Here is an 897,881-nt window from a genome sequence, read left to right on the forward strand (position 1 = left end):
CCCCCCCCCCCCCCCCCCCACTCTATTGCTGGATGGGATGTCCGGCGGGTCCTAGCCCTTGGTCAGGCCAGCGAAACGCACCTTGAACGACGCGTCGAGGGTGAGACCCTCGACGGTCGAGCCGGTGACGGCAAGCTGGGCGCCCTGGAGCAGCGGGACGGTCGACAGATCGGCCGCCACCTTGTCCTGGATTTCCTCGATGAGGGCCTGGCGTGCAGCGGGGTCGACGGTGCTCGCCTGCTCCAGGATCATGTCGTTCACTTCGGCGTTGTCGTAGTGGTTCGACAGGAAGTTCTCGGTGAGGAAGAACGGGGTGAGGTAGTTGTCGGCGTCGGAGTAGTCGGGGAACCAGCCGAGCTGGTACGACGGGTAGACGTCGGCGGTGCGGTCCTTCGAGTACTGAACCCACTCGGTCGGCTGGATGTTCACGGTGAACAGGCCGCTCGACTCGAGCTGGTCCTTGACGAGCGCGTACGCGTCGCCCCACGAGGGGCCGTAGCGCTCGGCGACGTACTGCAGGCTGAGCTCGACGGGGGTGGTGATGCCGGCTGCCGCGAGGGTGGCTGCTGCCTTCTCCGCGTCGGGTCCGCCTTCGCCGTCGCCGTAGAGTCCCTTGAGCGACTCGGTGGCACCGGTGAGGCCGTCGGGTACGTAGGAGTAGAGCGGCGTGTAGGTCTCCTTGAAGACCTGGGTCGCGATCTCCTGGCGGTCGACGAGGTCGGCGGTCGCCTGGCGAACGGCGAGGGCCTTGGCCGGGTCGGCCTCGGGGGTCTTGGCTCCGAAGGGCATCGTGTCGAAGTTGAACACGATGTACTGGATCTCTCCACCGGGGCCGTCGACGACCTTGACCGAGTCGTTACCGCGCAGGTCTTCGACGTCGGTCGCAGACAGGCTGCGGAACGCCACGTCGATGTCACCCTCCTGGATGTTGAGCTTCAGGTTGGACGAGTCCGTGTAGTAGCTCAGGATGACGGAGGAGTTCTTGGCCTCGCCGAGGAGTCCCTTGTACTCGGGGTTCGGCGTGAACTCGATCGTCTTGTTGAAGTCGTAGCTCGTGATCGAGTACTGGCCGGCGAAGGCGTTGCCCTCGACGATCTCGTCGTCGGGCGTGAGCGAGTCAGCGGAGAAGACCTCTTCGTCGACGATCGGGCCAGCAGGGCTGGACAGGATCTGCGGGAAGATCTGGTCGTTCTCGGCCTTGAGGTGGAAGACGACGGTGGTCTCGTCGACGGCTTCGGTGCTCTCGAGGTTGTAGAGCAGGCTCGAGGGGCCGTTGTCGTCCGCGATCGCGAGCTGGCGGTCGAACGTGAACTTCACGTCGGACGCGGTGAGGTCGTTGCCGTTGGCGAACTTCAGGCCCTCCTTGAGCACGACCGTGTACTCGGTCGGCGCCGTGAACTCGGCGGACTCGGCGATGTCGGGCTCGACATCGGGGCTGCCCAGCGGGGTGTTCATCAGGAACGGGAACACCTGGTTCTGGACGCCGAACGAGCCGTTGTCGTAGGAACCGGCGGGGTCGAGCGCGGTGACCTGCTCGGTGGTTCCGACGAGGATTGCGCCGTCTCCGGACTCCCCGCCGCCCTCTTCAGTGGCACAGCCGGTGAGCACGAGAGCGAAGGCTGCGGTTCCGGCGAGAATTCCCGCCGCGCGCCTGCCCTTCATTGATGCGAAAGCCATAAGCGTGTACTTCTTCCTGTGTGAGTGCAAGAAATGAATGTGCGGCGCACGCCAAAGGACCACGCCGTACATTGCTGTGGTCTAGTAGTAACACAGATACAACCGGGGCTCCCAGTCAGCAGGGTCGACGCCGCGGATGTTTACACGAAAGCAACATTCGCTCGTGAAAGGCCTTCGCCTATCCCGCGCGGAGGGCCCGGCGCTCGCCCTCGACGCGCACCAGATCACGCTGGATCTGGCCGTATTTCTCGACCTCCACCGTGGCATCCGTTCTCTGCAAAGCCCCGAGAAGGTCCTTCTTCTGGCGGAGCAGGTCGCGGTCGATGAGCCCGGCGACCACGTCCCTGCAGTAGGCGCCGATGAGTTCCGGACGTTCGGGGATGGGCGCCACGCCGAGCTGCTTCACGAGGGTGGCGAACGGCAGGGGCACCTCGTCGGAGACGCGCGCGAGCCAGTCGGGCGCCTCCCAGTGCTCGGCGCTCGTCGCGATCGCGTCGCTGACGACCGCGAGCGTGTTGTCGGTGAAGGTGACGGCGGCGGCGCGGCGGATGAAGTCGAGGCCCACGTCGGTGGGGTACTGCAGCATCGCCATCAGCGCGTCACGCTCGAGGCGCGTGGTCGGGTCGGTCGGAAGCTGCATGAGCGAGAGGCTGGTGTCGAGCTCGTGGGCGTCGCCGGGCGACTTCGCCTCGGCGCCCGAGGAGGAGCGGGCGGATGACACGGCACGGCGCACCTCGTCGAGCTCCATGCCCAACCACTGGGCCGTCTGCCGCACGTAGCCGACCTCGAGGGCCTCGTCGCGGATGCCGGCGACGACGGGGGCGGTCGCCCGCAGCGCGGCGACGCGTCCCTCGACGGTGGCGAGGTTGTGGGCGTCGAGCACGCGCCGGATCATGAACTCGAACATCGGCTTGCGCGTGGTGACGAGCCGGCGCACCGCGTCGTCGCCGCGGTGGAGGCGCAGGTCGCACGGGTCGAGCCCGTCGGGGGCGACGGCCACGAAGGTCTGGGCGGAGAAGCGCTGCTCCTCGTCGAAGGCGCGGCTGGCGGCCTTCTGCCCCGCGGCGTCGGGGTCGAAGGTGAAGATCACCTCGCCGGTGCTGCGCACGTCGCCGGCCACGTCGCCCATCACCCGGCGGATCATCTTGATGTGGTCGACGCCGAAGCTCGTTCCACAGGTGGCGACCGCGGTGGTAACGCCGGCGAGGTGGCAGGCCATCACGTCGGTGTAGCCCTCGACAACGACGACCTGCTTGCCGCGCGAGATGTCCTTCTTGGCGAGGTCGAGCCCGTAGAGCACCTGGCTCTTGTGGTACACCGGCGTCTCGGGGGTGTTGAGGTACTTGGGGCCCTGGTCGTCGTCGAGCAGCTTGCGCGCGCCGAAACCGACGGTCTGCCCCGTCGTGTCGCGGATGGGCCAGACCAGCCGGCCGCGGAACCGGTCGTAGACGTCGCCCCGCTCGCCGCGGCCGAGCAGGCCGGCCACCACGAGCTCGTCGTCGCTGTAGCCGAGGGTCTTGAGGTGCTTGCCGAGGGCGCCGTGGCGCGGGGCGAAGCCGATGCCGAAACGCTCGGCGGCGCCCTGGTCGAATCCGCGTTCGCCGAGGAACCGGCGGCCGGGCTCGGCCTCCTCGCTGCCGAGGGAGGCGACGTAGAAATCGGCTGCCGCCTGGTTGGCGCTCAGGATGCGGGCCCGGTTGCCGTGGTCGCTGGCCTGACCGCCGTCTTCGTAGTGCAGTTCGTAGCCGAGACGGCCGGCGAGCAGCTCGACAGCCTCGGAGAACGACACGTGGTCCATCTTCTGCAGGAACGAGTAGACGTCGCCGCCCTCGCCGCAGCCGAAGCAGTGGTAGAAACCGACCTGGGGCCGCACGTGGAAGCTGGGGCTGCGCTCCTCGTGGAACGGGCAGAGGCCCTTCATCGATCCGACGCCGGCGTTCTTGAGGCTGACGTAGTCACCCACGACGTCTGCGAGGTTGGTGCGCGACCTGACTTCGTCGATGTCGCTACGTCGGATCAGGCCTGCCACGTGACGAGTCTACGGTCGCCACTCCCCCGCCGCTGTCACTCGCGCCGATCTGTGGGCGGGCCGCCCGGACCGCCCACGCCCGCCATAATTTTGGAAATTCAGGATGTCTCGTCGCGGGCGGGTTTCACCGGCGCGGAAACACGCGGGTGGGGTCACGCGCACCGACGCGACATCCTGAATTTCCGATGGGGCGGCTGGTTTGAGGCGCGCCGTCGCCTCTCAGCGGCGGCCCACGCCCGCCACGTTTCGGAAACTCAGGAGGTCTCGTCGCGGCCGGGTTTCACCGGCGCGGAAACACACGGGCGGGGTCACGCGCACCGACGCGACATCCTGAATTTCCGAAAGGGCGGCGCGGGGGGGTGAGGGTGTGGGTGTGGTCAGCGCGCTGCCACGCCGGGTCCGCCTATGAGGCGGGCGTGCCAGGCCAGGGCGGACTGGTCGGTGAGCGACGCGACCTGGTCGACGATCACGCGCTTGCGGGCGTTGTCGTCGGACGCCGCGTGCCAGTCGGCCGCGAAACCGGCGTCGAGGTCGCGGTGTTCGGTCGCCAAGAGAGCGTTCGCGAGGTCGGTCAGGATGTCACGCTGCTCCGCGTAAATCGGCTTGCGGGCGTTCGTCGACATCACGTTCGCCGCCACGATCCCCTTGAGCACGGCGATCTCGGCCTGGGTGTCGCGCGGGATCACGACGTCGGCGCCGAACCGGATGAGCGCTCCCGAGGCGTGGGCGGCACGGGTGGCGTGCACTGCCTCGTGGGCGAAGCGTCCGATCAGCTGGCTGGTCAGGTTCTTCAGGCGCGCGAGGTCCATGCGCGAGCCGCTCCACGACTGCAGCCAGTAGTCCAGGCTGTCGAGCCGGTCGAACGCCGCGATGAGGGTGTCGTGGTCGAATTCCCCGCCGATCCACGCGAACATCGAGTCGACCAGCTCGTCGTGGTCGGCCCGGGCGCCGAGCGCGGGCACGTCGAGGAACCCGCCGACGACGGCGTCCTCGAAGTCGTGCACCGAGTAGGCGATGTCGTCGGAGAGGTCCATGACCTGGGCCTCGATGCAGCGCTGCCGGTCGGGTGCGCCCTGGCGCAACCACTCGAACACCGCGGTGTCGTCGTCGTAGAAGCCGAACTTGCTTCGTCCGCTCGGGTCGGGGATGCCCTGCGACGCTGGCCACGGGTACTTCGTGCTGGCGTCGAGCGAGGCGCGGGTGAGGTTGAGCCCGTAGCTTTGGCCATCGCGGCCGAAGACCTTGGGCTCGAGGCGGGTCAGCAGCCGCAGCGTCTGGGCGTTGCCCTCGAAACCGCCGAAGTCGATCGCCCAGTCGTTGAGCGCCTTCTCACCGTTGTGGCCGAAGGGCGGATGCCCGATGTCGTGCGCCAGGCACGCTGTGTCGACCACGTCGGGGTCGAGGCCGAGGCTCTCGGCGAGCTCGCGGCCGACCTGCGCCACCTCGAGCGAGTGCGTCAGGCGGTTGCGTGCGAAGTCGAGTCCCTGCGTCGGGCTGAGCACCTGCGTCTTGGCGGCGAGACGCCGCAGCGCGCTCGAGTGCAGCAGGCGCGCGCGGTCGCGGGCGAAGTCGCTGCGCCGGCTCGAGTGCTCTTCGGGCAACCAGCGCTCGGCGTCGGCCTCGCTGTACTGCCCGGTATCTCCCCTAGCCACCACTGTTGTGCAATTCGGCCTCGATCAGTTCGGTGCGGAAGCTCTCATCGAGGTTCCGGCTGTCGAGCCAACCGTACGGCAGGCTCGGCTTCTTGGGGCTGCCGGCACGGCCGCGCGGGCCCTCGGCCTCCTTGCCCGGGTACGGCTGGTCGAAGTCGAGCGTCGCGATGAGGTCGTCGATCTCCTGCACGCTCGACGACATGGCCAGAGCCGCGCGGGTCTCGCCGCCGACCGGATAGCCCTTGAAATACCAGGCCACGTGCTTGCGCATGTCGCGGCAGGCCCGGGCCTCCTCGCCGTCGTAGAACTCGATGAGCAGCTCGGCGTGACGGCGGTAGGCGCGCGCGGCCTCGCCCAGCGTCGGCTGGGCCTGCAGCTTTTCTCCGCGGAACGCCGCGGCGAGATCACCGAACAGCCACGGGCGACCGAGGCAGCCGCGGCCGACGACGACCCCGTCGCATCCGGTCTCTGCGACCATGCGGATCGCGTCTTCCGCGCTCCAGATGTCGCCGTTACCGAGCACGGGCACGTCGGTGATGGTCTGCTTGAGCTTGGCGATCGCGCTCCAGTCGGCCTGGCCGGAGTAGAAGTCGGCGGCCGTGCGTGCGTGCAGCGCGATGCTGGCGACGCCGGCGCCCTGGGCCGCCTTCGCGGCCTCGATGTAGGTGAGGTGGTCGTCGTCGATGCCCTTGCGCATCTTGATCGTGAGCGGGATGTCGCCCGCCGCCTTCACGGCGCCCTCGACGATGTCGCGGAAGAGGTCTTGCTTCCAGGGGAGCGCCGCTCCCCCGCCCTTGCGCGTGACTTTCGGCACGGGGCATCCGAAATTCAGGTCGATGTGGTCGGCGCGGTCCTCGGCGACGAGCATCGTGACGGCCTCGGAGACCGTCGTCGGGTCGACACCGTAGAGCTGGATGCTGCGGGTCGACTCCGACTCGTGGTGCTTGATGAGGCGCATGCTCTCGGGCGTGCGTTCGACGAGCGCACGGCTCGTGATCATCTCGGAGACGTAGAGGCCGGCGCCGTATTCGCGGCAGAGCCTGCGGAACGCGGTGTTCGTGATGCCGGCCATCGGTGCGAGCACGACCGGTACGTCAAGGGCGATGGGCCCGATCTGTAGGGTAGGAAGTGTGGCGGTCACGGCGGTCATTTGTTCAATTCTTCCACGTTCTTCATATTCGGATACGCGAGGCGCAATGACCGGTTCAGAACGAGTGGCTTCGGATGCTGCGAGCCGGGGTATCGAGGTGGAGTTCGTCGAACGTCCCGCGGCGGGTTCGCTCGAAGAGGCGGCCGCGCTGATGGGCCTCGACCCGGCCGGGATCGTGAAGACGCTCGTGGTGAAGCGGCACGATGGCAGCTACCTGTTCGCCCTCGTCCCGGGCGACCGGCAGATCTCGTGGCCGAAGCTGCGCGCCGTCGTCGGCGTCAACAAGCTGCGTCTGCCCGAGGCGTCGTTGGCGCTCGAGGCCACGGGCTACGAGCGCGGAACGATTACCCCGCTCGGCTCGTCGACCGCGTGGCCGGTGTTCGCCGACGAGCGCATCGCGGGCCTGCGCATCGCGATGGGGGCGGGCGAACACGGGATGAGCGCCTTCGTCGACGCGGACTCGCTCATCGCCGGCTTCGACGCGACGGTCGCCGACATCTCGGACTGAGCGCGGCGGGAGCCGCGGCATCCGGCGCCCGTCTGCCCTGCCGGGCTGCGGCGGGAGGCGTTTTCGGAAATTCAGGAATCCCGGTCGCGCACCGTCACCACGACCGCGGAATCCCGCGGGTGGCGAAGCCGGTCGCGACCGTGTCTCCTGAATTTCCGAAGGGGCTCGGTGGTAAAGCCGGCCGGGTGACTGCTAGACGCGGTCCTCGTCGAGCTGCCGGTTCACGGCCTGCTGCGTCGACTGCGGGATCTCGCACGAGTCGCCGATGCACGCGGCGGCGGACGGGTCGCCCGCCATCACGAACGGGGTGGTCTGCGCGGCGGTCATGATGCGTCCCGCTCGGACTGGGCCTGGGTCAGCACATCGGCAAACGCCGCGGCCTCTTGCGCGCCGGAGACACCGTACTTCCCGTCGATCACGAAGAACGGAACGCCCTGGATGCCGTAAGCCTGGGCCTGCGCGACATCCGCCTTCACGTCTGCGAGGTAGGTCTGCGCCTCGAGCACCGCGACGACCTCGTCACGGTCGAGGCCGACGCCCGCCGCGACGTCGGCGAGATCGGCGATGCGGCCCACGTGGCCGCCGTCGACGAAGTAGGCCTTGAGCAGCGCTTCCTTCATCTCGAGCTGCACGCCCTTGCTCTTCGCGAAGTGCAGCAGCTCGTGCGCCTTGATCGTGTTCGTCTGGTGCACGTGGTCGTAGTCGTAGTCGAGTCCGACGCTCTTGGCGATGCCGGTAACGCGGTCGAGCATCATGTCGACCTGCTCGGGCGCGATGCCCTTGCGCTGGCTGAGGAAGTCCTTGGGCGAGCCGTCGAAATCGACCGGGGTGTCGGGGGCGAGCTCGAAGGAGTGGTACTCCACCTCGACGTCGCCGCCGAACTGCGCGGCCCCGGCCTCGAACTTGCGCTTACCGATGTAGCACCAGGGGCACTGAACGTCGGACCAGATATCAACCTTTATCGGAGTACTCACCCCAGAGCCAACGCACCGCCCGTCCCCCTATTCCCCGGTTGTTTCGGAAATTCAGGAATCGCGGGTTTTCGCCAGGCGCTGCGGGCCGGAAATACGGGCTTTTTAGGCGGATGCGCGACGCGAGTTCCTGAATTTCCGCACGAGCAGGCGGGTGCCCGGGCGGCGATGGCGCGCTCGACCGCGAGCACGATGCGGTCCCACTCGCGGAAGACCATGTTGGCGCTCGGCCGCACCGGGTGCATGCCGGCGATCGTGATGTCGAGGTCTTTCGTGCGGTCTTGCTCGAAGCGGTTCTCGTGGAACTCGCGCCCGTCGGTCTCGACGCCCACGACATCGTCGACCACGAGGTCGATGCGTTCGAGGTCGCCCAGTCGCACCTGGATATCGACCTCGTGTCCGAGCATCCGGAACCGCGTGCGCGCGAGGCTTTCCGGCAGGCTCTCGCACCGAGCGTCCACCCAGTTTCTGATCGCGCGCCGGTTCCATGGCAGGTGCACGAAGATCCGCTCGAAGTCCATCCGGTCGATGCGGCCGGTGTGCAGCGCCCAGTCGAGCGCCGCCACGGCCGTCTCGAACTCCTCGTCGAGCACCACCCGCACGAGGGCGTCGCGCAGGTCGACACTCGTCGCCGTGCCCCGCCGCGCTACGTCGGACTCGTCCCAGTGCAGCACCAGACCTCTCACGTGCCGCTTCGCGAGCAGGACGAACCGGTTGGAGGGCGTGCGCAACCGCGCAGCGTTTTCGTGCACCGACACGTGTAACGGATGTCTGCCCAACACCCACCCGCCGGCCGCGATCACGGCGGAGATGCCGGTCAGCCTCCCGCCGACGCGCACGGCGCGCACCCGAGGATCGCCCTCGGGCAGCGTCGTGTACCAGCCCTGCCGTGCCCGGATCACCTCCCCGCGCCGCACCGCGAGCGTGAGGTCAAGGTCGCGGGCGCCGAGCGCCACGAGCTGCTGTTTCTGGGCCATGCCGCCGAGCCGCTCGACGAGTGCCGCGATGTTCGCCATGCCGACATGCTGGCCGTGCGGGCCGCACCCCGGGCCCGACGCGCCCGATCCGTGCACGCCGGCGTCGCGCCCGCCCCTGTGGAGGGATGGCGCGCTGGTCACCCGCCGCGACTCCGCGTGTGTTCTTCGGAAATTCAGGAAACGCGGTCGAGGCGGTGTGACGGATGCGCCCAAAGCCGCGCGGCGCGAGTGCGCTCGCGACGGGATGTCCTGAGTTTCCGATCACGGGTGTGGGCGGGGTGGCGGGAGCCGCGACATCCGCACGCCTGTTTTGGAAACTCAGGAAGCGGCGTCGACTCGGCTCGCCTGCGTCGCGATTTCTCGCGGGCCCTCGAACGGCAAACGCCGCCGCATCCTGAATTTCCGAAGAAAGGGCGGGATGCGGCGGCGGCGGCGCGCTGGCACGTGGCCAGAGCGCGGGTGGCTAGGCGCCGAGCAGCTGCTCCGCGAGGTAGCCGCGCAGGCGGTCGAGCGAGACGCGCTCCTGCGCCATCGAGTCGCGTTCGCGCACGGTCACGGCGTTGTCCTCGAGCGACTCGAAGTCGACGGTGATCGCGAACGGGGTGCCGATCTCGTCCTGACGGCGGTAGCGGCGGCCGATCGCGCCGGCGTCGTCGAAGTCGACGTTCCAGTACTTGCGCAGGTCGGCGGCGACCGAGCGGGCCAGCGGCGACAGCTGCTCGTTGCGAGACAGCGGCAGCACGGCGACCTTCACCGGCGCGAGACGGCGGTCGAGGCGCAGCACGGTGCGCTTGTCCACGCCGCCCTTCGCGTTCGGCGCCTCGTCCTCGGCGTAGGCGTCGATCAGGAACGCCATCAGCGCGCGGGTGAGACCGAACGCGGGCTCGATCACGTACGGGATCCAGCGCTTGTCCTGCGTCTGGTCGAAGTACGACAGGTCGGTTCCGGATGCCTCGGAGTGCGTCTTGAGGTCGAAGTCGGTGCGGTTCGCGACGCCCATGAGCTCGCCCCACTCGCTGCCGGCGAACCGGAAGCGGTACTCGATGTCGACGGTGCGCTTCGAGTAGTGCGACAGCTTCTCCTGCGGGTGCTCGAACAGGCGCAGGTTCTCCGGCTTGATGCCGAGGTCGGTGTACCAGGCGAGCGAGGCGTCGATCCAGTACTGGTGCCACTCTTCGTCGGTGCCGGGCTCGACGAAGAACTCCATCTCCATCTGCTCGAACTCGCGGGTGCGGAAGATGAAGTTTCCGGGCGTGATCTCGTTGCGGAAGCTCTTACCGATCTGGCCGATGCCGAACGGGGGCTTCATGCGCGCGCTGCCCATGACGTTCGCGAAGTTGACGAAGATGCCCTGCGCGGTCTCGGGGCGCAGGTAGTGCAGCCCCTCCTCGTTGTCGACGGGGCCGAGATAGGTCTTGAGCATGCCCGAGAAGTTCTGCGGCTCGGTCCACGATCCGGGCTGGCCGGTGTCGGGGTCCTTGATGTCGGCCAGGCCGTTGACGGGCGGGTGGCCGTGCTTCTCCTCGTAGGCCTCGAGCAGGTGGTCGGCTCGGTAGCGCTTGTGCGTGTGCAGCGATTCGACGAGCGGGTCGGAGAAGACCTCGACGTGGCCGGACGCCTCCCACACCTTGCGCGGCAGGATGACCGCCGAGTCGAGACCGACGACGTCGTCGCGACCCTGCACGACCGTCTGCCACCACTGCTTCTTGATGTTCTCCTTGAGCGCTACGCCGAGCGGCCCGTAGTCCCACGCGGAGCGTGACCCGCCGTAGATCTCTCCCGACTGGAAGACGAAACCCCGGCGCTTGGCGAGGTTGACGATTGCATCGAGGGAATTGGCGTTGGCCACAGATTTGCTCCAAAGTTCAGCCGTGCTGGATGCGCGGCCCGAGTAGAGCGTTCAGTTTACCGGCGCGCGTGGGCGGGCGCGGCCACGGACGGCGGGCGCGCGGCGGCGCGGAGAGCGGCGCCCAGCCCGGCGAGATCGGGAAATTCAGGATGTGGCGTCGGTGCGTGGTAGCCCATCCGCGTGATTCCGCGCCCGGTTCACGCGCTCCCGACGAAACATCCTGAATTTCCGAAGGTGCGGCCGGCCGCCGTGCCGGGGTGAGCGGGCGCGGCCGGGGTGAGCCGCCGTACCGGGGTGAGCGGGCGCGGCTGGGGTGAGCGGGCGCGGCTGAGCCCGGGGTGCCGGGGGCGGGCTAGCGCTTGGCCAGGGCGGTGACCACCGCGGCCACGTCGGACTCGTCGTTCCAGAGGTGGAAGGCGGCGCGGAGTCGTCCGGCACGGCCGGAGGCCTTGATGCCCGCGGCGACCAGGCGCTCGAGGTCGTGGCCGTCGGGGTCGGCCCAGGTCACGATCGCCTGGTTCTGCCGCTCGATGCCGATCGCGTCGCACAGTTCGTTGCCGAGCCCGCTCGTGCGCGCCCACACCTCGTCGATGTCGAGGGCCGCGAACATGCCGATGGCGGGTTCCGCCCCCACCCAGGCCGGCCACGCCGGCGACACGTCGAAGCGGCGCGCGTCGAGCGCCAGCGCCATGTTCGGCCCGTAGCAGGACTGCCACACGGCGTCCCCCGCGTACCAGCCGGCCTGCAGCGGTGTCAGCTGCGCCTCGAACCGTTCGCTCAGGGTGAGGAAGGCGACGCCGCGCGGCGAGCACAGCCACTTGTAGCTGTGACAGACGGTCGCGTCGAAGAGGGATGCATCGACCGGATGCACCCCGGCCGACTGGGTCGTGTCGCAGTAGGTGTAGGTGTCGTGGGCCGCGGCGGCCGCGACGATGGCCGTGACATCCGCGACGCGCCCCGTGGCGGACTGGACGTGCGAGAACACGACCAGCCACGTGGCATCCGAAATCTCGCCGGCGATCGCATCGAGCGGGACCGAGCGCACGACGATGCCGCGCCGCTGCAGGAACGGGAAGACGATCGATGAGAAATCGCCGTCGACGCAGAGGACTTCCGCGCCGTCGGGCACCGCGGCCGCGAGCAGGCTCGTGATGACGGAGGTCTGCGAGCCGGTCGCGACCCGGTCGGGGGTGACTCCGACGAGGGAGGCGTAGCTGGCGCGGGTGCGGCCGATGATGGCGTCGTAGTCCATCGGGAAGCGGTTCGACGCCGACCACAGGTCGAGGTCGGCCTTCTGCGCCGCGACGGTCGCGCGGGTCGGGAGTCCGATGGAGGCCGCGCCGAGGTAGAGACGCGGAGCCTCGAAACTCGCGATCGCGTCTGCGAGGGAGGGTGAGACGGTGGTGGCGATCGACATGGCTCCAGCATGCTCGCCCGCGCATACATGCAACAAGGGCATACCTCGGATGGAACCGATAACCTCGGGTTATGACCTTCGAGACCGATCAGCGACTCGACCGGCAGTCCGTCCGCATCGTGCGCGCGATCGCCGAGACCGGGAGCATCACCGCCGCGGCCCGTTCTCTCGGCTACAGCCAGCCCGCGATCAGCCAGCACCTGCAGCGCACCGAAGCGCGGCTCGGGCTCGCCCTCGTCGCCCGCGTCGGCCGATCCGTGCGGCTGACCGAGGCGGGAGCGGTGCTGGCGCGGCACGCGCTCACCATCACCTCCGCGTTCGATGCGGCGGAGGGCGACCTCGCCGACCTCGCCGGTCTGCGCACCGGTACCGTGCGGCTCGCCGCCTTCCCGACCGCCTCGTCGACGATCGTGCCCCGGCTGCTCGCGGCGCTCGCGGCCGGCCATCCGGGAATCACGGTCACCTACATCGAGGCGCAACCGCCCGAGGCCGTGCAGCTGCTGCGCGACGGCGGCATCGACCTCGCGATCACGTTCAGCTACCCCGGCGACCGGGCCGACCCGCACCGCGACAGCGCGAGCGGCCTCACCACGCAGCCGCTCTTCACCGAGGAGATGGTCGTCGTGATCCCCGCCGGCCACCCGCTCGCGGCACAGGACGTGATCGATGTGGCGACGCTCGCCAAGGAGCGGTGGATCGCCGGATGTCCGCGGTGCCGCGGCCATCTCCTCGCCGTCTGCGAGGTGGCCGGGTTCGCCCCCGTCATCACCTTCGAGACGGACAACGCCAGTGCGGTCATGAACATGGTCGCCAGCGGACTCGGCGTCGCGATGCTTCCCCGGCTGGCCCTGGCGACCGCGACGTTGCCGGTCGGGGCGGTCATCCGGCCGCACTCGCCGCGCAGCGTCCGCAGCATCCAGGCCCTCGCGAACGACGGCGCCCGCCGCGTGCCGAGCCTCGCCGCGACCGGCGCGGTGCTGGCCGCGCTCGACGGCGCCGACTGGGGGCTGGTGGGCGCGCGGGCGTAGTCGCTGCCGGTGCTGGCCGCGGGCCGCGCGGCCCCTTTCGGAAATTCAGGAACGCGCGTCGGTGGGGCCGGTGAAACGCGGCGTGTCACGGTAGCTGTCGACGCGACATCCTGAATTTCCGAAAGAAGGCCGCCGCGCTCGGAGTCGGCGCCGCACCGCCCTACAGCTGCTGCGCGCTCGCGGCGATCTCCTGAGCGCGCTGGATGATGCGCACGACCTCGAGCGAGTCGCGCGGGTCGACCGGCGAGGGGGCGCCGTCGCGCACGGTCGCCGCGACGCCGGCGTAGAACTCCGGGTAGGCGCCGAGCGAGGTCGGGTAGGCCGCGAGCCCCTCCGCGGACCCGTCGATGCCGAGCATGCCCCAGTCGGCGGGCGGCGTCACGCCGTAGCCCTCGCTGCCGGGCCAGCGCCCGTCCTTGAGCGCGGCCTCCTGGTTGTCCAGGCCGTTCACCGAGTAGCCGCTCTTGTCGCCGAGCACGCGGAAGCGCGGTCCGCTCTGCGCGGCCGCGCGGCTCATCGTCAGGTGCGAGCGCACGCCGCTGGTGTGCAGCAGCGAGATGAACGAGTCGTCCTCGCTCACTCCCCCGCGCACGACGCGCAGTTCGGCCTGCTCGACCGTGGCCGGCCCGAACAGGTGCAGCGCCTGGTCGATGAGGTGGCTGCCGAGGTCGAAGGTGATTCCGGCGCCCTGCTCGATCGTCGTGGTCTCCTGCCAGAGGCCCGGCTTCGGCCGTCCCCAGCGCTCGAAGGTCGACTCGAAGCGGTGCACTGTGCCCAGCGCACCCTCGGCGACGAGCTTCTTGATCGTGAGGAAGTCGCCGTCCCAGCGGCGGTTCTGGAAGACGATGAGCGCGTTGCCGGTCTCCTCCGACGCGGCGATCAGCTTCTTCGCGTCGAGCACCGACGGCACGAACGGCTTGTCGACGACGACCGCTGCCCCGCCCTCGAGCGCGGCGAGTCCCTGCACGAGATGCGCCTGCGGCGGCGACGCGAGGATCACCAGGTCGAGCTCGGCAACCCGCTCGAGCAGCGCCTCGGGGCTGTCGACGATCGTCGCGCCCGGGTGGTTCTCGCGCGCCTGCGCCTGGCGGTCGGCGTTGCCGGTCGCGATCAGGTCGAGCGAGAAGTCGGCGTTGGTCTCGATGAACGGCGCGTGGAAGACGCGCCCCGAAAGGCCGTAGCCGATGATGCCGGTGCGGATGGGTGTGGTGGAAGACATCCGTCCACCATAGCGAGGGGCGACGTGCGGATGCGCCCCGCGCCCGCCCCGCTCGCGTTACCCGCGGTGCAGCCCCCGGCGATCTAGGCGGTCGGCGCGTCGATGGCGCCGCCGAAGCGGCGGTTGCGGTTGGCGTACAGGGTGACGGCCTCCCAGAGCTGCTCGCGCGAGAAGTCGGGCCAGAGCGTGTCGAGGAAGACCATCTCGGCGTAGGCGCTCTGCCAGAGCATGAAGTTGCTGGTGCGCTGTTCACCCGAGCTGCGCACGAACAGGTCGACGTCGGGCAGGTCGGGGGTGTACAGGTGCTTCTGGATGGACTTCTCGGTGATGCCGCTCGGCTTCAGCCGACCGGCCGAGACCTCTTCCGCGAGTGCGCGCACGGCATCCGTAATCTCCTGCCGACCGCCGTAGTTGACGCACATCGTGAGGGTGAGCACGCTGTTGCCCGCGGTCAGCTGTTCCGCGAACTGCAGTTCGTTGATGACCGACGCCCAGAGCCGCGGTTTGCGTCCCGCCCAGCGCACGCGCACGCCCCAGTCGTTCAGCTGGTCGCGGCGGCGGTGCAGCACGTCGCGGTTGAAGCCCATGAGGAAGCGCACCTCGTCGGGGCTCCGCTTCCAGTTCTCGGTCGAGAACGCGTAGACGCTGAGGTGCTTCACGCCCAGTTGGATGGCGCCGGCGACGACGTCGAGCAGGCTCGCCTCCCCCGCCTTGTGGCCTTCGATGCGGGTGAGGCCTTTGCCGTTGGCCCAGCGCCCGTTGCCGTCCATAACGATGGCGACGTGTTCGGGTACCGCGCGCTTGTCCATGACAGGCGGGTAGATGCCCGTCCAGTCCACGGGTTTGAATTCCACGGCGTCGGCGTGGGTCATTCCGGGTTTGATTCTTCTCATGCGGTGGACCGATCGACGTGTTGGAGGGAGCGCAGCGTGCGCTCGAGATGGAACTGCGTGTAGGCCGCGACGACGCCGCTGGCCTGGTTTTGGTGACGTTCGTCGGATGACTCGACCACCGCCCAGTCGCCGGTAAGTAGGGCGGCGAGCAGTTCGAGCGTCTTGAGCTCGAGTCTCGGCGAGCCGGGCGGGGCGACCTCGTCGGCGACGACGCCTCCGAGCTGCGCCACGAACACGGTGTGCGGGCCGGGCGCGCCGGTCACGGCGCAGTCGACGAAACTGGGTGCCCAGCCGGCGATCGACAGCGAACGCAGCAGGTAGCTGTCGAGCGTCACGCTCGAGTGGTGCTCGCGGCGGGCTAGTGACCGCAGGGCGCCGACCAGCAGCAGGTATTGCTGAAGCGAGCCGTCATCGTCGGTGATCTTGTCGGCGGTCTCCACCATCACGCTCGCGGCGGTGTAGCTGCCGTAGTCGGCCGTGATCTCGGCGCCGTACGAACCGAGCGACTCCGCCTGCGTGATGATGTCGAGGCTGCGGCCCTCGAACAGCTGCACGTCGGCGACCATAAACGGCTCGAGCCGGGCGCCGAACTTGCTCGCGGTGCGCCGCACGCCCTTGGCCACGGCACGGATCTTGCCGTGGTTGCGGCTGAGCATCGTGACGATGCGGTCGGCCTCGCCCAGTTTGTGGGTTCGCAGCACGACGGCTTCATCACGGTAAAGGGGCACTTACCTATTATCGGCGCTACGACCAGAATGGAGGCGAGACGCACAGACGCGAGAGACAAGGAACCCCTGCACCATGGTCATTCTCGTCACCGGCGGCACCGGAACACTCGGCCGCGAACTCGTTCCGCGGTTGCGATCACGCGATGCCGCCGTCGAGGTGCTGAGCCGGCGGCAGCATCCGGGCTTCCGCACCGGCGATCTCAGCCGCGGCGACGGGCTCGACGCCGCGCTCGAGGGCATCGACACCGTCGTGCACTTGGCCGCGGGCAAAGACCAGGCGGGCGAGACGCGGGGGCTCGTCGACGCGATGAAGCGGCACGGCGTGCAGCGGCTCGTGTTCATCTCGATCGTGGGCATCGACCAGATCCCCTTCCCCTACTACGTCGACAAACTCGCCGCCGAACGGACCGTTCTCGACAGCGGCCTCGGCGTGAGCGTGCTGCGCACCACGCCGTTCCACTCCTTCGCGGCGGCGCCTTTTCTCGGGCAGCGCCTCTCCCCCGTGCTGTTCGCACCCCGGTTGAAGATCCAACCGATCGACGTGCGCGAGGTGGCGGTTCGGCTCGCCGACCTCGCCCAGGGCGTGCCGCGCGGTCGCGTGGCCGACGTCGGCGGCCCGTCGATCCTCGCCGGCCACGAGCTCGCCCGCGAGGTGAGCCGCCGGTTCGGCTGGAGCAAGCCGATCGTCGACTTCAGTCTCCCCGGCGGTACCTGGGCATCGTTCGGCGCCGGATACCATCTCGTGCCCCACCACCGGTCGGGCGGGCGCACCTTCGCCGCGTATCTCGCGTCCCTGTGACGCGCCGCGTCTGGCAGCCCGCAGCGGTGTCCCGCGCGGGCCGTGGAGCGACCAGAATGGTCTAGTGACAGAAGCCGCCTTTTTCATCCCCGCTTGGGCGGACATCCTGGCCATCGGCATCGGCAGCCTCCAGGGTGCGCTCTTCGCCGCCCAGTTCCGCGACCGCAGGCTCGACCTGTTGGGCGTCGCGGTCATCGGTATCGCCACCGGCTTCGGCGGCGGCATCCTGCGCGACCTGCTGCTCAACGAGCTGCCCGCCGCGATGCAGAGCAACTGGTACCTGCCGACCGCCGTCATCGCCGCGCTCATCGGCATGTTCCTCGAGCGGGTGTTCAACCGCCTGTCGAAGGTGATCACGGTGCTCGACGCGCTCACGATCGGTCTGTTCGGCGCCATCGGAACGACCAAGGCCCTCGCCATCGGCGTGCCCCCCGTGCCGGCCGTGTTCGTCGGCGCCCTGTCGGCCGTCGGCGGGTCGGTGCTGCGCGACCTGTTGCTCAACCTGCCGATCGCGATCATGCAGGTCGGCTCCCTCTACGCGATCGCCGCCCTCGCCGGCACCTCGAGCCTTGTCGTGCTCGTGGCATTCGGCGTGAACGTCACGGTGGCCGCGGTGGTTTGCGTCGTCGTCACGTTCGGCGTGCGTGTGCTCGCCGTGCTGTTCAACTGGAGCCTCCCCGAGCAGCGCCGCCTCGAACGCCTGCCGACGCTGCGGCGCTTCCGCAACATCCGCCACTTCCGCCGCTGAGCCCCGGCGAGCGGTCACCCGACCGCAGGCCCTCCCCGCCCCCCCCTTTCGGAAATTCAGGAGACGCGGCATCCGCTCTTCTTTCGACGCCCGGGATTGCGGGGTCGCGACACCCGCAACCGACCGCGCATCCTGAATTTCCGAAAGGGCCGGCACGGATCGAGGCCGCCAAAGCCAGACCCGCCGCCAGCCGACACGGGCACCTTCGAAAACTCAGGAAACGGATGAGCGGACGCCGACGGCCGCCCCGTGTTTACTGGGGCGGCCTCCGGAGCATCGACGGGGAGTCCTGAATTTCCGAAACAGCAGCGGACGGAGGTCAGGCAGGCAGGCAGGCAGGGCGGGTGCCCGGGTGCTAGACGGAGGCCAGCTCGCGGTCGTCGGCCGAGGCGCGCACGGCTCGGTTGACCGCGGAGACCACGGCCTTGAGCGAGGCGGTGGAGATGTCCGCGTCGATGCCGACGCCCCAGAGGCGCACGCCGTTGACGTTGAGGTCGACGTACGACGCCGCGTAGGCGTCGCCGCCCGCGCTGAGAGCGTGCTCGACGTAGTCGAACAGCTTCACCTCGATGCCCTGCTCGGCCATGATGTTCAGGAAGGCGGCGATCGGCCCGTTGCCGGTCGCGTCGGCGTTGATGACGTCCTCGCCGACGCGCAGCACCGTCTGCAGCGCCACCGCACCGTCGAGGTCGCTCGCCGTGCGGGTGCGGGTGAGCTCGAAGCGTCCCCACTTGTCTTCGGGGCGCTCGACGGGGGCGGGCAGGTATTCGTCCTGGAAGATCTCCCAGATCTGCGCACTCGTCACCTCGCCGCCCTCGGCGTCGGTCTTCGCCTGCACGACGCCCGAGAACTCGATCTGCAGCTTGCGCGGAAGGTCGAGCGCGTGGTCGGTCTTCAGCAGGTAGGCGACGCCGCCCTTGCCGGACTGCGAGTTGACGCGGATGACCGCCTCGTAGCTACGTCCGAGGTCCTTGGGGTCGATCGGCAGGTAGGGGACGGCCCAGACCAGCTCGTCGACCGTGACGCCCTTCGACGACGCATCGGCGGCCATCGCCTCGAAGCCCTTCTTGATGGCGTCCTGGTGCGAGCCGCTGAACGCGGTGTAGACGAGGTCGCCCGCCCACGGGCTGCGCTCGGGCACGGGCAGCTGGTTGCAGTATTCGGCGGTGCGCTTGACCTCGTCGAGGTCGCTGAAGTCGATCTGCGGGTCGATGCCCTGCGTGAACAGGTTGATGCCGAGGGCGACGAGGTCGACGTTGCCCGTGCGCTCGCCGTTTCCGAACAGGCATCCCTCGATGCGGTCCGCCCCGGCGAGGTAGCCGAGTTCGGCCGCCGCGATGCCGGTGCCGCGGTCGTTGTGCGGGTGCAGGCTGAGAATGATGCTGTCGCGCCGGGCGAGGTTGCGAGACATCCATTCGATCGAATCCGCGTAGACATTCGGCGTCGCCATCTCGACGGTCGCCGGCAGGTTCAGGATGACGGGACGCTCCGGGGTTCCCCCGAGGGCGTCGACCATCTGGTTGGAGATGTCGAGCGCGAACTCGAGTTCGGTGCCCGTGTAGCTCTCCGGCGAGTACTCGTAGTAGACGTCGACCTCGGGGACCGTCTTCTCGGCAATGCGGCACAGACGCGCGCCCTCGAGCGCGATGTCGATGATGCCCTGCTTGTCGGTGCGGAAGACGACATCGCGCTGCAGCACGCTCGTCGAGTTGTAGAGGTGCACGATGGCCTGCTTGGCACCCGCGATCGACTCGTAGGTGCGGTTGATCAGGCCCTCGCGCGCCTGCGTCAGCACCTGGATGGTGACGTCGTCGGGGATCAGGTTCTCCTCGATGAGGCTGCGCACGAAATCGAAGTCGGTCTGCGAGGCCGACGGGAAGCCGACCTCGATCTCTTTGTAGCCCATCTTCACGAGCAGGTCGAACATGATGCGCTTGCGTTCGGGGCTCATCGGGTCGATGAGGGCCTGGTTGCCGTCGCGCAGGTCGACGGCGCACCAGCGCGGGGCCTGGGTGATGCGCTTCGCGGGCCAGGTGCGGTCGGGCAGATCGACCGCCAACTGCTCGTGGTAGGGGCGGTACTTGTGGATCGGCATGCCGGAGGGCTGTTGCGTGTTCTTCATGGTCTCGTATCTCTCGCTTTTTGTAAGTGGTCAGCCGACAACAAACACCGCGACGAGTGAGGCCTGAAGGTTAGGACTCGTCGCGGCAGCTAAGGAGAAGCAGACCGAACAACACGCAATCAGGGTAGCACTCCCCTCCGGTGGCGGGTCGGCAGATTACTCAGGGCACTTGTCGTATGACTGGCAAACTCATACGATGACTGCACCACCCCCACCGAGCCGAAGGAGTCTCGTGAGTACTGCAACGACCGTCGACAGAATCCGCAGCGTGCGTTTGCGCTCCACGATGTTGCCGCTCCCCATGCCGATCAGCGACGCGAAGGTGCTGACCGGGCGGCAGAAACCGATGACCGAAGTGGCGATGCTGTTCGCCGAGGTCACCACCGAGCACGGCCTCGTCGGGCTCGGCTTCAGCTACTCGAAACGCGCCGGCGGTCCCGCCCAGTTCGCTCACGCCCGCGAGGTCGCACCCGTGCTCGTCGGCGAAGACCCCAACGACATCGCCCGGCTCTGGACCAAGCTGGTCTGGGCCGGCGCCTCGGTGGGCCGGAGTGGTGCCGCGACGCAGGCGATTGCCGCGCTCGACAACGCTCTGTGGGATCTGAAAGGCAAGCGCGCCGGCCTGTCGCTGTCGAAGCTGCTCGGTGCGCACCACGACTCGGTGCGGTGTTACAACACCTCCGGCGGATTTCTGCACACCCCGATCGGGGGCGTGCTCGACAACGCCACGCGGTCGATCGAGGCTGGACTCGGCGGCATCAAGATCAAGGTCGGCCAGCCCGACGGCGCCCTCGACCTCGCCCGAGTGAAGGCCCTGCGCGAGCACGTCGGCGACGACTTCCCGATCATGGTTGACGCCAACCAGCAGTGGGACCGCGCAACGGCCATCCGCATGGGGCGAGCCCTCGAGGAGTTCGACCTGGTCTGGATCGAGGAGCCGCTGGACGCTTACGACGCGGTCGGCCACGCCGACCTCGCCGCGCGCCTCGACACCCCGATCGCCTCGGGCGAGATGCTCACGAGTGTGCGCGAGCACAAGGAGCTCATCGACGCCCGCTCCGTCGACATCGTTCAGCCCGATGCACCGCGCATCGGCGGCATCACCCAGTTCATGCGCCTGCTCGCCCTCGCCGACGAGGCCGGCCTCGATCTGGCCCCGCACTTCGCCATGGAGTTGCATGTTCACCTCGCGTCGACCTACCCGCGCCAGCCGTGGGTGGAGCACTTCGAATGGCTCGAGCCGCTGTTCAACGAGCGCATCCAGATTGCCGACGGACGCATGATCGTGCCGTCCGCCGCCGGCATCGGACTCACGCTCAGTGATCGCGTCACCGGCTGGACCGTCGCTGACGACCTGGTCACCGAGTGAGCACGCCGCGACCGAACCTGACACGGCAGCTGGTGGGTGACCTGCTGCAGCTCGTGCAGGAGGGCGTCGTGCGTCCTGGCACCAAACTGCCGACCGAGGCCGCCCTGATGGAACGCTTCTCCGTGAGCCGCACCGTCGTGCGCGAGGCGCTATCGCAGTTGCAGGCCAGCGGCATCGTGCGCACCTACCAGGGCAGGGGCAGCTTCGTGCTCGCGACGCCCGACGAGCACGGCTTCGAGGTGGGCGCGGTGTCGCCCGGCGACCTCGACGCGGTACTCGCGCTGCTCGAATTCCGCACGGGGGTCGAGGTCGAGGCGGCGGGACTCGCCGCCCTGCGCCGCTCCCCGGCACAACTGGCCCAGATCGGCGAAGCGCTCGCGGAGTTCGCCGACGCGTCGGAACGACCGACAGCGGCGGTCGACGCCGATTTCGCCTTTCACCTGCGGGTCGCTTGGTCCTCGGGCAACCGGCACTTCCCCCAACTGCTGGAATCGCTGGGTAGAGGGATGCTGGCTATCCCGCGGTCGCGGCTCGGTCACGACGAACGGGCGTTCGCGCGCACCTACGCCGAGCACGCCGCGATACACGACGCCATCGAGTCATCCGACCCTCTTGCCGCGGGAGCGGCCATGCGCACCCACCTCGTCAACTCGTCCAGGCGACTGCGCGCCTGACCACTACCAGTACCCGAGCTTGCGCACGAAGCCCGGGTCGAACCGGCGGATGTATCCCGTGTCGTCGCGCGCGCGCAGCCCGCAGCGCAGGTACTGCTCGTGCAAAGCGCCGAGGGCGTCGGGATCGAGTTCGACGCCGAGTCCCGGCCCGGCCGGAACCTCTAGCGCCCCGTCGATGAAGGTCAGACCCGGTTTCACCACGTCTTCCGTCTTCCACGGCCAATGCGTGTCGCACGCGTAGTCGAGATTGGGAGTGGCTGCGGCAAGATGCGTCATCGCGGCCAAGCTGATGCCGAGGTGCGAGTTGGAGTGCATCGAGAGGCCGATGCCGAACGTGTCCGCGACGGCGGCGAGGCCCTGCGAGCGGCGCAGCCCACCCCAGAAATGGTGGTCGGAGAGAATCACCTGCACCGCGTCGGCCGCGACCGCCTCCCTGATCTGGTCGAACGCGACGACCGCCATATTCGTGGCGAGGGGCATGGGGGCGGATGCCGCGACTCGCGCCATCCCGTGGATTCCGGGCGACGGGTCTTCGAGATACTGCACGAGCCCCTCGAGTGCCTGCGCGACCCGGATTCCCGTCTCGGGCGTCCACGCGGCGTTCGGGTCGAGCCGCAGCGGCACTCCGGGAAACGCCGCGTGCAGCGCGCGGATCGCCTCGATCTCGTCGTCGGGCGGCAGCACGCCGCCCTTGAGTTTGATCGCTCCGAAACCGTACCGTTCGATCATCGTCGCTGCCTGCTCGACGAGCTGGTCGGGCGTGCGCGCCTCGCCCCACTCGTCGGGGTCGGCGCCGGGGTGTTCGGCCCACTTGTAGAACAGGTAGGCGCTGTAGGGCACCCGGTCACGCACCCGCCCGCCGAGCAGGTCGACGACCGGGCGGCCGGCCGTTCTGCCCTGGATGTCGAGGCAGGCCACCTCGAAGGGCGAGAAGACCCGGTTGACGACGCTGGCTCCCGTGATCATGCCGGCCACGCCGTCGCCCGCCGCGCCCGACCGCCGGGAGAGCACGTCGGCGACGAGGGCATAGATGCGGCCGGTGTCGAAGGCGTCGAGCCCCGGCAGGTCGGAGGCGACGGCCTCGAGCGCCTCGAGGTGGGTCTCGTCGGCGTAGGTCTCCCCCAGACCGACCAGCCCCGAATCGGTGTGCAGCTGCAAAACGGCGCGCAGGGCGAACGGTTCGTGCACGCCCACCGCGTTGAGCAGCGGCGGGTCGGCGAAGGCGACGGGGGTGATCTCGACCCGGCTGATGCGTGCCGCCGGCGTCATCGCTTCTCCCCGTCCGCCGTGGTGACGACGGGGGCGGTGTCGTCGACGGCCGCCTCCTTGGCGAGAGCCACGCCGAGCACGCTCTCCCCCGGCTTGAGGTGCACGCCGAACTTCTTCTCCGCGCGCTTTCTGAGCATGACCTTGGCGATCGGGATCAGCACGACGAGCAGCACGACCACACCGATGATGGTTCCCGAGATGGGCCGCATCACGAATCCGCTCACGTCGCCGCCGAAGATGCGCAGCGACTGGCGCACCGCGGTCTCCATGAGACTGCCCAGCACGAAGGCGAGCACGAGCGGACCCGGCTCGAAACCGAACTTCTTCATCAGGTAGCCGACGAGGCCGAACACGATCACGAGCACCATGTCGAAGATGCTGTTGCGCACCGTGTACACGCCGAGCAGGGTGATCAGCACGGTGATCGGGGCGAGGATCGCCGGCCGGATGCGGAGGATTTTCACGAATACGCCGACGAGCGGGATGCTGAGGATGAGCAGCAGGATGTTGCCGATGTACATCGAGTTCACCACGCCCCAGAAGAGGTCGGGGTGGTCGACGATCAGGGTCGGCCCCGGCACGATTCCTTGCAGCAACAGCGCACCGAAGATGATCGCCATCGTGGCATTGGCCGGAATGCCGAGGGTGAGGAGCGGAATGAACGACGAGGTGGCCGCCGCGTTGTTCGCCGTTTCCGGCCCCGCGACGCCCTGGAGCGCCCCGCGCCCGAAACGTTCCGGCGTTCTCGACACGCGCTTTTCGGCGGCATAGGCGACGAGCGAGGCGAGAGTGGCGCCGCCACCCGGGAGGATGCCGAGGAAGAACCCGATGACCGATCCGCGCCCGAACGCCCCCGACGACTCCTTGAGCTCCGCGCGGGACGGCCAGATGTTCGCGATCGTGGCGGGCGTGTCCAGCTTGTTCCGTCGGGCGTCGAGGTTGTAGAAGATCTCGCCGAGCCCGAACAGGCCCATAGCGATCGGCACGAAGTCGATGCCGTCCGCAAGGGCGAGGCTGCCGAAGGTGAAGCGCTCGCCTCCCGTGAACGTGTCACGTCCGACGGTGGCGAGCAACAGGCCGACGCCCGCGGCGATGACCGATTTGAGCCCGCCGCCGTTTCCGATGGTGGAGACGAGCAGGATACCGAGGAGGGCCAGCATCGCGTACTCGGGCGGACCGAAGCTCAAAGCTACGGATGCCACGAGTGGCGCCACGAGAGTGAGCCCGATGATCGAGATGGTGCCGCCGAAGAACGATCCGATAGCCGCGATGCCCAGAGCGGTGCCGGCTTTGCCCTTGCGGGCGAGCGCGTGCCCGTCGAATACCGTGACGACGCTCGACGCTTCACCGGGGAGTTTGAGCAGCACCGAGGTGATCGTGCCGCCATACTGCGCACCATAGAAGATTCCGGCGAGCATGATGATCGCCGCAACGGGTTCGATGGAGTAGGTGATGGGGAGCAGGATCGAAATCGTGGCGACCGGGCCGAGTCCGGGCAGCACGCCGATCAGCATGCCGATCAACACGCCGATCAGGCAGTAGAGCAGGTTCATCGGCTCGAGTACGACGCCGAACCCGTTGATGATGTTGGTGAAATCCATGGGCGGGGTTCTCTCAGAACAATCGGGGCAGCGGGATGCGGAGCGCGAGCACGAAGATCAGCCAGAACGCCAGGGTGATCGAGAGCGAGATGACGATCGACACCCACCACTTCTCACCGCCCAGAAACCGCAACCAGACGAAACAGAGCACGGCGCACGGGATCTCGAAACCCACGTAGGGCAGCGCGATGACGAGGGCGACGAGCGTGAGCAGGCCTATGGCCACAACAAGGGAATTGCGTGAGAACGCCTCGGCGTCCCAGAACCGGCGACCGCCGATCAGCAGCGCCGCGGAACACAGCACGATGACGAGGCAGATGGCGAACGGCCACAGCCCCGGGCCCGGCGCCGTGACGGCGCCGAGTCCGAGCTGCACCGAGCCGATGACGCCCACCACCCCCAGCAGGAGCGGCGCGACCGCCGCTCCGACGTTCGCCGCGCTTCCGGCGGGGAGGAAGTCCTCCGCGTCGTCGATCGGCTCGGCGGCGTCGTTGCTGACGCGGTCGGCGGGTGATGTCACGGGAGTTCCTCCGATTCTGGGGAGCGAGAGCGCCATGGCGGAAGCTACTCGACGATTCCGGCGGCGCGGGCGGCCTCCTCGTACGAATCCTTCGCCTCCTGCAGGTTCTCCGCCGTTTCTTCGGCGTCCGTCTCGTCCGCGGTGATGAAGCTCTGGGCGAGGAAGTCTTGGTAGTCGCCCGAGTCGAACGCCTCCGAGAATGCGTCGGCGAGTGTGTCGACGATCTCCTCGGGTGTCTCCTTCGGCACCATCACAAAACGGGTTTGGGTGACGACCACGTCGTGCCCGCTCTCGACCGCGGTCGGAACGTCGGGGAGGAACTCACTGCGCTCTTCGCCGAAGATGGCCAGCGGCACAAAGTCGCCCGACTCGATGTGCGGCATCGCCTCGAGGACCTGTACCGATGCCACGTCGACCTGGTTGCCCAACAGGGCGGTCACGGCCGGAGCCCCGCCGTCGAACGGCACGTCGGTGGCCTCGATGCCGAGGTCGTCGAAGAGCAGGTTCTGCGACAGCTGGCCGCCGGTGCCTACTCCCGCGGTGGCGTAGTTGATCATGCGGCCGGCGTCGGCGACATCGTCGATGGTCTCGAAGCCGCTGGCCTTGTTCGTGACGAGAACGTAGTCCTCCCGTCCGACGCCCGTGACGATCTGGATGTCGTCGAGCGAGATCGCTTCCGCCTCTTCGACGAACAGCGGGGTGATGGTGATGAGAGATCCGGAGACCAGCATCATCGTCTGGCCGTCGGCGGGACTGTTGAGCACGTCGCCCGCGGCGACGGCGCCGTTCGCGCCGGGCTGGTTGAACACGGTCACCGTTTCGCCCAGCGGCGTCTCGAGATCCTTCGCCAGGGCTCGGGCGAGCAGATCGGTGCTGCCGCCGGCAGAAGCGCCGACCTGCAATTCCACCGGTCCGGTGGGGAAATCGACGCCCTCGCTACTCCCGCCGCCGGAGGCGCCGTTTTGCACGCCGCTGCAGCCGGCGATGAGGCCGATGGTCGCGAGTGCCGAGAGGGTCAAGGCCGTGCGCCGGATGGTCTTAATGGGGCGTGATCTCACTGCATTCTCCTTTGAATTCGTGCGAGTCGGGCGGCACCCATGGACGACGGTCCACCGGGCGACGGTGCCCTTTGCTTGCAACGAATCTAGGCACAGGTGTGGATGCGTGTCTAAACCAAATTGTGCATTGGATGATACCCTCACGGCATCATGTATTCGCTAGAGCAGGTGCGTGGATTCGTCGCCGTCGCCGAAGAACTGCATTTCGGACGAGCCGCGGACCGCCTCCAGATGACCCAACCACCGCTGAGCCGGCAGATCCAGAAACTCGAGCGCAGCATCGGCGTATCGCTGCTCGACCGCAACAACCGGTCGGTGTCCCTCACCCCGGCGGGGCTCGCGTTCCTCGCGGAGGCCCGCCGCCTGCTCATCATCGCCGACACGGCGCCGGAATCGGCGAGGCGCATCGCTGAAGGGGTCGCCGGCCGACTGTCGATCGGGTTCACCGCGATGACCGCCGTCGGCGTGCTGCCGCACGTGCTGGCGGAAGCCGATTCGTTCCTGCCCGGGGTCGACATCGTGCTCAACGAGCTGGTCAGCGACGCCCAGTTCGAGGCCCTGCTGGCGGGCGATCTCGACCTCGCCCTCGTGCGACTGCCGCCGCATCATCCGGAATTCGACTCGCGGCTCGTCGCGCGCGAGACTCTCGTCGCGGCCGTCCCTGCGGACCATCCGCTTGGCTCGACAACGGCGCCCGTCTCGGCTCGCGAGTTCGAGGGCCTCGACATGATCATGTACACGTCGACGGGGGCGTCGTACTTCGCCGATCTCGTCGCCAGCGTGCTGGTTAACGTTCGGCCGCGCTCGACGCAACGGCTGACCCAGGTGCACAGCATGATGTCGCTCGTCGGTGCCGGTCGCGGTGCCGCGATCGTGCCGGAATCGGCGGGCACCTTCCACATCGACGGGGTCGTGCTTCGGCCCATCATCGAATGGGACCGGCCCGTCGTCGAACTGCGTGCCGTCTGGCGGCGCGACAGCTCGAACGCGGCCATGAAGGGGGCGCTCGCACGTTTCAGCACGTTGCAGCCGTTGAGCGATTGATGCTCTGCAGGCATCAGTTGATGCCCAATCACTCTTGGACAGTCATATGAAGCCTTCCTACAGTTGACCACGAACCAGCCAGAGCTGGCACCGCCCACATCGCAGTGGACTATCGGAGGTAAGACAACGTGGTCGAATTCTCGCCGCAGCAACTCGCCGACACCGTCGGATCCGGACTGCTCTCGTTTCCCGTGACGCACTTCACCGACGATCTCGAGTTCGACGAGCCCAGCTACCGGGAGCACCTCTCCTGGCTCAGCCAGTACCCGGTGGCCGGACTCTTCGCTGCCGGCGGAACCGGGGAGTTCTTCTCGCTCACCGCTTCCGAGGTCTCCTCCGTCCTCACGGCGGCCATCGAAGAGGTCGATGGACGCGTTCCCGTGATCGCCCCCGCCGGCCTGGGCACGCGCACCGCGATCGAGCAGGCCCGCGACGCCGAGCGCGTCGGAGCCGCGGGCATCCTGCTGTTCCCTCACTACCTCACAGAGGCGTCGCAAGAGGGCATCGCTGCCCACGTCGAGGCGGTGTGCCGCTCGACCTCCCTCGGCGTAATCTTCTACAACCGAGCGAACGCCCGCATCACCGTCGAGACGCTCGCGCGGCTCGCCGACTCCTGCCCCAACCTCGTCGGGTTCAAGGACGGGCTCGGCGATATCGAACTCATGACCCGCATCTACGCGCGGTTCGGCCAGCGGTTCGTCTACATCGGCGGCCTGCCGACCGCGGAGACATTCGCGCTCCCCTACCTCGAACTCGGCGTGACGACCTACTCGTCGGCACTGTTCAACTTCGCCCCCGAGTTCGCGCTCGAGTTCTACGCCGACGTGCGCGCGAAACGGCACGACGCGGTCTACGCGAAACTGCGCGATTTCGTGCTCCCCTACCTCGACATTCGGGACCGGCGGAAGGGCTACGCGGTGTCGATCATCAAGGCCGGTCTCGACGCCGTCGGCCGGCGCGGGGGTCCGGTGCGGCCTCCACTGCTCGGCCTGACGCACGAGGAACGCGACGAACTGCGCGAACTGACCGCCGCAAACGCTCTCCAGCCCGCACGGTAGCGTCGCGCCCGCGACGACCACCGGCACAGCCATCACCTTCGGCACAGACTTCGACGAAAGGACCATCGTGACGATAACGGGAGAAATGCTGATTGGGGCGGAGCGCGTGCGGGGCACGGCTGGCTCGTTCCGCGCCGTCGACCCGTCGACCGGAGAGACCGTTGAACCCGACTTCGGGCAGGGCGACGAGGCCGACGTCGACCGCGCCGCGCTGCTCGCTCACGACGCGTTCGACGTCTACCGGGCGACCTCGCCCGCACAGCGTGCCGATTTTCTCGAGTCGATCGCGCGTAACATCGAGGCGCTCGGCGACACCCTCATCGACCGGGCTCGGCTCGAATCGGGTCTCCCGGCCGCTCGGCTCGAGGGCGAACGCACGCGGACGACGAGCCAACTGAGGTTGTTCGCCGAGCTGTTGCGCGGCGGCACGTCGACCGGCGTGCGCATCGACCCCGCTCAGCCGGACCGGAAGCCGGCTCCGCGCCTCGACATCCGCCAGAGGCTGATCGGTGTCGGACCCGTCGCGGTCTTCGGGTCGAGCAACTTCCCACTGGCGTTCTCCAACGCCGGCGGAGACACCGCCTCCGCCCTGGCCGGCGGCTGCCCCGTCGTGGTGAAGGTGCACAACGCGCATCCCGGAACGGCGATGCTCGTCGCGGGTGCCGTTTCCGACGCCGTCGCCGAACAGGGACTGCCCGAGGGCGTGTACTCGTCGCTCATCGGAGCGGGCAACAGCATCGGCGCGGCCCTCGTGGCCCACCCGGCCATCAAGGCCGTCGGATTCACCGGTTCGCGCTCGGGTGGACTCGCCCTCGTCGAGATCGCGCGCAAGCGCCGCGAGCCCATCCCCGTGTACGCCGAGATGAGCAGCATCAACCCGGTGTTCGTCTTCCCCTCCGCTATCACCGAGGAGGTGGCCGCGGGTTTCGTCAGTTCCCTCACCCTGGGAGCGGGACAGTTCTGCACCAATCCGGGACTCGTGTTCGTGCCGACCGGGCGCGAGGGCGATGAGTTCACGCGATCCGTCGGCCGCCTCGTCGCCGAGGCGACGGGCCAGACCATGCTGACCCGTGGCATCCGCGAAGCCTTCGAATCGGGCACCGCCCGGCTCGACGCGGTCCCCGGTGTCGAGCGTCTCGGCAGCGGCGCCCCCGGTGACGGACCCAACGCTCCCGGGCCGGTGGTGTTCGCCACCGACTCCGACCGGCTGCGCTCGGAAGACGCGCTGCAGGACGAGGTCTTCGGGGCATCGTCGCTCGTGGTGCGGTACGGGTCGATCGACGACCTGTTGGCGCTCGCCGAGGCGATCGAGGGGCAGCTGACAGCGACGATCCTCGCCGGCCGTGGAGAGAACGGCGAGGTGAGCCGCCTGCTTCCCGTGCTGGAACGCAAGGTCGGCCGCATCCTCTACAACGGCTGGCCGACGGGTGTCGAAGTCAACCATGCGATGGTGCATGGCGGCCCGTTCCCGTCCACTTCTGATGGGAAGACCACCTCGGTCGGCACGCTCGCCATCCAACGTTTCCTGCGGCCGGTCGCGTATCAGAACCTGCCCGACGAGCTACTGCCCGCCCCGCTCGCCGACGCGAACCCGTGGGACCAGGTGCGCAGCGTCGACGGCCGCATCGAGGGGCTCACCCGATGACCGGCTCCCCCGTGATCGAGCACGTCGAGGTCGTGCCGGTCGCCGGCCACGACAGTATGCTCCTCAACCTGAGCGGGGCGCACGGGCCGTTCTTCACCCGCAACATCGTGATCGTTCACGACAGCGCCGGCCGCACCGGCCTCGGCGAGACGCCCGGGGGCGAGGCCATCCGCGCCACAATCGCCGAAGCGGGCGAACGCATGGTCGGTCGAACGATCGGCGAATACCGCAGCCTGCTCAGTGACGCGTCCGTCGTGTTCGCCGACCGGGACCGCGGCGGCAGGGGCGCGCAGACATTCGACCTGCGCACCACGGTGCACGCCGTGACGGCTCTCGAATCCGCGCTGCTCGACCTCGTCGGCCAACATCTCGGGGTCCCGGTCGCCGAGCTGCTCGGTGACGGCGTGCAGCGCACCGCCGTTCCCCTGCTCGGCTACCTGTTCTACATCGGCGACGGCGGGCAAACGACGCTCGCCTATGAGGAGCCGGCCGACGACGACGGGTGGGCGTCGCTGCGTCGTCGCCCCGCCCTCGATCCTGACGCCGTGGTGAAGCTCGCCACGGCGGCCCAGGACGCCTACGGGTTCCAGGACTTCAAGCTCAAGGGCGGCGTCTTCGCGCCGGATCGCGAAGGGGACGCGGTGGAGACCCTCAAAGACGCGTTCCCCACCGCGCGCATAACTCTCGATCCCAACGGCGCCTGGTCGCTGCGCGAGGCTGTGCGCATCGGCGAACGCCTGCGCAACGTGCTCGCCTACGCGGAAGACCCGTGCGGCGGCGAGGGCGTCTATTCGGGCCGGGAGACGATGGCGGAGTTCCGGCGGGCGACCGGCCTGCGCACGGCCACCAACATGATCGCCACCAACTGGCGCGAGCTCGGGCACGCGATCAAGGCCGACGCGGTAGACATCCCCCTTGCCGACCCGCACTTCTGGACCATGGCCGGTTCCGTGCGCGTGGCACAGCTCTGCGACGCCTGGGGCCTCACCTGGGGATCCCATTCGAACAACCACTTCGACGTGTCGCTCGCGATGCTCGCGCACGTCGGCGCCGCGGCGCCCGGGCGGATCACCGCACTCGACACCCACTGGATCTGGCAGGACGGCGAGAACCTCACCCGCGACGCGCCCGTGATCCGTGACGGGCACCTCCTGCTCCCCGAGGGTCCCGGGCTGGGCGTCACTCTCGATCGCGCCGCTATCGACCGGGCGCACGCGCTCTACCTCGAGCACGGCCTCGGCGCACGCGACGACTCGGCAGCCATGCAGTTTCTCGTCGACGACTGGACCTTCGACGCCAAGCGGCCCGCGCTCGTGCGCTGACGTGCGCGCGAGACAATGATGCGCCGCGTCCACGCGGTGCTGCTCAGCCTTGTCATCGCGTTGTCCGCCGCGTCAATCGCGGAGCCGACACTGACACTCTGGGCGGGAGTCGCGGCACTGCTCAGTCTGGCGGTCGGACTGCTGCTCGTGCGGGGCGCGCCGCGACTGATCGCGGTGGCGCTGACGGTGAGCGGCCTCGCCGCTCTCGCCGTGGGCGCCGCTGACGGTCGGCGTCCCTCGCTGACGGACCTCCTGTCCGTCAATCAGGATCTGGTCGGCATGCTCGCCGCCGTCTCGTTCCTGCGCCTGCTCTCCCTCGGCGGGGAAACGCCGCGTGGTCGTTCCTCGGGAGTGGCGGCTGTCACCCGCACCGCGCTCGTCGTGCACGGCCTCGGTTCCGTCATCAACATCAGTGCCGTGGCCATGGCGGGCGACCGGCTCGCCCGTGCCGCACCGCTGCGCATGGCTGACGCCATGCTGCTCACCCGCGCCTACGCCGCGGGCGCCTTCTGGTCGCCGTTCTGGGTGGCTGCCGCAGCCGCCGTTTCCTACGCACCCGGCGCCGACGCCGCGGTCACCATCGGCCTCGGGCTCGCCGTGGCCGTCGTCGTGCTGCTGATCAGCATGGTCGACGTCTACCGGGCGTTCGGCGACGACCGTTCCCGATATCAGGGCTACCCGCTCACCTGGGCGATCCTGCGCATCCCGCTCGCGCTCGTCGTATTCGTGCTCGCGGTGCACCTCTCGATGCCCGCCGTCCCCATCCCCCGCGTCGTGTTGATCGGGTCGCTCGTCGTCGCCCTGGCCGGAGTTCTCGTCTCATTCGGTCGGCGGGGATTCGCGCTGCTCGCCACGCACGCGACCGCTGGGCTGTCGGGCCTGCGCAGCGAGACCACCCTGTTCGTCGCGGCCGGCGTCTTGACGGTCGGTCTGCAGACCCTCGTGCCCATGATCGACGTGCTCCTGCCAGTCGACGGCTACGGCGTCTGGGTCGCCTGGGCCTCGGTCATCGTCATGGTCGTACTTGCGGTCGTCGGCATCCACCCGATCGTGTCGCTCGCACTCGTGGCGGTCGTCGTTATGCCGCTCGAGCCCGACCCGACGCTCTTCGTGCTCGCCGCGACCATCGGCTGGGGAACGGCGGCGGCCGTCGGCCCGACGTCGGGCATCCTGATGCACGTGAGTGCGCGATTCGGCCTGGACGGGCTCACGCTCGCCTGGCGCAACGCCCCGTTCTTCGTCATCACCGTCGCGGTGGCCCTGCCCGCACTCTTCCTCGCCTCGGTGATCACCGACTGAACGTCACGGGGTCCAGGGGCGCTTCGCCCCGCAGCACCCTGGCCACATCGCGCACAACGGCGTTGCCAGCCCTCGCGTTTGCGAGCTCGGTGAAGGCCGCGGCGTGCGGGGTCAGGATTGTCCGCGGCGCCGCGCGCAACGGTGAATCGGCGGCGAGCGGCTCGGCGGCGAAGGCGTCGAGCGCCGCGAAGCCGACCTGCCCCGAGGTCAACGCCGCGGCCAGCGCGATGTCGTCGATGAGACCGCCCCGCGCGGTATTCACGATCCCCACACCGCGACGGGCAGCGGCGAACTCGGCGGCACCCAGTAGCGGGCCGTCTTCGGGCGTGAACGGTAGGTGCAGGGTGATGATGTCGCTCTGCTCGATCAGGTGCGCCAGCGTTGCCCGTCGGGTACCGAGCGCCGCGAAGGCCTCACCAGGCTGGAACGGGTCGTAGGCTACGACGTCGGCATCGAACCCGGCCAGCCGCCTGGCGACCGCCTGGCCGATGTTGCCGAAACCGACGACCCCGACGCTCGCACCCTCGAGCGCCATACCCGAGAACACCTCCCACTCGCCGCGCCGCAGCGAGGCGTCGGCCGCGACCAGCTGCCGTGAGCCGGCCAGAAGCAACGCCATCGCCATATCGGCGACGGCCGACGAGTTGGCCCCGGGGGTCCAGACGACCGGGATGCCCCGCTCGGCCGCGGCCGCAAGATCGATGTTGTCGACGCCCACGCCGTGTTTGCCGATGACCCGCAGGTTCGACGCCGCCTCGATCGTCGCCCGATCGAGGCGGTCGACGCCGACGATCACCCCGACGGCGTCAGCAAGCTCGTCACGCAGCTGCGTCGGGCTTAACGGCCCCGGCACGCGGGAACGCCGCAGGTCGATGCCCTCGCCGGCCGCCGTCTCCCAAGGCTCATCCGAGAACGACCCGAAACTCGGGGTCGTCACGACCACCACACCACCTGACACCATCGACAGCCCTCCGTTGCGCGTTCTCCCACCCTCGCGCGCGCGGCGCTGCGTCGGCAACACCGATACGGACTGCACCGATGCCCTCCCGGCATGAGCCGAGCCGCAGCATCCGCGCCACGCCGCCCGTCGGCCTGCTTTCGGAAATTCAGGAATCGCGGTCGCGCTCTCAACGCTCGCTCCCGGAAATGCGGGAGAGGGAAAACGATCGGATACGGCGGCTCCTGAATTTCCAAAAGCGCCAGCGGGCCCAGACCCGCTCGGAATGCCGCCCGCGCCCGTCACCGACGCGAACCCGTGGGACCAGGTGCGCAGCATCGACGGCCGCCTCGAGGGGCTCCCGCGGTAGGGGACTCCCCCGCCGCGGGCCCGCGCGCCGGGTTTCGGATATTCAGGATGCGGCGTCGAAGCGCCCCTCTACACAGCCCGCTGGGTCACGGCATCGACCGACTCTCCTGAATTTCCCGCACGCCGCCACGCTGCTTCGGAAACTCAGGAAGGCCGGTCGTGGGCAGTTCGGACGACCGCGGGATTCCGCGCGACCGTGGGCGAGCGGATGCACCGGCTCCTGAATTTCCGAAAAGGGGTTGCGCGCCGGGCGCGGGTGGGAAAGGGGCTGCGCGGGCTGGCGGGGCGCAGCGCCCTCAGTCCAGCGCCAGCGCCGCCACCGGCGTCACGCGCGTCGCCCGGCGCGACGGGCCGACCGACGCCACGACCGTGAGCACGGCCGCCAGCACGATCACTCCGGCGAGGAACGGCAGCGGCATGCCCGGCACCACGAACCCCGGGCTGCCGTTCACGCTGCCGAACATCGACTGCGCGCCCACCCAGCCGTAGAAGAACCCGAGCACGAGCCCGACCAGCAGCGAGGCCGCCGTCAGCTGGGCGCTCTCGGCCGTGATCATGCCGCGCACCTGACGTCCGGTGAACCCGAGCGCCCGCAGCAGTCCGAGCTCACGCGTGCGCTGGAGCACGCTCAACGACAGGTTGTTCACCATGCCGACCGCCGCGATGACGGCGCTGAACCCGGTGAGGATCGAGAAGACCACGATCGTCGTGACGAAGGCCTCGTCGATGCCCTGGTAGTACTCCGGGTTCTCCTGCTGGGCCGCCGTGATGATGTTCTGGTAGCCCTGCATCGCGACCACGAACATGGTGACCAGCGTCACGCCGATGACGAGCCCGATGGTGGTGCGCGACGAGCGCTCCGGGTACCGCACCGCATTCTCGGCCGCCAGTCGGGCCGGTGCGCTCGAGCCGAGCAGCCTGCCGACCAGTCTCAGTGCGAACGGCATCACCAGGTGGGCGCCGACGACGAGACCGGTGAACGAGAGCAGTCCGCCGACGATGCCCACGAGCACGGCGAGCGGCGTGACCAGACCCATAACGACGGCGAGGCCGAGGATGACGGTGCCGGTGACGAAGAGCACGGTCGCCGTGACGGTGCGCGCCTTCGATGCGGATGTCTCGGCGACACTCTGCTCGTGCGCCGCACCGGTGGCCTGCATCGGCGAGACCACGAGCACGCGCCGGGAACCGACCCAGGACGCGATCCACGTCGTGAGGACGACGGCGACCACGGGCAGCAGCAGCACCGGCGACAGGTACGAGTACGCGACGTCACCGGGCATGAACCCCGACACCGTGCCAATGGCGACGGTGGCGACGGTGATCGCGGTGCCCACCCCGGTGCCGATAACCGCCCCGGCCACCCCGACCGCGAGTCCCTCGCGGGCGACGGCACGCCGCTGCGACCTGGCGCTCGATCCGATCAGCCGCAGCAGCGCGATGGTGCGGGTGCGCCCCGCAATGATCGTGGCGAACGTGTTCGACGTGACGATCGCCCCGACGTACACGGCGATGACGATGAACACGAGAGCGACGATGCCCAAGAACACAGCCACGGTGTCGCTGCTGCCCGTGACGCTGTCGGCGGCGACGATCTGGCTGATGACGCCGACGAACTGCAGCACCGAGACCCCGAAGGCGGCGCTCAACGCCGCGACGAGAACGCTGGGGCCGTGTTCGCGCAGGCTGAGCCGGTTCATGCCGCTCGCTCCATGCCCAGCATGAGGCCGGAGATCTCCTCGGGCGTCGACTTTCCGAGGTCGCGCACGACGGCGCCGTCGGCGAGGAACACGATGCGGTCGGCGTAGCTGGCGGCGATCGGGTCGTGGGTGACCATCGCGATGCTCTGCCCGTATTCGCGGCTCGCGGTCGCGAGCAGCGTCAGCACCTCGCGGCTGGTGCGCGAGTCCAGGTTGCCGGTCGGCTCGTCCGCGAAGACCAAGTCGGGGCGGGTGGCGAGCGCGCGGGCGATGGCGACGCGCTGCTGCTGTCCGCCGGACAGCTCGTGCGGGCGGTGTCTCAGCCGAGCGCCGAGGCCGAGCGAGGCAACGAGCTGGTCGATCCATTGGCGTTCGGCGTCGCTCGGCCGGCGTCCGTCGAGTTCGAAGGGAAGCAGGATGTTGTCCTCGATGTCGAGCGTCGGCACGAGGTTGAACGACTGGAACACGAACCCGACGCGACGCCGCCTCAGAATCGTGAGGGCGTCATCCGCGAGGCTCGTGATCTCCGTGTCGCCCAGCCACACGCGACCGGACGATACCGAATCGAGGCCGGCCATGATGTGCATGAGCGTCGATTTACCCGAGCCGCTCGGGCCCATGATGGCGGTGAATTCACCGCGTCGGATGCCGAGCGTGACGTCGCGCAGTGCGGCGACGCGGTTCTGAATCGACCCATACGATTTGCCGAGGCCCTCGACCCGGGCGACAAGGGTGTCTGTTGAAGTGTCCATGCTTCAACGCTAGGAATCGTGCGGATGATCCGAATCCGGCGCAGGGCTTGCGGGGGTACATCGCAAGGCTGACTTCAGTCGGTCAACCCGTTCTCGTAGGCGAACACGACCAGCTGCACGCGGTCGCGCAGGCCCAGCTTGCCGAGCACCCGCGAGATATGCGTCTTCACGGTGGCCTCGCTGAGGAACTCCGCCGTCGCGATCTCGGAGTTACTCAGCCCCCGCGCCGCGAGCACGAAGATGTCCTTCTCGCGCGAGGTGAGCTTCTCGAACACCTCGGGGACGACCGTGGCGACATGGGTGTCGAAGTTCTCGAACAGCTCGCGGGTGGCGGATGCCGCGATCACCGAGGTACCCGCGTGCACCGTGCGGATGGCGGCGAGCAGGAACTCCGGGTCGGCGTCTTTGAGCAGGAAGCCGCTCGCTCCCCCGCGAATAGCGCGCATCGCCGCCTCGTCGAGGTCGAAGGTGGTCAGCACGATGATGCGCGGCTGGGGTCCGCCGCGCCGGGCGGCCGCCGCGAGGATCTCCCTGGTCGACTCGATGCCGTCCATCACGGGCATCCGGATGTCCATGAGGATCACGTCGGGCAGAGCGGTCGCCGCCATCGCGATGCCCTCGACGCCGTTGCCCGCCTGCCCGACGAATTCGAGGTCGGTCTGCGAGGAGACGAGCATCCTGATGCCGGTCCTGAACAGCGCCTGGTCGTCGACCAGCCCGACCCTGATCCGCTCGCTCACGCCGCGGCCGCCGTCGGGAGGGTGGCGGTCACGACGAAGCGCTTGCCGTCGGGCTGCGCGCGCAGGCTGCCGCCCACGAGGGCGGCGCGCTCGGTCATGCCGGCCAGTCCGTGGCCGATGTGCAGTTCTTCCGTGGTGGTCGGCACGTCGATCCCGTTCGTGATGGTGAGGTCGACGCGGTCGTCGAGCCATTCGAAGCGCAACGCCACCGGCGCGGCACGGTCGCCGTGACGCAGCGCGTTGGTGATGGCCTCCTGGATGATGCGGTAGATCGACAGCTCTTGGGCGGTGCCGAGAGCGCGCGGTGCTCCCCGCTGTTCGAAGTCGATCGTGAGTCCGGATGCGCGCAGCTGGTCGAGCAGCCGGTCGAGGTCGGCGAGTACCGGTTGCGGTCCGTCGCCCTGGCTGTGGCGCAACTGGGCGAGCAGCAGGCGCACGTCGCCGAGCGCGTCGCGGGCGGTGGTGGAGATGGCGATGAGCGCCTCATCGACGGCTTCCGGGTCATGCGCCCTGGCGTACCTGGCCCCGTCGGCCTGCGCGATCACCACCGCCAGCGAGTGGGCGACGACGTCGTGCATGTCGCGGGCGATGCGGTTGCGCTCCTGCTCGACGATCACGTCCTGCTCGGCCGCCTCGCGGGCGAGCTTGCTCTCCCGGTTGCGCATCATGGCGCGCATGAGCAGTCCGATGAGCCAGGCGGAGCCGAGGACGACGACGAGCATGCCGAAGAGGAGGGCGAACTGCAGGATCACCTGCGGCAGCTGGAGGGCGCCGAGGAGCGTCGTGGAGACGCCGATTCCCGCGCCCTCCAGCGCGAGCCAGGCGGCGGCCACGGCGGACCCTACGCCGACCGAGGCGAGGCCGAGGTAGCGCACGAAACGGCCCCCGTAGGCGGCCGTCGTGTAGAGCACGAGCAGCGTGGCCACGTTGAAGATGCCGGGGTAGAGGCCGAACGACATCTGCAGCACGGAGGCGATCCAGGCGACGCCGAGCGCGAGACCGGGGCTGACCCGGCGCAGCGCGATGGCGACGGCGTAGACCACGAGCATCGCGAAGACGACGTCGGGCCACTGGAAGGCGAAGATTCCGTAGGTGACGTACGCGAAGACCAGGTACAGGACGGCCAGCGCGCCGTCAACGGCGTACTGGTACCTCTGCAACCTGCGGATCATGCTTACACGCTAGGCGCTGACGACCGGGTCAACCGCCCAAAGCCGCCAAAATCATCCCAGCGAGTGATACGGGTCTAGAACCCGAGACGCCCGAGCTGCTTGGCGTCGCGCTGCCAGTCCTTGGCCACCTTCACGCGCAGCGACAGGTAGACCTGCTTGCCCACGAGCTTCTCGATCTCGTGCCTGGCCCTCGCCCCGACCTCCTGGAGCCGCTCGCCCTGGTGGCCGATGATGATGCCCTTCTGGCTGTCGCGTTCGACGAAGACGTTGGCGTAGATCTCGACCAGGTCCTTGTCGTCGCGCTCGATCATGTCGTCGACCGTCACGGCGATCGAGTGCGGCAGCTCGTCCATGACGCCCTCGAGGGTCGCCTCGCGGATGAGCTCGGAGACGCGCGACTCGAGACCCTCGTCGGTCACGGCGTCGAGCGGGTACAGCGGCGGCGAGACCGGCATCAGCTTGATCAGCTGGCCCATCAGCGTGTCGAGCTGGATGCGGCTGGTCGCGGAGATCGGGATGATCGCCTCCCAGTCCTCCCGCAGTTCCGAGATGGCGAGCAGCTGTTCGGCGACGGCGGGCCTCGACGCCGCGTCGATCTTGGTGACGATGGCCACCTTCTTCGCGCGCGGGAACGAGTCGAGCTGTTCGCTGATGAAGCGGTCGCCCGGACCGATCTTCTCGTTGGCCGGGAGGCAGAGGCCCACGACATCGACGTCGCCGAGCGTGGTCTGCACGATGCTGTTGAGGCGCTCGCCCAGGAGGGTGCGCGGGCGGTGCATGCCGGGGGTGTCGACGACGACGAGCTGACCGTTCTTCTGGTGCACGATGCCGCGGATGGCGCGGCGGGTGGTCTGCGGCTTCGAGCTGGTGATGGCGACCTTCTCGCCGACGAGCGCGTTGGTGAGCGTGGACTTGCCCACGTTGGGGCGCCCGACGAAGGAGACGAATCCCGCTCGGAAGTCGGGGGAAGAGTTGCTGTCCACGATTAGTCGCTTTCTGTTGAACTGTCGGTCGCGCCCTCGAGAACGGCGGAGTGGTCGCGCTCCACGACCACGGTGGAGACGCGGCGGCGGCGGCCCTCTGTGCGGTCGGCGGTGAGGGTGAGCCCCGAGACGGTGGCGGTCGAGCCCGCTATGGGAAGCCTACCGAGTGTCTTGGTGAGCAGGCCGCCGACAGAGTCGACGTCGTCGTCGTCGAGTTCCATCGAGAACAGGTCGCCGAGCTCGTCGATGGGCAGTCGGGCGCTCACCCGGTACACCCCGCCGCCGAGGTCGTCGACGTCGGGAACGTCGTGGTCGTACTCGTCGGAGATGTCGCCGACGAGCTCTTCGATGAGGTCCTCGAGGGTGACCAGGCCGGCGATGCCGCCGTACTCGTCGACGACCATCGCGAGATGGTTCGCCTCGAGCTGCATGCGGCGGAGCAGGCTGTCGGCCTTCTGCGACTCCGGCGCGAAGAGCACGGGACGGGCCAGTTCGACGACCGTCAGCGTCTCGGCCCCGATCGGCTGCTCGTAGTTCAGTCGCGCGACGTCGCGCAGGTGCAGGATGCCGAGCACGTCGTCGACGTTCTCGCCGATCACCGGCATGCGGGACACCCCACGGCTGAGGAAGATCGCCATGGCCGTCCCGATGGCCTCGTCGCCCTCGACCGTGATCATGTCGGTGCGCGGGATCATGACCTCGCGCGCCACGGTGTCGCTGAATTCGAAGATCGAGTGGATGAGCTCGCGGTCCACCTCTTCGAGCACGTCGAGCTCCGTCGCCTCGTCGACCATGCTGAGCAGTTGTTCTTCGCTCGAGAACGTCGCCGACTTGGGACGGCCGGGCGTCACGCGGTTTCCGACCGCGACGAGCGCGTTCGCGATGGGACCGAGGAAGAGCCGGATGCCACGGATCAGGGTCGCGGCGAAGCGCATGATGCCGCGCGGGTGCGCGCGGCCGACGCTGCGCGGGCTCGAGCCGACGAGCACGAACGACGCCGCGGTCATGATGAGTGCCGACCAGAGCAGGGCGAGCCACCACTGTTCGATCGCGTACGCGAACGACAGCGAGACGAGCACCGCCGCCGTCGTCTCCGACACGACACGCATGAAGTTGAGGGCGTTGGCGTGGGTGCCGATGTCTTCGGAGATCGCCAGCATCGCCCTGCGCGACCGGCTCGACGACGCGAGGTCGACGAGGTCGGTGCGGCTCAGCACGCCGAGAGCCGCGTCCGCGGCAGCGAGCACACCGCCGAAGAGCACGAGCAGCACGGCGACGCTGACGAAGATCGCGATCATCATGGGCGACTACCTTCGTCGCTCGGCGAGGGTGAAGCCGACGAGGATGTCGCGCTGCAGCCCGAACATCTCCTTCTCGTCTTCCGGCTCGGCGTGGTCGAAGCCGAGCAGGTGGAGCAGTCCGTGCGTCGTGAGCATCAGCATCTCCTCGATCGGCGAGTGGCCGGCGGTCTCCGCCTGCTCGATCGCGACCTGGGGGCACAGCACGATGTCGCCGAGGAGACCGGCGGGGGTGATGGCGTCTTCCGTTCCCGGGCGCAGCTCGTCCATGGGGAAGCTGAGCACGTCGGTGGGGCCAGGCTCGTCCATCCACTGCACGTGCAGCTGCTCCATCGCCGCTTCGTCGACGAGGATGATCGACAGCTCGGCGTCCTGGTGCACGTGCAGTTCGTCGAGCGCGTAGGTGACGAGGCGCTGCAGCACGGGTTCGTCGACCGGGATGGCCGACTCGTTGTTGACTTCGATAGACATGTTCAGCGCTTCCGGGGGTTCTGGCGTTCGTAGTCGGCGCGTTGGCGCTCGGCGTCGAACTTGGTATAGGCGTCGACGATCTGGCCGACGAGGTTGTGGCGCACGACGTCCGCGCTCGTGAGCGGGGCGAAGACGATGTCGTCCATGTCGTCGAGCACGTGGGTGACCAGCTGCAGTCCGCTCGCGCCGGTCGGCAGGTCGACCTGGGTGATGTCGCCGGTCACGACCATCTTCGAGCCGAAGCCGAGGCGTGTAAGGAACATCTTCATCTGCTCGGGCGTGGTGTTCTGGGCCTCGTCGAGCACGATGAACGCGCTGTTGAGGGTGCGGCCGCGCATGTAGGCGAGCGGTGCCACCTCGATCGTGCCGGCCGCGAGCAGCTTGGGCACGATCTCCGGGTCCATCATCTCGTTGAGCGCGTCGTACAGCGGCCGCAGGTACGGGTCGATCTTGTCGTTCAGGCTGCCGGGCAGGAATCCGAGACGCTCGCCCGCCTCGACGGCCGGGCGGGTCAGGATGATCCGTTCGACCTCTTTGCGCTGCAGGGCCTGCACGGCCTTCGCCATGGCGAGGTAGGTCTTGCCCGTTCCGGCCGGTCCGATGCCGAAGACGATGGTGTTCTCGTCGATGGCGTCGACGTAGGCCTTCTGACCCATCGTCTTCGGGCGGACGGTCTTGCCGCGGCTCGTGAGGATGGCCTGGCTGAGCAGGTCGGCCGGGCTGCCCGACTTCTCCCGCACGATCTTCGCCGACTGGGTGACTTCGGTGTCTGAGAGGTCGACGCCGTTGCGGATCATCTGGATGAGCTCCTCGACCAGCAGAAGCGCCGGTTGTAGTTGATCGGGACCGCCTTCGACCTGGGGGTCGACGGACAGGGTGATGCGGTTGCCGCGCACGAGCACGTTGACGAGCGGGAACTGGCGCTCGATCGTGTGCAGCAGGCGGTCTTGGGGACCGAGCAGCCGCACCATGGCGACGCCGTCGACCTCGAGTTCGACCCGGTTGAACGTTGGTTCGTAGGTGGTGTTGTCGCTACTCGACAAGGGTGCCTTCCGTGAGGGTGATGCCAGGCGCATTGGTGCCCATGACGTGGGCGTGCACGTGGAAAACGGTCTGGCCGGCGCTCTCGCCGGTGTTGAAAACGAGACGGAATTCTCCGTCGGTGTGCTCGTCGGCGAGCGACTGCGCCACGGCGACGACTTCGGCGAGCAGCGCGGGGTCTCCCGCCGCGAGTTCGGCGACGTTTCGGTACTGCTGCGTCTTCGGCACTACGAGCAGGTGCACGGGGGCCTTCGGCGCGATGTCACGGATCGCGATGACCGAGTCGTTCTCGAACACGATCTCCGCCGGGATCTCGCGCGCGACGATTTTGGTGAAGACGGAGGGTTCGGTGTTCGACATACGTCCAGCTTAAACGCTGAGGCTCACCAACGCCCGAGTTTCGCGTTCAGCACAGCGATCGCCGCCGGGCCGGCGGTCGAGGTGCGCAGAACGGTGTCACCGAGCCGCACGAGTGTCGCGCCGGCGGTGGTGAACGCGGCCAGTTCGTTCGGGGTGATGCCGCCCTCCGGCCCCACCACGAGGACGATGTCCCGACCGTCGGGCTCGAGGGCGCTCAGCGCCATCTCCGCGGTGGGTTCGAGCACGATCATCCGCACCTCTGCCGCGAGTCTCGTCAACTGGTTCGTCGAGACCAGGTCGAGCACGTCGGGCAGCCACCCGCGGATCGACTGCTTCGTCGCCTCGCGCACGATCGCGGTCCAGCGGTCGTGCCCCTTGGCGACCTTGGCGCCCTCCCAGCGGGAGATCGAACGTCCGGCGGTCCACGGGATCACACCGTCGACGCCGAGCTCGGTCGCCGCCTGCACGGCGAGTTTGTCGCGATCGCCCTTGGCGAGGGCCTGGGCGAGGAAGATCGCCGGTTCGACGCGCGGTGCCTCGGTGACCTCGGCCACCTCGATCGCGAGTTCGGTGTGCTCGGCGGTGACGACCGGTCCGGAGACCACGAGCCCCCGGCCGTTGCCGATCGACACCGTCTCGCCGACCGCGAGGCGGCTCACGGTGACCGCGTGCCGAGCCTCGGCGCCGTCGATCGACACACGATCGCCGACGACGGCGGTCGACACGAGCTCGTTCAGGTAGAAATGGGCCATCGAGCGCCTATACGTGCAGGAATCGGTCGCGCAACTTCGCGAAGAGCCCCTGCTGGAACTCGGCGAGGTGCGGGGCCTTCGACTTGTGGCTGCCGGCGAACTGGCGCATGAGCTCCTGCTCCTTGCCGCTCAGCTTCGTGGGGGTGACCACCTGCACGCCGATCTTCAGGTCGCCGCGGCCGCCGCCGCGCAGCTTGGACACACCGCGGTCCTTCACGGTGATGATGTCGGCGCTCTGCGTGCCGGGCTTCAGCTCGAGGTCTAGCTCGCCGTCGAGGGCGTCGACGCGCACGCGCGAGCCGAGCACGGCGTCGACCATGCTCACCTCGAGGGTGGCCATGAGGTCGTCGCCGTTGCGGCTGTAGACCTCGTGGTGCTTCACCTTGATCTCGAGGTAGAGGTCGCCGTTGGGGCCGCCGGCGGGGCCGATCTCGCCCTGGTTCGGCAGCTGCAGGCGCAGGCCGGTGTCGACTCCGGCGGGGATGTCGACGGTCATCTTGCGGGTCGCACGGACGCGGCCCTGGCCGGCGCAGGTGGGGCACGGGCTCGGGATGACGGTGCCGTAGCCGCGGCAGGTGCCGCACGGGCTGGACGTCATGATGTTGCCGAGCAGGCTGCGCACGGCGCGCTGGATCTGGCCGGAGCCGTGGCAGATGTCGCAGACGACGGCGCGGGTGCCGGGGGCGCAGCAGGTGCCCTCGCAGGTGTCGCAGAGGATTGCGGTGTTGACCTCGAGGTCGCGTTTGGTGCCGAAGATGACCTCGTCGAGGTCGACCTCGACGCGCAGCAGGGCGTCGCCGCCTCGCTCCTTGCGCGAACGCGGTGCGGCGCCGCTTCCTCCGCCGCCGGGTGCACCCCCGCCGAAGAAGGTGTCGAAGATGTCGCTGAAGCCGCCGAAGCCCTGAGCCCCTCCGCCGAACCCGGCGCTGCCGCCCTGGTCGTATTCCTGGCGCTGCCGCGGGTCGCTGAGCACGTCGTAGGCGTGCGTCACCGACTTGAAGCGGTCGGACGCACTCGGTTCCGGGTTCACGTCGGGGTGGAACTCGCGCGCGAGCTTCCGGTAGGCCTTCTTGATTTCTTCGGGCGAGGCGCTCTTGTCGACGCCGAGTACTTCGTAGTGGTCAGCCACAGTTAGTTGTCAATCCTCACGGTGTTCGTTCCCGGCGGTTATTCGTCGCCGAGCAGTCTGGTCAGGTAGCGGGCGACTGCTCGCACCGCCGCCATGTTGTTCGAGTAGTCCATGCGGGTCGGCCCGAGCACGCCCAGTCGGGCGATGCCGCCGCCCGACGACGTGTAGCCGCTCGAGAGCACCGAAGTCTGGCCGAGGCCGAACTCCGCGTTCTCGCGACCGATGGTCACGGCCACGCCGTGGTGGTCGCCGTCGACCTCGCCGAAGAGTTTGAGCAGCGTCACCTGCTCTTCGATCGCCTCGAGCACCGGGAAGATGCTGCCGTCGAAGTCGTCTTCGGTGCGCACGAGGTTCGCGGCACCGGCCATGAGCAGCCGGTCTTGACGGTTCTCGAGGGTCTGGCCGATGAGCGTGCGCGCCACCTGGGCGACGATGTCCCGGCGGTCAGGGGCAAAGTGCGCCCCGATGGTCGTGAGTTTCTCCGCGGCATCCGAAAGGGGCAGTCCGCCGAGGTTGGCATTGAGCTTGCTGCGCAGTTCGCCGAGGAAGACGTCGTCGATGTCGGATGACACGTCGACGAGTTTTTGCTCGACCCGGCCGGTATCGGTGATGAACACGGTCATGAGCCGGCGCGGCGCGAGCGGCACGATCTCGATGTGGCGCACGCGCGACCTCGTGAGCGTGGGGTACTGCACGAGAGCGACCTGGTGCGTCAGCTGCGACAGGAGGCGGACAGTGCGGGCGAGCACGTCGTCGAGATCGATCGACTCGCCGAGGAAGGTCTCGATCGCCTGGCGCTGGGCGCTGCTGAGCGGCCGCAGGTCGGCGAGCTGGTCGACGAACACGCGGTAGCCCTTGTCGGTGGGCACGCGGCCCGACGACGTGTGCGGGGCGACGATGAGCTCTTCTTCTTCGAGCAGGGCCATGTCGTTGCGGATGGTCGCGGCCGAGACGCCGAAGGCGTGCCGCTCGACGATGGACTTCGAGCCGACGGGCTCGCGGGATGCGACGTAGTCCTGCACGATCACGCGGAGGACTTCGAGGCTGCGGTCGGACACCATCTCACCACCGCCCTTCGCTTCGCCCACTGGCACTCGATCAACCTGACTGCCAATTGTAACTCGGTGCGTCGGGGAAGGAGGTTTGCGCGCGCGGTTCGTACACGCTACGTTGTGCAGTGTTAGCGCCGACCCCCGAACGGGGGGCGCTCCACGCCACCCGAAAGGCCTCCCCCGCAGTGATGTCCGACGTTTCACCCCACCCCCGCGCCCGGGCGTTCTCCACGACGGACGACAAGACGTGGGCGACGGTGGCCCACCTGGGCGGCGTGCTGTGGTTCGCGCCCTCGCTCGTGATCTATCTGATGACGCGCGCCCGCCCCTCCCTCGCCCGGCAGGAATCGAAGGAAGCGCTGAACTGGCAGATCACCTTCACCGCGTTGTACGCCGTGGTGATGACCGTCGAGGCGTTCATCGCCGCGCTGCTGTCGCTCACCCCGGTGGCGCTGATGCTGCCGGTCCTCGCGGTGCTGCCGACCGCCCTCTACGTCGTCAACGCCGCCCTGTCGATCAGGGCCGGCCTGCGGGTCAACCGCGGCGAGCCGTTCCGCTACCCGCTCTCGGTGCGCTTCATCAGGTAGAGCTTTTGTCGAAACAGTTGCACACAGCAACCTCCCATACTGCTTTAATGAGCGCATGACAGACGCGACCCCTCCCACGAACCCCTACCAGGCAACGCCGCAGCCGCTCAGCCCCAGCGACGAACGACTGTGGGCCACGCTGATCCACATCGGCGGTATCTTCTTCAGCTTCATCCCGGCGCTGATCGGCTACCTGGTTCTCAAGGACCGCGGCGCCTTCATCCGCGCGCACTCGCTGACCGCTCTCAACTTCCAGCTGACCATGCTCATCGCGATCATCATCGGCTACGTGCTCACGCTGGTGCTCATCGGCCTGCTCGTGCTGCTCGCCGCCTACATCGTCATCATCATCTTCGGCATCATCGCCGCGATCGCCGCGAACAAGGGCGAGCAGTACAAGTACCCGCTCACCATCCAGTTCATCAAGTAGTCAGAACTCAAGTCACGCCTCGAGTAGGCGTCGCACCACGGCGTCAGCCAGCAGCCGCCCGCGCAGGGTCAGTTCCACCGATCCGCGCAGGGCGGCTGTCGCGTTAACGAGCTCGTCGGCGATGAGCCCCGCGACGGCGACACGGCCGGACGGCTCGAGTTCGTCGATGCGCAGTCCCTCCCGGATGCGGGTGAGCAGCAGTACCCGCTCGACCCGACGCGTCTCGGCGTCGAGCGTCTCGCGACCGGCAGCGGGCGAGAGGCCGGCGAGGATGCGGTCGGCGTAGGCCGCGGGATGCTTCACGTTCCACCAACGCACTCCCCCGACGTGACTGTGCGCGCCAGGGCCGATGCCCCACCAGTCGTGCCCCTGCCAGTAGGCCAGGTTGTGCCGCGACCGGTTGCCGTCGGTGCGCGCCCAGTTGCTCACCTCGTACCACTCGTAGCCGGCGGCGGCGAGCTTCGCATCCAGCAGCTCGTACATGTCGGCCTGCAGGTCGTCGCTCGGTGCGGCGACCTCGCCCCGGCGGATCTGCCGGGCGAGCTTGGTGCCGTCTTCGATGATGAGCGCGTACGCCGACACGTGGTCGGGATTCTCGGCGAGTACCGCGTCGATCGAGGTGTTCCAGTCGTCGAGCGACTCCCCCGGCGTGCCGTAGATGAGGTCGAGGCTCACCTGCAGCCCGGCCTCGCGCGCCCAGGCCACGACGAGCGGGATGCGCGCCGGGTCGTGCGTGCGTTCGAGGGTCGCGAGAACGTGCGGCACCGCCGACTGCATGCCGAACGACACGCGCGTGAACCCGGCCGCCTTGAGCGCGAACAGGTAGTCGCGGTCGACCGAGTCGGGGTTCGCCTCCGTCGTCACCTCGGCGCCGGGCGCGAGACCCCACGCCACGACGATCGCGGCGAGCATCTCGGCGAGATCGGTGACCGGAAGCAGGGTGGGCGTGCCTCCCCCGAAGAACACGGTCGTGGCCTCGCGGTCGGGCAGGCCGCTCGCCTCGAGCACGTGGCTTGCGAGCGCGACCTCCTCGATCGCCTGGCCCGCATAGTCGCTGCGCTTGGCCCCGCGCAGTTCTTCGGACGTGTACGTGTTGAAGTCGCAGTAGCCGCAGCGCACGCGGCAGAACGGAACGTGCACGTAGATGCCTAGGTTTCGGGTGGCCGCGTCATCCGTCACCGAGTGGGGAAGGAGACCGTCGGCGGGCGCCGGATCGGCGAGGGGAAGGGCGCTGGGCATTGTCTGATTCTCTCATCCGGCGTCTGCAGCCGCTTGCGCCGGTTGCAGCTCGAAGATGCGGATGTCACGGTGTGCCGTTATCTCGTAGTCGCGGTAGTGCGGCCACTGCCTCTCGAGCACGGGCCAGAGCCGCTCGGCCTCGGCGGGCTCCAGCATCCGGGCGACGACCGGTGTGAGGCGGCCGCGGTAGTGCACCTCGGCGTCGGGGTGGGCCAGCAGGTTCGCGCTCCACGCGGGATGACGCTCGCGCCCGAAATTGCTGCCGGCCACGAACCACCCACCGTCGTCGCGCGGAAAGCACATCAGAGGAACCTGGCGCCGGGCGCCCGTTTTCGCTCCCGTCGTGAAGAGCGTGAGCGACGGGATCATCGGAGCGCTGAGCTTGAGGCGGCCGCGTGAGGCGCGGAACAGCCACCGGTCGAGCGGCGTGACGAGCGGTCCGACCACGTGGCGCACCGGTGAACGCATGACGGCCGCCGTGACGGCGCGGATGCTGCGGTGCATGCGCCGATTGTGGCACGACCGTCTAGTCGATGGGACCCGCCAGCGCGCGCAGGTAGCGGCGGGTGTAGAACCACTGGGTTACGCGCAGCACCGGCGCGACGGCCCACCAGTACCAGGCGGCGGGCCGGGAGAACGCGCGGATCACGATCCAGACCGAGCCGTCGTCGTTCTGCTCGACGATGAACGCCTCTTCGCCGTCCTCCGGATGCCCGGGGAGGGTCCCGTAGGCGAAGCCGCGGCGCTGCGGCTCGTCGACGACGTAGACGACGCGGGCCGGGGCCTTGATCCAGAACGGCCAGAACCGGATGCGCAGCAACGCGGTGTCGCCCGGCGCGATGTAGGGAGTGCCGTCGGCGCCGAACACCTTCTCGCCCGCGAGCGAGATGTGCGATGGCTTGACCGGCTCGCCCGAGGCGTCGAAGCTCACCGGCGTGTAGGTGAGCTCGCTCACGTAGTCGGGCGTGTGGCTCGTCTCGACCCGGAAACCGCTGTTGCGCTGCACGGCCCAGCTGAAGACTCCGGCGGACGCCCACGCGAAGCGGGCATCTCCGTGACCGATGCGCATCCGCTTCTCGAGCGGTCGGTATCCGGCCGGCGGGTACTGCAGGAGATCAGGCGCCTGGGTGGCACCGACCGCGCCATAACTGACGGGACGGCTCCAGAGCTCGGCGGCGACCACCTACTTCTCTTTCTTTTTGGCTTCCGTGTCACCCGTGAGCGCGGCGACGAAGGCCTCCTGCGGCACCTCGACACGGCCGACCATCTTCATGCGCTTCTTGCCCTCTTTCTGCTTCTCGAGGAGCTTGCGCTTGCGGGTGATGTCACCGCCGTAACACTTGGCGAGGACGTCCTTGCGCATCGCGCTGATCGACTCGCGGGCGATGATGCGGGCGCCGATGGCGGCCTGGATCGGCACCTCGAACTGCTGGCGCGGGATGAGCTTCTTGAGGCGTTCGGTCATCAGCACGCCGTAGGCGTAGGCCTTGTCACGGTGCACGATGGCGCTGAACGCGTCGACGGCCTCGCCCTGCAGCAGGATGTCGACCTTGACGAGGTCGGCCTCCTGGTCGCCGATGGGCTCGTAGTCGAGGCTCGCGTAGCCGGCCGTCTTGCTCTTCAGCTGGTCGAAGAAGTCGAAGACGATCTCGCCGAGCGGCATCGTGTAGTGCAGTTCGACGCGGTCTTCGCCGACGTACTCCATGCCCTGCATCGTGCCGCGGCGGCCCTGGCAGAGTTCCATCACGGTGCCGACGAAGTCCTTCGGCAGCAGGATCGACGCCTTCACGACCGGCTCCGACACGGAGGCGATCTTGCCGCCGGGGAACTCGCTCGGGTTGGTCACGGTGACGGTCTTCTTGTCGTCGGTCGTGACCTCGTAGATCACGCTCGGCGCCGTGGCGATGAGGTCGATGCCGAACTCGCGCTCGAGCCGCTCGGTGATGATCTCGAGGTGCAGCAGGCCGAGGAAGCCGCAGCGGAAGCCGAAACCGAGCGCCACCGAGGTCTCGGGCTCGTAGACGAGCGCGGCGTCGGAGAGCTTGAGCTTGTCGAGGGCCTCGCGCAGCAGCGGGTAGTCGCTGCCGTCGATCGGGTAGAGACCGGAGAACACCATGGGCATGGGTTCGGCGTATCCCTTGAGGGCGACGGTGGCCGGCTTCGCGAAGCTCGTGACGGTGTCGCCGACCTTGGAGAGACGCACGTCTTTCACACCCGTGATGAGGTAGCCGACCTCGCCGACACCGAGACCCTTGGTGGGTGTCGGCTCGGGGGCGCTCACACCGATCTCGAGCACCTCGTGCGCGCTCTTGGTGCTCATCATCATGATCTTCTCGCGCGGGTTGATCTTGCCGTCGATCATGCGCACGTAGGTGATGACGCCGCGGTAGGCGTCGTAGACCGAGTCGAAGATCATCGCGCGGGCGGGGGCGTCGGCGTCGCCCTTCGGCGCCGGGATGAGACGCGTGGCCTGGTCGAGCAGCTCCGGCACGCCCACACCGGTCTTGCCGGAGACGAGCAGGATGTCTTCGGGCTTGCAGCCGATGAGGCCGACGATCTCCTTGATGTACTTCTCGGGGTCGGCCGCGGGCAGGTCGATCTTGTTGAGCACCGGGATGATCGTGAGGTCGTTCTCGAGCGCCAGGTAGAGGTTCGCGAGGGTCTGCGCCTCGATGCCCTGGGCCGCGTCGACGAGCAGGATCGCTCCCTCGCAGGCGGCGAGCGAGCGGGAAACCTCGTAGGTGAAGTCGACGTGCCCGGGGGTGTCGATCATGTTGAGCGCGTAGGTCTGGCCGTCGAGTTCCCACGGCATGCGCACGGCCTGGCTCTTGATCGTGATGCCGCGCTCGCGCTCGATGTCCATGCGGTCGAGGTACTGGGCGCGCATGTCGCGGTCGCTCACCACGCCCGTGATCTGCAGCATGCGGTCGGCAAGGGTGGACTTGCCATGGTCGATGTGGGCGATGATGCAGAAGTTGCGGATGAACGCCGGATCGGTGGAAGCGGGCTCGAGGGCCGTGAGTGCGCGGGGAGACATTTGCAGCAATTGTCCCACGTCAGTGGGGTGCAGCGTGCGCAGAGGTTCTTCGAGCGCCTCTTAGAACAGTCCGACGAAGAAGAACGGCAGGGTGAAGAGCACGCCGAAGAAGCCGGCGACGATCCAACCGAACGCCATGACGGCGCCGAGCACGATGCCCCACACGGCGAGGGTGTGGCCGGTCGGTTCGCGGCGGTAGCCCAGCACGCCGACCACGATCGCGGCGATCGGCACGATGAAGGTATAGCCGAGCAGCACGGACGCGATGCCGAGCACGAGGGCGATGACGCTGAGGTTCTTGGACTCGACGTAGACGGGGGAAGCAGTGGGAGCGGCGGAGGGTGCCGTCGCGGCGGGGAGCGCGGGTGTGTCTGTCATGCCTTCAAGGCTAGGCACGCGGCATCCGTCTCACCATCGGGGTATCCCCCGGTTAATCGCTCAGGGTGGGCCCGTCGGTGATGTCGCGCACGGCCGGCTCGAGCTGCGGGAAACGGAACTCGAATCCCGCCTCGAGCAGACGGCTCGGCAGCACCCAGCGGCTCTTCAGCAGCAGCTCGGTCTCGCTGCGGATGGCGAACGAGCCGATCTCGAGGGCCAGGCGGTTCAACGGCACTCCGAACCGGGCCCCCACGACGCGGCGCAGGGTCGCCATCAGTTCGCGGTTCGGCACGGGGTTCGGCGACGAGATATTGACCGGTCCGTCGATCGAAGCGTTGTCGCGGATGAACCGGACGGCGCGGTACACGTCGTCGATGTGCACCCAGGAGAACATCTGGCGTCCGCCGCGGGTCTTCCCGCCGTGCTGCGTGCCGCCGAGGCCGAACCGGGCGAGGTTCAGCAGCGGAGTCAGCGCCGAGCCGTCGCCCAGGACGATCGCCATGCGCAGCGCGACCTGGCGCGCGCCGGGTCGCGCGTGAGCGAAGAACTCCCGCTCCCACGACGTGGCGACGTTCACCGAGAAGCCCGATCCGATCTGGCCCGCGTCGTCGGTCATCGGCCGGTCGTCGGCGTGCCGGTAGATCGTGGCGGTGCTGGCGTTCAACCACAGGGCGGGCGGCGCGGCGACGGCCTCGACGGCCCGGCCGAGTTCGCCCGTGGTCAGCAACCGCGAACTGAAGATCGCCGCCTTGTTCTTCTCGGTGTACCGGCAGTTGACGCTCCTGCCGGTCAGGTTCAGCAGCAGGTCGGCGCCGTCGAGGGCGCGCTCGAGCGCCGCGGTGTCTCCCCACACCACGTCGGCGCCGGAACGGCCGACGGTCACCACCATGTCGCCGTCTTCGGCGAACCTGCGGGCGAAGTAGCGCCCCATAAATCCGCTGGCGCCGGCGATCACGACGCGTCGGCCGCTCACGCGAGCCCGCCCGGAGCCGGGATGCGGCTCAGGCCCTCGAGCAGCTGCGACTCCTCGGTCGCGAGGCAGACGCGCATCCAGCCCTCGCCGGAGCGCCCGAAGGCGCTGCCGGGGGCGACGGCGACGCGCTTCTCGAGCAGGAAGTTCTCGGCCCACTCGGCGACGTCGCCGCGGCTCACGTGGCTCACGTCGATCCAGAGGTAGAAGGCGCCCGTCGGGGGCAGGTAGCGGATGCCGCGGGCGTCGAGCGCGTTCGTGGCGGCGACGAGGTTCGCGCGGTAGTGGGCCTTCGCCGCGGCGACATGCGAGTGGTCGCCGGTGATGGCGGCGAGGGCGGCGAACTGCCCCGGCGTGCTGACGCAGCTGATGGTCGCCTCCTGCACGGTCCGCATCGTCGCGGCGAGACCGGGCGGCGTGACGAGGTAGCCGACCCGGATGCCGGTCATCGCGTAGGTCTTCGAGAGCGAGAACGCCGAGAACACCCGGCTCGGCTGGCCGCTGTCCGCGGCTTCGAGGCTCGCGATGCTGACGTGCTTGTCGCCGTAGGTGAAGTATTCGTAGACCTCGTCGCTGATGATCCACAGGTCGTGGCGCTTCGCGAAGTCGAGCAGCTCGCGCAGCACCGCCTCGGGGAAGATCGCGCCGAGCGGGTTCGACGGCGAGTTCACGATGAGCACGCGGGTGCGTTCGGTGATCAGGCTCTCGAGCTCCTCGATGCTCGGGAGGAAGCCGCGTTCCGGCAGCAGCGAATACGGGATGGGGTGCGCGTCGAGCATGCGCACGCCCATGGTGAACGTCGTGTAGCCCGGGTCGGGGATGAGCACCTCGTCGCCGGCCTGCAGCGTGAGCGTCATGGCCTGGTAGAGGGCCTGCGTCGCGCCGACCGTGACCCAGACCCGCTCGAGGTCGACGTGGATGTCGTTCTCGCGCGCGAGCTTGTCGACGATCGCCTCGCGCAGCGGCACGATGCCGCCGTTCGGGGTGTAGTCCGTCGCGTCGGCATCCCACGCACGTTTCGCGGCGTCGGCGATGTGAGGGGCGACCGCGACATCCGGTTCCCCGATGACGAGCGAGACGATCCCTTCGAGCTTCGTGGACATCTCGAAAATGTGACGGATGCCGGAACCCGGAACCGTGTCGATGTGCTGGGCGAGGTGCGGCATGTCAACAGGTTATTACGCTGGGGGCATGACAGGTTCCGTGGTGCTCGTGCACGGGCTGCGCACGTCGTCGTCGATGTGGCGGCATCAGCGCGAGGTGCTCGAGGCCCTCGGACACACGGTCGTCACACCCGACCTGCCCGGGCACGGTTCTCGTATGGACGAACGGTTCACCCTCGCGGGCGGGGTCGCGACGATCGAGAAAGCGGTGACGGATGCACCGGGGCCGGTCTTTCTCGTCGGCTTCTCGCTCGGCGGCTACCTCGCCGCGCACTGGGCGGCCGAGCGCCCGCGCGACATCACCGGACTGCTCGCCGCGAGCTGCGGCACCCAGCCGACGCGCGCCATCCTCGACGCCTGGCGCTTCGGCGCCGGGGCGATCCACCTGCTGCCCGACCGCGGACTCGGGCTCAACAACGCGCTCGTGCGGGCCGTCATCCGCGACCCCGCCTACGCCAACGACGTGATCGCCGGCGGTGTCGCGCTCGAGGTCATGCAGGACGCGCTCCGCGAGCTGCGCGGTATCCGCATGGAGGCCGCCCTCTCGCGTATCGACCTGCCGGTGTGGCTCGTGAACGGGACGCTCGACCACATCCGGCTGCAGGAGCGGCGCTTCCTCGCCGCGACGAGGCGCGGGACGCTCGTGCGGATTCCCGGCGCCACCCACATGGTGAGCCTCGCCCGCCCGGCCGAATTCACGAGCCTCCTGACCGACGCGATCAACGCGAGCCGACCGGCGGCGCCCGCGTGACGACCGGCACGCGCTGATTGTCGGATCGGTCGAACAACTGGTAATGTCGTCTGTTGGCTTCCGTGCAACCCTCTATTGCATGACTAGCGGCCGAAAATCGCTAATTTCGGCTGCCCCCGCGAGTTTCATCTCGCGGAGTTTTCTTACACTCGTCAGTTCACATACAAGAAGGTAAATTCAGTGGCAAACATCAAGTCGCAGATCAAGCGCATCGGAACCAACAAGAAGTCGCAGGAGCGCAACAAGGCCGTCAAGAGCGAGGTCAAGACCGCTATCCGCAGCGTCCGCGCCGCCGTCACCGCCGGTGACAAGGAGCTCGCCGTCGCGACCCTCCTCGTCGCAGCGAAGAAGCTCGACAAGGCCGCCAGCAAGGGCGTCATCCACAAGAACCAGGCCGCCAACAAGAAGTCGGCGATCGCCAAGCAGGTCGCAGCTATCTAAGCTCAACCCCCTTCGGAAAGCCCCTCATGCTTCGGCGTGGGGGGCTTTTTCGTGCCCGGCCCGCAACGTGCCGCCGGTCGAGCAGGTCGGGCAGCGACCGTACCGCTGGTCGAGTAGGTCGCGCAGCGACCGTATCGAAACCCCGCTGGCTCAGCTCCCGCCGCGCCGCGCCACGATGCCGACCATGCGCTCGAGCGCGAACACGGGGTCGCGACCGCCACCCTTGATCTGCGCGTCGGTTTCGGCCAGCAGTTCGATCGACCGGCCGAGGCCGTCGTCACTCCAGCCCTGCAGGTCTTTGCGGGCCCGGCCCACCTGCCAGGGTGCGAGGCCGAACTGCTGGGCGAGCTGGCTCTCGCTGCCCCGCGCACCCGAGAGCTTGGCCATGGTGCGCAGTTTCGAGGCGAACGCCGCGAGCATGGGGACCGGGTCGGCACCCGATGCGAGTGCGTGCCGCAGCAGCAGCAGCGCCTCGCCGTTGCGCCCGGCGATCGCGGCGTCGGCGACCTTGAAGGCGGTGGTCTCGACCCGGCCGGAGTAGTACTTCTCGACGGTGACCTCGGTGATCTCCTCGCTCGCGTCGGCGAGCAGCTGCTGGCAGGCGCTCGCGAGTTCGGCGAGGTCGTCGGCGAACGCCGAGACGAGGGCGCGCAGCGCGCCGGGAGTGATGCGACGGCCCGCTGCCCTGAACTCCGCTGCGGCGAAGTCGAGCTTCTCGGTGTCTTTCTTGAGGTCTGCGCAGACGATCTCGATGCCGTTGCCGAGACCGCCACGGATCGCGTCCAGCATGCGCTTGCCGCGCACGCCTCCCGCGTGGCGCAGCACGAGGTAGCAGTCGTCGGCCGGGTGCTCGAGGTAGGCGAGCACCTCGTCCATAAACGCGTCGGTGCACTTCTCGACCCCCGTGACACGGATGAACCGGGGCTCGGCGAAGAGCGAGGGGCTGGCGAGCGTGACGAGCTCGCCCGGCGCGTAGTGGTCGGCCTCTATGTCGCCGAGCTCGAGGCTGGGGTCTTCGACCCGCAGCGTGTCGCGCAGCAGCCGGATCGCGCGGTCAGCGAGGAAGCCTTCGGTGCCCGAGACGAGCACCACCCTGGCGGGACGGACCTTGTCCCACGCGAGTTGCGGGATGACGACCTTGGCCTTGCTCGCTGGCTTGGTTGCCACTCTGTGCTCCCTCGATCGGATCCATGCAAGCCTAATCGCGACCGCCGACGGCAACGGTCACGGGGGTGCCTTCTGCCTCCAGACCCGCACCTCGTCGGGAGCGGATCCGGGAGCCAGCAGCACGAGCCCGTCGGTGTCGGTGCGGGTGGCCGCCGTGCCCACCCGGGCCAGCAGGTCGAGCAGGCGCTCGGTCGGATGCCCGTAGGTGTTCTCGGCGCCCACACCGATGACGCCGACCGTCGCGTCGGCACGCTCGTACACCCGGTCGAGCTGGTCGCCGCTGCCGTGGTGCGAGACCTTGACCACGTCGACCCGCGGAACCGGGCCGGCCGCCAGCATGAGGGCCTGCGCCCTCTCGCCGAGGTCTCCGAGAAACAGCGAGCCGAGGCATCCGTTCGCGCACGCGCCGACCGGCTCGAAGGCGAGCACGACGCTCGCGTCGTTGCCCGGTTCGACCGAGCCGAGCCGGGCCGGCGGCCAGAGCACCGTGTAACGCAGCTCGCCGAACAGCCCGCTCCCGCCGCGGGACACGCGTTCGACCGCCGCTCCCCCGGCGGCCAGGTCCGCGACGAGCCGGTCGTCGGCGACCTCCCCGGACGGTCCCACGATCGCCCGGTCGACGCGACCGAACACGGTCTCGGTGCCGCCGACATGGTCGAGATCGAAGTGGCTGAGCACGAGCAGGTCGATACGTCCGACGCCGAGCTCGTCGAGGCACCGGGCGAGCGAGGCGGGGTCGGGACCGGTGTCGACGAGTGCGGTCCGGCCGCCGCTGCGCAGGAGCACGGCGTCGCCCTGGCCGATGTCGCACGCGGCGATCTGCCAGTCGCCGGGGCGCGACCACTGCTGCACCACCCGCACCCCGGCGACGGCGCCCGCGAGGCCGACGAGCAGCACGACGGCGGTCGCGGCGCAGCCGAGCCGGGCGCGGCGGGAGACAGGTGCGAGCGCGGCGATCAGCCCGCCCACCGTGACCACGGCCAACAGGCCGACCCCGACCGGCCCCTCCGGCCACGGGATCGCCCCGCCGGGAAGCCCGGCGAAGAATCCGGCGACGGCGGCGATCCAGCTCGACGGGACCCACGCGACGGCGGTGAGCGCCTCGCCCAGCCAGGGCAGTACGGGCAGCGTGACGCAGGCGAGCAGCCCCAGCACCGTCGCGAAGGGCGCCGCCGGTTCGGCCAGCGCGTTGGCCGCGATGCCGTAGGTCGGGATGGACGGCGCGAGCATCAGCAGTACCGGCTGGCAGGCCAGCTGCGCGGCCAGCGGCACCGCGATCACCACGGAGACGCCGAGCGGCAGGACGCGCTGCAGCAGCCGGCTGAGCGGGCCCGTGAGCACGAGCAGCCCGCCCGTCGCCAGCACCGACAGCACGAACCCGTAGTCGCGACTGAGCCACGGGTCGGTCGCCAGCAGGACGAGGGTCGCGAGCGAAAGCACCGGGATGCCGCGCACGGGTCGCCCGCCCGCTGTCGAGAGCAGCACGATGACCGCCATCACGCCCGCCCGCACGACGCTCGCCTGCGGGGTCACCAGCACGACGAAACCGACGAGGACGGCGACGGATGCACCGATCCGCGCGCCACGCGAGACCCCGAGCATCGCGCCCGCCAGCATGATGAGCGCGACGACTATGGCGCAGTTGGCGCCGGACACCGCCGTGAGATGGCTCAGCGAGGTGGCCTTCATGGCGGCGTCGAGCTGCTCGCCCACCGCGGACGTGTCGCCGATCGCCAAGCCCGGTAGCAACGCCGCACCCTCCCCGTCGAGCCGGGCGGCGGCCTCGGCGAACGACCCCCGCAGCCCGTTCGCCCAGTCGAGGAACCACGGCGGCGGCGCGGTCACCCGCGCCGGCCCGTCGGCGAAGACGAGAAACCCCACGTCGTCCTCCGGCGCGGTCGCGACGATCGTGCCGCCGAGCGCGAGGGTCGACCCGATGCCGGCGCGCTCCACCGGACGGGCGTCGAACACCAGCACGGGCGCCCCCACCGTCACGCTCCGGGCTTCGCCCAGCGTCATCGTCGTCGCGGTCGCCGAGAACGGTCCGTCGCGCGCGCTCGCGTCGGGCTCGCCGCCGACCGTCTCCGTCGTCGTGACGGTCAGCGTCACGTAGCGTCCGTCGTCGGCGGCGTCGAGCAACGCGGTCGGCTGCCGCACCGGGGCGGCGACCGCGGCGGTCGTGCAGACGAGGCCCGCCGAGACGGCGCACACCGCGACCGCCACGAGCAGCGCCCTGCGCCAGACGAGCGCGGCGGCGAGGGCCAGACCCGCGACGGCCCAGAGGGCGATCGCGGCGGGCAGCGCGCGGCCCGGCGCGGAAACGACGAGCGCGGCCACGAGCCACGCGACCACCGCGGGCGGCACGAGCCGCAGATCGACCGGGCCGCGCTTCACAGCGTCACCAGCTCCTTCAACGCGTCGAACGTCTTCTCGCCGATGCCGGCGACGCTCATCAGGTCTTCGATCGCGGAGAAGCGCCCGTTCTCGTCGCGCCACGCGATGATGCGTTCGGCCATGGCGGGGCCCACCCTCGGCAGGGTTTCGAGAGCCGCGACATCCGCGGTATTGATGTTGACCTTTCCGGGGACGACCGCTCCCCCGGCCGCGCCACCCGGCCCCGCGACGGGTGTTTCGCCGACGAGTGGCACGACGAGCTGCTCGCCGTCGGTGACGAAGCGGGCAAGATTGAGTCCGCTCTGGTCTGCGCCATCCGCGAACCCGCCCGCCGCCGCGACGGCGTCGACCACCCGGTCTCCCTCGCGCAGCTCGTACAGGCCGGGACTCGCGACCGCGCCGAGGATGTGCACGAAGATGCCGGCTCCGGATGGCGCCGCCGTTGCCGTGGCCGCCGATTCGAGGGCGCCGTCGGCCGGGGCGATGACCGCGCTCTGCCCCTTGGGCGCGAGCGCGGAGAACAGGATCGCGCACGCCAGCCCGACGAACAGGACGACCACGGCGGCGCCCACCCCGATGCGCACGCGTGCGCGCCGCACCTCGCCGGGATCGCTCATGCGACGACGGTAGACGTGCGGTGCCGCGGCGGACGGCGGTGTGGCCCATCAGCGCACAACGACCGTCGGCGGCCGGCTGGGGAGGGAGACGCGCCACGGCCCAGTTCGAAAACTCAGGAAACCCGGTCGCCAGCGCCCATCCACCGTCGTGTGTGGAAACTCAGGAAACCCGGTCGCCAGCTCGCGGGCGACCCGCGAGGTGGCGCGGGCAGGTCGCCGCTCCCCGACGCGCATTCCTGAATTTCCGAAATCTCGCGCGGGGGCGCGGGAGGCGCTGGGGTGGTGCCTACGGCGGGGCTACTTCACCGCGAACGAGATGACGCGCGGCGCCCGCACGATCACGTTCACGATCTCCTGGTCGCCGATCGACCGGATCACGGCTTCCGACTTGCGCGCCAGCGCCTCGAGGTCTTCGCCGCTGATCTTCGGCGACACCTCGAACTTGTCGCGCACCTTGCCGTTGACCTGGACGACCGCCATCACGGAGTCCTCGACGAGCAGCGTCGGGTCGGCCTTGCGCCAACGCACCAGCGCCACTGTCGGCTCGTAGCCGAGCAGCTCCCACATCTCCTCGGCCGTGTACGGCGCGAATAGGCTGAGGGCGACGGTGATGACCTCGGTCGCCTCGCGCACCGCGGCGTCGGCGGGGCCGGCACCGGTGTCGATGGTCTTGCGGGTCGCGTTGACCAGTTCCATCAGTCGCGCGACGACGACGTTGAACTTGAACGACTCGACGAGGCCGGGTCCGTCCTGCAGGAAGCGGTGCGTCTGCTTGCGCAGGGCCGCGTCGCCGGTCTTCCATTCCACGTCGGGAGCGCTCGTGACGTCCTTCGCGAGGCGCCAGGCACGCTTGAGGAACTTGGCCGAGCCGGCGGGCGAGACGTCTTCCCAGTTGATGTCGTCTTCGGGCGGGCCGGCGAACACCATCGTGAGGCGGATCGCGTCGACGCCGAACTCGTCGATGACGTCGCCGAGGTTCACGCCGCCCTTGCTCTTCGACATCTTCGAGCCGCCGGAGAGCACCATGCCCTGGTTGAGCAGCGCGCTGAACGGCTCGGTGAACGAGACGTAGCCGAGGTCGAACAGCACCTTCGTGATGAAGCGCGCGTAGAGCAGGTGCAGGATGGCGTGCTCCACGCCTCCGACGTACTGGTCGACCGGCGCCCACTTGTCGGCGTCCTTCGGGTTGAACGCCTGGCTGTCGTCGTTCGGGTTGAGGAAGCGCAGGAAGTACCACGAGCTGTCGACGAAGGTGTCCATCGTGTCGGCGTCGCGCAGGGCGGCGCTGCCGTCGCGCGGGTCGGGCACGTTGACCCAGTCCGCGGCGGCGGCGAGCGGCGACTGGCCCTTGGGCTGCAGGTCGAGGCCCTCGGTCGGCGGCAGCAGCACGGGCAGCTGGTCTTCCGGCACCGGCACGAGCTCGCCGTCGGCGCCGTGGATCATCGGGATCGGGGTTCCCCAGAAACGCTGGCGGCTGATCAGCCAGTCGCGCAGCCGGTAGGTCTTGGCGGCGCGGCCGCTGCCGGTCGAGCCGAGCAGCTCGATGGCGCGCTTGATCGCGTGGGTGCGGCTCAGCCCGTCGAGCGGACCGGAGTTGATCATGCGGCCCTCGCCGACCAGTGCCTCGCCGGTCTTCGACGGCGACAGCGGCGGAAGGTCGTCGGGCAGGATCGCCACGCCGTTCTCGTCGAGGTCGAGCACCGGGATGGAGGCGGTGACGGGCGCGTTCGTGTCGACGACGACCACGACGGGCAGGTCGAACTTCAACGCGAAGTCGAGGTCGCGCTGGTCGTGGGCGGGAACGGCCATAACGGCGCCGTGCCCGTAGTCGGCGAGCACGTAGTCGGCGGCCCAGATCGGGATGCGTTCCTTCGTAACCGGGTTGACCGCGAACCGGCGGAGCGGCACGCCGGTCTTCTCGCGAGTGGCATCCTGCCTCTCGATCTCCGTACTGCGCTGGGTCTGCTCGAGGTAGGCCGCGAAGGCGGCCTTGGTCTCGTCCGACCCGGTCGACACGAGCTCGGCGGCGAGGTCGGAGTCGGGCGCGACGACCATGAAGGTCACACCGAACAGGGTGTCGGGGCGGGTGGTGAAGACGGTGACCTTCTCGTCGCGTCCCTCGATGACGAAGTCGACGTCGGCGCCGACGGAGCGTCCGATCCAGTTGCGCTGCATGGCGAGCACCTTGCTCGGCCAGTGGCCCTCGAGCTGGTTTAGGTCGTCGAGCAGGCGGTCGGCGTAGTCGGTGATCTTGAAGTACCACTGCGTGAGCTTCTTCTTGACCACGACGGCGCCGGAGCGGTCGGACGTGCCGTCGGCGAGCACCTGCTCGTTCGCGAGCACGGTCTGGTCGATCGGGTCCCAGTTGACCCAGCTCTCCTTGCGGTAGGCGAGGCCCTTCTCGTACAGCTTGAGGAACAGCCACTGGTTCCACTTGTAGTACTCGGGGTCGCTGGTCGCGAGCTCGCGGTCCCAGTCGACGCTGGTCGCATAGCGGCGCATCGACGCCTTCTGCTCGGCGATGTTGCGGTAGGTCCAGTCGCGCGGGTTCACGCCGCGCTTGATGGCGGCGTTCTCGGCGGGCAGACCGAAGGAGTCCCAGCCGACCGGGTGCAGCACGTTGAAGCCCTGCATGCGCCAGTAGCGCGCGACGACGTCGGCGAGAGCGTAGGCCTCGCCGTGTCCCATGTGCAGGTCGCCCGAGGGGTAGGAGAACATGTCGAGGATGTACTTGCGCGGTCGCTTGTCGTCGGCGTTGCCCGAGGCGAACGGCTTGAGTTGCTCCCACACCGGCAGCCACTTGTTCTGCAGCGCGTCGATGTCGTACTCGGGAGCGTCGTCTGGGTACTCGTGTGCCACGTGTGTTCTCAATTCATTGCGGGGAGAGTGGGCGCGAGACTTGCGAGCGCGGCCCAACCAACAAGATTAGCGAACGGATGCTGCAGCCGCCGCACTGCAACCATAGGGTTGCACCTTGCCGCCCCATGTGCAACTCTGGTGTTGCACTCATTCACCCGTCAGATCGAAAGGAAACACCATGACCGACACGACCCCCGCCGTCGTCGACGACGAGACCTGGAGCGTCACCCGCACCGTACGCATCGACGCGCCGCGCTCCGCGGTGTGGGCGGCGCTTACGACCCCCGAGCTCATCTCGCAGTGGTTCGGACAGCGGACCGAGTTCGACCGCATCGCGGTCGGCGGCACCGGCCACTTCTCCTTCGATGGCTACGGCGACAACCCCGCCGTCATCGTCGAGCACCAGCCCGAGAGCGCGTTCGGATACCGCTGGGGCACGAAGGACGAGCCGATCCGCGACGACAACTCGACGCTCGTTCGGTTCACCCTCGACGACGAGGGCGACGCGACGCTGCTCGCGGTCGTCGAGACCGGCTTCGGGCTGCTCGCCGGGGGCGACGACCACCGCCGCACCCACCTCCACGAGCACCGCGAGGGCTGGGACTCGGAGCTCGACGAACTCGTGGCGTTGCTGGCGGCGTCACCGTCGAGGTCCGCGTGACCCTCGTACCCGTGTTTGCCGCACTGGGCGACGAGACGCGCTGGAGCATCCTCACCGAGCTCGGCAGCGAAGACCTCTCGGCGTCGGCGCTCGCGTTGCGCCTGCCGGTGAGCCGGCAGGCGATCGCGAAGCACCTGGCAGCGCTGGTCGAGGTCGGACTCGTCGAGGCCGTGCCCGCGGGACGGGAGATACGCTACCGCGCGCTCGGCTCCCGCCTGGGCGAGCTCGCCGCGCAGCTCGAGCAGATCGGCACCGCCTGGGACGCCCGCCTCGCCGCCCTCAAGCGCCTGGCCGAGGGCCGCTAGCCGGGGCCTTCGGAAACTCAGGAACCCGCGTCGCCAGGTCTCCGTCGGATCGTGGAACCGCGCGCATCCGCAATGCCGCATCGACCGCGTCTCCTGAATTTCCGAAACTGCTTATTCAGGACGGAGCGGCGGATGTCGCGGCGCCCGCCACCCCGGCGGCGCGGCACCCCGTTGCGCGGGCCGCGCCCGCGGAGGAACCTGTAGGCGATGGGAGGACGCCATGGCTGACATCGAGGACGGCGCTGTCGTCGACGAGGAGCATTACTCCGTGAGCCGCACCGTGCACGTGCGCACACCGCGCGGCCGGGTCTGGGACGCGATCACCACGGCGGACGGCATTGCCCGCTGGTTCGGCGACACCGCGAGCCTCGACGAGGCCAGGGTGGGGGCGAGCGGCTCGCTCGGCTGGGAGGACTTCGGCGACTACGCGTTCGTCGTCACGGCGGTGGTCGACGGCTTCCTGTTCGAGTTCCGGTGGGCGAAGGACCCCGGTGTCGACGTGCGGGAGGACAACGCGACGTCCGTGCGCTTCGTGCTCGCCGACGCGGTCGACGGCACCATCCTCACCGTGGTCGAGAGCGGCTTCGACCTTCTCGCGGGCGACGACGCGGCGCGGCGCGAGCTGTTGCACGGCAACCGCGAGGGCTGGAATCTCGAGCTCGACGAACTGGTCAGGACGCTCGAGTCGTAAGCACGGCGAGCAGCGCGGCCGCCTTGAGCTTGACCTCGGCGAGCTCCTCGGCGGGCGCCGAGAGCGCCGTGATGCCGCCTCCGGCGCCGACCGTCGCACCGGCCCGGTCGAGCACGATCGAGCGGATCACCATGGCGAGGTCGACGCGTCCGTCCACCCCGAAGTAGCCGAAGGCGCCGGCGTAGATGCCGCGCGCCCTGTCCTCGAGCCGGTCGAGGATGAGGGTCGCGTTGCGTTTGGGCGCGCCCGTCATCGAGCCCGCCGGGAAGCAGGCCACGACCGCGTCGACGGCGTCGACCCCGGGCGAGAGCCGTCCGCGCACGGTGCTCACCAGCTGGTGCACCTGCGGGTAGCTCTCGAGCGCGAACAGGCTCGGCACCGTCACCGTGCCGAGCTCGCTCACGCGTCCGATGTCGTTGCGCATCAGGTCGACGATCATGAGATTCTCGGCGCGTTCCTTGTCGCTCGCGAGGAGTTCGGCCTTGAGAACGTCGTCGTCGGCCGGGTTCGCGCCCCGTGCCCGCGTGCCCTTGATCGGCTTCGACTCCACGACGCCGTCGGGCGTGACGCTGAGGAACTGCTCGGGCGAGGCGCTGAGGAGGGCGACCCCGCCGATGCGGATCAGCCCGCCGTGGTGCGCGGGGCTCGACGCGCGCAGCGCCAGGTAGGCGGCGAACGGGTCGGGCCGCACGTCGACCGTCGCCTCGTTCGTGAGACAGAGCTGGTAGGCGTCGCCCGCGCGGATCGCCGCCTGGCATTCGGCGATGAGTTCGAGGTAGCGGGCGTCGCTCGTGGTCCAGGTCGCCGGCGCATCGGAGGGTGCGTGTACGGGCAGCGGACGATCGAGCCCGAGCGCGGTGATCGTCGCGGTACGCCAGTCGGCGAGCTCGCCCTCCCACGACCCGCCGAGCGCGAGCAGGGTGACCTCGCGGGTGGCATGGTCGAAGGCGAGGGCGCGGTCGGCGAACATCAGGGCCGCGTCGGGGTACCGGCTCGCGCGCGTCGGCGGGGTGCCGAGGGTGACGTCCCGCAGTCCGTAGCCGAGCCAGCCGACCCACCCGAGCGAGAAACCGGGCCCCGTGTCATCCGCGAACCTGCGCGAGGCGAGATCGGCCCGCAGCTCGTCGAAGACGTCCGGGCCGCCGATGACCCGCGAGCCGGCGCCGAGGTAGCTGACCCCCGCGCCCTGACCGCTGTCGAGCCAGAAGCTGTTCGGTTCGTCGGCGAGCAGGCCGGCCCAGGCCCGGTGCGGTTCGATCCAGCGGCCGAGCGGATGACGCAGCACACGTGACGGCGGAAGGTCGGCGTGGCGCATACCCTGAGTTTATGAGTACGCCGATCGCGCCCACCTCGGCCGTCTACCGCTGGCACGAGGGCGCGTTGCAGTTTCTGGACTATTGCGACATGACCGAGACCACGGTCGAGGCCGCGGACTCCTGGCTCGTGACCGACGGCCGCACGCTCGCGCTCGACCTGCACCGGTCGCGGTTTCTCGCGGCGGCGCCCGACGGCGCCGCGTTCTGGGACGCCGCAGTTGCCGCGATCCCCCGCGAGGGCGACTGGTTTCCGCGGGTGGAGCTGCAGTCGCGGCGCGGCTCGCAGCTGTTCGTTCTCCGGCTGCGCAGCGCGCCGACACTCACCCGCTCCGTCGTCGTCGCTACCCACGCGGGTCCCGACCCGCGCACGCGGCCGACCGTGAAGGGCCCCGACCTGGAGTCGATGCTGCGCATCCGCACCGCCGTGCAGCCGCTCGGCGCGGAGGAGGCGGTCATCGTCTCCCCCGACGGTTACGTGGTCGAGGGCGCCTACAGCGCGCTCGTCTGGTGGCGTGGCGCGATCCTCTGCTCGACGTCGCCCGACCTGCCGCGCATCAACAGCGTCACCGAGCGCTCGCTGCTCGGCATGGCAGGGGCGCTCGGCGTCGAGACATTCCAGGAGGCGGTCACCCCGGCGGAACTCGACGGCTGCGAGGTCTGGGCGCTCAGCGCGCTGCACGGCCCGCGCATCATCACCCGCTGGGTGGACGGACCGGAGATGGCCGCGCTGCCCGGCCGCCTCGACCTGTGGCGCACGCGGCTGGCGGTGCTGCGCCGGGAGCTGCCCTAGGGCACGCGCCGTCCGTCGCGCCCGCTTGGTTCACGCCCGCCCCCGAGGTGCCTCAGCCGCGTCATCCGCCCCGCCCTTTCGGAAACTCAGGCGACGGGGTCGCGTGCGGCAGACGGATGCGCCAGCTTCCGCGCATCGCCGAAGGTCTCGCGACCAGACTTCCTGAATTTCCGAAAAAGCGCGCGGCTCAGGCGAGGCGCAGGGTGGCGGTCACCAGGGCGCTGTCGATCGCGGTGTGCGAGATGACGATCACGGCGCGGTCGGCGGCCGCGGCTCCGCGTAGCAGGTCGGCCATCAGGGCGTCCGCCCGGTCGACGTCGACGTTGGCGGTCGGCTCGTCGAGCACGAGGATGGGGAACTCGGCGAGCAGGGCCCGGGCGAGGGCGATGCGCTGGGCCTGTCCGCCGGAGACCAGCGAGCCGCGCTCCCCCACCGGAGAGTCGAGCCCGCCGCGCTCGCGCACCCACTCGTCGAGTCCGACCGACGCGAGCACGGCGTGCAGGTCGTCGTCGGTGGCCCCCTCGCGGGCGAAGAGCAGGTTCTGCCGGATCGTGTCGTCGAACAGGTGCGGCGACTGCTCGCAGAGTCCGACGATCGTGCGCACCGCGTCGGGGTCGAGCTCGTGCACGTCGACGCCGCCGAGTGTGTAGCCGCCCTCGTGGTCGAGGAACCGCACGAGCACGTGCGCGAGCGTGGTCTTGCCCACGCCGCTCTCGCCCGTGACGAGGAGGCAGTCGCCGGGCGCGACCGTGACCGACACGTTGCGTAGCGCGCGGTCCGCCGCGCCGGGCCAGCGCGCCGAGACGCGGTCGAGCGTGAGGGTGACGGGGCCGGTCGGCAGGTCGGCGCCCCGTTCGAGCGCGACCGGGATTTCGGATGGCACGGAATCCGGGACCACCTCGGCGATGCGACGCGCGCTCACCCGCACCTGACGCCACGCGCCGACGGCGAGCGGCACCATGCCGAACGCCTCGAAGACGGCGATGGGGACGAGCACCACGAGCGCGAGCGCCGGTCCGGTGATGTCGCCGGAACCGTGCGCCGGAGCGGCCGCCAGCAGCGCCCCGATCATCGCCGCGCCGCTCAGCAACGAGACGGCCGCGGCCACGACGCCGGCACCGAGCGCCTGCCGCAGCTGGGCGGACCGCAGGCGCGCGTCGGCCGCGGCGATCGCGGCCTCGCGCTGCCCGGTGACGCCGAACGCCGTGAGCACGTCGAGGCGGGTCACGAAGTCGAGCACCAGTTGGGCCAGCTCGGCGCGCAGCGGCGCGACGCTGCGGTCGGCTTTCGCGGTGATCCCGCTGTGCACGACGGTGCCGACGACCGCGGCGGCGACCAGGGCGACCAGCAGGGTGAGCCCGGCACCCGGCAGGATGATCGAGACGGTGACGACGCTGAGCACCGACACGACCAGCGATGTCGCGAGCGGCTGCACGACGCGCAGCGGCAGGTCCTGCAGCTGGTCGACGTCGGAGACGAGCCGGGTCAGCAGGTCGCCGCGGCGCGTGCCGCCGAGGCCGTCGGGCGCGATCGGGATGAGCCGGCGGAAGATCCCGGCGCGCAGGGTGGCGAGCGAGCGGAACGCGGCGTCGTGGGTGACGAGCCGCTCGACGTAGCGGAAGAACGCGCGGCCGAGCGCGAACGCGCGCACCCCGACGACCGCGAAGCCGAGGAAGAGGATGGGCGGCTGCTCCGAGGCGCGCGTGATGAGCCAGGCCGAGGTGGCGAGCAGCGCGACGGCGCTGCCCGAGGCGAGAATGCCGAGCAGCAGCCCGGGAACGAACCGTCGCGCGGGCGGTTGCGCGAGCCGCAGCACGCTCGCCGCGTCGGTGCCGCTCGCGGGAGCGGTTGCCGGAGCAACGTGAGGGGCGGATGTCACGAAGCCACCGCCACTCGGGGGCGCAGCTCGATCACGCTGTCTGCGGCGTCGAGCAGCGCCGCGCGGTGGCTCACCACGACGACGGCCACGCCGGTGGCCGCGAACCGCTCGAGCCCGAGGATGAGTTCAGCCTCGGTGGCCCGGTCGAGCGCGGAGCTCGGTTCGTCGAGAATCAGCACGGGGCACGACTGTGCGATGGCCCGGTAGAAGGCGCGCGCGAGCGACACCCGCTGCGCCTGCCCGCCCGACAGCCCCGAGCCGTTGACGCCGAGCACCTGCGCGGGGTCGACGAGCTCGGCCGCGGCGAAGCGCATGGCCTCACGCACGATCTGCTCGTCGACGACGTCTGCCCCGAGTGCGATGTTCTCGGCCACGGTGCCGGCCATCAGCGACGGACGCTGCCCCGACCACGCCACCAGCTCCCGCGCTTCGGCGGGCGTGAGCGCGGCGCCCCCGTAGGAGACCGTGCCGCTGAACGGCACGAAGCCGAGGATCGCGCCGACGAGCGACGACTTGCCTGCGCCGCTCGGGCCGGCGATCGCCGTGACCACTCCCGGTTCGAGGCGCACACTCAGCCCGTCGATCACGGTGCGGTCGCCGTAGCGCACGCCGAGATCATCGACCGCGAGGGTGGCGCCCGTCGCGAGGGGACGAGCCCGGGATGCCGCGGCCGCCGTCAGCGCGGCGGCGTCGAGAATGCCGAACACCTCCTCGGAGGCGGCCACCCCGTCGGCCGCGGCATGGAACTGGAGGCCGACCTGGCGAAGCGGCAGGTAGGCCTCGGGGGTGAGCAGCAGCACGAACAGGCCGACCGTAAGCGCGAGGGTGCCGTCGACCAGCCGCAACCCGATCGACACGGCGACGACGGCCACCGAGAGGCTGCCGGCGAGTTCGAGCACGAAGCCGGAGACGAACGAGATGCGCAGCACCGCCATCGTGCGGGAGCGGTAGTCCTCGGTCACGCCCTCGATGCGCTCAACCTGCCGGTGCTGGCGGCCGAAGATCTTGAGCGTCGAAAGCCCGTCGACGACGTCGAGGAATCCGCTGGCGAGCCTGTTCAGCGCAGCCCACTGCTTCTTCTGCACGGCCTGGGTCGCCCAGCCGATGAGCACCATGAACAGCGGGATGAGCGGCAGGGTCACGATGATGATGATCGCGGTCGCCAGGTCTTGCGTGAGCAGCACGAGCAGCAGCACGGGCGTCGCGATCGCGGTGAGGATGAGCTGCGGCAGGTACTTGGCGAAGTACCCGTCGAGGGCGTCGAGCCCCTGGGACACGGTCGTGGTGACGCGCGCCGAATTGCGGTCGGCGAGCCACGCAGGGCCCAGCTTCGCGATGGCGGCGACCACGCGCATCCGCAGTTGGCTCTTGACCCGGGCAGCACCACGCACCGCGAGCACGTCGAGCAGCCAGATGAAGACCGCCCGCGCCACGACGACACCCGCGAAGGCGGCGAAATCGGTGCCGAGCTGGACCACCGACCGGCCGTCGATGATCCCGACGATGAGAGCGGTCGCGAACCACGCTGCCGCGACGACGGTGACCGTCTGGAGGAAGCCGACGACCCCGCCGGCGAGGAGGAACCACCGAGAAGCGGATGCGTACCGGAGCAGCCGCGGATCGATGGGTCCCGCGCTCATTCAGCCACCGTATCAGTGGGCGGAGGTGAGGATCGCCTCGCGCGTGATGCGCTTGCGGAACACCCAGTAGGTCCACGCCTGGTAGGCCAGGATGAGCGGCAACGAGATGCCGGCCACCCAGGTCATGAGGTTGAGCGTGTACGGCGTGCTCGAGGCGCTCTCGATGGTGAGCCCGTTCGCGGGGTCGTTGCTCGCGGGCATCACGTTCGGGAACAGGGCCGAGAGGATCGTGCCCACGGCGAGCACGATCGTGAGCGCGATGGCGGCGAAGGCGTAGCCCTCGCGGCCCACCGCGTTGAACAGCCACGAGGCGATGAGCGCGACCGCCGCGCCGAGCGCGAGGGTGAGGATGAGCCAGAGCTGCGGCGAATCGAGGTGCTGGAAGATGGTCCAGCCGAGGAAGAGTGCCGCGACGAGGATCGCGACCGCTCCGGACCTACGGGCGAGCGCCTGCGCGCGTTCGCGCATGTCGCCGGTGGTCTTGAGCGAGACGAACACCACCCCGTGGGTGAAGAAGAGCAGCAGGGTGGTCAGGCCGCCGAGCAGCCCGTAGGGGTTGAGCAGGGTGAGCAGGTTGCCGGTGAAGTTGTTGTCGGCGTCCATCGGCACACCCTGGATGAGGTTGGCGAAGGCGACGCCCCAGAGCAGGGCGGGCACCACGGAGCCGACGAAGATCATGCGGTCGAACCACTTCGTCCACTCGCGGCCCTTGTTCTGGTGGCGGTACTCGAACGAGACGCCGCGCAGGATGAGGGCGACGAGGATGAGGAACAGCGCCAGGTAGAAGCCGCTGAACATGCTGGCGTACCACTCGGGGAAGGCGGCAAACATCGCGGCGCCCGCGACGATGAGCCAGGTCTCGTTGAGGTCCCAGATCGGGCCGATGGTGTTGATCAGCACGCGGCGGTCGGTGTCGTCCTTGCCGAGGAACGGGAGGCTCATGCCCACGCCGAAGTCGAATCCGTCGAGCACGAAGTACCCGATGAAGAAGAAGCCGACGATGAAAAACCAGAGGTATGCGAGGTCCATGGTGTTTATGTCCCTTAGTAGACGGTCGCGAGCTTGGAGTGGTCGACGTTCTCGGGGTCGTCGTGCTTGTCCCACTCGTCGGGGCCGGTCATCGCGGCCTTCTTGATGAGCTTGAACTCGACCACGGCGAGTGCGCCGTAGACCAGGGTGAAGGCGAGCAGGGAGATCGCGACGGTGAGACCGGTCACATTCGGCGACACCCCGTCCTCCGTCTTCATCAGGCCGAACACGATCCAGGGCTGGCGGCCCATCTCGGTGAAGATCCAGCCGACGAGCGAGGCGACGAGCGGGATCGGCGCCGCCCAGATGGCGACCTTCCACGCCCACGGCGGCGGGTTCTTGCCCTTGCGGGTGATCCAGAGCCCGACGACGGAGATCATCGCGCCGAGAACGCCCAGGCCGATCATCCAACGGAAGGCCCAGTAGGTGATCCAGATGATGGGCGAATAGTCGCCGGGACCGTAGTCCTGCACGTACTGCGCCTGCAGGTCGTTGATGCCCTCGACCTCGCCGGTGAAGGTGTGCGTGGAGAGGAACGACAGCAGGTACGGGATGCGGATGGAGAAGATCTCGTGCGCGCCGTCGGGTGTGCCGAGCGAGAAGATCGAGAAGCTCGCGTTCTCGGTGGTCTTGTAGAGGGCTTCGGCCGCGGCCATCTTCATGGGCTGCGTCTGCACCATCACCAGGCCGAGCTGGTCGCCGGAGAGCGCGGATCCCGCGAAGGCCCCGATGCTGGTGAACGAGCCGAACTTGAGGGCCGTGCGCATGGTGTCTTCGTGCCGCTTTCGCGACAGGTGGTATGCGGCGGTGGCGACCATGACCGCGGCGGCGAACATGATCGAGGCGAAGATGGTGTGCGGGAACTGGGTGACGGCGACCGGGTTCAGCAGCACGGCGCCGATGTCGACGAGCTCGGCCCGCCCCTTGGCCTCGTTGATCTCGTAGCCGACGGGGTTCTGCATAAACGCGTTGGCGGCGAGGATGAAGTAGGCGGAGAGCACGCTGCCTACGGCGGTCGCCCAGATGGTGGCGAGGTGCAGTCTGGGCGAGAGCTTGTCCCAGCCGAAGATCCACAGTCCGATGAAGGTGGCCTCGAAGAAGAAGGCGAGCAGCCCCTCCATGGCTAGCGGAGCGCCGAAGACGTCGCCGACGAAGCGCGAGTAGTCCGACCAGTTCATGCCGAACTGGAACTCTTGGACGATTCCGGTGACGACGCCCATGGCGAAGTTGATGAGGAAGATCTTGCCGAAGAGGCGGGTGAGGTGCAGGTACTTCAGCTTGCCCGTGCGCACCCAGACGGTCTGCAGGGTAGCGACCAGCAGCACCATGCCGATCGTGAGCGGAATGAAGAGAAAGTGGTAGAGGGTCGTGAGACCGAACTGCCACCGAGAAAGCAGAAGCGGGTCGAGAATCTCCCCCACGTCCATCACCGCCCGATCTAAAGATTTCGTCAGAACTACATGACAATTCTCATCGGCGCACTAAGCGGGCACATGAGTCTTAAGTCCCGCGTTTTACTCCCGGGGTCGATTCGGGGGTAACCCCGATTTCCGCGTTCAGGCGGTGCGGATATGGTCGAGGCGTGAATGAGATTCTGACCTGGATTCTCGACGTGGTTCAGTCGGTCGATCCCGTGCTGCGCACGCTGCTCGCCGGCTTCGGCATCATGCTCGAGACGAGCATCCTCATCGGCCTGGTCGTGCCGGGCGACACCATCGCGATCGTGGCGGCCACCGGCGTCGAAGACCCCGCGCAGTTCGTTTTCCTCATTCTCGCCGTCATCGCCGGCGCCCTCACCGGCGAGAGCATCGGCTTCGCCCTCGGCCGCTACTTCGGTCCGCGCATCCGGGCGTCGCGACTCGGTCGACGCGTGGGCGAGCACAACTGGGAGCGCGCCGAAAACTATCTCGACCGCCGCGGCGGGCTCGCCGTCTTCGTGTCGCGATTCCTGCCCGTGCTCCACTCCCTCATCCCGTTGACGGTGGGTATGAGCACCATGCGCTACCGCCGCTTTATGAAGTGGACGGTTCCGGCCTGCATCCTCTGGGCCTGTGCCTACGTCTCGGTCGGAGCGGCCGCCGCCGGCAGCTACCGCCAGATGGCCGACCGCCTGCACTACGCCGGCTACATCTTCGTGGCCATCATCGTCGGCTTCGCACTGCTCGTGCTGGTGGCGAAGAAGGTGCTGTCGAAGCTCGAGGCACGTCACATGGACCGGGTCGCGCGACCGGGCACCGAGATGCCACCGGTCGCGGCGCCGGAGCTGGACGCGGCGGCGGAGCCCGAAGACCGCACGGTGGAGGACACCGCGCGTTAGCGCGCCGCCTACTCGCGGATCAGTCCCTTGCCGACCAGCCACTCGCGGGCGATGGTCTCCGGCGACGGGGTGGCGCTCGCGGTGGCACGCTCGTTGAGCACGCGCAGTTCCTCGGTGGTGATGACGGCCGAGACGGGGTCGACGATCTGGTGCACGTCGGGCGAGTCTCCCGTGAGGTTCACGAGCGGCACGATGTTCTGCGCGGTGATGAGATTTTTCGGATCGGCGAGCACGCGCAGGTTGTTGCGGAGGATCGACGGCGACGCGGCCGGGATCACGGCCACCTGCACGCTGTCGGTGAGCAGCGCCCCGAGCGTCGCGGTGCCGCCGCCGTCGGTGAGATCGCGCGTGTCGAATCCGACGACCCCGTAGACGCTGAGCAGGCCGCCAGGCCCGTAGCGTTCCGACTGGAAGCCGTCGTCGGCGCCGATGGTGATGTCGTCTGCGAAGTAGGCGAGCTCCCCGATGCTGGCGACCTGACGGTTGCGGGCGAAGTCCTCGGTGACGACGAAGGCGACCGCCTTGTCGGCCGGCGCGGCCTCGAGCACGCGGAGCTTGATCGATTCGACAGCCTCGGGCAGTGCCTCCTCGATGTCGTCGTCCGAACGCGCAAACGCGGCGGCATCGATGGCGTAGAGCAACTCCCCCGACGTCTCCGGAACCAGGTCGACGCGCCCCGACTGCAGCGCCGCGATCGACGCCGCACGGTCGCCCACGCCCTCGTTGTAGTCGACGAGGTAGCCGTGGTCGGCGAGAACCTGCCCGTAGACCTGGGCCAGAATGCGGTTTTCGACGGTGTCGTGCGCCCCGACGGTGATGCGCGCGCCGTGGCCCGAGTTGTTCTCGTCGGCCGACGTGGCCCCGCACCCGGAGAGGGTCACGGCGGCGCCGATCGCGAGTGCTCCCGCCAGAATCCGGATTCCGACGCGTGAGTGCATCTGACCATCCTGTCACGACGCGACGTGTCAAAATCCTGTGAGAAAGTCCCAAATTCGGGTGGTGAGACGAAAGAGGGGCGGATGCCGCGGCATCCGCCCCTCGTCTCTGACAGCTATTTCAGGAGGTCGTTGTCCGTCAGCCACTTGGTGGCGATGGCGTCGGACGACTCCTCGTCGACGGTCGACTGCACGTTGAGGTCGACGAGACCCTCGGGCGTGAGCTTGGCGCTGACCGCATTGATCACGTCGGCGATGTCGTCAGCGACGTCGGCGCTCACGAGCGGCACGACGTTCGAGGCGAGGAACAGGCCGTCGGGGTCTTCCAGGGTGACGAGGTTCTCGGTCTGGATGCGGGGATCCGCGCTGTAGACGTTCGCGATGTTGACGGTGCCGGCGATCAGGTCTTCGACGGTGGTGTCTCCCGTCGCCGTGAACGCGACGTCGACGCCGTAGCGGTCCTTCAGGCCGGTGGGGCCGTAGGGGCGCTCGGCGAGCTCGGCGTTGCCGCCCAGCGTCAGCGGAACCGTGACATCGGCGAGCGACGCGATCGTGGTGATGTTGTTCGCCTCGGCGAACTCGCTCGTGACGTTGTAGGAGTCCTGGTCGGTGGCCGGCGACTGGTCGAGCACCTCGAGGCCGTCGGGGAGGCTCGTCTGCAGCTCGGCGTAGACGTCGTCGGACGAGGTGGCCTCGGTCTTGGGCACGTAGTACTGGAGGAGGTTTCCGGTGTACTCGGGGAACAGCGAGACGGTGCCGGCCTCGAGTTCGGGCAGGTAGGCGTCGCGCTGGCCGATGTTGAACTTGCGCTCGACCTCGAACCCGGCGTCTTCGAGAGCCTGCGAGTAGATCTCGGCGATGATTTCGTTGGAGTAGTACGCCTGTGAGCCGACGACGATGGTGTCGCCGGAGGCCGAGTCATCCGTACCGGCGTCCAGTGGATCACCCGATGCGCACCCTGACAGGGTCAATGCCGCCCCGACCATGACTACGCCTGCGGCGAGCCAGCCTTTGTTCTTAGCTGTGGACATTTTTTTCTCTTTTCTTGAGTGTGCGGACTATTCCGCTACCGCGCGCGTTCTGGGTGAACGGGTGCGGACATCTGAGGTGCGCCCCGCGGCGACGCCGCGCGGGACGACGAGTCGCTCGACGAGGGCGAAGAGCCCGTCGAGCACGAGGGCGAGGGCGACGATCACGAGGGCGGCGCCGAGCATCTGGTCGAACCGGCGGAGGGCGAGGCCGGAGATGATGTATCCGCCCAGGCCGCCCAGGCCGATGTAGGCGGCGAGGGTGACCGTCGCGACGATCTGCAGCGCGGCGGATCGGAGCCCGCCGATGAGAAGGGGCAGCCCGAGCGGGATCTCGACCTTCCACAGGATCTGCCACTCCGTCATGCCGACCGCGCGGGCCGAGTCGATGATGCGGCGGTCGATCGCCTCGAGGCCCGAGTAGGCACCGGCGAGGATCGAGGGGATGCCGAGCAGGACGAACGCGATGAAAGCCGCCAACGGCTTCTGCGTGACACCGATGAGCGTGACCAACAGCAGGATGAGGCCGAACGACGGGATCGCCCTGGCCGCGCCGGACACGCCGATCGCCAGCTCTCGCCCCCTGCCCGTGTGGCCGATGAAATAGCCCAGCGGAATGGCGATGGCACCGGCGATGGCGAGCGAGACGAAGGTGTAGAAGAGGTGCTCGCCGATGCGGATCTGCAGAGCGTCGGCGCCGATGTAGCGTTCGGGGGCGAACAGCCAGGCCATGGCCTCGGAGAAGAGGTTCATCAGGAGGTCGCTCCGAGACGTTCGATGCGCGGACGCACGGTCTTCTGTGCGCGGGTCCAGGGCATGAGCATGCGGCCGAGCAGCACGAGCAGGTAGTCGACGACGAGGGCGATCACCACGACCATCACGACCCCCGCGAAGATCTCGGCCACGATGCGACGCTGGTAGCCGTTGGTGAAGAGGTAGCCGAGGCTTTCGGTGCCGATGAGGATGCCGACCGTGACGAGGCTGATGGTGCTCACGGCGGCGACGCGCAAGCCCGCGAGGATGACCGGTCCGGCGAGCGGGAACTCGACCGTCCAGAACAGGCGCCAGCTGCCGTAGCCCACGGCCGTGGCGGACTGCCGCACTGCCGGGTCGACGGAGGAGAGCGCGTCGGCGACCGACCGCGCCATGATCGCGACCGCGTAGATCGTGAGCGCGATGGTGAGGTTGGCGTCGCTGAGCGCGCTGATCCCGAGCAGCGGCGGCAGGATGACGAGCAGCGCGAGCGACGGGATGGTGAACAACAGCCCGGCCAGCGTGAGCAGCAGGCCGCGCGTCAGCTTGAAGCGGAACGCCAGCCAGCCGATCGGGATCGAGATCACGAATCCGAGCAGGATCGGCGGGATGCTGAGCCGGATGTGCTCGACCGACAGCTCGGCGATCAGGTCGAGGTTGTTGACGACCCAGTTCACGCGACTGTGCTGTTCACGGTGTCGGGGCTGTTCACTGTGTCGGGGCTGTTCACTGTGTCGGCGGGCGCATCGACGAGCACGCCGGCGGTGCGCCCGTCGCCGTCGACGAGGACGGAGCCGGTGGCTGTGGTGCGGATGGAGAGGGCCCGCTTGCCGCGCTCCGCGCCGATGAAGTCGGCGACGAACTCGCTCGCCGGGTCGGCCAGGATCTCGGACGGGCTGCCGAGCTGCGCGATGCGGGCGCCCTTCTCGAGGATGACGACCTGGTCGCCGAGCAGGAACGCCTCGTCGATGTCGTGGGTGACGAAGACCACCGTCTTGTCGAGCTCGCGCTGCAGGCGGATGATCTCCTGCTGCAGTTCGGCCCGCACGATCGGGTCGACCGCTCCGAAGGGTTCGTCCATCAGCAGGATGTTGGGATCGGCCGCCAGTCCACGCGCGACTCCCACGCGCTGCTGCTGGCCGCCGGAGAGCTGGCTCGGGTAGCGGTCGGCGATGTCCCGACTGAGGCCCACGGTGTCGAGCAGTTCGAGGGCCTGGGCGCGGGCCTGCTTCTTCGGCACCCCGTTCAGCACGGGCACGGTGGCCACGTTGTCGATGACGCGGAGGTGCGGCAGCAGGCCGGAGTTCTGCATCACGTAGCCGATGCTGCGGCGCAGGGCCACGGGCTGGCGGTCGAGGATGCTTTCGCCGTCGATCTCGATCACGCCCGAGCTGGGATCGACCATGCGGTTGATCATGCGCAGCAGGGTGGTCTTGCCACTGCCGGACGATCCGACGAGCACCGTCGTCTTGCGGGACGGGATGGTCAGGCTGAAGTCTTCGACAGCGAGGGGGCCGTCGCCGAACTGCTTGGTCACCGAACGGAATTCGATCATGCTTCTCGGCTCATTCCTCGTGATTGTCACGAATCGACACGCGCCAGACAACTGCCGGTCCAGACACAAAGCTAAACACCATTCGGAACGTCTGTCATTCCGGATTGCAGATTATGTCCGACCACCGACATCGTGCGTACCGCGCCGCTCTCGTGCGCCGGGCAGAGAAAAACCCCCGGACAACTGGCTCGCAGTCGTCCGGGGGGTTATCGGGATGCTCAGCCCTTGGTGGGCATTCCGAAGTGCGGGACCAGCAGCGACGCGACGATGTCCCCGCCGGCGTCGAGGAAGCTGACGTCGCCGTCGGGGTTGCGCGCGAACGCGCGGGCGGCGAGGGCATCGGAGATCTCGATTGCCGTTTCGAAGGCGAAGCGCACGTCGTCGTTGTCGGGCACGTCGAAACGCGCGACGAGGCTGTCGAGCAGTGCGGCGGCCACGACCGACTTGAACGGGATCTCGTTCGGGGCGGGGCGCAGGTCGATCACGTCGCCGACCCGCAGCGAGCGGAAGCCGGGCTCGGTCCGGAAGGCGTCGATGAGGATTTCGAGAGAGGCGGTGAGCGCCGAGACCCAATCGTCGTGTTCGGCAGTCGCCGCTTCATCCGCAATTCGGGTGAGGGCGCGCTCGAGGTTGCGCGCTCCGAGCGCCTGGAGCACGGCGATGCGGTCGGGGAAGTACCGGTAGACGGTGCCGATCGATGCGCCGGCACGTTCCGCGACCATGGCGGTGGTCAGTCTCTCGTATCCGATTTCGTCGACGACCGCGGCGGCAGCGTCCATCAGGGCGGCGAGGCGTGCGGTGCTGCGTGCCTGCACCGGCTCGTTGCGGAGCGCGACCTGGCCAGCGATTGTTGCGTCCATGACTGATGGTGTCGACACTGTGTCTCCTCGGATCAACGTAGACCGCCATCGTAACCCCGCCCCCAATGCGGGGGTAAGAATGAAACTCATTATTTGCGTAAAAATTTCACAATGGACCCAAGCGGTAGTTGAAAGAGTATTGCAATCCCCCTGTACGTCTACTGTTCGGCGGCTGAGTGTCGAGAATCAGTCGATGTGCTAGGCGTGTCAGACTGGGACCATGGCCCGCTCCCGAAACCTTCTCGCGAACCACCAGGACGGGTCGACCGGTGCAGGCGTCCCCATCCTCCACTTCGCCGCACGACTCGAAGACTCCATGCACGCCTGGCGCGAGCGGAGGGGCCGCAAGCGCGGCCTCAAGACCACGGTCATCCCGTACACGGGCTACGGATCGCCCGGCTGGGTGCGCGTGCTGTGCCGGGTCGTGCTCACCCGCGGCGACGTCGCCAGCCAACGGGCCGCCAAGGTGCGCGGCTGGCGCAGCTTCTTCAGCATCCCCGTCGACGACGTCGAGGTGACGATCATCGCCGGGGGCACCGAACAGAAGGTCCTCGCCGGGCGGGGCGGACTCGTCGACACCCGGATCAAGGTCGAGCTCGCTCCGGGCTGGCACACGATCGTGATCAAGACGGATGACACGGAAGGCGTCACCGCGGAGGTCTTCGTCATCGACCCCGACGCCGCCTTCGGAATCATCTCCGACGTCGACGACACCGTCATGGTCACCGCGCTCCCCCGTCCGCTGCTCGCGGCGTGGAACACCTTCGTGCTCGACGAGCACGCCCGACGCCCGGTTCCCGGGATGGCCGTGCTGTACGAACGCATCGTGCAGGCCAACCCGAGCGCACCCGTCATCTACCTGTCGACCGGCGCCTGGAACGTCGCGCCGACGCTCTCCCGCTTCCTTGACCGCAACCTCTACCCCGACGGTCCGCTGCTGCTCACCGACTGGGGCCCCACCCACGACCGGTGGTTCCGCAGCGGCCGCGAGCACAAGGCGTCGAGCCTCGAGCGCATCGCCCAGGAACTGCCCGGCATGAAGTGGCTGCTCGTCGGTGACGACGGTCAGCACGACGAGCAGCTCTACGGCGAGTTCGCCGCCGCGCACCCCGAGAACGTCGCTGCGGTGGCCATCCGCCAGCTGTCGACGAGCGAGGCGGTGCTGGCCGGTGGCCGGTCGCGCGCCGCAGACAACGAGCAGGAGACCGGAACGGCCTGGGTGTTCGCGCCCGACGGCGCCGGCCTCCTCGACCAGCTGAAGAAGACCGGGATTCTGGGTTCGCGCACCTGAGTCCGCAAGGCCCGCCGCGGCGGCGGCTCCCCCGCCGCGCACCGTTTAGCATTACCGGATGCCCTTGCGCGTCGAAGACTATGCCCTGATCGGTGATTGCCACACGGGAGCCCTCGTCGGCAGCGACGGCAGTATCGACTGGTTGTGCCTGCCGCGCTTCGATTCCGCCTCGACCTTCGGCGCCCTGCTCGGCACCGAAGACCACGGTCGCTGGCTGGTCGCCCCCGCCGCGTCGACCGACGGCACGCCGGGAGTCAGTAACAGCCGCAGCTACGTCGACGACACCTTCACCCTCGTCACCCGCTGGGTGACCCCCACCGGAACCGTCGACGTCATCGACCTCATGCCGCACGGCGACCGTCGCGCGGATGTCATCCGCCGCGTGGTCGGTGTCTCTGGCACCGTCGACATGGTGCAGGACCTGCGCATCCGTTTCGACTACGGTGCCGCGATGCCGTGGCTTCGACAGGTGCCGGATGCCGGCGGGAACGCCGTCATCGCGGTGGCCGGCCCCGACGCCATCGTGGTGCGCGGGCCCGAGCTGCGCGCGGCCGACCACACGCACGTTTCGGAGTTCACGGTGGCCGCGGGCGAGACCGTGGACATCGTGCTCACGTGGTATCCCGCGCACCGCAGGGCACCCCGCGCGCTCAACGTGAGCAGCCGCATCCGCGACACCGAAAAATGGTGGACCCACTGGGCCTCGGCCGCGGCCGCCGCCCCGCAGTACGCCTCGGCCGTGCGCCGTTCGCTGCTGGTGCTGCGCGCCCTCAGCCACGAGGACACGGGCGGCATCGTCGCCGCCGCGACCACGAGCCTGCCCGAGGAGTTCGGCGGCACCCGCAATTGGGACTACCGCTACGTCTGGCTGCGCGACGCCTCGCTCACCCTGCACGTGCTGCTCGACCACGGATTCGACAGCGAGGCAGACCCGTGGCGCGGCTGGCTGCTGCGCGCGATCGCCGGCGACCCCGGCGACGTGCAGATCATGTACGGACTGTCGGGCGAGCGCCGGCTCATCGAATACGAGGTTCCGAGCCTCCCCGGCTACGACGGCGCCTCCCCCGTGCGCATCGGCAACGGGGCGTTCACCCAGTACCAGGGCGACGTGTTCGGCGAGGTGATGCTCGCGCTCGAACGGGCCCGCCAGGCCAACGGCGAGGAGAAGGACTTCTCCTGGCCCGTGCAGCGCGCGATCATGAGCTTCGTCGAGGAGAACTGGCAGCGTCCCGACAACGGGATCTGGGAGATCCGCGGCCCGCAGCGGCACTTCACGCACTCCCGGGTGATGCTCTGGGCGGCCTTCGACTGCGCGGTCCGCGCGGTGCGCGACTTCGGCCTCGACGGCCCGGTCGAGCGCTGGGAGCGGATGCGCGACGAGGTCCGCGACGAGATCGAGACCCAGGGCTTCGACACCGAACGCAACACCTACACGCAGTACTACGGAAGCACGGCGGTCGACGCGTCGCTGCTGCAGCTCGTGCAGGCCGGCTACATCGAGGCCACCGACCCGCGGATGCTGGGCACCGTCGCCGCGATCGAGAACGAACTGCTCGAGAACGGGCTGCTGCTGCGCTACCGCTCGGAGTCCGGCGTCGACGGCCTCCCCGCGGGCGAGAACCCGTTTCTCGCCTGCTCGTTCTGGCTCGTCGAGCAGTACGCGCTGTCGGGGCGGTTGCCGGATGCCACGGAGCTGATGGACCGCTTGGTGGGGTACTGCAACGACGTCGGTCTGCTCAGCGAGGAGTACGACGTGCTCGGCAACCGCCAGGCCGGCAACACCCCGCAGGCGTTCTCGCACCTCTCCCTCGTGCGTGCCGCCGACGCCATCGCGAAGGCGACCGCCGCGTCGTAGGCCCGGGCCATACTGTGGTGATGACGCGCAGCTACCCGGCCCACCGCCGCGACATCGCCCGCCTGCGGCTCGCCACGCAGCGCATCTCGCCCGCCGTCGGGGCGTCGACCGGTACCGCAACGGCGACGGTCGCGTCCACCGTGCGGCACCTGCTCGCCATGCAGGCGCAGGACTTCGCGGGCGCCAAGTGGTCGGTCGGCCTGCGCACGCCCGGTAGTACAGATGCCACGGTCGAGGCCGCCCTCGCGGCCGGCGAGATCGTGCGCTCGTGGCCCATGCGCGGCACACTGCACTTCGTCGCGCCGGAAGACCTCGGCTGGATGCTCTCGCTCACCTCCGAGCGCATCATCCGCAGCGCGGCCGGGCGGCACCGGCAGCTCGAACTGGTCGAGGCGGACTTCGAGCTGGCCCGCGACATCGCCGTCGCCGAACTGGGCGGCGGGCGGGCGCTCTCGCGTGCCGACCTGCTCGAGCGCTTCGAGACCGGCGGCATCCCGGTCGCGGGGCAGCGCGGCGCACACCTTCTCGGCCGGCTCGCGCTGTGGGGCGTGCTGGTGTTCGGCCCCCTGCAGGCCGGCGAGGCGGGCAAGGCCGACCAGCAGACCTTCGTGCTGCTCGACGAGTGGGTCGCGGCGCCACGCGTCCTCGAGCGCGACGAGGCGCTCGGCGAGTTCGCGCTGCGGTATTTCACCGGGCACGGGCCGGCCACGGTGCGCGACTTCGCCTGGTGGTCGTCGCTGACGCTGGGCGACGCGCGTGCGGGTCTCGCCATCGCGCGAGACCGGCTCGACGAGATCGACCTCGGCGGAACCCGGTACTTCGTGCCGCGCGATGCGGTGGCCGCGGCATCCGGGGTTCTGGTCCTTCCCGGATTCGACGAGTACCTGCTCGGCTACCAAGACCGCGGGGCCGCGCTCGCGCCCGAACACTTCGAGCTGATCGTGCCGGGCAAGAACGGCATGTTTATGCCCACGATCGTGGTGGGCGGCGAGGTGGTCGGAACGTGGCGGCGCACCACCACGGCAAAGGGCGTCTCGGTCGAACCCCGGCCGTTCGAGCCGCTGTCTGCCGCGTCGCTGCGCCGGTTCGACGCCGCGGCCGGGCGCTACGCGGCCTTCCTCGGCAAGGGGTTTCTGCCCCGCTGACCCCGGGCGCCGACGGTCCTGACCCCGGTTTGCGGGGCGGTGCGGTCGGCGCAACCTCGGTAGGCTGGCGCGAATGTTGACCTCCACGCCGGCCTACGCGCCGTTCCCCCTCGAGACGGATGAAACGTCCCTCGGGTTTGTGGAGACGACGGTCTACCCGCGCACCGGTACCGCACGGATCGTCGCGCGTCACCGACCGCAGCGCACGTCGACCAGGGCCACGATCTTCCTGCACGGCGCGGCCGGTTCGTGGACGACCTGGACGCCGATGCTCGCCGCCGCGGACGAGGCGGGCATCACGATCGTCAACCCCGTACTGCTCGACCTGCCCGGTTGGGGCGACGCGACTCCGGCCCCGGGCGACGCGCCGCTCACGCTCGACACAGTCTGCGAGCTCGTGCGCGACATGGCCCTCGAGCTCGGCTACACGGAGTGGGACCTCGTGGGGCACTCGCTCGGCGGCTTCATCGCCCTGCACATGGCGTCGATCTGGCCGCAAAGCGTGCACTCGGTCGCTCTCGTCTCGGGGACGACGTGGTCGGTGATCGACGCCGTCGCCCGCCCGTGGCACGGGCTGCGGGTCATCCCCGGCTTCGTGCTGCTGCGCTTCTTTATGCGGCTGCTCGCGCCGATCCAGCCCGTGGCCCTCGCCGCGGTGCGCGGCCTACGCGCCTTGGGCATCCTGCGGTTCGCGACCTCGCCGCTGTTCCGGCACCCGACGCGCGTCGACGACACGGTGATCGACGCGCTCGCCACCGAACTGCGTCCGCGCTCGTTCGTCACCGCCGGCGACGTGACGCGTGGCTACGACGCCGACGCCCGCTGGTCGCTGATCGAGTGCGAGGTGCTCGCTACGAAGGGCGACAACGACGTGTTCGTCACCGACGGCGACCTCGAACGGCTCGCCCGGGTGGTGCGTCGCTGCACGACCACGGTCATCGCCGACTGCGGCCACTTCGGCAACGTGGAGCAGCCGGCGGCGGTTCTGGCGGCGCTGGACTACTAGGGCCGGTCCCGGCGGGGCTATTCGGCGAGCGGGCGCTGGCGCTGGCGCTTCGTCGCCGAGCGCTGCTGCTTCGCCGCGAGGTGTCGCCTCCCCGAGCCCTTCGTCGGTTTCGTCGGTCGTCTCGGCGGCGCATCCGGGGCGAGGGCGGTGGCCACCAGCTCCCCGAGTTTTTCCAGGGCCACCTCGCGATTGCGCAACTGGGAACGCTGCTCTGAGGCGCTGACGGTGACCACACCCCCGACGAGCCGGGCGTCGAGCCGGTCGCCCAATCGGGCGCGTTGCGCGTCGGAGAGCACGGTCGACTCGGCCACGTTCCAGAACAGTTCGACGCGGCTGTCCGACGTGTTGACGTGTTGCCCGCCCGGGCCCGACGACCGGGAGAAGCGCCAGCCGAGTTCCGCCGCCGGGATCGTCAGTGCCGGCGACACGCGCAGATCCATGTCCGGGGAGGAGGGGTCAGTCGAGCCAGGTCAGCGAGGCGAAGTCCTCGGCCGTGAGCCCGAACTGCTCGGTGTTGCGGGCGACGAGACTGCGCAGCTCGTCGATCTCGACGGCCTCCCGCACGATGACGTCGATGCCCGCGGGGGTGAACGCCGTCTTCTCAAAACGGATCGCGAGCACGGTCGAGGCATCGTTCTTACCCGTGACCGCCCAGCGGCTACGGGCCAACTTCAGCAGGCTCTTGCCGCGCCAGACGAAGTGGTCGTCGGCCCATTTGTCGGTGCCGACCACGTGCTTCTCCTGGTTGTCGGCGGTGAAGTAGCTCACGTCGTCGCGCAGGGTCAGCGGGTTCTCGCTGACGAGGTCGTAACTGAACCGGGGGGACTTGCGCTCGCGGTTCAGCCACATCGGGAAGTTGGTGGCTCGCACGTTCCAGACTCCGGGGAGAATCGAGGCGAGGTCGCTGGCGTGCGGCGTGGTGGGCATCTGGCAACGGTATCGGAATAGCATTTGATATGCCCGATAACGCGCCAGCCCGCCCCGTAGCACTCGCGTTATCGACACACCCCGGTCCGACGGTCGCCGTGACCGTGGTCACGGCGGTTCTCGCCCTCGGAGCCGGGCTCGACGCGTGGCGTCTCGCGCTCGTGACGATGGCCGTGTTTCTCAACCAGATTTCGGTCGGCCTCTCGAACGACTGGATCGACGCGGAACGGGACGCCGCGGTCGGCCGCCGCGACAAACCGATCGCCCGCGGCTGGATCGACGTCGGCACGGTGCGAACGGTGTCGATCGTCACGGCGGTCGTGGCTGTGCTGCTCACCGTGCCGCTCGGCTGGGGCGCGACGGTGGCCCATCTCGTGTTCATCGCCTCGGCATGGGCCTACAACGCGTGGCTGAAGCGGTCGCCGTTCTCGGTGCTGCCGTTCGTCGTGAGCTTCGGCCTGCTGCCCGCCATAGTGACCCTCGCCGCCGAGACGCCGCGGTTCGCGCCGTGGTGGATGCTCGCGGCCGGCGCCCTGCTCGGCGTCTCCGCCCACTTCGCAAACGTGCTGCCTGACCTCGCCGACGACGCGGCCACGGGGGTCGCCGGGCTCCCCCACCGTCTGGGCCGGCGGGCGAGCGGGCTCACCATCGCCGGCGCGTTGGGCGTGGCATCCGTTCTCGTCGTCTTCGGCGCGGGAAACCCGGGCGTCGTGCAGTGGGTCGGACTCGTCGTCACTCTGGGGCTGGCCGCGGTGTGTGGTGTGCTCGCCCTGACGCGGCCGCCCACCCGGCTGCTGTTCCAGCTGATCATGGCCGCGGCGCTGGTGAACGTCGCCCTGCTCGCGCTCGCGGCCTAGTTCTCCACAGGGCGCGACTACCGCCGCGAACTCGACGGCGCCCGACGACCGCTATTTCTTCTCGGGCACCTTCTCGTGCACGGGGTTGCTGATGCCGATGAGGGAGACGATGCCGCCGAGGATGAGCAGCACCGCGGTGACGAGGAGTCCGCGGTGGAACGAGTCGACCGTGAACTGCGAGCCCACGATGACGCCGACGAAGGCGATCGCGATCAGACCGGCGATGCGCGAGATCGCGTTGTTGATCGCCGAACCGATGCCGGACTGCTCCGGCGAGATCGACCCGAGGATCGCCGAGGTGAGAGGTGCGACGGTCATCGTGAGGCCGAGCGCGAAGACCACGACGCCGGGGAAGACCTGGGTCCAGTAGTTCACGTCGTCGCCGATGCCGAGCATCAGCAGGTAGCCGATGCCACCGACGATCGGGCCGAGACCCATGAACAGGCGCGGGCCGTACTTGCCGGCGAGGGCTCCGAAGAACGAGGAGAGCGCGATGCTGATCAGCGTCATGGGCAGGAAGGCCAGTCCCGCGGCCGTCGCCGAGAAGCCGCCCACCTGCTGCAGGAACACGGTCACGATGAATCCGCCGAGCGACAGCGCGCCGTAGACCAGGGTGGTGGAGACGTTTCCGACCGAGAAGTTGCGCACGCTGAACAACCCGAGCGGCACCATCGGGTGCCGGGTGGTGCGCTGACGCAGGATGAACGCGAGCAGTGCGATCAGGCCGAGCACGAACGGTAGATAGATCGCCGGGCTCGACCAGCCGAAGTTTGCCTGCTCGATGAGTGCGAAGACCGGACCGCCGAGGCCGACGATGCCGAGCACGGCTCCGAACCAGTCGATCCCGCCGCCCTCCGGGCGCACGTTCTTCTCGCCGAGGCGGGCGATCAGCACGAGCGTGACTGCGATCGGGATGATGTTGATCGCGAAGACGAGGCGCCAGTTGAGGTAGTCGACGAAGAGGCCGCCGAGCAGGGGGCCGACCAGGAACGCGGCGCTCGTCCACCCCGTCCAGGTGCCGATCGCCTTCGCCTGCGGTGCACCCCGGAAGGTCGCGATGATGATCGCGAGCGAGCTCGGAACCAACAGTGCACCCGCGATGCCCTGGGCCCCGCGCAGGATGACGAGGGACTCGGCCGTGGGCGCGAGCGCGATGAGCACCGACGTCACCGCGAAGCCGTAGAGGCCGGCTTTGAGCACGACCCAGCGTCCGAACGTGTCGGAGAGCGACCCGGCCAGCAGGATGAGCGTGCCCAGGGTGATGGCGTAGGCGTCGACGACCCACTGCTGTGTCGTGATGCCCCCGCCGAGTTCCTTCTCGATCGCGGGCAGCGCCACGTTGATCACCGAGCCGTCGAGGAAGGTGACGAACGACGCGAGTACCGCGATCGAGAGCACCAAGCGTTGATTTCGCGTCATGCTCGTAGTCAACACCAGGCGGGCGGTTTCATTCCGCCGCGGGTGTCGAGTTCACCGCGGCTTCGACTTCGTCGAGCACGCGGTGGTCGACGAGGAGCTGGAAGTGCCCGTCCACGGGCACCCGCACGTTCGTCGCGCCCGGCAGTTCGCTGCCGGCGGGGATGTGCGGGTCGTACTCGCCGTAGACCGAGACGATGCGCGAGTTCACCTCGGCGTTGGCGGCGAGCAGGGCGAGGGTCGTATCGGTCGGGATGAACGCACGAAGCGGCCGCACCGGCATGTACTTCGACAGGCTCGAGCCTTGGAACGGCGACGCGATCGCCACCAGCCGGTCGATGCGCCCCTCGACGTCGTCGAAGAGCATCATGTGCTTGGCGATGAGCCCGCCCTTGCTGTGGGCGACGATGATGACGTTGCGCAGGTCGTGCTCGTCGACGTAGCGCTGCACGGTGGCCGCGGCATCCGGAATCGCGTCGATGTTGCGGCCGAGCAGTTCGACGGCGTGCACAGGGTGTCCGGCGCGGGCGAGGCGTCCGCCGGCTGCGCGCAGGAATTGCCAGCGCTCGTAGACGCCGGGAATGAGCAGGACGGGCGCGAGGTGGCCGCGCGGCTTGGGCACGGTGCGGTGACGGAGCGTGGCGCCGAGGCTCACCCGGGCCGCGTAGGCGTAGTCGGTGAGCCAGACTTTCGCGCGACCGAGCATGTGGTCAGTCTACGATCCGGGGCCGGTGCAGAATGGAGCAATGTCTACCAACGTCGGTGAGAACTGGGCCCGAAGCTACGAGTACACGGCGGAGACGCTTGCGCGTCCGACGACCGTGGGCGAGGTGCAGGACGTCGTCGCGGCGGCGACGCGGGTGCGGGCGCTGGGCAGCCGCCACTCGTTCACCGACCTGGCGGACTCCCCCGGGACGCTCGTCAGCCTCGACCTGCTCGATGCGCCGATCGAGATCGATCCGCATACGCGCACCGTCACGGTCGGCGGAGGCGTGCGGTACGGCGACCTCGCCACCCGGTTGCAGGGCGCGGGGTGGGCGCTGCACAACCTCGCCTCGCTGCCGCACATCTCGGTCGCCGGCGCGGTCGCCACCGGCACCCACGGCTCGGGAGACGCCAACGGCACGCTCTCCGCCGCGGTCTCCGCCCTCGAGATCGTGACCGCGTCGGGCGAGCTGCTCACGCTGCGCCGCGGCCAGCCCGACTTCGACGGCGCCGTGGTCTCGCTCGGCGCTCTCGGCATCGTCACGCGCGTGAGCCTCGACATCCAGCCCACGTTCGACGTGCGCCAGGACCTCTACGACGACCTCGCCTTCTCCGACCTGCTCGCGAATTTCGACGCCGTCACCTCGAGCGCCTACAGCGTCAGCCTGTTCACGGACTGGCTCGGCGACACCCTCGCCACCGTGTGGATCAAGAGCCGAATGGATGCCGCGGCGCCCCCCGAGCGGATCCTCGGCGCCGAGCGGCAGGTCGCCGGGCGGCACATGCTGCCCGATCAGCCCGCGTCGAACGTCACCCAACAGGGCGGCATCGCGGGGCCGTGGAGCGACCGGCTCGCGCACTTCAAGCTCGGCTTCACCCCGTCGAACGGAGACGAGCTGCAGAGCGAGTACCTCGTGCCGCGCCGCAACGCCGTCGCGGCGATCGAGGCCGTGCGCGCGCTCGGGCCTCGCATCGCGCCGCTGCTGCTCGTCACCGAGCTGCGCACCATGGCGGCCGATTCGCTCTGGTTGAGCGGCGCCCACGAGACCGACGCGGTCGGCATCCACTTCACCTGGAAGCCGCTCGCCGCCGAGGTGCGCGCCCTGCTGCCCAAGATCGAGGCGGCGCTGCTCCCACTCGGAGCACGGCCGCACTGGGGCAAGGTGTTCGTCGCCGAGCGGTCCGAGCTCGAGCCGCTCTTTCCGCGAATCGCCGATTTCCGCGAACTGGCCGGCCGGCTCGACCCGCAGCGCAAGTTCGGCAACGCGTTCCTGGAGCGCACCGTCTACTGATCGGGGGCTCTCAGGCGAACGCGTCGAGACGGCCGACCGCCGTCACCTTGACCACCGCCACGCCCAGCTCCGCCGACTCGGCGAGGTCGACGGTGGCGCTGATGCCCCAGTCGTGATCGCCGGCGGGGTCGGCGAAGATCTGGCGCACCGTCCAGACCTCGGCGCCCTCCTCGACGATGAGCATCGCCGAACTGCGGGCGTCGCTGTCGGTCGCGAGGTCGTCGTGCACGTCGAAGTACGAGTCCATGGCGTCGCCCCACACGTCGGCGGTGAATCCCGACGCGGCATCCAGAGCACCGAGCTCCTCGTACTTGTCCAAGGCGGCGAGCTGCACCCGACGGAACAGCTCGTTGCGCACGAGCACCCGGAACGCCCGAGGGTTGGTGAGGATCGACGGCGGCGCGGGCGGCAGCACCGGCTTCTCGCCGGGCGCGGTCGGGTTGATCAGCTGCTCCCACTCGTCGACGAGGCTGGAGTCGACCTGCCGTACCAGTTCGCCCAGCCACTCGATGAGGTCGAGCAGCTCCTCGGTCTTGGCCTCGTCGGGGACCGTCTGCCGCACCGCGCGGTAGGCGTCGCTGAGATAGCGCAGAACGAGTCCCTCGCTGCGCGCGAGCTTGTAGTAGCCCACGTAGTCGGCGAATGTCATGGCGCGCTCGTACATGTCGCGCACGACCGACTTGGGGCTGAGTTCGAAGTCGCCGATCCACGGCTGGGTGGCGCTGTACTGCTCGAACGACGCGTCGAGCAGCTCCTCGAGCGGCTTCGGCCAGGTCACATGCTCGAGCAGCTCCATGCGCTGGTCGTACTCGATGCCCTCGGCCTTCATCGATGCGACGGCCTCACCGCGGGCGAGGAACTGCTGCTGCGACAGGATCGGGCGGGGGTCGTCGAGCGTCGCCTCGAGGATCGAGATCATGTCGAGCGCGTAGCTCGGCGACTCGGGATCGAGAAGTTCGAAGACCGCGAGAGCGAAGGGAGACAGCGGCTGGTTCAGCGCGAAGTTCGGTTGGAGGTCGACGGTGAGGCGGATGTCGTAATGGATGACCGCTGCCGAGGGTTCGGCGTTCCAGTCCTCGTACTCGCCGCTGTCGAAACCGTCGACACCCTCGAGCGCCGACTTCAGCGCCGGCGACGTCGCGACGGGATCGGCCCGTGGGACCTGGGTCACGACGTCGGCCGTGCGCAGCGTGCGGTAGATGGCCAGGGCCTTGCGCGCCATCGCGAGCTGCTTGGGCCAGGGGTCGTGGCTCTCGAAGATGAGGTCGCGCATCTCCTGGAACGCGTCGCCCTCCCGCGCGATCACGTTGAGGATCATCGAGTGGCTCACCTGCATGCTCGAGTTCAGCGTCTCGGGCTCGGCGGCGATGAGGCGGTTGAAGCTCGGCTCGCCCCACGACACGAATCCGTCCGGCGCCTTCTTGCGCACGATCTTCTTGATCTTCTTCGGGTCGTCGCCCGCCTTCGCCACGAGCCGGGCGTTCTCGCTCTCGTGCTCGGGCGCCTGCGCGACCACCGTGCCCGCCGTGTCATAACCGGCGCGACCGGCGCGACCCGCTATCTGGTGGAATTCACGCGCCGTCAGCTGGCGCATCCGCACGCCGTCGTACTTGGTGAGCGCCGTGAACAGCACCGTCCGGATCGGCACGTTGATGCCGACGCCGAGAGTGTCGGTGCCGCAGATCACGCGCATCAGGCCCTGCTGCGCGAGCTGCTCGACGAGTCGGCGGTACTTGGGCAGCATGCCGGCGTGGTGCACGCCGATGCCCGAACGGATGAGCCGGGAGAGGGTCTGACCGAAAACGGTGGTGAACCGGAAGTCGCCGATGGCCGCCGCGATCTCGTCGCGCTGCTCGCGGCTGACGATCTTGATGCTCGTCATCGCCTGGGCCCGTTCGAGCGCCGCGAGCTGCGAGAAGTGCACGATGTAGATGGGCGCCTGGCCGGTCGCCAGCAGGTCTTCGATGGTCTCGTGCACCGGCGTCGTGGCGTAGCTGTAGCCGAGCGGCACGGGGCGCTCGACGCCGGTGACGACGGCGGTCTCCCGACCGGTGCGGATCGTCAGGTCGTCGGCGATGCGCGAGACGTCGCCGAGGGTCGCCGACATGAGGATGAATTGCACGTGCGGCAGCGTGAGCAACGGCACCTGCCAGGCCCAGCCGCGGTCGGGGTCGGCGTAGAAGTGGAACTCGTCCATAACGACCTGGTCGACGTCGCTCTGGTCTCCGCCGCGCAGGGCAACGTTGGCGAGGATCTCGGCGGTGCAGCAGATGATGGGCGCGTCGGGGTTCACCGACGAGTCGCCGGTGACCATACCGACGTTCTCGGCGCCGAAGATGTCGACGAGGGCGAAGAACTTCTCCGACACGAGTGCCTTGATCGGCGCGGTGTAGTAGCTGCGCTTGCCCTGGGCGAGCGCGGCGAAGTGGGCGCCGATCGCGACGAGCGACTTACCCGTGCCCGTCGGCGTCGAGAGGATGAGGTTCGCGCCCGAGACGATCTCGATGAGCGCCTCCTCCTGCGCCGGATACAGGCGAAGGCCGCGGTCGGCCGCCCACTCGGAGAAGTTCTCGAACGCCTGGTCGGCGTCGAAGGGGCGGGGGGCGCGCTCGAGAAGCGTCGCGGGGGCGGTGGTGGCGACATCCTCAGGCATGATGCTTCGATCATCCCCTACTGCGCCGGGCGGCGCGTCCAGGTGGCCCCCCTCAGCGACGCTCCGGCAGCACGCGAGGCAGACGCCAGAACTCGGGGAGCACCAGCACGGCCACCGCGGCGAGCGCCGCCCAGACCGGATGGACCACGGCGGGGCCGCCGACCGCCAGCCACACGCCGACGAGCAGCACAGCCCGCACCACGAAGCCGCCAGTCCAGACCTTCGGGGCGGGCGTCCCCGGCGGCGTCCACTCCACCCGGGCGGCCCAGCCGCGCCAGAGCACACCGTTGCCCCACAGGGCGACCACACCGACCACGACGGCGACTATCGGGCCGAGCGCGGGATGCGGCGCGGTTCCGAGCGCGAGCAGGTCGACCACCGAGGACAGGGCCGCGGGGACGGCCGGCGAGACGAGAAGTGCGAGGGCAAGGACGAGTGCGAGGATGCGCCCGACCCCGAGCTGCCGCACGCTGCGCGCGTGGGCGGCACCCCGGGCGGGCGCACCCGGGTCGGCGAGGGCGATCCCGGTGAGCAGCCGCACGAGCGGATCGATCACCTGCGCCGTGTTGCGCGCGTAGGCCTGGTGCTCGGTGAACGGGTTGGCGGTGTTGTGCACCGGGTGTTCTTCCGGACCGGTGGCGTCGCTGGCGGGGCCGCCGTAGACCTCGCGCCAGCGCAGCTCCCTGGCCCGCATGCTGGTGGAGACGGTACCTGCCGTGAACGGGTCCCAGATCGCCCAGAGGTTGAGCCAGCGGGGCCGGCGCTCCAGGCGAGACCACTCCTCGACCGGGCTGAACCGGGACGCGGCGCCACCCGGCCCCCGTTCGGCACGCGGCACCCCGGCAACGGCGGCCCGCACGCCGGCGAGTCGTCCTGTGGTCCATCGCGGTGCGCCGAGCAGGGCCAACGTGCCGCCCACGGTCACGAACGCGTCGACCGGCACGCGCACCTCGCCCGTTGCGGGGTCGAACAGGGTCTGCGCCGCGATTGTCGCACCCTGCGAGTGGGCGAGCAGGACGACCTGCGTGGCGTCGACCTCTTCCCCCTCCGCCCGGGCGAGCAGCGCGGCCCGCACGCTCGCGGAACGCACACCGTCGCGCACGACCGCCCGCATCGCCGCGGCGCGCACGGGCCGCCTGGTCCACACCGCCACGTCACCGACGAACTCCGCGAGCCCGCTCGTGACGCCGCGGACGAGCCATGACACCCCGGGCACCAGCAGGAGCAGGCCGACGAGCGGGAACAGCAGGGTGAGCAGCAGGCCCGTCCCGGCCAGTACCAGCCAGAAAGCAGCCACGACCGGTGCGCTCACCACACGCCACCACGGGTTCACCCAGATGATGCGGGTGAAGTGCGAGCCCAGCCGGAGAAGCGCGCGCCACGCGAACGGACCACCCCAGGCGAACACCTCGCCGGGTTGCAACGGGAGGAACGACTCGGCCCAGCGCGCCTCCGTCACCACGAGCACCACCTCGTGTTGCGCTCCGTCGTCACCTCGGAACCGCACCCGGGCGTTCACTTCGTCGGGCGCGTCCCCGGCGAGCGCCACGCGTTCGAACGCCACCCCGTCGCCGCCCGATCCCCGGGACACCCAGTCGAGCCGCCGCAACAGGGGTTCGGCCCACTGGAGCAGGGTCTCACTGCGACGCTGGCTGCCCATCCCGTGCACGACGACGAGGGCGACGACACGTTTGTGCGCGGGGCTCATGGTGCACACGCTACGCCCCGGCGCGCCGTCGGATGATCTACGCGCTCCCGTGTTCGCACTCCCGTTCCTGCACGCGCATGGCGGGCGACCGGTACCCGGTCGGGCTCCGCACGCCGCCGAGCCAGGCGGTCAGGCGCGACGCCTGATCGTCGATCGACTCCCGCACCGCGGGCGTCACCGGTTCGAGGAAGCGCACACGCACGACCGCGCCCGCGTCCTGTATCCAGCTGCCCACTACCCGTCCGTCCGACCAGACGGTGTTACCCGCGTTGCCCCGGCTGTCGAACAGCTGTGCTCCGTGTGGGCCGAGGTAGAAGGCGCGGTCCTTCCATCCCATCACCGTCGGGTCGAGGGGCGGCAGGAGCGCGGTCCACGGTGCGTTCCCCGCCCCGCGGTCGAGGTCATCGGTGTCAAGGTCGTCGGGCAGGACCCACCCACGCAGAGCACCGTCGAGCGAGACCTCCACCGCGCCGAGCTGCCGGATGGCGAGCCGAACGGCCCCCTTGGTCGCACCCAGCCACCAGACGATGTCGTCCTCGGTTCCCGGTCCGAACGCACGCAGCCACCGGCGCACGAGTTCGCGGTAGCCGTCTGCCGCCTCCATCCGCTCGACGGGAGCACCGAGCCAGCGGTCGGGCAGGGTCCACAGCGGCCGCGCCGTCGGGAAGCCGCCGGTAGACGGGCCGCGAACGATCACGCCTTCGGCTCCGAGCAGCGTGAGCACCTGCGGGGCAGACCAGGTCTCCCCCGCCGTCGTCGCGACGGTGACGTCGATGAGCGGCACGGCCCGGCGCAGTTCCGCGGCGGAGAGGGCGTCGGGACCCGCGGAGAGTGCCGCCGTCACTCCCGCCCGCGCGCGGTCGAGCCAGTCCCCGCCGCTCGAGGCGAGGCCCGCCCGCTCGAGGTCGCGGGCCATCCGAGAGTGTTCGGATGTCGCGACGCGCACCGCCGCGCTGCCGAGCACGGCGGGCAGCAGCTCCCGCGGGAAGGCGAACAGCGTGCGACGCATCGCGAGCTGCTTGACGAGGGTGCGGTCGGTGTAGAGCGCCGCGTCGATCTCGGCGACGGTGACCCCGGGCGAGCGAGCCCACACCGAGAGGTAGACGCTCGGCGCGTCGGTCGCGTGCAGGGCCACGACCGACGTCGCCGCGTCCACGGGCGTCCGCGCGGGCGACTCTGCGGCGAGCGCGTGCCTGGTGGCGATCCGGGCCCGTCGTTCGTCGTCGGTGATGTGTCGCATCGTGTCATCCGCCCCTCTCGTCCCGCACCATCGGCGCGCTACCCGTCAACGCCAGAGGGTCAGGATGACGCTCGCCGCGACCGTGCAGAGAATGAAGTACGGCGCGTTGATGAGCGTATACAGCAGCGGGCGAGGGAAGTTCGGGTTGATCGCGATGTTCAGCGTCTGGGCGACGAGGTAGCCGATTCCCACGAGGAGTCCGAACACGACGCCGTCGCCGACCGACTCGACCGACAGGGCCCGGAGCAGGATCGCGCTCGTGACGACTACGGCCAGGCTCGAGACGAGGGGTCCGAGGATGAAGAGGGGTCCGGGCTTCGGCAACTGCGCGGCCTCTTTTCCGAGGGCCACCCGATACGGTCGCGCGACTATCGCGGAGAAGTAGAGGCCGCCGAGCACGGCGAAGACGACGGTAGAGGCGATTACTGCCAGCCAGTTGATTTCGGGAAGAACGCTGAACATGGTTGAACTCCTGGGTTATTGGGGTGTGCGGCTGAGGGTGCGGCGCGGGAGACTCTCGTCCCCCACGCCGCGGCGGTTCTATTCGGCGGTGTAGACGGCGGCCACGTCGAGGATCCAGGTCACCCCGAACGAGTCGGTGAGCATGCCGAATCCGGCGCTCCACGCCGAGGCCGCGAGGGGTTCGACGATCGTCGCGCCGACCGCGAGCTTCTGCCAGTACGACTCCACCTCGTCGAGGGTCTCGCCGCGCACGGAGACGAAGAACGGCTGGTCGGTGACGGTGATGCCGTTCTCGCGCCGGGTCGAACCCGCGCCAGCAGTCGATCCGCCCGACTGGCCGGGGATGTCGTAGGCCATGACCCGGAAGCCGTCCTCGCTTTCGACCTGGCCGAAGACGACGCCGTCGGCGCCGGGGGCGTCCTCGGGCATCCCGAAGTCGCCGTAGGTCGCGATGGTCACGCGTCCGCCGAAGACGGACTGGTAGAACCCGAGGGCCGCCCGGGCGTCGCCACGGAAGTTGAGGTGGGTGGTGGTCGTGATGCTCATGTCTGCTCCTAGTGAGAACGGCACCGGGGTTCTCCCCGGCTCCACCACTGTGACGGGTGTCTAGGACAGGTTCGGTCCTAGACCCCGCGTATCATCGAGAACATGACGACGCCCACCTCGCGCCTGCTGAGTCTGCTCTCGCTGCTGCAGACGCGCCGCGACTGGCCGGGCGTGGTCCTGGCCGAACGTCTGGGCATCAGTCACCGCACCGTGCGTCGTGACGTCGACCGGCTGCGCGAGATGGGCTACAGCATCCGGGCGACGATGGGTCCGGACGGCGGCTACCGACTCGACGCCGGAAGCGAACTGCCGCCCCTGCTCTTCGACGACGATCAGGTCATCGCGCTGGCGGTGGCACTGCGCGCCGCGACCCTCTCCGGCGTCGGCATCGAGGAAGCGGCCGTGCGTGCCCTGACCACCGTGCGGCAGGTGATGCCCTCGCGTCTGCGTCACCGGCTCGACGCCCTCGAGTTCACGACCGTCGCGACCCGCGCGGGTGGGGGTGTGCAGGATCCGGTCGCACCCGACGTGCTCGTGACGCTGTCCGCGGCCGCCCGCGCCCAGGTGGAGCTGCGTTTCGACTACGCGGGCCGCCTTCCGCTCGACGAGCCGACGCGGCGCCGGGTCGAGCCGCACCACGTCGTGACCGCCCAGGGTCGCTGGTACCTCGTGGCCTGGGACCTCGAGCACGACGACTGGCGCATCTTCCGCGCGGACCGCATCACCCCACGCACCCCCACCGGCGGGCGGTTCCGCCCGCGCGAAGTCCCGGGCGGCGATGTCACCCGGTACGTGGCCGCCCGGTTCAAGGGTTCCGCCGATACCGACCGGTGGCCGTGCACGGGCACGGTCGTGCTGCATCGGTCCGCGTCCGACGTGATTCCCTTCGCCGGCGACGGGATCGTCGAAGACCTCGGCCCCGACCGCTGCAGCCTCGAGGTCGGATCCTGGTCGTGGATGGCCCTCGCCGCCTCGCTGGGCCGCTTCGACACCGACATCGACGTCGTGCACCCCCCGGAGCTCGCCGAGGCGTTCGGGGAGCTCGCCGCGCGCAACGCCGCGACGGCCGCCGGCGGCGTGAACGCTCCGTCCTGATAGACAGGTATCGGCGCGGCGCCACCGGTCGCCACGAAGGGACCTCGTCGCGACGCCGCCTTCTTCGTCGAGACGGATGAAAACAATCGCGACCGGGGCGCTACAAACGCTTGACATGGTCAAGCTAGTGCCACTAGCTTTGTGGCTATGAACACTAACCAGAACACATTGTCTGTGCCGAACGGCACCATCGCCTACGACGACTCGGGCGAGGGCCCGCTCATCGTCTGCGTGCCGGGGATGGGCGACCTGCGCGCCAGCTACCGCCACCTCGCCCCCGCGCTCGTCGTCGCCGGCTACCGCGTCGTCACCACCGACCTGCGCGGGCACGGCGACAGCAGCACCGGCTTCCCGTCGTACGGCGACGAGGAGACGGCGGGCGACGTCGAGGCGCTGCTCGACCACCTCGGATCCCCCGCGGTCATCGTCGGCAACTCGATGGGCGCGTCCGCCGCCATGCTGACGGCCGCGCGCCGCCCCGAGCTCGTCACCGGCCTCGTGCTGCTCGGCCCGTTCGGCCGCAACCCGAAGGTGTCCCGCGCCCTCACGCTCATCATGCGCGCCGCAACCGCGGTCCCCTGGGTGACCGTCACCTGGAAGGCCTACCTGCCCTCGCTCTACGCCGGCAGGAAGCCGGCCGACCAGGCCGAGTACACCGCCAGCCTGTTCGCCGCCCTGCGCCGCCCCGGCTACGCCGCCGCCTTCTCGCGCACGACACGCTTGAGCCACGACGCCGTCGAGCGCGCGCTTCCCGCGGTGCACACCCCGTCGCTCGTGCTGATGGGCGGGCTGGACCCCGACTTCCCGGACCCGCGCGCCGAGGCCGACTGGCTCGCGAACGCCCTCGGCGGTACGGCCGTGATGGTCCCCGACGCGGGCCACTACCCGCAGTCCCAGCGTCCCGATCTCGTCGTTCCGGCCATCGAGTCGTTCCTGACGACGGTTGTTCCCCGTGGCTAGGGCGGGGTTGACCCACGACCGCGTGGTCGAGGCCGCCGAGGTGCTCGCCGACGAGGTCGGTATCGCGGGCCTGAGCTTTGCGGCCCTCGCCGACCGGCTCGGCGTCAAGGTGCCGAGCCTGTACAAGCACGTCGCGTCGCTCGACGCGGTGCGCCAGTCGATCTCGGTGCGCGCGAAGAACGACATGGCGGATGCCATCGGTGCAGCCGCCATCGGACGCTCGCGCGGGGAGGCGGTGCGCGCGCTCTCGCTCGCCTACCGTGCGTGGGCGGGGGCGCATCCGGGCCGCTACGAGACCACGCTGCGGGCCGCGATCCCCGGCGACCCCGCCGACGTGCGCGCGGGCTCCCGCGCGGTCGAGGTGATCTTCTCGGCCCTCGCCGGCTACGACCTCTCGCGTGAGGCGACCATCGACGCCACCCGCATGCTGCGTTCGACCCTGCACGGCTTCGTCGCCCTCGAGGCGGCCGGCGGCTTTATGCTGCCGCTCGACGTCGACGCGAGCTTCGAGTCGATACTCGGCGCGCTCGACCGCACGTTCGACGGCTGGGACCCCGCGGGCCGGGAGCCCGGGCGGGAGCCGAACGCGATCGTTTAGAATCGTGTGTGCCTTCCCAGCCTGACTCCCCCTCCGTTCCCGACGACGCCGCGACCACCGTGCCCGGCGCCGCGATCGATCCCGCCGACCTCGCCGTGACCCTGCGGGTGCTCGAGTCGATGGCCGCGATCGACGAGGAACACCCCGACTTCATCACCGTGCGGCGGGCCACGGCCAAGATGTTCAAGTCGGTCAAGAAGGAGCGTCGGCTCGACAAGCGCGCCACGATCGCCGACGCCGACCGCGCCGTCGTCGCCGCCACCGCCACGGGCGCGCCCGACCGCATCGACGACGAGACCCGCGGCGTGCCGATCGCCGCGTCGACGACCGCCCCGACCGCCGGGACGCTCCTCAAGCCGCGCAACTGCTACATCTGCAAGCAGCCGTACACCCAGGTCGACGCGTTCTACCACCAGCTCTGCCCCGAGTGCGCGGCCATGAGCCACGAGAAGCGCGACGCCCGCACCGACCTGACCGGCAAGCGCGCGCTGCTCACCGGCGGCCGCGCGAAGATCGGCATGTACATCGCCCTGCGGCTGCTGCGCGACGGAGCGCACACCACAATCACCACGCGCTTCCCGCGCGACGCCGTCCGACGGTTCACGAGCCTGCCCGACTCCGCCGACTGGATCGACCGCCTGCGGGTCGTCGGAATCGACCTGCGCGACCCCGCCCAGGTGATCGGGCTCGCCGAGTCGGTCGCCGAGCAGGGACCGCTCGACATCCTGATCAACAACGCCACGCAGACCGTGCGCCGCTCCCCCGGCGCCTACCAGCCGCTCGTCGACGGCGAGCTCGCCCCGCTGCCCGACGGCCCGCTGCCCGAGCTCGTGACGTTCGGCCACACCAACGACCCGCACCCGCAGGCCCTCGCCCAGTCGGTGACCGCCCACCCCATCCTCGCCGCGGCCGCGTCCCGCGCCGAGCAGCTCACAGAGCTGGCCATGACCGCCGGCTCCTCGTCGCTGGAACGCCTCGCAGCCGGCACCGCGATCGATGCGGGCGGCCTGCTGCCCGACCTGCACGACGCCAACTCGTGGACGCAGCACGTCGACGAGGTCGACCCGCTGGAGATGCTCGAGGTGCAGCTCGCCAACACGACGGCGCCGTTCATCCTCATCTCGAAGCTGCGGCCGTCGATGGCCGCGTCGCCCGCCCACCGCAAGTACATCGTCAATGTCTCGGCGATGGAGGGCGTCTTCGGCCGGGGTTACAAGGGTCCGGGTCATCCGCACACCAACATGGCCAAGGCGGCCGTCAACATGCTCACCCGCACCAGCGCCCGCGAGATGCTCGAGACCGACGGCATCCTCATGACGAGCGTCGACACCGGCTGGATCACCGACGAGCGCCCGCACCCGACCAAGGTGCGCCTCGCCGAGGAGGGCTTCCACGCCCCGCTCGACCTGGTCGACGGCGCCGCCCGCGTCTACGATCCCATTGTGCGCGGCGAAGACGGCGAAGACCTGTTCGGTATCTTCCTCAAGGACTACAAGCCGAGCTCATGGTGACGCCGGTCGAATTTCTGAAGAACGCGGGTGACGGCACCCGCGTGGTCATCCGGTACGCCCTGCACGACGACCCGGAGGGCTCGGCGACCGACGCGCTCGGCTACCTCTCGGGCACCGACGCCACCCACTGCGTGATCGCGACCGTGCGCGGGCTCACCACGATCGCGTTCGCCGACGTGATCGCGGCGAAAGAGGTCCCGCCGCCGCCCGCTCCGAGGCCACGCTAGAACAGGGAATACCGCGCACCGCCGCGAGGTTGCCAAGTCCATACGTTTGAATTGACTAGGAGACAGACCATGGAGATCGAACTCGGGCTCGACACCTTCGGCGATGTGACGGACGACGCCGAAGGCCGCCCCCTGCCGCACGCGCAGGTGCTGCGCAACATCGTCGACCAGGGCGTCCTCGCCGACCAGGTCGGCATCGACTTCATCGCCATCGGCGAGCACCACCGCGAAGACTTCGCGGTCTCGGCACCCGAGGTCGTGCTCTCGGCGATCGCGGCCCGCACCTCGCGCATCCGGTTGGGTTCCGCGGTGACCGTGCTGAGTTCGGATGACCCGATCCGGGTCTTCCAACGCTTCGCAACGCTCGACGGCATCTCGAACGGCCGCGCGGAGGTCATCCTCGGGCGCGGGTCGTTCACCGAGTCGTTCCCGCTCTTCGGATTCGACCTGGCCCAGTATGAGGAGCTCTTCGACGAGAAGCTCGACCTGTTCGCCGCGGTGCGCCAGCAGCAGCCGGTCACCTGGCAGGGCAGCACCCGCGCGCCGCTCGCCGAGCAGTCGGTCTTCCCTCCCGTCGAGAACGGCCTGCTGAAGACCTGGGTCGGCGTGGGCGGAAGCCCCGAGTCGGTCATCCGCGCCGCCCGGTACGGCCTGCCGCTGATGCTCGCCATCATCGGGGGCGAACCGCTGCGCTTCGCACCGCTCGTCGACCTCTACCACCGCGCGCTCGAGCAGCTCGAACAGCCGACCCAGCCCGTGGGCGAGCACTCCCCCGGACATATCGCCGAGACCGACGAGCAGGCCCGCGAGGAGCTCTGGCCGCACTACCAGGCGCTCATGGCCCGCATCGGCCGCGAACGCGGCTGGCCGCCCATGACCCGCGCGCAGTTCGACGCCGCCGCCGCCCCGGAGGGTGCGCTGTTCGTCGGCTCGCCGGAGACCGTCGCGACGAAGATCGCCTACGCCGCGAAGGGTCTCGGCCTCTCCCGCTTCGACCTCAAGTACGGCAACGGCGGCCTGAGCCACGACAAGCTGATGAAGAGCATCGAGCTGTACGGCACCCGGGTCATCCCGCGCGTGCGCGAGCTCCTCGCCGACTGAGGCAGGCGGCCCGTGGGTGCGACCGCGGGCCGTCACCTTCGCCGGGTGATTCTGCCCGCCCGCGGCTGGCGCACACTGGGCACCACCGCGGGGGCAGATTCCGCGGATGCCACAACCGCCGGCGCGGAGGGGAGCAGACGATGGGTCCCGTCGACGTCGTCGTCATCTCGTTCCCCGACGCGGGACTGATGTCGGGTGTCGCACCGCTGCTCGAGCAGCTCGCTTCAGGTGGCACCCTCCGCGTCGTGGACGCGGTGATCGCAGCGCGAACCGCGGGGAGCGCGGTCACGGTCACCGACCTCGAAGACGACATCGTGCCGCGCTGGTCGAGGATCAGTCCCGACCCCCGCCCGCTGTTCAGCAGCGCCGACGCCGAACTCGTCGTCGCGGGCATCCGGCCAGGCAGCTCGGCGCTGTTGCTCGCGATCGAACATGTGTGGTCGGACTCGCTGGCGCTGCTCTCCTCCGACGTGGGCGGACTGCTGGAACTGCACGTCCACGTCCCGCCCCACACCGTGGCGGCCGCGGCGACGGTGGACAGCTAGGGGACCGCATGCCCCTCTTCCGGAGATTCGGCAGACCCGGGCTTCTCACCGACGTCACCCGCGCCGCCGTCGTGGGAGGCACCGCCCCGATGATCGCGCGCGCCGTCGAGCGCGGAGCCGCACGGCCCGCGGCGATCGAGCCGGGCATCGCCGCCGACCGGACGGCCACGCCGGATGGCCCGTGTTCAGCCGAAACGGGTGAGCCTCACCCGTGAAGGGCGATACGCCTCCGCCCCCTACCGCGCCCTCCTGCCCGGTCGTATATTCATCGCATGGTGACGGCGAGCGGTGCACGACTCATCCACGACACACCGGCGGCCAAGGTCAGCGTCCCGGTTCCGGTCGGTCCGTTGGTCGAGCGACCGCGCCTCTACGACGCGCTGTCGACCGGACTCGATTCGCCCGACGCGACGTTCATGATGATCAGCGCGCCGGCCGGCTACGGGAAGTCGTCGCTGCTCGCCCAGTGGTGCGCCATGGCGAGAGACGAGGGTGTGGTCGTCGGGTGGTGCGAACTCGACAACGACGACAGGGATCCGCTGGTCTTCTGGGGCTCCCTGCTGGCCGCCCTCGTCGTCGCCGCCGCCGGCAACGACGCGGCCGAGCGCGCGCTCGGCTCACTCGAAGTGAGCATGGCGCCGCGCAAGCACAGCGAGTTCCTCGCGGGTCTCACCCGGGCGCTCGACCTCCTCGGCCCGCGCACGGCCGTCGTCTTCGACGACACGCACCTGCTCGCCGACGGGGCATCCGAGGCCGAGTTCATCCGGTTCCTCAAGCTCGTTCCGGCGAGCGTCTACGTGGTCTTCGCCACCCGGTCGTCGCTGCTCGAACAGCGCGCCCGGCTCACCAACCGCGTGCGCGAGCTCACGGCCGACTCGCTCTCGTTCACCCACGCCGAGGCCTGCGCGCTGTTCGAGGACGACGACATCGACGGCGGCGGAGTCGACTCCCTCTACGCCGCCGCCGAGGGCTGGCCGGCGGCGCTCAGCCTGGCCCACGCCGGCGTCGCCCGTTCGACCGGCACCCTCGACGCACGGCTCGGCCTGCTCGACCCGGACGTGCTGCACCAGTACCTGCAGCGCGAGGTCTTCGACGACCTGGGTCCGCTCGACAGGTCGACGATGCTCACGGCCGGCATCTGCCCGCTCGTCACGGCCAGCCTCGCGAACGCGGTGGGCACCTCGCTCGACAGCGCCCACGCCCTGCGACGGCTGGCCGGCAACAACCCCATGCTGCGCCGCGTCTCCACCGACGAGCTCGGACGGGTCTGGTACCGCGTGCAGCCGCTGTTCCGACTGTTCCTGCGCGAGAAGATCGTCGAGCTCTCTCCCACGGCGCTGCGGGAGATGACCGGGCGGGCCGCCGAGTGGCACGTCGTCAACGGAGACCCGCTCGTCGCCCTGCAGTTGGCGCTCGACATCGACGACGGGGAACTCGTCGAGACGGTGCTGCGGCGCTCCGGCTACGCGCTGGTCTCCGAGGGACACGCGGCGGAGGTTCTCGCGCTCGCCGGTTCCGCTACCGGCCGCACGACCGCCGGACCGTTCTCGAGTCTGATGATCGCCTGGGCCGCGGCGGACTGCGGCGAGACCGACCGCGCGGCCGACGCCGTCGCTCGGGTGCGCCCCACCGGTCTCGACGTCGACGACCTCTTCGAGTGGGACTGGCTGCTCTACCTCGTTCAGCTGCGCATCGCGCTGCTGCGGGGGGAACGTATCGACGGCCTGTCGTCGGGTTGGGCCGACAGCACCATGCTGGCGCTGCCCGACGAGCTGTGCGCGGCGGTGCACCTAGGCCGCGGTCTCGCCGAGACGCGCGTCGGTGCGACCGAGCGTGCCGTCGAAGAGCTCGAGGCGTCACGGGCGATCGCCGAGAACATCGGCGACCTGTCGGTGCAGACGATGAGCGCCGTCGGCCTGGCCGCCACCAAACTCGGCGCGAGCGACCTGCGGGCCTGCCTGCGCCACGCCCTCTGCGCGCTCGAGATCGCCGGACGGTCGTCGGGCCGCGCCTCTGACACCGCGCTCGCCCACGCCCACATGCTCGCCGGCTGGGCGCACCACGAGCTGCTCGACGAGGCGTCCGCGCTCGAACACCTGCGGGCGGCCGCCGACTTCGCCGGCAGGCAGCACCTCTCCGAAGTGACGACGGAGACACGGCACGCGCTCCAGGCGGTGACGTTCGACTCGCTGCCCGACAAACGACGGGCCGCCCAGGATTTCACGACCGGATGGCCCCAGCCCTACCTCGTCGGCGCTCCGGCGTCGGTGGTCGTGTCGTCGCTGCACTTCGGCATCCGCATGGCGCTGACGATCGGCGAGCACCGCTGGAGCGAGCGGCTGCTCGACCGGGCGAGGCACCTGATCGGCGAGGGTCACGACTGGAACGTGGCCTACGCGCTGCTGCTGTACTCGACGGGGCGGCAGTCGTCGGCCCGCAGCATCCTGACTCCCCTCCTGCACGAATCGCGCGGCGCGCGCACTCCGCTCAGCGAGATCGTGGAGTGGTCGCTCGAGGCGGTGTTCGAACACGAGTCCGGCAACGCGTTTCGCGCACACGCGGCGATGTGCCGGTCGTTGGAGAGGGCGGATGACACGGGGGCGCTGGCCGAGGTGGTGCGGCCCGGCGGCGATTCGGTGCGCGCCGTGCTCGCGCACGGCCTGCACCGTTTCGGCAGGCACGACGGTATCGCGACGCAACTGCTCGCCCGCGGCCGCGCGGAGTTCGAGCCCGACCAGCCCCTCGGCGCGCTGACGCCGAAGGAGCGGGAGCTGCTCTCCGAGCTGAAGACACTGCGCACCGTCGGCGAGATCTCCGACGACATGCTGCTCTCGATCAACACCGTGAAGACCCACATGCGCGGCATCTACCGCAAGCTCGGCGTCTCGTCGCGACGCAGCGCGATCGCCGAGGCGGAACGCCTGGGACTGGTCTGATCCGCCCGGCCCAATCAGAAAGCGAGAATGTCATGACCAGCACCCTGTCGGTCTGGAAGTTCGACAGCGTCAACGGGGCGGTCGAGGCCGAAAAGGTTCTGCTCGACCTGCAGCGGGAGAGCCTCATCACCGTGGACGACGCCGCCGTGGTGTCGTGGGAGGTCGGTTCCACCGGGCCGAAGACCCGTCAGCTCACCACGTCGGCGGGGGCAGGGGCGCTCGGCGGTAGCTTCTGGGGCTTGTTGTTCGGCCTGATCTTCTTCGTCCCGCTGCTGGGCACCGTGGTGGGTGCCGTCGTGGGGGGCATCGCGGGATCGCTCTCCGACGTGGGAATCGACGACACGTTCCTCGACAGCGTGCGCGACAGCATCACCCCCGGCACCTCCGCGCTCTTCGTGCTGACGAGCGGGGCCGTCATCGACAGGGTCGCCGACGCGTTCGAGGGGGTCGACGTCGAGCTCATCGACACCAACCTCAGCCACGACGACGAGGCGAAACTGCGGGAGGTGTTCGGGGCCTGAGATCGTCACCCCGCCCGGGCTGATAGCGTGTCGATCACCCGTGCACGATCTGAGACCCTGGGGGCGCACCACCCGTGAAGCTGTTCTTCGACTGTAGGGCCGTGCGCTGGGGAACCCACGACGGCATCAGCCGCTACTCGGCCAACCTGGTGCGCGAACTGGCCAAACTCACGCCCGTGACGATGATCATCAACGACGAACGCCAGCTCGAGATGCTGCCCGACCTGCCGTGGATCAAGGCACCGGCGATGACGAGTCCCAAGGACTCCCTCATGTCGCGCTACCTCAATCCGTTGCATCCGGATGTCGTCTTCTCCCCCATGCAGACCATGGGGTCCCTGGGGCGCAACTACAAGCTCGTGCTCACGGTGCACGACCTCATCTACTACACGCACCGCACGCCTCCGCGTAACCTGCCGCAGGCGGTCCGGGTGCTCTGGCGCCTCTACCACCTCGTCTGGTGGCCGCAGCGGATGCTGCTCAACCGGGCCGACGCCGTCGCGGCGGTCTCGCGCACCACGATGGACCTCATCACGCGCAAGAAGCTCACCACCAAACCGCTCATCCTCGCGCCGAACGCGAGTTCGCTCGCCGCCGCCTCGGGCGAGCCCGCCGCGACCCGGCCGCGCGACAAGAGCCTCGTCTACATGGGCTCGTTCATGCCGTACAAGAACGTCGAGACGCTCGTGACGGCCATGAACGACCTGCCCGACTACACGCTGCACCTGATGAGCCCGATGTCGGCCGAGACGCAGCAACGCCTCCGTGCGCTCAACACCGCGGACAACCTGGTCGTGCACGACGGCGCGACCGACGCCGAGTACGTCGAGCTGCTGCAGCGGTCGACGGCCCTCGTCAGCGCGTCGCTCGACGAGGGATTCGGCATCCCGCTCGTCGAGGCGATGGCGTTCGGTGTGCCCGTCGTCGTCTCCGACATCACGATCTTCCACGAGATCGCCGGGGACGCCGGTCTCTTTTTCACGCCGACGGATGCCGCGGCTTTCGTCACAGCGGTCGAATCCCTCGAGGCGCCGGGCGCGTGGGCGGCACGGTCCGAGGCGAGTGTCGCCCAGGCGGCCACCTGGAGCTGGGAGAACTCGGCCGCCCAGCTGTGGGCCGGGCTCCAGGCGGTGAACGCCTGACATGCGGCGGGGGCTCTTCGGCGCACGCCAGGCGCCGGGCGAACCGGAAGCCGGGCCGGCCGAGTCGATAGCGGCCCGCGCCCGCGCCGCCCAGGCCCGCGAGTCGGCCGAGACCCGGCGCACCGCCAAACGCTCGGGCGAGGCGGCCCGGCTCGCCCTGATCCGCACGGTCGAGCAGAACGAACGCGAGCTCGAACTGGCGCTCGACACCGTCGTGCGGTTCGAGCCGACCACGCTGGGCTTCCTCGCCACCGAGATCGACTCGGCCGACCCGATCACGCAGTGGTCGACGCTCGGCCGCTCCCCTGTGCCCGACGCCGGCCTGCCCGGCTGGCTGCGCGACCGCTGCCTCACGGCCAACTCGGAGAGCGTGGTGCTCGACTGGCTGACCTTCCGGGCCGTCTTCCGCGCACACAAGGAGTTCTCGGCGCGCGGCACCGACGACCCGCTGCCCCAGATCTACGAGGCGCTGTCGTTGCAGCCCGGTGAGAGCCTCGCCGTCGAGGGCGTGCTGACGGCCGGCCGGCGGGAGTGCGACCGGATCCTGCGGGTGGCGCTCGCGCTGCGTACCGCCCAGCGCGCTGCGGTGGCCCGCGACATCCGCTCGCTCACCGGGTACGCGGCGGCGGACGCCTGGCACGCGTTCGACCGCGCGAACCGGTTCGTGACGGCCCAGCTCGCGGAGTGGCTCGTGGCGGAGGACCCGGCCGACGGGGAGGTCGCGGCGCAGGTCGCGGCCGGCCGGTTCTCGACCGACGAATTCACCGCGACCGGACGCAGCACCGGCATCGCCCCGTACGACATCGACGAGGCGGCCTTCGCCGCCGACCTGCGGCGCACCACGCCGAGCACCTAGCGCCGCGGATCGCGGCTTCGTGGCGGCGCCTACTCCAGCCGGGTCATCCCTCCGAGGCGCGACCCGGCGGAGGCCGCTTCCTCGTGGGCGAGTGCGAGCTCTTCGCGCCCGCGCTCGATCTGGTCGGCGAGTTCGGGCACAGCCTCGGCGAGCGTGAGACTCGTCGAGACGAGCGTGACCGGCATGCCGAGCGACGTTCCGAGAATCAGCTGCAGCGCGGGCACCGCGTGGTCCCAACCCGCCGTGGGCGAACCCTCGTCGTAGGAGACCCCGCGGCTGGAGATGATCACCGCCGGCCTGCCCGCCATCGGCTGCTTGTCGCCGGCTGTGATGCCCGGCACGTGGATGTGGTCGATCCAGGCCTTAAGCGTCGACGGCATCGAGTAGTTGTAGAGCGGCGCGCCGACGAGGACGACGTCCGCGGTCAGGAGCTCCTCGATGAGCGCTGCCTGCAATGCGACCGCCTCGGCGGGCGGGTTCGACCCCTCCGGCCTGGCGTGTTCCGGCCAGTGCAGCGAGGAGTCCGCCAGGTGCGGGAGCGGCGCCCGGTGCAGGTCGCGGTGGGTCACGGTGTTCTGCGGGTCGGCCTCGAGCCACGCGTCGACGAAGGTCTGCCCGATCGCGCGCGACCGTGAGGTGTCGAGGTCGGCCGAGGAATCGAGGTGCAGGAGGTGCGGCATGCGGTCAACGCTAGCCGCTGACGAGGATGGCCTCGCGCCGTGACCCGATCGACACCCGCACGATGAGCAGGTTGGCGACCACGAGCACCACCGCGATGACCGCGACGGCCGGCCAGACTCCCGCGGCGTCGAACACCCCGAAGACGAGCAGTGGACCGACCACGGCGCCGACGTCGCCCGCGGTTCTCGTCACCCCGACCACGACCCCGCTCAGCCCGGCCGGCACGCGCTCGCTCATGATCACCGAGGGCACGACACCCGCGACGCTCGACGCGAGTCCGTAGACGACGATGGCGGCGGCGAAGAACCACGGCCCCTCGGCCACCGCGAACAGCAGGAGAGCCAGTGCCGCCGCGACCGTGGCGGGGACGAGCACCGAGACACGGCGACCACGGTCGATAACGGCGCCGACGAGGGGCATCGCGGCGAGCGATGCCAGGGTCGCGGCCGCCAGCGCGACCCCGAGGGTGAGCGGGGTGAGACCGCCCTGCTCGTAGGCGAGCAACGGCACGAGTCCCTGCTCGCCGCCGAACCGGGCGAAGAACGCCGCGAACGAGCCGAGCGCGAGGGCGACGACCACGACGCCGAGACCCGACGAGGCGACCCGGTCGACCGCGGGCCGTGCGCCACGGTCGCCGGCTCGCAACGGTTGCCAGTAGTGCCGGGCCGGGCGAGCCGCGTCCCAGGCGAGACAGGCCGCGAGAGGCACGCTGGCGACGACGAATGCCACCTCGAGCGGGAACCAGGTGAGCGCGAGCCCGCCGACGAACGCGCCGAGCGCTCCGGCCGACATCTGCACGGCGGTCGCCGTTGCCATGACGCGCCCTCGCCGGTCGGCGGGAGCCCCGGCCACGAGCACCGCGAAGCCGATCGTCACCGCTGCGCCGCCCAGTATGCCCGCGGCGACCCTGGCCGCGATCAGCGTGCCGGTATCCGTACTGAATCCCGTCGCGGCGGTCACGACGATCAACGACAGGCACACCGCCCGCAGGTACGGCCGCGGACGCCACCAGCGCAGGGCGAGACCGGCGGGGATGTTCGCGATCACCCGCCCGACCCCGAACGCCGCGACGATGACACCGAGCATGGCCGCGGTCACGCCGAAGCGGTCGACGTACAGCGGGAGCGCCGGCACGATCGTGCCCCACGTCATCTGCGTCGAGCCGATGAGACAGCAGAGCAGGATCGTCTGTTCCCACTGCGACGACGCGGATCGCGAGCGCGCGGCCCGCCGGCTCACGACGCGAGGTTCTCGCGGAGGGTGCGGCCGGGGTAGGCCGCACCCATGGTGCCCCTGCGCCGCAGCTCGGGCACGAGCAGTTCGATGATGTCGACGTACGAACTCGGCATGCTCAGCGGGTTGCCGATCATGTACCCGCCGCGGGAGCCGGTGGCCGCGAAGTTCTCCTCGAGCTGGTCGGCCAGCTGCGCGGCGGTGCCCGACATCGTCGTGTCGAAACCCACCGCGTGCTTCCAACCGCGCTCGAAGAACTCGTCGCGGCTCATGTCGTGGTCGGCGCCCAGTTCGGCGACCAGCTGGCCGACGAGTCCCGAAGGCGACGCACCGGTCGCCACGATCGTCTCGTTAAGCTCGCCGAGGTTGACGGTCGATCCCACGGTGGAGAAGTCGTAGCCCGAGTTGTACGACAGGTAGGCGCCCACCGCTTCGTCGCCCCAGTAGGCGAGCATCTCGTTCTTGCGCGCGGCCGCCTCCTCCTCGGTGCGCCCGATCACGAGCTGGGTGGCCCAGAGGATGCCGACAGCCGAAGGGTCGCGGCCGTTCGCGGCGAGTTCGGCGTCGAGCATGCTGCGGTGACGCGTCTGCGAGGCGAGGTTTCCGCCGAAGCCGAAGATGAGATCGGCGAACTTGGCGCTCGTCGCGATGCCGCGCGGCGAGTTGCCGGCCTGCACGAGCACCGGGTGGCCCTGGGGGCTCGGCACGCTCGTCAGCGGTCCCTTCACGTCGAAGAACGCGCCGTGGTGGTCGATCGCGTGCACCTTGGCCGGGTCGGCGAACCGTCCCGTCTCGCGGTCCATCACGATCGCGTCGGGCTCGACGGAGTTCCACAGCCGCTGGCAGACGTCGATGAACTCGTCCATGCGCTCGTAGCGCTGGCCGTGCTCGGGCAGCGAGTCGTAACCGTAGTTCGCAGCATCCGACACTCTCGTCGACGCGACGACGTTGAAGGCGATGCGTCCGCCGGTGACGTGGTCGAGGGAGTTGAGCAGGCGCGCCACGTAGAACGGGTGCATAAACGTCGACGAGTAGGTGAGCCCGAAACCGATGTGCTCGGTGACGGCCGACATGGCCGCGATGAACGGGCTCATGTCGTGGCGGGGCCACTGCACGCCCCACTCGACGGCGGCGTCGGTGGATCCGCGCCAGGTGTCGGGCAGGCCGGTGCCGTCGCCGAAGAAGAGCATGTCGATTCCGCCGCGTTCGGCGGTGATCGCGAGCTCCTGGAACATGCGCACGTCGGGGAACGTGCGGCCGGCCCACGAACCGGGTCGGGCCCAGCGGCCCTCGGTGTGGGTGAACGACAGGTCGAACGCGAGGTGCATGTGCGTCGGGTCGGCGTCGGGGTGGTTCATGCGTGCACGGGCTTTCCGGTGATGGCGGTTCGCGCTGCCGCGGAGGCGGGGGCGGATGTCGCGAAGAGGGTTTCGAGGTCGGTGCTCGTGATGATCTGGCCGACGTTGAGGGCGAGCTGTTCGAGCGCGTTGGCGTTGATGCGCACGTCGTAGGCGGCCGTGGCGTCCGACGGGATGACGACCGGGAAGTCGAGCTGCATGGCGTCGGTCGCGGTCGCGGCGACACAGCACTCGCTGGTCAGGCCGGTGACCGCCACCCATTCGATGCCCGCGTCGCGCAGCAACCCCTCGAGACCGGTCTCGAAGAACCCGCTGTAGACGCGCTTCACCACCCGGATCTCGCCCTCGGCCGGTTCGAGGCCGTACCACTCGGCACCCGGGGTACCCACGATGCACGGCTCCTCGGGAGACATGGCCGCGTCGAGCGCCGCACCCCGCAGCCAGCCGCTCGACCGCCACACGCGGTCGGGCTGCGAGCCGAGCTCGATCCAGACGACCGGGATCCCCTTCTCCCTGGCGGAGTCGACGAGACGGTCAATGGTGGCGAGGGCGTCGACGATCGATGCGGATGCCGCCGCGTCGAGCCCGTAGTCGCCCAGGTAGGCGGGGTCGGCGAACGACCGCTGCACGTCGACGACGAGCAGCGCGCCGGGGAGGCTCCCGAGAGCCGCGAGATTCACCGCGCCGGTCATGCCTGGGCCGACCATGCCTGTGCCGCCCGGTCCGCGTCTTGGGCGCGCAACACCGGAAGCACGCTCTCGCCGAAGGGCGGCAGGTCGTCGAGGTAGTCGGGGAAGATGATCATCAGCCCGTCGAGCTCGGCGCCCTCGACGACCGTGTTGATGTGGCCGACGATCGTGTCCGGCGACCCGAAGACGTAGGGGGTCTGGAACGCGTCGTGTCCCGTCGCCGACTCCGTCCACGAGCTGACGCGGTCGCGCGGCATGCCCCATGACACGCGCATGTTGGCGAGGGCCTCGCGGTCGACGCCGACACCGATCTCGTCGACCCGCTTCTCGGCGAGGGCGTCGGTCTCCGCCATCACGACGGTGAGCATGCCGTAGGTCTTCACCTCGCGGCCGAGCGCGGCCGCCCGTTCGTGCACGTCGCGCGACGAGTCGCGCAGCTCCTCCATGGTGGCGCCGGAGAGGAAGGCGCCGTTGCTGCGCCTGGCCTGGAAGTCGCGGCCGGCCGGCGAGTTGCCCGCGCTGATGATCGTGGGCGGCTTCACCGGGTGCGGACGGGACTCCGCGTCGGTGAGGGTGAAGAATTCGCCGTCCAGCGTCACGGAGTCCTCCGTCCACAGCCGGGTGACCGCCTCGGTCCACTCGTCGACCATGCGGTAGCGCGCCTCCTTCGATAGCGTCGCGTCCCACTCCCCCATCTGCATGAACTCCTCGGCGTAGGCGCCCGACACGATGTTCATGCCGGCGCGGCCGCCCGAGATCTGGTCGATCGTGGTGAACATCTTCGCGGCGACCACCGGGTTGTGCACGTTGGCGTGCACGGTGGCCCAGATCTTGACGCGCGAGGTGGCCTCGGCGATGCCGGCCATCATGGTCATCGACTCGAGCGTGCGGCCCCAGTGGTCGGTGGAGCCGCCGAAGCCCTTCCACTTGCCCATCGACATCACGAAGTCCATCCCGGCGTCCTCCGCCATGATGGCGGCCTTCTTGTTGTAGTCGTAGCTGCCGTCGGGGTGTGGAGCCGTCTCGGAGACGAGCCAGCCCCCGTTGGCTATCGGGAGGAAGATGCCGTATTCGCGTTCAGACATGGTGCGTTCTTTCTGTGGCTGGGGTGGAGGGCGGTCGACGGTTACGGCGCGGGCCAGATGAGCGTCGTGCCGTCGTAGATGTTCTCGATGAAGCTGTTGTCGAAGTACGACTGCACGTCGGCGGGGGCCTTCGTGATCTGGTCGGTCTCGACCAGGAAGTCGCTGATCGCGTCGACGTTGGCGGTGTCGACGAGCCCGATCGGCCGGTCGTCCGGCTGGTTCTCGGTGATGATCTCCGACTCGGTCTCCCAGATCTTGATGTTGTGCGCCACGTCGTATCCCTCGCCCGACAGCACGGACGCGTACTCGACGCACTCGTCAATGTTCTCGTCGCAGTAGTCGATGGCGTGCAGGCTCGCCCGCATGAAGTCCTCGACGGCCGTGGGGTTGGCCTCGGCGAAAGCGGGATTGACCGCGACGGTTCCCAGCGAGCTCGGCACCCCGAAGTCGTACGGCCGCCACACGGTCACGTCGAAGTCCGCCGCCTCGAGCAGGTTGGGCTCGTTCGAGATGAAGCCGGTGAGCGAGTCGACCTGGCCGCGCGGCAGGATCGTGGGGTCGTAGCCCACCACCACCTGCTGGATCGAGGCCACGTCGACGCCGGCGTTAGTCAGCATCGCCTCGACGGCGGGCGGCATGTTGCCCTTCTGGCCGAGGATGGTGCCGTCGAGTTCGGTGAGGTCCTTCACGTCGGTGTTCGTCATCAGGATCTCGAGTCCCACGTTGGAGAGCGTCGAGATGCCGAGGATGTCGATGCCGTTGTCCTGGGCCTGGATGAGGTTCTGCTCGCCCACTCCCGTGAACGTGACCTGGCCGGAGGCGAGCAGCTGGGCGTTCTCGCCGGTGTCGCCGGTTCCCGGCTGGATGTCGACGTCGAGGCACAGCGCGTCGAAGTAGCCGAGTTCGTCGGCGGCGACGGTGTTCAGAATCGACGCGGACGCCTGATAGAAGTACCCGGTGAGGAAGTTGATCTTCCCCGCCGCCTTGTTGAGTTCGCAGCGTTCGGCCGAGATGGCGCTGCCCTCGGATGCCGCATCGGCCGAGGTATCGGACGGCGCGGATGCGGTGGGACTGCAGGCGGTGAGGCCGATCGCGACGGTGGCGATCACCGTCGCGGCGATGGCCAGTCTGGTGCGTGCGGGCATAGCTGTCTCCTTGAGATGGGGTTAAGGGTGCGAGCGGTGGTGCGGGTGGGAATGTGGGGCGCGCGTCAGTTCTTCTCGCCGATCATCGACTCGTGCCAGTGCAGGACCCGCCGCTCGATCGCGGTGATGATGGCCAGCAGCACGGAGCCGAGGATCGCGAGACAGAAGATCGCCGCGTAGACGACGGGCAGGCGGTTGTTCGACGACGCGATGCTGATGACCGTTCCGAGACCCTCGGCCGCGCCGGGGGCGGCGAGCTCCGCGACGACGGCGCCGATGATCGAGAGCGGGAACACGATGCGCAGTGACGTGAACAGGAACGGCAGCGCGCTGGGCATCCGCACGTGCCAGAGCATCTCGATGCGCGAGGCGTGCAGCGTCGAGAAGACCTGCACGACCGACTGTGGCACGGAGCGGAGCCCGGTGGACACGTTGATGAGGATCGGGAAGAAGCAGATCAGCGCCGTGACGATGAGCTTCGGTTCCGGTCCGAACCCGAATGCGACCACGAGCGCGGGCGCGATGGCGACCAGCGGCGTCACGTTGAGCACGACCGCCACCGGCATGATGGCCCGTCGCGCGATGGGCAGTTCGGAGATCAGGATCGCGAGCACGTACGAGGCGACGAACCCGATGGCGAGGCCGATCAGCGCCACGGACAGCGTGACCCAGGCGTTGTGGAGGTAGAAACCCGGATTGCTCGCGAGCGCCTCCCACACCGCGGCGAGCGGCGGCAGCAGGTACGGGTTGTCTTTCGCGACGAAATTCCAGGCGAAGCCGAGAGCGACGACGAGCACGACCACGGGCAGCCAGTAGGCGGGGCGGACGAAGGAGAAGCGCGCGGGGATCGCCGCGGTCTTCTTCCGCGGGAGCGTGCTCTCGACGGGTGCCGGGTCCACGCGTGGCGTCACAGGGGTGGTGAGTGTCATGGTTGTTTCCCGTCCCTAGGCCGCGCTCGAGGCCGGATTGCTCACGGGGTTCTCGCGCCACGCGGCCTGGAGGTGGTCGCGGATCGTGTCTTCGAAGTGGTGGAATTCTGGTGTCTTCAACATCGCCTCGCTGCGCGGGCGCGGGAGCGTGATGTCGACGGACGCCGTGACCCGGCCGGGACCCGACGACATCACGAGGACCTTGTCGGAGAGCCGCACGGCCTCCGTCACCGAGTGGGTGACGAAGACGACGGTCGTGTTCATCTGGTCCCAGATGTCGAGCAGTTGCCCCTGGATCGACTCGCGGGTGAACTCGTCGAGCGCCGAGAACGGCTCGTCCATCAACAGCACGTCGGGCTGAACCCCGAAGGCCCGCACGATCGCGGTGCGCTGCTGCATGCCGCCGCTCAACTGCGCGGGCAGCTTGTGCACGGCGTCGCCGAGCCCGGCCTTCTGCAGCAGGTCGCGCATGTCCGGCGCCGCCTTCGCCACATGCCCGCCGATTTTCTGGCGTCGTCGGTCGGCGCCGGGGTTGACCTTCGCCGGCAGGCTCACGTTCTTGAGCACGTCGAGCCACGGCAGCAGCGCGGGAGTCTGCGGAACGAGTCCGATCATCTTCGCGGCGCAAGCACGTTCCGGTGTCACCCCGAAGACGCTCACGTCGCCGTCGTCGGCCTGCTCGAGTCCGGCGATGAGGCGCAGCAGGGTGGACTTGCCACAGCCGGACGGTCCGATGATGCTCACGAACTGGCCGCGCTCGATCGTGACGTCGACGCCGTTGAGGGCGACGTGCTGGCCCGCGCCCGATCCGTAGATCTTCACGGCCTTGCTGATGGCGATGGTGTCTGACACGGTTTAGACCAACTTCCTGAACGCGCGGTTCTGATAAACGAGGGGCTCGACGTCGGCGCGCAGCACGTCGTCGACGTGGACGATGATCATGAGGTGGTCCCCCACGGTCCAGCGCTCGTGCACCCGACCGACGATGGATGCCGCGGCGCCCGTCACGACGGGAACGTGGTCGTACTCGTGGTGCAGTTCGACCGCCGCAAACTTGTCGACGCCCTTGGTGGCGAAGTGCTTGGCGATGTCGCCCTGGCCGTCGGCGAGGATGTTCACCGCCAGGTGCGTCGTGCGGGCGAACGCCGGGTAGCTCTCGGCCGTCTCGGCGAGGAACACGGCCACGAGTGGCGGCGAGACCGAGACGCTCGTGAAGCTGTTGGCGGTGAACCCGTAGGGCGTGCCGTCGATCTTGGTGGTGACGAGCGTGACCGACGTCGCCATGCCGGCGAGGGCGCGGCGCAGTTGTCCCGCGTCGAATCCGGGAGGCGATTCGAGGTAAGTTCCGGATGACTCGGCTACCGCTGTGTCGACGTTCGTCATGCCGCCACCCCCGCGAGCGAACCGAGGACGACCGAGCGGCGCTCGATCCACTCGGCGATGGCCGTGTCGCGCTGTGCACCATCGGCGGCCACCGCGTCGGGGAGGAACAGACCGCCGAGCGGGCTGAGCGCGCCGAGCTCGTCGAGCACGGGCTGCAGGTGGGTTCCGCCGGCGAGCGAGTGCTGCGGCGACGCGGCGATCGTCAGCGGCACTGCGAACGTCGAGGAGAGCGCTCCGGGTCCGTACCCGTCGAGGAACGCCTTGAGCAGGCCCGTGTAGGAGCCCTTGTAGACCGGCGTGGCCACGACGAGCAGCTGCACCGCGGCGAGCCGGGCACGCTCGCCGGCCACACCGGCGTCGGAGCTGTCGAGAACGCGGCCGCCGAATTCGGCGAGGTCGACCACGCCGGCGTCCGACGCTCCGAGCGCGTCGGTGAGGCTGGCCACGAGCGAGCGTGTCGCCGCGAGAGTCTTCGAATCGGCACGTGGGTTGCCCACGACGCCGCTGATCAGGAAAGTCACTTGTGCCTCCAGGGCTCAGATCCGTCGAAAAGAGAGAAGGAGAGCGAACGGGTGAAGAGATTCGCCTCTCGAGAGGAACGCTGTCGAGAAGGAAGCTAATGGCCCGCGGAGGTCCGTTAGTGAGACAGTACAGACCGAGTGTTACGCGAAAGCGACGGGTTCTGTTTCGCGCGCGTAAACACTCGCCCTAGGCCGTGAGCAGGTGCAGCGAACCGTCGGCGGTGTGGAACGAGTAGACGTCGACCTGCTGTGCTTTCGCGGCGCTGAGTGGCCAGGATGCCGAGGTGAAGAACCTCGCCTGCGGCTCGGCGACGCAGAGAACCAGTCGGGGTCTCGTCGGCAATACACCGCGCAGCCAGACGAGTTTGAACATGTCGGCGAGGGCGCCCATACGGTGGGTCGAGCGCGCCTCGCCAAGGTACGGGACGAGCTGCACGAGCACGCTCTCGGCCTGGTCGATGCCCTCGACCTCCACCCGGAGGTTTCCGGGCAGTTGCAGGGTGCGCGGTTCGAGGTCGACCCTGAGCAGGGCGCCGAGTGCGCGCAACATGGCGTGTTCCGTCGATTCCTCGGCGATTCGACCCGTCGTTCCGATGTGCCCCACCCCGTCACCTCGCAGTCTCTCGGTTCACCGAGACACGAGCGTACGCCGCAGATATTTCGCCGGTGTTTCTGGCTGCGACGACGGGCCCGTTAACGACGAAAGCCCCGCTGAATACAGCGGGGCTTTCTCACTAATGGTGGATCCAAGGGGATTCGAACCCCTGACCCCCTGCATGCCATGCAGGTGCGCTACCGGGCTGCGCCATGGACCCATTATTCGTTTTTCGATTCGCCTTCTCTCTCGAAAAGGCAACTTGTAAAGATTACTACATAACTCGACGACTCCAAACCGCGCCGACGCGAATCCGAAACAATGACGGGGCAAACTGGTCGGATGAGTGCCACACCGATCACCGTCTCCGTCACGCGAACCGTCGCCCCCGAGCGTGCGAAGGAGGCCGCGGCCTGGGCACGCGCCGGGCAGGAACTCGCGAGCGCCAGCCCGGGCTACCTGGGTTCCGGTTGGATTCGCCCCGACCCCGAGTCATCCGAATGGCACATGCTCTACCGTTTCGCCGACGAACCGAGCCTGTCCACATGGGAGAAGTCCGCCGAGCGCGCCTGGTGGGTGGAGAGCGCGGTCGGACTGGTCGAGGAGTCGTCGGTCGAGCGTCGAACCGGCATCGAGGGCTGGTTCGACCAGCCGACGTCGGTCGAGGTGATCGCGCAGACCCCGCCCACTCCCCCGCGCTGGAAGCAGATGGTCGCGATCTTCGCGAGCTTCCTGCCGCTCAGTCTCGTCGTCAACTGGTTGCTGTCGTTTGTGAGCGACGGTTGGCCGCTGCCCCTGCGCGTTCTGGTGCTCACGGTGATCGTCACGCCGGTGATGACCTACCTCGCGCTTCCGGCGATCACCCGACTGCTGCGGCCGTGGCTGCTGGGGGGCGGCGTCCGGCGTACGAAATAGTGCCCGCCCCGCAGCGGCGGGACGGGCACGGATAATGCGTGTGACTAGTTCTCGACGGGCACCACGAGACCGTCCCAGGTCTCGTTGATGTAGTCGGAGGTCTCCTGCGACGTCAACAGCTCGTAGAGCTTGGCGACGCGGGGATCGCTCTCCAACTCCTCGGTGGTGGCGAGCACGTTGACGTACGGGCTGTCGCTGCCCTCGATCAGAATCGCGTCGTCGGCGGTGAGGCCGGCGGGCAGCGCGAACGAGATGGTGACGAAGGCCGTGTCGACGTCGGGCACCGACTGCGCCAGCGTGGCGTTCTCGATCTCGACGAACTCGAAGTCGTGCGGGTTGTCGGTGATGTCGCCGAGCGTGGTCGGCTCCTCGGTGGTCTCGATGAGCCCCTCGGCGGCGAGGATCAGCAGCGCGCGGCCCTCGTTGGTCGGGTCGTTCGGCACGGCGATCGTCGCGCCGTCCTCGAGGTCGTCGAGGCTCTTGATCTTGTCGCTGTAGAACGCGGCGCTCGGCAGGTAGACGTCGCCGACGCTCACGAGCGAGTCGCTCGACGCCTCGTTGTAGGTCGCGAGGAAGTTCGCGTTCTGGAACAGGTTCGCGTCGGTCGACCCGTCGCTCACCGACAGGTTCGGGGTGTTGTAGTCGGTGAACGGCACGAACTCGATGGTGAGGCCGGCGTCGGCGGCGAGGTTCTCCTGCACCCAGGTCAGGATGTCGCCGGCGGGCGTCTGCAGCGCGCCCACCTTGATCGTGCCGAGGTCCTCGACGTCGGGGTTGGTCGAGGCCGGAGCGCTCGACGAGCAGGCGGAGAGGCCGATGGCCAGGACTGCGGCGGCAGCGGCGGCACCAGCAAGGCGCGCGCTGCGGTGGGTGATACGCATGTGATTCTCTTCTCTTGGATGTTGGGTGATGCGGGCGCGGCCGTGATGCTGACTTCGGCCGCTGGGGGAAACTATTCGGCGCTCGTGACCGGACGAAGGTCGGCCCGGGCGGCCACGGCCTGGGCCCTGCCGGTGTCCGACGCCGTGCGCGCATACTTCTTCGCGAAGTGGGTGGCGATGGCCGCGAGCGACTGCACGATGATGAAGATGATGATGATCACCGCGACGATGTGGATCGTCGAGTACCGCTGGTAGCCGTAGCGGAAGGCAACGTCGCCGAGTCCGCCGCCGGCGACCGTTCCCACCATCGCCGAGAAGTTGATGATGGATGTCACGGTGGTGGCGAGTCCGAGCAGCATGCTCGGCAGCGCCTCGGGCACGAGCACCTTGCGCACGATCTGCCAACGGCTGGCGCCCAACGAGTTCGCGGCCTCGGTGAGACCCGGGTCGACCTCCTTCAGGGCGATCTCGACCATGCGGGCGAAGAACGGGATGGCCACGAGCGAGAGCGGCACGATCGCCGCGGTCGAGCCGATGAAGGTTCCGACGACGAGTCGGGTGAACGGGATGACCGCGATCATCAGGATGATGAACGGGATCGAGCGCCCGAGGTTGACGATGAAGTCGAGCACGCGGTTGATCACGCGTCCGGCCGTGCGCGATCCGAACGGGGTGGCGAAGAGCCCGCCACGCTCGGTACCGACGAGCAGAATGCCGAGCGGCAGGCCGACGATGACGGTGACGATCAGCGCGAGGGAGACCATGTAGAGCGTCTGCCCGGTGCCGAGCAGCAGCACGTCGACGAGGTCGCTCCAGAACTTGGGATCGGAGGTGTCGTTCATGCTGCGTCCCTTACGAGTTCGACGAGCAGGCCTTGGGCGCGCAGGTCGGCGATCGCCGCCGCGGTGGTCTGCGGCGAGCCGGGCAGCTCGAGACGGGTGCGGCCGGCCTGGTTGCCGGCGATCGTCTCGATCGTGGCACCGAGGATGCTCACGTCGATCGCGTGGTCCCTGGCCAGCTGCGCGATGACCGGCCGGTCGGCGGACCCGCCGCTGAAGGTGATGTCGACGACCGCGCCCGTCGTGCCGGCCGGGATGTCCCCGAGCGGGAAGAGGTCGTGGGCCAGCCGGGAACCCGGGGTGGAGATGAGCTCGACCAGTTTTCCCTGTTCCACGACGCGGCCGCCCTCGAGCAGGGCCGCCGAGTCGCACACCGTCTTCACGACGTCCATCTCGTGGGTGATGAGCAGCACGGTGAGGTCGAGCTCGCGGTTGATGGTCTTGAGCAGCTCGAGGATCGACCGAGTGGTCTCGGGATCCAGTGCGCTTGTGGCCTCGTCGGAGAGCAGCACGCTCGGTCGCCCGGCGAGGGCACGGGCGATTCCGATGCGCTGCTTCTGGCCGCCGGAGAGCTGGGCCGGGTACGCGTTCTCCTTCTCGGCCAGTCCCACGAGGTCGAGGATCTCGCCGGCGCGTGAACGCCGTTCGCGGCCGTCGACGCCGATGACCTCGAGCGCGAGTTCGACGTTGCCGCGGACCGTCCGGCTCGACAGCAGGTTGAAGTGCTGGAAGACCATGCCGATGCTCTGCCGGGCGATGCGCAGGTCGCGGTCGGCGAGAGACGTGATGACTCTGCCGTCGACCGTTATGGTGCCGACATCCGGCCGTTCCAACAGGTTGACGGTGCGGATGAGGGTGCTCTTGCCCGCACCGCTCTGCCCGACCACGCCGAAGATCTCTCCGCGCCCGACCTCGAGACTGACGTCGTCGAGGGCCAGCGTGCTACCGGAGCCCACGCCGAAGGACTTGCTGACGTGACTGATCGATATCATGCGCTACCCGGGTTCGTACGACGGAAAAATCGTCACGCGCCTTCGAGCGACGGAAAGAATCAGTGTCGCCCGGCGGGCTGCGCGGCGCCAAGTCGTGTTACGCCGTGTGTCCGCCGACGGCTCGCCGGGTCGTGCGGGTTGTTATTCGGCGTTCTCCGACACGGGCTCGTCGATCACGGCGGCACCGGCCACGTCGAGGGGGATCGTGGGGCAGTCCTTCCACAGGCGCTCGAGCGAGTAGTACATGCGGTCTTCCTCGTGGAAGACGTGGACGATGAGGTCGCCGAAGTCGAGCAGGATCCAGCGGCCCTCGGCGCGGCCCTCGCGGCGGATGGTCTTGGCTCCGGCCTCCAGCATCTTGTCTTCGATTTCGCCGGCGATCGCGACGACGTTGCGCTCGTTGCGGCCGGTGGCGATGAGGAAGACATCGGTGAGGGGAAGCGGGCCGGACACGTCGAGGGCGACGATGTCTTCGGCCTGCTTGGAGTCGGCGGCGGCGGCCGCAACGTTGACGAGTTCGCGGGCGCGAGGAGAAGCAGTCACTGGGTCCTTAAGAGTGGGTGTGTGAATCGCGATTCACGGTTAGAAGATTCCGAAGACGAATCCGGCGATGAGCAGGCCGACGACGGCGACCGCCATAACGGATGCGGTGACCAGGAGCACGTTGAGCATGCGGTTGCTCTGCTTGCGTCCCAGTTCGATGCCACCGCGCGTGGCGGTGTGGCTGCTGACCGCGGTGATCGCACGCACGGGAGCAGAGTCGGTGTTCGCCACCTCGTTGTCGAAAGCGTCGAAGAGGTGGTCGACCTCGGGGTCGTCATAGTGGCGCGAGTCGCGGCCGGTGGTACCGACGCTTCCCGGCAGGTTGATCGTGCCGGTCACCATGATCTCGCCCGTGGCGTTGAGCACCGAGGAGAAGTCGTCGCGCTGCGGGATCATCGGCAAGACGAGCGCGTTGGTGGTCGTTGCGACGTTTCCGCCGCCGACATCGCGGCTCAGGGTGTTCTCGAACGGCTGGTTCTCGTCGTCGAGCTCGGCCTGGCGCGACCAGTGGCCGATCGGCGGCGTGTACGCGGAGTCAGACTCGGAGTCGGTCGTCGACGCGGGAGACTGCGGTGCGTTCGAGGGGGTGACGAGGAAGGAGAACGGCGTGGCCTTGGCGGAGTCGTCTGCCGGCTTTGCGGTTTGGTCGGCCTTGGGCGCGGCGCGTTCGACGTCGACGGGGGTGTCGGTCTCGGACTGCGGCGAGCGGGTGAGGGCCTCGAACTCGGCCATCGCGTCGGACAGCGCCGACTGCGGCGCCGCGACCGGCTCGACGAGCGGCGGGATGAAGACGGAACCGGCCGGTGCGCCCGCGGCGGGCGCCTCGGGCGTGGCCTCGGGCTCTTGGAAGCGCATTTCGACGTCGGACTGCTGCGGCTCGTGGGCAGAGTCGGTCGGAGCCGACTCGGACGTGGATGTCTCGGTGTCGGGTGCCTCGCTGGCGGCGACCTCGGCGGCTGCGGCTGCCTCGGCGGCGGCGCGCATGGCACGCCACTCACGGCGGCTCAGCGTGCGCTCTTCCTGGGCGATCTCGACGGGGGCGACCGGTGCAACGGGCTCGGCGACCTCGATCGGCTCCCCCACGGGAATCTCGGGTTCGGCGGCGGGCTCGACGACGTCGTGCTGCTCGGAGTCGGCGGCCTGCTCGTTGTCGGCCTGCTCGGTCGCAGCCTGCTCGCCTTCGGTCTGCGTGCTCTCGGCGCGCTCGTCCTCGGCCGCGGGTTCGAGCAGGTCGGAGAAGAGCGAATCGAACGAGGGTTCGGCGTCGGTGGCCTGGTCGGCCTTGTCTTGCTCGACGGGTGTCGCCTCGGGGCGGAAGTCGCTCAGCTGGAAGCCGGTGTGGCCCTCGTCGTCGTTCGTGACCTCGACCTGGTCGGCGAACGGGAACGGCTTGGCGATCGCGGAATCGGTGAGCGCGGGCGTCTCGGACTGGTCGCCGTCGTGCTCGACCGATTCGGCGGGAGCGGTCTCGGAACCGGTGGGCACCTCGACGAGGCCCTCGGCGGCGGCGGCGCGGGCGCGGCGGCCCGATGGGGCGCGGTCGGCCTCGGCGGAGTCGTCGATTTCCTCCGCGTGGGAGAGCTGCTGGCGAAGTGCGCGCCTCGACAGTGGAGGCTGATCCTGAGAGGTGGTCATTAAATACTCCGATACAAGTGGTGTTTGGAGATGTACTGAACTACACCATCGGGAACCAAATACCAGACCGGGAATCCCCGGCTCACCCGGCTTCTGCAGTCTGTAGATGAGATAGCTAGCGCCGGAACTTCTAGCAAGCTTACGCCCTGCTCAGGTAAACCGGAAATGGTCAGGGGGTGTCCCGGGCGCGACACCGCGACGAAATGCGCGAGCGGCCAGACCTGTTCGACGTCTTTCCATTCGAGGATCTGCGCGATCGCGTCGGCCCCCGAGATGAAGAAGATGTCGGCGTCGGGCCGGGCGGCGTGGATATCGCGCAGGGTGTCGATCGTGTAGGTCGGACCCGTGCGGTCGATGTCGACCCGGCTGACGGTGAACCGTGGATTCGCCGCGGTGGCGATCACGGTCATCAGATAGCGGTGTTCGCCCTCGGTGACCGCGTAGTCCGACTTCATCCACGGCATGCCGGTGGGGACGAAGATCACCTCGTCGAGGTCGAACTTCTGCTGCACCTCGCTCGCAGCGACGAGGTGCCCGTTGTGGATGGGGTCGAACGTTCCACCCATCACACCGACGCGAGCCCGGCGCGCGGCGCCCTCGACCACGGGCGGCCCCTAGTGGCCGGGCGTGTGGTCGTCGTGCGCGGCACCGACCTTGTCGCTGTGGCGGTTCGCCACGTCGCGGTAGCTCCAGACGACGACGCCGAGCGCGACGAACGCGGCGACGGCGATGCCGGCGTACCCGAACGGGCTCATGGGCAGCTCGGTGTGGGCCGTCTCTTCAGCGGCGGAAATCAGGCTGGTGATCAGCGACATATGGTTCTCCATTCACGACGTGGTAAAGCTTAGCCGCGCGCCTGACCACTGCCGCGCACGACCCACTTGGTGCTCGTCAATTCGCCGAGCCCCATCGGACCCCGCGCGTGCAGCTTCTGGGTCGAGATGCCCACCTCGGCACCGAAGCCGAATTCGCCGCCGTCGGTGAACCTGGTCGAGGCGTTCACCATGACGACCGCGGAATCGACCTCGGCGAGAAAACGTTCGGCGTTGCCGAGGTCGTTGGTGATGATCGACTCGGTGTGGTGCGTGGAGTAGTCGCGGATGTGCTGCATCGCCTCGTCGAGTCCCCCGACCACCCGGACGGCCAGGTCGAGCGACATGTACTCGGTCGACCAGTCGTCGTCGGTGGCGGGCACGACGTCGGCGAAGATCGCGCTCGTGCGCTCGTCGGCGTGGATGGTCACGCCGGATTCACGCAGTCTCGCGAGCACGGGAGGCAGCAGTCGAGAGGCGGATGACTCGTGGACGAGCAGTGTCTCGAGGGCGTTGCACACGCTGGGGCGCTGCACCTTGGCGTTGTGCACGATGTCGACCGCCATCCGCTCGTCGGCGCTCGCGTCGAGGAACACGTGTACCACCCCCGCACCGGTTTCGATGACGGGCACCTTCGACTCGGCGACGACGGCGTTGATGAGGTCGGCGCTGCCGCGCGGGATGAGCACATCGACGTGACCGCGCGCCTGCATGAGCTGCTTGGCACCCTCGCGTCCGAACTCGTCGATCGTCTGGACGGCGTCGACCGGCAGTCCTGCCTCCGCCAGCGCACCCTGGATGACATCGACGAGAACCCGGTTGGTGTTCTCCGCCGCCGATCCCCCTCGGAGCACCACGGCGTTGCCGCTCTTCAGCGCGAGCGCCGCGATGTCGATCGTCACGTTGGGCCTCGCCTCGTAGATCGCGCCGATCACGCCGAACGGCACGCGCATCTGGGTCAGACCGATGCCGTTGGGCAGGGTGCTTCCGCGCACCACCTCGCCGACGGGGTCGGTGAGTGCGACGATCTCGCGCACGGCGTCGGCGAGGGCGGAAAGGCGGTCCGCGTCGAGACGCAGCCGGTCTTGCAACCCCGTCGACAGTCCGTTCTCCCGTCCGTTGGCCAGGTCAAGGTCGTTGGCCTGAATGATGCGGTCGGAGTTCGCGACCACCGCCCGGGCGATCGCCTCGAGCGCCGAGTTCTTCAGGTCGGCTTTCGCCGTGGCGAGCAGCACGGACGCGCGGCGCGCGGCCTCGAGCTTCTCGGTGAACGATCGGGTGGCTACGGCGGTGTCGGTCATAGCGCCCAGTGTACGACCGGCGGGAGGGGGCTGGCACGGCACGCTCCCGCGTGCGATTCTGAGCGAAACAGCAGGCCGGAGAGGAATCCGCAGGTATGACCGAGTTCGTGACATCCGCCGACGGCACCCGTATCGCTTTCGACCGCGAAGGCGACGGTCCGCCCGTCGTCCTGGTCGGTGGCGCTACGCAGTTCCGGGCGTTCGACCCGGCGACCGCCGAGTTGGCGCGCGAGCTCGCCGGCCGCGGGTTCACGGTCGTAAACTACGACCGGCGTGGCCGCGGCGAGAGCGGCGACACCGTTCCGTTCGCCGTCGACCGGGAGGTCGAGGACATCGCGGCCCTCGTGGCCGAGGTGGGCGGCGCGGCGGCGCTGTACGGCAGTTCGTCGGGCGCGGCCCTGGCGCTGTGGGCCGCCGCGGCCGGGGTGCCGACGACGGCGCTCGTGCTGTGGGAGCCTCCGTTCGAGCTCGAGGGCACCGGCGACCGCGACTGGCTCACCGGCCTCGAGGACCGGATCGCACACAACGACCGGCAGGGCGCGGCCGAGTTCTTTATGCGCGACATGCCGCCCGAGTGGCTGGAGGCGGCGAAGTCCAGCGACGCCTGGCAGACCCTGATCTCCGTGGCACCGACCATGGTCTACGACGCAGCGGCGCTCGAACGCACGCAGCACGCCCCGTGGCGCGAGGCCTGGGCGGCGGTCACGGTTCCGACCCTCGTGGTGGTCGGTGATCAGGCGCTGCCGATCTTCCCGCCGGTGGCCGACGCGCTGGTGGAAGCGCTCCCCCGCGCGACACAGTGCCGCATCGACTCGTCGAACCACGACTGGAAGCCCGACCAGATGGCGAAGGTGATCGCCGACTTCGTCAGGCCCGCTTAGCCTCGAACCAGGTACCGACCGCGGCGCCCGACAGGGCCGCGCCCACGTCGCCGGTCGAGGCGAGCAGCACGGGCGTACCCGAGCCCGCGGCGAGCTTCGCGGCGGCCACCTTGGTGCCGGCTCCCCCCGTGCCCACCCCGGCCGCGCCGATGTCGCCGAACTCGACCTGGCCGAGGTCGTCGTCGAAAGCCACCTCGGTGATCTTCACGGCGCCGGGGTCCAGCGGCGGACGCGAGTAGAGCGCGTCGATGTCGGAGAGCAGTACGAGCAGGTCGGCGCGCACGAGCTGCGAGACGAGTGCGGCGAGGCGGTCGTTGTCGCCGAACCGGATCTCGTGCGTCGCCACCGTGTCGTTCTCGTTGACGATCGGCAGGATGCGCAGGTCGAGCAACCGCTCCATGGCGCGTTGCGCGTTGCCACGATGGGTGGGGTTCTCGAGGTCGCCCGCCGTCAGCAGCACCTGGCCCGCGACGATCTTGAAGCGGCGCAGGCTGTCCTGGTAGCGGTAGATCAGCAGGTTCTGACCCACGGCCGCGGCCGCCTGCTGGGTCGCGAGGTCGGTGGGGCGGGAGTCGAGGTTGAGAAACGGGATGCCCGTCGCGATGGCGCCGGACGAGACCAGGATGACCTCGCAGCCGCGACCATGAGCGGCCGCGAGGGCGTCGACGAGCGGTGCGATCTGACCGACGTTCTCGCCGCTGATCGACGATGAACCGACCTTGACCACGATGCGCTTGGCCGTGACGATCTCGGCCCGGGAGCGGATCGGACTAGTCACGGTCGTCCGCGGCGTCACGCTCGACGGCGAAGCCCTCGTCGTCGTTCCAGACGCCGCCCTCACGCTCGCGGTCGAGCTCGGCACGGGCCGCCGTCTTGGCGTCCATGCGCTCGAGGTAGTTCGCGCGACGGGTCTTGCTCGTCAGGCGGCGACCCTCTTCGAGGCGCGGGTCGGTGCCACGGGGGCTCGCCACGAGTTCGGCGGCGGACGCCACGGTGGGCTCCCAGTCGAAGACGACGCCGCCCTCGGCACCGATCATCACGGTGGAGCCGGGCACTGCGCCCGACTTGAACAGCTCGGTCTCGACGCCGAGCTTGGCCAGACGGTCGGCGAGGAAGCCGACGGCCTCGTCGTTGGTGAAGTCGGTCTGCTGCACCCAGCGCTCGGGCTTGGTGCCGATGACGCGGTAGACGTTGCCGAACGACCCGCCCTCGACCTTGATGACGAAGTCGACCTCGTTGACGGCGCGCGGGCGGATCACGATGCGCGGCTTCGCCGTCTCCTTGGCCTTCTCGACGCGGTCGGCCTCGACGAGCTCGGCGAGAGCGAACGAGAGCTCGCGCAGGCCGGCGCGGGACACGGCGGACACCTCGAACACGCGGTAGCCGCGGGCCTCGAGGTCGGGGCGCACGAGGTCCGCCAGTTCTTTGCCCTCGGGCACGTCGGTCTTGTTGAGCGCGATGAATTGCGGACGCTCGAGCAGCGGGACCTGGCCGTCGGGAACGGGGTAGGCGGCGAGTTCGCCGAGGATGATGTCGAGGTCGCTCAGCGGGTCGCGGCCCGGGTCGAGCGTTCCACAGTCGAGAACGTGCAGCAGCGCCGAGCAGCGCTCGACGTGGCGCAGGAACTCGAGGCCGAGGCCCTTACCCTCGCTGGCGCCCTCGATGAGGCCGGGGACGTCGGCGACCGTGTAACGGGTCTCGCCCGACTCGACGACTCCGAGGTTGGGGTGCAGGGTGGTGAACGGGTAGTCGGCGATCTTCGGCTTGGCCGCCGACATGGCTGCCACCAGGCTCGACTTTCCGGCCGAGGGATAACCGACGAACGCGACATCCGCCACGACCTTCAGTTCGAGACGCAGGTCGCCCTCGAAACCGAGGGTTCCGAGGAGTGCGAACCCCGGTGCCTTGCGCTTGGTGGAGGCGAGGGCCGCGTTGCCCAGGCCGCCCATGCCGCCCGGCGCAGCGACGTAGCGCATGCCGTGTTCGTTCATGTCGAGGATCTCGTTGCCCTCGGCGTCTTTGACCACCGTGCCGACGGGGACGAGCAGAACCATCTCGTCGCCGGAGGTGCCGGCCTTGTGGTCGCCCTGTCCGGGCTGGCCGTGGTCCGACTTGCGGTGGGGCGAGCGGTGGTAGTTGAGCAGCGTCGTGGTCTGCACGTCGCTCACGAGAACGATGTCGCCACCGTTGCCTCCGTTGCCGCCGTCGGGGCCGGCGAGCGGCTTGAACTTCTCGCGCTTGACCGATACACAGCCGTTGCCGCCGTGCCCTGCGCGAAGGTGCAGGGTTACCTGGTCGACGAACGATGCCATGAAATTTTTCCTCTGTAGAAACACGGAAGGGGCGAGCCGAAGCTCACCCCTTCACGCTAAGTGATGTTGCAGCTGACTACGCAGCCACCACGATGTTGACGACCTTGCGGCCACCCTTAACACCGAACTCGACCGCACCGGCGGCGAGGGCGAACAGCGTGTCGTCTCCGCCACGGCCGACGTTGGCGCCGGGGTGGAAGTGCGTGCCACGCTGGCGCAGGATGATTTCGCCGGACTTGACGACCTGGCCGCCGAAGCGCTTGACGCCGAGGTACTGCGCGTTGGAGTCGCGACCGTTACGGGAGGAGCTTGCGCCCTTTTTGTGTGCCATGAGTTGTCAGCCCCTTAGTTAATCGAAGTGATCTTGATACGAGTCTGCTCCTGGCGGTGGCCCTGGCGCTTCTTGTATCCGGTCTTGTTCTTGAACTTCTGGATGACGATCTTCGGGCCGCGGAGGTCGTTCAGGACCTCGGCGACGACCTTGACGTCCGCAAGCGCTTTCGCGTCGTGCGTGATCTTGTCGCCATCAACGAGCAGCACCGGGGCGAGCTCGACATTGCCGTCTTTGTCGGCCTGGATGCGGTCGAGGACGACAATCGTGCCGACCTCTACCTTTTCCTGCCGACCACCGGCGCGCACAACTGCGTAAACCACTTGGTAACCCTTACTTTCGGAAGCTTATGGCGATCTTTCGCGGCCTCAGGCCAGCGCACACCAAGGGCCAAGACTACTCGATCTACATAGCCGCGGTCAAACCGTGATTATGGCGGCGAATCATCGCCGGGTTTCAGACTCGAGAATCGTGGCCGAACTGAGTGTTAACACTAACCTGCCTGTGGTGTGGGCGGGTCGACGACACACGCCGTGTCTGCGAATCAGAGAGCGGATGCCGCGGGTCGGCCCTTCGAGACCCAGAACCAGGCGAGGAACCCGGCCAGAATCACAAGCGGGGTCACATTGATGAAGGTGTAGAGGCCGGCCTGGGCCGTTCCGAAGAGGGCGTAGGCGAAGGACTGCTGGCCCGTGAAGATGCTTCCGCCCGAATAGACGGCGGTGAAGACCAGCACGAGGGCCGCGGCTACGGCGGCGGCCACGAGGGAGCGCAGCACTACGCGGGGCACGCGCAGTTCTGGCACGAGGGGAACGAGCAGCCAGAACGCCAGGAAGACACCGATGGCCGCCGGGATTACCGTGGTCCCGAGTTCCACGAACAGTTGACCGAACGGCGAGAGCACGCTTCCGGGGTCGTATCCGCCGTTGATGCCGCCAGCGCTCGAATAGGCGAGATTGCTGAAGACTCCCACGAACGCGCGCAGAACCGCCTGCACGACCATCACGATGCCGACGATCCCCGCCGCGACCGCGGCCGGAACCGCGTTCGCCCGTGTTGCCCGTGCCTGTAGCGACTGCGCCATCCGGTGTCCCCGTAAGTGTTTAGAATCAGCCCATGACCGTGCTGATCGACCAACCCATCTGGCCGGCACACGACACTCTATGGGCACATCTGGTCAGCGACCACTCGCTCGACGAACTGCACGCGTTCGCGCAGCGTGCGGGGATCCCCCGGCGCGGGTTCGACGGCGACCACTACGACGTGCCGGCCCGCAAGTACGACGAGCTCGTGGCGCTCGGCGCCCTTCCCGTGACGGTGCGCCAGCTCGTCACCCGGCTGCAGGCGAGCGGACTGCGCATCAGCCAGAAGGAGAAACGCGGGCTGTAGGGCCATCCGGCGTCGGCGGGCCGGTACAGAATGGGAGCATGCCCGGCCGTTTCGTTTTCACCACTGACCCCGACGAGCTCGTAGCGATGCTCGATGTCGACCGGCCGGCGGGCGACCTGCCGCCCGCCTCGTTCAACATCGCCCCGGCCGACCGCGTGGTCGTCATCATCGACGCCGTCAACAAAGACGCCTCGACCGAGGGCTACGACCCCGAGAACCCGGCCGTGCTGCGCCGCCTCGAGTCGGCCAGCTGGGGCCTCGTGCCCGGCGGCGCACCCGACGCGTCCGTGGGTTCCACGATGTTCAACGTCCCGGTCGAGCAGGTGCTCGCGAACCCGGCGTTCGCCCCCGCCGCCCAGTCCCGGCGCGCTGCCATCCCGGCAACGGGCTACTACGTCTGGCACAAGGGCGCCGACGGCACCTCGTCCGCCCAGTTCGTGCACTCCCCCGACGGCGAGCCGCTGCTGCTCGCGGGCCTGTACGAGTGGTGGAAGAACCCGGCAGCCGCCGCCGGTGATCCCGCGCGCTGGCTGCTGTCGACGACGATACTGACCCGCGCATCCGCCGGCCCGCTCGCCCTCATCCATGAACGCATGCCGCTGCTGCTCGAGCCCGGCCTGCTCGAAGACTGGCTCGACCCCCGCACGCCCGGCTCGTCCGAGCTGCTGGAGGCCGTCTCCGACGCCGCGGCCGACCTTGCCGAAGAGGTGGAGTTCTACGAGGTCAGCAAAGACGTCGCGAGCGTCAAGAACAACTCCGAAGCGCTCATCCAGCCGGTCTAGCCGACCCCCGCGCGCGTGTAGCCTTCCGTCACCACTGCAGGGCGAAGCCGGCCACGCTCTTGACCTGCGCCCCGGTCGACAGGTCGATGATCACGGTCGTGACGCTCGTGGACCGGTCGTCCACCGGGTAGCCGTCGCTCACGCTCGACGCCACGTTCGGCACCACCTCGACCGCCACGAACTGGTCGTTGGGCGACACGGAGAAGTCGCCGATGCTTCCGGCGTGGTCGACGGTGCGCAGCAGCTCGCGCGAACTCGATCCGTCGTCGGCGACGAGCAGGTTCTCGAACACGTTCGCCTCGTAGTCGACGAGCACGACGTGCTGCACCAGGTCCGACCCGCGCATGAGCCGGAAGTCGCCGGGCAGCGGTGCGACCCCGTAGATGGGCGAGGGCGCGAACTCGACGTCGCTCAGGTCGGCGATGGACAGCACGACCGGCCCGAACGCGTTCGTCACCCCGAGCCTCGTCCCGTCGGTCGAGAGCGACTCGAGGCTCGCGTAACTGCCGAGCGGTGTGACGACTCCCGACGCCGTGTCGACGAGCAGCACGCTTTCGTCGCCGATGTTGTGCGCGGCGAGCGTCACCCCTCCCGGCAGGAAGAACCAGTTGCTCACGGCGAGCGGCGCGCCGTCCAGACCGGCGACCGGCGCGATGTCCCGGCCCAGATCGAGATTCAGGGTCATGAGCGTGTTGTCGAACGCCCCGTCGGCGCTCGAGAAGGCGAAGCCGATCGTGACCCCGTCGTCGGCCGCGTGCAGCTTCTCGATCACCCCGGGGACCGGCAGGCCGAGCGGCTCCACTCCCCCGTCCTCGAAGCTGACGAGGCTGAGGGCGCTGGTGCCGTCGCCCAGATCGGTGGACACTGCGGCGGTCGAGCCGAGGAGTGCGAATTCCTGGATGCGCGGGGCCGAGTAGACGACGGTGCGCTCGACATCGCGCGCACCGGTCCGCACGATCTCGTCCACGGCCTCGCCGCGGTCGAGGTAGTAGAGCGGCTGCGAGCCCGTGGTGAACTCGTAGCTGAGCGTGGAGCCCTGGTCGTCGAACTGGCTCGTCACGCCGTCCACCTCGACGACGTAGCGCGCGTCGTAGAGCAGCGGCTGCTCGAACTGCACGGCCACCACGGCACCCGAGGTCGTCACGGTGAACTCGGCGGCGGGCGTGATCGTGACGTCGTCGGGGTCGACTGCGGCGAGCGGCTGGTTGGCGAAGAGCCGCAGCTGCTGGCCGCTGCGCGTCGTGACCTGCTCGGTGTCGACCTGCGCGCTCGAGAGTTTGGGGCCCTGCACGTAGCCCAGCGCCGCGAAACCGGCGCAGAGCAGCGCCAACACGACCACGACGGCCGTGAAGGTGCGGCGGAACCCGGACGCGGTGGACGACCGGTACGCGGCAGAGCGGGACTCAGTAGAGATAGGGCTCTCCCGGTTGTTCGACGACCTCCACGGAGTCGGGGACGACGGCGATCGCCTGCTGGCTCACTCCGCTCGGGTTGGTGTCGAAGCCGCCGGTGACGCGCACCCACTGGTCGACGGCGAGGTCGTCGGCCCACCCCGGTTCGTAGACCGGGACCCCGATCGGCTGGGCATCGACGGCGCAGCAGGTGATGACGAACCGCGAGACGAAGAACATGTTCTCCGGATCATCCGGATCCGCGCTCACAAAACCGACGACGTCGACCGGCTTGCCGCTGAAGACGCTCAGCTCGCTCGTCTGGCGCAGCAGCGACGACCACTCGAGCACGGTGAACTTGGCGAACGCGGCGTCGGTCGTGGAGGCCACCGAGGCGACCGACTGCGCGCGGTCGCCGCTCAGCCCTCCGTCGTTGATGGCGCGCTGCTCGAGTGTCGCGCTCGACAGTGTGGCCGGTGGGACCACGATGATGCCGACGGCGATCACGAGGGACAGCACGGCGGCCGCCCCCGAGAGCGCGTTCTGGCGCTTCGACGGCGGCGCGTCGTGGTCGTGGGGTTCGCGCAGGAACGCGCTCGCGGCCACGAAGACGAGCGCGATGACCGACATGATCACCGTGAAGAGCACGTAGCGCGGGTGGATGTACAGGATGAGCTGGTTGGTCAGCGCGAGCCAGATGGTCGCGACGACCACGACGCTCATCAGCGCCACGCCCCGCCAGCGCTGGACGGCCCTCAGGAGGCTAGGCGACATAGTTCACGACCAATCCGATGAGGGCGCTGAGCAGCGCGACGACGACGGTGAGCTGCACGAGGGTTCTCACCGTGAAGGTGGTGCGCAGCAGGGCGAGCATCTTGATGTCGATGATCGGCCCGAAGACGAGGAAGCTCACGATCGACCCAGGCATGAAGGTCGAGGCGAACGGCAGGATGAAGAACGCGTCGACGTTCGAGCACACCGAGATCACGAAGGCCAGCACCATCATGGCGAGGATCGACCAGAGCGGATTGCTGCCGAGGCTCACGAGCACCGAACGGGGCACGAGCGACTGGATGGCTCCGGCCGCGACGGCTCCGATGAAGAGCGCCGGCAGGATGATGCTCGACTCCCGGCGGAAGAGCGAGACGCTCTCCTGCCAGCGGGAGGCGCCGTGCGCGTGCGCATCCGGCACCCGGCAGATCGCCGCGAACTTGTCGGTCAGCAGCGAGTCCTGGTCCGGATGGCGGCTGAACAACCAGCCGGTGAGATTGGCGATGACGAATCCGCCCACGATGCGTCCGACGAGGATGTTGTCGTCCCAGCCGAACGCCTGATGGGTCGTGATGATCGTGATCGGGTTGATGATGGGCGCCGCGAGCAGGAAGGTCATCGACTCGGAGACGGTGAAGCCCTCGACCATGAGCCCGCGGGCGAGGGGCACGTTGCCGCACTCGCAGACCGGCAGGAAGACGCCGATGAACGAGATCGCCGCGCGGCGCAGGAACGGGTTGCGTGGCAGCACCCGCATGATCCACGAGTCGGGAACCCACACCTGCACGGCGATCGACAGCACGATTCCGAGGATCACGAACGGCATCGACTCGACGATGACGCTGATGCTCAGGGTGAGGAAGTCCTGCGCCTTGTCGGGCAGGGCGAGCGCGCCCTGGTCGGCGGTGATCGCGCGCAGCACGAACAAGGCGCTGATCCCCACGATGCCGACGCCCAGCCAGGCGAACTGGCGGCGGCGGGCCGTGGGGTGGTCGCCGTGGGGCGGATGCTCGTGGTCGCCTTTCGCGCCGCGGTCGCGACGGCGGGCGTCAAGCTGGCTACTCACCCGGGAAGCCTAACCAGTGCTTGCTGACAGAAGTCGGTGACTCCCCGGGTACAACGAAACCCCGCCGGACGGGGCCGACGGGGTTCCTCGTGCGGATGACTAGTCGTCCGTGACCGGAGCACTCACGACCGCGCCGGCGCTGCCGGCACGACGCGAGGTGCGCGAGCGGCCCTGGCCGGGCTGCTTCGGCTCGGGGAGAGCCTCGAGCACGGAGTCGAGGATCTGCTCGGCGTCGCGGTTGTTCATGCGGCGGCTCGCACGGGGTGCCTTCGTGACCGGGATGTCGAGGATCGCGACGGGGGCGTCGGCCTTCGGCTGTTCGGACTCGGCGGCGGGCGTGGCAGTCTCGGCGGGCGCTGCTGCCTCGGCGATCTTGGCCTCGAGCGGGGCGTCGACCTCGGTCGCCTTCTCGGCGATCGTGGACTTCGCCTCCGAGGAAGCGCGTCCGCGGCCGGACCGCGTCCTGGCCTGCGCGGGCTGTCGCGTCTCTGCGGGCTGCTGGGTCTCGGCGGGCTGCTGGGCTTCGGCGGCGGGTGCCTCGACCGTGGCGGCCGGCTCGACGACCGGCGCGGACTCGGCCGCGGGCGTCGCCGGGGCCGTCGCGCCGCCGGTGCCCGACTGGGCCGAGACGGTGCGGGCGGCGATCTGCGCGAGAGCGTTGCGGGCGTCGTCGGTGATGGCGTGCGTGCCGGTGCCCGCCGCCTTGGGCGGGGTGCTCACCTGCGGCTGCTGCTGGTTCTGGCCGCCGTTGTTCTGGCCGCCGTTGCCGCCGTTTCCGTTGCCGCCGTTGCCGTTGCCCTTGCCACCGCGGCTGCGACGGCCGTTGTTGATCTCGGGCTGGGGCGCCTGCTGGATGCGGTGCTTCGTGACGGGGTCGTGGTGCACGATCACGCCGCGGCCGGCGCACTGCTCGCACGGCTCGCTGAACGTCTCGAGCAGGCCGAGCCCGAGCTTCTTGCGGGTCATCTGCACGAGTCCGAGCGAGGTCACCTCGGCGACCTGGTGCTTGGTGCGGTCGCGGCTGAGGCACTCGACGAGTCGGCGCAGCACGAGGTCGCGGTTCGACTCGAGCACCATGTCGATGAAGTCGACGACGATGATGCCGCCGATGTCACGCAGACGCAGCTGGCGCACGATCTCTTCGGCCGCCTCGATGTTGTTCTTGGTGACCGTCTCTTCGAGGTTTCCGCCCGAGCCGACGAACTTGCCGGTGTTGACGTCGACGACGGTCATGGCCTCGGTGCGGTCGATCACGAGCGAACCACCGGAGGGCAGCCAGACCTTGCGGTCGAGCGCCTTCTCGATCTGCTCGTTGACGCGGTAGGCGTCGAACGGGTCGTTGGTTCCCTCGAAGCGCTCGACCCGGTCGATGAGGTCGGGGGCCACTCCGTTGAGGTAGCTCTGGATGATCTCCTGCGCGTCGTCACCGTCGATAACGAGCTTCTGGAAGTCCTCGTTGAAGACGTCGCGGATGATCTTGACCAGCAGGTCGGGCTCGGAGTGCAGCAGGGCGGGAGCGTTCGCCGTCTCGATGAGGCGGCTGATCTCGGCCCACTGGCTGGTGAGACGGCTGACGTCGAGCGTCAGCTGCTCTTCGGTCGCACCCTCGGCCGCCGTGCGCACGATGACGCCGACGTTCTCGGGCAGGACCTCCTTGAGGATCTTCTTGAGGCGCGCGCGCTCGGTGTCGGGCAGCTTGCGGCTGATCCCGCTCATCGAGCCGTTCGGCACGTAGACGAGGTAGCGGCCGGGCAGCGAGACCTGACTGGTGAGGCGGGCGCCCTTGTGGCCGATCGGGTCCTTCGTGACCTGCACGAGCACCTTGTCGCCCGGCTTGAGCGCGAGCTCGATGCGGCGGGCCTGGGCCTTGCCGTCGGCGGAGTTCTCCGCGGCGGCGTCCCAGTCGACCTCGCCCGAGTAGAGCACGGCGTTGCGGCCGCGTCCGATGTCGACGAAGGCCGCCTCCATGCTCGGCAGCACGTTCTGCACGCGGCCGAGGTACACGTTGCCGATGAGCGACATGTCCTGGCTCTTGGCGACGTAGTGCTCGACGAGAACACCGTCTTCGAGGACAGCGATCTGGATGCGCCCGAACTTGGAGCGCACGACCATCACGCGGTCGACGCTCTCACGGCGGGCGAGGAACTCGCTCTCGGTGATCACGGGACGGCGGCGGCCGGCATCGCGGCCGTCACGGCGGCGCTGCTTCTTGGCCTCGAGGCGGGTGGAGCCCTTGACCCGGGTGGGCTCGTTGCTGAGCACGGGTTCGGGGCGCGGCTGGCGCACGCGCACGACGGTGCCGGGGGCATCGTCGCCGTCGCGGGCCTCTTCGCCGGGGCGGCGGCGCGAGCGGCGGCGTACGGTGCCCGACTCGTCGCCGAGGTCGTTGCTCAGGTCGTCGGCACGGGCGGCCGAGGCCTCCGCGTTGCGGGACTGGCGCGGCTGGCGTGCGGGGGCGCGCTCGGGCAGCACCGCGCTCTCCGGCGGCGCCTGGAACAGCAGCGACGTGGTGGGACGGGCGGCACGCTTGGGGGTGTCGTCCGTGTCGGCGTCGGCCGTGTCATCCGCAGTCTCGGCCGCGGGGGTCTCGGCGACGGCGGGCTTGCGGGTGCGCGTACGCGGGGCGGCCTTCACAACGACCTCGTCGACGATGATGTCGTCGACGGGAGCGACCGCGAGGGGCTGCTCGACGGGAGCGGGCTCGGCGACCGGTGCCGCTTCGACGGGTGCGGGCGGCGGGGTCACGGCTGCCTTACGGCTTCCGAATAGTCCTTTGCGACGCTTGGGCTCGATGTTGTCTTTGTCATTCACCACTGGCGGTGTACTCCTAGGCCCTGGTGGGAAACCGCGCCGCCCACCGGGTACTCTCTCGTTCGCGCTACGCCTCAGCGATCACGCTGCAAATTCTTCAGGTCAAGAACCGGCATGGTGTGGCTGGCGACCATTCTCTGGTCGTACGTGTCAGTCACGCGTACGTGTCAGCCACTGTCTGCTCTGGTTCTACTGTGTCTGTATTGCACTGCCTGTCACCCAGCGCTCCGGAACTCGCTATCCGACTGACCGGCATCCACTCGGATGCTCGGCACTGGCCCGGATTGTCGCCCGGTAAGCCTTCTTTGGCGCCAGTTCGAGCGCGGCTCGGCTGGCTGTATCCGATTATCGCACGCATTCTCAGTTAGACGTGATTCGACGCGTGCCATAATCCCAGAGTGCCAGAGACCCCCGCTGCCAAGCGTCCCGTCGCGCTCGCGATTTTCCTCATCGTGGCGGGTGTGGTCGGCTGGTACGCGGCCTTCGCGCTGACCGTGGAGAAGTTCACGACGTTGACCGATCCGACCGAGGCGCTCGGCTGCGATTTCAGCGTGCTCGTGCAGTGCCGGGCCAACCTCGAGTCGTGGCAGGGGTCGCTGTTCGGCTTCCCGAACCCGATCATCGGGCTCGCGGCCTGGATCGCGCCGATCGTGATCGGCGTGGCCCTGCTGTCGCGCGCCTCGTTCGCCCGCTGGTTCTGGGTCGCGTTCAACCTCGGGGTCGTCGGGGCGCTGGCCTTCGTCATCTGGCTGATCAACCAGAGCGTGTTCGTGCTCGGCACGCTCTGCCCGTGGTGCATGGCGACCTGGGCGGCCACGATCCCGCTGTTCTGGACGGTGACGCTGTACAACCTGAAGGAGGGCAACCTCCCGGTGCCGGCCGGGGCCCGTCGGGTCGCCGACGCCCTGTACGGCTGGGTGCCGGCCATCACCCTCGCGAGCTACCTCGTGGTCGCCGTCGTCGCGCAGCTGCGCCTCGACGTTCTCGGCAGCTTGTAGACCCGCTCGCGGCACGCTTTCAGCTAGCGCATAGCTGACCGCGCCAGTCTGTGCTGGGCGCCCACCGGCGGCGCACCATCGAGAGGAACCGATGAGCAACACCGCAGACGGCAAGAAGGCACGGCGTGAACACGCCCGCGAGTTGGCGAGGCAGGAGCGTGAGACCGCCCAGCGCCGCAGGAAGCGCAACCGGCTGCTCGTGCAGGGTGGGGTCATCGTCGCGCTGCTCGCCGTCGTGACTGTGGTCACGCTGGTGATCGTCAACGCGACCACCACCACGACGGTGAATCCCAAGAACATGGCGAGCAACGGCATCCTGTTCACCGGCGACGGAACGACACTCGCTCCGGTCACGACAAAGGCGCTCGCCCTCGACGCCGACCCGGTGCCGACCGACACGTCGAGCCTCGACGCCGCGGTGAACATCGTGACCTACATCGACTACGCCTGCCCGATCTGCCAGACCTTCGAGACGACGAACGCGGAACAGATCGACGGCTGGGTGACGGCCGGCGAGGCGTCGCTCGAGATCCACCCGATTTCGATCCTCGACCGGGTATCCCTCGGCACCAAGTACTCGTCGCGAGCGGCGAACGCCGCGGTGTGCGTGGCCAATTACGAGCCCGACCAGTACATGGCGGTCAACGACGCCCTGTTCGCCCAGCAGCCGGAGGAGAACACGAGCGGTCTCGACACCGCGGCCCTGAAAAAGCTGGTGGCGGATGCTGGCGCCGACAGCGACGACGTCGCGTCGTGCATCAACGACAAGACGTTCGCGAGCTGGGTGACGAACGCGACCGACCGGGTGACCTCGGGTGAACTCGCGAGCGACACCGTCACCGAGTTCGTCGGGACCCCCACGGTGCTGGTGAACGGCCAGCTGTACCAGGGCGCCGTCGACGACGCGGAGGCCTTCGCGACCTTCGTCGCACAGGTCGCGGGCGAGGCGACGGCACCGGCCGAGTAGCGGCGGCGACGGCAGGTGCGCAGAGCAAAAGAGCCGATTCCGGCCAGATGAGCCGTCCGCGGAGGCGTCATCTGGCCGGAATCGGCTCTTTTGCGGCTGGGTTAGAGCCGAGGCCGGGCTAGAACCAGAGGGACAGCTCGCGCTGCGCCGACTCGACCGAGTCGCTGCCGTGCACGAGGTTCTGCTGGACCTTGAGACCCCAGTCGCGTCCGAGGTCGCCGCGGATCGTGCCTGGCGCCGCGCTGGTGGGGTTGGTCGCACCGGCGAGAGACCGGAAACCCTCGATGACGCCGTTGCCGGCGACGCGGATCGCGACGATCGGGCCGCTCTCCATGAATTCGACGAGGGGCTCGTAGAACGGCTTTCCCTCGTGCTCTGCGTAGTGCGCGGCCAGCAGTTCGCGGCTCGCCTCCACGAACTTGATGTCGACCAGCTGGTACCCCTTCGCCTCGATGCGGCGCAGGATCTCGCCGGTCAGGTTGCGGGCTACACCGTCGGGCTTGACGAGTACGAGTGTTTCTTCGACGCTCACGTGATATCTCCTGGGTTGGGGTGTTCGGCCGCGAATGCGGCCTTCTGGTGGTCGATCTGGCGTCCGCGAACGAAGCAGAAGATCCAGATCGCGACAAAGCAGGCCGCGATGAAGAACATCAGCGGCACGAGGAAACCGGTCGCGAGCAGCACGAGCTGCAGAGCCCAGCCGAGCCACACGCCCCACGGGTAGCGCAGCAGGCCGCTGGTGAGGAACAGCGCGAGGATGAGCAGCGCTCCCCCGCCGAACGCCAGGCCGGGTTCGAGCGACCTGAGCCCGTAGACGACCAGCGTGACGAAGAACACGAGCACGGCCTCGAGCGCCAGCACGATCGACAGCAGCATCTCGGTGACCGAGCGCTGTCTGCGCACGCGTGGCGCGCGGCTGCGGCCGGGGCCGGGCTGCTCGGTCATCGCTTCCACTTGCTCACGGTCGCGAGGGTGATGGCGTCGCCGACGAGGGTGATCGAGCCGGTGACGAGCACGGCACGCTTCTCGCCCTCGGCCGCCCACTCGCGGGCCGCCTCGAGCGCGGTCTCGGCCGACTCGTCGGTGTAGACCTCCTCGGTGTACTCGCGCACGATGTAGGCGAGGTCGTCCGCCGCGACGGCGCGGTCCGACTCCGACTGCGTCACGTAGAAACGCGTCGCGATCGGTGCGAGCGCGGAAACGATGCCGTCGGCGTCCTTGTCCTGCAGCACGCCGATCACCACCGCGACCTCGTCGAACGTGAAGTAACTGCCGATGGCGGCCGCGAGAGCCGCAGCGCCGTGCGGGTTGTGCGCGGCGTCGACGAGCACGGTCGGCTCGGTGCCGACGATCTGCAGCCGGCCGGGAGACGTCGCGGTCTGCAGCCCCTCGGCGAGCACGTCGCCGACGAGCGGCTGGCTGCCCCCACCGAGGAACGACTCGACGGCGGCGATCGCGAGCGTGGCGTTCTGCGCCTGGTGGTCGCCGAACATCGGCAGGAACAGGTCGGGGTAGCTGGCCGCGAGTCCCTTCACCGAGATGACCTGGCCGCCGACGGCCACTGTCGTCGATTCGAGCGAGAACGCGTCGCCCTGTTGCGCGAACGTGGACTCGGTCAGTTCGGCCGCCCTCTGCAACTCGGCGAGGGCATCCGGGGTCTGCGTCGCAGACACGACGCTGGCGACGGGCTTGATGATGCCCGACTTGGTCTTCGCGATCTCGGCCACGGTATTGCCGAGGCGCTGCGTGTGGTCGAGGGCGATCGGCGTGAACACGGCGACCTGGCCGTCGGCGACGTTGGTGGAGTCCCACTCGCCGCCCATACCGACCTCGATCACGGCGACGTCGACGGGGGCGTCGGCGAAACTCGCGAAGGCGAGCACGGTGAGGGCCTCGAAGAAGGTGAGCTCCGACTCGCCCGCGCCCGCGAGTTCCGCGTCGATGAGCAGGAGATAGGGCCGGATGTCTGCCCAATTCTCGACGAGCGCCCGGTTCGAAATGGGCTGGCCGTCGATCACGATGCGCTCGTTCACGCGCGTGAGGTGCGGGCTCGTGAGGAGACCCGTCTTCAGCCCGTAGGCGCGCAGGATGCTCTCGGTGATGCGGCTCGTCGAGGTCTTGCCGTTGGTTCCGGCGATGTGGATCACCGGGTAGGCGCGGTGCGGGTCGCCGAGAAGTTCGACGGCGCGGCGGGTCGGCTCGAGGCGGGGCTGGGGGTTTCCCTCGCCGATGCGGGCGAGCAGTTCGGCGTAGACGTCGTCGGCGCCGGACTGGTACTCGTTGTCGTCGAAGTCGTACTCGGAGTCGTCGTCGAGGTTGGTGCCCTCGTTGCCGCCCTGGAGGAAGTCGGGCAGTCCGCTTCCGTCGTCGACGAAGTCGGGCTCTTCTTCCGGCTCGACCTCGCCGCCGTCGTACCCCTGGTAGTCGTTGTCGCCGGGGTTGTCGTTCTTAGACATCTACTGATGCCGCCTTCCACAGATCGATAACCAGTACACCAGTGTTCGCGTACTGATGGGGAGTCAGGGTCGTGCGCTGCGAACCGGCCGCTACCTCGGTCGCGGCAGAGACGGCCGGATCGTCGACGAGGATGATCTCGAACGCGGTAGCGAGCGTGTCGGCGGCGATGGTCGCCTCGAACGCCGTCAGGGCCGCGATGTCGTCGCCGCCGTCGCCGCGGATGGTCATCGAGATGCGGTCGCTCACGTTGAGCCCGGCGGCCTTGCGGGTGTCCTGCACGGCACGGATGATGTCGCGCGCGAGCCCCTCGGCCTCGAGGTCGGGCGTCGTCTCGGTGTCGAGGATCACGAAGCCGCCGTCGGCGAGGAACGCGATCGCGTTGGCCTCGTCGGCCGACTGCAGTTCGAGCTCGAACTCGGCGGGCAGCAGTTCGACGCCGCCGACCACGACGGTGTCGCCCGCCGCCTGCCAGTCCCCCTCACGCGCAGCCTTGATCACGGCCTGCACCTGCTTGCCGATGCGCGGACCCGCGGCGCGGGAGTTGACGGTGAGCTTCTGCGAGATGCCGAACCGCTCGAAGCTGTCCGGCTCGAGGGCGCTGAACACGACGTCCTTGACGTTGAGCTCCTGCAGCAGGATGTCGCTGAACCGGGCAAGGGCCGCGCCGTCGTCGCTCACGACGGTGAGCTGCGCGAGCGGCAGTCGCACGCGGCGGCTCTTCGCCTTGCGCAGCGAGAGGCCGGCGGACGCGATCGCCCGCACGCGGTCCATCGCGGTGACGAGGGCGTCGTCGGCCGGGAAGGCCTCGGCGTCCGGCCAGTCCTCGAGGTGCACGCTGCGCCCGGCCGTGAGCCCCCGCCAGATCTCGTCGGAGACGAGCGGGATGATCGGCGCGGCGACACGGGTGAGGGTCTCGAGCACGGTGTACAGCGTGTCGAACGACTCGGTGTCGTCGCCGGTCCAGAAACGGTCGCGACTGCGGCGCACATACCAGTTGGTGAGCACGTCACCGAAGTCGCGCAGCTTGAGCGCGGCCGTGGGGCTGTCGAGGGCCTCGAGCTCGCGCGTCACGTCGACGACGAGCTGGCGCGTCTTGGCCAGCAGGTAGCGGTCGAGCACGTTGGTCGAGTCGGTGCGCCAGGTGGCGGTGTAATCCGAAGCGTTGGCGTAGAGCGTGAAGAAGTAGTACGTGCTCCACAGCGGAAGCAGGAACTGCCGGGTGCCCTCGCGGATCGCCTCCTCCGTGACGATCAGATTGCCGCCGCGGATGACGGACGACGACATGAGGAACCAGCGCATAGCATCCGCACCGTCGCGGTCGAAGACCTCGGAGACGTCCGGGTAGTTGCGCAGGCTCTTCGACATCTTCTGCCCGTCGCTGCCGAGCACGATGCCGTGGCTGATCACGTTCTTGAACGCGGGGCGGTCGAAGAGCGCGGTCGACAGCGTGTGCAGCGTGTAGAACCAGCCGCGGGTCTGTCCGATGTACTCGACGATGAAGTCGGCGGGGTTGTGCGCCTCGAAGAATTCGCGGTTCTCGAACGGGTAGTGCACCTGGGCGAACGGCATCGAGCCCGAGTCGAACCACACGTCGAGTACGTCTTCGATGCGGCGCATCGTCGACTGCCCTGTCGGGTCGTCGGGGTTCGGGCGGGTCAGCTCGTCGATGAACGGGCGGTGCAGGTCGGGTTCACCCTCGGCGTTGAGCGGCAGGCGGCCGAAGTCGGCCCGCAGCTCGTCGAGCGAACCGTAGACGTCGATGCGCGGGTACTCCGGGTTGTCGCTCTTCCAGATCGGGATCGGGCTGCCCCAGTAGCGGTTGCGCGAGATCGACCAGTCGCGGGCGTTGCCCACCCACTTGCCGAACTGGCCGTCCTTGACGTTGTCGGGGACCCAGTTGATCTCCTGGTTGAGCTCGCCCATGCGGTCGCGGAACTCGGGCACGCGCACGAACCAGCTCGACACGGCCTTGTAGATCAGCGGGTTGCGGCAGCGCCAGCAGTGCGGGTAGCTGTGCTCGTAGCTCGCGACGCGCAGCAGGCGGCCGGCGGCGCGCAGCTGCTGCGTGAGCGGCTTGTTCGCGTCGAAGACCTGCAGTCCGGCGACACCCTCGATGTTGGAGAGGAACTTGCCGCCGTCGTCGACGGAGATGATGACCGGGATGCCGGCCGCGGCACAGACCAACTGGTCGTCCTCGCCGTAGGCGGGGGCCTGGTGCACGATGCCGGTGCCCTCGCCGGTGGCGACGTAGTCGGCCACGAGGATCTGCCAGGCGTTCTCGGTGCCGTACTCCTCGGTGTCGGCGTAATAGTCCCAGAGCCGGTCGTACTTCACGCCGTTCAGTTCGGCGCCGAGCACGGTACGGGATACGGCGGCTTTCGCAGCATCCGCGCTCTCGTATCCGAGGTCCTTGAAGTAGGCGCCGACGGTGTCGAGTGCGAGCAGGTAGCGCGATTCGCCCTCGACGGTGAGGATGTCGCCGGCTACCGCGCCGCCGACGGTGGTCGCTCCGACCGGCACGTGGTCGGCGGCGCCGTTCGGGCCGCTCGGCAGCAGCGCGTATTCGATGGCGGGCCCGACGGCCAGCGCCATGTTGGTGGGAAGGGTCCACGGGGTCGTCGTCCAGGCCAGCGCCTTGACACCGGTGAGCCCGAGCACCTCGGCCTTGGCGCCGACGAGCGGGAACGTGACCGTGACGGTCTGGTCCTGGCGCATCTTGTAGACGTCGTCGTCCATGCGCAGCTCGTGGTTCGACAGCGGGGTCTCGTCGTGCCAGCAGTACGGCAGCACGCGGAAGCCCTCGTAGGCGAGGTTCTTGGTGTGCAGCTGCTTGAACGCCCAGATGACGCTCTCCATAAACGTCACGTCGAGCGTCTTGTAGTCGTTCTCGAAGTCGACCCAGCGCGCCTGGCGGGTGACATACTGCTGCCACTCGTCGGTGTACTTGAGCACCGACTCGCGCGCCTTCGCGTTGAACGCCGCGATGCCCATCTCTTCGATCTGGCTCTTCTCGGTGATGCCGAGCTGCCGCATCGCCTCGAGCTCGGCGGGCAGGCCGTGGGTGTCCCAGCCGAAGCGGCGGTGCACCTGCTTGCCGCGCATCGTCTGGAAGCGCGGGAAGAGGTCTTTGGCGTAACCGGTGAGCAGGTGGCCGTAGTGCGGCAGTCCGTTGGCGAACGGCGGGCCGTCGTAGAAGACCCACTCGTCGGCGCCCTCGCGCTGTTCGACCGAGGCGAGGAAGGTGTTGTCGCCCGCCCAGTAGGCGAGCATGCCCTCTTCGATGGCGGGGAAGTTCGGGGACGCGGGAACACCGGCCGTGCTGGCGTTGCGGGGGTAGGGCATCTCACTCCAGATCGTTTCGTCATCTGAACGAGGACGCTCGCCCCTGGCCAAATCGTCCAGTCGGTCTGCGCGGTACCACCCCGCTTGCCGGTGTGTTGAGCACCGACCGCTTGTTCTTTGGCTGTGACGGGCCAGTCCCGGCCGGTTCTACTGAGGCCGTGAGGCCCGTTCTTCCGACGACTCCCCGGTGATGGCCGGATCGGTGTCTGTGCCTCCATACTATCGGGCAACGCACCGGCTCGCCGTGGCCGGTACGCGATGAGAACTCTCTCATCCCCCACTGCCGCGCCCGGTGGCTGGGCGAGACTGGAGAGTATGCGCAGTATCGTCCGGAGAGGTGCGGCCACCGCCGCCGTGCTCGGCACGTTCGCGCTCGGCGCGGTCGGCATCGTGTACGCCGTGACGCCGGGCGAATACAGCGTCGCGCTCAGCGGTGTCGAGCCCATCGACGCCGAGCCGACCCCGGCGCCCGCCGTGACCGTGGTGGCCCCGACGCCGACCGTCTCCAATGGGCCGGATGCGCCGGAACCCGCGCCGCTCGACGATTCCGCGCCGCAGCCCGAGACGCCGGCACCCGGGGCACCGGTGTCGGGGCCTGCACCCGCCGCGCCCGCCGCTCCTGCCGCTCCGGCCGCGCCGCCCGCACCCGCGGCCACCCCGCCCGCTCCCGTCGCGCCGAGCACTCCCGTCGAGGTCACGCCCGAGCCGCCCCACTCCGTCGGTGGCTGGAACGACGAGGACCATCACGGCGACGACGAGCACGACGACGATGATCACGGCGACGAATACGACGAATACGACGAATACGACGAATGGCGTCGCGACTGGCGCACGTCGGGCGGCGGATGGAATGACGACGAGCACGGCGACGACTGGCAGGGCGACGACGGCGGCGATGCCGACTGGGACGGCCCGGACGGCGACTGGCACGACGACCCGCACGGGCACTAGCGCTATCTCAGCCGGTATCCCATGCCGCGCACCGTCTCGATGCGGTGGGCGCCGAACTTCGCGCGCAGGTACCGCACGTACACGTCCACCACGTTGGAACCGGGGTCGAAGTCGAGCCCCCAGACCCGGCTGAGCAGCTGCTCGCGACTCAACACCTGGTCGGGATGGAGGAGGAACTCCTCCGCCAGGGCGAATTCCCTCGCCGAGAGGTCGATCTGCGTGTCGCCGACCCGTGCCCGGCGGGTGAGGGCGTCGAGCGTGAGGTCGCCGCGGCTCAGCGTCGTGGTGACCTGCGCCGTGGCATCCCGGAGCCGCAGGCGCACCCTGGCGAGCAGCTCGTCGAAACGGAACGGCTTCGGCATGTAGTCGTTCGCCCCGCCCTCGAGGCCGGCGACGGTGTCTTCCACTCCCGTGCGTGCGGTGAGCATGATGATCGGCAACGTCAGGTTCTCGGCCCTGATGCGGCGGAGAACCTCGAAGCCGTCGATGCCGCCGAGCCCGACGTCGAGGAGGACGAGCGCGTGGTTTCCGCTGCGCGCCCGCTCGAGGGCGTCGTCGCCGTCGGCCACGACGGTGGTCGAGAACCCGGCCGCGCGCAGGCCCTTGTCGACGAAGACAGCGATGCGTTCCTCGTCCTCCGCGATCAGGATGTTGCTCACGAGTCTTCATCTTCCTCGGTCTGCGGTGCGTCAGGCAAAGGGATAACGATGCCGAATCGGGAGCCGGTCGACGAGCTCGTCAGGCTCACCCGGCCGCCGTGGGCCATCGCGATCGTCTTCACGATCGGGAGGCCCAGCCCCGAGCCCTCGATCCCGCGACCGGTGTCGGCGCGGCCGAACCGGTCGAAGATGCGGTCCTCCGCGCCCGCCGGGATGCCCCGGCCGCGGTCCGCGACCCAGAACTCGACCGTCGAACCGTCGGCGGTGCTGCCGATCTCGATCGGGGTGCCCGGCGGAGAGTATTTCGCGGCGTTGTCGACCAGCTGCAGCATCGCCTGGGTGATGCGCCCCGGGTCGAGGCTCGTGCTCACGTGCGCGACACCCGCGAGCGCCCAGTCGTGGTCGGGGATGACGCTCGCCTTCGCGAAGACCTCGGAGGTGAGGTCGGCCACGTCCGTGGGGGTGCGGGCGAGGGTCATCCGTTGCGCCTCCGCGAGCGACTCGATGTCGTCGACGAGGCGGGTCATCCGGTCGAGCTCGTCGATCGCGAGGGCACGGGTCGATTCGACGTCGTCGACGTTGCTGGCCTCGAGGAGTTCGAGGTGACCGCGCAGGATGGTGATGGGCGTCTTGAGTTCGTGGCGCACGTCGTCGAGCAGCTGTCGCTGGGTCGTCATGGCGCGGTCGAGACGGCCGAGCATGCCGTTCACCGTCTCGGTGAGCGCCGAGATGTCGTCGTGGCCGACGACGGGGATGCGCTCGCCGCGCTCGCTCGCCGTGATCCGGGACGCCGCCACGCGCAGCCGACGCAGCGGCCGCAGCAGCCGCCCGGCCACGAACCAGCCCACGAGCCCGATCGCCACGAGGGTGACGGAGGCGACGATCGTGTAGGTGCCGAAGGCCGCACGCAGCTCGTCGAGTTCCGCGTCGACGTCGACGGCTGCCACGTACACGGCCGATTGCGGGTCGCCCTGCACCACGATGGGTGTCGCGACGTAGCGCACCGTGCCCACGCTCGAGATCGCCGTGCCGAGGTGCACCCCGCCGTCCGACGTTTCGTCGACGATGCGCTGCACGAAACCCGGGTCGTCTTCGAGGTGGAACGCGATGTCGACTCCCGGCACGAGTGTCGCCTCGCCGTCGACGATGCCGAGCGCGCTCTCGTGGCGGCCAGGGATCACCCTGGCGAGGATCGCCTCGAGCGCCTCGGCGGAGGTCGTGAAGGCCACGCCGCCTGGCGGCTCCCCCTGCTCGGAGTCGGTGGTGACCGGGTCTGACTCTCCCGTCACCACAAAACGGGCCGATTCGACATTCGCGAGCAGCATGTCGTCGATCTGCGTCACGATGCGGTCGCGCTGAACCAGGAAGGCGGTGAGCCCGGCGACCGTCATACCGACGAGCGCCACGAGCAGGATCGACGTCAGGATGCGGGAGCGCACAGACCAGCGAGGAGCGAGTCCCCACCGCGGTCGTCTCATCCGTCCAGTATGGCCGCGACCACCACTCCACACCCGGGCAATTCGGGCATCATTGACCAATGGCCAACGTCTCCCTCACCGTGGTGCTGGCGTTCGTCGCCAACCTCGTCGTCGCACTCGGCAAGTCGTTCGCGGCGGCCCTCACGGGCTCGGCCTCGATGACCGCGGAGGCCGCCCACTCGTGGGCGGACGTCGGCAACGAGATCTTCCTGCTCGTGGCCGACCGCCGCGGCAGCGGCCGGGCCGACAAGCGCCACCCCCTCGGCTACGGGCGCGAGGCCTACTTCTGGTCGACCATCGCGGCCTTCGGCCTGTTCACCGCGGGCGCGGTCGTGTCGATCTGGCACGGCATCCAGGAACTGATCGACCCGGAGCCGGCCGCCGACTACTGGATCGCGTACCTCGTGCTCGGCGTCTCGGCCGTGCTCGAGGGCGTCTCGTTCGCCCAGGCCCTGCGCCAGTCGCGCGCCGGCGCCAAACAGCGGCGCGTCGGCACCCTGCGCTTCGTGCTCGGCACCTCCAATCCGACGCTGCGTGCGGTGTTCGCCGAAGACGCGGCGGCGCTCGTCGGCCTGGCCATCGCGTTCGTCGGCATCCTGCTGCACCAGGTCACGGGCTCCCCCGTCTTCGACGCGATCGGCTCGATCCTCGTCGGCGTGCTGCTCGGCGTCGTCGCCGTCGTGCTCATCGACCGCAACCGGCGTTTCCTCGTCGGGCAGGGTGCGGGCGACGAGTTGAACCGCACGGTCATCGACCTGCTGCTCGAGCGCCCGGCCGTCGACCGGGTCACCTACATCCACCTCGAGTACGTCGGCCCGGAGCGGGTGTTCCTCGTCGCCGCGGTCGACCTGCGCGGCGACGACACGGAGACGAACGTGGCGATCGTGCTGCGGCGGTTGGAACGCGAACTCGAACAGAACGAGCACATCGAAGAGGCGATCCTCACGCTGTCGACGCCCGACGACGCGTCGCTCTAGCAGACGCCGTTCTAGTAGACGTTGCCGCGGCCGACGTCGTCGAACGCGGCCCGGATGCCCGGGAAGACCACGTCGACGCTCTCGGCCAGGTACCCCTGCAGCGGCGAGCGTCCGATGCCGGCGCGGGCCCAGGTGATCCACGCCGCCGACACGGCGCCGGCGAGCGCGTTCGCGGCGGTGCGCACGAGCAGGTCGTCGGGATGCCGCGCACTGCGGGCGGCGAAGAACGCCGCGAAGATCCGAGCCTGCGCGGCGATGCGCAGCAGCCCGGACTGCACGACCTCGTCGGCGGCACCCATCACTTCGCCCTGGGTCAGCGCGAGCGGCACCCGGCGTTCGTCGAAGTCCCCGGCGAGCGCGAGAAGGACCTGGCACACCGAGTCGAGCGAGCCGGTGGCGGATGCCTCGGCACACGCCTCGCGCAGGGAGTCGATCGCGCGGTCGACCTCGAACCAGAGCAGGTCGCTCTTCGCCCCGAAGTAATTGAAGAAGGTGGCCCGGCTGACCCCGGCGCGCGTGGTGATCTGGTCGATGGTGGTTCTGGCGTAGGTGTTCTCGATGAACAGTTCCGCCGCGGCATCCTCGATCATCTGCCTCGACGACACCTTGGGGCGCCCGACGCTCGCCTGCTGTCCTGCACTGGTCTGCACGATGCTCCCCGCCGTGATTGAATACTATACCGAGTCCAAGAACTAGGCTACTCGCCGCGATACTCCGTCAAGAAAGACCGCCGTGAACCGCACTTTACCCTCCCTCGCCGCCGCAGCATCCGTCATCCTGCTGATTGCGGGATGCTCGTCGGCCGCTCCGGCGAACACCGAACCGGTGAAGGGCGGCACCCTCGTCTACGCGACGGGCGACGCCGAACCCACCTGCCTCGACCCCCACGTCGGCGGAAACTACCCGCAGGCGCTCGTCGCGACGCAGTACCTCGAGTCGCTCGTCTCGAAGGACGCCGACGGCGAGATCATCCCCTGGCTCGCCAGCGAATGGGTCGAGGCCGACGACGGGCTCAGCTGGGAGTTCACGCTCCGTGACGACGTGACCTTCACCGACGGCACACCCCTCACCTCGGAGGCCGTCGCGGCCAACGTCGCCCACCTGCAGAACCCGGAGACGGGATCGTCGACGGGATACCTCGCGCTGCAGAACGTGACCGGGGTCGAAGCGGTGGATGACACGACGGCACGCATCACGCTCAGCCAGCCTGACAGCGGCCTGCTCGATTCCCTCAGCCAGCCGTGGCTCGCGATCGAGTCGCCGACCGCGCTGCAGCGTCCGGCCGACGAGAACTGCGAGAGCCCGGTGGGCACCGGCCCGTTCGTCGTCACCGCGTGGGACCGCCAGCAGTCGATCACCCTCGAGCGCAACGACGACTACACGTCGCCGCCCGCCGACGCCGACCACGAGGGCGCCGCCTACCTCGAGAGCATCGAGTGGCGCTTCCTGCCCGACTCGGCCTCGCGGTACGCCGCCCTGCAGTCCGGCACGGTCGACGTCATCGACAACGTGCAGCCGGACACCATCGTCGCCGCCGAGGGCGAAGACGCCATCGAGGAACTCAACGCCCCCCGCCCCGGCGCCTCCAACCGCATCGAGCTCAACTCGAGCAAGGCACCGCTCGACGACGCGCTCGTGCGCGAGGCGTTCATCCGGTCGGCGAACGTCGACGACTCGGTGACGAGCCTGTTCTTCGGCACCGCTGAGCGCTCCTACTCCGCCCTGTCGAGCGTGGAGAAGTTCGGCATCTCGAAGCCCGAGCTGTTCGAGTACGACCAGGAGGCCGCGGCCGCACTGCTCGACGAGGCGGGGTGGACCGAGACCGACGCCGAGGGCTACCGGGTGAAGAACGGCGAGCGCCTCGAACTCGACTTCCCCGTGAGCACGAACCAGTCGATCCCCGCCGAGGTGTCGCTCTTCGAGCAGCTGCAGTCGACCGCGAAGGAGGCCGGCTTCAAGGTGAACCTCGAGCCGCTCGACCTGAGCAGCTGGTACGGGGCGCTCGGCGAGAACGACTACGACCTCGTCAGTGCGCCGTACACCAAGGTGGGAGCCGACGTGCTGCGCATCCTGTTCGACTCCGAGGGCACCGTGCCGGCGCCGAGCGGGTACTTCGCCAACCATTCGCAGGTCAAGAATCCCGAGCTCGACACCCTGCTGCGCGACGCCAACCAGGCCTCCGACGACGCCGAGCGCGCCGACCTCTATGCTCAGGCCCAGGACATCATCCTCGGCGGGTTCTACGTCCTGCCGCTCTACGACCAGCAGAACCACTACCTGCTGCGCTCCGACGTGAAGGGACTGCGGGCCATGCCGACGGTGTCGACGCCCACGCTCTACGACGCATGGCTGGATCGCTGAGCGTCGACCTCGTCGCCGCCCAGCCCCGCGCCGGGGCTGGCGGCCGCCTGATCCGATGGGCGTTGTTGCGGCTGGGCGGAGTGCTCTTCGTGCTCTGGGCCGTGGCGACGGTCACCTTCTTCGCGCTGCGACTCATCCCCGGCGACCCGGCCGAGGCGATCCTCGGCGGTCCGGGTTCGCAGGCGAGCGCCGAGGCCCTGGCGCAGGCTCGCGCCGACTACGGTCTCGACCAGCCGCTGTTCACGCAGTACCTCGTCTACCTCGCGCACCTCGCCACCGGCGACCTCGGCACCTCGTACGCGCTGCGCGAGTCCGTGTCATCCGTCATTCTCACCAACCTCTGGCCCACCCTGCTGCTCGCGGTCCTGTCGCTCGCCGTGGCGCTCGCGATCGCCCTGGGCCTCGCGGTGTGGGCGACGCGGGGCGGACGCGTCGGCACCGCGATCGGGTCGCTGCTCGAGATCGTGGCGGCGGCCGTGCCGCACTTCTGGCTCGCCATCTCGCTCATCCTGCTGTTCTCCACGGGGCTCGGCTGGCTGCCGCCGGTGAGCGTGCCGGGTCCGCTCGGCCTTGTGCTTCCGGTGCTGACGGTCGCGATCCCGCTCGCCGGCTTTCTCGGCCAGGTGATGCGCGAGGCGTTGCTCGACGCGATGGACTCGCCGTTCGTGCTGTCGGCGCGAGCCCGCGGCGAGGGCGACGGCGGTGTGTTCTGGCGGCACGCTCTGCGGCACGCGGCGATCCCCGCGATCGGGCTCGTCGGCTGGGCGTTCGGCTCGCTCATCAGCGGCGCCGTCGTGGTCGAGACCGTCTTCGCCCGGCAGGGGCTGGGCCGCAGCCTGCTGAACGCCGTGCAGAGCAGGGACGTGCCGTTGGTCATCGGGGTCGTGCTCGTGGTCGCCCTCGCGTACATGGTCGTCACGACCCTCACCGACCTGGCTGACCGCGTCGTCGACCCGCGGTTGAGGCGGTCGTGAAAGCGCGCGAGATCGCGGCACTGGCCGTGATCGCCTTCCTCGCGGTCGCCGCCCTCGCCCCCGCGGTGCTGGCCCCGGGCGACCCCCTCGCTATCGCGCCGCTCGACGCGTTCCAGCCGCCGTCGCTCGCGCATTTTTTCGGAACGGATGAATCGGGGCGCGACATCTACACGCGGGTGGTCCACGGCACGGGCCCGTCGCTGCTCATCGGCATCGCGGCGACCGCGATCGGGCTCGGGCTCGCCGTGGTCTTCGGCCTGCTCGCCGGCTTCGGTCCGCGCTGGGTCGACTTCGGCACGACGCGGCTGATCGAGGTGTTGTTCGCGTTCCCGGGCCTGCTCTTCGCGCTGCTCTTCATCGTGGTCTACGGCCCGGGCGTCGTGACCTCGACGATCGCCGTGGGGCTCTCCACCGCTCCCGGGTACGCCCGGATCATCCGGAGCCGCGTCATCCAGGTGCGCACCTCGCCGTATCTCGAGGCCGCCCTGGTGCTGGGGCGCGGCGGCCCGACCCGCATCGTCCGGCACGTGCTGCCGAACGTCGCCGGCTCGCTGTTCGTGCTCGCCACCCTCGGAATCGGCCAGTCGATCGTCTGGGCGTCGTCGCTCAGCTACCTCGGGCTCGGCGCGGTTCCCCCGGCCGCCGAGTGGGGCGCGATGCTCTCCGCGGGCCGCACCTACATCGCGTCGTTCTGGTGGATGACGTTCTTCCCCGGCCTGTTCATCGTTCTGAGCGCCGCCGCGACCACGCTGCTCGGCCGCGCCATCCAGCAGAGGGGACGCGAACTGTGAGCCTGTTATCGGTCTCGAACCTCAGCGTGCGTTTCGGCGCCGCGACCGTGGTCTCGGGTGTCTCGTTCGACGTGCAGCCGGGCGAGTGTGTCGGAATCGTCGGCGAGAGCGGCTCGGGCAAAAGTGTCACGGCGCGCGCCCTGCTCGGTCTGGCCGGCAAACGGGCGCGGGTCACGGCGGACGCGCTGACCTTTAGCAGTACGGAAATTCAGGACGCAAGCCCCCGCCGGCTGCGCTCGCTTCGCGGCCGGGAGATCGGCTATGTTTCGCAGGGAGCCCTCGTGGCTCTCGACCCGCTTCGGCCGGTCGGTCGGGAAATCTCCGACCCACTGCGCCTCCACACATCGAGCACACCCGCACAGCGTCGTGCGCGTGTGCTCGAGTTGCTCGCCGACGTCGGCGTACCCGAGCCACAGCTCAGAACGGGCCAACGCCCCGACGAGCTCTCGGGCGGCTTGCGCCAGCGTGCCGTGATCGCGTCGGCGATCGCGCTGCGTCCGCGCCTGCTCATCGCCGACGAACCCACCACCGCCCTCGACTCGACCGTGCAGGCCGGCATCCTCGACCTGCTGGAGCGGCTGCGCGACGAGGGCACCGCGCTCGTGCTGATCAGCCACGACCTCGCCGTGGTGTCACGGCTCGCCTCCCGCGTGCTCGTGATGAACGCCGGACAGATCGTGGAGAGCGGCCCGACCGCACAGGTGTTGGGGGCGCCGCAGCATCCGTACACCCGCCGCCTCATCGCGGCCGTTCCCACCGACCGACCCCGCGGGTCCCGCCTGACCGCCCCGGCCGCTCCCCCGGCCCCCGCAGCCGGCCCAGCCACCTCAGAGACCGGCACCGTCGGAAATTCAGGAAGCCGGGTCGCGGATGACCCGCAGACCGCCGTTTCGACCCCCGCCGCGACGGCGCCTCCTGAATTTCCGAACAACCCCGTCGTGGTCACCGCCAGCCACCTCAGCCGGCGCTTCGGCGACCGGCTCGCGGTCGACGACGTGAGCTTCACGCTCGAGCGCGGGCGCACACTGGGTGTCGTCGGCGAGAGCGGTTCGGGCAAGACCACGGTCGCGCGGCTGGTGCTGGCGCTCGACCGTCCCGACAGCGGCGACGTGCACGTTCTCGGCCGACCGTGGACCACGGCCACCGAGCGCGAGCGTCGGCCGCTGCGCCCCCGCATCGGCGCGATCTACCAGGACGCGCTGAGCTCGTTCGACCCGCGGCTGACGGTCGGGCGCATCCTCGCCGACGCGCTCAGCCACGGCCGCTCGACGCGGGCGGGCGACGAGGTGGCGCGGCTCCTCGGCCGGGTGGGGCTCGATGCCTCCGTCGCGGCGCGCCGGCCGCTGCACCTCTCGGGCGGGCAGCAGCAGCGGGTCGCGATCGCGAGGGCCATCGCGGCAGAACCCGACGTGATCGTCTGCGACGAACCGGTGTCGAGCCTCGACGTGTCGGTGCAGGCCCAGGTGCTCGACCTGCTCGACGACCTGCAGCGCGACCTCGGGATCAGCTACCTGTTCATCACCCACGACCTCGGCGTCGTGCGGCACGTGAGCGACGAGGTGCTGGTCATGCAGCACGGCCGCGTCGTGGAGCGCGGTTCGACCGAGGCCGTCTTCGCCGATCCGCGCGAGGAATACACGCGGGCCCTGTTCGCCTCCGCCCCGCGCATCGCCGTGTGGCGGGGTTCGAGCCCGTCGCCCTAGACTGCTGGGCGAACTGCGGCAGCCCGCCAGCGACCGAAGGAGAGCATGCCATGAGCAACCACACACCGACCGGCCCGCCCGAAAGCGACAAGAGCCGCAAGCAGGGTGCGGATGACGCGGCGTCAGACACCACGCCGGGTGACACACCCACCGAACGCTTCGACGCGGCGGACGCCGACACCCCCACCGCGGCCGGACCGCACGACGCCGCACCGTACGACGCCGACGGCGCGGACACGCCCACCGAGCGTTTCGACCCGGTGATCGACGAGACGCCCACCGACCGCTTCGAGGCACCCACCGCGCCGACCGACGCCGCAACCCGCATCCTTCCGGCCCAGGGTGGTGCGACGCCCGCGACGCCCTACCCGACCCGCGCGTACCCGCCGGCCGCCGCGCCCCCCGCGGCGACGGTGCGCACCGTGACATCCGGACCCGTCCCGCCCAAGGCCGACCCGACCGCGAAGAAGAGCCGCACGCTGCTGTACTGGCTCATCGGCATCGGCGTCGTCCTGCTCATCGCCGTGATCGTGCTGCTCGTCACCCTGTTCTCGAACCCGGACGACGCTGCCGTCGCGCCGACCCCGACGCCCACACAGTCGGCGGCCCCGAGCGCCGCGCCCGCGCCCACCGAGGAGCCGGAAGAGGAAGAGCCTGCCCCGGCGCCGAGCCCGAGCGCTCCCCCGGCGGCGGGCCCGACCTTCGCCACCTTCACGGCCCCGACGAGCGCCGAGTGCGAGGCCGAGGAGGGAGAAGCACCGCTGGTGTTCTCGTGGTCGAGCGACAATGCCGTGCGCGCCTACTTCGGCGTCGGCACGCAGAACGCCGCGATCAACCCGACCGAGAGCGACCTGCCGCCCACGGCGACCTTCGATGAGGTCCCGTACGACTGCGCCGTGCCCTCGCAGGTCTACACGGTGACCCTCGAGGACGAGCTGGGCGCGCTCGCCAGCCGTACCGTCACCGTCACGAGGTAGCGGCCGCGGGCGAGCGGTTAGAATCGGAGGCAATCCAGGCACCTCTCCACCGACACGGTGCCGCCTATAGAACCGGAGCGCCACCCATGCCCAACCCGATGCCAGAAAAGCCCGCGCTCGAAGGACTCGAAGAGAAGTGGGGCGCCTCCTGGGAGGCCCAGGGAACCTACCGATTCGACCGCGACCGCGCGACCAAAGAGAACGTGTTCTCGATCGACACTCCCCCGCCCACCGCGTCGGGCAGCCTGCACATCGGTCACGTCTTCAGCTACACCCACATGGACCTCATCGCGCGCTACCAGCGCATGCGCGGCAAAGACATCTTCTACCCGATGGGCTGGGACGATAACGGCCTCCCCACCGAGCGTCGCGTGCAGAACTACTACGGCGTGCGCTGCGACCCCTCGCTGCCGTACGTCGAGGGCTACGTGCCCCCTCTCGAGGGCGGCGACAACGCGTCGAGCAAGGCGGCCGACCAGGTCCCGGTCTCGCGTCGCAACTTCATCGAGCTGTGCGAGAAGCTGACCGCCGAAGACGAGCAGCAGTTCGAACTGCTCTGGCGCCAGCTCGGACTGAGCGTCGACTGGACCCAGTCGTACCGAACGATCGGCGACGAGGCGCAGACCGCCGCCCAGCGCGCGTTCCTGCGCAACATCGAGCGCGGCGAGGCCTACCAGGCCGACGCACCCACCCTCTGGGACGTCACCTTCCGCACCGCCGTTGCCCAGGCCGAGCTCGAAGACAAGGAAATGCCGGCCGCCTACCACCGTCTGGCATTCCACAAGGCCGACGGCGACGACGTCTTCATCGAGACGACCCGCCCCGAACTGCTGGCGGCCTGCGTGGCGCTCGTCGCGCATCCGGACGACGACCGCTACAAGCACCTCTTCGGCACCAACGTGACCACCCCGGTCTTCGGCGTCGAGGTGCCCGTCGTGGCGCACCACCTCGCCCAGATCGACAAGGGCTCCGGTATCGCCATGATCTGCACCTTCGGCGACGTGACCGACGTCGTCTGGTGGCGCGAGCTCGACCTGCCGAACCGCACCATCATCGGTGCCGACGGACGAATCGTGGCGGATGCGCCCGAGGCCATCGCGACCGCCGCCGCGAAGGCGGCGTACGCCGAGATCTCCGGCAAGACCGTGTTCAGCGCCAAGGCGAAGATGGTCGAGCTGCTCAAGGCGAGCGGCGAGATGATCGGCGACGCCAAGCCCATCACGCACTCGGTCAAGTTCTTCGAGAAGGGCGACAAGCCGCTCGAGATCATCTCGACTCACCAGTGGTACATCGCCAACGGCGCCCGCGACGCCGACCTCAGGGCGCGGCTGCTGCAGCGCGGCAAGGACGTGAACTTCGTTCCCGAGTTCATGCGCGTGCGCTACGAGAACTGGGTCGGCGGCCTCACCGGCGACTGGCTCATCTCGCGCCAGCGCTTCTTCGGCGTGCCGATCCCCGTCTGGTACGAGCTCGACGAGAACGGCGACAAGGGCCGGGTGATCGTGCCGAGCGAAGACCAGCTGCCGGTCGACCCCGCGTCGCACACCGCCCCCGGCTTCGACGAGGCCCAGCGCGGCCAGCCCGGCGGCTTCGTCGGCGAGGTCGACATCATGGACACCTGGGCCACCTCCTCGCTCACGCCGCAGATCGCCGGCGGCTGGGAGAGCGACCCCGAGCTGTTCGACCTGGTTTTCCCGTACTCGCTGCGCAGCCAGGGACAGGACATCATCCGCACCTGGCTGTTCTCGACCGTGTTGCGCGCCGAGCAGGAGCAGGGTGTCGCCCCGTGGAAGAACGCGGGCATCTCCGGATTCATCGTCGACCCTGACCGCAAGAAAATGTCGAAGTCGAAGGGCAACGTCGTCACGCCCAAGGGCATGCTCGACGACCACGGCTCCGACGCGGTGCGCTACTGGGCGGCCTCGTCGCGCCTCGGCACCGACGCCGCGTTCGACCCGCAGAACCCGAAGCAGATCAAGATCGGGCGCCGACTCGCGATCAAGGTGCTCAACGCGGCGAAGTTCGTCTACTCGTTCCCGGAGCCCGTCGCGGGGGCCGTCGCGACCGAGGCACTCGACCTCGACCTGCTCGCGGAACTCAACCGCGTCGTCGAGATCGCCACGAAGGCCTTCGACGAGTTCGATCACGCCCGCGCGCTCGAGACCACCGAGCACTTCTTCTGGGTGTTCTGCGACGACTACCTCGAGCTGGTGAAGGAGCGCGCCTACGGCTCGTCGACCCCCGAGGGCCAGGCCAGCGCCGCGATCACGCTGCGCACCGCGGTCGACGTGCTGCTGCGGCTCTTCGCACCGTTCATCCCGTTCGCGACCGAGGAGGTCTGGAGCTGGACCCACGACGACTCGGTACACACGGCGGCATGGCCCGTCGTCGCCCGTTCAGCAGGCTCTGGGACCGGCTCCGACGAACCCACCGGGCTCCTGCCGCTCGTCTCGGAGGCGCTCATCAGCATCCGTCGCGCCAAGACCGACGCCAAGGCCTCGCAGAAGACCGAGGTGACCTCGGCGACGATCTCCGGCCCGGCGATGCTCGAACTCGGTCTCGACGACCTCAAGGGCGTCGGCCGCATCGAGACCGTAACGTTCGTCGAGTCCGACACCGTCTCGGTGAGCGACATCGTCCTGGCCGAACAGCCGGCCGAGGCCTGATGACCGTCGTGGTTCGCCCCGTCGCGGCGGAGGACCGCTCCCAGTGGGAGCGGTTCTTCGTCGCGTACGGGGAGTTCTACGACCCGTCCGCGCGGGGAACGGGCACAGCCACCACCCTCATCGACGCGGTCACCGAGCGCGCGCGGGCCGCCGGCGGCGGCACCCTGCGCTGGATCACCGCGGCGGACAACGTCACCGCGCAGCGCGTGTACGACCGGGTGGCCGATCGGTCGACCTGGGTGACCTACGAACGGAAGACCTGAGACATGCAAATGGGAACCCGCTGGCCCGTCGGAGCCGAGACCCCCGACCGACTTCCGCCGGCCGTCGTGCTTGCGATCCGCGACGTCGAAGCGCAGCTCGCCGAGGTCGACACGAGCCAGTGGCGCTGGACGCTGACCTGGCTCGAGAACCGGCCGGTCGTGGAGCTCAACGACGGAACAACGATCCGCGTCGACCACGTGGGCGAGGTCACCGTGTCGTTCGATGGGTCGGACGCCCCCGAAGACTCGCTCTAATCGAGACAACGCACACCGAGACGGCGCTGACCGGAACGGCGCTGACCGAGACGGCGCGCCTCTCAGAAGATGCGGAACAGCGGGAGATTCGCCCCCGCGTGCCGCTCTGACAGCAGCCTCTCCGCATCCTGCTCTGCCGCGCGGCGGATCATGAGCTCGTCGAAATCGACGGGCTCTGCGGCGCGGGCGGAGCGACGCTCGCTCCACGCGACGAGCGCCGAACCGATCGCCAATGCTGCTTTTTCGAGGGGTGCCGCCTGCGATTCGCTGCGACCCATCGTGCCTACTGCGTTCATGTTCTCACCATCCCTTAGCGCTGAAATTAGTCCGTGCCACCGACATTGTCGGCGGCCTCTGGTACCTCGTCCGCGTCCATCACGGGGAACGCGTTGAACTGGATCTGGACTGGCCGCGTACCGGGCACGCCCTCCTTCTTGTAGAGCGCCGCATAGCGCTCCGTGATCGTCTCGATCTCCGCGACGAGCTGCAGCAGCTGGTCGGAATTCAGTCGCAGGTTCGTGGTGTTCACCGTGGAGGCCTCGAACCACCGCTTCTCGAGCTGGGAGCTGCCGTTCTGGAGGAAATCGCCAAGCAAGGCGTCGCGGTTGACCTGCCACTCCCGGGTGATCATCTCGCTCGCCGCCCTCTCCGCACTGCGCGGCGCGAAGTCCGTCTCGATGATCGCGAGTCCGTCGGGCGAACGCTCCCACCAGCGCTCCCTGCCCGACCCGCGGGAGGTGTCCTCGCGCACGAAGCCGTGCTTCTCCAGCTGACGCAGGTGGTAACTGGTGGACCCGCTCGACTCGCCCAGCCGGTCGGCGAGCCCGCTGGCCGTGAACGACCCGTAGGTCGACAGGGTGTCGAGGATCCGAACCCGCAGCGGGTGTGCGAGCGCCTTCAGCCCGGTCATGTCGACGTGACGAATGCCCTCGGTGGGCCGCTGCGGAGTTGTCATGGTGCAAAGATACTGCTGCAAAGCTTTCTTTGCAAGGGTTAGTTTGCAAATAGGTCTTTGCACGGACGCCCGTCGGGCTGTCGCCGGGGTCGGGCGGATGTCGCGGCCTAGTCTGAATCCATGACGAACCCGTTCTTCACCGCCAGCACCCTCCCGTTCGGCCTCCCGCCCTTCGCGGAGATCGAAGACGCGCACTACCGGCCGGGATTCGACAAGGGCTTCACCGAGCAGCTGGCGGAGATCGAGCGCATCGTCGCGAACCCGGACGCGCCCACGTTCGAGAACACGTTCCTCCCCCTCGAGCGCAGCGGTCGCGTGCTCGACCGCGTCTCCTCGGTGTTCTACAACCAGAGCTCGTCGCACAGCAGCGAGTTCACCAACGATCTCGAAGAGGAGATCGCCCCGCTCTACGCAGCCCACCGCGACGCCATCCTGCTCGACGCGGGCCTGTTCGGCCGCATCGATTCCGTCTACTCGCGGCTCGACGACCTCGACCTCGACCCGGAGTCGCGCTACCTCGTCGAGCGCTACCACGCCGAGTTCACGATCGCCGGCGCCGGCCTCAGCGACGACGACAAGGAAACGCTGCGTGACTTCAACACCCGGTTGTCGAGCCTCACCACGAGGTTCGAGAAGAACCTGCTGGCCGACACGAACGAGCTCGCGATCGTAATCGACGAGGTCGCCGAGCTAGACGGCCTCGGCGAGGGCGAGATCTCGGCGGCGGCGCAGGCCGCGTCCGACCGCGGGCTCGAGGGCAAGTACCTCCTGACGCTGGTGCTCCCGACGGGTCATCCGTATCTCTCCTCGCTCACCGACCGCCGCGTGCGGAAGCGGATCATGACCGCGTCCCGCTCCCGCGGCGGCCGCGACAACGAGTTCGACAACCGCGACCTCGTGCTGGAGATCACGAAGCTGCGGGCAGAGCGCGCGCGGCTGCTCGGATTCGACAGTCATGCCGCCTACGTCACCGCCGACCAGACCGCCAAGACGCCCGAGAACGTGTTCGACATGCTCGGCAGGCTCGCGCCGATCGCGGCCGGGAACGCCCGCGCCGAGCAGGAACAGCTGCAGAACCTGGCCGACGAGCCGATCGAAGCGTGGGACTGGGCGTTCTACAGCGAGAAGGTGCGCGCCGCCACCTACGACGTCGACACCGCGGCGATGCGCCCGTACTTCGAGGCGGAGCGCGCGCTGCACGACGGCGTCTTCTTCGCGGCCACGCGGCTCTACGGCATCACGTTCGAGGAGCGCCCCGACCTCGTCGCCTACCACCCGGACGCGCGCGTGTTCGAGGTGAGCAACGAGGACGGGTCGCCGCTCGGGCTCTACGTCTACGACCTGTACACGCGTGATTCGAAGCGCGGCGGCGCGTGGATGAACCCGCTCATCTCGCAGAGCAAGCTGCTGGCAACACCCACGGTGGTCGTGAACAACCTCAACGTGCCGAAGCCGGCGCCGGGCTCCCCCACGCTGCTCAGCTACGACGAGCTCACCACGCTGTTCCACGAGTTCGGGCACGCGCTGCACGGGCTGTTCGCGCGCGTCACGTACCCGAAGTTCGCGGGGACTAACGTGTTCCGGGACTTCGTGGAGTTTCCGAGCCAGGTCAACGAGATGTGGATGCTCTGGCCCGAGGTACTCGCGAACTACGCCGTGCACTTCGAGACCGGCGAGCCGATGCCGCGGGAGCTCGTGGACAAGCTGCACGCGTCATCCGCCTTCAATGAAGGCTTCGAGACGAGTTCCTACCTGGCCGCGGCGCTGCTCGACCAGGCCTGGCACGCGCTGTCGGCCGACGTTTCGATTTCGGATGTCGCGGAGTTCGAGTCTGCGGCCCTGGCGAACGTGGGTCTCGACAATCCCGCGGTGCCGACGCGGTACTCGAGCACGTACTTCGCGCACACCTTCTCCGGCGGATACGACGCCGGCTACTACTCCTACATCTGGAGCGAGGTGCTCGACGCGGACACCGTCGACTGGTTCGAGGAGAACGGCGGGCTGACCCGGGCGAACGGCGACCGCTTCCGCTCGCTGGTGCTCGGCGTGGGTGGGTCGAAGGATCCGCTCGAGGCGTTCCGGGAGTTCCGCGGACGCGACGCCGACCTCGCCCCGCTGCTCAAGCGCCGCGGCCTCGCTGCAGGTTGAGTGACGCGGCGCACGGCGCCTGTCGAAACCCGCCGGTCGAGTAACGCGGTCTGGCGCGTATATCGAAACCCGCCGCTTGGGTAACGCGGTCTGCCGCGTATATCGAAACCCGCCGGCTGACCGACTTCCCAGCTCACCCCGCCTCAACTTCGACCCCGAAGCCGACTTCAATCCCGTCCCTCAAGCGCCCCCTCACCCCACCACCACCCCTTTAACCCGCGCGCATCCTCTCCTCCACAGGCACCTCCAAAAAACTTGATTCCACGGGAAATCCCACTTCTGATCAGGGATAACCCGAATGTCAGTGGCCGGAGTGACGATTCACCTATGGACCAGATAGGTGCGATCGCGGAGACCGTGCGGCAGGTGCGCGAGCAGCTCGCCGTGATTGTCGGCGCCTCCCTGAGCGCCGCGACCGACACGGAACTGTGCGCGCTCACCGTCGCCGTGGAAGACGCCGGGCGACTCCTCGACGGCCTGCGCGTGGCCACCGCGGGCGAAATCGGCGACCGGTCCCGCTACGGTCTCGGAAATGATGCGCTTCCCGTGCGGTTCGGGCTTAAACGTGCCAGCCAGGTCGTCGAACGCCTCACCCGGGTCGCGCCCGCCGAAGCGGCTCGGCGCGTAAGCGTGGGCACCGCCGTCCGGCCGCGCACCCACCTAGACGGCTCGCCTCTCCCGCCCGCGCACGCGCCTCTCGCCGTCGCGATGTCCGAGGGCGGTGTGGGTATCGACGCTGCCGCGGTGATCGTGCGCTGCCTCGATCAGGCGCGGTCGACCGCGACCGACGACGACATCGAGGTCGCCGAGGTCGCGCTGGTCGAGACCGCCGCCCGCTGCACGGCCGACGAGGTCGGCATCCAAGCCCGCGCCTGGCGCGAAGCGCTCGACCCCGACGGCGCCGAGCCGCGCGACGAACGCATCTATCGCAAGCGCTCCTTCCTGCTCGGTCGCGAGGTCGACGGGCTCACCAAGTTCTCCGGCGTGCTCACCCCTGTCGACGCTGCGCTGCTCGCCGCAGCGTTCAACGAGGCCGACAAGCCGGGCAACGCGCCCCGCTTTCTCAGCGACGTCGACCGGGCCACGGGCACGACTCTGGTCACCGATGAAACGGGCGAGACCACCATAGAATTCGTCGATCCGCGCAGCCGCGAGCAGCGCCACTACGACGTGGTGACCGGGCTCCTCGGCGCCGGCGTTCGTTCCACCGGCGCCGAGCAAGGCGGTATGCGGTCGAAGGCCGAAGTCACGGCCATCATTACTCTCGACGACCTTCGCAGCGGCCATGGAGTCGGATTCCTCGACGGCACCGACGAGCCGGTTTCGGCCGCAACCGTGCAGCAGTTGGTGTGTGCCAACGGTTACGCGCCGATCTTGCTCGGCGACAATGGCGAGGTCCTCATGCTCGGGCAAACCCAGCGCCTCTTCTCCCCGGCGCAGGTACGCGCACTTCGGGTCCGAGACGGCGGTTGCGTCAACTGCGGGGCTCCGCCCGGCTGGTGCGACGCCCACCACGTCGACCAGTGGGCTCGCGACGACGGTCCCACCGATATCGACAACGGGGTGCTGCTCTGCCAAGACTGCCATCGACTTATCCACAGAAACGCCTTCGCAATGAAGATGATCGGCGGACGCCCGCACATCCTCGCTCCTCCTTGGCTCGATCCAGAGCAGAAGTGGCGAAGGCTCGGCGGTGCACGAACACAGATGATCACGTCGCTGCAAAAGCGCATCGGGTAGCGGCGGTCGGCTCCCGGCAGTCGGCGCTTGGACGGGCTCGGGATTGCCCCGACCGGCCGCCTTGGGCCTGACTGCCGCCGACCGCTGCCCGTATAGTGGCGGAGCTACGAACGAGAGACGGTCGGCGGCTCCTTGCGCTCTCCGGTCGACACGACGGCACGACGGCACGACGGCACGACCGAACGACGGCACGACGGCACGACGGCACGACGGCACGACGGCACGACGGCACGACGACACGGAGACACGGCGACACGGCCGCACGGCCGCACGGCGGCAGCCTGCCAGGCGAGAAGTCACCGGGGGCCCGCGCAGGGCTGCACGGCTCCCGTTGCGAACTACCGCTGTCGGCCGTGCTCCGCCTGGCACCTGACTTCGAAGCGGCCGTCAGGCAGACCCGTGTGGTGGCTTCGGCTCATCGAAGGCGCCGAGCCTGCGACGTCGCCCGAAGCCCGTACGTTACGTGCTCGCGCAACATCGTGATCTGGCGTGCGAGGTTCGGCGTCATGTGGAGCTCGTCGAATCGGGGAGTGCGCTCGACCGCGTCGACGAGCGCGCGCACGAGCCGCCATTGCTCGGCCTGCATCTCCGGGTCGGACCGTAGCCACGGCGAATGTACGAACGCCCCCAGCGCGTACAGGAGCCGATCGACCCCCATAGCCGTCGCGAACGGGTTGACGGTGTTCAAAACCTTCTCGATGGCAAGCACAGCGCGGCAGTCGCCGCACTGCACGGTGTGGTCCTGCGCTTCGATGCACTCGCGCAACAGGATGTCGAGGCGCTCGATGCGCAGCACCTTCACGATCGGCTTTCCCGCGCTGTACGCGGCGACGAAAGGGGTGAGAAATCGGTCGATGGTCAGGTTGTCGTTTGTCATGCCGAGAGTGTCGGTCGAGCGGATGACACGAGAGGTCGTCATGTGGAGGGCGGGCCGGCACCGGCCCCTGTGGAGGAGTCGAAACCCCGCTACGGCAGCAGGACGATCTTTCCGCGCGACTCGCCCGACTCGATGCGTCGCTGGGCCTCGGCCGCCTGGTCGAACGGCAGCGTCTCCGCGACCTCCACGTCGAACCGGCCTTCGGCAGCGAGGGCGGATGCCACGGCAACACCCTCACGGCGCAGCCGCTGCTCCTCGTCGCTGAGCGGCACCGGGTTTCCACCCGACCAGGCACGGATGCCCAGCTCGGCGGCACGCGCACCGACCACGATCGTGCCGATGCGGCTGCGGTCGCTCACGAGCTGGAACGACGCCTCGAGAGCCTCGTCCGTGCCGGCTCCGTCGAGCACGACGTCGAATCCCTGCGGCGCGCCCTCCCGCAGACGCTCGAGGAGCCCCGGTCCGTACTCGACCGGGATGGCACCCAGCTCGCGCATACGCTCCTGGCGAGCGGGACCGCCGGTCGCCACCACGGTCGCGCCCCACGCGACCGCGAACTGGATGGCGGCTTGACCGACCGCACCGGAACCGGCGTGCACGAGCAGGGTCTCCCCCGCCGTCAGCTCGAGCGACTTGAGCGTCTGGTACGCCGTCGCCACCGGGATGCCGACAGCGGCGGCCTGCTCGAACGACCACTCGTCGGGCTTGCGGTCGAGCCGGTCGACCGGCACGGCGAGGAAGGTCGCGTACGCACCGCTCATACTGACGATCACCTCGTCACCCACGGCCCAGTCCGAGACAGCGTCGCCCACCGCGACGATCACACCGGAAGCATCGGAGCCGGTGCGGCGCGGCTCCGTGATCGGCGGCGACGGACGCACCCCCGCCCGCAGTTTGCCGTCGATGGGGTTCACCCCGATCGCCAGCACCTCCACGAGAACTTCACCGGGTCCCGGCACGGGCTGGGGCACAGAGGCGAACTCGAGTACCTCCGGTCCACCGATTCGCGAGTACTGCACAACCGTCGTTTCTGCCAAAGTCTTCTCCCTCACAGGCTCGCGCGAAGCATCCGTCGCCCCTCTATTGCAACACGCCCGGCGCGGCGGACCCAAAGCGTGACGCCGCGCGACGGACGAGCGCAGCCGCGCGACTCCTACCGGAACAGCGCGCTGTAGGCGTTGATCGCCGGCTGACCACCCAGGTGCGCGTATAGGACGTTGCTGCCCGCCGGGATGTCGCCCGACGTCACCAGCTCGATGAGCCCCGCCATCGACTTGCCCTCGTAGACCGGGTCGATGATCATGCCCTCCAGGCGGCCGGTGAGACGGATCGCGTCGAGCGTCGACTCGACCGGGATGCCGTACAGGTCTCCGGCCCACCCCTCGAGCACGGTGATCTCGTCGTCGCGCAGCTCCCGCTCAAGCCCGATGAGGGCGGCGGTGTTGCGGGCGATACGGGCGACCTGATCGCGCGTCTCCCGGATCTTCGCCGACGCGTCGATGCCGATGACCCGGCGCGGGCGCTCCTGACCGGCGAATCCCGCGATCATGCCGGCGTGCGTCGAACCGGTCACGCTGCAGACGACGATCGTGTCGAAGAACACCCCGAGCTCACGCTCCTGCCGCTCGACCTCGTAGGCCCAGTTGGCGAAACCCAGACCGCCGAGACGGTGGTCGGATGCGCCGGCCGGAATCGCGTACGGGGTGCCACCACGCGCTTTCACGTCCTCCAGCGCCTTTTCCCAGCTCGACTTGATGCCGATGCCGAAGCCGGCCGGATCGAGCCGCACCTCGGCGCCCATGATGCGCGAGAGCATGATGTTGCCCACCCTGTCATTGACCGAGTCGGGCCAGTCCACCCAGTTCTCCTGCACGAGCACGGCCTTCATGCCGATCTTCGCGGCGACCGCGGCCACCTGCCGCGTGTGGTTCGACTGGTAGCCGCCGATCGACACCAGGGTGTCGGCGCCCGAGGCGATGGCGTCGGGAACCAGGTACTCGAGCTTGCGGGTCTTGTTGCCGCCGTAGGCGAGTCCGCTGTTCACGTCTTCGCGCTTGGCCCAGATCGTGGCCCCGCCGAGGTGCTGGGTGAGGCGGGGCAGCGTGTGGATCGGGCTCGGCCCGAAGGTCAGCGGGTAACGCTCGAAGTCGGTGATGGCCATGGGTGTCCCTGTCTGTGTGGCGGCGAAGGCGGATGAGCCCCGACGCGACATGCGATATATTGCGTTTTCGAAACGCTAGCATGGGACGCATGCCGACTCCCACACGCCAGGGCGTACACAAACGCCAGCTACTCCGCGACGACGTCTACGAATCGCTCCGCAACGCGATCGTCGACGGCACCTTCGCGCCCGGCGAACGGCTGAAAGACCCGCAGCTGGAAGACTGGCTCGGGGTGAGCCGCACCCCCATCCGCGAGGCGCTCCTGCGCCTCGAACGCGCCGGCCTCGTGATCACCCAGCCCGGACGAGCCACGACGGTAGCTCCCTTCGACCTGGCCTCGACGATCAGCGCGCAGCAGGTCGCCGCGGCGATGCACGAGCTCGCGGCACAGCTGGCCGTCCCGGTGATCACGCCCGAGCAGATCGACGCCATGGTGGCCGCCAACTCGGCGTTCGCTTTGGCCCTCGACGTTGTCGACGCGGACGCGGCACTCGACGCGGACCACGCGTTCCACGAGGTGTTCGTCGCCGCCAGCGGAAACCAGCTGGTGGCGGACGTGCTCGAGCAGACCACTCCCCTGCTGCACCGCGTGGAGCGGATGCGGTTTGCGTCGTTTGCAGGGCGCGCCTCGGTCGCGCAGCACGACGCCGTCATCGAGCGCACCCGGGCGGGCGACGCGACCGGCGCGGCGGCGCTGGTGCGGGAGAACTGGCTCTCGCTGCGCTACACCGGGCTGGAATAGCGGGCAGCAGGCGCCGTTTAGGCCGACTTCTCCTGGCGGCTCTCGACGCGCGGCACGATCGTCGGGGCGGCGTTGTTGAGCACGGCGTCGCGGGTGACGATGACGCGAGCCACCTGATCGTCGCTCGGAACCTCGAACATGATCGGGCCGAGCACCTCTTCCATGATGGCGCGCAGACCGCGGGCACCCGTCTGGCGCAGCACCGCGAGGTCGGCGATCGCCTCGAGGGCGTCTTCGTCGAAGTCGAGTTCGACGCCGTCGAGCTCGAACATGCGCTGGTACTGGCGGATCAGCGCGTTCTTCGGCTTGGTGAGGATGTCCATGAGCGCGACCTGGTCGAGGGGCGTGACCGTCGCCACGACGGGGAGGCGACCGATGAACTCGGGGATGAGCCCGAACTTGTGCAGGTCTTCTGGCAGCACCTCGCTGAAGAGGTTGCGTTCGTCGCCCTTGCTGTGCAGCGGGGCGCCGAAGCCGATGCCCTTCTTGCCCGCGCGCTGCGAGATGATCTCTTCGAGACCGGCGAATGCGCCCGCGACGATGAACAGCACGTTGGTCGTGTCGACCTGGATAAATTCTTGATGAGGATGCTTGCGACCACCCTGCGGCGGAACGGAGGCGACCGTGCCCTCGAGGATCTTGAGGAGGGCCTGCTGCACGCCCTCGCCGGAGACGTCGCGGGTGATCGACGGATTCTCGGCCTTGCGGGCGATCTTGTCGATCTCGTCGATGTAGATGATGCCGGTCTCGGCGCGCTTGACGTCGTAGTCGGCGGCCTGGATCAGCTTGAGCAGGATGTTCTCGACGTCTTCGCCCACGTAGCCGGCCTCGGTGAGGGCGGTGGCGTCTGCGACGGCGAACGGCACGTTGAGGCGCTTCGCGAGCGTCTGGGCGAGGTAGGTCTTGCCGCAGCCCGTGGGGCCGATCAGGAGGATGTTCGACTTCGAGATCTCGATGTCGTCGAGCACGGTGTCGACGGAGGCGATGGTCGAACGGGCCCGCACACGCTTGTAGTGGTTGTAGACGGCGACCGAGAGGGCCTTCTTGGCGGCCTCCTGGCCGATCACATACTCTTCGAGGAAGGAGTAGATCTCGCGGGGCTTGGGCAGTTCGAACTCGCTCGACGCTTCTTCGCCGGCTTCGGCGAGACGCTCTTCGATGATCTCGTTGCACAGCTCGACGCACTCGTCGCAGATGTACACGCCGGGCCCGGCGATGAGCTGCTGAACCTGCTTCTGGCTCTTTCCACAGAAGGAACACTTGAGCAGGTCGGCGCTCTCTCCGATGCGAGCCATGTGCAGCCTCCCTCAATCACCGTGTGCTACGTGCACCGAGCCTAACCTGTGCCACCGACGGCCGCTGGCACTCGACGATATCCAGCGCGTCGTCGTGCGGCCCGCGCCAGCACGGCGACTCCCTATCCAACGTACAGGCAGGCACGAACTAGTCTGAAGAGGTCCGGGTTTTTCCGGCACGACAGGGGCGGGAAATGACGACACGGTGGGCGCGATTCGCGCGCGGCTGGCTCGCCGCCGTGTTCTCCACCCTCGTGGCCGCGGGCTCGCACACCCTCGCCGGCGGATCGGCCCCGAGCGCCGTGTCCCTCGCCGTCGCCCTCGCGTTCGCGGGAATCACCTGCATCGCCCTGACCGGCAAGACGGTGTCGCTCCCCCGGCTGACCGTCTCGGTGCTGCTGAGCCAGGTCGCCTTCCACGCTTTTTTCAGCACCATGAGCGCTCCCGCCGGGCTGGTACAGTCCGCGACCACCGTACATTCCGCGAGCACGGGGGTACACGAGCACGGCGCGTCCGCCGTGCTGCTCGCGGGAAGCAGGACCGGCGCGCACCACTCCGACGGGTGGATGTGGCTCGGCCACGCGGCCGCGGCGATCGTCACGATTCTGACGCTGCGTTACGGCGAGGGCGCCTTCTGGCGTCTGCGCGGCGTCGCCGCCCTGTTCGTGCGCACGGTGCTCGCCTCGGCCCCCGACGTGCGACCGCTGCCCCGGATCATCCGGCGCCCGCCCGCCACCGGTCATCTCTTCGTTCCGCGCATCTGCGCGATTCTGCGCTGTTCTCTCGGCCTGCGGGGGCCACCCGTGTCGTCTTTCTCCCAAGACCACACACCTAACCCGCAGAAGAAAGAACCAACCATGAAGAAAATCATCATCGGCGTGCCCGCAGCGATCGGAGCGGGCCTCCTGCTCGCCGTCGCGGCGCCCCTCTCGGCCAACGCGCACGTCACGATCGACCCGGGTCAGGCTGCCGCCGGTTCCTACACCGTCGTCACCGTCAAGGTCCCCAACGAGTCGGAGACGGCCACGACGAACCGTGTCGAACTCGCGCTTCCCACCGACACCCCCTTCACCAGCGTGCGCTACGTGCCCGTCGCCGGCTGGACGGCCGAGCTCGTCACAACGACGCTGCCCGAACCCGTCACCATCGGCGAGTCGACGGTCACCGAGGCGGTCACGTCGGTCGTCTGGACCGCCGACGCCGGATCGGAGATCGGGTCGGGCCAGCTGCAGCTGTTCCCGCTCTCGCTCGGACCGGTGCCCGACACCGGATCGGTCACGCTGCCGGCCGACCAGGGCTACACCGACGGATCGACGGTCAGCTGGAACGAGACCGACGCCGACGCGGAACACCCCGCTCCGGTGCTGTACATTAACGACGCCCCGGCCGACGACCACCACGCGGGCGCGTCCGTCGAGACCGCCGAGGCTCCCACCGCCGATGCCGCCCCCGCCGACGACGTGCTCGCGCGCGTCCTCGGCATCGGCGGCCTCGTGGTCGGCGCCGTGGGCGTCGTGCTCGCCGTAACCGCCCGTCGCGGAGCATCGACCAGCAAGTCGGTGAACTAACCGTGGCCGGCCACCGCCGTCCCCTCGCCATCGTCACCCTCGGGGCGGCGGTGGCCCTCGGCGCCGTTCTCGGCTTCGCGGCGCCCGCCCAGGCGCACGACGTGCTCGTGTCTTCGACGCCCCTGCAGGGCGACGTGCTCACGACACTGCCCACCGAGTTCTCGGTCACGATGAACGAGACGATCCTCGACCAAGGAACCGGGACCGGTTCGGGAACCAACTTCGACATCCAGATCACGGATGCGATGGGTCGGTTTTACGGGGACGGTTGCATTTCGCTCGTCGACGCGACGATGAGCACGCCGGCGGCTCTCGGAGCAGCGGGTCAGTACACGATGAATTGGCAGCTCGTCTCCAGTGACGGTCACGTCGTGAGCAGCGCTCCCTCGAGCTTCGGCCCGATCACGTTCGAGTGGGCGCCACCCGCCGACGCCACGCCCAGCAAGGGCTCGGCGACGGCGCCGGTCTGCGGCGAGACCGCCGAGGATCCGGAGCCCGAGATGACGACGCAGGCCGAGGACCCGGCCGAGACGCCGACCGCGACCCCGGGCGCCGAGGCGGACGACCCCGCCGACAACAGCACGACCACGCTGCTCTGGCTCGGTGGCGCGGCCGTCGCCGTCGTCGCGGCAATCTCGGCGACGCTGCTGCTGGTGCGCCCGAAGAAGCGGGACGACGAGGAGTAGAACCGCGCCACGGAACGCAAAAAGGCCGCTCCCCGTCGAAACGGGGAGCGGCCTTTTGCGTGGAGTGCGGTGCCTAGGCGGTGATCGCCGGCACGTTCTTGCGGCTCTCGAGCACCTGGTCGATGAGACCATACTCGAGGGCCTCGGCCGCGCTGAGGATCTTGTCGCGGTCGATGTCCTTGTTCACCTGCTCGGGCGTGCGGTTCGAGTGGTGCGACAGGGTCGACTCGAGCCAGCCGCGCATGCGGAGGATCTCGGCGGCCTGGATCTCGATGTCCGATGCCTGTCCGCGGCCGGCGTCACCGGTCGAGGGCTGGTGGATGAGGATGCGCGCGTTCGGCAGAGCGAGGCGCTTGCCGGGCGTTCCGGCCGCCATGAGCACGGCGGCGGCCGAAGCAGCCTGGCCGAGCACGACGGTCTGGATGTGCGGCTTGATGTACTGCATCGTGTCGTAGATGGCCGTCATCGCGGTGAACGATCCACCGGGCGAGTTGATGTACATCACGATGTCGCGGTCGGGGTCCTGGCTCTCGAGAACGAGAAGCTGGGCCATAACGTCGTCGGCCGAGGCGTCGTCGATCTGCACGCCGAGGAAGACGATGCGGTCTTCGAACAGCTTGGCGTACGGGTCCTGGCGCTTGTAGCCGTAGGCCGTGCGCTCCTCGAAGGTGGGCAGGATGTAGCGTGACTCGGCCGAGGGACGGGCGACGCCACCGAAGTTGTAGTTGTCCATGCTCGATTCCTAGTTCTTGGCCGCGGTGTCGGGGTCGTCGGAGACGGTCTCGTCCGTTCCGCCACCGCCGACGACGTTGGAGGCGAATTCGCGGATGTGGTCGACGAAGCCGTACTCGAGGGCACCCTTCGCGTCGAACCAGTTGTCGCGGTCGTTATCGATGAGCACCTGCTCGATCGACTTGCCGGTCTGCTCCGCCGTGAGCTCGGCCATGCGCTTCTTCATGTCGAGGATGACGAAGGCCTGGGTCTGGATGTCGGCCGAGGTGCCGCCGAATCCACCGGACGGCTGGTGCAGCAGCACGCGGGCGTTGGGCGTGATGTAGCGCTTGCCCTTCGTCCCCGAGGACAGCAGGAACTGTCCCATGGAGGCCGCCATGCCGATACCGACGGTGACGATGTCGTTCGGTACGAACTTCATCGTGTCGTAGATCGCCATTCCGGCGGTGATGGAACCACCCGGCGAGTTGATGTAGAGGTAGATGTCGCGCTTGGAGTCTTCTGCTGCAAGCAGGAGGATCTTCGCGCAAATTTCGTTGGCGTTGTCATCCCGCACCTCTGAGCCAAGCCAGATGATGCGGTCCGCGAGGAGTTGGTCGAAAACACTGCTGACCAATGCCGGTTGGGCCATTGTTGCGCTCCGTTTCAGTTGTAACTTGTTTCGAATCTACTGGAGGTAACGCACGCATACCGGCGTGTTCGCCTACGGCAGATTGGCGCGCGTCGCGCGGAGCCGTCTGCGGCGGCCGCGGGTCGGCGGCCCCTAAGCTCGACGGATGGTCGAATCGTGGGAGTCGCGCGTCGCCGCCGTCTGGGCCGCCGCCGAATCGTCGCCCGATGAGGCGGTGCTCGTCGCGATCGACGGGCTGGTCGCCGAAAGAGGGGCGGATGACGCGGCTGCCCTCTTCGAGTCCGCCGGTGTTCGCGACTACCTCGGCCGTGAATCGGAGGCCGAGCCCCTCTACCGCGCGGCCATCGCGGCCGGACTCGACGCCGAGCGTCACCCGCAGGCCGTCATCCAGCTGGCGAGCACGCTGCGCAACCTCGGGCGCCCCGCCGAAGCCGTCGACCTGCTGGGCGACCTTCTCGCCGAACACGCCGCCGACGAGTGGACTGCGCCCGCCGCGGCCTTTCTGGCGCTCGCACTCGCGAGCGACGGGCGCGAGCGGGACGCGGCATCCGTCGCCCTGTATGCCCTCGCCGACTCCCTGCCCGTCTACTCCTCCGCGGTCCGGCGCTACGCGCTCGAGCTGCGCGGTTAGCTACACCGGTTCTACTGCGAGAAATCCGGGTCTGCTGAGGCCGTCGTGAGCCAGCGCACACCGTCGGCGTCCGGCCCTGCGATCTCAGCTTCGCTCACGGCCTCGTAGGGAGTCATCACTTCCACCATGGCGGCGATCCACGCCCAATCTTCCGGAGTCGTGGGTTCTGCCATCGCCCGCCAGCGCGCGTCGCCCTCGCGTGCGGGAACAGCGAACCGCACGCCGAATCGTCCTGGACGGAACCCGGGATCCCCGTCGAAGATGAGCTCCACGAATAATCCTACGAGTCGGCTCTCGACAACGGTGACCGACGACGCGGGACCGGCCGCTACCGCTCTCGTAACGAGCCCCCCCCAATCGGGCCGTTCGTCATCGGACTGCGCCATAGCCAAGGAGCTTACGGGCGCCCGCCGCGCGAGCAGCAGCGCGGCCACGTTCGCTCCGACGATGAGGGCGATGCCGACCCACTCGATCCCGCCGAGGCGTTGCCCGAGCAGAACGGCCCCGACCAGCGCGGCGAAGATCGGCTGCACGCTCATAAGCAGTCCGAACAGGTGCGCGGGCACCCGGCGCAGGGCGATCAGGTCGGCGACGTAGGGCACGGCCGAGGCGAGCACGCCCGCGGCGACCGCGAACCCGACGGCGGCCGGGGTCGGCGGCGATACCACGAACACCACGATGCCGACCGGAACGAACAGCAGCGCCGACACGGTCGCGGCCGTCGCGGTGCCCTGCAGTCCGGGGATCCGCCTGCCGACGGTGCGGTTGAGCAGAATGTACGCGGCCCAGCACACGGCGGCGAGCAACCCGGCGGCGAGACCCACATAGTCGGTCGTCGGTTGCGGCCGCATGATCGCGGCCACACCGGCGACCGCTGCGATCGAACACAGGATGCCGCCCCGCGAGCGGGAACCCGCGATGGCGATGGCGAGCGGGCCGAGGAACTCGAGGGTCACGGCCAGCCCGAGGCCGATACGGTCGATGGCGGTGTACAGGCCGAGATTCATGACCCCGAACACGAGCGCGAGCAGCAGCACGGGCCACCACTGGGCACGCGTGAAGGCCCAGAAGCGCGGGCGGGCGAGGGGAACGAGCACGGCTGCCGCCACGAACTGCCGCACGACCACCACGCCGGTCGGCCCGATCTCCGCGAACGCGAACGACCCGACGGCGGCCCCCACCTGGTTGGACAGCGCGCTGCCGAGCAGGGTGGCGACACCGGTGGCGGTGCGGCGCGGCTCGGTCATGCCGCCAGTCTTGCGCCGCGCGATCCGATCCGTAAATGCATAGTCGGCCTCACTCATACACTGGACGCATGAGTGTCGAACTGCGGGAACTGCGGTGTCTCGTCGCCATCGTCGACCGGGGCACGTTCACCGACGCCGCGCTGGAGCTGCGGATGTCGCAGGCCGCCGTATCGCGGAATCTGGCGTCCCTCGAACACAAGCTCGGCATCCGCCTGCTGGGTCGCACGACACGGCGGCTCGAACTGACGGCCGCGGGCGAGCGGGCACTGCGCCAGGCACGACGGGTGCTCGGCGGGGTCGACGAGCTCGAGCGCGAGGCGCGGGGCGAGAACGAGCGGGTGCGCATCGGCTACGCCTGGTCGGCGCTCGGGCGTCACACCGTGCCGTTCCAGCGGAGGTGGGCGGCGGCGCACCCCGGCATCGAACTCGAGCTGGTGCGATCGAACACCGCCACCGCCGGACTCGACGACGGCACGGCGCACCTGGCCATCCTGCGCAGGCCGCCGCCGACCGACGACTACGACCTCGTGCTCATCGGCTTGGAGAAGAGGGTGTGCGCCATGGCGGCTGACGACGGCTGGGCGAAGCGCCGCTCGGTGACCCTCGCCGAGGTGGCGGAGCGCCGCGTGGCGATCGACGCGGCGACAGGAACGACGTCTCTGGGGCTGTGGCCGGCGTCCACTCCCCCGCGCGGGGTCGTGAACACGCACGACGTCGAAGACTGGCTGACCGTGATCTCGTCGGGGCGCGCCGTCGGGGTGTCCGCGGAGTCCACGGCCGACCAGTACCGCCGCCCCGGCATCGTCTTCCGACCGGTGCGCGACGGGCCGCCGATACCCGTCTACATCGCGTGGAGCCGGGGGGATGTCCCGCGCGACCGCGATGCCGTGGTCGAACTTCTCGTCGACCTGTACCGGTAACGCGCAGGCCGTCGCCCTTCCCGCCCGCCGCCCCTACCGTTAGCATGAGCCGGGGGGAGTCAGCGGCGCGCGAGCGCACGGCCTCGGCGTACACACTAACCGGACTGCTGCGCCCAGCCATACTGGAGCCCCCACATGACCACCCGCACCCTGCGCCACGCCCTGACCTCGGGAGGCGCCACCCTCCTCCTCGTCGCGGTCGGCTTCGTTGCCATCCCGCCGGCGACGGCCGCGACCGCCGCCACCGCGCCGCCCGTGACCATGGGCGACTACGCGGAGTCCGACTTCGCCGCGGCCGCCACCGCGCTGCCCGACGAACTCGTGTCGGCACTCTCCCGTGACCTCGGGGTCAGCGCAGAGACCTACCTCGCCGAGGCGGCCGCGGCGACCGACGCCGTCGAGGTCGTAAAGTCCCTCGCCGACGCGGGAGTCGACGTGGTCGGTTCGGCAATCGACGAGACGACGCTCACCGTCAACGTCGCCGACCAGGCCGACGCCGCCCTGGTCGAGAAGGCCGGCGCCGTCGCCGAGCTGGATGCACCGGTCGCCGTGGACCTCGCCGGAATCGAGTTCTACAGCGTCGCCGACATCTTCGGCGGTGAAGCCATCAGCTGGCAGGTCGGAAACACCGTCGGGCGCTGCTCGGTCGGATTCTCGGGCTTCGCGACCGCCTCAGGGCAGCCGCAGCTCGCCACGGCCGGCCACTGCCTCGCGGGCATGGCGGGCATGACCGGCCAGGTGAACGCGGTCACCCAGAGCGCGCCGAGCGCTCCCGCCACGGCCGCCTCCCCCATCGGCCTCCCCGTCGCCGGTTCGCAGGCGTTCGGCGGCGGCTTCGACAGCGGCCTCGTGGCCGGCACGGCCGCCGGCTTCGTCGGCTACCCCGCGGTCGCCACGTGGGGCGGCGGTGCCGGAGCACCGCGCTCGTCGGCCGCGCTTCCCGTGCAATCCACCTCGGCCGCCATCGTCGGCGCGACCCTCTGCAAGTCGGGCAGCACCACGGGCTGGACCTGCGGCACCGTGCGGGCCATCGACTCGGTGCAGCGCATCAACGACAACGGCAGCAGCAACGACGTCAACTCGATCATCGCCACCACGTGTGTGCTGCCGGGCGACAGCGGCGGATCCGCCCTGATCGGCCAGGTCGCCGTCGGCGTCACGTCGGCCAGCAGCAGCGCGACCGCGTGCGGCGGTAGCAACTACCTGTCCACCTTCTTCCCGATGGTCTCCCCCACCGGCATGAGCGTCACGGCGGCGTACGGCGGCGGCTGGGAGCCGGCGGTGACCGTCGCCACCCCCGTCATCACCGGTGCCTACGGCGGAACGCCATCGGCGCCCGGTTCCATCACAGGCACGCTCGACGCCGCGAGCGCTTCGAGCACCGTGAGTGTCTATCTCGACGGCGCGACCACCCCCGCGGCGACCGCGTCGGCGGCGGGCGGCAGCTGGTCGATCGCCCTCCCCTCCATGGCGGGCGGATCCCACAACTACAGCGTGAAGGCCCGATGGGGAACCTGGTCGGTTTCCGCGGCGGCAAGCGGCGCCGTCTCGATCACGGGTACGCCGGCCGCCACCAACGGCAGCGCGGCCCTCGTGATGGCCCTCTACCGCGACGTGCTGTTCCGCTCGGCCGCTCCCGAAGAGGTCAGCGGCTGGAGCGCGATCGTCGCGAGCGGCCAGTCGATTACCGGCGGATTCCTCCTGAGCGACGAGTACCGGCTGAACAAAGCCACGAGCGCCTACCGCACGATCCTCGGCCGCGAGCCGGAGGGCGACGCCATCTACGGCTGGCTCGCGCTGATGCGCAACGGCACCGTCATGACCGAGGATCTTGACAAGCAATTCCTCGCGTCTGAAGAGTTCTACAACAACGCCGGCGCAGACAACGTGCGCTTCGTTCAAGCCCTCTACACACGCATGCTCGGCCGCTCCGCATCCATGCAAGAGAGCGTCGGATGGTCGTTCCAGGCCTTCCACAACGGCCGCCCGGCGGTGGTCAATGCCATTTGGGGATCGATGGAGGCGGCCCGCTCCCGTGTGTCCGCCATCTACTTCGAGTACCTCGGCCGCTATGCCGGAGAGTCGGAGACCTACGGGTGGGCCGTCTACGGCCAGAACAACGGCGATGCGCAGCTGCGCTCCGCGATCACCGGCAGCCAGGAGTACTACGAGCGCTCGATCGCACGCTTCCCCGGCGCACAGCCCTAACCCCGGATCATCCGGAGAGAGAGAAAGGGCCCGTCACCTGAGGTGACGGGCCCTTCTTCGTGACGTGCGACTACTTGTGGTCGTGGCCGTAGTGCTCGTGGTTCGCCTTGCGTCCGTGGCTGTCGCGGTCGGATGCGCCCGAGTTGGCGTTGGCCTGGCCGAGCATGGCGGCGGCGTCGGAGGTGTCGAAGCCGTCCTCGTCGGTCGACTCCTCGTTGGAGTCGAAGCCCGCGGTGAACTCGGAGACGTCGACCTTGTTGCCCTTGGTGTCGACGACGTTCGCCTTGCCCAGGACGACCGCGAGGGCCTTCGAGCGGGCGACCTCGCCGATCATGCCGGGGATCTGGCCGTTCTTGTCGAGGACCTGGATGAACTCGCCGGGCTCCATGCCGTACTGGGCCGCGCCCTGGATCAGGTACTGGGTGAGCTCGTCCTGGCTGACCTTGATCTCTTCCTTCTCCGCGATGGAGTCGAGCAGGATCTGGGTGCGGAACGTCTTCTCGCTCGACTCGGCGACCTCGGCGCGGTGCACCTCGTCCTCGAGACGGTTCTCGTTCTCGAGGTGGCGGTGCACCTCGTCTTCGACGAGCTGGGCGGGAACGGGGATCTCGACGCTCTTGAGCAGCTCGTCGACGATCTGGTCGCGAGCCTCGGCACCCTGGCCGAAGACCTTCGACTTGGCGACCTGCTCCTTGATGTCGGCCTTGAGCTCCTTGATGGTGTCGAACTGGCTCGCCACCTGGGCGAAGTCGTCGTCGGCCTCGGGAAGCTCGCGCTCCTTGACGGCGAGCAGCGACACGACGATCTGGGCCTTCTCGCCGGCGTTATCGCCACCGAGCAGCTCGGACTCGAACGTGGTGGTCTCGCCGGCGCTGAGCGAGTCGAGCGCCTCGTCGATGCCCTCGATGAGGTCGCCCGATCCGACCTCGTACGAGATCGCGTTCGCGGTGTCGACCTCGTTGCCGCCGATGGTGGCGACCAGGTCGATCTGCGCGAAGTCGCCCTTCTTGGCGGGGCGGTCGACGGTGACGAGGGTGCCGAAGCGGCTGCGCAGCGTGTCGAGCTCGTCCTTGACGTCGTCGGCGGAGACCTTGGCCTCTTCGACGGTCAGGGTGATTCCCTCGTACTCGGGGAGGTCGAACTCGGGACGCACGTCGACCTCGATGGCGAGCTCGAGGTCTCCGGAGAAGTCCTTCTCGCTCGGGAGCGAGGTGACGTCGGCCTCGGGCCGGCCGAGGGTGCGGATCTTCTCTTCGCTGATGGCCTGCTTGTAGAACTTGTCGAGTCCGTCGTTGACCGCGTGGTTGAGAACCTCGCCGCGGCCGACACGCTGGTCGATCAGCGCGGGCGGAACCTTGCCCTTGCGGAAGCCGGGGATGTTCACCTGCGTAGCGATGTGCTCGTACGCGTGATCGATGCTGGGGCGCAGCTCTTCGGGCGTAATGGCGATGCTGAGCTTCACGCGGGTGGGGCTGAGCTTTTCGACCGTGGTCTTCACGATGGGTATCTCCTGATGTTCGTTACTTGACAGTCCCGTTATGTGCGTTCTGACTGTGTCGGGGCGACAGGATTCGAACCTGCGGCCTCTCGGTCCCAAACCGAGCGCTCTACCAAGCTGAGCTACGCCCCGGGAAAAATCCGTGTCTGTTGCTGCCGCATCCGGGTGCGCCTGAGCGCAACCCTTTTTTGGCCTCGGCAAGTCTAGCGTGGTTCGGCTTGGAGCATTTCTGTTGCGTTTCAGCCCTTCCGGGCGGCCGCCTCGAGCACAGACGGCAGCTCGCCGAGCATGTCGCCGGCGAGGAATCCCAGCGGCGCGATTCGTGCCGAGAGCCGGTCGCCGACGGCCACGTGGAGGAACGACGCCCACACAGCCGCCTGTTCGGGCGAGGCCCCGCGCGCGCACAGGCCGGCGATCGCGCCGGCGAGCACGTCGCCGCTTCCCGAGGTACCGAGGCCCGGGCCGCCGCCGTCGACGATCCAGACGTCGCCCGAGGGTGCGGTCACGATCCCGTAGCAGGCCACGACGGCCCGGTAGCGCTCGGCGATCTCGACGAGGTCGGCCTCGAGGTCATCGACGTCGCGCTCGAGCAGGAGCGCCGCCTCCACCTTGTTCGGCGTGAGCACGAGCCGACCGCCGAGGTCCTGAGCCACCTGCGGCACCGACGGCACGACGCCGAGACCGAACGCGTCGAGCACCACGACGGTGTCGTCGCCGAGGTGGCGCGCCAGTTCGCGCACCATGACCTCGGCCTCTTCCGCATCGTCGAGTCCCGGACCGAGCAGCACCGCGTCGGCACGTTCGAGATCGTCGGATGCGGCCGCGAGTGAAAACCCGCTCACGCTGCCCCCGGGGGTCTCGTCGAGCGGCACGACCCCGCACTCGGGCACGGCGACGGCGACGTGCGCCGCGACCGACGCACCCACGGCGAGGGTCAACCGCCCCGCCCCCACCCGCAGGGCGGCCGTGCCGGCGAGCATGGCGGCGCCCGGCGACTTGAGCGCACCGCCCACAACGACGACCTGGCCGCGGCTGTACTTCGAATCGTCCGGCTCGGGCAGCGTCCACTCGCGCAGCGTCTCGCCGCTCACCTCAACGCGGCTGGACAACGTCGTCCCCTCCGTGCAGAGTCACCGGCGCTCCGGCGGCGACGAGGTGCTCGTCGAGCGAGAACGCCTCGAGCGTCCACTCGCCGGTGTCGCCGTCGCGCACGAGGCGGGTGACCGACGCGTTCGCGACGGTGTGCGTCTGCGCGAACTCGAGCAGCTCGCTCTCGCTGAGCCCGAGGCAGACATAGATGAAGATCATCACGATCGCGTCATGACCGGCGATGAGCACGCGCGACGGGGTCTCGGGGCGTTCGAGGTCGACCAGCAACGAACGGATCCGCAGCGCGAGGTCGGCCCAGGATTCGCCACCCGGCGGCCGGTAGTAGAACTTGCCGAGCCAACGTTTGCGCAGCGCCTCCTCGGGGAACCGCGTCTCCACGCCGTGCGTCGTGAGCAGGTCGAGCACACCCAGCTCCCTGTCACGCAGGCGCTCGTCGACGCGCACCACGACGTCGGAACCGGCGGTCGTGAGGGCGATGGAGACGGTCTGGCGAGCACGCAGGTAGGACGAACTCCACGCGGCATCCGGTCTCTCGTCTTCTGCGAGGTCGGCGAGCCAGGCCCCGAGGGCCTCGGCCTGTTCCTCGCCCGTCGGGGAGAGCGGAACGTCGGCATCGCGCAGGTCGATGCTGACGACCTCGAGCCCCGCGTTCTCCGCCGCTGTCGCGGCCCGGTTCGCGAGGCTTTCGCCGTGACGGATAAGCCAGAGTTCGTGAGCAGCCATGCGTCCGAGGCTAGTTAGACCCACCCAATGCGGCGCGGGCTTGCGTGCGCCGCCGCTCGCGTCTAGGCCGACGGCGATCCTCGTCGAAAAGTGCGCCGCACTTCGGGTACAGTGTTCCTCGGTAGTTCCGGCTACCACCCGTGAAATGCCGACGATAGCCCGTCGGATTCGGGGCTGTAGCTTAGTGGTAAAGCCTCTGTCTTCCAAACAGATGATGCGAGTTCGATTCTCGTCAGCCCCTCCAAATGAGTCCCGTCGATCGGGGCAGGCCCAGCGTCCGGAGAAGGACGGGGTTATGCTTCGAGAATCGGAAGTGTGACAGCGTCACTCGTCACGCTTCAGACAATCGGAACTGGACAAGACGTAGATGTCGACATCGTCGCTCGCTGGCACTGCACCGCTGGACGATGGTCGCGTCGAAATGTTCATGCAGCCCATCGTCGATCTGGTCACCGGCCGCCCGACCGTCTTCGAGGCCCTCGCCCGGCTCAGACGCCGCGACGGCACCCTGGCCACGGCGGCCGAGTTCGTACCGGCGCTCGACGCCGACGAGGTGGACACACTGTTCAGGATCGCGCTCGACCGGTCGCTCGAGAGCCTCGCGCACTGGATCAGCCTGGGCATCCTGGTCGACGTCTCCGTCAACCTCGATCCGTCCACGCTGGGCAACCGGCAGTGCAGCGCCTGGGTCGGGGAGGCCCTGCACCGCCACGGCATCGACGCGCAACGTCTGGTTCTCGAGCTGCTCGAGACCCGGGCAATCGATTCGAGCGAACAGACCTTGACTATCGACGCGCTGCACGGCCTCGGCGTGCGGATGGCGATCGACGACCTGGGAGCGGGCCACAGCACCGTCAGCCGCCTCCGGCACTTCGACTTCGATCTGATCAAGATCGACTCGAGCGTGCATGACGGGTTCGCCGTCGCTCCCGTCTCCACCCTCCGTTCGCTGTCCGCACTCATTGATCTCGGCACGAACCTGCATCGACCCTCCGTCGTCGAGGGACTGGAGAGTCTGGACATGCTCGCGGTCGCCGCGGTACTCGGCGCTCCGTTCGGCCAGGGGTATGCCATCGCGCGCCCGATGCCCGCCGACGCCGTGCCGGCCTGGACGGCACGGTCCGCCCCGCTCGTCGACCAGCTCGAGCTCACGACGTTCTCAGCCGTGCTGGCGTACCACTGGATGCACGGAGGGAGCAGCGCGCACCCCGGGAATGCGAGCGCCTGCCCGATCACCGCGTTCCTGGCCGAACACGGCAGCGCCGTGAACAGATGGCATACCTCCCAGCACGGAGACGCGGTGGAAGACACCGTCGGCTTCGGGCGGAAGCTGTCGGAGTGGCTCGCCGCGCACGTCGCTCCCGGCGCTGGAGCCCCGGCCGTCGTCTAGGAGTCGAACCGTTCGCGCGCGCTCTCGATGCGGTGCAGATTGTCGAGCACCCATGTTCCCAGCGCCCGTACCGGAACGGCCATCTCCCGACCGAGGTCGGTGAGGGCGTACTCGACGCTGGGTGGGTTCGTGGCGAATACGGTGCGCGTGACGAAACCCTCCCGTTCGAGGCCGCGGAGGGTCGACGTCAGCATCTTGGGCGAGATCCCGCCGATCTCGCGCTTGAGTTCGCTGAACCGGCGTGCCTGGATCTCGAGTTGCATGAAGATCAGCACGGACCATTTGTCGCCGACCCGGGCGAGCGCCTCGGTGGCGCGGTGGCAGTCGGCGGTTTCGCTCAGGTTACCTAGTTGCACAAAAGTGCCTCCTTACGGTCATCCGGTCACGCTTTTATAGTTGGTAACCAATGTATACCGAGCACGTCCCGCCGAGCCAAGGAGCACCCTCATCCCTTCCCCACACGTCGTACTCATCACCGGAGGCACGTCCGGCATCGGACTCGGTCTGGCCGAAGCGTTTCTGGCCGAAGGGGCGGTCGTGGCCGTCTGCGGCCGCTCGCAGTCTGCCCTCGACCGGTTCGCGCGGGAACACCCCGAGGCGCTCGCCATCCGCGCCGACATCACCGATGGCGCCGCGCGCGCGGCGATGTTGGACGCCGTGACCGACCGCTTCGGGAGGCTCGACGTTCTCGTCAACAACGCGGGGATCATGGTCGACAGGGATTTCGCGGCGGGACCCGATGCGACCCGCGACCTCGACGCCGAGATCGCCGTGAACCTCACGGCACCCGTCCACCTGACCGGTGAGGCCCTCCGGCGCTGGCCCGGGCTCGACGCCGTCGTGTTCGTCACGTCGGGATTCGCCCTGGTGTCGCCCACGCGCGCACCGACCTACGGAGCGGCGAAGGCGGGGCTGCACGGATTCGCGGAGGGGCTTCGCCGGCAGTTCGCCCCCGACGGCACCCACGTGCTCGAGGTGATCCCGCCGACCACGGACACCCCCATGAACGCCGACAAGACCGTCAGGAAACTCCCCGCCTCGGCGGTGGCGGCCGCCACGCTGAGGGCGCTCGACAAGCGCCGGCCGATGGCGCTGCCGGGGGCATCCAGACTGCTCCCGGGGATGCTTCGACTCGCACCGAACCTGATGGGCCGCGCGGTCGGAAAGCTCTGAGACCAGCCCCGATGACCGCGGCCGCGACCACACGCCGTCAGCGCACGAGCAGCGGGGCGTTCGAGCCTCCGACGTCGATGTGCAGGTGGTTGCAGCCGTCGGCGATGTCCGTCCAGCGCGACAGCGCGAGGGTGATACCGATCTCGGCGCGGCACTGCGACTGTCCGACCCGGCTGCCCTCCGGCATGCTGGGATCGAGCAGCCCGATGAGCCGCAGCGACTGCGCGTCGGCGCCGGTGAGCGCGACCCCGTTCAGGCTGAAGAAGTCGACGGCGCGGCCCCCGCCGTCCCTGTAGTGCCACGACTCCGCGCCCGCACCCAGCAGCTCGGCGGTGCAGTTGCGGTTGATACTGCTGACGCCGACCTCCTCGAAGTAGCGCACGGCGATCACCATGATCTGCAGCACACGCGTATCGACCGCGCAGCCCGGCACGCGGTCGCCGTTCGCGATCCAGCGGATCTGCCTGAGGTGGTCGGGGACCAGCCCGCGCAGACTGCCGTCGTCGGCGTGCACCACGAGTTCCTGTGCCAGCAGCCGGGCACTGACCGAGATCGGGCAGTCGCTGCCGCCCGCCGCCGCCGTAAGCGCCTCGACGATACGCACGGCCGGTTCGAAGAACCGGGTGTAGTGGTCGGGATCGGCGTTGCGCTGCACGGCGTGTGCCGCGGCCGTCGGCGGCAGCGCCTCCCAGCCCGGCACACCGCCGAGACGCTCGTAGAACAGCAGGGCCGACCGATACGGATCGAGGCGGATGGCACGGCTCCCCCACCAGGACTGTTGCTGGAACAACCCGATCGATGACGTCGGGCTGCCGTCCGGGTTCGTGACGCCGAGGATGTCGTCGCCGTAGGTGAGATTGCGCAGCGAGGACTCGCCGATGGCGGTCATGACGCCGATGAACTGCGCCCGCTGGGGCAGGCCCGCCGAGGTGGCAGCGTTCATCACCTCCGCCGCGTTGACCAGTTGTTCGCCCTCGAAGGTGTCCACCCTCAGGTCGCTCTCCGCCACGATTGCCGGGTCGACGATTCCCGTGCCGCATCCGCCCGACCCGGGACTTATCCCGACGCCCGTCCCCGACGACAGCACGACCATGCCGCCGACGACCGCGACCACGCCGAGCGCCGCGACGGCCGCCGCCACCACCCCGCGCCTGGCCATGGTCGCCGCCTAGTCGCCCTCGGCGGACGCGAGGGCCTCGTCGGTGTTGCTCACTTCGGCTTCCCACGACGAGAGGATGTGCTGCACGTGGGTCTCGGGGTGCGAGCCGTACTTGAAGATGTAGTGCCCGTCCTGCAGCCGCTCGATCGTCTCGGTGGTCTCGGGCGCGAGACCGAAGGTGCGCTGGCACCAGGCGGCGTCTTCCGGGCGGGACTGCCGGTAGATGCACACGGTCTGCGCCTCCTGGATCACGGCCATCCCGGCCGAGTCCTTGGGGATGTCGGTGCCCTTGTGCATCACGAACACGTTGGAGATGCCCAGCCCGCGCGACAGCTTCTGGTTCGCCTTGATCAGTTGCGCCGACGGGCCGCCGACCATGTGCCAGCCCTCCTCGTAGACGACGGTCGTGGCGTACCCGCGTTCGTCGCGCAGGCGCCCGAGCATCCACATGTTGCCGATGGCCATCACCACGGGCACCGCGGGGCCGTCGTCGCGCAGCTGCGAGATGTCGAACGAGGTGAGCTTGCCGCGCAGGTCGACGGTGCTCGAGGTCTCGCCGTCGAGCAGACCGCCGTATTCGTCGAGCAGGCCGTTCAGGGTCCAACGCACCGAGAGCCCCGCCCGGTGCAGCTCGTCGCGGGCGCCGCTCGAGAGCGCCACGTAATCGCGGTCGTCCGCGATGCGGCCGAGGTTCGGCAGCACGTCGGTGAGCACCGGCGCGCGACGCGTCGCCCCCTCGACCGTGCGGCGCAGCGCCGCCCGCAGCGCCTCTTCCTCCCACTCGTTCAGCGCGTGGTCGCCGCGGGCCAGCCGGGTGACGATGTTGAGCAGCCGGCCCTGGCCCTTGATGCCGGTGCCGCGCAGGATGACGGGGTCGAGCAGGTTGAGCTTGGTGCCCGAGCTGTCGGCGGTGAAGCGGATCGGCTCCACCCCGTAGTGGCGGGCGACACCCGAGTACTCGCCCTCGCCGCCCTGGTCCTTCTTGTCGAAGACGACACAGCGGCGGTTCCTGAGCAGCAGCGGACGCAGCACCTGGTTCGCCTTGGTGTGTGTGCTCTTGCCCGCGCCGACGTCGCCCATGATGATCACGTTGGGGCTCGAGACCTCCCGCGGGATCGAGTTGTAGGCCGTCACCGGATCGTGGGCGATCGGGGTGCGAGACAGGATGTCGCGACCCGACACCACCCCGCGGGTGCCCGTGGGCGGGCCGATGATCGCCGTGTTGAGCACCTCGGCCTGCCTGGTGGTGGTCGGGGCGCCGGTCAGGGCGGGCGCGTAGAAGTGGCCGCGCGCGGCCCTGCCATTGGTGCGCAGCCTGGTTCCCTTGTCGGGCCACGGACGGATCTCGACGTCGTCGGCCTCGGGCTCCGCCACCGGCGGTTTCGGCGGCGCGATCCCCCGCAGTACGGGCAACGACCAGAGCCGGGAGGGTCCGCTCACGAGATCGCCCCCTTCTCGCTCTTGCCGGCGAGCCGGGAGTACAGGCGGCTCGAGAACGCCTTGCGGCTGGGTCCGATGCCGCGTCCGATCGGCCAGGTCGTGCCGGATGCCGCGGCCTGGTAGGAGTCGAGCCAGTCCAGCCGCTCGATGCCGAGCGAGGTCGAGCAGGTGTCTTCGAGCTGCCGGGACGCCCTCGCGAGTTCGTCGCGACCGCGCACCGAGATCGTGACGAACCCCACCCAGGCGGCACCGTGGTGGTGCGACCCGGACACGAGGTCGCTGCGGCGGCGGTTGGCGGCCGACATCGCCGCCTCCGTGTCGTCTGCGCTGATCTTGCCGGCTTCCCGCCGGGCGAGGGTCTCCGCCGCGTCCCGCACGACGTCTTGACGCGCCGCGATCTTCGCCTCGGCGGCCGGGATCAGGTGGATGTGGAACGACACCGAGCGGATGAACGAGAGGTCGTTGCCGATCAGCAGGTCGAGCACCCACAACTGCGTGCGCGGCGCGGTGACCAGCGCGTCGGCGGTGATCGCCGCGGTGCGGTGCCACCACTCGACCGCGTCGCCGTCGACGTGGTCGGCGCGGGACGGGTCGGCGCCGGTGACCACGTGGGCCGAGAACTCGTCGTGGGACCGCACCCCGAGCGACGCCGGGTCGACGTCGGCGACCTCGTCGATGGGGCGCGACGGGTTCTGCTGGTGCAGGATCACCGCCGTGGTCTGGCGTGCGGTGAGCGCCTCGACGTGACCGAGTCGCGCCTCGGTCAGTCCGCGCACGGTGGCGTCGATCTCGTTCTTCATCAGCGCCCGCCAGCCGTCACGCCCCTCGCCGAACTTCGACGCCGCGTCGGTGAACGCCGCGGTGATCGGCCAGCTGACCGTCACCAAGTGGCGCTGCACCATGGCGTCTTCGCCGGTGAGCCGCAGCACCTCTTCGTACGAGGCGATGGCGTCGGCGGGGGCCTCGTCGTCGAGGCTGTTCAGCACCCAGAACTGCTGCATGGCACTGTCGGCGGGAAGCACCCGCGTGACCGTCTGCACGTTGCCGACGAGCGACGAGTGCGGGGCCCGGCCGGCGAGGAAATGCCCCCAGCCCTCGGCGGCGCGGGTCATCACGGCGGTCGACTCGATGCCGCGCAGTTGGCCGGTCACCGAGAAGGCCACCGACAGGTAGTCGTCCTCACCCGCCGGCGCGTGCCAGGCGATACCCGGCTGGCCCCGCCCGTGCTGCAGCCAGCCCATGCCGTCGGCGCCGTCGGGGTGCACCCGCAGCGCGGTGAGCCGCTTGCGCGCCTCGGCGATGTTCTTCGCGCGCCCGCGCTTCCTCGAAGATCTGGCCGCCTTCAGGTCGAGCCGCGCCTGCTCCCATGCTTCGTCGGTGAACGGGGCGAAGTCGAGCGTTCCCGCGCGGCTGCGGGTGCGCCACCGCCTGCTCTTGCGTCGCCTCTCGACGACGGAGCCTCGGTGCGTCTTCGCCGTCACGAGCAGCGTGATGCCGCAACCGAGGGCCCCGACGGCCAGTCCCGGCCAGCCGACGAGCGGCGTGAGGACGATGCCAAGCGCGATGAACAGCGCGAGCATGGCCACGCGGGTTCTCGAGTGGGTTCCGCCGAAGAACGAGCGGTGCCCGGTCTCGCCGCCGAGGTAGCGCACCACGGCGCGGCTGGTGTCAGTCATTCGTCCCGCCCCTTGCCGATCGTGCCGTCGACGTCTGCCGTCGGACCGGTGTCCTGCGCCGCGCCCGCGGACGACATCGACGCGCGCTTGCCCCGCCCGCGCGAGACGTGCTCGGCCTCGCTCGCGGCTCCCCCTATGCGCGAGCGCGCCGCGGCGGCATCGGAGAGCGACGCCACGGCCCTCGGCGGTTCGCCGATCACCGACGCGTCGTAGTCCCCGCGCGCATCGAACGCGAACGCGGCGGCGGGGCGGTCGGGCGACGCCGTGCGTACGCCCGCGCGGTCCGTGGCATCCGAGATGTTGCCCGCCCCGATCACGCTGCCCATCATCGAGGGGCCCGAGGTGCCCCCGATGAGCACGGGGATCGACGGCGCCAGCCTGAGCAGGAACAGCGGCGAGAGCGCCGCGACGAACAGCGCGATGACCGCGACGAGCAGTTCGACGAGGGACCGCAGTCCGCCGTCGGCGCCGAACGCCTCGGTCGACGAGTCCATCATGGTGAAGGTGACACCGAGCAGGAAGAACAGCAGCGGTTGGGCGGCGAGGATCCCCACCCACAGCCCGATCAGCCGCAGCCCGAACGAGCGCCTGGTCGGGTCGATGATCCAGACCAGACCGAGCGGTATCAGCACGCCCGTGAAATAGAGGGCGACGAACTGCAGCACGAGCATCAGCAGAACGAGGAAGAGACCGAGCAGCATGCCGAGCATCAACAGCACGGCGATCGGCATGCCGCCCGCGATCTCGGCGGGGTCCGCGTCGGCGATCATGGTCTGGAAGTCGTCGGTCACGGTGTCGACGGTGTCCTGGATGCCCCAGCTCACGAATACATCGGAGAGGGAGTGGAAGAACGTCACGAGCATCATCCCCGCGGCGGGTCCGAAGATGGCGCCGAGCAGGAACGTGCCGAAGTAGAGGCCGAGCGAGTCGATGAGCTCGCGCCCCGACTGCCGGCCGCGCGCCGTGCGGATGAACTGTGGGAAGAGCAGGGCGACGGCCAGGAAGATGGCTGCGGCGAACGAGACCCGGTAGGCGCTGATGAACCAGTCGGCGCTCAGGTCGGGAAGGGTCGCCTCGGTCAGCGCAGGCAGCACGTCGCCACTCAAGCCCGCCGCCGCGTCCTGCAGCATCGCGAAGGTGTTGCCCCAGGGGTCGGACATGTACGAGACGCCGCCTGGCGGGCCGTTGACCACGTCGCCGAGACCGCCGATGATGCTGCCGATGCCGTCGGAGTCGCCTCCGGGGTCGCCGCCGGAGTCTCCGCCGCTCTCGCCGCCGAACTCGTCGCCGCCGAACTCGTCGGGGTCGACCTCGTCGAGGTCTTCCTCGAATCCCTCGTCGAAGTCGTCGTCGATCTCGAGCTCGGCCATCAGCATCCCCCGCTGAACGGAGTGCCGATCGCGAACAGGTCTTCGGTCGTGCGGGTGCCCTCGGAGCGCACGAACGCCCACTGGTCGTTCTCCCACGCGACGGTGACGGTGATCGACCCCTTGAGCGTCGGGCTCAGCTCGCCGTCGGTGACGAGCGCGGTGCCGATCGACGCCGTCACGCTGTCGTCGTCGGCGGATTCGACGAAGTAGACGCCGGACACCGTGGACAGCCAGTAGGGCTCGTCCCGCTCGACCAGACCGCCGGAGAGGTCGGGTTCGGTCGCGAAGAAGGCGACGAGGTCGCGCGTGGGCGCCTCGGCGGAGAGAGACGACTGCTGCACCTGCTCGGCGCCCTCGGGGTAGGGGTACTGGTTCAGCCAGCGCACGAACGCGGCGGCGACCTCGACCGCTCCGCCCTCGGTCTGCCCGGCGGCGTCCTGAGCCGCCCGCACCATCGCCGCGTCTCTCGATTCGCCGCCCAAGCACCCCGTGGCCGCGGCGTCGGTCGGCTCTGCGGCGGTGGGCGACCCGTCCCGTCCGCCGGGCGAGTCGGTATTCTGCTGGCCGGCCGACGGCGCGTAGAGCCGCAACACGATCACGGTCGCCGCCACGACCACGACAACGACGAGCGCGCCGATGGCCACGGTGCGACCCCGTCGGGAGGTGCGTGGCTCGGCTCTCATCGTCGTCGGCTAACCGAAGAGGGCGAGGATCGCGCCGACGATGACGCTGATCGCGGCAAGGAGTCCGAGGGACAGCGCCGCCCACGCGACGCGGAGGCGGGCGAGGCGGTACTCGTTGGGGTTCTGCGAGTTCGAGGCGCTCGCCATGCGCGTGATCCCGAGCAGCAGCACAACGACGCCGATGACGATGCAGATGCCCCAGATGGCCGCGATGAGCTTCTGCCACAGCTCCGTGAACTCGACCCCGAACACGCCGAAGTCCGGCACGATCCCGTCGAGGGGATTGTCGATCGACTGCGCAATCCTGTGAAGCTGTTGGAGAAGCACGGCGCTCACCTTCCGGGGCAGAGTGTGTGACCTCTTCAGGCAGGGTAAACCCGCCAGGGGGTAAAAGTCACGAGTGGTGGAGGCCTCGCGCTCAGGGGTAGACGGCGACGGAGCTCGGGCCGGTCCACTCGGCGCTCACCGTCGCGCCCGTGGAATTGACCACGTTGACGATCGAACCGTTGCCGCCGAGCGAGACCGTGAGCACTCCGTGGAATCTGACGCCCGGTACATCCGGAGCCTCGAAGGCACGCGCGGCCCGAACCGAGGGGTTCACGTTGAAGTAGCAGTAGCTTCCCCCTCCCCACACCTCGTGCCGGGTGACGCCGTCGGCGACCTTGTAGGCGGCGTACCCGTCTTCGCCCTCGCTACGCCAGGAGTCCTGGTCGGGCGGGTCGTAGGGCATCTCGTTCTGGAAGAACACGGTGCGCCCGTTGTCGCCGTTCCAGACGAGCTGGTGCCGTTGGTAGTGCTCGACGAACAGGCCGGTCGCCACGACGTTCGCGCCGTTCACGACCACCCCGGTGTCGGCCGTGTTCGCGTCCCAGCCGACGCCGTCGCCGTGGTCGGCCCGCCACGCCCAGATGTGGTCGATGATCACGTCGGCGCTGTCGACCACCAGGCTCGTCGTCGCCCGGCCCGGTCCCGCGCCGCCGATGCGGAAGTACACGTCCTGGATCGTGGTCGGGTTGGAGTCGTGCCTGGCGTCGGAGCCCTCTCCCCCGACCCGCAGCAGGACATCGCTGTTCTCGGCGCCGGCGTCGATGAGGAACCCGGCGAGCCGGACGCCGTCGACGTCGTCGACCGTCATGGCGTCGACTCCGCCCTCGGGCACGAGGGTCGGCAGGCCGATGCCGAGCACGACGGTGTCGGCGCGTTCGACGGTGAGGGTCTCGTCGAGCCGGTAGACCCCGGGGGTGAGGAACAGGTTGAGCCCGCGGTCGAGGGCGGCGTTGATCTCGGCCGCCGTGTCGGTGGGTCGCGCGACGAAGAACCGGTCGATGCCGAGCGAGGTGCCCGCCGTCTCGCCGCCCGTCCAACTGGCGCCGGACGAATCGCGGCGCAGGTCGGGCAGGAACACGCGGTAGTCGCCGCCGTCGTCGACGTAGAGGAACGGCTTCTCCCGCGCAGCCGGCGTGGCGCCGAGCACCGTGAACGGAGGGTCGGGGAACGACTGCGGCGGCGCGCCCGACACCCCTGAGAAGACCATGTTCCACGAGGCGCCCTCCCAGCCGCCGAACTCGCTCTCGCGAGAGAACCACTGTTGTTGGGATCCGGATGACACGAGCCCGTCGATTTTCGAATCGGCAATGTAGCCCCCGCTCGCCCAGCCCGACCCGCTCGGGTACAGGTCAAGGGCGCCGCGCACGTGCACCCGGCGCATTGGCGCCGCCTGCGCGACCGCCCATCGATTGGCGTCCGCGCCGGGGGCGACCGCGAGGTTCTCGACCGAGCGCCAGAAGTTCTGGGTGGCGTTGCCGTCGAACCACTGCGCGTCCACGCGCACCTGGCCGTTGACGGTGACGTCGTCCGGCGAGAGCCCGAGCCCCAGGACCGACGTGTAGAAGCCCACGTCGATCGTGGCGTCGTAGCTGCCCGGCTTCAGCAGGATGGCATCACGCCGCTCGCCGAACTGGTTCGTCTCCTGGGCGTCGAACACGGGGTCGACCGCGGACCGGATCTCGTCGCCGGTCATCGTCGGGTCGAGGATGGTGACGTTGGGGCCGAAGTCCGGTTCGCCGCCCGTCGGCGCTGCCGTGTCGGTGGGCTCGTCCCGCGGGCCGCCGACGGCCAGTACCAGCGCTATCCCCGCGACGACGAATCCCACGGCGAGCGCCGCCAGTAGAACCCTGAACGCCTTTTCGCCCGGCATGGGCACCTCGCATCTCGACCGTCGACCTCGTCGGTGAGGCCGATTCTGCCACGACCGACCGCGGAGTCAAACGAATTCGCGAAGGAGATTCGCTTGATCAGTTGACAGCCCGGCCGAAGTGCGAGTACCACAGGGGGTTATCCAAACCGTGCCGGATTTTCGGCCCAGGTGGGTGGGTGTGTTCGGTCACGGGTCCGTCCTCAATGTGGAGGGCTCATGAAAATTCAAAACCAGTCAAGTCGATCGCGCTCACGGGGAGTCCGCATCGTCGTCGGGGCGGCAGTCGCCTCCCTCGTCATAACCGTTGTACCCACCACCGCCGCTCTCGCGGTCGACGGGCCGTGGATGAACACCGCCCTGTCGCCCGATCAGCGCGCGGTGCTCCTCCTGCAGGCGATGACCCTCGAAGAGAAGGTCGAACTGATGACCGGCGACCAGGGCGAAGGTCCGGGCGGCTTCTACAACGGCCCGATCGAACGCCTCGGCATTCCAGAACTGAGCATGGCCGACGCCACGGGAGGCATCGGCTCCCGCGGCTGGCTGCTCCCCGAGACCGCCGACACCGCGACCCAGATGCCGGTGAACCTCGCGCTCGCCGCGACCTGGGATCCCCAGCGTGCGCGCGACTACGCGGGTGTCGTCGGCGACGAGGCGCGTCAGACGGGCCACGAGGTATTGCTCGGACCCAACTCCGACCCCACGCGAAATCCCTTCTGGGGCCGGCAGGCCGAGTCCGCCAGCGAAGACCCCGAACTGAACTCCGCGATGGTCGTCCCCTTCGTGCAGGAGGTGCAGGAACGCGGCGTGATCGCGAACCTCAAGCACTACGCGGCCTACACGCAGGAGGTGAACCGCGGGATCGGCCAGAACGTCATCGTCGACGAGCGGGCCCTCCGCGAGGTGCATGTCGCGGCCTACGAGGCCGCCATCCGTGAGGCCAACCTCGGTTCGGTGATGTGCGCGTTCAACAAGGTCAACGGCGTCTACGCGTGCGAGAACCGGCAGCTGCTCACCGAGTTCCTGCGCGAGCAGATGGGCTTCACCGGGTTCGTGCTGACCGACTTCGGGGCATCCCACTCCACCGAGGGCTCGATCCAGGCCGGGCTCGACATGGAGACCGGCATCGACGTGTTCTACGGCCAGGCGTTGCTCCGGGCCGTGCAGGAGGGCCGCGTGCCCGAGGCGCTCGTCGACCAGTCGGTGCTGCGCATCCTGCGCACCATGTTCGACAGGGGGATCTTCGACAACGACTACTCGCTGACGTCGATCCCGGTCGCCGAACACGGGGCGGTCGCCCGCGAGGTCCAGGAGGACGCCATCACCCTGCTGAAGAACGAGGGTGAGACGCTTCCGCTGAACGAGGACGAGGTCGATTCGATCGCGGTGATCGGGGCGGATGCCACGGTGCCCGGTGCGCTCGGAGGTTCGGCCTACGTGCTGCCCACCTACGAGGTCTCGCTCCTCGACGCCATGCGGGCGAGGGGCAGGGAGATCGGCGCCGACGTGCGCTACGAGCAGGGCAACGACCCGGTGAACAGCGCGACGATGATCGAGCCCGCCGACATGACGGCAATCCCGTCGTCGGTGCTGCGGCCGGAACGGGGAATCGGCGACGGACTGACCGCCCGCTACTTCCCGAACGCCGACTGGAGCGGGGCGACCGGACTCACCCGCACCGAGGCGCAGGTGCTCTACGACACCGGCTTCACCTCGTCGCCCGCCTTCGCCAACCTCATCGCGTTCCAGTCGCCGCCGACACCGATCCTCGCCGGGCTCAGCCCCGCGGGCACCGGCAACCAGTCGGTGCGGTACACCGGTTCGCTCGTCGCACCCAGCACCGGCAGCTACACGCTCGGCGGTACCGGGTGGGGTGAGGCCCGGGTCTGGCTCGACGACCAGCTCGTCGTCGAGATGACCGGCGAAGACGGACGGCGCGACGTGCGTTCGTCGGCGCTCGAGCTGCAGGCGGGACAGGAATACCGGCTCCGCGTGGAATACACGCAGAACCGACCCCTCGTGGCGCTGCAGCCGGGCACCTTCGTGCTGCAGTGGTCGACACCCGAGGACGCGGTCGCCCCGTCGGTGGCTCGCGCGGCGCAGGCCGCCGGGAGTTCCGACGTCGCAGTCGTGTACGTGAGAACGTACGAGGGCGAGGAACGCGACCGCGTGTCGCTGAAGCTGCCGCAGAACGCCGAGCAGCTGATCCGGGAGGTCACGGAGGCCAACCCGAACACGGTCGTCGTGCTCGGCAGCGGCGGGGCGGTGACGATGCCGTGGCTCGACGAGGCCCCTGCGGTGCTGCAGAGCTACTACGGCGGGCAGGAAGAGGGCAACGCACTCGCGACGATCCTGTTCGGCGACGAGGACCCGTCGGGCCACCTGCCGGTCTCCTACCCGCGCAGCGAGGACGAACTGCCGCCTGGCGTGCAGAACCCGTGGCTCGACGACATCGACGTCGAGTTCTCCGAGGGGGTGAACGTCGGCTACCGGGGATACCTCGCCGGTAACGTCGACCCGCTGTTCGCCTTCGGACACGGACTCTCGTACAGCGAGTTCCAGCTCGACCGGCTGCGCGTCGACAACAACATCCGGGTGACCGGAAGCGACGACACCGTCGACGTGCGGGCCCGGCTGCGCAACACCGGCGATCGCGACGGCACCGAGGTGGTTCAGGTCTACCTCGGCCCGCTACCCGGCGGCATCGACTCGCCGCCGCTGAAACTGGCGGGGTTCGCCAAGGTCGACCTCGGCTCGGGTGACCGGCAGCAGGTGCGGATCACCCTCGACAGGCGCGACTTCTCGTACTGGGACGCCGAGGCCGACGAGTGGGTCGTTCCGACCGGCCAGGTTCCCGTCTACGTCGGCACCTCGGCGGTCGACGTCGAGCTGGCAGGCGCGGTGAGGGTGCGTAACTGACCGCCAGCACAGGCTGCCGCCCATCGCCCTCGGGGGCGGTGGGCGGCGGTGCGTCAGCGCGCGAGCAGGGCGTCCAGTGCGACGGCCATCGCGGCCGCCAACCTGAAATCGACGCGCTCGTCGTTGACGGTGACCGCGTAGCGGTCGCGCAGCGAGAACTGGCGCTCGCTCGTCATGACCACGGCACCGGTCTGCTTGTCGGTGAAGTCGAAGTGGAACGAAAAGGGCAGTTCGACGAAGCGTCGGAGGATCGCGACCACCTGGTTTCGCTCACGGCCGTAGGCATCGACGCCTCGGCCCGTGAGGTGGAAGCTGGACCGCAGCATGCTCGCCGCGAAGTCCTTCTGGAACGTGCCGAGCGGCGCGCCCGCCCCGTCGGTCACGTCGTAGACCGCTGCGAGGTCGAGCGCCTGACGCGCGCGGAACGAGAACACCGCGCGGGTGCGGGCCTCGTCGGCGTAGAAGGTCACCTGCTCCTTGAAGGCCATGCGCTTCTGCTGGGCGACCGCGAGGACGGCACCCTCGGTGCCGTCGGCGTTCGCCGCGCGGATCTCGTAGCGGTTCACCATCATGGTGAGACGCTGCTTCACGAAGAAGCGGGGGACGTACTGGGCCGTGTGGGCATGCGGGGAGTCGGTCACCCGCCAGAGCCTAGCGGTGCGCCGCGCCTAGAACCCGGGAGAGGTCTCGCACGTGAGCGGCGGCGTGTGATCGAACCGGGTGTAGAACGCGCGGCCGCTGGCGGGATCGGTACCCAGCAGGCACCAATGGCCCGTGGCCGAGTGGAAGCTCACGACCTCGGGGTCGGTGACACAGGTCGGTGCCGCCGCCGCATCGGCGACGAACAGCACGAGGCACTCCCCCGTCGCACCCCACGGCGACGGTCCCTCGACCTCGGCGAGGTAAGAGCCAGCTATCACGTTGTATCCCCCTGGACGGGCAATGGTCGTCGACCGGTCGGCCGCGCACCGGTCGGATGATCGCGGCTTGTTAACAAGTTAGGCGTCGGGCGGACGCAAAACAATCTGTCTGCATGTTTTTTCTCAGGATTCGTCAGAACTTCTCGCTTGACCGTCCCGATGCGTCCCCCCGGCGAGCCGCGTGCTAGCGGCGGTAGCCCTCGCGCCCGTCGTTGTGCCGGGCGGCTCCCGAGTCGAGCAGGTGCCGGTAGCGCCGACGGAACATGAACATCAGGTAGAGCGTTAGCGGGATGACGATCACGAACCAGGCGGAAACGAGCCAGACGGGAATCCGGCCGGGGTCGGCCAGGGCGACCGCGCCGAACGCGATAGAGATCGCCAGCATCACCGCGGAGTTCGAGGACGCCCGGTGCGCGTCGTGCAGCGCTTCGTCGAGGTCCTCGGGTTCGTCGGTCACCCGTCCATGGTCGCAGGCCCGGCCCGAGGGCACATTGACCCTTGCGCAACCGGATGATGCGGGGTTTTCCACAATCGACGATTGCTCCACATCTCGGCGGGTACCGCCGTCGCCGTGCGCCCGAGCGGCTAGCCTGAATCGATCACGACTCCCGGGAGCTGCGCACCATGGCCGATTCGCCCACCTCGTATGCCCGCTACTCCGGTACCACGATGTTTCCACGCAGCGCCGCCGATCTCCGCAGCACCACGCACTGCCCCGCCTGCTTCACGGCGCTGAGCAGCGTGGTCTGCGGCAACTGCGGGCTCGACCTCACCCACGATGCCGCCGCGGAGCTCGCGCTGGTGTCGACGGATGTCGCGGGGTTGCTCGACGAGCGGACCGAACTGATCGGGCGCATCCGGTTCGAGTCGGCGCTCGCGGCGCGGCAGGCGGCGGCGCTCGCCGACGCCCGCGCAGCGGCCGCTCCCACCGCGGCTGCCGGCCCGGCTCCCGCCCCGCCGGTTTCGCCACCGGCGACCACCACCACCACGCCACCCGCGACCACCGTCGCCCCCGGCCTCTCCGGAGGCGTCGGGCGCCCCGCCGCTCCCGCGGCCGACGCCGGACCCCGCCGGTCGAGCGTGCAGGTGGCCCTCATCATCATCGGCGTTTCGCTCGTCTCGATCGCCGCCATCTACTTCCTCGTCTACGCGTTCATCAACTACGGTCTGGTCTGGCGGAGCGTCATCATCGGCGCGATCACGGTCACCGCGTTCGTGGTGGCCTCCCTGCTGCGCCGCAGACGACTCACGAGCACCGCCGAGGGCATCGGTGTCTTCGCCGTGGTGCTCGTCTATCTCGACGCGTTCGCGATCCGGGCGAACGACCTGTTCGGCGCCGGGTCGGCCGACGCGCTGGTGTACTGGGGTTCCACCCTGGTCATCTCCGCGCTGGGGTTCGCGGTCTGGCATCGCGTCTCCGCTCTCCGGGTGGGGTCGGTGGCGGCGGCCACGGCGTTCGCGCCCGGAGTGGGCCTGCTCGTCGCGGGGATCGCGGAGCCGCTCGACGGTTCGACCCGGCTGTTTACGGCGTTGCTCGCGGTGGGGGCGGCGGGGCTGGTGCACCCGTTCGTCGCACCGCGCAGTGGCACCCCGACCTCCCTCTCGGTCGCCGAGCGCGCCATCGCCGCGACGATCGGCGGCGGCGGCCTGGCCCTCGCGTTCCTCGTCGGCTTCCAGATCGCATGGGTCGGCGAGCCTCGCGTGTCCCTCGAGCTCTGGGCGGTGGCGGCCGTCGCCGCGGCGCACGCCGTCGTCGTCGTGAGGTCGGACGACGCGTCGGTCGTCGCCCGCGTGCTGACGTCGTTTTTCTCCGCCCTCGGCGCGCTCGCCCTCGCTCTCGCGGTCGTGCTCCTGGCCTTCCGCACGCTGACGTCCGCCGCGGCGGTGCTGGGCGTCACCGTCGCCCCCACGGTGATCGTGCTCGTGCTGGTCTTGCTGATGCTGCGGGCGACGGCACCGGGTGCCCGGTCCGCCTTCCGCGCCGCCGCGTACGCCGCCGCCGCGGTCGCCGCCTCGATGGGCCTGATCGCGGCAACGCACGTTGTGGTCAACGCCGTCAGGGCGGTGACGACCGCCGTCGAGTCCAGCGCCTGGTCGCTGGACTTCCGCACCCTCGTGGCGGATCCGCACCCCGACACGGTGGCCGCGGCCGGGGCGCTCGCCCTCGTTCTGCTGCTCGTCGCCGGGTTCGGCCGGCTGACGGGCACCGCCGCACGGCTGCGCACCCCGCTCGTGTGGGGTGCGGTCGGCCTCGCCGTCCTGCTGGTGCCGCTGCTCGGGTCGCTCGGCGGCGTGGTGGTCGGTTGGCTCGCCGAGGCGGCCGTGTGTGTCGTGGCGCTGATCTGGGCGCGGCGAACGGCGCGCGCCGCCGACCTTCCAGCGGACACCCCTGTCGCTCCCCGCCTGCGCCTCCCGCTTGGGGTGCTCGCCGCCGCTGCCGTGACGCTGGGCTACGTGCTCTCCTGGGCGAGCCTCGAGACGTGGGCGCTCGGCAGCATCGGCACGGTGGTGCTGCTCGTGGCCGCACGGTGGGCCGTGCCCGACGGTCTCGTCGCGCCGCGTGCCGCCCTGCTCGCCACCGCCGTCGCCGTCGCGCTGGGCGGCGCGGCCGCCGCGGGATACCAGTTCGGCGCCGACCCGTTCGTCGACCGGGCCCGGGCCGTGGCGGGTCTCGCCATCGTGCTGTTCGGGCTGAGCGCGGTCCCCCTGCCCGGCGTGCTGTCAGCGCTCGACCGACGCTCGGTGTTCGTGCTCTCCACCGCGGCGATCGTGCTGGCCGCACCGTTCAGCGGAACAGACACCCTGCTGTTCGGTGCCCTCGTGGTCGCGGTTTTCGGCTGGATTCTGCAGCGCGGGGTGGACGGCTTCCTCCTCGAACGCCGCGTCGCCGCGTTCGCCCTCGCGCCCGCGATTCTCTGGCTGCTCGCATCGGTCACGAGCGGGCTCGGCCGCGGCTCCGTCGCCGTCGAGCTGTTCCCCGTCGTGGCCGCGTTGCTGGCGGCGAGCGTGTCGCTCGCCATCGCCGCACGCACCGGATCCCGCCTGCGGGTCGCGGGCGACGCGGGTGTCGCCCTCGTCGCGGCGTCTGCCGTGCTGAGCTCGGTGCTGCTCGGGGAGACCGCGTGGCTCGTGCTGCTGCTCGCCGCCGTCACCGCGCTGCTCAGCGCCGTCTCGCCCGAGGGGCTCTTCGCCGCGAAATCGCGGCGCAAGCACCTCGGCTGGGTCTCGCTTGTGCTGGCGACGCTCGCTCTGTGGTGGCGTCTCGACGAGACATCCGTCACCGCCGTCGAGGCCTACGCGCTGCCGCTCGCCGGGGCCCTCCTCGCCGTCGCCGCCCTCGACTGGCGCGCGCGGCGAGGCAACGAGACCCCGGTTCTCGTCTTCGCCGCGCTGCTCGTCGCGGTCGTCCCGGTCGCGCTCTCCACGGCAGGCTATGCCCCCGCCGACGGCGACCGGATCGCCCGCGCGGTGCTGGTCGGCGCGGTCGCGGCCGCGCTGCTTCTCGTCGGCAGCGTCGCGCGCACCGCGGCATGGGCGCGTCCCTACCTCGACGCGTCGGCGATCGCCGGGTTCGCCGGCGTGGTCATCGTCGCCGTCGGACAGTGCCTGTGGGCGTCGCCCGCGGATGCCACGGCCGACGTCTGGCTCGCCGCGGCGCTCCTGGTGCTCGTCGTCGCGGCGTACGGGCAGTGCTCCGGCCGGCCCGGCGACCGATCGTTCACACCACGTGCCGGCGGCGCGATCGCGATAGCCGCTCTCACCATCGTGGCCGGGGTCGAGGCGACACTGCTCGATCCGTCGCCGCTCGGTTTCGCGCGCACGCTGGTGACCGTGACCCTGTTCTCCGCGGTGCATGTCGGAGGCCAGCTCGCGAACCGGCTGCCGTTCGACCGCCTCGCGGGGTGGGTGGCGCTGGCCTCCGCGACGATCCTCGCCGTGGTGGCCATGGCTACCGGCTCGGTGGACGACGTCGAGTGGGTGAGCGTACCCATCGCCGTGTCGCTGCTCGTCGCGGGCGGCGCGCGTCTCGCCCGCGAGCCGGGACTGCGCAGCTCGCCCGCTCTCGGCGGCGGCCTCCTCGTGCTCTTCCTGCCGTCGCTGATCGAGTCGTCCGACGGCTCCCCCGTCTGGCGACTCGTCGCGATCGGCGTGCTCGCGGTCGCCGCCGTCGTGATCGGCCTGCTGCGCCGGCTGCAGGCGCCCTTCGTCGTCGGCGGCGTCGTCGCCGTCGTACACGGGCTCACGACGTTCGCGCCGCAGATCCTCGCGGTCTACTCGTCGACCGAATGGTGGGTCTGGGCCGGAGCGGGCGGCATCGTGGTGCTCGTGCTCGGCGCGCGGTACGAACGCAGCCTGCGCACCGCGAAGAACGTGGTGGCGAGCATCGGCAACCTGCGCTGACGCGCGCGTCTCAGCGCTGCAGCCAGGCCAGCACGGCGAGCACGCGGCGGTGGTCGTTGCCCGAATCGTCGAGCCCGAACTTCTGGAAGATCGACGTGACGTTCTTCTCCACGGCGCCCGTCCCGATGAACAGGGCCGCCGAGATGGCCGCGTTGGTGCGCCCCTCGCCCATGAGCGCCAGAACCTCGCGCTCGCGCGGCGTCAGCCTGGCGATCGGGTCGGTGCGCCGGCCGATGAGCTGAGCGACGACCTCCGGGTCGAGCACGGTGCCGCCGGCCGCGATGCGCGTGATCGCGTCGTCGAGCTCGGCGAGGGAGGCGACGCGGTCTTTCAACAGGTAGCCGACCCCTCCCGAGCCCGAGGCGAGCAGCTCCTGCGCGTAGGCCACCTCGACGTACTGCGAGAGCAGCAGGATGCCGAGCCCCGGGCGGCGGCGGCGGGCCTCGATCGCCGCACGCACCCCCTCGTCGCGGAACGTCGGCGGCATGCGCACGTCGAGCACGGCGAGGTCGGGGGCGGTCTGCGCCAGGTGGGCGAGCAGCTGGTCGGCGTCTCCGTAGGACCCGACGATATCGACCCCGGCCTCGCCGAGAACCCGCACGAGCCCCTCGCGCAACAGCACGGAATCGTCGGCGACGACGACTCTCAGGGGTGCGGCACGAGGGTGTTCGACTCGGGCTGGTGCGACACGAGCGGGTTCGAGGGGTGCAACGGGTTCGCTCATACCCCCAGCGTAGGCGGCGTGACCGTCGAGGCCGGGTAGCTCGAGGCGAGCGGCAGGTGCGCCGTGAGCACGGTCGGTCCGCCGACCGGGCTGTCGAGTTCGAGCGTGCCGCCGAGACCGCGCAGGCGTTCGTCGAGGCCCGCGAGACCGTGCCCGGCGACCTCGGCCGCTCCCCCGCGACCGTCGTCGGTGACGGAGACGTCGAGCCACGTGTCATCCGTCTCGAGTACGCGGCGCACCGCCACGCTCACCTCGACCGCGGAGGCGGCGGCGTGCTTTGCCGCGTTGGCGAGCGCCTCGCTCGCCACGAAGTAGGCGTTACGCTCGATCTCCTGCGGCAGGTCGAACCCCTCGGGCAGCCCGCTCGTCACCCGCACCGGCACGTCGCTGCGCACCGCGGCCGACTCGAGGGCGGCGATCAGACCGCGGTCGAGCAGGATCGGCGGCGCGAACCCGCGCGACAGGGCGCGCAGCTCCTCGAGGGCGTCCTTCGACTGGGCCATGGCCTCGGCGATGAGCTGCCTGGCCCTGACCGGATCGGTGTCGAGCTGGCGGTCGGCCGCGGCGAGATCCATCTGCAGGCGCACGAGACGCTGCTGCGGGCCGTCGTGGATGTCGCGTTCGAGCCGGCGCAGCGAGTGCCCCTCGGCCGAGATGGCGGCGCCGCGGCTCGCCTCGAGGTTGCCGACCCGCGCACGCAGCGCCTCGGAGGGGAACGCGCCGAGCGTCACCCGGGCGATCACGTCGTGCAGCAGCACGAGTCCCCGCGTGACGAAGGGCAGGGCGGCGAGCATGACCACGCCGATCACGAAGACGACGGCGGCCTCCAGCACGTCGCGGCCGACACCCTCGGGAAGACCCTCGAACAACCGGCTGGTGACGTACCACTCGCCGCCGCGGTCGGGCAGCGCGAGCTGCCAGAACCAGAAGGTCACCGCCGAGAACGTCACGGAGACCCAGATCACCGTGACGATCCAGGTGGCGAGCGACACGGCGAAGTTCACGACCATGGTGTGCAGCAGGTAGAGCCAGTAGTGGGCGCCACCGAGCACGGAGCCGAGCCACTTCCAGAACCCGCCGCCCCTGACCGCCTCGGTCCACAGCGGTCGCGTGATGGCGGGTCGCCCGGCCCAGCCCAGCCGGATGAGCTCGAGCTCGCCGAAGAACCGCGACACGTACAGGGCGCCGACCAGTACGGCGAAGCCGACGAGGAAGACGGGGATCGTTCCGATTCCCGCGAAGAACAGCGTGATCACCGTGGAGAAGCCGATCACCGCGACCGGCAGCGTGAGCGCGAGGAAGCCCAGCTCTCTCGGCACGGTTCGCCAGAGCGACAGGTAGGTGGTGCGGGCGGTCGCCGCGCGGTCAGTGCTGGTCATGGTTTACTCCTGATTCGATCATGGTTCCAGCAAAGCCGCACCGCCGCGAGGTCACCATGACGCTCCCAACCGCATCGGTGCGGGGGTTAGCCCCACCTAAGCAAGCCTCACCTCATTGAGCATTGCCTTCGCTTGCTTGCGGAATACACGGGGCTGAGTACCGTTGAAACATACCTAGGCGCCGTTCGTGCGTGTCAGAGAAGGAGTCACACCATGACCGAAGTACAGGCCGTTCCCCAGAGTTCCATCGACGCCGACATCGTCTCGGGTGTCGCCCAGTTCCTCGGCCCGGTAGTGGTCGACCTCACCGCCCTCGCCGTCGACGGCAAGCAGGCGCACTGGCACGTTCGCGGCGCGAACTTCCAGGCCGTACACGAGCTGCTCGACGAGGTCGTGGAGCACGCGCAGCGTTACGCCGACACCGCCGCCGAGCGTGTCGTCGCCCTCGGACTCCCCCTCGACGTGCGCATCCAGACCGTGGGCGCCAAGGCGACGAACCCGCCGCTTTCGGCCGGATTCCAGCAGTCGGATGTCACGATCGCCCAGATCATCGCGTCGATCGACGCCACCCTGGCCACCGTTCGCACCGCGGTCGCCGAGCTCGCGGAGCTCGACGCCGTCAGCCAGGACGTCGCCATCGAGATCGCCCGCGGCCTCGAGAAGGACCGCTGGTTCCTCTTCGCGCACCTCGCCAGCAAGTAGCACGCGCTAGCCGTCGACAGCCGGTTGAGTAGGCCGCCTGAGGCCGTATCGAAACCTCTCCGCGGTTTCGATACCGTCGCCGAGCGACGTATTCAACCGGCTGTTTTCGCGTAGACCGCCAGGTCGACCCGCCGGCCCGGCATCCGCTGCGCCGACCGCTGGACGCCCTCGAACGCGAATCCGAGCCGCTCGAGCAGTGCACGGCTGCGCTGGTTCCCGACGGCCGTGCGCGCCTGCACCCGGAACGTGTCGCCGCGCGCGAACACGTGCTCGACGAGCGCCGCGACGCTTGCGAACGCGATCCCCGCGCCCTCGGCCGCTGCCCCGACCCAGTAACCGACATCGGCGGTACCCTCGGTCGCATCCAATCTCGCGGAGCAGCTGCCGACGGGCCTGCCGTCGAGCACGATCACGAACGGCAACTGCGTGCGCGACACGAACGCCTGCGCCTGCCACGCGAGGAAGGTACGCGTGGTCGCGAGTGTGTGCGGCTCGCTCGCCCACGGCTCCCAGGCGGCGAGACGCGGAAGGTTGTCCTCGAGCAGCGCGAAGTACGCCTCCGCGAGATCCGGATGCTGCAGCTCGAGCGACAGCCCGGGCCGCACCTCGAGCGGGTAGTCGTCGGCGGCGGCCACGGCTCAGAGCGCCCGGTGGGTGAAGCTCCCGCCGAGCAGCGTCGCCGACACCGTCACGCCGCGCAGGTCGTCGACCGCCAGCGGGTCGACGTCGGTGATCACGAGGTCGGCGGGCTGCCCGACCTCGACCGTCGTGCGGGTCGAAGCAGCGAGGGCCTGCGCGACCGAGATGCGCTGTTCCGGATGCCACGGCTCCCGTTCGCCGCGGCTGCGGGTCACTGCCGCCGCGGCCGTGTTCCACGGGTCGAGGGGCGAGACAGGTGCATCCGAGCCCATCGCGAGGGTGGCGCCGGCCTCGAGCAGCCCGCGCATCGCGAACGCCCGCCCGGTGCGGCCCGCCCAGTAGTGGTCGGCCACGTCGCGGTCGTCGAGGGCGTGGTCGGGTTGCACGCTCGCCACCACGCCGAGCTGGCCGAAGCGCGCCAGGTCGCGCTCGGCGAGCAGCTGGGCGTGCTCGATGCGGCCGCCCATGCCGATCTCGGCGAAGGCGTCGAGCGCGAGGGAGTTGGCGTTGTCGCCGATCGCGTGCACCGTGGGCAGAAGACCCGCCTCAGCGCCGCGCCGCATGAGCGGCAACAGTTCTTCGGGCGGCAGGGTGAGCATCCCGCGCGGGTGCTCCGCGCCGGCCAGCCCCGGATACTCGTCGAAACAGTAGGCGGTGCGCGTGTTCAGCGAACCGTCGGTGATGAGCTTGAGCGGGCCGACGGTGAGCAGGTCGTTGATCTTCTGCCCGCTGCGCAGCCCCAGTTCGATGGCCCGCTCGAGGTGTTGGGCGTAGACGCCGAACTCGACGCGGAGCGATCGGTTGCCACCCTCGATGCGACGGCTCCAGGTGTCGAGGTTCCAGTCCATCTCCAGGTCGACGATCCCCACGACACCGCGGGCGGCGGCGGCCTTGGAGGCCGATTCGACCCAGCGGTCGAGAACCTCGTCGGCAACGATCCCGAGGTGCCGCGTGACCGCGAAGGCGGGATCTTCGACCAGGATGCCGGTGGGATGTCCGGCGTGCCCGAAGAGCGACAGCGCCGCCGAGTTGAGCCACACCGTGTGGATGTCCCCGCTCACGAGCACGACCGGCCGCGCACCCCCTGCGGCGTCGAGAACCGCGACCGTCGGGGTGTCGGGCCAGAGGGCGTCGCGGAACCCGTATCCGATGAACGGCCCGGGCTGCGGATCCGCATCCTCCAGTGCCCGCGCGACCATGGCCGCGGCTTCGCGGGCCGACGACGCGGTCGACACGTCGAGCCGTTGCTGCACGAGTGCCCACTGGCTGAAGTGCACGTGGTTGTCCCAGAGACCCGGCGAGACCCAGCGCCCCTCGAGGTCGAGCCCCAGCGTCTGCGCGGAGGCGGACCGTGCCGCGGCGGGGGTGATCGATGCGATCGTGCCGTTGATGGGGAGGATGTCGACGAGTCCGCCGTCGGTTCCCGAGATGCGGAGGTTACGCAGGAGCATCGCCACGCGCCCGCTTCATCTCCGACGCGAGAGCTGGCGACGAGAACGGGCCCTCGGTCTCCAGCGCCGCGACGATGCGGTCCACCACCTCCGGTGTCTTGTTCTGGCTGAGCTTGAGTCGGGCGTCGAACCGCGTGACGACGAGGCGGATGCCCACGGTCCCCTTGGCGATGCGTCGCGCCTGCTGCTCGTCGAGGTCGAGGCTCATCGGTTCGGGCAGCTGCTTCTCGAAATGGTCGACGAGGTCGTCGAGCACCTCGAAGTTCTCGGCATCGCCGAGGATTTCCGGCGTGCCGTACAGGTGCGCGGTCACGTGGTTCCAGGTCGGCACGAATTCGCCGTTGCCGTACCAGCTCGGCGACACGTAGCCGTGCGGTCCTTGGATGATCATAAGCAGCTCGTGCTCGCCGAGCTCGTGCAGCTTCTCGTCGGGCCGCCCGACGTGGCTCACGACGGAGATCACGCCGGGGCCGGTCTCCTCCAACACCACGGGGTAGTGCGAGGCGACGAGTCCCGTGGCGGTGTTCGACACGATGGTCGCCCAGGGATTCTCGCGGATGAGCCGCTTTACCTCGTCGGGATCGGTGAGCACATAGGTGGGCGTGTGGCGCATGGCATCAAGTCTGGTCTACCGGGCAGAAGTACAGCTTGCGGCCCGCCGCCATCTCCATGACGATCGGGGTCCCGCACACCCGGCACGGCTTGCCGGTGCGGTGATACACCCAGTGCCGGTCGTCGCGCCGGGCGAGAGCGTTGACGTACTGCTCGTCGGTGAGTCCGTTCATGGTGAGCATCTGGCCGGTGGACACCCCGACTCCGAGCAGGTAGGTCCAGTCTTTCCAGAGCTCCTCGAGGGTCTCACGCGGCACGAGCTTCGCGGGCTTGTGCGGGTCGAGCCGGGCGCGGAACAGCAGTTCGGCGCGGTAGACGTTGCCGATGCCGCTCACGACGTTCTGGTCCATGAGCACCAGACCGATGGGCGTCGCCTTCTTGATAGCGGTGCTGACAAAGCGCTCGAGCCCCTCGGCCGGTTCGTCGACGAGCGGGTCGGGGCCGAGCTTCGCGATCACGGCCTGCACCTCTTCGGGCTGCAGCACCTCGCACGCCGTGGGGCCGCGCAGGTCGGCCACGGTGTCGCTCGCGAGCAGCCGCACCCGCACCGCGCCGATCGGCTCGGGCGGGAATGTGTCGAGCGCCTCACCGAGTCGTTCCTGTTCGGCCATGCGCAGCCGGCGGGGCGCACCGATGCTGGAGAGCGACGGCTCGGCGTCGTCGACGATCACCGTGCCGCGCTGGTTGGTCTGCCCCATGCGCCCGCCCGCCGAGGCGGTGGTCGCGTCTGCCGTGATGTTGCCGGCGAAGTCCCACGCGCCGTACATTCCGAGATGCACGCGCAGCCAGAGGCGGTGGTCGAACTCGAGGAACATCTGCTTGCCCACGGCCTTGGCGTCGGTCATCTCGAGACCGTCGATTTCGGATGCGCCCCCCGCAAAGCGTCCCTGCGGCGACGACGCGGCGATCGTCTTGCCCACGAAGTGCAGGGCGAACTGGCGGGTGATGCGGTGGACCGAATGTCCCTCGGGCACGAGGCTCCTCTGATCGAAAACAGGTCGGATCGAAACGGGCGGTGCTAGTCGATCTGGTGGCCCGCGATCGACCCGGTGGTCTCGTACTCGGCGAGCTGGGCGATGCGGCGGGCGTGACGCTCCTCGCCGGTGAACGGAGTGGCGATGAACGTGTCGATGAACAGTTTCGCTTCGTCGACGGTGTGCTGGCGCGCGCCGATCGAGATCACGTTGGCGTCGTTGTGCTGGCGGGCGAGCTCGGCGGTCGACACGTTCCAGACGAGGGCGGCGCGCACGCCACGCACCTTGTTCGCGGCGATCTGCTCGCCGTTGCCCGAACCCCCGAAAACGACACCGAGGGCGGCGATGCCCTGCGCCTGATCTTCGACGACGGCCTGGGCCGCGTTGATGCAGAAGCTCGGGTAGTCGTCGAGTGGCTCGTAGCTGGTCGGACCGTGATCGACCACGTCGTGGCCGGCGGCCGCGAGGTGGTTCTGGAGGTCTTCGCTGAATTCGAGTCCGGCGTGGTCGGTCGCGATGTGGATGCGCATGGTTCTATTCTGCCTGTGCCGCCGCCGTGCCGATTACGGCCGCCAGTGGCCGGTCTTGCCCAGCAGCTGGGTCTCGCGGTCGGCGTCGTCGGACACCGGTACCTCGGGCCCGAAGATGCCCATTTCGCGCCACGCGTCGACCTGCGGCAGCACGATCTCCCAGAGCAGGTCGACGAGCTCGGGCTGCAGCGACCAGTCGAGACCGATGAGCTTGGCGATCGACCATGCCTGGAACGCGCGATAGCTTGCCGCGTGCTCGAAGTACACCGACACCGGGAAGTCGCCATAGCTGAGGTGCACGATGTCGTCGGCCGAGAGCGGACGGTTCACGGCGACCGTCGCGGCGTCGTTGAGCAGGTCGTAGCTCTCGAGTTCGTCGCCGCCGAGCAGGTCTCCCCCGTACTTGTCGCCGACCTCGTCGATCGTGCGGCCGGCGAGCACGTCGGGCACCCATGCCTCGTCATAGGCGTGTGCCGCCACGACATCGAGCAGGGTGGGATCGGGGGTGAGCGTCCACTCCGCGGGCGCGGGCAGTTCGAGCTGGTCGGGATGGATGCGGTCGATCACGTCGCGCAACGCCGCGTCAGAGAGGAGAAAGAGATCGCGCTGTTTCATTCTCGAAAGCTAGCAGCCACCACCGTCACCGCGGCAGGGTCAGGTGGCCATCCAGACTTTGCGCAAGGTCTGCGTCACCGTCCAGATGGTGCGCGCGCCCGCCGAAAGCGTCATGACCGAGCCGGGCACGAGATGCACGACCACCTCGTCGTCGAGGAACTCCACCGAGCCCGCTCCGGCGACCACCACGAAGAACTCGTCGTTCTCGACGTCGCTCATGGCTCCCGGCGTTATCTCCCAGACCCCGTACTCACGGCCGTCGAACTCGCCGAGCACGACGGTGCCGGTGGCGGGCTCACCGTCGAGCACGTCGTCGACCTGCACGGCGTCGAGTGGCACGTCGACCGCGAGGGCCACGACGGGGTCGAGCCCCTCGACCGCGGTCACGAGTCGAACCCCAGCCCCGCGGCATCCAGAGTCTTGAGCAAGAGGTTCCTCTTCCCCGCGTTGTGGTCGGCGCGGTCGAGCGCCCACCGGGTGGCCTGCACGCCCAGGAACGCGGCGGGTTCGGGCGGGAACGGCGGCGGCACGCTCTTCACCATCTGCAGTTCGGTGCGCTCTGTCTGGAGTCCGCCGAGGTGGTCGAGCATCACGTTCGCCGCGAATCGCGACGCGGCGACTCCGAGGCCGGTGAAACCGGCGGCGTACGAGACGCGTCCCTGCTTCGCACGGCCGAAGAAGGCCGAGAAGCGCGTCGACGTATCGATCACCCCACCCCAGCGGTGGCTGAACTTCACGCCCTCCAACTGCGGGAAGGTCGTGAAGAAGTGGCGGGCGAGCTTCTCGAAGCTCGCCGGCCGGTCGTCGTATTCGGGCCGGATGCGGCCGCCGAAGTGGTAGATCGCGTCGTACCCGCCCCAGAGAATGCGGTTGTCGGCGCTCAGCCGGTAGTAGTGGAACTGGGTGCCGAGGTCGGCCACACCCTGCCGCGAGCCCCAGCCGACCCGGGCGAGCTGGGCGTCGGTGAGCGGCTCGGTCATCAACACGTAGTCGTAGACGGGCACGGTGTGCAGTCGGTAGCGCCCGAGCAGAGAGGGGAAGGCGTTGGTGGCGAGGGCGACGCGTTTGGCGATCACCGACCCCTGTTTCGTCTCGACGACGATCGCGTCCCTGGTCGAGCCGCTGTCGAGTCCGCGCACCGCCGACCGCTCGAAGATCTCGACGCCCGCATCGGCGCAGGCCCTCGCGAGGGAGGCGACGAGCTTGCCCGGGTGCACGAGCGCCGTCGAACGCGTGCTCCACAGTCCGGCCAGATAGGTCGGTGAGTCGAGCTGCGCGTGCAGGGCGGACTGATCGAAGAAGATCTCGGTGTCGCCGTTGTGCGCGGCCCGCAGTTCATCGACCTGGTGCGGTTCGACGGCCACCGCGAGGGTCCCGGTGCGTTCGAAATCGCAGTCCCAGCCGGATGAGACGACGGTGGCTTCGATCTCGTCGAGGTTCTGCATGCCGAGCCGGGTGAGCTGGTCCATCTCCGCGGGATAGCGCCTCTCGCCGTTGGCCTCGCCGTGGGTGAGGCTCGCCTCGACGAAGCCGCCGTTGCGGCCGGACGCCGCCCAACCGACGGATCGTCCCTCGAGAACCGCCACCCTGGCATCCGGGTCCCGCTGTTTGGCGAGGAGGGCCGTCCAGAGTCCCGTGTACCCGCCGCCGACGACCACGAGGTCGACGTGGTGCGATCCGGTGAGCTGCGGCCACGACGGCACGTCGAGGCCGTCGAGCCAGAACGGCTGCAGGCTGCTTCCACCGAGCGAGCGGGCGACCACCGCGTCGTCGATGTGCGAGCGATCGAACACGGTCTCGGCCATGCCTCAACAGTAGGCCGCAACCCCCGATTTAACACTGGTCAATCGACGAATTCGGGCGCACACTTAGAGGCACGATCTCACTCTCTGTGGAGGCATAAGATGCCCAAAACGAACCAGATACCCGAGTTCCTGCCCGTGCTCTCCGTCGGCAGACATCGTTCGCCCAAGCGCGGCGCCTGCTTTATGGAGTACGCCTCGCACCTGGCCGGCGAGAGGTGGAGCGACCACCCGTCGTGCACGCACCCCGCGATCGCCGCGCTGGCACGCGCGGTCAACGACTGCACGAGCGACGACGCTCGGGGCAGGCTCGTTCCGTTGATCCCCTCGGTCATCGGCCTGCACGGGCCGGACGACCGGATTCGCCTCATCGTGGGCGTGCGCTCCTCGGCGGCCGCGCTGCCGATCGCGAGCGAATCCCGGCAGCGAGCCATCTCGGTGGGACTCGCGCACTGCGAAGCGCTGCTCGCGACGCAGACCGGCCCGATGGCCGAACACCTGCGCGGAGTCATCCGGTCTGCTTTCGATCAGGCTCCGTCGGCGGAGAAGTGGGCGCGCGCGTTCCTCTCCTCGGTGGGCACCTCGAAGACGCGGCTCGACTCGTGGACCGTCGACAAGATGGTGGCGCTCTCGATCATCGGTATGGCCGAGGCCTGCGTCGAGGATTCCGACGACCGGCTGTTCCGGCTGCTCTCGGCGACGATCGACGACTGCGCCCGCGATGCCGCGACCGGTCGCGTGGTCGCACCGACCCGGCGGGAGCGCGTCACCGTTTAGTACGCCGGTTAAGGCGGGTCCGAGCTATCAGTAGTCGACACCCGCGACACAGGCGCCTTCGCCCGCCCCGCCCGCGCCCGTGGCCTTGAAGACCGAGCCCGAGGCCGACGTGGTGTCGAAGCAGAAGTCCTCCGGCGAGGACACGTGCAGGGAGATGTCCGACCGGCCCGGTTGCAGGCCGAGTTCGTCGACGGTGACCGTCTGCGCATCCGGCGTGGAGATGAAGTAGGCCGTCGCCGTCACGGTCGCGTTCATCAACGCCGCCTTGGCCTCCGCATCGGCGGCCACGGTGTCGCGCGTCGTGAGCGCGGTCGCGACGTCGACCGAGGAGCAGCCGCCGAGCACACCGACTCCGAGCACGGCGATGACGAGAACCTGAGGAATGCGCATGCCGTCATGCTAGCGGGCCTCGGCGGCCGGACGATCCGCCACGACTAAGCTCGTTTCTCGGACACAAACCGAGCGGAACCAGAGAAAGGCCCACCCGTGCCAGGAGAGAACCTCACCCGAGTCGAAGCGCAGGAACGAAAGGCGCTGGTCGATGTTCAGAGCTACAACGTCACGCTCGACCTGACCACGGGAGACGAAGTCTTCCTCTCGACCACCGAGGTGACCTTCACGGCGCAAGCGGGGGCATCCACCTTCATCGACCACCTCTCGCGGCAGGTCCGCTCGGTCACGCTCAACGGAACCGCCCTCGACCCCGCCGTCGTCAACGACGGCGTGCGCATCCAGCTCGGCGGCCTCGCCGCCGAGAACTCCCTCGTCGTCGTCTCCGACGCCGAATACACGAACTCGGGCGAGGGCCTGCACCGCTTCGTCGACCCCGTCGACGGCGAGGTCTACCTCTACTCGCAGTTCGAGGTGCCGGACAGCCGTCGCGTGTTCGCCGTGTTCGAGCAGCCCGACCTCAAGGCCACGTTCCAGTTCACCGTGATCGCGCCGTCGGCGTGGGCCGTCGTGAGCAACTCCCCGACGCCCGTGGCCGACCCGGTCCCCGGGACCGACAAGGCGGTCTGGAGCTTCTCCCCCACCCCCGTGCTCTCGAGCTACGTCACCGCGCTCATCGCCGGACCCTACGACGTGATCACCTCGGAGCTCACGAGCCGCGACGGCCGCGTCATCCCGCTCGGCATCTACGCCCGCAAGTCGCTCTTCGAGTACCTCGACGCCGACTACATCTTCGAGAAGACGCGCCAGGGCTTCGCCTACTTCGAGGAGAAGTTCGACTTCGCCTACCCCTTCGAGAAGTACGACCAGCTCTTCGTGCCCGAGTTCAACGCCGGCGCGATGGAGAACGCGGGCGCCGTCACATTCACCGAGACCTACGTCTTCCGCTCGAAGGTGACCGACGCCGTCAAGGAACGCCGCGTCATCACGATCCTGCACGAGCTCGCCCACATGTGGTTCGGCGACCTCGTGACCATGAAGTGGTGGAACGACCTCTGGCTGAACGAGTCGTTCGCCGAGTGGGCGTCGACGATCGCCGCCGCGGAGGCCACCGAGTGGACCGAGGCATGGACGACGTTCCAGGCGATGGAGAAGAGCTGGGCCTACCGCCAGGACCAGCTGCCGTCGACCCACCCGGTCGTCGCGACGATCAACGACCTCGAGGACGTGCTGGTCAACTTCGACGGCATCACCTACGCCAAGGGCGGCTCGGTGCTCAAGCAGCTGGTGGCCTGGGTCGGCATCGACGCGTTCTTCGCCGGCGTCGCCGCGTACTTCAAGAAGAACGCCTACGGCAACACCGAGCTGACCGACCTGCTCAGCGAGCTCGAGGTCACGAGCGGCCGCGACCTCAGCGGCTGGAGCGCGCTCTGGCTCGAGACCGCAGGCGTGAACACCCTGCGTCCCGCCGTCGAGACCACGGCCCACGGCACGATCACGGAGTTCTCGGTGCTGCAGACCGCGCCGATCGACTACCCCACGATCCGCCCGCACCGCCTCGCGATCGGCTTCTACAACTTCGAGGGCAAGAAGCTCGTGCGCACCGAACGGTACGAGATCGACGTCAATGGAGAGCAGACGGATGTCGCGGCTCTCGTCGGCAAGAAGAAGCCCGACCTGCTGCTGATCAACGACGACGACCTCGCGTACGCCAAGGTGCGGCTCGACCCTGAGTCGCTCGAGGTGGCCATCGAACACCTCGCGGCCATCGAGAACCCGCTGGCCCGTGCGCTCGTGTGGGGTTCCGTCTGGGACTCGACCCGCGACGGCGAGACCCCTGCGCGCGACTACGTGCGACTCGTGCTGGGCAACATCGCGACCGAGACCGAGTCGACCACGATCCGCACGACCCTCGGTCAGCTGACGACCGCGGCGCGGCTGTACGTCGACCCGTCGACCCGCGCCGAGACCATCGAGCAGGTGGGCGACGAGCTCTGGACGCTCGCGAAGAAGGCCGAGGCCGGATCCGACGCCCAGTTCCAGTTCGTGAAGTTCTTCGCCAACATCGCGTCGACGCCGGCCCACGTGGAGACCCTGCGCGGCCTGCGCGACGGCTCGGTCACGCTCGACTCGCTCGAGATCGACACCGACCTCGGCTGGGAGATCCTCGAGGGACTCGCGGTCAACGGCGCGATCGGCGCCGCCGAGATCGACGCGGCGCTCGCGGCCGACAACACGTCGAACGGACAGCAGGCCGCGGCGCGCACCCGTGCCGCCCTGCCGTCGGCGGACGACAAGCTCGCGGCCTTCCGCTCGCTGGTCGCCACCGACGAGCTGCCCAACGCGATCGTGCGCCAGACCGCGGTCGGCTTCCAGCACGTGAACGATCCCGCCGCGCTGGAGCCGCTCGTCGACGACTACTTCGCGATGCTCTCCGACGTGTGGAAGAACCGCTCGCACTCGATCGCCGAGACGCTCGTCGTCGGCCTCTACCCGGCGCCGCTGGCCTCCAGCGCGCTGGTCGCCGCCACCCAGTCGTGGCTCGTGGCGAACCCGGAGACACCGGCCCTGCGCCGTCTGGTCACCGAGAACCTCGCCGGGGTCGAGCGCGCGCTGAACGTCCAGGCGCGCGACGCCCGCTAGCCGCACGCGGTCGAGGGCGCACCGTAGTACTCCGGTATTACGGTGCGCTCCCAATATCCCCCTCGCGCCCGATCCTGACGAATCCCCGACTCCGTAGTCTGGAACCATGATTCAGGCAGAAGGACTCACCAAGCGTTACGGGGCGAAGACCGCCGTCAACGACATCAGCTTCACCGTCAAGCCGGGCATCGTCACCGGCTTTCTCGGCCCGAACGGCGCCGGCAAGTCGACCACGATGCGCATGATCGTCGGACTCGACCGTCCGACCGAGGGCAGCGTGATCGTCAACGGCAAGCCGTACGCCGCGCACGCCGCTCCCCTGCGCGAGGTCGGCGCCCTGCTCGACGCGAAGGCCATCCACACCGGTCGGAGCGCCTACAACCACCTGCTCGCCATGGGCGCCACCCACGGCATCGGCAAGGCCCGCGTCAACGAGGTCATCGGCCTCACCGGCCTCGAGTCGGTCGCCGGCAAGCGCGTCGGCGGATTCTCGCTCGGCATGGGCCAGCGGCTCGGGATCGCGGCCGCCCTGCTCGGCGACCCCGCGACCCTCATCCTCGACGAACCCGTCAACGGACTCGACCCCGAGGGCGTCATGTGGGTGCGCCAGCTCGCGCGTCACCTCGCCGGCGAGGGTCGCACCATCTTCCTCTCCAGCCACCTCATGAGCGAGATGGCGCTCACCGCCGACCACCTCATCGTGCTCGGACGCGGAAAAATCATCGCGGATGCGCCCGTCGCCGACATCCTCGCCGGTTCCACGCGCACCTCGGTCAGGCTGCGCAGTCCGCGCGCCGACCAGTTGGCCGCGCTGCTGCAGGGTGCCGACGTCACGATCACCACGACCGAACAGAACGCCCTCACCGTCACGGGTCTCACCGCCCCGGTGATCGGCGATGCCGCCGCGCAGGCGGGAATCCCCCTGCACGAGCTCACCCCCGTCGGCGCGTCACTCGAGGAGGCCTACATGGAACTCACCCAGGACGACGTCGAATACCACGCGGGCACCCGCGCCACGAACACGGAAGAGGCAGCCCGATGACCGCCACCACCCTCGCCGCCCGCCCCGACTCGCGTCTCTCGGCGATCGGCATCATCCGCTCCGAGTGGATCAAGCTGCGCAGTCTGCGCTCCACCGTGTGGTCGTACGCGATCGTCGTGGTCGGCTCGCTCGCCGTCGCGGGGCTGCTCGCCTGGACCTTCAACTTCAGCGAGCAGGTGCCGCCCGCCGAGATGCACAACGACATCGTCGTGCAGACGGTCACCTTCGGCATTTACATCGCCCAGCTGGTGGTCGCCGTGCTCGGAGTCCTCGTCGTCAGCGGCGAGTACTCGACCGGCATGATCCGCTCCACTCTCACCGCCGTGCCGAAGCGCCTGCCGGCGCTCGCCGCGAAGGCTATCGTGCTGTTCGTGGCGACCTTCGTGGTCGGTCTGCTCAGCGTGTTCGGCGGGCTGCTCATCGCCCTCCCGATCCTCGCGGGGTACGGCATCCACGCCGACTTCGGCGACACCACCCTCCTCGGCAACCTCGTGCTCGCCGCGCTCTACCTGGCACTCGTCTCGGTGTTCGCGCTCGGCCTCGGTACGGTGCTGCGCAGCAGCGCCGGCGGAATCGCCGCGACCCTGGGGATCATCCTGCTGCTCCCGACCATCATCTCGGCGGTCATCGGGATCACGCAGGCCCAGTGGGCAATGGACATCTCGCCCTACATGTTCGCCACGGCCGGCACCGGCATCTTCAGCCCGGGCGGCGAGCTCAGCCAGGGCGAGAACCTGCTGGTCGTGCTCGCCTGGGTCGCCGTCAGCCTCATCGCCGGAGCGGTACTGCTGAAGCGTCGGGACGCGTAGAGTCCACGGAATGACAGCCAGGCCCTCCTCCCTCGATCGGAACGACGTTCCGGTCGAGGGAGACCTGCGTCTGCCGAAGCCGCCGGGTGTCATCCGGCAGTTCTGGTACCGCCACCCGCGCTGGACCGACGCGCTCATCGCCGCTAGCTACGGCGGGCCCGCGATCACGCTGCACATCGGCCCCACCTTCGGGCCCGAGTTCAGCGGCGGCGAGATCGTGCCGTTCGGCCTCGCGCTCGACATCTTCGGCACCCTGCTGCTGCTCTTCCGCCGCAATCGCCCGTGGACGGTGCTCGTGGTGTCCTGGGTCCTCGTGATCCTTTCGGCCGCCGCCTGGAGCGCCGTCGACACGGCCCTCCCGGCTTATGCGCTCTACGCTCTCGCCGTCTACGGTTCGGTGCGGGCGGTCTGGATCGGGTTCGCCGGTTCCGTCGTCGTCATCACGGTGGCCGGCACCTACGTAAGCGCCGTGGCGCCCGAAGAGTTCGGCTTGGTCGTCGCGAACCACCTCGCCGGGGCTGTCTTCCTCCTCATCGTCGTGCTCGTCGCCATCAACGTCGGAAACCGCCGACGCTACGTGGTCGCCCTGCTCGACCGCGCCGCCCAGCTGGCGCGGGAACGCGACCAGCAGGCCAGGCTCGCCGCGGCCGACGAGCGCGCCCGCATCGCACGCGAGATGCACGACATCGTCTCGCACGGCCTGACCGTAATGGTCACCCTCGCCGAGGGCTCCGCCGCCACCACGACGGCGAACCCCGAGCGGGCCGCCGACGCCATGCGCCAGGTCGCCGAGACCGGTCGCCAGGCGCTCACCGACATGCGCCGCATGCTCGGGCTGCTCGACGACGGGCTCCCCGGCGAGCTGGGCCCCCAGCCGGGCATCGCCGACCTGGGCGAGCTGGTCGCGCGCTTCCGGGCGGCCGGCCTCGTCGTGCGCTTCAGCTCGGAGGGCAGCCCGCCCACCGACCCCGCCGAGCAGCTCACCGTCTACCGGCTGGTGCAGGAGTCGCTCACCAACGTGCTGCGCCACTCCGCCATACCGGCCGTGGCCGACGTGATCGTGCGGTACGACCCGAGCGAGGTCACCGTGGCCGTGACCAACGACGGCCCCGTGGTCGAGACGCCGACCCCCGGCAGCGGCCGCGGCACCGTGGGCATGCGCGAACGCGTGGCGCTCTACGGCGGGACGGTCGAATCCGCGCCCCGACCGGGAGGCGGTTGGTCGGTCGTCGCCACCCTCAACCACGACTCCCCCTCCGCAGTCGACGAAGACTCCGCCATCGAAAAGGACACCAGAGAATGACGGATGCTGCAGCACACGCGACCACGGACATCCGCCTGCTCCTCGTGGACGACCAGGCCCTCGTGCGCATGGGATTCCGCATGCTCCTGGAGGCCGAACCGGGCATCCGGGTCGTGGGCGAGGCCGCGAACGGCACCGATGCCCTCCGCCTAGCGGAGGACCTGCGCCCCGACGTGGTGCTGATGGACGTGCGCATGCCCGGCCTCGACGGTATCGCGACCACCCGGGCGCTGTTGGAACGTTCTCCGCAGTCGCGGGTGATCATCCTCACCACGTTCGACCTCGACGAGTACGCGTTCGGCGGCCTGCGGTCGGGGGCGAGCGGCTTCCTGGTGAAGGACACCCGGCCGGAAGAGCTGCTCGCCGCGGTGCGCGCCGTCGCGGGCGGCGAGGCCGCGATCTCGGGGCGGGTGACGAGGCGCATGCTCGAACTGTTCGGCGACCGGCTGCCCGCGACCGACCCACCCGTGCACGACGCGCTCGCCGCCCTCACCCCGCGCGAGCGCGAGATCCTGACCGCGATCGGCGAGGGACTCTCGAATGGCGAGATCGCGGAACGATTCTTCGTCGCCGAGTCGACGGTGAAGACGCACGTCGGCCGGGTGTTGCAGAAGCTCGACCTGCGTGACCGCGTGCAGGCCGTGATCTTCGTCTACGAGCGCGGGCTCGTCGGCTGAGCACCCCGGGCCCTGTCAGGGGGCAAAGAATAGACTGGGAGCAATATGGTTCTGACTGAAACTCCTCCCGATACCGCGCCGGCGCCCGGCATCGACTGGGCCGGCACCTGGGCGAACATCTCCGCCTTCTACGCCGCGACCCCGCCCCTGCAGGTCGTCGTGATCATCCTCGTGGCCATCGCGGTGCGCCTCGTGCTGCAGCTCGTCATCAACCGGCTCGTCGACCGCGTCGTACACGGGGTAAAGAAGAAGCAGAACGTCGAAGACACTCAGGCGCTGTTCGCCTCACCGCTCGCCGCCGTGCGCGTCGTGCAGCGCACCCGCACCCTCGGCAGCGTGCTCAACAACGTGGTCACGGCCGTGGTCGTCACCCTCGCGCTGCTCCTCAGCATCGTGGCGCTGTTCCCCGACATCATCGGGGCCTTCTCGCTCATCACCGCGGCTCTCGGTGCCGGTCTCGGTTTCGGCGCCCAGAACATCGTGAAAGACGTGCTGAGCGGCCTGTTCATGGTCGCCGAAGACCAGGTCGGAGTGGGCGACGTCGTCGACCTGGGGCCCGCCACCGGCGTGGTCGAAGACGTCGGCATCCGCATCACCAAGGTGCGCGACGTGAATGGCACACTCTGGTTCGTGCGCAACGGCGAGATTCTGCGCGTCGGCAACATGTCGCAGGGCTGGTCGCGCGTCATCATCGACCTCGCGGTTCCCTACGACGCCGACGTCGAGGCCGTGCAGGAGCGCATGCTCGAGACCGGCGTGGCCCTCGCGACCGACCCGAAGTGGCGCAGCCGCATGCTGGAGCGGCCCGAGATCTGGGGCATCGAGTCGATCTCGGCCGAGGCCATCGTCGTGCGCATTGTGGTCAAGACGCGATCGGCGGCGAAAGACGACGTGGCCCGCGAGCTGCGCAGCCGGCTCAAGCGGGCGCTCGACGAGATGGACGTCAGAATGCCCGCGCTCAACTCGATCACCCTCAGCGGGTTCGAGGGGGCGACGAGCGTCAAGGGCGCCCGCCCGCCGAAGACCAAGCCGGTCACCGTGCAGCCGACCGCGGTCAAGGCGCCGCGGGCGAAGCGCGTCACGGCCGCTCCCCCCGCCGATCCGCGAGGCTACAGCCCCGACGAGCCGGCCAAGCCGCAAGGCACGAAAGGCGCGAAGGAATGAGCGAACCGAACCCCGTGACCCTCCGGCTCAGCCAGAGCGGTGAGAGCGTGCAGGGCAACTTCTGGGAGCAGGTCGGCGGGCGCCCCACGTTCGAACGACTCGTGCGCCGGTTCTACGAGGGCGTAGCCACCGACCCCGTGCTGCTCCCGATGTATCCCGAGGCCGACCTCGAGGGTGCCATCCAGCGCCTCACCGGATTTCTCGAGCAGTACTGGGGCGGCCCCGGCACCTACTCCGAAGAGCGCGGTCACCCACGGTTGCGCCAGCGGCACATGCCGTTCAAGGTCAACCCCGACGCACGCGACCGCTGGCTGCAGCACATGCGCGCCGCGGTCGACTCGCTCGGGCTCTCGCCGCTGCACGACGCCACTCTCTGGGCCTACCTCGAGCGCGCGGCCCACGCGATGGTGAACACGTTCGAGGAGTGACCTCCGCTGCCTGTCGAGGAGGTCGCGCGGCGGCCGTATCGGACTCCGACGGCGGGTCTCGATACGGCCGCGGGCGGCCTACGCCCCGGCCAGGCCCTCGGCGAGCGGCGTCGTCGGGCGGCCGATGAGGCGCGCGAGGTCCCCGGTCGTCACGCCGAGCAGACCGTCACGGATGTTGCCGTCGAGCGCGACGACGAAACCGACGGTGCCCTCGTCGAGTCCGAACGAGGCGAGCAGCGTCGCGTGGTCCTCGGGGGTGAGGCGCGTGTACACGACCTCGCGGCCGACGATGTCGGAGATAGCGGCGGCGAGCTCGTCGAAGCTCCAGGCGACGTCGCCCGAGAGCTCGTAGACCTCGCCCTCGTGGCCCTCGTCGACGAGCACGACGGCGGCGGCCTCCGCGTAGTCCTTGCGGCTCGCGCTCGCGACGCGGCCGTCGCCGACGCTCGCGACGATCGCGCCGTTCTCGCGGCCCTTCTCCACCTCGCCGGCATAGTTCTCGGTGTACCAGCCGTTACGCAGGATGGTGAAGGGGACGCCGGATGCGACGAGCGCCTCCTCGGTCGACTTGTGCTCGGGTGCGAGCACCAACGCCGACGTCGTGGCGGCCGGCGCGCTCGTGTAGACGATGCGCGCGACGCCGGCCTCTTTCGCCGCGGCGATCACGGTGGCGTGCTGGCTGGCGCGCTGCCCGACCTCGCTCCCCGAGACGAGTAGCAGCGTGTCACCCGGCCTGACCACGGCCGCGACCGTCTCGGGCTTGGTGTAGTCGAGCTCGGCGACGGTGACGCCGCGTGCGGCGAAGTCGGCGAGCTTACCGACCGAGCGCCCGGTAGCGACGATGTCGGTGGCCGCGGTACCGCGGGCGAGGAGGGATTCGACGACGAGGCGTCCGAGCTGGCCGGTTGCACCGGTGATGACGAGAGACATGGTGTCCTTTCGGGTTGGTACCTACGAGAACCGGGGCTCGCCACGATACATTCCTCGGCGAGTGTACCCACTTTCAGGTAAGTTACCCACATGGACGTAAGTATGATGCACAACCTCACCGGCTTCGGCTTCACGGCCGGAGTGCTGCCCGCCAACTGCCCATCCCGAACCGTGCTCGACCACGTCACGAGCAAGTGGGGCGTCCTCGTGCTGATCGCCCTCTCACAGCAGTCGCTGCGCTGGGGCGAACTACGCCGCACCATCGAGGGCATCAGCGAGAAGATGCTCGCCTCGACCCTGCGCACCCTCGAGGCCGACGGGCTCGTGCTGCGGGAGGCACAACCGACGATCCCGCCGCGCGTCGACTACAGCCTCACCCCGCTCGGCCGCGAACTGGCCGACCGTCTGCTGCCGCTGATGGGCTGGATCGCCGACAACGCCGACGAGATCGTCGCCGGCCCGCAGCGGGCACAATAGGACGATGACCGCCACCGCCCTCCCCCGCATCGTCGTTGTCGCCACGGGAGGCACGATTGCCGGTTCCGCGGCATCGACGACCGACACCACGGGGTACCGGGCCGGCACGAGCGGGGTCGACGCCCTGATCGACGCGGTCCCAGAGGCGCGCTCGCTCGCCGACCTCAGGGGCGAACAGTTCGCCAGCATCGATTCGTCGGATGTCACGGACGAGGTACTCCTCGCGCTGGCCCGCCGCGTCGACGCGCTGCTCGCATCGCCCGAGGTCGACGGCGTCGTGGTCACCCACGGCACCGACACGCTCGAGGAGTCCGCCTACTTCCTGCACCTCGTGCTCGACTCCGCCAAACCCGTGGTGTTCACGGGCGCGATGCGGCCGGCCAGCGCACTCAGCGCAGACGGGCCGCTGAATTTCTACGCGGCGGTCGCCGCGGCATCCGCCCCCGCCAGCATCGGCCAGGGCGTCCTCGTCGTGCTCAACGACGAGATCCACTCCGCGCGCGACGTGTCCAAGTCGACGAGCCTGCGCGTCGACTCGTTCGCGTCCGCCTACGGTCCGCTCGGGGTGGTCGTCGGCGGCCGCGTGCTCTACTACCGCGCGGTCGTCCGCCCGCACACGACCGCGACCGAGTTCCGCCTTGGCGCCGTCGACGCCCTGCCCAAGGCCGCGGTCGTCTACGCCCACTCCGGTCTCGACGACTCGGTGGGCGAGTTGCTGGCCGCGGCACGCTACGCCGTGATCGTGCACGCCGGCTTCGGCAACGGAACCGTCTCCACCCGCATGATCGAGCCTCTCGAGTCCGCCCGCCTCGCCGGCAGCATCGTCGTGCGCGCCACCCGCACGGGCAGCGGCCACGTCACGGCCGTCGGCGCGAGCCGCGCCGAGGTGAACGGCTGGATCTCGGTCGACGACCAGAACCCTCAGCGCGCCCGCATCCTCGCCTGCCTCGCCCTGACCGTCACGCGCGACCACGACGAGATCCAGCGCATCTTCGACACCTACTAGTCTCTCCAGAAACAGCCAGCGTCAGACAAAGGAGTCTTATGCCGCAGCAGCAATCCGACGCGATCGTGATCGGCGCGGGCCTCGCCGGCCTGGTCGCCACGGCCGAACTCGTGGCGGCGGGAAAGACCGTCACGGTGCTCGAGCAGGAGCCGGAGTCGAACTTCGGCGGCCAGGCCTGGTGGTCGTTCGGCGGGCTGTTCCTCATCGATTCGCCCGAACAGCGACGCATGGGGATCCGCGACTCGCTCGAGCTCGCCCGGCAGGACTGGCTGGGCTCCGCCGGCTTCGACCGCGAGAACGACCGCTGGCCGAGGCGCTGGGCCGAGGCCTACCTGCAGTTTGCCGCGGGCGAGAAGCGCGCCTGGCTGCGGGAGCGCGGCGTGAGCTTCTTCCCTGTCGTCGGCTGGGCCGAACGGGGCGGCTACACGGCGAACGGGCACGGCAACTCCGTGCCCCGCTTCCACATCACCTGGGGCACGGGGCCGGGCGTCGTCGAACCGTTCGCGCGGGCGGTGCGGGAGGGCGTCGACCGCGGGCTCGTGACGCTGCGGTTCCGCCACCGGGTCGACGGTCTCGTGGTGACCGACGGCGCGGTGGTCGGGGCGCGCGGCGCGTTGCTCGCACCCGACCCCGCCGCCCGCGGCGTGGCGAGCAACCGGGACGTCGTCGGCGACTTCGAACTGCACGCGGGCGCGACGATCGTGACGAGCGGGGGCATCGGCGGCAACCACGAGCTCGTGCGCGAACTCTGGCCGGCCGACCTGGGCGCACCGCCGCAGCACATGCTGAGCGGGGTGCCCGCCCACGTCGACGGCCGCATGCTGACCATTGCCGACGAGGCCGGCGCGCACCTGGTCAACGGCGACCGCATGTGGCACTACGTCGAGGGCATCACGAACTACGACCCGGTGTGGGCGCGGCACGGGATACGCATCCTCCCCGGGCCGTCGAGCCTGTGGTTGGATGCCACGGGCAAACGCCTGCCGGTGCCGCTGTTTCCCGGCTTCGACTCGCTCGGAACGCTGCGGCACCTGCGCACCACGGGCTACGACCACTCCTGGTTCATCCTGACCCAGTCCATCATCGAGAAGGAGTTCGCGCTCTCGGGCAGCGAACAGAACCCCGACCTCACCGGCAAGAGCGTGCGGGAGCTCGCGAAACAGCGCCTGGGCAAGGGCGCCACCGGTCCCGTCGAGGCCTTCAAAGAAAAAGGGGTCGACTTCCACGTCGCCGACACGCTCGACGAGTTGCTCGCCATGATCGACGACGGGGTCATCGATCCCGCCCGGGTGAGACAGGAGGTCGAGTACCGCGACCGCCAGCTCGACAATCCGTTCTCGAAGGACGCGCAGGTCAACGACCTCCGGCAGGCGCGCAACTACCGCGGCGACAAGCTCATCCGCGTGGCTAAGCCACACAAGCTGCAGGACCCGAAGGCCGGGCCGCTCATCGCGGTGAAGCTGCACGTCGTCACGCGCAAGACGCTCGGCGGTATCGAGACGAATCTCGACGGGCAGGCCCTGCGGGGCGGCAGCGGCGACCCCGTTCCCGGACTGTTCGCGGCGGGCGAGGCGAGCGGCTTCGGGGGCGGCGGGATGCACGGGTACCGCTCGCTCGAGGGTACCTTCCTCGGCGGCTGCATCTTCAGCGGCCGAGAGGCGGGTCGGGCGGTCGCGCGCGGCTGAGCCGGGATTCGATAGGATTTGCGCACGACCCGAGGGAGCCTCATGACGGATGTCAACTCTTCACCGCCGCCCGCCGGCTGGTACCCCGACCCCGCGGGCAGTGACCGCACGCGCTGGTGGAACGGTTTCGGCTGGTCCGACACGTACGGCGAAACCGCGCCGGCGGCCGCACCCGTCGGGCACACGCCCCCTGCCGGCGACCTCGCCGCCTACGGCAGCTCGCCGTCACCCGCCTACGCGCCGGCCTATGGCAACGCCCCGGCCCACGCGAACGCCCCCGCCTACGGCGCCGAGGAACTCTCCGCGCCCGAGGGCACCTCGCCCTACACGCCCTTCATCTGGGCGCTGGCGGTGCTTCCCGTCGTCGGGCTGATCAGCAACATCTACACGCTCGTCAACTTCGACCAGATCCTGGCCGACTCCCTCGACCCGAACGCGCCCCTCGTCGCTCCCGTCGACATCGTGCAGGGCGCTATCGGTTGGGTGATGATCGGCCTCAGCGTGCTGTTGGGTGTGCTCGACTGGCGTGCGCTCAAAAACGCCGGGGTCCCCCGCCCGTTCCACTGGGCGTGGATCTTCTTCTCGGTGATCGGCGTGCCCGTCTACATGGTCGGTCGCTCGATCGTCGTGCGCCGTCGGGTCGGCTCCGGACTGGCTCCGATGGTGGTGAACCTCGCGCTCATCGTGGTCAACTTCGCGCTCGGCATCGTTGCCGCCGTGGTCGCGGTCGGCGCCGTGTTGGACTCCGGCATGGTGCCCTGACCCGAGGGGTGAATAGGCTGGCGACATGACCGACACAGGAATCGACCCGTCAGTGGCACCGAGCGGCTCCGGCTGCGTGGAGTGCGAGGCCGACGGCGGATGGTGGCTGCATCTGCGCCGGTGCGCGGCGTGCGGGCACATCGGCTGCTGCGACGACTCGCTAGGGAAGCACGGCACGGCGCACTGGCGCGAGACCGGACACCCGGTCATCCGCAGCTTCGAGCCCGGCGAGAGCTGGTTCTACGACTTCGACAGCCTCGAGACGTTCGAGGGGCCGCAACTCGCCGCGCCCGAGCACTACCCGCTCACCCAGTCGGCGCCAGGTCCGGCCGACCGGCTACCGGCCGACTGGCAGAGCCTGCTGCGCTGACGACCGTGGTCGTGCGCCGCGCGACCCTCTACTCTGCGACGGGCGTCGACGCGAGCATGCCGAGCATGTACTCGTAGAACCTGTCGCCGTCGACCTTCTCGATCGCCGTCACGTTGTTGTCGTCCGACTGCCAGTCGAACACGGTCGCGCCGCGGGTGATCGTGCCCTCGGTCTCGACCTCGAGCCGGTAGCGGCTCTCGGCGGTCACGTAGCCGCGGTCGATCGCGAGCAGCGCCGTGAGCGAGTCGCAGTGCGACGAGCCGGCGAGACCGACCCGCGTGTCGAAGTCGAAGGTCGCCTGATTGGCCCGCACGAAGAACCGCGCGAGCGGGGTGTCGAGCGCCGCGATGCGGTCGATGCGGCCCTGGTCGAACACGGCGTCGGTGATCGTCAGCGGGTCCCAGCTGATCACGACGACGTCGGCGAATCCGGCCGAGAAGACGATGTCGGCGGCCTCGGGGTCGACGTAGATGTTGTACTCGGCCGCCGGCGTGATGTTGCCGCGGGCGTTGATCGATCCGCCCATGACGTAGAGGCTGCCCACGTTGGCCGCGAACTCGGGATCTTTCCGCACGGCCAGCGCGATGTTCGTGAGCGGACCGATCGCGACGATGCGCAGTTCACCCTTGTGCTCGCGCGCGATGCGGATCATCGCGTCGACCGCGTGTTCTTCGGATGCCACGTGCCCGTCGTCAGGGCGCTTGAGCCCGCCCACGCCGTCGCCGTGCACGTCCTCCGCGCTCGCCCACGGGCGTTCGAGCGGGTCACGGGCGCCGAGGAACACCGGCACCTCGCCGAGGCGACCGGCGAGCCCGACCGTGAGGAAGGCGTTGTCGACCTGCTGGTCGAATCCGACGTTGCCGGCCACCATCGTGATGCCGCGCAGGTCGGCGCGCGGGTCGAGCAGGCCGACGAGCAGCGCGAAGCAGTCGTCTGCCGCGGTGTCGGTATCGATGAGGAGGGGAATCGGCACGGTTAGTCTTTCGTTAAGAGGGCAATCGGGATATCGTACCAGTTGGTACGAAGTCCCCCTCATTGCCGACGACGGTGTACCCCGCACGAGGCATACCCAGCCATGAAAGGCGAGCCTGTGCCCGACGAACGCGAGCGACTGCTGCGCCTTACCGCGCACTACCTCCTCGAGCACGGCGTCCTCGAAACCAGCCTGCGCACTCTCGCCGAGGCGATCGGGTCGAGCCACCGCGTGCTGCTCTACTACTTCGGCTCTCGCGAGCGGCTCATCACCGACGCGCTCGACGAAGCGGCGCGGCTCTCCTCCGTGCGTGACGCGAGCCTGCTCGGCCCGAGCGGCACGGATGCCGACGTGGAGCGCGAACTCGTGCGGGTCTGGCGGCTCGTCTCGGCCGACGACCAGCTGCTGCTCATCCGGCTCTTCCTGCAGGTCGTCGCGCTCGCCCTGCACAACCCGGGGCCATACGAGGCCTTCATCGACGGCCTGCAGACGGAGTGGATCGGCTCGTACGCCGCGTATCTACGGCAGCACGGCGTCGCCTCTGCGGAGGCGGACGACCTGGCCGCCGAGATCGTCGGACTCCAGCGCGGCCTCCAGCTGGAGCGCGCGATCGGCGGCTCGTCGGTCATGCTCGACCGCGCGTTCGCGGCGGCCGCCGGCCGCTGGGCCGAACGAGTGGCGACGTTCGCCTAGCCCGAGGGTCAGCGGGCGAGGGTCAGCGGGCGAGGGTCAGCGGGCGAGGGTCCAGGCGCGGCGCTTCGCCAGAACGTGGCCGCGCTTCGTGGTGAGCCGCGTCCATGGTCCGGTCTCGAAGATCTGCACGTCTTCGTCGCCGGAGAGGAAGCCGAGACTGAGCGCGGCAAACCCCGCTCCGGCCGGAACGTGTTCGAGCCCGCGGATGGGCTGGCCCCATACCTCCGAACGGACGCGGTGGACGATCTGCTCGCCCGTTCCGGTGGGGATGGCGCCCGCAACGGCATCGATGCCCGCACGCGCCACCTCGTCGAGCATGCGGCTCGAGGTGCCGGGCAGGGGCGTCCAGCCGCCGCGCGGGGGCGAGATGGCCGCCCACGATACGGTGTGCACCTGCATCGGTAGCGTCACGGTGACGGGCGCCGCCGCATCCGAAACTTCGCTTTTCTTGTTGGCGATCCGCTGCAGCAGCGATCCGACGGGCACGACCGCGTCGAAGGTCTCCTTCTCGGGCAACGAGAACGTACGCAGCCCCAGCACCGTCGGGCTCTCGTCGAGCAGGCCCGACGGATAGAAGACCGCGACGTAGACCGCGAGCACACCGGACGCCGCGATGAGGCGCACCGAACCGTCCTCGACACGGCCGGCGCGACTCAGGTAGGTGCTGAGGTCGTCGAGTGCGAGGGAATCCTGGAGGGTGAATGCTTGGCTCATCTGCGTTCTAAACTACAGGGCATGAGCGACCCCGTGAGCGGCCTTCTGGCTGCACTCGACCTGACCGACACCGGCGCACGCACGAGCGAAGACATTTTCACCGGGCCCAGCCAACCGCAACCGATGGGCCGGGTGTTCGGCGGGCAGGTGCTCGCGCAGTCCCTCGTCGCGGCGATGCGCACTATTTCGGAAGACCGCTTCGTGCACTCGATGCACGGCTACTTCCTGCGCCCGGGTGACGCCGCGCAGCCCATCACGTTCTCGGTCGACCGCATCCACGACGGTCGCTCGTTCTCGACCAGGCGCACGCAGGCCTATCAGAACGGCCTCCCGATCCTGTCGATGATCGCCTCGTTCCAAGACCTGGACGACGGCCTCGACCACCAGGTGTCGATGCCGACCGGCCTTCCCGAGCCGGAGTCGCTGCCGAGCGCGGCCGAGACGCTCGAAGGAATCGACCATCCCGTTGCCGCCGACTGGGCGTACGGGCGCGCCTTCGACATGCGCCACGTGCCGTCGCCGATCTACTTCACCGTGGAGGGCGAGCAGGTTCCGCACCAGGCCGTCTGGCTCAAGGCGAAGAGCGCGCTTCCCGATGACGACAACCTGCACCGCGCGGCCCTCGCCTACGCGAGCGACTACTCGATCCTCGAGCCGATCATGCGCGGACACGGAGTGCCGTGGGCGCTACCCGGACTCAAGGCCGCGAGCCTCGACCACGCGATGTGGTTCCACCGGTTCGGCCGGGTCGACGACTGGTTGCTCTACGTGCAGGAGTCGCCGACCGCCGTGGGCGGCCGCGGCCTCTCGCTCGGTCGCATCTTCACCCGGGACGGCATACTTCTGGCCAGCGTTGCACAGGAGGGCATGGTGCGAGTACCGTCGCGATGACCGGGAGCACCATTCCCAGAGCGGGAATATCTAGACCGGTGTGTTGTTGATAACAATAGTCAACAAGAAAGCTGGTGGGCCATGCAGGTACGTAATTCGCTCAAGTCGCTCAAGAAGGCACCCGGATCGCAGGTTGTGCGCCGTCGCGGACGCACGTTCGTGATCAACAGCGCCAACCCGCGCATGAAGGCGCGTCAGGGTTAGACCCGTCGCAGCCGAAGTGCCCGCCACTTGACAGGACCCGCCGTTCACGAACGGCGGGCCCTCCGGCTTTTAACGCCACCGGTCATCCCGCGCTGTCCGCATCGCTGGACGTGGAAACCCCTCCGAGTTCGGCGAGCGAATCCGCGTCGAGCGCGGTTCCCGTGGTCACCGCCTCGATGAGGCGAAGTGTCGCCTGAGCGGCAGCCGTCGGACCGTGCGCACCGCGTGTGCCCGTGATTCCGGGCAAGGGGGCAATCATCAGACCCACGTCGACCATGGCGAAGTGAGCGACCCCGTCCAACTCGAGAACGGCACCCGTTCCGTTCGCGAGAAGGGAATCGAGCGCCGCGTCGTATTCGGGGTTCGGGTCCGCATCCCCCGCCACGACGGCGAGCACCGGCTGTCGAACCGGGGCCGCCCCGTCTGGCGAGCGGGGCATCCCGTCGATGTCGACGACTCCCGCGATCCGATCGTCGAGGCGCGCGGCTTCCAGAGCCGCAGCACCTCCCAACGAGTGCCCCGCCGCGATGATCTCCGTCGTGTCGGCGGACTTCAGTGCGGGCAGAGGAACCTGGTCGCTGCGGAGATGATCGATCACGGCGCGCATGTCGGCGGCACGAATCGACGTCCAGTGATCGGCGGAGGCCTGGTCGCGCGCATCGTCGCCGGTAGTCGTCAGTTCACTGAACGCCGATGTTCCATCGGCGAGCTCTGCGACCGGTGCGTCGTACGGATGGTCGAGTGCGATCACGACGACGCCGTTGCTGGCGAGCTCCTCCGCCCACGAGGTGAAGAACCAGCGGGTGCTATTGAGCCCGGGCGAGGCGATCACGACGGGAAACGAGCCGTCGGCGGGCTCGCCCTGCCAGGTCGCGTTACCTCGAGCCCGAACGAGGCTGTCGAACAGCACAGCCGGGACACCGTATTGCGCGGCGAGGGCCTCGGTCAGCTCGGAAGCGCGGTCACGCTCGGGAAGATAGGGGGCCGGCTCGCCCCCACCCGCCGCCGGGTACCAGATCGTCGCCGGCAGCGACCGGGTCTCGCCCGCCGCATCCCCGCCGCGCGCATCGCGGGAGTCGTCGGTCCAGACTTCCGAATCGATCCCGACGTCGTACACACCGGTCGGGGCTGCCACGTAGACGGGCGGCAACGCCCACGCACCCCCTGCGAGGCCGAGGCAGCCCAGCCCGACAGCGACGCCGGTCGCGACTGCGATGCGCGGCAGACGACCCGACCGCAACCACACCACGACGGCGGCGCCCACCAGCGCACTGCACCCCATCGCCAACAGGACCGGGCGCGCACCCTCGAGAACGAAACCGAGTATGAGCGTAGAGATGGCGGCGACACCGACGATCACTACCGGCACCGCACTGCGCCGACGGGTGACCGTGGCGACGACGATCGAAAGCAGAATGAGCGTTGCCGCGGCAACATCGATCCAAGGCACGAACGAACTCCTGAGAAAACCTATTGGAGTTCTGACTCTAGGATTCCCCGATCGCGGCGACATCGGCCGCGAGAGTCATATCGCGTCACTACAGCGGATGATCTCCGGCTAGGGGCGCTTGGCGAAGGCGACCGGCTCCTCGACGTACGGGGCCCACGCCTCGCGCTGCTCGTCCGTGATGCGCTGCGGGCGTCCGGTCGCCAGCTCCACCATCACCAGTGTGGTCGCGGCGCGCGTGTACAGCAGACGCGGCTCCTGATCCTCCGGCGAGTACACCTCGTAGCTGATCTCGAGGCTGGCACCGCCGAGGCGGCCGATCCACAGTTCCACGTCGAGCGGCTGGCGCATGTACGGGATCGGCAGCAGGTATTCGATCTCCTGCCGCGCGATCAACGCCACCACCTTCGCGCCCGGCCGCGCATCCAGAATCGCCATCGACGAACCGGGCGAACCGTCGTCGTTGATCCAGAACGCCTGGATGCGGGCCTCCTCCAACAGGCGGAACATCTCCGCGTTGTTGACGTGGGCGTAGGCGTCGAAATCGGACCAGCGCAGGCTGATCGGAACGTTGAGCCGCATGATCCGCGCGCTTTAGTCGCGCGACAGCTTGCGGTACACCGAGCTGTTGGGCTTGGCGGCGTCGGCGCCGAGGCGCTGGATCTTGTTCTCCTCGTACGACTCGAAGTTGCCCTCGAACCAGTACCAGTTAGACGGGTCCTCCGCGGTGCCCTCGTAGGCGAGGATGTGGGTCGCGATGCGGTCGAGGAACCACCTATCGTGAGTGATCACCACGGCGCAGCCGGGGAACTCGAGCAGCGCGTTCTCGAGCGAGCCCAGAGTTTCGACGTCGAGGTCGTTGGTCGGTTCGTCGAGCAGCAGCAGGTTGCCGCCCTGCTTGAGCGTCAGCGCGAGGTTGAGGCGGTTGCGCTCACCACCCGACAGCACGCCGGCCTTCTTCTGCTGGTCGGGACCCTTGAAACCGAACTGCGACACGTAGCCGCGCGAGGGGATCTCGGTCTTGCCCACCTGGATGAAGTCCTGGCCGTCGGAGACGACCTCCCAGAGGGTTTTGTTCGGGTCGATGCCGCCGCGGTTCTGGTCGACGTACGAGATGTCGACCGTCTCGCCGATCTTCAGGTCGCCGGAGTCGAGCGGCTCGAGGCCGACGATCGTCTTGAACAGCGTGGTCTTACCGACACCGTTCGGGCCGATGACGCCGACGATGCCGTTGCGCGGCAGCGTGAAGCTCAGACCGTCGATGAGCACGCGCTCGTCGAAGCTCTTCTTGAGGTTCTTCGCGTCGATCACCTGCGCGCCGAGGCGCGGGCCGACCGGGATCACGAGCTCTTCGAAGTCGAGCTTTCTCGTCTTCTCCGCCTCGTTGGCCATCTCCTCGTACCGGGCCAAGCGCGCCTTCGACTTGACCTGGCGCCCCTTAGCGTTGCTGCGCACCCACTCGAGTTCGCTCGACAGGCGCTTCGCGAGCTTGGCGTCCTTCTTGCCCTGGACGGTGAGGCGTTCCTGCTTCTTCTCGAGGTAGGTCGAGTAGTTGCCCTCGTAGGGGTAGAGCTTGCCGCGGTCGACCTCGGCGATCCACTCGGCGACGTGGTCGAGGAAGTACCTATCGTGGGTCACGGCGAGCACGGCGCCCGGGTACTTGGCGAGGTGCTGCTCGAGCCAGAGCACGCTCTCGGCGTCGAGGTGGTTGGTCGGTTCGTCGAGCAGCAACAGGTCGGGCTTCTGCAGCAGCAGCTTGGTGAGCGCGACGCGGCGCTTCTCACCACCGGACAGGCTGTCGACCGGGTAGTCGCCCGGCGGGGTGCGCAGCGCCGCCATGGCCTGCTCGAGCTGAGAGTCGAGGTCCCAGGCGTCTGCGGCGTCGATCTCTTCCTGCAGCGTGCCCATTTCGGCGAGCAGTGCGTCGAAGTCGGCGTCGGGCTCGGCCATTTCGAGGCCGATGGCGGCGTGACGGTCGACCTTGGCCTTGATGTCGCCGACTCCCTCCTGCACGTTCTCGAGCACGGTCTTCGTCTCGTCGAGCTCGGGCTCCTGCATGAGGATGCCGACGGTGTAGCCGGGGCTGAGCCGCGCCTCGCCGTTGCTCGGGGTGTCGAGGCCCGCCATGATCTTCAGGATTGTGGACTTACCGGCTCCGTTGGGGCCGACGATGCCGATCTTGGCACCGGGGAAGAACGACATGGTCACGTCATCGAGGATCAGCTTGTCGCCGACCGCTTTGCGGGCGCGCACCATCGTGTAAATAAATTCGGCCATGCGACCAGTCTACGGAACGACGCAGCGGGCACGACCGCGCGCGCCGGTCAGAAATCGATCGAGCGCGTCTTTCCGACCAGGCACTTGCCCGTACCCAGCAGCGGTGCCGCGAGCGCGTTGTAGCCGGCCGCGCCGGTCTGGCCGATCAGGCAGGTTCCGTTCGCCCGCACCGAGAACTGGATCGTTTCGGCCGCCTCCGTGCCGACCGTGGCGTCGGGGGTGACCTCCATGTCGGCCTTCGCGAAACCGGCGGCGACCAGATTCTCGACGAGCTGCTGGCCGTTCGGAGTCGGCACCGTCTCGAGCAGCCGACGGTTGACGAAGTCGAAGTAGGGCAGGTTCGCCTCGGCGTCGCCGGCCGGAAGCAGGACCGGGTCGGGCTCCGGCGTCGGCGTCGGGCTCGCCGACGCGCTGGACGTCGGCCTGCTGGTCGGTTCGTCGATCGGCGGCGCGGTGCAGGCGGAGAGCGCCAGCCCCAGTAGCACGCCCGTGAGCGAAACACCGGCGACAATATCCGCGCGGCGCGCACCACGACGACCGACGTTCAGACCGGCCATCGCGAAACCCCCTCCGACGGTCAGCGGGCGCGATCCGTACTCAGGGGATTCTACGACGACCGCAGGAACGCCCGACGCGCGCCGCCGACCCTAGAACGGCGTATCGGCGCCCGCCTCGCTGAAGGCCGGTTCGCGCGGCGTCTCGCCGAACGCGGGGTCGGAGGTCGCGCCGCCGTCGTTGGCGTCCGGGAACTCGTCGCTCTCGCGGGCGGGCGGGTCGACCGGCGCGTGGGCCGCCGAGTGCGCCTTCGTGAACGTCGTGGTGCCCCAGGCGAGGTCGTGGCCCACCGAGTCAGCCTCGATGTCGACGTTGATGCCCTTCTTGTCGCCGCTCTCCCAGTCGCGGATGCGCAACCGCCCGGTGACCACCACCTTGTCGCCCTTCACGACGGAGGTTCCGACGTTGACGGCCAGTTGCCGGAAGGTCGTAATCGTGTACCAGTTCGTCTCGCCGTCGACCCAGCGGTCACGCGCCCGGTCGAAACGACGCTGGGTCGACGCGAGGCGAAAGGAGGTGATCTTGAGGTCGTCTCCGGTGGAGATGACGTTCGGCTGGGTGGCCACGATGCCGGTGACGGCGATGGTGTCGGTCATTTCTGTCTCCTAGCTGCGTTTGCGGATGAATGCGGGCCCCGCGGGAGAACTCGTGCCGGGATGGCTCCCGCGGGGTCCGCTCCCACGAGACTGGCCGCGCGCGCACGAAAAGGGCCGGCCCCTCCATGATGTGGAGAAGACCGGCCCGGCGTCGCGTGGTGGGGAGAAGTCAGCGTTCGTGAAGTCAGTGCTCCCTGAACTCCGGCCAATCGCTGCCGGGAACGAGACTCGCGTGCAGCGCGCTCTTGGCCACGTCGAGGCTCGGATAGACCGCACGCTGCCCGTCGTCTCCGACGAGGCCGAAGGTGTAGCCGTCGGGCATGCGCCGAATCCAACCAAGGGTCCCGGCCGGTCCGTTGGCCACCCACGTGCGCGTGGTCGTACTGGTGTCGCTCATCGTTGAGCTCCTTTTCTGCACCGCTTTGTCAGCGCGCGGTGCCCCACGATTTTAAGCCATGGCATCCGCCCTATCAAGGATGCGGAGACTGTTCACCCGCGCACAGTGCGCGCCGTACGCCGGCTGACCCTAGGCTGAGAGGCATGCCCTACAACGCCAACGATGCACGTTATGACTCCGTCGAATACAAGAGAGTGGGACGCAGCGGCCTGAAGATCCCCGCCGTCTCGCTCGGCCTGTGGAACAACTTCGGCAACGACAAGCCCCTCGAGAACCAGCGCGCGATCCTGCGCCGCGCGTTCGATCTCGGAGTGACGCACTTCGACCTCGCCAACAACTACGGCCCGCCCGCGGGTAGCGCCGAGTCGAACTTCGGGCGCATCCTCGCCGAAGACTTCCGCCCCTACCGCGACGAGCTCATCATCTCGTCGAAGGCCGGCTACGAGATGTGGGACGGCCCCTACGGCGAGTGGGGATCGCGCAAGAACCTGCTGTCGTCGCTCGACCAGAGCCTGAACCGTCTCGGCCTCGACTACGTCGACATCTTCTACTCCCACCGCCCCGACCCCGAGACCCCGATCGAGGAGACGATGGGCGCGCTCGCGACCGCCGTCACCTCGGGCCGCGCGCTCTACGTCGGCGTCTCGAACTACAGCCCCGAGCAGACGCTTGCGGCCGAGAAGGCGCTGTCGGCGCACGGCATCCCGCTCACCATCCACCAGCCGCGCTACAGCATGTTCGACCGTCACATCGAGGACGGCCTGTTCCCCGTGCTCGACCAGATCGGCGCGGGAAGCATCGTCTTCTCGCCGCTCGCGCAGGGCCTGCTCACGGAGCGCTACATCCAGGGCACCGTTCCCGAGGGGTCGCGCGCGAGCGAGGGCCGCTGGCTGCAGCCCGGCGCCATCGGCGACACGTACCTCGAGCGCGTGCGCGGGCTCAAGGAGATCGCCGACGGCCGCGGACAGACGCTCGCACAGCTCGCACTCACCTGGGTGCTCCGCCAGCCGCAGGTCACCTCCGCCCTGATCGGCGCCTCCAGCGTCGCCCAGCTCGAGGACAGCCTCAAGGCGCGCGACGCCGTGCCGCTCACGGCCGACGAGATCGCCGCGATCGAGCCGTTCGCCGTGCACGGAACCGAACTGCGCTAGCAGCCGTCGAGAGCGGCGCCCGTGGTTCGCCACGGGCGCCGTTTTTGTTGTCGGGCGGATGTCGGTGGTCGCTTTTAGCCTGATCATGTCGCCAATCCGAGTGCGACGTTTCGAACCAAGGGCCGGCCGACAACGGGAGATGGACCATCCTCGACTTTGCAACGACCAGCGACTTCGCTACGAGCACCGCCCCGCGTGCCGACATCTCCATCCCCGGACTCGCCGCCGCCCAGCTCAACGACTCGCTCTGGCGGGTGACGCGACCGGCCGGCGACGTGGTCGGCTACATCGAACGGTTCAGCGAGAGCCGCGGCATCCGGTACCGCGCGAAGCGCCTCATCGTGCGGCAGCAGCGATTCGTGCCGGTCGGCGAGTTCTGGAGCATGCACGACGCGCTCCAGTGCTTCCGCATGAACTAGACCGCGGGCGCCGCCCGCGCGCGGATGAGGGTTTCGCCGACACGCGACAGCCTCGCGGCGATGCGGGATTGCCCGCGTATGGTTCCTCCCATGCAGTGGTGGAATGATTTCTTAGAGTGGTTCGATTCGTCCGAGGGCACGCGGGTCATCACGACCATGGTGCTTCCCTTCGTCGCAATCATCGTCGCTGGCGTCATCGCCACGATCATCGCGCGGGGATCCATCTCCCGCCTCCTCGCCCGTCAGGAGCGCGGCAACCGTGCGTCCGCGGTCGAGGCGCTCATCGCCGTCGGCGAGAAGGCATCGCAGTGGAGCGGACTCTCCAACCAGACCCGCGAACACTTCGAGCAGCAGTCGAGCGTCGCGAGCATCCGCGTGCGCCTGCTGCCCGCTCCCGGTGCCGCGATGGCGAGCGCCTGGGCCGAGTACCAGCTCGCCGAGATCAAGCGCAACTCCGCGAACTTCAGCGTGCAGGCCGACCAGGGCTTCGCCGAATACCGCGACCGTCTCATCGAGTGGCACCACCGCCCGCAGCGAGCGCGCAAGATCTTCCAGAACGATCTCGAGCGCTTCCGCCTCGACGCGGCATCGGCCGACACCGACCTGATCGAGCGTCAGCGGCGCTGGAAGGCGGAGCAGGCGACCCAGCAGGCGCCCGTCGTTGTGCCGGCCGCCAAGGCCCAGGCCGCTCCGGCCCAAGCCGCCCCCGCCACGCCGGCTCCGAAGGCGGACCTCCCGAAGTCCGAGGCGGCCTCCGCCCCGTCGACCCCGATCGTCCCGCCCGCGTCGTCGCGGATCTTCAGCCCGACCACCGAGGCGAAGTCTCCGACCGAGCCCCGCGCCAACACCGAGGTCATCGAAGCCACCATCGACGAGGACACGCCGGCACGCACGGTCTGACCACCGCCGAAACACGGAAGGGCCCGCCACACGGCGGGCCCTTTCGTGTGTGCGCCGTGCCGTGCTGACGGCGCCGTTTGCTGGCGCCGTGTCGGGGGCGGCACCTAGGCTCGCAGCATGGTCCACGGCATCGTTCCCCCGTATCTCCTCGCCCGCATCGCCGAACTCGACGACGAGCGTTTCGCAGCCGCCGCGCAGGCCGCCCGCCGCTCGCTGCGCTACGACGAACCGCGCCGCGCAGCGCGACTCAGCTTCAGCCTCGACGCCTCGAACAACCTGGTGGTCGAGCTCGCCGACGGTCCCAACCGCACCATCAGCGACGCCGGCAACCGGGAGACGCTGCCGGGTAGCGTCGTTCGCTCCGAGGGCGACGACGCGACCGACGACCCCGCCGTCGACGAGGCCTACGACGGTCTCGGCGCCACGTTCGCCCTGTTCTCCGAGATCTACGGGCGCAACTCGATCGACGGTACCGGACTCCCCCTCGACGCCACCGTGCACTACGGCGTCGACTACGACAACGCCTTCTGGGACGGAGACCGAATGGTCTTCGGCGACGGCGACGGCGAGATCTTCCGGCGGTTCACCGGCTCCCTCACGGTTGTCGGCCACGAGCTGGCCCACGGCGTCACGCAGTACACCGCCGGGCTCGCCTATCAGGGCCAGTCGGGCGCGCTCAACGAGTCGGTTTCCGACGTGTTCGGCTCCTTGGTCGAGCAGTACGCGCTGGGCCAGTCCGCCTCGGAGGCCGACTGGCTCATCGGCGCCGGCCTCTTCACCGACGAGGTCGAGGGCACCGCGCTGCGGTCGATGAAGGCCCCTGGCACGGCCTACGACGACGACGTCCTCGGCAAAGATCCGCAGCCGGGCCACATGTCCGACTACGTGACGACAGACGAGGACAACGGCGGGGTGCACATCAATTCCGGCATCCCGAACCGGGCCTTCTATCTCGCGGCCGAGGCCCTCGGAGCGAATGCCTGGGAGCGCGCCGGCCAGATCTGGTACGACACGCTGGGCGCCGACCTCTCGCCCGACACCGACTTCGTGCGGTTCGCGCAAGCCACGCTGGCCGCCGCGCGGGCACGCTACGGTGAGTCGTCGGCAGAAGTCGACGCGGTGCGGTCGGGCTGGGCCACCGTCGGCGTGGAAGTGGGCAACGGTGGCGGACTCACGGCCTGACAGCTGGGCGATCACCGTGGTGCGCACCGGCGGCTTCGCCGGACTCCGTCGCGAATGGCGCACGGGCACCGCGGATGCGCCCGACGTCGACTGGGCCGCCCTGATCGGCGCGTGCCCGTGGAAGACCGCCGCGAAACCCGCAGACAGCCGGGTGCGCGACGGCTTCGTCTGGCGGCTCGAGGCGTCCGGGCGGGTGCGCGCCTACCGCGCCACCCTCCCCGACGGCCAACTGACCGGCGCGTGGCGCTCACTCGTGGACGAAGTGCGCCGCACGAGCCGCGACTAGCCGGCGCCCTCGAGCATGACCTCGATGCTGCCGTCGGTCACCCGCGACTCGAACTTCGGCTGCGGCGCGGTGGCTGGCCCGTGGATGACATCGCCCGTGCTGAGCGAGAACACGCTCTTGTGCCACGGGCACACGACGCACCTCTCGCCGTCCGCGACGACCAGCTCGCCCTCGTCGAGCGGCCCCGACAGGTGGCTGCACGTGTTCGCAAGCACGTCGACGCCGGCGCCGCTGCGCACGACGAGCAGGGGAACGCCGTCCACGGTCCGCTGGGTGGGCTCGTTGTGCGCGAACTCCTCCAGGGCGCCCAGGTGGCGCCAGCCGGTCGGGAAGCGGTGCGGCACGTCTTCGGCGTGGTTGACGGCGGCCGCCTGCCGGTAGGCGAGGTGGCCACCGAGGTAGCCGGAGAAGCCGACGACCGCGAGGCCCGCGAGGCCCAGCATGCGTCCGCTCGTCTGGCGGCCGCGGCCGCGCTGCACGAACGACGCGGCGTACAGCACCGTGGCCACGGTGTTGGATGCGGCGTGCACGAGTCCGACCCGCTGCTGCTGTTCGTGCAACTCCGACCAGTCGGTGAGACCGGTAGCGACCGAGGGCAGCACGCCCGCGATCCCGGCCCCGACGAGCGCGCGTGACGCCCTCTCAGAGCCGGGCAGGAAGTCGAGAATCGCGCTGCTCACCCAGGCGCCTATCGGCAACATGACGGTGATCGGATGCACCGCGTGTCCGACCGGAACTCCGTGCAGCAGGTCACGCAGCCCGCGCGGCTGCACCACGGCGTTCACGATGCCACGCACCCGGTCCACCACGGGGTCGAGCACCTCGGCGTCTTCGACGGCCGTGGTGACCTTCTTGGCAATGCTGAGTTCACGCATGCTGGATTCTCCTATCCGATGGACTTCGCGTGGTCGGGGACGTAGCGATAGAGCTCTTTCGCCGGGCGCTCGTAGTCGTCTGCCGTCGGCCGGGCGGGAATCTTGACGCTTTTCGGCTCGGTCGACTCGTACGGGATCTGCGACAGCAGGTGGCTGATCGTGTTGAGCCGCGAGGCCCGCTTGTCGTCACTCTCGATCGTCCACCACGGCGCCTCGTCGATGTCGGTGTGGGTGAACATGTCGTCTTTCGCCCGGGAGTAGTCCTCCCACCGCGTGATCGACAGCACGTCGACGTCGGAGAGCTTCCAGCGACGCACCGGGTCGTTCAGCCGCTTGTGGAAGCGGGCCTCCTGCTCTTTGTCGGAGACGGAGAACCAGTACTTGATCAGGATGATGCCGTCTTCGACCAGCATGCGTTCGAAGACGGGGGTCTGGGCGAGAAACAGCTCGTATTTCTCCGGCGAGCTGTACTCCATGACTCGCTCGACGCCGGCGCGGTTGTACCAGGACCGGTCCATCAGCACCATCTCGCCGGCCGTCGGCAGGTGCTCGATGTACCGCTGGAAGTACCACTGGCCGAGTTCGCGCTCGCTCGGTTTCGACAGTGCGACGACGCGAGCCGTGCGCGGGTTGAGGTACTGCATGATCCGCTTGATCGCGCCGCCTTTGCCCGCGGCGTCGCGACCCTCGAAGATCACGACGACGCGGGCTCCGCTCGCGCTGATCCACTGCTGCATACTCACGAGCTCGATCTGGAGCCGCTTGAGTTCGGCCTCGTAGATGCCGCGCGGTACTCGTTTGTTGTGCTTCTTTTTTCCCACTAGCCGGAGGGGTTCTCGACGGGAGTCCCGTCCTGCTCGGTTCCCGATTCCGGGTCGACCTCTTCGGGCTTCGGAACTGACGTGTCTGGGGTGTTCTTTGCATCGCTCATGCGTGCCACGCTAGGCGCACCCGCGCGACGATAAAACGCCGAGCAGGAATCGACGATCGGTGCTAAGGAAGCTTTCGAGGCGGGCGCAACCAATACGCTGGCCGGATGACCGATCCCAACTTCGAATCGAAAGATCCCGAACTATCGGTGCGCGGCCACTTCATCGCGAGTGTCGTCGCTCTGCTCCTCGCCATCGCGTGGACCGGTTTCCCGATGCTCGCGGAGGCAAACGGCACACCATTGCGTGGCGAACTCGGTGGCTACTTCCTCGCCTCCGTCGGTTTTGTCGGCTTCGCGGTGTGGCTCGCCGCCACCGGCGTGACACGGCAGCTGCGCGCACGTCGAGCCGCCCGACGCGGAACCCAATGAGCCGTCCGATACGGGAGGCAGTCGCCGTCGCTGTCGCGGCAGGGTTATTCCTGAGCGGATGCGCACCGACGAACGAGCCGGACGCCGCTCCCGAGGGTAGTCCAGTGCAACGATCGACGGTCGATGCCGCAACCCCGCCTCAAGCGCCGCCCGCGGGGATCGTCTTCGACTACCAGCTCGGCGGCGGCTACGCGCCGGCTGCCGGAGTGGGCGGCGTCGTCCGCGACAGCACCGACGAGCCGGCCGAGGGCCTGTACTCGGTCTGCTACGTGAACGGCTTCCAGACGCAACCCGCCGACCGCGATGACTGGCTGGACGAGCATCCCGACCTGGTGCTACACAGCGACGGCGAACCGCTCGTCGACGAGAACTGGCCCGACGAGCTCATCCTCGACACGTCGACCGCCGACAAGCGGCAGCGCATCGCCGCGCGGCTCGCTGACACGCTCGACCGCTGCGCCTCCGCCGGGTTCGACGCCATCGAGATCGACAACCTGGACAGCTACACCCGCAGCGATGGCCGGCTCGGTCAAGACGACGCTGTCGCGCTCGCGACCCTCTACGCCCAGCAGGCGCACGCGGCAGGTCTCGCGATCGGGCAGAAGAACTCGGCCGAACTCGGAGCGCGCGGGCGCGACGACGCCGGTTTCGACTTCGCCGTCGCCGAGGAATGCCACCGCTGGAACGAGTGCGCGCTCTACACGGAGGTCTGGGGCGAACTCGTCATCGACATCGAGTACACCGACGATCTGCGTGGCGACTTCGACGACCTCTGCGCCGACCCGCAGGTCCCGGCGTCGACGATTCTTCGCGACCGCGACCTGACCACGCCCTCCGACCCCGGGTACCGCTTTGCGGCCTGCGGAATCACGGAAGCGGAGTGAGCGATAAGGCTGTGGTGCCCCTGGCAGGAATCGAACCTGCGACCAAAAGATTAGAAGGCTTTTGCTCTATCCACTGAGCTACAGAGGCGCGTGAATAACGATAGCGCAGGCGTGGTCAGACGGCTTTCGCCAACGCCACGAGCACCTGGTTCACGGTGGGCACGCCCTCGGCCCGGAACACCTCGCTGCCGTCTGCGGCGGCAATCACGATGGTCGGGGTCGAGCGTATGCCCGCCTTCTCCGCCTCGGCGGTGTCGCGCGCGACATCCAACTCTGCAATCTTCACGTCGGGCAGCAGCATGGCCACCTGCTTCAGCACACCCCGCGTCTGAATGCAGGGGTCGCAGAAGGCCGAGGAGAAGAAGAGTAGGTTCACGTGCAACCCAACCGGGGCGGGGACGGGGCTATTCCTACTGGTCGGTCAGTCGCTCTTCGGGGTCTTCGAGCGCTTCGCTCGCCGTGGCATCCCACGTGTAGTGGACCTGCACGCTGTCGCCGATCGACTTGGCGACCGGAGCGCCGTAGACGAGCTGCGATTCCTTGCCGTCGAGCGACACCAGGACGGTGACGGTCTCGTCGAACGTGCCGTCGGTGCTGATGCGGGTGTCGGTCTGGCCGTCGTAGGGTCCGCCCGTGTAGAAGACCACGTACTGGTCGCCGTGCGAAAGCGTTACCTCGTTGTTTGTCATGAGTCAGGTCTACCAGACGCCGAGCAGGGCCAGGACCCCGCCCAGCAGCGACGCGGCCGCGAGCACCAGCGCAACGCTCACGATCACGAGGTGCACCGTGAAGAACGGTGTGGCCTTTCCCTCGGCCGTGCGCGCCCGCGGATCCCGCGCCACACGGCGGAAGAAGGTGGGCCAGACGGCGACGTTGAAGACGCCGTTGAGGATGAGGAGGACGGCAAGCGCGGTGGTCATGGTGGCTGCAAGCCTATTCGGATGCCGCGGCGCCCGTTCGCGCAGCGCGAACTCAGTACTTAACCAAGTTATATAACTTGGTTATACGATTAGAGGATGCACTCCGAACCGACCGAGATCTTCGAATCCCTCCTCACCTCGAACCACCGGCTGACCCGCATGGCCGCGCAGTCCACCGGCTCCACCGTCTCCGCCGGAGTCTGGTCGACGCTCTCGGTGCTCAACGCCGACGGTCCGCGCCGCAACGGCGAACTCGCGAAGGCCGCCCGCATCAGCCAGCCGGGCATGACCAAGCTGCTGAGCAACCTGATCGACGACGAGTGGGTCTACCGCATCGCCGACGTCGACGACTCCCGCGCGTGGCTCATCGCCATCACCGACAAGGGGCGCGACGCGCTGTTCGGCTGGCGCACCCAGCTCGCCGAGGCGACGAAGGACATCTTCGGCGACCTGAGCGACACCGAGTGGGCGACCCTCGGGCGCGCCGCCGAGATCCTCGCGTCCCGCGTCGGAGTGACGGAGGTCGCGGCGTGAGCGCATCCGTCTCCCCCGTCGAGAAAACCAGCATCCTGCACCAGCCGAAGCAGGTCTGGGCCGTGGCGTTCGCCAGCGTCATCGCGTTTATGGGGATCGGCCTCGTCGACCCCATCCTTCCCGCCATCGCCGAACAGCTCGAAGCGAGCCCCACCGACACCGAGATGCTCTTCACGAGCTACCTCGTGGTCACCGGACTCGCGATGTTCTTCACCAGTTTCATCTCGAGCCGCATCGGCGCGAAAAAGACCCTGCTGATCGGCCTCGCCCTCATCGTGGTCTTCGCGGCTGCCGCGGCACTCAGCGGCAACGTCGAGAGCATCATCGCCTTCCGTGCCGGCTGGGGACTCGGCAACGCCCTGTTCATCTCCACCGCCCTCGCCACGATCGTCGGGGCCGCCAGCGGGGGAACGTCGAGCGCCATCATCCTGTACGAGGCCGCCCTCGGCCTCGGCATCGCCATCGGCCCGCTGCTCGGCGGACTGCTCGGCAGCGTCACCTGGCGCGCGCCCTTCTTCGGCACTGCGGCGCTCATGGCGATCGGTTTCATCGCGATCACCGTACTGCTCAAGGGCGACGACAGGGCCACGCGCGTGCCGACCTCGCTCGCGGCGCCGTTCCGCGCCCTCGCCCGCCCGGCGCTCGCCCTCCTCGCCGCGGCCGCCCTGTTCTACAACATCGGGTTCTTCACCCTGCTGGCCTACACCCCCTTCCCGCTCGGTTTCGGTGCAATGGGCATCGGGCTCACCTTCTTCGGCTGGGGTGTCGGCCTCGCCATCACCTCGGTGTGGGTCGCCCCCGTTTTGACCGCGCGGATGAAACGCACCACCGTTCTCGCGGTCGTGCTGCCCCTCCTCGCCCTCGATCTGGTGGCCGCCGGAATCTTCGTCGGATCGCAGACGGGTCTCGTGGTGGCGGTCGTCGTCGGCGGGCTGCTGCTGGGTGTGCTCAACACCGTGCTCACCGAGTGCGTGATGGAGGCCACCAATCTGCCCAGGTCGGTCGCGTCGTCGTCGTATTCGGCGGTGCGGTTCCTCGGCGGCGCGGTCGCTCCCCCGCTCGCCACCACCCTCGCCGGGTTGTTCACCGCGGCGACCCCGTACTACGTGGCCGGAGGCTCCGTGCTGATCGCCACCCTCGTCGTGCTGCTCGGCCGCCGGGCCCTCGCCCGGGTGAACGACGGCGCCGAAGAGCCGGTCGTCGAGGCCGAAGCGATCGGTGCGGGCGCACTCGCCTGACCGGCAGACGACCGGCACGAAGATAGACTGACGCAATGGCTACTGCTACGGACCGACTGGTCTGGATCGACTGTGAAATGACCGGACTCGACCTCACGGTCGACGAACTCGTGGAGGTCGCGGTGGTCGTCACCGACTACGACCTCGTGCCGGTTCATCCGGGCTTCACCATCGTCATCAAACCCGACCAGTCCGCGCTCGACAACATGGGCGATTTCGTGCGCAACATGCACACCGAGAGCGGACTCATCGAAGAGATCCCGGGCGGCGTGAGCCTCGCCGACGCCGAGTACGCGGTGCTCGAGTACATCCTCAAGTACGTGCCCGGCGTGCAGACGACGCCGCTGGCGGGCAACACGATCGGCACCGACCGTGCCTTCCTCGCGAAGTACATGCCGCGCGTCGACGGTCACCTGCACTACCGCAGTGTCGACGTGTCATCCATCAAAGAACTCGCACGCCACTGGTTCCCCCGCGTGTACTTCAACGCGCCCGCCAAGAACGGCGGACACCGGGCCCTCGCAGACATTCTGGAATCAATTCGCGAGCTCGATTACTACCGAAAAGCCGTATTTACCGCGGAACCCGGACCCACGACCGAGCAGGTGCAGACCATTTCGGCCGAGGTAGTGGAGAGATTCGCTCCGCACCTGTAATAGAATCGTCTGGTTGCTGAGTGAGAGATCGCGAAGCAGCCGCCTGGTGGGCGTAGCTCAGTTGGCAGAGCGCTGGCTTGTGGAGCCGGATGTCGCGGGTTCGAGCCCCGTCGTTCACCCCAATCGTTGCACCACAGCAACACGGCAATGGCCCGACTGACAAGTCGGGCCATTGCTGTTTATGCGAGGCTAGATTCCATGTCGAAGACGCTCGAGAGCACCGAGCTGAGCGAGCAGACCGTGCTCGACAGCCCCTGGGTCACGCTCGTCTGGAACGACCCCGTCAACCTCATGAGCTACGTGTCCTACGTCTTCCGCAGCTACTTCGGTTTCTCGCACGAGGAGGCCGACCGCCGTATGCTCCAGGTGCACAACGACGGTCGCGCTGTGGTCGCCACGGGCAGCCGCGAAGAGATGGAACGGCACGTCGAGGCCATGCACGACTTCGGACTCTGGGCGACGCTGCAGAAGGCGGATGCGTGACTCCCTTCTCGAAGACTTCCGACGGCAGACTCGTGGTCGGCTTCAGCGCTGTCGAGTCCGACATCATCGCGGACCTCGCCGCGCAGATCGCCGGCATGCTCAGCGGCATCGCCGGGTCGGGCGAGGTCGACCCGCTGTTCGACCTGGTGGGCATCGGCGGACGGTCGGCCATCGACCCCGACCCTGCGGTCGCCCGGTTGCTTCCGGATGCCTATGGTGACGATTCCGAGGCATCCAGCGACTTCCGTCAGCTCACCGAGCGTTCCCTCGCGAGCCGCAAGGTCGCGAACGCCCGGGTCGTGATCGCCACGCTCGAACGCGAGAGCGGACACGTCGAACTCGACGAGGCCGAGGCTCAGGCCTGGTTGCGCACGCTCTCCGACATCCGGCTCACGATCGCCGCCCGGTTGGGCATCGAGAGCGACGGCGACGAGGGCGCGACCGACAGCGAGGCCGCCGTGGCGCTGCACGACCTCTACGACTGGCTGGCGTTCGTCACCGAGAGCCTGCTCGACGCTCTGGAAGGCTGATCACTATGGACGCACTGACCGAAGACGAGTTCGAGAAGCTGGTCGTCGACGAGCTCGACGCCCTGCCCGACGAGATGGTCGACGGCCTCGACAACGTGGTGTTCGTGACCGAGGCGCGACCCGAAGACGGATCGCTCGACCTGCTCGGCCTCTACGACGGCGTCGCGATCACCGAGCGGGGACAGTACGGGTTCGGCGAACTGCCCGACCGGATCATCCTGTACCGCGAGCCGCTCGCCGATATCAGCGAGGACCTCGACGACCTCAAAGACCAGATCCACATCACGCTCGTGCACGAGATCGCCCACTTCTACGGCATCGACGACGACGAGTTGCACCGGCTGGGCTGGGCCTAGGAGCCGGGCACGGCCGGTGCGAGCCATTCGCGCGCGGCGGTGACCAACGCGGCGACTCCGCGATCGAGCGTCGGCTGCGGCTCCGGAGCGAACCGGGGCGAGTGGTTCGACGGAACATCGCGGTCGATGGTGCCAGCGGTCGCTGCCGCGGCATAGTTCTCGGGATGCGCGCCACCGAGGATCCAGTACACGAGGGGCGCATTCGCTGCCGTCGCGAGCAGACCGACGTCCTCGCTGCCCGACACCTGGCCCGGGTCGATGACCGCCTCCGGGCCGAACTCAGACCTGAACGCGGCCATGGTCCGGTCGGTGGCGACGCGGTCGTTGACGGTGACCGGGAACGATTCGGCGAGGTCGATCGACGGATCGGGCGCGCCTGACGCCGCAGACTCGGCGCGCACGATCCGCTCGATCGCCGACAGCACGCGAAGCCTCACCTCTTCGCTGTAGGCGCGGATACTCAGCCCGAGCTCCGCGCTCTCGGGGATGATGTTGTTCTTGGTGCCCGCGCTCATGCGCCCGACGGTGACGACGGCGGTGTCCTGCGGGGCGATCTCACGCGAGACGATCGTCTGGAGCCGTCCGACGATCGCGGCCGCTATGACGATGGGATCGACGGTGGTCTCGGGGCGTGACCCGTGGCCGCCGCGTCCTGGCACCGTGATGTCGAGGCTGTCGGCCGATGCGAAAGCCGCACCGGAGTGCGCGCCGACAAAGCCGGCGGGGGCGGGCCCGACGTGTTGGCCGAGCACGACATCCGGTGTCGGCACCCTGTCGTACAGGCCGTCGTCGATCATGGCCTGCGCTCCCCCGCCGACCTCCTCGGCAGGTTGGAAGACGGCGACTACGGTGCCCGCCCAGTGCTCCCGGGTGGCGGCGAGCTCCCGAGCCGCCCCGATGAGGCAGGCGACGTGCACGTCGTGGCCGCACGCGTGCATCACGCCGGGTGCGGTGCTCGCGTACGCAAGGCCGGTGTCTTCCACGACCGGGAGTGCGTCCATGTCGGCTCTCAGCATCACGGTCGCGCCGCTGCCGTTACGGAGCACTCCGACGACACCCGTGATGCCGAGGCGCTCGATCACGTCGAAGCCCACGGCCCGCAGTTCGGCGGCGGCGATGGCGGCCGTGCGCGTTTCTTCGAAGGAGAGTTCGGGATGGGCATGCAGGTCTCGATACAGATCGTCGACGGTCACGGACTCATCCTGCCCGGGTGCGGCCTCCGGAGCCAATGGTTTTCGACAACTATCGCGAACTGCTCGTCGATGTGAGCGACGTGGGCGACGGGAGCGATGATCTCGAGGACTGCGTGAAGCAGTGCGGCGCCGGGCGGAGGTGCGTCCGCCGCAGCTATCGATCGGGTTCCGACGCCATCGATTACCGATCGACGGCTTCGAGTTCGCGTCTCACGTCGCGCATCGCCGCGCTCTTCGACGGCATGGGCCTCGGCCGCCGTTCGGGGTCGACGTCGGGCGGAGGCACCAGGTAGTAGTCGGTGCCGACCCGGTAGATCTCCCAACCGTTGTCGTGGACGAGCAGGTGATGGAACTTGCAGAGCAGTATCCCGTTGACCAGGTCGGTGCGGCCGCCCTCTCCCCAGGGGACGATGTGGTGCGCCTCGGTCATCGAGGGCTCCTTGTCGCAGTCGCCGAACATGCAGGCTCCGTCGCGGATGGCGAGAGCGATGCGCTGCTTCGGGGTGAATGTGCGATGTTCACGCCCGACATCGAGGGGTCGGCCAAAGCTGTCGAGGGTGACCTCGGTCGTGGCTCCGTCGCAGGCCAGGCGCTGCAGCGCGGCTGCTGTGAGGGGCGCGCCGGTGGCTTCTATACGTCCGTGACCGGTGGAGACGCCCGTGGAACCCCAGTCACCCACCGCGCCGGCGGCGCCCAAGGTAGCCAGAGTCTTCTTGGTGACCAGCACCCGGATCGACGCCGCGCCCGTGCCGAGCAGACTCGTCGAGTCGGCGTTCGCACCGGCCTGCAACAGGCCGAGGAAAGTGTCGGAGGCCAGCTGGCCTATCGTTCGCGGGTCATTCAGAATGCGCTCGGCGATCTGCTGGTTCTCGCCAGAGACGAAGCGGACACCGCGCTTCGGCGACGTCGCCCGGTTGTTCAACTCCAGCACGGTCGCGTAGCTCTCCGGATCGAGATCCCAGACCAGCCGCCCCATGCCGTTGCTCAGGCTGAACATCCGCAGTGACCGCTTCTCGAACCGTTCACGCTCGCGGTCGGCGATACCCGCCTCGTCCAGGTCGTCACGGAACTCGCGAGCGCGCCCCCGCAGGCGGTCGAGATCGAGGGTGGGTGCGAGCGCGCAGAGGGCGCTCGCGGCATCGGCGAGAGCGACGGCGGACACGTTGTCGGTGGGGACGCCGAGCCCGGTTCGGATCGCATCTGCGGCCCCGACCGACAGCTCGCCGCTTGCTACCGCCGCGGCTACACATGCCAGCCACGGTTCCCGCGCCTCGAAGCGTTCGCCGGACCGTGGGTCGACCTGCCCCGAGGTCGCCGCCTCACGCACGAGCCGCCCCACCCGCACGGCTGTCGTTGCCTCTTTGCCGGACGACCCCGTCGTCGTCTTCACCAACTCCTCGGCCGTTCGGAACCCCTCCCGCTGCGCGAGCCCCGAGTGACCCATCTCCCGCGTCGAACGCGCCGCGATCTCGCCGGCGACGAGTGCCAGGTGGGCGTCGACGAGCTGCTTCGCCCGTGCGGCCAGCCGGCTCAGCGAAACGAGAGCCGCGTCATCCGACGCCTGAAAATCGGCGACGTCACTCGACACCGCGGAAGCGGCCTCGACGACAGCGGTGAACTGCTGCGTGAGGTCGGTTGCCGGTGTCGTTGTCATGCGGCAATTTTCCCACCTTCGAACACACGTTCGAGTGTTGGGCGGCAGAATTGTGGAGAAAAGCCCGGCCCTGTGGAGAACTCAGGGAGCGGAGAACTCAGGGAGAGGAGACCTCGAGCGGCAACGCCGGGTTGGCCGACCACTCCTCGAGCGACCCGTCGTAGATGCGCACCGCCTTCACCCCGATCGCCGCGAGCGTGAGTGCTCCGGCGGACGCCGTGATGCCGCCGCCGCAGTAGAGCAGCACCTCTTCGGTTCCCGACGCGCCCACGGCCTGGGTGTCGACGCCCGCACCGTCGTAGGCCAGGATCACCTCGACCCGGCTCTTCAGGGTGCCGTCGGCCTTGAACAGGTCGCGGCTCGACACGTTCACGCTGCCCGGGATGTGTCCGCGGCGCGAGTAGCGCGTGGGGTCGGTCCCGGCGAAGCTGCCCGCGGGGAGGCTGCAGACGAGCGGCCGGGAGTCGGAGGCCGAACGCTCGACGAGCTCCTGCTGGCTCACCCACGCCTTGCGGGCCACTGTCGCGGTCCACGCGGCGACGGGCGCGGCCTCGACCGCCTCGCCGTTCTCGATCGGCTGGCCGGCGGCCTTCCACGCGCCGAGGCCACCGTCGAGCACCCGCGCCCGCACGCCGATCCAGCGCAGCAGGTACCAGAGGCGGGCCGCCCACACGGTACCCGTGGTGTCGTAGATGACGACGTCGGTGTCGGCGGCCACTCCGAGGCGCGCGAGCTCGTCGGCGATCTGCTGGGGTTCCGGATGCGTGTAGTTGAGTTTCGCGGTCGTGTCGCTGAACCGGGTGGCCACGTCGACGTGGTGCGAACCGGGGATGTGTCCGGCCAGCCACCGCGGTCGGCCGTTGTCCCTGCGATAGTCGCCGTCGTACCGCGGCGGATGGAGTTCGAGGCTCGCGTCGAGGACCACGGGAGGACGGTCGCTTCCGAGGGCGTCGGAGAGTTCGGACACGGAGATGAAGGGAGAAGTCACTCGGTTACTCTCGCAGCATCCACCACGGCCCGCCACCGAGCGAGCTCGAGGGTCACGTCGCTTCCGTCGATCACGGCGTCGGCGTGAGCTGCCGGGTTCTCGCGGGTGAGGAACGCGTCCTCCTGCGCCGCCCACTCGTCCCAGTGCGGCGCGTAGGTCGAACCGTCGCGCTCGAGGGCGCGCCGCTTTCGTGTGGCGGCGTCGAGCGCGACCCAGATGCCGAACGTCGCGAGCCGGCGGTTGTCGCGGCTGAGCGCGCCGCAGCCCTCGATCACGAGCGGACGGGAGGGGTCGATGTCGTGCCATTCCGCGTGCCGCCCGAGCTCCCAATCCCAACGCCGCCAGCTCGGGGTGTCGCTCGCGAGGATGTCGTCGCGCACGACACGGCTGCCCTCCTCGAGCCCGCCCCACCCCGGGTACAGGTCGTCGAGCCGCACCAGCTGGGCTGTCGGCGACCCGGCCACGATCGCGCGCGCGAGTTCGGTCTTGCCCGATCCGGACCGCCCGTCGATCAGCAGCACCGCGGCCCTCACGGCAGTTCCGCGATTCCGTCGCCGCCGAAGCGCACCGTCACGTCCTGTCCAGCGGTGACCGGATGCTGCGCGCTCGCGATCCCGTCGAGCTCGCCGATCCCTGGCAGAAACAGCCGCACGCGCGAGCCGTCGACCGCGGGAGTGCTGCGCACGACCGTCGCGGCGACCTGCCCGCCATCCGTCACGACCACCGCGGACGGCCGCAGCGCGACCGGATGCTCCGCCCCGGGTCGAACCAGCCGCGCGGCGTCTCCCCCGAGCACAGTCGTGTAGCCCAGGAACCGGGCAATCTCGGGCGAGGTCGGGCGGCGCCACACCTCGGCGGGGGTGCCGGTCTGCCGCAGCCGGCCGCCGACCATCACCGCGACCCGGTCGGAGACGGCGAACGCCTCGTCCTGGTCGTGCGTGACGAAGACCGCCGTGGTGCGGGTCTCGTCGAGGATGCGGCGCAGGTCGCCGGCCAGCCGTTCGCGCAGTTCGCGGTCGAGCGAGCTGAGCGGCTCGTCGAGCAGCAGCAGCCGGGGCCCGGCGGCGAGGGAACGCGCGAGCGCGACCCGCTGCTGCTCGCCGCCCGACAGCTCGGTCACCCGGCGATCACCGAATCCCGCGAGGCCGACGAGGGTCAGCAGCTCGCTCACGCGGGCGGCCGACGGCTCGCGCGCGATCTGCAGCGGATAGGCGATGTTCTGCCCGACCGTGCGGTGCGGGAACAGCTGCCCGTCCTGGAACATCAGCGCGAACCCGCGCTTGTGCACGGGCACGCCGGTGATGTCCTCGGCGTGCCAGAGCACCCGGCCGGCGTCCAGGCGCTCGAGCCCGGCTATCGCGCGCAGCAGCGTCGATTTGCCGCTGCCCGAGGGCCCGAGGATGCCGAGCACCTCGCCCGGCTCGAGCGACAGCGTGACGTCGTCGACGACGGCGGCGCCGTCGAACCTGACGGTCACACCCTCCACCCGCAGTGCACCCGATTGCGAAACCTCGGTCATCTAGAAAGCCCCCATCGTTCCCACGCGCAGCCGCTCGACGAGCGCGATCACCGCGACCGTCACGCCGGCCAGCACCACCGAGGCCGCGATGGCCATTCCGAAATTGTCCCCGCCCGGCAGGCCGATCAGCCGGAAGATCACGACGGGCAGCGTGGGCCGGTCGGGACGGGAGAGAAAGCTTGTCGCGCCGAATTCGCCGAGAGCGACCGCAAAAGCGAATCCGGATGCCGCGAGCACGGGTCGCCCGACGATGGCGAGATCCACATCCCGCAGCACCCGCCACGGCGGCGAGCCGAGCACGGCGGCGGACTCGCGCATCCGCCCGTCGATGCCGGTCAGCACCGGCAGGATCGTGCGCACCACGAGCGGCAGCGCCACGAGCGCCTGCGCGATCGGCACGAGCACCGGTGACGACCGCAGGTCGAACGGCGGTGTGTTGAGCGTGATGAGGAAGCCGAACCCGACGGTCACCGCGCTCACGCCGAGCGGCAGCATCAGCACGCCGTCGAAGCCCGCGAGCGAGCGACGCAGCCCGGCCGATCGTGGTCGACGGGAGATCACGAGGCTCGCCGCGAGCCCGATGACGAGGGCGATCGCGGTGGCCTGCACGGCGATCACGAGCGAGTTGCCGAGCGCCGTCCAGACCGGTACGACGAGCGCGTTGCGGCTGCCGGTAGTGCCGAGCGCGAGGTAGTTGCCGAGCCCCCACCCGTCGGCTGTGCGCAGCGACCGCAACAGCAGCGCGACGATCGGCAGGGCGAGGAAGGCGGCGACGACGAGCGTGACGGCGATGTTCGGCAGGTCGCCGAGACGCGGGGCCCGCCCCGACCGGGCCGAGTCGACGCGACGCTGCGCCGTGCGCGTGCCCCTCGCCCGCGCGGCGACGAGCAGCACCGCGACGACGACCACGAGCTGGGTCACCGACAGCACGCTCGCGGCACGCAGGTCGAGGAACTGGGTGGTGAGCAGGTAGATCTCGGTCTCGATCGTGCCGAATCTGGTGCCGCCCAAGACGAGCACAACGCCGAAGGCCGTGGAGCAGAACAGGAAGACGATGGATGCTGCCGAGGTGATCGCGGGCGCGAGCCGCGGCAGCGTGACCGTGAACCACACGCGCACCGGACCGGCGCCGAGCACCCGGGCGGCCTCCTCCTGCCGCTGGTCGAGCCCCTCCCACGTGGTGCCGACCGTGCGCACGACGACGGCCACGTTGAAGAAGACGAGGGCGAGCATGATCGCGGCGAACGTTCCGTCGAGGCGCAGCGAGCCGAGCAGCCCGCCCTCGCGCAGCAGCGTGCGGAACGCCACACCGACGACGACGGTGGGCAACACGAACGGCAGCACGACGAGGGCCCGCAGCATCCGCTGGCCCCTGAAACGCAATCGGTAGAGAACGTGCGCGATCGGGAGACCGAGGATGACGCAGACGGCTGAGGCGAGAGCGGCCTGGCTGATCGTGAGGCCGATGAGACGCAGTGTGCGCGGCCGGGCCAGCACCTCGGCGAAGCCGCTCAGGTCGAGCATCCCGTCGGCGAACAGGCCGCGGGCCACCATCGCCCCCACCGGCCACGCGAAGAAGACACCGACGAACGCGAGGGGCAGGCCCGCGCCGAGCACGATCGCGATGACCGTGCTCGGCGCCGGACGTACCCCGACACGCGAGATCACGGGGTGGCGATCGCCGCCCACTCGGTCAGCCACTCCTCGCGGTTCGTGTCGATCTCGTCGGGGGCGACCTCGAACGGGTTCTCGGCGATCGCGGCGAACTGCGCCCAGGTCGCGGGCAGCGTGGCCTCGGCGTTCACCGGGAAGACGAACATGTTCTCGGGGATGTCGTTCTGCACGGTCGGCGAGAAGAGGAAGTCGACGAGCTTCTCGGCGGCGGCCTTGTTCTTGGTGCCGGCGATGACGCCCGCGTACTCGGTCTGACGGAAGCAGGTGTCGAGCAGCGCGCCGGTGGGGGCCTCGGTCGCGCCCTCGGTCACCTCGGCGGGCGGGCTCGACGCGTAGCTGACGACGAGCGGTCGGTCGCCGTCGCTCGACGGGCCCGAGAAGTCGACGTAGTAGGCGTCGCTCCAGCCGGCGTCGATCTTGACGCCGTTGTCGACGAGCTTCGTCCAGTAGTCCTGCCAGCCGTCTTCGCCCTTGGCGGCGATGGTGGCGAGAAGGAAGGCGAGTCCCGGAGACGAGGAGTTGGCGGCCGGAGTGACGAAGAGATCCTTGTACTCGGGGCTGACGAGGTCGTCGAGAGTGGTCGGTTCCTCGATGCCGGCCTCGGCGAACCACTCGTGGTCGACGTTAACGCAGACGTCGCCGTTGTCGATCGGGGTGAGCTGTTCGCGACCACTGCCGGCGGGGAGCAGGTACTGCTCCTCGGCGTCGGTCAGGTCTTTCGACGCGTAGTCCTCGAGCACGCCCTCGTTCACCGCGCGGCTCGCGAACGTGTTGTCGATGCCGAAGACGACGTCGCCGAGCGGCGAATCCTTCGTGAGCACGAGGCTGTTCACGAGCTGGCCCGCGTCGCCGGATGCCTGCACCTGAACCTCGATGCCGGTCTCGTCGGTGAACTTCGCGAGGGTGCCCTCGCTCAGGTTGAACGAGTCGTGCGTGACCAGCACGAGCTTCTCCGGCGTCGCGCCCGGTGCCGCCTCGCTCGCGCAGGAGCTGACCGCGAGGCCGATCACGAGCAGGAGCCCTAAGCCGGCCAGAGTTTTCTTGGATGTGTGCACTTGTCGTGCCCTTTCAGTCGCTGAAATAGGCACGGGTTGAAGAAGATATGGATCTCCCCGTGAGAATGCCTCCCTGCGCTGGCATGATCCAGATCAGGTTCGACGGTCGAAGCTTGCTTTAGCTTCCTCTCAGCCCGGCTCACCGGACTCCCGTGTTCGAGATCAGTGTAACCCCCGCGCGGGGTCGACGCTCGAACAGGACCGGCCGGCCCGCACGCGCGGTCGACAGGACCGATTCGGGCGGGCGGATGCCGCGGCTCCTGTCGAGCGACGGGGAACGGGCGGCGCGGTCAGCGCCGGTACGACGCCACCATCAGCTCGCCCGCGATCACCGCGAGCTCGTCGTCGAGCCGTTCGATGAGCCGGCCGGAAACGGAGCCGGCCACGATGTCGTGCGGGCCGAGCGGTTGCAGGCGGCCCGTGCGCACCCGGATGACCTGCCAGCCGTTCGCGCGCAGCATCCGGTCTTTCCTGCGGTCTTTCTCTTCGTGCCGTCCGACGTGCTCGAGACCGTGCCGGCCGACGCTGTCGTACTCGATGGCGACGCGCAGCTCGGGCACGATGATGTCCGGCCAGATCTCGAGGTTGTTGAAGAACGGCTTCGCCACCCGGATCGCGTTGTTGCTCAGGTCGAAATCGAAGCGCTCGGCCACGCGCATCCGCAGATCGCCCTCGACCGCCGACGCGGGTCTGGGCGCGAGCGCGCTGATGAACGGCTCCCCGACCGCGATCCGGTCGGCCCCGGCCGACGCGTTGCGGCAGGTGCGGCAGCCCCGTCCGCCGAGCATGCGCTCGACCGTCGACTCCCACGTGCCGTGGCCGCGACCGCACACCCAGCGGTACGAGGTCGCCGTGCCCGTCTCGACGGCGAGGGACTCGCGCTGCCCCGGTGTCACGATCGACAGCAGCCACTCGCGCGTGACGGCTGACCCGTCGAGCCGCCGGCACAGATAGCAGCGGTCGTCGTCGCCGGTCTCGATGCGGCGCAGATCGCGCGGATGCCCGCACGCGTACGGCGGCGGCAGCACCTCGGGTCTCGCCGCGACCGGCGCCCGCCGCGGCACGGCGAGCGCCGCGCAGTCGGGACACCACGACGACTTGCGCCGTTCGCGCCCCGGCCTGTTGCGTTGCTCTTCCGGCGTGGCGACGAAGGTGTGGCCCGCGTCGCACTGCCACACCAGCAGCACCTCGGCGAGCGGCGGGATCTGCGTGAGCGTGACGCCGTGGTTGAGGTCGGGATGGTACTGGCGGATGAGAACCGGGTACCGCTCCCAGTCGGCCCGGTAGGTGCCGACGGCGTAGGGCATGGCTGTGCCCTTCGACCACTGACGGCGTGCCCACCAGGTGTTCACCGGCTCTGCCACTATTCCTCCCGCGGCGAGGGTAGACGAGGCCACCGACATCAGACCCGAGGGGCGGGTACACACAGCAAAGCTCTAATACTCTGTAACCATGGCGTTTTCGCACGAGACAGATGGCGGGCTCTCCCTCATCGATCTCGTGGCCGAAGTGATGAGCCGCGCCGAATCGACCGAGATCGCCCGCGAGCAACTCGCCCGCCTCATCGCGGCGTCGAAGGCGATCTCGTCCGATCTCGACCTGCCGACGGCCCTGCGCAACGTCGTCCAGGTCGCCTGCAATCTGGCCTCCGCACGCTACGGCGCGGTCGGCGTCATCTCCCCCGACGGGATGCTCGAGGAGTTCATCCACGTCGGCATGAGCGACGGCATCGTCGCCGAGCTCGGCGCGCCGCCCAGCGGCCACGGCCTGCTCGGCTCGGTCATCGCCGAGGCCAGGCCGATCCGGCTCGAGCACCTCTCGCGCGACGAGCGTTCGGTCGGCTTCCCCGCCGGCCACCCGCCGATGGAGAGCTTCCTCGGCGTGCCCGTGCGCGTCGGCGGAACCGTCTACGGCAACCTCTACCTCACCGGCAGCGCGCGCGGATCGTTCGACGCCGTCGACGAACAGATCATCCTGACCCTCGCCTCCATGGCCGGTACGGCGATCGCCAACGCCCGCCTCTACGAGGAGGCCCACCTGGGGCAACGGTGGCTCGCGGCATCCGAAGAAATCAACCAGCGTCTGCTTTCCGGCGACCTGGGCGAGTCCGACGTCGCCCCGATCGCCGACCTCATCCTCACCCTCGCCGACGCGTCGTTCGTGGGACTGGTGCTGCCGACCGACGACCCCGACGCCCTGCCGTTCGCGCAGAAGTTCGGCCCACTCGCCGACGCGACCGGCACCGTCGCCGACGACGAGATCGCCGCGCTGCCCGGGCGGGTTCGCCGCGCGCTCGAACTCAAGGACGACCGCCCCTCCGCCTTCCGCGACATCGAGCTCTGGGCGAGCGCGCTCATCGGTTCGACGATGGTCATCCCGTGGGGAGACATCGAGGCAACGCGCGAGGGCGCCCTCGTCATCACCCGCGACCGGACGGGCCACCCCTACACGGTGGCCGAGCGGCGCATGGCGAAGAGGTTCGCCCGCAGCGTCGCCATCGCGCGCGAGCTGGCGATGGCGCGCAACAACCGCGAACACGTCGCCCTCACCGACGAGCGCGACCGCATCGCGCGCGACCTGCACGACCACGTCATCCAGAGCCTGTTCGCCGTGGGTCTCGGGCTGCAGAGCATCGTCGGCTCGACGAGCGGCCAGGCGGCGGCGCGCATCTCGGCGCAGGTCGACGCGATCGACGTGACCATCAGGCAGATCCGCCAGACGATCTTCCAGCTCGGCACGACGCCGAGCGCCACGACCTGGAGCCAGAAGAAGCGGTTCAACCAGCTCGTGCGCGAGATCCTCGAGGGCGAGGGCATCGATTCGTCGCTCGACTTCCGCGGGCCCGTCGACACCCTCATCGACAGTGAGCTGGGCGACGAGGTCTCCGCCGTGCTGCGGGAGGCGCTGAGCAACGTCGTGCGGCACGCCGAGGCCACCCGTGTCGACATCACCATCGCCGTCTCCGCCACCGAGGTGCGGGTCGTCGTCACCGACAACGGCCGCGGCCTCGGCGAGGTCGGCAAGCGCAGCGGGCTGGACAACCTCGACCACCGGGCCAGTGCGCGCGGCGGCCGGTTCGCGACCGCAGCCCGCGCCCCCTCGGGAACGACGATCGACTGGGCCGTGCCCGTGGTGTCGCAGTGACCGCCCCCGTCCGCCTCTACCTGCTCGACGACCACGAGATCGTGCGTCGAGGCCTCATCGACCTGCTCTCGGAAGAGAGCGACTTCGCCGTCGTCGGCGAGAGCGGAGTCGCCACGGGCGCGGCCGCGGCGATCCTCGAGTCGGGCGCGACCGTCGCGATCCTCGACGGACGCCTCCCCGACGGCAGCGGCATCGACGTGTGCCGCGACGTGAAGTCGGCGGATCCGAGCATCCGGTGCCTCATCCTTACCTCGTTCGACGACGACGAGGCCGTGCTCGCCGCGGTACTCGCCGGCGCCGACGGATACCTGTTGAAAGAGGTGCGGGCCACCAGCCTCGTCGACGCGATCCGCTCGGTCGCCGCGGGCACCACGCTGCTCGACCCGACCGTCACCGAGCGGGTGCTCGACCGGGTGCGCTCCCCCGGCGCTGCAGCGTCGCCCCTCGGCCTGCTGACGCCCCGCGAGACCGAGATCCTCGCCCTCATCGCCGAGGGCATGTCGAACCGCGAGATCGCGGGCGCGCTCTTCCTCGCGGAGAAGACAGTGAAAAACAACGTGAGCGGCATCCTGTCGAAGCTCGGGATGCAGCGTCGAACGCAGGCCGCTGTGCTCGGCGCCGAGTGGCTCCCGAAGCGCGACCGCTAGCGGAATTCGCCCAGCGCGCCCCGGGCCCGGTGGATCGGATCTTCGAGGGCCCGCGTGAGTTCTGCGGTTCCGGCGGCGGTCCCGGGTTTAACTTCGACCATGCCGTCCTAGACCGCACGGCGTAGAAAGCCGGCGGTGTCAGCTCGTCGATGCCGCCGGCCATGACAAGTCCGGTCAGCCCTGCCAGCACGCCGGTGAGGGCGGTCAGGTCGGTGGCCGACAGAGCCAGCGGAGTTTCGTCTTCCGGCGTGGGCGCATCCGCTCTCATCGGCAGTACACGATTCTCGACCCGCGGTGGCCCCAAAACCAGTTCAGTTCTGCGAGCGCTCCGGCTGCGCAGTTCGGTCGCAAACGTGGGACATACTCGCGGGATCCCGCGCCTTAGGGCCCAAAGATCGCGGATGCGCCTCGCGCGACGCATCCTGATCCGAAACGGCGTTGCGCCGTTTCACACAACGATCGGTCTCGGCGAGCAGCCGGATCTATCCCGTGCCGATGTCACCAGATCGGCCGATCGCGTGCTGATTCCGTCACCTCGCCGGGATTCCTTCACCTTCATGGCCAATATGACCCATACTCGACTCATGACTCAGGTGAAGATGCGTAAGGTCAAGGTTCTGGCCGTGCTGACGGTTCTTCTCGGGTTCGCGGGCTGCAGCTCCGGGCCTGCACCCCAGGTGAAGACCCTCGACGAGGTGGCGAAGACGCTGGATCTGGCGTCGATCAGCGAGATCGTCTGCGACTACCATTTCGGGCCACCGCGCTTTTTCACCAGCGGAGTCCGATATTCGCGCTTTATCAAGCTCAGCGGGCCGGAGCACATCGATGCGGCGATCGCGGAACTCGAAGCCCACGGATTCGTATTGGATGCGGAGGGGAAAAGAGAGGTGTTCACCGATCTCTACGGGCCGCAGGATGTGCGCGCGATGATCGACGTCATCGCCCCACCCGACGACCGAATCGGGACCACCTTGCACAGGGGAAAAGACGATACCTGCGTGATCCCCGAAGAGGGTGTGACCGGCGTCAGGCTTTCCCTCCCCTCATAACACCGAACGGGGAGGAACCGGGCGAACGGCGTGACGCTGGTCGAATCGTCAGCGGTCGAACCAGTTCCGCGCGTCGGTGCGGCACACGCACCTTCGGTGCGCGTCTGCGGGCGATGCCCGCTCCGCTCGGCAGAGAGTCTGAGCGCGTGCTCAATAATGATCGGTCTCGGCGAGCCCCTGGCCGACTTGTGACAAGTCGCCGCGCGTTGCGAGGCGGGACCGCTGATCAGCGGGCGGCCGCTACCCGCTCGTAGTAGGCCAAGGTCGCGATGATGCCGGTGAGCAGCTCGCCGACCTCGTTCTGCTCGTAGCCGCGGCGCCACGAGGTGGGAGTAAATCGCACATTGACCACGTCGGCAGACGCAAAGGGCGCCGGTACCGACGGCTCGCCCGTGGTCTCGTAGGTGGCGATCAACTCGCGCGCCGCGGCGAGAAAGCCGTCGACACCGACGATCGAGTACCCCGTGCGGAATCTCGTGGTGGTGAAGGTCTTGTCGGCGAGCAACGACGAGTGCACCAGATCGGCGGGCGGCGCTTCGACGGGCTCGGCGACCGAGGCACGTGCCGTGGCACGTGCGGCGGCCGTGGCCTCGTACTCGCGCAGCGCGGCAGCGACACGGGCGAGCAGGTCGTCCACCTCGTCCTGGTCGAAACCGTTGTCGAACTTGACGGTCGCGAACCGCAGGGCGAGCACCTCGTCGGCCGTCAGCGCGGGCGCAGCCGACGTGTTCTCCCACGCGGCGAGCGCGGCGCCCGCCCGGGCGAGAAAGCCGGCGACGGCGGCCTGCTCGTAACCCTCGCGGAATTTCGTGACGGTGAACCGGGCTTCGAGAACGGAGTCGGAGGTGGGCATCCCCTCACCCTAGGGCGTGTCGAGCAGCGCCACGATCTTCTCGACCGTGCGCAGATTGCGTCCGGTCGCGGTCACGCCGAGGCTCAGAAAGTATTTCGCCGGCACCTTCGACTGCGAGATGCCGTCGGGACACCACTGGTAGATCGCGTGCTCGCCGAAGGCCAGGCGTTCGGGAAGAAGATCGGTGTCGGACGGGCGGCCGCGGCCCGTGTCATCCGCGGGGCCGCCGGCAACGGGACCGCTTAAAAAGTAGACCAGCGCCCGCGACGGATCGACCGACACCTCGGCCAACGGGTTCGCGGCCACGATCTGGCGGAACCGCGCGTCGTCGACGAGCACAACGGGGGCCGACACGCCCGTAGCGGTCGCGATCGCCGTCTCGAGCGAACGGGCGTCGACCGGCTCGGCACTGTCGAAGACGACATTGCCGCTGCGGAGCAGCGTGCGCGCGTTGGAGTGCCCGAGGGCCTCGATGCAGGCGCGTAGATCGGCCATCGCGATGGGCTTCGCGGTGCCCACATTGATGCCCCTGAGCAGCGCGACATAACGGTTCACGCCATCACCCTAGCGACTACCACACGTCGGTCACACCGGCAAAGCTGTGACAGCGTGCGCGGGCACCGTCTATCGTGAACAGCGACCCACCACGTCTATAACAAGGGGATTAATTGACTGTCTGGCCCGGATCTGCCTACCCGCTCGGCGCAACCTATGACGGAAACGGAACGAACTTCGCACTATTCAGCGAATCCGCCCAGAAGATCGAACTCTGCCTCTTCGACGATGACCACAACGAGACCAGGTACGAACTGACCGAGGTCGACGCGAACGTCTGGCACGGCTATCTTCCGCAGGTGCAGCCCGGCCAGCGTTACGGCTACCGCGTGCACGGCGACTACGACCCCGAGAAGGGCGACCGCAGCAACCCAAACAAGCTGCTGCTCGACCCGTACGCCAAGGCGACGACCGGCGTCATCGACTGGGACCCCAGCGTCTTCCCGTACAACTTCGGCGACCCGCTCTCGCGCAACGACGACGACTCGGCCGCGCACACGATGCTCGGCGTCGTCATCAACCCCTACTTCGACTGGGCCGGCGACCGCCACCCGCGCACGCCGTACAGCGACACGTTCATCTACGAGGCGCACGTCAAGGGACTCACCAAGCTGCACCCGGGAATCCCCGAAGACCAGCGCGGCAGCTACGGCGGCGTCGCTCACCCGATCATGATCGAGCACTACCAGAAGCTCGGCGTCACCGCGGTGGAGCTGATGCCCGTGCACCAGTTCATCAACGACTCCGCGCTGCAGGAGAAGGGCCTCAACAACTACTGGGGCTACAACACCATCGGCTTCTTCGCGCCGCACTCGGGTTACGCCTCCAACGGCGAACTCGGCCAGCAGGTGCAGGAGTTCAAGGGCATGGTGCGCTCGCTGCACGACGCCGGCATCGAGGTCATCCTCGACGTGGTGTACAACCACACCGCCGAGGGCAACCACCTCGGCCCGATGCTCTCGATGCGCGGCATCGACGACAAGGCGTACTACCGCCACGTCGACGGCAGCCCCGAGTACTACATGGACTACACGGGCACCGGCAACTCGCTCAACGTGGGCCACCCGCACACCCTCCAGCTCATCATGGACAGCCTGCGCTACTGGGTGACCGAGATGCACGTCGACGGCTTCCGTTTCGACCTCGCCTCCACCCTCGCCCGCGAGTTCTACGACGTCGACAAGCTCTCGACCTTCTTCGAGCTCGTGCAGCAGGACCCGATCGTCTCGCAGGTCAAGCTCATAGCCGAGCCGTGGGATGTCGGCCCTGGCGGCTACCAGGTGGGCAACTTCCCGCCCCAGTGGACGGAGTGGAACGGAAAGTACCGCGACACCGTCCGCGATTTCTGGAAGGGCGAGCCGTCGACGCTCGGCGAGTTCGCGGAGCGGCTCACCGGTAGCGCCGACCTCTACGAGCAGTCGGGTCGTCGCCCGGTCGCATCCATCAACTTCGTCACCGCGCACGACGGCTTCACGCTCGCCGACCTCGTGTCGTACAACGAGAAGCACAACGACGCCAACGGCGAAGACAACAACGACGGCGAATCGCACAACCGCTCGTACAATTTCGGCGTCGAGGGCCCGACGGATGAGTCGCAGGTGCTCGAAATGCGTGCCAGGCAGCAACGCAACTTCCTCACCACGCTGCTGATCTCCCAGGGCGTGCCGATGCTGCTGCACGGCGACGAGATCGGCCGCACCCAGGGCGGCAACAACAACGGCTACGCCCAGGACAACGAGATCAGCTGGATCCACTGGGACAAGGCCGACCTCCCCCTGATGGAGTTCGTGGCGGCGATCGCGCACCTGCGCAAGGACCACCCGACGTTCCGCCGCAGCCGCTTCTTCGACGGACGCCCCGTGCGTCGCGAGGAGGGCGCACCGCTGCCCGACATCGGCTGGCTCGCGCCCGACGGCCGGGCCATGGCGCCCGAGGACTGGGACTCCGGCTTCGGTCGCTCGATCGGCGTGTTCCTCAACGGCGACGGCATCCGCGGCAAGGACATGCGCGGCGAGCCCATCGTCGACGTGCACTTCCTCATCCTGCTCAACGCGCACACCGAGGCCGTCGAGTTCACGCTGCCGGAAGACGAGTACGCCTCCGCGTGGGAGATCGTGGTGGACACGGCGGGTGCCGGTGTCTCGACCGAGCCTCGCAGCGCCGGCGACACGGTTACCGCCCAGGCGGTGTCCGCGCTGATCCTCCGCCAGTCGTCCGGTCCCGAGCCCGAGACCGACAACTCGGTGGCGGCCTCGCTCATCGCCCTGACCGGCACGAGCAGCCCGATCAACGCCCCCGCACGACCGGTCGTCGAGTAATGGCGAACATCACCGCGCTGCCCGTCTCGACCTATCGACTGCAGATCACGGCGGACTTCACGCTGTTCGCCGCCGCCGATCTGGTCGACTACCTGAAGACGCTCGGCGCCGACTGGGTCTACATCTCGCCGATCCTGCGCTCGACGCAGGGCTCGGACCACGGGTACGACGTCGTCGACAACTCGATCGTCGACCCGGCGCGCGGCGGCCCCGAGGGCCTCGCCGCGCTGTCGAAGGCCTGCCACGAAGCGGGTATGGGCCTGCTCGTCGACATCGTGCCGAACCACCTCGGTGTCGCCGACGCGACGCAGACCGCGTGGTGGTGGGACGTGCTCGAGAAGGGCCGCGACTCGCGCTACGCCGAGGCGTTCGACATCGACTGGGACTTCGGCGGCGGCAAGCTGCGCGTTCCGGTCCTGGCTGATGGCGACGACGCGCTCGACGACCTGAAGATCGTCGGCAGCGAACTGCACTACTTCGAGAACCGCTATCCGATCTCCGCGGGAACCGCCGACGACGGTGCGTCGCCCCGGGAGGTGCACGACCGCCAGAACTACGAGCTGATCAACTGGCGTCGCGCCGACTCCGAGCTGAACTACCGCCGCTTCTTCGCTGTCAACACCCTCGCCGGTGTGCGCGTCGAGGTGCCGTGGGTGTTCGAGGAGTCGCACGCCGAGATCGTGCGCTGGATCACCGAGGGCCTCGCCGACGGCCTGCGCGTCGACCACCCCGACGGCCTCGCCGACCCGGGTGGCTACCTCGACACGCTCGCGGCGGCGACCGGCGGCACCTACGTGCTCGTCGAGAAGATCCTCGAGGGCGACGAACGGCTCCCCGCCTTCTGGGCCACCGCCGGCACCACCGGCTACGACGCCCTCGCCGACATCGACCGCGTGCTCGTCGACGCGAAGGGGCAAGACCGCCTCGACGCGATCGACACGGCCCTGCGCGACCGCGCTCAGCCCGTGGAGTGGAAAACGCTCATCCACGGCACGAAGCGCGGGATCGCCGACGGCATCCTGAACTCCGAGGTCAACCGGCTCGCCCGCGAGTACCGCGTGGCCCGACCCGAGAGCGACGCGGCGCTCGTCGCCGACGCCGTGGCCGAGCTGCTCGCGTGCTTCCCCGTCTACCGGTCGTACCTGCCGAGCGGCGCCGAGCACCTCCACGAGGCCGCGGAGCTCGCCCGACGTCACCGCCCCGAGCTGTCGTCGACCATCGACGAACTGCTGCCGGTGCTGCTTGACCCCGAGCAGCCGATGGCGGTGCGCTTCCAGCAGACCTCGGGCATGGTGATGGCCAAGGGTGTCGAAGACACCGCGTTCTACCGCTACACCCGGCTGGGTTCGCTCACCGAGGTGGGCGCGGATCCCGAGGAGTTCAGCATCGGGGTGGCCGAGTTCCACCAGCGCCAGAGCGTCCGCCAGGCGAGCCTGCCCGGCTCGATGACCACACTCTCCACGCACGACACGAAGCGCGGCGAAGACACCCGCGCCCGCATCAACGTGCTGTCCGAGGTGCCGGACCGCTGGGAGTCCGTGCTCGGTCACCTGCGCGAGCTGGCGCCCCTCGGCGACGGCCCGCTCGAGAACCTGCTCTGGGAGGCGATCGTCGGCTCGTGGCCGGCCAGCCGCGAACGCCTGCACGGCTACGCCGAGAAGGCCGCCCGCGAGGCCGGAAACTCCACGACCTGGACCGGTCCCGACGAAGAGTTCGAGGCGCGCATGCACGGCGTCGTCGACAGCGTGTTCGACGACGCGGCGGTGCGCGGCATCGTGGAAGGTTTCGTCGCTGAAATCGCGGACGCCGGTTGGTCGAACTCGCTCTCGGCGAAGCTCGTGCAGCTCACCGCCCCCGGCGTACCCGATGTCTACCAGGGCAGCGAGCTGTGGGAGACCAGCCTCGTCGACCCCGACAACCGCAGGCCGGTCGACTACGACATCCGCCGCCTGTACCTCGAGGCGGTCTCGGCCGGGGCGCAACCGGACATCGACGAGACCGGCGCCGCGAAGCTCCTGGTCACCTCGCGTGCCCTGCGTCTGCGTCGCGACCGTCCCGAGCTGTTCACCCGCTACGCCCCGCTCGAGGCCCTCGGCGAGAAGGCCGAGCACGTCGTCGCGTTCGACCGCGGCGGCGCCGTGACCCTCGCGGTGCGTCTGCCGGTCGGGCTCGCGGCTGGCGACGGCTGGGGCGACACCGCCATCACGCTGCCGGGCCACGAGCTCGAAGACGTGCTGACCGGTGCGCGCTACCCGGGCGGCACCGTGCTGCTCTCGAACCTGTTCCGCAAGTATCCGGTGGCGTTGCTCGCCCCCGTGGAGGTCACATCGTGAAGAACCGCAACTTCGAGGTCTGGGCGCCCAAGGCCTCCCGCGTCGACCTGAACGTGGACGGCACCGCGCTCGCGCTCGTCTCGAGCGGCGGCGGCAACTGGCGCGTCCCCGAGGGAACCACGGTCGACGCCGCCCCCGGCACGCGCTACGGCTACCAGATCGACGGCGGCGACCTGCTGCCCGACCCGCGCTCCCGCCGCCAGCCCGACGGGGTGCACGGGGCGAGCGCCGTGTTCGACGACGACGAATTCGAGTGGACCGACGCCGCCTGGACCGGGCGCCAGCTCGCCGGCGGGGTCATCTACGAGCTGCACATCGGCACGTTCACTCCCGAGGGCACCCTCGACTCGGCCATCGAGCGCCTCGACTACCTCGTCGACCTCGGCATCGACTTCGTCGAAGTGCTGCCGGTCAACGGCTTCAACGGCACGCACAACTGGGGTTACGACGGGGTGCTCTGGTACTCGGTGCAGGAGACCTACGGCGGTCCCGCCGCCTACCAGCGTTTCGTCGACGCCTGCCACGCCTGCGGTCTCGCCGTGATCCAGGACGTCGTCTACAACCACCTCGGCCCGAGCGGCAATTACCTGCCGAACTTCGGCCCGTACCTGCACAGCGAGAGCGCCAACACGTGGGGTTCCTCGGTCAACCTCGACGAGGCCGAGGTGCGACGTTACATCCTCGACAACGCACTCATGTGGCTCCACGACTTCCACGTCGACGGGTTGCGGCTCGACGCGGTGCACGCGCTGATCGACACGGCCATCCCGCACATCCTGCAGGAGCTGGCCCAGGAGGCGGACGCCCTGAGCGCCCACGTCAGGCGCCCGCTCACGTTGATCGCCGAGAGCGACATGAACGATGCGAGTATCGTCGCCCCGCGCGAGGCCAACGGGCTCGGTCTGACCTCCCAGTGGAGCGACGACTACCACCACGCCCTGCACGTCGCTCTCACCGGCGAGACGAGTGGCTACTACGCCGACTTCGCATCACTCGAAGCCTTGGCCAAGGTCACCACCAGCGGGTTTTTCCACGACGGCACGTTCTCGTCGTTCCGCAAGCGCGACCACGGCGCGCCGATCGACCCGGTGACCCCCACCTGGCGCCTGGTCACGTTCTCGCAGGACCACGACCAGATCGGCAACCGCGCGGCGGGCGACCGGCTGACGGCCACGCTCGACTACGGCCAGCTGGCGATCGCCGCGGTCCTCACCGTGTGCTCGCCCTACACGCCCATGCTCTTTATGGGCGAGGAGTTCGGCGCCACCACCCCGTGGCAGTTCTTCACGTCGCATCCGGAACCCGAACTCGGCAAGGCGACGGCCGAGGGCCGCATCGCCGAGTTCGAGGCGATGGGCTGGGACCCCGACACCGTGCCCGACCCGCAGGACCCGCAGACCTTCGAGCGCTCCAAGCTCGACTGGTCGTCGGTCGAGTCCGGCGACCACGCGCGCCTGCTCGCCCTGTACCGCGAGCTCATCGCCCTGCGCCGGGCGACGCCGGCGCTCACCGACCCCGCGTTCTCGCACGTGCGCGCCGCGTTCGACGACGACCTCCGTTGGTTCCTCGTGGAACGCGACGACGTGTCGATCGTGGTCAACTTCGGTCTCGAGGAGCTGTCATTGCCGGTGCTCGAGGCGACCGTGATTCTGGCGACGGATGACGCGGCTTCCGTCACCGGCACCGTGCTGAGCCTGCCGGCTCACAGCGCCGTCATCCTGCAGCACTGACGCGCGGGCTATCCGACGCCGTCCGGGATCCACATGTGGACCCCGGACGGCGTATTTAGTTGTAGCTAAAACTTTTTCGCCCGATCGGGAATAGCGCGCAGGTCCATGCGCTTGAATGAATCTGTGAGCACCGCCGTGCTCGTCTATTTCGAAAATTCTCTGGAGTACACACCATGACCATCGACGTCGCCACCATCCCCGCTGGAACCTGGACCCTCGACCCCACCCACTCCGACATCACCTTCAGCGTGCGCCACCTCGCCATCTCCAAGGTGCGCGGCTCGTTCGAGAAGTTCGATGTCACCGTCGTCACGACCACCAACCCCGCCGAGACCGCCATTACGGCGTCCGTCGACGTTGCTTCGGTCAACACCAACCAGGCCGACCGCGACGGCCACCTCAAGACGAGCGACTTCTTCCTCGTCGAAGAGTTCCCGACCATGGACTTCGTGTCCACCGGCGTGCGCGTCGACGGCGAGGTCTTCTTCGTCGACGGCGACCTCACCCTGCGCGGCGTCACCAAGCCCGTCACCCTGAAGGGCGAGCTCGGCGGTGTCATCACCGACGGCTACGGCCAGACCAAGCTCGGTGCCTCCGCCTCGACCAAGATCAACCGCCTCGACTTCGGCGTCAACTGGAACGCCGCCCTCGAGGCCGGCGGACTCACGCTCGGCAACGACGTCACCATCAACTTCGAGATCCAGGTCGTCCTCCAGCCGTAAGGCACCCCAGCACCGTCGCCAGATACCCACGCGACACTTGCGCCCCCATTCGAACATGTGTTCGAATGGGGGCGTGAGGCATTTAACGAGGAAAGCGGTGCGCGCGTGAGGTGGGACGGACAGGCGATCAACGTCGAGCAACGCGATTCGCTGACGGGCCTCGCCAAACTGAGCAACGTGGTGCGCAGCGTGCAGACGCCCGAGTTCGCGGGCATCACCTTCCACGAGGTGCTCGCGAAGACGGCCCTCAACCACGTTCCCGGCGCGAGCAACGCCATGCCCTTCGCGTGGACGATCAATCCGTATCGCGGTTGCAGTCACTCCTGCGTCTATTGCTTCGCGCGCGCCACCCACACCTACCTCGAACTCGACGCCGGCAAAGACTTCGACAACGAGATCATCGTCAAGGTCAACGTGGCCGAGGTGCTGACAAAAGAGCTGCGCACCAAGCGCGCGGTCATTCCTGCAGTGGCACTCGGCACCAACACCGATCCCTACCAGCGGGCCGAGGGGCGCTACCGGCTGATGCCCGGCGTGATCGCCGCGCTCGCCCACAGCGGCACGCCGTTCTCGATCCTCACCAAGGGGACCCTGCTCCGCCGCGACCTCCCGCTGCTGGTCGAGGCGAACACGCAGATCCCGGTGTCGCTGGCGATGTCGATCGCGATCTTCGACGACGACCTGCAACAGGCCGTCGAACCGGGCACCCCCACGGCCAAGGCCCGGCTCGCCACGGTGAGCGCCGTGCGCGAGGCGGGGCTCGACTGTTCCGTCTTCATGATGCCGATCCTGCCGCACCTCACCGACACGAACGCCCACCTCGACGAGGCGCTGCGCCAGATCAAGGCGGCCGGTGCCACGAGCGTGCTGTACACCGCGCTGCACCTACGACCGGGAACCAAAGAGTGGTTCATGCAGTGGCTCGAGCTGAATCATCCGCAGCTCGTCGAGAAGTACCGGTTCATGTACTACGGGGTCAATTCCTACGCGCCCAAGGAATACCGAAAGTGGCTCGCCGCGAAGATGCAGCCGCTGATCCGCAAGCACGGCCTCACCCGCGGCATCGAAGACCCGACGACGGGCGGCGTGGCCGCACCCGACGTGCGCTCGCGCTTCGACGAGCGCGGCGAACGGCGTACCCTGCCGTCCCTCATCGCCGAAGAGCTGCCGCCCGCCGCCGCGGCCCAGGCTCTCGGCGTGCCGACGCTGTTCTGACGACGGGTCACCTGGGCGATTTGGACCGCGCCGGAATGAACCGACTATCGCTCGACGTTGGCTCTCAACACGGCGTGACGATCCGCGCGACCGGCAGCACCTGAGGGAGATAGACCGTGACGACCACCGATTTCGACTGGGTTCAGCTGCAGCACCGCGCCCACCAGGAGTTCGCCGCCCGCATTGCCGCCATCGAAGACTGGGACGGGCCGACCCCCGACACCGCCTGGAGCGTGCGCGACCTGGTCGCACACGTCGTCGAAGAGCAGCAGTGGGTTCCGCACCTGCTCGCGGGCCGCTCGCTCGAGCAGGCGCGCTCGAGCATCGACCGCCTGCGCGACGACCTCGCCGGCGAGTGGGCGCTGTACTCGCTCGCCGCGACCTCGGCGTGGCAGAGCACACCGCGCGACGCACGCGTGCAGCTCTCCTACGACACTGTCACGGTAGACGAGTACCTGCGCGAACAGGTCGCCGACGTGACCATCCACGCGTGGGATCTCGCCCGGGCTGTCGGCGCAGACGAGACCCTCGACGACGAACTCGTGCGGGCCGTGTGGAGCGTGTTCGAGCCGCAGAAGGACACCCTGGAGGCGAGCGGGCTCTTCGCCTCGCCCGTTCCGGTCGGCGACGACGCCCCGCTGCAGTCGCGACTGCTCGCGATCACGGGGCGCGACGACCGCAGGTAGGGCGGTTTTCGATCCGCGTCGCGTCAATCCCTATTGCGCCCGCGGCGCATCTGCTTACGATATGCAGGCATTTTGCTTGTGCAAGGAGGCCCAGCAGTGACGATGCAGTACGACCAACGACCCCTGTCCATCGACATCCGACTCGACGCGCTTTCCCCGACGGAGTGGCGGGTCTGCGACAAGCGGGTTCCCGAAAGCGACCACCTTTCCATTCTCGGGTTCATCGAGTTGCGGCACGGTCTGTACGAGGTGACGACCATGGACCACCCCGGTGAGCGCGTGATTTTCGACTCGCTCGCCGCCGCCAGGGGTGCCTTCGTCCCGATCACGCGTCCGCGTGTTCACACGGCAAAGCTCGTGGTCTAGTCTTCGTGTAACACCGCGTGCTACTCCCCCGGACGACGACGTCCGGGGCGCATCTCCCCACTCGTGGGGAAGGACCGACGATGGAAGTGGTTATGGGCAAGATTCTGTACGGCGAGTCAGGTATCGAGGTCGTGTTCGACGACAGGGCCATGGCCCATCTGCAGCTCGTCATCGGCGCGAAGCTGCGTCGACGCGAGAGCTTCTTCTTCTCCTGGAAAGACGATGCGAGCGTCGGCGACGGGCGCAGCAGCATCTGGCTCGATTCGTCGATTCCCCTCTACTTCCGCTACTCGGGCAGCAAGCCGGTCACGATCAACCGGGAGTGGCTCGACATTCTCACGCTCTCCGCGCACACCGCCCAGGGCCTGCAGTTCACGGGAGAGCCCCACGGCGACACCCCCGCCCCGCGGTCGCAGGTGTAGCAAGCATTTCTCTGTTTGACAACCGTCTGTTCGCTCGTCGTTGGTTTTGATTGACTGTAACGCCCCCAATCGAGGGCCACCCCGTAGACCCCTGAGGACAACGACGACCACCATGGTTCTCATTTCACCGAGCCGCAAGCCTGCGTCCGACCGCGCCGTGAGTGTCGCGATGATCGACGACGAACTCTTCGCCCTGCTCACACCCAACGAAACCCTCGGCTACGTGCACAAAGTGGGCCGCGTCTACGTCGCACTGCGCGGCGCCGACTACAACCACGCTGTCGAGGTCGGCCAGACGCTCTCCCGCGAACGCGCCATCGAAATCGTGCGCGCCGCCTAGCTTCAATAGAGTGGTCCTCGTGACCACCTACACGCCTCGCCCTTGGCTGGCCAGCTACGCCCCCGGAGTGCCGCACGAGATCGAGCTCCCCGAGGGATCGCTCTTCGACCTCGTCGAACGCTCCATCCGCGAATTCCCCGACAATGTCGCCCTGGAATTCTTCGGCGCGACCACCACCTACCGCGAGCTGGGCGAGCAGATCTCGCGCGCCGCCGAGGGACTGCGACGACTCGGCGTGAAGAAGGGCGACCCGGTCGCCCTCGTACTGCCGAACGCGCCCCAGCACATCGTGGCCTTCTACGCCGTGCTGCGCCTCGGGGCCATCGTCGTCGAGCACAACCCGCTCTACACTCCCCGCGAGCTGCGCCACCAGTTCGAAGACCACGGCGCGCGCTTCGTGATCGCCTGGAACAAGGTCGTCGAGACTATTCAGGCGTTTCCCTCGGATGTCGCGGTCGAAACGATCATCTCGGTCGACGTCACCCGGGCTATGCCGCTCCTGACGCGAACGCTCCTGCGCCTGCCCATCGCCAAGGCGCGGGAGTCGCGCGGCGCCCTCACCACGAGTGTGCGCGGCACCGTCCTCTGGAAGGACCTGCTCGACCACAAGCCGATCGCGGACAAGGTCGCACGCCCGGGCGCCGACGATGTGGCGCTTCTGCAGTACACGAGCGGCACGACCGGCACACCCAAGGGCGCGACCCTCACCCATCTGAACCTCACGGTGAACGCCGCGCAGTCCCGCGCCTGGACCCCGACCGTCCCTCGGGGTACCGCCGTCGTCTACGCCGTGCTGCCGATGTTCCACGCCTACGGCCTCACGCTCTGCCTCACCTTCGCGATGAGCATGGGCGCGCGACTCGTGCTGTTCCCGAAGTTCGACCCCGACCTCGTGCTCGCCGTCGTGAAGAAGCGCCCGGCGACGTTCCTCCCGGCCGTGCCGCCGATCTACGAGCGGCTCACGAAGGCCGCCGCCGACAAGGGCGTATCGCTCGCCGGCATCGAGATCTCCATTTCCGGGGCCATGCCGCTGTCGGCCGCCGTGGTCGAGCCGTGGGAGGCCGCGACCGGCGGATACCTCGTCGAGGGCTACGGTCTCTCCGAGACCTCCCCCGTGCTGATGGCGAACCCGGTGGCGCCCAGCCGCCGAGCCGGAACCGTCGGCCTGCCCCTGCCCAACACCGAGGTGCGGGTCGTCGACCCCGAGAACCCCGAGATAGACCGGGCCCCTGGCGAGGCCGGCGAGCTGCTCGTGCGTGGTCCGCAGGTCTTCAGCGGGTACTGGCGTAAGCCGGAAGAGTCGGCGGCCGTGTTCGTCGCATCCGCCGACGACGGCGCGCACTGGTTCCGCACCGGTGACATCGTGAGCATCGATGCCGACGGCTTCGTCAGCATCGTCGACCGCATCAAGGAGCTCATCATCACGGGCGGCTTCAACGTCGCCCCCAGCGAGGTCGAGGAATGCCTGCGGGCTTTCCCCGGCATCGCGGATGCCGCCGTGGTCGGCCTGCCCGACGGCCACAGCGGCGAGGCGGTCGTCGCGGCGGTCGTGCTCGAGCCCGGCGCCGAACTCGACGCCGAGGCGGCCCGCGCCTTCGTGCGCGAGAACCTCACGCCCTACAAGGTGCCGAAGCGTCTCGTCGTCGTCGAGGCGCTGCCCAAGTCGCTGATCGGCAAGGTGCTGCGCCGCGAGGTGCGCACGAACCTGCTCGACGCCGACCAGGGCGCGTGATGGGCCGCACCCCGCGCGAGCGTGCCGCACGGCTGTGGCGCTGGTGCCTCGCCGCGGTCCTTGCCGGCGTCGTGGTCGCCGTCGTCAGCGGGTTCCTTCCGGCCGGGGCGTTCGTACTGTCGATCGTGGCCGCCGCGCTCTTCGTCGCCGCGGTGTTGATCGGCGCGATCGCGGAGAACCAGACGACCCGTCGACCGGAGCTGACGTGGATCGTCGCGGGCATCCTGGTCGTCTGGGTCGCGAACAGCGCGCTCTACCTGCACCTCGTCGTCGAGGCCAACTCGCTCGTCGGAACCGTGCCGCCGCAGGAGGCCATCGATCTGCTCGGCACCCTTTTCGCCGCCGGAACGACGGCGCTCGTCGCGGCCGTGATCCTCACCGTCGCCGGCTGGGTGCTTCGCCCGGGCCGTTGGTCGTCGCTGCACGGCCCGAGCGGCCAGTCGTAGCGGCTAGGCCGTCGGGATCGGGAACACCAGCAGCGTGCTGCTCGCCGTCGCCACGGTGCGGCCCTGCCCGTCAAGCACGACCGCCTCGGCGAACGCGACCCGAGACCCCGGCTTGACGACGGTGCCGACCACGGTGAGCGGCCCGGTCGTGGTACTCACCGCGCGCAGGTAGCTCACCTTGATCTCGAGCGACGTGTAGCCGGTGCCCGCCGGCAGCGTGGTCTGCACCGCGCAGCCCGCCGCCGAGTCGAGCACGGTGCAGACGAACCCGCCGTGCACCGAGCCGATGGGGTTGTAGTGCGACTCGTCGGGGTGGCAACTGAACGTCGCCGTTCCCGGTCCCACCGACTCGAGGTTCATGTTCATCAGGGTCGCGATCGGCGGCGGCGGGATCTCGCCGTCGATCATCGCCTGCAGGTAGTCGATGCCGGGCATCGTGGCGGCGCGGGAGGCGCCGATCATCGGATCGTCCCACTCGACGGTGCGGGTGCGAACGACGTTGTTCTCTGGGGTCATGTCCCCAGTGTGCTGCTAGGCCGGATCGGTGACAAAGTCGATGAGCTGTTCGACTCTTCCGAGCAGCGCCGGCTCCAGATCGTTGTAGGAATTCACCTGACCGAGAATGCGCTGCCAGGCGCGGGCGATGTCGGCCTGATCGTCGTGCGGCCAGCCGAGCGCGGCGCAGATGCCGTGCTTCCACTCGATTCCCCGCGGGATGACGGGCCATTCACGCAGACCCAGCCGGGCCGGCTTGACCGCCTGCCAGACGTCGATATACGGATGCCCGACGACGAGAACGTGGGATCCGTGCGGTCCGCGCGCCACGGCATCCGCAATTCTGCTCTCCTTCGAATTCGGCACCAGGTGGTCGACCAGCACACCCAGCCTGCGGGATTTCGCGGGGCCGAACTGTGCGACCAGGTTCACCAGATCGTCGACGCCCTCGAGGTATTCGACGACGACACCCTCGACGCGCAGGTCGTGGCCCCAGACTTTTTCTACGAGCTCCGCGTCGTGGCGGCCCTCGACGTAGATGCGGCTCGGCAGGGCTACGCGGGCCGCGACATCCGTGACCCTGATCGACCCGGAGGCGCTGCGTCCCGGCCCGGCCGCCTTGCGCACCGGCGCGCCCAGGGTGATCCGTGCGCCGTCGACCAGGAAGCCGCCGCCGAGCGGGAAGGCGCGGATCTTGCCCGCGCGATCCTCCAGTTCGACGCTCCCGCTCTCGATGCGCACGATCGCGCCGACGAAACCGGTCGCGGCGTGTTCCAGCACGAGATCGCGTTCGGCGGGCACCACGGGCGCGGTGCCGACGACGGGGCGCTTCGTGAAACCGACGAGCGGGTCCGAACCGTAACGGTCGTACGTCACGGTCTAGTTCTCCTGGAAGGAGGGCTCCGCGACGTAGGGCGGAGCGAGGTGCAGGTACTTCTCGTGCACCTGGGCGCTCGTGTGGCCCGTCGTGCCGTCGAGGTGGGTCTGCGGCGAGTCGAATTCGACGATCCACATGCGCGTGGGCCCGCCCGAGTTGGTGACGCGCTGGATCGCCGCGCCGCCCGAGCCGACGATGACGCCGCTGGGCTCTTCCGGCCACGGCGAGGGGTCGTCTTCCGACACCGCCTCGACGTAGACCTGGGCGCCGATTCCGAAGTCGAATGTTTCGGTAGTCATGACTCCATCTTCGCGCACGCGACGCTAGGCCCCCGCCTGACGTGCCGCCCTCGCGCGACTCTGCTGGCGAAGCCGGTTCGCCGCCGGCCAGGTGATGACCAGCGCGAGCAGAACGCCGAGCACGGTTCCGAGGCCGTTCGACAGCAGGTCGCGCGGGTCCGACACCCGGTCGGAGAGCCAGATGCCCTGGGCGAGCTCGATCCAGCACGAGGCGAGAACGCCGGCGAAGATGCCCGCCCACCACAGCCGCCGACCGAGCAGCAGGACGACGAAGACGCCCATCGGCACGAAGAGCGCGACATTGGCCATGAATTCGACCCTGGCGAAGGTGAGGAAGTCGGTGTCGGCGTTCGATTGGAAGGCCCGCACGACCCGCTGCAGCAAGGAGAACGTGCGCTCGCTGGTGTTCGACGGCGTGAGGGTGAGCCAGGCCAGGGTTCCGAGGTACGCCAGGGTCACAACGCTGACGATCGGGTGGCGACGGAACACAATGCCATCGTCTCAGTCCCGCCTCCGCGGTAAGTGGGAGAAGGGTGCACGCGACGTGTGAGCGGAGTCCTGCGGCGCAGGCCCGCCTCGGGCAGGATGGAGGAATGGACAAGCCCCAGATCGAGCACGAGCCCGCACGCAAGCAGTACACCCTGACCCTCGACGGGTCAGAGATCGGCTACGCGAGGTACGAAGACACCGAGACCCAGCGCGTCTTCACGCACACCGTGGTGCAGCCGGAGTTCGGCGGGCGTGGATTCGCTTCCACACTGGTCGAGTTCGCGGTCGCGGATGCGCGCTCCGAGGACAAGCGCATCGTCGGCGAATGCCCGATGGTCGCGCACTGGCTCGGCAAGCACCCGGAGCTCGCCGAGTACGTGGACGAGGTCTAGGCGCCGCGCTCAAGGCGCGGCACCTAGGCGCCGAGAAAGCCGGTCGTCAGCAGTTCGCGCACGCTCGGCAGCACCTCGGCCAGCAGCTCGTCGCCGTCGACCTCGAGCAGCTGGGCGACCGCCGAACAGATGGCGCCCAGCGGGAGCTCGCCGTCGCACGCGCCGACCACCGGGGCCAGCGCCGTGCCGAGCGGGAAGGTGCGCCCGAAGCCCGCGCCCTGGCGCAGGTCCATCACCGTCGGATCTTCGTCGCCCGGCCAGTAGTGCCGCTCCTCGGTGACGTCGCCGGCCACGACGAACGCCGTACGCGCGAGCTCGGTGTCGGACAGTGACGCCTGCAGGTCGTGGGCGGCCAGGGTCGACGCCACGTGCACGCCGAGTCCCGCCGGGTTGTTGCCCAGCCCGCCGTGCAGGCGTTCCATCCGGCGCAGGGTCGGTGCGCCCGACACGGGCCGCCGCAGCGTGACGTACCCGAACCCGATGCCCGTGACGCCGCGCGCGGCGAAGTCGTCGAGCCATGCCGCGTACAGCGCGTCGAACTCGTCGGTGCGGGGCAGGATGCCGCCGTCGCGGATCCAGGTCTCGGCGTAGAGAGCTGCGTCCTGCACCTCGCGCTCCACGATCCAGGCGTCGAGGCCGGTGCCGTCGAGCCAGGCCGCCACGCGGTCGAAAGCGTCGGTGCCGTCGCGGTACTCCCAGTTGCCGAGCAGCTGGGCGACGCCGCCCGGCGCGAGATGGGTTGCCGCGTCGGAGATGACGGATGCGACGAGCGCGTCACCGACCAGGCCACCGTCTCGGTACTCGTACGACGGCACGCCCTCGCCGCGCGGGGTGATCACGAACGGCGGGTTCGACACGATCTGGTCGAACGTCTCACCGGCGACCGGTTCGTAGAGGCTGCCCGCCCGGAACTCGATCGTGCCGACCCCGTTGAGCTCGGCGTTGAACCGCGCGAGTTCGAGGGCGCGCCCCGAGATGTCGGTAGCGATCACGTGCCTGGCGTGGCGCGCGGCGTGCAGCGCCTGGATACCGCAGCCGGTGCCGAGGTCGAGCACCCGGTCGACCTTTGTGCCGACCATGAGCCCGGCGAGCGTCATCGACGCGCCCCCGACACCCAGCACGTGGTTTTCGGGGATGGCGCGGCGCAGAGCCGCCTCGCCGAGGTCGGACGCGATCCACCAGCTGCCGGCGCCGAACTCGTCGACGAACCCGTGCGGGCGCAGATCGACGAGCGGTACCGCGTTCTCGCCGTCGAGACGCACGAGGCCGAGGGCGAGGGCACCGTCGACACCGAGTGTCGGGAGCGCGGCCGCGAGCCGTGCCGCCGGCACGGGCAGGCCGAGCACGAACACGGTCGCGAGCGCGCCGACACCGCCCGCCGTGACCACCGCGCGCCGCGCCGGTTCGCGCTGTCCGCGACGGAGCGCGGAAGCGGCATCCGCCCCCCACAACGAATCGACGGTTTCGGCGGTGTACCGGGCGGCGAAGAGGTCGTCGCGCAGGAGGGCGATCAGGGCGGAAGTCACTGCGACATTCAACCTCATCGGTGGAGCGGGCACGAACCGGCGGGCAATTCTCTGCCGATCGTTCGACCTCGGTCAACCCCCGGGAGGCCCCGTTCGCGGGCGACCTACCGTTAACCGCAGTGGCCGCGGCGTGCGCCCGCACCACGCAGGAGGTGCTTTACATCATGCGGCGCGTTTACTACTCGAGCGGTTCGATGCTGACGGGCGACTCGATCGCCCACGCGGTGATGGAGTACGCCGAAGCTCTAGCGAAAAACGGCCGCGCCGACATCGTCGAGATTCCGGTCGTCTTCGCCTCTGGCCGCAGCGGCACGGCGACCCTGCTGATCGGGCCGTCGAGCCAGCTGGCCAGCGTCACCGAGGAGTCCGATATCCGCGAGCCGTCCGACGACACTCTCGTCGACGAACTGCGGCAACGCGCGATGCGGCTCGGCAGCCCACGACCGGGCGAGCAGCAGCAGTACGCCGACTTCCTATCGGTGCACGAAGACTACGAGTGATCGGAAGGGATCAGCCTTCCGGCTCTTCGACGATGCGCAGGCCACCGGGGCTGTTCGCGCTGACCGTCAGGGCCTCGAGCCAGAGGCGGTTGACGGCCGGCGGCTGGGATTCGGGGTACTTGAAGTAGAGGGGGATGGAACGGTGCATCCAGATGCAGCTGCGGCCGTCGCCTACGCCGGGGGCGTCTTTCCACGAGAAGAGAAAGCCCTCGTCGCGTCGGAGCTTTGCGACGATGACGGCCTGCAGGTGAGCCAGTACTCGATCGTCGAACTCGATCTCAAGGTTTGCGTTTCCATAAACCAGCGTTCCCACGAGGCCCCCGCTTTCTAACTTCTGTTGCTTCACTCAGGCGCGCAGAACCCTGCGACACGTGGCATGAGCCTACGACGAAAAGATACGTGGGCTCAGTTTACGCCCACGAAGGCAATTGTCGACGCATGCCGGGGCGGGGCGACCAGCGTCGCTGTGTCGCACGGGTTCGATGTGTACCCTGTCCACATGACAGTTCGCCGTCGCCCCGCGTGCGGGGGCACCCCGTGACAGAGCCGGCCACTGCGCTGCCGCGCGAGACCTACCGGCACGGCGACCTGCGCCAGGCCCTCATCACCGCCGGCCTCGAGCTCGCCCGCGAAGGCGGACCCGATGCCGTGATCCTGCGCGAGGCGACCCGCCGGGTCGGAGTCTCCCCCAATGCCGCGTACCGCCACTTCGCCGACCGGCACGCACTGTTGTCGGCCGTTTCGGCGAGCGCCCAGGGATTCGCCGCCGACTCGATGGCAGCGGGCATTGCAGAGCGCGGTTCGGATGACGCGGCCACCGCCGCGCGCGGCCGGCTGCGCGCCGTCGGGGAGGGCTATCTGCGTTTCGCCCGCGAGCAGCCGGGACTGTTCCGCGCCGCGTTCACCGTGCCGGACGACCTGTCGAACTCGGGCTCGCCGGAGAAGGCGGGTGCCGCGGGCCTCACGCCGTTCCAGATCCTCAGCGCGACGCTCGACGAACTCGAGCGCGCGGGTGTACTGCCCGCCGAGCGCCGCGCGGGCGCCGAGCTGCACGCGTGGTCGGCCGTGCACGGTCTCGGCATGCTCATCATCGACGGCCCCTTGCGCGGGCTCACTGCCGAGATGATGGACGGAGCGACCACCCGACTGCTCGACATGGTCGATCGCGGGATCTAGGGCTCCGCGACCGAGCGCGATGTACGCTCAATTTCACCGCCAACGCCCCGAGGAGATCGTGAAGCCGCTCAGCGAAACCGACATCCGCGACAGCTTCGTCAACGCGACGCGGGGTGAGATCGAACGCATCCCCCTCCCCGGCCTGCACGAGGTGCTCTGGGACAGCCGCGAATACCTGGGCTGGCGCGACCCGCAGGCCCGGCAACGCGGCTACCTCGTGCACTGGTCGGGCGACACCCCGGTGGGCATCGTGCTCCGGGCGTCCGAGGTCGCCCTGAGCCACGGCATCTCGGCCATGTGCGCACTCTGCCGCACCGCGCAGCCTTCGCACCAGGTGACCATGTTCTCCGCCCCGCGCGCGGGCGAAGCGGGCCGCAACGGCAACACCGTGGGGACCTACATCTGCGACGACCTGGCCTGCTCGATGATCATCCGCATAGCGCCCGCGGCACAGCCGATGCATCCCGACCCGGCCGAGGTCATCTCCAGCCGCGCCGAGGGGCTCCTCGGGCGGGTGAACGCCTTCACGGCCGACATCATGCGCACGGCCTGATGCCCACCCGGCTGCTGCTGCTCGCCGACACCCACGTGCCGAAACGCGCGCGGGCGCTCTCGCCCGCGGTGTGGTCGGCGGTCGACGAGGCCGACCTGGTGATCCACGCCGGCGACTGGGTCGACGTCGCACTCCTCGACGAACTGCAGGCCCGCGCAACGCGCCTCCTCGGCGTCTGGGGCAACAATGACGGCGCCCAGCTGCGCGCCCGCCTGCCGGAGGTCGCCCGCGAAACCGTGGAGGGCATCCGCATCGCCGTCGTGCACGAGACGGGAGGCTCTGCCGGGCGCGAGGCGCGCTGCGACGCCGCGTACCCCGACACCGACCTTCTGGTCTTCGGCCACAGCCACATCCCGTGGGACACGGTCACCCCGAACGGCCTGCGCCTGCTCAACCCCGGCTCGCCCACCGACCGCCGCCGCCAGCCGGTCTGCACGATCATGACCGCGGTCGCCGACTCCGGCGTGCTGCGCGACGTGAAGACGGTCGCCGTCGACCGCTAGGGGTTGTCGGGTGCCGTCGGCCGGTGGCAGCGTGGGGTCATGACTGACGACACCGATCTCGAGACCATCCGCACGATCATCGACGCCGCGAAGGTGGCCATCCTCACCACGACGAGCGACGAGGGCGAGCTGCACAGCCGCCCGCTCGCCGTGCTCTCCGACAAATTCGAGGGCTCGCTCTGGTTCTTCACCGCGGACCCCAGCCCGAAGTCGCGCGACATCGCGATCAACCCCGAGGTGAACGTCGCCTACGCCGACGGCAAGGGCTACCTGTCGGTCGCGGGCACCGCCTCGATCGAGCGCAACCAGACCCGCATCGACCAGCTGTGGAACCCGATGGTCGAAGCGTGGTTCGAGAACGGCAAGGACGACCCCTCGGTCGCCCTGCTGCGCGTCGATGCGCGCAGCGCCGAGTACTGGTCGGTGGACAAGCCGGGGGTCGTGCGCGCCTTCCAGATCGCCAAGGCCCTCGTCACCAAGACCCCGCCCGACCTGGGCGAGAACCGCACCGTCGCTCTCTGACAAGGGGGAAAGATCATGCCGCTCACGTTCCGCCCGGGGCAGCCTCGCTGGATGGACCTGCTCAGCCGTCATCCCGAGAAGTCCGTCGAGTTCTACAGGGGGCTGCTCGGCTGGGAAACCGAGACGGCGCCGGCCGAGTTCGGCGGCTACGTCACCTTCTCGAAAGACGGACAGAACGTGAGCGGGCTTATGCCCAACCCGGCGGATTCGGGAGTCGACGACATCTGGACCGTGTACCTCGAGGTCGCCGACGCCCGCGCGACGGGCGACGCGGCCGAGGCCGAGGGCGGCCGGGTGCTCGAGCTCGAGCAGCTCGCCGACATGGGAACCTGGCTCGTGATCACCGATCCGGGCGGCGCTCGCGTCGGGGGCTGGCAGAACCTCACACACTCCGGGTTCGAGGTGACTACGGGACCGGGCGCTCCGGTCTGGGCAGAGCTGCACGCCCGCGACTACGCACGGGCCGTGTCGTTCTACAGGACCGTCTTCGGCTGGGAGACCGAGGTGCTGAGCGACACCGACGAAATGCGGTACACGACGCTCGGTTCTGGCGCGGACGCGGTCGCCGGCATCTGGGACGCCGACGACCTCCCCGAGATCGAACCGCCCTTCTGGGACGTGTACCTCGGCGTCGAGAACGCGAACGAGGCCGCCGTGCGGGTCACCGAGCTGGGCGGCACCATGCTCGAGAGGGTGCAGGACAGCCCTTACGGCCGGCAGGCCCACGCCGTCGACCCGACGGGCGCGAAGTTCGCGATCCTGCAGGTCGACTAGCGCGCCGCCGGCTCGGGCGAGGGGCGGATTGGCTCGGTGGCGGCAAATTGCTGCTCGTCGGACGCGGGAACAGCAGTTTGCCGCCGATGAGGGGCGGATGTCGCGGCAGGGACGGCAATGTGCGCGGGATCCCCCGGCAGTGGTGACGGCGCGGGCGCACGGGTCTCCACGTCGATGATCTGCACCGCCGAGTACGCCGAGGGGTAGAAGACTTCGTCGAACACGCCCATGAGGTGCGGCGGCGAGTACCCGTCGTCGCGTCGGCGTCTCGATTTCGTCTCGGCCCTGAACCAGACCGGCCACAGCAGCGCCCCGATACCCGTGGCGAGCAGGCTGAGCGTGATGAAAGTCTCCATGTCGCGACCTCCCGAGCGGCGGATGTCGCGGCTACCCCGCCGACAACACCGAGAGCACGTTGCCTGCCGGGTCGCGGAACCAGGCGATGTCGGGGCCGTTGCCCTTCATCACCCCCCGGTCGTCGGCCGGGATTTCCTTGCCGTAGATGTTGGTCTCGACGCCGCGCGAGTTGAGGTCGTCGACCGCCGCGTCGACGTCGTCCACCTCGAAGTTGAGGATGGTGAACGAGGCGGGTTCGTGGTCGGGCTTCACGTAGGCGAGCACGGTGGCGCCGCTGTCGAGGTGCAGGTTGAGGAAGCCCATGTCGTTCTCGGTGACCTTGAGACCGAGGGTCTCGCCGTAGAACTTCTTGGCCGCCTCGAGGTCGTTGATGGAGAAGCCGCTGAAGGCTCCGCTGGGTGTGAACATCGGTGTTCCCTTTCGCGAGGGTGGGGCAATGTGGTCGGTGTCCACATTGCCCCGTCGCGCGGACTTAATCCACCCCCGGCGCGAGGCGGCGGCGCAGCACCTGCCGCTCGACGAGGGTCCACGTGGTCGTCACGGTGAGGTAGATGGTGGCGGCGAGCGGCACGAGGGCCGCGAACAACACCGTGATGAACGGCAGCCAACTGAGCACGGAGTTCATGCGGGCCATGGCGGGAGCCGCGTCATCCGCGGGCTTATTGAAGGCGAGGGCTACCCTCCGCTGCGCGAACGCGACGGCCGCGATCACGAGCAGGAGGCCCGCGAAGACGAGCAGATCCACGCCGAACGCGCCCGTCGTCAGCAGGTGCGCGAGCGACGTTCCGAGCGGCACCCCGAAGAGCTGCTCGGTGAGCAGCTCGTTCGCGTGCCCGTTGACGGTGGGCAGGATGAACAGCCCGTAGACGATCGAGAGCACGGGGGCCTGAGCGAGGGTGGGCAGGATGCCCGCGAGGGGGCTCGCCTTCTCGCTCGTGTACAGCTCCATCGTCTTCTTCTGCAGCATCTCCGGGTTCTTCTTGTACTTCTTCTGCAGCGCCTGCAGCCGCGGAGCGAGTCGGCGGCGGGTGAACTCCGCCCGCACCTGCGAGCGGCCGACCGGGATGAGCAGCAGGCGCAGGACGAGCGTGATGAGCACGATCGCGAGGGCGGCGCTCGCGGTGCCGGCAACGGGTGAAATCAGGTGTTGCAGGCCGGTGACGACCGAGTAGGCGGCGTCGAGCACGACGGCGATGGGGGCGAAACTATAGATGTCCACGGAAAGGGAGTCCTCGCGTTAGAAAGTGAATGGGGGCCGTGTGGCCGCGCATCCGCTCTCTACGACGGGACTACGCGACCGCGAGGGCTCGCGAGGGTGCTCTGGTGCGTGGTTTTCCTGGGGTGTGCGGATGCTGCGGCTCGGGCATTCCCACGAGCGACTGCCTGTGCGCTCTGGCACGTTGTCCGACGCCGAGGTCGTGCGCTCGGATCACGATGGCCGCGTAACGGGCGGCGAGCAGAGTGGACACGGCGAGAGCCGCGATACCGGCGAAAACGAGCGTCGACGGCTCGCCCTGCGCGACCGCCAGCGCGAGGAACGACACGGTCATCACCATGACGAGTCGTTCGAGAACCTTGCGCACGCGCCCAGCCTAATCCCCCGAGTCGGTGCACACTGGGGAGATGACTATTTCCGAAAAGAAGGCATCCCGCATCGCAATCGTCGGCGGCACCGGCAAGGTCGCGAAACACCTCATCACCCAGCTGCACGCCAGGGGCGACGAGGCCGTGGCGATCTTCCGCAACGCCGACCGCGCCGACGAAGTGGCCGAGCTCGGCGCCGTCCCCGTCGTGCTCGACATCGAATCGGCGAGTGTCGACGAGCTCGCAGCGACCTTCGAGGGCTGCGACGCCGTGGTGTTCTCCGCCGGCGCAGGCGGCGGCAACCCGGCCCGCACCCGCGCGGTGGACTTCGAGGGCGCCGTCACCGCAATCGACGCCGCGACCCACGCCCGCGTGTCGCGATTCGTGATCGTCTCGGCCATCGGCGTCGGCGCGGAGCTGCCCGGCGAGCCCGGCGACTCGATGCGCCCGTACTACGAGGCGAAGCGCGACGCCGATCTCGCCGTCGAAGCGTCGGGTCTCGAATACACGATCGTGCGCCCCGGTGGGTTGACGGATGACGCGGCCACCGGCCTCGTCACGATCGGTGACACCGTCGAACGCGGCAACATCGCCCGCGCCGACGTCGCGGCGGTCATCGTTGCGGCGCTCGACAACCCCGGCACCATCGGCCACGCGTGGGAGGTAGTCGCGGGCGACCGCCCGATCGCGGACGCCATCACGGACGCGCTCTAGCCCTAGATCGGTGTCGGTGGTCCGCAGTATTTTGGGGGCCACCGATCACCGCAAAGGAGCGCACCATGGACTGGAAAATCGAACTTCTCTCCGTACCCGTTTCAGACATCGACAGGTCGAAAGACTTCTACGTCAAGCTCGGTTTCACCGCCGACCATGACAACCGGGTCGACGAGACCATGCGGTTCGTCCAGCTCACTCCCCCGGGCTCGGCGTGCTCGATCGTTCTCGACAAGAACCTGGGCGGAAACATGGAGCCCGGTTCGCTCGAGGGCGTGCAGTGCGTCGTGGCCGACGCAGACGCCGCCCTGCAGCAGCTCGTCGATGCGGGTGTCGAGGCTCGCGGGGTCGAAGAGTATCCGTGGGGTCGGTTCGTGTTCTTCACCGATCCCGACGGCAACGGCTGGGCGTTGCAAGAACTGCCCGACTACTCGGCCGTGCAGCCGAGCTAGCCCCCGGCCGGATGTCGGGCTACTCGTCGTCGAAGGGCCAGACCGGGCGGATCTGAATCTGCCCGGCCCTGGCCATCGGGTGCGCGGCCGCGATACGCACCGCATCGTCGAGACTGTCGCACTCGATGACGTCGAAGCCCGCGACCCAGTCTCGTCCCTCGTGAAGGGCGCCGGTCGCGGTGACGACATCGCCGTCGCGCACCTTCACGATTGTGGCCTCCGCACCCGGCCGGGTGCGGTTGCCGTAGAGGTGGGCACCGCGCGATTCCAGGTCGTCGACCCAGTGCTCGGCGTCGAGATCGACGCCGGCCTCTCCGTCGGGCGCGTCAGCGATGAGCAGCAGAAACTCCATGGGATCTCCTTTGATTGCCTTATGTTTACAGCGTGAACTTGCGCGCGGCAAGGGTTCGCCGCAGGTTCAGCGGTCGGCTGCCGCGACGTGGTCGGGGAAGTCGGTCTCGCCGATGCCGCCCGGGCCGTAGAACGCCGTGACGAACGCGCGCGCCTCCACGGCGAGCCGGTCGTCCGTCGCGTCGCCGCCGAAGCTCGCCGTGAACCCGTAGCCGCCCTGCGCCGGGCCGTTGCGCCACGCGAAGTCGTAGCTGATCGCGCCGCCGGGCTGGCGTCGTTCGCGGACGCGGAACAGTTCGCCGTCGACGGACAGATCGAGATCGCGCATCTCTCGACCTTAGCGACGCCGCTCACAGGCGGGCGGGTCACACTGGGGTCATGCGCAGAAAGATCAGCCCCGTCGTGCCCGGTCCCGGCCAGGAGTCCGTGTGGGACTACCCCAGGCCGCCCAGGGTCGAACCGACCGACGAACGAGTGGTGGTCACCCTCGGCGGGGTGACGATCGCCGACACCACCGACGCGGTCCGGGTGCTGGAGACGAGTCATCCGCCCGTCTACTACCTGCCGCGCGCGTCCTTCGCGGCCGGGTCCCTCGAGCCCGCGCCCGGCACCAGCTTCTGCGAATTCAAGGGCGTTGCCGGCTACCTCACCGTGCGTGGCGGGGACGCCGTGGCCGAGAGCGCCGGCTGGTTCTACCCCGAACCGAGCCCCGGCTTCGAGGTGCTCGCCGACCGCGTCGCGGTCTACCCCGGCGCCATGGAACGCTGCGAGGTCGACGGAGAGCAGGTGCAGCCGCAGGCGGGCGGCTTCTACGGCGGCTGGATCACGGGCCGGGTCGTCGGTCCGTTCAAGGGCGAGCCGGGCACGCTCGACTGGTAGCCGCTGCGTAGGCTGGACCGATGACCGTCCCCGCCCGGAAGGGCATCGCCCGCCGCCTCCGCATCGGCGTCGTCGCCGTCGTCGTCGCGGTCCTGCTGGTCGCGGTCGGGGTGCTCGTCTGGGCGAACATCGTGATGCAGGGCGACAGGGACCGAGCCCTCGAGGTCTGGACGAACGACGCGGTCGAGGTCACGAGCACCGACCACTCGGTCGTCATCGGGCCGACGGGGGTCGCGTCCGGCACCGGCCTCGTCTTCATCCCCGGGGCGAAAGTCGATCCGTACGCGTACCTGTACAAGCTGTCGGAGATCGTGGAGCGTACCGGCGCGACCGTCGTGATCACCAAGCCGATCCTGAACCTCGCGTTCTTCGACCAGCGCCCGCTCGATACCTTCACCGCCGACGTACCCGGTGTCGACCGCTGGTTCGTGGGCGGACATTCCCTCGGCGGGGTGCGCGCCTGCATGCTCGCCGACAACCCCGAGGTCGACGGCCTCATCCTGTTCGGCAGCTATTGCGCGAACGATCTGACCGGGTCCGGGCTCGATGTGCTCAGCATCGCCGGCAGCCGGGACGGTCTGAGCACGCCCGAGAAGATCGCGGATGCCGCGGGCCGGTTACCGGCGGACGCCGACTTCGTCGAGATCCAGGGTCTCAATCACGCGGGTTTCGGCGACTACGGGGTGCAGCCCGGCGACAACACGGCGACCATCTCGACCGAAGTGGAGCGCGACGAGATCAGCGACGCGCTTGAGACGCTCCTCGGGCCATAGCCGCGACGTTCTTCTTGCGCCCGGCGTTCTGCTTCCGCGCGAAAGGCGATAGCGTCTCAGGAGGCGCAATAGAACAGAGGCTGCTCAGATGATCTTCGAAGTCGGCGAAACCGTCGTTTATCCGCACCATGGCGCAGCGACCATCACCGCCGTCACGACTCGCACCGTGAAGGGCGAGGAGAAGAAGTACATCACGCTCGACATGCACGGCAGCGACCTGGTCGTCGAGCTGCCCGTCGACAACGCCGAGCTCGTCGGTGTGCGCGACGTCATCGACGACGCGGGCGTCGAGGCCGTCTACGCGGTCCTCCGCGGCGAGGCCGAGGAAGAGGTCAGCAACTGGTCGCGCCGGTTCAAGGCGAACACCGAGAAGATGGGAAGCGGCGACGTCTACAGGGTCAGCGAGGTCGTGCGCGACCTGTGGCGCCGGGACCAGCGCGCCGTGCTGTCGGCCGGCGAGAAGCGGATGCTCGTCAAGAGCCGTCAGATCGTGGTGTCCGAACTGAGCCTCGCGCTCGGAGCCGACGAAGAGGCCGCGATCGCCGCCCTCGACGACGTGCTGGCGTCGAGCCTCCCGGAGCCGGCCGCGGCCGAATGACGGGCTAGATCTCTTTGGGGATGAAGGCCCAGAGAATCAGGTAGATGATCACCTGCGGCCCGGGGATCAGAATGGATGCCACGGTCAGCAGGCGCACGAGCGTCACCGACCAGCCGAAACGGTTTGCGATGGCGGCGCAGACGCCACCGATCATGGTGCCGGACTTGGGTCGCTGGAGTGTGCTCATGCCCCCAGTCTGCCGAATTATGCCCGTCGCTACATCAGGGATAACCCCCGAACACGATCGCTCGGCAGAGCGCAAGCATTCAGCGAGTCCGTTTCAGTAAGGCATGATGTGAAGCGGGGGCCCGAATATCGGGCTGAGTCGTTCGGGGGAATCATGATCAGCACGGTCGATGGGGGCGCAGCAGCGATGCGCGCCGCCCGGTCGGATCCCGGTGGGCGCTCGCAAACCGGCGCGGTTCTCGCCCGCGCGATCCGCGTGCTGATCGTCGTCACCATCGTGATGAACCTCGTGTACCTCGGCGCGCTGCTGTTGCCGGGCGATCCCGCGAGCGTGCTGATCAACGTCTGGCTGGCCCTGGTCGCCACGTGGCTGCCCGTCGGTGTCTTCTGGCTCGTCGCAGTGCGCACGTCGTTCACGCGATGGGAGGTGATTCTCGCGGCCGCCGGCGTGACGTTCAACGCCGCGGGCGACACGTTCTTCTCACTCGCGATGGATTCATCCGGCAACCTGCCCTCGCCCTCCCTCGCCGACCTCGGCTACCTGCTCTACTACCCGCTCACGATGGCCGCACTCCTCGTTCTCGTGAGACGCCAGTCACGAAGGATGACCGGCTCGGTACTAGTCGACAGCACTCTCGCGATGCTGGGCGCGGCCGCCGTGCTCGCGGTCGTGCTCGCGCCGGTCTTCGACGATGCGACGATCGACTCCGCACCGCTCGACGCCGCGATCGCCGCCCTGTACCCGCTCTTCGATCTGCTTCTCATCGCGATCGTGGTGGGGATCTCGGCGTCGCCGGTTTTGCGGATCGGTCCGCGTTGGCAGTTCCTGCTGCTGGGGCTGCTGCTCTTCACCGGCGCGGACATCGCCTATGCGCTGCTGAACCACGAGGACGCCTACTCGAGCGGCACCACACTCGACGCCGCGTGGACGGCCGGCGTGGCATTCGTCGCGCTGTGGGTCGACGGGGTCGACCGGGTGAAACCAGAGCTGCCGCGCGCGACGTCCGATGCACGACTGCTGCCCGTGCCCGCCATGGCCGTGCTCGCGGGGCTCGCCGTGTTGTTGGTCGCGACCCAGACCTCCGTGCCGACCGTCGCGCTCGTGTTGGCCGCCGCGGCCGTCGCGCTCTCCGTCGTTCCCGTCATGTTCCGGCAGTCGATGCTCGCCCACGTTCTCGAGGGGCAGGAGAAGGTGGTGGCGCGCCTGACAGCGCTCGACAGGTCGAAGAGCGACATGATCGGCACGGTGAGCCACGAGATGCGCACGCCGCTGACCTCGATCCTGGGCTTTCTCGAACTCGTTCTCGACGAGACGGGCGGACCGCTCCCCAAGCCGGCGAAAGACATGCTGGTCGTCGTCGACCGCAACGCCCATCGCCTCCACGACCTCGTGGGCAACATGCTTGTGCTGACGCGCCTGGAATCGGGCGACACGAAGCTTGCCACCGCGCCGGTGGAGCTCGGCCGGATACTGGCGCGGGCCACGGAATCGCTGCAGCCCTTCGCCCTATCCCGCGACGTGGACCTCACGACCACCTGCGGTGACGCGGCCATCGTCGAGGGCGACGAGGCCCATCTCGAGCGGGCTTTCACGAACATGATGGAGAACGCGGTGAAGTTCACCCCGGCCGCCGGATCGGTCCGGGTCGCGGTCGCCTCCGGAATCGCCTCCGCAGGCCGGTCCACCGTGGTCGTCACTGTCGCCGACACCGGCATGGGCATACCGGAAAGCGACATCCCGCAGCTCTTCGACCGCTTCTTCCGTGCGGCGAACGCCCAGAACGAGGCCGTACCGGGCACCGGGCTCGGTCTCGCCATCACGAACGACATCGTGCGGTCGCACGGGGGCGACATCTCCGTCGCCTCGGTTGTCGGCCGCGGCACCACCTTCACCGTCACGCTCCCGGTGAGGCAGGGAGCCGGCAGCTGAGGCCCGGGCCTACTTCGCTGCGGCGGGCGCCTTGGCCTTCTTGGTGAACAGCGTCTCCGCTTCCTCGAGCGAGAGGCCGTTGGTCTCGGGCACGACCTTCAGGACGAACACGAACGACAGCGCGGCGAACAGAGCGTAGAGGCCGTAGGTGAGCACGAGCGACACCGACGCGAGCGGCGGGAACGACAGGGTGATCACGAAGTTCGCGATCCACTGGGCCGCGGCGGCGATGCCGAGGGCACGCGCGCGGATGCGGTTCGGGAAGATCTCTCCGAGCAGCACCCAGACGACGGGGCCCCAGGAGGCTCCGAAGCTCACGACGAACACGTTGGCGGCCACGAGCGCGACCGGACCCCACGCGCCGGGCAGGCTCGGCTCGCCGTCGACCTGCACGGCCTGGCTGAAGGCCAGCGCCATGGTGCCGAGCGCCACCGTCATTCCCACCGAGCCGAAGAGGAGGATGGGGCGTCGGCCGACGCGGTCGACGAGCGCGATGGCCACGAAGGTGACGACGATGTTCGTGACGGCCGTGATGACCGAAATGGTCAGCGAGTCGCTCTCCTGGAATCCGACCGACTTCCACAGCGTGGTGGAGTAGTAGAAGATCACGTTGATGCCGACGAACTGCTGCAACACCGACAGGATGATGCCGACCCAGACGATGGGCTTCAGTCCGAAACGGTTGCCGCGCAGGGCGCCCTTCTTCGAGCCGTGGGCGTCGGTCTCGATACCGGAACGCATGTCGCGGATCGCCCGCTCCACATCGTCGTTCGGCCAGAGTCGGGCGAAGATGCCGCGCACCTCGTCGTCGCGCCCCTTGAGCACGAGGAAGCGGGGAGACTCGGGCAGTTTGAGGGCGATCAGACCGTAGACGACCGCGGGCACGATGCCGGCGAGGAACATCCAGCGCCACGCCTCGAGGCCGAGCCAGAGGTCCTGACCGGCGCCGCCGGCCCAGCCGGCGAACACCGTGTCGGAGAGCAGGGCGGCGAAGATACCGATGGTGATGGCGAGCTGCTGCAGCGAGCCGAGGCGGCCACGCAGATTCTTCGGCGAGATCTCGGCGATGTATGCGGGCGCGATCACCGAGGCGATGCCGATGCCCAGGCCACCGACGAGGCGCCAGGCGATGAGGTCCCACACGTTGAACGCGAGTCCGGTGCCGACGGCGCTGACGAGGAACAGCACCGCTCCCACCAGCATGGCGGGGATGCGGCCCTTCCAGTCGGCGAGGCGACCGGCGACGTAGGCGCCGACGGCACAGCCGAGCAGCGCCACGGCGACGGCGAACCCGGTGAGCGAGTCGCTCAGGCCGAACTGGTCCTGGATCGGGTCGACCGCGCCGTTGATGACGGAGGAGTCGAAACCGAAGAGAAAGCCGCCGACCGCTCCGGCCACCGCGAGTGCGATGACCTTGAGGTTCGTGCCGGACTTTTCGGTGGTGGGTGACATCGTCGTTCTTCTTTCGTGTGGTGAGTCATCATCACCACGCTGGAACGACGCGTACGACTCTACCCCCGAGGTCGGGTGCGCGCGGGTGCTCCGCTGGATCCCGCCGCATATCCCTCGAGCGGCACCTCGCCCCGCTTCCACGCGGCGATCACCGGCGCGACGATACGCCAGCACTGCTCCGCCACGTCTCCGCGCACGGAGAGGGTCGCGTCGCCGTCGAGCAGTCCGTAGAGCACCTCGCCGTATGCGCTGAGCTCGCCGGCGCGCAGCGGACTGTCGAGCACGACGCGTTCTAGTTCGAACGGGTCGTCTTCTCCGTTGACCAGCAGGTCGAGTTCGAGGGCGGCGGGTTTCATCGCGATGCGCAGCTGTGCGGGGCCGGTCGGGCCGCGCAGACCGGTCGGTAGGTGCGGCACCGCGCGCAGCGTCACGACGATCTGCTGCTTCGCCTCGCCGATGGCCTTGCCGGAACGCAACACGAACGGCACCCCGGCCCAGCGCCAGTTGTCGATCGCGAGCGTGACCTCGGCGAGGGTCTCGGTCTCGCGGGCGGGGTCGACCCCGTCTTCGTCCGCGTAGGCCGGGAGCTCCCGCCCGTCGATCGTGCCCGCGGTGTAGTGGGCGCGACGGCTCGAGGTGCCGTCCTTCTCCCAGGGCCGGGTGGCCCGCAGCACCTGCGCCATGCCGCCGCGCAGGTCGTCGGCTCCCACGCTCGCCGGCGGCTCCATCGCGGTCAGGGCGAGCACGAGCAGCAGGTGGCTCTGGATCATGTCGGCCAGCGCACCGGCCTTGTCGTAGTACCCGGCCCGGCCCTCGAGGGCGAGCTTCTCATCGAAGACGATCTCGACCTTCTCGACGTTGGGCGCCGACATGAGCGGCTCGAAGATGCGGTTGGCGAAGCGCAGACCCAGCAGGTTGAGCACCGTCGACTTGCCGAGGAAGTGGTCGACCCGGAAGATCTGCTCTTCCGGCACGAGCTTCTCGAGTCGGCGGTTCAGGGCGCGCGCCGAGGCGAGATCGGTGCCGAACGGCTTCTCGAGCGCGAACACGATGCCCTTCGGCAGGTCGATCGACGACAGCGCCTTCACGACCAGGATCGTGACGGCCGGGGGCAGCGCGAAGTAGAGGGCGATGCGCCCGGTGGCGGCGTCGAACACGCGGCGCAGATCGTCCGCGTCGGTCGCGTCACCGCGCAGGTAGAACGACTTCGCCGCCACACTGCTGCCGAGTTCGGAGGCCTCCGTCGCGAACGCGGCCGACACGGTCGACTGCCACGCGGCATCCGTCACTTCGCCCCTGTCCACCCCGATCAGCTGGACCGCCTCCCCTCGAGGAGAGGCGAGTAGCGAGGCCAAGCCGGGGAGCAGGAGGCGCGAGGCGAGGTCGCCGCCGGCGCCGAGGACGATGAGCGTGTCGATGCGGTCGGTCATGGTTGACGACCCTAGACCCACGGGTGCGGAGAACGCAGTGCCCCGCCCCTCTAGGCGCGTTTCTTTGCGCTGCCCTTCGGCGGCAGTAAGGTGTTGGCCTCCTCGAGCGACATGCCGTTGGTCTCAGGCACCACGCGCAGCACGAAGAAGAAGGAGAGCAGGGCGAACAACGCGTACATGCCGTAGGTGAAGACGAGCGAGAACTCGGCCAGCGGAGGGAACGACACCGTGATGGCGAAGTTGGCGATCCACTGCGCGGCCGCCGCGACGCCCAGCGCCCTGGCCCGGATGCGGGTGGGGAAGATCTCGCCGAGCAGCACCCAGACGACGGGACCCCACGAGGCGCCGAAGCTGACGACGAAGACGTTGGCCGCGACGAGTGCGACCGGCCCCCACGCGCCGGGCAGGCTCGGCTCACCGTCGACCTGCACGGCCTGGCTGAACGCGACCGACATGGTGGCGAGCGAGAGTGCCATGCCCGCCGAACCGAAGAGCAGGATGGGACGGCGGCCGATCCGGTCGACGAGCGCGATGGCCACGAAGGTGACGGCGATGTTGGTCACCGAGGTGATGACCGAGATCGTGAACGAGTCGCTCTCCTGGAAACCGACCGACCTCCAGAGGGTGGTCGAGTAGTAGAAGATCACGTTGATGCCGACGAACTGTTGGAAGATCGAGAGGATGATGCCTATCCACACGATCGGCTTCAGGCCGAACCGGTCTCCGCTCAGGGCTCCCTTCTTCGAGCCCTGCTGGTCGGCCTCGATCGCGGCGCGCATGTCGCGGATCGCCCGTTCCACGTCGTCGCCGGGCCACAGCCGGGCGAAGATGCCGCGCACGTCGTCGTCGCGGCCCTTGAGCACGAGGAAGCGGGGTGACTCGGGCAGCTTCAGGGCGATCAGGCCGTAGACCACCGCGGGTAGAGCGCCGGCGAGGAACATCCACCGCCAGGCTTCGAGACCGAACCAGAACGGCTCGGCCGCTCCGCCTGCCCCGTTGGCGAAGAGCGCGTCGGAGAGCAGTGCGGCGAAGATACCGACAGTGATGGCGAGCTGCTGCAGCGATGCCAGCCGGCCGCGCATGTGCTTGGGCGAGATCTCGGCGATGTAGGCCGGCGCGATGACCGAGGCGATGCCGATGCCGAGACCGCCGATGAGACGCCAGAACACGAGATCCCAGACGCCGAACGCGAACCCGCAGCCCAGCGCGCTCGCGAAGAACAGCACGGCACCCACGAGCATCGCCGGAATGCGCCCCCACCGGTCGGCGATGCGGCCGGCACCGTAGGCGCCCACCGCGCACCCGAGCAGCGCGCTCGCCACCGCGAAACCGGTGAGCGACGACGACAGGTCGAACTGGCCCTGCACCGCGTCGACGGCGCCGTTGACCACCGACGAGTCGAAGCCGAAGAGGAAGCCGCCCACCGCCCCCGCGACGGCCAGCGCTATCACCTTGAAATTCGTCTTCGGGGTCGTCTCGGTCACAGGATCCTCCGCTCAACGTCGAACAAGAAAGCTCAACAATACGACGAGCCCCTCGTCTCGCCGAGGCCTTGCGGAGCGGCCCCGATGGCGCGTCACATCCGGGGCCGCCGGGTGGCATGATGAGCGCAGCGAATCGCCGAAAGGACATCCCCATCGAAATCGACATCGTTGCCACGATCATCTGGATCGTCTCGTTCGTTCTCGTGACAGTGACCGTGACCGGCCTTTCCGGCCGCGTCGGCTGGTCTGCACCCGTCGCCCTCGTCGCCGTCGGCGGACTCGTCTCGTTCGTTCCCGGCATTCCGCAGATCACGGTCGAGCCCGACCTCGTGCTGTTCGGCATCCTGCCGCCGCTGCTCTTCGCCGCCGCGATCCGCACGCCGCTCACAGACATCCTGGCCAGACGCGACAGCATCTTCGTGCTCTCGGTCGGGCTCGTGGCGTTCACGGTCGTCGCGGTGGGCTTCTCGCTCTGGTGGCTGCTGCCCACCGTCGGACTCGCGGCCGCGTTCGCGTTCGGTGCGGTCGTCGCGCCCACCGACGCGGTCGCCGTCACCGCGATCGCCGGCAGGCTGAGACTCCCCCGCCGCGTCGTCACGGTGCTCGAGAGCGAGAGCCTGCTCAACGACGCGACCGCCCTCGTGGCTCTCAACGCCTCGATCGCCGCGATCGTCACCGTGCTCAACCCGTGGGACGTGGTCGGCGAGTTCGGCATCGCCCTCGTCGGCGGCATCGGTGTCGGACTGGCCGTCGGCTACGTCGTCTCTGCGATCCGCAAACGCCTGCGCGCACCCGTTCTCGACACCAGCCTCTCGCTGGCGATCCCCTACATCGCGTTCATCCCCGCTCAGCTGCTCGGTGGCTCGGGCGTGCTCGCGGTCGTCATCGCCGGGCTTTTCCTCGGCCAGCGCTCGCCGCTCGTGCAGAGCGCCGAGGCCCGCATCGCCGAGTCGATTAACTGGCGCACCATCCGGTTCCTGCTCGAGAACGCCGTGTTCCTGTTCATCGGCCTCAGCCTGTCGGGCATCCTCGCCGGGGTCGCCGGGTCGGACTACGGCTTCTGGCACATCGCGCTGCTGTCGATGCTCGTGCTCGCGATCCTCGTCGTCTCGCGGTTCGCGTTCGTCTTCGCGACCACGCTGTTCTACATGGTCGGCCCGCGGTACACCCGCAGCCGGGCGTGGAGCTGGCCCACCGCGACCGCCGTGTCGTCGGCCGGGATACGCGGCGTCGTGACCCTCGCCGCCGTGTTCCTGCTGCCCGAGCAGACCCCCGAGCGCGAGCTGCTGCAGTTTCTGGCGTTCGTGGTCGTGGTGGGGACGCTCGTCGAGGGGTTGCTGCTGCCCCGGATCATCCGGTCTCTGAGGCTGCCGCCCCCGGATGCGACCCAGGAACGCGTCGAAAAGCACAACCTGCTCGCGGAGGCGCAGAGCGCCGGGCTCGCCCGGCTCGAGGCCGAGACGACGCCCGACGACGACCCCGCCGCGGTCGCGCGGCTGCGGGTCAACGCGGAATTCCTCTCGCAGGCCAGCGCCCGGGCTGTGCCCGACGAGTCCGAGCCGTCGTTCGCCGCCTACGGCCGGTTGCGCCGCTCGATGATCGAGGCCGAGCGCGAGGCCGTGCTGCAGGCGCGCGCCGAGGGCCGCTACCAGGAGAGGGCCGTGCGCGACGTGCTGCGCAGCATCGACTCCGAGGAGACGGCGCTCGCCATGCAGCGGCCGAAGCCGGAGTAGCCGCGCCGGTTGTGGGTGCCGCAGTTTGCGCCATTCGGGGCACTTCAGCGGTCGAAGTGCCCCAAATGGCGCAACTCGATGCGCCCCCGCCACCCTTGGGCGGCCAGTCGACGGCCAAAGCGCTCCGCGAGCTCGACCGGGCGCCGGAACAGGTCATCTGCTGTCGCTTTGACGACCTTCCAGTCGTGGTCGACGAACCGCTCGTCGCGGCGGATGTCGTTACGAAACTGCGACTGCCCGCGGTGGTGGTCACCCTCGTACTGACCGACCGTTCGGTAGTCCGGCCAGGCGAGGTCGGGCATCCCGAGTTCTTGCCCGTCGTCGCCATAACACCGAGCATTCACCAGTGGCTCCGGCAGACCAGCGCGGCCGAGCAGCAGGCGCAACAACGATTCCGGCCGAGACACCGGGCCGTCGCGCACGAGGGGCAGAGCGGCCACGCGAGTCCGCTGCCCGGCCGTGCCCGCGCGCGAGGCCGTCGCCGCAGTCAACTCGTCGAAGTCGGCGAGCGGAAGAACGTTGAAGTAGGGATTGCCGGTCACGATCCAGTCCGCGACGGCCACGGTGTCGTCGACGCCCAGCTTTTGGGCAAGCTGGCACCACGCTACCGCCGGCGAAACCAGCGGAAGACCCGCGAATTCCACTATGTCGGCGGGAAGCAGGCGTGCGCGATGACCGAGCACCCCGCGGCCTGCCGGTGCGCGGCCCGGAGCGGGCGTTGTCACGTGCAGGTCGAACGGGGCGAGCGCTCCGAGCGGCAGCGGAAACGCGTACAACTCGGCAGCGGTCAGATGACTGAACGCGTTGCCCTCGCCCATGCGCGGCAGGTATGCACGGCAACGGTCTGCGAGCTGGGTCAGGTCGAGACCTATCGATCGCGTTCCGTGGAACGCCCGCTGCAGGTCGCTCGACCTCAGCCGGTCGCGCGTGACCCCGCGGGCGATCGCATCGCGTACTGCGAAAGGCTCCCGGCCCAGGGGCTCGGGAAGATCGGAGCGCTGCGGCATCCGGCCATTTTGGCTTCCCGACGCGCGTGCCACCCGAATCATCCACAGGTCGCCGCTATTTGCGCTGTTTGGGGCACTACGGCGGTCGAAGTGCCCCACTCGGCGCAACTCGGCGCGCCCGCCCGCTCGGCCGCACGGCGCAGCGCCCCGCGGCACCCCTAGAGTGTGAGCATGATGGCCGCCTCAGACCACCCCGCCCGATCGCCGCGAACAGGCACTGACGCGTGAGCGGCGCCAGCTCGGCCGCATCCTCGATCGATCTCTCGAAGCGAGACCTCACCCTCGACATCGCGCGCGTGTTCTGCGTGGTGCTCGTCGTGATCATCCACCTGTTGATGATCGGTGTCGGGTTCGACGAGGCGGGCGCGCTCGTCGTGAGCCGGCCCCTCGAAGAGCAGCCCTGGTTCGCCTACGCGACCTGGGCCGGCCAGATCATGCCCCTGTTCTTCGTGGTCGGCGGCTTCGCCAGCCTCACCGCGTGGCGCAGTCTGAACCGCCGCGGCGGCGGTGCGGCCCAATACGTGCGCAACCGGGTACTGCGCCTCGCCCAGCCCGCACTGCCGCTCTTCCTCTTCTACGTCGTCGTCATCGGCGGCGCCCGGCTGCTGGGCGTCGACCCCCAGCTGCTCGACGTCGTGATCGTCGGGGCGGGGCTTCCGCTCTGGTTCCTCGCCGCCTATGCGCTCTGTCAGGCGTTCGTTCCGTTGATGGCCGGATGGCACGCGAAGGCCCCGCGCGCGACCGTCGCGGTGCTGTTGCTGGGAGCAATCCTCGTCGACACCCTGCGCTACACGACGGGCATCACCGAGTTCGGTCTCATCAACCTGTTCTTCGTCTGGCTGCTGGTTCAACAGATCGGATTCTGGTACGCCGACGGCTGGTTCGCCGCCCGCTCGGCGTGGCAGCTCGCCCTCATCGCGATCGTCTCGTACGCCACGCTGGTCCCGTTCACCATGGTCGGCCCGTACAACGACGACATGCTCACGAACCTCAACCCGCCGACGCTGCCCCTCGTAGCCCTCGCACTCGCGCAGGCGTGCGTGCTGCGCCTCATCCGTCCCGCGCTCGCCGCGCTGATGAACACCCACGTCGCGCGGGCCGTCGTGTTCGTGATCGGCACCCGGCTCATGACCATCTACCTGTGGCACCTGCCGCTCATCATCGTGCTCAGCGGTGTCGCGCTGCTCATCCCCGGGGCGAGCCCGCCGCCCGGCAGCGAGTCGTGGTGGCTCACCCGCCCGGTGTTCTTCGTGATCGTGGCCGTCGCGCTGTTCGGTCTCTCGTTCCTCGTCGCCCGCTGGGAGGCACCGCGCGAGGTGGGTGACACCCCGCCCGGCTACATCGTGGGCATCGCCGCGGCGCTCACGTTCATCCCCGCCTTCTGCGTGATGCAGTGGTTCCTCGACTTCCCGCTGGCGGTTCTCGGCTCGCTCTGCCTCGGCGCCGCCGTCCTTTTGCTCGGCCGCTGGCCGGCCAGGGTGCGGGAGCGGGTGGACGCGTGACCCTCCCGCGCAGCACGCCGGAGGCCCAGGGCGTCTCCTCCGCCGCGATCGGCCGCTTCGTCGACGCCCTCGAGCGAAACCTGCACGACGTGCACAGCATGATGCTCGTGCGACACGGCCACGTGATCGCCGAGGGCTGGTGGGCGCCCTACCGCGCCGACCTGCCGCATTCGCTGTTCTCGATCAGCAAGAGTTTCGTCTCCACCGCCGTCGGCTTCGCGGTCGACGAGGGTCTGCTGTCCCTCGACGACCGCGTGGTCGCGCTGCTGCCCGACGACCTCCCCGAGGCCGTCGGCGACAACCTGGCCGCCATGCGCGTGCGTCACCTGCTGACGATGAAGTCGGGGCATTCCGTCGACACGGTGGACGCGACATCCGGACCCGATCAGAACTGGTCGAGGGCGATCCTCGCCCTCCCGGTCGAGCACACCCCCGGCGCGACCTTCGTCTACAACTCGGGCGCCACCTACCTGTTGTCGGCGATCCTGCAGCGCGTCACGGGCGGGCGCGTGCTCGACTACCTGACTCCGCGGCTGTTCGGGCCGCTCGCCATCGTCGGTGCGACGTGGGAGCAGTGCCCGCGCGGCATCGACGTGGGCGGCTGGGGTCTAAGCATCACGACCGAGGACATCGCCGTTTTCGGCGAGACCTACCTTCGCGACGGGACGTTCGAGGGACGGCAGGTCGTGCCCGCCGAGTGGGTGCGCGCGGCGACGACGGCCCAGGTGGAGAATGCGGAGTCGGCAACGGTCGAGGACAACGCCCAGGGCTACGGATTCCAGTTCTGGCGCAGCAGGCACAACACCTACCGGGCCGACGGCGCCTTCGGCCAGTGGTCGATCGCGATGCCCGAGCAGGACGCGCTGCTCGTCATCACCGGCGGGCTCGACGATCCGCACGCCCTGAACACGGTGTGGGACCACCTGTTGCCGGTTCTGGGCGGCGATGAGAGAGCTCCGGATGCGACCGGGGCGGCGGCGCTCGCCGACAGGCTCGGCACACTGTCGCTCGCCCTGCCCGACGGCGAGCCGCACTCCCCCACCGCGGCCCGGGTCTCGGGCGCCCGCTTCACCCTGCCGAGAAACTCGCTCGGGCTGCGCTCCGTGTCCCTCGACTTGGACGGCGGCGACGCGCGGCTCACCGTCGTCGACGGACGCGGCACCGACGTGATCGCCTGCACGGCCGGCGGGTGGACGCCGGGCGAGTCGGCGCTGCTCGCCGACGGTCCCGCACCCGTCGCGGCCGCCGGAGCGTGGGCCGACGACGACTCGTACGTCGTCACCCTCTTCCTCACGACGACGCCGTTCTCGCTGACCCTCGTGTTCGACTTCCGCGACGACGAGGTGACGCTCACGATCGAGCAGAACGTGTCATTCGGACCCACGCGCCTGCTGCACACCGTCGGGCGGCGCTGCTAGCGAGAATCCACTTGTGGACAGTGTCCACTTTGTGCCACTGTATTCGCATGTCCAATCAGGAATAAAGACTCCCTCAAACTCGCTGCACCCTCAGACGCACGATTACGCGTGAATTCGCACCGCGGCATCCGGGTACCGTCGCCCGCCCTCCACATCAGCCCTCTTGCAGGACAGGACACCCTTTTGTCAGAAACAATCACCGCTTCGGCGGCGCCCGACTCGGCCGCCGCGATCGAAGAGAAGCGCATCGGCGCTCGCAACACCCTCGCCATCACGATCCTGCTGGTATCGACCTTCGTCGTGATCCTCAACGAGACCATCATGAGCGTGGCACTGCCGCATCTCATGGAAGACCTCGAGATCACCGCCAGCGCGGCGCAGTGGCTGACCACCGCCTTCCTGCTCACGATGGCCGTCGTCATCCCGATCACCGGCTTCCTGCTGCAGCGCTTCAGCACGCGTGGGATCTTCATCACCGCGATGACCATCTTCAGCGTCGGCACCCTGATCGCCGCGATCGCCCCCGGCTTCGAGGTGCTGCTCGTCGCCCGCGTCGTGCAGGCCGTCGGTACCGCGATCATGATCCCGCTGCTGTTCACGACCGTGCTGACCCTCGTCCCCGAGCACAACCGCGGACGCATCATGGGCAACATCTCGATCGTCATCTCGGTGGCACCCGCCGTCGGCCCGACGATCTCCGGCCTCATCCTGAGCGTGCTCGACTGGCGCTGGATGTTCATCATCGTGCTGCCCATCGCCGTCGTCGCCCTGCTGCTCGGCGCGATGCGCATCCCGAACGTCTCCGAGACGCGCAAGACGCCGCTCGACGTGCTGTCAGTGATCCTCGCGGCGTTCGGCTTCGGCGGAATCGTCTTCGGCCTCAGCAACCTGGGCACGGCCGTCGGCGGCATCACCGCGGTCGAGGCGTGGGCGCCGCTCGCGATCGGCCTCGTCTCCCTCGCGCTGTTCATCGTGCGCCAGCTCGGCCTGCAGAAGCGGGACGTTGCGCTGCTCGACCTGCGCACCTTCAAGACGCGGTCGTTCTCGATCTCGATCGGCCTCGTGATGATCAGCATGATCTCGCTGTTCGGCACGCTCATCCTGCTGCCGCTCTACACGCAGGACGTGCTCGGCCTCGACACCCTGACCACCGGGCTGCTCCTGCTGCCCGGCGGTCTCATCATGGGTCTGCTCGCGCCGTTCGTCGGCCGCCTGTACGACCGCCAGGGTCCGACCGCGCTCGTGATCGCCGGTTCGGTCATCGTCAGCCTCGCGCTCTGGGGCATGACGATGCTCGGCGAGAACACCGAGATCTGGTGGGTGCTCGTGGCCCACGTCGGTCTCAGCATCGGCCTCGCGCTGCTGTTCACCCCGCTCTTCACCTCGGGGCTCGCCGGTCTCGCGCCCAAGATGTACTCGCACGGCAGCGCCATCCTCAGCACGGTGCAGCAGCTTGCCGGCGCCTCGGGCATCGCGTTGTTCATCACGGTGCTGTCGTCGCGCGCGGCGAACATGATGGCCGACGGCTCGACCGAGGTCGCGGCCACCGCCGCCGGCATCCACTCGGCCTTCATCTACGGCGCGATCATCTCGCTCGTCGCTATCCCGCTGGCGTTCTTCGTGCGCAAGCCGGCGTCGAACGGTGCGCAGGCGCCCGTCGGGCACTAGGCGCACATACGCTGATTGAGCCTGTCGAAATCCCTTGCGAGTTGCTCGCTCGGGGATTTCGACAGGCTCAATCGGCGTTAACGGCTACGACAGGTCGACGCGTCGCCCGAGCCCGAATTCCTCGGCCTCGTCGTCGGTGACCATCGCGTAGACGCCCGCGGGCACGCCGGGCAGGTCAGCGATGCGCGCTGCGATCGCCAGCAGTCGGTCTTCGGATGCCGCGTTGATGAGAAACACGTACACGTCGCCGAACTCGCCGCCGTCGTCGTAGAGGGCGGCCTCGCCGCGCTCGTCAAGTTCGGTGATGTAGTCCATGACCTCGTCGATCCACGGGAACGGGTCTTCACCCTCCGGCAGCCCGATCAGCGGGGTCAGCGGAACGTGGATCTCCACGACGGAATTCGAAATCTCGGAAATGGTGTCCTCCTGGGTACGGCTTCCAGCCTAGGCGCAGCGTGTGTCCGAGGTGTCGCGTAGCGTGAGGCGAATGGGCGCCATGAACGAACTGATCGATGCGGATGCCGTGGCCGGCCTCCGCGCGCGTCTCGCCTCCGCCGCGCCCGGCCTCGACTTCCCGGCTCTCGCCCACGTCGCCGCGGGTTTCGCCGACGCGTCGCTGCGCCAGCGCACCGATCTGGTGAGCGCCGCCCTGCTGGCCGACCTGCCGGCGGATTACCCCGGGGCGGCCGCCGTCTTCCGTTCCGCCCTCGCCGACCCGGCATTCGCCGGCTGGACCATCTGGCCCGTCGGCGAGACGGTCACCACCCTCGGCCTCGCGCAGCCGCAGCACTTCGCCGACGCGCTCGGGCTGCTCGCCGAGCTGACGCCCCGGCTCACCTCGGAGTTCCCGATCCGCCGCCTGCTCGACCACGACATCGACGCCGCGCTTCCCATCGTGCAGTCGTGGACCACGCACCCCGACCCGCACGTGCGCCGGCTCGCGAGCGAGGGCACCCGCGTGTTCCTGCCGTGGGCGATCCGCGTGCCGTCGCTGCACGCCCGCCCCGAGGCCACGGTGCCGATCCTCGACGCGCTGTACCGCGACGAGAGCGACTACGTGCGGCGGTCGGTCGCCAACCACCTCAACGATCTGGCCAGGCAGAACCCCGGACTCGTGGTCGAGGTGGCGTCGCGGTGGCTGGCCGCCCCCGACGAGAACACCGCCTGGGTCGTCAGGCACGGGCTGCGCACGCTCGTGAAGAAGGCGCACCCCGGCGCCCTCGGCCTGCTCGGGTTCGCGCCGGTCACGGTGAGCGTGAGCGACCCGGTGCTCGATTCGCCCGTGGTCACCCTGCCGGGCAACCTCGGTTTCCGGTTCATCCTGACCAACGACGGCGCGACGACCGAGCGCATGGCTGTCGACTACGTCGTGCACTTTATGAAGAGCAACGGGCGGCAGGCCGAGAAGGTGTTCAAACTCGCCGCGGCGACGCTCGCTCCAGGCGAGAGCGTGATCATCTCGAAGCGGCACGGGCTGCGGCAGATGACGACCCGCGTGCACTACGCCGGAACGCACACCCTCGAACTGCAGATCAACGGCGAGCGTCACACCCGCACCGACTTCGAGGTCGTGCTCTAGCTTTCGACGTCGCTCCGAGGCGTCGCCGGTCGGCGCGGCCTACGCTGAAGTCATGCCCCGCACCGTTCTCCGCTTCCACGGCCGCATCGCCGGATTCGGCACCGGATCGGGCGTGCGTCTCGTCGTCGGCATGTGGCCGCGGTCGCCGCTCGGCAGCTTCGCCGACGTCATGGTGGAGCGGGCCGACGGGCACCGCATCCTGCTCGCGCCGAGCGACGCCGTCGCCGAATTCGTCGGCGCGACCTACGTGTTCGACGAGGTGCGCATCGTGCCGGTGGCCTACTCGCGCATCGGCCGAGAGATCACCGTCACGGCCGGCCCGCTGAGCGCGCGGTTCACCGTGGGAACGATCTCGCCGCTCGGCCGGCTGTTGCGGCTCGTGCCGCGCGGCATCGCGACGCGTCCGGGATGGCTGCGGCTCATCGACCCGGTGGCGCGGGTGCTCGTACCCGGCGCCCGCACGGCGGGTTCGGCCGGTCAGGGTCGGCGCGAGTACTACGGCGTCACGTCGGCGCGCGCCATCACCGGAATCACCGCCACCTGGGACGGCGACGACCTCGGCGCCCTGGAACGGCTGCACCCGCCGGTGCGGTTCGGGTTCGGGTCGGCCCCCGCGTCGCCGCACATCGTCGAGGTCGTCACGACGATCGTCGAGCAGGGTTAGGCAGACTGAACCGGCCGGGCGGCGTTCGTGATTCAGGAGCAAAGCTCTGCGGCGCGCTGCACAGCCGCGCCATCACGCCCCTGAGCTCGGCGGCACTCCGAATCATCCGGAATCACGAACACTCCCCTTCGCAACTCAGGCAGAATCGCGGATGCCGCGGCTCGAGCCGCACGACGGCGGGCCCACATCGGCACCGCCCGCGCGTCCTGCCTGAGTTGCGAGAACCGGCCGAGCGGCTGCGGCTAGGAGGGCGTGACGCCGAACGCGCGCGCGAGCTTGTCGATCTTCTGCGCGCGGCCGAGGCGGGGAAGGTCGCTCCCGTCGCGGATGACACGGCCGCGGGCCTCGAAGTCGTCGAGGAAGTCGCGCGCCCAGCTCACATCGCTCTGCGTCGGACTGATGACCTCGTTGATCACCGGAGTCTGCTCGGGGTCGAGGCACAGCTTGCCGGTGAGCCCGAGGGCCACCGTCATCTGCGACTGCTCGCGCAGGATCGGATGGCTGCTGCCCACGGTCGGCCCGTCGATCGGTCCGGGCAGGTCGCCGATGCGGCTGGCCACGACCAGGCGCGACCGGGGATACGCCATGGCGAGGTTGTCGGCGCTCGTGCCGGTGTCGCGGCGGTAGTCACCGCTGCCGAACGCGAGCCGGAACGTTCCGCGGGCCCGCGCGATCGACACGGCCTCCTCGATGCCGAGCGCCGACTCGATCAGCGCGAGCACGGGCGTGTGGCCGCCGAGGCGGTCGAAGGTCTCGGTGACGTCGGCGGGCGACTCCGTCTTGGCCAGCATCACGCCGCGCAGGCCCGAGACGCCGGAGAGGGCGTCGACGTCGCCACTCCAGAAGTCGGTCGTGCGGTCGTTGATCCGCACCCAGCCGTCACCGCCGCCCGAGAGCCACTCGACGACGTCCTCGCGGGCCTTCGGCTTGAGCTTGGGGTCGACGGCGTCTTCGATATCGAGCACGATCTGGTCGGCGCGCGAAGCGAACGCCGAGTCGAACGTCTCGGTTCGGGTCGCCGACACGAGCAGCCACGAACGGGCGATTTCGGCGGGGATGGAGTCGCGGCGAGAAACGGAATCTGGGGCGTGAGGCGTCGTTGTCATCACCGCCAGAGTATCGTGCGTCGGCTAGGAAGGGCCCTTTCGTTCATTCTGGTAGTCGATCGTGGCGATCCTCCCGTCATAGCTGCCGACCCGCACGAGGCGCAGGTCGAGGTCGCTGGAACGAGCCGGGAAGGCCGAACGGCCGTGGCCGAGCACCTTCGGCAGCACGGCGAGGCGCACCGCGTCGACGAGACCCGCGGCGAAGAGGGTGTCGGTGAGGGTGAGACTCCCCCACACGATGAGGTCGCCCGGAAGGTCGCGCTTGAAGCGGCGCACGGCCTCCGCCGCGTCATCCGACACCACCATCGCCGGCGGATACTCGCCCCAAGGCGCCTCCTCGAGGGTCGTCGACACCACGATCTTGGGCAGCTCGTTGATGCGCTGCGCGAGGATCTCCTGATCCGAGTCGGACGTCGGCCAGAAGGTGGCGAACATGCGGTAGGTCGTGGCGCCGAGCAGGATCGCGTCGACGGTTTCGAGGCGGGAGAGGGTCTCGTTGTCGAGTTCGTCGGAGGGGCCGGAGCCGTCGAACAGCGTGAACTCCCCGCTCTCGTCGCCCGCGAAACCGTCGGCGCTCACGAACTGGTGCACGACCAGGTCGCCCATGGTCAGGCCGGAACCGCGTTCTTCGCCGCGTCGACGATCAGCTTCGCGACCGCGTCGGGGTGGCTGATCATCGCGACGTGCGAGCTCTCGATCTCGACGGCGATGCCGCCCGCCCGCTCGGCCATCGCGCGGTGGGCCTCCGGCGGGATCGTGCGGTCGTCGGCACCGATGAGGAACCAGCTGGGGATGGTCTTCCACGCCGGAACGCCGGACAGGGTGCCGAGCGTGTTGAGCGCCGCGGGACGTTGGGCCGCCGCCATGGCCGCGGCGTCCTCGTCGCTCAGGTCGTCGCAGAACAGCTCTTTGAAGTAGGCCGGGTCGATGTAGCCGTCGGCGTCGCCTTCGCCCGCTCCGGGGTAGGGGCGCACGAGGGTGTGCTCGCCGAGCGCGGCGGAGCCGCCGCCGAGGCCAAGCGCTTGCAGTACCGGTTCGCCCTCGTCGAGCGCGAAACCGCAGATATAGACGAGCGACACGACGTTCTCGACGTCGGTCGCGGCATTGGTGATCACCGCGCCGCCGTAGGAGTGCCCGACGAGCACGATCGGACCCTCGATCGTCGCGAGCACGGCGCGCACGTACTCCGCGTCGCCGTGCAGCGATCGCAGCGGGTTGGCGGGGGCCAGCGCGGTGTAGCCGTCGCGCTGCAGCTTCTTGATCACGCCCGTCCAGCCCGAGGCGTCGGCGAAAGCGCCGTGCACGAGAACGACGGTGGGCTTCGATTCAGAATTCACGGGTACCTCCGGGTCGCTTGCGGATGATGGCTCACAAAGTAGACCCCGGCCGGTGGCGAAGACAACATCTAGAAATGTGTCGATCGACCCCTGTCTGGCGCGTCATACAGGTGTCAGTATCAGTTCACCGAAGGGACACACAATGCAGTATTCGCTCCTCCTGCACGCACCGGAACCCGGCGACGTCGAGGTCAGTGCCGAACAGATGGCCGAGTTCCAGACGGCCTTCGACCTCTACGCACAATCGCTCGATTCGGCGGGCGTGCTCGTGTCGATCGACATCCTCCAGGGGTCGTCGGCGTCGACCACGGTCTCGGTGCGCGACGGTGCGCCGCAGATCCAGGATGGCCCGTTCGCCGCGACGAAAGAGCAGCTGGCGGGCACGTTCGTTATCGAGGTGCCCGATCTCGACGCGGCCATCGCCTGGGCCGAGAAGAACCCGGGCGCCCAGTACGGCGTGGTCGAGATCCGCCCGTCGGCCATCGCCTACCGCGACGGCGCGTGGCAGACGCCGGCCTGACCGCCGGGGCGCGGGCCGCGCAGGTGGCCCGCGCCTCCTACGGGCGGCTGCTCGCGATCCTCGCCGCCGAGACGGGCGACATCCCCCGGGCGGAGGACGCCCTGGCCGACGCTTTCGAACGCGCGCTCACTACGTGGCCGGCGGCGGGTATCCCGACGAACCCCGAGGGGTGGCTCGTCACCGTGGCCCGCAACCGGCACCGCGACGTGGTGAGATCGTCAGCCCACCGCACGTCGGCGCCCCTCGACGTCGACCCGGGCATGCTCGACCTCGTCGACCTCGACGCGATCCCCGACCGTCGCCTCGAGCTGATGTTCGTGTGCGCGCATCCGGCCATCGACGCGTCGATCCGCACCCCGCTCATGCTGCACACGGTGCTCGGGTTCGACGCGGCGTACGTCGCGCGGGCGTTTGCGGTGCCGGCGACCACGATGGCGCAGCGGCTCGTGCGGGCCAAGCGGCGCATCCGCACCGCGCGCGTTCCGTTCGTCGTTCCCGTTCTGCAGGACATGCCCGCCCGCCTGTCCTCTGTGCTCGAGGCCGTCTACGGCGCCTACGCGATCGACTGGCAGCTGGTGTCGGGCCCGACCGTGCGCGAGTCGCTCGCGGCCGAGGCGCTCTACCTCGCCACGACCCTCGCGGTGCTGCTCGACGACGAGCCCGAGGCGTTCGGGCTCGCAGCCCTCATCGCCTTCTCGCTCGCCCGCGTCGATGCGCGGGTTGCAGACGACGGATGCCTCGTGCCGCTCGCCGAACAGGACCGGGCGCTCTGGCGGCCCGAGCTAGTGCGCGACGGCGAGCGGCTGCTGCGCCGGGCGCACGCGCTCGGCCGCATCTCGCGCTTCCAACTGGAGGCCGCCATCCAGTCGGCGCACTGCGCGCCGGGCGAGCCGGACGCGGTGACGCTGCTCGCCCTGCACGACGCCCTCGTGCGCGTCTCGCCCACGCTCGGCGCGCGGGTGGCCCGGGCCGCCGTGCTCGCCGAGGTCCAGGGGCCGCGTGCGGGGCTGACCGCGCTGCACGACATCGATGGCGCGGACAGGTTTCAGCCGGCGTGGGCCACGCGGGCGCACCTGCTCGCCGCGAGCGGGGAGACGGATGCCGCGGCATCCGCCTATTCGAAGGCCATCTCGCTCACCACCGACGCTCCGTCGCGGCTGTACCTCGAACGTCGGGCCGCCGTGGTCAGGAGCGAGGCGACCCCGTAGGTTGAGGGCATGAGCAATCTCAGCAAGGGCGACCGGGTCAGTTGGAACACTCCGCAGGGCCGCACCCGCGGGCACGTGGTCGAGAAGAAGACCGAAGACTTCGACTTCGCCGGACAGCACTTCACCGCGACATCCGACGAACCGGCTTTCATCGTCGAATCCGAGAAGACCGGGGCGCAGGCGGCCCACAAGGGCTCGGCGCTGCGGAAGCTGAAGGCCTGATTGAATTGACGGGATGCTTACGCCAGAGATCCCGCCCGCCCGCTCCGTGATTTCGCCGGACGGCACCAATATCGCCACCTACGAGTTCGGTGACCCGGATGCGCCCACGGTATTCGCGGTGCACGGTTTCGCGTCGAGCGCGCTGCTGAACTGGCACTCCACCGGGTGGATCCGCGACCTCGTGCGCGCCGACTTCCACGTGATCGCGATCGACCAGCGCGGCCACGGCGCGAGCGACAAGCCGCACTCCCCCGCCGCGTACACGATGGCCGCGCTCGTCGACGACGTGCTCGCCGTGCTCGACACTTTTATGCTCGACGAGGTGGCCTACGTCGGCTACTCGCTCGGTGCCAGGGTCGGCTGGGAAGCGGCGCGCGAACTGCCCGAGCGCATCACGAAGGCGGTGCTGGGCGGCATCCCCGACGGCGACCCGCTCACGCGCTTCCAGGTCGACGCGGCCCGCGCGCACATCGAACGCGGCCACGTCGTGGAGGACCGCCTCACCGGCGCCTACCTGCAGATGGCGAGCGGCATCGAGGGCAACGACCTGCGCGCTCTCGTCGCCCTCGTCGAGGGCATGCGCGGCGGTCCGCAGCCGAGCGCCGACAACGCGCCCGACCAGCCGACGCTGTTCGCAACCGGCAGCGAAGACGGCATCCTGCCCAAGTCGCGCGCGCTGGCGATGGCTGCGGAGGGCGATTTCTTCGAGATCCCCGGACGCAACCACCTCAACGCGCCCACCTCGAGGGCCTTCCGCGATGCCGCCCTGGAGTTCCTGGCCGCGCCCCTCAAATGAGCCGCTTTCGGCGCAATAAGGCGGCCGCGGCGGGCTCATTCCGCCGGAATCGCCTCACCTATTAGCTCGCGCTCTCCTTCAACACCTCGTCGAGGTCGTACAGCGCGAACCACTTCTCGGCGGAGGCCCGCGCGGCCGGCGTGAGCACCGTGTACGGGCGAGGCTCTCGGCCGCGCTCGAGAACCATGCGCTCGAGGTAGTCGCGCACGAGCCAGACGTCGATCGGGTCGGCGGAGGTGACATCGAGCGCCGCGGATACCCGGTCGTCGTCCATGCCCAGGGTGCGCTGCAGATCGGCCTCGCTCAGCCCGGCCAGCTCGAGGTTGGCCCGCTGCTCTTCGCCGGTGGCTGCGCGTTCACGCTTGTTCAACGTCATGCCTTTATTCTCGTCGCGCGCAGGGCCATACTCGTGCGCATGCTGACTATCGGATCCATCGTCTGGGGCGTGCTCGATATCCCCCGCGCCGTCGACTTCTGGACCGCGGCGCTCGACTACCGCCCGCGCGAACAGCCCGAGGACGACTGGGCGACGCTCGTGCCGCGGCAGGGCCCTGGCACCCGGCTGTCATTGATGCTGGTCACCTCCGACAAGCCCGCGCGGCACCACATGGACATCTTCGCCGCTGACCAGGACGCCGAGGTCGACCGGCTCGTCGGCCTCGGCGCCCGCACCGTGGACTGGGACTACCCCGATCTCGCCGACTACGTCGTGCTCGAAGATCCCGACGGCAACCGGTTCTGCGTCGTGCAGAGCTGACAAAGATGTCGTGGCGCCGCACGAATAGATAGTGCTACTCTCTATTTATTCGCACCGCCCATGACATGAATCGAGTACAGCCATGACCGCATCCCCCACCCACGTTGTCCTCGGCGGCAACGGCGTCGTCGGACGGGAGACGGTTCGCGCCCTCCTCGAGCGCGGCGAGACGCCGGCCTCCTTCGGGCGGCGACCGTCGACCGTCGACGGCGCGCACCCGCTGATCGGCGACCTGCTCGACCGGGCGCACGTCAGCACCGCAATCCGAGGAGCCGAGGTCGCCTACCTCACCGCGGGCCTCCCCTACTCGGGTCGCGTCTGGGCGGAGCAATGGCCGGTCGTGGTCGGCAACATCGTCGACGCCGCGATCGAGCACGGCACGCACCTGGTGTACTTCGACAACGTCTACGCCTACGGCCGGGTCCACGGCCCGATGACCGAACATACCGCGATCGTCCCCGCGGGCAAGAAGGGGCGGGTGAGGGCGTCCGCGCTCGAGACGCTCGCCGAGGCATCCGACCGGGGCCTCATCGTCACCACCGTCCGCAGCGCCGATTTCTACGGGCCCGGGGCGTCGACGAGCGTGTTCAACTCGTTCGCGCTCGACAGAATCGCCAAGGGCAAGACGGCCACCTGGCTCTTCGACGCCGACCAGCCGCACTCGCTCACCCACACCCCCGACATCGGCGACGCGCTCGCGCTCGTCGGCACCGTGCCCGAAGCGCGCGGCGGCACCTGGCACGTTCCCACCGCGCCCGCGCTCACCGGCCGCGAGTACATCGAGCTCGCCGGCGGCCGCATCGGCGTGATGGGCGGCGCCACGATGCGCGTCGGCTCGCTGTTCAACTCCGCTGCGCGGGAGACGCTCGAGCTGGCGCACCAGTACACCGCTCCCTATATCTTCGACTCCACCGCGTTCGAGACGGCGTTCGGCGTGACCGCAACACCGGTCGCGCGGGGCATCGAGGCAACGCTCGCCGCGGCCCGGTCGACGCCGGAACGTGCACAATTGGCAGTATGACCGATCTCGCCGCCGTCGCGACCGAGCTCTACGCGCTGCTGCCGACCGAGTTCACGGCGGCACGCAACGAGCGGGCGAAGGGCGAGGGCGGCGAGCTCGGCGCCGAGATCAAGGCGCTGCCGAGACCGTCGGCCGCCGCCTGGGCCACGAGCCTGCTGGCGCGGGAGCGGCCCGACGATGTCGCGCAGCTGTTCGCGCTCGGTGACTCCCTGCGGAACGCCCAGGACGGCCTCGACCGCGCGACGCTCACCAAGCTCGGCTCGCAGCGGCGCGCACTGGTGACGGCCCTCGCAAAGCAGGCGGGATCCCTCGCGGCCGACGCGGGGCATCCGGTGAACGCCGCGGCCATCATCGATGTCGAACGCACGCTGCAAGCCGGCATGTCGGATGCTGCCGCTGCCGCGGCCGTGACATCCGGACGGTTGGTGCGCGCGCTCTCGGGCGACGGCCTCGAAGCCGTCGACCTCGACGACGCGGTGGCCGGTCCGCTGCCCGCGGCACGGGCGCGCACGAAGACGAAGGCCCCGGTCAAGAAGGCGCCGTCGAAGAAAAAGATCGAGGCCGCGGATGCCGCGGTCGCCACCGCACGGGCGGCCGCCGACGACGCCGAGCGCACGGCGCGCCAGGCGGGCAGCGCGAAGGAGTCGCTGACGCTCGAGCGCGAGGAACTGCGCGAGCACCTCGCCGACGTGGAGGGCGAACTCGCCGACGCGTCGCGGACGTTCGAGGCGGCGGAGCGCAAGCGCACCACGGCCGCGCGGGCACTGGAGAAGGCCGAGCGGGAGCGCGCGACGCTGGTTGACGACTAGTCGGAATCGTGGATTGAGCTTGTCGAAATCCCGCAGCGTCATTGCTCGCGGGGATTTCGACAAGCTCAACCGGCGGGCGGGTTCAGCCGCGCCACCTTCAGCGCCAGGTAGCGGCGCTCGGCCACGCTCACCGTTCCGCGCATAGCCGCGCCGTACGCCTCGACGGCGCCGTCGGCGTCCCCAGCCAGCTCGAGCAGGTGACCGCGCACGACGTCGAACCGGTGGGTGTGCGCCAGGCCCGCCTCCCCCGCGATCGTTCCGAGCAGGGCGAGCCCGGCGAGCGGCCCGTCGACCATCGCGACGGCGACGGCGCGGTTGAGTGTGACCACCGGTCCCGGCGCGATGCGCTCGAGCACGGTGTACAGCGCGAGGATCTGCGGCCAGTCCGTGACATCCGGGGTCTCGGCCTCGTCGTGCAGCGCGGCGATCGCCGCCTGCAGCTGGTACGGCCCGACCGCGACCGAGCCGAGTGTCGCCGTCAACAGCGCGGTGCCCTCGGCGATGAGCGCGGCGTTCCACAGCGTGCGATCCTGTTCGGCGAGCGGGACGAGCATGCCGTCGGGCCGTTCGCGCGCTGCCCGGCGGGCGTCGGTGAGCAGCATCAGGGCGAGGAGGCCTGCTACCTCGCCGTCCGCCGGGAGGCTGGCCCGCAGCATCCGGGTAATGCGGATCGCCTCGTCCGTCAGGTCCGCGCCCGCGGCGACCGACCGCGAACCGGGCGTGTAGCCCTCGTTGAAGATCAGGTAGAGCACCTGCAGCACCACGGCCAGCCGCGCGCCCAGGTCGGCGGCGGGCGGCGGCTCGAATCGCAGCCCGTCCGCGCGGATCTGCTGCTTCGCCCTGCTGATGCGCTGGGCCACAGTCGACTCCGGAACGAGGAACGCGCGCGCGATCTCGGCGGTCGTCAGCCCGCCCACGGCGCGCAGGGTCAGCGCGAGCTGTGACGGCTGCGACAGCACCGGGTGGCAGCACAGGTAGAGCAGGGTGAGCGAGTCGTCGTCGCCGGGCACGGCTGTCGCGACCTCGAGGGCCGCGTCGTTGTTCTCGCGCTCGCGGCGGGCGATGTCGCTGCGCAGCGCGTCAATGAGGCGGCGGGACGCGACCGTGATGAGCCAGGATTTCGGATAATCCGGAATCCCGTCACTGCTCCATGCGGTCGAGGCGGCGAGCAGTGCCTCCTGGGTGGCGTCTTCGGCGGCCGACCAGTCGCCGTAGCGGCGAGCGAGCACGCCGACGACCTGCGGCGCGAGTTCGCGCAACAGGCCGACGACGGCTCGCTCGTCTGTCACTGGTATTCGGCGGGCGGTCCCGACGGCACCGGGCGCAGCTCGACCACGTCGGACCACGCCACGATCTCGGCGCAGAGCTCCAGCGCGCGTTCTTCGCTCGCGACGTCGACCACCCAGAAGCCGATGATCGACTCTTTCGCCTCGGCGAACGGCCCGTCGGTCGCGACCGGCTGTCCGTTCTCGAGCCGCACGACCTTGGCCTGGCTGGGGTCGGCGAGACCCTCGTTGTAGACCATCTCGCCCGAGTCGCGCAGGCGCCCGTCGATGGCGATCATGAACTGGATCATCTCGCCGATCCACTCGGGGGTCTTCGTGGCGCCCATCTCCTCGGCGCTGCCGAACATTGCGATCATGTACTTCATCGTTCACTCCTCGTATTTCGGATGCCCGGGGCGGGCGTCTCACGAGTGAGTCGGAGCCGGGCCGGCGTTCTCGACATCACCGTACCGAAACAGCCGGTTGAGTAGGGCCGTCTTCGGCCCGTATCGAAACCTCGGCGGCGGTGCGAGGAACGGTCGCCACTGCGAGCACTTCCACGTTGACTCCGAGGAACGCGACCAAAGTTGCGGCGCCGGTGACGCGAGAAGGACATGCCGAACGTCGCGATGGCGAGTGTCGCGACGCTGAAAAGGGCGCGTAGACGAGTTGGGTCGAGGCTGCCAAGCTGAGAGCAATTGACCATCGTTCACGCTGGAGGTTCCAATGTCCCGTTCGACCATGTGGTTCATCGGTGCGGCACTCTTCCTCGTCGCCGCGATAGCGAGCGCCATCGGTTCGCAGTGGATCGGTGCAGCCGCGGCGGCCGTGATCGCGATCGCATTCGCATTTTTCGGACTGCGTGGGAACAAGGCGGCCGGCCGGAGTTAAACGGATGACGAGCGCGCGGCTCGCGCGTTATCGACGACCGGCTGAGGTCCTCAGTCCGCTGTAACGACCGCCGCAGCTCGTGCGTCACCCGGTGGTCGCCGGTCGTAGATTCGGGAACGGTACCGGGGGGGTCGGGGTGCCTCAGCGAGGTGAACATCTGGTGAAATAGGCAAGGGAACGGATTGAGCACTGTCGGCGACAGGAGGATGCTCTTCGCCGTGGACCCTTTCATTCTCCTTCTGCTGGTCATCGTCACGGCGCTGGCGTTCGACTTCACCAACGGTTTTCACGACACGGCCAACGCGATGGCCACGTCGATCGCTACTGGAGCCCTCGCGCCCAAGGTCGCCGTCACCCTCTCGGCGATCCTCAACCTTGTGGGCGCTTTTCTCAGCATCGAGGTAGCCCTGACGGTAACCAACGCCGTTGTGAAGATTCAGGATGAATCGGGCGGACCCGATCCCGCCCTGCTCGAAGACGGCGGTTCGGCTCTCCTCTTGATTGTCCTGGCGGGCCTCATCGGCGGGATCATCTGGAATCTCCTGACGTGGCTGCTCGGCTTGCCGTCGAGTTCCTCACACGCCCTCTTCGGGGGATTGATCGGCTCCGCCCTCGCCGGGCTGGGCCTCGAGGGGGTCAACTGGGCCGGCGACGGGTCGAAGCTCGACGGCGTTCTGGGGAAAGTGATCCTTCCGGCCCTGATGTCCCCCGTACTCGCCGGCGTTGTAGCCGCGATCGGCACCTGGCTGGTCTTCCGGGTCATTGGCAACCTCGCCGGCAAGAGGCTCAACCACGGCTTCCGCATGGGACAGATCGGCAGCGCCTCCCTAGTTTCTCTCGCCCACGGCACCAACGACGCGCAAAAGACGATGGGCGTCATCACCCTGGCCCTGATCGCGGCCGGCGGATGGAGCGACACCGAGTCGGTCCCGTTCTGGGTCAAACTCAGCTGCGCCCTCGCCATCTCGCTCGGCACCTACATCGGCGGCTGGCGCATCATCCGCACCGTCGGCAAAGGGCTCGTGGAGATCTCCACGCCTCAGGGCATGGCAGCGGAGAGTTCATCCGCAGCGGTCATCCTGGCCTCGAGCCACCTCGGATTCGCACTTTCCACCACCCACGTCGCCACCGGGTCCATCCTCGGTTCCGGCGTCGGCCGTCCGGGCGCCCAGGTGCGCTGGCGGGTCGCACTGCGCATGGTCATCGCTTGGGTGATCACGCTTCCGGCCGCCGCCTCGGTCGGCGCGGTGATGTGGTGGATCGGCAACATAGCCGGCGGAGCCCTCGGCGGCATCCTGATGTTCGTGCTGCTCATCGCCCTCGCGACCGCGATCTACATCCGATCCCGGCGCAGCAGCGTCGGCGCGCACAACGTCAACGACGAATGGGAAGACGCCAAGCGTCCCGCCCCGCAGACTACCGACGCCTAAGGAGAACAGACCATGTTCACTCTCTTTCTCGAAGCCGCGGGACAAGTCGCCCTCGTAGCCCTTCTCCTCGGGGCGGGCCTGCCAGCCCTGTTCGCGATCGGCGTTCGATCGTTCACGCTGGCCGGCGCGGCGGGCCGCCCAGCCGCCGAGGGCGAGACCACCGGTGGGTCCCGTATATCGGTTCCCGTCCTCCGGGTGATCGGAACCCTTTGCTACGTTCTCGTTGTGGCCGCGGTCGTAATCGGACTCAGCGTCATCATCGCCACCGGGTTCGGTCAGGAGCTCAGCTTTGACAACTTCGTCCTCACCTTCGTACCGAAGGATTGACGATGTCAGGCACCGCTGACGACGAGCACGTCTCCGCGCAGATTCCCTCGACAACCGGCCTGATCGCGCGCGTCATCGGATGGCTGCGCGCGGGCTACCCGGCGGGTGTCCCCGAACAGGACTACGTGCCGCTTCTGGGCATCCTGCAGAGGAGCCTGACCTCGGCCGAAGTCGCGCAGGTGGTCGACGAACTTATTGGCGACTCTGCGCGGTCGGATATGACCGGCGACAGACTCGATCCGTCACAGATGCGCGAGCGCATCGAACAGCTACTCCTGGGCCCCGCCCTGCCCGACGACCTCGTACGCGTATCGGCACGGCTGGCAAGCGCCGGCTGGCCCCTCGGTTTTCCCGAGGAGTCCGACGCGGGCGAAGCTGGACGCTCCGGTCTCATCACCCGCGTCGTGCGATGGCTTCGCGAGGGCTACCCCGCCGGGCTGCCCGAGCAGGATTTCGTGCCGCTGATCGCACTACTCCGCCGCCGCCTGACCGACGCCGAAGTGACCGCCGTCGGCTCCCGGCTCGCCGCCGCCGGCGACACCCTCACCAGCAGAGTCGACGTCGGGACGGCGATCGCGAGGGTCACCTCGGAACTTCCATCAGACGACGATGTCGACCGGGTGAGGCGCTACCTCGTCGAGAACGGCTGGCCGGAGGAGTTCCCGGTCTAGCGTTTCGATGTGCGGGCGGCAACATGTGCCGCAGTTCACGCCGCCGCGGCGCCGGGCGTCATGCCGAAGCAACTGTCGTGCCGCGGGGTGAATGCCCAGTCAGATTGCACCGGCGTGCGCCGCCCCGATACTCGGCATTCGTCCACGGGGTGTGGACGAATAGGTGCCCCACGGCCGAAACTGGCGATTATGTCAAGTCAGTGGAATACCCGGCACATCGCGACAGCGACTTTTAAGTGACGGCCGCGCCGGGGTCAGGCACATTCCAAATCTCAGAGTACCGATCACCGATGTCCGGCCGGTTCCAGATGTGTTGGAGCCCTTCGTCTACCGTTACCACTTTCGCGGCGAGGGGGAGGAAGACGACGAACTCGTGGACGATGATCCTTCCGGCGAGGTCCTTCCGACCCTGCGGGTCGGCGAACCGTAGAGCGACCCTTCCTCCAACTTCAGCACATAGCTCGCGCTCATCGGCGACATGGGAGAACACCTCGTCGTAGATTGGGAGCGGATCAGCGTGACCTCCGTCGAGCAAGAATCGGTGTCCCCAGGTGCGCCCGCGGGTGGCCCAAATCAAGGTCACTTTGGGCTCCGGAGGAATACCTTCTCTTTCTCGGCCATGTTCAGATCCATTTGGAACTTCGTCAACGTCGCTGCTAGATAGTCGCGTTTGGCGAGGGCGTCAGCGTTCATTTTCTTGAGCTGATCTTCAGCGAGATTCACGGCGTTTTGCAACAGGCCGTCTGACAAAACGCGAACTAGAACGCCCTGCACCATTCCAAACGGGCCGGGTAATTTGACCTTGTTGATTATTGTTGCTGCCATCTCTGCGGCTCCAACCATGCTTCCTGCGTGTCCGATGAGGGTCTCCATGACCTTGCCGCCGTTATGGATGGTTCTTGACCAAGCGATGTGGCGTTCGAACGGCAACATGGCGGCCAATGGAAGAAGGAGTTCGACCCCAACTCGTTGGTTCAGCTCGATCCTGTCTTCCTCGAACTTCGCAGATGACAGCAGCAGGAAGTCCTCGCCGACGGACATTGCCTCGGGAACCTGTACGAACTCTCCCAGGACGGCTCGGAGCTCGTCGAGGTCTTCGGCGGCCTTCTCGATGAGGAGGTCCCGAAAGCCCGCCACGTCTAACTCCGGAAAAAGGTCTGACTTTGACAGTGCCAATACCCAGATGCGGGGGAATTTTGCGAGGGGCTTACCGTCGTGGAGCAGCCCAGTCTGCAGGGAATTCAGACCGTTGCTGTACATGTTGAAGAGAGCCTTAAGGTAGCGCTCTTCGTGTCCGGCGTTGTCCACGAGCCCCTGCCCGTCCACCAGCAGAACGGCGACATCAGACCCAAGGAGCGATCGGAAACCGTCGATTCTGCGCTGAGACTCCTCTTCCCCGGAGACGCTGCTGTCGAACCACTCCCCCGGATAGTCGTGCCAGACGAGTTTGAGCGCATCGAAGGGCTTGTTCCTCGTCGCCTTGGTATTAGCCCAGTTCTTCAGCTTGATGGAAAACGAGTACGCCGTGGCCTTGAAACGGTTGGCTTTCGGCGTGCGGGCGGCGTTCTTCATTTGTAGGTAGACCTGGTAAAGCCGGGTGCCTTGACCCGTGTCATCGGCCACCACGTTGAACAGATGATTCTGCTTGTATTCCTCCTGCTGCGTGGCTCCGTAGAACGAAGACAGCAACACGGTCTTACCACTTCCGCTTCCACCAAACACGGCGATGTGCTGCTCACGAGTTCTGTTCCCTGACGTAGCCATCATTGACCTCCCCTTAGCTCTCGCAAGCTTGCCATAACGTGAGCAGCACTTAGGGCAGGGGGGGAGCTATTCAACGAATCGGCGAACGACAGCATGTTCTGGGTCGACCGCCCCAATCGGTCCAACGTGGTTACGACGAAGATGTCCCCCTTTATAAAGGGCGCTTATTGCACGTTCGAACTGCGGCCGCGAAACTCGAGCGCCGGAGACGCCAGCATCGATATACACATCGTCGCGACGAACACCCGCAGCCAGAAGATCCGATTCTTGACGGTCGGTCCCCTGTTGACGAGTCGAGACCCGCGCGTATCCCACCGGCTTGCCCATCGACCCTCGCCCTGTCTCGCAACCGACTGTCATTTCAGCTGTCCTCGCAGCTACTTGAAATACATAGATGCGAGACATGCCGCATCTAACAATCTCCTGGTGCGGCCGATGGGGAAGCGAGACGCCTCACAACCCATGGGTTTCGATACGGTCGCGGAGCGACCTACTCAACCAGCCATGGGGTCAGCACTACCTTGCCGACCCCACGCGACCGCATGCGCGCCACTGCCTCGGACGCACTGGATAGCGGGAGCGCGCCGTCGATCACCGGCATCATGCTGCCCGCTTGGACGAGCTCCGCGAGCGTCATCAAATCACCAGCCAAGGTCGCCGAGATCAGGCCCTTTAGCTTCTGCTTTGAGCCGATTGATCGCAGGGGTGCCGTCATCGCGCGACCGACGCCGCCGGTGAAGCGGCCGCCGGCCTCTCCCCCGACGATTACGAGGGTGCCTTCGGTCGCCAAAATGCGCCGCAAGTCCGCGAATGTGTGCGTGCTCGCCATGTCGATGATCAGGTCGTAGCGCAGCCCCGACCGCGTGAAGTCAGTCGTCGTGTAGTCGATGACCTCGTCAGCGCCGAGCGAGCGCACCAGGTCGAGCTTCGCGGTGTTGGCGACACCCGTGACATGGGCGCCGAACGCCTTCGCGAGCTGGGTCGCGAAGATGCCGACACCGCCGGACGCTCCGATGATCAGCACCTTCTGCCCGGCCTGCACGTGACCGGTGTCACGAAGCGCGTGCAGAGCGGTGGCCGCAGAGGTGGGGATCGCCGAGGCCTGCTCGAACGAGAGCGAGGCCGGCTTCGGCGCGATCTTCTTGACCGAGGCGCGGGCGTACTCGGCGAGACCGGCATCGACGACGCCGAACACCTCATCGCCGGGCCTGAAGGCCGTGACACGAGAGCCGACGGAGTGCACCATCCCCGCGACATCCATGCCCCTGATCCTTTGTCGGGGACCCTTGAATCCCACGAACGGACGCATGATCAGCGGCAGACCCGTCATGAGGTGGATGTCGCCGATGTTGAGCGAGGTGGCGCGCACCTCGATCAAAACGTCGTCGTCGCCGATCGTCGGCATGGGCACGTCGTCGAGGTGCAGCACAGACGAGTCGCCGTATCGGTCTTGCACTATCGCTTTCATCAGTTGGAACCTCCGTATTGGAAGACGTCGTCGAGCGGAACCTTGAACTCCCGCGCGATCTGGAATGCCACCTCGAGCGAGGGCGAGTAGCGTCCCTGCTCGATGGCGATGATGGTCTGGCGGGTGACGCCAATGCGTTCCGCCAGGTCGGCCTGCGTCATCTCGCCGGTCGCGGCGCGCAACGCACGGATGTTGTTCGTCACACTCGTCGCCTTGACCACGGTCAGAAACCCCTGCGGTAGACGATGACCTTGGTGATCGCGCCGAGCACCGCCGACAGCACGAAGCCCAGGTAGAGCACGTTCGCGATATAGAAGTAGTCGGCCTCGGCCATCGCGAGCAGCAGGGCCGCGAGAGCACCGATCACGAGGAACGACTGCCCGACCCGGTCGCCCATCACGGCGATGTCGCGGTCACGCACGTCTTTCGTCTGGTCGCGACGCGGCGTGAACATGCCGATCACGACGTTGATGACGATGCCGGCAACGATCGCGATACCGATCGACCAGAGCATCGCGGGCACGTAGTCGACGTCGACGAGAGGGGCGGATGCGGCCCTGCCCAGCACGGAGAACAGGTAGCCCCCGTAGACGAGTACGGCGACCGCGAGGTAGGTCCACGAGCGGCGTTCTTCGAGTGTCATCGGTCTCTCCCGTGTCAAAGTTTCTTTACATGGGAAGAGTAGGGCGCGCGGGTGACGCGTGTCAATAATGTTTTACATCGTGCGAGAGATCGGTCGAGCGGATGACACGGATGATCCTCTCGCCCGATGCCCTGCGCGCCTGGCTCGTCAACACTGGCATCATGACTCAGACGGCCGCCCCACCCCGCTCACTGGCCGGCCGCATCATCACGAATCTCTTCGTGACGATTGGCGTGCTGGCGACGATCGCGGCGCTTATCGCCGGCGGCCTCACCCTGGTTTTCGCATCCGGCAACTTCCCCGCAGAAGGTGCGCGTAACGCGTTCATCGACCACGCCGACGACATCGCCGGAGTCGCCTCCGTCACCGCCGACGTCGGCTCGAGCAACCTAGAACAGCCCTCCAACGTCGATGCGATAGTCACGCTCGACCGCGGTTGCTCGATCGACGACCTCGAGCGGACGCTCGACGATGTGACCACACAGCTCCCCGATACCGACGCGGACGTGCAGGTGCACCCCGTCGTCGTCTGCGGAGACCTGTCGGTCGGCGCGTCCGCGGTCGCGAAAGTCACTCGCGAGCGGATGGCGATGTTGCGAGAGCTGCTCGCGCTTCCGGGTGCAACCGGCGCCGCCGTCGTCTACCCGCAGCCCATCTACGACCGCTTCGTCGATTCCGGCATCAACGGGGTAACGCTGGCCGTGCGCGTGGCGACTCGCGACGCGCTGGTGCCAACGGCGAAGCACCTGCTGGCGCATCCGCCGCTCGACGTCTCGATGCCGACCGTCGTCGTTGACGCGGGCTCGGCCGAACTGAGCGGTCTGGTCGGCCACCACGCCGGCTCTTTAGCGTCGCGGATAAGCATTAACGGAGACACGACGACGCACGACCAACTGCTTGGCGCGGTCGACGCGATGGCCGAGATTGCCCTGCGCACTTCGGCGACCGTGACCACAACCGAGACCACTCTCGAAGTCGAGGTCGGCACTGCCGACGAGGCTCGTGCCGTCAACGCCATCCTCGCCGATTCTGGCGCGGATGTGACGCGGTCGAACGTGACTATAACGCCGTAGGGGCGCGCTATACCCTGGCGGAGGCGCTCAGTGCGGCGTCGAGCATGCGGCCCGCGGCAGCGCGGTCGACGCGCACGACCACCATCGACGCGAACACCAGACCGGTGACCGTGGTCGCGATCAGGTCGATCGTCGGAGCGTCGAGGTCGGGGTGCAACGCGATCGCCCCCGCGGTCACGCCGGCCCGCAGCTCGGCGGTGTATCTCGTCACGACCTCCTGCAGTCCGTTTTCGTGACCGAGCATCGCCGCCGTGGCGTTCAGCAAGAGACATCCGTTCACCGCAAGAGAGGTCGGCTCGTCGACCATCGCCTCGCGGAGTCCGCGCAGGTAGGTCTCGAGCGCGTCGGGGGCGACCACCTCGGCCGCGAGGGGCGCGAGCCGGGGGCGCACCACGTCGTCGAGGTACGACTCGACGGCCTCGTCGAACAGGCCGCGCTTGCTGCCGAACGCGTGGTAGATGCTCGAGCGGTTGAGCCCGGTCGCGGTCTCGAGGTCGGCGATGCCAGTGCTCTCGTAGCCCCTGCTCCAGAACGCCTCTCGCGCCGCACGCACGACTTCGACGTCGGCGAATGTCTTCGAGCGACCCATCTCCAGGCTCCCCTACTTTTTTGAACTGGTCATTGCAGTATAGTGGAACGACCAGTTCACAGAGAGTCGAGGTCGCCATGCGCGCCATCATCCATCACCAGTTCGGAGAGCCCTCGGAGGTTCTCGCGGTCGAGAACGTCGAAACGCCCGAGCCCGGAGCGGGCGAGGTGCGCGTGCGTACCCTGCTGAGCCCGATCCACAACCACGACCTGTGGACCATCCGCGGCACCTACGGCTTCAAGCCCGAGATGCCCGCCCGCGCCGGCACCGAAGCGGTCGGTGTCGTCGACGCCCTGGGTTCGGATGTCACGCACCTCACCGTCGGCCAGCGCGTCGCCACCGGCGGAACCTTCGGCGTCTGGGCCGAGTACTTCATCGCCAAGGCCGCCGCCCTCATCCCGGTCGACGACTCGCTCGCCGACGAGGTCGCCGCCCAGCTGGTCTCGATGCCGTTCAGCGCCATCGCGCTGCTCGACACCCTCGACCTGAAGGAGGGCGACTGGCTGCTGCAGAACGCGGCCAACGGAGCGGTCGGGCGCCTCGTCGCGCAGCTTGCCGTCGCTCGCGGCATCAACGTGATCGGGCTGGTCCGCAAGGAAGCCCGCGTCGAGGAGCTAGCGGCACAGGGCATCAGCAACATCGTCGCCACCGACACCGACGGCTGGCAGGACAAAGTCAAGGAGATCGTCGGCGATCAGCCCATCACCACTGGCCTCGACTCCGTCGGCGGCAGCGCCTCGGGCGACCTCGTTTCACTGCTCTCCCCCGGCGGCACGCTGATCGTCTTCGGCGCGATGGACTCGCCCGTGATGGAGATCAGCTCGGGCGCCATCATCTTCAACGACATCGCCGTGAAGGGCTTCTGGGGCAGCAAGGTCATGGGTTCCATGGGCGCGGACAAGCGCGCGGGCCTGCTCGGCGAGCTCGGCCTGCGCATCCGCGAGGGATCGCTCACCCTGCCCATCGAGGCGACCTACTCGTTCGACGAGGTGGGCGCCGCCAGCAAGGCCAACTTCATCGAGGGGCGTGCGGGGAAGGTGCTGCTGCGGCCGTAAAGGGTTTCGACAGGCTCAACCGGCGTGGGGGCACGCGTAGGGTGGTGAGGGTGAAGACGCGCTCGTGGATTGTGCTCTCCGCTGCAGCGCTGATGCTCGCGGGGTGCGCTTCACCCGCGCCGCAGCCCACCGCGACCACCCTGCCGCCGACTCCCACCCCGACCGCCACGGCCGACCCGCTCGCCGGGCTCACCCTCGAACAGCGCGTCGGCCAGGTGTTCATGATCGGCACGACCGCGTCGGCACCCGAGGCCGCCACGGTCTCGGCCGTGCGCGACCGGTTCGTCGGTGGCGTCTTCCTCTCAGGACGCTCGAGCGACGGAACGGCCGCGACCGCCGCGGTCGTGGCGCAGTTCACCGCGTCCGCTCCGCCGGATCGCCCGCTGCTCGTCTCGACCGACCAAGAGGGCGGCCAGGTGCAGGTGCTCACGGGGCCGGGGTTCAGCGAGATGCCGTCCGCTCTGGATCAAGGGGCGATGGATGCGGCCAGCCTGCAGACCAGCGCCACGACCTGGGCCCGCGAACTAGCCTCGGCCGGGGTCAACATGAACCTCGCGCCGGTGGTGGATCTCATCGCATCGAGGGAAGCCGCGACATCCAACCCGCCCATCGGAGGGTATGACCGCGAGTTCGCGTTCGACGCCCCGGGCATCGTGGCTCACGCGGACGCGTTTCGCGCCGGCATGACCGCGGGTGGGGTCACCAGCGTGGTGAAGCACTTCCCCGGGCTCGGCGCGGTCACGGCCAACACCGACGACACGGCGGGCGTAACCGACACGACCACGAACGCGCAGAGCGACAGCGTCGGCATCTACCGCAGCGAGATCGCGTCGGGGGCGAACGTCGTCATGATGTCGTCGGCGATCTACGCACAGATCGACTCGACGGCGCCCGCCGTCTTCTCCCCCACCGTCGTCACCGGACTGCTGCGCGACGGGCTCGAATTCGACGGCGTGATCATGACGGACGACCTGTCGGGGGCCGCGCAGGTGACGGCATGGTCGCCCGCCGAGCGTGCGGTGCTCGCGATCGAGGCCGGCTGCGACATCGTGCTGGTGTCGCGATCGCCGTCGATCGCCGCGGAGATGATCGACGCGGTCCTCGCGAGAGCGCAGACCGACCCGGCCTTCGCGAACCAGGTGGATGCCGCGGCGCGACGGGTGCTGACGCTGAAGAACGCCGACTAGCGGGTTTCGATACGCTCGCTGCGCGAGCTACTCAACCAGCGTGGCCGCTCGCTGCGCGAGCTACTCGACCAGCGACTCCTCGCGCTTTCGCGCCCGGATGCTGCGCACCCGCGTCACCACGAACCAGGCGACCAGCGCGACCACGATGGCGATCACGATCTTCTGGAACACGCCGGCGTACTGCTCGACGACGTGCCAGTTCTCGCCGAGGTAGAACCCGGCGATCACGAAGATGGAGTTCCAGATGAGGCTGCCGGCGGCCGTCAGGGCGGTGAACGCGAGCGGGTTCATCCGCTCGACCCCTGCGGGCAGCGAGATGAAGCTGCGGAAGAGCGGGACCATCCGCCCGAAGAAAATCGCCTTCGTACCGTGCTTGCCGAACCAGTCTTCGGTCTTGTCGAAGTCCTCGGCGCTCATGAGCGGCAGCTTCTCGACGATCGCGCGCACGCGGTTGCGGCCGAGCCAGGCACCGAGGGCGTAGAGCACCCACGCGCCGACGATCGAGCCGAGGGTGGTGAAGAAGATCGCGTCGACGAGACCGAAGCTGCCGCGGCTCGCGGTAAAACCGGCGAGCGGCAGGATGACTTCGCTCGGCAGCGGCGGGAAGAGATTCTCGATCGCGATCACGAGACCGGCACCCGGAGCGCCGAGCGTCTCCATCACCCCGACCGCCCAATCCGCGAAACCTGTGAGCTGGGAACCATCGGCAATGTCGGTGGGCATGGGTTCGAGGGTAAGGGGCGAACCTGAGCGGAGTTTGGGTGGGAGGAGGGGTTCGATCTCAGGGCGCGTAGACGTGAAGCTTGTCCGGGTTGACTTGGATTGCGATCTCGGTGACTCGACCGTTGACAATCTCCAGATCGAAGACGCCAATGATCCTGTCCTGGTCACGCGTGACGATTCCCGTGCGACCGTTCACCAGTTCGATCGTGGTTGCTAGCGTCGCGGTGAGCTGACGCTGTTTCCCGACGACTCCGAGAAGATAACGCGCAACGAGGTCCGATCCGACAACAGCTTTCCGTGCTGCGCGGATGTGGTCGCCACCATCGGCTCTCGACACGACGCTCGGGTCTAGGACGCGGACGAGCGTTTCCAGATCGCCGCTCATGCACGCACCGAGAAAAGCCGTGAGTACTCCTTCGCGACCCTTCTGGTCCGACGGCGTCGACGCCGACCGAGGAGGCGCTCCGATCTTGCGTCGAGCGATGGAGGCGAGCTGTCGGCATGATCCGGTTGTCCGCCCGACGATTTCGGCCACGTCATCGAAACTGAGACCAAAGACGTCGTGAAGAATCAAACTGACCCGCTCCCCCGGACTCAATCTTTCCATCGCGACGAGGAGCGCCAGAGACACCGACTCGTCCAGACTGATGGAATCGGCCGGGTCCATCGCTTCACGACCCGAGCCCTTCCCGGCATAGGTGCCGATGAGTGGCTCGGGCAACCAAATGCCGGTGTACTGTTCGCGACGAGCTCGTGCCGACCCCAATTCATCCAGGCAAATCCGACTGACGACGCGAGTGAGCCAGGCCATCGGCTCTCGCACCAGGTCGCGCTGATCCTGATCCAGACGGTGCCAGCGCACGAGCCCTTCTTGCACAGCATCTTCGGCGTCGTGCACCGAACCGAGGATTCGGTAGGCGACGCCGAATAACCGACGGTGGTCAGCACTCCCTGGTGGTGCAACGGTCATGCGCTAGTCAGCTCCCTGTGGGGCAATGGCTTCGGCCCCTTGGGCGCCCAGTATGCACCCGGCTTGCTCCGCTCTTTGCGCGGACCGTCGACAGTCATCGCGCAGATCATCTCTTTGAACCGTGCACCAGGTGAGCCACTGAGGGCGAAAGGTGTTGCTGTGTCGTTTGACTTCACAAATTGAACGTAGCCGTCGCGCCGACCGATGCTGATGCACTGCACCAGGAACCCGACTGACGCGATCGGCAATGATCGGCGGCGCAGGAGGGCAAGGAGGACATCGGCCGCCGCGCCGCCGAGCGGGAGCGCCGCCGCGCAACCCATGCGCAGGTGGTGTCCGTACTGCTCGGGAAGTCGCACGGCGTCGCCGGCGCCAAGTACATCTGGGGCGTCGATCGAGCGGAGATGCTCATCGACTCGTAGCCGCCCGACCTCATCGCAGGCGAGACCGCTGTCCCGAGCAAGGTCCGGCACGGAGAACCCGGCTGTCCACAAGCAGACGTCGAACTCCATCGTCGACTCGTCAACGAAATGCAGAGCGCCCTGGGTTACGGAGGACACAAAAGACCGGTCCTCGATTTCGACGCCCAGCCGATGGAGTCGCTTGGTGATGCTGCGCCGCGCCCGAGCACGCATGGGACTGACCAACGGCCCTGACGTGGCCAGAGTGACCCGCAGCTTCGGATTCTGTTCCGCGACCTCCGCGGCCGTCTCCACTCCGGTGAAACCGCCTCCGACGACGACGACACGTTGTCCAGTGCCGGCAGCGGCGATCGCTCCCGCCGCCGCGGTGGCCGAATGAGGGTCAGCTATGGCGTACGTAAACTCGCGCGCGCCTCTGACTCGGTCCGTGGAGTCACCGCTTCCCACCGCATAGACGAGCTTGTCGTATGGGTGGGTGGAGAGCCCGCCACTCGCCTCCCGCACGTCGACAACGCGCTTTGCGGGATCGATCTGCACCGCCGTGCCGATAGTGAGCTGCACATCGGGGTGCAGCATGTCTACGAGTGGTATGGCCGCAGTGTCACGGGTGCCTGCGGCCACCTCATGGAAGCGGATGCGCTCGTAAAAATGCTCCTCGGGGTTGACCAGTCGAATGCGGACGCTGGCTGCTTCCACATGACTGAGCGACGAGCGCAGGCGGTTCGCGCAGATGACGCCGGCGTACCCGCCTCCGACGATGACGATCGTTATCATTAGTCCTCCTGAGATAGCCCTCTACTACTCATGACGACACAGCCATCCTGAATGTGAAGAAGCTCTCGGTCGGACACGCCCCGGCCGGGGACGCCGCGCGACGGCGTCAACCGGCGGGGGTCAGCTGTTGCAGCCCCGCGACGCGCAGCAGGTCGAGGCGGGCGGCGTCGGTCGAGCCCGGTTCGGCCGTGTAGACGACGACGCGCAGGTCACTGCCGGGCACCATCAGCACGTCGCAGTCGAGGGCGATGGGGCCCACCATCGCCGTGTGCACGATCTTCTTCGACGAGAGGTGAGTCGCCACCCGGGCGCACGACCAGAGGTCGGCAAACCGGGGGCTCGACTTCAGCAGCGTCGCGATCAGCTCGGCGAGGGCCCTGTCGTTCGGGTACCGCCCCGAGGCCGAACGCAGGTCGGCGGCGAGGTCGTGCTCGAAATTGTCGGCTTCCTCCACGCTCTGGATGATCTCGGGATTCTCCCCCGACATAAAGACGCGCCACGCGACGTTCGCCGCCCTGCCCGAATACAGGGAAGGGTCACCCTGCAGGGCCGCCCAGAGCGGATTCCAGCTGATCAGGTCCCACGTCGCAGAAAACACGGCCGCCGGTGTGTCGCCGAGACGGTCGACGATGCGCTGGATGCTCGGGGTGAGGTGTCGCGGAACGTCCGCGCTCGTGGGCACGGCCGCTCCGGCTACGCGGTAGAGGTGGTCGCGCTCCTCGTTCGTCAGGCGCAACGCGCGGGCGATCGCCGCCAGCACCTGGGGAGACGGACTCGTCGACCGTCCCTGCTCGAGCCGCACGAGGTAGTCGACGGAGACACCGGCGAGAGACGCGAGCTCTTCGCGCCGCAGACCGGGGGCGCGGCGGCCGCTGCCGCGCGGCATGCCCGCCGCCTCGGGGGCCAGCCGGTCGCGCCAGGCGCGCAGGATGACAGCGAGTTCGTGGGGCGCGACGTCGTTCATTGCTTCAGTCTCCACCCTGCGCGCCCGCGGATGGTGGTACTCGCAGTCCATAGTCAACAGCGTGCCTTCTCCACCGAACACGCCGGCCGCACGCTGGAGCCATGACAACAACACTCATCACAGGAGCCAACAAGGGTCTCGGTTTCGAAACCGCACGACGCCTCATCGAACTCGGCCACACCGTCTATCTCGGAGCCCGCGACGCAGAGAAGGGAGCGGCCGCGGCCGAATCGCTCGGCGCGAGGTTCGTACAGATCGATGTGACGGATGACGCGTCGGTGGCGGGCGCCGCGGCATCCATTCTCGAAGAGGCCGGCCACCTCGACGTGCTCGTCAACAACGCCGGCGTCTCGGGGTCGCAGGCCGACTCGGCCGACGTGACGGCCGACATCGTTCGCGAGGTGTACGACGTCAACGTGTTCGGCATCGTGCGCGTGACGCACGCGATGCTCCCGCTGCTGCGCAAGTCGCAGTCGCCCGTCGTCGTGAACGTCTCGAGCGGACTCGGCTCGTTCGACCGGGTGAACGACCCGGCGCACATCGAGTCGACCTTCGCGACGATCGCGTACGGCTCGTCGAAATCGGCTGCCACGATGCTCGCGGTGCAGTACGCGAAGGCGTTTCCCGAGATGCGGGTCAACGCGGTCGACCCCGGGTACACGGCGACCGACCTGAACGGCAACAGCGGACCGCAGACCGTGACCGAGGGAACCGACGCGGTCGTGGCGATGGCCACCATCGGCACCGACGGCCCAACGGGCACGTTCGTGGCGCGCGACGGGGTCATGCCCTGGTAGCGGTCACGCCGGTCGAGTAGGCCGCCCGCGGCCGTATCGAGACCTCGGGAGGGGTTTCGATACGGTCGCTAGAGCGACCTACTCAACCGGCAGTTAAGCCGCCAGCTGCGCTTCGACAGGCTCAGCGACCGTGACCCTGAGGGCACCGTCGACCGCGTCGACCGTGAGCGCTCCGCCGTCGAGCAGCGCGTCGGTCACGAGCAGGTCGGCGATGCGGTCGTCGAGCTCGCGCTGGATCAGCCGACGCAACGGGCGGGCACCGTACTCGGGCTCGTAGCCGTGCTCCGCGATCCAGTCCACGGCGGCGTCGGTGACGGTCAGCCCGATCGAGCGGCCGTCGAGTCGCGCCTGCGTCGCCGTGAGCAACAGCCGCACGATCTCGCGCAGCTGCGCCTTGTCGAGCTTGCGGAACAACACGATCTCGTCGATGCGGTTGAGGAACTCGGGGCGCATCGCCTCGCGCAGCTTGCCCATCACGCGGTCGCGCAGGTCCTTCTCCGACGCGAATCCGTCGGCGGTGGTCGACCCCACGAAGCCCATGGCCCCGCTGCGGCTGGCCAGCACCTCGGCACCCACGTTCGACGTCATGATGATGACGGCGTTGCGGAAGTCGACGGTGCGGCCCTGGCCGTCGGTGAGTCGCCCGTCATCCAGAACCTGCAACAGCAGGTTGAAGACGTCGGGGTGGGCCTTCTCGATCTCGTCGAACAGGACGACCGAGTAGGGGTTGCGGCGGATGCGCTCGGTGAGCTGTCCGGCCTCGTCGTAACCGACGTATCCGGGAGGGGCACCGACCAGCCGCGAGACGGTGTGACGCTCGCCGAACTCGCTCATGTCGAAGCGCAGCATGGCCTTTTCGTCGCCGAACAGCGACTCGGCGAGGGCCTTCGCCAGCTCGGTCTTGCCGACACCGGTCGGACCGAGGAAGAGGAAGCTGCCGACGGGCCGGTTCTTGTCGCCCATGCCCGTGCGGTTGCGCCGGACGGACTTGGAGACGACGGATACCGCGTCGTGCTGGCCGATCACGCGGGCGTGCAGCTCGGTCTCGAGCTTGGCAAGGCGCGAACGGTCGGCCTCGGTGAGGCGCGCCGCCGGGATACCCGTGGCACGCGAGATCACCGCCGCGATCTCGGCCTCGTCGACCACCGCGTCGGCCGGCGTCGACGACTTAGATCCGTCGAGCCTGGCCTGCACCGCTTCGATGTCGTCGCGGAACTTCGACGCCTCCTCGTACTTCTCGGCGGCGACGGCCGAGTTCTTCGAGGCCTCGAGGACGGCGAGCTCCTCGAGCAGCGCCGAGACGTCGACCTTCGAACCGAGCTTGAGGCGCAAGCGCGCCCCAGCCTGGTCGATGAGGTCGATGGCCTTGTCGGGCAGGAAGCGGTCGGTCACGTACCGGGCCGACAGCTCGACCGAGGCGCGGATGGCCGCATCCGTATATCTGACCGCGTGGTGGTCCTCGTATGCCTTGCGCAGCCCCGACAGGATGAGAACGGCGTCTTCGATGCCGGGCTCCCCCACCTGGACCGGCTGGAACCGGCGCTCGAGCGCGGGGTCCTTCTCGATGGAGCGGTACTCCTTGAGGGTGGTCGCGCCCACGAGGTGCAGGTCGCCCTTGGCGAGACGCGGCTTCAGGATGTTGCCCGCGTCCATGCCGCCCTCGCCCGCGCCACCGGCGCCGACGACGGTGTGGATCTCGTCGATGAAGATGATGAGGTCGCTCTTGTGGGCGCGGATCTCGTCCATGAGCTTGGTGAGGCGCTCCTCGAAATCGCCGCGGTACTTGGTACCGGCGAGCATGGCGGGCAGGTCGAGGCTGACGAGGCGCTTGCCCCGCAGTTGCTCGGGAACGCCGCCGTCGACGATTGCCTGGGCGAGTCCCTCGACGATCGCGGTCTTGCCGACGCCCGCCTCGCCGATGAGCACGGGGTTGTTCTTCGTGCGGCGGGACAGGATCTCGATGGTCTGCTCGATCTCGTCGGCGCGGCCGATCACCGGGTCGAGCTCGCCGTTGCGGGCGCGCTCGGTCAGGTCGGAGCCGTAGGTGTCGAGGGTCGGCGTCTCCGAGGTCTGCTCGGTCGCCGTCTCCTCCGTCTGGGGAGCGGTGGTCACGGTCTCGCGCAGGTTGTTCTGCAGGGCCTCGGGCGTCACGCCGGCGGCGGTGAGCACCTGGCCGGCGGGCGAGTCCTGGTTGAGAACGAGCGCGAAGAAGAGGTGCTCGGGGTCGATGTAGGTGCTGCCGGCCGCGCGGGCCACCTGCAGCGCGTGGAAGATCGCGCGCTGGCCGGATTGCGTCAGCGACGGGGTTTCGTCGCCCGCGTATCCGGATGCCTCGGGCAGACGCTTCTCGACGGCGGCGACGACGGCGTCCGGGCTCGCGCCGACACCGCGGATCGCGCCCGCGGCCGGCTCGTTCGCGGCAAGCACCCGCAGGATGTGCAGTGCGTCGAGCTCGTTGTGGCCGTGGTCGAGGGCGAACTGGCCGGCCTCGGCGAGCATCTCACGGCTGCTGCGGCTGAGCAGGCGGCCGATGTTGATGGCGCGCGGCGACTCGGCCGAGCGCTCGCCCTGTAGGTAGCGCGCGAGGAACTCGTCGAACGAGCTGCTGGCGTCTGGTGTGTTAGGCAATTATGACCTCCGTGGTGAAACTTGAGTGCCTTCGACTCAAGTTAACGCTCGGCCGGCGATTTCATTCCCGCATTGTGCCGTCGCATGAATTTTCAGACCTGTCGCGCGGTTGATGGGATCAAGCTCAGTAGTGCCGAGCCTGGTCCCATCTCGCGAGTCAAGAGCTTCTCGATGTACGGGGCTTCGCACAGCAAGCCGAGCAAGCACCGCCCGCACTCGCGTCCCCCTCGAAGTAACTTGCAGTTAGCGCACCCCCGCGGGCAATCTCACCGGGCGGGTCGCGAGCTACTCTCGCGACCCGCGGTTGCAGCGAGACGGGGTGACCGAAAACACCACTTCCGGTCACCCGACCGTTTACTCGGCGGCGGGCCAGGGAATGCTGCGGAGAGTTCCTTCGAGGTCGATCTCGCCGATGGGCTGCTGTCCGCCGTGGTCCATGAGGACGCGGACGCGGGCAACAACCGAAGGCGGCGAGGGGTAGACCTTGCCGTGGGCCTTGGCCTCTTCACGAAGGTCGGGAACGGGGCCGCTGGCTTCCGCGGCGTCGAAGGCCTCCTTGGCTGCCGTGGCGACACCCGTAGGTAGGGCGGCGATGCGACGCGCGATAGTGGATACCCACGCGTCGAGGTACTGGGGTGCGATTTCTCGGTTGATCCATCCGTATCGTTCGGCGGTGGCGCTGTCATACAGCTCACCGCTGAGGGCGATTTCCAGACCGCGGGCTCGGCCCACCAGACGGTTGAGGTACTGCGTGCCGCCGCCGCCGGGGAAAATACCCATGAGCGATTCCGGCTGAGACAGCCACGTCTCACCGGCAGCAGCGAAACGCATGTCTGCCGTCATCGCCAGCTCCGCGCCGCCAGCGCGGAGACGCCCTCGAAGCTTCGCAATAGTCACCTGGGGCAGGGTGCGCAGGCGCTCATGCAGCTGCTGCAACGGGTTCAGACCCGGGTCGCCATCAGGGTCCGCGAGGGCCATCAGCCCGCTGGGGTCGAACATCCACCCGTTGTCCGCGTGGGCAGCGAAGAAGTCCGGATTGGCGCTCTGGTAGACGATCACTTGCACTGATGAGTCGGTAGCCACGGTCCGTGCGAACCGCGTGAGGTCGCGGACCAATTTGGCATCCTCGACATTTACCGGCGGGTTATCCAAGGTCACGGTCGCGACCCCAGCATCCACGGCTACCCGGATCGCTTCAAAATTTTCGTACGTCATCGATTTCCTTTTGTAGTAGGGACTACAGAACCTAACACGGTTCTGTAGTGACTGCTAAAGTAAGTTCATGACTGGCAGACCTCGACTCTTCGATCGTGACGTCGCGCTCGACAGCGCTATGCGCGAATTCTGGGCTGAGGGATTCGATGGCGTGACGACGGCGAAGCTCGCGCAGAAGCTCGGCATCAACCAACCGAGCCTTTACGGAGCGTTCGGCAGCAAGACCGACCTCTTCGATGAAGCTGCCCAGCTCTACATCAGGGGCCTCGACGATGCCCTGCGGGCTGACCTTGCGCACTCATCTATCCGGGAAGTCGCTAAGGCGCTGTTCCGGTCGGCTGTCATTGGCTTCACGCGCGATGACGCTCCCCACGGATGCCTGGTAATGCGCGAACCGAGACTCGCCACACGCCGCGAACAGACCCGCGAGGCTATTCGACACCGTTTCGAGGCGGGCATTGTCGCCGGCGAATTCGGGAGCACCGCAGACGCCGAAGACATGGCCGAGTACGTGAACAGCGTTCTGGCAGGTCTCGCAGCGCGTGCTCTCGAAGGAGCCACCCGGAGCGAGCTTGAATCCGTCGCGAGAATCGCCCTGAGCCCGGTCCCGCTTGATCACTAGAAGCATTTAGCTTCGAGTTTCTTCAGCTCCGACGGCATGGCTGCGTCCGCTTTGCAGATCATAACGACTAGCGATCGATTAGCGCGTCCCGTGACTGCACTGCATCAGGCCGCGACGATGTCTGGCTCGCGCCCGCTGAAGGACCGGCTAACGGACATCAACTATCGATCCGCGGAACTAGGGTCGGGGTATGACTCGCACCGACAGGCTCTATGCACTCGTGGAGGAACTGCGGGCCGTGGCACCACGACCGAGAAGCGCCCGGTGGCTTGCCGACCGGTTCGGCGTGAGTTCGCGAACCATCGAGCGGGACTTGTCGGCGCTGCAGCAGAGCGGAGTGCCGATCTGGGCAGAACCCGGTCGTACAGGCGGATACTGCCTTGACACTGCGCACACCCTCTCACCGCTCGGGTTCACGGTCGACGAAGCTCTCGCCATGATGGTTGCCCTGGGCTCCTTGGCTACGAGCCCCTTCCGTGATTCGGCGACGTCGGCGCTGCGCAAGATCATCGCCGTCACAGACGATCGCAGTTTGAGGGAGACGGCCGACCTGGCTTCGCGCATCCACCTGCTCGGCGACGAAAAGCCGACCGGAGCGCCCCGTGGTCTAGCGGCAGCCTTGCGAACCGGACAGGTTCTTCGGATCTCGTACACCGACCGGGACGGCGGTGCGACCGAGCGGGACGTCGAACCGATGGGGTTCGTCGGTAAGGGTGACAGCTGGTACCTGATCGCGTGGTGTCGGCTTCGCGATGATCTTCGCGCGTTCCGGGGCGACCGGATCCTCCAGGCAGAGCCTCTGATCGAGCGGGCACCGCGTCGAACGCTCCGGGCGGAGGACCTCGGCATCGTCGAGGGGCGGCTGCGGGCAGTCGGGCTGGGCCAGAATTCGCCCTAAACACCGACACGACGTTGTCGCTCGGGCCACCCAAACTGATGACGCCGGGCTGGATGGCTCGGCTGGAAGGAAGACATGGAACTCGCATCAATCCGCATCATTACGCAGGACGTCGACCGGCTCACCCGCTTCTACGAGGCGGTGACGGGAATCACGGCCACGCGGCCCGCTCCGGTGTTCGCAGAATTGCGAACAGACTCGGGCACCCTGGCGATAGCGAGCACGGCGACGGTCGCCATGCTCGGCAACAGCGCGCCACAACCGGCCAGCAACAACTCGATCATCATCGAATTCCTTGTCACCGACGTCGACGCCGAATTCGCACGCCTCCACGACGTGCTTGACGACGTCGCGCTTCGGCCAACAACCATGCCGTGGGGCAACAGGTCTACCCTCTTCCGCGATCCTGACGGCAACCTCGTCAATCTCTTCTCACGCCCAGCCCCGTGATCGGACGGCGGCCTTCAGGTGCCCGTTGAGGGATCCTGAAACGGACACCCGAAGCCGGCCCCTCGGCCTCCGGTGAGGCGGCTGCGCGATAAGAGACCGCCACTTCAGAGAACATCCGGTATCACCTACCCGCCTGTTCGCCTGTCCCAAGCACGTAGCTTCTCCGCAACCCAAGGCCCCTCTCGAGATCTCCTGGGAAACGAGGCTATTTAACGGGGGTCGAGCGGCGGTCGGTGGTGAGGAGCCTCACCGCGCCGATAATGGCGACGAGGGCCAGCACCACCGAAAGCGTCGAGGTGATCGCGAGGAAGAGCGCTGCGAATCCGTCGGCCGATTCGAAGACCCGCTGACCGACCAGACCCAAGGCTGCGAGGGCGCCGGCGATCAGGGCTAAGAGAGCAATTCGAGTCCACGTGGCTCGGGCGGTGGGAGGCCGGGAAGTCATGGCGGGAGCCTAGCGCGCTATCGCCCACCCGACCTATCGCCACACGCACACATTCGTGTCGAGCGCCACTACCGGGTAAACCATTGCCCGTCGGTGTGCCGAGGGTGCTTAGTGGATGTGCACCGTCTCCACGTACAAAGGGGTAACACCATGACCAACGCAAACGATCCCATCGAAAACGACCGCCGACGGGAGGCCGCCGCGGCCGACGCCTCGGCCGGACACCGGGCAGATCGCCCCGTCGACGCTGAGCCCGCCCGCACGGTCGACGCGGACGGCACCCCGGTCGCCGAACGTCCCGTCGTTTACGAACAGCCCGTGACATCCACCGGCAGCGTCCCGTCCGAGCGCCGACCCGCCACCGAACCGAGCGCCGACGGCCGCACCGTGCGCCAGAACGTCGTAGCCCGCGAGAAGGAAGAATTCGGCGGGTTCAAGTTCGGCTCGGCGTTCTTCGGCTGGCTGACCGCCACCGGTACCGTCGTGATCCTGACCGCCCTGGTCGCCGGGGCCGGAGCCGCCCTTGGCCTCGGCACGGAGACCACGAGTGACGACGTGACCGACGTCGCGCAGGCCGACGCCGAGACCATCGGCATTATCGGAGCGATCGCGGTCCTCGTGATCCTGCTGATCGCCTACTACTGCGGCGGGTACGTCGCGGGCCGCATGGCGCGGTTCAGCGGCGCGAAGCAGGGCGTCGCGGTATGGATCTGGGCGATCGTGATTGCCATCGTGCTGGCCATCGTCGGAGCGATCGCGGGTAGCCAGTACAACGTGTTGTCGAGCCTCGACACCTTCCCTCGCATCCCGATCGGCGAGGGCGAACTCACCACAGCGGGCATCATCACCGCCGTGCTGGCGCTCGTCGTGAGCCTCGCGGGAGCCGTTCTCGGCGGACTCGCCGGCATGCGCTACCACCGCAAGGTCGACCGCGCGGGACTCGGTAAGTAACGCTCCGCCATCACCACCCAAGAAAAGCCGCCCGCGTCTGACGCGGGCGGCTTCTCCGTGCGTGTTGTGGTTGGTCGGCGCTCGACGATCCCGTAACCTGAGGTTTCCACACGGTGAAGGGGCGGTAGATGACGGACAGCGGCGCGACCCCGTCGGTGCCGCGACCACTCATCTCGAGGTTCGCGCTGGCGGTCGTCGGGGCTTCGTTCGTCGGCGGCGCCGCCGTCCGTTGGACGATCGCGCTCGTCGCCATCGCACAGGCGCGGCACGAAGTCTCCGGCCTGCAGACGATCCTCCTCGGTGCGACGCTCGGGCTCGTGATCGGGTACATGGTCGCGGTCATCGTCGTCGGTGTCGCCCTGCACAACCGGGAACGCGGCGGGCGCTTCACGGTGATCTTCGCGAGTGTGCTGCTGGCCGTGCACCTGTACTCCGGCATGAGCCGGGGCGTCGGCATTCTCGCCATTCCGTCGGTCGAGTCGTCGCTCGACTTCTCCTGGCTGTACCTCGTGCCGCCGCTGTTCACCGTGCCGGCCGCGGTCCTACGGCTGATCAGGTGGCGATGGACTATCGGGGTGGCGGCGGCGGGCGTCGCGCTCGCCGCGGTGCTCGGTGCGGTGGCCGGGTAACAGTGTCGTCCGGAGGCGTGTCGGCGCAGCATCCGCATCTCTTGCCGACGGAGCCGGTCTCTAGCGCCCGGTGGGCATCCCGACTTACACTCTCGACATGTGGCTACTACTCGTGGACGTCGTGGTGAACGTGCTCGGCTTCGTGTTCGACACGAAGCGCTACCGCACGAGGCGTCGAGTCTCATAATCCGCCCCGAGCGCTTGATCGCTGCGGGGGCGCCGCGTAGACATGAACCACACGAAAGTTAGGTGCTCCACATGAACGACAAGAAAAAGCCAGACGGACTCGGCGACGACCAGACCATCCCGAACTCCGACGACGGAATCGCGGTGACCCTCGGGGCCGACAGCAACTTCAACCCCGAAGAAGACGAAGAGTCAGAGTCGACCAAGTAGAACGACAAACTGCCCGCCTCGATCGAGGCGGGCAGTTTCGTTTAACCGGGGGTTACGGGATCCAGTTGAACGTGTCGGGGTCGGGGCCGGTGCGCTCGTCGCGGTTGAGCTTCGCGATGGCGGCGATGTCGTCGTCGGTCAACTCGAAGTCGAACAGGGCGAGGTTCTCCTCGACCCGGCTGCGGGTGACCGACTTCGGGAACACGATGTCGCCACGCTGGATGTGCCAGCGCAGCGTGACCTGGGCGGCGCTGCGGCCGACCCGGTCGGCGATCGCGGTGACGACGGGGTCGGTGAGCACGTTGCCCTTCGCGATCGGCGACCACGCCTCGGTGGCGATGCCGTGCTCGGTGTTGAACGCGCGGGCGACTTCGTTCGTGAGGTACGGGTGCACCTCGATCTGGTTGACGGAGGGCACGGTCTCGGTCTCGTCGAACAGACGCTGGAGGTGCGCGGGCTGGAAGTTGGACACGCCGATCGAGCGGACACGGCCGGACGCCTTCATCTCCTCCATGGCCTTCCAGGTCTCGACGTAGTCGCCGACGGCCGGCATCGGCCAGTGGATGAGGAAGAGGTCGAGCGTCTCGAAGCCGAGCGTCTCCATGGTGGTGTCGAACGCCTTGAGCGCGTCTTCGCGCGCGTGGAACGTGTTGTTGAGCTTGCTCGTGACGAAGATCTCGTCGCGCGGAATGCCGGACTCGACGAGGGCCTCGCCGACACCCTTCTCGTTGCCGTACATCTCGGCGGTGTCGATGTGGCGGTAGCCGACCTCGAGCGCCTGGAGCGTGGCTTCCTTGGTGTCCTCTGGCGGGACCTGGAACACGCCGAATCCGAGCTGGGGAATCTCTACGCCGTCGTTCAGTTTGATGGTGGGTACTGCACTCATAGAGCCGTTCTCCTTACATTGCGGAACAGTGACGGGTTGCGCCACATCGACAAGCCAACGCCTGTCGCGCCGAGATATATACCGGATGACACGGATTAGGTTTTTCGTCGCTGGGTGAGTAAGGCCGTCTGCAGCCTCCTACCGCTTGCGCCTGCCGCCGGACGCCAGCGCAATTCCGACGATGCCCCAACTCACCGCCCAGGCGAGCGGCACCGTGACCGCGAGCAGCGCCACGAGATTCGGCTTGAATCTCGCGCCGTCCGGCCCGCGCACGTAGGCGCCGACGGGGATGCTGGCGCCTCCGCCGCCCCCTCCGCCCTGCTCGGCTTCGTCGCTGCCGCCGCCGAATCCGAACCAGACCACCGCGACGGGAACGAGCTCGACCCCGCCGACGGTGACCGGCTCTCCATAGCTTGCCTTCGCGCCAACGGACGTGACCTGTTGCGCGATTTTCTCCACAATGTTCGCCATGGGCACGACCGTACTCGCGGTGGTAGGGGGCGGGTCAACCGGTCCTCCACAGAAACTGCCTGTGGACAACGGTCCCGAGTTTGCCCGGATCTTCCCCACCCGCAAACCTCGCTTGGGAAAATTGACCCATGTCTTCCACGGTCCCTCTCGATGCGGCTATCGCCACCCTGCTGCAGTGCGCAGAGGCGGTGCCTTCGGATGCCACGGTCTTCACGTCACTCCCCGACGACGAGCTGCTGGCGGCTCAGCGGTCCCTCGCGGCGGTGCGCCGTGCCGTCGACACCGCGGCGGCGGTCGTCGCCGGCGAAGTGGGGCGGCGCTCCGACCCGTCGCTCGGGCATTCCGGGTTGGCACAGCGCTCGGGGTTCCGTACGCCCGAGAAACTCGTGCAGCACGAGACGGGCTCGACGGCACGCGACGCGGTCACTCTGGTGAAAGCCGGCGCCCTCGTGCTCGACGCCCACGAGCCGACGCCGTCGGGCTCGTCCTGGATGCGCGAGGTCGGGCGAGCGGTGACGGCGGGAACGCTGTCGGTCGCGGCGGCCACGTCAATCCAAGCGGGGCTGGGCGTGCCGGCCGAGGGAGTGACCGCCGAGCAGCTAGCCGAGGCCGCGGCACTACTGGTCTCGTTGCCGCTCGACGCAGACGCGATGTTCAAGCGCGCCCGCGAACTGCGCGACGACCTCGACGAAGCCGGCATCGTCGAGCGTGAACGCCAGATCTACGAGCAGCGCGCCGTGCGGCGGGTGCGGCGCCCGAACGGCCTCAATCGGTACATCGTCGACGCCGATCTCGAGTCCACGGCGTTCCTCGACTCCCTCTACGACTCGATCACCTCGCCTCGCCGGGGCGGGCCACGGTTCGTCGACCCCGACGACAAGGCGTGGGCGGATGCCGTCGTGGCCGACGGGCGCACGACCGACCAGTACGTGCACGACGCGTTCCTTCAGGTTCTGCGCACCGGCTCGGCGGCCGACGAATCGCGCATAGTCGTGGGGTCTCGCGTGCCGGCGGTGCGGCTGCTCGCCAACGTGTCAGCGCTCGAGGCGGCGAAACGCGCCCGTGCGGGTTCGGCGTTCGGCACTGGTGGCGGTGGCGGTGCTGGTGCTGGAGGCGGCGCGGGTGCGGGTGCTGCTGCCGGTGCCGCGCCAGCCCCGGTTAGCGGCCACGGACGCATCGAGGGACTCGACATACCGGTCTCCATCGCGACGATCGAACGCAATGCTTGCGACGTGGGCACTCTCACGATCGACTTCTTCACCGGCCAACCCATCGACGTCGGGCGCGAACAACGCCTGTTCACGGCACGGCAACGCATCGCGCTCGCCGCCCGCGATGGCGGTTGTCGATGGCCAGGCTGCGACCGGCCACCCTCTTGGACCGAAGCGCACCACATACGGCACTGGAAACGCGACCACGGGCCCACCAACATCGAGAACGGCATCCTGCTCTGTCGACATCACCATCTGCTGCTGCACGACAACGGATGGGAGATCATGCGCAACGGGCCCGACTACTGGCTGTTGCCTCCCGCCGACATCGACCCCGAGCGCGTGCCGCGCGAGATGCCCTCGAAGAGCGCGGCACTTCGCGACCTCGAGCGGGAGGCGGCGGGCTGACGGGGGCGGGCGCCGTCGCCGGACGGCGAACGGCGAACCGGCGAACGGGCGATCCTGTGAACGGGCGATCCTGTGAACGGGCGACCGGCCCCGGACACTAGCACCCGACCGTCGCGGTGGCGAGGGGCAGCGAGCGCTCCGGCGGCTCCGTAACGTCGAAGGGGTGGCCACGACCCTTGTGGCCGGCACATCAATGCAACCGACAGATCAATCCACCAGAGAGATCAACAGGAAGAAGAGAGCAATGCCCCAGGTCATCAAAACCGTCGACGTCAACGTTCCCGTTTCGACGGCCTACAACCAGTGGACGCAGTTCGAGACGTTCCCCAAGTTCCTGAGCTTCGTCGAGTCGATCACGCAGACCACCGATACCCTCACCCACTGGAAGGTCAAGGTCGCCGGCATCGAGCGCGAATTCGACGCCGAGATCACCGAGCAGCACGCCGACGAGCGCGTCGCCTGGAACAGCGTCGGCGGCGAAGAGAACCACGCCGGCGTGGTCACCTTCCACAAGCTGAAGGACGACGAGACGCGCGTGACCGTGCAGCTCGACTGGGAAGCCAGCGGCCTTGCCGAGAAGGCCGGCGCCGTACTCGGCGTCGACGACCACATCATAAAGAGCGACCTCGACAACTTCAAGAAGTTCATCGAGGAGCAGCACACCGCGACAGGTGCCTGGCGCGGAGACGTCGCCAACTAACGAGACCTCCCACTCGTACATGGCGCACCGCACGGTGTAGTCGGTTAGTTACCTCGAAGGCCCCCGCAGCTTCCGCTGCGGGGGCCTTCGCCGTTTAGGCTGAGGGATGCCTACCTCCGCCGACCACAGCGCGGGCATCCTGCTGTACCGGCGACGCGAGACGCTCGAAGTGTTCATCGGCCACATGGGCGGCCCGATCTGGGCGAGACGGGATGCCGCGGCGTGGTCGATCCCGAAGGGACTCATCGAACCCGGCGAAGACGAGTTCGAGACCGCCCGGCGCGAATTCGCCGAGGAGATCGGCCAGCCCGCACCTCGGGCCGAGTACGTGAGGCTCGGCGACTTCCGGTACGTGTCGGGCAAGGTCGTGACTGTGTTCGCGGCCGAGGGCGACCTGCATTTCGACGAGCACGCCTTCGCGAGCAACCCCGTCACCGTCGAGTGGCCGCGCGGAAGCGGGCGCGAGATCACCTTTCCCGAAATCGACCGCGCCGAGTGGTGCTCGGCGGAAGTCGCGCGCACGAGACTCGTCAAGGGCCAGGTGCCGGCGCTGGGCGCGCTCGAGGCGACGCTGCGCTAGGGCGCCCTCTTTCGGTTAAACCGTTGACCGTCGCGGGGTGCCGCGGATAGATTCGACACACAACTCGGAAAGCGGTTTCCGATTGGGCGCGCTCCACCACATTCCGGTGCGTCACGATCAATGCAGAATCAAGGGAGATTCGAATTGACCAGCCCTGTCTTCAGTAGACCCATGCCCGACCCCGTCACCCATGATCGGCGCCGCATGCGCGTCGCTGCCGCGGCCAGCACGGTCGCCGTCGCGGCCCTGATCGGCGCTATCGCCACCCCCGGCCTGGCCAACGCCGCGCCGGTCGCGCCGCTCGCCTACGACTTCGGCACGGCCACATCCGTGGTCGCGGCCGGCCACACCCGGGTCAGTTCGACGACCCTCTACACCGCCGACCTCGGGTACGGCTTCACCAGCCTGGCCACGCTCATCGACCGTGACCGGGGCGCCGCGAGCGGCGACGTGCAACGCGACTTCGTCACCGGCACCTCGCCGATCGAATTCAAGGCCGACATCCCGAACGGCGAATACCAGATCACCGCCTGGACCGGCGACATGATCGCCTCGAGCTCCACGAACATCTCGTTCGAGGGCGTCGCGCTCGGCAACCAGAGTTCCGCGAGCGGCGTCGTCGCCGAACGCGTCGCGCCGAGCGTCGTCGTCTCCGACGGGCAGCTCAACGTGGTCTACACCGGAAACTCGCCGCGCATCAACGGACTCAGGATCGAACCGACGATCGCCGCGCCGACCGCCCTCGCGGTAACCAGCGTCAACGCCCTCGCCACGCCGCCGAGCGTCGACCTCGCCTGGCAGCCCGTCGACGGCGCGAGCGGATACCGCCTGTTCCGCTCGACCACCGCCACCGGCGCGAGCGGCCCGGTCGCCGAGGTCACCGCGCCCGCTGCGACCGACGCCACCGTGACCCTCGGGCTCGAGTACTTCTACACGGTCGTGGCGCTCAACGCGTCGGGCCAGCCGTCCGGCCCGTCCAACCAGGTGAACGCGAAGATCGTCGACGCCGACACTCCCGTTCCCGCCGTGCCCACCGGATTCACCCTCGGCGTGGTCAACCGCAACGACGTCACCTTCTCCTGGACCGCGGATGACACGGCCACCGGCTACACCGTCGAGCGGGGTCTCACGGCGGACGGCCCGTTCCAGACTGTCGGCACCACTACCGCGCCGACCTTCACCGACACCATGGTTCTCACGACCCGGGCATATTTCTACCGGGTCATCGCGGTGAACGCCGGCGGAGCATCCGCGGCTTCTGCGTCCTTCGCGACCCCGGTGGCGACGACCCTCGTTCGCCAGGCCGAGTACCTCGACCGCGCGCCCGTGGCCGTCAAGACCGACGACGGCGTCTATCTCGGCTGGCGCATGCTCGGACTCGACAGCGACGACATCTCGTTCGCCGTCTACCGCGACGGCGCACGCATCAGCAGCACGCCGATCACCGGCAGCACCAACCTCGTCGACCCGGACGGCACCGAGCAGTCCCAATACTTCGTCACGGCGCAGATCGGCGACCGGGAGGTCACCGTGACCGACGCGTTCGGCGTCTGGGCCGAGCAGCACCTCGACATCCCGCTCGACAAGCCGGCCGACGGCGTCCACGCGAACGGGCTGGCCTACACCTACTCCCCCGGTGACGCGAGCGTCGGCGACCTCGACGGCGACGGCGAGTACGAGATCGTGATGCTGTGGAGCCCGTCCGATTCGAAGGACAACTCGCAGGCGGGCTACACGGGCGAGGTCTTCGTCGACGCGTACCGGTTAGACGGCACGAAGCTCTGGCGCATCCAGCTCGGCAAGAACATCCGTGCCGGCGCGCACTACACGCAGGTGCAGGTCTTCGACTACGACGGCGACGGGAAGGCCGAGGTCGCGTTCAAGACCGCGGACGGCACCGTCGACGGCGCGGGCACCGTGATCGGCAACGCCGCCGCCGACTACCGCAACAGCGGCGGGTACATCCTGAGCGGCCCAGAATTCCTCACGGTGTTCGACGGCGCGACGGGAGCAGCGATCGACACCGTCGACTACGAGCCGGGGCGCGGCAACGTCGCGTCGTGGGGTGACTCCTACGGCAACCGGGTCGATCGCTTCCTCGCCGGCACGGCCTACCTCGACGGGGAACACCCGAGCCTCGTGGTCAGCCGCGGCTACTACACGCGCACGGTCATCGTCACGTACGATCTGGTCGCGGGCGAGCTCGTGAAGCGCTGGAGCTTCGACTCGAACACGGCCGGCGCGCAGTACACCGGTCAGGGCAACCACAACCTCTCGGTGGCCGACGTCGACGGCGACGGCCTCGACGAGATCACGTTCGGCGCCATGGCGCTCGACGACGACGGCAGCGTGCTCTACAACACCAACCTGCACCACGGTGACGCGTCGCACCTCACCGACCACATCCCGAGCCGGCCCGGTCTCGAGGTCTACAGCGTGTTCGAGGACCTCGGCGCCAACGGCGGCATCGCGGCCGCCATGCGCGACGCGAAGACCGGCGAGGTGATCTGGTCGACGAAGGGCACGAGGGACACCGGTCGCGGAGCCGCGGGCGACATCGATCCGACGCACGCGGGCAACGAGGCGTGGTCGATCGGCGGGGACTACGCGTGGAACTCGCGCGTCGGAACGCTGAAGACCGCCGAGGGAGAACAGCTCTCGACGAGCATCCCGGCCGCCAACTTCCTCACCTGGTGGGACGGCGACCTGCTGCGCGAGATCACCGACCACGCCTGGGACGCCACGGCGCTCACCGGTGTGCCGACCATCTCCAAGTGGGACTGGACGACCAACGAGTCGGTCGAGGTGTTCCGCGCCACGGGCACCCGATCGAACAACGGCACGAAGGGCAACCCGGTGCTGCAGGCCGACCTGTTCGGCGACTGGCGCGAGGAGATCGTGACGCGCGGCGACGACGGGACGTTCCTGCGGGTGTTCACGACGGTGGATGAAACGGAGCACCGCATCCGCACCCTCATGCACGACCCCGTCTACCGCGCCGGCGTCGCCTGGCAGAACACCGCCTACAACCAGCCGCCGCACACGGGTTTCTTCCTGGGCGACGGCATGGCGACCCCCGCGGCTCCGTCGATCGCGTACGTCGCCCATCAGACGGTGACGGATGACACGGCTCCCGTTCTCGCAGGGCTGCCGTCGGGCACGGTAGCGACACCCGTGCAGCTCGGCGTCACGGCGACGGACGCCGAGAGCGGCGTGCGCACCCTCGAGGTGACGCTCGACGGTGCGGCGGTCGCACCCGACGCGCTCGTCGCCGCCGAGCCGGGCGAACGCGAGCTGGTCGTGCGCGCCGTGAACAACGCCGGTCTCGAGACGGTGGAGCGGGTCACGCTGCTCGTGCTGCCCGCGGACTCGGCGAAGACGGCGCCCGGTCGTGGCACGCTCACGTCGACCAGCGGCCGGGAGAACGGGCTGCACGACGGCAACTACGGCATCACCATGAACCTGTGGTGGGGCGAGAACGGCACGGCGTTCCGGCTCTACGAGAACGGCATCCTGGTGAGCACGAAACTGCTCGCCGACCAGTCGCCGCTCGCGCAGACCGCCGGGTTCGCGGTGACCGGCAAGCCGAACGGTCGCTACGTCTACACGGGCGAGCTGATCAACTCCAAGGGCGTGACCGCGACGACGTCGGTGACGGTCGTGGTGAACGCGGCCAACCCCGGCGTCGCGGTGCTGAGCCACAACAACTGGGACGGCGACGGCGCGTTCGCCGTGACCGGCAACCTGTGGTGGGATACGAACGGCACGTCGTACACCCTGTTCGAGAACGGGGTGGCCGTGTCATCCGGGCCCCTCGTCGGATCGTCGCCCAGCGCGCAGAAGATCGCCGTGCCGCTCACCGGACGGGCGGTCGGCAGCTATGAGTACCGGCTCGAGTTGGCGAACGCGGCCGGCGCGACGTCGAGTGCGCCGCTGACGGTGGTGGTCAAGAAATAGCGCCGGCGGCTGGTCGAGTGGGTCGGTGGTGTGCCTACTCGACCACCGGCGTGCGCGCGTGCACCCGGGCGGCGATCGGGATCGCGACCAGGGCCAGCACCGTCGTCAACGCCAGAGCCGCGACGAAACCGCCGCCGCTCGCCGCGCCGAACGCGGTGAAGACCAGACCGGCGAACGCGATCGCCGTGGCCGCCGCCGTCGAGTCGGCGATGGTCAGTGCCGAGCTGTTGAACCCCTGATCGGTGTCGCTGGAGAGCGACAGTACGAGGGTCGACAGGCGCGGGAAGAGCAGGCCCATACCTCCGCCGGCGAGCAGCCAGCCCGCCGCCGCGACGATCGGGGTCAACAACAGGGCCGCGGTCAGCAGCTCCACGGCTATACCGGCGAAGACGATGGCCGCGCCGATGCGCACGGTAGCGGCATGCGACATCCGGTCACCGAGGCGCCCCTGCAGGGTCGATCCGGCGGCCCACGACAGCGCGCCGACCGTGAGGATGAGGCCCGCGAGCCACGACGGCAGGCCGTACTGTTCGTGCAGCAGGTAGGGCAGGTAGACCTCGGTCGCGAAGAACGGCGCCGCGACCGCGCCGCGCAGCAGCACGGTCGCGGGCAGACCGCGTCGCGCGACCAGGGTGCCGCGCGGCAGCAGCGGACGCAGCGCGATCACCACGACCACGAAGGCCACCCCGACGATGGGCCAGGCGAACGGTCCGCCGTTTTCGCCGCCGAGCCCGATGGCGAGCACCGCGATGGCGACCACGATCGCCCAGAGAACCGCCCAGCGGGCGCCCGACGTTCCGACGACGACGTCCACCGACCGCAGGTGGCGCAGCGCGGGGACGATCGCCCCGGCGGCCACCACGCAGATCGCCCCGACACCGAGGAACACCCAGTGCCAGCCGACCGTGTCGGCCACGGCACCGGCGACGGGCGGACCGATGAGCGACGGCAACACCCACGCCGTCGCGAAGGCGCCGAACATGCGCGGGTGCAGCGCGGCCGGGTAGATGCGCGCGACGACGACGTAGAGCGCGACGATCGTCGCGCCAGAGCCGAGGCCCTGCAGGAAACGGCCGACGATGAACACGGGCATGTTCTCGGCCGTACCGGAGAGCACCAGACCGACGACGAAGACGACCATCGAGGCGACGAGCGGTCCGGACGGTCCACGCCGGTCGGACCAGCCGCCCGCGACGACCATGCCGATCACACTGGCCGCCAGCGTGGCCGAGAAGGCGAGCGAATAGAGCGCCTCGCCGTCGAGTTCGCGGCTGACGGTGGGCATTATCGTGGTCACGGCGAGCGACTCGAACGCGCCGAGGAAAATCAGGGTGATGGCGCCGACCGTTGTCCAGAAGTACTGCGGGGCGAGAAGTCGTTCTGCTGGTCGGGTGGCACTCATGGTTCTTCGAGGTTAGCCATAGAATTCGTTCAACCGCACGCCGAAAGGACATCATGGCTCCCGAAATCAACTACTGGGCGGTCATTCTCGCGACGCTGTCGAGCATGATCGTCGGCTCGGTCTGGTACACGCCGAAGGTGTTCGGCACCTATTGGATGCGCTTGGCGAAGATCACGCCCTCGGGCAACGCGAAGGACGCGATCTGGCCCATCACCATCACGCTCATCGTGAGCTTCATCACCGCGTGGGTGCTCGCGGGCGCCGTGTACATCTCGTGGGACTTCTACGGCGGCAGCTTCCTCGTGAACGCGCTGGTGACCACGATCATCCTCTGGGCGGGCTTCACCGCCGCGCGGTTCATCACCCACGACGCCTTCGACGGTCGTCCGAGCGGGCTCACCGTGTTGAACATCGCGCACGAGTTCGTGACGCTCGTGATCATGGCGCTCATCATCGGTGTGTGGCCGGCGTAGCTCGCGGGGCCACGGCGGCTGCGCGAACCAGAGCGGCGCCCGCCCTGCCCGGCTATCTCGCGATGGCGGCCTTCGCGGCGCTGTATCTCGGCGTCTGGATCGAGTGGCCCTTTCCGGTCTGAGTGCACGCTCTCTACCTTGGCGCCGGCGTCGTGACCTTCGTCGTCTACGCCATCGACAAGAGAGCCGCCCGAACCGGCAGGCACCGCATCTCGGAAAACACCCTGCACCTGCTCGCTCTCCTCGGCGGCTGGCCGGCGGCCGTGATCGCCCAGCAGACGCTGCGGCACAAGACGGCCAAGCGCTCGTTCCGGGCGGTCTTCTGGGTCACCGCGGCCGCGAATGTCATCGCGTTCGTGGCTCTCACGACGCCCGTGGCAAGCGTCTTGCGGATAGCAGGCTGAAATGCAAGGCCTCCGCTGAACGGCCGCCGCGCCATACCGTGAAGAAATGACTTCTCTGCGTGGCGCCCTGTGATCGGGTACTACGCGCACCACCGCGGCGCCGGCCACCTGCACCGCGCCATGTCGATCGCGCACGAGCTGGGCGACGACGTCACCATCCTCTCGTCGTCGCAACGCCCCGCCGACTGGACCGGCGGCTGGGTCGACCTGCCCCTCGACCACTCCCCGCACGACCGGGACGCCGCCGCGGATACCACCGCCCACGGCGCCCTGCACTGGGTTCCGCTCGGCTCGGACGGACTGCGCGAACGCATGGGACTCATCGCCGACTGGCTCCGCCGCGAGACGCCCGCCGCCGTCGTGGTCGACGTCTCGGTCGAGGTCGCGATGCTGGTGCGGTTGCACGGGATCCCCGTCGTCTCGATAGCCCAACCGGGCGATAGAGCGGATGCGCCCCACTCGCTGGGCTACCGCGCGTCGAGCGCGATCGTCGCCGTCTGGCCGCAGGGTATCGACGCACTCCACGTCGCGGACGATGTCGCACCCCGCATCGAACCCGTCGGCGCCATCAGCCGCATCGCCACCGTCGACCCGCTGCCCCGCGTCGCCGGCCAGATCGCCGTGCTCGCGGGCTTCGGCACGCGCGGGCTCAGTTCGCTCGACGCCGTGATCACCGAAGCGCGACGCGCCCTCCCCGACGCGAACTGGGTCGTGCTCTCCGGCGCCGACCGGGAGACCGTCGCGCACACGCTGCGCACGTCGGCCCTCGTGTTCGCCCACTGCGGCGAGAACGCGCTGGCCGAGATCGCCGCGTCGAGGGTGCCGGCGGTCATCGTTCCCGAGGACCGACCCCACGACGAGCAGCACGCGATGGGCCGTGCCCTCGCGGCGAGCGAGATGCCGGTAGCGATCATCGACGCCGCAACGGACGCGGCCGACGTCGACTGGGCCCGGCTCGTGAACGACACCGCGGCGCTCGACGGCGAGGCGTGGAACGTCTGGTGCGACGGGGAGTCGGCCGCCCGCGCGGCGGCGATCGTGCGGCGCGTGGCGCTGACCGGCGGCGGCCGAGCAGAAGGCGACGTCGACGGCAGCGACGGGCACCTTTCTCTCGGTGCCGACGCCGCTCCCCTGCCTTCCGCTCCCCTGCCTTCCGCTCCCCGGACCGACGCAGCGTGAGGGTCGCGGTCGTCACCATCGCGTCGGGCCGGCACGACCATCTCGCCCGCCAACACGCGGGCCTCGCGCTCTCTACGCGACCGGCCGACGACTACATCGTCGTGGCGATGGGTGATCCCGAACTGGCCGGCTGGGCGCCCGGCGGTGTCCCCGCTCCGCTCGTCGTCGACGTGCCGGTCGACGGCAGACTTCCTCTCGCCGCCGCGCGCAATCGCGGTGCGGGCCTCGCCTTCGAACGCGGCGCCGACGTCGTGGTGTTCCTCGACGTGGACTGCATTCCGCACCCGCGGCTGCTCGACCTGTATGCGAAAGCGGCGGAGCAGCATCCGCGGTCTCTTGTCGCCGGACCCGTCGGCTACCTGCCCGAGGGCGTCGACTACGCCAGCCCCGAGACCTTCGACGACGCCGCTCACGTGCACGCGTTCCGTCCGAACCCGGCGCCCGGCGAGATCGAACTGGGCCACCACGACCTGTTCTGGTCGCTGTCGTTCGCGGTCGACCGGGCGGCGTGGAACGACCTCGGCGGGTTCTTCGAGGGCTACCACGGGTACGGCGGCGAAGACACCGACTTCGGACTCGCGGCCGAAGACGCCGGGATCGACCTGGTCTGGGTGGGCGGCGCGGTCGCGTACCACCAGTTCCACGAGACGCAGGATCCGCCGGTGCAGCACCTCGACGACATTCTCGTCAACGGCGCCCTGTTCGAAAGCCGCTGGGGCTTCTGGCCCATGCGCGGTTGGCTCGACGAGTTCGAACGCCTCGGCCTCGTGGGTCGCGACGCGGCCGGCTTATACACCCGAATCGGAGTCACCACGTGAGAATCGCGCTGCTCAGCCACATGCACCACCCCATCGCCGAACCGTACGAGGGCGGGACCGAGGCGCACACCGCCATGCTCGCCGACGAGCTGGTCGCCCGTGGACACGACGTGACGCTGTTCGCGAAGGACGGCTCGGTGAGCGACGCCGACATCTACCCCCTCGTGCCGAAAGACTTCGAGTTCACCAACCTCGCGAGCCCGCTCGTGCGCAAACAGCAGCAGGGCTTCCTGGCCGAGGCCGTGCATCACAGCATCGAGGCCATCCACGACGGCGAGTTCGACGTCGTGCTGAACAACTCGCTCAGCTCGCTGCCCTTCAGTTCGATGCGCGAGCTGCCGATGCTCACCGTGTTGCACACGCCCGCCAATCTCGACGACGTGACCGCGATCGTCAGCCGCCCGAACTGGACGCCGAGCCCCCTGCACCGCTACGTCACGGTGTCCGAGTCGAACGCGCGCGGCTGGCGCGGCCTGCTGCCCGAGGTCGACGTGGTACCGAACGGCATCAAGCTCGACCGTTGGCAGCCCAAGGTCGCGCACACCCCGGGGCTCGCCGTGTGGGGCGCCCGCATCACCCGCGAGAAGGGTCTGCACCTCGCCATCGACGCCGCCCGCAGCGCGGGGATGCAGTTCGAGTTCGCCGGGCCCGTTTCGCGCCAGGACTACTTCGACACGGAGATCGCGCCGCGCCTCGGCACCGATGTGCGGTACCGCGGCCACCTGCCGCACCGCGAACTCGCCGACTTCTTCGCCTCGGGCGAGGTGTTCGTGTCGTCGCCGCTCTGGGAGGAACCGTTCGGACTCACCGTGGTCGAGGCGCTCGCGAGCGGCACGCCCGTGGCGGCCCTGCCCAACGGAGCGGTGAGCGAACTGCTCGGCGAGCGGGGCGGCTGCATGTCGAGATCGACGGATGCCGCGGCTCTCGCATCGGCGATCACCCGGGCACGACGCATCGACCGGTCGGAAGCCCTCGCGGCCTCGCGCCGGTTCGACTTCGGCGGGATGGTCGACGCGTACGAGCTCGTGCTCGCGGACCTGTGCCCGGTGCCGGTCGAACGTTCCGCCTAAGGGCTAGCTCGCGCGGGCCCGACGCCGCGCGGTCACCAGTCGGGCGACGGCCCGCCAGCCGAGCAGGAAGACCGCCAGCACCACGGATGTCACGATCACGAAGCTCCACTGCACGCCCTGGTCGCCCAGCACCCGCAGCACCATGCCGAGCGCGACAGTCGTGACCCAGATCGGCACGCCACTGCGCAGCACGGCCAGCGGAGACTTCCAGGCGCGGGCCAGCACCCAGCCCACCATGAGCGCCACGAAAAACGGCCAGTAGGTAATGAGCGCGCCGAGCACCGGGTGCTCGTCGTGGCTCGCCCGGCCGATCAGCACGAAGACGAGCACGACCGCCGCGTCGGTCAGGAAGGCGAGCAGTGCGGTTCGGGTGGCGGGGCGCATGGGGTTAACGGTACGTGCGCTTCGACGGGCTCAGCGACCAACTCAGGCGCCACAATAGACCCATGATCCTCGGCTACAGCGCGGCCCAGCTGCGGGCCGCCGAAGCGCCCCTGCTCGAGGCGGGCGTCCCGCTCATGCAGCGTGCCGCCGCCGGACTCGCCCGCGAGGCCCGCGCCCTCGTCGGCCGCGACGACGCCCGGGTCGTGCTGCTCGTCGGCACCGGCAACAACGGCGCCGACGCGCTCTACGCCGGCGCGATCCTGGCAAGAGCCGGGGCGGATGTCACGATCGTGCGCACCGGCGACCGGGTGCACGACGCCGCGATCGACGCCGCGCTGGGAGCCGGAGCCCACGAGTTCCCTCCCACCGCGACCGCCGATCGCGCGGGCTCGGCGGCACCCGACGGGATCGCCCGGCTCGTGTCATCCGCGGATCTCGTGTTCGACGGCATCCTCGGAACCGGAACCAGCGCGCATCCGGCCCTCCGCGGAACGGCACGGGACATCGTCGCCGCCATCATCGCGGCCGGAAGCCCAACGCCCGTGGTCGCGGTGGACATTCCGAGCGGCATCCACCCGGACGACGGCAGCGTGCCCGACCCGTGCGTGCTGCGCGCCGCCCTGACGGTGACGTTCGGCGGCTACAAGGCCGGGTTGCTGTTGGCGCCGGCGAGCGGGTTCGCGGGCGAGATCCGGCTCGTCGACATCGGGCTAAGCGAGCAGCTGGCCGCGATGGAGCCGCTGGTGACGCGCTAGCCGCGCAGCCGCGCCAGCTCGGTGAAGTGCGCCACCTCGGGCATCGGCTCGTAGAAGTGGTGCAGCTGCGACCGCCACTCGTCGTAGGCCGGCGAGCCGCGGAAGCCCTGTTCGTGGGCCTCGAGCGAGTCCCACTCGATGAGCAGCAGGTAGTGGTTCGGCGTCTCGATGCCGCGCGACAGCGTGAGATCGCGGAAGCCGGGCGACGCCGCGACGATGTGCTGCGCCGTCGCAAAAGCGGTCTCGAACTCGTCCTCGCGTCCGGGGATCACCGGCAGCACGACCTCCTCGCGCACGTTCGGGGTGTCGTACTCGGGCTCCTCGAGATAGGTCGTGCCGAGGAAGTCGCAGCCGAGCGCGCCCAGGTCGGCCATCAGCCCGGCGGAGAAGACGAAGCTGCCCTGCGAACTGTCGGAGAAGCCGCCGTAGACGATCTCGGTCGAGTAGTTTCCGCGCAGCGACTCGAGCGCCGCCGCCTTGCCGCGCAGCACCTCGGCGAGCGATTCGAGCGGGTCGAGCCCGTCGTGCGCCTCGGCCTCGAGCACCCAGAGCGAGTATTTGCGCGGCAGCCCGCTGAGCGCCTTCCGGTCGCCGATCTCCGCGGTGCGCGTCGGTTCGAGGCCGAGCACGGCGTCCACCTCGGCCGCCGCGTGCGTCTCGCTGATGATCGAGAGGGAGGCCTTGCTGTGCGTAATCACCCATCGAGCGTAACCGCCGTGCCTGCGCGGGCCCCGTTCGCAACCCCGCACCGGCTCGCAACTCAGGCAGAAACAGGCTCGCGGATGCCGCCTGCCGCGGTGCAACGCGGATGTCGCGTGGCGGTGGCCGCGACATCCGAGAATCTGCCTGAGTTGCGCATCGGGTCTATAAGATTCTGACTTATTTATTGCTGGAATTAGGTATAACCTAATGCCATGGATGCCCCAGCTAACGCCGTCGCCGTGATCGTGGACGTTTCGAAGTCCCGCGCGCACGCCGACCGGCGCGAGCTCCAACGCCAGATCGAGGCGGCGTTCGGGCGCGTCAACGACCTGGTCACGGCCAACCAGCCGTTGCAGCCGACCGTCGGCGACGAGTTCCAGGCCGCGTACGCCGACCTGACCACCGCGTTGAGCGCGACGCTGCTGGCCCGGCTCTCGCTGCCCGAGGGCGTGGACTGCCGCTTCGGCCTCGGGCTCGGCGAGCTCGCGACCATCGGCACCGGTGTCGCAGGTGCGTTGCAAGATGGTTCCGCATGGTGGGCCGCGAGGAGGGCGATCGATGAGGCACGCAGACACGAGTACTCGAAGCTCGGCTTCGTTCGCACGTGGTTCCGCGCGGCCGAACCCAGCTCGACCGAGGCCCTCGTGAACGCCTACCTGCTCGGTCGCGACCAGATCGTCACCGCCATGAATCCGCGGGCGCGGCGGCTGCTGCTCGGTCAGCTGCTCGGCGAAACGCAGGGCGTGCTCGCCCAGCAGGAGGGCATCACGCAGTCCGCGGTGTCGCAGAACCTCGCCCGCAGCGGGGCGAACGCGGTGATCGCCGGCGAGGCGCTCTTGCTCGAGACGTCGGGGGTATTCGGATGATCCTGCTCGCGTTCTTCCTCGGTGCGCTCGGCCTCGCAGACCTCACCCGGGTGCGCGGCGGAGCCCGTGCCCGCCGCGACGACCGCCGTTCGGGCGCCTCGACCGTTCTCGGTGCCGCGCTCGGCATCGCGGCGTTCGTGCTGGCCTCCGTGTCGAGCGGCCTGCCGCTGTGGTGGTCGCCGATCGCCGGCGCCGCGATCATCGGCTGGCTGTTCGCGACGCGGGAGGGCGGCGAAGGCAACCCCGACGCCGACCGTCGCGCCGGCTACTGGGCGCTCGGCGCACTCGCGGCCGTGATCGCGGCCGCGTTCGTCTGGGGACCGTGGCTTCCGCGTCCGCACGGGCCACTCCCGGCCTGGTACGACGGCCTCTCCTACGCGGTTCTCGACGGAATCAGCTTCACGACGTTCGCGCTCGTGCTGGGCGGTGCGCTGTTCCTCGTCGAAACGTCGAACGTCATCGTGCGGCTCGCGCTGCGGGGCGAACGCGCGGCGCCGATCGACACGGTCGCGGACGTTGCGGCGGGTGCGATGGCGGGTGCTGTGGCGGCTCAGGCAACCTCGCCGAGCGAGGCAGTGGCGGCGACTCCGACGGCAGCAGCCTCGTCGCCGGCGCGGCATCGCTGGTGGTCGCGCACCCCCGTCGCCCCCGCGCCCGCGCCCGCACCGGAACCGACTCCAGCGCAGAACGTCGCCCTCGAACCATCCCCCGTGCCGTTCGTCGAACTCAAGGGCGGACGCTTCATCGGCCCACTCGAACGCCTCTTCCTGCTCGCCCTCGTGCTCGCCGGTCAATTCACCGCGATCGCCGCGCTCGTGGCGGCGAAGGGCATCATCCGCTTTCCCGAGATCTCGAAGGACACGACCGGGGGCTCGAAGGCCGAGTACTTCCTGGTCGGCAGTTTCGCGAGCTGGGCCCTCGTGCTCCTCGTGGCGCTGCTCGCGGCGCTCGGTGCGCCACGCGGCTGAGTTCAGCAGGTCACCGAGTCGAGAAACCGCACTGTCGACTCCAGGGCCGCCCGTGCGTCGACGAAGTCGAGGTGGAACTGGTACTCATGCGGCAGCGACGGCGCGTGGTCCGTGTCGTAGAACACGCCGGTCACCGGCACGCCCAGAGCTTCCAACCGGCTCGCGAACGGGCGCGACTGGGTGGCAGTCAGCGGGTCGCCGTTGCCGCCGGAGATCCAGGTCTGCGGAAAGTCCTCCGTGACGTAGTCCACGGTCGACATCTCCTGCCCCGCGGGGTGCCGCGACCAGTCCCTGTCGCCGATGTACGACCAGAGCGCCGTGCGGAACCCCCAACCGCCGATGCCGGGCACGTCAGGGATGCCGCTCACGTCGTAAATCCCGCAGTTCAGGATGACCGCCCGCAACTGCTCCGCGTCGATCGCCGGATCGACGCCCAGCAGGCGCGCGTAGTCGGGGTTCGTCACCACCGTCGCGAGTTGGCTCGTGAACTGCGATCCGGCAGAGTCTCCGGCGATGACGAACCGCGTCGGGTCGATGCGATAGTCGGCGGCGTTTCGCGAGAGAAAGCCCAGCGCGGTATTGAGCTCGTTCAGCGCCGTCGGGTACGTCGTCTCGGGTGAGACCGTGTAGTTCAGGGTCACCACCGTGTAGCCGCGGTCGGCGAGGATGCGAGCATAGGGCGCGATGTCGCGTTTATCCCCCGAGATCCAGGCACCGCCGTGGATCCAGACGACCGTCGGCAGCGCCTCGTTCCCGGCCTCGGGCGTGAACACGTCGAGGGTGGTGTGGGCACCGCCGTCGGCGTAGGAAACGTCCAGGTGCTGCCCGACGCCGTCGGCCGGCGCGTACGGCTCCATCTCCGCAACAGTGTCGGCCGCCCCCTTCTCGAAGACGAGCCGGATCAGCAGGGCGGCCGGCCACGGGCTGACCAGTGAGACCAGCAGGACTCCGAGCCCCGAGGCCAGCAGCGCGAGCGGGATGGCGTTCCTCTTGCGGCGGATCCAGGGCCGTGACCGTCGGGGCATACCCGGAGCCTAGCTGAAGGTATCTCAGTGAGGCGAGAATCCGCCCACGATAAGCCCTCAGCTGATATCCGGCTGGTATCAGCCCTGCGCTAATGCCGCACGGATGGCAGTTCGGCTAGAGCGCCGCGCGCAGCACCGCCAGGTCCGCCGCGCTGTGCGCGACGAGGGTCACCGTCTCCAGCGACGTGTCGGGGTGACCCGCGAGCCACTCCCGGATCGCACCGACCGCGACGCCGGCGGCCGCCGCAGCCGGGTACCCGTAGACGCCGGTGGAGATCGCGGGAAAAGCTATCGAACGGAACTCCGCCGCGAGTGTGAGGCTGTTGCGGTAGCAGTGTGCCAGCAGCTCCGCGCTCTCGGCCGGAGATTGCGACGCGTACACCGGACCCACCGTGTGAATGATCTTTTGGGCGCTGGCGATACCGAACGCATCCGTCATCTTCGCCTCCCCGGTGCGCGCCCCGCCCAGGAGCCGCGTCGCTTCGAGCAGCCGCGGTCCGGCCGCGCGATGGATCGCGCCGTCGACTCCCCCACCGCCGAGCAGGCTCGTGTTCGCTGCGTTGACGATGACGTCGGATGGGAAACGGGTGATGTCGGCCTGGGTCGCGATTAGGGATGTCACGGGCCGAGGTTACTCCGCGCGCCGCGCCCACGCGCGCCCGTTTGTGCGCAGCCGCGACTCAGCGGCCCGCCGGTAAAATTGCGCGGATGCGTATTTCTGGCTCCACCCTGCGCGCACGCCTGACCGTGCGCGCCTGGATAACGCACTCGCGCCTCCTGCTCGCGGCCAAGACCGCCCTCGCCGTGGGCATCGCGTGGTTCGTCGCACCGTTCGTGCCGGGCGTCGCCGACGACTACCCGTACTACGCGCCCCTCGGCGCGTTGATCAGCATGACGCCCACCCTCATGGGCTCGGTGCGCGTCGGCCTGCAGACCCTGGTCGGGCTCGCGGTCGGCATCGTGCTGGCCGGGGCGGTCATCCTGTTCGCGGAGCCCAATTTCCTCACCATCGCGCTCGTCGTGGGCATCGGCGTGCTCGTCTCGGGATTCCGGTGGCTCAGCCAGAGCGGCGGATACGCCCCGGTCGCCGCGCTGTTCGTGCTCATCGTCGGCGGCGGCGACGCGGAGTCGTACTCGGTCGGCTACATCGTGCAGATGGGTGTCGGCATCGCGGTCGGGCTCATCGTGAACCTCAGCATCTTCCCGCCGCTGCGCATCACCGCCGCGGTGTCGGGGCTCAGCGACTTCCGCACCCTGCTCGCCACCCACCTCGACGAGATGGCCGACGCGCTCGTCGACAGCTGGCCGCCCCAGAACGAAGACTGGGCCGACCGCAGCGACACGCTGCGCGAGACGGCGGACGCCGTGCGCGAGGCGCTGCGCGACGCCGAGGAGACCGGCAAGGGCAACCCCCGCGCGCGTCTGCACAAGCGCGACCTCGGCAGCGACTACTCCGACCTCTACGATCTGGAATCCATAACCTTCCACGTGCGTGACATGACCGATGTGCTCGCCGCGGCCATCTGGCAGCGCTCGTTCTCGGCCGAGCTCCCCGCCCAACTGCGCGGGCCGCTCGGCGACGCGCTGCGCGCCATCGCGGCCGTACTGGAGTCGCGCAACGCCGGAGACGACGTCTCCGACGCGGTCACGGCCGCCGACGACGCCCTCGAGGCCGCACTCGCACGACTCGACGACCAGCACGACAGCGCGCCCTCGTCGCTCAGCACCGCGGCTTCGGTGGCGGTGAGCGCGAGGCGCATCCTGGCCATCATGCGCGAGCGGCCGAACGGCGCAGCGGCGGGCGGGGTGGAACAGACGACGAACGGGGCCGCCACTGCGAGAAGTGGCGACCCCGTGTCTTCAGCGCGGGTTATTGCTGCTGCGCGCGCTCCAACACGAGTTCGCGCACTCGGGCCGCGTCGGCGGTGCCGCGCATGGCCTTCATGACCGCACCGATGACGGCGCCGGCGGCCTGCACCTTGCCGTCGCGGATCTTCTCGAGCACGTCGGGCTGGGCCGCGAGCGCCTCGTCGATGGCCGCGATGAGCGGGCCGTCGTCGGAGACGACCACGAGGCCGCGGGCCTTCGTGACCTCGGCGGGGCTGCCCTCGCCGGCCACGACGCCCTCGAGCACCTGGCGCGCGAGACGGTCGGTCAGCTCGCCGCCCTCGATCATCGCGATGAGCAACGACACGTGCAGCGGCGAGACGAGCGACGACGCGTCGACGCCGGCCACGTTCGCGAGGCGGGCGATCTCGCCCGTCCACCACTTGCGGGCCTGGGCCGGTGCCGCACCGGCGGCGACGGTTTCCTCAACCTCGACGAGCAGGCCGGAGTTGAGCACGTCCTGGAACTCGAGGTCGGTGAAGCTCCACGCCTCCTTGAGGCGGCGGCGGCGCACAGCCGGCGCCTCGGGCAGCGCGGCGCGCAGCTCCTCGACCAGTTCGATGCTGGGGCGCACCGGCACAAGGTCGGGCTCCGGGAAGTAGCGGTAGTCGTCGGCGTCGCTCTTCGGACGTCCGGCGCTCGTGACGCCGGTGTCTTCGTGCCAGTGACGGGTCTCCTGCGTGATGGTGCCGCCCTTCGCGAGGATGGCGGCCTGGCGCTGGATTTCGTAGCGGATGGCACGCTCGACGCTGCGCAGCGAGTTCACGTTCTTCGTCTCGGTGCGGGTGCCGAGCTTGCCCGAGCCGCGCGGGGTCAGCGAGATGTTGGCGTCGCAGCGCAAGTTGCCGCGCTCCATCTTCGCCTCCGAGATGCCGAGCGAGACGGCGATGTCGCGGATCGTCGAGACGTAGGCCTTCGCCAGATCGGGCGCGTCGGCCTCGGCGCCGTAGATGATGTTGGTCACGATCTCGACGAGAGGGACACCGGCACGGTTGTAGTCGACGAGCGAGTACTCGGCGCCCTGGATGCGGCCGGTCGAGCCGCCGACGTGCGTGAGCTTGCCGGCGTCCTCCTCCATGTGGGCGCGTTCGATCGACACCTGGAAGACGCGGCCGTTGGGCAGTTCAACCTCCACGTTGCCGTCGTGGGCGATCGGTTCATCCGACTGGCTGATCTGGTAGTTCTTCGCGAGGTCCGGGTAGAAGTAGTTCTTGCGCGCGAAGCGGCTCGACGGCGCGATCTCGCAGCCGAGGGCGAGGCCGAGGCTGATCGCGAACTTGACCGCCTGCTCGTTGACGACGGGCAGGCTCCCCGGCAGTCCGAGGTCGACGGGCGTGATCTGCGTGTTCGGCTCCGCGCCTTGGTTCTCGGAGTTGGCCGGGTTCGGCGCATCGGAGAACATCTTGGTCTTCGTGTTGAGCTCGATGTGCACTTCGAAACCGAGCACCGGCTCGAAGAGCTCGAGTGCCTTGTCGTAGTCCATCAGTTCTGCCTTGGCCATCAGATGGCTCCTTCTGTTGCTGCGCGCATCTCGGTCTGGCTGAGGTCGGGGATCCGGCTGATGAGGGTGTGGCCCCATTTTTCTTCCAGGAGGCGCTCGAGGGTCGCGCCGACCTCGTACAGGCGCGCATCCGCCCGCGCGGGGGCCATGATCTGGATGCCAACGGGCAGGCCGTCTTCGGGGGCGAGCCCGATCGGCAGGCTCATGCCGGGGATGCCCGCGAGGTTGGCCGGGATGGTGGTGACGTCGTTGAGGTACATCGCGAGCGGATCGTCGATCTTCTCGCCGATCTTGAACGCGGTGGTCGGTGCCGACGGGCTGACGAGGACGTCGACCTGGTCGAACGCCGCCGCGAAGTCGCTCTGGATCAGCGTGCGCACCTTCTGCGCGCTGCCGTAGTAGGCGTCGTAGTAGCCGGCGCTGAGGGCATAGGTGCCGAGTATGACGCGGCGCTTCACCTCGGGACCGAAACCCTGTTCACGGGTGGCGGCCATCACGTCTTCGACGGTGCCTCCCCCCACAGGGTTGACCCGGAGGCCGAATCGCACAGAGTCGAACTTCGCGAGATTCGACGACGCCTCGGCCGGAAGAATCAGGTAGTACGCGGCGACCGCGTACTCGAAGTTGGGTGCATCCACTTCGACGATCTCGGCGCCAGCTGCCGCGAGAATCTCGAGACTCTCGTGGAAGCGCTGCGTCACTCCGGACTGGAAGCCGGGAGCGTCGAGTTGTTTGACGACGCCGACACGGAGTCCCTTGAGGCTCTCGGCTTTCCGGCCCGCGAGCGCCGCGGCCGTGAAACTGGGCCATTCGTCGGTAAGGGAGGTGGAGTCGCGCGGGTCATGACCGCCGATCACGTCGTGCAGTAGAGCTGCGTCGAGCACCGTACGGGAAACGGGGCCGACCTGGTCGAGGGAAGAGGCCAGGGCGATTGCGCCATAACGGGAGACGCCGCCGTAGGTGGGCTTGACGCCCACCGAGCCGGTGACGGCCGCGGGCTGGCGGATGGAGCCGCCGGTGTCGGAGCCGAGGGCGAGGGGCGCCTCGAATGCGGCGACGGCCGCAGCGGAGCCACCGCCCGAGCCGCCGGGGATGCGCTCGAGGTCCCACGGGTTATGGGTGGGGCCGTACGCGGAGTGCTCGGTCGACGAACCCATCGCGAACTCGTCCATGTTCGTCTTGCCGAGCGGGATGAGGTTCGCGGCGCGCAGGCGGGCGACCACCGTGGCGTCGTACGGCGGGACCCAGCCCTCGAGGATCTTCGACCCGGCGGTCGACGGCATGTCGATGGTGCAGAGCACGTCCTTGATGGCGACGGGCACACCGGCGAGCGGGCCGAGCTTCTCGCCCGCGGCGCGCTTGGCGTCGACGGCGGCGGCCGTGGTCAGTGCGTCGGCGGAGACGTGGAGGAACGCGTGCACGTCGCCGTCGACGGCGGCGATGCGGTCGAGGTGGGCCTGGGTGGCTTCGACCGATGAGACCTCGCCGCTGGCGAGCTTGTCGGCGAGCGCCGCGGCGCTGAGGTTGATGAGCGTCATGGGTTACTGCTCCTCTCCGAGAATGGCGGACACCTTGAAGCGGGCGCCGTCGTGCTCGGGGGCTCCGGCGAGCGCCTGCGCTGCGGTCAGGGTCTCGCCGGCCACGTCGGGACGGAACACGTTGAACAGCGGGATCGGGTGGCTCGTCGCGGGCACGTCGGGCGTGGCCACCTCGCTCACCTTGGCGACGTTGTCGAGGATCGCGCCGAGTTCGCCCGAAAGCGTGGCGATCTCTTCGGGCGTCAGCGCTATCCGCGCGAGGTTCGCGAGGTGCGAGACGACGTCGGTCGTGATTTCAGACATGGGACTCCGTGCGATTGTGAGCGGTGCGGTTGTAAGCGGTGCTATCGAGCACGGCCGGACGCGGCCCGCTCGAGACACTCCAGCTTAACGGGCCAAGCGTCGCACGGTGCCCAGCGTGGGCGGGGCGGGCGGGGTGGCAGGGGTGGGCGACGACGCGAGATGAGGCGCGGCGCGCGCGTTCGCCCGCTCAGCGCAGGACGCTGAAGCGGGCCGACGGACGCCCCGCGGTCTCATAGTCGAGCGACTTGCGCGCGCGCTGCACCGAGACGAGGTACTCCAGGTAGCGCCGGGCGCTCACCCGCGAGAGTCCCGACAGGGTCGCGATCTCCGCCGCGGAACTGTTCGGAGCCCCGGCCAGCGCGCCCTCCACCGTCTCGAGCGTGGGTGCGCTCAGCCCCTTCGGCAGCGGTGCGGGGCGTCCCGGCTGTACGCGCCCGCGCGCTCCCGAGCGCATCAGCGCGTCGATGTCCCGCTGGGCGAGCCCGTCGTTCGTGAGCGACTCGAGCAGGGCCAGGCGGTCGCGCGCTACATCCTCGAGCCGGGCCTGCAGGTTGGCGGCGGTGAACGGCTTCACCAGGTAGTGCTGGATCCCCGCGCTGCGCGCCTGCCGCACGCTGTCGACATCCCGCGCGGCGGTCACCGCGATCACCTCCGGCTGGTGCCCGCCGAGCGCACGGAAGCCGCGCAGCACGTCGAGCCCCGACAGTCCGGGCAGGTCGAAGTCGAGCAGCACGAGGTCGGGACGGTTCTGTTCGATGAGCTGCAGGGCCTCCGGTCCGCTGTGCGCGGTCGCGACCACCTCGAACGCCGGATGCACCGCGACGAACCGGGCGTGCAGGGCCGCCACCTCCACGTCGTCGTCGACGATGATGGTGCGCAGCTTCGGCGAAACGGTCACCGCGTCGCCGTCCCGGCCCGCGCACCCGCCGCCGCAGCCACACCCGCGGCCGCCAGCACCTCGGCGCCCAGCGGCAGCTCCACCGTGAACCGCGCTCCCCCGAGAGACGACCGGCCGACGGTCGCCCGTCCGCCGGAGCGTTCGACGATGCGACGCACGAGTGCCAGCCCGATACCCCGGCGCCGCAGGGTGGCCGCCGTCCCCGGGCCGGCATCCGCCCCGCCGCCCGTCCCCGCATCCGCCCCGCCCGTCCCGGCATCCGGAACCGACTTCGAACTCACGCCCTCCTCGAATACCCGCTCGTACTGGTCCGGCGCGATACCCGACCCGTCGTCGTCGACGGTCAGTCGCACGAGACCGTCGTCGATCGCGAAACTCAGTTCGATGCGGTTGCCCGCGGCGCAGGCCTCGAGCGCATTGTCGATCAGGTTGCCGACGACGGTCACGAGGTCCTCGCGCAGGGTGGCCGCAGCATCGGACCGCAGCACCGCCGGCAGTGGCTCCGACGGGGTGATGGCCAGCCCCATTCCGAGCTCCCGCGCATGGCTGGCCTTCACCAGCAGCAGCGCCGCGAGCTCCGGGATCTCGCGGATGACCTCCTCGCCGGCCACGCGCAGCGCGCCGCCGGTCCCGGTGCGTTCGACGAAGTCGCGCGCCTCGGCGACGAGCCCGAGCTCGAGCAGGCCGGAGATCACGTGCAGCTTGTTCGCGAACTCGTGCGCCTGGGCGCGCAGGCCGTTGGTCAGCGACTGCGCTCCGTCCATCTCGCGCAGCAGCTGGTGCAGCTCCGTGTGGTCGCGCACGAGCAGCGTCGCGCCGACCGCGTGCCCGTCGAGCTCGGTGCCCGTACTGCGGGCGACGAGGATGCGCTCGCCCGCGAGCACCAGCTGCCCGCCGGCCTCCCCGCGTTCCAGCACCGCGACGAGCGGCGCTTCCAAGACCTCCGCCGCCGCGTGACCGGTCAGCGTGTCGGCCTCCAGCGCGAGCAGCTCGAGCGCGGCGTCGTTGACGAGAACGATCACGCCGTTCTCGTCCACGCTGATCACGCCCTCGCTCAGTCCGTGCAGCATCGTCTCGCGCGACCCGACGAGCGACGCGATCTCCTTCGGCTCCAGACGGTAGATGCGTCGCCGGATGATCGCGGTCACCCACCCCGCTCCGAAGATGCCGACGACCGCCGACGCGATGAGCGCGATGACCAGGCCGCCCAGGCCGCCCACGAAGTCGGCCCGCAGCGACGATTCGAGGATTCCGACCGACACCGTGCCGACGACGGTGCCGTCGTCGAGCCGCACGGGCACCTTCGCGCGCCACGATTCGCCGAGCGTGCCGGTCTGGGTGCCGACGTACATCTCGCCGGAGAGCGGCACGGACGGGTCGGTCGAGACCCGTTCGCCGATGCGGTCGGCATCGGGATGCGAATAGCGGATGCCGCGGGCGTCGGTCACCACGACGTAGGTCACGTTCGACGCCTCACGGATCACCTCGGCGATGGGCTGGATGACCGCCGCGGGGTCCGGGTCGTCGAACGCGTCCCGGATCGCGGGGAGACCGGCGACCGACTGGGCGACTCCGATCATCCGGTCGAGGTAGGCGTCGCGCACCTGGCGTTCCGACAGGCTCGCCGCCACGATCCCGGTCGCCAGCACAACGACGCACACGATGAGCGCCTGCAACAGCAGGAGCTGGTTTCGAAGCGACATTGCTTTCACTCCCCCATTGTCGTGCGTCGGCCGCCGAACCGCACCGTCACGGGCGGTGCGCGGCCCCGGTGAGTCGCGGCCAATAGTTACGAAAGGGTCGCCGGGCCGCCCGCGGTCGGTACCGTCCAATCAGCAATCGCGTCCGCCGTCGTGGCGGGCACTCAACGAGGAGAAGATTCATGCGACGACTCCCACTGGTCATCGTGGCCGCTTCCGCGGCCCTGACCCTGGCATCCTGCAGCAGCACCGATACCGGCGGTTCCGGTTCCGGCGGTGGCGGCGCCGAAGCCACCGCCGTCACCGACGTCCAGATCATCGTTCCGGCCGAACCCGGCGGCGGCTGGGACCAGACGGGACGATCGATCTCCCAGCTGCTCACCGCCGAGGAGATCGTCGACACCGCCCCGGTCACGAACATCGGCGGCGCCGGCGGCACGGTCGGCCTGGCCTCGCTGGCGAACGAGAAGGACCCGCACAGCCTCATGGTCACCGGCCTCGTGATGGTCGGCGCGGTCGAGACGAACGCCGCCCAGAACCGCATGGAGGACACGACCCCGATCGCCCGCCTCACCGAGGAGCCGCTCGTTGTGGTCGTGCCCGCTGATTCGGACTACGACACGCTCGAAGACCTGGTCGACGACATCGTCAAGAACGGTCAGGATGTCTCGGTCACGGGCGGTTCCGCCGGTGGCGCCGACCACATCCTGGCCGGCCTGCTGCTCGAAGAGGCGGGTCTCTCCGGCTCGGAGATCGGCGAGAACCTCAACTACATCCCCAACTCGGGCGGTGGTGAGGCCGTGGCCCTCATCCTCGGCAACAACGCCTCGGCCGGCATCTCGGGCATCGGCGAATTCGTCGAGCACATCGACGCCGGCACGATGAAGGCGCTGGCCGTGTCATCCGCGGAACCGGCAGCGAACCTGCCCGACGTGCCGACCATCACCGAGGAGGGCTACGACGTCGTGCTGACGAACTGGCGCGGACTGCTCGCGCCGAGCGACATCTCCGAGGGCGACCGGGACGCCCTCATCGACGTGGTCACCCAGCTGCACGACAGCGGGGCGTGGACGGCCGAGCTCGAGACGCGGGGCTGGGCCGACGCCTTCCTCGTCGGGGACGAGTTCACGACGTTCCTCGACGAGAACATCGCCGAGGTCACGACGACCCTGACGAACATCGGCCTGGTCGGCTGACCATGAGCGCCCCAACCGCGCACGCTCCGGGCTCCGGCCCCGCGCGTGCGGCGGGCGGCACCGGCGCGTCCGGCGTCAGGGCGAAGGCCGGCGAACTGATCTTCGCCGCCCTCGCCCTGGCGCTCGGCGTGTTCGTGTTCGTCGGCGCCTTCGGCATCAGGGTGCCAGCCTCGGGCACCCAGGTAGGCCCGCGCGTCTTCCCCTTCCTCGTCGGCACGATCCTCGTGATCTCGGCGGCGGCCGTGCTGATCAGCGTCCTCCGCGGGAAGGTGGCCGAGCTCGAAGAGGGCGAGGACATCGACGACACCGCCCACACCGACTGGGTCACGCTCGCCAAGATCGTGGCCTTCGTGGTCGCCCACATCGCCCTCATCGAGATCATCGGCTGGCCGTTCGCCGCCGCCGTGCTCTTCGGCGGCGTCGCCTGGAGTCTGGGCGCGAAACGCTGGTGGGGCGCTCTGCTCATCGGACTCGCGCTCGGGTTTGTGGTCTATGTGCTCTTCGGCGGTCTGCTCGGGCTGTCCTTGCCAGCGGGCCCCCTGCTCGGCTGGCTCGACCCGCTGATCGACGGGCTGGGGATCTGACGTGGACAACATCATGAACCTCATGGAGGGGTTCGCCACCGCCCTCCAGCCCGAGTACCTCATCTACGGCTTCATCGGCGTGCTGATCGGCACGGCGGTCGGCGTACTGCCCGGCATCGGCCCGGCCATGACCGTCGCGCTGCTGCTGCCGCTCACCTACGCGCTCGACCCCACCGCCGCGCTCATCACCTTCGCCGGAATCTACTACGGCGGCATGTACGGCGGGTCGACCACGAGCATCCTGCTCAATACGCCCGGGGAGTCCGCCTCGATCGTGACGGCGCTCGAGGGCAACAAGATGGCGAAGCTGGGGCGCGGTGCGGCCGCGCTCGCCACGGCAGCGATCGGGTCGTTCATCGCCGGCTCGATCGCCACGATCGGGCTCACCCTGTTGGCGCCGACGATCGCCGCGTGGGCGGTGAACCTCGCCCCCGCCGACTATGTCGCGCTCATGGTGATCGCGTTCATCACGGTCGGCGCCCTGCTGGGCTCGTCGGTCTGGCGCGGTCTCACCTCGCTCGGCATCGGGCTGTTCCTCGGGCTGGTCGGCACGGAGATCCTCTCCGGCCAGCAGCGCTACACCTTCGGGCTGCTGCCCCTCGCCGACGGCATCGACGTCGTGCTGGTGGCGGTCGGCCTGTTCGCGGTGGGCGAGACGCTCTATGTGGCGTCGCGGATGCGGCACGGGCCGGTCAACCTGGTGCCCGTGACGCGCGGCTGGCGAAGCTGGATGACGAAGGACGACTGGCGCCGCTCGTGGAAACCGTGGCTGCGCGGGACCGCGATCGGCTTCCCGATCGGCACGATCCCGGCCGGCGGCGCCGACGTCGCCACCTTCCTCTCCTACGCGAGCGAGAAGAAGCTGAGCAAGCACAAGGACCAGTTCGGCCGCGGGGCCATCGAGGGCGTCGCCGGCCCGGAGGCCGCGAACAACGCGGCCGCCGCCGGTGTCCTCGTGCCGCTGCTCACGCTGGGCCTGCCCACGACCGCCACCGCCGCGATCATCCTCTCGGCGTTCCAGTCGTACGGCATCCAGCCGGGGCCGCAGCTGTTCACGAACCAGCCGGCGCTCGTCTGGGCGCTCATCGCGAGCCTGTACATCGGCAACGTGATGCTGCTCGTGCTCAACCTGCCGCTCGTCGGCATCTGGGTGAAGCTGCTGCAGATCCCCCGGCCGTACCTTTACGCGGGCATCCTCACCTTCGCCGCGCTCGGCGCCTACGCGGTGAACTTCTCGATCGTCGACATCGTCATCCTGCTGGTGATCGGCGTCATCGGGTACTTCCTGCGCCGGTACGGGTACCCGATCGCCCCGCTCGTGATCGGCCTGATCCTGGGTCCGATGGCGGAGGCACAGCTGCGGCGAGCGCTACAGCTCAGCCAGGGCGACCTGACGGCGCTGTTCACCCGGCCGTTCGCCGCGATCTGCTACCTGGCACTCGTTGTGATCATCGCGCTGGGCCTCTGGCTGCGTCACCGCCAGAGCCGGCTCGAACGCGCCCTCGCGGCGGCCGCCGCGGCGGACACCTCGGTCGACGCCGCGGTGAACCGCATGTGGGAGCCGGGGCAGCGCCCGAGCGATGTGAAGACCTCGGAGATCCGCACCGTGGATCACAAAGACGGCGACGCCTGACCCCTGGGCGGTGCGCGGTGCCGGCGTCCGACGCCGTCGCCGAGCACCGCCCTCCGTTTTGTGTGAGCTGCCCGGCCGCGCCGGTCGGTACGCTCGACCCAACGTTTCCGCACGACCGGACGTCCTTGGAAGCAGGAGGTTCTCCATGCGCACGAAATCCGCGCCGCTCGCCGCGGTCTTCGCCGCGGCCGGGCTCGCCCTCGCCCTCGCCGGCTGCGCCGGTTCGCCCACGTCGGAGGTGGCCGCGCCGGTCGCCGACGAGCTCGACGCGTCGTGGCTGCTCACCGCCGGTACGGACACGTCGGGTTCGTTCGCGCTCGACGACGTGAGCATCACCCTCGAGATCGACGGCACCGTGGCATCCGGAAACTCGGGCTGCAACTCGTACACCGGCGACGTCGAGACCACGTCCGACAGCGTCTCGTTCGGTCCGTTTGCCTCCACTCGCATGGCCTGCTCGCCCGAGACGGTGATGGCGCTCGAGGCCCGCTACCTGAAGGCCCTCGAGGCCGCGGACACCGCGTCCGTCGACGGCGACACCCTCACGCTGAGCCTCAACGACGACGCGCTGCAGCTCGTCTTCACCGCGGCCGGGAATTCGTCCGAGTGATCGAAGGAGAGATGATGACCGTGACACCCACGGGAAGCGATGTGACACCGGTGTACCGGGCGGGTGACCCGCGATGAGGCGCGCGGCGTGGGTCGTCGCGGCGGTCGCCGCGCTCGCCCTGTCGGCGTGCGCCTCGGACAGCGGCAACCGCGGCAACTACGGCGAGGAGGATCCGATGGGCGCGATCACCGGCGAATGGCAACTGACCAAGGGCAGCGACGGCGACGGCGCGATGGTGGTGAACGGAACCCCGGTGACCCTCGTGATCGCCGACGAGGCCGTGTCCGGCCAGGGTCCGTGCAACGTCTACGGGGGCGACGCCACGATCGACGGCACCGATGTCAGCATCGGTACGCTCACGTCGACGATGATGGCGTGCGAGGACGACGGTCGCACCCAGCTCGAGACCCGGTACTTCGCGGCCCTCGAGACCGTGACGACGTCGAAGCTCGGCGGCGGGGACCCGGCGACCCTCACCCTGAGCGGGCCGGACGCGTCGCTGATGTTCACGATCATCGAGAAGCGGGCGGCCAACTAGCCCGCACGGCCGCGCCGCCGTAACACCGACGTAACCGCCCGCGGGTACCGTGGCGCCATGACATTCCACGTTCCCGCCGTTGACATCTCCGCCTGGGTCACGGGCGGCACCCCCGATGAGAAGGCTATGGTTGCCGACGCGATCGACGCGGCCTGCCGCGAGGTCGGTTTCATCCAGATCCTCGGTCACGGAATCCCGTCGAGCGTCACCGGCGGCCTCGCGAGCGCGATGGACGACTTCTTCGCCGAGCCCCTCGAGACGAAGAAACTCAGCATCGCCCCGAAGGGCACCAACCGCGGCTACACCCCGCCGAAATCCGAGTCGCTGAGCCTCAGCCTCGGGGTGGAGAGCGCGACGCGGATGAACGACTTCTTCGAGGCGTTCAACGTCGGGCTCGCGACATCCGACTTCCCCGGCGTCGAACTCGACCCGATGGAGTACGCGGAGAACGTGTGGCCGGATGTCGCGGGCTACCGTGACCGCATCGAGGCGTACTTCGCCGAGGCCGGCCGCGTCGCACGCACGATGACCGACATCTTCGCGGCGGCGCTCGACCTGCCCGCCGGCTTCTTCGACGCGTACACCGACCACTCGATCGACGTGCTGCGCATGAACAACTACGCCCTGCCGCCCGGAACCGTCGACCTCGACGGCGACCTCATCGGCATGAGCGAACACACCGACTTCGGCATCGTCACGGTGCTCTGGGCCGACCAGGTGAAGGGCCTCCAGGTGCTCGGTGCCGACGGCTCGTGGAACGACGTGAGCCCCGCCGACGACGCCCTGCTCATCAACCTCGGCGACCTCACCTCGCGCTGGACGAACGAACGCTGGATGTCGACGCTGCACCGGGTCAAACCGCCCATCGTCGACGGCACCATCAACCGACGCCGCAGCGCCGCGTATTTCCACGACGGCAATGCGGATGCCACGATCGCCGCGATCCCCTCGACGGTCGAGCCGGGCGGCGAAGCGCTGTACCCGCCCATCACCGTGAGCGAACACATCCGGGCCAAACTTGCCGGTTCGCGCGCCGGGAAGATCAACACAGCGGCGACGCGCGAGGCCGCGCGGGTGCTGGCGGCGAACGCCGGCTGACAGGGGGCTTTCACCGCACCGGGCGCGGTCGTACAGTGCTGTCATGAATACGCGGTTGTTCGCCTATCTCAGCTACCGTGACGCCCCCGCCGCCATCGACTGGCTCATGGCGTGCGGCTTCGACACGGTGCGCAGGATCGACGGCACCGACGGCACCGTCGTCCACGCCGAGATGCGCCTGGGCGAGGCGGTCGTCATCGTCTCGAGCAACGACATCGACTACGACCACGCCGTGCTCGTCGGGCAACCCTCCGGCCACGGCATCTACCTCATGGTTCCCGACGTCGACGCGGTGTACGCGAGGGCCGTGGCGGCGGGGGCGACGCCCGTCATCGAACCGGAGGACACCGAGTGGACCACCCGCAGGGCGCGCGTGCTCGACCCGGAGGGGATCGAGTGGAGCTTCGGCGGTTACGAGCCGGGGCAGGTCTAGCGCCGACATTCCCTTTCGAGTCGTCGTCACCTACTGTGGGTTCGTGCACAAGTATTCCTCGCTAAATAGCGGACACGCGCGGTGAGCGATACCCGTGACGACTACGGCGACCTCGCCGATATGTTCGAGAGGTCGCAGGTCGAGACCTACCGGCCCGACACGACCGACCCGGAATACCTGAGAAAGCGCGGCCGTCGACGACGCAGGCGCCTCATCGCGGCCGGCATCGTCTTCCTGGTCTTCGCCGCGGCCGTCGGGACCTACCTCCCCCTCACCCTGCTCGCCCCCGTCGCCGCGACCCCCGCGGCGTTCGCCGAGCCGCCCATCGAACAGCCGGCGGCGGTAGCGTTCCCCGGGCAGCCGGCGCTCGCGACCGCCATCAGCGTCACCGGCGCCGATGAGTTCCCGGCTACCGCGGGTACCGACGGCATCCTCAACGCGACCGGAGGAAACGAGGCGCGGTCGATCGCGAGCATCAGCAAAGTCATCAGCGCCCTCGTCATCCTCGAAGCGAAGCCCCTCAGCCCGGGCGAGAACGGCCCGACACTGAACTTCGGCGAGGCCGAGAACGACACCTACGACAAGTACTACGTGCTCGGCGCCACGATCGCCCCAATGAAGATCGGCTCGAGCATGACCCAGCGCGAGGCGCTCGCCATGATGCTCATGGTGTCGGCGAGCAACTATGCCGAAGTCACCTCGACCTGGGCGCTCGGCTCGCAGGCGAACTTCCGCGGCGCGACGAATCGCTGGCTCGACAAGAACGGACTCACCGGCACGACCATCGTCGAGCCGACCGGAATCGACCCGCGCAACGCGAGCACACCGACAGACCTGATCGCGATCGCGCGGCTGGCCATGGCGAACCCGGTGGTGGCCGAACTCGTCGGCACGAAGTCGCTGCAGATCGGCAGCCTGGGCTGGCAGCAGAACCGCAACAGCGTGCTCGGCATCGACGGCATCAACGGCATCAAGACCGGAACGCTCGAGGAAGCGGGCTCGTGCCTGCTGTTCTCGTCCGTGATCGACGTCGGCCTCGACGCTCCCATCACGATCGTGGGCGTGGTGCTCGGCTCGGCCAACAGCGCGGTAGCCGGCGACGTTGCCCGCGGCCTGATCGGCACCGTCAAGTCCGGCTTCCACCACGTGCCACTGCTGACCTCGGGCCAGGAACTCGGCGACTACGTGACACCGTGGGACGACACCGCGCGCATCGTCGCCGGCGAAGGGGCCACCGTGCTCACCTGGTCGGACACCCCGGTCACCGCGACCAGCACGATCGAACCGGTCGGCATCGCGGAGAGCGGCACCGAGGTGGGCAGTATCACCTACACGGCCGGGGCGCGCACCGTCACCGTCCCACTGGAGTTGTCGGGCGAGATCAACGGTCCCGGCGGCTGGTGGCGTGTCACCCACCCGCGCGAGCTCCTGTTCGAGCAGTAACCGCTCGGCCGTTCTGGGGCCGGCGCGCCGTCAGGTCGTGTGCCACGACCGTTCGATGCGACGCGTCTACGGGATCGTCGCCATCATCCGGTTCGAACGTCGCATCCGGGTCGCGGGGAAGGCGCAGCACGACGCGCTGGGCCGCCCGTGCTGGTGGTGGTGCCCCGGACGGTGAAGCCGACGGAGACCGACGTGCGGGCCATCGTGGAACGGGCCTCGCTGCAGCTCCGGCCGTCCTACCGCTAGACCGGCTACTTCGCCGGAGCGGCGGTCTCGCTGTCGACGGCGCTCTCGACCGCGTCATCGCCCGCGCTGTCGGTCTCCGACGGGATCGCCGTGCTGGCGTCCTCCGACGGCGCCTCGTCGCTGTCGTCCTCCGGCAGCGCCACCGCCGCGGGACCGCCCTCGAGCAGGCGCGCGAACTCGGCGGCGTCGAGGATCCGGATGCCGAGGTCTTCGGCCTTGCCGAGTTTCGAGCCGGCGCCGGGGCCGGCCGCCACGAAGTCGGTCTTCTTCGAGACGCTCGATGCGGCCTTTCCGCCGGCCGCGATGATCGCCTCGAGCGCGCCCTCGCGGGTGAACCCCTCGAGGCTGCCCGTGGCCACGACCGTGATTCCGGCGAGGGGGCCGTCGTTGTCGCCCGCGGCACCCGGCCCGGGGTGACCGGGGATGGCGAACTGCACGCCGGCCGCCGCCCAGCGCTCGATGATGTCGACGTGCCAGTCGACGGCGAACCAGTCGATGAGCGCGTCGGCGATGATGCCCCCCACGCCGTCGACGGCGGCGAGTTCTTCACGCGGGGCCGCGCGGATGGCGTCGAGCGAGCCGAAGTATCCGGCGAGCGCGCGGGCCGCGACCGGTCCGACGTGCCGGATGCTGAGCGAGACGAGGATGCGCCACAGCTCCTTCGTCTTGGCGAGCTCGAGCTCCCGCAGCAGCTTCTCGACGTGCGCCGAGGGGTACACCACGCGGTAGTTCTTGCGGTACCCGGCCTTGCGGCGCTCGGCCGCGCTGAGGTCGGCCGCCTCGGGGGCGTATTCGTCGGCGACCCGCTGGAACGGCGCGCGGCGACGGGGGCTCCCGTCGTCTTCGAGCCGCGGGAGGCCGGTCTCGGCGTCGCGCACGATCACCTCGATCGGCACGAGCTCTTCGAGGGTGAGGTCGAATAGCCGGGCCTCGTTGACGAGCGGTGGTGTGGTCGGAACGGCCGGCTGGGTGAGCGCGGCCGCCGTGACCTCGCCGAGCGCCTCGATGTCGAGCGCGCCGCGGCTGCCGACGTGCTCGACACGGCCGCGCACCTGGGCGGGGCAGGCGCGGGCATTCGGGCAGCGCAGGTCGATGTCGCCCTCTTTCGCCGGGGCGAGCGGGGTGCCGCATTCCGGGCAGTTCGTGGGCATCACAAAGGCGTGCTCGGTGCCGTCGCGCAGCTCGACGACCGGGCCGAGCACCTCGGGAATCACGTCGCCGGCCTTGCGCAGCACCACGGTGTCGCCGATGAGCACGCCCTTGAGCTTCACGACGTCTTGGTTGTGCAGCGTGGCCTGGCGCACGACCGATCCGGCCACGCGCGCCGGTTCCATCACCGCGAACGGGGTGGCCCTGCCGGTGCGACCGACGCTGACCACGATGTCGAGCAGTTTGGTCTGCACCTGCTCGGGCGGGTACTTGTAGGCGATGGCCCAGCGGGGGGCGCGGCTGGTGGCCCCGAGTTCTTCGTGCAGCGCGAGCTCGTCGACCTTGACGACGATCCCGTCGATCTCGTGGTCGGGATCGCCGCGGTGCGCACCGTAGTGCTCGATGAAACGCACAGCCTCGGACGCGGTGTCGACCACGCTGTAGTACGGGCTGGTCGGCAGGCCCCAGCTCTTCAGCAGCTCGTAAGTCTCGCTCTGCGACGAGACAGGGGGATTGGGCCAGGCGCCGATGCCGTGCACGAGCATGCGCAGCCGGCCGAGGCGGGCGTGCATGAGGTCGAGCTGGGCGGCGTTCTTGCCCTCGGCCTTCTGGCGCAGCGAACCGGACGCGGCATTGCGCGCGTTCGCGAACTCGCGCTCCCCCAGTTCGACCTGCCGCGCGTTGAGCGCCTCGAAGGCGGCGACCGGGAAAAAGACCTCGCCGCGCACCTCGACGATGGGCGGGTGACCGCTGCCGGCCAGGCGGCGCGGGATCACCGGGATCAGGTGCACGTTCTCGGTCACGTCTTCGCCGACGCGGCCGTCTCCGCGAGTGGCCGCGCTGGTCAGCAGGCCGTTCTCGTAGCGCAGGTTGATGGCGAGCCCGTCGATCTTGAGCTCGCAGAGGTACCGCACCCGGCGCCCGGAGTTCTGCTCGACCTTGGCCGCCCACGCTTCGAACTCGTCGATCGAGAACACGTTGTCGAGACTGAGCATGCGCTCGGCGTGCACGACCGGGTCGAAGAGCGCGACGTCGGCACGACCGCCGACGTTCTGGGTGGGGCTGTCTTGGCTGGCGATCTCGGGGAAGAGCCGCTCGAGTTCTTCGAGCCGTTTCATCATCGCGTCGTACTCGGCGTCGGACACGAGCGTCGTGTCGCGGTCGTAGTAGGCGTCGCGCAGTTCGAGGATGCGCGTGGTCAGCCCCTGCGCTTCGTCGCGTGCGTTGTCGAGGTGCTCCGGTGCATAGTTCTCAGCCACCCGACCAGTGTATGCAGGGCCGACGACACCGCCGTGGCCTTCCCCGCGTGCCCGCCGCGCGCTAGGCGCGGGCGTCACCTCCGCGCTGCCGAGAGTTACCCGAGGATTCCTTGCTGACGGGTCGGTGTCTCGGTAGTGTGGGTCGAACCACGTCGGCGCGCTCCGCAGAAGGGACTGACCATGTCGATCCTTCCCCGCGCGCGACGCGGCTACCCCGGCGTCGCCGGTGTCACCGGCGCGGTCTTCCTGCTCGTCGTCTTCGTCGTCGCGGTGATCGACGGCGTCGTCGGGATCGTCTACACCCAGGGCCGCACGCTCGAGTCGCTCGCCGGCTTCGAGTACGCGCTGCCCGCGCTGGGCGCCGTCGTGCCGTTCGCGCTGTGGCAGGTCGTCCCGCTCGCTGTGGGCGTCTTCCTGTCGTTCTGGCTGGTCCTGCCGATCCGCCCGCACCAGCGCGTGGGCGGTGTCGTGCTGCGCTCGATCGTCGCGCTGCTGATCGGACTGGTGATCGCGGTCGCCGTCGAAGCCGTGCGTCTCACGACGAGCGACCTGCCGGTCAACCCGACGCAGAGCGGCGCGGTCGACAACCGCTATTACATCCTCGTGCTCGGTGGGCTCGCGAACGACGCCTGGCAGCTGTTCGCGAGCTCGCTCGGACTGGCCCTGGCCGCGGGCCTGGCCATGTGGGGCTGGCTGCGTACGCGGCCGAGCTACGGTCCCCTGCGGCACGGCGGCCCGCAGACCGAGCCGGTGCAGACCGTCTCCGCCCGGCAGGGCGACGAGCCGGTAGGGCGACCAGCTAGAGGGCGACGAGCTAGGCCGGAACCGGTACGGCGCTGACCGTGCGCGCGATCGTGCACTGGCCGAGGACGCGGGTGCCCACGTAGACCACGGCGGTCTGGCCGGGCGATACGCCGTTGATCGGTTCGACCGGGCGGATGACCATCTCGCCCTGCTCCACGAAGACGACGGCGGCGACGGGGTCGGCGTGGGCGCGGATCTGCACCTCGCAGTCGAACGGGGTGATCGCGCCGTTTTCGTCGATCGAGGCGATTCCCGACTCGACGGGGCCGAGGCCGGCCCAGGTGAACTTGGTGCCGGCGAGCTCGGAGAGGTCGAGGGCTTCCTTCGGCCCGACGACCACGGTGTTGGTCTTCGGTTGCACCTCGAGCACAAAACGCGGCATACCGTCGTCGCTGGGGTACCCGATGGAGAGTCCCTTGCGCTGGCCGATCGTGAACGCGAGCGCGCCCTCGTGGGTGCCGAGCACCTTGCCGGAGCGGTCGAGAATGTCGCCCTGCTCGGCGCCCACCTTCTCGGCGAGCCAGCCGCGGGTGTTGCCGTCGGGGATGAAGCAAATGTCGTGCGAGTCGGGCTTGTTGGCCACGCTGAAGCCGCGGGCGGCGGCCTCCGCACGCACCTCTGCCTTCGACGGCGTGGAGCCGAGCGGGAAGAGCGAGTGCTCCAGCTGGTCAGCCGTGAGCACGCCGAGAACGTAGCTCTGATCTTTCGCCCAGGTGGCCGCGCGGTGCAGTTCGGCGTTGCCGTTCGCATCACGGCGCACATCCGCATAATGTCCGGTGGCGACCGCGTCGAATCCGAGCGCGAGCGCCTTCTCGAGCAGTGCGGAGAACTTGATGCGTTCGTTGCAGCGCATGCACGGGTTCGGGGTGCGGCCGGCGGCGTACTCGTCGATGAAGTCCTCGACCACGTCGAGCTTGAACCGCTCGGAGAAGTCCCACACGTAGTACGGGATGCCGATGATGTTGGCGGCACGCTGAGCGTCCATGGAGTCCTCGATGGTGCAGCAGCCGCGGGCGCCGGTGCGCAGGGTGCCCGGCATGCGGCTCAGCGCGAGGTGCACCCCGACGACTTCGTGACCCGCTTCGACGGCGCGTGCCGCGGCTACCGCCGAGTCCACGCCGCCGCTCATTGCCGCTACAACCTTCATGGGTTCCAGTGTACGTGCGGGCGGCTGAATGGGCCCGGGTCGCGCAATCGAGCGACCGTGAGCGGAGTTCGGGGGCGGATGCCGCGGCGCCCCTCACCAGGACGGGAGGCCGCCCGGCGCCGGTTCCGTCCTGTCGAACGTGCGCGGCGGCCGTTTCGTCCTGTCGGGCGTGCGGCCGCGCAGGGACCTAGCGGCCGAAGGTCGGCGCGTGCTCGGCGAGCCCCGCGCGGGCGGCGCGGGCTACCGCGTCGGGCAGGGCGGCGACCAGCGCGTCGACTTCTCCGCTGGTCGTGTGGGAGCCGAGCGTCATGCGGAGGGCCCCACGGGCATCCGCCTCACTGAGTCCCATCGCGGTCAGCACGTGCGATGCCTCCGGAACCCCGGCCTGGCAGGCCGAACCGGTGGAGACCGAAAATCCGGCGACGTCGAGCAGGAAGAGCAGCGAGTCGCCCTCGCAGCCGGGGAACGTGAAGTGCGCGTTGCCCGGCAGGCGGCCGTCGGCCGACGGGTCGCCGCGGAGCACCGCGGACGGCACGGCGGTTCGGATGCCCGCCACGAGCCGGTCGCGGAGGTCGCGCAGTCGGGCGGCGTGGCCCTCGATGTCGGCGGTGGCCGCTCGTGCGGCCAGCCCGAACGCGACGGCGCCGGCCACGTCTTGCGTGCCGGAGCGGGCACGCTGCTGGTTGCCACCGTGCAGCAGCGGCACGATCGTCGTACTGCGCGCGATGACGAGGGCGCCGACGCCGACCGGGCCGCCGATCTTGTGCGCGGAGATGGAGAGCGCGGCGACGCCGAGCGCGTGGAAGTCGATCGGCACGTAGCCGTATTCGGCGATGGCGTCGACGTGTACCGGAACGCCATGCCGGGCGGCGAGCGCCGCGATCTCGGCGACCGGCTGCAGAGTACCGACCTCGTTGTTGGCGCTGAGCACGGTGACGAAGGCGACGTCGTCGCCGAGCGCGTGCTCGAGGGCGACCAGGTCGATGCGCCCGAGGGCGTCGATCGGGATCCAGTCGATCACCGCGCCCTCGTGCTTCTCGAGCCACTCGATCGCGTCGATGGTGGCGTGGTGCTCGCCCATCGGCACGAGGATGCGCCCCCTGCGGGTCGCGGTCCCTGATCCTGTCGGAGGGTGCGAAACCCGCGCCCACCACAGCCCCTTGATCCCGAGGTTCACGGCCTCGGTGCCGCCGCCGGTGAAGGTGACCTCGACCGAGTCGGCGCCGACCGATGCGGCCACCTGCTCGCGCGCCTCCTCGAGCATGCGCTTGGCGTTCTGCCCCTGGCTGTGGATCGACGACGGGTTGCCGACCACGGCGAGAGCCGACGCGTAGGCGGCGATGACCTCGGGCGGCATGGGTGACGTCGCCGCGTGATCGAGGTAGATGGGCATGTAACAAGCATGACTCATCGCGCCCGTAGTGTGGGACCCATGACCAGCGCCCCTCCGATCGGCCCCCTCGGCGTAGTCCAGACGGAAGACGGCGGCGAGCTGCGTGTCTGGTCGGCCAACGCCACCGCGATGGAACTGTGCCTCTACGACGAGCGCGACGCCAACTGGCTGGTCTCGGCCGTGCCCATGGTGCGCGGCGACGACGACGTCTGGTCGGCCCGCTCGCCCGCCCTCGTGCCGGGGGCACGGTATTCGGTGCGCGCATCCGGCCCCACCGGACCCACGCACCGCTTCGAACCGACCCTCGACCTCATCGACCCGTACGCGCGTGGCCTCGCCCGCACCGCGAAGGGCGAGTGGCGTTCCTATGTCCAGGATGACGCGTTCGACTGGGAGGGCGTGGGCAAGCCCGCCGTCCCGATGGACCACGTCGTGATCTACGAGGCCCACGTGAAGGGCCTCACCAAGCTCAACCCCGACCTGCCCGAAGAGCTGCGCGGCACCTACGCCGGCCTCGGCCACCCGTCGACGATCGAGTACCTCAGGGCGCTCGGCGTCACCTCGGTCGAGCTGCTGCCGATCCACCAGTCGGTGAGCGAGCAGCGTCTCATCAAGCAGGGGCTCACCAACTACTGGGGGTACAACACCCTCAACTTCTTCACCCCGCACGCCGAGTACGCGACCCGGGAGGCGCAGGCGGGCGGAACCGGCGCGGTGCTGCGCGAGGTGAAGACCATGGTCAAGAACCTCCACGCCGCAGGCCTCGAGGTACTGCTCGACGTCGTCTACAACCACACCGCGGAGGAGGGTCCGACCGGCCCGACCACGAGCCTGCGCGGCATCGACAACGAGTCGTACTACCGGCAGAACTCCAAGGGCGAGTACATCGACGTGACCGGCTGCGGCAACACCGTCGACTTCGCGATCCCCGCGGCCAGGCAGCTCGTGCTCGACTCGCTCAAATACTGGGCCAACGAGGTGCAGATCGACGGTTTCCGGTTCGACCTGGCCGTGACGCTCGGGCGCGACGAACGGGTCGAGTTCGACCCCGAGCATCCGCTGCTCGCCGCGATCGTCGACGACCCGCAGCTCGCGGGCGTGAAGATGATTGCCGAGCCCTGGGACGTGGGCATGGGCGGCTGGCAGGTCAGCCGCTTCCCCTCCGGCTGGAGCGAGTGGAACGACGGCTACCGCGACCGCACCCGCGACTTCTGGCTCACCGACATCGCGGCCGCCCGGGCGAACGGCATCGCCCCCAACGGCATCGGCTCGCTGGCACGTCGGCTCGCGGGGTCTGCGCACGTCTTCCCGCAGAATCGCGGGCCCATGGCATCCGTCAATTTCGTCACGGCGCACGACGGCTTCACCATGGCCGACCTCACCTCGTATTACACGAAGCACAACCTCGGCAACGGCGAGAAGAACCGTGACGGCACCGGCGACAACCACTCGTTCAACCACGGCGTCGAGGGACCGACGGATGACACGGAGATCCTGGCCGCGCGGCGCAAGACGATGCGCAACCTGCTGGGAACGCTGGTGCTGAGCGCCGGCATCCCGATGATCACGGCCGGCGACGAATTCGGACGCACCCAACGCGGCAACAACAACGCCTACTGCCACGACAGCGAACTCACCTGGCTGTCCTGGCAGCGCGACGACTGGCAGACCGAGCTGCTGGGGGTCACGACCCTGCTCACCCGCCTGCGCCGCGAGAACCCGGCGTTGCGTCCCAGGCACTTCAGCCGGTTCGGCGAGACGGTTCCGAGCGCCACGCAGATGGACTGGTACAACAAAGAGGGCCTCTCGATGTCGGACGACGACTGGGACTCCCCCGCCGAGCGCACCCTGCAGTACCTCGCCGCGTCGACGCCCGAGATCGAGGAGTTCAACCGCATCCTGCTCATCGTGCACGGGCTCGAAGGCGCGATCACGGTCACGCTGCCGGAGCACGAGGGCGTCACCGGCTACGAGCTGCTGTGGGACTCCGCGACCACCTCCCTCGACCCCGAACAGCACGCCCCCGGCAGCGACCTCACGGTGCCGGGCACATCGATGCGGCTGTACCGGGCGCACTGACCCAGTTCGCGGAGCACAATAAGCAGATGGCAAAGCATTCGGATGCCGCGGCGGGCGGCACTCCCGCGACGATGGCGCTCACCGCGGCGGGCATCCGCTTCCTCCCGCACGCCTACGCGCACGACCCGGCGAACACCAACTTCGGCACCGAGGCGGCGACAATGCTCGGCCTCGACCCCGAGCAGGTGTTCAAGACGCTGCTCGCCGATGTCGACGGCTCGCTGGTCGTGGCGATCGTCCCGGTCACGGGCATGCTCGACCTGCGCGCCCTCGCCCGCGCCGTCGGCGGCAAGAAGGCCGTGATGGCCGACCCCGCCGTCGCGCAGCGCAAGACCGGCTACATCGTCGGCGGCATCAGCCCGATCGGACAGAAGACACCGCACCCGACCGTGCTCGACGAGACCGCGGAGCTCTACGCCTCGATCTTCGTCTCCGGCGGGCGCCGCGGCTTCGACATCGAACTCGCCCCGGCCGACCTGATCGCCGTCACGAACGGGCGGGTCGCGGCGATCGCCAAGGAGTAGCGCCGGCTACCGTCAGACCGCGGCCGCGACGAGCCCCATCTCGGCGGCCGACGCGAGCAGGGCGTGCCGCGGCACCACGCGCACGTTGTAGCCGAAGCTGCCCGCCCGTCCGAGCGGCACGCTGCCGGCGAACGTCGACTCCCCGCCGTTGTCGGTCGTGGGTTCGAGCACAGCGTGCTGGGTGTCGATGAGCCGGTCGCCGTCTCGGGCCCGTCCGTAGACGACCTCGACCGACACGTCGTCGGGGGTGAGCCCGCCGAGTTCGACCTGCGCGCGCACGTGCAGGGTGTCGCCGACCTGCGGCACGGCGTCCACTCCGCCCGATTCGACGTGCGTCACGTGCACGGCGGGCCACGCCTCGATCACGCGTGACTTCCAGAGCGCGAGTTCGCGCGCCGGCTGGTACCCGCTCGCGCTGATCGTCTCCTCCGCCACAGCAGCCGGAATGTACAGGCGCTCCACGTACTCGCGCACCATCCGGTCGGCCGAGAGCGACGGCGACAGGGTGGAGAGCGTGTGGCGGATCGACTGCACCCAGCGGTGCGGCACGCCGTCGTCGCCGCGGTCGTAGAAGCGCGGAGCGATCTGGTGCTCGATGAGGTCGTACATGCTGTCGGCCTCGAGCTTGTCGCGCTCGGCGCCGTCGCCCGCGGAGTCGGCGGACGGGATAGCCCAGCCGTTCTCCTCGTCGTAGAACTCGGCCCACCAGCCGTCGAGGATCGACAGGTTGAGCGAGCCGTTAAGCGCCGCCTTCATGCCCGACGTGCCGCAGGCCTCGAGCGGGCGCAGCGGGTTGTTCAGCCAGACGTCGGTGCCGGGGTAGAGCAGCTTGGCCATGGCGATGTCGTAGTTCGGCAGGAACACGATGCGCTCGCGCACGTCGATCTCGGCCGCGAACTCGACCAGCCGCTGGATGAGACGCTTGCCCTCGTCGTCGGCGGGGTGCGACTTCCCGGCGATCACGATCTGGATCGGCCGGGTGGGGTGCAGCAGCAGCGAGCGCAGGCGGTCTTCGTCGTGCAGCATCAGCGTCAGGCGCTTGTAGGTGGGCACACGGCGGGCGAACCCGATCGTCAGGATGTTCGGGTCGAGCAGCGACGAGTACCAGGCCGGGTCGCCGACCCCCGGGTTCTGCTCGTGCCAGGCGTCGCCCACCCGGCGGCGCGCGTCGGTGACGAGCTGCTGGCGCATGGCGCCCCGCACCTGCCAGAGGTCCCAGTCGGAGATCTCGGGCGAATTCCAGTCGGCCGACGTGGTGTCGCCCGCTCCGAACTTCGACGACGCGAGCTGCAGCAGCAGCGGGTCGGTCCAGCTGGGCGCGTGCACGCCGTTGGTGACCGACGTGATCGGCACGTCGTCCTCGTCGAAACCGGGCCACAGGTAGCCGAACATCCCGCGCGAGACCTCGCCGTGCAGCTTCGAGACGCCGTTGGCGCGCTGCCCGAGCCGCAGTCCCATAACGGCCATGTTGAACATGGCGGGGTCGCCGCCCTCGTAGTTCTCGGTACCGAGTGCGAGCACCTCCGCGACATCCACCCCAGGCAGCAGCTCCGTCGAGAAGTAGCGCGTCACGAGCGACGCCTCGAACCTGTCGATTCCCGCGGGGACCGGCGTGTGCGTCGTGAAGACCGTGCCGGCGCGCACCACCTGCAGCGCCTCGGCGAACGACAGGCCGCCGCCGATCAGGTCGCTGATGCGCTCGAGCCCGAGGAAGCCGGCATGGCCCTCGTTCGTGTGGAAGACGAGCGGCTCGGGCGAGCCGGTGAGCCGGGTGTACAGTCCGATGGCGCGCACGCCGCCGATGCCGAGCAGCAGCTCCTGCAGCAGGCGGTGCTCCCCGCCTCCGCCGTAGAGGCGGTCGGTGACGGAGCGCAGCTCGTCGTCGTTCTCGGGCACGTCGGTGTCGAGCAGCAGCAGTGTCACGCGGCCGACGGCGACCCGCCAGATGCGGGCGGCGAGCGCGCGTCCGTCGGGCAGGGCCAGGGTGATCAGCGCGGCGCGGCCGTCGGGGTGGCGCAGCACGCTGAGCGGCAGCCCGTCGGGGTCGAGCACGGGGTAGCTCTCCTGCTGCCAGCCCTCGCGGGAGATCGCCTGGCGGAAGTACCCCGAGCGGTAGAACAGGCCGACCGCGATGATGGGCACGCCCAGGTCGCTCGCGCTCTTCAGGTGGTCGCCGGCGAGGATGCCCAGACCGCCGGAGTACTGCGGCAACGCGGCGGCGATGCCGAACTCCGGCGAGAAGTAGGCGATCGCGGCGGGCGCGTCGGGCAGCGACTGGTACCAGCGCGGCTCGGAGAGGTAGGTGTGCAGTTCGCCGAGCAGCCCGTTCGTGCGGGCGACGAAGTCGTCGTCGGCCGCGAGCTCGTCGAGTCTCGAACGCTCGACCGCGCCGAGCAGGGCGATCGGATCGCGCCCCGTCTCGTCCCAGACGGCCGGGGCGATCGACGCGAACAGCTGCATGGTCGGCTCGTGCCACGACCAGCGCAGGTTGGTGGCCAGCTCTTCGAGCCCGCCGAGCGACTCGGGAAGGACGGTGCGGACGGTAAATCTGCGGATGGCTTTCACCCGACCCACCCTAGAACATGCCCCGTGACGGCCGGTATAACTACCGGCGACGAATCGGAGACCTTTCGTCGGAGCTACTGGCCGGGACTGATCGCCGCAACGGTCGCGCGGTCGTTGATGAGGACGGATGCCACGAGCGAATCGCCGGCCGCGACCGGGTTGTCGAGCTCGCTCCAGGTCGCTCCCCCGTCGTCGCTGCGCAGGGTGCCGAGCTTCGTGCCGCCGGCACCGACGATCGTCAGTTCGACCGACGAGTCGGCGCGCAACGCGCCGTCCACGGGGACGATGGTCGCGCCGACGACCTTTTCGCCGCCGAGCAGCGGGTCGTAGTCGGTCAGCCACGCGACGGTGACGCCCGGCAGGGTGTGGGCGGTCACGCTCTGGCCGACGTCGAGTCGGGTGATCTCGAGGCGGTCGAGATTGGCCGCCGCGACGCCGAGGGCGACGAACACGGCAGAGGCCAGGGCTATCGACAGAATTTCTCTTCGGGTGGGCATCGTCTTCCTAGGGTTAGACACGATTACCGCAACATCGGCGACCTCGACGGTCACCGTGCCATCCATGGCTTTACTGGCCGGGGAACCAGTGTTGCTTGACGTTGTCGTTCACGGTTTCGGGCCGCGAACCACGTAAAAACCCATTCGAATTCGGTGACATCGCTAGGTATCCCGGATCGAGTGAGTGTTTCTCCAAGACTAATCGTAGCGATGGGTCGATGCAAAAACATTTATCCGCGAGGGCGAGTCGCGCGCCGCATACCAACTACTCCGACATACCGACAGGGGAGATCCAAAGGCCCGGGTCCACGGGCAAAGGCGGTACGGTCGATTCGTGGCGACTACAGAGAATGGCAGGGTGGCCGCGAGCGCTGGCCCCACAACGCAGCAACGATATGAAACGCGAATCGGACGGATACCGATCCGGTTCCTGAACCCGCAGCAGCCGGAGAACCGCTGGCCGGCGAAGGCCTTCGTCGGAGAGGTGTTGCCGTTCTCGGCGACGGTCTTCCGCGAGGGGCACGACCAGCTGGGCGCGGCACTGCTGCTCACCGACCCGCGGGGCACGACCTCGCGGTTCCCGCTCCACCCCGGCGCGCCGGGCACCGACGCGTGGCACACGTCCGCGCAGGTCGACGCCCCAGGAACCTGGATCTACCGTATCCAGGCCTACTCCGACGACTGGGCCACCTGGCTGCACAACGCCGAGATCAAGATCCCGGCCGGCATCGACGTCGACGTCATGATCACCATGGGTCTGCAGCTGCTCGCCCGCCTCGAGAAGAGCCAGGCGGTTGCGGATGCCACAGCCACCCTCTCCGACGCGACGCTGTCGCCCGTCGACCGCCTCGAGGGAGTGACCGGCGACGACCTCGCCGCCGTCATCGCGGCGAACCCGCTCGCGAGCCTCGTCACCCTGAGCGACCCGCTCGAGCTGCGCGTCGAACGGGCCCGCGCGGGCCTCGGCAGCTGGTACGAGTTCTTCCCCCGCAGCGAAGGCGCGAAGCAGCGCAAGGACGGCTCCTGGGCCTCCGGCACCTTCCGCACCGCCGCCAAGCGCCTCCCCGCCGTCGCGGACATGGGCTTCGACGTGGTCTACCTCCCCCCGATTCATCCGATCGGCCGCACCTTCCGCAAGGGTCCCAACAACACCCTCGACGCCGGCCCGAACGACCCCGGCTCGCCGTGGGCCATCGGTTCCGCCGACGGCGGCCACGACGCCATCCACCCCGAACTCGGAACGGTGAAGGACTTCAGCTACTTCCTCGGGGTCGCGAAGAAGAACGGCATCGAGATCGCCATCGACCTCGCACTGCAGTGCTCCCCCGACCACCCGTGGGTCACCCAGCACCCCGAGTGGTTCACCACGCTGCCCGACGGGTCGATCGCCTACGCCGAGAACCCGCCGAAGAAGTACCAGGACATCTATCCGATCAACTTCGACAACGACTACGAGGGCCTGCGCCAGGAGATCCTGCGCATCGTCAAGTACTGGATCGGCATCGGCGTCACGATCTTCCGCGTCGACAACCCGCACACCAAGCCGCTCGAGTTCTGGGAATGGCTGCTGCACGAGGTCGCGGCCGAACGCCCCGACGTGGTGTTCTTCGCGGAGGCGTTCACCCGCCCGGCGATGATGCAGTCGCTCGCCGCCGTCGGCTTCCAGCAGTCGTATACCTACTTCACCTGGCGCAACACCAAGGTCGAGCTCGAGGAGTACCTGCACGAGGTGTCGAAGGTGACGAGCCACACCTTCCGGCCCAACTTCTTCGTGAACACGCCCGACATCCTCACCGAGTTCCTGCAGTTCGGCGGACGCCCCGCCTACAAGGTGCGCGCCGCGATCGCCGCGACCGGCAGCCCCAGCTGGGGTGTCTACTCGGGCTACGAGCTGTTCGAGAACGTCGCCCGTCCAGGCGCCGAAGAGAACATCGACAACGAGAAGTTCGAGTACAAGGTGCGCGACTATGCCGCGGCCGAGGAGACCGGCGACTCGCTGGCGCCCTACCTGCGCCGGCTCAATGAGATCCGGGCGCAGCATCCGGCCCTGCACCAACTGCGCAACCTCGACGTGCACTGGAGCGACGACGACTCGATCCTCGTCTACTCGAAGTACCTGGACGCCGCGTACACCGGCACCGGCAGCGACGACACGATCATCGTCGTGGCGAACGTCGACCCGCACTCGGTGCGCGAGACCACCGTCCACCTCGACACCACCCGCTTCGGCATAGAGATCGGCACCGAATTCACCGTGACCGACCTCATCACCGGTTCGACCTTCGTGTGGGGCGGTGACAACTACGTGCGGCTCGATGCCTTCACGGAGCCCGTCCACATCCTGCGCGTCGAATACCCGAAAGGCAACTAATGGCTAACGCCCCCGTACTCCCCGACCTGCATCCCGGACTCGTGGAGTCGCTCGTCAGCGGCAGCCACCCGCAGCCCCACTCCACCCTCGGACAGCACCCGTTCGGCGACGGTTTCATCGTGCGCGCCGTCCGTCCGCTCGCCGCCGGCGTCACCGCCGTGCAGGCCGACGGCACGCGGGTCGAACTGACCCACGCGGCCGAGGGCCTCTGGCAGGGTTACGCCGACGGTCCCGGACAGGCCTACGTGCTCGAGACCGAGTACGACAACGGTCCGACCTGGATCGCCGAGGACCCGTACCGCTTCGTGTCGTCCGTCGGCGAGATCGACCTCTACCTGTGGGGCGAGGGACGTCACGAGCAGCTGTGGCACGTGCTCGGTTCGCACTTCCGCCCGCACGAGGGCGTCGAGGGCACGTCGTTCTCGGTCTGGGCACCGCACGCACGCGCCGTGCGCGTCGTCGGCGACTTCAACGGCTGGTTCGGCGACCGTCACGCGATGCGCCGCCTCGACGACAACGGCGTGTGGGAGATCTTCATCCCCGAGGCCAGCCCCGGAACCACGTACAAGTTCGAGCTGCTCACCCCGGCCGGCGAGTGGGTCACCCGCGCCGACCCGATGGCGCGGTTCACCGAGGTCTCCCCCGCCACCGGCTCGAAGGTGGGCGAGTCGCTGTTCGAGTGGGAGGACAAGGCCTGGATCGACACCCGGGCCAGCACCGACACCCTCAACTCGGCCATGAGCATCTACGAGCTGCACGTCGGCTCGTGGCGTCCCGGCCTCGGCTACCGCGAGCTAGCCGAGCCGCTCATCGAATACGTGCGCGAGCTCGGCTTCACGCACGTCGAATTCATGCCGCTCGCCGAGCACCCGTTCGGCGGGTCCTGGGGCTACCAGGTCACCGGCTACTTCGCCCCGACCAGCCGGTTCGGTCACCCCGACGACCTCAAGTTCCTCATCGACAGCCTGCACCAGGCCGGCATCGGAGTGATCATGGACTGGGTTCCCGGCCACTTCCCCAAGGACGAGTGGGCGCTCGCCCGCTTCGACGGCGAGCCGCTCTACGAGCACTCCGACCCCCGCCGCGGCGAGCAGATGGACTGGGGCACCCTGATCTTCAACTTCGGGCAGTCGCAGGTGCGCAACTTCCTCGTCGCCAACGCGCTCTACTGGCTCGAGGAGTTCCACATCGACGGCCTGCGCGTCGACGCCGTGGCATCGATGCTCTACCTCGACTACTCGCGCAACGAGGGCGAGTGGCTGCCCAACGAGTTCGGCGGCCGCGAGAACCTCGAGGCGATCAGCCTGCTGCAGGAGGTCAACGCCACCGCCTACAAGCGCAACCCCGGCATCATGATGATCGCCGAGGAGTCCACGTCGTGGCCCGGCGTCACGAAGCCCACCTCGGGCAACGGCCTCGGGTTCGGCATTAAGTGGAACATGGGGTGGATGCACGACTCGCTCTCGTACATGTCGGTCGACCCGATGTACCGCGCACACCACCACAACGACATCACGTTCAGCTTCGTCTACGCGTTCAGCGAGAACTTCCTGCTGCCGATCAGCCACGACGAGGTCGTGCACGGCAAGGGCTCGCTGCTCACGAAGATGCCGGGCGACCAGTGGCAGAAACTCGCCAACCTGCGGGCCTACTTCGCGTTCATGTGGGCCCACCCGGGCAAGCAGTTGCTGTTCATGGGCAGTGAATTCGGCCAGCCCTCCGAGTGGAGCGAAGAGCGTGGCCTCGACTGGTGGATCCTCGACCAGCCCGTGCACCAGGCGCTCTCGAAACTCGTCAGCGCGCTCAACCGGGTCTACCGCGAGGAGGCTCCGCTCTGGTCGCGCGACAACGAGGCGGGCGGATTCGAGTTCCTCGACGCGGGGGACGCCGAGCACAACGTGGTCTCGTTCCTGCGCTGGGACCACGAGGGCAACCCGATAGCCGTGATCATGAACTTCTCCGGCGCCCCCGTCGGCCCCTACCGCGTCGGCCTGCCGTTCGCGGGCACGTGGGACGAACTGATCAACACGGATGCCACGGAATTCGGTGGCAGCGGAGTCGGCAACTTCGGCGCAGTGGTCGCGACGGACGAACCGTTCGCCGGTCGTCCCGCGTCCGCCGAGCTGACCCTCCCGCCGCTCGCGGGACTCTGGTTGAAGCTGCGCAAGTAACGCCTTAACGGCGATTGAGCCTGCGCGCTGGAGCTTTGAAGATCGCGCCAGCGATCTCGCGACGCCAGCGCCGACTGAGCTTGCGAAGGAGGACCCTTCGCAAGCTCAGTGGCCGTTAAGCCGTCAGTACAGCAGCGCCGTCAGCCGGCGGCGCGCCGCGACGACGCGGGGGTCGTCGGTACCGACGACCTCGAAGTGCTCGAGCATGCGGGTGCGCACGAGCGTCTTGCCGTCGGCGTCGAGCGAGGGGAACAGCTCGAGCAGGCGCAGGAAGGCGTCGTCGACGTGGCCGCCGGAGATGTCCAGGTCGGCCACCGCGAGCTGCGCGTGCACGTCGTCGGGGGCCGAGGCGGCCGCGGCGCGGATCTCGTCGGCCGTGGTTCCCTCGAGTCGCGCGAGCAGCGACACCTGGGCGAGGCCCGCGACGGCGAGCGCATCGCGCGGGTTCTGTGTGATGGCGAGCTTGTACTCGGCGATCGCCGTGGCGAAGTCGCCGGCCGAGATCGCGTCGAACGCCTCCTGGTGGTGCGGGGGCAGCGGTTCTTCGACCGGCTCGGCCGCGTCGGCGTCCGCGTCCGCGTCGTCGACAGGAACGGTGCCGGTGATGTTCTGCTGTTTCGCGACCTCGAGCACCTGGTTCAAGACCCCGCGGATCTCTTCCTGCTCGGGTAGTCCGACGAACAGCTGCAGCGGACGACCGCCGATCACCGCGGCGACCGTGGGCACCTCCGAGACCTGGAACGCCTGCACGAGCTGCGGGTTCTTGGTCCCGTCGATGGTGGCGAGCACCATGCGTCCGCCGAACTCGGCGACCAGTGCGCCGAGCGAGGGGGCGAGCCCTTGGCCGTAGAACTCCACCAGCACGGGAACCGAGTTGGACAGTTCGAGGATGCTCGAGAACGTGGCATCCGTCGCCTCGACCACGAGGGACGAGGCCTTGCCGGTGGGCGCGGCGACGGGAGGTGCCGGGTTCACGAGAGACGAGAGGTCGACGGCTCCGCGGAGACTGGCGGCGCTGGGGGGAAGGTTGGTCACGGGAGCTCCGATGCGGCCACGAGGCCCTGGGTGTAGCCGAGCAGGACGATTTTGCCACCCGTATCGACGGACGGCACGAGGAACAGCAGCTGGTAGCCGTAGGTGGCCTTGAAACCCTTGGCGCTCGTGGCCTTGCCGGTGAGCGCCTTCACGGCGGGGGTCGCGTTGGCGACGGCGCCCGCCTCGACGACCTTGACGATCTCGTCCTCGTTCACGTCGACCGTGACGAGGGCGCTGGAGTCGTTGGTCGACAGCGCGACCACCGGACCCTTCGACTCGGCGCGTTCGAAGCTCAGCGAGGACGTGGCGGAGAGACCCGACTTGCGGCTCTCCTTGAATGCTTCGCCGACCTCGGTGCGCAGGCTGTCGCCCTCGGCCTCGAACAGACCGTAGGAAGTGCTGTCGCTGTCGACCATCAGGATGTCGCCGTAGTCGGCTCCGACGAGCTGCGGTTCGACGACGAGGAACTTCGAGTCGAGCTGCAGGCGGCCGGCACCGACGGAAGCGGGCGCGACACCCTCGATCACGGCGCCGGGCTCCATGCGGATCACGTACTGCGCCTTGTAGTTCGACCGGGGGTCGTCCTGGATGAGCATGACCGCCATCGGCGGGACCTGCTTGCCGTCTTCGGCCGTCGCCTTGTCTTCGATCACGGCGAGCACGGCGCGCGGCCAGGAGTTCTCGGTGACCTGGGGGAGGGTCAGCGTGATGTCGCCCTCGGGGATGCCCTCGACGGCGGCGATGCTGCTGTCGGCACGTCGCGCGGCGTAGTTGCTCAGGCGCAGGTCGAGGGCGGGGCCCGCGAGTCGCGTCTTGATCAGGTCGTCGTTCATGCCGGTGTCCGCCTCGGCGGCGACCGACACCAGGTCGGCCACGATGCGCTTCGCCTGCTGTTCGGTGACGGCCGGGGGGTCGAGCTGCGCGGCAGCCTCGGCGTCCGCGACGGGATCCGAGGTGGCGGTCGGTGCGGCGACGGGCTCGCGCCCGGCCCAGAAGTCGGCGCTGCAGCCGCCAAGGGCGAGTGCGGTCACGAGCACGACGGGAACGATCGCGACGCGCGGGTTGATCGCCCTGCGGCCCTTCGCGTTCGCGTCGAGCTCCTTCTTCTTCGCCTTGATCGGCTTGTAGCGCGGCTGGCGCGGCAGCTTGGGCATCTTCTGCGGCGACTTGCGGCGGGGGCCGCGCGACTTGCGGATGTGGGCGACGGCCCAGAACAGCAGCACGAGCCCGATGACGAGCAGGATGCCGCCGGCGACCACGAAGGTGTTGGCCCACGGGGTGGAGTTGTCGACGGGCCAGGTGATGCTGACCTCGGACGGCGCCGGCTTCACTCCGTCGGAGACGACGAGCAGGGAGAAGCCCTCGGGCACGTTGATCGTCATCGAGGACTGGTCGGTGTAGCTCGCCAGCCAGAGGTCGGAGTCGGCGGGGTTCGGAACCTCGTCTTCGGTGCCCGAGGTGAGTTCGCTCTCGAGCGCGGCCGTCTCGGCGTCGTAGGAGACGGTGTTGTAGCTGGCGTCGCCGATCCAGGCGATGACGTCCGACGTGCGACCGTAGGCGACGAAATTCTCGTCCGACCCACTGATCTGCACGAACTGGCTGCGCGGGTAGGCGTTGAGGGCCTCTCCGCTCAACACCGTGACGGGTGCGTCGGTGGTGACGCTCGTCGACGCGGTGATCTCGTCCGGCGCGGCGAGGATGGTCTTCTGAGCGATGCCGAGGCCGATGAGCAGCGCGGCCGCGACAAAACTGACAATGGCGAGTACAAATCGCACGGATTCTCCTTTCGTGTCGCCCAGCCCTGACGCACAAACGTCGGGGCATCCTCCCTCGCACATCGCGAGTGCTCGCGCTTGGGGGCGAGTGGAAGACTTCCTGGAACCGGTGTCCGGATGGCAACAGCAAAGACGATCAAGAATACCTGACGGGGTACGTCGCGTCCTAACCGGGGCACTGGGAATCAACTGTGGGGACCTGCGAGAACGCCGACAGGGCCGTCGCGTCGAGTCATCCGCCCCTCCTACTAAACTGAGCCTCATGGCTGCTGACGACACAGACTTCGGTACGGAAATGCGCGGATACCGCAAAGAAGCGGTAGACAAGGCGGTGCAGGACCTCCGACGCGAGCTCATCAAGGCGAACGCCGACCGGGCCGAGGCGACGAAGGAAATCAAGCGGCTGGCAGCGGTCGCCGAAGACCTGCAGGCAGAACTCGACGAGACGGGCACGCCCACCTACTCGGGTCTCGGAACCAAGCTCGAGAACACCCTGCGGGTGGCCGAGGAGCAGTCGACCCGCCTGATCAGCCAGGCCGACATCGACGCCGAGAGACTGCGCAACTCGGTAAAGAACGAGATCCAGAAGCTGTCGACGGATGCGCGCGAGACCGCAGACCGTCTCGTTTCCGAAGCGACCGCGCAGGCCAACCAGCTGCTCGAGTCGTCGCGCAGCGAGGCCGAGCATGTGCTCGGCCGCGCGAAGGGCGACGCCGCGACCCTCGTCAACGACGCAACGCGCGAAGCCGCGTCCATCCGCGGGGCCGTCGCCACCGAAGCGGCAGACGCCCGCGCGACCACAAAGCGCGAGGCCGCCGCCATCCGCGCCGCCGGCGAACGCGAGGCCGCCGAACTCACGGTCGTCGCCAGCCGCGAGGCCGCGGAGGCCCGCGAGGCCGCCGCGATCCTCGCCAGGGAGACCGAGCTGGGCCGCACCGAATACGAGACCGAGAACGCGCGACTGCGGGGCGACCTCGCCCGCGACGTGGAGCAGGGGCGCACCGACCTGGCCCGCGACATCCAGACTGCCCGCGCCGAGCTCGAGAACGAGACCGAGACCACCCGCACCCAACTCGCCAACGAGGCGGCCGCGACTCGCGCCCAGCTCGAGAACGAGACCACGGCCACCCGCGCGAAGCTCGAGGCCGACACCGCCGCCGCTTGGACGGCCCTCGCGACCGAGACGGCGGCCCTGCGCGCCGACCTCGAGCAGGAGACGACGGCCGCCCGCACCGAACTCGAGGTCGAGATCACGACGGCCCGCACCGAACTCGCCAACGACCTCGCGGCCGGCCGCGCCGAGCTCGAGAACGAGATCACCACCGCCCGCGCCGAGCTGGAGATCGCGGTGTCCACCGCCACCGCGAACCTGACGAACGAGAAGGCCCGGGTCGAGGCCGAACTCGAGAACGAGGTCACCACCACCAAGGCCGCCCTCGAGAACGAGGTCACCGCGACGAAGGCCGCCCTCGAGAACGAGGTGACGACCACCCGCGCCGCGCTCGAGAAGCAGGTCACCACGACGCAGGCCGAACTCGAGAAGGAGGTCGAGGGCAAGCGCACAGCCCTCGACAGCGAGATCATCGCGCGCCGCACGGCACTCGAGAGCGAGATCTCCGCCGCGCGCGCTGCCCTCGAGACCGAGGTCACGAGCACCCGTACCGCCCTCGCCAACGAGGTGGCCGCCACGAAGACGGAACTCGCGAACGACGTGGCCGCCACGCGTGCCGAGCTGGAGAACGAGGTCACGACCACGCGCGCCGAGCTCGAGAACGAGGTCACCACCACGCGTGCCGACCTGGCCAACGAGGTCGCCACCACCCGGGCCGAGCTCGAGAACCACGTCGCCACGACCACGGCGGAGCTCGAGAAGCGGGTCGCGAGCACCACCGCCGACCTCGACAACCGGGTGGCCACCACCCTCGCCGAGCTCGACACCGAGGTGACGACCGCGAGGGCCACCCTCGAGAACGACGTCACCACGACCATGGCCGCCCTCGAGAACGAGGTGACCACCGCGCGATTGGAGGCCCAGCTCGACATCTCGACCGCCCGCGCCACCCACGACGCCGACCTCAAGGCGAAGAACGCCACGCTCGTCTCGGCCACCCAGGCGGCCCGCGCCGCCCTCGAGAGCGAGATCACCACGGCCCGCACCGAACTGGAGACCGAGACGGCGGCCATCCGGGCCGCGCTCGAGCACGAGACCTCCACCGCCCGCGCCGAACTCACCGACGAGCTCGCGACCGCCCGCGCCGAACTGGCGAGCGAGATCGCGGCGGCCCGCACGGCGCTCGAGACCGACACCGCCACGGCGCGCACCGAGCTCGAGAACGAGACCGCGGCGGCATGGACCAAGCTGGCCAACGAGACCGCCGCCGCAAAGGCCGAACTCGACGGCGACACCGCGACCGCGAGGGCCGCCCTCGACCGCGACAACGCGGCCGCGAAGGTCGCCCTCGATACCGAGACGGCCGACGTGCGCGCCGCCCTCGCGGCCGAGACCGCAGCGGTCACCGCCGCCGTCGCCAGCGAGGCCGCCCAGGCCCGCGCCGAGCTGGCCGCCGAGATCGACCGCGAGCGCGCCGACCTCGCCCGCGATATCGAACGCGAGCGCACGGCGCTCGCCCTCGAGCTCGAGGTCGCGAAGGCGCAGATGGCACACGACATCGAAGAGACCCGCACGACCATCGCCCACGACAGCGAGCAGGCACGCATCGACCTCGACATCGAGCTCAAGGCGCGTCGCGACGAGGGCGAGAAGGAAGCCCTCGTCAAGCAGCAGGAGGCCACGGCGCAGACCGGCAAGTACCTCAGCGAGGCGCAGGCCCAGCTCGACGAGGCCAACCTCCGCGCGGCCGAGAAGCGTGCCGAGGCCGCCGAGCTCGAAGACGGCTCCCGCGCCGCGGCGGCGAAGCTCCGCTCCGAGGCGAACGCCACGGCCGCCGAGGTACTCGCCAACGCCGAGGCGCGTGCGAAGGCGATTGTCGCAGACGCCGAGAAGCAAAACGCAAGGCTCGTGTCAGAAGCGGAAGATCGCCTCGACAAGATTAGGATCGAGCGCGAGGCTGTCGCTGGCTACTTCGAGAACCTCCGGGGGCTCCTGTCGCAGGCAGAAACCGTTTCTTCGACCGACCGCGACTAGCACGCCTGGAGCACGCACGTGAAAATTCAGAACCCGTTCAAGCTCGGCCTGCTTGCCGGGCTCGGTGTGCTCGTAGCGATCGTCATCGGCGGGGCCGTGCAAGACCTCGCGACGATCCTCACCTACATCGGTGCCGCGATCTTCCTCGCCCTCGGTCTCGACCCGCTCGTCACCTGGCTCGAGAAGCACGGCGTCAAGCGCGTCATCGCGATCGTCATCACCCTCGTCGGCGTGCTGGGCATCTTCGCGGGCCTCGTGTTCGCCCTGATCCCCGTGATCAGCGAGCAGGTGCAGAACATCACCAAGCTCATCACCGACACGATCATCCCGGGTATCCAAGACAACTCGATCATCGCCGGCATCGACGACAGCCTGCCCTGGCTGAAGGTGAACGACCTGATCGGACAGGCCGGCGACTTCATCGCCGACCCCACGAACATTGGCTCGATCGGTGGCGGCGTGCTCGCGGTCGGCATCAACATCGCCACCGGCATCTTCGGCGGCATCATCATCGCCATCCTGATGATCTACTTCGTGTCGTCGCTCGGCAGCCTCAAGCGCGGTATCTACCAGCTCGTGCCCGCCTCGAAGCGTGCCAACTTCATCGACCTCGCCGAGCAGATCAGCGAATCGGTCGGACGCTTCGTTATGGGCCAGATCACGCTCGCGATCGTCAACGGCGCGCTCTCGTTCATCGTGCTCACCGCCCTCGGCGTCAAGTACTCCGCGCTGCTGGCGTTCATCGCCTTCCTCGGGTCGACCATTCCGCTCGTCGGCACGCTCTCCGCATCCGTCATCATCTCGCTCTGCGTGCTGCTCTTCAACGGCGCCGACTGGCACGTGGTCGTCGTGGCCATCTACTACGCGGTCTATATGCAGGTCGAGGCCTACATCCTGAGCCCCCGCATCATGGCCCGCGCGGTCAAGGTGCCCGGCGTGGTCGTCGTCATCGCGGCCCTCGTCGGAGGAACGCTGCTCGGCATCCTGGGCGCGCTCATCGCGATCCCGGTGGCGGCCGCTGTGCAGCTGATCATCAAGGAAGTCGTCGTTCCGAAGCAGAACGCGCTCTAGCCGCGGCTACTGCCAGACGTCGGGCAGCGGTAACGCGGCGGGGTTGAGCCGCTGGACGATCTCGCTCAGCACGCGGTAGGTCTGCGTCTCGCCGACCCAGAGATGCTTGCCGCCCTCCACGTTCACGAGTTCGATGTTGGGTGCCGCGGCGAAGCGCTCGGCTGCCTCGGCGGGGCGCAGGAAGTCGTCGAGTTCGGGGATCAGTGCGACGACCTTCACGTCGGAGTCCGCCCAGGCGCCCACCTCTTCCGGCGACGTGCGGTGCAGTGGCGGGGAGAGCAGGATCATGCCGTCGAGGTAGTGGGCGCGGCCGTACTTGAGCGCGACCTCGGTACCGAAGGACCAGCCGACGACCCACGGATGCGGCAACCCCCGTTGCGCCACGAAGTCCATGGCCGCGGACAGGTCGTGCTGCTCGTCGATGCCCGCGCCGAATTCGCCCTGCGACGTGCCGTGCGGCGACGTGACGCCGCGGAAGTTGAACCGCAGCACCGCGATGTCGGCGAGGGCGGGCAGGCGCAGCGCGGCCTTCTTGATGATGTGGGAGTCCATGAATCCGCCGTGCGTCGGCAGCGGATGCAGCGCGACCATCGTGGCGACCGGCTCGGCGGTGAGCGGCAGCGACAGCTCGGCCACGAGGCTGAGACCGTCGCTCGTTCGCAGCTCGACGTTCTCGCGGCGGGCGGGCAGCTCGACCGCCCCACGGATCTCTGTCGTCACGGTGTGGTGCTCCTCACGGTTTGATCTTCCAGCAGTGCAGGTGCCAGTGGCGGCGGGCGGAGAGGTCGTCGGCCTCCCCCATCAGCCCGTCCGCGCGCCAGGCGACGGTGTGCGCCGTGCCCGGCCCAATCTCGAGACCGCAGGCGGGGCAGGTGTAGTACTTCGTCGCCGAGGGGGCGGCGAGGGGCTGCACGTTCCAGAGCCCGTCGCGCTTCGCCTCGGTGCGGCGGCGGCCGGCGAGCACCCGGCTCAGGTCGACATCGTCGTCATCGTCGGGGCGTCTGCCACGGGGACGATTGGAACGGGGCATAACCCCAGACTAGCTGGCGCCGGGATTGTCGATCTGTTCGAGACGGGTCTCCTCGAGGTCGAGCATCGCCTGCGCGCGCGACAGCACGCGGGAGGGGTAGCTGCCGGTGGAACGCGCGTCGAGCAGGGCAGCGCGCTCGGCCTGCAACACCTCCTGGCGGAGCGCCCGGTACTGCTGGTGCGGCGACCTGGCGAGGCCTTCGTCGCCGCTGCCGTACCGCGCGCGTTCCCACGCCGACTCGGCGCTCAGCAGGGTGTCGTGGCGCACGCGGTCGATCACGGCGGGATCGACCTCGTGCCCGTCGGGCAGCGTGAAGTCGGGATTCTCGAGGGCGGAGAGTCCCGCGGCGCCCATCTCGTCGAGCAGTTCGGCGAGTTCGCGCCGGTCGGCGGCCCGGTCGGTGCCGCGGATGCCGCTCGCGCGGATGACCCACGGCAGCGTTCCGCCCTGCAGAAGCAGGGTCACCACCGCGACGGTGAACGCGGTGAGCACGAGCTGCGAGCGGTAGGGGATGTCCTCGGGCAGCGACTGGGCGGCGGCGAGGGTGACCACCCCGCGCATGCCCGACCAGCCGAGCACGACGCCGCCGCGCCAGCCCAGGCCCTCGGCCTTGAGCTGTTTGAGGTCGCTCTCCCTGCGCTGGAAGACCCGCTCGGCGCGGTCCTGCCGCTTCTGGAACACCGGGTCCACGGCGGCGCGCCTGCGCATGCGGTCGAGCATGGCGCGCACCCGCGACTGGCGTTCCTCGGCCTGCTCGCCGCGGCGCCGTAGCACGAGCAGCAGCGGGATGATGAAGAGGAAGCGGATGACGATGATGCCAGCCACCATCAGCAGGCCGTAGACGACCGCCGTGGTGACGCTCAGGTCTTTCGCGATCACGTCGGCGATGATCGCGCTGATCTCGAGGCCCATGAGCAGGAAGACGCCGTTCTCTAGCACGAACTGCGCGGTGCGCCAGTTGAGCCGCTCGCTGATGCGCGCCTGGGCGCTGAACCGCTTGGCGCTGTTGTGTCCCGAGTAGAGCCCGGCGGTCACCACGGCGAGCACTCCGCTCGCTCCGAGGGCCTCGGCGGGGATGAACGCGATGAACGGCACCGCCAGCGAGATGGTGGTGTCGAGGATGGGGTCGCGCAGCTTCACTCGGACGCGCACGGTGATGAAGCCGACGGCGAACCCGATCAGGATGGCCACCGTCACCGCGAAGGCGAAGTCGCCGATGACACCCCAGAAGGTGACCGCGCCGCTGATCGCGAGGATCGCCGAGCGCAGCAGCACGAGTGCCGTGGCGTCGTTGACGAGGCTCTCCCCCTCGAGAATCGTCACGAGCCGCGGCGGGAGCCCGAGCTTCTTGCCGAGCGCCGTCGCGGCGACCGCGTCTGTAGGGCTGATCACCGCGCCGAGCGCGATACCGCCGGCCAGGCTGAGGTCGGGGAAGATCATGTACAGCACGAACCCGGTGCCGAAGGCGGTGACGAGCACGAGTCCAACGCTCAGGGCGGAGATGGTGCTGAGGTTGCGGCGCAGGTCGACGACCGGGACGTTGATGGCGGCCGCATAGAGGATCGGCGGCAGCAGTCCGAGCAGCACGATGTTGTGATTCACCACGGTGGGTGCGCCGGGGATATAGCTGAAGCCGAATCCGACCAGGATCAGGATGAGGGGTGCCGCGACCCCGAGCTTGCGGCTGAACACGCCCGCGAGCACGATCGTGACGATGGCGACTACACCGACTACGAGTCCGTTCTCAACGACCATCCGCTAAGGATAGTTGAGCTCAGTACCAACCCTTGGCCTGCGAGGTGCCCCACGCGCCACACGGGGTGGAGTAGCGGCCGGAGATGTAGCCGAGACCCCACGTGATCTGCGTGGCCGGGTTCGTCGCCCAGTCGGCACCCACCGACGCCATCTTCGAGCCGGGGAGTGCCTGCGGGATGCCGTGGGCGCCGCTGCTCGCGTTGTGAGCGTTGACGTTCCATCCGGACTCTTTGTTCCAGAGCGAGACGAGGCAGTCGAACTCCGACTGACCCCACCCGCGCGCGATGACCATGTCGTACGCGATCGCCTTGGCGGACCCGGGGTCGGGGACACCGGCGGCGGGAGCGCCACCGCCGCCACTGCTCTTCTTTGCGGCGACCACGACGGGCGGCGGCACGACGATCTTGGTGATGGTGAAGGCATCGCGTGCCGCGTGGGCGCGAACGCCCTGCGCTGCCGCGACGGTCTGCGGTTCGACCTTCTCGCCGGGAGCGTTGGTGACCACGTTCTGTTCGTCGGCGGTGATCGCGAATGCGGCCGTCGGGTCGATGATCGTGACGAGGACGAAGCACATGCTCGCGAAGAAGGCGAGGAACGGAAGGCCCCGGCGCGACCTCGTCTGTGCGGGGCGGATCCGGGGTGCACTGGCGGCCCCACTGGCGCCGACCGGCTGCACGGAGGAAGAGAACTCTCTACGTTGTAATTCCACGGTTATTCCACCGTAGCCCATGAGGGGGGTGGTACGTCGAATCGGCTCAGCGCACTGCCAGCATCACGTCGATGACATTGTCGAGCAAAAGGTCGACCTGGGACTCGTTGTAGCCCCGCCTGGTTGCGGTGAATGCCACGAGACGTACGTCGTCGATGCTCATCGGCTTGCCGTGCTGGAAGTAGTCGACGAGCCGGTCGGCGAAGGCGTCGACCTGCTTCACGTCGTAGGCACGGGTGAGGACGCTGACGCGGGAGAACCGGTGGCCCACCGGGCGGGCGAGCCGGTCGAGGATCTCCTGAGCGGTTCCACGCGCCCGCCCGTACCACTCGGCGTCGCCGCCGGGAGGGGCGAACGCGCGGTCACGCTCGCGGCTGGCGAAGGCGTCTTCGAGCCGCTCGAGGGCCGCATCGACGTGGGTCGTGGAGTAGCCGCCCTTCTGCATGGCGAAGGCCGTCGTGCGAATGCTCTGGGCGGTCACGACCGACGGGCCGAGCAGTTCGCTCGAGTAGGCACGGCGGGCGTCCTCGAGGAAGTCCTCGACCTGGTCGACGTTGTACCCGCGCCGCGACTTGCGGGTTCGGGGAAAAGTGGTGCTCACGTGATAATCCTGCCCTAAACGAAGATGAGGTACAGCGCGTACGCCGCGACGGCCGACGGCAGGATCGAGTCCAGCCGGTCGAGGAATCCGCCGTGTCCCGGCAACCAGGTGCTGATGTCCTTGATGCCGAGGTCGCGCTTGATGAGCGATTCGGCGAGGTCGCCCATGGTGGCGGTGAAGACGATGACGGTTCCCATGATGAGGCCCACCCACCACGGCTGCTGCAGCATAAAGACGGCGAGCAGCACACCCGCGGCGAGGGCGGCGAGCGCGGAACCGGCGAACCCCTCCCACGTCTTCTTCGGGCTGATCAGCGGCGCCATGAGGTGCTTGCCGAAATTGACGCCCGACGCGTAGGCGCCGACGTCGACCGCGACGACGATGATGAGCGAGGCCAGCGTCCACCATTGGCCGCCGGGCTGTGCCGTGAGCAGGATGGTGAACGCGCCGAGGAACACGACGTAGCTCTGCACGAAGGCGCCCGCGGCGATGTCCTTCCAGAACTCGACGCTCGAGACCCGCAGTTTCGGCACGATCATCTCGCCGACGCGCCAGAGCGAGACGAAGACGATGCCGCCGACGGTGACGAGCCAGTGCCCCGTTGCGAGGCCGTAGAACGATGCGGGCACGATCGCGAGCGACGCTATGACGGTAGGGACGCGCGGCACGTCGCGACCGGCGAAGCGCAGGGCGCTCGCCAGCTCGAACGAGGTGAAGACGAGCAGAATGGCGCCGAACACCATGAACAACTCTTTGACGAAGACGAGACTGACGATGAGCGAACCGCCGAGGGCAAGACCGATCAGGATCGCCGAGAACAGGTTGCGGCCGCTCTTGGCGTTGATCCTGTCGTTCGTCGCTCGGACCTGCGCCTCGATGTCCGCGACCGTCGCCTCGAAGTCCGCTCGCGACGGCGGATGCTTCTTGGCCTTGGTCTCAGATCTGGGGCGGTCTTTGTTCCCGCCGGCGGCATCCGACATCTATACCTCGAGCAGCTCGGCTTCTTTGCGCTTGAGAGCGTCGTCGATGGCGTCCACGTGGTGCTTCGTGGTCGCTTCGAGGTCCTTCTCAGCGCGGGCGATTTCGTCTTCGCCGACCTCTTTGAGCGCGTCGAGGTCGTCCTTCGCCTTGCGGCGGATGTTGCGCACGGCGACCTTGGCCTGCTCGGCCTTGTCGCGCACGATCTTGACGAACTCCTTGCGGCGGTCCTGGGTGAGCTCGGGCAGCGTCACGCGCACGATCTCGCCATCGTTGCCGACATTGGCACCGAGGTTCGGGGCGGCGACGATGGCCTTCTCGATCTCTTTGAGCGCCGACTTGTCGAAGGGCGTCACGATGAGCGTGCGCGCCTCGGGGTTGTTCAGCGAGGCGAGCTGCCCGAGCGGCGTGGGGCTGCCGTAGTAGTCGACCAGGATTTTCTGGAACATGAGGGGGTTCGCGCGTCCGGTTCGGACGGTTGCGAAGTCTTCCTTGGCTACTTCGAGGGCCTTGGCCATCTTGTCTTTGGTGTCGGCCAGTACGTCGCTAATCACGGGAGCTCCTTTGTGTCTAGTGGAGTTTACCGGCTAAGCAACCGTGAAGAACCCGACACCGGTGCCGCGCCGTGTCGCGGGGGTCGGCGGCCGCACGATTGCGGCCGCCGGAGCCACGCTATTTGGAGACGAGCGTTCCGATGCGGTCGCCGCGGATCGCCTTGGTGAGGTTGCCGGCCGGAGCCATGCCGAACACGACCATGGGCATCGCGTTGTCCATACACAGGCTGAACGCGGTGGAGTCGACGACCTTGAGGCCCTGCACGAGCGCCTCCTGGTAGGTGATCTCGTCGATCTTCGTCGCAGTGGCGTCGGTGCGCGGGTCGCCCGTGTAGACGCCGTCGACGCCGTTCTTTGCGACGAGGACCACGTCGGCGCCGATCTCGAGCGCGCGCTGTGCCGAGACGGTGTCGGTGGAGAAGTAGGGAAGTCCGGCGCCCGCACCGAAGATGACGACGCGGCCCTTCTCGAGGTGGCGCTCGGCGCGACGCGGGATGTACGGCTCGGCGACCTGCGTCATCGAGATGGCGGACTGCACGCGTGTCGCGGCCCCGGCCTGCTCGAGGAAGTCCTGCAGTGCGAGCGCGTTCATAACGGTTCCCAGCATGCCCATGTAGTCGGCGCGGCCGCGGTCCATGCCGCGCTGGCTGAGCTCGGCGCCGCGGAAGAAGTTGCCACCGCCGACGACGATCGCGATCTCCACGTCGGCGGATGCCTCGGCGATCTCCTTGGCGAGAGAGGAAACGACATCGGGGTTGACGCCCAGCTGGCCGCCTCCGAAAGCTTCACCCGACAGTTTGAGAAGTACCCGTCTTTTGCGCTCGGTGGTCAATGCAGCTCCTTGGGTCGGTTTTTCTACAGAATATGGGTTTGGGCAAAAAAATGGGGTTCGAGACTGTTCGTCCCGAACCCCATTCCGCACTGAATGTTAGGCGCCGACCTTGAAGCGAGCGAAACCGCTCACGGTGAGTCCGGCATCCGACAGGACCTTGCCGACGGACAGCTTGTTGTCCTTGGCGTAGTCCTGATCGAGCAGGGAGACCTGCTTGAAGAACGCGGAGACGCGTCCCTCGATGATCTTCGGAAGGGCCGCCTCGGGCTTGCCCTCGCCGCGGCTGATCTCCTCGACGATGCGACGCTCGTTCTCGACCGTCTCGGCCGGAACGTCTTCGCGCGTGAGGTACTGCGGGTCGGCGAACGAGATGTGCTGGGCAACGCTGCGCGCCGTCTCAGCGTCGTCTCCCGAGTACCCGACGACAACGCCGACCTGCGGGGGCAGGTCCTTGTTGGTGCGGTGCAGGTACACGGCGAACTTCTCACCGGTGACGACCGCGACGCGGCGCAGCTCGATCTTCTCGCCGAGGATTGCGGCTTCGCCGCCGATCAGGTCGGCAACCGTTCCGCCCTCGGCGGGGGCCGCGAGGGCCGCCTCGAGGTCGGTGGCGCCCGACGCCGCTACGGCGTCGATGACCTTGTCGCCGAGCGAGACGAACTTGTCGCTCTTTGCAACGAAGTCGGTCTCGCAGGCGAGCTCGATGATGGTCGTGGAACCAGCACCTTCCTTCGCGGCGACGAGGCCCTCGCTGGTGGAGCGGTCCGAGCGCTTTGCGTTGCTCTTGGCACCCTTGAGACGCAGGAGCTCGGTGGCCTTTTCGAGGTCACCGCCCGCCTCTACGAGGGCGTTCTTGCTGTCGACCATGCCGGTGCCGAGGCGCTCGCGCAGGGTCTTGAGGTCTGCGAGGCTGAAATCTGCCATCGTTTTTCCTATTCCTTTAGTGTGCGGAAACTACTTGGAGGACTTCTTCGGAGCGGCGGGCTTCTTCTCGGCGGGAGTTGCCTCTGCCTCGATCTTGGCCTCGGTCTCCTCGTCGGACTCTACGACATGCTCGGGAACGATGGTGGCGTCCGCGGCCGCTTCGTGCTCGGCAGCGACTGCGTCTGCGTCGTTCTCCTCGACGGGAACCTCGGCCGCAACGACCTCGGCGACAGCCTCTCCGCCCTTGGCGTCAACGGCTTCGACCTTCTCGGCCTCCGTGGCGGGGGTCTCCGACGCCTGGAGAAGCTCGGCTTCCCACGCGGCGAGGGGCTCGACGGCTTCGCCGTCTTCGGGCTTCTGGTGACGCTGGACGAGGCCCTCGGCCGCTGCGTCCGCGATGATGCGGGTCAGCAGTGCGACGGAGCGGATCGCGTCGTCGTTACCGGGGATCGGGTACTGGACCTCGTCGGGGTCGCAGTTGGTGTCGAGGATCGCGATGACCGGGATACCGAGCTTGTGCGCCTCGTCGATCGCGAGGTGCTCCTTCTTGGTGTCGACGATCCAGATCGCGGAAGGCGTCTTGGTCAGGTTGCGGATACCACCGAGGCTCTTCTGGAGCTTGATGAGCTCGCGCTTCTGGATGAGCAGCTCTTTCTTGGTGTAGCCGCGCGTCGTGTCGTCGAAGTCGACCTCTTCGAGCTCCTTCATGCGCGCGAGGCGCTTGGAGACCGTCTGGAAGTTCGTGAGGAGTCCACCGAGCCAACGCTGGTTGACGTACGGCTGGCCGACGCGAAGAGCCTGCTCGGCGATGGAGCCCTGAGCCTGCTTCTTGGTTCCGACGAAGAGGATGGTTCCGCCGTGGGCGACGGTGTCCTTGACGTAGTCGTAGGTCTTGTCGATGAAGGCAAGCGACTGCTGCAGGTCGATGATGTGGCTGCCCGAACGCTCGGTCAGGATGAATCGCTTCATCTTCGGGTTCCAGCGACGCGTCTGGTGTCCGAAGTGGACGCCGCTGTCGAGCAGCTGGCGGATTGTTACAACGGCCATGGCCGTGCTCCTTTTCTGGCGCGCGCCTATGACGGCATTTCGCACCAACTCAGTTGTTTTCGCGACCGGTCGGCCGCGAACCTGGTGCCCGGCACGCATCCGGCACAGCGTGATGCAGAATTGACTGCACTTCGGCGGTGACTGAGTGGATGGCGTTGCGCGACTGTACAGTCGCTACGGGCACGCGTAGTCGCCGTGCTTCCGCACAGCGCTCCGAGAACTATATCACCGCTCCGGTCCCCCACAGGTCGCGGGTTGGCCCGGTTTTCGGCAGAGTGCACGCGGCCGGTCGGGGAGGTCGCGCCGCGGGCGAAGCTGAGCGGATGCGACGTGTCTGTTCTCTTGTGCTCCTCGCGCTGGTCGCGGGGTCGGTTCCCGCCGCCGCCCTCCCCCGGTGGCAGTGGCCCGTCGCCGCGCCCCACCCGATCGTCCGGCCGTACCTCGCACCGGCCGACCGGTACTCAGCCGGCCACCGCGGGATCGACATCGGCGCGTCCGGCGCTCACGTCGTCGCCCCGGCAGACGGCACCGTGCACTTCGCCGGAACCGTGGTCGACCGCGGCGTGCTGTCGATCGCCCACGGGGGCGGGCTGCTCTCGAGCTACGAACCGGTCGTCACGACACTGAAAGCGGGCGACGCCGTGCGGCGCGGCGACGCGATCGCCACGCTGCAGCCCGGACACTGCTCGATACCATGCCTGCACTTCGGCGTCCGGCTCGACGGTGAGTACGTGTCCCCGCTGCTCTACCTCGCGGAGGTGCCGCGCTCGGTGCTGCTGCCGACCCGGCGCATCGCGGCGGGCGGCGCCGCTGTGTCGGGCCCGGTTCCCGTGTCAGGCCCGGGGGTGGGCCATCGCGTAGCTCTCCTTGAGCCGCTCGGTCGACACGTGCGTGTAGATCTGGGTGGTGCCGAGGCTCGCGTGGCCGAGCATCTCCTGCACCGCCCGAAGATCCGCTCCCCCGTCGAGCAGGTGGGTCGCGGCGGTGTGGCGCAACGCGTGCGGGCCGGCGGGTCCGCCGCCCGGGACGCTTTCGAGCAACCCCGCCACGAGAGTGTAGACGGCGCGCGTTCCGATGCGGGCGCCGCGAGCGCCGAGGAACAGCGCCGCGCCCGATGCGCTCGTGCGCGCGGGGATGCCCGATGCGCCAGCACCCGCGGGGACGGATGCGCCGGTACCCGCGCCCTCGCTCGTGGCGCCGTGGGCGGCGCTGTGGGCGGTGTCCGCCGGTCCGAGCGCTCGGCCGGGCAGGCGCACCTCGAGCCAGGCGGCGATCGCGTTCTTGGCCGGCACCCCGAACGGGACCACCCGCTCCTTCGAACCCTTGCCCAGCACGCGGGCCGTCAGCCGACCGAGGTCGACGTCGCGCACGTCGAGGCCCGCGAGTTCACTCACCCGCAACGCGGACGCGTAGAGCAGTTCGACGATGGCGAGGTCACGGATCGCGAGGGTGTCGCCGGTCGAGGCGCGGGCGGCGAGGCCTTCGAGCAGGGCGTCCATCTGGGCGCGGGTGAGAACGCGCGGCAGGTGACGGTCGGACTTCGGGGCGCGCAGGCGGGCGGCGGCGTCCGTCGGTGTGTGTCCCGAGCGGGCGAGCCAGGAGGTGAGGGCGCGAGCGGTGGCCGAGCGGCGAGCGAGCGTCGACTTCGCGAGCCCCGCGGTCGAGCCCCGCCACAGCCAGCCGCGCAGCAGTTCGAGGTCGATCTCCGCAGACTCGGTGACTCCCGCCTCCTCCGCGAATCGCAGCAGGTCGGTGAGGTCGGAGCGGTACGAACGCACCGTGTGCTCGCTGAAACCGCGCTCCGCACTCAGGTAGAGCGTGAAGTCGGCGAGCAGCCGGTCGAGTTGCATGTACTCATCGTGCCCTCCGCCGCGACCGGGCGTCTCCCGGCTCGCCGAGACGGCTACTCGGTGGCGGTCGATACCGGCTCCGTGGGGCGAACGGACTCCTCGCTGGCGGGCGCCTGGGGCGAGGTGCGGTCGTCGGCGGTCGCGAGATGCGCGGGCGAGTGCAGCTTCGACGGCCACCAGAACTTCTCGCCGGCGATGAAGGCGAGGGCCGGCACGAGCACCGTCCGCACGAGCAGGGTGTCGAGCAGCACACCGATGCAGACGATGATGCCGATCTGCGTCAGCGTGATGAGCGGCAGCACACCGAGCACGGCGAAGACGGCGGCGAGCAGGATTCCCGCGCTCGTGATCACCCCGCCCGTCGACGACAGGGCGCGGATCATGCCGGTCTTCGTGCCGTGTGCGACCGCCTCCTCCCTGGCCCGCGTGACGAGGAAGATGTTGTAGTCCACCCCGAGCGCGACCAGGAACAGGAAGCTGAACAGGATCACGTTGGTGTCGATCGCGGGGAATCCGAACACCGTCTCGAACAGCAACCAGCTCGCGCCGAGGCTGCCGAAGAACGAGGCGACGACGGTGAGAAGCAACAGGACGGGCGCGACGAGCGATCGCAGCAGCAGCACCAGCACGATGAACACGAGCGCGAGGATGAGCGGGATCAGCAGGTCCTGGTCGGCCTGCTGCGCCTCGTTCGCGTCGAGGGTCTGAGCGTCGAGTCCGCCGACGAGGGCGTCGGCGCCGTCCACGTCGTGGAGGGCCGTGCGCAGGGCGGCGACCGCGGCGAAGGATTCCTCCGTCTCGGCCGCGGCGTCGAGCACCACGTCGATCTGGGTGATCTCGCCCGTCGAATCCCCGACAGTCGCCGAGACGACCCCGTCGACCCGTTCTGCCTCCGCAGCGACCAGATCGGCCGACGAGGCGTTCGCGATGACCACGACGGGCGATCCGCTTCCCGCACTGAAGGCATCCGCAATCAGCTCCTGACCGACGACCGCTTCGGGAACCGACGTGAACTTCTCCGTCTGGGCGAGCCCGACCTTGATCTGCGGCACACCCGCGACGGCAAGCCCGCCGAGCAACAGCACGCCGACGACCGCGACCGCGACCGGCTTGCGCGACACGGCGGTGCCGAGGCGGAACCAGAGCCCGCGGTGGGCCGTGTTCTGGGAGTCGAAACGCGGCACGTAGGGCCAGAACAGTCCGCGGCCGAACAGCACGAGCGCGGCCGGCAGCACGAACAGGGCGAAGAGCATGGCGACGACCACACCCGCGGCGCAGGCCAGTCCGAGGGCGCGGTTGCCGGTGAGTTGCGCGAACAGCAGGGTGAGCAGACTCAGCACGACCGTGCTTCCGCTCGCGATGATCGCCGGACCGGCGCCGCGGAGCGCCTGCGCCATGGCGACCCGTCGGTCGGCGACCAGGCGCAGCTCGTCGCGGTACCGGGCGATGAGCAGGAGGGCGTAGTTGGTGCCGGCGCCGAAGACGAGCACCGAGAGGATGCCGGTGACCGAGGCATCGAGCGTGATGCCCGCGGCGGCGGCGATGCGCGTGGCCACGATGCCCGCCAGGCCGTCGGCGAGACCGACGACGGCGAGCGGGACGAGCCAAAGCCACGGGCTGCGGTAGGTGACGAGCAGCAACACCGCGACAACGATGACCGTGGTGAGGAGCAGGGTGAAATCGGCTCCCTTGAAGACCGCGGCGACGTCGACCGCGAAGCCCTCGGGTCCGGTGAGCAGGGCATCGAGGCCGTCGGGGAGGTCGGCGTTGGCGATGTCCCGCATCTGGGCGGCGCGGTCGGCCTGCTCGGTGACGTCGTCGATGATGTCGAGCGGAACGACGACGAGGGCCGTCGTGCCGTCCTCCGAGACGGTGGGCGGCGGAACGAAGCCGTCGACCGACTCGTCGGCGAGGCTCTGTGCGTTAGTGGTGACCGCCGCGATGTCGGCCTCGGTGAGTTCGTCGCCGTCGCGGCTGAACACGAGCAGCGCCGAGGTGGAGTCGGCGGCGGGGAGGTCGTCTTGCAGCGCGGCGACCCGCGACGACTCGGCGGAGTCGGGCAGTCCGACGCCGGGAGACGACTCCCCCGTCGACCCCGAACCGAGCGCGAAGATCGCGGCGGAGACGGCGAGCGCGATCACCAGGATGATCCACGAGGTCTTCTTCGCGGTGATGAAGTCGGTGAGCCGGTGCATGCTGTGCGCCCCTTGGTCGTCTGTCTGTGGCGGTCGGTCTGTGGTTGTCGGTCTGTGGTGGTCGGTGCGTCGAAATTTAGTTCGACTCTCGAATTACCCTAACTTTTAGCTACCGTACCGATAAACTCGCCAGCATGCAACGAGACCCCGACTCCGCCGCCCCTGGCCGCGGATCGTTCGACGTGCACCCGGCGACGACGCTGCTCCGCGACATCCTGAATCTCACCGGGGATTTCGAACGCCACCTCGGTCGCGAACTCACCGTCAACCCGACCGACCTTGAGGCCATGGAGGAGCTCATCCGCGACGGCGCGCTCAGCCCCACGGAGCTCGCGCGGCGGCTGCACATGTCGACGGCCGCGGTCACGACGGTCGTCGACCGCCTCACCGCCGTCGGACACGTGACCCGCGAGCGCAATCCCGACGACCGGCGCGGAATCCTCGTTGTGCCGCGCCCCGACTCCGTGCGCAAGGCGATGGGCACGCTCATGCCGATGATCCTCGGCATGGACGCGGTGATCGGCGAGTTCGACGACGCCGAACGAGAGACCATCACGGCGTACCTCGAGCGGGTCGCGGACGTCTATCGGGCGCAGCTGCCGGCGGTCGAGGGCGCAGAGGCGCCCGCGGGCTAGGCCCTCGGCTCTTCGCCCAGGTTGAACGACGAGGTCTTCTTCGAGAACGTCTCGGTGCGCTGCTCGGGCGTCATCGCCTCTATGCGCTCGACGACGTCCGCGGCGAACCCGGTGATCTCGGCCCGGTCGCCGATCGGCACCACCGAGTGAACGAGACGGTCGTCGTAGACGTGCACGAGGTTCATCGCCTGGTCGGCGTCGACCCCCGAGAGCAGGCGGTCTTTCGCGGTGAGCGCGAGCGTGTAGCAGGTGGCTGCCGCGACCGACACGGGGACGCCCGCGAAGGTGCTGTGGCCGGAGTAGTGCAGGTGGCCGCCCAGGATGCCACGCACGTCGGTGCCTCGGATGACACGTTCCAGCCTGTCCTGACCGCGCAGTTCGAGCATCTCCATGGCCCAGAGCAGGGGGGTCGGCATCGGCGGATGGTGCAGGGCGAGCAGGGTGCCGTGTTCGGCGGGTGTCGCGAGCACGTCGGCGAGCCAGTCGAGCTGTCCGTCGGTCATCTCGCCGTGATGGTACCCGGGAACCGAGGTGTCGAACGAGATGATGCGCAGGCCGTCGATGTCGTAGACCCGGTCTTGCGGCTCGGTGCTGGGATCGGTATCGAAGAGCCCGCGCGAGTACTCGGGGCGCTCGTCGTGGTTTCCCATCACCCAGATGATCTGGGCACCGAGCCGTGCCGCGGCCGGCTCCACGATCGCGCGGAGGCGGGCGTAGGCATCCGCCTCACCCAGGTCGGCGAGGTCCCCGGTGAAAACGATGGCCTCGGGACGGATGCCGCTCTGCTCGAGCTGCGTCATGGCGCGCGTGAGGTTCGAGTCCGTGTCGATCTGGCCGTACAGCGGTTTGTTGGCGCCCAGAAAGTGCGTGTCGCTGATGTGCACGACGACGTGCCGCGCTGCGGGGTGCTGTCCGAGAGGTTTCACGACTACAGGGTACGTCGGGCGGGCGACAATGCGACGAACCATTGTGAACGGCGCGGCGGTATACGACGCGTGTCGGCGCCCGGGTGCACAATGTTCGTATGTGCGGACGATTCGCTGTCGACAAAGACACCAACGAACTGATCGAGGAGTTCGTCGCGGCCGGCGGTGACGTGCACGACTGGGCGCCGAGCTTCAACCTCGCGCCGACCCAGCAGGTGCCGGTGGTGATCGAGAGCGTCAAGACCGGCGAGCTGGTGCGCAGGCTCGAGACCGCGCGCTGGTCGCTCGTGCCCGGCTGGTCGAAGACCCTCACGACGAAGTTCCCCACCTTCAACGCGCGGTCGGAGACGGCGGCGTCGAAGTCGATGTTCTCGGCGTCGGTCAAGAGCAAGCGCGCGCTCATCCCCGCGTCCGGCTACTACGAGTGGCACACCGATCCGGTGAGCAAGAAGAAGACGCCGTTCTACATCCACGCGAAGACCGACGAGACGCTCGCCTTCGCCGGCCTGTACTCGTGGTGGAAGGACCACACCAAGGCCGACGACGACCCCACGTCGTGGAACCTCACCGCGACGATCCTCACCTCCGACGCCGTCGACGAGCTGCTCGACATCCACGACCGCAACCCGGTTCCTCTCCCCCGCGAGTGGTGGGGGCGCTGGCTCGACCCGGCGACCGTCGGCGACCAGGACTTCGTCGACGCGGCGGTCGAGGCCGCGCTGCCCGTCGCGGGCGGGCTGGAGATCCGCGAGGTCGCGCCGCTGCCCCACCAGGGCGAGGGCCCCGAGCTCATCCGCCCGGTCGCGAAGGCTGCCGAGTAGCGGCAGGCTGCGGATCGCAGCAGGCTCCGGATCGCAGCGAGCACCGACTCGCAGCACGCACCGCGGCGAGCGCCTATCGTTGACGGGTGATCAGCAGAAGAGACGTGGCCCAGCGCCTCGACATCCCGGTCGAGATGGCCGTGCGCCACGACCTGCCCGCGAAAATGTCCGAGTCGGATGTCACGGAGCTCGAGCAGAACCCGCCGCCGTGGCTCGTGCAGTCCCGCGCCAACCGCAGTGCGAAGGCCCGCCCGGTCTGGGTGACCCTCACCTGCGACATCTGCGGCTACATCGAGCAGGCCAGGCCCAAAAAGTGGTGGCCCGAGTTCACCTACCTCAGCTGCGACGACCACGCCATCTGGGATCTGCCCGAGCCCGCCGCCGGCCTGCACCGCGAGGAGTTCGACGACATCGCCGGCCGCTTCATCGGCGTCGTCGACAGCTAGCCGGCGCGGCCACTCTCACGACCGCTAGCTAGCGCCGGTCCGCGTCCCGCGCCACCCGCACCCACCCCCTCTCCCGCTCGGCGACCTCGCCCTCGAGTTCGAGCGCGCCGAGCAGCGACCGCACGGCGTCGAGCGACAACCCGGCCCGCGCGGCGATGTCGGCGACGTGCCGCGGCGAGCGCACGCTGAGCGCGTCGAACAGGCGGGTGCGGTCGGGTGACCGGTCGTCGAGCTCGCCCGGCCCGAAGAGGGCGGGCGAGCGGTCGAGCGGCGCGAGCTCGGCCATCTCGTCGGGGTTCGTCACGCACACCGCCGTGAAGTCGCGGATGAGGCGATGGCAGCCGGCGGAGGCCGCGCTCGTGACGGGCCCCGGCACCGCGCCGAGCGGTCGGCCGAGCGTCGAGGCGTGCGCCGCGGTGTTGAGCGACCCCGACCGCCAGCCGGCCTCCATCACGACGGTCGCGCGGCTCGCCGCCGCGATCAGCCGGTTGCGCTGCAGAAAGCGCCACTTCGTGGGCGGCTGGCCGCACGGCAGTTCCGAGATCACGGCGCCCTCGTCGACGATTCGGGTGAGCAGCGCGTCGTGGCCGCTCGGATAGAAGCGGTCGACTCCCCCGGCGAGAAACGCGACCGTCTGACCGTGGCTCGCCAGCGCGGCCCGGTGCGCCATGCCGTCGATGCCGTAGGCGGCCCCCGACACGATCGCGTACCCGCGGTCGACCAGCCCGGCGGCCGCCTCCATCGTGACGTGCTCGCCGTAGCCGGTGGCCGCCCGCGCCCCGACCAGCGCGATCGAACGGGGCAGCGCCGCGAGGGCGGCATCGGTGCCGCGCACCCAGAGCGCGAGCGGGGCGTGCCCGCCGAGGTCGTCGACCCCGACCGGCCAGAGCGGGTCGCCTGGCACGAGCAGGCGGGCGTCGACGCGTGCCGCCTGGCGCATCGAGTTCACGGCGGCCGAGGGGTCGAGGCGCGGCCGCCATCGCTCGAGCGCCTGCACGAGCTGGTCGTCGTCGACCTCGCCGCCGGGCAGCAGGGCCCGCATGGACTCCACCGACGCCGACGCGAGCAGAGCGCGCAGGGATTCGGCAGCGCCCGCGCTCGTGATGAGCGCACCGGCGAGGCGGTCGCCCGGCTCGGCGATGCCCGACCACGCCGCACGCGCGAACAGCTGCCGCTGATCGTCGCGCGAGAGGTCGCGCCCCGCCAGTGCCGTCACGAGCGGCTCGATCTCGGTTTCGCCCAGTCCGAACATGGTCATGAGTGCATCGCCTTCCTCAGGTACAGCGCGCGGCCCACGTGGTCGGCGTCGGGTCGGTCGCCGCCGTCGAGGTCGGCGAGGGTCCATGCGATACGCAGCACCCGGTCGTAGCCGCGCATGGTGATACCGCCGCGTTCGAGGGCGCGGTCGATGGATGCGGTGGTCGCCGGGGCCGGACGCATCGCTTGGCTGCGCAGCCACTGTCCGGGCACGTGCGCGTTGAGCGACCACGGGGTCGTCGCCAGCCGAGCGGCCGCCGCCTCGCGCGCGCCGCGGACCCGGGCCCGGGCGGCCCGAGTCGACACCCGGGCGGACTCGTCGGCGAGACGCACCTGCGCCGAGGTGATGCGGTTCACCCGCAGTTGGATGTCGATGCGGTCGAGCAGCGGCCCCGAGATGCGGCCGAGGTAGCGCCGGCGGGACATCGGCGAGCACGTGCACTCGGAGTCCCTGGCCCCGTACTGTCCGCACGGGCACGGGTTCGCGGCCATCACCAGCTGGAACGAGCCGGGAAAGTGCGCGACCGCGTTGGCGCGGTGGATGCTGATGACCCCCGACTCGAGCGGCTGGCGCAGGGCGTCGAGCACGCTCGACGGAAACTCCGGCGCCTCGTCGAGGAACAGCACGCCGTGCGAGGCCCGCGCCGCCGCCCCCGGCCGGATCTGCCCGCTGCCGCCACCGATGAGCGCGGCCGAACTGGCGGTGTGGTGCGGGCTCTCCAGCGGTGGTCGCAGGGCGAGCGTGCGCCCGACCGGCAGCCCGCAGAGCGAGCGCAGCGAACTCACCTCGAGGGCGGCCGTCGCGTCGAGGTCGGGTAGCAGGCCGGGCAGGCGCGCGGCGAGCATGGTCTTGCCCGCCCCCGGCGGCCCGAGCATAAAGACGTGATGGCCGCCGGCGGCCGCGACCAGCATCGCCTCGATCGCCTCCTCGTTGCCGATGACGTCGGCGAGGTCGGTCTCGTCGTCGGGTGCCGCCGGCAACGGCGGTGCGAGGATCGGCTCGACCGGCACCGCCGCGAAGTCGCCGCCGTGCCAGATGACGGCGTCGAGCAGCGACGCGACCCCGACCACCCGCACGTCGGGCACCAAGGCCGCCTCGTGCTCGTTTCCGACGGGGACCATGACGGTGCCGAACCCCGCGGCCCGCGCGGCGACGACGGCGGGCAGGATGCCCGCGATCGGACGCAGCCGGCCGTCGAGGCCCAGCTCGCCGAGGTGCACGACCCGGTCGATCGACGCCGCGTCGAGGACCCCATCGGCGGCCAGGGTGGCGAGGGCGATCGCGAGGTCGAAACCCGAGCCGTGTTTCGGCAGCGCGGCGGGCGAGAGATTGACGGTGACCTTCTGGTGCGGGAATCCGACGCCGGAATTGGTCGCAGCGGCCCGGACCCGGTCTCTGGCCTCTCCCAGGGCCGCATCCGGAAGCCCGATGAGAACGAAGTTCGGCAGATTCGCCGAGATGTCGGCCTCGATCTCGACGATCGCACCGCGCAGGCCGAGGAGGGAGACGGCGTGTGCGCGCCCGATGGTCATCAGAAGACCCGTTTCAGGTGCTCGACGACGACCGCGCCGAACACGGGCGCCACGACCGCCACCGCATCGATGCGCACGAGTCCGTGCTGGCCGGGATGCGCGGCGCACCACGCACCGGCAAGCCGCCGCAGCCGGGCGAGTTTCGCCACCGTGATCGCCTCGAGCGGATGCCCGTAGCCGAGGCTCGAGCGCGTCTTGACCTCGACGAACACCAGCTCGTCGCCGTCGCGCACCACGAGGTCGATCTCGCCCTGCGAACAGCGCCAGTTGCGCTCGACCACCTGCATCCCCGCCCCGGCGAGGAAGTCGGCGGCGAGCGCTTCGCCCTTCTTTCCCAGCTCGTCTTTCGCGGCCATGACCACCTCCGACGACAAGAATCCCGCGGGCCGCGGCGGCATTCGACGGTGTCGACCAGTCCGTGGAGGGATCCGCGCCGAAGTCAATGGGTGAGGACAGGAAGGCGCATCCGAATTTGTATCGGATACTGGACTTTCGCTCTTGTGGAGGACGCAGTGAACGTTTACGAAAACCGGCCATGGCTGTCTGCCTACGCCCCCGGCGTGCCGCACGACATCGACGTGCCCACCGAGTCGCTCGTCGACATGCTCGACGCGAGCGTGAAGAAGTACGGCCGCCGCACCGCTCTCGAGTTCTTCGGGTCCGAGACCAGCTACGACGAGCTCGCCGAGCAGGTCGCCCGCGCCGCCGAGGGCCTACGCCGACTCGGTGTGAAGAAGGGCGACCGCGTCGCCATCGTGCTGCCCAACTGCCCGCAGCACGTCGCGGCGTTCTACGCTGTGCTGCGCCTCGGCGCCATCGTCATCGAGCACAACCCGCTCTACACCGACCGCGAGCTCCGCCACCAGTTCGAAGACCACGGCGCCCGCGTCGCGATCGTCTGGGACAAGGTGCACGACGTCGTCTCCGCCTTCCCCAACGACGTGCGGCTCGACAAGATCATCTCGGTCGACATGACGACCGCCCTGCCGCTCGGCAAGCGCCTCGCCCTTCGCCTGCCGATCGCGAAGGCCCGCAAGACCCGTGCGAGCATGACCGCCACGCCCTCGGCCCGCCGGGTGTTCACCTGGGAGAAGCTCGTCGAGGCACCGCGCATCCTGCGCAAGCGGGAACGTCCCTCGGTCGACGACATCGCCGTGCTGCAGTACACCAGCGGCACGACCGGCACCCCGAAGGGCGCGATCCTCACCCACGGCAACCTGCGCGCGAACGCCTCGCAGGGCCAGGCGTGGGTGCCCGGCCTGAAGCTCGGCAAGGAGACGTTCTACGGCGTGCTCCCCCTGTTCCACGCCTACGGCCTCACCCTGTGCCTCACCGTCGCGATGAGCATCGGGGCGAAGTTGGTGCTGTTCCCGAAGTTCGACGTCGACATGGTTCTGGATGCCGCGAAGAAGTCGCCGCCCACGTTCCTGCCTGCCGTCCCTCCGATCTACGACGCCCTCACCCGTGTCTCCAAGCGTCGCCGGGCCGGACTCTCGCACATCCGGTTCGCGATCTCCGGCGCCATGAGCCTCCCCGTCGCCACCGTCGAGCGCTGGGAAGAGGCCAGCGGCGGACTGCTCGTCGAGGGCTACGGCATGACCGAGACCAGCCCGCTCGCCGTGGGCAACCCGATGGGCCCGAGCCGTCGCCCCGGCACCGTCGGCGTGCCGTTCCCGAGCACCGAGATCCGCGTCGTCGACCCGGCCAACCCGTCGGAGGACCGGCACGAGGGCGAGGCGGGCGAGCTGCTGCTGCGCGGCCCGCAGGTGTTCCAGGGCTACTGGAACCGTTCCGTCGACACCGACCAGACCCTGCTGGCCGACGGCTGGCTGCGCACGGGCGACATCGTGACCGTCTCGGCCGACGGCTACGTCACCGTGATCGACCGCATCAAGGAGCTCATCATCACCGGCGGGTTCAACGTGTCGCCGTCGGAGGTGGAGGAGGTCCTCCTCTCCCACCCCGACATCACGGCCTCTGCGGTCGTCGGCATCCGTCGCCCGTCGGGCACCGAGGACGTGTCCGCCGCTGTAGTCCTCCGCGAGGGTGCGACCGTCGACACCGAGGACCTGCGGGACTACTGCCGCACGCGCCTGACCGCCTACAAGGTGCCGAAGAAGATCGTGGTGCTCGACGAGCTGCCGCGCTCGCTCGTGGGCAAAGTGGAACGCCGCAAGGTGCGCGACATCCTGGTCTCGGGAGCGCAGAAGGCCTAGCCGCGCGCGCGGTCGACGAACGCGTCGACCGCGTCGAGGATGCCCGGCGCGAACCAGGCCCGGTTGCGTCGCTCGGGACCCCGGGAGACGAGGATGCCGCGTTCCACGAGCGTCTCGATCGAGGTGTACGCGGCGGCGAGGGTCACACCGAGCGCCGACACCGCGAGTTTCGCGTCGATCACCGGGTGCTCGAACGCGACGGCGACGAGTTCGCGCGAGCTGGCGTGCGAGCGCACGCCGACCATGCGCTGGTCCCAGTCGTCGCGCGTGATGGCGAGCGCGGTGGCCAGCTGCCGAGCGTTGTCGATCGCCGCGTGCACCGCGTGCGCCTGGGCGAGCACCATCGGGTTGGCGTCTCCCCGCTCGTAGGCCGCCAGCGCGGTGCGGTAGCCCGTGTCATCCGCGAGCCACCCGCCGGAGATCGGCAGCGGCACGACCGGTGTGCTCAGCCGAGCCGCGTGGATCGCCCGCGCCACGCGCGCGTTGCCGAGGAAGAACGGTCGCCGCGCCACCAGCCAGGCGTGGTCGAGGGCCGCGGGAACGAGCAGGGTGCGGCCGTCGAGTTCGAGACCGTCGGGGACGTCGTCGCCGGGGTCGATCGCGTCGTGCACCGCCCCGAGGTCGCCGCCGACGAGCGCGACCAGGGTCGCTGCGAGAACGGATGCCGCGTTCCGCGCGTCTGCCGGAGCCGCCAGGCCGAGCCGGGCGAGTCCCGTCTGCCGCGCATCCGCCTCGAATCCCGCGAGGGCCGCGCTTGCGGCGCCCTCGGCCCGCGCGAACGTCGGAGCGAACGCGGCGTCGTCGGCGGTGAACTCCGCCCGGAAGTTCTCGAGCGCGAGAGCCGCATCGCCCGACAGCTCGAGGGTCGCGGGTTCGAGCGTCGAGGCGATGTTCGCGGGGGTGAGCAGCACGCGGTATCCAAGGGCGAGGGGGCGGGGCAACGGAAAAAGGGGAGCAACGCCATGTTAGGCGCTGCTCCCCCGATGGATCCGTCGGCCGGAAGGCACGGTGTCAGTCGGCGAGGATGCCGTAGAGGGCGCGGCGTGTCTCGTCGAGCTGCTCGACCGCCTTCGCCCGCTGCTCGTCGGTCGCGGCGAAGCGGAACTGGTGTACGACACCCATCAGCTTGGCGATGCTCTCGTGCAGGCCGGCGTCGGCGTGGTTGTGCTCGGTCACGCTGGCCCAGACGCGCGCGAGCTCGTCTTCGTGCGCGGTGACATAGGCGCGGCCCTCGTCGGTGAGGCGGAACTCGGTGCGACGGCCCTCGCCGATCGCCTCGATGAGCTCCTCGTCGACGAGCTGCTGCAGGGTCGGGTAGACCGAGCCGGGGCTGGGCGTCCAGTTGCCGCCGGAGCGCTCCGCGATCTCCTTGATGAGGCCGTAGCCGTTGAAGGGCTTCTCGTTCAGCAGGGAGATGATCGCCGAGCGCACGTCGCCGCGGCGCTTGCGCTGGGGTCCGGGCGGCATGAAGCCGCGGGGGCCGAAGCCGCCGAAGCCCGATCCGAACCCGGGGCCTCCGGCTGCGAAGGCGCGGGCGCCCGGGCCGAAGCCGTGGCCGCGGCGTGGGCCGCGGTCGTGCTGGTTCTGGTCGTGGTTGTGGAATTCGCTGTGCATAGCGTTTCCGTCCTTTCGTTGGTTCGCCGAACCGGTGTTCGGCGATGTGTTAACGATATATCGGTAGCTATCGATAGCGCAAGTGCCAGTTTCGCAACTCAGGCAGAAAGCGTGGGCGGCGCGGCACCACCCGCGTAATCACGCGGCCCCGTGTCATCCGCTCCGCATCCCGCCTGAGTTGCGAAACCCGCCGGTTTGTCATTCAGGACGGATTCGCCCAGCGCCACCCCGCCCCCACGTAATCCCGCGGGACATCACCCCGCCGCGGCCAAACCGTCCGGAATGACGAACGCGCCGGCCAACGAAAAAAGCCCGGACGCCATCACGGCGTCCGGGCTGAAATCCGGGGGTGCTACTCGTCGAGCGCGAGCTCTTTCGGCAGTTCGAGCTCCTTCGATGAGAGCTCCTCGACGTTCACGTCTTTGAAGGTGAGCACGCGCACGCTCTTGACGAAGCGGTCGGAACGGTAGACGTCCCACACCCACACGTCGTTCATGGTCAGCTCGAAGTAGAAGTCATGCTCGGTGTCCTGGCGCACGAGTTCGACCTCGTTCGCGAGGTAGAAGCGACGCTCGGTCTCGACCACATAGCGGAATTGGCCGACCACGTCGCGGTATTCGCGGTACAGGGCCAGCTCGACCTCGCGGTCATAGTCTTCGAACTCGTCTTCGTCCATCGTGTTTCAATCCTAAGCCGAAGTCTTGAGCCACGTGCGCCGATGCAGATCGGTCGCGCCGAGTTGGGCGATCGCGGCGAAGTGGTCCGCGGAGCCGTAGCCCTTGTTGCCGGCCCAGCCGTAGCCTGGCTGCTTGGAATCCGCGTCGATCATGAGCGAGTCGCGGTGCACCTTGGCGACGACGGATGCACCGGCTACCGACGAGCAGTCGCGGTCGGCCTTCACGCGGGTCTGCACCCTCAGCGGCGACGAGAGTGCCGGATTGAGCCAGTCGTGCGACCCGTCGAGCAGCACGACGCTCGCGCCGATGTCGGCCCCGGCTTCGTGCAGGGCGACGAGACCGCGTCTGGCCGCGAGTCCGAGCGCGGCGACGATCCCGATCCGGTCGACCTCGAGCGCCGAGGCGAGCCCGACCGACGTGTGCACCGCCCATTCCGCGGTCAACGGCGCGAGGGCCACGCGGCGTTTTTCGCTCAGGAGCTTGGAATCGCGGAGGCCTTCGGGGTGCGCGCCGACCGTGACATCCACGACACAGAGCCCGACCGCGACCGGTCCCGCTATCGCGCCGCGTCCCACCTCGTCGATTCCGATCACGAATCGGGCGCCCGCGGCGTGCATCGCGGTCTCGATCTCGAGGGTCGGGTCGGTGACGGCCATGTCAGCCCTTCGCGGCGTCGACCCCGCGGAACACCAGCGGGTAGTTGTCGAGCCAGGTCCAGCGGTCGAGCGGCCAGGTGACGAGCACCGCGCGTCCGACGACGTTCTTCACCGGCACGAAGGCCGTGCCGGGGGCGTCGGGGTCTCCCGAGTAGTGGTACGACGAGTCGGCCGAGTTGTACCGGTTGTCGCCCATGACCCAGAGGTAGCCCTCGGGAACCGTGACGGTGAAGTCCTTCTCGGTGGCCTTGGTGCGGTCGCCGATCTCGATGTACGGCTCCTCGAGAGGAACGCCGTTCACGGTCAGCTGACCGAAGTCGTTGCAGCAGGCGACCACGTCGCCCGGCAGGCCGATGACGCGCTTGATGAGGTGGTCGTCGCTGTCGGGGGCGCTCAGTCCGACGAAACCGAGCACGGCGTCGACACCGGCGACGACCGGGTTCTGCTGCACGGGTTTCTCGGTGCCGAGCAGCCAGTTGCCCGGGTCGGTGAAGACGACGACGTCGCCGTGTTCGATGGGCACGAGGTCGGGTTCGAGCAGGTTGACGATGATGCGGTCGTTGACGTGCAGCGTGTCCATCATCGACTCGGACGGGATGTAGAACGAGCGGATCAGGAAGGTCTTGATCAGGAACGAGATGAGCAGGGCCGCGAGGAAGATGAAGAGGATGTCACGGAGGAAGAGCTTCACGCCCCGCGCCTTGCGCTGCCTCTCAGACAGCGGCGGCGTAGCCGTGTCGCGTGCGCCGTCTGCCTCGGCGCGCGATTCCGCGGCCGGTTGTATTTCGCTTGTCATTAAACCCCTGAGCTCCCTGCCAATTGTATTCGGCAGGGAGCTCAGGAAAGACTCACATCGGGCGCGGGGCCCGAGATGGGGAAGGCGACTCAGTTGTCGCGCTTCTCCTTGATCTTGGCCTTCTTGCCACGCAGGTCGCGCAGGTAGTAGAGCTTCGCGCGGCGCACGGCACCGCGGGTGACGACCTCGATGTGGTCGATGACCGGCGAGTGCACCGGGAAGGTGCGCTCTACGCCCACCTGGAAGCTGACCTTGCGCACGCAGAACGTCTCGCGGACGCCCTCGCCCGAACGGCCGATGACAACACCCTGGAAGACCTGGATACGCGAGCGCGTGCCTTCGATGATGTTTACGTGCACCTTGACGGTGTCGCCGGCGCGGAAGGCCGGGATGTTGTCTTTGAGGGAGACCGCGTCAACGGCGTCGAGAATATGCATGGTATTCGCTCCTCGCGACCGCCACAGGTCGATCGCGTTCTAACTAAGTCGTGAAGAAGGGGATGTGTTTCTCGCGATCACGATTCCCCTGTGGCAGAAACGTGCGGAAGCACAAAGATCAATTGTTGCATATCGGCGCGGTTCTCGGCCACTCGCGACCCGGCTCAGCGCGCGGGCGGGTCTTCCCTGCTGCCGTCGGGGTTGATGATGATCACGCGTCCCTGGTCCACGGCGGGATCGTAACTGTCGGCGACGTACGTTCCGCCGTCGATCGGTCCCAACGACAGGGCCTCTTTCACCCGCGACCGGGTCTCCCTAAAGAGCAGCCAGACTGCGTTCCAGAACGCGATCACGCTCACGAGCACGATGACGATGGCCAGTCCGGAGAAAGCGAGGAATCCATACGTGATAATGGACAGGTGCCAGACGCCGACGATGGCGGCATCCTGCCACGAGACCGCACGCGCGACCCGCACCGACTTGCGCGCGACGGTGAGCCCGGCCACGGCCAGCATCACGAGGCAGAGCACCGGGCACACCACGAGATAGAAGACGAAGTCCCACCCCTGATCTGCCTGGACGATGCCACGGCCGATCAACACCCAGATCGGCAGCGCAAGGGCGCCGATAAACTGCCAATAGTAAAGCGCGCGACGAAGAACCATGTTTTTAGGGTAGCCTCAGTTTGCGCGTAACGAATACGAGGTATTTGTAGCAATGAAAGACCAATCGGCACTTCTCCCGAACTCTGCGAGCGTCCGCACTGAACCCGTGCAGCAGCGCAGCAGCGAGCGCATCACCCTGCTCCTCGACACCGCCGCGTCGCTCATCGACGAGAAGGGCATCGACGGCCTCACCACGAGCGATGTCGCCGCGCGCTCCCACTCCTCCGTCGGCGTCGTCTACCGTTACTTCCCCAACATCCAGTCGCTCCTGCGCGCCCTCGCCGCCCGCAACATGCAGCGCTTCCTCAGTGCGGTCTTCGTCACGATCGAAGAGAACCCGGGCGGCTGGCTCTCCGAGCTCGACGCCATTCTCGACATCTACGCCGACCTCACCCGCAGCGAGCCCGGCTTCCGCGCCCTGCACTTCGGCGACGTCATCGACGAGCGCTTCATCGACGGCCAGACCAACGCCAACAAGGAGCTCGCCACCAACCTGGTGCAGTTCCTGACCGCGCGCTACGAACTGCCGCAGACCGAAGAGTTCGAGCTCGACCTCGACGTCGCCATCGAGATCGCGTCGGCGCTTATGCAGCGCGCTTTCCGCGTCGACCGCAACGGCGACGAGCGCTACCTCGCCAAGGCCCGCTTCGTGGTGCGTGAAGTACTCGAGCCCTACCGCCGGGAAGGCCAGTAGCCGGCACAGCCCGGTGGTCGGCGGTGTCCTCGCCTAAACTGGCTGCACGATGATAGAACTGCGAACACCGGCCGAAGTCGATCAGATGGCCGAAGCCGGCGCATTCGTGGCGAGCGTGCTCGAGGCCACCGCCGCGGCCACCGACGTCGGCGTGAACCTGCTGGCCCTCGACAAGCTCGCCCACAGCATGATCCGGCAGCGCAAGGCCGAGAGCTGCTACATCGACTACCACCCCTCGTTCGGTGCCTCCCCGTTCGGAAAGGTGCTGTGCACGTCGGTGAACGACGCCGCGCTGCACGGGCTGCCGTTCGACTACACGCTGCGCGACGGCGACGTCGTCAGCCTCGACTTCGCGGCATCCGTGGGCGGCTGGGTGGCCGACTCGGCGCTGACCCTCGTCGTCGGCACGCCGCGCGACGAAGACCTCGCGATGATCGACACGGTGGAGCGCGCCCTCGAGGCGGGTATCGCCGCGGCTCAGCCCGGCGGGCGCATGGGCGACGTGTCGGCTGCGATCGGCGCGGTGGCACGGGCCGACGGCTTCGACGTGAACCTCGATTTCGGCGGACACAGCGTCGGCCACACCATGCACGGCGACCTGCACGTGCCCAACGACGGTCGGCCCGGTCGCGGGTTCCCGCTGCGCGAGGGCCTGGTCTTCGCGATCGAACCCTGGCTCATGCTCGGCACGTCGAAGATCTACACCGACAAGGACGGCTGGACGCTGCGCAGCGCCGACGGTTCCAGGGCCGCCCACGTGGAACACACGGTGGCCATCACCGCCGACGGCCCGAGGGTGCTGACCGCGCGCGCGGTGGAGCTTGGGTAATCGCGCCAGCGATTACGCGACCCCAGCGCCGAGGGAGCCTGCGACCGAGGTTTAGTCCGGCAGCAGGTCCGGCCGCACCCGGCGCGTGCGTTCGACCTGCTGGTCGTGCCGCCATGCCGCGATCGCACCGTGGTTGCCGCTGAGCAGCACGGGCGGCACCTGCAGCTCGCGCCACGATGCGGGCTTGGTATAGCTGGGGTACTCGAGCAGACCGTCCTCGTGGCTCTCCTCGGTGAGGCTCGCGGGGTTGCCGACGACTCCCGGCACGAGTCGCCCGATCGCCTCGATCATCGCCATCACGGCGACCTCTCCCCCGTTGAGCACGTAGTCGCCGAGGCTGATCTCGCGCACCCGCACGCCCGGCCGCGTCTTCGTGTGCTCGATGACGCGCTGGTCGATGCCCTCGTAGCGGCCGCAGCCGAACACGAGGTGCGGTTCGAGCGCGAGTTCGCGGGCGGTCGCCTGGGTGAACCGCTCGCCGGCGGGAGACGGGAAGACGACGACGGATGATTCGGCGCCCGCACCCGGACCACCGAGCACCTCATCGAAGGCCTCGCCCCACGGCTCGGGCTTCATCACCATTCCGGCGCCGCCGCCGTACGGGGTGTCGTCGACCGTGCGATGACGGTCGTGCGCGAAGTCGCGCAGGTCGTGCACACCGAGCTCGATCAGGCCGCGTTCCCGGGCCTTGCCGAGCAGGGAGATGTCGAGCACCCCGAAGAACTCCGGGAAGATGCTGATGATGTCGATACGCACCTGTCAGCCCTTGCTGGGCGCGGCGGGAGAACCTTCGTCTGGCGCGGAGTCGTCGACGTACTCGACGAGCTTCTCGGCCGTGGGCTGCTCCTCGTCGGGCAGCTCCTCGAACAGCCCCTCGGGGGGCGTGACCGTCATGGTGCCGGCCTTCACGTCGACCGACGCGACGATCGCCTTCACGAAGGGAACGAGGACGTCGCCGTTGTCGGTCTTCACGGTGAGCAGGTCCTGCGCCGGGAAGTGGTCGATCGCGGTGACGGTGCCGACGACCGTGCCGTCGCGCAGCACGGAGAGCCCGAGCAGCTGGTGGTCGAACCAGGCGTCTTCCTCTTCGGGAAGTTCGGCGAGGTCGTGGTCGACCCAGAGGATCGCCTTGATCAGGGTCTCCGCGACCGAGCGGTCGGGTACGTCCTTGAAGAAGGCGACGGCGTGGCTGTTGTACCACTTGAGCTCGATGAGCTCGATCGTCTTGTTGTGCCAGGCCGACGAATCGGGAACCTGGAGCGTGAACACGGCACCGGGGGTGAAACGACCGTCCGGGTCATCCGTGAACATCTCGACTTTGATGCCGCCCTTGAGGCCGTGCGCCTTCGTGAGGCGCCCGACTCGCAGTTGCGACTTGCTGGACTGTGTTGCTGCCACCGGTTTAGAAGTCGGTGTCGACCACGTCGACGCGCACCTTGCGACCGTCGGCGAGGGCCGCGATCAGGGTGCGGAGCGCCTTCGCGGTGCGGCCTGCGCGGCCGATCACGCGACCGAGGTCCTCGGGGTGCACTCGCACCTCGAGGACCTCGCCGCGTGGCGAACTCTTTGCTGCTACCTGCACATCTTCGGGGTGATCGACGATCCCCTTCACGAGGTGTTCAAGAGCGGGAGCGAGCATAGTTGTTAGGCCTTGTCTTCGGTTGCTTCTGCAGCGGCCTCGGGAGCGTCCTCGGTGGGAGCCTCCTCGGTCTTGGCAACCGGCTTCTCGGCCTTGGGCTTGAGAACGGGCTTCTTCTTCTCGTCGGAGACGAAGGCCTCCTTCGGCTGCTTCGTCTTGACGGTCGAAACAGCGTTCTTGTCACCCTTGAAGATGCCCCAGTCGCCGGTCAGCTTGAGGATCGCCTCAACCTGCGGGCTCGGCTGGGCGCCGACGGACAGCCAGTACTGCGCACGAGCAGAGTCGACCTCGATGAACGAGGGCTCCTCGGTCGGGTGGTACTTGCCGATCTCTTCGATCGAACGGCCATCGCGCTTCGTGCGGCCATCGGCCACGACGATGCGGTAGTACGGTGCACGGATCTTGCCCATGCGCTTCAAACGAATCTTTACAGCCACAATTCTCCTGAGATAAATGTTTTGGTGGCGAACTGCTAGCCGTGAGCGTGGGGGCACACTCGGCACAAAAGCTCTAAGGGATTCTTCGCACGCCTGATTAGAGGGTCGGGCACGCGAGGACTCAACGGACCATTCTGCCAGATAAATGGCGGATGCGGGAACAGCGACGACGCCGCAGACTCACCCGACGGCGCGCACACCGGGGCGGCGCCGGCTCAGGGCCACTCCGACGAGACAGATCGCACCGCCGATGATGGCCGTGACCGCCGGGATCTCGGCGAAAACGACGAACCCGAGCACGATCGCGAGCGGCGGGACGATGTAGGTCGTGACACCCAGTTGACCGGCCGGCATGCGCGCCAGCGCATAGGCCCAGGTGCTGAAGGCGAGGGCGGTGGGCACGGCGCCGAGGTACACGGCGCCGGCGATCGCGGCGGGAGACGCGGTCTGCAGGTCGGCCACGAGCTGACCGGCGAACGGGAGGCAGGCGACCAACCCGATGACGCAGCCGAGCCAGGTGACCTGCGCGGCGGGCAGGCGCTTGAGCGCCGGTTTCTGCAGGAGCACGCCGGCGGCGTAGGTGACGGCGGCGACTAGGGCCCACGCAGTTCCAGTGCTCAGTACCCCGCTGCCGTCGCCCAGCCCGGCGCCGCTCGTGCCGATGCCGATCAGCACGACGCCGAGGAAGGCAACGCCCGCGCCGATCGCGAGCCACTTGGGGATGCCCTCGCGCAGGAACACCCCGGCGCCGAGCGCGATGAGGATGGGCCCGATGTTGACGATCATCGCCGTGGTTCCGGCGTCGAGGGTCTTTTCGGCGATGTTCAGCGCCACGTTGTAGCCGCCGAACCAGATGACTCCGAAGCCGGCGATGAGCAACCACTCGCGCCTCGTCGGCGCCACCCAGCGCTTGCCGATGAGCACGAGCGACAGCAGGGCAGCGCCCACGACGAGCCGGGCGAGGGCGAGGGCTCCGCCCTCGAAAGAGGGAGCGGTGCCGCGGATGACGATGAACGCGCTGGCCCACGCGAGCACCGTGACCACGATCGCCACGATGACCGCCGGCGTGGGACCGGCGGGGCGGGTGACGAGCGGGAGCGAGGGGGACGCGGTCATGCACTCACGGTAGCGCCGGGGTCTGACACGCGGACGCGTCATCCGGACTCTTGGCAGTACATCTACGTAACTTGGCCGGGTCGCGCAGCGGATGCCCCAAAATATTGCCAGAATCACTGGATGGACATCGAATTCGCCACGTCGCAGCGCTCGACCGTGGGCATCGAGTGGGAGCTCGCGTGCGTCGACCACGCGAGCGGAGAACTCACTCCGGCCGGCCCCGAGGTGCTCGCACGGTTGAACGATCCGTCCGACGTCTTCCCGCACGTCACGGGCGAGCTGCTCACCAACACCGTCGAACTCGTGAGCGGCCCGCACGCGCGGGTGGGCAGCGCCATCGGCGACCTGCGCAGACTCGTCGAACGCGTGCGTGAGGTCACCGACCCGATGGGCGTCGACCTGATGTGCTCGGGCACGCACCCCTTCAGCCAGTGGTTCCAGCAGGAGGTCACGCCCGGCAAGGAGCGCTACGCAACCCTCATCGACCGCACCCAGTGGTGGGGCAGGCAGATGATGATCTGGGGCGTGCACATGCACGTGGGGATCGACGACCCGCGCAAGGTGCTGCCGATCGTCAACGGTCTGCTGCCCTACTACCCGCACTTCCAGGCGCTCTCGGCCTCCAGCCCGTTCTGGGCAGGAGAGTCGACCGGCTACGCCTCCAGCCGCGCGATGCTGTTCCAGCAGCTGCCGACGGCCGGGCTGCCGCCGCAGCTGCAGGAGTGGAGCGACTACGAGAGCCTCGTGGCCGACCTGACCCACGTCGGGGTGATCGACGACTACTCCGAGCTGCGTTGGGACCTGCGGCCGTCGCCCAAGTGGGGAACCGTCGAGATCCGCTTCTGCGACGGACTGTCGACGAGCGCCGAGGTGGCGTCGGTCGCCGCCCTCGCGCAGTGTCTCGTGGAGGAGCTGTCGCAGAAGCTCGACCGCGGCGAACGGCTGCCGACGCTGCAGCCGTGGTTCGTGCGCGAGAACAAGTGGCGCGCCGCCCGGTACGGCATGGAGGCCATCATCATCCAGGATGCGGCGGGAAACGAGAACCTCGTGACCGACGACCTGCGTGCCATCCTCGAGCGGCTGACCCCGATCGCGTCCGCTCTCGGCTGCCTCGACGAACTCTGGGGCGTCGAGACGATCCTCAACGGGGGCGCGAGCTACCAGCGGCAGCTCGCGGTCGCCGCCGAGAACGCCGGCAGCCTCAAGGCCGTGGTGGCGTCGCTCGTGACCGAGCTGCGCGACGGGCTGTAGGGCGTCAGGAGTTCTTCGCGTCGCGCCAGGAGAGCCAGTCGCGCACCGGCGCGAGGTCGTAGTGCGGACCGGAGATCCCCACGGTGAACAGGCGCGCCCCGAGGTCGTACTGCTCGTCGGCCTCGGCGACCGAACGTTTGGCGACCTCGGTCGAGATCTCGATCTCGCTCGTGTCGCGACCGACGGCCGTGCCGTGCTGCTCGAGGATTCCGAGCTTGCGCTCGAGCGTGAGCGCGTCGCTGAAGCTGTGCCAGATGTCGGCGTGCGTGGCCACGATGCGCAGCGTCTTCTTCTCGCCGCCGCCGCCGATGAGCACCGGGATCTTGCGGGTCGGCGCCGGGTTGAGCTTCCCCCACCGCTCTGAGATCACGGGCAGGTTCTCGGCGAGCGCGTCGAGGCGTCCTCCCACGGTGCCGAACTCGTAGCCGTATTCGTCGTAGTCACGCTCGAACCAGCCCGAGCCGGTACCGAAGATGAACCGCCCGACGCCCGACTCCTTGGCGCTGATGTGGTCGATCGTGCGTGCCATATCGGCCTGCAGGTTGGCGTTGCGGTAGCTGTTGCAGTTGACGAGGGCGCCGATCTCGACCCGGCTGGTCTGTTCCGCGAGGGCCGCGAGCATCGTCCACGACTCGAAATGCAGACCATCCGGATCGCCGTGCAGCGGGAAGAAGTGGTCCCAGTTGAAAATCACGTCGACGCCGAGGTCTTCGAGCTCCGCCGCGGTCTCGCGGATCTTCGCGTAGCTGGCGTGCTGGGGCGCGATTTGCGCGCCGATGCGGACGGGACGGTTGGCAGCGGTAGTCATTGCGCCAGCCTATAGAGCAGCGTGGCTAGCGGCCGAGGAACTTCTGCAGCGAGGCGAGCTCTTCCTCGCTCGGCGCACCCGTCGCGCCGGGCTTGCCGCCGCCGAGACCGAAGCCGCTGCCCTTGGCCGCCGTCGGAGCCGGTCCGGCCGCGAGCGCCGCGTTCTCGGCGGCACGCTTGGCCGGGTTGCCCGACTTCGAGCCCTTCTTCTTCGACTGCTGCTGCTTGTTGCCGCCGAACTTCTGTCCGGGGATCGGGCCCATGCCCGGGATGTTCGGCACGCCGCCCTTGGCCACGGTCTTCATCATCTTCGCGGCCTGGTCGAAGCGGTTGACGAGGGCGTTGACCTCGGTGACCGTCGTGCCGGAACCGCGGGCGATGCGCACGCGGCGCGAGCCGTTGAGCAGCTTCGGGGTGCGGCGCTCGGCGAGCGTCATCGACTGGATGATCGCCTCGGTGCGGGTGATCTCCGACTCGTCGAAGTTGTCGAGCTGCTCGCGCATGCCCTTCGCGCCCGGCAGCATTCCGAGCATGGCCTTCATCGAGCCCATCTTCTTGAGCTGCTGCATCTGGGCGAGGAAGTCCTCGAGCGTGAAGCTGTCGGTCGCGAATTTCTCCGCGATCTTCATCGACTCTTCTTCGTCGAAGTTCTTCTGCGCCTGCTCGATGAGGGTGAGGATGTCACCCAGGTCGAGGATGCGGCTCGCCATGCGGTCGGGGTAGAACGGTTCGAAATCGTCGAGCGATTCGCCGGTCGACGCGAAGATGATGGGTCGGCCGGTGACGGATGCCACGGAGAGCGCGGCTCCACCGCGGGCGTCGCCGTCGAGCTTCGTCAGTACCACCGCCGTGAAGTCGACCCCGGCCTGGAATGCCTTGGCCGTGGCCACGGCGTCCTGGCCGATCATGGCGTCGATGACGAAGAACACCTCGTCGGGGTCGATCGCCTTGCGGATGTCGGCGGCCTGCTTCATCAGCTCGGCGTCGACGCCGAGACGGCCGGCGGTGTCGACGATGACGATGTCGTACTGCTTGTCTTTCGCGAACTTGACGGCGTCTTTGGCGACCTTGACCGGGTCGCCGGCCTTGGGTCCGCCGAAGAAACCGCGGCTCGGGGCGGCCTCTTCGCCGCCCGTGTTCCCGGGCTCGGGAGCGTAGATCGCGACGCCGGCCTGCTGCGCGACGACCTGCAGCTGGTTGACGGCGTTCGGGCGCTGGAGGTCGGCGGCGACGAGAAGCGGGGTGTGGTTCTGGCCGGCGAGCCACTTGGCGAGCTTGCCCGCGAGGGTCGTCTTACCTGCACCCTGCAGGCCGGCGAGCATGATGATCGTGGGCGCGGTCTTCGCGAACTGGATGCGACGCGCCTCGCCGCCCAGGATGGCGACGAGTTCGTCGTTGACGATCTGCACCACCTGCTGCGAGGGGTTGAGCGCCTTCGAGACCTCGTCGCTCAGGGCGCGCTCGCGCACCTTGCCGGTGAATTCCTTGACGACGTCGAGCGCGACGTCGGCGTCGAGCAGGGCGCGACGGATCTCGCGGACTGTACCGTCGACATCCGCCGGGCTCAGCTTGCCCTTGCCGCGGAGGTTCTTGAACGTTTCCGACAGACGGTCGGAGAGATTTCCAAAGGTGGCCATGATGGCTCTAGTTTAACCGCGCCCGCGCGGTCTCGTGTACTCACGGCATATTCTGGGCGAATGCCGCTCATCGTTCCCTTCGGCGAATCGACGCCGTCCATCGACCCCACCGCGTGGGTCGCCCCGAACGCCACCCTGGTCGGGGCGGTCACGCTGGGTGCCAGGGCGAGCGTGTTCTACGGCGCCGTGCTGCGTGGCGACACTGACGCGATCACCATCGGGGCGGGCAGCAACGTGCAGGACAACGTCACGATGCACACCGACTCCGGCCTCGTGCTCACCGTCGGGTCGGGCGTGAGCGTGGGGCACGGCGCCGTGCTGCACGGGTGCACCGTCGAGGACGACTGCCTCATCGGCATGGGGGCGACCGTGCTCAACCGGGCCGTGGTCGGCGCGGGTTCGCTCGTGGCGGCGGGCGCGGTCGTGCTCGAGAACGCGGTGATCCCGCCGGGATCGCTCGTCGCGGGCGTGCCCGCCCGGGTGGTCCGCGCGCTCTCCGACGAGGAGCGCGGCGGCCTGGTCGAGAACGCCCGCCACTACCTCGAACTCAGCGCGGCCCATCGCGCCACCCCCGGAGTCTGACCGGCCCCGCGACATCCGCGGCTTACGCTGGAATGATCATGACGACACTCGCTCCCGCCGGCCGCCACTCCGAATGGCAGTCGCCCGCCATCGAACTGTTCGTCTCCGACCTCGACGGCACCTTCCTCGGCCTGACCGAGTCGCCGTCGGCAGCGGTCACCGAGGCGGCCGGGGCTCTCGTCGCCTCGGGCATCAGGTTCGCGTTCGCGACCGGCCGGCTGCCCGCCGGGCTGCCCGACCTCGCCGAGCTCGCGGCCGGACCGCACATCGTGCACAACGGCGCACAGGTGGTCGCGCAGACCCAGACCGGGCACGAGACCACCTTCGCGCTGGGCGCCGCGCAGGCCGCGCGGCTCGCCGCCGTGTGCCGGCGCTTCGACGTCTACGCCGAGTTCTACGCGCACGACGGCCACTACGTCACCCGCCCCGACCCGCTCGCCGAAGCCGCGTGGGAGCTCATGATGGGCAGCCCGATCGGCCTCGTCACCGACGAGGTGTTGGCCGAGACCACGATCATCAAGGCGACGATCGCCGACTACTCCGGGCGCCACACGGCGCAGCTCGTCGGCGAGATCGCGGCGATCGGTCTCGCCGCCGAGGAGTCGACGGCCCCCGGCATGCCCGACGCCGTCTTCATCAACGCGACCGCCCCCGGGGTGTCGAAGGGCACCACCCTCCGTTGGCTCTGCGAGCGGCTGGGCATCCCGCTCGGCGCCGTCGCCGCGATCGGCGACGGGCGAAACGACTCGTCGATGTTCCGCATCGTCGGCACAGCGATCGCGATGGGGAGCGCCCCGGCCGACGTCGTCGCACTGGCCCACTTCGTGGCGCCCGACGTGTTCGACGACGGGGCGGCCGTCGCCATGCGCGCGGTGCTCGCGCACACCACCGGCCGCGACGCCGCGTAGCCGCTGCTAGTCGACGGGCGGCGCGAGCGCCGTCGCCGCCAGTAACACGACCACGGGCGCGACCGCCACGACGATCGCCGTCAGTGCCACCAGCCGCGGGCCGTCCCCCACGAGCGCGGCGCTCGCGACGATGACACCGGCCGCGGCCACGAAGACCCCGGAGTACATCAGGATCGTGAACCCGAGCTCGTCGCCCTCACCGAGCGTGTAGCCGGCCACCTGCGCCGCGCCGCCCACGACGGCGAGCACGAGCGCGACGAGGGCGGCCCGGCGTTTCGACGCCGCGATCGCGGGCGAGACCACCGGGTTCAGCCGACCAGGTTCTGCACGAACACGTGCGGGGTAAATCCGGTCAGGTCGTTGATGCCCTCGCCCTGGCCGACGAGCTTGATCGGGATGCCGGTGCGCTCCTGCACGGCGAGCACGAACCCGCCCTTGGCCGAACCGTCGAGCTTCGTGATGACGAGGCCGGTGACGCCGGCGCTCTCGATGAACGCCTCCGCCTGCGCGACGCCGTTCTGACCGGTCGTGGCGTCGAGCACGAGCAGCACCTCGGCGATCTCGGTCTGCTTTTCGATCACGCGGCGGATCTTGCCCAGTTCGTCCATCAGGCCGCTCTTGGTCTGCAACCGTCCGGCGGTGTCGATGATGGCGATCTCGAAGCCCTCACGCTGTGCGCGTTCGACGGTTTGGAAGGCGACGGATGCCGGATCCTGGCGTTCCTGCTGCGGACGCACGATCGCGGCTCCCCCACGCTGCGCCCACGTCGCGAGCTGCTCTACCGCGGCGGCACGGAAGGTATCGGCCGCGCCGACCACGACGCTGCGGTCGCGGGTCGTCAGGAACTTGGCGAACTTGCCGATCGTGGTGGTCTTGCCGACACCGTTGACGCCGACCACCAGCACCACCGCGGGGCGAGCCGTGAGGTGCAGCGTGGGATCGTGCTTGGCGAGGCGCTCTTCGAGAGTCTCCCGGAGCATCCGCCTGAGGTCTGCCGGGTCTGTGGTCTTGAACCTGGCGACGCTCGCGCGCAGTTCGTCGACGATGGATTCGGTGATGTCCGGCCCGAAGTCGGCCACGAGGAGGGCGTCCTCGAGGTCCTCCCAAGTGGATTCGTCGATGGTCGGCCGCGAGAACATGCCCTTGAGAGCATTGCCCAGCGACCACGGTGTTGAGCGTTCAGCCATGCGCCCAGCCTACCGACGTGCGTGCGTCGCACCGGTTCGCTAGCGTGGTGCCCATGCAGACCGTCACGCCGTCGAGGGCGCACTACCGCAAATCAGTGCTCGTCGGATGCGGGCTGGCGGCGCTGCTCGTCGTCGTGATTCTCGCGCGTATGCGGGGCGGCATGCTCACCGCCGGAGTGGTGGTCATCGCCGTGGCGTTCGTGCTGACGCTCATCGGAATCTGGCTCTACTTCCGCAACACCAAGGTGCAGTACGGCGACGGCCTGATCGTGACCACCGACCTGTTCGGGCGCTCCCGCCAGTTGACGACCGCCACGGTGACGCAGGTCGTGCTCGTCGAGCACCTGCGCGGCGCCACCCAGCTGCCCGCACCGGTGCTGTTCCTGCTCGGCGACAACGGGCGCGCGCTGCTGCGCCTGCGCGCCGGGCTGTGGACGATCGACGACCTCGGCGCGATCGGCGCGGCGATCCCGCGCGACCCCGACGTGGTCACGGGGCTCATCACGTCGGCGGACCTGCGCAAGCGGTTCCCGGCGGCCGTGTCGTTCTGGGAGGCGCACGCCGTCGTCGCCAGCCTGGCCGTCGCCGCCGTGGTCATCGCCGCCGCCGCGGTGCTGCCGTTCATCTTCGCGTCAGGCCGCTAAGGCAGGATAGAAGCATGACCCTCGCATTCATCCGTCACGGACAGACCGACTGGAACCTGAACAAGCAGCTGCAGGGGTCGAGCGACATCCCCCTCAACGACACCGGACGCCAGCAGGCCCGCGACGCCGTGAAGACGCTCGAGGGCGTCGACTGGGAAGTCATCGTGAGCTCGCCCCTGAGCCGCGCCCGGGAGACCGCGTCGATCATCGCCGCCGGTCTCGACATCGAACTCGGCCCGGCCTACGACGAGCTGAAGGAGCGCGACTACGGCCAGGGCGAGGGCGCTACCGAGGAGATCATCGCCGAACGTTGGCCCGATCACCAGTACCCCGGACTCGAGAGCCTCGAGTCGGTCGTCGCCCGCGGCGAGGCCGCCCTCGAGCGCATCGACGCCGAGTTCGGCAACCGCAACACGCTGATCGTGTGCCATGGCACGATCATCCGCTACACGCTCGCCCACCTCGCCGGACGCCCGTTCGACCAGATCCGCAACGGCTCGGTGTCGACCTTCGAGCGCAACGGGGAGGCATGGCGCGTGCTGAGCGTCAACGACGAGCCGCTGACGGAGATCGTCGGCTAGGTCGGTTTGGGTGCGTTCTGGTCGCTAGGTGCGCTAGTTCGCCGCGAATTGAGCAGTTAGTGACCACAAGCGGTTCGGATGCGCCCCGCGCCGTCGCCGCGAGCGTCAGGGCGCGCCGCCCGACCCGTCCTCCCGACTAATGAGCGGCGCCGCGAGTTGTCACGATCGGGGCGACAACGACCCGCTAGAGCCCCGATCGTGACAGGTCGCACCGCGGTCGGGTCGAGCGGGCGAGCCCCGGGCGCATCCGCGGCCCGCTTTTAGTCGCTAAGTGCTCATGTTCGCCGCGAATAGCGCAGCTGGTGACCAAAAGCGGGGCGGATGATCGCGGCTAGCTCGCGACCTCGACCTCGTCGACCTGCGCTTCTTCTTTCGCGACGCGCTGGCCGATGACCGCGCTGATGCCGTCCGCGCGCATCGAGACGCCGTAGAGCGCGTCGGCGATCTCCATCGTGCGCTTCTGGTGCGTGATGACGATCAGCTGCGAGGTGGCCCGCAGGTCTTCGAAGATCGTGAGGAGGCGGCCGAGGTTGGCGTCGTCGAGGGCGGCCTCCACCTCGTCCATGATGTAGAACGGGCTGGGGCGCGCCTTGAAGATCGCGATCAGCAGCGCGACGGCCGCGAGCGACCGCTCCCCGCCGCTCAGCAGCGACAGCCGCTCGATCTTCTTGCCGGCGGGCCGCACCGACACCTCGATGCCCGTGGTGAGCAGGTTCTCGGGGTCGGTGAGGTGGATGCTGCCGGTTCCGCCGGGGAACAGCACCGGGAACACGGTGTCGAACGCCGCGCGGGTGTCTTCGAAGGCCGAGGCGAAGATGTCCTGCATCTTGTCGTCGATCTCCTCGATGATCGTGATGAGGTCGGCGCGGGTGTTCGTCAGGTCGGTGAGCTGCTCGGTGAGGAACCTGTGCCGCTGCTCGAGCGCGGCGAATTCCTCGAGCGCGAGCGGGTTCACGCGGCCCAGCTGGGCGAGCTTGCGTTCGGCGCGCGCGAGGCGGCCCTGCTGCTCTTCCCGCACGAAGGGCACCCCGTCGCCCTGTTCGTCGCCGGTCGTGTAGTCGTCGGGCACCGGCTGCTCGGGCCCGTACTCGGCCACGAGCACGTCTTCGACCAGGCCGAGCTCTTCGCCCGCCCGCTCGAGAAGTGTCGAAAGGTGCAGCTTCTTCTCGTAGATCTGCATCTCGAGTCCGTGCACGTTCTCGCTCACGGTCGTCAGCCTGTCGCGCAGCTCGTGGCCCTGCCTGCGCAGCTCGGCGAGCTCCTCGTTCTGGGCGCTGCGGGCGGCCTCGGCCGTCGCGAGCTCGAGGCGGGCCGCCGATACCGAGCGGTCGACCGAATCGAGCACGGCGGGCAGCGCCGCGATGACACCCTGCGCCGACTGCACCTGCCGGCGGCGGATGACGGCGCGGCGGGCGGCTTCCTCGGCCGCGGCGCGCTCGGCCTCGAGCTGCGCGGCGAGCTGGGTGGCGCGCAGTTCCTGTGCGCGCACGCGTTCACGCGCGGTCTCCACCTGCAGGCGCGCTTCGATCTCGCGCTCGCGGGCGGCGTCGAGTTCGGCGTCGATGCCCTCGCGCGCTCCCACGTCGAGGATCGGCCGTGGCCGCGACTGGGCCGTCTCGAGTTCTTGCTGCGCCCGTTCGACCGCACCGACGGCATCCGTCACCGCGTCTGCGGCGAGCGCCAGCCCGCGTTCCAGTCGTTCCGCCTCGGCCTCGGCGGCCTCGACCTGCACCCGCGCGCGGTTGAGGCGCTCGGTCTGGGCGGCGAGCTGGGAGTCGAACTCGCGCAGGCTCGCGAGCGCGCGCACGGATTGCTCTTTGGCGACCTTCACGGTTCCGCGCTGCTCGGCGAGGGCGAACTGGCCGCGTTCGATGAGCGACAGCACCTCGGTGAGACGGTGCTGGGCCGCGTCGCGGTCGGCGACGAGTTCGAGCCGTGACCGCTTGGCGCCCGAGCCGCCCTTGAGCACGAGCCGGCTGAGCAGATCGCCCGCCCTGGTGATGACCGTGAGCCCCGCGGATGCGCCCTCCCCGACGCCGGCCCACACGTCACGCGCGACGTCGAGATCGTCGGCGATGACCACGTTGGCCAACAGGCCGAGCACGCCGTCTGGAGCGGTGACGACGCTGTGGGCGGTCACGGCGCCCGCGGGCAGTACTGCGTCGAAGCCGTGTTCCGGGTCGGAACCGGCGAGCACGAGCTCCACCCGGCCGAGTTCGCCGGCCTGCGCGTGGGCGAGAGCGTCGATGCCGGCCGAGCGGTCGTCGGCGAGCACGGCATCGGCGAGCGATCCGAGGGCGGCGGCGACGGCGGCCTCGTAGCCGGGCCGCACCTGCACGTGTTCGGCGACGAGGCCGCGGATGCCCTGCAGGCGCGCGGCGACGAGGGCGCTCGAGCCGTCCTTCTGGTCGAGGGCGAGCGAGAGGGCGCCGACGCGGGCGTTCAGCGCGTCCCGTTCGCGTTCGTGGCCGTGCAGCTCTTCGCGCAGCCGGTCGATGTCGGCTTCGGCCGCGACGACCTCGGCCTGCGCCGTCTGGTAGAGCGCGTCGAGGTCGGTCTCGCTCGCGTCGTTCAATGTGGCGGCGCCCTCGATCTCGGCGAGATTGGCGGCGGCTACCGAGCCGCGCTCACGGGCGGCGTCGAGCGCGTTCTGCTGGCGCAGCACCTCGCCGCGCACGGCGGCCAACCGGGACGCGGCGGTGGCGGCCTGGCCGGTGAGTTTCGAGATCTCGAGGTCGTGGCGCGAGACGAGCGAGCTCTGGTGGGCGATCTCCTCGTCGAGAGCGTCGAGGGTGGCACGGGCTTCGACCGTGGCGGCCTGCGCCTCGCGCCAGCCGGTCTCCGCGTCGCCGATCGTCTCGGTGAGCCGCTCGGCCTCGTCGCGGGCCTCGGCGACCATCGCCGGGGTCACTCCGGGAGCGGATTCGGCGACCTCGGACTGCTGGCCCAGCAGCGCGAGCCGCTGGTTGGCGAGCGAGTAGAGGTTGCGCAGCCGCTCCTGCACCGACTCGAGGCCGAACGCCACGCGACGGGCGGCGTCGACGGCATCGCCGACCTGCGCCTGCTCGAGCCGGTGCTCGCGCAGCTTGGCCTGGTCGAGCTGCTCCTGCAGCACGATGCGCTCGGTCTTGCGTTCGCTCTCGCTGCGGCTCGAGGCCGTGATCGCGGCACGCAGTTCGACGACCTCGTCGGCGAGCAGGCGGGCCTTCGCGTCGCGCACGATGCTCGCGATCGACTGGGCCTCCTTGGCGATCTCCGCCTGGTGCCCGAGCGGCTTGAGCTGGCGGCGGATCTCCCCGGCGAGGTCGCTCAGTCGCGTCAGGTTGGCCTGCATCGCGTCAAGTTTGCGCAGCGTTTTCTCTTTGCGGCGGCGGTGCTTGAGGATGCCGGCGGCCTCTTCGATGAAGCCGCGGCGTTCCTCGGGGCTCGCGCGCAGAACGGCGTCGAGCTGCCCCTGGCCGACGATCACGTGCATCTCGCGTCCGAGGCCCGAGTCGCTCAACAGTTCCTGCACGTCGAGCAGACGCACCGACGAGCCGTTGATGGCGTACTCGCTGCCCCCGTTGCGGAACAGCGTGCGGCTGATCGACACCTCGGCGTACTCGATCGGCAGCGCGCCGTCGGAGTTGTCGATGGTGAGAATGACCTCGGCGCGCCCGAGAGGACCCTTGGTCGAGGTGCCGGCGAAGATGACGTCTTCCATCTTGCCGCCGCGCAGCGTCTTCGCGCCCTGCTCGCCCATCACCCAGGCGAGCGCGTCGACGACGTTGCTCTTGCCCGAGCCGTTGGGACCGACGACGCAGGTGACACCGCGTTCGAAGGCGAAAGTGGTCGGCTGTGCGAACGACTTGAAACCCTTGAGGGTGAGGCTCTTCAGATACACGAGCCCTCCCTTCCGGCCTGAAGTCTGGCTCAACGGTACCGGATCGCCGGGTTTGCGCCGGTCGTGCCGCGCCAACGGCGTTGTGCCCAGAGCGTTGTGCTGCGCTCGCGACTGCGCAGAGACTGGGTTCATGACACCCACCTTCACCGTCGAAGAGCTCGTCGTACCGCAGACCATCGACTCGCCCGACGCGGCCGACTTCGTCGAGACCATCGAGCTGCGCAACCTCGTCGAGGCCCTCGCCTACGGCACGCACGAACTGGAGATGACGGCCGTCGAGACCTTGCCGTTCTGGCTCGACCCCGAGAACTCCCCGCGTCGCCTCTTCGGCGTGCGCATCGACGGGCGCCTCGTCGGTCGCGGCTTCTACGAGACCAACGTGGGCAAGGAGGGCAGCGACGCCGTGGCGTGGGGTGCCGTCGAGGTGCTCCCCGACTTCCGCGGGCGGGGCATCGGAACGGCGATCGCCGAGTTCATCGAGCGGGTCGCGCGCGACGAGGGACGCGACCGCCTGCTCGTCTACGTGGCCTCCCCCGACGGTCCCGGCGAGCGCCTCGACGCCGCCACCGGATTCGGTTCGGTGCCGCGCGACAACGGCGAGGTGCGCTTCCTGCTCGGCCGGGGATACCGGCTCGAGCAGATCGAGCGGGCGAGTCGTCTACCTTTGCCGCTCGACGACGGCGAACTGCGCGCGGCGTTCGCCGGGGCATCCGCGGCCTCGGGCGCCGACTATTCCGTGCACTACTGGACCGGCGCGACGCCCGAGCGCTGGCTCGACGACCTCGCGCTGCTGTACACCCGCATGAGCACGGATGCGCCTTCGGCGGGACTCGAGGAACCCGAAGACGTGTGGACGGCGACGAGAGTCTCGGCCGACGACGAACGTCAGGCGGCCAGCCCGCGCACCTCCCTCACGGCGGCGGTGGAGCACGTTCCCACCGGACGCCTCGTCGGTTTCACCGTGCTGTCGCTGCCCTCCGACACCGCCCGCTCGGTGGGCCAGTACGACACGCTCGTGCTGCGTGAGCACCGCGGTCACCGGCTGGGCATGCTGCTCAAGGTCGCGAACCTGGCCGCCCTGCACCAACACCACCCGGGGTACCCGTCGGTGATCACCTTCAACGCCGAGGAGAACCGGCACATGCTGCAGGTCAACGAGGACCTCGGCTTCGTGCCGATCGGCTACGAGGGCGCCTGGAGGAAGCGGCTGTCGTGACCGCCTTCTCGATCGGAGAACTCGTGATCCCGGCGTCGATCGACGCGCCGGACGCCGGGGACTTCATCGAGATGACGCGCGTGCGCAACCGGGTCGGCGTGGAGGTGACCGGCTGTTCCGACCTCGCCGTGCGGCCGGACGAGCTGCTGCCCAGCTGGCACGCGCAGGCGTTCGAAGAGAAGCGGATGCTCGTGGCCAGGGTCGAGGGACGGATCGTCGCGCGGGCGGTCATCGAGCTGCCGCTCGGCACGCCCCTGGCGTGGATCGCCGTCGAGGTGCTGCGGCGCTTCCGCCGGCACGGCATCGGCTCGGCGCTCTACGAGCGCGTCGAGTCGATGGCCGCGGCCGCGCGGCACCCGGTGCTGCAGGGCTTCGTCATCCAGGGCGCGAGCGACTCGGTCGAGCGCATCGTGGCGCCCACCGGGTTCGGCTCGGTGGCGCGCGACGACGACGGCTCGCGTTTCTTGCTCGCGCGGGGTTTCGCTTTGGAACAGGTGGCGCGGATGAGCCGGCTCGGGCTTCCGGCGGACCGCAGCGCCATGCATCGGCTGTTCGTCCGGGCTGCGGCCGACGCCGGTGTCGACTACCGGATGCACTACTGGACCGGCCGCACGCCGCCGGAACACCTGCTGCAGATCGCCGATCTACGCGGCCGGCTGGCGACGGACGCCCCGCAGGGCGGTCTCGAACCCGACACCTCGGCCTGGACGGTCGACCGGGTGCGGGCCGAAGACGACTACCTCGAGGCGAGTCCGCGCACCCGCCTCACCGCCCTCGTGGAGTACCAGCCGACCGGTGAGGCGGCCGGCTACACCGAACTCGACGTTCCGGCCGAGCCCTCACGTGCGGTCACGCAGGGAGACACGATCGTGCTGCAGGAACACCGCGGGCACCGGCTGGGAATGCTGCTGAAGACGGCGAACCTGTTGCGACTCGGAGATCTCGAGCCGCGGCATCCGTCGGTCTTGTCCTTCGCCGCCGAGGAGAACCGGCACATGCTGCAGCTGAACGACGCGCTCGGTTTTGTGCCGTGGGGCTACGAGGGGGCGTGGAAAAAGGTGCTCAGCTGAGTTCGTCGGGCACGCCAGGGCAGAACTGCTCGAGCTCGGCCAGTGCCGCGACGGCGTCTTCCCCGCCCCGGTTCGCCAGCGTGGGCGCCCAGTTTTGGAACGGCCACTCGGCGACGAACCGCTCGCGGACGGGCGGGTCCGCCGATATCTCGAAACCGTGCTCGGCGTAACAGGGCACCACGAAGCCGGTCCAGTAGTCGTATAGGTAGCCGGCCTGCGCGGACGAAAGCATCGAGGTCGGCACTGGCGGATTCTGCGCGAAGCACACGTAGTCTGCGAGGGCGACCTGCTCGCTCGACTGGAGCCCGTCGGAAACGCACGCGGAGACACCGGCGCCGGTGGTGTCAGCTACCGTGACAGTCGGTCGAACCGCGTCGGGGTACGACTGCGTCACAATCGACCATCGGTAATTCTGGAACCGGGCGATGAAGTCGGCCTCCCGCTCGGGCGTCATCGGCTCGCCCTCCGGCACTTCGCCCAGCGCGGCAAGCACGGCACCATCTTTGATCGTGTAGGGCTCGCTCTCGGGCTTCAGCTCGACCGGCCCGACGAAGGTGCAGCCCGCGAGTGCCAGCAGCGCGAGCGCGACGGCGGGCAGCATTCGAGGTGTTCTCACCCTCGAACGCTAGCCCGACTTGGCGCCGTCGCACATCAGACTTTCGGCTGAGTGTGCGACGAGGCACACGTGCGGTCGGTGCCTAGACCTTCGCCGAGGCGGCGTCGAGCGCGGCGATCTCGTCGGCCGTCAGCTCGAGCGTCGCCGAGGCGACGAGATCGGACAGCTGCTCGGTCGTGCGCGCGCTCGCGAGCGGCGCGACGACGCCGGGCCGGGTGCGCAGCCAGGCGAGGGCCACGGATGCCACGGCCACCCCGTGGGCGGCCGCCACCGTGTCCAGCGCCGCGAGCACACCCAGGCCGCTCTCGTTCAGGAGGCCGCCGAGTCCGCCGCCGCGCGGCGACTGGCCGAGGTCGTCGGCCGTGCGGTACTTGCCGGTGAGGAACCCGCTGGCCAGCGCGTAGTACGGCACGACGCCGAGCTGCTTCTCGGCGACGATGGCGCCGAATTCGCTCTCGAAGGGCTCGCGGTGCACGAGGTTGTAGTGCGGCTGCAGCGCGACGGGAAGCACGAAGCCGTTGCGCTGCGCGATGTCGAACCACTCGGCGACGCGTGCCGCCGTGTAGTTCGAGAGGGCGATGTTGCGAACCTTGCCCGCGACGACGAGGTCGTTGAACGCCGACGCCGTCTCTTCGAGCGGGGTCGACGCGTCGTCGAAGTGCGCGTAGTAGAGGTCGATGTAGTCGGTTCCGAGGCGCGCGAGCGACGCGTCGGCGGCCGCGAGGACGTTGGCACCGCCGAGCCCCTGGAAGTCGGGGTGCTGGCTCACCTTCGTGCCGAGCACGATCGAGTCGCGCCGGCCGCTCTTCGCGAACCAGCTGCCGATGATCGTCTCGGACTCCCCGCCCGAGTTGCCGGGCACCCACGACGAATAGCCGTCGGCGGTGTCGACGAAGTTGCCGCCGGATGCCACGAAAGCGTCGAGCACGGCGTGGGAGGTCGCCTCGTCGGAGGTCCAGCCGAAGGTATTGCCGCCGAGCACGAGCGGGAAGACGTCGAGGTCTGAGGTGCCGATTTTTGTCATGAGGGGGCCAACCCGCTCGGCGAACCGGCTATTCCGTGTCAGCGCACCCGCTGGCAGAACGCGCAGAAGTGCGAGCCGCGGTTCATGAACGACACCCGGGTGATCGGGCGGCCGCAGCGTGGGCACGGCTTGCCCTGCCGGCCGTAGGCGTTGAGCGAGTGGGAGAAGTAACCGCTGGCGCCGTTCACGTTCACGTACTGCGCGTCGAAGCTCGTGCCACCCTCTCCGAGGGCCTTCGCCAGCACGAGCCGCACCTCGGCCAGCAGTAGCTTCGCACGCGGCCTGCTGAGCGTGGAGGTCGGCTGGTCGAAGTGCACGCGCGCCGCCCAGAGGGCCTCGTCCGCGTAGATGTTGCCGACACCGCTGAGCAGCGTCTGGTCGAGGAGGGCACGCTTGACCCCGGTGTTGCGCCGCGCGAGCCGGGCCAGAAACAGCCTGTCGTCGAACTGCGGGTCGAGCGGATCCCTCGCTATGTGCGCGACCTGACCGGGCACGAGACCGCTGGGCGCATCCGGGGTCTGCAGCAACCGGTCGATCGCCATCGATCCGAAGATGCGCTGGTCGACGAAGTTGAGCCGCAGCTGGCGGTGGAACGGGTGGTCGAGCTCGATGCGGATGCGGGTGAGCCGGTCGTCGGTCTCGCGGTCGCGGAGCAGAACCTGGCCGCTCATGCCGAGGTGCACGACGAGCGCCTCCGGCCCTTCCTCCTCGGTCCCCGAGGCCGTCGAAGGGCCGAGCGGCAGCCACAGGAACTTGCCCCGGCGTTCGGCCGAAACGATCCCACGTCCGGTGAGCCGGTCGACGAAGTCCTCCGCCGGACCGGAATGCCGGCGCAGCGAGCGTTCGTCGAAGACGGTGACGGATGACACGGTCGCCCCGGTCACGGCGGGTTCGAGACCGGCGCGCACCACCTCGACCTCGGGAAGCTCCGGCACCTCTATCGGGCTTCGCGCGAGAGCTGCGTCCAGGCGTCGAGCGCCGCGGCGACCTCGGCCTGCTTCTTGCTCGAGCCGACGCCCGTTGCGATCTCGCGGTCCTGCAGCAGCACGGTGGCCTGGAACCGCTTGAGGTGGTCGGGGCCGCTGTCGACGATGACGTAGGTCGGGGCGCCGAGGTTTCTGTGGGCGGAGAGCTCCTGCAGGCTCGTCTTCGGGTCCATGGTGGCGCCGAACCGCTCGGGGTCGGCCAGCAGCGGCGCGATCAGCCGGTGCACGAGCGCTGTCGCCTCGTCGCCGCCGCGGGCGAGGTAGGCGGCGCCGATGATGGCCTCGACGGTGTCGGCGAGCATCGACGACTTGTCGCGGCCGCCGGTGAGCTCTTCGCCCCGGCCCACCCGCAGGTACTGACCGAGGCCGATGTGGCGCGCGATCTCGGCCAGCGCGACGGTCGAGACGAGGCTCGCGCGGCGCTTGGCCAACTCGCCCTCGTCGAGGTCGGGGTGCTCGGTGAACAGCATCACCGTCACGGCCTGGCCCAAAATCGAGTCGCCGAGGAACTCGAGGCGCTCATTGGTCGCCACTCCCCCGTTTTCGTACGCGAAGGAGCGGTGCGTCAGAGCGAGCTCGAGCAGTGCGGGCTCGATATCGATCCCCAGCAGGGACGACAAATCGGCCCGGCTGGAGTGGTTACCAGTCACGAGCCGACTCGCAGTAGTTCAAGTGGACTAAACGTCCGCGACCTTGCGGCCCTTGTACTCCATGTACAGGGGCGTGCCGGTCGAGTCTTCGACAACCTTGGCGCGGTGCGGCAGGCTGTAAACGGTCTTGCCGTTCTCGATGGTCTTGACCAGGGTGGGGGCGGTTGCCTTCCACTGGGCGCGGCGCATGCGGGTGCTCGCACGCGACATCTTGCGCTTCGGTACAGCCATTAGCTTCTCTTCTCTCTCTCGGCGCTGTCGGATTTCTCCGACTCGCCTACAACATCTGATTCGGTCGACTGGAACCCGGCGAGCGCAGACCAGCGAGGATCTACGATTTCTTTGGGTTTCCTGTCCGGAAAATCGGCCAGCCTTTCGCCCGTTTCCGGGTCAAGGCCTGGGCAATCCGGACGACATACCGGTTGAAACGGCAGTGACAGCACTACCGCATCCCTGACGGACGGTTCGAGGTCAATGTGATCCTCGACAACCGTGTAGTCAAAAGCTTCGTCAACAGAGTACGCGAAAAGTTCCTGAAACTCGACTTCGACCGGCAGTTCGATCGCATCGAGGCATCGTCCGCACTCGCCGGTGGCGACCGTGGTGACGTCTGCCGAGACCAGAATGCCGTCGTGGAGGGCTTCGAGGCGCACGTCGAGATGCATCTTCGCGTGCTCGGCGATGCCGATCAGGGCATTGCCGAAGGATTCGGGTACGGCGACATCGAGCTCGTGCTCTCGCATCTCGCCGGAGCGGTGCATGAGGTCGTACACCGGGACGGTGAACGGGGCGGGGGTGAAGTTCGACACAACCGGCAATTCTACGTGACTGGCGCCGTCGGCGCTCGTGCGTGCGCCAGATCCTCTCCGCGCGGTCGCCTCCACCTGCCATGAGTACGACCACCCGCACCGCCCGACGCCTCTTTTGGTCGCTTGTTGCGCGATCGCCGCCGGAGATTGCGCATCTGGCGACCAAAAGAGACTCCGCGCGACAAATCGGTTCGCGCTAGGCCAGCGTCGCCTCGACCGCCGTGAAGGCCTCGTCGTAGATCGCCAGGGCGCGCGCGACCTCCTCGGGCGTCACGATGCACGGCGGCACGACGTGGATGCGGTTGTCGGCCGCGAACGGCAGCAGCCCCCTGTCCATCAGTTCCTTCTTGAGCTGCCCGATGACCACGCCGGAGACGGGTTCGCGCGATTCGCGGTCGTAGACGAGGTCCAGGGCCCAGAAGACGCCGATGCCTCGCACCTCTCCGATGATCGGATGCTTCGCCGCCAGTTCGGCGAGGCCGGGGGCCAGGTGGTCGCTACCGATCACGCGCGCGTTGTCGACGATGCCCTCGGCCTCCATAGCGTCGAGCGCGCCGACGATGGACGCCATCGCGAGCGGGTGTCCCGAGTAGGTGAGGCCGCCCGGGAACACCTGCTGCTCGAACGCCTGCGCGATCGACTCGGAGATGATCACACCGCCGGCCGGTACGTAACCCGAGTTGACGCCCTTCGCGAACGTGATCAGATCGGGCACGACCGGCCCGTCTTCGTCGGCGAGGCTCTGGAAGGCGAACCAGCCGCCCGTGCGCCCGAAGCCGCACATGACCTCGTCGAAGATGAGCACGATGCCGTACTTGTCGGCGAGTTCGCGTACCCCGCGCAGGTAGCCGGGCGGCGGCACCAGAACGCCGGCGGTTCCGGGAATGGTCTCGATGAGGATGCCCGCGATCGACGAGGCCCCCTCCGACTGGATGACGCGTTCCAGGTGCTGCAGCGCGCGCCGCGACTCCTGCTCGGGCGAATCTGCCCAGAACTCCGACCGGTACTCGAAGGGGCCGAAGAAGTGGGCGTGGCCGCGCGCGAACTCGTTGGGCACCCGGCGCCAGTCCCCGGTGGCGACCACGGCGGCACCCGTGTTGCCGTGGTACGAGCGGTAGGTCGAGAGGATCTTGTCGCGCCCCGTCGTGAGGCGGGCCATCCTCATGGCGTTCTCGTTGGCATCCGCACCGCCGTTGGTGAAGAAGACCTTTCCGAACGTCGACCCGGCGCGGGCGAGGATGCGCTTGGCAGCCTCTCCGCGCACGAGGTTGGCGTGCGCTGGCGCGACGGTCGTGAGCACGTCGGCCTGCGCCTTGATCGCGGCGACGACGGCGGGGTGCTGGTGGCCGATGTTGGTGTTCACCAGCTGGCTGGAGAAGTCGAGGTAGGTGTTGCCGTCGAAGTCCCAGACATCGCAGCCCGCTCCCCCGGCGATCACGAGGGGCGTCAGCGCCGCCTGTGCGCTCCAGGAGTGGAAGACGTGCGCGCGGTCGAGGTCGTAGGCGAGCTGGCCGTCGGCGGGGTTCAGGTCGTTCATGGCGTTTCCTTAGTGATGGATCGATCGTTCCCTGAGCTTGTCGAAGGGACCCTTCGACAAGCTCAGGGACCGTTGGTGCGAGGCTACTCGCCGCCCTGCTTGAGTTCGACAGTGACCGGCTCGAAACCGGCGCCCTCGACGTCCACTCCCTCGTCGCGCAGTTCGGTCAGCGCCTGCTCCACATACTCGTTCGAGTAGGCGGAGGCCGGCGGTTCCTCGGTGATGATCGTGGCGCCCGTCTCGTTGCTCGTCTCGAGCGCCATGGCGACCGTCGCGTCCCACGCCGCGGTGTCGATCGTGCCGACCCCGCCCGAGGTGGACGGCCAGATCAGCTTGTTGACCTCGTTGGTCATCCACAGCTGGTGCGAGAGGCCGAGGGTGGAGCCCGCGGCGGCCACCTGGTCGGCGGCCTCCTGGGCGTTGTCGCGCGCGAACGCCCAGCCCTTGATCGACGCCTTGATGAACTTCACGGTCGTCTCGGCGTACTCCTCGTCGTCGGCGAGCCGGCCCGCGTCGGCCCAGATCGCGTCCTGCAGCATCGAGGTGCCCTCCTCGTTCCAGTCGATGACGTTGAAGTCGTCCGCCGTGTACAGCTCCCCGGTTTCCGGGTCGACCGTCTCGAGCAGCTGGGCGTACTCGTTGTACGTCATGGCCTGCGCGGCATCGATGTCGCCGGAGAGCAGCGCGTTCATGTCGAAGTTCTGCGACACGACCGTCACCTCGTCGGTGACTCCCGCCTTGTTGAGTCCGGCGTAGAGCTCCCACTCGTTGCCGTACCCCCAGCTGCCGATCGTCTTGCCGGCGAGGTCGGCCGCCGAGGTGATGTCCTGGTCCTTGAACGAGACCTGCAGGGTGGCCGACCGTTCGAAGATCTGCGCGACGTTGGTGATCTCGGCGCCGTTCTCGATCGATCCGAGCACCTTGGGCACCCACGAGATCGCGTAGTCGACGTCGCCGTTGGCGAGGGCGTCCTGCGGCACGATGTCGCCGCCGCCCTGGATGATTTCGACGTCGAGGCCCTCGTCCTCGTAGTAGCCCTCGGCCGCGGCCGAGTAGTAGCCGGCGAACTGGGCCTGGGTGAGCCACTGCAGTTGCAGCTTGACCTCGGTGAGCCCCGAGGCGCCCGAGTCGCTGTCGGCGTCCGGTTCGCTGGCGCTGCATCCCGACAGGACGAGCGCGCCGACCGCCGCGCTCGCGGCGAGCCCGAAGGTGAATCGTGTGCTGTGCTTCAACTGGTGCCTCCTTGTTGTGGATCTCTTGGGTGGGGTCAGGTGGGCCGGTGACGCGTGAAGAGCTTCTCCACGGCGAGGGTCGCCGTATAGAACACGAGACCGACGATGATCGCGCCGACGACGAAAGCCCAGGCGCTGGCGTAGTTGCTTCCGGATGCCGCGGAGGTGATGAACGACCCGATTCCCGAGCGCGGTCCGCCGAAATACTCCGCGACGACCGCGGAGATGACAGCGAGCGACGACGCGATGCGAAGTCCCGTGAACATAAACGGAAGGGCACTCGGGATCGTCACGGTGCGCGCGGTCTGCCATCCGGATGCCGCGTAGGCGCGCATCAGGTCGCGCTGTACCGGGCGCACCTGCCGCAGCCCGCGGAGGCTGTTGATGAACACGGGCACGAACACGGCGATCGCCGCCACGATGACGCGGGCGACCTCGAAATTGGCCCCGAACATCGTGTAGAGCACGGGGGCGAGCGCCACGATCGGCACCACGGCGATCGCGGCGATCACCGGGGCGAACATCTCGTCGAGCACGCGCACGAACGCGGCGACGACGGCCGCGACGACACCGAGCACCGACCCGAGGACCAGCCCGACGAGGGCGTTGCCACCCGTCACGAGGCTCGCCGCCACGATGCTCGGCAGCAGCTCCGCGAATTTGTCGACGATCGCCGCCGGGCTCGGCAGCAGGAACGCGGGGATGCCCCCGACCACCACGGCCAGTTGCCAGACCGCGAGCAGCAGCACGAACAGCGCGACGGGTGGCAGCACCCGTGTGACGAACGACGAGGCCGCCCCGTTCATCGCAGGTCCACTCCCACCGCGGGCGCATCCGCACCGTGCAGCGCCTCGCGCACCCGCGTGACGGCCGCGAAGAACCCGGCGTTCTCACGCAGGTCCTCGCCCCGTTCGGACGCCGCGCCGAGACGCACGTCGACGATGTCGCGGATGCGCCCGGGGCGCGGCGACATCACCACGACGCGGTCGGAGAGGAACACGGCCTCGGGTATCGAGTGCGTCACGAAGACTACGGCGGCGCCGGTCTCCGCGGTGATGCGCACCAGCTCGAGCTGCATGTGTTCGCGGGTCATCTCGTCGAGGGCGCCGAACGGCTCGTCCATCAGCAGCAGGCGGGGCTGCTCGGCGATGGACCTGGCGATGGCGACGCGCTGCTGCATGCCGCCGGAGAGCTGGTCGGGGTAGTGGTCGCGGAAGTCGCCCAGGCCGACGAGCTCGACAAGCTCCCTCGACCGGGCGGCACGTGCGGCCTTGCCGACCCCGTGCAGTTCGAGCGGCAGCTCGATGTTGCCGGTGACGGTGCGCCACGGCAGGAGGCCGGCCTGCTGGAAGGCGATGCCGTAGTCCTGGTCGATGCGCGCCTGCCTGGCCGTCTTGCCGAACACCGCGATCGATCCCGCCGTGGGGGTGTCGAGATCGGCGATGAGACGCAGCAGTGTGCTCTTGCCGCAGCCCGACGGCCCGATCAGCGAGACGAACTCGCCGGGCGCCACGCTGAGGCTGACGTCGCTGAGCGCCGCGACCGTGGCGCCCTTCTGGCCCCGGAACGTGCGGTCGACGTTCGTGACGTTCACCGCACTGGCTGTGTTTATCGAGTTACTCAAGCGTGTACCTCCGCGCGACGGTACCGGCCGAACGCCAGCCCGAGTAGGGCGACGAGACCGGCGGCGACGAGGCCGAGCACGATCGCGCCGAAAATGGGGGCCCACGGCTTCGCCGGGTCGCTCGAGGCGAAGTTGGCGAACTCGAGGATCATGCGGCCGATGCCTCCGGGCAGTCCGATCGACACCTCGGCGACGACCGTGCCGACGACGGCGTTGGCCGCGCCGAGGCGCAGGGCGGGAAGCAGGTAGGGCAGGCTCGCCGGCAGACGGAGGTGCAGCAGGGTGCGCCAGCGGCTCGCCGCGTAGCTGCGCATGAGTTCGGTGTGGATGACGTCGGGCGACTGCAGCCCGCGCAGTGCACCGACCGCGATCGGGAAGAACGCGAGGTACGACGCGATGACGGCCACCGACATCCAGTTCTCCCACTCGAACTCGCCGACCTCGAGCTTCGACCCCCAGCCCTTCACGAGCGGCGCGAGGGCGATGAGCGGCACCGTCTGGCTCAGGATCACGAGGGGCAGCACCGCCGATTCGGCGATGCGGAAACGCTGCATCAGCAGCGCGAGGGCGAAGCCGACGACGAGGGCGATGGCCAGGCCGACCGCGGCGACGCCGAGACTGAACAGCGCGGCGAGCACCACAGTGAGCCACAGCGGCTGGGCCCCCGGCGCGCTCGTGATCGGCTCGCCCAGCCGGGCGAACATCTCCCAGACGTGCGGCATGGCCAGGTCGCTCGTGCGGGGCAGCAGCCGCAGCCCCGAGTTGCGCACCGCTTCGTCGGCACCCACCACCCAGCCGTCGGCCGGGCCGAGGGCCTTGTAAAGCTCCCAGACCACGGCGACGAGCAGCACGGCGAGCGCTCCGAGCAGCAGGGGCCGGAATCGTCGCACGGGTCAGGCCTTCGCCGTGATGTGTTCGCGCAGCGCGGGGATGACCGTCTCGCCGTACACGCGGAGGGTCTCCTCCTTGTTGTCGTGCTGCAGGTAGCCGGCGAACTGGTCGACGCCGAGCTCCTTCAGTGCCTTCAGCTTCTCGATGTGCTGGTCGGCGGTGCCGAGCAGGCAGAAGCGATCGACGATCTCGTCGGGCACGAAGTCGGTGTGCGTGTTGCCGGCGCGGCCGTGCTCGTTGTAGTCGTACCCCTCGCGGCCCGCGATGTAGTCGGTGAGCGCCTTGGGAACCGCCGACCCCTCTCCGTACTTGGCCACGATGTCGGCGACGTGGTTGCCGACCATGCCGCCGAACCAGCGACACTGGTCCCGCATGTGCTGCCGGTCGGCCTCGTCGTCTGAAGCGGTGATGTACATAGGGGCGGCGACGCAGAACTTGATCGACATCGGGTCGCGTCCCGCGGCTTCGGCCGCGCGGCGCACCGTCGTGATCATCCACTCCGCGACATCCAGATCCGCCATCTGCAGGATGAACCCGTCGCCGACCTCGCCCGTGAGCTTGAGCGCGAGGGGCCCGTAGGCGGCCACCCAGATGTCGAGGGTCGAGCCGGTGCTCCACGGGAACTGCAGGGTCGCGCCGTTGTACTCGACCGAGCGGGAGTTGGCCAGCTCGCGGATCACGTGGATCGACTCGCGCAGCTCCTTGAGCGTGGTCGGCTTGCCGTTGGTCACGCGCACGGCGGAGTCGCCGCGCCCGATGCCGCAGATCGTGCGGTTGCCGTACATCTCGTTCAGGGTGGCGTAGGTGGAGGCGGTGACCGTCCAGTCGCGGGTCGCCGGGTTGGTGACCATCGGCCCGACGATCACGCGCCGCGTCTCGGCGAGGATCTGGCTGTAGATCACGTACGGCTCCTGCCAGAGCAGGTGCGAGTCGAAGGTCCATACGTGGCTGAACCCGTGCTGCTCGGCGAGCTTCGCGAGCGCGACGGTGCGCGACGCCGGCGGGTTGGTCTGCAGTACTGCTCCGAAATCCATCTGGTTCCTTCGTTACGGTCTAGATCAGGTACTGGCTCAGGCCGCGCTTGAAGAACTTTCCGTCGCCCTTCGTGCCGAGGTAGCGGTTGTCGTCGACCACGACCTTGCCGCGCGAGAGCACGGTGTCGACGTGGCCGTCGATCTCGTAGCCCTCGTACGCCGAGTAGTCCATGTTCATGTGGTGGGTCTTGCCGACGCCGATCGAGGTGTGGCCGTTCGGGTCGTAGACCACGATGTCGCCGTCGGCTCCGGGCTGGATGACGCCCTTCTTGCCGTACATGCCGAACATGCGGGCGGGAGTGGTGCTCGTCAGTTCGACCCAGCGCGACAGCGAGATGTGACCGTCGACGACCCCCTGGTACATGAGGTCCATGCGGTGTTCGACCGAACCGATGCCGTTGGGGATCTTCGAGAAGTCGGTGAGCCCCATGTCCTTCTGGCCCTTCATGCAGAAGGGGCAGTGGTCGGTGGAGACCATCTGGATGTCGTTGGTGCGCAGGGCCTGCCACATGTGGTGTTGGTGGCCCTCCGCCTTCGACCGCAGCGGTGTCGAGCACACCCACTTGGCCCCCTCGAACGCGCCCCACTCGTCGCTCTGCGCGCCGAGGTTGTCTTCGAGCGAGAGGTAGAGGTACTGGGGGCATGTCTCGCCGAACACGTTCTGTCCGTTGTCGCGGGCCGTGGCGATCTGGTCGACGGCCTGCTTCGCCGAGACGTGCACGACGTAGAGCGGGGCGCCGGTGAGGTTCGCCAGCATGATCGCGCGGTGGGTCGCCTCCTCCTCGGCCTGCCAGGGTCGGGTGAGTCCGTGGTTGTAGGGCGAGGTGTTGCCGGCCCTGACCGCCTGCTCGACGAGCAGGTCGATGACGCTGCCGTTCTCGGCGTGCATCATCATCAGCGCGCCGTTCTCGGCACCCTTCTGCATCGCCTTCACGATCTGGCCATCGTCGGAGAGGAATACCCCCTTGTAGGCCATGAACATCTTGAAGCTCGAGACGCCCTCGGCGACGAGTTCGTCCATCGCGACGAGCGAGGAGTCCTGCACGTCGGAGAGGATCTGGTGGAAGCCATAGTCGATCGCGCACTGGCCGGCGGCCTTCTCGTGCCATGCCTTGTACTGGTCGAGCACGTTCTCGCCCGCGTACTGCACCACGAAGTCGACGATGCTCGTGGTGCCGCCGTGCGCGGCCGCCCGTGTTCCGGTCTCGAAGGTGTCGGAGGCCTCGGTGCCGCCGAAGGGCATCTGCATGTGCGTGTGGGCGTCGATTCCGCCAGGGATGACGTACTTGCCGGCCGCTTCGATCACGGTGTCGACGTTGCGCTCGAGGTCGAACCCGAGCAGCGTCGAACCGGGGGCGAGCACCGCGGCGATCGTCTCGCCGTCGATGAGCACGTCGGCGAGGCCGGTGCCCGTCGCGTTGACGACGGTGCCGTTCTTGATGAGCGTCTTCACGGGACTGTCCTCCTACGGCTGGGGAATCAGGGTGTACGAGTCGGGCCGGCGGTCGCGGTAAAACTGCCAGTCGTCGCGCATCTCCTGCACCATGTCGAGGTCGAGATCGCGGATGACGATCTCCTCGTCGGTGCCCGATCCCCGTTCGCCGACGAAGTTGCCGCGCGGGTCGATGACTTGGCTGGTGCCGTAGAAGTCGACGGCGAGCTCGCCGTACTCGTTGTCTTCGCGGCCGACGCGGTTCGGCTGCAGCACGAAGTAGCCGTTGGCCACGGCCGCGCACGGCCCCTCGACCTCCCACAGCCGGTTCGACAGGCCGGGCTTGGTCGCGTTCGGGTTGAAGACCATGTGTGCGCCGCCCAGGCCGAGTTCGCGCCAGCCTTCGGGGAAGTGACGGTCGTAACAGATGTACAGGCCGATCTTGCCGACGGAGGTGTCGAAGACGGGGTAGCCGAGGTTTCCGGGGCGGAAGTAGAACTTCTCCCAGAACCGGTCGAGGTGCGGGATGTGATGCTTGCGGTACTTGCCGAGGATGGTGCCGTCTGCCTCGACGATGACCGCCGTGTTGTAGTAGACACCGGTGATGTCTTCCTCGTAGATGGGCAGGACCATCACGAGGTTCAGCTCTTTCGCGAGGGCCTGGAAACGCTGCACGATCGGGCCGTCGGCCGGCTCGGCGTAGCGGTAGTACTTCTTGTCCTCCGTGATGCCGAAGTACGGCCCGTAGAACAGCTCTTGGAAGCAGATGACCTGGGCGCCTTGGGCGGCCGCGTCGCGCGCGAACCGCTCGTGTTTCGCGATCATCGACTCTTTGTCGCCGGTCCAGGTGGTCTGGGTGATTGCAGCGCGTATGACGGTCATGCGATACCTCCGGAAGGTCTTACCTTTTGTTATTATTGGCGCTAAACATTTCTCTTACGTTTCGGCTTGTGACGTTGGCGTAAAACCTACTAGGCGGGTCTCGTGAAGTCAGTAGCGCTTGCGGTCGAAGAATCCACGCCGAGTGGAATCGCCGGCGCCATCGCGCGACTGATCACCTCGGGCGACCTCGCGCCGGGCGACCGGCTGCCCACCGTGCGCGAGCTCGCCGGAGACCTGGGCGTGAGCCCCGCCACCGTCAGCCATGCCTGGCAGGCGCTCGCGGGGGTCGGCCTGATCGTGTCCCGCGGTCGCAGCGGCACCTTCGTGCGCGAGGAACGCACGGCGTGGCTGCCTCCGCGGTCGCGCGGCCTGCGGGATGCGAACCAGCCAGCGGCCCGTCTCGACCTGGCGAGCGGCACCCCCGACCCCCTGCTGCTGCCCGACATCGGTCCGGCGCTCTCACGCGTGCCCGCGCGGGCCGGAACGTCGAACTACTACGACGTCCCGGTGCTGCCCGAACTCGAACGGGTGCTGCGCGGTTCCTGGCCCTACGACGTCGAGGCCGTGACCGTCGTCGACGGAGCGATGGATGCCATCTCCCGGACGCTCGACCTGGTGTTGCGCTTCGGTGACCGCGTCGTCGTCGAGAACCCGGGCTTCCCGCCCGTCTTCGACCTGCTCGAGCACTACGGGGTCGAGCGCGTCCCGGTCGAACTCGACGAGCAGGGCATCCGTCCCGAATCTCTCGTCGAGGCGCTCGCCCTCTCCCCCTCCGCGATCCTGCTGCAGCCGAGAACCCACAATCCGGCCGGGGTGTCGATGACGGCCGACCGCGCGCGTGAACTGGCCACGATCATCCGCTCGACCCGCACGGCCGACCAGACCATCGTCATCGAGGACGACCACTCCGGGGAGATCTCGACGAGCCCCGACGTGAGCCTCGGCGGTTTTCTGCCCGGACGGGTCGTGCACATCCGCAGCTTCTCGAAGTCGCACGGCCCCGACCTGCGCATCGCGGCGGTCGGTGGCCCCGCGGAGCTCGTCGACCGGCTGGTGGCGCGGCGCATCCTCGGACCGGGTTGGACGTCGCGCATGCTGCAGACCGTGTTGCACGACCTGCTGACGGACGCCCGCACGATCGCGGGACTCGACCGCGCCAGGGCGACGTACCGCGACCGTCAGGCGGCGGTCGGCGCGGCCCTCGCGGCGAACGGCATCGCGCTGCGGGTGCCCGACGGCATCAACCTGTGGCTGCCCGTCAACGACGAGCGCAACGCCGTGGTGCAGTTGGCGGCGGCGGGCATCCGCGTCGCGCCGGGTGCGCCCTTTCTCGCCGCGCCGCTCTCGGTCGGCGGCGATTTCGTTCGGGTGACGGCCGGACTTGTGAGCGAGGGGGTCGACGCGCTCGCCGGCCTGCTAGCGGCGGCGGCGAGGGCCTGACTAGCCCTGGTTGCGCCAGCGCGCGCCGACGGCGAACCAGCGGGCGAGAACGGATGCCGGTGCGAGGGCCGCGCGCAGACGCACGCGTCGGTCGACCCCGGCCCGCAGGGCGAGCAGCACGACGTGCAGGTCTGCGGCGGTCGCGGACGCGGAGTCGGCCCGTGCCGCACACCCGCCGCCCGCCCTGGCGAAGGACTCGAGCTCGACGGCGGCGCGCAGGCGTTCGAGGGCGGCGACGGCCTGCGGGTCGGAGACCGGCGAGCCGCCGATCGGACCGGTCGCCCCGAACTCGCGCGATTCACGGCCGACGGTGAGACGGACGGCGAACTCGCGCGGCGTCTCCGCGTCGGTCAGCTGCCAGCCCAGGTCGAGGGCGGTGTCCTGCACCTCTTCCCACGCGCCGAGCGCCGAGCCGTTGTGCAGGTCGCGCACCCGCGCGCGCCGTTTCGCGAAGCGGGCGACGGCGGGGATGGCCAGCACGCCGAGCAGCGCGAGCGCGGCGAGCCCCAGGATGATGGCGTTCCAGTTCGGACCGGCGTCTCCCCCACCCTCGGGCACTGCACCGGTGTCGCCGCGGTCGGGCGCCACGTCTTCGGGCGCGGCGCTGGGGGCGGGTGTCGCGGTCGACTCGTCGATGTCGGGCGTCGCCGGGTCGTCGACGATGGCCTCGTTGTACTCCGGCACGTTGGTGCGACCGACGGTCGGCTCGAACCGCACCCAGCCGACGTTCGCGAAGTACAGTTCGGGCCACGCGTGCAGCTCGTCTGTCGTGACGGTGTACTGGTCTTCGCCGGTGGTCTGGTTTTCCGACTCGTTGCCGGTCGTGAAACCGACGGCGATGCGCGCGGGAATGTCGAGGGTGCGCGCCATCGCGGCCATAGCCGAGGCGAAGTGCACGCAGTATCCCGCCTTCTCCTGCAGGAAGCGCCCGATCACCCCCGGCCCGGTGCCGTCGTAGCCGCTGTCGACGGGCGCGTCCTCGGAGTAGGTGAACTCGCCGTCGCGGAAGTAGCTCTGCAGCGCGACCGCCCTGTCGTAGTTGGTCGTGGCTCCGGCGGTGACGTCGAACGCCTGTTGGGCGACGATCGGTGGCAGGCTCTCCGGCAGCTCGAGATACTCCGCGAAGTCTGCCGCGACGAGCGGATCCGCCGCGCGCAGCTGGTCGCTCGTCGGGTCGGCCGCCTCGGTCGTCACGACGTAGTCCTGCCCGCGCACCGACGACCGCTCCGTGCGCACGTTCAGCGTCTCGGGATCCCAGACCCAGCGGCCGACGAGACCGGTGATGCTCCGCGGCGCGTAGGGCACGGGCAGCCAGCGGCCGCGGACGTTGCCCATAGAGATCTCGGTGGTGCTCGCGGCCACCGCGACGTCGCCGGCGCGACCGGGCGCCGCCGGGATCTCCTCGGGGCTCTCCTCGTCGTCGAGGTCGCCGGAGCCGACCATCGGTTCCCAGGCCGAATCGGTGAAGTCGCCGAGCGTGGCCATGCGCAGGTACTGCCGCTCCTCCGACGTGGTCGTGTAGGTCAGCGCGACGACCGGGTCGGGCCGGCGCAGGTCGTCGCCGAGGTCGATGATCGGGTTGAGACCGGTGGCGTAGCCCTCGCCGGGGGTCGTCGTCTCCACGGGTCCCACGGCGGGCAGGGCGATCGGCACGACGAGCGCGGCCACCATGGCGACGGCTCCGACCCCGACCGCGACGCCCGGCTGGGTGCGCGACGACGCCACGTAGAGGATGAGCAACCAGGTCGCGCCGGCGAGCGCGAAGTAGAACGGGTCGGTGAGTTCGGGGTCGACGAAACCGGGCACCGCCACGATCGCGATCAGCGGAACGCCGGCGAGAGCCGGGGTGCGGGCGACCATCACGACGGTGTCGATCGTGAGTGCCACGAGGCCCGCACCGAGACCGAGGATGAAGAGGATGCCCGGATCGGCCGTGGCAGGAACGCCCTGTTCCCGGATCGAGAGGCCTCCGCTCACGATCAGGTCGCCGAACCGGCCGACGGTGGCGGGAGTCGGGATCAGCCCCAACAGCGCGGTGTCCGCGGCGAAGAACAGGGTGAGCACGACGATCAGCGCGAGCAACCCGGCGGCCGTCGGCACGACGGGTCGGCGGGTGCCGTAGCGCACCACGCCTATCGCGATGACGACGAGCACGGCGACCGCGCCCGAGATGAGCCACCACAGCCCGCCGACGAGCAGCTGGTTCAGGCCGCCGAGCGCGACGACCACCGCGACCGCCGTCGCCGCGCTCTGCGCCAGGGTAGGAATCGGGGCGCGGAGCGTGCGTCCCCTCCTAGTTCCGGCCATCGACGTCTCCGAACCGGGCGCGCGCGAAGCTCTCGTTGCCACCGGAGCCGTCGTCGAGGGCCGCAGCCCAGACATCCGCCGGATCATCCGTCACCCGCACCGAAACGCACTGCCAGCCCGCGCGCGTGAGCGACTCGATCGTCGTCGACTGCGCATCGTCGACCACGAGCGCGACCCCGTGTTCGTGCTTTGCGCGCTGGCTCGCGACCCAGCGCAGGGTGTCGTCCGACGGCCGCGACAGGATCGCGAAGATGGGGCCGTGCATGTCGACGTCCGCGCTCGCGGGCGCGCCGGCACCGAGGTAGTCGGGCGACGGCCGGGCGCTCGCGAGCGAGGTGAGGAAGTCGATGTCGTGCCCGGTTCCGCCACCCGCCTCGACGGGGGCCACCAGCTGCGCCGCGCCGGTCTCGCGCAGTTGGATGAGGAACCCCTCGCCCACGAGGTGCACGCCGAGCGACGCGACCATCCCGAGCACCCACTCGAACGAATCGGGGGTGGCGTACCCGCTGTCGCGCGTGTCGACGATGAGCCGGGCGGTCGGGAAGCTGCTCTCCTCCTCCTGGCGCACCATGAGGTCGCCGTGACGGGCCGTCGCGCGCCAGTGCACGCGTCGCAGCGCGTCGCCGGAGCGGTACTCGCGGGTCATCAGGTCGTCGTTGTTGCCGGCGGCGTTGCGGCGGCTCGCACGCACCGAACCGTCGCCGCCCGCGAGCGAGAACCCGCTGCCGCTGAGGTCGGTGACCCGTGGCGCCACGATGAGCTGCCTGGTCTCCCCCACCTCGACGGCGTTGTGTGTGAGTCCGAACGGGTCGAAGCGCTCGACGGTGACGGGGCCGACGTCGACGATGCCCCGCGCGGGCGGGTGCAGCACGTACTGCAGCCTGGTGGTGCCCGCCAGCGTGTAGCGGGCCGAGGGCAGCGACCTGAGCGGCGCCGGCTCGGTGCTGCCCGGGGTCCAGGGCAGCCGGTCGCGCCACTGGGCGCTCGCGCTGCGGCCGGCGGTGTCGTTCGCGACCTCGATCGAGACGGTCACGGGGCTGCCCACCGAGACCACGTCGACGTCGAACCGCCGGGCCGCCGAGAGGCGCGGCGAGCGGAACCGCACCAGCAACACGCAGAGCACAACGAGCGCGCCGAGCAGGCACGACGCGAACAGCAGCTGCGGGCTGCCGAGGATGTACGCGCCGGCGAAGAGCACGATCGCCGCGGCGACGATGCCCCACCCCCGTTTGGTGAGCCCGGCCGCAGGGCGACGCGTGCCCGAAAGTGCCATGCCGGGGACCCCTAGTGGCCGACGGTACCGCTGGCGCCGAGCGGAACCGGCGTGTGCGCGACGATGCGCGCGACGATCTCGGTGACGCTCGCCCGGGCGACGCCGCCCGACCGGTTCGCGGCGATGAGGCGGTGGGCGAGCACGGGTGCGACGATCGCGTTCACATCGTCGGGCAGCACGAACTCGCGCCCGTCGAGGGCGGCCCGCACTTTCGCGGCCCGCACGAGTTGGAGTGTGGCGCGGGGGCTGGCGCCGAGCCGCAGCTCGGCGTCGCTGCGCGTGGCCTGCGCGATGCGCACGACGTACTGCTCGACCGCCTGGCTGACGAACACGTTGCGGGCGGTGACGATCATGGCCGCGAGCTGCTGACCCGAAACCACGGGGGCCACGTCTTCGAGCGGGCTGCGGGTCTCCCGCGAGCGCAGCATGGCGATCTCGGCGTTCGAATCGGGGTAGCCCATCGAGATGCGGGCCATGAACCTGTCGCGCTGGGCCTCGGGCAGCGCGTAGGTGCCCTCCATCTCGATCGGGTTCTGCGTGGCGACCACCGTGAACGGCGTCGCGAGCGCGTAGGTCGTGCCGTCGACGGTGACCTGCTGTTCCTCCATGCACTCGAGCAGGGCCGACTGGGTCTTGGGGCTCGCCCGGTTGATCTCGTCTCCGATGACGAGGTTGGCGAACACGGGGCCGGGCTTGAACTCGAACTCCCGGTCGACTTGGTTGTAGATCGAGACGCCCGTGATGTCGGAGGGCAGGAGGTCGGGGGTGAACTGGATGCGTGAGACCGAGCAGTCCAGGCTTTTCGCGAGCGCCCGCGCGAGCATCGTCTTGCCCACGCCGGGAACGTCTTCGATGAGGAGGTGGCCCTCGGCGAGGATCACGGTGAGTGCCATCTCGATCGCCTCGCGCTTGCCGTCGATGACCGTCTCGACCGAATCCACGATCGCGCGGGACGCGCGGAAGAACTCCTCGATGCTCATCGCGGGCGCCGCCGCGACCGACACCGCCTCGTGCCCGGACCCGAACTGCCCCACAATGCTGTTCACCCTCTGAGTGTGCCAGAAGATGAGGCAACTGCCTCCTGAGAGTTCGCAGGGCATCGGGCCGCCAGACCGCCGGTCGTCGGCGACTATCGTGAACGAGTGAAAATTACTGTGCTCTCTGGCGGCGTCGGCGGCGCCCGCTTCCTGCGCGGCCTGCGCGAACACGTGCGGTCGAACCTGCCGGGGTCGCAGATCAACGCGATCGTGAACACCGGCGACGACATGTGGCTCACCGGGCTGCGCATCGCCCCCGACCTCGACTCGATCATGTACACCCTCGCCGGCGAGAACGACGAGACGCGCGGCTGGGGTCGCGTCGGCGAGACCGAGCGGGTCAGCGGCGAACTGCGCGCCTACGGTGTCGGCTGGCCGTGGTTCACCCTGGGCGACCTCGACATCGGCACCCACATCACCCGCAGCCACCTGCTGCGCGAGGGTCAGCCGCTCAGCGCCGTGACCGACCACATCACCGCCCGCTGGGATCTCGGCGTGCGGCTCGTGCCCGCGACGGACCAGGAGGTCGAGACGCACGTGCTCGTCGAGGGCGGCGAGCTGCACTTCCAGGAGTGGTGGACGCGCCACCGCGCGAGCCTGCCCGCCCTCGGTTTCGTTCAGCGCGGCGTCGAGACCGCGACCCCGGCGCCCGGCGTGCTCGAGGCGATCGCGGAGGCCGACGTGGTGCTGGTCGCGCCGTCGAACCCGGTCGTGTCGATCGGCACGATCCTCGGGATACCCGGTATCCGAGCGGCGTTGGCCGCGACATCCGCCCGCGTCGTCGGCGTCTCGCCCATCATCGCGGGTTCCGTCGTGCGCGGCATGGCCGACGCCTGCCTCGCGGCGATCGGCGTCGAGACCAGCGCGGAGGCAGTGGCCCTGCACTACGGGGCGCGGTCGGCCGGCGGACTGCTCGATGCCTGGCTCGTCGACAATGCGGATGCCGCGGCTCTCCCCACGATCGAGGCGGCGGGCATCACGGCGTGCGCCGTTCCCCTCTGGATGCGCGACCCCGGGACGAGCGCCCGGCTGGCCGCCGACGCGCTGGCGGTCTAAACCGTCGAGGCTCCGGCCGCGGCTCCGGCTCCGGCCGCGCGACGGTAGTGCAGTAGTGGCGGGTGTCAGCTCCTAGCCACCCACCACAAGTGCACTTTCGCGGGCTGCCCCGCGCTCGCGAACTAGCCGCTGAGGGCCGCGGTCGTTCGCGAGCCGAGGCGGGGGCCCAGCGCGGTCAGCTGCTCGAGCGTGTCGACGTCGTTGCGCAGTCCCGAATCCGCCGGCAGGTCGAGCGGCACGTAGCCGGCGGCGACGTGCGCGGCGCTCGATCCCGGCCCGAAAGCGGTGGCGTGGGTCGCGCCGTCGGCCGCGGTGACCAGCACGGTCCCCGTTCCGTCGGCGTCGGCGACCGTCGCGCGCTCGTGCGCCGCCGCGAGCCCGAGGGCCGCGTCGAGCTCGCCGGGTGTGAGCGCGGGGAGGTCGCCGAGCAGCACGGCGATGCCGCGGCCCGGCGCGCCGAGTTCGGCCGCGAGCTCGATCCCGCTCGCGATGGCGGCGGGCAGCCCGGCCGGGGCATCTTCGACGACGACGAGCGCGTCGAGGTCGTCGAACGCGGTCGCGACGGCGCCGCTCGTGACGACGATCACCCCGACCACGGACTCCGCCGCGAGTGCCGCCGTCGTTGTGTCGAGGGCGATCGCGAGAGCCAGCGCACCGCGGTCGGGCACCTCGCCGAAGCGCGACTTGGCCTCGGCGGTGCCCTTCACGGGGACGACGACGATCCACTCGCGGGTCGGCTCGACCACGTGCGACTCGGCGACAGGCTTGCCGGTCTTGCGGATGCCCGTGTTGCGCGGCGTCGACTCGAACTGCTCGACGGCGGCACGGCCGATCGCGGCGCGCGCGGTTTCGCGGGAGGGGAGGTCGGGGGGCCCTTCGACGGGCTCAGGGGACGAGGGCGGCTCCGGGGACGAGCCGGCCGCCGCGAGACCCGCCGCGTAGCCGTCGCGCCACGCCTCGTCTGAACCCTGCCGGAACATGTCGTTCGCCGCGGGACGGATGAGCACGCGGGCTCCGGGCGCATCCGGATCGAGCAGTCGTCCGAGTCCGCGCACGACCGCCACCGGCAGTCCCCCGGCCTTGCCCTTCACCAGGTCGGCGGCCGCCGCGATCTCGTCGCCGACGGCGGGGGTCGTCACGTCGAGCGTGCGTCCGTGACTGTCGGGGCTGCCGCGCAGGTCGTCGATGAGTCGCACGCCGCTGGCGCCGATCGTGACATCGGTCTGGCCCTCGCGCCAGGCCCGGCCGAGCGTGTCGGTGACGATGACGCCGAGACGGATGCCGAAGCGGTTCTCGAGCGCGAGGCGCAGCGAGCGGGCCGACGCGTCAGGGTCGACGGGAAGCAGGAGCACCGTTCCCGCCGCGGTGTTGCTCGAGTCGACACCGGCGGCCGCGGCGATCATGCCCAAGCGGTTCTCGACGATGCGGGTGACGCCGTTCTTGTGCGTGCGGCTGGCGACGAGACGCACGGTCTCGTCGGTGATCGCCTGCTCGCGGTCGGTGGAGTGCACGATGCGCCCCTCCGCCTTCGAGACGATCTTGCTGGTGACAGCGAGGATGTCGCCGTCGGAGAGCAGCCCGTCGAGGGCGGCGCCGATAATCTGTGCGAGGTCGTCGCCCGGGGAGATCTCGGGGATGCCCGCTGCTGCGTAGACGGAGAGCACGCCGCTACCGCTTCAGCTTCGGAAGCACATCGCGGCCGAACACGTCGATCCACTCGCGCTGGTTGCGCCCGACATTGTGCAGGTAGATGCGGTCGAAACCGAGGTCGACGAAGCGCTGGATGTTGGCACGGTGCACGTCGGGATCGGAGTCGATCACGAGGCGACCGGCGAAGTCCTCCGGGCGCACCAGCTTGGCCATCTGCTCGAGTTCGTAGGGCGAGCGGATGTCGCTCTTCGGAAACTTCATGCCGCCGTTCGGCCACTCGACGAGCGCGTTGCGCATGGCTTCTTCGTCGGTCGGGGCCCAGCTCAGGTGCAGCTGCAGCACGCGCGGCATGCGCGAGGGATCCTTGCCGGCCTCCCGAGCGCCCTCGTCGAACTTGGCGAACAGGCCGGCGATCTTCTCGATCGGAGCGCCCACCGTGATGAGACCGTCGACCGTCTTGCCCGCCCGTTTCGCGGTCACGGGACCGGCCGTCGCGACCAGGATCTCCGGCGCGACCTCGGGCATCGTCCAGAGCCGGGTGGATTCGAGCTTGAAGAACTGGCCGGAGTGCTTGGTGTCTTTGCCCGCGAGGGAGGCCGCGAACAGCTTCTTGATCACGTCGATGGCCTCGAACATGCGGTTGATGCGCTCGGGGGCTTCCGGCCAGTACTGGCCGACGATGTGCTCGTTCAGTGCTTCACCGGAGCCGAGCCCCAACCAGTGCCTGCCGGGATACATGGCGGCGAGCGTCGCCGAGGCCTGGGCGACCATGGCGGGATGCCAGCGGAACGTCGGCGCGGTGACGCCGGGCCCCATGTCGCCGCTGGTGCGTTCGCCGATGGCGGCGAGCACGTTCCAGACGAACGAGCTCTCCCCCTGCTGCGGCACCCACGGCTGGAAGTGGTCGGCGGCCATCACACCCGAGAAGCCGTTCTGTTCGGCGTAAGCCGAGAGGGCGACTGCTTCGGTCGGGTGAAATTGCTCGAGCATCGCGGCGTAGCCGACCTGCAAACCAGTCATGACTTCATACTGTCACTTTCTGCGTTTGGCACCGTTTGCTCGACGGTCCGCGACACGGCATCACGGGAGCCGGACGGGAACGACCGTTCCGGTACGGTGACCGTATGTCCAGCACCCTCCTCGTCGAAAAGCGGCCCTCGGAAGCGCGCGAGCGGCTCCTTTCTACCGCGTCCGAGCTGTTCTACCGCGAGGGTATCCACTCGGTCGGTGTCGACCGCGTGGTCCTGACCGCGGCGGTGACCCGGGGCACCTTCTACCGTCACTTTCCCAGCAAGGAAGACCTCGTCGAGGCCTACCTCGCCCGCGAAGACAGCACGATCCGGCAGATGTTCTCCGAGGCGTTCGCGCTCGAGACCGGTCCCGACGAACTGCTCGAGCTGCTCATCCAGGGCGTCGCCGACGACGTCACGTTCACGCACACGCGCGGCTGCCCGTTCATCAACGCGTCGGCGGAGTACCCTGACCCGTCCAGCCCCGTGCGCGTCGCCATCCGTTCGCACCGCGCCTGGTTCCGGTCGACACTCGCCATGGCGCTCGAGGCCGCCGGTCGCCCGGATCCGGAGAAGGGCGCGAGCGCGCTCGTGCTGCTGCGCGACGCTGCCCTCGTGGGCGGCTACCTCGACGGACCCGACGAGATGCGCGACACCTTTGTGGCCACGGCCCGCGCGGTCGCCGGCCTCAGCTAGGGCGCGACAGCCGGGGCTAGACGAGCGTGTTCCCCTCCCCTGGCTCACCAGCGGCGTCCGCCACGGAACCCAGGGTCAGAATTCCCGAAAGGCCCGTGCCTGAGCTCGCTGTGTCGCTGCGGCTTGGGGGTTCAGCCGTTCGCACCAGCTCGGATACAGGCGGAATCCGCGTTTCCCTGGCCCTTTCCCCGAGGTGATGCCCAATTCGGCTAGATGCTCGGCGGTGAATTGGAAAACTCCGCGTCTGCCCTCCTGCACCACGAAGACAAGCAGGCCGACAGCGGGGTCGTTGGCCGCGAAAGGCACGGTGCTCCCGTCTTCGTCCCGTCGCCAGAAGGCGACGAACGCGCCCGGTTTCGTCGGGGTGTTGCGTGCGGTGCGGATATGCCAGGCCTCACCATCGATCTCGATCAGGCCCGACTCGTAGTCGCCATTCTGCGATTCCGGGATAGCCGACGCAGCGAGCCCTATCTCGGCCGCATAGTCCTCGAACGCGCTGAACACCATCTGAAGACGCTATCGCGATCGCGACTGTGGCAGTCGCGCACACCTCTGCCGATACGGCTTAGTCGAGCGTGTCGGTTCCGCGCAGCTTGGCCAGCAGGTCGGCCTTGTTCAGCCGCGAGTAGCCGGTGACCCCGGTCGATCCCGCGTGGGACCGCAGGGCGACCATGGTCCACGACTCGGACGGCTCGGTGCTCGAACGCACGGCGCTCGATCCGGTGCGCGCGGCGCGTGCCGTCGCTCGGGCGGCAGGCGTGCGGGGTGTGATCGGGGCGGAACCCCGTACCGACGTCTTGGTAACGGCCGCTGTCTTCGCGGCGCGCGGCGTCTTCGCCGACGTCTTCGCGGCCGGGGCCTTCTTCTTCGCTACGGGCGCCGCTACCGGCGCCGTCTCCGATGCAGCCTGCTTCTCGGCGCGCTCTTGGTCCTTCTTGGCGTTCTTCTCGGCGAGCTTCTTCGCCTTCTGGAGCTGCTCTTTGACGAGGTCGCGCTCTTTTTTCAGATCCTTCTTGGCCTTGGCAGCGGCCTTCTCGGCCTTGAGCGTGTCGGCCTCGAGGGCCTTCTTCAGGAATTTCGCCTCGGCCTTGAGGTCGGCCTTCTTCGCCGACTTCTTGTCGGCGGACTTCGCGTCGGCCTTCTTGCTGTCGGCCTTTTTGCTGTCAGCCTTCTTGGGGGCCTTTTTGTCGTCTGCCGTCTTCGACTTCTTGTCGGACTTCGATGCCACGGTGTGCTCCTCGCTCGTTACACGGTCTACCCGCTCGAATCGGTTCATTCTCCCGCGCCCGTACCGTGGGTGGGTGCACGCCAGTCGCGGGTTGCGTTAATTCACCGTATCCTCACGGTTAACCGGCGAGGTGCCTACTTCTGCAGGTAACGGTAGACGGCGGAGGGCACGTAGGGGCTGACGTCGCCGCCGAGAGACGCGACCTGCCGCACGAGAGAACTCGAAACGTGGGCGTGCGCGGGGTTCGGCAGCATAAAAATGGTCTCGACACCGGCGAGGTCGCGGTTCACGATCGCCATGGGGGTCTCGTACGCGACATCCACCTGCGACCTGATGCCCTTTACCAGCACGCTCGCGCCCACGTCGGTGCAATAGTCGACGAGGAGGCCGACGCTCCAGCTGGTGACGACGATGGTGCCGGGCAGTTGCGCCTCGGCGATCGACTGCTCGATGAGCGACACCCGCTGCGCGATCGGCAGCAGGGCCGTCTTACCCGGGTTGTGCACCACGAGCACATGGAGTTCGTCGAAGAGCCCCGCGGCCCGCCCCACCACGTCGAGGTGCCCCAGAGTGACGGGGTCGAACGATCCAGGAACAACGGCGATCCTCTTCATACGCTCACCCTAGCCGCTGCAAGTTACCGTTTCGTTACCGGGGCTCGTCGCCGTAGCGCGCCGCTTCGGCGATATAGGCGTCGAGCACGACCCGCACCGCCAGCCGCTCCGCCCGGTCGGGTCGCAGGAGCGCTTCGATGCGTCGGCCGGCCCGCACGTCCGTCAGCGGCAGCAGCCGGAATCGCCCCGCCGACCGCTCGCGCGAGGTGTGCCGCGGCACGAGCGCGATGCCGTGGCCCGTCGCGACGAGGTTCTCGATGAGCGGCAGGTGGGTCGTGCGATGGATGATCCGCGCGGGCACTCCGGCGCGCACCGCCATGGCTGCGAGCACCCGGTCGAGCGGGAAGTCGACGGGCACGCCGATCCAGTCGTCGCGGATCACATCGTCGACGGTCACCCGGTCGTGCCCGGCGAGCGGGTGGTCGAGCGGCACTGCCACGTCGAGCGGCTCCCGCACGAGCGGCACGACCCGCAGCGCCGTCGGCTGCGGCGGCAGTACGTCGTCGGAGCGGTGTGCGATCACGATGTCGTAATCGGCGGCGAGCGCGGCGAAGTCGTCCTGCGAGACATCACGGTCCTCGACCTCCAGCCGGATGCCCGGGTGCGCTTTCAGGCGCGTCAGCAGCCCCGGCAGAAAAAGTTCCGAGGCGGAGAAGAAAGTGGCGACCCGCACGGCGCCGGTCGCGTCGTCGCGGTAGGCGGCCCACGTCGCCTCGGCCTCGGCGATGGCGGTCGCGATGCGCACCGAGCTGTCGGCGAGCGCGCGCCCGGCGTCGGTCAGGCGCACCCCCCGGCCGACCCGCTCCACCAGCTCGACGCCGACCTGGCGCTGCAGCGTCTTGAGCTGCTGCGACACCGCGCTCGGCGACCTGTTCAGTGCCGCGGCGACGGCGGTGACGCTCCCGCGGTCGGCGAGTTCGCGGAGAAGTGCGAGCTGCGAGACATCCATGAAGGGAGTCTACAAAGAGCATGCAGTATCTGGCGCTAGTCCTTCATCTTCTTTTCCGCGAGCATGGAGCCATGCTCTTACGCCACCGCCTGCTCGCCCTGCTCGTTGCCGTCTGCTGGGGCGTCAACTTCCCGGCGACCGCGCTGGCGCTTGAGCACTTCCCTCCCCTGTTCCTGGTGGCGCTGCGCTTCTCGATCATCGCGATCCCGACGCTGATCTTCGTCCCGCGCCCGAGAGTCCCGTTCCGATGGCTGCTCGGGGTCGGACTCGGCATCGGCACCATGCAGTTCGCGTTCCTCTACCTCGGCATGGCGGCCGGTATGCCGAGCGGGCTCGCCTCGATCGTGCTGCAGGCGTCCGCGCCGTTCACCGTGATCATCGCCGGCATCTGGCTGCGCGAACGGATCAGCGCCCGGCAGGCCGTGGGTATCGCGATCGCGGTCCTCGGTCTCGCCGCGATCGCCTTCCACCGCTCGCAGGTCGCCGCCCTGCTCCCGGTGCTCCTCACGCTCTGCGGCGCCCTCGGCTGGGCCATCGGCAACGTGTCGACCCGTAAGGCCCAGGCGCCGAACGCGCTGCACCTCACCCTGTGGATGTCGGTCATACCGCCCATCCCGATGCTCGCGATCTCGCTGTTCGTCGAGGGGCCGGAGCGCATCGGCGAGAGCCTCGCCACCGCGTTCACGCTCGAGGCACTGCCGTCGGTGCTCGGCCTGCTGTACATCGTGGTGATCGCCACGATCGTCGGTTACGGCATCTGGAACGGCCTGCTGAAGCGCTACCCGTCGAGCACCGTCGCCCCGTTTTCGATGCTCGTGCCCGTGGTCGGGGTGCTCGCCTCGTGGGTCGCGTTCGGCGAGGTGATCGACGTGACGGAGGCGCTTGCCGGGGCGGCCGTGGTCGCCGGCGTGCTGGTGGCGAGCTATCAGAGGCGCAACAGGACGATCGCGGATGATCCGGCGAGCGCCCTAGCCCAGCCCGCTGTCACTCCGCCCGCCGCGTAGCCCCGGGTCAGTTCCACGGGAGCCTCCGGTTCTGGTCGCTTAGAGCGCGATCTCGCGCTCAGTGCAGCATCTGGCGACCAAAACGCGCGCCTGGCGCGATCCTGGATTTCCACACGACCGCAGGCGGCCTGCGTAACCGGCGGAGCGACTAGCCGAGCGCGCGGATGCGCGGCGCCAGGTCGCGCTCGAACAGCTCGAGGAACCGGCGCTGGTCGTGGCCCGGCCCGTGGAACACGAGGTGGTTGAACCCGGCCGAGACGTACTCCCCGATCTTCTCGGTGAGCTCGTCGGGGTCGGAACCCACGATCCAGCGCGAGGCGACCTGCTCGATCGGCAGGGCGTCGGCGGCCGCCTCCATCTCGGTGGGGTCGGTGATGTCGTGCTTCTGCTCCTTCGACAGCGAGAGCGGAGCCCAGAAGCGGGTGTTCTCGAGCGCGACCTCGGGGTCGGTGTCGTACGACATCTTGATCTCGATCATCCGGTCGATAGTTCCCGCGTCGCGTCCGGCCTTCTCGGCACCGGCCTCGACGGCGGGCAGCAGCTTCTCGGTGTACAGCTCCATGCCCTTGCCCGAGGTGCAGATGAAACCGTCACCGGCACGGCCCGCGTAGCCGGCGACGACCGGGCCGCCCGCGGCGATGTAGACCGGGATGCCGCCCTCGGGACGGTCGTAGATGCTGGCGTCGTGGGTCGAGTAGTAGTCGCCTTCGAAGGTGACCTTGTCGTCGGTCCACAGCGCGCGCATCAGGCTCACGGCCTCGCGCAGCCGCGCGTAGCGCTCCTTGAACTCCGGCCAGTCCTGCTCTCCGGCGCCGCGGAAACCGGTGGCGATCTCGTTGAGCGCCTCGCCCGTGCCGACCCCGAGCATGATGCGACCCGGGTACAGGCAGCCGAGCGTCGCGAACGCCTGCGCGATCACGGCCGGGTTGTAACGAAAGGTCGGCGTCATCACCGAGGTGCCGATCTGCACCCGCGACGTGCGCTCCCCGACCGCGGCCATCCAGGCGAGCGAAAATGGGGCGTGCCCGCCGGTGTGCCGCCACGGCTGGAAGTGGTCGCTCACGGCGACGCTCTCCATGCCGTGCTGCTCGGCGAGAACCGCGATCTCGACGAGCTCGCGCGGGGCGAACTGTTCAGCGGACGCCTTGTACCCGAGTTTCAGAGGAAGCATGGGTCAACTCTATGACCGCGGGCGCCCGACGCTCCGGGAGCCTCAACTCTTCGACAGGAAGGCTTCGGCTTCGGCGTCGAGCCGGCGGGCGAGCGCGTCGCGCAGGTCGGGGTAGTCGTCCAACGTGGGGTCGACCTCGAGCACAGCGGACGCCAGGTCGCGGGCGTCTGCGATGAGTTCGCCGTCTTTCGCCACCCGCAGCAGCCGCAGGCTCGAGCGGCCGCCCGACTGGGTGTTGCCGAGCACGTCGCCCTCACGCCGCAGTTCGAGGTCTTTCTGGGCGAGTTCGAAGCCGTCGAGAGTGGATGCCACGGCCTCCACCCTCTCGCGGGCCAGGGTGCCGTCTTCGGCGTGGGTCACGAACAGGCACACGCTGGGCACCCCGCCGCGACCGACACGACCGCGCAGCTGGTGCAGCTGCGAGACGCCGAACCGGTCGGCGTCGAGAATCACCATGGTGCTCGCGTTCGGCACGTCGACGCCCACCTCGATCACGGTGGTGGCCACGAGCACGTCGATGCGGCCGGCCGCGAACGCCTGCATGATGCTGTCTTTCTCGTCGCTCGACATGCGGCCGTGCAGCGTCTCGATGCGACGGCCGGCGAGCGCGGGGTTGGCGCGGAGTTCTGCGGTCGCATCCGTGACATTCGCGATCGGTCTCTTGGCGGCGGCGCCGTCGGGCTCTGGGACCGAACCGTCATCGCCCTCGACGAGTTCCGGGTGCGGATCGGCGGCGTCGATCGCCGGGCACACCACGAACACCTGTCTGCCCTGCGCGATCTCCTCGGCGGCGCGCAGCCAGACCCGGTCGTAGAGCGGCTTGTTCCAGACGACGAAACTCTTGATCGGCACGCGGCCGCCGGGCAGCTCGGCGATCGTCGAGATGTCGAGGTCGCCGAACACCGTCATCGCCACCGTGCGCGGGATGGGGGTGGCGGTGAGCACCACGACGTGTGGCGGGGTCGCGCCCTTGAGCCGGAGCGCCTCGCGCTGGTCGACACCGAAGCGGTGCTGCTCGTCGACGACGACGAGCCCGAGGTCGTAGAAGCCCACGTTGTCGCTCAGCAGGGCGTGCGTGCCGACGACGATGCGCGCCGAGCCCGAGACGGCGGCGAGCAGCGCCTTGCGCTTCTCGGGCACGCTCAGCTGCCCGGTGATGAGGGTCGGCCGCAGTTTGGCGGCGAGGTCGGGCCCGAGCGTCTTGACGATCGAACGCAGGTGCTGCTGCGCGAGCACCTCGGTCGGGGCGAGCAGGGCGGACTGGCCGCCCGACTCGGCGACCGCGAGCATGGCACGCAGCGCGACGAGCGTCTTGCCTGAGCCCACCTCGCCCTGCACGAGCCGGTTCATCGGGGTGCCGCCGGCGAGGTCCATGAAGATCTCGTCGCCCACGAGCTTCTGGTCGTTCGTGAGCGTGAACGGCAGGGCGGCGTCGAACCCGGCGAGCAGCGCGCCGGGCAGCCGCGACGTGCTTTTCACCGAGCGCAGTTTCGCGCGCTGCTGCAGCAGGGCGGCCTGCAGCACGAACGCCTCCTGGAACCGCAGCGCCTTGCGGGCGGCGCCCCACTCGGCATCCGTGGCCGGCCGGTGGATGCTCTGCACCGCGCGTTCGTAGCTCGTGATCTTTCGGCGGGTGCGGATCGCGGCAGGCACCGGGTCGGGCAGCGGCGGGAGGGTGTCGAGCACCACCGCCATCGCCTTCTGGATCTGCCAGCTCGTCATCGACGCGGTGGCCGGGTAGATCGGAACGAGCGTTTCGAGGAATCTGCGCGCTTCCTCGTCTCCGCCCGCGGTCTGATCGGCGAACAGCTCGTAGTCGGGGTGGGTGAGCTGCAGCGCGCCGCGGTACTCGCCGATCTTGCCCGCGAAGATGCCGCGTGCACCCGGCACCAGTTCTTCTTTCCGGAAGGCCTGGTTGAAGAAGGTGAGCGTGAGAATGCCCTTGCCGTCGCTGATCTTGACCTCGAGGATCGATCCCTTGCGGGCCTGCATCGAACGCTGACGCACCTCGAGTACCTCGGCGACGATGGTGACGTTCTCGTCGAGGGGAAGGTGGCTGAGCTCGGTCAGTTCACCGCGCCGGATGTAGCGGCGAGGGTAGTGGCTCAGCAGGTCGCCGACCGTCTTGAGGCCGAGACCCTTCGCCAGCGCCGCGCTCGTGCGGGGTCCGAGCGCGTTCTTGAGGGGCGCGTCGAGCGGGGAGGTCACGGATCAAGGGTACCTACTCGAGCACCTACAGCCACTTCCTCCGGCGGAACACCGCGAACAGCGCGCCGCCGACGCCGACCATGACCAGCAGCGCCACCGGGTAGCCGAACTCCCAGTCGAGTTCCGGCATAAAGGTGAAGTTCATGCCGTAGACCCCGGTCACGAGTGTCGGCGCGAAGAAGATGGCCGCCCAGGCGGAGATCTTGCGCGCCTCGACCGCCTGCCGGTTGCTCGACTCGGTGATCTTCTGCATGTCCTCGTTCTGGCGCTGCGCGACGAGGGTGGCGTTCACGGTGAGAATGTCGCGCAGCAGGGTGCGGAACTCCTCGATGCGCTCGTTGACGTGCGTCACGTGGTCGGCGACGTCGCGCAGGTACTGCTGCAGGTCGACCGCGATCGAGTACTTGTCGAAGCCGCTCGAGATCTGGTCGACGATGCCGATGAGGGGCTGTGCCGCCCGTTGGAAGTCGATGACCTCGCGCGAGAGCTCGTAGATGCGGCGCGAGACGCTCGGGTCGCCGTCGAACACCTGCGTCTCGATCTCGTCGATGTCTTTGGCGATGCCGGCCACGACGGGCTCATAGCCGTCGACCACCGCGTCGAGGATGGCGTAGAGCACGGCCTCGGTTCCCCGCGCGAGCAGGTCGGGCGATTCCTCGAGCCGCCGACGCACGACCGAGAGGTCGGGCGACTCCGCGTGCCGCACGGTGATCACGAAGTTCGGGCCGATGAACACGTGCAGTTCGCCGAACTCGACCTCCTCGACCTGGTCGAGGTAGCGGGCGGCCCGCAGCACCACGAACAGGGTGTCGCCGTAGCGCTCGAGCTTGGGCCGCTGGTGCGCCAGCACCGCGTCTTCCACCGCGAGCTCGTGCAGGCCGAACTGCCCGGCGAGCGAGGTGAGCTCGTCCACCGAGGGACGGTAGAGGCCGATCCACGCCATCGCGTCGGTGCGTTCGGCGAGAGCCGTGTAGGTCGCACCGAGGGATTCGGGCTTCTCGACGCGACATCCGGCCTCGTAGATGGCGTTGTTGATGATGCTGCTGCCGACGGATGACTCGGGGGCGATCTGCGGGCGGAGGTCGACGGGCTCGGCCACCGGTGCGGGCTTGCTGGTGCGCCACAGCCCGCGGAAGGGCATGCGGAAGTTACTGGGCATGGTGGCAGGTTACCCCGCATCGGTCGCTGAGCCTGTCGAAGCGCCGGGCCTTGCCGAGCGCCGTACGATGGGCCCCCTTCGACAGGCTCAGGGACCGAAGTCCTACAGGTCGAACGCGTAGCCTTTTCTCTGCCGCACGGCCTTGCCCAGCTGGTTCGTGACCTGGTCGGAGTTGACCTCGAGCGATCGCAGCTCCCTGCCGACCTGACGCGCGGCCCGGTCGCAGAAGTCCACGGCCACCGCACGTTCCGCACCCGCGGCCGGGACGCCGTCGCGGTGGATGACTGCGGTGATGCGGCTGATCACGGCCACTTGCGCATAGATTCCGGATGCAGCATCCGACAGTCTCTTCTGGACCAACTGCTTCTCCTGCACCTTCTTGCCGTGCGTGCGCAACGCCGCCTCGGCGCGGTCGCGGAGCCGCGCCACCTGCTCGGCGACCGCGGAGACCTGCTTGCCGACGCTCGGGTGCGCGCCGGCAAGCTTCTCAGGACGAAGCGCGCGGTTGACCCGGTCGGCGACGTACGGCGCGAGCACGCCGATGGCCTTGCCGGGGGCGCCGACGGTGAGCGCGCGCACGTCGGGCAGCGCCTCGCTGAGACCCTTCACGCCGTTGAGGGCGACGTAGGCCCGCATCACGTCGTTTGCCCCCTCGAAGATCGGGAAGATGCGGAAATCGCGCAGTGCCTTCGACAGCAGATGGTCGCCCATGTAGGCGGTGCCGCCGTGCACCTGGAATGCCTTGTTGAGCGCCTTCCAGCCGACGTCGCTGGCCACGACCTTGGTCATCGCCGACTCCAGCGAGAAGTCGGCGACGCCGCGGTCGACGAGTCCGGTGGTGAGGTACGACATCGACTCGAGGCCGTAGATCTGCGTGTTCATCCACGCCGCCTTCTCCTCCACCATCTCGAAGTCGATGAGCTTGCGGCCGAACTGCTCGCGGGTGTTCGCGTGCTCGAGGGTGAAGTCGAGGAAGGCCTTCATGCCGCCCGCGATCGACGTTCCCATCGACATGCGGCCGTTGTTGAGCGTGTTCATGGCGATGCGGAAACCGTCGCCGGGCTCGCCGAGGAGGTTCTCGGCGGGCACCCGCACGTTGTCGAAGTGCACGCGCTGCAGGTTGTTGGCGCGCAGACCGAGGGTGTCGAAGCGGGGCCCGGTGCTGAGACCCTCGGCGCCCTTCTCGACCACGAGGGCGACGTGGCCGAGGTCGCTGCGTGCGAAGACGGTGAGCACGTCTTTGCTGCCGTTGCCGATCCAGCGCTTCTCGCCGTTGAGGATCCAGCTGCCGTCGGCTTGCCGCTCGGCCCAGGTCTCGAGGTTGTAGGCGTCGCTGCCGACGTTGGGCTCGGTGAGCACGAACGCGGCGAGCTTGCGGCCGGCGGCGAGGTCGGGCAGCCAGCGCGCCTTCTGGTCGTCGGTGCCATAGAGGTAGATGGGTTTGGTACCGATCGACTGGTGCACGCCCATCACGACGGCGAGTGCGCCGTCGACGCGGCCGAACTCCTCCATCACGCGGCAGTACCCGGTCTGGCTGAGGCCCTGCCCGCCGTACTGTTCGTCGACGAAGAGGCCGAGCAGGCCACGCTCGCCCAGGTCGCGGATCGTGTCGTCGCCGACCCAGCGCTGTTCCTCGGCCTTCCACGGGTCGTAGGTTCCGGTGAGGTACTCGCGGGCGCTGCTCGCGAGGGCGTCCACCTTCGCGCGCTCGGCACCGGCGAGAAGCGGGTACGGCATCACGAGTTCGGAGTGGGTGTTTCCGAGGAAGAGTGCCTTGGTGAAAGAGGGCTTGGAAGTACGATCGACGCTGGCCATGAACCGATTGTGTGGATGCTGCGGTAGAGGCGCGAACCCGTTGTGGACTCTCTACTACGGATGACACGTGGAATCCCGGTACCGTTGGGGCAATGACCCGCATCATCTCCGGTTTCGCCGGTTCGCTCACCCTCGCCGTTCCCACCACCGGAACCCGCCCCACGAGCGACCGGGTGCGTGAGGCGATCTTCTCGGCACTCGACGCGCGCGGCGCCCTCGACGGCGCACGGGTGGTCGACCTGTACGCCGGCACCGGTTCGCTCGGGCTCGAGGCGGCGTCGCGCGGCGCCGCGGCCGTCGTGCTCGTCGAGAAGGGTCCTGCCGCCGTCAAGGCGTGCCGGTCGAACGCCGCGTTGCTGCTGCGCGCCAAGCCGCGCGGCTCGACCCTCTCGATCGACGTCTCGGGGCAGGCGGTCGACGCGTTCCTCGCGCCGTCGCGCGACACCTGGGACGTGGTGTTCCTCGACCCGCCGTACGACCTCGGCGAAGCGGAGTTGGCGCACACGCTGGCGCTGCTCGCACCACGCGTGTCGGCCGACGGGACCGTGGTGCTCGAACGCAGCTCGCGCAGCCCCGAGCCGACGTGGCCTCTCGGGCTGGAGGTGGAGCGCCGCAAAGACTACGGCGACACGACGCTGTGGTGGGCGCGGCCGGCTGAGCCGGTCGGGTAGGGCCGTCCGCGGCCCGTATCGAGACCCTGCGCCGCTCCAACAGGACGATCGTGCCCGCGCGGCCGTTCAACAGGACGATGTGGGCGACCCGGATGCCGCGGCTCCTGTCGAACGGACCGGGCGGCGGCCGCGCCGCCCGCGGCATAGTGCAGTTGTGGCGGGTGCGGGCGCATCCGCACCGTGCGAAAGTGCACGACCGGGCGGGCGCGGTTCGACACGGTCGCTGGAGCGGCCTACTCAGCCAGCAGCACCCGACCACTGCTCGTACGGGTCCCATCCGCCGCGCTCGTCGTACGGCTGACCGTCGACGAGCACGCCCGAGCCCGCCACGACCGCGCCGATCGCGCGGAACCCGCCGGGCAGCGCGGTTCCGGCCGGGAACGTCGCGAGCAGGGAGTGGTCCTCTCCCCCGTCGAGCGACTCGCGGTCGCCGACGGCCGCCGAGCTGAGGTCGACCGCGACGCCGCTGGCCGTGGCGAGGCGGCGGGCGTCGAGGGCGAGCCCGTCGCTGAGGTCGAGCATCGCCGTCGCCCCGCCGAGCGCGGCCAGGACGCCGTCGCCGATCGGCGGCTCTGGCGCGAGCTGGGCGGCGACGAGAGCCGGCTCGGCCGCGCGGAGGGCGGCGGTGGCCGTGGCATCCGGGGTCTCGTTTTTCACACCGTGCTCGAAGAGGAGGCGCAGTCCGGCGGCGGCCCGGCCGAGCACTCCGGAGACCGCGACCACGTCGCCGGGCCGGGCGCCGGAACGAAGGACGGGGGCGCGACCGTCGAGGTCGCCGAACGCCGTGACCGCGATGGTGAGGGTCGCCGACACGGAGAGGTCGCCGCCGACCACGCCGCAGCCGGGTGCCAGCGCCGCGCAGGCGTCGCGCAGGCCGTCGGCGATGCCCTCCAGCAGCGACACGGGCGAGTCAGCGGGCGCGGCGATCGCCACGACGAGCGCCGTCGGTCGGGCTCCCATGGCGGCGACGTCGGCGAGGTTGGAGGCGGCGGCCTTCCAGCCGAGGTCCTGCGGCGACGACCAGGCGAGCCGGAAGTCGGGGCCGTGGATCATCATGTCGGTGGTGACGACGAAACGGGAATCGGGCGCGCTCATCACCGCGGAGTCGTCGCCCGGGCCGACGATCGCGTAGTCAGACGACGGGAGGCGCGGGAAGATGCGCGCGAGGCTGGCGGACTCCCCGATGCCGCGCAGAGTATCGGGTTGCGTCATGCTTCACACGGTAGCCTGAACCGGTGAAATCGATGCTCCGCCTGACCGCCGTCACCCTGATCGCCCTCGGAGCCCTCACCGGCTGCGCGCAGACGGTGAGCCTCGACCCCGCCGAAGACGCGAAGAACGCCGGATGCGCGGAGGTCGCCGTGCGACTGCCCGACGCGGTGGGCGACCTGCCGCTGCGTGAGACCAACGCCCAGGGCACCGGAGCGTGGGGATCGCCGGCCTCGGTGCTGTTGCGCTGCGGCGTCGCGATTCCCGACCGCGCGAGCACCCTGCCGTGCGTGCTCGTCGAGGACGTCTACTGGTTGCGCGACGATGCGGATGCGCCCAACTACGTCTTCACGACGTACGGGCGCGACCCGGCGACCGAGGTCATCGTGAACCGCGACGTGACGTCGCCCGGATCGGCGCTGTACGACCTCGTCGACGCCGTGGGCGCGACCGAGGAGACCGCGCAGTGCACCGAGATCGAGGACAGCCTGGGCGCGCCGACGCCGACCGAGACACCGGAGCCGACGCCCGCGCCGTAGCGGAACGAAGGTCGAGTGCGTCGAAACCCGGCGTGATCGCGAATGAGGTGATTTCGGCAGAATGAGGCGACCGCGGTCGCGTCATTTCGCCGGAAGGGGCTCATGGACGGGTGTCGACCACCCGCCCTCGCGGGCTCAGCTCGCGCTAGCCGCGCGGCCCGTCGAGGCCGACGAGCTTGCCCGCGATGCCGCCCGCGGCACGCAGCGCGGCGCCCGAGCCGAAGCCCGCGGCGGGCAGCACGACGCGGCGGTCGCGTGCCTCGACGAGAGCGTCCTTGAGTACGGTGGCGGCGGGTACCTGCGGCGCCCACAGGTACAGCGACATGGCACCCGGGATCGAGTTGACCTCGTTGACGAAGAGCTCGCCGTTCGTTTCATCCAGCAGCAGGTCGACGCGCACGACGCCGGTGAGGGCCGTGACCTCGGCCACGCGGGTCGCCAGCTCGGCCGCGAGGGTCGCGATCGACTCCGACACGTTGGCCGGGAACTCGCGGGGCGCGCTGGAGAGTCCGGCCTCGCTGCCGGCACCGCCGGAGAGGTACTTCTCGGCGTAGGAGTAGAGGCCGCTCTCGCTCGAACTGCGCACGGGCTTCTCGAGCGCCGTCACCTCGAGCGACGGGAAGGTGCGGAAGGAGATGTTCAGGTCGACGAGCTCGGGCCGGTAGGGCTCGACGACGGCCCCGGCGCGCAGGTGCTGCGAGGCACGGGCGATCGCGCGGGCCGAGTCGGCGTCTTCGACGATCTCGATGCCGATCGACGATCCTCCGAAGCGCGGCTTGACGATGTACGGGCCGGCGAACGACGGCGCCCGGGTGGCGGAGAGCAGTTCGCGGCGCAGCGTGGGGATGCCCGCTACCTCCATGAGGCCGCCGAAGGCGAGCTTGTCCATGCCCACCGCGCCGGCGAAGAGGGTGGAACCGGTGGCGGGGATGCCGAGCAGCGAGAAGAGCGCGGCGGCTCCCCCACCCTCGCCGACGCCGCCGTGCAGGGTGAGCAGCACGGCCGAGATGTCGAGCGCACGCTTCTTCACGTAGAGCCCGGTGTCTCCGGAGAGTCGCACGTCGATCGCCTTCGCGCCCTTGGGCACACCGTTCAGGTAGTCCTTGGCCTCGGTCGCCGACGGCACGAGCCACCACTCACCGTTCGGCGCCCAGTAGATCGGCAGCACGCTCTCGCCGCTCGCCGTGAGCACCCGCTCCGACTGCAGACCGGTGAGGATCGAGATCTCATGCTCGGGCGACGGCCCGCCGAAAAGTACTGCCCAGGGTGAACTCACGCGTGACCATCCAAGAATCTTCTAGCGCCGCAACTTTCTGCTGCTGGCCCGGTGCGGCTGATTTACGGGTAGTGGTCCGGCAGGTCGTTCTCATAGAGGATAACGCCTCGGTCGCCGGCCTGATCGAGCGCCGCAGCGACGGCCTCGGTTCTGCGGTCGAAAATTTTGACCGAACCGGGCCCGGATGCCGCGCCTTTGACGAGAGCGGCGCGATTCGTGCGGGCGATCGCGAAGAGGTGGCCCCCGAGGGCCGACACGGCAGCAGCGAAGGCCTCGTTGCGGGCCTCCTGCACGTGGCCCAGCTCGACCATTCCGGGCGTGACGACGACGAGCGGGCCGCCGCGCTCGGCCGCGATCGCGGCGGCACCCTCGAGCGCACGCTGCGAACCGACCGGGTTGGAGTTGTAGGTGTCGTCGATCACGACGACCCCGCTCGCGGCGTACTGCACCTCGGCGCGATGCGGCGAGTCGGGCAGGGCGCCGAGGCGGGAGGCGATGGTCGACAGCGGGATGTCGAGGGCGTGCCCGATTCCGACCGCCACGGCGAGGTTGACGGCGTGCCCGACCCCGGGGATGACGACGGACGCGGTGGCGACGGTACCGTTCTCGAGAACTGTCACGATTCCGGCGGCAGCGTCCACGACGACATCCGCAGCGGTGCCGGGAACGACCGAGACGGTGATGACACGCTTGCCTTCGGTGCGGCACCTCTCGGCGAGCCCGGAGAGTTCGACCTCGTCGATCGGCAGCACGACGGTGTTCGCCTTCTCGGTGATCTCGCTCTTGGCCTGGAAGATGACCTCACGGCTGCCCATGCGGGCCAGGTGGGCCTCGCCGATCGTGGTGATCGCGGCGATGTCGGGCGGGAAGCTCTCGCTCAGCTCGCGGATCTCGCCGCGCCCGTAGACGCCCATCTCGGCGATGAACACCTCGGTGCCGGGGATCACACGGTCGTTGACCGCGCGGGACAGCCCCATGAGGTTGTTGAAGCTCGCGGGGCTGGCGACCACCGAGAAGCTGGACGAGAGGATGTGCGCGACGTAGCCCTTGGTCGACGTCTTGCCGTACGAACCGGTGATGGCCACGACGGTGGGCTGCACCTGCTTGAGGCGCTTGCGGGCGCTGAGCATCCACTTGCGCGAGAGCCGCTTCTCGATCGGCTTGAGGATGACGAGGGCGAGGTCGGTGATCGGCGCCGCGAGCAGCAGCGTCAGCACGATGCCGGCACCGCCGAGCACGAGGGCGAGCAGCGTGCCGATTGCGGCGACGAGCACGATCCAGAGCACGAGCAGGCGCTTGAGCCGGTCGGTCCAGGCGAGCTTCGCGCTCGTGCCGCGGATGCCGAGGCTGTAGGGCAGGAAGCCGACGATCACGATGGCGGAGGCCGCGATACCGGCGAAGTCGGGGTAGAGCGAGAGCAGCGCGAGAACGACGACGAGGATCGCGATCACGAGGTTGACGGGCCGCTTCGCCAGCCAGAGCCAGGCGAGACGGGTGACCCACGGCGCGATGTAATGCTCGCGCTGGGCGACTCGCAACCAGCGGGCCGCGATCGGCACCGCGGCGATCACGCCGATGAGGATCGTGACGATGGAGAGTTGCTGGTTCATTTGCCTGATTCTTTCTGGGGCGCCGTCTGGGCGATGAGGGCGAGCAGTTCTTCGCGCACGGCGGTGCGGAGGTCTCCCTCGAGCAGGTGCCCGGCACCGGGCACGACGCGGAAGGTGGAACCGGAGATCAGCTGTGACGCGGCGAGGCCGGCATCGGCGGGCGCCGCCGTGTCGTTCTCGCCCCAGACCATGCGCACGGGCACGGTGATGCGGGCCAGGTCGTCGCCGTACTCCTCGCCGACGACGCGCACCAGCACGTCGCGCATCGTTCCCTGCGCGGCGAGGTAGTCGGCCGACCCGCGCTTCTGGCGCTGCTTCTCGAGAATCGAAGCGGGCAGGATGCCCTTCTTGGCGAGCGAGCGCACGATGCGGAACGAGAGGGCCGGCTTGGGAGCAGCCTGCAGGCGCAGCAGGGGCACGCCGGTGAGCACGATGCCCTTCACGTACTGCGGGTACTTCGCCGCGAGGCGGGCGGCGACCCGTCCGCCGAAGGAGTGCGCGACGAGGATGACGGGTCCGAAACCGGCGATCGCCGCGGCGAGGTCCTCGGCGTAGTCTTCACTGCCCCACACCGTGACCGGCTCGGGTGTCGTGCCGAAGCCGGGGAAATGGATGGCGACGGCGTCGAGGCCGTCGACGATGGGGGCGAAGTCGGTAGCCGACCGCATCCAGCCGGGAAGCGCGACCACGGCGGGCGGCGTCGCCCCGGTCTTCTCGGCGAGCAGCCGGCCGTCGGCGAGAGCGGTGATCATTGCTATTCCCCCTGGGGCATCGGGTCGGTCGTCAGGTGCGGTGCGATGTCGCGCGGGTCCATGGTGCCGGCGAGCACCTCGGCGACCTGGCTGACGATGGGCATCTCGACGCCCTTGGCGAGCGCGAGCTCGAGCACGGGGGCGACGGACGACAGACCTTCCGCGGTCTGGTTCATCTGCTTCACGACGTCGGTGAACGAATAGCCCTGGCCGAGCAGGCGTCCCGCGGTGTTGTTGCGCGACAGCGACGACTCGCAGGTGGCGATGAGGTCGCCGAGCCCGGCGAGACCGGCGAGCGTCTCGGGGCGTCCACCGAAGGCGACGGCGAAGTCGGTCATCTCGACGAGGCCGCGGGTGATGATCGACGCTTTGGTGTTCTCGCCGTAGCCGACGCCGTCGACGATGCCGATGGCGACCGCGATGAGGTTCTTCAGCACGCCGCCGAACTCGGTGCCGATCACGTCGGTGTTGACGAACGACCGGAAGTAGGGGTTGGTGGCCGTCATGGCGACGAGTGTGGCGGTCTCGAGGTTCTGCGACGAGACGACGGCGGCAGTCGGCTGCTGCTTGGCGATCTCGAGGGCCAGGTTGGGGCCGGAGACGACGGCGACCCGGTCGGGGTCGATCTCGAGGGTCTGCACGATGACCTCGCTCATGCGCAGGCCGGTGCCCTTCTCGACGCCCTTCATGAGGGAGACGACGATGGCGTCTGCCGGGATGAGCTCGCGGGCGGCGATGAGGTTCTCGCGCAGCGACTGGCTCGGCACCGAGAGGTACACCTGCTCCGTGTCATCCAGAACCTTTTCGAGACTCGAGAAACCCCGGATGCTGCGGGGCAGGTTGATCCCGGGAAGGTAGTCGCTATTGCGCTTCGACTCGGTGATCTCGCGCGCCAGTTCGGGGCGGCGGGCCCACAGCGACACGTCGGCGCCGCCGTCGGCGAGGATTTTCGAGAAGGTGGTGCCCCAGGAGCCCGCGCCGAGCACTGCGACCTTGCGCGCCCTCGAGTCGGGGGTGAGGTGATCGCTACTGTTCAAAACGGCCGGTGTCCTTCTGGTTGTGTTTGGCGGGATCCCAGCGCTCAGCCGGCGCCTTCTGCCCGCGCAGTTCTTCGAAGAGCGCGGTGATCGCGTCCATAACGAGGTCGGTCGCCTCCGCGAAGGCGGCAGAGTCCAGTTTGCGGCCCGCGTAGGCCGACAGGTCGACCGCCGGGCCGAACTTCACCTGAACGGTCTTCCGCGGGAAGAAACTGATCTTCTTGCCGTAGCGCGGCATCACGAGCTGGGTGCCCCAGTGCGCGGCGGGGATGATGGGGATGCCCTGCTCGAGCGCCGTGCGCACCGCACCGGTTTTGCCGCGCATCGGCCAGAGGTCGGGGTCGCGGGTGAGCGAGCCCTCCGGGTAGACCACGACGGCCAGGCCCTGCGCGGCGATCTGCTTCGCGGCTCCCAGCGGGTCGCTGCGACGGACCGAGTCTGCGCGCTCGACCGGGATCTGGCCGGACGCTTTCAGCAGCCTGCCCATTACCGGCACCTTGAACAACGACGCCTTCGCCATGTAGTGCGGCATGCGCCCGACCTTCCACATCGCGACGCCGACGATGAGCGGGTCGATCTCGCTGTAGTGGTTCGGCGCGAGCACGAACGCGCCGGTTTTCGGCACGTTCTCGACACCGCTCAGCTTCAGCTTCGCGATCAGGTCGATCGGGGGCACAGCGATGGCGGCCATCAGTCGGAAGACCGGTGTCTTCTCCGACCCGGCTTGGCGCTCATCGATCACGCGGATTAGCCCTCGTAAACGAAGTCGGCCCCAAGCGCACGCAGCTTGTCGATGAAGTGCTCGTAGCCGCGGCTGATGATTCCCACGTTGCTGATGGTGGACTGTCCCTCGGCCGTGAGAGCGGCGATCAGGTGGCTGAAGCCGCCGCGCAGGTCGGGTACCCGGATGTCGGCACCGTGCAGCTTGGTCGGACCGGTGATGACGGCCGCCTGCTCGAGCGGACGACGCGGCACGCGGCGCGTGACCGACTCGAGGCCGTCCTTGTGCACGACGATGTCCGCGCCCATCTCGATGAGGGCGTCGGTGAAGCCGAAACGGTTCTCGTACACGGTCTCGTGCACGACCGAGGTACCCTGGGCCTTGGTGAGGGCCACGATGAGCGGCTGCTGCCAGTCGGTCATGAAGCCGGGGTGTACGTCGGTCTCGACCACGACGGGCTTCAGCTCTCCACCGGGGTGGTAGAAGCGGATGCCGTCTTCGTGGATGTCGAACTTGCCGCCGACCTTGCGGAAGATGTTGAGGAAGTTCATCAGCTCGGCCTGCTTGGCACCGCCGACGAAGATGTCGCCCTCGGTCGCGAGCGCGGCGGAGGCCCAGCTGGCTGCCTCGTTGCGGTCGAACAGTGCGCGGTGGTTGTAGCCCTCGAGCTTCTCCACGCCCTCGATGAAGATCACGCGGTTGGGCTCGACGTTGATGATCGCGCCCATCTTCTGCAGGATCGCGATGAGGTCCATGATCTCGGGCTCGATGGCCGCGTTCTTGAGCTCGGTGACGCCCTTGGCGCGCACGGCGGTGAGCAGGACCTGCTCGGTCGCGCCGACGCTCGGGTAGGGCAGCTCGATCTCGGCGCCGGTGAGGCCGTTCGGGGCGGTGAGGCGGATGCCCTCGTAGCTCTTGTCGACGACGGCACCGAAGGCGCGCAGCGCGTCCATGTGGAAGTCGATGGGGCGGTCGCCGATGCGGCAGCCGCCGAGGTCGGGGATGAGCGCCTCGCCGAGGCGGTGCAGGAGTGGCCCGCAGAACAGGATCGGGATGCGGCTGGAGCCCGCGAGAGCGTCGATCTTGGCGAAGTGCGCGCGCTCGACGTTGCTCGGGTCGAAGGTGAGTTCGCCCTCCGCGGTCTTTGTCACGGAGACGCCGTAGGCCTCGAGCATTCCGGTCACGACGCCGACATCGCTGATGTCGGGAACGTCTTTGAGGACGGACGGGCTCTCGGCGAGCAGGGCGGCGACCATGGCTTTGGTCGCGAGGTTCTTCGCACCACGAACTTCGATGCGGCCGCGCAGCGGTTTTCCACCGTTGATCACGATCTTGTCGGACTTCAGTCCGACCCTCTCACCAGCCTTGTGGGCATCTTGTATAAGAGAATTCATTCAGGAACACCTTCACTGCTTGTGTTGCGGGATCTGCCTTATTTGGCGGGGAGTGTGAGGGGACGCCAGCGTTCGCGCCGGGCTTCGAACTCCGTTATCTGCGCTTCGTCGCGCAAGGTCAGACCGATGTCGTCGAGTCCTTCGAGGAGGCGCCACCTAGTGTAGTCATCGATCTCGAAAGGCACTGTCAGGTCGGCGACGCGCACATTTCGTGCTACGAGGTCGACCGCCACTTCGAGACCGGGGGTCGCTTCGAGCAGCGCCCAGATCTTCTCGACGTCGGCCTCGGTGACCTGGGCCGCGAGCAGCCCCTGCTTGCCCGAGTTGCCGCGGAAGATGTCGCCGAACCGCGAACTGATGACGGCCTGGAAGCCGAAGTCGCGGAGCGCCCAGACGGCGTGCTCACGGCTCGAGCCGGTACCGAAATCGGGACCGGCGACGAGCACGCGGCCCTGATCGTAGGGCGGTGTGTTGAGGATGAACTCGGGATCCTGGCGCCAGCCGTAGAACAGGGCGTCCTCGAAACCCGTCTTGGTGACCCGCTTGAGGAAGACCGCAGGGATGATCTGGTCGGTGTCGATGTTCGAGCGCTTGATCGGCACGCCCACGCCCGAGACGGTGGTGATCTTGTCCATTACGCCGATACCTCCGCGCTCGTCGTTTCGACAGGCTCAGCGACCGTGGCCTCGATGTCCCACGGCGACGACAACGTGCCCCGGATCGCCGTGGCGGCGGCCACGAGCGGCGACACGAGGTGCGTGCGCCCGCCCTTGCCCTGACGTCCCTCGAAGTTGCGGTTCGAAGTCGACGCGCAGCGCTCACCGGGTGCCAGCTGGTCGGGGTTCATGCCGAGGCACATCGAGCAGCCGGCGAACCGCCACTCGGCGCCGAACTCTTTGACGATCTGGTCGATGCCCTCGGCCTCGGCCTCGATGCGCACGCGGGCGCTACCGGGCACGACCATAACGCGCACGCCGTCGGCCTTCTTCTTGCCCTTGATGATCGAGGCGAAGGCACGCAGGTCTTCGATGCGGCTGTTGGTGCACGAGCCCATAAAGACGGCGTCGACGCGGATGTCCTTCATCGGGGTGCCGGCGGCGATGTCCATGTACTCGAGGGCACGTTCGGCGGCCGAACGCTCGTTCGGGTCGGCGATGTCGGCGGGGTTCGGAACGGGTTCGCTGAGAGAGACGCCCTGGCCCGGGTTGGTCCCCCAGGTGACGAACGGCTCGAGGGTGTCGGCGTCGAGGAAGACCTCGGCGTCGAACACCGCGTCGTCGTCGGTGGCGAGGGTCTCCCAGTAGGCGACCGCGTCGTCCCAGTCCTGCCCGACGGGCGCGTGCGGGCGGCCCTTCAGGTAGTCGTAGGTGGTCTGGTCGGGTGCGACCATTCCGGCGCGTGCGCCGGCCTCGATCGACATGTTGCAGATCGTCATGCGTCCCTCCATCGAGAGGGAACGGATGGCGCTGCCGCGGAACTCGAGCACGTAGCCCTGTCCTCCGCCGGTGCCGATCTGCGCGATGACCGCGAGGATGATGTCTTTCGCCGTGACGCCGGGGCGCAGGGTGCCCTCGACGGTGATCGCCATGGTCTTGAACGCCTTGAGGGGCAGCGTCTGCGTGGCGAGCACGTGCTCCACCTCGCTCGTGCCGATGCCGAACGCCATCGCGCCGAACGCGCCGTGCGTCGAGGTGTGACTGTCGCCGCAGACGACGGTGATGCCGGGCATGGTCAGCCCGAGCTGGGGGCCGACGACGTGCACGATGCCCTGCTCGATGTCGCCGAGCGAGTGCAGGCGGACGCCGAACTCGGCCGCGTTGTTGCGCAGCGTCTGGATCTGCGTGCGGCTGGTCAGGTCGGCGATGGGCTTGTCGATCGCGAGGGTCGGCGTGTTGTGGTCTTCGGTGGCGATCGTCAGGTCGAGACGGCGCACCGGGCGGCCGGCGAGACGCAGGCCGTCGAAGGCCTGGGGGCTCGTGACCTCGTGCAGCAGGTGCAGGTCGATGTAGATGAGGTCGGGCGAACCGTCTTCGCCCTTCACGACCAGATGGTCCTGCCAGACCTTTTCGGCCAGGGTTCGAGGCCGAGCGGCCTCGGAAGCATTCGATGCAGTCATTTCAGCGGTCCTTCTTCTTTTCGAGTGATCAGCCGACGATGAAACTCCGCGACGAGGAAGGCCGTTGGACTAGGCCTCGTCGCGGCGACGAAGAAGGAGAAGCCGCTCGAAATGCATCCCCCGACAGTATCACCAGAGTCGCGGCGGCGCCGGTAAGGCGACGGTCAGGCTTTCGGCCCGCTATCCGGCCTCGTGCTTCGGGTTGCTGCCCATGCCGGGGCTACGGCGTGACGGCGTCGGCGAGGAGGCGGCCGATGACCTTGCCTCGTTCCCCGACACGGGCGGCCCGCTCGGTGAGCACGGTCAGGCGCGCCACGGTGGAGTCCTTCTCCGAGCGGTCGCGTACGAGGTAGACGTTGCGCCAGACCTTCCCGGCGAAGAGCACGACGGCCACGAGCTGCGCCCGCTCGTCGGCGGGCTCGCCGAGCCAGGCGGCGTCGAGTTGCTCGCGACGTTCCCGCAACACCTCGGCTCCGAGCGGGGTGAGGGGGGCGAGAGGTTTGCGTTCCTCGACGACGAGGCCGAGCGCGACGAGGCCCGCAACGAGGAGCGTCGACGAACCGAGGTTCGACAGGCCCCACGTGATGCTGCGGTCTTTCGACTGCCGCCAGAGCAGTGCCCGAGCCTCGTCGAGAGCCGCGTCATCCGACACCTGTTCCGTCGCGACGATCGCCTCGCGCATGGTGCGCGTGCGCTCCACCGCGACCCGACCGCCCTCGATGAGGTCGACCAGTTTCGCGGCGGAGAGCACCTGCGCCTCGGAACCGTTCACCTTGCCGTTGCGCAGCAGCTCCCCCGTGACGGGGTCGTAGTGCAGGACGAGGTAGAGCTCCTCGGCGACGGAGAGCGTTCGGCTAGTGGGCATCGGGGCGATCGTCGGACTCGACGGGGGCGTCGACCTTGTCCGCGACCGCGGGGTTCTTGCGCTCGTCCGAACGGATCTTCAGCAGGCTCGCGATCGTGGCGACGGCCATCGATGCCACGATGACGATGAGGGACGTGAAGGTGTCGATCTCGGGTGCCCACTCGACGTGCTCGCCGCCGTTGATGAACGGCAGTTCGTTCTCGTGCAGGGCGTGGAAGAACAGCTTCACACCGATGAAGGCGAGAATGAACGCGATGCCGTACTTGAGGTAGACGAGACGGTCGACCAGGTCGCCCAGCAGGAAGTACAGCTGGCGCAGACCCATGAGGGCGAAGATGTTGGCCGCGAAGACGATGAACGGGCTCTGCGTGATTCCGAAGATCGCGGGAATCGAGTCGAGCGCGAACACGATGTCGGTGGTGCCGAGGGCGATGATCACGATGAGGATCGGCGTGAAGACCTTCTTGCCGTCGATCACGGTGCGGATCTTGGCGCCGTCGAAGTCGTCGGTGATGTCGATGCGCTTGCGCAGGAAGCCGATGATCTTGTTCTCGGCGTCTTCTTCTTCGTCGTGGTTCGTGAAGGCCTGGTTGAAGGCGGTGTAGACGAGGAAGAGGCCGAACAGGTAGAACACGGCGCTGAACTGCTCGATGACGACGGCGCCGAGCATGATGAAGATTCCGCGGAAGATGAGGGCGAGGATGATGCCGATCATCAGCACCTCTTGCTGGTACTTCCTCGGCACCGAGAACCGCGCCATGATGATGACGAACACGAACAGGTTGTCGATGGACAGGCTGTATTCGGTGAGCCAGCCAGCCACGAACTGCCCCGCGTGCTCCGCGCCGCCGACGAAGAACATGATCACCGCGAAGATGAGCGCGAGCACCACGTAGAAGGTCACCCAGAGGGCCGACTCCTTGGTGCTCGGGATGTGCGGGCGCCGGTAGGCGAGCACGAGGTCGGCGATAACGATCGCGATGAGTACCGCGTACGAGGTGATCTCGAAGGCGAGAGGCAGTTCGACGTCCATGCAGGAGTCCGTTTCAAAAAAGAGTGTGGGCAGGGGGAAACCCGAAAGTCTCTCCCGCAGTATCGACAGAACGATAGTGCCACCGAGACCGGAGCCGCGGCGGTGGGGCTCGTGTTGACGATCTCGGCGAAATGGGATACTCCCCTTCGCAGGTGCCTACGATACAGGACTCTCGGCGACGCCCCCATACAATCGACCGGCGCCGCTCTCGACGCGGAAGCCGCCGAGGGTCTAGCCTGCGAGAAGTGGATACCGACGTTGCGAGAGCCGTAGAAGAGGGCCTGCTCATCGGGCGTTCCACGGTGACGCTCGCGACGAAGAACCACCTCATCGTCGGCGCCCTCCGCGAGGGCCGGTCGCTGCACGACCTCGACCTCGACGGCTTCGTCGCCGACCAGCTGCGGCAGATGTCGGTCGAGCAGAACGGGTACGCCGCCCGCACCGCTCGCAGCGCGCGCACGGCCAGAACCGCGGTGGGCGCGCTGCGTCACCAGCACGACTACCGGCCGGCGGACGTGCGGGTGCTCGAGGAGCGCGCCCTCATCTACTCCGAGCTCGCTCGCGCCTTCGCCGACCTCGCCGCCGATGCCGCGGTCGCCGCGGAATTGGCCGAGGCCGCCCGAGTCGATGCCTGGTCTGAGCTCAGCTCGGTGATCGGCAAACGCCTCGACCTGATCGCCAGGGCCGCGGACGATCCGTCATATGAGGGCTCGCGCCGCGAGAGTATGGCCGCTGTGCGCGAGGTGGACCTGCCCACCCTCGAACCGGACTACCGGCGCTGGAGCTAGAAGACCAGTAACCCACATGCCCGACCGTGGCAAGGCGTTGCCGCAATTGTTCACCCCGCAAAGGATGGAACGATGAAACAGGTCACGTACGCAGGAACTTCGTTCATTACCGGCACCGCCATCGCTGACTCCCTGCTTTCACTCGTCGCGGCTTTGGGAGCCAGCAGCGACTCGGCCTCCGTTCATGTGCCGGCCCTCGACACCGACGACGAGGTCGGTTCGGTCGACCTGGTGATCGGTCCGGCCAGCGAGGTCGTCGCCGTCGCATTCAAGACCGACGTTCCCGAACTCATCGACGAGGCGGCCGTCGATTCGCTCGACCAGCAGACACGCGCGCTGTCCCGCCCGCAGGCCGTCGCATCGAGCCACGACATGGACCGCATCTGGTCGCTGCCCGACCTCGACGTTTCGTAGGGCGCTACACCACCGCGCCTACCGGGCCTCGGCGACGGGGACCGTTCTCGCCCGTTCGTCCGCGATCGACGCCCCGGCGAAGAGACCCGACAATCCCGCCCGGCTGCGGGTGAGGGGCACCGCGACGAAGGCGGCGAGCAGAAGCACGCCGGCAAGAAAACCGACCGTGGGGGCGAACGGGAGCGAAAGCCGCGAGACGAATACGAGCAGCCCGTAGAGTCCCCCCACACTCGCGGCACGGAAGAGCCGCCGTGCGAGCGAGGCCTTCTGGGGCCAGAGCGGGCGGAGCCACACCGCCGTCTGTCCCAACGACGCACCGGTGCGCCGGATCGCGGGCAGGACGAAGACGAGGAGCGCGGGTAGAAGTGAACCCAGCGCCGCTTCGAAGCCATCGGGTGCCTCTGGGACGCGGCCGTTGACCGCGAGGAGCACCAGCCGATAGACGACGGCGAAGGCTGCGCCGATGGCCGTGAACAGCGCCAGGTCGATCGCCATGCCCAGCCAGCGGCGCCAGACGGTTACCGGACGGGGAGTGCCGCGCGCCGCGCGCAAGGCGCGTTCCTTCGGCATCCAAGCGAGGGCGACCGGGCCGACGAGGCCACCGAGGAGGGCGCCCAGCGTATTGGCGATGAGATCGTCGACGTCGGCGAGGCGGTAGGAGCACGAGTAGATGCCCCAGATTCCGGTGTACTGGGTGAGCTCGATGAGCGCGGAGGCCACCAACCCGGCGCCCACGGTCGTGAGGAGTCCGCGCGACAGGAAGCCCCGCACGATGACCCCCAGCGGCACGAACAGGAGCACGTTGAAAACCACCTGCAGCGTGGCCGGGCTGGTGAGGGTGCCCAGCACCCCGTCTCCCGCGGTCTCCCTGGCGATGTCGGATAGGGAATGGAACGGGACCAGTTCGACGCTGGGCGCGCAGACCTTCTCCGTCGACGACGGCAAAGGAAGAAGGGTGTAGGCGATCAGAGTCGTCAGGTAGACGCTCACTGCACCGGCACCGAGGAGTCGGAGACCCGTGAAGCGCCCGTACCTCCGATATTGGACGGCGATGATGGGGAAAAACGCCGACGCGAAGAGCACCGTGCCGAAAAGGATTCCGATTTCGGCCGACCACACCCAGATGCCCATAGTCCGACATTAGAGGAAACCGCACTTTGTCCGTAGAGCGGTTTGCGGCCCTGATGGCGGCATCGTGCTTACAGGCCGGCGCCCCGTAGGTCCCGCGCAAGTTCGGCCGCCACCTCGTGGCCGATACGGATGGCGCCGTCCACATGCTGGTACCCCTCGCCGGCGATGTCGCTGCTGGCGAACCTGATCGGCCCGACGGGACTGCGAAGGTGGGCTCCCCACCGGACGAGGCCGCCGAGGTCGAAGCTCGCGGCATAGGCGCCGCCGGTCCATTCCTCCGATACCCAGTCGCTCTCGAAGTACACCGTCGGCGAGAGCGCCTCGTCGCCGAAATAGGCGGCGAGCGATTCGAGGATGGTGCGTTCCCGTTCCGCCGCGGTGAGGGCGAGCATCCGGTCGGCGGTCTCCCCCGCGACGAACGCCACGAGCGTGCCAGTCCCCTCGCCGTGGCCGGAATTGTCGTAGGCCTCGTGAGCCACCTGGAACGGGCTGAACGCGGTACCCGACAGTCCGGCGTCACGCCAGAACGGGGTCGGATACACGGCGTGCACCTTGATGACCAGGCCGAGCGAGAGGTGCTGGTGCATCTGCTGGCGCACCGGCGGGAGCGCCGGGCTGAACCCGATGCGCCCGTAGAGGTTCGGCGGCACGGCCACCACCGCGCGGCGTGCGCGCACCACGAGGTCGTCGGTCGTGACGACCACGCCGTCGTCGGCGTACTCGACGCTGCGGGCCGGCTGCGAGAGGTGCAGCCCGTCGCCGAGCCGCTCGGCCAGCAGCACCGGGACCCGTTGCAGCCCGCCGACCACACGACGGTCGAGAATGAAGTCGGCGTCGACGAGGTGTCCGAATCCGCCGGCGCTCGAGGCCATCAACAGCGCCTGCAACACCGAGAACGAGTGGGCGGGCTTCGTGAGCATCGCCTCCGCGACGAACAGCGCGACGTTGGCGCGCGCCTCGGCATCCGCCGAGTTGCGCTCGAGCCACGCCTCGAACGATTCGGCGTCGAGCTCGGTGGCGCGGGGGTGATTCCACGGCTCGGACGGGTCCACCTCGGCCGTCAGGGCGGAGAGCAGGGCGATCAGCCGCTCGATCTCGTTCTGCGTCTCCTCCGAGGTCGGAAAGAGGTCGCCGGTGAAGCGGGTGGCCGAGCCCGTGTCATCCACATAGACGCTCTCACCGTCTCGGAAACGCGCGAAAGTCTCGAGCCCGAGTTCGTCGAGCATCGCGATGAGCGCCTGCTGGTCGGGCGACACCCACTGACCGCCGAGTTCGAGAACGGCCCCGTCGACCGTCTCGGTGCGCAGGCGCCCGCCGACGCGGTCGCGCGCTTCGACGACGATGGCCGACAACCCGGCCTTCTGCAGGTCGGTCGCGATGGTCAGGCCGGTCGCCCCGGCCCCGATGATGACGACATCGCACTGCAGTTCTGTCACTGGATGATCCTTCGAGACGGGCCTTACCGGCGCGGCGATTGCTCCCGATCGTAGCCCGCCTCCGCGGCCACCGGCAGCCGGTGTGCGTGCTCGCGGGCGTAGCGGCGGGCGCGACGGATCTGGGCGACCATGATCGGACCGAGGATGACGGCGGCCGCCGCGAGCACGACAAGGATGGCGATGGACATCCCGGACACCGATCCGTCGATCAGAGATCCCAGCTGCAAGACTGCGGTGCTCGAGAACAGCAAACCGAGGAAGGCGAGTTGGAAGCCCTGAACGGTTTTCCAGACCTCGGCGTACTTTGCCGCGGCCACCGTTTCTTCGTCGTCGAGGTCGACAGCTTTGCCGCGGACCACCACTCTCATGATCGTCGACGCGAGCTTCACGTCACGGCCGGTGATCGCGCCGAGTCGGCGCGCTAGCGAAGCCGATACGAATGCGCCCGCCACCGCTCCCGCGGTGAACGCCAGCTGAAGCGCGACGAATATCTGTTGCACCGGCTCGTCGGGCAGCGCGAAGGCGAGCCCCACCGAGAGCACCACGAGCGTGCCGAAGAACCAGAACGCGATGAGGCGCACCCCGCGCACGGTCTCCGCGCGTGTGACGGGCGCCCAGACCACCGGCACCTCCGGTTTGCGGTACTTGGCTGCGATTCTCGGGCTCGCGAGTACGACCAGGCCGGTGACCGCCCCTCCCACACCGATGAAGAGGAGCGGCAACCACACGGCGACGCCCTCCAGCATCGCGTAGGCCACGATGGCGACCGATGCGAGCCCCTCGAGGACCAGCACCACCCGTAGATAGTGGCGGAAATAGCGGCGCGCGTCGCCCGACCGCACATCCCAGTAGAACGCCACCGCCGCCAGACACACGGGCCCGCACACGAAGATCGTGAGCGCCGCGATGGCAAGCCAATACGCAGCGCCGGGCTCCCCCGTCGACTGCATCGTGATGATGAGCGCCCCACCGACGGTGAGCCCGGCCGTGATGACGACCAGCGATACGAACCAGAGTGTTTTCACCGGTCCAGTAAAGCCGAATCGGCAATATCTGAGGGGAGCTTGACTTTGCGGACCCCGTGGATCAGGAGTCGGCGGGCACCCGTACGGTGAGGCCGCCGGGCTCGAGCCAGGTCTTGAACGCCATGGCCTTGCCGAAGCCGTCGCCGTCGAGTTCGATCTCCTCGGGCTTGGCCAGCCGCAACGCCAGGGTCGTGCCGGTGGTGTACTTCAGCGCGTCGACGTCGCCCGTCGACAGCTTGCGTCCGGCCTTGGTGCGGCTGAGCACGCCGTTCTCCCAGAAGACCTTGCCGAGGATCTGCAGCCAGCCGAAGACGCTCTTCGGGTCGAGGATGAGAACGTCGAACACACCGTCGTCGACGGCGGCATCGGGCATAAGCAGGATGTTCGCGGGCAGCGATCCGCAGTTGCCCACCATGATCGAGTGAGCGCGCACGTGACGCTCGCGACCCTGATCGAGCTTGTAGCGGAAGTTCAGGGTGTCTTTGTCTTTCGCGACGACGGCGATCGCCTTGACGTAGGCCAACCAGCCGGCCTTCGCCTTCAGGTCGTCGTCGGTGTTCGCGATCATTTTGGCGTCGATGCCCAGACCGGCCATCACGAGGTAGCTGTGCTGGTCGACGCTGCGGTCTTCGCGCTCGATCTTGATGCGTGCGATGTCGATGGCGCGGTCTCGTCCGGTGAACGCCGACTCGATCGAGTGGTCGAGGTCGTTGAGCGTCAGCTTCAGGTTGCGGGCGAGCAGGTTGCCCGTGCCCGAGGGCAACAATGCGAGGCTGACGTCGGCTCCGCGCAGGCCCTCCGCCACGGCGCGCACGGTGCCGTCGCCGCCCGCCGCGATCACGAGGGTGGCGCCCGCGGCGATAGCCTCTGCGGTCGGCCCCTGCCCCGGGTCATCCGCGGACGTCTCGAAAAATAGCGTCTCGGGCCAGCCGGCCTCCGCTTCGTACCGCGCGACCGACTCCTTGATGGCGTCGATGTCGACCTTGATCGGGTTGAAGACCACGGCGGCCTGGCCGACGGTCGGGCGCGAGGCCTCGGTCTGATCGTCGTTCGGACGTTCGGTAGCTGCGGACATGGTTGTTCTCCTCGGCGGGGTGGACTCCGTGTATTGAGCCTATTGAGTGGCGGCTCGGAAGTATCGACGGCTTCGGCGACCGGTAGGTCGAACGTAACGGAACGCCGCGGTATGCCGCGCATTTGGGCGTCGGCTTGCTTTCTTGTCGCAGGGATGCCTACCACGGAACGACGGGCGGCAGCCGAGCCGCCCGTCGGCCGTAGGATTTGAGCGGGGGCCTGTCGACGCGACGCGCCAGAACGGACGACAGTGGACTGGCGCAAACTGCTCAAGGCGGCACCGACCGTGCTGGCGGTCATCAACATCATCATCAGGATCGCCGCGGTCGTGCGTATCCCTCGTGACCGCCGGCCCACCTCGGCGATGGCGTGGCTCGTCACCGTCTTCGCCCTGCCCATCCCGGGCGCGCTCCTGTTCCTGCTGTTCGGAAGCAGCAAGCTGCCGCAGGACCGCCGCGACAAGCAGAGCGAGATCAACAGCTTCATCGTCGAAACAACCTCGGGGCTCGACCTCGTCCGCCAGGACGCGACGTGGCCCAAGTGGCTCGAATCGATCGTCGAGCTGAATACGACGCTGGGTTCCATGCCGCTGGTCGGGGGCAACACGGCCGAGCTGCTGCCGGACTACGCGCCGTCGATCGCCGCGATGACCCGGGCGGTCGAGAAGGCCGAGCGCTACGTCCACGTCGAGTTCTACATCCTCACCCGCGACGACACGACGGCGGGGTTCTTCGCCGCCCTCGCCGACGCGCGCGCCCGCGGCGTCATCGTGCGGGTGCTCTACGACCACATCGCGACCCTGCGTCACCCCTATTTCGCCGAGACCAAGGCCTTTCTGCGCGACGCCGATATCCCGTTCCGCGAGATGCTGCCGTTCAAGCCGTTCCGCAGCTCGTGGCGCCGGCCCGACCTGCGCAACCACCGCAAGGTTCTCGTCGTCGACGGCATCGTCGGGTTCATGGGCTCGCAGAACATGGTCGACCCCAGCTACAACAAGAAGGGCAACATCAAGCGCGGCCTGCAGTGGAAGGACCTGATGGTCCGGCTGCAGGGACCCGTCGTCGCCGGCGTCAACGCCATCTTCGTCACCGACTGGTACGCCGAGACGGGCGAGCTGCTGACCCGCGAGACCGACCCCATCCACGAGGTGCCGACCGACAACGCCATCGACTGTCAGGTGGTACCGAGCGGCCCCGGATTCGACAAAGAGAACAACCTGCGCCTGTTCAACTCGCTCGTCTACAGCGCCCAGAAGCGGCTCGTGATCGTGAGCCCCTACTTCGTGCCCGACGATTCGATGCTCTACGCGATCACGACCGCCGCCGAGCGCGGGGTCGAGGTGCAGCTCTTCGGGTGCGAGGTGGCCGACCAGGCCGTGGTCTATCACGCGCAGCGGTCCTATTACGACACCCTGCTCGACGCCGGCGTGCGCATCTTCCTGTACGAGAAGCCGGTGGTGCTGCACGCCAAGCACTTCACCGTCGACGACGATGTCGCGGTCGTCGGCTCGAGCAACATGGACATGCGCTCGTTCAGCCTGAACTTTGAGGTGTCGCTCATGGTGCGCGGACGGGATTTCGTCGAGAAGCTCCGCGCCGTGGAGGACGACTACCGCGCCCACTCGCGCGAGCTCACCATAGAAGAATGGAAGACCCGCACCGTGAAGTCCCAGGTGCTCGACAACGTGGCGCGCCTCACGGCGACGGTGCAGTAAGGCAGTCATGAGCGAAAAGACCGAAGACGCCGTCGACTCGGTGCGAAGCGGAGCCTCGACGCTGCGGAGCAGCCGCGTTTTCCAGACGTTGGCGCGGGGCGGGTACGCCGTCAACGGCCTCATCCACATGCTCATCGGCGCCATCGCGCTCACGGTCGCGTTCGGCGGCCAGGGCGAAGCCGATCAGGGCGGCGCGCTCGCGCAGGTGGCGAGCTACCCCTTCGGCGAGGTCATCCTGTGGGTGGTGGTCGTGGCCCTCGCCGCGCTCGGCCTCTTCCAGTTCGTCGACGCCGCCCTCGTGCGCGGCCGCGAGAAGTCCGACTGGGCGGATCGCGCGAAGGAGGCCGGCAAGGGCATCGCCTACCTCGCCGTCGGAGCGTCGGCTCTCACCTACGCGATGGGGGGTTCGAGCGACAGCGGCAACCAGACCCAGGGCCTCAGCGCCTCGCTCCTCGCGACGCCGGGCGGGGTCGTGCTGCTCGTCGTTGTCGGGGTGGCGACCATGGCCATCGGCGGCTACTTCGTGGTGAAGGGCATCCGCCGCAAATTCCTCGACGATCTGGCTCTGCCGAATGCGCGCTGGAAGCGCTCGGCCACCGTGCTCGGCGTGGCCGGCTACGTGTCGAAGGGCGTCGCCATTTTCGTGGTCGGGGTGCTCTTCGTCGTCGCCGCCGCCACGGCGGACGCGAGCGAGGCCTCCGGTCTCGACGGTGCGTTGAAGTCGCTCGCCGCGCTTCCCGCCGGCGGCGCCCTGCTCGTGGCGATCGGCATCGGGCTCATCGCCTACGGCGTCTACTGCTTTGTGCGGGCCCGCTTCCGGGCCTAGCCGGACCGGCCGCACTGCGGCGGTTTCGCGATGCACAGCGAAGTCCCAGCGCAGACCAGCGGAAAACGCTGCACAGAGTGCGTCGGTGCACTTAGTGTATTTACATGACCACCGCGAGCATCACGATCGACCGACGGGCCGCCCTCAAGGCGCGTCACCGTCAGGCGATTCTGGATGCCGCGGCGGCACTCATCCGTGAGCGCGGTAAACCGCGCTTCAGCGTCGACGAACTGGCCGAGCGCGCCGACGTGGCCCGCCGCACCGTGTTCAACCACTTCTCGTCGCTCGACGACATCGTGCAGATCACCTGCACCCGCGTGCTCACCGACGCCGTCGACGAGTTCCGCGCCGCCACCCGCGCCGCGCCGCCCGGCGACGGAAGCCGCTACTCGCTGTTCTCGGAGATCGCGGCCGCGGTGCAGGGCATGGACCTGCCCTCCGTCATCGGCTACCTGTGGGGCGTACTGGCCGAAGACGGCGAAGACGGCCGCTCCGAGTCGGCCATGCAGAACGTCTTCGCCAGCGCCACCGAGCAGCTCTCGCTCGAGATCGCCGGCCGCAGCGACGAACTCGACCAGTTCGAGGTGGAGGTGCTCGTCAGCTCGCTGATGAACGGCGTCGCCGTCGCTGCCCGCCACTGGATCACCCGCACGGGCGCCAGCCTCGACGCCGACTCCCGCGCGATCTGGGACGAACTGCTCGGCCGCCTGCTCGCCTCCGTGCGAGCCGGGTACGCACCCCCAGCCTGACCCGATACCGACCCACCCCTCCTTCCCGATGACGCGATGTGAGACGTACGACCCCCTGTGTCACCCACACCGCTAAGAAAGAAATCAGAGGAACATGGCATCCCTTCTCTACCGACTCGGTCGGTTCTCCGCCCGCCGGGCCTGGCTGGTCATCGTCGCGTGGGTGGTCATCCTCGGCCTCGCCGGCGGCGCATTCGCCCTCTTCGGCGGCACCCTCACCTCCGCGGTCAGCATTCCCGGCACCGCTACCCAGAAGGTGAGTGACGAACTCGCCGAGAAGTTCCCACAGGCGAGCGGCGGGCGCGGCACCGTGGTGTTCACCACGACCGACGACTCCCCGTTCACCGACGAGCAGAAGACCGCCATCGGCGACCTGCTCACCGAGACGAACGACCTCGACGACGTCAAGGCCACCACGAACCCGTTCGAGACGCAGGCCCAGCTCGACGATCAGGCCCAGCAGATCATTGACGGGCGCACGCAGATCGCGGATGCCACGGCTCAGCTCGAGGCCGGACAGGCCCAGATCGACGCCGCGAAGGCACAGGCCGCCGCCGGTCAGACCCAGCTCGACGCCGCAAAGGCCCAGGCGGGAGCCGCGGCCACCACCGGTCAGCTCGCGGCGCGGTTCGCCGCGCAGCAGGCGCAGATCGACGCGGGCACCGCGCAGATCGACGCCCGGCAGTCCACCCTCGACGAGGGTCGCACCGAACTGGAGTCGAAGAGCACCGAGCTCGAGCAGGGTTCCGACCTCCTCGACCTCGCGGCCGAGATCCGCCAGGTCTCCAGCGACGAGACCACCGCCGTCGGCAGCATCCAGTTCGACAAGTCGCTCAACCTGGTGCCGGCCGAGGCGAAGGAAGCCATCGTCGAGACCATGAGCGACGCCGACATCGACGGTGTCGCCGTCGAGGTGTCGAACGACATCGCGGCGAGCATCCCCGAGATCCTCGGCCCGGGCGAGATCGCCGGTGTCATCTTCGCGGCTGTCGTGCTGTTCGTGATGCTCGGCACGCTCATCGGAGCCAGCCTCCCCCTGATCAACGCCCTCATCGGCGTCGGCGTCGGCGTGCTCGCCTCGCTCGCGCTCAGCGGAACCGTCACGATGATCTCGGTCACGCCGGTGCTGGGTGTGATGCTCGGCCTCGCGGTCGGCATCGACTACTCGCTGTTCATCCTCAACAGGCACCGCACGCAGCTGCGCAACGGCGTGCCGCTGGAGGAGTCGATCGGTCTCGCCAACGGAACGTCGGGTAACGCCGTCGTCTTCGCCGGGTCCACCGTGCTCATCGCACTACTCGCCCTGAACCTCACCGGAATCCCGTTCCTCGGGCTCATGGGTACGGTCGGTGCCATCTGCGTGTTCGTGGCCATCCTCATCGCGATCACGCTGACGCCCGCCGTATTGCGGTTGGTCGGCACCAAGATCCTCACCAGGAAGGCGCGCAAGGTCATCGGCCAGGCGGACGCCAAGACCCGCGTGCCGAACAAGCCGATGAACACCCTGCGCGCCGTCGTGACCGTCGTCGCCGGTATCGCGGTGCTGCTCATCATCGCCATCCCCGCGCTCTCAATGCGTCTCGGACTGCCGGCAGGTTCCTCGGAGCCCGTCGACTCGAGCGCCTACAAGGCCTACAAGCTGATCGACGACAAGTTCGGCGCCGGGGTGAACGGGCCGCTGATCGTGGTCGCCGACCTCGACCAGGCCATCACCGACGACGAACTCGTCGGCGAACAGGTGCGTATCGGCCAGCTGCTCAAGGCCGAAAACGATGTCGTGGCGGTCGCCCCCATCGGTGCATCCGACGACGACCTGCTGCTCGCCTTCCAGGTCGTGCCGGAGGGCGGACCGACGAGCGAGTCGACAGAACAGCTCGTGCGCGACCTGCGCGGGCTCGAGATCGACGGTGTCGCCTCCCTCGGAGTCGCTGGAAACGCCTCGGGCAACATCGACGTGAGCGAGAAGCTCGCCGACGCGCTGCCGCTCTATCTGCTCGTGGTCGTGGGTCTCTCGCTGATCATCCTGATCTTCGTGTTCCGCTCGATCCTGGTTCCGGTCACCGCGACGCTGGGCTTCGTGCTCTCGCTGTTCGCGGCGTTCGGCGGCATCACCGCCGTGTTCCAGTGGGGCTGGCTCGCACCGGTGTTCGGGGTACACGATCCGGGCCCCATCCTGAGCTTCCTGCCCATCCTCGTGGTCGGCATCCTGTTCGGGCTCGCCATGGACTACCAGCTGTTCCTGGTGAGCGGGATGCGGGAAGCGTACGCGCACGGTGCTCCGGCCCGTCTCGCCGTCCAGCGCGGACTGCACGCCGGCCGCGCGGTCGTGATCGCCGCGGCGCTGATCATGATCTCGGTGTTCGGCGGGTTCATCTTCTCGAACTCGGTGATGATCCAGTCGATCGGTCTGGGGCTGGCACTCGGCGTGCTGCTCGACGCGTTCGTCGTGCGCCTGCTCATCATCCCGGCCGTTATGCACCTGCTCGGCGGCGCCGCGTGGTGGATGCCCAAGTGGCTCGACCGCATCCTGCCGAACGTCGACGTCGAGGGCGCCTCGCTCGAGCGTTCGCACCCGACGACGACGCACGACCCGGAGCCCGAGCCTGAGAAGGTCGGGGTCTAGCAGCGAACGACGAAGGCGCGGAGCCGGGCCCTGGGCCTTGCTCCGCGCCTTCGTCGTTAAAAGAGGTGCGTTCAGCCGGGTGCGTTCAGCGGCGGCCCAGTCGGCGTTCGCCGTGCACGCCCGTGCTGTACGGAAGCCCGAAGTGGGCGTAGAGCTCGGGCTCGCGTGCCGCCTCGAGCTCGCCGTCGGTCGTGATCGACGGGGCGTCTTTGATCAGCTTCTTGTCGAACAGCACCTTGAGGTATTTCGGCGCGACGACGGCGCCGTTGAGCGGCACGAAGACCAGCTTCTGGCCGCCCAGAATGCCCACGTGCACGGCCGCGAAGGCCGGCTGTTCGGTCGAGGTCTCGAAGTAGATGCTCTCGAACGAGCCGACCTTCGACCCCTCGGCATCGACGACCGGAAGACCGATCCAGTCACGCAGGTTTTCTGCTTCGAACATGTTTCGTGCCCTTCTCGGCGGGAAAGGTTCCAGCCCGTACCGCCAACGCTAGCCGCAGCGGCTCTGACCGTTGCGGCCTAGCGTCGCGGTACAGAGTGTGCGTCGCGGGCGCTCAGGCCCGCTCGAACACGGCGGCGAGGCCTTGGCCGCCCCCGATGCACAGTGTCTCGAGCAGGTAGCGGCCGCCCGTGCGCTGCAGGTGACGGCTCGAGGTGGCGAGGATGCGCGCGCCCGTCGCCCCCACCGGATGGCCGAGCGAGATCCCCGAGCCCAGCACGTTGATCCTGTCCCAGTCACCCGGCCCGATGTGCCACTCCTGCGTGACGGCGAGCACCTGCGCGGCGAACGCCTCGTTGAGCTCGATCAGGTCGATGTCGGCGAACGCGACACCGGCCCGTTCGAGCGCTTTCGCCGTCGCGGGCACCGGGCCGAGGCCCATGCGCGACGGTTCCACACCCGCGCGCGCCCAGCCGGCCAGGCGCACGAGCGGCTCGAGCCCGAGCTGCCCGGCCCGCTCGGGGGTCGTGACGATCATCGCCGCGGCCGCGTCGTTCTGCCCGCTCGCGTTGCCTGCGGTGACGGTGGCCTGCGGGTCGCCACGGCCGAGGATCGGTGTGAGTGCGGCGAGAGCCTCCGCGCTCGACTCGCGGGGCGTCTCGTCGCGGTCCACGACGGTGTCCCCCCTGCGACCGCGCACGGTGACGGACACGATCTCGTCGGCGAAGTGGCCGGCGGCGACCGCGGCGAGCGCCCGCGTCTGCGAGCGCAGCGCGAGCTCGTCCTGCTCCTCGCGGGGAATCCCGAAGTCGCGCCGCAGGTTCTCCGCCGTTTCGAGCATCCCGCCCGGCACGGGGTAGTTCTTGCCGCCCGCCGTCTCCCGGCCGCGTCCGAGCGCGTCGTGCAGGCGGAGGCCGCCGGTCCCGGTCACGCCGAATCGCGAGGTGGTCGTGTAGAACGGCGCCTGGCTCATCGAGTCGACCCCGCCCGCGATCACCACGTCGCTTATCCCGGTCTGCACCTGCATCGCGCCGTCGAGCACGGCCTGCAGCCCCGAGCCACAGCGGCGGTCGAGTTGCAGGCCGCCCACGGTCACCGGCAGTCCGGCGTCGAGGGCCGCGACGCGTGCGACGGGCGGTGCCTCCGCCGTCGGGTAGGCCTGACCGAAGATCACGTCGTCGACGTCGGCACCGTCGATTCCCGTGCGGCGCATCAGCTCGGCGATGACGGTGGCGGCGAGCTCGGCGGCCGTCACCTCGCGGAACACCCCGCCGAAGCGTCCGATCGGGGTGCGCAGCGGTTCGCAGATCACGACCTCCCTCATCGCAACTCCGCCCCGGTCGCCGCGCGGACCTCGGCCTCCGTCACCCCGTCGGCGAGCTCGACCAGGACCAGCCCGTGATCGGCGACGTCGATCACGGCGAGGTCGGTGATGATGCGGTCGACCACGCGCTTGCCGGTGAGCGGCAGCGTGCAGCGCTCCACGATCTTGTGTTCGCCGGTCTTCGTGACGTGCTCCATCAGGACGATGATCTTCTTCGCCCCGTGCACGAGGTCCATCGCGCCGCCCATGCCCTTCACCAGCTTGCCCGGCACGGCCCAGTTGGCGATGTCGCCGATGGCCGAGACCTGCATGGCGCCGAGCACCGCGACGTCGATCACGCCACCCCGGATCATCCCGAAGCTCTGCGCCGAATCGAAGTAGGCCGCACCGGGCAGCACCGTCACCGTCTCTTTGCCGGCGTTGATGAGTTTCGGGTCTTCCTCGCCCTCCCACGGGTACGGGCCGACGCCGAGGATGCCGTTCTCGGAGTGCAGCACCACGGTGAGGTCCGACGGTATGTGGTTCGGGATGAGCGTGGGCAGGCCTATGCCGAGGTTGACGTAGCTGCCGTCGGTGAGTTCCGCGGCGGCGCGCGCCGCGAGTTGGTCGCGGGTGAGAGTCATCGGTCCTCCGGTCGGTGGCGCGTGGTCACGAGTTCGATCGGCAGGTCGGCCGCGTCGTCGGGCGACAACCGTACGATGCGGTCGACGTAGATGCCGGCGAGGTGCACGTCGTCGGGGTCGATCTCGCCGGGTCGCACGAGCTCGTCGACCTCGGCGATCGTCACGCGTCCCGCCATGCCCGCCACCGGGTTGAAGTTGCGCGCCGACTTCTCGAAGACGAGGTTGCCGTGGGTGTCGCCGCGTGCCGCCCGCACGAGCGCGAAGTCGGTGACGATGGCCTCCTCGAGCACGTACTCCTTGGGCGCCCCGAGCGACGCGAACTCCCGCGTCTCCTTCGGCGGCGATTCGACGAGCACCGAGCCGTCGGGCGCGTACCGCCAGGGCAGCCCGCCCTCCGAGACCAGGGTGCCCACGCCGCTCGCGGTGAAGAACGCGGGGATGCCCGCACCCCCGGCGCGCATCCGCTCGGCGAGGGTCCCCTGCGGCGTCAGTTCGACCTCGAGCGAGCCGTCGAGGTAGCGGCGGGCGAAGTCCTTGTTCTGCCCGATGTAGCTCGCGGTCACCCGGCTGATGCGGTCTTCGCGCAGCAGCTCGCCGAGGCCCCAGCCGTCGACGCCGCAGTTGTTCGACACCACGCGCAGGTCGCTCGTGCCCTGCGCGAGAAGCGCCCTGATCAGCACGATAGGCACCCCGACGAGACCGAAGCCGCCGACCGCGATGGAGGATCCGTCGGCGATATCGGCCACGGCATCCGCGGGGTTCGCGACGCTCTTGTCCATCATCCGTCCAGTTCTGCGAAGACGCGCTTCGCCGTCTCGAAGGCCGAGTTCGCGGCCGGCACGCCCGCGTAGATCGCGGTGTGCATGATCGCCTCGGCGATCTCGTCGCGGCGGAGCCCGTTGGTGAGCGCCGCCCGCACGTGCATCGCCAGTTCGTGCTGGTGGTTGCCGGCGATGAGGGCGGCGAGGGTGAGCAGGCTGCGGTCGCGGCGGGCCAGGGCCGGGCGCGACCAGATCTCGCCCCACGCGTAGCGCGTGATGAAGCCCTGGAAGTCCGCGGTCTCTGCCGTGATGCCTGCGGTCGCCCGGTCGACGTGGGCGTCGCTGAGCACCTCGCGGCGCACCCGCATGCCGCCGAGCCGGGAACGCAGCAGCGACGCCACGACGTCGGGGCGCTCGGTTGCCGGCAAATGTGCGGCGCCCTCGATGAGCCGGTAGGTCGCTCCGGGGATCGACGCGGCGAGCGCCTCGAGCTGGGTCGGCGGCGTCGCGAGGTCGAATTCGCCGGCCGCGCAGAGGGTGGGGACGCGGATGTCGCGTGCCGCATCCCGCGCATCGAAGTCGGCCAGCGCCTCGCAACACAGCGCGTACGACTCGTCGTCGACGTCGACGAGGGCGGAGAGCGCCGGTGCTCCCGCCGCGGGATGCGCGTCGAGGAAGCCGGGCGCGTACCACCGCTCCGCGCTGAGGGCCACGAGCGAGGCGGTCCCGCTGCGCCTGGCGCGTTCGGCACGCTCGCGCCAGCCCTCCGCGCTGCCGATGCGGGCGGCCGAGCAGATCACGGCGAGGCTCATGATCCGGTGCGGGTGGTGCAACGCCAGTTCTAGCCCGACCGCACCGCCGGCCGAGATGCCGGCGTAAGCGAACGGACCGCCCCCGACCGAATCGACGAGGTCGATGACGGCATCGGCGAGGTCGGCCACGGTGAACGGCTGCGACGCGGCCGGACTCGAGCCGTGACCGGGCAGGTCGAACCGCAGCACCCGGTAGTCGGCGGCCAGGTCGGCCGCGACGGAATCCCACAGGGCCGTCGTGGTTCCGAGCGACGGCCCGAGCACGACGAGCTCGGCGCCGCGCTCGAGCGAACGCACCGGAGTGACGGTTCCGCGCAGGAGCGGCCTGGTCACGATGCCTCCCCGGTCGGAGCACCGACGGTCACGGCCCGATAGGCCGCGAGCACGCGGTCGATGGCGGCGTCCGCGGCGGCGGTGTCGGAGTCGGAGTCGGAGTCGCCGGCGAACGCGGCCGCCACGGCGTCGCGCGCGCCCCGGTCGTACGGGCCCGCCGCAATGGCTTCGGCGACCACCTCGCTCAGCGGGCGCCCGCTGACGACGGCTTCTCGCGACGCCTCCCCGACCAGCGCGAAGGCGGCGGCACCACCGACGGTCTCGGCGAGCACCGCCGACACCCGCTCGCTGAAGATCAGTCCGCCGGTGAGTGCGAGGTTGGCGGCCATGCGCGCGACATTGACCTCGAGACCGGCTATCAGGGTGGCGGCGCCGTGGGCCGCCGAGACCGCGCTGCGCTCCAGTTCGCGCAGGGGCAGCCACTCGGCGTGCCACGCGCCGGTGGGGCGCTGGTCTTCCGAGAGGGCCGAGGCGTGCAGCGCGGCGAGCTCGTGCGGGGTGCGGCGGGCCGCGGCGGTCACCAGCACCGCGGTAATCGGATTGCGCTTGTGCGGCATGGCCGACGATCCCCCGCCGCCGCCCTCGACGAGCTCGCCGATCTCAGTGCGGGCGAGCACCGCGACGTCGACGGCCACCACGCCGACCGCGGCCACGGCGGCGGCGAGTGCGGCGGCGACGTCGAGTACCGGCGCCCGGTTCGTGTGCCAGGAGATCGGCGCGAGCCGCAGCCCCAGCCGTCGGGCCACGGCTGCGGCGACCTCGTCGGCGCTCGAGCCGCGCGCCGTCGCGGCGCGGGAGAGCGCAGCGAGCGAACCGACCGCGCCACCGAGCTGCACCGGCAGCCCGCCCCGCACCCGGTGGAGCCCGTCGATCGCCGTCGTCACGCCGTCGAGCCAGCCGGCGGCGACGAAGCCGAAGGTCGTGGGGGCGGCGTGCTGGCCGAGCGTGCGGGCGACCATCGGGGTGGCGCGGTGGGTCTCGACCAGCGACGCGAGCGACGCGCCCGCTTCCTTCAGCCGCGCGAGCACCTCGTCGCACACCGCGCGGGCGACGAGCATGGCCGCCGTGTCGAGGATGTCCTGGCTGGTGGCACCGAGGTGCACGTGGTCGGACGCGCCGTGGTGCAGCGCGTCGGCCGCCGCCCCGAGCCATGTCACGAGCGGGATCACCGGGTTGCCGCCGGCGCGGGAGGCTGAGGCGATCGCCACGACGTCGGGCTCCGCCGTCTCGAGGCCGTCGCAGACCTCGAGCATCCACTCCGGCGCCACGCCCGTGTCGACCAGGGCGCGTGACAGCGCCAGCTCGACGCGAACCATCGCGGCGAGGAACGCCGCGTCGCCCGTCAGTTCGAGGGCCCGGCTGCCCTGGGCGAGCGGGTCGAGCAGGCCGGCGTCGATCATGTGTACTCCAGGAACACGGTCTCGCCGTCGCCCTGCAGCCGGATGTCGAAGCGGTAGGAGCGTTCGGCGTCGGCCGTGGCGACGAGGGTCGTCCGGCGGTCGGCGGGCAGCGACCCGAGCAGCGCGTCGTCGACGTCGGAGAAGTAGGCGCGGGTGAACAGGTGGTGGCTGAGGCCACGCGCGAAGATGGCGACGGTCGCGAACGAAGTGCCCGGGACGAGGGTCGTGAAGGAGTACTCGCCGGCGAGGTTCGTCGCCGCGCGGCCGAAGCCCGTGAAGCCGAAACCGTCGCGCACCAGACTGCCCCGCCGCCGGCTCGGCGACCCCGTGTCATCCGCCTGCCAGATTTCGATCACCGCGTCGCGCACGCCCGTTCCGGTTCCGTCGAAGACCGTGCCGTGCAGCCGGACCGCGCGCGGGTCGGCGGCCGGGGCGACCCGCGGGCCGTCGTCGTAGGGCAGCGCGAAGTGGAAGAACGGCCCGACCGTCTGCGACGGGGTCGGCGCGAAGTCATTCATCGGCGTCCTCCGCCTCCAGCCAGGTCGACCGGGGGCCGGTCAGCACGATGTCCCAGCGGTAGCCGAGCGAGTGCTCGGGAACGCTCGAGGAGTGGTCGTACCGCCCGACGAGCCGCTCGCGCGCGGCCGGGTCGGCGATCGACTGGTAGATCGGGTCGAGGGCGAACAGCGGGTCGCCGGGAAAATACATCTGCGTCACCAGCCGCTGCGTGAACTGCGAGCCGAACACCGAGAAGTGGATGTGCGCCGGACGCCAGGCGTTCGTGTGGTTGAGCCACGGGTACGGGCCGGGCTTGATGGTCCGGAACGAGTACGAGCCGTCGTCGCCGGTGATCGCCCGGCCCACCCCGGTGAAGTTCGGGTCGAGCGGCGCCGGGTGCTGGTCGCGCTTGTGCACGTAGCGCCCGGCCGAGTTCGCCTGCCAGAGCTCGATGAGCTGCGCGCGCACCGGCCGGCCGTCACCGTCGACGACGCGCCCGCTCACGGTGATGCGTTCGCCGAGCGGCTCGCCGGCGTGCTGGATCGTGAGGTCCGACTCGAGCTCGTCGACGTCGGTGTGGCCGAAGGCCGGGGAGAAGCGCTCGATCTCTTCCGGGTCGACCCTGACGAGCTGGTGGGTCGGATGTCTCAGCAGCGAGCTGCGGTAGGGCGGGTAGTCGCGGCGCGGGTGCAGCTCGGGGGCTCCCCCGGCGCTGACGAGGGCCGCGGCATCCGCCTCGATCTGCCGGATCTCCTCGGAGATCGCGGCCTGGGTCTCGGGCTGACTCACGATTCTCCCCCTAGCGACGACGACAGGCGGGTCCAGTCTGCGTCAGCGCGTCTCGACGACGGAGCGGGTGTTCCACTCAATGGGTGGCCCGTTGCCGGGAGAGGTGCGGCTGGCTGCTGAGGCGGCCGAGGTTGAGGGCGGCGAGGTGCACGGCGGGGCCGATGCGCCGCGGGTCGAAATTGCCGATGCGGCCGGAGACCGAGAGGGCGGCGACCGGGCGCGACTCGGTGGTGAGGATGGGGCTCGCCGCGGCGGTGACGCCGGGTCCCGCCTCGGCGGTGGAATAGGCGAGCCCGGTGGCGCGGATGGTCTCGAGCTCGCGCAGCAGCGACGCGGAGTCGGTGATCGTGCCGGGCTGGTAGGCCACGAAGCCGTTCTCGATCACCCGCTCCACGACCTCGGGCGGCGAGAACGCGAGCAGGGCCTTGCCCGCGCCGGTCGCGTAGGCGGGCAGGCGTCCGCCGACGCGCGAGAGCAGGTACGAGGAGTCGTACCCGCGCAGGATGCCGATGTAGACGATCTCCGTGCCCTCGAGCACGGAGAGGTGCACGGTCTGCCGGGTGGAACTGCGCAGGTCGACCATGGTGGGGAGGGCGAGCGAGCGCAGTTCGTTGGGCTGGCCCGAGAGGGTGCCCAACTCGAACAGCCGCAGCCCGATGCACACCAGCCCGCCGCGGCGCTCGAGGTAGCCGTGTTCGACGAGGCTCGACACGAGGCGCGAGGCCGTGGACTTCGGGAGGCCCGAGCGGCGGGCGATCTCGTTGACCCCCATGCGGTCGTTCTGGGGCGTGAAGGCTCCGAGCACGGCGGTCATGCGTTCGATGATCGATACGGCGGCGTTCGGCTCGGCCACTGCTTCGTCACCACCCTTGGTCACTATCCATATTATGGATACATCATCTACGATATGAATACAGCATGGCCTTCCGCCGTGCCGCCGTCAATCGGGTAGCCCACGGAGCCGCCCCGGAGAGGACTCGCCCGTGCCAGCAGAACGCACCGACATGGTCGGTAAAGCCCTCTCCCTGCTCGTGCTGCTCGGCGACACGGCACAGGGCGCGACGGCGACCGAACTCTCGGTGGCTGCCGCCCTGCCGTTCAGCACGACCCACCGCCTGCTGCGCTCGCTCTCGCAGCAGGGCTTCGTGGCCTTCGACGCCGGCACCAAGCGGTACGCGCTCGGCATCCGGGTCTTCCAGCTCGGGCAGCGGGTGTCGAACGCGAACGGGTTGGCCGGTTCGTCCATCCCCGTGCTGCGTTCCCTCACCGAGCACACGCGCGAGGCCAGCATCCTCGGCGTGCTCGACACGAACCACGTTCTCACGGTGAGCAAGGTCGACGGGCCGCAGGCCTTCCGCGTCACGAGCGACCCCGGCACGCACAGCCCGCTGCACGCCACCGCGCTCGGCAAGGTGCTCGTGGCCTTCTCCGACGACTGGGAGGCCAGGGTCGCCGAACTCGACCTGTTCGCCCGCACCGAGAAAACCATCACCGACCGCCGGGTGTTCCGCGGCGAGATCGAGCGCGTGCGCGAGCTCGGCTACGGCACCATGTACGAGGAGAACGAGGTCGGCATGAGCGCCCTCGCCGCCCCCGTGCGCTCGGCCGACGGACGGGTCATCGGCGCCGTCGCGATCGCGGCTCCGGTGTTCCGGTTGCCGTTCGACGAGCTTCTCGCGTTCCTGCCCCAGCTGCGGGCCGCCGCCGCCGAGCTCTCCGTGCGCGTTCCCGCGCCCTAGGGCTCCACCTCGAAGTCGACGACGGCGAGGGACGCCTTCACGTCCTTGGAGACGGCGAGCACCGCCGCGTGGGCCGGATGCGTGGAGTACGTCTCGAGGTCGGCGAGCGTCGAGAAGTCGGCGACGATCGCGAGTTCGTGGGACGCCGGGCCGTGCAGGACGTCTTCCCCGACCGACATCGACAGCACCTCGGGGATCTGTTCGGGCAGGTCGCGGATCATGGCGATCCAGTGCGCCCTGGCCGCGGGCGTGAACTCGGGCACGAACGTGAAGACCGCGACGTGGCGGATCACGACAGGCCCGCCCGACGGGTGTGCTGTGCGGCGAGACGCACGGGCGCGTTCGTGGCTCCGTAGCCCGCGTAGCCCCGCCGCCTTTCGACGATCTCGAAGAAGACGCTGCCGAGCGACTCGGTATAGAAGTGCAGAAACTCGCCCCGCTCGTCGCGGTCGTACATGAGCTGCAGTTCGCGCAGCTGCTCGAGGAACGCCGGGTCGAGGTCGAAGCGCGAGTCGAGATCGTCGTAGTAGTTGTCGCCGATCGGCAGGAAGGACAGGCCGCGCTGGCGTGCCCGCTTCGCCGCCGCCACAGCGTCGGTCGACGCGAAGGCCACGTGCTGGGCCTGCACCGGATTCGCTACGTTCTCGGCCGGTGCGAGATTCAACACCAGCCGGACCGCGCCGCCGGGTGCGCTCATCACCTGGCTGCGCACCAGCCCGGTCGGCGCGGCGACGTCGAGCGACGGCTGCGGGTCGAGCCCGAGCACGCTCGTGCAGAACAGCACGGCCGCGTCGAAGTACTCCCACGACTGCGCGAGGTTGACGTGGTCGACCCGGGTGACGAGGGAATCGGCGGCCGGAACCGGCGCGTTCTCGAACTCCGCGACCCAGGCCGGCACGCCCGCGGCGCCGATGCGTCCGAAGAACACCTCGGACGAGTCGGGCGCCCTGACGCCGAGAAGCGGTTCGTCGCCCGCCCCTTCCTCGCGCGGCACCGGCGGAGCGAGCAGTCGGGCGGCCCGCTCTGCGGCCGCGTGCGTGTCGGCGACGTCGAACCCGAGCGCGGCGACCGCCGGCGCACCCGCCGTGGCGTCGCCGTTGTTGATCACGACCCGCGCGCCGCCCTGCGCCCAGAGTTCGACCGGCTTGGTGCGGTGCGATCCGCCGTCGTCGAAGCCGAGTTGGTAGAGGGTCGTGCGCACACGGTCGCGTTGGCCGTCCTCGGCGCGGATCTCGACGAAGTTGAACCCGACGGGCGGGTCCATCTCCGGCAACGGCTCGACCCGCATGTGGGCGCCCTCGCTCCCGTCGCGGTCGAGCGCCTCCGACGCGAGTTCCTGCAGCCACTCGAGGGACCGCATCGCGTCGATAGCGGTGCGGAACGGGTCGGTTCGGCGGAACGTGTCGTTGAAGATCTCGAGCGAGACCGGTCCGTCGTACCCCGACCGCAGCAGGTGCCCCATGAAGTCGGCGAGGTCGAATGCGCCCTCGCCCGGAAACACCCGGTGGTGGCGGCTCCACGACAGCAGGTCCATGGTGAGGCCCGGTGCATCCGCCATCTGGACGAAGAAGATCTTGTCGGCGGGGATCGTCTCGATCGCCACCGGGTCCCAGCCGCGGGAGAGGATGTGGAAACTGTCGAGGCAGTGACCGACGGCCGGGTGGTCGACCGAGCGCACGATGCGGGCCGCGTGCTCGTAGTCGGCCACGAAGCGTCCCCAGGCGAGCGCCTCGTAGGCGACGCGCACGCCGTTGTCGGCCGCGACATCGCCGAGGCGCCGCAACTGGTCGACCGCGAGCGCGTCGTCGGAGCTCACCGCCGTTCCGACGTTGCTGCAGAGCAGCATGGTGTCGATGCCGAGCCGGTTCATCAGGTCGAACTTGGCCCGCGCGCGGCGCAGATTGTGCCGCAGCTTCTCTTCGCTCACACCCTCGAAGTCGCGGAACGGCTGGTACAGGTCGAGGGTGATGCCCAGATCCACGGCGAGCGCCGCGACATCGCGCGGCGGCAGCGGTGACGACACGAAGTCGGGCTCGAAGATCTCCACCCCGTCGAAGCCGGCCGCGGCGCTCGCCCTCAGCTTCTCGTCGAGCGTTCCGCTCAGGCACACCGTGGCAATGGAAGTCTTCATCGACGCACCGCTTCTCCCTCATCGACCCGTTGCTGATCCCCCAGTGTCCGAGGGCGCATCTCCGGGGCACAATCGCCGCGCCCATCCAGTGGAACGGGCCGTGCGCACGCCGAAGCTGGCCCGCAGAATGGCGGGCAGAGCAAATACCGACGGTCAAAGGAGACAGTGCATGAACTCGCAGCGCCCCAGCATCCTCGTGGTGAACGGCCCCAATCTCAACCTGCTCGGCCTTCGCGAGCCGGGGATCTACGGGCACGACACGCTGGCCGACGCCGAGAAGCTCGCCCGCGACACCGCCGAGGCCGCGGGCTTCGACCTCGACTTCTTCCAGAGCAACTGGGAGGGCGCCATCGTCGACCGCCTGCATGAGGCGCGCGGGGTGGCGAACGGCATCATCGTGAACCCGGCCGGTTTCACGAGCACGTCGATCACCCTGCTCGACACGCTGCTGGCGGTCTCGCTGCCGGTCGTCGAGGTGCACGTGTCGAACATCCACCGACGCGAACAGTTCCGGCACTTCTCCTACGTCTCGACCATGGCCGACGCGGTGATCGCGGGCTGCGGTATCGCCGGCTACCGGTACGCCGTCGACTACCTCGTGGCCCGCACCTCGAGCTGACCCTCGTCAGCCCAGCTGCCGGGCGCCCTGGCTGCCGGCCGCGATGATGCGCTCGAAATGACGCAGCATCCGGTCGGCATCCGGCGTGATACCGGTGAAGAGACGGATTCCCTCGGCCGCCTGGAACACCAGCATGTACCCGCCGCCGACGGTGAGGCAGCCGAGCGCGCGGGCCGCGGTCATCAGCTCGGTCTCGAGGGGCATGTAGACGACGTCATGCACCCAGAGGTCGCGGCGCAGCAGGTCGAGGGGGACGGCAGACCCCGGATGCGACGGCATGCCCACGGGGGACGCGTTGACGACGCCGTCGGCCGAGGGAAGAAAACGGCCCGCGTCGTCGACGGATCCGCCGACGATCGCCGTGCGCTCGTGCGCCGTGTTGAGCGAGTCGGCCACGGCGCCCGCTCGCTCGACGTCGACATCGAGGAGCACCAGCCGCTCGACGCCGCTGCGCAGCAGGGCGTGCGCCACGGCCACCCCGGCACCGCCCGCCCCGAACTGCACGACGGTGCGCCGCGGCACGCCCCCGAGGTTCTTCTCGATCGAATGGGCGAAGCCGTACCAGTCGGTGTTGTGGCCGATCAGCCGACCGCCGTCGAACACGATGGTGTTCACCGCTCCGAGCACCCAGGCGTCGCGGGACATCTCGTCGACGTGGTCGACCGCGAGCTGCTTAAAGGGGTGGGTGATGTTGACCCCGCGATAGCCACCCTCGCGAGCCGCCTCGATGGACGCCCCCACGTCGCCGTATGCGGCGTCCCGGCTGCCGTCGAAGATGTCGTAGCTGTAGTCGAGTCCGAGCGCCGCCGCCTCCGCCTCGTGCAGCACCGGCGACAGCGACAGCTCGAGCCCGAGGCCGATGAGACCGACGCGATACGACTCAGTTGTGCCCATGCCTTGACCCCGTTGTCTCGTCGCTGATTTGTGCGTTGGAAGTGTGACCCGGAGCCCCGGAGGCGGCAATCGGCAGTGCCATCTAGTGGAACGCTACAGACGCCGGGCGAGGCCGAGGGCGGCGGTTCGCACCGCGGGACCGGCGCCGGGCGCGTCGAACGCGCCCGTGCGGCCGCACACCGAGATGGCGGCGACCGCCCGGCCCGCGCCGTCGAGGATCGGGCTCGCCACGCAGTCCGCGCCGCTGTCCGAGTCGAGCGCGATGCCGCCGGCCCGCACCCCGTCGAGCTGCGCCCGGAACGCCGAGACCCTCACGGGCGCGGCACCCACCAGGGGCAGGCCGGTCTCGATGACGCGCTCGACGGCATCCGGGGCCGAGAAGGCGAGAATCGCCTTGCCGACGGCCGTCGCGTGCGCGGGCAGGCGGCTGCCGATGCGCGCCCTCGGCGCGGGCGGGTTGCGTCCGTGGATCACCCCGACGTAGACCACCTCGACGCCCTCGAGCACGGCGAGCTGTACGGTGTGGCCCGTGACGTCGCGCAGGTCGGCCATCGCGGCGAGCGCGAGCGTGCGCAGGGCCTTCGGCTGCGCCGCCAGCTCGCCCAGTTCGAACAGCCGCAGGCCGAGCCGCACCCCGGCGCCGTCCCGCTCGAGGTAGCGGTGCTCGACCAGCTCGGAGACGAGGCGCGACACCGTCGACTTCGGTAGGTTCGCCCGTCGTGCCAGCTCGGAGATGCCGACCCGCTGGTCGTCCGCTCCGAAGCATCCGAGCACGATGGTGACGCGCTCGATGACCGAGACGGCGTCGCTCCACTGCGAGGTGCGCATCATTCATCCGATACCGGCGCGAGGGGAGCGGGCCTTGCCGGTCCGCTCCCCCAACCGCGCTGGCGTCAGTTCACCATCCCGCGGATGGCTTCGTACAGCTCGAGACGTTCGCCGTCGTAGTAGCTGCCGAAGAACTCTTCCGCCTGCTCGATGAACGCCTCCTTGTCGACCTCGTCTTCCTCGACCACCGTGTACGAGGAGTCTGCGCGGTACTCGTCGAGGATCTTGTTCGTCTCCTCTTCGACGCACTCGCGGTTTTCCGCCCGGATGCCGTGGATGGTTTCGTCGAGCAGTTCGGCCTGCTCGTCGCTCAGCTTGTCGTAGGTGTTCTCGCCGACGACGAGCCAGTGGATGCCGACCTGGTGGTTGTTCAGCGAGGCGACCTTGAGGATCTCGTCGAAGCTCTGCGAGTGCGTCGCCACGATGGGGTTCTCCTGGCCGACGGCGATGCCCTGCTGCAGCGCCACGTAGATCTCCTCGTTCGCCACGGCGACGGGCTCGACGCCCATGGCCTCGGCGTTCGCCAGGAACTGCGGCGAGTCGGGGAACCGGATGGCGAGGCCCTCGAGGTCGTCGGGGCTTTCGATCGGTGTGTCCTTCGTCGTGAAGGTGCGGTTGCCGAAGAACCAGCCGTCGACGATGCGGGTTCCGGTCTCCTCGTTGAAGCTGGCGAAGAGGTCGGATGACTCGTTGTCGATCCAATCGAAGGTGTGGTCGACGTCGTTGAACACGTAGGCCGCGTCGACGACGCCGATCGGCTCGTAGGTGGCGCTCAGCGCCGAGGCACCCTGCAGGTCGATGTCGATGTCGCCGGCCTGCACGGCCGCGAAACGCTCGGTGTCGGGCCCGAGCTGGCTGGCCGGGAAGAGGTCGACGGTGAAGCCGATGTCGGCCTCCTCGAGCCGCTCCTTCAGCAGCTCGACGCCGCAGTAGAAGTTGGGTGTGGTCTCGGGCTGGCTGGTGGCGACCGTCAGCGTGACGTCTTCGTTGCCACCTGAATCGCCTCCCCCGCCGTCGTCGGCGGGCGCGGCACATCCGGCGAGAAGGAGCGCTCCCGCCGTCAACACCGACGACGCGAACACGACCCGGGACTTGCTGTGAGCGTGGCTCATGTGAATCTCCCTTGTACTGTGCGGTTGCCGGAGCCACACGGCCCGGCACTGGACGGCCCGAACCGGGCCGAAGTATGGAGTTATAGCCCGAGCAGGTCGGGAACGATCGTGACGATCTGGGGGAAGACCGTGAGCAGGAGGAGCACGGCGACCAGCGGGATCAGGAACGGCAGCACCCCGCGGAAGACGACGCCCATCGGTTGCCGCGTGATCGACCCGACCACGAACAGCACCGCGCCGACGGGCGGGCTGAGCGATCCGATCATGAGGTTGAGGATCATCACGACACCCAGGTGTACCGGGTCGATGCCGAACTGCGCCGCGATCGGCATCAGCACCGGGACGAGCACGAGGATCACCGGCGGCGCCTCGAGGAACGTGCCGATGAGCAGCAGGATGACGTTCAGCACGAGAAGGAAGACGATGGGATTGTCGGTGAGCCCCGTGAGCCACTGACCGAGCACGCGGGAGACCTGCTCGCGGGCCAGCACCTGACCCATGAGGTTGGCCGCGCCCAGGATCAGCAGGATTCCTCCGGTGACGACCACGGTTTCCTTGGCCGACTGGATGAGCACTTTCAGCGAGAGCGTGCGGTAGATGGCACCGAGAACGATCATGTACGCGGCGGCGACCCCGGCACCCTCGGTGGGTGTGAAGATGCCGCCGATGATTCCGCCGAGAATGATGACCGGCGTGAACAGCGGGCCGATGACCCGGACCGTGGCGGCGCGGAACACCTTTCCGTTGAAGGGACTGCCTTCCATGCCCTCGCGTTTGCGGGCCCAGATGAAGATGTACAGCGCGAGCCCGAACGTCATGAGCATCGCGGGCAGGATCGAGCCGGCGAACAGCGCACCGGTCGAGATCGATGCCGTCGCGGCGAACAGGACGGCCGGGATGCTCGGCGGCATGATCGTGCTCAACAGCGAGCCCGACGCGCTCAGCCCGGCGGCGAATCCGTAGGGATACCCCTGTCGGATCATCTGGGGAACCTGCACCTTGCTCAGTGCCGCCGCGTCCGCGAGGGCCGATCCGCTGATCCAGGAGAAGCCGACGCTCGTGCCCAGGTTCACGTAGGCGAGGTTGCCCCTCAGTCGCGGCAGGCTGGCGAGCGCGAAGTCGAAGAGCCTGGCGGCGATCCCGAGATGGTTCGCTATCGCCCCGACGAAGATGAATAGCGGCACCGCGAGCAACGGGAAGCTGTTGATGCCGTCGACGACCGACCGGATGGCCAGACCGGCGGAATTGCCGTTGGTGTAGAAGTACAGCATGCTCGACGCGATCATCGCGAAGGCGACGGGGACGCGCAGCAGGAGCAGCGCCGACATCACCAGGAGGTAGACGGTGAGGTCCATGTCAGCCCTCCATTTCGGAGATGTCGAGCCGGGGTTCGGGGCGGTTCGCGGCGAAGATCTTCACGATCGAGTGCAGTACGCCCGAGAGGAAACCGATCAGGGCGAAGATGTAGATCACGGCGAGCGGCATGTGCAGCACCGTCGTGACCCGTCGCCAGCCCTGTTCGATCATCAGCAGCGACTCCCACGCGAGAGCCGCGCACGTGGCGACCATAACGAGGGCGGCGAAAACGCGCAGGGCCACGAAAAGTTTTTTGCCCTGCAGGATCGAGTCGAACGCTTCGATGACGATGTGGCCGTTTTTTCCGATCAGGTACCCCGCGGTGATGAACGTGAGGGCGACCATCGACAGTCTCGCGACCTCGCCCGCGCCGACCCACGCGATGGGCGGAATGTAGCGACCGATCACCTGGTACATCACGCCCGCGAAGATGAGCGCGAAGAATACGGTGCCTGCCCAGAGTTCGACCCGAGACAGCCAGCGGATCGGAGCGGGCAGGTGGTGGTCGGCTTCGGGCGGCGGCACGGCCGCGTTCGCCGGCGAGTCGGCACTGTTCGCCGGGTGGTCGCTCACGAGCCACACCGGACTCGTCGGATGCCGCCGAATGGGCGGGGCAACGATGCGACCTTTGACATCATCAACCTCTCTGTCAATGTGCGGGCTCGTGCCGCTGACTGCGACTCTGGGCGGTCGGCAGCCCGCACACAAGCGACCGTCCCAGCGAATGGAACGCACCGTCAATAGATGTGAGGATATATGTCAGATCAGATCAGCCCCTGGTGGCTCGATCGTGGACGGTCACCGAGTAGCCGTCGAGATCCTGGAAAACGAAGGTCGTGCCGAACGGGCCGTCGAAGGGCTCCTGGACTACGACGGCTCCGGCGGCGACCACGGTCGCGTGCAGCGTCACCGTCTCGGGGTCGTGCAGCCAGAGAGCGACACCGAGTCCCGCCGGGCCCGCGTCGAGATCGACGCCTGGTGCTGCGTCACGAACCGCGAAGGTCGGCTGGGTGTCGAAAACGACCGCGTGCGGCGGCGAGAAGGGTGCGCGGGTGAGTCCGACGACGTTTTCGTAGAAGGCTGCCGCCTTCTCGAGGTCGCGCACTTGAAGGGCGATGAAATCTGGACCGGTGACGGCCATGGTGGTTCTCCTCTATGTCAGTTTCCTTACATGCAAGAGTATGTCAGGATACTGACATGGGCAATACGCAAGTCGGATACGCGCTGAAGCAGGCGCAATCGCTTCTCCACCTCCGCATGGAAGAGGCGTTGCGGCCGCTCCAGCTCACCGTGTCCCAGTACTCCTGCCTGCACCACCTGCGCCGCGAACCCGGAATCTCGGCGGCGGCGCTCGCCCGGGGCACATTCGTCACCCGCCAATCCATGAACGCGATGTTGCAGCAGCTCATCGACCGCGGCCTGGTGGCACGGCCGCCCCGCGCCGAAAGCGGGCGCGCTCTCCCCACGCAGCTGACGCCCGCGGGATCCGATGCCCTGGACGCCGCGCAACACCTCGTCGACGGCGTCGAGCAGCGGATGCTCGGGCGCCTGTCGGCAACCGAGAGAGCCGCTCTGGCTCGCGGACTCGCCTCGTGCGTCGGTTCGCTCGAAGGCTGAGCGACAGACCGCGTCTCGGCCGTGCCGCCGAGGCATAAAAAATGCCCGGTTCCCCTGATAAATCAGGGGAACCGGGCTGTTGTGACCCCAACCGGATTCGAACCGGTGTTACCGCCGTGAGAGGGCAGCGTACTAGGCCGCTATACGATGGGGCCGAAAGCAACTAGATGAGTATGCCATACGCGTCGAGCACTTCCAAACCGAGGCCCCGGTGGCCCTTCGACGGGCTCAGGGACCGGCATTCAGCAGCGCCGCCTCCTTCTCGGGCGGCAGGCCGACGACGGGGCGGTCGGGTCGTTGCGGTGCGACTCCCCCGATCCCGCGCAGCCAGCGCCCCGTGTCGCCGACCGTGTCGGCGAGCGGTCGCACCGTCAGTCCGGCGGCCAGCGCCGTGCTGACGTCGGCGCGGTGCATGCCGTCGGCGTCCGCCCCTGGCGGAATCCAGATCGGCAGCTCGAGCCACGGCTCGATGCCCACGGCGGCGATCTGTTGCGGAGTGAACCAGCGCAGCCGGGCGTCGGATCCGGTCGCGGCGACGCACGCCTCGAGCACGTCGCTCATCGTCGTGACGTCGGGCGGGCCGACGACGCTCACCGCTCCGGTCGCCGCGGTGTCCAGGCCAAACGCCGCGAGGTCTCGAGCGTCGATGTACTGCACGTGGGCCTCCGCCGGACCGGGCGCCACCACCTCGCCGCCGCGAGCGATGCGGGTGAGCCACCACGGCAGCCGGCCGATGTTCTCGCGCGGGCCGAGGATGAGCCCGGCCCGTAGCAGGAGGGACCGATCGCCGAAACCCGCGAGGGCGCCCAGTTCGCCGCCCCGTTTGGCGCGGGCGTAGTCGGAGTGGTCCAGATCGTCGGCCGAGGCCTCGACCACGGGCGCATCCTCGCGCGCGTAGGCGGCCGTCGGGTACGTGTGGACCGAACGGGATGACACGTAGACGTACTTGCCGGCGCGACGAGAGAGGAGAGCCGCGGCATCCGTCACCGCTTTCGGCGACCACGACCAGGTGTCCACGACGAGGTCCCACTCGCCGACGGCCAGGGCGTCGAGACCTCCGGGAGCCGTGCGGTCTCCCACGAGCGTGGTCACGTCGGCGCGCGGTTCACGGGTGCCGCGGTTGAATACCGTCACGTCGTGCCCGCGGGCGACGGCCTCGTCGACGAAGGCGTGCCCGACGAACTCGGTGCCGCCCAGGATCAGGACGCGTTTCGCTGTCATCACCCCAGCGTCGCGCACCCGAGCCTGGTCGCCAAGCGATTCTGCTCTCGGCCTACGACCAGCCCAGCGCGAATACGACGTCGTCGCCGAGTTCCGCCCCGGTGACCCGGTCGAGGTCGGGGCGGCGTTCGAGGCCCGCGCTCAACGCCGTGCGCTGCGAACCGACGTTGCCGGGTGTCGTGTAGGCGATGAGCGGATGCGCCGAATGCTCGTCGCGCCACAGTTCGACCGCGGCGCGCGCCACCTCGGTGGCGTAGCCCTTGCCCCACGCTCGCGGTGTGTAGCGGTAGAAGAGGTTGAGCACCGTGCGGTCGTTCCAGGTGGAGAAGCGGATGCCCGAGAAGCCCACGACGCCCTCGTCGTCGCGCACCGTCCAGTAACCGAAACCGTGCTCGTGCCAGTGCGTGAGCCAGTCGCCGAACTGCCGTTGGGCGTCGCTGCGGGCGATGAGTGGTCCGGCGGGGTTGAACGCGTTGGTGAGCGGGTCGGCGTGGATGCTCCACATCGCGTCGAAGTCGACCACGGACAGGCGGTCGATGGACAGGCGTTCGGTGCGGGTCACGCTCCGGCCGCCAGGTCGAGGATCGAGCGGGCGAACTCGCGCGGTTCCTGCTGCGGCACGTTGTGGCCGACGTTCGCGAGGCGCTCCTGCCCGTAGGGGCCGACGAATTGCGAGCGGTCGTCGTCGGCGTCGGCGCCGAGCACGCCGTCGGCTCCGGACTCGAGGACGATCGTCGGCACGAGGATCGGCGGCGACTCGGCGAGCGCCGCCTCGATGGCGTCGTAGCGCGGGTCGCCCTCGACGAGACCGTAGCGGTGCCGGTAGGAGTGCACGACCACGTCGACGAAGTCGGGGTTGTGCAGGCTGGGCGAGCTGGCGGCGAAGACCTCGGGACCGAAGTTCCAGGTGGGCGACCAGGTGCGCCAAAGCAGTTCGCACAGCTCGTCGCGGTTGCGTTCGAGGCCGAGGCGGCCGCGCTCCCCGTGGAAGTAGTACTGGTACCAGTAGGTCGCCTCCCACGCGGGCGGCGCGGGCTCGCCGGCGGCAGCGAGGTTCTGCACGTTGTAGCCGCCGGCGCTGACGAGCCCCGTGACCCGCTCGGGCCATAGCGCCGCCACGATGCACGCGGCGCGTCCGCCCCAGTCGAATCCGCCGAGCACCGCGCTGTCGATGTCGAGGGCGTCGAGCAGGGCCAACAGGTCGGCGCCGAGCGCACCCTGCTGGCCGGACCGTTGTGTCGAATCGTCGAGGAACCGGGTCGGGCCGAAGCCGCGCAGGTAGGGCGCGATCACCCGGTGGCCGGCGCGCACCAGGCGTGGTGCGACCTCGTCGAACGCGCGAACGTCGTAGGGGAAGCCGTGCAGCAGCACGACCGGCGAGCCGTCGGCGGGCCCCCACTCCTCGTAGGCGATCTCGAGCACGTCGGTCGTCACCATCTTGATGTCGTTCATGCGATCTCCACCGCCGTTCCGCTCACGACGATGCCGCCGGTCGGCGGGATGTCGACGGTCAGCAGGCTCGGTCGCCCGACGTGGGCGCCCTGGTTGATCAGCACGCGCTCGGGCGCGAGACCGAGCGCACGCAGGTAGCCGCCGACGGATGCCGCGGCGGAACCGGTCGCCGGATCCTCGGTGATCACACCGACCGGGAACAGGTTGCGCGCCTCGAACTCGTGGCTCGAAACGGCAAACAGGGTGGTGACGGTGCCGGCCCACCCCTGTTCGTCCATCAGCGCGCGCATCGCCGCCGGGTCGAACGCGAAGCTGTCGAAGCGCGACCGGGAGGCGAAGACCAGCACCGGGTGCCGGTTGCCGGCGAACGAGACCCGCGGCGGGAAACGCGGGTCGAGGTCGTCTCGGCCGATGTCGAGCAGACCGAGCAGGGTGTCGAGCACGCCGTCGTCGATGGCCGCGACCTCGGGTTCGACGCTCGTGAACGCCGCCGTGATCTCGTCTCCGTCGTGCGTGGTCTCGATCGAGATCGGGCCCACCGGGGTCTCGAAGGTGACGGTGCCGGCGCCGTCGCGCCGCGCGAGCGCAACCGCGGTGGCGACGGTCGCGTGGCCGCAGAACGGCACCTCGGCGATGGGCGAGAAGTAGCGGACCCGGGCGTGCCTGGTGTTGCCGGCTATCGCGGGATCGACGAGGAACGCGGTCTCGGCGAAGCCGACATCCGCGGCTATCTCCTGCATCCGAGTGTCGTCGAGGGAGCCGGCGTCGAGAACGATGCCGGCCGGGTTGCCGCCGTCGGGCGTCGAGGCGAACGCGGTGTATCGCAAAACGGAAGTCATTGCCCCATCGTCTCAGCTACCGACGACAGCGGGCATCGCCAATCGCCGATGGGTGGCTACGGCATCAGAACGTAGAGCGCACCCGGCACGATCTCGACGTCCACCGGGAGCAGCGAGACCCGCTCGCCGTCGGCGTAGGCAGCGACCGAATCCGCCTCGACGCGCACGGTCTTCGCGCGGTGCACGGTGACCCGCCGGTCGGTGAGGTGGGTGCCGGCGAACACGCGCGGGAACACCCGCAGGAACGCGATGCGCGACAGCGGGGTCACGACGAGCACGTCGAACAGTCCATCGTCGATGACGGCGTCGGGGGTGACACGCATGCCGCCGCCGATCGACTGGTTGTTGCCGACGGCGATGAGCGCGGCGTCGGTCACGGTTTCGACCCCGTCGAGCACGAGGCGGTAGCGGATGGGGCGCAGCCGGGCCAGTTCGATCGCGAGTGCGACGAGATAGCGGCTCTTCCCGCGCGGACGCCGCAGGGTGTTGGCGCGCTCGTTGACGATGGCGTCGAAGCCGGCCGAGAGCACGCTCGCGAACCAGGTGGTGCGGGGTTCGCCCGTGGAATCGTCGGTGTGGCGGATGCGCCCGGCGTCGATCGCCCGCGCCGGTCGCGCGAGGGCCGCCACGAGCACGTCGATCGCCGCGCCCGTGTCGCCGACGGGGATGCCGAGCCCGCGCGCCATGTCGTTGCCCGTGCCCGATGGGATGATTCCGAGCGGGATGGTTCCGGTGGCCAGCAGGTTCACCCCGAGGCTTACCATGCCGTCGCCGCCGACGACCACGAGGGCGTCGGGCTTCTCGGCTAGGGCGCGGTTCGCGACCTCGACCAGCCGCGTGAAGCTGGGCTCTTCGAGGGCGGTGACGGTGTGACCGAGTGCGCGCAGCCGGGCGACGACGGTGGGGCCGACCGCGCGGCTCTTACCGAACGACGCGGACGGGTTGATGGCGACAACGATCGTCAGCGGCTGCGGTGTCGGCACGGGTTCATCGTAACTGCGGATGCGGGTCGAGTAGGTCGCCCAGCGACCGTATCGAAACCCTCGCCCGGTTTCCATACCGGCCGTAGACGGCCTTGCTCAACCCGCTTCGACCCGCAGACCGGCCAGCAGCAGCGCTACCAGCCGGCGCGCGTCGTACTTCGGGTCGCTGTCGTCGCCGACGCTGAGATTGCCGATGCCGCGCAGCAGTTCGTACGCGCTGACCTCGGATGTGATCTGGCCCGCCCGCACCGCGGCGTCGATCAGCTGGCCGCACGCCGGAAGGAGGTGCTCGGTGAAGTAGCCGTGCAACTGCTCGAATCCCGCGCGGTCGTGCTGCAGGGCGCCGGCGAGCCCGTGCTTGGTCACGAGGAAGTCGACGAAGAGGTCGGACCATTCGACGAGTGCGGCGTGTGGTGACGCAGCGCTCGCGAGCAAGGTCGGAGCGGCCTCCGCGCAGGCGATGACCTGGTGGCGGAATACCGCGACGACGAGATCCGCCCGGGTCGGGAAGTGCCGATAGATGGTCGCCACACCGACGCCTGCCTTCGCCGCGACGTCGCGCACGGGAGCTTCGACCCCCGACGATACGAATACGGCGGCCGCGGCATCCAGCAACGCCTGCTCGTTGCGCTGGGCGTCCGCGCGTTTGGTGCGCGTCGACGTCTGTGATCCGTCGTCTGTCGTGGTCACGGTGGTTTCTTTCGCGGCGAGGCTTGCGAAACGGAACAGTGTTCCGTATCGTTGCGGAACAGTGATCCGCTTATCCAGTATGGCAGACACGACTATCCCGATGGAGAAACCATGAAGTACCGCACCCTCGGTCGCACCGGCGTCCAGGTCAGCACGCTCGCGCTCGGCGCCATGAACTTCGGCGCGATCGGCAAGACCACTCAAGACGACGCCACGGCGATCGTCGACGCCGCCCTGGCGGCAGGCATCAACCTCATCGACACCGCCGACCGTTACAGCAACGGCGAATCAGAGGAGATGGTTGGCAAAGCGATCGCTGGCCGTCGCGACGACCTCGTGCTGGCGACCAAGTTCTACTCGCCGATGAGCGACGAGCGCAATCACCGGGGCACGTCGCGACGGTGGACGGTGACGGCGCTCGAAGACAGCCTGCGACGACTCGGGGTCGACCACATCGATTTGTATCAGGTGCATCGCTGGGACCCGACGACGAGCGACGACGAGACCCTGTCGGCCCTGACCGATCTGCAGCGCGCGGGCAAGATCCGCTACTTCGGTTCGTCCACCTACCCGGCGTACCGCATCGTGCAGGCGCAGTGGGCGGCTCGCGAGAACCGCTCGGGCCGCTTCGTGACCGAACAGCCCGGTTACTCGATCCTGCAGCGAGGGATCGAGACGCACGTGCTGCCCGCGACCGAGGAGTACGGCATGGGCGTGCTCGCCTGGAGCCCCCTCGCGTCGGGCTGGTTGTCGGGGGCGATCCGCGCCGGGCAGGAGATCAGCACGAACCGCTCGACTGTTATGGCGGGTCGGTACGACCTGTCCGTTCCGGCGAACCAGGCCAAGCTCGACGCGGTCGAGAAACTCGCGAAGGTCGCAGATGACGCCGGTCTCAGCATGATCCAGCTCGCGCTCGGCTTCGTCACGGCCCACCCGGCCGTGACCAGCGCGATCATCGGGCCGCGCACGACCGCACACCTCGACTCGCAGCTAGCCGCGGCCGACGTCGAGCTGTCTAACGACGTGCTCGACGCCATCGACGCCATCGTGCCGCCCGGCACCGACCTCGCGCCCGAGGAGAAGTTCGACACCCCGCCGTCGCTGCTCGACGCGAGTCTGCGCCGCCGCTGAGCCGTGAGCGGGTTGAGTAGGTCGCTCAGCGACCGTATCGAACCCTCGCCCGGTTTCGATACGGGCCGTAGCCGGCCCTACTCAACCCGCTGGCCCGCTACAGCTTTACCCGCCGCAGCAGCTGCGCGTTCAGCGCCACCACGATCGTCGACACCGACATGAAGATCGCGCCGACGGCGGGCGAGAGCAGCACCCCGGCGCCGTACAGCGCCCCTGCGGCGAGCGGAATGCCGATGACGTTGTAGCCGGCGCCCCACCACAGGTTCTGCTGCATCTTGCGGTACGTCGCCTTCGAAAGACGGAACGCCGCGAGCACACCCCTCGGATCGCTCGAGGCCAGCACGATGCCGGCCGATTCGATCGCGACATCCGTGCCCGCCCCGATCGCGATCCCGACGTCCGCCTGGGCGAGAGCCGGAGCGTCGTTCACGCCGTCGCCGACCATCGCCACGCGGGTGCCGTCCTTCTGCAGCCCCGACACGACGTCCGCCTTCTGTCCGGGAAGCACCTCGGCGAACACCTCGGTGATGCCCAGCTGCGCCGCGACCCAGTCGCCGACCTCGCGCGAGTCTCCGGTGAGCATCGCGACGCGCACGCCGCTCTTCTGCAGTTCGGCGACCGCCTCGGCCGACTCGGGGCGGATGACGTCGGCGAGCGCCACGAGCCCGAGCACGCTCGTGTCGTCGAGCACGTAGACGACGGTCTTGCCCTGCGCGCTGGCGTCGCGGCCGGCGACTTCGAGTTCGGCGGGGAGGTCGAGCCCACGCTCGGTCACGACGCGTCCGCTCGCGACGGTGATGCGGCGCCCGTCGACGGTCGCGGATGCGCCCCGCCCCGAGAGCGACTCGAAGTCGGTCGCCCGCGGTACCTCGAGAGGCCCCGCCGCCGCGACGATGGCGCGGGCGATCGGGTGTTCGGAGTCCGCCTCGACGGAGCCGGCGAGCGCCAACACCTCGTCGCCGTCGAGCCCGGCGGCCGCGACGACGTTCGCCACGCCCTGCTTGCCCTCGGTCAGGGTTCCGGTCTTGTCGAACAGCACCACCTGGATGTTGCGGGCGTCCTCGAGTGCCGCACGCGATCGCACGAGCAGGCCCTTCTTCGCGCCGATCGCCGTGGACAGCTGCGCCACGAGCGGGATCGCGAGACCGAGGGCGTGCGGGCAGGCGATGATCAGCACGGTGACCACACGTTCGATCACGAACGCGGGATCGTCGGGGGTCACGAGCGCCCAGACCACGAGCGTGATCACCGCGGCGGCGACCGCTATATAGAAGAGGAGCGCGGCGGCGCGATCGGCGAGTACCTGCGGGCCCGACTTGCTGGCCTGCGCGTCGGCGACCAGCTTCATCACGCCGGCGATCGCGGTGTCGTCGCCCGTCTTGGTCACGCGAACCCGCAGCGCGCCCGAACCGTTGATGCTTCCGGCGATGACCCCGTCGCCCACGGTCTTCGCCACGGCGCTGGACTCTCCGGTGAGCAGCGATTCGTTGACTTCGGATGCGCCCTCGCTCACCTCACCGTCGACCGGTACCGCGGCGCCGGGCCGCACGAGCACGGTGTCGCCGACGCTGAGCGAGGCGACGGGCATGGTCATGGCGTGGTCGCCGTGCAGTACGTCCGCTTCATCCGGGATCAACTTCGCCAACTCGCCGAGCGCGTTCTGCGCGCCCATGATGGCGCTCATCTCCACCCAGTGGCCGAGCAGCATGATGGTGATCAGGGTGGCGAGCTCCCACCAGAAGTCCATGCCGGGGAATCCGAGCAGAACCGCGAGGCTATAGACCAGGGCCACGACGATGGCCAACGAGATGAGGGTCATCATGCCGGGCTGCTTCGCGCGCAGTTCCTGCACTCCGCCGCGGATGAAGACGAGTCCGCCGTAGAAGAAGATGACGATCGCGAACGCCGCCGGGATGAATTCGCTGCCGGGGAAGCGTGGACCGTCGAGGCCGAGGATGTCCTGCAGGCCGTGCGAGAAGACCAGGGTGGGGATGGTGAGCACGAGGCTCAGCCAGAACTTGCGGCGGAACTGCGCGGGGTCGTGGTGCGAGTGGTCGCCGTGGCCTTCGCGGCCCGCGTGGCCTTCGTGGCCCGCGTGGCCTTCGTGTCCTTCGTGGTGATCGGTCGCTGAGCCTGTCGAAGCGCCGTGATCGTGATGTTCGTGCGTTGAGCCCGTCGAAACGACGTGGCCCGTAGGGTGCTGGGTCATTACTCTCCCCTGTTGTTGTTGAGTTCGTAGACCTTGAGCAGTTCGTCGACGGCGAGCTCTTGCTGCTCTCCCCCGGCGGCGAACATGTCGGTCACGTGGGTGCGCAGGTGGTTCTCGACGAGCAGTTTGTTGAGGCTGCGCAGGCTTTTCTGGATGGCGAGCGACTGCGTGATGATGTCCATGCAGTAGTCCTCGTTGTCGATCATTCTCTCGAGGCCGCGCATCTGCCCCTCGAGGATTTTGGTGCGGTGCAGCGCGCGCTTCTTGATATCGGCGATCATGTCAAGGAGTATACCCCCCGGGGGTATCGCATTCAACGCTCGTGCACCCCCGGTCGTACGCTGGATCCATGAAGCTGACCAAGCACGAACACGCCACCCTCGTCCTCGAAAAAGCCAACGAGACGCTGGTTGTCGACCCGGGTGCATTCACCCTCCCGCTCACCGAGGTGCGCCACGTGGTGGCGATCGTCATCACGCACGAGCACCCCGACCACTGGACGCCGGAACAGCTCGACCGCATCCTCGAGATGAATCCCGACGCCAAGATCTACGGCCCGCAGGGCGTCGCGATCGCCGCATCCGCCTACCCCGTCATCGTGGTGCGCGACGGGGACGAGATCGCGGCCGGCGGATTCACGCTGCGCTTCTTCGGCGAGAAGCACGCCGTCATCCACTCGTCGTTGCCCACCATCGACAACGTCGGCGTGCTGGTCGACGGCGCCGTCTTCTACCCGGGCGACTCGTTCACCATCCCTCCGGTCGAGGTCGACGTGCTGGCCGTGCCCGCCGGAGCCCCCTGGCTCAAGATCGGCGAGGCGATCGACTACGTCGCGGCGGTGAAGCCCAAGCGCTCGTTCCCGACGCACCAGATGGTGCTGTCGGTCATCGGAAGCAACATGGCCAACGACCGCATCAAGGCGGTCACCGAGGCGAACGGCGGCGAGTTCTTCCCGCTCGAGCCGGGGCAGTCGCTCGAGCTGTAGCGGCGCTTCGGGGGCGGATGACGCGGGGCCGGCGCGGCTCGTCGGCGGGGATTCACGCCGCGGCGAGCGCGTAGGGCCCGTGTCATCCTGTCCTCCACAGGTGGTGGCCCGCTAGCGTTATCCACAGCATAAACGGTGCTTGACCTGCTTTTTTATTAATGTCGGTGGTGCCGGTGACACTTCAGGCATGAACGAATCGACAGAGGTGATCCGGCAGATCGGCGACCAGCTCGCAGCTCTTGCGACGGTGCCCGCTGCCGCTGCGACCGACGACGATCTCGTCGCCTTCGCGGTCGAACTCGAGCGAGCGGGGCGCTTCGTCGACGCCCTGCGAACGCGGGCCGCGGCCGAGCTCGACGAGCGATCGTCGAGCCGGCTCGACGGGCTATCCGACAGGTACGGCTTCCGCACCGGCGCCCAGTTGCTCGAATTCCTGACCCGCGTCTCCCCGGCAGAGGCGGCGCGTCGGGTGCGCCTCGGACGAGCGACGATCAGCACAGCGAGTCTCGTCGGCGACGAGCTGCCGCCCAAGCACCCACGGGTCGCTGCGGCTCTTCAGCGGGGCGAGATCGGAGTCGACTCGGCGAACATCATCATCCGCTGCCTCGACCAGGCGTCGCCGCACGCCTCCGTCGAAGACCTCGAGGTCGCCGAGGCCGAGCTGGTTGATGCGGCGGCCCACGACGGTGCCGACCTCATCGCTGTCCAGGCGCGGGCATGGCGCGAGGCGCTCGACGCCGACGGTGCCGAGCCGCGCGACGAACGAATCCAGCGACTGCGCTCGTTCCGGATCGGTCGCGAGAACGAGAACGGTCTCACGCCCTTCAGCGGGGCGGCCGATCCCTACTTTGCCGGCCTGCTGCGTACCGCCCTTAACAACGCGAACAGGCCGGGCGTCGAACCTCGCTTTCTTTCCGAGACCGACCGGCAGACGGGTCTCAGCATCGTCGAGTCCGACGAGGGCGAGGTGATCGAAGGTGTCACCGATCCGCGCACGCGCGATCAGCGCAACTACGACGTGCTGCAGGGTGTTGTCACGGCGGGGCTCCGATCTACCGGAACGAAGACCGGCGAGATGCGCGATCTCGCCCAGGTCACCGCCGTGATCACCATGGACGATCTCGAATCAGGCAGCGGTGTCGCCTGGATCGACGACGTCACCGAACCCGTTTCCGCCGCGACGACCGCGGAGGTGGTCTGCGCGAAAGGACTCGCCAAGATCATCATCGGCGAGAACGGCGAGCCGCTCTATCTCGGCAAGCACAAGCGCTACTTCACCGCCGCTCAGATGCGCGCTCTCGCCGTGCGCGACGGTGGCTGTGTCTGGCCGGGCTGTGGTGCACCGGCTGCCTGGGCCGAAGGGCATCACGTTCGCGCGTACGCCGACGGCGGCCCGACCGACATCGACAACGGGGTGCTTCTCTGCCGGTACCACCACCACAAACTGCATCGATCCGGTTTCCAGATCCGCATGATCGACGCTCGACCGCACATGCTGTTGACGCCGGCGATGGACCCGGCGCAGAGATGGCGCCCGGTCGGGAAATCCCGAATCGAGGCGGTTCAGGTGCGGCGGGAGAAGGCCGGGTGACGGGCCGGGCGGGGCGGGCCGGGGCGGGCGGACCGGGCGGCGCGGTCGGGCCGGTCGGGCCGGGCGGCGCTTGTCGCAACGCCGAGTCGCGAAGCGCGAGCCCGCGGGCTCGGCCGGTCTCGGCTGGGCTCGGCCGGCTGCAACGATTACCCGCGCGGCACCGGGTAGACCAGGTGCGTCACCCGCGCCGTCTGGATGATCGTGGTCGGTTCGTCGAGCACGCGGGTGGAGCCGCCCGTGAAGTACGGACGCCCCGAGCCCAACACGACAGGCGCAAGGTCGATCCGCACCTCATCGAGTAGACCTGCCTCGAGGGCCTGCGTCGCCACCTCTCCCGCCGCGACGCTGACTTCCCGTCGGCCGGCGATGGTCTGCGCCACCCGGATCGCCGCCTCCACACCGTCGGTCACGAAGTGGAAGTCCTTCGCGCCCGTGTAGCTCCAGTCGGCGGGCGGCTCGTGCGTCATCACGACGACCGGAACGTCATACGGATGCCGCCCCTTCCAACCGTCGGTGACATCGAACAGCCGCCGACCAACGACGATGGCGCCGAGCGCGAGTGTCTGATCGCGGAGATAGTCGTGGCTGGGTTCGGTGACGTGGAAGGTCAGATCGTCCATCGCGGTGGTCATCTCGATGCCGCCCGCCTGATACCAGTCGAACAGTGCCCCCGGATCGTCGTCGTCGTAGGCGATGTAGCCGTCGAGCGACATCGACGCCGTGGAATAGACCGTGCCCATCGCGCACCTCCGGCTTGTTTGCCGTCAAATGTAGGAGTCGTCGGCGTGGGAGGTCAACCGGTCGAATCGCAACCTTGCAGTTCCGCAACTTTGCACTTGCGTAACTTTGCGCATCGCGCAATAATGGACCCATGACATCCGAGACCCTGGGGCTGCGCGACCGCAAGCGCATCGAGACGCGCGAGCGCCTCGAGAAGTGCGCGGTCACCCTCGTGATGCGCGACGGCATCGAGAACGCGACCATCGACGCGATCAGCGATCTCGCCGATGTCTCGCCGCGCACCTTCTTCAACTACTTCGACAGCAAGGAAGACGCGATCCTGGGTCTACGTGATGTCGAGATCACCGACGAGGCGATCGCTGCCCACATCGCCAGCCATCCCGACGCCGACGCGATCGAGTCGATCGTCCGGCTCATCGTCACCCGGCTCGGCACGTCGATCACCGAGCGCGAGGTGCGCGCCACCCGGCTGGAACTCGTGCTGCGACATCCGCAACTCATGGGCAGGCAGTTCGCCCAGATGACGCGCATGGCCGAGCGGCTCTCGAGCGCGGTCACCGCGATCCTCGAACGCGACCCCCGGTTCGACGGCGCCGACTCCCCCACCACCGAACTCGTCCTCGCCATCTGCGGAGCCGCCGTGCGCGTCGCCGTGATGGAACTCGCGGCCTCGCACTGCGAGCCCGACCCCGAACAACTGCAACAGCGGGCCATCGTGCTCGTCAGAGAGGTAGTACAGAAACTCCAATGAGCGCCACAACCACCACAGCGCGACCCGCCGCCGATCCGGCGCTGAAACGCAACATCCTGCTCGTCTTCGCCGGGCTCATGGTCACGATGCTGCTCGCGTCACTCGACCAGACCATCTTCTCCACCGCGCTCCCGACGATCGTCGGCGAGCTCGACGGCGTCGACCACATGCTGTGGGTGACGACCGCCTACATCCTCGCGTCCACGATCATGCTGCCCGTCTACGGCAAGCTCGGCGACCTCATCGGCCGCAAGGGCCTGTTCATCGGCGCGATCGGCCTGTTCATCGCCGGCTCGATCGTCGGCGGCCTGGCGGACAACATGGCCTGGCTCATCGCCGGCCGCGCCATCCAGGGCCTCGGCGGCGGCGGTCTTATGATCCTGTCGCAGGCGATCATCGCCGACGTGGTCCCCGCCCGCGAACGCGGCAAGTACATGGGGATCATGGGCGGCGTCTTCGCGCTGTCGTCCGTCGCCGGACCGCTGTTGGGCGGCTGGTTCACCGAGGGCATCGGCTGGCGCTGGGCGTTCTGGATGAACATCCCGCTCGGCATCCTCGCCATCGCCTCGGCCGTGGTCTTCCTCAAGCTGCCGAAGGTGGAGCACGCCAGGCCGCGCATCGACTTCACCGGAATGGGCCTGCTCGCGCTCGCCTCGACGTGCCTCATGCTCGTGACCACGTGGGGCGGAACGACCTACGACTGGGATTCCGTCGTGATCATCGGTCTCATCGCCGGCTTCGTCGTCACCGCCGTCGCGTTCGTGATGGTGGAGCGCGCCGCCGCCGAGCCGATCATGCCGCTGCACCTCTTCACGGACCGCAACTTCAACCTCACCACGATCGCCGGCCTCATCACCGGTATCGCCATGTTCGGCGCCCTCGCCTACCTGCCGACCTACCTGCAGATGGTCACCGGCGTGAACGCCACCGAGGCGGGCCTGCTGATGATCCCGATGATGGCGGCGCTCCTGATCTCGTCGATCGCCTCGGGCCAGCTCGTGAGCCGCACCGGACGCTACAAGTGGCTGCCGATCGTGGGCACGTTCATCGTGGCCGCAGCACTCGTGCTGATGTCGACCATGACACCCGAGCTCCCGATCTGGATTCTCTGCTCGTACCTCGCGCTGATGGGACTCGGTCTCGGAATGAGCATGCAGATCCTCATCCTCATCGTGCAGAACTCGTTCCCGGTGCGCGAGGTCGGAACAGCGACGGCGTCGAACAACTACTTCCGCCAGATCGGTGCCTCGCTGGGCGCCGCGATCGTCGGCAGCCTGTTCGTCGCCCGCCTCACCGACCTGCTCGCCGAGCGCATGCCCGCCGGCGCCGCGGACGGCGGCGGCTCGAACTCGTTCACCCCCGCCATCGTGCGCGACCTGCCCGACGCGGTGCGCGACGTGATCGTCGGCGCGTACAACGACGCGCTCACCCCGGTGTTCCTCTACATGGTGCCGCTCGTGATCGTCGCCGCGATCCTGCTCTGCTTCGTGCAGGAGAAGCCCCTCGCCACCACGATCGAACGCGACATCCTGCCGGAGTCGCTCGAGATCGACGGCGCATCGAGCGTGGCACTCACCACCGCATCGATCCCGGTGGTCGGCGGTTCGGATGACACGGCGCGCGCAGAACGCACGCCCCGGGCGTAAACGCCCGAACCGACAACGGCGGCCTCCCCTCCCTCGCGGGTGGGGAGGCCGCCGTCGTTGGGGTGCGGCCGTCGGGCCGGGCGCTCCAGCTACTCGGGCGCTCGGGCGCGTTCGGCGTCGCGCCGACGCTGGATGCGACGCGCGACGAGCTGGCTCGCCACGATCTGCAGAACGACCACCGCCATCACGATGTAGCCCGCCACGATGACGTTGGCGGTCGAGCCCCACGCGAACGCGGCGACCGCCAGCCCGACCGCGATGCCCCACACCGCCCAGTAGGCGGACGCGAACACCCCGGTGTGCGTCGCCTCCCAGAGGGCACTGCGCTGCTTGACCACCGCTCTCTCCCTACTGGCCACGCTAGGCATAGCACCTGATGTAGGCGAGATGCGCGTAGGAGACGAAGTTAGCCTTCCACACCCGGAACCCGATGCACTGACCGCTGCCGAGCGCGAGACTGGCCTGCGCCCATGCTCCGGCGAGAACAGCCGCGCACACCGGCGCTCCACCGCCGAGGATGGCGCACGCTCCGCCCACCGGCAGCACGTTGGCCGCGAGGGCCGCCGTCTCGCCGCGTGTCAGTTCGAGCGTGCACCACAGCCGGTCACAGCGCACCCGCGGGTCGGCGATCACCGGGTAGGCCGCACCGGCGTGCGACACGTTCTGCGTGAGGATGTTGCCGGCCACCGAGTACGACGTGGGTACGGCGGCACCGGTCGCATCCTTCGCCCAGGCCGGCACGACCGAGTTCACGACGGCTCCGCTGGCACTGAGAACGTCGATGCCACCACCCTCGACCGGCCGCAATACCGCCGGCTTGCCGTCAACGGTGAACGCGAACCGGTAGGCGGTCGGTGCGGTCGGCGCGTTGATCACGACGTACCCGGCATTGCCGCCGGTGCTCGCCGCGCTGAGGGCGAACGCCGAGTCGGCCGTGTTCGCGTACACAGCCAGGCCGGACGGGCTGAGCGCCTTGGCGGAACCCGCATCGGTCACCGGCGTGATACTGAGGCTGTTCGTCCCGGTCGGAACGGTGAGTCCGGTCTTCAGCGAGACTCTCGCGCCGCTCGTGACCGCCGGTGCCTGTGCGGTAGACGAGGCATCCGGCGCCGCCAGCTTGGAGCGCGACGGGGGCGCGACATCCGCGACGGCCCCCGCCCCGCGAAGGATCTGCTCGACCCCCGCCGCATCGACACTGCCCGCGTTAGTGCTGCCCGCGTTAGCACTGCCCGCGTTGGCACTGCCCGCGTTGGCACTGCCCGCGTTGGCACTGCCCGCGTTGGCACTGCCCGCGCCGACACCCACGGCGTGTGCCGGGCTGGCCGTGAGTGTCGACGCGGTGATCGTGAGGGCCGCGATCGCGGCGAGCACAAGGACTCTCTTCGACCGTGCCCCGGTTGGGTAGGCCTGATGGGCCCGCGCCGGGAAGCCGTCGGTTGGCAAACTTTTCACAATGTTGCTCCTTTGTCTTCGGTGGATCCCGGCACGCGGAAGACGTTATGGGAGCAACAGCGGGAGCGGTGCGAATGGAAGGAAACCGGTCGGGAAAATCGGGCGGCCTGTGGATAACCCGGGCCGGCTCGCGGTGGTGAGTCGCGCTAGCGCGCGGCGCGTACTTCTTCGAGCCGCCGCAGAACGATCGCCTCGAACCGCACGTAGAGACTCTCCGGGCCATCGTCGTCGCGCGCCTCGAGGATCCAGCGGTTCGTCACCTCGAAGCACTCGAGGGTGACGTCGACCGTCAGCTGCTCAAGCAGTCCGTCACTGATCCGGCCGCCGACGAGGGTGCGGATCTGCGTGGCGATCAGCGGCCCCATGACGGCGGACATCCGCGCGTCGAGCCGGGGCGCGATCGATCCGACCCGCATCGCACGGTAGAACGCGCGGCGCCTGGCGAAGTGATGGGAGAAAGTACTCACCGTGGGCGCACCGGATCCGTCGAGACCGAGGTCGGCGGTGGCCAGGCGCAGCGCGGCCTCGATCAGCAGCTCGTCGACCGAGTCGAAGAGTGCGGATGCCACGCCGGCGTCGACCCGCGCGGCGGCGGCGATCTCGTCCAGAGTGACGACGGAGGTTCCGGCGCGCTCGACGACACCGATCGCGGCCGCGGCGAGAGCGGCACGCTGATCAGCGGTCCCCCGGCGCTCAGTCATTGCTGCAATCGTACCGAGCGCACATTTGACCCGGCTGTGCGGCCGCCGCAGGTTGGCCCTACTGCGCCCAGTCCTCCTGGATGATGCGCGGCGACGCGTGGATGTTCACCATCAGCGACCGTCGATCGGAACGGTTCTTGAACTCGTGCCACGCACCCGCCGGCACGACCGCGATCGTGCCGGCCCCGAGCATCCGCAGCTCTCCGTCGACGATCACCTCGATGTCGCCCTCGATGATCACGAAGGTCTCGTCGTACGGGTGACGGTGCTTGTCGGCGCCACCGCCCGGCTGGTTGCGGACGACGAAGAAGGAGACGGATGATCCGAGCCCCTCGCCCTCGAAGCGGGCGGTACCGCCCGCCACCCGCGTCAACGTCTCGAAGTCGATAGTTTCCATGGCGCAGATAGTAGGCCGTGGCGCCGTCACTCGTAAGTGCCGACCAGAACCCACTCGTTTCGGGCGGAGTCGAGCCGCACGTCGAACACGCGGCAGTCGCCGGTGATGGTGGTCGCCTGGAAGCGCCAGCCGCCGCCAAGACCGGCGGTCGGGTGCATCGTCCACTCGTTTATGGGAGTGGCAGGCAAAACCGTGGGAGCATCCGAAACCCGGTAACGCTCTCCGGCGTAGACCAGGCGACGCGGCACCCCGCGCTCGTCGAGCCACACCGCGACGCGATCGTGCAGCATCATGTCAGTACCTCCATCATTCGAACACACGTTCGAATGTATCGATGATGGCACTCCTCCGCGCGACACGCCAAACGAGCCTAGGCTCAAATCATGCGAATCGATCTCGAAGGCACAACCGCGCTCGTCACCGGCTCCACCCAGGGCATCGGGCTCGCCATCGCGACGGGTCTGGCCGCCGCCGGAGCCCGCGTGGCGATCAACGGGCGCAGCGAATCCAGCGTGCAGCGCGGCATCAGCGACGTGCGATCGACCGTGCCCGACGCCCAGCTGATCCCGCTCGTCGCCGACATCAGCACCGAGGAGGGCAGCGCGACCGCGGTCGAAACGGTGCCCGACGTCGACATCCTCGTCAACAACCTCGGGATCTTCGGGGCGAAGCCGGTGCTCGAGATCGACGACGAAGAGTGGAAGCGCTACTTCGACGTCAACGTGCTCACCGCGGTGCGCCTCACCCGCCTGTACCTGCCGGGGATGATGGAGCGCGAGTGGGGACGCGTTCTGAACATCGCGAGCGACTCGGCGATCGTGATCCCGGCCGAGATGGTGCACTACGGCGTCTCGAAGACCGCGCTGCTCGGCGTCTCGCGCGGCTACGCGAAGGAGGCCGCCGGCACCGGCGTGACCGTGAACTCGGTCATCGCCGGCCCGACCCACACCAAGGGCGTCGAGGACTTCGTCTACGAACTCGTCGACCCGGCCCTGCCGTGGGACGAGGCACAGCACGAGTTCATGCTCAAGCACCGCCCGCAGTCGCTGCTGCAGCGGCTGATCGAGCCGGAGGAGATCGCCAACATGGTCGTCTACCTCAGCTCGCGTTTCGCCTCCGCGACGACGGGGGCCGCCGTCCGGGTGGACGGCGGCTACGTCGACTCGATCGTGCCCTAGTCGCGCCTAGGCGGTTTCTTCCGGCTCCAGCTCTTCGCGGCGCAGGATGAGGAAGCGCGCGCCGTACGGCTCGAGGGTGATCGGGAAGCTGTGCAGGTCGTCGACGACGCCGATTTCGGTGTCGTCCGCGGCATCCGTCACCGTCGCCCGCGGCGGGAGCGACTCCGAATGGATCGTCCCCTCGATCGCCTCGTCGGTGAAGTTGAGCGCGGTGATCTGCATCACGGGCAGGCCGTTCTCGTCGAAGTCGAGCAGTTCGTGCACGAGCACGAGCATGCCAGGGCGGGCGACGTTCGGGATGTCGACCTGCGTTGCCGTCGCGATGCCGTACTTCGCGCGCACGGCGAGCATCGCCCGGAGGCGCTGGGCGAACGAGTCGGGCTCGGCGAGCTGCTCGGGGAGCGGCCCGTAGAGCGACCGCGCACGCGGCATTCCCGACGGCGACTTCGTGGCCTCGGGCGACTGGCCGAGCAGGTCGAGGGCACCGCGCTCGATCCAGCGGGTGTCACCCTCTGCGATCAGGTCGGCGACCTCGTCGCGCGGCACCGTCAGCATGCCGAGCAGGTCCCAGCCGGAGAGCGCGAAGACGCCGGGCTGCCACGAGTTGAACGCTGCCAGCAGCAGGTGCGCGTCGCGGATGGGCGCGACGTCGTCGTCTCCGATGGACTCGAGCGTCTCGTGACCGCGCGTCGCGGCGATCAGCGACGCCGTCGTGCAGGCGATGCCGTTCGTGGTGAACACGAGGTTGTAGTCGGCGGCCGGCTCGGTGAGCGCGACCGTGAGGTCGGACCGCACGGATTCGGCCAGCTCGGCGCCGGTGACCTCGCCGTTCTTGTAGGAGAAGAGGTCGTCTTTGTGCAGCGTGGCCCAGTGCACGAGCTCGTAGGTGAGCTCGTCGTGGTTCTGCAGACCGTGCACCAGGCTGACGGGCTCGACGCCCAGCTCGAGCGAGGTGCGCAGCGTGAGACGCAGGAACTCGGTGTCGCCGGTCGCGAGGGCGTGGTGGTATGCCGGACGGTTGATGAAGTCGTAGGAGAGGTCGGCGCCGACGACGCTGGTGTCCCTGATGTCTTCGATCGTGAGGTTGAGCTCCTGGAAGCTGAAGCCGCCGACCTTGCGCACCATGCCGGCGATGATCTGGTTCGCGGCGTGCGAGAGCGGGTGGCCCTCCGACCAGGCCGGGAGACCCTCCGCGCTCTTCTCGACGCCGAGGAATCCGTTGGCGTCGAGTCGCAGCGCGCTCGTGCCGAGGTCGCCGAGCGAGTGCAGGGCATCGCCGATCACCAGGCGCATACCCGCGAAAGTCGGGTCGAGCCAGTTGACCGAGGGCTGACCCTCCTTGAAGTAGTGCAGGTAAACCCAGCGGCGGGTGACACCGTCGACGCCGATCACGGGAGCGGTCGCGCTCCAGTTCGTCTCCTTGACGCCGGGCTGGTAGAAGATCACGCGCTGCAGCTCGCCGATGATGTAGCCATGCTCGGCGAGCGCGGCCTCCGTCGCCGAATCCAGGTTGACCGAGTCGCGGCCGGCCGGGACCTCGGGCAGGAGTCCCCACTCCTCTTCCGGGATCTCGACCATGTGGTAGATGCCGGGGTAGTCCTTGAACGCCATCTCGGCGAGGCGGAAGTCCGCGCCCTTGCCGGTGTGGCCGGGTACGATGTCGTCGATGATGATGCCGTCGTGTTCTTCCGCGACATCCGTCATGCGACGGAAGGTGTCCTCGTCGCCGAACGCCGGGTCGATCTCGGTGCTGATGCGGTCGAAGTGGCCGTCGACGCTGGGGGTCTCGCCCCAGCCGACGATGCCGCCGGCGCGCTTGACGGGTCCGGTGTGCACGCCGTTGATGCCGATGGCCTGGAAGGCCTCCCAGAGCTCGGGCTCGGCGAGCGCGGCGAGGAACGACTCGCCGGGGCGGGTCATGATCGAGATCGGGTAGGCGGTGAACCACACGTCGGAGATGCCGACCGCGCGACGGGCGTCGGGGCGGGCGTAGGGGTTGCGCCACATGCTCGGCTGGCCCGAGAGCTGGCGGCTGAGCACGTCGGCGTCCTTGAGCATCGCCTGACGCACGAGCCACTCGACGTACGCCGGGTTCAGCCCGTTAGCCGAACGCGGGTCGGAGAACGAGCGTCGGAGGCTGCCGCCACGCAGGTTGGCGCGGGGGCGGAGACGCCGGGGCCGCGCCGGATAGAGCTGCTCGTCGTAGGTGATCTCCGAAGGGTCGCGTTCGAGGATTTCCTCTTCCGCGTCCGGTCCGGTCAGTTCGGGATTTTCGTCGTTCACACTTGCCACCTTTTCATGCCGCGCCGGCTCCCCTCGACAGTACAGGCCGCAGGTGTCGCGCGCGGTCTTCCGGCACGCCCTGTCGCTTCCCCGCCCGGTGTGTCATACCCCGAACGACCGCTGCTGAGAAGCCGTTGATGACGCTGTCGGCCGCGCGTAGTTTTGCGTGATGACTACCGAGAACACCCGCGGGGACGCCCAGCCATCCGACGAGCCGACCGCCGCCGAGCTCGAACTCCAGGACAGCCTGCGGTCCATCCGCAATGTCGGCGAAAACGCGGGACGCGGCAGCGAGCCCGACGAAGACGACGAGGCGACGTCTCCCCACAGTTAAGGGGCCGCCCTCCGACGATTCGGATGTCTCGGCAGGAGCATTGACGTTTGGGTGATGTTTCACTTACTCTCGCACCTGTGAGATGGCCATCCGGTCGTGAAGGAGCCGATTGTGGACGACGTACTGCTGAGCGCGCGCGACCTGACGAAGAGTTTTGCGACCCGCGGCGCCGCTGACACACCACCCGCTCTGCGCGGGGTGTCCCTCGACGTGCGCGCGGGCGAATTCGTCAGCATCGTCGGTCCGAGCGGTTCGGGAAAGTCGACCCTCCTCTACTGCCTCAGCGGACTCGAACTGCCGACGTCGGGAACGGTCGAGATCGGCGGCGTCGACATCTCCCGACTCAGCCCCAACCGGCGCGCGACCCTCAGGCGGGAGCGCGTGGGCTTCGTGTTCCAGTCGTACAACCTCATTCCGTCACTCACGGTGCGGGAGAACGTCGCCCTGCCCGCCCGCCTCTCGCGCCGCCCGACCGACGACGCGGCGGTCGACGGCACTCTCGCCCGGGTGGGACTCGCCGCGCTCGCGAAGGTCTACCCCGGCACCCTGTCGGGCGGACAACAGCAGCGCGTCGCCATCGCCCGCGTGCTCGCCACCGCCCCCGATGTGGTGTTCGCCGACGAGCCGACCGGCGCGCTCGACACCGCCGCCGGTTCCGTCGTGCTCGATCTGCTGCGGGAGGCCGCTGCCGACGGCCACGCGGTGGTGATGGTGACCCACGACCTCGACGCCGCCGCCCGCGCCGACCGCGTGCTCGTGATCCGCGACGGCGCGCTGCACCGCGAACTCGCGCGGCCCACGTCGCGCGAGATCTTCGACGCCGTCGAGCAGTCCGCCCGTCGCAGCGCATCGTGACCACGCTCGTCTTCGCCGACATGGTGCGATCGGCGCGCATCTGGTTCGGGGCGTTCATCGTCGTCGCGGTCGCCGCTTTCGCGGCCACGGTTCCCGCGGCACTCACCGAAACGGGCCTGCGCGACGCGACGCTCGCGGGCTACGCGCTCGTCGCGATCGCGGCCACGATCACCCTGCTGACGGTCATCGCGACGGTCGTCGTGGTCGGCTCCGTCATGCGGCTCACCGTGGCGCTGCGCCGCCGGAGTTACGCGCTCTGGCAGACGGTCGGGGTGATGCCGTCCCGGGTGCGGGGCGTCGTGGTGACGCAACTGCTGGTCGTCGCGGCCGCAGGGGCCGCTCTCGGCGCGGCGGTGGGTGCCTTCGTGACGCCGGCGGCCACGGAGAGCGCACTCGACGGGTCGAACGGCGTGGACACGTTCGACGTCACGATCTCGCCGATCGTCGCCGCGGGTACGGCCGTCGCCGTCGCCGTCGTCGCGCTGTTGGCGGGCGACTCGGCCGCGCGCCGGGCGGCCCGCACCAGTCCGCTCGAGGTCTTGCGCGAGTCGCCCGTGGTTCGCGGCGCCCGCGTGTGGCCACGATGGGCCATCGCGGTCGTTCTCCTCGCCGTGGTGGCGCAGATGCTCTCCGGCCTCGCGGCATCGGCCGCGGCCGGCGGGGGCGCGGCGGCGATTCTCATCGGCCCGCTGCTGGTCGCGGCGACGGCCGCGCTCGGCCCGGTCGTCTTCCCCCGCGTCATGCGTCTCTGGACGGCGATCGTGCCGGCGAGCGCCTCGGCGTCGTGGTTCGTCGCCCGCGCCAACACCCTCTACGCCGTCGACCGCAGCTCGAGCATCGTGGCCTCGCTCCTCGTCGCGGTGGCATTGCCCGGCACGTTCGCGGCGGGCGAGGGCACTCTCGCCCGCGCCCTGGCGATCCTTCAGGGTGGCGAGGCGGTGCAGAACCCCGGCGGCACGACACTTCTCGTGCTCGGTGGTCCGGTGTTGTTGGCGGCGGCCGGCGCAGCCGCGGCGACCGTGATGTCGAGCGGGGCACGCGCGCGCGAAGGCGCCCTGCTCAGCGCCGCCGGCGCACCGCCCGGATTCGGCCTCGCGACCGCGCTGTGGGAGGGCGCGATCCAGGTCGTCACGGCCGGGCTCATCGCCGCGGTCGTGATCGCGGTGACAGCGACGGCCCAGGCCTGGATCCTCTCGACGGTGGCTCCGGGGGCGACCCCCGACTTCTCCCCCGTCACCTTCGGATCCACCTTCGCCGTGACGACGGCGGGATTGCTGCTGGCGACCCTCGTTCCCACCCTGGCGACGAAAAAGCAGGAGGTACCGCAGGCGCTGGGCGACGAGTAGAGCGGGGTCGCCCCGGCCGAGTTCCCCATCTCCCCGGCTGCTGCGAAGATGGATGAGTGCGGGTGGGTTCGCGCCGCACCGGACAGGGTCAACGAACATGGCAAAGCATCAGGTACCGACGGGGTCGCCATTCGGGCTCCTCACCGACGAGGAGAGCCGCGCCTGGTTCGCCTACATGAAGCTGCAGTTGCGACTGCGCTACGAGATGAACCGCCAGCTGCAGGCCGACAGCGGCATTTCGCTCGCCGACTACGACGTTATGGTCGCTCTCACCAGCGCGGAGGGCGCCCGTATGAGCATGTCGGCCCTCGCCACGCGCATCGGGTGGGAGCGCAGCCGCACCTCCCATCACGTCAAACGCATGACCGGCCGCGGCCTTCTCGCGCTGTCACCCTCGGCCGCAGACCGGCGTGTGACCGAGGTGAGTCTTTCCGCCGAGGGCTGGGGCGTGCTGCGGGATGCGACCCCCCGCCACGTCGAGCTCGTGCGCTCCATGTTTTTCTCCGGGCTCGATCCGGCGCTGCTCGACGCGCTGAGCGCGTCACTCGAGCAGGCGTACGAGACGGTCATCGAGCACGGAACGCTCCCCCGCCCCGACGACCACCCGTGAGACGCGCCCGCCCCTAACGCAGCAGCAGGGTGTAGACCTTCGCGAGCCTCTCACCTTCGACGAATCCCACGTCGACCCCCGACACGACAGCCGGTTGGCCCTCCGGCCCGAACTCCCATGCGAGATACGCGAGATCGCCGGCCTCGTAGACCGGGCCGCCCGCACGGAAGACGAAGTCCGGTGCCCCGTCGAGCACTTCCTGTGCCTTCCTGTGGATAGCGTCGTGGCCGATCGCGCTGTCGTCGGGGTCGGTGAACACGACGTCATCGGTGTAGGTGCGGGCGATCGCCGTGGTCCTGCGCTGCGGGTCGCGTTCGGCGAACACCTCGAGCAGATTGGCTCGCATAAGCGATTCGGCTGTAGACATGAAGAGCCCCTTCGAAAGTAAGTGATTTGTCACCTAAATTGAAGCGTTCGCGAGCTCTCGCGTCAAGAGCGCGTGCGGTTCGAGGGGATCAACATCGGAGCGACGGGACGTTCCGTCTCCCTACGCGGCATCGTCAGTGTCATCCGGGTTCCGTTCTCCGGCGACGACCGTTCGATCGTCACGTGTCCACCGTGCGCGGTCATGATGTTCTTGACCACGAACAGTCCGAGCCCGAAGCCCTGCACCGCCTGATCCCGCGCGTGCTGTGTGCGATAGAACCTGTCGAAGACGCGGGTCTGCTCGGAGCGTGTCATCCCGGGCCCGCCGTCGGAGACGCTGATCCGCACGGAGTCGTCGTCGGTGACCTGGGAGACGGTGACGGTGCTCCCGGACGGGCTGAACTTGATCGCGTTGGCGATGAGTTCGTCGAGCGCCTGCGAGATTCTGCCTGCGTCGATGTGGGCGCTGGCCGGTCCGGTCACCGTGTTGTCTAGCGTGACACCGCGCGAACGCGCCTTGTCGGATGCGCGCTGCACGCACGAGGCGACGAGTGCGACGACATCGGTGTCCGCCGGGCGCAGCGTTAGGGCGGTATCGGCGGATCCCGCCATGTAGGAGATCCGCTCGGCCAGGGTGTTCATGTTGCGTCGCACGATCTGGAGGTAGACGAGAGCTTCGGCGTTCGTCGTGGGGTCGAGGTCGTCGGCGATCAGTTCCAGATAGCCGACCACCGAAGTCAGGGGTGTGCGCAGTTCGTGCGAGACGGTGCCGAGAAACTCTTCCCGCACCGAGATGGCGGCGGCGAGCTCGGTGATGTCATAGGCCATGACGACCGTGCCGAGCAGTGCGCCGTCCTCTCGCTCCACTCGGCGCGAGGAGGCCAGGATGGCAGACTGCTGATCCGGTGGGCCGAGCCACTCCAGGTGGTCCTCGAGCAGTTCACCACGGAGCGCCCGCGGGATGATCTGGTCTTCGATGGCGATGGCAGTCTTGCGGTCGGCGGCCAGAACCTGCTCGCCGCCGTACGGCGGCTGGTCGAGCTCGAAGCCGACGGCCCGGGTCATTCCCCTGGCCAGCGCGTTCGACAGCAGCAGCTCGTTGTCGGAGGAGTAGAACGCCACTCCAGCGTTGACGGTGTCGAGAATATTGCGCGACAGGATCTCGTTGTCGAGGGCTCGGCGCAGGGTCACCGTCTGCTCCCGACTGGCTTCCGCGAGCTTTTCGGCATTGCGGCGTAGTTGCAGCGCCGCCAGGTTCACGACCAACGCGATGCCGATGGCGAGAGCGGGAAGCGTGATCACGTTCAACCACTCCACCCCGTTCGACGGCCACGCGCCGCGGTAGATGAACGGGAAGGTGGAGATGAAGCACGCGCCGGCAAGGGCGACGAACACGACCCCGGGACGGAATCCGTAGGCGAGCCAGAGGATGGGGAAGATGACGAGGATGCCGACAGACGGGATGACCTGGATGAGTTCCGTGCGCATAAACGTGACGCCGACGATGTCGGTGATCGCCACAAGGATCATCCACGACGGTGCGATTTTCTCCCACGGGAAGACGAGCATCGACACGGAGGCGAAAAGGATGACGGCGAGCCCGGCGGGCAGAATGAACGACTGGTACGACTCCGGCAGCACGATGGCCGTGGCGATTCCCACGAAGAGAGCGCCCGCCAGCAACGGCAGTTGGGCCTGCAAAAACACCTGGAACCGGCCGGACGGAGTCGCACTCACGTCGAACATTGACATCACGCCGGCCTTTCCAGAATCAGCATCGCTGACACAGGGAACTCTAGCCGCACATGTTCGATCCGCCGCGCCGACGCGTTCGCCATGCTCGGTCAGAGCTTGTAGAAGTCACCGACGAGCGCGACAATGCACACCGCCGGCGCAACCACGAACAACAGGAGTCCGACGCGCAGAAGCGACGTGATCCGGACAGCCGCGCGCCGCGCATCCGAACCAGATGGAAGCGCTGCTGCCGCGAACACCGACACCATGACGCCGCCGAGGAGTGATCCGGCCCAGAAAACCCGCTCCCACCGGTCGACGAGCACGCCGGCGAACCATCCCGAGACGATCACCGACCCGCAGATGATCGCCATTGTCAAAGCGGCGGCGCAGAAGAGCACGGCCGCGTGCCGTTCCAGTTCCGACCGTCGCCGCTCGGCGACGTCATCCGAGTCCATCATCGCGCCCAGTCACCGCGCAGACGGTGATGCTTCAGTCCTTGCCCGCGTGACCGGTCGGGTCGTATTCGAAGGGGGCATCCAGTTCCCCCGCATCGTCAGGCCCACCGGTACCGGGCAGCACCTTTACGTCGTCGGGGTCGATGGCCGGGTCGTCGAACGCCTCGCTGTCGCCCACAGGTTCGCCCTGCTTTGCGGCGATGTCGCGCTCGTTGGTGTCTTGGTATCCGTCGCCCGGAGTTCCCGGTGCTGCTTCGCCGTGTGTGCTCATCGTTAAACCGTAGGTAGGCGGCTCGACACTGGAAACCCATTGCGTTGCAGTGCAGGGCGTGTCTGGCAGCTCGCGATCACCCGCATCCTCACCTCACCTCGGGCCGAGGCCCGACGCCTAGCGCTGCGAAAAGTCCGCCCCGAGAGTTTCGACTTCAGCCCGGTTTCCGCCCTTGCTTTTCGCTACATACATGGCCCGGTCGGCCAGGCGGATGAGCTGCTCGACCGATGCGATGCCTGCCGGTGCGGCGTCGAGGGCGACGCCGATGCTCGCGGTGATCCGGTGGTGGGGGGACAGCTCGGGGAACGGCTCGGCGATCGCCGCACGCGCCCGTTCGGCGATCGCCATCGCGTCGGAACCTGTTGTCGCCTCGATCGTGGCGACGAACTCGTCGCCGCCATAGCGGGCCACGGAGTCGGTCTCGCGGAATATCCCCTTCAACCGTTGGGCGACACGGCCCAACAGCAGGTCTCCCGCGGCGTGGCCGAGTTCGTCGTTGACCTGCTTGAAGCCGTCGAGGTCGAGGAACATGATGGCGGGCGTGCGGGCGACCCCGTGGAACTGCTGTTCGAACAGCCGGCGGTTGGGCAGCCCCGTGGTTTCGTCGAGCATCGCGCTTCGGCGGAGACGCTCCTCCAGTCGCAGACGGGTGAAGACCTGCGCCGCCTGCTGGGCGAGGGCGCGAATCAACGGTTCCGCCTGCTCGTCGAAGGTGCGCCGGTTGGCGAAGTAGCAGGCCACGGTCCCGATCTGCGAGTCATGGTCGGTGATCGGGGACACCAGGACCGAGTGGACCCCGCTCGCTCGGAAAACGTCGGCGATCCCCACTCCGGGCAGGTATTGTTCCGCCTCTTCTGGATCCGTGATGGCGAGGATCTGTCCGAGCTGCATCGTCCGTGCTCCGGTCGGCGGCGCCTCGGTCGGCCATCGATCGACCAGCGGGTTCGTCCCGCCGATCAGCGAGAATTCCGTTCCGTCTGCGACATGCACGCTCGACCAGTCCGCGCGGAACGTCCGGCGAGCGGTTTCGGCGAGTTGCTCGGCCAACTCGGGGGCGGTCACCGAGTTAGCGAAGCTCACCGATGCGGCGAGCAGCAGCTGCAGACGCTCGCTCTGGCGCAGTGCGGCGAGATGCGCACGTTCGGCGTCGTCGTCGAGACGCAGTTGGCGGCTGGCGTCGACGACGGCCACGACGGTGTTGCCGTTCTCGATCTTGTTCGACGCCAGGAGCAGCGGTCGGGCGCCCGCTTCCGCCGGCCGAAGGACGGCTGTCCGCGGGATGAGACCGGTGCCTCCCGCGGCGACAGTGAGCGCTTCGGCTAGTTCGGATTCGCCGACCCCGAACACATCGGAGAGGTGGTTTCCCACGACGCTCTGGGCGGAAAGAGAGAACCAGCGGGCGAACAGATCGTTCGCGTCGACGATGATGCCGGCGGCTGTCAGTTCAAGGAGTCCAATAGGGGCATAGTTCGCTACCGGATCGTGCACTTTCCCCCGCCTACCTGCACTTCCTGTGCGCAGGTAAAGCATCTCGTTTTCGTTGTCCGACGTCAATTCCGCCGCGGAGCGTCAGGACTTACGAGGCAGCCAGTACTCCCCGAGCCATTCCAAGAACTGCTGCGCCTCGTTGTCGGCGTGCTCCAACCGGGTCCGGCCCGACCGGGCGAAGAAGTCCTCGAACCCGTCGAGCCGTTCTAGGGAGTCGCCGGCCGCGGCCTGGAACCCCATCGTCCACTGCGGGAACTGGCGTGACCAGATCTGCTTCTGCCTCATCGTGTGCACGTCACGGTGCCGGGGGTCCGCGGCGATTGCGGCAACCCGGGCGAGAAGGATCTCGTCGTCGCCCTCCACGATCTGCACGAAGCGGCCGCGGTGATACAGCAGCATTCCGGTGATGCCGTCACGCGCGTTGTTCACCCGTGAGACCGCGAGGATCCCCTCGATGTCTTCGGCCGTCATCGGCGCGCTCGCGACGCTCACGTATGCGATGGACAGCATTGCGACCCCCCGGGGCTCGGCGTCGGCGGCGGGCCGGCGGTTCGTCCAATACTCACACACGACGGGCAGACACATGTCGCTTAAAACGAAAAAGCCCCGGATGTCCGGGGCTATCGTCTCGCTAAAGCTGGGGTACCTGGACTCGAACCAAGAACAAAAGAATCAGAATCTTCCGTGTTGCCAATTACACCATACCCCACAGTCCCCAACCGAAGCTCGGGCCGACGGTCTACTTTAGCCCATACCCGGCCAGAGTAAAAACCGAGTCGGTTCCGACCCGGCCGGGGGTCAGGCGAGCAGGTCGCGGTTGAGCGCCGCGGCCAGTTTCGCGCCGGCACCGGCCGCGACGATGAGCTGCTGCGGTCCCGGCGCGGTCGAGTCGCCGGCCGCATAGACGCCGGGCACCGAGGTGCGTCCGCCGCCGTCGACGACGAGGTAGCCGTCCGCGTCTGCCTCGAGTCCGAGCGAGTCGACGTAGGCCAGGTTGGGGGCGTAGACGGGTCGCACGAACGCGGCGACCCGCGGCACGGTCTCTCCGTCAGCGAGGGTGACTCCGGTGAGGCCGCTACGGTCCCCCGTGACATCCGCAACCTGTCGTCTGTCGACCCGGATACCGCGCTCGGCGAGGCGGGCCTCGTCCGCTTCGCCGATGAGTCCGATTCCGTTCGTGAAGACGATGAGGTCGCGGCTCCACTGCGAGATGAGGATGGCGCGCTCGGCCAGGTCGTCGGTCTCGCCGATGAGGGCGATCGGCTTGTCGGCGTACTCGTAGGCGTCGCACTCGACGCAGCTGTGCACCGTGGTTCCGTAGAACTGGCGCAGACTGGGCAGCGCGGGGAACTTCTCGGTGAGGCCGGTGGTGATGACGATCGTACGGGTGGTGATGGATGTCGCGCCGTACGCCACCACGAACCCGTCGGCTTCGCGCGTCACCGAGGTGACCACCGCCTTCTCGAACGACGCCTCGGGATAGGCTTCCAGCTCTTCGCGTCCGAGGCGGCGCAGCTCGAGCGGCGGGATGCCGTCGCGCGTGACGAAGCCGTGGGCGGCGAACGTCGCCGCGTTGCGCGGGCGGTTGCTGTCGAGCACGTGCGTGGTGCGGCGGGCTCGCGCGAGGTTGAGCGCGGCGCTGAGTCCGGCGGGACCGCCGCCGATCACGACGACCTCTCGATCGAAACTCACAGCTGGGCCCGCAGGTTCCGCAGGCGGGTGAGGCTCGACTCCTTGCCGAGCAGCTCCATCGACTCGAACAGCGGCGGGCTGATGCGCTTGCCGCTGATGGCGGAACGCAGCGGCCCGAACGCGATGCGCGGCTTGAGCTCGAGGCCCTCGATCAGCGCGGCACGCAGCGCGGCCTCGATGGCCTCGTGGTTCCACGCGGTGACGTCGCCGAGGGCGGCGATGGAGGCGTCGAGCACGGCGGCACCCGCGTCGCCCGGCATCGCGTCGGCGTCGACGACGATCGCGCCGTCGCTGAGGAAGAGGAAGCCGAGCAGGGCCGGGGCCTCGCCGAGCAGCTGCATGCGCTCCTGCACGAGCGGGGTCGCGCGGCGCAGCAGGTCGCGGTGCTCGTCGCTGGCGACGAGGCTGCCGAGATAGGGCTCGATGCGGGCGGCTAGGTCGTCGACCGCGAGCAGCCGGATGTGGTCGCCGTTGATCGACTCCGCCTTCTTCAGGTCGAAGCGTGCCGGGTTCGGGTTCACGTCGGTGACGTCGAACGCGGCGACCATCTCCTCGGAGGAGAAGACGTCGCGGTCGTGCGAGAGCGACCAGCCGAGCAGCGACAGGTAGTTGAGCAGCCCCTCGGGAACGAAGCCGCGCTCCCGGTGGTGGAACAGGTTCGACTCGGGGTCGCGCTTGGAGAGCTTCTTGTTGTTCTCGCCCATGACGTAGGGCAGGTGGCCGAAGCGCGGGATGAACTCGGTGACACCGATCTCGATCAGAGCGGTGTACAGGGCGATCTGGCGCGGGGTCGACGAGAGCAGGTCCTCGCCACGCAGCACGTGCGTGATGCCCATCAACGCGTCATCCACGGGGTTCACGAACGTGTAGAGCGGAGCACCGTTGGGGCGCACGACCACGAAGTCGGTGAAAGAGCCGGCCGGGAAGGTGATCTCGCCGCGCACGAGGTCGTCGAAGCTGAGGTCGGTGTCCGGAACGCGCAGGCGCAGGGCCGGGCTGCGGCCCTCGGCCTTGAACGCCGCGATCTGCTCGGGCGTGAGGTCGCGCTCGAAGTTGTCGTAGCCCTGCTTGGGGTCGCGACCGGCGGCGATGTTGCGGGCCTCGATCTCCTCGCCGGTGGCGAAGCTCTCGTAGAGGTGGCCGGAGGCCTTGAGCTGCGCGATCACGCCGAGGTAGATGTCGCTGCGCTGCGACTGGCGGTAGGGCTCGTGCGGCCCGCCGGTCTCCACGCCCTCGTCCCAGGTGAGCCCGAGCCAGCGCATGGCGTCGAGCAGCTGGGTGTAGCTCTCTTCACTGTCGCGCGCGGCGTCGGTGTCTTCGATGCGGAACACGAGCTTGCCGCCGGTGTGGCGCGCGTAGGCCCAGTTGAAGAGAGCGGTTCGGATGAGACCGACGTGCGGGGTCCCGGTGGGCGACGGGCAGAATCGCACGCGCACATCGGCACCGGCAGCGGTGGAGAAGGTGGCAGACATATCGCCCCAATCCTACCGGCGCGAGAGGAGCCGCAGCCGGATCGCCAGCACGACGGTCACGGTCACGATAACGAGGGCGAGCGAGGCGAGTCCCGAGTAGCCGAGCAGGGCGAGCACGGGCCCGGCGAGCGCGCCGCCCAAAGCTCCCGCGATGTTCATCGCCAGGTCGGACCGGCCCTGCAGGATCGACCGCCGCTCGGCCGCGACCGACTCGGCGAGCAGGGCGGAACCGGCGACGGTCGACGCGCTCCAACCGAGCCCGAGCAGCACGAGTCCGACAGTGACGCCGGTCTGGCTGTCGGCAGCCACGGCGACGGTGACGAGTGCCGCGACGAAGATGCCCTGGCCCAACAGGATCACCGGCACCCGCCCCGCGCGGTCGGCCAGCGCGCCGAAGACGGGCGAGAGCAGGTACATGCCCGCGATGTGCAGGCTGATGACGAGGCCGATGATGGTGATGGATGATCCGTGGCCGCTCAAATGCACCGGGGTCATCGACATCACCGAGACCATCACCGCGTGGCTGAGCGCCACGGCCGTGATCGCGAACGCGGCGCGGCGCGGGCTGCCGACCGCGGGCGCCACCGACGAGGGGGTGGCGGGCGCGGCATCCAGCTCCTGGCGCAGCAGCAGGGGGTCTGGGCGCAGTCCGACGACGTAGACGACCGCCGCGACGATCTGCGCGACGACGGTGAAGACGAACGAGCCGGCGAGCGGCGGCAGACCGAGGGCCGCGCCGACCGACTCCCCCGGTCCCACGAGGTTGGGGCCGACGATGGCGCCGAGCGACGTCGCCCAGACCACGAGCGACAGGTCGCGCGCCCGGTGCTTCGAGCTCGCGAGGTCGGTGGCGGCGAACCGGGACTGCAGGGCGACGGCGGTTCCGCTGCCCAGCAGGGCGAGGGCGAGCAACAGCAACGGGAAGGAGTCGACGACCACGCTCGTGATCGTGACGACGGCGCCGAGTGCCGCTACCAGCGCGCCGACCGTGAGTGCGACGCGGCGACCGCGGGCCCGGGCGAGTCGCGCGAGCGGGATGGCGGCCGCCGCGGCACCCAGCGTGGTCATGGTCGCCGCCATGCCGCTCCAGGCCGGCGAACCGGAGAGTTCGGCGGCGATGATCGCGCCGAGCGAGAGGCCGGCGCCGAGACCGAGTCCGCCGAGCACCTGCCCGACGGATAGCAACGCTACCGAGCGACGCTGGGTCGCGCGGTAGTCGTCGAGCGAGGTCATGCGCGAGGGCGGGTGGTGTTTCCGAGGGTGCCGATGCCGCTGATGCCGACCTCGACGAACTGGCCGGGCGCGATGTCACCGGAGCCTGCCGGGGATCCGGTCATGATGATGTCGCCGGGCAGGAGGGTCCAGATGCCGGAGGCGAACGCGACGAGTTCGGCGACGGTGTTCTTCATGTCGCCCGTCGAGCCGGAGAGGCGGTTCTCCCCCTCGACCCTGGTCGTGATCGTGGCGTTCGACGCGTCGAACTCGGTCTCGATGATCGGGCCGATCGGCGCGAACGTGTCGTAGCCCTTCGCCCGCGACTGCTGGCCGGCCTCGCCCATGAGGTCGATCGCCGTCACGTCATTGCCGACCGTGTAACCGAAGACGAAGTCGGTGGCGTCGTCGGCCGAGACGTTCTTGGCGATGCGGCCGATCACCACGACGAGCTCGCCCTCGTGCACGATCGTTCCGGCATCGGACGGCAGCAGGATCGGGTCGCCTGGGCCGACCACCGAGGTGTTCGGCTTGAGGAAGAGCAGCGGGGCGGCGTCGGTGTCCTCGTCGGGGTTCGCCGGGTAGTTACCCTCGACCGCGATCACCTTCGAGCGCGGGATGACCGGGGCGAGCAGCCGCACCGACGCGATCGGCACGCGCTCCTCGGTCGTGTCGAACCCGCTGAACATCGGGTCGCCCTCGAGCACGACGATCTCGTCGCCGTCGACGATGCCGAAACGGGGGTCCCCACCAGTGCTGAAGCGCGCGATTTTCACGCTGTCAACCATAGCGAAGCTGCGCGGCCCGCCCACCGCACGGGGTTAGCGTGGGACGCATGGAACATAGATATCTCGGAAACAGCGGCCTCAAGGTCTCGGAAATCACCTACGGAAACTGGCTGACCCACGGGTCGCAGGTCGAGAACGAGGTCGCGACCCGCTGCGTGCACGCCGCCCTCGACGCCGGCATCACCACCTTCGACACCGCGGACACCTACGCGAACACCGCCGCGGAGCAGGTTCTCGGCGACGCGCTCAAGGGCCAGCGCCGCCAGTCGCTCGAGATCTTCACCAAGGTCTACTTCCCGACCGGGCCGAAGGGGCCGAACGACACCGGGCTCAGCCGCAAGCACATCCGCGAGTCGATCGACGCCTCGCTCGTGCGCCTCGGCACCGAGTACGTCGACCTCTACCAGGCACACCGTTACGACTACGAGACCCCGCTCGAAGAGACCATGCAGGCGTTCGCGCAGGTCGTCCACCAGGGCAAGGCGCTCTACATCGGCGTTTCCGAGTGGTCGGCCGAGCAGCTGCGCGCCGGCCACCAGCTCGCCACCGAGCTCGGCATCCAGCTGATCTCGAACCAGCCGCAGTACTCCGCGCTCTGGCGCGTGATCGAGGCCGAGGTCGTGCCCACGTCGGTCGAGCTCGGCATCAGCCAGATCGTCTGGTCGCCGGTCGCGCAGGGTGTGCTCACCGGCAAGTACAAGCCCGGAGCCGAGCTTCCCGAGGGAACGCGGGCGACGGATGCCGCGGGAGGAGCCGACATGATCGGATCGTGGCTGCGCGACGAGGTGCTCGAGGGCGTACAGAAGCTCGAGCCGATCGCCGCCGAGAACGGGCTCACGATGGCGCAGCTCGCCGTGGCCTGGGTGCTGCAGAACGACAACGTGGCGTCGGCGATCATCGGGGCGTCGCGTCCCGAGCAGGTGACTGACAACGTGAAGGCGTCCGGCGTGAAGCTCTCCACCGACACGCTCGCCGCGATCGACGCGGCCATCGGCGGCGTCGCCGAGAAGGACGCGTCCCTCACCGTCGGCCGCTCGCCGAAGACCCGCTAGCCGCGGTCGCCGCCCGGTGCGCGGCGTATTTTCGCTGGCGCGCTCGAATGTTCGGGCGCGCCGATGAAAAAACGCAGCGCGAGCCGGCGGCGCTGCCGTTCGGCTCGAGTGCGGGCGTGCGAACAAGCGCACTCGAGCCAGACGGGCGCACCCGGTTTCGAGACCGCCGCGGGCGGCGCGCTAGACCGGCTGAGCTAACGGTAGGCGGCGATGGTGAAGCTGATTGCGATAGTCAGCAACCCAGCGGCCCAGAATGTCGCCGGGGGTGCCCAGAAAACAGGGTCCAGCCAGAACGGGCGACTCGTCGCCGCGCCCGACGACCTTCGCTCGCGGCGACGTTCTGTCCCCTTGCTGACCATCTGAATGGCCAGCTGGATGCAACCGAAAAGGAGGAGGGTCGCCCCGAAGCCACTCATGAACCCGAGGCGAATCTGCCGAGTATGGCCATCACAATCCATAGAAATCCGAGAACCACCCACCCGGCCGCTATCACACGCACCAAGACGGGATGAAAAAATTGCCTGGCCGCTCTCGACTCCCCGTAGATGCGCCTATTGAGGGTCGACATAACCCTGACGAATGGTCCGGCATGAATGAAAATGGCGATCCCGGCGATGAAGACGACTCCGCCGACGATCAGGCCGATCGCGTTGTCGAACGTCATCTATTCGTCGCCTTTCTTAGGGTGTGAACGGCGGCGCTGCCGTCTGGCTCGAGTGCGGACGTGCGAGCGGGCGCACCCGAGCCAGACGGGCGCACCCGGCCTCGAGACGGCCGGCGCCCTACGCGTCGAGGCGCATCATCCAGCCGTGCACGTCGTCGCGACGCCCGTACTGGATGTCGGTCAGTTCCTCGCGCAGTGACAGCGTGAGTTCGCCAGCGGGCGCATCCGCACTGCCGATCTCGAAGTCTGCGCTCTTGACGAGCGCGATCGGCGTGACCACCGCGGCGGTCCCGCAGGCGAAGGCCTCGACGATGTCGCCGGATGCCGCGCCCTCACGCCACTCCTCGAGGCTGACGCGTCGGCGCTCCACCGTGTGGCCGCGGTCTTCGGCGAGCTGCAGGATCGAGTCGCGCGTGATGCCCTCGAGGATCGAGTCGGACTCGGGCGTGACGAGGGTGCCGTCCTTGTAGACCAGCACGACGTTCATGCCGCCGAGCTCTTCGAGGTAGGTGCCCTCTTCACTGTCGAGGAACAGCACCTGGTCGCAGCCGTTGTCGTAGGCCTCCGCCTGGGCGACGAGCGAGGAGGCGTAGTTGCCGCCGGTCTTGGCCGCACCCGTTCCGCCCTTGCCGGCGCGCGAGTAGTTCGTCGACAGCCAGACCTTGATCGGCACCACTCCGCCCGACGCGAAATAGGGTCCGGCCGGGCTGGCGATCACGTAGTAGTTGACCTTCTCGGCCGGGCGCACACCGAGGAACGCCTCCTTGGCGAACATGAACGGACGCAGGTAGAGGCTCGTGTCGGGTTCCGACGGCACCCAGGCGTGGTCGGCCTTGATGATCTCCTTGAGCGAGTCGATGAAGTACTCGGTGGGGAGTTCGGGCATCGCCATGCGGCGCGCGGAACGCTGCATCCGCTCGGCGTTCTTTTCCGGACGGAAGGTCCAGATCGAGCCGTCCGCGTGACGGTAGGCCTTCATGCCCTCGAAGACCTCCTGGCCGTAGTGCAGCACGGCCGCGGCCGGGTCGAGGGCGATCGGGCCGTACGGCTGCACGCGCGGGCGGTGCCAGCTGCCACGCGCCGACCAGCAGATGTCGACCATGTGGTCGGTGAAGTGCTTGCCGAACCCCGGGTCGGCGAGGATCTCCATGCGCTCCATCTCCGACTTGGCCTCGGGGTTGGTGGAGCGCAGGAACTGCAGGGTGGTTGGCGCGAGGAGGTTCTTGATCATGCTGGCTGGTCCTGTCGGGTCGGTGAACTAATTCTTGGTGAGCGAGGCCGCGATGGCGTCGCCGATCTGCGCCGTGCTGCGCGGCGTGGAGCCACGGGCGGCGAGATCGGCAGACACGGCTGCGGAGACGCGAGCCGAGGCATCCGTCTGCCCGATGTGCTCGAGCAACAGGGCCACGGAGAGGATCGCTGCGGTGGGATCGGCTTTCTGCTGGCCGGCGATGTCGGGGGCCGATCCGTGGACCGGCTCGAACATGCTCGGGAAGGTTCCGTCCGGGTTGATGTTGCCGGAGGCGGCCAGTCCGATTCCGCCGCTGATAGCGGCAGCAAGATCGGTGATGATGTCGCCGAAGAGGTTGTCCGTGACGATGGTGTCAAACCTACCCGGATTCGTGACCAGGAATATAGTCACCGCGTCGATGTGCAGGTAGTCGACGGCCACGTCGGGGTATTCCAACGCGACCCGGTCGACGGTGCGCTGCCAGAGCGAGCCGGCGAAGACGAGCACGTTGGTCTTGTGCACGAGGGTGAGTTTTTTTGCGGGTCTGGATGACGCGGTCTCGAAGCCAAACCGCACGAGACGTTCCACGCCGAAGGCCGTGTTCACGGAGATCTCGTTGGCCACCTCGGCGGGCGTGCCCACGCGGATGGCGCCGCCGTTGCCGACGTACGGCCCCTCGGTGCCCTCGCGCACGACCACGAAGTCGACGTGTCCCGGGTTCGCGAGCGGCGACTCGACGCTGGGGAACAGCATGGTCGGACGCAGGTTCACGTAGTGGTCGAGCGCGAACCGCAGCTTGAGCAGCAGGCCCCGCTCGATGATGCCGCCCTTGAGCCGCGGGTCGCGCGGGTCGCCGCCGACCGCGCCGAGCAGGATCGCGTCGTGCTGCTTGAGCGCGTCGAGATCGGCGTCGTCGAGAATGCGTCCCGTCTCGAGGAAGTGCCCCGCGCCGAAGGGGTACTCGGTGGCGGCGACGTCGACGTCGGAGTCGACCGCGGCCCGCAGCACCTTCAGGGCTTCGGCGATGACTTCGGGTCCGATGCCGTCTCCGGGAATGACGGCGAGATTGAGGGAAGTGGGCATTGGTAAAGCGTACTGCCCGGCGGTGTTTCACCCCATAGCAGCGCGGACGCGACGCGCGCAAGGTGGTGTCGCTGTGGGGTGAAAGCGCTTCGTGTCGCTATTCTGAGCGCATGAGTATTGGAAGCGGTATTGCCCTGTTCGTAATCGGCGCGATTCTGGCGTTCGCCGTCAATGTGCAGATGGACTGGATCAACCTCGACATCATCGGCTACGTGCTGATGGGTGCCGGAGTCCTGATCTTCATCCTCGGCCTCGTGCTGATGACCCGTAAGCGCCAGTCGACCACCACGGTGCGCTCGAACGTCGATCCCGCCAGCGGCGAGGCCGTTCAGCAGCGCTCGACGATCACGCCGAACGACACGATCTAAGTTCCACCAGCGATTCGGTCGCTGAGCCCGTCGAAGCGCCCCCACCCGGGTGCCCTTCGACAAGCTCAGGGACCGTTTCGTCGTTAACCCCGCACCTTCCGCAGTGTGACCAGCGTCACGGTGATCGCGACGGCCATCAGCGCCACCGCCACCCATGACGTGGTCACCACGCCGAAGTCGAACGCCGCCCGCGCCGACTCGAGCAGCCGCTCGCCGAGGTCGTCCGGCAGCGTCGACGCCACCTCGACCGCCCCGCCGAGAGTCTCCTTAGCGGCGCTGGCGTCGGCGCCGCCCACCCCGTCGGGGATCACGATCGACGTGCGGTACGACGCGGCGAGGATGCTGCCGAGCACCGCCGTGCCGAGGACCGCGCCGATCTCGTAGGCGGTCTCGGAAACACCGGATGCGGCTCCCGCCTTCGCCGACGGAACGCTCGAGATGATGAGGTCGTTCGAGAGCGTCTCCGCGGCGCCGATTCCGGCGCCGAGCACACAGAACGCGACGATGAGGCTGACGATCGTGGCATCCGCGCCGATCAGCGCGATCGACGCGTACGCTCCGAGCGACAGGGCGAGACCGCCCGCCATGATGAAGCCGGGGCGGATGCGGCGCACGAGCGGCACGACCAGCAGGCCGGCGACGATGATCACGACGGTGCCGGGAACGAGCGCCATCGCGGCGTCGAACGGTGTCATGGCGAGCACGAGCTGCAGGTGCTGGGTGAGGAAGAACAGGAAGCCCACGAGCGAGAAGACGCTCACCAGGTTGACGACGACGGCACCGCTGAAGGCGGGGACGCGGAACAGCTTCATGTCGAGCATGGGGTTCTCGCGACCGAGCAGTCGACGCACGAACAGTACTCCCGCGGCCACGCCCACGAGAACGAGCGCGACCGGCAGCACGCCGAGACCCTCGGTCGCGAACGACTTGATCGCGTAGACGATGGGCGCGAGCGCGGCCATCGACAGCAGGATGCTCGGCAGGTCGAACGGGCCGGGCGACGGGTCCTTCGACTCGCGGACGAGGATGGGGGCGAGGATCAGCAGCGGCAGCAGAACGGGCACCGCGACGAGGAAGGTCGAGCCCCACCAGAAGTTCTCGAGCAGCAGCCCGCCGACGATCGGGCCGATCGCCGAATCGGCCGAGAAGCCCGTGGCCCAGATGGCGATGGCGAGGCGGCGCTCCCTGCGGTCGGTGAAGATCGTGCGCAGCAGCGAGAGCGTGGAGGGCATGAGCATGGCACCGAAGAATCCGAGCAGGACGCGGGCCGCGATGAGCCAGGTCGCATCCGGGGCGAAGGCGGCGACGATCGAGACGACTCCGAAGCCCACGGATCCGATCATGAGCATGCGGCGGCGGCCGTAGCGGTCGCCGAGGTTGCCCATGGCTACGAGCAGGCCGGCGAGCACGAGCGGGTAGGCGTCGACGATCCAGAGCTGGGCGGCGGCGCTGGGCAGCAGGTCCCGGGCGATGTGCGGCAGGGCGAAGCTCAGCACGGTGTTGTCGATCGACACCAGCAGCACCGGCAGCATGAGCACGGCGAGGGCGGCCCAGCGCTGGGGCGTGGCAATAACGCGGGGTTCTTCGAGGGTGCTCATGGCATTTACTGTACCGTCTGGACGGTACAGCGATCAAGCCCGCGCGACTACGCTTGAGGGCATGGTCCAGAAGACGTCAGCCAAGGAGTCGGTGCTCGACGCGTTCGAACGCGTGGTGATCGAGCGCGGCGAGCGGGCCGCCACCCTCGAGGCCGTGGCCGTCGAGGCGGGCGTCTCGAAGGGCGGCCTGCTCTACCACTTCGGTGCGAAGAAAGACCTCGTCGAGGGGCTGGTCGCGCGAATGGACGCGCTCGCGGCGGCCGATCTCGAGCAGTTGGCGGCGGCCACCGACGGGATCGTGAGCCGGTTCATCCGCTCGTCCGTCGTCGTCGGAACCCCCTTCGACAGCACCTACATCGCGATGACCCGGCTGGCGCAGTCGGGGTTGTACCCCGAAGCGAACGCCGCGCTCGCGAGCGTGGAACACGGCTGGCGCACGCTCATCGAGGAAGCCGTGGGCGACCCCGCGGTGGCGCGGCTCGTGCTGCTCGTCGGCGACGGGCTGTACTACAACGCGGCGCTGTTCCCGTTCGACAAGCTGCCGACGCCGCGCACCGAGCTCGACGACGTCATCGCCGCGATCGAAGAGCTGGCGCGCTCGCGTAAGGCCTGACCGCTACTCGGTGATGTCGATCTCACGCATGAGGTCGGCGTCGATGGCGAGGCGCACCTTCTCGAGCAGGCCCTCGGGCGCGGGCGAGTCCACGGTGAGCACGCTGAGCGCGGCTCCCCCGGCTTCCCGGCGGGCGACCTGCATGCCGGCGATGTTGATGGATGCCTCGCCGAATTCCTTGCCGTACACGGCGACGATTCCGGGGCGGTCGGTGTAGACCATCACGATGAGGTGGTCGGCGAAGGGCACCTCGACGTCGTAGCCGTTGATCTCGACGATCTTCTCGATCTGCTTGGTGCCGGTGAGCGTGCCGGAGACCGAGATCTCCGAGCCGTCGGCGAGCGAACCGCGGATCGAGAGGAGGTTGCGGTACTCCTCGCTCTCGCTCTCGGTGATCAGGCGCACGGTGACGCCGCGCTGCTCGGCGAGCAGGGGCGCGTTGACGTAGCTGACCGACTCGCTCACGATGTTCGAGAAGATGCCCTTGAGGGCGGCGAGCTTGAGCACGCTCACGTCGAACTCGGCGATCTCCCCGCGCACTTCGACGTCGATCGACGTGACGGGGCTGTCGGCGAGGCCGGAGAACACCTGGCCGAGCTTCTCGATGAGCGGGATGCCCGGGCGGACGCTCGGGTCGATGACGCCGCCCGCGACGTTAACCGCGTCGGGGACGAGTTCGCCGCCGAGCGCGAGGCGCACCGACTTGGCGACCGAGACGCCGGCCTTCTCCTGGGCCTCGTCGGTCGACGCACCGAGGTGCGGCGTGAGGATGATGTTCTCGAGTGAGAGCAGCGGCGAATCGAGCGGCGGCTCGTTGACGAACACGTCGAGGCCGGCGCCGGCGATGCGGTTCGACTTGAGCGCCGCGTAGAGCGCGTCCTCGTCGATGAGTCCGCCGCGGGCCACGTTCACGATGAACGCGGTGGGCTTCATGATCGCGAACTGGTCGGTGGAGATCATGCCCGTGGTCTCGGGCGTCTTCGGCATGTGGATGGTGATGAAGTCGCTCTGCGCGAGCAGTTCGTCGAGCGTGAGCAGCGTGACACCGAGCTGCTGGGCGCGCGCCGCCGTCACGTAGGGGTCGTAGGCGACGACGTTCATGCCGAACGCCTGAAGGCGGGCGGTGATGAGCGCGCCGATGCGGCCGAGGCCGATGATGCCGACGGTCTTCTCGTAGAGCTCGACGCCCGTGTACTTGGAACGCTTCCAGGTTCCGGCGGCGAGGCTCGCGTGCGCGGCCGGGATGAACCGGGACAGGCTGATGATGTGGCCGACCGTGAGCTCGGCGGCCGAGATGATGTTCGAGGTGGGCGCGTTCACGACCATGACGCCGGCGGTCGTCGCCGACTTGATGTCGACGTTGTCGAGACCGACACCCGCGCGGGCGATCACCTTGAGGTGGGGGGCCGCTGCGATGGCCTCCTGGTCGACCTTGGTCGCGGAGCGGATGAGGATCGCACTGGCGTCGGAGAGCGCGGAGAGCAGCGCCGGACGGTCGGTTCCGTCGACGTTGCGCACGTCGAAGTCGGGACCGAGGGCCTCGACCGTAGCGGGGGAAAGTTCTTCGGCAATCAGCACGATCGGCTTGGTCACGAATCAAGTCCTAACAGGGGTGCAGTGGATGTCGAACGGTATTCGCACAACCCGGCGAGTCTACTCCGAGGCAGAATGGCCGGATGGGCGACGCTGCACTCGACGTAATACAAGCGATAGTGCTCTGCGCTCTCGTGCTGCTTTTCGTGGGCATGGGGGTGAACCACTTCCGGAGGGGTCCGGCGCGAGTGATGGCCGCCATGATCCCGCCCCGGCTCCGTCGCCGCGGCCTACCGAAACCGATGACCCTGGTCTACCTCACCGGCGTGTGCGAGATCGCGGGAGGGCTGGGGCTCGCTTTCCCTGTCACCCGGCTCGCGGCATACGTGGCTCTCATCGTCTTTCTCGTCGCCGTCTTTCCGGCAAATGCCTACGCGGCCAAGCACCCCGAGAAGTTCGGGCGTGGCGCGATCCCGTTCTGGCCGAGACTTGCCGGTCAGGCGGTACTTATCGCCCTGTTGGTGTTCGTCGTTCTGTAGGCCCCCGGATGCCACGCCCCGGCCTATAAGCCACATGTCTGTTACCGTGGTGGCAGGAAATTCATTTTCATTCATCTTGGACGCGAATGCTCGGCTGCCCTTCGGGAGGCGCCGTGCGTGCGTACGGTGAGCCCCTGACGGACACGATCCCGCGATCGATCCCGCACGGTTCCAGAGCACGATTGCCGGAGCCGCGCAGCCTAGGGCTACCCGTCCACAAAGCACAGTCGCCCAAGTTTCGTTTCCGCTTAATCGCGGAAGTTTTGTGGCGCGCACGGGAGTTTTCGCGTGACCGAATCGCAACAACAGTCCAGCATCCTGACGGCCACCGGTCTCGGTAAGACCTTCGGCAAGAACCGCGCCGTGATCGACGCGTCGTTCGACGTTCAGCGCGGCGAGATCTTCGTCGTGATGGGCCTGTCCGGCTCGGGCAAGTCGACGCTCATCCGCATGCTCAACGGCCTGCTGGAGCCGACGTCCGGCAGCGTGACCGTCGCCGGCACCACCATCTCCGGGCTGCCTGCCGCGAAACTGCGCGAGGTGCGCAAGCGCAGCGTTTCGATGGTCTTCCAGCACTTCGCGCTGCTCCCCCACCGCACGGTGATCGACAACGTGGCCTACGGCCTCGAAATCCAGGGCGTAGCGAAGGCCGAACGACTCGAGCGCGCCAACACGATCATCCGGCTGGTCGGGCTCGACGGGCGGCAGAACAGCCTGCCGTCGCAGCTCTCCGGCGGAATGCAGCAGCGCGTCGGCCTCGGCCGTGCGCTCGCGAGTGACACCGACATCCTGCTTATGGACGAGGCGTTCTCCGCCCTCGACCCGCTCATCCGCCGCGAGATGCAGGAGCAGCTCATCGAGTTGCAGAGCGAACTGGGCAAGACCATCATCTTCATCACCCACGACCTGAACGAGGCCATGTTCCTCGGTGACCGCATCGCGGTCATGCGCGACGGCCGCATCGTGCAGATCGGCACGCCAGAGGAGATCCTCACCGACCCGGCGAACGACTACGTCGCCCAGTTCGTGCAGGACGTCGACCGTGCCCGCGTGCTCACCGCCGCGAGCGTTATGGAGCCGGCCCGCTCGGTGGTCACCGTGACGGCCGGCCCGCGGGCGGCACTGCGCACGATGCGCGACCTGCAGTCGCAGGCGACCTTCGTGCTCGGCCGCGACCGCACCTTCGCCGGGGTGGTGCGCGACCGCGACGTGCTGCGCCAGGTGAAGCGCGGCGAGACCGACCTCCGCAGCATCCTGCTCGACGACGCCACGACGGTCACCTCGGACGTCGTGATCAGCGAACTCGTCGAACTGTCGGTGGGCAGCGACCTGCCGATCGCCGTTCTCGACGACAGGAAGCGGCTGATCGGTGTCATCCCGCGCGTCACGCTGCTCGCCGCCCTCGGCAACGTGAGCACCCACACCGGCGAGATCCCCGTCACCGAGACGATCGCCACGATCACCGTGAGCGAGATGACCGACACGCTGCTCGATCCCACCCTGCTGGATCCCACCCTCGAAGGAGCAGACCGTTGAACGACTTCCGCATACCCCTCGGCTCGTGGGTCGAGGGCATCATCGACTTCATCACCGACACCTTCGGGTTCCTCTTCGACTTCGTCGCCACGGTCGTCTCCGGGGCCTACGACATCGTCGACGCCGTCTTCTCCACCCCGCCGTTCTGGGCGGTCATCATCGTGCTCGCGGTGCTCGGCTTCGCCGCCCGCGGCTGGAAGTTCGCCCTCGGCACGATCATCGGTCTCACCGTGATCGTGGGCGTCGACCAGTGGGACAACGCCATGGACACGCTCGCCCTCGTACTCGTCGCGAGCATCATCGCCATCCTCATCGCGGTGCCGCTCGGAATCGCGGCGGCCAAGAACCGCACGACGTCGAACTTCCTGCGCCCCATCCTCGACTTCACGCAGACGATGCCCGCTTTCGTCTACCTGATCCCGGCCCTCATCCTGTTCGGGATCGGCGTCGTACCCGGCGTCGTGGCGACGATCATCTTCGCCGTCGCGCCCGGGGTGCGGCTGACCGAGCTCGGCATCCGCGGCGTGGACACCGAGGTCGTCGAGGCCGGCCAGGCGTTCGGAGCATCACCCTGGCGCATCCTGCGTCAGATCCAGCTGCCGCTCGCGATGCCGAGCATCATGGCCGGAATAAACCAGGTCATCATGCTCTCGCTCTCGATGGTCGTGATCGCCGGCATGGTCGGCGCCGGCGGCCTCGGCCAGCCCGTGGTCGCGAGCCTGAACCGCATCGACGTCGCGCTCGGCTTCGAGGCCGGACTGTCGGTCGTTATCCTCGCCATCTTCCTCGACCGGCTCACCGCCGCGCTCGGCGGAGGAGAGACACCCGTCGGTCGCCTGCTGGGCCGCCGTAGCCGGGCACGCCTCGAAAGCGGCGCCGCGACATCCGACATTCAGACCACGGATGCCCCGGCTCGCGAACTCGCGGACAGCCGCGCCTGATCTCCACCTCCCGCACCAAACGCTCCCGCTCCACAAGAAGAGGACCACAATGAAAAACCGCACAACAGCATTCATCGCTCTCGGCGCCGTCGGCATGTTCGCCCTCGCCGGCTGCGCGCCCGCCGCATCCGAGAAGGTCGGCGACGGCAACAAGGACAACAAGGAGTTGAACCTCGCCGTGTTCAACGGCTGGGACGAGGGCATCGCCGCGTCCGAGCTGTGGAAGGCCATCCTCGACGAGAAGGGCTACGACGTCGAGCTGTCGTACGCCGACGCGGCCCCCGTGTTCCTCGGCCTCTCGAAGGGCGACTACGACCTGACGCTCGACGTGTGGTTGCCCGACACGCACGCCGCGTACCTCGAGTCGTACGGCGACGACATCACCGACCTCGGCGCGTGGAACGAGGAGTCGAAGCTCGTCGTCGCGGTGAACGAGGACGCTCCGATCGACTCGCTCGCCGAGCTGGCCGACAACGCCGACCTGTTCGACAACGAGATCGTCGGCATCGAGCCCGGCGCCGGCCTGACCGCCGCGATGGAGGAGCGCGTCATCCCCGGCTACGGCCTCGAGGACATGGACTTCACCACCTCGTCGACCGCCGCCATGCTGACCGCGCTGACCAAGGCGACCGACGCCGGCGAGAACATCGTGGTCACCCTTTGGGAGCCGCACTGGGCGAACGCCGAGTTCCCCATCAAGACGCTCGAGGACCCCGAGGGAACCCTCGCCGACCTCGAGAGCCTGCACGCCTTCGGCAGCGCCGACTTCGAGACCGACTACCCGCAGGTCGCCGAGTGGATGGACGGCTTCGAGATGGATCTCGAGACGCTGTATTCGCTCGAGCAGGCCATGTTCGTCGACTACGACGGCACGGACTACGAGCCCGTCGTCGAGAAGTGGATCGAAGACAATCAGGAGTACGTCGACTCGCTCACAAGCTAGTCGCCCCCTCGGGATCAGAGGGGCAATGAATCGACCTTCCGCCGTCGTGCGGGGGCCGGTTCATTGCCCCTCTTTCTCGTTAAGCGGGTGGGGCGTCAGGCGACGGCGAGCGCGTTGACGCTGAGGCTCAGCGCGGCGACGGCCACCAACGCGAGCAGGAAGATCAGCGCCTTCATCGCGAGCGTGTGACGCCGGCCGGCGACGAACGCGACGACGTAGGCCAGGGGCGGGATCGCGATGCCCACCGCGATCAGCAGCCACGGCACGTCACCCGCGGGAAGGCCGACCGCTTCGAGCTGGGCGTAGAGCTTGGGGAGTTCGATCGCGTTCTGGATCGCCTCCCACAGGTCGTAGGCGAAGAACAGCGCGAACAGCAGCGCCACGGCGAGGCCCGCCCAGCCGAGGCGGCGGCCGGTCCGTACGTTGTCGGTTTCGGTCACGTCACACCCCCAGGAAGTACGGGATCGGGGCCAGCAGCACGAGTCCGAGCAGCAGCCAGAGCAGTCGCGTGATCGGCTTCGACTCGCGGGTGAGCCCGAACACGCCGAGGAACCAGAGGGGCGCCGCGGCGACCGCGAGCACACCGCCCAGGCCGGTCATAAACGCGCCGAGGGCGCTCGGGTCCACGTAGGCGTTGCGTCGCACGGTCGTGAACCAGCCGATGGCGTACAGCACAAACGCGCCCGCGATGATGCCGTAGGTGACGAGCAGGATGGAGCTGACGGGCGCGTCGGCCTCGGTCGCCGAGCGCGCCTCGGTCGCCGAGCGCGCCTCGGTCGCTGAGCCTGTCGAAGCGCGCTTCACCCGCACCGGCTTCTCGGCCGCCGGCTTCGGCCCCTCGACATAGCTGGCGTCGCGGATGCTCGTGTCCCAGTTCAGGGCCTCTTCGAGCTCGTCGTCGGCCTCGTCGGTGCGCGGCGGGTCGTCTCTGCGCGGGTCGTCGGTCATGCCGAAAACCCTACCCGCCCGCCGATCACCGACGCCTGAGTGCCCGACGCCTGTGTGCCCGACGCCCGTGTGCCCGACGCCCGTGTGCCCGACGCCCGTGTGCCCGGTCAGGCGTTCGGGTCCCGCTCCCAACGCCAGCCCGCACTCGACCGGGCGAGCGGCGCCTCGGCGACCGGCTTCACCGTGATCGCCGACGTGTCCACGCGCTTGACGTACTGGAAGCCGACGGATGCACCGAACTCGTCGTCGTCGGCGGTGTACCGGTTCTGTACTCCCGCTTCGATGATCCGCCACGGGCGTCCGTTCGCGAGGGTGTCGCCTCTCCCGTTCTCGGGGCGGAACTGCTGGTAGTCGTAGTCGAAGCTGGCCGTGGCGTCCAGCCGCGCCGAGAACGTGTCGACCGCGACCCTCGAGCTCGCGAGGTCGATCTGCAGCAGCCGCTGGAACCCCGTCGCCCGCTCCCCCGTATGCGTGCGGAACTCCTGATAGTCGGCCAGCAGCTCGACCACGTCGTGCCCTTCGATGCCGCCGGCGTTCTCGGTGACGATCTGCCCGATGCCGTGGAAGTGGCCCGACAGCACGACGACCACGTTGCGGTTGGGCGCGATCACCCGATCCCACAGCTTCTGCCCGTTCGACACCCAGCGCGAGTTCGCCGAGCGGTGCGCGTCTTCGAGGTCGGTCTTCGGCGTCACGTGCTCGTGCGTCGAGACGACGACGTTGTGGTCGGGGTGCGCGGTCACGACCTCCGACGCCCACGCGATCTCCGCCTCGCCGTACGCGTACGGCAGCGACAGCATCAAGAACCGCGCGCCACCCTGCTCGAAGGTGGAGTAGTTCGCGCTGTTGTCGTCGGGCGCGATCGATCCGGCGTACGTCTCCGTATCGGCGTAGCGCGACGGTGGGAAGTACTCGTTGAAGAGGCCGTTCGTCACGCCGCGCTTGTTGTCGTGGTTGCCCGGCAGCACGCTGTTCGGCACCCCCGCCTCGTCGAGGATCGCCTGGGCCGCACTCGCCCGCTCGAATTCACGGCGCGCCCTCGTGTCATCCTGATTCGGGTCCACCCAGTTCTGCACTAGGTCTCCGGTGTGCGTCGCGAAGGCGATCTTGCGGTCGTCGGCGCTCTCGGCGATCCAGCTGACGAGCTCTGCGTACACCGCGGGATAGGTCTCGGTGAGGTACTGCGTGTCGGTGATGTGCGAGATCGCGAGGTCGTAGTCGTCGGGGTTCTCGAGCGCGCCGTCGGCCTCCGCCGCGAGCGTCGGCTCGGTGCGCGGCCCGTTCTGGGCGAGGAGGGTGACGGTTCCGGCGTCGATGTCGTTCTTCTTCAGCTCGCCCTCGAGCGCGGACGTTCCCGCGTCGAGCAGGCGCCATTCGGATGCCGCGGCATCCCACACACTGAACTGGATCTCGTTGCGGCCGCTCGTCGAGCCGGCCCAGGTCACCACGGATCCGGCGCCGAGACCCTCCGCGTCGATCACGAAGCGTTGGTACGGATACTCCCACGCGTCGTTTTCCGCGGCTGCCGGCGCCGCGGGATCGAGCTGGGTCTCGGCGGCGCCCACCCGCTTGGCGAGCGGCGCAGCGCTCGAGCCCGAGTACGCCTCGAGCACGGTGACCGCGGCGCCCGGCGTGACGACCGGCTCGGCCGCGACCGTGCGCGCGGGCAGCGGCGTGCCCGCCGACACCGCCAGCGTCGGGTCGACCCACTCGTGCTCGTCGAGCTCGCCCGGCGTGGCGGGGGCGGTCACGAAGTCGTCGTCGTCGACCCCGGTGAATCGTGTGCGCTGGAAGGTCTCGCCGCGCATCCGGTCGGGCGCGAAGGTGGCGATCGCGACACCCTTGGTGCACGGGCTGGGGGTGACGAGGCTCTCGTCCATCTCGTTGAGCGCGTAGACCCCCGCGCTGTCGATGCGGTGGCCCGTGGCATCCGCAACCCAGACCCCACCGCCCAGGAAGTTGAGCGACGTGTCGTACGTGACGTCGCCCGCGATGCCGGTGCCGGCGCGCGCCGCGACGAACGTGGCTCCGGGGTTCAGCTCCGTGCCGTCGGGAACCGTCGCCTGCACCTCGCGGCTGCGGATGCCGCTCACCTCGCAGCGGCGGATCGTGTACCCGCCGATGTCGACGGTCTGCTCGCCGTAGTTGCCGAGCTCGATGTAGTTGTTCGGCTGGCGGCCGCCCGGCAGCTGGTCGCTCGACGGGTCGTTGCCGATCTCGCTGATCGCGACCGACGGCTCGCCGTACGCGAACTCCTGGGCGAACACGCTCGCCGCGCGGCTCGCGTTGGCCCGGCCAGGCGTGCGCTGCGCGACGATGAAGCCGTCGTCGGTCAGCTGGTACGACTCGTCGGCGACGAAGTCGAGCACGGCCGGGAGCTTGTCGTTCTGGCAGGCGCTGTCGTCGTAGTTCGAGGTCGCGACGCGGTCGACGAGGCGGTCGTCGGCGGTCTGGAGAAGGACCCCGGATGTCACGTCCGCCAGTTCCCGCCCGTACTCGGCGTCGGCGTCGCCCGTGAAGCCCGGCCCGCCGATCACGAAGCGCTCGCCCGGCGCGATCCTGGTGTGGTCGGCCACCGTCAGCTGCAGTGTGTCGGGCCGAACGCGCCCGCTCGCCGTGCAGCGGAAGAGCTGCCAGCCGCCGATGTCGACGCGCGCGTCAGAGGTATTGAGCAGCTCGACGAACTCGTCGTCGGGGGCGTCGGCGCCGGCCGCCGCGAACTCGGAGATCACCACACCAGTATTCGCGCGGGGCGTCGGCCGGGTGGTGTTGGCCGCGCCGATCGTCGACGGCGCCGCGACGAAGTCCTCTGCCGGGTTGCCCGTGGCGGTGACGCGCTGCCAGCTCTCGCCGAGCGCGAAGTTGAGCGTGTTAGTCAGGTTCGAGCCGACGGTGCACTCGCTGGTGGTCGGCCAGGGCTCGTTCGGGTAGACGCCCACGGCGTCGGCGCGCACCCCGCCCGGTGCCTCGAGGTAGAGGCCGAAGCCGTTGATCGAATACGGCTGGCTCACGTGCGCGTCGCCCGGCATCCCGACCTTGCTCACGGTGAAGATCTCGCCCGGCTGCAGCACGACCCCGTGCAGGTCGCCCTCCGGCCGCCCGAAGTTGGCGCGCAGGCCCTGCACGCTGCAGCGGTAGACGCTCCAGCCGGTGAGGTCGACCGCGGTCTCGCCCCAGTTGCGCAGCTCGAAGAAGCCGTCGGCGTCGGACCGCGGCCCGCCGTTGCGCACCTCGTTGAAGAGCACGGTGCCGGTGCTGGCAGCGTTCCCGGACGACGCGGCGAGCGCTGGTTGCGGAGTGGCGATCACCCCCGTCGTCGCGACAGCGGAAACAAGCAGAACGGCGATCAGCAGCTGGCGCACGCCTCAAGCGTGGGCGGCCCCCGTGTACGCCCCGTGGCGGCCGGGTGTGCCGCCGGTGAACACTAGCCCCGCTGCCTTCCCTGCCAAATGAAGGAGATTTCACCGGCGAGGCCCGCCGATCGCACCCAACGTGTGACCGGGCGCCATAATTTCCTTCATTTGGCAGCCGGCGGCTGGGTAGGCTCATGCCATGTCGACGAAAACTCGAGTGATGCTGGCAGCGATGGTGTTCGCCCTGGCGGTGAGCGGATGCGCGACCGCCACCGACAACGTCGTCGAGCCGGCGGCGCAGGCAACGCAGACGCCAACCCCGGCGCCGACGCTCACCGAGTCGGAACTGCTGGCGTGGCAGCAGTTCGCGGCGAACAACCCCGGTTCCCTGGGTCCGGGCGAGGGCGAGATCGAGTACGCCCAAGCACGGCGCGACTTCCCGCTGGCAATGCCCGAGGGAACGACCATCCCCGAGACGACCGCGTTCGACTTCTACGCGCCCGGCGGTGCCCTCGGGCGCGGGGCGGGATACGGGCTCGTTTCCTGGACCTGGCTCTGCGCCACGGAGACGGAACTGCTCGACGCCATCGACGAGGGCGACGACGCCCGTGCCGACGAGTCGTTCGCGCAGCTCGAGGCGTGGATGGCCCTGCCGTCGGAGTTGCGCGTGCTCGAGGGGCTCGACGCGTTCCGCTCCGTGGTGATCGACCCCGCCCGCGCGGGCGACACGGAGGGCCTGGAAGCCGACCGGCAGTCATGGTGCGCCCAAGCCCCGTTCGACACCGAGTAGCCGCGCACCCACGCCCGCCCCGCAGCCGGCCCGCAGGCGCCCGCGCACCCCGCCCGCAGCGCGGCGTTACACGCGCGTCACATGAATGATGTTGACTCGTCTGAATCATGGATCTCATCACTGTGCGCGAAACCCGGGTCGCCCGCACCCGCGACGACCTCGTTTTCGCGCCCGGCGAAGAGCCGCTGGGCGGCGGCACCTGGCTGTTCTCCGAGGAGCAGCCCGGACTCACCGGCCTGGTCGACCTGACGGTGCTCGGCTGGCAGCCCATCGTGGAGTCCGAGGCGACGCTCACCATCGCCGCCACCTGCACGATCGCCGAGTTGGCGCGCATTCCCCGGCGCGAGGGCTGGAAGGCGCATCCGCTCTTCTCGCAGACGGCCAATTCGCTGCTCGCGAGCTTCAAGATCTGGAACATCGCCACGGTCGGCGGCAACATCTGCACCTCGCTGCCCGCGGGTCCGATGATCTCGTTGGCGAGCGCACTGGATGCCACGGCTCTCGTCTGGGCGACCGACGGCTCAGATCGCCGCCTGCCCGTCGCCGACCTCGTCACGGCGTCGCGCGAGAACCTGCTCGCGCACGGCGAGGTGCTGCGCGCGATCGAGATCCCCACGACCAGCCTGGAGGCGCGTACCGGTTTCCGCCGCATCGCGCTCTCGCCGCTCGGCCGCACGGGCACGCTCGTGATCGCGCGCGTCGACGCGAGCGGCGAGGCGGTGTTCACCGTGTCGGGTGGCACGACCCGTCCGCGGGTGCTGCGGTTCGACGGACTGCCGTCGCGGGAGGCGCTCCAGTACGCCGTCGAGAGCATCACCGAGTGGTTCACCGACCCGCACGGCGCCGCCGACTGGCGCCGCGCGATGAGCGTGCTGTTCGCCGAAGAACTGCGGGAAGAGCTGAGCGCATGAGATTCGAGATCAACGGCGAGAGCGTCGAGGCACAGCCCGAGCCCGGCCAGGTGCTGCGCACCCTCCTGCGCGACCTCGACCATTTCGAGGTGAAGAAGGGCTGCGACGCCGGTGACTGCGGCGCGTGCTCCGTGCTGCTCGAGGGCGAGCCGATCCACTCCTGCATCTACCCCGCGCACCGGTTGGAGGGCGCCCACGTCACGACCGTCGCCGGACTCGGCACACCCGACCACCCGCATCCGATGCAGCAGAGCTTCGTCGACGCGGCCGGCTTCCAGTGCGGATTCTGCACCGCGGGCATGATCGTCACCGCGTCGACCTTCACCGAGGAAGACAAGGACGACCTGCCGCGACTACTCAAGGGCAATCTCTGCCGCTGCACCGGCTACCGGTCGATCAAAGACGCCATCTGCGGCGTGCGCAACACCGTCGAGGCCCCCGTGGGCGACGCGGCCGGCCGCAGCGTTAAGGCGCCCGCCGGCATGCGGGTCGCGACCGGCACCGAGCCGTACACGCTCGACATTCCCACGATCGACGCGCCCACCCTCGACGGCACGCCGACCGCCGTGCTGCACCTCGCGGTACTCAAGAGCCCGCACGCGCACGCGCGCATCCTCTCGATCGATGCGAGCGCGGCCCAGACGCTGCCGGGCGTGCACGCCGTATTGACCCACCGCGACTCCCCCGCGACGCTCTTCTCGACCGGACGCCACGAGATGCGCACCGACGACCCCGACGACACCCTCGTCTTCGACACCGTGCTGCGCTTCCGCGGGCAGCGCGTCGCAGCGGTCGTCGCCGACACCGTAGCGATCGCCCAGCGCGCCCTCGACCTCATCGACGTCGAGTACGAGCTGTTGCCGGCGGTCTTCGATCCGGATGCGGCCCGCCGCCCCGGCGCGCCGCTGTTGCACCCGGACAAGGGCGACGAGAGCCGCATCTCCGAACCCGGCCGCAACGTGCTGGCCCAGATGCACAGCGAGATGGGCGACGTCGACGCCGCCCTGGCCGGGGCGCACGCCGTGGTCGAGGGCGTCTGGCAGACCCAGCGGGTGAGCCACGCCGCCCTCGAGACCCACGCCACCCGAGGCTGGATCTCCAGCGACGGCCGGCTCGTGCTGCGCACCAGCTCGCAGGTGCCGTTCCTGGTGCGCGACGAGCTGTGCCACATCTTCGGGCTCGACCCCGACCGGCTGCGGGTCTTCACCGCCCGCGTCGGCGGCGGTTTCGGCGGCAAGCAGGAACTCATCACCGAAGACCTCGTCACCCTCGCCGTGCTGATCACCAAGCGACCGGTGCAGTACGAGTTCACCCGCACCGACGAGTTCACGGTCTCCAGCCCGCGTCATCCGATGCGCATCGGCGTCAAGCTCGGCGCGACGAGCGACGGCATCCTGACCGCGCTCGCCGTCGACGAACTGATGGACACCGGCGCCTACGGCAACCACGGCATCGGAGTCATGTTCCACAGCGTGCACGAGTCGGTCGCGGTCTACCGCTGCGCCAACAAGCGCGTCGACGCCGAGTCGGTGTACACGAACAACCTGCCCTCCGGAGCGTTCCGCGGCTACGGTCTCGGGCAGGTCATCTTCGCGATCGAGTCGGCGATGGACGAACTCGCCCGCACACTCGACATCGACCCGTTCGAACTGCGCCGCCGCAACGTGATCGTGCCCGGCGACCCGATGGTCGTCACCAACCCGCTCGAGGAGAGCGACCTGGTGGTGGGCAGCTACGGCCTCGACCAGTGCATCGACCTCGTCGAGGCGGCGCTGAAGCGCGGTAACGGTGTCGCTGCGCCGACCGGCCCGACCTGGGTCGAGGGTTCCGGCTCGGGCATAGCGATGATCGCGACCGTTCCGCCGCGCGGACACTACGCCGACACGTCGATCGCCCTGCTCGCCGACGGAAGCTACGAGATCGCCGTGGGCACCGCCGAGTTCGGCAACGGCACGACGACGGTGCACACCCAGCTCGTGGCGACGGCGCTCGGCACGACCGTCGACCGCGTGCGCATCCGCCAGTCCGACACCGACGTGGCCCGCTACGACACGGGCGCGTTCGGCTCGGCCGGCGTCGTCGTGGCAGGCAAGGCCCTGCTCGCCGCGTCGATGAAACTGTCGACGATGATGATCGAACGGGCCGCCGGGTTCACCGACGCCACGGGCGTGCGCACGGTGGTCGCGGGCGGTGTACTCGTCGGGGACACGTTGGTCGCGGCATCCGACCTGCTCGCGGCCGGTCCGCTCATCGCCGACGGCAGCCACGACGGGACCCCGCGTTCGGTGGCGTTCAACGTGCACGGCTTCCGCGTCGCCGTCGACCGCGCGACGGGAGAGGTGCGCATCCTGCAGTCGGTGCAGGCCGCGGATGCCGGGACGGTACTCAATCCGGAACAGCTTCGCGGTCAGATCGAGGGCGGCACGGCACAGGCGATCGGAACCGCCCTGTACGAGGAGATGCTGCTCGACGGCGAGGGGCGCGTCACGACGACGGCGTTCCGCAACTATCACGTGCCGCAGTTCGCCGACATCCCGGAGACCGAGGTGTACTTCGCCGCGACGCACGACGGCATGGGGCCGCTCGGAGCGAAGTCGATGAGCGAGGCGCCGTACAACCCGGTGGCGCCGGCGCTCGCGAACGCGGTGCGCGACGCGATCGGCGTGCGCCCGATGGAGCTGCCGATGTCGCGCGACCGGCTGTGGCGGCTGCTGAGCTAGCTACCTGATGTCGCCGTAGAGCGGCTTCTCGGGCGCCTTCTTGCCGGTCTCCCGCTCCCACGCCTCGAGCTGCTGCGCGAGCGCCTTTGCGAGTTCGAACACCTGCTCCGGGGGGATGCGGATGCGGCTCACCACCTGGCCGGGGACGAGCACCGACTCCGCGCCGGTCTCCGCGTCGACGGTCGGCTGCGGCGGCTGGGTGAGCGCGACGAAGTCCATCACGAACACGTTCGGCGTGTGCCAGACGCTGGCGAAGTCCGCGAACAGGCCGGCGACCGCGGTCGGCGGAAGATCGATCTTGAAGGTCCGCGGGGTCTCGTGCTCAGTCATGGGGCAAGTCTAGGAGCGCGTGGGCGCCGCGAGGCTCGTGGATGCTCCCCCGCGTCTCACGCAGCGGCTCCGTCGTTGCGCCGGTGCGCGCGGAGATGACCTCGGCGAGGATCGACACCGCGGTCTCCTCCGGTGTGCTCGCGCCGAGGTCGAGGCCGATCGGCGAGTGCAGCCGGGCGATTCCGGCTTCGCTCACGCCGCGGTCGCGCAGCGATGCGAGCCGCCGCTCGTGGGTGCGGCGCGAACCCATTGCGCCGACGAACGCCACGGGCAGGGCGAGCGACTGGGCGATGATCTCGGCGTCGAACCGGTCGTCGTGCGCGAGCACGCAGATGACGGTGCGCTCGTCGACCGCCGTGCGCGCGAGCCAGGTCGTCGGCCACTCGACGACGACCTCGGCCGTAGGGAAACGGGCGGGCGTCGCGAACAGTCCGCGCGGGTCGCAGACGGTCACGCGGTAGCCGAGCGCGCCGCCCGCCGCGGCGAGCGCGACCGAGAACTCCATCGCGCCGAAGATGATGAGTCGGGCCGGCGGTGTGGCGACCTCGAAGAACACGTCGACGAGCGTGCCGTCGCAGTCGATCGCGCCGAGCGCCGTCTCACCCATCGCCACGCGGGCGTCGAGCTCGGCAGCGACGCGGCCTTCGAACCGGGAGGGCACGTCGCCGAGAGCGACGGCTACCCCTGTCGGCTCCCCCGCCGCGGCCGCGCGCAGCGCCGCTTCGATCTGCGGGGTGACGACGGTGACGCGGATGCGCAGTTGCCCGCCGCAGGTGAGCCCGACCGCGAAGGCCGTCTCGTCGCTGACACCGTAGTCGACCGTGCGGGCGACACCGTCCGCGAGCACCAGCTCACAGACATCCACCACCGCTCCTTCGACGCAGCCGCCCGCGATCGACCCGATCACCGACGTGCCGTCGAAGGCCATCGAGGTGCCCACCGTGCGCGGCGCGCTGCCCTCGATCGAGACGGCGGTCGCGACGGCGAGCGTGCGCCCGGCGTCGAGTGCGGCGACGAGCCGGTCGGCGATTTCGAACATGCTCCCAGCCTCGCACACGCATGTTTCGCGGGCGTCACGATCGCGTCGGTAGAGTCGGCGCATGAGCGATGCCGTCGACGTGTCCTACCCGCCCGAGCCCTGGTTTCTCGGCGGTTCCCTCTGCGTCTCGGTGTTCCTCGTGCCGATCGCCGACCTGCCGTTCGCGACGCTCCCGATGATCCGGCTCGGGCGTCACGCTATCGTCGGCGCCGCCTTCGCGAACTACGCGCCGGGCGGTGTGCTCGCCTACGACGAACTGCTCGTGGCGACCCCCGTGGTCGTGCGCGGACGGGCGCGCATCACGATCCCGCAGATCTGGGTCGACAGCGCGGAGTCGCTGGCCGGCGGACGGGCGCTGTGGGGCATCCCCAAGCACCTCGCGACATTCGATTCGACGCGAACGACGGATGCGGCCACCGTCTCCGCCCGCACGATTGGCCCGATAGCGGCTCTCTCGGCCCGGTTCGGGCGCGCCCTCCTGCCCGGGTCGCCCCGGCTGCCCCTTCCGATCGAGCAGCGCAGGGCCGGGCGACGCATCGTGTCGCACAACTGGGCCGCCGGACGACTCACCGCGTTACACGCCCGCTGGACCTTCGACCCGGATGGCCCGCTCGGCTACCTGCACGGCCGTCGCCCCGTCGCGAACTTCGCCGTGCGCGACGCGGCCATCGTCTTCGGCCAGCGGGTGGAACGCCCGTGAACGCCGGACCCGTCGCGGTGGTCACCGGGGGCGCCCGAGGCATCGGCCGGGCGACGGCTGCGGCCCTGATCGCCCGCGGCTACCGCGTCGTGCTCGGCGACCTCGACCTGGCCGTGACCCGGGCGACGGTGGAGGAGACCGTCGGGCCGATCGCCGTGTGGATCAACAACGCGGGCATCATGCCGACCGGCCGGTTCACCGACCAGGGTGCCGCGCTCTCGGGGCGGGTCGTCGACGTCAACTACCGGGCGCTCGTCACCGTCAGCGGCCTGGTGGTCGCACGCATGCTCGAGCGCGGGAGCGGCACCGTGGTGAACATGGCGAGCGCCACGGCCACCAAGCCCCTCGCGGGCCTCGCCGTCTACTCGGGCACGAAGGCGGCGGTGGTGGCGTTCAGCGATTCTCTACGCCGGGAGCTGCGCGGCACCGGCGTCCGCGTCCGCGTGGTGCTGCCGAACCTCGTGGCGACCGACCTGGGTGCCGGCATCACAGCGCCGCGCGGGTTCAGCGCGTTGACCGCCGACGACGTGGCCGCCGCGACGGTGCGCGCCATCGCCTCCCGCCGGTTTGCGACCACGGTCCCCGGGTGGCTCGGGCCCCTGCTGAGCGTGTCGCGGCTTCTGCCGCATCCGGTGCAGGACTGGATCGATGACCGAGTCGACTCCGACCGCATCGGCCTCGGCGGCGACCCGGCGGCGCGGGCGGCCTACCTGCGCGGGCTGCCGCCGGCCGAGTAGGCGGCTACTCGACCGGCGGCGGGGTCGATTCTAGCTATTTCTTGAGGAAGCCCAGCAGTACCTCGTTGACCTCTTCGGCGTGGGTCCAGAGGAAGCCGTGAGGGGCGCCCTCGATCTCGACGTACTCGCTCTCGGGGAAGGCCGCGTGGAACGGGCGGCCGCTCGAGTCGATCGGCAGGATGCGGTCTTCCGTTCCCTGCACGATGATGCTCGTGACGCCCGAGGCGCGCACCTTGGCGACGTCGTCGCGGAAGTCCTCGATCCAGGTGGGGACGACGGCGTAGGCGGCAACCGGTGCGCTCGACGTGGCTGTGTTCCAGCTCGCGGTCACGGCCTCCTGGCTGATGCGGCTGCCGAGGTTCTCGTCGAGGTTGTAGAAGTTCTCGTAGAAGCCGGTGAACCAGGCGAAACGGTCCCCCTTGGCTGCTGCGGCGATGCCGTCGAAGACGTCCTGCGGAACGCCGGTGGGGTTGTCGTCGGTGTGCAGCAGGAAGGGCTCGAGGGGCGCGAGGAACGCGATCTTCGCGATGCGGTCGGTGCCGTAGGTGGCGACGTAGCGGCCGACCTCGCCGGTGCCCATGGAGAAGCCCACGAGAACCACGTCGGTGAGGTCGAGGGTGGTCAGCACGGTGTCGAGGTCGGCGGCGAACGTGTCGTAGTCGTATCCGACGGTGGGCTGGCTCGACTTACCGAAACCGCGGCGGTCGTAGGTGATGACGCGGTAGCCGGCGTCAAGGATCTCGCGCTGCTGGCGCTCCCACGACGTGCCGTCGAGCGGGTAACCGTGGATGAGCACGACGGGCTGGCCGGAGCCGTGGTCCTCGTAGTGCAGTTCGATGGCGGTCGAGTTCTCGGTACCTACGGTGATGACTGACATTGTTCGTCCTCTCCTTCTGCGGCTGAGAACGGTCGTTCTCAGTTCGTATTCGTTATAGTAGAGAACGTTGGTTCTCAATGCAAGGGACATTTTCGATGGATGACACAACAGCGAGTGAAGCAGTGGTGAACGCCGCGGACCGCCTGTTCTACGGCCGCGGAATTCAGGCGGTCGGGATGGACGAGATCCGCGCGGCGGCAGGAATCTCGCTGAAGCGGATGTACTCGCTGTTCCCCTCGAAGGAGGCGATCCTCGCCGAGGTGCTGCGACGCCGCAACGAGCAGTGGACCGCGGGCATCCTGCAGGCGGCACACGACGAACCCACCCCCAGCGACAAGCTGCTCTCCATCTTCGACTTCCTCTCCGACTGGTTCGCCCAGGACGATTTCCGCGGCTGCGCGTTCATCAACTCGTTCGGCGAACTCGGGGCGACCGCGCCCCTCGTCGCCGACGCGGCCCGCGCGCACAAGATCGGCTTCCAGCGCTACGTCGCCGATCTCGTCTCCGAGGCCGGCGCCCCGCCGTCGCTCGCCCCGCAGATCGCCCTGCTTGCCGAGGGCGCGCAGACCACGGCGGCCATCTCGGGATCCCCCGACGCCGCGACCGACGCGCGCTCCGCGGCGCGCACCCTGCTCGACGCGGCCCGAGCCGCGTGAGCGCGCCAGCCGCGCGCCGTAGCCACTTCGTCGATCTCACCCCGTTCCGCCAGAGCCCCGCGTTCTTCCGGCTCTGGTTGGGCACGGGCATCGCCGGCGTCGGCAGCCAGATGACGGTCGTCGCCGTCGGCCTGCACATCTACGACCTCACCGGATCGACCGGGGCCGTCGCGCTGGTGGGTGTCGTCGGCCTGCTGCCGATGATCATCGCGGGTCTCTACGGCGGCGTGCTCGCCGACACGTTCGATCGGCGTCTCGTGGCGATCATCGCCGAGACCGTCGCCTGGGTCGCGGTGCTCTGTCTCGCCGCGTTGGCCTGGCTGCACATCGACGTGCTGTGGTTCTACTACGTGCTCACGACCGTCATGGCGGTCGCGACGACCATCGTGGGAGCGACCCGCGCGGCGATCGTGCCGCGCCTCGTCGACAAGGAACTTCTGCCCGCAGCATCCGCTCTCGGCGGTATCAGCCTGGGAATAGCGATCACGCTCGGTCCGGCTCTCGCCGGGGTGCTCGTGGCGGGCGTCGGCATCCAGTGGACCTACACGGTCGACGCCGTGCTGTTTCTGGCCGCGTTCACCGGTGTGCTGACCCTGCCCGCGATCCGACCGGAGGGCGCCGGAACCACCCGCGGCTTCGCGGCGGTCGCGGAGGGCATCGTGTTCCTGCGCCACGCCCCCAACATCCGGCTCGGCTTCCTCATCGACATCATCGCCATGACCTTCGGCATGGCGCGGGTGCTCTACCCCGCGGTCGGCGCCCTGGTGATCGGCGGCGGCGCCGTCACGGTGGGCATCCTCTTCGCGGCGGGCGCGGTCGGCACGCTGCTGAGCTCGCTGTTCTCAGGCCGGCTCGGCCACGTGCGCCGCCAGGGGCTCGCGATTCGCAACGCCGTGCTCGCGTACGGCGGGTTTATGCTCGCGTTCGGACTGGTGCTGCTGCCGCTCGGCACACAGCTCAGCGGGTCGATCACCGACTCGCTCGAGACCGCGAACCTACCCGCGCTGGCCCTCGCGGCGCTCGCTCTCGCCGGAGCAGGGGCGGCCGACAACGTCAGCGCCGTCTTCCGCACCACCATGATGCAGTCGGCGGTGCCCGACGCGGTGCGCGGACGCATGCAGGGCATCTACACCGTCGTCGTCACCGGCGGGCCGCGTATCGGCGACGCGTTCGTCGGCCTCGTGGTGGCGACCACCCTGCTGTGGTTGCCGTCGGTGCTGGGCGGGCTGCTCATCCTCTCTCTGGTCACCGTGCTCGTCCGGCTCAACCCCTCGTTCCGCGCGTACGACGCCCTCGATCCGAAGCCGTAACGTTTAGGCATGACCTCCTACGACCTCGTGGTGCGCGGCGCCTTCGTACTCATCGGCGACAACTGGCGGGCTGCCGAGATCGGCATCACCGACGGCGTCATCGCGGCGATCGCCGCCGGCCCCCTCGACGGCGCCGAGGTCATCACCCTCGCCGACGACGAGGTGCTCGTGCCCGGTGTCGTCGACACCCACGTGCACGTGAACGAGCCCGGACGCACCGAGTGGGAGGGCTTCGCGAGCGCCACCAGGGCTGCCGCGGCCGGCGGGGTCACCACCATCATCGACATGCCGCTCAACAGCATCCCGGCGACGACGACGGTGGAGGCGCTCGACGTGAAGCGAGCCGTCGCCGCCGAGAAGGCCATGGTGAACGTGGGCTTCTGGGGCGGTGCGGTGCCCGAGAACCTCGGTACCCTGCGCGAGCTGCACGACGCCGGGGTGTTCGGTTTCAAGGCGTTCCTCGCGCCGAGCGGCGTCGACGAGTTCGGCCACCTCGACGCGGAACAGCTGGAGCGCGCGCTCGAGGAGATCGCCGAGTTCGACGGCCTGCTGATCGTGCACGCGGAAGACCCGGGCGTTCTCGATGCGCACGCCAACGACGGCGGCGTCGACTATCACCGTTTCGTCGAGTCGAGACCGGATGCCGCCGAGACCACGGCGATCGAACGGGTCATCGCCGGGGTGCGTCGCACCGGTGCTCGCGCTCACATCCTGCACCTGTCGTCCGCCGCGGCCCTCCCCGCCTTGCGTGCCGCGCGTGCCGAGGGCCTCAAGATCACCGTCGAGACGTGCCCGCACTACCTGACCATCAGCGAAGAGCAGATCGGCGACGGCGCGACCCAGTTCAAGTGCTGCCCGCCGATCCGCGACGACGCCAACCGCGACGCGCTCTGGCAGGCGCTCGTCGACGGCGACATCGACATCGTCGTCACCGACCACTCGCCGTCGACCGCCGAGCTGAAGTACGCGCACGGCGGCGACTTCGGCCTCGCCTGGGGTGGCATCGCCGGACTGCAGACGGGGCTCGCCGCCGTCTGGACCGAGGCCGCCCGCCGCGAGATCCCGCTGGAACGCGTGCTCGGCTGGATGTCGTCGGCCACCGCGCGATTCGCCGGGCTCGGCGCGAAGGGCCGCATCGCCGTGGGCGCCGACGCCGACCTGGTCGTGCTGGCACCGGATGCCACCTTCACCGTCGAGGCGACGCAGCTGCAGCACAAGAACCCGGTGAGCGCCTACGACGGACGGGAACTGCGCGGCGTGGTCCGTCGCACCCTGCTCGCCGGCCGCACTGTCGACATCGCCGCGGGCGCCAGCCCGACGGGGGCGCTGCTCGGGGCCGCACGCCCGTAACACCCCGGTCACATGGCGATGGCAGAATCGCCGCATGGCAATAATCTTGGGCGACAACCAGTACGGCAAGGCTGAAAACCGCGTCGTGCGCATCTACCGTGACAGCGCCCGGCACGAGATCCGCGACCTCAACGTGTCGACCGCGCTGCGCGGCCCGTTCGAACCCGCGTACCTCGACGGCAACCAGACGAACGTGCTGCCGACCGACACGCAGAAGAACACCGCGTTCGCTTTCGCGAAGTCCCACGGCGTCGAGACGATCGAGAAGTTCGGCCTCGACCTGGCCCGTCACTTCGTGCACGACGTCGACCCGGTCGTCGGCGCGCGCATCGAAATCGAGGAGTACGCCTGGGAGCGCGCGGTCGTCGACGGCGTCGAACACGACCACACCTGGCTGCGCAAAGGTCAGGAGATCCGCACAGCGGCCGTCACGGTCGACGCGAGCGGTGAGCACGTCGTCGGTGGTCTCAAAGACCTCGTGCTGCTCAAGTCGACCGGCAGCGAATTCGCCGGCTTCCTCGAAGACGAGTACACGACGCTGCAGGAGACCCACGACCGCGTGATGGCTACGTCGCTCGTCGCGCAGTGGCGCTTCACGAGCGTCGATGTCGACTGGGACGCCACCTACGCCGGCATCAAGCAGATCATGGTGAAGCAGTTCGCGACCCTGCAGTCGCTCGCACTGCAGCAGACGCTCTGGCACATGGGCCGGGCCGTGCTCGAGGCGTATCCGTTCATCGCCGAGGTGCGGCTCAAGGCCCCGAACAAGCACCACTTCGTCGTCGACCTGTCGCCGTTCGGGCTCGACAACCCGGGCGAGGTCTTCATCGCCGCGGACCGTCCGTACGGCCTGATCGAGGCGACGGTGCTGCGCGACGACGCGCCCGACGCCGGAGACGCCTGGAGAATCTCGGCGGGACTCGCGTGACCGACGCGATCGAACCCGCGGATGCCGCGGCTCTCGCACGCGAAGATGCCACGTGGCTCGCCCGCGCGATCGAGCTCGCCACACTGAACGTAGCGAATGGCGGCGGCCCGTTCGGCGCGGTCATCGTGCGCGACGGTGAGCTCGTCGCGGAGGGCCAGAACCGCGTGACCGCGAACCTCGACCCGACCGCCCACGCCGAGGTCACGGCTATCCGCGCGGCGTGCCAGGCGATCGGCGACTTCTCGCTCGCGGGCATGACGCTCTACACCTCGTGCGAACCGTGCCCGCTCTGCCTCGCGGCCTCGCTCTGGGCTCGCCTCGACCGGGTCGTCTTCGCGGCGGACCGCGACGATGCCGCCCGCGGCGGTTTCGACGACCGGGAGTTCTACGAGCTGTTCGCGCGCGACCGGTCGACCTGGGGCATGGCGGTCGACTCGCTGCGACCGCTCAACGCGCCGGAGCCGTTCGACGCCTGGCTCGACCAAGAGGCGCGCACCGACTACTGAGCCGGCGCCCGGCTACTCGTCGTTGCCCTTGCCCTTGTTGCCCTTGTCGTCTTTGTCGTCTTTCGCGTCTTCGGCGGCCTGCTCCTGTGCGATGCGGTCGGCCTCGGCCTGCTCGGCCGCGACGCGGTCGGCCTCAGCCTTCTCCGCCGCGATGCGGTCGGCCTCGGTCTTCTCATCGGCTATGCGCTGGGCCTCGGCGGCCTCCGCCTCGGCGATCCGCTGCGCGAGGTCGGCGCGCACGAGGTCGATTTTCGCCTGCACGGCCTTCGCGCGCTCGTCGCTGATGTCGCCGTCCGCCACGGCGGTGTCGAGCTTCGCCTGCAGGGCATCGAGCTCGGTCACGGCCGCGGCGAGTTCGTTGGCGGCGGCGTGATTCGCGACGGTCTGCACCGAGGTCTGCAGGCCGGTCGCCGCGTCGTCCGCGAGATCGGGCGCCCCGGCGCAGCCCGCCAGCGCACCCGCGCCGAGAAGCACTACTACGAGGGCTGAGGTCAGGCGTCGGTTCACGGTGTCACGCTTTCCAAGAGTTCGTCGAGGTGGGTGCCGAGCTCGCCGTCGTTGGCTGGCAGCGTCGGGACGGGGTCGGGCGACGTCTCGTTGCCCGCGGTGACCGTGCTCAGCACGAAGCCGCCGATGCCGAGCGCGACGAGCGCCGCCGCGCAGACGAGAAGGATGCGGCTGAGTCGCCGACGCTTCGCGACGGATGTCTCGTCGCCCGTCTTCGCGGAGGGCGCGGCATCGACCGGCCCCGGTAGAACGGTCGTCGCGGCGTCGTCGTTCGACGAAGCGGACATCACGCGCGTGGGCGGATCGAGCGCGGCGGTCCCGCCGAGCGCCTCGGTCTGTCCTATGGAATCGGTCTGGCCCATGGCGGCGGTCTGGCCCAGCGCTTCGGTCTGGCCCAGCGCCGCAGTCTGACCCAGCGCGGCGGTCTGGCCCAGCGCCGCCGTCTGGCCCAGCGCCTCGGTCTGACCGGACGGGTCGACCGGCCCCAGCACCGCGGTGTCGCCCGTCGACGCCGCATAAAGCCCGCGTTCGATCTCGCGCGCGAGCTCCGCCACTTCGAGCGCGGACGGTCGGGTGTCGGGGTCGCGGTCGGTCATCCGGGCGAGCAGCGAGCCCCACGCGGCACCGAGGGTGCTCGGGATCAGCGGGTCGCTCACGAGCCGCGCCGACAGCGACTCGATCATCGACCCCTCGAACGCCCGCGCGCCGGTGAGCGCCTCGAGCGTCACGAGACCCAGCGAGTAGATGTCCGACGCCGGTCCCGGCGCGATCCCGCGGGCCTGCTCGGGGCTGAGGTAGGCGGCCGTGCCGATAATCGTGCCCGGCATCGTGAGCCTGGTGCTGTCGATGAGGTAGGCGATGCCGAAGTCGCTCAGCTTCGCGCGGAACTCGATCGAACGCGACATCGACGGGCTGAGCAGGATGTTCGCCGGCTTAACGTCGCGGTGGACCACCCCGTTCGCGTGAACGACGTGCAGGGCCTCACCCAGGTCGACGAGCATCTGCGCGGCGTCGATCTCGCCCACCCGTCCCTCGTCGATGCGTTCCTTGAGGGTCGGTCCGTCGACGAGTTCCATCACGAGGTACGACTGGCCGACACCGTCGACGCCCTCGCCGCGGTCGATGTTCGCGTCGAAGAGCGTGACGAGCGCGTGGTGGTTGAGGGACGCGAGCAGTTGGATTTCCGACGACTCCCGACCCAGCTGCTCGGAGCCTTCGGTGTCGATCGAGAAGACCTTGAGCGCGACGCTGCGACCGAGGGGGACGTCGGTCGCCCGGTACACCGCCGCCATTCCTCCGCGGCCGAGCAGCGACTCGACCGTGTACCGGCCGCCGATGACGGTGCCGGCTGTGATGCCGGGCATGCGCGAGGTGTTCATTGCCACTTTTCTGTCGGGTACCCGAGCGGGTCTATCAACGGTAGCCCAACTGACGGACTTTCAGTCCTCCAGCGCCTTTCCGCGCAGGTCGGGCAGCGTGAGCGCTACGATCGCCGCGACCGCGAAGACGGCGGCGAACACGCCGAACGGCAACGCCACTCCCCCGGCCGCGAGCAGCACCGGAACGCAGAGCGGCGCGATGATCGAGGCGAGCCGGCCGAACCCCGCGGCCCAGCCGGCACCCGTCCCGCGCACGCGCGTCGGGTACAGCTCCGGCGTGACCGCGTAGAGCGCGCCCCACGCCCCGAGGTTGAAGAACGAGAGCAGTGCGCCGAACAGGAGGATCGTGGGCACACTGTCGGCGGTGCCGAAAAACCCGGCGGACACCGCGGAACCCGCGAGGAAGACGGCGAGGGTGACACGGCGGCCCCACTTCTCGACGAGCCAGGCCGACACCGCGTACCCGGGCAACTGGGCGAGCGTGATGATGAGCGTGTACTCGAACGACCGCACGAGCGAGAACCCCTGCGCCACGAGCAGCGTCGGCAGCCAGATGAACGCACCGTAGTAGGCGAAGTTCACGCAGAACCACACGATCCAGAGCGAGATCGTGCGCCGGCGCAGGCGGGCGCCGAACAGGGTCGCGATCGGGCGTTCGGCCGTGACGACGGGTTCAGGAGCCTCGGCGGCCTCCGGCGGGGTGGTCGCGCCCGCGGCATCCTCGAATTCTCTGACGATCGTCTCGGCCTCCGTGTGTCGGCCCTTCGCCTCGAGGAAGCGCACGGATTCCGGCAGACGCAGCCGCACGAAGATCGCCCACACCGCGGGCACGGCGCCGAGCGCGAGGGCCCAGCGCCAGCCGTCGTCGCTGGTGGGGATGACGAAGTAGCCGATGAGAGCGGCGGCCGTCCAGCCGACGGCCCAGAACGATTCGAGGATGACGATGATGCGTCCGCGGATGCGCGCCGGTGCGAACTCGCTGACGAGCGTCGACGCGACGGGCAGCTCGGCGCCCAGGCCGAGCCCCACGAGGAAGCGCAGGGCGATGAGCGCGCCGACCGACAGCGACAGCGCCGAAAGCCCGGTGAAGACGCCGTAGACGAGCAGGGTCAGCGCGAAGACCTGGCGGCGGCCGAGCTTGTCGGCGAGCAGGCCGCCGAGGCTGGCGCCGATCGCCATGCCGAGGAAGCCGGCCGAGGCGACGAAGCCGAGCTGACCCGCGTCGGCCTTCCAGACCACGGCGAGTTGCGCGATGACGAACGAGATGAGTCCGACGTCCATCGCGTCGAGCGCCCAGCCGATGCCGCTGCCGCCCAGGACGCGCGAGTGCTTGCGCGTCCACGGGAGCTTGTCGAGCCGCTGTGAACGCGTGAGGGATGAGGTCATTGTCAGCTTCCGCGGTAGGTGGAGAAGGCGAACGGGCTGAGCAGCAGGGGCACGTGGTAGTGCGCCGTGGCGTCGGTCAGTTCGAAGTCGATGGACACCCGGGGGTAGAACGTGGGTGTCGCGGTGCGGGCGAAGTAGACGCCCGTCTCGAAGACGACGGTGTACTCGCCGAGGGGCAGCGCGTCGGGTCCGAGGTCGGGCACACGGCCGTCGTCGTTGGTGACACCCTCGGCGACGAGCGCCCCCTCGGCGTCGTAGAGGGCGACGGCGATGCCGACCGCGGGGCGGCCGACCGCCGCGTCGAGCACGTGGGTGGTGACGTGGCTCACAGTTCGGCTCCGAACGTCTTCTCGAGACGCAGCAGGGCGATCTCGCGCAGCTGTTCGCCGACGATCTCGAGCTCGCTGGCGTTGGGCAGTTCGAGCCGGCGGGTGAGCTCCTCGAGGATCTCGGCGCGCGTTCGACCGGCCGCCCGGATGATGAACACGCGCCCGAAGCGCTCCTCGTAGGCCTCGTTGCCCGCGGCGATCTGGGCGGCGAGCTGCGCGTCGTCGTCGCCGAGCCCGGCCTGCTCGCTGCGGCTGAAGTTCTGAGCGGCGCCCTCGCCGACCGGCTTTTCTCCGATTCGCGGATGATGCGCGATAGCCTCATCGATCTCGGACGGGCTGAGCGGCGTCGCCGCCTCTGCCGCCGTGGCGAGCAGTTGCGCCACCGACTCGTACGGGTGCCCGGAGGCCACCTCGTCGATCCAGCGGTTCACGGACAGGCTTGCGGCGAGGCCCTCGCGCAGGGCGGCTTCGGAGACATCGATCATTGTCTGCCTAACATTACTCATGACCGTTACCGGGGTAGTGCTGGCTGCCGGCGCCGGCAGCCGCCTGGGCCTGCCGAAGGCGCTCGTGGTGCGCGACGGGGTCCCGTGGGTGGCGCGTGCCTCGGGCCTGCTGCTTGCCGCCGGCTGCGACCGGGTCGTGGTGGTGCTGGGTGCATCCGCTGCCGAGGCGGCCGCTTTGGTGCCGACGGATGCCGCGGTCGAGACGGTCATCAACGATGACTGGTCGAGCGGTATGGCGTCGTCACTGCGCGACGGGCTCGCCTCGGCGACGGGCGACGCGGCGCTGGTCACGCTCGTGGACACTCCCGGACTGCCCGTCGAGGCGGTACGGCGGGTTCTGGGCAGCGGGCGGTCGCTCGCCCGCGCTGTGTACGACGGGAGGCCGGGACATCCGGTTCTCATCTCGGCGCGCCACTGGGCCCCGATCTCGGCTACCCTCCAGGGCGACCACGGAGCCCGCGCCTACCTCGAGGCCCACGCCGTCACCGATGTCGAGTGCGGCGACCTGTGGGACGGCCGCGACATCGACAGCTGATGCAGGTGGTGTAGCGCCCTCTGGGGCGCGTCTCGAAACCAGGTCTCGATACGGTCGCTGAGCGACCTACTCAACCGGCGAGAGACTCCAACGGCGCCCACGCCGGCTCGCGCAGCGCCGGGCAGTGTTCGGCGGTCGGGTTGTGCGCGATGTCGATCATGCGGTCGAGCGCGTCGCGTGCCGCAGCCAGGTCGGCCATGGCGGCCGTGATGCGGGCGCGCTCGGCTTCCAGGAGCGCGAACGCCTCGGCCGAGGCCTCACCGGAGTCGACGCACGGAAGCACCCGCTGGATAGTGCGGCTCGCCAGGCCCGCGGTGAAGAACTGCTGGATGAGCCGCACGCGTTCGACGGCCGACTCGGGGTAGGTGCGCTGACCGGTCGACGTGCGTTCGGACGCGAGGAGGCCCTGCTCCTCGTAGTAGCGCAGAGACCTCGTGCTGACTCCGGCCCGCTGTGCGATGTCGCCGATTCTCATTGCGCGCCCGACTTCCAATTCTTTGTGCTCGATTACTTGCCCTTAACGTCAATGTCAAGTTATAGCGTAGCCGACGTTGGGTCGCGACCGACCCGTTCCACACCCGAAAGAAAGCACGCCAGCCATGAACATCACCGACCAGATCGTTCTCGTCACCGGAGCAAATCGCGGCATCGGAAAGCAGTTCGTGCTCGAACTCCTCGAGCGCGGGGCCACCAAGGTCTACGCCACGGCCCGCCGCCCCGAGTCGCTTGGCTTCGACGACAGCCGGGTCATTCCGCTGCAGCTGGACCTGTTGGACAACGAGTCCATCGCCGCCGCCGCGGCAACCGCGAGCGACGTGACGCTGCTCGTCAACAACGCGGGCATCTCGACCGGCGCCCTCCTCGTCACGGGCGACCTCACTGATGCGCGCCGCGAAATGGACACCCACTTCTGGGGCACGCTCGGCACCATCCGCGCGTTCGCCCCGGTGCTGAAGGCGAACGGCGGCGGCGCGATCGTCAATGTGCTGTCGGCGTTGTCGTGGTTCGCCGCCCCCGGCGCCGGCGCCTACGCCGCGGCGAAGGCCGCCGAGTGGAACATGACCAACGGCGTGCGCCTCGAGCTCGCGGCCCAGGGCACGCTCGTCCAGGGGGTCCACCTCGGCGCCGCCGACACCGACATCATGGCGGAGTACGACGGACCGAAGATCGACCCCCGGGACGTGGCGCGCGCAACCCTCGACGGCTTGGCCTCGGGTTCGATCGAGGTCGTCGTCGACGACTGGAGCGCCATGGTCAAGGCGTCCCTCGCGGGCGACCCGGCCGCGTTCTACAAGCAGATGACCGAGATCCTCGGCGCGTAGCTAGACGATCGCGGCGCGCAGCTCGGCCGCCGCGGCACCCGGGTCGGTGGCGCTGTAGATCGCGCCGCCGGCCACGGCGACGGTCGCGCCGGCTGCCTGCACGGCGGCGATCGTCGAGACGTTGACCCCGCCGGCGACCGAGAAGTCCACGCCCGACTCGGAACCGTCGGTGAGCAGGGTCTGGAAGGTGAATCCGTCCTCGGCCTGCTCGTCGAGTCCGGCGTGCATCTCGACGAACTGGGCGCCGAGGGCGATCACCTCGCGGGCGCGGGCGGACTTGTCGGCGACGCCGATGAGGTCGACGACGATGCCCTTGCCGTGCTTCTCGGCGGCCTTGACCGCTCCGACGATCGTGCTGTCGCCGGCGACGCCCAGGACGGTGACCAGGTCGGCACCGGCCGTGAACGCGATGTCGGCCTCGAGCTCTCCGGCATCCATGGTCTTGAGGTCGGCGAACACGATCTTGTCGGGGTGGGCGGACTTGATCGCGGTGACGGCCGAGAGGCCGGCGGCCTTGATGAGCGGCGTGCCGAGCTCGATGATGTCGACGTGGGCGGCGACCTTGCCGGCGAGGGCCAGCGCGTCGTCGGTAGTCAGTACGTCCATTGCTACTTGAAGCTTCACGGGGTTCTTCTTTCTCTTGGGGTGGGGTCTATTCGAGATTCGAGTGCCGCGGCCAGAGGTCGTCGGCGCTGAGTCCGCTCTGCTGCCAGAGCGAGTGGAACAGCGCGTCTCCGATCGTCACGACGGTCTGTTCGAAGAGGCCGCCGGCGTACTGCACGCTGACCGTGCTGTCGCGGTCGAGCTTGCGGGCCGCCTCGACGAGGATCGTGACGGTCGCGAGCTTCGCGAGTTCGGATGACGCGTCGGCGGTGATCGCGACGACACCGGCTTGCACGTCGACGGCGGTCTGCGCCGCGCGCACGATTCCGGTGGTCGAGCCGGAGCCGCTCGCGACCACGAGCACATCCCCCTCGCCGATGGCGGGAGCCGTGACTTCGCCGACCACGTGCACGGTGAGGCCGAGGTGCATCAACCGCATCGCGGTGAACTGCAAGGCGATGCCCGAGCGCCCGGCGCCCAGCAGGAACACCCGCTCGGCGTCGCGGATCTGCGCCGCCGCGTCGTCGAGGGCGGTCGAGCCTTCAGCCGTCAGTGCGCGCACGGCGGTCGCGTTCTCGGCGGCGATCAGGGCGAGGGCGGTTTTCACTGGCATGGCTCCAGCCTGCGCCCGGTCCCCGTCGCACCCCGCCCACCCATCGAGCGGTCTTCCCTACCCGTTCGGGTGGGACACATCCCCGGCACGTACCGTCGGGGGTATGCCTTCCCCCACCGACGACCTGCTCGACGACGTGCGCGGGGTCATCTCGCAGTCCCTGCTCGGCATCGCCGCGGCACTCTCCGACCTGCTGCGCCCGATGGTGCCGCACGAGGCGCTCGTGATCTTCACCGAGGACTGCACCGGCCGACCGCAGAAGAAGGCGGGCGCGGCGCGAATCGTGGAACACGTCACGATCGCCGAGCTCGACGAGCTGCGCGGCCGGGCAGCAGGCCTGCAGCCCGCGCGCTTCGAGGATGCGACGGTCGCCGGCGGGGCGCATCCGGTGGTCGTGTTCACCGCGGACACGGCGGCGATCCTGGTACTGGTCGACGTCGACGGGGCCGAAATCGCGGATGACACGTCGGATCGCATCGCGCGCATCTGGCAGCTCGTGGCCCTGAGTATCCGCCAGCAGGTGGCCACGGCGTCGCCCGCCTACCTCGCCGACTCGCGTTCCGCGTCGCGCGAGCGGGCGAGCCTCATTGCCGACCTGACCGACGCCCACGCGACCGCGCTCGAGTCGCTTCTCGTCGTGCTGCGCTCACCCCAGCACGGCGACGCGGCCGCGAGGCAGCGCGCCACCGACATCGCGGCGGGCGCCATGGTTTCGCTCCGAGCCGTGTCGGACCGCGACCGGCTGCTCGCCGAGGAGCCCGTACACAGCGCGTTCGAGCGCCTGCGCGACGACCTCGCGCCGCTCGTGCGGCACGGCGGCCTCGACGTGGAGTTCGTGCCGCCGCCCCCGACCGGACGCCCGCTGCCCGGCGAGGTCGCCCACGCGGCCCGCGCGGTGGTGCGCGGCGCGGTGCTCGCCCTCAGCGACGCCGACGGGGTCGACCGGGTGCGCATCCAGTGGGACTGCGACGGCTCGAACCTGCTCGTCGACGTCCGCGACAACGGTGCGGGTGACCTGACCGCCGAAACCCCCGGTCTCGGCCCGCTCGCCGCGCGCGTGGCGGTGCTCGACGGCAGCTTCACGGTCGCCGGAACTGCCGGCTGGGGCTCGCAGTTGCAGATCGTTCTGCCGCTGGATGCCGCGTCCCCCGCGCTCAACGTCGCGGAGGTCGGCCAGCTCACCCCCCGCGAACGCGAGGTGTTGACGCTGTTGGCCGAGGGCGCACGCAACCGCGCGATCGGGACGGCGCTCACGATCAGCGAGAACACCGTGAAGTTCCACGTCGCGAACCTGCTGCACAAGACCGGCACCACGTCGCGGGCGCAGCTCCTGGCTCTGGTCGCCAACTCGGCTGGTTGAGAAGGTCGCGAAGCGACCGTATCGAAACCGAAACCCACCTTCGCGAAAACCGCGTTTCAGTTCGCGTTGATATTCAGCACGAACTGAACCTAGATTTTCGAAACCCTTTTCTTTTTCGCTATGCCACGAAAAGGTGGCATACGGAATTCAGAGCTGCCGCTGCGGCTGGAGAGCAGATAGCTGCGCGGCAATCGCGCGCACCCGCCGTTTGCTCATTGGCACGCGAGCCCCGGGAACGATGTACTGCACGTCGCCGCTCGCCAGCCTCACGGCCAGTTCGCCGCCTACCTCCGCGACATGGTCGACATCCGACCACGGCACACGCACGAACGTCCGGGGAGACTTTCCCGGTGTCAGATAGCGAATGCCGTCCTCGTCCGCCACAACGATGAGCGTGAGACCGCGAGCGATTTCCGCACCCGGGGCCATGTAGTCGCCGACGTGCACGAGTGCTCCCGGATAGTTGTACGCACCGAACACGACAGCACCCGGAGACGCTTGGCGGGCCGCCTCGCCGACACGATCTGCGCGAGTCACCAGGATGATCAGCGCGGCTATGAAGCCGAGAAGGGCGAGCAGTCCGCCAGTGATGAAGACCCGCATCTCGGGTTCGGCAATGAACAGCGCGACGAAGATGAGAACCGGAAACAGCTGGCTGGTACCGAGCACCAACCAGAACGCGTAGAGGTGCCGCCGATGAAACGACATCCCGTTACCGCGCGTCGCGCGCGACAGCCTCGAGGCGGGCGCGGTAGCCGTCCCACCACTCCCGCTCGGCCTCGGGCAGGTTGCTGTTGTTCGCGCGCAGTCCGGCGGCGCCGTCGATGAGCTCGCGCACGATGTCGGCGTGGCCGGCGTGACGGTGGGTCTCCGCGATCATGTGTACGAGGATTTGCTGCAGCGTGACATCGCGCGTCTCCTCCCGCCACCACGGAACCACGCCGGGCGCATCCAGCGAGAGGGCGGCGACCGTGTTATCCGAACTCTTCCAGACCCGCTTGTAGAGGGCGACGATGTCGTCCCGGCTCTCTTCGGGCGTCGCCCACATGTCGGCGTTGGGCTCGGCATCCTCGGCGAGCCAGGGCAGCGCCTCGGCGAAGGGGCGACCGAAGACGTCGCCGAGGTAGCCGGCCTCGGTGCTCGCGACGTGTTTGACCAGACCGAGCAGGTTGGTGCCGGTGGGTACGAGCGGGCGGCGGACGTCGTACTCCGACAGGCCCTCCAGCTTCCAGAGGAGGGCGTCGCGGCCCTCCTGCAGGTAGCGCAGCAGAACGGACTTCTCGTCGGGATCGGTCATCGACCCAGACTGGCAGATCTGACGCTAGCGCGGGCCCAGCACACTGTCGCCCGGCGACCCCGCGGCCTCGCCCTTCAGCTCGATCAGCACCGTGTGGGTGGGCGTCTCGCCGATGTTCTCGCCGGAGTGTTTCTGTGCGGGCAGCCAGACGGCGGCGCCCGAGGGCAGTGCGGTCTCGAACTCCCGCCCGCCCGCCGAGAGCCGGCGTTGGAAGGCGCTGAGGGTGACCATGACACTGTTCGGATGGTCGTGCGGCGTGGTGCGGGTGCCGGGCTCGTCGGTGTACTCGAGCACCCGCACGAAGTCGTTCTCCCACATCAGCCGGTAGTGGTCGGGGTTCGTCAGAATCGGATCGTCGTCGGTCATGCCGGCGACTGTACGCGCGCCGGACCGACGAGCGGAAGAGGTCATTCCAGCTCGTCGAGCTCGCGGTAGGCGTCGCCGATGGCCGCGATGCGGGATCGTCCGGCGGCCAGGTCCGCCGCGAGCACGGCGGCCGCGAGGAGGCTGATAACACTCGCCGCCGCGGCGTAACTGTCGAAGGCGGTGACGCTGTCGACCGGGCACTCGATCACGACGTCGGCACCCAGCCGTGGTGCGTCGGTGAGCAGCACGCTTCGAGCCTCGGATGACTCGACGAGCGCCAGCACCCGCGCGAACCCGCGCGGCCTGCGCCGGAACCCGACCAGCACCACGACGTCGTCGGCGCCGAGGGCGGCCAGTTCCTCGCCGATGGACTGACCGGGCAGCGGGGCGAGCTGCACGCCCTCCCTGGCCTGCGCCAACTGCTGCCGCAGGTGCAGCGCCATCGGGTAGCTGTTGCGGAACCCGACGACCAGCACCCGGCGCGCGCCCGCGATGAGCGAGGCGGCCGGCGCGAGATCGAGACCGGCCAGGGCGGAGCGCAGGTTGGCGAGCTCCCGGTCGAGATGTTCGGAGTGACTCGTGGTCGCATCGCTCGCGAGCGGGGTGCCCGAGGCGCGCAGGCCCCGGACGTGCTCGCGCAGCGCCTCGGCGTTCTCGAACCCGAGACGCCGGTAGAGCCTGCTGACCGTGGCTTTGGAGACGCCGCTGAGCCGGGCGACCTCGGTGGAGTTGTAGACGGCGAGGTCGGCGATGTGTTCCCGTAGGAAGTCCGCGGCCCGCTGCTCCTGTGGCGACAGGTAGCCGTACCCGGCTTCGATGCGTGCGGCGAGGTCAGCCACGGTTCACGAGCTCGCGCACGGCGGCCTCGTACGCGGTGAGTGCTGCCGCGACATCCGCCTTCTTCACCGCCTCGTCGGGGTGATGGCTGATGCCTCCCTTGCAGCGCAGAAACAGCATGGCGACGGGCGTGACGGCGACGACCGCCATGCCGTCGTGTCCGGCGCGGCTCCAGATCGACAGCGGGTGCTGGTCACCGCTGGCGCGGATGCCGGCCGTGATCGCCTCCTGCAACCCCAGGTCGCAGCGCACGGCGTCGGCGCGGTAGATCTCGGTCGAATGGAAGGCGAGTCCACGTCGTTCGCAGATCTCGTGCGCCGCCTCGGTGATGAGCCGGATGCTCTCGTCCCTGTCTTCGTCGAACTCGGCCCGCAGGTCGAGACTCAGCTCGACCAGGCCGGGAATCACGTTCACCCCGCCAGGAAAAGCCTGCAGCCGACCGACGGTGCCGATGACATCGCGCTCCTTCGAGATGCGCTCGATCGCGACGACGAGCTCGCTCGCCCCCACGAGCGCGTCACGGCGCCGGTCGAACGGGGTGCCGCCCGCGTGGCCGGCCTTGCCCGTCACGGTGAGCGCGAAGCGGCGGGCCCCCGCGATCGATGACACGACGGCGAGCCGGCGGTCGGCGTCGTCGAGGATCGGCCCCTGCTCGATGTGGGCCTCGAGGTAGCCGACCAGCTCTTCCGGTCGGCGGAACGCGCCCGGCAGCCGTGCCGGGTCGAGCCCGAAGTCCTGGAACGCCTCGAACAGGGTGATGCCGTTCTTGTCGGTGAGGTTCCACCAGTCGTCGTGCCAGGTCCCGGCGAGCGCGCGACTGCCGATGAGCGCGGTGCCGAAACGGGTTCCCTCCTCGTCGCTGAACGCGACGACCTCGAGGGCGAAGGGCAGTTCGATTCCAGAATCGCGGATGCGGCTCACGACCTGGATCGCCAGCAACACCCCGAGCATGCCGTCGTACCGGCCGGCATCGGGCACGGTATCGATGTGGCTCCCCAACAGCAGCGCGGGCAGGTCGGGCTCGCGCCCCTCGAGACGGCCGCACTGGTTTCCCGCCGCGTCCTGCCAGGTCTTGAGCCCGGCCTCGCGCATCCACCCGGCGACCAGGTCGTTGGCGGCGCGGTGCTCGGGCGAGAGGTGCACGCGTTCGAGTACGTCGGGCCGGCTCGAGATGGCGGCGAGCTCGTCGCAGCGGTCGAGCAGCAGTTGGGCTTGCGTCTCGCTCATGATGCCTCCTAGGCCGAGTGGTAGTAGTCGAGCGCGGCACCGGCGCCGCTGCCGGCCGTCACGCCGAAGCCGCCACGGCGCAGCACCTGTTCCAGCGCGGCGAGCGTGGTGAGCACGGTGTCGCGGCGGGCGTTGTAGCCCATCGTGCCGATGCGCCAGACCTTGCCGTGCAGCGGTCCGAAACTCGTGCCGATCTCGATGCCGTAGTCGTTCAGCATCGCCGAGCGGGCGCCGTCGCCGTCGATGCCGTCGGGGATGAGCACCCCGACGACGTTGTTCATCTTGTACTTCTGGTCGCCGAACAGTTCGAGGCCTAGCGCCTTCAGCCCGGTCGCCATGGCGGTGCCGTGCAGGCGGTGCCGGTCGATCGCCTCGGGCAGCCCCTCGTTGACGAGCAGGCGCGCGCACTCCCGGGCGCCGTAGAGCGCCGTGGTCGCCTCGGTGTGGTGGTTGAGACGTTTGGGGCCCCAGTAGTCGAGGATCTGGCTGAGGTCGAAGTAGTTGCTGCGGATCGGGCTCGCCGACACGGCGTCGCCGTCGGCGCGGATTCCGGCCTCGATGCTCTTGCGCGAGTTGACCAGCTCGACTGCGCGCTCCGACAGGGTGATCGGTGCGCTGCCCGACGGGCCGCCGAGGCATTTCTGCAGCCCGGCCGTGGCGACGTCGATGCCCCAGCGGTCGGTCTCGAAGTCATTGCCGCCGAGGCTGGCCGTGGCATCCGTGTACAGGATCACCCCGTTCTTCTCGCACAGAGCGCCGATCTCGGCGAGCGGCTGGGCGAGCGTTGTGGAGGTGTCGCCGTGCACGATCGCGAGCAGCTTGGGGCGGGTCTCGGCGATGGCGGCGGCGATCTGCTCGGGCGTGAACACGGTGCCCCACTCGGTCTCGATCACGTGCACCTCGGCGCCGCAGCGCTCGGCGATCTCGCGCAGCAGGTGGCCGAAGCGGCCGAAGATCGGCACGAGCACCCGGTCGCCCGGCTCGATGAGCGACACGAGAGCGGCCTCGATGCCGGCGCGGCTCGTGCCGTCGACGAGCAGCGTGGCGCGGTTGCGCGTGCGGAAAACGCCGCGGTACAGCTCCATGGTCTCGTTCATGTACTCGGTCATCGCCGGGTCGTACTGGCCGACCAGCTGGGCGCTCATGGCGCGCAGCACGCGCGGGTCGGCGTTGATCGGACCGGGGCCCATGAGCAGCCGCTGCGGGGGGTTGATCGGATCGAATGCCATGCGCGCTCCCGTGAATCAGTTGTTCCAGAGTCTCAGGCTACTGGAACGCGTGTTTCAGTGGGGTAAAACCTGAACCCTCGTAGGCTTGCCCGCATGGCCTTCGTTCAGTTCGAACTCCCCGACGACCTCGCCGAGGAAGCCCTCGACGAGGCGCGCAGCCGCGGACTCACCGTCGCCGAACTCGCGCTGTCGTCGTTCGAGGAGTACCTCGGTGACCGGCGCGATCTGCGGTCGCTCGGCTGATCGACGCGTAACTCAGGCAGAATTCCGCGGGTTCGTGGGCGTCCGCAGTGTTCGCGCGGGCGCCTGTGGACGCGCGCGCGGTTCTGCCTGAGTTGCGAACGCGCGCGACTACCGGTCGACCAGCTCGCCGTGCAGCTTCGCCCCCGTGATCACCGTGCCGAGGTCGCCGAAGCGGGGCCCCACGACGCACAACCCGACGGGGGCGCCGTCGACGGTCAGCGCGGGAACCGACAGCGCGGGACGCCCCGTGATGCCGGCGACACACGTGAGCCGCAGGGTGCTCGCCCGCGTGATCTCGTTGGCCGCGGCATCCGCGGTCGTCGACGGCGCGACCGACGACGCCGACGGCAGCAGCAGGGTGCGCCCGTCGAGAACGCGCTCGATCTCGAGGCGTGCGGCGGCGAGCGCGACCCGGGCGCGGGCCTCGGCTTCCGAGGAGATCGTCGACGCCCAGGCGAACCGGGCAGCGATGTCCGCACCGAGCGCGCCCGGGTGCTTTTCGATCCACGCTCCGTGGGTCGCCCACGCCTCGGCGCCCTGCACGGTGCGGAACGTCTCGAACAGCGCGTCGATGTCGCCGAGGTCGACGTCGACGAGGTCGTCGACGACTCCCGCGTCGCCCAGGCGGGCGATGGCGTCGTCGAATGCGGCGCGCACGCCGGGCGACGCCTGCGCGGTGAGGGCGGATGACACGGCGAACCGATTGGCCGGGGGCAGCACTTGCTGCCCGAGGTCGAGCGACGTGGTGGCAACGGCGCGCATCAGCCACGCCTCCCGGGTGAGCCAGCCGACGGTGTCGAAACTGGGTGCGAGCGGCAGCAGGCCTTCCACGCTCACGGCGCCGTGGGTCGTGCGGAGTCCCCACAGACCCTGGTACGAGGCGGGCACGCGCAACGATCCGCCGGTATCGGTGCCGAGACCGATCGACGCCTGCCCGAGCGCGACCGCCGAGGCCGGACCGCTCGAGGAACCGCCGGGGATCGCCCCGATCACCGCGCCGTTGGGCGGGGTCCCGTAGTGCGGGTTCTTGCCCGCGATGCTGTACGCGAACTCGTCGGTTCGCGCGATTCCGGTGACGTCGGCGCCGCTCGCCAGCAGCGCGGCCACGGCGGGCGCGGTGCGCGTCGCGGGCGCGGCTTCGGCCAGATAGGCGGGCACTCCCCCTCCGGTGGCGTAGCCGGCCACGTCGAACAGGTCTTTCACGGCGATCGTCTGGCTCGCCAGCTCGGGAACGTCGGCCCCGGCGACGAGCGGCGTTCCGACGATCCGCCACACGGTCGGGTTCACCGCGGGCGCGGGCAGGCTCACGTGGGCGACCTCAACCGCCCAGGCGCCGTCGATCAGGCGCCAGAGCTGGGTCTGCTGACCGCGTCCCCCGGTCGCGGGAGCCGTGACCGCGATGACCATCGCGGCATCCGGGGCGATCTCGCGCACCAGCACGTCGACGATCTCGCGCTTGGGCGCCCCGCCGCGTCCCCTGCGGAACGCGCTGATCGCGTCGTGGCCGACCAGGATGCCTCCCGCGTCGCCGCGCAGGGTGTCGGCTCCGGGTGCGAACAGCCGGTCGAGCGCCTCGAGGTCGTTCGCCATGAGGGCGGTCTCGTACTGCCAGAACGCCTCGAGGAGGCCGGCCGGGGCGGTCTCGTCGAGCCCGCTCATGCGAAGTCCCCGACCCGGATGCGCGCGTGCACGCCCTTCACCAGGTCGACGACCTGCGAGATGTTGAAGTCGGTCGCGGCACTCAGGTAGGCGTAGGCGTGGGCGGCGTCCATGCCGAACCGCGCCTGCAGCAGGGCGATCGCGGCGCGCACGCAGTTCTGCACGGCCTCGTCGAGGTCGGGGCTCATGCCGGTCGGAACGAGGTATTCGGATGTCTCGGCGAGCGGCCCCACGAGGGCGCCGAACGCCAGCTCGGCCTCGGCGGCGGTGACGACCTCGAAACGCAGGGTCACCCTCAGCGAGGCCTCCATCGCGGTGAGCGAGACCTCGCCGTCGCCCTGGGCGAAGTGCGGGTCGCCGACGTAGGCGAGCGCACCGCGCACCTGCACGGGCAGGTAGAGGGTCGAACCCACGGTGAGCAGGTTGATGTCGATGTTGCCGCCGTGCGCTCCCGGGGGAACAGAGTGCGGACGCTCGTCGCCGGCCACCGCGACCCCCATGATGCCGAGGAAGGGCGCGAGCGGTAAGCGCACCGAGTGCTCGCCGCCCGCGACGCGGGGCATCGTGCCGTGCGTCGCGGCACCGAGCTCGCCGTCGACCGCCGCGAAGACGCTCACGGTGTCCGGCCCCTGCGGGTATTCGCCCGGCAGTGCACCGCGCCCGTGCCGGTTCGAGATGATGCCGTAGGGCACGCGGGGCGTGGCCTCGAGCACGGTGATCTTGAGCAGGTCGCCCGGCTCGGCGCCCTCGACGAAGATCGGTCCGGTGACGACGTGCGGGCCGTCGGTCTGCGGGTCGCGCTCCCGGGTCGCGGCGAGCAGGATCGCGTCGTCGAGCACCCGCGATGCCGGAACTCCGAAGCCGCCGAAGAACGCGACCGGGTCGCTGCCCTGGTCTTCGAGCAGGCCCTCGTGGCTCAACGTGTCGATCGTCACCGCGGTGCCGTCGGGGATCGTCAGGACCGGTTCATCCGTCTCGCACGGAAGGCGACCCCAGAACACCGCGCCCGGATCCGAGGGCAGGTAGACCTCGCTGGCGATGTGACCCTCGCCCGGTTGGAGTGCGTGTGACAAGTGGTCCCCGTAATCTGCTCGATACTTGACTCTCGTAGTGTCAAAACCCTAGCGACTCTCTGAGGGCGCACGATTCTCAAGGAGAGACATGAAGAAGCGACTGCAGGCACACCCGGCCGGACTGCACCTCGGGCTGATGCTCGCCCTGACCTTCTCGACCGGTGTGATCGACGCGGTCGGCTACCTCGGCCTCGACCGGGTGTTCACGGGCAACATGACGGGCAACGTCGTGATCTTGGGCATGGCCCTCGCGGGCGCCGACGACCTGCCGATCGTCGGACCGGTCATCGCGCTCGTGCTGTTCATGCTCGGTGCGCTCATCGCCGGACGCACGCTGCGTCCCGTGCCCGCGGGCTGGTCCGGACGCAGCACGCTGCTCTTCACCTTCGTCGGCATCGTGATCCTCGCCGCGGCCGTGCCGTTGCTCGTGATCGACGAGCCCGCGGAGTGGGTGAAGCTCGCCGTCACCGGAGCCCTCGGTCTCGCGATGGGACTGCAGGCGGGTGCCGCCCGGCACATCGGTGTGAAGGATGTCACGACCGTCGTGGTCACGTCGACGCTCGTGGGTCTCGCCTTCGACTCGAAGTTCGGGCAGGGCAACGGCCAGCCATGGAAGCGCCGCGCCGGCGCCGTGTTGCTCATCGGACTCGGCGCGCTCGTCGGCGGACTGCTGCTGAACGTGCACATCGGTCTGGGCATGGCGGTCGCGGCGGTCATCACGCTCGTCTGCGCGCTGCTCGGGCACCTGGGTCGCCCGCACACGCCGTAGCGAGCGGTCGCTGAGCTCGTCGAAGCGCCCCTTCAACAAGCTCAGGGATCGAGTTCAGGCTCAACCGGCGTAGATCTGCACCGCAGCCGGATCGAACGCGAACCAGACCGTCGAGCCGGGCGCCAGATCGAGGTCGGCGACGACCGCGGGGGCGACGTCGGCCGCGAGGTGGCGCGACCGCACCCGCACGAGGTCGCCGCGCGGCTCCACGTCGAGCACTTCGCCGCGCAGTCGGTTGACCTCGGCCGGCTCGTCGAGCGAGACGCGCACCGCCGGGGGGCGCACCGCGGCCGCCGCGGGAGTGCCCGGCGACAGGCTCGAGGCGCCCGCGATCTCGGCACCGTCGTCGAGGCGGATGCCGCGTTCCGTGCGCACCCCGACGAGCAGGTTGAGCGCCGCGAGTCCCGCCGCGAACCGGCTGCGCGGGCGTTCGAGCACGTCGCGCGTGGGGCCCTGCTCCACGATGCGGCCGTGATCGAGCACGACGACCCGGTCGGCGAGCGTGAACGCGTCGAGGATGTCGTGGGTGACGATCAGCACGGTGCGGCCGGCGAGCACACGTCGTAGCATCCGTCGCAGGGCGGGCGCGACCGCCACGTCGAGGGCGGCCAGCGGCTCGTCGAGCAGCAGCAGCTTGGGGTCGCTCGCCAGCGCCCGGGCGACCGCGATGCGCTGCGCCTGACCGCCCGACAGCTGCGTGGGTCGCCGGTCGGCGAGGTCGAGCGCCTCCACCTCGGCGAGCCAGTGCCTGGCCGTCTCGCGCGACTCGAGCCGCGAGACCCCCGAGCTGCGCGGCCCGAACGCCACGTTCTCCAGCACGCTGAGGTGCGGGAAGAGCAGCGGTTGCTGCGCGAGCAACGAGACGCCGCGCTCGTGCGGCGGCGTGAACCGCCCGCCACCGACGGCATCGAACAAGACCGTGTCATCCAGAACCGCGCGCCCCGAGTCGGCACGCAGCAGGCCCGCGGCAAGGTCGAGCAGTGTCGACTTGCCGGCGCCGTTCGGTCCGAGCACGGCGACGGTCTCGCCCGGCTTCACCTCGAGCGACACGTCGAACCCCCGCGAAGCGACCCTGGCGTCGAAGACGAACGTCACAGCGCACCCCGCAGGTACCGCGTCGATCCGGCGCGGTGCGCGATGCCGACGACCACGACGGCGGCCACCACGAGCACCAGCGACAGCGCCACCGCCGTGTCGGGCGAGGTCTCGCGCTGCAGGTAGATCTCGAGCGGCAGGGTGCGGGTGGTGCCCTGCAGGCTGCCCGCGAACGTCAGTGTCGCGCCGAACTCGCCGAGCGCCCGCGCGAACGACAGCACGGCGCCCGACACGAGGGCGGGCAGCACGAGCGGCAGGGTGATCCGCCGCAACACGGTGGTCGGCCCGGCGCCCAGCGTCGCCCCGACCGCCTCGTAGCGGGTGCCGACCGTGCGCAGCGCCCCCTCGAGGCTCAGCACGAGGAACGGGAGCGCCACGAACGTCTGCGCGAGCACGACGGCCGTCGTCGAGAACGCGATCGAGATGCCGAGCCCGTCGAGCGCCTGCCCCACGAGCCCGCGCCGCCCGAACGTGTAGAGCAGCGCGATGCCGCCGACGACCGGGGGAAGCACCAGCGGGAGCAGCACGAGCGACCGCAGAATTCTCTGCCCGCGAAACCGCGAGCGGGCCAGCACGAGCGCCATCGGCACGCCGAGCACGATGCAGAGCGCGGTCGCCGCGAGCGACGTGCGCAGACTGAGCAGAAGAGCCGATACGGATGACTCGGAGGTGACGAGCCCCACGAACTCCCCCCAGTTCACCCGCGTGATCATCGCGGCGAGGGGAAGCAGCACGAACAGGGCGCCGATCGCGGCGACCACCACGACCCAGCGCGGGATTCCCGCGTAACGCGACTGCTCGACCACGGCTACGGTGCGCCGAATCCGGCGGCCGCGAGCACCGTGCGGCCGGCCGCACCGGTCACGAAGTCGACGAACGCCCGAGCCAGGTCGGGCTCGACCGAGTCGCCGAGCGTCACGATCGGGTAGGTATTCACGGCCTCGCCCGCCTCGTCGAACCCGATCCCCTCCACCGCGTCACCGGCGGCCAGGACGTCGGTCACGTAGACGAGCCCCGCGTCGGCCTCGCCCGACGTGACCTTGCCGAGCACGTCGGTGACCGACGACTCCTCGCTCACCGGCGCCAACTCGACCCCGGCGGCGGTCGCGACGGCGACGGTCGCCGCTCCGCACGGCACGGCGGGCGCGCAGACGACGACCTTCACGTCGGGGCCGGCCAGATCGGCGAAACCAGCGATGCCCGCGGGGTTGCCGGGCGGCACGGCGATCTCGAGAGAGTTGGTCGCGAAGTCGACCGGATCGCCCGCGTTCAGGGCCGCATCCGTCACCTTCGCCATGTTCCTGGTGTCGGCCGAGGCGAAGACGTCGGCGGGCGCTCCCTCGGCGATCTGGGTCGCCAGGTCGCTGGAACCGGCGAAAGCGAGTTCGACCTCGGTGCCGGGGTGTTCGGCCTCGAACGCGCTCGCGAGCTCCGTGAAGGTGCCGGTGAGCGAGGCCGCGGCGAAGACGGTGATCGTTCCGGAGAGCGAGCCGTCGGCGGTCGGGGCCTCGGCGGGCTGCGCGGCGCAGCCGGCGAGGGCGAGAACCGCGGCGAGCGCGACGCCGGCGGAGCGCCTCATGCGCCGTGGTCCGGCAGTTCGACGACGACGGTCGTGGCCTTGACGCTCGCGGTCGCGAGGGAACCGGGTTCGAGCCCGAGTTCGTCGGCGGCCTCCCGGCTCATCAGCGACACGATGCGGAAGGCACCCGCCTGCAGCTCCACCTGCGCCATCACGCCGTCCTTCGTCACCCGGGTCACGATCCCGGTGAGCCGGTTGCGCGCGGATGCCTTGCTCGCGGGGAACGCCGCCGAGAGGGCGGACTCGGCTGCGAGTTCCTGCGCGAGGGCCGCGACCTGCGCGCCGTCGATCACTGCCGGTCCGGCCTCGTCGCGGCGTAGCTCGATCCGCCCCGCGTCGGCCCAGCGCCTAACGGTGTCGTCGCTTACGCCGAGCAGGGCCGCGGCCTCGCTGACGCGAAACTGTGTCACTGCCACGATCCCTCTTTCCGCAGATGCGTCTGAATGAGCTGATATTACCCGTTTCTGCGAATCGAGCAGTGATTGAGGTCTAGTCAAACCTCTGCTCGCCCGTTACCGTGAGTCGGATGAGACGCCCGGTCGCCTTCGCCCTCTTCCCCACCTCGCTCGTCGCCGCCGCGGCCCTCGTGCTGGTCGCGGGGGTCTCCCCGGCGAGCGCCGCCCCCTCCGACGGGTATGCCACCTGGGCGATGACGGGCACGACCGGCGCCTACGCCGGCACGGTCGCCCTCCCCGCCGGTTTTCCCGCCACAACCGTGACATCCACCTCGCGCACCTTCGCGACCTCGTCGGGCAATGCCGCCTGGCTGCCGGCCACCTCGCCGGCGGGGCAGCTCGTCGGCTCGAGCCAGGGCAAGCCCTACGTGAGCGTCAATCCGACGTCGACGACCGTTCCGTCCACCACCACCTTCACCTTCGCCACGCCCGCGCCGGCGGGAGTCTGGGGCGCCGCCTTCGGCGACATCGACGCGGAGTCCATCACGATCTCGGCGACGGATGCGACCGGAGCACCCGTGGCCGCAACAGACCTCGGTGTCACTATCTTCAACTACTGCGACGCCAGCCCGAACTCGTGCACCGCGCAGGCGACACCGCTCGTGCTGCCGACCCTCACGAGCACGGCCACCTCGGTCAGTGCAGAGGACCCGCTCTGTCCCACCACTCCCGTGAACTGCAACACCCAGGGCGGTTCGGTGTGGGTGGCGCCGCGGGTTCCGCTGTCGACGCTGAGCATCACGTCGACCTACAAGTCCGGCAGCCCGGCCGCGCAGCTGTGGTTCGCGTCCGTCGCACGCACGGTCGCCGGTGTGGTCACGCTCGGCGGCCTTCCTCCCGTGGTGGTCCAGCTGGTCGAGCCCGACGGTGACGTGGTCACCTCCACCACCACCGCGGCCGACGGCAGCTTCACGCTGCCGCCGGTGATCCCACGCGCCGACTACGCTCTGCGGATCGACCCCGCGGTCGCGCCCGACGCGCCGGTCGTGCCTGTCGACGTGAGCACGGGCGACTCGCTCGCCGTGGCGCTCGACGCGGCACCGGCGGCGGCTCCCGCTCCTGCGCCCACTCCCGGTCCCACCCCCGCTCCCGCTCCGGCCGCGACGGCGCCCGCCGGCACCGTCGTCGCCGTGCCGGCGGCCACCGAACTCGCCGACACCGGTGCCGCCGCCGGCGCAGCGCTGGGTCTCGGCATCGCGCTGTTCGCCGTCGGTGCCGCGGCGGTCGTCGCCGGTCCGATCGTGCGCGGCCACCGAGGTCGGCGCGAAAGCTAACCAACTGACACAATCGAAGGCATGCAGTCCACCCCGGCAGACCCGATCGCGCTGGCAGATCCGAACCGGTACGCCCGCCAGATCGCACTGCCCGGGTTCGGACTGGCCGCGCAGCGCTCGCTCGCCGCGACGCGTGTGCTCGTCATCGGCGCGGGCGGGCTCGGCAGCACCGTCATCCCGGCGCTGACCGCCGCCGGGGTCGGCACGATCGGCATCGTCGACGACGACACCGTCGAGCTGAGCAACCTGCACCGCCAGTACATCCACGGCACCGCCGACGTCGGCATCCCGAAGGTCGTCTCGGCGGCGAACCGCGCGCACGCGATCAACCCCGCGTCGAAGGTCATCGCGATCGAGACCCGCCTCACCGCCGAGAACGCGCTCGGCATCTTCGCCGACTACGACCTCGTGCTCGACGGTAGCGACAACTTCCCCACCCGCTACCTCGCGAACGACGCCGCGGCGATCACCGGCATCCCGCTCGTCTGGGGCGCCGTCGCGCAGTACGCCGGGCAGGTCGGGCTCGCCTGGGCCGCCAAGGGACCGCAGTACCGCGACCTGTTCCCCACTCCCCCGCCCGCCGGCTCGGTGCTGTCGTGCGAGCAGGGCGGCGTCTTCCCCACGGTCGTCGCCGTGATCGGCGCACTGATGGCCGGCGAGGCCCTCAAGGTGCTCACCGGCAGCGGAACGCCCCTGCTCGGCCGCGTCACCACGTTCGACGCGCTCACGGGCGCGTTCCGCGAGCTCGCCTACGAGAGCGATCCGACCGCGTCATCCATCACCGAACTCATCGACTACGACGCCTTCTGCGGCGTCGTACCCCGCGCATCAACCCCCGAAAGCGAGTCCGCCATGAGCGACACCATCTCCCCCTCCGACCTGGCCGCATCGATCGAACGCGGCGACGACATCGTTTTGCTCGACGTGCGCGAACCGTGGGAGGCCGAGATCGCGAGCCTGCCCGACTCGCTGTTGGTGCCGCTCGGCTCGCTCGAGAGCGTGATCGACAAGCTCGACCCGAGCGAGAACTTCGTGGTCTACTGCCACCACGGCATGCGCTCCGAATCGGCGCTGCGCGTGCTGCAGCAGCGCGGCTTCGAGCACGCGCGGCACCTCACCGGGGGCATCGACGCCTGGTCGCGCGACGTCGACGGCGACGTGGCCCGCTACTGATGGGTCACACGTCGACGCCCCATACGAGCGTTGACCAGCACGCGGCGCTGGTTCGCTCGCTGCTCGCGCGCGCCATGGCGACCGGCACCGAACGTGTGCCGCTCGCCGATGCGCTCGGCCGGGTGACCGCCACCGCGGTCACCTCGCCGGTCGACCTGCCGCTGTTCCGCAACTCGCAGATGGACGGCTTCGCCGTGCGCGCGGCCGACCTGCGCGACGGCGACACGATCCTGCCGATCCTCGGCGAGATCCCCGCCCAGCGCGGCACGCCCGAACCGCTCATCCCGTCGACGACCGTGCGGATCATGACGGGAGCAGTCGTGCCCGAGGGGGCGGATGCCGTCGTGCCGGTCGAAGACGCGACGATCGAGGGCAATCTGGTCACCATCCACCGAGGCAGGCGGGCGGGCGAATTCGTGCGCGAGCAGGGCAGCGACGTGCGCGCCGGTGCGGAGCTGCTGCCGGCGGCCCTGCGGCTGGCACCCCGCCACCTCGCCGTGCTCGCCTCCGCGGGCATCCGCGACGTCGAGGTGCGCTTCCGGGTGCGCGTCGTCGTGATCACGACCGGCGCCGAACTCGTCGACCCCGGGCAGCCCGTCGACGACGGCCAGATCTACGACTCCAACGGCGTCGCGCTCGAGGCGGCACTGCGCGCGTGCGGCGCCGAGATCGTGGCGTCGATCCGCAACAGCAACGACGACGCCGACCAGCTGCACGACGCCATGTTCGCCGCCGCGGCCGGCGCCGACATCATCATCACCTCGGGCGGCATCTCGATGGGCGACCACGAGGTCGTGCGCGACGTGCTCACCCCGCTCGGCGGGCGCATCGGCCACATCGCCATGCAGCCCGGCGGACCGCAGGCGACCGGGTCGTTCGAGGGCGTGCCCGTCATCAGTTTTCCCGGCAATCCGGTGAGCACGCAGATCTCGTTCGAGGTCTTCGTGGCACCGCTTCTGCGCCGGGTCGCGGGGCTGCCCGCCGCCACCCGCGCGCCGCGCACCCTCGTGGCCGACCTCACCTCGATCCCCGGCAAGCGACAGTTTTTGCGCGGGCGTTCAGTCGAGGGTGGCAGAGTGGAGCTGGTCGCCGGGCCCGGCTCGCACCTCGTCGCCGGCCTGGCCGCATCCGATGTTCTTATCGACATCCCCGAGACGACAACCGAGCTGAAAGCGGGCGACACCGTGGAAACGATCGAACTGTGAGCGAACGCTCCCTCACCCACCTCGACTCGGACGGGCGCGCCCGCATGGTCGACGTCGGCGACAAGACCGTGACGAAGCGCACCGCCACCGCGACCGGTCGTCTCGTGACCCGTCCCGACGTGATCGCCCTCGTGCGCGCCGACGACCTACCGAAGGCCGATGTGCTCGCGACCGCGCGCATCGCCGGAATCCAGGGCGCGAAGAAGACGAGCGAACTCATCCCGCTCTGCCACACCATCCCGCTGTCGAGCGTCAAGGTCGACTTCGATTTCACCGCCGACTCGATCCTGATCACCGCGACCGCCAAGACCGTCGGCCAGACCGGTGTCGAGATGGAGGCGCTCACGGCCGTGACGGTCGCCGCGCTCACGCTGCACGACATGATCAAGGCGGTGGATGCCGCGGCCACGATGACCGACATCCAGTTGCGCGACAAGTCGGGCGGCAAGCACGGTCATTGGACGCGTCCCTCGGTCCCTGCGCCCGTCGAAGGGTCCTCGGGCCCCGCTGAAGGCACTCCCACCAAGCGTCCCCGCCGCTCGAAGCCGCGCGCGAACACCGCGGCCGTCATCGTCTCCTCGACCGCCGGTGCGCTCGGAACCCGCGAAGACACCACGGGCCCCGTGATCGCAGAGTGGCTGACCGCCGCCGGCTACACCGCCGAGGTCACGGTCGTCGCCGACGCCGACATCGCCACCGAGATGGTGCGCGTGCTCAAGTCCGCGCCCGCCGTCATCCTCACCACCGGCGGCACGGGCGTGAGCCCCACCGACCGCACCCCCGAGGCCACGCTCGCCGTGATCGACCGCGAACTGCCCGGCGTCGCCGAGGCCATCCGCTCGCACGGACTCGCGTCCACCCCGATGGCCGCGCTCAGCCGCGCGGTCGCCGGAACCGCACGAGGCACCGTCGTCATCAACCTGCCCGGCTCGCCGGGCGGGGTGGACGACGGGCTCGCTGTGCTCGACGACCTGCTTCCGCACCTCGTGGCGCAGGTGTCGGGCGGCGGACCGCATGCCTGACGTGATGACCTCGATCGCCGAGACCGTCATCGACGCGGCTCCGTTCGAGGAATTCGTACTGACGCCACAGAACGGCGCGCTCGTGACCTTCCGCGGGATCGTGCGCGACCACGATCACGGCGAGAGCGTCTCCGCGCTCGACTACCAGGCGCATCCGGATGCCGCACGCTTTCTCGAGGAGGCCTGCGCTCTCGTCGCGGCCGAGACCGGGTTGCGCATCGCGGCCGTACATCGAGTGGGGGCGCTGACGATCGGCGACACCGCGCTCGTGGCCGCCGCCGCGGCTCCGCACCGCGCGGAAGCGTTCGCGGCGTGTGAGCGTGTGGTCGAGATCATCAAGCAGACGGTGCCGATCTGGAAGCGCCAGCACCTGACGGCCGGCGTCACGGAGTGGGTCGGGCTGTAGCGCTCGCCCGCCTTTCGCCCGGCCTCTAGTCAGGAGTGTCCAGCTCTTCGGCGACGCCTGGAAGGATCATCGACAAAGAAACTCGTATCATCGAGTTTCGGTTACGCGCGAGTCTCCCAGCCGCTTCGCGTGAGTGACGAAAGCGCGGGTAGTGAGATCTCGTCAGCCATGGCCGCACTGCGTACCCAACTCGTCGCAAGCGACGCCAGGAAAAGGTCCACGGCCCGAACCTCCCGGCGCGCACTTCCTTCTTCTTGCGCGTCCAACAGGAATTCGTTCGTGTCGGTGATGAAGCCCTGACACGTGACTGCCAGCGGTGAGGAACTCGTTGTGGTCGCTGCCCGCAGCGGCTCGGGCAACCCGTCGAATGCACCGGCCCACTCCGTCATGGCGTCGAGCCAGTGCTCGAGAGCTTCAGCGGCGTTCGCGGATTCCGCGCGGATAGCGTCCCTACGCGAGACGAGTGCGTCGTCGCGTGCAGTGAGGAGTGCAGCAAGAAGTTCTTCGCGGTTGGGGAAATGCCGATAGAGCGTGCCGACGCCGACGCCGGCCTGCTTGGCAATCGCCTCGAGCGACCCGGTCACACCGTGCTGGGAGAAATGTTGCTCCGCGACATCGAGGATGTGGTCCCGGTTGCGTTGGGCGTCAGCCCGCGGCCCACGGACCCGGCCAGACACGATTTCCGACATTGTCGCCCCCATGTTGACAATACGGAGCCTGCCTCCGTATAGTTTCTTTCTAACAGGAGGGTACCTCCTTTTGCGTCCGCGTGTCACCTCGCCTTCGCGCAATTCGGGCCAGTCACGCTGGTCCTCCACTGAAGGGTCCGCTATGTCCAGCTCGTCCGACCGTCATTTGCTCTTGGCTCTACAGATCGCCAACGGGTACGGGGCCCAGCCCGGTGCCTGGCGGATGCCCGGCACCGATCCGTCGAGCTACACCGACATGGACGTCTTCGACCGGTACGCTCGGGCGGCCGAACGCGGGAAGATCCAGTTGATCTTTTTGGCCGACACACCCGTCCTGGATGTCGACCTTGAGAGGGAGGCGCCCCACCACGCCATCGATCCGCTGCTCGTTCTGACATCGATGGCGCGTGCGACGAAACGCATCGGATTGGTCGCGACGAGTTCGACCACGCTCAACGAGCCGTTCACCATCGCCCGCCAGTTCAAGGCCCTCGACGTCGCCAGCCACGGCCGCGCCGGATGGAACGCCGTCCCCACCTCGCACCCCGCCGCCGCAGCGAACTACGGGATCGTCCTGCCGTCGCGGGAGGAGAAGTACGAACGCGCCCACGAGGTCGTCCAGATCGTCCAGGCGCTCTGGGGCAGCTGGGGCAAGAACGCGTGGGTGCGGGATGTCGAGAACAGACGTTTCGCCGACATGTCCCAGATCCGGCCGGTAAACCTGCAGGGCCGCTACGTCGCATCCGCCGGCCCGCTGCCGATCCCGCCGTCCGAACAGGGCCAGCCGGTGATTTTTCAAGCCGGCGGTGGCGGGAACGGGTTGGAGATGGCCGGCCGGTACGCGTCCGGCGTGTACGCGAATCCGTTCACGATCGAGGAGGGCCGTGCGCACCGCGAGGCGCTGCGCACCGCCGCAGAACGTGCCGGTCGCAATCCCGACGAGGTGAAGCTGTTCGCGGGCTTCATGCCCTCGGTCGCCTCGTCCAAGCGTGCTGCACTGGACCGGCGGCTGAAGTTGGACGAGTCGGTCGATACCCACCAGCGGGTCCGCTATCTCGGTTCCATGATCGGCCTGGACCTCAGCCCCGCGCAGCTCGACCAGCCGATCACCGAGCAACAGCACAGTGCAGCGCGGGCCAATCCGGGCGACCCGCGGGCCCCACGGGCTCTCGAACTGGCACGTGAGGGGTGGACCTTACGTGACGTGCTGGCGCACGGCGTGATCGACTACCACCCGGTCGTTCCGGGAACCGCGTCCGACATCGCCGACCACATGCAGGAATGGTTCGACGCCGGCGCCTGTGACGGATTCTCCGTAGCCATCGACGTGTACGCCGACGGAATCGACACCTTCGTCGACGAGGTCGTGCCCGTGCTGCAGGAACGCGGCCTGTTCCACGAGGACTACGCCGGGATTACCCTCCGCGACCATCTGGGCGCACCCGCCCAGTACGGCCAAGACCCCCGACTTCCGTAAACCCTCGCTACACCCGACCTGCTTTGGAGCACCGAAATGACCAACCCGAACCCCGCAGACCCGGCCATCCCACCTTCCCGCACGGGGAAGAGCCGCGTCGAGAAGCTGGCCCCCGGCAGCGCCCTCGTCATCGGCCTGCTCATGGGATCGACCTTCCTCGTTCTCCTCAACGAGATGCTGCTCGGTGTCGCCCTCCCCACCCTGATCACTGACCTGGATATCACCCCCTCGTCCGGCCAGTGGCTGACGACGGGCTACCTGCTGACCCTGGCGGTGTTGATCCCCGCGACCGGGTTCGTCATGCGGCGCTTCCACATGCGGACCATCTTCCTCACCGCACTGACACTGTTCATCATCGGCACCGCTATAGCAGCCGCAGCCCCCGGCTTTGAGGTGCTGCTCGCCGGCCGGATCGTTCAGGCGGCCGGCACGGCCGTGTTCGTCCCGCTGCTGATGACCACCGCCATGCGACTGGTCCCCGAAGCACGCCGAGGCAGCATCATGGCATTGGTGACAGCGGTGCCGGCGATCGCACCCGCCCTCGGCCCGGCAGTCTCCGGTCTCGTGCTGTCGTTCCTGCCGTGGCGGTGGCTGTTCATCCTCATCCTCCCCCTCGCAGTCATCGCACTTGTGCTGGGAGCCCTCAAGCTCAAAAACATCACCACCCCCGAACACGCCACCCTCGACGTCCTCTCCCTGCTTCTGTCCGCGATCGGCTTCGGCGCCCTGGTCTTCGGCCTGTCCTCAATCGGCGAATCCGCCTCCGGGCACGCGCCCGTCTCACCCGCCATCCCGATCGTGATCGGCATACTCGGCGTGGCAGCCTTCGCTTTCCGCCAGAGCTTCCTGCGTCGACGGAACCGCGACCCGTTCCTCGACATGCGCGTCTTCCAGACGAAGTTGTTCGCCGTGCCGCTGCTGATCATGCTGTTCATCGCACTGAACGGTTTCGGAATCCTCCTGATCCTCCCCCTCATCCTCACCGGGTCACTGGGACTGGGAACGTTGGCAATCGGCCTCTTCCTCGTCCCGGGCGGCGCCGCGATCGCACTCGTCTCCGCCATCGGCGGTCGGATCTACGATCGCTTCGGCCCGCGCCCCCTCGTCATCCCCGGCGGCATCATTTGGACAGCAACCATCTGGTTCCTCAGCACATTGGACCAGAACACCAGCGTCTGGCTATATCTCGTCGCGTACCTGGTCATGTCCGCATCCCAGGCGATGATGTGGGCCCCCCTGACCACCGTGGCTCTGTCATCCCTGCGCGCCGAGCTGTACCCCTACGGAAGCGCGGCCTTCACCACCGCGCAGCAACTCGCCGGCGCCGCCGGCGGCGCAGTCCTCGTCTCGGCCTACACGATCGGAGCGAACGCAGCACATGCCGGCGCCCTGACCGTCGCCCAGACAGTCGAGGCAGGACAGGCAGCCTTCACCACCGCGGGATTAGTCGCCTTCGCTGCCGTCATCGGCACCCTGTTCGTCACAAGGCCCCGCACACCCGCCATCTCCACCGGCGCCACTGCCGACGGACGACCGTAACCCTCATCGAAAGAACAGGAGCATCATGAAGATCGGCATCATCGGCGCCGGAGCAATCGGCACCACCCTCGCCCAGCGGCTAAGCACTGCAGGCCACGACGTCTCCATCGCGAACTCCCGAGGCCCGGAGACCATCGACCCCGCCGCTCTGAGCACCGGCGCACGGGCAGTGCACGCCGACGACGTCACCGACAACTCCGACGTCGTCATCGTCTCGGTCGCCATCAGCCGCGTACCCGACGTCGCCCACCTCGTCCGCAACGCACCCGCGGCCGCCGTGATCATCGACACGTCGAACTACTACCCGCTCCGGGACGGTCACATCCCGGCCCTCGTCGACGGACAGGTCGAAAGCCTCTGGATCACCGAGCACTACGGCCGCCCGCTGGTCAAAGCCTGGAACGCGATCACCGCCCAGTCCTTCAGTGAGAACGCCACCCCAGCCCGAACAGCCGGCCGCATCGCCATCCCGGTCGCAGGCGACGACGAGCAGGCCAAGCGGGTAGCGACGTCCCTCGTCGAGGAGACCGGCTTCGACGCCTTCGACGCCGGGTCGCTTGCCGACTCGTGGCGGCTGCAGCCCGGCACCCCGGCCTACTGCACCGACCACACCGGCGACGAACTTCCGGAGATCCTCGCGAAAGCCGATGCGAGCCGCTCAGCCCGCCGCCGGGATCTGGCCATCGCGGCCGCCATCGAACGGACCGAAGCCGAAGGCCCCGTGAGCTCCGACTACCTGGTGCGCCTGAACCGCGCAATCTACTGACGACCCGCCCCGAATAGTCACGACCGGAACGCCACCATGACGACCAGCAAAGCCGTGAACCAGACCGGTCTGGACACGGCCACTGTGCGGCAGGCATTCGCCCACTATCCCGCCGGTGTCGTCGCCATGGTGGCGGCAGTCGGCGGCGTCGAGGCGGCCATGGTGGCGTCGTCGTTCACAGTCGGCATCTCGGCAGAACCACCCTTGGTATCGGTGGCCATCCAACGGACGTCGACTACCTGGCCGCGACTGCGTTCCGCCCTACGGATCGGGATCTCCGTCTTCGCAGAAGACCAAGCCGCCCTCGCCCGGCAGATGGCCGGCCCCAACCGGGACCGGCTCGCGGACGTGCAGCTGGAAGACACCGGGTCGGAAGCCCGGATGGTCGCCGGGGCCTCCTCGTGGTTCGAATGCACCCTCTACAACGAGGTCGACGCCGGCGACCACACTCTCGCCCTGCTCGAAGTCACAGCTTTCCACACCGACGAGCAGCGCCCGCCACTCGTCTTCCACGGTTCGGGCTTCCGCAGCCTCGCCCCCTAGACCCCTCCCTCCGCAGCCGCGGAGCGAGACCCACCAGCCGCATCCGCGGCGACATTTCAAAGGAGAAACATCATGCGTGCAGCACTCATCCGAGAAGTCGGACAGCCCTTCCAGGTCGAGAACATCACCATCGCCGCCCCCGTCGACCGTGAAGTCCTCGTCGAAATCCGCGCCTCCGGGCTCTGCCACAGCGACATCACCGTCGCCAAGAACGGCATGGGCATCGGACTGCCCGCCGTCCTCGGACACGAGATCTCCGGCGTCGTGACAGCAGTCGGCCCCGCCGTCAGCCGCATCAAGGTCGGCGACCACGTCGTCGCGGCAGCCCTGCAGCCGTGCGGACACTGCCAGGCATGCCTCCGCGGCAACCTCAACGCCTGCTCCAACCCCGACGCCCTCGACCGCTCCACAGACGCGGAACCCCGCCTCGAAGTCGACTCCACACCCGTCGTGCAGATGCAGGGACTCGGCGGCTTCGCCGAACAGGCCCTCATCCACGAAAACCAGCTCGTGGCCATCGACCCCAGAATGCCCTTCGAACAGGCGTCCATCATCGGATGTGCTGTAGCCACCGGCGCCGGATCCATCTTCAACGCCGCAAAGGTCAGGCCCGGCCAGAGCGTCGCCGTCTTCGGCTGCGGCGGCGTTGGACTCAACGCCATCCAAGCCGCGGTCCTCGCCGGCGCCACCACCATCATCGCCGTCGACATCCAGCCCGACAAGCTCGAACTCGCACAGAAGTTCGGCGCCACCGCCATCGTCAACTCCGGGACTGAAGACGCAGCGGCACGCATCCTCGAAATCACCACCGGTGCTGGTGTCGACCACGCGTTCGTCATGATCGGAGTCCCCGCAATCGCCGAGACTGCGATGGCGTCCCTCGGCTTCGGTGGCACGACCTACCTAGTCGGCGGCATGCGCCCCGGCGCAGCCCTCGACGTCCGCCCCTCCCCCGCCGACAGCGGCCTCCTTTCCAAGCAGCAGGGAGTCCGCGGAATCTGGCTGGGATCCTCGAATTTCTATGCCGACATCCCGATGTACGTCGACCTGTACATGCAGGGCAAACTCAACCTCGACGACCTCATCTCGCGACGCATCGACCTCGACGACATCAACGAGGCGTACGAGGATCTCGAACGTGGCGGTATCGCACGAAGCGTCATCACCTTCCCCGCTGTCGGCTAGCGCGATACAGCAGTGGCACAAACGGAGTCCGCGCGTCGGCGTCGGCTCAGATTGACAGCCAAGCCGGGCACCCTCGCGGGCGACTCGTCATCGCCACTTGAATAATGGAGAGGCGCATGGCCCTCTACGGGTCCTGGCGGGCGGCCCCGATGCTCGAAGGGTCGCACTGCTTTCCATTTGGGCTGCCATCGGCGCCCCGCGCGCTCACGAAGATGGAGTCGACTGGCCGCCGTCGATCTCCCAGCGCTGCACGTGTCCCGCGATCGGCTGCAACGCGGTGATGAGGTCGTCGCCGCGAGGCGTCAGATGGTAGCGGACCATGACGGGCGTCGTGGGTACAACCGTTCGCGCGACGAGCTCGGCTGTCTCAAGCTGCTTCAGGCGAAGGGTGAGCATCCTTGCCGAGAGACCGGCTACGACCGCCATGATGTCGCTGTATCGTTCGGCTCCGCGCGCGAGGGCGAGGAGGATGCTCGGCGACCACCGCTGGCCGACGACCTCGAGAACCTGGCTGGCGTGACGGCATTCGTCTTCGTTGACTTGGTTCCACCCGGCGGAGGATCGGAGAGTATGGGATGACTTCACTTACCTATCGTAAGCGGGTTACCGCGTCTTTGCGGCTCCACCGGACGGTGTCGAACATGGAGTCATGCCTGATTACGACCATCCGCTGCGCTTCGGCAGCTTCATCACTCCTCGAAACCAGCCGCCGCATCATCCGGTGGATCTGGCGATGTTCAGCGAGGACGTCGGCCTCGACCTGGTGACCTTCCAGGATCATCCTTACCAAGCGGTGCTGCACGACACGTGGACGCTGCTGACGTGGGTTGCCGCGCGCACGTCCCGCATCCATGTGTCAGGAAATGTGCTGAACCTGCCGTTGCGGCAGCCCGCCGTTCTGGCTCGGGCGATGGCGAGTCTCGATCTGCTCAGCGAGGGCCGCGCGGAACTCGGTATCGGCACAGGGGGTTTCTTCGATGCGATCGCGTCGATGGGAGCCCCGCTGTTGACCCCGCCGGATGCAGTCAGCGGGTTGGATGAGGCGTTGGACATCATCCACGGCATCTGGGATGTCGCCGACCGGAGCCCGTTGCGCGTCGACGGGCGGTTCCATCGGGTCGACGGTGCGCAGCGCGGTCCCTCGCCCGCTCACCGGATCCCGATCTGGGTGGGCGCATACAAGCCGCGGATGCAGAAGATCATCGGTCGGAAGGGCGACGGATGGCTCCCGAGCCTCCCGTGGATGCAACCCGGCGATGTCGCCAGGGGCAATCAGAACATCGATGAGTCCGCTCGCCTCGCCGGCCGCGACCCGCGTGAGATCGTGCGGATGATGAACATCGTTCCCCCGGTATCGGCGCAACAGATGGCGCGTCTGGCCATCGAAGACGGGGTGTCCGTATTCATCCTGGGCAGCGACGACCCACACGAGATCCGCCACTTCGCGACGGTCACGGCGGCGGAGATCCGTGACCGGGTGGGCGAGGCGCGATCGGGCGGAAGCCACGGAGAGGTCACACAGTGAATTCGGAACTGGACCACGGACTTGCGGGCGATCCGCTGCCAGACTCTCTGGTGACACGAGCGCTCCTGCCCGGACGCCCGGGCTATTCCCGGTACACGGCAGGATTCTTCCGGAGCGCCCGCCCCGGCTTGGTGCTGCGCCCGCAGTCGCCGGGCGAGGTGCAAGACGCTGTGCGATACGCCCGCAGACACCGCGACGTTCCGCTGGGCATCCTGAGCGGCGGCCACGGAATTTCGGGCAGATCCCTGAACGACGGCGGCATCGTGATCGCCGTGGATGCCTTGAACGAGATCACCGTACTGGAAGGCAACCGCGCCCGCCTGGGTCCCGGCGCCCGCTGGGGAGACGTCGCGGCCGCACTCGCACCCCACGGACTCTCGCTGTCTGCGGGCGACTCCGGAAGCGTCGGCGTGGGCGGCCTCGCGACCGCGGGCGGGATCGGCTGGCTCGTCCGAGAACACGGGCTGACGATCGACCATCTCCGATCAGTCGACGTGGTAACGGCAGATGGCGGACTCGTACACGCCTCCGCCGATGAGCACCCCGACCTGTTCTGGGCGATGCGCGGCGCGGGCGCGAACTACGGAATCGCCGTCTCGTTCGAGTTCGATCTCGACCCCATCGGTCCGCAGGTTGGTTTCGCGATGCTGGTCTACACACCGGACGATATCGCCGCGTTCCTGCAGGCGTGGGGAACAATGATTGAAAACTCTCACCCGACCGTGACTGGGACGCTGATCCTCAGTCCCGGCGGGCAGGGAACCTCGCCCGCACAGGCGCTCATCGTCGTGGACGCGGACGACCCCGACACCGTCATGGAGCGGCTCCAACCGTTCGCAGCGCTGGCACCGCTGGCGAACCAGTCAGTCCAACTCATGCCCTATCCGGCTCTCCTGTCCCAGCCAGCAGAACAGCACGGCCGCGGCGAACCCCACGGCCACTCGGGCCTGGCCCGACACCTCACCCCCGCCCTGGCGGAGGGTCTTGCCCACTTACTCGCATCGAACAGTTCTTTCTTCCTCACTGTGCGGTCCGCGGGTGGTGCGGTCGCCGACACCCCGGCGGATGCCACCGCCTACGCCTGGCGGAAAGCGAACTTCCTCATCGCCACCCTCGGCGGCGGCTCCGCCGACTTCGAAACGCGCTGGACGGGACTCCTCGCCCACTTTGAGGGCATGTATCTGAGCTTCGAAACCGACACCGGGCCAGGCGTGCTGGCCCGCGCTTTTCCACCCGCACATCTCACACGCCTGCGCACACTGAAACAGGCGTGGGACCCGAGCGGACTGTTCCGCGACAACTTCTTCATCGACCCCGCCACCGCAGCACCCACTCATCAACACAACATCTAGGAGATCCATGTCTTTATTCCGTCTTGATGCCAGCATCCGCGAGGATGGTTCCACCAGCCGCGCTCTCGCGGACCTCGTCGAAAAGCACTGGCAGGACACCGCGCCCGGCGCGCCCGTGAGCCGCCGCCACATCGGGGTGAACCCCCTGCCCAGCGACGCCTGGGCCACGGCACTCGCCGCGGGCGCTACTCCCGACAGCGACCGTACCGACCAGCAACGCCAGGCTCTCACGCTGGCCGGCACGCTGACCGACGAGCTCGACCACGCGGACGCGTACCTGTTCGCCGTCCCGCTCTACAACTTCGGACCATCGCAACACTTCAAGACCTACGTCGACCTCGTCACCACCGACCCTCGAATGGCGCCCGGCACCGCCACCGTCACTGCAGGGAAGCCGGGCGTCCTCGTAACGGTTCAGGGAGGCAACTACTCCCCCGGCTCCCCCAAGGAAGGCTGGGACCACGCCACCGACTGGATGCGTCGCATCCTCGAGGACGTCTGGCACATCGACCTTCGGATCGTCAGCCGCGAATTCACTCTCGTCGGCGTCAATCCCGCCCTCGATGCCTTCGCCGACATGGCCGACCAGATCAAAGCAAGTGCCGAACACCGGGCACGCGAGCACGGGCAATCTCTCACCACACAAAACCGCGCGGCCTAAGCTTGGCGCCCGGGAAAATACGACCGGGCCTGGGCATCCGGGGGCACGAGTCTCGCTGATCAGTAACGCACTGCCCTGCCATCCGACCTGCGCTCGCCGACCGCCGTCATCCGCACAGCAACGTGTGGCGCAGCTTCGTGCGCTCTCTCCTGACCGGCTCGATAACGATGGCTTCTGAGTGGCCGCACCGCAACGGTGGCGAACCGCTCACGAACGCGTCATTCCCACCGTGGACCGTCGCTTCGAGGCAATGGTCTGGCGTCGCTTCATGTCGCCGGGAGGGAACCTTCGCGGATCGGAAGGGGGCCGGTGAGGTAGCCCTGAATGGAGGGCGCGACGAGGGCGACAAGATTGGCGAGGCTCTGTCGCTCGATGGGTGGGGCCTTCAGGAGGTGCCGGGAGAGCGCTACGCCGATGAGGTGACTGATCGCGACAGTCAGGCGCAACTCCGGTTCACCGGGGGGCAGTTTCCGGCTCGCGGGCTCAAGCATGGTGGCCACGAGAAATTCGCGGAAGTGGTCGAGCGCTTGGTCATTCGTGAACGCGGACACGAGCGTGGCACGCAGGGGAGCTGCCGTCTCGGGTCGTTCCCAGAGCCCGAGGTAAGCCCACGTGAGACGTTCCCCCCATTGGTCGTCAGGCGCAGTGAACACGTCGAGGATTTCCTGCGTGGCGTCCGCTGGTAACGCCATCGCGGCGGCGAAGAGACCGTCCTTGTCACCGAAGAAGTGGCGGATGAGCGCCGGATCCGCGCCGGCCGCGCCGGCGATTGCGCGCACCGTCGCGCCCTTGTATCCGTGGAGGGTGAATAGCGTCCGGGCCGCGTCGAGGATCGCATCACGGCTCGACGAGCCACCGGGACGCCTGCCGGTCTTACCGCCTGCATCGATCACCATGTGGCACCTCTTCATCTGTGGAAGTCACCGCTGAGGTTATCCGAACGGGACTCAACCGACAATTTATAGACATGATTCTACATCTGTTGACATCTTCAACCGTAGTGTTCTACGGTTGGTGACATCAAGGGCTGGGAAGCAGCTCCCCGTCTCGAACCGTTCTGGAGATCCTCGTGTCTATTCCTCTTACCCGTCCGCACACGAAGTGGGGCGTCGCGATCGCCCTCGGTCTGCTGGGCTCGCTCGTCGTAGGACTTGTCGTCCTCGCTTTCCTGTGGCCGGCGAAGACCTCCACTCCCCAGAACCTCCCCGTCGGGATCACCGGTCCCGCCGCCACGGTCAGCGCACTGCAAGAGGCCGTGACCTCGGCCTCTCCCGACGCCTTCGACTTCACGGAAGCGACGGACCGGGCAGACGCGGTGGCGCAGATCGAGAACCGTCAGACGTATGGCGCGATCGTTCTCGGCGCCCCCGGCACGGCACCCGAGGTGCTCACCGCTCCGGCTGCCAGTGCTGCCGCGACGCAGATCCTCACCGGCGTCGCCACGCAGCTCCAGGCTCAGCTGGTTCATCAAGTCAGTGCTGCCGGCGGCGACCCATCGAGTGTTGCCGTGGAGGTCACCCCGGTCGTGCCGCTGTCCGCGGAGGATCCCGCGGGCACGGGGCTTGCTGCGGCGTCGTTCCCGCTGACTCTCGGCGGAATGCTCGGCGGCATCCTTATCTCCTTCCTCGTTGTCGGTCCGATCCGGCGTCTGGTAGCGCTGGCCGGATTCGGTGTCGGAGTCGGCGTTATCCTCGCCCTGATCCTGCAGACCTGGTTCGGGTTCCTTCAGGGCGACTTCTGGCTGAACGTGACCGGTATGGGGCTCTCGATCGTCGCCACCTCCGCCTTCATCGTCGGCTGTACATCGCTGCTCGGATCCCGCGGTATCGCAGTCGGCGCGATTCTGACGCTCTTCGTCGGGAACCCGCTCGCGTCTGCCGCGGCTCCGTGGCAGTTCCTGCCCACCCCGTGGGGTGCGATCGGGCAGTTCCTTGTCCCTGGTGCCTCGAACTGGCTGCTCCGCGCGCTGAGCTACTTCCCGAACGCGGACCTCTCCCAGCAGTGGTGGACGCTCATCGCCTGGGTGACGCTCGGCGCCGTCTTGATCGTCGCAGGTCACTTCCGCTCGCGTGCTGCGGCACGCGTCCCCGCGAACACCCTCGAGTCCGAGCCTCACACCGTCGCCTCCGTTTGATCCGCTAGTCACGACGAACGGCGGGCGCCGGCCCTTCTGCAGGTAACGACAAAGGAGAAACCGATGACCGCGTTTTCTAACCCGTTCTGGGTCCGCGTAGCCGGACAGTGGTGGATCACCACCGTCTACCTGCTCGGAGGGCTGGCGCTCGCCCTCGTCCTGATCTTCGGATCCACCTGGGAGATGCCGCGCATCGTCGCCGCACTCTTCGCCGTCACCCTCGCGCTGCACGTGCTCGAGGAACTCAACTGGCCGGCCGGGTTCCACTACATGCTCAACAGCGTGCAGAAGTCGAAGACTCCAGAGATCGGACCGGAAAACAGGCTCTCCGACCTCATCACCAACCTCGGGGTCCAGGTGCTCATCATCGGTGTCGTGATCGTGGGTGGCAACATCGCCACCACCATCGCGTTCCTCATCTTCGGCATCGGTGAAGCCGTCGTGCACCTGCTGTTCGGCTTCATCATTCACAGGAAGCTGAAACCCCGTGGCAAGAGGACCATCTACGGGCCGGGCACGGTTTCCGCCCTCGTCGGATTCCTTCCCGTGGCGATCATCGCCTGGGTGTGGCTGGGCTCGCAGAGTATCGGCGGCTGGGATATCGCCATCGCAATACTCATCATCGCCGTGATGATCGGGGTGCTTATCCGGCTTCCGATGATCGTCATCGATGGCCGCAAATATCCCGAGCTGGCCTACAAATCTCTCGGCTACTTCACGAAATTCGTCCGGTGACCCAGCCCGTCAGCCGACCCCCGCAGAAACCGAAACACGCAAAGGAGACATCGTGAGCACCACCACAGACACTGTCGAGCCGGCCACCGTCGGACTCGACGCCGACGCCCTCGGCCGACTCGACGCGGCGATCCAGAACGACATCGACGCCGGCCAGAACTTCGGGGCGAGCATCATCGTCGCCCGCGGCGGGCAGATCGCGCATCGGAAGACCTTCGGAACCGTCGCCCCTGACCGCCCGGCAGCGCGAGAGGACCGCTACCTGCTTATGTCGATGACGAAGTCTTTCGTCGCCGCACTGACGCTCAAAGCCATCGACGAGGGACGCTTCCAGCTCGACACCCGCGTAGACGACCTGGTCCCCGGCTTCGGCGTCAACGGGAAGCAGCGCGCAACCGTCCGCCACCTCCTCACACACACCGCCGGCCTTCCCTTCGCCTTGGTACCTCCCGGCCTCCCGATCGACAAGGTCGGCGACCTCGCCGCGAAAACGCAAGTCATCAACGGGCTACAGGCGGAGTACATCCCCGGCACCCGCAGCGTCTACACCTCCGCCGTCGGCTACGACCTCCTCGGCCAAGCCCTCGTGAACACCGACCCAGCCCGGCGCGGATTCCGCCAGATCATGCAGGAAGACCTGTTCGACCCGCTCGGCATGAACGACACCAGCATCGGCATCGACCCGGACGACTCCCGACGCGTGCCCGCATCGGCCACCGAGACGAACTCGACGCCGATGACACCGCTGCTCATCAACGCCTGCAACACCCTCTTCACCGGTGACGCCGAGTTCCCCGCCGGCAACGCCTTCTCCACCATCGACGACGTCTACCGCTTCACCCAGCTCTACCGAGGCCGAGGCGCCACCGACGGCTTCCGTGCCCTCTCGCCTGCCCTGTTTGACTACGCCGACCGCAACCACACCGGCGCACTCACCAACGACGGCTGGATCTTCGAAACCGAACCCCGAGGCATGGACCCCTTCCCGGCCCACTTCTCACTCCTCGGCGGGTACGTCCGTGGGGAAGGTCATGTGTTCACCCCCGCTGGAGTGACGGCGTCGCCGACCGCGTTCGCGGCAGTCGGCGGCGGGTCCACGTCGTTCCTCATCGACTACGAACGCGACCTCACCTACATCTTCCTTTCGGCTGGCTTCTTCACTGGTCTGCCTCATCTCGAACGCGTCAGCCGTCTCAACGACCTCGCTCTCGCCACCGTCAACTGACCAGCCCCGGCCGCGCCATTGCGGCGGGTGTATTGCCTCGAGCACGCACCCGCCGCTCCCCCGCGCTGGCGAGAATGATGACGAGAACTCGTGCACGAAATCGCAGTCACGAAAGCCCACCTTTCCCGGCTCCTTGGCATCATGCGCCGTAGCAGCAACCTCCGTAGCCGGGAACGGTCGACGCGCGAACGGCGCACCCCGAGGTATCCCGGGGTGCGCCGTGTTGTGTGAACGCTGAGCGGCTACTGCTGGATAAAGGCCAGGATGTCGGCGTTCAGAACGTCGGCGTGCGTGGTCAGCATGCCGTGCGGGTAGCCCTCGTAGATCTTGAGGGTGGCATTGCTGAGAAGTTCGGCCTGCTTCAGCGAGGCTGCCTTGTAGGGAACGACCTGGTCGTCGTCGCCCTGCAGTACCAGAACCGGAACGGAGATCGACTTCAGGTCTTCCGTCTGGTCGGTCTCCGAGAAGGCCTTGATTCCCTCGTAGTGGGCCAGGGCGCTGCCCGTCATGCCCTGCCTCCACCAGTTGTCGACCACCGGCTGGGAGACGGTGGCGCCGTCGCGGTTGAACCCGTAGAAGGGGCCGGATGCCACGACCTCGAAGAATTCGGCCCGGTTGGCGGCCAAGGCTTCGCGGAACCCGTCGAAGACCGAGATCGGTGTTCCGTCCGGGTTCGCCTCCGTCTGCACCATCAGCGGGGGCACGGCGGCGACGAGCACGACCTTGGCCACGCGACCCTGGGGCTCACCGAACTTCGCGACGTAGCGGGCGACCTGGCCGCCACCGGTGGAGTGACCGATGTGGATGGCGTTCTTCAGGTCCAGGTGCTCGACAACGGCCGAGACGTCGCTGGCGTAGTGGTCCATGTCGTGCCCGGTGCCGATGTCGGTCGACCTGCCGTGACCGCGGCGATCGCTCGCGACGACGCGGAAGCCCTTCGAGTGGAAGAAGAGCATCTGCGCGTCCCAGTCGTCGCTGGACAGCGGCCATCCGTGATGGAAGACGATGGGCTGGGCATCCTTGTTGCCCCAGTCCTTGTAGTAGATCTCTGTGCCATCTTCTGTGGTCACAAACGCCATGACAGACCTCCATTGTTCGTGTCGAACCCCAGTCGTGCGGGGACGACCGCGTGTGAGTGGTGTGCTCCCGGTCGAGATGAGAGCGGTTTCAGATTAGTCCCGGAAAACGTGACGAAACGGCCTCGCAACCGAGGTTTCAACTTCCGTTCAGCGACGGGCCGCTGCCCTGAGCGGATACGGCCGCGCGCCGCGGGCTGGCGGCCCTACGATCGGGCCATGGAACTGATCTTCGTGCACGGCGCCCTGGTGCGCGACGGCCAGTGGTGGTGGCAGCGCACCGCCGAGCTGCTCGAACGGAGCACCGGCATTCGCAGTCGCGCCGTCGCCCTCCCGTCGTGCGGTGAGACCACGCCCGACGCGGTCGCGGGTGGACTGGCCACCGATGCCGCCGCACTCCGCCGCGAACTCGACGAGGTGGATTCCGCCATCGTCGTCGGCCATTCCTACGGCGGCACGGTGATCGCCGAGGCCGGCAACCACCCGGCCGTCGCGCACCTGCTCTACGTATCGTCGTACCTCCCCGATGTCGGACAGTCGCAGGGCGCGATCATGAGCGACGAGACCGACCCGGTCGCCATCGCGGACAACGGCGACGGCACGCTCGGCCTTAGCGGCTACGACGCGGCATCGTTCGGTGCGCGGTTCCTTCAGGACGCGGATGACACGACCCAGCGTCAGGCCTGGGAGCGGGTCACGGCACAGTCCGCCGCAGCGTTTATGACGCCGACCACGGCCGCCGGCTGGCAGGGCGTCGATTCGACTTACCTCGTGTGCGCCGAAGACCGCAGCACCTCGCTCGAGCTGCAACGGTTCCACGCGAGCCGCGCGACCCGCTCGGTGGAACTTCCCACCGGGCATCATCCGTTCATCTCCCGTCCCGACCTGGTCGCGGACCAGGTGCGGATGCTCGCGCAGCGCGGATGATCCGATCGTCTGCTGTGAGCGGAACCCGATGCATCCCCGACCCGGGTACCTGTTGACTGGGCGCATGAGACTCGAGCGTCGTATCGCGCAGACCGGCCGTGAACCGCTACGGCGGCAGGAGCGCGAGCCGCTGTGGCGGGAGTTGCTCGGTGAGCAGCTCCGCGAGATCCGTCTCGCCCGTGGCGAGACGTTGCGCGGCGTCGCGGGCAAGGCCCGGGTGTCACCGCAGTACCTCTCCGAGCTCGAGCGCGGCGGCAAAGAGGCCTCGAGCGAGATCCTCGCCGCCATCGGAGCGGCGCTCGACACCACACTGCTCGACCTCACGACGGGAGTCGCGAGCCGGCTGACCGAGACGATGGCGCCCGCTCGCTCGACGGCGTCGAACGTGATCCGCCTCGCCGCCTGATCGAGGCTGCGGGGCGGCTTGTCAATGCCTTGTCGCAATCGATACCCCTGCATTGAATGAGAGCCGCACTTAAATGAGGGGTTCTTATGGGCGTCAACGCCAAACTGTTCTGGATACTGTCCGCGTTCTTCGCCGTACTCGCCGTGGTCTACACCGTCTGGACGCTGCTCTACGGTGCGCAGGACCTCGCGCAAGACCCGGGCGCCGGCGGTAAGACCGGCGGGGTCATCGAATACACGGGCTCGATCGGCCTGCTGCTCGCCGCGGCGGCGTCTGCCCTCATCGCCTTCTACGTCGGAAGGCTGCACAGCACCCAGGGCGGCGTGCTCCCCGAGGACCGTCTCGACGCGAACATCGACGACGGCGACGCCGAGCAGGGCTTCTTCAGCCCGTGGAGCTGGTGGCCGGTCACCCTAGCGGGTGCGCTGGCGCTCGTGTTCCTCGGCGTGGCCGTCGGCTTCTGGATCGCCTTCGTCGGGGTGGGCCTCCTCGCCATCTCCATCGTCGGCTGGGTGTACGAGTACTACCGCGGCAACTTCGCCCACTGAGCGGGGGTCACTTAGCGGGGTTTCGATACGCGCCCCAGAGGGCGCTACTCAACCAGCGATCGCGTCGAGGTCACGAAGGGCCGTCTGGGCCTGCGCCAGTCGGTCAGCCTCGGGCTGTTCCCACCAGTACGGGCCGCGCTCACCCAGCCCGAGCTTGGCGAGCCCCACCCGGCGCCGCGCTGCGGCCACGAGCTCGTCGTCACCCGCCTTCTTCGCCGTGCGCACCGACGACCGGCCCCTGCCGAGATGCGACTTGAGCGCCTCGACCAGCTCGGGCGGCAGGCACGGATCGGTGCGCCGCCACCGCCTCCCATTTATGACCAGCCAGCGGTCGTCGTCGTGCGCGTCCAGCTCAGCCGCCGGCGAAGGGCGGAAGCACGTCGACCCGCAGGCCGAGTTCGCGGGAATCGTCGCGGCTCACGACGCCGTCGACGAGAAATGATCCGGATGCCAGGACTCGCGTCATCGGGTCGCCGTACTTGTCGATCAGCACAGCGCGCAACGCGCCCACCGTCTCGACGGCGGGAAGGGTCTCTTCGAGCCGCCCCGCGGCATCCGCGGCCGCAGCGAAGTACCGCACGAGCACGCCGTCAGCCACCGATGGCCCCCATGCTGCGCGTCGGGCGCACGAAGTCGGCGCGTTCCATGCCGTGGCCGGCCTGCTTGCCCCACATCGCGGCGCGCCACCAGTCGGCGATCGTGTGGTCGTCGGCGCCACCGCGCATGAGGCCGCGCAGGTCGGTCTCGTCGTCGCCGAACAGGCAGGAGCGAACCGTGCCCTCGGCGGTGAGTCGGGTGCGGTCGCAGGCCGAGCAGAACGAGCGGGTGACCGAGGCGATGATGCCGACGGTTCCCGCACCGCCGTCGACGATCCACTCCTCGGCGGGTGCCGACGGGTCTTCGCGGTGCGGCTGGCTGAGGAAGAAGCGCTCGCCCAGAACGGCGAGCAGCTCGGCGGCGTCGATCATGTTGTCGCGCGCCCAGGCCTCGTCGGCGTCGAGCGGCATCTGCTCGATAAAACGCAGACGCACGCCGTTGGCGATCGACCACTCGAGCAGGTCGACGGCGCCGGCCAGGGTGTCGCGCATCAGCACGGCGTTGATCTTGAGCGGAGTGAGTCCGGCCGCCTGCGCGCCCTTGATGCCCGCGAACACGGCCGGCAGCCGGTCGCGGCGGGTGAGGCGCGCGTAGTGGTCGCGGTCCACGGTATCGAGGGAGATGTTCACGCGGTTGAGTCCCGCGGCGACGAGCGCGTCGACGCGCTTGTCGAGGCCGATGCCGTTGGTCGTCATCGAGATGGATGCACCGTCGGCGACTTCCGCGCTGCGGGCGATGATCTCCACGAGGTCGTTGCGCATGAGCGGCTCACCGCCGGTGAACCGCACGTCGCGCACACCGAGGTCGCGTACGGCGATGCCGACGAGCCGTCCGATCTCGACAGCGGTGAGCAGGTCGTTGCGGGCGATCGCCGGCAGACCCTCCTCCGGCATGCAGTACGTGCAACGCAGGGAGCATTTCTCCGTGATCGAGACCCGCAGATCACGGGCCTCTCGGCCGAACTGGTCGACCAGCCCCGTGACATCCGGCCTGCCGTGCGTCGGCGGCATGCGCGCCGGGTCGCGTCGGATCGTCGGCATTCCGAGTCCGAGGCTTGTCATGTAGCAACCCTACGTGGTGCGTGCCGAACCGCGCCGCTTCATGACGCGGTCACACTGACCCTTCGAGGACTACTCGAACCCGCCCGCCAGTGGATAGGCTGGGCGTCTAAACGAAGGGCGCTGCAATGGGCATCATTTCACGCGGTTTCGCCGGACGCTCGCGCGAACACAATCCAGAACTGCCGCCGGGGCAGTACCTGACCGAAGACTTCCCGGTGCTCTCCGCCGGACCCACCCCGCGCATCAGCACGGACGAGTGGGAATTCACGATCACCACCGAGAACGGCACTGTGCATCGCTGGAGCTGGGCCGACCTCATGGCCCTCCCCATCGAAGACGTCGCCACCGACATCCACTGCGTCACGCGCTGGTCGAAGCTCGGCACCTCGTGGCGCGGCGTCTCGCTCGACACCCTGTTCGCGGGCGTCGACACGAGCTACGGCTACACGATGGCGCACTCGTACGGCGGCTACACCACCAACGTGCCGCTCGCCGACCTGCTCGGCGGCAAGGCGTGGATCGCGTTCGAGTTCGACGGCCAGCCGCTCGACCCCGAACACGGTGGCCCCGCGCGCCTGCTCGTGCCGCACCTCTACTTCTGGAAGAGCGCCAAGTGGGTGCGCGGCATCCAGATGCACAAGAGCGACGACGCCGGATTCTGGGAGCAGAACGGCTACAACACCTACGGCGACCCCTGGCTCGAACAGCGGTATTCGTGACCACCACCGCTCCTGTACCAACCCCGAGCGTGTGGAAGGTCGGTGTCGTCGCGTCGGTGCACACCGAGACGCCCACCGCACGCAGCATCATGATCGACGTCCCCGGCTGGGGCGGGAACCTCGCCGGGCAGCACCTCGACCTGCGCCTGTCGGCGCCCGACGGCTACCAGGCGGTGCGCTCGTACTCGGTCGCTTCGGCCGGCCCCGGCGAACGCCTCGAGCTCGCCGTCGACCGCCTGCCCGACGGCGAGGTCTCGCCCTATCTGGTCGACGACCTGCAGGTCGGCGACGAGTTGGAGATCCGTGGGCCGCTCGGCGGCTGGTTCGTCTGGCGCCCCGAGCAGACCGGCCCGGTGCAGCTCATCGGCGGCGGCTCGGGCATCGTGCCGCTCATGGCCATGGCGCGCGCCCACGCGGCATCCGGGTCCACCGCCCGCTTCAAGCTGCTCTATTCCGTGCGGAGCCCGCACGACGTCTTCTTCGCCGAGGAACTCGCGAGCCTCGCTTCGGAACACTTCGAGGTGACCTGGGTCTACACCCGGTCGACTCCCACCGCATGGCCTACGCCCGCCGGCCGGCTCACGCCCGCCGTTCTCGAGGCCGCCACGATACCGGCGAGCGAGAACCCCGCGGTCTTCGTGTGCGGACCGACGGGTTTCGTCGAGAGCGTGGCCGACTGGCTGGTGGCACTCGGGCACCCCGCGGCATCCGTAAAAACGGAACGTTTCGGCGGCAAGTAAACGCGACACCGTCGCTAGAATGTCGGTATTGAACGACCCAACGAAACGGGAAGACAATGACGCACCTCGACGGCAACGTTCTCGCAGGGCCCCTGTCCGAGCTGTTCAGCGTCGACATGACGGTCGCGGTCGGGCGGTGCGCGGGGTGCGGCGACCAGTCGGTCCTGGCGAGCGCCATGGTCTACGAATCCGGGCCCGACATCGTGGTTCGCTGCCACCACTGCGACGACGTACTGATGACGCTGGTGCAGAGCCCCGACGATCTGCGCGTCGAATTCCGCGGGATCCAGATGTTGCGGGTGACACGATGACCCCGCGTCTACCCCCACTTAGCGGGAGTGGCCGCGCCGAGCGCAGGGCCCTACGGTTGCAGAACGCGCGGGGGGCGCAAGCACCATCGGGGGAAGACATGCACGACACTGCAGCGGCCGGCCAGGAGACCCATTCGACAGGAGAGCCGGTCTGGTTTCTCCCCACCGGAACCGCCCAGGGCGCGCGTAACGCCCACCGGCTGCGCGGCTGGTCGATCGCCGTCGCATCGGCGCTGCTGCTCTGGGGTGTCATCGCGCTGGTCGTCACGGCGGTCGTCTCCGCTTTCGCCTAGACGGCGTCGACACGCGAAAACGCCCGCCCACCCGATACATGATCGGGCGGACGGGCGTCAGTGTCTCGCTGACTAGCGCGCGGCGGAGCCGTCGGTGTAGTCCTCGTCCTGCTGCTTCCACGCGAAGAGCGCGCGCAGTTCCTTGCCGGTGGCCTCAATCGGGTGCGCGGCACCCTTCTCGCGGAGAGCGAGGAACTCGGGAGCTCCGGCGTCCTGGTCAGCGATGAATCGCTCGGCGAATGCGCCGTTCTGAATGTCGGCGAGAACGGCCTTCATGTTCTCCTTGACGTCGGGCGTGATCACGCGCGGGCCGGAGACGTAGTCGCCGTACTCGGCGGTGTCGGAGACGCTCCAACGCTGCTTCGCGATGCCGCCCTCCCACATGAGGTCGACGATGAGCTTGAGCTCGTGGAGGACCTCGAAGTACGCGATCTGCGGCTGGTAGCCGGCCTCGGTCAGGGTCTCGAAGCCGTACTGGACGAGCTGCGAGACGCCGCCGCACAGAACAGCCTGCTCGCCGAACAGGTCGGTCTCGGTCTCTTCGGTGAACGTGGTCTTGATGCCGCCGGCACGGAGTCCGCCGATCGCCTTGGAGTACGACCAGGCGAGGTCCCAGGCGGAACCGGTCGCGTCCTGTTCGACGGCGACGATGACGGGAACGCCACGGCCGGCCTCGTACTCGCGACGCACGGTGTGACCCGGGCCCTTGGGGGCGACGAGCAGCACGTCGACGCCGGCGGGAGCGGTGATGTAGCCGTAGCGGATGTTGAAGCCGTGGCCGAAGACGAGGGCCTTGCCCTCGGAGAGGTTGGCCGCGATGTCGTCGGCGTAGAGGTGACGCTGGCTCTGGTCGGGGGCGAGGATGACGATGACGTCGGCCCAGGCTGCGGCTTCTGCGCCGGTGAGGACGGTGAAGCCGGCCTCTTCGGCCTTGGACTTCGACTTCGAGCCCTCCTTGAGGCCGACGACGACCTCGACGCCCGAGTCGCGGAGGTTTTGCGCGTGCGCGTGACCCTGCGAGCCGTAGCCGATGACGGCGACCTTCTTGCCCTGGATCAGTGCGAGGTCGGCGTCTTTGTCGTAAAAGATTTCAGTCACTTGTGATTCCTTCTCTGGTTTCGGTCGGTAGTTGTTAGTTCTTGAAGACGCGCTCGGTGATGCTCTTGCCGCCGCGTCCGATGGCGAGGAGGCCGCTCTGCGCGATCTCCTTGATTCCGTACGGTTCGAGGATGCGCAGCAGCGCCTGGATCTTTCCGCTGTCACCGGTCGTCTCGATCACGAGAGCGTCGGTCGAGACATCCACGATGCTCGCCCTGAACAGGGAGACGGCCTCGAGAACCTGCGACCGCGTCGTGTTGTCGACGCGCACCTTGATGAGCATGTGCTCGCGGGTGACCGACTGGGTCGGGTCGAGCTCGACGATCTTGATCACGTTGACGAGCTTGTTCAGCTGCTTCGTGACCTGCTCGAGCGGCAGCTCCTCCACGTCGACCACGACGGTGATGCGGGAGAGGCCGGGGATCTCGCTCTTGCCGACGGCGAGGCTCTCGATGTTGAAGCCGCGGCGCGCGAACAGGCCGGCGACGCGCGTGAGCAGGCCGGGCTTGTCTTCGACCAGGAGGGAAAGGACGTGACTCATGGGGCTACTCCTCTTCCCACTCGGGGGCGATTTCCCGGGCGTGCTGCACGGCCGAGTTGCTGACGCCCTGCGGCACCATCGGCCACACCATCGAGTCACGGCTCACGATGAAGTCGATGACGACGGGACGGTCGTTGGTGTCGAGCGCGAGCTGGATGGCGGCGTCCACCTCTTCCTGCTTCGTGACGCGAATGCCCAGGGCTCCGTAGGCGTCGGCGAGCTTGACGAAGTCGGGCACCATGGCGGTTCCGTGCCCCGTGTTGAGGTCGGTGAACGAGTGGCGGCCCTCGTAGAAGAGCGTCTGCCACTGGCGCACCATGCCGAGCGACGAGTTGTTGATGATCGCGACCTTGATCGGGATGTTGTTGATGACGCAGGTGGCGAGTTCCTGGTTGGTCATCTGGAAGCAGCCGTCACCGTCGATCGCCCACACGACGCGGTCGGGCTGGGCCACCTTGGCGCCCATCGCGGCGGGAACGCCGTAGCCCATCGTGCCCGCGCCGCCGGAGTTGAGCCACGAGTTGGGGCGCTCGTACTTGATGAACTGCGCGGCCCACATCTGGTGCTGGCCGACGCCGGCGGCGTAGACGCCCTCCGGACCGGTCATCTGGCCGATGCGCTCGATGACCTGCTGCGGCGACAGCAGTCCGTCGTCGGGCATGGTGTAGCCGAGCGGGAACTGCTCTTTCAGCGCGTTGAGCCGCGTCCACCACTCGGTGTAGTCGGGCGTGGTCTTCGCGGATACGTCGGCCCAGGCGGCGATCAAGTCGATGATGACCTCTTTCGCGTCGCCCACGATCGGCACGTCGGCCTGACGGATCTTGCCGATTTCGGCCGGGTCGATGTCGACGTGCACGATCTTGGCCTTCGGGGCGAACTCGCTCGTCTTTCCCGTCACGCGGTCGTCGAACCGCGCGCCCAGGGCGATGATGAGGTCGCTCTCCTGCAGTCCGAGAACGGCCGGGACGGTTCCGTGCATGCCGGGCATGCCGAGGTGCTGGTCGTGCGAGTCGGGGAAGGCACCGCGCGCCATCAGCGTGGTGACGACGGGCACGCCGGTCTTCTCGACGAGCTCGAGCAGTTCGGCCGACGCTTGAGATCGGATGACGCCTCCGCCGACGTAGAACACGGGCTGCTTGGCGGCGGCCAGCATCTCGGCCGCGGCGGTGATCTGCTTGCCGTGCGCCTTGGTCACGGGGCGGTAGCCGGGCAGGTCGAGCTTGGGCGGCCAGACGAAGGGCGCGGTGGACTGCTGGGCGTCCTTGGTGATGTCCACGAGCACGGGGCCGGGGCGGCCGGTCGAGGCGATGTGGTACGCCGACGCGATCGCCGCGGGCACGTCCGCCGCGGACTTCACGAGGATCGAGTGCTTGGTGATCGGCATCGTGATACCGATGATGTCGACCTCCTGGAAGGCGTCTGTTCCCATCAGGGTCGAGAACACCTGGCCGGTGATCGCGAGCAGCGGCACCGAGTCCATGTAGGCGTCGGCAATCGCCGTGACGAGGTTGGTCGCGCCGGGGCCGGACGTCGCGATGGCGACGCCGACGCGGTTCGACGACGAGGCGTAGCCCTCGGCCGCGTGGCCCGCGCCCTGCTCGTGACGGACAAGGATGTGGCGGATGTCGGTGTCGGCCATCAGCTCGTCGTAGAACGGGATGATGGCGCCGCCCGGAAGACCGAACACGTCGGTGATGCCGAGGTTCTTGAGCGAACGGAGAACGGCTCCCGAGCCGGTCAACAGCTCCGGTTCCGTGGGCGTCTGCTTCTTCGGTGGTCGGGGGCTGGCCGTTGACACGGCTGGTGAGTCCGTGGACATGGGGTTCCTTACAGAAAGATGGTGAGTGATACGGGCGGTTAGCCCGTGACCGCGCCTTCGGCGGCGGAGTGCACGAGCTTCGCGTATTTCGCGAGCACGCCTCGGGTGTAACGCGGGGGAAGAGGAGCCCAGCCGATGCGGCGAGCTTCCAGCTCTGCCGGATCGACAAGTAGGTCGAGCGAGCGAGCTGCGATATCGACCCGTATAAGATCACCATCGCGCACGAAGGCAATAGGACCTGCGTCTACTGCTTCGGGAGCTATGTGGCCGATACACAGTCCGGTTGTGCCGCCTGAGAACCTGCCGTCCGTCAACAGTAGTACATCTTTGCCGAGCCCAGCGCCCTTGATGGCGGCGGTGATCGCGAGCATCTCGCGCATGCCCGGCCCGCCCTTCGGGCCCTCGTAACGGATGACGACGACCTCGCCCTTGTTGATGGTCCCCTCGGTGAGCGCGTCGAGCGCTTCACGCTCGCGCTCGAACACGCGCGCGGGGCCCTCGAAGACGTCGGCGTCGAAGCCGGCGGTCTTGACGACGGATCCTTCGGGGGCGAACGAGCCGTGCAGCACCGTGAGGCCGCCCGTCGCGTGGATGGGGTTGTCGAGCGTGCGCAGCACCTTGCCGTCGAGCGGGTCGATGCTCATCTCGGCGAGGTTCTCGGCGAGCGTCTTGCCGGTCACGGTGAGCACGTCGCCGTGCATCAGTCCGGCGTCGAGCAGTGCCTTCATCAGCACCGGGATGCCGCCCTGGCGGTCGACGTCGTTCATCACGTACTTGCCGAAGGGCTTGAGGTCGCCGATGTGCGGCACCTTGTCGCCGATGCGGTTGAAGTCGTCAAGGGTGAGCTCGACCTCTGCCTCGTAGGCGATCGCGAGCAGGTGCAGGATGACGTTGGTCGAGCCGCCGAGTGCCATCGCGACCGTGATCGCGTTCTCGAAAGCCTTCTTGGTGAGGATGTCGCGTGCCGTGATGCCGAGGCGCAGTAGGTTGACCACGGCCTCGCCGGAGCGGTGCGCGTAGTAGTCGCGGCGGCGGTCGGCGGCAGCGGGGCTGGCGGAGCCCGGGAGGCTGAGACCGAGGGCCTCGGCGACGGAGGCCATGGTGTTGGCGGTGTACATGCCGCCGCAGGCACCCTCGCCGGGCGCGAAGGCGCACTCGATGCGGTGCGCGTCCTCGAGGCTCATGGTGCCGGCCTTGACACCACCCACGGCTTCGAAGGAGTCGATGATGGTGATGTCTTTCTCGGTGCCGTCGCTGAGCTTCACCCAGCCGGGCGCGATCGAGCCGGCGTACAGGAAGACGCTGGAGAGGTCGAGGCGCGCGGCGGCCATGAGCATGCCGGGGATCGATTTGTCGCAACCGGCGAGCAGCACGGAACCGTCGAGGCGCTCGGCCATCATGACGGTCTCGACAGAGTCGGCGATGACCTCGCGGGAGACGAGCGAGAAGTGCATGCCCTCGTGCCCCATAGAGATGCCGTCGGAGACGCTGATGGTGCCGAACTGCAGCGGGTATCCGCCGCCACCGTGCACGCCCTCTTTCGCCGCCTGGGCGAGGCGGTCGAGCGACAGGTTGCACGGTGTGATCTCGTTCCACGAGCTCGCAATACCGATCTGGGGCTTCTCCCAGTCGGCGTCGCCCATGCCGACGGCGCGGAGCATTCCGCGCGACGTCGTGGCTTCGATACCGTCGGTGACGGTGCGGGAGCGGGGCTTGATGTCGATGGCGTCTCGGGGTGTGTCCGGCATGTTACGAGTGTAATGAACGCAACTGACCGAGCGTTGCACAGTGCACGCTCAGTCGGCCTCTCGCTTCGCCTCGCGCTTCGCCGCCTCGAGCGTCTCGGCCGTCGCGCGCTCGACCGCCTCCTCGAGTTCGTCGGTGATCATCAGCTCGTGGTTGAAGTTCGCCGTGCGGTAGCCGGCCCGGCCGACCATGTGCGCGGAGATCGGCGCGGTGAGCATCTGAAAGAGCACCACCGGGATGAGCAACAGCAGGGTCGACCACTCGCGCGATTCGAGAGCGATCGCGAGCACGACGAAGATCAGCCCGAGGATCTGCGGCTTGGTGGCGGCGTGCATGCGGCTGAGCGCGTCGGGGAACCGCACGAGGCCGACACCGGCGGCGAGCGACAACAACGCGCCGAGCAGGAGGCAGATGGCGGCGAGGAGGTCGAGAATGTCGTTGGTCATCGCGCGCTGCCTTCGTCTGCTGCATCCGGTTCGTCGCCTATCTCGACCGACTCGTCGACCGGACCCGACGTCGCCGACGCGCTCTCGCCGAGCGGGCTGTCGACGCCCACCGGAACGCCGGCCGGGCGGTCCTGCTTCGAGACGTACCGCGCGACGGCGATCGTCGCGAAGATCGCGGTGCTGGCGAGCACGACCATGAGCGGGATCGTTCGGGTGTGTCCGTTGTAGACCATCTCGGCACCGACGACCAGCATCAGGGTAGTAAGCAGCACGTCGGAGGCGATCATGCGGTCGAGGATCGAGGGCCCGCGCACGATGCGGAAGACGGTGAGCAGGGCGGCCAGCGTGAACAGCACGCCGACGATCGCGTAGATGACGGTCATGCGCCCAACCTCTCGAGGTCGTCGTGGGAGCCGAGCGCGCGCACGATGCGGCGCTCGATCAGGAGAACCCGCCGACGGGCGTTCTCGACGGCCTCGACCGTCGGGGTGTTGAGCACGTGCAGGTAGAGGATCGAGTTCGCCCGGTCGGCCTCGAGCACGAGGGAACCGGGGATGAGCGACAGAGCGATCGCCGTGAGCGTCATGATCAGGTCGGACCGGGTGTAGAGCTGCACCGCTATGACGGCGTTCTGCCGGGCCGGGCGGCGCCCGAAGGCCTGGGCGGCCACGATGAACGATGCGCCGACGAGCTGCGAGGTGAAGGTGGCGATGAACACGGCGAGGTGCCCGGGGTGCAGTCTGCCGGTGAGGTCGACGGGTGGCAGGTAGAAGACGCGTGTGACGACGATCGCGAGGACGAGCCCGGTCACCAGGTTGAGCACGGAGACGTTGCCCCAGAGCAGCATCCAGAGCACGACGAGGGCCACGATGAGCGGGATCTGGTGCAGGAACCGCACCCGCCGGTGCTTGTTGGCAGCGTGGTCAGTCATCGATACCCCCGGGGAAGACGATGTCGACGTAGAACGACGGGCCCTCGAGGTTCTCGCCCGCGCGCGCCGCGATCGCGTAGAGCGGTCCGGCGAAGACGGTGAGGGCCACGCTCGCGACCACCATGCCCGCCGTCGCGGCGACCATCAGCTTCGGCGCGGTGCGCGTGGCGCGCATCACCGGGGCGTTGGGGGCCTCGGACACGTTGCGCAGCAGGGTCGACTCGTAGTTCTCCACCTCGGAGGCCGAGCGCCAGAACGCCATGTTCCACACGCGCACGAGCGCGTAGAGGGTGAGCAGCGACACGAGCGCGCCCGCCGCGATGAGCACATAGGCGAGCGGGGTGCCCTGCGCCGCACTCGCCTCGAACAGCGCCAGCTTGCCGATGAAGCCGGAGAACGGCGGGATGCCGCCCAGGTTGAGGGCCGGGATGAAGTAGAGCACCGCGATCACCGGCGCCGCCTTCATCAGCCCGCCGAGCTTCGTGATCGACGTGGTTCCGCCCACCCGCTCGATCAGTCCGGCGGCGAGGAACAGGGTCGCCTGCACGATGATGTGGTGCACGATGTAGTAGATCGCCGCACCGGTGCCCGCCGCCGTTCCGAGCGAGATGCCGAGGATCATGTAGCCGATGTGGCTCACGAGCGTGAACGAGAGGATGCGCTTTATGTCGGCCTGCGAGACCGCTCCGAGCACACCGACGACCATCGTGAGCAGGGCCACGATCATCAGCGCCGTGTTCAGTTCGGGGCCGGGGAAGATAACCGTCTCGGTGCGGATGATGGCGTAGACACCGACCTTGGTGAGCAACCCGGCGAAGACCGCGGTGACCGGGGCCGGGGCCGTCGGGTACGAGTCGGGCAGCCAGAACGACAGCGGGAACACCGCCGCCTTGATGCCGAACGCCATCAGCAGCATCACGTGCAGGATGATCTGCACGTCCTGCGGGATCTCGGCCATGCGCACCGAGATCTGGGCGATGTTCACCGTGCCGACCGCGCCGTAGATCATGGCGATCGCGGCGAGGAACAGCAGCGACGAGAGCAGGCTCACCACGATGTAGGTGACGCCGGCGCGGATGCGCGCCTCGGTGCCACCCAGCGTGATCAGCACGTAGCTCGAGACGAGCAGGATCTCGAAGCCCACGTAGAGGTTGAAGAGGTCGCCCGCGATGAAGGCGGTGAAGACGCCCGCCGCGAGGATGAGATAGGTCGGGTAGTAGATCGAGACGGGGGTCTCGTGGTCGCCGTCGGCGAGGCCCTGCCCGACCGAGAAGACGAGCACGGCGAGCAGCACGAGTGCCGAGACCACGAGCATGAGCGCGGCCAGCCGGTCGACGATCAGCACGATGCCGAACGGTGCCTGCCAGCCGCCCACCTCGAGGGCGAGGGGAGCCGTGTCATCCACGACTATCACCATGACGACGCCGATCGCGAGCACCGCCGTCAGGGTGGCGATGGCAACGACGCGCTGACCGCGCGGGCGTTTGCCGAGGATCAGCGTGGACGCGGCGCCGAGCAACGGCAGCATCACCACGAGGGGCACGAGGGCGTTCATGTTCACCGGCTTGCCCCGAATTCCGTGTCGTCGGTGGTGGATTCGAGCGTCTCGCCGAGCTCGGCGACCGCGGGACCGCGCAGCGCGACGTCGTCGGCGTCGTCGTCCACGTCGTCGTCGCGTTCGAGCCGCCACGAGCGGTAGATGAGGGCCATCAGAAACGCCGAGACGCCGAAGGTGATGACGATCGCGGTGAGGATGAGGGCTTCGGGCATCGGGTCGGTCATCTCGGCCGCCGTGAGGCCGTCCTCGACGATCGGGGCGCTGCCGACCTTGCCGACCATGGTGATGAGCAGCAGGTTGGTCGCGTTTCCGACCAGCAGGAAGCCGAGCAGCACGCGCGTCATGCTGCGCTCGAGCAGCAGGTAGATGCCGGCGGCGTAGAGCACGACCATCACGGCGACGAGTACCAGGGCGATGTTCACGCGGTCACCTCCTGGGTCTGCTCGTCGCTCGCGCCTGCATCGGTCGAGTCTTCATCGTTCTTGTCGTCGTCTTCCTGCTGCCTGTCGACCTCGGCACCGAGGCTGCGCAGCACGTCGAGGGTGAGGCCCACGACGACGAGGTAGACACCGATGTCGAAGATCGTGGATGTCACGAACTCGACGTGACCGAAGAGCCAGACCTCGCCCTCGATGAAGCTCGACTGCAGCGCCGCCTGTCCGAAGAAGATGGGCACGAGCGCGGTGCCGACCGCGAGGGCGAGACCCGCGCCGAGGAGCTTGCCGGCGTCGATGGGCGCGGCGGCTCCGAGCTCGTGCCTGCCGCCCGCCATGTAGCGGGCGACCAGGGCGAGGCCGGCAACCAGACCGCCGGCGAAGCCGCCGCCCGGGAGGTTGTGGCCGGCGAAGAGCAGGTAGATCGACACGATGAGGATGGGGTGGAAGATGAGCCGCACCACCACCTCGAGCAGGATCGATCGGTTGCCGGCGGCGAGCGTGCGTCCGGCGAGCAGCCAGGAGGTGCGTGCGTCGTCGCCGGAGACCTGCGCGTTGTAGGCGCTGATGCGCTGGGCCTTGATCTTCTTTTTGGCCTCGCGGCGGGGAAGGCGGGGCAGGTTGTCGGCGCGGCCGCTGATGAAGATGAGGCTGGCGACACCGGTCGCCGCGACGATGATCACGCTGAGTTCACCCATCGTGTCCCAGCCGCGCAGGTCGACGAGGGCGACGTTGACGACGTTGCGGCCGTGACCCTGGTTGTAGGCCAGGTCGGGCCACTGCAACGAGATCGGCAGGGCCTCACGCGCGCCCAGGGTGACGATCGCGACGGCGCCCATAACGAGAGCGAAAGCGATGGCGACGACGGCCCGCACGATGTGGTTGCCCTGCCCGTTGCGCACACCCAGCCGGGCCGGCAGGCGGCGGAGAACGAGCACGAATGCCACGAGCGTGACGATCTCCACGAGGATCTGGGTGAGGGCGAGGTCGGGAGCGCCCTCGAGGGCGAAGATCCCCGCCATTCCGTAGCCGGTGACCCCGACGAGTACCACCGCCTGGAAACGTTTGGTGGCCCGGGTGGCCGCGATGGCGGCGATGATCATCACGACACCGATGGCGGCCTGCGCCGGGAAGTCCCAGAACTTGATGCCGGTCGGCCAGCTGCGGTTGAACGCCAGAGCGGCGCCGACGGTGACGATGAACACGGTCAGGATGACACCGAGGTAGAACGGCAGCGAACCGCGCTGGGTGGTGCTCGTGGTGCGCGCTGCCGTCAGGTCGACGGCGCGCAGCACGGCGGAGTAGGCCTTGGCCGCCGAGCCCGCGGAGGCGTCGACCTTCTGCACCGAGCGGCCGCGCCAGACGAAGATCGCGGCGCCGAGCACCAGCGTGGCCGCCGAGATGGCGAGGGCCGGTTCGAGGCCGTGCCAGAGGGCGAGGTGGTAGCCCTCGCCCTCCGACGGGATCGTCTCGGAGTAGCCGACGAGCATGGCGTCGACGAAGGGGGCGACGAGGCCGAGCACGATGCCGCTCGCCGCGAGCAGCGCGGGCGGGGCGACGAAAGCCGGGTCCCTCTTCACCGGCTTCACGGTCTCGACGCCCGCCTTGGTGAAGAAGGCTCCCCAGAAGAACCGCGCGCTGTAGGCGACGGTGAGCACCGAGCCGAGCGCGACTCCGACCAGCGCGACCCAGCCGAACGGGTTTCCGGCCGTTCCGCTGTCGAGCAGCGCGGTGAACACGGCCTCCTTGGCCACGAAGCCGAGCGCGGGCGGGAGACCCACCATCGAGACCAGGGCGAGCGCGGTGACGACGGCGAGCACGGGCGTCCTGCGCCCGAGACCGGAGAGCTTACGTAGGTCGCGGGTCCCTGCGCAGTGGTCGATGATGCCGACGACGAGGAAGAGCGTGCTCTTGTAGAGCGCGTGGGCCAGCAGCAGGGCGAGGCCGGCGAGAGCCGTCTCCCGCGTTCCGAATCCGGTCACGACCATGAGGAAGCCGAGCTGGCTGACCGTGCCGTAGGCGAGCACGAGCTTGAGGTCGTGCTGGCGCAGGGCGGTCCATGCACCGAACAGCATGGTGAGCACGCCGAAGCCGACGATGACCTCCTGCCAACCGGGGGTGTCGGCGAAGCCGGGCGCGAGGCGGGCGATGAGGTAGATGCCGGCCTTCACCATGGCCGCCGCGTGCAGGTAGGCGCTCACCGGGGTGGGCGCCGCCATCGCGGCGGGAAGCCAGAAGTGGAACGGGACGATCGCGGACTTCGACATCGCACCCACGAGGATGAGCATGATGGCGGTCGTGACGAGGGGGCCGCTGGGTGCGAGCGACACGATCTCGCTCAGTCGTGAGGTTCCCGTGTGCACCGAGAGGAGCACGAGTCCGACCAGCATCACGAGGCCGCCGAAGGTCGTGACGAGCAGCGCCTGCAGCGCGGCACCGCGGCTCGCCTTGCGGCCGGCGTAGTGCCCGATCAGCAGGTAGGAGAGTACGCTCGTCGCCTCCCAGAAGATGAAGAGCAGGTAGACGTCGTCGGCCACCACCAGCCCGTACATCGCGCCGGCGAAAGCCAGCAGCACGGCGGCGAAGCGGCCGAGTCCCTCTTCGGCGTCGGTGAAGTAGCGGGCGCAGTAGAGCAGCACGAGCGCGCCGACGCCGGTGACGACGAGCGCGAGCACCCACGACAGGGTGTCGAGACGCACGGCGATGGAGAGGTCGAGCTGCGGCACCCACTGCACCACCTCAGCGACCTGCCCGCCGTCGGCCACGGCCGACGACTGGGTGAGGGTGTGCACGAAGGCGGCGGTCGGCACGAGGGCTGCGACCAGGAAGACCTTGCGGCCGAACGCGCGGCGCGCCAGTGGGAGGATCAGCGCGAGCGCTGCGAACGCGATGAGAATCGCGAGCATGGTGCCTCCCAGTGCGTTGGTGCGGCAAGTACACGTCGCTGGAGATTACTCGGAAAGGTTCCCTGAAGCCGCGTCACGAGTTTACCGTGACTCGGCTGGGAAACGTCCGGTGCGTGCGGCGCCGAGGAGTACTCTCACCGGTTTCGCCGCCCACACGGTCGCCGCACCTATTCGGAAATTCAGGACTTCGGATGCGCCAGCCGCCGCACGTCGGCACTATTCCGCGGCCCGTGCCACCGGCCCCGACGCTGACTCCTGAGTTTCCGAAAGTGGCGGGCACGCGCCGCCGATCACTCGCGGGTTGCGCCGTTTGGGGCACTTCAGACGGCGGGGTGCCCCATTCGGCGCAACTCGCCAGCTGCAGCTACTGCTCGTGTACGTCGCCCTCGCGCAGGTCGGCGAGCAGGGCCAGCGCACGCGCCACCTCGGCCGGACCCTTCACGCGGTGGTTGGCCAGGGTCGTTCCCTCGCCCGCCTTGAGTCCGAGATCGTCGGCGTTGAGTGCGGCGAACCCGTCTTCGTCGGTCACGTCGTCGCCGGCGAAGAACACGGCGGTCGCACCGGTGTACGCGCGCAGGTGCTCGATCGCCTCGCCCTTCGTGGTCGACCGCACCGAGAACTCGAGCACGTTCTTACCGCCGCGGACCGTGAGGTTGTCGAGCTCCGCAGCGGCCTCGCTGCGGGCCACCAGGTGCGCGACCCGCGAGTTGTGCTCGGTGGCGAGGCGTGTGTGCAGGGCAAATCCGGCCGGCTTCTCTTCAAGCCAGACCTGGTCGATCGACTCGGCGACCTCGTTCAGGACCTCTTTGAGCTTCTCAACCCGATCGAGTTCGGCGGCGTCGAGACCGATGATGTCGTCGGGGTCGTCGAGCCTGATCTCGATGCCGTGCGAACCGATGAGCAGCGCGTTGTCGGGCAGCTGCGACACCCGCTCGAGGCTCGCCAGCGAACGGCCGGAGACGAGCGCGACCCGGGTGTGCGGCATCTCGAGCAGTCGCAGGACCGCGGCCCGCGCCTCGGGCAGTGCGCGCGCACGTTCGGGGTCGTCGACCTCGGGCGCCAGCGTGCCATCGAAGTCGAGCGCCACGAGCAGCTGCTTGGTGCGGGTGATTTCGCGCAGTGCCCCGACGAGCGGTTCGGGCAGTCGGGAGAACGGTGGCGGGGTGTCGACGTCGACCATCAGAGCGCGCTTCCTCGCGGTGCGCGTTCCACCGTCCATTCGAGTTCGCCGAGCGGGTCGTCGAGGTCGGTCCCGGTCTCGATGTCTTCGCGCTCGCCGCGCACGCCGGCGAGCGTGGAGAGGAACGATGTCGACCAGCGGGCAACGTCGTACTCGAGCACCCGCTTGCGCAGCGAGCGCATGCGGGCCACGCGTTCGCGCTTCGGCATCGCGATCGCCTGCAGGATCGTCTCCTTGAGGCCGTCGATGTCGTGCGGGTTGATGCGCATCGCACGCTTCAGCTCGTCGGAGGCGCCGGCGAACTCGCTGAGCACGAGGATGCCGTCGTCGTCGAACCGCGCCGCGACGTACTCCTTCGCGACGAGGTTCATCCCGTCGCGCAGCGCGGTGACGAGCATGATGTCGGCGGCCAGGTAGAGCGCCGCCATCTCGTCGCGCGGGTAGCCGTGGTGGTGGTAGCTGATGGCGGTGTGGCTCATCGTGGCGAAGTCACCGTTGATGCGCCCGACGGTCAGCTCAATCTCGTCGCGCAGGTCCATGTAGGCCTGCACGCGCTCGCGGCTCGGGCTCGCGACCTGCACGAGCGTGACGTCCTCGACCTTGATGCGTCCGTCGGCGAGCAGCTCGCCGTAGGCCTTGAGCCGGTGGCCGATGCCCTTGGTGTAGTCGAGGCGGTCGACGCCGAGCATGATCGTCTTCGGGTTGCCCAGCCCCTCGCGGATCTCCTTCGCGCGCGCCTGGATGTGCGGCTGGCGCGCGAGCTCCTCGAACGACCGGGAGTCGATCGAGATGGGGAACGCTTTGGCGATGACACGGCGGGTCGGATGTCCCGGCGACGCCACCTCGATGGTGGTGGTCTTCGTGCTGGAGGTCGTCAGGCGGCGGACCGCGCGGGCGAAGTTGCTGGCGTCGGCCACCCGCTGGAATCCGATGACGTCGGCGCCGAGCAGGCCCTCGATGATCGCGGCGCGCCACGGCAGCTGCGAGTAGATGCCGTAGGGCGGGAACGGGATGTGGTTGAAGAATCCGATGGTCAGGTCGGGACGCTTGTCGCGCAGCATCTTCGGCACCAGCTGAAGTTGGTAGTCCTGCACCCAGACGACGCCACCCTGCGCGCTGACGGCAGCCGCGGCATCCGCAAACCTCTGGTTGACGGCGACGTAGCTCTCCCACCACTCGCGGTGGTAGGTGGGCGGCGCGATCACGTCGTGGTACAGCGGCCAGAGCGTGTCGTTGCTGAAGCCCTCGTAGTACTTCTCGATGTCCTCTTCACTGAGGGGCACCGAAACGATGTGGATGCCGTCGTTGTCGAACGGCTCGATGTCGAGGTCGGCCTGTCCTCCCCAACCGACCCACGCGCCGTCGTTGCTGCGCATGATCGGCTCGAGGGCCGTCACGAGACCGCCGGGCGACCCCTTCCAGCTCTCGTTGCCGTCGGCGTCGACGACCCGGTCGACAGGAAGGCGGTTCGACACGACCACGAAGTCGTAGAACTTCGTCGTCTCGTCGGTGGACTGAGTTTCAGGGCTATCTAGGGGGGCGTTCATAAAACGCTGTGGCTCCATTCGGATTGCGCACCAGCACCATCGTCGGCAAGCTTCCGTCAGAGTACCAGCAGCGTCTGGGAGGCCCCGTGCGCGGCCCTAGCATTGCCTCATGGTGACTACTCGGCTATATCGCGCCGGAAAACTCGTAAAGACAGATTTCCCGGTCGCCGAGATCTCGGACTATCTCGAAGAGGCGGATGCCACGGTCTGGGCCGATTTCACATCACCCACCGCCGCCGACCTCGCCATCATCGAGGAGGAGCTGAGCCTGCACCACCTGGCGGTGGAGGACGCGATTCACGAGCACCAGCGCCCGAAGCTCGACCGCTACGACAGCCACCTGTTCCTGACCGCCTACGCCGTGGATCTCGACGCGGTGACGCACGAGCTCACGAAGGTCGAGGTGAAGGCGTTCATCACGTCGAAGGCGGTGGTCACGGTTCATCCGGAGTCCTTCGACATGGACGCCGTCGTGCAGCGCTGGGACAGCAACCCCGATCTCGCCAAGTACGGTTCGGCCTTCCTGCTGTGGGGCATCCTCGACGTGATCGTGGACGGCCACTTCGAAACGGTGCAGGACCTCGACGGCGAGATCGAGACCTACGAGAACCTGCTGTTCGACGACAAAAACCACGGCACCGAGATCCAACGCAACTCATTCGAACTGCGCAAGAACCTCGTCGGACTGCGACGGGCGGTGCTGCCGATGCGCGAGGTCGTGAACACGCTCATGCGACGCGACATGGAGCTGATGGCGCACGAGATGGTTCCGTACTTCCAGGACGTGTACGACCACGTGCTTCGCGCGACCGAGTGGACGGAGTCGCTGCGCGACCTCGTGGCGACGATCCTCGACACGAACCTCAGCATCCAGGGCAACCGGATGAACCTCATCATGAAGAAGGTCACCAGCTGGGCGGCGATCATCGCCGTGCCGACCGCGATTACCGGGTTCTTCGGGCAGAACCTGCAGTTCGTCGGATTCGGCACCGAGTGGGGCAGCTATCTCTCCCTCGGGCTGATCGTGGTCGTGGGCGGTGCGCTATACGCGTCGTTCAAGCGGCGCGACTGGCTATAGGGCCCGCCCGCCGATCGCGCAAGCTCGCGCGGATTCGGGCCCTCAGGTTGCCCGGCGCGCCGCAACCGGTACCGTGGAGTACCGAACAAGGAGACACCCACATGCGCAAGTTCATCTTCAACGGCTCGATCATCAGCGCAATCTTCGGTGCTGTCGGCGTGCTGCAGACCACCCGCAAGGGTCCGCGCGACTGGCGCCTCATCCTGATGTGGATCAGCTGGGCCGCGACCCTCGCCATCGCGGTGGGAACCGTCGTCAAGCAGGCCAACGACGCCGACGAACTCGAGGGCTAGACCATGAGAGATTTCGGTTGGGGCTACTCGGGGTTCTCCCACCTGCTCGGCGCGGTGCTCTACGGCGTCTTCGCGCTCATCAGCGTCGCCGTCACGGTGGCGCTCATCTTCTTCGTCGTGCGCTTCCTGATCTACGGCACGAGGGCCGCTCAGCTGTATATCGAGAAGAACTCGCCGCCGAAGCCCGCGGCAGCCGCCGATGCGCCGCACACGCGCGAGCCGGCCGCGCCGACTCCGGCGCCCGCGCCGACCCAGGCTCCTGCGCCCGCGCCGGCCGCGCCCCCGGCTCCGGCTGCCGCGCCCAAGGCGCCGGCCGAAAAGTCGGACACCGCGACCACGCCCGTGCTGCCCTCGACCCCCGTGGTCCCGCCCGCCGACGCCGCCCCGAAGGCCGCGCCCAAGGCGACCCCGGCGATCACTCCCCCGGCCACCAAGAAGCCGCCCGTCAAGAAGACGCCGCAGCCGCCCGTCGCCTGACCCGCCGCAGCCCGACCAGAGGGGCAGACTTTCGACCTTCAGGCACCCGCCGAAGGCTGGTTGTCTGCCCCTCTGTTGCGTTGCGCCGGCGGCGGGGAAACGATTCGACGTCGAAGCAGGCCCTGGGCAGCGTCTGTCTGCCCCTCGGGCCTTGGGTACTCCGGCTCACGCCAGGAAACCGCGCAACAGTACGGCCGAGCCCTCGAGGTGTTCGCTCATCGCCTGCGCGGCCCGGTCGCGGTTGCCGGTGAGGATCGCCGCCACGATCGCCTCGTGCTGCCGGTTCGAGTGCGCGATGTTGATCGGCAGCAGGGGGATATGGTCGAGCAGCTCGTTCACCCGCGTGCGGTTGTCGGCCATCAGCGAGACGAGCGTGGGCGTGCCCACGAGCTGCCCGATGGTCAGGTGCAGCCGCGAATCGAGCCGCCGGTAGTCGAGGGCGGATGATTCGGAGGTCTCGGTAAGCCGCTGCCAGAGCCCGTCCCGGTCGTCCGCCGAGAGGCTGCGCCCGGCTGCGGCGCGGGCAGCCCCCACCTCGAGGATCTCGCGCAGGCCGAGCACGTCGTCGATCTCGGCCGCCGTCGGCAGCGCCGTCTCGGGTTCGCCCCCGCCCTCGGCCGGCAGCCTCTCGCTCACGAAGGTGCCGCCGTACCTGCCGCGCCGCGCGACCAGGTAGCCGGCGTCGGACAGCGACCGGATGGCGTCACGCACGGTGTCGCGGCTCACCGAGAAGCGCGCCGCGAGGTCGCGTTCCGGCGGCAGGGCTCCCCCGGGTTCGACGATGCCGAGCCGCACGGCCTGCAGCAGTCGCGCGACCGTGTCCTCGAACGCGTTGCCGCTGCGAACCGGGCGGAACACCACGTCGTCGGCCAGGCTGGCGGGAGCAGGCAGGCTGGCGGGCGCGGCCACGCCCTGCACCGGGGTCACCGGAGCGGAACCCGGCACGGTGTCCGTGGGGGTTGCCGCTTCCGTGTCATCCGCCATTTTTACAAGGGTGTCACATAGGCGGAGCTGATCCCGCCGTCGACCATAAACGTCGACGCCGTGATGAAACTCGCGTCGTCGCTGGCGAGGAAGGCGACCGCGGCCGCAAGCTCCTCGGCCTCGGCGAACCGGCCGACCGGGATGTGCACGAGGCGGCGCTGGGCGCGCTCCTGATCCTTCGCGAACAGTTCCTGCAGCAGCGGCGTGTTGACCGGGCCGGGGCAGAGCGCGTTGACCCGGATCCCCTGTCGCGCGAACTGCACGCCGAGTTCCTTGGTCATCGCGAGCACGCCGCCCTTCGACGCCGTGTACGAGATCTGGCTGGTCGCCGACCCCATCACGGCCACGAACGACGCCGTGTTGATGATCGACCCGCGCTGTTGCGCGACCATGTGACGCAGCGCGGCGCGCGAGCAGAGGTAGACGCTCTTCAGGTTGACGTCCTGCACTCGCTCCCAGGCCGGAAGCTCGGTGGTCTCGATCGAGTCGTCGTCCGGCGGCGAGATGCCGGCGTTGTTGAACGCGATGTCGACCGAGCCGTAGGTGGCCGCGGCCGTGTCGAACAGGGTGTTCACCTGGTCCTCGTCGGTCACGTCGACCTTGACGAACAGTCCGCCGACCTCGGCCACCGCGGCCTCTCCGGTCTCGGCGTTGAAGTCGCCGATGACGACGGTCGCGCCCTCCGCGGCGAAGCGGCGCGCGGTGGCGAGTCCGATCCCGGATGCTCCCCCGGTGATCACGGCCACCTTGCCCGCGAGTCGCTGGGTGAGGTCGATCTTGGCTATCGCCATTGCTGCTCCTGTGTCGGTCGGCCCTTCGACAGGCTCAGGGACCGGTCCCTGAGCCTGTCGAAGGGCTAGTCGGTGCTGATGAAGACGTTCTTGGTTTCGGTGAAGGCGGTCGCGGCGTCGGGGCCGAGTTCACGGCCGAGGCCGCTCTGCTTGAACCCGCCGAACGGCGTGGAGTAGCGCACCGAGGAGTGCGAGTTCACCGAGAGGTTGCCACTCTCGACGCCGCGCGAGACGCGCAGGGCGCGGCCGATGTCGCGGGTCCAGATCGAGCCGCTGAGCCCGTAGACGCTGTCGTTGGCGAGGTCGATGGCGTCGGCCTCGTCGTCGAACGGCAGCACGCTGACCACCGGTCCGAAGATCTCGTCGGTGACCACCCGGTCGGTGCGCGAACCGGGCAACAGCACGGTGGGCGGGAACCAGAAGCCGGGCCCGTCCGGGGCGCTGCCGCGGAACGCCACCTGACTGTCGTCGGGCACGTACGACGCCACCTTGTCGAAGTGCGCCCTGGCCACGAGCGGACCCATCTCGGTGGATTCGTCGTGCAGGTCGCCGACCACGACTCCCTGCACGGCGGGTTCGAGCAGTTCCATGAACCGGTCGAAGACGCTGCGTTCGACCAGGATGCGGCTGCGCGCGCAGCAGTCCTGGCCCGCGTTCTCGAAGACCGCGTACGGCGCCGTCGCCGCGGCCTTCTCGAGGTCGGAGTCGGCGAACACCACATTGGCGCTCTTGCCGCCCAGCTCCAGGGTGACCGCCTTCACCTGCTGCGCGCATCCGGCCATCACCTTCTTGCCGGTCGCTGTCGACCCGGTGAAGACGACCTTGCGCACGAGTTCGTTGGTGACGAACCGGTCGCCCACCACGTCGCCGCGACCCGGGAGGGTCTGGAACAGTCCCTCGGGCAGGCCGGCCTCGAGCGCGAGTCCGGCGAGCCGGAGGGCGGTGAGCGGCGTCCACTCGGCGGGCTTGAGCACGACGGCGTTGCCCGCGGCGAGCGCCGGGGCGAACCCCCAGGCGGCGATCGTCATGGGGAAGTTCCACGGCACGATGATGCCGACGACCCCGAGCGGCTCGAGGAAGGTCACGTCGATGCCGCCGGCGACGGGAATTGTTTTGCCGATCATGCGTTCGGGTGCGGCGGCGTAGTAGTTGAGCACGTCGCGCACGTGGCCGGCCTCCCAGCGGGCCTGGGAGATCGGATGACCCGAATTCATCACCTCCAGTAATGCGAGTTCCTCGATCGCACCCTCGACGGCGAGGGCGAAGCGGCGAATCCCCGCCGCCCGTTCGGCCGGGGGAAGCGCCGCCCACGTCTTCTGCGCGGAGACCGCGTGCAGGATCGCGTCGTCGACCTCGGCGAGCGTCGTGTGTGCGAGCGAGCGGATGACCGTCTCGTCGGCGGGGTTGATGAGCGTAACGGACGTCACTTGCGATACTCCTTCGCGGCCTCGACCAGTCCGGCGAACAGCCGCAGGTCGTCGGCGTTCTCTTCCGGGTGCCACTGCACGGCGAGACCGAACGGCACCCCGTCCACCTCGACGGCCTGGATCGTTCCGTCGTCGCTGCGCGCGCTCACCACCAGCCCGTCGGCCAGCTCGTCGATCGCCTGGTGGTGGTACGAGTGCACCTTCAGCGCCGCGGGCTCGTCGAGCAGGTCGCCGGCGATCGTGCCGGCGTGCACCTCGACCGAGTTCTCACTGAACCTGCCGTACCCGGCGTTGTACCTTGTCGACCCGATCACGTCGGGGAGGTGCTGGTGCAGCGTGCCGCCGAGCGACACGTTGAGCAGTTGCAGGCCGCGGCAGATGCCGAGGAACGGCAGCTCCCGCACGATCGCGCCGGTGAGGAGTGCGTCCTCCCACGCGTCGCGTTCGAGGCGGGGCTCGTCGGTCGTGGTGTGTGGCTGCTGGCCGTAGCGGGCGGGATCCACGTCTTTCCCACCCGTGATGATGAGGCCGTCGAGGCCGTCGAGCACGCGGTCGGTGATGGCGGTGTCCACCGGCTGCGGCGGCAGCAGCACGGCGATGCCGCCGGCGCGGGTCACCGCGTCGAAGTAGACCTGGGGCAGGAAGGCGGCCCGCACGTCCCAGACTCCGGACTGCGCCCGCTCGAGGTAGGTGGTGAGGCCGATGAGCGGCGGCGCGGTCGCTGAGCCTGTCGAGGCGCGCCCTTCGACAAGCTCAGGCACCGGTTCACTAGAAGCGCTCAAAACCGCGCGTCCTCTCCCAGTCGGTGACGGCCGCGTCGTAGGCGCGCTGTTCCACGCGCGCGTTGTTCAGGTAGTGCGCTACCACCTCGGGGCCGAAGGCCTCTGCCGCTATGGCGGAGGCGCCGAACAGTTCTGCCGCGTCACGCAGAGAGGTGGGGACGCGGGGCGCATCCGAACCGTACGCGTTTCCCTCGAAGATCGGTTCCAGCTCGAGCTCGTTCTCGATGCCGTAAAGACCGCCCGCGATGAGTGCGGCGGTCGCGAGGTACTGGTTCACGTCGCCGCCGGGCACCCGGTTCTCGACCCGCAGTCCCTGGCCGTGCCCGACGACCCGCAGCGCGCAGGTGCGGTTGTCGAGACCCCAGGCGACGGCGGTCGGCGCGAAGCTGCCCTCGACGTAGCGCTTGTAGGAGTTGATGTTCGGTGCGAAGAACAGGCTGAATTCCCGGGTCGTGGCGATGAGGCCGGCGAGCCAGTGCTCCATGAGCTTCGAGAACCCGTGCGGCCCGTCGCCGGCCATCACGGGGGTGCCGTCTTCGCCGCGCACACTGAGGTGGATGTGGCAGCTGTTGCCCTCGCGCTCGTTGAACTTGGCCATGAAGGTGAGCGACTTGCCGTGCTTGTCGGCGATCTCTTTCGCGCCGTTTTTGTAGATGGAGTGGTTGTCGCAGGTCGCGAGCGCGTGGGCGTAACGGAAGCCGATCTCCTGCTGGCCGAAGTTGCACTCGCCCTTCACCCCCTCGCAGTACATGCCGGCGCCGTCCATGCCGTTGCGGATCTCGCGCAGCAGCGGCTCCATGCGTGTGGAGGCGAGGATCGCGTAGTCGATGTTGTAGTCGCTGGCGGGCGTCAGGCCGGCGTAGCCCTTCGCGAATGCCGAACGGTAGGAGTCGTCGAAGACGATGAACTCGAGCTCGGTGGCCGAGTAGGGCACGAGGCCGTGCTCGGCGAGCCGGGCGATCTGCGCCTTGAGGATCTCGCGCGGCGACTGCACGACCGGCTCCTCGTCGAGCCAGGTGAGGTCGGCCATCACGAGCGCGGTCGCCTCGAGCCACGGCACTACGCGCAGGGTGTTGATATCGGGCATCATCGCCATGTCGCCGTAGCCCTTCGACCACGACGAGATCTCGTAGCCGTCGACGGTGTTCATCTCGACGTCGACGGCGAGCAGGTAGTTGCAGCACTCGGCGCCGTGCGCCGCGAACTCCTCGAGGAAGAGCCGCGCCGACGCCCGTTTACCGACCAGACGTCCCTGCATGTCGGTGAACCCGATGATCACCGTGTCGATCTCCCGGTTGGCGACGAGCTCGGTGAGCCGCTCGATCGTGAGATTTCCCGAGACGGGGGTGGTGGCGAGCGTGGTCATGGCAGCCGATCTGGGTCGAGGGTTCCCTGTGCCGAAATTGCCTTGGCCCGACCATTAGACCACAGTCGGATGCTGCGGCTTCGGCTTTTTTGTAACGCGCTGTTTACAGCCAAAGGTAGACACGCGGTACCAATAGCGGCCATGCTCTCGGATAACCCGATCGTGCTTCCTGGAGGAGAAATGGCTGAGAAGTCAGGCAGAAGCGTTTCCGGCGTCACCTACACGAAGGCGGCCGACGGTTATTTCGAGAAACGCAGCCTCAAGCGCTCCGCCGGCGTCTGGGGCCTCTGGGGTCTCGCCGTCGCGGCCGTCATCTCCGGTGACTTCTCGGGCTGGAACTTCGGCATCGATTTCGCCGGCTTCGGCGGCATGCTCATCGCCTTCGCCATCCTCGTCGTGATGTACTACGGCCTCACCTTCTCGATCGGCGAGATGTCGTCGGCCATGCCGCACACAGGCGGCGCCTATTCGTTCGCGCGTTCGGCGATGGGGCCGTGGGGCGGACTCGTCACCGGGCTCGCCGAGACCATCGAGTACGTCGCGACGACGGCCGTCGTGGTGTTCTTCTCCGCCCAGTACGCCAACTCGATCACCGCGGAACTGTTGAACTTCGACCTCTCGGGCAGCATGTGGATCTGGTGGATCGTGCTCTACGCCGTCTTCATCGCCCTCAACTCGGCCGGTGCCAACATCTCGTTCAAGTTCGCGATCGTCGTCTCGATCATCTCCATCGGCATCCTGCTCGTCTTCTCGGCCATGGCGGTGTTCTCGGGGGTCTTCAGCTTCGACAGCCTGTTCGACAAGGTGCCCGACCCGGGCCAGAGCGAGTTCCTCCCGCACGGGGTCCTCCCGATCCTGTTCGCCCTGCCGTTCGCGATGTGGTTCTTTCTCGGCATCGAGGAGCTGCCGCTCGCCGCGGAAGAGTCCCACAACCCCGCCCGCGACATCCCGCGCGCCGGACTCTGGGCCCGCGGCACCCTGATCGTCACCGGCCTGCTCGTGCTCGTGCTCAACACCGGTGTCATCGGCGCCGAAGCGATGGGCGTCTCGGCCGAGCCGCTGCTCGACGGCTTCCGCGCGATCGTCGGAGACCAGGCGGCCGCGGTACTGGCGCTGCTCGCCCTCGTCGGCCTGCTCGCCTCGCTGCAGGGCATCATGTTCGCCTACGGGCGCAACATGTACTCGCTCTCCCGCGCCGGGTACTACCCGAAGATCTTCTCGCTCACCGGAAAGCGCCAGACGCCGTGGGTCGCGCTTCTCGTCGGCGCCATCCTCGGCTTCCTCGCCCTCGTCGTCGTCGACGTGCTCGGCCGGCTCGACGAGGAGGGTGTCGGCGCCGTCGCCGGAGCGATCGTGCTCAACATCGCCGTGTGGGGCGCGGTCGTGGCCTACTTCCTGCAGATGCTGTCGTTCATCATCCTGCGTCGGAAGTTCCCGAACGCCGCGCGTCCGTACCGCAGCCCGTGGGGCCTCTTCGGCGCCTACTCGGCCGCGGTGATCGCGCTGCTGGTGTTCCTCGGCTTCCTGTTCAACGAGGCGTTCCAACCGGCCATCGTCGCGATCGTCGTCGTCTACGTGGTCATCCTGATCGGGTTCGCCATCTACGGACGCCACCGCCTCGTGCTCTCGCCCGAGGAGGAGTACGCCCTCTCCGGCGGCCTGCACGGCGACCCGCAGGCGGAGGGCTACGACACCATGGAGTCCGAGCTCTTCGACAAGAAGTAGCGGTCACCCCGCCGCCGAACCTGCCCGCCCGGCGCACCGAATGCAGGAGATTTCGCCTCGAGTCACAGATCGGGTGGGATGCGCGGCCATTCGCGCAGAAATCTCCTGCATTTGGTACAGGCGGCGGACGTGAGGGGCGGATGCTGCGCGCGCCGGCCCGGCCGAGCCGCTAGTTCTTGGTGCCGGTCGCCGCCATGCCGACCCCGAGTCCGATCATGGCCACGCCTCCCGTTGCGCCGAGCCGGGCCAGCCGTTTCGGCGAACGCCCGAGCCAGTCGCGGGCGAAGCCGGCCCCGATCGCCCACACGCTGTCGAACACCATGGCGAGCAGCGCGAACACGGCGCCCAGCTCGATCATCTGCAGCGGCACTCCCCCGGCGAGCGGGTCGACGAACTGCGGCAGCACCGCGATGAAGAACACCACGGACTTCGGGTTGCTCACCCCGACCGCCGCGCCCTCGGCGAGGGAACGCCAGCGGCTCGTGGGCGCATCCGAACCGCTCGTCGACGATCGCCGGTTGCGGTGTCGGATGGCCTGCACCCCGAGATAGACGAGGAACGCCGCGCCCGCGAACTTGACGATGGTGAACAGCACGATCGACTGTTCCAGGAGCACCCCGAGTCCGAGGGCGATCGCGACCACCTGCACGAACATGCCGATCGCGTTGCCCACCACGCTGAGCAGCGCGCCCACGCGGCCGATCGCGAGGGCGCGGCCGACGACGAACAGAACGCTCGGCCCGGGCAGCACGACCAACAGCAGGGCAGCGAGCGTGAACGCCACGAGATTTGCGCTGGATACCATGCGCCGATGCTAGCGCGACCGCGGAATTATCGACACGCGCCGCGTAGCGTTCAGGGTTACGATTGACGCTCGCACCGACCGACCGACCGACCACCACCGACCGACCACCACCGACAACCGAGCGGAGGGATTCCCGTGACCGAGCTGGCTCCCCAGGTCAAGGCGGTCCGCGGTCGGGCGATCGACGCGCGCATCCTCAGCGTGACGCTCGACATACTGCGTGGTCACGGCCCGGCCGCCGTGAACATCGAGGCCGTCGCCGCGAAGGCCGGCATCGCGAAAACGACCATCTACCGTCGCTACGACTCGCGCGAGCACCTGCTGCGGGCGGCGATCGAGTCGTCCACGGGCGAGGTCGCCATCCCGACCGACCTGCCCACCTACGAGACGTTCAAATGGCTGCTGCACGATGCGGCACGGATGGCCGAGAACATGGTGGGGCGGGGCGCCGCGGCATCCATCATCCTCAACGACCATCCCGAATCGAACGACCTGATGCGCGAGATGATCAAGGCCCGCTCGGTGCGGCTCACCGAGTTTCTGCACGAGCGGGTGGCGGCGGGCGACCTCAAGGCCGACCTCGACATCGGCCTCGCCGCCACCGTGCTGCTCGGCGCCCTCTTCGGGCAGCTGATCCGCGGCGGCGAGCTCGACGACGAGTGGGCAGACTCCGTGCTGGAGCTGCTCTGGCCGGGATTCTCGGCGTGATAACCGTTTAGTAGGTGATCACCTTGTCGGGGTTGAAGTTCTTCTTCGGGTCGGCAGCGGTGAACAGCCCGCTCATCAGCGCGACACCCTCGGTGGAGATGTCCTGCTCTAGCCAGGGCGCGTGCTCGCGACCGACACCGTGGTGGTGCGAGATCGTTCCGCCGTGGTCGACGAACGCCTGCTGGATGGCGCGCTTCACGACGTCGTACTGCGCGATCGCGGTGTCGCCGCCGTGCACGAAGGCGAACGTGAAGTAGAGGCAGGCCCCCGAGTGGTACGAGTGCGAGAGGTGGCTCATAATCCAGCCGGGCGTGCCGATCTGCTCGTAGGCCTCGTTCGCCGCCGCATACACGGCGTCGTGGATCTCGTTGAGGCGCGACCAGGGCGCGGCCGTCTCCGACACGTCGGCCGCGGCACCGCGGTCGAGCAGGAAGTCGCGCAGGTACGGGGTGTCGAACTTCTTCTGGTCGTAGAGCACGCCGGGGCCCTTGCCCACGCCGAGTCCGCCGTGCTTCTTCACGATGCGCGCGACGATCTTCTTCTCGTAGGCGACGTGGGACTTGCTGCCCTCGAAGCCGATGAACGACAGGTTGATGCCCTCGAGGTCCCAGCCGCGACGCTTCAGGTAGGCCATCAGGACCTTCTGCGGGTCGAAGCCGGTCTTCGCCTTGCCGGTGGCGAACGAGAAGCCGCTCTCGCGGGCGTCGGAGACGCGGGTCACGGTCGGTCGGGCGTCGCTCTCAGAGATCTCGTGCATCGCGGCGATGCCAGCCTCCCAGTTCGGGAAGAGGTAGCCGTTGATCTCGCGCACCTCGGGGGTGCGGTGCACCTGCACGGTGACCTCGGTGATGACACCGAGCCTGCCCTCACTGCCGAGGATCATCTCGCGCACGCTCGGCCCGGTGGAGGCGGAGGGAACGGGACGGATGTCGACGATGCCGGCCGGGCGCACCATGCGCAGGCCGCGGGCGATGTCGGCGATGTCGCCGTACTTGTCGCTCTGCATCCCCGACGAGCGGGTGGCCACCCAGCCGCCGAGGGTGGAGTGGGTGAAGCTGTCGGGGAAGTGGCCCATCGTCCAGCCCCGCGCGCCCAGCTGCTCCTCGATGAACGGTCCCTGCGCGCCGGCTTGGATGCGGGCGAGGCCAGAGCCCTCGTCGATGGAGACGACCTTGTTCAGGCGTCCGAGGTCGAGCGAGATGACGACGCGGGCCTCGCCCGGGTGTGGCTCGAGGCTGCCCGAGATGTTGCTGCCGCCGCCGAAGGGGATGATCACGGCGTTGGCCGCCACGGCGGCGGAGACCACGGCGGAGACCTCGGCCTCGTCGGCCGGGTAGACGACGACGTCGGGCATGCGCGGCAGGTCGCTCGCACGGATGCGCAGCAGGTCGCGGATGCTCTTGCCGTAGGTGTGCACGAGGCGCAGCTCGTCGTCGACGATCGCGTTGTCGGTGCCGACGATGGCACCGAGCTCGGCGAGGAACGCCTGGTCGATCGTGCTCGACGGCAGCGTCAGGTCGGAGAAGGAGACGCTCGAGCCGGCGCTGCCGTCGAGCTCGAGTCCGACGGCCTTCTTCACGAAGGGGGCGAATGCGGGCTTGTTGTCGTAGGTGAACGCGATTCCTTCGACTCCCCAGCCCCACCACTTCATGTGCTTGACGTTCGCCATGGTTCCACTTTCTTGTGACGCTGATTCGGTACGGGGTCTGATTCGAGACGGCTGAGGCTACGCGGAGTGCGCCGCGTGCAGGTCCAACACCGTGCGGTGCAGTCTTGCAGAGAAATCGGCGGGGCTCTCGCCCGGCTCGGCGATCATGGGCTCGCCGAAGACGACCACGACGGGTGGGCGGCCCGGTACCGGCCAGTTGCGGCCGGGCGGCATGGCGTCGGCGGCCCCGATGATCGCGACCGGCACGCACGGCGCCCCGACGTGCATAGAGAGCACGGCGGCGCCCGGCTTGAACGGGCCGATGATTCCGTCCTTCGACCGTCCGCCCTGCGGGAAGATCAGCAGCGGCACGCCGCGGCCGAGCAGCTCTTTCGCGAGGCCCGAGCGGGCGCCGCCCCCGCTGCGGTCGACGGGGAAGGCATTGAAGAACAGGGCGGTCGCGGCGCGGCGCCAGGCCACGTCGAAGAAGTAGTCGGCCGCGGCACCCGCGGCGAGATACCGCGCCCGCGCCCGCGGAAGGGCGCCGGTGATGAGGGGCGCATCCAGATGGCTCGAATGGTTCGCCACGACGATGAACGGGTCTTTCAGGTCTTTGAGGGTGTCTTTGCCCTTGACCGTCACCTTGGCCACCGACCAGACGACGCCCTTCAGGATGACGCGCTGGGCGATGAACCGCGCCGCGGCGTGACCCGACGACGAGAACCGGTGGAGGTGCGTGACCTTCACCGGCTTGGCGTCTTTGCCCGTCATGCGTGGGTCTCGACAGAGTCGCTGCGGCTCGACGAGATCTTGCCGGAGATCCAGCGCACGACGCCGCGTGGCAGGTGGTTCACGATGAAGAAGAGGAATTTGAAGCGCGCGGAGGGGATGACCAGGGCGCGCCCCTTCTCCGAGGCGCGGAGTCCGGACTCGATCGTCAGGCCCGCGTCGATCCAGAGGGCGTTCGGGATCGAACTCGTCGTGATGCCGGCGCGGTCGTGGAACTCGGTGTGCACCCAGCCGGGCAGCAGCGCCGTGACGCGCACGCCGGTGCCGCGGAGTTCGACCGAGAGCCCCTCGCTGTAGCTGCGCACCCAGGCCTTGACCGCGGAGTAGCTGCCCATCGCCATGTACCCGGCGACGCTCGAGACGTTGATGATGGCCCCGTCGCCCCTGGCCCGCATGGCGCGGCCGGCCGCCCCGCCGAGGACGAGCACCGACCGGATCATCACCTCGATGGCGCGATCGTGCGAGCTCGTGTCGACGGAGGTGAGCGGCGTGTGGATGCCGAACCCCGCGTTGTTGACGAAGACGTCGATGGGGCGGGCGGCATCCGTCAGTCTGTCGACGACCACCCCGACATCGGTGCGGTCGCTGAGGTCTGCACGCAGCGTCTCGACCGAGCGGCCCGTCGCGCGCAGTTCTGCCGCCATCGAATCGAGCCGTTCCGGGTTTCTCGCGACGAGCACGAGATCGTATCCACGACGGGCGAGGGCCCGGGCGAACTCCGCTCCGAGGCCCGACGTCCCACCCGTGACGAGAGCAGTTGCCATTCGGACAGGATACGCTACGCGGCCCGTATCGTTGATCGAATAGACTTCGGTGCACCAGATTATTTCGGCGGGAAAGAGCAACGTGCACAGTCAGTCAGACGGCCCTCCCGTGGCCGTTCCCGCTCAGGGATTCAGTGTGCGCGACTACGCCCGCACCGCATCCGGCAGCCACCGCGGCGAGATGGATCTCGCCCCCTTCGCCGCGTCTCCCCTGCGCCCCGACACGCTGCGCGCCCTGCGCTACGTGGCCGCGGTCGAGAGCGGAACGATGGGTCATCTGCGCAACGTGCTCGTCACCGCGACCCACAAAGACGCCAGGGTCACCGCGTTTCTCGGCACCTGGGCCTTCGAGAAGTTCTGGATCGCCGACGCGCTCCAGCACGTTCTCGACGCCCACGACACGACCCTCCCCACGCCCAAGCAGCGATCGCGCGTCGCGGCCTTCTTCGGCGAGATCCGGGAGCGCGTGCGCCCCATCACCGGGTCGATCCGCGCCAACAAGCTCGGCGAAGACATGATCGCGGTGCACATGACCCTCGGCACGATAGACGAGTGGATGACACAGGCTGCCCTGGCCCGCATCGTGGCTCTCGACCCCAACCCCGCGCTCGTCGCGATCGTCGACCGGCTCGTGGCCGTGCAGCAGCGCCAACTCGAATTCTTCGAGGCGCAGGCGCGCGACCGGCTCGCATTCGCCGAGCACACCCGTGTCACCGTCGCCCGCCAGATCGCCGGAGCCCAGTGGCCCATCGGCGCCGAGGCCGAGGCGAAATCCGAGACCGACTTCTTCTACTCCTACCTCTTCGCCAGCGCCCCCGGCATCGCCGCGGCCATCGACGCGAAGATCTCCTCTCTCCCCGGCCAGGAAGGGCTCCCCCTCATTTCACGCGCAGTAGCAGCACACGGCGGTCGCGCCGCATGAGTGCAGCAGAGAAGAAATCCGGCCTCGCCGGCGCCCACGTCTTCCTCACGGGAGCCACCGGTTTCGTCGGCCAGGCGGTGCTCGAGCGCCTGCTCTCGTCGTACCCCGACACCCGCGTCTCAATCCTCGTGCGCACGAAGGGCAGCGCCACCACCGAGACGCGCCTCGCCAACCTGCTGCGCAAGCCGGTGTTCTCGGCGTGGAAGGAGAAGGTCGGCGACGAAGAAGCCGCCCGCATTCTCGCCGAGCGCGTGACTGTCGTCTCGGGCAGTCTCACCTCGATCTCCGAGTTGCCCGGCGACATCGATGTGGTGATCCACGGTGCATCCACCGTCTCGTTCGATCCGCCCATCGACGAGGCCTTCGACACCAACGTCGGCGGCGCTCTCGGCCTCTACGGCGCACTGCTGGCTTCCGGCTCCGACCCGCACGTCGTGCACGTCTCCACCTGTTACGTCGGCGGCATCCGCAAGGGCATCATGCCCGAGGCGTCGCTCACCCACGAGGTCGACTGGCGAGCCGAGGCCGCCTCGGCAGCGAAGGCGCGCGAACAGGTCGAGCTGGCCTCGCGCGAGCCCGAGAGCCTGCGGCGGTTCATCAACCGTTCGCGTGCCGTGAACGGCAAGGCCGGGCCGCAGGCCGTCGCCCGTGCCGCCGAGACCGCCCGCGCCGAGTGGGTCACGAAAGAGCTGGTCGACTACGGCCGCACCCGCGCCGAGAGCCTCGGCTGGACCGACGTGTACACGCTCACCAAGGCCTTCGGCGAGCGCGCGGCCGAGGAGCTGTGGGCCCAGGCCGGCCACCGCCTCTCCGTGGTGCGACCCGCCATCATCGAGAGCGCGCTGCACCACCCGTTCCCCGGCTGGATCGACGGGTTCAAGGTCGCCGACCCGCTCATCCTCGCCTACGGCCGCGGCCAGCTGCCCGACTTCCCCGGCCTGCCCGACTCGATCCTCGACATCATCCCGGTCGACTACGTCGTTAACGCCATCATCGCGGCGGCGGGCACCGATCCCGACCCGGCAGACCCGCAGTACTACCACGTCAACTCCGGCGCCTCGAACCCGCTGCCGTTCCACGAGATGTACGAGAACGTCAACGAGTTCTTCACCGCGAACCCGCTCCCCCACGAGGACGGCCACATCAGCGTCCCGCTCTGGCGCTTCCCGGGCGCCCGCAAGGTGGAGCGTGCGCTCAAGCGCCGCGAAGACATCGCCGAGTTCGCCGAACGCACCATCACCCGGCTGCCCTCCACCAAGCGCACCCAGAAGTGGCTCGACGGCGTGCACGTCAACCAGAACGCGCTCGAGACGCTGCGTGGCTACACCGAGCTCTACCGCGCCTACGTGCAGACCGAGATCATCTTCGACGACAGCAACGCGAAGAAGCTGCACAACTCGATCCCCGCGGAGATGCGGGCCGATCTCGGCTTCGACGTCGCCGCGATCGACTGGAACGACTACTTCCAGCGCGTGCATTTCCCCGCTATCACCGCTCTCACGAACGCGTTCGCGAACCGCCCGCAGGGAAACAAGCGTGCGCAGCGCGCCCTTCCCAAGCGGTCGGATGTCGTGGCCGTCTTCGATCTGGAAGGCACCGTTCTCGAGTCCAACCTCGTGCAGCAGTACCTCTGGCTGGGCATCACGAAGACGTTCATGGCGCGCGAGCTCGCCAGCCTGGCCGTCTCGATCCCGAAGTACCTGCGCGCGGAACGCCACGACCGCGGCGAGTTCATCCGCACGTTCATGCGCCGCTACGAGGGCATCAGGGTGTCGCGCATCGAGGCGCTCGTGCGCGGCCGGTTCGGCCGCCAGCTGATCAACCACGTCTACCCCGACGCGCTGCGCCGGGCTCAGGAGCACCGCGAGGCCGGCCACCGCACCGTGCTCGTCACCGGCACCATCGACCTCATGACCACGCCGCTCGCGCCGTTCTTCGACGAGGTCGTCGCCGGCAGCATGCACGAGCGCGACGGTGTGCTCACCGGCTACCTCGCCACGCCCCCGCTCGTCGACGAGGCACGCGCCTCGTGGCTGCGCGAGTACGCGAAGCAGCACGGCCTGAACCTTAGCCAGTCCTACGGTTACGGCGATTCCCACGCCGACGTGCCCTGGTTGCAGCTGCTCGGCAACCCGACCGCGGTGAACCCCGACACCCAGCTCTACAGCCAGGCGCAGGCCAAACGGTGGACTATCCAGTCGTGGGCCACTACGGCCAAACTGGGACGGCCCTCCGCTCCGAACGCTTCGGTATCCCCGACCGACGAGAAAGCTGTCTCCCATGGCGTTTGACATCGACAAGTACACCGCGACCAGCGTCAACGTGAACTGGAGCGACCTCGACTTCGACGAGTTCAAAACGAACCCGTTGCCCGCATCGACGCTCCGCAGCCTGCGCTACATGTGCGACATCGAGTACCACACGGTCTGCTACCTGCGCGACATGCTCGTGACGCCGTCGCACAAGGACCCCGAGGTTTCGGCGTTTATGACCATGTGGAACCGCGAGGAGTTCTGGCACGGTGAGGCCCTCGCCGAGGTGCTGGGTGCGCACGGCATCACCGTCGACTTCGACCAGCTCAAGGCCACCCGCCTCAAGCTGGGCTGGAAAGACAAGCTGGATCCCGTGAAGCAGTCGCTGCTCGGCAACATCGTGGGCAAGGACTTCATCGCCGTGCACATGATCTGGGGGGCCGCAAACGAGTGGTCGGCCGTCGCCGCCTACAACCGCCTGGCCGAACTCGAGAAGCACCCGGTGCTGGCCGTGCTGCTCAAGCGCATCGCCAAGCAGGAGGCCAAGCACGTGGCCTTCTACGCCACCCAGGCGCGCGAGCGTCTGGCCAGCAGCAAGAAGGCGCGCGTTATCGCCCGCTTCGCGCTGAAGAAGGCGTGGGGGCCGGTCGGCTCGAGCGTCATGGAGCCCGAGGAGGTGACCCACGTGATGGGCCACCTGTTCGCCGGCGAGGAGGGCATGCGTGAGATCCGCAAGCTCGACGACCACATCTCGCGGATGCCGGGGCTCGAGGGTCTCGAGATCGTGGAGACCGCGATGAAGAAGTACGGCGTCGCCGCCTAGGCACTCTTTTCGTCGGTCGCGGCCGGTCGTACTATGGGCGCGAGGTGATCGCAATGCGCGCAACGGTGGGCGAACGGATCGTCATCCACGGCAAGAACGTCGGGTCTCCCGACCGCCACGGGGAGATAGCCGAAGTTCGGGGGAACGACGGCGACCCGCCGTATCTGGTCAAGTTCGACGACGGGCATGAGTCACTGGTCTTCCCCGGTCCGGACTGCTCGCTCGAGCGGCTCGCAACGTAGCGAGCACCGCGACGCCGATCAGCAGCTGCCACACGGTCACGGAGTACACGCCGCCGCGCTCCCACAGCCCGTCGAACCGCACGTCCGAGAGCCCGGCGAGAAGCACACCCTCGCTCAGCAGACCGACGACGGGCAGCACCACGCTCGCGACCGAGAACCAGCGCGGCAGGCCCGCGCGCACCGCGGCGACGCCGGCCACGAGCGCGGTCAGGTTGCCGAAGACGATCGCCAGCAGCGCCCCGATCAGGTGCAGCGGACCGGCATCCGCGGCCTCGTTGAAGAGCCCGACCAGCACGATGCCCACGCCGTGGAGCACGGCGAACCCCACGAAGAGCCAGCGGGAGACGCCCCGGAACAGCACCGCGAGCAGCACGGCACCGAGAACGAAGAACACGCCCTCGAGCACGAACCCGGTGTTCATCACCCAGGCCAGCGGTGAGTAGACGTCCCGCCCGCCGTAGATCTGGGCGTCCGGTACGCCGAGGTCGCTGATGTAGTTGGCCGCGTGGTCGTAACGCGGCTCGATCCAGGCCGCGGCCGCGACGGCCTCGAGCGTGACGTACTGCAACGCGCCGACGATGAACGCCAGGGCTCCCGCTGAACAGCGCCCCGAGACCGTCATCACAGGCGCCACTCGTCCGCGGCGAGCACCGCCTCGATCACCGCGCGTGCCTCGGCCCCCTCGGGAATCGGCAGCAGCGGATACACGTGGAGCATGTTCGCCCGCTGGTGGAAGTCGAGCGGGTGACCCTCGGCCCGTGCCTTCTTCGCCAGCGTGATCGCGTCGGCGTGGGTGATGTCGCGTGTGCCGCTGAACAGCGTGATGCGACCGATGCCGGCGAGCGGGGCGTTCACGGGGCTCACGAACGGGTGCTCGATCGGCAGGTCGCCGCGCCAGACCTCGGCGGCCGCCTTGGGACCCGGCACGTTCAGCCACGGGTCGCGCGGCTCGATCTCGTAGGTCAGCGGATCGCTGAAGGTGAGGTCGATCACCGGCGAGATGAGCACGATGTCACGGGGCGCGGGCACACCGCGGTCGCGCAGCAGCATGGCCGCGGAAAGCGCGATGGTTCCGCCGGCGGAGTCGCCGAGGATAAGAACCGCGGATGAACCGGCCTCCGCCACGAGCTCGGCCGCGAGATCGGCGACCACCGGCACGACCTCGCCGGCCGTTCCCCGCGGTACGAGCGGATAGATCGGCACGGTGAACTCGGTGCCCGTGTTCACCGCGAGGCGCGCGATCAGCCACCAGTGGAACGGAGAGATCTCGTGCACCCACGCGCCACCGTGCACGTAGAGTGCCCGGCGGTTGACCGGGCTCTCGCGCGGCGTCAGGGTGTAGACCGGCCATCCGGCCACCCGGCGCACCGTGATGCGCACGGTTTTGTCGATGTTCTTCGGCGGCGCGAACGACTCCGGGCGCAGCACGTGGTCCGCCGCGAGGCGCATCGTGAGGTCGGGCGACGAGAACTCGCGCTTGCTCCCCCTCGCGCGCATGATCGGGGTCAGCAGGGCGGAACGGAGGCTTTGTCGCGAATGAGTCACACACCATTCTCCCTACACGGCTTAGGGCCAACCTGCGAGCCATCCGACCTGCTATGCGACACGGGCCACCGTGGCGTACCGTCGAAGCAAGGAATCGACGAAAGGAAGATCAATGACGACTTCGAAGCGCGAAGGCGAAGGCGAATACACCGACAACGACCCGCTCGACCCGGCGGACCGTACGGTGGAGGCCGAAGGCGAGTACACCGACTCCGAGATTCCCGGCGAAACCATCCCCGAGAAGTAGCGAGACGCGGCACGGCGAAGGCCCGTCACCCCGAGCGGGGTGACGGGCCTTTTGTCGTGGTCGGTCGAGGTCGGTCGCAGTGCGCTACTCGCCCAGCACGATGCCGGTCGCGAAGTCGGTCGCCCGCTGCCGCAAGACGGCGATGCGCTGTTCGCGCGCGGCTTCACGGTCGAACCCGATGTAGGCCGACGGCGGCAGTTTGCGAACGTTGACCGAGCACTCGAACTTCGAGCAGATCAGCGTGCCGACCGTGTTGCCGTTGCGGCCGGCCGCCCCCACCCGGCGGGCACTGTAGAGCACCACATCGTTGGGCAGGTGCACGTCCTGGCACCACGAGCACTGGGCCCGGCTGCGAGGCGCGGCGTCGGCCTGTCTGAGCACGATGCCCACCGGGCCGTCGGGCAGGGGAACCACAATGTAGGCGCGCTTCGCCATTTTCGGGTCGATCCAGCCGAGATAGTCGAGACGGTCCCAGTCGAGTCCGGCGAAGTCGGCCGGCAGGGTCAGGTCGGATGTTTCTTTGCGCGACGCGTTCACGAACGACGCGCGGATGGTTTTCTCGTCGAGAGAGATCATGCGGATGCTCCAGGGTCGATGCCCGCGGCTGAGCGCCGTGAGCAGAAAGTTCGTTAAATGGGGTAAGCCGAGGGGCTATCTGCAGCCGGCGAGTGAAAAGCCGGCTACCCCCAAGCGCCCCGAGGGCATCACGAACGAACTGGAGATTCTCACCCGAGCAGCATAGTGTAGGTCCGAGCCGCATACTGAGGGCATGGACACCACCGTCGCGGGCATTGTCGTCACCATCGTGCTGATCCTCACGGGCATCGTGGCCCTCGTCCGCACCGTCCTGGCGGCACGCCTGCGTCGTCGATTCGCGGCCGACCGCGACGACACCCAACGGGCCGGCGCGTCGGAGGAACCGAATGCGTACGACGCTGCCCAGCGCGCCGGCGGAAGCTCGGCCTGGATGCGGCCCGGCGGGTTCTAGCCCGCGTCGCGTCGCCGACCCGCCGTAGCGGTCGGATACACCCGCCGCCGGTACTCGGTGGGGCTCTGCCCGAAGCGCCGCTTGAAAGCGGTGCTCAGCGCGAACGGGCTGCCGTAACCCACGTCCGCCGCGATCTGGCCGGTGGTCGCCTCCGGCCGGGCGAGCATCTCGCTCGCGAGCAGCATGCGCCAGTTGGTGAGGTAGGAGATCGGCGACTCGCCCACGGTCGCGCGGAACCGGCTGGCCACGGTGGCCCGTGACACGTTGAGCCGCCGGGCGAGCAGGTCGAGCGTCCAGGCGGCGGCGGGCTCACCGTGGAACAGCTCGAGCGCTCGCGCGACGAGCGGGTCGGAGCGTCCGGCGAGCCAGCCCCGCGCCGACTCCGGGTGCTCGGACGCCCACTGGCGGATCGCATGCACGAGCAGCACGTCGAGCAGCCGGTCGACCGTGCTGCCCTGACCGGGCGCGTCGCTGGTGATCTCGCGCCCCAGAAGGCCGACGAGCACCGGGTCCAGCTGTCCCGCCGGCACGATCGCGACGCGGGGCAGCGCCGCTGTCACGGCACGACTGACCTCGGCATCGCTCGTGTAGGTGCCGATCAGCATGCTCGTCGCGCCGTCCGGCGAGTTGCCCCAGGTGCGCACCCCGTGCGACATCGGTAGGTCGAGATGCTCCCCGGCCGGGGTGGTGCAGAGCTGCCCCGGGTGGATCACGGCGTCGGGCGCGCGGTCCGGATCATCCGAAACCCTGTACGGAGCCGGACCGCGCACCAACGCGACGTCGCCGGGTTCGAGCGCGTGCGTCCGGTCGTCGTCGACGAGCACCGCACTGCCCGTGACCATCGCCATCACCGTGAGCGGCGCCTCGTCGCGCACGTCGACCGACCACCCCGGCGACATCACCACGCGGAGGGCGAAGGCGCGGTGGGCGCGGGGGCCGTCGAGCAGGTGCGCGAGGGGGTCCATGCGCTCAATTTAGACGATCGCGTATCAGAACGATACGGCTGACTATTCAGGCGCGGTCCTTCGTGGTCTTGACTGGGACCATGAACACTCTGGAAACCGCGACCGTCGTTACCGCCGCCGCCTGCGCGGGGGTGGCCGGCGGTGTCTACTTCTCGTTCTCGGCGCTGGTGCTGCCCGCGCTGCGCACCCGCGCGGCGAGCGACGCCGTGGCGGCCATGCGCGCGGTCAATGTCGCCGCGGTGCGCCCGCCGTTCATGCTCGTCTTCTTCGGCGGCGCCGTGAGCGCGGCAGCCGTGGCGGTGTTCGAGCTGGTCGGCGAGACCCACCCGGCGCGCATTGCGGGGGCGGCGCTCGCCCTCGTCGCGTTCGGCATCACCGTCGTGCGCAACGTGCCGCTCAACAACGCGCTCGCGGGCGGTTCGCCCGACTGGCAGCGGTTCGAGCCGCGCTGGCGCCGCGCCAACCACGCTCGGGCGGCCGCGTCCATCCTGGCCGCGGTGGCGCTCGCGGCGTCGCTGGCGGACCGATCCTAGCCGTGTCAACCACTCGGCTGGGCGGGTACGCGGCCCTAGGCTGGCGCCATGTTTCGACGCCAACTGATCGGCCTGATGTTGCTGGTCGGCGGTCTGCTGCTCGGCGGCGGCGGGTGGTCGGTGGCGTCGGCGGCAGGCAACGAGCTCTTGGGTCTGTTCTTCGGTTTTCTCGGGCTGATGACCGTTCTCAGCGGCGGAATGCTGATGCAGCGCGGCACGTAGATCTGGGCCTTTCGTTTCGGCGTTCTCGATGCGAGGCTGGCTGCATGTCGACTACAGATTCGTTTCTGCCCGATCCCGAACGGCGCCCCAGCGGTGCCGAGCAGGAGCTCGAATACGAGGTCGAGGGCGACGGTCCCGATGTTTTTATTCCGGATGCCGCCCAGGCTGACTCTGCCGACGAAGAGCCGGAGCCGCTGCATCCGAACCCGCTGTTCCGCACCCCGCACCCGGGCGAGCGGTTGACCGCGGACGAGCTCGAGCGGGACGTCGAGAACTAGACGACTTGTCGGCCGCTCGGCTGCTCGCCCTGGTCGTCTTCTCCCATTCGACCTTGGGGATAAACCCGCTTTCCACAGGTTTTCGGCCGGGTGTGGGGCAATGTCGGTGGCCGCGGTTTCACTTCGGGCATGACAGGTCTGCAGGGGTTCCCTCCGGGTGTCGAGGCGCCGCGGGTGGCGATGCTGCGCGGGTCGCTGGGCGGGGTGCTCGACACGGTCGAAGCGGTGGATCGCATCGCCGGTGCGATCGCGGCGGCGCGGGCGGAGTTGATCGATGCCGCCCGTCGCACGAGCGAGGCCATCGCGGCGGAGGGGTCGTCCGGCGGGCCGCTGGGGGCCGAACCTCACGGTTGGAACGCCGCCGTTCGTGCCCGGCGGGAACTCGCGTTCGATCTGGCGGCGCGCCTGCGCATCCCGGAGCGCACCGCGGAGACCCTGATCGGCGAGTCGCAGCGCCTCGTGCAGTCACTGCCCGACACCCACACGGCGTTGGGGGCCGGTGAGATCAGCTACCGGCACGCGCAGGTCATCATCGACCAGACCGCCGGGCTCTCCGACATCGTGACCGCGGAGTTCGAGAGCACCGTGCTGCCGCGGGCGAAAGAGTTGACGGTGTCGAAGTTCAAGAACGACGCCCGCAAGAAGCGGGAAGCCCTCGACCCCGACAGCATCGAACGACGTCACCGGGTCGCGATCGAGGACCGCACCACTTGGATCGACCCGCAGCAGGACGGCATGGCGATCCTGTCAACCCTGATGACCGCCGAGGCCGCGGTCGCGATCATGGACCGCATCACCCGCATCGCCCTCGCCAACGGCACCGACGGCACCGAGGACGGCGCCGGTAACGGGGCGAAGCGCACCCTCGCGCAACGGAAGGCGGACGCGGTCACCGACCTGCTCCTCGACGGCGATCTCTGCACGTCAGGCGACCCCGTCCCCCACGGCATCCGCCCGCAGGTGCTGGTCACCGTCCCGGTGCTGACCCTGCTCGGCCAGGCCGAGACCCCGGCCCACCTCGACGGCTACGGGCCCATCAGCCCCGACACCGCCCGCGACCTCGCCGTCAAAGCACCCGGTTTCGCCCGCATCCTCACCGACCCGGTCACCTCCGCGATCCTCGACTTCGACCGCAGCAAATACGCCGTCCCCGCCGACCTGAAACAGGTCGTCCGCCTGCAGCACGAGACCTGCACAGCCCCCGGCTGCAACAAACGCGCCACACACTGCCAACTCGACCACACCCAGGACTGGGCAGGCGAAGGCACCACCTGCCTGGCCAACCTCAGCCCGCTCTGCACCGAACACCACAACCTCAAACACCACACCAGGGTCAAACTCCGCAAACTCCCCGACGGCACCATGGAATGGACCACCGCGACCGGCAAAACCGTCACCGTCAGACCCACCAACATCCTCGGCAGCGACATGCTCCGACGCGGATCCCCGGGCGCCGGGCCGAGCGGCAACAGGTCCGGAGACACCGGCGGAACGGCGCCGCCCGATATCAAGCCGCCACCACTTACCGGATGGGACGAACCACCGGATCCGGAGCAGTACCCGTTCTAGTTCGGACCAATCCAGCGATACCCGACACCGACCGCCTAGGCGGGCCCCGTCAGCACACCGAGCTCGGCGAACACCCCGCTCGCAATCTCCGCCATCGGCCTGGTCTCGCCGTCCGCGATCCACAGCTCGAACGACACCCGGTAGACGGTCACACCCATCTCCGCCGCGAGCGTGGCGGCCGTCTGCTTCACCCCGCGCTCGCGCAGGGCCGTCGCGAGAGTCGCCGCCAACGACGCCAACTTGAGCAACTCCCGCTCGTGCAGCTCGGGGTTGGCCATGATCACGCTCTGCCGCGTTCGCGAGTAGGGCTGCCGGTCGACGGTGAAGAACTCGGAGGCCGTCGCGACCGCCGCCGCCATGATCTCCATCGGCCGAGCACCCTGAGGCGCGCCCTCGATGCCGTCGAGGAACGGCCGCGTGAACTCGTCGTAGATGGCGAACAACACCTCGCGCTTGTCCGCGAAATACCGGTAGAAGGTCCGCTCCGTCAGCCCAGCGACCTGAGCGATCTCGGCGACCGTGGTCACCTCGAATCCCTTGCCCGAGTACAGCGAGAGTGCCGCTCCCTGAAGGCGCTCGCGTGCGCCCGGCTCCCATCTACCCATGCGCTCATCCTAACGAAAAAGCACAGTGATGACAGGCTCTGACATGACGTGTATGGTCGATGTCAGCATCTGACATCAATCGAAGGAGCAGTCATGCGCGTATTTGTTACCGGAGCCTCCGGCTGGATCGGATCTGCAGTGGTCGACGAATTGCTCGCCGCCGGACACGGGGTCGTGGGACTCGCACGGTCCGAATCATCCGCCCACTCCCTCGAGGCGAAAGGCGCCTCCGTGCAGCGCGGCGATCTCGACAGCCTGCGCGCCGGCGCCGCATCCGCCGACGCGGTGGTGCACCTCGCTAACAAGCACGACTTCGCCAACCCCGCGGCCTCCAACCTGGCCGAACGCAACGCGGTGCAGACGCTGGGCGACGCGCTGGTCGGTTCCGACCGGCCATTCCTGGTCGCGGCCGGCGTCGCCGGGCTCGTCATGGGACGCGTCTCCACCGAGAACGACGTGAACCCGTCGCACGGCCTCGATTCACCCCGCGGCGGCAGCGAGAACCTCGCCCTCGCGTTTGCCGATCACGGCGTGCGTTCGGTCAGCGTCCGGTTCGCCCCCACCGTGCACGGGCAGGGCGACCACGGCTTCGTGTCCGTTCTCGTCGACATCGCCCGCACGACCGGCGTCTCGGGCTACGTCGGCGACGGCGCCAACCGCTGGCCGGCCGTGCACCGCTCCGACGCGGCACGTCTAGTGCGCCTCGCGCTCGAATCGGCGGCACCCGGCTCGGTGCTGCACGCCGTGGGCGAAGAGGGAGTGCCGACCCGCACGATCGCCGAAGCCATCGGGCGGGGCCTCGACCTGCCCGTGGTGTCGATTCCCGCCGACGAAGCAGCGACCCACTTCGGCTGGATCGGCGGATTCTTCGGCATGGACCTGCCGTCGTCGAGCGCACTCACCCAGCAGCGCACGGGCTGGACCCCGACCGGCCCGAGCCTCGCCGACGACCTCGCGAGCGGCGCGTACTTCGCATGACCCCCGACTACGTGACCCCGGCCGACGACCACACCATCACTGCCGCGTCCGAGCACACCGCCGCGACACCGCCGACCAACACCGCCGCCTGGCTCGGCCCGAAACACGCCCGTCTCGCGGTCGGTCCCGCGCCGTACACCCGGCCGGGCCCCGACGAGATCGTGGTGCGAAACCACGCCGTCGCCATCAACCCGCTCGACTGGATTCTCCAGGAGGTCGGCAACATCATCTACCCGTGGATCAGGTACCCCTTCGTCGTGGGGTCGGATGTCGCGGGGCAGGTCGTCGAGGTCGGTGCGGCCGTCACCCGCTTCGCCGTGGGCGACCGGGTGCTCGGCTTCGCCACCGGAACCGACAAGGACGAGAACACCTCGGCGGCCGGCGCCTTCCAGTCGTACTCGGTCGTGCGCGAGCGACTGGCGTCGCCGATCCCCGACGACCTGTCGTTCGCGCAGGCATCGGTGCTGCCGCTCGCCCTGTCGACCGCGGCGTGCGGGCTATTCCAGAAGAACCAGCTCGCGCTCGACCACCCCTCGGCGAACCCGGTGCCGACAGGCACGACCCTGCTCGTCTGGGGCGGCTCGACGAGCGTGGGCGCCAACGCCATCCAGCTCGCGGTCGCCGCCGGCTACGAGGTGATCACGACCGCGTCGCCGCGCAACTTCGACTACGTCGTGGGGCTCGGCGCCACCCGGGTCGTCGACTACACGAGTCCGACCGCGGTCGCCGACGTCATCGCGGCGTTCGACGGCAAAACGCTGGCCGGTGCGATCGCCGTGGGCACCGGCTCGTCCGAGCGGTGCGTCGAGGTCGTCGGCGCCTGCGAGGGTAACCGGTTCATCGCCTTGGCCAGCACTCCGGCATCGTTCGACGCGGTGGGCAACGGTCGCGGACGCACGGCGCGACTCGCCCGCGTGATGCTGCGGATCGGATCATCCACCGCTGCTCTGCTGCTGAAAACGCGGCTGCGGGGCATCCGCACGTCGACCATCTGGGGCAGCTCGCTGAAGAACGACGAGGTGAGCACCCTCGTTTACGAGTCGTTCCTACCGTCGGCCCTCGCCGAAGGCCGTTTCGTTGCGGCGCCCGAGGCCGTCGTCGTCGGTCACGGCCTCGACGCGGTGCAACTCGCTCTGGACACGCAGCGCGCAGGAGTCTCGGCGCGCAAGGTGGTGGTGACGCTGTAACCGGGCGCGCGGCGCCCGGGGCAGCGACCTACCAGGTGCCGCCCGGCGACTTCACGACGTCGACCGGGGCCTGCGACCAGTGGGCGCCGTTCGCGTAGTGGCTGGTCGCCCAGGGCGAAGCCCAGATGGCCTGTTCGATCTGGGCGGTCGGGGCGGATGACTCGAACCCGGCGACGATCGCGGCGTAGCCGGGATTTCCGTGCAGGGCTTTGGCCGCGTTCTGGGCCGCGATGTCGAGGTTGGCGTAGCTGCCGAGTCCCGATCCCCCGCCGGAACCCCAGCCGTTGTTCAGCGGATTGTTGCGGTTCCACCAGTCGTCGGTGCCGTTCTCCTGGCGCATCCAGCGGGTGAAGACGGCGACGTTGCTGTCGGTGACGGGGAACTTCGCGTAGAGCAGCACGAGCTTCGCCCAGTCGTGGTTGGTGCCGCCGGCCGCGTACATGGCGTGCCCCGAGGTGACCGTGAACGCATCGCGCGACGCGTGCACCACGGTCGCGTCCGCCGGAACCTCGATCGTCTGGGCATTCTCGGCGACGTACTTGTCGAGGTTCGCCAACGCTTGCGCGGCACGTACATCGGCGGCACGAACGTCGTCGGCTCGGGAGGCAGGCGGGAACGCCAGCACCGAGGCGGCGCACGTGGCGAGCACGACCGCTGATGCCGCTAGGGCGAGCAGGGTCCGCAGTCCGCGGCCGTTGCCGAGGGCCAGGGGCGACGCGCGCACGGCGCGATAACTGGGAGTGGGAGAGGTCATAGTGGGGGGGGGACGAACTCGGATGATCCGGCTCAAGTCACTTCCCACCATTGCAGCCGACCTTGGCAAAAGCCTGAGAATCGGCCGGCCGCGCGCGCGGAGCGGTTACTGCGGCAGGCTCAGCACGATGCCGGTCAGCCCGTGCAGCACGCCGGCCACACCCGCCCTGACCGCCTCGTCGGCGCGCTCCGGGGTGAAGCTCGCCGGGTCGATGTCGCCGGAGGTCCCGACGCTCGACCCCCGGTAGGCCGCCCCCGGCCAGATCACGGAACTGACGTTCTCGGTCGGCTCCGGCAGCTCGACGCCGATCATCAGGAACGGCTGCGCGAGGTGCTGGGGCGTGAGCAGGGTGAAGACGTCGACCACGTCGTCTCCCGCCCCGATCACCAGGTCCGGCCGCAGGTCGACGGCCGCCTCGATGTGCTCCTCGACCTCGTCGTCGTGCGCGGCGCTCAAGACCGCGAGGTCGATCGACCCCGCCGCGGCCCAGCGCTCGACGGCGGACGCGACCGTGGTCGTCTGGGCGTCGTCTCCCGCGGTTATCAACACGACGCGGTAACCCTCCGGCGGCACGACGCCGTCCCACGATCCGCGCTCTGGCGAGACGGTCGCCTCGGGCGAGGGCGAGGGGTTGCTCCCGAGGTAGCCCGCGCCGAGCGGCGGCACGTCCGCCGTGCGATCGGCGGCGGACGACTCCGCCGGGTTCGTGTCCGCCACGCTGCATCCGGCCAATGCGACCGCGAGTACGACGACGCCGGCTGCCGCTGCGACCGCGGTACGGGTGAATGAGATCATCCGCGAAAGCCTGACAGCCGTGCGCTGGCGGCAGGTATCCGGTTCGGACCCGCGTGGTGAACGGGAGACGAACGATCGCGGCGTTTGCCCGGGGTTTGTGCGGCGTAAGCGCCGCGTTCACCGCGGTGGGGCAGGTTACCGGAGTCAACCGAAGGATCTCCATGCACCTCGCTCGCCCCCGCCGCCGTATCTCCACGGTGATCGCCCTCTTGCTCGCCCTCGCCGCCACCGCGGTAGCAGCTGCCCCAGCGTCCGCCCACGGATTCTCGTCGACGGCGTACGTCGACGTCAGTACCTCCCGCGGGGACGGCGCGCTCCGTACGACCCTCGACCTCGAGTACGACCTGCTCGTGGTGTCGGCCGCCGAGAACGAGAACGACGACGACCTGTTCCAGGAGGGCATGGACCTCTTCGAGACCGGCGACGAAGCGGTCGCGATGAACGCGCACGCCGAGACCGTCGTCGACTACGCCACCAAGCGCTTCACCGTCGCCGCAGACGGCGCGAGCTGCACCGCATCGCTCGTCGGCGACATCACCGTGCACATCCGCGACGACGTGCCCTACGCGACCATGGTGCTCGACCAGGACTGCGCGGAGACAGAGGGCGAGTCCGCGGCGTACGAGTTCGACAGCGCCCTCTTCCCCGACTCCGAGGGCTACGTCACCGATACCAAGACGATCGTCGACTACGACATCGACGGCGAGGCCGGCAGCGCGGCCCTCGACGCCCAGAACCCGACGTTCTCCACCGAACAGGCGTGGACCGACCGCTTCGCCGAGTTCTTCCTGCTCGGCGCCGAGCACCTCCTCGGCGGGCTCGACCACATCCTCTTCCTGCTCGCGCTCATCGTCGGGTCGCGCCGCCTGCGCGACGTCGTGCTTGCCGCCACGACCTTCACCGTGGCGCACTCGGTGACGTTCCTCCTCGCCGCCCTCGGAGTGGTGAACGTGCCTGCTGCCGTGGTCGAACCGCTCATCGCCCTCTCGATCGCGATCGTCGCCGGCTGGTACCTCTGGGGCACGTGGCGCCGACGCCCGTACTCCGCCACGTTCGAAACGACGCGCACCGGGGGTCGCTTCGGCCTCGACCGCAGCGACTGGACGCGGCTCGTGGTCGTCTTCGCCTTCGGGCTGATGCACGGCCTCGGCTTCGCCGGTGCGCTCGGGATCCAGGAGGCGTGGTCGTGGACCCTGCTTTGGTCGCTGCTCGTCTTCAACGTCGGCATCGAGGTCGTGCAACTCGGCCTGATCGCGATCATCTTCCCGGTGCTGACGATCCTGCGCCGTCGTGCGCCGCGCGTGGGCCTCTGGACCGGCATCGCGATCGCCGCCGTCGTGACCGTGATGGGCCTGATCTGGTTCGTCGAACGCATCCTGGGACTCGGGTAGCAAAAGGTATTGGCTGCGGACATGGCTATAGCGCCCTCCGTTCACCAGCGATTCATGGGACCCCCCGAATGTGGGTAAGCGCACTCGCGCATCCACATTCTGAAAGGCACTGGAACCTACATGTCGATTAACGGCAAACCGCGCGGAGTAAAGCCCGTGCACAAACGCGCATCGGTCCGCTGCGCGGCAGCAATCATCAGCCTCACCGTCGTGTTCAGCGGTGGCGCTGTCGCGGCCAACGCGGCCGACTCCACCACCCTCACCGACATCGTGCTCGGCGTGGGCTCCGACGACTCGCAGCGCAACCTCGCGTGGTACTCGTCGACCGACACCGCGCAGGTCGCACAGGTGTCCCTCGCCTCCAAGGTCGTCGACGGTGTCTTCCCCGCAACGGCCACGAGCTTCACCGCGACCGGCGGTCTCACGACGAGCAACGAGTACAACCGCTTCGTGACGGTCACCGGCCTCAAGGAGAACACCGACTACGTCTACCGCGTCGGCTCCGAAGGCAACTGGTCGGCAACGAGCAAGTTCCGCACGCAGGACTTCGATGGCGACTTCAACTTCCTGTTCTTCGGTGACCCGCAGATCGGTTCGTCCGGAAACGTGGCCAACGACACCGCCGGCTGGGCGGACACGCTGAACGTCGCCACGTCGGCCTACCCGGACGCCGAAATGCTGTTCTCCGCCGGCGACCAGGTCGAGTCGGCCAACAGCGAGCCGCAGTACGAGGCGTTCCTCAGCCCGAACCAGCTGCGCCAGATCCCGTTCGTCGCCACCAACGGAAACCACGACGTGGGATCCAAGGCCTACGAGCAGCACTTCAACACCCCGAACGTCGACCGCACCGCAGGCGCGGGTTCGGCCACCGGCTCGGGCGGCGACTACTGGTTCATCCACAAGGATGTGCTGTTCATGAACATCAACTCGAACAGCCGCGACTTCACCTCGCACATCAAGTGGATGACGGATGTCGTGGCCGCGCACGGTGCGGAAGCCAAGTGGTCGATGCTCGCCTTCCACCACTCGATCTACTCGCCCGCGGTGCACGCCACCGACACCGACGCAGTCGACCGCCGCAACAACCTGCCGACCACGATCTCGAACCTCGGTATCGACGTCGTCCTCCAGGGCCACGACCACGCCTACGCGCGTTCGTACCTGATCCGCAACGGCCAGAAGGCCGACGCGGCCGAGGTCGCCGGCGCTGACTCGGTCGTTCCCGGCCCCGGCGGCGTGCTCTACGTCACCGCGAACTCGTCGAGCGGCTCGAAGTACTACGGGCTGCAGAACAAGCCCGAGTTCTGGTGGCTGTCGGTTCAGAACCAGGAGCAGGTGCGCAACTACACCGCTCTCGAGGTAACCGACGACGCGATCAACATCAAGACGCTGCGCAGCCAGGCAAACGGCGCGATGGCCGTCAACAGCCTCGTCGACCAGGTCACGATCAACAAGGCGCCCGAGACCGACACGCAGGAGCTGCAGGTCACCGTGCCCAAGGCCGACGCCGGCGAGTTCGGCTGGAGCATCGACGGAACGAACGCGCTCGTCGACCTCGGCACCGCGACCGAGAGCGGCGACCACTACGCCGCCGTCGGAACGCTCAACCCGATCCGCGTCACGGACACCCGCGTCGCCGGACCGGAGTGGTCGATCTCCGCTCAGGTCAGCGACTTCACCTCGGGCTCCACGTCGTTCTCGGGCAAGTACCTCGGCTGGACCCCCACCGTGGTCGAGGCGGGCGGCGGAGCAGTAGCCGGCGCCAAGGTCGAGTCGGGCTTCGAAGGCGGAAACGGACTCTCGGTCTCGTCGACCCTCGGTAGCGCGGCCACCGGCCACGCCCGCGGCTCGGCGAAGCTGGGTGCCGGTCTCGACCTCCAGATTCCGATGGACGCGACCGACGGCACCTACAAGGCGACCGTCACCCTCACCGCACTGAGCTAGACAGCTGTACCAACGATCGGGGTGGGCGTCGCGAGACGCCCACCCCGATCACCGCTCCACCCCACGATCCCCCAAGGAAACCCTGATGCGCCGCTCCACCACTCTCACGCACGCCGCACTCGTCGCGATTCTCGCCACGGTCGGCACCCTCGCCGCAGTCTCACCGGCATCGGCCGACGCGGGGGATGTGAGCTGGGGCGTGCGGACCGCCGCCAACGACCAGGGCACCGATCGTCAGAACTTCGGCTACGAGATCGACCCCGGCGCGGCCGTCACCGACGCGCTCGTCGTCTCGAACCACGACGCCGTGCCCCTCGACCTCGCGCTGTACGGTGCGGACGGCTTCACCACCGAAGCCGGCCAGCTCGACGTCGTGACGCAGGACACCGAGTCGGTGGCCCTCGGCGCGTGGATCGACTTCACGGCGGACTCGGTCACGGTTCCCGCCGGCGAATCCGTCGAGGTCCCCTTCACGGTCAACGTGCCCGACAACGCGACCCCCGGCGACTACGCCGGCGCCGTCATCACCTCGCTCGGCCAGCCGTCTCAGGAACAGGGCCTCAGCGTCGACCGCCGCCTCGGCATCCGGATCCACCTGCGCGTGGGCGGCGAGCTCGCCCCCGCCCTCACCGTCGCCGACATGCGCGTCGACTACACGGGTTCTGCCAACCCGTTCGCGGCGGGCGACGCCACCGTCACCTACACGCTCGAGAACACCGGCAACGCCCGGCTGACCGCAGGCCAGAAGGTCACGGTCACCGGACCGTTCGGCATGCTGCCCGCCGACGCACTGAAGATGAAGGCCGTGCCCGAGCTGCTGCCGGGCGAATCGTGGAAGGTCACGACGCGCATCGCCGGGGTCATCCCGACGTTCTTGCTGTCGGCGAAGACCGTGGTGACGCTCCAGTCCGCGAGCAGCGACGAGGCCGACCCCGCGATCGCGCCCGTCGAGTCGACCGCGACGACCTGGGCGGTGCCGTGGGCGCTTCTCGTCCTGCTGCTGCTCGTCGCCGCGATCGTGGTCGCGACGGTGCTGATCGTGCGTCGCCGTCGGCGTAACCGCAAGCGTCTCGAAGACGCGCGGGTCGACGAGGCCGTGCAGCGCGCCCTCGCCGAGCGCGAGACGGAACTGGTCTAGCCGGAAGTTTGGCCGCCGGCCAGGGGCCGTCAGGCGGCCGCGTCGAGCCAGGGGCTCTCAGGCCGCCGCGTCGAGCCCGTGCCGGAACGCCCAGACGACCGCCTGCAACCGGTCGCGGGCGCCGATCTTCGCCAGCAGTCCGGCGACGTGGTACTTCACGGTCGACGGTTCGATGAACAGCCGCTGCGCCATCTCCTGATTGGAGAGCCCCTCGCTGAGCAGGCGCAGGATGTCGCGCTCCCGGCTGGTGAGCGTCTCGGCGACGGTGCCGGCTGTGCGCTCGGGGGCCGAACGGCGACCGGCGAATTCGGACAGCACCCGCCGCGTGATCTTCTGGTCGAGGGTGCCCTCCCCCGCCGCCACGGAGCGGATCGCGTCGACGAGCGTCCCCTCGTCCGCGCCCTTGAGCAGGAAGCCGGCGGCCCCCGCCTCGAGCGCGCCGAACACGTAGTCGTCGAGGTCGAAGGTCGTGACCACCAGCACGGGGATGTGCCCGTCGGGGTCGGCCGAGATGAGGCGGGTGGCCTCGATGCCGTCACGTCCGGGCATCCGGATGTCCATGCAGACCACGTCGGGCCGCAACTTCAACGCGAGCTCGACCGCCTCGTATCCGTCCTTCGCCTCGCCCACGACCTCGATGTCGCCGGCCGCTTCCACGATCACCGTGAAGCCGGCTCGCACGATCGCCTGGTCGTCGGCCACGAGCACTCTGATCATTCGTCTCTCGTTTCGCTGTTCGGGTCGTCTCTCGGGTCGTCGTTCGGGTCGGGCATGGGCAGCGTCAGCTCGTTACGCCAGCCGCCGTCGGGCGTGGGTCCGGTGTCCAGTCGTGCGCCGGTGAGCGCGGCACGCTCCCGCATCCCGATCAGTCCGTGCCCGCCGAGCGCGGGAGATTCGACACGCGACACCGGCCGGGCGTTCGTCACGCTGATCTCGGTGGCGGTCGGCGTGACTTCCACGCGCACCGTGCACGCGGCACCGGGCGCGTGCTGTCTGGCGTTCGCGAGCGACTCCTGCACCATGCGGTACGCGGCGGTCTCGGCCACCGGCCCGAGCGCGACCGGATCACCGAGCCACTCCTCGGCGATCTCCATGCCGCTCGCCCGCAGCGACTCGAGAAGATCGGGAATCTGCGCGATCGACGGTGCCGGGGCGAGCTCGCCTCGGTCGTCCGACCGCAGCAGCCCCACCGTCTGGCGCAGGTTCGCGAGCGTGAGCTGGGCGTCGCGCGCGACCGTGCGGATGTACTCCCGCGCCCGCTCCGGCTCGGCCGCGACGAGTGCCCCGGCCGCCTGCGCCCCGACGATGATGCCCGAGAGGTGGTGCGCGGCGATGTCGTGCAGCTCCCGCGCCATCAGCGCCCGCTCGCGCTGTACGGCGTCTGCCGCGCTCCGCTCCCGCTCGCGTTCCGCGAGTTCGGCCCGTTCGCGCAGCACGACCATGGCCCGCGCCCGCGACGCGACGAGCTCCGCGATGAGCGCGGGCACGAGGTAGACGATGCCCGAGCGTAGCGCGGCGAACGGCAGCTCCCACCCGGCGGGGGTGCTCGCGTCGGGCTCGTGGAAGGCCCACGCGACGAGGGTCGAGACGAGTGCGGCGAGACCCGTCGCGAGATAGACGGATGCGCCCGAACGCCACCGGAACACCGAGTACGCGGCAAACGAGACGGCGACCGACCCCACACTCAGGGTGCCCGACGAGAGAGCGAGCAGCACGACGTCGACGGCGCTCACGGCGACGAGCACGGCGATGGGCCGGCGGTACCGCAGCCAGAGGGCCGCGGCCTGCGCGAGCACGAGAACCACCGTGAGCGTGGCCGGCGAATCGGGCAGCGACTCGCCGCCCACCAGTCCGCTGGCCGCATCCGTTCGCAGGTAGGCGTCGACCAGAGTGAGCCCGACGCCCAGGACGGCGACGAGGACCACCGGCGTCACGCGCCAGGACAGGCTGGTCGGCCGGTCCTGGCGCGCGGCGGTGTTCGTGTTCGCACGCTGTTTCATGCCTTCATTCTGCACGTCGGCAGCCCGCAGACCCGTCCGCGGTCACAGGTCGCGCCGACGCAGGGCGACACCCGCGGCGGCGAGCACGGCGGCGGTCAGCGCGGCCAGCACCCCGAGCGCTACCGCCGGGGCCAGGCCCGAGTCGGCAGCCGGATCGGCGAGCCCCGAGCGCGCGAGCGACACGGGCAGCAGCTGCGCCCAGACGGGCAGGCCGCCGGTGACGAGCTGCACCAGCCCCTGCAGGATCGGCTCGGCGAGCAGCAGGGCGGCGATCGTGATGAACGCGGCGAGCTGGCTGCGCACGAGCACGCCGATCGCGAGCCCCAGGAGTGCGAGCAACACGACCACCACGACACCGCGACCGAGGGCGCTCGCCACGTCGAGCGGGCTCAGAGCGAGTCCGCCGCCGGTCAGCGCCGAGCCGAGCAGTACGGCGAGCGCGATCACGGCGAGCGCGATCCCGAGCACGGCCGCCGCAACGGCGGTCGCGCCGACCTTTCCGGCGAGGATTCCACCGCGACGCGGGCAGGCCAGCGCCGTGCCGACGATGCCGCCGTGACGGTAGTCGGTCGTGCCGGCCAGCACGCCGAGCGCGAGCACCGCGATGGTCGCGATCCCGATCGAGCCGGACGCACCACCCGTGCCGAACACGTTGAGCGCAGCGTATTGGAAGGCCGCCGCCCCCGTGTCGATCGCACCGAGCTCGTCGCGCACGGCGGGTTCGTCGCCGAGCACCGCTCCGCTGGCTAGGGCGGGCAACAGTGTCACATTGAGCACCTGGGTGACGAGCAGCCCGCCCGCCGCGACGGCGAGCGCGACCCACGTGGAGGCGACGGTGCGCAGTTTCAGCAGTTCCGCGTGCACCATCAGATCACCCCCGCGTTCTCGCCGGTGAGCCGCAGGTAGAACGACTCGAGGTCGCCCCCGTGCTCGTCGGTCAGCTCGTCGACGCGTCCTCCGCCGACGACACGGCCGTGGTCGATGACTACGACGTCGTGCGCGACGTGCGCCACCTCGGCGAGGATGTGTGACGAGAGCAGCACGGCGCCGCCGCGTGCGGCGAAGGCGTGCACGAGGTCACGCAGCCAACGGGTGCCGGCCGGGTCGAGACCGTTGGCGGGCTCGTCGAGCACGAGCACATTCGGGTCGCCGAGCAGCGCGGTCGCGAGCGCGACCCGCTGCCGCATGCCCAGGGAGTAGGTGCGGATCGGCCGGTCGGCCGCCGCCGTGAGACCCGTGTCGTCGAGCAGGGGCTGCACCCCCGTGTCATCCACGCCCGCCATCGATGCGGCTATGCGCAGGTGTTGCCGTGCCGTGCGACCCGGGTGCAGTCCGCCCGCGTCGAGCACGGCGCCGACGGTGCGCGCCGGCTCGTCGAGTTCGGCGTAGGGCCGACCGTGGATGTGCGCCCGACCGCCGTCGATCGACGCGAGGCCGAGCAGCATGCGCATCGACGTGGTCTTGCCCGCGCCGTTCGGCCCGAGCAGGCCGAGCACCCGGCCGCGGGGAACGCTGAAACTCACCTCCTCCACGGCCGTCGTGTGCCCGTAGGCCTTGCGCAGCCCGTAGGCCGCGATTGCTGGTGTGTCGTCTGTAGTCATGCTCCCAGCGTGGATGTCACGGGGCAGGCGCACCCCCGCCAAAGGTCGAGTCGTGAGACCGTTCTTCGGACGGGGGTGCCGCGCGTCCCGGGTGACGAGTGTGGAGGGCATGGAAAACACACCCGTCACCCCAGAAGCCCCCGCAGCCTCCACACCTCCCGCGAAGAAACCCCACACCCGCCGCAACCTGATCATCGGGGCTGCCGCGGTCGTCGTCGTCGCATCGTCCGTGGCATCCGCCCTCTTCTTGGACGATCCCTTCGACGACAGGCCCGCCGCCGCCTCCCACTCCGGGGCCGCGCACTCCGACGCCGTCCAGTCGAGCCTCGACGCGCTCGTCGCCGACGACGGGTTCCCGGGGGCCATCGCCGCCGTGACCGACGCCGACGGCGAGGTCGCCGACTACGTCGCGGGCGTCTCCGAGCTCGGCGAGAAGACCCCGCCGCCGGCCGACGGCCTGGTGCGCATCGCCAGCAACACGAAGATGTACACCTCCGTGGTCGTGCTGCAGCTCGTCGACGAGGGTCTCGTCTCGCTCGACGAGCCGGTCGAGACCTACCTGCCGGGCCTCGTGCGCGGCGACGGCATCGACGGCTCGCTCATCACCGTGCGCCAGCTGTTGCAGCACACGAGCGGACTGCCCAACTACACGTCGGCGATCGCCGGCGACCTGTTCGCGATCCGCGACACCTACCTCGCGCCGCGGTCGCTGCTCGACCTCGCCCTGGCCATGCCGGCCTCGTTCGCGCCCGGCTCCTCGTACGAGTACAGCAACACCAACTACGTCGTCGCGGGACTCATCGTCGAGAAGGTCACCGAGCGTCCCTTCGCCGAGCAGGTCGAGGAGCGCATCATCGACCCGCTGGGACTCGACGAGACGTTCTTCCCGGCTCCCGGCGACAAGACGATCCCGGGCGAACACCCCACCGGTTACAACAACGACGCGAACCGCGAGCTGAAGGACATCACCGAGACGGACCCGTCGTGGGCCTGGGCCGCCGGCCAGATCATCGCCTCCCCGAGCGACGTGAACCGCTTTATGCGGGCGCTCGTCGGCGGCGACCTGCTGACCCCCGGCACCCTCGCCGAGATGCAGACCACCGTGAAAGGCGCCGAACTGTGGGAGGGGGCCGAATACGGCCTCGGCCTGATCCGCTACCCGCTGTCGTGCGGCGGAGTCGCGTGGGGACACGGCGGAGACGTCTCCGGTTTCGAGACGCGCAACGCCGTGGATGAAACGGGGCGCGCGGTGACCATCGCGGTGACCGCCCTCCCCGGCGCCCTCGCGACGGACGAGGACACCATCGTCGCCACCATCGGCAACGTGGAGAAGGCGGTCGACACCGCGCTGTGCGCGAAGTAGCTGTCGCGCTTCGCAACGACCGCGTAAACCCCGGGAGCGGCTTCTGGCAAGGGGCTGCTCCCGGGGTTTCGTGCGCGCAGGATGGGGTCATGAGCAAAGACCAGAACCTCGCCGGAAAGACCATCGTCGTCGCCGGAGCGTCCAGCGGATTCGGCCGCGGCGCCGCCCAGAAGCTCGCCGAGCTCGGCGCCAACGTCGTGGTCGCCGCCCGCCGTGGCGACGTGCTCGACGAGTTCGTCGCGCAGATCGCGGCCCAGGGCGGCACCGCCGTCGCGGTACCGACCGACGTGAGCGACGCGGCTGCCGTCGCGCGGCTCGCCAGCACCGCGATCGAGCGGTTTGGGCGCATCGACGTCTGGGTCAACAACGTGGGCATCGGGGCCCTCGGACTGTTCTGGGATATCCCGGTCGAGGACCACGCGCGGGTCGTCGACGTCAACCTGAACGGCCTCATCTACGGCGCGCACGCCGCGCTGACCCACTTCCTCGCCGTCGGCGGCGGCGTGCTGGTCAATGTCGGATCCGTCGACAGCGAGGTGCCGCTCGCCTACCAGGCCTCCTATGCAGCCTCCAAGGCCGCCGTTCTCAGCCTGAGCCGAACCCTGAACGAAGAGCTGCGGCTCGTCGGCAAGCACGACACGATCAAGGTCGGCACGATCATGCCGTGGGCGGTCGACACCCCGTGGTGGACTCACGCCGCGAACTACACCGGCCACGCCCCGCGCATGGCCGCTATGGACGACCCGTCGATCGTCGTCGACGCGATCGTCGCCGCCTGCACGAACCCCAAGGAGGAGGAGCCGGTCGGCCCGAAGGCGCGCGCCTCCGACGTGTCGCACCACCTCTTCCCCGACCTCACCGAGCGTCTGTCGGCGAAAGTGGCTGACGCCGAGGTCGACCGTGGCTCGCGGGCGGCCAACACCACGGGCTCGATCCACCGGCCGACCCCCGAGGGGACGACGGTCGACGGCGGAATACGCGAGCGGATGAAGCGGGAAGACGCCGCGCGCTAGCTAGCGCACCACGTCGTAGACGGCCTTGATAATGCCGTTCGAATAGACCTCGTGCTCGACCAGGTCGAGCTTCTGCATCGCATCGGCGGTGTCGTCGAAGAGTCGGCGCCCGGCACCGAGCAGCAGCGGGAAGATCAGCAGGTGGTACCGGTCGACCAGGCCCGCGGCCGCGAGACCCTTGGCGAGGGTGGCGCTGCCGTGCACGATGATGGGGCCACCGTCGCCCTGCTTCAACGCGGCGACATCGTCGATCGAACGCAGCACGCTCGTGTTGTTCCATTCGGGGTTCTCGAGCGTGGTCGAGACGACGTACTTGGGCATGGCGTTGTACTGCGGGAACTCGTCGGTCATGCTCGGCCACACCGGTGCGAACTCGTCGTAGCTGACGCGCCCCATGAGCATGGCGGTGGCCTCGACCTGCTCGCGCCCCTTGATCTCGTAAGCCTCCGCGACGAACGGCACGTTCTTGAACGTCCAGCCCGCGTGCGGGTACGGCCCGTTGCCCGGGGAGTCGATGACGCCGTCGAGGCTGATGAATTCGGTGACGATGAGCTGGCGCACGGCTGTTCTCCGATCGGTCGGGATTCGGATCAACTATGCCGTGTTCGATGCCTCGAGCGCACGGGTGATCAGGGAGCCGCGGGCGCGTCGGGATCGTCGTCACCGTCGGCGAGCATCAGATCGACGCGTACCTTGCGTTCGAACGTGATCGCGTTGAGCGCGCGCGTGGCGGCGAGCATCAGTCGCACCAGCACAATGGCGATCACAACGATGCCCGCGATCACGAGCAGGTAGCTGAGACCCCAGAGAAGATCGAACGGATAGTACGGCGAGAAGGACATGCCGCGAGCCTAGCGCGGTACCTGAGACATCGTCTATTACCGGCTCCGCCGCTATCGGGCGCGCTCGTAGGCGGCCCGAAGCCAGCCGAGAAGCTCCTCGTCGATCTCCGCGACGCTCGTGATCGTCACCCGGTGGGAGCACATGGCGTTGCCGACCTGCAGCCGCTCGGTGGCGGGTTCGCCCGGCAGCTGGATGCCGAGCTGGACGCGTTTCGCGCTCGGAACCTCGATCAGCGCGAACTGCTTCGAGCGGCGCAGTGAGACGCCGGTCTTCTTCGGCACGGCCTCGACGTCGGCGCCGAAGGCGGTCGCCGCGGCGACGAGACCGTCGTGGATCGGTCGCAGCGGCGCCTTCGCCCCTGAGTACTGCACCGCGACGAGGTCGTCCTCCGCGTCGGATTCGCCGCGGTTGCGGAACGCCAACGCGATGCCGTTCGCGAAACCGTGGGTCAGCGTGTGGTCCGCCTTCAGCCAAGCGACGATCTCGGAGTGCTTGCTGAGACCGGAACCCTCGACCACGACGATCCACTCGGGCATGGTGCGCCCAGTCTTCTCTGCCAGGTGGGTGAATGGGTCGTTCATGGCAACGAGTGTGGCCCCGTCGGCGTCGGCGCGCTAGCGGTCACAAAAACCAGAAAAGCCCCTCACAGCAGAACTGCTGGTGAAGGGCTTTGTTCGGTGCACCCCCCCGGACTTGAACCGGGAACCCACTGATTAAGAGTCAGTTGCTCTGCCAATTGAGCTAGAGGTGCGTAGCGCTCAGAACTTCAGCGCCGAGAAGCAAGATTAGCATGAGTAAAACACCCCTGCGACACGAGGAGCACCATGAGCGCCACAAAACTCGAAATCGGCACGAAAGCACCCGCCTTTTCCCTGGAAGATCAGGATGGGGCATCCGTATCGCTTTCCGACTTCGACGGCCAGAAGGTGATCGTCTACTTCTACCCGGCGGCCGGCACCCCCGGCTGCACGACGCAGGCGTGCGATTTCCGCGACAACATCAACTCGCTGAAGTCGGCCGGGTACCAGGTGCTCGGGGTGTCGAAGGACTCCGTGGCCGACCTGAAGAAGTTCCAGGCCCAGCAGGGGCTCAACTTCCCGCTGTTGAGCGACCTCGACCTCGCGGTGCACAACCTGTACGGCGCATACGGCGAGAAGAACCTCTACGGCAAGCTCGTCACGGGCGTGCTGCGTTCGACGTTCGTACTCGACGAGAGCGGGACCATCGACCTCGCCCTCTACAACGTGAAGGCCACGGGCCACGTCGCGAGCCTGCGCAAGAAGCTGGGCGTCGACGCGTAAGGCCCCTCGCAGGCGCGCGCCTTAGGCGTCGCGGTGCGAGGTCTCCGCGAGCACAGGCTTGGCGAACAGCAGCACCATAACGACGATCGCCGGGATCAGCAGCAGCCAGCCGATGTCGACCCGCGACCACAGCCCCTGAAAACTGCCGAGGGCGAGCGCGCCGATCAGCACCTGGACGACGATCGCGGCGCCGCGGATCCACGCCCGGCCACGCAGCGAATTCAGGGCGATGAGGAAGACCCAGACGGTCGCGATCGCGGCGCACACGGTGAGGGCCACGGCGCTCGCGAACGAGTCGGGCCGGGCGACGAGCAGCTCGAAGATCAGCACGACCGTCGCCGCCGCGAGCGCCGCGGCCTCGAGGAAGAGGACCGCCGCGAGCAGCAGCACGAGGGGGTGGTGACGGCGTCGAGAACCCCGATTTTCCGCGGAATCGTCAACATTTCGAGCGTCGGTCACAGCTACATCCCATACAAAACCATTGATTTGCGTGCTTCGTTATGAGAGTCTATTGGAGGTTGATTTCGAGCCCGCAGCGGCGCGGGCGAATCCCATCTCTCTTTCTCACCCGAATCTTGACGGCTCCTTACTCGCGCCCGAAAGAGCCCTCTATCAAAGGAGCACCCATGGATTGGCGCGACAAAGCCGCCTGCCTCACCGCCGACCCGGAACTTTTCTTCCCCGTCGGAAACACCGGTCCGGCCGTCGACCAGATCGACAAGGCAAAGGCAGTATGTGCGCGTTGCTCTGTGACCGAGATGTGCCTCCAGTACGCACTCGAGACCAGCCAGGACTCCGGCGTCTGGGGCGGACTCAGCGAAGACGAGCGCCGCGCCCTCAAGCGTCGCGCCGCCCGCGCCCGCCGCGCCTCCTAGGTCTCCCGCAGGGTCTCCACCTAGCAGTCCGAACTGCCGCTCTCCTCAGGGAGGGCGGCAGTTCGGTCGTTAACGCAAGGCTCCGTGAAAACTTGAGCATTGCGCTTGAATGAGCGGATGACACAACTACCGCAGGGCTGGGTGACGCTCCGCAGCACCTCCACTCGGCGCCTGCTCTGGTCAGCGCCCCCGCCCGGCCGCCTCAGCCTCGGGTTCCTCGTCGTCATTCTCGGCCTGCAGTTCGTGATTCGAGCCGTGTTGAGCTGGGTGTTCGACACGAACGGCTGGCCCGGCGTCATCGTCCTCCTCGTCGCACTCGCCCTCGCGATCATCAGCGTGTACCTGTTCCGCAGCCCCGGCAGCGAGTGGGCCCGGTTGAACTTCGACGAGTCGCTCGTGCGCGACGGCCGCGTGAAGACGCCCTTCGACCAGATCACCGACGCCACCTTCATGACGATGCAGCATCGCGGGCACATCGACAGCTACCTGGGGTTCGGCGCTTCGGTGGAGAAGTCGACGTACGTGCGGGTGAAGTCCCCGCACCTCCCCGAGTTGGATGAGGCCAGCCGCGAACTGGTGGCCGAGGTGCTGCGCCGCAGCCCGATCCGCATCCCCGAACCGGTGGCGGATAAGTACGACCCGACGGGTAAGTTCGGCTGGATGGATCATCCGAACAGCCTCTCCAAAGACGAGGCCATCGAATTCGTCCTGCACACGCCTGAATCGGGCGAACCCGTGCGCGCGCCGGAACGGCCGAAGAGTATCCGGGTCGACGAAGACTAGCCCGGCCGACAGGACAGCGCGTGCGAACCGGGCGAATTTGTCCTGTTGAGCGGTCGCCGGCGGTAAACCGCCCTGTTGAGCGGTGTCGTGCGACTAGCTCTTCGTCAGCCAGTTCAGCGGGATCTCGATGGTGACCTCGGTGCCCGAGCCCATCATCGTGTGCCAGTCGATCGCTCCACCGAGCTCGCCCTGGATGAGCGTGCGCACGATCTGGGTGCCGAGGCCGGAACCGACCTTGCCCTCGGCGAGACCGACACCGTTGTCGCGCACCTTCACGCTCAGCATCTCGTCGTCGCGCTCGGCGATGATCTCCACCTCGCCCTCGGCACGGCCGGCGAGCCCGTGTTCGACCGCGTTGGTCACGAGTTCGGTCAGCGCGAGCGCGAGCGGGGTCGCGTACTCGCTCGGCAGAATGCCGAAGCTTCCGGTGGACTTCGGATGCACCGTGGTCGTGTGACCCGTCGCGATCTCCGCGATCAGCAGCAGCACCCGGTCGAAGACGGCGTCGAAGTCGACGCTCTGGTTGAGCCCCTCGCTGAGGGTATCGTGCACGACGGCGATCGCGGTGACGCGGCGCATCGCCTGGCCGAGGGCCTCGCGGGCCACATCGCTGTGGGTGCGGCGGGCCTGGATGCGCAGCAGCGAGGCCACCGTCTGGAGGTTGTTCTTCACCCGGTGGTGAATCTCGCGGATCGTGGCATCCTTCGTGATCAGCTCACGCTCCTGATGCCGCACCTCGGTCACGTCGCGGCAGAGAACGATCGCCCCGACCCGCTCGCCGTGGTTTCGCACCGGGATCGCGCGGATCGACACCGTGACCCCGCGCGCTTCGATGTCGGTGCGCCACGGGGCGCGACCGGTCACGACGAGCGGCAGCGACTCGTCGACGACGAGCCGGCCGTGCAGCAGGCTCGTGGTGACCTCGGCGAGCGACTCGCCTTCGAGCTCTCCCGCGAATCCCATGCGGTTGAAGGCGCTGAGCGCGTTCGGGCTGGCGAAGGTGACGGTGCCGTCGACGTCGAGACGGATCAGGCCGTCGGATGCCCGGGGTGCGCCCCTGCGCGGACCGGTCGGCGCGCCCAGGTCGGGGAAGTCGCCCGAGGCGATCATCGCGAACAGGTCGTTGGCACACTCGTTGAACGTCAGCTCCTGGCGTCCGGGAGTGCGGGCTTCGCTGAGGTTACTGTGCCGGGTGATGACGGCCACCGGAGATTCGGAGATCGCGTTGTTGCTCGGCGAGAGGCGGCGAAGCACGGGCACGGCGCGCACCCGCGTGGGGGTCTCCTCGTACCAGGTGGGAGCGGCGGCATCCACGATGCGGGCGGTCTCGAACGCCTCCGTCACCTGGTGCACCCACTCGGGCTTGACGGCCTGGCCGACGAAGTCGCGGTAGAAGAGTGTGGCCGAGCTCGAGGGCCGGGCGTGCGCCACGGCGACGAAGCTGCCCTCGGCGCTGGGTACCCACAGCACGATGTCGGCGAAAGCGAGGTCGGCGAGCAGTTGCCAGTCGCCGACGAGCAGGTGCAGCCACTCGATGTCGGCTTCGCTGGAACGCCCCTGGGCCTGTACGAGATCACTGAGGGTCGACACGGTCTTCAGGCTACCGTGTCTGTCGCGCAGGCACCGGCTGCGAGAATAGCTGGTATGAGCAAGGGCTGGGCGATCACACTGCTCGTCCTCGTGGTGGTGCTGTTCGTCGGCGGCAGCACGGTCGCCGCGCTCTCGTTCGTCGCGAGCCTCAACGCGCGGCCGCTCACCGTCAGCTGCACCGTCGACTCCACCTACGGCGACGTGGCGCAGCCGTCGGACGAGGGCGAGCGCCCCGGCTTCAGCGTTCAGACCACGGGTGGCGGGAACTGCGAGGACTTCTACGTGCGCGATGTCGCCGTGCGCGAGCAGCTCGCGGTCGGGCAGAGCTACGAGTTCACGATCGAGAACCTGATCGGCTACACGAACGTTGTGTCGGTCGAGCCGGTGGAGTAGACGTGCTCTCCACCGAACGCCTGCTGCTTCCCCCGCTCGGTCTCGAGCACGCAGACGACCTGGTCGCGCTGTACTCCGATCCCGAGGTCGCCCGCTACGTCGGCGGCGACTCGCTCACCGCGCAGACGATCCCGCTGCAGGCCGCCCGTTTCGCCGCGATCTGGCGCGAGCACGGCTACGGGCAGAGTGCAGTGATCGACCGGGAGACCGGAGAATTCCTGGGGCGGGTCGGGCTGCACTACTGGCCCGGCTGGGACGAGGTCGAGCTGGGCTACGTTCTCGCCGCCGACGCGCAGGGACGCGGGCTCGCCGCCGAAGCCGCCCGCGCGTGGATCGCGTGGGCGCGCGCGTCGCTCGCCCGTGACCACCTCATCTCGGTCATCGACCCGCGGAACGCGGCATCCGTCACCCTTGCCCTTCGCCTCGGCTTCGTCTGGGATCGCGACGACGTGACGCCGACCGGCGTCGTGGTGGCCGTCTACCGCCTAGGCCTCGCCTAAGAACGCCTGCGGGTCGAGCAGAAAACGGGTGTAGTCCTCGACGAGGGCGAGATCCATCCATTGCCGCTCGCGCAGACCCCACTCCCCCACCTCGTAGACGGTGGCGCCGGGCAGCGCCGCCAGCACCGGCGAGTGCGTCGAGAGCACGACCTGCGAACGGCCGTCGTCGAGCAGCGAGGTCAGCAGGCGCAGCAGCGCGAGGCATCCGGAGAACGACAGAGCCGACTCCGGCTCGTCGAGCACCCAGAGCCCGGGCCCACGGAAACGGTCGGCCACCAGCTCGATGAACGATTCGCCGTGGGAGCGCTCGTGGAACGGGATGTCGGGCCGCATCCCCGGGTGTTCTTCGAGGTAGGTGTAGAAGCCGTGCATCGTCTCGGCGCGCAGGAAGTAGCCGCGCTTGCTCGCGCCCGCGTTGCGCACGAGCTGCAGGTGGTCCCAGAGCTCGGACTCGGTCGCCCTGGTCGAATGCATCGCACCGGTCGAGCCGCCCTCGGAACCGAGACCGTACGCCAGGGCGATCGCCTCGACGAGCGTCGACTTGCCCGAGCCGTTCTCGCCCACGAGGATCGTGGCCGCGCCGAGTTCGAGCCCGGCGTCGAGCACGCGCGCCACGGGCGGGAGGGTCGCCGGCCAGACGGAGCGGTCGAGCGGGTTGAGCGGATGCTCGCCGAGGGACCGCACGGGCAACCGGGAGAACTGCATGCCCACAGCTTCGCAGAACCCACCGTCAGCGACGCTCGTCGCCACCGCCGTTCCAGGTTCTCAGCGACGCCAGAATCGCGAACCCGCGACGGTGCGCCGCCGCACGGCCGTCGCCGGAAGCAGCCGGTCGAACACGAGCCGCTTGATCGCGAGCCGCGTCGCCGACTTGGGCGCCGCATCGGCGAGGGTGCGCGCGCTCAGCACCGCGGCATCCGTTGCTTGAAGGTCCCACGGAACCAGCACCGGCGCCTCGATGCCTCCGAACCGTGACAGGGTCTGCGCCACCTGGCCCGAGGCGCCGAGTCCGATCGCGCTGGCCCGCACCTTGTTCGCCACCACCGTGATCGAGAGGGTCACCGCCACGTCGGCGAGGTCGCCGTGCGCACGGAGGAACCGCGAGAGGCCGACGGGGTCGGCGGATGCGACAGCGACCACGTGGTCGGCCTCCCGAATCGCCGCGAGTGTCGCCGCGTTGCGCCGCGGCGCGAACGTGTCGGTCGAGATCTCCTCGTCGCTCTCGAGGCTCGACGCGGTGTCGAGCACCACGTAGTCGACCCAGCGCCGGCACTCCGTGATCGTGGCGCGGACCCGTTCGCCCGACAGCTCGGGCCAGCGGCTCGGCTGCCCGATGCCGGTGAGCACCCAGAACCCGGCCGCGCCGCCCTCGTAGCGCTGGCCGATGCGCTCGAGCTCCGCGCGGGTCAGGCTCTCCGCCCCGGCGAGGCGGCACGCGGCGGCGAATCCGGGGGCCTCGTCCATCAGCCCGAGCACCGGAGCGATCGAGGCGCTGTGCGTGTCGACGTCGCACAGCACGACCGAGAAACCGGCCGCCGCGATCTCCGCCGCGATGCCGACCGCCAGGGTCGTCCGGCCCGGCGACCCGGCCGGCCCCCACACGGCGATCACGGTGCCGCGCTCCTCGCGCTGCTCGGCCGCCGGCGTCGCGTCGTCCCCGCGGGCGAGACGTTCGAACTCCTGCCACTCGGCTTCGCCGTCGACGAGGTCGTAGAGTCCGATGCCGTTCGCGTAGCGGCGCTGCTGGTCGTTCGACACCGCCGCGAGCACGCGCACCCCGTGCGCGTCGCACTGCGAGAGCAGTCCGTAGCTGAGGTAGTCCGGCGTCGCCCAGACGATCACGGCATCGGGCCGGGCGAGGTCGAGCGCGTCGCCCAGCTCGTCCGCGCCCCGGGCGCTCGCCACTATTTCGTGGCCGTGACGCGCGGCCTCCCGCGCCAGTCGGGCGTCGTGCGGTTCGGGTGCCCCGATCGCAATTCTCATGCGCCCGGCAGCCTGGTCATGTGCGCGGCATCCCGGTCATGTGCGAGGCATCCCGGTCATTTGCCCGGCAGACTCGCGGGCACCACCGAGACGGCGTCGTCGTTGGCGACGGCCTCGAGCACCCGCGCGATCTGCGACCGCGGCACGAGCACCTCGATCGCCGCCGATCCGTCGTCGACGACGAAGCCCTCGCGGTCGACCAGTCGCACGACGGTCGCCGCCGACACGATCACCGCGGGCGCCTCGAACAGGCCGGACCCGATCTGCCGCGCGCTCCAGACGTCAACGCCGGACCCGGGGACGACGGATGCTGCGAGCTCGCCGTTCACCGCGAGAACGATCGCGGTCTGCTGCTCGCCGAGCATCGACCCCACGGCCGACGCGGGAACGAGTTCGCCGTCGGCCACCGGCTTGGTGACGACGAGGCCGTCGTCGGGCACGTCGTCGGGCAGCAGGTAGAGCTCCGCGGCACTGTCGAGACGCACGCTCGTCGCCACGAGGTCGTCTCCGTCGATGCGGTCGCCAGGGGCCAGCGGGTCGCGCGCGGCGTAGACCAGCAGGCTCGTGTCTGCGGCACCGACGATCGCGACGACGCCCGCCACCGACGCCGCGACCAGCAGCACGCCGATCGCGAACCGCGGATCGAACCAGAACCGTCTGCGCGCGGGCGTGCCGGCGCGGTCGCGGGCTGCACTGGTCATGGTGACCATGCTGACGGCCCGAGCACATCCGTGAAAAAGTTATCCACACCTCCGTTTCCTGCACAGCGGCGCGACCATAATCGATGCATGAACCAGAGCGACATCGGCAGTTTGGGGCGCTTTCTCACGCTGTCCGACACGGCCGAGGTGCTCAACGTCTCGCTCAACCAGGCCTACGTGCTGGTGCGCAGCGGCGAACTGCCCGCCATCAAGATCGGCGGCAAGGGCCAGTGGCGGGTCGAGCGCTCGGTGCTCGAGTCGTTCATCGAGGCCAAGTACGAAGAGGCCAGGCGACTCAGCCTGTGGAACCAGTCGGACTTCGGCAACATCCCCGAGCTGGCCGGGCAGCGCGAGCCTCGACCGCGCGACGACGCGGAGTAGGCGCCGCGCCAGGTACCGGCCCCATAGCCGGCGCCACAGACACCGCCGCTCAGAGCCCGCCGCTCAGAGCCGCACGAGCAAGACCTGGTGCAGCGGGATCGTTCGGTAGTCGATCACCGCCGACTCGCGGCGCGGGCGGTCGCTGTCGTGCGTCGCCAGGTCGAGGTGGTCACGGCCGACCCGGTCGATCGTGCCGTGCACGTCGCCGAGGGCCGTGCGCACGTCGATCGGCGCGCGTCGGCGGCACAGGTCGCGCAGCACGAACGGCAGCGTCAGGCGCGACGCGAGGGTCGACTCCGCGGGCGCCGGCGCAGGGTCCGGGGTGAGACTCAGCTCGAGCTGCGCCCGCGTCAGCACGAGCGACGAGATCGCGGCGAGCGGCAGCACACACTGGGCCGCGCGGCGGGTCTCGCCGAGCAGCTGGGCCGTCATCCAGTCGCGCCCGAACGAGAGAGCCCGCACCGTCACGTGCTCGCCCGAGCTGAGGATGACGCGCACGGCACGGTCGACGTCGTTGTCGGCGCCGGCGCCGGCGTGCACGGCCACCAGCCGGTCGCGCACCGAGAGACGCCCGATGCGCAGCCGTTCCTCTTCGGCGTGCTCGTCGAGTTCTTCGGCGCGCAGCTCTTGCTCGAGCTGACCCTCGAGGTCGTCGAACAGGTTGTCCCACCGCATGCGCCGACCCTAGCGACACCGGCGGGAGGACAATACCGGTTATCCACAGATTTGGGTAGGGCGCGATTGCGGGCACCGCGCCTCTGGTTGAGTCTTTGCACCCCCGTTCGGGGGCCTTCGTAGAGCTATCACACCGAGGGGAGTCCGGTTTGAGCGCGACGGCCCGCAAAGCAGTACACGAACACGACGATGCGCACGAGGTGCTGCCGTCGAAACCGATCCGCGCGCCCTACGACGGAGACGAATTCTTCGGCGTGCAGCCGGCGACGCGGGCCGTGCTTCCGAATCCCGAGCCCCTGCTCGAGAACCTCACCCGCTGCGTCATCGAGATCCTCGCCGGCGCCCGCGACCTCGAGCAGATCGCACGCTGGGTCGACGACGACGTCTACCGCCACCTGCTCAAGCGGGTCGTGCTCTCGACCCGCGCGCGTCAGGCCAAGGGTCAGCCGGCGAGGGCGCCGAACTTCGCCATCGGGTCGATGTCGATCTGCGAACCGCGCGATGGAGTGGTCGAGGCGGTGGTGATCGTGATCGGCAAGGCGAGAACCCGCGCCGTGGCGCTACGGCTGGAGGGCTTCGACACGAGGTGGCGGGCCACCGCGATCAACGTGCTGTGACCGGATCGTGCCGTTGGCGCGGATGGCGCCCTTAACGCGGGTTGAGCCTGTCGAAATCTCCTGGCGTATACATCGGGGATCTCGACAGGCTCAATCGTCGGCTGGTGTTACTACTTCTTCTTGTCCTGGGCGCGACGCTGCTGGCGGTTGACGGGCGCTGCCGTCTCGGCCGGGGCATCCGTCGTCTGTCCGAAGGCGCCCTTTTTCGCGGGCGCCGCCTTCGCAGGAGCCTGGGCGCGTGCCAGCGTCGGGTTCGACTGCTGCGCCTGCTGGGCGCGCGCGGTCGCCGCCCGCTCGACCTGGCCGCGCTGGTTGCGCACCTCGACCTCGCCGTTGGCCTCTTCGCTCGGGGCGGAGTAGCTCAGGCGCTCGGCGGGGGCAGCGTTTCCGGTGAGGCCCTTGGCCGCGACGATCGGGGCGGACGCGTTCGCGCCGCCTCCGGTCACCTCGACCTCGAGGTTGAACAGGAAGCCGACGGTCTCCTCGCGGATCTGGCCCATCATCTGCTGGTACAGGGCGAAACCCTCGCGCTGGTACTCGACCAGCGGGTCGCGCTGCGCCATGGCGCGCAGGCCGATGCCGTCTTTCAGGTAGTCCATCTCGTAGAGGTGGTCGCGCCAGCGGCGGTCGATGACCGACAGCACAACGCGGCGCTCGAGCTCGCGCATGGCCGGCTCGCCGAGCTGGGCGGTGCGCTTCTCGTACGCGACCTTGGCGTCGGACAGGATCTCCTTGGTGAGGAACGCCTCGGTGACCTTGCCGCGGGCTCCGGCCTCGGTGAGCAGCTCGTCAATCGTAATGCCGACCGGGTAGAGCGTCTTCAGCTCGGTCCACAGCGCCTCGAAGTCCCACTCGTCGGAGTGGCCCTCGGCGGTGTGCGCCTCGATGACCTCGGTCACGACGTCTTCAAGGAAGTGTGTGACGCGGTCCTGAAGGTCGTCGCCCTCGAGGATGTGACGGCGGTCGCCGTAGATGGCCTCGCGCTGGCGGTTGAGGACGTCGTCGTACTTGAGGACGTTCTTGCGGATCTCGGCGTTGCGGCCCTCGACCTGGGACTGGGCGCTGCGGATGGCACGGCTGACGACCTTGGACTCGATGGCCAGATCGTCGGGGACGTTGCCCCGGCCCATAAGGGCTTCCGCCGCGCCCGAGTTGAACAGGCGCATGAGGTCGTCCTGCAGCGAGAGGTAGAAGCGGCTCTCTCCCGGGTCGCCCTGGCGACCGGAACGACCACGCAGTTGGTTGTCGATGCGGCGCGACTCGTGACGCTCGGTGCCGAGCACGTAGAGTCCGCCGACGGCGACGACGCGCTCGGCCTCCTCGTTCACTTCCTTCTTCACTTCGGCGAAGACGTCGTCCCACGCGGCCTCGTACTCGTCGGGGGTGTCGACCGGGCTGAGGCCCTTGTTGTTCATGTGTGCGACCGCGAGGAACTCGGCGTTGCCGCCGAGCATCACGTCGGTGCCTCGACCGGCCATGTTGGTGGCGACGGTGACGGCGCCGAGGCGGCCGGCCTGCGCGATGATCGACGCCTCACGCGCGTGGTTCTTGGCGTTGAGCACCTCGTGCTTGACGCCGCGCTTGGCGAGCATCTTCGACAGCAGTTCGCTCTTCTCGACGCTCGTGGTTCCGACGAGTACGGGCTGGCCGGTCTCGTGACGGCCGACGATGTCGGCGACGACCTGCTCGAACTTCGCCTGCTCGTTCTTGTAGATCAGGTCGCTCTGATCCTTGCGCAGCATGGGCTTGTTGGTGGGGATGGGGACCACGCCGAGCTTGTAGGTCGCCATGAACTCGGCGGCCTCGGTCTCGGCGGTACCTGTCATGCCCGACAGCTTCTTGTACAGGCGGAAGTAGTTCTGCAGGGTGACCGTGGCGAGAGTCTGGTTCTCGGCCTTGACCGCCACGCCCTCCTTGGCCTCGATCGCCTGGTGGATGCCCTCGTTGTAACGGCGGCCCATGAGGATACGGCCGGTGTGCTCGTCGACGATCAGCACCTCGCCGTTCATCACGACGTAGTCCTTGTCCTTCTTGAACAGGGCGGATGCCTTGATCGAGTTGTTGAGGAACGAGATGAGCGGGGTGTTGGCCGACTCGTAGAGGTTGTCGATGCCGAGGTAGTCCTCGACCTTTTCGATGCCGGGCTCGAGCACGCCCACGGTGCGCTTCTTCTCGTCGACCTCGTAGTCGACCTCGGGCACGAGCTTCTTGGCCAGGTTCGCGAACTCGGTGAACCAGCGGTTCGCCTCGCCCGACGCGGGGCCGGAGATGATGAGCGGGGTGCGCGCCTCGTCGATGAGGATCGAGTCGACCTCGTCGACCACGGCGTAGAAGTGGCCGCGCTGCACCATGTCCTGTGCCTGCCACGCCATGTTGTCGCGCAGGTAGTCGAAGCCGAACTCGTTGTTCGTGCCGTAGGTGACGTCGGCCATGTACTGCTGGCGGCGCTCCTGCGGGGTCTGGCCGGAGAGGATGACGCCCGTCGTCATGCCGAGGGCGCGGAAGACGCGGCCCATGAGTTCCGACTGGTAGCTCGCGAGGTAGTCGTTCACCGTGATGACGTGGACGCCGCGGCTGGCGATGGCGTTGAGGTAGGCGGGCAGGGTGGCGACGAGGGTCTTGCCCTCACCCGTCTTCATCTCGGCGATGTTGCCGAGGTGCAGGGCCGCGCCGCCCATGACCTGGACGTCGAAGTGGCGCATGCCGAGGGTGCGCTTGGCCGCCTCGCGTACGGCCGCGAAGGCCTCGGGAAGAAGGTCGTCGAGTGACTCGCCGTTTCCGTAGCGCTCGCGGAGTTCGACGGTCTCGTTCTTGAGTTCGTCGTCGGTGAGCTGGGTGAAGTCGTCTTCCAGATGGTTGACGGCTTCTGCATAGTGCTTGAGGCGACGAAGGAGTCGACCTTCACCTACGCGAAGTGCGCGTTCGAGAACGTTGGCCACGACTTACTCCAAAGGTTATTGAGCGCGGGTCTTTCCTCGCGCGGGCACTCGGGTGGCGCCCGCCGTTACCGGCTCGTAATGGTAGCAAGCCTACCCAGCCAGCGGCTGTGCCCCGTCTGGGTGGGCAGGCTTGCCACCTGGTTACGCGCAAGGCGTACTCAGTGCCTTTCGCGCGAGGCGTAGTGGCCCGCGCCTAGCGCGCGACGACGAACTTCGCCCCCGCCTGCGCGGACGCGTCGGCGTTCGATGCGTTCTCGTCGAGCCCGATGACGCCGTAGTCCCAGCCTTTGCGCCGGTAGACCACGCTGGGGCGGTGCGTCTCGCTGTCGATGAAGAGGTAGAAGTCGTGGCCCACGAGTTCCATCATGTACAGCGCGTCGTCGACGGTCATGGGCGTCGCCTCGAAGACCTTCTTGCGGATGACGACCGGCGAGTACGGCTCTTCGACGTCTTCCGAGAGATCGGAGGCGGCCTGTACCGGAACAGAACCGGTGCGCACGCTCTCGATCACCTGCGGCGCCGCGGGCGTGATGTCGATCACGCTGAATCCATCACTGGAGGCTTCACGCAGAGAGACCGGGCGGTGCTGTCCCCGGTGGACCTTCTTTCGGTCCTTGGCCTGGCGGATGCGCTCGACCAGTTTGGCCATGGCGAGATCGAAAGCGACGTACTTGTCGGAGCCGGAAGACTCGGCTCGGACGAGGGGGCCCGGCCCGATCAGGGTGAGTTCGACACGGTCGTCGCCGCTCGCTCCCCTGGTTTCGTGATGACGGGTGACCTTGATTTCGAAGGCAATGGCTTTCTCGGCAAGGTGGGCAACTTTGTCCGCCTTTTCCATTGCGTACTCGCGGAAGCGATCCGTAACGCCAACATTGCGTCCGGTGATGGAAATTTCCATGTGCGACCTCCCAGCCCTATGGCGCCGCCCTTTTTATCAGGCGATGAAGAATTTCTTTCGCGCCTTTTCGCCCAACTTAGTCCGGTTGCACCGCAAAGTCACGAACGCGTCACGCTAGTCTCATGAGACGTTCAGAGAATGGACACCGGCCTCTGGCATGCGCTTTCGCGTGTACGCCAGAGCGGCCGCCGCGACGATCTCACCGCCCTCCGCGCGCACGGCCCGCGCCGCCTCGAGGAGCGTGGATCCGGTCGTGAGGATGTCGTCGACCAGCAGGAACCGCCGCCCGTCGAGCCGACGTTTCGCCCGCAGCGACCCGGCCCGGTTGCGGGTCCGTTCGTCGACGGCGAGACGCTTCTGCTGGGCGGCGCGGCGAGTGTGGACGAGTTCGTGGGCAGTGGGCACCCCCGCGCGACGCAGCAGCAGCGCGAGCGGGTCGTAGCCGCGCCGCCGGAACGCGCTGCGGCTCGTCGGCACCGGGAGCGTCTCCACGCCGGGCGCCCCCGGCATGGCAGCGGACATCGCGCGTGCCAGCGGGACGGCGAGCGCGCGGGCGACATCCGTTCGGCCGCTCTCTTTCAGCGCGATGATCGCGAGGCGCACGGGACCCTCGTAGTCGAGGGCGCAGAAGACGGGCGTCGCGTCGGCGAGCCGGTGGCGCTGCACCGGAACCGCGAACGTGGACCGGCATGCGTCGCACAGCGAGCGGTCGGGCATGCCACAGCCCGCGCACTCGACGGGGAGCACGAGGGCGAGGGCGTCGAGCAGGGCGTCACGGAGCATGCCGCGAGTGTGCCCGCGACCGGGAGCAGCCGGGCGGGCGGGCGGGCGATCTGTGCAGAACCCGGCTGGCGCTACTGCTGTGTGCCCAGCATCTCGGCAGAGATGCCTGTGCGCTGCCAACTCGTGCCCCGCGGGCGGAAGACGTCGCCGTCGGTCGTGAGGACGCGAAGGCCGTCGGTGCCGCCGTTGCCGCCGACGATGTTCACGCCGCCCTCGATTCGTCCGAGCAAGGCGCTCGGTCCGCCGATCTCGAGCGACCGGATGAGTGTTTCGTCCTCGCTCGCGGAGAGTGTGGCGACGGTGCGGTTGTCGACCCAGGTGGCGGCGAGCGGCGTCTCGGCGGTCACCGGAAGTGCGAAGAGTTCGCCGAGGCTCGAGGGGACGCCGTCCTGGCGCACTATGCCGGCGACGTAGAGGCGCGGCCCGATGGCCGTGTCGAGGTAGAGCAGCAGACGCGCCCCGTCGCGGGAGACCGCCATCGATACGACGCGGGCGTCGGTGACCGGCACCGTGGAGGCGACGATGTGCTCGGTGCCGTCGAGCTCGTAGGCCCTGATCGCCGAGCCGTCGCCGACGGGCACCGACCAGATGAAGCCGGCGTTGTCGATCGACGGTGCCGCGAGGCCGCCGCGGGCATCGACGAGGAGGGGTTCGCTCGCGCCCGCTCGCACCGCGTACACGCCGAGGTCGTTGCGCACGGCGGCTTCGCTCCGGTTGCGGGCGAGAGCGACGGCGCTCGCGCCGAGCTCGACCACCTTGCCGCTGATCTGGCCGATCGTCGTGACATCGTCGTTCGACGCGTATCCGAACTGGTTGTCGCGCAGCACGAGCGGGGCCGGCTCCACGGTGGGATTCACGACGGCGGGAAGCGCGCCGGTCTCGGGCGTGCTGAGCGGGATGCCGCCGACCGTCATAACGACGCTCGTGACGTTGTTGAGGCTCGCGGAGAGCTGCTGGCGCATGCGCTCGCGTTCGAGCGAGTTGGCGCCGTCCGCCTCCTCGGACAGGTCGACCGTGGCGACGCCTGAGGTGATGTCGACGAAGCCGTCGCCCAGCTGCGTGCCCGCGGGGAATGCCGAGATCAGCGCGCCGTTGCTCAGCCAGGACGACTGTCCGGCGAGCAGGGCGCTGACGACGCGCACCGAGGTTCCCGAGCGGTTGGGGAACCAGCGCACGTCGGGCACGAGGTACTGATAGGTGGGGTCGAAGTAGTGGAGCGCGAACTCGCCGAAGACGACACCGAAACTGTCTTCGGAGAGCACGATGCCCTCGGGCGCACTGCTGATGCGCCACTGGTCGCCCTCCTTCACGAAGGTGAACGGCAGCGACACGGTCTCGGCGTCCGACTCCTGATAGTGCCCGTCGTTCGACACCGACGCGGAGGTGGTGAGCGAGTAGTTCAGCTCCGTGTCGGAGACCCGGCGCTGCGTGCCGACACCCGTGCGGATGGTCGTAAGCGCGTCGGGGTTCCAGGTGCCGGCGAAGCTCTCGGCGAGGAACTCGCGCGCGACCCGGTAGTCGTTCTGCGGGTCGATCGCGGCGAGCAGGAACTCCTGCATGATCTCCTCCTGCGTGGAATCCGCGCGCGGACCCTGCGGGGCGAAGCCGATGTCGAGTTCGACGTCGTCGCTCACGACGTCGCCGGCGGTCACGTTGCCGGAGGTGGGTACGCCCCCGCACGCTGCGAGGGTGATCGCGGTCGCCACGGCCAGCCAGACGGAGAACAGGGTGCGGCGCTTACGGCCGGGCAGTTCAGACATCGGCTTCCTCCTTCGCTGCGGCGCCGACCGGCGGCAGTTCGAGCGGCGACTCGGTGAGCGTCTCGCCGCGGCGGCGCGGCAGGGTGAGGCGGAAGCACGACCCCTCGCCCGGCGCCGACCAGACCTCGAGCCAGCCGCCGTGCAGGGCGGCATCCTCGAGCGAGATGGCGAGCCCGAGGCCGGTGCCGCCCGTCGACCGCTGGCGTGACGGGTCGGCTCGCCAGAACCGGTCGAACACCCGCTCCATCGCGGCGGTCGACATGCCGACGCCGTAGTCCCGCACGGCGATCGCCACGGCGGTCTGGTTGCTGTCGACGTAGACGACGATCGGTCGCCCTTCGCCATGGTCGATCGCGTTGGCGAGGAGGTTCTGCAGGATGCGACGGATGCGGCGCGCGTCGACCTCCGCCTCGAAATACCCGCCGGGTGCCTCGAGCCGCAGCTCGGTGCCCTTCGAGGCCGACAGTGTCTCGACCGCCTGCATGGCGTCTTCGACCAGACGCACCAGGTTCGTCGGTTCGAGTTCCATGTCGACGGCGCCGGCGTCGTACCGGCTCATCTCGAGCAGGTCGGCCAGCAGAAGTTCGAAGCGCTGCACCTGGGTGTGCAGCAACTCGGTCGTGCGCGCCGTCGCCGCGGGGAAGGACTCGCGCTGGTCGTAGAGCACGTCACTCGCGAGCCGGATCGTGGTGAGCGGGGTGCGCAGTTCGTGGGACACGTCGGAGACGAACCGCTGCTGCACCTGCGAGAGCGCCGCGAGCTTGGTGATCTGGCGTTGCAGGCTGTCGGCCATGCCGTTGAACGAGCGTGCGAGGGTGGCGATGACGTCTTCGCCTTTCTCGGGGATGCGCACCTCGAGCTCGCCGGCCGCGAGCCGCTCGCTGGTCTCCGCGGCGGTACGCACCGGGGCGACGATGAGGCGCACCACTGTGTAGGTGACGGCGCCGATGAGGATGACGAGCGACGAGAGCCCGAGCCACAGGGTGCCCTGCACGAACGACAGCGCCTGCTGGGTGTCGCTGAGGTTGTAGACGAGGTACAGCTCGTACTGCCCGGAGGTCGGCACGTCGAGTACCGAGCCGACCACGAGCGCCGGGTCGACACCGCCGTCTTCCCGCTCGAGCGAGATGGACTGCCAGTACAGCCGGCGGTCGGCCGAACCCTCGACCCGGTCGCGGAGCTCCTCCGAGATCGCGACGGCGGGATCGAGACCGGGACTCACGACGTCGACAGGCAGGCGCACGCCCGCCTGACCCGGTGTGCGCAGGATTGCGATGTCGGTGCCCGCCGGGGTGGAGGCTGCCTGCTGCACGGCGGTCGTCGCGCTCTTCATCGCGACGTCGAGGTCGAGGCCCGCCGTCTGCTGGGTCGCGTCGAACCGCGTCTGCGCGACGACGTTCGAGCGCTCCGACGCGGCGAGCGCGTCCTGCAGGCGGGTGTCGAACAGGTTGGCACCCACGCTGATCGACATGTACGCGCCGATGATGCCCACGGCGATGGTCGACATCACGACCGAGATCGTGACAGTGCGCACCTGCAGCGACGAGCGCCAGAGCCGTTGCGCGCGCAACAACCACGTCCGCCAGGTGAAGTACCGCATGGTTATCCCGGGCTGCCGGCGCGGTAACCAACCCCGCGCACGGTCATAACGATCCTCGGGTTGTCGGGGTCGGCCTCGACCTTGGCGCGCAGTCGCTGCACGTGCACGTTGACCAGGCGGGTGTCCGCTTTGTAGTGGTAGCCCCACACCTGCTCAAGCAGCATCTCGCGGGTGAACACCTGCTGCGGCTTGAGGGCGAGTGCGAGCAGCAGCTCGAACTCGAGCGGGGTGAGGTTGATCTTTTCGTCGCCGCGCAACACCTCGTGTCCCGCGACGTCGAGCACGAGGTCGCCGACCGCGAGGGTTCCACTGGGGGCCTCGGGGCTGGGACGAAGACGGGTCCGGATGCGCGCGACCAGTTCTTTGGGATTAAAAGGCTTGACGACGTAGTCGTCTGCTCCGCTTTCCAGGCCCTTGACGACATCCGCGGTATCGCTCTTGGCCGTCAGCATGATGATGGGGATGCCGGATTCCTCGCGGATCAGCGAGCACACCTCTATACCGTCCATACCGGGCAGCATGAGGTCGAGCAGAACGAGGTCGGGGGCGAAGGCGTGGAAGGCGTCGAGAGCCTCGGAGCCGTCGGCGCAGAACGAGATTTCGAAACCCTCGGCGCGCAGAACGATACCGATCATCTCCGCCAGGGCGGTGTCATCGTCGACTACTAGAATTTTGGCGTTCATAGCCCTCTACCGTTTGTGGTCCAGCACGTGAGGAATTGCCGGAGCTTTCGCACAAGAGTAGTCGAGTGTGAAAGCATAAATAGCGTAGGTAGCGCCTGAGACGTTTAGGGGAGAGGCACTTCACAGTGACCGACAACAATGCGTGGCAGCCGCCGAGCGGCGAACCGCTGCCGCCGGCCGGCCAGTTCGTGCCCCCCGCGAGCCCGTTCGGGCCACCGGCCCCGCCGGCGCAGCAGCCGGCTCCCCCGTACGGCCAGCCCGGTTACGGCCAGCCCGGTTACGGGCAGCCCGGTTACGGGCAGCAGCCGTCCGGCTGGACGCCGCCACCCAAGCCCGGCCTCATCCCGCTGCGTCCGCTCAGCTTCGGCACGCTGCTCGGCGCCTCGTTCCAGGTGATCCGGCGCAACCCGCGCCCCACCTTCGGCATCTCGCTGCTGCTCAACGGCCTCGTGATCCTGCTGTTCGTCGGCGTCATCGGCGCGGTGACCGCGATCGCCTTCAGCCGCGCGGCGTCGGCCACCAGCGCCGACGCCGACGAGATCGAGGCCGGCGCCGTCGGCGCGATCGTGCTCTCCGCCCTCATCCCCGTCGCGCTGTCGTTGCTGGTCACGGCCGTCTTGCAGGGCATCATCTCGCTCGAAGTGTCGCGCGCCACCATCGGCGAGAAGCTGACGGTGCGCGGTCTGTGGCGGCTGGCGCGCGGGCGCATCGGCGCCCTCATCGGCTGGTCGGCTCTCGTGACCGCCGCGGTCCTCCTCGCGATCGTCGTCGTCGCCCTCATCGTCACGCTGCTCGTTGCGTTCGGCGGGGACGCCGGACTCGTGACCGGAATCATCGTCGGCATCGTCGCCGGTCTGGGCAGCATCGTCGTCTGGGCCTGGCTCGCGACGAAGCTGTCGCTCGTACCGAGCGTGCTGATGCTCGAGCGCCCGCCGCTCCGCCAGGCCGTCGCGCGGTCGTGGCGTCTGACGTCGGGCTACGGCTACTTCTGGAAGGCGCTCGGCACCCAGCTGCTCGTCTACGTGATCGTGCAGGTCGCGGCGCAGGTGGTCGCGACGCCCATCTCGATCCTCGTCGCCGTGGGCGGGGCGACGGTCAACCCCAACGGCGACATGACCGCCTCGGTCGTGGCGGTCGTGGCCGGCTACATCCTCACCGGCATCGTGAGCCTCGTGTTCGGGGCACTGGCCGCCGTCGCCCAGTCGGCGGTCGCCGCCCTCATCTACATCGACTTCCGCATGCGCAAGGAGGGTCTCGACCTCGACCTCACGCGGTTCGTCGAGGCCCGCCAGGTCGGCGACGTCGGCGTGGCCAACCCGTACCTGCGCGAGTCGTGATCGCTGCCGGGTTTGCCGGTCGCACCGTTCCGGTCGACCCCGACGCCGACCAGGCGCGGCAGTGGCTCATCGACGAACTGGCGAAACCCGACTACCGCGCCGCGCAGCCGACCTGGTTCGACCTCGTCAGCGCGGCGATCGGTGACTGGTTCGCCTCGCTGCGCTTCGGCGGCGTCGACGGCGGTCCCAATCTGGGCGCCCTGCTCGTGATCCTCGCCGTCGTCGTCGCCCTGGTGGTGGCGTTCCTCGTCTTCGGACTCCCCCGCTTCGCCCGCAAGAGCGGCGTCACCGGCGACCTGTTCGGCGACTCCGACGACCGTGACTCGACGGCGATCCGGGCCGCGGCCGAAGCCGCCGCGGCCGCGGGCGACTTCGACCTGGCGGTCCTCGAGATCTTCCGTTCCACGGCACGGTCGCTCGCCGAGCGCACCGTGGTGACCACCAGCCCGGGCACCACCGCCCACGACTTCGCGCAGCGGGCCGCCGTCGCGTTCCCCGACTTCGCCGATCCGCTCGCGACGGCGGCCGTCTCGTTCGACGGCGTGCGCTACCTCGGACGCGCGGGCACGCGCGCCGAGTACGAGGCGATGGCCCGGCTCGAGAGCGGCCTGCGCGCCGCCCGCCCGCTGTTGCAGGCGGTCACCGCGTGACGACCACCGCACCAGGCCAGCGAGTGCTGACCGCGAGCACCACCACCGTGCTGCGCCGCTCCGCGTTCTGGGCGGCGGCGGCCGTGTTCGCGATCGTCATCGCACTCGTCGGCATCCTCTTCGCGGGGGCGGTCACCGAGTCCGACCCGCTCTCGCCCACCAACCCGGCGCCCGGCGGCGCGAAGGCCGTGGTCGAGGTGCTGCGGCAGCAGGGGGTCACCGTCACCGCCGCCTCGACGCTCGAGCGCGCGACCGACGCCATCACCGACGCGGCCGACACGACGCTGTTCTTCTACGACCCCGACGGCATCCTCGAGGGCGAGCAGCTCACCGAGGCCTTCGCTCTCGCCGGCAACGTCGTGGCGGTCGAGCCCGATTTCGACCAGCTGCTCGCGCTCACCCCCGATGTCGCGCAGGCCGGAACCGTCGACGGCGAGGTCGAGGCGGACTGCGACCTCACCGCGGCCACGAGAGCGGGGTCGATCACGGGCGACGGCTCCGGCTACCGCTACCTCGGCGACGACCCGGTGGCGACCACCTGCTTCGGCAGCGGCGACGACGTCTACTCCCTCGTGCGCGTGCCGACCGAGACCGGCAGCGCGACGATCGTCGGCGCGGCCGACGCGTTGAGCAACGAGTTCGTGACCGACCGCGGCAATGCGGCTTTCGCCCTCGGCCTGCTCGGCGAAACCGATAACCTCGTCTGGTACACCCCGAGCGCCGCCGACCTCTCGACCGAGGCGCCACCCACCCTCGGCGAACTCAGCCCCGACTGGGTTCTCCCCGGCACCGCGCTCGTCGTGCTCACCGCCCTCGCCGCGGCCTTCTGGCGCGGGCGGCGTTTCGGCCCGCTCATCATCGAGAACCTGCCCGTCACGGTGCGCGCCAACGAGACCATGCAGGGTCGCGCCCGGCTCTACCAGAAGTCGGCGGCGCGGCTGCGCGCGCTCGACTCGCTGCGCATCGGGACCGTGCAGCGCATCGCCGCCCTCTGCGGACTCTCCCGCCTAGCCGCTGTCGACGAAGTCGCAGCGACGGCCGCCGCGGTCGCCGGCCTACAGCCGACCGACGTGCGCCGCATCCTCCTCGATGCCGTCCCGACCACCGACCGTGAACTCGTGCGGCTGTCAGACCAGCTTCTGACGCTCGAACGCACGGTCGCAACATCCGTCACCCCCGTTTGACCACCGCACCCATGGAAGAGAGCGCCGCACGAATGACAGACGCACCCACCCGCCAGCTGACCGAGTCCGAGCTGCGGGCCGCCTTCGCGCGGGTCCGCGAGGAGGTCGGCAAATCGGTCGTCGGTCAGGATGCCGCGGTCACCGGCCTCATGATCGCACTGCTCGCCGGCGGCCACGTTCTGCTCGAGGGTGTTCCGGGCGTCGCCAAGACCCTGCTCGTGCGCACCCTCAGCCACACGCTCAAGCTCGACACCAAGCGCGTGCAGTTCACGCCCGACCTGATGCCGGGCGATGTCACCGGCTCGCTCGTCTACGACGCGAAGGCGGGCGAATTCGAGTTCCGGCAGGGGCCGGTGTTCACGAACATCATGCTCGCCGACGAGATTAACCGCACGCCCCCCAAGACCCAGTCGGCCCTGCTCGAGGCGATGGAGGAACGCCAGGTCTCGGTCGACGGCGAGAGCCGCAAGCTGCCCGTGCCGTTTATGGTCGCCGCCACCATGAACCCGATCGAGTACGAGGGCACGTACACGCTGCCCGAGGCTCAGCTCGACCGCTTTATGCTCAAGCTCGTGCTCGACCTGCCCGACCGCTCGACCGAGGTCGAGGTGATCACGCGGCACGCGGCCGGCTTCAACCCGCGCGACCTGACCGCGGCGGGCGTCGAGGCCGTGCTCGACGCCGAACACCTCGCGCAGGCGCAGGCGGCGGCGGCCAGGGTCGGAGCCTCGGCCGACGTCATCGGCTACGCCGTCGACCTCGCCCGGGCCACCCGGCAGAGCCCCTCGGTGAAACTCGGCGTGAGCCCGCGAGGAACGACCGCGCTGCTGTCGGCCGCGAAAGCGTGGGCCTGGCTCACCGGGTTCGACGCGATCACCCCCGACCACGTGCAGGCCATGGCGTTGCCCGTGATGCGCCACCGCCTGCAGCTACGGCCCGAGGCGGAACTCGAGGGGGTCTCGGCCGACGCGATCCTGCGAGCCATCATGCAGCAGGTTCAGGTGCCGATCTAAGTCATGGCTGTTTCTGGGTGGTTCGTCATTCTGGTCGCGGCCGGCATCGTGCCGGTCGTGCTCTTCGACGACCCCGCCGCACTCTACCTCTGGCTGCTCTTCGTCACGCTGCTCGCCGCCGTCGACCTGCTGCTGGCCGCGTCCCCGCGCCGCATCACCCTCGAGCGGGTGCTGCCCGGTCCCGTGCGCCTCGGCGAGCGGGTCGAGTCGACGCTGTACCTCACGAATACGGGCAGACGACGGATGCGCGCCATCGTTCGCGACGGCTGGCCGCCCTCCGCGGTAGCGACTCCCTCGCGCCACCGGGTCACCGTGCCCGCCGCCGAACGACGGTCGATCGTCACGGCGCTCACGCCCTTCCGCCGCGGGGAACGCCGGTCGGCCCACGTGACCCTGCGGTCGTTCGGGCCGCTCGGGCTGCTCGCCCGGCAGGCGTCGATCGTGGTGCCAGGGTCGATCATGGTGCTGCCGCCCTTCACCTCGCGCAAACATCTGCCGTCGCGGCTGGCCCGGCTGCGCGAGCTCGACGGCGCGACGAGCGTGATGGTGCGCGGCCAGGGCACCGAGTTCGACAGCCTGCGCGACTACGTGCGCGGCGACGACGTGCGCTCGATCGACTGGCGTGCCACCGCCCGCCGCAACGACCCCGCCACGAACAGCCAGAAACTCGTGGTGCGCACCTGGCGTCCCGAGCGCGACCGCCGCGTCGTGATCGTCGTGGACAGCGGACGCACCTCGGCCGCCCGCATCGACAACGAGCCACGCATCGACACGGCGTTCGAGTCGGCGCTGCTGCTCGCGGCGCTCGCGAGCCGCGCGGGCGACCGGGTCGACCTCGTGGTGTACGACCGCCGGGTGCGCGGGCGGGTGCAGGGGGCCAGCGGGCCCGAGCTGCTGAACCGCATGGTCGGGGCGATGGCGCCGATCGAACCCGAGCTCATCGAGATGGACTGGAGCGCGATCCCCGGTCTCGTGCGGTCGGTCACATCGCAGCACGCGCTCGTGGTGCTCGCGACGTCGATCGACGCGCCCGGCGCGTCGCGGGGGTTGCTGGCCGTGCTGCCCCAGCTGACCAAGCGACACACCGTGCTCGTCTCGTCGGTGGTCGACCCGACGGTGCTGGCCCTCACGACCCGGCGCGGCGACAGCACGGAGGTCTACCGCGCGGCGGCCGGCGAACGGGCACTGCTCGACCTGGCCCGCGTCTCGGCCGCCATCCGACAGCTCGGAGGCGACGTCGTCACGGGTTCCCCCGCTGACCTGCCGCCCGCGCTGGCCGACCGGTACATCGCGCTCAAGGCGGCCGGGCGGCTTTAACGGCGGAAGGCCGCCCGAGCCGCACCGATTCCCCGAGGGGTTTCGATACGGCAGCGGGCGGCCTACTCAACCGGTGGTTCTGCTACTCCGCGACGCCCACGAACTCGGCTGCCTCGTTCGGGGTCTCCCCCGGCGTCTGCAGGTTGCGGCGCAGGGCGGCGCCCAGACGGGCGTCGACGTTCGTCCAGTACTGGATGGCGCGCTCGCGGATCTCGGGCACCGTCGTGCCGCCGACCGCTCCCGTGATGGTCTCGAGGAAGCGCTCCTTGGCGGCCTCGTCGAAGACGTCGCGGTAGAGCGTTCCGGCCTGACCGAAGTCACTGTCCTCGGCGTGCAACGTCGCCGCCGTGCGGATCAGCTCGCCGTCCGACTCCCAGCTGCCCGCTCCCGCGAGCGCGGGGTCGGCGGTCGGGCCGCCGAACGAGTTGGGCGCGTAGACGGGCGCCGACGCGGGCTTGTAACCGTGACGGGTCGCGCCATCCTGCGAGTAGTTGTGCACGGGCGACTTCGGCGCGTTGACCGGGATCTCGTTGTAGTTCGTGCCGACGCGGTAGCGCTGGGCGTCGGGGTACGAGAACACGCGGGCCATCAGCATTTTGTCGGGGCTGATGTCGATGCCCGGAACCGTGTTCGCCGGCGAGAAGGCAGCCTGCTCGATCTCGGCGAAGAAGTTCTCGGGGTTGCGGTTCAGGGTCTTGGTGCCGACCTTGATGAGCGGGTAGTCGGCGTGCGGCCAGACCTTGGTGAGGTCGAACGGGTTGAACCGGTAGGACTTCGCGTCGTCGTAGGGCATGATCTGCACGTGCAGGTCCCACGACGGGAAGTTGCCCGCCTCGATGGCCTCGTAGAGGTCGCGGCGGTAGTAGTCGGCGTCGGCACCGGCGATGTCCTGCGCCTCGGCGCCGACCATCTCGATGTTGCCCTGGTTCGACGTGAAGTGGTACTTGACCCAGAAGCGCTCGCCCGTGGCGTTGATCCACTGGTAGGTGTGCGATCCGAAGCCGGGCATCTCGCGCCACGAGCGCGGCAGGCCGCGGTCGCCCATGAGGTAGGTGACCTGGTGGGCCGACTCGGGCGAGAGGGTCCAGAAGTCCCACTGCATGTCGGCGTCCCGCAGGCCGGAACCCGGGAGTCGCTTCTGCGAGTGGATGAAGTCGGGGAACTTGATGCCGTCGCGGATGAAGAACACCGGGGTGTTGTTGCCGACAATGTCGTAGTTGCCCTCGGAGGTGTAGAACTTCACCGAGTAGCCGCGCACGTCGCGCCAGGTGTCGGGCGAACCCTGTTCTCCGGCGACGGAGGAGAAACGCGTGAGGGTGGGGGTGGATGCACCGGGCTGGAAGACCGCCGCACGGGTGTACGCCGAGACGTCGCCGGTCACGACGAACTCGCCGTGCGCTCCGCCGCCCTTGGCGTGCACGACCCGCTCCGGAATGCGCTCGCGGTTGAACTGCGCCAGCTTCTCGACGAGGTAGCGGTCGTGCAGTGCGGTCACGCCGTCGGCGCCCGCGGTGAGGGAGTGGGCGTCGCTCGGGACGGCGGAACCCGTCTGGCTCGTCGTGTACTGGTCGTCAGTCATGGATCTCCTTGATTGGTGCTGATTGCAATTGCTGGTGTTACCGGGAGGGGGCGCTCTGGCAGTCAGCGCAGAGGCCCCAGAAAGTCACTTCGGCACTGGCGAGCGTGAAGCCCGCTGTGTCGGACGGGGTGAGGCACGGCGCGTGGCCCACGACGCACTCGACGTCGGCGACGGCACCGCACGAGGTGCAGACGATGTGGTGATGGTTGTCGCCGATGCGACGCTCGTACCGCGCGGCCGAATTGGCCGGTTCGATCTTGCGCAGCAGGCCGGCCGCGGTGAGGTCGGCGAGGACGTTGTGCACGCTCTGCAGGGACGTGCCGGCGTCGGCCTCGACGAGCAACCGGTGCAGGGTGACCGCGTCGCTGTGCGGGGAGCTCTCGAGGGCGTCGAGCAGCGCGCGCCGGCCCGCGGTGACGCGCAGACCGGCCTCGTGCAGTTCGCGCTCTGAGGTCGTCGGCATCCGACAACCATAGTCTTTATCGTGAACGATTCAAAATAAGCCGACCGGGTCGTCAGCCGGCCACGAGCCGCTTCGCCCCGGCCTCGAACTCGTCGAGGTCACCCGTCTGGCCGGCACGGAAGGCCCGGCCGCCGAGGACCCACTGGTAGGCGAGGAACCCCGCGAGCGCGACCGTGCCGATGCCGATCTTGATCGCCCACGGCCAATCCTGCCTGGTGATGTAGCCCTCGATGAGCCCCGAGACGAGCAGCGCGAAGATGAGGCCGATCGCGACGGTGAACAGGGCGCGGCCGTCCTCGGCGATCGCCTGCCCGCGCGTGCGTGCGCCCGGCGCAATCCACGACCAGCCGATGCGGATGCCGGCCGCCCCCGCGACGAAGATGGCGTAGAGCTCGAGCTGCCCGTGCGGTGCGATGTAGAGGAAGAACACGTCGAGGCGGTCGTAATCCTGCATGATCGCGGCGGTCAGCCCGAGCTGCTGCGCGTTGCTGAACACGATGTAGGGCGTGTAGAAGCCGACGATGCCGTAGGCCACGGCCTGTGCCGCGATCCAGGCGTTGTTGGTCCAGACGAAGCTGGTGAACGAACTGCCCGGGTTGTCGGAGTAGTAGTTGACGAAGTCTTCTTTGGCGTAGCGCTCGAGGGCGCTCGGGTCGCCCTGCGTTGCGAGCACCTGCGGGTTCGAGATCGCCCAGAACGCGTACAGGGCGCCGATCGCGAAACTCGCGAGGGTGACAGCGAGGCAGAGCCAGCGGATGCGGTAGAGAGCGGCCGGCAGCTGCAGCACGAAGAAGCCGAGCAGCTGCTGCAGCACGTTCGCGGGGACTCCCGTGAACCTCTGGCGCGCGCGCGACAGCGACAGCGACAACCGGTCGCCCTGCAGTGACTGCCCCGTCGTGGTCTTGATCACCGAGAGCTGGGTCGCCCCCGACTGGTAGCGGTCGATCAGCTCGTCGGCCTCGGGACCGGTGAACTGGCGCTGGCGACCCAAACGGGCAAGCCGATCCCATTCTTCGCGGTGAGCGGCGGCGTAGGCGTCGAGGTCCATCTGCTTAAATGATGTCATGCCGCGACCCTCCGCGAACGACCAGTCTGTTCAGCGTCTGCCCGCGCCGCGCCTCCCTCAGCCGGGCCACTCGGACCAGCTCGAGATGGATGACACGATCATGACCGGCGAGGCCGTCGCTCTCGACCTGCGTACCGCGAGCTTCGTGCTGCGGTCTGCCGGGGCGATCATCGACTTCGTCGCCTACATCGGTCTCTTCCTGCTGCTGATCCTGGTGGTCTTCCCCGCCATCGAGGCAAGCTTCGGCGGCTTCGACGACGCGATCCGCACGGCGCTCATCGTCGCCGGCCTCGTCATCTCGATCGTGGTCACCCCGGTTGCCGTGGAACTGCTCAGCCACGGACGCTCGCTCGGCAAGCTCGCGGTCGGCGCCCGCATCGTGCGCGACGACGGCGGCGCCATCGGCTTCCGGCACGCGTTCATCCGCGCCCTCACTGGCGTGATCGAGATCTACACGACCTTCGGCGGGTTCGCCGTCGTGGTCTCGCTGCTCAACGCGCGCTCGAAGCGACTCGGCGACCTGCTGGCCGGAACGTACAGCCAGTACGAGCGGGTGTCGAAGGCGACCTCGCCGGTCTACGGCGTGCCGGTGCAGCTCGGACAGTGGGCGCTCACCGCCGACGTCGCGCGCATGCCCGACCGGTTGGCGCGTCGTGTCAGCGCCTTCCTCGCCCAGGCCGGGAAGCTCACCCCGCAGACCCGGGTGCGGCTGGGCAACGAGCTGGCCGCGGAGGTCGCCCCCTACGTCTCCCCCGTGCCGCCGGTCGAGGCTGAACTGTTCCTGGCCGGCGTCGCCGCGGTGCGCCGCGACCGCGAGTACACCGCGCTGCAGCTGGAGGCCCGCGGTCTCGACCGGCTGAAGCCCGTGTTGGGCGGGCTGCCGAACGGCTTCCCCGAGCGGTAGCGGCGGCGCACGTCGCAGGTTTTGGTCGCTAGTTGCGCTTGAACCGCGCGCGGTCGCGCATCAAGTGACCAAAAGAGTCGCGGATGCGCCCGGGCTCAGAACCGCTCCCTCGTCTCGCGAGCGGCGCCTAGTAGCGGTAGTGGTCGACCTTGTAGGGTCCGTCGGGGCTGACGCCGATGTAGGCCGCTTGCTCGTCGGTGAGGCGCGTCAGCTTCACGCCGAGCGCGTCGAGGTGCAGGCGGGCGACCTTCTCGTCGAGGTGCTTCGGCAGCACGTGCACGTCGACGCCGTAGTCGGCGCCGCGCACGAAGAGCTCGATCTGGGCGAGGACCTGGTTGGTGAACGAGGCGCTCATCACGAACGACGGATGCCCCGTGGCATTTCCGAGGTTCATCAGGCGGCCCTCGGAGAGCACCAGCACGGAACGGCCAGAGGGCAGACGCCACTCGTGCACCTGCGGCTTGATCTCGATCCGCTCGGCGCCCTCGAGCTTCTCGAGGCCGGCGATGTCGATCTCGTTGTCGAAGTGGCCGACGTTGGAGACGATGGCGAGGTGCTTCATACCGAGCAGGTGGTCGACGGTGATGACGTTCTCGTTGCCTGTTCCGGTGACGAAGATGTCGACCTGGTCGAGCACGCTCTCGATGGTGGTGACCTGGACGCCGTCCATCGCGGCCTGCAGCGCGTTGATCGGGTCGACCTCGGAGACGATGACCCGCGCGCCCTGGCCCTTGAGCGCCTCGGCCGCTCCCTTGCCGACGTCTCCGTAGCCGACGACGAAGACGACCTTGCCGCCGATCAGCACGTCGGTGGCGCGGTTGAGGCCGTCGGGCAGCGAGTGGCGGATGCCGTACTTGTTGTCGAACTTGCTCTTGGTGACCGAGTCGTTGACATTGATCGCCGGGAACTGCAGCTCGCCCGACTTGGCGAGCTCGTACAGGCGGTGGACGCCGGTGGTGGTCTCCTCGGTGACGCCCTGGATCTCGGCGGCGATCTTCGTCCAGCGGTCGGGCGAGGCCTGCAGCGAGGCGCGGAGGGTGTCGAGGATTACGGTCCACTCGTGGGAATCGGTGGCCGTGGCATCCGGAACAGCGCCGGCCATTTCGAACTCGCGACCCTTGTGCACGAGGATCGTCGCGTCTCCGCCGTCGTCGAGGATCATGTTCGGGCCGTCCCAGTGCTCGTTGGCACGAGAGGCTTCGGCCGACCAGTCGAAGATCTGGCTGGTGCACCACCAGTACTCTTCGAGGGTCTCGCCCTTCCAAGCGAAGACGGGCACGCCGGCCGGGTTCTCAACGGTGCCGTTCGGCCCCACGGCGACCGCCGCGGCCGCCTCGTTCTGGGTCGAGAAGATGTTGCAGCTCGCCCAGCGCACCTGCGCGCCGAGGGCGACGAGCGTCTCGATGAGTACGCCGGTCTGCACGGTCATGTGCAGGCTGCCGGCGATGCGGGCACCCTTGAGCGGCTGGCTCGGTCCGAACTCCTCGCGCAGGGCCATGAGCCCCGGCATCTCGTTCTCGGCCAACCGGAACTGATGGCGACCGGCCTCGGCGAGACCGAGATCGGCGACCTTGAAGGGAAGCGTCGCGACGGACGGCTGCGCTGCGGCGGGCTGGGCGGTGGTTACGGGCGCGATCGACATGCGTCTATTGTCACACCCGCCACCACCGCGTGGCCCGCGATTCGCTACTGTTCGCGGATGATGGCGAGAACGGAGTCGCGCACGGACTCCATTTTCTCCTTGGTGCCGGCTTCGACGTTGAGGCGCAGCAGCGGCTCGGTGTTCGAGGGACGAACGTTGAACCACCAGAACGCGTCATCCGAAGCGGGGCCGGTGACCGTGAGGCCGTCGAGCTCGTCGAACTCGCCGACGCCGGTGTAGGCGGTTACGATGCGCTCGTACGCGGCGGGCACGTCGGTGACCGTCGAGTTGATCTCGCCACTGAGGAAGTAGGGGTCGTACTGGGCGGCGAACGCGGAGAGCGGCTCGGACTGGTGGCCGAACTCGGCGAGCAGGTGCATCGCGGCCAGCATGCCGTTGTCGGCGCCCCAGAAATCGCGGAAGTAGTAGTGCGCCGAGTGCTCGCCGCCGAAGATCGCACCGGTGGCCTTCATCTGATCCTTGATCAGCGAGTGGCCGACGTTGGTGCGGATAGCAGTAGCGCCGGCCGCCTCGATCGTCTGCGGCACGATGAGCGAGGTGATGAGGTTGTGCAGCACGACGATGTCGAGCTCGGGCTCGATGCCACGAACGCGGGTGATCTCGCGCAGGGCGACGATGGCGGCCACGGCGGACGGGGTGACCGCGTCGCCCTTCTCATCGACGACGAAGCAGCGGTCGGCGTCGCCGTCGAACGCCAGCCCGAGGTCGGCGCCGTGTTCGACGACGGCCTTCTGCAGGTCGACGATGTTGGCGGGTTCGAGCGGGTTGGCTTCGTGGTTCGGGAAGGTCCCGTCGAGCTCGAAGTACATCGGGATGATCTCGATCGGCAGTGCGGCGAGACCGGCGGCCTCGCCGAGCACGGCGGGAACGGTGAGCCCGCCCATACCGTTGCCCGCGTCGACGACGACACGGATCGGACGGATGCCGCTGAGGTCGACGAGCTTGCGGAGGTACGCGGCGTAGTCAGCGAGCACGTTGACCTCGCGGAACGAGCCCGGCGCTTCGATGGCCGCGATGCCGTCGGCAAGGTACGCGGTCGCGCGGTCGCGGATCGCCGCGAGGCCCGTGTTGAGGCTGATGCCCTGGGCGCCGGCGCGGCTGAACTTGATGCCGTTGTATGTGGCCGGGTTGTGGCTGGCGGTGAACATGGCGGCGGGAGCGCCGAGCGAGCCGGACGCGAAGTAGGTCTCGTCGGTGGAGCACAGGCCGATCGACACGACGTTGGCTCCGCGTGCCTGGGCGCCACGAGCGAAGGCGGAGGCGAACTCGGGCGAGGAGTCGCGCATGTCGTGGCCGACGACGACGTCGGTTCCCGCCGCGCCGATTTCGTCGACGAACCCGGCCGCGAGGGCGCTGACGACCTCGCTGGTGAGCTGGCTGCCGACGAGGCCGCGCACGTCGTACGTCTTAACGAACTGGGTCAGATCAATGGGGAAAGAATTCACGACCCCAAAACTACATGACGGATGACCTGCCACCCCTGAGGCACGGACATCCGCTCGGCATGTCTGGAGCACAGGTCGTAGCTGTGGGGCTCGGCCTTCTGGCTGAGCGGACCGAGCACCGCCATCGAATCCGCGTACACGTAGGTGAGGGTCGCCACGGCTGCGTGGTTGCACGTCACCTTGCTGCACGGTCGGGGGCTCATCGTGCCCCCCAGCCTAGAACCACCCACCGGCATCGGGCGAACGCGCACCGCAATACACTGGATGGATGGTCAGATCGCGAAGGAGCAGCGCACGGGCTTCGACACGTGGTCGCTCGCGCGACCGGCACGGTCGCGGCATCCGCGCCGCGGTCACGGGCCCCCACCTCCCCCCGCTGAACAGCCGCTCGGACATCTTCGACATGACGATCGCCTCGACCGCGGAGTACCTCAAAGACATCTGGCCGAGCGAGCTGGCGAACGTCGTGTTCGAGGTCGCCGCGATGCCCGCCGAACTGGGCACGTCGCCCGGCGTGGACCGCTGGCGGGTGTTCCCGGCGCAGAACCGCGTCGTGCTGTACCGCCTGCCGATCGAGCGCCTGTCTCACCTGCACCGTCACGACGAGCTGCACCGCCGCATGATGATCGAGACCTGCGTGTTCCGCGCCGTCGCCGAGCTGCTCGGCAAGGACCCGTGGGATCTCGCCCCCGACCGCTACCGCAACCACTGAACCTGGCTACGGGAAGATCGTGATCGCCTCGGCGCTCGCGGCGGGCGGCTGGATCGGATAGCCGGAGACCAGCGCGTCGCTGGCATAGCTCACCGAGCCGTAGAGCCGGTCGAACCCGGCGACGAGGTAGGTGTCACCCGCGGCGACCTCGACGGAGGCCGCGCCTTCGGCGGGCACAGTCACGGTCAGGTCGTCGCCGTCGGTGGCCTCGAGCGTGACGTCGGCGTCGGCATCAGTGGGGTTCACAAGGTTCACCCGCGGGCCCGGGCCGTCCGCGATGGTAACCAGCGCCCGGTCGTTCAGGGCGTTGACGGTGGAGAGCCAGGCGAAGTCACTGCCAGGAGCCTCCCCCTCGGGGGCGGACCCGGCGACGGTCGATACCCGCAGACCGGCGACGACGGGGTGTGACGAGGTGATGTGCACGGTGTAGGTGCCGTCGACGAGGCCGTCGAGCGCGAGGTCGTCGACGACACCGGCCGCGAGGTCGACCGAGAACGACGCCCCAGCCGCCGCTCCGTCGTCGGAGGTGACACTGACCTCGGCCAGAGTATCTTCGCCGCCCGGCGCGAACACGCGCAGCACGCTGGCGAGGTCGCCGTAGCCCTCTTCGCCGAGACGCGACTGCAGGGCGTCGGTGCCCGTGACGCGAACGCCCGAAATGATCTGGGCGGTCGACGGGGTGTGGCCGGCGCCCACGAAGTCGACGCCGCCCGGCTCGATGCCGCGCACGGTGGTCTGCTGGAGGTTCGCGACGATCTGGCCGCCCCTGCTCGTGACGTGCACGACGGGCGACTCCACGTCGGGGGCGAAGCCGGCCAGCGGCAACACGCGCTGGCCGTGCGGCTGAACGACGATGCCGGTGACGCCGGGCGCCGTGACCTTGCCGTCTTCGGTGCTGATCGCGAGCGCGACGGTGGAGACGGTGTCGCTTGGATTAGCCAGGGTGATGAGCGTCGTGCGACCGACCGCGGTCGATCCGCCGACGAGCCAGGTCTCCGAGGCCACACCGGCGCAGTCGGCGGTCGCGAGACCCTCGAATTCGCCGTCGCCGGGCGTCTGGCCCTGCGCGCCCGAGACGAGGTCGTCGTCGCCGCCCGTGGTGGAGCGGATCTGGACCGGTGCGCTCTCGGTGCCCGCCGTGCCCGCGTCCGACTGCTGCAGTGGGTTGACACTCACGTCGTCGCCCCCGCTGGTCGAGCCGAAGCGCACGCTCGGGTCGCCGATCGACGACGCCGTCGTGGCCGACTGTCCCGACTCGTCGCCGAGGCGGAGGAGCGCGCCGGGGCAGACAAGCTCCTGTGCGGTCGCGACCGGCGTGACGTCGACCGACGCCGGAGTCGTGGCGACGGTGGTGATCGGGAGGAAGGTCGCTCCGGCGATGGCGGCGAGTGCGACCGCGATGCCGACGGTGCCCGCGACCATGCGCACCCCGACGATCGCCGCGCCGCGGGCGGTGATCTTCGCCTTCGGAGTGGCTGCCTCGTTCTCGTCGACCGGGTAATCGTCGCCGACGGGTTCGATGTGGTGGGCGACCGGGTCGTTGTGATCAGACATTGTCGTCCTCCTCGAAGGTGGAGGCGGGTTCGCTCGGTCGGCTCGAGGGCGTGCGCGCCCGGCGACGCGATCCGGTCGGCACCGCGAGCAGGAGCGTGATGATGAGGACGATGCCCTGCGTGAGCGTCACGATGATGCCGAGTGGTGAACCGAGCGGCCCGGGGCCGACCTCGGGCCGCGAGTCGTCGAGTGCCGCGAACCGCCAGAGGAAACCGGTGGAGGTCTCGCCGATGGCGGTGAGTGACGGGTTCCCGTCGAGAGCCTCTCCGGCGCGTTTCCGGGTCTCCGTGGCCGCTTCCCCCGTGGCATCCGGCGACAGCACGAATCCGATGTGCAGCTTCTGCATCTCGGCGGCGGTGTCGAACCCGCTCTTCGAGGCGAGGTTGCCGGCGAGCGTGGCGAGCCGGCGCTGGGCCTCGGTCGTTTCCGTGTTCGTCGCGGCAAGCGTGGACTGCGAATCGAGGCTCGTGCCCTCCCCGCGGTAGATCACGGCCGCGAGAGCACCGCTGGGCTGCGCGGTCAGCTCGAGCGTGCCGAGCATGTCGTCTTCGGCCGCTTCCGCCGAGACGAATGCCGGCAGGGTGCGTCCGCTGCTCGTGCGCACGTCGCTGTCGCCGACGAGAGGTGCGGCGAGAAGCGGCCCGGCGAGCACGACGGCCGTCGCTCCGACGAGCAGAGCGGGAAGCACGACGGCGCGGCCGAGCACCTCGAGCGTCACGACGACGGCGCCGATGAGCCCGAGCCAGAAGAGGCTGAGCCCGGCCGCCGGCCAGATCGCGACGGTGCTCTCACCCACGGCCGACACATGCACGTGCGCGGCCGCGACGGCCGTCACGAAACCGAGGAACGCGATGACCATCGACGGCACGGCACGGCCGGAACCCGGGAGGAACAGCGCGAGCAGGGCGAGCACGGCGAGGGGCGCCAGCAGGGCTGCGACGATGATGGGGGCGGCCAGATCGTGCAGGTCGAGCGCCGCCGCGACGTTGCTCCAGCCGCTGTAGCCGTTCACCGGGGATCCGAGGGCGAGCTGCCAGCCCGAGGTCGTGCTGCCACCCACCGGCACGCCGGGGTCGGCGGCCAGCGCGAGCCAGTTGCCCCGCAGCGCCTGCTGCACGACGAGCGGCGCGAACATCGCCGCCGCCGGGATCACGATGCCGATCAGCCGGTGGATGCTCTTCGGTCGCGCGAACATCCACGCGAGCCAGCCGATCAGCAGGGCGGGAGCGAGGGACGGGGCAGCCGCGATCGTGGCCGCGAAGAGAAGGGCGGATGCCGCGCTGGCGGCCCAGCTGCGTGCGGCGTTCACGGTGGCGAGTACCACCCACGGGAGCAGCAGGTGCGCGATGACGGCCCCGAGGTGTCCCCCGCCGAGCGACGCGAGAAAGGGGGGAGCGAGCGACCAGAGGACGGCGGCGATCGCCGGCGACCAGCCGCGTTCCGCGAAGCGGGCAGCGCACCACCACGCGCCGAGCGCGGCGAGCGGCAGGGCGAGGAAGTAGAGCACGACAACGCTTTGCGAGGGCGCCCAGAAGGTGAGGGTGCCGAGCAGGGCGAGCACGAACGAGAAGGGGTCGGCCGCGCCCTCGAACCCGGCTCCCACCTCGCGCCAGCCGAAGCCGACGTTCGCCCAGAGCTCGGAGAAGGTGAGGCTGAGCGGCGCGAGCGCTCCGCCGGCCACGGCCGGCGCGCCGAACAGCGAGGAGAACGAGATGGCTCCGATGGCGGCCGCGAGCAGCACCACCCAGGCTCCGCCCTGCGAGAGGAAACTGGGTCGGGTCGACTCGGCAACCTGCTGGGTCTGACTGCCGGGTGCCGCGGCTATCGCCCTCTGGTTCGCGCGCAGCTCGCGCACCGCGCGCGACGGCATCCGCAATTTGGCTATCGACGCCCACCCGAGAACGCGGGTCTTGCGCAGCCGGCGCCGCGAGGGCAGCACCGCGGAACTGAAGGCCGCCGCGAGGGCGCTCGCGAACTCGCCCGCGATGAGTCCGGGGTGCTTGCCGATGAGATGCCATATCGACCGGGCGAACGCGAGGGGGACGAGCGAGAGCCAGTGGAACGGGAGCGCCGCGGCGGGGGCGTAGGCGAGCCGGCGGTGCAGTTGTGCGCGGCGACGCAGCGCGTGCGTCGACCGCACCGAGATCGTCGGGCGGTCGAAACGTTCGGGACCGCCGGCGCTCGCCACCCGGGCGTCGGGAACACCGACGATGCGGTGCCCGGCGAGGCGCACGCGCACGCAGAAGTCGAGGGCGGCGTCGACCGACGGCAGCGCGGGGTCGAAGCCGCCGAGCGCGAGCCAGACGCTCTCGCGCACGAGCATCCCGCCGGCGGCGACGGCCAGCATGTCGTTATGCCTGTCGTGCTGGGCCTGGTCGAGTTCGCCGGTGACCAGCGACACGGACGCGCCGAAGGTCGTGATCGTCTCGCCGTACGACTCGATGACGTCGCTCGTCAGCCAGCGCATGAGCTTCGGGCCGGCCACCGCGACGGAGGGCGCGATCTCGACCGCGGCGAGGAGCGCGGCCAGGGCGTCCGGCGCGGGGGCGTTGTCGTGGGCGAGCAGCCAGAGCCAGTTGTCGGTCTCTCCGCTCGGCGCTGCCACGTGCAGGGCGTTGGCGACGGCGGACCCGAAGCTGCGGGCACTTGCGGCCGGCACGAAGACGGTGGCGTCGGCGCGGGCGAGGATCGAGTCCGAGCCGTCGGTGGAACCGTCGTCGGTGAAGATGGTGGAGTCGGGTCGTCTGGTCTGGCCCGCGAGCGCCGCGAGGGTTCGCTCGAGATAGCCGGCCCCGTTTCGGGCGACAAGTATCGCTGTGACTCTCGGTTGCATCGCAGTGAGCCTAGGTCTCTCTACTCGCAGCGGGAGCCTGACACGCTCGCACCCGAACAAATGCCAGATTCGCGAATGCTGGATTCGGCGATCCGCGCGGGCGGGGTGGTGCGGCTACGCGCGCTTGCGCAGCTTCCGGCGCTCGCGCTCGGACAGCCCGCCCCAGATTCCGAAACGCTCGTCGTTCTCGAGTGCGTACTCGAGGCAGTTGTTGCGCACCTCGCACGAGCCGCAGATCTTCTTCGCCTCGCGGGTCGATCCGCCCTTTTCGGGGAAGAATGCCTCGGGGTCGGTCTGGGCGCAGAGCGAATCTGTCTGCCAGGCCAGCGGATTCTCTTCGACATCGGCCTTGCGAACGCCGGGGACACCCAGACGAACCGGATCGACGAACCAGTCGTCTGGAACATTGGCGCGATATTCGCTGTTCGCCATTGTTCTACCCCTCGCCGCTCGACCCGGATGACCGTAATGCGTTAGAGATAATTACACCCGTGTAGTTCGCCAGAGTCAAGTCGGTGATCATAAAACCTTCGACCCCCGTTAGAGGGTTACGACGCGCGGCGAGTTGCTTCCCACGCGCTCGCGACCATTTCCCGCAGGTCGTGGCGCATCGCCCAATCCAGGTCGCGGGCGGCGAGGTCGCCGGCGGCGACGATGCGGGCGGGATCGCCCGGACGACGGGGTGCGATGACCGGCTCGAACGCGATCCCGGTGACCTCGGCCACGGTGCGCATGATGTCGCCCACCGAATTGCCGTCGCCGCTGCCGAGGTTGTAGGCAGCCTCGAGGGGCTCGCCGGCGTCGAGGCGCAGGGCCGCGGCGACATGCGAGGTAGCGAGGTCGGCAACGTGCACGTAGTCGCGCACGTTGGTGCCGTCGGGCGTGTCGTAGTCGTCGCCGTTGATGCGCGGGGTCTTGCCCGCCTTGAGGGCGGCGAAGACGAGCGGGAAGAGGTTGTGCGGGCTGGTGTCGTAGAGCGCAGGGTCGCCCGAACCGACGACGTTGAAGTAGCGCAGGCTCGTGTGGCGCAGTCCCGCCGCGATGCCCTGGTCGCGCAGCAGCCACTCGCCGATGAGCTTCGACTCGCCGTACGGCGACTGGGGGTTCTTCGGGGTGTCCTCGGTCACCAGTTCTGTGGGCGGCGTGCCGTAGACGGCCGCGCTCGACGAGAACACGATGCGGTCGACGTTCTTCTCGGCCATCGCCGCGAGCAGCACCGCCGTGCCGGTGACGTTCTGCTCGTACGTGTGCAGAGGTCGCTGCACGCTCACCCCGGCGTACTTGTAGCCGGCCACGTGGATCACACCCGTGACGTCGTGGTCGTCGATCGTCTTGAGCAGCAGCTCGCCGTCGAGGATCGAGCCGTAGACGAACGGCACCTCGGGTCCGACGAAGTCGCGGAAGCCGCTCGAGAGGTCATCGACGACGACGGTCGACAGGCCCGCGTGGGCCAGCGCCTTCACGACGTGCGACCCGATATATCCTGCTCCACCCGTTACCAGCCATGTCATGCTCCAACGCTATCGCGCTAGCTGCGGTTGCGTTTTCCTTCGAAATCGCAAGCGGGAACGGGCCGATAGCCGTCGCGGAGCGCGACGACGACCGCCGCGACGACGGCCCAGAGGACGAGCATGCTGAGTACCACGATGAAGATCCACATGGCAGTAAATCTAGGAGTGGCGACATTCTGCCGACAGTGGCAGAATCGACAGCGATCGGTTCATTCCTGCCATTGGGGAGTCGCATGCTCAAGAAGGTCGTTTTGCTCGCCATCCCTGGCGTCGCCCCGTTCGAATTCGGTGTGGTCTGCGAGGTGTTCGGCATCGACCGCAGCGCGATGGGCGGTCCGACCTTCGAGTTCACCATCGTCACGGCCGAACCGGGCGCCGTGCGCACGAGCCTCGGCTACGACATGGTCATCGAGTCCGACCTCTCGGCCGCCGCGGACGCGGATCTCGTTGCCGTCTCCGCGCACCGGTTCGACGAGATCGACGAGCGCTACCTCGACGTGATCCGCGCCGCCGAGGCCCGCGGGGCGTGGGTGCTCAGCCTGTGCAGCGGAGCGTTCGTGCTCGCCCAGGCCGGCATCCTCGACGGCCGCAGGTCGACGACGCACTGGATGTACGCCGACCGTCTCGCCACCGAGTATCCCGACACGGACGTCAATCCCGACGTGCTCTTCGTCGAAGACCGCCACGTCGTGACGGGTGCGGGAACGGCCGCCGGCATCGACGCGGCCCTGCACATCGTGCGCAGCGAACTCGGTGCGTCTATGGCGAACGTGGTCGCCCGCCGGATGGTGGTCCCGCCGCAGCGGGACGGCGGCCAGTCGCAGTTCATCCAGTCCCCGGTCTCCCCCGTCTGCGCCGACTCGTTCGCCGCGGTCGCCGACTGGATGATGCAGAACCTCGCCGAAGACCTCACTGTCGACCAGCTGGCCCGCAAGGCGCTGATGTCGAGCCGCACCTTCGCGCGCCGCTTCCGCGCCGACATGGGCACTACGCCCTCGGCCTGGCTCAACCGTCAGCGCATCATCCGGGCGCAGCAACTTCTCGAAGAGTCGGATGCCTCGTTGGAATCCATCGCCCAGGAGACGGGTTTCGGCACCGCCCAGGTCATGAGGCACCACTTCGTGAAGGTGCTGCAGACCACGCCGACCGTGTACCGGCGCACGTTCGCCGTGCGTCAGTCGGCGTAGCACCGTGGCGCTCAGACCGCTGCGCAGGAGGATCCTCGCGCTCCTCGCCGACGAGCGGGTGCGGTTCGTTCTCGTCGGCGGGGTGAACACCCTCCTCGGGTACGGCCTGTTCGCCGCCTTCTGGCTGACGGTCGGCGACCGGATCGGCTATCTCGGCAGCCTGTACGCCTCCTACGCGGTGGCCATCGTGGCGGCGTTCCTGCTGCACCGCAGGTTCACGTTCCGGGTGAACGGTACCGGCAGCGTCGTGGTCGACTTCCTGCGGTTCGCGAGCGTGCACCTCGTTGCGCTGATCATCAACACCGTCGCGCTCCCCCTGCTCGTCGAGGGGGCGGGTATGTACCCGCTCGCGGCCCAGGCGATCGTGGTCGTGGTGACCACGCTCGTGAGCTATTTCGGGCACAAGCTGTTCTCATTCCGGCGCGCGGCCCACGAGGTCTAGCCGCCCGCGGGCTCCGCTCCGCGACCGGCAATGAACAGCGCGCCGTCGCCATCGATGGTCAGCGCGCGCTCGTCGGCGGTGACGAAAACCGATTCGCCGCGCGCAACCGTGGTGGACCCGGTGTCGCCGGCGAGGGTGAACGACCCAGCCGTGCACAGCACGATGCTGTCGCCGGCGAGCTCGTACCTCGTGCCGTCGACCGGCTGGGAGACGACAGCGAGCTCGAAGTCGGGAACCCCGGGACGGTACAGGGCGACGCCGCCAGGCAGCGTGATCGGCTCGAGGTACGGCACGGGGACCGGGGTGAAGTCGAGCACGGAGAGAAGCTCGGGCACGTCGACGTGCTTCGGGGTGAGACCGCCACGCAGCACGTTGTCGGACGCCGCCATGAGTTCGATACCGAGACCCTCGACGTAGGCGTGGATGTTGCCCGCCGGGAGGTAGAGCACCTCGCCGGGCTTCAGGATCACGAGGTTGAGCATGAGCGAGACGACGATGCCGGGGTCGCCCGGGTAGGCCGCAGCGAGTTCGCGTACGAGCTCGAAGTTGTCGCCCTCGAGTCCGGCCGCCGCCTCGACGACCGCGGCGATCAGCTCGTCGACGTCGTCGCCACCGGTGACGAGCCATTCAAAAGCGCCACGTAGGTCGTCGTCGGAACCGAGCCGGTCGGAGAAACCGTTGAGCGCGGGGTCGCCGGGAAGCGCGCCGATCATCCGCTCGACCGTGGAGGTGATGGCATGCGCGGCCCGGAAGCCGCAGAGCGCCCGGAACGTGTCGCTCAGCGCGAAGATCAGCTCGGGCTTGTGGAACGCGTCCTTGTAGTTGCGGTTCGGGGCGTCGAGCGGGATGCCGAGCGCGTTCTCGCGCTCGAAGCCGGCGGCGGCCTGTTCCATGGTCGGGTGCGCCTGCAGCGACAACGGCGACGCGGCGGCGAGCACCTTGAGCAGGAAGGGCAGGCGCCCGTCGAGGGTGTCGGCGAGCGTGTCATCCGAATCGACTATCCGACTCGGCGAACCGGGATGGGCTCCGAGCCAGAGCTCGGCCTCGGGCCCGCCGGACGGGGCGGTTCCGAGCAGGTCGGCGATTGCCGTCGACGAGCCCCAGGCGTAGTCGCGCGGGGTATTGGTGATGCCTACAAACATGGGGGCCGTCCTTGTCGCTCGGTTAGACCAAAGTACCAAGGGCTTAGGAGCGGTCCGACCGCGAGCCTAGGATTTCGGAGGATTCCGACAAGCAATGGAGCAAATCAATGTCATTCGAGTCACTCAGCAGCGACTTCTTCGGCTACGAGAACGGCCTGTCCGACGAGGAGAAAGACCTCATCGTCCGACTGCGCGCCTACCTCGAGGCCGAGGTGCGCCCCCTCGTCAACGGGCTGTGGGCCAACGCCGAATTCTTCCCCCGCACCATCGTCAAGGGGCTCGCCGACCTCGGCCTCTTCGGACAGCCGTGGGAGGAGACCCGCCGGTTCGAGAACTCCGCGGTGTTCCGCGGCTGGGTGGCTCTCGAGCTCGCCCGCGTCGACGCGAGCCTCGCGACGCTGGTCGGCATGCAGAACGGGCTCGTGATGGGCTCGATCGCCGTCGCCGGCAGTCAGGAGCAGCGCGACGAATGGCTGCCGAAGCTCGCCAGCGGCGAACTCCTCGGCGCCTTCGGCCTCACCGAGCCGCTCTCCGGCTCCGACTCCGCACAGGGTCTGCGCACGATCGCCAAGCGTGACGGCGACAGCTGGACCATCAACGGCGCCAAGCGCTGGATCGGCAACGGCTCGATCAGCGACGTCACGATCATCTGGGCGAAAGATGCGGATGACGGTCAGGTGAAGGGCTTCATCGTCCCGACCTCGACCCCCGGCTATTCCGCCACCCGCATCGAGAACAAGCAGGCGCTCCGCATCGTGCAGAACGCCGACATCGTGTTGACCGATCTCGTCGTCCCCGAGGCGAACCGCCTGCAGAAGTCCAAGTCGTTCCGTGAGACCGCGGCCGTGCTGCGGCTCACCCGGGCCGAGGTGGCCTGGGCGGCCGTCGGCAACTCCGTCGGCGCCTACGAGGCCGCCGTCGCGTACGCCGGCGAGCGCATCCAGTTCGGCAAGGAGATCGGCGGCCACCAGCTCGTGCAGGACCTGCTCGCACGCAGCCTCGGCAACATCACCGCGTCGATCGGCATGGTCACCCGCGTCTCGCAGATGCTCGACGAGGGGATCCAGCGCGACGAGCACGCCTCCCTCGCCAAGGCCTTCACCACGAGCCGCATGCGCGAGACGGTCGCCTGGTGCCGCGAGATCTTCGGCGGTAACGGCATCGTGCTCGACTACGACGTGATCCGTTACTTCGCCGACGCCGAGGCGATCTACTCGTACGAGGGAACCCGCGAGATGAACACGCTCATCGTGGGCCGTGCGATCACGGGCAAGGCCGCGTTCGTCTAAGAGCGCGCGCTGCGGTAGATCGGCCGGGCCCCGGGGACCGGCCGATCGTGCGTTCACCGCACATTCGTCTAGCCTTACGACCATGACCCTTCTCGAGCGCCCCGGCTTCCGCACGGGCCTGCTCGTCTTCGCTCTCGTCACGATCCTCGCCGGCGACGTGTGGCGCTACTCGGTCACCTGGTACGGTTTCGCCGCCGTAGTGGTCGGGGTGAGCGTGTTCTCGATCATGCTGCTCGTGCGCAACAGGCCACACTGGCGCCTCGGCACACTGCCCTACCCGCTGCTCGCCTTCGTAGGCCTGACGACGGTGTCCATCGCGTGGTCGGCCTATCCGAGCTCGTCGGCCGTCGGCGTCGTGGCGACGCTGCTCACCGTCGTCTCCGCGGTGGCGTTCGCGATCTCGTACTCGTGGCTGGAGATCATCCGCGCGCTCGCACTCGCGCTCCGGATCATCCTGAGCCTGTCGCTGCTGTTCGAACTCCTCGTCTCCCTCGTCATCCGTCGCCCGATCCTGCCGTTCTGGTCGCCCTATGTAGACGACGGCACCCTCGCGAAATCTCTCTTCTGGTCGCGCGACCTGTTGCTCGAGGGTGGGAAGATCCAGGGCATCGTGGGCAACTCTGCGCTGCTCGGCTTCGTGGCACTGCTCGCGCTCATCGTCTTCGCTATCCAGCTCGCGGCGGGTGCGACCAAGCGTTGGCCCGGCATCGCGTGGGTCGTCTTCGCGGCCGTGATGATCTATCTCACCCGCTCCGCGACCATCACGCTTGCCCTCGTCGCCGTCATCGCGGTGGCCCTCGCCGTGCTGCTCGTGCGCAGCGCGACCACCGCACGCCGGCGGTTCGGGTACTACTGGCTCATCGCCGCGACGGTCGCCGCCCTCGTCGTGGTCGCCGTGGCCCTCCGCGACACACTGCTCGCGGCGATGGGCAAGCAGCCCGACCTAACCGGCCGCACCGACATCTGGGACGCCGTCATCGGTTTGGCCTCGCAGCGGCCGGTCTTCGGCTGGGGTTGGGTGAGCTACTGGACGCCGTGGGGCGAACCGCTGAACAAGCTGGCATTCGAGGGCGGCGTGCAGCAGTACCAGGCGCACAACGCCTGGCTCGACGTGTGGCTGCAGATCGGAATCGTCGGTGTCGTCGTCTTCGGCGCGCTCGTGGTGTCGACCACCGTACGCGCCTGGTTCCTCGCCGCGGACCGCAGCATCACCCGGCCGGGCATCGTAGGCAGCTACTCGGTCGAGTCGATACTCCCGCTGCTCATCCTCACCGCGCTGCTCGTGCAGAGCCTGGCCGAGAGCCGGCTCATCATCGAGTACGGCATGCTGCTGCTGGTCGTCATCGCGGTCAAGACGAAGCGCAACGACCCCGTCGTACTGCCGGGCACTCGATGAACCGCTCCGGACACCCGGCATTCCACGCCGCGGAGGCCTTTCTCCAGGCACCCCGTCTCGCGCAGGCGCTGTCGACCGTGTCGATCGCCGTGTCGATCCTCGCCACCCCCATCCACAAGGTGATCGGCTGGCCGGGACTCATCGCGATCATCTCGGGACTCGTCGTGCTCGCCGTCGCGTCGCTCGTGGCCCGGAGGGAGGAACTGGAGTGGCAGGCCCTGTTGCCCATCTCGTTGACGCTGTTCCTCGGTTGGGCGGCGACGACGGTCTTCTGGAGCCAGTACCAGTGGGCGACCGTCGGCGGCCTCGCCTACCTTGCCGCGTACACGGCAGTCGGCCTCTATATCGCCCTGATGCGCGACACCATACAGATCGTGCGCGCCTTCGGCGACGTGCTGCGGTTCGTGCTCGTGGCGTCCCTCGCGCTCGAGATCTTCTCCGGACTGCTCGTCGACGCCCCCATCCCGTTTCTCGGAATCCAGGGCAACCTCGCCGAGGGCGGTCCGATCCAGGGCCTGCTCGGCACCCGCAACCAGCTCGGCATCATCGCCATGCTGGCCGCGGTGACGTTCGGAACCGAGCTGCGCACGAAGTCGATCCAACCGCCCGTCGCGATCGCCTCGCTCGCGCTCGCGGGCATCACCATGTTTTTCTCCCGTTCGCCGCTCATCGGCGGCGTCATCGTGATCCTGGGTGCGGCGATCATCGCGCTCTACCTGATCCGGCGCATCTCCCCCGCCCGCCGCACGGTGGCGCAGATCACCCTGCTCGCGATCGCCGCTATCGGCGCCCTCGTCACGTGGGGGTTCAGGGCGCGCATCGTCACGATGACCAATGCCGGCGGCGAACTCGACTTCCGGCTCGCGCTCTGGCGGCAGATCCTCGACCTCGTGTCGCTCAACTCGCTCGAGGGCTGGGGCTGGCTCGGCTACTGGCGGGCGGAGATCTCTCCGTTCCAGGCGTTCACCGCGATCGAGCGCGTGCCGTACTCCGGCCTCAACGCCTACCTCGACGTCTGGTTCCAGGCGGGCCTCGTTGGGCTCGCCATCTTCATCGTTCTCGTCGGGCTCGCCTTCGTGCGTTCCTGGCTGCTCGCCGGGCAGAAGCGCAGCATCGTCTACGCGTGGCCCGCTCTAGTGCTTCTCGTGCTGCTCACGAGTGGGCTGTTCGAGAGCTCGCTGCTGGTCGAGTACGGCTGGCTCACCTTCGTCGTCTGCTGCGTGAAGGCGGCGCACGAACTGAGCTGGCGGCGCGCGTTCGCGTCTACAGCGCTCTCCGATCCGCGGGCGGCCTGAGCGAACCCTCGTGAGACCTAGGCGGTCTTGACGATCCGGCCGGTGGCTGTCGCGCTGATCACACCGACATTGCGGGACTCTTCGCTCACCGAGAACGTCGCGGCCTGCGGGATGCGCGAGGCTTCACCGCCCTTGAGCGTGCCGTACGAGGCGTGCACGAAGTACTGGCCGTCGCCGAGGGGCAGCGAGTCGAGCTCGAACCGGAACACGGTCGAACCGTTGGCGGTGACGGGCTCGCTGTCGAGACGTTCCGAGTTGGTACCGAAGATCACCTGTCCGATGGCCGTCTCAATACCCATGCCCACGACCCACTGGTCGGTGGGCGACGGCAGCGCGATCTCGACCTCGACGGCGAGACCCTCGCCCGAGGCGATCATGTCGATCTCCCTGTCGTCGACGAGCGACTTGATCGCGACGTGCGAGATCGAGACGTTCGTCTGCTCCACGCCGTTCTCATCGAGGTCGACGCCGGCGTCGCGGATGCGGATCTCTTCGAAATCCTTGCGCAGCTCGCGGATCGCGGGCCCTGGCTTGCCGTCGAACACGATGGTGCCCGACTCGAGCACGATGGCGCGGTCGCAGAACTCGGCCACCTGGTCGAGCGAGTGCGTGACGAGGACGATGGTTTTGCCTTGGCGCTGCAGGTCGCGGATGCGGTCCATGCACTTGCGCTGGAACGGCTCGTCGCCGACCGCCAAGACCTCGTCGACGATGAGGATGTCGGGATCGACGTGCACCGCGACGGCGAATGCGAGACGCACGTACATGCCGGACGAGTAGAACTTCACCTGGGTGTCGATGAACTGCCCGATGCCGGAAAACTCGAGAATCTCGGCGAAGTTGTCGTCGGTCTCCTTGGTGGTGAAACCGAGGATGGCGGAGTTCAGGTAGACGTTCTCGCGGCCGGTGAGGTCGGGATGGAACCCGGCGCCGAGCTCGAGCAGGGCGGCGACGCGGCCACGGTGCTGCACGGTGCCGCTCGAGGGCTGGATGATCCCGCCGATGGTCTTGAGCAGCGTGCTCTTGCCCGAACCGTTCGGCCCGATCAGGCCGATCGTCGACCCCTTTTCGATGTCGATCGAGACCTTGTTCAGGGCGAGGAAGTCGTCTTTGTGCAGGTTCGAGCGTCCGAAGTTGACGATGCGTTCCTTGAGAGATTTCTCCTTGCGGATGACGAATCGCTTGGAAACGTCGGTGACGCGGATAGCGACATCAGACTCATTCAACGCAGTGGATCTCCGGAATCTCCATGAATACGCCGACCGAATGGACACTGGCGTCCCCCTAGAATAGTCTGCAATCGAATGGCACTTGGCACCTTTGCCGATGCGAACGGCAATGGCACCACCCGAAGGGTTTCCAGCACCAGATGACACTTCACAGCCCGGAGGCGGAATCACCGCTCGTAACGGCAGGTCCCCCTCGCGGTCTGATGGCCGGCACCGCTTACTCGGTGTCCGCGATCTGGAGTCACCGCCAGTTGCTCGGCCTGTTAGTTCGCCGTGAGATCAAATCGCGCTACAAAGACAGCTCGCTCGGATTGCTCTGGAGCCTGCTTCGCCCCATCACCCAGTTCCTCATCTACTACCTGGCCGTGGGCAAGATCCTCGGCGCCGACCGCCAGATTCCCGAGTACGCGATCTTCGTCTTCTCCGGTCTCACCATCTGGGCACTGTTCTCCGAGATCCTCTCGAGCTCGACCACCTCGATCATCGCCAACTCGGGACTGATCAAGAAGGTCTACCTACCCCGCGAGATCTTCCCGCTGTCGAGCGTCGGCTCTGCCCTGTTCAACTTCGGTGTCCAGTTCGCGATCCTGCTGCTCGCCACGATCGTGGTCGGCCGCCCTCCGCTGCACGGCGACCTGATCTACCTGCCGCTGTCGATCCTGGTCGTGCTGTTGTTCAGCTTCGCGGTCGGACTCCTGCTCTCGTCGATCACCGTCTACCTGCGCGACTTCCAGCACCTCATCGAGGTCTTCCTGCTCGTGCTGTTCTGGGCGTCGCCGATCGTCTACTCCTACGCTCTCGTGCACGACGCCCTCAAGGGCAACTGGCTCGAGCAGATCTACCTGTGGAACCCGATCACGCTCGTGGTCATGGGCTTCCAGAAGGCGATGTGGGTGTCGGGCGAGGGTCAGATCTGGCCGGAAGACCTCACGATCCGCCTCATCGTGATCGGCGTGCTCAGCATCGCGCTGCTCTGGGTCTCGCAGCGTGTCTTCGCCCGCCTCGAGGGCAACTTCGCCCAAGAGCTGTAGACCTCCAGAACGAACGAAACCGCGCGGCGCCCTGTGGTGCCGCGCGGTTTCTCTGTGTCAGCGACGTCAGTCGACGAGCGTCAGCGACGTCAGTCGACGAAGTAGTCCCAGAGGTCGCTCGCGTAGTCGTCCCACGGACGCACGCGATAGGCGGATGCCTCGGAGCGCAGTCGCTCGTAGAGGGGCGTGTCGGCGATCATCGAGCGCATACCGCGCAGCAGGTCGTCGTCGTCCCGCGGGTCGACGACGATGGTCCCTCCGGCGAGGCCGATCTGGTTCATGCTGCCGTACCGCGACGTGACGACCGGGGTGCCGGAGGCGAGGGACTCCGCGACGGGAAGCCCGAAGCCCTCGTTGATCGACGGGAAGATCGTGAACCGCGAAAGCCGGTAGGCCGCCCAGAGCAGGCGGTCGGGTAGCGCCGACACCGTCGCGACGTTGCGGCCGGCCTTTTTCAAGCCCGCCAGGGTGTCTGTGAAGCCGAAACTGTTCCACGAGTTGCCGCCGACGAAGACGAGTTGGAACGCCAGCCCCTCGCGCCAAGCCAGCTCCGCGGCCTGCAGCACGGCGAGGTGGTTCTTGCGCGGTTCGTGACTGCCGACGACGAGCACGAGCGGGTCGTCGGCGAGCCCGACGAGGTCGGCGAATTCGCGGGCGTCGGCGTCGGTGGAGGAACCTGCTTCGGCGGCGAGCAGTACGCTCGCGACATCCGGCCCCTTCACTCCCGAACCCGACAGCATGCGGCGCCATCCTGAGTATTCTTCGGCCGCGGCGTCGGAGATGGCGCCGACACGGTCCATGCGCGATACCGCCACGAGGTTGCGTGCGAAGGCGCCCGGCATGCCCTCCCCGACGGTCTCGGCGGTGGTGAGCGGCACGCAGTCGAAGCCGATCACGCCGCTCGTGACCGCTCCGTATTCGGCGAGGGCGGCGACGCGCTCGGTTCGCCATGGCTCGGCGGCGAGCTCGGGCAGCAGGTAGGTGCCGCCGACGGGTACGACGATGACCGCGTCGGCGACGGCCGTCGGGCCGTGTACGGGAGCGGCGGCGTGCAGAGCGGTGGCCTGCTCGTCGGGAAGCAGGCGACGCATGGACCGGCCGTCGGCGGTCCACGTGACGAGCACGATGTCGTGGTCGGCGTGCCAGCGCTTCACGGTCTCCCGGGCGACCCGCTGGATGCCGGTGGCCAGATCGGTCTCGGCCGTGTGCCGCACGTCGACGATAACGGCCGAGCGGAGCAGGTCGACGCGCGAATGACGTCGTCGTGCGGATGCCGCGTCGGTGGCGAGCTGGGCGACGAGAACGGCGGCGCCGCGACCGGTGAGCACGCGGTGGGCGCTGCGCACCTCGGCGTCGGTGGGCAGGCCCCGCTCTAGCACGCTTAGAGTGAGCCAGACGGCGTGAAGCGAGGGGTCGGCGTCGAGGGCGGCGACAAGCCCGTCCGTCGCGGCGTCGGGATGGGCGAGCTCGCTCGCGGCCCAGGGTTCGAGGGCGGTGGCGATGGCGGTCTGTTGGACGGTCACTGGGTCTTCTCCCACTTGTTCACGGAGGTCCACAGGTGGTCGGCGTAGTCGTCCCACGTGCGCATGGTGCGACCGCGGGCCTCGACGCGCAGCTCGTCGAGCCGCGCATCGTCGGTGAGCAGCACGCGCATGGCGTCGGAGATCTGCTGGTCGTCGCGCGGGTCGACGAGGAGGCACCCGCCGCCGACGGCGATCTCGGCCATGCTGCCGTAGCCGGTGGCGACGACGGGGGTACCCGCGGCGAGCGATTCGCCGATCGGCAGACCGTAGCCCTCGTTCAGCGAGACGAACACCGAGAAGCGCGCGTCGCGGTAGGCGGCCTCGAGGATCGCGTCGCTCGCGGTGCGCTCCACGGTCACCCGACGGCCGTCGGCCTGCAGGCGTTCGACCTCGATGTCGAAGGGGATGGTTAGGGGCATGGCCGCGCCGCCGATGAATCGCAGCTCGAACTCGAGGCCCTGCTTCCACAGCAGCTCGCTCGCCGCGAGCACGGCCAGCTGGTTCTTGCGCGGCTCCTGGGTGCCGACGCAGAGTACGACGGGGAGGCCGGAAGGCCCGACGGCGGCGGCCTGCTGCTTGGTGGACGCGAGCGCGACGGGAAGGGGGACGCTCTCGACGAGCGGCCCGGGGAGGCCCTGAGCGTGTAGCGCCCCGGCAAACCCGGCGAACTCCTCGGCCGTCGAACCGCTGATAGCAGCGACGAGGTCGGCGTGTTTCACGACCGACAGGTAGCGCACAAATCGGTCGACCTCGGAAGCGACCACGTGGTCGGCGCCCGTCACGGGGATCGAGTCGTAGCCGATCAGTGCCACACGGTTGTTCGAGAACTCGGCGAGACAGGCGAGCCGGTCCCAGACGCGGTGCGGGGAGACCTCGGGCAGAACAAGAACGCTGTTCCACGGCACGATGAGGTCGGTGGCCACCTCGTCGGCTTCGACGGAATGCTCGAGCCGGCGTGCGCTGGTCCAGTTGACGACGCGGTCCGTTTCATCCGCGATCAACGAGCGCATGATGCGGCCGCTGGCCGTCCACGCGACGAGAGTCAGCTCGTGCTCGTCGTTCCAGCGCCCGAGAGTCTCGCGGGTGACCCGCTGGATGCCCGTGTTATGGCCGTGGCGGGCGCAGAAATCGACATCGGCGAGGACCGTGCCGTCGACGATCGTGATCGACTCGGCGAACCGCTCGTTGCCGGCCGCCATTCCGGCGCAGCCCTCCAGAAGGGCGTGGTGTTCGGAACCGACCGTGGAGAGTTCGAGGAGGCGGCGCACGCGCAAGTACTGCTCGCGGTTGGGCATGACGCCGGCGACGCTGGTCTGCAGAAGCCAGAGTGCGGCGGGGTCACCCGAAGCGCGCACGGCCGACGCGAGCGCGGCGAGCAGGCGGTGGGCCGGCAGATCGGTTGCGACGAAGCCGGGGCCGAGGATGTGCGGGGTTGCGGAGACGAGCCGTCGGCGGAGGGCCTTCGCGGCCGCGTCGACGGCGGGCGAGCTAGCCACGCTTGCGCGCCTGGCGGATCTGCGCGAGTCGCACGCGCACGACGTTCACGGCCTCGCGCGGTCCGGAGCGGCGGGCCTGGCCGTAGACGATGCGCACCGCGCGCAGCGGCCGGGTGATGCGCCACGACAGCGTGCCCTTGAGTTCTTCGACGGTGGACGCGCCGGCGACGCTCGACGTCACGGCCTCCAGCCAGTAGTCGAGAGAGCGGGCCTCGGCTTCGTCGAGGCGGAGCAGGAGCTCTTCCCGAGTCGCCTCGGCGACCGGAGTGTCAGGTGACGACGAGGGTCGCTTTTCGGTCTCAGGCATTGGTCAATCGTACCGGAACCGTCCCGGAGGCCTCGCGGCAGCCCGGCCTACCTGTCGAGCAGCTCGTCGGCACTCTCGGCGATGCGGTCGGTGAGGATTTCTTCACCGGGCGTGCCTCGGAAGTCGTAGATCTCGTAGCCCGCGCAGTCGATCACCTGTGCGGGTTCACCGAGGACGCCCACCGCCTCGCGCGGAAGTTGGCCGCTCTCGTCTGTGACGACGTAGGAAAACTCCTTGTCGTCGTAGGCGCCGAGGTTGTTCATCCAGTCGTAGACGGTCAGCTCGCCGTCGGCCTGCAGGATGTCGCCTTTCGCGGTGCTGTAAAGGTCGAGCTGTCGCACCGTCCAGAACGAGCCGACACCGTTGACGTCGGAATCGCCGACGAAGTCATCGAAGCAGTCGGCTGTGGTGTAGTCCGCGCCGCTCGCGGAACGCACGACGGCCGGCACGTTGATAACGCCGACGACGACGATCAGGACCGACGCGGCCGCGGCGACACCGAGGCTGAACCGGCTCAGGTTGCGGCGTAGCTCGGCGTTCTCGACCTCGACGAGCAGCCGTCGCAGAACGTACACCCCGACGAAGACCACGGTGAGCAGCGGGAAGATGTAGAGCGGCGTGAGGTAGCGGGTCGTGATCGCGCCGGTGATCAGGTGTCCCGCGATCAAGGAGACCGACGATACCGAGACGAAGGTGACGATGAAGAACTCGACGGTCGAGATACTCCGCGCCGCCTTGGCGTCGAACCGGCTGTAGATGGCGAACGCCATGATCGAGAAGGTGAGGAGCATCACGCCGCTGATGATGATGAGCTTCAGGGAGCCTTGGGCCGACCCGCTCATCTCCAGCAGGCTGTCGTAGAGGACACGGAGCGCGACACGAACCTGGTCGGGCTGCACGTAGGAGGCGAGGTCGGAGGCGAAGAAGTCGCGGAACACCTCGCGCAGAACGAAGGCGATCGCCGTTCCGGCGATGGCAGGGATCATCAGGATGGAAGCGTTGCGCCATGAGAGTCGCCTGGCCCAGATCAGGGCGAGAAGGCCCACGAGGAAGGGCGCAATCACCTGGGCGACGTAGAGCGGGTCGGAAAAGACGACGAGGGTCGTGAGCACCGTGACGACGACCAAGTAGACGCGCACGCGCCGACGCTCCCAGACGGGGACGACGAACGACCTGGTGACCCACAGCGTGAGGGAGATAACCACAAGCCCCGTGATGATGACGCCGTAGTAGTAGGTCGTCATCAGATAGGTGGTCGCAGTGCCGCTGCGGTTCACCGAGGCGGTCGGCTCGAGCAGCACGAAGACGAGGTAGAGCACGGTGGCGCCGAGCGCGATCGTGATCTCGACGAAGCGGTGCCGGGAGTGGTGCGCGAGCTGATGGGCGATGACACGCAGCACGGCGTAGAGGGCGACGAGGTTGAGAACCGCGTTCACGTACAGAGCCACGCGGGGCGAGTCGGTGAACAGGGTGCTGAGGAAGAAGAACAGCCCCTCGGGAAAGAGGAAGTTCTGCGACGAGAACACCCAGTGCAGCGCCTCGCCGCGGAGAATCGAATCTTCGACGAGCGGCAATACGAGCGAGTCGCCGTTGTAGAGGAACGTACCCTCCCACTCCGACTGAGCGAGCTTTCCGATCGCGATCAGGCCGCCGAACACGACGACCACGAACGGCCAGAGTTCGAACGCCACTACGGCGAGACGCCGACGCACCGTCGTCGCCTTTGATCGAGCGATTGGGGACTTAGCGGCCACGACGCAGCTTGATCTGCGGAACGAGGACGAAGTTGGCGAGCAGCGTGTTGCGCGGGATCTTCGAGGTGCCGTGGGTGCGGTCGAGGAACACGATCGGCAGCTCGGCCAGCGATGTCGCGGTCAACAGCGCGCGGTACTTGAGCACGAGCAGGAAACCGTAGCCGGTGGCGGTGATCGACTGCACGTCGATGCGCTTGAGCAGCGCGGCGGAGTACATGTTGAATCCACCCGTGTAGTCCGAGACACGGCGGCTGAGCACCATCCGCGCGTAGAAGTTCCCACCGCGACTGAGGAAGCGGCGGTTCCAGGTCCAGTCGGGGGTTCCGCCGCCGGGGATGTAGCGCGAGGCGACGACGAAGTCGACTCCCGCCTTGGCCTGGTGGATGAACCCGGTGATGTAGCGCGGGTCGTGCGACAGGTCGGCGTCCATCTGCAGGAAGTAGTCGAAGCCCTCGTCTTGCAGCTGGGAGAATCCGTAGATGTACGCCGCGCCGAGGCCGTTCTTCGTGGGCTTGTTGATGACGCGCACCGTGAGATTGTCGGACTTCCAGCCTGGCGCGAGGCTCTCCACGAGGGCCGCGGTTCCATCGGGAGATGAGTCGTCGATCACCACTACAGTGATGTCGGTATCCGAGTTCACGACACTAACTTCCGCGATTGCGTCAATTAGGTTTTGAACGTTCGTGACCTCATTGTAGGTAGGGATGACGACAGCGAGTCGTAACATATCGGAAGAAACCTCGGAGACGTGAGAAAACTACTTGCGAAACAACAAGTCCGTTTTCTGATCGCGGGGTGCTTCAACACCGCGTTGGACTTCTTGATCTTGAACGTGTTGACCTTAGCATTGGGCTTACCCGTGCTCGTGGCGAACACGATCTCTGTGCTCTTCGGAATCAGCATCTCCTACGCGCTCAACCACTTCTTCGTCTTCCGCTATCCCTACCGGATCAGCTGGCGCAAGTTCCTCGAGTTCTTCCTCATAACCGGCATCAGCTCGCTCGGCATTCAGACCCTCATCATCTGGCTCTTCGAACTGCTCTTCGCCACGAGCTTCGGCAACTCGCTTCTGCTGGTGCCCGACGCCGAGGGGCGCCACTTCATCGCGATCAACGTGGCGAAATTCACCGCCGTGCTCGTCGGTCTGGTCTGGAATTTCACCATGTACCGCTTCGTCGTTTTCCGCGTTCCCTCGGCCAAGGCAGAGCCCGCAGACCCTGTGGAATAGCCATTCCCACCGTCAGTGACGTTAGAATCATCGCTGGCGACCGACACCGACCGTGTGCTCGCGCACCCTCCACCGGATAACCGCACAACACCAAGGACTCAGATGCCCCGCGCTCTTATTACAGGAATCACCGGCCAAGACGGCCTCTACCTCGCTGAGCTTCTGCTCGGCAAGGGATACGAGGTCTACGGTCTGGTTCGAGGCCAGAACAACCCCAAGATCGCCCTCGTGCAGTCGACGGTCCCCGAGGTCAAGATCCTCACCGGCGACCTCACCGACATCTCGAGCTTGATCCGCGCCTTCTCGGTCGCGCAGCCCGACGAGGTCTACAACCTCGGCGCCATCTCATTCGTGGCTTACTCGTGGGAGAACGCGAGCCTCACCTCCGACGTCACGGGCAAGGGCGTGCTGAACATCCTCGAGGCCACCCGCCTCTACGCCGGCAAAGACATCGACAAGGTCAAGTTCTACCAGGCCTCCTCCTCGGAGATGTACGGCAAGGTGCAGCAGGTCCCGCAAAGCGAGAGCACGCTGCTCTGGCCGCGCTCGCCCTACGGCGTCGCGAAGGTCTTCGGTCACTACATGACGATCAACTACCGCGAGTCCTACGGAATGCACGCCTCGAGCGGCATCCTCTTCAACCACGAGTCCCCGCGCCGCGGACCGGAGTTCGTCACCCGCAAGGTCAGCCAGGCGGTCGCCCGCATCTCGCTCGGCCTGCAGGACGACATCACGCTGGGAAACCTCGACGCCAAGCGCGACTGGGGCTTCGCCGGCGACTACGTCGACGCCATGTGGCGCATGCTGCAGCAGCCCGAGGGTGACGACTACGTCGTCGCCACCGGAGAGACTCACTCGATCGAGACCCTGCTCGACGTGGCCTTCAAGGCCGTCGGCATCGACGACTGGGCACCGCTGGTCAAGCAGAACCCCGCCTTCATGCGTCCGGCCGAGGTCGACCTGCTCATCGGTGACCCGTCGAAGGCGAAGGACGTCCTCGGTTGGGAGCCGACGGTCAAGTTCGAGCAGCTCGTCACGATGATGGTCGAGAACGACATCGCCGAGCAGAAGGCACAACTGCGCTAAGCAGACCGATGTCCTCAGCACTGATTACCGGTATCACCGGCCAAGACGGTTCCTATCTCGCGGAGCAGTTGCACTCCCGCGGCATCGACGTGCACGCCCTGGTGCGAGCGGAATCCAGTGCTCAGGAGCAGTCCGTCGCAGAGTGGGTCACCCTCCACGAGGGTGACCTGCTCAGCCCCGAAAGCCTGCGACGAGCCGTCGTCGACTCCGCGCCCGACTACGTGTTCAACCTGGCCGGCATCAGTTCGGTCGCCCAGTCGTGGAAAGAGCCGGAACTCACCTCGCGCGTGACCGGCCTCGCGGTCGGCTCGATGCTCGAGGCTGCTTGGACCCTGCAGGAGAGCTCGGGAAAGCCGGTGCGGTTCGTGCAGGCGTCGAGTTCCGAGATCTTCGGGGCCGCCGTCGAGGTTCCGCAGAACGAGTCGACTCCGATTCATCCGGTCTCCCCCTACGGCGCGGCCAAGGCCTACGCGCACCACCTGGTCGGCGTCTACCGCTCGCGTGGCCTGTTCGCGGCCACCGGGATCCTCTACAACCACGAGTCTCCGCGTCGCCCCGAGGCGTTCGTGACCCGCAAGATCACCGCGGGAGTCGCCCAGATCGCCGCCGGCACGTCGAGCGAATTGCTCCTCGGCAACCTCGACGCACAGCGGGACTGGGGCTGGGCCCCCGACTACGTGGACGCCCTCGTGCGCATCGTCGAGGCGGATGTCGCGGACGATTTCGTCATCGCCACGGGCGAATCGCACACCGTGCGCGAATTCGTGGGCGCCGCGTTCACCGCCGCCGGGATCACCGACTGGCAGCACCTCGTCGCGGTGGACGAGCGTTTCAACCGGCCCGTCGATGCTCCACTCATGCGCGGCGACAGCACGAAGATCCGCGAGACCCTCGGCTGGAAGCCGACCAAGCGTTTCGACGAGATCGTGAGCGCCATGGTCAACCACGACCTCGAGCTGCTCTCCTCCTGACCGTGGCATCCTCCCGAGCCGCGCGCGCCGCGGCGTCCGTCGAAGCGCGCCCCGCCGGGGTGTTGGTCGATGCGACCGCGATTCCCGCCGACCGCGGCGGAGTCGGCCGCTACCTCGACGAGCTCGTCGCCCAGCTCGACGGTCCGTTCGTGATCGCCTGCCAGGCGCGCGACGCGGTGCATTATCGGGAGCTCGCACCGTCGGCCACGGTGCTTCCGCAGCATCCGCGCATCCAATCCGTCGCCCGACGCCTGCTCTGGGAGCAGCTGTCGCTTCCCCGCCTCGCCCGCAGGTCCGGCGTATCCGTGATCTTCTCCCCGCACTACACGCTGCCCGTGCTGAGCCGGAAAAAGCGCGTCGTCACCTTCCACGATGCGACCTTCTTCAGCGATCCGGGGGTGCACACCCCGACCAAGGGCCGTTTCTTCCGGGCCTGGATCAGGCTGTCATCGCGGCTCGCCGACGCCGTCGTCGTGCCGAGCATCGCCACGGCGAGCGAGCTCGCGCGGTACATCCCCCGCGACGTCCCGCGATTCGACGTCGCGTACCACGGTGTCGACCGCGCCCGCTTCCACGAGCCGACACGGGCGGAGGTCGAGGTCGCAGCGACCACCCTCGGGCTCGACGGCGCGCCCTGGATCGCATTCCTCGGAACGGTCGAGCCACGCAAGAACGTGCCGTCGCTCGTCGCCGCGTACCGCGAGCTCGTCGCGGACTGGCAGTCGGACTGGGGGCCCGTTCCCGCTCTCGCCATCGCCGGCGGTCGCGGTTGGGAGACCGGCCTCGACGCGGAGGTCGCACGCACCGCGCCGCCCGCGAGTGTTCATGTGCTCGGGTTCATCGACCTCGAGATCATGCGCGGATTCCTCGGTGGGGCGACCGTCGTGAGCTACCCGAGCCTCGGCGAAGGCTTCGGCCTGCCGGTGCTCGAGGCGATGGCGTGCGGAGCCCCTGTGCTCACGACGCGGCGTCTCGCGCTTCCCGAGGTGGGCGGCGACGCCGTGGCATACTCGGAGCCGGACTCCTCCTCGATTTCCGACGGTCTGCGCGCCCTGGTGTCAGACCCCGTGCTGCGTGAGCGGCTGGCAACACGGGGAATCGAGCGCTCGAAGCGGTTCTCCTGGCGCGAGAGCGCGAAAACTCACCAGGCCGTGTTCGCACGCGTGACCAACGGAAAGGTCTGACCATCCCATGAGGGTTACATCGGCAATCGCCGCCTTCGCGCCGTGGCGCAAGGTCCTGCGTGAACTCGTCTGGGCGACGGCCACCGGAATCGTGAGCCTCATCGCCGGCGCCGTCACCCTCGGCATCAACGTGACGACCCTCGGCATGCGCTGGCAGACGAATATCGCCGACGACCAGACCCAGCACTACCTCGTCGCCAAGGCGATCACGGACGTGCCGCTGCTCGGGCCCAACGACCGCATGGGTTTCCCGACCTACCAGAACCTGTTCTTCGCGCCGAATTACGATCCCGCCTCCGCCGTTTTTATGATGTTCGAGAGCCTGTTCACCGACAACGGTGTACTGATCCTCAACGTCTACCACCTGCTCGGCTTCTTCACGGTGGCCTTCGCCGGGTACTTCCTGTTCAAGGCGCTGCGGGTGCGCCGGTTCATCGCCGTCTTCTTCGCGCTCGTTTTCGCGCTCGCGCCCTTCCATTTCCAGCGCATCGGCTTCGGGCACGGCTTCGTGGCGAACTACTGGGCTGTCGCGCTCGTCGGCATCCTGATCCTCATGTCGGCCAGCCCGAAGACCAACCCGTTCGAGGGTTGGGTGCAGAGCGGTGAATCGCGGGCGATGCGCGCCTGGAGACGCTGGCTGCCGATCGTGACGATCACCCTGCTGGTCTCGCTCTCGCTGTCGTACTACTTCGTCTTCGCCGCCCTCATCCTCACCCCGCTGCTCGCCGTACGCGCCGTGATCGTGCTCGCCGAACGTGAGAGGCTGCGCACGCTGCTCTGGCCGTTCGTCACCCTCGCGAGCCTGCTGCTCTTCGTCGGCGTGCAGCTCGCGATCCTCTCGCTCGACTTCGGCGACCGCTACGCGCAGTACTTCGGCGAACGCTCGGCATTCGAATCGGAGATCCACGCGGGCAAGATCACGACGCTGATCCTGCCCTGGATCGGCTCGGGGTTCACCGCCCTCGGCAATATCACCCGCGTGTACATCGGCGGATCGGACGTCTCGATCTTCGCCGAGCCACCCGGGTCCCCCATCGTCGCGGCCGGCGGCATGATCCTCATCGTGATCTTCGTGCTGGTGCGCCTCGTGCACACCCGCACCGGTGAATCCCCCACCGCCCTTGGCAGGTTCATCAAGGACGACCGCGCCAACGTTTTCGCCGCCGCATTCTTCTGGGGCTTGCTGTTCTTCACCGTCTCCGGACTCGGGGCGATCTTCTCGTTCGTGGTGAGTCCAGAAATCCGCGCCTGGGTGCGCATGTCGATCGTGCTCGTGATGCTCGCGCTCGGCTTCTTCGCCGTATTCATCGATCAGGTCCTCAAGCCCCTGAAGATCGCCATCCCCGTCATCGCTTTCCTCGCGGTCATCGCCGTCGTCGACCAGCTCGTCGGTGTGCGCACCGCTATCGACCTGCAGCCCACCGACGATGCGAGCCTGCGATCCTTCGTCTCCGATGCCGAACAACTGCTCGACGACAACTGCGGCGTCGTGCAGCTCCCGCTGCACGCCTACCCGGCGTCCGGACCGGTCGGGGGCATGTCCGACTACAACCAATCGCTGCCGTACACCCTCGCGACCGACAACTCGCTGCGCTGGAGCTACGGCGCCATCGTCGGCTCGATCGCGGGTGACTACTGGGAGAACGTCACCACCCCCGCCCAGTTCGCGGCAAAGGTCGCCGACTCAGGTGCCTGCGCCGTCGAGGTCGACCTCGCGGCCTACCCCGACGACCAGTCGGCCTGGCGCGACCTCGTGGCGACGGTGGCGGATCCGGATGACCCGGCGATCGTTTCGGCAGACGACGACCACCGGTACCTCTTGTTCACGGTGGACGCCAGATGACCGCGCCGCACCGCGCCGCGGTCTCCCTCGTCACCGTGTCGTACTACTCGGGTGACTACCTGCCCGGCTTCTTCGCGTCGGTGACGGGCGCGAGTGCCGCACCCGTGGCATCCGTTCTCGTCAACAACGCGGGCGACGACCCTGCCCTTCCCGCGATCGCCGCCACCCTCCCCGGCGTCACCGTGGTGGATCCGGGCGACAACCTCGGTTACGGCAAGGCGATGAACCTCGGGGTCACGCGCACGGCCGACTCGGAGTGGCTGCTGCTCAGCAACCCCGACCTCACGCTTTCCCCCGGCGCGATCGACGAGCTCGTGCGCGTCGGCGGGTCAGACCCGCGCATCGGGGCCGTCGGCCCGCTCATCCACACGCCGTCCGGCGAGGTGTACCCGTCTGCGCGCCGGCTGCCGTCGCTACGGCACGGCATCGGGCACGCGATCTTCGGCCAGGTCTGGAAGAGCAACCCTTGGACGCGTTCCTACCTCGCCGACCGCGAGAACCCGCCGCGCGAGCGAGACGCCGGATGGCTCTCCGGCGCGTGCCTGCTGGTGCGACGCGAGGCCTTCGAACAGGTGGGCGGCTTCGACGACAAATTCTTCATGTACTTCGAAGACGTCGACCTCTGTGCCCGTATCGGTCGCGCGGGCTGGCGCATCGTCTACGCCCCGTCGGCCGAGCTGATGCACGTCGGCGGACACTCCACCGACCGCGTCAACCGGGCCATGATCCGGGTGCACCACGAGAGCGCATACAAGTACCTCGCGGCACGCTACACCGGCTGGTACTTGGGGCCGTTGCGCCTCGCGCTGCGCGTCGGCCTGCGCCTGCGCGCCTCGATTACCCGCCGCTGAGGCGCGCCGATCCGGCGAAAGTGGTGGCGATTCGGTCGATCGCGGCTACTCTGAACAAACACGGGGCTCATTTCGTTCCTTTTCGGGCCCCCTCTACTCGTCGTGGTTCGGGCCGCGGCACCGCAAGCGGGGGTTTGCCATGCGAAAGAAATTGACCACGATCCTGAGCGGGATCGCGATGGCCGCGCTCCTCGGTGGGGTTCTCGCCGGCGCCTCGGTGCCAGCCGCGACACAGGCGGCGACGCCCGATGCCCGCAACTTCGACCCGGGCCGCATCATCGATGACGGCGTCTTCTACAACCCGGGCACGATGGGTCCGGCCGATATCCAGGCCTTCATCGACTCCAAGGAAAACTGCGCGCCGACGGCCGGAAACCCCGGATGCCTCGAGAGCTACCGCTCCGACACCCCGTACAAGCCGGCGAACGCCAACTGCAGCGAGTTCGCGGCGGGCAGCAACGAGCTCGCTTCCGACATCATCTTCCGGGCGGCGCAGGCCTGTGGCGTCAACCCGCAGGTGATCCTCGCGACGCTCGAAAAAGAGCAGGGTCTCGTCACCTCGGGCAACCCGAACGCGGGCAAGTACCGCATCGCGATGGGCTACGGCTGCCCCGACACCGCCGCGTGCGACACGGCGTACTACGGCTTCGGCAACCAGGTCATCTCCGCCGCGCGCCAGTTCAAGCGGTACGTCGCTCCCGGCAACACCTTCCGCTACAAGGCCGGCCAGGTCAACGTGATCCAGTGGCACCCCAACGCCGCCTGCGGCGCGAGCGAGGTTTACATCGCCAACAACGCGACCGCCGCGCTCTACAACTACACGCCGTACCGTCCGAACCAGGCCGCGCTCAACAACCTCGGCGGACTGGGTGACGCCTGCTCCTCCTACGGCAACCGCAACTTCTGGAAGTTCTTCACCGACTGGTTCGGTTCGACCACCGTGCCGAAGGCCGCCTCGGCGTTCGTCAAGTCGCTCTACAACGACGTGCTCGGCCGCGAGGCGGGTGCCGTCGAGGTGCACGGCTGGGGCATGCTCGTCACCAACGGGCGCGCACCGGTCGACGTTGCCGCCGGGTTCGTCGACAGCGACGAGTACCGCCTGATCCGAATCAACTCGGCCTACCAGACCATCCTCGGCCGTGCGGCCGAAGACGGCGGCGCGGCCGGCTGGCTCGTGAACATGAAGAACGGTCTGCTCACCACCGACGACGTCGACAAGGTGTTCCTCGCAACCGGCGAGTACCTCACCAACACGGGCGGCACGAACGAGTCGTTCGTCGCCGCGCTCTACCAGCGCCTGATCGGCCGCGCGGCCGCGCCGGAAGAGGTGTCCGGCTGGGCGGCCATCGCCGCCGCACAGGGCCGCCATCAGGTCGTCAACTCGATCTGGAGCTCGGTCGAGACCGCCCAGTCGCGTGTCTCGCTCATGTACGCCGCCTATCTCGGCCGCGCACCCGAGCCGGCCGGCGTCGCCGGCTGGGCACAGGTCGCCATCGAACGCGGCGACGCCGGCGTGCGCTGGGCCATTATCGGCAGCTCCGAGTACTGGTCGCGTGCTTCGGCCCGCTTCCCGAACGGCTAGCGAGAACGAAAGAAGGGGCGGTCGACTTCGGTCGGCCGCCCCTCTTTCTCGTGCTGGGTCTAGTCGCCCACCACGAAGTAGTCCCAGAGCTCCGCGGCGTAGTCGTCCCAACCCCGCGTCGGGTGGTTCAGCGCCTCGAGCCGCAGCTGCCCGAGCAGCACGTCGTTCTCGATGAGCGAGCGCATGCCGTCGGCCACGCTGTCGTCGTCGTAGGGATTCACGAGCACCGCGCCGCCGGCGAGTTCTGCGATCTCGCGCATGCTGCCGTGCTGCGACGTGACCACCGGGGTTCCGGCCGAGAGCGACTCACCGACGGGGAGTCCGAACCCCTCGTTCACCGACGGGAAAACGGTGAAGCGGGCCAGGCGGTAGGCGGCCCAGAGCAAAGGATCGGCGATTCCCGAAATCGAGAGCACCGTGCGGTTGTCGGAGTGCATGCGGGTGATCTGCGCGGTGAAGGCGCGGCTGTTCCACGAGTTACCGCCAACGAAGACGAGCTGGAACCGGTGCCCCTCGAGCCACAGCGTTTCCGCTGCGGAAAGCACCGCCATGTGGTTCTTGCGCGGTTCGTGGCTGCCGACGACGAGCACGAGCGGGTCGCTCTCGTTGTAGCCGATCATCGACTTGAACTTGGCGAGGGCCTCGTCCGTCGCGTCCTCGGCCTCGGAAGGCAGGAAGACGGTCTCGATCTGCGGCCCGGCGATGCCGGTGGGTGCGAGCATCCTGCGCCATCCGCCGTACTCGATGCCGGCCGCGCGCGAGATCGATGCCACACGGTCCATGTGGGCGACGGCGCCGAGGTTCCAGGCGAAGTGCGACGCCATGCCGTCGGCCACGGTCTCGACGCTCGTGAGCGGCACGCAGTCGAAGCCGATCACGCCGGACCGCGACCGCGAAAAGCGAGCGAGAGCGGCGATGCGCTCGGTGCGCCACGGCTCGGCGGCGAGTTCCGGCAGCAGGAAGTGTCCCTGCCAGGGCACGACGATCGGCATGCGGCCTACGTGCTTGTCCTTCGTCGTGGCGTGGGTGCCGTAGAGCGCGCGGGCGTGCTCGCTCGCGGTAAGGCGCCGGAGCGAGCGGCGGTCGTCACGCCAAGTGACGAACACCACGTCGTGGTCGGTGTTCCAGCGGCGCACGGTCTCGCGCGCGACCCGCTGGATCCCGGTGGCCAGCTCGGTCTCGGCGGTGTGCATGATGTCGATGATCACCGCGTTGCGAAGCACCTCGACGGCCGGGGGCTGGCGCAGCGCGCCGAACCGGCCGGGTGCCGTCATGCTCGACTCGATGACCGAGCGCGCACCGTTCAACTGCATCGTGCGGTGGGCGGTCTGCACCTCGCGCTCGGTCGGCAGGTGCCCGCTGAGCGCGGCGAGCACGAGCCAGGTGGTCTCCTCGCTCGGGTCGCGTTCGACGGCCGCGACCGCTTCGACGATGGTCGCCGTCGGGGTCTGCGACCCGTCGAGGGCGGAGACGAGGGCGCCGTAGCGCCGTGACAGCCAGTCGCCGCTCACAGGGTCTTCTCCAGAATTTCGGATGTCGCGGCGAGCCACAGCTCGTCGGCATAGTCTTCCCACGTGCGGGGTTCCCGAGCGGCCAGTTGTGCCAGCAGGGTCTCGATGAGGGCGTCGTCGTCGAGCATCCGACGAAGCCCGGCGAGAACGGCCTCGTCGTCGCGCGGGTCGACCGTGTAGCAGCCTCCGTCGCGGGCGATCTCCTCGATACTGCCGTAATTGCTGGTGAGCACGGGTGTCCCGTAGGCGAGCGACTCCCCGACCGGCAGGCCGAAGCCCTCGTGCAACGAGATGAACGCCGAGAACCGGGCGCGGGCATAGGCGGCCTGCAGCAGCTCGTCGGTGGCGTGACGGTGCACTGTCACGGTACGACCGGCAGCCTTCAGACGGTCGACGAGGTTGTCGAAGTCGCGCGCCAGCTCTGCGTCGGCTCCGCCGATGAACATGAGCTCGAAAGCATAGCCCTCACGCCATAGCTGCTCGGCGGCGTAGAGCAACGAGACCTGGTTCTTGCGTGGCTCCTGCGTGCCGACGCTGAGCACGAGCGGCAGAGCCGACGTGTCGTCGTGGGCAGCGAAGTCCGCGCCCACCGTGTCGATGGGCAGCGGTATGGCCGAGATCTGCGGCCCGACGAGTCCCTGCGCGGCGAGCGCGTTGGCGAACCCGGCGAACTCCTCACCGGCCGAGCGGCTGATCGAGAGCACCCGGTCCATGTGCTTGACCGCCCACAGGTACTTCGCGAACCGGTTGGCCTCTGAGTACGGCACGTCCTGCGCGCTCACGATCGGGATCGTGTCGTAGCCCACGGCGGTGACCCGGTTGCCCGAGAACTGCGCGAGGGTGGCAAGGCGGGAACAGATGTGCTCGCGCGCCACCTCGGGGAGGATGACGTCGGTGTTCCACGGCACGACGAGCACGGACCCGTCGTCGTAGCTGTCGGGCGACGCTTGTGCGCGCTTCGAGCTCGTCCACTCGAGAACACGCGCCTCTTCGTCGCCGCGCAGTTCGCGCATGGCCGAACCGCGGTTGGTCCATGCCACGAGCTCGAAGTTCTTGGTCTCGTCGGCGGCCCACCGGGCGAGCGTCTCGCGCACGACGCGCTGGATGCCGCTGTTGTGACCGTGGCGTGCGCAGAAGTCCACGTCGACGACGGGGCGGTCGGAGACGATGCGGATGGCACTGCCACCGAAGCCGTCGGCACTCGCGGGCCGAACGGCACTCGTCAGCAGGACGGCCATCGCCTCGTCGCGTCTCGACGCCCGAAGGCTGCGGCGCAGCCGGTGCACGTCGGAAGCCTCGGGGAAGGAGCCGGTCATCACCACGAGGGCGAGCCAGAGACGGTCGCCGGTGGGATTCGCCCAGAGCGACCGGCCGATCTCGGAGGCTAGAGCGCCGACCGACAGAGTCGCCACATCGTTATGACCGAGGATGTGCGGGGCACCCTGGCGCAGTCGGGCGAGCAGAGGTTCGGCGGCCTCAGCCACGTCGTCTCGCTGCGATTCGATTCTTCAGGTAGCCGCCGGACATGCGCGCGGCACGGACGAGACCGACCCGCCTGACCTTGAGGCGCACACTCTGCACGGCACGCAGGGGCTTGGTCACGCGCCAGGAGACGCTGTTGCGCAGCGAGACGATGATCGTCGACTCGGCGTATTCCGACTGCACGGCGGAAAGCCAGTGCTCTGCTTCGCGGTCTCGCAGCACGGCCAGTTCGGCGCTGAGCTCCTCGACCCGGGCGCGAAGCTCGTCGCGTTCGGCGGCTATCGCCTCGATATCTTCATTCTGCTGCGGCACGACGGTTCCCAAAAATGCATCTGTGAGTTCGGGCGCGAAGGCACCCGGCATCAATCTTAACCGCCAAGCCTGCGAGGCCTATAAACGTTTACGACGCCGAGCTAAGCGCGGTCGAGAATTCGCGCGAGATAACGCCCGTAGCCGCTCTTCAGCAGGGGCTGCGCGAGCGCCCTGAGCTGCTCGTCGGAGATCCACCCCGCGCGCCAGGCGATCTCCTCGATGCATCCGATCTTGAAATCCTGTCGGTCCTCGATGACGCGCACGTACTCGCTCGCCTGCATCATCGACTCGAACGTTCCCGTGTCGAGCCAGGCGGTGCCGCGGTCGAGCACCTGCACGCGCAGTGTGTCGCGCTGCAGGTAGTGGTCGTTGACCGCCGTGATCTCGAGTTCGCCGCGCGCGCTCGGGGTGATGCCCTTCGCGATTTCCACCACGCTGTTGTCGTAGAAATAGAGGCCGGGCACGGCGAAGTTGCTCTTCGGGTGCTCCGGCTTTTCCTCGATCGACACGGCCTTGAAGTCGGCGTCGAACTCCACGACACCGTAGGCGCGCGGTTCGCTCACGTGGTAGGCGAAGATCAAGGCCCCCTCTATGCCCGCGTGCTGTCGCAAGGCCGTGCCGAGACCGGCGCCGTGGAAGATGTTGTCGCCGAGCACGAGGGCCACGCTTTCGTCGCCGATGAACTCCTCACCGATGATGAACGCTTGGGCGAGACCGTCGGGCGAGGCCTGGGTCGCGTACGTGATCGAGATGCCGAGCGCCGAGCCGTCACCGAGCAGGCGTTCGAACTGGGCCTGGTCGTCGGGCGTCGAGATCACGAGCACCTCGGAGATTCCCGCCATCATGAGCGTCGACAGGGGGTAGTAGATCATCGGCTTGTCGTAGATCGGCATCAGCTGCTTCGAGATGCCCTTGGTGATCGGGTAGAGCCGGGTGCCGGAGCCTCCCGCGAGGATGATGCCGCGCATGATCTAGACCATTCCGTCGAGTGCGGAGTACAGGCTCTGCGAGTCCGCCCAGGTCGGCAGCACGCCGTCGCGCAGGGCATCACTCAGTGTGGGGGCGTCGCGGTCTTTCGGCGAGACCTGCAGTTCGCCGAGGACGTCGGGAAACGCGAGGCCGATCTCGGGATCGAACACGCTGATTCCGAGTTCGCGCTGCGGGTTGAAGACCTCGGAAACGAGATAGCTCACCGTCGCGTTGTCGGTGAGCGACACGATCGCGTGGCCGAGGCCCTCGGAGAGGTAGACGGTGCGCCGGTCGTCATCGTCGATGATGACGGAGTCCCACTCGCCGAACGTGGGCGAACCGACCCGCAGATCGATGATGTAGTCGACGAAGCCGCCTCGGACCGCGGTGACGTACTTCGCCTGCCCGGGAGGGACGAGGGCGTAGTGGATGCCACGGGCGACACCCTTCGACGAGACCGACATGTTGCCCTGCCTGAGGGTCAGGGGGTGCCCCACCGTCTCCTGCAGAGCCTCGTGCCGGTAGAACTCGAAGAAGGCGCCGCGTTCGTCTCGGTGCTGCACGGGAGTGAACTCCCAAGCGCCGGAAATGGAAAGCTCACGAATCTTCACGTGCAGGAGTCTACAAGTGGCCGTGTCGCTAGAATTCGGAACATCCCTAGTCGAGAGAGTCTGTGACACGACATGAGAATTCTGGTAACCGGCGGCGCCGGTTTCATCGGCTCGAACTTCGTTCGACGAACCATCGAAGACGCCTACCCCGGGCTCGAGGGCGCCGAGGTGATCGTGCTCGACGCACTCACCTATTCGGGCAACCTCCAAAACCTCGCTCCCGTGGCCGACTCCCCCCGCTACACGTTCGTGCACGGCGACATCCGCGACGCCGACTTGCTGGATTCGATCTTCCCCTCGGTCGACGCCGTCGTGCACTTCGCCGCCGAAAGCCACGTCGACCGTTCCGTGCGCGACGCGTCGATCTTCGTCGAGACCAATGTGCTCGGCACACAACGACTGCTCGACGCCGCCCTGCGCTCGGGACTCAAGCGCTTCGTCCACGTGTCCACCGACGAGGTCTACGGCTCGATCGCCGAAGGGTCGTGGAACGAGGAGCGGCCATTGGAGCCGAACTCGCCCTATTCGGCCTCCAAAGCGGGCAGCGATCTGTTGGCGCGCAGCTACTTCCGTACGCACGGTCTCGACGTCTCCATCACCCGCTGCTCCAACAACTACGGGCCCTACCACTTTCCCGAGAAGGTCATCCCGCTCTTCGTAACGAACCTCATCGACGACCGGCACGTGCCGCTCTACGGCGCGGGCAACAACATCCGCGACTGGCTTCACGTCGACGACCACACCCGGGGCATCGCGATGGTGCTCGTCGGCGGCCGAGCCGGCGAGATCTACAACATCGGCGGCGGCACCGAGCTCACCAACAAGGACCTGACCCAGCTGTTGCTCGATTCGACCGGCAAAGACTGGACGTACGTCGACCGCGTCGCCGACCGTCTCGGACACGACCTGCGGTATAGCGTCGACATCTCGAAGATCCGCGACGAGCTCGGCTACGAACCGCTCGTGCCGTTCGAGAGAGGTCTCGCCGAGGTCGTGCAGTGGTACCGCGACAACCGTGAGTGGTGGCAACCGCTGAAAAGCCGCGCGGAGCTCGCGTGATGCGCTACCTGATCGTCGGCGGTCGTGGCATGCTCGGGTCCGACCTCGCTGTCGCGCTCTCCGGCCGCGACGTCACCGTCGTCGGCAGTGCCGACGTCGACGTGACCGACCGCGCCGCGGTTCTCGCCGCGACCGACGGGTTCGACGTCGTGCTTAACGCCGCCGCCTACACGAAGGTCGACGACGCCGAGACGCACGAGGCCGACGCCATGGCGGTGAACGCCGCGGGCGCCGAGAATCTCGCCATCGCGGCGCGCGAGGCCGGCGCTGTTCTCGTGCACGTCTCCACCGATTACGTGTTCGACGGCTCTGCCACCTCGCCGTATGCCGAGACCCAGCCACTCGCGCCGCTCGGCGCCTACGGTCGCTCGAAGGCCGAGGGAGAACGCCGCGTGCTCACCGCGCATCCCGACGGGTCGTACATCGTGCGCACGGCGTGGTTGTACGGCGAGCATGGACCGAACTTCGCGCGCACGATGCTGTCACTGGCCGCGTCGCGCCCCACCGTGAGCGTCGTGGACGACCAGCTCGGGCAGCCGACCTGGACCCTCGACCTAGCCCGGCAGATCGTCGCGCTTGTCGATGCGGCACCGTCGTTCGGCGTGTATCACGGTACGAACTCGGGCTCGGCGACGTGGTTCGATTTCGCTCGCGCAGTGTTCGAGGTGGCTGGCCTCGACCCCGAGCGTGTGCTGCCGACCACGAGCGCCGCCTTCGTCCGTCCCGCACCACGTCCCGCATACTCGGTGCTCGGCCACGACGCCTGGGCTGCGGCCGGCATCCCGGAGATGCGGTCGTGGCGTGCGGCAATTGAGCATTCATTCTTGGCGTTTCCGGGTGCTGTACCCTGAATCAATGAGTACTTGGGGCCGGGTGCTCGTGGTCGTGCCGACCTACAACGAGATCGAAAGCCTCGAACGGGTTCTGGGCAACCTGCACCGCCACGTTCCCGCCGTCGACGTTCTCGTCGTCGACGACGCGAGCCCCGACGGTACGGGAAAGCTTGCCGACCGTCTCGCGCGGGGCGACGACCGCATCCACGTGCTGCACGGCACCGCGAAGAGCGGACTCGGACAGGCCTACCTCTCCGGCTTCGCGTGGGCCCGGGCCCGCCACTACGACGTCGTCGTCGAGATGGACGCCGACGGCTCGCACCCCGCAGAGACCCTCCCCGCCATGCTCGACCGTCTCGTCGACCCCGACCGTCCCGTCGGTCTCGTGATCGGCTCGCGCTGGGTGGCCGGTGGCGCGGTCGAGAACTGGCCCGCGCGGCGCCGCCTGCTCAGCCGGGCCGGCAACGAGTACGCGCGCCTCATGCTGCCGCTGCGGGTGCACGACGCCACTGCGGGTTATCGCGCCTACGACGCCGGGCTGCTCGACCAGATCACCACCCGCACGGTGGTGTCCCGTGGCTACTGCTTCCAGATCGATATGGCGTTGCGCGCGCACGACGCGGGTGCCGGCATCGCCGAGGTGCCGATCGTGTTCCGCGAGCGCCAGACCGGGGTGTCGAAGATGAGCCGCGGAATCGTCTTCGAGGCGCTCCTCAGGGTGACACAGTGGGGCATCGTCCGACTGTTCACCCCGCGCACGGCGGAAGCTGCCCGGGCGGCGGACGGCGACGCACCCACCCGCTCCGCAGCGTAGTCCCATACGCTAGGTCTCGCCCGATCGACAGTTCCTTAGGCCGGAACCGGAAAGCCCCATGACAACACTGCGCATCATCATCGACCAGATCCTCGCGCCCGTACCCGGCGGCATCGGGCGCTACGCCGAAGAGCTCACGCGCGCCCTCATCGACACGGCCCCCGCCAGCTGCGAGATCCAGGGAATCGTGTCGTCGTCGACCGACGAGCAGTACGCGATGCTGCACGAGAAGCTGCCGGGTCTCGACAGCGTCTACAAAAGCGCCCTCGCCAGGCGCGAGCTGTCGGCCGCGTGGCAGCACGGCTTCACCCGGCTGCCCGGCAAAGGCATGATCCACGCGACGAGCCTGCTCGCGCCGCTGTCCCGCCACGACCGGGCGGGCGGATCCGGCGACCAGATCGCCGTGACGATCCACGACGCCGTGCCGTGGACGCACCCCGAGACGCTCACGCCGCACGGTGCGTCGTGGCACCGCGCGATGGCCAAGCGCGCACACCGCTACGCCGACGCGATCGTCGTGCCCACCCACGCCGTCGGCGACCAGCTGGCCGAGATCTTCGACTTCGGACAGCGCATCCGGGTGATCGGCAGCGCCGTGAGCTCGCAGCTGGCCACGCCGGTCGACGCCGACGCACGCGCCGCGCGTCTCGAGCTGCCCGAGCGCTACATCCTCGCGGTCGGCACCCTCGAACCGCGCAAGGCGCTCGAACCGCTGATCCGCTCGCTCGGCAGCGGCGCATCCGCCGACCTGCCGCTGCTCATCGTCGGCCCTCCCGGCTGGGGCGAGGTCGACGTCGCGGGAGTCGCCGCCTCCGCCGGCCTCGAACCCGACCGCGTGCGGGCGCTGGGCTATCTCAGCGACGCCGACCTCGCGGTCGCCCTCGACCGCGCGACCGTGTTCGTGATGCCGAGCCTCGCCGAGGGATTCGGCATCCCTGTCATCGAGGCCTTCCACTTCGGCACCCCCGTGGTGCACTCCGACGACCCGGCGCTCGTCGAGGTCGGCGGCGACGCCGGTCTCGTCGTGGCCCGCGACGACCCCGAGGGTTACCCCGAACGGCTCGCCGAGGCGATCGCCACGGTCGCGAACGACGACGAGCTCGCCGCGCGCATGGGGCAGGCGGGGCGCGACCGTTCCAACCTGTTCAGCTGGCGCAACTCGGCCGAGAAGGTCTGGCAGCTGCACGCCGACCTCTAGGTCGGCGAGGCGCCTATGGCGCCGGCGTCTCCGTCGTGGCGGCCAGCGCGGCATCGACCATCGCGTGGATCGCGTCGAAGTCGGGGCGCACCACGTCGACCCCGTTGCTGGGCACCAGCTCGACCTTCTCGATCGGCAGGGCGCGCGTCTTCTCGGCGAGCTGCACGAAGTAGGGAAGAGCCGCGGATGGCACGTCGGTGGTGACCACCTGCGAGCCGGCCTCGGCTATCGCCTGGAACTTGCCGAGCACGTTGGCCGGCACGAACTGCGCGAGGATCGCCTCCTGCACCTGCCGCTGCCTGGCCATGCGGTCGTAGTCGCTCGTTCCGTGGCGCGCGCGGGCGTACCAGAGGGCGGTGTAGCCGTTCATCTGCTGCAGGCCGGGCTCGATCCAGCCCTCGACGTTGATCGGCTGGCTGTTGCGGTCTTCGCCGCCGCCGATCGGGTACCGGCCGGTCGACTCGATCTGCACGCCGCCGAGGGCGTCGATGAGGTCGCTGAAACCCTTCATGTCGATGAGCACGTAGTACTGCAGCGTGATGCCGAGCACGCCGCCCACGGCGTCGCGCATCGCCTCCACCCCGGCGTTGCTGCCGTTCTCCGTGGCATCCGGATACAGGTCGGGGTGTTCCACACCGTAGGTGTAGAGGTAGCTGATGAGGCACTCGTCGCCGCAGTCGTAGCCGTCGGGGAAGGGGCCGTAGAGCGGCGAGCCCTCGACGAACGGCGCGTTTTCGAGGTTGCGGGGAATGCCGATCATGGTGGCCTTGCCGGTCGCGGCCTCGATGCTCATCACCGAGATGCTGTCGGGGCGCAGCCCCTGCCGGTCGGGACCGGCGTCTCCGCCGAGCAGCAGGATGTTGTACCGCCCGTCGACGGCCTCGGCGGCCTGCCCGGCCACGAACACCTTGTTGATCGCGTCGCGGGTCGCTCCGGTGACCACCACGCCGTAGTTCGCCGTGGCGCTGACGGCGACGAGCACCGCCACCGCGAGAGCGGCGACGAGCGGGCGGGCCGATGCCGTGATCTTGATGAGCCGCGCGAGCCGCAGGGTGTCGACGGTGAGCAGAATCCACAGCGCGGCGTAGAAGACGATCAGGATCTGGATGACCGTGAGCGCCACCACGTTCGTGAACAGCGTGTAGAGCACGGGCCGCGCGAACAGGAAGAAAACGAGGGTCAGGATGGCGATGATCCAGAGCGCGAAGGTTGCGAGCACGCCGAAACGGCCGAGCTTGCGGTCGCCCGCGAGCAGCTGGGCCGAACCCGGCAGCAGGATGTTCAGGCCGACCAACCACCAGGCCCTGCGGGTCATGGTGGTCCGTGAGCTCGTGTCCGGGAAGCGGACAGGGCTGGCGATCGTCACAGTCGGGATGCGAGAGCCGCGTTTTTGTCTGCGACGAGCTGTTCGAGGCTGAGCGCGAACGCCGCGAGCTTCTCGGCGAGCTCGGGGTCGGAGGTGGAAAGGATGCGGGCGGCGAGGAGTCCCGCGTTGCGCGCACCGCCGATTGAGACGGTCGCGACGGGAACGCCGGCGGGCATCTGGACGATCGAGAGGAGGGAGTCGAGGCCGTCGAGCTTGGCAAGCGCGACGGGGACGCCGATCACCGGCAGGGTCGTGACGGCGGCGAGCATGCCGGGCAGGTGCGCGGCACCGCCGGCTCCGGCAATGATGACCTTGAGGCCGCGGTGCACCGCGGTGCGGCCGAACTCGATCATGCGCTCGGGCGTGCGGTGGGCCGACACGATCTCGACCTCGTGGGCGATGCCGAACTCGGCGAGTGCGGCAGCGGCGTCCGCCATCACCGACCAGTCGGAGTCTGACCCCATGACGACGGCTACGAGTGGTGTGGACACGGAGACAATCGTAGGGTCAACCCTCGAAGAAGGCTGCCGCGGCACGCGCACGATAGACGACCTCGTCGAGGTCGTCGCCGCCCGCGTTGACGTGACCGACCTTGCGCCCCGGCCGCGGGGTCTTCTCGTAGAAGTGGAATTTGACGGTGGGCTGGTCGGCGAATGCCGCGTCGTAGCGGTCGGCGATCGTCGCCGTCGTCGGGCCGCCGAGCACGTTGACCATTACGGCCCACTCGTCGCGGCAGCCGGTGGCGCCGAGTGGCAGGTCGAGCACCGCGCGCAGGTGCTGCTCGAACTGGCTCGTCGTCGAACCGTCGAGCGTCCAATGGCCGGTGTTGTGCGGCCGCATCGCCAGCTCGTTGACGAGCAACCGTTCGTCGGTGGTCTCGAACAGCTCGACCGCGAGCACGCCGGTGACGCCGAGCGCCTCGGCGACCGTGGTGGCGATGTCGGCGGCGACGTCGGCGACATTGCCGGCGGATCCGGGTGCGGGCGCGATGACCTCGGCGCACACCCCGTCGCGCTGCATCGACTCGACGACGGGCCACAGCGCGAGTTCCCCGCTCGGCCGGCGGGCGACGAGCTGGGCCAGCTCGCGACGGAACTCGACGAGCTCCTCGACGAGCAGCGGCTCGCCCGCCAGCAGCCAGTCGGCGGCCTCGCTCGCGTCGCGCACGACGCGCACGCCCTTGCCGTCGTAACCGCCGGTCGCCGTCTTGAGCACACCCTTGCCGCCGTGGTCGGCGAGGAACTCGGCGAGCTGCTCGGCGGTGTCGACGCGCGCCCAGTCGGGCACGGGGATGCCGAGGTCTGCAAGACGCTGCCGCATCTCCAGCTTGTTCTGCGCGAACCGCAGCGCATCCGGACCCGGCTGCACGTCGATACCGCGGGCGACCAGCTCGCGCAGGACCGCCTGGGGAACGTGCTCGTGGTCGAAGGTGACGACGTCGACGGTCTCGGCGAAGGCGAGAACGGTGTCGAGGTCGAGGTGGCTGCCGTAGGCGGCCACGGCGAGCGCCGCCGGTTCGCCCTCCCGCTCGGCGAGCACGCGGATCGGGATCCCGAGGTTGATCGCCGCCGGCACCATCATGCGGGCGAGCTGCCCGCCACCGATCACTCCGACGATTCGCGACATGCTCGAACTCCTGCGTCTCACACGCCGGACGGGTTCCCGGCGTTCACCGCTTCTATCTTCGCGCAGTTCGGGACGGCGGGTTAGCGCACGCCCCACGCGGTCGTCTCGTCGGGCGCCGCCGACTGTTCCTGCTGGCGCCGGGCGGCCACGGGGTTCTGGCTGTGCTCCATCAGGTCGTGGAGGGCGGCCTGCACGAGATTCGCCGCCGGCACGTCGCGCAGCACGACGGGCGTGTCGAGTCCGGTGTTGATGAGCACGTCACCGCTGCGGAAGACGGCCTGCATGGCGTTCTTGCGCACGGTGACGTCGTAGCCGCGGCTGTGCAGCAGTTCCTGCCGCATCCGCACGAAGAACCCGCTGCGCAGCACGATGCGTCGGGTGGTGATCGTGTAGTGACGGCCGAGCCAGTGCAGCAGCGGAAGCAGCCAGAGCAGGATGCCGAGCAGCAGCGCGGCCCCGAGCACGGCCAGGTTCTGCCAGTCCTCGTCGAAGGTGCCGTAGAAGTAGCCGGTGGCACCGAGGATCAGGATGAGCGCGAGGCTCGGCCAGAACAGCGCGCGGCCGTGCGGACGCAGCCGTGCGACGACGGCTTCGGGCACGCGGCTCTCAGTGGACATGTGTCATTCATACCTCAGATGTGTCACGTCGCCCGCGGCGACAGCCGTAACGTGACCATCCAGTGAACCGCGCACCCGCAGGCGCCCGCTGCCGTCGATGCCGACGGCCGTGCCGACGAGGTCGGGGGCGCCGGGCAGCTCCACCTTCACCTGCTGGCCGATCGTGGTGCAGAGCTCGGTGAGCTGCTCGGCGACGCCGCTGCCGACGGGGTCGGCGCCGACGCGGACGAAGCCGGTGTACAGCTCGCGCAGGTTGAGGAGGTAGGCGCTGAGGGCCGCGTCGGCGAGGTCGTCGCCGGAGAGGGTCGCCCCGGAGAGGTCGAGCGACGTAGACACGGGTGTGGGCAGCTGGTCGCGCGTGAGCGACAGGTTGAGACCCGCGCCCATCACGACGGCGTCGCCGGCCGGCAACAGCTCGGCGAGCAGTCCGGAGATCTTCAGCCCGTCGACCTGCACGTCGTTGGGCCACTTGAGCCCGACGCGGTGTTCGGGCAGCAGCGACTGCACGGTGCGGGTCATGGCGATGCCGGCGATGAGCGGCAGCCAGCCGAAGTGGCGCAGCTCGAGCGGCTCTCCCCCGGGCAACACCGGCCGCAGCAGGACCGAGATCGCCAGGCTCGCGCCCGGCGGGGCCACCCACACCCGGCCGAGGCGGCCTCGACCGGCCGTCTGACTGCCGGTCACCACGACGGAGAAGTCGCCGAGCGTGCCCGCCCTGGCGACCAGCTCGTCGTTGGTCGAACCGGCCTCGGGCAGGATCTCGAGGTGGTCGACCGCGGCGGCGCTGAGAGGGAGCTTCATCCGCTAAGGCTAGCCGCCGGTCAGTTCTTCGATACCCAGGTGTGTGGGCGCCCGCGCGACAGCCGCCGCACCGCGAGCACGGCGGTGCGCGCCGGCGTGCCGACGACGAGCGCGACCGCTCCGAGCGCCGAACGGTCGTGTTCGCCGAACGCCTGCTTGCGCTCCCACGCCCGACGAAGTAGCCCGCCGATGGTGCCGCGCAGCGAGGGACGGTGCGGCAACGGACCCGACGCGCGCTGCTCGAGCAGTTCGTCGAGGGCGCGCATCCAATCGTCGTCTTCGGCACCGTGGAAGTAGTTGTCGTCGAGCCAGCCCGGGTCGGGTCGGGAGAACGAGAGAGACGCCACCGCCTCGCCGTCGCCGAACAGGCCGCTGCCGAGGAACACCGGGTTGATGAGCTCGTCGGAGACGCCGAACTCGTCGAGCACCACGAGCGGGACGTCGCGGGCGATCGCCTCGATCGACGCGGTCGAGCTGACCGTGACGAAACCGAGCGCGCCGTCGAGCGCGGCGGACATGGGTCCGGATGCCACGACCAGATTGTGTGGCGCAGAGGACCGCTGCGCCAGCAGGTCGGGGTAGCTGTGTTCCTCGTCGTGCGTCTGCTGCTCTCCGGTCACCGCCCGCACCTTGATCACCACGCGGTGGTCGGGGTTGCGCCTGGCGGTATCGATGAGGATGTCGAGCACCCGCTCGCGCTCCGGACGCAGAAGGGGAACGATCGACTGCACGGCGAACACGATGTCGCCCCCGCCGGCTGCCGGCCGCCGCTCGATGAAGGGCAGGGTGGCCAGCACGAGCCGGTGGGTCCATCCGCGCTTCCCCGCAACGACGGCGAACTCGCGGATCTCACGCTTGCTGTGCAGCACCATCAGGTCGGCTTGCGAGCGGTAGAACAGCGCCTTCCACGTGGCCGGGATGGAGATGCCGGGCAGCCCGCTCACGAACACCGGTCGGTTCGGCACGGCGGAGAGCACACGCAGCACGACGGAGGCCGCCGGCCCGCGCATCGCGACGATGATCACGTCGGGCCGTTCGAGCAGCACGCGCTCGTGCAGCGCGTCGAGGGTGAACTGCCGGGAGGCGCCGTCGAACCCGCTGCCGGCGAGCGCGGCGGACAACTGCGACGCGCTCGGGGCACCGGGGGTGGCGACGACCGCGATCTCCCTCGACCACTCGGCGGGGAGCTGCGCGAGCAGCGCGGCCCCCCACTTCACGTACGAGTCGGTGTCGACGAGGGCGAGGGCCTTCACGCGCGGTTCGCCCCGGCCTGAATCGCTCAAACCTGGATCGCTCAAGCCTGGACGCGGCGGAGCTTCGCCAGCGGGGCCAGCTCGCCGGGGAAGACGCGCTTCACGCCGTCACCCAGAGCCTCGGAGACGACACGGATGTCGGCGACCAGCTGGGCGAAGTCGCCGGGCTCGAGCGAGGCCGAGTGGTCGGAACCCCACATGGCGCGGTCGAGCGTGAGGTGACGCTCCACGACGGTGGCGCCGAGCGCGACGGCGGCGAGGCTGATCTGCAGCTCGCGCTCGTGGCCCGAGTAGCCGATGGGCAGGTCGGGGAAGCGGGCGGCGAGCGCGGGGATCATGCGCAGGTTGGCCTCCTCGGTGGGCATCGGGTACGACGACGTGGCGTGCAGCATCACGAGACGCTCGCGGTCGAGAACGTCGACCGCCGCGTCGATCTGGTCCATCGTCGACATGCCGGTGGAGAGGATGATCGGCTTGCCGGTGGCGGCGAGCGCCTGCAGCATGCCGATGTCGGTGACCGACGCCGAGGCGACCTTGTGCGCCACGACGCCGAGGTCCTCGAGGAACGCGACGGCGGGCTCGTCCCACGGCGATGCGAACCAGTCGAGGCCGCGCAGCAGGGCGTGGTCGCCGATCTCGATGTACTGCTCGCGGTTGAACTCGACGCGGTAGCGGTACTCGAGGTACGTCATGGTGCCCCACGGCGTCTCGCGCATGACGCTCTTCATGTGCTCGGGCGTCGACACGTCGGGGGTGCGCTTCTGGAATTTGACGGCCTGGGCCCCGGCGTCGGCGGCGACGTCGATCATCTGCTTGGCGAGCTCGACGCTGCCGTTGTGGTTCAGACCGATCTCGGCGATGACGTACACGGGCTCGCCTGTACCGATGGAGTGTGTTCCGATGTTGATGTTCATGCGTTGGTGTCCTTCTCGGTTGGCATAGCGAGCTCTGCGAGTTCGCGAACGGCGCCGTCGCCGCCGCGTCGGGTGAGTACCACCCGGGCTGCTGCGATGACGAGGGGATGGGCGTCGGCGACCGCGATGGGCCAGCCGACGAGATCGAGGCATGCGAGGTCGTTGACGTCGTTGCCGAGGTAGGCGACCCGCTCGAGGTCGAAGCCGTGCGCGTCGACCCACTCGACGAGGGCGCTCGCCTTGTCGCTCAGCCCGTGGCGGACGTCGACGCCGAGCTTGCGGGCGCGGGCCGAGACGACCTGGTTGACCTCGGTGGAGAGGATGAGCATTGGGACGCCGGCTTCGCGCAGCAGGCGCACGCCCATGCCGTCGGAACGGTTGGCGACGATGAACTCGCTGCCGTCCTCGGCCACGAGCACGCGGTCGTCGGTGTGCACACCGTCGAAGTCGGTGACGACGGCGTCGACGTCGATGGCGGTGGGCGCGGTCCTGACGGGAGCCGCGTCGGCTTCGGGCGCATCCGGATCAAAAGCGCGGGCGAGAACGGATGACACGGCCAACTGTTCTTCGGTGTCGATCTCGATCGCGTGCCGTTCGTCGACGGTGACGATGCCCACGGTGCCGAAGAAGCGGTAGCCCGCGGCGCGGAAGCCGTCGGCCCGCATCACGTAGAACGCGCCGGTCTCCTGGAACTGGGCGTCGCGGTCCTGGCGGCGAGGGCGGAAGGAGTGGTCGTGGTTGACGCCGGTCGCTCCCGTCGCGTCGAGTTTCCACAGGAATGCGTGGGTCTCGACGGCGGAGAACACGACGTCGTCGGTGCCGCTGTCGACGCGGCCGACAGCTTGCTCGAGGGAGGCGGGCTCGATGAACGGCGAGGTGGCCTGGATGAACACGACGATGCGCGTCGCGATGCCGCGCGTCTCGAGGGCGTCGAGCGTCTGCAGCAGCGCGGCCTCGGAACTCGCCTCGTCGCCGGCGAGCTCGGCGGGCCGGTCGACGACGTCGGCTCCGGCCGCGAAGGCGACGGCCGCGATCTCGTCGTCGTCGGTGGAGACGACCACCCGGTCGATGGATGCCACGGCCTGGGCGTTGCGGATGGCCCGCACCACGAGCGGAACCCCGCCGACCTCGCGCAGGTTCTTGCGCGGGACACCCTTCGACCCACCGCGCGCCGGAATGACGGCGACGACCTCGGCCGATTCGTGCACGCGGAACTCCATTCACGGCGACCGGTTGGCTGCCAATGTGGTGACGCTACGGGCGCCAGATGACCGCGAAGGATACGCCGAGGTAAACGGGAAGTGACGGGTTCGCAACATCCGTGCAAGCGAACGCTGGCCTTTCTGTACGTTTCGGCAGCCGATCGCCCCGAAGTCGCACCAGTAGAGTGAAACCGTGAATCCAGAAGATGCCAATCCCGACCTCTTTACGACCGCGGGCAAGCTCGCCGACCTCAAGGTCCGCTACCACGAGGCCGTGACCGCGAGCGGCGAGACCGCGATCGAGAAGCAGCATGCGAGGGGCAAGAAGACCGCGCGCGAGCGCATCGAGGAACTGCTCGACCACGGGTCGTTCGTCGAGCTCGACGAGTTCGTGCGTCATCGCACCCACGCGTTCGGCATGGAGAAGAAGCGGCCCTACGGCGACGCGGTCGTCACGGGGCTCGGCACGATCCACGGGCGCCAGGTCGCCGTCTATGCCCAGGACTTCACCATCTTCGGCGGTTCGCTCGGCGAGGTCGCCGGCGAGAAGATCATCAAGGTCATGGACCACGCCATCAAGACGGGCGTGCCCATCATCGGCATGCTCGACTCGGGCGGTGCGCGCATCCAGGAGGGTGTCGTCGCCCTCGGCAAGTACGGCGAGATCTTCCGCCGCAACACCCAGGCTTCGGGCGTCATCCCGCAGATCTCCATCATCATGGGCCCGGCGGCCGGCGGCGCGGTGTACTCCCCCGCCCTCACCGACTTCGTGATCATGGTCGACAAGACCAGCCAGATGTTCGTCACCGGCCCCGATGTGATCAAGACCGTCACCGGCGAAGACGTGGGCATGGAGGAGCTCGGCGGCGCCCTGACACACAACAGCATCTCCGGGGTCGCGCACTACCTGGCCAGCGACGAGAGCGACGCGCTCGACTACGCCCGCGCCCTCATCAGCTTCCTGCCCGACAACAACCTCGCCGAGCTGCCCGTCTACGACGGCGCCGTCGAGCTCGAGATCACCGACGCGGACCGCAAACTCAACACGCTCATCCCCGACAGCCCCAACCAGCCCTACGACGTGAAGACCGTCATCGAGCACATCGTCGACAACGGCGACTTCCTCGAGACCCAGCCGCTCTTCGCGCCGAACATCGTCGTCGGCTTCGGCCGCGTCGAGGGGCGCTCGGTCGGCATCGTGGCGAACCAGCCGAACTCGATGGCCGGAACCCTCAACATCGAGGCCGGCGAGAAGGCCGCGCGGTTCGTGCGCTTCTGCGACGCCTTCTCGATCCCGATCATCACCCTCGTCGACGTGCCCGGCTACCTGCCCGGCACCGACCAGGAGTGGACCGGCGTCATCCGCCGCGGCGCGAAACTGCTCTACGCCTACGCCGAGGCCACCGTGCCGCTCGTCACCATCATCACCCGCAAGGCCTACGGCGGCGCCTACATCGTCATGGGGTCGAAGCAGCTGGGTGCCGACCTCAACTACGCCTGGCCGACCGCCGAGATCGCCGTGATGGGCGGGCAGGGCGCCGTGAACATCCTCTACCGCAACGAGATCAAGGCCGCCGAGGCCGCGGGCGAAGACGTCGCGGCCGTACGCACCAAGCTCGCGAACGAGTACACCTACAACGTGGCGAGCCCGTTCCTCGCCGCGGAGCGCGGCGAGCTCGACGGCATCATCGAACCGGCGGCCTCCCGGGTCGCGATCATCAAGGCGCTGCGCGCACTGCGCACCAAGCGCGCGACGCTGCCGCCCAAGAAGCATGGGAACATCCCGCTGTGAGCTCGCAGGCACCCGCTTCCGACGCCGCGTCCACGTCGTTCACGATCGTCGCGGGCGACCCGACTCCGGCAGAGGTCGCCGCGGTGACCGCGGTGCTCGGCGCCGCCCTCGAGGAGCTCGCGGGCGAGAACGAGCGGGACGCGGCATCCGGCCTCACCGCCTGGCAGCGCAGTCAGCGCGCCATCCGCGCTCCCATCGTGCGCGGCCACGACGGCTGGCGCGGCTTCTCCGCCTGAACGCACGATCCGTCGGCGAGAAAGCGTATTCCACGGAATCCGCACGACAGCGAGACGGTTTCATCTGTTTGGCCGTCATCGGGCGGTTCTAAAGGTCCGTTTTGGCCCGATGTACCCCGCTTTTCGTGGCCAAATCGCGGCCGTCCCGCTAGGTTATTGGCGGGGAAGCGGGCGGGGTGCAAAACTGTACCCCTGGTGTCCTCCTAAATGACGACTGTGCAATAGTTTGGCCAGACGGCATTATTACTAGTGCTAGGTGTCTCTCATCGAGTTACACCACCATTTGTTAGCCGACTAGGGTAAGCGGGCTAACTCATGGAGGCGAGTCAGGGTGCTATTCGGGTTAGCACCCTGACTCGGATTTTGACACAGGGTCGGAGTTTCATCTCCGGCCCTGTTGTCATTTAAACGACGAAGTAGTCAAATGAGCACAGCACGGCTTGTTCCCTGACCTACGCGCGCGGGATCTCCAGCCAGAGGTCCACTTCGTCGTCTTCATCGTCGTTCAGCTCGTCGCCCAGCGCATCGGCGCCCTCGGCACCCGTGCTGCGCAGGCCGACGACGGTGATGGCTGTGTCACTGCCCTCGTTGGCCGTGCGCACGATGATCTTGTCCGCCGTACTGCCGCGCATCGCCTCGGCCAGCTGGTTGAGCACCCGGCCGCGGGCGGGCTCGACGACCGTGTCCATGCCGCCCTCGTCGAGCAGCGTCACGATCGCGCCGCGACGCCTGGCGAGCATCACCTGTTCGCGCACCGCGTTGTTCAGCAGGTTGCGGCCGCGGATCTCGTCGCGGATGGCGCCCTCGAGGTAGAGGCACTCCTGCCGCTCGGCCTCGCTGAGGTCGCCCGCCTCGGCCTCGATCTGGCGCAACATCGGCAACGCGCTCGAACTGGTCTGACCGAGCCGGAACTGGCGCTCGAACACGTGCGCCTCCTGGGCGGCCTGCCAGTCGGCGGCTTCACGCTCGGCGTATGCGAACCGGCGGGCGTCCTTCGTCGCCTTGGCGATGGAGTGGCTGAGCACGTGCGAGATCACGACCCACGAGACGCTCCCGACGACACCGAGCGCGACGAGGGTGGCCGGGCCGCCCCAGACGATCGACTGCAACACGAGGAAGGCGATGCCGACCCAGGCGAAAAGGTGGCGACGGCGGGTAGACGTGATCGCCATGAGGGTTCCGACCGCGGCGATGTACCAGGTGGCGTAGCCGTTGCCACCCTCGCGGTTCGGGTCGAGTTCGCTCGTCACGAGCAGCGGCACGGCGACGACGACGGCCACGTTGAAGGCGGCCATCCAGATCGGCATCCGCGGCGGCCCGAAGCGCAGCAGGCTCAGCACGGTCGCGCCGAGATAGAGCGCCATGGCCGCGATGACCGGAGCGGGGGAAGCGGGGATGCCGATCGTGAGCACGCCGAGGATGACGTGGTACACCGAGAACGAGGCGCCTATACCGACGATGATGAAGCGGGGGATACCGATGATCATGCGAGGCCCCCGGTCCCGGCGGAGGTACGCGCGTGGCGGCCCAAGCCGCCCGGCGTCTCCGGGCGCGGCCAGCGGATCGCTATCACGGTGCCCTCGTCGACCGCGGAGTCGATCTCGACGAGCCCACCGGCGTTGGTGACGCGTTCGACGATCGACACGCGCAGGCCCATGCGCTCGGCGGGCAGGTCGACGAACGAGAACCCCGCACCCGTGTCGCCCACCTCGACCTCGATGCCCGCGGGCACCGCGCCGCGGATCGTGACCCAGCGGCTCACCCGCGGATCCTGGCCCGCGTGCTGGAGACTGTTGACCATCGCCTGCACTGCCGCCGAGTAGACCGCCTCCGCCGCCTGCAACGGCATCCCCTGGGCGGCCAGGTCGCGCGTGCGCAGCTCGAACGGGGCGCTCATGCTCGACGCGGCCTCCGAGATGCGCCGGGACACGGCCGACAGCAGCACGGTCCCGCCGTCGTCGGGGCTCACCAGCGCGGCTTCGCGCAGGTGACCGATCGCGTTCGACGCCATCGTCGCCGCGATGCGCTTGGCCTCGGGCGAGTAGGCACGGGCAGCCGAGAGCAGGGTGGTCAGCACGCTGTCGTGCACGATCGAGTCGACCTGCACCCGCTCGATCTCGGTGGCGTGGGCGTGTACGGCGCGCGTGTACCTGTCGAGAGCGGCCGACTGGGCGACGTCGACGGCCGCAGCGGCCTGACGCAAGAGCGTGATGATGAGCACCACGGCGCCGCCGATGAGGATCGAGTAGACGACCTCGAGGATCGACTCGAGCAGCGATGCATTGCCACCCTGCGGAGTCACACGGATGAAGCCGTAGATGATGGGCGCCGCGAAGAGGTAGCAGGTGGCGATCGGCAGGCTGAATCCGACCGTCGCCGCCGCCGTCGCGTAGGTGACGAGGAAGTACAGCCAGTAGCGGTCGAGCTGGCTGTCGCTCGGCGCGACGATCGTCAGGGGCCAGGTCGCGAGCACGAGCAGGTACACCGACGCCACGACGATGTTGGTGCCGACGACCCAGCGCTGGGCCATCGCGGCGATGAACGCGACGACGATGCTGCCGTAGAGGGCCGGCACAACGATCCACGCCCAGATCGGCTCGGAGGCGCCGATCTGCGACAGCAGCACCGGCAGTGTCTGCAGCCCGAAGACGATGCCGAACACCGCGGTGAGGCGGGATGCCAGCCCCTCTATCTGAAGACGGCTGATCGGGCTGCGCTTGCCCGTGGGCACCGCGCCGATCGGGGGTGGCTTAGTGGCCATCTCCGCCGTCCGAGTCGAGCCCGGGCAGGATGCCGTCTTCGACGGCCCTGCGCAGAAGGTCGACCTTGGTCGGCGCGGGCCGGCCTACTTCGACGTACTTGACTCGGATGCGGTCGAGGTACTCCCGCGCGGTGGAATAGCTGATGCCCAGCTGCTGGGCCGCGAGCTTGAGAGGCAGGCCCGAGGCGTACAGGTGCAGGATCTCCCGCTCGCGGCGTCCGAGCTCGGCGCGGGCGAAGTCGCCGTCGGCATCGATCGCGGTCGCCCACTCGAGGTTGTTGAGCACCTCGCCGCGCGCCACGCTCGCGGCGGCGGCGATGACGGTGCGGGTGGCCGAAGATTTGGGAATGACGCCCGCGGCGCCCGCGGCGAGCGCCTCGCGCACGTAGGCGACGCGGTCGGCGATGCTGTGCACGAGCACGGCGGAGCCCAGCGCCTGCACCCGCTTGACGTTCTCGGTGACCGACGAGCCGTCGCCGAGCGAGAGGTCGAGAACGACGACGTCGCACTCACGGCCGGCGAGACCGTCGACGAGCTCGTTGACATTGGCCGCGGCGATCAGAAACTGGTAGCCCTCGTCGATGAAGGCGGCCTTGAGCCCGAGTCGGACCGATTCGTGGTCGTCGACGACGGCGACGCGCACGGCGGCAACCGCCCCCAACTCACCCGCTGAGGTAGCCGTGGGCTGCTCCATGTCGATCCTGTCTGCTGCTAGTGACAACCGCCTGGACTCGGGTTGCCACAGCAATAGTCTCACGGTCGCAATCGCTGGTGTGCGCCGACACAGCCGACCCGACCAGATAGTGCGTCAGCGACGGGTGAGCGTCGCCACCGCCTCCACGTGGTGGGTGTGCGGGAACAGGTCGAACGCGCGCAGCGCGGTGAGGTCGTAGCCGCGCTCGGCGAACAGGCCGATGTCGCGGGCGAGCGCCACGGGGTCGCACGCCACGTAGACGATCTGGGCCGGCTGCAGCCCACCGATGGCCTGCACGACCTGCTTGCCCGCGCCGGAACGGGGCGGGTCGAGCACGATCGTCGCGGCACGCAGGCGCGCGCGGTCGTGCGCGTTGGCGGTGGCGGCGAGTTGCGCGATCCAGCGCTCTACCCGTCCCGTCGCAGCATCCGCCCCTATCCATTCCGCGAGGTTGCGTGAGGCGAACCCGGTGGCCGTGGCGTCGCTCTCGACGCTCGTGATCTTGGTGCCGGAACCGAACCTGTCGGCCACCGCGGCGGCGAGCAGGCCGACTCCGCCGTAGAGGTCGAGGTTGTGGGCCTTGGTGTCGAAGAGCGCGGGGGCGATGGCCTCCTGCACGGCCGTGGTGAGGGTCTGGGCGGCGTGGGTGTGCACCTGCCAGAATCCGGTGTCGGCGAGGCGGAACTCGCGGTCGCCGACGACCTCGGTGATGGTCGACGGCTTCTGGTCGCCGACGATGAGGCGGGCGCCCCCTGTCGCGGCCTGCACGATGTCGACGTGCTCTTCGCCGACGAATTTGGCGTCGAGGGGTGCCGCCTCCTGCACGAGCTCCGTGGCGAGCGGCAGTTCGGTGACCGCGATGACCTTGTGCGAGCGGGCAGCGTAGGGACCGGGGCGGCCGGATGCATCGACGTGCAGGCGAACCCGGGTGCGCCACCCCGTGCCGTCGTCGGCGCCGGGGAGCGCCTCGACGATGACGTCGTCGGCGATGGGCGAGTCGAGCTTGGCGAAGCGCTGCAGCGAGTCGACGACGACCTGGCGCTTGAGCTCGCGCTGGTGGGAGAGCTCGATGTGGCCGAACTCGGCGCCGCCCGCGCGGTTCTCGGGGGCGCGGGCCACACTCGCCGACGACCAGACGTGCATCTGGCGGTGTTCGCTGGGCTCGATGACCTTCACGGTCTCGGCGCGCCAGAACGACTTCTTCGAGTCCTCGGTGATGCGGGCGAGCACGCGCTCACCGGGAATGGCGTCGCTGACGAAGATCACCCGGCCGTCGTGGCGGGCGACGGAGATTCCGCCGTGCGCGATGTTGGTAACGTCGAGCTCTAGTTCTTTCGATTCAGCCATCTACCGAGTTTAGGAGTCAGCGTGCGCCTGTACCTCGCGTCGACGTCACCGGCCAGGCTCGCGACGCTGCGCGCGGTGGGGGTCGAGCCTGTTCTGTTGGCATCGAATGTCGACGAGGATGCCGCGGTGGCGGCGGCCGGGCCCCTTACCGCCCCCGAGATGGTGCTGTTGCTGGCGCGGCTCAAGGCCGAGGCGGTCGTGGGCCGGACGGTCGACGGCGCACCCATCGACGGTTTTATCCTCGGCGGCGACTCGGCCTTCGAGCTCGACGGTGTCGTCTACGGCAAACCGCACGAGCCGGCCGTCGCCCGCGAACGCTGGTTGCTGCAGCGCGGCCGTGAGGGCGAGCTGCACTCCGGCCACTGGCTCATCGACCACCGCGCCGGGGTCGCCGCCGGTGCGACCGGCGGGGTCTCCACCTCGAGCGTGCGTTTCGCCGCCGACATCAGCGAGGACGAGATCGACGCCTACGTGGCGACGGGCGAGCCGCTGCAGGTGGCCGGCGCGTTCACCATAGACAGCCTCGGCGCCCCGTTCATCAGCGAGGTGCGGGGCGACCCGCACGCCGTCGTGGGGCTCTCGGTCGCCCTGCTCCGCGAACTTCTTCTCGGATTCGGAGTGCGCTGGCACACCCTGAGGAACCGCGGGTTGTAGGGCTCCTGAGGGTGGCATCCGCCTTTCTTGTAGGCAGCGACCAAATTGGCAGCCCTCGCGGCCCCATAAGCTAGGGGACTATGGCTCGCATCTCCAAGGTCCTCATCGCTAACCGCGGAGAGATCGCAGTACGCGTTATCCGCGCCGCTAAAGACAGCGGCATCACCTCGGTGGCGGTGTACGCCGACCAGGACAGGGACGCGCGGCACGTCAAGCTCGCCGACGAGGCGTACGCGCTCGACGGCGCGACCTCGGCCGACACCTACCTCGTGATCGAGAAGATCCTCTCGGTGGCCCGCCGCTCGGGCGCCGACGCCATCCACCCCGGCTACGGCTTCCTCGCCGAGAACGCCGACTTCGCGCGCGCCGTGATCGACGCCGGCATCATCTGGATCGGTCCCTCCCCCGACGCGATCGAGAAGCTCGGCGACAAGGTCTCCGCGCGCCACATCGCCGAAAAGGTGGGCGCACCGCTCGCACCCGGCACGCTCAACCCCGTGTCCGGCGCCCAGGAGGTGCTCGACTTCGTCGACATCCACGGCCTGCCGGTCGCGATCAAGGCGGCGTTCGGCGGTGGCGGCCGCGGCCTCAAGGTCGCCCGCACGCGCGAAGAGATCCCCGAGCTGTTCGACTCGGCCACCCGCGAGGCCATCGCGGCATTCGGCCGCGGCGAGTGCTTCGTCGAGAAGTACCTCGACCAGCCGCGCCACGTCGAGACGCAGTGCCTCGCCGACGCGCACGGCAACGTCGTCGTGATCTCGACCCGCGACTGCTCGCTGCAGCGACGCCACCAGAAGCTCGTGGAGGAGGCGCCCGCGCCGTTCCTCACCGTGGCGCAGAACGCCGAGCTGTACTCCTCGTCGAAAGCGATCCTGAAAGAGGTCGGCTACGTCGGCGCCGGAACCTGCGAGTTCCTCGTCGCGAAAGACGGCACCATCTCGTTCCTCGAGGTCAACACGCGCCTCCAGGTCGAGCACCCGGTGTCCGAAGAGGTGACCGGCATCGACCTCGTGCGCGAGCAGTTCCGCATCGCTGAGGGCGGCGTGCTCGACTACGACGACCCGATCCCGCAGGGCCACTCGTTCGAGTTCCGCATCAACGGTGAAGACCCCGGACTCAACTTCATGCCCTCGCCCGGCCCCGTGAACGTGCTGCGCTTCCCCGGCGGACCCGGCGTTCGCGTCGACTCCGGCGTGACCACCGGCGATGTGATCAGCGGCGCGTTCGACTCGCTGCTCGCCAAGCTCATCGTCACGGGCTCGACCCGCGAGGACGCCCTCGAGCGTTCGCGCCGCGCCCTCGACGAGTTCGAGGTCGCGGGCCTGCCCACCGTGCTCCCCTTCCACCGCAAGATCGTGCGCGACCCCGCCTTCACGTCGAACCCGTTCTCGATCTACACGCGATGGATCGAGACCGACTTCGACAACGACATCGAGCCGTGGAGCGGGTCGCTGCAGGACTCCGCCGCCGCGTCCGCGCGCCACAGCGTGGTCGTCGAGGTCGACGGCAAGCGCATCGAGGTCTCGCTGCCGTCGAAGCTCCTCCCCTCCACCGGAGGTGTCGCGGCCGCCGCGGCCCCGAAGCGGCGCGGTAGCGGCGCGGTCTCCAGCGCCACCGGAAACAGCGTGAAGGCCCCCATGCAGGCCACGATCGTCAAGCTCGCGGTCGCCGACGGCGATGTCGTCGTCAAGGGCGACCTGATCCTGGTGCTCGAGGCGATGAAGATGGAGCAGCCGATCACCGCGCACAAGGACGGCACCGTCTCCGACATCAACGCCGCCGTCGGCAGCACTGTCTCGTCGGGGCACGTGCTGCTCTCGATCGGCTAGCTGCGCCCGGGGCGCGCCACGCTGCCGACTGGCACGGGTGCGCCCGTTCGAGCGCCGGCAGCCGGGCCAGACGGCCGCACGCGCGGCTCACCGCAGGCCCGCGTCCCGCATGTGATCTCGAAGCCTGGGCAGCGTGGTCGCGGTACTCCAGCCCCACCGCGTCACGTTGTGCCCGAGTGCCCGAAGCCGGTCTTCGCGACGCTTCTCGTCGTGAAGCGCCTCCTGCGGAGTGCGACCCGCTAGGAACACCGGATCCTGGTACTTGATCTCGCCGTCGAACTCCCCGATGAGAGCGAACTCGGGCCACCAGAAGTCCACGGTTCCGATCTTGCCGAAGCGGTCGCTGAAGCTCACTTGCAGCCGTGGTTTCGGCAAACCCAGGTCGTGGAATCCCACTCGGCTGACCGACTCGCCTGGCGACTCCGCTGCGCCGTCGGCCATCTCGATCGCGACCCTCGCCTTCACGACGCCTGCGCCGGACCCCGCGTGCTCCAGTTCGGCAAGCAGTTCGGATTTTGCAATCGGGGCCCGGATGACACGGCCGTCGTGAGAACGGAGGCCGTGCAGCGCGGCGTCTGCCATGGTCACCGCCTCGCGCAGGCCGTTCGAGCGAGCAATGTCGACAACCGTGCGCGCGATGGAAGTCACGCGCAGGCCGTGCAGATCCACCGCCGTGACCGGCCCGATCGTGTGCCTCTGGAGACCCGCCGTCGACCTGCCGCCCTGCGCCCGCTCGCATATGACGTGCACCTTCGGCGGCCACTCGCCGATGGCCGGCAGTCCCCAGATAGCGGCGGCTGAGTGGAACGCGAAGATCAACGGGTCGTTCGCTGCGAGCTGGGCGCCCTGCACGCGGTACAGGTATCGGAGGTCACGGGCTTTGGCGGGCCGCACGTCCGGGGGCACCGGCGGGTGGTAGACACCGCGCGCTACTCGAACGAGGGTCCCCGCTCGCACCTTGCGCAGCAGCTCGCCCCACATGCCGCCAGCACGCTGGTCTCTCTCGATAACGAAGTCGTCGCGCCAGTCGTCGATTGCTGCCATCCTCCGATCGTGCCGGTTTGGTCCCACTCGCAGTGTGGGTGTCGCCCTCCGGTGCACGGTGGGTGAGAACCTCGCGCGGTGGAGGGATGCCGCGTGCGCCAGTTCGGCGCGGGGGCGCCTGTTCGAACGCCCGCGCCCGCACCAAACGGCAGCACCCGGCGCCGCGAGCGCCCTCGCTACACTCGGACCGTGCGTGACACCGTCCTCAGCGTCGCCGGCGACCTCGGCCTGCCCGCCGCCCTCGTCACCGACGCCCTCGGCTATCTCACGCCCGAGACCGAGCCGCTCGTAGCCGCCCAGGTCGCGGCGCTCGAGGCCGCTGTCGGCACCGGACGCGACGTGCCGTGGCCGATCGACGACGAGCGCTTCCAGCTGCTCGCCCTGCTCGGCACCGTTCCGGCCGCCCGCGCCTGGTTCACCGCTCAGCGCATCGACGACGGCATCGCGCGCGACTCGCTCGCCGACCTCACCCCGAAGCTGCGCGACTACGGTGTCGCGGCGACCGGCGTCGACTGGCTCGCCAAGGTCGTGACCTGCGGTGTCTTCACGATCGGCCGCCTGCAGTTCGAGCCGGCCGCTCCCTCGCCCGCGGGCCGCGCGTTCAACACGCACATCCCCGAGTCCGGGCCGCTCGACCCCGCCGCGTGCGACGCCTCGTTCGCCCGCGCGCTCGCGTTCTTCGGCGCCCGCGGCGACTCGACTACCCGCGCCTTCGTCTGCTCCTCCTGGCTGCTCGACGACCAGCTCGCGGCGTACCTACCGGCGGAAAGCAACATCCTGAATTTCCAAAGGCGCTTCACCCTCGTCGACTCCGAGACCTCGGATGCGCCCGCACGCCTCGAGGGCCTGGACGGCACGACCCACGGCGACCACGCGGTGGCGAAGTTCATCTTCCGGCGCCCGCTGGCCGAGCTGTCCGCGGTCGAGCCGCGTTCCACGCTCGAGCGCGCCCTGCTCGAGCACCTCGCCTCGGGCCGGCACTGGCGCGAGCGCACCGGCGTGCTGCGCTAGTTGACGATGTGCATTGCTCGAGCGGCATCCGTGATGCTGCCCGTGAGCGAAGGGTAGACCGAGAACGCGGCCGCCAGTTGGTCGACCGTGAGGCGGTGCTCCACGGCGAGCGAGAGCGACGCGATGAGCTCTGAGGCGTGCGGCGCGACGATCACGCCGCCGATCACCGTGCCGGAGCCGGTGCGCGCGAACAGCTTCACGAAGCCGTCCTTGATGCCCATCATCTTGGCGCGCGGGTTCGAGGCGAGCGGCAGCTTGTAGATCTCGCCCTGGGCGATGCCGTCTTCGATCTGCTTCTGGGTCCAGCCGACCGTGGCGATCTCTGGCTGGGTGAAGATGTTCGACGCCACGTTGCGCAGCTCGGTCGGGTTGACCGCGTCGCCCATCGAGTGGAAGACCGCGGTGCGGCCCTGCATCGAGGCGACGGATGCGAGCGGCAGGGAGTTGCTGCAGTCCCCGGCCGCGTAGATGGAGGGCACGCTCGTGCGTGCCACCCGGTTCACGCGGATGTGGCCGGTCTCGGTGAGCTGCACGCCCGCCTCGGACAGGCCGAGGCCCGCCGTGTTCGGGATCGAGCCGACCGCCATCAGGCAGTGGCTGCCCTCGACGACACGTCCGTCGGAGAGGGTGGCGACGACGCCGGTGGCGGTGGCGACCACCGAGTCGGCACGGCTCTTCGACAGCACGGTCATGCCGTTGCGGGTGAAGACGTCTTCGATCACGCGGGCGGCGTCGGCGTCCTCCCCGGGCAGCACCTGGTCGCGGCTCGAGATGAGCGTGACCTTCGAGCCGAGCGCGCGGTAGGCGGAGGCGAACTCGGCACCGGTGACGCCGGAACCGACGACGATGAGGTGCTCGGGGATCTCGTCGAGCGAGTAGACCTGCGTCCAGGTGAAGATGCGCTTGCCGTCGGGCATCGCGCTCTCGAGCAGGCGGGGCGAGGCGCCCACCGAGACGACGAGCGTGTCGGCCTCGATCTCGTCGAAGTCGGTGCGGCTCTTGCCGCGGCCGTTGGAGACGATGACGCGCTGGGGGCCGTCGAGGCGTCCCTCGCCCTGGATGACGGTGACGCCGGCCTTGATCAGCTGGCTCTTCATGTCTTCGCTCTGCTGGCGCGCAAGGCGCAGCAGGCGGGCGTTGACGGCGGCGAGGTTCACGGCGACCTCGGGACGCACCGGGCGTCCGCTCTCGCCGCGGGTGAAGAACTGCACGCCGAGGTCGGCCGCCTCGCCGATCGCATTGGTGGCCTCGGCCGTCGCGATGAGCGTCTTCGACGGCACGACGTCGGTGAGCACGGCCGACCCGCCGACACCGGTGCGCTCGATCAGGGTGACGTCCGCTCCGAGCTGCGCGCCCGCGAGAGCCGCTTCGTAACCGCCAGGCCCTCCGCCGAGTACCGCGATGCGCTGCTTGCGTTCGAATTCGTAGGCCATGCCTGCAATTCTCCCCCGGCCGGGTGCCAGCGCCCAAACTCGCGAACACCCCCAGTTCGTGAACACACGGATGCCGCGGCGCCCGCAATAGAGTGGGACTCATGTCGAACCACCCCCTGGATGACCCAGCCACCGACCCGTTCGCCGTCGCCGCCACTGCGGCCGCGGAAATCGCCGAGAAGACGGGTGTCGAGAAACACGACATCGCGCTCACCCTCGGCAGCGGCTGGGGCAGCGCCGCCGACCTGATCGGCGAGACCACCGCCACGATTCCCGCCGACGAGATCACCGGCTTCTCGAAGCCCGCGCTGGTCGGCCACTCGGGCACCCTGCGTTCCGTGCTGCTGCCGAGCGGTAAGCGCGCCCTCGTGATCGGCGCCCGCACGCACTACTACGAGGGACACGGCGTGCGCCGCGTCGTGCATTCGGTGCGCACCGCGGCCGCCACGGGCGCGACGACCATGATCCTCACGAACGGGGCCGGCGGCATCCGCGAATCGTGGAAGCCCGGCACCCCCGTCCTGATCAGCGACCACATCAACCTCACCGCCGACTCCCCGCTCGAGGGTGCCACCTTCATCGACCTCACCGACCTCTACAGCGCCCGCCTGCGCGCGATCGCGAAGGAGATCGACCCCGGGCTCGACGAGGGCGTGTACACGCAGTTCCGCGGACCGCACTACGAGACGCCCGCCGAAGTGCAGATGGCGAAGGCGATCGGCGGCCACATCGTCGGCATGTCGACCGCGCTCGAGGCCATCGCCGCGCGCCAGGCCGGCATGGAGATCCTCGGCATGTCGCTCATCACCAACCTCGCGGCCGGCATCTCGCCGACGCCCCTCAGCCACGCCGAGGTGCTCGAGGCGGGCGCCGAGGCGGAGCCCGTCATCAGCGCGCTGCTCGCCCGGATCGTGGGCGCGCTGTGACGCTCCGCGAGGCACCGGAGCTGATCGCCCAGGCCCGCGCCTGGCATGATCAGGACCCGGATGAAACGACCCGCGCCGAACTGGCGACACTGATTCTCGCCGCCGAGACGGGCGACACTCAGGGCACCGTCGAGCTCGGCCGCCGCTTCGGTGCCCGCCTCGAGTTCGGCACCGCCGGCCTTCGCGGCGAGCTCGGCGCCGGCTCGAACCGCATGAACCGGGTGCTCGTCGCGCAGGCCGCCGCCGGTTTCGCAGCCTACCTGCTCGAGAAGCACGACGGTCCGGGCGCACCGAGCGTCGTCGTCGGTTACGACGGGCGCCACAACTCCGCCGTCTTCGCCCGCGACACGGCCGAACTCATGGCCGGAGCCGGCGTGCGGGCCATCCTGCTGCCGCGGCTCCTGCCCACGCCCGTGCTCGCCTTCGCCGTCCGCCACCTCGACGTGAGCGCCGGTGTGATGGTCACGGCGAGCCACAACCCGGCCCGCGACAACGGCTACAAGGTGTACCTGGGCGGCCTCGACCACGGCTCGCAGATCGTCGCGCCCGCCGACGCCGAGATCGCCGCGCACATCGGCCGCGTCGCCGCGGAGGGAAATGTGCTCGAGCTGCCCCGCTCTACCGACTTCGAGCTCGCCGGGGAAGACGTCGTCGACGAGTACGTGCGCCGCACCACCTCGCTCGGCAGCGCTGGGAAGGCCCCCGTCAAGGTCGTGTACACCGCGATGCACGGCGTGGGCTGGGAGGTGGCGCGGCGGGTGTTCGCCGCCGCGGGCTTCGCCGAGCCCACCGTCGTCCAGGCGCAGATCGAGCCGGACGCCGCCTTCCCCACGGTCGACTTCCCCAACCCCGAGGAGCCGGGCGCGCTCGACCTCGCCTTCGCCACGGCCACCGAGGTGGGCGCCGACCTCGTGATCGCCAACGACCCCGACGCCGACCGCCTCGCGATCGCGGTGCCCGACGCCGCGGGCGGCTGGCGCCGGCTGAGCGGCAACGACGTCGGCTCGCTGCTGGGGTGGCGTGCGGCCGAGCGGCTCGCGGGCTCCGACGTGGACGGCACCCTGGCGTCATCCCTCGTCTCCTCCCCCGCTCTCCAGGCCATCGCCACCGAGTACCGCCTCGACTACGTCGAGACGCTCACCGGTTTCAAGTGGATCTCCCGCGCCGGCGGTCTCGCTTTCGGCTACGAGGAGGCCCTCGGCTACCTCGTCGACCCGCAGAAGGTGCGCGACAAGGACGGCATCTCGGCCGCCGTCGACTTCCTCTCGCTCGTCTCCGAGCTGGCCGACCGCGGGCTCACCCTCGCCGACCACGAGCTCGCCTTCGCCGAGAAGTTCGGTGCCTTCGCGTCGTCGCAGATCTCGCTGCGCGTCGACGACCTGGGCGACATCGCCCGACTGATGGCCCGCCTGCGCGACAAGCCGCCCGCCGCCGTCGGGTCGCTTCGGGTCGACCATATCGACGACTTCTCGGGCGGATTCGGCTCGTTCCCACCCGGCGACATCCTGCGGTTCGCGCTCGAGGGCGGCGCCCGCATCATCGTGCGCCCGAGCGGCACCGAACCGAAGCTGAAGGTCTACATCGACGCGTCGTCGACGGATGGCACGGCGGAAGAACGCCGGACCCGGGCCGCGTCCGTGGTCGCCGAACTCGACGCCGCTATGCGCGACCTGCTCGCGTAGTGGTGCGTGCGCTGACGAACCTGCAACTCGCGGGCGCCTCTGTGGCGCTCGGCCTGGCCTGGCTGGTCTCGCTGGCGATCGTCGGCGAAGCCCCCGTAGCGCTCGAGATCGTACGGGTTCTGCTGGGGGCCGTCCTGGCTCCCGTGCTCGCGATCGTCGTGGGAGTGCGGCTGGTCGCCGCGCCGCTCGCCCTGACCCACCGCGTGCGTCGCGCGCTCCAGGCGAGCGCCACCGTGGGCGTGATCGCGCTCGCCCTCACCGCCAACTCGTTCGTGGTCGGCGTGGACGATTCCGAGGCGGGTCGACCGAGAGGGCTGTTCGCGAGCCTCACGTCGGCCTACATTCTCGTGAGTGTGCTGGGCTTTGCGGCCGCGATCGCCCTCGTGCTGTTCCTGCTGCTACGCCGCCGTCTGTCCTTCCGCGCGAGTGTCGCCGTCGCGGCCCCTCTGGGAGTGGTCGCGGCCCCGCTCGTCGCGGTGACCCTCTTGGGCCCGGGGGCCGTGATCGGCCTGTCCCTGGTGGTCTTCGCCTACGCGGTATTGCCGCGCCTGTCCGGTGTCTTCAGGCTGCCACCGGCCACACCCCGGACCGTCGCGGTCGAGCCGCTTCGCGACCGGGTCATCCTTCTCGCTGCCATCTCGCTCGCCGTGACCCTCGTCGTCTGGTGCGGCGGTTTCGCGCTGAGCATCGCCAACACGGGCACGGATGCCGCGACGACCAGTCTCGGCCTGGCATCCGCCGTGGGGCAGCTCGCCGTGCTCCCGCTGCTCTGGGCGTTCTCCCTCGTCATCGGGTTCTGGCAGCCACGGGTCGAGCGCGCCGCCCTGCGCGGTAGTGCCGCGGCAAACGCCGTCGTCGTGGTGGTCGTCTCCGCGATGGTGGCCACCTACTCGAGCGAGGGCGACGGCTACGTGCTGCTGCTCCTCGTACTCAGTGCGGGCGTCGGATTCTGGGCGGGGAGTATCGCCTGGGCGCTGTGGCAGGCACGGCGGCCAGCCGAGCGGATCGCGCTGAGCGTGGTCGCCGCCGTCGCGGCGACCGTGACCTATGCCATGCTCGCAGCGCTCACCGCGGGCATCGTGCTCGCCCTCGTGAGCGGACTACTCGCCTTCGGCGGCGCGCGTTTCCTGCTGCGGAAGCCGGGCGCCGAGGTGGAGCCGGTCTAGCCCAGCGACGCCTCCAGCTTGGTCGCGAGTTCGTTGGTGTCGAAGAAGTTCTCGATCACGATCACGTCGGCGAAGGTCTTGCCGATCGCGTCGACGAACTCGGCAGACGTGAGGATGACCTGGGCGTCGCGCGCCATTTCGAGCGAATCCAGGTGCACCGCCGTGACATCCGCCTCGATGTCCAACTTTTTCAGCACGCGTTCGGCGTTCACCTTGAGAATTCCGGAGCTTCCGATTCCCGCTCCGCAGATCGCCACGATTTTCACTCTGACCCCCCGGCCATGATCGCCTGCACTTCGGCGACGCTCGTCGCCGCCGCGAGCGCCTGGATGGCGTTCGAGTCGTTGAAGACGTTCGCGAGATTCGCGACCGTCTTGAGGTGCGCATCCGCGGACTTGATGGCGAGAGCGAGCACCACCCGCACCGGGTCGTTGTGCGGATGGCCGAAGTTCACGGGCTCGGCGAGCGTCACGATCGCGAGGCCGTCGGCGAGGACCTCGGGTCCTGGCCGGGCGTGCGCGAGAGCGAGCCCGGGGGCGATCACGACGTAGGGGCCGTGCTCCTCGATCATGCGGATCATCTCGTTCGCATAATCGGGGGTGGCCGCGCCCGAGCGCACCAGACCGAGGCCGGCGAGGTGCACGGCCGAGCGCCAGTCGGGCGCCGATGCGTGGATCTCGACCGCCTCGTCCGGCACAGCGGGAAGCGGCATGGCTAGGCCTGCTCGAAGCCGGTGAGGATCTGCTCGATCAGGTCGTCGCGGTCGTCGAGCGAGAGGAAGGATGCCGCGGCCGCGTTCAGCTGGAACTGGGCGAGGTCGTCGAGGGTGTAGCCGAACTCCTCGGCGAGCAGGAACAGCTCTTTCGACAGGCTCGTGTTGCTCATCAGGCGGTTGTCGACGTTCACCGTTACGCGGAAACCGAGCTGGTAGAGCACGTCGAACGGGTGGTCGGCGAGTTCGGTGCCCCACGCGTTGGTCTGCAGGTTCGATGACGGCGACAGTTCGAGCGCGATTTGGCGGTCCTTGATCCACTCGGCGACCCGGCCGAGCTCGACGTAGACACCCTCGTCGTCTTCGCTCGTCGTGCTGATGTCTTCCGCGATGCGCACACCGTGGCCGATGCGCAGCGCGCGGCCGTCGAACAGGGCGCTCTTGATGCTGTCGAGGCTGTCGGCCTCGCCGGCGTGCACGGTGACGGGCAGGAAGTTCTGGGCCAGGTAATCGAAGGCGTCGGCGAGCTTGCTGGCCGGGAAGCCGGCCTCGGCGCCGGCGATGTCGAAACCGACCACGCCGTTGTCGCGCTGGCGAACGGCGAGCTGGGCGATCTCGAGACCGCGGTCGGCGTGACGCATGGCGCTGACCAGCTGGCCGACGCGGATGGTGTGTCCCGACTCGGCGGCGTCGACGACGCCCTGCTCGAGCCCCTCCTGCACGGCTTCGACGACCTCGTCGAGGCTGAGCCCGTCGGTCAGGTGCTGCTCGGGCGCCCAGCGCACCTCGCCATAGATGACGCCGTCGGCGGCGAGATCATGCACGAACTCACGGGCGACGCGGAACAGGCCGCCGCGCGTCTGCATGACGGCGATGGTCACGTCGAAGGTCTTGAGGTACTCGACCAGCGACCCGCTGTTCGACTGGGACTCGAACCACGCCGCGAGCTCGGTCGCATCCGTCGTCGGCAGCTCGAATCCGATTTCCTCGGCCAGATCGATGATCGTCTGCGGGCGCAGTCCGCCGTCGAGGTGGTCGTGGAGGGAGATCTTGGGCAGCGCCGTGATCGAAGCGCCACCACCCGGGAGAATGTAGGTTTCGGCAGCGGAGTTCATGGGACTAAATCTACCCTGCCGTGCCCGATCAGGGGCGGGCGCTACTCGATGCGGCCGGCGATGAGCGGTCCCCCGGTTTCGACGGGCTCGCCGGGGTCGCCGATGCGGTACGCGCCCTCGAGCGCCTCCAGCGCGCGGTCGAAGCGTTCCGGCTCGTCGGCGCTGAGAGTGAATAGCGCCTGACCCGCCGTAACCGTGTCACCCGGTTTCGCGTGCAGGTCGACGCCGGCGGAATGCTGGACAGGATCCTGCTTGCGCGCCCGGCCGGCTCCGAGGCGCCAGGCCGCGATTCCGAACGGCAGCGCCTGCTGTTCGACGAGCACGCCGCCGCGGGCGGCCGTGACGACGTGGGTCTCCTTAGCGACGGGCAGCGCGGCCGTAGGGTCGCCGCCCTGTGCACGGATCATCGCGTTCCAGGTGTCCATCGCGCGGCCGTCGGCGAGGGCAGCCTCGACGTCGGCGTCGGGCTGGCCGGCGAGCGCGAGCATCTCGCGGGCGAGGGCGACCGTGAGCGCGACCACATCGGAGGGACCGCCGCCGGCGAGCACCTCGACCGACTCGCGCACCTCGTTCGCGTTGCCGATCGCGAAGCCGAGCGGAACGTTCATGTTCGTCAGCAGCGCCGTCGTCGCAACACCCGCGTCCTTGCCGAGCGCGACCATCGTCTCCGCCAGCTGACGTGACTGTTCGATGTCTTTCAGGAACGCGCCCGAGCCGAACTTCACGTCGAGCACGAGCGCCGACGTGCCCTCGGCGATCTTCTTGCTCATGATCGAGGACGCGATGAGCGGGATCGCCTCGACGGTCCCGGTGATGTCCCGCAGGGCGTAGAGCTTGCCGTCGGCGGGGGCGAGCCCCAATCCCGCGGCACACACGACGGCGCCGACGTCACGCAGCTGGCTGTGGAACTCCTCGTTGCTGAGCGACGCGCGCCAGCCCGGGATCGACTCGAGCTTGTCGAGGGTTCCGCCGGTGTGGCCGAGTCCGCGGCCGGACAGTTGGGGAACCGCGACGCCGAAGGATGCCACGAGCGGAGCCAGCGGCAACGTGATCTTGTCCCCCACCCCTCCCGTGGAGTGCTTGTCGGTGGTGGCCTTGCCGAGTCCCTCGAACGAGAGCGTCTCGCCGCTCGCGATCATCGCGAGGGTGAGATCGCGGATCTCCTCGCGTGCCATGCCGTTGAGGAAGATCGCCATGGTCATGGCGGCCATCTGCTCGTCGGCCACATAGCCGCGCGTGTACGCGTCGACGAGCCAGTCGATCTGGGCTGTCGTCAGGGCACCCTTGTCGCGTTTGGTGCGGATGAGGTCGACGACGTCGAAGGGTTCGACGGCCATGATCAGTCGGCCTGCGCGTATTCAGCGAGCTGGCGGGGTCCGAACGCGTCGGGCAGCACCTCGTCCATCGTCTTGATACCGGAGACGGTCTCGAGCAGCATGCCCTCGGCGGAGAACTCGTTGAGCAGCTGGCGGCAACGCCCGCAAGGCATGAGGATGTTGCCGTGGCCGTCGACGCAGGTGAACGCGACGAGTTCACCGCCACCCGACATGTGCAGGGCGGAGACGAGGGCGCATTCGGCGCAGAGCCCGACACCGTAGGAGGCGTTCTCCACGTTGCATCCGGAAATTATGCGACCGTCGGAAACGAGGGCCGCAGCGCCGACCGGGAACTTCGAATACGGCGAGTACGACTTTTGCATCGCTTCGTTGGCGGCGACGCGGAGGGCGTCCCAGTCGATGTCGACCATAAGGTTCCTTACTGCTTGACGTAGGGCTTGCCCGCTGCGGCCGGGCCGACAACGCGTCCGACGAGGCCGGCGACGGCCACGAGGGTGACGAGGTAGGGCACCATGGCGATGAGGTCGGGCGGGATGTCGGCGCCGGTCTGACCGGCGAAGATGCGGAAGTTCTTCGAGAATCCAAATAGCAACGCCGCGAGGGCGGCGAGCCATGGGTTCCAGCGCCCGAGGATCACGCAGGCGAGGGCGATGAAGCCCTGACCGGCCGACATCTCGCGCACGAACGCGCCGACCGAGCCCAGCGTGAGCGCCGCACCGCCGAGGCCCGCGATGGTGCCGGCGATCGACACCGTCCAGAAGCGGGTGCGGTTGACGTTGATGCCGACGGTGTCGGCGGCGAGGGGGTGCTCGCCCACCGCGCGGATGCGCAGGCCGATCTTGGTCTTGAACAGGATGAACCAGACGAGCGGAACCAGCACGAACATGAGGTACGTGGTGATGCGCTGATCGAAGAGGACCGCACCGATGACGGGGATGTCGGAGAGCAGCGGGATCGGCAGGAACGGCAGGGTTCCGGGGAAGTTCGTCTCCTGCGAGTTGTCGTTCAGCACCGCGGCGTAGAAGAAGTTCGTCAGACCGATGACGAGGGCGTTGAGCACCACACCGACGATGATCTGGTCGACCAGGTACTTGATCGAGAACGCGGCGAGCACCATCGAGACGAGGGCACCGCCGATCAGCGCGGCGATGAGGCCGAGCGTGAGGCTGTCGGTGAGGCTCGCGACGACCGCGGAGACGAAGGCGCCGGCGAGCAGCTGGCCCTCGATCGCGATGTTGACCACGCCGACACGTTCCCCGATGACGCCGGCGAGGGCGCCGAAGATCACGGGGGTGGCGAGGGCGATCGAGCCGCTGATCAGGAAGACGACGGGCACCTTCGAACCCGCGCCGGTGAACACCGCCGGTGAACACGACGAGCGCGATCAGGAACAGCAGCGTGAACGTGATGATGAGCCAGAGCGGCACCTTGCGGCGGCCGACGGTGAGCCACACGGACACGGCGGCGAGCACGAGCAGCAGCACGCCGACGACCGTGCAGAGAACCTGCGACGTGACCGGCACGTTCGGGATCACGATCGCGTCGGTGGCCTCGGAGAAGACGATGAGCGCGGTGCGGTCGTCGCCGAAGATTCCGAAGACGACGAACGCGACGACCGCGAGCACGCTGAGGACGACGGCGATCTTCCACTTGCGGGGAATCTCGGTGATCGTGTGCACGACGGGGGTGGAGACAACGGTCGTCACTTCACGCCACCCTTCTTTGCCGAGCGACGCGCTGCGCGGGTTCGGGCGTTCTGGGCCGATGGAGACGGCAGGCGGAAAATGGCACGCACGAGCGGGGGCGCGGCGATGAGCAGCACGATGAGACCCTGCACGACGCCGAGCAGCTCGGGGGGAACGTCGGCGATCTGCATCGACGGGCCGCCGGCCTTCATGGCGCCGAAGAGCAGTCCGGCGAGGAAGACGCCGCCGGCCGTGGAACCGCCGAGCAGGGCGACGGTGATGGCGTCGAAGCCGATACCCGCGTCGACGGTGGGGGTGAATCCGGCGGTGCGTCCTAGGGCCTGGCTCACACCGGCGAGACCGACGAAACCGGCCGAGAGCGCCATCGCGAGCACGTAGATGCTGTTCACGTTGATGCCGGCGGTGAGGGCGGCGCTCGGGTTCAGGCCGACGGCGCGGAAGCGGTAACCCAGGGTCGAGCGCTCCATCAGCCACCAGAAGAGGAACGTCGCGCCGATGACCAGCACGAAGCCCCAGTGCAGCGCGAAGCTGCCGCCGAAGAGGAGGGGCAGCTGGGCGCTGGCGTCGGGCGCCGGCGTCTTCGGCGTTCCGCCGGACGTCGGGTCCTGCAGCACGGGTGTGCGCATCAGGTAGGTGATGAGGTAGAACGCGATGTAGTTGAGCATGATCGTCACGATCACCTCGTTGGCTCCGGTTCGCGCCTTGAGGAAGCCGACGAGCGCGCCGTAGGCGGCGGCGCCGAGGATGCCCACGACGATGGCGAGCAGCAGGTGCAGCGGGAACGGCAGGCTCACGTGGAAGCTCACGAAGCCGGCGAAACCCGCACCGAAGAGCAGCTGGCCCTGGCCGCCGATGTTGAACATGCCGACGCGGAAGCTCAGGGCGATGCCGAGCCCGGCCGCGATGAGCGGGGTGGCGAGGCGCAGCGTCTCGGTGAGCGGACGCACGACCTCGGCGAACGTGTCGCCCTGGAAGTTGAGGATGGAGCCCCGGAACAGCGCCCCGTAGCCCTCGACGACCGCGTTGACGGCCGCCTCGATGGCGTCGCTCGGCCGGGAGAAGATGTAGCCGACCGACGAGAGGAACTCTTCGTTGGTGAGCACGATGAGAACCGCGCCCACGACGAAGGCGAGCACGATCGCGAGGAGCGTGCGCAGCGGACTGCCGGCGACGATGTCACGCCAGGCGACGGACCAGCGCGAGGGCGGCGTCTCCGGCTCGAGGTTCGGCGTCACCATCGTCGGTGTCGGTGCCTGGTCGCTCATGCTGCGATTCCTGCCATCATCTCGCCGAGGGTCGCCCGGCTGGTGTCTGCATCGACGATGCCCACGATCTTGCCGCGGTACATCACGGCGATACGGTCGGCGAGCCCGACGACTTCGTCGAGCTCGGTCGACACGATGAGCACGGGGATCCCCGAGTCACGGGTCGCCACGATGCGGTCGTGCACGAATTCGATCGATCCGACGTCGAGGCCGCGGGTGGGCTGTGACGCGATAAGCAGGCGCAGGTCGCGCGACAGTTCGCGCGCGAGCACGACCTTCTGTTGGTTTCCGCCGGAGAGCCGACCCGCGAGGGTGTCGGTTCCCTGCGTGCGGATGTCGAACTCCTTGATCGACTTCTCGGCGAATTCTTCGCGGTAGTCGAACCTGATGTTGAGGCCCTTCGCGAAGGGTTCCCCGACGCTGCGGTCGAGCATGAGGTTCTCGGCGACGGAGAATTCGGCGACGAGGCCGTCTTTCTTGCGGTCTTCGGGAACGAATCCGATGCCGGCGTCGAGTGTCTGCCGCACGGTGGCGCCGACGATCTCCTTGCCGTCGAGCGTGACCGAACCCTTGACGCCCGAGCGCAGGCCGAGGATGGCCTCGGTCAGTTCGGTCTGGCCGTTGCCCTGCACGCCGGCGACCGCGAGGATCTCGCCCTCGCGGATCGTGAACGACACGTCGTCGAGCAGGCGCTGGCCGTTCGCGTCGAGCACGGTGAGTCCCGCGACGACGAACGATTCGCCCCCGAGCGTCGGCGGATTCTTCTCGACGGTCAGGTCGACCGCGCGGCCCACCATCAGCGAGGCGAGCTCGGTGGTCGACGCGGACGGCGAGGCGGTCGCGACGATTTTTCCGAGGCGCATGACGGTGATGCGGTCGGCGACCTCTTTCACCTCGCGCAGCTTGTGGGTGATGAAGACGATGGATGTACCGCCGGCGGCGAGCTGCTTCATGATGATCATGAGCTCGTCGGTTTCCTGCGGCGTGAGCACGGCGGTGGGCTCGTCGAGCACGAGCACCTGCGCGTCGCGGGCGAGTGCCTTGATGATCTCGACCCGCTGCTGGGCGCCGACCGGCAGGTCCCCGACGACGTCGTCGGGGTCGATGTCGAAGCCGAAGCGCTTGGAGATGTCGGTGACGAGCGTGCGCGCCGTCGGCAGGTCGAGCACGACGCCGCCCTTGACCGGCTCGTGGCCCAGCATGACGTTCTCGGCGACGGTGAAGACGGGAATGAGCATGAAGTGCTGGTGCACCATGCCGATTCCGGCGGCGAGAGCGTCGCCGGGGCTGAGGAAGCGAACCGGCTCGTCGTCGAGCAGGATCTCGCCCTCGTCGGCCTTGTACAGGCCGTAAAGCACGTTCATCAGGGTGGACTTGCCCGCGCCGTTCTCGCCGAGAAGGCAGTGGATTTCGCCGGGTTCGACGGTCAGGTCGATGTGGTCATTGGCGACGAGTGCACCAAAGCGCTTGGTGATGCCGCGGAGTTCGAGTTTCATCGTGTCAAGATTCTGCCAGTAAAACGGTCGGGTACGAGTATCAGGCAATCACACACAGAACGCCGGGGCGGCACTCGGCCACCCCGGCGTTCGCTGTGTGCGTGTGTTATCGAGCTGCTTACTCGAGCGGGTCGATGCTTCCGTCGATGATGCCGGCCTTGAGCTCTTCGAGCTTGTCTTTGATCTCGGCGTCGACCTTGTCGTCGAAGGTGCCGAAGTCGGCGAGGTCGGTGCCCTCGTTCTCGAGCGTTCCCACGTACGGGGTCGCGTCGAACTCGGCGCCGTCGACCTGCTCCTCGATGACGTCGAACACGGCGTCGGTCATCTTCTTCAGGACCGAGGTGAGCACCTGGTCTGCGTACTCGGGGCTGGTCACGGCGATGTCCTTGTCGACACCGATGAAGACGACGTCCTTGCCCGACTCGTTGATGGCTTCAGACGTTGCGCTGAAGAGGCCACCCGCGACGGGGAAGATGACGTCGGCGTCCTGGGCGATCTGGCCGGCGCTGATGCTCTTCGCGCCCTCGGAGTCGCCGAAGCCGTCGGTGAACAGGCCGGTCGCTGCTGCCGGGTCCCAGCCGAGAACGTTGACGGGGGTGCCCGTCTCTTCTTCGTAGGCCTTGGCGCCGTTGTAGAAGCCGGTCATGAAGTCGGTGACGGCGTCGATCTGGAGTCCGCCGTAGGTGCCGACGACCTTCGTGGTCGAGTATGCGGCGGCGAGGTAGCCGGCGAGGTAGCTCGACTCGTTCATCGAGTAGATGATCGGCTTGAGGTTGGTGGTCGTCTCTTCGGCGACGTAGCCGTCGATCGTGACGAAGTGGTTGTCGGGGTTCGAGGCCGCAGCGGCGTTGACCGCGTCGATGAGGTTGAAGCCCACGGCGAAGATGATGTCGCAGTTCGCGTCGATCATGTTGCTGAGGTTCGGCTCAAAGTCGTCGGTGGAGGCGGACTCCGCGTCGGCGATCTTGACACCGAGCTCGTCTTCGGCCTGGGTCAGACCCGCGTAGGCCGCTTCGTTGAACGACTTGTCGTTCCAGCTGCCCTCGTCAGAGACGGCGCAGGCCTTGTAGTCGACGCTCTCGGCGCTTTCGCCCTCTTCCGGTGCTGCTGCACAACCGGCCAAAATGAAACTCGCTGCGCCGACGAGCGCCAGGCCAGCGAGACCACGCTTGCGTGTGATTACGTTCACTAGATTTCCTCCAGATGCATGCCCTGGCGATACCAGGGCGGATGCCACCCAGATTACCGATTGCGACCAGCGCGATGGACGAAATCTCGCAACTATGCCTCAGACGTTACAAAGCTGGGATGCTGCCGAAATGTCTAGGAAATCACAGCGGCCGAAAGGTCAGCGTAATTGCCGGTCAGGCGTCGTCTCGGTGGCGAGCAGATCGACCAGATAGTCGGCGAAACCGGCGGCGTCGACGCTCTCGACCACCGTCGCGTTGGGGACCAGCTCGTGCACGCCCCACGACATCGCCGCGTATCCCCTGGTGAGCTCCGAGCCGGTCTCGACGTCGACCGCGTACTGCCCGCTCGCCGTGACGAGCTCGGGGTGCAGCAGCAGCGCGGCGGTGAGCGAGTCGGGGTGGGTGGAGCCGTCGATTCCGACGCTCTCGTTGAACCCGAGCGTCGTCTCGGTGATGGTAGCGAAGAACCGGGCGATCGGGGTGTCGATGCGCGCGATGCGCGCGAGCTGCTCCCGCGGGAAGACGGCGTCGCGCAGGGTCACCGGCGCCCAGGGCACGACGGTGATCGACGCGAAGCCCGCCTCGAACACGGTCTTCGCCGCCTCGGGGTCGACGTAGAAGTTGTACTCGGCCGCGGCCGTGATGTTGCCGCGGGCGTTGTTCGAGCCGCCCATGATGACGAGCGCTTTCACGTTCGTCACGAACGACGGGTCCTTGATGGCCGCCATGGCGACGTTGGTGAGCGGCCCGATGCACACGACGGTGATCTCGCCTGGCGCCGCCGCGGTGTGGGCGATGAGCGCGTCGACGCCATGCTGGGCCTGCGGCTCGAGCCCGTCGAAGTCCATGGTGAGGCCGCCGGCACCGTCGCCGTGCACGTATTCCGCCGACACCCACTCGCGCACGAGCGGCCGGCGGCAACCGAGATACACCGGCACCTGCCCGAGTCTCCCGGCGACGCTCAGCGTCATGTGCGCGTTGAGGATCTGCCGCTCGAAGCCCACATTGCCCGCCACCATCGTGATCGCGCGCAGGTCGGCGAGCGGGTCGAGCAGCCCGACGAGCAGGGCGACGCAGTCGTCCTGCGCCGTGTCGGTGTCGATGATCAGCGGGATCGCGGCGCCCACGCGCTACAGGACGTCGTTGCGGCCGGACAGCTTCAGCGCGTCGACGACGGACTTCACGCGCTGCGCGTTCGCCGTCGTGGTCACGAGCAGCGCGTCGGAGGTGTCGACGACGACGATGTCGTTCACGCCGATCAGCGAGATGAGACGGCCCGTCTGGCTGATGACCACGCCGCTCGACGAGTCGGCGAGCACGCGGGCGTTCTCGCCGAGGATGGCGAGGTCCTTCTTGCGTCCGCCCGAGTGCAGCTTGCCGATCGCCGCGAAGTCCCCCACGTCGTCCCAGTCGAAGTCGCCCGGCACCACGGCGAGACGTCCCGAGGCCGCGGCCGGCTCGGCGACGGTGTAGTCGATAGCGATCTTGGTGAGACCCGGCCAGACTTTGTCGACGACGGCGCCGCGCTGCGGGGTGTCCCACGCGTCGGCGAGCTCGTTGAGTCCGGCGAGCAGTTCGGGCTGCTCCTGGCCGAGCTGCTCGAGCAGCACGTCGGCGCGGGAGATGAACATGCCCGCGTTCCACAGGTAGTTGCCGTCTTTGAGGTAGCCCTTCGCGGTCGCGAGGTCGGGCTTCTCGACGAACTTGTCGACGTAGAGCGCGCTGGGAGCCCCGGGGATCTCCAGGGCCTTGCCGCAGTGGATGTAGCCGAAGCCGATGGCGGGTTCGGTGGGGTTCATGCCGATGGTCGCGATGTAGCCGGCGTCGGCGAGAGCCACGGCCTCCACGACCGAGCGGCGAAAGCCGCGCTGGTCTTTGATCACGTTGTCGGCGGCGAACGAGCCGATGATCACGTCGGGTTCGCGGCGCACGAGGATCGCCGCGGCGAGACCGATGGCGGCCGACGACTCTTTGGGCTCGCTCTCGAGCACGACGTTCTTGTCGGCGAGTTCGGGCAGCTGCTGCTCGACGGCGGCGCGGTGGGCGCGGCCGGTGACGACCATCACGCGCTGCTCGCCCGAGAGCGGGACAAGCCGGTCCCACGTGTCGCGCAGCAGGGTCTGGCCGCTGCCGGTGAGGTCGTGCAGGAACTTGGGGGCGTCGGCTCGCGACAGCGGCCACAGCCGGGATCCGATGCCGCCGGCGGGGATCACGCTGTAAAAACGCTCGAGGGGTTTGGTGTTGGCGCTCATCCGACCAACCTAATACCTCACACCCGCACGGGAGCTTCACCCCGCATTCATCCGTGCGACATACCGCCCTCCTAGCCTTGGTGCAGGCCACGAAGCGGGGTATCTCGAATGCGCATAGCGATCGTCACCGAAAGTTTTCTCCCTACTGTTAACGGCGTCACGAACAGCGTGTGCAAAGTACTCGACCATCTGAGGGCCGAGGGGCACGAGGCGATGGTCATCGTGCCGGCCGCGGGAAGCCCCCGCGAGTACGCCGGGTTCCCCGTGCACGAGGTTCCCGCCCTCGCCTACCGCCAGTTTCCCGTCGGGCTGCCGAGCCCGCACGTGCAGCGCCTGATCGCGGCGTTCGCGCCCGACATCGTGCACGCCGCGTCGCCGTTCCTGCTCGGCGCGCAAGCGATCGCCGCGGCCGGCCGGCTCGGCGTTCCGTCGGTCGCCATCTTCCAGACCGACGTCGCCGGCTATGCCCGCCGCAACCACCTGGGCGCTGCGACATCGTTCGCGTGGCGGGTCGTGCGCTGGATCCACGAGGGCGCCGCGGTCACACTGGTGCCGTCGAGCGCCTCGATGGCCGACCTCTCGGCAGCCGGCATCCGGCGTCTCGCCCGCTGGGGCCGCGGCGTCGACCTGGTGCGCTACCACCCCGCGAACCGCCTCGATCCGGCGACGATCGCCCTGCGCGACCAGCTCGCGCCGAACGGCGAGATCGTCGTCGGCTATGTCGGCCGCATCGCGCCCGAGAAGCAGGTGGAGCGGTTCAAGGCCCTGCACGGCCTTCCGGGCGTGCGGCTCGCCATCGTCGGCGACGGCCCGTCGGTGCCGTCGGCCAAGCGCGCCCTCGCCGGAATGCCCGTCACCTGGCTCGGCAGACTCGGCGGCGCCGAACTCGCCGCGGCCTACGCCAGCTTCGACCTGTTCGTGCACACGGGCACCGAGGAGACCTTCGGCCAGACGTTGCAGGAGGCCTTCGCGAGCGGCGTGCCGGTGATCGCGCCGCGGTCTGGCGGGCCCATCGACCTCGTCGACCACGGCGTCAACGGTTTTCTTTTCGATAAGGCGGATGACACGGGCCTGCGTTCCTTCGTCGAGCTGCTGTCGACCGATCGGGCCGCGAGGCTGCGCATGGGCGAGGCCGGGCGGCGCTCGGTCATCGGGCGCTCGTGGCACTCCGTCTGTGCCGAACTCGTCGGCCACTACGAGGCCGCGATCGTCTCCGCCGGCAAAACTGTCTTGAAGTCGAGCTAATTAGGGTTGCCTGACAAGCGACTCCGCGCGACTCGACATAGGATGAATACGTTCGACGACCGAACATCCACCGGTCCCGCTGACCAGTTGCGCAGCGTGGCCGCTCATCCGCAAGGAGGGTTACGTGCCACAGGAATCGGCGGGAACCCTGGCTGAAAAGCGCGCGGTCCCCACGATCAAGCCTCCGAGACGACCGGCGGGCACTCTTTACCGCGGCCGCGAGGGCATGTGGTCCTGGGTTCTGCACCGCATCACCGGGGTCGCGATCTACTTCTTTCTTCTCGTACACATTCTCGACACGAGCCTCGTGAGGGTGAGCCCCGAGGCGTACAACGCGGTGATCAACACCTACAAGACCCCGATCATGGGTCTGGGTGAGATCGCCCTGGTCGCCGCCATCGGCCTGCACGCCCTCAACGGCCTGCGGATCATCCTGATCGACTTCTGGGGTTGGGGAACCAAGCACCAGAAGCTCATGTTCTACATCGTGATCGTGCTCTGGGCAGTGTTGCTCATCGGTTTCATCCCCCGCCAGCTCATGCACGTCTTCGGAGGCTGATGATGACGACCATCGACCCGCCCCGTTTCGAATCGGGCCGCCCGCGCCGCGGCATCAACTGGGAGAAGTGGGGCTGGATCTACATGCGCGCCAGCGGCGTCGTGCTGCTCGTGCTGATCTTCGGCCACCTCTTTGTGAACCTCGTCGCCGGCGAAGGTGTGAAGGCCATCGACTTCGCCTTCGTGGCGGGCAAGCTCGCCGACCCGTTCTGGGTGGTCTGGGACACGCTGCTGCTCTGGCTGGCGCTCATCCACGGCGCCAACGGCATGCGCACGATCGTGAACGACTACGCGACGAACCCCACCGTCCGCCGCATCCTGCTCGGCGCCATCTTCGCCTCGACGGCCGTGCTGCTGATCTTGGGAACCCTGGTGATCTACACCTTCGACCCGTGCCCGGTCGTTCCTGCCGACCAGCTCGACATGCTCCCCAGCTTCTGCCCCGCGCAGTAGAAATGCCCAGTGCAGTAGAAAGACGTAGCCGTATCAATGACTGACGCAGCCTTCAACAAGTACGCCGACGGAGCAATCGTCGACGGAATCCACTACCACCAGCACGACATCGTGATCGTGGGCGCCGGCGGTGCCGGCATGCGCGCAGCGATCGAGGCCGGCCCGCACGCGAACACGGCCGTGATCTCCAAGCTCTATCCGACGCGCTCGCACACCGGCGCGGCCCAGGGTGGCATGGCCGCGGCCCTCGCCAACGTCGAGGAAGACAACTGGGAGTGGCACACCTTCGACACCGTGAAGGGCGGCGACTACCTGGTGGATCAGGATGCCGCCGAGATCCTCGCGAAGGAAGCCATCGAGGCGGTCTTCGACCTCGAGAACATGGGACTGCCGTTCAACCGCACGCCCGACGGCAAGATCGACCAGCGCCGCTTCGGCGGACACACCGCCGACCACGGCAAGACCCCCGTGCGCCGCGCCTGCTACGCCGCCGACCGCACGGGCCACATGATCCTGCAGACGCTGTACCAGAACTGCGTCAAGCTCGGTATCAACTTCTACAACGAGTTCTACGTGCTCGACCTCGTGATGACCACGGTCGACGGCGTCGATCAGCCGTCGGGCGTCGTCGCCTACGAGCTCGCAACCGGCGACCTGCACGTGTTCCAGGGCAAGGCGATCATCTTCGCGACCGGCGGTTTCGGCAAGATCTACAAGACCACCTCGAACGCCCACACCCTCACCGGCGACGGCGTCGGCATCATCTGGCGCAAGGGACTGCCGCTCGAGGACATGGAGTTCTTCCAGTTCCACCCGACCGGCCTGGCCGGTCTGGGCATCCTGCTCTCCGAGGCGGCCCGCGGCGAGGGCGCGATCCTGCGCAACAGCGATGGCGAGCGCTTTATGGAGCGTTACGCGCCCACCATCAAAGACCTCGCGCCCCGCGACATCGTCGCCCGCTGCATGGCCACCGAGATCCGCGAGGGCCGCGGCGGCGGTCCGAACAAGGACTACGTCTACCTCGACATCACCCACCTCTCGAAAGAGGTGATCGACGCGAAGCTCCCCGACATCACGGAGTTCGCCCGCACCTACCTGGGCGTCGAGCCCTACACCGAGCCGGTTCCCGTGCTCCCGACCGCGCACTACGCGATGGGTGGCATCCCCACCAACGTCGCCGCCGAGGTGCTGCGCGACAACACCACCGTCGTGCCCGGCCTCTACGCCGCCGGCGAGTGCGCCTGCGTCTCGGTGCACGGCTCCAACCGCCTCGGCACCAACTCGCTGCTCGACATCAACGTGTTCGGCAAGCGGGCGGGCAAGAACGCCGTCGAGTACGTGAAGACCGCGGAGTTCCTCCCGTTGCCCGAAGATCCGGCACGCGACATCCGGACCATGCTGCAGACGCTCGGCAACTCCAACGGAACCGAGCGCATCGCCGCGATCCGCAAGGAGCTGCAGGACTCGATGGACCGCAACGCCCAGGTGTTCCGCACCGAGGAGACGCTCATCGAGGTCACCCACGTGATCGAGGGGCTGCGCGAGCGCTACAAGAACATCGCCGTGCAGGACAAGGGCAAGCGGTTCAACACCGACCTGCTCGAGGCGGTCGAGCTCGGCTTCCTGCTCGACCTGGCCGAGGTCGTCGTCTACTCGGCGCTCTCGCGCAAGGAGAGCCGCGGCGGCCACTTCCGCGAGGACTACCCGGTTCGTGACGACGAGAACTTCCTCGTGCACACGATGGCCTACCTGACGGGCGACGCGCACTCCGCCGACGCCGTCGACCACATCAAACTCGACACCAAACCCGTCGTGATCACGCGTTACCAGCCGATGGAGAGGAAGTACTAATGAGTACTGCAGTCCTGGAGAACAACCCATCCGTGCCCGAGGTCATCCCGACCTTCACGGCGACCCTCATCATCCGTCGCTTCGACCCGGACGTCGACACCGAGCCGCGCTGGCAGGACTTCGACGTCGAGGTCTACGGAACCGACCGCATCCTCGACGCGCTGCACAAGATCAAGTGGGAGCAGGACGGATCACTGACGTTCCGCCGCAGCTGCGCCCACGGCATCTGCGGCTCCGACGCGATGCGCATCAACGGCCGCAACCGGCTCGCCTGCAAGACCCTGATCAAGGACCTCGACATATCGAAGCCGATCTACGTCGAGGCGATCAAGGGCCTGCCGCTCGAGAAGGACCTCATCGTCGACATGGAGCCGTTCTTCGAGTCGTACCGCCAGATCAACCCGTTCTTGATGGCCTCATCGGGCACGAAGGACGGCAAGGAGCGCAAGCAGAGCCCGGTCGAGCGCGCCCGCTTCGACGACACCACGAAGTGCATTCTCTGCGCCGCGTGCACGTCGAGCTGCCCCGTGTTCTGGACCGACGGCCAGTACTTCGGCCCGGCCGCCATCGTGAACGCGCACCGCTTCATCTTCGACTCGCGCGACGAGGGCGCCCAGGTGCGCCTCGACATCCTCAACGACAAGGAGGGCGTGTGGCGCTGCCGCACCACCTTCAACTGCTCCGAGGCCTGCCCGCGCGGCATCCAGGTGACGCAGGCGATCGCCGAGGTCAAGCAGGCCATCATGCGCGGCAAGGCTTAACCGTTCGTTGATTGACTAGCCCGCCCGGTCTATCAGACCGGGCGGGCTTTGTCATTGCCTGAAGCCGCAGCCGCCCCGTGGTTATCGTGGGTTCATGCTCAGCAAATACCCCATCGGCACAGTCCTCCTCTCCACCGACCTGCAGAAGTCGCGCGCGTTCTACGCCGACGCCCTGCAGCTCGAGATCCTCGAAGAGAGCGACTCGGCGATCGCCTACGCCGCCTCCGGAGACACCCGCATCACCGTGACATCCAGCACCACCGGTTCCAACGACGAACAGACCAAGGCGGCCTGGCGCGTCGACGACCTGCGCGCCGAGCTCGAGTGGCTGAAGTCGCGCGGCGTGACGCCCGAAGACTACGACACCGACGAGCTGAAGACGGTCGACGGCATCGCCGACCGCGGAACCGTCTGGGCCGCCTGGATTCTCGACCCCGACGGCAACGCGCTCGGCGTCGAGCAAGAGAAGTAGCGGTTGTCAATGCGCCCCCGCGAATCGTCGATCTAGGGGCGCCCGAATAGGGTGGGGCCAATGACGTCTCCATCACAGCCCGGATTCGTGCGCGTTCGTGGCGCCCGCGAGAACAACCTGCGAGACGTCGACGTCGACGTTCCCCGCGACAGCATCGTGGCCTTTACCGGGGTCTCCGGGTCGGGCAAGTCGTCGCTCGCGTTCGGCACGATCTTCGCCGAGGCCCAGCGCCGTTTCTTCGAGTCGGTGGCGCCGTACGCCCGCCGGCTCATCGCCCAGGGTCACACCCCGCACGTCGACGAGATCACCGGCCTGCCCCCGGCGGTGGCGTTGCAGCAGCGCCGCGGTGCACCCAGCTCGCGGTCGACGGTCGGCACGCTCACGACGCTGTCGAACTCCACCCGCATGCTCTACTCCCGGGCGGGCAGCTACCCGGCCGACGCCCCGAAGCGGCTCGAGTCCGACTCGTTCTCGCCGAACACGGCCGCCGGGGCGTGCCCGCGCTGCCACGGGCTGGGCGTCGCACACGAGGTCACCGAGAAATCGGCCGTGCTCGACCCGTCGCTCAGCATCCGCGACGGCGCGATCACCGCCTGGCCCGGAGCGTGGCAGGGCAAGAACCTGCGCGACGTCGTGGCGGGTCTCGGCTACGACATCGACGTGCCGTGGCGCGACCTGCCCCGCGCGGACCGCGACTGGATCCTGTTCACTGACGAACAGCCCGTCGTCGAGGTCACGCCGCAGCGCGACCGCGTGGCGAAGCCCTACAAGGGACGCTTCTGGAGCGCGACCAGCTACATCATGCACACGCTCGCCGACTCGAAGAGCGAGCCGCAGCGCAATCGGGCCCTGCAGTTCGTGGAGACCGGCCCGTGCACCCTGTGCGGCGGAAGCGGCCTCACCCGCGCGGCCCTCGCCGTGACCTTCGCCGGGCACACGATCGCCGACCTCAACGCCCTGCCGCTCGAGGCCCTCGCCGACGCGCTGCGCCCCACCACTCGGCTCACCGCGGCGAGCGCGGCCGTGTCGTCGAAGGCGTCGGGCGAGACCACCGAGGTGGCCGTGACCATCACCACCGACCTCGTGGCGCGCATCGACGTGCTCGTCGGCCTCGGGCTCGGCTACCTGAGCCTCGGCCGCGCCACCCCCACCCTCTCCCCCGGCGAGATGCAGCGCCTGCGCATCGCGACACAGCTGCGCTCGGGCCTGTTCGGCGTGATCTACGTCCTCGACGAGCCCTCCGCCGGCCTGCACCCCGCCGACGCGGAGCCGCTCATCGAGGTGCTGCAGCAGCTGAAGGCGGCGGGCAACTCGGTCTTCGTCGTCGAACACAACATGGACGTCGTGCGACGCGCCGACTGGATCGTCGACGTGGGCCCTGGCGCGGGCAGCGGCGGCGGCTCGGTGCTCTACAGCGGTCCGGTCGACGGCCTCGAGGGTGTCGACGCGTCGGTCACCCGCCCCTTCCTCTTCGGTGATGCGGATGCGCCCGCTGTCGAGCGCCCACCGCGACAGGCGGGCGGCTGGCTCAAACTGCGCGACATCACCAAGCACAACCTCCGCGGCGTCGACGTCGACGTTCCCCTCGGTGTGCTCACCGCGGTGACGGGCGTCTCCGGCTCGGGCAAGTCCACGCTCGTCGGGCACGTACTCGCGGGCATCAAAGACGACGGCGCCGAGCGCGACAGTACGGGCAGCGACCAGGTCGACCGCATCGTGCAGGTCGACCAGAAGGCCATCGGGCGCACGCCCCGCTCGAACCTCGCCACCTACACCGGGCTGTTCGACGCCGTGCGCAGCACGTTCGCGGCGACGGCGGAGGCCCGACGGCGCGGCTTCGACGCCGGGCGGTTCTCGTTCAACGTGGCCGGCGGACGCTGCGAGACGTGCCTCGGCGAGGGGTTCGTGTCGGTCGAGCTGCTCTTTCTGCCGGGCAGCTACGCGCCCTGCCCGACCTGCGACGGGTCGCGCTACAACGCGGAGACGCTCGAGGTCACCCACAACGGCAAGAACATCGCCGAGGTGCTGCGGCTCACGGTCGACGCCGCGGCCGAGTTCCTCGCCGACGTTCCCGCGGCCGCGCGCAGCCTCGAGACGCTGCGCCAGGTCGGTCTGGGCTACCTGCGGCTCGGCCAGCCGGCGACGGAACTCTCCGGCGGCGAGGCCCAGCGCATCAAGCTGGCGACCGAACTGCAGCGGGCCCGTCGCGGTCACACGCTGTACCTGCTCGACGAACCGACGACGGGACTGCACCCCGCCGACATCCGTCTGCTCGTCGAACAGCTGAACGGCCTCGTCGACGCGGGCAACACGGTGGTCGTCGTCGAGCACGAGATGGACGTCGTCGCGTCCGCCGACTGGGTGATCGACATGGGGCCAGGCGGGGGCGACTCCGGCGGCACGCTGGTGGTCGCCGGCGAACCGCGGGTAGTCGCAGACCACGACACCAGCCGCACCGCGCCGTACCTCGCCGTCGCGATCGCCCCAGACCGTAGGGTTGTCTAATGGCCGATGCAACGACCGAGACTCCCGCCGCCCCCACCGGGATCCCCGGGATCATCGCCAAGGTGATGAAGCTCAAGCCCGTGCGGGTGTTCCAGCACTACGCCGTCTCCGGCGGGCCGCTCATGGCCTCGGGGCTCGCCAACCAGGGCCTGTTCGCCACGTTCGCCGGCCTGTGGGTCGGCTTCTCCGTCATCGGGCTCGTGATCGCGGGCGACCCCGCGCTGCGCTCGTCGCTCGTCGACACCATCGCGAACGCCGTGCCCGGCCTCATCGAGTCGAGCACGAGCGACGGCGCGATCGATCCCGACGACCTGCTCGCCGCCGGCATCCTCAACTGGACGGGCGCCATCGCCCTCGTCGGTTTGCTCTTCACCGCGATCGGCTTCCTCGGCTCGGCGCGCGAGGCGGTGCGTCGCATCTTCGCGATCGCGCCCGACTCGACGTTCTTCCTGCTGCTCAAGCTCAAAGACCTCGGGCTCGCCGTCGGCTTCGGCGCCGCGCTCATCGTCTCCACCGTGATCTCGACGGTCAGCACCTCTGCGCTCGGCTGGCTGCTCGACCTCACCGGCATCGGCTCGGACTCGATGGTCGGCACCGTGGCCGGTCGCATCCTCGGTCTGCTCGTCGCGCTGCTGATCGACGTCGCCGTGCTCGCCGCCCTCTACCGGGTGCTCGCCGGAATCCCCATCCCGTTCAGGCGACTGCTCGGCGGCGCCATCATCGGCGGGGTGGCCCTCGGCGCCCTCAAACTGCTCGGCGGGCTGCTGCTCGGCGGTGCCAGCAACAACCCGCTCATCGCGTCGTTCGCGATCATCGCCGGTCTGCTGATCTTCCTCAACCTGGTCTGCCAGGTGATCCTCATCAGCGCCGCCTGGATCTCGGTGGGCATGGATGACGCGGGGATCGCCGCCGATCCCGTGGCCGCGGAGAAGGAGCGTGCCGAACGCGAACGCATCGCCGAACTCGAGCGGCTGGCGAAAGAGGCGCAGGAACCCCGCGGGCTCGCCCGGCTCTTCCGGCGACGCCGGCGACCGGCCGATGACGGTGGCGCCTCATAAAATAGGGGCATGCCTACCCCCCTTCGCGTCGCATCCGTCAACGTCAACGGCATCCGTGCCGCCTACAAGAAGGGGATGCGGGAGTGGCTCGACACCCGCGGGGTCGACATCCTCGCGATGCAAGAGGTGCGCGCCACCACCGAGATCGTCGAAGAGCTGCTCGGCCCCGAGTGGGACATCCTGCACGACGCCGCGACGGCCAAAGGGCGGGCGGGCGTCGCAATCGCGTCGCGGAACAAGGCGTCCATCCACCGGGTCACCCTCGGCGACGACGAGTTCGACAGCGCCGGCCGCTGGCTCGAGGCCGACTACGAGGTCGGCGACCGCATCATCACGGTCGTCAGCACCTACGTGCACTCGGGCGACGTAGGAACCCCCAAGCAGGTCGAGAAGTACAAGTTCCTCGACGCCATGACCGCGCGCATGCCCGAGATCGCGGCGCACAGCGAGCTCGCGCTCATCGTCGGCGACCTCAACGTGGGGCACCGCGAGCTCGACATCAAGAACTGGAAGGGCAACCGCAAGAGCGCGGGCTTCCTGCTCGACGAACGCGCCTACTTCGACCGCTTCTTCGGCGAGGCCGGCTCGACCGTCGAGGGCGTAGACGGCAGCACCGGCCCCGGGCTCGGCTGGGTCGACGTAGGCCGCCGCTGGGCCGGCGAGGTCGAGGGCCCGTACACCTGGTGGTCGCAGCGGGGCCAGGCCTTCGATACCAACACCGGCTGGCGCATCGACTACCAGCTCGCCACTCCGGCCCTCGCGGCCACGGTGCAGAACTACGCCGTCGACCGCGCCTCGGCCTGGGACACCCGCTGGAGCGACCACGCACCGGTCGTGGTCGACTACGCGATCTGACATTGCCCGCTGAGCCTGTCGAAGCGCCCCTTCGACAAGCTCAGGGTCCGAACGTCTGAAAGACTGGACACCATGAGCACCAAGCCCCGCCTCTTCTCCGGCATGCAGCCGTCCGCCGACTCCCTCCAGATCGGAAACTACATCGGCGCTCTGCTGCAGTGGAAGGAAATGCAGGTCAGCCACGACGCGGTCTTCTGTGTCGTCGACCTGCACGCCATCACCGTCGCGCAAGACCCGGCCGAACTGCGCGCGGCGACCCGGCGCACGGCGGCCCAGTACATCGCCGCGGGCATCGACCCCGAGCTGTCGACCCTGTTCGTGCAGTCGCACGTGCCCGCCCATCCGCAGCTCGCCTGGGTGCTCAACACCCTCACCGGCTTCGGCGAGGCCAGCCGCATGACGCAGTTCAAAGACAAGTCGACCAAGCAGGGTTCGGATGCCACGACGGTCGGCCTCTTCGCGTACCCGACGCTCATGGCGGCGGACATCCTGCTCTACGGCGCGGAGACGGTGCCGGTCGGCGAAGACCAGCGCCAGCACGTCGAACTGACCCGCGACCTCGCGACGCGGTTCAACTCGCGGTTCGGCGAGACCTTCGTGGTCCCCGAGGCGCAGATCCAGAAGGCCACCGCGAAGGTCTACGACCTGCAGGAGCCGACCAACAAGATGAGCAAGTCGGCCTCCACCGACAAGGGCGTAATCTGGCTGCTCGACGAGCCGGCGAAGAGCGCCAAGAAAATCAAGTCGGCGACGACCGACAGCGACGGCGAGGTGCGTTACGACGTGTCGTCCAAGCCCGGCGTCTCGAACCTGCTCACCATCTACTCCGTGCTCAGCGGGCGCTCGATTGACTCGATCGAGACCGAGTACGCCGGCAGCGGCTACGGCGACTTCAAGAAGGGTCTCGCCGAGGTCGTGGTGGAGACCTTCGCGCCCATCCGCGCGCGCACCCTCGAGCTGCTCGACGACCCGGCCGAGCTCGACCGCATCCTCGCCCGCGGCGCTGACAAGGCCGCCGCGATCGCCGACGTGACGCTCGCCACGGTGTACGACCGCATCGGCTTCCTGCCCCGCGCATGATCCCACCCACCATCCGCTCCGAGCGGCTCACCCTCGACTCGCTGCGGGCCTCCGACGCCGACGCGGTCTACCGGTACTGCCAGGACGCGGAGGTGCAGCGCTGGGTGCACATCCCCTCGCCCTACACGCGCGCCGACGCCGAGTTCTTCGTGACGACCTACGCCACCGATGCCGCGTCGAGCTCGGCGATGACGCTCTGGGCCATCCGTTCCGAGGCGCGTGACCTTCTGGGCGTGATCGAGCTGCGGCACGAACCGCTCGGGTCTGCGACGGTCGGGTTCTGGCTGGGTAAAGACCACCGCGGCCAGTCGATCATGACCGAGGCGCTCGCGACCCTCGTCGAGTACTCGTTCGACGCGCAGGGGCTCGACCTCGATCGCCTGCGCTGGGAATCGTTCGCCGGCAACTACGGCTCGGCCGTCGTCGCGCGCCGCAACGGATTCCACTTCGAGGGCACGCTGCGCCGGGCGGTCGTGCACCGCGACACCCGCGTCGACACCTGGAACGCGTCGCTGCTGCGCAGTGACGACCGCGAGATCCACGACGGGTGGCCGCTGTGATGATCCCCGCGGTGGTGCTGTTCGACCTCGACGACACGCTGTTCGCGCACTCGCGGGCCGTGGCGAGCGGGGTCGCCGCCTATCGGGCGGCGCACGGCGGCGCCCTCGCCGCGGCAGACGACGCCGTCGAACTCGCCCGTTGGTACGCGCTCGAGGAACACCACTACCACCGCTACCTCGCCGGGGAGCTCGACTACCGCGAGCAGCGCCGCCACCGCGCCCGCGGGTTCGTCGAGCCGTTCGGGCTCGACCTGTCGAACGACGTCGACGCCGACGACTGGTTCGGCCGTTATCTCGTGCAGTACGAGCGCGCGTGGGAGCTGTACGACGACACCCTCCCCGCCCTCGACACCCTGCAAGAGCTGCGTCCCGACGTGCGGTTCGGCGTGATCACCAACGCCGAGCTGCCCTTCCAGCGTTCGAAGATGGATGCCACGGGGCTGGCGACGCGCATCGAGCTCACGATCGCCAGCGGCGATGTCGGAGTCGCCAAACCCCACCCGCGCATCTTCCAGTTCGCGTGCCAGCAGTTCGGGGTCGAACCGCGGGACGCCGCCTACGTGGGCGACCGGCTCGAGACCGACGCCATCGGCGCGGCCGGCGCGGGCCTCACCGGCGTGTGGCTCGATCGGAAGGGTGCGGCGACAGACGACGAGAAGGCTCGCGCCGCGGCATCCGGGGTTCGCATCGTCGCTGGTCTCGGCGACCTGCCGACGGCGCTTTCGATACAGGCGTAGGGTATAACGGCTGCCAAAAGCGGCCACATCTTCTGCGCCACTCGCGCATTTTCCGCTTTTCCACGTCTTTTTCGTTTCGGAAGCAGTTTTCTCCATGTCTCACGTCGACGCCACTGTCGCGCCAGCAGCACCCGCCAATCCCCGTTCGCGCGTCATCCTCGCGAGCCTCATCGGAACCTCGATCGAGTTCTACGACTTCTACGTGTATGCCACGGCTGCCGTGCTCGTGTTCCCGATCCTGTTCTTCCCGAGCGACAACGCCGTGGCGGCCCAGCTCGCCTCGTTCGCCGCCTTCGGTGTCGCGTTCATCGCGCGCCCGATCGGCTCGGTGCTCTTCGGGCACTTCGGCGACCGCATCGGACGCAAGGGCACGCTCGTGGCCTCGCTGCTCACGATGGGTATCGCCACGTTCATCATCGGCGTGCTGCCGACCGCGCTTACGCCGGGCTGGCAGGTGCTCGCCCCCGCGCTGCTCGTGCTCATGCGCTTCTGCCAGGGCATCGGCCTCGGCGGCGAGTGGAGCGGTGCGGCGCTGCTCGCGACCGAGAACGCGCCCAAGGGCAAGCGAGCCATCTACGGCACCTTCCCGCAGCTCGGCGCTCCGATCGGCTTCATCATCGCCAACGGCGTCTTCCTGCTGCTGTCGCTCAACCTCTCGCAGGACGACTTCCTCAACTGGGGCTGGCGTGTGCCGTTCATCGCGTCGGCGGTTCTCGTGATCATCGGTCTCTACGTGCGCCTCAAGCTCGTCGAGACGCCCGCCTTCACGAAGGTCGTCGAGCGCGGCGAGGTCGCCAAGCTGCCCCTCGCCCGCGTGCTCAAAACGAGCTGGCGTCCGCTGATCCTCGGCACGTTCATCATGCTCGCCACCTACGTGCTGTTCTACCTGATGACCGCGTTCACGCTGAGCTACGGAACGACCGCGTCGTCGCTCGAGGCGGCGAAAGAGGCCGCCATCGCCAAGGGCGCTCCGCTCACCGACGCCGCGGCCGCCGCGTTCGTGCCTGGCCTCGGCTACTCACGCAACGACTTCCTGGTAATGCTCATCATCGGCTGCGTGTTCTTCGGCATCTTCACCCTCGTGTCGGGCCCGCTCGCCGAGCGCTTCGGACGCCGCAAGACGCTGCTGTTCACCACGGTCGGCATCATCGTGTTCGGCGCGCTGTTCGTGCCGCTGTTCGGCGCCGGGACGGTCGGCGTCATGACGCTGCTCATCGTCGGCTTCGCGCTCATGGGGCTCACATTCGGCCCGATGGGTTCGGTTCTGCCCGAGCTGTTCCCGACCAACGTGCGCTACACCGGAAGCGCGATCAGCTACAACGTGGCATCGATCCTCGGTGCTGCCCTCGCGCCGACCATCGCACTGGCCCTGCTCGCCGCCGGCGACGGCAGCCCGGTGCTCGTCGGCCTGTACCTGAGCGCCGCGGCCGTGATCACCCTGATCGCGCTGTTCATCAGCAAGGAGACGCGCGACATCGACTACGAGGTCTAGGCGTCGACGACGTGCGGCCCGCGCCCTGGGGGGGGTGCGGGCCGTTCGCCGTTAAGGCCGACATGTTCGTGATTCAGGATGCTTCGCGTGAGCCCCGCGCGGAACGTCGTAGTCTCGCGGGCGGTCGGGTGGCGCCGCGGCATCCGACCTGAATGACGGACACTGTCACACCGTCGGCCCGCGCCGATGTGCCCGCACCGCGCCGACGATCGCGGCGATCGCCAACTCGCGCTCGAACATGACCTGGCGGTAGTTCAGCCGCACCACTATGTACCCGCGAGCGGCCAGTTCGGCATCGCGCGCGTAGTCGCGCGCCGTCGGCACCTCGCCCTCGTGATATTCGCGCCCATCGACCTCGACGACAACACAGCCGGCGACCACGAAGTCGACCACGCCGACGCCCACGAACCGCACCTGCACCTCGAAGGGGATTCCTCGATCGATGAGCGCCAGCCGGATGAGGGTCTCGATTCCCGACATGCACCTCGAATCGATCAGCGACCGCAGCGGTGTCAACCGCTTCGGAAGCGCGGCGAAGATAGCCGCTACCTGCCGGGCGGTGACGCGCCCTTGGTACATCGCGCTGTCGAGTGCGGCGACAGCGAACTCGGCGGGTTGGCAACGGATCGTCTGGGCGAGCGCGTTCACGATCCCGCAGGTGTGCACCGATGCGTCGTCGATTTCCACGGCGCCCGCCCAGTGGACCTCGCACCCGTCGCGGTTCTGCGGCTCAAGCGGCCGGGACCTGTCGCGCGGGCTGCGCAGCCGTGACGCGTTCGGCTCTACGGACACGTGGGGAAACGAGTGCGGCGGCACCCAGACGCCGTGGCGCTGGAGCGCCGAGACGCAGCCCAAGCGCCCACCGATGCGTACGGCCTGCAGAAGCGCCGGATCGGCCAGCGGCTCGGCGTAGTAGCCCTCGCGCACGCGGAGCAGCCGCCGCCCGCGCACGGCCACGGTCAGGTCGCGGGGCGTTGCACCGGCGGAGAGCAACTGCGACCGGGTGGCGATCGGCTCGCCGAGAGCGGCGAGTGCGAGGGTGGCGTCCATCCGCCCAGTGTGGGAGCGACGTGGGATGCGCGGGCCGCCACGGCGCAATCGGTGGAGAACCGGTGTTCGTCATTCAGGACGGATGCCATCGCGCGTCCCTGTCACCCCGGGATCACGCGGTTACAGGGGCCGACGAGTCATCCGCCCTGAATGACGAACGGGGCGGGGACGTGAAAGGGGCGCCGCCGGACCACACCGGCGACGCCCCTAGCTTGTTGTGCGACTACTGCACGTCTTCGTCGACCCAGTCGAAGGTCTTCGTGACGGCCTTCTTCCAGTTGCGCAGCTGGCGCTCGCGCTCGGCGGGCTCCATGTTCGGAGTCCAGCGCTTGTCCTCGAGCCAGTTCTGGCCGACGTCGGCGAGGTCCTTCCAGAACCCGACGGCGAGGCCGGCCGCGTAGGCGGCGCCGAGCGCGGTGGTCTCCGCGACGACGGGGCGCACGACGGGGACACCGAGGATGTCGGCCTGGAACTGCATTAGCGCGTCGTTGGCAACCATGCCGCCGTCGACCTTGAGCTCTTCGAGGTCGACACCGGCGTCGGCGTTGACCGCGTCGAGCACCTCGCGCGTCTGGAACGCGGTCGCCTCGAGGGCGGCCCGGGCGATGTGGCCCTTGTTCACGTAGCGCGTGAGACCGACGAGGGCGCCGCGGGCATCCGAGCGCCAGTACGGCGCGAAGAGACCCGAGAACGCGGGCACGAAGTACGCTCCGCCGTTGTCCTCGACCGTGGCCGCGAGGGTCTCGATCTCGGGCGCCGAGTTGATGATGCCGAGGTTGTCGCGCAGCCACTGCACGAGCGAACCGGTGACGGCGATCGAACCCTCGAGGGCGTAGTGCGGCTTGGCGTCGCCCAGCTTGTAGCCGAGCGTCGTGAGCAGGCCGTTCTTCGAGTGCACGATCTCTTCACCCGTGTTGAAGATGAGGAAGTTACCGGTGCCGTAGGTGTTCTTCGACTCGCCGGCCTCGAAGGCCGCCTGACCGAAGGTGGCCGCCTGCTGGTCGCCGAGGATGCCGGCGACCGGAACCTCGCGCAGCAGCGACGACGACTCGACGTTTCCGTAGACCTCGGAGGACGAGCGGATTTCGGGCATCATCGACAGCGGAACGCCGAAGATGCCGAGGATTTCCTCGTCCCACTGCAGCGTCTCGAGGTCCATGAACAGGGTGCGCGAGGCGTTGGTGACGTCGGTCGCGTGCACGCCGCCCTCGGTGCCGCCCGTAAGGTTCCAGAGAACCCACGAGTCGGTGGTGCCGAAGAGCAGGTCGCCGGCCTCGGCCTTTTCGCGCGCGCCCTCCACGTTCTCGAGGATCCAGACGATCTTGGTTCCCGAGAAGTAGGTGGCCAGCGGGAGGCCGACCTTGGGCTTGAAGCGCTCGACTCCGCCGTCTGCCGCGAGGCGGTCGACGATGTCCTGCGTGCGGGTGTCCTGCCAGACGATGGCGTTGTAGACGGGCTTTCCAGTGTTCTTGTCCCAGACCACCGCGGTCTCGCGCTGGTTGGTGATGCCGACTGCTTCGACATCGTGTCGGGTGATGTCGGCCTTCGACAGTGCCTGGCCGATGACCTCGCGCGTGTTGCGCCAGATCTGCTCGGGGTCGTGCTCGACCCAGCCTGCCTTGGGCAGGATCTGGTCGTGCTCCATCTGGCCGGACGAGACGATGCCGCCCTCGTGGTTGAAGACGATGGCCCTCGTGCTGGTCGTGCCTTGGTCGATGGCGACTACATATTTGGTCATGAACTCATTCACTCCTTTGTGGGTGTGGTGCTGCGCTAGATGTTTGTAGAGCTGACTAACTGACGAGCGGAAGGAGCGGGCCGGACGCGAGTCCGGCGATCACGCCACCGACGACCGGTCCGGCGATCGGAACCCAGCTGTACGCCCAGTCGCTGGTTCCCTTGCCCTTGATCGGCAGCACGAAGTGCGCGATACGGGGGCCGAGGTCACGTGCAGGGTTGATGGCGTACCCGGTAGGTCCACCGAGCGAGGCGCCGATACCGACGACGAGCAGGGCGACCGGGAGGGCACCGAGCGCGGCGAGGCCGGCCGGGGTGGCGGTGTCGGCGTCGCCGGCACGGCCGAAGCCGATCACGACGAAGACGAGCACGAACGTACCGATGACCTCGGTGATGAAGTTCCATCCGTAGCTACGGATGGCGGGACCGGTCGAGAACACGCCGAGCTTGTTCGCCGCGTCGGGCTCGTCATCGAAGTGCTGCTTGTACGCCACCCAGCAGAGCACCGCACCGATGAAGGCACCGAGCAGTTGGGCGAGGATGTAGATCGCCACTTCTCCGGCCGACAGGTCGGCGCCGCTCGCGAGCAGGCCGAGCGTCACCGCCGGGTTGAGGTGTGCGCCGGAGGAGTACGACACAGTCACACCGGCGAAGACCGCGAGGCCCCAACCGAAGTTGACCATGAGGAAGCCGCCGCCGAGTCCCTTGTTGCGGGCGAGTGCCACGTTCGCGACCACGCCGCAACCGAGCAACACGAGCAGCGCCGTACCGACCAGTTCTGACAGGAAGATTTCACCTAAATTGTCCACGTTGACCTTTCTTTGTAAAACCTACGTCGTGCGCTACTTGGTCGCGACGACCGCGGGTGCGAGGTGCACACCGTGGGCATCTGCGAGCAGCGACGTGGCGTGACGAATTTCGTCATCCCGACGTTCTTGCTGCCAGCCGAGAACGCGTGCAGCGATCCCGACCAGTTCTTCGAGCAACTCCACGGTAACGGCACCGGTGAAGGCAAGGTTGGTGCGACGCAGCAGTACGTCGTCGAGGTGCACGACGGATTCAGTCGCGATGATGTGCTCGATCTCGAGAACGCTGTACTCGGACGAGTGCTTCAGCAGCGTGTCGTCGCCGTCGTCGATCGCGTCGATGACCTCGACGGCACGAGTGCCGTAGCGGTCGAAGAGCTGGGCGGCGCGCTGCTTGCCGACGAAGCCGGAGTGGGCGGTGATCCAGTTGTCGCGGGCCTGCGGGGTGCGCGGGTAGTTGCGTCCGCCGCCGATCTCGATGTTCTTGGTGTCGACGGTGCGCGGCTGGCCGATCAGCGCCAGCACATCGGTGCTGATGTGCGCCGCCAAAGCGCGGAACGTGGTCCACTTGCCGCCGACGAGGCTGAGCAGGTCGGCCTTGCCGAGCTTGCCCGCGACGATGCGGTAGTCGCGGGACACGAAGCCGGGCTGCAGGTCGTCGTGCTTCGGCAGCGGGCGCACGCCCGAGAAGCTGAAGACGATCTGCGAGCGGTCGACGGCGATCTTGGGGAAGACGTTGGCGATGAGGTCGAAGAAGTAGTCGATCTCTTCGCTCGTGCACACGGCGGGCTCGCGGATGTCGGCCTCGAGGTCGGTGGTGCCGACCATGACCTTGCCGTTGAGCGGGTAGATGAGCACGATGCGGCCGTCTTTGTGCTCGAAGAACATCTCGCGGCCGGCGGTCGCGGCGAGCAGTGCCGGGTTGTCGAGCACGATGTGCGAACCCTTGGTTCCGCCCATGTAGGCGGTCTCGTCGCCGAGCGCCTCGTTGGTGAGGTCGGTCCAGGGCCCTGAGGCGTTGACCACGACGTCGGCGGCGAAGGTGAACTCGGTGCCGGAGACGGTGTCGCGCAGCACGACGCCGTTCTCGTTCGAACCGACGGCCTCGACGTAGTTGCTGGCACGGGCGGTGTCGCCGACCGCGAGACCGTCGTGCAGTACGTCGAGTGCGAGACGCTCGGGCTCGTGCACCGACGCGTCGAAGTAGGTGGCCGTGTACTTGATGCCGGGGTTCAGCTGCGGCAGCGTGGCGAGAGACTTCTTGCGGCCGTGGAAGACGTGACGGGGAACCGTGCCGCCGTCGCGGGAGAAGGAGTCGTAGAGCACCATGCCGACCTTGATCAGCGCGGCGCCGCGTTCCTTGGGGGTTCCCGACTTGTGTGTGAGGAAGCGGAGGGGAGCAGAGAGGATGCCACTGAAGGTCGAGTAGATCGGAATCGTGGTCTGCAGCGGCTTCACGTAGTGCGGAGCGATGCGCAGCAGGCCGTTGCGCTCGGTGACCGACTCGCGCACGAGCCGGAACTCGCCGTTCTCGAGGTAGCGCACGCCGCCGTGGATCATGTGCGACGAGGCCGCCGAAGCGCCGGAGCAGTAGTCGTTGCGCTCGACGAGTACGACGTCGACGCCCTGCAGCGCGAGGTCGCGGAAGGTCGCGATTCCGTTGATGCCTCCGCCGATCACGAGCACCTGGGCCTTGGGCCTCTCGGTGAGCGCGCTCACTTCATTGCGGACTGCGCCGGTCGGCATCGACTCTCGAGACTTCACTGTATTCGTCGCTTTCAGAGGTGTTGCGGTCTGACCGGGGTGAACGCCTCGGTCAGGGACGCGCCGTCTCCGACGCGTTACGTACATACTGGAACGGTAGGACCACACGATCAAGCGGGGTGAACAAACGTGCAAGCACCGGCAGGGCCTGTCGCGTCCGAGCCGGCGACGGCGGAGAAATCCCGGGACGCGCTGCGGGCGGCGCAGCTCTACTATCTGCAGGACCTGACGATGGATGCCATCGCTCGCGAACTGCGGACGTCGCGTTCTTCCGTCTCCCGACTGCTCAGTTATGCCCGGGATCACGGCCTCGTCGAGATCAGGGTCATCTCCCCTCTTGACCGCTTCTCCGTGCTGCAGCGCGACCTCCGCGACCGTTTCGGGGTGAACGCGCACGTCGTGCCGGTGCCCGATTCGACGAGCGACATCGACCGTCTCGAACGCGTGGCGCTCTCGGCTGCACGAATTCTCACGCCCTACTTCGACTCGAACATGACGCTCGGCATCGCCTGGGGCGCCACGATCAATGCCGTGAGCCGCCACCTGCAGAAGAAGGCGACCCACAACTCCCGCATCGTGCAGCTCAACGGCGCCGGCAACACGTCGACGACGGGCATCGACTACGCGAGCGAGATCCTGCGCCGGTTCGGCGAGGCGTTCAACGCCTCGGTGCAGCAGTTCCCCGTCCCCGCGTTCTTCGACGACCCGGCCACCCGCGACGCCATGTGGCGCGAGCGCACGACCAAGCGGGTGCTCGACATGCAGCGCCACACGGACATCGCGCTGTTCGGTGTCGGCTCCACGTTCTCCGAGGTGCCGAGCCACGTGTACGCGGGCGGCTACCTCGACGCCGAGGACTACGCGGCGCTCGACGCCGCCGACGTCGTGGGCGACATCGCCACCGTGTTCTACCGCCTCGACGGCAGTCACGACGGCATCCCGTTGAACGCCCGCTCGACCGGCCCTGACCCCGCGGTGATGCACGCCGTCGCACGGCGGATCTGTGTCGTCTCCGGTGCATCCAAAATCACGGCCCTGCGCGGCGCGCTCGCGGCCGGCATGATCACCGACCTCGTCCTCGACGAGCTCGCCGCCCGGACCCTGCTCACCGAGGACACGGCGCAGCGTCTCAGAACGTCACGGGAATAGTCGGCCGTCGCCCGCGTTGGATACACTGCAGTTAGCAAGAAACGTGCTCCGGGGTCGGTGAAAGTCCGAACCGGCGGTGATAGTCCGCGACCCGCGGTCAGGCGAAAGCCCGGCCGTGGCTGACCCGGTGGAATTCCGGGACCGACGGTAATGAGGTCGCGAGACCTCTCAGTCCGGATAGGAGGAAGCACGGGTGTCGTGGCCAGCCGCGACGCCGGTCGTTCACCGACCGACAAAACCCGGAGTCCGTCTTCTCGAAGAAGATTTGAGGACACCGGATGACCCAGTCGAGCGTTACAGACGCGACGCTGATGCGACACGCCCTCTCCCTCGCCGCGCACGGCCCGCTCACCGGCGGCAACCCGCAGGTCGGCTGCGTTTTGGTCGACGCGCACGGCACCATCGTCGCCGAGGGCTGGCACCGCGGCGCGGGAACACCGCACGCCGAGGTCGACGCGCTGTCGAAAATCCCGTCGGCCGCAGGTCTCACCGCCGTCGTGACCCTCGAGCCGTGCAACCACACGGGCCGCACCGGCCCGTGCTCCACCGCCCTCATCGCCGCGGGTGTTGTTCGCGTGGTCTACGCCGTGTCCGACCCCGGCGCCACGTCGTCGGGCGGCGCCGACCACCTGCGCGAGGCCGGGGTCGAAGTCGAGGGCGGCGTGCTCGCGGCCGAGGTCGAGGCGTTCATCCACCCCTGGCTGACCGCCACCCGCCGCGGACGTCCATGGGTCACGGTGAAGTGGGCGTCGAGCCTCGACGGCCGCGCCGCCGCCGCCGACGGCACCAGCCAGTGGATCACCGGCACCGCGACGCGCCAGCGGGTGCACGAGCAGCGCGCCGACAGCGACGCCATCCTGGTCGGAACGGGAACCGTGCTCGCCGACGACCCGTCCCTCACCGCACGGGGTGACGGCGGCGAACTGATGCCGCACCAACCCGTTCCCGTCGTCGTGGGCGAGCGCCCCGTGCCGCAGGCCGCGAAACTGCGCAGCCACCCGGCCGGTCTGATCGAGACGCACTCGCGGGACCTGGAACAGGTGCTCGCGGGATTGTTCGGCCGCGGCATCCGACGGGTCTTCGTCGAGGGCGGACCGGGCGTCGCGAGCGCCTTCATCGCCGGCGGCCTCGTCGACGAGTACCTCGTCTACCTCGCCCCCACCCTCATCGGCGGCCCCAAGACCGCTATCGGCGACATCGGGGTCGGTACCATCGGCGAGCAGCGCAGACTCGCGATCACCGCGATCGAACGGCTAGGCGACGACATCCTGCTCGTCGCACGGGTTTCGACGAGCTCAACCAGCGAAGGGTTCTAACCATGTTCACCGGAATCATCCAGGAGCTCGGCTCCGTGACCGCGTGGGAGCCCACCGCCGACGCCGCGCGCATCACCGTGCGCGCACCGCTCGCCGCGGCCGATGCCGCACGCGGCGACTCGATCAGCGTCAGCGGCGTGTGCCTCACGGTCGTCGACCAGGGTCCCGACTGGTTCACCGCCGACGTGATGGCCGAGACGATCGCCATGAGCACCCTCGGCGCGACCGAGGCCGGACGGACCGTGAACCTCGAACTCGCGGCCATGGTGGGCGACCGGCTGGGCGGCCACATCGTGCAGGGGCATATCGACGGGACATCCGAAGTCTTGTCCCTCGACGACGGAAGCGCCTGGCGGGTCGTGCGCTTCAGCCTGGCCCCGGATGTCGCGGCTCTCGTCGCGCGAAAGGGGTCCATCGCGATCGACGGCGTCTCCCTCACGGTGAGCGCCGTCGGCGGCGACTGGTTCGAAGTGTCGCTGATCCCCGAAACCCTCACGGCGACGACCCTCGGCGCACTCGTCGCCGGCGACCGCGTCAACATCGAGACCGACATCCTCGCCCGCCACGTGGAGCGCATGCTCGCGGTCTCGACGGGCTCAGGGCACGCACGCTCAACCACCGAGAGGAGCTCGCTGTGAGCCTCGCCGATATCCCCACGGCGCTCGACGCCCTGCGCGCCGGCCGCCCCGTCATCGTCGTCGACGACGAGAGCCGCGAGAACGAGGGCGACGTCGTACTCGCCGCCCAATTCGCGAGCCAGGAGTGGCTGGCGTGGCTCGTGCGCAACTCGTCGGGCTTCATCTGCGCGCCGATGACCAACGAGATCGCCGACCGGCTCGAGCTGCCGATAATGGTGCCGGACAACCAGGACCCCCGCGGCACGAACTACACGGTGTCGGTCGATGCGGCGAACCGGCTGAGCACCGGCATCAGCGCGTCGGACCGCGCACACACGCTGCGCGTGCTCGCGGACTTCGACTCGGTGCCGGCAAGCCTGCACCGTCCCGGGCACATCATGCCGCTGCGGGCCGTCGAGGGCGGAGTGCGCGAGCGCGACGGACACACCGAGGCGACGATCGATCTGCTCAAGCTCGCCGGCCTCGTGCCGGTGGGCGCAATCTCCGAGATCGTGGCGGAGGACGGCGAGATGATGCGCCTCCCCGGCCTGATCGAGCTCGGCGAGCGCGAGGGAGTCGCTGTCATCACGATCGCCGCGCTCATCGACTACCTCAACGAGACGCAGCCGGGCGCCGACGTGCCGCTCGCCGTCGACATCCCCGAGTCGTCGCGCGTGATCTTCGAGGTGGAGACAACCGTGCCGACCACCCACGGCGAGTTCCGTTTCCGCGCCTATCGTGACCGCACCACGGGCTACGACCACCTCGCGATCATCTCGGGCGAGCCGGTCGACGGCGCCCTCGTGCGTGTGCACTCGGAGTGCGTCACGGGCGAGGTCTTCGGGTCGCTCAAGTGCGAGTGCGGCCCGCAGCTCGACGCGGCGCTCGACGCGATCCGGCACTCGGCTGAACAGGGCAGTGGCGGCGTCGTCATCTACATGCGCGGCCACGAGGGCCGCGGCATCGGGCTGATCAACAAGCTCAGGGCCTACCGGCTGCAGGAGGAGGGGCTCGACACCCTCGACGCCAACCTCGCGCTGGGCTTCCCGGCCGACGGTCGCGACTACGGAGCCGCGGTCGCCATCCTCGAGGACCTCGGCATTTCTTCGGTGCGTGCCATCACGAACAACCCCGAGAAGCTGCGCCAGTTACGCGAACGCGGCATCACGGTGACCGAGCAGGTGCCGCTCGTGGTCGGCGTCGGCAGTTTCAACGAGGGCTACCTCGAAGCAAAGCGTGACCGCATGGGTCACATCCTCCCCAGCAACGCTGTGCTCGACGAAGCGGTGCTGATCGGCAAGAAAGGTTCACAGATATGAGCGGCGACGGATCCCCCGACATCTCCACCGACGGCACCGGCCTCAAGGTCACGATCGTCGCGGGCCAGTGGCACACTCAGATCGCCGACGGGCTGCTCGCCGGCGCGCGGCGGGTGCTCGACGCCTCGGGCGCGACCGTGACGGTCGTGCGCGTTCCCGGCAGCTTCGAACTGCCGGTCGTGTCGAAGGCCGCGCTCGATGCCGGGGCCGACGCGGTGGTGGCGCTCGGCGTGATCATCCGCGGGGGCACTCCCCACTTTGAATACGTGTCGGATGCCGCGACGACGGGTCTCACACAGGCGTCGTTGCTCGCCGGCAAGCCGATCGGATTCGGGCTGCTCACGCTCGACGACGAGCAGCAGGGGCTCGACCGCGCCGGCCTCGCCGACTCGAAGGAAGACAAAGGCGCCGAGGCCGCCGAGGCCGCGCTGGCGACCGCGGTTCTGCTGCGCGAGATCCGCGGGTAGCGGGCTCGGCGGGGTAGTGCGCCGATAGTGCACTTGTGGTGGGTGCCGATCCTCGAGCACCCGCCACAAGTGCACTAGCGCCGCGCGCACGAGAATCCGGTCACTTCACAGCAAGAAACGTTTCACACTGTGTAGCGAGCGTGCGATGATGGCTGCATGGAGACGACAGAGCCCGGCATGCGCGAGCGCAAGAAGCTGCACACGCGCTTCACCATCGAGACGTCGGCGGTCGATCTCGTGCTCGAGCACGGGTTCGACAACGTGACGATCGAGGCCATCGCCGAACGCGCCGACGTCACACCCCGCACGTTCTTCAACCACTTCGCTGACAAGGCCGACGCCGTTCTCGGCATCGCCCGCGAACAGGAGATCGCGACCGACCTCGACACGTCGACGATCGTCGCGGGTTCCGCGTTCGAGTTCGGAGCGGCCGTCGTGCGCGCGGGCATCGCCCAGCTCGACGACTCCATCGTGGCCGCCGACAAGCGACGCCGCGACGTGTTCGCCCAGAACCCGGCGCTCCTCGCCCGCGAGATGGAGAAGATCGCGCTCATCGAGGGATCGATCACCCGGCATATCGACGGATATCTCGCCGATGCCGGGGTACCGGCCGGGCCCGACCGCGACGACCGCGCCCTCGCGATCACCGTGACCATTACCGCCGCCGCACGACTCGCTTTCATCAGATGGAGTCGGCAGCCGGCATCCGCCCAGGAGCTCGTCTCCTTCTTCGACCGCGCGATCGACTCGATCACCGACATCCTCACCAACCCCGGAAAGACGGAATGACCACCCACGACCCGATAGCTGTGCCCGCCGCGGGCGCCGCCAAGCCCCGCATCATCCCCATCTTCATCGCCCTCATGGTCACGATGCTGCTCTCGTCGCTCGACCAGACCATCCTCGGCACCGCGCTGCCCACGATCGTCGGCGAGCTCGACGGCGTGCAGCACATGCTGTGGGTGGCCACCGCGTACATCCTCGGCGCCACCGTCGTGATGCCCATCTACGGCAAGCTCGGCGATCTCATCGGCCGCAAGACGCTGTTCCTGGTCGCGCTCTCGATCTTCATCGCCGGCTCGATCCTCGGCGGGCTCGCGACCAATATGGAACTGCTCATCGCCGGCCGCGCCATCCAGGGCCTCGGCGGCGGCGGGCTGATGATCCTCAGCCAGGCGATCATCGCCGACGTCGTCCCCCCGCGCGACCGCGGAAAGTACGGCGGCTTCATCGGCGCCGTCTTCGCCTTCTCGGCCGTGGTCGGCCCGCTGCTCGGCGGCCTGTTCACCGACTCCCTGACCTGGCGCTGGGCCTTCTGGATCAACATCCCGCTCGGCATCGCCGCGATCATCACGGCGGCCGTCTTCATCCGCCTGCCGCAGCGCGCAGGCCGTGCGAAGCCGAAGATCGACTACCTGGGCACGGCGCTGATCGCCATCGCCACCACGAGCCTCGTGCTCGTCACCTCGTGGGGCGGCACCGAGTACGAGTGGGACTCGCTGCTCATCATCGGCCTCATCGCCCTCACCGTCGTCTCGGCCGCGCTCTTCGTCTGGGCCGAGACGAAGGCGGTCGAGCCGATCATCCCGCTGTCGCTGTTCAAGGACCGCAACTTCACCATCACCACCGTCGCGGGCCTCATGACCGGTGTCGCCATGTTCGGCGCCATCGGCTACATGCCCACGTTCCTACAGATCGCGAACGGCATCAACGCCACCGAGTCGGGCCTGCTGTTGCTGCCCATGCTCGTCGGCCTGCTCATCACGGCGATCGGCAGCGGTCTGCTGATGTCGAAGACCGGCCGCTACAAGTGGATGCCCATCGTCGGTTCGGCCCTCATCGGCATCGCGCTCGTGCTTTTCTCCACCCTGACGGCGAACACCAGCCCGTTCCTCACCGGGGTCTACCTGTTCGTGCTCGGCGCTGGCCTGGGTCTCACCATCCAGGTGCTCGTGCTCATCGTGCAGAACTCGGTGCCGCACAAGGTGCTCGGCACGGCGACGGCCGCGAACGCGTTCTTCCGCGAGATCGGCGCGACCGTCGGTTCGGCCGTCGTGGGCAGCGTCTTCGCCAGCCGCCTCACCCAGCAGCTCGCCGACACCTTCGGCACGGGCGAGAACGCCGAGGCGAACTCGCTGACCCCCGCCGCGATCAACGCGCTGCCGGCCGAGCTGCACGACCTGATCAGCGACGCCTACGCCAGCGCTCTCGCCCCGATCTACCTGTTCCTCGTGCCCCTCATGGTGATCACGGTGGTGATGCTGTTCTTCATCAAGGAGGTTCCGCTCGCGTCGACGGTCCCGGTCATGGAGGGCATGGAAGACGACGATCCGGATGACGCGGCTCCCGCCCTCGCGGGCGACGACACCCGCGCCACCGTCGCGGACGACGTCGAGCCGGTCAGCCGAGCCTGACAGCGGCTATCGTGGGCGGCATGGCACTCGACGCGATCACTTCGAGCGCGCCCGATCTCGACGGCCGCTCGGTCGCCAGCCAGCGCTGGTCCCACCTCGTCTTCCTGCACTGGCGGGTGGAGGCGGCGCGTGTCGCGCCGCTTCTTCCCGCCGGGCTGCGGCCCGACGTCATCGACGGGTCGACGTGGGTTGGTCTGATCCCGTTCGTGCTCGACAGGGCGACGGTGTTCGGCAGCCCGCCGGTGCCCTACTTCGGCGACTTCGTCGAGATCAACGTCCGGCTGTACGCCGTCGACGAGCGGGGCCGCCGCGGCGTGGTGTTCGTCTCGCTCGAGGCGTCGCGCCTGGCCGCGGTGCTCGCCGCGCGAGCGATCTTCGCGCTGCCGTACATGTGGTCGCGTACGACGCTCGAGCGCGACGGCGAGTTATTCGACTACCGCGGCGACAGGCACGGAACCTCCGATGCGACGTCCCGCATCGTGGCGCGGGCCACGACGGTGGCGGTGCACGACGACCCGGTCGCCGACTTCCTCACCGCCCGCTGGGCGCTGTTCACCCGCGTGCCCGGCCGCACAGTTCGGCTGCGCAACCACCACGAGCCGTGGCCGCTGTTCGAGGCGCAGCTCGTCTCGCTCGACGACCGGCTGCTCGCGCGGGCCGGCTTCGCCGACCTCGCCGGCCTGGCGCCCGACTCGGTGCTGTACTCGCCGGGCGTCACGACCCGGTTCGGGCGGTGACCTGTCAACGTGAGTTGACGTCTCGTCGCTCGTCAACTACGGTTGACACCATGGACCACGTCACCATCCACACCCTCGCCGCCGGCGCAGACTCGGATGACCCGATCGAAGCCCTCCGCGCGATTGCCAAGCTCCGCACCGAGCTCGACCGGGTCGAAGCCATAGCCGCCAGACGTGCCCGCAACGCCGGTGCGCCGTGGCAGCTCATCGCCCTCGCGCTCGGCGTCTCACGCCAGGCCGTTCACAAGAAATACGGGCGCTCGTAGCGCCATCCAAGAGAAAAGACGACATGAGTTCTCCCACTTCCACGCGCCCCGCCCGCGGCGGCCGCGGCGCGAAAGACGACGGCCCCCGCGCCAAGTTCAGCCAACTGCTGCCCTACCTGTTCGAGCACAAGAAGGTGCTCGTCGTCGTCGTGCTGCTCAGCCTCCTCGCCGCCGGCGCCTCGCTCGCCCAGCCCCTGCTCGTGCAGGAGGTCGTGAAGAAGGTGCAGGCCGGCGACGCGCTCGGCAACCTCGTCTGGGTGCTCGTCGTGCTGGTCGTGCTCTCGGCGCTGCTCAACGGATTCCAGCACTACCTGCTGCAGCGCACCGGCACCTCGGTCGTGCTGAGCGCCCGCCGCCAGCTGCTGCAACGCATCCTGCGCCTGCCGATCAGCGAGTTCGACACCCGCCGCACCGGCGACCTCGTCTCCCGCGTCGGCTCGGACACCACCCTGCTCTACGCAGTCATCACGCAGGGACTCGTCGATGCGATCGGCGGCGCCGTGCTGTTCGTCGGCGCGCTCATCGCGATGCTCGTGATCGACCCCGTTCTGCTCGGACTCACCGTCGCCGTCATCGGCGTCTCCGTCGTGACGGTCGTCCTGCTCTCGGGCCGCATCCGCGTGGTGAGCCGCAAGCAGCAGGAGAAGGTCGGCGACCTCGCCGCCGCGGTCGAGCGCGCGATCAGCGCGATCCGCACGGTCCGCGCCTCGAACGCCACCGAGCGCGAGATCGTGAAGATCGAGAAGGACGCCCACGGAGCGTGGGAGATGGGGATCCAGGTCGCCAAGATCTCGGCCCTCGTCGTGCCCGTGGCCGGCATCGCCCTGCAGGTGTCGCTGCTCGTCGTGCTCGGTGTCGGCGGGTTCCGCGTGGCGAGCGGCGCGATCGAGATCGCGAGCCTCGTTGCCTTCATCCTGTTCCTGTTCATGATGATCGGTCCGCTCGGATCGGCCTTCGGCGCCCTCACCTCGGTCAACCAGGCGCTCGGCGCGCTCGGCCGCATCCAGGAGATCATCGAGCTGCCCACCGAGAGCCAGAACGACCCGACGCTCGCGGATGCCGCGGCAGCCGACATCACGACGGATGCGGCGATCACGTTCGACGCCGTGGAGTTCAGCTACCCCGAGGGCGCGAAGAAGGACGAGGTGGCGAAGGCCGTCGCCGAGGTGGTGTCGACCTCCCCGGTCGCCCTGCCAGAAGAGCCGCAGGACCTCACCGTGCTGCGCGGAGTCTCGTTCGCCGCCGAGCGGGGCAAGCGCACCGCCCTCGTCGGCCCGTCGGGCGCCGGCAAGAGCACGATCCTGGCACTGATCGAGCGTTTCTACGACCCGACCGCGGGTGTCGTGCGCCTCGGCGGCATCGACGTCAGGGCCCTCGACCGCGAGGCCCTGCGGTCGCAGATCGGGTACGTCGAGCAGGACGCCCCCGTGCTCGCCGGCACGATCCGCGAGAACCTGCTGCTCGGCGCCCCCGACGCGACGGACGCGCAGTGCGTGGAGGTGCTGCGATCGGTGAACCTGACGGAGGTGCTCGAGCGCAACGAGCAGGGGCTGGATGCCGCCGTCGGCGAAGACGGCGTGATGCTCTCCGGGGGAGAGCGCCAACGGCTGGCCATCGCGCGCACGCTTCTCGCGGCTCCCCCGATCCTGCTGCTCGACGAGTCGACCTCGAGCCTCGACGGACTGAACGAGCAGATGCTGCGCGAGGCGATCGACGCGGTCGCCGAGAACCGCACGCTCATCGTGATCGCGCACCGGCTGTCGACCGTGGTCGACTCCGACCAGATCGTCGTGCTCGACCACGGACGCGTCGTCGGCGTGGGAACGCACTCCGAGCTCGTCGTCTCGACCCCGCTCTACAAGGAGCTCGCGAAGCACCAGCTGCTGGTGTAGCCGGTTCGGTCGCTGAGCTCGTCGAAGCGCCCTTCGACAGGCTCAGGGATCGAGGGTGTGGTTCAGGGACCGAGGGTGTGGTTCAGGGACCGGCGAGGGCGTACATCGCCACCGCGGCTGTCGCCGCGACGTTCAGGCTGTCGATGCCATGCGCCATCGGGATCTGCACGACGGTGTCGGCCGCCGCGATCGCCTCGGGCGTCAGCCCCTCGCCCTCGGTGCCGAGCACCAGCGCCACCTTCTCCGGCGCATCGTCGGCGAACGCACGCAGCGACACGGCGTCGTCGGTGAGCGCCAGTGCCGCGACGTGGAACCCGTTCGCCGTCAGCAGTTCGCGGGTGGAGGCCCAGTCGCCGGTGCGCGTCCACGGCACCTGGAGCACCGTCCCCATCGAGACGCGGATCGCCCGGCGGTAGAACGGGTCGGAGCACCGCTGGGTGACGAGCACCGCATCCGCCCCGATCGCGGCTACCGAACGGAAGATGGCGCCCACGTTCGTCGGGTCGACCACGTTCTCGAGGATCACGATGCGGCGGGCCCCGGCGAGCAGCGACTGCGGCGACGGCAACGCCGGGCGGTGCATCGACGCGATCAGTCCGCGGTGCAGGATGTAGCCGGTGAGCTCGGCGAGCAGCTCGCCCGGGCCGGAATACACTGGCACGTCCGGGCCGACGAGGGCCACGGCCTCGTCGACGGTGCCGCCGAGGGCGAGCACCGAACGCGGCCGGTGGCCGGCGCGCAGGGCGCGTTCGAGAACGAGCGCGGACTCGGCGATGTACACACCGTGCTCAGTGCCGCTGCCGTTCTTGAGCGCCACGTCGGTGCGGTGGGCGAAGTCGACCAAGCGGGGGTCGGCGATATCGTCGACCTCGAACACCGGCACGCTAGCGCACCGCGCGCACGTCGACGAAGAGAACGGCGTCCCCGTCGCGCTCGACGATCGCGGCGCTGGCCTCGAGCTCGTCGCTCGCGGCGGCCAGGTACTCGACCACGGTCTCGCCCTCGAGCGACGGGGCGAGTTCGGCGCTGGGCGCGTCGACGGGCGCGTAGCCGGCGAGGGGGAAGTCGGGCAGTTCGTCGGGCGGCAGCAGCAGTTCGGTGCTGAAGGCGCCGTCGGACTGCGAGGTCGCGATCACCTCGGTGCCGTCGGGCAGGTCGATGCCGGTGTTCTGCTCGACGGTCGGCAGGTCGGAGACGGACGCCTCGCCCCCGACGGTGATCACATGGGCGAGCGTGCCGACGGCGAAGACCACGACCACGACAGCCAGTACCGCGGCCACCAGAAGGGCGACGACGGTGATGATGATGCGCGGCGCCCGGCTGCTGACGTCGGCCGACTCGGGCAGATCGTCGATGGAGCCGAAGGTCATGCGCGGAACGGGTCGGGGGTCAGCACGTACTTGGTCTCGAGGTACTCGTGGATGCCCTCGGAGCCGCCCTCGCGTCCGATGCCCGACTGCTTCACACCGCCGAACGGTGCTGCGGCGTTCGACACGACGCCGACGTTGAGTCCCATCATGCCGGTCTGGAGGGTCTCGACCAGCCTCTGCCCTCGCGCCAGGTCGCGGGTGAAGACGTAGCTCACGAGACCGTACTCCGTGTCGTTGGCGAGAGCCACGGCATCCGCCTCGTCGGTAAACGGCACGATCGTCACGACCGGCCCGAAGATCTCCTCGCGCAGGATGTCGCTTCCCGCGACGATGCCGCTGAGCACGGTCGGCTGGTAGAAGCTGCCGGGGCCGTCGACGCGGGAGCCGCCGGTGACGAGCGTCGCGCCGCGGTCGATGGCGTCGCGCACGAGGGCGTCGGCCTTGTCCACGGCCCCGTCGTTGATGAGCGGCCCGATCGCGACGCCGTCTTCCGTGCCGCGTCCGATCGTGAGTTCGTTGACGCGGGCGGTGATGCGCGCCGTGAACTCCTCGGCGACCGACTCGTGCACGATGAAGCGGTTGGCGGCCGTGCACGCCTGCCCGATGTTGCGGAACTTGGCGAGCATCGCGCCGTCGACCGCCTTGTCGAGGTCGGCGTCGTCGAAGACGATGAAGGGGGCGTTGCCGCCGAGCTCCATGGATGTGCGCAGCACGCTCTCGGAGGCCTGGGTGAGCAGCTTGCGCCCGACCGGGGTCGAGCCGGTGAAGCTCAGCTTGCGCAGGCGCTTGTCGGCGATGATCGGGCCGGACACCTCGCCCGAGGTGGAGGTGGTGATGACGCCGAGCACGCCGGCGGGGAGCCCGGCCTCTTCGAGCAGACGGGCGAAGTAGAGCGTGGTGAGCGGCGTCAGCTCGGCGGGCTTCACGATCGCCGTGCAGCCGGCTGCGAGGGCGGGCGCGATCTTGCGTGTCGCCATCGCCAAGGGGAAGTTCCACGGGGTGATGAGGAACGACGGACCGACCGGCAGGTGCGTCACAATCATGCGCCCTGTGCCCTCGGGGTTCACGCCGTAGCGCCCCGAGATGCGCACGGCCTCTTCGCCGAACCAGCGCAGGAACTCGCCGCCATAGGTCACTTCGCCGCGCGCCTCGGCGAGTGGCTTTCCCATTTCGAGCGTCATCAGCAGGGCGAACTCGTCGGCGCGCTCCTGCAGCAGGTCGAAGGCGCCGCGCAGGATCTCGCCGCGCACGCGGGGCGCCGTGGCGGCCCAGCTCTGCTGGACGGCAGCCGCGGCATCCACGGCCCTGATGCCGTCTTCGGGCGAGGCGTCGGCGATCGTCTTGATGACCAGGCCTGTCGACGGGTCGTGCACGTCGATGCTGCGGCCCGACGTCGACGGCACCCACTTTCCGCCGATGAACAGGCGGTCGGGCACCTTGGCGAGCAGGTCGGCCTCGGAGATCGTCATCGGGCTGCCTCCACGATCTCGATACCGGCCGCTTCGAGCTCGACGAGGGCGGCGGCGCTGGAGTCGGCGGCGACACCCGCGGCGAGGTCGGCGAGCACGCGCACGTGGCGGCCGGCCTCGACCGCGTCGAGCGCGCTGGCCCGCACGCAGTAGTCGGTGGCGATCCCGGCCACGTCGATGTCGGTGATGCCGAGCGAGTCGAGGGTCGCTCCGACCGAGGCGCCCTCGTCGGTCGTCCCTTCGAAGATCGAGTAGGCCGGCACGCCCTGCCCCTTACGAACGTGCACGTCCACGGCCGTGAGGTCGAGGTCGGGGTGGTACTCGGCGCCCGGCGTTCCGGCGATGCAGTGCGGCGGCCAGGTGTTCACGTAGTCGGGCTCTGCCGAGATGTGCCCGCCGTTGTCGCTCTCCGGATCGTGCCAGTCGCGGGATGCGAAGACGTGCGAATAACGGTTCGGATGCTGCGCCAACAGTTTCGAGATGCCGGCGGCGACGGCGGCTCCCCCGTCGACTCCGAGAGCGCCGCCCTCGGTGAAGTCGTTCTGCACGTCGATGATGAAGAGCGCCTTGCTCATTCGCACTGCCTTTCGTCGCGGGAGCTAGATGTTCGCGAGGTTGTCGCCGCAACTGTAGACGCTCGTCGCGAGGGTGTCGATGGCCACCTTGGCGTTCTCTTGGATGCCGCTCCCGATCGCGTAGAACGCGAAGGTGAGCGGTGTACCGTCGGCGGCCTTGATCACGCCGCCGAGCGTGTACGCGGTGTCGATCCAGCCGGTCTTGGCGATCACGTTGCCGCCGGCGACGGAGTTGCCGCCCGTGAAGCGGCTGGCCAGGCTGCCCGACTTGCCCGCGACCGGTAGCGCGTTGTAGACGATGCTGAGGTTCTGGCCGCCGGCGAGGACCTTGACCATAAGCTTGGCCACGTACTCGGGCGGAACCGCGTTCGCCTCGCTCAGACCCGAGCCGTCCTTGATGGTGAGGGCGTCGACCGGAACGCCGTAGGCCTTGAGCGCGGCGGGGATGGCCTGCTGCAGCGAGGCGGACGAGCCGCCGAAGCCCGACTTGACCGACACGACGCGGGCGAGCATCTCGGCAAGCGTGTTGTCGCTCGTGAGCAGCATGAACGGGATGAGGCTCGACACGGGCTGCGACTGCACCTCGGCGAGGACGGTCGACGACGACGCGGTGCCGGTGGTGACGGTTACGCCGGGCAGGCCGAGGGCCGCGACGAAGGCGGTACCGGCGCGGCCGACCGGGTCGGTGCTGCGCGGGCTGGTGTTGCGCGCGGGGTCGGCGCGGTCGCCGTCGACCATCAAGGCGGTGACCTCGGAGTGGTAGCCGATCGTCTGCTCGGTGCGCTTCCAGATCGGGTCCCACTTGTCGGCGGGGTTCCAGTAGCTGGCGTCGAGCACGACCTCGGTGATCGGGGTGCCGGGGTAGGCGGCGTCGTGGGCCGCCTTCGCTTTGGCGGCGAGGTCGGCGATCTTGGGGGCGCCGGCGTACACGCTCGACCCGGAGGCGCTCAGGGTCGGGTCTCCCCCGCCGACGAGCACGATGCTGTTCGGGGTGGCGCCCGCGACGACCTTCGTCGTGAGGCGGTAGTCGGGGCCGAGGGCCGAGAGTGCCGCGGATGCAGTGAGCACCTTCATGACGCTCCCGGTGCGGTTCGGCACGTCGCCCTCGCGGGAGAAGAGCACCTCGCCGGTGGTGGCGTTCATCACATAGCCCTTGAAGCCCATGAGGCGAGGGTCGGATGCCGGGCCGGCGACGGAGCAGGTGCGCAGCCGGGTGGCGCCGGGCAGTGTGGCGGGAACCGAACGTCCGGCTTCCGCCTCGGTGGTCGGGGTGGGCGCCGCGCTCTCGCCGGTGTCGGGGGTGACCTCGGCCTCCGCCGCCGGCGTGCCGCCGCCGACCGCCGCGCCGGCGAAGACGGCGCCGGTACCGAGCATCAGGAAGACGACCGCGAGGGCGCCCGTGAGCCACGCCGTGGGGTGCTTGCGGATCGCGCCCGACAGACCCTTCCGGGCGGGATGGGGCGTCACTTCTGGCTCACTCACCCACCAATGATAAACGTCGACTCTGGGAGGGCCGTCGTGGGCGTGGCAGGCTGGGGTCATGAAGCTGCGCCGCGTGCACCACATCGCAATCATCGGCACCGACTACGAGCGGAGCAAGGACTTCTATACCCGGGTGCTCGGGTTCGAGCTCGTCGACGAGGTATACCGCGAGGAACGCGAGTCGTGGATGGGCAAGCTCGCGCTCGGCGGCGAGTACATCGTGGAGCTGTTCTCGTTCCCGACCCCGGCCGTGCGTCCGACCTGGCCGGAGGCGACCGGGCTGCGCCACCTGGCCTTCGAGGTCGACGACGTGGAGGCCACGCTCGCCGAACTCGACACCGAGGGCATCCGGCACGAAGAACTGCGGGTCGACCCGTACACGGGCAAACACATGGCGTTCTTCTTCGACCCCGACGGCCTGCCGCTCGAGCTCTACGAGGCCTAGCTAGCCTTCGAGCAGGATCGCCAGTTCGTCGAGCTCGACGTCCCAGCCCTCGCGGTTCTGCTCGAGACGGTCGCGGCGGTAGCGGGTGCCGCCCGGCAGCTTCTCGAAGCCCGACTCGACGACGGTCAGCTCGCTCGAGGTGTCGTCGCCGGTGAGCGTGAACGCCACGTGCGTCGAATACTCGTCGAGCTCGTCGGCCGGGATGCCCGACCAGCGGAACGCCAGCGTCTCGAGCGGCACGATCTCGGTGAACTCGATCGGGAAGTCGCCGAAGTCCTCGTAGATGACGCGACCGGTGCCGCCGACCTCGAACGCGCTGACCTCGAAGCCCTCGCCGAACCACTGGTTGAGCAGTTCGGGCTCGGTGAGCGCCGCCCACACCCGCTCACGCGGAACGTCGAGGGTGATGGTGCGGCGGATGAGGTGGCCGATGACGCGGGCGTGGTCTGACAAGGTGATCCTTCCGATCGTGTTCAGAAACGAGGTTACTCGCCCGGGTAGACGAGCCCGATCTGGCGACGCACCTCGTCGAGCGTGCGCATGATGCCCACGGTCTCGCTCGGCGGCAGCACATCGGCCGCGCCCACTCCCGCGGCGACGAGCCGCTCGGCCTCCCACGCCTGGAACTGCATGCCCCGCTCGGAAACGGCGCCGTCGAAGGTGTCGACGACCGTGCCCTCGCTGTCGTAGACGGTGAAGGTCGTGGGTGCGTAGAAGACGCCGTCGAGCGCGATCCAGCCCTCGGTACCGATGACGGATGCCGCGTTGGGCCCGAGTGTGTCGAGCGCGGTGTGCAGTACCGCCTGCTGTCCGCCGGCGTAGCCGAGCAGGATCGCCGTCTGGCGGTCGACGCCGGTCGCGGTCGGGCTGGAGATGGCGGCCACGGTCGTCGGCTCGCCCAGGATGTCCCAGGCGAACGACACCGGGTAGATGCCGAGGTCGAGCAGGGCTCCGCCGCCGAGCTCGGGGTTGTTGATGCGGTGCTTCGGGTCGCTGGGCAGCTTCTGGTTGTGGTCGGCGATGACCGTGCGCACCTCGCCGATGGTGCCGGCGGCGATGATCTCGCGCAGGCGGACCATGTGCGGCAGCCACCGGGTCCACATGGCCTCGAGAACGACGATGTTCTTCTCGGCCGCGAGGTCGACGAGGGTCTCGGCCTCGCCGGCGTTCAGCGTGAACGGCTTCTCGACGAGCACGTGCTTGCCGGCGTTCACCGCGAGTCGGGTGTTTTCGAAGTGCATCGGGTGCGGCGTGGCCACGTAGATGATGTCGACCCCGGGGTCGGCGACGAGCGCCTCGTAGCTCGCGTGCGCCGTCGGGATGCCGAACCGCCCGGCGAAGGTGTCGGCCGACTCCTGCGTGCGCGAACCGACGGCGGCGACGGTGAATCCGCTCGCGAGGATGTCGGACACGAACAGCTCCGCGATCCAGCCGGTGCCGAGGATGCCCCAGCGCAGTGATTCAGTCATGTCGTTCCCCATCGAAAGAGTGCCGGAAAGTGTTGTTCGATCATGCCATGCGTGGGTGGTCCGGCTCGCCCGCCGGTTCTATAGTGTGCGCATGACCGACCTCGAGACGCTGCGGTTCGACGGCTACGCGCCCTTCCGCGAGTGGCTGCTGCAGAACCAGGACGCGTCGACGGGCGTGTGGCTCGTGCTCGCCAAGAAGGGCTCGGGCGAGACCACCGTGACCTACGCCGAGGCGCTCGACGCCGCGCTCGAGTTCGGCTGGATCGACGGGCAGGCCAGGCGCATCGACGACGCGACCTACATGCAGCGCTTCACGCCGCGCCGCCCGCAGAGCCCGTGGTCGACGCGCAACCGCGAGGCGGCCGAGGCCATGATCGCCGAGGGCCGGATGGCGCCGCGAGGTCTCGCCGAGGTCGAGCGCGCGCGGAAGGACGGACGGTGGGACCGGGCCTACGACGGGCCGGCGAAGGCGGAGCCGCATCCGGATTTCGTCACCGCGCTCGCCGCGAACCCCGCGGCCGCGGCCTTCTACGCGACTCTGAACAGCCAGAACCGCTACGCGATCTACTACCGCGTGCAGTCGGCGAAGCGCGAGGAGACGCGGGCGCGGCGCATTGCCGACTTCGTGGCGAAGCTCGAGCGCGGCGAGAAGTTCTACTGAGCGGGGCGGGCGCTCCTACTGCTCGTCGAGGTTGCTCTTGAGCAGCGCGCTGAGCGACTCGAGCGCGGCGTCGGCGTTGTCGCCCTCCGTCGTGAGCGTGACCTCTTCGCCCGGACCGACGCCGAGGGTGAGCAGTCCGAGGATGCTCGCGGCGTTGACCGCGGTGCCTCCGGCTTTCGCGATCGTGACCGCGGCACCCGACGCGAGGGCGGCCTGCGAGAAGAGGGAGGCGGGGCGGGCGTGCAGGCCTGAGGTCGATCCGACGATGACGGTGGCGGTGGGCATGGCGGTTCCTTTGGTGGGGGCGTGACGGGCCTCCAACGATAGCCCGGGGTGCGTGCCCGTCAGTGTGCGAACAGCCCGCGGTAGTACTCGTACACCCAGCCCGAGATGGCGATCAGCACGAGCGGGACTCCGTAGAACACCAGCCAGGGGCCGATCGCGAGCCCGAGGAAGACGACCGCGAGCGAGCCGGCGAGCATGACCGGCCACCAGCTCCACGGGCTGAAGAAGCCCTGCTCTGCCTGGCCGTCGTCGATCTCGGCGTCGATGCGGTCTTCCGGCAGTTCGCCGCCCTGAGCCTTGCGGGTGCGCCCGATGTAGAACGCGATCAGGGTCGACGCGATGGCGGAGAGCGCGAGCCCGACCGTACCCACCCATTCGATGCCGCCGCCGGTGATGCTCGCGGTGGTGGCGAGCGGCTGCGCGTTGAAGAACAGCGACCAGACCGTGTAGACGACCGTCAGCAGCGCGAAATAGCCTGCCAGAACCCAGAACAGCTTGGAATTGGCGCCCATGATGCGCTTCTTTCTCTGCGTCGAAAACGAATTGCGACCAGTGAACTCCCGCCCCGGGCGACGGGCAAGTACTTGACCCCACCGGAAATGGGTCTCAGGAAGCGACGAGCCTGCCCGCGTCGAGCCGGATGACACGGTCGGCCGCGACGATCACGGCGGCGTCGTGCGTCGCGTGCACGACGGCCGCGCCGCGCCGCGCCTCCCGGGCGATCGCGAGGTCGATGAGCCCGCGCGCCTCGTCGTCTAGAGCGGCGGCCGGTTCGTCGAGCAGCAGGATCTCCGCTCGCTGCGCCAGCCCCTGGGCGACGAGCGCACGCTGGCGCTGACCGCCCGAGAGCTCGTGCAGGGGTCGGCGCTCGAGTGCCTGCAGCCCGAGCGCGGCGACGGAATCGGCGACGATCTCGCGATCGGTCCGGGTCAGCGGGCGCCAGGGCGCGCGGTGCGCCCAGCGCCCCATCGAGACGACTTCGTGCACGGTGAGCGGCAGCGAGTGGGGCACGGCGCTGCGCTGGACCACGAACGCGATCCTCGCGCCTGCCCGGCGCTCCGCAATGCCCCGGTGCTCCTGGGTGCCGGCGATCACACCCAGCAGGGTGGACTTGCCCGACCCGTTCTGCCCGGCGAGTGCCGTGATCTCGCCCGCAGCGATCGAGACCGACACGGAGTTCAGGGCGCGGATGCCGCCGTGCTCGACTGAGATGTTCTGGAGTTCGATCACGGTTCTACCATAACCTAAATGATTATCGTTCTCATGTAGGGTCAAGGCGTGACCTTCCTTCTGACCCCCTTCGCCACCGACTTCATGCTGCGTGCCCTTGGCGGCGGCGTGCTCGTGGCCGCCATCTGCGCGATCGTGGGCACCTGGGTCGTCATCCGCGGCATGGCGTTCTTGGGCGAGGCGATGGCGCACGGCATGCTGCCCGGTGTCGCGGCGGCGAGTCTGCTCGGCCTCCCCGCCATCGCCGGCGCGGCGGTGAGCGCCGTCGTGATGACCTTCGGTGTCAACGCGATCACCCGCCGCGGCCGGCTCTCGAGCGACACCGGCATCGGCCTGCTGTTCGTGGGCATGCTCTCGCTCGGTGTCATCATCGTGTCGCACTCGCGCAGCTTCGCCGTCGACCTCACCGCGATCCTGTTCGGCGACATCCTCGCCATCCGTCCGGCCGACCTCGCGCTGCTCGCCCTCGCCCTCGGGGTGACGGGGGTCGTCGCCGTGATCTTCCACCGGCCGTTCGTCGCGCTGGCGTTCGACAGCAGGGTCGCGCACACGCTCCGGCTGCGCCCGCGGCTCGCCGGTGCGGTGCTCGTCGGGCTCGTGACGCTCGCGGTCGTCGCCTCCTACGGCGCCGTCGGGTCGCTGCTGGTCGTCGGACTGCTGCTCGCGCCGGCCGTCGCCGCGGGCCACTGGGCTCGTCGCATCCCCACCACCATGCTGCTCGCCGCCGTCTTCGGCAGCGTCGCCGTCGCCGCCGGCTTGCTCGTCTCCTGGCACGCCGAGACCGCCGCCGGTGCATCCATCGCCGTTGTCGCCATCGCCATCGCCGCCCTGTCCGCCCTCCTCCGCCAGCTCACGAAAGTATCCAGTGCAACTCCGTAACACCGCCGCTCTGCTCGCCGGCTCGCTCCTCCTGCTCACCGCCTGCTCGCCCTCCGCGACGCCCCCCGCCGAGGCCGAAAAACCGCACGGCTATGTCGAGGGAGCGGCCGAACTCACCGAGCCCCAGCTCACCCTCGCCACCGTCGACGCCGCCGGCGAGCTCGCCCTGCTCGACCTCATCGAGGAGTCGGTCGAACCGGTCGGCGCCATCGACGGCGTGACCGCGGTCTCGACCGACGGCCGCTTCGTGTTCGCCTCCGGCACCGCCGGCGTCACGGTCGTCGACACCGGCGTGTGGACCGTCGACCACGAAGACCACTCGCACTACTACCGCGCCTCCCCCGCGGTCGTCGGAACGCTCGAGGGCGATGGCGAAGCTGTCGTCGCCGGCGGCGGAACAGTCACCGCGGTCACCTTCGAGGCGTCGGGCGAGAGCGTGCTGCTCGACAGCGAGGCGCTCGGCGAGGGCGAGATCGTCGAGGTCGACCGGGTGGAGGCAGACCTCGTCGTCCCGTTCGGTGCGGCCACGCTCGTCGCCTCCGGTGGCGCCGTGACCGTGCTCGACCAGTCGGACACCGGGATCGCCTGCGCGGATCCCCGAGGCACGATCGCGACGCGGGTGGGCGTGGTGATCGGATGCGACGACGGCGCGATCCTGGCGACCATGGCCGCCGAGACGGTGGGTTTCGAAGCCCTGCCCTACCCCGAGGCGGTGGCCGAGGCCGAGCGCGCCACCGACTTCCGCGGTCGGCCCGGACGCCCGACGGTGGCGGCCCTCGCCGGCGCCTCCGGCTTCTGGCTGCTCGACACCCGGGAACGCACCTGGGCCCTGCTTCCGGCCGAATCGCCGCTGCTGCTCGTGGCGGCCGCCGACGACACCGACGGCAACGTGGTGGCGCTGGCGAGCGACGGCCGCATCCTCACCATCGACGGCGCCACGGGTTCGACGCGCGCCGCCACCGGGCCGCTGCTCGCAGCGACCGTCGCCGACCCCGCCCTGCTCGCCGGCGTCGAACTCACCGTCGACGCGAACCGCGCCTACGTCAACGCGCCCGCAGAGGGAGTCGTCTACGAGATCGACTACGCCGACGGCGCCCGGGTCGCGCGCACCTTCGAGACCCCGAACTCGCCCATGTTCTTCGCCGAGACGGGACGCCTGTCATGAAAAAGATCTTCGCGATCGCCGCTGTCGCGGTCACCCTCGCTTCCCTCGCCGGCTGCAGCGCGCCGGCCGACGACCGTCCGCTGGTCGTGGTGACGACCAACATCCTCGGCGACGTGGTCTCCAACGTCGTCGGCGACCAGGCCGAGGTGATGGTGCTCATGAAACCCAACGCCGACCCGCACTCGTTCGAGATCTCGGCGAAAGACGGCGCGCGCATTCTCGGCGCCGACCTGCTCGTCTCGAACGGGCTCGGGCTGGAGGAGGGGCTGCAGAAGCACCTCGACGCCGCCGAGGCGGAGGGCGTCGCGACGCTGGCCGCCGGCGACGCGATCGACGTGCTCGAGTACGGGCCGGGCGACTCGGAGGGCGCGGACGACCCGCACTTCTGGACCGACCCGGCGCGCGTGGTCGACGTCACCGTCGCCGTGGCCGACGCCGTGGAACGGCACGTCGACGGGGTCGATCCCCGGATCATCCGGTCGAATGCCGACGACTACATCGCCGAACTGCGCACCCTCGACGGCGAGATGACGACCGCCTTCGAGGCGATCCCCGCGGCGCAGCGCAACCTCGTGACCAACCACCACGTGTTCGGCTACCTCGCCGACCGGTACGGCTTCACCGTGGTCGGCGCGGTCATCCCCGGTGGTTCGACGCTCGCCGCGCCCAGCGCGTCCGACCTGCGCGACCTCGTGAGCGCGATCGAGGAGGCCGGTGTCGCCACGATCTTCGCCGAGTCCTCGCAGCCCGACCGGCTCGTGCAAGTGCTCGCCGACGAGGCCGGCATCGACGTCGCCGTCGTCGAACCGTTCACCGAGTCACTGAGCGAGCGTGGCGAAGGCGCCGACAGCTACCTGACCATGATGCGCACGAACACCGAGCGCATCGCCACCGGCCTCTCCCCGTAACGGGATCGGCCACAACGAATAAGGAAACAATGAAAACCCAGCTACACCGGCGAGCATCGCTCGTTGCACTCGTCGCCGCCTCGGCGCTCGCGCTCACGGCGTGCGCCACGAGCACCCCCGCCGCGGAGAGTACCGACGGCACCGCCCCGGGCTCGAACCCCGGCCGCGTCGCCCTCACCTACGACGGCGGCATCGTCGTCCTCGACTCCGCGTCTCTCGACGTCGCCGCCGACATCCCGCTCGAGGGCTTCAACCGCCTCAACGCGGCTGGCGACGGCGAGAACGTGTTCGTCACCACCACCGAGGGCTTCCAGGTGCTGCGTGCCGCGGGCGAACCCGAACTCACCGGTCTCGTGTTCGAGGCCAACACGGCCGGGCACGTCGTGAAGCACGGAGACAAGACCATCCTGTTTGCCGACGGCACCGGCGACGCGACGATCTTCGAGACCGACGCCCTGCTCGACTCGACCACCGAACTGCCCGAGACCGAGACCGTCGCGTCGGAGGCGGCCCACCACGGTGTCGCCATCGAACTCGAAGACGGCACCTTCCTGTCGACCATCGGAACGTCGGAAGGCCGCTCGGGAGTCCGTGCGCTCGACGCGTCACGCACCGAGGTCGACCGCAACGAGCAGTGCCCCTCCGTCCACGGCGAGGGCGCGGCGATGAACGAGATCGCGGTCTTCGGCTGCAGCGACGGCGTTCTCGTCTACGACGACGGCGCCTTCACCAAGATCGCGGCACCCGACGCGTACGGCCGCACCGGCAACCAGTACACGACCGACACCTCGTCGATCACGGTCGGCGACTACAACGCCGACCCCGACTCCGAGGGCTACCTGCTCAGCCAGCTCGTGCTCACCGACACCGTCGCCAAGACGATGCGGGTCGTCGACATGCCAGAGGGCGTTGGCTACACCTGGCGCGATGTGGTGCGCGGCCCGGAGGACGAGGCCTACGTGCTCGGCTCCGACGGGGCGCTCTACGAACTCGACGTGACGACGGGCGAGATCACCGAGCTGGTCTCGGTCATCGACGCGTGGGAGAGCCCGGTCGAGTGGCAGGACGCGCATCCGGCGCTGTCGATCCTCGGCGACACGCTCTACGTCACCGACCCGGCCGCGGAATCGGTGCACGCGGTCGACCTGGCCACCGCCGAGGTCGTCGCATCGGCCGAGCTCCCGGGCGCACCGATTGAGATCGCGGTCGTCGCCGGGAAGTAGCAGGACCGGCATACCGCCACGCTGCTAGCGTGGCGGTATGCCCACCCCAGAAGAGACCGCGGATGCGCGCCAGCAGCGCGCGGAAGAGCTCCTGAAAGCGGTGGCCGGCGGTGCGAACCTGGGCGAAGAGACGCTGAAAATGTCGAACGAGTTCACCGACGAGTGGACGGCTAGGTTCACAGCCCGGCTCAAGCGGATCTTCCGCCGCTGACACCGCGGCCACGATGCGATACCTGACCGTGCTCTCGGCGCTGCTGGTCGGCGCGGGCGTTGCGTGTGCGGCGACTGCGCTGCTCGGCTACGTCACCCGATACTCGATGTTCGACGGGCTCTACGCGGAGATCGATCCGACGCTCTACCTGCGAATCACGGCGATGACGTCGTTCGAGAAGGCGGCGGTCGTGTGCGGCATCGCGGCGGTCGTCAGCGGACTCGCCATCGCCGTTGTGCGCCTCATCGTCGCTCGCCGCGCGACCAACACCTGACGCGTCAAAAGTCGGAGGCCCGACCGACGGCCGGCGCGCCGTGCGCGCGAGAAGACCGGCCGTCGCTCCACTCACGGCCGGTCATCTCGTTCGCGCCGGACTAGCGCTTGATCGCGTCCAGGTGCAGCATCGCGGCGAGGTTCTTGTCGAGCTCGTCGTCCTGGAAGACCTTTTTCCAGTCGTCCTTGATGATGTTCGAGCGGCCGTAGTCCATGGCGATGAGGCACGCGTCGGAGAACGGGTTGTCGCCCTTCAGCGAGTTGGCCAGCGCGACCTGCGTGTGACCGAGCAGGATGGCCCGCGCGGCGGGCTCCGGAACACCCATGGTGTTGATCGCCTCGTCGAGCGACTCCTTGAGCAGCGCGCCGATCATGCAGGCGATGGTCTCCACGAGGGTCGGCTCGAGCTGCGCGAGCTGCTTGACGGTGACCCAGTGCACGTCGATGACCGGCGCGTACATGGCACGGATGGTCGCCTCGGTGATCTCACGCTTCGACTCGTCGTCGCTCTCGATGGCGGCGACGACGTCCTGAGGCGCCGCGATGCCGCCGAAGGTGTCGGCGTACTCCTCGGGCGTGTGACGCTCGAGGAAGACCGACGGGTGGCAGGGGTGCGCGACGGCGAAGACCACGTCGTCGCGCGTGGTGAGCAGGCCGGCGTAGGCGGCGGCGGGGTCGAGCGTCAGCACCACGGTGCCGGGACGGAGCAACGGAACGAGAGCGCTCGACACCGGGCCGAGAGCCAGGTCGGGCACTGCGAGGATGACGACGTCGGCGACGAGCACTGCCTCTTCGCTCGGGGTGACCGTGCGGCCGATCTCGGCCATGCGGGCCTGACCGCCGGGCGAGTTCTCGCTGTAGTACACGGTGTGGTCGGTCTTGGCGAGGTTGTTGGACACTCGCGTGCCCATCTTTCCGCCCGCACCGATGACCGCGATGGAAATGGGGTTCGACATTACTTGCTCCTTAGATACTGCAGATTTGACGTGTTCCAGTTGTTCTCGAGGGCGATGGTGTCCTCGATGGTCTCGCCGAGCGGAAGCCAGTGCTCGATGATGAGATTGATGCCCCGCGCCTCGGGGGTGACCGCCGCGAGCAGGTGGTCGAAGTCGAGCAGGCCGGTTCCGAGGGGTACGCCCTCGAGGGTGAAGCCCACCCAGCCGCCGCGGCGGGTGAACGCGAAGTCCTTCGCGTGGATGCCCGCCACGTAGGGCGCACACCGGTCGATGACGTCGATCGGGTTCTCGAGCGCCGCCACGGAGTTGGCCGGGTCGAGGCAGATGCCGAGGTTCGGGCTCGCGACGGCCTCGACGAGCGAGACGAGGTCGTTCGACCGCACCTGCTCGTAGGTCTCCAGCGCGAGGGTGACCCCGGAGTCCTCGAAGACCGGCAGCGTGGTGCGCAGCAGCGACTCGGCCTCGGCGAGCGACGGGCGGTGTTCGGCGGTGTTGATCATGCTGCGCACGAGGGTCGCGCCGAGCGTCTCGGCCAGGGCGAGGTAGCTCGCGAGGTGGTCGGGAAGCACCCCGCGCGTTCCCAGCTCGAGGGTGACGCCGAGGTCGTCGGCGAGCGAACGCAGGTCGCGCAACTCGGCCGCCGAATATCCGAGGATCGCCTCGTAGTCGCAGATCTGGAACAACCCGACGCCCTCGTCTCGCGTGAGCTGCAGCATGTCGGCGAGCGTGAGCGGGTGCTGCGCCAGGCTCGAGTGCTGCCAGAAGAAGGCGTAGGTGCCGAGGCCGATCACGACGTCACCTCCACTGCGCGGCGGTTTGCGACCAGTGCCGCCTCGTCGAGCACGCGGCCGAGCGCGGCCGTGTCGTGGGCGAAGCGGCCGAGGAAAACGCCGTCAACGTCGTCGCCAAGTTCGGTGAGCAGGCCCGGACCGGCGCTTCCGCCATAGATCAGGGTGCTGCCGTCGCGCCCCGGAAGCGCGGAGACGGAGGCGCGCAGGATGGCGCTGACGGCTCGGATGTAGTCGGCGGGCGCCGGTTCGGCCGCGCCGATGGCCCAGACCGGTTCGTAGGCGACGATCACGCGGCCGGCGGGAGCGCCGGCGAGCGCCGAACCCAACTGCCGCAGACATTCGGATGCGGCATCCGCGGGTTCTGCCCGCACGTTTTCCCCGATGCACAGCACCGGCGCGATGCCGTTGCGCAGGGCGGCGGCGGTCTTGAGCGCGACGATGTCGTCGGACTCGCTGAAGAGACGGCGGCGCTCGGCGTGGCCCACCTCGACGACGCCGACACCGACCTCGGCCAGTTCGACGCCGCTCACCTCGCCGGTGAAGGCGCCCGAGTCGGCGGTGGCCAGGTCTTGCGCCCCGACGACGACGCGCGAGCCGTCGAGGATCTCGACGGCCGACGGCACCGCGAGGTAACCGGGGATCACGAAGAGCTTGACGGCCCCCGACGCGACGGCGGGGTGCGTGCGCGCGAGTTCGGCGACGCTCGCGCACCAGTCGAGGGTCTGGCGATGCCCGAAGTACATCTTCAGGCTCACGCCGACGGTCACGGGGGCGGTCATCAGCAGGCGCCGGTGGTCTCGTACTCGTCGAGGACGCGCACCTTGTCGGCCGAGGCGCTGGTCTCGTCGAAGCGGTAGGTGAGCCACTCGCGCACGAGACGGCGGGCGAGCTCGATGCCGACGACGCGCTGGCCCATGGTGAGCACCTGGGCGTTGTTGCTCAGCACGGCGCGCTCGACGGAGAAGCTGTCGTGCGCGGTGACGGCACGGATGCCTTTGACCTTGTTCGCCGAGATCGCGACCCCGAGGCCGGTGCCGCAGAACAGCAGGGCGCGGTCGGCCTCGCCCGACGCGACGAGCTCGGCGGCCGCGATGGCGACCTTCGGGTAGGCGGTGTGACCGTTGGCGTTCACGCCCACGTCGGTGACGAACTCGACGAGGTCGCTGAGTTCGAGATCCTTCTTGACGATCTCCTTGTAGTCGAAGCCGGCGTCGTCGCTGCCGAGGGCGATGCGAAGTTTGTCAGTCATTCTGGTTTTCTCCATTCTCTGCCGCGAAGACCGCGGCGACTGCCTGCACGATGAGTGCGAACGAGTGGGCTCCCGCGTCGGGAGTGCCGAGGCTCTTCTCGGCATGGGGCCGGGCGCGGCCCATGCGGGGCAAGAGGTCGGCGGTGGCGCGGGCGGCGTCGGTGGCGGCGTCGGCGGCGGTCGACCAGGCGGCCGTGAGCGGGACACCGGCAGCGACCTCGGTCGCGAGGCTCTCGGCGAACGGCACGATCGCGTCGACCATGGTCTTGTCGCCCACCTCTGCCTTGCCGAAGCTCTGGATTCCCGTGCGAGCGGCACCGACTCCGGCCGAGACCGCCATCGCGGTCGGTGCGTCGGTGTCGCCCAGTTCCGCGGCGAGAGCGCGCAGCATGACGCCCCAGAGGGCACCGGATGTTCCGCCGGCGCGGTCGGCCCAGGCGTCGGCGGCCGACACGAGCAGGGTTTCGACGCCCGCTCCCCGCGCATCGGCGTCGCGGGCGGCGACTGCGGCTGCGCGGGCGCCCCGCTGCATGCCGACACCGTGGTCGCCGTCTCCGGCGACGGCGTCGATCCGGCCGAGTTCGTCGGCGTTGATTTCGATGACGGCGAGCACGGCTTCGATGGCTGCGAGGGCGGTGGCCGCGGCATCGTGGGATTCAGCGCTGCCGGGGGTGATCTGGGCGTCGGAGGCGACGGAATCGTGCATCTCCGAGTCATCCATCTGTTCGGATGCGCCGACCGAACCTTTGCGGTACGCGGGGGTGTCCGCGGGCGCGCGCCAGAACGTCTCGAGCTCGTCGTCGAGCCAGAACAGGGTGAGCGAGACACCCGCCATGTCGAAGCTCGTGACGAGTTCGCCCACCTCGGGGTCGATCACGGTGAGGCCGGCCTGCTCGAGCAGCGCGGCGGTGCGGCGGTAGACGACGAACAGCTCCTCGTACTTGACCGAGCCGAGCCCGTTGAGGATGACGCCGACGCGCTCGCCTCGGGCGTCGGCGATACCGTCGGGCAGCTCCGCCAGCAACTCGGAGACGAGCAGCTCGGCGAGGCCGTCGGCCGAGGGGATGTCGGTCTCGCGCAGACCCGGTTCGCCGTGGATGCCCATGCCGATCGCCATGCGCCCCTCGGGTACCGTGAACAGCGGGGTGTCGGCGCCCGGCAGCGTGCAGCCGGTGAAGGCGACGCCGATGCTGCGGGTTCGTTCGTTCGCGAGAATTGCGACCCGCTCGACGTCGGCGATCGAGTAGCCGGCTTCGGCCGCGGCGGCCGCGGCCTTGAAGACCGTGAGGTCGCCGGCGATGCCGCGACGCTTGTGCTTCTCTGCGACGGTCGCGCTGGCGATGTCGTCGGTGACGACGACGGTGCGGCAGTCGACACCCTCGCCGCGCAGCCTCTCCTGAGCTTGGGTGAAATGCAGCACGTCCCCGGCGTAGTTGCCGTAGCTGAGCAGCAGTCCTCCCCCGTTGTTCGCGGCGGTCGACACCGAGTAGACCTGCTGCGCCGACGGGGAGGCGAAGAGGTTGCCCATGGCGGCGCCGTGCGCGAGTCCCTGGCCGACGAGTCCGCCGAACGCGGGGTAGTGGCCGGATCCGCCGCCGATGACGACGGCGACGCTGCCGGGGGTGGAGCGGGTGGAGCGCACGACGCCGCCGGACACGCGCCGCACCTGGAAGTGGTTGGCGGCGACGAATCCCTCGATCATCTCGTCGGCGAAGAGGCTCGGGTCGTTGAACAGACGGGTCATGGCTGGCTCCAGAGAAGTGAGGGTGGGGGCGGCCGTTCGCACGGCCGCCCCGGTGTTATCAGTGAGCGATCGGTGCGGCGAGATCGCCGTCGATCGGTGCGTTCTTCTTGCGAGCGCGGGCGAGCAGCACCATCAGCACGGCGGAGAGCAGCATGAAGAAGCCGACGATCGCCATGGGAACGAAGTACTGGGGCTCGCCGTTGGCGTCCTTCGTGGCGTCGGCGACGGCACCCGTGATGTACGGGGCGCCGAATCCGGCGAGGTTTCCGACCGTGTTGATCAGCGCGACACCCGCCGCCGCTGCGGCTCCGGTGAGGAACTGGGTGGGCAGCGTCCAGAAGTTCGGCAGCACCGCGAAGATTGCCATGGCCGTCAGAGCGATGATCGCGATGGTGAGGGCCGGCGATCCCGCGAACAGCGCGAGCGGGATGGTGAGGGCCGCGACGATGGCCGGACCGGCGATGTGCCAGGTCTTGAGGCCGCGCTTGGAGACGTCCTTCGTCCAGAACCAGAGCGCGAAGGCGGCCGGGATGTACGGGATGGCCGTGATGAGTCCGCGCTGGAACACGTCGTACTCGACGTCGTAGATCTCCTGGAAGCCGGCGATGATCGTCGGAAGGAAGAAGGCCAGCGTGTACAGGCCGTAGATGAACCCGAAGTAGATGAACGCGAGGGTCCACACGCGGCCGCTCGAGAACGCGGTGCGCAGGCCGCCGTGCTGCTTGCCCTTGACGATGTTGAGCGACTCGGTCTTCGTCTTCTCTGCGGCGAGCTCGACGGTGAGCCATTCCTGCTCTTCGACCGTCAGCCACTTGGCGTCGCTCGGCTTGTCCTTGAGGTAGAACCAGGCGATGATGCCGACGACGATCGCGGGCAGTCCGACGCCGAGGAACATCACCCGCCAGCCCTCGAGGCCCAGAAACCCGTGGGCTCCGATGAGGAGTCCGGCGAGCGGTGCACCGATCACGGTGCTGAGCGGCTGCGCCAGGTAGAAGAGCGCCAGGATCTTGCCGCGGTGACGCGACGGCACCCAGAGGCTGAGGAACAGGATCGCGCCGGGGAAGAATCCGGCCTCGGCCACACCCAGCGCGAAACGCAGGATCGCGAGGTGCTCGAAGCTGCCGACCCAGGTGAACAGCACCGCGACGATGCCCCAGGTGACCATGATGCGCGCGAGCCAGCGGCGGGCGCCGACACGCGCGAGGGCCAGGTTCGACGGCACCTCCAGCAGGATGTAGCCGATGAAGAAGACACCGGAGGCGAATCCGACCTGGGTCACGGTGAGCGCGAGGTCGTCGTTCATTCCGTTCGGACCGGCGAATCCGATGGCAGACCTATCGAGGTAGTTGATGAAGAACATCAGCGCCACGAACGGCACGAGCCGGATAGAGACCTTGCGGATGGCGGATTTTTCGACCGCGGACTGCGGTGGCGCCTGAGGGGTGAGGGTGTCCACTATGACTCCTTGACTTGGGGTGAACGTCATTGTTTACGGCGATCGAGGAACACCTCGGCGCGTAAACAGTTTCAGCTATCCCGTTTGATCTGTCAACCGGTTGACCAATTTGCTCTTTCCTCAGGGCCGGAAAGGGCGGGTCCTCGCGTTTGGTACCGTGAGTCCATGCCCGTCTACCCCACCAGCGCGACCGAGGAAATCAGCGCCGCGCTGGGCGCGATGGGAGCCGGCTCCGCCTCGTCGGCCGTCGCCAAGCGCCTGCTCGAACTGTTCACCGAGGAGTCGATCTCCCCGGGAACCCGGCTGCCGCCCGAGCGGCAACTGGCCGCGAGCCTCGCTGTGGGACGGTCCGCGGTGCGCGAGGCCCTCGCGGCCCTCGAGATCCTGGGCGTCGTCGACGTGCGCCCCGGTTCGGGCACCTACCTGCGCGGCAACGCGAGCGAACTCCTCCCCCAGACGCTCAGCTGGGGCATGATGCTCAGCCGCACCCGAACGGCCGAACTCGCCGAGGTGCGCGGTGCGCTCGAGACCTACGCGGCGCGGCTCGCCACCGAGCGTATGAGCGACGAGTCGATCGAGGTCATGCGTACCCACGTGGACGAGATGCGCGCGTCATCCGCAGATTTCGCACGTTTCGTCGAGGCCGACCTGCAGTTCCACCTCGAGTTGGCCCGCAGTACCGACAACACCGTGCTGCTCGACCTGCTGCAGAGCATCCGTTCGCTGCTGCGGGTCTGGTCCGACCGCGCGGTGCAGGACGACGACCACGCGCGGCAGGCGATCGAAGAACACGCGGCGGTATACGAGGCGATAGCGGCGAGAGATCCGGATGCCGCGGCCGCTGCGATGGCCGCGCACATGCGCACGGCGGCGGTACGTCTCGCCGGCACCGTACAGACCCACGCGGAAGACTAGCCCCGGTCGCGCTTCGCCCGGCGCCGCTCGCGCCAGCCCATCGCCGCGAGCTCGGCCGCCTCGCGTTCCCGGCGCTGCTCGGCCGCGGCGCGTCGCGCGGCCCGACGACCGCGCCACCCCTCGAGTTCTGCCTCGATGTCGCGCGTCGGCGTGACGACGGGCGGCCCGCCCTGCAGCTGGCGCCGCGCGGTGATCACCCGTTTGTTGAAGTCGTCGAGCAACGTGCGCACGCCCTCCTCGGTGCCCGTGGCGTCGATGCGCGCGTCGAGCTCGGCGTTCTCGGTGCGCAGCGTCAGTGCGGGCGGGCCGAGGCCCGTGATCTTCTCCCGCTCGATCTTGCGGCGGATCCACCAGTCGGGGTCGTGTGTGGTGGTGAGCCCCTCGATCGGCTTGCCCGCACCCGGCAGGTTGTCGAATTCGCCGCGGCGGATGGCCTGCTGGATGGTGATCTCGACGTACTGGGCCCGAGCCTCCATCATCGACTGGCCGGCGTGGTCTTTCTCCGCTTCGGCCTCGACGCTCGCGCCGGCCTCGTCGGCCAACCTGTCGACCTGATACCGGGCGACGTTCAGCCGGGCGTCTCCCGGCTCCTTGTTCACCATGTCTACCAGCCTAAAACGCGCATACTGAGGGTCAGAAGAGAGAAAGTTGAGACGGTGGACGGCACACTCCCAACCGCGATCCCCCGGCTGACACCGCCGGACGCCCGTGACAAGACCACCCCGGCCCTCGAACGCGGCAGGCGCTTCGCCGAACTGGTTCGCATCGCCCGGCGGCATTCGCTGCTTCCGCTGCGGAAACTCGATTTCTCGACGGCTCCGGCCGGCGCCTCCGCCCGGGCCGTGCAGGCCGACGGCCTGCGCCAGGCGTTAGAGGAGGCGGGCGGCGCGTTCGTGAAGGCCGGCCAGCTCCTCTCCACCCGCACCGACATCTTGCCGCCGGAGTTCGTGGCCGCACTCTCGCGGCTGCAGCAGGGCGTGACGGCCGCACCCTGGGACGAGGTCGAGGCGATGCTCGAAGAGGAGTACGGGGCGCCGCTGGCGAGCGTGTTCACCTCGTTCGAACGGGTGCCGATAGCCGCGGCATCCATCGCTCAGGTGCACCGCGCGACCATGACCACCGGCAGGGTCGTCGCCGTGAAGGTGCAGCGTCCAGGCATCGCGCCAGCCGTGCGCCGGGACATCGACATCGCCGTGCGGGTCGCGCGGTTCGTCGCGCGCACCTCGCGCGAGGCGAAAACGCTGGGCATCGCCGCCGTGGCCGAGCAGTACGCCGCCGACCTGCGCCGCCAGCTCGACTTCCGGCTCGAGGCGCGCAACCTGACCGCGATGCGCGCGATGCAGTTACGCGGCCCGCGCGCCGACGAGCTGCGGCTGCCCGACCTGGTCGAGTCGCTGTCCACCGACCGCGTGCTCGTGATGGAGTTTCTCGAGGGAGGCACCCTCACCGAGTGGAACGAGCGACCCGGCGCCGACTCCGCCGAGCTGCGGCCGGCCATGCTCGTGGTGCTGCGCGCGTTCATCCGCCAGATCGTGTTCGACGGTGTCTATCACGCCGATCTGCACCCCGGAAACATCATGCTGCTGCCGGGCGGTCGCCCCGCGCTGGTCGACTTCGGGTCGGTCGGCCGCCTCGACCTGCAACTGCGCGAGACCGTGCAGGAGCTGCTCATCGCCTACCTCCAGGGCGACACGCAGCTCTTCGCGGACGCCCTGCTGACACTCGCGCCGATTGCGGATGACGCGGACGAGACGGGTTTCCGCCGCGAACTGAGCGAGTTCATCACCTACGAACTCGGGCCGGGGTCGCGCGTCAGTGTCGCCACGGTCGACGCGCTCGTCGCGGTGATCTCGCGCTACGGCATGACCGTTCCGGCGGAACTGGTGGCCGCGGCGCGCGCCTTCGCGATCCTCGAGGGCACGCTGCGCACGAGCGCACCGGAATTCGACCTGCTCGAGGAGGCTCGGGAGCTCGCGAACGAGCAGATCGGCGACCAGATGACGGCGGGCAACGTGCGCTCGGTACTCACGACGGAACTGCTCGGCCTGCTGCCCGCCGTGCGGCGACTGCCCCGCCGGTTCGACCGCATCGGCAACCAGGTCGAGAGCGGCCGCCTCAACGTGAACATCCGCGTGCTGGCCGACCGGCGCGACCGGCGGCTGCTGTCGTCGCTCGTCCGGCAGCTGCTGCTCGCCGGGGTCGGAGTCGTGTCCGGCATCGTATCGCTCGGGTACCTGACGGCACCCGAGACGACGGGCGTCATCAGCAGCGCGTCGGCGGGCGGCGCGATGGGCGTCGGTTCGCTCGTGCTGCTCGCCGCTGCGGGCGTCGACGCGCTCGTGACGCGCCGGCGCGAACGCTAGGTGAGGGCGGGACGCGACCTCACTGCAGGAGCTTCCGCGCCACGTTGGTCGTGAACAGGTCGAGCAGCTCGCTGCCCCGCCCCGACAGCACCGTGCGGATCCCGTAGAGCGTGAAACCCTTCGCCTGCTCGAGGGTGATGGCGGGCGGGATCGCGAGTTCCTGTCGCGCCGTCACGACGTCGATGAGCGCGGGGCCGTCATGCGCGAACGCCTCGGCCATGGCGGCCTCGAGCTCGGCGGGGTTCTCGACCCGGCGGGAGAACAGCCCGATCGCGCTGGCGACGGCCGCGAGGTCGGGGTTGTCGAGGTCGGTCGCGTAATTCACGAATCCCGCCGCCTTCATCTCGAGCTCGACGAAGTTGAGCGACGAGTTGTTGAACACGATCACCTTCACCGGCAGCTTGTTCTGCACGAGGGTGAGCAGTTCACCGAGCATCATGGTCAGGCCGCCGTCGCCCGAGAAGGCGACCACCTGGCGGCCGGCCTGCGCCGTCTGAGCGCCGATGGCCAGCGGCACCGCACAGGCCATCGAGCCGTGGTTGAACGACCCGATGAGCCGGCGTCTGCCGTTCATGGTGAGGTAGCGCGCGGCCCAGACCACGGGCGAGCCGACGTCGACCGTGAAGACCGCGTCGTCGGCGGCGAGCTCGTCGGCGAGACGGGCGACGTACTCGGGGTGAATCGGCTCGCGGTCGCGGTCGTTCACGGCGAAATCGTCGAGCGAGGCCCGGGTCTTCGCGTAGTGGGCGAGCGATGCGTCGAGATGCTTGCGCTCGGTCTTCGTCGTGATCGCGGGCAGCAGCGCCGCGACCGTGTCCTTCACCGTGCCGACAAGCGGCACGTCGACCGGAACGCGCCGTCCGATGTTGCGACCGCGGATGTCCACCTGGATGACCGTCGCGTCGTCGGGATAGAACTGCCGGTACGGGAAGTCGGTGCCGAGCATCAGCAGCACTTCCGCCTCCTTGATCGCTTTGTAGCCCGACGCGAAGCCGAGCAGCCCGGTCATGCCCACGTCGTAGGGGTTGTCGTATTCGACGTGCTCCTTGCCGCGCAACGCGTGCACGATCGGCGCCTTGAGGGCCTCGGCGAGCGCGATCAGCTCGTCGTGCGCGCCGGCCGCGCCCGCACCGGCGAGGATCGTGATCTTGTCGCTCTGGTTGAGGAAGGCGGCCGCGGTCGCGAGCGATTCGACGTCGGGTCGCGTGATCGAGCGGGTCGCCACGATGGGTTTCGGATGACGCTGCGCCTCGACCACCTCGAGGAAGATCTCGCCCGGAACCACCACGACGGCCACGCCGTTCTCTTCGACGGCGGCGCGGATCGCCATCTCGAAGATGTAGGGGGCCATCTCGGGCGTACTCACGAGTTCGCAGAAGACGCTGCATTCCTTGAAGAGTTCTTGCGGGTGCGTCTCCTGGAAGTACTGCGACCCGATCTCGGTGCGCGGAATGTGCGCGGCGATCGCGAGCACGGGCACGCGGCTGCGGTGCGCGTCGAACAGTCCGTTGATCAGGTGCAGGTTGCCCGGCCCGCAGCTGCCGACGCACACGGCGAGGGTACCGTCGACGGCGGCATCGGCGGCCGCGGCGAACGCGGCCGCCTCCTCGTGTCTCACGTGCTCCCACGAGATTCCGTCGTTGCGCCGTATCGCGTCGGTGAAGCCGTTGAGCGAATCACCCGGGAGCCCGTAGACCCGGCTGACCCCGCTCGAGATCAGGGTGGTGATGAGGTTGTCGGCGACCGTCGTCATGGGGGGGACCTTTCGGCTGGGGTGTGGTGCCCACGCTACTCAGCGACGGCGCGCACCGTCAGGCCGTTGGCCGGATGTTCGGCTGACGGTAAGCGGCAGACCCGGCTAGTCGTCGACGACGATGCCGAGGTGCGTCGCGAACGATGCGGCGAGGGCCCCGACCTGGTAGCCGCTCAACGTCGCGCCCCTGAGCGACTCGAAACCGTCGATCTGCGCGAATTCGGCACCGCGCAGGTCGACGTGGGCGAGCTTCGCGCCGGCGAGGCTCAGGCTGCGCACGGTCGTGTCGGTGAACGAGACCCGCGTCAGGTGTGCCCCACCGAGGTCGAGCTCGTCGATGGTGCATCCGTCGAACGAAACATCCAGCAACTGCGCCCCGCGCGCGTTCACGAACCCGAGCTTGCTGCCCGTGAAGCGCACCGAATTGACGTACGACTCGTACAGCTCGGCCGACCCGATGCGCGAGCCCTGCATCGTCACATCGCGCCACCGCGAGCGCGGCGCCGACAGCACGGGCGCGTTGAAGCGCGAGAACTCGACCTCCGAGAAGGTGGCGGCCCGGAACCCGGTGGCGTGCGCCTGCACGTCGTCGAAGGCGCATTCACTGAACTCGATGCCGTCGAGGTCGCGGCCGCCCACGTCTATGCCCTCGAACCGCAGCCCCTCGTAGCGACCCTGGGGCCGCAGGTCGTCACCGTCCGACCTGGCGAGTTCGCCGAGGCGGAGATCATCGATGCGGGGCGGATGCGTTGCGAGTTTCTTGACCACCGCTGAAGTCTAGGGACGACGCCCGACGGCGCCGTCCCCAGGCTCACAGTTTCATCTGCTCTCGCCGACTGCCACGAAATCGGCCGCCGGTCAATGGATACGCTCGCGGCGGCCCCCGCAGCAGGCCGGTGATAGCTTGTGCCAGCGGCCGCACGGCCGCATCCACAGCGTGCGCGGGCATGCTTCACCCTTGCGAAGGATGCCGTCATTTCCACCTCGAGTCTTCCCAGCCGTCCGTACCCCCTCGGCGTCACCCTCCGCGACGGCGCGGCCAGCGTGGCCATCTACTCCGAGACGGCCACCGTCGTCGAGGTCTGCGTCTTCACCGACGAGGGCGAGACGCGCACGCCGCTGAGCGAGCGCACGGGCCACGTCTTCCACGGAATCGTTCCCGGCCTCACCGTCGGTTCTCGGTATGCGCTGCGCGTACACGGCGAGTGGGCGCCCGAACGCGGACTGCGCCACAACCCGCACAAGCTGCTGCTCGACCCGCACGCCACGGCGATCGAGGGCGGTTACACCTGGGGCCAGGCCGTGTTCGGCCACGACATGAACGATCCGGAGACGATGGATGAGACGGACGCCGCGGGTTCCACGCCGCTGTGCGTCGTCACCGACTCGTCGTTCGACTGGAGCGGCGACGAGTCGCCGCGCACCCCGCTCGAGTCCACCGTCATCTACGAGACGCACGTCAAGGGATTCACGCAGACGCACCCCGACGTGCCGGAGGAGATCCGCGGAACCTACGCCGGTCTCGCGCACCCCGCCGCCGTCAAGCACCTCACCGATCTGGGCGTGACCGCCGTCGAGCTGATTCCCGTGCAGCAGTTCGTGCAGGACAGCCACCTCGAAGAGAAGGGGCTGCGCAACTACTGGGGCTACAACACCATCGGCTTCTTCGCCCCGCACGGCGACTACAGCTCGGCCGGCGACGGCGGCGACCAGGTCGTGGAGTTCAAGAACATGGTCAAGGCGCTGCACGCCGCGGGCCTCGAGGTCATCCTCGACGTGGTCTACAACCACACGGCCGAGGGTAACCACATGGGCCCGACCCTCTCGTTCAAGGGCATCGACAACGCGTCGTACTACCGGCTCGTGGAGGGCGAAGAGGCCTCCTACTTCGACACCACGGGCACGGGAAACAGCGTGAACGTCGGACACCCGGCGGCGCTCGGACTCATCATGGACAGCCTCCGCTACTGGGTCACCGAGATGCACGTCGACGGTTTCCGCTTCGACCTCGCCACGACGCTGACGCGCCAGGACGGATCGGCCGAGCTGCACAGCGCTTTCCTCACCCTCATCGCTCAGGACCCCACGCTCGCGCCGGTGAAGATGATCGCCGAGCCGTGGGACACCGCCGGCTACCAGGTGGGCGGCTTCCCCGCCGACTGGTCGGAGTGGAACGGCAAGTTCCGCGACGACGTCCGCGATTTCTGGAACGGCACCGACGCCGTTCTCGGCACGCTCTCGCAGCGCATCCTCGGCAGCCCCGACGTGTACGAGGCGGATCGCCGGTCGCCGCTGTCGAGCGTGAACTTCGTCACCGCCCACGACGGTTTCACCCTGCACGACCTCACGTCGTACAACAGCAAGCACAACGCGGCCAACGGCGAAGACAACAACGATGGCGAGAGCGACAACAAGTCGTCGAACAACGGTGCCGAGGGTCCGACCGACAACGAGCTCGTCAACGAGCGCCGCGACCGCCAGCGCCGCAACCTGCTCGCCTCGCTGCTGCTCTCGGCCGGTGTGCCGATGATCCTCGGCGGCGACGAGCTCGGTCGCACGCAGGGCGGCAACAACAACGCCTACGCGCAGGACAACGAGATCTCCTGGTACGACTGGGCCAACACCGACGAGGCGCTGCTCGAGTTCACGACGTCGCTGCTGGCGCTCCGTGCGGAGAACCCCGCGCTACGTCCGGTCTGGTTCCGTCAGGCCCCCACCGACGGCGAGACCGACACCGTGCAGATCTCGCGTTCCGATGCCGAAGGCTTCGCCGACGAGGACTGGGACAACCCGGACGCCCGTTCGATCATGTTCGTGTTCGCGCACGAGGGCAGCGACACCTTCGCCCTGCTGCTGAACGCGGCCGAGAACGGGGTGGAGTTCACCGTCCCGACCGCGCCGGGCGAAGCGTGGGAGCTCGCGTCGTCGAGCGACCCCGACCAGCACGTGGCGCCGCCGGTAAGCACGCTGATCGTGCGCGACTGCTCGTTCACGCTGCTGCGCTCGCGCACCTCGTAGCCGGCGGAGCGCCCGCAGGTTGCGTCGTTTGGGGCACCCGGGAGACCGGAGTGCCCCGAACGGCGCAAACCGATGGGTCGCGCTAGTCCGCGGGCAGCAGGCGAAGCGTGGATGACACGGCCTTCTCGCCCACGACCGTGTTGACGATGCCGGGGCCGTAGCGGTCGTACTTGGCGTGGTACGCCGCGTCGATGCCGGGGTGCGCGTCGGGTTCGACCCGCCCGAACGTGACGTCTTGCTCGACGCCGCCCGCGCGGATGCGGCCGGACCCGCTCGCGACCGCACGCCGGTACCACGGGTTGTCCACGCCGTACGCCGAGCGCACGATGATGTCGTCGCCCGCGCGCACCACCCAGATGGTCACGTACGGGCGCAGGGTACCGTCGCCGCGGCGCGAGGAGAGCTGCAGCTCCTCGGCCCCGCCGATGCTGCTCAGCTCCGAGTCTGTCCAATCAGTCATGTCCCGATCCAACCGCAACGCGGCGGTCGCGACCAGTGCCTGCTTGTGCCGGTGCCGCCTACGGGCGGGGCAGCAGGGTCGCGAGCAGGTCGCCGAGCGGCCCGGTCAGCTGCTCCTCGGACGCGGCGCTCAGCGGTTCGAGCTTGATCGACGACCGGAGCATCACGATGCCGAGGGCCGTCGCGATCACGACCTGGGCGCGCAGCAGCAGATGGTCCGTCGACTCGTCGCCCGCCCGCCATCCCGCAGTCGCAGCCAGCCGCTCGGTGAACGAGCCGAGGATGGAGCGTCTGATGTCGTCGGCCCGCTCGTCGCCCGAGGTGCGCAGGAGCAGCAGTAGTTGCAGCTGCTGGTCGTCGCTCGCCGAGGCGGTGACCTTGGTCAGCACGGTCTGCACGATCTTGTCGACCGTCATGTCGGGCGTTGACGGCCCGCCGAGCTCCTGGTCGACGCGCTCGAGGCACGCCTCGAACAGGCCCTCCTTCGAGGTGAAGTACCGGTTGATGAGGGCCATATTCACCCCGGCGTCGGCGGCGATGTCGCGCACCTTCGTCGCGGCGTAGCCGTCCCGGGCGAAGCGATACCGTGCGGCCCGCAGCAGCGACTGCCGGGTGTTGTCGGCGTCACGGGACCGTGCGACGGGTGAAGTCTCAGTGAACGCCGGTGTTCCGCTGGTCATGGTGGCCCTTTCGTTGCACTGCAACGGTACAGGGCGATGCGGCGCGATGTAAGCAGTCGCTGACTTATGGGGGTAGCATTCCTAAGTCATCAACCGTTTACATCAGCTCGGAGCCCACATGTCGAACACGATCGAGAGCCCACCCACGGGTTCGCTGCCCACGGTTCATCCGAACGGCCGCACCAAAAACAACCTCATCGTGCTGTACCTGGCGCTGGGCGGACTCGCCTTCGCCGTGCTGCAGTCGCTCGTCGCGCCCGCACTCACCACGATCGGCAACGACCTGGACGTCTCCACCGGCGACATCAGCTGGATCCTCACCGCCTACCTGCTGTCGGCCTCGGTGATGACGCCGATCCTCGGCCGCCTCGGCGACATGCTGGGCAAGCGCCGCATTCTCATCGTGGTGCTGGCGCTGCTGCTCGTCGGGACGCTGATGGCGGCCCTCGCGCCGAATCTCGGCGTTCTCATCGTCGCCCGCGTGCTGCAGGGTGCCGCCGGCGCCGTGATGCCGCTGTCGATCGGCATCGTTCGCGACGAGCTCCCCCGGGAGAAGGTGGGCGTGACCATCGGCCTGCTCTCCGCCATCTTCGGCGTCGGTGCGGGCGTCGGCATCGTCGCGGCCGGCCCCATCATCGAGAACCTGTCGTGGCACTGGCTGTTCTGGCTGCCGCTCGCGCTCGTCGTCATCGCGCTGCTCGGCGTGATCTTCGGCCTGCCGGAATCTCCGGTGCGCAAGCCGGGCCGCCTCGACGTCGTCGGCGCGTTCATCCTCACCGTCTCGCTCGTGTCGATTTTGCTCGCCGTCAGCAAGGGACAGGCGTGGGGCTGGGGCGACGGGAAAACGATCGTGCTGCTGGCCCTCGGGGTCGTCGCGCTCGTCGTGTTCGTGTTCGTCGAACTGCGGGTGAAGGAACCCCTGATCGACATGCGCCTGATGAAGATCCGCGGCGTGTGGACCGCCAACGTGGTGGCGCTCGTCTTCGGATTCGCGATGTTCGGAACGTTCGTCATCGTGCCCACCCTGCTGCAGCTGCCGGCCGAGACGGGCTACGGCTTCGGCAAGTCGGTCTCGGAGGCCGGGATCTTCCTGCTGCCGACGGTGCTGATGATGGTCGTGTTCGGCCCGGTCGCCGGAATCCTGGTGCGCAAGTTCGGCCCGAAGCCGCCGATGCTGATCGGCGGACTCGCGGTCACCGCGGCGTTCGTGCTGCCGGCGATCGCGCACGGTGAACTGTGGCAGGTCGTGGCATCCGGTCTGCTCACCGGAACCGGCATCGGCCTTGCCTTCGCGGCCATGTCGAACGCCATAATCGAGAGCGTGCCCGCCGAGCAGACCGGCGAGTCGAGCGGCGTCAACGCGATCGCGCGCACCATCGGCAGCAGCATCGGCACCGCCGTCATCGCCGCGCTGATCTCCTCGCACAGCACCCCGCAGGGACTGCCCACCGACGACGCGTTCACGATCGGCTTCTGGGTCTGCGCCGCGGTGGCCGTCATCGCGATCCTCGCCGCGCTGGCCGCACCGTCGATGCGACACCGTCGCGAGCAGGCGCTGAAACTCGGCGTCGCCGACTTCCCGGCCGACGCCGAGTAGCAGCGGTGGCCGCGGCCCTACAGGCGCGCGTGCGTCGTGCGGTCGCGGCCGAGCCGCTTCGAGTCGTACATGGCCTGGTCGGCCGCCCCGATGATGTCGTCGGCGGAGGCCGGGGCCTCGGATGAACCGTGCGTGACGATTCCGATGCTGGCGCTGAGCGGCAGCCCCTCGGCCGCCTCGAACGCGTCGCGCATGGTCGAGTGGATCCGCTCGGCGACGGCCTCGGCCTCGTCACCGGCGGTGTCGCTGCAGACGACCACGAACTCGTCTCCGCCGTACCTGCCGACCAGGTCTGTCGAGCGGACCGACGATGTGAGTCGTGCGGCCACCTCGCGCAGGATGACGTCGCCCACGTTGTGGCCGAGCCGGTCGTTGACGGCCTTGAACCCGTCGAGGTCGACGAACATCACCGACAGCGGGCCGGGTGGCCTCGAGTCGGGAAGCAGCGCGGTGCCGATGGCCGCGCGCAGTGATGCGCGGTTGACGAGTCCCGTCAGCGGGTCGTGCCGCGCCGCGTGGGCGATCTGCTCCTGGGCCCGCACCCGGGTGATCACCTGGCTCGCCTGCCGCGAGAGCGAGAGCACCATGTCGGCCTCGTGGTCGGCGACGGTGCGTTCGCGGGCGAAGAAGACGGCGATCACGCCCACGGGCGTCGTGTCGCTCATGATCGGGAACACGGCCAGCGTCTGCACCCGGGCCTCCCTCATGGCGGCGACGATCGACGGGTAGCGGCCGAGGTCGTCGTCGGTCGTGCCGACGACGACCGGGCGCTCCGACTCGAGCACGGTGAATCCGAGAATCTGCGTGTCGTTGACGATGAGGCCGTCGAGCAGATTCGTGCCCGCGATCACCTCGAGGCGGCGGTCGGAACGCGGCACGGCGACGCACGCGGCCGTCGCGACGAGCGCGTCCTCGACGATCGATGAGAGGCTCCGCGCGATCTGCACCTCGGTGTTGCTGTCGGCGAACGCGGCGGAGGCGTTCTGCAGAACCGTGATGCGGGCCGCGAGACTCTCGGCGTTGCGCTTGGTGGTCAGCAGTTCGCGCTCGTAGCTCACCCTGTTCGACGCGTCCAGGACACCGATGCGCACCTCGTGCCCACTACCGTCCGCGTCGAGAACCTTGGACGCGTTGATAAGGACCGGGAGTTGCGCCCCTGTCGCGGTCTCGAGCTGCAGGAACACCTCGTGTGCGAAGCCCTGCAGCCCCAGCACGGGCAGGTGCCTGGTCTCATAGAGCAGTTGCGAACCGGGTGTGAGCAGGTCGCGGAACGGTCGCCCGAGCACCCGCTGCTCGTCGAATCCGCCCCAGCCGAGCAGCGTCTCGTTGACGCGCACGACGACATCGTCGTTGTCGGTCACCACGTAGCCGAACGGGGCCTGCTGGTACAGCGCCTCGAAATACCCCGCGTCACGCGCGGCGGGGCTCACGGAAGGAAGTTCCGGATCGCGGCGACGACCTGCGCGGGTGCGGAGAGGTGCGGGCAGTGGCCGGTCACGGGCAGGATCACGAGTTCGCTGTCCGGTACGTGGTCGGCGACGTACCGGCCGACGCCCACCGGCGCGATCACGTCGTCGCGCGACTGGATGATCAACGTGGGCGCGCCGACCCGAGGCAGGTCGGCGCGGTTGTCCGAAAGGAAGGTCACGCGCGCGAAGTGTCGGGCGATCGTCGGGTCGGTGCTGCAGAAGCTGTCGCTGAGCTCGTCGCTCAGCTCCGGCTGATCGGGGGCGCCCATCATCGCGGGCGCGATCGATTCCGCCCAGCCGAAGTAGTTGGCGTCGAGCCCGTCGAGCAGGGCGTCGATGTCGGCCTGCGAGAAGCCGCCGGTGTAGTCGTCGGTGTCGATGTAGCGAGGCGAGGGACCGACCAGCACCAGCGCCCCGATGCGGGAGGGGATGCGGTTGGCGGCGAGCAGGCCGATGATGGAACCGACCGAGTGGCCGACGAGAACGACGTCGTTCAGGTCGAGCTGCTCGAGGATCTCGACGACGTCGCCGGCGTATCCCTCGAGCGAGTCGTACTTGCCTGGCCGGTAGGCGGAGAGGTCCGATCGGCCCGCGCCGACGTGGTCGAACAGCACCACCTGGTGGTCGTCGAACTCAGGCGCGACGAACCGCCACATGTCCTGGCTGCAGCCGAAACCGTGGGCGAAGACGATCGGGCGTCCCGTGCCCGAGACGGTGACGTTGTTGCGCGCCACCACGTCTACCTGCTCCCCCAGCACCGCGACCGCCCGTCCCCTAGTCCGCCCCGGTGATCCGGATCATCGCTAAGAATAGCGGACGCCGGTCGCCCGCCTCAGCAGTTCGAGCGACCGACTGCCACGAGCACTTCGTCGGACTTGCGCGCCGTGACCCCCGCGGCCGGATTGCTCGACGTCGCGGTACCGACGGCACCGCCCTGGCCGACCGCCACGCACGACGGTGTCACGGCCGCGAACCCCGCCCCGGCGAGGAGCGCCGCCGCCTCGTCGAGGGATGTGCCGGCCACGTCGGGCACCACGGCGAGCGCGTTGTTGCTCGTGACCACGGTGACCGTCGTGCCCCGCGCGACGAGGGCACCGGGTGCGGGGGACGTCGACACGACGGCGCCGGCCGGAAGCGTCGAATCGGCCTGGCCCCCGTCGGCGTACACGAGCCCCATCCCCTCGACGACCGATCTCGCGTTGTCGGCGGCGCCGCCCGTGAAGTCGGCCAGGGTGACCCCGCGGCCGGACACGAGCGCGGCGGCCGGTGCCTCGAACGCCCCCGGTGGATAGAGCGCGTTCGCCGCCAGGTTGATCGGCTTGGCGATCAGGTGACGGTTGTTGATGCCGGCCGGGTACCGCGTGAGGTTGTACTTTCCGCTCACGTTGCCGAACCAGACGGCCGTGGTCACCGTCGTCGTCGAACTCATCAGCCAGGTCTGGTCGAAGTCGTCGGTGGTGCCGGTCTTGCCGAAGATCGGCCTGCCGTCTTTCGGGTTGCCGGCGTAGCGCTTCATCGCGTTCTCCAGCGCGAACACGGTGGTCGCCGCCACCTCGGGCGAGACCGCCGGGGCGCACGACCGAGCCTGTCCCGGCAACGCGGTGCCGTTCCTGTCGGTGACGTTCTCGACGGCGACCGGCGCGCAGTAGACACCGTGGTTCGCGATGCCGGCATAGGCGGCCGCCATGGTGAGCGGCGCGATCACGTTGGTGCCGATGATCGCCGACGGGTTCGACCCGAGTTTGTTCTCAACGATGTCGGTCGTCGACGGATCGTCGACGTTGTTCGCGGGGTGCACACCGAGGGCCTGCGCGATTCGCTTGGTCTCGCACTGGTCGAGCTGGAGTCCCATCGAGACATACGCTCCGTTGATGGATGCCGCGGTCGCATCCATCACCGTGCGGTTTCCGCGCTCCCCCGACGAGTTCTTGAACGGCCACGGCCCGCCGAACGGCCCGTCTTCGATACCGCCGCCATCCGCGCTGTTCGCACAGGTGTTGGTGAACGCGGCCTGCTGCACCGTGCGCCCGTTGCCGTCGACGACCTCGTTCAGGCCGTGTCCGCTTTGCAGCCAGTTGATGAGCGTGAAGACCTTGTAGGTCGAGCCGATCTGGAAGCCGCGCGATCCGCCGTATTGCCGGTCGGTGTTGTAGTTGACGCTGGTCGTGCCCGGTCCGCCGCCGGCCGCCGAGTTGTCGAAGCGCGTGTTCTGCGCCATCGTGAGGACGCGTCCGGTGCCCGGTTGCACCGAGACCGCGGATGCGCCCAGCGCCAGCCGTGCCTCGGTAGCCGGCGCCTGCTTGGCGACGGCGTCCTGCGCCACGGTCTGCAGCCGCAGGTCGAGCGTCGTGTAGAGCGAGTACCCGCCGAGCACCCAGTTCGCCGTGCGCTCCTCGGCGGAGGCGCCGAGCGCGTCGAGCTCGGACACGAGGGTAGTGACGTAGTCGCAGAAGTAAGTGGCGTACGGGTCGGCCGCGATGCAGCCGTTGCGGTAAGGGGCGAGCACGACCGTCGTCGCGTCGACCGGTATCGCGAGGGCCTCGTCGAGCTGGGCCCGGTCGATCATTCTCTCGACGAACATGTTTTTCAGGATCACGTCGCGGCGTTCGCGGTTCGCCGCGTGATCGGCCGGGTCGTCGAGGCCGCGCGCACCCGGCCCCTGCACGATCGCGATCAGGCTGGCGGCCTGGGCGAGCGAGACGTCGAGCGCCGACACCCCGTAGTAGCGCTGGGCCGCCGCCTCGACGCCGTAGTTGTTCCCGCCGAAGCCGGCGATGTTCAGGTAGCCGAGCAGGATCTGGTCTTTCGTGTAACGCTTCTCCAGCCCGATCGCGAGCTTCATCTCCTTCAGCTTGCGGTCGAGCGTGGCGGCCTGCGCGGCGCGCACTCCCGCGGTCCTGGCCTCCTCGGTCGGCTCCCGCAGCGCGTCCTGGATGTAGATGTTCTTCACCAGCTGCATCGACAGGGTGGAGGCGCCGCTCTTCGAACTGCCGGCCGCGTTGCCGACCGCCGCCCTCACCACGCCCTGCAGGTCGACCCCACCGTGCTCGTAGAACCGCCGGTCTTCACCGGCCACGGCGGCCTGCTTGAGGAACGGCGACACATCTTCCCACGCCACCTCCTCGCGGTTCTGGTCGTAGACCTGCGCGATCTGCCGGTAGACCGGCGCTCCCGCCGCGTCGGTGCCCTCGATAGCGAAGATCTCGTTCTTCTGGGGTTGGGCGCCGATCTCGATGAACTCCGGCAGGCTGTCGAAGATGCCGACAGTGTTCGTCGCGGTGACACCCGTCACCGCGACAAGCGGGGTGACGAGCACGGCCACGAGCACGCCGGCGACGACCGAGAGCCCGGTGAAGCCGAGCAGGCCGCTCAGCAGGCGGCGCGGAGGGTGATTCTGGGCGCGCAAAGGAGACCCCTTTCAGGGATACGGGTGGAGTGTTGGCGGGCTGGCGCTGCGGGTTACCCGAAGGCCCCGACCACGGCGGTCGCGGCTTGGGCGATGAGGGCGTCGTCGCGGGTGGCGTCCGGGGAGTCGCGGGTCGAGAAGATCGCCACGACGATCGGCGCCGAGTCGGGCGGCCAGACGATCGCGATGTTGTTGCGCGCCCCGTACCCGCCGCTGCCGGACTTGTCGGCGACGACCCAGTCGGCGGGAACCCCGGCCCGGATGAGCGCGGATCCGGTCGCGTTGCCCGTCATCCAGTCGACGAGCACGGCCTGCTTCTCGTCGGACAGGGCATCGCCGAGGGCGAACTCGCGCAGGTCGGTCGCGAAGGCGCGGGGCGACGTCGTGTCGCGCGGGTCGCCCGGTACCGCGTCGTTGAGTCCGGCCTCCCAGCGCACCGGCTGCGTCACGTCGTCGCCGATCGCCGAGAGGGCGGCGGCGAGACCGGCCGGGCCACCGAGCTCGTCGAGCAGCAGGTTGCCCGCGGTGTTGTCGCTGTACCGCACGGCCGCCTCGGCGATCGCGCCGAGCGTCATGCCCGTCTCGACGTTCTTCTCGGTGACCGGCGAGTAGGTGATGAGGTCGGTGGCGGCGAACGACACGACGCGGTCGAGGTCGGCGAGGTCGTTCTGCTGCAGCACCGCGGCCGCGGCGAGCGCCTTGAACGTCGAGGCGTAGGCGAACCGTTCGTCCGCGCGGTAGGCGATCTCGCGCCCGGTGCCGGTGTCGACGGCGTATACGCCGAGACGCGCGCCGAACGACTGCTCGAGCGCGGCGAAGTCCGCGTCGTAGGGGGCGACCGTCGGCGTGGGTGCCGGCGTCGACTCGGTGGGGGCCGTCGATGGGGTGGCCGTGTCATCCGGATTCGAACACCCGGCGACCAGAACGGCGACCGCCACGGCGACGGCGACCAGCGGGGCGCGTCCGGCCCGGGTCATCGCGGCACCTGGTTCACGACCGAGGTGCTGAGGGCCGTGTATTCGAGCGGCGTGCCCGGGGGGATCTCGCCGAAGCCGCTGATCGTGACGAGGCGCACCCCGATGTATTCGCCGGTGGTCGGGTCGATGATGATCTCCTGTCGTGTGTCGCCCTCGGTGCCCTGGAGCCCAATGGCGGTTCCGACCCGGCCGTCGAGCGAGGCCTGCTGCTCGGTGATGACGACGGAGGGCATAAGCGCGAGGGCCTCGTAGAGGGCCGCCCGCAGGTCGGACTTGACGTTGCCGGCCCGCAGCAGGTCGACGACGTGGGCGAAGACGTTCTCGTCACTCGAGCCGGCCTGGTAGCGGAACTCGGTGAGGTAGGCGAGCAGGGCCGCGGGGTCGCGCGGCATGGCCGACTGGTCTTCGACCGGCCGGGTCGCGTCGGCCTGCTGCGACACGGGCACGGCGACCACGTCGGACTGGCCGCTCCACTCGCGGGCGGCGAACTCCTGGGCGCCGTCGCCGAAGAAGACCGTCGGCTCGACGTAGGTGGTCTGCGCGACCGGCCGCCCGGTCTCGTCTGCGGGCAGGTAGACCTCGCGCAGCTGGGATTCGAGGTAGCCGATCGTCGTCTCGACCCGGCCGTCGACCGTGGTGAGCGCGAGGTAGGAGGCGCTGGTGGCCAGCCTGAGGAACTGCCCGTCTCCCACCTCGGGGTCGTCGGTGGCCTTGGCGGCCTCCCTCAGCATGGTCGACGCTCCGGCGGAGGGGTCGGCCGGCCTTCCCGCGGGCACGACGACGGTGACCGCCGCGACGACCGCGGCGAGGGCCCCGGCAGCGAGGGCGCCGAACCCGACGCGGCGCACGATACGCGGCGCACGGTCCGGCTTCGCCGACCTCTCGGCGGCGGAGACGAGCATGAAGCGCATCGCGTTCACCTGCTCGGGGCGCAGTCTCGGGTCGCTCATCGGTGGGTCCCTTCGAGAGATTCGGTCAGTGTCATGGCGGGTCGGTGTGCCGCGAGATGGTCGGCGAGGGCCTTTTTGGCGAAGTGCAGGCGCGACTTCACGGTGCCGGCCGGAACGCCGAGTACCCGCGCGGCCTCGGCCACGGTGAGCCCCTCGATGATGCACAGCGTCACGACCAGCCGGTGGTGCTGCGACAGGGAGCCGAGGGCGGCGACCGCCGGCCCGTCGTCGAGCACCTCGGCGGGGTCCCGAACGTCGTCGGAGGGCGGCACCCGGTCGAGCAGGTCGCGGTAGCGCCTGGCCGACCGGGTGATGTTCTGGGCGGCGTGGGTCGCGGTGACCAGCAGCCACGGCAGCAGCGAACCGTCGACGAACCGCACGCTCGCCCGCTTGCGCCACGCCTCGAGAAAGGCGACCGCGACGACGTCTTTCGCGTCGTCGAAGCCGGGCACGAGGGCGAGGCTGTGCCGGAACACCCGGTGCTGGTGCCGGTCGAACACGGCGGCGAAACTCTCGCCGTCACCCGTGAGAGCCACCCGCCAGTACTCAGCGTCGGTCGTCTCGGTGGGCATACCTGTATTGTCCGGCACCGCCCGGAAGGTTCATCCGGTGTGCAGATTTTTAGAGAAGCGGCTTGCCGCCCGTCACGGCGATGACCGCACCGGACATGTAGCTGGCCTCGTCGGAGGCGAGCAGCACGAAGGCCGGAGCGACCTCGGCCGGCTGCCCGGCACGGCCGAGCGGGGTGTCGTCGCCGAAACTCTCCACCTTCTCGGGCAGCATCGTCGACGGGATGAGCGGCGTCCAGATCGGTCCGGGCGCCACGACGTTGGCGCGGATGCCCTTCGGCCCGAGCAACTGCGAGAGTGACGCGGTCATGTTCGTGATCGCCGCCTTCGTCGCCGCGTACGGCAGCAGCTCGGGCGACGGGCTGTCGGCCTGGATCGACGATGTGGCGATGATCGACGAGCCGCTCGTCATGTGAGCGCTCGCCGCCTTCGCCAGGTGGAAGTAGGCGCTGAGGTTCGTGGCGAGGGTGTAGTCCCACTCGTCGTCGCCGATCTCGTCGAGTTCGGCGTGCGTGCGCTGAAACGCCGCGTTGTGCACGAGCACGTCGAGGCGGCCGAATTTCTCGACCGCCGTCGCAACGATCTTGCGGCAGTGGGCGGGGTCGGAAATGTCGCCGCGCACGAGGACCGCGGTGCGGCCGGCCTCCTCCACGAGGAGGCGCGTGGCCTCGGCGTCATCGTCCTCCTCGAGGTAGCTGATCAGCACGTCCGCGCCCTCCCGGGCGAACGCGATCGCCACCGCCCGGCCGATGCCGCTGTCCGCGCCGGTGATGATCGTGGCCTTGCCGGTGAGCTTGCCCGAACCCCGGTACGACTCTTCGCCGTGATCGGGCACGGGCGTCATCGCCTCTGTGGTGCCGGGGGCGTCCTGCTGCTGGGCTGGTTGCGACATTGCGGTCTCCTTGGGTCGTAGTGCGTCAGCCCCAGTACACAACGGTGGGATTCGTGGACGCGAGGGCTCGACAACATCGCAATGCTGAAATACGGGACCGAGCGCAGGAGCGGTCTCCTCAGGCGAAGACGGCATCCTGTGGCAGAAGCTCCGGGATGGGCTCCTTGTCCGCTCTCGGATCAGCCTTCCGCGGGGCCGCGTCCACGTCACCCTCCGCGGCCGGCGGCCGCGGCTCGTCCCCGATCGACAGACCCAGGGCACGGTTCGCGCATTCGCTCATGGATTCGAGCCAGGCCAGGTTGATCGGGATCTCTTTGCTTCCCAGGAACTCGAAGTGGAAAGCGAGAGCGGGGTGGATCCAGACGGTCCCGTGCCCGCTGCCGTCGATCGATTTCTTCGCCCACGAGAATGCGAAGCACTCGTTTCGTCTGAGCTTGGTGAGGATGACGATCTTCAGATGTGCGAGCGTGCGGTCGTCGAGCTTGATCGGATACCGAGCGTCACCATAGTAAAACGTGCCCATTGTGTGCCTTCCGCCAGAATTCGGTGTGCACTCGCGGCGGGGTCTGGGCTACGGAACTCCTTCAGCCTACGCCCCCGCCTCCGCAGCGCGCTAACGGTGCGACTCTCGGTTGTGCACCACCGCCACCGGGCAGGGCGTGTTCAGCAGCAGGTCGTGGCTGACCGAGCCGAGCACGAGCCGGCGCAGGAATCCGCGACCATGGGTTCCGACGACGACGAGGTCCGCGCTCTTGGCCTCGACCGTGAGCGCCAGCGCCGCCCGGGTGTCGGCGGTGTGCGCCGAAATCGACAGCTGCGGGTAGCGCACGAGCAGCTCGTCGACCGACAGTTTCAGCGCCGTGTCGGCGGCTTCCCGCACGTCGTCGCGTGTGACGGGAGCGATGAGGTCGGAGGTGAGCAGGGCCTGCGGGATCGGCAGCGCGTGCACCAGCTGCAGCTCGACCCGCGAACGCGCGGCCTCCCGTGCGGCGAACTCCGTCACCGCGAAGTCGGAGGGCTCGAGCGCCACACCCGCGACCACGCCCTGACCGCTCGCTCTCCAACCCGCGGGTACGACGACGACCGGGCAGGCGCTGTGGGTGACGACGCGCAGGGGCAACGTGCCCGAGACGAATCCGACGACGACACCGGTCTTGTCGCTCCCCAAGACCAGCAGATCCGCGCGCTCCGATACCTCGACGAGCTCCTCCGACGGCGATCCCCACAGCATCGTGGTCTCGATCGGCACCCCGGGGAGCGCGGCGACGAGCGTCTCCCCCGCCTGCCAGAGCGCGTGTTCGTAGGCCTTGCGGTACTCGACCTCCGCGGTGTTCACCGGTATCCAGCCGAGCTCGGCCACCGTGACGATCTCGACCGCGAGGTCGGCCTCCGGCGCGCGTCCCCGTTCCCTCAACCAGCCGAGAACCGACTCGCTGATCCCCCGATTGTCAACGCCGACCATCAGTTTCTCGGACACGATTGCTCCCTGTCTCCGCGCGGACGATAATCGGTCCAACGCCAGGACAATGCTGCTGGTCCGCGAGGATGTGCGGCAGGGCCGAAAGTCCCACGGGACGTCGAGCGACACGCACGCGGCATCGCAGCTGGCAGCATCGCCGCGTCGACCGCGAACGGGTTGGAACGGTGGGAGAGACACGGGATCGCCTGGCCGGTAACGACACCGCGCTGCTCCCCCGCGACGCCACCCTCGAACTCCACCTCACGCTGCGGGAGCGCCAGCTGCTGAGGCTCATCTCGACCGGAATGACGAACCGGGAGATGGCCGACGAGCTCGGTCTCGCGGAGAAGACCGTGAAGAACTACGTGTCCGGGTTGTTCTGCAAGCTCGGCGTCGCCCGCCGCGCGCAGGCCGCCGTCGTGGGGGTCCGGCTTGAACGGTCTGCGCCGCGCGCCACCAGCGGCGCCGACGGCATGGGACCTTCGGCCCTGCCCGGAGAACGCGCGACGGTGCACGCTGTGGACATGCAGACGCACTCACACCCTCCAGACCCCGACCTCGCAAACACGATCGTCGTCGGTCATGACGGATCGCACGGCGGAGAGTCGGCGTTCGAACTCGCGCTGCGGCTGGCCGAACGGCTGGGTGCGACACTGCTCGTCGTGCGGGCCTGGACCATCGACACGGCCCCGCACGGCACGCTCGTGTCCGGCGGCTACGTCGCGTCGTTCGACGAGGCCTCGGCCAAAGTGGCGCGCATCCTCGAACGCGACGTGGCCGACCTCGTGACCGCACACCCAGGCGTCACGTTCCGGTTCAAGGCCAAGTTCGGACAGCCCGCCGCCGTGCTCATCGCCGCCTCGCCCGGCGCGCTGATGCTGGTCGTCGGATCCCGCGGGCACGGCGGGTTCTCCAGCCTGCTGCTCGGTTCGGTGAGCGAGCAGTGCACCCGCCACGCCCACTGTCCGGTGCTCGTGGTCAGACCCCGGGACCCCAAGGCCGGTGGCGAGCCGTAGGCCGAACGCAACGATCCCCGACCGTGACCGGTCGGGGAACGTCGTGCGGGCTCAAGCGAGCTTGCGCCGGTAGACGAACATCGCGAACCCGTAGGCGACGACGAGGATCCCGACGCACCAGGCGAGGGCCACCCAGATGTCCCCGCTCACCGGGCGCCCGGCGAACAGGTCCTGGATGGTGTTCACGATCGAGGTCACCGGCTGGTTCTCGGCGAAGGCCCGCACCGGCCCCGGCATGGTCTCGGTGGGGACGAACGCCGAGCTGATGAACGGCAGGAAGATCAGCGGGTACGAGAAGGCACTCGCGCCGTCGATCGTCTTCGCCGAGAGCCCGGCGATCACCGCGAGCCAGGTGAGCGCCAGCGTGAACAGCATCAGGATGCCCAGCACCGCGAGCCACGCTCCGAGGCTTGCCGAGGTGCGGAACCCGATCGCCAAGGCCACCAGCACGATGAGCACGAGCGAGAGGGCGTTCGCGAACAGCGACGTCACGACGTGCGCCCACAGCACCGACGACCGGGCGATCGGCATCGAGTGGAACCGCTCGAAGATGCCGCTCTGCATGTCGTTGAACAGGCGGGCGGCGGTGTACGCGATCCCCGAGGCGATCGCGATCAGCATGATGCCGGGCAGCAGGTAGTTCACGTAGCTCTCGCTGCCGGTGTCGATCGCTCCCCCGAACACGAAGACGAACAGCAGCAGCAGGGCGACCGGTGTGACCGCTGTGGTGATGATCGTGTCGACGCTGCGGGTGATGTGGCGCATCGAGCGGCCCAGCAAGACGGCCGTGTCGGGGAAGAAGTGGGTGCTCATGACTTGTCCTTTCTGGTTTCGGCCTTGGCGCCGGTACCGACCAAAGCGAGGAAGATGTCCTCCAGGCTCGGCTGCTTCTCGACGTACTCGACCTTTGCGGGTGGCAGGAGTTGCTTCAGTTCGGCGAGGGTGCCGTTGGCGATGATGCGGCCCTCGTGGAGGATGGCGATGCGGTCGGCGAGCTGTTCGGCCTCGTCGAGGTACTGGGTGGTGAGGAGGACGGTGGTGCCCCGGCCGGCGAGCTCCTTGACGACCTGCCAGACCTCGAGCCGCGCTTCGGGGTCGAGGCCGGTCGTCGGCTCGTCGAGGAAGATCACCTTCGGCTGGCCGATGAGGCTCATCGCGATGTCGAGGCGGCGGCGCATGCCGCCCGAATACGTCGACACCTTCCGGGAGGCGGCATCCGTCAGGGTGAAGCGCGTCAGCAACTCGTCCGCCACCTCGCCCGGGTTCTTCAGATGCCGCAGTTTCGCGACCAGAACCAGGTTCTCCCGACCGGAGAGGATCTCGTCGACCGCCGCGAACTGGCCGGTCAGACTGATGGACTCGCGCACGTTGAGCGCGTCGGCGGCGACGTCGAACCCGTTGACCGTCGCCGTTCCGGCGTCCGCCCGGAGCAGCGTCGACAGGATGCGCACGATCGTGGTTTTGCCGGCCCCGTTCGAGCCGAGCAGGGCAAAGATGCTGCCGGGCGCCACGTCGAAGTCGACGCCGCGAAGCACGTGCAACTCCTTGAAGGACTTCTGAAGGTTCTGCACTCGGATCGCCGGTTCGCGATCGCGTTCGGTTGTCATCTGTCTCGTTCCCTTCTTCTTTTTTTCGGATGTCCCGGGCTACCGGGCCCGTTGGATGGTGATATCGCCGAACTGGGTACGCGCCCGCACCGCGACGGCGGGCTCCGACTCGTCGGGGGCGCGGTCGCCGTCGAGCTGGTTGCGAACTCGACCGTCTTTGGACGACAGGTCGAGCCAGGCCGGGACGCCGGGCCGAATGCCGATGGTCGCCTGGCCGTGGCCGCTCTCCACCTGGATGGAACCGCCCGACACTTCGTGCAGCTTGATGGCGCCGTACGCGGTCTTCGCGGTCACGGAGGCGAGCGCCCTCGTGATCTCGAGGTCTCCGTAGGAGAGCTTCGCCTCCAGTTCGCCGCCGGACTCTCCGACCTGGATGCTGCCGTGCGACGCCTTCAGGTTCGAGTCGCCGGTGATCGAGCCGACCCGGATCTGGCCGTGGTCGGCGGTGATCTCGATGTCGCCGTCGGCGGCACCGACGGTCACGTTGCCGTGCGAGGCGCGCAGCCACAGGTCGCCGACGGCGTCGAGATCGACCGGGCCCATCGAACTCTTGATCCGGGTGGCGCCGAGGGTACCGACGGTGCTCAGGCCGCCGAGCGATACCTCCGCGGTGAGCCGGGAGCCCGTGGGCAGCTCGACCTTGACGTCGACGGACTCGGACGGGCCGATGATGGCGAAGCGGGGCTTTGGCCCCGTGACGGTGACCCGGTTGCCGTCGAAGTCGACCGTGGTCTCTTCGGCGCCGCGCCGGTCGGCGGCCTTCGTCGGGCTGGTGGGCGACACGGTCACTACGGTGTCGCCGCGGTCGCTGGCAACGATCTCGAGGAGACCGACCGGCAGGTTGACGGCGAGGTCGATCGGGCTGGGGGTGGTGAAAATGGGCATGCTGAAGCGTCCCTTCCTATGGGCGTGTTCGGTGGGCCCCGCGGGTGCGCGGGGCTGATGGATGCTGCGCGACCGGGCGGTCTAGCGCGCCCAGCCGGCGAAATTGTCGCCCGAGCGCACCGCGCGCTGGGCGGATCGGCGTTGCTTGGGTTGCAGCGCCGACGCGATGGCGCGCACGAGCCAGGAGTTGACCGACAACCCGTCGGCGGCCGCCGCCTCGTCGACCCGCACCTTGAGAGCGTCGGGCAGTCGGAGCGTTGTGCGCGAGGTGCTGGCGTCGTCGAGGTCGACTGGCGCGGCGGGCGCGTCGTCTGACTCGGAATCGGAGCCGGGCTGCGAGACGACGAACTCGACCTCTCGCCCGCGCAGCCGCAGGTCGACCGATCCGGGCGCCAGGTCCCGCGTGATCTCGCCGACCGCCGCCGAGAGGGCATCGAGCAGCACGAGCCGAGTCGCGGCATCCAGTCCGGCGGCAAGCCGTTCGGCGGCGACGCGAGTGTCCTCTGCGCCGTTCGCCGCGGCATCCACCAGCTGTCGCTGCAGATCGTTTACGTACTGTCCGAGTTCCATTGCACCATAGTGACACCACAGTGGTGTCATGTCAACCACTAATGGTGTCAGAACGATGTCAGTCGGCTACGTCGACGCCCAGCCACTCGGCGAGATCCACGATCTCGGCTCGCACCATCTCGTCTTCTTCCGAGTCGAAAGGCAGCAGCTCGTGCACCGCGGCCACCACCAACAGTTCGTTCTTGCGGTCCACCTCCGCCTCGAGCATGCCGACGAACCTGTCCCCCATCAGGATCGGGTGCGCGAAGTAGCCGTACCTGCGCTGCGGTTTCGGCTTGAACTGTTCCAGCACGTAGTCGAACTCGAACAGGTCGCGCAGTCGCGGCCGGTCGAACAGCAAGCCGTCGTACGGGTTCAGGAACGCCACGCGCCCGCCGTCGTCCCGCTCGACCGCCGCGAGGGCCTGCGGGTCGACCCGCCACTTCTGGCGAATCCCGTCGATCGTCGCGGGCTCGCCTGCCTCCCCCACGGGAGTCCACGGCGACTTCTGCCGGGCGATGCCGGCTGCCTGCAGTCGGCGCTCGTTCAGCAGCCGCGCGGCCTCATCGTGCTCGTATTCCGGAAGGTCGGCCGGGTACACGCGTTCGGCGAGGTCCCAGCGCCGGTGACGCCCCTCCCGTCCGGCGACCGCCACCTCGCCCTGCTGCTGCAGGAAGTCGAGCATGGGGACCACTTGGTTCGGCCCCGACCAGCCGTCGGGAGGGCGGGCGATCTGAGCGGTGTCGGGGATGTCCGAGGCGAGCAGCGGCCCCTCCGCCCGCAGCCGGGCCAGCACCTCGTTACGAAACCGGTCGTTGCCGTCGAGCCATTCCCGGCTGCGCGGGTGGGTCGGCCAGCGCCGCATCGCCGGCAGCATGAGCGGCAGCAGGCTCACCGGCCGAAACGCACCCTCGAACTCGAACAACAGCCGGTCGGTCTCCACCGCCTTCCGCAACACGGAGGGGTCGTAGGCCGAGCCGAGCCGCGACCAGAGGATGGTGTGCTCCGCGGGCGCGATCGTGGCAGTCGGGTCGATCTTGATCGCGCCCAGTTCCTCGGCGACTCCGACGACATCGGTCGACCGCTCGGCATCGAGCAGTTGGGCGCGCACCACGATGCGCCGGGCCTGGTCGCGCGTGAGCTGGTGCGTCACGCTCGCGAAGATACCGGGCGGGCGACGCCCTGTATAGACGCGCGCCGGGCCGGACCGACCAACGTCGCATCCGGATCCTTGAGAACCGAGCGCGCCGCCACGCGGAAGCTCCGCATCGCCCGCCCCCAGTATGCGCGGGGCGAGACGTCACACGCGCGCAGTGCCGCGCCGTGGTCGACAACCACAACCGTCGCCGCTCCCGCCGCAACCACACCCCACACGACGCCGACGAGCGCCCGCACGGGCGCCGGTGTGCCCCGGAATCCGACCCGCAACCGGTCGATCTGGAAACGTATGTGGTCGCGCTCGTCATCGGCGATGCGTCGACCCACCGCTCGCAGAACGGGGTCGGGAGCACGTTCCGCGAGAGCGACGAAGTACCCCATCGCGACGCTCTCCGCGATCAGGAACAGCCCGATCTCGGTGCGCAGGCCGAGCATGCGGCGCAGGCCGGTGAAGGCGGCGTCGCTCCAGTGCGACTCGAGCCGCACGGCGTCGAGACGCTCGAGGGCACGGCCGAACAGCGCGGAGTGCTTTTGTTCCTCCCGCACGAGAAGGATCAGCGCCGCCGTGTACGCGGGGTCCCCTGCGGTCTCAGCCAGGTCGAGCAGGTGTGCACCATCGCCGCTCTCACCGAGTTCGAAACGTTGCAACGAGCGCACGAACGCGCGCCGCGTGCGGCTGTTCATGCTCGCGGGAGCCTTCCAGTCGATGAGCGGCTCCGTCGCGCGATGGCGCTCGTCGTTGGCTTCAAAGTGCACGACCCAGTCGTCAAACGATGTCACTCGGCCTCCCGTCGTTCTCGACTCTAAGCCGCGGATCACCCGCGCGCGTCATCACTGCGAATGATGCTCGAATAGTTCTGAGGAGGTCGCGAAGAGAAGTTCAGAACTCCGTTGACAGGGCGCGTCGCCCTTTGCAACCATGTGGCAGACGCGGTGCGGATGCCGCGGCTCACCTGACCTCGACGCAGAGGAGACGCCCGTGCCCGGCAGCATCCACATCGACCTGTTCACCACGCTCGACGGTGTCGCGCAGGCGCCCGGCGGCCCCGACGAAGACACGTCCGGCGGGTTCGCGTTCGGCGGCTGGCAGGCACCGCTCATCGCAGAGACGGACGGCGCGCAGGTCATGGAGGGCATCCGGCAGGCCGACGCCCTGCTGCTCGGTCGACGCACCTACGACATTTTCGCCGGCTACTGGCCGGGTCAGCTCGAGGGCTCCGACTCGGAGATCGCACGGGCGTTCGACTCGATCCCGAAGTACGTCGCGTCGCGGGGCACGCCCGAACTCCCCTGGCGCGACTCGCACCTTCTCGCACCCGACCTCGCCGCAGCGGTGTCGGACCTGCGCGACCGCCACCGCAGCATCCATGTCATCGGCAGCGTCGATTTCGCCCGCACCCTCATCGCGGAGGGCCTGTTCGACGAGCTGAACCTGTGGGTGTACCCGATCGTCGTCGGCGCCGGCAAACGGCTCTTCCCCGCCGACGGACCGCCCGCGACCCTCAGGCTGCTCGCTCCGCCGGCGCCGTCGGAGAAGGGCGCGGTGCTGTTGCGCTACGGCTGGGCGGGTGGCGCACCCGAGACCGGCGACATGACGGAGTGAAGCCGCGACGCAGCGCGTTTGCCCGGGCCTGCTAGGCTCGCCCCCGATAGCGCCTAGGGTTCCGGGACACACAGTCCGTCTGGTTCGAGCGGCGCCACGGTTGTCCGCCATCGGGCGCCGTCATCTCAAGGGATAGAAGCCTGGAGGACCACTGTGTCGCGCCCACGCGCGAGCAGGAAGGTCCCCGTGTCTGTTCTCGCTTTCGTCCTCGTTTTGTCCGCTGCCGTCTGCCACGCGGCGTGGAACGTGCTCGCCCACGGCGTCAGCCGGGTCGGTGTTCCGTTTTTGTGGTGGGGTGCCCTCGCGAGCACCGCCATCTGGGCGCCCGTCATCCCCCTGACCGGGGGCCTCGGCCAGAGCGGGCCCGATCTCGTCACCGGCTTCGCGATCGGCGCCGGGGTCTCGGGTGTGCTGCACGTCGCCTACATGCTGGTGCTGCAGCAGGGGTACGCGCGGGGCCGGCTGTCGACCGTGTACGCGACGGCCCGCGGTACCGGTCCCGCGCTGAGTTCGTTTCTCGCCGTCGTGCTGCTCGGCGAGCACGTCGGCCTGGCCGCCGTGCTAGGCATCACGGTGATCGTCGTCGGCGTGGTCGCCACCGGGCTCATCGACCGCGCCGAGCCCGTGCCCGGTGTGCGGCGCCGGCTCGATCCGAGTATCGTCTTCGGGGTGCTGACCGGTGCCGCCATCGCGACGTACACGATCTGGGACGCGCACGCGCTGCGCACCTGGGACCTGTCGCCCGTGGCATTTATGGTCGGATGCACCGTGGTCGAGGTATTCCTCTACGCGCCACGCGTCTACCGTCGCCGCGCCGAGATGCTCGCCGTCGGCCGGGCGCACTGGCCGCGCATCCTCGCCTTCGGTGTGCTGTCGCCGCTGTCGTACATCCTCGTGCTGACGGCCGTGACCATGGCGCCGGTCGCGCTGGTGGCGCCCCTCCGCGAGGTGAGCGTGGTGCTGGTCTCGCTCTTCGGCGTCGTGGTGCTGCGCGAGGGCTCGGCCGTGCGCCGCGTCGCGGCGTCGGTCGTGGTCGTCGGCGGAGTGCTGCTGCTCGCGTGGTGACCGGTTCAGCGACCGAGCGGCCGGATGAAGTGGTCGCCTTCGGGGTGACGGCCTGAGGCCGAGACGGTGAACCGCACGATGTCGCTGCGGTAGCGATCATCCGAGGCCTCTATGGTGCGCCCGTCCGTGTGCCTGGTGATTCTGCGCAGGCGCAGGATGGGCGCGCCCGGCGCCAGCCCGAGAAGCGAAGCGTCCGTCTCGTCCGCGGCCACTGCGTCGATCTCGTGGTCAACCTCGGCGGACATCCAGCCGCGCGACTCGAGGAACTGGGTGATCGAGACCGCGTCGAGGTCGACGTCGAACAGGTTCCTGCCGACGGGTTCGATGTAGGTGAGACGCTCGACCATCGTCGGTCGGTCGTCGAGCGAGCGCAGCCGCAGCACCTCGACCACCTGGTCGCCTTCGGCGATGCCGAGCAGCGCCGCCTGTTCGCTGTCGGAGCGGCGCAGGCTCACGTGCTGGGTGACCGCTCCGGGCTTCGCGCCGATGTCGAGCGCCCACTTGGTGAACGGTATGGAAACGTCGACCGCCTGGTGCACCTTGCGTTCGATCACCCGACCCGGCCGGCCGCGCGTGGTCTCGATGAGCCCTTCGGCACGCAGCGCCGCGAAGGCGTTGCGGATCGGGCCGCGCGACGTGTTCCACCGTTCGGCGAGTTCGCTCTCCGACGGCACGTCGTCGCCAGGGCGCAGGCGGCCCGTCTGGATCGCCGACCGCAAATCGTCGGCTATCTGCTTGTACATAACGTCAGCCACGTAGGCACCCTACTGGGAACGGCGATTCGGGACGGTCGCGGCCCGCCGTGTCTTCCTCCCGGCCACGTAGGTGAACAAGTCCTAAACACTGGGCAAGATAGGTATACAAGTATGGCTAGGTCGAGGAGGATTTTGCACGTCCCCACCGACTCTGCCCGAAAGGCGATCATGATCACCCGCTCTCGCATCTCGCTCGCGACGCTCGCCGTCGCCGGTACCCTGACCCTCGCCCTCGCCGGCTGCTCCAGCGCGGCCTCCTCCACCGACTCCGCCGCGGCCGACTCCGAGGGCGGCTACGCGGTCGACTCCGAGACGCTCGTCTTCGGCGTCGTGCCCGACTCGGTCGACACCGAGACCAACTACCAGCCCCTCATGGACTACATCGCCCAGGAGACGGGCAAGACCGTCGAGTACCACGAGTCGACCGACTACGCCGCTCTCATCGAGGCGTCGATCGCCGGCCAGATCGACGTCGCCTCGTTCTCGGGCTTCACCTACGTTACCGCCACGAACAACGGCGCCGAGCTGACCCCGATCTCGTCGATCATCACCGCCGAGGGCCAGGAGCCCGGCTACTACTCGGAGGCCATCGTGCCGTCGGGGAGCGACATCACCTCGATCGAAGACATGAAGGGCAAGAAGGTGTGCTTCGTCGACCCGTCGTCGACCTCCGGCTACCTCTTCCCGAGCTACAACCTGATCGAGGCCGGCATCGACCCCGAGGCCGACATCACCCCCGTGTTCGCGGGCAAGCACGACGTGAGCGTGCAGAAGGTCGGCGAAGGCGTCGAGTGCGAGGCCGGCTTCGCGGAGGACAGCGAAGTGGCGAAGTCCGACAAGGTCGAGGTCATCGAGCGCACGATGGTGCCCGGCGCCCCGATCGTGGAGTCGAACACCCTGCCCGACGACGTGAAGGAGAAGCTGCGCGACATCCTCAGCGAGGTCACCGCCGACGACATCGTCGCGGCCGGCATCGACAGCGCCGACTCCGACGGCTTCCGCAGCGTCTTCTACGCGACCACCCCGGTCGACGACGAGTACTACGACCAGATCCGCGACATCTGCGAGGCGACCGACGCCGCGCAGTGCCAGAAGTAGTCCCGAAGCAGCACTGACGAACCCGATCCGGAGAATCCGATGACGACGACACCACCCACTGCGCCAGAGACCGTTGTCGAACTGGCAGCGCTCACCAAACAGTTCGGTTCGACCACCGCGCTCGACGGGGTATCCCTCACCGTGCGCCGCGGCGAGATCGTCGTGCTCCTCGGACTCTCCGGATCGGGCAAGTCCACCCTCCTCCGCCACATCGACGCGCTCGAACTTCCCTCCAGCGGTTCGGTGAAGGTGCTCGGCGAATCCGTCTCGACCCTCGGCGGGCGGCGCCTGCGCACACTGCGCGGCAGCGTCGGGTTCATCTTCCAGCAGTTCGAACTGGTGCCGTCGCTGACCGTGCTCGAAAACGTGCTGACCGGCGCGCTCGCCACCCTGCGCGGCCCGCGCCTCGGCCTGTGGAGCTATCCCAAGTCGAAGAAGCTGCGCGCGCTGCAGCACCTCGACCGGGTCGGTCTGCTCGACCGCGCCTACCAGAGGGCCGACACGCTTTCCGGCGGTCAGCAGCAGCGCGTCGCGATCGCGCGTGCGCTCATGCAGAACCCCAGCATCCTGCTCGCCGACGAGCCCGTCGCCTCGCTCGACCCGGAGTCGAGCGACCAGGTGATGGCGCTGATCCGCGAGATCGCCGCGGAAGAGGGCCTCACCGTTCTCTGCAGCCTGCACCAGGTCGACCTCGCGATCGCGTGGGCCGACCGCATCGTCGGTCTCCGGCACGGCTCCGTCGTACTCGACCTGCCGGCAGCGGGACTGTCGAAGGCCGAGGTCATGGAGATCTACGGTCGTGTCGCGACGACGACCTCCGAGCTGCACGCCGTGCAGAACGAGCTGATGTCTCCCGAGGCCGCGCTGTGACGACCACCCTCCCGCCGCGCACAACGGCACGCCCGCGCGAAGCGGACGTCGCCGAACGGGCTCCCCGCCCCCGCCGGTCGCCCGAGCGCATCGCCGCGACACTCACACTCGGTGCGATCGTGGTGCTGGCCATCGGCGCCCTGGTCGAGATCGACATCTCCCTGCCGCGGATGGTCGAGAGCTGGTCGAACGCCGAGCGGTTCTTCGTGCGGGTCGGCGCCATCACCTTCCCCGAACCGGCCGAACTGGTCGCGCTCACCGCGCAGACCCTCGGCCTGGTGCTCACCGGCACCCTGCTCGCCGCCGTGCTGTCGGTCCCGCTCGCCTACCTCGCCGCCGCCAACACCTCGCCCGGCAACGCGTGGCGCGGCCTCGCCCGCTTTCTCGGCGTGCTCGCGCGGGCCGTGCCCGACGTGGTGCTCGCCATGGTGTTCGTGCTGATGTTCTCGCTGGGCTCGCTGCCCGGCATCCTCGCCATCGGCATCCACTCGGTCGGCATGATCTCGAAGATGTTCGCCGACGCTATCGAACAGGTCGACGAGGGCCCCCGGCTCGCGATCCGTGCGGCCGGAGGCACGAAGCTCCAGGAGTTCACCTCCGGCGTGCTCCCCCAGGTGCTGCCGTCGTGGGTGGCCACCGTGCTGCACCGCAACGACATCAACCTGCGCGGCTCGGTCATCCTCGGTTACGTCGGCGTGGCCGGGCTCGGATTGGAGATGTCCTACGCGTTCAAGTCGCTCGACTACGGCCGCGGCCTCGGCATCGCGATCGTCATCTTCGCGCTCTGCGTCGCCATGGAGATCGTCTCGAGCTCGGTGCGCGCGGCCATGCTCGGCACCGCGAACACCGGGTCGGGCCCGTTCGACCGGCTCCTCCGTCGCATCCGCCCCACCCGTTCTCCGCGTCGACCCGCGACCATCACCGCGGCCACCCCGGAGTCTGCGCTGCGCCGCCCTTGGACCCCGTCCCGCCTGCGCAACACCGTCGCCGGGGCGATCGCCGCGATCGCCCTCGTCGCCGGCGTGCTCGTGAGCGACATCCGCTGGGCCGACTTCGCGACGTTCTGGGCGCGCATCCCCGACGTCGCCGTGCAGTTCTGGCCGCCCTCGTTCGGCAGCTACGACGTGGCCACCATGGTCGAGGCGATGCGCGAGACGGTGGTGATCGCCCTAGCCGCCGCGCTGCTGACCGTCGTGGTGTCGGTCGTCGTCGGCTCGCTCGCCGCCCGCAACGTGGCGCCGAACGGCACGACGCGTGGGGCCTTCCGACTGCTGCTCGTCACCGTGCGCGGCATCCCCGAACTGATTCTGGCGATCGTGCTGATCGTGATCAGCGGGCTCGGCACGCAGGCCGGCACGCTCGCCCTCGCGGTCGGCGGCATCGGACTGCTCGGCAAGCTGATCGCCGACTCGCTCGAGGAGGTCGACAGCGGACCGGAGCGCGCGCTGACCGCGACCGGCGCCAGCCGGCTCCAGGTCTACACGGGCGCGACCGTGCCGCAGTCGGCGCGCGCCATGCTCGGCCACACCTTCTATCTTCTCGACACGAACATCCGCGCGGCGACCCTGCTCGGCATCGTGGGCGGCGGCGGCATCGGGTACTACCTGCTCAACTCCAGCCAGGGCTCCAACTACGCCATGGTCACCGCGATCGTGCTGATGATCCTGGTCACCGTGCTCATCGTCGAGGGACTCGCGATGTGGATGCGGCGGGTGTTCCGATGAGGGACACCTTCGATCTGGCCGTCGTCGGTTCCGGCATCGTCGGGCTCGGCGCCGCCTACGCAGCCGTGCAGCGCGGACTGCGCGTCGTGGTCATCGACCGCACGGCCGAACCGGTCGGCTCGACGGTGCGCAACTTCGGGCACCTCTGCTTCACCCCGCAGTCGGGCGATGCACTGCGGTACGGACGCGCTTCGCGAGAGATCTGGATGCGCCTCGCGCGCGACGCCGGATTCTGGCTCCGCGAATCCGGCACCCACGTTGTCGCCCGGCACCGCGACGAGCTCGCGCTGCTCGAGGCCGCGGGCGAGCGTCTCGACGGAGGCTTCGGCGACGGACCGTCGCTGCGCCTGCTCGACGCCGCCCAGGTCACCGCCGCCGTGCCGGTGGACCGGCGCCAGGTCGCCGGGGGCGCCCTTCTCCCCTACGATCTGCAGACCGATCCGCGGTCGGCCGCACCCGCGATCATCCGGCACCTTGTCTCTCTCGGCGTCGAATTCCGCATGCGCACCTCCGTCGGCCGGGTCACGACGGGAACCGTCGAGACCAGCAGGGGCACCGTGTTCGCCGACACGGTCGTGGTGGCCGTCAACCACGACGTCGACCAGCTCCTTCCCGACCTGGCCGAGCAGCACGCCGTCGTGCGCTGTTCCCTCGACATGCTGCGCGTCGGCATCCCGCTCGCCCGGCCGCTCGCGTCACCGCTCCTCACCGGGTGGTCCCTCATCCGCTACAGCGCGTTCGCGACACTGCCGGAGGCCGGGGCGGTGCGCGAACGTCTGCACACCGAGCGCCCGGAGCTCGCCGCCATCGACCTCAACCAGATGTACACCCAGCTTCCCGACGGCAGCGTCATCGTCGGCGACTCTCACCACAAGGCGGTGACCCCCTCGCCGTTCCAGAGCGAGGCGACCGCCGACCTCCTGCTGCACGAGACGTCCGTGCTCTTCGGCGCGCAGGCACGGGTGCTCGAGCGGTGGCAGGGCGTGTACGCCAGCGCACCCGAAGAGTTTCTCGTAGCCGAACCGCAGCCGGGGGTGCTCGCTCTGGCGGCCACGACGGGAATCGGCATGACCACCGGCCTCGGTCTCGCCGAGACCGTTCTCTCCGAGCGCTTCGGCGCTCTCCACTCGACGAAAGGCGCCTGATGACGCACTCCACCCCCACCGGTTCCCGCTCCGCCCTCGACGGCATCGAGCTCGTCGTCTTCGACATGGCGGGAACCACCGTCAGCGACGACGGCGTCGTCGAGGCCGCGTTCCAGCGCGCCGCCGAACGCACCGGCGTGGTCGCGACGCTCACGCCCGACGAGGCGCTCGCCTACGTGCGCACGACCATGGGCATGTCGAAGATCGACGTCTTCACCCGCCTCGCCGACGGTGACGTCGAGGCCGCGACCCGCGCGACCGCCGCGTTCGAGACGGCCTACGCCGAACTGATCGAGGAGACGGGGGCGGCCGAGATCCCCGGCGCAGAGGCGCTCATCCGCAGCCTGCTCGACGGCGGCGTGAAGGTGGCCCTGACCACCGGTTTCGCGCCCGTGACCCGCGACGCGATCCTGCGCTCGCTCGGCTGGCTCGACCTGGTCGACGTCGCCCTGTCTCCGGTCGACGCCGGTCGTGGCCGCCCCGCTCCCGACCTCGTGCTCGCCGCCGCGCTGCGCTCGGGCGTGAGCGCGATGAGCGCCGTTGCCGTCGTGGGTGACACGGCAAGCGACATCCGCTCGGGCCTGTCTGCCGCAGCCGGCCTCGTCGTCGGAGTGCTCAGCGGTTCGCACGACGAGGCGACGCTCGACGAGGCGGGCGCCCACGCGGTCATCCGCGACGTGACGCTCCTGCCCTCGCTCACCCGATGACCGTCGAGACGGTCGCGGTCCCCCGTCGCATCCCCCTCGAGCCGGCGGCGTCGGCGATGGTCTGGGTCGCACCCGACCGGCCGCACGAGCTGGCGGCGTTCGTCGGCGTCGAGCTCGGCGGGTCGGAGCTGCTGGTCGAGGTCGAGCTGGCGACCATCTGCGGGTCCGACGTGCACACCGCGCACGGCGACCGCACCGCGCCCGCGCCCCTGATCCTGGGGCACGAGCAGGTCGGCCGGGTCATCGCGCTCGGCAGCGGCGAACCGTGCGCCGTCGACGGCTCGCCGATCGCCGTGGGCGACCGGGTCGTCTGGTCGATCGCGGCGAGCTGCGGCGCGTGCGACCGGTGCGAGTCGGGCCTGACCCAGAAGTGCCGCGCCCTGCGCAAGTACGGGCACGAACGAATCGGCAACCGGTGGGCGCTCTCCGGCGGATTCGCGACGCACACCCACCTGCTCGCCGGCACGCCGATCGTGCGCGTGCCCGACTCCGTGCCCGCCGAGGTACTCGCGCCCGTCTCGTGCGGGACGGCCACCGCCTGGGCGGCGCTCGACGCGGTCGCCCGCACCGTCACGCTTCCCGGTGCCACCGTGCTCGTCAGCGGCGCCGGCCTGATCGGCCTCACCGCGACGGCACTCGCGACCGACCGCGGCGCGCGGGTCGTCGTCGCCGACCCCGATCCCGCCCGCCGCAGCCTCGCGCTGCGTTTCGGCGCCGTCGCCAGCTACGATCCTGCCGCGAGCGAGCACGACATCGCCCAGTCTCTCGAGGCGGCGGGAGCGGGCGGCGGGTTCGACGCCGTCGTCGAGGCGTCCGGATCGAGCGCCGCGGTACTCGGCGCGTTCGCCTCGGCGACGGTCGGCGGTGCGATCGTGCTCGTCGGCAGTGTCTCCCCCACGGAACCGGTGCCGGTCGACCCCGAGCGGATCGTGCGTCACCTGCTCACCGTGACCGGCGTGCACAACTACACGGCAGAACACCTGCGCGCCGCGGCGGAGTTCATGGTGCAGCAGTGGCGCAGCCGGCCGTTCCGGGAACTCGTGGGCGCGACGGTCGCGCTGCGCGACCTCGACGCCGGCATCGGCATGGCCGGCTCCGGCGGCCCCGTGCGGGTCGCGGTCGATCCTCGCAGGTGACCCTCAGGCCGGCTGGTCCTCGCCGGTCTTGAAACCCACGAGTTTGTGTGTACCGTCGCAGAACGGCTTGATCGCAGACACTCCGCACCGGCAGAGGGCCACGGTCTTCCGTCCCGGCGGCACCGGAACCCCGTCGGCGTCGAGAATCTCGAAGTCGCCCCGCACGATCAGCGGCCCGTTTTCGTAGGGCGTGATGGTGACCCGCTCGTCGCTATGCACGGTCTGCCCCCACGGCGGTCCCCGTCGAGCGCAGCGACGTCACGCCGTCGGTCCAGGATTCGAGAATGTGAGCGGATGCCCACCCGTCGACGAGCAGGCAGGCGCCCGCCCCGAAGAGGATGTCTTCCATGAGTGCGGGCTCGTCTTCGGCGAGCGCACCGGCGAGGTCGTTGGCGGCGATCTGCTCGTGTACCGCGTCGGCCGCGACGTGCTCGTCGAAGTAGGCCGTCACCCCGGAGTCGTAGCCGAGTCGACGGAAACCGTTGCCGTACATGAGGTTCGGGATCGACGAGGTCATCTCGAACGCGGCCAGGTGGCCGACGATGGCCCCGCGCAGGCGCCGGTTCAGGCCGAACAACGACATCGTGTTGAGCGACGCGAGCGTGATGGCGGGCACCCGGTCGAGGTAGTGCGCGTAGTCGGTGTCGAGTCCCACGCCCCGCATCGTCTCGGCGTAGATCGCGGAGTGCATCCGGGCGGGTCGGCCGCCACCGTACTCGTCGGCCTGGATCTCGACCAGTGCAGCCTTGCTACGGCCGGTCAGGCGCGGGATCGCCCACGAGTGCGGGTCGGCCTCGCGCAGCGTGTAGATCGACCGCTGGATCAGAAACTCCCGAGCCTGTTCTTTGGTGGCCTTCTTCGCCAGAAAGCGCGACAGGCTCGGTCCGCCCTCCGCCGACGTGAGTTCGGAGAGGACGCGCGCTACGGCCGCCCGCGTCGGCGCGGGGAGTTCGGGGATGCCGACGGCTTCGCGCAGTTCCCGCTCGAACCCGCGCTCGAGTTCGCCGCGCACCCGCACGAGTCCGGGCTGCCATTCCCAGGCGTCGGAGACACCGGGGAGGGAACCGTAGTGGAGGCCGTAGAGCATAAACAGCGCGAGCTGGAGGTCCTCGTCGCGCATGAACGACACGGTGGAGCCGGCGGCCGACCGCGCGATCTCGAGCAGCGGCCCGAAATCGTCGGATTCGGTCGGTTCGGTGCCGAGCACCTCGAGGAGAGCGGCACTGAGGGGGCCGCGGGCGGAGAACGGGATGGAGTCGGTGCGGTGATCGGCGACGCCGGTGGAATTGATCATTACTTAATCTTCGCGGCAGCCGAGCCGACCTTCGAGGCCTTGCGCAAGCGAGCGCCGCATGCGTGTCAAGCCGGTGCGTTCACCGAGGTGTCTGCCTACCGTGAAAGGCGCGCCACACGGATGCGACGGATCGACCGGAGGAACCATGCCCACCGATGAGCAGTATCAGAACCGGCGGCGCAATCTCCTCTCCGGAATCGTGGTGGGTGTCGGGGTGGCCGGCTTCGTCGACGAGGTCGTCTTCCATCAGCTGCTGCACTGGCACCATTTCTACGACAGGTCCACGCCCGACATCGGCCTGGTCTCCGACGGCATCTTCCACGCCGTCAGCTGGTTCGCCACTGTCGGCGGCATGTTCTTGCTCGCGGACCTCTATCGCCGACGCGGAGTCTGGTGGACGCGTTGGACGGCCGGCCTGCTGTTGGGAGCCGGAGCCTTCCAACTGTTCGACGGCACGGTACAACACAAGCTTTTCGGGCTCCACCAGATCCGGTACGAGGTCGACCTGCTCCCCTACGACGTCGCCTGGAACGTCGCCGCCGCTGCCCTGATCGTGGTCGCGGTCGTTCTCCTGCTGCGCACCCACCGTGCTTCCGCGAGCAGAAAGTGACGGGCATGCACCCGCACGAAGCGGCGCCCGGCGGCAGCCTGGTCGTCGTCATCGCGATGCTGGCGGCCGTCGCCGTCTACGTCGGCCCCGCGGTCGCGAACCGCAGACAGCGACCGTGGCCCGCGTACCGGTCGGTGCTGTGGTCGGCGGGTATTGCCTGCCTCGGCATCGCCGCCGCTCCGGGGCTGACCGGCCAGGTCACGTCGTTCGTCGGCCACACCGTCGACCACATCCTCGTCGGCATGCTCGCACCGCTGCTGATCGCCCTCTCGGCGCCCGTCACGCTGGCGCTCCGCACCCTCGACCCGGTACCGGCGCGCAGGATCAGCCGTCTCCTCGGTCGCCGGGCCGTGCGTTTCGTCACCCACCCGATCACCGCCCTGGTGCTCTACGCCGGCGGCATGTGGGCGCTCTACACGACCGACATCTTCCGCAGCATGCACGAGAACACCCTGCTCGCCGCCCTGGTCCACGTGCACTTCTTCTTCGCCGGCTATCTGTTCACCGCTGCCGTGGCGGCCGTCGACCCGACGCCGCACCGCCATCGGCACGCGTACCGTGCCGTCGTGCTCGCGGCCGCCCTGGCCGCGCACGGCATCCTGGCGAAGTTCCTGTTCGCGCATCCGCCCGCCGGGGTCTCCGGATCGAGCGCGGAGGCCGGCTCGATGCTGATGTACTACGCGGGCGACGCTATCGACGCCGTCTTGATCGTGGTCGTCTGCGGCCAGTGGTTTCGCGCCACCCGCCCCCGTGCCGCGGCTACCCCGCGGCGACCCCTCATTCGATTCCCCCAGCCTTCCGACCGATGAAGAGGACAGCGATGACCACCGAGACGCATTCCCCGACCGAAGCCGCAACGCGGTTCACACGAAACGTCGTCCCGGGGATCCACCGGCTCCAGCACGCCTACGTGAACTGCTACCTCGTCGCCGACGACGACGGGGTGACCGTCGTCGACACCGCTTTCCCTGCGACCTGGAAATTCGTACTGCGAGCGCTCGCCGCCATCGGCCGCGAGCCGTCGGATGTGCGGGCGATCGTTCTCACCCACGCGCACTTCGACCACCTCGGCTTCGCCGCCCGCGCGCAGGCCGAGTGGTCGGTTCCGGTTCTGGCGCATCCGCTCGAAACGTATCTCGCGGGCCATCCGTATCGCTACGCCCACGAGCGGTCGCGGTTGCTCTACCCGGTGCGCTACCCTGCCGCCATTCCGGTGCTCGGACGCATGGCGGCGGCGGGCGCGCTGAACGTGCGCGGCATCTCGGGCCTCGAGCATTTCCAGCCGGGCGACGTGCTGCCCGTCCCGGGCGGACCGCGGGTGGTCTTCACTCCCGGGCACACGTTCGGCCATTCGGCGCTGCATTTCCCGGCTCACGAAGCGGTGCTGACCGGAGACGCGTTGGTGACCTTCGACCCGTACACCGGCAGAGCCGGCCCGCAGATCGTCTCGGGTGCGGCCACGGCCGACAGCGGTCAGGCGCTGCTGACCCTCTCGGCGCTCGAGGCCACCGGTGCCACGACCGTGCTTCCCGGACACGGGCAGCCGTGGCGGAACGGCATCCGCGAGGCCGTGCGGCAGGCCCGCGCGGCCGGTCCCTCCTAGTGCCGTCGCGCCGGTAGATAACAAAGGGCCCCGACCGGCGGATGCCGGGCGGGGCCCTGTGTTTACCTACGACGTTACGACGTCGCCTGGTCCTGCACTGTCTGCTTGGCGTCGTCCGCGCTCGACTTCACGTTGTCAGCCGCGTCGGTTGCCGACGACTTGACATTGTCGGCCGCACCCTGGGCCGACTCCTGAACCGCACGCGCGGCATCCTGAGCCGGCTCCTTGAGGTTCTCGGCCATGCCCTTCGCGGCATCCTGCACTTCGTGCACGAGAGGTTCGGCGGCCTCTTTCGCCTGAGCGGCGAGGTCCTTTTCCTTCTCGCTCGCGGGAATCAGCGAGGCGACCAAGAGGCCGACGCCGAACGCGATCAGGCCGACGGCCACCGGGTTGCCCTCGGCCTTTTCGACCGCCTTGTGCGGGGCACCGGCGATGCTGTCGCCAGCGCTCGACGCGGTACCCGTCACCGAGTCCTTGGCGTCGGAAACGGCACCGAAAACGCGGTCCTTCACGGATTCGACGCGACCGCGCAGCTTGTCCTTTTCGCGGTCGACGATCTTCGACGGCGTCACCTTGTCGGCGAGGGCGTCGACATCGCTGCCGAGCTCGGTCCGAGTGCGCTCGATGTGGGCGCGGATTTCGTCGGGGTCGGAGGTGTTGTAGTCAGTCATCGGTTTTCCTCGTTCTTTTTGACGGTGTCGGGGATCTTCTTCAGGGAGTCGACGGTCTGCGGCAGACCCTGCACTTCTTTCAGCTTCTTCCGGCCGACGCTGTACATGATGGCGGCGATGATGCCCCAGATGACGGCGACCACGACGGCCGACCATCCGTTGTCGATGAGGTGTCCGAGTCCCCACCAGAGGGCGATCGACAGGAACAGCACGGCCATCGCGCCGGCGTATCCGGCGCCGCCGAGCAGTCCCGCGCCCTTGCCGGCACGCGTTGCGGATTGCTTCAGTTCGGCCTTGGCGAGCTCGACTTCCTGTCGCATGAGGGTGGAGATGTCGCGGGACACCTCGCCGAGCAGGTCGCCGAGAGACGTCGAAGCCGCCTTCTGCTCCGAGGGGGTCGGTGCGTCTGTCATAGCTGGCGCCCGTCGGAAGTCGGCTCGAAGCCGGTCGGGGTGGTGGGACGCACGGTGTCGAACAGCGGCGTTTCCGTGCCGTACGAGGTCTCGGTACCGTACGAGGCCGGAGCGGTGGCCGGCGTCGTCGGGGTGGCGACGGGTGCGGCGGGGGCTGCGGCTTCCGCGGCCTTCTCGTCCGCTGCCTCGCTCGCGAGGCTCTTCACGAGGCGACCCGCGACGATGCCCGCCACCGCGGAGACCGCGATGAATGTGCCGGGCTTGCGGCGTGCGAAGTTCTTGACCTCGGTGACGACGGATCCGGGATCGCGTCCGTCGAGCCAGCTGGCGACGGCGGAGGTACGCGAGGCGACCTGCGAAACCAGGTCGCCCGCAACGCCCTGCTGGTCGGAAGAGTCCGCCATGCGGGCAAGCTCTTCACCGATGGAGCGAAGTCCGGATGCCACGCGCTCCTGCTGAACGCCGGCCTGCTCTGTCAACTGGCCGCGGGCCTCCTCGTACAGCGCCTTCGCCTGCTTCGTGGACTCGCCGACGACCTTGCCGACCTCTTCCTTCGCGGTTCCTGCCACGTTTTTCGCCGACTCGGCGGCGTCGTGACCGACGTTGCCAGCCTGTTCGCGAGCGGTCTCCGCGGTTCCACCGATGGAGGATCCGCCTTCGGATGGGGCGCCCGATGTGTATTCGTTGGTCATGGTTGTCCTTCCGTGACATCTGGTTCGGACCCCCGAGTGGGGGCCGGTGCAGCTTCGGTACCGAGTGTGAACGCAGAAACTTTTTCAGACAATGCCATCGACATGCGGCACACCTCGTATAACATGTCCGCCCTCCGAGGCTCGTTGCGAGGGTCATCGAGGAGGACGATTTTCTAGCGCGCGATCATCGCCCGCGAACGCCGAAAGCGCAATGCTTGAAGCGCAACCCGGCAAACTTTTTTCCCGATGGTTCTATATACGGCGGCGCAAATCCGCGCCGATCACCAGAAACTGTCAGGAAGTCACCATGAGTAACACTCCCAACAATGGCCGCGTCGCTCGATTCTCTACCGAGACCAAGGCTGCCTTCAAGACGACCGAGTTCATCGCTTACGTCGTCATCCTCATCGCCATGTTCATCGCCTCGGCCGTCGTCGACAACGGCGACGACGGACAGGGATTCGGCGCCAGCTCCGTCTGGCTCTACGCCACCCTGCTCACCATCGGCTACATGATCAGCCGCGGCCTCGCCAAGTCGGGCAGCCGTGAGCACTACGACGCCGACCACGACTCGCGTCGCTAACGTTTCGACGTTTCCCAAGCGGATCCGCCCCCCAGTGGCGGCATCCGGAGAAGGGCCCCTACTCACGTAGCGGGCCCTTCTTCTTTCCCCTTTTTCGACGCAGCCCGTCGCGCCTCAGGTAGACCACATCCCCACATCACGCAAGGGGAAACCACATTCTCCATGCGACCCGTGATTGGGGGGACAGTGGAGGCGACGACGGAATCGTCGCCGAAACCCCATTGGAGGCATAAATGTACTTCCACGTCCAGAACCTGATCCACGACATCGAGCAGGACGAGCCGGATCCGGCCGCCGCCAACGCACTGCAGGAGGGCCTCGGCGGACAGTTCGGCGAGATGCGCACGATGATGCAGTACCTCTTCCAGAGCATGAACTTCCGCGGGCCCTCGGCGAAGCCCTACCGCGACCTGATCCAGGGCATCGGCACCGAGGAGATCAGCCACGTCGAGCTCATCGGCACCACGATCTCCCGACTGCTCGACGGTTCGCCCCGCTACAACGGCAAGCCCACCGACCCGGTCGACGCCCCCGGTGCCGGCGGTGCCACCCCGTTGAACATCGCGCTCGACACCAGCAACATCCACCACTACCTCGTCGGAGCGCAGGGCGCCCTTCCCGTGGACGCCGTGGGTAACCCGTGGCTGGGCAGCTACGTCTACAACTCGGGCAACCTCGTGCTCGACCTGCTCTACAACCTCATGCTGGAGAGCACCGGCCGCCTGCAGAAGTGCCGCATCTACGAGATGACCGACAACAAGACGGCACGCTCGACCCTCTCCTACCTGATCGTCCGCGACCAGGCCCACGAGAACGCCTACGCCAAGGCACTCGAGACCCTCGGAGTGCACTGGAACACGCTGCTCCCGATCCCGAAGACCAACGCTGAGAAGTTCCCCGAGGTGAAGAAGCTGCTCGACCTCGGACTGCAGAGCAAGCAGTACACGTTCGACCTCACCGGACTCTCCGAGGCGGGCAAGATCTTCCAGGGCATGTCGCCCTCGAAGGACGGCACCAACCTCGACGCGTCCGAGCAGGCCCCGGCGGGTGTGCCGATCGTGATCGCCGAAGAGCGTCCCGAAGAGTTCGCGCCCGGTCTCGACCCGGCCCTGCTCGAGCTCATCCAGGCCACCGCGCACATGGAACTCGCCGATGTCGACGCCATGTTCGGTCCGGTCGCCCCGACGCCCGCGCCCGACAAGAAGTAGCACGACCCGCGGGTAGGACCCCGCAGACGGATGCCCCGCGGCCCAGGACCTGGGCCACGGGGCATCCGTCTGCTATCTACGCTTCGAGCTGCCGTCTGACCCACTCGCCGCGGGTGTGACGTGCGGCCTTCGACACCTCGGCATCAGGGGCGAGTAACTCGAACAGGTGGTACCCGCCCGGCCAGACGTGGAGCTCGGCGGATCCGCCCGCGGCCCAGATCTTGCTGGCATAGGCCACGTCTTCGTCACGGAACACCTCGGCCGAGCCGACCTCGATGTAGGTGGGCGGCAGTCCGGCGAGACTCGAGGCGTAAGCGGGCGACTCGTAGCCGGTGATCGACGCGCCGTGGCGCCGGTCGCCGAGAAGGAAGTCCCAGCCGGTCTCGTTGCTCGTGCGGTCCCAGATCCCGATGCCGTCGATCTGCCGCGCCGAGACGGAGTCGTTGCGCTCCTCCAGCATTCCGTACATGATCACCTGGCCCGCGAGCCGGGGGCCGCGACGATCGCGGGCGAGCAGCGTGATGCCGGCGGTGAGACCCGCACCGGCGCTGGCGCCGATCGTGAACAGTTTCGCGGGGTCGATGCCCAGCTCGGCGGCGTGCTCCGCGGTGTACACCAGGGCGGCGTAGCTGTCTTCGAGCGCGGCGGGCGCCGGGTTCTCCGGGGCGAGCCGGTACTCGACGGTGACCACGACGGCGCCGAAACGTTCGACGTAGTCGATCACCGGTTCGACGCCCACGAAACGGTCGCCGAAGATCATGCCGCCCACGTGGGTGAACACGAAGCCGGGACCGGTGGTGTGCCCCGGGCGCTGGAATACCGAGACCGTGAGGTCGGGAGCTCCGGTCGGGCCGGGGATGATCAGTTCGCGATGCTCGATGTCGCGCTCGGCCAGCAGTTGGTCGAGGGTCTTCGTGAAGCCGGGGCCGCGCAACGCTTCGAGGTGCTCGGGCAGCAGGGTCGGGCTGATCGACTGGTTCACGACGTCGAGCACGGTTTTCAACTCGGCATCGAACGGTGGTGCGGTGAGCTTGTCAGCAGACATTTTCCTTTTCCTTTTAGTTAGTGATGAATTTCGGATGACGCGGGGCCGCACTCAGCGCGCGGCGGGCACCCTTTCGGCGAGCCAGCGCAGCGCGAGGTCGGCGACGTCACGCCAACCGGAGTCGAACACCAGCGAGTGACCGCGACCCGGTATCTCGCGGAACTCGGTGTCGGTTGCCGAACCGTAGAGTTCGGCGGCCTGGCGGGCCACGACCTGCGGAATGGTGTGGTCCTTCTCGCCGCCGACGATGAGCAGCGGCCCGCGCCTCGGGTCGCCTGTCTCGACGGCCGCCGGCGACACCGGGTCTTTCTTCGCGCCGGTGAGCTCGAAGATCGGCCGGCCGGGGCCGGGGATAGTGAACGTGCGGAAGAGCTCGTCGGATTCGGCCCGGCTCAGGGCGTTGCCGAAGCCGTACCTGAACTGGCGGCGGCTCAGCGAGACCGCACGGTCGCGGTTCGCCTTGTTCGCCAGCACCGGCAGGGCCGAGCGGATCTGCGCGAAGGGCAGAGCCTTCACACCCTTGATCGGCGCGGGGTCGATCGCGACCGCTGCCGAGGCCAGGCCCGCGGCGAGCAGCTTCTGTGCGACGAGCCCGCCGAACGAGTGGCCGACGACGACGGGCTTGTCGGGCAGTTGCGCGATGAGCGCGGCGTAGTGGTCGGTCACGTCCTGGATCCCGTGCCCGGATACCCGGCTGGCGTTCAGCCGGGTGGCCGAGACCGTCTCCGAGTCACCCGGCCAGCCGGGGGCCTCTGTCGTGTAGCCCGCCTCGGCGAAGAGGTCGCGCCAGGGCTGCCAGGCACTCGCGTGCACCCAGAGCCCGTGGATGAAGACTACGGATGTCGCCATCGGTACCGCCTACTTTCCTGCGCCGGCAGCGCGCTCGATGAGCTTCGCCACGTCGTTCGGCTTCTCGATCATCGAGAGGTGGTCGGTTTTCACCTTCACGATCGTTCCGCCGGCGCGCTGCGCCATGGCGAGCTGTCCGTCGGCCGGGATGATCTTGTCGTTGGTGCCGACGAGGAAGAAGCTGGGCAGGGTCTTCCAGGCCGGAACGCCCGACGGCTCCTGCAGCGCGCCGCCGGCTACCGGCCGCTGCGAGGCAGCAAGCACCGCGACATCCGACTTGCCCAGGTTTGCGGCGAACGCCTCGCGGAAGATCGACTTCTTGACGTAGAGGTCGGGGTCTCCCTCGGGGAGGTTCGGGTCCTGCACGACGTCGAACACCTCGGCCGGGTCGGCCGCCAGCGCGGAACCGGGAACGCTTCCCGCGAGCTGCACGATGGTCTCGCCCTGGTCGGGTGCGAACGCGTCGATGTAGGCGAGCGCCTTCACGGTGGGCGTCTGGTTCGCGGCGTTGGTGATGACGGCGCCGCCGTACGAGTGGCCGACCAGCACGACCGGGCCGGTGGTGGCCTGGTTGACGAAGGCGGCCACGGTGGCGGCGTCGGTCGCGAGTCCGCGCAACGGGTTCGGCGCGGCCAACACGGTGTAGCCGTCGTGCTGCAGCTTCTCGGTGACACCGGCGAAGCTCGACGAGTCGGCCCACGCGCCGTGCACGAGCACGATGGTTGGCTTGTCGGCGGGCTTCGAGGCCGCGGCGTCTGCGGCACCCGTTCCGGCTATGCCGGTGAGGGCGACGACTGCGGTGGCCGTGACCACGCTGAGGGCTATGCGGTTGAGGGGGCGGAGTGACATTTCTGATCCCTTTCGAAGTAGAACGATCGGTCGTTCTTGTACAGAGAAGCAGTGCCGCTCGAATCTGTCAACTCGGTATCTGAAGTTTTTCGGCGGGAGATATACCGTTCGTTCTTGTGTATGATGTGTGCATGTCAGCCTCGTCCCGCGCTTCCGTTCCCCCGCGTCAGCATCTGCTCGAGGTCGCCAGCGAGCTGTTCTACCGCGAGGGCATCAATTCGGTCGGCATCGACCAGATCGTGCGCGAAGCGCAGGTGACGCGGGCGACGCTCTACCGCCACTTCGCCGGCAAGGAGGCGCTCGTCGTCGCCTACCTGCAGCGCGAGGACGCAATGTTGCGCTCCCTGTTCGAGCAGGGCGAGGTCGCCGCGGTCTCGCCCGAGCACATGCTAGAGTCGGCGCTCGAAGGCATAGCGGACGACGCCACGCGCCACCACACCCGGGGATGCCCGTTCATCAACGCCACGGCGGAGTTCCCCGACCCGGAGAGCCCGGTGCGCAAGGTCGTCGCCGACCACCGCGCTTGGTTCCGCGGCTCCCTGGCTCGCTACCTGAGCGACGCGGGCATCGCCGACCCGGCCGAGACGGTCGACGCGATCGCCATACTGCGCGACGGCGTGCTCATCGGCAGCTACCTCGACGACTCGGCGCGGGCACGCCGCGCGTTCCTGCGCACGGCTCGGCCGCTCGCCGGCTTGTCGTAAGGGCGCGGGCATAGGCCGCGCGGACCGCTGGAAGATCTAGTGGAGCCGCCTGCCAGAATCGAACTGACGACCTTCTCATTACGAGTGAGATGAAAGCCCGATTCGCAGACACTCAGTCATGGCTGGTTTCCGCGTAGACGTTGAAAGCGTCAGTTAGTGGGCGTTCGAGCATCTTCGCTTGCGGAAGGTGCATAAGGTGCAGCGTAGGGTGCAGACTGCTCGTCCATCCTCCGGGCCAGCTCGCGCTCTCGTTCCTCGAGCGGGTGAACGTAAATGCGGCATGCTCCACCCGGCGCCGCTCCGCAATGAGCCGGTGCAGGCGCACTCGCGGGCGCGGCCTCGAGCAGCTGCTGGCGGCCGCGTGTGTCGCGTATGCGAAGCACGGCCGGGATCGATTCACCACAAAGCAGGTCGCCGGGGAGGCGGGCCCGTCCGGGACGGTGTACCGATCCTTTCCGGACCGCGTGCCGCTCATTGACGCGATCGCACCCGACAGTGACAGGCAGGCGCAGCTCGTGCTTGAGCGGGTGCGCGAGGCACTTGCGGCGCAGGCTCTTGGGCCGGCGACGTTGGACGCTATCGCAGCTGAACTGGGGGTGACGGCATGACCGCCATCGACCACAAGACAGCGGTGCTCGACGCGATCGAGGTCGCAGGGAACAGCGGGGAGACGGCGCTCGCGGTCGAGCGCCTCGCGCTTGCTCAGGTGCACGCCACCGCGCTCCTCGCAGAGCAGCAGCGCGTCGCAAATACCATCGCGGTGCTCGCAGTTTCCTCGAAGCGCAGAACGCCACGAAGGCAGCCAACGCGATCACCCGGCCGCCGATGGAAGCGCGCATCGTTATGCGCGCCGACTTCAGACACGTCCTCTCAGGAGAACCCCCGACGTCGAGCACGAGGTCGTCGACACCGAGGGCCGCCCCGTGCGCGCTACGAAGGAGATTGAGGCAGATGCTGAGTACGCCCGCATCCGCCTGGCACCGATGCCGACGGAGGGGGCAGATCAAGACCCCTGACGACGTGATCGAAGACCTCGAGGTCGCAAGGTATTTCGCGGCGAAGAGCGCGCTGATCATCAAGGACGCGGACAAAGACGAAGCGGGTGGTCGCACGGTTGCATGCGATCGTCCATGGGAAGTCGCTGCGGTCGTCGACGGCAAAGAGCGCGGAGCTTCGGGAGACGGATGCCTTCGAGGTGGCGCTGGATACGGCGGAGGTCGCTTATGACTTGGCGCGTGCTGTGGCGAAGCCGGTCGAGTAGTTGACTTCCGTTCCGCAGACGCAGGCCGGCATGGTCAAGGTCACTTACCGGCGGGCCGGAACGGGAAGAGGGGAAGGCTGATGGACTACAAAATGATGCCGCGCGTTCCCGTGGGCCGGTTGATTATCAGCGGCTCGGTTTGGCGATCGGGTTCATCGGCTTCACGCCAAGTCACGTCGAACTTTATGAAGTCCGCTTCCCGTGGTACGAGTTCAAATCTGATCTCGAACCACGCTTGCCCATTGACGACAGAAAGATCAGTTGCGTTTACCTCGAATGTAGCGGATTCCGAACGATACGTCGGTATCACTTCGACGTCGAACACTCGACGACGCATGACGTTCCTGACCTGCACGGTTTGTGGTCCTAGGGGACGTACGTGCCATCGCGGGCGCGCTGGCTGTCCCTGCCTGAGAATCTGCGTTTGCTCTTCCAGAGCACTCGCGGCTCGTTCTGCTGAGCCGGCCGATGACTGGGCGGCGCTGACGTGTTCTCTTGCAAGCTTCTCGCTGCCGGCTGCGTCTCTACGTGCCGCGCGCGCTTCGGACGCCTGCCAAAAGGCGGCGGCAGCGGCGAGCACTGCTATTGCGGTTCCGAGCCATTCCATGAACCCGACTCTATCGGCGCGAGATGGACTTTCAGCTGCAATGGTTCAGTCTGCTGTTGGCGCGGTTCGTCATCGGCCATCCGCCGCCCAGCTGCGCGAGTTCCGCGGGTGTGGTGTCGCCTCGATACTAGGCCGGAAGTTTTGCCAAAACGGCCGCTGCGTATTTCGGCTCGTTGCCCGGGTCATTGCGCATCGCGTTCCAAGCAGCAATTACCAGGTTGGGGACATCGTCTCCACCTTTCGGGACCAACGTCGCGAACTTCGCGACGAGCGCCATTCCGTCGGCAGACCGTTCGAGGTATTCGACGCTACCTCGGTCGCGTTGGAAGGACGCGCGAGCTGTGCGCTCGAGGATCGCCTCGATCACGACCAGCAGCTGCCTACGGCGCTCGCGCTTGTCTTCCCTGCGCTCAACGAGCCACGAGGTGAGCGCAACACCGCCGAACGAACCGAAGGCGCCAACTGCCGCACCGATGACAACTACCCACGCCGAGTCCATTTCAGAAACTCTATCGGCGGTAGCGCAGTCTGAGCACCGCGGTCGCCGAGTACCTGCTCGGTGGGTCTGTGGCCGTGCGAGCCTACTTCGAAGCGAGAGCCTTTTCAATTGCAAGGATCCGCATTTCAAGCTTCGCGACGGCCACCACCATCGCTCCTTCAAGGTCACTCGTCGGCATCGCGAGCTTTCCCTCTCCGTCGAGGTGCACCCCGGACTCAACCAGCATGTCTGACGTGATCGTGAGCCCAGGGTTGAGCTTCAGAAGGAATTCGTTCAGATGAGCCCACGCTTCTTCTCGCCGGGTCTCGGCCAATTCGTTCGACTCATTGGACGCTATCTCATCACTCATACCGGAACTCTAGCGGGGGTCGCGGCATGAGTGAACCGAGACCCGTCACCCGAGCGGTGACGTACGAGCGCGACGGACGCCGCTGTGTCTCCTGCGGCGCCGGGGCGCACTTGCATTACCAGCACCGTGCTGCGGTCGGCATAGGCGGCAGCAAAGTCCGTCCGCCGGTCGCGGAAGGGTTGACGTCGTGCGAGACGTGCAACCCGGCGTACGAGCCCGCGCTGCAGTTGCAGGCGTGGCGGTTCGGCTGGAAGATGTCGCCGTGGGTTTGAGAGCGCGGCCACGTCGCTGACGTGCGTGTCTACTACCCGCTCGAGCGCACCTGGTTCCAGCTTGCCGCGTTTGGGCGCCGGATTCGGATTACGAGGGCTGCTGCAATCCACCATCCACGAGGTCTATGGCGAGCGCTATGACGAAAACAAGCGGCTCATGGTCCAATGGCTCACTTTTTCACCAGCGAAATCCATACGAGACCGCTCCCCAGAATGACGAGTTGGACTAAGGCGACCACCCAAACCGAAAGGGCTGCGAGGCCGGTAAGTCCGCCGGAGTTGACCGCCCCTAAGAGCGGCAGCTGCGAGATCAGCCAAGAGACTCCCACCCAACCCACGGCGAAGTACAGCTGGCGCTTTCCCTTTCTGATTTTCTTCGCACTCGCCACCTCGCGTATGGCGCGGCCGAACTCCACGAGGAATGCGAACAGCACGACCACCAGGAGGCCTGAAAGCGCAGATGCTGCCTCGGGACGCATTGAAAACGGGTCTAGATACGGCCACATATCCAGAAGCTTATTGAAAAGAAGTCAAGTCTGATGGTTCAAAGTTGATTCCGGGTTCGCGACGAGCCCGAAGGTGCCGGGTTCGCGACGAGCCCGAAGGTGCTCAGTATCTCGCCAGCGCACCGTCTCGCCGCAACCGGGCTGTGGGCCATCGCCGGTACGTGATGCGCGGAGCACAGCCGGTGCGCGTTGGCGTGCAGGCCCACCGCGACCGGGAGCGTCGTCGGAGCGCATCGGCGCTACTTTAATGTCGGATCAGGCGAACACCTCTGGCGAGATTAAATTCGGGATTAAGAACTTACCTGCGGCGCTTCCATTTGGCACGGCGTTTTGGCCTGTCGGGCTCGATGTCTTCGCCTCGAACGATCATGGCATCGCGAAGGGCCCGGGCGTACTCGACTTGTTCTTCGAACGCAGTTTCAAGTCTGCGGCCAGGTATCGCACCTCGATACCATTCCATGGCAATTTCGTCCCAGCTGTGGCCGAGCGCCACCGCTTCCGAGAACGACTCGGCGGAAAGCACTACGTAGACGAGACCAGCGACGGAGCGCGCGTCGCCGTTGACCCACATTCGCAATCGGACGTTCGCCGTGCGGATGGCGTTCGACGCTTTGTCGATCTCGACTTCATCACCGGTCCGCCACGCTTCGATCCATTTGTTGTTGAGGTGGGTGATCTCGATGATGCTCTCACGTTGCACCTCACGCGTGGTTTCGTATCCGACAGTTCGACGCTCCTGCCAGCGCGCTACCACTGGGCCAATTATCGAGGTCAACAGCGCGCCGAGAACGGAAGCGCCAAAGCCAATTGCAGCTCCAAACAAGGCGGTTTCGGATGCGGTCATTGGTGCATCGTACCGGGGCCACGCTCGCGTTAGCGCATGCTCTCATCCGTGCGGCGTCCGGGGCCCCACGCGAATCCGACCTCCGTATGCGCGCTCCCCGATTGGAAGAACTGATAAATACCGATGCCAACCAGCTGCGCACTTCACAACTGCTGCGCGGGTTAGAAGAAACGTGAAAAGGCTCGCGACCAAGGGAGCGAGCAATAGTGCCTACCACGGGGCATCAGTTGAAACCGGCCATGCCCTCCACTCGGGGGCCGTAGCTTGTTCTTGTTTTTCGAGCGAGTACACGACTACTCGGCGTATCCGACATGTTCGGGGCATAGAGTGCCGGATGCCGCGCCGCCGATCAGGGCAACCGACTCAAGGTCGGGCAGGTCGGGCAGGTAGCCGGCGAGCACCATGAACACCGACTCCATCGAGTCGCCGCGATCCATGGTGTCGCACGTCGCATCGCCGGCGTTGATCAGCACCTCGTCCGAGTAGTCGACACTCGGCACCGACTCCTTCACCCCGGCAAGGTACTCGGCCTCGGCAACGGAGCGGGTGAAGTCATCCATCGCGGCACGCGTCGGCAGCTGGTACTCAGCTTCCTCGACCGGCTCCTCCTCGGCAGCGGTCGGCGACGGGGTCGCGATGGCCTCTGGCTCGGCGGCGGCGCACCCGGACAGCAAGACGACAGCGAGCAGGGCGACAGCAGCGGCGTGGGTCCTCATGCTCGCGAGCCTACCGAGCATCACTCAGCAGCACACCCACCAGTGAGGGGCACGCGATGGCATGGTCCACCTCTCACCGGAAGGGCGAGCTGCCGCCCAACTGGGATACTCGCCGCAAGCAGGCCAGCGCGCGGGCCTGCGGCGTCTGCGAGTTCCGAGACAAGGCCGGCACCAGGTGCGAGGACAATAGCACCGAGCTTCACCATACCGGAGACAGGTTCGACTACCGCCTCGAAGTACTCATGTGTATCTGCACCCCGCAACCATGCCGGCGAGACCGCGAAGCAAGCCAAGGCAGCACAGCACGCCGCTCCGTGGCTACGAAGATGCAACCGCAAGAGCAGCATCCCGGCATCCGAGGGCAGCACCTACCGACACGGTGTGGCACGACGCCTAGGGGGCAGACAGTAACGCCCTCACAGGATGTCTGTTCCACACAGCTGAGACCAAACTCGCGTAGAGCGTGACGCGAGCGCACGACGCGACCCACGGGGGCGCAGCCCGTCCCCAGCAGAATCCGAGCCGCCCCCGAGCATCCCCGAGGGCGACCTGAAACAAGGTGGGGGGTCCCTCTTCCAACTTCGAAACGGCTGACGCCACCAGCTCCCGCGGGTTCTAGCGGATCCGAATTTGAACATAGGGTGCCCTGCAAAGTGCAGGACGCAAAACTGGGAAGCAGCCGTAGTGGCTACTCCCCACTGTTTATATGGAGCCGCCTGTCAGAATCGAACTGACGACCTTCTCATTACGAGTGAGATGCTCTACCAACTGAGCTAAGGCGGCGGGTGACTCGATTTCCCGAGGCACAGCAAGAAAGCTTAGTCGATCATTCGACCCGTGATTGCACAAGCAGGTCGTCGAGCTGGGCGAACGAGGCGCGCAGGCGGCTCGCGAGTTCGTCCGGTCCCCCGCCGGCATCCGCCCAGCGCGACCAGGCGTGGCGCATCACGCCGAACGCGACGAAGGTGATCAGCCGCGAGCGCTGGGCCAGTTCGTCCGGCTCGTCGGCGAGCATCGGTTCGTCGGCGACGAGCCGGCGCGAAACGACGGCACCCAGTTCGTCTTCGAAGTTGCGCATGGTCGCCATCCGGAGGGCGAAGAGCTGCGGATGCTGCTTCATAAGTTTGCGACGCAGCGTCAAGAGCTCGAAGTCGTCGGGCATGTTCTCGCTGGCCGCGGCCATCATCTCGCCGAGGTCGGCGAGGAGGTCGCCCCGCGGTCCTGCCGCGACGAAATCCTCTACCGCGGAGCCGGTCGCGAGCGACGGCGCCTCGCCGATCAGCGCCTCCTCTTTCGAGGTGAAGTAGTTGAAGAAGGTGCGCGGTGAAACGTCGGCGACCCGGCTGATCTCGTCGACGGTGACGTTGTCGAGACCACGCTCCGCGACGAGTTCGAGAACCGCGAACTGGATAGCGCGGCGGGTGGCCAGTCGCTTGCGTTCGCGCAGGCCGAGCTCCGGGGCATCCGTCTTCATGTCAAGATTCTTTCACAGTGCGCAAGTTTGCGCGCTCAACGCAGGGTCGGTTCAGCACAGCGGGTCGGATGCGGGGACGGTTCCGGCGACGAAGAAGTCGTCGACCGTGTCATCCACGCAGGCGTTCGACTTGTTGTAGGCGGTGTGCCCCTCGCCCTCGTAGGTGACCAGGTGGCCGTTCTCGAGCTGGTCGGCCAGTGCCTGCGCCCACGAATACGGTGTCGCGGGATCGTTGGTCGTGCCGACCACGAGGATGTCGGCGGAACCGGCGGCGTCGATGACCGGACGCTCGGTCGAGGCCTTCACCGGCCACTGCAGGCAGCCGACGTCGCCGTAGGAGAGCTGCTTTCCCAGCACGGGAGCGGCGGCGGCGAGCTCGGCGGCCTGCTCGCGCATGACAGCGACGTCACCCTGCGAGGCGTAATCGAGGCAGTTGATCGCGAGCCGAGCCTCAAGCGAGTTGTCGAGGTAGCTGCCGTCGGTGGGATTGCGTCCGTTGTAGCTGTCGGCGAGCGAGAAGGCGAGAGCGGCATCGCCTTTCATGACCGTGTCGAAGAGCTGGCGCAGGTAGGGCCAGTCGGCCTCCCGGTAGAGGGGCAGAACGATCGCGCTGGTCATCGAGTTGCTGCCGAGCTCGCGGCCGTCGGCTGCCCGGATCGGACTCGCGTCGAGGCGGTCGAGCAGGGCGCGGATCTTCAGCATCGAGTCGTCTGCGGTGCCGGTGAACGGGCAGTCTTCGGCGGTGGCGCAATCGGCGAGGAACGCCCGCAGCGCGCTCTCGAACCCCTTGGCCTGGGTGATCGACACGTCGAAGCTCGTCGACGTGGGGTCGAGGGCGCCGTCGAGCACGAGGCGGCCGGTGTTCTGGGGGTAGAGCTCGGCGTAGGTGGCGCCGAGCAGCGTGCCGTACGAGAAGCCCAGGTAGTTGAGCTTTTCGTCGCCGAGTACGGCGCGCAGCAGATCGAGGTCGCGGGCGGCGCTCACGGTGTCGACGAACCCGAGCAGGTCGCCCGTGTTCGCCACACACTGCTGTGCGTAGGCGCCGTTGGCGTCTGCCGCGGCGGTGATCCAGGCATCGCTGCCGAACTCGCCGGGGACGATGTCGTAGATGAACGCATCGAGCTGGGCCGTGTCGGTGTGGCAGAGAACGGCCGACGAGCGGTTGACCCCGCGCGGATCGAACCCGACGATGTCGAACTTCTCGCGCAGCGTCGGCGACACGGCGTAGTCGAGGCTGTCGGCGATGAAGTCGTAGCCGCTGCCGCCCGGTCCGCCGGGGTTGACGAGCACGGACCCGAGCGGCTCTGCGGCTTCGGCGGGGTTGCGCACGAGCGCGAGGTCGATCGAGTCGCGGGCCGGGTCTGTCCAGTCGAGCGGGGCGGTCGCGGTGGCGCACTGCATGCCGTCTTCGCACTCGGTCCAGGTGAGCACCTGGGTGTAGAACGGCTCCAGCTCGGCGCTGACCTCGGTGGGGACCGGCGTCGACTCGGTGCGCACGGCGGGGGCGCTGCAGGCGGCGAGCGTGAGTGCGACGGCCAGGCCGGCCGCGACGGCGGCGATTCTGCGGGCGCGCATCAGGCGGCGCGGCGGGCAGCGACGAGCATCGCTTCGAGCGCGAGCGCCGGTGTGACGTTGCTCTCGATGCGGCGGCGGGCGGTGGCGATCGCGTCCATGGTGGCGAGGGTCTCCTGAGCGGTTGATTGCTCGCTCGCGGTGACGAGCTTGTTGTAGATACTGAGGTTGATCGGTTCGGTCTCGACGCCGAGCTGCAGCAGCAGGATGTCGCGGTAGAGCGAGAGCAGGTCGACCATGACCCGGTCGATTCCGTCGCGCAGGCTGCGCTTCTCGCGCCGCTTCTGGTCTTCTTCGAGGTTCTTCAGCTGCGCCCGCAGCGCCGGCGGAATCGTGCCTCCCGGCTCGATGCCGAGCGATCGCAGCGCACCGGCCCGCTCGTCGGCGTCGCGCTCCTGCGTGAGCGCGCTCGCGTCGGCGCCGGCGATCGCCAACAGCTTGGTTGCGGCGAGCATGGCGCCCGAGACCGAGCGCACGCCGAGGGCGATCTCGAGTGTCTCCTGCCGTCGGGAGCGTGCCTCTTCGTTCGTCGCGAGCCGGTGCGCCATGCCGATGTGGCTCTGCGCCTCACGCGCGGCGCGGGTGGCGGTCGGTAGGTCGACGCCGTCGCGCCGGGCGATCAGCTCGGCGACGTCGTCGACGGCGGGCACGCGCAGGCGCACCGAGCGCACGCGGGAGCGGATGGTGGGCAGCAGGTCGGCCTCGCTCGGCGCGCAGAGGATCCAGACGGTGCGGGGCGGCGGCTCTTCGAGGGCCTTGAGCAGAGCGTTCGAGCTGCGCTCCATCATGCGGTCGGCGTCTTCGACGACGATCACCCGGTAGCGGCCGACCGACGGCGAGTAGTAGCTGGAGGCCGCCAGTTTGCGCACCTCTTCGACGGTGATGATGATGCGGTCGGTGCTGAGGACGGCCAGGTCGGGGTGGCTGCGGGCGGCGACCTGCAGGCGGACCGACTCGTCGCCGTCGATGTTGCCGTCGCTGAGCAGGGCCGTCGCGAAAGCGTACGCGAGGTTGGACCTGCCCGACCCGGGGGGCCCGGTGATGAGCCAGGCGTGGGTCATGGACGAGTCGTTGCTGCCGTCGGCCGCGCTGGCCTCCGCGGCCGCCCGGAAGACGGCGATGGCCTCGGACTGGCCGGTGAGTTCGTCCCAGACTGACATGCGTTCAGCCTAAGCGAGGAGTGCGACAACGCGACCGCGGATGGCGGCCGCGATGGTCTCGATCGGGTCGGTCGCGTCGAGCACGAGGAAGCGCTGCGGCTCGGCCTCGGCGAGGGCGAGGAAGGAGTTGCGCACGCGCTGGTGGAAGTCGTTCTTCTCCGCCTCGAGCCGGTCGTAGACGTCGCGCGTCGACGCGATGCGCTCGCGCCCGTTCTCGGGCGACAGGTCGAGCAGCACGGTGAGGTCGGGGAGCAGGCCTTCCGCCGCCCAGAGCGAGATATCGCGGATCTCGGTGCCATCGAGCACGCGTCCGGCGCCCTGGTACGCCACGGACGAGTCGAGGTAGCGGTCCTGGATCACGATCTCGCCGCGCTCGATCGCGGGTCGCACCTTGGTGGCGATGTTGTGTGCGCGGTCGGCGGCGTAGATCAGGGCCTCGGCGCGCGGGGCGATGTAGCCGCGGCGGTGCAGGATGATCTCGCGCAGTTCGCCGCCCAGTTCGGTGCCGCCGGGTTCACGCGAGTGCACCACGGTGTGACCCGTGCTCGTGAGCCACTCGGTGAGCAGCGCCGACTGGGTGGACTTGCCCGAGCCGTCGCCGCCCTCGAAGGTGATAAACAGGCCGGCCACTACTGTGCCGTGGCCTCGGCTGCCGCCTTCTTCGCGGCGGCGGTCTTGGCGCGGGTCGCCGCTGCCTTTGCCTTGGTCGCTTCGGCCTTCGCCGCCGCTTCCGGAGTCAACGCGGCCTTGGCCACGGCGGGCTTCTTCGCGGCGGGCTTCTTGACGGCAGCCGGCTTCTTGGCCGCGGGCTTCTTCGCGGCCGGCTTCTTCGCGGCCGGCTTCTTCTTGACGACGGGGCCCTTCGCGCGCTTGTCGGCGAGCAGCTGAACCGCACGGTCGTAGTCGACGTCTTCGACGGTTTCACCGCGCGGAATCGTGGCGTTGGTCGTGCCATCCGTCACATAGGCGCCGAAGCGACCATCTTTGATCCGGATCGGCTTCTCGCTCACCGGGTCGGGCTGCTCGAAGTCTTTGAGCGCGCTCGACGCGGCGCGTCCGCCGTACTTCGGCTGGGCGTAGAGCTCGATCGCACCGGCGAGGTCGATCTCGAAGATCTGGTCTTCGCTCGTGAGCGAACGCGTGTCCGTGCCCTTCTTCAGGTACGGGCCGAATTTGCCGTTCTGCGAGGTGATCTCGGCGCCGGTCTCGGGGTCGAGGCCGACGACGCGGGGCAGGTCGAGCAGGCGCAGCGCGGTTTCGAGGTCGACGGTCGCGAGGTCCATGGACTTGAAGATGGATGCGGTGCGCGCCTTGGCAGCGACGGCCTTCTTCGCCGCCGGCTTGCGCTTGGGCTTCGCCGCGACGACCTCGCCGGTGGCGGGGTCGACGACCTCGGCGGCCGCGACGACGGCCGCGGCAGCCTCGGCTTCGGCCTTGGCGGCGGCTTCCGCAGCCTCGTCCACGGGGTCGACCTCGGTGACGTACGGGCCGAACCGGCCGTCTTTGGCGACGACGTGCTTGCCGTTCTCGGGGTTCACGCCGATGATGCGGTCGCCCACGACGGGGGCTTCGATGAGCTCGCGCGCCTTGGCGGCGGTGAGCTCGTCGGGCGCCAGCTCGGCGGGGATGTTGACGCGGCGCGGCGTCTCGGGGTCGACCCCTGGTGCTTCGAGGTAGGGGCCGTACTTGCCGATGCGCAGGGTGACGTCGTCGGCGATCTTGATCGAGTTGATCTCGCGGGCGTCGATCTCTCCGAGGTTGTCGATCACCGTGCGCAGGCCGCGGTGCTTCGTGTTGCCGAAGTAGAAGCCGGTGAGCCACTCGACGCGGTCGGCCTCTCCGCCGGCGATGAGGTCGAGGTCGCTCTCCATGCCCGCGGTGAAGTCGTACTCGACGAGGTCGGAGAAGTACTCCTCGAGCAGGCGGACCACCGAGAACGCGATCCAGTTGGGCACGAGGGCCTGGCCGCGCGGCGTGACGTAGCCGCGGTCGATGATGGTCGAGATGATGGCGGCGTAGGTCGACGGGCGGCCGATGCCGAGCTCTTCGAGCGCCTTGACGAGGCTCGCCTCCGTGTAACGCGGCGGTGCCGACGTCTCGTGGCCCTTGGCCTCGATGTCGACCAGGTTGAGGGTCTGGCCCTCGGTGAGCTGGGGCAGCTTCGCCTCTGTGGGCTCGGCGGTCTCGTTGCGCTCCTCGTCGCGGCTCTCTTCGTAGGCGTGCAGGAAGCCGCGGAAGGTGATGACGGTGCCGCTGGCGGCGAACTCGGCGATCGAGTCGTCGGCGGTCGGTCCGGCCTTGATGGTGACGGTCGCGGTCGAGCCCTTGGCGTCGGCCATCTGCGAGGCGACGGTGCGCTTCCAGATGAGGTCGTAGAGCTTGAAGTCGTTGCCGCGGAGAACGGACGACAGCTCGGCGGGCGTGCGGAACGTCTCGCCGGAGGGGCGGATGGCCTCGTGGGCCTCCTGCGCGCTCTTGTTCTTGCCGGCGTAGACGCGCGGCTTCTCGGGAATGGTGTCTGCGCCGTAGAGGGCGGCGGCCTGCGTGCGGGCGGCGTTGATGGCCTGCCCCGACAGCGTCGCCGAGTCGGTACGCATGTAGGTGATGTACCCGTTTTCGTACAGGCCCTGGGCGACGCTCATGGTCTGGCGCGCGGAGAAGCGCAGCTTGCGGCCCGCCTCCTGCTGCAGGGTCGACGTGGTGAACGGGGCCGCGGGGCGGCGCGTGTACGGCTTCGATTCGACGGACGACACCACGAGCGACACCGACGGCTCGCGCAGCTGGGTGGCGAGCGTCTGGGCGCGGTTCTCGTCGAGCGCGATGGCGTCGGACTTGAGCACGCCCTTGTCGTCGAAGTCACGGCCCACGGCGATGCGAGCGCCGTCGACGCGCACGAGACGCGACTCGAAGTCCTGGGTTCCGGTCTGGGGCGCGAACTGGGCGATGAGGTCCCAGTAGCTGGCTGCGGTGAAGGCCAGTCGTTCGCGCTCGCGGTCGACGACGAGCCGCGTTGCGGCGGACTGCACGCGGCCGGCGGAGAGGCCGGGGCCCACCTTGCGCCAGAGCACGGGCGAGATCTCGTAGCCGTAGAGGCGGTCGAGGATGCGGCGGGTCTCTTGGGCGTCGACGAGTGCGGTGTCGAGTTCGCGGGTGTTCTCTTTGGCGCGCTCGATGGCTTCTTTTGTGATCTCGTGGAAGACCATGCGCTTCACGGGAACCTTGGGCTTGAGCACCTGCAGCAGGTGCCACGCGATGGCCTCCCCTTCGCGGTCCTCATCAGTTGCGAGGTAGAGCTCGTCGGCCGAGGCCAGTGCCTTCTTCAGATCCGCGACGGTCTTCTTCTTGGCGTCGGACACCACGTAGTACGGCTCGAACCCATTGTCGACGTCGACGGAGAACTTGCCGAGCGAGCCCTTCTTGAGTTCGGGCGGCAGGTTTTTCGGCTCGATGAGGTCGCGGATGTGACCGACCGATGCCTGGACGATGTATCCGTCTCCCAGGTACTGGGCAATGGTCTTCGCCTTTGCGGGCGACTCGACGACAACGAGCTTCTTCGTGCCAGGCACGTGACTCCTTATATAAGGGGATGGAACACGGGGCGCATTGAGGCCCTATCAGCGACACCATACACAGGTGAAGCCGAATCTCACCTATTCAACTCCTGTGGGCCCTCTGATATCGGGAGGACCGGCGGTCGCCGCTACGCCAACGGCGAACCCGGCGACGGTCGCCGTCACTCGCACGGTGACGACGAGCCCGTCGACGTGGCACGAAGCCAGCCTGCCGCCGTTCGCCGATGCCACCCGCGCCGCCACAGCGCAGGGTTCGCCCGGCTCCAACCCGACCCTCACATCGGCCGCCGCCAGGGCCGCTGCGTCGGCAGCTCCGGCCAGCGACTGCTTCTTCGCGAACACCGAATAGAGGGGAACGAGCATCACCGTGAGGCAGAGCACGGCTGCGATGATCGCGACGGCGAGCACCGAACCGGCTCCCCGCTCGTGCTGGGCCTTCACTTGCCGCCTCCCAGTGCGCAGCTCGAAGCGGTGAGGGTGAGCCCGAGCAGGGTGCCGGCGGGCGAGCGCGACCGTGCGCTCAACCGGACGCAGACGAGGTCGCCGCTCTGGGTGACGCTGACCGAGGCACCGACCAGCGCCGCCTGAGCACCGCCGCCGCCGCGGGCGACCGAACGGGAGACGTCGGCAGCGGCATCCTGCAACCGCAGCTGCTGGCCGGTGATCTGCAGCCCGGCGAGGCAGCAGGCGAGCAAGAGCACGATGGCGGGCACCACCGCGGCGAACTCGGCGGTGACGCTGCCGCGTTCGTCACCGCGGCGGTGCCCGCCCGGAGTTGCGGGCAGTTCAGACCGAGAGCGCATTGCGGATGATGTCGAGCAGCAGCCCGCGGACCTCGTTGCTGCGCAGGATCACGACCAGCAGTCCCGCGAACCCCACGGCGGCCATCGTGGCGATCGCGTACTCGGCGGTGGCAGCTCCCTCTTCGTCGGCGAGACGGGTGCGCCAGTTTCGTACAGCCATGTTCTTTCTCTCCTGTTATCGATGCGGTGGCGACGAGCAGAATCAGTGTCCCGCTCGACGTGCCGTCGCGACGGGCGTCCGGTAAGACTGTGCGGACGAGGGCAGGGGTGTCGGGTGGGGAGGGATCGGAAGCCCGAGTCAGAAGCCCGACACGGTCGAGCTGATCACGGCGAGCAGCAGCGGTGCGACACCGAGCAGCATGAACGCGGGGAGGATGCACAGCCCGAGCGGAAGCATCAGCTTGACGCCGAGCACCGAGGCGGCGGCCGCCGCCGTGGCACGGGCCGACCGGCGGGCCTCTTCCGCTTCGCTGCGCAACAGGTCTCCGGCCGGAACACCGGCCCGGCGGGACAGGTCGAGCACGGCGTCGACGGCGGGCAGGTCGCCGACGGCGTCGACGCCGGCCGCCTCGAGCGCCCGCCGCACCGACCCGGTCGCGCGTTCGAGCGAGGTGCCGCCCGACACCGCGATCGCCATTAGGTCGAACCGCAGGCCGGGAGCGAGTTCGCGCGGGCGGGCGGAGGCCACGAGCCGGCGGTTCCAAGCGAAGGCGAGCGCAAGGAGGATGCACCCGAGCACGAGGCAGGCCAGCCCCGGGACCGTCGTGAACAGGATGCCGAGCGTGTCGAAGCCGAGCACGAGCCCGAACAGCACTCCAACGGCCGGCAGCACCATCACCAGGCGCGCGGTCGCGATGGGCGCCGACAGCGCGACCGAGATTTCGCGCTGGGCGTCGGCCAGCGCCCGCAGCGAGGCCGCGAACTCCCGCAGCGACGACGCGAGGGGCGCCCCGGCCTCCGTGGCCGCGAACCACGCGGCGGCGAGCGCCCGCCAGGCCGGCCGCTCGGGTTCGGGCACGTCGGGCAGCGCCGCCACGAGGGCGGTGGCGACGGGTGTGCCGCGGGCTGCCCGGTGCGCTACCGCCGTGACCACCCGCGTCTCTTCGAGGTAGCCCCACGCGGCGGCCGGAGTCACGCCGGCGGCGAGCAGGACCGCGAGACGCTGCACCATGGCGGCGACCGCGGCGAGCTGCGGGTCGTCGCGCCGCCTCGCTCGACCTGGCCACTTCACGTCACCACCTCGAGCCTCCCGCGTTTGTCGAGGGCGAAGCGCCCGGTCTGAGCGAGCACCCGTCGGGAGTCGCGGCGTTCGACGTGCAGCACGGTGCCGATCGCGCTCACCGCCTGCCTGCCGATCGCGGACGCCGACATCGCGGCCAGTGCGCCGAGGGCCTCCAGTCGGGCGGGGACGTCGGCGATCGAATTGGCGTGCAGGGTTCCGGCGCCGCCGTCGTGACCGGTGTTGAGCGCCGCGAGCAGGTCGCGCACCTCGGCCCCGCGGCATTCGCCGAGCACGAGTCGGTCGGGGCGCATCCGAAGCGCTTCGCGCACGAGCCGTTGGAGCGAGATCTCGCCCGCTCCCTCGAGGTTGGCCTGTCTCGCCTCGAGGCCGACGAAATGCGGGTGGTCGACGCGCAGTTCGGCGACGTCTTCGATGGCGACGATGCGTTCGGTGGGGGCGGCCGCGCTGAGGATCGCCGAGAGCAGCGTCGTTTTACCGCTGCCGCCCGCCCCGGTGATGAGCAAGTTCTCCCGACCGGCGATGAGCGCGCGCAGCCGGTCGAGCGCACCGTCGGGGAAGAAGCCTGCGGCAGCCAGGTCGTCGAGCGAGATGCGCCGGATGCGCGGGAGGCGGATCGACAGCAGGGTTCCCCGCGTCGACACGGGTGCGAGCACGGCGTGCACCCGGATGCCGTCGTGCAGGCGCGTGTCGACGCACGGCGTGGTCTCGTCGATGTGCCTGCCACCGAGGGCCATGAGTCGCACGGCCAGGTCGCGCACGGCCTGTTCGTCGAGATCGACGGCGCCCTGCAGCACGGCGCCCGCGCCGCGGTCGACCCACACCGAGTGCGCTCCGTTCACGAAGACGTCGGTGACGCTCGGGTCTGCGATGAGGGGCGCGAGCACGCCGAATTCCGCCGGGAACCCGCCGTCGGCTCCGAGCCGCACCGCAGGAGGCGGAGGGGCTCCGGGACGTACCGCGACGAAGGGCTCCATGCCGCCACGGTAGGCGCACCCGCGAGAGCGTGAGCCGAGTCATCCGAAACTGTGCACAACGCAAGAAAAACGGCGGCGGTGAAGGAGGCCTGAACCGCCCACGAACTCTCGCGGCGAGCCCTCCCCCTACGAACGACGAACCATCCCGCTCACGGGGTCGTCAAGACAAGCCCTCCCCCTACGAACGACGAACCATCCCGCTCACAGGGTCATTAAACAGAGAGGGGCGGCGCCTATTGGGGGGAACAGGCGCCGCCACAGCGACGCCGATTGGGGGAAATCGATTGCGTCGCCATAACCGGACATTCGCAGAGGCGTCCGTCCGGTGAGATTTAGTGTACCCCTGCGGACCCCCCACGCAAGGGCCAGTCGTCGGGGTTGACAGTCCACTCTCAGCGAGGAGTCTAGGATCGGTTTTGCAGCACTCGCACCGATGGCGGAGCCCCGTGCTACCGCATGAATGACAGGATAAAGATGTCCCAAAATTCGATCGACAGTCTCCTCTCCGAAACCCGGCGATTCGCCCCGAGCGACGAGTTCGCGGCGCAGTCGGTGGCCGCGCCCGACATCTACGAGAGGGCGAAGGAAGACCGGCTCGCGTTCTGGGCCGACCGGGCCCGCGAGCTGCACTGGCACTCCCCCTTCACAGAGACGCTGGACTGGTCGAATCCCCCATTCGCCAAGTGGTTCGCCGACGGCCGCATCAACGTGGCGTACAACTGTCTCGACCGGCACGTGCTCGCCGGCAACGGCGACCGCGTCGCACTGCACTGGGAGGGAGAACCGGGTGACAGCCGCTCATACACGTACGCAGAACTGACCGCCGAGGTGAAGCGCGCCGCGAACGTGCTGCTCGGCTTGGGCATCGGCCAGGGCGACCGGGTCGCCATCTACCTCCCGCTCATCCCCGAGGCCGTGATCGCCATGCTCGCGGTGGCGCGCATCGGCGCCGTGCACTCCGTGATCTTCGGCGGATTCAGTTCGGACAGCATCCGGTCGAGAGTCGCGGATGCCAGCGCTCGCCTCGTGATCACCGCCGACGGTGGGTGGAGAAAAGGCAAGGTCTTCCCCCTCAAGTCTGCAGTCGACGCCGCCCTCGCGCCCGCAGACGGCGCGGAACCGACCACGGTGACCGACGTGCTCGTGGTCAAGCGCGGCGAGAACACGGTCGAGTGGACCGAAGGACGCGACCACTGGTGGCACGAGGCCGTCGCGGCCGCGGAGCCGGAACACGAGGCCGAGGGCTTCGAGGCCGAGAACCCGCTGTTCATCCTCTACACGAGCGGCACGACCGGAAAGCCGAAGGGCATCCTGCACACGAGCGGCGGCTACCTCACCCAGGCGGCCTTCACCCACCGGAACGTGTTCGACCTGCATCCCGAGACCGATGTCTACTGGTGCACCGCCGACGTCGGCTGGGTCACCGGACACTCCTACGTCGTCTACGGCCCGCTCGCGAACGGCGCGACCCAGGTGCTCTACGAGGGCACCCCCGACACCCCTCACGCGGGCCGCTGGTGGGAGATCATCCAGAAATACGGCGTGAGTATTTTCTACACCGCGCCGACCGCCATCCGGTCGTTTATGAAGATCGGGCGGCAGGTGCCGAACGATTTCGACCTGTCGAGCCTGCGCGTTCTCGGCTCGGTCGGCGAGCCGATCAACCCCGAGGCGTGGATCTGGTACCGGGACGTCATCGGGCACGGCGAGACGCCGATCGTCGACACGTGGTGGCAGACGGAGACGGGCGCGATCATGATCTCCGCGCTGCCCGGCATCACCGCGGCCAAGCCGGGATCGGCGCAGACCCCGATTCCGGGCATCGTCATCGACGTGCTCGGCGACGACGGTACCCGCGTCGATCCCCCGCGCGGCGGGCTGCTCGTGGTTTCCGAACCGTGGCCGTCGATGTTGCGCGGCATCTGGGGAGACCCCGAACGCTTCATCGAGACCTACTGGTCGAAGTTCTCGAAGGACGGCGTCTGGAAGTACTTTGCCGGCGACGGTGCCCACGTCGACGCCGACGGCGACATCACGCTGCTCGGCCGGGTGGACGACGTGATGAACGTGTCGGGGCACCGGCTGTCGACCACCGAGATCGAATCGGCGCTCGTCTCCCACAAGATCGTGGCGGAGGCGGCCGTGGTCGGCGCCGCAGACGACGACACCGGTCAGGCAGTCGTCGCGTTCGTGATCCTGAAGAGCAATCAGGCCGACGCGCAGACGGCGGACGAGGCGAGCGCCCTGCTACGTTCGCACGTGTCCGACCGCATCGGTGCTATCGCCCGGCCGAAGCGCGTATTCATCGTCGCGGAGCTGCCGAAGACCCGGTCGGGCAAGATCATGCGCCGCCTGCTGCAAGACGTGGCGGAGGGCCGGGCCGTCGGCGACACCACGACCCTCGCCGACACGAGCGTCATGCAGATCATCACCGACAAGGTGCGCTGAGGCGCCGCACTAGGCGAATTCGACGACGAGCTCCACCTCGACGGGCGAGTTCAGCGGCAGTACGGCCACGCCGACGGCGCTGCGCGCGTGCACGCCGGCTTCGCCGAAGATCTCACCGAGAACCTCGGATGCACCGTTGATGACTCCGGGCTGACCGGTGTAGCCCGGGTCGGACGACACGAAGCCGACGACCTTGACGATCCGCGTGACGCGGTCGAGGGAACCGATGACGCTGGCGACGGCCGCGAGGCCGTTGAGCGCGCACTGGCGGGCGAGCTGCTTGCCCTGCTCGTCGGAGACGTCGGCACCGAGCTTGCCGGTGGCGGGCAGTACGCCCTCGACCATGGGCAGCTGGCCCGAGGTGTAGACGAGGTTGCCGGAGATGACGGCGGGAACGTACACGGCCACGGGCGGCACGACGTTCGGGAGGGTGATGCCGAGTTCGGCGAGGCGTTCGTCGATCGTGCTCATTAGTTGTCGTCCTTCTTCTCGCGCTTGAGGTAGGCCACGAGGCCGCCTTCCGGACCGGTGACGATCTGTACGAGTTCCCAGCCCTCCGATCCCCAGTTGTTGAGGATCGCGGCGGTATTGTGGATCATCAGAGGCGTTGTGAGGTACTCCCACGTCGTCATTTGTGTGCTTCCGCTCAGGTAGGTACGCGGGTACGTCGCGTAGCATGCATTCTATGTCTGCCCAAAACTCCCGACCTAAAGGCGTGCTCAGCGGCGTCTTAGGAATGTTCGGCTTCAGCGTGATAGCCGGTGTTCTCGTGACCGTGATGGTCACCCCGGCTCTCGCTGTCACCGGCGTCACCGCTTCCAACGGCATCGGTATCTTCGACAGCCTTCCCGAGTTCATCGAGATCGGCAAGCAGCCGCAGCGCAACGAGATCTTCGCGGTGAACGGTGTGAACCCCGACGGCACCCGCATCTACACGCCGGTCGCACAGGTCTACAGCCAGAACCGTCAGGAAGTGGAGTGGGACGGCGTCTCGCAGTTCCTGAAGGATGCCACGGTCGCCGGTGAGGACCGTCGCTTTTACGAGCACGGCGGAGTGGACCTCCAGGGCGTCATCCGCGCGGCGGTGGGCAACGTCTCGGGCGGAGACACCAGCGGTGCGTCCACCCTGTCGATGCAGCTCGTGAAGAACATCTACATCCAAGAGGCCCTTCTTCTCCCGACGGAGGAAGACCGTGACAAGGGCGTCGCCGAGGCGCAGGCGGGAACCTTCGATCGCAAGATCAAGGAGATGAAACTCGCGATCGGCCTCGAGAAGAAGTACTCGAAAGACGAGATCCTGCTCGCCTATCTGAATATCGCCGGCTTCGGCGGTAACAACTACGGCATCCAGTCGGCCGCGCAACGCTACTACGGCGTCTCCGCCGCCGACGTCACCCTCGCGCAGGCCGCCAGCCTCATCGCCATCGTGCAGGAGCCGGGCGCCCGAGGTCTCGACAGCGCCGAGAACTACCAGAACAACAAAGACCGACGCGACGTGATCCTCCGCAACATGCTCGTGGAGGGAATGATCGATCAGGCCCAGCTCGACGAGGCACTCGCCTCCCCGATCGACGACACGACCGTGGTGCACACGCCGTACACGAACGGCTGTATCGCCGCGTATCCGTACGCCACCTACTTCTGCGACTACGTGACCAAGCTCATTCCCGAGCTCGAGGCGCTCGGTTCCACCCCGGAGGCTCGTAAGGCAGCGTGGACCACCGGCGGCTACAAGATCTTCACGAGCCTCGACCTGCGCCTGCAGTCGACGGTGCAGGACACGCTCGCGGCGAAGGCCCCGGCCAACGAGACACGTCTCCAGCTCGGCGCCGCCGCGACCTCGGTGCAGGTGGGAACCGGCCGGATCATCACGATGGCCCAGAACAAGACCTACGACAACTCCGAGGCGGCGAAGGCCGATCCGACGAAGACATCGATCAACTACAGCACCGACCGTGAGTACGGCGGGTCCAGCGGGTTCCAGGTGGGCTCGACCTACAAGGTCTTCACCCTGCTCAACTGGCTCGACAGCGGCCGCGGCCTGAACGAGGTCGTCGACGGCAACGCGCGCACGCTGCAGCAGTCCGCCTTCACCAACACCTGCACGGTGGGCGAAGACGGCACGAACGACGGACCCTTCGGCGGAACCTGGACCTTCAAGAACTCGGCCGGCGAGAAGGGCAACCGAACGGTGATGGCGGCGACCGCAGCATCCATCAACGGCGCCTACGCCTCTATGGGTCTCGAGCTCGACCAGTGCAAGACGAAGCAGATCGCCGAGTCCCTGGGCGTGCATCCGGCCATCACGATCGACAACCCCGACACTGACAAGCGCGAGGACAAGCTCGAGTCGAACCCCTCGGGAATCCTCGGCACGAACACGATCTCGCCGCTGACCATGGCCGCCGCCTACGCCGGCATCGCCAACCACGGCATCTACTGCAAGCCGATCGCGGTCGACGGCGTCACCGACGCCGATGGCAACCAGCTTCCCGGTCAGGCACAGGACTGCAAGCAGGCGATCGACCCCGAGGTCGCCGCCACCACCGTCTTCGCCCTGCAGAACGCGATGAAGGGCTACGCCGGAAACCCGCAGGACGGCACGCCGATCTTCGGTAAGACCGGGACCACCGACTCGTCGAACCAGACCTGGCTGATGAGCTCGACCAGCGCCCTCACCACCGCCGTGTGGTTCGGCAACATCGTGGGTGACTATCCGATCTCGCGCTACCCCGGCGGCATCAACAACCGTCACACGATATCGAAGCCGATCAACCAGGCGGCCGACAAGCTCTACCCCGGCACGACGTTCGACACCCCGGTAGACCGCCTCGTGAAGGGCGCGAGCGTCACGCTCCCCGACTTCGTCGGCGGAACGGCGGCGAACGCGCAGGCTCTGCTCTCGAGCAACAAGCTCACCTACGTCGACGCCGGCCAGATCGACTCCGACCTGCCGGCCGGCGCCGTAGCGGCGACCGACCCGGCGGCCGGCACGATCATGGCGCGCGGCCAGTCCGTGTCGATCTTCACGAGCAACGGGGCACTCAAGGGACTGCCCGACGTCGTCTCGTCGGCGCCGCTCGCCGTCGACGCGGTGGCGACGCTCGCCTCCGCGGGGTACACCAACGTCACGCAGACCTGCGTGAAGCTCGCGCCGGCGGACGCGCAGTATCTGAAGAAGGTCGTCTCCAGCAATCCGACGCCCGGGGCCGTCACCCGGCTAACCGACCCGATCTCGCTCGGCGTCGGGTGCTGACGCACCCCGCGGCCAAGACGGCGGCCACCGCGCTCGGCGCGGCGGCCGCCGTCGGCGTCGGCGCCGTCGCGTGGGGCAGCCTCGTCGAACGCAATCGCTATCTGGTCCGCCACGAGGTCTTGCCCATCCTCGAGCCGGGGGCCCGTCCGCTGACGGTGCTCCATCTCGCCGATCTGCACCTGGCACCCTGGCAGGAAGAGAAGCAGGAGTGGGTGCGTTCCCTCGCCGACTACGAGCCCGACCTCGTGATCAACACGGGCGACAACCTGGGGCACGAGGACGCCTACGACGCGCTCGAATACACGCTCGCGCCGTTCTCCTCCGCGCCCGGTGTGTTCGTCAACGGGTCGAACGACTACGTGGGTCCGAGCTTCAAGAACCCGATGCGGTACTTCACCGGGCCGAGCAAGCACCCGAAGACCTCGGTCGTGCTCGACACCCCGCGCATGGAACGCTACTTCGAGAACGACCTCGGTTGGCTGAGCCTGAACAACACGGCCAGGGCGATGACGATCAAGGGCTCCCGGCTCGAGTTCTTCGGCGTCAACGACGCGCACCGCGGCTGGGACAAGCTCGGCACCCTCCCCGGTGTCATCGAAGACATGCGCGAGAACGTCGAATGGCCCCCCGGTCTGGGCGGGCAGGAGTCGGTCTCGATCGGCGTCACGCACGCTCCGTACCAGCGCGTGCTGAACTCGTTCGTGAACAACGGCGCGAACGTGATCTTCGCCGGACACACGCACGGTGGACAGGTGCGCCTGCCCGGACTGCCCGCCCTCGTGACCAATTGCGATATTCCTCGCGATCAGGCCCAGGGTCTCAGCGTCTGGCACAACGCCCGTCGTGCCGCGTATCTCAACGTATCCGCGGGCATCGGAACGTCGATCTACGCCCCGTTCCGCTTCGCCTGTCGACCCGAAGCGGTCGTAGTGACATTAACCGCGTCAGATTTCAGCTATTCTTGATAGGTTCACGTCGCTAGCGACGGGAAAGATCGGGGTGTGGCGCAGCTTGGTAGCGCGCTTCGTTCGGGACGAAGAGGTCGTGGGTTCGAATCCCGCTACCCCGACACAAACACAGAACGCCCTCTCGCAAGAGAGGGCGTTCTGTGTTTAACGTCTAGGCGAAGTCCGGGTCCGGCTCGGCCTCGTAGGCGACGTCGACGCGCTCACGGCGCCCGTTGTTGAGCACACCGTCGCTCTCTTCGAGGTAGCACTTTCCGCAGAGCGACTGGTACGAGACATCCTGAACCAGATCGATCGCGACCTGTTCGCCGTCGAAAATGAACTGCCCGTCGACCGTGCGCGCGTTGAATACCGCCTTGCGTCCGCAGCGGCAGATCGTCTTGAGCTCCTCGATCGAGTGAGCGATTTCGAGCAGGCGGCGGCTGCCCGGGAACGCGACCGTCTGGAAGTCGGTGCGGATGCCGTAGGCCAGCACGGGTACGCCCTCGATGATCGCGATGCGCAGCAGGTCGTCGACCTGAGTCTCGGAGAAGAACTGCGCCTCGTCGACCAGCAGGCAGCTGACGTCTTTTCCGGTCTGCTTGCGTACTCGGGCTCGCTCGCCCGCGAAGGCGACGTAGATGTCTTCGTCGGGACCGACGGTGAAGTCGACGGCGCGGGTGACCCCGAGCCGGGAGACGATGGCGTTGTCGCCCTTGGTGTCGATGCGCGGCTTGGCCAACAGAACCTGCTGGTCACGCTCCTCGTAGTTGAACGCGGCCTGGAGGAGAGCGGTGCTCTTGCCGCTGTTCATCGCACCGTAGCGAAAATAGAGTTTCGACATTGTTAAAGCAGGTATCCGTCTTCTGCGGCGCGTCGGATGAGCTCCGCCTTCTTGCTCGCCGGGCGGTTTGCCTTGGCGTACTTCTCGCGAACCCGGCGCAGGTAGGTCTTCGCCGTCTCGTACTGCACGTTCATCTTGCTCGCCACCTCGACGGTGCTGTAGCCCGAGACGTAGAGGCGGAACGCCTCGATCTCCCCCGCGCTGAGCTTCGGTCGCGACTGGCTCGTGGCGCCGACCGGGAGCGGACGCCAGTCGCGCTGCACCACGGTGTTGGGCCGCACGCCCATGATGGCGCGGGCGGCGTCCATCACCTCGCGCATCGGCAGCGTCTTGGAGAGGAAGCCCGCGGCACCCGCGGCGAGCGCCCGGTCGCGCGACTCGCGGCTGTCGAGGCTGGTGAGCACGATCACCTTGGCCCCGGCGGCGCGGCAGGTGCGCACCCTGGCCTCGATCGAGACCGGCTCCTTCAGCTGGAAGTCGAGGAAGACCAGGTCGGTGGGGAAGTTGTCGCTGTGCACGAGCTCGAGCCAGGTGCTCGCGCTCAACACGAGGTCGAAGTCGGGGGCGTTCGCGTAGATCCAACTGCTGAGGCTGTCGAGCAGTACCTCGTGGTCGTCGAGGATGGCCAGCCGCACGCGCGTCGGATCGGGCACGTTGCCCGCGCCCGAGGGGCCGCCGGCCTGCCTGCCCTCAACGCTGTTCATATGAAAACCTTAGTGTCAGCTCGGGGTGCTCGTGCTCGACCTGCAGGTCGCCGAACATCACGCGCACGACGGCGAGGAACGGCGCGAGCGGCCCCTTCACCACGTTCAGCTCGGAATCCAGCCGCGCCCGCAGCACCACGTCGCACCGCGCACCGGCGGGGGTGATCGCGATCTCGGCCCCTGAATCGCCCAGAGACTGCTCGTCGTGCAGCGCCACGATGAACGCTCGCAGCGCTGTGCGCTCGTCGGTGGACATGTGCTCGGCCAGCCGCTGTTCGTCGGTCACGACGGCGCCCGCGGCCGCTGACGCCGTGTGTCCGCGGTGGCCGGCCTGCTCGACCACGCTCTCCAGCCAGGTCCTATCGACGTCGGCCACCATGAGCGCGCGCACCTCGTTCGAGATCGCTCTGGCGCGCTGACGGGTTTCCTCGTCGACGACCGCGCCCTCGAGCAGCGCGGTGAAGAACGGGACGACCTCCTGGTTGAGCACCGTCACGCTGTCCTGCTGCACCGACCGGGCGATGGAGTCGCCGCGCGCACCCGACATGGCGGTCGAGACGCGGTCGGCGCGCACCCGCCAGCGGTCGAGACTGCGCACGAGCACGTCGACGAACGCCGCGGCACCGAGCGACATGGCGAGAATCGGCGTCGCCGCCACGACGACGAAGACCCCGACTGGCGCGTCGACCACGAACGAGTCGGGCCGCACGAGGGCGACGAACGCCGCGATGAACGCCGACCCCAGTCCGGAAACCATGAGTTCCCTCGCCGGCCGGTAGGGGGCGAGCGCCACGATGAACAGCCCGACAGCCGGCGCGCCCCAGTTGTCGCGCAGGTAGGGGTCGGAGCCCCACATCGAGAGGTCGCTCGCGATCATCGCGGCCAACGCGGAGCCGACGACCAGCGCGTGCGTGCGCGCGGTGAGCGGTGCCCGCAGCGGGCTCGACCTCAGCACCAGGGCGAGGCTTGCGACGGCGACGAACAGCAGGGCCGCTATGGCGAAGGTCGCGCTGACGATGCTGTCGCGGTTCAGCCAGGTCATGATCCCCGCGTACACGGGCAGCAGCAGGCCGGCGAGGTAGCTGGTGGGTCGGCCGACGAGCGCCGCGAGCGGATCACGCTGCTGCACCGCGCGCTCCTGCGCACTCACGGCGCGACCTCCGGTTCGACCCTGTCGACCGCCGGAAGACGAAGAAGAATGGATGTACCGGTGCCGGGTGTCGACCAGACCTGCACCGTGCCGTCCACCGTTTCGATGCGACGGCGCACCGACTGGCGAAGGCCCAGCCGGTCGAGGCTGGTCTCGCGTTCGGAGAAGCCCTTGCCGGCGTCGATGATCATCACGGAGACCTCGGCCTCCGAGCCGTAGACCACGACCTCGGCGCGGTCGGTGTCCGCGTGCTTGATCACGTTGACCAGGCACTGCTTGACGGCGAGCCCGACGGCCAGCTGCCGTTGGGCGTCCAGGCGCTGGATGGCGTTGGGGTCACCGCTCAGTACGACCTCGAGGCCGAGGTCGCGCGCCTCGTCGATCGACCGGTACAGGCGGCTCGCGAACCAGCCGGAACGGTCGTCCGCCCACTCGCCGTCGCCCTCCGCGGGCGTCACGAGCCACTCCTCGCCGACGAGAACCTGGAGATCGCGCTCGATACGGCCGCGCAGGTTGCTGCGCAGCGCCCCGTCGGGCGACACCGCGACGGCGGCGAGGTGGTTGAGGATCGTGTCGTGCAGCATGGCGGCGGCGCGCACCTCGATGCGGTGGCGGATGTCGGAGAGCTGCTCGTCACGCGCGGCGCGCTGCAGGCTCGGCTGGGCCAGGTACACGCGTTGGCGGCTCAGCCCGACGACCGTGAACATGATCGACACGACGCCGACGACGCCGAGCGCGGTGATGTCGGGGACGATAGCGGCACCGGTCTGCAGTGCGGCGACGATCGTGACCCCCTCGCCCAGGAGGTAGCCGGCGACGCACCAGGCGGTGGCCTTGAGCACACCGATACCCGCGCCCCCCACGACGGTGAGAGCGATCTTCGCGAGCGTGAACACGAAGTTGTCGGTGGCGATCACGTCGGGGAACTGGAGCGTCCCCGTATAGACGAGCGAGTAGACGCTGACCGTTCCGACGATCAGGTAGAGCACGGAGAACAGCGTGGTGCGGTAACGCTCGAGCAGCCAGAGCACGACGAGGAACACCAGCAGCGAGACCGCCGCCGGCCAGAGCGTGGATTCGGGCCACCTGCTCTGCAGGGCGATCACGATGAGCAGTGCGGCCACGAGGACCACGAACGAGATCACGTGAGCGGCGCGCGCGAACGCGCGGCTCTCGCTATGGGGTGCGAGATGACCCGGTAGCCCGAGAGACATCTCAGCTTCCCCTCTGCTCGGTGATTGTCACGACGCTAATGCGTTTAACGACACACGTCGCACCCCAGTTCGGGCGGTCTCGCAGGTTCGGGGTTGCGGCTAGCGCGGAATCCGCAGTATCTGCGCCGTTCTCGTCATGATCGAGTCGGCGAGAGCCGGGTCATCCGAAAGCTTTTTTCCGAAACTGGGGACCATCGCGATGAGTTTCGGCCTCCACGCCTCGATGCGGTCGGGGAAGCAGGTCTCGATGAGTCCGAGCATGATCGGCGCGGCGGTCGACGCTCCGGGCGAGGCTCCGAGCAGCCCGGCGATACTGCCGTCCGCGGCGGCCACGACCTCGGTGCCGAACTGCAGCACGCCGCCCTTCTTCGCGTCTTTTTTGATCACCTGTACGCGCTGGCCCGCGGTGATGCGGTACCAGTCCTTCTCTTCGCCCTTCGGGAAGAACTGCTGCAGCTCGGCGAACTTGGTGCTCTTCTTCGCGGCGAGCTGGCCGACGAGGTACTTCACGAGGCTGAGGTTGCCGGTTCCGGCGGCGATCATGGGAACGAGGTTGTGCGGGCGGATCGACTTGAACAGGTCGAACACCGAACCGGACTTGAGGAACTTGGGGCTGAAACCCGCGTACGGCCCGAACATCAGGCTCGTGCTGCCGTCGATGACGCGGGTGTCGAGGTGCGGGACCGACATCGGCGGGGCGCCCACGGCGGCCATGCCGTAGACCTTCGCCTGGTGCCTGGCCACGAGCTCGGGGTTGTCGCTGCGCAGGAACTCGCCGCTGACCGGGAATCCTCCGTAGCCGCGGATCTCGGGGATACCGCTCTTCTGCAACAGGTTGAGGGCGTTGCCGCCCGCGCCGACGAAGACGAACCGCGCGTAGATGTCGAACGGCGCGAGGCCGATCTCGCGTCGGCAGCTGATGCGCCAGAGTCCGTCCTTCTGGCGTTTGATGTTGGTGACGCGGGCGTCGTAGGTGATCTGCGCGCCGTTGTCCTCCATGTATTTCATGAGGCTGCCGGCGAGCGCGCCGAAGTTGACGTCGGTGCCCGCGGCGATGCGGGTCGCGGCGATCGGCTGCGACTTGGCGCGCCCCGGGATGAGCACGGGGGCCCAGCCGCGGATGACGCTCGCATCTTCGCTGTACTCGAGTCCCTCGAACAACGGGTGGTCTTTGAGGGCGTCGAACCGCTTGCGCAGGTATTCGAC

The 897,881-nt window shown here is 68.8% G+C and carries 904 protein-coding genes, 10 tRNA genes, 4 pseudogenes and 1 riboswitch (1 of these 919 cut by a window edge); of the genes and pseudogenes, 378 read left to right on the forward strand and 540 right to left on the reverse strand.

Annotated features, from left to right (window positions below; all coding sequences use genetic code 11):
* Positions 1-51: 51 nt before the first annotated feature.
* The 4 genes from IEV96_RS05215 to dusB form a co-directional block, all read right to left on the reverse strand.
* On the reverse strand, positions 52-1,677 hold the full coding sequence (locus tag IEV96_RS05215) for an ABC transporter substrate-binding protein (RefSeq protein WP_188509602.1): 1,626 nt from the start codon (positions 1,675-1,677) through the stop codon (positions 52-54).
* Positions 1,678-1,855: 178 nt separating this feature from the next.
* Positions 1,856-3,706: a DNA primase gene (dnaG, locus tag IEV96_RS05220; RefSeq protein WP_188509603.1), complete on the reverse strand. Its 1,851-nt coding sequence runs from the start codon at positions 3,704-3,706 to the stop codon at positions 1,856-1,858.
* A 377-nt stretch (positions 3,707-4,083) separates the two neighbouring features.
* Positions 4,084-5,358: a deoxyguanosinetriphosphate triphosphohydrolase gene (locus tag IEV96_RS05225; RefSeq protein WP_229733071.1), complete on the reverse strand. Its 1,275-nt coding sequence runs from the start codon at positions 5,356-5,358 to the stop codon at positions 4,084-4,086.
* Positions 5,351-6,508 (reverse strand): tRNA dihydrouridine synthase DusB, encoded by a 1,158-nt coding sequence (gene dusB / locus IEV96_RS05230; RefSeq protein ID WP_188509605.1) that lies wholly within the window; start codon positions 6,506-6,508, stop codon positions 5,351-5,353. Before dusB ends, IEV96_RS05225 begins: the two co-directional genes overlap by 8 nt.
* 46 nt (positions 6,509-6,554) lie before the next feature.
* Between dusB and IEV96_RS05235 the strand changes: the two genes are divergently transcribed.
* A complete protein-coding gene (locus IEV96_RS05235; RefSeq protein ID WP_188509606.1) occupies positions 6,555-7,016 on the forward strand; it encodes an aminoacyl-tRNA deacylase in 462 nt (153 codons plus the stop codon).
* A gap of 192 nt (positions 7,017-7,208) precedes the next feature.
* Here the strand turns inward: IEV96_RS05235 and IEV96_RS16745 are convergent, their stop codons facing one another.
* From IEV96_RS16745 to IEV96_RS05255, 5 genes are all read right to left on the reverse strand, one after another.
* Entirely contained in the window at positions 7,209-7,343 is a 135-nt protein-coding gene (locus tag IEV96_RS16745; protein WP_268235578.1) for a hypothetical protein, read from the reverse strand.
* Positions 7,340-7,990, reverse strand: a complete 651-nt coding sequence (locus IEV96_RS05240) for a DsbA family oxidoreductase (protein ID WP_188509607.1) — start codon at positions 7,988-7,990, stop codon at positions 7,340-7,342. Before IEV96_RS05240 ends, IEV96_RS16745 begins: the two co-directional genes overlap by 4 nt.
* Positions 7,987-9,003 (reverse strand): glycyl-tRNA synthetase, encoded by a 1,017-nt coding sequence (locus tag IEV96_RS05245; RefSeq protein ID WP_188509608.1) that lies wholly within the window; start codon positions 9,001-9,003, stop codon positions 7,987-7,989. Before IEV96_RS05245 ends, IEV96_RS05240 begins: the two co-directional genes overlap by 4 nt.
* Before the next feature lie 424 nt (positions 9,004-9,427).
* The gene (locus tag IEV96_RS05250; protein WP_188509609.1) at positions 9,428-10,813 is read right to left on the reverse strand and encodes a glycine--tRNA ligase; all 1,386 of its coding nucleotides are present in this window, start codon (positions 10,811-10,813) and stop codon (positions 9,428-9,430) included.
* Between the two features lie 352 nt (positions 10,814-11,165).
* Positions 11,166-12,230 carry an aminotransferase class V-fold PLP-dependent enzyme gene (locus IEV96_RS05255; protein WP_188509610.1) on the reverse strand — a complete coding sequence of 355 codons (1,065 nt, stop codon included), beginning with the start codon at positions 12,228-12,230 and terminating at the stop codon, positions 11,166-11,168.
* A 71-nt stretch (positions 12,231-12,301) separates the two neighbouring features.
* Between IEV96_RS05255 and IEV96_RS05260 the strand changes: the two genes are divergently transcribed.
* A complete protein-coding gene (locus tag IEV96_RS05260; RefSeq protein ID WP_188509611.1) occupies positions 12,302-13,258 on the forward strand; it encodes a LysR family transcriptional regulator in 957 nt (318 codons plus the stop codon).
* Positions 13,259-13,418: 160 nt separating this feature from the next.
* On the opposite strand, the gene IEV96_RS05265 is transcribed toward IEV96_RS05260, so the two are convergent.
* The 3 genes from IEV96_RS05265 to recO form a co-directional block, all read right to left on the reverse strand.
* Entirely contained in the window at positions 13,419-14,477 is a 1,059-nt protein-coding gene (locus IEV96_RS05265) for a Gfo/Idh/MocA family protein (protein ID WP_188509612.1), read from the reverse strand.
* Between the two features lie 83 nt (positions 14,478-14,560).
* Positions 14,561-15,349, reverse strand: coding sequence for an isoprenyl transferase (locus IEV96_RS05270; RefSeq protein ID WP_229733073.1), 789 nt, complete (start codon positions 15,347-15,349; stop codon positions 14,561-14,563).
* Positions 15,350-15,366: 17 nt separating this feature from the next.
* Positions 15,367-16,098 carry a DNA repair protein RecO gene (gene recO / locus IEV96_RS05275; protein ID WP_188509614.1) on the reverse strand — a complete coding sequence of 244 codons (732 nt, stop codon included), beginning with the start codon at positions 16,096-16,098 and terminating at the stop codon, positions 15,367-15,369.
* 73 nt (positions 16,099-16,171) lie between these two features.
* Between recO and IEV96_RS05280 the strand changes: the two genes are divergently transcribed.
* Together IEV96_RS05280 and IEV96_RS05285 are read left to right on the forward strand one after the other, a co-directional pair.
* Entirely contained in the window at positions 16,172-16,897 is a 726-nt protein-coding gene (locus IEV96_RS05280) for an SDR family oxidoreductase (protein ID WP_188509615.1), read from the forward strand.
* A gap of 64 nt (positions 16,898-16,961) precedes the next feature.
* Positions 16,962-17,645 carry a trimeric intracellular cation channel family protein gene (locus IEV96_RS05285; protein ID WP_188509616.1) on the forward strand — a complete coding sequence of 228 codons (684 nt, stop codon included), beginning with the start codon at positions 16,962-16,964 and terminating at the stop codon, positions 17,643-17,645.
* Between the two features lie 355 nt (positions 17,646-18,000).
* Here IEV96_RS05285 and leuA read toward each other — a convergent pair whose 3' ends face one another.
* The gene (leuA, locus tag IEV96_RS05290) at positions 18,001-19,767 is read right to left on the reverse strand and encodes a 2-isopropylmalate synthase (RefSeq protein ID WP_188509617.1); all 1,767 of its coding nucleotides are present in this window, start codon (positions 19,765-19,767) and stop codon (positions 18,001-18,003) included.
* Positions 19,768-20,053: 286 nt separating this feature from the next.
* On the opposite strand from leuA, the gene IEV96_RS05295 reads away from it, so the two are divergent.
* A complete protein-coding gene (locus IEV96_RS05295; protein ID WP_229733363.1) occupies positions 20,054-21,136 on the forward strand; it encodes an L-talarate/galactarate dehydratase in 1,083 nt (360 codons plus the stop codon).
* The gene (locus IEV96_RS05300; protein ID WP_188509619.1) at positions 21,133-21,810 is read left to right on the forward strand and encodes a FadR/GntR family transcriptional regulator; all 678 of its coding nucleotides are present in this window, start codon (positions 21,133-21,135) and stop codon (positions 21,808-21,810) included. The genes IEV96_RS05295 and IEV96_RS05300 overlap by 4 nt, the downstream gene beginning before the upstream one ends.
* A gap of 3 nt (positions 21,811-21,813) precedes the next feature.
* On the opposite strand, the gene IEV96_RS05305 is transcribed toward IEV96_RS05300, so the two are convergent.
* From IEV96_RS05305 to IEV96_RS05320, 4 genes are read right to left on the reverse strand one after another with little or no spacing between them, the layout of a single operon-like run.
* Positions 21,814-23,079, reverse strand: coding sequence for a glucarate dehydratase family protein (locus tag IEV96_RS05305; RefSeq protein ID WP_188509620.1), 1,266 nt, complete (start codon positions 23,077-23,079; stop codon positions 21,814-21,816).
* Positions 23,076-24,680: a tripartite tricarboxylate transporter permease gene (locus tag IEV96_RS05310; protein ID WP_188509621.1), complete on the reverse strand. Its 1,605-nt coding sequence runs from the start codon at positions 24,678-24,680 to the stop codon at positions 23,076-23,078. The genes IEV96_RS05305 and IEV96_RS05310 overlap by 4 nt, the downstream gene beginning before the upstream one ends.
* A gap of 13 nt (positions 24,681-24,693) precedes the next feature.
* Positions 24,694-25,200 carry a tripartite tricarboxylate transporter TctB family protein gene (locus tag IEV96_RS05315; protein ID WP_188509622.1) on the reverse strand — a complete coding sequence of 169 codons (507 nt, stop codon included), beginning with the start codon at positions 25,198-25,200 and terminating at the stop codon, positions 24,694-24,696.
* A 44-nt stretch (positions 25,201-25,244) separates the two neighbouring features.
* Positions 25,245-26,258, reverse strand: a complete 1,014-nt coding sequence (locus IEV96_RS05320; protein ID WP_188509623.1) for a Bug family tripartite tricarboxylate transporter substrate binding protein — start codon at positions 26,256-26,258, stop codon at positions 25,245-25,247.
* A gap of 150 nt (positions 26,259-26,408) precedes the next feature.
* Between IEV96_RS05320 and IEV96_RS05325 the strand changes: the two genes are divergently transcribed.
* From IEV96_RS05325 to IEV96_RS05345, 5 genes are all read left to right on the forward strand, one after another.
* Positions 26,409-27,302: a LysR family transcriptional regulator gene (locus IEV96_RS05325; protein WP_188509624.1), complete on the forward strand. Its 894-nt coding sequence runs from the start codon at positions 26,409-26,411 to the stop codon at positions 27,300-27,302.
* Between the two features lie 128 nt (positions 27,303-27,430).
* Positions 27,431-28,360, forward strand: coding sequence for a 5-dehydro-4-deoxyglucarate dehydratase (kdgD, locus tag IEV96_RS05330; protein WP_188509625.1), 930 nt, complete (start codon positions 27,431-27,433; stop codon positions 28,358-28,360).
* Between the two features lie 67 nt (positions 28,361-28,427).
* Positions 28,428-30,005: an aldehyde dehydrogenase (NADP(+)) gene (locus IEV96_RS05335; RefSeq protein WP_308419467.1), complete on the forward strand. Its 1,578-nt coding sequence runs from the start codon at positions 28,428-28,430 to the stop codon at positions 30,003-30,005.
* A complete protein-coding gene (locus IEV96_RS05340) occupies positions 30,002-31,327 on the forward strand; it encodes an enolase C-terminal domain-like protein (RefSeq protein WP_188509626.1) in 1,326 nt (441 codons plus the stop codon). Before IEV96_RS05335 ends, IEV96_RS05340 begins: the two co-directional genes overlap by 4 nt.
* A 15-nt stretch (positions 31,328-31,342) precedes the next feature.
* A complete protein-coding gene (locus tag IEV96_RS05345; protein ID WP_188509627.1) occupies positions 31,343-32,626 on the forward strand; it encodes a hypothetical protein in 1,284 nt (427 codons plus the stop codon).
* Here IEV96_RS05345 and IEV96_RS05350 read toward each other — a convergent pair.
* The 13 genes from IEV96_RS05350 to hrcA all read right to left on the reverse strand — a co-directional run bounded on the left by IEV96_RS05350 (position 32,616) and on the right by hrcA (position 45,391).
* On the reverse strand, positions 32,616-33,563 hold the full coding sequence (locus IEV96_RS05350) for a phosphoglycerate dehydrogenase (RefSeq protein ID WP_229733075.1): 948 nt from the start codon (positions 33,561-33,563) through the stop codon (positions 32,616-32,618). The genes IEV96_RS05345 and IEV96_RS05350 overlap by 11 nt on opposite strands.
* 665 nt (positions 33,564-34,228) lie before the next feature.
* Positions 34,229-35,632 carry an ABC transporter permease gene (locus tag IEV96_RS05355; protein ID WP_188509628.1) on the reverse strand — a complete coding sequence of 468 codons (1,404 nt, stop codon included), beginning with the start codon at positions 35,630-35,632 and terminating at the stop codon, positions 34,229-34,231.
* Positions 35,629-36,384 carry an ABC transporter ATP-binding protein gene (locus IEV96_RS05360; protein WP_188509629.1) on the reverse strand — a complete coding sequence of 252 codons (756 nt, stop codon included), beginning with the start codon at positions 36,382-36,384 and terminating at the stop codon, positions 35,629-35,631. Before IEV96_RS05360 ends, IEV96_RS05355 begins: the two co-directional genes overlap by 4 nt.
* A gap of 74 nt (positions 36,385-36,458) precedes the next feature.
* Complete coding sequence (locus IEV96_RS05365) at positions 36,459-37,124, reverse strand: response regulator (RefSeq protein WP_268235579.1); 666 nt, start codon at positions 37,122-37,124, stop codon at positions 36,459-36,461.
* A complete protein-coding gene (locus IEV96_RS16625; protein WP_229733076.1) occupies positions 37,121-38,296 on the reverse strand; it encodes a sensor histidine kinase in 1,176 nt (391 codons plus the stop codon). The genes IEV96_RS05365 and IEV96_RS16625 overlap by 4 nt, the downstream gene beginning before the upstream one ends.
* 74 nt (positions 38,297-38,370) lie before the next feature.
* On the reverse strand, positions 38,371-39,282 hold the full coding sequence (era, locus tag IEV96_RS05370) for a GTPase Era (protein ID WP_373282437.1): 912 nt from the start codon (positions 39,280-39,282) through the stop codon (positions 38,371-38,373).
* Positions 39,282-40,580 (reverse strand): hemolysin family protein, encoded by a 1,299-nt coding sequence (locus IEV96_RS05375; RefSeq protein WP_188509632.1) that lies wholly within the window; start codon positions 40,578-40,580, stop codon positions 39,282-39,284. The genes era and IEV96_RS05375 overlap by 1 nt, the downstream gene beginning before the upstream one ends.
* Before the next feature lie 6 nt (positions 40,581-40,586).
* A complete protein-coding gene (ybeY, locus tag IEV96_RS05380) occupies positions 40,587-41,048 on the reverse strand; it encodes an rRNA maturation RNase YbeY (protein ID WP_188509633.1) in 462 nt (153 codons plus the stop codon).
* Positions 41,049-41,050: 2 nt separating this feature from the next.
* Positions 41,051-42,019 (reverse strand): PhoH family protein, encoded by a 969-nt coding sequence (locus IEV96_RS05385; protein WP_229733367.1) that lies wholly within the window; start codon positions 42,017-42,019, stop codon positions 41,051-41,053.
* A gap of 61 nt (positions 42,020-42,080) precedes the next feature.
* Positions 42,081-42,449: a histidine triad nucleotide-binding protein gene (locus IEV96_RS05390; RefSeq protein ID WP_188509635.1), complete on the reverse strand. Its 369-nt coding sequence runs from the start codon at positions 42,447-42,449 to the stop codon at positions 42,081-42,083.
* A 23-nt stretch (positions 42,450-42,472) separates the two neighbouring features.
* On the reverse strand, positions 42,473-43,201 hold the full coding sequence (locus IEV96_RS05395) for a 16S rRNA (uracil(1498)-N(3))-methyltransferase (RefSeq protein WP_188509636.1): 729 nt from the start codon (positions 43,199-43,201) through the stop codon (positions 42,473-42,475).
* Positions 43,202-43,208: 7 nt separating this feature from the next.
* Complete coding sequence (gene dnaJ, locus IEV96_RS05400; RefSeq protein WP_188509637.1) at positions 43,209-44,330, reverse strand: molecular chaperone DnaJ; 1,122 nt, start codon at positions 44,328-44,330, stop codon at positions 43,209-43,211.
* A 38-nt stretch (positions 44,331-44,368) separates the two neighbouring features.
* Positions 44,369-45,391, reverse strand: a complete 1,023-nt coding sequence (gene hrcA / locus IEV96_RS05405; protein ID WP_188511140.1) for a heat-inducible transcriptional repressor HrcA — start codon at positions 45,389-45,391, stop codon at positions 44,369-44,371.
* 179 nt (positions 45,392-45,570) lie between these two features.
* On the opposite strand from hrcA, the gene IEV96_RS05410 reads away from it, so the two are divergent.
* Together IEV96_RS05410 and IEV96_RS05415 are read left to right on the forward strand one after the other, a co-directional pair.
* Positions 45,571-45,969 (forward strand): DUF4870 domain-containing protein, encoded by a 399-nt coding sequence (locus tag IEV96_RS05410; RefSeq protein ID WP_188509638.1) that lies wholly within the window; start codon positions 45,571-45,573, stop codon positions 45,967-45,969.
* Positions 45,970-46,024: 55 nt separating this feature from the next.
* Entirely contained in the window at positions 46,025-46,399 is a 375-nt protein-coding gene (locus IEV96_RS05415; protein WP_188509639.1) for a DUF4870 domain-containing protein, read from the forward strand.
* Between the two features lie 12 nt (positions 46,400-46,411).
* On the opposite strand, the gene hemW is transcribed toward IEV96_RS05415, so the two are convergent.
* Genes hemW through IEV96_RS05450 form a run of 7 tightly spaced genes read right to left on the reverse strand, consistent with a single transcriptional unit; the run spans position 46,412 to position 53,189 of the window.
* On the reverse strand, positions 46,412-47,638 hold the full coding sequence (gene hemW, locus IEV96_RS05420) for a radical SAM family heme chaperone HemW (protein WP_188509640.1): 1,227 nt from the start codon (positions 47,636-47,638) through the stop codon (positions 46,412-46,414).
* A gap of 12 nt (positions 47,639-47,650) precedes the next feature.
* Complete coding sequence (locus tag IEV96_RS05425) at positions 47,651-48,142, reverse strand: nitroreductase family deazaflavin-dependent oxidoreductase (RefSeq protein ID WP_188509641.1); 492 nt, start codon at positions 48,140-48,142, stop codon at positions 47,651-47,653.
* 22 nt (positions 48,143-48,164) lie between these two features.
* Positions 48,165-48,821, reverse strand: coding sequence for a DUF1990 domain-containing protein (locus IEV96_RS05430; RefSeq protein ID WP_229733078.1), 657 nt, complete (start codon positions 48,819-48,821; stop codon positions 48,165-48,167).
* The gene (lepA, locus tag IEV96_RS05435; RefSeq protein WP_188509642.1) at positions 48,822-50,675 is read right to left on the reverse strand and encodes a translation elongation factor 4; all 1,854 of its coding nucleotides are present in this window, start codon (positions 50,673-50,675) and stop codon (positions 48,822-48,824) included.
* Between the two features lie 60 nt (positions 50,676-50,735).
* The gene (locus IEV96_RS05440; protein WP_188509643.1) at positions 50,736-51,053 is read right to left on the reverse strand and encodes a DUF4190 domain-containing protein; all 318 of its coding nucleotides are present in this window, start codon (positions 51,051-51,053) and stop codon (positions 50,736-50,738) included.
* Positions 51,054-51,105: 52 nt separating this feature from the next.
* On the reverse strand, positions 51,106-52,026 hold the full coding sequence (locus tag IEV96_RS05445; RefSeq protein ID WP_188509644.1) for a TIGR01777 family oxidoreductase: 921 nt from the start codon (positions 52,024-52,026) through the stop codon (positions 51,106-51,108).
* Positions 52,023-53,189, reverse strand: coding sequence for a pyridoxal phosphate-dependent aminotransferase (locus IEV96_RS05450; protein WP_188509645.1), 1,167 nt, complete (start codon positions 53,187-53,189; stop codon positions 52,023-52,025). The genes IEV96_RS05445 and IEV96_RS05450 overlap by 4 nt, the downstream gene beginning before the upstream one ends.
* Before the next feature lie 25 nt (positions 53,190-53,214).
* On the opposite strand from IEV96_RS05450, the gene IEV96_RS05455 reads away from it, so the two are divergent.
* A complete protein-coding gene (locus IEV96_RS05455) occupies positions 53,215-53,937 on the forward strand; it encodes an alpha/beta fold hydrolase (protein WP_188509646.1) in 723 nt (240 codons plus the stop codon).
* 180 nt (positions 53,938-54,117) lie between these two features.
* A complete protein-coding gene (gene rpsT / locus IEV96_RS05460) occupies positions 54,118-54,378 on the forward strand; it encodes a 30S ribosomal protein S20 (RefSeq protein ID WP_188509647.1) in 261 nt (86 codons plus the stop codon).
* Between the two features lie 150 nt (positions 54,379-54,528).
* Here rpsT and holA read toward each other — a convergent pair whose 3' ends face one another.
* The 4 genes from holA to leuS all read right to left on the reverse strand — a co-directional run bounded on the left by holA (position 54,529) and on the right by leuS (position 61,415).
* Positions 54,529-55,545, reverse strand: a complete 1,017-nt coding sequence (holA, locus tag IEV96_RS05465; protein ID WP_188509648.1) for a DNA polymerase III subunit delta — start codon at positions 55,543-55,545, stop codon at positions 54,529-54,531.
* Positions 55,546-55,602: 57 nt separating this feature from the next.
* A complete protein-coding gene (locus IEV96_RS05470) occupies positions 55,603-57,939 on the reverse strand; it encodes a ComEC/Rec2 family competence protein (RefSeq protein ID WP_188509649.1) in 2,337 nt (778 codons plus the stop codon).
* Complete coding sequence (locus IEV96_RS05475; protein WP_188509650.1) at positions 57,936-58,556, reverse strand: ComEA family DNA-binding protein; 621 nt, start codon at positions 58,554-58,556, stop codon at positions 57,936-57,938. Before IEV96_RS05475 ends, IEV96_RS05470 begins: the two co-directional genes overlap by 4 nt.
* Positions 58,557-58,853: 297 nt before the next feature.
* A complete protein-coding gene (gene leuS / locus IEV96_RS05480; RefSeq protein ID WP_188509651.1) occupies positions 58,854-61,415 on the reverse strand; it encodes a leucine--tRNA ligase in 2,562 nt (853 codons plus the stop codon).
* 178 nt (positions 61,416-61,593) lie between these two features.
* On the opposite strand from leuS, the gene IEV96_RS05485 reads away from it, so the two are divergent.
* The 3 genes from IEV96_RS05485 (at position 61,594) to IEV96_RS05495 (ending at position 63,072) form a co-directional block, all read left to right on the forward strand.
* Positions 61,594-62,076 carry an SRPBCC domain-containing protein gene (locus tag IEV96_RS05485; RefSeq protein ID WP_188509652.1) on the forward strand — a complete coding sequence of 161 codons (483 nt, stop codon included), beginning with the start codon at positions 61,594-61,596 and terminating at the stop codon, positions 62,074-62,076.
* Positions 62,073-62,381, forward strand: a complete 309-nt coding sequence (locus IEV96_RS05490; protein WP_188509653.1) for an ArsR/SmtB family transcription factor — start codon at positions 62,073-62,075, stop codon at positions 62,379-62,381. The genes IEV96_RS05485 and IEV96_RS05490 overlap by 4 nt, the downstream gene beginning before the upstream one ends.
* A gap of 220 nt (positions 62,382-62,601) precedes the next feature.
* Entirely contained in the window at positions 62,602-63,072 is a 471-nt protein-coding gene (locus IEV96_RS05495) for an SRPBCC domain-containing protein (RefSeq protein ID WP_188509654.1), read from the forward strand.
* Here the strand turns inward: IEV96_RS05495 and IEV96_RS05500 are convergent.
* Positions 63,053-64,387 carry an anthranilate synthase component I family protein gene (locus IEV96_RS05500; protein WP_188509655.1) on the reverse strand — a complete coding sequence of 445 codons (1,335 nt, stop codon included), beginning with the start codon at positions 64,385-64,387 and terminating at the stop codon, positions 63,053-63,055. The genes IEV96_RS05495 and IEV96_RS05500 overlap by 20 nt on opposite strands.
* 11 nt (positions 64,388-64,398) lie before the next feature.
* Between IEV96_RS05500 and IEV96_RS05505 the strand changes: the two genes are divergently transcribed.
* Positions 64,399-65,178, forward strand: coding sequence for an aminotransferase class IV (locus tag IEV96_RS05505; RefSeq protein WP_188509656.1), 780 nt, complete (start codon positions 64,399-64,401; stop codon positions 65,176-65,178).
* Positions 65,179-65,365: 187 nt separating this feature from the next.
* Here the strand turns inward: IEV96_RS05505 and cydC are convergent, their stop codons facing one another.
* Genes cydC through IEV96_RS05525 form a run of 4 tightly spaced genes read right to left on the reverse strand, consistent with a single transcriptional unit; the run spans position 65,366 to position 71,147 of the window.
* Positions 65,366-67,057 (reverse strand): thiol reductant ABC exporter subunit CydC, encoded by a 1,692-nt coding sequence (cydC, locus tag IEV96_RS05510; protein WP_308419468.1) that lies wholly within the window; start codon positions 67,055-67,057, stop codon positions 65,366-65,368.
* Positions 67,054-68,697, reverse strand: a complete 1,644-nt coding sequence (cydD, locus tag IEV96_RS05515) for a thiol reductant ABC exporter subunit CydD (RefSeq protein ID WP_188509657.1) — start codon at positions 68,695-68,697, stop codon at positions 67,054-67,056. The genes cydC and cydD overlap by 4 nt, the downstream gene beginning before the upstream one ends.
* A 12-nt stretch (positions 68,698-68,709) precedes the next feature.
* Positions 68,710-69,726 (reverse strand): cytochrome d ubiquinol oxidase subunit II, encoded by a 1,017-nt coding sequence (gene cydB / locus IEV96_RS05520; RefSeq protein WP_188509658.1) that lies wholly within the window; start codon positions 69,724-69,726, stop codon positions 68,710-68,712.
* 14 nt (positions 69,727-69,740) lie between these two features.
* Positions 69,741-71,147, reverse strand: coding sequence for a cytochrome ubiquinol oxidase subunit I (locus IEV96_RS05525; RefSeq protein ID WP_188511142.1), 1,407 nt, complete (start codon positions 71,145-71,147; stop codon positions 69,741-69,743).
* Positions 71,148-71,308: 161 nt separating this feature from the next.
* Here IEV96_RS05525 and IEV96_RS05530 point away from each other — a divergent pair, with 161 nt between their 5' ends.
* The gene (locus IEV96_RS05530; RefSeq protein ID WP_188509659.1) at positions 71,309-72,043 is read left to right on the forward strand and encodes a DedA family protein; all 735 of its coding nucleotides are present in this window, start codon (positions 71,309-71,311) and stop codon (positions 72,041-72,043) included.
* Between the two features lie 8 nt (positions 72,044-72,051).
* Here the strand turns inward: IEV96_RS05530 and IEV96_RS05535 are convergent, their stop codons facing one another.
* The 6 genes from IEV96_RS05535 to IEV96_RS05560 all read right to left on the reverse strand — a co-directional run bounded on the left by IEV96_RS05535 (position 72,052) and on the right by IEV96_RS05560 (position 77,174).
* A complete protein-coding gene (locus IEV96_RS05535; RefSeq protein WP_188509660.1) occupies positions 72,052-72,981 on the reverse strand; it encodes an ABC transporter substrate-binding protein in 930 nt (309 codons plus the stop codon).
* Positions 72,982-73,094: 113 nt separating this feature from the next.
* Positions 73,095-74,009 (reverse strand): ABC transporter substrate-binding protein, encoded by a 915-nt coding sequence (locus IEV96_RS05540; RefSeq protein ID WP_188509661.1) that lies wholly within the window; start codon positions 74,007-74,009, stop codon positions 73,095-73,097.
* A 27-nt stretch (positions 74,010-74,036) separates the two neighbouring features.
* Positions 74,037-74,759 carry an ABC transporter permease gene (locus IEV96_RS05545; protein WP_188509662.1) on the reverse strand — a complete coding sequence of 241 codons (723 nt, stop codon included), beginning with the start codon at positions 74,757-74,759 and terminating at the stop codon, positions 74,037-74,039.
* Positions 74,759-75,436 (reverse strand): ABC transporter permease, encoded by a 678-nt coding sequence (locus IEV96_RS05550; protein WP_188509663.1) that lies wholly within the window; start codon positions 75,434-75,436, stop codon positions 74,759-74,761. Before IEV96_RS05550 ends, IEV96_RS05545 begins: the two co-directional genes overlap by 1 nt.
* Positions 75,433-76,314, reverse strand: a complete 882-nt coding sequence (locus tag IEV96_RS05555) for an ABC transporter ATP-binding protein (RefSeq protein WP_188509664.1) — start codon at positions 76,312-76,314, stop codon at positions 75,433-75,435. Before IEV96_RS05555 ends, IEV96_RS05550 begins: the two co-directional genes overlap by 4 nt.
* A 218-nt stretch (positions 76,315-76,532) precedes the next feature.
* Positions 76,533-77,174 (reverse strand): TetR/AcrR family transcriptional regulator, encoded by a 642-nt coding sequence (locus IEV96_RS05560; protein WP_188511143.1) that lies wholly within the window; start codon positions 77,172-77,174, stop codon positions 76,533-76,535.
* Between the two features lie 220 nt (positions 77,175-77,394).
* On the opposite strand from IEV96_RS05560, the gene IEV96_RS05565 reads away from it, so the two are divergent.
* The 4 genes from IEV96_RS05565 (at position 77,395) to IEV96_RS05580 (ending at position 82,471) form a co-directional block, all read left to right on the forward strand.
* The gene (locus IEV96_RS05565) at positions 77,395-78,465 is read left to right on the forward strand and encodes an App1 family protein phosphatidate phosphatase (RefSeq protein WP_188509665.1); all 1,071 of its coding nucleotides are present in this window, start codon (positions 77,395-77,397) and stop codon (positions 78,463-78,465) included.
* Positions 78,466-78,523: 58 nt separating this feature from the next.
* Positions 78,524-80,320: a glycoside hydrolase family 15 protein gene (locus IEV96_RS05570; protein ID WP_188509666.1), complete on the forward strand. Its 1,797-nt coding sequence runs from the start codon at positions 78,524-78,526 to the stop codon at positions 80,318-80,320.
* A gap of 20 nt (positions 80,321-80,340) precedes the next feature.
* Positions 80,341-81,465: a winged helix DNA-binding domain-containing protein gene (locus tag IEV96_RS05575; RefSeq protein ID WP_188509667.1), complete on the forward strand. Its 1,125-nt coding sequence runs from the start codon at positions 80,341-80,343 to the stop codon at positions 81,463-81,465.
* A 73-nt stretch (positions 81,466-81,538) separates the two neighbouring features.
* Positions 81,539-82,471, forward strand: coding sequence for an alpha/beta fold hydrolase (locus IEV96_RS05580; RefSeq protein WP_188509668.1), 933 nt, complete (start codon positions 81,539-81,541; stop codon positions 82,469-82,471).
* Positions 82,472-82,488: 17 nt separating this feature from the next.
* Here the strand turns inward: IEV96_RS05580 and arfB are convergent, their stop codons facing one another.
* Both arfB and IEV96_RS05590 read right to left on the reverse strand, forming a co-directional pair.
* Positions 82,489-82,911, reverse strand: coding sequence for an alternative ribosome rescue aminoacyl-tRNA hydrolase ArfB (gene arfB, locus IEV96_RS05585; protein ID WP_188509669.1), 423 nt, complete (start codon positions 82,909-82,911; stop codon positions 82,489-82,491).
* 16 nt (positions 82,912-82,927) lie between these two features.
* Entirely contained in the window at positions 82,928-83,398 is a 471-nt protein-coding gene (locus IEV96_RS05590; protein ID WP_188509670.1) for a hypothetical protein, read from the reverse strand.
* A gap of 29 nt (positions 83,399-83,427) precedes the next feature.
* Between IEV96_RS05590 and IEV96_RS05595 the strand changes: the two genes are divergently transcribed.
* The gene (locus IEV96_RS05595; protein WP_188509671.1) at positions 83,428-84,255 is read left to right on the forward strand and encodes a UbiA family prenyltransferase; all 828 of its coding nucleotides are present in this window, start codon (positions 83,428-83,430) and stop codon (positions 84,253-84,255) included.
* A gap of 51 nt (positions 84,256-84,306) precedes the next feature.
* Here IEV96_RS05595 and IEV96_RS05600 read toward each other — a convergent pair whose 3' ends face one another.
* On the reverse strand, positions 84,307-85,674 hold the full coding sequence (locus tag IEV96_RS05600) for an MFS transporter (RefSeq protein WP_188509672.1): 1,368 nt from the start codon (positions 85,672-85,674) through the stop codon (positions 84,307-84,309).
* Positions 85,675-85,702: 28 nt separating this feature from the next.
* Positions 85,703-86,377 (reverse strand): esterase/lipase family protein, encoded by a 675-nt coding sequence (locus IEV96_RS05605; RefSeq protein WP_188509673.1) that lies wholly within the window; start codon positions 86,375-86,377, stop codon positions 85,703-85,705.
* 40 nt (positions 86,378-86,417) lie between these two features.
* On the opposite strand from IEV96_RS05605, the gene IEV96_RS05610 reads away from it, so the two are divergent.
* A complete protein-coding gene (locus IEV96_RS05610; protein WP_229733080.1) occupies positions 86,418-87,668 on the forward strand; it encodes an FAD-binding protein in 1,251 nt (416 codons plus the stop codon).
* A gap of 10 nt (positions 87,669-87,678) precedes the next feature.
* Here the strand turns inward: IEV96_RS05610 and IEV96_RS05615 are convergent, their stop codons facing one another.
* From IEV96_RS05615 to IEV96_RS05635, 5 genes are all read right to left on the reverse strand, one after another.
* Positions 87,679-90,321 (reverse strand): DEAD/DEAH box helicase, encoded by a 2,643-nt coding sequence (locus IEV96_RS05615; RefSeq protein ID WP_188509675.1) that lies wholly within the window; start codon positions 90,319-90,321, stop codon positions 87,679-87,681.
* Positions 90,322-90,373: 52 nt separating this feature from the next.
* Complete coding sequence (locus tag IEV96_RS05620; RefSeq protein WP_188509676.1) at positions 90,374-92,029, reverse strand: hypothetical protein; 1,656 nt, start codon at positions 92,027-92,029, stop codon at positions 90,374-90,376.
* 37 nt (positions 92,030-92,066) lie between these two features.
* Positions 92,067-93,269 (reverse strand): winged helix DNA-binding domain-containing protein, encoded by a 1,203-nt coding sequence (locus tag IEV96_RS05625; RefSeq protein WP_188509677.1) that lies wholly within the window; start codon positions 93,267-93,269, stop codon positions 92,067-92,069.
* A gap of 45 nt (positions 93,270-93,314) precedes the next feature.
* Positions 93,315-93,731 (reverse strand): DUF1761 domain-containing protein, encoded by a 417-nt coding sequence (locus IEV96_RS05630; RefSeq protein WP_188509678.1) that lies wholly within the window; start codon positions 93,729-93,731, stop codon positions 93,315-93,317.
* Between the two features lie 78 nt (positions 93,732-93,809).
* Positions 93,810-94,277, reverse strand: coding sequence for a VOC family protein (locus tag IEV96_RS05635; protein WP_188509679.1), 468 nt, complete (start codon positions 94,275-94,277; stop codon positions 93,810-93,812).
* 102 nt (positions 94,278-94,379) lie between these two features.
* Between IEV96_RS05635 and IEV96_RS05640 the strand changes: the two genes are divergently transcribed.
* The 11 genes from IEV96_RS05640 (at position 94,380) to IEV96_RS05695 (ending at position 105,769) form a co-directional block, all read left to right on the forward strand.
* Entirely contained in the window at positions 94,380-95,372 is a 993-nt protein-coding gene (locus tag IEV96_RS05640) for a helix-turn-helix transcriptional regulator (protein ID WP_188509680.1), read from the forward strand.
* Between the two features lie 147 nt (positions 95,373-95,519).
* Positions 95,520-96,332, forward strand: coding sequence for an alpha/beta fold hydrolase (locus tag IEV96_RS05645; RefSeq protein ID WP_188509681.1), 813 nt, complete (start codon positions 95,520-95,522; stop codon positions 96,330-96,332).
* Complete coding sequence (locus IEV96_RS05650; protein ID WP_188509682.1) at positions 96,325-96,930, forward strand: TetR/AcrR family transcriptional regulator; 606 nt, start codon at positions 96,325-96,327, stop codon at positions 96,928-96,930. The genes IEV96_RS05645 and IEV96_RS05650 overlap by 8 nt, the downstream gene beginning before the upstream one ends.
* 59 nt (positions 96,931-96,989) lie before the next feature.
* A complete protein-coding gene (locus IEV96_RS05655) occupies positions 96,990-98,441 on the forward strand; it encodes an SDR family NAD(P)-dependent oxidoreductase (protein WP_373282438.1) in 1,452 nt (483 codons plus the stop codon).
* Positions 98,435-98,668: a putative acetyltransferase gene (locus tag IEV96_RS05660; RefSeq protein ID WP_188509684.1), complete on the forward strand. Its 234-nt coding sequence runs from the start codon at positions 98,435-98,437 to the stop codon at positions 98,666-98,668. Before IEV96_RS05655 ends, IEV96_RS05660 begins: the two co-directional genes overlap by 7 nt.
* A gap of 69 nt (positions 98,669-98,737) precedes the next feature.
* Positions 98,738-99,769, forward strand: coding sequence for an LLM class flavin-dependent oxidoreductase (locus IEV96_RS05665; RefSeq protein WP_188509685.1), 1,032 nt, complete (start codon positions 98,738-98,740; stop codon positions 99,767-99,769).
* 140 nt (positions 99,770-99,909) lie between these two features.
* Positions 99,910-100,314 (forward strand): DUF6325 family protein, encoded by a 405-nt coding sequence (locus tag IEV96_RS05670; RefSeq protein WP_188509686.1) that lies wholly within the window; start codon positions 99,910-99,912, stop codon positions 100,312-100,314.
* A gap of 272 nt (positions 100,315-100,586) precedes the next feature.
* Positions 100,587-103,250, forward strand: a complete 2,664-nt coding sequence (locus IEV96_RS05680; RefSeq protein WP_188509688.1) for a winged helix-turn-helix domain-containing protein — start codon at positions 100,587-100,589, stop codon at positions 103,248-103,250.
* 32 nt (positions 103,251-103,282) lie between these two features.
* Entirely contained in the window at positions 103,283-103,771 is a 489-nt protein-coding gene (locus IEV96_RS05685) for a DUF1269 domain-containing protein (RefSeq protein ID WP_188509689.1), read from the forward strand.
* Positions 103,772-103,845: 74 nt separating this feature from the next.
* Positions 103,846-104,913, forward strand: coding sequence for a glycosyltransferase family 4 protein (locus tag IEV96_RS05690; protein WP_188509690.1), 1,068 nt, complete (start codon positions 103,846-103,848; stop codon positions 104,911-104,913).
* 1 nt (position 104,914) lies between these two features.
* Positions 104,915-105,769 carry a hypothetical protein gene (locus tag IEV96_RS05695; protein WP_188509691.1) on the forward strand — a complete coding sequence of 285 codons (855 nt, stop codon included), beginning with the start codon at positions 104,915-104,917 and terminating at the stop codon, positions 105,767-105,769.
* Between the two features lie 29 nt (positions 105,770-105,798).
* Here the strand turns inward: IEV96_RS05695 and IEV96_RS05700 are convergent, their stop codons facing one another.
* The 12 genes from IEV96_RS05700 to IEV96_RS05755 form a co-directional block, all read right to left on the reverse strand.
* A complete protein-coding gene (locus tag IEV96_RS05700) occupies positions 105,799-106,449 on the reverse strand; it encodes an FMN-dependent NADH-azoreductase (RefSeq protein ID WP_188509692.1) in 651 nt (216 codons plus the stop codon).
* 10 nt (positions 106,450-106,459) lie between these two features.
* A complete protein-coding gene (locus IEV96_RS05705; RefSeq protein ID WP_188509693.1) occupies positions 106,460-107,689 on the reverse strand; it encodes an MFS transporter in 1,230 nt (409 codons plus the stop codon).
* Complete coding sequence (locus IEV96_RS05710; RefSeq protein ID WP_188509694.1) at positions 107,686-109,041, reverse strand: NtaA/DmoA family FMN-dependent monooxygenase; 1,356 nt, start codon at positions 109,039-109,041, stop codon at positions 107,686-107,688. The genes IEV96_RS05705 and IEV96_RS05710 overlap by 4 nt, the downstream gene beginning before the upstream one ends.
* The gene (locus IEV96_RS05715) at positions 109,038-109,733 is read right to left on the reverse strand and encodes a cysteine hydrolase family protein (protein WP_188509695.1); all 696 of its coding nucleotides are present in this window, start codon (positions 109,731-109,733) and stop codon (positions 109,038-109,040) included. The genes IEV96_RS05710 and IEV96_RS05715 overlap by 4 nt, the downstream gene beginning before the upstream one ends.
* Complete coding sequence (locus IEV96_RS05720; protein WP_188509696.1) at positions 109,730-110,815, reverse strand: LLM class flavin-dependent oxidoreductase; 1,086 nt, start codon at positions 110,813-110,815, stop codon at positions 109,730-109,732. Before IEV96_RS05720 ends, IEV96_RS05715 begins: the two co-directional genes overlap by 4 nt.
* A 41-nt stretch (positions 110,816-110,856) precedes the next feature.
* Entirely contained in the window at positions 110,857-111,960 is a 1,104-nt protein-coding gene (locus IEV96_RS05725) for an ABC transporter substrate-binding protein (protein WP_188509697.1), read from the reverse strand.
* Between the two features lie 65 nt (positions 111,961-112,025).
* A complete protein-coding gene (locus tag IEV96_RS05730) occupies positions 112,026-112,889 on the reverse strand; it encodes an ABC transporter permease (RefSeq protein WP_188509698.1) in 864 nt (287 codons plus the stop codon).
* Positions 112,890-112,904: 15 nt separating this feature from the next.
* Positions 112,905-113,741: an ABC transporter ATP-binding protein gene (locus IEV96_RS05735; RefSeq protein WP_188509699.1), complete on the reverse strand. Its 837-nt coding sequence runs from the start codon at positions 113,739-113,741 to the stop codon at positions 112,905-112,907.
* 3 nt (positions 113,742-113,744) lie between these two features.
* Positions 113,745-114,272 carry a flavin reductase family protein gene (locus IEV96_RS05740; RefSeq protein ID WP_188509700.1) on the reverse strand — a complete coding sequence of 176 codons (528 nt, stop codon included), beginning with the start codon at positions 114,270-114,272 and terminating at the stop codon, positions 113,745-113,747.
* On the reverse strand, positions 114,269-114,793 hold the full coding sequence (locus tag IEV96_RS05745) for an NADPH-dependent FMN reductase (RefSeq protein WP_188509701.1): 525 nt from the start codon (positions 114,791-114,793) through the stop codon (positions 114,269-114,271). Before IEV96_RS05745 ends, IEV96_RS05740 begins: the two co-directional genes overlap by 4 nt.
* 187 nt (positions 114,794-114,980) lie before the next feature.
* Positions 114,981-115,343 carry a hypothetical protein gene (locus tag IEV96_RS05750; protein ID WP_188509702.1) on the reverse strand — a complete coding sequence of 121 codons (363 nt, stop codon included), beginning with the start codon at positions 115,341-115,343 and terminating at the stop codon, positions 114,981-114,983.
* A 188-nt stretch (positions 115,344-115,531) separates the two neighbouring features.
* Positions 115,532-115,608 (reverse strand) — tRNA-Ala (locus tag IEV96_RS05755).
* 122 nt (positions 115,609-115,730) lie between these two features.
* Here IEV96_RS05755 and IEV96_RS05760 point away from each other — a divergent pair.
* Positions 115,731-116,303: an antibiotic biosynthesis monooxygenase gene (locus IEV96_RS05760; protein ID WP_188509703.1), complete on the forward strand. Its 573-nt coding sequence runs from the start codon at positions 115,731-115,733 to the stop codon at positions 116,301-116,303.
* 44 nt (positions 116,304-116,347) lie between these two features.
* Here IEV96_RS05760 and IEV96_RS05765 read toward each other — a convergent pair whose 3' ends face one another.
* The 8 genes from IEV96_RS05765 to IEV96_RS05800 form a co-directional block, all read right to left on the reverse strand.
* A complete protein-coding gene (locus IEV96_RS05765) occupies positions 116,348-117,184 on the reverse strand; it encodes a MetQ/NlpA family ABC transporter substrate-binding protein (RefSeq protein ID WP_188509704.1) in 837 nt (278 codons plus the stop codon).
* A 71-nt stretch (positions 117,185-117,255) separates the two neighbouring features.
* Positions 117,256-118,026, reverse strand: coding sequence for a methionine ABC transporter permease (locus IEV96_RS05770; RefSeq protein ID WP_188509705.1), 771 nt, complete (start codon positions 118,024-118,026; stop codon positions 117,256-117,258).
* The gene (locus tag IEV96_RS05775; RefSeq protein ID WP_188509706.1) at positions 118,023-119,015 is read right to left on the reverse strand and encodes a methionine ABC transporter ATP-binding protein; all 993 of its coding nucleotides are present in this window, start codon (positions 119,013-119,015) and stop codon (positions 118,023-118,025) included. The genes IEV96_RS05770 and IEV96_RS05775 overlap by 4 nt, the downstream gene beginning before the upstream one ends.
* Positions 119,016-119,156: 141 nt before the next feature.
* Positions 119,157-119,558 carry a ribosome silencing factor gene (gene rsfS / locus IEV96_RS05780; RefSeq protein ID WP_188509707.1) on the reverse strand — a complete coding sequence of 134 codons (402 nt, stop codon included), beginning with the start codon at positions 119,556-119,558 and terminating at the stop codon, positions 119,157-119,159.
* A gap of 39 nt (positions 119,559-119,597) precedes the next feature.
* Entirely contained in the window at positions 119,598-121,193 is a 1,596-nt protein-coding gene (locus IEV96_RS05785) for a prolipoprotein diacylglyceryl transferase (RefSeq protein WP_188509708.1), read from the reverse strand.
* The gene (gene nadD / locus IEV96_RS05790) at positions 121,193-121,798 is read right to left on the reverse strand and encodes a nicotinate-nucleotide adenylyltransferase (RefSeq protein ID WP_188509709.1); all 606 of its coding nucleotides are present in this window, start codon (positions 121,796-121,798) and stop codon (positions 121,193-121,195) included. The genes IEV96_RS05785 and nadD overlap by 1 nt, the downstream gene beginning before the upstream one ends.
* Positions 121,799-121,807: 9 nt before the next feature.
* Positions 121,808-122,008 (reverse strand): hypothetical protein, encoded by a 201-nt coding sequence (locus IEV96_RS05795; RefSeq protein ID WP_188509710.1) that lies wholly within the window; start codon positions 122,006-122,008, stop codon positions 121,808-121,810.
* A 29-nt stretch (positions 122,009-122,037) separates the two neighbouring features.
* Entirely contained in the window at positions 122,038-123,306 is a 1,269-nt protein-coding gene (locus tag IEV96_RS05800; protein WP_188509711.1) for a glutamate-5-semialdehyde dehydrogenase, read from the reverse strand.
* 95 nt (positions 123,307-123,401) lie between these two features.
* Here IEV96_RS05800 and IEV96_RS05805 point away from each other — a divergent pair, with 95 nt between their 5' ends.
* Positions 123,402-124,187, forward strand: coding sequence for an alpha/beta fold hydrolase (locus tag IEV96_RS05805; RefSeq protein ID WP_188509712.1), 786 nt, complete (start codon positions 123,402-123,404; stop codon positions 124,185-124,187).
* Here IEV96_RS05805 and proB read toward each other — a convergent pair.
* The 5 genes from proB to IEV96_RS05830 form a co-directional block, all read right to left on the reverse strand.
* Positions 124,174-124,965 (reverse strand): glutamate 5-kinase, encoded by a 792-nt coding sequence (proB, locus tag IEV96_RS05810; RefSeq protein WP_229733082.1) that lies wholly within the window; start codon positions 124,963-124,965, stop codon positions 124,174-124,176. The two genes, IEV96_RS05805 and proB, sit on opposite strands and share 14 nt — an antisense overlap.
* Positions 124,958-126,499 (reverse strand): GTPase ObgE, encoded by a 1,542-nt coding sequence (gene obgE / locus IEV96_RS05815; RefSeq protein WP_188509713.1) that lies wholly within the window; start codon positions 126,497-126,499, stop codon positions 124,958-124,960. The genes proB and obgE overlap by 8 nt, the downstream gene beginning before the upstream one ends.
* A gap of 76 nt (positions 126,500-126,575) precedes the next feature.
* Positions 126,576-126,830, reverse strand: a complete 255-nt coding sequence (rpmA, locus tag IEV96_RS05820; protein ID WP_188509714.1) for a 50S ribosomal protein L27 — start codon at positions 126,828-126,830, stop codon at positions 126,576-126,578.
* A gap of 14 nt (positions 126,831-126,844) precedes the next feature.
* Entirely contained in the window at positions 126,845-127,153 is a 309-nt protein-coding gene (gene rplU / locus IEV96_RS05825; protein ID WP_184236398.1) for a 50S ribosomal protein L21, read from the reverse strand.
* Positions 127,154-127,374: 221 nt separating this feature from the next.
* Complete coding sequence (locus IEV96_RS05830) at positions 127,375-127,914, reverse strand: hypothetical protein (RefSeq protein WP_188509715.1); 540 nt, start codon at positions 127,912-127,914, stop codon at positions 127,375-127,377.
* 32 nt (positions 127,915-127,946) lie between these two features.
* Here IEV96_RS05830 and IEV96_RS05835 point away from each other — a divergent pair, with 32 nt between their 5' ends.
* The gene (locus tag IEV96_RS05835) at positions 127,947-128,219 is read left to right on the forward strand and encodes a DUF4031 domain-containing protein (protein WP_188509716.1); all 273 of its coding nucleotides are present in this window, start codon (positions 127,947-127,949) and stop codon (positions 128,217-128,219) included.
* A 38-nt stretch (positions 128,220-128,257) separates the two neighbouring features.
* Positions 128,258-129,001 (forward strand): SOS response-associated peptidase, encoded by a 744-nt coding sequence (locus IEV96_RS05840; protein ID WP_188509717.1) that lies wholly within the window; start codon positions 128,258-128,260, stop codon positions 128,999-129,001.
* A gap of 28 nt (positions 129,002-129,029) precedes the next feature.
* Here IEV96_RS05840 and IEV96_RS05845 read toward each other — a convergent pair whose 3' ends face one another.
* From IEV96_RS05845 to IEV96_RS05860, 4 genes are all read right to left on the reverse strand, one after another.
* Positions 129,030-130,340 carry a hypothetical protein gene (locus tag IEV96_RS05845; RefSeq protein ID WP_188509718.1) on the reverse strand — a complete coding sequence of 437 codons (1,311 nt, stop codon included), beginning with the start codon at positions 130,338-130,340 and terminating at the stop codon, positions 129,030-129,032.
* A 64-nt stretch (positions 130,341-130,404) separates the two neighbouring features.
* A complete protein-coding gene (locus tag IEV96_RS05850; protein ID WP_188509719.1) occupies positions 130,405-131,166 on the reverse strand; it encodes a TIGR03943 family putative permease subunit in 762 nt (253 codons plus the stop codon).
* On the reverse strand, positions 131,156-132,229 hold the full coding sequence (locus IEV96_RS05855) for a permease (protein WP_229733084.1): 1,074 nt from the start codon (positions 132,227-132,229) through the stop codon (positions 131,156-131,158). Before IEV96_RS05855 ends, IEV96_RS05850 begins: the two co-directional genes overlap by 11 nt.
* Before the next feature lie 99 nt (positions 132,230-132,328).
* Complete coding sequence (locus IEV96_RS05860) at positions 132,329-135,040, reverse strand: Rne/Rng family ribonuclease (protein ID WP_373282421.1); 2,712 nt, start codon at positions 135,038-135,040, stop codon at positions 132,329-132,331.
* A 398-nt stretch (positions 135,041-135,438) separates the two neighbouring features.
* Between IEV96_RS05860 and IEV96_RS05865 the strand changes: the two genes are divergently transcribed.
* Together IEV96_RS05865 and IEV96_RS05870 are read left to right on the forward strand one after the other, a co-directional pair.
* A complete protein-coding gene (locus IEV96_RS05865) occupies positions 135,439-136,038 on the forward strand; it encodes a vitamin K epoxide reductase family protein (protein WP_188509721.1) in 600 nt (199 codons plus the stop codon).
* Positions 136,039-136,129: 91 nt separating this feature from the next.
* Positions 136,130-137,005 (forward strand): DsbA family protein, encoded by an 876-nt coding sequence (locus tag IEV96_RS05870; RefSeq protein ID WP_188509722.1) that lies wholly within the window; start codon positions 136,130-136,132, stop codon positions 137,003-137,005.
* A 118-nt stretch (positions 137,006-137,123) separates the two neighbouring features.
* Here IEV96_RS05870 and ndk read toward each other — a convergent pair whose 3' ends face one another.
* From ndk to ileS, 4 genes are read right to left on the reverse strand one after another with little or no spacing between them, the layout of a single operon-like run.
* On the reverse strand, positions 137,124-137,537 hold the full coding sequence (gene ndk / locus IEV96_RS05875) for a nucleoside-diphosphate kinase (RefSeq protein WP_188509723.1): 414 nt from the start codon (positions 137,535-137,537) through the stop codon (positions 137,124-137,126).
* The gene (locus IEV96_RS05880) at positions 137,534-137,950 is read right to left on the reverse strand and encodes a DUF4233 domain-containing protein (RefSeq protein WP_188509724.1); all 417 of its coding nucleotides are present in this window, start codon (positions 137,948-137,950) and stop codon (positions 137,534-137,536) included. Before IEV96_RS05880 ends, ndk begins: the two co-directional genes overlap by 4 nt.
* Entirely contained in the window at positions 137,947-139,461 is a 1,515-nt protein-coding gene (locus IEV96_RS05885; protein WP_188509725.1) for a bifunctional folylpolyglutamate synthase/dihydrofolate synthase, read from the reverse strand. Before IEV96_RS05885 ends, IEV96_RS05880 begins: the two co-directional genes overlap by 4 nt.
* Positions 139,454-142,804: an isoleucine--tRNA ligase gene (ileS, locus tag IEV96_RS05890; RefSeq protein ID WP_188509726.1), complete on the reverse strand. Its 3,351-nt coding sequence runs from the start codon at positions 142,802-142,804 to the stop codon at positions 139,454-139,456. Before ileS ends, IEV96_RS05885 begins: the two co-directional genes overlap by 8 nt.
* Positions 142,805-143,119: 315 nt before the next feature.
* Between ileS and IEV96_RS05895 the strand changes: the two genes are divergently transcribed.
* Entirely contained in the window at positions 143,120-143,755 is a 636-nt protein-coding gene (locus IEV96_RS05895; RefSeq protein WP_188509727.1) for a hypothetical protein, read from the forward strand.
* Between the two features lie 2 nt (positions 143,756-143,757).
* Here IEV96_RS05895 and IEV96_RS05900 read toward each other — a convergent pair whose 3' ends face one another.
* Positions 143,758-144,414, reverse strand: a complete 657-nt coding sequence (locus IEV96_RS05900) for a response regulator transcription factor (protein ID WP_188509728.1) — start codon at positions 144,412-144,414, stop codon at positions 143,758-143,760.
* Positions 144,411-145,892, reverse strand: coding sequence for a sensor histidine kinase (locus IEV96_RS05905; protein WP_188509729.1), 1,482 nt, complete (start codon positions 145,890-145,892; stop codon positions 144,411-144,413). The genes IEV96_RS05900 and IEV96_RS05905 overlap by 4 nt, the downstream gene beginning before the upstream one ends.
* A gap of 59 nt (positions 145,893-145,951) precedes the next feature.
* On the opposite strand from IEV96_RS05905, the gene IEV96_RS05910 reads away from it, so the two are divergent.
* Positions 145,952-146,869 carry a cation diffusion facilitator family transporter gene (locus tag IEV96_RS05910; RefSeq protein WP_188509730.1) on the forward strand — a complete coding sequence of 306 codons (918 nt, stop codon included), beginning with the start codon at positions 145,952-145,954 and terminating at the stop codon, positions 146,867-146,869.
* A gap of 11 nt (positions 146,870-146,880) precedes the next feature.
* On the opposite strand, the gene IEV96_RS05915 is transcribed toward IEV96_RS05910, so the two are convergent.
* Positions 146,881-147,519 carry a TetR/AcrR family transcriptional regulator gene (locus tag IEV96_RS05915; protein ID WP_188509731.1) on the reverse strand — a complete coding sequence of 213 codons (639 nt, stop codon included), beginning with the start codon at positions 147,517-147,519 and terminating at the stop codon, positions 146,881-146,883.
* A gap of 82 nt (positions 147,520-147,601) precedes the next feature.
* On the opposite strand from IEV96_RS05915, the gene IEV96_RS05920 reads away from it, so the two are divergent.
* The 8 genes from IEV96_RS05920 (at position 147,602) to IEV96_RS05955 (ending at position 156,859) form a co-directional block, all read left to right on the forward strand.
* The gene (locus tag IEV96_RS05920) at positions 147,602-149,230 is read left to right on the forward strand and encodes an ABC transporter substrate-binding protein (RefSeq protein ID WP_188509732.1); all 1,629 of its coding nucleotides are present in this window, start codon (positions 147,602-147,604) and stop codon (positions 149,228-149,230) included.
* Positions 149,215-150,204 (forward strand): ABC transporter permease, encoded by a 990-nt coding sequence (locus IEV96_RS05925; protein ID WP_188509733.1) that lies wholly within the window; start codon positions 149,215-149,217, stop codon positions 150,202-150,204. The genes IEV96_RS05920 and IEV96_RS05925 overlap by 16 nt, the downstream gene beginning before the upstream one ends.
* Positions 150,201-150,995, forward strand: coding sequence for an ABC transporter permease (locus IEV96_RS05930; protein WP_188509734.1), 795 nt, complete (start codon positions 150,201-150,203; stop codon positions 150,993-150,995). The genes IEV96_RS05925 and IEV96_RS05930 overlap by 4 nt, the downstream gene beginning before the upstream one ends.
* Positions 150,992-152,698, forward strand: a complete 1,707-nt coding sequence (locus tag IEV96_RS05935) for a dipeptide ABC transporter ATP-binding protein (protein WP_188509735.1) — start codon at positions 150,992-150,994, stop codon at positions 152,696-152,698. The genes IEV96_RS05930 and IEV96_RS05935 overlap by 4 nt, the downstream gene beginning before the upstream one ends.
* Positions 152,699-152,748: 50 nt before the next feature.
* Positions 152,749-153,675, forward strand: coding sequence for a hypothetical protein (locus IEV96_RS05940; protein ID WP_229733085.1), 927 nt, complete (start codon positions 152,749-152,751; stop codon positions 153,673-153,675).
* A gap of 86 nt (positions 153,676-153,761) precedes the next feature.
* A complete protein-coding gene (gene valS / locus IEV96_RS05945; protein ID WP_229733087.1) occupies positions 153,762-156,341 on the forward strand; it encodes a valine--tRNA ligase in 2,580 nt (859 codons plus the stop codon).
* Complete coding sequence (locus IEV96_RS05950) at positions 156,341-156,604, forward strand: GNAT family N-acetyltransferase (RefSeq protein ID WP_188509736.1); 264 nt, start codon at positions 156,341-156,343, stop codon at positions 156,602-156,604. The genes valS and IEV96_RS05950 overlap by 1 nt, the downstream gene beginning before the upstream one ends.
* Positions 156,605-156,607: 3 nt before the next feature.
* Complete coding sequence (locus tag IEV96_RS05955) at positions 156,608-156,859, forward strand: hypothetical protein (protein WP_188509737.1); 252 nt, start codon at positions 156,608-156,610, stop codon at positions 156,857-156,859.
* Between the two features lie 62 nt (positions 156,860-156,921).
* Here IEV96_RS05955 and IEV96_RS05960 read toward each other — a convergent pair whose 3' ends face one another.
* Both IEV96_RS05960 and IEV96_RS05965 read right to left on the reverse strand, forming a co-directional pair.
* Positions 156,922-157,155 (reverse strand): hypothetical protein, encoded by a 234-nt coding sequence (locus tag IEV96_RS05960; RefSeq protein WP_188509738.1) that lies wholly within the window; start codon positions 157,153-157,155, stop codon positions 156,922-156,924.
* Positions 157,156-157,181: 26 nt separating this feature from the next.
* A complete protein-coding gene (locus IEV96_RS05965; RefSeq protein WP_188509739.1) occupies positions 157,182-157,814 on the reverse strand; it encodes an ArsR/SmtB family transcription factor in 633 nt (210 codons plus the stop codon).
* Positions 157,815-157,934: 120 nt separating this feature from the next.
* On the opposite strand from IEV96_RS05965, the gene IEV96_RS05970 reads away from it, so the two are divergent.
* Together IEV96_RS05970 and IEV96_RS05975 are read left to right on the forward strand one after the other, a co-directional pair.
* Positions 157,935-159,962 (forward strand): M3 family metallopeptidase, encoded by a 2,028-nt coding sequence (locus tag IEV96_RS05970; protein WP_188509740.1) that lies wholly within the window; start codon positions 157,935-157,937, stop codon positions 159,960-159,962.
* A gap of 327 nt (positions 159,963-160,289) precedes the next feature.
* Positions 160,290-161,702 (forward strand): HNH endonuclease signature motif containing protein, encoded by a 1,413-nt coding sequence (locus tag IEV96_RS05975; RefSeq protein WP_188509741.1) that lies wholly within the window; start codon positions 160,290-160,292, stop codon positions 161,700-161,702.
* Between the two features lie 415 nt (positions 161,703-162,117).
* On the opposite strand, the gene IEV96_RS05980 is transcribed toward IEV96_RS05975, so the two are convergent.
* The 3 genes from IEV96_RS05980 to IEV96_RS05990 all read right to left on the reverse strand — a co-directional run bounded on the left by IEV96_RS05980 (position 162,118) and on the right by IEV96_RS05990 (position 164,740).
* Positions 162,118-162,579: a hypothetical protein gene (locus IEV96_RS05980; RefSeq protein WP_188509742.1), complete on the reverse strand. Its 462-nt coding sequence runs from the start codon at positions 162,577-162,579 to the stop codon at positions 162,118-162,120.
* Positions 162,580-162,668: 89 nt separating this feature from the next.
* The gene (locus IEV96_RS05985) at positions 162,669-163,616 is read right to left on the reverse strand and encodes an NADP-dependent oxidoreductase (protein WP_229733088.1); all 948 of its coding nucleotides are present in this window, start codon (positions 163,614-163,616) and stop codon (positions 162,669-162,671) included.
* A 116-nt stretch (positions 163,617-163,732) separates the two neighbouring features.
* Complete coding sequence (locus IEV96_RS05990) at positions 163,733-164,740, reverse strand: 1-aminocyclopropane-1-carboxylate deaminase (protein ID WP_188509743.1); 1,008 nt, start codon at positions 164,738-164,740, stop codon at positions 163,733-163,735.
* Between the two features lie 89 nt (positions 164,741-164,829).
* Between IEV96_RS05990 and IEV96_RS05995 the strand changes: the two genes are divergently transcribed.
* A complete protein-coding gene (locus IEV96_RS05995; protein ID WP_188509744.1) occupies positions 164,830-165,483 on the forward strand; it encodes a GntR family transcriptional regulator in 654 nt (217 codons plus the stop codon).
* Positions 165,484-165,500: 17 nt separating this feature from the next.
* On the opposite strand, the gene clpX is transcribed toward IEV96_RS05995, so the two are convergent.
* Complete coding sequence (gene clpX, locus IEV96_RS06000; RefSeq protein WP_188509745.1) at positions 165,501-166,778, reverse strand: ATP-dependent Clp protease ATP-binding subunit ClpX; 1,278 nt, start codon at positions 166,776-166,778, stop codon at positions 165,501-165,503.
* A gap of 194 nt (positions 166,779-166,972) precedes the next feature.
* Here clpX and IEV96_RS16630 point away from each other — a divergent pair, with 194 nt between their 5' ends.
* Together IEV96_RS16630 and IEV96_RS06010 are read left to right on the forward strand one after the other, a co-directional pair.
* Positions 166,973-168,346, forward strand: a complete 1,374-nt coding sequence (locus IEV96_RS16630) for a YcnI family copper-binding membrane protein (protein ID WP_229733090.1) — start codon at positions 166,973-166,975, stop codon at positions 168,344-168,346.
* Positions 168,347-168,348: 2 nt separating this feature from the next.
* The gene (locus IEV96_RS06010) at positions 168,349-169,032 is read left to right on the forward strand and encodes a copper resistance CopC family protein (RefSeq protein ID WP_188509746.1); all 684 of its coding nucleotides are present in this window, start codon (positions 168,349-168,351) and stop codon (positions 169,030-169,032) included.
* A gap of 73 nt (positions 169,033-169,105) precedes the next feature.
* Here the strand turns inward: IEV96_RS06010 and IEV96_RS06015 are convergent, their stop codons facing one another.
* Together IEV96_RS06015 and IEV96_RS06020 are read right to left on the reverse strand one after the other, a co-directional pair.
* Positions 169,106-169,765 carry an ATP-dependent Clp protease proteolytic subunit gene (locus IEV96_RS06015; protein WP_188509747.1) on the reverse strand — a complete coding sequence of 220 codons (660 nt, stop codon included), beginning with the start codon at positions 169,763-169,765 and terminating at the stop codon, positions 169,106-169,108.
* A 9-nt stretch (positions 169,766-169,774) separates the two neighbouring features.
* Positions 169,775-170,395, reverse strand: a complete 621-nt coding sequence (locus tag IEV96_RS06020; RefSeq protein ID WP_188509748.1) for an ATP-dependent Clp protease proteolytic subunit — start codon at positions 170,393-170,395, stop codon at positions 169,775-169,777.
* A 145-nt stretch (positions 170,396-170,540) separates the two neighbouring features.
* On the opposite strand from IEV96_RS06020, the gene IEV96_RS06025 reads away from it, so the two are divergent.
* Entirely contained in the window at positions 170,541-171,026 is a 486-nt protein-coding gene (locus IEV96_RS06025; RefSeq protein ID WP_188509749.1) for a tetratricopeptide repeat protein, read from the forward strand.
* An 11-nt stretch (positions 171,027-171,037) separates the two neighbouring features.
* Here IEV96_RS06025 and IEV96_RS06030 read toward each other — a convergent pair whose 3' ends face one another.
* Entirely contained in the window at positions 171,038-172,273 is a 1,236-nt protein-coding gene (locus IEV96_RS06030) for an EamA family transporter (RefSeq protein ID WP_188509750.1), read from the reverse strand.
* A gap of 68 nt (positions 172,274-172,341) precedes the next feature.
* Here IEV96_RS06030 and IEV96_RS06035 point away from each other — a divergent pair, with 68 nt between their 5' ends.
* Both IEV96_RS06035 and IEV96_RS06040 read left to right on the forward strand, forming a co-directional pair.
* Positions 172,342-173,193 (forward strand): LysR family transcriptional regulator, encoded by an 852-nt coding sequence (locus IEV96_RS06035; protein WP_188509751.1) that lies wholly within the window; start codon positions 172,342-172,344, stop codon positions 173,191-173,193.
* Between the two features lie 135 nt (positions 173,194-173,328).
* Positions 173,329-175,401 (forward strand): S1 family peptidase, encoded by a 2,073-nt coding sequence (locus IEV96_RS06040; RefSeq protein WP_188509752.1) that lies wholly within the window; start codon positions 173,329-173,331, stop codon positions 175,399-175,401.
* Positions 175,402-175,471: 70 nt separating this feature from the next.
* Here the strand turns inward: IEV96_RS06040 and tig are convergent, their stop codons facing one another.
* The 4 genes from tig to IEV96_RS06060 all read right to left on the reverse strand — a co-directional run bounded on the left by tig (position 175,472) and on the right by IEV96_RS06060 (position 178,732).
* Positions 175,472-176,899, reverse strand: coding sequence for a trigger factor (tig, locus tag IEV96_RS06045; RefSeq protein ID WP_188509753.1), 1,428 nt, complete (start codon positions 176,897-176,899; stop codon positions 175,472-175,474).
* Between the two features lie 58 nt (positions 176,900-176,957).
* Positions 176,958-177,031, reverse strand: a tRNA-Pro gene (locus IEV96_RS06050).
* Positions 177,032-177,138: 107 nt separating this feature from the next.
* Complete coding sequence (locus tag IEV96_RS06055) at positions 177,139-178,008, reverse strand: NAD(P)H-hydrate dehydratase (protein WP_229733092.1); 870 nt, start codon at positions 178,006-178,008, stop codon at positions 177,139-177,141.
* Positions 177,992-178,732: a histidine phosphatase family protein gene (locus IEV96_RS06060; protein WP_188509754.1), complete on the reverse strand. Its 741-nt coding sequence runs from the start codon at positions 178,730-178,732 to the stop codon at positions 177,992-177,994. The genes IEV96_RS06055 and IEV96_RS06060 overlap by 17 nt, the downstream gene beginning before the upstream one ends.
* Before the next feature lie 170 nt (positions 178,733-178,902).
* On the opposite strand from IEV96_RS06060, the gene IEV96_RS06065 reads away from it, so the two are divergent.
* Both IEV96_RS06065 and IEV96_RS06070 read left to right on the forward strand, forming a co-directional pair.
* Positions 178,903-178,976, forward strand: a tRNA-Gly gene (locus IEV96_RS06065).
* A gap of 123 nt (positions 178,977-179,099) precedes the next feature.
* A complete protein-coding gene (locus tag IEV96_RS06070) occupies positions 179,100-180,122 on the forward strand; it encodes an EAL domain-containing protein (RefSeq protein ID WP_188509755.1) in 1,023 nt (340 codons plus the stop codon).
* Here IEV96_RS06070 and IEV96_RS06075 read toward each other — a convergent pair.
* On the reverse strand, positions 180,119-180,478 hold the full coding sequence (locus IEV96_RS06075) for a winged helix-turn-helix transcriptional regulator (RefSeq protein WP_188509756.1): 360 nt from the start codon (positions 180,476-180,478) through the stop codon (positions 180,119-180,121). The two genes, IEV96_RS06070 and IEV96_RS06075, sit on opposite strands and share 4 nt — an antisense overlap.
* A gap of 40 nt (positions 180,479-180,518) precedes the next feature.
* On the opposite strand from IEV96_RS06075, the gene IEV96_RS06080 reads away from it, so the two are divergent.
* Positions 180,519-181,295, forward strand: a complete 777-nt coding sequence (locus tag IEV96_RS06080) for an SDR family NAD(P)-dependent oxidoreductase (RefSeq protein ID WP_188509757.1) — start codon at positions 180,519-180,521, stop codon at positions 181,293-181,295.
* A gap of 37 nt (positions 181,296-181,332) precedes the next feature.
* On the opposite strand, the gene IEV96_RS06085 is transcribed toward IEV96_RS06080, so the two are convergent.
* The 7 genes from IEV96_RS06085 to IEV96_RS06115 all read right to left on the reverse strand — a co-directional run bounded on the left by IEV96_RS06085 (position 181,333) and on the right by IEV96_RS06115 (position 189,820).
* Positions 181,333-182,454 carry a hypothetical protein gene (locus tag IEV96_RS06085; RefSeq protein ID WP_188509758.1) on the reverse strand — a complete coding sequence of 374 codons (1,122 nt, stop codon included), beginning with the start codon at positions 182,452-182,454 and terminating at the stop codon, positions 181,333-181,335.
* A 9-nt stretch (positions 182,455-182,463) separates the two neighbouring features.
* Entirely contained in the window at positions 182,464-183,894 is a 1,431-nt protein-coding gene (locus IEV96_RS06090) for a putative type IV secretion/conjugal transfer ATPase (protein ID WP_188509759.1), read from the reverse strand.
* The gene (locus tag IEV96_RS06095) at positions 183,891-185,570 is read right to left on the reverse strand and encodes a hypothetical protein (RefSeq protein ID WP_188509760.1); all 1,680 of its coding nucleotides are present in this window, start codon (positions 185,568-185,570) and stop codon (positions 183,891-183,893) included. Before IEV96_RS06095 ends, IEV96_RS06090 begins: the two co-directional genes overlap by 4 nt.
* Positions 185,567-186,940: a hypothetical protein gene (locus IEV96_RS06100; protein ID WP_188509761.1), complete on the reverse strand. Its 1,374-nt coding sequence runs from the start codon at positions 186,938-186,940 to the stop codon at positions 185,567-185,569. The genes IEV96_RS06095 and IEV96_RS06100 overlap by 4 nt, the downstream gene beginning before the upstream one ends.
* Positions 186,940-187,623 carry a hypothetical protein gene (locus IEV96_RS06105; RefSeq protein ID WP_188509762.1) on the reverse strand — a complete coding sequence of 228 codons (684 nt, stop codon included), beginning with the start codon at positions 187,621-187,623 and terminating at the stop codon, positions 186,940-186,942. Before IEV96_RS06105 ends, IEV96_RS06100 begins: the two co-directional genes overlap by 1 nt.
* 9 nt (positions 187,624-187,632) lie before the next feature.
* Positions 187,633-187,950, reverse strand: a complete 318-nt coding sequence (locus IEV96_RS06110) for a hypothetical protein (RefSeq protein WP_229733094.1) — start codon at positions 187,948-187,950, stop codon at positions 187,633-187,635.
* 91 nt (positions 187,951-188,041) lie between these two features.
* Positions 188,042-189,820: a pectate lyase-like domain-containing protein gene (locus IEV96_RS06115; protein WP_188509763.1), complete on the reverse strand. Its 1,779-nt coding sequence runs from the start codon at positions 189,818-189,820 to the stop codon at positions 188,042-188,044.
* A gap of 216 nt (positions 189,821-190,036) precedes the next feature.
* On the opposite strand from IEV96_RS06115, the gene IEV96_RS06120 reads away from it, so the two are divergent.
* On the forward strand, positions 190,037-192,736 hold the full coding sequence (locus tag IEV96_RS06120; RefSeq protein WP_188509764.1) for a beta-glucosidase: 2,700 nt from the start codon (positions 190,037-190,039) through the stop codon (positions 192,734-192,736).
* A 53-nt stretch (positions 192,737-192,789) separates the two neighbouring features.
* Here the strand turns inward: IEV96_RS06120 and IEV96_RS06125 are convergent, their stop codons facing one another.
* From IEV96_RS06125 to IEV96_RS06135, 3 genes are all read right to left on the reverse strand, one after another.
* Complete coding sequence (locus IEV96_RS06125) at positions 192,790-193,377, reverse strand: LURP-one-related family protein (RefSeq protein ID WP_229733096.1); 588 nt, start codon at positions 193,375-193,377, stop codon at positions 192,790-192,792.
* 27 nt (positions 193,378-193,404) lie between these two features.
* Positions 193,405-193,656, reverse strand: a complete 252-nt coding sequence (locus IEV96_RS06130) for a hypothetical protein (protein WP_188509765.1) — start codon at positions 193,654-193,656, stop codon at positions 193,405-193,407.
* Positions 193,657-193,840: 184 nt separating this feature from the next.
* The gene (locus tag IEV96_RS06135; RefSeq protein ID WP_188509766.1) at positions 193,841-194,113 is read right to left on the reverse strand and encodes a hypothetical protein; all 273 of its coding nucleotides are present in this window, start codon (positions 194,111-194,113) and stop codon (positions 193,841-193,843) included.
* A 167-nt stretch (positions 194,114-194,280) separates the two neighbouring features.
* Here IEV96_RS06135 and IEV96_RS06140 point away from each other — a divergent pair, with 167 nt between their 5' ends.
* Entirely contained in the window at positions 194,281-198,057 is a 3,777-nt protein-coding gene (locus IEV96_RS06140; protein WP_188509767.1) for an SCO7613 C-terminal domain-containing membrane protein, read from the forward strand.
* 10 nt (positions 198,058-198,067) lie between these two features.
* Here the strand turns inward: IEV96_RS06140 and IEV96_RS06145 are convergent, their stop codons facing one another.
* Together IEV96_RS06145 and IEV96_RS06150 are read right to left on the reverse strand one after the other, a co-directional pair.
* A complete protein-coding gene (locus IEV96_RS06145) occupies positions 198,068-198,781 on the reverse strand; it encodes a response regulator transcription factor (protein ID WP_188509768.1) in 714 nt (237 codons plus the stop codon).
* Positions 198,778-200,160 carry a sensor histidine kinase gene (locus tag IEV96_RS06150; RefSeq protein ID WP_188509769.1) on the reverse strand — a complete coding sequence of 461 codons (1,383 nt, stop codon included), beginning with the start codon at positions 200,158-200,160 and terminating at the stop codon, positions 198,778-198,780. Before IEV96_RS06150 ends, IEV96_RS06145 begins: the two co-directional genes overlap by 4 nt.
* A gap of 213 nt (positions 200,161-200,373) precedes the next feature.
* On the opposite strand from IEV96_RS06150, the gene IEV96_RS06155 reads away from it, so the two are divergent.
* Positions 200,374-200,862: a Dps family protein gene (locus IEV96_RS06155; RefSeq protein ID WP_188509770.1), complete on the forward strand. Its 489-nt coding sequence runs from the start codon at positions 200,374-200,376 to the stop codon at positions 200,860-200,862.
* Positions 200,863-200,954: 92 nt separating this feature from the next.
* Here IEV96_RS06155 and IEV96_RS06160 read toward each other — a convergent pair whose 3' ends face one another.
* The 8 genes from IEV96_RS06160 to IEV96_RS06195 are packed head-to-tail and all read right to left on the reverse strand — an operon-like array spanning position 200,955 to position 207,488.
* The gene (locus tag IEV96_RS06160; protein ID WP_188509771.1) at positions 200,955-201,497 is read right to left on the reverse strand and encodes a GNAT family N-acetyltransferase; all 543 of its coding nucleotides are present in this window, start codon (positions 201,495-201,497) and stop codon (positions 200,955-200,957) included.
* Positions 201,498-201,500: 3 nt separating this feature from the next.
* On the reverse strand, positions 201,501-202,952 hold the full coding sequence (locus IEV96_RS06165; RefSeq protein ID WP_188509772.1) for an amidohydrolase: 1,452 nt from the start codon (positions 202,950-202,952) through the stop codon (positions 201,501-201,503).
* Positions 202,939-203,565, reverse strand: coding sequence for an FMN-binding negative transcriptional regulator (locus IEV96_RS06170; RefSeq protein ID WP_188509773.1), 627 nt, complete (start codon positions 203,563-203,565; stop codon positions 202,939-202,941). Before IEV96_RS06170 ends, IEV96_RS06165 begins: the two co-directional genes overlap by 14 nt.
* Before the next feature lie 4 nt (positions 203,566-203,569).
* Positions 203,570-204,538, reverse strand: a complete 969-nt coding sequence (locus IEV96_RS06175) for an Fpg/Nei family DNA glycosylase (RefSeq protein WP_188509774.1) — start codon at positions 204,536-204,538, stop codon at positions 203,570-203,572.
* Between the two features lie 44 nt (positions 204,539-204,582).
* Positions 204,583-205,068 (reverse strand): ribose-5-phosphate isomerase, encoded by a 486-nt coding sequence (locus tag IEV96_RS06180; RefSeq protein WP_188509775.1) that lies wholly within the window; start codon positions 205,066-205,068, stop codon positions 204,583-204,585.
* Between the two features lie 33 nt (positions 205,069-205,101).
* The gene (locus IEV96_RS06185; protein ID WP_188509776.1) at positions 205,102-205,683 is read right to left on the reverse strand and encodes a DinB family protein; all 582 of its coding nucleotides are present in this window, start codon (positions 205,681-205,683) and stop codon (positions 205,102-205,104) included.
* Between the two features lie 39 nt (positions 205,684-205,722).
* Positions 205,723-206,070, reverse strand: coding sequence for a cupin domain-containing protein (locus tag IEV96_RS06190; RefSeq protein WP_229733097.1), 348 nt, complete (start codon positions 206,068-206,070; stop codon positions 205,723-205,725).
* Positions 206,067-207,488, reverse strand: coding sequence for an NAD(P)/FAD-dependent oxidoreductase (locus IEV96_RS06195; RefSeq protein ID WP_188509777.1), 1,422 nt, complete (start codon positions 207,486-207,488; stop codon positions 206,067-206,069). Before IEV96_RS06195 ends, IEV96_RS06190 begins: the two co-directional genes overlap by 4 nt.
* Positions 207,489-207,587: 99 nt before the next feature.
* Here IEV96_RS06195 and IEV96_RS06200 point away from each other — a divergent pair, with 99 nt between their 5' ends.
* Positions 207,588-208,262 (forward strand): hypothetical protein, encoded by a 675-nt coding sequence (locus IEV96_RS06200; RefSeq protein ID WP_188509778.1) that lies wholly within the window; start codon positions 207,588-207,590, stop codon positions 208,260-208,262.
* A 27-nt stretch (positions 208,263-208,289) separates the two neighbouring features.
* Here the strand turns inward: IEV96_RS06200 and IEV96_RS06205 are convergent, their stop codons facing one another.
* Positions 208,290-208,652, reverse strand: coding sequence for a hypothetical protein (locus tag IEV96_RS06205; protein ID WP_188509779.1), 363 nt, complete (start codon positions 208,650-208,652; stop codon positions 208,290-208,292).
* A gap of 96 nt (positions 208,653-208,748) precedes the next feature.
* On the opposite strand from IEV96_RS06205, the gene pepN reads away from it, so the two are divergent.
* The 7 genes from pepN to IEV96_RS06240 all read left to right on the forward strand — a co-directional run bounded on the left by pepN (position 208,749) and on the right by IEV96_RS06240 (position 216,718).
* Complete coding sequence (pepN, locus tag IEV96_RS06210) at positions 208,749-211,295, forward strand: aminopeptidase N (RefSeq protein WP_188509780.1); 2,547 nt, start codon at positions 208,749-208,751, stop codon at positions 211,293-211,295.
* A gap of 106 nt (positions 211,296-211,401) precedes the next feature.
* A complete protein-coding gene (locus IEV96_RS06215) occupies positions 211,402-212,337 on the forward strand; it encodes an ABC transporter ATP-binding protein (RefSeq protein ID WP_188509781.1) in 936 nt (311 codons plus the stop codon).
* Positions 212,334-213,146 (forward strand): ABC transporter permease, encoded by an 813-nt coding sequence (locus IEV96_RS06220; RefSeq protein WP_188509782.1) that lies wholly within the window; start codon positions 212,334-212,336, stop codon positions 213,144-213,146. Before IEV96_RS06215 ends, IEV96_RS06220 begins: the two co-directional genes overlap by 4 nt.
* A gap of 10 nt (positions 213,147-213,156) precedes the next feature.
* Positions 213,157-214,449 (forward strand): sensor histidine kinase, encoded by a 1,293-nt coding sequence (locus tag IEV96_RS06225; protein ID WP_188509783.1) that lies wholly within the window; start codon positions 213,157-213,159, stop codon positions 214,447-214,449.
* Positions 214,446-215,126 carry a response regulator gene (locus tag IEV96_RS06230; protein WP_188509784.1) on the forward strand — a complete coding sequence of 227 codons (681 nt, stop codon included), beginning with the start codon at positions 214,446-214,448 and terminating at the stop codon, positions 215,124-215,126. Before IEV96_RS06225 ends, IEV96_RS06230 begins: the two co-directional genes overlap by 4 nt.
* Before the next feature lie 45 nt (positions 215,127-215,171).
* Positions 215,172-216,290 (forward strand): mechanosensitive ion channel family protein, encoded by a 1,119-nt coding sequence (locus tag IEV96_RS06235; protein WP_188509785.1) that lies wholly within the window; start codon positions 215,172-215,174, stop codon positions 216,288-216,290.
* Positions 216,287-216,718, forward strand: coding sequence for a globin (locus IEV96_RS06240; protein WP_308419469.1), 432 nt, complete (start codon positions 216,287-216,289; stop codon positions 216,716-216,718). Before IEV96_RS06235 ends, IEV96_RS06240 begins: the two co-directional genes overlap by 4 nt.
* A 78-nt stretch (positions 216,719-216,796) precedes the next feature.
* Here IEV96_RS06240 and IEV96_RS06245 read toward each other — a convergent pair whose 3' ends face one another.
* On the reverse strand, positions 216,797-217,648 hold the full coding sequence (locus tag IEV96_RS06245) for an SDR family oxidoreductase (protein WP_188509786.1): 852 nt from the start codon (positions 217,646-217,648) through the stop codon (positions 216,797-216,799).
* Between the two features lie 90 nt (positions 217,649-217,738).
* On the opposite strand from IEV96_RS06245, the gene IEV96_RS06250 reads away from it, so the two are divergent.
* The 5 genes from IEV96_RS06250 to IEV96_RS06270 are packed head-to-tail and all read left to right on the forward strand — an operon-like array spanning position 217,739 to position 221,948.
* Positions 217,739-218,125: a winged helix-turn-helix transcriptional regulator gene (locus IEV96_RS06250; RefSeq protein WP_188509787.1), complete on the forward strand. Its 387-nt coding sequence runs from the start codon at positions 217,739-217,741 to the stop codon at positions 218,123-218,125.
* A 4-nt stretch (positions 218,126-218,129) separates the two neighbouring features.
* Positions 218,130-219,131 carry an asparaginase gene (locus IEV96_RS06255; RefSeq protein ID WP_188509788.1) on the forward strand — a complete coding sequence of 334 codons (1,002 nt, stop codon included), beginning with the start codon at positions 218,130-218,132 and terminating at the stop codon, positions 219,129-219,131.
* Positions 219,132-219,169: 38 nt separating this feature from the next.
* Positions 219,170-220,816 (forward strand): FAD-binding dehydrogenase, encoded by a 1,647-nt coding sequence (locus IEV96_RS06260; RefSeq protein ID WP_188509789.1) that lies wholly within the window; start codon positions 219,170-219,172, stop codon positions 220,814-220,816.
* A 42-nt stretch (positions 220,817-220,858) separates the two neighbouring features.
* On the forward strand, positions 220,859-221,578 hold the full coding sequence (locus IEV96_RS06265) for a DUF2510 domain-containing protein (protein WP_188509790.1): 720 nt from the start codon (positions 220,859-220,861) through the stop codon (positions 221,576-221,578).
* A gap of 25 nt (positions 221,579-221,603) precedes the next feature.
* Positions 221,604-221,948: a UBP-type zinc finger domain-containing protein gene (locus tag IEV96_RS06270; protein ID WP_188509791.1), complete on the forward strand. Its 345-nt coding sequence runs from the start codon at positions 221,604-221,606 to the stop codon at positions 221,946-221,948.
* Between the two features lie 28 nt (positions 221,949-221,976).
* Here IEV96_RS06270 and IEV96_RS06275 read toward each other — a convergent pair whose 3' ends face one another.
* Positions 221,977-222,921, reverse strand: a complete 945-nt coding sequence (locus IEV96_RS06275) for a nucleoside hydrolase (protein ID WP_188509792.1) — start codon at positions 222,919-222,921, stop codon at positions 221,977-221,979.
* A gap of 102 nt (positions 222,922-223,023) precedes the next feature.
* Here IEV96_RS06275 and IEV96_RS06280 point away from each other — a divergent pair, with 102 nt between their 5' ends.
* A complete protein-coding gene (locus IEV96_RS06280) occupies positions 223,024-223,614 on the forward strand; it encodes a TetR/AcrR family transcriptional regulator (RefSeq protein WP_188509793.1) in 591 nt (196 codons plus the stop codon).
* Positions 223,615-223,650: 36 nt separating this feature from the next.
* Here IEV96_RS06280 and IEV96_RS06285 read toward each other — a convergent pair whose 3' ends face one another.
* Positions 223,651-224,328, reverse strand: coding sequence for a DUF8185 domain-containing protein (locus IEV96_RS06285; RefSeq protein WP_188509794.1), 678 nt, complete (start codon positions 224,326-224,328; stop codon positions 223,651-223,653).
* A gap of 21 nt (positions 224,329-224,349) precedes the next feature.
* On the opposite strand from IEV96_RS06285, the gene IEV96_RS06290 reads away from it, so the two are divergent.
* Positions 224,350-225,219 carry an acyl-CoA thioesterase gene (locus IEV96_RS06290; RefSeq protein WP_188509795.1) on the forward strand — a complete coding sequence of 290 codons (870 nt, stop codon included), beginning with the start codon at positions 224,350-224,352 and terminating at the stop codon, positions 225,217-225,219.
* A gap of 81 nt (positions 225,220-225,300) precedes the next feature.
* Positions 225,301-225,423 carry a type B 50S ribosomal protein L36 gene (gene ykgO, locus IEV96_RS06295; RefSeq protein ID WP_188509796.1) on the forward strand — a complete coding sequence of 41 codons (123 nt, stop codon included), beginning with the start codon at positions 225,301-225,303 and terminating at the stop codon, positions 225,421-225,423.
* Between the two features lie 82 nt (positions 225,424-225,505).
* Here ykgO and IEV96_RS06300 read toward each other — a convergent pair whose 3' ends face one another.
* From IEV96_RS06300 to IEV96_RS06325, 6 genes are all read right to left on the reverse strand, one after another.
* Positions 225,506-226,873: an alpha/beta hydrolase family protein gene (locus IEV96_RS06300; protein WP_188509797.1), complete on the reverse strand. Its 1,368-nt coding sequence runs from the start codon at positions 226,871-226,873 to the stop codon at positions 225,506-225,508.
* Positions 226,874-226,981: 108 nt separating this feature from the next.
* Entirely contained in the window at positions 226,982-227,452 is a 471-nt protein-coding gene (locus IEV96_RS06305) for an acyl-CoA thioesterase (RefSeq protein WP_188509798.1), read from the reverse strand.
* 12 nt (positions 227,453-227,464) lie between these two features.
* Positions 227,465-229,147, reverse strand: coding sequence for an energy-dependent translational throttle protein EttA (gene ettA, locus IEV96_RS06310; RefSeq protein ID WP_188509799.1), 1,683 nt, complete (start codon positions 229,145-229,147; stop codon positions 227,465-227,467).
* 47 nt (positions 229,148-229,194) lie between these two features.
* On the reverse strand, positions 229,195-229,704 hold the full coding sequence (locus tag IEV96_RS06315; RefSeq protein WP_188509800.1) for a DUF6993 domain-containing protein: 510 nt from the start codon (positions 229,702-229,704) through the stop codon (positions 229,195-229,197).
* A gap of 90 nt (positions 229,705-229,794) precedes the next feature.
* Positions 229,795-230,298 (reverse strand): single-stranded DNA-binding protein, encoded by a 504-nt coding sequence (locus IEV96_RS06320; RefSeq protein WP_188509801.1) that lies wholly within the window; start codon positions 230,296-230,298, stop codon positions 229,795-229,797.
* Between the two features lie 184 nt (positions 230,299-230,482).
* Positions 230,483-230,695: a methyltransferase gene (locus tag IEV96_RS06325; RefSeq protein WP_188509802.1), complete on the reverse strand. Its 213-nt coding sequence runs from the start codon at positions 230,693-230,695 to the stop codon at positions 230,483-230,485.
* A 143-nt stretch (positions 230,696-230,838) separates the two neighbouring features.
* On the opposite strand from IEV96_RS06325, the gene IEV96_RS06330 reads away from it, so the two are divergent.
* The 5 genes from IEV96_RS06330 to IEV96_RS06350 all read left to right on the forward strand — a co-directional run bounded on the left by IEV96_RS06330 (position 230,839) and on the right by IEV96_RS06350 (position 234,633).
* Positions 230,839-231,846 carry an aldo/keto reductase gene (locus IEV96_RS06330; RefSeq protein WP_188509803.1) on the forward strand — a complete coding sequence of 336 codons (1,008 nt, stop codon included), beginning with the start codon at positions 230,839-230,841 and terminating at the stop codon, positions 231,844-231,846.
* A 254-nt stretch (positions 231,847-232,100) separates the two neighbouring features.
* A complete protein-coding gene (locus IEV96_RS06335; protein ID WP_229733099.1) occupies positions 232,101-232,265 on the forward strand; it encodes a hypothetical protein in 165 nt (54 codons plus the stop codon).
* 90 nt (positions 232,266-232,355) lie between these two features.
* A complete protein-coding gene (locus IEV96_RS06340) occupies positions 232,356-233,165 on the forward strand; it encodes a hypothetical protein (RefSeq protein WP_188509804.1) in 810 nt (269 codons plus the stop codon).
* A 117-nt stretch (positions 233,166-233,282) separates the two neighbouring features.
* Entirely contained in the window at positions 233,283-234,347 is a 1,065-nt protein-coding gene (locus IEV96_RS06345) for a M4 family metallopeptidase (protein WP_188509805.1), read from the forward strand.
* Positions 234,328-234,633 carry a protealysin inhibitor emfourin gene (locus tag IEV96_RS06350; RefSeq protein ID WP_188509806.1) on the forward strand — a complete coding sequence of 102 codons (306 nt, stop codon included), beginning with the start codon at positions 234,328-234,330 and terminating at the stop codon, positions 234,631-234,633. Before IEV96_RS06345 ends, IEV96_RS06350 begins: the two co-directional genes overlap by 20 nt.
* Here the strand turns inward: IEV96_RS06350 and IEV96_RS06355 are convergent.
* Together IEV96_RS06355 and ppk2 are read right to left on the reverse strand one after the other, a co-directional pair.
* A complete protein-coding gene (locus tag IEV96_RS06355) occupies positions 234,630-235,508 on the reverse strand; it encodes a Rieske (2Fe-2S) protein (protein WP_188509807.1) in 879 nt (292 codons plus the stop codon). The genes IEV96_RS06350 and IEV96_RS06355 overlap by 4 nt on opposite strands.
* Positions 235,509-235,519: 11 nt before the next feature.
* Positions 235,520-236,329 (reverse strand): polyphosphate kinase 2, encoded by an 810-nt coding sequence (gene ppk2 / locus IEV96_RS06360; RefSeq protein WP_188509808.1) that lies wholly within the window; start codon positions 236,327-236,329, stop codon positions 235,520-235,522.
* Between the two features lie 215 nt (positions 236,330-236,544).
* On the opposite strand from ppk2, the gene IEV96_RS06365 reads away from it, so the two are divergent.
* Together IEV96_RS06365 and IEV96_RS06370 are read left to right on the forward strand one after the other, a co-directional pair.
* Positions 236,545-236,808 (forward strand): hypothetical protein, encoded by a 264-nt coding sequence (locus IEV96_RS06365; protein ID WP_188509809.1) that lies wholly within the window; start codon positions 236,545-236,547, stop codon positions 236,806-236,808.
* 104 nt (positions 236,809-236,912) lie between these two features.
* A complete protein-coding gene (locus IEV96_RS06370) occupies positions 236,913-237,692 on the forward strand; it encodes an endo alpha-1,4 polygalactosaminidase (protein WP_229733101.1) in 780 nt (259 codons plus the stop codon).
* A gap of 12 nt (positions 237,693-237,704) precedes the next feature.
* On the opposite strand, the gene IEV96_RS06375 is transcribed toward IEV96_RS06370, so the two are convergent.
* The 4 genes from IEV96_RS06375 to IEV96_RS06390 all read right to left on the reverse strand — a co-directional run bounded on the left by IEV96_RS06375 (position 237,705) and on the right by IEV96_RS06390 (position 238,612).
* Positions 237,705-237,780 (reverse strand) — tRNA-Arg (locus IEV96_RS06375).
* Between the two features lie 27 nt (positions 237,781-237,807).
* Complete coding sequence (locus tag IEV96_RS06380) at positions 237,808-238,068, reverse strand: thioredoxin family protein (protein ID WP_188509811.1); 261 nt, start codon at positions 238,066-238,068, stop codon at positions 237,808-237,810.
* A gap of 34 nt (positions 238,069-238,102) precedes the next feature.
* Complete coding sequence (locus IEV96_RS06385; protein ID WP_188509812.1) at positions 238,103-238,381, reverse strand: oligoribonuclease; 279 nt, start codon at positions 238,379-238,381, stop codon at positions 238,103-238,105.
* 9 nt (positions 238,382-238,390) lie between these two features.
* Complete coding sequence (locus IEV96_RS06390) at positions 238,391-238,612, reverse strand: SCO4848 family membrane protein (protein ID WP_188509813.1); 222 nt, start codon at positions 238,610-238,612, stop codon at positions 238,391-238,393.
* 96 nt (positions 238,613-238,708) lie between these two features.
* On the opposite strand from IEV96_RS06390, the gene IEV96_RS06395 reads away from it, so the two are divergent.
* The 7 genes from IEV96_RS06395 to IEV96_RS06425 all read left to right on the forward strand — a co-directional run bounded on the left by IEV96_RS06395 (position 238,709) and on the right by IEV96_RS06425 (position 242,409).
* The gene (locus IEV96_RS06395) at positions 238,709-239,146 is read left to right on the forward strand and encodes a MarR family winged helix-turn-helix transcriptional regulator (protein WP_188509814.1); all 438 of its coding nucleotides are present in this window, start codon (positions 238,709-238,711) and stop codon (positions 239,144-239,146) included.
* Positions 239,143-240,384 carry an MFS transporter gene (locus tag IEV96_RS06400; protein ID WP_229733103.1) on the forward strand — a complete coding sequence of 414 codons (1,242 nt, stop codon included), beginning with the start codon at positions 239,143-239,145 and terminating at the stop codon, positions 240,382-240,384. The genes IEV96_RS06395 and IEV96_RS06400 overlap by 4 nt, the downstream gene beginning before the upstream one ends.
* A 35-nt stretch (positions 240,385-240,419) precedes the next feature.
* Complete coding sequence (gene orn / locus IEV96_RS06405) at positions 240,420-241,040, forward strand: oligoribonuclease (RefSeq protein WP_188509815.1); 621 nt, start codon at positions 240,420-240,422, stop codon at positions 241,038-241,040.
* A gap of 46 nt (positions 241,041-241,086) precedes the next feature.
* Positions 241,087-241,162, forward strand: a tRNA-His gene (locus tag IEV96_RS06410).
* 76 nt (positions 241,163-241,238) lie between these two features.
* Positions 241,239-241,523: an ATP-dependent Clp protease adapter ClpS gene (gene clpS / locus IEV96_RS06415; protein WP_188509816.1), complete on the forward strand. Its 285-nt coding sequence runs from the start codon at positions 241,239-241,241 to the stop codon at positions 241,521-241,523.
* On the forward strand, positions 241,520-242,053 hold the full coding sequence (locus IEV96_RS06420) for a DUF2017 domain-containing protein (RefSeq protein WP_188509817.1): 534 nt from the start codon (positions 241,520-241,522) through the stop codon (positions 242,051-242,053). The genes clpS and IEV96_RS06420 overlap by 4 nt, the downstream gene beginning before the upstream one ends.
* Positions 242,054-242,058: 5 nt before the next feature.
* Positions 242,059-242,409, forward strand: coding sequence for a metallopeptidase family protein (locus IEV96_RS06425; RefSeq protein ID WP_188509818.1), 351 nt, complete (start codon positions 242,059-242,061; stop codon positions 242,407-242,409).
* Here the strand turns inward: IEV96_RS06425 and IEV96_RS06430 are convergent.
* The 8 genes from IEV96_RS06430 to IEV96_RS06465 form a co-directional block, all read right to left on the reverse strand.
* Positions 242,406-243,602 carry an amidohydrolase gene (locus tag IEV96_RS06430; RefSeq protein WP_188509819.1) on the reverse strand — a complete coding sequence of 399 codons (1,197 nt, stop codon included), beginning with the start codon at positions 243,600-243,602 and terminating at the stop codon, positions 242,406-242,408. The two genes, IEV96_RS06425 and IEV96_RS06430, sit on opposite strands and share 4 nt — an antisense overlap.
* A 181-nt stretch (positions 243,603-243,783) precedes the next feature.
* Positions 243,784-245,256, reverse strand: a complete 1,473-nt coding sequence (locus IEV96_RS06435) for an HNH endonuclease signature motif containing protein (protein ID WP_188509820.1) — start codon at positions 245,254-245,256, stop codon at positions 243,784-243,786.
* Between the two features lie 97 nt (positions 245,257-245,353).
* A complete protein-coding gene (locus IEV96_RS06440) occupies positions 245,354-246,244 on the reverse strand; it encodes a sulfurtransferase (protein ID WP_188509821.1) in 891 nt (296 codons plus the stop codon).
* The gene (locus IEV96_RS06445) at positions 246,241-246,777 is read right to left on the reverse strand and encodes a nucleoside/nucleotide kinase family protein (protein WP_188509822.1); all 537 of its coding nucleotides are present in this window, start codon (positions 246,775-246,777) and stop codon (positions 246,241-246,243) included. Before IEV96_RS06445 ends, IEV96_RS06440 begins: the two co-directional genes overlap by 4 nt.
* Complete coding sequence (locus IEV96_RS06450; protein ID WP_188509823.1) at positions 246,774-247,763, reverse strand: ABC transporter ATP-binding protein; 990 nt, start codon at positions 247,761-247,763, stop codon at positions 246,774-246,776. The genes IEV96_RS06445 and IEV96_RS06450 overlap by 4 nt, the downstream gene beginning before the upstream one ends.
* Complete coding sequence (locus tag IEV96_RS06455; RefSeq protein ID WP_373282423.1) at positions 247,764-249,464, reverse strand: ABC transporter permease; 1,701 nt, start codon at positions 249,462-249,464, stop codon at positions 247,764-247,766.
* A complete protein-coding gene (locus IEV96_RS06460) occupies positions 249,428-250,492 on the reverse strand; it encodes a thiamine ABC transporter substrate-binding protein (RefSeq protein WP_188509824.1) in 1,065 nt (354 codons plus the stop codon). The genes IEV96_RS06455 and IEV96_RS06460 overlap by 37 nt, the downstream gene beginning before the upstream one ends.
* A 290-nt stretch (positions 250,493-250,782) precedes the next feature.
* A complete protein-coding gene (locus IEV96_RS06465) occupies positions 250,783-251,856 on the reverse strand; it encodes a zinc-ribbon domain-containing protein (protein WP_229733104.1) in 1,074 nt (357 codons plus the stop codon).
* 88 nt (positions 251,857-251,944) lie between these two features.
* On the opposite strand from IEV96_RS06465, the gene IEV96_RS06470 reads away from it, so the two are divergent.
* The 3 genes from IEV96_RS06470 to IEV96_RS06480 all read left to right on the forward strand — a co-directional run bounded on the left by IEV96_RS06470 (position 251,945) and on the right by IEV96_RS06480 (position 255,332).
* Positions 251,945-253,636 carry a GAF domain-containing sensor histidine kinase gene (locus IEV96_RS06470; protein ID WP_188509825.1) on the forward strand — a complete coding sequence of 564 codons (1,692 nt, stop codon included), beginning with the start codon at positions 251,945-251,947 and terminating at the stop codon, positions 253,634-253,636.
* The gene (locus tag IEV96_RS06475; protein WP_188509826.1) at positions 253,633-254,283 is read left to right on the forward strand and encodes a response regulator; all 651 of its coding nucleotides are present in this window, start codon (positions 253,633-253,635) and stop codon (positions 254,281-254,283) included. The genes IEV96_RS06470 and IEV96_RS06475 overlap by 4 nt, the downstream gene beginning before the upstream one ends.
* 401 nt (positions 254,284-254,684) lie before the next feature.
* Positions 254,685-255,332: a hypothetical protein gene (locus IEV96_RS06480; protein WP_188509827.1), complete on the forward strand. Its 648-nt coding sequence runs from the start codon at positions 254,685-254,687 to the stop codon at positions 255,330-255,332.
* Positions 255,333-255,558: 226 nt separating this feature from the next.
* On the opposite strand, the gene IEV96_RS06485 is transcribed toward IEV96_RS06480, so the two are convergent.
* Positions 255,559-256,185 carry a DivIVA domain-containing protein gene (locus tag IEV96_RS06485; protein ID WP_188509828.1) on the reverse strand — a complete coding sequence of 209 codons (627 nt, stop codon included), beginning with the start codon at positions 256,183-256,185 and terminating at the stop codon, positions 255,559-255,561.
* A gap of 9 nt (positions 256,186-256,194) precedes the next feature.
* Positions 256,195-256,740, reverse strand: coding sequence for a DUF1697 domain-containing protein (locus tag IEV96_RS06490; protein ID WP_188509829.1), 546 nt, complete (start codon positions 256,738-256,740; stop codon positions 256,195-256,197).
* A 113-nt stretch (positions 256,741-256,853) separates the two neighbouring features.
* Here IEV96_RS06490 and glgX (IEV96_RS06495) point away from each other — a divergent pair, with 113 nt between their 5' ends.
* The 11 genes from glgX (IEV96_RS06495) to IEV96_RS06545 all read left to right on the forward strand — a co-directional run bounded on the left by glgX (IEV96_RS06495) (position 256,854) and on the right by IEV96_RS06545 (position 269,050).
* The gene (gene glgX, locus IEV96_RS06495; RefSeq protein ID WP_188509830.1) at positions 256,854-259,058 is read left to right on the forward strand and encodes a glycogen debranching protein GlgX; all 2,205 of its coding nucleotides are present in this window, start codon (positions 256,854-256,856) and stop codon (positions 259,056-259,058) included.
* Positions 259,058-261,391, forward strand: a complete 2,334-nt coding sequence (gene treY, locus IEV96_RS06500; RefSeq protein ID WP_188509831.1) for a malto-oligosyltrehalose synthase — start codon at positions 259,058-259,060, stop codon at positions 261,389-261,391. Before glgX (IEV96_RS06495) ends, treY begins: the two co-directional genes overlap by 1 nt.
* Positions 261,388-263,121, forward strand: coding sequence for a malto-oligosyltrehalose trehalohydrolase (treZ, locus tag IEV96_RS06505; RefSeq protein ID WP_188509832.1), 1,734 nt, complete (start codon positions 261,388-261,390; stop codon positions 263,119-263,121). Before treY ends, treZ begins: the two co-directional genes overlap by 4 nt.
* Before the next feature lie 173 nt (positions 263,122-263,294).
* Entirely contained in the window at positions 263,295-263,843 is a 549-nt protein-coding gene (locus IEV96_RS06510) for a YceI family protein (RefSeq protein ID WP_188509833.1), read from the forward strand.
* Positions 263,844-263,948: 105 nt separating this feature from the next.
* Positions 263,949-265,058 (forward strand): Rv2578c family radical SAM protein, encoded by a 1,110-nt coding sequence (locus tag IEV96_RS06515; protein ID WP_188509834.1) that lies wholly within the window; start codon positions 263,949-263,951, stop codon positions 265,056-265,058.
* A 116-nt stretch (positions 265,059-265,174) separates the two neighbouring features.
* Positions 265,175-265,744: a TIGR03086 family metal-binding protein gene (locus IEV96_RS06520; RefSeq protein WP_188509835.1), complete on the forward strand. Its 570-nt coding sequence runs from the start codon at positions 265,175-265,177 to the stop codon at positions 265,742-265,744.
* A 96-nt stretch (positions 265,745-265,840) separates the two neighbouring features.
* Positions 265,841-266,110, forward strand: a complete 270-nt coding sequence (locus IEV96_RS06525) for a hypothetical protein (RefSeq protein ID WP_188509836.1) — start codon at positions 265,841-265,843, stop codon at positions 266,108-266,110.
* A 92-nt stretch (positions 266,111-266,202) separates the two neighbouring features.
* Complete coding sequence (locus IEV96_RS06530) at positions 266,203-266,532, forward strand: DUF7882 family protein (protein WP_188509837.1); 330 nt, start codon at positions 266,203-266,205, stop codon at positions 266,530-266,532.
* Between the two features lie 112 nt (positions 266,533-266,644).
* A complete protein-coding gene (locus IEV96_RS06535) occupies positions 266,645-266,872 on the forward strand; it encodes a hypothetical protein (RefSeq protein WP_188509838.1) in 228 nt (75 codons plus the stop codon).
* Positions 266,873-266,891: 19 nt separating this feature from the next.
* Positions 266,892-268,604 carry a long-chain-fatty-acid--CoA ligase gene (locus IEV96_RS06540; RefSeq protein WP_188509839.1) on the forward strand — a complete coding sequence of 571 codons (1,713 nt, stop codon included), beginning with the start codon at positions 266,892-266,894 and terminating at the stop codon, positions 268,602-268,604.
* Positions 268,604-269,050 (forward strand): hypothetical protein, encoded by a 447-nt coding sequence (locus IEV96_RS06545; RefSeq protein ID WP_188509840.1) that lies wholly within the window; start codon positions 268,604-268,606, stop codon positions 269,048-269,050. Before IEV96_RS06540 ends, IEV96_RS06545 begins: the two co-directional genes overlap by 1 nt.
* A 3-nt stretch (positions 269,051-269,053) precedes the next feature.
* Here the strand turns inward: IEV96_RS06545 and IEV96_RS06550 are convergent, their stop codons facing one another.
* The 4 genes from IEV96_RS06550 to IEV96_RS06565 are packed head-to-tail and all read right to left on the reverse strand — an operon-like array spanning position 269,054 to position 271,210.
* Positions 269,054-269,566 (reverse strand): PaaI family thioesterase, encoded by a 513-nt coding sequence (locus IEV96_RS06550; RefSeq protein WP_188509841.1) that lies wholly within the window; start codon positions 269,564-269,566, stop codon positions 269,054-269,056.
* Positions 269,567-269,581: 15 nt separating this feature from the next.
* Positions 269,582-270,421: a DUF3097 domain-containing protein gene (locus IEV96_RS06555; protein WP_188509842.1), complete on the reverse strand. Its 840-nt coding sequence runs from the start codon at positions 270,419-270,421 to the stop codon at positions 269,582-269,584.
* A gap of 3 nt (positions 270,422-270,424) precedes the next feature.
* The gene (locus IEV96_RS06560; RefSeq protein ID WP_188509843.1) at positions 270,425-270,721 is read right to left on the reverse strand and encodes a hypothetical protein; all 297 of its coding nucleotides are present in this window, start codon (positions 270,719-270,721) and stop codon (positions 270,425-270,427) included.
* Between the two features lie 24 nt (positions 270,722-270,745).
* Complete coding sequence (locus IEV96_RS06565; protein ID WP_188509844.1) at positions 270,746-271,210, reverse strand: VanZ family protein; 465 nt, start codon at positions 271,208-271,210, stop codon at positions 270,746-270,748.
* A gap of 104 nt (positions 271,211-271,314) precedes the next feature.
* Here IEV96_RS06565 and IEV96_RS06570 point away from each other — a divergent pair, with 104 nt between their 5' ends.
* On the forward strand, positions 271,315-271,602 hold the full coding sequence (locus IEV96_RS06570) for a GNAT family N-acetyltransferase (RefSeq protein ID WP_188509845.1): 288 nt from the start codon (positions 271,315-271,317) through the stop codon (positions 271,600-271,602).
* A 23-nt stretch (positions 271,603-271,625) separates the two neighbouring features.
* On the opposite strand, the gene IEV96_RS06575 is transcribed toward IEV96_RS06570, so the two are convergent.
* Positions 271,626-273,146, reverse strand: a complete 1,521-nt coding sequence (locus IEV96_RS06575) for a DUF7059 domain-containing protein (protein WP_188509846.1) — start codon at positions 273,144-273,146, stop codon at positions 271,626-271,628.
* A 146-nt stretch (positions 273,147-273,292) separates the two neighbouring features.
* Here IEV96_RS06575 and IEV96_RS06580 point away from each other — a divergent pair, with 146 nt between their 5' ends.
* Positions 273,293-273,628: a hypothetical protein gene (locus tag IEV96_RS06580; RefSeq protein WP_188509847.1), complete on the forward strand. Its 336-nt coding sequence runs from the start codon at positions 273,293-273,295 to the stop codon at positions 273,626-273,628.
* A 10-nt stretch (positions 273,629-273,638) separates the two neighbouring features.
* Here the strand turns inward: IEV96_RS06580 and IEV96_RS06585 are convergent, their stop codons facing one another.
* Complete coding sequence (locus IEV96_RS06585; RefSeq protein ID WP_188509848.1) at positions 273,639-273,941, reverse strand: DUF7882 family protein; 303 nt, start codon at positions 273,939-273,941, stop codon at positions 273,639-273,641.
* 224 nt (positions 273,942-274,165) lie between these two features.
* Between IEV96_RS06585 and IEV96_RS06590 the strand changes: the two genes are divergently transcribed.
* The 5 genes from IEV96_RS06590 to IEV96_RS06610 are packed head-to-tail and all read left to right on the forward strand — an operon-like array spanning position 274,166 to position 277,156.
* Entirely contained in the window at positions 274,166-274,804 is a 639-nt protein-coding gene (locus tag IEV96_RS06590; protein ID WP_229733106.1) for a TetR/AcrR family transcriptional regulator, read from the forward strand.
* Between the two features lie 58 nt (positions 274,805-274,862).
* Entirely contained in the window at positions 274,863-275,357 is a 495-nt protein-coding gene (locus IEV96_RS06595) for an FBP domain-containing protein (RefSeq protein ID WP_188509850.1), read from the forward strand.
* Positions 275,357-275,860, forward strand: a complete 504-nt coding sequence (locus IEV96_RS06600; protein ID WP_188509851.1) for a metallophosphoesterase family protein — start codon at positions 275,357-275,359, stop codon at positions 275,858-275,860. The genes IEV96_RS06595 and IEV96_RS06600 overlap by 1 nt, the downstream gene beginning before the upstream one ends.
* A gap of 39 nt (positions 275,861-275,899) precedes the next feature.
* Complete coding sequence (locus tag IEV96_RS06605; RefSeq protein ID WP_188509852.1) at positions 275,900-276,382, forward strand: pyridoxamine 5'-phosphate oxidase family protein; 483 nt, start codon at positions 275,900-275,902, stop codon at positions 276,380-276,382.
* 15 nt (positions 276,383-276,397) lie between these two features.
* Complete coding sequence (locus IEV96_RS06610) at positions 276,398-277,156, forward strand: VOC family protein (protein WP_188509853.1); 759 nt, start codon at positions 276,398-276,400, stop codon at positions 277,154-277,156.
* On the opposite strand, the gene IEV96_RS06615 is transcribed toward IEV96_RS06610, so the two are convergent.
* The 4 genes from IEV96_RS06615 to IEV96_RS06630 form a co-directional block, all read right to left on the reverse strand.
* Positions 277,153-277,512 (reverse strand): hypothetical protein, encoded by a 360-nt coding sequence (locus IEV96_RS06615; RefSeq protein ID WP_188509854.1) that lies wholly within the window; start codon positions 277,510-277,512, stop codon positions 277,153-277,155. The two genes, IEV96_RS06610 and IEV96_RS06615, sit on opposite strands and share 4 nt — an antisense overlap.
* 31 nt (positions 277,513-277,543) lie before the next feature.
* On the reverse strand, positions 277,544-277,921 hold the full coding sequence (locus tag IEV96_RS06620) for a VOC family protein (RefSeq protein WP_188509855.1): 378 nt from the start codon (positions 277,919-277,921) through the stop codon (positions 277,544-277,546).
* Between the two features lie 64 nt (positions 277,922-277,985).
* Positions 277,986-278,732 carry a membrane protein insertase YidC gene (yidC, locus tag IEV96_RS06625; RefSeq protein ID WP_188509856.1) on the reverse strand — a complete coding sequence of 249 codons (747 nt, stop codon included), beginning with the start codon at positions 278,730-278,732 and terminating at the stop codon, positions 277,986-277,988.
* 70 nt (positions 278,733-278,802) lie between these two features.
* Positions 278,803-279,096 (reverse strand): hypothetical protein, encoded by a 294-nt coding sequence (locus tag IEV96_RS06630; RefSeq protein ID WP_188509857.1) that lies wholly within the window; start codon positions 279,094-279,096, stop codon positions 278,803-278,805.
* A 40-nt stretch (positions 279,097-279,136) separates the two neighbouring features.
* Here IEV96_RS06630 and IEV96_RS06635 point away from each other — a divergent pair, with 40 nt between their 5' ends.
* Complete coding sequence (locus tag IEV96_RS06635) at positions 279,137-279,811, forward strand: SDR family oxidoreductase (RefSeq protein WP_188509858.1); 675 nt, start codon at positions 279,137-279,139, stop codon at positions 279,809-279,811.
* Positions 279,812-279,876: 65 nt separating this feature from the next.
* A complete protein-coding gene (locus tag IEV96_RS06640) occupies positions 279,877-280,263 on the forward strand; it encodes a VOC family protein (RefSeq protein ID WP_188509859.1) in 387 nt (128 codons plus the stop codon).
* Positions 280,264-280,282: 19 nt separating this feature from the next.
* Here the strand turns inward: IEV96_RS06640 and IEV96_RS06645 are convergent, their stop codons facing one another.
* The gene (locus IEV96_RS06645; RefSeq protein WP_188509860.1) at positions 280,283-280,615 is read right to left on the reverse strand and encodes a YciI family protein; all 333 of its coding nucleotides are present in this window, start codon (positions 280,613-280,615) and stop codon (positions 280,283-280,285) included.
* Between the two features lie 66 nt (positions 280,616-280,681).
* The gene (locus tag IEV96_RS06650; RefSeq protein WP_188509861.1) at positions 280,682-280,942 is read right to left on the reverse strand and encodes a hypothetical protein; all 261 of its coding nucleotides are present in this window, start codon (positions 280,940-280,942) and stop codon (positions 280,682-280,684) included.
* 50 nt (positions 280,943-280,992) lie between these two features.
* Here IEV96_RS06650 and IEV96_RS06655 point away from each other — a divergent pair, with 50 nt between their 5' ends.
* The 3 genes from IEV96_RS06655 (at position 280,993) to IEV96_RS06665 (ending at position 282,864) form a co-directional block, all read left to right on the forward strand.
* Entirely contained in the window at positions 280,993-281,493 is a 501-nt protein-coding gene (locus IEV96_RS06655) for a DUF427 domain-containing protein (RefSeq protein ID WP_188509862.1), read from the forward strand.
* 20 nt (positions 281,494-281,513) lie between these two features.
* Positions 281,514-282,266, forward strand: a complete 753-nt coding sequence (locus IEV96_RS06660) for an alpha/beta hydrolase (RefSeq protein WP_188509863.1) — start codon at positions 281,514-281,516, stop codon at positions 282,264-282,266.
* 88 nt (positions 282,267-282,354) lie between these two features.
* Positions 282,355-282,864, forward strand: coding sequence for a CarD family transcriptional regulator (locus tag IEV96_RS06665; RefSeq protein WP_188509864.1), 510 nt, complete (start codon positions 282,355-282,357; stop codon positions 282,862-282,864).
* A gap of 4 nt (positions 282,865-282,868) precedes the next feature.
* Here IEV96_RS06665 and IEV96_RS06670 read toward each other — a convergent pair whose 3' ends face one another.
* Positions 282,869-283,051, reverse strand: a complete 183-nt coding sequence (locus IEV96_RS06670; RefSeq protein WP_188509865.1) for a PspC domain-containing protein — start codon at positions 283,049-283,051, stop codon at positions 282,869-282,871.
* Between the two features lie 153 nt (positions 283,052-283,204).
* Here IEV96_RS06670 and IEV96_RS06675 point away from each other — a divergent pair, with 153 nt between their 5' ends.
* Positions 283,205-284,980, forward strand: a complete 1,776-nt coding sequence (locus tag IEV96_RS06675) for a sensor histidine kinase (RefSeq protein ID WP_188509866.1) — start codon at positions 283,205-283,207, stop codon at positions 284,978-284,980.
* A gap of 9 nt (positions 284,981-284,989) precedes the next feature.
* Here IEV96_RS06675 and IEV96_RS06680 read toward each other — a convergent pair whose 3' ends face one another.
* From IEV96_RS06680 to IEV96_RS06690, 3 genes are read right to left on the reverse strand one after another with little or no spacing between them, the layout of a single operon-like run.
* Positions 284,990-286,432: a sugar porter family MFS transporter gene (locus IEV96_RS06680; RefSeq protein WP_188509867.1), complete on the reverse strand. Its 1,443-nt coding sequence runs from the start codon at positions 286,430-286,432 to the stop codon at positions 284,990-284,992.
* Positions 286,433-286,491: 59 nt separating this feature from the next.
* Positions 286,492-287,862, reverse strand: coding sequence for a glucose-6-phosphate dehydrogenase (locus IEV96_RS06685; protein ID WP_188509868.1), 1,371 nt, complete (start codon positions 287,860-287,862; stop codon positions 286,492-286,494).
* Between the two features lie 50 nt (positions 287,863-287,912).
* The gene (locus tag IEV96_RS06690; protein ID WP_188509869.1) at positions 287,913-289,346 is read right to left on the reverse strand and encodes a sugar porter family MFS transporter; all 1,434 of its coding nucleotides are present in this window, start codon (positions 289,344-289,346) and stop codon (positions 287,913-287,915) included.
* Between the two features lie 119 nt (positions 289,347-289,465).
* Between IEV96_RS06690 and IEV96_RS06695 the strand changes: the two genes are divergently transcribed.
* A complete protein-coding gene (locus IEV96_RS06695; RefSeq protein WP_188509870.1) occupies positions 289,466-291,079 on the forward strand; it encodes a Na+/H+ antiporter in 1,614 nt (537 codons plus the stop codon).
* A 44-nt stretch (positions 291,080-291,123) separates the two neighbouring features.
* Here IEV96_RS06695 and IEV96_RS06700 read toward each other — a convergent pair whose 3' ends face one another.
* Positions 291,124-292,086, reverse strand: a complete 963-nt coding sequence (locus IEV96_RS06700; protein ID WP_188509871.1) for a putative endonuclease domain-containing protein — start codon at positions 292,084-292,086, stop codon at positions 291,124-291,126.
* 224 nt (positions 292,087-292,310) lie between these two features.
* Between IEV96_RS06700 and IEV96_RS06705 the strand changes: the two genes are divergently transcribed.
* From IEV96_RS06705 to IEV96_RS06715, 3 genes are all read left to right on the forward strand, one after another.
* The gene (locus tag IEV96_RS06705; RefSeq protein ID WP_188509872.1) at positions 292,311-293,588 is read left to right on the forward strand and encodes an acyltransferase family protein; all 1,278 of its coding nucleotides are present in this window, start codon (positions 292,311-292,313) and stop codon (positions 293,586-293,588) included.
* Positions 293,585-295,006 carry a serine hydrolase domain-containing protein gene (locus IEV96_RS06710; protein WP_229733107.1) on the forward strand — a complete coding sequence of 474 codons (1,422 nt, stop codon included), beginning with the start codon at positions 293,585-293,587 and terminating at the stop codon, positions 295,004-295,006. The genes IEV96_RS06705 and IEV96_RS06710 overlap by 4 nt, the downstream gene beginning before the upstream one ends.
* Positions 295,007-295,189: 183 nt before the next feature.
* Positions 295,190-296,674 (forward strand): MDR family MFS transporter, encoded by a 1,485-nt coding sequence (locus IEV96_RS06715; protein WP_188509873.1) that lies wholly within the window; start codon positions 295,190-295,192, stop codon positions 296,672-296,674.
* Between the two features lie 84 nt (positions 296,675-296,758).
* On the opposite strand, the gene IEV96_RS06720 is transcribed toward IEV96_RS06715, so the two are convergent.
* Positions 296,759-297,067, reverse strand: a complete 309-nt coding sequence (locus IEV96_RS06720; protein WP_229733109.1) for a glutamyl-tRNA amidotransferase — start codon at positions 297,065-297,067, stop codon at positions 296,759-296,761.
* Between the two features lie 94 nt (positions 297,068-297,161).
* Between IEV96_RS06720 and IEV96_RS06725 the strand changes: the two genes are divergently transcribed.
* Entirely contained in the window at positions 297,162-298,253 is a 1,092-nt protein-coding gene (locus tag IEV96_RS06725; RefSeq protein WP_188509874.1) for a DNA alkylation repair protein, read from the forward strand.
* A gap of 52 nt (positions 298,254-298,305) precedes the next feature.
* Positions 298,306-298,917, forward strand: coding sequence for a hypothetical protein (locus IEV96_RS06730; protein WP_188509875.1), 612 nt, complete (start codon positions 298,306-298,308; stop codon positions 298,915-298,917).
* 242 nt (positions 298,918-299,159) lie between these two features.
* Here the strand turns inward: IEV96_RS06730 and IEV96_RS06735 are convergent, their stop codons facing one another.
* The 3 genes from IEV96_RS06735 to IEV96_RS06745 are packed head-to-tail and all read right to left on the reverse strand — an operon-like array spanning position 299,160 to position 301,360.
* A complete protein-coding gene (locus IEV96_RS06735) occupies positions 299,160-300,023 on the reverse strand; it encodes an HpcH/HpaI aldolase/citrate lyase family protein (protein ID WP_188509876.1) in 864 nt (287 codons plus the stop codon).
* A 24-nt stretch (positions 300,024-300,047) separates the two neighbouring features.
* On the reverse strand, positions 300,048-300,629 hold the full coding sequence (locus IEV96_RS06740; RefSeq protein ID WP_188509877.1) for a dihydrofolate reductase family protein: 582 nt from the start codon (positions 300,627-300,629) through the stop codon (positions 300,048-300,050).
* 2 nt (positions 300,630-300,631) lie between these two features.
* Entirely contained in the window at positions 300,632-301,360 is a 729-nt protein-coding gene (locus tag IEV96_RS06745) for an alpha/beta fold hydrolase (RefSeq protein WP_229733111.1), read from the reverse strand.
* A 142-nt stretch (positions 301,361-301,502) separates the two neighbouring features.
* Here IEV96_RS06745 and IEV96_RS06750 point away from each other — a divergent pair, with 142 nt between their 5' ends.
* From IEV96_RS06750 to IEV96_RS06765, 4 genes are read left to right on the forward strand one after another with little or no spacing between them, the layout of a single operon-like run.
* The gene (locus IEV96_RS06750; protein ID WP_188509878.1) at positions 301,503-301,880 is read left to right on the forward strand and encodes a YciI family protein; all 378 of its coding nucleotides are present in this window, start codon (positions 301,503-301,505) and stop codon (positions 301,878-301,880) included.
* Entirely contained in the window at positions 301,862-303,088 is a 1,227-nt protein-coding gene (locus IEV96_RS06755; protein ID WP_229733113.1) for an RNA polymerase sigma factor, read from the forward strand. The genes IEV96_RS06750 and IEV96_RS06755 overlap by 19 nt, the downstream gene beginning before the upstream one ends.
* A gap of 9 nt (positions 303,089-303,097) precedes the next feature.
* Positions 303,098-303,310, forward strand: a complete 213-nt coding sequence (locus tag IEV96_RS06760; protein ID WP_188509879.1) for a hypervirulence associated TUDOR domain-containing protein — start codon at positions 303,098-303,100, stop codon at positions 303,308-303,310.
* Positions 303,311-303,323: 13 nt separating this feature from the next.
* Positions 303,324-304,106, forward strand: coding sequence for an alpha/beta fold hydrolase (locus IEV96_RS06765; protein ID WP_188509880.1), 783 nt, complete (start codon positions 303,324-303,326; stop codon positions 304,104-304,106).
* A gap of 61 nt (positions 304,107-304,167) precedes the next feature.
* Here the strand turns inward: IEV96_RS06765 and IEV96_RS06770 are convergent, their stop codons facing one another.
* Positions 304,168-304,482 (reverse strand): DUF2316 family protein, encoded by a 315-nt coding sequence (locus IEV96_RS06770; RefSeq protein ID WP_188509881.1) that lies wholly within the window; start codon positions 304,480-304,482, stop codon positions 304,168-304,170.
* 39 nt (positions 304,483-304,521) lie between these two features.
* Between IEV96_RS06770 and IEV96_RS06775 the strand changes: the two genes are divergently transcribed.
* The 3 genes from IEV96_RS06775 to IEV96_RS06785 all read left to right on the forward strand — a co-directional run bounded on the left by IEV96_RS06775 (position 304,522) and on the right by IEV96_RS06785 (position 306,693).
* Positions 304,522-304,863 (forward strand): VOC family protein, encoded by a 342-nt coding sequence (locus tag IEV96_RS06775; RefSeq protein ID WP_188509882.1) that lies wholly within the window; start codon positions 304,522-304,524, stop codon positions 304,861-304,863.
* Between the two features lie 82 nt (positions 304,864-304,945).
* Positions 304,946-305,884, forward strand: a complete 939-nt coding sequence (locus IEV96_RS06780) for an NAD-dependent epimerase/dehydratase family protein (protein ID WP_188509883.1) — start codon at positions 304,946-304,948, stop codon at positions 305,882-305,884.
* Positions 305,881-306,693 carry a transposase gene (locus IEV96_RS06785; protein ID WP_188509884.1) on the forward strand — a complete coding sequence of 271 codons (813 nt, stop codon included), beginning with the start codon at positions 305,881-305,883 and terminating at the stop codon, positions 306,691-306,693. The genes IEV96_RS06780 and IEV96_RS06785 overlap by 4 nt, the downstream gene beginning before the upstream one ends.
* A 65-nt stretch (positions 306,694-306,758) precedes the next feature.
* On the opposite strand, the gene IEV96_RS06790 is transcribed toward IEV96_RS06785, so the two are convergent.
* Together IEV96_RS06790 and IEV96_RS06795 are read right to left on the reverse strand one after the other, a co-directional pair.
* On the reverse strand, positions 306,759-307,982 hold the full coding sequence (locus IEV96_RS06790) for an RNA polymerase sigma factor (protein WP_188509885.1): 1,224 nt from the start codon (positions 307,980-307,982) through the stop codon (positions 306,759-306,761).
* Positions 307,979-308,344: a YciI family protein gene (locus tag IEV96_RS06795; RefSeq protein WP_188509886.1), complete on the reverse strand. Its 366-nt coding sequence runs from the start codon at positions 308,342-308,344 to the stop codon at positions 307,979-307,981. Before IEV96_RS06795 ends, IEV96_RS06790 begins: the two co-directional genes overlap by 4 nt.
* Before the next feature lie 340 nt (positions 308,345-308,684).
* On the opposite strand from IEV96_RS06795, the gene IEV96_RS06800 reads away from it, so the two are divergent.
* The 4 genes from IEV96_RS06800 to IEV96_RS06815 all read left to right on the forward strand — a co-directional run bounded on the left by IEV96_RS06800 (position 308,685) and on the right by IEV96_RS06815 (position 311,277).
* Positions 308,685-308,849, forward strand: a complete 165-nt coding sequence (locus IEV96_RS06800) for a hypothetical protein (RefSeq protein ID WP_188509887.1) — start codon at positions 308,685-308,687, stop codon at positions 308,847-308,849.
* A gap of 218 nt (positions 308,850-309,067) precedes the next feature.
* Positions 309,068-310,279, forward strand: a complete 1,212-nt coding sequence (locus IEV96_RS06805) for an inorganic phosphate transporter (protein WP_188509888.1) — start codon at positions 309,068-309,070, stop codon at positions 310,277-310,279.
* A gap of 12 nt (positions 310,280-310,291) precedes the next feature.
* Entirely contained in the window at positions 310,292-310,606 is a 315-nt protein-coding gene (locus IEV96_RS06810; protein WP_188509889.1) for a hypothetical protein, read from the forward strand.
* Positions 310,607-310,608: 2 nt separating this feature from the next.
* Positions 310,609-311,277 (forward strand): DUF3349 domain-containing protein, encoded by a 669-nt coding sequence (locus tag IEV96_RS06815; protein ID WP_188509890.1) that lies wholly within the window; start codon positions 310,609-310,611, stop codon positions 311,275-311,277.
* 232 nt (positions 311,278-311,509) lie between these two features.
* On the opposite strand, the gene IEV96_RS06820 is transcribed toward IEV96_RS06815, so the two are convergent.
* From IEV96_RS06820 to IEV96_RS06845, 6 genes and pseudogenes are all read right to left on the reverse strand, one after another.
* On the reverse strand, positions 311,510-311,812 hold the full coding sequence (locus IEV96_RS06820; RefSeq protein ID WP_229733115.1) for a hypothetical protein: 303 nt from the start codon (positions 311,810-311,812) through the stop codon (positions 311,510-311,512).
* Positions 311,813-311,856: 44 nt separating this feature from the next.
* Complete coding sequence (locus IEV96_RS06825; RefSeq protein ID WP_229733117.1) at positions 311,857-313,044, reverse strand: TRAFAC clade GTPase domain-containing protein; 1,188 nt, start codon at positions 313,042-313,044, stop codon at positions 311,857-311,859.
* Between the two features lie 68 nt (positions 313,045-313,112).
* Positions 313,113-313,368, reverse strand: a pseudogene (locus IEV96_RS06830) (recombinase family protein); the annotation flags it as partial.
* A 163-nt stretch (positions 313,369-313,531) separates the two neighbouring features.
* The gene (locus IEV96_RS06835) at positions 313,532-314,497 is read right to left on the reverse strand and encodes an NAD(P)-dependent alcohol dehydrogenase (RefSeq protein ID WP_229733119.1); all 966 of its coding nucleotides are present in this window, start codon (positions 314,495-314,497) and stop codon (positions 313,532-313,534) included.
* A gap of 11 nt (positions 314,498-314,508) precedes the next feature.
* Positions 314,509-314,730 (reverse strand): helix-turn-helix transcriptional regulator, encoded by a 222-nt coding sequence (locus tag IEV96_RS06840; RefSeq protein ID WP_188509893.1) that lies wholly within the window; start codon positions 314,728-314,730, stop codon positions 314,509-314,511.
* Between the two features lie 2 nt (positions 314,731-314,732).
* Positions 314,733-315,152 carry a hypothetical protein gene (locus tag IEV96_RS06845; protein ID WP_188509894.1) on the reverse strand — a complete coding sequence of 140 codons (420 nt, stop codon included), beginning with the start codon at positions 315,150-315,152 and terminating at the stop codon, positions 314,733-314,735.
* A 101-nt stretch (positions 315,153-315,253) separates the two neighbouring features.
* Between IEV96_RS06845 and IEV96_RS06850 the strand changes: the two genes are divergently transcribed.
* Positions 315,254-316,225: a hypothetical protein gene (locus IEV96_RS06850; RefSeq protein ID WP_188509895.1), complete on the forward strand. Its 972-nt coding sequence runs from the start codon at positions 315,254-315,256 to the stop codon at positions 316,223-316,225.
* A gap of 7 nt (positions 316,226-316,232) precedes the next feature.
* Here IEV96_RS06850 and IEV96_RS06855 read toward each other — a convergent pair whose 3' ends face one another.
* Positions 316,233-316,814, reverse strand: coding sequence for a TetR/AcrR family transcriptional regulator (locus tag IEV96_RS06855; RefSeq protein WP_188509896.1), 582 nt, complete (start codon positions 316,812-316,814; stop codon positions 316,233-316,235).
* Between the two features lie 77 nt (positions 316,815-316,891).
* Here IEV96_RS06855 and IEV96_RS06860 point away from each other — a divergent pair, with 77 nt between their 5' ends.
* Both IEV96_RS06860 and IEV96_RS06865 read left to right on the forward strand, forming a co-directional pair.
* Positions 316,892-317,869: a zinc-binding dehydrogenase gene (locus tag IEV96_RS06860; RefSeq protein WP_188509897.1), complete on the forward strand. Its 978-nt coding sequence runs from the start codon at positions 316,892-316,894 to the stop codon at positions 317,867-317,869.
* A gap of 50 nt (positions 317,870-317,919) precedes the next feature.
* Entirely contained in the window at positions 317,920-319,056 is a 1,137-nt protein-coding gene (locus tag IEV96_RS06865) for a glycoside hydrolase family 3 N-terminal domain-containing protein (protein ID WP_229733121.1), read from the forward strand.
* Between the two features lie 60 nt (positions 319,057-319,116).
* Here the strand turns inward: IEV96_RS06865 and IEV96_RS06870 are convergent, their stop codons facing one another.
* The 4 genes from IEV96_RS06870 to IEV96_RS06885 all read right to left on the reverse strand — a co-directional run bounded on the left by IEV96_RS06870 (position 319,117) and on the right by IEV96_RS06885 (position 322,909).
* The gene (locus IEV96_RS06870; protein ID WP_188509898.1) at positions 319,117-319,779 is read right to left on the reverse strand and encodes a DedA family protein; all 663 of its coding nucleotides are present in this window, start codon (positions 319,777-319,779) and stop codon (positions 319,117-319,119) included.
* Between the two features lie 58 nt (positions 319,780-319,837).
* Entirely contained in the window at positions 319,838-320,749 is a 912-nt protein-coding gene (gene sigJ / locus IEV96_RS06875; protein ID WP_188509899.1) for an RNA polymerase sigma factor SigJ, read from the reverse strand.
* Positions 320,746-321,945 (reverse strand): NAD(P)/FAD-dependent oxidoreductase, encoded by a 1,200-nt coding sequence (locus IEV96_RS06880; RefSeq protein ID WP_188509900.1) that lies wholly within the window; start codon positions 321,943-321,945, stop codon positions 320,746-320,748. The genes sigJ and IEV96_RS06880 overlap by 4 nt, the downstream gene beginning before the upstream one ends.
* Before the next feature lie 106 nt (positions 321,946-322,051).
* On the reverse strand, positions 322,052-322,909 hold the full coding sequence (locus tag IEV96_RS06885; RefSeq protein ID WP_188509901.1) for a helix-turn-helix transcriptional regulator: 858 nt from the start codon (positions 322,907-322,909) through the stop codon (positions 322,052-322,054).
* A 101-nt stretch (positions 322,910-323,010) separates the two neighbouring features.
* Between IEV96_RS06885 and IEV96_RS06890 the strand changes: the two genes are divergently transcribed.
* Positions 323,011-323,706: an SDR family oxidoreductase gene (locus IEV96_RS06890; protein ID WP_188509902.1), complete on the forward strand. Its 696-nt coding sequence runs from the start codon at positions 323,011-323,013 to the stop codon at positions 323,704-323,706.
* A 93-nt stretch (positions 323,707-323,799) separates the two neighbouring features.
* On the opposite strand, the gene IEV96_RS06895 is transcribed toward IEV96_RS06890, so the two are convergent.
* Entirely contained in the window at positions 323,800-326,334 is a 2,535-nt protein-coding gene (locus IEV96_RS06895) for an ATP-dependent Clp protease ATP-binding subunit (RefSeq protein WP_188509903.1), read from the reverse strand.
* Positions 326,335-326,688: 354 nt separating this feature from the next.
* On the reverse strand, positions 326,689-327,549 hold the full coding sequence (locus tag IEV96_RS06900; RefSeq protein WP_188509904.1) for an enoyl-CoA hydratase/isomerase family protein: 861 nt from the start codon (positions 327,547-327,549) through the stop codon (positions 326,689-326,691).
* A gap of 67 nt (positions 327,550-327,616) precedes the next feature.
* Between IEV96_RS06900 and IEV96_RS06905 the strand changes: the two genes are divergently transcribed.
* From IEV96_RS06905 to IEV96_RS06915, 3 genes are all read left to right on the forward strand, one after another.
* The gene (locus tag IEV96_RS06905; RefSeq protein ID WP_188509905.1) at positions 327,617-328,171 is read left to right on the forward strand and encodes a TetR/AcrR family transcriptional regulator; all 555 of its coding nucleotides are present in this window, start codon (positions 327,617-327,619) and stop codon (positions 328,169-328,171) included.
* 190 nt (positions 328,172-328,361) lie between these two features.
* Positions 328,362-329,069 (forward strand): helix-turn-helix transcriptional regulator, encoded by a 708-nt coding sequence (locus IEV96_RS06910; protein WP_188509906.1) that lies wholly within the window; start codon positions 328,362-328,364, stop codon positions 329,067-329,069.
* Positions 329,070-329,144: 75 nt separating this feature from the next.
* Positions 329,145-329,519, forward strand: coding sequence for a VOC family protein (locus IEV96_RS06915; protein WP_188509907.1), 375 nt, complete (start codon positions 329,145-329,147; stop codon positions 329,517-329,519).
* Between the two features lie 205 nt (positions 329,520-329,724).
* Here IEV96_RS06915 and IEV96_RS06920 read toward each other — a convergent pair whose 3' ends face one another.
* Positions 329,725-329,964, reverse strand: coding sequence for a hypothetical protein (locus IEV96_RS06920; protein WP_188509908.1), 240 nt, complete (start codon positions 329,962-329,964; stop codon positions 329,725-329,727).
* 150 nt (positions 329,965-330,114) lie between these two features.
* On the opposite strand from IEV96_RS06920, the gene IEV96_RS06925 reads away from it, so the two are divergent.
* The 3 genes from IEV96_RS06925 to IEV96_RS06935 all read left to right on the forward strand — a co-directional run bounded on the left by IEV96_RS06925 (position 330,115) and on the right by IEV96_RS06935 (position 331,940).
* The gene (locus IEV96_RS06925; RefSeq protein ID WP_188509909.1) at positions 330,115-330,915 is read left to right on the forward strand and encodes a hypothetical protein; all 801 of its coding nucleotides are present in this window, start codon (positions 330,115-330,117) and stop codon (positions 330,913-330,915) included.
* Between the two features lie 128 nt (positions 330,916-331,043).
* Positions 331,044-331,544, forward strand: coding sequence for a hypothetical protein (locus IEV96_RS06930; protein ID WP_188509910.1), 501 nt, complete (start codon positions 331,044-331,046; stop codon positions 331,542-331,544).
* 258 nt (positions 331,545-331,802) lie between these two features.
* Complete coding sequence (locus IEV96_RS06935) at positions 331,803-331,940, forward strand: hypothetical protein (protein ID WP_188509911.1); 138 nt, start codon at positions 331,803-331,805, stop codon at positions 331,938-331,940.
* Between the two features lie 52 nt (positions 331,941-331,992).
* On the opposite strand, the gene IEV96_RS06940 is transcribed toward IEV96_RS06935, so the two are convergent.
* On the reverse strand, positions 331,993-332,826 hold the full coding sequence (locus tag IEV96_RS06940) for an aldo/keto reductase (RefSeq protein ID WP_188509912.1): 834 nt from the start codon (positions 332,824-332,826) through the stop codon (positions 331,993-331,995).
* A gap of 138 nt (positions 332,827-332,964) precedes the next feature.
* Positions 332,965-333,297: a hypothetical protein gene (locus IEV96_RS06945; protein ID WP_229733123.1), complete on the reverse strand. Its 333-nt coding sequence runs from the start codon at positions 333,295-333,297 to the stop codon at positions 332,965-332,967.
* Positions 333,298-333,425: 128 nt separating this feature from the next.
* On the opposite strand from IEV96_RS06945, the gene IEV96_RS06950 reads away from it, so the two are divergent.
* From IEV96_RS06950 to IEV96_RS16780, 4 genes are all read left to right on the forward strand, one after another.
* Positions 333,426-334,916 (forward strand): HNH endonuclease signature motif containing protein, encoded by a 1,491-nt coding sequence (locus IEV96_RS06950; protein ID WP_188509913.1) that lies wholly within the window; start codon positions 333,426-333,428, stop codon positions 334,914-334,916.
* A gap of 244 nt (positions 334,917-335,160) precedes the next feature.
* A complete protein-coding gene (locus tag IEV96_RS06955) occupies positions 335,161-335,616 on the forward strand; it encodes an SRPBCC family protein (protein ID WP_188509914.1) in 456 nt (151 codons plus the stop codon).
* Between the two features lie 106 nt (positions 335,617-335,722).
* Complete coding sequence (locus IEV96_RS06960; RefSeq protein WP_188509915.1) at positions 335,723-336,196, forward strand: NUDIX hydrolase; 474 nt, start codon at positions 335,723-335,725, stop codon at positions 336,194-336,196.
* Positions 336,197-336,367: 171 nt separating this feature from the next.
* The gene (locus IEV96_RS16780; RefSeq protein ID WP_188509916.1) at positions 336,368-340,153 is read left to right on the forward strand and encodes a rhamnogalacturonan lyase family protein; all 3,786 of its coding nucleotides are present in this window, start codon (positions 336,368-336,370) and stop codon (positions 340,151-340,153) included.
* A 34-nt stretch (positions 340,154-340,187) separates the two neighbouring features.
* Here the strand turns inward: IEV96_RS16780 and IEV96_RS06970 are convergent, their stop codons facing one another.
* A complete protein-coding gene (locus IEV96_RS06970) occupies positions 340,188-341,555 on the reverse strand; it encodes an MFS transporter (protein WP_188509917.1) in 1,368 nt (455 codons plus the stop codon).
* Between the two features lie 53 nt (positions 341,556-341,608).
* Here IEV96_RS06970 and IEV96_RS06975 point away from each other — a divergent pair, with 53 nt between their 5' ends.
* The 5 genes from IEV96_RS06975 (at position 341,609) to IEV96_RS06995 (ending at position 345,499) form a co-directional block, all read left to right on the forward strand.
* Positions 341,609-342,028, forward strand: coding sequence for a DUF1761 domain-containing protein (locus IEV96_RS06975; RefSeq protein ID WP_188509918.1), 420 nt, complete (start codon positions 341,609-341,611; stop codon positions 342,026-342,028).
* 122 nt (positions 342,029-342,150) lie between these two features.
* A complete protein-coding gene (locus tag IEV96_RS06980; RefSeq protein ID WP_188509919.1) occupies positions 342,151-342,432 on the forward strand; it encodes a DUF1294 domain-containing protein in 282 nt (93 codons plus the stop codon).
* 69 nt (positions 342,433-342,501) lie between these two features.
* Positions 342,502-343,611: a glycosyl transferase gene (locus tag IEV96_RS06985; protein WP_188509920.1), complete on the forward strand. Its 1,110-nt coding sequence runs from the start codon at positions 342,502-342,504 to the stop codon at positions 343,609-343,611.
* Entirely contained in the window at positions 343,608-344,429 is an 822-nt protein-coding gene (locus IEV96_RS06990; protein ID WP_188509921.1) for a glycosyltransferase family 2 protein, read from the forward strand. The genes IEV96_RS06985 and IEV96_RS06990 overlap by 4 nt, the downstream gene beginning before the upstream one ends.
* Positions 344,426-345,499: a glycosyltransferase gene (locus IEV96_RS06995; protein WP_188509922.1), complete on the forward strand. Its 1,074-nt coding sequence runs from the start codon at positions 344,426-344,428 to the stop codon at positions 345,497-345,499. Before IEV96_RS06990 ends, IEV96_RS06995 begins: the two co-directional genes overlap by 4 nt.
* A gap of 3 nt (positions 345,500-345,502) precedes the next feature.
* Here the strand turns inward: IEV96_RS06995 and IEV96_RS07000 are convergent, their stop codons facing one another.
* On the reverse strand, positions 345,503-345,883 hold the full coding sequence (locus IEV96_RS07000) for a DUF3054 domain-containing protein (protein WP_188509923.1): 381 nt from the start codon (positions 345,881-345,883) through the stop codon (positions 345,503-345,505).
* Positions 345,884-345,945: 62 nt separating this feature from the next.
* On the opposite strand from IEV96_RS07000, the gene IEV96_RS07005 reads away from it, so the two are divergent.
* Positions 345,946-346,638 (forward strand): NAD(P)H-hydrate epimerase, encoded by a 693-nt coding sequence (locus IEV96_RS07005; RefSeq protein WP_188509924.1) that lies wholly within the window; start codon positions 345,946-345,948, stop codon positions 346,636-346,638.
* Here IEV96_RS07005 and IEV96_RS16785 read toward each other — a convergent pair.
* Positions 346,635-347,336, reverse strand: coding sequence for a DUF4279 domain-containing protein (locus tag IEV96_RS16785; RefSeq protein WP_188509925.1), 702 nt, complete (start codon positions 347,334-347,336; stop codon positions 346,635-346,637). The two genes, IEV96_RS07005 and IEV96_RS16785, sit on opposite strands and share 4 nt — an antisense overlap.
* A gap of 216 nt (positions 347,337-347,552) precedes the next feature.
* Between IEV96_RS16785 and IEV96_RS07015 the strand changes: the two genes are divergently transcribed.
* Both IEV96_RS07015 and IEV96_RS07020 read left to right on the forward strand, forming a co-directional pair.
* A complete protein-coding gene (locus tag IEV96_RS07015; protein ID WP_188509926.1) occupies positions 347,553-348,206 on the forward strand; it encodes a SatD family protein in 654 nt (217 codons plus the stop codon).
* The gene (locus tag IEV96_RS07020) at positions 348,203-349,174 is read left to right on the forward strand and encodes a hypothetical protein (protein ID WP_188509927.1); all 972 of its coding nucleotides are present in this window, start codon (positions 348,203-348,205) and stop codon (positions 349,172-349,174) included. Before IEV96_RS07015 ends, IEV96_RS07020 begins: the two co-directional genes overlap by 4 nt.
* A gap of 2 nt (positions 349,175-349,176) precedes the next feature.
* Here IEV96_RS07020 and IEV96_RS07025 read toward each other — a convergent pair whose 3' ends face one another.
* Positions 349,177-350,199, reverse strand: coding sequence for an alpha/beta hydrolase (locus IEV96_RS07025; RefSeq protein ID WP_188509928.1), 1,023 nt, complete (start codon positions 350,197-350,199; stop codon positions 349,177-349,179).
* Between the two features lie 115 nt (positions 350,200-350,314).
* On the reverse strand, positions 350,315-350,821 hold the full coding sequence (locus IEV96_RS07030) for a macro domain-containing protein (protein WP_188509929.1): 507 nt from the start codon (positions 350,819-350,821) through the stop codon (positions 350,315-350,317).
* Between the two features lie 86 nt (positions 350,822-350,907).
* On the opposite strand from IEV96_RS07030, the gene IEV96_RS07035 reads away from it, so the two are divergent.
* Positions 350,908-352,146, forward strand: a complete 1,239-nt coding sequence (locus tag IEV96_RS07035) for an FUSC family protein (RefSeq protein WP_188509930.1) — start codon at positions 350,908-350,910, stop codon at positions 352,144-352,146.
* On the opposite strand, the gene gatB is transcribed toward IEV96_RS07035, so the two are convergent.
* The 5 genes from gatB to IEV96_RS07060 form a co-directional block, all read right to left on the reverse strand.
* Positions 352,070-353,587 (reverse strand): Asp-tRNA(Asn)/Glu-tRNA(Gln) amidotransferase subunit GatB, encoded by a 1,518-nt coding sequence (gene gatB / locus IEV96_RS07040; protein WP_188509931.1) that lies wholly within the window; start codon positions 353,585-353,587, stop codon positions 352,070-352,072. The genes IEV96_RS07035 and gatB overlap by 77 nt on opposite strands.
* Positions 353,587-355,125, reverse strand: coding sequence for an Asp-tRNA(Asn)/Glu-tRNA(Gln) amidotransferase subunit GatA (gene gatA, locus IEV96_RS07045; RefSeq protein ID WP_188509932.1), 1,539 nt, complete (start codon positions 355,123-355,125; stop codon positions 353,587-353,589). Before gatA ends, gatB begins: the two co-directional genes overlap by 1 nt.
* Positions 355,126-355,128: 3 nt before the next feature.
* Complete coding sequence (gene gatC / locus IEV96_RS07050; protein WP_188509933.1) at positions 355,129-355,428, reverse strand: Asp-tRNA(Asn)/Glu-tRNA(Gln) amidotransferase subunit GatC; 300 nt, start codon at positions 355,426-355,428, stop codon at positions 355,129-355,131.
* Positions 355,429-355,615: 187 nt separating this feature from the next.
* Positions 355,616-356,326: a response regulator gene (locus IEV96_RS07055; RefSeq protein WP_229733124.1), complete on the reverse strand. Its 711-nt coding sequence runs from the start codon at positions 356,324-356,326 to the stop codon at positions 355,616-355,618.
* Complete coding sequence (locus IEV96_RS07060) at positions 356,323-358,029, reverse strand: ATP-binding protein (protein WP_188509934.1); 1,707 nt, start codon at positions 358,027-358,029, stop codon at positions 356,323-356,325. Before IEV96_RS07060 ends, IEV96_RS07055 begins: the two co-directional genes overlap by 4 nt.
* 179 nt (positions 358,030-358,208) lie before the next feature.
* Between IEV96_RS07060 and IEV96_RS07065 the strand changes: the two genes are divergently transcribed.
* The 8 genes from IEV96_RS07065 (at position 358,209) to IEV96_RS07100 (ending at position 365,561) form a co-directional block, all read left to right on the forward strand.
* Positions 358,209-359,222, forward strand: coding sequence for a Bug family tripartite tricarboxylate transporter substrate binding protein (locus IEV96_RS07065; RefSeq protein WP_188509935.1), 1,014 nt, complete (start codon positions 358,209-358,211; stop codon positions 359,220-359,222).
* Positions 359,223-359,224: 2 nt separating this feature from the next.
* A complete protein-coding gene (locus tag IEV96_RS07070; RefSeq protein ID WP_188509936.1) occupies positions 359,225-359,806 on the forward strand; it encodes a tripartite tricarboxylate transporter TctB family protein in 582 nt (193 codons plus the stop codon).
* 1 nt (position 359,807) lies between these two features.
* Positions 359,808-361,439 carry a tripartite tricarboxylate transporter permease gene (locus IEV96_RS07075; protein WP_188509937.1) on the forward strand — a complete coding sequence of 544 codons (1,632 nt, stop codon included), beginning with the start codon at positions 359,808-359,810 and terminating at the stop codon, positions 361,437-361,439.
* A gap of 145 nt (positions 361,440-361,584) precedes the next feature.
* Positions 361,585-362,049: an META domain-containing protein gene (locus tag IEV96_RS07080; RefSeq protein WP_188509938.1), complete on the forward strand. Its 465-nt coding sequence runs from the start codon at positions 361,585-361,587 to the stop codon at positions 362,047-362,049.
* Between the two features lie 73 nt (positions 362,050-362,122).
* Positions 362,123-362,587, forward strand: a complete 465-nt coding sequence (locus IEV96_RS07085; protein ID WP_188509939.1) for an META domain-containing protein — start codon at positions 362,123-362,125, stop codon at positions 362,585-362,587.
* 57 nt (positions 362,588-362,644) lie between these two features.
* On the forward strand, positions 362,645-363,685 hold the full coding sequence (locus IEV96_RS07090) for an isopenicillin N synthase family dioxygenase (RefSeq protein WP_188509940.1): 1,041 nt from the start codon (positions 362,645-362,647) through the stop codon (positions 363,683-363,685).
* 43 nt (positions 363,686-363,728) lie between these two features.
* Complete coding sequence (locus IEV96_RS07095) at positions 363,729-364,118, forward strand: VOC family protein (protein ID WP_188509941.1); 390 nt, start codon at positions 363,729-363,731, stop codon at positions 364,116-364,118.
* Positions 364,119-364,199: 81 nt separating this feature from the next.
* Complete coding sequence (locus tag IEV96_RS07100) at positions 364,200-365,561, forward strand: D-alanyl-D-alanine carboxypeptidase family protein (protein ID WP_188509942.1); 1,362 nt, start codon at positions 364,200-364,202, stop codon at positions 365,559-365,561.
* Between the two features lie 251 nt (positions 365,562-365,812).
* Here IEV96_RS07100 and ligA read toward each other — a convergent pair whose 3' ends face one another.
* Positions 365,813-368,215: an NAD-dependent DNA ligase LigA gene (ligA, locus tag IEV96_RS07105; protein WP_188509943.1), complete on the reverse strand. Its 2,403-nt coding sequence runs from the start codon at positions 368,213-368,215 to the stop codon at positions 365,813-365,815.
* 180 nt (positions 368,216-368,395) lie between these two features.
* Here ligA and IEV96_RS07110 point away from each other — a divergent pair, with 180 nt between their 5' ends.
* Positions 368,396-369,055 carry a hypothetical protein gene (locus tag IEV96_RS07110; RefSeq protein WP_188509944.1) on the forward strand — a complete coding sequence of 220 codons (660 nt, stop codon included), beginning with the start codon at positions 368,396-368,398 and terminating at the stop codon, positions 369,053-369,055.
* On the opposite strand, the gene mnmA is transcribed toward IEV96_RS07110, so the two are convergent.
* Both mnmA and IEV96_RS07120 read right to left on the reverse strand, forming a co-directional pair.
* Positions 369,030-370,166, reverse strand: coding sequence for a tRNA 2-thiouridine(34) synthase MnmA (gene mnmA / locus IEV96_RS07115; protein ID WP_188509945.1), 1,137 nt, complete (start codon positions 370,164-370,166; stop codon positions 369,030-369,032). The two genes, IEV96_RS07110 and mnmA, sit on opposite strands and share 26 nt — an antisense overlap.
* A 187-nt stretch (positions 370,167-370,353) precedes the next feature.
* On the reverse strand, positions 370,354-371,559 hold the full coding sequence (locus IEV96_RS07120; protein ID WP_188509946.1) for a cysteine desulfurase family protein: 1,206 nt from the start codon (positions 371,557-371,559) through the stop codon (positions 370,354-370,356).
* A gap of 39 nt (positions 371,560-371,598) precedes the next feature.
* Here IEV96_RS07120 and glgX (IEV96_RS07125) point away from each other — a divergent pair, with 39 nt between their 5' ends.
* Together glgX (IEV96_RS07125) and ybaK are read left to right on the forward strand one after the other, a co-directional pair.
* Complete coding sequence (gene glgX / locus IEV96_RS07125) at positions 371,599-373,638, forward strand: glycogen debranching protein GlgX (protein ID WP_188509947.1); 2,040 nt, start codon at positions 371,599-371,601, stop codon at positions 373,636-373,638.
* 26 nt (positions 373,639-373,664) lie between these two features.
* Entirely contained in the window at positions 373,665-374,162 is a 498-nt protein-coding gene (ybaK, locus tag IEV96_RS07130) for a Cys-tRNA(Pro) deacylase (RefSeq protein WP_188509948.1), read from the forward strand.
* A gap of 12 nt (positions 374,163-374,174) precedes the next feature.
* Here ybaK and glgP read toward each other — a convergent pair whose 3' ends face one another.
* Entirely contained in the window at positions 374,175-376,727 is a 2,553-nt protein-coding gene (gene glgP, locus IEV96_RS07135) for an alpha-glucan family phosphorylase (RefSeq protein WP_188509949.1), read from the reverse strand.
* Positions 376,728-376,801: 74 nt separating this feature from the next.
* Positions 376,802-377,224 carry a hypothetical protein gene (locus tag IEV96_RS07140; protein ID WP_188509950.1) on the reverse strand — a complete coding sequence of 141 codons (423 nt, stop codon included), beginning with the start codon at positions 377,222-377,224 and terminating at the stop codon, positions 376,802-376,804.
* Positions 377,225-377,558: 334 nt separating this feature from the next.
* Here IEV96_RS07140 and IEV96_RS07145 point away from each other — a divergent pair, with 334 nt between their 5' ends.
* Both IEV96_RS07145 and glgB read left to right on the forward strand, forming a co-directional pair.
* Positions 377,559-379,595, forward strand: coding sequence for an alpha-1,4-glucan--maltose-1-phosphate maltosyltransferase (locus tag IEV96_RS07145; protein WP_188509951.1), 2,037 nt, complete (start codon positions 377,559-377,561; stop codon positions 379,593-379,595).
* Entirely contained in the window at positions 379,595-381,766 is a 2,172-nt protein-coding gene (glgB, locus tag IEV96_RS07150; RefSeq protein ID WP_188509952.1) for a 1,4-alpha-glucan branching protein GlgB, read from the forward strand. Before IEV96_RS07145 ends, glgB begins: the two co-directional genes overlap by 1 nt.
* 123 nt (positions 381,767-381,889) lie before the next feature.
* Here glgB and IEV96_RS07155 read toward each other — a convergent pair whose 3' ends face one another.
* Both IEV96_RS07155 and IEV96_RS07160 read right to left on the reverse strand, forming a co-directional pair.
* Positions 381,890-382,801, reverse strand: coding sequence for a tetratricopeptide repeat protein (locus IEV96_RS07155; protein WP_188509953.1), 912 nt, complete (start codon positions 382,799-382,801; stop codon positions 381,890-381,892).
* Positions 382,798-384,576 (reverse strand): DUF8094 domain-containing protein, encoded by a 1,779-nt coding sequence (locus IEV96_RS07160; RefSeq protein WP_188509954.1) that lies wholly within the window; start codon positions 384,574-384,576, stop codon positions 382,798-382,800. Before IEV96_RS07160 ends, IEV96_RS07155 begins: the two co-directional genes overlap by 4 nt.
* 262 nt (positions 384,577-384,838) lie before the next feature.
* Here IEV96_RS07160 and IEV96_RS07165 point away from each other — a divergent pair, with 262 nt between their 5' ends.
* On the forward strand, positions 384,839-387,721 hold the full coding sequence (locus IEV96_RS07165) for a coiled-coil domain-containing protein (RefSeq protein WP_188509955.1): 2,883 nt from the start codon (positions 384,839-384,841) through the stop codon (positions 387,719-387,721).
* A gap of 18 nt (positions 387,722-387,739) precedes the next feature.
* On the forward strand, positions 387,740-388,792 hold the full coding sequence (locus tag IEV96_RS07170) for an AI-2E family transporter (RefSeq protein ID WP_188509956.1): 1,053 nt from the start codon (positions 387,740-387,742) through the stop codon (positions 388,790-388,792).
* A gap of 6 nt (positions 388,793-388,798) precedes the next feature.
* Here the strand turns inward: IEV96_RS07170 and IEV96_RS07175 are convergent, their stop codons facing one another.
* From IEV96_RS07175 to rpsB, 10 genes are all read right to left on the reverse strand, one after another.
* Positions 388,799-389,512, reverse strand: coding sequence for an alpha/beta hydrolase (locus IEV96_RS07175; RefSeq protein ID WP_188509957.1), 714 nt, complete (start codon positions 389,510-389,512; stop codon positions 388,799-388,801).
* Positions 389,513-389,525: 13 nt separating this feature from the next.
* Positions 389,526-389,822 (reverse strand): Rv1322 family protein, encoded by a 297-nt coding sequence (locus IEV96_RS07180; RefSeq protein ID WP_188509958.1) that lies wholly within the window; start codon positions 389,820-389,822, stop codon positions 389,526-389,528.
* Positions 389,823-389,831: 9 nt separating this feature from the next.
* A complete protein-coding gene (locus tag IEV96_RS07185) occupies positions 389,832-391,577 on the reverse strand; it encodes a cation:proton antiporter (protein ID WP_188509959.1) in 1,746 nt (581 codons plus the stop codon).
* Positions 391,578-391,596: 19 nt separating this feature from the next.
* Positions 391,597-392,286, reverse strand: a complete 690-nt coding sequence (locus IEV96_RS16650; RefSeq protein WP_229733126.1) for an aggregation-promoting factor C-terminal-like domain-containing protein — start codon at positions 392,284-392,286, stop codon at positions 391,597-391,599.
* A gap of 46 nt (positions 392,287-392,332) precedes the next feature.
* The gene (locus tag IEV96_RS07195) at positions 392,333-392,887 is read right to left on the reverse strand and encodes a DivIVA domain-containing protein (RefSeq protein ID WP_188509960.1); all 555 of its coding nucleotides are present in this window, start codon (positions 392,885-392,887) and stop codon (positions 392,333-392,335) included.
* Positions 392,888-392,901: 14 nt separating this feature from the next.
* Complete coding sequence (locus IEV96_RS07200) at positions 392,902-393,867, reverse strand: phosphatidate cytidylyltransferase (protein ID WP_188509961.1); 966 nt, start codon at positions 393,865-393,867, stop codon at positions 392,902-392,904.
* On the reverse strand, positions 393,868-394,419 hold the full coding sequence (gene frr, locus IEV96_RS07205) for a ribosome recycling factor (protein ID WP_188509962.1): 552 nt from the start codon (positions 394,417-394,419) through the stop codon (positions 393,868-393,870).
* Between the two features lie 118 nt (positions 394,420-394,537).
* A complete protein-coding gene (gene pyrH / locus IEV96_RS07210) occupies positions 394,538-395,251 on the reverse strand; it encodes a UMP kinase (RefSeq protein WP_188509963.1) in 714 nt (237 codons plus the stop codon).
* 96 nt (positions 395,252-395,347) lie between these two features.
* The gene (gene tsf, locus IEV96_RS07215) at positions 395,348-396,175 is read right to left on the reverse strand and encodes a translation elongation factor Ts (protein WP_188509964.1); all 828 of its coding nucleotides are present in this window, start codon (positions 396,173-396,175) and stop codon (positions 395,348-395,350) included.
* Positions 396,176-396,205: 30 nt separating this feature from the next.
* The gene (gene rpsB, locus IEV96_RS07220; protein ID WP_188509965.1) at positions 396,206-397,222 is read right to left on the reverse strand and encodes a 30S ribosomal protein S2; all 1,017 of its coding nucleotides are present in this window, start codon (positions 397,220-397,222) and stop codon (positions 396,206-396,208) included.
* Positions 397,223-397,545: 323 nt separating this feature from the next.
* Between rpsB and IEV96_RS07225 the strand changes: the two are divergent.
* Positions 397,546-397,902: pseudogene (locus tag IEV96_RS07225) on the forward strand (peptidoglycan DD-metalloendopeptidase family protein); the annotation flags it as partial.
* Positions 397,903-398,055: 153 nt separating this feature from the next.
* On the opposite strand, the gene IEV96_RS07230 reads toward IEV96_RS07225, so the two are convergent.
* Entirely contained in the window at positions 398,056-399,072 is a 1,017-nt protein-coding gene (locus IEV96_RS07230) for a tyrosine recombinase XerC (RefSeq protein WP_188509966.1), read from the reverse strand.
* A 53-nt stretch (positions 399,073-399,125) separates the two neighbouring features.
* On the reverse strand, positions 399,126-401,267 hold the full coding sequence (locus IEV96_RS07235) for an MMPL family transporter (RefSeq protein ID WP_188509967.1): 2,142 nt from the start codon (positions 401,265-401,267) through the stop codon (positions 399,126-399,128).
* Between the two features lie 134 nt (positions 401,268-401,401).
* On the opposite strand from IEV96_RS07235, the gene IEV96_RS07240 reads away from it, so the two are divergent.
* Positions 401,402-401,902, forward strand: a complete 501-nt coding sequence (locus tag IEV96_RS07240; protein ID WP_188509968.1) for a MarR family winged helix-turn-helix transcriptional regulator — start codon at positions 401,402-401,404, stop codon at positions 401,900-401,902.
* Here IEV96_RS07240 and IEV96_RS07245 read toward each other — a convergent pair.
* On the reverse strand, positions 401,899-402,870 hold the full coding sequence (locus IEV96_RS07245; RefSeq protein WP_188509969.1) for a phosphodiesterase: 972 nt from the start codon (positions 402,868-402,870) through the stop codon (positions 401,899-401,901). The two genes, IEV96_RS07240 and IEV96_RS07245, sit on opposite strands and share 4 nt — an antisense overlap.
* A 56-nt stretch (positions 402,871-402,926) precedes the next feature.
* On the opposite strand from IEV96_RS07245, the gene IEV96_RS07250 reads away from it, so the two are divergent.
* Positions 402,927-403,649 carry an SOS response-associated peptidase gene (locus IEV96_RS07250; protein WP_188509970.1) on the forward strand — a complete coding sequence of 241 codons (723 nt, stop codon included), beginning with the start codon at positions 402,927-402,929 and terminating at the stop codon, positions 403,647-403,649.
* 86 nt (positions 403,650-403,735) lie between these two features.
* A complete protein-coding gene (locus IEV96_RS07255; RefSeq protein ID WP_188509971.1) occupies positions 403,736-404,095 on the forward strand; it encodes a hypothetical protein in 360 nt (119 codons plus the stop codon).
* A 28-nt stretch (positions 404,096-404,123) separates the two neighbouring features.
* Here IEV96_RS07255 and dprA read toward each other — a convergent pair whose 3' ends face one another.
* The 3 genes from dprA to IEV96_RS07270 are packed head-to-tail and all read right to left on the reverse strand — an operon-like array spanning position 404,124 to position 407,241.
* On the reverse strand, positions 404,124-405,353 hold the full coding sequence (dprA, locus tag IEV96_RS07260; RefSeq protein ID WP_188509972.1) for a DNA-processing protein DprA: 1,230 nt from the start codon (positions 405,351-405,353) through the stop codon (positions 404,124-404,126).
* Positions 405,350-406,885 carry a YifB family Mg chelatase-like AAA ATPase gene (locus IEV96_RS07265; protein WP_188509973.1) on the reverse strand — a complete coding sequence of 512 codons (1,536 nt, stop codon included), beginning with the start codon at positions 406,883-406,885 and terminating at the stop codon, positions 405,350-405,352. Before IEV96_RS07265 ends, dprA begins: the two co-directional genes overlap by 4 nt.
* Positions 406,885-407,241, reverse strand: coding sequence for a YraN family protein (locus IEV96_RS07270; RefSeq protein ID WP_188509974.1), 357 nt, complete (start codon positions 407,239-407,241; stop codon positions 406,885-406,887). The genes IEV96_RS07265 and IEV96_RS07270 overlap by 1 nt, the downstream gene beginning before the upstream one ends.
* Positions 407,242-407,397: 156 nt before the next feature.
* On the opposite strand from IEV96_RS07270, the gene IEV96_RS07275 reads away from it, so the two are divergent.
* Positions 407,398-409,101: a long-chain-fatty-acid--CoA ligase gene (locus tag IEV96_RS07275; RefSeq protein WP_188509975.1), complete on the forward strand. Its 1,704-nt coding sequence runs from the start codon at positions 407,398-407,400 to the stop codon at positions 409,099-409,101.
* Here the strand turns inward: IEV96_RS07275 and IEV96_RS07280 are convergent.
* The 7 genes from IEV96_RS07280 to IEV96_RS07310 form a co-directional block, all read right to left on the reverse strand.
* Entirely contained in the window at positions 409,098-410,012 is a 915-nt protein-coding gene (locus tag IEV96_RS07280; protein WP_188509976.1) for a Fic family protein, read from the reverse strand. The two genes, IEV96_RS07275 and IEV96_RS07280, sit on opposite strands and share 4 nt — an antisense overlap.
* Positions 410,013-410,112: 100 nt before the next feature.
* Entirely contained in the window at positions 410,113-410,715 is a 603-nt protein-coding gene (locus IEV96_RS07285) for a PadR family transcriptional regulator (protein ID WP_188509977.1), read from the reverse strand.
* Between the two features lie 352 nt (positions 410,716-411,067).
* On the reverse strand, positions 411,068-411,391 hold the full coding sequence (locus tag IEV96_RS07290) for a DUF2469 family protein (RefSeq protein WP_184237343.1): 324 nt from the start codon (positions 411,389-411,391) through the stop codon (positions 411,068-411,070).
* A gap of 12 nt (positions 411,392-411,403) precedes the next feature.
* A complete protein-coding gene (gene rnhB, locus IEV96_RS07295; RefSeq protein ID WP_188509978.1) occupies positions 411,404-412,048 on the reverse strand; it encodes a ribonuclease HII in 645 nt (214 codons plus the stop codon).
* Position 412,049: 1 nt separating this feature from the next.
* Positions 412,050-412,739, reverse strand: coding sequence for a signal peptidase I (gene lepB, locus IEV96_RS07300; RefSeq protein WP_308419471.1), 690 nt, complete (start codon positions 412,737-412,739; stop codon positions 412,050-412,052).
* Between the two features lie 194 nt (positions 412,740-412,933).
* Positions 412,934-413,281: a 50S ribosomal protein L19 gene (gene rplS / locus IEV96_RS07305; RefSeq protein ID WP_188509980.1), complete on the reverse strand. Its 348-nt coding sequence runs from the start codon at positions 413,279-413,281 to the stop codon at positions 412,934-412,936.
* 164 nt (positions 413,282-413,445) lie between these two features.
* On the reverse strand, positions 413,446-413,946 hold the full coding sequence (locus tag IEV96_RS07310) for an MFS transporter (protein WP_188509981.1): 501 nt from the start codon (positions 413,944-413,946) through the stop codon (positions 413,446-413,448).
* Positions 413,947-413,998: 52 nt separating this feature from the next.
* Here IEV96_RS07310 and IEV96_RS07315 point away from each other — a divergent pair, with 52 nt between their 5' ends.
* A complete protein-coding gene (locus IEV96_RS07315) occupies positions 413,999-414,640 on the forward strand; it encodes a TetR/AcrR family transcriptional regulator (RefSeq protein WP_188509982.1) in 642 nt (213 codons plus the stop codon).
* A gap of 49 nt (positions 414,641-414,689) precedes the next feature.
* The gene (gene map / locus IEV96_RS07320; RefSeq protein ID WP_188509983.1) at positions 414,690-415,469 is read left to right on the forward strand and encodes a type I methionyl aminopeptidase; all 780 of its coding nucleotides are present in this window, start codon (positions 414,690-414,692) and stop codon (positions 415,467-415,469) included.
* Positions 415,470-415,520: 51 nt separating this feature from the next.
* On the opposite strand, the gene trmD is transcribed toward map, so the two are convergent.
* The 5 genes from trmD to IEV96_RS07345 all read right to left on the reverse strand — a co-directional run bounded on the left by trmD (position 415,521) and on the right by IEV96_RS07345 (position 418,661).
* Positions 415,521-416,225, reverse strand: a complete 705-nt coding sequence (trmD, locus tag IEV96_RS07325) for a tRNA (guanosine(37)-N1)-methyltransferase TrmD (protein ID WP_188509984.1) — start codon at positions 416,223-416,225, stop codon at positions 415,521-415,523.
* Between the two features lie 3 nt (positions 416,226-416,228).
* Positions 416,229-416,867, reverse strand: coding sequence for a ribosome maturation factor RimM (gene rimM, locus IEV96_RS07330; RefSeq protein WP_188509985.1), 639 nt, complete (start codon positions 416,865-416,867; stop codon positions 416,229-416,231).
* A gap of 4 nt (positions 416,868-416,871) precedes the next feature.
* Positions 416,872-417,108 carry an RNA-binding protein gene (locus IEV96_RS07335; RefSeq protein WP_188509986.1) on the reverse strand — a complete coding sequence of 79 codons (237 nt, stop codon included), beginning with the start codon at positions 417,106-417,108 and terminating at the stop codon, positions 416,872-416,874.
* A 5-nt stretch (positions 417,109-417,113) separates the two neighbouring features.
* Positions 417,114-417,545, reverse strand: coding sequence for a 30S ribosomal protein S16 (rpsP, locus tag IEV96_RS07340; protein WP_188509987.1), 432 nt, complete (start codon positions 417,543-417,545; stop codon positions 417,114-417,116).
* Between the two features lie 180 nt (positions 417,546-417,725).
* The gene (locus tag IEV96_RS07345) at positions 417,726-418,661 is read right to left on the reverse strand and encodes a DMT family transporter (RefSeq protein WP_188509988.1); all 936 of its coding nucleotides are present in this window, start codon (positions 418,659-418,661) and stop codon (positions 417,726-417,728) included.
* Between the two features lie 120 nt (positions 418,662-418,781).
* Between IEV96_RS07345 and IEV96_RS07350 the strand changes: the two genes are divergently transcribed.
* Positions 418,782-419,912, forward strand: a complete 1,131-nt coding sequence (locus tag IEV96_RS07350; protein WP_188509989.1) for a glutamate--cysteine ligase — start codon at positions 418,782-418,784, stop codon at positions 419,910-419,912.
* A gap of 4 nt (positions 419,913-419,916) precedes the next feature.
* Here IEV96_RS07350 and IEV96_RS07355 read toward each other — a convergent pair whose 3' ends face one another.
* Both IEV96_RS07355 and ffh read right to left on the reverse strand, forming a co-directional pair.
* Positions 419,917-420,720 carry an LLM class F420-dependent oxidoreductase gene (locus IEV96_RS07355; protein ID WP_188509990.1) on the reverse strand — a complete coding sequence of 268 codons (804 nt, stop codon included), beginning with the start codon at positions 420,718-420,720 and terminating at the stop codon, positions 419,917-419,919.
* Positions 420,721-420,745: 25 nt separating this feature from the next.
* Positions 420,746-422,356: a signal recognition particle protein gene (ffh, locus tag IEV96_RS07360; RefSeq protein ID WP_188509991.1), complete on the reverse strand. Its 1,611-nt coding sequence runs from the start codon at positions 422,354-422,356 to the stop codon at positions 420,746-420,748.
* 60 nt (positions 422,357-422,416) lie between these two features.
* On the opposite strand from ffh, the gene IEV96_RS07365 reads away from it, so the two are divergent.
* Positions 422,417-422,938, forward strand: coding sequence for a gamma carbonic anhydrase family protein (locus tag IEV96_RS07365; RefSeq protein ID WP_188509992.1), 522 nt, complete (start codon positions 422,417-422,419; stop codon positions 422,936-422,938).
* A gap of 38 nt (positions 422,939-422,976) precedes the next feature.
* The gene (locus IEV96_RS07370; RefSeq protein WP_188509993.1) at positions 422,977-423,846 is read left to right on the forward strand and encodes an HAD family hydrolase; all 870 of its coding nucleotides are present in this window, start codon (positions 422,977-422,979) and stop codon (positions 423,844-423,846) included.
* Positions 423,847-423,852: 6 nt separating this feature from the next.
* On the opposite strand, the gene IEV96_RS07375 is transcribed toward IEV96_RS07370, so the two are convergent.
* Together IEV96_RS07375 and ftsY are read right to left on the reverse strand one after the other, a co-directional pair.
* Positions 423,853-424,149: a hypothetical protein gene (locus tag IEV96_RS07375; RefSeq protein WP_188509994.1), complete on the reverse strand. Its 297-nt coding sequence runs from the start codon at positions 424,147-424,149 to the stop codon at positions 423,853-423,855.
* A gap of 5 nt (positions 424,150-424,154) precedes the next feature.
* Positions 424,155-425,033 carry a signal recognition particle-docking protein FtsY gene (gene ftsY / locus IEV96_RS07380; RefSeq protein WP_188509995.1) on the reverse strand — a complete coding sequence of 293 codons (879 nt, stop codon included), beginning with the start codon at positions 425,031-425,033 and terminating at the stop codon, positions 424,155-424,157.
* Between the two features lie 53 nt (positions 425,034-425,086).
* Here ftsY and IEV96_RS07385 point away from each other — a divergent pair, with 53 nt between their 5' ends.
* Both IEV96_RS07385 and IEV96_RS07390 read left to right on the forward strand, forming a co-directional pair.
* A complete protein-coding gene (locus IEV96_RS07385) occupies positions 425,087-425,677 on the forward strand; it encodes a hypothetical protein (RefSeq protein ID WP_229733131.1) in 591 nt (196 codons plus the stop codon).
* A 14-nt stretch (positions 425,678-425,691) separates the two neighbouring features.
* Positions 425,692-426,258 carry a histidine phosphatase family protein gene (locus IEV96_RS07390; protein WP_188509997.1) on the forward strand — a complete coding sequence of 189 codons (567 nt, stop codon included), beginning with the start codon at positions 425,692-425,694 and terminating at the stop codon, positions 426,256-426,258.
* A gap of 331 nt (positions 426,259-426,589) precedes the next feature.
* Here IEV96_RS07390 and smc read toward each other — a convergent pair whose 3' ends face one another.
* Positions 426,590-430,141: a chromosome segregation protein SMC gene (gene smc, locus IEV96_RS07395; protein ID WP_188509998.1), complete on the reverse strand. Its 3,552-nt coding sequence runs from the start codon at positions 430,139-430,141 to the stop codon at positions 426,590-426,592.
* Positions 430,142-430,271: 130 nt separating this feature from the next.
* On the opposite strand from smc, the gene IEV96_RS07400 reads away from it, so the two are divergent.
* Positions 430,272-431,357, forward strand: coding sequence for a GNAT family N-acetyltransferase (locus IEV96_RS07400; protein WP_188509999.1), 1,086 nt, complete (start codon positions 430,272-430,274; stop codon positions 431,355-431,357).
* The gene (locus IEV96_RS07405) at positions 431,354-432,427 is read left to right on the forward strand and encodes a GNAT family N-acetyltransferase (protein ID WP_188510000.1); all 1,074 of its coding nucleotides are present in this window, start codon (positions 431,354-431,356) and stop codon (positions 432,425-432,427) included. Before IEV96_RS07400 ends, IEV96_RS07405 begins: the two co-directional genes overlap by 4 nt.
* Here IEV96_RS07405 and IEV96_RS07410 read toward each other — a convergent pair.
* From IEV96_RS07410 to IEV96_RS07475, 14 genes are all read right to left on the reverse strand, one after another.
* Positions 432,420-433,043: a hypothetical protein gene (locus IEV96_RS07410; RefSeq protein WP_188510001.1), complete on the reverse strand. Its 624-nt coding sequence runs from the start codon at positions 433,041-433,043 to the stop codon at positions 432,420-432,422. The two genes, IEV96_RS07405 and IEV96_RS07410, sit on opposite strands and share 8 nt — an antisense overlap.
* Positions 433,044-433,125: 82 nt before the next feature.
* Complete coding sequence (locus IEV96_RS07415) at positions 433,126-434,067, reverse strand: aldo/keto reductase (protein ID WP_188510002.1); 942 nt, start codon at positions 434,065-434,067, stop codon at positions 433,126-433,128.
* Positions 434,068-434,105: 38 nt separating this feature from the next.
* Entirely contained in the window at positions 434,106-435,002 is an 897-nt protein-coding gene (gene mutM / locus IEV96_RS07420) for a bifunctional DNA-formamidopyrimidine glycosylase/DNA-(apurinic or apyrimidinic site) lyase (RefSeq protein WP_188510003.1), read from the reverse strand.
* Between the two features lie 2 nt (positions 435,003-435,004).
* Positions 435,005-435,703 (reverse strand): ribonuclease III, encoded by a 699-nt coding sequence (gene rnc / locus IEV96_RS07425; protein WP_188510004.1) that lies wholly within the window; start codon positions 435,701-435,703, stop codon positions 435,005-435,007.
* A gap of 27 nt (positions 435,704-435,730) precedes the next feature.
* Complete coding sequence (rpmF, locus tag IEV96_RS07430; RefSeq protein ID WP_097061410.1) at positions 435,731-435,934, reverse strand: 50S ribosomal protein L32; 204 nt, start codon at positions 435,932-435,934, stop codon at positions 435,731-435,733.
* Positions 435,934-436,512: a YceD family protein gene (locus IEV96_RS07435; protein WP_308419472.1), complete on the reverse strand. Its 579-nt coding sequence runs from the start codon at positions 436,510-436,512 to the stop codon at positions 435,934-435,936. Before IEV96_RS07435 ends, rpmF begins: the two co-directional genes overlap by 1 nt.
* Before the next feature lie 196 nt (positions 436,513-436,708).
* Positions 436,709-438,049, reverse strand: coding sequence for an aspartate aminotransferase family protein (locus IEV96_RS07440; protein ID WP_188510005.1), 1,341 nt, complete (start codon positions 438,047-438,049; stop codon positions 436,709-436,711).
* Between the two features lie 83 nt (positions 438,050-438,132).
* Complete coding sequence (locus tag IEV96_RS07445) at positions 438,133-439,281, reverse strand: ABC transporter substrate-binding protein (RefSeq protein WP_188510006.1); 1,149 nt, start codon at positions 439,279-439,281, stop codon at positions 438,133-438,135.
* A 35-nt stretch (positions 439,282-439,316) separates the two neighbouring features.
* Positions 439,317-440,087 (reverse strand): ABC transporter permease, encoded by a 771-nt coding sequence (locus tag IEV96_RS07450; RefSeq protein ID WP_188510007.1) that lies wholly within the window; start codon positions 440,085-440,087, stop codon positions 439,317-439,319.
* A complete protein-coding gene (locus IEV96_RS07455; RefSeq protein ID WP_188510008.1) occupies positions 440,084-440,905 on the reverse strand; it encodes an ABC transporter ATP-binding protein in 822 nt (273 codons plus the stop codon). Before IEV96_RS07455 ends, IEV96_RS07450 begins: the two co-directional genes overlap by 4 nt.
* On the reverse strand, positions 440,902-441,795 hold the full coding sequence (locus tag IEV96_RS07460) for an ABC transporter permease (RefSeq protein ID WP_188510009.1): 894 nt from the start codon (positions 441,793-441,795) through the stop codon (positions 440,902-440,904). The genes IEV96_RS07455 and IEV96_RS07460 overlap by 4 nt, the downstream gene beginning before the upstream one ends.
* Before the next feature lie 3 nt (positions 441,796-441,798).
* Positions 441,799-442,830, reverse strand: a complete 1,032-nt coding sequence (locus tag IEV96_RS07465; protein ID WP_188510010.1) for a TIGR03842 family LLM class F420-dependent oxidoreductase — start codon at positions 442,828-442,830, stop codon at positions 441,799-441,801.
* 19 nt (positions 442,831-442,849) lie between these two features.
* The gene (hydA, locus tag IEV96_RS07470) at positions 442,850-444,283 is read right to left on the reverse strand and encodes a dihydropyrimidinase (RefSeq protein WP_188510011.1); all 1,434 of its coding nucleotides are present in this window, start codon (positions 444,281-444,283) and stop codon (positions 442,850-442,852) included.
* A gap of 12 nt (positions 444,284-444,295) precedes the next feature.
* Entirely contained in the window at positions 444,296-445,144 is an 849-nt protein-coding gene (locus IEV96_RS07475) for a nitrilase-related carbon-nitrogen hydrolase (protein WP_188510012.1), read from the reverse strand.
* Positions 445,145-445,246: 102 nt separating this feature from the next.
* Between IEV96_RS07475 and IEV96_RS07480 the strand changes: the two genes are divergently transcribed.
* Positions 445,247-446,584, forward strand: a complete 1,338-nt coding sequence (locus IEV96_RS07480; protein ID WP_188510013.1) for an aminotransferase class I/II-fold pyridoxal phosphate-dependent enzyme — start codon at positions 445,247-445,249, stop codon at positions 446,582-446,584.
* On the opposite strand, the gene IEV96_RS07485 is transcribed toward IEV96_RS07480, so the two are convergent.
* Genes IEV96_RS07485 through IEV96_RS07495 form a run of 3 tightly spaced genes read right to left on the reverse strand, consistent with a single transcriptional unit; the run spans position 446,585 to position 451,144 of the window.
* A complete protein-coding gene (locus tag IEV96_RS07485; RefSeq protein WP_188510014.1) occupies positions 446,585-448,891 on the reverse strand; it encodes a transglutaminase TgpA family protein in 2,307 nt (768 codons plus the stop codon).
* Positions 448,878-450,164 (reverse strand): DUF58 domain-containing protein, encoded by a 1,287-nt coding sequence (locus IEV96_RS07490; protein WP_188510015.1) that lies wholly within the window; start codon positions 450,162-450,164, stop codon positions 448,878-448,880. The genes IEV96_RS07485 and IEV96_RS07490 overlap by 14 nt, the downstream gene beginning before the upstream one ends.
* Positions 450,165-450,175: 11 nt before the next feature.
* Positions 450,176-451,144 (reverse strand): AAA family ATPase, encoded by a 969-nt coding sequence (locus IEV96_RS07495; protein ID WP_188511167.1) that lies wholly within the window; start codon positions 451,142-451,144, stop codon positions 450,176-450,178.
* A gap of 162 nt (positions 451,145-451,306) precedes the next feature.
* Between IEV96_RS07495 and cofD the strand changes: the two genes are divergently transcribed.
* Positions 451,307-452,257, forward strand: a complete 951-nt coding sequence (gene cofD / locus IEV96_RS07500) for a 2-phospho-L-lactate transferase (RefSeq protein WP_188510016.1) — start codon at positions 451,307-451,309, stop codon at positions 452,255-452,257.
* A 122-nt stretch (positions 452,258-452,379) separates the two neighbouring features.
* Here cofD and cofE read toward each other — a convergent pair whose 3' ends face one another.
* Both cofE and IEV96_RS07510 read right to left on the reverse strand, forming a co-directional pair.
* Positions 452,380-453,921 carry a coenzyme F420-0:L-glutamate ligase gene (gene cofE, locus IEV96_RS16845; RefSeq protein ID WP_373282426.1) on the reverse strand — a complete coding sequence of 514 codons (1,542 nt, stop codon included), beginning with the start codon at positions 453,919-453,921 and terminating at the stop codon, positions 452,380-452,382.
* Between the two features lie 4 nt (positions 453,922-453,925).
* Complete coding sequence (locus tag IEV96_RS07510; protein ID WP_188510017.1) at positions 453,926-454,927, reverse strand: TIGR03557 family F420-dependent LLM class oxidoreductase; 1,002 nt, start codon at positions 454,925-454,927, stop codon at positions 453,926-453,928.
* Between the two features lie 104 nt (positions 454,928-455,031).
* Between IEV96_RS07510 and IEV96_RS07515 the strand changes: the two genes are divergently transcribed.
* The gene (locus IEV96_RS07515; RefSeq protein ID WP_188510018.1) at positions 455,032-455,613 is read left to right on the forward strand and encodes a TetR/AcrR family transcriptional regulator; all 582 of its coding nucleotides are present in this window, start codon (positions 455,032-455,034) and stop codon (positions 455,611-455,613) included.
* 75 nt (positions 455,614-455,688) lie between these two features.
* On the opposite strand, the gene IEV96_RS07520 is transcribed toward IEV96_RS07515, so the two are convergent.
* The 4 genes from IEV96_RS07520 to IEV96_RS07535 form a co-directional block, all read right to left on the reverse strand.
* Positions 455,689-456,120: a MepB family protein gene (locus tag IEV96_RS07520; RefSeq protein WP_188510019.1), complete on the reverse strand. Its 432-nt coding sequence runs from the start codon at positions 456,118-456,120 to the stop codon at positions 455,689-455,691.
* A 58-nt stretch (positions 456,121-456,178) separates the two neighbouring features.
* Complete coding sequence (locus tag IEV96_RS07525) at positions 456,179-456,841, reverse strand: hypothetical protein (RefSeq protein ID WP_188510020.1); 663 nt, start codon at positions 456,839-456,841, stop codon at positions 456,179-456,181.
* A gap of 134 nt (positions 456,842-456,975) precedes the next feature.
* Positions 456,976-457,455 carry a pantetheine-phosphate adenylyltransferase gene (gene coaD / locus IEV96_RS07530; protein WP_188510021.1) on the reverse strand — a complete coding sequence of 160 codons (480 nt, stop codon included), beginning with the start codon at positions 457,453-457,455 and terminating at the stop codon, positions 456,976-456,978.
* Positions 457,456-457,489: 34 nt separating this feature from the next.
* A complete protein-coding gene (locus IEV96_RS07535; protein WP_188510022.1) occupies positions 457,490-458,404 on the reverse strand; it encodes a LysR family transcriptional regulator in 915 nt (304 codons plus the stop codon).
* A gap of 71 nt (positions 458,405-458,475) precedes the next feature.
* Here IEV96_RS07535 and IEV96_RS07540 point away from each other — a divergent pair, with 71 nt between their 5' ends.
* Positions 458,476-459,408, forward strand: coding sequence for an EamA family transporter (locus IEV96_RS07540; protein ID WP_188510023.1), 933 nt, complete (start codon positions 458,476-458,478; stop codon positions 459,406-459,408).
* Positions 459,409-459,556: 148 nt separating this feature from the next.
* Here the strand turns inward: IEV96_RS07540 and fgd are convergent, their stop codons facing one another.
* The 4 genes from fgd to IEV96_RS07560 form a co-directional block, all read right to left on the reverse strand.
* Positions 459,557-460,579 (reverse strand): glucose-6-phosphate dehydrogenase (coenzyme-F420), encoded by a 1,023-nt coding sequence (gene fgd, locus IEV96_RS07545; RefSeq protein WP_188510024.1) that lies wholly within the window; start codon positions 460,577-460,579, stop codon positions 459,557-459,559.
* Between the two features lie 42 nt (positions 460,580-460,621).
* Positions 460,622-462,787 carry an ATP-dependent DNA helicase RecG gene (locus tag IEV96_RS07550; RefSeq protein ID WP_188510025.1) on the reverse strand — a complete coding sequence of 722 codons (2,166 nt, stop codon included), beginning with the start codon at positions 462,785-462,787 and terminating at the stop codon, positions 460,622-460,624.
* Positions 462,788-462,812: 25 nt separating this feature from the next.
* Positions 462,813-463,946: a magnesium and cobalt transport protein CorA gene (locus IEV96_RS07555; protein ID WP_188510026.1), complete on the reverse strand. Its 1,134-nt coding sequence runs from the start codon at positions 463,944-463,946 to the stop codon at positions 462,813-462,815.
* Positions 463,947-464,048: 102 nt separating this feature from the next.
* Positions 464,049-465,761 (reverse strand): acyl-CoA dehydrogenase family protein, encoded by a 1,713-nt coding sequence (locus IEV96_RS07560; RefSeq protein WP_188510027.1) that lies wholly within the window; start codon positions 465,759-465,761, stop codon positions 464,049-464,051.
* Between the two features lie 92 nt (positions 465,762-465,853).
* Between IEV96_RS07560 and IEV96_RS07565 the strand changes: the two genes are divergently transcribed.
* The gene (locus tag IEV96_RS07565) at positions 465,854-466,432 is read left to right on the forward strand and encodes an RsmD family RNA methyltransferase (protein ID WP_188510028.1); all 579 of its coding nucleotides are present in this window, start codon (positions 465,854-465,856) and stop codon (positions 466,430-466,432) included.
* 237 nt (positions 466,433-466,669) lie between these two features.
* Here IEV96_RS07565 and thiL read toward each other — a convergent pair whose 3' ends face one another.
* Positions 466,670-467,644 (reverse strand): thiamine-phosphate kinase, encoded by a 975-nt coding sequence (thiL, locus tag IEV96_RS07570; RefSeq protein ID WP_188510029.1) that lies wholly within the window; start codon positions 467,642-467,644, stop codon positions 466,670-466,672.
* Between the two features lie 32 nt (positions 467,645-467,676).
* Between thiL and IEV96_RS07575 the strand changes: the two genes are divergently transcribed.
* Entirely contained in the window at positions 467,677-468,180 is a 504-nt protein-coding gene (locus tag IEV96_RS07575) for a DUF3515 family protein (protein WP_188511168.1), read from the forward strand.
* 145 nt (positions 468,181-468,325) lie between these two features.
* Here the strand turns inward: IEV96_RS07575 and IEV96_RS07580 are convergent, their stop codons facing one another.
* The 10 genes from IEV96_RS07580 to IEV96_RS07625 form a co-directional block, all read right to left on the reverse strand.
* Positions 468,326-469,456: a D-alanine--D-alanine ligase family protein gene (locus IEV96_RS07580; protein WP_188510030.1), complete on the reverse strand. Its 1,131-nt coding sequence runs from the start codon at positions 469,454-469,456 to the stop codon at positions 468,326-468,328.
* Positions 469,457-469,518: 62 nt separating this feature from the next.
* Positions 469,519-471,066 (reverse strand): Mur ligase family protein, encoded by a 1,548-nt coding sequence (locus IEV96_RS07585; protein WP_188510031.1) that lies wholly within the window; start codon positions 471,064-471,066, stop codon positions 469,519-469,521.
* The gene (locus IEV96_RS07590; protein ID WP_188510032.1) at positions 471,063-471,818 is read right to left on the reverse strand and encodes an alpha/beta fold hydrolase; all 756 of its coding nucleotides are present in this window, start codon (positions 471,816-471,818) and stop codon (positions 471,063-471,065) included. The genes IEV96_RS07585 and IEV96_RS07590 overlap by 4 nt, the downstream gene beginning before the upstream one ends.
* A 2-nt stretch (positions 471,819-471,820) precedes the next feature.
* Complete coding sequence (locus IEV96_RS07595) at positions 471,821-472,855, reverse strand: NAD(P)H-dependent glycerol-3-phosphate dehydrogenase (protein WP_229733134.1); 1,035 nt, start codon at positions 472,853-472,855, stop codon at positions 471,821-471,823.
* A complete protein-coding gene (locus IEV96_RS07600; RefSeq protein ID WP_229733135.1) occupies positions 472,845-473,597 on the reverse strand; it encodes a lysophospholipid acyltransferase family protein in 753 nt (250 codons plus the stop codon). The genes IEV96_RS07595 and IEV96_RS07600 overlap by 11 nt, the downstream gene beginning before the upstream one ends.
* A gap of 5 nt (positions 473,598-473,602) precedes the next feature.
* On the reverse strand, positions 473,603-474,970 hold the full coding sequence (gene murA, locus IEV96_RS07605) for a UDP-N-acetylglucosamine 1-carboxyvinyltransferase (RefSeq protein WP_188510033.1): 1,368 nt from the start codon (positions 474,968-474,970) through the stop codon (positions 473,603-473,605).
* A gap of 38 nt (positions 474,971-475,008) precedes the next feature.
* Positions 475,009-475,605: a 3-isopropylmalate dehydratase small subunit gene (gene leuD, locus IEV96_RS07610; RefSeq protein WP_188510034.1), complete on the reverse strand. Its 597-nt coding sequence runs from the start codon at positions 475,603-475,605 to the stop codon at positions 475,009-475,011.
* Positions 475,605-477,086 (reverse strand): 3-isopropylmalate dehydratase large subunit, encoded by a 1,482-nt coding sequence (gene leuC, locus IEV96_RS07615; protein ID WP_188510035.1) that lies wholly within the window; start codon positions 477,084-477,086, stop codon positions 475,605-475,607. Before leuC ends, leuD begins: the two co-directional genes overlap by 1 nt.
* 220 nt (positions 477,087-477,306) lie before the next feature.
* On the reverse strand, positions 477,307-477,951 hold the full coding sequence (locus IEV96_RS07620) for a GOLPH3/VPS74 family protein (RefSeq protein WP_188510036.1): 645 nt from the start codon (positions 477,949-477,951) through the stop codon (positions 477,307-477,309).
* Positions 477,941-478,984 carry a TerC family protein gene (locus IEV96_RS07625; RefSeq protein WP_188510037.1) on the reverse strand — a complete coding sequence of 348 codons (1,044 nt, stop codon included), beginning with the start codon at positions 478,982-478,984 and terminating at the stop codon, positions 477,941-477,943. The genes IEV96_RS07620 and IEV96_RS07625 overlap by 11 nt, the downstream gene beginning before the upstream one ends.
* A gap of 245 nt (positions 478,985-479,229) precedes the next feature.
* On the opposite strand from IEV96_RS07625, the gene IEV96_RS07630 reads away from it, so the two are divergent.
* Together IEV96_RS07630 and IEV96_RS07635 are read left to right on the forward strand one after the other, a co-directional pair.
* Positions 479,230-479,772 (forward strand): hypothetical protein, encoded by a 543-nt coding sequence (locus IEV96_RS07630; RefSeq protein WP_188510038.1) that lies wholly within the window; start codon positions 479,230-479,232, stop codon positions 479,770-479,772.
* Between the two features lie 72 nt (positions 479,773-479,844).
* Positions 479,845-480,186, forward strand: coding sequence for a hypothetical protein (locus tag IEV96_RS07635; RefSeq protein WP_188510039.1), 342 nt, complete (start codon positions 479,845-479,847; stop codon positions 480,184-480,186).
* Between the two features lie 18 nt (positions 480,187-480,204).
* On the opposite strand, the gene IEV96_RS07640 is transcribed toward IEV96_RS07635, so the two are convergent.
* From IEV96_RS07640 to IEV96_RS07655, 4 genes are all read right to left on the reverse strand, one after another.
* Positions 480,205-481,317 carry a VanZ family protein gene (locus tag IEV96_RS07640; RefSeq protein ID WP_188510040.1) on the reverse strand — a complete coding sequence of 371 codons (1,113 nt, stop codon included), beginning with the start codon at positions 481,315-481,317 and terminating at the stop codon, positions 480,205-480,207.
* A 68-nt stretch (positions 481,318-481,385) separates the two neighbouring features.
* Complete coding sequence (locus IEV96_RS07645; protein WP_188510041.1) at positions 481,386-482,753, reverse strand: flavin monoamine oxidase family protein; 1,368 nt, start codon at positions 482,751-482,753, stop codon at positions 481,386-481,388.
* Positions 482,754-482,776: 23 nt separating this feature from the next.
* Positions 482,777-483,778, reverse strand: coding sequence for a hypothetical protein (locus IEV96_RS07650; protein ID WP_188510042.1), 1,002 nt, complete (start codon positions 483,776-483,778; stop codon positions 482,777-482,779).
* A gap of 61 nt (positions 483,779-483,839) precedes the next feature.
* Positions 483,840-484,853: a diacylglycerol/lipid kinase family protein gene (locus tag IEV96_RS07655; RefSeq protein WP_188510043.1), complete on the reverse strand. Its 1,014-nt coding sequence runs from the start codon at positions 484,851-484,853 to the stop codon at positions 483,840-483,842.
* 249 nt (positions 484,854-485,102) lie between these two features.
* Here IEV96_RS07655 and cls point away from each other — a divergent pair, with 249 nt between their 5' ends.
* The 4 genes from cls (at position 485,103) to IEV96_RS07675 (ending at position 490,764) form a co-directional block, all read left to right on the forward strand.
* Positions 485,103-486,566, forward strand: a complete 1,464-nt coding sequence (gene cls, locus IEV96_RS07660) for a cardiolipin synthase (RefSeq protein WP_188510044.1) — start codon at positions 485,103-485,105, stop codon at positions 486,564-486,566.
* Between the two features lie 7 nt (positions 486,567-486,573).
* Positions 486,574-487,392: a DUF1206 domain-containing protein gene (locus tag IEV96_RS07665; RefSeq protein ID WP_188510045.1), complete on the forward strand. Its 819-nt coding sequence runs from the start codon at positions 486,574-486,576 to the stop codon at positions 487,390-487,392.
* A gap of 104 nt (positions 487,393-487,496) precedes the next feature.
* A complete protein-coding gene (locus IEV96_RS07670) occupies positions 487,497-488,141 on the forward strand; it encodes a TetR/AcrR family transcriptional regulator (RefSeq protein ID WP_188510046.1) in 645 nt (214 codons plus the stop codon).
* Positions 488,142-488,235: 94 nt separating this feature from the next.
* Complete coding sequence (locus IEV96_RS07675; RefSeq protein ID WP_188510047.1) at positions 488,236-490,764, forward strand: MMPL family transporter; 2,529 nt, start codon at positions 488,236-488,238, stop codon at positions 490,762-490,764.
* A gap of 85 nt (positions 490,765-490,849) precedes the next feature.
* Here IEV96_RS07675 and IEV96_RS07680 read toward each other — a convergent pair whose 3' ends face one another.
* The 9 genes from IEV96_RS07680 to IEV96_RS07720 all read right to left on the reverse strand — a co-directional run bounded on the left by IEV96_RS07680 (position 490,850) and on the right by IEV96_RS07720 (position 498,620).
* A complete protein-coding gene (locus IEV96_RS07680; RefSeq protein ID WP_188510048.1) occupies positions 490,850-491,206 on the reverse strand; it encodes a PRC-barrel domain-containing protein in 357 nt (118 codons plus the stop codon).
* Between the two features lie 112 nt (positions 491,207-491,318).
* Positions 491,319-492,527, reverse strand: a complete 1,209-nt coding sequence (locus IEV96_RS07685; RefSeq protein WP_188510049.1) for an acetyl-CoA C-acetyltransferase — start codon at positions 492,525-492,527, stop codon at positions 491,319-491,321.
* The gene (locus tag IEV96_RS07690; protein ID WP_188510050.1) at positions 492,524-493,150 is read right to left on the reverse strand and encodes a CoA transferase subunit B; all 627 of its coding nucleotides are present in this window, start codon (positions 493,148-493,150) and stop codon (positions 492,524-492,526) included. Before IEV96_RS07690 ends, IEV96_RS07685 begins: the two co-directional genes overlap by 4 nt.
* Positions 493,147-493,929 carry a CoA transferase subunit A gene (locus IEV96_RS07695; RefSeq protein ID WP_188511171.1) on the reverse strand — a complete coding sequence of 261 codons (783 nt, stop codon included), beginning with the start codon at positions 493,927-493,929 and terminating at the stop codon, positions 493,147-493,149. Before IEV96_RS07695 ends, IEV96_RS07690 begins: the two co-directional genes overlap by 4 nt.
* Positions 493,929-495,056 carry a bifunctional 3-oxoadipate enol-lactonase/4-carboxymuconolactone decarboxylase PcaDC gene (gene pcaDC / locus IEV96_RS16790; protein ID WP_308419473.1) on the reverse strand — a complete coding sequence of 376 codons (1,128 nt, stop codon included), beginning with the start codon at positions 495,054-495,056 and terminating at the stop codon, positions 493,929-493,931. The genes IEV96_RS07695 and pcaDC overlap by 1 nt, the downstream gene beginning before the upstream one ends.
* Positions 495,053-496,456, reverse strand: a complete 1,404-nt coding sequence (locus IEV96_RS07705; RefSeq protein ID WP_188510051.1) for a lyase family protein — start codon at positions 496,454-496,456, stop codon at positions 495,053-495,055. The genes pcaDC and IEV96_RS07705 overlap by 4 nt, the downstream gene beginning before the upstream one ends.
* Positions 496,453-496,974 (reverse strand): protocatechuate 3,4-dioxygenase subunit alpha, encoded by a 522-nt coding sequence (pcaG, locus tag IEV96_RS07710; RefSeq protein ID WP_188510052.1) that lies wholly within the window; start codon positions 496,972-496,974, stop codon positions 496,453-496,455. Before pcaG ends, IEV96_RS07705 begins: the two co-directional genes overlap by 4 nt.
* Positions 496,967-497,743, reverse strand: a complete 777-nt coding sequence (pcaH, locus tag IEV96_RS07715; RefSeq protein WP_188510053.1) for a protocatechuate 3,4-dioxygenase subunit beta — start codon at positions 497,741-497,743, stop codon at positions 496,967-496,969. Before pcaH ends, pcaG begins: the two co-directional genes overlap by 8 nt.
* A gap of 76 nt (positions 497,744-497,819) precedes the next feature.
* Entirely contained in the window at positions 497,820-498,620 is an 801-nt protein-coding gene (locus IEV96_RS07720) for an IclR family transcriptional regulator (RefSeq protein ID WP_229733137.1), read from the reverse strand.
* 106 nt (positions 498,621-498,726) lie between these two features.
* On the opposite strand from IEV96_RS07720, the gene IEV96_RS07725 reads away from it, so the two are divergent.
* A complete protein-coding gene (locus IEV96_RS07725; RefSeq protein WP_229733139.1) occupies positions 498,727-499,482 on the forward strand; it encodes an IclR family transcriptional regulator in 756 nt (251 codons plus the stop codon).
* Here the strand turns inward: IEV96_RS07725 and IEV96_RS07730 are convergent.
* Together IEV96_RS07730 and IEV96_RS07735 are read right to left on the reverse strand one after the other, a co-directional pair.
* On the reverse strand, positions 499,479-499,775 hold the full coding sequence (locus tag IEV96_RS07730) for a Dabb family protein (protein WP_188510054.1): 297 nt from the start codon (positions 499,773-499,775) through the stop codon (positions 499,479-499,481). The genes IEV96_RS07725 and IEV96_RS07730 overlap by 4 nt on opposite strands.
* On the reverse strand, positions 499,772-501,613 hold the full coding sequence (locus IEV96_RS07735) for a sugar phosphate isomerase/epimerase and 4-hydroxyphenylpyruvate domain-containing protein (protein WP_188510055.1): 1,842 nt from the start codon (positions 501,611-501,613) through the stop codon (positions 499,772-499,774). The genes IEV96_RS07730 and IEV96_RS07735 overlap by 4 nt, the downstream gene beginning before the upstream one ends.
* A 169-nt stretch (positions 501,614-501,782) precedes the next feature.
* Between IEV96_RS07735 and aroQ the strand changes: the two genes are divergently transcribed.
* A complete protein-coding gene (gene aroQ / locus IEV96_RS07740) occupies positions 501,783-502,232 on the forward strand; it encodes a type II 3-dehydroquinate dehydratase (protein ID WP_188510056.1) in 450 nt (149 codons plus the stop codon).
* Positions 502,233-502,238: 6 nt separating this feature from the next.
* Here aroQ and IEV96_RS07745 read toward each other — a convergent pair whose 3' ends face one another.
* The 6 genes from IEV96_RS07745 to IEV96_RS07770 all read right to left on the reverse strand — a co-directional run bounded on the left by IEV96_RS07745 (position 502,239) and on the right by IEV96_RS07770 (position 507,563).
* Positions 502,239-503,126 (reverse strand): shikimate dehydrogenase, encoded by an 888-nt coding sequence (locus IEV96_RS07745; RefSeq protein ID WP_188510057.1) that lies wholly within the window; start codon positions 503,124-503,126, stop codon positions 502,239-502,241.
* 93 nt (positions 503,127-503,219) lie between these two features.
* Positions 503,220-503,954 carry an IclR family transcriptional regulator gene (locus IEV96_RS07750; protein WP_188510058.1) on the reverse strand — a complete coding sequence of 245 codons (735 nt, stop codon included), beginning with the start codon at positions 503,952-503,954 and terminating at the stop codon, positions 503,220-503,222.
* 65 nt (positions 503,955-504,019) lie between these two features.
* Positions 504,020-505,066 carry a TRAP transporter substrate-binding protein DctP gene (dctP, locus tag IEV96_RS07755; RefSeq protein WP_188510059.1) on the reverse strand — a complete coding sequence of 349 codons (1,047 nt, stop codon included), beginning with the start codon at positions 505,064-505,066 and terminating at the stop codon, positions 504,020-504,022.
* An 80-nt stretch (positions 505,067-505,146) separates the two neighbouring features.
* Positions 505,147-506,421, reverse strand: coding sequence for a TRAP transporter large permease (locus tag IEV96_RS07760; RefSeq protein WP_188510060.1), 1,275 nt, complete (start codon positions 506,419-506,421; stop codon positions 505,147-505,149).
* A 1-nt stretch (position 506,422) separates the two neighbouring features.
* Positions 506,423-506,995, reverse strand: coding sequence for a TRAP transporter small permease (locus IEV96_RS07765; RefSeq protein ID WP_188510061.1), 573 nt, complete (start codon positions 506,993-506,995; stop codon positions 506,423-506,425).
* A 196-nt stretch (positions 506,996-507,191) separates the two neighbouring features.
* Positions 507,192-507,563, reverse strand: coding sequence for a VOC family protein (locus IEV96_RS07770; RefSeq protein ID WP_188510062.1), 372 nt, complete (start codon positions 507,561-507,563; stop codon positions 507,192-507,194).
* A 56-nt stretch (positions 507,564-507,619) separates the two neighbouring features.
* On the opposite strand from IEV96_RS07770, the gene IEV96_RS07775 reads away from it, so the two are divergent.
* The gene (locus IEV96_RS07775; protein WP_188510063.1) at positions 507,620-508,039 is read left to right on the forward strand and encodes a MarR family winged helix-turn-helix transcriptional regulator; all 420 of its coding nucleotides are present in this window, start codon (positions 507,620-507,622) and stop codon (positions 508,037-508,039) included.
* A gap of 82 nt (positions 508,040-508,121) precedes the next feature.
* Here IEV96_RS07775 and IEV96_RS07780 read toward each other — a convergent pair.
* The 7 genes from IEV96_RS07780 to IEV96_RS07810 all read right to left on the reverse strand — a co-directional run bounded on the left by IEV96_RS07780 (position 508,122) and on the right by IEV96_RS07810 (position 513,224).
* Positions 508,122-508,194: transfer RNA gene (locus tag IEV96_RS07780), tRNA-Glu, on the reverse strand.
* A gap of 73 nt (positions 508,195-508,267) precedes the next feature.
* Positions 508,268-509,260 carry an NAD-dependent epimerase/dehydratase family protein gene (locus IEV96_RS07785; protein ID WP_188510064.1) on the reverse strand — a complete coding sequence of 331 codons (993 nt, stop codon included), beginning with the start codon at positions 509,258-509,260 and terminating at the stop codon, positions 508,268-508,270.
* Positions 509,261-509,312: 52 nt separating this feature from the next.
* Positions 509,313-509,822, reverse strand: coding sequence for a GNAT family N-acetyltransferase (locus IEV96_RS07790; protein WP_188510065.1), 510 nt, complete (start codon positions 509,820-509,822; stop codon positions 509,313-509,315).
* Entirely contained in the window at positions 509,819-510,712 is an 894-nt protein-coding gene (locus IEV96_RS07795; protein ID WP_188510066.1) for an alpha/beta fold hydrolase, read from the reverse strand. Before IEV96_RS07795 ends, IEV96_RS07790 begins: the two co-directional genes overlap by 4 nt.
* A complete protein-coding gene (locus IEV96_RS07800) occupies positions 510,709-511,551 on the reverse strand; it encodes a PhzF family phenazine biosynthesis protein (protein WP_188510067.1) in 843 nt (280 codons plus the stop codon). The genes IEV96_RS07795 and IEV96_RS07800 overlap by 4 nt, the downstream gene beginning before the upstream one ends.
* A gap of 56 nt (positions 511,552-511,607) precedes the next feature.
* Positions 511,608-512,534: a diacylglycerol/lipid kinase family protein gene (locus IEV96_RS07805; protein WP_229733141.1), complete on the reverse strand. Its 927-nt coding sequence runs from the start codon at positions 512,532-512,534 to the stop codon at positions 511,608-511,610.
* Positions 512,535-512,630: 96 nt separating this feature from the next.
* Positions 512,631-513,224: a TetR/AcrR family transcriptional regulator gene (locus IEV96_RS07810; protein ID WP_188510069.1), complete on the reverse strand. Its 594-nt coding sequence runs from the start codon at positions 513,222-513,224 to the stop codon at positions 512,631-512,633.
* 111 nt (positions 513,225-513,335) lie between these two features.
* Between IEV96_RS07810 and IEV96_RS07815 the strand changes: the two genes are divergently transcribed.
* Entirely contained in the window at positions 513,336-514,355 is a 1,020-nt protein-coding gene (locus tag IEV96_RS07815) for an aldo/keto reductase (RefSeq protein ID WP_188510070.1), read from the forward strand.
* Positions 514,356-514,452: 97 nt separating this feature from the next.
* On the opposite strand, the gene IEV96_RS07820 is transcribed toward IEV96_RS07815, so the two are convergent.
* Positions 514,453-516,564 (reverse strand): copper-translocating P-type ATPase, encoded by a 2,112-nt coding sequence (locus tag IEV96_RS07820; RefSeq protein WP_188510071.1) that lies wholly within the window; start codon positions 516,562-516,564, stop codon positions 514,453-514,455.
* Positions 516,564-516,845 carry a metal-sensitive transcriptional regulator gene (locus IEV96_RS07825; protein WP_188510072.1) on the reverse strand — a complete coding sequence of 94 codons (282 nt, stop codon included), beginning with the start codon at positions 516,843-516,845 and terminating at the stop codon, positions 516,564-516,566. Before IEV96_RS07825 ends, IEV96_RS07820 begins: the two co-directional genes overlap by 1 nt.
* A 68-nt stretch (positions 516,846-516,913) precedes the next feature.
* Here IEV96_RS07825 and IEV96_RS07830 point away from each other — a divergent pair, with 68 nt between their 5' ends.
* The gene (locus tag IEV96_RS07830) at positions 516,914-517,549 is read left to right on the forward strand and encodes an MBL fold metallo-hydrolase (RefSeq protein ID WP_188510073.1); all 636 of its coding nucleotides are present in this window, start codon (positions 516,914-516,916) and stop codon (positions 517,547-517,549) included.
* Between the two features lie 187 nt (positions 517,550-517,736).
* A complete protein-coding gene (locus IEV96_RS07835) occupies positions 517,737-519,140 on the forward strand; it encodes an HNH endonuclease signature motif containing protein (RefSeq protein ID WP_188510074.1) in 1,404 nt (467 codons plus the stop codon).
* Positions 519,141-519,286: 146 nt separating this feature from the next.
* Here the strand turns inward: IEV96_RS07835 and IEV96_RS07840 are convergent, their stop codons facing one another.
* Complete coding sequence (locus IEV96_RS07840; protein ID WP_188510075.1) at positions 519,287-519,880, reverse strand: dihydrofolate reductase family protein; 594 nt, start codon at positions 519,878-519,880, stop codon at positions 519,287-519,289.
* Between the two features lie 131 nt (positions 519,881-520,011).
* Between IEV96_RS07840 and IEV96_RS07845 the strand changes: the two genes are divergently transcribed.
* Complete coding sequence (locus tag IEV96_RS07845; protein ID WP_188510076.1) at positions 520,012-520,632, forward strand: TetR/AcrR family transcriptional regulator; 621 nt, start codon at positions 520,012-520,014, stop codon at positions 520,630-520,632.
* On the forward strand, positions 520,629-522,278 hold the full coding sequence (locus IEV96_RS07850) for an MDR family MFS transporter (RefSeq protein WP_188510077.1): 1,650 nt from the start codon (positions 520,629-520,631) through the stop codon (positions 522,276-522,278). Before IEV96_RS07845 ends, IEV96_RS07850 begins: the two co-directional genes overlap by 4 nt.
* Before the next feature lie 89 nt (positions 522,279-522,367).
* Here the strand turns inward: IEV96_RS07850 and IEV96_RS07855 are convergent, their stop codons facing one another.
* The 5 genes from IEV96_RS07855 to IEV96_RS07875 all read right to left on the reverse strand — a co-directional run bounded on the left by IEV96_RS07855 (position 522,368) and on the right by IEV96_RS07875 (position 525,121).
* Positions 522,368-522,616 carry a hypothetical protein gene (locus IEV96_RS07855; RefSeq protein ID WP_188510078.1) on the reverse strand — a complete coding sequence of 83 codons (249 nt, stop codon included), beginning with the start codon at positions 522,614-522,616 and terminating at the stop codon, positions 522,368-522,370.
* Positions 522,617-522,638: 22 nt separating this feature from the next.
* On the reverse strand, positions 522,639-523,649 hold the full coding sequence (locus IEV96_RS07860) for a hypothetical protein (RefSeq protein ID WP_188510079.1): 1,011 nt from the start codon (positions 523,647-523,649) through the stop codon (positions 522,639-522,641).
* Between the two features lie 227 nt (positions 523,650-523,876).
* Complete coding sequence (locus tag IEV96_RS07865; RefSeq protein ID WP_188510080.1) at positions 523,877-524,431, reverse strand: hypothetical protein; 555 nt, start codon at positions 524,429-524,431, stop codon at positions 523,877-523,879.
* Positions 524,432-524,489: 58 nt separating this feature from the next.
* A complete protein-coding gene (locus IEV96_RS07870; protein ID WP_188510081.1) occupies positions 524,490-524,828 on the reverse strand; it encodes a cupin domain-containing protein in 339 nt (112 codons plus the stop codon).
* A 26-nt stretch (positions 524,829-524,854) separates the two neighbouring features.
* On the reverse strand, positions 524,855-525,121 hold the full coding sequence (locus tag IEV96_RS07875; protein ID WP_188510082.1) for a hypothetical protein: 267 nt from the start codon (positions 525,119-525,121) through the stop codon (positions 524,855-524,857).
* A gap of 90 nt (positions 525,122-525,211) precedes the next feature.
* On the opposite strand from IEV96_RS07875, the gene IEV96_RS07880 reads away from it, so the two are divergent.
* Positions 525,212-526,006, forward strand: coding sequence for an SDR family NAD(P)-dependent oxidoreductase (locus IEV96_RS07880; protein ID WP_188510083.1), 795 nt, complete (start codon positions 525,212-525,214; stop codon positions 526,004-526,006).
* 6 nt (positions 526,007-526,012) lie between these two features.
* On the opposite strand, the gene treS is transcribed toward IEV96_RS07880, so the two are convergent.
* Positions 526,013-528,289 carry a maltose alpha-D-glucosyltransferase gene (treS, locus tag IEV96_RS07885; RefSeq protein WP_229733142.1) on the reverse strand — a complete coding sequence of 759 codons (2,277 nt, stop codon included), beginning with the start codon at positions 528,287-528,289 and terminating at the stop codon, positions 526,013-526,015.
* Between the two features lie 169 nt (positions 528,290-528,458).
* Here treS and IEV96_RS07890 point away from each other — a divergent pair, with 169 nt between their 5' ends.
* The 4 genes from IEV96_RS07890 (at position 528,459) to IEV96_RS07905 (ending at position 531,434) form a co-directional block, all read left to right on the forward strand.
* Positions 528,459-528,623: a hypothetical protein gene (locus IEV96_RS07890; RefSeq protein WP_188510085.1), complete on the forward strand. Its 165-nt coding sequence runs from the start codon at positions 528,459-528,461 to the stop codon at positions 528,621-528,623.
* Between the two features lie 111 nt (positions 528,624-528,734).
* Positions 528,735-529,478 carry an ABC transporter ATP-binding protein gene (locus tag IEV96_RS07895; RefSeq protein ID WP_229733143.1) on the forward strand — a complete coding sequence of 248 codons (744 nt, stop codon included), beginning with the start codon at positions 528,735-528,737 and terminating at the stop codon, positions 529,476-529,478.
* Complete coding sequence (locus IEV96_RS07900; protein ID WP_188510086.1) at positions 529,475-530,824, forward strand: FtsX-like permease family protein; 1,350 nt, start codon at positions 529,475-529,477, stop codon at positions 530,822-530,824. The genes IEV96_RS07895 and IEV96_RS07900 overlap by 4 nt, the downstream gene beginning before the upstream one ends.
* Before the next feature lie 97 nt (positions 530,825-530,921).
* Complete coding sequence (locus tag IEV96_RS07905) at positions 530,922-531,434, forward strand: MarR family winged helix-turn-helix transcriptional regulator (RefSeq protein ID WP_188510087.1); 513 nt, start codon at positions 530,922-530,924, stop codon at positions 531,432-531,434.
* A 13-nt stretch (positions 531,435-531,447) separates the two neighbouring features.
* Here the strand turns inward: IEV96_RS07905 and IEV96_RS07910 are convergent, their stop codons facing one another.
* The 11 genes from IEV96_RS07910 to IEV96_RS07960 all read right to left on the reverse strand — a co-directional run bounded on the left by IEV96_RS07910 (position 531,448) and on the right by IEV96_RS07960 (position 540,903).
* Positions 531,448-531,801, reverse strand: a complete 354-nt coding sequence (locus IEV96_RS07910) for a nuclear transport factor 2 family protein (RefSeq protein WP_188510088.1) — start codon at positions 531,799-531,801, stop codon at positions 531,448-531,450.
* Positions 531,802-531,863: 62 nt separating this feature from the next.
* Entirely contained in the window at positions 531,864-533,552 is a 1,689-nt protein-coding gene (locus tag IEV96_RS07915) for a sensor histidine kinase (protein WP_229733381.1), read from the reverse strand.
* A 92-nt stretch (positions 533,553-533,644) separates the two neighbouring features.
* Positions 533,645-533,995, reverse strand: coding sequence for a hypothetical protein (locus IEV96_RS07920; RefSeq protein ID WP_188510090.1), 351 nt, complete (start codon positions 533,993-533,995; stop codon positions 533,645-533,647).
* A 31-nt stretch (positions 533,996-534,026) separates the two neighbouring features.
* Complete coding sequence (locus IEV96_RS07925) at positions 534,027-534,263, reverse strand: hypothetical protein (RefSeq protein WP_188510091.1); 237 nt, start codon at positions 534,261-534,263, stop codon at positions 534,027-534,029.
* A 117-nt stretch (positions 534,264-534,380) separates the two neighbouring features.
* Positions 534,381-535,751: a GGDEF domain-containing protein gene (locus IEV96_RS07930; protein ID WP_188510092.1), complete on the reverse strand. Its 1,371-nt coding sequence runs from the start codon at positions 535,749-535,751 to the stop codon at positions 534,381-534,383.
* Positions 535,752-535,832: 81 nt separating this feature from the next.
* The gene (locus IEV96_RS07935; protein WP_188510093.1) at positions 535,833-536,261 is read right to left on the reverse strand and encodes a BLUF domain-containing protein; all 429 of its coding nucleotides are present in this window, start codon (positions 536,259-536,261) and stop codon (positions 535,833-535,835) included.
* Positions 536,262-536,388: 127 nt separating this feature from the next.
* Positions 536,389-536,460 (reverse strand) — tRNA-Gln (locus IEV96_RS07940).
* Between the two features lie 89 nt (positions 536,461-536,549).
* Positions 536,550-537,443 carry an NAD(P)/FAD-dependent oxidoreductase gene (locus tag IEV96_RS07945; RefSeq protein WP_188510094.1) on the reverse strand — a complete coding sequence of 298 codons (894 nt, stop codon included), beginning with the start codon at positions 537,441-537,443 and terminating at the stop codon, positions 536,550-536,552.
* Positions 537,440-538,915, reverse strand: a complete 1,476-nt coding sequence (gene gltX, locus IEV96_RS07950) for a glutamate--tRNA ligase (RefSeq protein WP_188510095.1) — start codon at positions 538,913-538,915, stop codon at positions 537,440-537,442. Before gltX ends, IEV96_RS07945 begins: the two co-directional genes overlap by 4 nt.
* Positions 538,916-538,927: 12 nt before the next feature.
* Positions 538,928-540,148 (reverse strand): MFS transporter, encoded by a 1,221-nt coding sequence (locus tag IEV96_RS07955; RefSeq protein ID WP_188510096.1) that lies wholly within the window; start codon positions 540,146-540,148, stop codon positions 538,928-538,930.
* Positions 540,145-540,903 (reverse strand): fumarylacetoacetate hydrolase family protein, encoded by a 759-nt coding sequence (locus tag IEV96_RS07960; RefSeq protein WP_188510097.1) that lies wholly within the window; start codon positions 540,901-540,903, stop codon positions 540,145-540,147. The genes IEV96_RS07955 and IEV96_RS07960 overlap by 4 nt, the downstream gene beginning before the upstream one ends.
* Before the next feature lie 59 nt (positions 540,904-540,962).
* Between IEV96_RS07960 and IEV96_RS07965 the strand changes: the two genes are divergently transcribed.
* On the forward strand, positions 540,963-541,967 hold the full coding sequence (locus IEV96_RS07965) for an aldo/keto reductase family protein (RefSeq protein WP_188510098.1): 1,005 nt from the start codon (positions 540,963-540,965) through the stop codon (positions 541,965-541,967).
* Positions 541,968-542,379: 412 nt separating this feature from the next.
* On the opposite strand, the gene IEV96_RS07970 is transcribed toward IEV96_RS07965, so the two are convergent.
* From IEV96_RS07970 to IEV96_RS07980, 3 genes are all read right to left on the reverse strand, one after another.
* The gene (locus IEV96_RS07970) at positions 542,380-542,631 is read right to left on the reverse strand and encodes a hypothetical protein (RefSeq protein WP_188510099.1); all 252 of its coding nucleotides are present in this window, start codon (positions 542,629-542,631) and stop codon (positions 542,380-542,382) included.
* Positions 542,632-542,749: 118 nt separating this feature from the next.
* Positions 542,750-543,862, reverse strand: coding sequence for a branched-chain amino acid aminotransferase (locus IEV96_RS07975; protein ID WP_188510100.1), 1,113 nt, complete (start codon positions 543,860-543,862; stop codon positions 542,750-542,752).
* Positions 543,863-543,889: 27 nt separating this feature from the next.
* Entirely contained in the window at positions 543,890-544,945 is a 1,056-nt protein-coding gene (locus tag IEV96_RS07980; RefSeq protein WP_188510101.1) for a 3-isopropylmalate dehydrogenase, read from the reverse strand.
* Between the two features lie 110 nt (positions 544,946-545,055).
* Between IEV96_RS07980 and IEV96_RS07985 the strand changes: the two genes are divergently transcribed.
* The gene (locus IEV96_RS07985) at positions 545,056-545,313 is read left to right on the forward strand and encodes a DUF6458 family protein (RefSeq protein WP_188510102.1); all 258 of its coding nucleotides are present in this window, start codon (positions 545,056-545,058) and stop codon (positions 545,311-545,313) included.
* A gap of 83 nt (positions 545,314-545,396) precedes the next feature.
* Here the strand turns inward: IEV96_RS07985 and IEV96_RS07990 are convergent, their stop codons facing one another.
* On the reverse strand, positions 545,397-546,911 hold the full coding sequence (locus IEV96_RS07990) for an MFS transporter (RefSeq protein WP_188510103.1): 1,515 nt from the start codon (positions 546,909-546,911) through the stop codon (positions 545,397-545,399).
* A 61-nt stretch (positions 546,912-546,972) separates the two neighbouring features.
* Here IEV96_RS07990 and IEV96_RS07995 point away from each other — a divergent pair, with 61 nt between their 5' ends.
* On the forward strand, positions 546,973-547,524 hold the full coding sequence (locus tag IEV96_RS07995; RefSeq protein ID WP_188510104.1) for a TetR/AcrR family transcriptional regulator: 552 nt from the start codon (positions 546,973-546,975) through the stop codon (positions 547,522-547,524).
* A gap of 3 nt (positions 547,525-547,527) precedes the next feature.
* On the opposite strand, the gene serA is transcribed toward IEV96_RS07995, so the two are convergent.
* Entirely contained in the window at positions 547,528-549,117 is a 1,590-nt protein-coding gene (gene serA / locus IEV96_RS08000; protein WP_188510105.1) for a phosphoglycerate dehydrogenase, read from the reverse strand.
* An 83-nt stretch (positions 549,118-549,200) separates the two neighbouring features.
* Between serA and IEV96_RS08005 the strand changes: the two genes are divergently transcribed.
* From IEV96_RS08005 to IEV96_RS08020, 4 genes are all read left to right on the forward strand, one after another.
* Positions 549,201-549,596, forward strand: coding sequence for a DoxX family protein (locus tag IEV96_RS08005; protein ID WP_188510106.1), 396 nt, complete (start codon positions 549,201-549,203; stop codon positions 549,594-549,596).
* A 315-nt stretch (positions 549,597-549,911) separates the two neighbouring features.
* On the forward strand, positions 549,912-551,132 hold the full coding sequence (locus IEV96_RS08010) for a quaternary amine ABC transporter ATP-binding protein (RefSeq protein ID WP_229733383.1): 1,221 nt from the start codon (positions 549,912-549,914) through the stop codon (positions 551,130-551,132).
* Entirely contained in the window at positions 551,129-552,073 is a 945-nt protein-coding gene (locus IEV96_RS08015; RefSeq protein WP_188510108.1) for an ABC transporter permease, read from the forward strand. Before IEV96_RS08010 ends, IEV96_RS08015 begins: the two co-directional genes overlap by 4 nt.
* Before the next feature lie 49 nt (positions 552,074-552,122).
* A complete protein-coding gene (locus tag IEV96_RS08020; RefSeq protein WP_188510109.1) occupies positions 552,123-553,016 on the forward strand; it encodes a glycine betaine ABC transporter substrate-binding protein in 894 nt (297 codons plus the stop codon).
* Between the two features lie 95 nt (positions 553,017-553,111).
* On the opposite strand, the gene IEV96_RS08025 is transcribed toward IEV96_RS08020, so the two are convergent.
* The 3 genes from IEV96_RS08025 to IEV96_RS08035 form a co-directional block, all read right to left on the reverse strand.
* Positions 553,112-553,456 (reverse strand): hypothetical protein, encoded by a 345-nt coding sequence (locus IEV96_RS08025; RefSeq protein WP_188510110.1) that lies wholly within the window; start codon positions 553,454-553,456, stop codon positions 553,112-553,114.
* Between the two features lies 1 nt (position 553,457).
* Positions 553,458-553,964 carry a hypothetical protein gene (locus IEV96_RS08030; RefSeq protein ID WP_188510111.1) on the reverse strand — a complete coding sequence of 169 codons (507 nt, stop codon included), beginning with the start codon at positions 553,962-553,964 and terminating at the stop codon, positions 553,458-553,460.
* A gap of 107 nt (positions 553,965-554,071) precedes the next feature.
* A complete protein-coding gene (locus tag IEV96_RS08035) occupies positions 554,072-557,326 on the reverse strand; it encodes a lamin tail domain-containing metallophosphoesterase family protein (protein ID WP_188510112.1) in 3,255 nt (1,084 codons plus the stop codon).
* Between the two features lie 190 nt (positions 557,327-557,516).
* Here IEV96_RS08035 and IEV96_RS08040 point away from each other — a divergent pair, with 190 nt between their 5' ends.
* The 3 genes from IEV96_RS08040 (at position 557,517) to IEV96_RS08050 (ending at position 561,738) form a co-directional block, all read left to right on the forward strand.
* Positions 557,517-558,107 (forward strand): flagellar basal body L-ring protein FlgH, encoded by a 591-nt coding sequence (locus tag IEV96_RS08040; protein WP_188510113.1) that lies wholly within the window; start codon positions 557,517-557,519, stop codon positions 558,105-558,107.
* Positions 558,108-558,214: 107 nt separating this feature from the next.
* On the forward strand, positions 558,215-559,018 hold the full coding sequence (locus IEV96_RS08045) for an FAD binding domain-containing protein (protein WP_188510114.1): 804 nt from the start codon (positions 558,215-558,217) through the stop codon (positions 559,016-559,018).
* Complete coding sequence (locus tag IEV96_RS08050) at positions 559,015-561,738, forward strand: molybdopterin-dependent oxidoreductase (RefSeq protein WP_188510115.1); 2,724 nt, start codon at positions 559,015-559,017, stop codon at positions 561,736-561,738. The genes IEV96_RS08045 and IEV96_RS08050 overlap by 4 nt, the downstream gene beginning before the upstream one ends.
* Here IEV96_RS08050 and IEV96_RS08055 read toward each other — a convergent pair whose 3' ends face one another.
* The gene (locus tag IEV96_RS08055) at positions 561,739-562,068 is read right to left on the reverse strand and encodes a DUF3467 domain-containing protein (RefSeq protein WP_188510116.1); all 330 of its coding nucleotides are present in this window, start codon (positions 562,066-562,068) and stop codon (positions 561,739-561,741) included. It lies immediately after the preceding gene.
* Complete coding sequence (locus tag IEV96_RS08060) at positions 562,061-563,107, reverse strand: XdhC family protein (RefSeq protein ID WP_188510117.1); 1,047 nt, start codon at positions 563,105-563,107, stop codon at positions 562,061-562,063. Before IEV96_RS08060 ends, IEV96_RS08055 begins: the two co-directional genes overlap by 8 nt.
* A gap of 61 nt (positions 563,108-563,168) precedes the next feature.
* Between IEV96_RS08060 and IEV96_RS08065 the strand changes: the two genes are divergently transcribed.
* Together IEV96_RS08065 and IEV96_RS08070 are read left to right on the forward strand one after the other, a co-directional pair.
* Complete coding sequence (locus IEV96_RS08065) at positions 563,169-563,807, forward strand: acetoacetate decarboxylase family protein (RefSeq protein WP_188510118.1); 639 nt, start codon at positions 563,169-563,171, stop codon at positions 563,805-563,807.
* A complete protein-coding gene (locus tag IEV96_RS08070; protein WP_188510119.1) occupies positions 563,804-564,544 on the forward strand; it encodes an SDR family NAD(P)-dependent oxidoreductase in 741 nt (246 codons plus the stop codon). Before IEV96_RS08065 ends, IEV96_RS08070 begins: the two co-directional genes overlap by 4 nt.
* Before the next feature lie 34 nt (positions 564,545-564,578).
* Here the strand turns inward: IEV96_RS08070 and IEV96_RS08075 are convergent, their stop codons facing one another.
* Positions 564,579-565,421: an alpha/beta fold hydrolase gene (locus IEV96_RS08075; RefSeq protein ID WP_188510120.1), complete on the reverse strand. Its 843-nt coding sequence runs from the start codon at positions 565,419-565,421 to the stop codon at positions 564,579-564,581.
* A 95-nt stretch (positions 565,422-565,516) separates the two neighbouring features.
* Between IEV96_RS08075 and IEV96_RS08080 the strand changes: the two genes are divergently transcribed.
* From IEV96_RS08080 to IEV96_RS08100, 5 genes are read left to right on the forward strand one after another with little or no spacing between them, the layout of a single operon-like run.
* Positions 565,517-566,077 (forward strand): TetR/AcrR family transcriptional regulator, encoded by a 561-nt coding sequence (locus IEV96_RS08080; protein ID WP_188510121.1) that lies wholly within the window; start codon positions 565,517-565,519, stop codon positions 566,075-566,077.
* Positions 566,074-567,387, forward strand: a complete 1,314-nt coding sequence (locus IEV96_RS08085) for an MFS transporter (RefSeq protein WP_188510122.1) — start codon at positions 566,074-566,076, stop codon at positions 567,385-567,387. Before IEV96_RS08080 ends, IEV96_RS08085 begins: the two co-directional genes overlap by 4 nt.
* Before the next feature lie 9 nt (positions 567,388-567,396).
* The gene (gene allB / locus IEV96_RS08090; protein ID WP_188510123.1) at positions 567,397-568,737 is read left to right on the forward strand and encodes an allantoinase AllB; all 1,341 of its coding nucleotides are present in this window, start codon (positions 567,397-567,399) and stop codon (positions 568,735-568,737) included.
* Between the two features lie 34 nt (positions 568,738-568,771).
* On the forward strand, positions 568,772-569,665 hold the full coding sequence (gene pucL / locus IEV96_RS08095; RefSeq protein WP_188510124.1) for a factor-independent urate hydroxylase: 894 nt from the start codon (positions 568,772-568,774) through the stop codon (positions 569,663-569,665).
* Positions 569,662-570,171, forward strand: a complete 510-nt coding sequence (locus IEV96_RS08100) for a nucleoside deaminase (protein ID WP_229733145.1) — start codon at positions 569,662-569,664, stop codon at positions 570,169-570,171. The genes pucL and IEV96_RS08100 overlap by 4 nt, the downstream gene beginning before the upstream one ends.
* 12 nt (positions 570,172-570,183) lie before the next feature.
* Here the strand turns inward: IEV96_RS08100 and IEV96_RS08105 are convergent, their stop codons facing one another.
* From IEV96_RS08105 to uraD, 5 genes are read right to left on the reverse strand one after another with little or no spacing between them, the layout of a single operon-like run.
* Positions 570,184-570,678, reverse strand: coding sequence for a mucin-associated surface protein (locus tag IEV96_RS08105; RefSeq protein ID WP_188510125.1), 495 nt, complete (start codon positions 570,676-570,678; stop codon positions 570,184-570,186).
* On the reverse strand, positions 570,675-572,057 hold the full coding sequence (locus tag IEV96_RS08110) for a serine/threonine-protein kinase (protein WP_188510126.1): 1,383 nt from the start codon (positions 572,055-572,057) through the stop codon (positions 570,675-570,677). The genes IEV96_RS08105 and IEV96_RS08110 overlap by 4 nt, the downstream gene beginning before the upstream one ends.
* 60 nt (positions 572,058-572,117) lie before the next feature.
* Positions 572,118-573,443, reverse strand: coding sequence for an MFS transporter (locus IEV96_RS08115; protein ID WP_188510127.1), 1,326 nt, complete (start codon positions 573,441-573,443; stop codon positions 572,118-572,120).
* Between the two features lie 2 nt (positions 573,444-573,445).
* Entirely contained in the window at positions 573,446-573,772 is a 327-nt protein-coding gene (gene uraH / locus IEV96_RS08120; RefSeq protein ID WP_188510128.1) for a hydroxyisourate hydrolase, read from the reverse strand.
* Positions 573,769-574,257, reverse strand: a complete 489-nt coding sequence (gene uraD / locus IEV96_RS08125) for a 2-oxo-4-hydroxy-4-carboxy-5-ureidoimidazoline decarboxylase (RefSeq protein WP_188510129.1) — start codon at positions 574,255-574,257, stop codon at positions 573,769-573,771. Before uraD ends, uraH begins: the two co-directional genes overlap by 4 nt.
* Before the next feature lie 19 nt (positions 574,258-574,276).
* Between uraD and IEV96_RS08130 the strand changes: the two genes are divergently transcribed.
* Positions 574,277-574,813 carry a nucleotidyltransferase family protein gene (locus IEV96_RS08130; RefSeq protein WP_188510130.1) on the forward strand — a complete coding sequence of 179 codons (537 nt, stop codon included), beginning with the start codon at positions 574,277-574,279 and terminating at the stop codon, positions 574,811-574,813.
* A gap of 70 nt (positions 574,814-574,883) precedes the next feature.
* Here IEV96_RS08130 and IEV96_RS08135 read toward each other — a convergent pair whose 3' ends face one another.
* Complete coding sequence (locus IEV96_RS08135; RefSeq protein ID WP_188510131.1) at positions 574,884-575,288, reverse strand: MerR family transcriptional regulator; 405 nt, start codon at positions 575,286-575,288, stop codon at positions 574,884-574,886.
* Between the two features lie 124 nt (positions 575,289-575,412).
* On the opposite strand from IEV96_RS08135, the gene IEV96_RS08140 reads away from it, so the two are divergent.
* Positions 575,413-576,135 (forward strand): SDR family oxidoreductase, encoded by a 723-nt coding sequence (locus IEV96_RS08140; protein WP_188510132.1) that lies wholly within the window; start codon positions 575,413-575,415, stop codon positions 576,133-576,135.
* Here the strand turns inward: IEV96_RS08140 and hxlA are convergent, their stop codons facing one another.
* Together hxlA and hxlB are read right to left on the reverse strand one after the other, a co-directional pair.
* A complete protein-coding gene (gene hxlA / locus IEV96_RS08145) occupies positions 576,136-576,759 on the reverse strand; it encodes a 3-hexulose-6-phosphate synthase (RefSeq protein ID WP_188510133.1) in 624 nt (207 codons plus the stop codon).
* 28 nt (positions 576,760-576,787) lie between these two features.
* A complete protein-coding gene (gene hxlB, locus IEV96_RS08150) occupies positions 576,788-577,351 on the reverse strand; it encodes a 6-phospho-3-hexuloisomerase (protein ID WP_188510134.1) in 564 nt (187 codons plus the stop codon).
* A 103-nt stretch (positions 577,352-577,454) separates the two neighbouring features.
* Between hxlB and IEV96_RS16795 the strand changes: the two genes are divergently transcribed.
* On the forward strand, positions 577,455-578,711 hold the full coding sequence (locus tag IEV96_RS16795) for a LuxR C-terminal-related transcriptional regulator (protein WP_188510135.1): 1,257 nt from the start codon (positions 577,455-577,457) through the stop codon (positions 578,709-578,711).
* A 147-nt stretch (positions 578,712-578,858) separates the two neighbouring features.
* On the opposite strand, the gene IEV96_RS08160 is transcribed toward IEV96_RS16795, so the two are convergent.
* From IEV96_RS08160 to IEV96_RS08185, 6 genes are read right to left on the reverse strand one after another with little or no spacing between them, the layout of a single operon-like run.
* Positions 578,859-579,383 carry a hypothetical protein gene (locus IEV96_RS08160; RefSeq protein WP_188510136.1) on the reverse strand — a complete coding sequence of 175 codons (525 nt, stop codon included), beginning with the start codon at positions 579,381-579,383 and terminating at the stop codon, positions 578,859-578,861.
* Positions 579,384-579,423: 40 nt separating this feature from the next.
* Entirely contained in the window at positions 579,424-580,008 is a 585-nt protein-coding gene (locus IEV96_RS08165; protein ID WP_188510137.1) for a DinB family protein, read from the reverse strand.
* 24 nt (positions 580,009-580,032) lie between these two features.
* Positions 580,033-580,374: a cupin domain-containing protein gene (locus IEV96_RS08170; protein WP_188510138.1), complete on the reverse strand. Its 342-nt coding sequence runs from the start codon at positions 580,372-580,374 to the stop codon at positions 580,033-580,035.
* Between the two features lie 41 nt (positions 580,375-580,415).
* On the reverse strand, positions 580,416-581,213 hold the full coding sequence (locus IEV96_RS08175) for a MurR/RpiR family transcriptional regulator (protein ID WP_188510139.1): 798 nt from the start codon (positions 581,211-581,213) through the stop codon (positions 580,416-580,418).
* Entirely contained in the window at positions 581,206-582,438 is a 1,233-nt protein-coding gene (locus tag IEV96_RS08180) for an allantoate amidohydrolase (RefSeq protein ID WP_188510140.1), read from the reverse strand. Before IEV96_RS08180 ends, IEV96_RS08175 begins: the two co-directional genes overlap by 8 nt.
* 8 nt (positions 582,439-582,446) lie before the next feature.
* Positions 582,447-583,667, reverse strand: coding sequence for a pyridoxal-phosphate-dependent aminotransferase family protein (locus IEV96_RS08185; RefSeq protein ID WP_188510141.1), 1,221 nt, complete (start codon positions 583,665-583,667; stop codon positions 582,447-582,449).
* A gap of 93 nt (positions 583,668-583,760) precedes the next feature.
* Between IEV96_RS08185 and IEV96_RS08190 the strand changes: the two genes are divergently transcribed.
* Positions 583,761-583,910: a hypothetical protein gene (locus tag IEV96_RS08190; protein ID WP_188510142.1), complete on the forward strand. Its 150-nt coding sequence runs from the start codon at positions 583,761-583,763 to the stop codon at positions 583,908-583,910.
* A 108-nt stretch (positions 583,911-584,018) separates the two neighbouring features.
* On the opposite strand, the gene IEV96_RS08195 is transcribed toward IEV96_RS08190, so the two are convergent.
* Both IEV96_RS08195 and IEV96_RS08200 read right to left on the reverse strand, forming a co-directional pair.
* Complete coding sequence (locus IEV96_RS08195) at positions 584,019-585,569, reverse strand: AtzH-like domain-containing protein (protein WP_188510143.1); 1,551 nt, start codon at positions 585,567-585,569, stop codon at positions 584,019-584,021.
* Positions 585,566-586,642, reverse strand: coding sequence for an acetamidase/formamidase family protein (locus IEV96_RS08200; protein WP_188510144.1), 1,077 nt, complete (start codon positions 586,640-586,642; stop codon positions 585,566-585,568). The genes IEV96_RS08195 and IEV96_RS08200 overlap by 4 nt, the downstream gene beginning before the upstream one ends.
* An 88-nt stretch (positions 586,643-586,730) precedes the next feature.
* Here IEV96_RS08200 and IEV96_RS08205 point away from each other — a divergent pair, with 88 nt between their 5' ends.
* Positions 586,731-587,411, forward strand: a complete 681-nt coding sequence (locus tag IEV96_RS08205) for a YoaK family protein (RefSeq protein ID WP_188510145.1) — start codon at positions 586,731-586,733, stop codon at positions 587,409-587,411.
* 60 nt (positions 587,412-587,471) lie between these two features.
* Here IEV96_RS08205 and IEV96_RS08210 read toward each other — a convergent pair whose 3' ends face one another.
* Genes IEV96_RS08210 through IEV96_RS08225 form a run of 4 tightly spaced genes read right to left on the reverse strand, consistent with a single transcriptional unit; the run spans position 587,472 to position 590,495 of the window.
* A complete protein-coding gene (locus IEV96_RS08210; protein WP_188510146.1) occupies positions 587,472-588,506 on the reverse strand; it encodes a sulfate/molybdate ABC transporter ATP-binding protein in 1,035 nt (344 codons plus the stop codon).
* Positions 588,503-589,312: an ABC transporter permease gene (locus tag IEV96_RS08215; RefSeq protein ID WP_188510147.1), complete on the reverse strand. Its 810-nt coding sequence runs from the start codon at positions 589,310-589,312 to the stop codon at positions 588,503-588,505. The genes IEV96_RS08210 and IEV96_RS08215 overlap by 4 nt, the downstream gene beginning before the upstream one ends.
* A gap of 2 nt (positions 589,313-589,314) precedes the next feature.
* On the reverse strand, positions 589,315-590,085 hold the full coding sequence (modA, locus tag IEV96_RS08220; RefSeq protein ID WP_188510148.1) for a molybdate ABC transporter substrate-binding protein: 771 nt from the start codon (positions 590,083-590,085) through the stop codon (positions 589,315-589,317).
* Positions 590,082-590,495 carry a TOBE domain-containing protein gene (locus tag IEV96_RS08225; RefSeq protein ID WP_188510149.1) on the reverse strand — a complete coding sequence of 138 codons (414 nt, stop codon included), beginning with the start codon at positions 590,493-590,495 and terminating at the stop codon, positions 590,082-590,084. Before IEV96_RS08225 ends, modA begins: the two co-directional genes overlap by 4 nt.
* A gap of 116 nt (positions 590,496-590,611) precedes the next feature.
* Here IEV96_RS08225 and IEV96_RS08230 point away from each other — a divergent pair, with 116 nt between their 5' ends.
* The 5 genes from IEV96_RS08230 to IEV96_RS08250 are packed head-to-tail and all read left to right on the forward strand — an operon-like array spanning position 590,612 to position 595,620.
* Complete coding sequence (locus tag IEV96_RS08230) at positions 590,612-591,814, forward strand: hypothetical protein (RefSeq protein WP_188510150.1); 1,203 nt, start codon at positions 590,612-590,614, stop codon at positions 591,812-591,814.
* Between the two features lie 21 nt (positions 591,815-591,835).
* Complete coding sequence (locus tag IEV96_RS08235) at positions 591,836-592,987, forward strand: ThiF family adenylyltransferase (RefSeq protein ID WP_188510151.1); 1,152 nt, start codon at positions 591,836-591,838, stop codon at positions 592,985-592,987.
* A complete protein-coding gene (locus IEV96_RS08240; RefSeq protein WP_188510152.1) occupies positions 592,987-594,192 on the forward strand; it encodes a molybdopterin molybdotransferase MoeA in 1,206 nt (401 codons plus the stop codon). Before IEV96_RS08235 ends, IEV96_RS08240 begins: the two co-directional genes overlap by 1 nt.
* The gene (gene moaCB, locus IEV96_RS08245) at positions 594,189-595,214 is read left to right on the forward strand and encodes a bifunctional molybdenum cofactor biosynthesis protein MoaC/MoaB (RefSeq protein WP_188510153.1); all 1,026 of its coding nucleotides are present in this window, start codon (positions 594,189-594,191) and stop codon (positions 595,212-595,214) included. Before IEV96_RS08240 ends, moaCB begins: the two co-directional genes overlap by 4 nt.
* Positions 595,207-595,620, forward strand: coding sequence for a molybdenum cofactor biosynthesis protein MoaE (locus tag IEV96_RS08250; protein ID WP_188510154.1), 414 nt, complete (start codon positions 595,207-595,209; stop codon positions 595,618-595,620). Before moaCB ends, IEV96_RS08250 begins: the two co-directional genes overlap by 8 nt.
* A 101-nt stretch (positions 595,621-595,721) precedes the next feature.
* On the opposite strand, the gene IEV96_RS08255 is transcribed toward IEV96_RS08250, so the two are convergent.
* Entirely contained in the window at positions 595,722-596,309 is a 588-nt protein-coding gene (locus IEV96_RS08255; RefSeq protein WP_188510155.1) for a TetR/AcrR family transcriptional regulator, read from the reverse strand.
* A 142-nt stretch (positions 596,310-596,451) separates the two neighbouring features.
* On the opposite strand from IEV96_RS08255, the gene IEV96_RS08260 reads away from it, so the two are divergent.
* The 5 genes from IEV96_RS08260 (at position 596,452) to IEV96_RS08280 (ending at position 601,819) form a co-directional block, all read left to right on the forward strand.
* A complete protein-coding gene (locus IEV96_RS08260) occupies positions 596,452-597,786 on the forward strand; it encodes an NtaA/DmoA family FMN-dependent monooxygenase (protein WP_188510156.1) in 1,335 nt (444 codons plus the stop codon).
* A 36-nt stretch (positions 597,787-597,822) separates the two neighbouring features.
* A complete protein-coding gene (locus tag IEV96_RS08265; RefSeq protein WP_188510157.1) occupies positions 597,823-599,325 on the forward strand; it encodes a DHA2 family efflux MFS transporter permease subunit in 1,503 nt (500 codons plus the stop codon).
* 25 nt (positions 599,326-599,350) lie between these two features.
* Positions 599,351-600,091: an NADPH-dependent F420 reductase gene (locus IEV96_RS08270; RefSeq protein WP_188510158.1), complete on the forward strand. Its 741-nt coding sequence runs from the start codon at positions 599,351-599,353 to the stop codon at positions 600,089-600,091.
* Between the two features lie 36 nt (positions 600,092-600,127).
* Positions 600,128-600,634 carry a flavin reductase family protein gene (locus IEV96_RS08275; protein ID WP_188510159.1) on the forward strand — a complete coding sequence of 169 codons (507 nt, stop codon included), beginning with the start codon at positions 600,128-600,130 and terminating at the stop codon, positions 600,632-600,634.
* Between the two features lie 72 nt (positions 600,635-600,706).
* Positions 600,707-601,819 (forward strand): Zn-dependent alcohol dehydrogenase, encoded by a 1,113-nt coding sequence (locus IEV96_RS08280; RefSeq protein ID WP_188510160.1) that lies wholly within the window; start codon positions 600,707-600,709, stop codon positions 601,817-601,819.
* A gap of 204 nt (positions 601,820-602,023) precedes the next feature.
* Here IEV96_RS08280 and IEV96_RS08285 read toward each other — a convergent pair whose 3' ends face one another.
* A complete protein-coding gene (locus tag IEV96_RS08285; protein WP_188510161.1) occupies positions 602,024-602,404 on the reverse strand; it encodes a winged helix-turn-helix transcriptional regulator in 381 nt (126 codons plus the stop codon).
* A gap of 64 nt (positions 602,405-602,468) precedes the next feature.
* Between IEV96_RS08285 and IEV96_RS16670 the strand changes: the two genes are divergently transcribed.
* The 3 genes from IEV96_RS16670 to IEV96_RS08295 all read left to right on the forward strand — a co-directional run bounded on the left by IEV96_RS16670 (position 602,469) and on the right by IEV96_RS08295 (position 605,357).
* The gene (locus IEV96_RS16670) at positions 602,469-603,344 is read left to right on the forward strand and encodes an LLM class flavin-dependent oxidoreductase (RefSeq protein WP_229733147.1); all 876 of its coding nucleotides are present in this window, start codon (positions 602,469-602,471) and stop codon (positions 603,342-603,344) included.
* A gap of 170 nt (positions 603,345-603,514) precedes the next feature.
* Positions 603,515-604,696 carry an FAD-binding oxidoreductase gene (locus IEV96_RS16675; RefSeq protein WP_229733387.1) on the forward strand — a complete coding sequence of 394 codons (1,182 nt, stop codon included), beginning with the start codon at positions 603,515-603,517 and terminating at the stop codon, positions 604,694-604,696.
* 7 nt (positions 604,697-604,703) lie between these two features.
* Positions 604,704-605,357, forward strand: a complete 654-nt coding sequence (locus IEV96_RS08295; protein ID WP_188510162.1) for an FMN-dependent NADH-azoreductase — start codon at positions 604,704-604,706, stop codon at positions 605,355-605,357.
* A 266-nt stretch (positions 605,358-605,623) separates the two neighbouring features.
* Here the strand turns inward: IEV96_RS08295 and IEV96_RS08300 are convergent, their stop codons facing one another.
* Positions 605,624-606,253, reverse strand: a complete 630-nt coding sequence (locus IEV96_RS08300; protein ID WP_188510163.1) for a TetR/AcrR family transcriptional regulator — start codon at positions 606,251-606,253, stop codon at positions 605,624-605,626.
* A 173-nt stretch (positions 606,254-606,426) separates the two neighbouring features.
* On the opposite strand from IEV96_RS08300, the gene IEV96_RS08305 reads away from it, so the two are divergent.
* From IEV96_RS08305 to IEV96_RS08315, 3 genes are all read left to right on the forward strand, one after another.
* Positions 606,427-607,491 (forward strand): hypothetical protein, encoded by a 1,065-nt coding sequence (locus IEV96_RS08305; RefSeq protein ID WP_229733148.1) that lies wholly within the window; start codon positions 606,427-606,429, stop codon positions 607,489-607,491.
* Between the two features lie 63 nt (positions 607,492-607,554).
* Entirely contained in the window at positions 607,555-608,226 is a 672-nt protein-coding gene (locus IEV96_RS08310) for an HXXEE domain-containing protein (RefSeq protein WP_188510164.1), read from the forward strand.
* A gap of 52 nt (positions 608,227-608,278) precedes the next feature.
* Complete coding sequence (locus tag IEV96_RS08315) at positions 608,279-609,451, forward strand: serine hydrolase domain-containing protein (protein WP_188510165.1); 1,173 nt, start codon at positions 608,279-608,281, stop codon at positions 609,449-609,451.
* Between the two features lie 242 nt (positions 609,452-609,693).
* On the opposite strand, the gene IEV96_RS08320 is transcribed toward IEV96_RS08315, so the two are convergent.
* Positions 609,694-610,530, reverse strand: a complete 837-nt coding sequence (locus tag IEV96_RS08320) for an alpha/beta fold hydrolase (protein ID WP_188510166.1) — start codon at positions 610,528-610,530, stop codon at positions 609,694-609,696.
* 216 nt (positions 610,531-610,746) lie between these two features.
* On the opposite strand from IEV96_RS08320, the gene IEV96_RS08325 reads away from it, so the two are divergent.
* From IEV96_RS08325 to ctaF, 3 genes are all read left to right on the forward strand, one after another.
* Positions 610,747-611,454, forward strand: coding sequence for an alpha/beta hydrolase (locus tag IEV96_RS08325; protein ID WP_188510167.1), 708 nt, complete (start codon positions 610,747-610,749; stop codon positions 611,452-611,454).
* A 64-nt stretch (positions 611,455-611,518) separates the two neighbouring features.
* Positions 611,519-611,860, forward strand: coding sequence for a helix-turn-helix domain-containing protein (locus tag IEV96_RS08330; RefSeq protein ID WP_188510168.1), 342 nt, complete (start codon positions 611,519-611,521; stop codon positions 611,858-611,860).
* An 86-nt stretch (positions 611,861-611,946) separates the two neighbouring features.
* Positions 611,947-612,408: an aa3-type cytochrome oxidase subunit IV gene (gene ctaF / locus IEV96_RS08335; RefSeq protein WP_188510169.1), complete on the forward strand. Its 462-nt coding sequence runs from the start codon at positions 611,947-611,949 to the stop codon at positions 612,406-612,408.
* Between the two features lie 48 nt (positions 612,409-612,456).
* Here ctaF and IEV96_RS08340 read toward each other — a convergent pair whose 3' ends face one another.
* From IEV96_RS08340 to moaA, 3 genes are read right to left on the reverse strand one after another with little or no spacing between them, the layout of a single operon-like run.
* Complete coding sequence (locus IEV96_RS08340; protein WP_188511178.1) at positions 612,457-612,759, reverse strand: biopolymer transporter Tol; 303 nt, start codon at positions 612,757-612,759, stop codon at positions 612,457-612,459.
* A 1-nt stretch (position 612,760) separates the two neighbouring features.
* Positions 612,761-613,006, reverse strand: a complete 246-nt coding sequence (locus tag IEV96_RS08345) for a MoaD/ThiS family protein (protein ID WP_188510170.1) — start codon at positions 613,004-613,006, stop codon at positions 612,761-612,763.
* Positions 612,999-614,066 carry a GTP 3',8-cyclase MoaA gene (gene moaA / locus IEV96_RS08350; RefSeq protein WP_188510171.1) on the reverse strand — a complete coding sequence of 356 codons (1,068 nt, stop codon included), beginning with the start codon at positions 614,064-614,066 and terminating at the stop codon, positions 612,999-613,001. Before moaA ends, IEV96_RS08345 begins: the two co-directional genes overlap by 8 nt.
* Before the next feature lie 125 nt (positions 614,067-614,191).
* On the opposite strand from moaA, the gene IEV96_RS08355 reads away from it, so the two are divergent.
* The 4 genes from IEV96_RS08355 (at position 614,192) to IEV96_RS08370 (ending at position 616,129) form a co-directional block, all read left to right on the forward strand.
* A complete protein-coding gene (locus IEV96_RS08355) occupies positions 614,192-614,785 on the forward strand; it encodes a sulfite oxidase-like oxidoreductase (RefSeq protein WP_188510172.1) in 594 nt (197 codons plus the stop codon).
* Complete coding sequence (locus IEV96_RS08360) at positions 614,782-615,525, forward strand: ferredoxin reductase (RefSeq protein WP_229733150.1); 744 nt, start codon at positions 614,782-614,784, stop codon at positions 615,523-615,525. The genes IEV96_RS08355 and IEV96_RS08360 overlap by 4 nt, the downstream gene beginning before the upstream one ends.
* A 56-nt stretch (positions 615,526-615,581) precedes the next feature.
* Positions 615,582-615,836, forward strand: coding sequence for a DUF6510 family protein (locus IEV96_RS08365; protein WP_188510173.1), 255 nt, complete (start codon positions 615,582-615,584; stop codon positions 615,834-615,836).
* Between the two features lie 98 nt (positions 615,837-615,934).
* A complete protein-coding gene (locus IEV96_RS08370) occupies positions 615,935-616,129 on the forward strand; it encodes a hypothetical protein (protein ID WP_188510174.1) in 195 nt (64 codons plus the stop codon).
* A gap of 72 nt (positions 616,130-616,201) precedes the next feature.
* Here IEV96_RS08370 and ilvC read toward each other — a convergent pair whose 3' ends face one another.
* From ilvC to IEV96_RS08430, 12 genes and pseudogenes are all read right to left on the reverse strand, one after another.
* The gene (gene ilvC, locus IEV96_RS08375; RefSeq protein WP_188510175.1) at positions 616,202-617,227 is read right to left on the reverse strand and encodes a ketol-acid reductoisomerase; all 1,026 of its coding nucleotides are present in this window, start codon (positions 617,225-617,227) and stop codon (positions 616,202-616,204) included.
* A 34-nt stretch (positions 617,228-617,261) separates the two neighbouring features.
* Positions 617,262-617,768 carry an acetolactate synthase small subunit gene (gene ilvN / locus IEV96_RS08380; protein ID WP_188510176.1) on the reverse strand — a complete coding sequence of 169 codons (507 nt, stop codon included), beginning with the start codon at positions 617,766-617,768 and terminating at the stop codon, positions 617,262-617,264.
* 4 nt (positions 617,769-617,772) lie between these two features.
* Positions 617,773-619,587, reverse strand: a complete 1,815-nt coding sequence (locus IEV96_RS08385; protein WP_188510177.1) for an acetolactate synthase large subunit — start codon at positions 619,585-619,587, stop codon at positions 617,773-617,775.
* Positions 619,588-619,625: 38 nt separating this feature from the next.
* Positions 619,626-621,335: a dihydroxy-acid dehydratase gene (ilvD, locus tag IEV96_RS08390; RefSeq protein WP_188510178.1), complete on the reverse strand. Its 1,710-nt coding sequence runs from the start codon at positions 621,333-621,335 to the stop codon at positions 619,626-619,628.
* 48 nt (positions 621,336-621,383) lie between these two features.
* Positions 621,384-621,779, reverse strand: coding sequence for a monovalent cation/H(+) antiporter subunit G (gene mnhG, locus IEV96_RS08395; RefSeq protein WP_188510179.1), 396 nt, complete (start codon positions 621,777-621,779; stop codon positions 621,384-621,386).
* 128 nt (positions 621,780-621,907) lie between these two features.
* Positions 621,908-622,162: pseudogene (locus IEV96_RS08400) on the reverse strand (MrpF/PhaF family protein); the annotation flags it as partial.
* On the reverse strand, positions 622,159-622,710 hold the full coding sequence (locus IEV96_RS08405; RefSeq protein ID WP_188510181.1) for a Na+/H+ antiporter subunit E: 552 nt from the start codon (positions 622,708-622,710) through the stop codon (positions 622,159-622,161). The pseudogene IEV96_RS08400 and the gene IEV96_RS08405, both read right to left, overlap by 4 nt.
* A complete protein-coding gene (locus IEV96_RS08410) occupies positions 622,703-624,265 on the reverse strand; it encodes a Na+/H+ antiporter subunit D (RefSeq protein WP_188510182.1) in 1,563 nt (520 codons plus the stop codon). Before IEV96_RS08410 ends, IEV96_RS08405 begins: the two co-directional genes overlap by 8 nt.
* 2 nt (positions 624,266-624,267) lie before the next feature.
* A complete protein-coding gene (locus tag IEV96_RS08415; RefSeq protein ID WP_188510183.1) occupies positions 624,268-624,690 on the reverse strand; it encodes a Na(+)/H(+) antiporter subunit C in 423 nt (140 codons plus the stop codon).
* Entirely contained in the window at positions 624,687-627,608 is a 2,922-nt protein-coding gene (locus IEV96_RS08420) for a Na+/H+ antiporter subunit A (protein WP_188510184.1), read from the reverse strand. Before IEV96_RS08420 ends, IEV96_RS08415 begins: the two co-directional genes overlap by 4 nt.
* Positions 627,609-627,972: 364 nt before the next feature.
* Positions 627,973-628,788, reverse strand: a complete 816-nt coding sequence (otsB, locus tag IEV96_RS08425; protein WP_188510185.1) for a trehalose-phosphatase — start codon at positions 628,786-628,788, stop codon at positions 627,973-627,975.
* Positions 628,788-630,335 (reverse strand): alpha,alpha-trehalose-phosphate synthase (UDP-forming), encoded by a 1,548-nt coding sequence (locus tag IEV96_RS08430; RefSeq protein WP_188510186.1) that lies wholly within the window; start codon positions 630,333-630,335, stop codon positions 628,788-628,790. The genes otsB and IEV96_RS08430 overlap by 1 nt, the downstream gene beginning before the upstream one ends.
* Positions 630,336-630,444: 109 nt before the next feature.
* Between IEV96_RS08430 and IEV96_RS08435 the strand changes: the two genes are divergently transcribed.
* From IEV96_RS08435 to IEV96_RS08445, 3 genes are all read left to right on the forward strand, one after another.
* Positions 630,445-631,413, forward strand: a complete 969-nt coding sequence (locus tag IEV96_RS08435) for a magnesium transporter CorA family protein (protein ID WP_188510187.1) — start codon at positions 630,445-630,447, stop codon at positions 631,411-631,413.
* Between the two features lie 101 nt (positions 631,414-631,514).
* Complete coding sequence (locus IEV96_RS08440; RefSeq protein ID WP_188510188.1) at positions 631,515-631,706, forward strand: hypothetical protein; 192 nt, start codon at positions 631,515-631,517, stop codon at positions 631,704-631,706.
* 3 nt (positions 631,707-631,709) lie between these two features.
* Entirely contained in the window at positions 631,710-632,183 is a 474-nt protein-coding gene (locus IEV96_RS08445) for a hypothetical protein (protein ID WP_188510189.1), read from the forward strand.
* A 165-nt stretch (positions 632,184-632,348) separates the two neighbouring features.
* Here IEV96_RS08445 and IEV96_RS08450 read toward each other — a convergent pair whose 3' ends face one another.
* The 5 genes from IEV96_RS08450 to IEV96_RS08470 form a co-directional block, all read right to left on the reverse strand.
* Positions 632,349-633,167, reverse strand: a complete 819-nt coding sequence (locus IEV96_RS08450) for a FadR/GntR family transcriptional regulator (RefSeq protein WP_188510190.1) — start codon at positions 633,165-633,167, stop codon at positions 632,349-632,351.
* Positions 633,168-633,169: 2 nt separating this feature from the next.
* Positions 633,170-633,958 (reverse strand): 3-oxoacyl-ACP reductase, encoded by a 789-nt coding sequence (locus IEV96_RS08455; RefSeq protein WP_188510191.1) that lies wholly within the window; start codon positions 633,956-633,958, stop codon positions 633,170-633,172.
* Positions 633,959-634,023: 65 nt separating this feature from the next.
* The gene (locus tag IEV96_RS08460) at positions 634,024-635,385 is read right to left on the reverse strand and encodes an aldehyde dehydrogenase family protein (protein WP_188510192.1); all 1,362 of its coding nucleotides are present in this window, start codon (positions 635,383-635,385) and stop codon (positions 634,024-634,026) included.
* The gene (locus IEV96_RS08465; protein ID WP_188510193.1) at positions 635,382-636,146 is read right to left on the reverse strand and encodes a gamma-glutamyl-gamma-aminobutyrate hydrolase family protein; all 765 of its coding nucleotides are present in this window, start codon (positions 636,144-636,146) and stop codon (positions 635,382-635,384) included. Before IEV96_RS08465 ends, IEV96_RS08460 begins: the two co-directional genes overlap by 4 nt.
* A gap of 7 nt (positions 636,147-636,153) precedes the next feature.
* Positions 636,154-637,533 carry a glutamine synthetase family protein gene (locus IEV96_RS08470; RefSeq protein WP_188510194.1) on the reverse strand — a complete coding sequence of 460 codons (1,380 nt, stop codon included), beginning with the start codon at positions 637,531-637,533 and terminating at the stop codon, positions 636,154-636,156.
* A gap of 180 nt (positions 637,534-637,713) precedes the next feature.
* Between IEV96_RS08470 and IEV96_RS08475 the strand changes: the two genes are divergently transcribed.
* Positions 637,714-639,258: an amino acid permease gene (locus IEV96_RS08475; RefSeq protein ID WP_188510195.1), complete on the forward strand. Its 1,545-nt coding sequence runs from the start codon at positions 637,714-637,716 to the stop codon at positions 639,256-639,258.
* Between the two features lie 169 nt (positions 639,259-639,427).
* On the opposite strand, the gene IEV96_RS08480 is transcribed toward IEV96_RS08475, so the two are convergent.
* Positions 639,428-640,063 carry a LysE family translocator gene (locus IEV96_RS08480; protein WP_188510196.1) on the reverse strand — a complete coding sequence of 212 codons (636 nt, stop codon included), beginning with the start codon at positions 640,061-640,063 and terminating at the stop codon, positions 639,428-639,430.
* Between the two features lie 135 nt (positions 640,064-640,198).
* Between IEV96_RS08480 and IEV96_RS08485 the strand changes: the two genes are divergently transcribed.
* Positions 640,199-640,771: a TetR/AcrR family transcriptional regulator gene (locus IEV96_RS08485; protein ID WP_188510197.1), complete on the forward strand. Its 573-nt coding sequence runs from the start codon at positions 640,199-640,201 to the stop codon at positions 640,769-640,771.
* A 7-nt stretch (positions 640,772-640,778) separates the two neighbouring features.
* Here the strand turns inward: IEV96_RS08485 and IEV96_RS08490 are convergent, their stop codons facing one another.
* The 3 genes from IEV96_RS08490 to IEV96_RS08500 are packed head-to-tail and all read right to left on the reverse strand — an operon-like array spanning position 640,779 to position 643,972.
* Entirely contained in the window at positions 640,779-642,440 is a 1,662-nt protein-coding gene (locus tag IEV96_RS08490; RefSeq protein ID WP_188510198.1) for an FAD-binding oxidoreductase, read from the reverse strand.
* A 57-nt stretch (positions 642,441-642,497) separates the two neighbouring features.
* Positions 642,498-643,190 (reverse strand): lysophospholipid acyltransferase family protein, encoded by a 693-nt coding sequence (locus IEV96_RS08495; RefSeq protein ID WP_188510199.1) that lies wholly within the window; start codon positions 643,188-643,190, stop codon positions 642,498-642,500.
* The gene (locus tag IEV96_RS08500) at positions 643,187-643,972 is read right to left on the reverse strand and encodes an SDR family NAD(P)-dependent oxidoreductase (RefSeq protein ID WP_188510200.1); all 786 of its coding nucleotides are present in this window, start codon (positions 643,970-643,972) and stop codon (positions 643,187-643,189) included. The genes IEV96_RS08495 and IEV96_RS08500 overlap by 4 nt, the downstream gene beginning before the upstream one ends.
* A gap of 136 nt (positions 643,973-644,108) precedes the next feature.
* On the opposite strand from IEV96_RS08500, the gene IEV96_RS08505 reads away from it, so the two are divergent.
* The 4 genes from IEV96_RS08505 to IEV96_RS08520 are packed head-to-tail and all read left to right on the forward strand — an operon-like array spanning position 644,109 to position 648,211.
* The gene (locus IEV96_RS08505; protein WP_229733152.1) at positions 644,109-644,894 is read left to right on the forward strand and encodes a hypothetical protein; all 786 of its coding nucleotides are present in this window, start codon (positions 644,109-644,111) and stop codon (positions 644,892-644,894) included.
* The gene (locus tag IEV96_RS08510) at positions 644,891-647,185 is read left to right on the forward strand and encodes an HAD-IB family hydrolase (RefSeq protein ID WP_188510202.1); all 2,295 of its coding nucleotides are present in this window, start codon (positions 644,891-644,893) and stop codon (positions 647,183-647,185) included. The genes IEV96_RS08505 and IEV96_RS08510 overlap by 4 nt, the downstream gene beginning before the upstream one ends.
* Positions 647,175-647,969: a ferritin-like domain-containing protein gene (locus IEV96_RS08515; RefSeq protein WP_188510203.1), complete on the forward strand. Its 795-nt coding sequence runs from the start codon at positions 647,175-647,177 to the stop codon at positions 647,967-647,969. Before IEV96_RS08510 ends, IEV96_RS08515 begins: the two co-directional genes overlap by 11 nt.
* A gap of 53 nt (positions 647,970-648,022) precedes the next feature.
* Positions 648,023-648,211, forward strand: a complete 189-nt coding sequence (locus IEV96_RS08520) for a DUF1918 domain-containing protein (protein WP_188511180.1) — start codon at positions 648,023-648,025, stop codon at positions 648,209-648,211.
* Here the strand turns inward: IEV96_RS08520 and IEV96_RS08525 are convergent.
* Both IEV96_RS08525 and IEV96_RS08530 read right to left on the reverse strand, forming a co-directional pair.
* Complete coding sequence (locus tag IEV96_RS08525) at positions 648,138-648,833, reverse strand: DUF998 domain-containing protein (protein WP_188510204.1); 696 nt, start codon at positions 648,831-648,833, stop codon at positions 648,138-648,140. The two genes, IEV96_RS08520 and IEV96_RS08525, sit on opposite strands and share 74 nt — an antisense overlap.
* The gene (locus tag IEV96_RS08530) at positions 648,833-649,756 is read right to left on the reverse strand and encodes an alpha/beta hydrolase (protein WP_229733154.1); all 924 of its coding nucleotides are present in this window, start codon (positions 649,754-649,756) and stop codon (positions 648,833-648,835) included. The genes IEV96_RS08525 and IEV96_RS08530 overlap by 1 nt, the downstream gene beginning before the upstream one ends.
* Before the next feature lie 112 nt (positions 649,757-649,868).
* Here IEV96_RS08530 and IEV96_RS16750 point away from each other — a divergent pair, with 112 nt between their 5' ends.
* Entirely contained in the window at positions 649,869-650,003 is a 135-nt protein-coding gene (locus IEV96_RS16750) for a hypothetical protein (RefSeq protein WP_268235588.1), read from the forward strand.
* Positions 650,004-650,087: 84 nt separating this feature from the next.
* Here the strand turns inward: IEV96_RS16750 and IEV96_RS08535 are convergent, their stop codons facing one another.
* On the reverse strand, positions 650,088-650,579 hold the full coding sequence (locus IEV96_RS08535; RefSeq protein ID WP_188510205.1) for an FBP domain-containing protein: 492 nt from the start codon (positions 650,577-650,579) through the stop codon (positions 650,088-650,090).
* A gap of 193 nt (positions 650,580-650,772) precedes the next feature.
* Here IEV96_RS08535 and IEV96_RS08540 point away from each other — a divergent pair, with 193 nt between their 5' ends.
* Positions 650,773-650,991: a hypothetical protein gene (locus tag IEV96_RS08540; RefSeq protein WP_188510206.1), complete on the forward strand. Its 219-nt coding sequence runs from the start codon at positions 650,773-650,775 to the stop codon at positions 650,989-650,991.
* Here IEV96_RS08540 and IEV96_RS08545 read toward each other — a convergent pair.
* Positions 650,988-651,956 carry an AraC family transcriptional regulator gene (locus IEV96_RS08545; protein WP_188510207.1) on the reverse strand — a complete coding sequence of 323 codons (969 nt, stop codon included), beginning with the start codon at positions 651,954-651,956 and terminating at the stop codon, positions 650,988-650,990. The two genes, IEV96_RS08540 and IEV96_RS08545, sit on opposite strands and share 4 nt — an antisense overlap.
* 80 nt (positions 651,957-652,036) lie before the next feature.
* Between IEV96_RS08545 and IEV96_RS08550 the strand changes: the two genes are divergently transcribed.
* The 4 genes from IEV96_RS08550 (at position 652,037) to IEV96_RS08565 (ending at position 654,558) form a co-directional block, all read left to right on the forward strand.
* The gene (locus tag IEV96_RS08550) at positions 652,037-652,489 is read left to right on the forward strand and encodes an anthrone oxygenase family protein (protein ID WP_188510208.1); all 453 of its coding nucleotides are present in this window, start codon (positions 652,037-652,039) and stop codon (positions 652,487-652,489) included.
* Between the two features lie 48 nt (positions 652,490-652,537).
* Complete coding sequence (locus IEV96_RS08555) at positions 652,538-652,711, forward strand: hypothetical protein (RefSeq protein ID WP_188510209.1); 174 nt, start codon at positions 652,538-652,540, stop codon at positions 652,709-652,711.
* Between the two features lie 44 nt (positions 652,712-652,755).
* Positions 652,756-652,989 carry a hypothetical protein gene (locus IEV96_RS08560; RefSeq protein WP_188510210.1) on the forward strand — a complete coding sequence of 78 codons (234 nt, stop codon included), beginning with the start codon at positions 652,756-652,758 and terminating at the stop codon, positions 652,987-652,989.
* 129 nt (positions 652,990-653,118) lie between these two features.
* Positions 653,119-654,558 (forward strand): HNH endonuclease signature motif containing protein, encoded by a 1,440-nt coding sequence (locus IEV96_RS08565; RefSeq protein WP_188510211.1) that lies wholly within the window; start codon positions 653,119-653,121, stop codon positions 654,556-654,558.
* A gap of 35 nt (positions 654,559-654,593) precedes the next feature.
* Here the strand turns inward: IEV96_RS08565 and IEV96_RS08570 are convergent, their stop codons facing one another.
* On the reverse strand, positions 654,594-655,163 hold the full coding sequence (locus IEV96_RS08570; protein WP_188510212.1) for a TetR/AcrR family transcriptional regulator: 570 nt from the start codon (positions 655,161-655,163) through the stop codon (positions 654,594-654,596).
* Between the two features lie 93 nt (positions 655,164-655,256).
* Here IEV96_RS08570 and IEV96_RS08575 point away from each other — a divergent pair, with 93 nt between their 5' ends.
* Both IEV96_RS08575 and IEV96_RS08580 read left to right on the forward strand, forming a co-directional pair.
* A complete protein-coding gene (locus IEV96_RS08575; RefSeq protein WP_188510213.1) occupies positions 655,257-656,141 on the forward strand; it encodes an SDR family oxidoreductase in 885 nt (294 codons plus the stop codon).
* Positions 656,138-657,328, forward strand: a complete 1,191-nt coding sequence (locus IEV96_RS08580) for a zinc-binding alcohol dehydrogenase family protein (protein ID WP_188510214.1) — start codon at positions 656,138-656,140, stop codon at positions 657,326-657,328. Before IEV96_RS08575 ends, IEV96_RS08580 begins: the two co-directional genes overlap by 4 nt.
* Positions 657,329-657,356: 28 nt before the next feature.
* Here IEV96_RS08580 and IEV96_RS08585 read toward each other — a convergent pair whose 3' ends face one another.
* Together IEV96_RS08585 and IEV96_RS08590 are read right to left on the reverse strand one after the other, a co-directional pair.
* Positions 657,357-658,082 (reverse strand): hypothetical protein, encoded by a 726-nt coding sequence (locus IEV96_RS08585; protein WP_188510215.1) that lies wholly within the window; start codon positions 658,080-658,082, stop codon positions 657,357-657,359.
* Between the two features lie 105 nt (positions 658,083-658,187).
* The gene (locus IEV96_RS08590; protein WP_188510216.1) at positions 658,188-658,877 is read right to left on the reverse strand and encodes a type 1 periplasmic-binding domain-containing protein; all 690 of its coding nucleotides are present in this window, start codon (positions 658,875-658,877) and stop codon (positions 658,188-658,190) included.
* 161 nt (positions 658,878-659,038) lie between these two features.
* Between IEV96_RS08590 and IEV96_RS08595 the strand changes: the two genes are divergently transcribed.
* The 3 genes from IEV96_RS08595 to IEV96_RS08605 all read left to right on the forward strand — a co-directional run bounded on the left by IEV96_RS08595 (position 659,039) and on the right by IEV96_RS08605 (position 663,350).
* Positions 659,039-660,268 carry a HupE/UreJ family protein gene (locus IEV96_RS08595; RefSeq protein ID WP_188510217.1) on the forward strand — a complete coding sequence of 410 codons (1,230 nt, stop codon included), beginning with the start codon at positions 659,039-659,041 and terminating at the stop codon, positions 660,266-660,268.
* Positions 660,269-660,424: 156 nt separating this feature from the next.
* Positions 660,425-662,212 carry a purple acid phosphatase family protein gene (locus IEV96_RS08600; RefSeq protein WP_229733156.1) on the forward strand — a complete coding sequence of 596 codons (1,788 nt, stop codon included), beginning with the start codon at positions 660,425-660,427 and terminating at the stop codon, positions 662,210-662,212.
* An 85-nt stretch (positions 662,213-662,297) separates the two neighbouring features.
* Positions 662,298-663,350, forward strand: coding sequence for a WxL protein peptidoglycan domain-containing protein (locus tag IEV96_RS08605; protein WP_188510219.1), 1,053 nt, complete (start codon positions 662,298-662,300; stop codon positions 663,348-663,350).
* 57 nt (positions 663,351-663,407) lie between these two features.
* Here the strand turns inward: IEV96_RS08605 and IEV96_RS08610 are convergent, their stop codons facing one another.
* Genes IEV96_RS08610 through IEV96_RS08625 form a run of 4 tightly spaced genes read right to left on the reverse strand, consistent with a single transcriptional unit; the run spans position 663,408 to position 666,951 of the window.
* Entirely contained in the window at positions 663,408-664,067 is a 660-nt protein-coding gene (locus tag IEV96_RS08610; protein ID WP_188510220.1) for a response regulator, read from the reverse strand.
* Positions 664,064-665,350, reverse strand: a complete 1,287-nt coding sequence (locus IEV96_RS08615) for a sensor histidine kinase (RefSeq protein ID WP_188510221.1) — start codon at positions 665,348-665,350, stop codon at positions 664,064-664,066. The genes IEV96_RS08610 and IEV96_RS08615 overlap by 4 nt, the downstream gene beginning before the upstream one ends.
* 42 nt (positions 665,351-665,392) lie before the next feature.
* Positions 665,393-666,217 (reverse strand): hypothetical protein, encoded by an 825-nt coding sequence (locus tag IEV96_RS08620; protein WP_188510222.1) that lies wholly within the window; start codon positions 666,215-666,217, stop codon positions 665,393-665,395.
* Positions 666,217-666,951, reverse strand: a complete 735-nt coding sequence (locus IEV96_RS08625; RefSeq protein ID WP_188510223.1) for an ABC transporter ATP-binding protein — start codon at positions 666,949-666,951, stop codon at positions 666,217-666,219. The genes IEV96_RS08620 and IEV96_RS08625 overlap by 1 nt, the downstream gene beginning before the upstream one ends.
* 109 nt (positions 666,952-667,060) lie before the next feature.
* Between IEV96_RS08625 and IEV96_RS08630 the strand changes: the two genes are divergently transcribed.
* Together IEV96_RS08630 and IEV96_RS08635 are read left to right on the forward strand one after the other, a co-directional pair.
* On the forward strand, positions 667,061-668,314 hold the full coding sequence (locus tag IEV96_RS08630; RefSeq protein ID WP_188510224.1) for a serine hydrolase domain-containing protein: 1,254 nt from the start codon (positions 667,061-667,063) through the stop codon (positions 668,312-668,314).
* Between the two features lie 89 nt (positions 668,315-668,403).
* A complete protein-coding gene (locus IEV96_RS08635; protein WP_188510225.1) occupies positions 668,404-669,327 on the forward strand; it encodes an SDR family NAD(P)-dependent oxidoreductase in 924 nt (307 codons plus the stop codon).
* On the opposite strand, the gene IEV96_RS08640 is transcribed toward IEV96_RS08635, so the two are convergent.
* The 4 genes from IEV96_RS08640 to IEV96_RS08655 all read right to left on the reverse strand — a co-directional run bounded on the left by IEV96_RS08640 (position 669,328) and on the right by IEV96_RS08655 (position 670,921).
* Entirely contained in the window at positions 669,328-669,888 is a 561-nt protein-coding gene (locus IEV96_RS08640) for a dihydrofolate reductase family protein (protein ID WP_188510226.1), read from the reverse strand.
* A gap of 68 nt (positions 669,889-669,956) precedes the next feature.
* Positions 669,957-670,169 carry a hypothetical protein gene (locus IEV96_RS08645; RefSeq protein WP_188510227.1) on the reverse strand — a complete coding sequence of 71 codons (213 nt, stop codon included), beginning with the start codon at positions 670,167-670,169 and terminating at the stop codon, positions 669,957-669,959.
* Positions 670,170-670,220: 51 nt separating this feature from the next.
* Entirely contained in the window at positions 670,221-670,751 is a 531-nt protein-coding gene (locus tag IEV96_RS08650) for a DUF4287 domain-containing protein (protein WP_188510228.1), read from the reverse strand.
* 97 nt (positions 670,752-670,848) lie between these two features.
* Positions 670,849-670,921 (reverse strand) — tRNA-Lys (locus IEV96_RS08655).
* Positions 670,922-670,994: 73 nt separating this feature from the next.
* Between IEV96_RS08655 and bcp the strand changes: the two genes are divergently transcribed.
* On the forward strand, positions 670,995-671,471 hold the full coding sequence (bcp, locus tag IEV96_RS08660) for a thioredoxin-dependent thiol peroxidase (RefSeq protein WP_188510229.1): 477 nt from the start codon (positions 670,995-670,997) through the stop codon (positions 671,469-671,471).
* A gap of 21 nt (positions 671,472-671,492) precedes the next feature.
* Here the strand turns inward: bcp and IEV96_RS08665 are convergent, their stop codons facing one another.
* Positions 671,493-671,930: a hypothetical protein gene (locus IEV96_RS08665; protein ID WP_188510230.1), complete on the reverse strand. Its 438-nt coding sequence runs from the start codon at positions 671,928-671,930 to the stop codon at positions 671,493-671,495.
* 167 nt (positions 671,931-672,097) lie between these two features.
* Between IEV96_RS08665 and IEV96_RS08670 the strand changes: the two genes are divergently transcribed.
* Both IEV96_RS08670 and IEV96_RS08675 read left to right on the forward strand, forming a co-directional pair.
* Positions 672,098-672,346 (forward strand): WhiB family transcriptional regulator, encoded by a 249-nt coding sequence (locus tag IEV96_RS08670; RefSeq protein WP_147784762.1) that lies wholly within the window; start codon positions 672,098-672,100, stop codon positions 672,344-672,346.
* Positions 672,347-672,463: 117 nt separating this feature from the next.
* Complete coding sequence (locus IEV96_RS08675) at positions 672,464-673,129, forward strand: hypothetical protein (protein ID WP_188510231.1); 666 nt, start codon at positions 672,464-672,466, stop codon at positions 673,127-673,129.
* Between the two features lie 93 nt (positions 673,130-673,222).
* On the opposite strand, the gene IEV96_RS08680 is transcribed toward IEV96_RS08675, so the two are convergent.
* Positions 673,223-674,719 carry a sensor histidine kinase gene (locus IEV96_RS08680; protein ID WP_188510232.1) on the reverse strand — a complete coding sequence of 499 codons (1,497 nt, stop codon included), beginning with the start codon at positions 674,717-674,719 and terminating at the stop codon, positions 673,223-673,225.
* A gap of 54 nt (positions 674,720-674,773) precedes the next feature.
* Here IEV96_RS08680 and IEV96_RS08685 point away from each other — a divergent pair, with 54 nt between their 5' ends.
* A complete protein-coding gene (locus tag IEV96_RS08685) occupies positions 674,774-675,112 on the forward strand; it encodes a hypothetical protein (protein ID WP_188510233.1) in 339 nt (112 codons plus the stop codon).
* Positions 675,113-675,114: 2 nt separating this feature from the next.
* Entirely contained in the window at positions 675,115-675,612 is a 498-nt protein-coding gene (locus IEV96_RS08690) for a GNAT family N-acetyltransferase (protein WP_188510234.1), read from the forward strand.
* Here IEV96_RS08690 and IEV96_RS08695 read toward each other — a convergent pair.
* From IEV96_RS08695 to IEV96_RS08705, 3 genes are read right to left on the reverse strand one after another with little or no spacing between them, the layout of a single operon-like run.
* A complete protein-coding gene (locus IEV96_RS08695; RefSeq protein ID WP_188510235.1) occupies positions 675,598-676,317 on the reverse strand; it encodes an AAA family ATPase in 720 nt (239 codons plus the stop codon). The two genes, IEV96_RS08690 and IEV96_RS08695, sit on opposite strands and share 15 nt — an antisense overlap.
* 60 nt (positions 676,318-676,377) lie before the next feature.
* A complete protein-coding gene (locus IEV96_RS08700; protein WP_188510236.1) occupies positions 676,378-677,595 on the reverse strand; it encodes a CpaE/TadZ family protein in 1,218 nt (405 codons plus the stop codon).
* Between the two features lie 56 nt (positions 677,596-677,651).
* Positions 677,652-678,296: a hypothetical protein gene (locus tag IEV96_RS08705; protein WP_188510237.1), complete on the reverse strand. Its 645-nt coding sequence runs from the start codon at positions 678,294-678,296 to the stop codon at positions 677,652-677,654.
* An 87-nt stretch (positions 678,297-678,383) separates the two neighbouring features.
* On the opposite strand from IEV96_RS08705, the gene IEV96_RS08710 reads away from it, so the two are divergent.
* A complete protein-coding gene (locus IEV96_RS08710; protein ID WP_188510238.1) occupies positions 678,384-678,677 on the forward strand; it encodes a helix-turn-helix domain-containing protein in 294 nt (97 codons plus the stop codon).
* 63 nt (positions 678,678-678,740) lie between these two features.
* Here IEV96_RS08710 and IEV96_RS08715 read toward each other — a convergent pair whose 3' ends face one another.
* Complete coding sequence (locus IEV96_RS08715; RefSeq protein ID WP_188510239.1) at positions 678,741-679,352, reverse strand: hypothetical protein; 612 nt, start codon at positions 679,350-679,352, stop codon at positions 678,741-678,743.
* A gap of 149 nt (positions 679,353-679,501) precedes the next feature.
* Here IEV96_RS08715 and IEV96_RS08720 point away from each other — a divergent pair, with 149 nt between their 5' ends.
* Positions 679,502-679,969 (forward strand): Rv3235 family protein, encoded by a 468-nt coding sequence (locus tag IEV96_RS08720; protein ID WP_229733158.1) that lies wholly within the window; start codon positions 679,502-679,504, stop codon positions 679,967-679,969.
* Between the two features lie 110 nt (positions 679,970-680,079).
* Here IEV96_RS08720 and secA read toward each other — a convergent pair whose 3' ends face one another.
* The 6 genes from secA to mtrA all read right to left on the reverse strand — a co-directional run bounded on the left by secA (position 680,080) and on the right by mtrA (position 688,632).
* A complete protein-coding gene (gene secA, locus IEV96_RS08725; RefSeq protein ID WP_188510240.1) occupies positions 680,080-682,908 on the reverse strand; it encodes a preprotein translocase subunit SecA in 2,829 nt (942 codons plus the stop codon).
* Positions 682,909-683,101: 193 nt separating this feature from the next.
* Positions 683,102-683,806 (reverse strand): ribosome hibernation-promoting factor, HPF/YfiA family, encoded by a 705-nt coding sequence (hpf, locus tag IEV96_RS08730; RefSeq protein ID WP_188510241.1) that lies wholly within the window; start codon positions 683,804-683,806, stop codon positions 683,102-683,104.
* 120 nt (positions 683,807-683,926) lie between these two features.
* On the reverse strand, positions 683,927-684,589 hold the full coding sequence (locus IEV96_RS08735; RefSeq protein WP_188510242.1) for a ComF family protein: 663 nt from the start codon (positions 684,587-684,589) through the stop codon (positions 683,927-683,929).
* Positions 684,590-684,660: 71 nt separating this feature from the next.
* A complete protein-coding gene (locus tag IEV96_RS08740) occupies positions 684,661-686,349 on the reverse strand; it encodes an LpqB family beta-propeller domain-containing protein (RefSeq protein ID WP_188510243.1) in 1,689 nt (562 codons plus the stop codon).
* Positions 686,342-687,949, reverse strand: a complete 1,608-nt coding sequence (mtrB, locus tag IEV96_RS08745; protein ID WP_188510244.1) for an MtrAB system histidine kinase MtrB — start codon at positions 687,947-687,949, stop codon at positions 686,342-686,344. Before mtrB ends, IEV96_RS08740 begins: the two co-directional genes overlap by 8 nt.
* Positions 687,950-687,951: 2 nt before the next feature.
* Positions 687,952-688,632, reverse strand: a complete 681-nt coding sequence (mtrA, locus tag IEV96_RS08750; protein WP_188510245.1) for an MtrAB system response regulator MtrA — start codon at positions 688,630-688,632, stop codon at positions 687,952-687,954.
* A gap of 125 nt (positions 688,633-688,757) precedes the next feature.
* On the opposite strand from mtrA, the gene IEV96_RS08755 reads away from it, so the two are divergent.
* From IEV96_RS08755 to IEV96_RS08775, 5 genes are read left to right on the forward strand one after another with little or no spacing between them, the layout of a single operon-like run.
* Positions 688,758-689,969: a hypothetical protein gene (locus IEV96_RS08755; protein ID WP_229733160.1), complete on the forward strand. Its 1,212-nt coding sequence runs from the start codon at positions 688,758-688,760 to the stop codon at positions 689,967-689,969.
* Positions 689,966-690,619, forward strand: a complete 654-nt coding sequence (locus tag IEV96_RS08760) for a DUF4129 domain-containing protein (RefSeq protein ID WP_188510246.1) — start codon at positions 689,966-689,968, stop codon at positions 690,617-690,619. Before IEV96_RS08755 ends, IEV96_RS08760 begins: the two co-directional genes overlap by 4 nt.
* Positions 690,616-691,803, forward strand: coding sequence for a DUF4350 domain-containing protein (locus IEV96_RS08765; RefSeq protein ID WP_188510247.1), 1,188 nt, complete (start codon positions 690,616-690,618; stop codon positions 691,801-691,803). The genes IEV96_RS08760 and IEV96_RS08765 overlap by 4 nt, the downstream gene beginning before the upstream one ends.
* Before the next feature lie 32 nt (positions 691,804-691,835).
* Positions 691,836-692,816, forward strand: a complete 981-nt coding sequence (locus IEV96_RS08770) for an AAA family ATPase (RefSeq protein ID WP_229733162.1) — start codon at positions 691,836-691,838, stop codon at positions 692,814-692,816.
* Positions 692,817-692,819: 3 nt separating this feature from the next.
* Positions 692,820-694,133, forward strand: coding sequence for a DUF58 domain-containing protein (locus IEV96_RS08775; protein ID WP_188510248.1), 1,314 nt, complete (start codon positions 692,820-692,822; stop codon positions 694,131-694,133).
* Positions 694,134-694,215: 82 nt separating this feature from the next.
* Here IEV96_RS08775 and IEV96_RS08780 read toward each other — a convergent pair whose 3' ends face one another.
* From IEV96_RS08780 to IEV96_RS08790, 3 genes are read right to left on the reverse strand one after another with little or no spacing between them, the layout of a single operon-like run.
* Complete coding sequence (locus IEV96_RS08780) at positions 694,216-695,712, reverse strand: catalase (RefSeq protein WP_188510249.1); 1,497 nt, start codon at positions 695,710-695,712, stop codon at positions 694,216-694,218.
* A 37-nt stretch (positions 695,713-695,749) separates the two neighbouring features.
* Positions 695,750-696,175 carry a Fur family transcriptional regulator gene (locus tag IEV96_RS08785; protein ID WP_188510250.1) on the reverse strand — a complete coding sequence of 142 codons (426 nt, stop codon included), beginning with the start codon at positions 696,173-696,175 and terminating at the stop codon, positions 695,750-695,752.
* A gap of 52 nt (positions 696,176-696,227) precedes the next feature.
* Positions 696,228-697,223 carry a stage II sporulation protein M gene (locus tag IEV96_RS08790; protein ID WP_188511185.1) on the reverse strand — a complete coding sequence of 332 codons (996 nt, stop codon included), beginning with the start codon at positions 697,221-697,223 and terminating at the stop codon, positions 696,228-696,230.
* Positions 697,224-697,239: 16 nt separating this feature from the next.
* On the opposite strand from IEV96_RS08790, the gene IEV96_RS08795 reads away from it, so the two are divergent.
* Positions 697,240-698,145 carry an RDD family protein gene (locus IEV96_RS08795; RefSeq protein ID WP_308419476.1) on the forward strand — a complete coding sequence of 302 codons (906 nt, stop codon included), beginning with the start codon at positions 697,240-697,242 and terminating at the stop codon, positions 698,143-698,145.
* Between the two features lie 127 nt (positions 698,146-698,272).
* On the opposite strand, the gene ahcY is transcribed toward IEV96_RS08795, so the two are convergent.
* From ahcY to IEV96_RS08810, 3 genes are read right to left on the reverse strand one after another with little or no spacing between them, the layout of a single operon-like run.
* Positions 698,273-699,787, reverse strand: a complete 1,515-nt coding sequence (ahcY, locus tag IEV96_RS08800) for an adenosylhomocysteinase (RefSeq protein ID WP_188510251.1) — start codon at positions 699,785-699,787, stop codon at positions 698,273-698,275.
* Positions 699,788-699,831: 44 nt separating this feature from the next.
* Complete coding sequence (locus tag IEV96_RS08805; RefSeq protein WP_188510252.1) at positions 699,832-701,253, reverse strand: phosphomannomutase/phosphoglucomutase; 1,422 nt, start codon at positions 701,251-701,253, stop codon at positions 699,832-699,834.
* Positions 701,250-701,456 carry a DUF3499 family protein gene (locus tag IEV96_RS08810; RefSeq protein ID WP_188510253.1) on the reverse strand — a complete coding sequence of 69 codons (207 nt, stop codon included), beginning with the start codon at positions 701,454-701,456 and terminating at the stop codon, positions 701,250-701,252. The genes IEV96_RS08805 and IEV96_RS08810 overlap by 4 nt, the downstream gene beginning before the upstream one ends.
* Before the next feature lie 65 nt (positions 701,457-701,521).
* Between IEV96_RS08810 and IEV96_RS08815 the strand changes: the two genes are divergently transcribed.
* A complete protein-coding gene (locus IEV96_RS08815; RefSeq protein WP_188510254.1) occupies positions 701,522-701,965 on the forward strand; it encodes a metallopeptidase family protein in 444 nt (147 codons plus the stop codon).
* Between the two features lie 6 nt (positions 701,966-701,971).
* Here IEV96_RS08815 and IEV96_RS08820 read toward each other — a convergent pair whose 3' ends face one another.
* From IEV96_RS08820 to IEV96_RS16755, 5 genes are all read right to left on the reverse strand, one after another.
* Complete coding sequence (locus tag IEV96_RS08820; RefSeq protein ID WP_188510255.1) at positions 701,972-703,519, reverse strand: DUF5719 family protein; 1,548 nt, start codon at positions 703,517-703,519, stop codon at positions 701,972-701,974.
* Positions 703,512-706,352 carry a glycosyltransferase gene (locus IEV96_RS08825; RefSeq protein ID WP_188510256.1) on the reverse strand — a complete coding sequence of 947 codons (2,841 nt, stop codon included), beginning with the start codon at positions 706,350-706,352 and terminating at the stop codon, positions 703,512-703,514. The genes IEV96_RS08820 and IEV96_RS08825 overlap by 8 nt, the downstream gene beginning before the upstream one ends.
* Positions 706,353-706,466: 114 nt before the next feature.
* Positions 706,467-706,784 carry a WhiB family transcriptional regulator gene (locus tag IEV96_RS08830; protein WP_188510257.1) on the reverse strand — a complete coding sequence of 106 codons (318 nt, stop codon included), beginning with the start codon at positions 706,782-706,784 and terminating at the stop codon, positions 706,467-706,469.
* A 116-nt stretch (positions 706,785-706,900) separates the two neighbouring features.
* Entirely contained in the window at positions 706,901-707,863 is a 963-nt protein-coding gene (galE, locus tag IEV96_RS08835; RefSeq protein WP_188510258.1) for a UDP-glucose 4-epimerase GalE, read from the reverse strand.
* Positions 707,864-707,880: 17 nt separating this feature from the next.
* A complete protein-coding gene (locus IEV96_RS16755; RefSeq protein ID WP_268235591.1) occupies positions 707,881-708,012 on the reverse strand; it encodes a hypothetical protein in 132 nt (43 codons plus the stop codon).
* Between the two features lie 84 nt (positions 708,013-708,096).
* On the opposite strand from IEV96_RS16755, the gene IEV96_RS08840 reads away from it, so the two are divergent.
* Positions 708,097-709,050, forward strand: a complete 954-nt coding sequence (locus IEV96_RS08840; protein ID WP_188510259.1) for a GlxA family transcriptional regulator — start codon at positions 708,097-708,099, stop codon at positions 709,048-709,050.
* Between the two features lie 4 nt (positions 709,051-709,054).
* The gene (locus IEV96_RS08845) at positions 709,055-709,492 is read left to right on the forward strand and encodes a GtrA family protein (RefSeq protein WP_229733164.1); all 438 of its coding nucleotides are present in this window, start codon (positions 709,055-709,057) and stop codon (positions 709,490-709,492) included.
* Here IEV96_RS08845 and manA read toward each other — a convergent pair.
* The gene (gene manA, locus IEV96_RS08850) at positions 709,489-710,634 is read right to left on the reverse strand and encodes a mannose-6-phosphate isomerase, class I (protein WP_188510260.1); all 1,146 of its coding nucleotides are present in this window, start codon (positions 710,632-710,634) and stop codon (positions 709,489-709,491) included. The genes IEV96_RS08845 and manA overlap by 4 nt on opposite strands.
* Positions 710,635-710,741: 107 nt before the next feature.
* Between manA and IEV96_RS08855 the strand changes: the two genes are divergently transcribed.
* The 3 genes from IEV96_RS08855 (at position 710,742) to IEV96_RS08865 (ending at position 714,614) form a co-directional block, all read left to right on the forward strand.
* Positions 710,742-711,923 (forward strand): acyl-CoA dehydrogenase family protein, encoded by a 1,182-nt coding sequence (locus IEV96_RS08855; RefSeq protein ID WP_188510261.1) that lies wholly within the window; start codon positions 710,742-710,744, stop codon positions 711,921-711,923.
* 82 nt (positions 711,924-712,005) lie between these two features.
* Positions 712,006-713,319 carry an O-antigen ligase family protein gene (locus tag IEV96_RS08860; RefSeq protein WP_188510262.1) on the forward strand — a complete coding sequence of 438 codons (1,314 nt, stop codon included), beginning with the start codon at positions 712,006-712,008 and terminating at the stop codon, positions 713,317-713,319.
* Positions 713,316-714,614 carry an O-antigen ligase family protein gene (locus IEV96_RS08865; RefSeq protein ID WP_188510263.1) on the forward strand — a complete coding sequence of 433 codons (1,299 nt, stop codon included), beginning with the start codon at positions 713,316-713,318 and terminating at the stop codon, positions 714,612-714,614. Before IEV96_RS08860 ends, IEV96_RS08865 begins: the two co-directional genes overlap by 4 nt.
* 17 nt (positions 714,615-714,631) lie before the next feature.
* Here the strand turns inward: IEV96_RS08865 and IEV96_RS08870 are convergent, their stop codons facing one another.
* The gene (locus tag IEV96_RS08870) at positions 714,632-715,840 is read right to left on the reverse strand and encodes an ABC transporter ATP-binding protein (RefSeq protein WP_188510264.1); all 1,209 of its coding nucleotides are present in this window, start codon (positions 715,838-715,840) and stop codon (positions 714,632-714,634) included.
* 206 nt (positions 715,841-716,046) lie between these two features.
* Here IEV96_RS08870 and IEV96_RS08875 point away from each other — a divergent pair, with 206 nt between their 5' ends.
* Positions 716,047-716,874 (forward strand): ABC transporter permease, encoded by an 828-nt coding sequence (locus IEV96_RS08875; RefSeq protein WP_229733166.1) that lies wholly within the window; start codon positions 716,047-716,049, stop codon positions 716,872-716,874.
* Positions 716,875-716,963: 89 nt separating this feature from the next.
* On the opposite strand, the gene IEV96_RS08880 is transcribed toward IEV96_RS08875, so the two are convergent.
* From IEV96_RS08880 to IEV96_RS08900, 5 genes are read right to left on the reverse strand one after another with little or no spacing between them, the layout of a single operon-like run.
* Positions 716,964-718,397 carry a glycosyltransferase gene (locus IEV96_RS08880; protein ID WP_188510266.1) on the reverse strand — a complete coding sequence of 478 codons (1,434 nt, stop codon included), beginning with the start codon at positions 718,395-718,397 and terminating at the stop codon, positions 716,964-716,966.
* A complete protein-coding gene (locus IEV96_RS08885) occupies positions 718,394-719,893 on the reverse strand; it encodes a glycosyltransferase (RefSeq protein ID WP_188510267.1) in 1,500 nt (499 codons plus the stop codon). Before IEV96_RS08885 ends, IEV96_RS08880 begins: the two co-directional genes overlap by 4 nt.
* Entirely contained in the window at positions 719,886-720,200 is a 315-nt protein-coding gene (locus tag IEV96_RS08890; RefSeq protein WP_188510268.1) for a hypothetical protein, read from the reverse strand. Before IEV96_RS08890 ends, IEV96_RS08885 begins: the two co-directional genes overlap by 8 nt.
* Positions 720,201-720,247: 47 nt before the next feature.
* The gene (locus IEV96_RS08895) at positions 720,248-721,912 is read right to left on the reverse strand and encodes a hypothetical protein (protein WP_188510269.1); all 1,665 of its coding nucleotides are present in this window, start codon (positions 721,910-721,912) and stop codon (positions 720,248-720,250) included.
* Between the two features lie 31 nt (positions 721,913-721,943).
* Positions 721,944-722,681, reverse strand: coding sequence for a polyprenol monophosphomannose synthase (locus tag IEV96_RS08900; protein WP_188510270.1), 738 nt, complete (start codon positions 722,679-722,681; stop codon positions 721,944-721,946).
* 21 nt (positions 722,682-722,702) lie between these two features.
* Between IEV96_RS08900 and IEV96_RS08905 the strand changes: the two genes are divergently transcribed.
* From IEV96_RS08905 to IEV96_RS08935, 7 genes are all read left to right on the forward strand, one after another.
* The gene (locus tag IEV96_RS08905; RefSeq protein ID WP_188510271.1) at positions 722,703-723,182 is read left to right on the forward strand and encodes a GtrA family protein; all 480 of its coding nucleotides are present in this window, start codon (positions 722,703-722,705) and stop codon (positions 723,180-723,182) included.
* Between the two features lie 102 nt (positions 723,183-723,284).
* On the forward strand, positions 723,285-724,268 hold the full coding sequence (locus IEV96_RS08910) for a GDP-mannose 4,6-dehydratase (protein WP_188510272.1): 984 nt from the start codon (positions 723,285-723,287) through the stop codon (positions 724,266-724,268).
* 8 nt (positions 724,269-724,276) lie between these two features.
* Positions 724,277-725,239, forward strand: a complete 963-nt coding sequence (locus IEV96_RS08915; RefSeq protein ID WP_188510273.1) for a GDP-mannose 4,6-dehydratase — start codon at positions 724,277-724,279, stop codon at positions 725,237-725,239.
* Between the two features lie 2 nt (positions 725,240-725,241).
* Entirely contained in the window at positions 725,242-726,423 is a 1,182-nt protein-coding gene (locus IEV96_RS08920) for a glycosyltransferase family 4 protein (RefSeq protein WP_229733170.1), read from the forward strand.
* A gap of 7 nt (positions 726,424-726,430) precedes the next feature.
* Entirely contained in the window at positions 726,431-728,266 is a 1,836-nt protein-coding gene (locus IEV96_RS08925; protein ID WP_188510274.1) for a hypothetical protein, read from the forward strand.
* Positions 728,263-729,117 (forward strand): glycosyltransferase family 2 protein, encoded by an 855-nt coding sequence (locus IEV96_RS08930; RefSeq protein WP_188510275.1) that lies wholly within the window; start codon positions 728,263-728,265, stop codon positions 729,115-729,117. Before IEV96_RS08925 ends, IEV96_RS08930 begins: the two co-directional genes overlap by 4 nt.
* Before the next feature lie 139 nt (positions 729,118-729,256).
* Positions 729,257-730,699, forward strand: coding sequence for a DUF4214 domain-containing protein (locus IEV96_RS08935; protein WP_188510276.1), 1,443 nt, complete (start codon positions 729,257-729,259; stop codon positions 730,697-730,699).
* 59 nt (positions 730,700-730,758) lie between these two features.
* Here the strand turns inward: IEV96_RS08935 and IEV96_RS08940 are convergent, their stop codons facing one another.
* The 5 genes from IEV96_RS08940 to IEV96_RS08960 all read right to left on the reverse strand — a co-directional run bounded on the left by IEV96_RS08940 (position 730,759) and on the right by IEV96_RS08960 (position 735,584).
* On the reverse strand, positions 730,759-732,210 hold the full coding sequence (locus IEV96_RS08940; protein WP_188510277.1) for a glycosyltransferase: 1,452 nt from the start codon (positions 732,208-732,210) through the stop codon (positions 730,759-730,761).
* The gene (locus IEV96_RS08945) at positions 732,207-733,694 is read right to left on the reverse strand and encodes a glycosyltransferase (RefSeq protein ID WP_188510278.1); all 1,488 of its coding nucleotides are present in this window, start codon (positions 733,692-733,694) and stop codon (positions 732,207-732,209) included. The genes IEV96_RS08940 and IEV96_RS08945 overlap by 4 nt, the downstream gene beginning before the upstream one ends.
* Positions 733,687-734,004: a coiled-coil domain-containing protein gene (locus IEV96_RS08950; protein WP_188510279.1), complete on the reverse strand. Its 318-nt coding sequence runs from the start codon at positions 734,002-734,004 to the stop codon at positions 733,687-733,689. The genes IEV96_RS08945 and IEV96_RS08950 overlap by 8 nt, the downstream gene beginning before the upstream one ends.
* 101 nt (positions 734,005-734,105) lie before the next feature.
* A complete protein-coding gene (rfbA, locus tag IEV96_RS08955; RefSeq protein WP_188510280.1) occupies positions 734,106-734,972 on the reverse strand; it encodes a glucose-1-phosphate thymidylyltransferase RfbA in 867 nt (288 codons plus the stop codon).
* Between the two features lie 3 nt (positions 734,973-734,975).
* Positions 734,976-735,584 carry a dTDP-4-dehydrorhamnose 3,5-epimerase family protein gene (locus IEV96_RS08960; protein WP_188510281.1) on the reverse strand — a complete coding sequence of 203 codons (609 nt, stop codon included), beginning with the start codon at positions 735,582-735,584 and terminating at the stop codon, positions 734,976-734,978.
* 72 nt (positions 735,585-735,656) lie between these two features.
* Between IEV96_RS08960 and rfbB the strand changes: the two genes are divergently transcribed.
* Genes rfbB through IEV96_RS08980 form a run of 4 tightly spaced genes read left to right on the forward strand, consistent with a single transcriptional unit; the run spans position 735,657 to position 739,488 of the window.
* Positions 735,657-736,643 (forward strand): dTDP-glucose 4,6-dehydratase, encoded by a 987-nt coding sequence (gene rfbB, locus IEV96_RS08965; protein ID WP_188510282.1) that lies wholly within the window; start codon positions 735,657-735,659, stop codon positions 736,641-736,643.
* Positions 736,643-737,494 carry a dTDP-4-dehydrorhamnose reductase gene (gene rfbD / locus IEV96_RS08970; RefSeq protein ID WP_188511189.1) on the forward strand — a complete coding sequence of 284 codons (852 nt, stop codon included), beginning with the start codon at positions 736,643-736,645 and terminating at the stop codon, positions 737,492-737,494. The genes rfbB and rfbD overlap by 1 nt, the downstream gene beginning before the upstream one ends.
* 4 nt (positions 737,495-737,498) lie before the next feature.
* Positions 737,499-738,290: a polyprenol monophosphomannose synthase gene (locus IEV96_RS08975; protein WP_188510283.1), complete on the forward strand. Its 792-nt coding sequence runs from the start codon at positions 737,499-737,501 to the stop codon at positions 738,288-738,290.
* A gap of 58 nt (positions 738,291-738,348) precedes the next feature.
* Positions 738,349-739,488 carry a glycosyltransferase family 4 protein gene (locus tag IEV96_RS08980; RefSeq protein ID WP_188510284.1) on the forward strand — a complete coding sequence of 380 codons (1,140 nt, stop codon included), beginning with the start codon at positions 738,349-738,351 and terminating at the stop codon, positions 739,486-739,488.
* Between the two features lie 13 nt (positions 739,489-739,501).
* Here the strand turns inward: IEV96_RS08980 and IEV96_RS08985 are convergent, their stop codons facing one another.
* The 8 genes from IEV96_RS08985 to IEV96_RS09020 form a co-directional block, all read right to left on the reverse strand.
* Positions 739,502-740,803 carry an LCP family protein gene (locus IEV96_RS08985; protein ID WP_229733173.1) on the reverse strand — a complete coding sequence of 434 codons (1,302 nt, stop codon included), beginning with the start codon at positions 740,801-740,803 and terminating at the stop codon, positions 739,502-739,504.
* A gap of 47 nt (positions 740,804-740,850) precedes the next feature.
* Positions 740,851-741,318, reverse strand: coding sequence for a 5-(carboxyamino)imidazole ribonucleotide mutase (gene purE / locus IEV96_RS08990; protein WP_188511190.1), 468 nt, complete (start codon positions 741,316-741,318; stop codon positions 740,851-740,853).
* 43 nt (positions 741,319-741,361) lie between these two features.
* Complete coding sequence (locus IEV96_RS08995; RefSeq protein ID WP_188510286.1) at positions 741,362-742,480, reverse strand: 5-(carboxyamino)imidazole ribonucleotide synthase; 1,119 nt, start codon at positions 742,478-742,480, stop codon at positions 741,362-741,364.
* Between the two features lie 80 nt (positions 742,481-742,560).
* Positions 742,561-743,097, reverse strand: coding sequence for a PH domain-containing protein (locus IEV96_RS09000; protein WP_188510287.1), 537 nt, complete (start codon positions 743,095-743,097; stop codon positions 742,561-742,563).
* 3 nt (positions 743,098-743,100) lie between these two features.
* Positions 743,101-743,898, reverse strand: a complete 798-nt coding sequence (locus IEV96_RS09005; protein WP_188510288.1) for a biotin--[acetyl-CoA-carboxylase] ligase — start codon at positions 743,896-743,898, stop codon at positions 743,101-743,103.
* A gap of 20 nt (positions 743,899-743,918) precedes the next feature.
* Positions 743,919-745,181, reverse strand: coding sequence for a DUF6716 putative glycosyltransferase (locus IEV96_RS09010; protein ID WP_188510289.1), 1,263 nt, complete (start codon positions 745,179-745,181; stop codon positions 743,919-743,921).
* Positions 745,182-745,192: 11 nt separating this feature from the next.
* On the reverse strand, positions 745,193-746,065 hold the full coding sequence (locus IEV96_RS09015; protein ID WP_188510290.1) for an N-acetylneuraminate synthase family protein: 873 nt from the start codon (positions 746,063-746,065) through the stop codon (positions 745,193-745,195).
* Complete coding sequence (locus IEV96_RS09020; RefSeq protein WP_229733175.1) at positions 746,062-747,273, reverse strand: acylneuraminate cytidylyltransferase; 1,212 nt, start codon at positions 747,271-747,273, stop codon at positions 746,062-746,064. The genes IEV96_RS09015 and IEV96_RS09020 overlap by 4 nt, the downstream gene beginning before the upstream one ends.
* A gap of 187 nt (positions 747,274-747,460) precedes the next feature.
* Here IEV96_RS09020 and IEV96_RS09025 point away from each other — a divergent pair, with 187 nt between their 5' ends.
* Complete coding sequence (locus IEV96_RS09025; RefSeq protein WP_188510292.1) at positions 747,461-749,059, forward strand: acyl-CoA carboxylase subunit beta; 1,599 nt, start codon at positions 747,461-747,463, stop codon at positions 749,057-749,059.
* Positions 749,056-749,295: an acyl-CoA carboxylase subunit epsilon gene (locus tag IEV96_RS09030; RefSeq protein WP_188510293.1), complete on the forward strand. Its 240-nt coding sequence runs from the start codon at positions 749,056-749,058 to the stop codon at positions 749,293-749,295. The genes IEV96_RS09025 and IEV96_RS09030 overlap by 4 nt, the downstream gene beginning before the upstream one ends.
* Before the next feature lie 452 nt (positions 749,296-749,747).
* On the opposite strand, the gene IEV96_RS09035 is transcribed toward IEV96_RS09030, so the two are convergent.
* From IEV96_RS09035 to IEV96_RS09050, 4 genes are all read right to left on the reverse strand, one after another.
* Entirely contained in the window at positions 749,748-750,782 is a 1,035-nt protein-coding gene (locus IEV96_RS09035) for a DUF8320 family protein (protein ID WP_229733176.1), read from the reverse strand.
* Entirely contained in the window at positions 750,779-752,056 is a 1,278-nt protein-coding gene (locus tag IEV96_RS09040) for a sensor histidine kinase (protein ID WP_188510294.1), read from the reverse strand. The genes IEV96_RS09035 and IEV96_RS09040 overlap by 4 nt, the downstream gene beginning before the upstream one ends.
* Positions 752,046-752,750, reverse strand: a complete 705-nt coding sequence (locus tag IEV96_RS09045; protein ID WP_188510295.1) for a response regulator — start codon at positions 752,748-752,750, stop codon at positions 752,046-752,048. The genes IEV96_RS09040 and IEV96_RS09045 overlap by 11 nt, the downstream gene beginning before the upstream one ends.
* Before the next feature lie 114 nt (positions 752,751-752,864).
* Positions 752,865-754,097 carry a class I SAM-dependent RNA methyltransferase gene (locus tag IEV96_RS09050; RefSeq protein ID WP_188510296.1) on the reverse strand — a complete coding sequence of 411 codons (1,233 nt, stop codon included), beginning with the start codon at positions 754,095-754,097 and terminating at the stop codon, positions 752,865-752,867.
* A 21-nt stretch (positions 754,098-754,118) separates the two neighbouring features.
* Here IEV96_RS09050 and IEV96_RS09055 point away from each other — a divergent pair, with 21 nt between their 5' ends.
* Both IEV96_RS09055 and IEV96_RS09060 read left to right on the forward strand, forming a co-directional pair.
* The gene (locus IEV96_RS09055) at positions 754,119-754,751 is read left to right on the forward strand and encodes a Maf family protein (protein ID WP_188510297.1); all 633 of its coding nucleotides are present in this window, start codon (positions 754,119-754,121) and stop codon (positions 754,749-754,751) included.
* 80 nt (positions 754,752-754,831) lie between these two features.
* Positions 754,832-756,580 carry an acetyl/propionyl/methylcrotonyl-CoA carboxylase subunit alpha gene (locus IEV96_RS09060; RefSeq protein ID WP_188510298.1) on the forward strand — a complete coding sequence of 583 codons (1,749 nt, stop codon included), beginning with the start codon at positions 754,832-754,834 and terminating at the stop codon, positions 756,578-756,580.
* Between the two features lie 87 nt (positions 756,581-756,667).
* On the opposite strand, the gene IEV96_RS09065 is transcribed toward IEV96_RS09060, so the two are convergent.
* The gene (locus IEV96_RS09065; RefSeq protein ID WP_188510299.1) at positions 756,668-757,624 is read right to left on the reverse strand and encodes a hypothetical protein; all 957 of its coding nucleotides are present in this window, start codon (positions 757,622-757,624) and stop codon (positions 756,668-756,670) included.
* 189 nt (positions 757,625-757,813) lie between these two features.
* Between IEV96_RS09065 and IEV96_RS09070 the strand changes: the two genes are divergently transcribed.
* Positions 757,814-758,635, forward strand: coding sequence for an acyltransferase domain-containing protein (locus tag IEV96_RS09070; RefSeq protein ID WP_188510300.1), 822 nt, complete (start codon positions 757,814-757,816; stop codon positions 758,633-758,635).
* On the opposite strand, the gene IEV96_RS09075 is transcribed toward IEV96_RS09070, so the two are convergent.
* Positions 758,632-760,068 (reverse strand): NAD(P)H-quinone dehydrogenase, encoded by a 1,437-nt coding sequence (locus tag IEV96_RS09075; protein WP_188510301.1) that lies wholly within the window; start codon positions 760,066-760,068, stop codon positions 758,632-758,634. The genes IEV96_RS09070 and IEV96_RS09075 overlap by 4 nt on opposite strands.
* A gap of 101 nt (positions 760,069-760,169) precedes the next feature.
* Here IEV96_RS09075 and IEV96_RS09080 point away from each other — a divergent pair, with 101 nt between their 5' ends.
* The 3 genes from IEV96_RS09080 to IEV96_RS09090 are packed head-to-tail and all read left to right on the forward strand — an operon-like array spanning position 760,170 to position 763,842.
* Positions 760,170-760,994: a purine-nucleoside phosphorylase gene (locus IEV96_RS09080; protein ID WP_188510302.1), complete on the forward strand. Its 825-nt coding sequence runs from the start codon at positions 760,170-760,172 to the stop codon at positions 760,992-760,994.
* Positions 760,991-762,676: a phospho-sugar mutase gene (locus IEV96_RS09085; RefSeq protein WP_188510303.1), complete on the forward strand. Its 1,686-nt coding sequence runs from the start codon at positions 760,991-760,993 to the stop codon at positions 762,674-762,676. Before IEV96_RS09080 ends, IEV96_RS09085 begins: the two co-directional genes overlap by 4 nt.
* Positions 762,677-762,678: 2 nt before the next feature.
* Positions 762,679-763,842, forward strand: coding sequence for a hypothetical protein (locus IEV96_RS09090; protein WP_229733178.1), 1,164 nt, complete (start codon positions 762,679-762,681; stop codon positions 763,840-763,842).
* On the opposite strand, the gene IEV96_RS09095 is transcribed toward IEV96_RS09090, so the two are convergent.
* From IEV96_RS09095 to IEV96_RS09145, 11 genes are all read right to left on the reverse strand, one after another.
* Entirely contained in the window at positions 763,839-764,108 is a 270-nt protein-coding gene (locus tag IEV96_RS09095; protein WP_188510305.1) for a PTS sugar transporter subunit IIB, read from the reverse strand. The genes IEV96_RS09090 and IEV96_RS09095 overlap by 4 nt on opposite strands.
* Entirely contained in the window at positions 764,105-764,554 is a 450-nt protein-coding gene (locus IEV96_RS09100; RefSeq protein ID WP_188510306.1) for a PTS sugar transporter subunit IIA, read from the reverse strand. The genes IEV96_RS09095 and IEV96_RS09100 overlap by 4 nt, the downstream gene beginning before the upstream one ends.
* 2 nt (positions 764,555-764,556) lie before the next feature.
* Positions 764,557-765,669 carry an adenosine deaminase gene (locus tag IEV96_RS09105; RefSeq protein ID WP_188510307.1) on the reverse strand — a complete coding sequence of 371 codons (1,113 nt, stop codon included), beginning with the start codon at positions 765,667-765,669 and terminating at the stop codon, positions 764,557-764,559.
* Between the two features lie 41 nt (positions 765,670-765,710).
* Complete coding sequence (locus IEV96_RS09110) at positions 765,711-767,006, reverse strand: thymidine phosphorylase (RefSeq protein WP_188510308.1); 1,296 nt, start codon at positions 767,004-767,006, stop codon at positions 765,711-765,713.
* Positions 767,007-767,008: 2 nt separating this feature from the next.
* Complete coding sequence (locus IEV96_RS09115) at positions 767,009-767,416, reverse strand: cytidine deaminase (RefSeq protein ID WP_188510309.1); 408 nt, start codon at positions 767,414-767,416, stop codon at positions 767,009-767,011.
* An 8-nt stretch (positions 767,417-767,424) separates the two neighbouring features.
* On the reverse strand, positions 767,425-768,342 hold the full coding sequence (locus tag IEV96_RS09120; protein WP_188510310.1) for an ABC transporter permease: 918 nt from the start codon (positions 768,340-768,342) through the stop codon (positions 767,425-767,427).
* 366 nt (positions 768,343-768,708) lie between these two features.
* Entirely contained in the window at positions 768,709-769,977 is a 1,269-nt protein-coding gene (locus IEV96_RS09125) for an ABC transporter permease (RefSeq protein ID WP_229733180.1), read from the reverse strand.
* Complete coding sequence (locus tag IEV96_RS09130; RefSeq protein ID WP_188510311.1) at positions 769,974-771,473, reverse strand: ABC transporter ATP-binding protein; 1,500 nt, start codon at positions 771,471-771,473, stop codon at positions 769,974-769,976. The genes IEV96_RS09125 and IEV96_RS09130 overlap by 4 nt, the downstream gene beginning before the upstream one ends.
* A 118-nt stretch (positions 771,474-771,591) precedes the next feature.
* On the reverse strand, positions 771,592-772,662 hold the full coding sequence (locus tag IEV96_RS09135) for a BMP family lipoprotein (protein ID WP_188510312.1): 1,071 nt from the start codon (positions 772,660-772,662) through the stop codon (positions 771,592-771,594).
* 159 nt (positions 772,663-772,821) lie between these two features.
* A complete protein-coding gene (locus IEV96_RS09140; protein WP_188510313.1) occupies positions 772,822-773,790 on the reverse strand; it encodes a nucleoside hydrolase in 969 nt (322 codons plus the stop codon).
* A 3-nt stretch (positions 773,791-773,793) separates the two neighbouring features.
* Positions 773,794-774,915, reverse strand: a complete 1,122-nt coding sequence (locus tag IEV96_RS09145; protein WP_188510314.1) for a mannose-1-phosphate guanylyltransferase — start codon at positions 774,913-774,915, stop codon at positions 773,794-773,796.
* Positions 774,916-775,023: 108 nt separating this feature from the next.
* Here IEV96_RS09145 and IEV96_RS09150 point away from each other — a divergent pair, with 108 nt between their 5' ends.
* The 13 genes from IEV96_RS09150 to IEV96_RS09210 all read left to right on the forward strand — a co-directional run bounded on the left by IEV96_RS09150 (position 775,024) and on the right by IEV96_RS09210 (position 788,542).
* Positions 775,024-776,160 (forward strand): glycosyltransferase family 4 protein, encoded by a 1,137-nt coding sequence (locus IEV96_RS09150; protein WP_188510315.1) that lies wholly within the window; start codon positions 775,024-775,026, stop codon positions 776,158-776,160.
* A 124-nt stretch (positions 776,161-776,284) separates the two neighbouring features.
* Entirely contained in the window at positions 776,285-776,719 is a 435-nt protein-coding gene (gene sdhC, locus IEV96_RS09155) for a succinate dehydrogenase, cytochrome b556 subunit (RefSeq protein ID WP_188510316.1), read from the forward strand.
* 2 nt (positions 776,720-776,721) lie between these two features.
* On the forward strand, positions 776,722-777,171 hold the full coding sequence (locus IEV96_RS09160; RefSeq protein WP_188510317.1) for a succinate dehydrogenase hydrophobic membrane anchor subunit: 450 nt from the start codon (positions 776,722-776,724) through the stop codon (positions 777,169-777,171).
* Between the two features lie 36 nt (positions 777,172-777,207).
* Positions 777,208-779,022, forward strand: a complete 1,815-nt coding sequence (sdhA, locus tag IEV96_RS09165; RefSeq protein WP_188510318.1) for a succinate dehydrogenase flavoprotein subunit — start codon at positions 777,208-777,210, stop codon at positions 779,020-779,022.
* Positions 779,022-779,783, forward strand: coding sequence for a succinate dehydrogenase iron-sulfur subunit (locus IEV96_RS09170; RefSeq protein ID WP_188510319.1), 762 nt, complete (start codon positions 779,022-779,024; stop codon positions 779,781-779,783). The genes sdhA and IEV96_RS09170 overlap by 1 nt, the downstream gene beginning before the upstream one ends.
* 94 nt (positions 779,784-779,877) lie before the next feature.
* Complete coding sequence (locus IEV96_RS09175) at positions 779,878-780,255, forward strand: VOC family protein (protein WP_188510320.1); 378 nt, start codon at positions 779,878-779,880, stop codon at positions 780,253-780,255.
* Between the two features lie 60 nt (positions 780,256-780,315).
* Positions 780,316-782,760, forward strand: a complete 2,445-nt coding sequence (locus IEV96_RS09180) for an ATP-binding cassette domain-containing protein (RefSeq protein WP_188510321.1) — start codon at positions 780,316-780,318, stop codon at positions 782,758-782,760.
* A complete protein-coding gene (locus IEV96_RS09185; protein WP_188510322.1) occupies positions 782,760-783,818 on the forward strand; it encodes a YihY/virulence factor BrkB family protein in 1,059 nt (352 codons plus the stop codon). Before IEV96_RS09180 ends, IEV96_RS09185 begins: the two co-directional genes overlap by 1 nt.
* 9 nt (positions 783,819-783,827) lie before the next feature.
* A complete protein-coding gene (locus IEV96_RS09190) occupies positions 783,828-784,673 on the forward strand; it encodes an exodeoxyribonuclease III (RefSeq protein ID WP_188510323.1) in 846 nt (281 codons plus the stop codon).
* A 72-nt stretch (positions 784,674-784,745) separates the two neighbouring features.
* Positions 784,746-785,753: a tryptophan--tRNA ligase gene (trpS, locus tag IEV96_RS09195; RefSeq protein WP_188510324.1), complete on the forward strand. Its 1,008-nt coding sequence runs from the start codon at positions 784,746-784,748 to the stop codon at positions 785,751-785,753.
* Positions 785,750-786,313, forward strand: a complete 564-nt coding sequence (locus tag IEV96_RS09200) for a GNAT family N-acetyltransferase (protein ID WP_188510325.1) — start codon at positions 785,750-785,752, stop codon at positions 786,311-786,313. Before trpS ends, IEV96_RS09200 begins: the two co-directional genes overlap by 4 nt.
* Entirely contained in the window at positions 786,301-787,050 is a 750-nt protein-coding gene (locus tag IEV96_RS09205; protein WP_229733182.1) for an HAD family hydrolase, read from the forward strand. Before IEV96_RS09200 ends, IEV96_RS09205 begins: the two co-directional genes overlap by 13 nt.
* A gap of 94 nt (positions 787,051-787,144) precedes the next feature.
* Complete coding sequence (locus IEV96_RS09210) at positions 787,145-788,542, forward strand: MFS transporter (RefSeq protein WP_188510326.1); 1,398 nt, start codon at positions 787,145-787,147, stop codon at positions 788,540-788,542.
* Positions 788,543-788,707: 165 nt separating this feature from the next.
* Here IEV96_RS09210 and IEV96_RS09215 read toward each other — a convergent pair whose 3' ends face one another.
* The 4 genes from IEV96_RS09215 to IEV96_RS09230 form a co-directional block, all read right to left on the reverse strand.
* Complete coding sequence (locus IEV96_RS09215; RefSeq protein ID WP_188510327.1) at positions 788,708-789,592, reverse strand: DUF559 domain-containing protein; 885 nt, start codon at positions 789,590-789,592, stop codon at positions 788,708-788,710.
* Positions 789,593-789,815: 223 nt separating this feature from the next.
* On the reverse strand, positions 789,816-791,330 hold the full coding sequence (gene glpK, locus IEV96_RS09220; RefSeq protein WP_188510328.1) for a glycerol kinase GlpK: 1,515 nt from the start codon (positions 791,328-791,330) through the stop codon (positions 789,816-789,818).
* Positions 791,331-791,385: 55 nt separating this feature from the next.
* The gene (locus IEV96_RS09225; RefSeq protein ID WP_188510329.1) at positions 791,386-792,138 is read right to left on the reverse strand and encodes an MIP/aquaporin family protein; all 753 of its coding nucleotides are present in this window, start codon (positions 792,136-792,138) and stop codon (positions 791,386-791,388) included.
* A 33-nt stretch (positions 792,139-792,171) separates the two neighbouring features.
* Positions 792,172-793,881 (reverse strand): glycerol-3-phosphate dehydrogenase/oxidase, encoded by a 1,710-nt coding sequence (locus IEV96_RS09230; protein ID WP_188510330.1) that lies wholly within the window; start codon positions 793,879-793,881, stop codon positions 792,172-792,174.
* Positions 793,882-794,130: 249 nt separating this feature from the next.
* Here IEV96_RS09230 and IEV96_RS09235 point away from each other — a divergent pair, with 249 nt between their 5' ends.
* The 10 genes from IEV96_RS09235 (at position 794,131) to IEV96_RS09280 (ending at position 804,076) form a co-directional block, all read left to right on the forward strand.
* Positions 794,131-795,048: a sugar-binding transcriptional regulator gene (locus IEV96_RS09235; RefSeq protein ID WP_188510331.1), complete on the forward strand. Its 918-nt coding sequence runs from the start codon at positions 794,131-794,133 to the stop codon at positions 795,046-795,048.
* A 40-nt stretch (positions 795,049-795,088) separates the two neighbouring features.
* A riboswitch (FMN riboswitch) is annotated at positions 795,089-795,242 on the forward strand.
* Between the two features lie 84 nt (positions 795,243-795,326).
* Entirely contained in the window at positions 795,327-796,364 is a 1,038-nt protein-coding gene (gene ribD / locus IEV96_RS09240; RefSeq protein ID WP_229733184.1) for a bifunctional diaminohydroxyphosphoribosylaminopyrimidine deaminase/5-amino-6-(5-phosphoribosylamino)uracil reductase RibD, read from the forward strand.
* Between the two features lie 2 nt (positions 796,365-796,366).
* Positions 796,367-797,002, forward strand: coding sequence for a riboflavin synthase (locus IEV96_RS09245; protein ID WP_188510332.1), 636 nt, complete (start codon positions 796,367-796,369; stop codon positions 797,000-797,002).
* Positions 796,999-798,300: a 3,4-dihydroxy-2-butanone-4-phosphate synthase gene (ribB, locus tag IEV96_RS09250; RefSeq protein ID WP_188510333.1), complete on the forward strand. Its 1,302-nt coding sequence runs from the start codon at positions 796,999-797,001 to the stop codon at positions 798,298-798,300. The genes IEV96_RS09245 and ribB overlap by 4 nt, the downstream gene beginning before the upstream one ends.
* Positions 798,297-798,767 carry a 6,7-dimethyl-8-ribityllumazine synthase gene (gene ribH / locus IEV96_RS09255; protein WP_188510334.1) on the forward strand — a complete coding sequence of 157 codons (471 nt, stop codon included), beginning with the start codon at positions 798,297-798,299 and terminating at the stop codon, positions 798,765-798,767. Before ribB ends, ribH begins: the two co-directional genes overlap by 4 nt.
* 156 nt (positions 798,768-798,923) lie before the next feature.
* On the forward strand, positions 798,924-799,556 hold the full coding sequence (locus IEV96_RS09260) for a TetR/AcrR family transcriptional regulator (protein ID WP_188510335.1): 633 nt from the start codon (positions 798,924-798,926) through the stop codon (positions 799,554-799,556).
* A complete protein-coding gene (locus IEV96_RS09265; protein WP_188510336.1) occupies positions 799,553-801,181 on the forward strand; it encodes an MDR family MFS transporter in 1,629 nt (542 codons plus the stop codon). Before IEV96_RS09260 ends, IEV96_RS09265 begins: the two co-directional genes overlap by 4 nt.
* Positions 801,182-801,201: 20 nt before the next feature.
* Positions 801,202-801,918 carry a YqjF family protein gene (locus tag IEV96_RS09270; protein WP_188510337.1) on the forward strand — a complete coding sequence of 239 codons (717 nt, stop codon included), beginning with the start codon at positions 801,202-801,204 and terminating at the stop codon, positions 801,916-801,918.
* A 50-nt stretch (positions 801,919-801,968) separates the two neighbouring features.
* Entirely contained in the window at positions 801,969-802,184 is a 216-nt protein-coding gene (locus IEV96_RS09275; protein WP_188510338.1) for a hypothetical protein, read from the forward strand.
* A gap of 23 nt (positions 802,185-802,207) precedes the next feature.
* Positions 802,208-804,076: an ABC transporter ATP-binding protein gene (locus IEV96_RS09280; RefSeq protein WP_188510339.1), complete on the forward strand. Its 1,869-nt coding sequence runs from the start codon at positions 802,208-802,210 to the stop codon at positions 804,074-804,076.
* A gap of 82 nt (positions 804,077-804,158) precedes the next feature.
* Here the strand turns inward: IEV96_RS09280 and IEV96_RS09285 are convergent, their stop codons facing one another.
* From IEV96_RS09285 to IEV96_RS09305, 5 genes are read right to left on the reverse strand one after another with little or no spacing between them, the layout of a single operon-like run.
* A complete protein-coding gene (locus tag IEV96_RS09285) occupies positions 804,159-804,959 on the reverse strand; it encodes a TrmH family RNA methyltransferase (protein WP_188510340.1) in 801 nt (266 codons plus the stop codon).
* A 1-nt stretch (position 804,960) separates the two neighbouring features.
* Entirely contained in the window at positions 804,961-805,446 is a 486-nt protein-coding gene (locus tag IEV96_RS09290; RefSeq protein WP_188510341.1) for a hypothetical protein, read from the reverse strand.
* A complete protein-coding gene (locus IEV96_RS09295) occupies positions 805,443-806,915 on the reverse strand; it encodes an NAD-dependent succinate-semialdehyde dehydrogenase (RefSeq protein ID WP_188510342.1) in 1,473 nt (490 codons plus the stop codon). Before IEV96_RS09295 ends, IEV96_RS09290 begins: the two co-directional genes overlap by 4 nt.
* On the reverse strand, positions 806,912-807,490 hold the full coding sequence (locus IEV96_RS09300) for an isochorismatase family protein (RefSeq protein WP_188510343.1): 579 nt from the start codon (positions 807,488-807,490) through the stop codon (positions 806,912-806,914). The genes IEV96_RS09295 and IEV96_RS09300 overlap by 4 nt, the downstream gene beginning before the upstream one ends.
* 24 nt (positions 807,491-807,514) lie before the next feature.
* Positions 807,515-808,972, reverse strand: a complete 1,458-nt coding sequence (locus IEV96_RS09305; RefSeq protein ID WP_229733186.1) for a D-alanyl-D-alanine carboxypeptidase/D-alanyl-D-alanine-endopeptidase — start codon at positions 808,970-808,972, stop codon at positions 807,515-807,517.
* A gap of 58 nt (positions 808,973-809,030) precedes the next feature.
* Here IEV96_RS09305 and IEV96_RS09310 point away from each other — a divergent pair, with 58 nt between their 5' ends.
* Positions 809,031-809,417, forward strand: coding sequence for a VOC family protein (locus IEV96_RS09310; RefSeq protein ID WP_188510344.1), 387 nt, complete (start codon positions 809,031-809,033; stop codon positions 809,415-809,417).
* Here the strand turns inward: IEV96_RS09310 and IEV96_RS09315 are convergent, their stop codons facing one another.
* Positions 809,418-809,870, reverse strand: coding sequence for an SRPBCC domain-containing protein (locus tag IEV96_RS09315; protein WP_188510345.1), 453 nt, complete (start codon positions 809,868-809,870; stop codon positions 809,418-809,420). It abuts the gene before it with no gap.
* A 32-nt stretch (positions 809,871-809,902) separates the two neighbouring features.
* Positions 809,903-810,886 carry a Gfo/Idh/MocA family protein gene (locus IEV96_RS09320; protein WP_188510346.1) on the reverse strand — a complete coding sequence of 328 codons (984 nt, stop codon included), beginning with the start codon at positions 810,884-810,886 and terminating at the stop codon, positions 809,903-809,905.
* A gap of 91 nt (positions 810,887-810,977) precedes the next feature.
* Here IEV96_RS09320 and IEV96_RS09325 point away from each other — a divergent pair, with 91 nt between their 5' ends.
* Positions 810,978-811,547 carry a YdeI/OmpD-associated family protein gene (locus IEV96_RS09325; RefSeq protein WP_188510347.1) on the forward strand — a complete coding sequence of 190 codons (570 nt, stop codon included), beginning with the start codon at positions 810,978-810,980 and terminating at the stop codon, positions 811,545-811,547.
* A gap of 15 nt (positions 811,548-811,562) precedes the next feature.
* On the opposite strand, the gene IEV96_RS09330 is transcribed toward IEV96_RS09325, so the two are convergent.
* The 3 genes from IEV96_RS09330 to aztA form a co-directional block, all read right to left on the reverse strand.
* A complete protein-coding gene (locus IEV96_RS09330; RefSeq protein ID WP_188510348.1) occupies positions 811,563-811,832 on the reverse strand; it encodes an HPr family phosphocarrier protein in 270 nt (89 codons plus the stop codon).
* A gap of 59 nt (positions 811,833-811,891) precedes the next feature.
* On the reverse strand, positions 811,892-812,344 hold the full coding sequence (locus tag IEV96_RS09335) for a cytochrome c oxidase subunit 4 (RefSeq protein WP_188510349.1): 453 nt from the start codon (positions 812,342-812,344) through the stop codon (positions 811,892-811,894).
* Positions 812,345-812,438: 94 nt separating this feature from the next.
* Positions 812,439-813,062 carry a zinc ABC transporter ATP-binding protein AztA gene (gene aztA / locus IEV96_RS09340; RefSeq protein ID WP_229733188.1) on the reverse strand — a complete coding sequence of 208 codons (624 nt, stop codon included), beginning with the start codon at positions 813,060-813,062 and terminating at the stop codon, positions 812,439-812,441.
* A gap of 48 nt (positions 813,063-813,110) precedes the next feature.
* On the opposite strand from aztA, the gene aztB reads away from it, so the two are divergent.
* The 6 genes from aztB to IEV96_RS09370 are packed head-to-tail and all read left to right on the forward strand — an operon-like array spanning position 813,111 to position 817,722.
* Positions 813,111-813,941 (forward strand): zinc ABC transporter permease AztB, encoded by an 831-nt coding sequence (aztB, locus tag IEV96_RS09345; protein ID WP_188510350.1) that lies wholly within the window; start codon positions 813,111-813,113, stop codon positions 813,939-813,941.
* Complete coding sequence (locus IEV96_RS09350; protein ID WP_188510351.1) at positions 813,928-815,106, forward strand: hypothetical protein; 1,179 nt, start codon at positions 813,928-813,930, stop codon at positions 815,104-815,106. The genes aztB and IEV96_RS09350 overlap by 14 nt, the downstream gene beginning before the upstream one ends.
* Positions 815,103-816,014: a zinc ABC transporter substrate-binding protein AztC gene (gene aztC, locus IEV96_RS09355; protein ID WP_188510352.1), complete on the forward strand. Its 912-nt coding sequence runs from the start codon at positions 815,103-815,105 to the stop codon at positions 816,012-816,014. The genes IEV96_RS09350 and aztC overlap by 4 nt, the downstream gene beginning before the upstream one ends.
* Before the next feature lie 29 nt (positions 816,015-816,043).
* Positions 816,044-817,237, forward strand: coding sequence for a zinc metallochaperone AztD (gene aztD, locus IEV96_RS09360; RefSeq protein ID WP_188510353.1), 1,194 nt, complete (start codon positions 816,044-816,046; stop codon positions 817,235-817,237).
* A 37-nt stretch (positions 817,238-817,274) separates the two neighbouring features.
* Complete coding sequence (locus tag IEV96_RS09365; RefSeq protein WP_188510354.1) at positions 817,275-817,448, forward strand: hypothetical protein; 174 nt, start codon at positions 817,275-817,277, stop codon at positions 817,446-817,448.
* Positions 817,449-817,461: 13 nt separating this feature from the next.
* Positions 817,462-817,722: a hypothetical protein gene (locus IEV96_RS09370; RefSeq protein ID WP_188510355.1), complete on the forward strand. Its 261-nt coding sequence runs from the start codon at positions 817,462-817,464 to the stop codon at positions 817,720-817,722.
* A 100-nt stretch (positions 817,723-817,822) separates the two neighbouring features.
* Here the strand turns inward: IEV96_RS09370 and IEV96_RS09375 are convergent, their stop codons facing one another.
* From IEV96_RS09375 to IEV96_RS09400, 6 genes are read right to left on the reverse strand one after another with little or no spacing between them, the layout of a single operon-like run.
* A complete protein-coding gene (locus IEV96_RS09375) occupies positions 817,823-818,677 on the reverse strand; it encodes a phosphogluconate dehydrogenase C-terminal domain-containing protein (protein ID WP_188510356.1) in 855 nt (284 codons plus the stop codon).
* On the reverse strand, positions 818,677-819,468 hold the full coding sequence (locus tag IEV96_RS09380; RefSeq protein WP_229733190.1) for a sugar phosphate isomerase/epimerase family protein: 792 nt from the start codon (positions 819,466-819,468) through the stop codon (positions 818,677-818,679). Before IEV96_RS09380 ends, IEV96_RS09375 begins: the two co-directional genes overlap by 1 nt.
* Positions 819,465-820,247: a triose-phosphate isomerase family protein gene (locus tag IEV96_RS09385; RefSeq protein WP_188510357.1), complete on the reverse strand. Its 783-nt coding sequence runs from the start codon at positions 820,245-820,247 to the stop codon at positions 819,465-819,467. Before IEV96_RS09385 ends, IEV96_RS09380 begins: the two co-directional genes overlap by 4 nt.
* Positions 820,247-820,717, reverse strand: coding sequence for a ribose-5-phosphate isomerase (locus IEV96_RS09390; RefSeq protein WP_188510358.1), 471 nt, complete (start codon positions 820,715-820,717; stop codon positions 820,247-820,249). Before IEV96_RS09390 ends, IEV96_RS09385 begins: the two co-directional genes overlap by 1 nt.
* Positions 820,710-822,461 (reverse strand): dihydroxyacetone kinase family protein, encoded by a 1,752-nt coding sequence (locus IEV96_RS09395; RefSeq protein ID WP_188510359.1) that lies wholly within the window; start codon positions 822,459-822,461, stop codon positions 820,710-820,712. Before IEV96_RS09395 ends, IEV96_RS09390 begins: the two co-directional genes overlap by 8 nt.
* A 58-nt stretch (positions 822,462-822,519) precedes the next feature.
* Positions 822,520-823,917, reverse strand: coding sequence for an MFS transporter (locus IEV96_RS09400; RefSeq protein WP_229733192.1), 1,398 nt, complete (start codon positions 823,915-823,917; stop codon positions 822,520-822,522).
* A gap of 165 nt (positions 823,918-824,082) precedes the next feature.
* Between IEV96_RS09400 and IEV96_RS09405 the strand changes: the two genes are divergently transcribed.
* Positions 824,083-824,832, forward strand: a complete 750-nt coding sequence (locus IEV96_RS09405; RefSeq protein WP_188510361.1) for a FadR/GntR family transcriptional regulator — start codon at positions 824,083-824,085, stop codon at positions 824,830-824,832.
* On the opposite strand, the gene IEV96_RS09410 is transcribed toward IEV96_RS09405, so the two are convergent.
* Positions 824,829-825,434: a DnaJ family domain-containing protein gene (locus IEV96_RS09410; RefSeq protein ID WP_188510362.1), complete on the reverse strand. Its 606-nt coding sequence runs from the start codon at positions 825,432-825,434 to the stop codon at positions 824,829-824,831. The two genes, IEV96_RS09405 and IEV96_RS09410, sit on opposite strands and share 4 nt — an antisense overlap.
* Positions 825,435-825,488: 54 nt before the next feature.
* Between IEV96_RS09410 and IEV96_RS09415 the strand changes: the two genes are divergently transcribed.
* Positions 825,489-827,195: an ABC1 kinase family protein gene (locus tag IEV96_RS09415; protein ID WP_188510363.1), complete on the forward strand. Its 1,707-nt coding sequence runs from the start codon at positions 825,489-825,491 to the stop codon at positions 827,193-827,195.
* Positions 827,196-827,214: 19 nt separating this feature from the next.
* Here IEV96_RS09415 and poxB read toward each other — a convergent pair whose 3' ends face one another.
* Together poxB and IEV96_RS09425 are read right to left on the reverse strand one after the other, a co-directional pair.
* A complete protein-coding gene (gene poxB / locus IEV96_RS09420; RefSeq protein ID WP_188510364.1) occupies positions 827,215-828,948 on the reverse strand; it encodes a ubiquinone-dependent pyruvate dehydrogenase in 1,734 nt (577 codons plus the stop codon).
* A 105-nt stretch (positions 828,949-829,053) separates the two neighbouring features.
* Positions 829,054-829,716 carry a pentapeptide repeat-containing protein gene (locus IEV96_RS09425; protein ID WP_188510365.1) on the reverse strand — a complete coding sequence of 221 codons (663 nt, stop codon included), beginning with the start codon at positions 829,714-829,716 and terminating at the stop codon, positions 829,054-829,056.
* A gap of 207 nt (positions 829,717-829,923) precedes the next feature.
* Here IEV96_RS09425 and glgX (IEV96_RS09430) point away from each other — a divergent pair, with 207 nt between their 5' ends.
* The gene (glgX, locus tag IEV96_RS09430; RefSeq protein ID WP_188511198.1) at positions 829,924-831,966 is read left to right on the forward strand and encodes a glycogen debranching protein GlgX; all 2,043 of its coding nucleotides are present in this window, start codon (positions 829,924-829,926) and stop codon (positions 831,964-831,966) included.
* A gap of 82 nt (positions 831,967-832,048) precedes the next feature.
* Here glgX (IEV96_RS09430) and IEV96_RS09435 read toward each other — a convergent pair whose 3' ends face one another.
* Both IEV96_RS09435 and IEV96_RS09440 read right to left on the reverse strand, forming a co-directional pair.
* Positions 832,049-832,426: a DUF2255 family protein gene (locus tag IEV96_RS09435; protein ID WP_188510366.1), complete on the reverse strand. Its 378-nt coding sequence runs from the start codon at positions 832,424-832,426 to the stop codon at positions 832,049-832,051.
* Positions 832,427-832,484: 58 nt separating this feature from the next.
* Positions 832,485-833,105 carry a TetR/AcrR family transcriptional regulator gene (locus tag IEV96_RS09440; protein ID WP_229733196.1) on the reverse strand — a complete coding sequence of 207 codons (621 nt, stop codon included), beginning with the start codon at positions 833,103-833,105 and terminating at the stop codon, positions 832,485-832,487.
* A 118-nt stretch (positions 833,106-833,223) separates the two neighbouring features.
* Here IEV96_RS09440 and IEV96_RS09445 point away from each other — a divergent pair, with 118 nt between their 5' ends.
* Complete coding sequence (locus IEV96_RS09445; RefSeq protein ID WP_188510367.1) at positions 833,224-834,702, forward strand: MFS transporter; 1,479 nt, start codon at positions 833,224-833,226, stop codon at positions 834,700-834,702.
* A 17-nt stretch (positions 834,703-834,719) separates the two neighbouring features.
* On the opposite strand, the gene IEV96_RS09450 is transcribed toward IEV96_RS09445, so the two are convergent.
* The 9 genes from IEV96_RS09450 to IEV96_RS09490 form a co-directional block, all read right to left on the reverse strand.
* Positions 834,720-836,132: a sensor domain-containing diguanylate cyclase gene (locus tag IEV96_RS09450; protein ID WP_188510368.1), complete on the reverse strand. Its 1,413-nt coding sequence runs from the start codon at positions 836,130-836,132 to the stop codon at positions 834,720-834,722.
* Positions 836,129-836,908 (reverse strand): alpha/beta fold hydrolase, encoded by a 780-nt coding sequence (locus IEV96_RS09455; RefSeq protein WP_229733198.1) that lies wholly within the window; start codon positions 836,906-836,908, stop codon positions 836,129-836,131. Before IEV96_RS09455 ends, IEV96_RS09450 begins: the two co-directional genes overlap by 4 nt.
* 95 nt (positions 836,909-837,003) lie before the next feature.
* Positions 837,004-839,577, reverse strand: a complete 2,574-nt coding sequence (locus tag IEV96_RS09460) for a transglycosylase domain-containing protein (RefSeq protein WP_188510370.1) — start codon at positions 839,575-839,577, stop codon at positions 837,004-837,006.
* A 53-nt stretch (positions 839,578-839,630) separates the two neighbouring features.
* Positions 839,631-840,554 (reverse strand): class A beta-lactamase, encoded by a 924-nt coding sequence (bla, locus tag IEV96_RS09465; RefSeq protein WP_188510371.1) that lies wholly within the window; start codon positions 840,552-840,554, stop codon positions 839,631-839,633.
* The gene (locus IEV96_RS09470; RefSeq protein ID WP_188510372.1) at positions 840,551-841,504 is read right to left on the reverse strand and encodes a CU044_5270 family protein; all 954 of its coding nucleotides are present in this window, start codon (positions 841,502-841,504) and stop codon (positions 840,551-840,553) included. Before IEV96_RS09470 ends, bla begins: the two co-directional genes overlap by 4 nt.
* On the reverse strand, positions 841,501-842,076 hold the full coding sequence (locus tag IEV96_RS09475) for an RNA polymerase sigma factor (RefSeq protein ID WP_188510373.1): 576 nt from the start codon (positions 842,074-842,076) through the stop codon (positions 841,501-841,503). The genes IEV96_RS09470 and IEV96_RS09475 overlap by 4 nt, the downstream gene beginning before the upstream one ends.
* A 49-nt stretch (positions 842,077-842,125) precedes the next feature.
* Positions 842,126-842,965 carry an SDR family oxidoreductase gene (locus tag IEV96_RS09480; protein WP_188510374.1) on the reverse strand — a complete coding sequence of 280 codons (840 nt, stop codon included), beginning with the start codon at positions 842,963-842,965 and terminating at the stop codon, positions 842,126-842,128.
* A 118-nt stretch (positions 842,966-843,083) separates the two neighbouring features.
* Positions 843,084-843,488 carry a DUF7882 family protein gene (locus IEV96_RS09485; protein WP_188510375.1) on the reverse strand — a complete coding sequence of 135 codons (405 nt, stop codon included), beginning with the start codon at positions 843,486-843,488 and terminating at the stop codon, positions 843,084-843,086.
* Positions 843,489-843,578: 90 nt separating this feature from the next.
* Positions 843,579-844,442, reverse strand: a complete 864-nt coding sequence (locus IEV96_RS09490; protein WP_188510376.1) for a universal stress protein — start codon at positions 844,440-844,442, stop codon at positions 843,579-843,581.
* Positions 844,443-844,609: 167 nt separating this feature from the next.
* Here IEV96_RS09490 and IEV96_RS16800 point away from each other — a divergent pair, with 167 nt between their 5' ends.
* Positions 844,610-845,440: a universal stress protein gene (locus IEV96_RS16800; RefSeq protein WP_308419477.1), complete on the forward strand. Its 831-nt coding sequence runs from the start codon at positions 844,610-844,612 to the stop codon at positions 845,438-845,440.
* Between the two features lie 51 nt (positions 845,441-845,491).
* Here the strand turns inward: IEV96_RS16800 and IEV96_RS09500 are convergent, their stop codons facing one another.
* The 6 genes from IEV96_RS09500 to IEV96_RS09525 all read right to left on the reverse strand — a co-directional run bounded on the left by IEV96_RS09500 (position 845,492) and on the right by IEV96_RS09525 (position 850,419).
* Positions 845,492-846,253 carry an ABC transporter permease gene (locus tag IEV96_RS09500; protein ID WP_188510378.1) on the reverse strand — a complete coding sequence of 254 codons (762 nt, stop codon included), beginning with the start codon at positions 846,251-846,253 and terminating at the stop codon, positions 845,492-845,494.
* Positions 846,250-847,047 (reverse strand): ABC transporter ATP-binding protein, encoded by a 798-nt coding sequence (locus IEV96_RS09505; protein WP_188510379.1) that lies wholly within the window; start codon positions 847,045-847,047, stop codon positions 846,250-846,252. Before IEV96_RS09505 ends, IEV96_RS09500 begins: the two co-directional genes overlap by 4 nt.
* A gap of 39 nt (positions 847,048-847,086) precedes the next feature.
* On the reverse strand, positions 847,087-847,932 hold the full coding sequence (locus IEV96_RS09510; RefSeq protein ID WP_188510380.1) for a DUF4097 family beta strand repeat-containing protein: 846 nt from the start codon (positions 847,930-847,932) through the stop codon (positions 847,087-847,089).
* Between the two features lie 81 nt (positions 847,933-848,013).
* A complete protein-coding gene (locus tag IEV96_RS09515) occupies positions 848,014-848,502 on the reverse strand; it encodes a histidine kinase (protein WP_188510381.1) in 489 nt (162 codons plus the stop codon).
* Between the two features lie 58 nt (positions 848,503-848,560).
* Complete coding sequence (locus tag IEV96_RS09520) at positions 848,561-849,634, reverse strand: DNA glycosylase AlkZ-like family protein (protein ID WP_188510382.1); 1,074 nt, start codon at positions 849,632-849,634, stop codon at positions 848,561-848,563.
* The gene (locus IEV96_RS09525) at positions 849,631-850,419 is read right to left on the reverse strand and encodes a ferritin-like domain-containing protein (protein WP_188510383.1); all 789 of its coding nucleotides are present in this window, start codon (positions 850,417-850,419) and stop codon (positions 849,631-849,633) included. The genes IEV96_RS09520 and IEV96_RS09525 overlap by 4 nt, the downstream gene beginning before the upstream one ends.
* A 199-nt stretch (positions 850,420-850,618) precedes the next feature.
* Here IEV96_RS09525 and IEV96_RS09530 point away from each other — a divergent pair, with 199 nt between their 5' ends.
* Positions 850,619-851,242, forward strand: coding sequence for a dihydrofolate reductase family protein (locus IEV96_RS09530; protein ID WP_229733200.1), 624 nt, complete (start codon positions 850,619-850,621; stop codon positions 851,240-851,242).
* 186 nt (positions 851,243-851,428) lie between these two features.
* The gene (locus IEV96_RS09535; RefSeq protein ID WP_188510385.1) at positions 851,429-852,307 is read left to right on the forward strand and encodes an EamA family transporter; all 879 of its coding nucleotides are present in this window, start codon (positions 851,429-851,431) and stop codon (positions 852,305-852,307) included.
* Between the two features lie 5 nt (positions 852,308-852,312).
* Here IEV96_RS09535 and IEV96_RS09540 read toward each other — a convergent pair whose 3' ends face one another.
* Complete coding sequence (locus tag IEV96_RS09540; protein WP_229733201.1) at positions 852,313-853,062, reverse strand: GntR family transcriptional regulator; 750 nt, start codon at positions 853,060-853,062, stop codon at positions 852,313-852,315.
* Between the two features lie 168 nt (positions 853,063-853,230).
* On the opposite strand from IEV96_RS09540, the gene IEV96_RS09545 reads away from it, so the two are divergent.
* The 6 genes from IEV96_RS09545 to IEV96_RS09570 are packed head-to-tail and all read left to right on the forward strand — an operon-like array spanning position 853,231 to position 859,742.
* Positions 853,231-854,160 (forward strand): phosphate/phosphite/phosphonate ABC transporter substrate-binding protein, encoded by a 930-nt coding sequence (locus IEV96_RS09545; RefSeq protein WP_188510386.1) that lies wholly within the window; start codon positions 853,231-853,233, stop codon positions 854,158-854,160.
* Between the two features lie 39 nt (positions 854,161-854,199).
* Positions 854,200-855,030 (forward strand): phosphonate ABC transporter ATP-binding protein, encoded by an 831-nt coding sequence (gene phnC, locus IEV96_RS09550; protein ID WP_188510387.1) that lies wholly within the window; start codon positions 854,200-854,202, stop codon positions 855,028-855,030.
* On the forward strand, positions 855,027-856,754 hold the full coding sequence (gene phnE / locus IEV96_RS09555) for a phosphonate ABC transporter, permease protein PhnE (RefSeq protein WP_188510388.1): 1,728 nt from the start codon (positions 855,027-855,029) through the stop codon (positions 856,752-856,754). Before phnC ends, phnE begins: the two co-directional genes overlap by 4 nt.
* Positions 856,751-857,899, forward strand: a complete 1,149-nt coding sequence (locus tag IEV96_RS09560; protein ID WP_188510389.1) for a TIGR03364 family FAD-dependent oxidoreductase — start codon at positions 856,751-856,753, stop codon at positions 857,897-857,899. Before phnE ends, IEV96_RS09560 begins: the two co-directional genes overlap by 4 nt.
* The gene (locus IEV96_RS09565; RefSeq protein ID WP_188510390.1) at positions 857,899-858,606 is read left to right on the forward strand and encodes an HAD family hydrolase; all 708 of its coding nucleotides are present in this window, start codon (positions 857,899-857,901) and stop codon (positions 858,604-858,606) included. The genes IEV96_RS09560 and IEV96_RS09565 overlap by 1 nt, the downstream gene beginning before the upstream one ends.
* The gene (locus tag IEV96_RS09570) at positions 858,603-859,742 is read left to right on the forward strand and encodes a zinc-binding dehydrogenase (RefSeq protein WP_188510391.1); all 1,140 of its coding nucleotides are present in this window, start codon (positions 858,603-858,605) and stop codon (positions 859,740-859,742) included. The genes IEV96_RS09565 and IEV96_RS09570 overlap by 4 nt, the downstream gene beginning before the upstream one ends.
* Before the next feature lie 3 nt (positions 859,743-859,745).
* Here IEV96_RS09570 and IEV96_RS09575 read toward each other — a convergent pair whose 3' ends face one another.
* Positions 859,746-859,961, reverse strand: coding sequence for a CDGSH iron-sulfur domain-containing protein (locus IEV96_RS09575; RefSeq protein WP_188510392.1), 216 nt, complete (start codon positions 859,959-859,961; stop codon positions 859,746-859,748).
* Positions 859,954-861,036 (reverse strand): iron-containing redox enzyme family protein, encoded by a 1,083-nt coding sequence (locus IEV96_RS09580; protein WP_188510393.1) that lies wholly within the window; start codon positions 861,034-861,036, stop codon positions 859,954-859,956. Before IEV96_RS09580 ends, IEV96_RS09575 begins: the two co-directional genes overlap by 8 nt.
* A gap of 145 nt (positions 861,037-861,181) precedes the next feature.
* Here IEV96_RS09580 and IEV96_RS09585 point away from each other — a divergent pair, with 145 nt between their 5' ends.
* Genes IEV96_RS09585 through IEV96_RS09595 form a run of 3 tightly spaced genes read left to right on the forward strand, consistent with a single transcriptional unit; the run spans position 861,182 to position 863,249 of the window.
* Complete coding sequence (locus tag IEV96_RS09585) at positions 861,182-861,646, forward strand: DUF2243 domain-containing protein (protein WP_188510394.1); 465 nt, start codon at positions 861,182-861,184, stop codon at positions 861,644-861,646.
* A 5-nt stretch (positions 861,647-861,651) separates the two neighbouring features.
* Entirely contained in the window at positions 861,652-862,455 is an 804-nt protein-coding gene (locus tag IEV96_RS09590; protein WP_229733203.1) for a cytochrome c oxidase assembly protein, read from the forward strand.
* Between the two features lie 11 nt (positions 862,456-862,466).
* The gene (locus IEV96_RS09595) at positions 862,467-863,249 is read left to right on the forward strand and encodes an MBL fold metallo-hydrolase (protein ID WP_188510395.1); all 783 of its coding nucleotides are present in this window, start codon (positions 862,467-862,469) and stop codon (positions 863,247-863,249) included.
* Positions 863,250-863,323: 74 nt separating this feature from the next.
* Here IEV96_RS09595 and IEV96_RS09600 read toward each other — a convergent pair whose 3' ends face one another.
* Genes IEV96_RS09600 through IEV96_RS09610 form a run of 3 tightly spaced genes read right to left on the reverse strand, consistent with a single transcriptional unit; the run spans position 863,324 to position 865,025 of the window.
* Positions 863,324-863,920 (reverse strand): DUF3618 domain-containing protein, encoded by a 597-nt coding sequence (locus IEV96_RS09600; protein WP_188510396.1) that lies wholly within the window; start codon positions 863,918-863,920, stop codon positions 863,324-863,326.
* Entirely contained in the window at positions 863,917-864,333 is a 417-nt protein-coding gene (locus IEV96_RS09605) for a phage holin family protein (RefSeq protein ID WP_188510397.1), read from the reverse strand. The genes IEV96_RS09600 and IEV96_RS09605 overlap by 4 nt, the downstream gene beginning before the upstream one ends.
* Complete coding sequence (locus IEV96_RS09610; protein WP_188510398.1) at positions 864,330-865,025, reverse strand: ATP synthase subunit B family protein; 696 nt, start codon at positions 865,023-865,025, stop codon at positions 864,330-864,332. Before IEV96_RS09610 ends, IEV96_RS09605 begins: the two co-directional genes overlap by 4 nt.
* A gap of 307 nt (positions 865,026-865,332) precedes the next feature.
* Here IEV96_RS09610 and IEV96_RS09615 point away from each other — a divergent pair, with 307 nt between their 5' ends.
* Entirely contained in the window at positions 865,333-865,608 is a 276-nt protein-coding gene (locus IEV96_RS09615; RefSeq protein WP_188510399.1) for a hypothetical protein, read from the forward strand.
* Between the two features lie 233 nt (positions 865,609-865,841).
* The gene (locus IEV96_RS09620; protein ID WP_188510400.1) at positions 865,842-866,816 is read left to right on the forward strand and encodes a manganese catalase family protein; all 975 of its coding nucleotides are present in this window, start codon (positions 865,842-865,844) and stop codon (positions 866,814-866,816) included.
* Between the two features lie 76 nt (positions 866,817-866,892).
* Here IEV96_RS09620 and IEV96_RS09625 read toward each other — a convergent pair whose 3' ends face one another.
* Genes IEV96_RS09625 through IEV96_RS09635 form a run of 3 tightly spaced genes read right to left on the reverse strand, consistent with a single transcriptional unit; the run spans position 866,893 to position 869,559 of the window.
* Positions 866,893-867,861 (reverse strand): alpha/beta hydrolase, encoded by a 969-nt coding sequence (locus IEV96_RS09625; RefSeq protein ID WP_188510401.1) that lies wholly within the window; start codon positions 867,859-867,861, stop codon positions 866,893-866,895.
* A gap of 51 nt (positions 867,862-867,912) precedes the next feature.
* A complete protein-coding gene (locus IEV96_RS09630; protein WP_188510402.1) occupies positions 867,913-868,710 on the reverse strand; it encodes an alpha/beta hydrolase in 798 nt (265 codons plus the stop codon).
* A gap of 9 nt (positions 868,711-868,719) precedes the next feature.
* The gene (locus IEV96_RS09635) at positions 868,720-869,559 is read right to left on the reverse strand and encodes an alpha/beta fold hydrolase (protein ID WP_188510403.1); all 840 of its coding nucleotides are present in this window, start codon (positions 869,557-869,559) and stop codon (positions 868,720-868,722) included.
* A 131-nt stretch (positions 869,560-869,690) separates the two neighbouring features.
* Here IEV96_RS09635 and IEV96_RS09640 point away from each other — a divergent pair, with 131 nt between their 5' ends.
* A complete protein-coding gene (locus tag IEV96_RS09640) occupies positions 869,691-870,263 on the forward strand; it encodes a TetR/AcrR family transcriptional regulator (protein ID WP_188510404.1) in 573 nt (190 codons plus the stop codon).
* Between the two features lie 1,346 nt (positions 870,264-871,609).
* Here the strand turns inward: IEV96_RS09640 and IEV96_RS09645 are convergent.
* The 17 genes from IEV96_RS09645 to IEV96_RS09725 all read right to left on the reverse strand — a co-directional run bounded on the left by IEV96_RS09645 (position 871,610) and on the right by IEV96_RS09725 (position 886,115).
* A complete protein-coding gene (locus IEV96_RS09645) occupies positions 871,610-872,131 on the reverse strand; it encodes a hypothetical protein (RefSeq protein ID WP_188510405.1) in 522 nt (173 codons plus the stop codon).
* A gap of 127 nt (positions 872,132-872,258) precedes the next feature.
* Complete coding sequence (locus tag IEV96_RS09650; protein WP_188510406.1) at positions 872,259-872,630, reverse strand: hypothetical protein; 372 nt, start codon at positions 872,628-872,630, stop codon at positions 872,259-872,261.
* 82 nt (positions 872,631-872,712) lie between these two features.
* Positions 872,713-872,979: a hypothetical protein gene (locus IEV96_RS09655; protein ID WP_188510407.1), complete on the reverse strand. Its 267-nt coding sequence runs from the start codon at positions 872,977-872,979 to the stop codon at positions 872,713-872,715.
* A gap of 442 nt (positions 872,980-873,421) precedes the next feature.
* A complete protein-coding gene (locus IEV96_RS09660) occupies positions 873,422-873,757 on the reverse strand; it encodes a hypothetical protein (protein WP_188510408.1) in 336 nt (111 codons plus the stop codon).
* A gap of 298 nt (positions 873,758-874,055) precedes the next feature.
* The gene (locus tag IEV96_RS09665) at positions 874,056-874,601 is read right to left on the reverse strand and encodes a hypothetical protein (RefSeq protein ID WP_188510409.1); all 546 of its coding nucleotides are present in this window, start codon (positions 874,599-874,601) and stop codon (positions 874,056-874,058) included.
* A gap of 293 nt (positions 874,602-874,894) precedes the next feature.
* On the reverse strand, positions 874,895-875,317 hold the full coding sequence (locus IEV96_RS09670) for a DUF732 domain-containing protein (RefSeq protein WP_188510410.1): 423 nt from the start codon (positions 875,315-875,317) through the stop codon (positions 874,895-874,897).
* Between the two features lie 707 nt (positions 875,318-876,024).
* Positions 876,025-876,100: transfer RNA gene (locus IEV96_RS09675), tRNA-Thr, on the reverse strand.
* Positions 876,101-876,143: 43 nt separating this feature from the next.
* A complete protein-coding gene (locus IEV96_RS09680) occupies positions 876,144-876,791 on the reverse strand; it encodes a TetR/AcrR family transcriptional regulator (protein WP_188510411.1) in 648 nt (215 codons plus the stop codon).
* 51 nt (positions 876,792-876,842) lie between these two features.
* Entirely contained in the window at positions 876,843-878,366 is a 1,524-nt protein-coding gene (locus IEV96_RS09685; RefSeq protein WP_188510412.1) for an alpha/beta hydrolase, read from the reverse strand.
* Positions 878,366-879,523 carry a DNA polymerase III subunit delta' gene (locus IEV96_RS09690; protein ID WP_188510413.1) on the reverse strand — a complete coding sequence of 386 codons (1,158 nt, stop codon included), beginning with the start codon at positions 879,521-879,523 and terminating at the stop codon, positions 878,366-878,368. The genes IEV96_RS09685 and IEV96_RS09690 overlap by 1 nt, the downstream gene beginning before the upstream one ends.
* Before the next feature lie 9 nt (positions 879,524-879,532).
* Positions 879,533-880,153, reverse strand: a complete 621-nt coding sequence (tmk, locus tag IEV96_RS09695; RefSeq protein ID WP_188510414.1) for a dTMP kinase — start codon at positions 880,151-880,153, stop codon at positions 879,533-879,535.
* Complete coding sequence (topA, locus tag IEV96_RS09700) at positions 880,153-883,089, reverse strand: type I DNA topoisomerase (protein WP_188510415.1); 2,937 nt, start codon at positions 883,087-883,089, stop codon at positions 880,153-880,155. The genes tmk and topA overlap by 1 nt, the downstream gene beginning before the upstream one ends.
* Positions 883,090-883,173: 84 nt before the next feature.
* On the reverse strand, positions 883,174-883,536 hold the full coding sequence (locus IEV96_RS09705) for an Rv3654c family TadE-like protein (protein ID WP_188510416.1): 363 nt from the start codon (positions 883,534-883,536) through the stop codon (positions 883,174-883,176).
* The gene (locus tag IEV96_RS09710) at positions 883,533-883,898 is read right to left on the reverse strand and encodes a TadE family type IV pilus minor pilin (RefSeq protein ID WP_188510417.1); all 366 of its coding nucleotides are present in this window, start codon (positions 883,896-883,898) and stop codon (positions 883,533-883,535) included. The genes IEV96_RS09705 and IEV96_RS09710 overlap by 4 nt, the downstream gene beginning before the upstream one ends.
* Entirely contained in the window at positions 883,882-884,058 is a 177-nt protein-coding gene (locus IEV96_RS09715) for a DUF4244 domain-containing protein (protein WP_188510418.1), read from the reverse strand. The genes IEV96_RS09710 and IEV96_RS09715 overlap by 17 nt, the downstream gene beginning before the upstream one ends.
* A gap of 138 nt (positions 884,059-884,196) precedes the next feature.
* Positions 884,197-885,129, reverse strand: a complete 933-nt coding sequence (locus tag IEV96_RS09720; protein WP_229733206.1) for a type II secretion system F family protein — start codon at positions 885,127-885,129, stop codon at positions 884,197-884,199.
* Positions 885,126-886,115: a TadA family conjugal transfer-associated ATPase gene (locus IEV96_RS09725; protein ID WP_188510419.1), complete on the reverse strand. Its 990-nt coding sequence runs from the start codon at positions 886,113-886,115 to the stop codon at positions 885,126-885,128. The genes IEV96_RS09720 and IEV96_RS09725 overlap by 4 nt, the downstream gene beginning before the upstream one ends.
* Positions 886,116-886,589: 474 nt before the next feature.
* On the opposite strand from IEV96_RS09725, the gene acs reads away from it, so the two are divergent.
* Complete coding sequence (gene acs, locus IEV96_RS09730) at positions 886,590-888,563, forward strand: acetate--CoA ligase (RefSeq protein ID WP_188510420.1); 1,974 nt, start codon at positions 886,590-886,592, stop codon at positions 888,561-888,563.
* Between the two features lie 9 nt (positions 888,564-888,572).
* Here acs and IEV96_RS09735 read toward each other — a convergent pair whose 3' ends face one another.
* Positions 888,573-889,034 carry a RidA family protein gene (locus IEV96_RS09735; RefSeq protein WP_188510421.1) on the reverse strand — a complete coding sequence of 154 codons (462 nt, stop codon included), beginning with the start codon at positions 889,032-889,034 and terminating at the stop codon, positions 888,573-888,575.
* Between the two features lie 20 nt (positions 889,035-889,054).
* A pseudogene (gene sp36 / locus IEV96_RS09740) lies at positions 889,055-889,195 on the reverse strand (Sp36 family protein); the annotation flags it as partial.
* A 53-nt stretch (positions 889,196-889,248) separates the two neighbouring features.
* On the opposite strand from sp36, the gene IEV96_RS09745 reads away from it, so the two are divergent.
* From IEV96_RS09745 to IEV96_RS09755, 3 genes are all read left to right on the forward strand, one after another.
* Complete coding sequence (locus tag IEV96_RS09745; RefSeq protein WP_188510423.1) at positions 889,249-891,819, forward strand: transglycosylase domain-containing protein; 2,571 nt, start codon at positions 889,249-889,251, stop codon at positions 891,817-891,819.
* Positions 891,816-892,784: a metallophosphoesterase gene (locus tag IEV96_RS09750; protein ID WP_188511203.1), complete on the forward strand. Its 969-nt coding sequence runs from the start codon at positions 891,816-891,818 to the stop codon at positions 892,782-892,784. Before IEV96_RS09745 ends, IEV96_RS09750 begins: the two co-directional genes overlap by 4 nt.
* 30 nt (positions 892,785-892,814) lie before the next feature.
* A tRNA-Pro gene (locus IEV96_RS09755) sits at positions 892,815-892,888 on the forward strand.
* A 50-nt stretch (positions 892,889-892,938) separates the two neighbouring features.
* Here the strand turns inward: IEV96_RS09755 and IEV96_RS09760 are convergent.
* From IEV96_RS09760 to IEV96_RS09780, 5 genes are all read right to left on the reverse strand, one after another.
* On the reverse strand, positions 892,939-893,607 hold the full coding sequence (locus tag IEV96_RS09760) for a thymidine kinase (RefSeq protein WP_188510424.1): 669 nt from the start codon (positions 893,605-893,607) through the stop codon (positions 892,939-892,941).
* A 2-nt stretch (positions 893,608-893,609) separates the two neighbouring features.
* Positions 893,610-894,311 (reverse strand): response regulator transcription factor, encoded by a 702-nt coding sequence (locus IEV96_RS09765; protein ID WP_188510425.1) that lies wholly within the window; start codon positions 894,309-894,311, stop codon positions 893,610-893,612.
* Complete coding sequence (locus IEV96_RS09770) at positions 894,298-895,461, reverse strand: hypothetical protein (protein WP_188510426.1); 1,164 nt, start codon at positions 895,459-895,461, stop codon at positions 894,298-894,300. Before IEV96_RS09770 ends, IEV96_RS09765 begins: the two co-directional genes overlap by 14 nt.
* On the reverse strand, positions 895,458-896,675 hold the full coding sequence (locus tag IEV96_RS09775; RefSeq protein WP_188510427.1) for a sensor histidine kinase: 1,218 nt from the start codon (positions 896,673-896,675) through the stop codon (positions 895,458-895,460). Before IEV96_RS09775 ends, IEV96_RS09770 begins: the two co-directional genes overlap by 4 nt.
* Before the next feature lie 99 nt (positions 896,676-896,774).
* Positions 896,775-897,881: the 3' portion of a malate:quinone oxidoreductase gene (locus tag IEV96_RS09780; RefSeq protein ID WP_188511204.1), read on the reverse strand. Its footprint extends 324 nt past the window's final position; 1,107 of the gene's 1,431 nt are visible here — the last part of the coding sequence; its start codon lies off the right edge, out of view; it ends in the stop codon at positions 896,775-896,777.

The organism is Conyzicola nivalis (genome assembly GCF_014639655.1).
Classification (GTDB): domain Bacteria; phylum Actinomycetota; class Actinomycetes; order Actinomycetales; family Microbacteriaceae; genus Conyzicola; species Conyzicola nivalis.

What these genes read in the sequence shown, in the direction of transcription:
- IEV96_RS05215 (WP_188509602.1), bottom strand. Translation starts at nt 1,677, where the DNA reads ATGGCTTTCGCATCAATGAAGGGCAGGCGCGCGGCGGGAATTCTCGCC.
- dusB (WP_188509605.1), bottom strand. Translation starts at nt 6,508, where the DNA reads ATGACCGCCGTGACCGCCACACTTCCTACCCTACAGATCGGGCCCATC.
- IEV96_RS05235 (WP_188509606.1), top strand. Translation starts at nt 6,555, where the DNA reads ATGACCGGTTCAGAACGAGTGGCTTCGGATGCTGCGAGCCGGGGTATC.
- IEV96_RS16745 (WP_268235578.1), bottom strand. Translation starts at nt 7,343, where the DNA reads ATGACCGCCGCGCAGACCACCCCGTTCGTGATGGCGGGCGACCCGTCC.
- IEV96_RS05245 (WP_188509608.1), bottom strand. Translation starts at nt 9,003, where the DNA reads ATGGCGAACATCGCGGCACTCGTCGAGCGGCTCGGCGGCATGGCCCAG.
- IEV96_RS05255 (WP_188509610.1), bottom strand. Translation starts at nt 12,230, where the DNA reads ATGTCGATCGCCACCACCGTCTCACCCTCCCTCGCAGACGCGATCGCG.
- IEV96_RS05260 (WP_188509611.1), top strand. Translation starts at nt 12,302, where the DNA reads ATGACCTTCGAGACCGATCAGCGACTCGACCGGCAGTCCGTCCGCATC.
- IEV96_RS05265 (WP_188509612.1), bottom strand. Translation starts at nt 14,477, where the DNA reads ATGTCTTCCACCACACCCATCCGCACCGGCATCATCGGCTACGGCCTT.
- IEV96_RS05270 (WP_229733073.1), bottom strand. Translation starts at nt 15,349, where the DNA reads ATGACCCACGCCGACGCCGTGGAATTCAAACCCGTGGACTGGACGGGC.
- IEV96_RS05280 (WP_188509615.1), top strand. Translation starts at nt 16,172, where the DNA reads ATGGTCATTCTCGTCACCGGCGGCACCGGAACACTCGGCCGCGAACTC.
- leuA (WP_188509617.1), bottom strand. Translation starts at nt 19,767, where the DNA reads ATGAAGAACACGCAACAGCCCTCCGGCATGCCGATCCACAAGTACCGC.
- IEV96_RS05295 (WP_229733363.1), top strand. Translation starts at nt 20,054, where the DNA reads ATGTTGCCGCTCCCCATGCCGATCAGCGACGCGAAGGTGCTGACCGGG.
- IEV96_RS05305 (WP_188509620.1), bottom strand. Translation starts at nt 23,079, where the DNA reads ATGACGCCGGCGGCACGCATCAGCCGGGTCGAGATCACCCCCGTCGCC.
- IEV96_RS05310 (WP_188509621.1), bottom strand. Translation starts at nt 24,680, where the DNA reads ATGGATTTCACCAACATCATCAACGGGTTCGGCGTCGTACTCGAGCCG.
- IEV96_RS05325 (WP_188509624.1), top strand. Translation starts at nt 26,409, where the DNA reads ATGTATTCGCTAGAGCAGGTGCGTGGATTCGTCGCCGTCGCCGAAGAA.
- IEV96_RS05340 (WP_188509626.1), top strand. Translation starts at nt 30,002, where the DNA reads ATGACCGGCTCCCCCGTGATCGAGCACGTCGAGGTCGTGCCGGTCGCC.
- IEV96_RS05345 (WP_188509627.1), top strand. Translation starts at nt 31,343, where the DNA reads ATGATGCGCCGCGTCCACGCGGTGCTGCTCAGCCTTGTCATCGCGTTG.
- IEV96_RS05355 (WP_188509628.1), bottom strand. Translation starts at nt 35,632, where the DNA reads ATGAACCGGCTCAGCCTGCGCGAACACGGCCCCAGCGTTCTCGTCGCG.
- IEV96_RS05360 (WP_188509629.1), bottom strand. Translation starts at nt 36,384, where the DNA reads ATGGACACTTCAACAGACACCCTTGTCGCCCGGGTCGAGGGCCTCGGC.
- IEV96_RS16625 (WP_229733076.1), bottom strand. Translation starts at nt 38,296, where the DNA reads ATGATCCGCAGGTTGCAGAGGTACCAGTACGCCGTTGACGGCGCGCTG.
- IEV96_RS05375 (WP_188509632.1), bottom strand. Translation starts at nt 40,580, where the DNA reads ATGATGATCGCGATCTTCGTCAGCGTCGCCGTGCTGCTCGTGCTCTTC.
- ybeY (WP_188509633.1), bottom strand. Translation starts at nt 41,048, where the DNA reads ATGTCTATCGAAGTCAACAACGAGTCGGCCATCCCGGTCGACGAACCC.
- IEV96_RS05385 (WP_229733367.1), bottom strand. Translation starts at nt 42,019, where the DNA reads ATGGTGCGGCTGCTCGGTCCCCAAGACCGCCTGCTGCACACGATCGAG.
- IEV96_RS05390 (WP_188509635.1), bottom strand. Translation starts at nt 42,449, where the DNA reads ATGTCGAACACCGAACCCTCCGTCTTCACCAAAATCGTCGCGCGCGAG.
- IEV96_RS05395 (WP_188509636.1), bottom strand. Translation starts at nt 43,201, where the DNA reads ATGGCCCATTTCTACCTGAACGAGCTCGTGTCGACCGCCGTCGTCGGC.
- hrcA (WP_188511140.1), bottom strand. Translation starts at nt 45,391, where the DNA reads ATGGTGTCCGACCGCAGCCTCGAAGTCCTCCGCGTGATCGTGCAGGAC.
- IEV96_RS05410 (WP_188509638.1), top strand. Translation starts at nt 45,571, where the DNA reads ATGTCCGACGTTTCACCCCACCCCCGCGCCCGGGCGTTCTCCACGACG.
- IEV96_RS05415 (WP_188509639.1), top strand. Translation starts at nt 46,025, where the DNA reads ATGACAGACGCGACCCCTCCCACGAACCCCTACCAGGCAACGCCGCAG.
- hemW (WP_188509640.1), bottom strand. Translation starts at nt 47,638, where the DNA reads ATGCCCAGCGCCCTTCCCCTCGCCGATCCGGCGCCCGCCGACGGTCTC.
- IEV96_RS05425 (WP_188509641.1), bottom strand. Translation starts at nt 48,142, where the DNA reads ATGCACCGCAGCATCCGCGCCGTCACGGCGGCCGTCATGCGTTCACCG.
- lepA (WP_188509642.1), bottom strand. Translation starts at nt 50,675, where the DNA reads ATGTCTCCCCGCGCACTCACGGCCCTCGAGCCCGCTTCCACCGATCCG.
- IEV96_RS05440 (WP_188509643.1), bottom strand. Translation starts at nt 51,053, where the DNA reads ATGACAGACACACCCGCGCTCCCCGCCGCGACGGCACCCTCCGCCGCT.
- IEV96_RS05450 (WP_188509645.1), bottom strand. Translation starts at nt 53,189, where the DNA reads ATGCCGCACCTCGCCCAGCACATCGACACGGTTCCGGGTTCCGGCATC.
- IEV96_RS05455 (WP_188509646.1), top strand. Translation starts at nt 53,215, where the DNA reads ATGACAGGTTCCGTGGTGCTCGTGCACGGGCTGCGCACGTCGTCGTCG.
- IEV96_RS05475 (WP_188509650.1), bottom strand. Translation starts at nt 58,556, where the DNA reads ATGAGCGATCCCGGCGAGGTGCGGCGCGCACGCGTGCGCATCGGGGTG.
- IEV96_RS05485 (WP_188509652.1), top strand. Translation starts at nt 61,594, where the DNA reads ATGACCGACACGACCCCCGCCGTCGTCGACGACGAGACCTGGAGCGTC.
- IEV96_RS05495 (WP_188509654.1), top strand. Translation starts at nt 62,602, where the DNA reads ATGGCTGACATCGAGGACGGCGCTGTCGTCGACGAGGAGCATTACTCC.
- IEV96_RS05500 (WP_188509655.1), bottom strand. Translation starts at nt 64,387, where the DNA reads ATGCGCCACGCCGACCTTCCGCCGTCACGTGTGCTGCGTCATCCGCTC.
- IEV96_RS05505 (WP_188509656.1), top strand. Translation starts at nt 64,399, where the DNA reads ATGAGTACGCCGATCGCGCCCACCTCGGCCGTCTACCGCTGGCACGAG.
- cydD (WP_188509657.1), bottom strand. Translation starts at nt 68,697, where the DNA reads ATGAGCGCGGGACCCATCGATCCGCGGCTGCTCCGGTACGCATCCGCT.
- cydB (WP_188509658.1), bottom strand. Translation starts at nt 69,726, where the DNA reads ATGGACCTCGCATACCTCTGGTTTTTCATCGTCGGCTTCTTCTTCATC.
- IEV96_RS05535 (WP_188509660.1), bottom strand. Translation starts at nt 72,981, where the DNA reads ATGCACTCACGCGTCGGAATCCGGATTCTGGCGGGAGCACTCGCGATC.
- IEV96_RS05540 (WP_188509661.1), bottom strand. Translation starts at nt 74,009, where the DNA reads ATGTCCACAGCTAAGAACAAAGGCTGGCTCGCCGCAGGCGTAGTCATG.
- IEV96_RS05545 (WP_188509662.1), bottom strand. Translation starts at nt 74,759, where the DNA reads ATGAACCTCTTCTCCGAGGCCATGGCCTGGCTGTTCGCCCCCGAACGC.
- IEV96_RS05555 (WP_188509664.1), bottom strand. Translation starts at nt 76,314, where the DNA reads ATGATCGAATTCCGTTCGGTGACCAAGCAGTTCGGCGACGGCCCCCTC.
- IEV96_RS05560 (WP_188511143.1), bottom strand. Translation starts at nt 77,174, where the DNA reads ATGGACGCAACAATCGCTGGCCAGGTCGCGCTCCGCAACGAGCCGGTG.
- IEV96_RS05565 (WP_188509665.1), top strand. Translation starts at nt 77,395, where the DNA reads ATGGCCCGCTCCCGAAACCTTCTCGCGAACCACCAGGACGGGTCGACC.
- IEV96_RS05570 (WP_188509666.1), top strand. Translation starts at nt 78,524, where the DNA reads ATGCCCTTGCGCGTCGAAGACTATGCCCTGATCGGTGATTGCCACACG.
- IEV96_RS05575 (WP_188509667.1), top strand. Translation starts at nt 80,341, where the DNA reads ATGACGCGCAGCTACCCGGCCCACCGCCGCGACATCGCCCGCCTGCGG.
- IEV96_RS05580 (WP_188509668.1), top strand. Translation starts at nt 81,539, where the DNA reads ATGTTGACCTCCACGCCGGCCTACGCGCCGTTCCCCCTCGAGACGGAT.
- arfB (WP_188509669.1), bottom strand. Translation starts at nt 82,911, where the DNA reads ATGGATCTGCGCGTGTCGCCGGCACTGACGATCCCGGCGGCGGAACTC.
- IEV96_RS05590 (WP_188509670.1), bottom strand. Translation starts at nt 83,398, where the DNA reads ATGCCCACCACGCCGCACGCCAGCGACCTCGCCTCGATTCTCCCCGGA.
- IEV96_RS05595 (WP_188509671.1), top strand. Translation starts at nt 83,428, where the DNA reads ATGCCCGATAACGCGCCAGCCCGCCCCGTAGCACTCGCGTTATCGACA.
- IEV96_RS05600 (WP_188509672.1), bottom strand. Translation starts at nt 85,674, where the DNA reads ATGACGCGAAATCAACGCTTGGTGCTCTCGATCGCGGTACTCGCGTCG.
- IEV96_RS05605 (WP_188509673.1), bottom strand. Translation starts at nt 86,377, where the DNA reads ATGCTCGGTCGCGCGAAAGTCTGGCTCACCGACTACGCCTACGCGGCC.
- IEV96_RS05610 (WP_229733080.1), top strand. Translation starts at nt 86,418, where the DNA reads ATGTCTACCAACGTCGGTGAGAACTGGGCCCGAAGCTACGAGTACACG.
- IEV96_RS05615 (WP_188509675.1), bottom strand. Translation starts at nt 90,321, where the DNA reads ATGCCTGAGGATGTCGCCACCACCGCCCCCGCGACGCTTCTCGAGCGC.
- IEV96_RS05620 (WP_188509676.1), bottom strand. Translation starts at nt 92,029, where the DNA reads ATGAGCCCCGCGCACAAACGTGTCGTCGCCCTCGTCGTCGTGCACGGG.
- IEV96_RS05625 (WP_188509677.1), bottom strand. Translation starts at nt 93,269, where the DNA reads ATGCGACACATCACCGACGACGAACGACGGGCCCGGATCGCCACCAGG.
- IEV96_RS05630 (WP_188509678.1), bottom strand. Translation starts at nt 93,731, where the DNA reads ATGTTCAGCGTTCTTCCCGAAATCAACTGGCTGGCAGTAATCGCCTCT.
- IEV96_RS05635 (WP_188509679.1), bottom strand. Translation starts at nt 94,277, where the DNA reads ATGAGCATCACGACCACCACCCACCTCAACTTCCGTGGCGACGCCCGG.
- IEV96_RS05640 (WP_188509680.1), top strand. Translation starts at nt 94,380, where the DNA reads ATGACGACGCCCACCTCGCGCCTGCTGAGTCTGCTCTCGCTGCTGCAG.
- IEV96_RS05645 (WP_188509681.1), top strand. Translation starts at nt 95,520, where the DNA reads ATGAACACTAACCAGAACACATTGTCTGTGCCGAACGGCACCATCGCC.
- IEV96_RS05660 (WP_188509684.1), top strand. Translation starts at nt 98,435, where the DNA reads ATGGTGACGCCGGTCGAATTTCTGAAGAACGCGGGTGACGGCACCCGC.
- IEV96_RS05665 (WP_188509685.1), top strand. Translation starts at nt 98,738, where the DNA reads ATGGAGATCGAACTCGGGCTCGACACCTTCGGCGATGTGACGGACGAC.
- IEV96_RS05670 (WP_188509686.1), top strand. Translation starts at nt 99,910, where the DNA reads ATGGGTCCCGTCGACGTCGTCGTCATCTCGTTCCCCGACGCGGGACTG.
- IEV96_RS05680 (WP_188509688.1), top strand. Translation starts at nt 100,587, where the DNA reads ATGGTGACGGCGAGCGGTGCACGACTCATCCACGACACACCGGCGGCC.
- IEV96_RS05685 (WP_188509689.1), top strand. Translation starts at nt 103,283, where the DNA reads ATGACCAGCACCCTGTCGGTCTGGAAGTTCGACAGCGTCAACGGGGCG.
- IEV96_RS05695 (WP_188509691.1), top strand. Translation starts at nt 104,915, where the DNA reads ATGCGGCGGGGGCTCTTCGGCGCACGCCAGGCGCCGGGCGAACCGGAA.
- IEV96_RS05700 (WP_188509692.1), bottom strand. Translation starts at nt 106,449, where the DNA reads ATGCCGCACCTCCTGCACCTCGATTCCTCGGCCGACCTCGACACCTCA.
- IEV96_RS05710 (WP_188509694.1), bottom strand. Translation starts at nt 109,041, where the DNA reads ATGAACCACCCCGACGCCGACCCGACGCACATGCACCTCGCGTTCGAC.
- IEV96_RS05715 (WP_188509695.1), bottom strand. Translation starts at nt 109,733, where the DNA reads ATGACCGGCGCGGTGAATCTCGCGGCTCTCGGGAGCCTCCCCGGCGCG.
- IEV96_RS05720 (WP_188509696.1), bottom strand. Translation starts at nt 110,815, where the DNA reads ATGTCTGAACGCGAATACGGCATCTTCCTCCCGATAGCCAACGGGGGC.
- IEV96_RS05725 (WP_188509697.1), bottom strand. Translation starts at nt 111,960, where the DNA reads ATGCCCGCACGCACCAGACTGGCCATCGCCGCGACGGTGATCGCCACC.
- IEV96_RS05730 (WP_188509698.1), bottom strand. Translation starts at nt 112,889, where the DNA reads ATGACACTCACCACCCCTGTGACGCCACGCGTGGACCCGGCACCCGTC.
- IEV96_RS05740 (WP_188509700.1), bottom strand. Translation starts at nt 114,272, where the DNA reads ATGACGAACGTCGACACAGCGGTAGCCGAGTCATCCGGAACTTACCTC.
- IEV96_RS05750 (WP_188509702.1), bottom strand. Translation starts at nt 115,343, where the DNA reads ATGTTGCGCGCACTCGGCGCCCTGCTCAGGGTCGACCTCGAACCGCGC.
- IEV96_RS05760 (WP_188509703.1), top strand. Translation starts at nt 115,731, where the DNA reads ATGAGTGCCACACCGATCACCGTCTCCGTCACGCGAACCGTCGCCCCC.
- IEV96_RS05765 (WP_188509704.1), bottom strand. Translation starts at nt 117,184, where the DNA reads ATGCGTATCACCCACCGCAGCGCGCGCCTTGCTGGTGCCGCCGCTGCC.
- IEV96_RS05770 (WP_188509705.1), bottom strand. Translation starts at nt 118,026, where the DNA reads ATGAACGACACCTCCGATCCCAAGTTCTGGAGCGACCTCGTCGACGTG.
- IEV96_RS05775 (WP_188509706.1), bottom strand. Translation starts at nt 119,015, where the DNA reads ATGATATCGATCAGTCACGTCAGCAAGTCCTTCGGCGTGGGCTCCGGT.
- IEV96_RS05785 (WP_188509708.1), bottom strand. Translation starts at nt 121,193, where the DNA reads ATGACCACCTCTCAGGATCAGCCTCCACTGTCGAGGCGCGCACTTCGC.
- IEV96_RS05795 (WP_188509710.1), bottom strand. Translation starts at nt 122,008, where the DNA reads ATGTCGCTGATCACCAGCCTGATTTCCGCCGCTGAAGAGACGGCCCAC.
- IEV96_RS05800 (WP_188509711.1), bottom strand. Translation starts at nt 123,306, where the DNA reads ATGACCGACACCGCCGTAGCCACCCGATCGTTCACCGAGAAGCTCGAG.
- IEV96_RS05805 (WP_188509712.1), top strand. Translation starts at nt 123,402, where the DNA reads ATGACCGAGTTCGTGACATCCGCCGACGGCACCCGTATCGCTTTCGAC.
- obgE (WP_188509713.1), bottom strand. Translation starts at nt 126,499, where the DNA reads ATGGCATCGTTCGTCGACCAGGTAACCCTGCACCTTCGCGCAGGGCAC.
- rpmA (WP_188509714.1), bottom strand. Translation starts at nt 126,830, where the DNA reads ATGGCACACAAAAAGGGCGCAAGCTCCTCCCGTAACGGTCGCGACTCC.
- IEV96_RS05830 (WP_188509715.1), bottom strand. Translation starts at nt 127,914, where the DNA reads ATGGCGCAGTCGCTACAGGCACGGGCAACACGGGCGAACGCGGTTCCG.
- IEV96_RS05835 (WP_188509716.1), top strand. Translation starts at nt 127,947, where the DNA reads ATGACCGTGCTGATCGACCAACCCATCTGGCCGGCACACGACACTCTA.
- IEV96_RS05840 (WP_188509717.1), top strand. Translation starts at nt 128,258, where the DNA reads ATGCCCGGCCGTTTCGTTTTCACCACTGACCCCGACGAGCTCGTAGCG.
- IEV96_RS05850 (WP_188509719.1), bottom strand. Translation starts at nt 131,166, where the DNA reads ATGTCGCCTAGCCTCCTGAGGGCCGTCCAGCGCTGGCGGGGCGTGGCG.
- IEV96_RS05870 (WP_188509722.1), top strand. Translation starts at nt 136,130, where the DNA reads ATGAGCAACACCGCAGACGGCAAGAAGGCACGGCGTGAACACGCCCGC.
- IEV96_RS05880 (WP_188509724.1), bottom strand. Translation starts at nt 137,950, where the DNA reads ATGACCGAGCAGCCCGGCCCCGGCCGCAGCCGCGCGCCACGCGTGCGC.
- IEV96_RS05885 (WP_188509725.1), bottom strand. Translation starts at nt 139,461, where the DNA reads ATGTCTAAGAACGACAACCCCGGCGACAACGACTACCAGGGGTACGAC.
- ileS (WP_188509726.1), bottom strand. Translation starts at nt 142,804, where the DNA reads ATGCCCTACCCCCGCAACGCCAGCACGGCCGGTGTTCCCGCGTCCCCG.
- IEV96_RS05895 (WP_188509727.1), top strand. Translation starts at nt 143,120, where the DNA reads ATGCGCAGTATCGTCCGGAGAGGTGCGGCCACCGCCGCCGTGCTCGGC.
- IEV96_RS05905 (WP_188509729.1), bottom strand. Translation starts at nt 145,892, where the DNA reads ATGAGACGACCGCGGTGGGGACTCGCTCCTCGCTGGTCTGTGCGCTCC.
- IEV96_RS05910 (WP_188509730.1), top strand. Translation starts at nt 145,952, where the DNA reads ATGGCCAACGTCTCCCTCACCGTGGTGCTGGCGTTCGTCGCCAACCTC.
- IEV96_RS05925 (WP_188509733.1), top strand. Translation starts at nt 149,215, where the DNA reads ATGGCTGGATCGCTGAGCGTCGACCTCGTCGCCGCCCAGCCCCGCGCC.
- IEV96_RS05940 (WP_229733085.1), top strand. Translation starts at nt 152,749, where the DNA reads ATGAGCAACCACACACCGACCGGCCCGCCCGAAAGCGACAAGAGCCGC.
- valS (WP_229733087.1), top strand. Translation starts at nt 153,762, where the DNA reads ATGCCCAACCCGATGCCAGAAAAGCCCGCGCTCGAAGGACTCGAAGAG.
- IEV96_RS05950 (WP_188509736.1), top strand. Translation starts at nt 156,341, where the DNA reads ATGACCGTCGTGGTTCGCCCCGTCGCGGCGGAGGACCGCTCCCAGTGG.
- IEV96_RS05955 (WP_188509737.1), top strand. Translation starts at nt 156,608, where the DNA reads ATGCAAATGGGAACCCGCTGGCCCGTCGGAGCCGAGACCCCCGACCGA.
- IEV96_RS05960 (WP_188509738.1), bottom strand. Translation starts at nt 157,155, where the DNA reads ATGAACGCAGTAGGCACGATGGGTCGCAGCGAATCGCAGGCGGCACCC.
- IEV96_RS05965 (WP_188509739.1), bottom strand. Translation starts at nt 157,814, where the DNA reads ATGACAACTCCGCAGCGGCCCACCGAGGGCATTCGTCACGTCGACATG.
- IEV96_RS05970 (WP_188509740.1), top strand. Translation starts at nt 157,935, where the DNA reads ATGACGAACCCGTTCTTCACCGCCAGCACCCTCCCGTTCGGCCTCCCG.
- IEV96_RS05975 (WP_188509741.1), top strand. Translation starts at nt 160,290, where the DNA reads ATGGACCAGATAGGTGCGATCGCGGAGACCGTGCGGCAGGTGCGCGAG.
- IEV96_RS05980 (WP_188509742.1), bottom strand. Translation starts at nt 162,579, where the DNA reads ATGACAAACGACAACCTGACCATCGACCGATTTCTCACCCCTTTCGTC.
- IEV96_RS05990 (WP_188509743.1), bottom strand. Translation starts at nt 164,740, where the DNA reads ATGGCCATCACCGACTTCGAGCGTTACCCGCTGACCTTCGGGCCGAGC.
- IEV96_RS05995 (WP_188509744.1), top strand. Translation starts at nt 164,830, where the DNA reads ATGCCGACTCCCACACGCCAGGGCGTACACAAACGCCAGCTACTCCGC.
- clpX (WP_188509745.1), bottom strand. Translation starts at nt 166,778, where the DNA reads ATGGCTCGCATCGGAGAGAGCGCCGACCTGCTCAAGTGTTCCTTCTGT.
- IEV96_RS16630 (WP_229733090.1), top strand. Translation starts at nt 166,973, where the DNA reads ATGACGACACGGTGGGCGCGATTCGCGCGCGGCTGGCTCGCCGCCGTG.
- IEV96_RS06015 (WP_188509747.1), bottom strand. Translation starts at nt 169,765, where the DNA reads ATGGACAACTACAACTTCGGTGGCGTCGCCCGTCCCTCGGCCGAGTCA.
- IEV96_RS06020 (WP_188509748.1), bottom strand. Translation starts at nt 170,395, where the DNA reads ATGGCCCAACCGGCATTGGTCAGCAGTGTTTTCGACCAACTCCTCGCG.
- IEV96_RS06025 (WP_188509749.1), top strand. Translation starts at nt 170,541, where the DNA reads ATGGTCGAATCGTGGGAGTCGCGCGTCGCCGCCGTCTGGGCCGCCGCC.
- IEV96_RS06030 (WP_188509750.1), bottom strand. Translation starts at nt 172,273, where the DNA reads ATGACCGAGCCGCGCCGCACCGCCACCGGTGTCGCCACCCTGCTCGGC.
- IEV96_RS06035 (WP_188509751.1), top strand. Translation starts at nt 172,342, where the DNA reads ATGAGTGTCGAACTGCGGGAACTGCGGTGTCTCGTCGCCATCGTCGAC.
- IEV96_RS06040 (WP_188509752.1), top strand. Translation starts at nt 173,329, where the DNA reads ATGACCACCCGCACCCTGCGCCACGCCCTGACCTCGGGAGGCGCCACC.
- IEV96_RS06060 (WP_188509754.1), bottom strand. Translation starts at nt 178,732, where the DNA reads ATGGCTGCTCACGAACTCTGGCTTATCCGTCACGGCGAAAGCCTCGCG.
- IEV96_RS06070 (WP_188509755.1), top strand. Translation starts at nt 179,100, where the DNA reads ATGTCGACATCGTCGCTCGCTGGCACTGCACCGCTGGACGATGGTCGC.
- IEV96_RS06085 (WP_188509758.1), bottom strand. Translation starts at nt 182,454, where the DNA reads ATGGCCAGGCGCGGGGTGGTGGCGGCGGCCGTCGCGGCGCTCGGCGTG.
- IEV96_RS06095 (WP_188509760.1), bottom strand. Translation starts at nt 185,570, where the DNA reads ATGACTGACACCAGCCGCGCCGTGGTGCGCTACCTCGGCGGCGAGACC.
- IEV96_RS06100 (WP_188509761.1), bottom strand. Translation starts at nt 186,940, where the DNA reads ATGGCCGAGCTCGAGATCGACGACGACTTCGACGAGGGATTCGAGGAA.
- IEV96_RS06105 (WP_188509762.1), bottom strand. Translation starts at nt 187,623, where the DNA reads ATGAGAGCCGAGCCACGCACCTCCCGACGGGGTCGCACCGTGGCCATC.
- IEV96_RS06115 (WP_188509763.1), bottom strand. Translation starts at nt 189,820, where the DNA reads ATGCCGGGCGAAAAGGCGTTCAGGGTTCTACTGGCGGCGCTCGCCGTG.
- IEV96_RS06120 (WP_188509764.1), top strand. Translation starts at nt 190,037, where the DNA reads ATGAAAATTCAAAACCAGTCAAGTCGATCGCGCTCACGGGGAGTCCGC.
- IEV96_RS06140 (WP_188509767.1), top strand. Translation starts at nt 194,281, where the DNA reads ATGGCCGATTCGCCCACCTCGTATGCCCGCTACTCCGGTACCACGATG.
- IEV96_RS06145 (WP_188509768.1), bottom strand. Translation starts at nt 198,781, where the DNA reads ATGAGCGAACCCGTTGCACCCCTCGAACCCGCTCGTGTCGCACCAGCC.
- IEV96_RS06150 (WP_188509769.1), bottom strand. Translation starts at nt 200,160, where the DNA reads ATGACCAGCACTGACCGCGCGGCGACCGCCCGCACCACCTACCTGTCG.
- IEV96_RS06155 (WP_188509770.1), top strand. Translation starts at nt 200,374, where the DNA reads ATGACCGAAGTACAGGCCGTTCCCCAGAGTTCCATCGACGCCGACATC.
- IEV96_RS06165 (WP_188509772.1), bottom strand. Translation starts at nt 202,952, where the DNA reads ATGCTCCTGCGTAACCTCCGCATCTCGGGAACCGACGGCGGACTCGTC.
- IEV96_RS06170 (WP_188509773.1), bottom strand. Translation starts at nt 203,565, where the DNA reads ATGCGCCACACGCCCACCTATGTGCTCACCGATCCCGACGAGGTAAAG.
- IEV96_RS06180 (WP_188509775.1), bottom strand. Translation starts at nt 205,068, where the DNA reads ATGCGCATCCACATCGCGACCGACCACGCCGGACTCGAATTCAGCGAA.
- IEV96_RS06185 (WP_188509776.1), bottom strand. Translation starts at nt 205,683, where the DNA reads ATGAAACAGCGCGATCTCTTTCTCCTCTCTGACGCGGCGTTGCGCGAC.
- IEV96_RS06195 (WP_188509777.1), bottom strand. Translation starts at nt 207,488, where the DNA reads ATGGCCGAGACCGTGTTCGATCGCTCGCACATCGACGACGCGGTGGTC.
- IEV96_RS06200 (WP_188509778.1), top strand. Translation starts at nt 207,588, where the DNA reads ATGCCCAAAACGAACCAGATACCCGAGTTCCTGCCCGTGCTCTCCGTC.
- IEV96_RS06205 (WP_188509779.1), bottom strand. Translation starts at nt 208,652, where the DNA reads ATGCGCATTCCTCAGGTTCTCGTCATCGCCGTGCTCGGAGTCGGTGTG.
- IEV96_RS06215 (WP_188509781.1), top strand. Translation starts at nt 211,402, where the DNA reads ATGATTCAGGCAGAAGGACTCACCAAGCGTTACGGGGCGAAGACCGCC.
- IEV96_RS06220 (WP_188509782.1), top strand. Translation starts at nt 212,334, where the DNA reads ATGACCGCCACCACCCTCGCCGCCCGCCCCGACTCGCGTCTCTCGGCG.
- IEV96_RS06225 (WP_188509783.1), top strand. Translation starts at nt 213,157, where the DNA reads ATGACAGCCAGGCCCTCCTCCCTCGATCGGAACGACGTTCCGGTCGAG.
- IEV96_RS06230 (WP_188509784.1), top strand. Translation starts at nt 214,446, where the DNA reads ATGACGGATGCTGCAGCACACGCGACCACGGACATCCGCCTGCTCCTC.
- IEV96_RS06235 (WP_188509785.1), top strand. Translation starts at nt 215,172, where the DNA reads ATGGTTCTGACTGAAACTCCTCCCGATACCGCGCCGGCGCCCGGCATC.
- IEV96_RS06240 (WP_308419469.1), top strand. Translation starts at nt 216,287, where the DNA reads ATGAGCGAACCGAACCCCGTGACCCTCCGGCTCAGCCAGAGCGGTGAG.
- IEV96_RS06245 (WP_188509786.1), bottom strand. Translation starts at nt 217,648, where the DNA reads ATGTCTCTCGTCATCACCGGTGCAACCGGCCAGCTCGGACGCCTCGTC.
- IEV96_RS06250 (WP_188509787.1), top strand. Translation starts at nt 217,739, where the DNA reads ATGGACGTAAGTATGATGCACAACCTCACCGGCTTCGGCTTCACGGCC.
- IEV96_RS06255 (WP_188509788.1), top strand. Translation starts at nt 218,130, where the DNA reads ATGACCGCCACCGCCCTCCCCCGCATCGTCGTTGTCGCCACGGGAGGC.
- IEV96_RS06260 (WP_188509789.1), top strand. Translation starts at nt 219,170, where the DNA reads ATGCCGCAGCAGCAATCCGACGCGATCGTGATCGGCGCGGGCCTCGCC.
- IEV96_RS06265 (WP_188509790.1), top strand. Translation starts at nt 220,859, where the DNA reads ATGACGGATGTCAACTCTTCACCGCCGCCCGCCGGCTGGTACCCCGAC.
- IEV96_RS06270 (WP_188509791.1), top strand. Translation starts at nt 221,604, where the DNA reads ATGACCGACACAGGAATCGACCCGTCAGTGGCACCGAGCGGCTCCGGC.
- IEV96_RS06280 (WP_188509793.1), top strand. Translation starts at nt 223,024, where the DNA reads ATGAAAGGCGAGCCTGTGCCCGACGAACGCGAGCGACTGCTGCGCCTT.
- IEV96_RS06285 (WP_188509794.1), bottom strand. Translation starts at nt 224,328, where the DNA reads ATGAGCCAAGCATTCACCCTCCAGGATTCCCTCGCACTCGACGACCTC.
- IEV96_RS06290 (WP_188509795.1), top strand. Translation starts at nt 224,350, where the DNA reads ATGAGCGACCCCGTGAGCGGCCTTCTGGCTGCACTCGACCTGACCGAC.
- ykgO (WP_188509796.1), top strand. Translation starts at nt 225,301, where the DNA reads ATGCAGGTACGTAATTCGCTCAAGTCGCTCAAGAAGGCACCCGGATCG.
- IEV96_RS06305 (WP_188509798.1), bottom strand. Translation starts at nt 227,452, where the DNA reads ATGCGGCTCAACGTTCCGATCAGCCTGCGCTGGTCCGATTTCGACGCC.
- ettA (WP_188509799.1), bottom strand. Translation starts at nt 229,147, where the DNA reads ATGGCCGAATTTATTTACACGATGGTGCGCGCCCGCAAAGCGGTCGGC.
- IEV96_RS06315 (WP_188509800.1), bottom strand. Translation starts at nt 229,704, where the DNA reads ATGGCCGGTCTGAACGTCGGTCGTCGTGGTGCGCGCCGCGCGGATATT.
- IEV96_RS06320 (WP_188509801.1), bottom strand. Translation starts at nt 230,298, where the DNA reads ATGACCGACACCATCGCCGTCACCGGCATCGTGGCCACCCAGCCGAAC.
- IEV96_RS06325 (WP_188509802.1), bottom strand. Translation starts at nt 230,695, where the DNA reads ATGAGCGACACCAGTACGACCACGCGCACGTGGGTGGCCAACGGACCG.
- IEV96_RS06330 (WP_188509803.1), top strand. Translation starts at nt 230,839, where the DNA reads ATGCCCTACAACGCCAACGATGCACGTTATGACTCCGTCGAATACAAG.
- IEV96_RS06340 (WP_188509804.1), top strand. Translation starts at nt 232,356, where the DNA reads ATGCAGTGGTGGAATGATTTCTTAGAGTGGTTCGATTCGTCCGAGGGC.
- IEV96_RS06345 (WP_188509805.1), top strand. Translation starts at nt 233,283, where the DNA reads ATGGTCCACGGCATCGTTCCCCCGTATCTCCTCGCCCGCATCGCCGAA.
- IEV96_RS06355 (WP_188509807.1), bottom strand. Translation starts at nt 235,508, where the DNA reads ATGCGTGAACTCAGCATTGCCAAGAAGGTCACCACGGCCGTCGAAGAC.
- IEV96_RS06365 (WP_188509809.1), top strand. Translation starts at nt 236,545, where the DNA reads ATGACCGATCCCAACTTCGAATCGAAAGATCCCGAACTATCGGTGCGC.
- IEV96_RS06385 (WP_188509812.1), bottom strand. Translation starts at nt 238,381, where the DNA reads ATGACAAACAACGAGGTAACGCTTTCGCACGGCGACCAGTACGTGGTC.
- IEV96_RS06390 (WP_188509813.1), bottom strand. Translation starts at nt 238,612, where the DNA reads ATGACCACCGCGCTTGCCGTCCTCCTCATCCTCAACGGCGTCTTCAAC.
- IEV96_RS06395 (WP_188509814.1), top strand. Translation starts at nt 238,709, where the DNA reads ATGCACTCCGAACCGACCGAGATCTTCGAATCCCTCCTCACCTCGAAC.
- orn (WP_188509815.1), top strand. Translation starts at nt 240,420, where the DNA reads ATGGCTACTGCTACGGACCGACTGGTCTGGATCGACTGTGAAATGACC.
- clpS (WP_188509816.1), top strand. Translation starts at nt 241,239, where the DNA reads ATGTCGAAGACGCTCGAGAGCACCGAGCTGAGCGAGCAGACCGTGCTC.
- IEV96_RS06425 (WP_188509818.1), top strand. Translation starts at nt 242,059, where the DNA reads ATGGACGCACTGACCGAAGACGAGTTCGAGAAGCTGGTCGTCGACGAG.
- IEV96_RS06435 (WP_188509820.1), bottom strand. Translation starts at nt 245,256, where the DNA reads ATGACAACGACACCGGCAACCGACCTCACGCAGCAGTTCACCGCTGTC.
- IEV96_RS06450 (WP_188509823.1), bottom strand. Translation starts at nt 247,763, where the DNA reads ATGACCGAGGTTTCGCAATCGGGTGCACTGCGGGTGGAGGGTGTGACC.
- IEV96_RS06470 (WP_188509825.1), top strand. Translation starts at nt 251,945, where the DNA reads ATGGCGTTTTCGCACGAGACAGATGGCGGGCTCTCCCTCATCGATCTC.
- IEV96_RS06480 (WP_188509827.1), top strand. Translation starts at nt 254,685, where the DNA reads ATGCGCCTCGCGCGACGCATCCTGATCCGAAACGGCGTTGCGCCGTTT.
- IEV96_RS06485 (WP_188509828.1), bottom strand. Translation starts at nt 256,185, where the DNA reads ATGCCCACCTCCGACTCCGTTCTCGAAGCCCGGTTCACCGTCACGAAA.
- treY (WP_188509831.1), top strand. Translation starts at nt 259,058, where the DNA reads ATGGCGAACATCACCGCGCTGCCCGTCTCGACCTATCGACTGCAGATC.
- IEV96_RS06510 (WP_188509833.1), top strand. Translation starts at nt 263,295, where the DNA reads ATGACCATCGACGTCGCCACCATCCCCGCTGGAACCTGGACCCTCGAC.
- IEV96_RS06530 (WP_188509837.1), top strand. Translation starts at nt 266,203, where the DNA reads ATGGGCAAGATTCTGTACGGCGAGTCAGGTATCGAGGTCGTGTTCGAC.
- IEV96_RS06535 (WP_188509838.1), top strand. Translation starts at nt 266,645, where the DNA reads ATGGTTCTCATTTCACCGAGCCGCAAGCCTGCGTCCGACCGCGCCGTG.
- IEV96_RS06545 (WP_188509840.1), top strand. Translation starts at nt 268,604, where the DNA reads ATGGGCCGCACCCCGCGCGAGCGTGCCGCACGGCTGTGGCGCTGGTGC.
- IEV96_RS06550 (WP_188509841.1), bottom strand. Translation starts at nt 269,566, where the DNA reads ATGACCCCAGAGAACAACGTCGTTCGCACCCGCACCGTCGAGTGGGAC.
- IEV96_RS06560 (WP_188509843.1), bottom strand. Translation starts at nt 270,721, where the DNA reads ATGACTACCGAAACATTCGACTTCGGAATCGGCGCCCAGGTCTACGTC.
- IEV96_RS06570 (WP_188509845.1), top strand. Translation starts at nt 271,315, where the DNA reads ATGGACAAGCCCCAGATCGAGCACGAGCCCGCACGCAAGCAGTACACC.
- IEV96_RS06575 (WP_188509846.1), bottom strand. Translation starts at nt 273,146, where the DNA reads ATGAGGTTGAATGTCGCAGTGACTTCCGCCCTGATCGCCCTCCTGCGC.
- IEV96_RS06580 (WP_188509847.1), top strand. Translation starts at nt 273,293, where the DNA reads ATGCGGCGCGTTTACTACTCGAGCGGTTCGATGCTGACGGGCGACTCG.
- IEV96_RS06600 (WP_188509851.1), top strand. Translation starts at nt 275,357, where the DNA reads ATGCCCACCCGGCTGCTGCTGCTCGCCGACACCCACGTGCCGAAACGC.
- IEV96_RS06605 (WP_188509852.1), top strand. Translation starts at nt 275,900, where the DNA reads ATGACTGACGACACCGATCTCGAGACCATCCGCACGATCATCGACGCC.
- IEV96_RS06610 (WP_188509853.1), top strand. Translation starts at nt 276,398, where the DNA reads ATGCCGCTCACGTTCCGCCCGGGGCAGCCTCGCTGGATGGACCTGCTC.
- IEV96_RS06615 (WP_188509854.1), bottom strand. Translation starts at nt 277,512, where the DNA reads ATGGAGACTTTCATCACGCTCAGCCTGCTCGCCACGGGTATCGGGGCG.
- IEV96_RS06620 (WP_188509855.1), bottom strand. Translation starts at nt 277,921, where the DNA reads ATGTTCACACCCAGCGGAGCCTTCAGCGGCTTCTCCATCAACGACCTC.
- IEV96_RS06635 (WP_188509858.1), top strand. Translation starts at nt 279,137, where the DNA reads ATGACTATTTCCGAAAAGAAGGCATCCCGCATCGCAATCGTCGGCGGC.
- IEV96_RS06640 (WP_188509859.1), top strand. Translation starts at nt 279,877, where the DNA reads ATGGACTGGAAAATCGAACTTCTCTCCGTACCCGTTTCAGACATCGAC.
- IEV96_RS06645 (WP_188509860.1), bottom strand. Translation starts at nt 280,615, where the DNA reads ATGGAGTTTCTGCTGCTCATCGCTGACGCGCCCGACGGAGAGGCCGGC.
- IEV96_RS06650 (WP_188509861.1), bottom strand. Translation starts at nt 280,942, where the DNA reads ATGCGCGATCTCGATCTGTCCGTCGACGGCGAACTGTTCCGCGTCCGC.
- IEV96_RS06655 (WP_188509862.1), top strand. Translation starts at nt 280,993, where the DNA reads ATGCGCAGAAAGATCAGCCCCGTCGTGCCCGGTCCCGGCCAGGAGTCC.
- IEV96_RS06660 (WP_188509863.1), top strand. Translation starts at nt 281,514, where the DNA reads ATGACCGTCCCCGCCCGGAAGGGCATCGCCCGCCGCCTCCGCATCGGC.
- IEV96_RS06665 (WP_188509864.1), top strand. Translation starts at nt 282,355, where the DNA reads ATGATCTTCGAAGTCGGCGAAACCGTCGTTTATCCGCACCATGGCGCA.
- IEV96_RS06670 (WP_188509865.1), bottom strand. Translation starts at nt 283,051, where the DNA reads ATGAGCACACTCCAGCGACCCAAGTCCGGCACCATGATCGGTGGCGTC.
- IEV96_RS06675 (WP_188509866.1), top strand. Translation starts at nt 283,205, where the DNA reads ATGATCAGCACGGTCGATGGGGGCGCAGCAGCGATGCGCGCCGCCCGG.
- IEV96_RS06680 (WP_188509867.1), bottom strand. Translation starts at nt 286,432, where the DNA reads ATGTCACCCACCACCGAAAAGTCCGGCACGAACCTCAAGGTCATCGCA.
- IEV96_RS06685 (WP_188509868.1), bottom strand. Translation starts at nt 287,862, where the DNA reads ATGACCGACCGCATCGACACGCTCATCGTCCTCGGCGCCGGCGGCGAC.
- IEV96_RS06695 (WP_188509870.1), top strand. Translation starts at nt 289,466, where the DNA reads ATGAGCGCAGCGAATCGCCGAAAGGACATCCCCATCGAAATCGACATC.
- IEV96_RS06700 (WP_188509871.1), bottom strand. Translation starts at nt 292,086, where the DNA reads ATGCCGCAGCGCTCCGATCTTCCCGAGCCCCTGGGCCGGGAGCCTTTC.
- IEV96_RS06725 (WP_188509874.1), top strand. Translation starts at nt 297,162, where the DNA reads ATGGGCGCCATGAACGAACTGATCGATGCGGATGCCGTGGCCGGCCTC.
- IEV96_RS06730 (WP_188509875.1), top strand. Translation starts at nt 298,306, where the DNA reads ATGCCCCGCACCGTTCTCCGCTTCCACGGCCGCATCGCCGGATTCGGC.
- IEV96_RS06735 (WP_188509876.1), bottom strand. Translation starts at nt 300,023, where the DNA reads ATGACAACGACGCCTCACGCCCCAGATTCCGTTTCTCGCCGCGACTCC.
- IEV96_RS06740 (WP_188509877.1), bottom strand. Translation starts at nt 300,629, where the DNA reads ATGGGCGACCTGGTCGTGCACCAGTTCGTGAGCGCCGACGGTTTCGCG.
- IEV96_RS06750 (WP_188509878.1), top strand. Translation starts at nt 301,503, where the DNA reads ATGCAGTATTCGCTCCTCCTGCACGCACCGGAACCCGGCGACGTCGAG.
- IEV96_RS06760 (WP_188509879.1), top strand. Translation starts at nt 303,098, where the DNA reads ATGAGCAATCTCAGCAAGGGCGACCGGGTCAGTTGGAACACTCCGCAG.
- IEV96_RS06765 (WP_188509880.1), top strand. Translation starts at nt 303,324, where the DNA reads ATGCTTACGCCAGAGATCCCGCCCGCCCGCTCCGTGATTTCGCCGGAC.
- IEV96_RS06770 (WP_188509881.1), bottom strand. Translation starts at nt 304,482, where the DNA reads ATGACGTTGAACAAGCGTGAACGCGCAGCCACCGGCGAAGAGCAGCGG.
- IEV96_RS06775 (WP_188509882.1), top strand. Translation starts at nt 304,522, where the DNA reads ATGCTGACTATCGGATCCATCGTCTGGGGCGTGCTCGATATCCCCCGC.
- IEV96_RS06780 (WP_188509883.1), top strand. Translation starts at nt 304,946, where the DNA reads ATGACCGCATCCCCCACCCACGTTGTCCTCGGCGGCAACGGCGTCGTC.
- IEV96_RS06785 (WP_188509884.1), top strand. Translation starts at nt 305,881, where the DNA reads ATGACCGATCTCGCCGCCGTCGCGACCGAGCTCTACGCGCTGCTGCCG.
- IEV96_RS06795 (WP_188509886.1), bottom strand. Translation starts at nt 308,344, where the DNA reads ATGAAGTACATGATCGCAATGTTCGGCAGCGCCGAGGAGATGGGCGCC.
- IEV96_RS06800 (WP_188509887.1), top strand. Translation starts at nt 308,685, where the DNA reads ATGTCCCGTTCGACCATGTGGTTCATCGGTGCGGCACTCTTCCTCGTC.
- IEV96_RS06810 (WP_188509889.1), top strand. Translation starts at nt 310,292, where the DNA reads ATGTTCACTCTCTTTCTCGAAGCCGCGGGACAAGTCGCCCTCGTAGCC.
- IEV96_RS06815 (WP_188509890.1), top strand. Translation starts at nt 310,609, where the DNA reads ATGTCAGGCACCGCTGACGACGAGCACGTCTCCGCGCAGATTCCCTCG.
- IEV96_RS06825 (WP_229733117.1), bottom strand. Translation starts at nt 313,044, where the DNA reads ATGATGGCTACGTCAGGGAACAGAACTCGTGAGCAGCACATCGCCGTG.
- IEV96_RS06845 (WP_188509894.1), bottom strand. Translation starts at nt 315,152, where the DNA reads ATGACACTCGAAGAACGCCGCTCGTGGACCTACCTCGCGGTCGCCGTA.
- IEV96_RS06850 (WP_188509895.1), top strand. Translation starts at nt 315,254, where the DNA reads ATGACACGGATGATCCTCTCGCCCGATGCCCTGCGCGCCTGGCTCGTC.
- IEV96_RS06855 (WP_188509896.1), bottom strand. Translation starts at nt 316,814, where the DNA reads ATGGGTCGCTCGAAGACATTCGCCGACGTCGAAGTCGTGCGTGCGGCG.
- IEV96_RS06860 (WP_188509897.1), top strand. Translation starts at nt 316,892, where the DNA reads ATGCGCGCCATCATCCATCACCAGTTCGGAGAGCCCTCGGAGGTTCTC.
- IEV96_RS06870 (WP_188509898.1), bottom strand. Translation starts at nt 319,779, where the DNA reads ATGCCCACCGACATTGCCGATGGTTCCCAGCTCACAGGTTTCGCGGAT.
- sigJ (WP_188509899.1), bottom strand. Translation starts at nt 320,749, where the DNA reads ATGACCGTTGCACCACCAGGGAGTGCTGACCACCGTCGGTTATTCGGC.
- IEV96_RS06880 (WP_188509900.1), bottom strand. Translation starts at nt 321,945, where the DNA reads ATGATAACGATCGTCATCGTCGGAGGCGGGTACGCCGGCGTCATCTGC.
- IEV96_RS06885 (WP_188509901.1), bottom strand. Translation starts at nt 322,909, where the DNA reads ATGAACGACGTCGCGCCCCACGAACTCGCTGTCATCCTGCGCGCCTGG.
- IEV96_RS06890 (WP_188509902.1), top strand. Translation starts at nt 323,011, where the DNA reads ATGACAACAACACTCATCACAGGAGCCAACAAGGGTCTCGGTTTCGAA.
- IEV96_RS06900 (WP_188509904.1), bottom strand. Translation starts at nt 327,549, where the DNA reads ATGACGTACGAAAATTTTGAAGCGATCCGGGTAGCCGTGGATGCTGGG.
- IEV96_RS06905 (WP_188509905.1), top strand. Translation starts at nt 327,617, where the DNA reads ATGACTGGCAGACCTCGACTCTTCGATCGTGACGTCGCGCTCGACAGC.
- IEV96_RS06910 (WP_188509906.1), top strand. Translation starts at nt 328,362, where the DNA reads ATGACTCGCACCGACAGGCTCTATGCACTCGTGGAGGAACTGCGGGCC.
- IEV96_RS06915 (WP_188509907.1), top strand. Translation starts at nt 329,145, where the DNA reads ATGGAACTCGCATCAATCCGCATCATTACGCAGGACGTCGACCGGCTC.
- IEV96_RS06920 (WP_188509908.1), bottom strand. Translation starts at nt 329,964, where the DNA reads ATGACTTCCCGGCCTCCCACCGCCCGAGCCACGTGGACTCGAATTGCT.
- IEV96_RS06925 (WP_188509909.1), top strand. Translation starts at nt 330,115, where the DNA reads ATGACCAACGCAAACGATCCCATCGAAAACGACCGCCGACGGGAGGCC.
- IEV96_RS06930 (WP_188509910.1), top strand. Translation starts at nt 331,044, where the DNA reads ATGACGGACAGCGGCGCGACCCCGTCGGTGCCGCGACCACTCATCTCG.
- IEV96_RS06935 (WP_188509911.1), top strand. Translation starts at nt 331,803, where the DNA reads ATGAACGACAAGAAAAAGCCAGACGGACTCGGCGACGACCAGACCATC.
- IEV96_RS06940 (WP_188509912.1), bottom strand. Translation starts at nt 332,826, where the DNA reads ATGAGTGCAGTACCCACCATCAAACTGAACGACGGCGTAGAGATTCCC.
- IEV96_RS06945 (WP_229733123.1), bottom strand. Translation starts at nt 333,297, where the DNA reads ATGGCGAACATTGTGGAGAAAATCGCGCAACAGGTCACGTCCGTTGGC.
- IEV96_RS06950 (WP_188509913.1), top strand. Translation starts at nt 333,426, where the DNA reads ATGTCTTCCACGGTCCCTCTCGATGCGGCTATCGCCACCCTGCTGCAG.
- IEV96_RS06955 (WP_188509914.1), top strand. Translation starts at nt 335,161, where the DNA reads ATGCCCCAGGTCATCAAAACCGTCGACGTCAACGTTCCCGTTTCGACG.
- IEV96_RS06960 (WP_188509915.1), top strand. Translation starts at nt 335,723, where the DNA reads ATGCCTACCTCCGCCGACCACAGCGCGGGCATCCTGCTGTACCGGCGA.
- IEV96_RS16780 (WP_188509916.1), top strand. Translation starts at nt 336,368, where the DNA reads ATGCCCGACCCCGTCACCCATGATCGGCGCCGCATGCGCGTCGCTGCC.
- IEV96_RS06970 (WP_188509917.1), bottom strand. Translation starts at nt 341,555, where the DNA reads ATGAGTGCCACCCGACCAGCAGAACGACTTCTCGCCCCGCAGTACTTC.
- IEV96_RS06975 (WP_188509918.1), top strand. Translation starts at nt 341,609, where the DNA reads ATGGCTCCCGAAATCAACTACTGGGCGGTCATTCTCGCGACGCTGTCG.
- IEV96_RS07000 (WP_188509923.1), bottom strand. Translation starts at nt 345,883, where the DNA reads ATGCGCCCCGCCACCCGAACCGCACTGCTCGCCTTCCTGACCGACGCG.
- IEV96_RS07005 (WP_188509924.1), top strand. Translation starts at nt 345,946, where the DNA reads ATGATCCTCGGCTACAGCGCGGCCCAGCTGCGGGCCGCCGAAGCGCCC.
- IEV96_RS07015 (WP_188509926.1), top strand. Translation starts at nt 347,553, where the DNA reads ATGGATGCCCCAGCTAACGCCGTCGCCGTGATCGTGGACGTTTCGAAG.
- IEV96_RS07020 (WP_188509927.1), top strand. Translation starts at nt 348,203, where the DNA reads ATGATCCTGCTCGCGTTCTTCCTCGGTGCGCTCGGCCTCGCAGACCTC.
- IEV96_RS07025 (WP_188509928.1), bottom strand. Translation starts at nt 350,199, where the DNA reads ATGCCCCGACGGTCACGGCCCTGGATCCGCCGCAAGAGGAACGCCATC.
- IEV96_RS07035 (WP_188509930.1), top strand. Translation starts at nt 350,908, where the DNA reads ATGCGTATTTCTGGCTCCACCCTGCGCGCACGCCTGACCGTGCGCGCC.
- gatB (WP_188509931.1), bottom strand. Translation starts at nt 353,587, where the DNA reads ATGGCCAAGGCAGAACTGATGGACTACGACAAGGCACTCGAGCTCTTC.
- gatA (WP_188509932.1), bottom strand. Translation starts at nt 355,125, where the DNA reads ATGACGCTCATCAACCTCAGCGCCGCGGCGCTCGCCGACAAGCTCGCC.
- gatC (WP_188509933.1), bottom strand. Translation starts at nt 355,428, where the DNA reads ATGTCTGAAATCACGACCGACGTCGTCTCGCACCTCGCGAACCTCGCG.
- IEV96_RS07060 (WP_188509934.1), bottom strand. Translation starts at nt 358,029, where the DNA reads ATGTCGCTTCGAAACCAGCTCCTGCTGTTGCAGGCGCTCATCGTGTGC.
- IEV96_RS07065 (WP_188509935.1), top strand. Translation starts at nt 358,209, where the DNA reads ATGCGACGACTCCCACTGGTCATCGTGGCCGCTTCCGCGGCCCTGACC.
- IEV96_RS07070 (WP_188509936.1), top strand. Translation starts at nt 359,225, where the DNA reads ATGAGCGCCCCAACCGCGCACGCTCCGGGCTCCGGCCCCGCGCGTGCG.
- IEV96_RS07080 (WP_188509938.1), top strand. Translation starts at nt 361,585, where the DNA reads ATGCGCACGAAATCCGCGCCGCTCGCCGCGGTCTTCGCCGCGGCCGGG.
- IEV96_RS07085 (WP_188509939.1), top strand. Translation starts at nt 362,123, where the DNA reads ATGAGGCGCGCGGCGTGGGTCGTCGCGGCGGTCGCCGCGCTCGCCCTG.
- IEV96_RS07090 (WP_188509940.1), top strand. Translation starts at nt 362,645, where the DNA reads ATGACATTCCACGTTCCCGCCGTTGACATCTCCGCCTGGGTCACGGGC.
- IEV96_RS07095 (WP_188509941.1), top strand. Translation starts at nt 363,729, where the DNA reads ATGAATACGCGGTTGTTCGCCTATCTCAGCTACCGTGACGCCCCCGCC.
- IEV96_RS07110 (WP_188509944.1), top strand. Translation starts at nt 368,396, where the DNA reads ATGTCGATCCTTCCCCGCGCGCGACGCGGCTACCCCGGCGTCGCCGGT.
- mnmA (WP_188509945.1), bottom strand. Translation starts at nt 370,166, where the DNA reads ATGAAGGTTGTAGCGGCAATGAGCGGCGGCGTGGACTCGGCGGTAGCC.
- IEV96_RS07120 (WP_188509946.1), bottom strand. Translation starts at nt 371,559, where the DNA reads ATGCCCATCTACCTCGATCACGCGGCGACGTCACCCATGCCGCCCGAG.
- glgX (WP_188509947.1), top strand. Translation starts at nt 371,599, where the DNA reads ATGACCAGCGCCCCTCCGATCGGCCCCCTCGGCGTAGTCCAGACGGAA.
- ybaK (WP_188509948.1), top strand. Translation starts at nt 373,665, where the DNA reads ATGGCAAAGCATTCGGATGCCGCGGCGGGCGGCACTCCCGCGACGATG.
- IEV96_RS07140 (WP_188509950.1), bottom strand. Translation starts at nt 377,224, where the DNA reads ATGCCCACCCGAAGAGAAATTCTGTCGATAGCCCTGGCCTCTGCCGTG.
- glgB (WP_188509952.1), top strand. Translation starts at nt 379,595, where the DNA reads ATGGCTAACGCCCCCGTACTCCCCGACCTGCATCCCGGACTCGTGGAG.
- IEV96_RS07165 (WP_188509955.1), top strand. Translation starts at nt 384,839, where the DNA reads ATGGCTGCTGACGACACAGACTTCGGTACGGAAATGCGCGGATACCGC.
- IEV96_RS07180 (WP_188509958.1), bottom strand. Translation starts at nt 389,822, where the DNA reads ATGCCCCGTTCCAATCGTCCCCGTGGCAGACGCCCCGACGATGACGAC.
- IEV96_RS07185 (WP_188509959.1), bottom strand. Translation starts at nt 391,577, where the DNA reads ATGGTCGTTGAGAACGGACTCGTAGTCGGTGTAGTCGCCATCGTCACG.
- IEV96_RS07200 (WP_188509961.1), bottom strand. Translation starts at nt 393,867, where the DNA reads ATGTCGGATGCCGCCGGCGGGAACAAAGACCGCCCCAGATCTGAGACC.
- tsf (WP_188509964.1), bottom strand. Translation starts at nt 396,175, where the DNA reads ATGGCAGATTTCAGCCTCGCAGACCTCAAGACCCTGCGCGAGCGCCTC.
- rpsB (WP_188509965.1), bottom strand. Translation starts at nt 397,222, where the DNA reads ATGGCCGTTGTAACAATCCGCCAGCTGCTCGACAGCGGCGTCCACTTC.
- IEV96_RS07230 (WP_188509966.1), bottom strand. Translation starts at nt 399,072, where the DNA reads ATGCAACTCGACCGGCTGCTCGCCGACTTCACGCTCTACCTGAGTGCG.
- IEV96_RS07235 (WP_188509967.1), bottom strand. Translation starts at nt 401,267, where the DNA reads ATGCACCGGCTCACCGACTTCATCACCGCGAAGAAGACCTCGTGGATC.
- IEV96_RS07240 (WP_188509968.1), top strand. Translation starts at nt 401,402, where the DNA reads ATGCAACGAGACCCCGACTCCGCCGCCCCTGGCCGCGGATCGTTCGAC.
- IEV96_RS07245 (WP_188509969.1), bottom strand. Translation starts at nt 402,870, where the DNA reads ATGGTTCGTCGCATTGTCGCCCGCCCGACGTACCCTGTAGTCGTGAAA.
- IEV96_RS07250 (WP_188509970.1), top strand. Translation starts at nt 402,927, where the DNA reads ATGTGCGGACGATTCGCTGTCGACAAAGACACCAACGAACTGATCGAG.
- dprA (WP_188509972.1), bottom strand. Translation starts at nt 405,353, where the DNA reads ATGACCATGTTCGGACTGGGCGAAACCGAGATCGAGCCGCTCGTGACG.
- IEV96_RS07265 (WP_188509973.1), bottom strand. Translation starts at nt 406,885, where the DNA reads ATGACCATCGGGCGCGCACACGCCGTCTCCCTCCTCGGCCTGCGCGGT.
- IEV96_RS07270 (WP_188509974.1), bottom strand. Translation starts at nt 407,241, where the DNA reads ATGGCCGCGAAAGACGAGCTGGGAAAGAAGGGCGAAGCGCTCGCCGCC.
- IEV96_RS07285 (WP_188509977.1), bottom strand. Translation starts at nt 410,715, where the DNA reads ATGCACAGCGAATTCCACAACCACGACCAGAACCAGCACGACCGCGGC.
- IEV96_RS07290 (WP_184237343.1), bottom strand. Translation starts at nt 411,391, where the DNA reads ATGGACGAAGACGAGTTCGAAGACTATGACCGCGAGGTCGAGCTGGCC.
- rnhB (WP_188509978.1), bottom strand. Translation starts at nt 412,048, where the DNA reads ATGGCCGTCACCGACCCGACCCTCGAGATCGAGACCGCGATGCACGCC.
- rplS (WP_188509980.1), bottom strand. Translation starts at nt 413,281, where the DNA reads ATGCATATTCTCGACGCCGTTGACGCGGTCTCCCTCAAAGACAACATC.
- IEV96_RS07310 (WP_188509981.1), bottom strand. Translation starts at nt 413,946, where the DNA reads ATGGTTCTTCGTCGCGCGCTTTACTATTGGCAGTTTATCGGCGCCCTT.
- IEV96_RS07315 (WP_188509982.1), top strand. Translation starts at nt 413,999, where the DNA reads ATGAAAGACCAATCGGCACTTCTCCCGAACTCTGCGAGCGTCCGCACT.
- map (WP_188509983.1), top strand. Translation starts at nt 414,690, where the DNA reads ATGATAGAACTGCGAACACCGGCCGAAGTCGATCAGATGGCCGAAGCC.
- IEV96_RS07335 (WP_188509986.1), bottom strand. Translation starts at nt 417,108, where the DNA reads ATGCTCGCTCCCGCTCTTGAACACCTCGTGAAGGGGATCGTCGATCAC.
- IEV96_RS07345 (WP_188509988.1), bottom strand. Translation starts at nt 418,661, where the DNA reads ATGACCGCGTCCCCCTCGCTCCCGCTCGTCACCCGCCCCGCCGGTCCC.
- IEV96_RS07350 (WP_188509989.1), top strand. Translation starts at nt 418,782, where the DNA reads ATGGACATCGAATTCGCCACGTCGCAGCGCTCGACCGTGGGCATCGAG.
- IEV96_RS07355 (WP_188509990.1), bottom strand. Translation starts at nt 420,720, where the DNA reads ATGACTACCGCTGCCAACCGTCCCGTCCGCATCGGCGCGCAAATCGCG.
- ffh (WP_188509991.1), bottom strand. Translation starts at nt 422,356, where the DNA reads ATGGCCACCTTTGGAAATCTCTCCGACCGTCTGTCGGAAACGTTCAAG.
- IEV96_RS07365 (WP_188509992.1), top strand. Translation starts at nt 422,417, where the DNA reads ATGCCGCTCATCGTTCCCTTCGGCGAATCGACGCCGTCCATCGACCCC.
- IEV96_RS07370 (WP_188509993.1), top strand. Translation starts at nt 422,977, where the DNA reads ATGACGACACTCGCTCCCGCCGGCCGCCACTCCGAATGGCAGTCGCCC.
- ftsY (WP_188509995.1), bottom strand. Translation starts at nt 425,033, where the DNA reads ATGGCTGAACGCTCAACACCGTGGTCGCTGGGCAATGCTCTCAAGGGC.
- IEV96_RS07385 (WP_229733131.1), top strand. Translation starts at nt 425,087, where the DNA reads ATGCAGACCGTCACGCCGTCGAGGGCGCACTACCGCAAATCAGTGCTC.
- IEV96_RS07390 (WP_188509997.1), top strand. Translation starts at nt 425,692, where the DNA reads ATGACCCTCGCATTCATCCGTCACGGACAGACCGACTGGAACCTGAAC.
- IEV96_RS07400 (WP_188509999.1), top strand. Translation starts at nt 430,272, where the DNA reads ATGACACCCACCTTCACCGTCGAAGAGCTCGTCGTACCGCAGACCATC.
- IEV96_RS07415 (WP_188510002.1), bottom strand. Translation starts at nt 434,067, where the DNA reads ATGACAAAAATCGGCACCTCAGACCTCGACGTCTTCCCGCTCGTGCTC.
- rpmF (WP_097061410.1), bottom strand. Translation starts at nt 435,934, where the DNA reads ATGGCTGTACCGAAGCGCAAGATGTCGCGTGCGAGCACCCGCATGCGC.
- IEV96_RS07440 (WP_188510005.1), bottom strand. Translation starts at nt 438,049, where the DNA reads ATGAACGACCTGAACCCCGCCGACGGCCAGCTCGCCTACGACCTCGAC.
- IEV96_RS07450 (WP_188510007.1), bottom strand. Translation starts at nt 440,087, where the DNA reads ATGAACGGGGCGGCCTCGTCGTTCGTCACACGGGTGCTGCCACCCGTC.
- IEV96_RS07465 (WP_188510010.1), bottom strand. Translation starts at nt 442,830, where the DNA reads ATGGATTTCGGAGCAGTACTGCAGACCAACCCGCCGGCGTCGCGCACC.
- IEV96_RS07475 (WP_188510012.1), bottom strand. Translation starts at nt 445,144, where the DNA reads ATGACCGTCATACGCGCTGCAATCACCCAGACCACCTGGACCGGCGAC.
- IEV96_RS07485 (WP_188510014.1), bottom strand. Translation starts at nt 448,891, where the DNA reads ATGGCCGGAACTAGGAGGGGACGCACGCTCCGCGCCCCGATTCCTACC.
- IEV96_RS07490 (WP_188510015.1), bottom strand. Translation starts at nt 450,164, where the DNA reads ATGGCACTTTCGGGCACGCGTCGCCCTGCGGCCGGGCTCACCAAACGG.
- IEV96_RS07495 (WP_188511167.1), bottom strand. Translation starts at nt 451,144, where the DNA reads ATGAGCATCGAGGAGTTCTTCCGCGCGTCCCGCGCGATCGTGGATTCG.
- IEV96_RS07510 (WP_188510017.1), bottom strand. Translation starts at nt 454,927, where the DNA reads ATGACTGGTTTGCAGGTCGGCTACGCCGCGATGCTCGAGCAATTTCAC.
- IEV96_RS07515 (WP_188510018.1), top strand. Translation starts at nt 455,032, where the DNA reads ATGTCCAGCACCCTCCTCGTCGAAAAGCGGCCCTCGGAAGCGCGCGAG.
- IEV96_RS07520 (WP_188510019.1), bottom strand. Translation starts at nt 456,120, where the DNA reads ATGGTGTTCAGCGCGTTCGAGGACTATGCGGCCGAGATAGGGCTCGCT.
- coaD (WP_188510021.1), bottom strand. Translation starts at nt 457,455, where the DNA reads ATGAAGAGGATCGCCGTTGTTCCTGGATCGTTCGACCCCGTCACTCTG.
- IEV96_RS07535 (WP_188510022.1), bottom strand. Translation starts at nt 458,404, where the DNA reads ATGGATGTCTCGCAGCTCGCACTTCTCCGCGAACTCGCCGACCGCGGG.
- IEV96_RS07540 (WP_188510023.1), top strand. Translation starts at nt 458,476, where the DNA reads ATGCTCTTACGCCACCGCCTGCTCGCCCTGCTCGTTGCCGTCTGCTGG.
- fgd (WP_188510024.1), bottom strand. Translation starts at nt 460,579, where the DNA reads ATGCTTCCTCTGAAACTCGGGTACAAGGCGTCCGCTGAACAGTTCGCC.
- IEV96_RS07555 (WP_188510026.1), bottom strand. Translation starts at nt 463,946, where the DNA reads ATGCCCAGTAACTTCCGCATGCCCTTCCGCGGGCTGTGGCGCACCAGC.
- IEV96_RS07560 (WP_188510027.1), bottom strand. Translation starts at nt 465,761, where the DNA reads ATGGCCAGCGTCGATCGTACTTCCAAGCCCTCTTTCACCAAGGCACTC.
- IEV96_RS07565 (WP_188510028.1), top strand. Translation starts at nt 465,854, where the DNA reads ATGACCCGCATCATCTCCGGTTTCGCCGGTTCGCTCACCCTCGCCGTT.
- thiL (WP_188510029.1), bottom strand. Translation starts at nt 467,644, where the DNA reads ATGACGCAACCCGATACTCTGCGCGGCATCGGGGAGTCCGCCAGCCTC.
- IEV96_RS07575 (WP_188511168.1), top strand. Translation starts at nt 467,677, where the DNA reads ATGCTCCGCCTGACCGCCGTCACCCTGATCGCCCTCGGAGCCCTCACC.
- IEV96_RS07585 (WP_188510031.1), bottom strand. Translation starts at nt 471,066, where the DNA reads ATGAACCAGCAACTCTCCATCGTCACGATCCTCATCGGCGTGATCGCC.
- IEV96_RS07590 (WP_188510032.1), bottom strand. Translation starts at nt 471,818, where the DNA reads ATGATCACCGCTCTCGCCGACGGCCGGCTGCTCGCCGAGAAGACCGGG.
- murA (WP_188510033.1), bottom strand. Translation starts at nt 474,970, where the DNA reads ATGAATTCTCTTATACAAGATGCCCACAAGGCTGGTGAGAGGGTCGGA.
- leuD (WP_188510034.1), bottom strand. Translation starts at nt 475,605, where the DNA reads ATGGACAAGATCACCACCGTCTCGGGCGTGGGCGTGCCGATCAAGCGC.
- leuC (WP_188510035.1), bottom strand. Translation starts at nt 477,086, where the DNA reads ATGACTGCATCGAATGCTTCCGAGGCCGCTCGGCCTCGAACCCTGGCC.
- IEV96_RS07620 (WP_188510036.1), bottom strand. Translation starts at nt 477,951, where the DNA reads ATGCCCACTAGCCGAACGCTCTCCGTCGCCGAGGAGCTCTACCTCGTC.
- IEV96_RS07625 (WP_188510037.1), bottom strand. Translation starts at nt 478,984, where the DNA reads ATGGACGTCGAACTGCCTCTCGCCTTCGAGATCACCTCGTACGCGGTA.
- IEV96_RS07635 (WP_188510039.1), top strand. Translation starts at nt 479,845, where the DNA reads ATGAAACAGGTCACGTACGCAGGAACTTCGTTCATTACCGGCACCGCC.
- IEV96_RS07640 (WP_188510040.1), bottom strand. Translation starts at nt 481,317, where the DNA reads ATGGGCATCTGGGTGTGGTCGGCCGAAATCGGAATCCTTTTCGGCACG.
- IEV96_RS07655 (WP_188510043.1), bottom strand. Translation starts at nt 484,853, where the DNA reads ATGTCCGCAGCTACCGAACGTCCGAACGACGATCAGACCGAGGCCTCG.
- IEV96_RS07665 (WP_188510045.1), top strand. Translation starts at nt 486,574, where the DNA reads ATGAGCGAAAAGACCGAAGACGCCGTCGACTCGGTGCGAAGCGGAGCC.
- IEV96_RS07670 (WP_188510046.1), top strand. Translation starts at nt 487,497, where the DNA reads ATGACCACCGCGAGCATCACGATCGACCGACGGGCCGCCCTCAAGGCG.
- IEV96_RS07675 (WP_188510047.1), top strand. Translation starts at nt 488,236, where the DNA reads ATGGCATCCCTTCTCTACCGACTCGGTCGGTTCTCCGCCCGCCGGGCC.
- IEV96_RS07680 (WP_188510048.1), bottom strand. Translation starts at nt 491,206, where the DNA reads ATGTTCGAAGCAGAAAACCTGCGTGACTGGATCGGTCTTCCGGTCGTC.
- IEV96_RS07685 (WP_188510049.1), bottom strand. Translation starts at nt 492,527, where the DNA reads ATGAGGGAGGTCGTGATCTGCGAACCGCTGCGCACCCCGATCGGACGC.
- IEV96_RS07690 (WP_188510050.1), bottom strand. Translation starts at nt 493,150, where the DNA reads ATGACTCTCACCCGCGACCAACTCGCGGCGCGCGCCGCCGCGGAACTC.
- IEV96_RS07695 (WP_188511171.1), bottom strand. Translation starts at nt 493,929, where the DNA reads ATGGACAAGAGCGTCGCGAACCCCGCGGATGCCGTGGCCGATATCGCC.
- IEV96_RS07705 (WP_188510051.1), bottom strand. Translation starts at nt 496,456, where the DNA reads ATGATCGACGCCGGCCTGCTCGACCCGCTCGCCCAGGGCAGCCGGGCC.
- pcaG (WP_188510052.1), bottom strand. Translation starts at nt 496,974, where the DNA reads ATGAATGACTTCGCGCCGACCCCGTCGCAGACGGTCGGGCCGTTCTTC.
- IEV96_RS07735 (WP_188510055.1), bottom strand. Translation starts at nt 501,613, where the DNA reads ATGAAGACTTCCATTGCCACGGTGTGCCTGAGCGGAACGCTCGACGAG.
- aroQ (WP_188510056.1), top strand. Translation starts at nt 501,783, where the DNA reads ATGAACTCGCAGCGCCCCAGCATCCTCGTGGTGAACGGCCCCAATCTC.
- IEV96_RS07745 (WP_188510057.1), bottom strand. Translation starts at nt 503,126, where the DNA reads ATGGGCACAACTGAGTCGTATCGCGTCGGTCTCATCGGCCTCGGGCTC.
- IEV96_RS07750 (WP_188510058.1), bottom strand. Translation starts at nt 503,954, where the DNA reads ATGCGCACCTCGCAGTGGAGCGACGCCGTCTCGGTCATCGAGCGCGTC.
- dctP (WP_188510059.1), bottom strand. Translation starts at nt 505,066, where the DNA reads ATGAGCCACGCTCACAGCAAGTCCCGGGTCGTGTTCGCGTCGTCGGTG.
- IEV96_RS07760 (WP_188510060.1), bottom strand. Translation starts at nt 506,421, where the DNA reads ATGGACCTCACCGTCTACCTCCTGGTGATGTCGGCGCTGCTCCTGCTG.
- IEV96_RS07770 (WP_188510062.1), bottom strand. Translation starts at nt 507,563, where the DNA reads ATGGCCGTCACCGGTCCAGATTTCATCGCCCTTCAAGTGCGCGACCTC.
- IEV96_RS07775 (WP_188510063.1), top strand. Translation starts at nt 507,620, where the DNA reads ATGGGCAATACGCAAGTCGGATACGCGCTGAAGCAGGCGCAATCGCTT.
- IEV96_RS07785 (WP_188510064.1), bottom strand. Translation starts at nt 509,260, where the DNA reads ATGACAGCGAAACGCGTCCTGATCCTGGGCGGCACCGAGTTCGTCGGG.
- IEV96_RS07795 (WP_188510066.1), bottom strand. Translation starts at nt 510,712, where the DNA reads ATGAACGACATCAAGATGGTGACGACCGACGTGCTCGAGATCGCCTAC.
- IEV96_RS07800 (WP_188510067.1), bottom strand. Translation starts at nt 511,551, where the DNA reads ATGACTTCCGTTTTGCGATACACCGCGTTCGCCTCGACGCCCGACGGC.
- IEV96_RS07815 (WP_188510070.1), top strand. Translation starts at nt 513,336, where the DNA reads ATGAAGTACCGCACCCTCGGTCGCACCGGCGTCCAGGTCAGCACGCTC.
- IEV96_RS07820 (WP_188510071.1), bottom strand. Translation starts at nt 516,564, where the DNA reads ATGACCCAGCACCCTACGGGCCACGTCGTTTCGACGGGCTCAACGCAC.
- IEV96_RS07825 (WP_188510072.1), bottom strand. Translation starts at nt 516,845, where the DNA reads ATGATCGCCGATATCAAGAAGCGCGCGCTGCACCGCACCAAAATCCTC.
- IEV96_RS07830 (WP_188510073.1), top strand. Translation starts at nt 516,914, where the DNA reads ATGAAGCTGACCAAGCACGAACACGCCACCCTCGTCCTCGAAAAAGCC.
- IEV96_RS07835 (WP_188510074.1), top strand. Translation starts at nt 517,737, where the DNA reads ATGAACGAATCGACAGAGGTGATCCGGCAGATCGGCGACCAGCTCGCA.
- IEV96_RS07840 (WP_188510075.1), bottom strand. Translation starts at nt 519,880, where the DNA reads ATGGGCACGGTCTATTCCACGGCGTCGATGTCGCTCGACGGCTACATC.
- IEV96_RS07845 (WP_188510076.1), top strand. Translation starts at nt 520,012, where the DNA reads ATGACATCCGAGACCCTGGGGCTGCGCGACCGCAAGCGCATCGAGACG.
- IEV96_RS07850 (WP_188510077.1), top strand. Translation starts at nt 520,629, where the DNA reads ATGAGCGCCACAACCACCACAGCGCGACCCGCCGCCGATCCGGCGCTG.
- IEV96_RS07865 (WP_188510080.1), bottom strand. Translation starts at nt 524,431, where the DNA reads ATGACTGAGCGCCGGGGGACCGCTGATCAGCGTGCCGCTCTCGCCGCG.
- IEV96_RS07870 (WP_188510081.1), bottom strand. Translation starts at nt 524,828, where the DNA reads ATGGAAACTATCGACTTCGAGACGTTGACGCGGGTGGCGGGCGGTACC.
- IEV96_RS07875 (WP_188510082.1), bottom strand. Translation starts at nt 525,121, where the DNA reads ATGATGCTGCACGATCGCGTCGCGGTGTGGCTCGACGAGCGCGGGGTG.
- IEV96_RS07880 (WP_188510083.1), top strand. Translation starts at nt 525,212, where the DNA reads ATGCGAATCGATCTCGAAGGCACAACCGCGCTCGTCACCGGCTCCACC.
- IEV96_RS07890 (WP_188510085.1), top strand. Translation starts at nt 528,459, where the DNA reads ATGACTACCGAGAACACCCGCGGGGACGCCCAGCCATCCGACGAGCCG.
- IEV96_RS07905 (WP_188510087.1), top strand. Translation starts at nt 530,922, where the DNA reads ATGGCAAAGCATCAGGTACCGACGGGGTCGCCATTCGGGCTCCTCACC.
- IEV96_RS07910 (WP_188510088.1), bottom strand. Translation starts at nt 531,801, where the DNA reads ATGTCTACAGCCGAATCGCTTATGCGAGCCAATCTGCTCGAGGTGTTC.
- IEV96_RS07915 (WP_229733381.1), bottom strand. Translation starts at nt 533,552, where the DNA reads ATGTCAATGTTCGACGTGAGTGCGACTCCGTCCGGCCGGTTCCAGGTG.
- IEV96_RS07920 (WP_188510090.1), bottom strand. Translation starts at nt 533,995, where the DNA reads ATGATGGACTCGGATGACGTCGCCGAGCGGCGACGGTCGGAACTGGAA.
- IEV96_RS07925 (WP_188510091.1), bottom strand. Translation starts at nt 534,263, where the DNA reads ATGAGCACACACGGCGAAGCAGCACCGGGAACTCCGGGCGACGGATAC.
- IEV96_RS07935 (WP_188510093.1), bottom strand. Translation starts at nt 536,261, where the DNA reads ATGCTGTCCATCGCATACGTGAGCGTCGCGAGCGCGCCGATGACGGCC.
- gltX (WP_188510095.1), bottom strand. Translation starts at nt 538,915, where the DNA reads ATGTCTGCCACCTTCTCCACCGCTGCCGGTGCCGATGTGCGCGTGCGA.
- IEV96_RS07955 (WP_188510096.1), bottom strand. Translation starts at nt 540,148, where the DNA reads ATGACCTCGCTCGACGACTACCGCGCGACCCAGCGTCGCTCGGTAGCG.
- IEV96_RS07965 (WP_188510098.1), top strand. Translation starts at nt 540,963, where the DNA reads ATGGAACATAGATATCTCGGAAACAGCGGCCTCAAGGTCTCGGAAATC.
- IEV96_RS07970 (WP_188510099.1), bottom strand. Translation starts at nt 542,631, where the DNA reads ATGACGTTCGACAACGCGATCGGCCTGATCGTCGGCGGAGTCGTCTTC.
- IEV96_RS07975 (WP_188510100.1), bottom strand. Translation starts at nt 543,862, where the DNA reads ATGATCAAGAACCTCCTCGCGCCAACCACCCTGCAGTTCCTGCGCTCC.
- IEV96_RS07980 (WP_188510101.1), bottom strand. Translation starts at nt 544,945, where the DNA reads ATGCCCACTTCCCTCAATCTCGCCGTCATTCCCGGAGACGGCATCGGA.
- IEV96_RS07985 (WP_188510102.1), top strand. Translation starts at nt 545,056, where the DNA reads ATGAGTATTGGAAGCGGTATTGCCCTGTTCGTAATCGGCGCGATTCTG.
- IEV96_RS07990 (WP_188510103.1), bottom strand. Translation starts at nt 546,911, where the DNA reads ATGAGCACCCTCGAAGAACCCCGCGTTATTGCCACGCCCCAGCGCTGG.
- IEV96_RS07995 (WP_188510104.1), top strand. Translation starts at nt 546,973, where the DNA reads ATGGTCCAGAAGACGTCAGCCAAGGAGTCGGTGCTCGACGCGTTCGAA.
- IEV96_RS08005 (WP_188510106.1), top strand. Translation starts at nt 549,201, where the DNA reads ATGGGCGACGCTGCACTCGACGTAATACAAGCGATAGTGCTCTGCGCT.
- IEV96_RS08020 (WP_188510109.1), top strand. Translation starts at nt 552,123, where the DNA reads ATGAAAAACCGCACAACAGCATTCATCGCTCTCGGCGCCGTCGGCATG.
- IEV96_RS08030 (WP_188510111.1), bottom strand. Translation starts at nt 553,964, where the DNA reads ATGACCGACGACCCGCGCAGAGACGACCCGCCGCGCACCGACGAGGCC.
- IEV96_RS08040 (WP_188510113.1), top strand. Translation starts at nt 557,517, where the DNA reads ATGTCGACGAAAACTCGAGTGATGCTGGCAGCGATGGTGTTCGCCCTG.
- IEV96_RS08045 (WP_188510114.1), top strand. Translation starts at nt 558,215, where the DNA reads ATGGATCTCATCACTGTGCGCGAAACCCGGGTCGCCCGCACCCGCGAC.
- IEV96_RS08050 (WP_188510115.1), top strand. Translation starts at nt 559,015, where the DNA reads ATGAGATTCGAGATCAACGGCGAGAGCGTCGAGGCACAGCCCGAGCCC.
- IEV96_RS08055 (WP_188510116.1), bottom strand. Translation starts at nt 562,068, where the DNA reads ATGACTGAGCACGAGACCCCGCGGACCTTCAAGATCGATCTTCCGCCG.
- IEV96_RS08060 (WP_188510117.1), bottom strand. Translation starts at nt 563,107, where the DNA reads ATGTTCGAAATCGCCGACCGGCTCGTCGCCGCACTCGACGCCGGGCGC.
- IEV96_RS08065 (WP_188510118.1), top strand. Translation starts at nt 563,169, where the DNA reads ATGAGCGATGCCGTCGACGTGTCCTACCCGCCCGAGCCCTGGTTTCTC.
- IEV96_RS08075 (WP_188510120.1), bottom strand. Translation starts at nt 565,421, where the DNA reads ATGTCAGTCATCACCGTAGGTACCGAGAACTCGACCGCCATCGAACTG.
- IEV96_RS08080 (WP_188510121.1), top strand. Translation starts at nt 565,517, where the DNA reads ATGGATGACACAACAGCGAGTGAAGCAGTGGTGAACGCCGCGGACCGC.
- allB (WP_188510123.1), top strand. Translation starts at nt 567,397, where the DNA reads ATGACCTCCTACGACCTCGTGGTGCGCGGCGCCTTCGTACTCATCGGC.
- pucL (WP_188510124.1), top strand. Translation starts at nt 568,772, where the DNA reads ATGGCAATAATCTTGGGCGACAACCAGTACGGCAAGGCTGAAAACCGC.
- IEV96_RS08110 (WP_188510126.1), bottom strand. Translation starts at nt 572,057, where the DNA reads ATGAACACCTCGCGCATGCCCGGCATCACAGCCGGCACCGTCATCGGC.
- IEV96_RS08115 (WP_188510127.1), bottom strand. Translation starts at nt 573,443, where the DNA reads ATGACCTCATCCCTCACGCGTTCACAGCGGCTCGACAAGCTCCCGTGG.
- uraD (WP_188510129.1), bottom strand. Translation starts at nt 574,257, where the DNA reads ATGATCGATGTCTCCGAAGCCGCCCTGCGCGAGGGCCTCGCCGCAAGC.
- IEV96_RS08130 (WP_188510130.1), top strand. Translation starts at nt 574,277, where the DNA reads ATGACCGTTACCGGGGTAGTGCTGGCTGCCGGCGCCGGCAGCCGCCTG.
- IEV96_RS08135 (WP_188510131.1), bottom strand. Translation starts at nt 575,288, where the DNA reads ATGAGAATCGGCGACATCGCACAGCGGGCCGGAGTCAGCACGAGGTCT.
- IEV96_RS08140 (WP_188510132.1), top strand. Translation starts at nt 575,413, where the DNA reads ATGAACATCACCGACCAGATCGTTCTCGTCACCGGAGCAAATCGCGGC.
- hxlB (WP_188510134.1), bottom strand. Translation starts at nt 577,351, where the DNA reads ATGCCAGTGAAAACCGCCCTCGCCCTGATCGCCGCCGAGAACGCGACC.
- IEV96_RS16795 (WP_188510135.1), top strand. Translation starts at nt 577,455, where the DNA reads ATGCCTTCCCCCACCGACGACCTGCTCGACGACGTGCGCGGGGTCATC.
- IEV96_RS08165 (WP_188510137.1), bottom strand. Translation starts at nt 580,008, where the DNA reads ATGACCGATCCCGACGAGAAGTCCGTTCTGCTGCGCTACCTGCAGGAG.
- IEV96_RS08170 (WP_188510138.1), bottom strand. Translation starts at nt 580,374, where the DNA reads ATGACCGACGACGATCCGATTCTGACGAACCCCGACCACTACCGGCTG.
- IEV96_RS08180 (WP_188510140.1), bottom strand. Translation starts at nt 582,438, where the DNA reads ATGAGCGAGACGCAAGCCCAACTGCTGCTCGACCGCTGCGACGAGCTC.
- IEV96_RS08185 (WP_188510141.1), bottom strand. Translation starts at nt 583,667, where the DNA reads ATGGCATTCGATCCGATCAACCCCCCGCAGCGGCTGCTCATGGGCCCC.
- IEV96_RS08190 (WP_188510142.1), top strand. Translation starts at nt 583,761, where the DNA reads ATGGCCTTCGTTCAGTTCGAACTCCCCGACGACCTCGCCGAGGAAGCC.
- IEV96_RS08195 (WP_188510143.1), bottom strand. Translation starts at nt 585,569, where the DNA reads ATGAGCGGGCTCGACGAGACCGCCCCGGCCGGCCTCCTCGAGGCGTTC.
- IEV96_RS08205 (WP_188510145.1), top strand. Translation starts at nt 586,731, where the DNA reads ATGAAGAAGCGACTGCAGGCACACCCGGCCGGACTGCACCTCGGGCTG.
- modA (WP_188510148.1), bottom strand. Translation starts at nt 590,085, where the DNA reads ATGAGGCGCTCCGCCGGCGTCGCGCTCGCCGCGGTTCTCGCCCTCGCC.
- IEV96_RS08230 (WP_188510150.1), top strand. Translation starts at nt 590,612, where the DNA reads ATGAGACGCCCGGTCGCCTTCGCCCTCTTCCCCACCTCGCTCGTCGCC.
- IEV96_RS08235 (WP_188510151.1), top strand. Translation starts at nt 591,836, where the DNA reads ATGCAGTCCACCCCGGCAGACCCGATCGCGCTGGCAGATCCGAACCGG.
- IEV96_RS08240 (WP_188510152.1), top strand. Translation starts at nt 592,987, where the DNA reads ATGGGTCACACGTCGACGCCCCATACGAGCGTTGACCAGCACGCGGCG.
- IEV96_RS08250 (WP_188510154.1), top strand. Translation starts at nt 595,207, where the DNA reads ATGCCTGACGTGATGACCTCGATCGCCGAGACCGTCATCGACGCGGCT.
- IEV96_RS08255 (WP_188510155.1), bottom strand. Translation starts at nt 596,309, where the DNA reads ATGTCGGAAATCGTGTCTGGCCGGGTCCGTGGGCCGCGGGCTGACGCC.
- IEV96_RS08260 (WP_188510156.1), top strand. Translation starts at nt 596,452, where the DNA reads ATGTCCAGCTCGTCCGACCGTCATTTGCTCTTGGCTCTACAGATCGCC.
- IEV96_RS08265 (WP_188510157.1), top strand. Translation starts at nt 597,823, where the DNA reads ATGACCAACCCGAACCCCGCAGACCCGGCCATCCCACCTTCCCGCACG.
- IEV96_RS08270 (WP_188510158.1), top strand. Translation starts at nt 599,351, where the DNA reads ATGAAGATCGGCATCATCGGCGCCGGAGCAATCGGCACCACCCTCGCC.
- IEV96_RS08275 (WP_188510159.1), top strand. Translation starts at nt 600,128, where the DNA reads ATGACGACCAGCAAAGCCGTGAACCAGACCGGTCTGGACACGGCCACT.
- IEV96_RS08280 (WP_188510160.1), top strand. Translation starts at nt 600,707, where the DNA reads ATGCGTGCAGCACTCATCCGAGAAGTCGGACAGCCCTTCCAGGTCGAG.
- IEV96_RS16670 (WP_229733147.1), top strand. Translation starts at nt 602,469, where the DNA reads ATGCCTGATTACGACCATCCGCTGCGCTTCGGCAGCTTCATCACTCCT.
- IEV96_RS08295 (WP_188510162.1), top strand. Translation starts at nt 604,704, where the DNA reads ATGTCTTTATTCCGTCTTGATGCCAGCATCCGCGAGGATGGTTCCACC.
- IEV96_RS08300 (WP_188510163.1), bottom strand. Translation starts at nt 606,253, where the DNA reads ATGGTGATCGATGCAGGCGGTAAGACCGGCAGGCGTCCCGGTGGCTCG.
- IEV96_RS08310 (WP_188510164.1), top strand. Translation starts at nt 607,555, where the DNA reads ATGACCGCGTTTTCTAACCCGTTCTGGGTCCGCGTAGCCGGACAGTGG.
- IEV96_RS08320 (WP_188510166.1), bottom strand. Translation starts at nt 610,530, where the DNA reads ATGGCGTTTGTGACCACAGAAGATGGCACAGAGATCTACTACAAGGAC.
- IEV96_RS08325 (WP_188510167.1), top strand. Translation starts at nt 610,747, where the DNA reads ATGGAACTGATCTTCGTGCACGGCGCCCTGGTGCGCGACGGCCAGTGG.
- IEV96_RS08330 (WP_188510168.1), top strand. Translation starts at nt 611,519, where the DNA reads ATGAGACTCGAGCGTCGTATCGCGCAGACCGGCCGTGAACCGCTACGG.
- ctaF (WP_188510169.1), top strand. Translation starts at nt 611,947, where the DNA reads ATGGGCGTCAACGCCAAACTGTTCTGGATACTGTCCGCGTTCTTCGCC.
- moaA (WP_188510171.1), bottom strand. Translation starts at nt 614,066, where the DNA reads ATGACAAGCCTCGGACTCGGAATGCCGACGATCCGACGCGACCCGGCG.
- IEV96_RS08355 (WP_188510172.1), top strand. Translation starts at nt 614,192, where the DNA reads ATGGGCATCATTTCACGCGGTTTCGCCGGACGCTCGCGCGAACACAAT.
- IEV96_RS08365 (WP_188510173.1), top strand. Translation starts at nt 615,582, where the DNA reads ATGACGCACCTCGACGGCAACGTTCTCGCAGGGCCCCTGTCCGAGCTG.
- IEV96_RS08370 (WP_188510174.1), top strand. Translation starts at nt 615,935, where the DNA reads ATGCACGACACTGCAGCGGCCGGCCAGGAGACCCATTCGACAGGAGAG.
- ilvN (WP_188510176.1), bottom strand. Translation starts at nt 617,768, where the DNA reads ATGAGTCACGTCCTTTCCCTCCTGGTCGAAGACAAGCCCGGCCTGCTC.
- IEV96_RS08385 (WP_188510177.1), bottom strand. Translation starts at nt 619,587, where the DNA reads ATGTCCACGGACTCACCAGCCGTGTCAACGGCCAGCCCCCGACCACCG.
- ilvD (WP_188510178.1), bottom strand. Translation starts at nt 621,335, where the DNA reads ATGCCGGACACACCCCGAGACGCCATCGACATCAAGCCCCGCTCCCGC.
- mnhG (WP_188510179.1), bottom strand. Translation starts at nt 621,779, where the DNA reads ATGACCAACGACATTCTCGACCTCCTCGCCGCCATCTGCCTCCTGCTC.
- IEV96_RS08405 (WP_188510181.1), bottom strand. Translation starts at nt 622,710, where the DNA reads ATGACTGACCACGCTGCCAACAAGCACCGGCGGGTGCGGTTCCTGCAC.
- IEV96_RS08410 (WP_188510182.1), bottom strand. Translation starts at nt 624,265, where the DNA reads ATGAACGCCCTCGTGCCCCTCGTGGTGATGCTGCCGTTGCTCGGCGCC.
- IEV96_RS08420 (WP_188510184.1), bottom strand. Translation starts at nt 627,608, where the DNA reads ATGCTCGCGATTCTCATCGCGTTCGCAGCGCTCGCGCTGATCCTCCCA.
- otsB (WP_188510185.1), bottom strand. Translation starts at nt 628,788, where the DNA reads ATGGTCGACGTCGACACCCCGCCACCGTTCTCCCGACTGCCCGAACCG.
- IEV96_RS08430 (WP_188510186.1), bottom strand. Translation starts at nt 630,335, where the DNA reads ATGAACGCCCCCCTAGATAGCCCTGAAACTCAGTCCACCGACGAGACG.
- IEV96_RS08435 (WP_188510187.1), top strand. Translation starts at nt 630,445, where the DNA reads ATGGTGACTACTCGGCTATATCGCGCCGGAAAACTCGTAAAGACAGAT.
- IEV96_RS08440 (WP_188510188.1), top strand. Translation starts at nt 631,515, where the DNA reads ATGCGCAAGTTCATCTTCAACGGCTCGATCATCAGCGCAATCTTCGGT.
- IEV96_RS08445 (WP_188510189.1), top strand. Translation starts at nt 631,710, where the DNA reads ATGAGAGATTTCGGTTGGGGCTACTCGGGGTTCTCCCACCTGCTCGGC.
- IEV96_RS08450 (WP_188510190.1), bottom strand. Translation starts at nt 633,167, where the DNA reads ATGGCGGATGACACGGAAGCGGCAACCCCCACGGACACCGTGCCGGGT.
- IEV96_RS08455 (WP_188510191.1), bottom strand. Translation starts at nt 633,958, where the DNA reads ATGGCGATAGCCAAGATCGACCTCACCCAGCGACTCGCGGGCAAGGTG.
- IEV96_RS08470 (WP_188510194.1), bottom strand. Translation starts at nt 637,533, where the DNA reads ATGACCACGCTCGCCACCACCCCCGTCTCGGGAAATCTCACGATCGAG.
- IEV96_RS08475 (WP_188510195.1), top strand. Translation starts at nt 637,714, where the DNA reads ATGGCTGAGAAGTCAGGCAGAAGCGTTTCCGGCGTCACCTACACGAAG.
- IEV96_RS08480 (WP_188510196.1), bottom strand. Translation starts at nt 640,063, where the DNA reads ATGGTATCCAGCGCAAATCTCGTGGCGTTCACGCTCGCTGCCCTGCTG.
- IEV96_RS08490 (WP_188510198.1), bottom strand. Translation starts at nt 642,440, where the DNA reads ATGGCGAACGTCAAGCACATGAAGTGGTGGGGCTGGGGAGTCGAAGGA.
- IEV96_RS08495 (WP_188510199.1), bottom strand. Translation starts at nt 643,190, where the DNA reads ATGACGGGCAAAGACGCCAAGCCGGTGAAGGTCACGCACCTCCACCGG.
- IEV96_RS08500 (WP_188510200.1), bottom strand. Translation starts at nt 643,972, where the DNA reads ATGGCAACTGCTCTCGTCACGGGTGGGACGTCGGGCCTCGGAGCGGAG.
- IEV96_RS08510 (WP_188510202.1), top strand. Translation starts at nt 644,891, where the DNA reads ATGAGTGCAGCAGAGAAGAAATCCGGCCTCGCCGGCGCCCACGTCTTC.
- IEV96_RS08515 (WP_188510203.1), top strand. Translation starts at nt 647,175, where the DNA reads ATGGCGTTTGACATCGACAAGTACACCGCGACCAGCGTCAACGTGAAC.
- IEV96_RS08520 (WP_188511180.1), top strand. Translation starts at nt 648,023, where the DNA reads ATGCGCGCAACGGTGGGCGAACGGATCGTCATCCACGGCAAGAACGTC.
- IEV96_RS08525 (WP_188510204.1), bottom strand. Translation starts at nt 648,833, where the DNA reads ATGACGGTCTCGGGGCGCTGTTCAGCGGGAGCCCTGGCGTTCATCGTC.
- IEV96_RS16750 (WP_268235588.1), top strand. Translation starts at nt 649,869, where the DNA reads ATGACGACTTCGAAGCGCGAAGGCGAAGGCGAATACACCGACAACGAC.
- IEV96_RS08535 (WP_188510205.1), bottom strand. Translation starts at nt 650,579, where the DNA reads ATGATCTCTCTCGACGAGAAAACCATCCGCGCGTCGTTCGTGAACGCG.
- IEV96_RS08540 (WP_188510206.1), top strand. Translation starts at nt 650,773, where the DNA reads ATGGACACCACCGTCGCGGGCATTGTCGTCACCATCGTGCTGATCCTC.
- IEV96_RS08545 (WP_188510207.1), bottom strand. Translation starts at nt 651,956, where the DNA reads ATGGACCCCCTCGCGCACCTGCTCGACGGCCCCCGCGCCCACCGCGCC.
- IEV96_RS08550 (WP_188510208.1), top strand. Translation starts at nt 652,037, where the DNA reads ATGAACACTCTGGAAACCGCGACCGTCGTTACCGCCGCCGCCTGCGCG.
- IEV96_RS08555 (WP_188510209.1), top strand. Translation starts at nt 652,538, where the DNA reads ATGTTTCGACGCCAACTGATCGGCCTGATGTTGCTGGTCGGCGGTCTG.
- IEV96_RS08560 (WP_188510210.1), top strand. Translation starts at nt 652,756, where the DNA reads ATGTCGACTACAGATTCGTTTCTGCCCGATCCCGAACGGCGCCCCAGC.
- IEV96_RS08565 (WP_188510211.1), top strand. Translation starts at nt 653,119, where the DNA reads ATGACAGGTCTGCAGGGGTTCCCTCCGGGTGTCGAGGCGCCGCGGGTG.
- IEV96_RS08570 (WP_188510212.1), bottom strand. Translation starts at nt 655,163, where the DNA reads ATGGGTAGATGGGAGCCGGGCGCACGCGAGCGCCTTCAGGGAGCGGCA.
- IEV96_RS08575 (WP_188510213.1), top strand. Translation starts at nt 655,257, where the DNA reads ATGCGCGTATTTGTTACCGGAGCCTCCGGCTGGATCGGATCTGCAGTG.
- IEV96_RS08580 (WP_188510214.1), top strand. Translation starts at nt 656,138, where the DNA reads ATGACCCCCGACTACGTGACCCCGGCCGACGACCACACCATCACTGCC.
- IEV96_RS08585 (WP_188510215.1), bottom strand. Translation starts at nt 658,082, where the DNA reads ATGACCTCTCCCACTCCCAGTTATCGCGCCGTGCGCGCGTCGCCCCTG.
- IEV96_RS08590 (WP_188510216.1), bottom strand. Translation starts at nt 658,877, where the DNA reads ATGATCTCATTCACCCGTACCGCGGTCGCAGCGGCAGCCGGCGTCGTC.
- IEV96_RS08595 (WP_188510217.1), top strand. Translation starts at nt 659,039, where the DNA reads ATGCACCTCGCTCGCCCCCGCCGCCGTATCTCCACGGTGATCGCCCTC.
- IEV96_RS08605 (WP_188510219.1), top strand. Translation starts at nt 662,298, where the DNA reads ATGCGCCGCTCCACCACTCTCACGCACGCCGCACTCGTCGCGATTCTC.
- IEV96_RS08610 (WP_188510220.1), bottom strand. Translation starts at nt 664,067, where the DNA reads ATGATCAGAGTGCTCGTGGCCGACGACCAGGCGATCGTGCGAGCCGGC.
- IEV96_RS08615 (WP_188510221.1), bottom strand. Translation starts at nt 665,350, where the DNA reads ATGAAACAGCGTGCGAACACGAACACCGCCGCGCGCCAGGACCGGCCG.
- IEV96_RS08620 (WP_188510222.1), bottom strand. Translation starts at nt 666,217, where the DNA reads ATGGTGCACGCGGAACTGCTGAAACTGCGCACCGTCGCCTCCACGTGG.
- IEV96_RS08625 (WP_188510223.1), bottom strand. Translation starts at nt 666,951, where the DNA reads ATGACTACAGACGACACACCAGCAATCGCGGCCTACGGGCTGCGCAAG.
- IEV96_RS08630 (WP_188510224.1), top strand. Translation starts at nt 667,061, where the DNA reads ATGGAAAACACACCCGTCACCCCAGAAGCCCCCGCAGCCTCCACACCT.
- IEV96_RS08635 (WP_188510225.1), top strand. Translation starts at nt 668,404, where the DNA reads ATGAGCAAAGACCAGAACCTCGCCGGAAAGACCATCGTCGTCGCCGGA.
- IEV96_RS08645 (WP_188510227.1), bottom strand. Translation starts at nt 670,169, where the DNA reads ATGTCCTTCTCGCCGTACTATCCGTTCGATCTTCTCTGGGGTCTCAGC.
- IEV96_RS08650 (WP_188510228.1), bottom strand. Translation starts at nt 670,751, where the DNA reads ATGAACGACCCATTCACCCACCTGGCAGAGAAGACTGGGCGCACCATG.
- bcp (WP_188510229.1), top strand. Translation starts at nt 670,995, where the DNA reads ATGAGCGCCACAAAACTCGAAATCGGCACGAAAGCACCCGCCTTTTCC.
- IEV96_RS08670 (WP_147784762.1), top strand. Translation starts at nt 672,098, where the DNA reads ATGGATTGGCGCGACAAAGCCGCCTGCCTCACCGCCGACCCGGAACTT.
- IEV96_RS08675 (WP_188510231.1), top strand. Translation starts at nt 672,464, where the DNA reads ATGACACAACTACCGCAGGGCTGGGTGACGCTCCGCAGCACCTCCACT.
- IEV96_RS08685 (WP_188510233.1), top strand. Translation starts at nt 674,774, where the DNA reads ATGAGCAAGGGCTGGGCGATCACACTGCTCGTCCTCGTGGTGGTGCTG.
- IEV96_RS08695 (WP_188510235.1), bottom strand. Translation starts at nt 676,317, where the DNA reads ATGCAGTTCTCCCGGTTGCCCGTGCGGTCCCTCGGCGAGCATCCGCTC.
- IEV96_RS08700 (WP_188510236.1), bottom strand. Translation starts at nt 677,595, where the DNA reads ATGAGAATTGCGATCGGGGCACCCGAACCGCACGACGCCCGACTGGCG.
- IEV96_RS08705 (WP_188510237.1), bottom strand. Translation starts at nt 678,296, where the DNA reads ATGACCAGTGCAGCCCGCGACCGCGCCGGCACGCCCGCGCGCAGACGG.
- IEV96_RS08710 (WP_188510238.1), top strand. Translation starts at nt 678,384, where the DNA reads ATGAACCAGAGCGACATCGGCAGTTTGGGGCGCTTTCTCACGCTGTCC.
- IEV96_RS08715 (WP_188510239.1), bottom strand. Translation starts at nt 679,352, where the DNA reads ATGCGGTGGGACAACCTGTTCGACGACCTCGAGGGTCAGCTCGAGCAA.
- hpf (WP_188510241.1), bottom strand. Translation starts at nt 683,806, where the DNA reads ATGGAAATTTCCATCACCGGACGCAATGTTGGCGTTACGGATCGCTTC.
- IEV96_RS08735 (WP_188510242.1), bottom strand. Translation starts at nt 684,589, where the DNA reads ATGCTCCGTGACGCCCTGCTCGACGCCCTCGCCCTCGTGCTCCCCGTC.
- IEV96_RS08740 (WP_188510243.1), bottom strand. Translation starts at nt 686,349, where the DNA reads ATGTCTGAACTGCCCGGCCGTAAGCGCCGCACCCTGTTCTCCGTCTGG.
- mtrB (WP_188510244.1), bottom strand. Translation starts at nt 687,949, where the DNA reads ATGCGGTACTTCACCTGGCGGACGTGGTTGTTGCGCGCGCAACGGCTC.
- mtrA (WP_188510245.1), bottom strand. Translation starts at nt 688,632, where the DNA reads ATGAACGCCAAAATTCTAGTAGTCGACGATGACACCGCCCTGGCGGAG.
- IEV96_RS08770 (WP_229733162.1), top strand. Translation starts at nt 691,836, where the DNA reads ATGACAGACGCACCCACCCGCCAGCTGACCGAGTCCGAGCTGCGGGCC.
- IEV96_RS08775 (WP_188510248.1), top strand. Translation starts at nt 692,820, where the DNA reads ATGGCTGTTTCTGGGTGGTTCGTCATTCTGGTCGCGGCCGGCATCGTG.
- IEV96_RS08780 (WP_188510249.1), bottom strand. Translation starts at nt 695,712, where the DNA reads ATGACTGACGACCAGTACACGACGAGCCAGACGGGTTCCGCCGTCCCG.
- IEV96_RS08785 (WP_188510250.1), bottom strand. Translation starts at nt 696,175, where the DNA reads ATGCCGACGACCTCAGAGCGCGAACTGCACGAGGCCGGTCTGCGCGTC.
- IEV96_RS08790 (WP_188511185.1), bottom strand. Translation starts at nt 697,223, where the DNA reads ATGGACCTCGACGCCTACGCCGCCGCTCACCGCGAAGAATGGGATCGG.
- IEV96_RS08795 (WP_308419476.1), top strand. Translation starts at nt 697,240, where the DNA reads ATGCCGCGACCCTCCGCGAACGACCAGTCTGTTCAGCGTCTGCCCGCG.
- ahcY (WP_188510251.1), bottom strand. Translation starts at nt 699,787, where the DNA reads ATGTCGATCGCGCCCGTAACCACCGCCCAGCCCGCCGCAGCGCAGCCG.
- IEV96_RS08810 (WP_188510253.1), bottom strand. Translation starts at nt 701,456, where the DNA reads ATGAGCCCCCGACCGTGCAGCAAGGTGACGTGCAACCACGCAGCCGTG.
- IEV96_RS08815 (WP_188510254.1), top strand. Translation starts at nt 701,522, where the DNA reads ATGGTCAGATCGCGAAGGAGCAGCGCACGGGCTTCGACACGTGGTCGC.
- IEV96_RS08820 (WP_188510255.1), bottom strand. Translation starts at nt 703,519, where the DNA reads ATGTCTGATCACAACGACCCGGTCGCCCACCACATCGAACCCGTCGGC.
- IEV96_RS08825 (WP_188510256.1), bottom strand. Translation starts at nt 706,352, where the DNA reads ATGCAACCGAGAGTCACAGCGATACTTGTCGCCCGAAACGGGGCCGGC.
- IEV96_RS08830 (WP_188510257.1), bottom strand. Translation starts at nt 706,784, where the DNA reads ATGGCGAACAGCGAATATCGCGCCAATGTTCCAGACGACTGGTTCGTC.
- galE (WP_188510258.1), bottom strand. Translation starts at nt 707,863, where the DNA reads ATGACATGGCTGGTAACGGGTGGAGCAGGATATATCGGGTCGCACGTC.
- IEV96_RS16755 (WP_268235591.1), bottom strand. Translation starts at nt 708,012, where the DNA reads ATGTGGATCTTCATCGTGGTACTCAGCATGCTCGTCCTCTGGGCCGTC.
- IEV96_RS08840 (WP_188510259.1), top strand. Translation starts at nt 708,097, where the DNA reads ATGCTCAAGAAGGTCGTTTTGCTCGCCATCCCTGGCGTCGCCCCGTTC.
- manA (WP_188510260.1), bottom strand. Translation starts at nt 710,634, where the DNA reads ATGTTTGTAGGCATCACCAATACCCCGCGCGACTACGCCTGGGGCTCG.
- IEV96_RS08855 (WP_188510261.1), top strand. Translation starts at nt 710,742, where the DNA reads ATGTCATTCGAGTCACTCAGCAGCGACTTCTTCGGCTACGAGAACGGC.
- IEV96_RS08860 (WP_188510262.1), top strand. Translation starts at nt 712,006, where the DNA reads ATGACCCTTCTCGAGCGCCCCGGCTTCCGCACGGGCCTGCTCGTCTTC.
- IEV96_RS08865 (WP_188510263.1), top strand. Translation starts at nt 713,316, where the DNA reads ATGAACCGCTCCGGACACCCGGCATTCCACGCCGCGGAGGCCTTTCTC.
- IEV96_RS08875 (WP_229733166.1), top strand. Translation starts at nt 716,047, where the DNA reads ATGGCCGGCACCGCTTACTCGGTGTCCGCGATCTGGAGTCACCGCCAG.
- IEV96_RS08890 (WP_188510268.1), bottom strand. Translation starts at nt 720,200, where the DNA reads ATGCCTGAGACCGAAAAGCGACCCTCGTCGTCACCTGACACTCCGGTC.
- IEV96_RS08900 (WP_188510270.1), bottom strand. Translation starts at nt 722,681, where the DNA reads ATGTTACGACTCGCTGTCGTCATCCCTACCTACAATGAGGTCACGAAC.
- IEV96_RS08910 (WP_188510272.1), top strand. Translation starts at nt 723,285, where the DNA reads ATGCCCCGCGCTCTTATTACAGGAATCACCGGCCAAGACGGCCTCTAC.
- IEV96_RS08915 (WP_188510273.1), top strand. Translation starts at nt 724,277, where the DNA reads ATGTCCTCAGCACTGATTACCGGTATCACCGGCCAAGACGGTTCCTAT.
- IEV96_RS08925 (WP_188510274.1), top strand. Translation starts at nt 726,431, where the DNA reads ATGAGGGTTACATCGGCAATCGCCGCCTTCGCGCCGTGGCGCAAGGTC.
- IEV96_RS08930 (WP_188510275.1), top strand. Translation starts at nt 728,263, where the DNA reads ATGACCGCGCCGCACCGCGCCGCGGTCTCCCTCGTCACCGTGTCGTAC.
- IEV96_RS08935 (WP_188510276.1), top strand. Translation starts at nt 729,257, where the DNA reads ATGCGAAAGAAATTGACCACGATCCTGAGCGGGATCGCGATGGCCGCG.
- rfbA (WP_188510280.1), bottom strand. Translation starts at nt 734,972, where the DNA reads ATGCGCGGCATCATCCTCGCGGGAGGCTCCGGCACCCGGCTCTACCCG.
- rfbB (WP_188510282.1), top strand. Translation starts at nt 735,657, where the DNA reads ATGAGAATTCTGGTAACCGGCGGCGCCGGTTTCATCGGCTCGAACTTC.
- rfbD (WP_188511189.1), top strand. Translation starts at nt 736,643, where the DNA reads ATGCGCTACCTGATCGTCGGCGGTCGTGGCATGCTCGGGTCCGACCTC.
- IEV96_RS08975 (WP_188510283.1), top strand. Translation starts at nt 737,499, where the DNA reads ATGAGTACTTGGGGCCGGGTGCTCGTGGTCGTGCCGACCTACAACGAG.
- IEV96_RS08980 (WP_188510284.1), top strand. Translation starts at nt 738,349, where the DNA reads ATGACAACACTGCGCATCATCATCGACCAGATCCTCGCGCCCGTACCC.
- IEV96_RS08985 (WP_229733173.1), bottom strand. Translation starts at nt 740,803, where the DNA reads ATGACCCGCAGGGCCTGGTGGTTGGTCGGCCTGAACATCCTGCTGCCG.
- purE (WP_188511190.1), bottom strand. Translation starts at nt 741,318, where the DNA reads ATGGGGTCAGACTCCGACTGGTCGGTGATGGCGGACGCCGCTGCCGCA.
- IEV96_RS08995 (WP_188510286.1), bottom strand. Translation starts at nt 742,480, where the DNA reads ATGTCGCGAATCGTCGGAGTGATCGGTGGCGGGCAGCTCGCCCGCATG.
- IEV96_RS09000 (WP_188510287.1), bottom strand. Translation starts at nt 743,097, where the DNA reads ATGTCCACTGAGAGCCGCGTGCCCGAAGCCGTCGTCGCACGGCTGCGT.
- IEV96_RS09005 (WP_188510288.1), bottom strand. Translation starts at nt 743,898, where the DNA reads ATGAAGCTCCCTCTCAGCGCCGCCGCGGTCGACCACCTCGAGATCCTG.
- IEV96_RS09015 (WP_188510290.1), bottom strand. Translation starts at nt 746,065, where the DNA reads ATGAACATCAACATCGGAACACACTCCATCGGTACAGGCGAGCCCGTG.
- IEV96_RS09035 (WP_229733176.1), bottom strand. Translation starts at nt 750,782, where the DNA reads ATGATCATCGGTATCCCCCGCTTCATCATCGTCGGTATAGGCGCCTCG.
- IEV96_RS09040 (WP_188510294.1), bottom strand. Translation starts at nt 752,056, where the DNA reads ATGGCCACTAAGCCACCCCCGATCGGCGCGGTGCCCACGGGCAAGCGC.
- IEV96_RS09045 (WP_188510295.1), bottom strand. Translation starts at nt 752,750, where the DNA reads ATGGAGCAGCCCACGGCTACCTCAGCGGGTGAGTTGGGGGCGGTTGCC.
- IEV96_RS09050 (WP_188510296.1), bottom strand. Translation starts at nt 754,097, where the DNA reads ATGGCTGAATCGAAAGAACTAGAGCTCGACGTTACCAACATCGCGCAC.
- IEV96_RS09060 (WP_188510298.1), top strand. Translation starts at nt 754,832, where the DNA reads ATGGCTCGCATCTCCAAGGTCCTCATCGCTAACCGCGGAGAGATCGCA.
- IEV96_RS09065 (WP_188510299.1), bottom strand. Translation starts at nt 757,624, where the DNA reads ATGGCAGCAATCGACGACTGGCGCGACGACTTCGTTATCGAGAGAGAC.
- IEV96_RS09075 (WP_188510301.1), bottom strand. Translation starts at nt 760,068, where the DNA reads ATGGCCTACGAATTCGAACGCAAGCAGCGCATCGCGGTACTCGGCGGA.
- IEV96_RS09080 (WP_188510302.1), top strand. Translation starts at nt 760,170, where the DNA reads ATGTCGAACCACCCCCTGGATGACCCAGCCACCGACCCGTTCGCCGTC.
- IEV96_RS09100 (WP_188510306.1), bottom strand. Translation starts at nt 764,554, where the DNA reads ATGCCGCTTCCCGCTGTGCCGGACGAGGCGGTCGAGATCCACGCATCG.
- IEV96_RS09105 (WP_188510307.1), bottom strand. Translation starts at nt 765,669, where the DNA reads ATGAACTCCGCTGCCGAAACCTACATTCTCCCGGGTGGTGGCGCTTCG.
- IEV96_RS09110 (WP_188510308.1), bottom strand. Translation starts at nt 767,006, where the DNA reads ATGGCCGTCGAACCCTTCGACGTCGTCGACCTCATCCGCACCAAACGC.
- IEV96_RS09115 (WP_188510309.1), bottom strand. Translation starts at nt 767,416, where the DNA reads ATGGTCGACATCGACTGGGACGCCCTCCGCGTCGCCGCCAACGAAGCG.
- IEV96_RS09125 (WP_229733180.1), bottom strand. Translation starts at nt 769,977, where the DNA reads ATGAGCGACCAGGCACCGACACCGACGATGGTGACGCCGAACCTCGAG.
- IEV96_RS09130 (WP_188510311.1), bottom strand. Translation starts at nt 771,473, where the DNA reads ATGAAACTCGAACTCCGCGGCATCACCAAGCGCTTTGGTGCACTCGTC.
- IEV96_RS09145 (WP_188510314.1), bottom strand. Translation starts at nt 774,915, where the DNA reads ATGAGCGCCAACACCAAACCCCTCGAGCGTTTTTACAGCGTGATCCCC.
- IEV96_RS09150 (WP_188510315.1), top strand. Translation starts at nt 775,024, where the DNA reads ATGCGCATAGCGATCGTCACCGAAAGTTTTCTCCCTACTGTTAACGGC.
- IEV96_RS09160 (WP_188510317.1), top strand. Translation starts at nt 776,722, where the DNA reads ATGACGACCATCGACCCGCCCCGTTTCGAATCGGGCCGCCCGCGCCGC.
- sdhA (WP_188510318.1), top strand. Translation starts at nt 777,208, where the DNA reads ATGACTGACGCAGCCTTCAACAAGTACGCCGACGGAGCAATCGTCGAC.
- IEV96_RS09170 (WP_188510319.1), top strand. Translation starts at nt 779,022, where the DNA reads ATGAGTACTGCAGTCCTGGAGAACAACCCATCCGTGCCCGAGGTCATC.
- IEV96_RS09175 (WP_188510320.1), top strand. Translation starts at nt 779,878, where the DNA reads ATGCTCAGCAAATACCCCATCGGCACAGTCCTCCTCTCCACCGACCTG.
- IEV96_RS09180 (WP_188510321.1), top strand. Translation starts at nt 780,316, where the DNA reads ATGACGTCTCCATCACAGCCCGGATTCGTGCGCGTTCGTGGCGCCCGC.
- IEV96_RS09185 (WP_188510322.1), top strand. Translation starts at nt 782,760, where the DNA reads ATGGCCGATGCAACGACCGAGACTCCCGCCGCCCCCACCGGGATCCCC.
- IEV96_RS09190 (WP_188510323.1), top strand. Translation starts at nt 783,828, where the DNA reads ATGCCTACCCCCCTTCGCGTCGCATCCGTCAACGTCAACGGCATCCGT.
- trpS (WP_188510324.1), top strand. Translation starts at nt 784,746, where the DNA reads ATGAGCACCAAGCCCCGCCTCTTCTCCGGCATGCAGCCGTCCGCCGAC.
- IEV96_RS09200 (WP_188510325.1), top strand. Translation starts at nt 785,750, where the DNA reads ATGATCCCACCCACCATCCGCTCCGAGCGGCTCACCCTCGACTCGCTG.
- IEV96_RS09210 (WP_188510326.1), top strand. Translation starts at nt 787,145, where the DNA reads ATGTCTCACGTCGACGCCACTGTCGCGCCAGCAGCACCCGCCAATCCC.
- IEV96_RS09215 (WP_188510327.1), bottom strand. Translation starts at nt 789,592, where the DNA reads ATGGACGCCACCCTCGCACTCGCCGCTCTCGGCGAGCCGATCGCCACC.
- glpK (WP_188510328.1), bottom strand. Translation starts at nt 791,330, where the DNA reads ATGACCAAATATGTAGTCGCCATCGACCAAGGCACGACCAGCACGAGG.
- IEV96_RS09230 (WP_188510330.1), bottom strand. Translation starts at nt 793,881, where the DNA reads ATGCCGACCGGCGCAGTCCGCAATGAAGTGAGCGCGCTCACCGAGAGG.
- IEV96_RS09235 (WP_188510331.1), top strand. Translation starts at nt 794,131, where the DNA reads ATGGATGCCATCGCTCGCGAACTGCGGACGTCGCGTTCTTCCGTCTCC.
- ribD (WP_229733184.1), top strand. Translation starts at nt 795,327, where the DNA reads ATGACCCAGTCGAGCGTTACAGACGCGACGCTGATGCGACACGCCCTC.
- IEV96_RS09245 (WP_188510332.1), top strand. Translation starts at nt 796,367, where the DNA reads ATGTTCACCGGAATCATCCAGGAGCTCGGCTCCGTGACCGCGTGGGAG.
- ribH (WP_188510334.1), top strand. Translation starts at nt 798,297, where the DNA reads ATGAGCGGCGACGGATCCCCCGACATCTCCACCGACGGCACCGGCCTC.
- IEV96_RS09260 (WP_188510335.1), top strand. Translation starts at nt 798,924, where the DNA reads ATGGAGACGACAGAGCCCGGCATGCGCGAGCGCAAGAAGCTGCACACG.
- IEV96_RS09265 (WP_188510336.1), top strand. Translation starts at nt 799,553, where the DNA reads ATGACCACCCACGACCCGATAGCTGTGCCCGCCGCGGGCGCCGCCAAG.
- IEV96_RS09270 (WP_188510337.1), top strand. Translation starts at nt 801,202, where the DNA reads ATGGCACTCGACGCGATCACTTCGAGCGCGCCCGATCTCGACGGCCGC.
- IEV96_RS09275 (WP_188510338.1), top strand. Translation starts at nt 801,969, where the DNA reads ATGGACCACGTCACCATCCACACCCTCGCCGCCGGCGCAGACTCGGAT.
- IEV96_RS09280 (WP_188510339.1), top strand. Translation starts at nt 802,208, where the DNA reads ATGAGTTCTCCCACTTCCACGCGCCCCGCCCGCGGCGGCCGCGGCGCG.
- IEV96_RS09290 (WP_188510341.1), bottom strand. Translation starts at nt 805,446, where the DNA reads ATGACCTTCGGCTCCATCGACGATCTGCCCGAGTCGGCCGACGTCAGC.
- IEV96_RS09295 (WP_188510342.1), bottom strand. Translation starts at nt 806,915, where the DNA reads ATGACGATCTCCGAGGCCGACCTGCTCGCCAAGGTGCCCGACCGCCTG.
- IEV96_RS09300 (WP_188510343.1), bottom strand. Translation starts at nt 807,490, where the DNA reads ATGAGCAAGGCGCTCTTCATCATCGACGTGCAGAACGACTTCACCGAG.
- IEV96_RS09310 (WP_188510344.1), top strand. Translation starts at nt 809,031, where the DNA reads ATGAAGCTGCGCCGCGTGCACCACATCGCAATCATCGGCACCGACTAC.
- IEV96_RS09320 (WP_188510346.1), bottom strand. Translation starts at nt 810,886, where the DNA reads ATGACTGAATCACTGCGCTGGGGCATCCTCGGCACCGGCTGGATCGCG.
- IEV96_RS09325 (WP_188510347.1), top strand. Translation starts at nt 810,978, where the DNA reads ATGACCGACCTCGAGACGCTGCGGTTCGACGGCTACGCGCCCTTCCGC.
- IEV96_RS09330 (WP_188510348.1), bottom strand. Translation starts at nt 811,832, where the DNA reads ATGCCCACCGCCACCGTCATCGTCGGATCGACCTCAGGCCTGCACGCC.
- IEV96_RS09335 (WP_188510349.1), bottom strand. Translation starts at nt 812,344, where the DNA reads ATGGGCGCCAATTCCAAGCTGTTCTGGGTTCTGGCAGGCTATTTCGCG.
- aztC (WP_188510352.1), top strand. Translation starts at nt 815,103, where the DNA reads ATGAAAAAGATCTTCGCGATCGCCGCTGTCGCGGTCACCCTCGCTTCC.
- aztD (WP_188510353.1), top strand. Translation starts at nt 816,044, where the DNA reads ATGAAAACCCAGCTACACCGGCGAGCATCGCTCGTTGCACTCGTCGCC.
- IEV96_RS09365 (WP_188510354.1), top strand. Translation starts at nt 817,275, where the DNA reads ATGCCCACCCCAGAAGAGACCGCGGATGCGCGCCAGCAGCGCGCGGAA.
- IEV96_RS09370 (WP_188510355.1), top strand. Translation starts at nt 817,462, where the DNA reads ATGCGATACCTGACCGTGCTCTCGGCGCTGCTGGTCGGCGCGGGCGTT.
- IEV96_RS09375 (WP_188510356.1), bottom strand. Translation starts at nt 818,677, where the DNA reads ATGTCGAACCCCATTTCCATCGCGGTCATCGGTGCGGGCGGAAAGATG.
- IEV96_RS09385 (WP_188510357.1), bottom strand. Translation starts at nt 820,247, where the DNA reads ATGACCGCCCCCGTGACCGTCGGCGTGAGCCTGAAGATGTACTTCGGG.
- IEV96_RS09390 (WP_188510358.1), bottom strand. Translation starts at nt 820,717, where the DNA reads ATGACTGACAAACTTCGCATCGCCCTCGGCAGCGACGACGCCGGCTTC.
- IEV96_RS09395 (WP_188510359.1), bottom strand. Translation starts at nt 822,461, where the DNA reads ATGACCCGTCTGTTCAACGACCCGAGCCTCTTCGCCGACGAGATGATC.
- IEV96_RS09405 (WP_188510361.1), top strand. Translation starts at nt 824,083, where the DNA reads ATGCCCGTCTACCCCACCAGCGCGACCGAGGAAATCAGCGCCGCGCTG.
- IEV96_RS09410 (WP_188510362.1), bottom strand. Translation starts at nt 825,434, where the DNA reads ATGGTGAACAAGGAGCCGGGAGACGCCCGGCTGAACGTCGCCCGGTAT.
- poxB (WP_188510364.1), bottom strand. Translation starts at nt 828,948, where the DNA reads ATGACGACGGTCGCCGACAACCTCATCACCACCCTGATCTCGAGCGGG.
- IEV96_RS09435 (WP_188510366.1), bottom strand. Translation starts at nt 832,426, where the DNA reads ATGACTGATTGGACAGACTCGGAGCTGAGCAGCATCGGCGGGGCCGAG.
- IEV96_RS09440 (WP_229733196.1), bottom strand. Translation starts at nt 833,105, where the DNA reads ATGACCAGCGGAACACCGGCGTTCACTGAGACTTCACCCGTCGCACGG.
- IEV96_RS09445 (WP_188510367.1), top strand. Translation starts at nt 833,224, where the DNA reads ATGTCGAACACGATCGAGAGCCCACCCACGGGTTCGCTGCCCACGGTT.
- bla (WP_188510371.1), bottom strand. Translation starts at nt 840,554, where the DNA reads ATGACCCGGGCCGGACGCGCCCCGCTGGTCGCCGTCGCCGTGGCGGTC.
- IEV96_RS09470 (WP_188510372.1), bottom strand. Translation starts at nt 841,504, where the DNA reads ATGAGCGACCCGAGACTGCGCCCCGAGCAGGTGAACGCGATGCGCTTC.
- IEV96_RS09475 (WP_188510373.1), bottom strand. Translation starts at nt 842,076, where the DNA reads ATGCCCACCGAGACGACCGACGCTGAGTACTGGCGGGTGGCTCTCACG.
- IEV96_RS09480 (WP_188510374.1), bottom strand. Translation starts at nt 842,965, where the DNA reads ATGTCGCAACCAGCCCAGCAGCAGGACGCCCCCGGCACCACAGAGGCG.
- IEV96_RS09485 (WP_188510375.1), bottom strand. Translation starts at nt 843,488, where the DNA reads ATGGGCACGTTTTACTATGGTGACGCTCGGTATCCGATCAAGCTCGAC.
- IEV96_RS09500 (WP_188510378.1), bottom strand. Translation starts at nt 846,253, where the DNA reads ATGAGCACCCACTTCTTCCCCGACACGGCCGTCTTGCTGGGCCGCTCG.
- IEV96_RS09505 (WP_188510379.1), bottom strand. Translation starts at nt 847,047, where the DNA reads ATGACAACCGAACGCGATCGCGAACCGGCGATCCGAGTGCAGAACCTT.
- IEV96_RS09510 (WP_188510380.1), bottom strand. Translation starts at nt 847,932, where the DNA reads ATGCCCATTTTCACCACCCCCAGCCCGATCGACCTCGCCGTCAACCTG.
- IEV96_RS09515 (WP_188510381.1), bottom strand. Translation starts at nt 848,502, where the DNA reads ATGGAACTCGGACAGTACGTAAACGATCTGCAGCGACAGCTGGTGGAT.
- IEV96_RS09545 (WP_188510386.1), top strand. Translation starts at nt 853,231, where the DNA reads ATGATCACCCGCTCTCGCATCTCGCTCGCGACGCTCGCCGTCGCCGGT.
- phnC (WP_188510387.1), top strand. Translation starts at nt 854,200, where the DNA reads ATGACGACGACACCACCCACTGCGCCAGAGACCGTTGTCGAACTGGCA.
- IEV96_RS09560 (WP_188510389.1), top strand. Translation starts at nt 856,751, where the DNA reads ATGAGGGACACCTTCGATCTGGCCGTCGTCGGTTCCGGCATCGTCGGG.
- IEV96_RS09565 (WP_188510390.1), top strand. Translation starts at nt 857,899, where the DNA reads ATGACGCACTCCACCCCCACCGGTTCCCGCTCCGCCCTCGACGGCATC.
- IEV96_RS09570 (WP_188510391.1), top strand. Translation starts at nt 858,603, where the DNA reads ATGACCGTCGAGACGGTCGCGGTCCCCCGTCGCATCCCCCTCGAGCCG.
- IEV96_RS09580 (WP_188510393.1), bottom strand. Translation starts at nt 861,036, where the DNA reads ATGATCAATTCCACCGGCGTCGCCGATCACCGCACCGACTCCATCCCG.
- IEV96_RS09585 (WP_188510394.1), top strand. Translation starts at nt 861,182, where the DNA reads ATGCCCACCGATGAGCAGTATCAGAACCGGCGGCGCAATCTCCTCTCC.
- IEV96_RS09590 (WP_229733203.1), top strand. Translation starts at nt 861,652, where the DNA reads ATGCACCCGCACGAAGCGGCGCCCGGCGGCAGCCTGGTCGTCGTCATC.
- IEV96_RS09595 (WP_188510395.1), top strand. Translation starts at nt 862,467, where the DNA reads ATGACCACCGAGACGCATTCCCCGACCGAAGCCGCAACGCGGTTCACA.
- IEV96_RS09600 (WP_188510396.1), bottom strand. Translation starts at nt 863,920, where the DNA reads ATGACTGACTACAACACCTCCGACCCCGACGAAATCCGCGCCCACATC.
- IEV96_RS09605 (WP_188510397.1), bottom strand. Translation starts at nt 864,333, where the DNA reads ATGACAGACGCACCGACCCCCTCGGAGCAGAAGGCGGCTTCGACGTCT.
- IEV96_RS09610 (WP_188510398.1), bottom strand. Translation starts at nt 865,025, where the DNA reads ATGACCAACGAATACACATCGGGCGCCCCATCCGAAGGCGGATCCTCC.
- IEV96_RS09615 (WP_188510399.1), top strand. Translation starts at nt 865,333, where the DNA reads ATGAGTAACACTCCCAACAATGGCCGCGTCGCTCGATTCTCTACCGAG.
- IEV96_RS09620 (WP_188510400.1), top strand. Translation starts at nt 865,842, where the DNA reads ATGTACTTCCACGTCCAGAACCTGATCCACGACATCGAGCAGGACGAG.
- IEV96_RS09625 (WP_188510401.1), bottom strand. Translation starts at nt 867,861, where the DNA reads ATGTCTGCTGACAAGCTCACCGCACCACCGTTCGATGCCGAGTTGAAA.
- IEV96_RS09630 (WP_188510402.1), bottom strand. Translation starts at nt 868,710, where the DNA reads ATGGCGACATCCGTAGTCTTCATCCACGGGCTCTGGGTGCACGCGAGT.
- IEV96_RS09635 (WP_188510403.1), bottom strand. Translation starts at nt 869,559, where the DNA reads ATGTCACTCCGCCCCCTCAACCGCATAGCCCTCAGCGTGGTCACGGCC.
- IEV96_RS09640 (WP_188510404.1), top strand. Translation starts at nt 869,691, where the DNA reads ATGTCAGCCTCGTCCCGCGCTTCCGTTCCCCCGCGTCAGCATCTGCTC.
- IEV96_RS09645 (WP_188510405.1), bottom strand. Translation starts at nt 872,131, where the DNA reads ATGGAATGGCTCGGAACCGCAATAGCAGTGCTCGCCGCTGCCGCCGCC.
- IEV96_RS09650 (WP_188510406.1), bottom strand. Translation starts at nt 872,630, where the DNA reads ATGGACTCGGCGTGGGTAGTTGTCATCGGTGCGGCAGTTGGCGCCTTC.
- IEV96_RS09655 (WP_188510407.1), bottom strand. Translation starts at nt 872,979, where the DNA reads ATGAGTGATGAGATAGCGTCCAATGAGTCGAACGAATTGGCCGAGACC.
- IEV96_RS09660 (WP_188510408.1), bottom strand. Translation starts at nt 873,757, where the DNA reads ATGTGGCCGTATCTAGACCCGTTTTCAATGCGTCCCGAGGCAGCATCT.
- IEV96_RS09665 (WP_188510409.1), bottom strand. Translation starts at nt 874,601, where the DNA reads ATGACCGCATCCGAAACCGCCTTGTTTGGAGCTGCAATTGGCTTTGGC.
- IEV96_RS09670 (WP_188510410.1), bottom strand. Translation starts at nt 875,317, where the DNA reads ATGAGGACCCACGCCGCTGCTGTCGCCCTGCTCGCTGTCGTCTTGCTG.
- IEV96_RS09680 (WP_188510411.1), bottom strand. Translation starts at nt 876,791, where the DNA reads ATGAAGACGGATGCCCCGGAGCTCGGCCTGCGCGAACGCAAGCGACTG.
- IEV96_RS09685 (WP_188510412.1), bottom strand. Translation starts at nt 878,366, where the DNA reads ATGCGCGCCCGCAGAATCGCCGCCGTCGCGGCCGGCCTGGCCGTCGCA.
- IEV96_RS09690 (WP_188510413.1), bottom strand. Translation starts at nt 879,523, where the DNA reads ATGTCAGTCTGGGACGAACTCACCGGCCAGTCCGAGGCCATCGCCGTC.
- IEV96_RS09710 (WP_188510417.1), bottom strand. Translation starts at nt 883,898, where the DNA reads ATGCGCTCTCGGTCTGAACTGCCCGCAACTCCGGGCGGGCACCGCCGC.
- IEV96_RS09715 (WP_188510418.1), bottom strand. Translation starts at nt 884,058, where the DNA reads ATGGCTGTACGAAACTGGCGCACCCGTCTCGCCGACGAAGAGGGAGCT.
- IEV96_RS09725 (WP_188510419.1), bottom strand. Translation starts at nt 886,115, where the DNA reads ATGGAGCCCTTCGTCGCGGTACGTCCCGGAGCCCCTCCGCCTCCTGCG.
- acs (WP_188510420.1), top strand. Translation starts at nt 886,590, where the DNA reads ATGTCCCAAAATTCGATCGACAGTCTCCTCTCCGAAACCCGGCGATTC.
- IEV96_RS09735 (WP_188510421.1), bottom strand. Translation starts at nt 889,034, where the DNA reads ATGAGCACGATCGACGAACGCCTCGCCGAACTCGGCATCACCCTCCCG.
- IEV96_RS09745 (WP_188510423.1), top strand. Translation starts at nt 889,249, where the DNA reads ATGTCTGCCCAAAACTCCCGACCTAAAGGCGTGCTCAGCGGCGTCTTA.
- IEV96_RS09760 (WP_188510424.1), bottom strand. Translation starts at nt 893,607, where the DNA reads ATGTCGAAACTCTATTTTCGCTACGGTGCGATGAACAGCGGCAAGAGC.
- IEV96_RS09765 (WP_188510425.1), bottom strand. Translation starts at nt 894,311, where the DNA reads ATGAACAGCGTTGAGGGCAGGCAGGCCGGCGGCCCCTCGGGCGCGGGC.
- IEV96_RS09775 (WP_188510427.1), bottom strand. Translation starts at nt 896,675, where the DNA reads ATGTCTCTCGGGCTACCGGGTCATCTCGCACCCCATAGCGAGAGCCGC.